824 protein-coding genes, 3 tRNA genes, 3 pseudogenes and 1 riboswitch (2 of these 831 only partly in view) are annotated in these 922,746 nt (G+C 64.7%); of the genes and pseudogenes, 362 read left to right on the top strand and 468 right to left on the bottom strand.

Annotation, left to right across the window (positions count from 1 at the left end):
* The 3 genes from EI171_RS32800 to EI171_RS32810 all read left to right on the top strand — a co-directional run.
* Positions 1-35 carry the end of a pyroglutamyl-peptidase I gene (locus EI171_RS32800; protein WP_028172297.1) on the top strand. 613 nt of this gene lie to the left of the window's left edge, so 35 of the gene's 648 nt are visible here — the last part of the coding sequence; its start codon lies off the left edge, out of view; the stop codon is at positions 33-35.
* A 213-nt stretch (positions 36-248) separates the two neighbouring features.
* Positions 249-1,619 (top strand): TIGR03808 family TAT-translocated repetitive protein, encoded by a 1,371-nt coding sequence (locus tag EI171_RS32805; protein WP_161535784.1) that lies wholly within the window; start codon positions 249-251, stop codon positions 1,617-1,619.
* Positions 1,620-1,820: 201 nt separating this feature from the next.
* A complete protein-coding gene (locus EI171_RS32810; protein WP_161535785.1) occupies positions 1,821-2,129 on the top strand; it encodes a GIY-YIG nuclease family protein in 309 nt (102 codons plus the stop codon).
* Positions 2,130-2,254: 125 nt separating this feature from the next.
* On the opposite strand, the gene EI171_RS32815 is transcribed toward EI171_RS32810, so the two are convergent.
* The 4 genes from EI171_RS32815 to EI171_RS32830 form a co-directional block, all read right to left on the bottom strand.
* The gene (locus EI171_RS32815) at positions 2,255-3,052 is read right to left on the bottom strand and encodes a TIGR03809 family protein (protein ID WP_051000271.1); all 798 of its coding nucleotides are present in this window, start codon (positions 3,050-3,052) and stop codon (positions 2,255-2,257) included.
* Positions 3,053-3,538: 486 nt separating this feature from the next.
* Positions 3,539-5,224 carry a S8 family serine peptidase gene (locus tag EI171_RS32820; RefSeq protein WP_161535786.1) on the bottom strand — a complete coding sequence of 562 codons (1,686 nt, stop codon included), beginning with the start codon at positions 5,222-5,224 and terminating at the stop codon, positions 3,539-3,541.
* A 15-nt stretch (positions 5,225-5,239) separates the two neighbouring features.
* Positions 5,240-5,935, bottom strand: a complete 696-nt coding sequence (locus EI171_RS32825; protein ID WP_011085827.1) for a hypothetical protein — start codon at positions 5,933-5,935, stop codon at positions 5,240-5,242.
* The gene (locus EI171_RS32830; protein WP_038965738.1) at positions 5,932-6,501 is read right to left on the bottom strand and encodes a sigma-70 family RNA polymerase sigma factor; all 570 of its coding nucleotides are present in this window, start codon (positions 6,499-6,501) and stop codon (positions 5,932-5,934) included. Before EI171_RS32830 ends, EI171_RS32825 begins: the two co-directional genes overlap by 4 nt.
* Positions 6,502-6,940: 439 nt before the next feature.
* Between EI171_RS32830 and EI171_RS32835 the strand changes: the two genes are divergently transcribed.
* Positions 6,941-8,098, top strand: a complete 1,158-nt coding sequence (locus EI171_RS32835) for a GGDEF domain-containing protein (protein WP_161535787.1) — start codon at positions 6,941-6,943, stop codon at positions 8,096-8,098.
* A gap of 62 nt (positions 8,099-8,160) precedes the next feature.
* Positions 8,161-9,264 (top strand): DUF2336 domain-containing protein, encoded by a 1,104-nt coding sequence (locus tag EI171_RS32840; protein ID WP_161535788.1) that lies wholly within the window; start codon positions 8,161-8,163, stop codon positions 9,262-9,264.
* Here the strand turns inward: EI171_RS32840 and EI171_RS32845 are convergent.
* Both EI171_RS32845 and EI171_RS32850 read right to left on the bottom strand, forming a co-directional pair.
* A complete protein-coding gene (locus EI171_RS32845) occupies positions 9,261-9,899 on the bottom strand; it encodes an NrsF family protein (RefSeq protein WP_011085823.1) in 639 nt (212 codons plus the stop codon). The genes EI171_RS32840 and EI171_RS32845 overlap by 4 nt on opposite strands.
* Positions 9,900-9,901: 2 nt before the next feature.
* A complete protein-coding gene (locus EI171_RS32850) occupies positions 9,902-10,447 on the bottom strand; it encodes a sigma-70 family RNA polymerase sigma factor (protein ID WP_028172304.1) in 546 nt (181 codons plus the stop codon).
* Positions 10,448-10,736: 289 nt separating this feature from the next.
* Here EI171_RS32850 and EI171_RS32855 point away from each other — a divergent pair, with 289 nt between their 5' ends.
* The 5 genes from EI171_RS32855 (at position 10,737) to EI171_RS32875 (ending at position 15,603) form a co-directional block, all read left to right on the top strand.
* Positions 10,737-11,429: a hypothetical protein gene (locus tag EI171_RS32855; RefSeq protein ID WP_028172305.1), complete on the top strand. Its 693-nt coding sequence runs from the start codon at positions 10,737-10,739 to the stop codon at positions 11,427-11,429.
* 181 nt (positions 11,430-11,610) lie between these two features.
* Positions 11,611-12,390 carry an enoyl-CoA hydratase gene (locus EI171_RS32860; RefSeq protein WP_060911155.1) on the top strand — a complete coding sequence of 260 codons (780 nt, stop codon included), beginning with the start codon at positions 11,611-11,613 and terminating at the stop codon, positions 12,388-12,390.
* A gap of 187 nt (positions 12,391-12,577) precedes the next feature.
* Positions 12,578-14,008 carry a TolC family outer membrane protein gene (locus EI171_RS32865; protein ID WP_202633038.1) on the top strand — a complete coding sequence of 477 codons (1,431 nt, stop codon included), beginning with the start codon at positions 12,578-12,580 and terminating at the stop codon, positions 14,006-14,008.
* A 23-nt stretch (positions 14,009-14,031) separates the two neighbouring features.
* Positions 14,032-14,589 carry a hypothetical protein gene (locus EI171_RS32870; protein WP_161535790.1) on the top strand — a complete coding sequence of 186 codons (558 nt, stop codon included), beginning with the start codon at positions 14,032-14,034 and terminating at the stop codon, positions 14,587-14,589.
* A gap of 51 nt (positions 14,590-14,640) precedes the next feature.
* A complete protein-coding gene (locus EI171_RS32875) occupies positions 14,641-15,603 on the top strand; it encodes an amidohydrolase family protein (protein WP_161535791.1) in 963 nt (320 codons plus the stop codon).
* A gap of 20 nt (positions 15,604-15,623) precedes the next feature.
* Here the strand turns inward: EI171_RS32875 and EI171_RS32880 are convergent, their stop codons facing one another.
* From EI171_RS32880 to EI171_RS32890, 3 genes are all read right to left on the bottom strand, one after another.
* The gene (locus tag EI171_RS32880) at positions 15,624-18,740 is read right to left on the bottom strand and encodes an efflux RND transporter permease subunit (RefSeq protein WP_161535792.1); all 3,117 of its coding nucleotides are present in this window, start codon (positions 18,738-18,740) and stop codon (positions 15,624-15,626) included.
* 38 nt (positions 18,741-18,778) lie between these two features.
* Positions 18,779-20,023, bottom strand: coding sequence for an efflux RND transporter periplasmic adaptor subunit (locus EI171_RS32885; RefSeq protein ID WP_028172310.1), 1,245 nt, complete (start codon positions 20,021-20,023; stop codon positions 18,779-18,781).
* A gap of 165 nt (positions 20,024-20,188) precedes the next feature.
* Positions 20,189-21,589: a CoA transferase gene (locus EI171_RS32890; protein ID WP_161535793.1), complete on the bottom strand. Its 1,401-nt coding sequence runs from the start codon at positions 21,587-21,589 to the stop codon at positions 20,189-20,191.
* A 121-nt stretch (positions 21,590-21,710) separates the two neighbouring features.
* On the opposite strand from EI171_RS32890, the gene EI171_RS32895 reads away from it, so the two are divergent.
* Both EI171_RS32895 and EI171_RS32900 read left to right on the top strand, forming a co-directional pair.
* Entirely contained in the window at positions 21,711-21,998 is a 288-nt protein-coding gene (locus EI171_RS32895; protein ID WP_028172312.1) for a hypothetical protein, read from the top strand.
* A gap of 228 nt (positions 21,999-22,226) precedes the next feature.
* Positions 22,227-22,997 carry an SDR family NAD(P)-dependent oxidoreductase gene (locus tag EI171_RS32900; protein ID WP_161535794.1) on the top strand — a complete coding sequence of 257 codons (771 nt, stop codon included), beginning with the start codon at positions 22,227-22,229 and terminating at the stop codon, positions 22,995-22,997.
* Positions 22,998-23,248: 251 nt separating this feature from the next.
* Here EI171_RS32900 and EI171_RS32905 read toward each other — a convergent pair whose 3' ends face one another.
* From EI171_RS32905 to EI171_RS32915, 3 genes are read right to left on the bottom strand one after another with little or no spacing between them, the layout of a single operon-like run.
* Positions 23,249-26,701 carry an error-prone DNA polymerase gene (locus EI171_RS32905; protein WP_161535795.1) on the bottom strand — a complete coding sequence of 1,151 codons (3,453 nt, stop codon included), beginning with the start codon at positions 26,699-26,701 and terminating at the stop codon, positions 23,249-23,251.
* A complete protein-coding gene (locus EI171_RS32910) occupies positions 26,698-28,347 on the bottom strand; it encodes a DNA polymerase Y family protein (RefSeq protein ID WP_161535796.1) in 1,650 nt (549 codons plus the stop codon). The genes EI171_RS32905 and EI171_RS32910 overlap by 4 nt, the downstream gene beginning before the upstream one ends.
* Positions 28,247-29,032 (bottom strand): ImuA family protein, encoded by a 786-nt coding sequence (locus EI171_RS32915; RefSeq protein ID WP_161535797.1) that lies wholly within the window; start codon positions 29,030-29,032, stop codon positions 28,247-28,249. Before EI171_RS32915 ends, EI171_RS32910 begins: the two co-directional genes overlap by 101 nt.
* A 166-nt stretch (positions 29,033-29,198) precedes the next feature.
* Between EI171_RS32915 and EI171_RS32920 the strand changes: the two genes are divergently transcribed.
* Both EI171_RS32920 and EI171_RS32925 read left to right on the top strand, forming a co-directional pair.
* Positions 29,199-30,608, top strand: coding sequence for a UdgX family uracil-DNA binding protein (locus EI171_RS32920; protein ID WP_161535798.1), 1,410 nt, complete (start codon positions 29,199-29,201; stop codon positions 30,606-30,608).
* Positions 30,609-30,706: 98 nt separating this feature from the next.
* Positions 30,707-32,335: an inorganic phosphate transporter gene (locus EI171_RS32925; protein ID WP_011085806.1), complete on the top strand. Its 1,629-nt coding sequence runs from the start codon at positions 30,707-30,709 to the stop codon at positions 32,333-32,335.
* 172 nt (positions 32,336-32,507) lie between these two features.
* Here the strand turns inward: EI171_RS32925 and EI171_RS32930 are convergent, their stop codons facing one another.
* Entirely contained in the window at positions 32,508-33,680 is a 1,173-nt protein-coding gene (locus tag EI171_RS32930; protein WP_161535799.1) for a M20 aminoacylase family protein, read from the bottom strand.
* Between the two features lie 174 nt (positions 33,681-33,854).
* Here EI171_RS32930 and EI171_RS32935 point away from each other — a divergent pair, with 174 nt between their 5' ends.
* The 3 genes from EI171_RS32935 (at position 33,855) to EI171_RS32945 (ending at position 36,305) form a co-directional block, all read left to right on the top strand.
* A complete protein-coding gene (locus tag EI171_RS32935) occupies positions 33,855-35,474 on the top strand; it encodes a GMC family oxidoreductase (RefSeq protein ID WP_161535800.1) in 1,620 nt (539 codons plus the stop codon).
* A gap of 147 nt (positions 35,475-35,621) precedes the next feature.
* The gene (locus EI171_RS32940) at positions 35,622-35,936 is read left to right on the top strand and encodes a hypothetical protein (RefSeq protein WP_161535801.1); all 315 of its coding nucleotides are present in this window, start codon (positions 35,622-35,624) and stop codon (positions 35,934-35,936) included.
* Between the two features lie 45 nt (positions 35,937-35,981).
* Complete coding sequence (locus EI171_RS32945; protein WP_011085802.1) at positions 35,982-36,305, top strand: putative quinol monooxygenase; 324 nt, start codon at positions 35,982-35,984, stop codon at positions 36,303-36,305.
* A gap of 22 nt (positions 36,306-36,327) precedes the next feature.
* Here EI171_RS32945 and EI171_RS32950 read toward each other — a convergent pair whose 3' ends face one another.
* Positions 36,328-37,194 carry a helix-turn-helix transcriptional regulator gene (locus EI171_RS32950; protein ID WP_161535802.1) on the bottom strand — a complete coding sequence of 289 codons (867 nt, stop codon included), beginning with the start codon at positions 37,192-37,194 and terminating at the stop codon, positions 36,328-36,330.
* Between the two features lie 179 nt (positions 37,195-37,373).
* Here EI171_RS32950 and EI171_RS32955 point away from each other — a divergent pair, with 179 nt between their 5' ends.
* From EI171_RS32955 to EI171_RS32980, 6 genes are all read left to right on the top strand, one after another.
* Positions 37,374-38,318 (top strand): metallophosphoesterase, encoded by a 945-nt coding sequence (locus tag EI171_RS32955; RefSeq protein WP_011085800.1) that lies wholly within the window; start codon positions 37,374-37,376, stop codon positions 38,316-38,318.
* Between the two features lie 25 nt (positions 38,319-38,343).
* The gene (locus tag EI171_RS32960; protein WP_011085799.1) at positions 38,344-38,679 is read left to right on the top strand and encodes a cupredoxin family copper-binding protein; all 336 of its coding nucleotides are present in this window, start codon (positions 38,344-38,346) and stop codon (positions 38,677-38,679) included.
* Positions 38,680-38,806: 127 nt separating this feature from the next.
* The gene (locus tag EI171_RS32965) at positions 38,807-39,355 is read left to right on the top strand and encodes a sigma-70 family RNA polymerase sigma factor (RefSeq protein WP_028172321.1); all 549 of its coding nucleotides are present in this window, start codon (positions 38,807-38,809) and stop codon (positions 39,353-39,355) included.
* Positions 39,352-40,119 carry an anti-sigma factor gene (locus tag EI171_RS32970; RefSeq protein WP_011085797.1) on the top strand — a complete coding sequence of 256 codons (768 nt, stop codon included), beginning with the start codon at positions 39,352-39,354 and terminating at the stop codon, positions 40,117-40,119. The genes EI171_RS32965 and EI171_RS32970 overlap by 4 nt, the downstream gene beginning before the upstream one ends.
* 71 nt (positions 40,120-40,190) lie before the next feature.
* A complete protein-coding gene (locus tag EI171_RS32975; RefSeq protein ID WP_011085796.1) occupies positions 40,191-40,472 on the top strand; it encodes a type II toxin-antitoxin system RelE/ParE family toxin in 282 nt (93 codons plus the stop codon).
* An 11-nt stretch (positions 40,473-40,483) separates the two neighbouring features.
* Positions 40,484-40,792, top strand: a complete 309-nt coding sequence (locus EI171_RS32980; protein ID WP_011085795.1) for a HigA family addiction module antitoxin — start codon at positions 40,484-40,486, stop codon at positions 40,790-40,792.
* A gap of 8 nt (positions 40,793-40,800) precedes the next feature.
* Here EI171_RS32980 and hpnO read toward each other — a convergent pair whose 3' ends face one another.
* Positions 40,801-42,192 carry an aminobacteriohopanetriol synthase HpnO gene (gene hpnO / locus EI171_RS32985; protein WP_011085794.1) on the bottom strand — a complete coding sequence of 464 codons (1,392 nt, stop codon included), beginning with the start codon at positions 42,190-42,192 and terminating at the stop codon, positions 40,801-40,803.
* A gap of 141 nt (positions 42,193-42,333) precedes the next feature.
* On the opposite strand from hpnO, the gene EI171_RS32990 reads away from it, so the two are divergent.
* Positions 42,334-42,996 (top strand): DUF2147 domain-containing protein, encoded by a 663-nt coding sequence (locus tag EI171_RS32990; RefSeq protein ID WP_028172324.1) that lies wholly within the window; start codon positions 42,334-42,336, stop codon positions 42,994-42,996.
* Here the strand turns inward: EI171_RS32990 and EI171_RS32995 are convergent.
* Positions 42,964-45,552 (bottom strand): MMPL family transporter, encoded by a 2,589-nt coding sequence (locus EI171_RS32995; RefSeq protein ID WP_011085792.1) that lies wholly within the window; start codon positions 45,550-45,552, stop codon positions 42,964-42,966. The two genes, EI171_RS32990 and EI171_RS32995, sit on opposite strands and share 33 nt — an antisense overlap.
* 462 nt (positions 45,553-46,014) lie before the next feature.
* On the opposite strand from EI171_RS32995, the gene ispH reads away from it, so the two are divergent.
* Positions 46,015-46,941, top strand: coding sequence for a 4-hydroxy-3-methylbut-2-enyl diphosphate reductase (ispH, locus tag EI171_RS33000; protein ID WP_011085791.1), 927 nt, complete (start codon positions 46,015-46,017; stop codon positions 46,939-46,941).
* A gap of 35 nt (positions 46,942-46,976) precedes the next feature.
* On the top strand, positions 46,977-48,137 hold the full coding sequence (gene hpnH / locus EI171_RS33005; protein WP_028172325.1) for an adenosyl-hopene transferase HpnH: 1,161 nt from the start codon (positions 46,977-46,979) through the stop codon (positions 48,135-48,137).
* A gap of 77 nt (positions 48,138-48,214) precedes the next feature.
* Here the strand turns inward: hpnH and EI171_RS33010 are convergent, their stop codons facing one another.
* The 6 genes from EI171_RS33010 to EI171_RS33035 all read right to left on the bottom strand — a co-directional run bounded on the left by EI171_RS33010 (position 48,215) and on the right by EI171_RS33035 (position 54,404).
* Positions 48,215-48,964 (bottom strand): phosphorylase, encoded by a 750-nt coding sequence (locus EI171_RS33010; protein ID WP_028172326.1) that lies wholly within the window; start codon positions 48,962-48,964, stop codon positions 48,215-48,217.
* On the bottom strand, positions 48,961-50,958 hold the full coding sequence (shc, locus tag EI171_RS33015; RefSeq protein WP_161535803.1) for a squalene--hopene cyclase: 1,998 nt from the start codon (positions 50,956-50,958) through the stop codon (positions 48,961-48,963). Before shc ends, EI171_RS33010 begins: the two co-directional genes overlap by 4 nt.
* 51 nt (positions 50,959-51,009) lie before the next feature.
* On the bottom strand, positions 51,010-52,266 hold the full coding sequence (gene hpnE / locus EI171_RS33020) for a hydroxysqualene dehydroxylase HpnE (RefSeq protein ID WP_161535804.1): 1,257 nt from the start codon (positions 52,264-52,266) through the stop codon (positions 51,010-51,012).
* Positions 52,266-53,105, bottom strand: coding sequence for a presqualene diphosphate synthase HpnD (hpnD, locus tag EI171_RS33025; RefSeq protein ID WP_011085786.1), 840 nt, complete (start codon positions 53,103-53,105; stop codon positions 52,266-52,268). The genes hpnE and hpnD overlap by 1 nt, the downstream gene beginning before the upstream one ends.
* Positions 53,095-53,979 carry a squalene synthase HpnC gene (gene hpnC, locus EI171_RS33030; RefSeq protein WP_060911136.1) on the bottom strand — a complete coding sequence of 295 codons (885 nt, stop codon included), beginning with the start codon at positions 53,977-53,979 and terminating at the stop codon, positions 53,095-53,097. Before hpnC ends, hpnD begins: the two co-directional genes overlap by 11 nt.
* A gap of 191 nt (positions 53,980-54,170) precedes the next feature.
* On the bottom strand, positions 54,171-54,404 hold the full coding sequence (locus tag EI171_RS33035; RefSeq protein ID WP_028172330.1) for a hypothetical protein: 234 nt from the start codon (positions 54,402-54,404) through the stop codon (positions 54,171-54,173).
* 459 nt (positions 54,405-54,863) lie between these two features.
* Here EI171_RS33035 and EI171_RS33040 point away from each other — a divergent pair, with 459 nt between their 5' ends.
* Both EI171_RS33040 and EI171_RS33045 read left to right on the top strand, forming a co-directional pair.
* A complete protein-coding gene (locus tag EI171_RS33040; protein ID WP_027544089.1) occupies positions 54,864-55,361 on the top strand; it encodes a hypothetical protein in 498 nt (165 codons plus the stop codon).
* A gap of 75 nt (positions 55,362-55,436) precedes the next feature.
* The gene (locus EI171_RS33045) at positions 55,437-56,270 is read left to right on the top strand and encodes a hypothetical protein (protein ID WP_161535805.1); all 834 of its coding nucleotides are present in this window, start codon (positions 55,437-55,439) and stop codon (positions 56,268-56,270) included.
* 28 nt (positions 56,271-56,298) lie between these two features.
* Here EI171_RS33045 and EI171_RS33050 read toward each other — a convergent pair whose 3' ends face one another.
* From EI171_RS33050 to EI171_RS33065, 4 genes are all read right to left on the bottom strand, one after another.
* On the bottom strand, positions 56,299-58,665 hold the full coding sequence (locus EI171_RS33050; RefSeq protein ID WP_011085781.1) for an RND family transporter: 2,367 nt from the start codon (positions 58,663-58,665) through the stop codon (positions 56,299-56,301).
* Positions 58,666-58,870: 205 nt separating this feature from the next.
* Positions 58,871-59,656, bottom strand: a complete 786-nt coding sequence (gene eutC, locus EI171_RS33055; protein ID WP_161535806.1) for an ethanolamine ammonia-lyase subunit EutC — start codon at positions 59,654-59,656, stop codon at positions 58,871-58,873.
* Between the two features lie 6 nt (positions 59,657-59,662).
* Positions 59,663-61,249 carry a B12-binding domain-containing radical SAM protein gene (locus EI171_RS33060; protein ID WP_028172333.1) on the bottom strand — a complete coding sequence of 529 codons (1,587 nt, stop codon included), beginning with the start codon at positions 61,247-61,249 and terminating at the stop codon, positions 59,663-59,665.
* Between the two features lie 152 nt (positions 61,250-61,401).
* Positions 61,402-62,784 carry an ethanolamine ammonia-lyase subunit EutB gene (locus EI171_RS33065; protein WP_161535807.1) on the bottom strand — a complete coding sequence of 461 codons (1,383 nt, stop codon included), beginning with the start codon at positions 62,782-62,784 and terminating at the stop codon, positions 61,402-61,404.
* Positions 62,785-62,996: 212 nt separating this feature from the next.
* Between EI171_RS33065 and EI171_RS33070 the strand changes: the two genes are divergently transcribed.
* Positions 62,997-64,727, top strand: a complete 1,731-nt coding sequence (locus tag EI171_RS33070; RefSeq protein ID WP_161535808.1) for a methyl-accepting chemotaxis protein — start codon at positions 62,997-62,999, stop codon at positions 64,725-64,727.
* 314 nt (positions 64,728-65,041) lie between these two features.
* Here the strand turns inward: EI171_RS33070 and EI171_RS33075 are convergent, their stop codons facing one another.
* The gene (locus EI171_RS33075; RefSeq protein ID WP_202633039.1) at positions 65,042-65,533 is read right to left on the bottom strand and encodes a septal ring lytic transglycosylase RlpA family protein; all 492 of its coding nucleotides are present in this window, start codon (positions 65,531-65,533) and stop codon (positions 65,042-65,044) included.
* Between the two features lie 626 nt (positions 65,534-66,159).
* Between EI171_RS33075 and EI171_RS33080 the strand changes: the two genes are divergently transcribed.
* Positions 66,160-67,110, top strand: a complete 951-nt coding sequence (locus tag EI171_RS33080) for an MBL fold metallo-hydrolase (protein ID WP_246740648.1) — start codon at positions 66,160-66,162, stop codon at positions 67,108-67,110.
* Positions 67,111-67,193: 83 nt separating this feature from the next.
* Here EI171_RS33080 and EI171_RS33085 read toward each other — a convergent pair whose 3' ends face one another.
* The 17 genes and pseudogenes from EI171_RS33085 to hpaR all read right to left on the bottom strand — a co-directional run bounded on the left by EI171_RS33085 (position 67,194) and on the right by hpaR (position 90,749).
* On the bottom strand, positions 67,194-68,411 hold the full coding sequence (locus EI171_RS33085) for an acyl-CoA dehydrogenase family protein (protein ID WP_161535810.1): 1,218 nt from the start codon (positions 68,409-68,411) through the stop codon (positions 67,194-67,196).
* A 234-nt stretch (positions 68,412-68,645) separates the two neighbouring features.
* Complete coding sequence (locus EI171_RS33090; protein WP_161535811.1) at positions 68,646-69,857, bottom strand: ABC transporter substrate-binding protein; 1,212 nt, start codon at positions 69,855-69,857, stop codon at positions 68,646-68,648.
* A gap of 119 nt (positions 69,858-69,976) precedes the next feature.
* The gene (locus tag EI171_RS33095; protein ID WP_028172340.1) at positions 69,977-70,558 is read right to left on the bottom strand and encodes an HdeD family acid-resistance protein; all 582 of its coding nucleotides are present in this window, start codon (positions 70,556-70,558) and stop codon (positions 69,977-69,979) included.
* Positions 70,559-70,687: 129 nt separating this feature from the next.
* Positions 70,688-71,803, bottom strand: a complete 1,116-nt coding sequence (locus tag EI171_RS33100) for a response regulator (RefSeq protein WP_060911131.1) — start codon at positions 71,801-71,803, stop codon at positions 70,688-70,690.
* 3 nt (positions 71,804-71,806) lie between these two features.
* Positions 71,807-74,440, bottom strand: coding sequence for an ATP-binding protein (locus EI171_RS33105; RefSeq protein WP_161535812.1), 2,634 nt, complete (start codon positions 74,438-74,440; stop codon positions 71,807-71,809).
* A 185-nt stretch (positions 74,441-74,625) separates the two neighbouring features.
* Entirely contained in the window at positions 74,626-76,143 is a 1,518-nt protein-coding gene (locus EI171_RS33110; RefSeq protein WP_161535813.1) for an FAD-dependent oxidoreductase, read from the bottom strand.
* Between the two features lie 78 nt (positions 76,144-76,221).
* Positions 76,222-77,118: an alpha/beta fold hydrolase gene (locus EI171_RS33115; protein WP_028172343.1), complete on the bottom strand. Its 897-nt coding sequence runs from the start codon at positions 77,116-77,118 to the stop codon at positions 76,222-76,224.
* Between the two features lie 113 nt (positions 77,119-77,231).
* Complete coding sequence (locus EI171_RS33120) at positions 77,232-78,059, bottom strand: metal-dependent phosphohydrolase (protein ID WP_028172344.1); 828 nt, start codon at positions 78,057-78,059, stop codon at positions 77,232-77,234.
* A 315-nt stretch (positions 78,060-78,374) separates the two neighbouring features.
* A complete protein-coding gene (locus EI171_RS33125) occupies positions 78,375-79,253 on the bottom strand; it encodes a transglutaminase family protein (RefSeq protein ID WP_161535814.1) in 879 nt (292 codons plus the stop codon).
* Entirely contained in the window at positions 79,250-81,763 is a 2,514-nt protein-coding gene (locus EI171_RS33130; protein ID WP_161535815.1) for a circularly permuted type 2 ATP-grasp protein, read from the bottom strand. Before EI171_RS33130 ends, EI171_RS33125 begins: the two co-directional genes overlap by 4 nt.
* A 27-nt stretch (positions 81,764-81,790) precedes the next feature.
* The gene (locus EI171_RS33135; RefSeq protein WP_011085761.1) at positions 81,791-85,060 is read right to left on the bottom strand and encodes a DUF2126 domain-containing protein; all 3,270 of its coding nucleotides are present in this window, start codon (positions 85,058-85,060) and stop codon (positions 81,791-81,793) included.
* Between the two features lie 294 nt (positions 85,061-85,354).
* The gene (locus EI171_RS33140) at positions 85,355-86,659 is read right to left on the bottom strand and encodes a methyl-accepting chemotaxis protein (protein WP_161535816.1); all 1,305 of its coding nucleotides are present in this window, start codon (positions 86,657-86,659) and stop codon (positions 85,355-85,357) included.
* Positions 86,637-87,158: a PAS domain-containing protein gene (locus EI171_RS33145; RefSeq protein ID WP_011085759.1), complete on the bottom strand. Its 522-nt coding sequence runs from the start codon at positions 87,156-87,158 to the stop codon at positions 86,637-86,639. The genes EI171_RS33140 and EI171_RS33145 overlap by 23 nt, the downstream gene beginning before the upstream one ends.
* Before the next feature lie 171 nt (positions 87,159-87,329).
* The gene (locus EI171_RS33150; protein WP_028172348.1) at positions 87,330-88,853 is read right to left on the bottom strand and encodes a UxaA family hydrolase; all 1,524 of its coding nucleotides are present in this window, start codon (positions 88,851-88,853) and stop codon (positions 87,330-87,332) included.
* Between the two features lie 168 nt (positions 88,854-89,021).
* Positions 89,022-89,798, bottom strand: a complete 777-nt coding sequence (locus EI171_RS33155) for an HpcH/HpaI aldolase/citrate lyase family protein (protein WP_161535817.1) — start codon at positions 89,796-89,798, stop codon at positions 89,022-89,024.
* 115 nt (positions 89,799-89,913) lie between these two features.
* Positions 89,914-90,223, bottom strand: a pseudogene (locus tag EI171_RS33160) (malate dehydrogenase); the annotation flags it as partial.
* Between the two features lie 7 nt (positions 90,224-90,230).
* Complete coding sequence (hpaR, locus tag EI171_RS33165; protein WP_011085755.1) at positions 90,231-90,749, bottom strand: homoprotocatechuate degradation operon regulator HpaR; 519 nt, start codon at positions 90,747-90,749, stop codon at positions 90,231-90,233.
* A 111-nt stretch (positions 90,750-90,860) separates the two neighbouring features.
* Here hpaR and hpaH point away from each other — a divergent pair, with 111 nt between their 5' ends.
* The 6 genes from hpaH to EI171_RS33195 all read left to right on the top strand — a co-directional run bounded on the left by hpaH (position 90,861) and on the right by EI171_RS33195 (position 97,262).
* Positions 90,861-91,667, top strand: a complete 807-nt coding sequence (gene hpaH / locus EI171_RS33170; protein ID WP_161535818.1) for a 2-oxo-hept-4-ene-1,7-dioate hydratase — start codon at positions 90,861-90,863, stop codon at positions 91,665-91,667.
* Between the two features lie 31 nt (positions 91,668-91,698).
* Positions 91,699-92,097, top strand: coding sequence for a 5-carboxymethyl-2-hydroxymuconate Delta-isomerase (locus EI171_RS33175; protein ID WP_161535819.1), 399 nt, complete (start codon positions 91,699-91,701; stop codon positions 92,095-92,097).
* Positions 92,090-93,628, top strand: a complete 1,539-nt coding sequence (gene hpaE, locus EI171_RS33180; protein WP_161535820.1) for a 5-carboxymethyl-2-hydroxymuconate semialdehyde dehydrogenase — start codon at positions 92,090-92,092, stop codon at positions 93,626-93,628. The genes EI171_RS33175 and hpaE overlap by 8 nt, the downstream gene beginning before the upstream one ends.
* Before the next feature lie 126 nt (positions 93,629-93,754).
* The gene (gene hpaD / locus EI171_RS33185; protein WP_161535821.1) at positions 93,755-94,738 is read left to right on the top strand and encodes a 3,4-dihydroxyphenylacetate 2,3-dioxygenase; all 984 of its coding nucleotides are present in this window, start codon (positions 93,755-93,757) and stop codon (positions 94,736-94,738) included.
* A 3-nt stretch (positions 94,739-94,741) separates the two neighbouring features.
* Complete coding sequence (locus EI171_RS33190) at positions 94,742-95,611, top strand: fumarylacetoacetate hydrolase family protein (RefSeq protein ID WP_161535822.1); 870 nt, start codon at positions 94,742-94,744, stop codon at positions 95,609-95,611.
* Between the two features lie 25 nt (positions 95,612-95,636).
* Positions 95,637-97,262: a thiamine pyrophosphate-dependent enzyme gene (locus EI171_RS33195; RefSeq protein ID WP_161535823.1), complete on the top strand. Its 1,626-nt coding sequence runs from the start codon at positions 95,637-95,639 to the stop codon at positions 97,260-97,262.
* Here EI171_RS33195 and EI171_RS33200 read toward each other — a convergent pair.
* From EI171_RS33200 to EI171_RS33220, 5 genes are all read right to left on the bottom strand, one after another.
* Complete coding sequence (locus EI171_RS33200) at positions 97,240-98,484, bottom strand: MFS transporter (RefSeq protein ID WP_161535824.1); 1,245 nt, start codon at positions 98,482-98,484, stop codon at positions 97,240-97,242. The two genes, EI171_RS33195 and EI171_RS33200, sit on opposite strands and share 23 nt — an antisense overlap.
* Positions 98,485-98,540: 56 nt before the next feature.
* Complete coding sequence (alkB, locus tag EI171_RS33205) at positions 98,541-99,194, bottom strand: DNA oxidative demethylase AlkB (protein WP_161535825.1); 654 nt, start codon at positions 99,192-99,194, stop codon at positions 98,541-98,543.
* 9 nt (positions 99,195-99,203) lie between these two features.
* Positions 99,204-99,950: a 2OG-Fe(II) oxygenase gene (locus EI171_RS33210; RefSeq protein ID WP_161535826.1), complete on the bottom strand. Its 747-nt coding sequence runs from the start codon at positions 99,948-99,950 to the stop codon at positions 99,204-99,206.
* 282 nt (positions 99,951-100,232) lie between these two features.
* Positions 100,233-100,919 (bottom strand): DUF2848 domain-containing protein, encoded by a 687-nt coding sequence (locus EI171_RS33215; RefSeq protein WP_060911117.1) that lies wholly within the window; start codon positions 100,917-100,919, stop codon positions 100,233-100,235.
* On the bottom strand, positions 100,912-102,261 hold the full coding sequence (locus EI171_RS33220; protein WP_161535827.1) for an amidase: 1,350 nt from the start codon (positions 102,259-102,261) through the stop codon (positions 100,912-100,914). Before EI171_RS33220 ends, EI171_RS33215 begins: the two co-directional genes overlap by 8 nt.
* A gap of 179 nt (positions 102,262-102,440) precedes the next feature.
* Here EI171_RS33220 and EI171_RS33225 point away from each other — a divergent pair, with 179 nt between their 5' ends.
* The 4 genes from EI171_RS33225 (at position 102,441) to EI171_RS33240 (ending at position 106,265) form a co-directional block, all read left to right on the top strand.
* Positions 102,441-102,854, top strand: coding sequence for a Zn-ribbon domain-containing OB-fold protein (locus EI171_RS33225; protein ID WP_028172362.1), 414 nt, complete (start codon positions 102,441-102,443; stop codon positions 102,852-102,854).
* 3 nt (positions 102,855-102,857) lie between these two features.
* On the top strand, positions 102,858-103,997 hold the full coding sequence (locus EI171_RS33230; protein WP_161535828.1) for a thiolase: 1,140 nt from the start codon (positions 102,858-102,860) through the stop codon (positions 103,995-103,997).
* Between the two features lie 106 nt (positions 103,998-104,103).
* Complete coding sequence (locus tag EI171_RS33235) at positions 104,104-105,018, top strand: SDR family oxidoreductase (RefSeq protein ID WP_011085741.1); 915 nt, start codon at positions 104,104-104,106, stop codon at positions 105,016-105,018.
* Positions 105,019-105,146: 128 nt separating this feature from the next.
* On the top strand, positions 105,147-106,265 hold the full coding sequence (locus EI171_RS33240) for an SMP-30/gluconolactonase/LRE family protein (RefSeq protein WP_161535829.1): 1,119 nt from the start codon (positions 105,147-105,149) through the stop codon (positions 106,263-106,265).
* 117 nt (positions 106,266-106,382) lie between these two features.
* Here EI171_RS33240 and ppc read toward each other — a convergent pair whose 3' ends face one another.
* The 6 genes from ppc to EI171_RS33270 all read right to left on the bottom strand — a co-directional run bounded on the left by ppc (position 106,383) and on the right by EI171_RS33270 (position 114,325).
* Entirely contained in the window at positions 106,383-109,181 is a 2,799-nt protein-coding gene (gene ppc / locus EI171_RS33245) for a phosphoenolpyruvate carboxylase (RefSeq protein ID WP_161535830.1), read from the bottom strand.
* A gap of 130 nt (positions 109,182-109,311) precedes the next feature.
* A complete protein-coding gene (locus EI171_RS33250; RefSeq protein ID WP_161535831.1) occupies positions 109,312-109,716 on the bottom strand; it encodes a YccF domain-containing protein in 405 nt (134 codons plus the stop codon).
* A 48-nt stretch (positions 109,717-109,764) separates the two neighbouring features.
* Positions 109,765-110,850, bottom strand: a complete 1,086-nt coding sequence (locus EI171_RS33255; protein ID WP_161535832.1) for a rhomboid family intramembrane serine protease — start codon at positions 110,848-110,850, stop codon at positions 109,765-109,767.
* An 87-nt stretch (positions 110,851-110,937) separates the two neighbouring features.
* Positions 110,938-111,732, bottom strand: a complete 795-nt coding sequence (locus EI171_RS33260; RefSeq protein WP_161535833.1) for an enoyl-CoA hydratase/isomerase family protein — start codon at positions 111,730-111,732, stop codon at positions 110,938-110,940.
* A 122-nt stretch (positions 111,733-111,854) separates the two neighbouring features.
* Entirely contained in the window at positions 111,855-113,399 is a 1,545-nt protein-coding gene (locus EI171_RS33265) for an acyl-CoA synthetase (protein WP_161535834.1), read from the bottom strand.
* Between the two features lie 116 nt (positions 113,400-113,515).
* Positions 113,516-114,325 (bottom strand): crotonase/enoyl-CoA hydratase family protein, encoded by an 810-nt coding sequence (locus EI171_RS33270; RefSeq protein ID WP_161535835.1) that lies wholly within the window; start codon positions 114,323-114,325, stop codon positions 113,516-113,518.
* 105 nt (positions 114,326-114,430) lie between these two features.
* Between EI171_RS33270 and EI171_RS33275 the strand changes: the two genes are divergently transcribed.
* Entirely contained in the window at positions 114,431-115,303 is an 873-nt protein-coding gene (locus EI171_RS33275) for an SDR family oxidoreductase (protein WP_161535836.1), read from the top strand.
* A gap of 214 nt (positions 115,304-115,517) precedes the next feature.
* Positions 115,518-117,095, top strand: a complete 1,578-nt coding sequence (locus EI171_RS33280; protein WP_161535837.1) for a fatty acid--CoA ligase — start codon at positions 115,518-115,520, stop codon at positions 117,093-117,095.
* A 198-nt stretch (positions 117,096-117,293) separates the two neighbouring features.
* Here EI171_RS33280 and EI171_RS33285 read toward each other — a convergent pair whose 3' ends face one another.
* Positions 117,294-118,568 carry an acyl-CoA dehydrogenase family protein gene (locus EI171_RS33285; RefSeq protein ID WP_161535838.1) on the bottom strand — a complete coding sequence of 425 codons (1,275 nt, stop codon included), beginning with the start codon at positions 118,566-118,568 and terminating at the stop codon, positions 117,294-117,296.
* A 210-nt stretch (positions 118,569-118,778) separates the two neighbouring features.
* Between EI171_RS33285 and EI171_RS33290 the strand changes: the two genes are divergently transcribed.
* Positions 118,779-119,558: an enoyl-CoA hydratase-related protein gene (locus EI171_RS33290; protein WP_063921431.1), complete on the top strand. Its 780-nt coding sequence runs from the start codon at positions 118,779-118,781 to the stop codon at positions 119,556-119,558.
* A 249-nt stretch (positions 119,559-119,807) separates the two neighbouring features.
* Here the strand turns inward: EI171_RS33290 and EI171_RS33295 are convergent, their stop codons facing one another.
* The 3 genes from EI171_RS33295 to EI171_RS33305 are packed head-to-tail and all read right to left on the bottom strand — an operon-like array spanning position 119,808 to position 121,960.
* On the bottom strand, positions 119,808-120,185 hold the full coding sequence (locus EI171_RS33295; protein WP_161535839.1) for a DUF6285 domain-containing protein: 378 nt from the start codon (positions 120,183-120,185) through the stop codon (positions 119,808-119,810).
* Between the two features lie 3 nt (positions 120,186-120,188).
* A complete protein-coding gene (locus tag EI171_RS33300) occupies positions 120,189-121,175 on the bottom strand; it encodes a phosphotransferase family protein (RefSeq protein ID WP_161535840.1) in 987 nt (328 codons plus the stop codon).
* Positions 121,172-121,960 (bottom strand): enoyl-CoA hydratase/isomerase, encoded by a 789-nt coding sequence (locus tag EI171_RS33305; RefSeq protein WP_011085727.1) that lies wholly within the window; start codon positions 121,958-121,960, stop codon positions 121,172-121,174. The genes EI171_RS33300 and EI171_RS33305 overlap by 4 nt, the downstream gene beginning before the upstream one ends.
* Positions 121,961-122,139: 179 nt before the next feature.
* On the opposite strand from EI171_RS33305, the gene EI171_RS33310 reads away from it, so the two are divergent.
* From EI171_RS33310 to EI171_RS33320, 3 genes are all read left to right on the top strand, one after another.
* On the top strand, positions 122,140-122,919 hold the full coding sequence (locus EI171_RS33310; protein WP_060911103.1) for an SDR family NAD(P)-dependent oxidoreductase: 780 nt from the start codon (positions 122,140-122,142) through the stop codon (positions 122,917-122,919).
* Positions 122,920-123,046: 127 nt separating this feature from the next.
* Entirely contained in the window at positions 123,047-123,427 is a 381-nt protein-coding gene (locus tag EI171_RS33315) for a VOC family protein (protein ID WP_028172377.1), read from the top strand.
* Between the two features lie 287 nt (positions 123,428-123,714).
* Positions 123,715-124,992 carry an acyl-CoA dehydrogenase family protein gene (locus tag EI171_RS33320; RefSeq protein WP_028172378.1) on the top strand — a complete coding sequence of 426 codons (1,278 nt, stop codon included), beginning with the start codon at positions 123,715-123,717 and terminating at the stop codon, positions 124,990-124,992.
* Positions 124,993-125,167: 175 nt separating this feature from the next.
* Here the strand turns inward: EI171_RS33320 and yghU are convergent, their stop codons facing one another.
* Entirely contained in the window at positions 125,168-126,043 is an 876-nt protein-coding gene (yghU, locus tag EI171_RS33325) for a glutathione-dependent disulfide-bond oxidoreductase (protein WP_161535841.1), read from the bottom strand.
* A gap of 113 nt (positions 126,044-126,156) precedes the next feature.
* Positions 126,157-127,815: an NAD(P)/FAD-dependent oxidoreductase gene (locus EI171_RS33330; RefSeq protein ID WP_161535842.1), complete on the bottom strand. Its 1,659-nt coding sequence runs from the start codon at positions 127,813-127,815 to the stop codon at positions 126,157-126,159.
* A 268-nt stretch (positions 127,816-128,083) separates the two neighbouring features.
* On the opposite strand from EI171_RS33330, the gene EI171_RS33335 reads away from it, so the two are divergent.
* Both EI171_RS33335 and EI171_RS33340 read left to right on the top strand, forming a co-directional pair.
* Positions 128,084-129,217 (top strand): nitronate monooxygenase, encoded by a 1,134-nt coding sequence (locus tag EI171_RS33335; protein ID WP_161535843.1) that lies wholly within the window; start codon positions 128,084-128,086, stop codon positions 129,215-129,217.
* 157 nt (positions 129,218-129,374) lie between these two features.
* A complete protein-coding gene (locus EI171_RS33340) occupies positions 129,375-130,883 on the top strand; it encodes an acetyl-CoA acetyltransferase (protein ID WP_161537130.1) in 1,509 nt (502 codons plus the stop codon).
* Positions 130,884-131,032: 149 nt separating this feature from the next.
* On the opposite strand, the gene EI171_RS33345 is transcribed toward EI171_RS33340, so the two are convergent.
* The 8 genes from EI171_RS33345 to ltnD form a co-directional block, all read right to left on the bottom strand.
* Positions 131,033-132,235 (bottom strand): efflux RND transporter periplasmic adaptor subunit, encoded by a 1,203-nt coding sequence (locus EI171_RS33345; RefSeq protein WP_161535844.1) that lies wholly within the window; start codon positions 132,233-132,235, stop codon positions 131,033-131,035.
* Entirely contained in the window at positions 132,222-135,401 is a 3,180-nt protein-coding gene (locus tag EI171_RS33350) for an efflux RND transporter permease subunit (RefSeq protein ID WP_161535845.1), read from the bottom strand. Before EI171_RS33350 ends, EI171_RS33345 begins: the two co-directional genes overlap by 14 nt.
* 169 nt (positions 135,402-135,570) lie before the next feature.
* Entirely contained in the window at positions 135,571-137,265 is a 1,695-nt protein-coding gene (locus EI171_RS33355; RefSeq protein ID WP_161535846.1) for a methyl-accepting chemotaxis protein, read from the bottom strand.
* 237 nt (positions 137,266-137,502) lie between these two features.
* The gene (locus EI171_RS33360; RefSeq protein ID WP_161535847.1) at positions 137,503-139,695 is read right to left on the bottom strand and encodes a methyl-accepting chemotaxis protein; all 2,193 of its coding nucleotides are present in this window, start codon (positions 139,693-139,695) and stop codon (positions 137,503-137,505) included.
* A gap of 179 nt (positions 139,696-139,874) precedes the next feature.
* The gene (locus EI171_RS33365; RefSeq protein ID WP_161535848.1) at positions 139,875-141,566 is read right to left on the bottom strand and encodes a methyl-accepting chemotaxis protein; all 1,692 of its coding nucleotides are present in this window, start codon (positions 141,564-141,566) and stop codon (positions 139,875-139,877) included.
* A gap of 171 nt (positions 141,567-141,737) precedes the next feature.
* Positions 141,738-143,012 carry a 3-oxo-tetronate kinase gene (otnK, locus tag EI171_RS33370; protein ID WP_161535849.1) on the bottom strand — a complete coding sequence of 425 codons (1,275 nt, stop codon included), beginning with the start codon at positions 143,010-143,012 and terminating at the stop codon, positions 141,738-141,740.
* On the bottom strand, positions 143,009-143,791 hold the full coding sequence (otnI, locus tag EI171_RS33375) for a 2-oxo-tetronate isomerase (RefSeq protein WP_028172388.1): 783 nt from the start codon (positions 143,789-143,791) through the stop codon (positions 143,009-143,011). Before otnI ends, otnK begins: the two co-directional genes overlap by 4 nt.
* A gap of 16 nt (positions 143,792-143,807) precedes the next feature.
* Complete coding sequence (ltnD, locus tag EI171_RS33380) at positions 143,808-144,794, bottom strand: L-threonate dehydrogenase (RefSeq protein WP_371740284.1); 987 nt, start codon at positions 144,792-144,794, stop codon at positions 143,808-143,810.
* Between the two features lie 37 nt (positions 144,795-144,831).
* Here ltnD and EI171_RS33385 point away from each other — a divergent pair, with 37 nt between their 5' ends.
* Positions 144,832-145,512: an aldolase gene (locus EI171_RS33385; RefSeq protein WP_161535851.1), complete on the top strand. Its 681-nt coding sequence runs from the start codon at positions 144,832-144,834 to the stop codon at positions 145,510-145,512.
* A 160-nt stretch (positions 145,513-145,672) separates the two neighbouring features.
* Here EI171_RS33385 and EI171_RS33390 read toward each other — a convergent pair whose 3' ends face one another.
* The 6 genes from EI171_RS33390 to EI171_RS33415 all read right to left on the bottom strand — a co-directional run bounded on the left by EI171_RS33390 (position 145,673) and on the right by EI171_RS33415 (position 151,253).
* A complete protein-coding gene (locus EI171_RS33390) occupies positions 145,673-146,377 on the bottom strand; it encodes an ABC transporter ATP-binding protein (RefSeq protein WP_161535852.1) in 705 nt (234 codons plus the stop codon).
* Complete coding sequence (locus tag EI171_RS33395; RefSeq protein ID WP_011085709.1) at positions 146,361-147,092, bottom strand: ABC transporter ATP-binding protein; 732 nt, start codon at positions 147,090-147,092, stop codon at positions 146,361-146,363. Before EI171_RS33395 ends, EI171_RS33390 begins: the two co-directional genes overlap by 17 nt.
* Positions 147,089-148,072 (bottom strand): branched-chain amino acid ABC transporter permease, encoded by a 984-nt coding sequence (locus tag EI171_RS33400; protein WP_038965773.1) that lies wholly within the window; start codon positions 148,070-148,072, stop codon positions 147,089-147,091. Before EI171_RS33400 ends, EI171_RS33395 begins: the two co-directional genes overlap by 4 nt.
* Positions 148,072-148,950, bottom strand: a complete 879-nt coding sequence (locus EI171_RS33405) for a branched-chain amino acid ABC transporter permease (RefSeq protein WP_028172393.1) — start codon at positions 148,948-148,950, stop codon at positions 148,072-148,074. Before EI171_RS33405 ends, EI171_RS33400 begins: the two co-directional genes overlap by 1 nt.
* 153 nt (positions 148,951-149,103) lie before the next feature.
* The gene (locus tag EI171_RS33410; RefSeq protein WP_038965775.1) at positions 149,104-150,348 is read right to left on the bottom strand and encodes an ABC transporter substrate-binding protein; all 1,245 of its coding nucleotides are present in this window, start codon (positions 150,346-150,348) and stop codon (positions 149,104-149,106) included.
* 89 nt (positions 150,349-150,437) lie between these two features.
* Positions 150,438-151,253, bottom strand: coding sequence for a putative hydro-lyase (locus EI171_RS33415; RefSeq protein ID WP_161535853.1), 816 nt, complete (start codon positions 151,251-151,253; stop codon positions 150,438-150,440).
* A 119-nt stretch (positions 151,254-151,372) separates the two neighbouring features.
* On the opposite strand from EI171_RS33415, the gene EI171_RS33420 reads away from it, so the two are divergent.
* The 4 genes from EI171_RS33420 (at position 151,373) to EI171_RS33435 (ending at position 155,670) form a co-directional block, all read left to right on the top strand.
* Positions 151,373-152,290 (top strand): LysR family transcriptional regulator, encoded by a 918-nt coding sequence (locus EI171_RS33420; protein WP_011085704.1) that lies wholly within the window; start codon positions 151,373-151,375, stop codon positions 152,288-152,290.
* 119 nt (positions 152,291-152,409) lie between these two features.
* The gene (locus tag EI171_RS33425; RefSeq protein WP_161535854.1) at positions 152,410-153,660 is read left to right on the top strand and encodes a Zn-dependent hydrolase; all 1,251 of its coding nucleotides are present in this window, start codon (positions 152,410-152,412) and stop codon (positions 153,658-153,660) included.
* Between the two features lie 12 nt (positions 153,661-153,672).
* Positions 153,673-154,584: an NAD(P)-dependent oxidoreductase gene (locus EI171_RS33430; RefSeq protein ID WP_161535855.1), complete on the top strand. Its 912-nt coding sequence runs from the start codon at positions 153,673-153,675 to the stop codon at positions 154,582-154,584.
* 12 nt (positions 154,585-154,596) lie between these two features.
* Positions 154,597-155,670, top strand: coding sequence for a malate/lactate/ureidoglycolate dehydrogenase (locus EI171_RS33435; RefSeq protein ID WP_060911088.1), 1,074 nt, complete (start codon positions 154,597-154,599; stop codon positions 155,668-155,670).
* Positions 155,671-155,843: 173 nt separating this feature from the next.
* Here EI171_RS33435 and EI171_RS33440 read toward each other — a convergent pair whose 3' ends face one another.
* Complete coding sequence (locus tag EI171_RS33440; RefSeq protein WP_011085700.1) at positions 155,844-156,917, bottom strand: tartrate dehydrogenase; 1,074 nt, start codon at positions 156,915-156,917, stop codon at positions 155,844-155,846.
* Positions 156,918-157,072: 155 nt separating this feature from the next.
* Here EI171_RS33440 and EI171_RS33445 point away from each other — a divergent pair, with 155 nt between their 5' ends.
* Positions 157,073-157,849, top strand: coding sequence for an SDR family oxidoreductase (locus tag EI171_RS33445; RefSeq protein ID WP_161535856.1), 777 nt, complete (start codon positions 157,073-157,075; stop codon positions 157,847-157,849).
* 126 nt (positions 157,850-157,975) lie between these two features.
* Complete coding sequence (locus EI171_RS33450; RefSeq protein WP_161535857.1) at positions 157,976-159,394, top strand: amidase; 1,419 nt, start codon at positions 157,976-157,978, stop codon at positions 159,392-159,394.
* A gap of 186 nt (positions 159,395-159,580) precedes the next feature.
* On the opposite strand, the gene EI171_RS33455 is transcribed toward EI171_RS33450, so the two are convergent.
* Together EI171_RS33455 and EI171_RS33460 are read right to left on the bottom strand one after the other, a co-directional pair.
* Positions 159,581-160,687 carry an amino acid ABC transporter permease gene (locus EI171_RS33455; protein ID WP_011085697.1) on the bottom strand — a complete coding sequence of 369 codons (1,107 nt, stop codon included), beginning with the start codon at positions 160,685-160,687 and terminating at the stop codon, positions 159,581-159,583.
* Between the two features lie 2 nt (positions 160,688-160,689).
* The gene (locus EI171_RS33460) at positions 160,690-161,877 is read right to left on the bottom strand and encodes an amino acid ABC transporter permease (RefSeq protein WP_161535858.1); all 1,188 of its coding nucleotides are present in this window, start codon (positions 161,875-161,877) and stop codon (positions 160,690-160,692) included.
* Positions 161,878-161,964: 87 nt separating this feature from the next.
* Between EI171_RS33460 and EI171_RS33465 the strand changes: the two genes are divergently transcribed.
* The 4 genes from EI171_RS33465 to EI171_RS33480 are packed head-to-tail and all read left to right on the top strand — an operon-like array spanning position 161,965 to position 165,905.
* Positions 161,965-162,837, top strand: coding sequence for a MurR/RpiR family transcriptional regulator (locus EI171_RS33465; protein ID WP_060911083.1), 873 nt, complete (start codon positions 161,965-161,967; stop codon positions 162,835-162,837).
* A gap of 3 nt (positions 162,838-162,840) precedes the next feature.
* On the top strand, positions 162,841-164,190 hold the full coding sequence (locus EI171_RS33470) for an aspartate aminotransferase family protein (RefSeq protein WP_028172404.1): 1,350 nt from the start codon (positions 162,841-162,843) through the stop codon (positions 164,188-164,190).
* A 12-nt stretch (positions 164,191-164,202) separates the two neighbouring features.
* Positions 164,203-165,216, top strand: coding sequence for an amino acid ABC transporter substrate-binding protein (locus EI171_RS33475; protein WP_011085693.1), 1,014 nt, complete (start codon positions 164,203-164,205; stop codon positions 165,214-165,216).
* Between the two features lie 50 nt (positions 165,217-165,266).
* Positions 165,267-165,905 (top strand): aspartate/glutamate racemase family protein, encoded by a 639-nt coding sequence (locus tag EI171_RS33480; RefSeq protein ID WP_161535859.1) that lies wholly within the window; start codon positions 165,267-165,269, stop codon positions 165,903-165,905.
* Here EI171_RS33480 and EI171_RS33485 read toward each other — a convergent pair.
* The gene (locus EI171_RS33485) at positions 165,902-166,549 is read right to left on the bottom strand and encodes a TetR/AcrR family transcriptional regulator (RefSeq protein WP_028172406.1); all 648 of its coding nucleotides are present in this window, start codon (positions 166,547-166,549) and stop codon (positions 165,902-165,904) included. The two genes, EI171_RS33480 and EI171_RS33485, sit on opposite strands and share 4 nt — an antisense overlap.
* A 159-nt stretch (positions 166,550-166,708) precedes the next feature.
* On the opposite strand from EI171_RS33485, the gene EI171_RS33490 reads away from it, so the two are divergent.
* The 5 genes from EI171_RS33490 (at position 166,709) to EI171_RS33510 (ending at position 171,478) form a co-directional block, all read left to right on the top strand.
* On the top strand, positions 166,709-166,918 hold the full coding sequence (locus tag EI171_RS33490; RefSeq protein WP_060911080.1) for a ferredoxin: 210 nt from the start codon (positions 166,709-166,711) through the stop codon (positions 166,916-166,918).
* Positions 166,919-166,984: 66 nt separating this feature from the next.
* Positions 166,985-168,205, top strand: coding sequence for a cytochrome P450 (locus EI171_RS33495; RefSeq protein ID WP_161535860.1), 1,221 nt, complete (start codon positions 166,985-166,987; stop codon positions 168,203-168,205).
* Positions 168,206-168,238: 33 nt separating this feature from the next.
* A complete protein-coding gene (locus tag EI171_RS33500) occupies positions 168,239-169,561 on the top strand; it encodes an MFS transporter (protein WP_011085688.1) in 1,323 nt (440 codons plus the stop codon).
* A 4-nt stretch (positions 169,562-169,565) separates the two neighbouring features.
* Entirely contained in the window at positions 169,566-170,228 is a 663-nt protein-coding gene (locus EI171_RS33505; protein ID WP_161535861.1) for a sulfite oxidase-like oxidoreductase, read from the top strand.
* 26 nt (positions 170,229-170,254) lie between these two features.
* Positions 170,255-171,478 carry a bifunctional alpha/beta hydrolase/OsmC family protein gene (locus EI171_RS33510; protein ID WP_161535862.1) on the top strand — a complete coding sequence of 408 codons (1,224 nt, stop codon included), beginning with the start codon at positions 170,255-170,257 and terminating at the stop codon, positions 171,476-171,478.
* Positions 171,479-171,487: 9 nt separating this feature from the next.
* Here the strand turns inward: EI171_RS33510 and EI171_RS33515 are convergent, their stop codons facing one another.
* On the bottom strand, positions 171,488-172,918 hold the full coding sequence (locus EI171_RS33515) for a PLP-dependent aminotransferase family protein (RefSeq protein WP_202633217.1): 1,431 nt from the start codon (positions 172,916-172,918) through the stop codon (positions 171,488-171,490).
* A gap of 101 nt (positions 172,919-173,019) precedes the next feature.
* Between EI171_RS33515 and EI171_RS33520 the strand changes: the two genes are divergently transcribed.
* Entirely contained in the window at positions 173,020-173,934 is a 915-nt protein-coding gene (locus EI171_RS33520; RefSeq protein WP_161535864.1) for a DMT family transporter, read from the top strand.
* On the opposite strand, the gene EI171_RS33525 is transcribed toward EI171_RS33520, so the two are convergent.
* The 16 genes from EI171_RS33525 to EI171_RS33600 all read right to left on the bottom strand — a co-directional run bounded on the left by EI171_RS33525 (position 173,913) and on the right by EI171_RS33600 (position 187,821).
* On the bottom strand, positions 173,913-174,968 hold the full coding sequence (locus tag EI171_RS33525; RefSeq protein WP_161535865.1) for a YeeE/YedE family protein: 1,056 nt from the start codon (positions 174,966-174,968) through the stop codon (positions 173,913-173,915). The two genes, EI171_RS33520 and EI171_RS33525, sit on opposite strands and share 22 nt — an antisense overlap.
* A gap of 2 nt (positions 174,969-174,970) precedes the next feature.
* Complete coding sequence (locus tag EI171_RS33530; protein WP_161535866.1) at positions 174,971-175,975, bottom strand: zinc-binding alcohol dehydrogenase family protein; 1,005 nt, start codon at positions 175,973-175,975, stop codon at positions 174,971-174,973.
* A 51-nt stretch (positions 175,976-176,026) separates the two neighbouring features.
* Positions 176,027-177,358 (bottom strand): phenylacetate--CoA ligase PaaK, encoded by a 1,332-nt coding sequence (paaK, locus tag EI171_RS33535; protein ID WP_161535867.1) that lies wholly within the window; start codon positions 177,356-177,358, stop codon positions 176,027-176,029.
* Positions 177,359-177,390: 32 nt separating this feature from the next.
* Positions 177,391-177,840, bottom strand: coding sequence for a hydroxyphenylacetyl-CoA thioesterase PaaI (paaI, locus tag EI171_RS33540; protein WP_161535868.1), 450 nt, complete (start codon positions 177,838-177,840; stop codon positions 177,391-177,393).
* A gap of 101 nt (positions 177,841-177,941) precedes the next feature.
* The gene (paaE, locus tag EI171_RS33545) at positions 177,942-179,024 is read right to left on the bottom strand and encodes a 1,2-phenylacetyl-CoA epoxidase subunit PaaE (protein ID WP_161535869.1); all 1,083 of its coding nucleotides are present in this window, start codon (positions 179,022-179,024) and stop codon (positions 177,942-177,944) included.
* A 2-nt stretch (positions 179,025-179,026) separates the two neighbouring features.
* Complete coding sequence (paaD, locus tag EI171_RS33550) at positions 179,027-179,530, bottom strand: 1,2-phenylacetyl-CoA epoxidase subunit PaaD (RefSeq protein WP_161535870.1); 504 nt, start codon at positions 179,528-179,530, stop codon at positions 179,027-179,029.
* Complete coding sequence (gene paaC, locus EI171_RS33555) at positions 179,524-180,300, bottom strand: 1,2-phenylacetyl-CoA epoxidase subunit PaaC (RefSeq protein WP_161535871.1); 777 nt, start codon at positions 180,298-180,300, stop codon at positions 179,524-179,526. The genes paaD and paaC overlap by 7 nt, the downstream gene beginning before the upstream one ends.
* Positions 180,300-180,587, bottom strand: coding sequence for a 1,2-phenylacetyl-CoA epoxidase subunit PaaB (gene paaB / locus EI171_RS33560; protein ID WP_161535872.1), 288 nt, complete (start codon positions 180,585-180,587; stop codon positions 180,300-180,302). Before paaB ends, paaC begins: the two co-directional genes overlap by 1 nt.
* A 10-nt stretch (positions 180,588-180,597) precedes the next feature.
* Complete coding sequence (paaA, locus tag EI171_RS33565; RefSeq protein ID WP_028172418.1) at positions 180,598-181,590, bottom strand: 1,2-phenylacetyl-CoA epoxidase subunit PaaA; 993 nt, start codon at positions 181,588-181,590, stop codon at positions 180,598-180,600.
* Between the two features lie 76 nt (positions 181,591-181,666).
* A complete protein-coding gene (gene paaX / locus EI171_RS33570) occupies positions 181,667-182,530 on the bottom strand; it encodes a phenylacetic acid degradation operon negative regulatory protein PaaX (protein ID WP_011085674.1) in 864 nt (287 codons plus the stop codon).
* A 198-nt stretch (positions 182,531-182,728) separates the two neighbouring features.
* Positions 182,729-183,499 (bottom strand): alpha/beta fold hydrolase, encoded by a 771-nt coding sequence (locus EI171_RS33575; protein ID WP_161535873.1) that lies wholly within the window; start codon positions 183,497-183,499, stop codon positions 182,729-182,731.
* Between the two features lie 188 nt (positions 183,500-183,687).
* Positions 183,688-184,974 carry a DUF445 domain-containing protein gene (locus EI171_RS33580; protein ID WP_060911069.1) on the bottom strand — a complete coding sequence of 429 codons (1,287 nt, stop codon included), beginning with the start codon at positions 184,972-184,974 and terminating at the stop codon, positions 183,688-183,690.
* 135 nt (positions 184,975-185,109) lie between these two features.
* A complete protein-coding gene (locus EI171_RS33585; RefSeq protein ID WP_161535874.1) occupies positions 185,110-185,565 on the bottom strand; it encodes a phasin in 456 nt (151 codons plus the stop codon).
* A 203-nt stretch (positions 185,566-185,768) separates the two neighbouring features.
* Positions 185,769-186,362, bottom strand: coding sequence for a GNAT family N-acetyltransferase (locus EI171_RS33590; protein ID WP_161535875.1), 594 nt, complete (start codon positions 186,360-186,362; stop codon positions 185,769-185,771).
* Positions 186,359-187,441: an alpha/beta hydrolase gene (locus tag EI171_RS33595; RefSeq protein WP_092186055.1), complete on the bottom strand. Its 1,083-nt coding sequence runs from the start codon at positions 187,439-187,441 to the stop codon at positions 186,359-186,361. Before EI171_RS33595 ends, EI171_RS33590 begins: the two co-directional genes overlap by 4 nt.
* On the bottom strand, positions 187,438-187,821 hold the full coding sequence (locus EI171_RS33600; RefSeq protein ID WP_038965792.1) for a hypothetical protein: 384 nt from the start codon (positions 187,819-187,821) through the stop codon (positions 187,438-187,440). Before EI171_RS33600 ends, EI171_RS33595 begins: the two co-directional genes overlap by 4 nt.
* Before the next feature lie 168 nt (positions 187,822-187,989).
* On the opposite strand from EI171_RS33600, the gene EI171_RS33605 reads away from it, so the two are divergent.
* Both EI171_RS33605 and EI171_RS33610 read left to right on the top strand, forming a co-directional pair.
* Positions 187,990-188,904, top strand: a complete 915-nt coding sequence (locus EI171_RS33605) for an alpha/beta fold hydrolase (protein WP_161535876.1) — start codon at positions 187,990-187,992, stop codon at positions 188,902-188,904.
* A gap of 131 nt (positions 188,905-189,035) precedes the next feature.
* Entirely contained in the window at positions 189,036-189,500 is a 465-nt protein-coding gene (locus EI171_RS33610) for a nuclear transport factor 2 family protein (RefSeq protein ID WP_161535877.1), read from the top strand.
* A gap of 187 nt (positions 189,501-189,687) precedes the next feature.
* Here EI171_RS33610 and EI171_RS33615 read toward each other — a convergent pair whose 3' ends face one another.
* The 6 genes from EI171_RS33615 to EI171_RS33640 form a co-directional block, all read right to left on the bottom strand.
* Positions 189,688-190,362: a spermidine synthase gene (locus EI171_RS33615; RefSeq protein WP_161535878.1), complete on the bottom strand. Its 675-nt coding sequence runs from the start codon at positions 190,360-190,362 to the stop codon at positions 189,688-189,690.
* Between the two features lie 36 nt (positions 190,363-190,398).
* Positions 190,399-193,635, bottom strand: coding sequence for a bifunctional cytochrome P450/NADPH--P450 reductase (locus tag EI171_RS33620; protein WP_161535879.1), 3,237 nt, complete (start codon positions 193,633-193,635; stop codon positions 190,399-190,401).
* A gap of 129 nt (positions 193,636-193,764) precedes the next feature.
* Complete coding sequence (locus EI171_RS33625) at positions 193,765-194,760, bottom strand: alpha/beta fold hydrolase (protein WP_161535880.1); 996 nt, start codon at positions 194,758-194,760, stop codon at positions 193,765-193,767.
* Positions 194,761-194,770: 10 nt separating this feature from the next.
* Positions 194,771-196,321: a wax ester/triacylglycerol synthase family O-acyltransferase gene (locus EI171_RS33630; RefSeq protein WP_161535881.1), complete on the bottom strand. Its 1,551-nt coding sequence runs from the start codon at positions 196,319-196,321 to the stop codon at positions 194,771-194,773.
* Positions 196,322-196,367: 46 nt separating this feature from the next.
* The gene (locus tag EI171_RS33635; protein WP_011085663.1) at positions 196,368-197,168 is read right to left on the bottom strand and encodes a triacylglycerol lipase; all 801 of its coding nucleotides are present in this window, start codon (positions 197,166-197,168) and stop codon (positions 196,368-196,370) included.
* Entirely contained in the window at positions 197,168-197,425 is a 258-nt protein-coding gene (locus EI171_RS33640; RefSeq protein WP_011085662.1) for a DUF6489 family protein, read from the bottom strand. Before EI171_RS33640 ends, EI171_RS33635 begins: the two co-directional genes overlap by 1 nt.
* 399 nt (positions 197,426-197,824) lie before the next feature.
* Between EI171_RS33640 and EI171_RS33645 the strand changes: the two genes are divergently transcribed.
* From EI171_RS33645 to EI171_RS33700, 12 genes are all read left to right on the top strand, one after another.
* Positions 197,825-199,420 carry an ABC transporter substrate-binding protein gene (locus tag EI171_RS33645; protein ID WP_011085661.1) on the top strand — a complete coding sequence of 532 codons (1,596 nt, stop codon included), beginning with the start codon at positions 197,825-197,827 and terminating at the stop codon, positions 199,418-199,420.
* Between the two features lie 104 nt (positions 199,421-199,524).
* Entirely contained in the window at positions 199,525-200,505 is a 981-nt protein-coding gene (locus tag EI171_RS33650; RefSeq protein ID WP_038965796.1) for an ABC transporter permease, read from the top strand.
* Positions 200,506-200,515: 10 nt separating this feature from the next.
* Positions 200,516-201,487 (top strand): ABC transporter permease, encoded by a 972-nt coding sequence (locus EI171_RS33655; protein ID WP_028172430.1) that lies wholly within the window; start codon positions 200,516-200,518, stop codon positions 201,485-201,487.
* Positions 201,488-201,500: 13 nt separating this feature from the next.
* A complete protein-coding gene (locus EI171_RS33660) occupies positions 201,501-202,487 on the top strand; it encodes an ABC transporter ATP-binding protein (RefSeq protein WP_161535882.1) in 987 nt (328 codons plus the stop codon).
* Positions 202,484-203,473, top strand: a complete 990-nt coding sequence (locus EI171_RS33665; RefSeq protein ID WP_028172431.1) for an ABC transporter ATP-binding protein — start codon at positions 202,484-202,486, stop codon at positions 203,471-203,473. The genes EI171_RS33660 and EI171_RS33665 overlap by 4 nt, the downstream gene beginning before the upstream one ends.
* A gap of 87 nt (positions 203,474-203,560) precedes the next feature.
* Complete coding sequence (locus EI171_RS33670; RefSeq protein WP_011085656.1) at positions 203,561-205,366, top strand: gamma-glutamyltransferase family protein; 1,806 nt, start codon at positions 203,561-203,563, stop codon at positions 205,364-205,366.
* 10 nt (positions 205,367-205,376) lie between these two features.
* The gene (locus tag EI171_RS33675) at positions 205,377-206,087 is read left to right on the top strand and encodes a DUF1028 domain-containing protein (RefSeq protein ID WP_011085655.1); all 711 of its coding nucleotides are present in this window, start codon (positions 205,377-205,379) and stop codon (positions 206,085-206,087) included.
* Positions 206,084-207,073, top strand: a complete 990-nt coding sequence (locus EI171_RS33680; protein WP_161535883.1) for an ABC transporter ATP-binding protein — start codon at positions 206,084-206,086, stop codon at positions 207,071-207,073. The genes EI171_RS33675 and EI171_RS33680 overlap by 4 nt, the downstream gene beginning before the upstream one ends.
* Positions 207,070-208,173 (top strand): ABC transporter ATP-binding protein, encoded by a 1,104-nt coding sequence (locus EI171_RS33685; protein WP_161535884.1) that lies wholly within the window; start codon positions 207,070-207,072, stop codon positions 208,171-208,173. The genes EI171_RS33680 and EI171_RS33685 overlap by 4 nt, the downstream gene beginning before the upstream one ends.
* 23 nt (positions 208,174-208,196) lie before the next feature.
* Positions 208,197-209,708 (top strand): ABC transporter substrate-binding protein, encoded by a 1,512-nt coding sequence (locus EI171_RS33690; RefSeq protein WP_060911058.1) that lies wholly within the window; start codon positions 208,197-208,199, stop codon positions 209,706-209,708.
* A gap of 31 nt (positions 209,709-209,739) precedes the next feature.
* Complete coding sequence (locus EI171_RS33695; RefSeq protein WP_060911057.1) at positions 209,740-210,681, top strand: ABC transporter permease; 942 nt, start codon at positions 209,740-209,742, stop codon at positions 210,679-210,681.
* Between the two features lie 4 nt (positions 210,682-210,685).
* Positions 210,686-211,576, top strand: a complete 891-nt coding sequence (locus EI171_RS33700; RefSeq protein ID WP_161535885.1) for an ABC transporter permease — start codon at positions 210,686-210,688, stop codon at positions 211,574-211,576.
* Between the two features lie 48 nt (positions 211,577-211,624).
* On the opposite strand, the gene EI171_RS33705 is transcribed toward EI171_RS33700, so the two are convergent.
* The 9 genes from EI171_RS33705 to EI171_RS33745 form a co-directional block, all read right to left on the bottom strand.
* Positions 211,625-212,371 carry a hypothetical protein gene (locus EI171_RS33705; RefSeq protein WP_011085649.1) on the bottom strand — a complete coding sequence of 249 codons (747 nt, stop codon included), beginning with the start codon at positions 212,369-212,371 and terminating at the stop codon, positions 211,625-211,627.
* A gap of 9 nt (positions 212,372-212,380) precedes the next feature.
* Positions 212,381-213,628, bottom strand: a complete 1,248-nt coding sequence (locus EI171_RS33710) for an adenylate/guanylate cyclase domain-containing protein (RefSeq protein ID WP_011085648.1) — start codon at positions 213,626-213,628, stop codon at positions 212,381-212,383.
* Positions 213,625-214,014 carry a response regulator gene (locus EI171_RS33715; protein WP_011085647.1) on the bottom strand — a complete coding sequence of 130 codons (390 nt, stop codon included), beginning with the start codon at positions 214,012-214,014 and terminating at the stop codon, positions 213,625-213,627. Before EI171_RS33715 ends, EI171_RS33710 begins: the two co-directional genes overlap by 4 nt.
* Complete coding sequence (locus EI171_RS33720; RefSeq protein ID WP_161535886.1) at positions 214,011-216,593, bottom strand: ATP-binding protein; 2,583 nt, start codon at positions 216,591-216,593, stop codon at positions 214,011-214,013. Before EI171_RS33720 ends, EI171_RS33715 begins: the two co-directional genes overlap by 4 nt.
* A gap of 159 nt (positions 216,594-216,752) precedes the next feature.
* On the bottom strand, positions 216,753-219,848 hold the full coding sequence (locus tag EI171_RS33725) for a MexW/MexI family multidrug efflux RND transporter permease subunit (protein WP_161535887.1): 3,096 nt from the start codon (positions 219,846-219,848) through the stop codon (positions 216,753-216,755).
* 73 nt (positions 219,849-219,921) lie between these two features.
* The gene (locus EI171_RS33730; protein WP_028172437.1) at positions 219,922-221,112 is read right to left on the bottom strand and encodes an efflux RND transporter periplasmic adaptor subunit; all 1,191 of its coding nucleotides are present in this window, start codon (positions 221,110-221,112) and stop codon (positions 219,922-219,924) included.
* Between the two features lies 1 nt (position 221,113).
* Positions 221,114-221,815: a TetR/AcrR family transcriptional regulator gene (locus EI171_RS33735; protein ID WP_161535888.1), complete on the bottom strand. Its 702-nt coding sequence runs from the start codon at positions 221,813-221,815 to the stop codon at positions 221,114-221,116.
* A 137-nt stretch (positions 221,816-221,952) separates the two neighbouring features.
* Complete coding sequence (locus EI171_RS33740) at positions 221,953-222,543, bottom strand: thiamine pyrophosphate-dependent enzyme (RefSeq protein WP_011085642.1); 591 nt, start codon at positions 222,541-222,543, stop codon at positions 221,953-221,955.
* Positions 222,540-223,082 carry a phosphonopyruvate decarboxylase gene (locus EI171_RS33745; RefSeq protein ID WP_161535889.1) on the bottom strand — a complete coding sequence of 181 codons (543 nt, stop codon included), beginning with the start codon at positions 223,080-223,082 and terminating at the stop codon, positions 222,540-222,542. Before EI171_RS33745 ends, EI171_RS33740 begins: the two co-directional genes overlap by 4 nt.
* Positions 223,083-223,187: 105 nt before the next feature.
* Here EI171_RS33745 and EI171_RS33750 point away from each other — a divergent pair, with 105 nt between their 5' ends.
* Together EI171_RS33750 and rocD are read left to right on the top strand one after the other, a co-directional pair.
* Positions 223,188-224,420, top strand: coding sequence for a cytochrome P450 (locus tag EI171_RS33750; protein WP_161535890.1), 1,233 nt, complete (start codon positions 223,188-223,190; stop codon positions 224,418-224,420).
* Positions 224,421-224,614: 194 nt separating this feature from the next.
* On the top strand, positions 224,615-225,829 hold the full coding sequence (rocD, locus tag EI171_RS33755; RefSeq protein ID WP_028172441.1) for an ornithine--oxo-acid transaminase: 1,215 nt from the start codon (positions 224,615-224,617) through the stop codon (positions 225,827-225,829).
* 293 nt (positions 225,830-226,122) lie between these two features.
* Here the strand turns inward: rocD and EI171_RS33760 are convergent, their stop codons facing one another.
* Positions 226,123-227,109: a hypothetical protein gene (locus EI171_RS33760; protein WP_246740316.1), complete on the bottom strand. Its 987-nt coding sequence runs from the start codon at positions 227,107-227,109 to the stop codon at positions 226,123-226,125.
* Positions 227,110-227,248: 139 nt separating this feature from the next.
* Here EI171_RS33760 and EI171_RS33765 point away from each other — a divergent pair, with 139 nt between their 5' ends.
* The gene (locus EI171_RS33765) at positions 227,249-228,955 is read left to right on the top strand and encodes an adenylate/guanylate cyclase domain-containing protein (protein WP_161535891.1); all 1,707 of its coding nucleotides are present in this window, start codon (positions 227,249-227,251) and stop codon (positions 228,953-228,955) included.
* Between the two features lie 535 nt (positions 228,956-229,490).
* Here EI171_RS33765 and EI171_RS33770 read toward each other — a convergent pair.
* On the bottom strand, positions 229,491-229,853 hold the full coding sequence (locus EI171_RS33770; RefSeq protein ID WP_038965801.1) for a hypothetical protein: 363 nt from the start codon (positions 229,851-229,853) through the stop codon (positions 229,491-229,493).
* A gap of 621 nt (positions 229,854-230,474) precedes the next feature.
* Between EI171_RS33770 and EI171_RS33775 the strand changes: the two genes are divergently transcribed.
* From EI171_RS33775 to EI171_RS33785, 3 genes are all read left to right on the top strand, one after another.
* On the top strand, positions 230,475-231,620 hold the full coding sequence (locus EI171_RS33775; RefSeq protein WP_011085635.1) for a fructose-1,6-bisphosphatase: 1,146 nt from the start codon (positions 230,475-230,477) through the stop codon (positions 231,618-231,620).
* 90 nt (positions 231,621-231,710) lie between these two features.
* Positions 231,711-232,898 (top strand): 6-phosphofructokinase, encoded by a 1,188-nt coding sequence (locus tag EI171_RS33780; RefSeq protein ID WP_028174826.1) that lies wholly within the window; start codon positions 231,711-231,713, stop codon positions 232,896-232,898.
* Positions 232,899-233,202: 304 nt separating this feature from the next.
* Positions 233,203-234,876, top strand: a complete 1,674-nt coding sequence (locus EI171_RS33785) for a Spy/CpxP family protein refolding chaperone (protein ID WP_305764997.1) — start codon at positions 233,203-233,205, stop codon at positions 234,874-234,876.
* Between the two features lie 147 nt (positions 234,877-235,023).
* Here the strand turns inward: EI171_RS33785 and EI171_RS33790 are convergent, their stop codons facing one another.
* Together EI171_RS33790 and EI171_RS33795 are read right to left on the bottom strand one after the other, a co-directional pair.
* Positions 235,024-236,745 carry a SulP family inorganic anion transporter gene (locus tag EI171_RS33790; protein WP_161535893.1) on the bottom strand — a complete coding sequence of 574 codons (1,722 nt, stop codon included), beginning with the start codon at positions 236,743-236,745 and terminating at the stop codon, positions 235,024-235,026.
* Positions 236,746-237,263: 518 nt separating this feature from the next.
* On the bottom strand, positions 237,264-237,500 hold the full coding sequence (locus EI171_RS33795) for a hypothetical protein (RefSeq protein WP_011085631.1): 237 nt from the start codon (positions 237,498-237,500) through the stop codon (positions 237,264-237,266).
* Positions 237,501-238,464: 964 nt separating this feature from the next.
* On the opposite strand from EI171_RS33795, the gene EI171_RS33800 reads away from it, so the two are divergent.
* Genes EI171_RS33800 through EI171_RS33810 form a run of 3 tightly spaced genes read left to right on the top strand, consistent with a single transcriptional unit; the run spans position 238,465 to position 241,429 of the window.
* Entirely contained in the window at positions 238,465-239,220 is a 756-nt protein-coding gene (locus EI171_RS33800) for a hypothetical protein (protein WP_161535894.1), read from the top strand.
* Between the two features lie 60 nt (positions 239,221-239,280).
* Positions 239,281-239,922 (top strand): ABC transporter substrate-binding protein, encoded by a 642-nt coding sequence (locus EI171_RS33805; RefSeq protein WP_246740317.1) that lies wholly within the window; start codon positions 239,281-239,283, stop codon positions 239,920-239,922.
* Between the two features lies 1 nt (position 239,923).
* Entirely contained in the window at positions 239,924-241,429 is a 1,506-nt protein-coding gene (locus tag EI171_RS33810; RefSeq protein WP_161537133.1) for an adenylate/guanylate cyclase domain-containing protein, read from the top strand.
* A 28-nt stretch (positions 241,430-241,457) separates the two neighbouring features.
* On the opposite strand, the gene EI171_RS33815 is transcribed toward EI171_RS33810, so the two are convergent.
* The 9 genes from EI171_RS33815 to EI171_RS33855 all read right to left on the bottom strand — a co-directional run bounded on the left by EI171_RS33815 (position 241,458) and on the right by EI171_RS33855 (position 251,169).
* Positions 241,458-242,321 carry a sugar phosphate isomerase/epimerase gene (locus EI171_RS33815; protein WP_161535895.1) on the bottom strand — a complete coding sequence of 288 codons (864 nt, stop codon included), beginning with the start codon at positions 242,319-242,321 and terminating at the stop codon, positions 241,458-241,460.
* Positions 242,321-243,526 carry a dihydrodipicolinate synthase family protein gene (locus EI171_RS33820; protein ID WP_161535896.1) on the bottom strand — a complete coding sequence of 402 codons (1,206 nt, stop codon included), beginning with the start codon at positions 243,524-243,526 and terminating at the stop codon, positions 242,321-242,323. Before EI171_RS33820 ends, EI171_RS33815 begins: the two co-directional genes overlap by 1 nt.
* A gap of 10 nt (positions 243,527-243,536) precedes the next feature.
* Complete coding sequence (locus EI171_RS33825; RefSeq protein WP_161535897.1) at positions 243,537-244,688, bottom strand: Gfo/Idh/MocA family protein; 1,152 nt, start codon at positions 244,686-244,688, stop codon at positions 243,537-243,539.
* Positions 244,685-246,082 carry a hypothetical protein gene (locus EI171_RS33830; protein ID WP_161535898.1) on the bottom strand — a complete coding sequence of 466 codons (1,398 nt, stop codon included), beginning with the start codon at positions 246,080-246,082 and terminating at the stop codon, positions 244,685-244,687. Before EI171_RS33830 ends, EI171_RS33825 begins: the two co-directional genes overlap by 4 nt.
* A 226-nt stretch (positions 246,083-246,308) precedes the next feature.
* The gene (locus EI171_RS33835) at positions 246,309-247,157 is read right to left on the bottom strand and encodes an ABC transporter ATP-binding protein (RefSeq protein WP_161535899.1); all 849 of its coding nucleotides are present in this window, start codon (positions 247,155-247,157) and stop codon (positions 246,309-246,311) included.
* Positions 247,158-247,275: 118 nt separating this feature from the next.
* Positions 247,276-248,268 (bottom strand): ABC transporter substrate-binding protein, encoded by a 993-nt coding sequence (locus EI171_RS33840; protein WP_161535900.1) that lies wholly within the window; start codon positions 248,266-248,268, stop codon positions 247,276-247,278.
* Between the two features lie 51 nt (positions 248,269-248,319).
* A complete protein-coding gene (locus EI171_RS33845; RefSeq protein ID WP_011085620.1) occupies positions 248,320-249,129 on the bottom strand; it encodes an ABC transporter permease in 810 nt (269 codons plus the stop codon).
* Between the two features lie 304 nt (positions 249,130-249,433).
* The gene (locus EI171_RS33850; RefSeq protein WP_202633041.1) at positions 249,434-250,141 is read right to left on the bottom strand and encodes a TetR/AcrR family transcriptional regulator; all 708 of its coding nucleotides are present in this window, start codon (positions 250,139-250,141) and stop codon (positions 249,434-249,436) included.
* A 179-nt stretch (positions 250,142-250,320) separates the two neighbouring features.
* Entirely contained in the window at positions 250,321-251,169 is an 849-nt protein-coding gene (locus EI171_RS33855) for a VOC family protein (protein WP_028174812.1), read from the bottom strand.
* Positions 251,170-251,393: 224 nt separating this feature from the next.
* Between EI171_RS33855 and EI171_RS33860 the strand changes: the two genes are divergently transcribed.
* Positions 251,394-252,287, top strand: a complete 894-nt coding sequence (locus EI171_RS33860) for a sugar kinase (protein ID WP_028174811.1) — start codon at positions 251,394-251,396, stop codon at positions 252,285-252,287.
* 17 nt (positions 252,288-252,304) lie between these two features.
* A complete protein-coding gene (locus EI171_RS33865; RefSeq protein ID WP_161535901.1) occupies positions 252,305-253,213 on the top strand; it encodes a ribokinase in 909 nt (302 codons plus the stop codon).
* Positions 253,214-253,264: 51 nt separating this feature from the next.
* Here the strand turns inward: EI171_RS33865 and EI171_RS33870 are convergent, their stop codons facing one another.
* Positions 253,265-254,485, bottom strand: a complete 1,221-nt coding sequence (locus EI171_RS33870; protein WP_161535902.1) for an NAD(P)/FAD-dependent oxidoreductase — start codon at positions 254,483-254,485, stop codon at positions 253,265-253,267.
* A 228-nt stretch (positions 254,486-254,713) separates the two neighbouring features.
* Here EI171_RS33870 and EI171_RS33875 point away from each other — a divergent pair, with 228 nt between their 5' ends.
* A complete protein-coding gene (locus EI171_RS33875) occupies positions 254,714-255,508 on the top strand; it encodes an enoyl-CoA hydratase/isomerase family protein (protein ID WP_028174808.1) in 795 nt (264 codons plus the stop codon).
* A gap of 2 nt (positions 255,509-255,510) precedes the next feature.
* Here EI171_RS33875 and EI171_RS33880 read toward each other — a convergent pair whose 3' ends face one another.
* The 4 genes from EI171_RS33880 to EI171_RS33895 form a co-directional block, all read right to left on the bottom strand.
* Positions 255,511-256,851, bottom strand: coding sequence for a TRAP transporter large permease (locus EI171_RS33880; RefSeq protein WP_028174807.1), 1,341 nt, complete (start codon positions 256,849-256,851; stop codon positions 255,511-255,513).
* Complete coding sequence (locus EI171_RS33885) at positions 256,848-257,426, bottom strand: TRAP transporter small permease (RefSeq protein WP_028174806.1); 579 nt, start codon at positions 257,424-257,426, stop codon at positions 256,848-256,850. The genes EI171_RS33880 and EI171_RS33885 overlap by 4 nt, the downstream gene beginning before the upstream one ends.
* A 209-nt stretch (positions 257,427-257,635) precedes the next feature.
* Positions 257,636-258,631: a TRAP transporter substrate-binding protein gene (locus tag EI171_RS33890; protein ID WP_011085611.1), complete on the bottom strand. Its 996-nt coding sequence runs from the start codon at positions 258,629-258,631 to the stop codon at positions 257,636-257,638.
* A 61-nt stretch (positions 258,632-258,692) separates the two neighbouring features.
* The gene (locus tag EI171_RS33895; RefSeq protein WP_161535903.1) at positions 258,693-260,411 is read right to left on the bottom strand and encodes an IlvD/Edd family dehydratase; all 1,719 of its coding nucleotides are present in this window, start codon (positions 260,409-260,411) and stop codon (positions 258,693-258,695) included.
* 175 nt (positions 260,412-260,586) lie between these two features.
* Between EI171_RS33895 and EI171_RS33900 the strand changes: the two genes are divergently transcribed.
* Both EI171_RS33900 and EI171_RS33905 read left to right on the top strand, forming a co-directional pair.
* Positions 260,587-261,270: a GntR family transcriptional regulator gene (locus EI171_RS33900; protein ID WP_028174804.1), complete on the top strand. Its 684-nt coding sequence runs from the start codon at positions 260,587-260,589 to the stop codon at positions 261,268-261,270.
* A 225-nt stretch (positions 261,271-261,495) separates the two neighbouring features.
* The gene (locus EI171_RS33905; RefSeq protein ID WP_028174803.1) at positions 261,496-262,425 is read left to right on the top strand and encodes a hypothetical protein; all 930 of its coding nucleotides are present in this window, start codon (positions 261,496-261,498) and stop codon (positions 262,423-262,425) included.
* A 44-nt stretch (positions 262,426-262,469) separates the two neighbouring features.
* On the opposite strand, the gene EI171_RS33910 is transcribed toward EI171_RS33905, so the two are convergent.
* Together EI171_RS33910 and EI171_RS33915 are read right to left on the bottom strand one after the other, a co-directional pair.
* Complete coding sequence (locus tag EI171_RS33910; protein ID WP_161535904.1) at positions 262,470-262,883, bottom strand: hypothetical protein; 414 nt, start codon at positions 262,881-262,883, stop codon at positions 262,470-262,472.
* Between the two features lie 23 nt (positions 262,884-262,906).
* Positions 262,907-263,170 (bottom strand): GlsB/YeaQ/YmgE family stress response membrane protein, encoded by a 264-nt coding sequence (locus EI171_RS33915; protein ID WP_028174801.1) that lies wholly within the window; start codon positions 263,168-263,170, stop codon positions 262,907-262,909.
* 193 nt (positions 263,171-263,363) lie between these two features.
* Here EI171_RS33915 and EI171_RS33920 point away from each other — a divergent pair, with 193 nt between their 5' ends.
* A complete protein-coding gene (locus tag EI171_RS33920) occupies positions 263,364-264,269 on the top strand; it encodes a transglutaminase family protein (RefSeq protein ID WP_011085605.1) in 906 nt (301 codons plus the stop codon).
* A 52-nt stretch (positions 264,270-264,321) separates the two neighbouring features.
* Here EI171_RS33920 and EI171_RS33925 read toward each other — a convergent pair whose 3' ends face one another.
* From EI171_RS33925 to EI171_RS33935, 3 genes are all read right to left on the bottom strand, one after another.
* Entirely contained in the window at positions 264,322-265,101 is a 780-nt protein-coding gene (locus tag EI171_RS33925) for a hypothetical protein (protein ID WP_028174800.1), read from the bottom strand.
* Positions 265,102-265,213: 112 nt separating this feature from the next.
* Entirely contained in the window at positions 265,214-265,510 is a 297-nt protein-coding gene (locus EI171_RS33930; RefSeq protein ID WP_028174799.1) for a hypothetical protein, read from the bottom strand.
* A 328-nt stretch (positions 265,511-265,838) separates the two neighbouring features.
* Positions 265,839-266,663 (bottom strand): NAD(P)-dependent oxidoreductase, encoded by an 825-nt coding sequence (locus EI171_RS33935; RefSeq protein WP_060911026.1) that lies wholly within the window; start codon positions 266,661-266,663, stop codon positions 265,839-265,841.
* Between the two features lie 91 nt (positions 266,664-266,754).
* Between EI171_RS33935 and EI171_RS33940 the strand changes: the two genes are divergently transcribed.
* A complete protein-coding gene (locus tag EI171_RS33940; RefSeq protein WP_161535905.1) occupies positions 266,755-267,723 on the top strand; it encodes an SMP-30/gluconolactonase/LRE family protein in 969 nt (322 codons plus the stop codon).
* Between the two features lie 218 nt (positions 267,724-267,941).
* On the opposite strand, the gene EI171_RS33945 is transcribed toward EI171_RS33940, so the two are convergent.
* Both EI171_RS33945 and EI171_RS33950 read right to left on the bottom strand, forming a co-directional pair.
* Entirely contained in the window at positions 267,942-269,372 is a 1,431-nt protein-coding gene (locus tag EI171_RS33945) for an aldehyde dehydrogenase family protein (protein ID WP_161535906.1), read from the bottom strand.
* A gap of 249 nt (positions 269,373-269,621) precedes the next feature.
* A complete protein-coding gene (locus tag EI171_RS33950; protein WP_060911024.1) occupies positions 269,622-271,985 on the bottom strand; it encodes a transketolase in 2,364 nt (787 codons plus the stop codon).
* 133 nt (positions 271,986-272,118) lie between these two features.
* Between EI171_RS33950 and EI171_RS33955 the strand changes: the two genes are divergently transcribed.
* Positions 272,119-272,580: an Lrp/AsnC family transcriptional regulator gene (locus EI171_RS33955; protein ID WP_027546512.1), complete on the top strand. Its 462-nt coding sequence runs from the start codon at positions 272,119-272,121 to the stop codon at positions 272,578-272,580.
* A 96-nt stretch (positions 272,581-272,676) separates the two neighbouring features.
* A complete protein-coding gene (gene ppk2, locus EI171_RS33960) occupies positions 272,677-273,585 on the top strand; it encodes a polyphosphate kinase 2 (protein WP_161535907.1) in 909 nt (302 codons plus the stop codon).
* Positions 273,586-273,775: 190 nt separating this feature from the next.
* Here ppk2 and EI171_RS33965 read toward each other — a convergent pair whose 3' ends face one another.
* The 10 genes from EI171_RS33965 to EI171_RS34010 all read right to left on the bottom strand — a co-directional run bounded on the left by EI171_RS33965 (position 273,776) and on the right by EI171_RS34010 (position 286,460).
* Positions 273,776-274,855, bottom strand: a complete 1,080-nt coding sequence (locus EI171_RS33965) for a zinc-binding dehydrogenase (protein WP_110116020.1) — start codon at positions 274,853-274,855, stop codon at positions 273,776-273,778.
* A gap of 60 nt (positions 274,856-274,915) precedes the next feature.
* Entirely contained in the window at positions 274,916-275,857 is a 942-nt protein-coding gene (locus EI171_RS33970) for a DMT family transporter (RefSeq protein ID WP_028174794.1), read from the bottom strand.
* 187 nt (positions 275,858-276,044) lie between these two features.
* Complete coding sequence (locus EI171_RS33975; protein WP_060911022.1) at positions 276,045-276,884, bottom strand: aldo/keto reductase; 840 nt, start codon at positions 276,882-276,884, stop codon at positions 276,045-276,047.
* A 275-nt stretch (positions 276,885-277,159) separates the two neighbouring features.
* Positions 277,160-279,865 carry a nitrate reductase gene (locus EI171_RS33980; RefSeq protein WP_161535908.1) on the bottom strand — a complete coding sequence of 902 codons (2,706 nt, stop codon included), beginning with the start codon at positions 279,863-279,865 and terminating at the stop codon, positions 277,160-277,162.
* A 14-nt stretch (positions 279,866-279,879) separates the two neighbouring features.
* Complete coding sequence (locus EI171_RS33985; RefSeq protein ID WP_202633042.1) at positions 279,880-281,097, bottom strand: NAD(P)/FAD-dependent oxidoreductase; 1,218 nt, start codon at positions 281,095-281,097, stop codon at positions 279,880-279,882.
* A gap of 10 nt (positions 281,098-281,107) precedes the next feature.
* Entirely contained in the window at positions 281,108-281,536 is a 429-nt protein-coding gene (locus tag EI171_RS33990; protein WP_011085591.1) for a globin family protein, read from the bottom strand.
* 123 nt (positions 281,537-281,659) lie between these two features.
* Positions 281,660-283,039 carry an MFS transporter gene (locus EI171_RS33995; protein ID WP_011085590.1) on the bottom strand — a complete coding sequence of 460 codons (1,380 nt, stop codon included), beginning with the start codon at positions 283,037-283,039 and terminating at the stop codon, positions 281,660-281,662.
* Between the two features lie 338 nt (positions 283,040-283,377).
* Positions 283,378-284,172 carry an ABC transporter ATP-binding protein gene (locus EI171_RS34000; RefSeq protein ID WP_161535910.1) on the bottom strand — a complete coding sequence of 265 codons (795 nt, stop codon included), beginning with the start codon at positions 284,170-284,172 and terminating at the stop codon, positions 283,378-283,380.
* A gap of 12 nt (positions 284,173-284,184) precedes the next feature.
* Positions 284,185-285,081: a nitrate ABC transporter permease gene (ntrB, locus tag EI171_RS34005; protein WP_028174789.1), complete on the bottom strand. Its 897-nt coding sequence runs from the start codon at positions 285,079-285,081 to the stop codon at positions 284,185-284,187.
* A gap of 59 nt (positions 285,082-285,140) precedes the next feature.
* Positions 285,141-286,460 carry a CmpA/NrtA family ABC transporter substrate-binding protein gene (locus EI171_RS34010; protein ID WP_028174788.1) on the bottom strand — a complete coding sequence of 440 codons (1,320 nt, stop codon included), beginning with the start codon at positions 286,458-286,460 and terminating at the stop codon, positions 285,141-285,143.
* 677 nt (positions 286,461-287,137) lie between these two features.
* Between EI171_RS34010 and EI171_RS34015 the strand changes: the two genes are divergently transcribed.
* Positions 287,138-287,977 (top strand): formate/nitrite transporter family protein, encoded by an 840-nt coding sequence (locus EI171_RS34015; protein ID WP_028174787.1) that lies wholly within the window; start codon positions 287,138-287,140, stop codon positions 287,975-287,977.
* Positions 287,978-288,038: 61 nt separating this feature from the next.
* The gene (locus EI171_RS34020; protein ID WP_161535911.1) at positions 288,039-289,778 is read left to right on the top strand and encodes a bifunctional protein-serine/threonine kinase/phosphatase; all 1,740 of its coding nucleotides are present in this window, start codon (positions 288,039-288,041) and stop codon (positions 289,776-289,778) included.
* A 15-nt stretch (positions 289,779-289,793) separates the two neighbouring features.
* Here the strand turns inward: EI171_RS34020 and EI171_RS34025 are convergent, their stop codons facing one another.
* On the bottom strand, positions 289,794-290,711 hold the full coding sequence (locus EI171_RS34025) for an intradiol ring-cleavage dioxygenase (protein WP_011085583.1): 918 nt from the start codon (positions 290,709-290,711) through the stop codon (positions 289,794-289,796).
* Positions 290,712-290,873: 162 nt separating this feature from the next.
* Here EI171_RS34025 and EI171_RS34030 point away from each other — a divergent pair, with 162 nt between their 5' ends.
* Positions 290,874-292,148, top strand: coding sequence for a serine hydrolase (locus EI171_RS34030; protein ID WP_161535912.1), 1,275 nt, complete (start codon positions 290,874-290,876; stop codon positions 292,146-292,148).
* A 122-nt stretch (positions 292,149-292,270) separates the two neighbouring features.
* On the opposite strand, the gene EI171_RS34035 is transcribed toward EI171_RS34030, so the two are convergent.
* Positions 292,271-292,504 carry a hypothetical protein gene (locus tag EI171_RS34035; protein WP_011085581.1) on the bottom strand — a complete coding sequence of 78 codons (234 nt, stop codon included), beginning with the start codon at positions 292,502-292,504 and terminating at the stop codon, positions 292,271-292,273.
* 138 nt (positions 292,505-292,642) lie between these two features.
* Between EI171_RS34035 and EI171_RS34040 the strand changes: the two genes are divergently transcribed.
* From EI171_RS34040 to EI171_RS34070, 7 genes are all read left to right on the top strand, one after another.
* Positions 292,643-292,987, top strand: coding sequence for a DUF1236 domain-containing protein (locus EI171_RS34040; RefSeq protein ID WP_011085580.1), 345 nt, complete (start codon positions 292,643-292,645; stop codon positions 292,985-292,987).
* A 341-nt stretch (positions 292,988-293,328) separates the two neighbouring features.
* Positions 293,329-294,786: a sensor histidine kinase gene (locus EI171_RS34045; RefSeq protein ID WP_161537135.1), complete on the top strand. Its 1,458-nt coding sequence runs from the start codon at positions 293,329-293,331 to the stop codon at positions 294,784-294,786.
* 294 nt (positions 294,787-295,080) lie between these two features.
* Positions 295,081-296,040 carry a helix-turn-helix domain-containing protein gene (locus EI171_RS34050; protein ID WP_371740285.1) on the top strand — a complete coding sequence of 320 codons (960 nt, stop codon included), beginning with the start codon at positions 295,081-295,083 and terminating at the stop codon, positions 296,038-296,040.
* 97 nt (positions 296,041-296,137) lie between these two features.
* Positions 296,138-296,428 (top strand): hypothetical protein, encoded by a 291-nt coding sequence (locus tag EI171_RS34055; RefSeq protein WP_074077158.1) that lies wholly within the window; start codon positions 296,138-296,140, stop codon positions 296,426-296,428.
* 119 nt (positions 296,429-296,547) lie between these two features.
* Positions 296,548-297,753, top strand: a complete 1,206-nt coding sequence (locus tag EI171_RS34060; RefSeq protein WP_161535913.1) for an NAD(P)/FAD-dependent oxidoreductase — start codon at positions 296,548-296,550, stop codon at positions 297,751-297,753.
* Between the two features lie 104 nt (positions 297,754-297,857).
* A complete protein-coding gene (locus tag EI171_RS34065) occupies positions 297,858-298,775 on the top strand; it encodes an MBL fold metallo-hydrolase (protein ID WP_028174779.1) in 918 nt (305 codons plus the stop codon).
* Between the two features lie 148 nt (positions 298,776-298,923).
* Entirely contained in the window at positions 298,924-299,580 is a 657-nt protein-coding gene (locus tag EI171_RS34070; RefSeq protein WP_161535914.1) for an HAD family hydrolase, read from the top strand.
* Between the two features lie 25 nt (positions 299,581-299,605).
* Here EI171_RS34070 and EI171_RS34075 read toward each other — a convergent pair whose 3' ends face one another.
* Entirely contained in the window at positions 299,606-300,337 is a 732-nt protein-coding gene (locus EI171_RS34075; RefSeq protein ID WP_011085573.1) for a cytochrome c biogenesis CcdA family protein, read from the bottom strand.
* Between the two features lie 203 nt (positions 300,338-300,540).
* Positions 300,541-300,807, bottom strand: coding sequence for a hypothetical protein (locus tag EI171_RS34080; protein WP_011085572.1), 267 nt, complete (start codon positions 300,805-300,807; stop codon positions 300,541-300,543).
* 482 nt (positions 300,808-301,289) lie between these two features.
* Here EI171_RS34080 and EI171_RS34085 point away from each other — a divergent pair, with 482 nt between their 5' ends.
* Together EI171_RS34085 and EI171_RS34090 are read left to right on the top strand one after the other, a co-directional pair.
* Positions 301,290-302,336 carry a LysR family transcriptional regulator gene (locus EI171_RS34085; RefSeq protein ID WP_011085570.1) on the top strand — a complete coding sequence of 349 codons (1,047 nt, stop codon included), beginning with the start codon at positions 301,290-301,292 and terminating at the stop codon, positions 302,334-302,336.
* Positions 302,337-302,365: 29 nt separating this feature from the next.
* Positions 302,366-302,737 carry a helix-turn-helix domain-containing protein gene (locus EI171_RS34090; protein ID WP_014497036.1) on the top strand — a complete coding sequence of 124 codons (372 nt, stop codon included), beginning with the start codon at positions 302,366-302,368 and terminating at the stop codon, positions 302,735-302,737.
* A gap of 34 nt (positions 302,738-302,771) precedes the next feature.
* Here the strand turns inward: EI171_RS34090 and EI171_RS34095 are convergent, their stop codons facing one another.
* On the bottom strand, positions 302,772-302,912 hold the full coding sequence (locus EI171_RS34095; RefSeq protein ID WP_161535915.1) for a hypothetical protein: 141 nt from the start codon (positions 302,910-302,912) through the stop codon (positions 302,772-302,774).
* 235 nt (positions 302,913-303,147) lie between these two features.
* Here EI171_RS34095 and EI171_RS34100 point away from each other — a divergent pair, with 235 nt between their 5' ends.
* The 3 genes from EI171_RS34100 (at position 303,148) to EI171_RS34110 (ending at position 305,830) form a co-directional block, all read left to right on the top strand.
* Positions 303,148-304,497 (top strand): murein L,D-transpeptidase, encoded by a 1,350-nt coding sequence (locus EI171_RS34100; RefSeq protein ID WP_161535916.1) that lies wholly within the window; start codon positions 303,148-303,150, stop codon positions 304,495-304,497.
* A 127-nt stretch (positions 304,498-304,624) separates the two neighbouring features.
* Positions 304,625-305,440, top strand: a complete 816-nt coding sequence (locus EI171_RS34105; RefSeq protein WP_011085567.1) for an enoyl-CoA hydratase — start codon at positions 304,625-304,627, stop codon at positions 305,438-305,440.
* Positions 305,441-305,545: 105 nt separating this feature from the next.
* The gene (locus EI171_RS34110) at positions 305,546-305,830 is read left to right on the top strand and encodes a hypothetical protein (protein WP_011085566.1); all 285 of its coding nucleotides are present in this window, start codon (positions 305,546-305,548) and stop codon (positions 305,828-305,830) included.
* A gap of 41 nt (positions 305,831-305,871) precedes the next feature.
* Here the strand turns inward: EI171_RS34110 and EI171_RS34115 are convergent, their stop codons facing one another.
* The 3 genes from EI171_RS34115 to EI171_RS34125 form a co-directional block, all read right to left on the bottom strand.
* Positions 305,872-306,951 carry an isocitrate/isopropylmalate dehydrogenase family protein gene (locus tag EI171_RS34115; RefSeq protein WP_161535917.1) on the bottom strand — a complete coding sequence of 360 codons (1,080 nt, stop codon included), beginning with the start codon at positions 306,949-306,951 and terminating at the stop codon, positions 305,872-305,874.
* 113 nt (positions 306,952-307,064) lie between these two features.
* Positions 307,065-308,132 (bottom strand): alcohol dehydrogenase, encoded by a 1,068-nt coding sequence (locus tag EI171_RS34120; RefSeq protein WP_011085564.1) that lies wholly within the window; start codon positions 308,130-308,132, stop codon positions 307,065-307,067.
* Positions 308,133-308,280: 148 nt separating this feature from the next.
* Positions 308,281-309,477, bottom strand: a complete 1,197-nt coding sequence (locus EI171_RS34125; protein WP_161535918.1) for a CaiB/BaiF CoA-transferase family protein — start codon at positions 309,475-309,477, stop codon at positions 308,281-308,283.
* Positions 309,478-309,662: 185 nt separating this feature from the next.
* Between EI171_RS34125 and glgA the strand changes: the two genes are divergently transcribed.
* A complete protein-coding gene (gene glgA, locus EI171_RS34130; RefSeq protein ID WP_039184033.1) occupies positions 309,663-311,078 on the top strand; it encodes a glycogen synthase GlgA in 1,416 nt (471 codons plus the stop codon).
* Between the two features lie 232 nt (positions 311,079-311,310).
* On the opposite strand, the gene EI171_RS34135 is transcribed toward glgA, so the two are convergent.
* Positions 311,311-312,261 (bottom strand): oxygenase MpaB family protein, encoded by a 951-nt coding sequence (locus tag EI171_RS34135; protein ID WP_161535919.1) that lies wholly within the window; start codon positions 312,259-312,261, stop codon positions 311,311-311,313.
* Positions 312,262-312,353: 92 nt separating this feature from the next.
* The gene (locus tag EI171_RS34140) at positions 312,354-313,502 is read right to left on the bottom strand and encodes a patatin-like phospholipase family protein (RefSeq protein WP_161535920.1); all 1,149 of its coding nucleotides are present in this window, start codon (positions 313,500-313,502) and stop codon (positions 312,354-312,356) included.
* A 198-nt stretch (positions 313,503-313,700) separates the two neighbouring features.
* Here EI171_RS34140 and EI171_RS34145 point away from each other — a divergent pair, with 198 nt between their 5' ends.
* Together EI171_RS34145 and EI171_RS34150 are read left to right on the top strand one after the other, a co-directional pair.
* A complete protein-coding gene (locus tag EI171_RS34145; protein WP_161535921.1) occupies positions 313,701-314,588 on the top strand; it encodes a LysR family transcriptional regulator in 888 nt (295 codons plus the stop codon).
* A 268-nt stretch (positions 314,589-314,856) separates the two neighbouring features.
* On the top strand, positions 314,857-315,705 hold the full coding sequence (locus tag EI171_RS34150; RefSeq protein ID WP_202633043.1) for an AAA family ATPase: 849 nt from the start codon (positions 314,857-314,859) through the stop codon (positions 315,703-315,705).
* A 125-nt stretch (positions 315,706-315,830) separates the two neighbouring features.
* Here EI171_RS34150 and EI171_RS34155 read toward each other — a convergent pair whose 3' ends face one another.
* Entirely contained in the window at positions 315,831-317,174 is a 1,344-nt protein-coding gene (locus EI171_RS34155; RefSeq protein WP_161532339.1) for an IS1380-like element ISBdi2 family transposase, read from the bottom strand.
* 569 nt (positions 317,175-317,743) lie between these two features.
* Between EI171_RS34155 and EI171_RS34160 the strand changes: the two genes are divergently transcribed.
* The 5 genes from EI171_RS34160 (at position 317,744) to EI171_RS34180 (ending at position 326,441) form a co-directional block, all read left to right on the top strand.
* On the top strand, positions 317,744-318,796 hold the full coding sequence (locus tag EI171_RS34160; protein WP_246740318.1) for an ATP-dependent endonuclease: 1,053 nt from the start codon (positions 317,744-317,746) through the stop codon (positions 318,794-318,796).
* A gap of 634 nt (positions 318,797-319,430) precedes the next feature.
* Entirely contained in the window at positions 319,431-319,931 is a 501-nt protein-coding gene (locus EI171_RS34165; RefSeq protein WP_161535922.1) for a DUF4760 domain-containing protein, read from the top strand.
* 242 nt (positions 319,932-320,173) lie between these two features.
* On the top strand, positions 320,174-322,009 hold the full coding sequence (locus EI171_RS34170; protein WP_161535923.1) for a class I SAM-dependent DNA methyltransferase: 1,836 nt from the start codon (positions 320,174-320,176) through the stop codon (positions 322,007-322,009).
* Complete coding sequence (locus tag EI171_RS34175) at positions 322,006-323,304, top strand: restriction endonuclease subunit S (protein WP_161535924.1); 1,299 nt, start codon at positions 322,006-322,008, stop codon at positions 323,302-323,304. Before EI171_RS34170 ends, EI171_RS34175 begins: the two co-directional genes overlap by 4 nt.
* On the top strand, positions 323,301-326,441 hold the full coding sequence (locus EI171_RS34180; RefSeq protein WP_161535925.1) for a type I restriction endonuclease subunit R: 3,141 nt from the start codon (positions 323,301-323,303) through the stop codon (positions 326,439-326,441). The genes EI171_RS34175 and EI171_RS34180 overlap by 4 nt, the downstream gene beginning before the upstream one ends.
* Positions 326,442-326,533: 92 nt before the next feature.
* Here the strand turns inward: EI171_RS34180 and EI171_RS34185 are convergent, their stop codons facing one another.
* Genes EI171_RS34185 through EI171_RS34195 form a run of 3 tightly spaced genes read right to left on the bottom strand, consistent with a single transcriptional unit; the run spans position 326,534 to position 328,495 of the window.
* Positions 326,534-327,379: a hypothetical protein gene (locus EI171_RS34185; RefSeq protein WP_161535926.1), complete on the bottom strand. Its 846-nt coding sequence runs from the start codon at positions 327,377-327,379 to the stop codon at positions 326,534-326,536.
* Positions 327,372-327,542 carry a hypothetical protein gene (locus EI171_RS34190; RefSeq protein WP_161535927.1) on the bottom strand — a complete coding sequence of 57 codons (171 nt, stop codon included), beginning with the start codon at positions 327,540-327,542 and terminating at the stop codon, positions 327,372-327,374. The genes EI171_RS34185 and EI171_RS34190 overlap by 8 nt, the downstream gene beginning before the upstream one ends.
* A gap of 23 nt (positions 327,543-327,565) precedes the next feature.
* Complete coding sequence (locus EI171_RS34195; RefSeq protein WP_161535928.1) at positions 327,566-328,495, bottom strand: hypothetical protein; 930 nt, start codon at positions 328,493-328,495, stop codon at positions 327,566-327,568.
* A 25-nt stretch (positions 328,496-328,520) separates the two neighbouring features.
* On the opposite strand from EI171_RS34195, the gene EI171_RS34200 reads away from it, so the two are divergent.
* The gene (locus tag EI171_RS34200) at positions 328,521-328,892 is read left to right on the top strand and encodes a hypothetical protein (RefSeq protein WP_161535929.1); all 372 of its coding nucleotides are present in this window, start codon (positions 328,521-328,523) and stop codon (positions 328,890-328,892) included.
* Between the two features lie 385 nt (positions 328,893-329,277).
* On the opposite strand, the gene EI171_RS34205 is transcribed toward EI171_RS34200, so the two are convergent.
* The 8 genes from EI171_RS34205 to EI171_RS34240 form a co-directional block, all read right to left on the bottom strand.
* Positions 329,278-329,637: a hypothetical protein gene (locus EI171_RS34205; RefSeq protein WP_161535930.1), complete on the bottom strand. Its 360-nt coding sequence runs from the start codon at positions 329,635-329,637 to the stop codon at positions 329,278-329,280.
* Entirely contained in the window at positions 329,637-330,350 is a 714-nt protein-coding gene (locus EI171_RS34210; protein ID WP_161535931.1) for a hypothetical protein, read from the bottom strand. Before EI171_RS34210 ends, EI171_RS34205 begins: the two co-directional genes overlap by 1 nt.
* Positions 330,351-330,583: 233 nt before the next feature.
* Positions 330,584-332,023, bottom strand: a complete 1,440-nt coding sequence (locus EI171_RS34215; protein WP_161535932.1) for a DUF5906 domain-containing protein — start codon at positions 332,021-332,023, stop codon at positions 330,584-330,586.
* A complete protein-coding gene (locus tag EI171_RS34220; protein WP_210253959.1) occupies positions 332,020-333,081 on the bottom strand; it encodes a hypothetical protein in 1,062 nt (353 codons plus the stop codon). Before EI171_RS34220 ends, EI171_RS34215 begins: the two co-directional genes overlap by 4 nt.
* 67 nt (positions 333,082-333,148) lie before the next feature.
* Entirely contained in the window at positions 333,149-333,487 is a 339-nt protein-coding gene (locus EI171_RS45935) for a hypothetical protein (RefSeq protein WP_246740319.1), read from the bottom strand.
* An 874-nt stretch (positions 333,488-334,361) separates the two neighbouring features.
* Positions 334,362-335,540 carry a site-specific integrase gene (locus EI171_RS34230; protein WP_161535934.1) on the bottom strand — a complete coding sequence of 393 codons (1,179 nt, stop codon included), beginning with the start codon at positions 335,538-335,540 and terminating at the stop codon, positions 334,362-334,364.
* 292 nt (positions 335,541-335,832) lie between these two features.
* On the bottom strand, positions 335,833-336,549 hold the full coding sequence (locus tag EI171_RS34235; RefSeq protein WP_161535935.1) for a peroxiredoxin-like family protein: 717 nt from the start codon (positions 336,547-336,549) through the stop codon (positions 335,833-335,835).
* 81 nt (positions 336,550-336,630) lie between these two features.
* Entirely contained in the window at positions 336,631-336,915 is a 285-nt protein-coding gene (locus EI171_RS34240) for a hypothetical protein (protein WP_161535936.1), read from the bottom strand.
* Positions 336,916-337,152: 237 nt separating this feature from the next.
* Here EI171_RS34240 and EI171_RS34245 point away from each other — a divergent pair, with 237 nt between their 5' ends.
* Both EI171_RS34245 and EI171_RS34250 read left to right on the top strand, forming a co-directional pair.
* On the top strand, positions 337,153-337,635 hold the full coding sequence (locus EI171_RS34245) for a cupin domain-containing protein (protein ID WP_161535937.1): 483 nt from the start codon (positions 337,153-337,155) through the stop codon (positions 337,633-337,635).
* 165 nt (positions 337,636-337,800) lie between these two features.
* Positions 337,801-339,003, top strand: coding sequence for an MFS transporter (locus EI171_RS34250; protein ID WP_161535938.1), 1,203 nt, complete (start codon positions 337,801-337,803; stop codon positions 339,001-339,003).
* On the opposite strand, the gene ccoS is transcribed toward EI171_RS34250, so the two are convergent.
* The 10 genes from ccoS to EI171_RS34300 form a co-directional block, all read right to left on the bottom strand.
* Positions 339,000-339,167: a cbb3-type cytochrome oxidase assembly protein CcoS gene (ccoS, locus tag EI171_RS34255; RefSeq protein ID WP_008138466.1), complete on the bottom strand. Its 168-nt coding sequence runs from the start codon at positions 339,165-339,167 to the stop codon at positions 339,000-339,002. The genes EI171_RS34250 and ccoS overlap by 4 nt on opposite strands.
* On the bottom strand, positions 339,167-341,359 hold the full coding sequence (locus EI171_RS34260) for a cation-translocating P-type ATPase (protein WP_161535939.1): 2,193 nt from the start codon (positions 341,357-341,359) through the stop codon (positions 339,167-339,169). The genes ccoS and EI171_RS34260 overlap by 1 nt, the downstream gene beginning before the upstream one ends.
* Before the next feature lie 10 nt (positions 341,360-341,369).
* Positions 341,370-341,855 carry a FixH family protein gene (locus tag EI171_RS34265; RefSeq protein WP_161535940.1) on the bottom strand — a complete coding sequence of 162 codons (486 nt, stop codon included), beginning with the start codon at positions 341,853-341,855 and terminating at the stop codon, positions 341,370-341,372.
* Positions 341,856-341,870: 15 nt separating this feature from the next.
* Complete coding sequence (gene ccoG, locus EI171_RS34270; protein ID WP_011085552.1) at positions 341,871-343,337, bottom strand: cytochrome c oxidase accessory protein CcoG; 1,467 nt, start codon at positions 343,335-343,337, stop codon at positions 341,871-341,873.
* Positions 343,338-343,448: 111 nt separating this feature from the next.
* Positions 343,449-344,321, bottom strand: coding sequence for a cytochrome-c oxidase, cbb3-type subunit III (ccoP, locus tag EI171_RS34275; RefSeq protein WP_028174762.1), 873 nt, complete (start codon positions 344,319-344,321; stop codon positions 343,449-343,451).
* A 6-nt stretch (positions 344,322-344,327) separates the two neighbouring features.
* Positions 344,328-344,492: a CcoQ/FixQ family Cbb3-type cytochrome c oxidase assembly chaperone gene (locus tag EI171_RS34280; protein ID WP_015687703.1), complete on the bottom strand. Its 165-nt coding sequence runs from the start codon at positions 344,490-344,492 to the stop codon at positions 344,328-344,330.
* Between the two features lie 13 nt (positions 344,493-344,505).
* Complete coding sequence (gene ccoO, locus EI171_RS34285; RefSeq protein WP_011085549.1) at positions 344,506-345,240, bottom strand: cytochrome-c oxidase, cbb3-type subunit II; 735 nt, start codon at positions 345,238-345,240, stop codon at positions 344,506-344,508.
* Between the two features lie 12 nt (positions 345,241-345,252).
* Positions 345,253-346,902: a cytochrome-c oxidase, cbb3-type subunit I gene (gene ccoN / locus EI171_RS34290; protein ID WP_092185853.1), complete on the bottom strand. Its 1,650-nt coding sequence runs from the start codon at positions 346,900-346,902 to the stop codon at positions 345,253-345,255.
* A gap of 209 nt (positions 346,903-347,111) precedes the next feature.
* Positions 347,112-347,537, bottom strand: coding sequence for an HPP family protein (locus EI171_RS34295; RefSeq protein ID WP_011085547.1), 426 nt, complete (start codon positions 347,535-347,537; stop codon positions 347,112-347,114).
* Positions 347,538-347,575: 38 nt separating this feature from the next.
* On the bottom strand, positions 347,576-348,409 hold the full coding sequence (locus EI171_RS34300) for a universal stress protein (protein WP_161535941.1): 834 nt from the start codon (positions 348,407-348,409) through the stop codon (positions 347,576-347,578).
* A gap of 206 nt (positions 348,410-348,615) precedes the next feature.
* On the opposite strand from EI171_RS34300, the gene fixL reads away from it, so the two are divergent.
* The 4 genes from fixL to EI171_RS34320 all read left to right on the top strand — a co-directional run bounded on the left by fixL (position 348,616) and on the right by EI171_RS34320 (position 352,016).
* The gene (fixL, locus tag EI171_RS34305) at positions 348,616-350,133 is read left to right on the top strand and encodes a sensor protein FixL (protein ID WP_161535942.1); all 1,518 of its coding nucleotides are present in this window, start codon (positions 348,616-348,618) and stop codon (positions 350,131-350,133) included.
* A 3-nt stretch (positions 350,134-350,136) separates the two neighbouring features.
* Positions 350,137-350,754 carry a response regulator FixJ gene (gene fixJ, locus EI171_RS34310; protein WP_011085544.1) on the top strand — a complete coding sequence of 206 codons (618 nt, stop codon included), beginning with the start codon at positions 350,137-350,139 and terminating at the stop codon, positions 350,752-350,754.
* A 43-nt stretch (positions 350,755-350,797) separates the two neighbouring features.
* Positions 350,798-351,214: a response regulator gene (locus EI171_RS34315; protein ID WP_011085543.1), complete on the top strand. Its 417-nt coding sequence runs from the start codon at positions 350,798-350,800 to the stop codon at positions 351,212-351,214.
* 103 nt (positions 351,215-351,317) lie between these two features.
* Positions 351,318-352,016, top strand: a complete 699-nt coding sequence (locus EI171_RS34320; RefSeq protein WP_028174758.1) for a helix-turn-helix domain-containing protein — start codon at positions 351,318-351,320, stop codon at positions 352,014-352,016.
* A 63-nt stretch (positions 352,017-352,079) separates the two neighbouring features.
* Here EI171_RS34320 and EI171_RS34325 read toward each other — a convergent pair whose 3' ends face one another.
* Genes EI171_RS34325 through EI171_RS34340 form a run of 4 tightly spaced genes read right to left on the bottom strand, consistent with a single transcriptional unit; the run spans position 352,080 to position 357,980 of the window.
* Positions 352,080-353,375 carry an MFS transporter gene (locus tag EI171_RS34325; protein ID WP_038965827.1) on the bottom strand — a complete coding sequence of 432 codons (1,296 nt, stop codon included), beginning with the start codon at positions 353,373-353,375 and terminating at the stop codon, positions 352,080-352,082.
* 23 nt (positions 353,376-353,398) lie between these two features.
* Positions 353,399-353,932: a PRC-barrel domain-containing protein gene (locus EI171_RS34330; RefSeq protein ID WP_161535943.1), complete on the bottom strand. Its 534-nt coding sequence runs from the start codon at positions 353,930-353,932 to the stop codon at positions 353,399-353,401.
* 22 nt (positions 353,933-353,954) lie between these two features.
* Positions 353,955-356,159: an amylo-alpha-1,6-glucosidase gene (locus EI171_RS34335; RefSeq protein WP_161535944.1), complete on the bottom strand. Its 2,205-nt coding sequence runs from the start codon at positions 356,157-356,159 to the stop codon at positions 353,955-353,957.
* A gap of 57 nt (positions 356,160-356,216) precedes the next feature.
* Positions 356,217-357,980 (bottom strand): ABC transporter ATP-binding protein, encoded by a 1,764-nt coding sequence (locus EI171_RS34340; protein WP_011085538.1) that lies wholly within the window; start codon positions 357,978-357,980, stop codon positions 356,217-356,219.
* A 277-nt stretch (positions 357,981-358,257) separates the two neighbouring features.
* Here EI171_RS34340 and EI171_RS34345 point away from each other — a divergent pair, with 277 nt between their 5' ends.
* Positions 358,258-359,328, top strand: a complete 1,071-nt coding sequence (locus EI171_RS34345) for a glycosyltransferase family 4 protein (RefSeq protein WP_028174754.1) — start codon at positions 358,258-358,260, stop codon at positions 359,326-359,328.
* Between the two features lie 200 nt (positions 359,329-359,528).
* Here EI171_RS34345 and EI171_RS34350 read toward each other — a convergent pair whose 3' ends face one another.
* The 5 genes and pseudogenes from EI171_RS34350 to EI171_RS34365 form a co-directional block, all read right to left on the bottom strand.
* A complete protein-coding gene (locus tag EI171_RS34350; RefSeq protein ID WP_161535945.1) occupies positions 359,529-361,457 on the bottom strand; it encodes an alkyl/aryl-sulfatase in 1,929 nt (642 codons plus the stop codon).
* A 241-nt stretch (positions 361,458-361,698) separates the two neighbouring features.
* Positions 361,699-362,982 carry a TRAP transporter large permease gene (locus EI171_RS46845; protein ID WP_371740550.1) on the bottom strand — a complete coding sequence of 428 codons (1,284 nt, stop codon included), beginning with the start codon at positions 362,980-362,982 and terminating at the stop codon, positions 361,699-361,701.
* Positions 362,983-363,225: 243 nt separating this feature from the next.
* Positions 363,226-363,651 (bottom strand): annotated as a pseudogene (locus EI171_RS46850) (TRAP transporter small permease); the annotation flags it as partial.
* A 176-nt stretch (positions 363,652-363,827) separates the two neighbouring features.
* Positions 363,828-364,829, bottom strand: a complete 1,002-nt coding sequence (locus EI171_RS34360) for a DctP family TRAP transporter solute-binding subunit (RefSeq protein WP_028174751.1) — start codon at positions 364,827-364,829, stop codon at positions 363,828-363,830.
* 310 nt (positions 364,830-365,139) lie between these two features.
* Complete coding sequence (locus EI171_RS34365; protein ID WP_161535947.1) at positions 365,140-365,910, bottom strand: methyltransferase domain-containing protein; 771 nt, start codon at positions 365,908-365,910, stop codon at positions 365,140-365,142.
* A 138-nt stretch (positions 365,911-366,048) separates the two neighbouring features.
* Between EI171_RS34365 and EI171_RS34370 the strand changes: the two genes are divergently transcribed.
* Complete coding sequence (locus EI171_RS34370; protein WP_011085532.1) at positions 366,049-366,792, top strand: SDR family NAD(P)-dependent oxidoreductase; 744 nt, start codon at positions 366,049-366,051, stop codon at positions 366,790-366,792.
* 167 nt (positions 366,793-366,959) lie between these two features.
* On the opposite strand, the gene EI171_RS34375 is transcribed toward EI171_RS34370, so the two are convergent.
* On the bottom strand, positions 366,960-368,072 hold the full coding sequence (locus EI171_RS34375; RefSeq protein ID WP_161535948.1) for a helix-turn-helix transcriptional regulator: 1,113 nt from the start codon (positions 368,070-368,072) through the stop codon (positions 366,960-366,962).
* Positions 368,073-368,266: 194 nt separating this feature from the next.
* Here EI171_RS34375 and EI171_RS34380 point away from each other — a divergent pair, with 194 nt between their 5' ends.
* The 4 genes from EI171_RS34380 to EI171_RS34400 all read left to right on the top strand — a co-directional run bounded on the left by EI171_RS34380 (position 368,267) and on the right by EI171_RS34400 (position 371,856).
* On the top strand, positions 368,267-369,202 hold the full coding sequence (locus EI171_RS34380) for a class I SAM-dependent methyltransferase (RefSeq protein WP_161535949.1): 936 nt from the start codon (positions 368,267-368,269) through the stop codon (positions 369,200-369,202).
* Between the two features lie 210 nt (positions 369,203-369,412).
* The gene (locus tag EI171_RS34385) at positions 369,413-369,823 is read left to right on the top strand and encodes a hypothetical protein (protein ID WP_011085529.1); all 411 of its coding nucleotides are present in this window, start codon (positions 369,413-369,415) and stop codon (positions 369,821-369,823) included.
* A 362-nt stretch (positions 369,824-370,185) separates the two neighbouring features.
* The gene (locus EI171_RS34395; RefSeq protein ID WP_161535950.1) at positions 370,186-371,280 is read left to right on the top strand and encodes an amidohydrolase family protein; all 1,095 of its coding nucleotides are present in this window, start codon (positions 370,186-370,188) and stop codon (positions 371,278-371,280) included.
* A gap of 147 nt (positions 371,281-371,427) precedes the next feature.
* Entirely contained in the window at positions 371,428-371,856 is a 429-nt protein-coding gene (locus tag EI171_RS34400) for a hypothetical protein (protein ID WP_028174745.1), read from the top strand.
* A 94-nt stretch (positions 371,857-371,950) separates the two neighbouring features.
* Here EI171_RS34400 and cax read toward each other — a convergent pair whose 3' ends face one another.
* Both cax and EI171_RS34410 read right to left on the bottom strand, forming a co-directional pair.
* Positions 371,951-373,051: a calcium/proton exchanger gene (cax, locus tag EI171_RS34405; RefSeq protein ID WP_161535951.1), complete on the bottom strand. Its 1,101-nt coding sequence runs from the start codon at positions 373,049-373,051 to the stop codon at positions 371,951-371,953.
* 345 nt (positions 373,052-373,396) lie between these two features.
* Positions 373,397-374,458, bottom strand: coding sequence for an isocitrate/isopropylmalate dehydrogenase family protein (locus EI171_RS34410; RefSeq protein ID WP_202633044.1), 1,062 nt, complete (start codon positions 374,456-374,458; stop codon positions 373,397-373,399).
* Positions 374,459-374,628: 170 nt separating this feature from the next.
* On the opposite strand from EI171_RS34410, the gene EI171_RS34415 reads away from it, so the two are divergent.
* Complete coding sequence (locus EI171_RS34415) at positions 374,629-376,017, top strand: MFS transporter (protein ID WP_161535953.1); 1,389 nt, start codon at positions 374,629-374,631, stop codon at positions 376,015-376,017.
* Between the two features lie 5 nt (positions 376,018-376,022).
* On the opposite strand, the gene EI171_RS34420 is transcribed toward EI171_RS34415, so the two are convergent.
* Positions 376,023-377,642, bottom strand: coding sequence for a B12-binding domain-containing radical SAM protein (locus tag EI171_RS34420; protein ID WP_161535954.1), 1,620 nt, complete (start codon positions 377,640-377,642; stop codon positions 376,023-376,025).
* A 178-nt stretch (positions 377,643-377,820) separates the two neighbouring features.
* A complete protein-coding gene (locus EI171_RS34425) occupies positions 377,821-378,231 on the bottom strand; it encodes a hypothetical protein (protein ID WP_246740321.1) in 411 nt (136 codons plus the stop codon).
* Between the two features lie 49 nt (positions 378,232-378,280).
* Between EI171_RS34425 and EI171_RS34430 the strand changes: the two genes are divergently transcribed.
* The 10 genes from EI171_RS34430 to EI171_RS34475 all read left to right on the top strand — a co-directional run bounded on the left by EI171_RS34430 (position 378,281) and on the right by EI171_RS34475 (position 387,695).
* Positions 378,281-378,730 (top strand): (2Fe-2S)-binding protein, encoded by a 450-nt coding sequence (locus tag EI171_RS34430; protein WP_028174739.1) that lies wholly within the window; start codon positions 378,281-378,283, stop codon positions 378,728-378,730.
* Between the two features lie 11 nt (positions 378,731-378,741).
* Positions 378,742-380,928, top strand: coding sequence for a molybdopterin cofactor-binding domain-containing protein (locus EI171_RS34435; protein ID WP_028174738.1), 2,187 nt, complete (start codon positions 378,742-378,744; stop codon positions 380,926-380,928).
* Between the two features lie 125 nt (positions 380,929-381,053).
* Positions 381,054-382,325, top strand: coding sequence for an NAD(P)/FAD-dependent oxidoreductase (locus EI171_RS34440; protein ID WP_161535955.1), 1,272 nt, complete (start codon positions 381,054-381,056; stop codon positions 382,323-382,325).
* Between the two features lie 235 nt (positions 382,326-382,560).
* Complete coding sequence (gene soxX, locus EI171_RS34445) at positions 382,561-382,962, top strand: sulfur oxidation c-type cytochrome SoxX (RefSeq protein ID WP_246740322.1); 402 nt, start codon at positions 382,561-382,563, stop codon at positions 382,960-382,962.
* Positions 382,963-382,970: 8 nt separating this feature from the next.
* Positions 382,971-383,438 carry a SoxY-related AACIE arm protein gene (locus tag EI171_RS34450; protein WP_161535956.1) on the top strand — a complete coding sequence of 156 codons (468 nt, stop codon included), beginning with the start codon at positions 382,971-382,973 and terminating at the stop codon, positions 383,436-383,438.
* On the top strand, positions 383,438-383,755 hold the full coding sequence (soxZ, locus tag EI171_RS34455; protein ID WP_161535957.1) for a thiosulfate oxidation carrier complex protein SoxZ: 318 nt from the start codon (positions 383,438-383,440) through the stop codon (positions 383,753-383,755). Before EI171_RS34450 ends, soxZ begins: the two co-directional genes overlap by 1 nt.
* Positions 383,752-384,531 (top strand): sulfur oxidation c-type cytochrome SoxA, encoded by a 780-nt coding sequence (gene soxA / locus EI171_RS34460; protein ID WP_161535958.1) that lies wholly within the window; start codon positions 383,752-383,754, stop codon positions 384,529-384,531. Before soxZ ends, soxA begins: the two co-directional genes overlap by 4 nt.
* 82 nt (positions 384,532-384,613) lie before the next feature.
* Positions 384,614-385,939: an ABC transporter substrate-binding protein gene (locus tag EI171_RS34465; protein WP_060910977.1), complete on the top strand. Its 1,326-nt coding sequence runs from the start codon at positions 384,614-384,616 to the stop codon at positions 385,937-385,939.
* A complete protein-coding gene (locus tag EI171_RS34470) occupies positions 385,936-386,874 on the top strand; it encodes a carbohydrate ABC transporter permease (RefSeq protein WP_161535959.1) in 939 nt (312 codons plus the stop codon). The genes EI171_RS34465 and EI171_RS34470 overlap by 4 nt, the downstream gene beginning before the upstream one ends.
* Positions 386,871-387,695 carry a carbohydrate ABC transporter permease gene (locus EI171_RS34475; RefSeq protein WP_161535960.1) on the top strand — a complete coding sequence of 275 codons (825 nt, stop codon included), beginning with the start codon at positions 386,871-386,873 and terminating at the stop codon, positions 387,693-387,695. The genes EI171_RS34470 and EI171_RS34475 overlap by 4 nt, the downstream gene beginning before the upstream one ends.
* A gap of 42 nt (positions 387,696-387,737) precedes the next feature.
* Here EI171_RS34475 and EI171_RS34480 read toward each other — a convergent pair whose 3' ends face one another.
* Positions 387,738-389,171 (bottom strand): hypothetical protein, encoded by a 1,434-nt coding sequence (locus EI171_RS34480; protein ID WP_246740323.1) that lies wholly within the window; start codon positions 389,169-389,171, stop codon positions 387,738-387,740.
* Between the two features lie 290 nt (positions 389,172-389,461).
* Here EI171_RS34480 and EI171_RS34485 point away from each other — a divergent pair, with 290 nt between their 5' ends.
* On the top strand, positions 389,462-390,472 hold the full coding sequence (locus EI171_RS34485; protein ID WP_161535962.1) for a helix-turn-helix domain-containing protein: 1,011 nt from the start codon (positions 389,462-389,464) through the stop codon (positions 390,470-390,472).
* Between the two features lie 78 nt (positions 390,473-390,550).
* Here EI171_RS34485 and EI171_RS34490 read toward each other — a convergent pair whose 3' ends face one another.
* The 3 genes from EI171_RS34490 to EI171_RS34500 form a co-directional block, all read right to left on the bottom strand.
* Positions 390,551-392,218 carry a regulator gene (locus tag EI171_RS34490; protein WP_161535963.1) on the bottom strand — a complete coding sequence of 556 codons (1,668 nt, stop codon included), beginning with the start codon at positions 392,216-392,218 and terminating at the stop codon, positions 390,551-390,553.
* Positions 392,219-392,228: 10 nt separating this feature from the next.
* The gene (locus tag EI171_RS34495) at positions 392,229-392,930 is read right to left on the bottom strand and encodes a cysteine hydrolase family protein (protein WP_161535964.1); all 702 of its coding nucleotides are present in this window, start codon (positions 392,928-392,930) and stop codon (positions 392,229-392,231) included.
* A gap of 331 nt (positions 392,931-393,261) precedes the next feature.
* Positions 393,262-394,215, bottom strand: a complete 954-nt coding sequence (locus EI171_RS34500) for a hypothetical protein (protein WP_161535965.1) — start codon at positions 394,213-394,215, stop codon at positions 393,262-393,264.
* Between the two features lie 42 nt (positions 394,216-394,257).
* On the opposite strand from EI171_RS34500, the gene EI171_RS34505 reads away from it, so the two are divergent.
* The gene (locus EI171_RS34505; RefSeq protein ID WP_371740286.1) at positions 394,258-397,857 is read left to right on the top strand and encodes an indolepyruvate ferredoxin oxidoreductase family protein; all 3,600 of its coding nucleotides are present in this window, start codon (positions 394,258-394,260) and stop codon (positions 397,855-397,857) included.
* Positions 397,858-397,911: 54 nt separating this feature from the next.
* On the opposite strand, the gene EI171_RS34510 is transcribed toward EI171_RS34505, so the two are convergent.
* From EI171_RS34510 to EI171_RS34525, 4 genes are all read right to left on the bottom strand, one after another.
* Positions 397,912-399,633 carry an FAD-dependent oxidoreductase gene (locus EI171_RS34510; protein ID WP_161535967.1) on the bottom strand — a complete coding sequence of 574 codons (1,722 nt, stop codon included), beginning with the start codon at positions 399,631-399,633 and terminating at the stop codon, positions 397,912-397,914.
* Positions 399,634-399,691: 58 nt separating this feature from the next.
* A complete protein-coding gene (locus tag EI171_RS34515; RefSeq protein ID WP_161535968.1) occupies positions 399,692-400,711 on the bottom strand; it encodes a S1C family serine protease in 1,020 nt (339 codons plus the stop codon).
* Between the two features lie 91 nt (positions 400,712-400,802).
* Complete coding sequence (locus EI171_RS34520; RefSeq protein ID WP_161535969.1) at positions 400,803-401,246, bottom strand: hypothetical protein; 444 nt, start codon at positions 401,244-401,246, stop codon at positions 400,803-400,805.
* An 8-nt stretch (positions 401,247-401,254) separates the two neighbouring features.
* Positions 401,255-402,853, bottom strand: coding sequence for a GMC family oxidoreductase (locus EI171_RS34525; protein WP_063921426.1), 1,599 nt, complete (start codon positions 402,851-402,853; stop codon positions 401,255-401,257).
* Between the two features lie 202 nt (positions 402,854-403,055).
* On the opposite strand from EI171_RS34525, the gene EI171_RS34530 reads away from it, so the two are divergent.
* Positions 403,056-403,844: a thermonuclease family protein gene (locus tag EI171_RS34530; protein WP_161535970.1), complete on the top strand. Its 789-nt coding sequence runs from the start codon at positions 403,056-403,058 to the stop codon at positions 403,842-403,844.
* A gap of 211 nt (positions 403,845-404,055) precedes the next feature.
* Here the strand turns inward: EI171_RS34530 and cyoD are convergent, their stop codons facing one another.
* Genes cyoD through EI171_RS34550 form a run of 4 tightly spaced genes read right to left on the bottom strand, consistent with a single transcriptional unit; the run spans position 404,056 to position 407,906 of the window.
* A complete protein-coding gene (gene cyoD / locus EI171_RS34535; protein WP_011085502.1) occupies positions 404,056-404,445 on the bottom strand; it encodes a cytochrome o ubiquinol oxidase subunit IV in 390 nt (129 codons plus the stop codon).
* Positions 404,442-405,083 carry a cytochrome (ubi)quinol oxidase subunit III gene (locus tag EI171_RS34540; protein ID WP_161535971.1) on the bottom strand — a complete coding sequence of 214 codons (642 nt, stop codon included), beginning with the start codon at positions 405,081-405,083 and terminating at the stop codon, positions 404,442-404,444. The genes cyoD and EI171_RS34540 overlap by 4 nt, the downstream gene beginning before the upstream one ends.
* Complete coding sequence (gene cyoB, locus EI171_RS34545) at positions 405,083-407,083, bottom strand: cytochrome o ubiquinol oxidase subunit I (RefSeq protein WP_011085500.1); 2,001 nt, start codon at positions 407,081-407,083, stop codon at positions 405,083-405,085. The genes EI171_RS34540 and cyoB overlap by 1 nt, the downstream gene beginning before the upstream one ends.
* The gene (locus EI171_RS34550; RefSeq protein ID WP_161535972.1) at positions 407,073-407,906 is read right to left on the bottom strand and encodes a cytochrome ubiquinol oxidase subunit II; all 834 of its coding nucleotides are present in this window, start codon (positions 407,904-407,906) and stop codon (positions 407,073-407,075) included. Before EI171_RS34550 ends, cyoB begins: the two co-directional genes overlap by 11 nt.
* A 233-nt stretch (positions 407,907-408,139) precedes the next feature.
* Here EI171_RS34550 and EI171_RS34555 point away from each other — a divergent pair, with 233 nt between their 5' ends.
* Genes EI171_RS34555 through EI171_RS34565 form a run of 3 tightly spaced genes read left to right on the top strand, consistent with a single transcriptional unit; the run spans position 408,140 to position 409,699 of the window.
* On the top strand, positions 408,140-408,331 hold the full coding sequence (locus EI171_RS34555) for a hypothetical protein (protein WP_246740324.1): 192 nt from the start codon (positions 408,140-408,142) through the stop codon (positions 408,329-408,331).
* Positions 408,332-408,342: 11 nt separating this feature from the next.
* Complete coding sequence (locus EI171_RS34560) at positions 408,343-408,897, top strand: carboxymuconolactone decarboxylase family protein (RefSeq protein ID WP_161535973.1); 555 nt, start codon at positions 408,343-408,345, stop codon at positions 408,895-408,897.
* A 1-nt stretch (position 408,898) separates the two neighbouring features.
* On the top strand, positions 408,899-409,699 hold the full coding sequence (locus tag EI171_RS34565; protein WP_161535974.1) for an SDR family NAD(P)-dependent oxidoreductase: 801 nt from the start codon (positions 408,899-408,901) through the stop codon (positions 409,697-409,699).
* 17 nt (positions 409,700-409,716) lie between these two features.
* Here the strand turns inward: EI171_RS34565 and EI171_RS34570 are convergent, their stop codons facing one another.
* Entirely contained in the window at positions 409,717-410,040 is a 324-nt protein-coding gene (locus EI171_RS34570) for a hypothetical protein (protein ID WP_011085495.1), read from the bottom strand.
* A 120-nt stretch (positions 410,041-410,160) separates the two neighbouring features.
* Positions 410,161-411,495, bottom strand: coding sequence for a sorbosone dehydrogenase family protein (locus EI171_RS34575; protein WP_161535975.1), 1,335 nt, complete (start codon positions 411,493-411,495; stop codon positions 410,161-410,163).
* A gap of 223 nt (positions 411,496-411,718) precedes the next feature.
* Here EI171_RS34575 and EI171_RS34580 point away from each other — a divergent pair, with 223 nt between their 5' ends.
* From EI171_RS34580 to EI171_RS34595, 4 genes are all read left to right on the top strand, one after another.
* Positions 411,719-412,921, top strand: a complete 1,203-nt coding sequence (locus EI171_RS34580; RefSeq protein WP_161535976.1) for a urate hydroxylase PuuD — start codon at positions 411,719-411,721, stop codon at positions 412,919-412,921.
* 152 nt (positions 412,922-413,073) lie between these two features.
* Positions 413,074-413,931 (top strand): VOC family protein, encoded by an 858-nt coding sequence (locus EI171_RS34585; protein ID WP_161535977.1) that lies wholly within the window; start codon positions 413,074-413,076, stop codon positions 413,929-413,931.
* 78 nt (positions 413,932-414,009) lie between these two features.
* Complete coding sequence (locus EI171_RS34590) at positions 414,010-414,285, top strand: hypothetical protein (protein ID WP_161535978.1); 276 nt, start codon at positions 414,010-414,012, stop codon at positions 414,283-414,285.
* A gap of 203 nt (positions 414,286-414,488) precedes the next feature.
* Positions 414,489-415,451 (top strand): lytic transglycosylase domain-containing protein, encoded by a 963-nt coding sequence (locus tag EI171_RS34595; RefSeq protein WP_161535979.1) that lies wholly within the window; start codon positions 414,489-414,491, stop codon positions 415,449-415,451.
* A gap of 251 nt (positions 415,452-415,702) precedes the next feature.
* Here the strand turns inward: EI171_RS34595 and EI171_RS34600 are convergent, their stop codons facing one another.
* A complete protein-coding gene (locus EI171_RS34600) occupies positions 415,703-416,686 on the bottom strand; it encodes a tripartite tricarboxylate transporter substrate binding protein (RefSeq protein ID WP_060910961.1) in 984 nt (327 codons plus the stop codon).
* A 421-nt stretch (positions 416,687-417,107) separates the two neighbouring features.
* Between EI171_RS34600 and EI171_RS34610 the strand changes: the two genes are divergently transcribed.
* Complete coding sequence (locus EI171_RS34610) at positions 417,108-417,713, top strand: hypothetical protein (protein ID WP_161535981.1); 606 nt, start codon at positions 417,108-417,110, stop codon at positions 417,711-417,713.
* Between the two features lie 29 nt (positions 417,714-417,742).
* Positions 417,743-418,000, top strand: coding sequence for an HGGxSTG domain-containing protein (locus EI171_RS46535; RefSeq protein ID WP_305765030.1), 258 nt, complete (start codon positions 417,743-417,745; stop codon positions 417,998-418,000).
* Positions 418,001-418,433: 433 nt separating this feature from the next.
* Here the strand turns inward: EI171_RS46535 and EI171_RS34615 are convergent, their stop codons facing one another.
* Positions 418,434-420,179 (bottom strand): ABC transporter ATP-binding protein, encoded by a 1,746-nt coding sequence (locus EI171_RS34615; protein WP_028175541.1) that lies wholly within the window; start codon positions 420,177-420,179, stop codon positions 418,434-418,436.
* A gap of 820 nt (positions 420,180-420,999) precedes the next feature.
* Entirely contained in the window at positions 421,000-422,424 is a 1,425-nt protein-coding gene (locus tag EI171_RS34620) for a TAXI family TRAP transporter solute-binding subunit (RefSeq protein ID WP_038965862.1), read from the bottom strand.
* A 322-nt stretch (positions 422,425-422,746) separates the two neighbouring features.
* Between EI171_RS34620 and EI171_RS34625 the strand changes: the two genes are divergently transcribed.
* The 5 genes from EI171_RS34625 (at position 422,747) to EI171_RS34645 (ending at position 430,201) form a co-directional block, all read left to right on the top strand.
* A complete protein-coding gene (locus EI171_RS34625) occupies positions 422,747-425,710 on the top strand; it encodes a hypothetical protein (RefSeq protein WP_161535982.1) in 2,964 nt (987 codons plus the stop codon).
* A 306-nt stretch (positions 425,711-426,016) separates the two neighbouring features.
* Positions 426,017-426,166, top strand: a complete 150-nt coding sequence (locus EI171_RS45940) for a DUF1127 domain-containing protein (RefSeq protein WP_231166723.1) — start codon at positions 426,017-426,019, stop codon at positions 426,164-426,166.
* 247 nt (positions 426,167-426,413) lie between these two features.
* Entirely contained in the window at positions 426,414-427,661 is a 1,248-nt protein-coding gene (locus EI171_RS34635; RefSeq protein ID WP_028175545.1) for an MFS transporter, read from the top strand.
* A 116-nt stretch (positions 427,662-427,777) separates the two neighbouring features.
* Complete coding sequence (locus tag EI171_RS34640) at positions 427,778-428,971, top strand: M20/M25/M40 family metallo-hydrolase (protein ID WP_161535983.1); 1,194 nt, start codon at positions 427,778-427,780, stop codon at positions 428,969-428,971.
* A gap of 81 nt (positions 428,972-429,052) precedes the next feature.
* Entirely contained in the window at positions 429,053-430,201 is a 1,149-nt protein-coding gene (locus tag EI171_RS34645) for an amidohydrolase (RefSeq protein ID WP_161535984.1), read from the top strand.
* A gap of 45 nt (positions 430,202-430,246) precedes the next feature.
* On the opposite strand, the gene EI171_RS34650 is transcribed toward EI171_RS34645, so the two are convergent.
* From EI171_RS34650 to EI171_RS34675, 6 genes are all read right to left on the bottom strand, one after another.
* Positions 430,247-430,531: a hypothetical protein gene (locus EI171_RS34650; RefSeq protein ID WP_161535985.1), complete on the bottom strand. Its 285-nt coding sequence runs from the start codon at positions 430,529-430,531 to the stop codon at positions 430,247-430,249.
* Positions 430,532-430,683: 152 nt separating this feature from the next.
* Positions 430,684-433,179, bottom strand: a complete 2,496-nt coding sequence (locus tag EI171_RS34655) for a two-component system VirA-like sensor kinase (RefSeq protein WP_161535986.1) — start codon at positions 433,177-433,179, stop codon at positions 430,684-430,686.
* A complete protein-coding gene (locus EI171_RS34660; protein ID WP_038965864.1) occupies positions 433,176-434,102 on the bottom strand; it encodes a cytochrome-c peroxidase in 927 nt (308 codons plus the stop codon). The genes EI171_RS34655 and EI171_RS34660 overlap by 4 nt, the downstream gene beginning before the upstream one ends.
* 235 nt (positions 434,103-434,337) lie before the next feature.
* Entirely contained in the window at positions 434,338-434,865 is a 528-nt protein-coding gene (locus EI171_RS34665) for a DUF1127 domain-containing protein (protein ID WP_161535987.1), read from the bottom strand.
* A 300-nt stretch (positions 434,866-435,165) separates the two neighbouring features.
* On the bottom strand, positions 435,166-435,891 hold the full coding sequence (locus tag EI171_RS34670; RefSeq protein WP_011085479.1) for a response regulator: 726 nt from the start codon (positions 435,889-435,891) through the stop codon (positions 435,166-435,168).
* Between the two features lie 449 nt (positions 435,892-436,340).
* Positions 436,341-437,291, bottom strand: coding sequence for a c-type cytochrome (locus tag EI171_RS34675; RefSeq protein WP_202633045.1), 951 nt, complete (start codon positions 437,289-437,291; stop codon positions 436,341-436,343).
* Between the two features lie 362 nt (positions 437,292-437,653).
* On the opposite strand from EI171_RS34675, the gene EI171_RS34680 reads away from it, so the two are divergent.
* The gene (locus tag EI171_RS34680) at positions 437,654-439,006 is read left to right on the top strand and encodes a glycosyltransferase (protein WP_011085477.1); all 1,353 of its coding nucleotides are present in this window, start codon (positions 437,654-437,656) and stop codon (positions 439,004-439,006) included.
* 88 nt (positions 439,007-439,094) lie between these two features.
* On the top strand, positions 439,095-440,345 hold the full coding sequence (locus tag EI171_RS34685) for a multidrug effflux MFS transporter (protein ID WP_161535989.1): 1,251 nt from the start codon (positions 439,095-439,097) through the stop codon (positions 440,343-440,345).
* Between the two features lie 72 nt (positions 440,346-440,417).
* Here EI171_RS34685 and mdlC read toward each other — a convergent pair whose 3' ends face one another.
* The 6 genes from mdlC to EI171_RS34715 form a co-directional block, all read right to left on the bottom strand.
* On the bottom strand, positions 440,418-442,025 hold the full coding sequence (mdlC, locus tag EI171_RS34690) for a benzoylformate decarboxylase (protein WP_161535990.1): 1,608 nt from the start codon (positions 442,023-442,025) through the stop codon (positions 440,418-440,420).
* A gap of 40 nt (positions 442,026-442,065) precedes the next feature.
* Positions 442,066-443,514 carry an aldehyde dehydrogenase gene (locus EI171_RS34695; RefSeq protein WP_161535991.1) on the bottom strand — a complete coding sequence of 483 codons (1,449 nt, stop codon included), beginning with the start codon at positions 443,512-443,514 and terminating at the stop codon, positions 442,066-442,068.
* Positions 443,515-443,543: 29 nt separating this feature from the next.
* Positions 443,544-444,869 carry an MFS transporter gene (locus EI171_RS34700; protein WP_161535992.1) on the bottom strand — a complete coding sequence of 442 codons (1,326 nt, stop codon included), beginning with the start codon at positions 444,867-444,869 and terminating at the stop codon, positions 443,544-443,546.
* 89 nt (positions 444,870-444,958) lie between these two features.
* Entirely contained in the window at positions 444,959-446,668 is a 1,710-nt protein-coding gene (locus EI171_RS34705) for an FAD-dependent oxidoreductase (RefSeq protein ID WP_161535993.1), read from the bottom strand.
* Positions 446,669-446,714: 46 nt separating this feature from the next.
* Positions 446,715-447,182, bottom strand: coding sequence for a MarR family winged helix-turn-helix transcriptional regulator (locus EI171_RS34710; RefSeq protein WP_028175557.1), 468 nt, complete (start codon positions 447,180-447,182; stop codon positions 446,715-446,717).
* 45 nt (positions 447,183-447,227) lie between these two features.
* Positions 447,228-448,151, bottom strand: a complete 924-nt coding sequence (locus tag EI171_RS34715; RefSeq protein WP_161535994.1) for a LysR family transcriptional regulator — start codon at positions 448,149-448,151, stop codon at positions 447,228-447,230.
* A 108-nt stretch (positions 448,152-448,259) separates the two neighbouring features.
* Here EI171_RS34715 and EI171_RS34720 point away from each other — a divergent pair, with 108 nt between their 5' ends.
* The 11 genes from EI171_RS34720 to EI171_RS34770 all read left to right on the top strand — a co-directional run bounded on the left by EI171_RS34720 (position 448,260) and on the right by EI171_RS34770 (position 459,134).
* Complete coding sequence (locus EI171_RS34720) at positions 448,260-448,583, top strand: Dabb family protein (protein WP_028175559.1); 324 nt, start codon at positions 448,260-448,262, stop codon at positions 448,581-448,583.
* Positions 448,580-449,659 carry a maleylacetate reductase gene (locus EI171_RS34725; protein ID WP_161535995.1) on the top strand — a complete coding sequence of 360 codons (1,080 nt, stop codon included), beginning with the start codon at positions 448,580-448,582 and terminating at the stop codon, positions 449,657-449,659. The genes EI171_RS34720 and EI171_RS34725 overlap by 4 nt, the downstream gene beginning before the upstream one ends.
* Before the next feature lie 4 nt (positions 449,660-449,663).
* Positions 449,664-451,037 (top strand): amidohydrolase family protein, encoded by a 1,374-nt coding sequence (locus EI171_RS34730; RefSeq protein WP_161535996.1) that lies wholly within the window; start codon positions 449,664-449,666, stop codon positions 451,035-451,037.
* Positions 451,038-451,058: 21 nt separating this feature from the next.
* Complete coding sequence (locus EI171_RS34735) at positions 451,059-451,961, top strand: NAD(P)-dependent oxidoreductase (protein ID WP_161535997.1); 903 nt, start codon at positions 451,059-451,061, stop codon at positions 451,959-451,961.
* 15 nt (positions 451,962-451,976) lie between these two features.
* Positions 451,977-452,861 carry an intradiol ring-cleavage dioxygenase gene (locus EI171_RS34740; protein WP_161535998.1) on the top strand — a complete coding sequence of 295 codons (885 nt, stop codon included), beginning with the start codon at positions 451,977-451,979 and terminating at the stop codon, positions 452,859-452,861.
* A 60-nt stretch (positions 452,862-452,921) separates the two neighbouring features.
* The gene (locus tag EI171_RS34745) at positions 452,922-454,316 is read left to right on the top strand and encodes an FAD-linked oxidase C-terminal domain-containing protein (RefSeq protein ID WP_161535999.1); all 1,395 of its coding nucleotides are present in this window, start codon (positions 452,922-452,924) and stop codon (positions 454,314-454,316) included.
* Positions 454,313-455,836, top strand: coding sequence for a sugar ABC transporter ATP-binding protein (locus tag EI171_RS34750; RefSeq protein ID WP_011085462.1), 1,524 nt, complete (start codon positions 454,313-454,315; stop codon positions 455,834-455,836). Before EI171_RS34745 ends, EI171_RS34750 begins: the two co-directional genes overlap by 4 nt.
* Complete coding sequence (locus tag EI171_RS34755; protein WP_011085461.1) at positions 455,829-456,779, top strand: ABC transporter permease; 951 nt, start codon at positions 455,829-455,831, stop codon at positions 456,777-456,779. Before EI171_RS34750 ends, EI171_RS34755 begins: the two co-directional genes overlap by 8 nt.
* Positions 456,776-457,753: an ABC transporter permease gene (locus EI171_RS34760; protein WP_161536000.1), complete on the top strand. Its 978-nt coding sequence runs from the start codon at positions 456,776-456,778 to the stop codon at positions 457,751-457,753. Before EI171_RS34755 ends, EI171_RS34760 begins: the two co-directional genes overlap by 4 nt.
* A gap of 42 nt (positions 457,754-457,795) precedes the next feature.
* Positions 457,796-458,770, top strand: a complete 975-nt coding sequence (locus EI171_RS34765) for a sugar ABC transporter substrate-binding protein (protein ID WP_063921423.1) — start codon at positions 457,796-457,798, stop codon at positions 458,768-458,770.
* Positions 458,771-458,846: 76 nt separating this feature from the next.
* Positions 458,847-459,134 carry a YciI family protein gene (locus EI171_RS34770; protein WP_011085458.1) on the top strand — a complete coding sequence of 96 codons (288 nt, stop codon included), beginning with the start codon at positions 458,847-458,849 and terminating at the stop codon, positions 459,132-459,134.
* A 498-nt stretch (positions 459,135-459,632) separates the two neighbouring features.
* Here EI171_RS34770 and EI171_RS34775 read toward each other — a convergent pair whose 3' ends face one another.
* The 5 genes and pseudogenes from EI171_RS34775 to EI171_RS34790 form a co-directional block, all read right to left on the bottom strand.
* Positions 459,633-459,983 carry a hypothetical protein gene (locus tag EI171_RS34775; RefSeq protein WP_161536001.1) on the bottom strand — a complete coding sequence of 117 codons (351 nt, stop codon included), beginning with the start codon at positions 459,981-459,983 and terminating at the stop codon, positions 459,633-459,635.
* A 91-nt stretch (positions 459,984-460,074) separates the two neighbouring features.
* A complete protein-coding gene (locus EI171_RS34780) occupies positions 460,075-460,449 on the bottom strand; it encodes a hypothetical protein (RefSeq protein WP_038965870.1) in 375 nt (124 codons plus the stop codon).
* 585 nt (positions 460,450-461,034) lie between these two features.
* On the bottom strand, positions 461,035-461,259 hold the full coding sequence (locus tag EI171_RS45265; protein ID WP_210253960.1) for a hypothetical protein: 225 nt from the start codon (positions 461,257-461,259) through the stop codon (positions 461,035-461,037).
* 213 nt (positions 461,260-461,472) lie between these two features.
* A pseudogene (locus EI171_RS34785) lies at positions 461,473-462,087 on the bottom strand (transporter); the annotation flags it as partial.
* 19 nt (positions 462,088-462,106) lie between these two features.
* Positions 462,107-463,180, bottom strand: a complete 1,074-nt coding sequence (locus EI171_RS34790; protein WP_161536002.1) for a transporter — start codon at positions 463,178-463,180, stop codon at positions 462,107-462,109.
* Between the two features lie 666 nt (positions 463,181-463,846).
* On the opposite strand from EI171_RS34790, the gene EI171_RS34795 reads away from it, so the two are divergent.
* The 8 genes from EI171_RS34795 (at position 463,847) to EI171_RS34830 (ending at position 477,744) form a co-directional block, all read left to right on the top strand.
* Positions 463,847-466,345: an arylsulfatase gene (locus EI171_RS34795; RefSeq protein WP_161536003.1), complete on the top strand. Its 2,499-nt coding sequence runs from the start codon at positions 463,847-463,849 to the stop codon at positions 466,343-466,345.
* A gap of 511 nt (positions 466,346-466,856) precedes the next feature.
* Positions 466,857-467,075 (top strand): hypothetical protein, encoded by a 219-nt coding sequence (locus tag EI171_RS34800; RefSeq protein WP_161536004.1) that lies wholly within the window; start codon positions 466,857-466,859, stop codon positions 467,073-467,075.
* Between the two features lie 280 nt (positions 467,076-467,355).
* Entirely contained in the window at positions 467,356-469,815 is a 2,460-nt protein-coding gene (locus EI171_RS34805; RefSeq protein WP_161536005.1) for an arylsulfatase, read from the top strand.
* Between the two features lie 45 nt (positions 469,816-469,860).
* Positions 469,861-471,366 carry a DUF1254 domain-containing protein gene (locus EI171_RS34810; protein WP_161536006.1) on the top strand — a complete coding sequence of 502 codons (1,506 nt, stop codon included), beginning with the start codon at positions 469,861-469,863 and terminating at the stop codon, positions 471,364-471,366.
* A 24-nt stretch (positions 471,367-471,390) separates the two neighbouring features.
* Positions 471,391-471,801 carry a hypothetical protein gene (locus EI171_RS34815; protein WP_246740326.1) on the top strand — a complete coding sequence of 137 codons (411 nt, stop codon included), beginning with the start codon at positions 471,391-471,393 and terminating at the stop codon, positions 471,799-471,801.
* A 115-nt stretch (positions 471,802-471,916) separates the two neighbouring features.
* A complete protein-coding gene (locus EI171_RS34820) occupies positions 471,917-474,595 on the top strand; it encodes an arylsulfatase (protein ID WP_161536007.1) in 2,679 nt (892 codons plus the stop codon).
* A gap of 250 nt (positions 474,596-474,845) precedes the next feature.
* Positions 474,846-475,298: a DUF2721 domain-containing protein gene (locus EI171_RS34825; RefSeq protein ID WP_246740327.1), complete on the top strand. Its 453-nt coding sequence runs from the start codon at positions 474,846-474,848 to the stop codon at positions 475,296-475,298.
* 343 nt (positions 475,299-475,641) lie between these two features.
* Positions 475,642-477,744: a tetratricopeptide repeat protein gene (locus EI171_RS34830; RefSeq protein ID WP_246740328.1), complete on the top strand. Its 2,103-nt coding sequence runs from the start codon at positions 475,642-475,644 to the stop codon at positions 477,742-477,744.
* Positions 477,745-477,770: 26 nt separating this feature from the next.
* Here the strand turns inward: EI171_RS34830 and EI171_RS34835 are convergent, their stop codons facing one another.
* Together EI171_RS34835 and EI171_RS34840 are read right to left on the bottom strand one after the other, a co-directional pair.
* Positions 477,771-478,664 (bottom strand): hypothetical protein, encoded by an 894-nt coding sequence (locus tag EI171_RS34835; RefSeq protein WP_161536009.1) that lies wholly within the window; start codon positions 478,662-478,664, stop codon positions 477,771-477,773.
* Between the two features lie 259 nt (positions 478,665-478,923).
* Positions 478,924-478,998, bottom strand: a tRNA-Gln gene (locus EI171_RS34840).
* 271 nt (positions 478,999-479,269) lie between these two features.
* Here EI171_RS34840 and EI171_RS34845 point away from each other — a divergent pair.
* On the top strand, positions 479,270-481,048 hold the full coding sequence (locus EI171_RS34845; protein WP_161536010.1) for an acyl-CoA dehydrogenase: 1,779 nt from the start codon (positions 479,270-479,272) through the stop codon (positions 481,046-481,048).
* 182 nt (positions 481,049-481,230) lie between these two features.
* Here the strand turns inward: EI171_RS34845 and EI171_RS34850 are convergent, their stop codons facing one another.
* Positions 481,231-482,469 (bottom strand): MFS transporter, encoded by a 1,239-nt coding sequence (locus tag EI171_RS34850; RefSeq protein ID WP_161536011.1) that lies wholly within the window; start codon positions 482,467-482,469, stop codon positions 481,231-481,233.
* Complete coding sequence (locus EI171_RS34855; protein WP_157839390.1) at positions 482,469-482,645, bottom strand: hypothetical protein; 177 nt, start codon at positions 482,643-482,645, stop codon at positions 482,469-482,471. Before EI171_RS34855 ends, EI171_RS34850 begins: the two co-directional genes overlap by 1 nt.
* Positions 482,646-482,774: 129 nt before the next feature.
* Here EI171_RS34855 and EI171_RS34860 point away from each other — a divergent pair, with 129 nt between their 5' ends.
* The 9 genes from EI171_RS34860 to EI171_RS34900 all read left to right on the top strand — a co-directional run bounded on the left by EI171_RS34860 (position 482,775) and on the right by EI171_RS34900 (position 493,258).
* On the top strand, positions 482,775-483,533 hold the full coding sequence (locus tag EI171_RS34860) for an enoyl-CoA hydratase-related protein (RefSeq protein ID WP_011085440.1): 759 nt from the start codon (positions 482,775-482,777) through the stop codon (positions 483,531-483,533).
* A 156-nt stretch (positions 483,534-483,689) separates the two neighbouring features.
* Positions 483,690-485,348 (top strand): bifunctional UDP-sugar hydrolase/5'-nucleotidase, encoded by a 1,659-nt coding sequence (locus EI171_RS34865; protein WP_161536012.1) that lies wholly within the window; start codon positions 483,690-483,692, stop codon positions 485,346-485,348.
* A gap of 134 nt (positions 485,349-485,482) precedes the next feature.
* Positions 485,483-486,412 (top strand): histone deacetylase family protein, encoded by a 930-nt coding sequence (locus EI171_RS34870; RefSeq protein ID WP_011085438.1) that lies wholly within the window; start codon positions 485,483-485,485, stop codon positions 486,410-486,412.
* 74 nt (positions 486,413-486,486) lie between these two features.
* Complete coding sequence (locus tag EI171_RS34875) at positions 486,487-486,738, top strand: exodeoxyribonuclease VII small subunit (RefSeq protein ID WP_008132970.1); 252 nt, start codon at positions 486,487-486,489, stop codon at positions 486,736-486,738.
* A 585-nt stretch (positions 486,739-487,323) separates the two neighbouring features.
* Complete coding sequence (dxs, locus tag EI171_RS34880) at positions 487,324-489,252, top strand: 1-deoxy-D-xylulose-5-phosphate synthase (protein WP_028175335.1); 1,929 nt, start codon at positions 487,324-487,326, stop codon at positions 489,250-489,252.
* A 186-nt stretch (positions 489,253-489,438) separates the two neighbouring features.
* Complete coding sequence (locus tag EI171_RS34885) at positions 489,439-489,993, top strand: nucleoside 2-deoxyribosyltransferase (RefSeq protein WP_161536013.1); 555 nt, start codon at positions 489,439-489,441, stop codon at positions 489,991-489,993.
* A gap of 63 nt (positions 489,994-490,056) precedes the next feature.
* Positions 490,057-490,791, top strand: a complete 735-nt coding sequence (locus tag EI171_RS34890) for a TlyA family RNA methyltransferase (protein WP_161536014.1) — start codon at positions 490,057-490,059, stop codon at positions 490,789-490,791.
* The gene (locus tag EI171_RS34895) at positions 490,784-492,031 is read left to right on the top strand and encodes a class I SAM-dependent RNA methyltransferase (RefSeq protein WP_161536015.1); all 1,248 of its coding nucleotides are present in this window, start codon (positions 490,784-490,786) and stop codon (positions 492,029-492,031) included. The genes EI171_RS34890 and EI171_RS34895 overlap by 8 nt, the downstream gene beginning before the upstream one ends.
* A gap of 162 nt (positions 492,032-492,193) precedes the next feature.
* The gene (locus EI171_RS34900) at positions 492,194-493,258 is read left to right on the top strand and encodes a Tat pathway signal protein (RefSeq protein WP_246740329.1); all 1,065 of its coding nucleotides are present in this window, start codon (positions 492,194-492,196) and stop codon (positions 493,256-493,258) included.
* Here EI171_RS34900 and EI171_RS34905 read toward each other — a convergent pair whose 3' ends face one another.
* On the bottom strand, positions 493,259-493,861 hold the full coding sequence (locus EI171_RS34905) for a hypothetical protein (protein WP_161536017.1): 603 nt from the start codon (positions 493,859-493,861) through the stop codon (positions 493,259-493,261).
* 254 nt (positions 493,862-494,115) lie between these two features.
* On the opposite strand from EI171_RS34905, the gene EI171_RS34910 reads away from it, so the two are divergent.
* The 3 genes from EI171_RS34910 (at position 494,116) to EI171_RS34920 (ending at position 496,791) form a co-directional block, all read left to right on the top strand.
* The gene (locus EI171_RS34910; RefSeq protein WP_028175341.1) at positions 494,116-495,174 is read left to right on the top strand and encodes a class I SAM-dependent methyltransferase; all 1,059 of its coding nucleotides are present in this window, start codon (positions 494,116-494,118) and stop codon (positions 495,172-495,174) included.
* 147 nt (positions 495,175-495,321) lie between these two features.
* On the top strand, positions 495,322-495,963 hold the full coding sequence (locus EI171_RS34915) for a carboxymuconolactone decarboxylase family protein (RefSeq protein WP_246740330.1): 642 nt from the start codon (positions 495,322-495,324) through the stop codon (positions 495,961-495,963).
* Between the two features lie 54 nt (positions 495,964-496,017).
* Entirely contained in the window at positions 496,018-496,791 is a 774-nt protein-coding gene (locus EI171_RS34920; protein WP_028175343.1) for an enoyl-CoA hydratase/isomerase family protein, read from the top strand.
* A gap of 39 nt (positions 496,792-496,830) precedes the next feature.
* On the opposite strand, the gene EI171_RS34925 is transcribed toward EI171_RS34920, so the two are convergent.
* Positions 496,831-497,466, bottom strand: coding sequence for a hypothetical protein (locus tag EI171_RS34925; RefSeq protein ID WP_161536019.1), 636 nt, complete (start codon positions 497,464-497,466; stop codon positions 496,831-496,833).
* A gap of 169 nt (positions 497,467-497,635) precedes the next feature.
* Positions 497,636-498,493, bottom strand: coding sequence for a DUF1194 domain-containing protein (locus EI171_RS34930; protein WP_011085427.1), 858 nt, complete (start codon positions 498,491-498,493; stop codon positions 497,636-497,638).
* 251 nt (positions 498,494-498,744) lie between these two features.
* Positions 498,745-498,822, top strand: a riboswitch (Fluoride riboswitch).
* A gap of 129 nt (positions 498,823-498,951) precedes the next feature.
* On the opposite strand from EI171_RS34930, the gene EI171_RS34935 reads away from it, so the two are divergent.
* The 5 genes from EI171_RS34935 to clpS are packed head-to-tail and all read left to right on the top strand — an operon-like array spanning position 498,952 to position 501,698.
* Positions 498,952-500,160, top strand: coding sequence for an MFS transporter (locus tag EI171_RS34935; protein ID WP_028175345.1), 1,209 nt, complete (start codon positions 498,952-498,954; stop codon positions 500,158-500,160).
* 19 nt (positions 500,161-500,179) lie between these two features.
* On the top strand, positions 500,180-500,569 hold the full coding sequence (gene crcB / locus EI171_RS34940; protein ID WP_060910918.1) for a fluoride efflux transporter CrcB: 390 nt from the start codon (positions 500,180-500,182) through the stop codon (positions 500,567-500,569).
* A gap of 6 nt (positions 500,570-500,575) precedes the next feature.
* A complete protein-coding gene (gene crcB / locus EI171_RS34945) occupies positions 500,576-501,004 on the top strand; it encodes a fluoride efflux transporter CrcB (protein ID WP_028175347.1) in 429 nt (142 codons plus the stop codon).
* Between the two features lie 2 nt (positions 501,005-501,006).
* Positions 501,007-501,348 (top strand): DUF190 domain-containing protein, encoded by a 342-nt coding sequence (locus tag EI171_RS34950; protein WP_011085423.1) that lies wholly within the window; start codon positions 501,007-501,009, stop codon positions 501,346-501,348.
* Positions 501,349-501,392: 44 nt separating this feature from the next.
* On the top strand, positions 501,393-501,698 hold the full coding sequence (gene clpS / locus EI171_RS34955; RefSeq protein WP_161536020.1) for an ATP-dependent Clp protease adapter ClpS: 306 nt from the start codon (positions 501,393-501,395) through the stop codon (positions 501,696-501,698).
* A gap of 75 nt (positions 501,699-501,773) precedes the next feature.
* Here clpS and EI171_RS34960 read toward each other — a convergent pair whose 3' ends face one another.
* Positions 501,774-502,163, bottom strand: a complete 390-nt coding sequence (locus tag EI171_RS34960) for a hypothetical protein (protein WP_161536021.1) — start codon at positions 502,161-502,163, stop codon at positions 501,774-501,776.
* Positions 502,164-502,179: 16 nt separating this feature from the next.
* On the opposite strand from EI171_RS34960, the gene EI171_RS34965 reads away from it, so the two are divergent.
* Positions 502,180-503,190, top strand: a complete 1,011-nt coding sequence (locus tag EI171_RS34965; RefSeq protein ID WP_161536022.1) for an ABC transporter substrate-binding protein — start codon at positions 502,180-502,182, stop codon at positions 503,188-503,190.
* Positions 503,191-503,225: 35 nt separating this feature from the next.
* Positions 503,226-504,530 carry an FAD-dependent oxidoreductase gene (locus tag EI171_RS34970; RefSeq protein ID WP_028175351.1) on the top strand — a complete coding sequence of 435 codons (1,305 nt, stop codon included), beginning with the start codon at positions 503,226-503,228 and terminating at the stop codon, positions 504,528-504,530.
* Between the two features lie 74 nt (positions 504,531-504,604).
* On the opposite strand, the gene EI171_RS34975 is transcribed toward EI171_RS34970, so the two are convergent.
* From EI171_RS34975 to fabI, 4 genes are all read right to left on the bottom strand, one after another.
* Complete coding sequence (locus tag EI171_RS34975) at positions 504,605-505,795, bottom strand: adenylate/guanylate cyclase domain-containing protein (RefSeq protein ID WP_063921422.1); 1,191 nt, start codon at positions 505,793-505,795, stop codon at positions 504,605-504,607.
* Between the two features lie 80 nt (positions 505,796-505,875).
* Positions 505,876-506,964: a chorismate synthase gene (gene aroC / locus EI171_RS34980; RefSeq protein WP_011085417.1), complete on the bottom strand. Its 1,089-nt coding sequence runs from the start codon at positions 506,962-506,964 to the stop codon at positions 505,876-505,878.
* 172 nt (positions 506,965-507,136) lie between these two features.
* Positions 507,137-507,736, bottom strand: coding sequence for a histidine phosphatase family protein (locus EI171_RS34985; protein ID WP_161536023.1), 600 nt, complete (start codon positions 507,734-507,736; stop codon positions 507,137-507,139).
* 12 nt (positions 507,737-507,748) lie between these two features.
* Positions 507,749-508,564, bottom strand: a complete 816-nt coding sequence (fabI, locus tag EI171_RS34990; RefSeq protein WP_011085415.1) for an enoyl-ACP reductase FabI — start codon at positions 508,562-508,564, stop codon at positions 507,749-507,751.
* Positions 508,565-508,736: 172 nt separating this feature from the next.
* Between fabI and EI171_RS34995 the strand changes: the two genes are divergently transcribed.
* Positions 508,737-509,225, top strand: a complete 489-nt coding sequence (locus EI171_RS34995) for a sigma-70 family RNA polymerase sigma factor (RefSeq protein WP_011085414.1) — start codon at positions 508,737-508,739, stop codon at positions 509,223-509,225.
* Positions 509,226-509,331: 106 nt separating this feature from the next.
* Entirely contained in the window at positions 509,332-510,102 is a 771-nt protein-coding gene (locus EI171_RS35000) for an anti-sigma factor (protein WP_011085413.1), read from the top strand.
* Positions 510,103-510,428: 326 nt separating this feature from the next.
* On the opposite strand, the gene EI171_RS35005 is transcribed toward EI171_RS35000, so the two are convergent.
* Both EI171_RS35005 and EI171_RS35010 read right to left on the bottom strand, forming a co-directional pair.
* A complete protein-coding gene (locus EI171_RS35005) occupies positions 510,429-511,391 on the bottom strand; it encodes a DnaJ C-terminal domain-containing protein (protein ID WP_011085412.1) in 963 nt (320 codons plus the stop codon).
* Between the two features lie 110 nt (positions 511,392-511,501).
* Positions 511,502-511,909, bottom strand: a complete 408-nt coding sequence (locus tag EI171_RS35010) for an RT0821/Lpp0805 family surface protein (RefSeq protein WP_028175353.1) — start codon at positions 511,907-511,909, stop codon at positions 511,502-511,504.
* 113 nt (positions 511,910-512,022) lie between these two features.
* Here EI171_RS35010 and pdxH point away from each other — a divergent pair, with 113 nt between their 5' ends.
* Positions 512,023-512,664, top strand: a complete 642-nt coding sequence (gene pdxH, locus EI171_RS35015) for a pyridoxamine 5'-phosphate oxidase (RefSeq protein WP_011085410.1) — start codon at positions 512,023-512,025, stop codon at positions 512,662-512,664.
* A 21-nt stretch (positions 512,665-512,685) separates the two neighbouring features.
* Positions 512,686-513,438 carry an SDR family NAD(P)-dependent oxidoreductase gene (locus EI171_RS35020; RefSeq protein ID WP_011085409.1) on the top strand — a complete coding sequence of 251 codons (753 nt, stop codon included), beginning with the start codon at positions 512,686-512,688 and terminating at the stop codon, positions 513,436-513,438.
* A 182-nt stretch (positions 513,439-513,620) separates the two neighbouring features.
* On the opposite strand, the gene EI171_RS35025 is transcribed toward EI171_RS35020, so the two are convergent.
* Together EI171_RS35025 and EI171_RS35030 are read right to left on the bottom strand one after the other, a co-directional pair.
* Positions 513,621-513,839 (bottom strand): hypothetical protein, encoded by a 219-nt coding sequence (locus tag EI171_RS35025; RefSeq protein ID WP_074077209.1) that lies wholly within the window; start codon positions 513,837-513,839, stop codon positions 513,621-513,623.
* A 185-nt stretch (positions 513,840-514,024) separates the two neighbouring features.
* Positions 514,025-515,002, bottom strand: a complete 978-nt coding sequence (locus tag EI171_RS35030; RefSeq protein ID WP_011085408.1) for a magnesium transporter CorA family protein — start codon at positions 515,000-515,002, stop codon at positions 514,025-514,027.
* Positions 515,003-515,339: 337 nt separating this feature from the next.
* On the opposite strand from EI171_RS35030, the gene EI171_RS35035 reads away from it, so the two are divergent.
* Positions 515,340-516,026 carry a L,D-transpeptidase gene (locus EI171_RS35035; protein ID WP_011085407.1) on the top strand — a complete coding sequence of 229 codons (687 nt, stop codon included), beginning with the start codon at positions 515,340-515,342 and terminating at the stop codon, positions 516,024-516,026.
* A gap of 38 nt (positions 516,027-516,064) precedes the next feature.
* On the opposite strand, the gene EI171_RS35040 is transcribed toward EI171_RS35035, so the two are convergent.
* A complete protein-coding gene (locus EI171_RS35040) occupies positions 516,065-517,144 on the bottom strand; it encodes an extensin family protein (RefSeq protein ID WP_161536024.1) in 1,080 nt (359 codons plus the stop codon).
* A 65-nt stretch (positions 517,145-517,209) separates the two neighbouring features.
* On the opposite strand from EI171_RS35040, the gene EI171_RS35045 reads away from it, so the two are divergent.
* Both EI171_RS35045 and EI171_RS35050 read left to right on the top strand, forming a co-directional pair.
* On the top strand, positions 517,210-518,838 hold the full coding sequence (locus EI171_RS35045; protein WP_011085405.1) for a fatty-acid--CoA ligase: 1,629 nt from the start codon (positions 517,210-517,212) through the stop codon (positions 518,836-518,838).
* Positions 518,839-519,043: 205 nt separating this feature from the next.
* On the top strand, positions 519,044-519,898 hold the full coding sequence (locus EI171_RS35050) for a DUF1499 domain-containing protein (RefSeq protein ID WP_161536025.1): 855 nt from the start codon (positions 519,044-519,046) through the stop codon (positions 519,896-519,898).
* Positions 519,899-519,905: 7 nt separating this feature from the next.
* On the opposite strand, the gene EI171_RS35055 is transcribed toward EI171_RS35050, so the two are convergent.
* The 4 genes from EI171_RS35055 to EI171_RS35070 form a co-directional block, all read right to left on the bottom strand.
* Positions 519,906-520,829 (bottom strand): MBL fold metallo-hydrolase, encoded by a 924-nt coding sequence (locus EI171_RS35055; protein WP_028175354.1) that lies wholly within the window; start codon positions 520,827-520,829, stop codon positions 519,906-519,908.
* Positions 520,830-520,965: 136 nt separating this feature from the next.
* Entirely contained in the window at positions 520,966-522,180 is a 1,215-nt protein-coding gene (locus EI171_RS35060) for an acyl-CoA dehydrogenase (protein WP_011085402.1), read from the bottom strand.
* A gap of 132 nt (positions 522,181-522,312) precedes the next feature.
* Positions 522,313-523,389: a 3,4-dihydroxy-2-butanone-4-phosphate synthase gene (ribB, locus tag EI171_RS35065; protein WP_011085401.1), complete on the bottom strand. Its 1,077-nt coding sequence runs from the start codon at positions 523,387-523,389 to the stop codon at positions 522,313-522,315.
* A gap of 189 nt (positions 523,390-523,578) precedes the next feature.
* Positions 523,579-525,309 carry a cation:proton antiporter gene (locus tag EI171_RS35070; protein ID WP_060910913.1) on the bottom strand — a complete coding sequence of 577 codons (1,731 nt, stop codon included), beginning with the start codon at positions 525,307-525,309 and terminating at the stop codon, positions 523,579-523,581.
* A 67-nt stretch (positions 525,310-525,376) separates the two neighbouring features.
* Here EI171_RS35070 and EI171_RS35075 point away from each other — a divergent pair, with 67 nt between their 5' ends.
* On the top strand, positions 525,377-525,904 hold the full coding sequence (locus EI171_RS35075) for a DUF3124 domain-containing protein (RefSeq protein WP_161536026.1): 528 nt from the start codon (positions 525,377-525,379) through the stop codon (positions 525,902-525,904).
* Between the two features lie 88 nt (positions 525,905-525,992).
* Positions 525,993-527,225, top strand: a complete 1,233-nt coding sequence (locus EI171_RS35080; RefSeq protein WP_161536027.1) for a PLP-dependent aminotransferase family protein — start codon at positions 525,993-525,995, stop codon at positions 527,223-527,225.
* A 7-nt stretch (positions 527,226-527,232) separates the two neighbouring features.
* Here the strand turns inward: EI171_RS35080 and EI171_RS35085 are convergent, their stop codons facing one another.
* Complete coding sequence (locus EI171_RS35085; protein ID WP_028175357.1) at positions 527,233-527,505, bottom strand: helix-turn-helix domain-containing protein; 273 nt, start codon at positions 527,503-527,505, stop codon at positions 527,233-527,235.
* A gap of 158 nt (positions 527,506-527,663) precedes the next feature.
* Here EI171_RS35085 and EI171_RS35090 point away from each other — a divergent pair, with 158 nt between their 5' ends.
* Together EI171_RS35090 and EI171_RS35095 are read left to right on the top strand one after the other, a co-directional pair.
* Entirely contained in the window at positions 527,664-528,116 is a 453-nt protein-coding gene (locus tag EI171_RS35090; RefSeq protein ID WP_038965896.1) for a hypothetical protein, read from the top strand.
* Between the two features lie 95 nt (positions 528,117-528,211).
* On the top strand, positions 528,212-528,433 hold the full coding sequence (locus EI171_RS35095) for a hypothetical protein (RefSeq protein ID WP_028175359.1): 222 nt from the start codon (positions 528,212-528,214) through the stop codon (positions 528,431-528,433).
* Positions 528,434-528,499: 66 nt separating this feature from the next.
* On the opposite strand, the gene EI171_RS35100 is transcribed toward EI171_RS35095, so the two are convergent.
* From EI171_RS35100 to EI171_RS35120, 5 genes are all read right to left on the bottom strand, one after another.
* Positions 528,500-529,318: an aldo/keto reductase gene (locus EI171_RS35100; protein ID WP_011085395.1), complete on the bottom strand. Its 819-nt coding sequence runs from the start codon at positions 529,316-529,318 to the stop codon at positions 528,500-528,502.
* Positions 529,319-529,580: 262 nt separating this feature from the next.
* Entirely contained in the window at positions 529,581-531,146 is a 1,566-nt protein-coding gene (locus tag EI171_RS35105) for an alkaline phosphatase (protein WP_161536028.1), read from the bottom strand.
* A 313-nt stretch (positions 531,147-531,459) separates the two neighbouring features.
* Positions 531,460-531,879, bottom strand: coding sequence for a hypothetical protein (locus EI171_RS35110; RefSeq protein ID WP_161536029.1), 420 nt, complete (start codon positions 531,877-531,879; stop codon positions 531,460-531,462).
* Positions 531,880-531,989: 110 nt separating this feature from the next.
* Positions 531,990-532,991: a nitronate monooxygenase family protein gene (locus EI171_RS35115; protein ID WP_011085392.1), complete on the bottom strand. Its 1,002-nt coding sequence runs from the start codon at positions 532,989-532,991 to the stop codon at positions 531,990-531,992.
* 62 nt (positions 532,992-533,053) lie between these two features.
* Complete coding sequence (locus EI171_RS35120; RefSeq protein ID WP_161536030.1) at positions 533,054-533,791, bottom strand: SDR family oxidoreductase; 738 nt, start codon at positions 533,789-533,791, stop codon at positions 533,054-533,056.
* A gap of 161 nt (positions 533,792-533,952) precedes the next feature.
* On the opposite strand from EI171_RS35120, the gene EI171_RS35125 reads away from it, so the two are divergent.
* On the top strand, positions 533,953-534,417 hold the full coding sequence (locus EI171_RS35125) for a helix-turn-helix domain-containing protein (protein WP_161536031.1): 465 nt from the start codon (positions 533,953-533,955) through the stop codon (positions 534,415-534,417).
* 123 nt (positions 534,418-534,540) lie between these two features.
* Here EI171_RS35125 and EI171_RS45035 read toward each other — a convergent pair whose 3' ends face one another.
* Both EI171_RS45035 and EI171_RS35130 read right to left on the bottom strand, forming a co-directional pair.
* The gene (locus tag EI171_RS45035; RefSeq protein ID WP_165448145.1) at positions 534,541-534,699 is read right to left on the bottom strand and encodes a hypothetical protein; all 159 of its coding nucleotides are present in this window, start codon (positions 534,697-534,699) and stop codon (positions 534,541-534,543) included.
* A 22-nt stretch (positions 534,700-534,721) separates the two neighbouring features.
* Positions 534,722-535,096: a PRC-barrel domain-containing protein gene (locus EI171_RS35130; RefSeq protein ID WP_161536032.1), complete on the bottom strand. Its 375-nt coding sequence runs from the start codon at positions 535,094-535,096 to the stop codon at positions 534,722-534,724.
* A 135-nt stretch (positions 535,097-535,231) separates the two neighbouring features.
* On the opposite strand from EI171_RS35130, the gene EI171_RS35135 reads away from it, so the two are divergent.
* The gene (locus EI171_RS35135; protein ID WP_161536033.1) at positions 535,232-535,459 is read left to right on the top strand and encodes a hypothetical protein; all 228 of its coding nucleotides are present in this window, start codon (positions 535,232-535,234) and stop codon (positions 535,457-535,459) included.
* A gap of 222 nt (positions 535,460-535,681) precedes the next feature.
* On the opposite strand, the gene EI171_RS35140 is transcribed toward EI171_RS35135, so the two are convergent.
* Both EI171_RS35140 and EI171_RS45040 read right to left on the bottom strand, forming a co-directional pair.
* Positions 535,682-535,873, bottom strand: coding sequence for a hypothetical protein (locus EI171_RS35140; RefSeq protein WP_060910906.1), 192 nt, complete (start codon positions 535,871-535,873; stop codon positions 535,682-535,684).
* Positions 535,857-536,015: a hypothetical protein gene (locus EI171_RS45040; protein ID WP_165448144.1), complete on the bottom strand. Its 159-nt coding sequence runs from the start codon at positions 536,013-536,015 to the stop codon at positions 535,857-535,859. Before EI171_RS45040 ends, EI171_RS35140 begins: the two co-directional genes overlap by 17 nt.
* A gap of 173 nt (positions 536,016-536,188) precedes the next feature.
* On the opposite strand from EI171_RS45040, the gene EI171_RS35145 reads away from it, so the two are divergent.
* Positions 536,189-536,449: a hypothetical protein gene (locus EI171_RS35145; RefSeq protein ID WP_028175367.1), complete on the top strand. Its 261-nt coding sequence runs from the start codon at positions 536,189-536,191 to the stop codon at positions 536,447-536,449.
* 143 nt (positions 536,450-536,592) lie between these two features.
* Here EI171_RS35145 and EI171_RS35150 read toward each other — a convergent pair whose 3' ends face one another.
* The 3 genes from EI171_RS35150 to EI171_RS35155 form a co-directional block, all read right to left on the bottom strand.
* Positions 536,593-536,814, bottom strand: a complete 222-nt coding sequence (locus EI171_RS35150) for a hypothetical protein (protein ID WP_011085387.1) — start codon at positions 536,812-536,814, stop codon at positions 536,593-536,595.
* Between the two features lie 84 nt (positions 536,815-536,898).
* Positions 536,899-537,030 carry a hypothetical protein gene (locus EI171_RS46490; protein WP_256380402.1) on the bottom strand — a complete coding sequence of 44 codons (132 nt, stop codon included), beginning with the start codon at positions 537,028-537,030 and terminating at the stop codon, positions 536,899-536,901.
* 108 nt (positions 537,031-537,138) lie between these two features.
* Positions 537,139-537,333, bottom strand: a complete 195-nt coding sequence (locus tag EI171_RS35155; protein ID WP_028175368.1) for a hypothetical protein — start codon at positions 537,331-537,333, stop codon at positions 537,139-537,141.
* A 95-nt stretch (positions 537,334-537,428) separates the two neighbouring features.
* Here EI171_RS35155 and EI171_RS35160 point away from each other — a divergent pair, with 95 nt between their 5' ends.
* From EI171_RS35160 to EI171_RS35170, 3 genes are all read left to right on the top strand, one after another.
* Entirely contained in the window at positions 537,429-537,938 is a 510-nt protein-coding gene (locus tag EI171_RS35160; protein WP_161536034.1) for a DUF4142 domain-containing protein, read from the top strand.
* 269 nt (positions 537,939-538,207) lie between these two features.
* Complete coding sequence (locus EI171_RS35165) at positions 538,208-544,495, top strand: HAMP domain-containing protein (RefSeq protein ID WP_161536035.1); 6,288 nt, start codon at positions 538,208-538,210, stop codon at positions 544,493-544,495.
* A gap of 13 nt (positions 544,496-544,508) precedes the next feature.
* Complete coding sequence (locus EI171_RS35170) at positions 544,509-545,999, top strand: HWE histidine kinase domain-containing protein (protein WP_011085384.1); 1,491 nt, start codon at positions 544,509-544,511, stop codon at positions 545,997-545,999.
* Here EI171_RS35170 and EI171_RS45950 read toward each other — a convergent pair.
* The gene (locus EI171_RS45950; RefSeq protein ID WP_246740331.1) at positions 545,996-546,415 is read right to left on the bottom strand and encodes a hypothetical protein; all 420 of its coding nucleotides are present in this window, start codon (positions 546,413-546,415) and stop codon (positions 545,996-545,998) included. The genes EI171_RS35170 and EI171_RS45950 overlap by 4 nt on opposite strands.
* Between EI171_RS45950 and EI171_RS35180 the strand changes: the two genes are divergently transcribed.
* Positions 546,357-546,626 carry a hypothetical protein gene (locus EI171_RS35180; protein WP_028175372.1) on the top strand — a complete coding sequence of 90 codons (270 nt, stop codon included), beginning with the start codon at positions 546,357-546,359 and terminating at the stop codon, positions 546,624-546,626. The genes EI171_RS45950 and EI171_RS35180 overlap by 59 nt on opposite strands.
* Before the next feature lie 96 nt (positions 546,627-546,722).
* The gene (locus EI171_RS35185) at positions 546,723-546,959 is read left to right on the top strand and encodes a hypothetical protein (RefSeq protein ID WP_028175373.1); all 237 of its coding nucleotides are present in this window, start codon (positions 546,723-546,725) and stop codon (positions 546,957-546,959) included.
* Between the two features lie 96 nt (positions 546,960-547,055).
* Here EI171_RS35185 and EI171_RS35190 read toward each other — a convergent pair whose 3' ends face one another.
* Both EI171_RS35190 and EI171_RS35195 read right to left on the bottom strand, forming a co-directional pair.
* Positions 547,056-547,232: a hypothetical protein gene (locus EI171_RS35190; protein ID WP_246740332.1), complete on the bottom strand. Its 177-nt coding sequence runs from the start codon at positions 547,230-547,232 to the stop codon at positions 547,056-547,058.
* Positions 547,233-547,279: 47 nt separating this feature from the next.
* Complete coding sequence (locus tag EI171_RS35195; protein WP_028175375.1) at positions 547,280-547,501, bottom strand: hypothetical protein; 222 nt, start codon at positions 547,499-547,501, stop codon at positions 547,280-547,282.
* Positions 547,502-547,616: 115 nt separating this feature from the next.
* Here EI171_RS35195 and EI171_RS35200 point away from each other — a divergent pair, with 115 nt between their 5' ends.
* Both EI171_RS35200 and EI171_RS35205 read left to right on the top strand, forming a co-directional pair.
* Positions 547,617-547,811 carry a DUF3072 domain-containing protein gene (locus EI171_RS35200; RefSeq protein WP_028175376.1) on the top strand — a complete coding sequence of 65 codons (195 nt, stop codon included), beginning with the start codon at positions 547,617-547,619 and terminating at the stop codon, positions 547,809-547,811.
* 91 nt (positions 547,812-547,902) lie between these two features.
* Entirely contained in the window at positions 547,903-548,166 is a 264-nt protein-coding gene (locus tag EI171_RS35205; protein ID WP_161536037.1) for a DUF6496 domain-containing protein, read from the top strand.
* Positions 548,167-548,178: 12 nt separating this feature from the next.
* Here EI171_RS35205 and EI171_RS35210 read toward each other — a convergent pair whose 3' ends face one another.
* Positions 548,179-548,541: a hypothetical protein gene (locus tag EI171_RS35210; protein WP_028175378.1), complete on the bottom strand. Its 363-nt coding sequence runs from the start codon at positions 548,539-548,541 to the stop codon at positions 548,179-548,181.
* Between the two features lie 273 nt (positions 548,542-548,814).
* Complete coding sequence (locus tag EI171_RS35215) at positions 548,815-550,356, bottom strand: Do family serine endopeptidase (protein WP_161536038.1); 1,542 nt, start codon at positions 550,354-550,356, stop codon at positions 548,815-548,817.
* A gap of 213 nt (positions 550,357-550,569) precedes the next feature.
* Here EI171_RS35215 and EI171_RS35220 point away from each other — a divergent pair, with 213 nt between their 5' ends.
* Complete coding sequence (locus EI171_RS35220) at positions 550,570-551,406, top strand: universal stress protein (RefSeq protein WP_028175380.1); 837 nt, start codon at positions 550,570-550,572, stop codon at positions 551,404-551,406.
* Positions 551,407-551,426: 20 nt separating this feature from the next.
* Here EI171_RS35220 and EI171_RS35225 read toward each other — a convergent pair whose 3' ends face one another.
* From EI171_RS35225 to EI171_RS35270, 10 genes are all read right to left on the bottom strand, one after another.
* The gene (locus EI171_RS35225; protein WP_028175381.1) at positions 551,427-551,639 is read right to left on the bottom strand and encodes a hypothetical protein; all 213 of its coding nucleotides are present in this window, start codon (positions 551,637-551,639) and stop codon (positions 551,427-551,429) included.
* A 382-nt stretch (positions 551,640-552,021) separates the two neighbouring features.
* Positions 552,022-553,866 (bottom strand): bifunctional diguanylate cyclase/phosphodiesterase, encoded by a 1,845-nt coding sequence (locus EI171_RS35230; protein WP_161536039.1) that lies wholly within the window; start codon positions 553,864-553,866, stop codon positions 552,022-552,024.
* Positions 553,867-554,121: 255 nt separating this feature from the next.
* Positions 554,122-554,859, bottom strand: a complete 738-nt coding sequence (gene rpe / locus EI171_RS35235; RefSeq protein WP_060910899.1) for a ribulose-phosphate 3-epimerase — start codon at positions 554,857-554,859, stop codon at positions 554,122-554,124.
* Positions 554,856-555,788 carry a CbbX protein gene (gene cbbX / locus EI171_RS35240; protein WP_161536040.1) on the bottom strand — a complete coding sequence of 311 codons (933 nt, stop codon included), beginning with the start codon at positions 555,786-555,788 and terminating at the stop codon, positions 554,856-554,858. Before cbbX ends, rpe begins: the two co-directional genes overlap by 4 nt.
* A gap of 97 nt (positions 555,789-555,885) precedes the next feature.
* The gene (locus tag EI171_RS35245; RefSeq protein ID WP_011085372.1) at positions 555,886-556,290 is read right to left on the bottom strand and encodes a ribulose bisphosphate carboxylase small subunit; all 405 of its coding nucleotides are present in this window, start codon (positions 556,288-556,290) and stop codon (positions 555,886-555,888) included.
* Between the two features lie 11 nt (positions 556,291-556,301).
* Complete coding sequence (locus EI171_RS35250; protein WP_161536041.1) at positions 556,302-557,762, bottom strand: form I ribulose bisphosphate carboxylase large subunit; 1,461 nt, start codon at positions 557,760-557,762, stop codon at positions 556,302-556,304.
* Positions 557,763-557,793: 31 nt separating this feature from the next.
* Positions 557,794-558,879, bottom strand: coding sequence for a class II fructose-bisphosphate aldolase (gene fba, locus EI171_RS35255; protein ID WP_028175387.1), 1,086 nt, complete (start codon positions 558,877-558,879; stop codon positions 557,794-557,796).
* Between the two features lie 12 nt (positions 558,880-558,891).
* Positions 558,892-560,910, bottom strand: a complete 2,019-nt coding sequence (tkt, locus tag EI171_RS35260) for a transketolase (protein ID WP_161536042.1) — start codon at positions 560,908-560,910, stop codon at positions 558,892-558,894.
* A 16-nt stretch (positions 560,911-560,926) separates the two neighbouring features.
* Positions 560,927-561,802 (bottom strand): phosphoribulokinase, encoded by an 876-nt coding sequence (locus tag EI171_RS35265; protein WP_011085368.1) that lies wholly within the window; start codon positions 561,800-561,802, stop codon positions 560,927-560,929.
* Between the two features lie 12 nt (positions 561,803-561,814).
* Positions 561,815-562,852, bottom strand: a complete 1,038-nt coding sequence (locus EI171_RS35270; protein WP_060912962.1) for a class 1 fructose-bisphosphatase — start codon at positions 562,850-562,852, stop codon at positions 561,815-561,817.
* A 119-nt stretch (positions 562,853-562,971) separates the two neighbouring features.
* Between EI171_RS35270 and EI171_RS35275 the strand changes: the two genes are divergently transcribed.
* Positions 562,972-563,949, top strand: a complete 978-nt coding sequence (locus tag EI171_RS35275; RefSeq protein WP_011085366.1) for a LysR family transcriptional regulator — start codon at positions 562,972-562,974, stop codon at positions 563,947-563,949.
* Positions 563,950-564,206: 257 nt separating this feature from the next.
* On the opposite strand, the gene EI171_RS35280 is transcribed toward EI171_RS35275, so the two are convergent.
* The 5 genes from EI171_RS35280 to EI171_RS35300 form a co-directional block, all read right to left on the bottom strand.
* Positions 564,207-564,416 (bottom strand): hypothetical protein, encoded by a 210-nt coding sequence (locus EI171_RS35280; RefSeq protein WP_161536043.1) that lies wholly within the window; start codon positions 564,414-564,416, stop codon positions 564,207-564,209.
* 138 nt (positions 564,417-564,554) lie between these two features.
* Positions 564,555-564,974, bottom strand: coding sequence for a hypothetical protein (locus EI171_RS35285; protein WP_011085365.1), 420 nt, complete (start codon positions 564,972-564,974; stop codon positions 564,555-564,557).
* Between the two features lie 126 nt (positions 564,975-565,100).
* Positions 565,101-566,294 carry an MFS transporter gene (locus EI171_RS35290; RefSeq protein ID WP_011085364.1) on the bottom strand — a complete coding sequence of 398 codons (1,194 nt, stop codon included), beginning with the start codon at positions 566,292-566,294 and terminating at the stop codon, positions 565,101-565,103.
* Between the two features lie 51 nt (positions 566,295-566,345).
* Positions 566,346-566,900, bottom strand: coding sequence for a TetR/AcrR family transcriptional regulator (locus EI171_RS35295; protein ID WP_028175391.1), 555 nt, complete (start codon positions 566,898-566,900; stop codon positions 566,346-566,348).
* 1,263 nt (positions 566,901-568,163) lie between these two features.
* Complete coding sequence (locus tag EI171_RS35300) at positions 568,164-569,123, bottom strand: N-carbamoyl-D-amino-acid hydrolase (RefSeq protein ID WP_011085362.1); 960 nt, start codon at positions 569,121-569,123, stop codon at positions 568,164-568,166.
* Between the two features lie 203 nt (positions 569,124-569,326).
* Between EI171_RS35300 and EI171_RS35305 the strand changes: the two genes are divergently transcribed.
* The 3 genes from EI171_RS35305 to EI171_RS35315 all read left to right on the top strand — a co-directional run bounded on the left by EI171_RS35305 (position 569,327) and on the right by EI171_RS35315 (position 570,553).
* A complete protein-coding gene (locus EI171_RS35305; RefSeq protein WP_011085361.1) occupies positions 569,327-569,587 on the top strand; it encodes a hypothetical protein in 261 nt (86 codons plus the stop codon).
* Positions 569,588-569,797: 210 nt separating this feature from the next.
* Complete coding sequence (locus EI171_RS35310) at positions 569,798-570,022, top strand: hypothetical protein (RefSeq protein WP_011085360.1); 225 nt, start codon at positions 569,798-569,800, stop codon at positions 570,020-570,022.
* Positions 570,023-570,226: 204 nt separating this feature from the next.
* On the top strand, positions 570,227-570,553 hold the full coding sequence (locus tag EI171_RS35315) for a hypothetical protein (RefSeq protein WP_028175643.1): 327 nt from the start codon (positions 570,227-570,229) through the stop codon (positions 570,551-570,553).
* A gap of 6 nt (positions 570,554-570,559) precedes the next feature.
* Here the strand turns inward: EI171_RS35315 and EI171_RS35320 are convergent, their stop codons facing one another.
* The 3 genes from EI171_RS35320 to EI171_RS35330 form a co-directional block, all read right to left on the bottom strand.
* Positions 570,560-571,270 carry an NUDIX hydrolase gene (locus EI171_RS35320; protein WP_161536045.1) on the bottom strand — a complete coding sequence of 237 codons (711 nt, stop codon included), beginning with the start codon at positions 571,268-571,270 and terminating at the stop codon, positions 570,560-570,562.
* 148 nt (positions 571,271-571,418) lie between these two features.
* Entirely contained in the window at positions 571,419-573,137 is a 1,719-nt protein-coding gene (locus EI171_RS35325) for a hypothetical protein (protein WP_210253961.1), read from the bottom strand.
* Positions 573,138-573,270: 133 nt separating this feature from the next.
* Positions 573,271-573,347, bottom strand: a tRNA-Pro gene (locus EI171_RS35330).
* A 68-nt stretch (positions 573,348-573,415) separates the two neighbouring features.
* On the opposite strand from EI171_RS35330, the gene EI171_RS35335 reads away from it, so the two are divergent.
* From EI171_RS35335 to EI171_RS35360, 6 genes are all read left to right on the top strand, one after another.
* Positions 573,416-574,405 (top strand): L-threonylcarbamoyladenylate synthase, encoded by a 990-nt coding sequence (locus EI171_RS35335; RefSeq protein WP_161536047.1) that lies wholly within the window; start codon positions 573,416-573,418, stop codon positions 574,403-574,405.
* Between the two features lie 78 nt (positions 574,406-574,483).
* Positions 574,484-575,911, top strand: a complete 1,428-nt coding sequence (locus tag EI171_RS35340) for an FAD-binding oxidoreductase (protein ID WP_161536048.1) — start codon at positions 574,484-574,486, stop codon at positions 575,909-575,911.
* Entirely contained in the window at positions 575,908-576,348 is a 441-nt protein-coding gene (locus EI171_RS35345; protein ID WP_161536049.1) for a GNAT family acetyltransferase, read from the top strand. The genes EI171_RS35340 and EI171_RS35345 overlap by 4 nt, the downstream gene beginning before the upstream one ends.
* 16 nt (positions 576,349-576,364) lie before the next feature.
* Positions 576,365-576,946 (top strand): NUDIX domain-containing protein, encoded by a 582-nt coding sequence (locus tag EI171_RS35350; protein WP_161536050.1) that lies wholly within the window; start codon positions 576,365-576,367, stop codon positions 576,944-576,946.
* A gap of 287 nt (positions 576,947-577,233) precedes the next feature.
* Positions 577,234-578,163 (top strand): glycine reductase, encoded by a 930-nt coding sequence (locus tag EI171_RS35355; RefSeq protein ID WP_161536051.1) that lies wholly within the window; start codon positions 577,234-577,236, stop codon positions 578,161-578,163.
* 36 nt (positions 578,164-578,199) lie between these two features.
* Positions 578,200-579,393, top strand: a complete 1,194-nt coding sequence (locus EI171_RS35360) for a CaiB/BaiF CoA-transferase family protein (RefSeq protein ID WP_161536052.1) — start codon at positions 578,200-578,202, stop codon at positions 579,391-579,393.
* An 85-nt stretch (positions 579,394-579,478) separates the two neighbouring features.
* On the opposite strand, the gene EI171_RS35365 is transcribed toward EI171_RS35360, so the two are convergent.
* On the bottom strand, positions 579,479-580,243 hold the full coding sequence (locus tag EI171_RS35365) for an SOS response-associated peptidase (RefSeq protein ID WP_161536053.1): 765 nt from the start codon (positions 580,241-580,243) through the stop codon (positions 579,479-579,481).
* Positions 580,244-580,306: 63 nt separating this feature from the next.
* Between EI171_RS35365 and EI171_RS35370 the strand changes: the two genes are divergently transcribed.
* From EI171_RS35370 to EI171_RS35385, 4 genes are all read left to right on the top strand, one after another.
* The gene (locus EI171_RS35370) at positions 580,307-580,807 is read left to right on the top strand and encodes a hypothetical protein (RefSeq protein ID WP_011085349.1); all 501 of its coding nucleotides are present in this window, start codon (positions 580,307-580,309) and stop codon (positions 580,805-580,807) included.
* A 3-nt stretch (positions 580,808-580,810) separates the two neighbouring features.
* A complete protein-coding gene (locus EI171_RS35375; RefSeq protein ID WP_028175632.1) occupies positions 580,811-581,245 on the top strand; it encodes an NUDIX hydrolase in 435 nt (144 codons plus the stop codon).
* 208 nt (positions 581,246-581,453) lie between these two features.
* Positions 581,454-581,831, top strand: a complete 378-nt coding sequence (locus EI171_RS35380) for a TIGR02301 family protein (protein WP_060910882.1) — start codon at positions 581,454-581,456, stop codon at positions 581,829-581,831.
* Positions 581,832-582,016: 185 nt separating this feature from the next.
* Positions 582,017-582,283 carry a hypothetical protein gene (locus EI171_RS35385; protein WP_008135624.1) on the top strand — a complete coding sequence of 89 codons (267 nt, stop codon included), beginning with the start codon at positions 582,017-582,019 and terminating at the stop codon, positions 582,281-582,283.
* Positions 582,284-582,479: 196 nt separating this feature from the next.
* Here the strand turns inward: EI171_RS35385 and EI171_RS35390 are convergent, their stop codons facing one another.
* The 5 genes from EI171_RS35390 to EI171_RS35410 all read right to left on the bottom strand — a co-directional run bounded on the left by EI171_RS35390 (position 582,480) and on the right by EI171_RS35410 (position 586,608).
* Entirely contained in the window at positions 582,480-582,800 is a 321-nt protein-coding gene (locus EI171_RS35390) for a cupredoxin family copper-binding protein (protein WP_060910881.1), read from the bottom strand.
* A 10-nt stretch (positions 582,801-582,810) separates the two neighbouring features.
* Positions 582,811-583,344, bottom strand: a complete 534-nt coding sequence (locus tag EI171_RS35395; protein WP_060910880.1) for a DUF4142 domain-containing protein — start codon at positions 583,342-583,344, stop codon at positions 582,811-582,813.
* Between the two features lie 93 nt (positions 583,345-583,437).
* Entirely contained in the window at positions 583,438-584,142 is a 705-nt protein-coding gene (locus EI171_RS35400; RefSeq protein WP_161536054.1) for an RNA polymerase sigma factor, read from the bottom strand.
* Positions 584,143-584,223: 81 nt separating this feature from the next.
* On the bottom strand, positions 584,224-585,093 hold the full coding sequence (locus tag EI171_RS35405; RefSeq protein ID WP_161536055.1) for a sulfurtransferase: 870 nt from the start codon (positions 585,091-585,093) through the stop codon (positions 584,224-584,226).
* A 180-nt stretch (positions 585,094-585,273) separates the two neighbouring features.
* Positions 585,274-586,608: a dihydroorotase gene (locus EI171_RS35410; RefSeq protein ID WP_161536056.1), complete on the bottom strand. Its 1,335-nt coding sequence runs from the start codon at positions 586,606-586,608 to the stop codon at positions 585,274-585,276.
* A gap of 101 nt (positions 586,609-586,709) precedes the next feature.
* Between EI171_RS35410 and EI171_RS35415 the strand changes: the two genes are divergently transcribed.
* The 6 genes from EI171_RS35415 to EI171_RS35440 all read left to right on the top strand — a co-directional run bounded on the left by EI171_RS35415 (position 586,710) and on the right by EI171_RS35440 (position 593,229).
* Positions 586,710-587,591, top strand: a complete 882-nt coding sequence (locus tag EI171_RS35415; RefSeq protein ID WP_161536057.1) for a folate-binding protein YgfZ — start codon at positions 586,710-586,712, stop codon at positions 587,589-587,591.
* Positions 587,588-588,214 (top strand): DNA-3-methyladenine glycosylase I, encoded by a 627-nt coding sequence (locus tag EI171_RS35420; protein ID WP_011085340.1) that lies wholly within the window; start codon positions 587,588-587,590, stop codon positions 588,212-588,214. The genes EI171_RS35415 and EI171_RS35420 overlap by 4 nt, the downstream gene beginning before the upstream one ends.
* On the top strand, positions 588,211-588,825 hold the full coding sequence (locus EI171_RS35425) for a YfbR-like 5'-deoxynucleotidase (RefSeq protein ID WP_161536058.1): 615 nt from the start codon (positions 588,211-588,213) through the stop codon (positions 588,823-588,825). The genes EI171_RS35420 and EI171_RS35425 overlap by 4 nt, the downstream gene beginning before the upstream one ends.
* A 141-nt stretch (positions 588,826-588,966) precedes the next feature.
* The gene (locus EI171_RS35430) at positions 588,967-589,473 is read left to right on the top strand and encodes a tyrosine phosphatase family protein (RefSeq protein ID WP_011085338.1); all 507 of its coding nucleotides are present in this window, start codon (positions 588,967-588,969) and stop codon (positions 589,471-589,473) included.
* A 19-nt stretch (positions 589,474-589,492) separates the two neighbouring features.
* Positions 589,493-590,461, top strand: a complete 969-nt coding sequence (locus EI171_RS35435; protein WP_028175624.1) for an NAD regulator — start codon at positions 589,493-589,495, stop codon at positions 590,459-590,461.
* Positions 590,462-590,511: 50 nt separating this feature from the next.
* Positions 590,512-593,229, top strand: coding sequence for a DUF2339 domain-containing protein (locus tag EI171_RS35440; RefSeq protein ID WP_161536059.1), 2,718 nt, complete (start codon positions 590,512-590,514; stop codon positions 593,227-593,229).
* A 3-nt stretch (positions 593,230-593,232) separates the two neighbouring features.
* Here the strand turns inward: EI171_RS35440 and EI171_RS35445 are convergent, their stop codons facing one another.
* The gene (locus EI171_RS35445) at positions 593,233-594,921 is read right to left on the bottom strand and encodes a methyl-accepting chemotaxis protein (protein WP_161536060.1); all 1,689 of its coding nucleotides are present in this window, start codon (positions 594,919-594,921) and stop codon (positions 593,233-593,235) included.
* Between EI171_RS35445 and EI171_RS35450 the strand changes: the two genes are divergently transcribed.
* Positions 594,896-595,144, top strand: a complete 249-nt coding sequence (locus EI171_RS35450; protein ID WP_161536061.1) for a hypothetical protein — start codon at positions 594,896-594,898, stop codon at positions 595,142-595,144. The genes EI171_RS35445 and EI171_RS35450 overlap by 26 nt on opposite strands.
* A gap of 51 nt (positions 595,145-595,195) precedes the next feature.
* On the opposite strand, the gene EI171_RS35455 is transcribed toward EI171_RS35450, so the two are convergent.
* From EI171_RS35455 to EI171_RS35485, 7 genes are all read right to left on the bottom strand, one after another.
* Entirely contained in the window at positions 595,196-597,166 is a 1,971-nt protein-coding gene (locus EI171_RS35455) for a methyl-accepting chemotaxis protein (RefSeq protein ID WP_161536062.1), read from the bottom strand.
* Positions 597,167-597,371: 205 nt separating this feature from the next.
* A complete protein-coding gene (locus EI171_RS35460; RefSeq protein WP_028175620.1) occupies positions 597,372-599,114 on the bottom strand; it encodes a methyl-accepting chemotaxis protein in 1,743 nt (580 codons plus the stop codon).
* A gap of 232 nt (positions 599,115-599,346) precedes the next feature.
* On the bottom strand, positions 599,347-599,580 hold the full coding sequence (locus EI171_RS35465) for a hypothetical protein (protein WP_028175619.1): 234 nt from the start codon (positions 599,578-599,580) through the stop codon (positions 599,347-599,349).
* A gap of 163 nt (positions 599,581-599,743) precedes the next feature.
* Complete coding sequence (locus EI171_RS35470) at positions 599,744-600,343, bottom strand: hypothetical protein (protein WP_011085332.1); 600 nt, start codon at positions 600,341-600,343, stop codon at positions 599,744-599,746.
* A gap of 113 nt (positions 600,344-600,456) precedes the next feature.
* Entirely contained in the window at positions 600,457-601,443 is a 987-nt protein-coding gene (locus EI171_RS35475; RefSeq protein WP_011085331.1) for an MDR family oxidoreductase, read from the bottom strand.
* A 41-nt stretch (positions 601,444-601,484) separates the two neighbouring features.
* Positions 601,485-602,738 (bottom strand): MFS transporter, encoded by a 1,254-nt coding sequence (locus EI171_RS35480; RefSeq protein ID WP_161536063.1) that lies wholly within the window; start codon positions 602,736-602,738, stop codon positions 601,485-601,487.
* A 203-nt stretch (positions 602,739-602,941) separates the two neighbouring features.
* Complete coding sequence (locus EI171_RS35485) at positions 602,942-603,223, bottom strand: LexA family transcriptional regulator (protein ID WP_126262178.1); 282 nt, start codon at positions 603,221-603,223, stop codon at positions 602,942-602,944.
* Between the two features lie 38 nt (positions 603,224-603,261).
* On the opposite strand from EI171_RS35485, the gene EI171_RS35490 reads away from it, so the two are divergent.
* The 4 genes from EI171_RS35490 (at position 603,262) to nadC (ending at position 608,340) form a co-directional block, all read left to right on the top strand.
* Complete coding sequence (locus EI171_RS35490) at positions 603,262-604,383, top strand: IS630 family transposase (protein WP_161532241.1); 1,122 nt, start codon at positions 603,262-603,264, stop codon at positions 604,381-604,383.
* A gap of 165 nt (positions 604,384-604,548) precedes the next feature.
* Complete coding sequence (gene nadA / locus EI171_RS35495) at positions 604,549-605,667, top strand: quinolinate synthase NadA (protein ID WP_161536064.1); 1,119 nt, start codon at positions 604,549-604,551, stop codon at positions 605,665-605,667.
* A gap of 172 nt (positions 605,668-605,839) precedes the next feature.
* Positions 605,840-607,450, top strand: a complete 1,611-nt coding sequence (locus EI171_RS35500) for an L-aspartate oxidase (RefSeq protein WP_028175615.1) — start codon at positions 605,840-605,842, stop codon at positions 607,448-607,450.
* Positions 607,451-607,461: 11 nt separating this feature from the next.
* Positions 607,462-608,340, top strand: a complete 879-nt coding sequence (nadC, locus tag EI171_RS35505) for a carboxylating nicotinate-nucleotide diphosphorylase (protein ID WP_161536065.1) — start codon at positions 607,462-607,464, stop codon at positions 608,338-608,340.
* A 189-nt stretch (positions 608,341-608,529) separates the two neighbouring features.
* On the opposite strand, the gene EI171_RS35510 is transcribed toward nadC, so the two are convergent.
* The 3 genes from EI171_RS35510 to EI171_RS35520 form a co-directional block, all read right to left on the bottom strand.
* Positions 608,530-609,984, bottom strand: coding sequence for a cell wall hydrolase (locus tag EI171_RS35510; RefSeq protein WP_161536066.1), 1,455 nt, complete (start codon positions 609,982-609,984; stop codon positions 608,530-608,532).
* Between the two features lie 522 nt (positions 609,985-610,506).
* Positions 610,507-613,443, bottom strand: coding sequence for a pyruvate, phosphate dikinase (ppdK, locus tag EI171_RS35515; protein ID WP_161536067.1), 2,937 nt, complete (start codon positions 613,441-613,443; stop codon positions 610,507-610,509).
* A gap of 96 nt (positions 613,444-613,539) precedes the next feature.
* Positions 613,540-613,695 carry a DUF3096 domain-containing protein gene (locus EI171_RS35520; RefSeq protein WP_074077234.1) on the bottom strand — a complete coding sequence of 52 codons (156 nt, stop codon included), beginning with the start codon at positions 613,693-613,695 and terminating at the stop codon, positions 613,540-613,542.
* A 225-nt stretch (positions 613,696-613,920) separates the two neighbouring features.
* Here EI171_RS35520 and EI171_RS35525 point away from each other — a divergent pair, with 225 nt between their 5' ends.
* A complete protein-coding gene (locus tag EI171_RS35525) occupies positions 613,921-614,274 on the top strand; it encodes a DUF1236 domain-containing protein (RefSeq protein ID WP_161536068.1) in 354 nt (117 codons plus the stop codon).
* A 306-nt stretch (positions 614,275-614,580) separates the two neighbouring features.
* On the opposite strand, the gene glyS is transcribed toward EI171_RS35525, so the two are convergent.
* The 6 genes from glyS to EI171_RS35555 form a co-directional block, all read right to left on the bottom strand.
* Complete coding sequence (gene glyS, locus EI171_RS35530; RefSeq protein WP_161536069.1) at positions 614,581-616,680, bottom strand: glycine--tRNA ligase subunit beta; 2,100 nt, start codon at positions 616,678-616,680, stop codon at positions 614,581-614,583.
* Positions 616,680-617,615, bottom strand: a complete 936-nt coding sequence (locus tag EI171_RS35535; RefSeq protein WP_011085322.1) for a glycine--tRNA ligase subunit alpha — start codon at positions 617,613-617,615, stop codon at positions 616,680-616,682. The genes glyS and EI171_RS35535 overlap by 1 nt, the downstream gene beginning before the upstream one ends.
* Before the next feature lie 188 nt (positions 617,616-617,803).
* A complete protein-coding gene (locus tag EI171_RS35540) occupies positions 617,804-617,995 on the bottom strand; it encodes a hypothetical protein (RefSeq protein ID WP_028175609.1) in 192 nt (63 codons plus the stop codon).
* 116 nt (positions 617,996-618,111) lie between these two features.
* Positions 618,112-619,020, bottom strand: coding sequence for a S49 family peptidase (locus tag EI171_RS35545; RefSeq protein ID WP_028175608.1), 909 nt, complete (start codon positions 619,018-619,020; stop codon positions 618,112-618,114).
* Between the two features lie 216 nt (positions 619,021-619,236).
* Positions 619,237-619,998, bottom strand: a complete 762-nt coding sequence (locus tag EI171_RS35550) for a tRNA1(Val) (adenine(37)-N6)-methyltransferase (RefSeq protein ID WP_028175607.1) — start codon at positions 619,996-619,998, stop codon at positions 619,237-619,239.
* Positions 619,991-620,218, bottom strand: a complete 228-nt coding sequence (locus tag EI171_RS35555; protein WP_011085319.1) for a DUF2007 domain-containing protein — start codon at positions 620,216-620,218, stop codon at positions 619,991-619,993. The genes EI171_RS35550 and EI171_RS35555 overlap by 8 nt, the downstream gene beginning before the upstream one ends.
* Positions 620,219-620,350: 132 nt before the next feature.
* On the opposite strand from EI171_RS35555, the gene EI171_RS35560 reads away from it, so the two are divergent.
* The 5 genes from EI171_RS35560 (at position 620,351) to EI171_RS35580 (ending at position 625,081) form a co-directional block, all read left to right on the top strand.
* The gene (locus tag EI171_RS35560) at positions 620,351-621,358 is read left to right on the top strand and encodes a polyprenyl synthetase family protein (RefSeq protein ID WP_028175606.1); all 1,008 of its coding nucleotides are present in this window, start codon (positions 620,351-620,353) and stop codon (positions 621,356-621,358) included.
* Positions 621,359-621,759: 401 nt separating this feature from the next.
* On the top strand, positions 621,760-622,275 hold the full coding sequence (locus EI171_RS35565; protein ID WP_028175605.1) for a helix-turn-helix domain-containing protein: 516 nt from the start codon (positions 621,760-621,762) through the stop codon (positions 622,273-622,275).
* 1 nt (position 622,276) lies between these two features.
* A complete protein-coding gene (fabF, locus tag EI171_RS35570; RefSeq protein WP_161536070.1) occupies positions 622,277-623,533 on the top strand; it encodes a beta-ketoacyl-ACP synthase II in 1,257 nt (418 codons plus the stop codon).
* 44 nt (positions 623,534-623,577) lie between these two features.
* Positions 623,578-624,210: a LysE family translocator gene (locus EI171_RS35575; protein WP_161536071.1), complete on the top strand. Its 633-nt coding sequence runs from the start codon at positions 623,578-623,580 to the stop codon at positions 624,208-624,210.
* Positions 624,203-625,081, top strand: coding sequence for an alpha/beta fold hydrolase (locus tag EI171_RS35580; protein WP_161536072.1), 879 nt, complete (start codon positions 624,203-624,205; stop codon positions 625,079-625,081). The genes EI171_RS35575 and EI171_RS35580 overlap by 8 nt, the downstream gene beginning before the upstream one ends.
* A gap of 125 nt (positions 625,082-625,206) precedes the next feature.
* Here the strand turns inward: EI171_RS35580 and EI171_RS35585 are convergent, their stop codons facing one another.
* From EI171_RS35585 to EI171_RS35595, 3 genes are all read right to left on the bottom strand, one after another.
* A complete protein-coding gene (locus EI171_RS35585; protein ID WP_028175602.1) occupies positions 625,207-626,091 on the bottom strand; it encodes a 4-(cytidine 5'-diphospho)-2-C-methyl-D-erythritol kinase in 885 nt (294 codons plus the stop codon).
* Positions 626,092-626,119: 28 nt separating this feature from the next.
* On the bottom strand, positions 626,120-627,916 hold the full coding sequence (locus EI171_RS35590) for a tetratricopeptide repeat protein (protein WP_011085312.1): 1,797 nt from the start codon (positions 627,914-627,916) through the stop codon (positions 626,120-626,122).
* Positions 627,917-628,214: 298 nt separating this feature from the next.
* A complete protein-coding gene (locus EI171_RS35595) occupies positions 628,215-629,876 on the bottom strand; it encodes an electron transfer flavoprotein-ubiquinone oxidoreductase (RefSeq protein ID WP_028175601.1) in 1,662 nt (553 codons plus the stop codon).
* 135 nt (positions 629,877-630,011) lie between these two features.
* Between EI171_RS35595 and EI171_RS35600 the strand changes: the two genes are divergently transcribed.
* Positions 630,012-630,827 carry a uracil-DNA glycosylase family protein gene (locus EI171_RS35600; RefSeq protein WP_060910859.1) on the top strand — a complete coding sequence of 272 codons (816 nt, stop codon included), beginning with the start codon at positions 630,012-630,014 and terminating at the stop codon, positions 630,825-630,827.
* Between the two features lie 117 nt (positions 630,828-630,944).
* Here EI171_RS35600 and EI171_RS35605 read toward each other — a convergent pair whose 3' ends face one another.
* The 4 genes from EI171_RS35605 to EI171_RS35620 form a co-directional block, all read right to left on the bottom strand.
* Positions 630,945-632,453: a glycosyltransferase family 39 protein gene (locus EI171_RS35605; protein ID WP_161536073.1), complete on the bottom strand. Its 1,509-nt coding sequence runs from the start codon at positions 632,451-632,453 to the stop codon at positions 630,945-630,947.
* 314 nt (positions 632,454-632,767) lie between these two features.
* Complete coding sequence (locus EI171_RS35610; protein WP_161536074.1) at positions 632,768-633,628, bottom strand: ribonuclease HII; 861 nt, start codon at positions 633,626-633,628, stop codon at positions 632,768-632,770.
* Between the two features lie 76 nt (positions 633,629-633,704).
* Positions 633,705-634,160: a VOC family protein gene (locus tag EI171_RS35615; RefSeq protein WP_161536075.1), complete on the bottom strand. Its 456-nt coding sequence runs from the start codon at positions 634,158-634,160 to the stop codon at positions 633,705-633,707.
* Positions 634,161-634,184: 24 nt separating this feature from the next.
* Positions 634,185-635,348, bottom strand: coding sequence for a PA0069 family radical SAM protein (locus tag EI171_RS35620; RefSeq protein ID WP_161536076.1), 1,164 nt, complete (start codon positions 635,346-635,348; stop codon positions 634,185-634,187).
* A gap of 210 nt (positions 635,349-635,558) precedes the next feature.
* Here EI171_RS35620 and EI171_RS35625 point away from each other — a divergent pair, with 210 nt between their 5' ends.
* From EI171_RS35625 to EI171_RS35640, 4 genes are all read left to right on the top strand, one after another.
* The gene (locus tag EI171_RS35625) at positions 635,559-637,946 is read left to right on the top strand and encodes a phosphoketolase (protein ID WP_161536077.1); all 2,388 of its coding nucleotides are present in this window, start codon (positions 635,559-635,561) and stop codon (positions 637,944-637,946) included.
* 4 nt (positions 637,947-637,950) lie between these two features.
* Complete coding sequence (locus EI171_RS35630; protein WP_161536078.1) at positions 637,951-639,147, top strand: acetate/propionate family kinase; 1,197 nt, start codon at positions 637,951-637,953, stop codon at positions 639,145-639,147.
* A gap of 82 nt (positions 639,148-639,229) precedes the next feature.
* On the top strand, positions 639,230-641,158 hold the full coding sequence (locus tag EI171_RS35635; RefSeq protein WP_161536079.1) for a hypothetical protein: 1,929 nt from the start codon (positions 639,230-639,232) through the stop codon (positions 641,156-641,158).
* Positions 641,159-641,169: 11 nt separating this feature from the next.
* Positions 641,170-642,786: a PEP/pyruvate-binding domain-containing protein gene (locus EI171_RS35640; protein ID WP_161536080.1), complete on the top strand. Its 1,617-nt coding sequence runs from the start codon at positions 641,170-641,172 to the stop codon at positions 642,784-642,786.
* Here the strand turns inward: EI171_RS35640 and EI171_RS35645 are convergent.
* Positions 642,780-643,619 (bottom strand): RMD1 family protein, encoded by an 840-nt coding sequence (locus EI171_RS35645; RefSeq protein ID WP_161536081.1) that lies wholly within the window; start codon positions 643,617-643,619, stop codon positions 642,780-642,782. The two genes, EI171_RS35640 and EI171_RS35645, sit on opposite strands and share 7 nt — an antisense overlap.
* A gap of 332 nt (positions 643,620-643,951) precedes the next feature.
* On the opposite strand from EI171_RS35645, the gene EI171_RS35650 reads away from it, so the two are divergent.
* The 3 genes from EI171_RS35650 (at position 643,952) to EI171_RS35660 (ending at position 645,717) form a co-directional block, all read left to right on the top strand.
* On the top strand, positions 643,952-644,527 hold the full coding sequence (locus tag EI171_RS35650; protein ID WP_011085300.1) for a glycosyl transferase: 576 nt from the start codon (positions 643,952-643,954) through the stop codon (positions 644,525-644,527).
* A gap of 75 nt (positions 644,528-644,602) precedes the next feature.
* Positions 644,603-645,577 carry a helix-turn-helix domain-containing GNAT family N-acetyltransferase gene (locus EI171_RS35655; protein WP_161536082.1) on the top strand — a complete coding sequence of 325 codons (975 nt, stop codon included), beginning with the start codon at positions 644,603-644,605 and terminating at the stop codon, positions 645,575-645,577.
* Positions 645,577-645,717: a hypothetical protein gene (locus tag EI171_RS35660; RefSeq protein WP_157839392.1), complete on the top strand. Its 141-nt coding sequence runs from the start codon at positions 645,577-645,579 to the stop codon at positions 645,715-645,717. Before EI171_RS35655 ends, EI171_RS35660 begins: the two co-directional genes overlap by 1 nt.
* Positions 645,718-645,927: 210 nt before the next feature.
* On the opposite strand, the gene moaB is transcribed toward EI171_RS35660, so the two are convergent.
* Together moaB and EI171_RS35670 are read right to left on the bottom strand one after the other, a co-directional pair.
* On the bottom strand, positions 645,928-646,491 hold the full coding sequence (gene moaB, locus EI171_RS35665; protein WP_161536083.1) for a molybdenum cofactor biosynthesis protein B: 564 nt from the start codon (positions 646,489-646,491) through the stop codon (positions 645,928-645,930).
* Positions 646,492-646,749: 258 nt separating this feature from the next.
* On the bottom strand, positions 646,750-647,691 hold the full coding sequence (locus EI171_RS35670) for a neutral zinc metallopeptidase (RefSeq protein ID WP_011085297.1): 942 nt from the start codon (positions 647,689-647,691) through the stop codon (positions 646,750-646,752).
* A 413-nt stretch (positions 647,692-648,104) separates the two neighbouring features.
* Between EI171_RS35670 and EI171_RS35675 the strand changes: the two genes are divergently transcribed.
* The 3 genes from EI171_RS35675 to EI171_RS35685 all read left to right on the top strand — a co-directional run bounded on the left by EI171_RS35675 (position 648,105) and on the right by EI171_RS35685 (position 650,593).
* Complete coding sequence (locus EI171_RS35675) at positions 648,105-649,235, top strand: site-specific DNA-methyltransferase (protein WP_011085296.1); 1,131 nt, start codon at positions 648,105-648,107, stop codon at positions 649,233-649,235.
* Positions 649,236-649,447: 212 nt separating this feature from the next.
* Positions 649,448-649,774 (top strand): hypothetical protein, encoded by a 327-nt coding sequence (locus EI171_RS35680; RefSeq protein ID WP_028175588.1) that lies wholly within the window; start codon positions 649,448-649,450, stop codon positions 649,772-649,774.
* Positions 649,775-649,906: 132 nt separating this feature from the next.
* On the top strand, positions 649,907-650,593 hold the full coding sequence (locus tag EI171_RS35685; RefSeq protein ID WP_161536084.1) for a glutathione S-transferase family protein: 687 nt from the start codon (positions 649,907-649,909) through the stop codon (positions 650,591-650,593).
* A 70-nt stretch (positions 650,594-650,663) separates the two neighbouring features.
* On the opposite strand, the gene EI171_RS35690 is transcribed toward EI171_RS35685, so the two are convergent.
* The 4 genes from EI171_RS35690 to EI171_RS35705 form a co-directional block, all read right to left on the bottom strand.
* Positions 650,664-652,673: a methyl-accepting chemotaxis protein gene (locus tag EI171_RS35690; RefSeq protein WP_161536085.1), complete on the bottom strand. Its 2,010-nt coding sequence runs from the start codon at positions 652,671-652,673 to the stop codon at positions 650,664-650,666.
* A 426-nt stretch (positions 652,674-653,099) separates the two neighbouring features.
* The gene (locus EI171_RS35695; RefSeq protein WP_161536086.1) at positions 653,100-655,109 is read right to left on the bottom strand and encodes a methyl-accepting chemotaxis protein; all 2,010 of its coding nucleotides are present in this window, start codon (positions 655,107-655,109) and stop codon (positions 653,100-653,102) included.
* A 349-nt stretch (positions 655,110-655,458) separates the two neighbouring features.
* Positions 655,459-655,626 carry a DUF1127 domain-containing protein gene (locus EI171_RS35700; RefSeq protein WP_161537141.1) on the bottom strand — a complete coding sequence of 56 codons (168 nt, stop codon included), beginning with the start codon at positions 655,624-655,626 and terminating at the stop codon, positions 655,459-655,461.
* 53 nt (positions 655,627-655,679) lie between these two features.
* Entirely contained in the window at positions 655,680-656,123 is a 444-nt protein-coding gene (locus EI171_RS35705) for a nuclear transport factor 2 family protein (protein ID WP_038967975.1), read from the bottom strand.
* 91 nt (positions 656,124-656,214) lie between these two features.
* Between EI171_RS35705 and EI171_RS35710 the strand changes: the two genes are divergently transcribed.
* Complete coding sequence (locus EI171_RS35710) at positions 656,215-657,132, top strand: LysR family transcriptional regulator (protein ID WP_161536087.1); 918 nt, start codon at positions 656,215-656,217, stop codon at positions 657,130-657,132.
* Positions 657,133-657,331: 199 nt separating this feature from the next.
* On the opposite strand, the gene EI171_RS35715 is transcribed toward EI171_RS35710, so the two are convergent.
* On the bottom strand, positions 657,332-657,952 hold the full coding sequence (locus EI171_RS35715; RefSeq protein ID WP_011085290.1) for a glutathione S-transferase family protein: 621 nt from the start codon (positions 657,950-657,952) through the stop codon (positions 657,332-657,334).
* A gap of 128 nt (positions 657,953-658,080) precedes the next feature.
* On the opposite strand from EI171_RS35715, the gene EI171_RS35720 reads away from it, so the two are divergent.
* A complete protein-coding gene (locus EI171_RS35720; RefSeq protein WP_161536088.1) occupies positions 658,081-659,367 on the top strand; it encodes a flavin-dependent oxidoreductase in 1,287 nt (428 codons plus the stop codon).
* A gap of 41 nt (positions 659,368-659,408) precedes the next feature.
* Here the strand turns inward: EI171_RS35720 and EI171_RS35725 are convergent, their stop codons facing one another.
* The 3 genes from EI171_RS35725 to mutY form a co-directional block, all read right to left on the bottom strand.
* Positions 659,409-659,846 carry a cupin domain-containing protein gene (locus tag EI171_RS35725; RefSeq protein WP_060910844.1) on the bottom strand — a complete coding sequence of 146 codons (438 nt, stop codon included), beginning with the start codon at positions 659,844-659,846 and terminating at the stop codon, positions 659,409-659,411.
* A gap of 385 nt (positions 659,847-660,231) precedes the next feature.
* On the bottom strand, positions 660,232-660,651 hold the full coding sequence (locus EI171_RS35730) for a PaaI family thioesterase (protein WP_028175020.1): 420 nt from the start codon (positions 660,649-660,651) through the stop codon (positions 660,232-660,234).
* A gap of 52 nt (positions 660,652-660,703) precedes the next feature.
* Positions 660,704-661,822, bottom strand: a complete 1,119-nt coding sequence (mutY, locus tag EI171_RS35735; RefSeq protein ID WP_161536089.1) for an A/G-specific adenine glycosylase — start codon at positions 661,820-661,822, stop codon at positions 660,704-660,706.
* A 161-nt stretch (positions 661,823-661,983) separates the two neighbouring features.
* On the opposite strand from mutY, the gene EI171_RS35740 reads away from it, so the two are divergent.
* From EI171_RS35740 to EI171_RS35775, 8 genes are all read left to right on the top strand, one after another.
* Positions 661,984-662,475, top strand: a complete 492-nt coding sequence (locus tag EI171_RS35740; protein WP_161536090.1) for a DUF721 domain-containing protein — start codon at positions 661,984-661,986, stop codon at positions 662,473-662,475.
* A gap of 127 nt (positions 662,476-662,602) precedes the next feature.
* Positions 662,603-663,274 carry a DsbA family protein gene (locus tag EI171_RS35745; protein ID WP_161536091.1) on the top strand — a complete coding sequence of 224 codons (672 nt, stop codon included), beginning with the start codon at positions 662,603-662,605 and terminating at the stop codon, positions 663,272-663,274.
* 218 nt (positions 663,275-663,492) lie between these two features.
* On the top strand, positions 663,493-666,957 hold the full coding sequence (gene smc, locus EI171_RS35750; RefSeq protein ID WP_011085283.1) for a chromosome segregation protein SMC: 3,465 nt from the start codon (positions 663,493-663,495) through the stop codon (positions 666,955-666,957).
* Positions 666,958-667,070: 113 nt separating this feature from the next.
* Positions 667,071-668,048 (top strand): small ribosomal subunit Rsm22 family protein, encoded by a 978-nt coding sequence (locus EI171_RS35755; RefSeq protein ID WP_161537142.1) that lies wholly within the window; start codon positions 667,071-667,073, stop codon positions 668,046-668,048.
* A gap of 138 nt (positions 668,049-668,186) precedes the next feature.
* Entirely contained in the window at positions 668,187-668,747 is a 561-nt protein-coding gene (locus tag EI171_RS35760; RefSeq protein WP_161536092.1) for a LemA family protein, read from the top strand.
* A gap of 145 nt (positions 668,748-668,892) precedes the next feature.
* Positions 668,893-670,104 carry a M48 family metallopeptidase gene (locus EI171_RS35765; protein ID WP_161536093.1) on the top strand — a complete coding sequence of 404 codons (1,212 nt, stop codon included), beginning with the start codon at positions 668,893-668,895 and terminating at the stop codon, positions 670,102-670,104.
* Positions 670,105-670,289: 185 nt separating this feature from the next.
* On the top strand, positions 670,290-671,042 hold the full coding sequence (locus EI171_RS35770) for a hypothetical protein (protein WP_011085279.1): 753 nt from the start codon (positions 670,290-670,292) through the stop codon (positions 671,040-671,042).
* A 62-nt stretch (positions 671,043-671,104) separates the two neighbouring features.
* Positions 671,105-671,773, top strand: a complete 669-nt coding sequence (locus tag EI171_RS35775) for a hypothetical protein (protein ID WP_161536094.1) — start codon at positions 671,105-671,107, stop codon at positions 671,771-671,773.
* Positions 671,774-671,880: 107 nt separating this feature from the next.
* On the opposite strand, the gene EI171_RS35780 is transcribed toward EI171_RS35775, so the two are convergent.
* The 6 genes from EI171_RS35780 to petA all read right to left on the bottom strand — a co-directional run bounded on the left by EI171_RS35780 (position 671,881) and on the right by petA (position 679,709).
* On the bottom strand, positions 671,881-672,420 hold the full coding sequence (locus tag EI171_RS35780; protein WP_011085277.1) for an adenine phosphoribosyltransferase: 540 nt from the start codon (positions 672,418-672,420) through the stop codon (positions 671,881-671,883).
* 9 nt (positions 672,421-672,429) lie between these two features.
* Positions 672,430-674,595 carry an anthranilate synthase component I gene (locus tag EI171_RS35785; RefSeq protein ID WP_161536095.1) on the bottom strand — a complete coding sequence of 722 codons (2,166 nt, stop codon included), beginning with the start codon at positions 674,593-674,595 and terminating at the stop codon, positions 672,430-672,432.
* 249 nt (positions 674,596-674,844) lie between these two features.
* Positions 674,845-676,047 carry a DUF4375 domain-containing protein gene (locus tag EI171_RS35790; protein ID WP_246740333.1) on the bottom strand — a complete coding sequence of 401 codons (1,203 nt, stop codon included), beginning with the start codon at positions 676,045-676,047 and terminating at the stop codon, positions 674,845-674,847.
* A 120-nt stretch (positions 676,048-676,167) separates the two neighbouring features.
* Entirely contained in the window at positions 676,168-676,842 is a 675-nt protein-coding gene (locus EI171_RS35795) for a dienelactone hydrolase family protein (protein WP_011085274.1), read from the bottom strand.
* A gap of 210 nt (positions 676,843-677,052) precedes the next feature.
* Positions 677,053-679,116, bottom strand: a complete 2,064-nt coding sequence (fbcH, locus tag EI171_RS35800; RefSeq protein ID WP_161536097.1) for a cytochrome b/c1 — start codon at positions 679,114-679,116, stop codon at positions 677,053-677,055.
* Between the two features lie 62 nt (positions 679,117-679,178).
* The gene (gene petA, locus EI171_RS35805; protein ID WP_011085272.1) at positions 679,179-679,709 is read right to left on the bottom strand and encodes a ubiquinol-cytochrome c reductase iron-sulfur subunit; all 531 of its coding nucleotides are present in this window, start codon (positions 679,707-679,709) and stop codon (positions 679,179-679,181) included.
* A gap of 277 nt (positions 679,710-679,986) precedes the next feature.
* Between petA and EI171_RS35810 the strand changes: the two genes are divergently transcribed.
* The 6 genes from EI171_RS35810 (at position 679,987) to EI171_RS35835 (ending at position 683,776) form a co-directional block, all read left to right on the top strand.
* Positions 679,987-680,445 (top strand): tRNA (cytidine(34)-2'-O)-methyltransferase, encoded by a 459-nt coding sequence (locus tag EI171_RS35810; RefSeq protein ID WP_011085271.1) that lies wholly within the window; start codon positions 679,987-679,989, stop codon positions 680,443-680,445.
* A gap of 18 nt (positions 680,446-680,463) precedes the next feature.
* The gene (gene queE / locus EI171_RS35815; RefSeq protein ID WP_011085270.1) at positions 680,464-681,096 is read left to right on the top strand and encodes a 7-carboxy-7-deazaguanine synthase; all 633 of its coding nucleotides are present in this window, start codon (positions 680,464-680,466) and stop codon (positions 681,094-681,096) included.
* 17 nt (positions 681,097-681,113) lie between these two features.
* Complete coding sequence (locus tag EI171_RS35820) at positions 681,114-681,479, top strand: 6-carboxytetrahydropterin synthase (RefSeq protein ID WP_011085269.1); 366 nt, start codon at positions 681,114-681,116, stop codon at positions 681,477-681,479.
* A 119-nt stretch (positions 681,480-681,598) separates the two neighbouring features.
* Positions 681,599-682,486 (top strand): oxygen-dependent coproporphyrinogen oxidase, encoded by an 888-nt coding sequence (gene hemF / locus EI171_RS35825; RefSeq protein ID WP_028175030.1) that lies wholly within the window; start codon positions 681,599-681,601, stop codon positions 682,484-682,486.
* Positions 682,477-683,223 (top strand): HAD family hydrolase, encoded by a 747-nt coding sequence (locus tag EI171_RS35830; RefSeq protein ID WP_202633046.1) that lies wholly within the window; start codon positions 682,477-682,479, stop codon positions 683,221-683,223. The genes hemF and EI171_RS35830 overlap by 10 nt, the downstream gene beginning before the upstream one ends.
* Before the next feature lie 349 nt (positions 683,224-683,572).
* The gene (locus EI171_RS35835; RefSeq protein WP_161536098.1) at positions 683,573-683,776 is read left to right on the top strand and encodes a YodC family protein; all 204 of its coding nucleotides are present in this window, start codon (positions 683,573-683,575) and stop codon (positions 683,774-683,776) included.
* Between the two features lie 303 nt (positions 683,777-684,079).
* Here EI171_RS35835 and EI171_RS35840 read toward each other — a convergent pair whose 3' ends face one another.
* The 3 genes from EI171_RS35840 to EI171_RS35850 form a co-directional block, all read right to left on the bottom strand.
* The gene (locus EI171_RS35840; RefSeq protein ID WP_161536099.1) at positions 684,080-685,222 is read right to left on the bottom strand and encodes an acyltransferase; all 1,143 of its coding nucleotides are present in this window, start codon (positions 685,220-685,222) and stop codon (positions 684,080-684,082) included.
* A 233-nt stretch (positions 685,223-685,455) separates the two neighbouring features.
* Positions 685,456-686,703: a phosphatase PAP2 family protein gene (locus tag EI171_RS35845; RefSeq protein ID WP_161536100.1), complete on the bottom strand. Its 1,248-nt coding sequence runs from the start codon at positions 686,701-686,703 to the stop codon at positions 685,456-685,458.
* A gap of 242 nt (positions 686,704-686,945) precedes the next feature.
* Entirely contained in the window at positions 686,946-687,860 is a 915-nt protein-coding gene (locus EI171_RS35850) for a phosphatase PAP2 family protein (RefSeq protein WP_161536101.1), read from the bottom strand.
* 564 nt (positions 687,861-688,424) lie between these two features.
* Here EI171_RS35850 and EI171_RS35855 point away from each other — a divergent pair.
* Positions 688,425-688,988: a hemerythrin domain-containing protein gene (locus tag EI171_RS35855; protein ID WP_011085258.1), complete on the top strand. Its 564-nt coding sequence runs from the start codon at positions 688,425-688,427 to the stop codon at positions 688,986-688,988.
* Positions 688,989-689,165: 177 nt separating this feature from the next.
* The gene (locus tag EI171_RS35860) at positions 689,166-689,384 is read left to right on the top strand and encodes a hypothetical protein (RefSeq protein WP_039183971.1); all 219 of its coding nucleotides are present in this window, start codon (positions 689,166-689,168) and stop codon (positions 689,382-689,384) included.
* A 284-nt stretch (positions 689,385-689,668) separates the two neighbouring features.
* Here EI171_RS35860 and EI171_RS35865 read toward each other — a convergent pair whose 3' ends face one another.
* From EI171_RS35865 to EI171_RS35885, 5 genes are read right to left on the bottom strand one after another with little or no spacing between them, the layout of a single operon-like run.
* A complete protein-coding gene (locus EI171_RS35865; RefSeq protein ID WP_060910835.1) occupies positions 689,669-690,439 on the bottom strand; it encodes a sulfite exporter TauE/SafE family protein in 771 nt (256 codons plus the stop codon).
* The gene (locus tag EI171_RS35870; protein ID WP_161536102.1) at positions 690,436-691,692 is read right to left on the bottom strand and encodes a CCA tRNA nucleotidyltransferase; all 1,257 of its coding nucleotides are present in this window, start codon (positions 691,690-691,692) and stop codon (positions 690,436-690,438) included. Before EI171_RS35870 ends, EI171_RS35865 begins: the two co-directional genes overlap by 4 nt.
* Before the next feature lie 10 nt (positions 691,693-691,702).
* Positions 691,703-691,966 carry a DUF6111 family protein gene (locus EI171_RS35875; protein ID WP_011085255.1) on the bottom strand — a complete coding sequence of 88 codons (264 nt, stop codon included), beginning with the start codon at positions 691,964-691,966 and terminating at the stop codon, positions 691,703-691,705.
* A complete protein-coding gene (locus EI171_RS35880; RefSeq protein WP_028175033.1) occupies positions 691,963-692,634 on the bottom strand; it encodes a CoA pyrophosphatase in 672 nt (223 codons plus the stop codon). The genes EI171_RS35875 and EI171_RS35880 overlap by 4 nt, the downstream gene beginning before the upstream one ends.
* Positions 692,631-693,242, bottom strand: a complete 612-nt coding sequence (locus tag EI171_RS35885) for a DUF1285 domain-containing protein (RefSeq protein WP_161536103.1) — start codon at positions 693,240-693,242, stop codon at positions 692,631-692,633. Before EI171_RS35885 ends, EI171_RS35880 begins: the two co-directional genes overlap by 4 nt.
* Before the next feature lie 300 nt (positions 693,243-693,542).
* On the opposite strand from EI171_RS35885, the gene EI171_RS35890 reads away from it, so the two are divergent.
* From EI171_RS35890 to EI171_RS35915, 6 genes are all read left to right on the top strand, one after another.
* Positions 693,543-694,541: a MoxR family ATPase gene (locus EI171_RS35890; RefSeq protein WP_011085252.1), complete on the top strand. Its 999-nt coding sequence runs from the start codon at positions 693,543-693,545 to the stop codon at positions 694,539-694,541.
* Entirely contained in the window at positions 694,541-695,485 is a 945-nt protein-coding gene (locus EI171_RS35895; protein ID WP_028175035.1) for a DUF58 domain-containing protein, read from the top strand. Before EI171_RS35890 ends, EI171_RS35895 begins: the two co-directional genes overlap by 1 nt.
* Positions 695,482-698,295 (top strand): DUF4159 domain-containing protein, encoded by a 2,814-nt coding sequence (locus tag EI171_RS35900; protein WP_161536104.1) that lies wholly within the window; start codon positions 695,482-695,484, stop codon positions 698,293-698,295. Before EI171_RS35895 ends, EI171_RS35900 begins: the two co-directional genes overlap by 4 nt.
* A gap of 151 nt (positions 698,296-698,446) precedes the next feature.
* Entirely contained in the window at positions 698,447-700,510 is a 2,064-nt protein-coding gene (locus EI171_RS35905) for a hypothetical protein (protein ID WP_161536105.1), read from the top strand.
* A 353-nt stretch (positions 700,511-700,863) separates the two neighbouring features.
* The gene (locus EI171_RS35910; protein ID WP_028175038.1) at positions 700,864-701,268 is read left to right on the top strand and encodes a DUF2946 family protein; all 405 of its coding nucleotides are present in this window, start codon (positions 700,864-700,866) and stop codon (positions 701,266-701,268) included.
* Between the two features lie 155 nt (positions 701,269-701,423).
* Positions 701,424-703,820, top strand: a complete 2,397-nt coding sequence (locus tag EI171_RS35915) for a TonB-dependent receptor (RefSeq protein WP_161536106.1) — start codon at positions 701,424-701,426, stop codon at positions 703,818-703,820.
* Between the two features lie 74 nt (positions 703,821-703,894).
* Here the strand turns inward: EI171_RS35915 and EI171_RS35920 are convergent, their stop codons facing one another.
* On the bottom strand, positions 703,895-704,410 hold the full coding sequence (locus EI171_RS35920) for a GNAT family N-acetyltransferase (RefSeq protein WP_011085246.1): 516 nt from the start codon (positions 704,408-704,410) through the stop codon (positions 703,895-703,897).
* Positions 704,411-704,671: 261 nt separating this feature from the next.
* Positions 704,672-705,163, bottom strand: a complete 492-nt coding sequence (locus EI171_RS35925) for an NUDIX domain-containing protein (protein WP_161536107.1) — start codon at positions 705,161-705,163, stop codon at positions 704,672-704,674.
* 92 nt (positions 705,164-705,255) lie between these two features.
* Between EI171_RS35925 and EI171_RS35930 the strand changes: the two genes are divergently transcribed.
* Positions 705,256-706,137: a metallophosphoesterase gene (locus EI171_RS35930; RefSeq protein ID WP_161536108.1), complete on the top strand. Its 882-nt coding sequence runs from the start codon at positions 705,256-705,258 to the stop codon at positions 706,135-706,137.
* 125 nt (positions 706,138-706,262) lie between these two features.
* Here the strand turns inward: EI171_RS35930 and EI171_RS35935 are convergent, their stop codons facing one another.
* The 3 genes from EI171_RS35935 to EI171_RS35945 form a co-directional block, all read right to left on the bottom strand.
* Positions 706,263-706,817, bottom strand: coding sequence for a hypothetical protein (locus EI171_RS35935; RefSeq protein WP_161536109.1), 555 nt, complete (start codon positions 706,815-706,817; stop codon positions 706,263-706,265).
* A 188-nt stretch (positions 706,818-707,005) separates the two neighbouring features.
* On the bottom strand, positions 707,006-707,215 hold the full coding sequence (locus EI171_RS35940) for a hypothetical protein (RefSeq protein WP_018323282.1): 210 nt from the start codon (positions 707,213-707,215) through the stop codon (positions 707,006-707,008).
* A 70-nt stretch (positions 707,216-707,285) separates the two neighbouring features.
* Positions 707,286-708,920 (bottom strand): isocitrate lyase, encoded by a 1,635-nt coding sequence (locus EI171_RS35945; RefSeq protein ID WP_038967398.1) that lies wholly within the window; start codon positions 708,918-708,920, stop codon positions 707,286-707,288.
* Positions 708,921-709,149: 229 nt separating this feature from the next.
* On the opposite strand from EI171_RS35945, the gene EI171_RS35950 reads away from it, so the two are divergent.
* Positions 709,150-710,595, top strand: coding sequence for a short-chain fatty acyl-CoA regulator family protein (locus EI171_RS35950; protein WP_011085241.1), 1,446 nt, complete (start codon positions 709,150-709,152; stop codon positions 710,593-710,595).
* A gap of 187 nt (positions 710,596-710,782) precedes the next feature.
* Here the strand turns inward: EI171_RS35950 and EI171_RS35955 are convergent, their stop codons facing one another.
* A complete protein-coding gene (locus tag EI171_RS35955) occupies positions 710,783-711,076 on the bottom strand; it encodes an antibiotic biosynthesis monooxygenase (RefSeq protein WP_027543691.1) in 294 nt (97 codons plus the stop codon).
* 228 nt (positions 711,077-711,304) lie between these two features.
* On the opposite strand from EI171_RS35955, the gene EI171_RS35960 reads away from it, so the two are divergent.
* Positions 711,305-712,111, top strand: a complete 807-nt coding sequence (locus EI171_RS35960) for a hypothetical protein (protein WP_161536110.1) — start codon at positions 711,305-711,307, stop codon at positions 712,109-712,111.
* A gap of 172 nt (positions 712,112-712,283) precedes the next feature.
* A complete protein-coding gene (locus EI171_RS35965; RefSeq protein ID WP_028175045.1) occupies positions 712,284-712,640 on the top strand; it encodes a hypothetical protein in 357 nt (118 codons plus the stop codon).
* A 169-nt stretch (positions 712,641-712,809) separates the two neighbouring features.
* Here EI171_RS35965 and EI171_RS35970 read toward each other — a convergent pair whose 3' ends face one another.
* Both EI171_RS35970 and htpX read right to left on the bottom strand, forming a co-directional pair.
* Positions 712,810-713,451: a tetratricopeptide repeat protein gene (locus EI171_RS35970; protein ID WP_028175046.1), complete on the bottom strand. Its 642-nt coding sequence runs from the start codon at positions 713,449-713,451 to the stop codon at positions 712,810-712,812.
* A gap of 137 nt (positions 713,452-713,588) precedes the next feature.
* Positions 713,589-714,560, bottom strand: a complete 972-nt coding sequence (gene htpX, locus EI171_RS35975) for a zinc metalloprotease HtpX (protein WP_028175047.1) — start codon at positions 714,558-714,560, stop codon at positions 713,589-713,591.
* Between the two features lie 286 nt (positions 714,561-714,846).
* Here htpX and EI171_RS35980 point away from each other — a divergent pair, with 286 nt between their 5' ends.
* From EI171_RS35980 to EI171_RS36000, 5 genes are all read left to right on the top strand, one after another.
* On the top strand, positions 714,847-716,205 hold the full coding sequence (locus tag EI171_RS35980) for an HlyD family secretion protein (RefSeq protein WP_161536111.1): 1,359 nt from the start codon (positions 714,847-714,849) through the stop codon (positions 716,203-716,205).
* The gene (locus EI171_RS35985) at positions 716,202-718,142 is read left to right on the top strand and encodes a glycosyltransferase (protein ID WP_161536112.1); all 1,941 of its coding nucleotides are present in this window, start codon (positions 716,202-716,204) and stop codon (positions 718,140-718,142) included. The genes EI171_RS35980 and EI171_RS35985 overlap by 4 nt, the downstream gene beginning before the upstream one ends.
* A 123-nt stretch (positions 718,143-718,265) precedes the next feature.
* The gene (locus EI171_RS35990; protein ID WP_161536113.1) at positions 718,266-719,567 is read left to right on the top strand and encodes a lytic murein transglycosylase; all 1,302 of its coding nucleotides are present in this window, start codon (positions 718,266-718,268) and stop codon (positions 719,565-719,567) included.
* 313 nt (positions 719,568-719,880) lie between these two features.
* Entirely contained in the window at positions 719,881-720,384 is a 504-nt protein-coding gene (locus tag EI171_RS35995; protein WP_161536114.1) for a DUF1993 family protein, read from the top strand.
* A gap of 179 nt (positions 720,385-720,563) precedes the next feature.
* A complete protein-coding gene (locus tag EI171_RS36000; RefSeq protein WP_161536115.1) occupies positions 720,564-721,667 on the top strand; it encodes an alkene reductase in 1,104 nt (367 codons plus the stop codon).
* 115 nt (positions 721,668-721,782) lie between these two features.
* On the opposite strand, the gene EI171_RS36005 is transcribed toward EI171_RS36000, so the two are convergent.
* A complete protein-coding gene (locus EI171_RS36005) occupies positions 721,783-722,526 on the bottom strand; it encodes a helix-turn-helix transcriptional regulator (RefSeq protein WP_028175053.1) in 744 nt (247 codons plus the stop codon).
* Positions 722,527-722,793: 267 nt separating this feature from the next.
* Between EI171_RS36005 and EI171_RS36010 the strand changes: the two genes are divergently transcribed.
* Positions 722,794-723,831 (top strand): alpha/beta hydrolase, encoded by a 1,038-nt coding sequence (locus tag EI171_RS36010; protein ID WP_161536116.1) that lies wholly within the window; start codon positions 722,794-722,796, stop codon positions 723,829-723,831.
* 123 nt (positions 723,832-723,954) lie between these two features.
* Here the strand turns inward: EI171_RS36010 and EI171_RS36015 are convergent, their stop codons facing one another.
* From EI171_RS36015 to glpD, 7 genes are all read right to left on the bottom strand, one after another.
* Entirely contained in the window at positions 723,955-725,697 is a 1,743-nt protein-coding gene (locus tag EI171_RS36015) for an ABC transporter substrate-binding protein (protein ID WP_038967390.1), read from the bottom strand.
* Positions 725,698-725,827: 130 nt separating this feature from the next.
* On the bottom strand, positions 725,828-726,157 hold the full coding sequence (locus tag EI171_RS36020) for a DUF2160 domain-containing protein (protein WP_028175055.1): 330 nt from the start codon (positions 726,155-726,157) through the stop codon (positions 725,828-725,830).
* Between the two features lie 10 nt (positions 726,158-726,167).
* Positions 726,168-726,974 (bottom strand): carbohydrate ABC transporter permease, encoded by an 807-nt coding sequence (locus EI171_RS36025; protein WP_011085227.1) that lies wholly within the window; start codon positions 726,972-726,974, stop codon positions 726,168-726,170.
* Complete coding sequence (locus tag EI171_RS36030) at positions 726,974-727,948, bottom strand: carbohydrate ABC transporter permease (protein ID WP_161536117.1); 975 nt, start codon at positions 727,946-727,948, stop codon at positions 726,974-726,976. Before EI171_RS36030 ends, EI171_RS36025 begins: the two co-directional genes overlap by 1 nt.
* On the bottom strand, positions 727,948-729,033 hold the full coding sequence (locus EI171_RS36035) for an ABC transporter ATP-binding protein (protein WP_161536118.1): 1,086 nt from the start codon (positions 729,031-729,033) through the stop codon (positions 727,948-727,950). The genes EI171_RS36030 and EI171_RS36035 overlap by 1 nt, the downstream gene beginning before the upstream one ends.
* Positions 729,034-729,045: 12 nt before the next feature.
* Positions 729,046-730,122 carry an ABC transporter ATP-binding protein gene (locus EI171_RS36040; protein WP_028175056.1) on the bottom strand — a complete coding sequence of 359 codons (1,077 nt, stop codon included), beginning with the start codon at positions 730,120-730,122 and terminating at the stop codon, positions 729,046-729,048.
* A complete protein-coding gene (gene glpD / locus EI171_RS36045; RefSeq protein ID WP_161536119.1) occupies positions 730,119-731,669 on the bottom strand; it encodes a glycerol-3-phosphate dehydrogenase in 1,551 nt (516 codons plus the stop codon). The genes EI171_RS36040 and glpD overlap by 4 nt, the downstream gene beginning before the upstream one ends.
* Positions 731,670-731,901: 232 nt before the next feature.
* Between glpD and EI171_RS36050 the strand changes: the two genes are divergently transcribed.
* Together EI171_RS36050 and EI171_RS36055 are read left to right on the top strand one after the other, a co-directional pair.
* Complete coding sequence (locus tag EI171_RS36050; RefSeq protein ID WP_161536120.1) at positions 731,902-732,186, top strand: type II toxin-antitoxin system Phd/YefM family antitoxin; 285 nt, start codon at positions 731,902-731,904, stop codon at positions 732,184-732,186.
* The gene (locus EI171_RS36055) at positions 732,183-732,608 is read left to right on the top strand and encodes a type II toxin-antitoxin system VapC family toxin (protein WP_161536121.1); all 426 of its coding nucleotides are present in this window, start codon (positions 732,183-732,185) and stop codon (positions 732,606-732,608) included. Before EI171_RS36050 ends, EI171_RS36055 begins: the two co-directional genes overlap by 4 nt.
* A gap of 2 nt (positions 732,609-732,610) precedes the next feature.
* On the opposite strand, the gene EI171_RS36060 is transcribed toward EI171_RS36055, so the two are convergent.
* Positions 732,611-733,456, bottom strand: a complete 846-nt coding sequence (locus EI171_RS36060) for a DeoR/GlpR family DNA-binding transcription regulator (RefSeq protein ID WP_060910813.1) — start codon at positions 733,454-733,456, stop codon at positions 732,611-732,613.
* A 91-nt stretch (positions 733,457-733,547) separates the two neighbouring features.
* The gene (locus EI171_RS36065) at positions 733,548-734,234 is read right to left on the bottom strand and encodes an HAD family phosphatase (protein ID WP_161536122.1); all 687 of its coding nucleotides are present in this window, start codon (positions 734,232-734,234) and stop codon (positions 733,548-733,550) included.
* Between the two features lie 155 nt (positions 734,235-734,389).
* Here EI171_RS36065 and EI171_RS36070 point away from each other — a divergent pair, with 155 nt between their 5' ends.
* Positions 734,390-734,857: a nuclear transport factor 2 family protein gene (locus tag EI171_RS36070; RefSeq protein WP_011085218.1), complete on the top strand. Its 468-nt coding sequence runs from the start codon at positions 734,390-734,392 to the stop codon at positions 734,855-734,857.
* A gap of 98 nt (positions 734,858-734,955) precedes the next feature.
* On the opposite strand, the gene EI171_RS36075 is transcribed toward EI171_RS36070, so the two are convergent.
* The 11 genes from EI171_RS36075 to EI171_RS36125 form a co-directional block, all read right to left on the bottom strand.
* Positions 734,956-735,147 carry a hypothetical protein gene (locus EI171_RS36075; RefSeq protein WP_028175062.1) on the bottom strand — a complete coding sequence of 64 codons (192 nt, stop codon included), beginning with the start codon at positions 735,145-735,147 and terminating at the stop codon, positions 734,956-734,958.
* A 190-nt stretch (positions 735,148-735,337) separates the two neighbouring features.
* Complete coding sequence (locus tag EI171_RS36080; protein ID WP_028175063.1) at positions 735,338-735,769, bottom strand: acyl-CoA thioesterase; 432 nt, start codon at positions 735,767-735,769, stop codon at positions 735,338-735,340.
* Positions 735,770-735,848: 79 nt separating this feature from the next.
* Entirely contained in the window at positions 735,849-736,601 is a 753-nt protein-coding gene (locus EI171_RS36085) for a fatty acid desaturase family protein (protein WP_246740334.1), read from the bottom strand.
* A gap of 59 nt (positions 736,602-736,660) precedes the next feature.
* A complete protein-coding gene (locus EI171_RS36090) occupies positions 736,661-738,757 on the bottom strand; it encodes a 3-hydroxyacyl-CoA dehydrogenase NAD-binding domain-containing protein (protein WP_161536124.1) in 2,097 nt (698 codons plus the stop codon).
* 2 nt (positions 738,758-738,759) lie between these two features.
* Positions 738,760-740,043 carry an acetyl-CoA C-acetyltransferase gene (locus EI171_RS36095; RefSeq protein ID WP_011085214.1) on the bottom strand — a complete coding sequence of 428 codons (1,284 nt, stop codon included), beginning with the start codon at positions 740,041-740,043 and terminating at the stop codon, positions 738,760-738,762.
* On the bottom strand, positions 740,043-742,310 hold the full coding sequence (locus EI171_RS36100; protein WP_161536125.1) for an acyl-CoA dehydrogenase: 2,268 nt from the start codon (positions 742,308-742,310) through the stop codon (positions 740,043-740,045). The genes EI171_RS36095 and EI171_RS36100 overlap by 1 nt, the downstream gene beginning before the upstream one ends.
* Before the next feature lie 286 nt (positions 742,311-742,596).
* A complete protein-coding gene (locus tag EI171_RS36105; RefSeq protein WP_161536126.1) occupies positions 742,597-743,220 on the bottom strand; it encodes a flavin reductase family protein in 624 nt (207 codons plus the stop codon).
* Between the two features lie 119 nt (positions 743,221-743,339).
* The gene (locus tag EI171_RS36110) at positions 743,340-743,939 is read right to left on the bottom strand and encodes a TetR/AcrR family transcriptional regulator (protein WP_028175068.1); all 600 of its coding nucleotides are present in this window, start codon (positions 743,937-743,939) and stop codon (positions 743,340-743,342) included.
* Positions 743,940-743,973: 34 nt separating this feature from the next.
* Positions 743,974-747,111, bottom strand: coding sequence for an efflux RND transporter permease subunit (locus EI171_RS36115; protein ID WP_011085210.1), 3,138 nt, complete (start codon positions 747,109-747,111; stop codon positions 743,974-743,976).
* Between the two features lie 284 nt (positions 747,112-747,395).
* Positions 747,396-748,502 carry an efflux RND transporter periplasmic adaptor subunit gene (locus EI171_RS36120; protein WP_161536127.1) on the bottom strand — a complete coding sequence of 369 codons (1,107 nt, stop codon included), beginning with the start codon at positions 748,500-748,502 and terminating at the stop codon, positions 747,396-747,398.
* 349 nt (positions 748,503-748,851) lie between these two features.
* The gene (locus tag EI171_RS36125) at positions 748,852-750,183 is read right to left on the bottom strand and encodes an MFS transporter (protein WP_011085208.1); all 1,332 of its coding nucleotides are present in this window, start codon (positions 750,181-750,183) and stop codon (positions 748,852-748,854) included.
* 80 nt (positions 750,184-750,263) lie between these two features.
* On the opposite strand from EI171_RS36125, the gene EI171_RS36130 reads away from it, so the two are divergent.
* Positions 750,264-750,704 (top strand): DUF2809 domain-containing protein, encoded by a 441-nt coding sequence (locus tag EI171_RS36130; protein ID WP_161536128.1) that lies wholly within the window; start codon positions 750,264-750,266, stop codon positions 750,702-750,704.
* Here EI171_RS36130 and EI171_RS36135 read toward each other — a convergent pair.
* From EI171_RS36135 to EI171_RS36150, 4 genes are all read right to left on the bottom strand, one after another.
* Positions 750,689-751,849 carry a winged helix-turn-helix domain-containing protein gene (locus EI171_RS36135; RefSeq protein WP_161536129.1) on the bottom strand — a complete coding sequence of 387 codons (1,161 nt, stop codon included), beginning with the start codon at positions 751,847-751,849 and terminating at the stop codon, positions 750,689-750,691. The genes EI171_RS36130 and EI171_RS36135 overlap by 16 nt on opposite strands.
* A 115-nt stretch (positions 751,850-751,964) precedes the next feature.
* Positions 751,965-752,219, bottom strand: coding sequence for a hypothetical protein (locus EI171_RS36140; protein ID WP_028175071.1), 255 nt, complete (start codon positions 752,217-752,219; stop codon positions 751,965-751,967).
* A gap of 121 nt (positions 752,220-752,340) precedes the next feature.
* Positions 752,341-752,586 (bottom strand): hypothetical protein, encoded by a 246-nt coding sequence (locus EI171_RS36145; protein ID WP_028175072.1) that lies wholly within the window; start codon positions 752,584-752,586, stop codon positions 752,341-752,343.
* A gap of 257 nt (positions 752,587-752,843) precedes the next feature.
* Positions 752,844-754,232 (bottom strand): caspase family protein, encoded by a 1,389-nt coding sequence (locus EI171_RS36150; RefSeq protein WP_038967381.1) that lies wholly within the window; start codon positions 754,230-754,232, stop codon positions 752,844-752,846.
* Positions 754,233-754,555: 323 nt separating this feature from the next.
* Here EI171_RS36150 and EI171_RS36155 point away from each other — a divergent pair, with 323 nt between their 5' ends.
* Complete coding sequence (locus EI171_RS36155; protein ID WP_011085204.1) at positions 754,556-755,197, top strand: OmpA family protein; 642 nt, start codon at positions 754,556-754,558, stop codon at positions 755,195-755,197.
* 171 nt (positions 755,198-755,368) lie between these two features.
* On the opposite strand, the gene EI171_RS36160 is transcribed toward EI171_RS36155, so the two are convergent.
* Together EI171_RS36160 and EI171_RS36165 are read right to left on the bottom strand one after the other, a co-directional pair.
* Positions 755,369-756,163 (bottom strand): ATP-binding protein, encoded by a 795-nt coding sequence (locus EI171_RS36160; protein WP_246740335.1) that lies wholly within the window; start codon positions 756,161-756,163, stop codon positions 755,369-755,371.
* A 65-nt stretch (positions 756,164-756,228) separates the two neighbouring features.
* Complete coding sequence (locus tag EI171_RS36165) at positions 756,229-757,659, bottom strand: phospholipid carrier-dependent glycosyltransferase (RefSeq protein WP_161536130.1); 1,431 nt, start codon at positions 757,657-757,659, stop codon at positions 756,229-756,231.
* Positions 757,660-757,710: 51 nt separating this feature from the next.
* Between EI171_RS36165 and EI171_RS36170 the strand changes: the two genes are divergently transcribed.
* Together EI171_RS36170 and EI171_RS36175 are read left to right on the top strand one after the other, a co-directional pair.
* Positions 757,711-758,412, top strand: coding sequence for a FecR domain-containing protein (locus EI171_RS36170; protein ID WP_038967380.1), 702 nt, complete (start codon positions 757,711-757,713; stop codon positions 758,410-758,412).
* Between the two features lie 2 nt (positions 758,413-758,414).
* On the top strand, positions 758,415-759,557 hold the full coding sequence (locus tag EI171_RS36175; RefSeq protein WP_161536131.1) for a hypothetical protein: 1,143 nt from the start codon (positions 758,415-758,417) through the stop codon (positions 759,555-759,557).
* 138 nt (positions 759,558-759,695) lie between these two features.
* Here EI171_RS36175 and EI171_RS36180 read toward each other — a convergent pair whose 3' ends face one another.
* From EI171_RS36180 to EI171_RS36190, 3 genes are all read right to left on the bottom strand, one after another.
* Complete coding sequence (locus tag EI171_RS36180; RefSeq protein ID WP_011085196.1) at positions 759,696-760,184, bottom strand: VOC family protein; 489 nt, start codon at positions 760,182-760,184, stop codon at positions 759,696-759,698.
* Positions 760,185-760,228: 44 nt separating this feature from the next.
* Positions 760,229-760,657, bottom strand: coding sequence for a VOC family protein (locus EI171_RS36185; RefSeq protein ID WP_028175078.1), 429 nt, complete (start codon positions 760,655-760,657; stop codon positions 760,229-760,231).
* A gap of 131 nt (positions 760,658-760,788) precedes the next feature.
* Complete coding sequence (locus EI171_RS36190) at positions 760,789-761,301, bottom strand: cupin domain-containing protein (RefSeq protein WP_011085194.1); 513 nt, start codon at positions 761,299-761,301, stop codon at positions 760,789-760,791.
* 126 nt (positions 761,302-761,427) lie between these two features.
* On the opposite strand from EI171_RS36190, the gene EI171_RS36195 reads away from it, so the two are divergent.
* A complete protein-coding gene (locus EI171_RS36195; protein WP_161536132.1) occupies positions 761,428-761,646 on the top strand; it encodes a CsbD family protein in 219 nt (72 codons plus the stop codon).
* A 150-nt stretch (positions 761,647-761,796) separates the two neighbouring features.
* On the opposite strand, the gene EI171_RS36200 is transcribed toward EI171_RS36195, so the two are convergent.
* Together EI171_RS36200 and ggt are read right to left on the bottom strand one after the other, a co-directional pair.
* Positions 761,797-762,261, bottom strand: a complete 465-nt coding sequence (locus EI171_RS36200; RefSeq protein WP_011085192.1) for an FKBP-type peptidyl-prolyl cis-trans isomerase — start codon at positions 762,259-762,261, stop codon at positions 761,797-761,799.
* Positions 762,262-762,345: 84 nt separating this feature from the next.
* A complete protein-coding gene (gene ggt / locus EI171_RS36205) occupies positions 762,346-763,932 on the bottom strand; it encodes a gamma-glutamyltransferase (RefSeq protein ID WP_161536133.1) in 1,587 nt (528 codons plus the stop codon).
* Positions 763,933-764,130: 198 nt separating this feature from the next.
* On the opposite strand from ggt, the gene EI171_RS36210 reads away from it, so the two are divergent.
* Together EI171_RS36210 and EI171_RS36215 are read left to right on the top strand one after the other, a co-directional pair.
* Positions 764,131-764,898 carry a rhodanese-related sulfurtransferase gene (locus EI171_RS36210; RefSeq protein WP_161536134.1) on the top strand — a complete coding sequence of 256 codons (768 nt, stop codon included), beginning with the start codon at positions 764,131-764,133 and terminating at the stop codon, positions 764,896-764,898.
* On the top strand, positions 764,888-765,106 hold the full coding sequence (locus EI171_RS36215; protein WP_011085189.1) for a SlyX family protein: 219 nt from the start codon (positions 764,888-764,890) through the stop codon (positions 765,104-765,106). Before EI171_RS36210 ends, EI171_RS36215 begins: the two co-directional genes overlap by 11 nt.
* Positions 765,107-765,129: 23 nt before the next feature.
* Here EI171_RS36215 and EI171_RS36220 read toward each other — a convergent pair whose 3' ends face one another.
* Entirely contained in the window at positions 765,130-767,034 is a 1,905-nt protein-coding gene (locus tag EI171_RS36220) for a diguanylate cyclase (protein ID WP_161536135.1), read from the bottom strand.
* 172 nt (positions 767,035-767,206) lie between these two features.
* Positions 767,207-767,422: a hypothetical protein gene (locus EI171_RS36225; RefSeq protein WP_060912948.1), complete on the bottom strand. Its 216-nt coding sequence runs from the start codon at positions 767,420-767,422 to the stop codon at positions 767,207-767,209.
* A gap of 106 nt (positions 767,423-767,528) precedes the next feature.
* Here EI171_RS36225 and hemE point away from each other — a divergent pair, with 106 nt between their 5' ends.
* A complete protein-coding gene (gene hemE, locus EI171_RS36230) occupies positions 767,529-768,563 on the top strand; it encodes a uroporphyrinogen decarboxylase (protein WP_161536136.1) in 1,035 nt (344 codons plus the stop codon).
* Positions 768,564-768,751: 188 nt separating this feature from the next.
* Here the strand turns inward: hemE and hemC are convergent, their stop codons facing one another.
* Genes hemC through EI171_RS36245 form a run of 3 tightly spaced genes read right to left on the bottom strand, consistent with a single transcriptional unit; the run spans position 768,752 to position 772,027 of the window.
* Positions 768,752-769,732, bottom strand: coding sequence for a hydroxymethylbilane synthase (hemC, locus tag EI171_RS36235; protein ID WP_161536137.1), 981 nt, complete (start codon positions 769,730-769,732; stop codon positions 768,752-768,754).
* 26 nt (positions 769,733-769,758) lie between these two features.
* The gene (locus tag EI171_RS36240) at positions 769,759-771,384 is read right to left on the bottom strand and encodes a GMC family oxidoreductase (protein ID WP_060910798.1); all 1,626 of its coding nucleotides are present in this window, start codon (positions 771,382-771,384) and stop codon (positions 769,759-769,761) included.
* A gap of 52 nt (positions 771,385-771,436) precedes the next feature.
* Positions 771,437-772,027 carry a TetR/AcrR family transcriptional regulator gene (locus tag EI171_RS36245; RefSeq protein WP_161536138.1) on the bottom strand — a complete coding sequence of 197 codons (591 nt, stop codon included), beginning with the start codon at positions 772,025-772,027 and terminating at the stop codon, positions 771,437-771,439.
* A gap of 354 nt (positions 772,028-772,381) precedes the next feature.
* Here EI171_RS36245 and EI171_RS36250 point away from each other — a divergent pair, with 354 nt between their 5' ends.
* From EI171_RS36250 to EI171_RS45045, 3 genes are all read left to right on the top strand, one after another.
* A complete protein-coding gene (locus tag EI171_RS36250; RefSeq protein WP_161536139.1) occupies positions 772,382-772,747 on the top strand; it encodes a nuclear transport factor 2 family protein in 366 nt (121 codons plus the stop codon).
* Positions 772,748-773,038: 291 nt separating this feature from the next.
* Complete coding sequence (locus EI171_RS36255) at positions 773,039-775,000, top strand: bifunctional diguanylate cyclase/phosphodiesterase (RefSeq protein WP_161536140.1); 1,962 nt, start codon at positions 773,039-773,041, stop codon at positions 774,998-775,000.
* Between the two features lie 186 nt (positions 775,001-775,186).
* Entirely contained in the window at positions 775,187-775,336 is a 150-nt protein-coding gene (locus EI171_RS45045; protein ID WP_166466020.1) for a hypothetical protein, read from the top strand.
* Positions 775,337-775,342: 6 nt separating this feature from the next.
* Here EI171_RS45045 and EI171_RS36260 read toward each other — a convergent pair whose 3' ends face one another.
* From EI171_RS36260 to pgm, 5 genes are all read right to left on the bottom strand, one after another.
* Positions 775,343-775,786 (bottom strand): DoxX family protein, encoded by a 444-nt coding sequence (locus EI171_RS36260; protein ID WP_246740336.1) that lies wholly within the window; start codon positions 775,784-775,786, stop codon positions 775,343-775,345.
* 196 nt (positions 775,787-775,982) lie between these two features.
* On the bottom strand, positions 775,983-776,963 hold the full coding sequence (locus EI171_RS36265) for a PDR/VanB family oxidoreductase (RefSeq protein WP_161536142.1): 981 nt from the start codon (positions 776,961-776,963) through the stop codon (positions 775,983-775,985).
* A gap of 5 nt (positions 776,964-776,968) precedes the next feature.
* Positions 776,969-777,727 (bottom strand): GntR family transcriptional regulator, encoded by a 759-nt coding sequence (locus tag EI171_RS36270; RefSeq protein ID WP_011085178.1) that lies wholly within the window; start codon positions 777,725-777,727, stop codon positions 776,969-776,971.
* Positions 777,728-777,731: 4 nt separating this feature from the next.
* Complete coding sequence (locus EI171_RS36275; protein WP_060910793.1) at positions 777,732-778,781, bottom strand: aromatic ring-hydroxylating dioxygenase subunit alpha; 1,050 nt, start codon at positions 778,779-778,781, stop codon at positions 777,732-777,734.
* A 354-nt stretch (positions 778,782-779,135) separates the two neighbouring features.
* On the bottom strand, positions 779,136-780,782 hold the full coding sequence (pgm, locus tag EI171_RS36280) for a phosphoglucomutase (alpha-D-glucose-1,6-bisphosphate-dependent) (protein ID WP_161536143.1): 1,647 nt from the start codon (positions 780,780-780,782) through the stop codon (positions 779,136-779,138).
* A 317-nt stretch (positions 780,783-781,099) separates the two neighbouring features.
* Here pgm and EI171_RS36285 point away from each other — a divergent pair, with 317 nt between their 5' ends.
* A complete protein-coding gene (locus tag EI171_RS36285; RefSeq protein WP_028175093.1) occupies positions 781,100-781,486 on the top strand; it encodes a cytochrome c family protein in 387 nt (128 codons plus the stop codon).
* A 98-nt stretch (positions 781,487-781,584) separates the two neighbouring features.
* On the top strand, positions 781,585-782,724 hold the full coding sequence (locus EI171_RS36290; RefSeq protein ID WP_161536144.1) for a S9 family peptidase: 1,140 nt from the start codon (positions 781,585-781,587) through the stop codon (positions 782,722-782,724).
* 34 nt (positions 782,725-782,758) lie between these two features.
* Here EI171_RS36290 and EI171_RS36295 read toward each other — a convergent pair whose 3' ends face one another.
* Positions 782,759-783,574: a response regulator transcription factor gene (locus tag EI171_RS36295; RefSeq protein ID WP_011085173.1), complete on the bottom strand. Its 816-nt coding sequence runs from the start codon at positions 783,572-783,574 to the stop codon at positions 782,759-782,761.
* 334 nt (positions 783,575-783,908) lie between these two features.
* Between EI171_RS36295 and EI171_RS36300 the strand changes: the two genes are divergently transcribed.
* Complete coding sequence (locus EI171_RS36300; RefSeq protein ID WP_011085172.1) at positions 783,909-784,757, top strand: MBL fold metallo-hydrolase; 849 nt, start codon at positions 783,909-783,911, stop codon at positions 784,755-784,757.
* 12 nt (positions 784,758-784,769) lie between these two features.
* On the opposite strand, the gene EI171_RS36305 is transcribed toward EI171_RS36300, so the two are convergent.
* The 3 genes from EI171_RS36305 to EI171_RS36315 all read right to left on the bottom strand — a co-directional run bounded on the left by EI171_RS36305 (position 784,770) and on the right by EI171_RS36315 (position 788,382).
* Complete coding sequence (locus EI171_RS36305; protein WP_028175095.1) at positions 784,770-785,660, bottom strand: aldose 1-epimerase family protein; 891 nt, start codon at positions 785,658-785,660, stop codon at positions 784,770-784,772.
* A 144-nt stretch (positions 785,661-785,804) separates the two neighbouring features.
* Positions 785,805-787,121, bottom strand: coding sequence for a UDP-glucose/GDP-mannose dehydrogenase family protein (locus EI171_RS36310; RefSeq protein ID WP_011085170.1), 1,317 nt, complete (start codon positions 787,119-787,121; stop codon positions 785,805-785,807).
* 250 nt (positions 787,122-787,371) lie between these two features.
* Positions 787,372-788,382, bottom strand: a complete 1,011-nt coding sequence (locus EI171_RS36315) for an NAD-dependent epimerase (protein WP_060910789.1) — start codon at positions 788,380-788,382, stop codon at positions 787,372-787,374.
* 310 nt (positions 788,383-788,692) lie between these two features.
* On the opposite strand from EI171_RS36315, the gene EI171_RS36320 reads away from it, so the two are divergent.
* Positions 788,693-789,808 (top strand): glycosyltransferase family 1 protein, encoded by a 1,116-nt coding sequence (locus EI171_RS36320; protein ID WP_161536145.1) that lies wholly within the window; start codon positions 788,693-788,695, stop codon positions 789,806-789,808.
* A gap of 82 nt (positions 789,809-789,890) precedes the next feature.
* Positions 789,891-791,051, top strand: a complete 1,161-nt coding sequence (locus EI171_RS36325) for a glycosyltransferase family 4 protein (RefSeq protein WP_161536146.1) — start codon at positions 789,891-789,893, stop codon at positions 791,049-791,051.
* Positions 791,052-791,062: 11 nt separating this feature from the next.
* On the opposite strand, the gene EI171_RS45050 is transcribed toward EI171_RS36325, so the two are convergent.
* Positions 791,063-791,206, bottom strand: a complete 144-nt coding sequence (locus EI171_RS45050) for a hypothetical protein (RefSeq protein WP_165448142.1) — start codon at positions 791,204-791,206, stop codon at positions 791,063-791,065.
* A 528-nt stretch (positions 791,207-791,734) separates the two neighbouring features.
* Here EI171_RS45050 and EI171_RS36330 point away from each other — a divergent pair.
* The 5 genes from EI171_RS36330 to EI171_RS36350 all read left to right on the top strand — a co-directional run bounded on the left by EI171_RS36330 (position 791,735) and on the right by EI171_RS36350 (position 798,383).
* Positions 791,735-792,964: a polysaccharide biosynthesis/export family protein gene (locus EI171_RS36330; RefSeq protein WP_039183945.1), complete on the top strand. Its 1,230-nt coding sequence runs from the start codon at positions 791,735-791,737 to the stop codon at positions 792,962-792,964.
* A gap of 159 nt (positions 792,965-793,123) precedes the next feature.
* Positions 793,124-794,416, top strand: a complete 1,293-nt coding sequence (locus EI171_RS36335) for a hypothetical protein (protein WP_161537144.1) — start codon at positions 793,124-793,126, stop codon at positions 794,414-794,416.
* Between the two features lie 33 nt (positions 794,417-794,449).
* Entirely contained in the window at positions 794,450-795,646 is a 1,197-nt protein-coding gene (locus tag EI171_RS36340; RefSeq protein ID WP_161536147.1) for a glycosyltransferase family 4 protein, read from the top strand.
* 56 nt (positions 795,647-795,702) lie between these two features.
* Positions 795,703-796,914: a glycosyltransferase family 4 protein gene (locus EI171_RS36345; RefSeq protein WP_161536148.1), complete on the top strand. Its 1,212-nt coding sequence runs from the start codon at positions 795,703-795,705 to the stop codon at positions 796,912-796,914.
* Between the two features lie 71 nt (positions 796,915-796,985).
* Positions 796,986-798,383: a hypothetical protein gene (locus EI171_RS36350; protein WP_161536149.1), complete on the top strand. Its 1,398-nt coding sequence runs from the start codon at positions 796,986-796,988 to the stop codon at positions 798,381-798,383.
* Here EI171_RS36350 and EI171_RS36355 read toward each other — a convergent pair.
* Complete coding sequence (locus EI171_RS36355) at positions 798,380-799,600, bottom strand: glycosyltransferase family 4 protein (RefSeq protein ID WP_231166654.1); 1,221 nt, start codon at positions 799,598-799,600, stop codon at positions 798,380-798,382. The two genes, EI171_RS36350 and EI171_RS36355, sit on opposite strands and share 4 nt — an antisense overlap.
* An 874-nt stretch (positions 799,601-800,474) precedes the next feature.
* On the opposite strand from EI171_RS36355, the gene EI171_RS36360 reads away from it, so the two are divergent.
* The gene (locus EI171_RS36360) at positions 800,475-804,836 is read left to right on the top strand and encodes an RHS repeat protein (protein ID WP_161536150.1); all 4,362 of its coding nucleotides are present in this window, start codon (positions 800,475-800,477) and stop codon (positions 804,834-804,836) included.
* A 69-nt stretch (positions 804,837-804,905) separates the two neighbouring features.
* Here the strand turns inward: EI171_RS36360 and EI171_RS36365 are convergent, their stop codons facing one another.
* From EI171_RS36365 to EI171_RS36390, 6 genes are all read right to left on the bottom strand, one after another.
* Positions 804,906-805,637 (bottom strand): bifunctional 2-polyprenyl-6-hydroxyphenol methylase/3-demethylubiquinol 3-O-methyltransferase UbiG, encoded by a 732-nt coding sequence (locus EI171_RS36365; protein WP_028174315.1) that lies wholly within the window; start codon positions 805,635-805,637, stop codon positions 804,906-804,908.
* A 356-nt stretch (positions 805,638-805,993) separates the two neighbouring features.
* Positions 805,994-806,545, bottom strand: coding sequence for a serine O-acetyltransferase (locus tag EI171_RS36370; RefSeq protein ID WP_161536151.1), 552 nt, complete (start codon positions 806,543-806,545; stop codon positions 805,994-805,996).
* Between the two features lie 31 nt (positions 806,546-806,576).
* Positions 806,577-808,031 (bottom strand): lipopolysaccharide biosynthesis protein, encoded by a 1,455-nt coding sequence (locus tag EI171_RS36375; protein WP_011085157.1) that lies wholly within the window; start codon positions 808,029-808,031, stop codon positions 806,577-806,579.
* Positions 808,032-808,079: 48 nt separating this feature from the next.
* Positions 808,080-809,132, bottom strand: coding sequence for an acyltransferase (locus EI171_RS36380; RefSeq protein WP_038966616.1), 1,053 nt, complete (start codon positions 809,130-809,132; stop codon positions 808,080-808,082).
* 88 nt (positions 809,133-809,220) lie between these two features.
* Positions 809,221-810,573, bottom strand: a complete 1,353-nt coding sequence (locus EI171_RS36385) for a hypothetical protein (protein WP_028174313.1) — start codon at positions 810,571-810,573, stop codon at positions 809,221-809,223.
* Positions 810,574-810,579: 6 nt separating this feature from the next.
* A complete protein-coding gene (locus tag EI171_RS36390) occupies positions 810,580-811,770 on the bottom strand; it encodes an acyltransferase (protein ID WP_161536152.1) in 1,191 nt (396 codons plus the stop codon).
* Positions 811,771-812,049: 279 nt separating this feature from the next.
* Here EI171_RS36390 and EI171_RS36395 point away from each other — a divergent pair, with 279 nt between their 5' ends.
* From EI171_RS36395 to EI171_RS36420, 6 genes are all read left to right on the top strand, one after another.
* Complete coding sequence (locus EI171_RS36395) at positions 812,050-813,519, top strand: O-antigen ligase (protein ID WP_246740337.1); 1,470 nt, start codon at positions 812,050-812,052, stop codon at positions 813,517-813,519.
* Between the two features lie 23 nt (positions 813,520-813,542).
* Positions 813,543-814,193 (top strand): hypothetical protein, encoded by a 651-nt coding sequence (locus EI171_RS36400; protein ID WP_161536153.1) that lies wholly within the window; start codon positions 813,543-813,545, stop codon positions 814,191-814,193.
* A 159-nt stretch (positions 814,194-814,352) separates the two neighbouring features.
* Positions 814,353-814,991 (top strand): transglutaminase-like cysteine peptidase, encoded by a 639-nt coding sequence (locus tag EI171_RS36405; protein WP_060910779.1) that lies wholly within the window; start codon positions 814,353-814,355, stop codon positions 814,989-814,991.
* A gap of 350 nt (positions 814,992-815,341) precedes the next feature.
* Positions 815,342-815,899, top strand: coding sequence for a hypothetical protein (locus EI171_RS36410; RefSeq protein ID WP_231166652.1), 558 nt, complete (start codon positions 815,342-815,344; stop codon positions 815,897-815,899).
* 20 nt (positions 815,900-815,919) lie between these two features.
* Positions 815,920-818,130 (top strand): GNVR domain-containing protein, encoded by a 2,211-nt coding sequence (locus EI171_RS36415; RefSeq protein ID WP_161536154.1) that lies wholly within the window; start codon positions 815,920-815,922, stop codon positions 818,128-818,130.
* A complete protein-coding gene (locus EI171_RS36420) occupies positions 818,114-818,914 on the top strand; it encodes a hypothetical protein (protein WP_161536155.1) in 801 nt (266 codons plus the stop codon). The genes EI171_RS36415 and EI171_RS36420 overlap by 17 nt, the downstream gene beginning before the upstream one ends.
* A gap of 66 nt (positions 818,915-818,980) precedes the next feature.
* Here the strand turns inward: EI171_RS36420 and EI171_RS36425 are convergent, their stop codons facing one another.
* The 3 genes from EI171_RS36425 to EI171_RS36435 form a co-directional block, all read right to left on the bottom strand.
* A complete protein-coding gene (locus tag EI171_RS36425; protein WP_038966607.1) occupies positions 818,981-820,141 on the bottom strand; it encodes an acyltransferase in 1,161 nt (386 codons plus the stop codon).
* 33 nt (positions 820,142-820,174) lie between these two features.
* The gene (locus EI171_RS36430; protein WP_232585924.1) at positions 820,175-821,239 is read right to left on the bottom strand and encodes a glycosyl hydrolase 53 family protein; all 1,065 of its coding nucleotides are present in this window, start codon (positions 821,237-821,239) and stop codon (positions 820,175-820,177) included.
* A 170-nt stretch (positions 821,240-821,409) separates the two neighbouring features.
* Positions 821,410-822,834, bottom strand: coding sequence for an undecaprenyl-phosphate glucose phosphotransferase (locus EI171_RS36435; protein ID WP_011085145.1), 1,425 nt, complete (start codon positions 822,832-822,834; stop codon positions 821,410-821,412).
* Between the two features lie 345 nt (positions 822,835-823,179).
* Here EI171_RS36435 and EI171_RS36440 point away from each other — a divergent pair, with 345 nt between their 5' ends.
* The gene (locus EI171_RS36440; RefSeq protein WP_231166650.1) at positions 823,180-823,458 is read left to right on the top strand and encodes a hypothetical protein; all 279 of its coding nucleotides are present in this window, start codon (positions 823,180-823,182) and stop codon (positions 823,456-823,458) included.
* Positions 823,459-823,608: 150 nt separating this feature from the next.
* Positions 823,609-824,343, top strand: a complete 735-nt coding sequence (locus tag EI171_RS36445) for a metallophosphoesterase family protein (RefSeq protein WP_161536157.1) — start codon at positions 823,609-823,611, stop codon at positions 824,341-824,343.
* 24 nt (positions 824,344-824,367) lie between these two features.
* On the opposite strand, the gene EI171_RS36450 is transcribed toward EI171_RS36445, so the two are convergent.
* The 3 genes from EI171_RS36450 to EI171_RS45055 all read right to left on the bottom strand — a co-directional run bounded on the left by EI171_RS36450 (position 824,368) and on the right by EI171_RS45055 (position 825,794).
* The gene (locus tag EI171_RS36450) at positions 824,368-824,790 is read right to left on the bottom strand and encodes a hypothetical protein (protein WP_028174305.1); all 423 of its coding nucleotides are present in this window, start codon (positions 824,788-824,790) and stop codon (positions 824,368-824,370) included.
* 51 nt (positions 824,791-824,841) lie between these two features.
* A complete protein-coding gene (locus EI171_RS36455) occupies positions 824,842-825,144 on the bottom strand; it encodes a hypothetical protein (RefSeq protein WP_028174304.1) in 303 nt (100 codons plus the stop codon).
* A gap of 206 nt (positions 825,145-825,350) precedes the next feature.
* Positions 825,351-825,794, bottom strand: a complete 444-nt coding sequence (locus EI171_RS45055; RefSeq protein ID WP_202633232.1) for a hypothetical protein — start codon at positions 825,792-825,794, stop codon at positions 825,351-825,353.
* 493 nt (positions 825,795-826,287) lie between these two features.
* Here EI171_RS45055 and EI171_RS45060 point away from each other — a divergent pair, with 493 nt between their 5' ends.
* On the top strand, positions 826,288-826,473 hold the full coding sequence (locus EI171_RS45060) for a hypothetical protein (RefSeq protein WP_129557530.1): 186 nt from the start codon (positions 826,288-826,290) through the stop codon (positions 826,471-826,473).
* A 939-nt stretch (positions 826,474-827,412) separates the two neighbouring features.
* Positions 827,413-827,778 carry a VanZ family protein gene (locus tag EI171_RS36460; RefSeq protein ID WP_011085140.1) on the top strand — a complete coding sequence of 122 codons (366 nt, stop codon included), beginning with the start codon at positions 827,413-827,415 and terminating at the stop codon, positions 827,776-827,778.
* A gap of 22 nt (positions 827,779-827,800) precedes the next feature.
* On the opposite strand, the gene EI171_RS36465 is transcribed toward EI171_RS36460, so the two are convergent.
* The 12 genes from EI171_RS36465 to EI171_RS36520 form a co-directional block, all read right to left on the bottom strand.
* Positions 827,801-828,085 carry a hypothetical protein gene (locus tag EI171_RS36465; protein ID WP_028174300.1) on the bottom strand — a complete coding sequence of 95 codons (285 nt, stop codon included), beginning with the start codon at positions 828,083-828,085 and terminating at the stop codon, positions 827,801-827,803.
* A gap of 109 nt (positions 828,086-828,194) precedes the next feature.
* Complete coding sequence (locus EI171_RS36470; RefSeq protein ID WP_161536158.1) at positions 828,195-828,665, bottom strand: hypothetical protein; 471 nt, start codon at positions 828,663-828,665, stop codon at positions 828,195-828,197.
* A gap of 149 nt (positions 828,666-828,814) precedes the next feature.
* Positions 828,815-830,539 carry a chemotaxis protein gene (locus EI171_RS36475; protein WP_202633047.1) on the bottom strand — a complete coding sequence of 575 codons (1,725 nt, stop codon included), beginning with the start codon at positions 830,537-830,539 and terminating at the stop codon, positions 828,815-828,817.
* Between the two features lie 5 nt (positions 830,540-830,544).
* Positions 830,545-831,636 carry a chemotaxis response regulator protein-glutamate methylesterase gene (locus EI171_RS36480; protein WP_011085136.1) on the bottom strand — a complete coding sequence of 364 codons (1,092 nt, stop codon included), beginning with the start codon at positions 831,634-831,636 and terminating at the stop codon, positions 830,545-830,547.
* Between the two features lie 16 nt (positions 831,637-831,652).
* On the bottom strand, positions 831,653-832,507 hold the full coding sequence (locus EI171_RS36485) for a protein-glutamate O-methyltransferase CheR (protein WP_011085135.1): 855 nt from the start codon (positions 832,505-832,507) through the stop codon (positions 831,653-831,655).
* A 125-nt stretch (positions 832,508-832,632) separates the two neighbouring features.
* On the bottom strand, positions 832,633-834,438 hold the full coding sequence (locus tag EI171_RS36490) for a methyl-accepting chemotaxis protein (protein WP_011085134.1): 1,806 nt from the start codon (positions 834,436-834,438) through the stop codon (positions 832,633-832,635).
* Between the two features lie 59 nt (positions 834,439-834,497).
* Positions 834,498-834,974 carry a chemotaxis protein CheW gene (locus EI171_RS36495; RefSeq protein WP_028174296.1) on the bottom strand — a complete coding sequence of 159 codons (477 nt, stop codon included), beginning with the start codon at positions 834,972-834,974 and terminating at the stop codon, positions 834,498-834,500.
* 65 nt (positions 834,975-835,039) lie between these two features.
* Positions 835,040-836,737 carry a methyl-accepting chemotaxis protein gene (locus EI171_RS36500; protein ID WP_011085132.1) on the bottom strand — a complete coding sequence of 566 codons (1,698 nt, stop codon included), beginning with the start codon at positions 836,735-836,737 and terminating at the stop codon, positions 835,040-835,042.
* Positions 836,738-836,778: 41 nt separating this feature from the next.
* Positions 836,779-837,240 (bottom strand): chemotaxis protein CheW, encoded by a 462-nt coding sequence (locus tag EI171_RS36505; RefSeq protein ID WP_161536159.1) that lies wholly within the window; start codon positions 837,238-837,240, stop codon positions 836,779-836,781.
* Complete coding sequence (locus EI171_RS36510; RefSeq protein WP_161536160.1) at positions 837,240-839,309, bottom strand: chemotaxis protein CheA; 2,070 nt, start codon at positions 839,307-839,309, stop codon at positions 837,240-837,242. Before EI171_RS36510 ends, EI171_RS36505 begins: the two co-directional genes overlap by 1 nt.
* Positions 839,306-839,671, bottom strand: a complete 366-nt coding sequence (locus tag EI171_RS36515) for a response regulator (protein ID WP_008142319.1) — start codon at positions 839,669-839,671, stop codon at positions 839,306-839,308. The genes EI171_RS36510 and EI171_RS36515 overlap by 4 nt, the downstream gene beginning before the upstream one ends.
* Positions 839,671-839,994, bottom strand: a complete 324-nt coding sequence (locus EI171_RS36520; protein WP_038966600.1) for a lipid asymmetry maintenance protein MlaB — start codon at positions 839,992-839,994, stop codon at positions 839,671-839,673. The genes EI171_RS36515 and EI171_RS36520 overlap by 1 nt, the downstream gene beginning before the upstream one ends.
* Positions 839,995-840,260: 266 nt before the next feature.
* Here EI171_RS36520 and EI171_RS36525 point away from each other — a divergent pair, with 266 nt between their 5' ends.
* The 3 genes from EI171_RS36525 to EI171_RS36535 all read left to right on the top strand — a co-directional run bounded on the left by EI171_RS36525 (position 840,261) and on the right by EI171_RS36535 (position 844,424).
* The gene (locus tag EI171_RS36525) at positions 840,261-841,400 is read left to right on the top strand and encodes an HD domain-containing phosphohydrolase (protein ID WP_028174292.1); all 1,140 of its coding nucleotides are present in this window, start codon (positions 840,261-840,263) and stop codon (positions 841,398-841,400) included.
* A gap of 186 nt (positions 841,401-841,586) precedes the next feature.
* Positions 841,587-842,255 carry a hypothetical protein gene (locus EI171_RS36530; protein WP_028174291.1) on the top strand — a complete coding sequence of 223 codons (669 nt, stop codon included), beginning with the start codon at positions 841,587-841,589 and terminating at the stop codon, positions 842,253-842,255.
* 18 nt (positions 842,256-842,273) lie between these two features.
* Positions 842,274-844,424: a CHASE2 domain-containing protein gene (locus EI171_RS36535; RefSeq protein ID WP_161536161.1), complete on the top strand. Its 2,151-nt coding sequence runs from the start codon at positions 842,274-842,276 to the stop codon at positions 844,422-844,424.
* A gap of 209 nt (positions 844,425-844,633) precedes the next feature.
* Here EI171_RS36535 and pobA read toward each other — a convergent pair whose 3' ends face one another.
* The gene (pobA, locus tag EI171_RS36540; RefSeq protein WP_161536162.1) at positions 844,634-845,806 is read right to left on the bottom strand and encodes a 4-hydroxybenzoate 3-monooxygenase; all 1,173 of its coding nucleotides are present in this window, start codon (positions 845,804-845,806) and stop codon (positions 844,634-844,636) included.
* Positions 845,807-845,856: 50 nt separating this feature from the next.
* Between pobA and EI171_RS36545 the strand changes: the two genes are divergently transcribed.
* Both EI171_RS36545 and EI171_RS36550 read left to right on the top strand, forming a co-directional pair.
* On the top strand, positions 845,857-846,762 hold the full coding sequence (locus EI171_RS36545; RefSeq protein WP_011085124.1) for a helix-turn-helix domain-containing protein: 906 nt from the start codon (positions 845,857-845,859) through the stop codon (positions 846,760-846,762).
* A 364-nt stretch (positions 846,763-847,126) separates the two neighbouring features.
* Positions 847,127-847,738 (top strand): NYN domain-containing protein, encoded by a 612-nt coding sequence (locus tag EI171_RS36550; RefSeq protein ID WP_161536163.1) that lies wholly within the window; start codon positions 847,127-847,129, stop codon positions 847,736-847,738.
* Between the two features lie 23 nt (positions 847,739-847,761).
* On the opposite strand, the gene pcaG is transcribed toward EI171_RS36550, so the two are convergent.
* Positions 847,762-848,388 (bottom strand): protocatechuate 3,4-dioxygenase subunit alpha, encoded by a 627-nt coding sequence (gene pcaG / locus EI171_RS36555; protein WP_028174286.1) that lies wholly within the window; start codon positions 848,386-848,388, stop codon positions 847,762-847,764.
* 4 nt (positions 848,389-848,392) lie between these two features.
* Entirely contained in the window at positions 848,393-849,181 is a 789-nt protein-coding gene (pcaH, locus tag EI171_RS36560) for a protocatechuate 3,4-dioxygenase subunit beta (RefSeq protein WP_161536164.1), read from the bottom strand.
* 97 nt (positions 849,182-849,278) lie between these two features.
* Between pcaH and EI171_RS36565 the strand changes: the two genes are divergently transcribed.
* Positions 849,279-850,208: a LysR family transcriptional regulator gene (locus EI171_RS36565; protein WP_161536165.1), complete on the top strand. Its 930-nt coding sequence runs from the start codon at positions 849,279-849,281 to the stop codon at positions 850,206-850,208.
* 26 nt (positions 850,209-850,234) lie between these two features.
* Here EI171_RS36565 and EI171_RS36570 read toward each other — a convergent pair whose 3' ends face one another.
* On the bottom strand, positions 850,235-850,723 hold the full coding sequence (locus tag EI171_RS36570) for a MarR family winged helix-turn-helix transcriptional regulator (protein WP_161536166.1): 489 nt from the start codon (positions 850,721-850,723) through the stop codon (positions 850,235-850,237).
* 120 nt (positions 850,724-850,843) lie between these two features.
* Between EI171_RS36570 and EI171_RS36575 the strand changes: the two genes are divergently transcribed.
* From EI171_RS36575 to EI171_RS36595, 5 genes are all read left to right on the top strand, one after another.
* Positions 850,844-851,386, top strand: a complete 543-nt coding sequence (locus EI171_RS36575; protein WP_011085118.1) for a VOC family protein — start codon at positions 850,844-850,846, stop codon at positions 851,384-851,386.
* Positions 851,387-851,414: 28 nt separating this feature from the next.
* Entirely contained in the window at positions 851,415-853,052 is a 1,638-nt protein-coding gene (locus tag EI171_RS36580; protein ID WP_161536167.1) for an FAD-dependent oxidoreductase, read from the top strand.
* Positions 853,049-853,243 carry a DUF2783 domain-containing protein gene (locus EI171_RS36585; RefSeq protein WP_011085116.1) on the top strand — a complete coding sequence of 65 codons (195 nt, stop codon included), beginning with the start codon at positions 853,049-853,051 and terminating at the stop codon, positions 853,241-853,243. The genes EI171_RS36580 and EI171_RS36585 overlap by 4 nt, the downstream gene beginning before the upstream one ends.
* A 183-nt stretch (positions 853,244-853,426) precedes the next feature.
* Positions 853,427-854,731, top strand: a complete 1,305-nt coding sequence (gene pncB, locus EI171_RS36590) for a nicotinate phosphoribosyltransferase (protein ID WP_011085115.1) — start codon at positions 853,427-853,429, stop codon at positions 854,729-854,731.
* Between the two features lie 237 nt (positions 854,732-854,968).
* Positions 854,969-856,276, top strand: coding sequence for a GGDEF domain-containing protein (locus tag EI171_RS36595; RefSeq protein ID WP_011085114.1), 1,308 nt, complete (start codon positions 854,969-854,971; stop codon positions 856,274-856,276).
* Positions 856,277-856,287: 11 nt separating this feature from the next.
* Here EI171_RS36595 and EI171_RS36600 read toward each other — a convergent pair whose 3' ends face one another.
* On the bottom strand, positions 856,288-856,911 hold the full coding sequence (locus tag EI171_RS36600; RefSeq protein ID WP_161537147.1) for a TetR/AcrR family transcriptional regulator: 624 nt from the start codon (positions 856,909-856,911) through the stop codon (positions 856,288-856,290).
* 673 nt (positions 856,912-857,584) lie between these two features.
* Between EI171_RS36600 and EI171_RS36610 the strand changes: the two genes are divergently transcribed.
* Together EI171_RS36610 and EI171_RS36615 are read left to right on the top strand one after the other, a co-directional pair.
* A complete protein-coding gene (locus EI171_RS36610) occupies positions 857,585-860,989 on the top strand; it encodes an acyl-[ACP]--phospholipid O-acyltransferase (protein WP_161536168.1) in 3,405 nt (1,134 codons plus the stop codon).
* 4 nt (positions 860,990-860,993) lie between these two features.
* Positions 860,994-861,668: an alpha/beta fold hydrolase gene (locus tag EI171_RS36615; RefSeq protein ID WP_161536169.1), complete on the top strand. Its 675-nt coding sequence runs from the start codon at positions 860,994-860,996 to the stop codon at positions 861,666-861,668.
* A 4-nt stretch (positions 861,669-861,672) separates the two neighbouring features.
* On the opposite strand, the gene tcuB is transcribed toward EI171_RS36615, so the two are convergent.
* Genes tcuB through tcuA form a run of 3 tightly spaced genes read right to left on the bottom strand, consistent with a single transcriptional unit; the run spans position 861,673 to position 865,228 of the window.
* Positions 861,673-862,773 (bottom strand): tricarballylate utilization 4Fe-4S protein TcuB, encoded by a 1,101-nt coding sequence (gene tcuB, locus EI171_RS36620; RefSeq protein ID WP_161536170.1) that lies wholly within the window; start codon positions 862,771-862,773, stop codon positions 861,673-861,675.
* A 4-nt stretch (positions 862,774-862,777) separates the two neighbouring features.
* Entirely contained in the window at positions 862,778-863,806 is a 1,029-nt protein-coding gene (locus EI171_RS36625; RefSeq protein WP_161536171.1) for an esterase, read from the bottom strand.
* 30 nt (positions 863,807-863,836) lie between these two features.
* Positions 863,837-865,228 (bottom strand): FAD-dependent tricarballylate dehydrogenase TcuA, encoded by a 1,392-nt coding sequence (tcuA, locus tag EI171_RS36630; protein ID WP_161536172.1) that lies wholly within the window; start codon positions 865,226-865,228, stop codon positions 863,837-863,839.
* A gap of 154 nt (positions 865,229-865,382) precedes the next feature.
* Between tcuA and EI171_RS36635 the strand changes: the two genes are divergently transcribed.
* Positions 865,383-866,063, top strand: coding sequence for a GntR family transcriptional regulator (locus tag EI171_RS36635; protein ID WP_161536173.1), 681 nt, complete (start codon positions 865,383-865,385; stop codon positions 866,061-866,063).
* Positions 866,064-866,073: 10 nt separating this feature from the next.
* On the opposite strand, the gene ybaK is transcribed toward EI171_RS36635, so the two are convergent.
* The 8 genes from ybaK to mobB all read right to left on the bottom strand — a co-directional run bounded on the left by ybaK (position 866,074) and on the right by mobB (position 875,801).
* On the bottom strand, positions 866,074-866,547 hold the full coding sequence (gene ybaK / locus EI171_RS36640) for a Cys-tRNA(Pro) deacylase (RefSeq protein ID WP_060910758.1): 474 nt from the start codon (positions 866,545-866,547) through the stop codon (positions 866,074-866,076).
* Positions 866,548-866,728: 181 nt separating this feature from the next.
* Complete coding sequence (gene fdhF / locus EI171_RS36645; RefSeq protein ID WP_161536174.1) at positions 866,729-869,497, bottom strand: formate dehydrogenase subunit alpha; 2,769 nt, start codon at positions 869,495-869,497, stop codon at positions 866,729-866,731.
* Positions 869,494-871,197, bottom strand: coding sequence for an NADH-ubiquinone oxidoreductase-F iron-sulfur binding region domain-containing protein (locus EI171_RS36650; protein WP_028174269.1), 1,704 nt, complete (start codon positions 871,195-871,197; stop codon positions 869,494-869,496). Before EI171_RS36650 ends, fdhF begins: the two co-directional genes overlap by 4 nt.
* Positions 871,198-871,351: 154 nt before the next feature.
* Entirely contained in the window at positions 871,352-871,633 is a 282-nt protein-coding gene (locus EI171_RS36655; RefSeq protein ID WP_011085103.1) for a hypothetical protein, read from the bottom strand.
* A gap of 92 nt (positions 871,634-871,725) precedes the next feature.
* Positions 871,726-873,381 (bottom strand): OFA family MFS transporter, encoded by a 1,656-nt coding sequence (locus tag EI171_RS36660; protein WP_161536175.1) that lies wholly within the window; start codon positions 873,379-873,381, stop codon positions 871,726-871,728.
* 318 nt (positions 873,382-873,699) lie between these two features.
* Complete coding sequence (locus EI171_RS36665; RefSeq protein WP_028174267.1) at positions 873,700-873,963, bottom strand: sulfurtransferase TusA family protein; 264 nt, start codon at positions 873,961-873,963, stop codon at positions 873,700-873,702.
* 44 nt (positions 873,964-874,007) lie between these two features.
* Positions 874,008-875,264 (bottom strand): gephyrin-like molybdotransferase Glp, encoded by a 1,257-nt coding sequence (gene glp, locus EI171_RS36670; protein WP_161536176.1) that lies wholly within the window; start codon positions 875,262-875,264, stop codon positions 874,008-874,010.
* A 9-nt stretch (positions 875,265-875,273) separates the two neighbouring features.
* Positions 875,274-875,801: a molybdopterin-guanine dinucleotide biosynthesis protein B gene (gene mobB / locus EI171_RS36675; RefSeq protein WP_011085099.1), complete on the bottom strand. Its 528-nt coding sequence runs from the start codon at positions 875,799-875,801 to the stop codon at positions 875,274-875,276.
* Between the two features lie 209 nt (positions 875,802-876,010).
* Between mobB and fdhD the strand changes: the two genes are divergently transcribed.
* Together fdhD and mobA are read left to right on the top strand one after the other, a co-directional pair.
* Positions 876,011-876,901, top strand: coding sequence for a formate dehydrogenase accessory sulfurtransferase FdhD (fdhD, locus tag EI171_RS36680; protein ID WP_028174264.1), 891 nt, complete (start codon positions 876,011-876,013; stop codon positions 876,899-876,901).
* On the top strand, positions 876,846-877,520 hold the full coding sequence (gene mobA, locus EI171_RS36685; RefSeq protein WP_371740309.1) for a molybdenum cofactor guanylyltransferase MobA: 675 nt from the start codon (positions 876,846-876,848) through the stop codon (positions 877,518-877,520). The genes fdhD and mobA overlap by 56 nt, the downstream gene beginning before the upstream one ends.
* Here mobA and EI171_RS36690 read toward each other — a convergent pair.
* From EI171_RS36690 to EI171_RS36705, 4 genes are read right to left on the bottom strand one after another with little or no spacing between them, the layout of a single operon-like run.
* On the bottom strand, positions 877,453-877,722 hold the full coding sequence (locus EI171_RS36690) for an FAD-dependent monooxygenase (protein WP_271555339.1): 270 nt from the start codon (positions 877,720-877,722) through the stop codon (positions 877,453-877,455). The two genes, mobA and EI171_RS36690, sit on opposite strands and share 68 nt — an antisense overlap.
* Positions 877,723-877,773: 51 nt before the next feature.
* Complete coding sequence (locus EI171_RS36695) at positions 877,774-879,723, bottom strand: molybdopterin biosynthesis protein (protein WP_161536178.1); 1,950 nt, start codon at positions 879,721-879,723, stop codon at positions 877,774-877,776.
* A gap of 13 nt (positions 879,724-879,736) precedes the next feature.
* Complete coding sequence (locus EI171_RS36700; protein ID WP_161536179.1) at positions 879,737-880,843, bottom strand: molybdopterin-binding protein; 1,107 nt, start codon at positions 880,841-880,843, stop codon at positions 879,737-879,739.
* 54 nt (positions 880,844-880,897) lie between these two features.
* Entirely contained in the window at positions 880,898-881,731 is an 834-nt protein-coding gene (locus tag EI171_RS36705) for a substrate-binding domain-containing protein (RefSeq protein WP_161536180.1), read from the bottom strand.
* On the opposite strand from EI171_RS36705, the gene EI171_RS36710 reads away from it, so the two are divergent.
* The 3 genes from EI171_RS36710 to EI171_RS36720 all read left to right on the top strand — a co-directional run bounded on the left by EI171_RS36710 (position 881,730) and on the right by EI171_RS36720 (position 884,263).
* Positions 881,730-882,065, top strand: a complete 336-nt coding sequence (locus EI171_RS36710; RefSeq protein ID WP_161536181.1) for a hypothetical protein — start codon at positions 881,730-881,732, stop codon at positions 882,063-882,065. The two genes, EI171_RS36705 and EI171_RS36710, sit on opposite strands and share 2 nt — an antisense overlap.
* Positions 882,043-882,936, top strand: a complete 894-nt coding sequence (locus tag EI171_RS36715) for a helix-turn-helix transcriptional regulator (RefSeq protein WP_161536182.1) — start codon at positions 882,043-882,045, stop codon at positions 882,934-882,936. The genes EI171_RS36710 and EI171_RS36715 overlap by 23 nt, the downstream gene beginning before the upstream one ends.
* Before the next feature lie 97 nt (positions 882,937-883,033).
* The gene (locus EI171_RS36720) at positions 883,034-884,263 is read left to right on the top strand and encodes an ABC transporter substrate-binding protein (RefSeq protein ID WP_161536183.1); all 1,230 of its coding nucleotides are present in this window, start codon (positions 883,034-883,036) and stop codon (positions 884,261-884,263) included.
* Between the two features lie 137 nt (positions 884,264-884,400).
* On the opposite strand, the gene EI171_RS36725 is transcribed toward EI171_RS36720, so the two are convergent.
* Entirely contained in the window at positions 884,401-885,363 is a 963-nt protein-coding gene (locus EI171_RS36725) for a TAXI family TRAP transporter solute-binding subunit (RefSeq protein ID WP_161536184.1), read from the bottom strand.
* Between the two features lie 107 nt (positions 885,364-885,470).
* On the opposite strand from EI171_RS36725, the gene EI171_RS36730 reads away from it, so the two are divergent.
* Together EI171_RS36730 and EI171_RS36735 are read left to right on the top strand one after the other, a co-directional pair.
* Positions 885,471-886,445, top strand: a complete 975-nt coding sequence (locus EI171_RS36730) for a tripartite tricarboxylate transporter substrate binding protein (RefSeq protein ID WP_028174256.1) — start codon at positions 885,471-885,473, stop codon at positions 886,443-886,445.
* Positions 886,446-886,791: 346 nt separating this feature from the next.
* Positions 886,792-886,867, top strand: a tRNA-Ile gene (locus EI171_RS36735).
* 45 nt (positions 886,868-886,912) lie between these two features.
* Here EI171_RS36735 and EI171_RS36740 read toward each other — a convergent pair.
* The 4 genes from EI171_RS36740 to EI171_RS36755 form a co-directional block, all read right to left on the bottom strand.
* Complete coding sequence (locus EI171_RS36740) at positions 886,913-888,496, bottom strand: adenylate/guanylate cyclase domain-containing protein (RefSeq protein WP_011085076.1); 1,584 nt, start codon at positions 888,494-888,496, stop codon at positions 886,913-886,915.
* The gene (locus EI171_RS36745; protein ID WP_161536185.1) at positions 888,493-890,916 is read right to left on the bottom strand and encodes a response regulator; all 2,424 of its coding nucleotides are present in this window, start codon (positions 890,914-890,916) and stop codon (positions 888,493-888,495) included. Before EI171_RS36745 ends, EI171_RS36740 begins: the two co-directional genes overlap by 4 nt.
* Before the next feature lie 95 nt (positions 890,917-891,011).
* On the bottom strand, positions 891,012-892,160 hold the full coding sequence (locus tag EI171_RS36750) for an FIST signal transduction protein (protein ID WP_028174254.1): 1,149 nt from the start codon (positions 892,158-892,160) through the stop codon (positions 891,012-891,014).
* A 262-nt stretch (positions 892,161-892,422) separates the two neighbouring features.
* On the bottom strand, positions 892,423-892,797 hold the full coding sequence (locus EI171_RS36755) for a response regulator (RefSeq protein WP_161536186.1): 375 nt from the start codon (positions 892,795-892,797) through the stop codon (positions 892,423-892,425).
* 798 nt (positions 892,798-893,595) lie between these two features.
* On the opposite strand from EI171_RS36755, the gene EI171_RS36760 reads away from it, so the two are divergent.
* The 3 genes from EI171_RS36760 (at position 893,596) to EI171_RS36765 (ending at position 895,207) form a co-directional block, all read left to right on the top strand.
* The gene (locus tag EI171_RS36760; protein WP_161536187.1) at positions 893,596-894,057 is read left to right on the top strand and encodes a universal stress protein; all 462 of its coding nucleotides are present in this window, start codon (positions 893,596-893,598) and stop codon (positions 894,055-894,057) included.
* 85 nt (positions 894,058-894,142) lie between these two features.
* Complete coding sequence (locus tag EI171_RS46495) at positions 894,143-894,271, top strand: hypothetical protein (RefSeq protein ID WP_007600646.1); 129 nt, start codon at positions 894,143-894,145, stop codon at positions 894,269-894,271.
* Positions 894,272-894,529: 258 nt separating this feature from the next.
* Positions 894,530-895,207 carry an RraA family protein gene (locus EI171_RS36765; RefSeq protein WP_161536188.1) on the top strand — a complete coding sequence of 226 codons (678 nt, stop codon included), beginning with the start codon at positions 894,530-894,532 and terminating at the stop codon, positions 895,205-895,207.
* Positions 895,208-895,226: 19 nt separating this feature from the next.
* Here the strand turns inward: EI171_RS36765 and EI171_RS36770 are convergent, their stop codons facing one another.
* The 8 genes from EI171_RS36770 to EI171_RS36805 form a co-directional block, all read right to left on the bottom strand.
* Positions 895,227-896,201 (bottom strand): amidohydrolase family protein, encoded by a 975-nt coding sequence (locus tag EI171_RS36770; RefSeq protein ID WP_371740312.1) that lies wholly within the window; start codon positions 896,199-896,201, stop codon positions 895,227-895,229.
* On the bottom strand, positions 896,198-897,520 hold the full coding sequence (locus tag EI171_RS36775; protein WP_246740338.1) for an MFS transporter: 1,323 nt from the start codon (positions 897,518-897,520) through the stop codon (positions 896,198-896,200). Before EI171_RS36775 ends, EI171_RS36770 begins: the two co-directional genes overlap by 4 nt.
* Positions 897,521-897,557: 37 nt before the next feature.
* Complete coding sequence (locus EI171_RS36780; protein ID WP_161536190.1) at positions 897,558-898,472, bottom strand: NAD(P)-dependent oxidoreductase; 915 nt, start codon at positions 898,470-898,472, stop codon at positions 897,558-897,560.
* A 2-nt stretch (positions 898,473-898,474) separates the two neighbouring features.
* Positions 898,475-899,839: an MFS transporter gene (locus EI171_RS36785; protein ID WP_038966539.1), complete on the bottom strand. Its 1,365-nt coding sequence runs from the start codon at positions 899,837-899,839 to the stop codon at positions 898,475-898,477.
* A gap of 275 nt (positions 899,840-900,114) precedes the next feature.
* A complete protein-coding gene (locus EI171_RS36790) occupies positions 900,115-901,038 on the bottom strand; it encodes an SMP-30/gluconolactonase/LRE family protein (protein WP_161536191.1) in 924 nt (307 codons plus the stop codon).
* A complete protein-coding gene (locus EI171_RS36795; protein ID WP_371740313.1) occupies positions 901,035-901,946 on the bottom strand; it encodes an amidohydrolase in 912 nt (303 codons plus the stop codon). The genes EI171_RS36790 and EI171_RS36795 overlap by 4 nt, the downstream gene beginning before the upstream one ends.
* A gap of 121 nt (positions 901,947-902,067) precedes the next feature.
* Positions 902,068-902,820, bottom strand: coding sequence for an IclR family transcriptional regulator (locus EI171_RS36800; protein WP_011085063.1), 753 nt, complete (start codon positions 902,818-902,820; stop codon positions 902,068-902,070).
* Positions 902,821-902,982: 162 nt separating this feature from the next.
* Positions 902,983-903,858 (bottom strand): LysR family transcriptional regulator, encoded by an 876-nt coding sequence (locus EI171_RS36805; RefSeq protein WP_161536193.1) that lies wholly within the window; start codon positions 903,856-903,858, stop codon positions 902,983-902,985.
* Between the two features lie 151 nt (positions 903,859-904,009).
* Between EI171_RS36805 and EI171_RS36810 the strand changes: the two genes are divergently transcribed.
* On the top strand, positions 904,010-904,663 hold the full coding sequence (locus EI171_RS36810; RefSeq protein WP_027549465.1) for a hydrolase: 654 nt from the start codon (positions 904,010-904,012) through the stop codon (positions 904,661-904,663).
* 121 nt (positions 904,664-904,784) lie between these two features.
* On the opposite strand, the gene EI171_RS36815 is transcribed toward EI171_RS36810, so the two are convergent.
* The 4 genes from EI171_RS36815 to EI171_RS36830 all read right to left on the bottom strand — a co-directional run bounded on the left by EI171_RS36815 (position 904,785) and on the right by EI171_RS36830 (position 909,874).
* A complete protein-coding gene (locus EI171_RS36815) occupies positions 904,785-906,131 on the bottom strand; it encodes a carbohydrate porin (protein ID WP_011085060.1) in 1,347 nt (448 codons plus the stop codon).
* 137 nt (positions 906,132-906,268) lie between these two features.
* Positions 906,269-907,327, bottom strand: coding sequence for an ABC transporter permease (locus EI171_RS36820; RefSeq protein WP_161536194.1), 1,059 nt, complete (start codon positions 907,325-907,327; stop codon positions 906,269-906,271).
* Positions 907,324-908,850 carry a sugar ABC transporter ATP-binding protein gene (locus EI171_RS36825; protein WP_161536195.1) on the bottom strand — a complete coding sequence of 509 codons (1,527 nt, stop codon included), beginning with the start codon at positions 908,848-908,850 and terminating at the stop codon, positions 907,324-907,326. Before EI171_RS36825 ends, EI171_RS36820 begins: the two co-directional genes overlap by 4 nt.
* A 61-nt stretch (positions 908,851-908,911) precedes the next feature.
* Positions 908,912-909,874 (bottom strand): sugar-binding protein, encoded by a 963-nt coding sequence (locus tag EI171_RS36830; protein ID WP_161536196.1) that lies wholly within the window; start codon positions 909,872-909,874, stop codon positions 908,912-908,914.
* A 257-nt stretch (positions 909,875-910,131) separates the two neighbouring features.
* On the opposite strand from EI171_RS36830, the gene EI171_RS36835 reads away from it, so the two are divergent.
* Positions 910,132-911,394: an ROK family protein gene (locus EI171_RS36835; protein WP_028174242.1), complete on the top strand. Its 1,263-nt coding sequence runs from the start codon at positions 910,132-910,134 to the stop codon at positions 911,392-911,394.
* 72 nt (positions 911,395-911,466) lie between these two features.
* Here the strand turns inward: EI171_RS36835 and EI171_RS36840 are convergent, their stop codons facing one another.
* The 8 genes from EI171_RS36840 to EI171_RS36870 form a co-directional block, all read right to left on the bottom strand.
* Positions 911,467-912,264 (bottom strand): adenylate/guanylate cyclase domain-containing protein, encoded by a 798-nt coding sequence (locus EI171_RS36840; RefSeq protein WP_161536197.1) that lies wholly within the window; start codon positions 912,262-912,264, stop codon positions 911,467-911,469.
* A gap of 179 nt (positions 912,265-912,443) precedes the next feature.
* Entirely contained in the window at positions 912,444-912,656 is a 213-nt protein-coding gene (locus EI171_RS36845; protein WP_038966536.1) for a hypothetical protein, read from the bottom strand.
* Positions 912,653-912,844, bottom strand: a complete 192-nt coding sequence (locus EI171_RS45955) for a hypothetical protein (RefSeq protein ID WP_246740339.1) — start codon at positions 912,842-912,844, stop codon at positions 912,653-912,655. Before EI171_RS45955 ends, EI171_RS36845 begins: the two co-directional genes overlap by 4 nt.
* A 78-nt stretch (positions 912,845-912,922) precedes the next feature.
* Positions 912,923-913,135: a hypothetical protein gene (locus tag EI171_RS36850; protein WP_161536198.1), complete on the bottom strand. Its 213-nt coding sequence runs from the start codon at positions 913,133-913,135 to the stop codon at positions 912,923-912,925.
* 716 nt (positions 913,136-913,851) lie between these two features.
* Positions 913,852-915,045: an adenylate/guanylate cyclase domain-containing protein gene (locus tag EI171_RS36855; protein WP_038966534.1), complete on the bottom strand. Its 1,194-nt coding sequence runs from the start codon at positions 915,043-915,045 to the stop codon at positions 913,852-913,854.
* 109 nt (positions 915,046-915,154) lie between these two features.
* Positions 915,155-915,739 (bottom strand): HutD family protein, encoded by a 585-nt coding sequence (locus EI171_RS36860; protein ID WP_161536199.1) that lies wholly within the window; start codon positions 915,737-915,739, stop codon positions 915,155-915,157.
* A 100-nt stretch (positions 915,740-915,839) separates the two neighbouring features.
* Positions 915,840-917,048, bottom strand: coding sequence for an ABC transporter substrate-binding protein (locus EI171_RS36865; protein ID WP_202633050.1), 1,209 nt, complete (start codon positions 917,046-917,048; stop codon positions 915,840-915,842).
* A 38-nt stretch (positions 917,049-917,086) separates the two neighbouring features.
* Entirely contained in the window at positions 917,087-918,028 is a 942-nt protein-coding gene (locus EI171_RS36870) for an alpha/beta fold hydrolase (RefSeq protein WP_246740340.1), read from the bottom strand.
* 100 nt (positions 918,029-918,128) lie between these two features.
* Between EI171_RS36870 and EI171_RS36875 the strand changes: the two genes are divergently transcribed.
* Positions 918,129-918,653 (top strand): MarR family winged helix-turn-helix transcriptional regulator, encoded by a 525-nt coding sequence (locus tag EI171_RS36875; protein ID WP_231166570.1) that lies wholly within the window; start codon positions 918,129-918,131, stop codon positions 918,651-918,653.
* 31 nt (positions 918,654-918,684) lie between these two features.
* On the opposite strand, the gene EI171_RS36880 is transcribed toward EI171_RS36875, so the two are convergent.
* The 5 genes from EI171_RS36880 to EI171_RS36900 all read right to left on the bottom strand — a co-directional run.
* Positions 918,685-919,839, bottom strand: a complete 1,155-nt coding sequence (locus tag EI171_RS36880) for an ABC transporter substrate-binding protein (protein ID WP_161536202.1) — start codon at positions 919,837-919,839, stop codon at positions 918,685-918,687.
* A gap of 29 nt (positions 919,840-919,868) precedes the next feature.
* A complete protein-coding gene (locus tag EI171_RS36885) occupies positions 919,869-920,717 on the bottom strand; it encodes an amidohydrolase (protein ID WP_028175208.1) in 849 nt (282 codons plus the stop codon).
* A 21-nt stretch (positions 920,718-920,738) separates the two neighbouring features.
* Positions 920,739-921,578 carry a shikimate dehydrogenase gene (locus tag EI171_RS36890; RefSeq protein ID WP_161536203.1) on the bottom strand — a complete coding sequence of 280 codons (840 nt, stop codon included), beginning with the start codon at positions 921,576-921,578 and terminating at the stop codon, positions 920,739-920,741.
* A 305-nt stretch (positions 921,579-921,883) separates the two neighbouring features.
* The gene (locus EI171_RS36895) at positions 921,884-922,729 is read right to left on the bottom strand and encodes an SDR family NAD(P)-dependent oxidoreductase (RefSeq protein WP_028175206.1); all 846 of its coding nucleotides are present in this window, start codon (positions 922,727-922,729) and stop codon (positions 921,884-921,886) included.
* 1 nt (position 922,730) lies between these two features.
* On the bottom strand, positions 922,731-922,746 hold the 3' portion of the coding sequence (locus EI171_RS36900; RefSeq protein WP_028175205.1) for a carboxymuconolactone decarboxylase family protein. It continues 545 nt past the right edge of the window; 16 of the gene's 561 nt are visible here — the last part of the coding sequence; its start codon lies beyond the right edge, outside the window; its stop codon occupies positions 922,731-922,733.

The raw sequence follows: 922,746 nt of genomic DNA on the forward strand, positions 1-922,746 counted from the left end.
TGGTGCGATTGGCCCGGAAGGCCCGCACTTCGTAGGGTGGGCAAAGGCGCACTTGCGCCGTGCCCACCTTCTCTTTCAATCCGGGTGACAATGGTGGGCACGCTGCGCTTTGCCCACCCTACGGCACCTCGCTTTGCGTAAACATTTAACCCTACCGCGAACAATCCTCATCGCCCCGGCCGCCGTGCGCCATTTCTGCGCTACCTAACCGCTGCGGACACTTCCCGCGTCCGCCGGAGGACGCATCCATGGACCTCAACCGGCGTCATCTCATCGGAGCCTCGACCGCCGGCATCGCCGGCGCGCTGGCCATGCCGGCCGACGCTGCGCGCGCGGCGCCGCTGACGTCGCTGCTCGGCCGCGATGCCACGCAATATGGCGTGCGGCCCGGCAGCAGCGAGGACCAGACCCGCGGACTCCAGCGCGCCATCGACGAGGCCGCGCTAGCGCAGATGCCGCTGGCGCTGCCGCCAGGCGTCTACCGCAGCGGATTGCTACGGCTGCCGAACGGCACACAACTGATCGGCGTGCGCGGCGCGACGAAATTCGTCTTCACCGGCGGGCCGTCGGCGATCCAGAGCGACGGCGCCGATGCGATCGGCCTTTCCGGCATCACCTTCGACGGTGGCGGCATCCCGCTGCCGACACGGCGCGGACTGATCCACGTTCTCGGCGGCCGCGACGTCCGCATCACCGATTGCGAGATCACAGGCTCCGGCGGCAGCGGCATCTGGCTCGAGCAGATCTCAGGCGATATCTCCGGCAACATCTTCACCAGCATCGCGGTGACGGCCGTGGTCTCGTTCGACGCCAAGGGCCTCAGCGTCGCCCGCAACACCATCATCGGCACCAACGACAACGGCATCGAGATCCTGCGTAGCGCGATCGGCGATGACGGCACGCTGGTCGCAGACAACCGCATCGAGGACATCAAGGCCGGCCCCGGCGGCTCCGGCCAGTACGGCAACGCCATCAACGCCTTCCGCGCCGGCAATGTGATCGTGCGCGGCAACCGCATCAAAAATTGCGACTATTCCGCGGTGCGCGGCAATTCCGCCTCCAACATCCACATCACAGGCAACAGCGTCAGCGATGTGCGCGAGGTCGCGCTCTATTCCGAGTTCGCGTTCGAGGCCGCCGTGATCGCCAACAACATTGTGGACGGCGCCGCCGTCGGTGTCTCCGTCTGCAATTTCAACGAGGGCGGCCGCATCGCGGTGGTCCAGGGCAACATCATCCGCAATCTGATCCCGAAGCGGCCGATCGGCACCGCGCCTGACGACGATGCCGGCGTCGGCATCTACATCGAGGCGGATACCTCGGTGACCGGCAACGTGATCGAGAACGCGCCGTCCTACGGCATCGTCGCCGGCTGGGGCAAATATCTGCGCGACGTCGCGATCACGGGCAACGTGATCCGCAAGGCGCTGGCCGGAATCGGCGTCTCCGTGGTGCCGGGCGCCGGCACCGCGCTCGTCAACAACAACATGATCTCCGAGACCCCGCGTGGCGCTGTGGTCGGCCTCGATCACGCGCGCGCGGTGACGGCGGATCTGGCGGCGGACGGCGCGCAGCGCTTCGCGCAGGTGGTGGTCGGCGGAAATGCGGTGCGGCGGTAGCTGCGCGGTTGGCAGACGGGGCCGTTCATCCTTCGAGGCTCGCCCCGCGGTACTCTGCACCGCGGAACTCGCGCCTCAGGATGACGAGGGGAGATCCTGAGGTTGTCACACCAAAACTTGACAACCAGAACACTGCCGTCATCCTGAGGTGCGAGCCGTGCGGTGCGTAGCACCGCGCGGGGAGCCTCGAAGGATGATGTTGTGGGCATCTATGTCTATATGCTGCGTTGCGCGGATGGCTCTTTCTACATCGGAAGCGCCACCGGCGAGGACACGTCCAAGCGAGTCGATGAGCACAATGGCGGCGCTTATCCGGGATATACCTATTCGCGGCGCCCGGTCGTCCTGGTGTGGTCGGAGTATTTCGATCGGATCACCGACGGCATTGCAGCCGAGCGGCAGCTCAAGGGCTGGAGCCGGGCGAAGAAGGAAGCACTCATTCGTTCGGATTGGAAATCGGTGAGCCAGCTTGCGCGACGGCGCGCGGGAGCGCCTGGGCCCAGCAAGTAAGCTTCGCCTCGGTCTGGCAGATGGGCCGTTCATCCTTCGAGGCTCTCAAACGGCGCGTTGCGCCGCTTGCTCACACCTCAGGATGACGGGATTGAAAAGGCGCGGCCGCCTTCTCACCCTTCCCTTCAGAACGCGTTGCGCAGCAGCGGGTATTTCGCTTCGATGCCGTCGAGGCTGAGGGTGAATTCGACGACGCGCTCGGGGGCGGCGACGATTTCGTCCGCCGGGGGCGAGAATTGCTGCAGCAGCGTTGCCACCGCGGCAGGCGCCTTCACTGCAGGTGCGGCAACCGATGCTATTGCAGCGGGTTCGGCGAACGGCGACCTCACGGGAGGCGCGGTGCGCGGCGCCAACGCAGCAGGCGCTGCGGACGGCGTCCTCACGACAGGTACCGTCGGCAGCGCCCTCGCTGCGGGAGCCTTGAGCGGGGGGACGGCGGCGGGTGCAGTGAACGATGCCACCGCAGCGGGCGCCGCGAGCGGTGCGCTGGGAGCGAGCGGCACGAGCGGGGCTTCGGTCACCTCGGCGAGCACATTCGGCGTGGGGGCGAGCCTGACCGGCACGGCGGTCTCGGGGGCGATGTGGACCGCCTTCGGCTGCATGGTCTGGGCCTGCTGCTCGCGCGGCGCCATGCGGGGCATTGTCGCCGGCGACCAGCCGAATGCGGGGGTGACGCTCGCGGCCGCCGCGGCAACGTCCCCGCCGGTGGCGATGGCGCGCCAGGTTTGGACGGCGCGCTTGGCTTCCTGGATGTTTTCGAGGAATGCGATCTCGGAGTGATAGCGGCGCCAGCGTCCGGTCTCGAACATTTCGGAGAGATGTTGCAGCCGCTGTTCGGCGAGAACGCACCAGCGTGCCGCGATCTCACGGCTACCAGCCGCGCCGCGAACAAGATCGCGAACAGACTCTTGGCGATGTGTCATGGACCAGCCCGTCAGGAGAAAAATACGGACGCGGGGGACGCAACGCACACGAATCAATTTAGACGCGACATGAATATTTTGTGGAAAAGTTTTGACTTGTCCAGCAACGACACCTCGTTCGTCGTCAAAGACCGTAGTCGTGCGGAGATTTGCTGTGTTTTCGAGTCAAGCTTCGCACAAGCATAGCGGGCGTGCGGGATGCCGGCCGACCGATGGCGATGAACGCAAGCGCGATCGCTCAACCGGAAGCTGATCTCAAACACGGCTTCAAGGAATCGGATGCCCCGAAAAGAAAAGACCCGTCCGGGGGGACAACCGGACGGGTCGAGCCATATGGGCGCTTGGGGTGGATGGGCGCTCGCGCCTGATATGACTGATGGGGAGGGATGACCGCTCCCACATAATTTGGTCGTGGCAGCCGGCTGAACGTTCAATGCGGCGTTCGATTATTTAACCTTCGGCCCGCGCGCAAAGTTGTCGCAGCGCCTATCGCGTCGCCGGCCTATCCACCTGAGAAATCGTGGATTTATCATCCGAGCTCGACAGCGAGGGCTGCTCGATCGCGCGGATGCCGGGCTCGTCGCGACGTGGCTGCCCATCTTCACGTTTTGTTGTACCGGACGCGGCCGCAACCGGCGTCGCGCTGTCGGCGGGAACAGCCATGACCGCGGCAAACGCATCGGCCTCGCCGTCGCCGAACAGATCATCACGCCCGGGTGAGCCGAGATCGCGCGCGGTCTTCGCAAGCGTCATGCGCAGCGCCTCCGGCTTGAGCGCGTAGTTGCGCTCGAGCAGCAGCGCCGCGACGCCGGAGACATAGGCCGCCGAGAACGAGGTTCCCGACGTCATCTGGTATTTGCCTTCCGGCGCCGGCAGGAAGATGTCGACGCCCGGCGCCGCCAGCGCGATGTAGTTGCCGCGGTTCGAGGCGGTGAACAGCTTGTCCTGCTGGTCGGTCGCGCTGACCGCGATCACGTTGGGATTGGCGGCGGGAAAGAGCGGCGGCGATTTCGCACCCGCATTGCCGGCGGCCGCGATCAGCACGAGGCCGCGCGCCGCGGTCGCCGCGATGGCCCGCTCGATCACGGCATCCTTCGGACCTGCAAAGCTCATATTGACGATCTGCGCGCCATGCTCGGCGGCGTAGTTCAACGAGCGCAGGATGATATAGGACGAGCTCTCGGCGCCACCCGTGGTGCCGCCGAAGGCGCGGATCGCGATGATGCGCGCCTCGGGCGCGCTGCCCATCAGCCGGGCATGCGCCACGATCGCCCCGGCGATGCCGGTGCCGTGAATATGCGGGCCCTCGGCGCTGCCGAGCGCGTCGAAATTGTCGGCGATGGAATTGGCGAGCTCGGGATGTTTGGCGTCGATGCCGGAGTCGATCACGGCAACCGTCACGTTGGCGCCGTGCGCCAGCGTGTGCGCCTGCGGGAGGCGGAGCTTTGTCAGCACATATTGCGCCGGATCGCCCTCGGTCGGCACGGAGGATTTCTGGTCCTGGAGCACGTAGCGGAAGTTGGGCTGGACCGAGCGCACGCTGCCGTCGGCGGCGAATTCGCGCCGCACCGTCTCGGCGGGCCGGCCGTCGGTGATGCGGAACAGGCCGAAGGTCGCCCCGATCAGCGGGAAATTCTCGGACGCGACGCGCGCGAGGCCGTGGCGACGCGCGAGCTCATCGGCTTCGGTCACCGATAGCGCGCCGTCGATCTCGGCGACGAATTCGCCTGCGAAGATGCGCTGGTTCAGGGCGACGGGCGTGTTGTTGCCGCGCCCCTTGCCCGCGCTCTTCTTGCCGGACTTGCCGGCGCCGTCACCGCCTGTATTTGGCTGCGCCAGGCATTCGCCGTCGGCGTCGCGGTACGGTGCCGTGCAGGACGGATACAGGTTCGGCGAGTAGCGCGCATAAGGCAGCACCGGCGCCGGCCCGATTCGGGGCGTAGAGATACGTGCGGTCGTCATCGTGCGCGGGCCGCGATCAATGCTCACCGCCCGCGCAGCGACGTTGGGAGAGATGGTCGGCGTGCGCGAGGGGACGCTGATCGTGGGCGTGCGCATGATCGCCTGCGCCTGCGCAACCTCGACGCCGAGACAGGCGGCGAGCAGGAGCGCGGCTCCGACCGACGAAGCGTAGGCCCCGGCTCGCGACTTACTCTCGGACTTGCGCGTCATCGGTTCAGCGGCGCCTTACGGCGCCGCGACGGCGAGGTTGACGAACTTCTCGCGCTGCATCCTGCCGAGCAGCGAGGCGAGTTCGTCCTGGCTCATCGCCTTGTCGAACTGGAGGCGGAACATGCCGCCCTTGGCATCCCCGATGATCGAGGCCTGGTAGCTGTCGAGCAGCGCCGTGATGTCGGCGACCCGCGCCTCGGGCGTGAAGCGCACCAGCGCGCGCGCCGGCGCAACGGCAGCGCCAAGCTCGCGCGTGATCGGCGCGCTGGTCGAAAGCGAGGCGGTCTGGAAGGTCGTGGGCTGGGTCTTCATCAGCACCGCGCCGATGATGCCGGCCTGGAGCACGAGCGCGACTGCACCGAGGCTCGCCGACCAGGCCAGGGTCCGCGGCGACAGGCTCGCGAAGAAGGTCGCGATGCGCGCCGACAGCGGCAGCGATCCGGTCTCACGCGCCGGCTCGGCGTCGATCGCGCCGAACAGCTTCTGCATCGCGCGTGCCGACGGAGCCCCCAGGCTCTCGTTCAGATGGATGGTCTCTTCGTACTCGCCGCGGATCGCGGCATATTGTTTCGCGAGCTCGGGATCACGCGCCAGCGCGTCCTCGACGCGGCGGGCGTCGCGCGCGTTCAGCGTGCCGGCCGCGTGCCACGGCAGCAGCAGTTCAATCTCACTGGGCTCTTGCTCCAGCATCTTTTTGCTCAAAGCCATCATGGCCAGCCTCGCTCAACGCCGGCTGCCTTCAGCAGTTCGGCCAGTTTCTTGCGCGCATAGAACAAGCGCGTCTTTACAGTGTTCTCCGGTATCCCGACGATTTCGGCCACTTCTTCCACGGACTTCTCGTGGTAGTAGACGAGATCGACGATTTCCCGGTGTTCCGGCGAGAGGCCCGTCAGACACTCCCGCAACGCTTCACTGGTATCCTTCTTCTGCACCACCGTTTCCGGATTGTCGGACGTATCCTCAATCGCGTTCGCGGCGTCTTCGTCCAACTCAAAGTCCTTCCTGCGCCGGAGCGCCGAGAGGGCCTTGAATCGGGTAATGGCCAGCAGCCAGGTGGAAACTGCGGATCGACCCTCGAACTTGCCGGCTTGACGCCAGACGTCGAGAAACACCTCGCTGATGAGGTCTTCCGCCGCCTGCTCGTCCCGTACGAGCCTGAGGCCGAACCTGTAGACCCTGACATGGTGCCGCCCGTACAGCACCTGCATGGCAAGCCGGTCACCCTGAGCGATCCTGGCGATGAGGATCTCGTCCGAAGCCGCCTGTGTCACGCTCAAAGGCCGTCTCGCAAGGTTGGTCGGGTCGATGCAGCGGACGGTTCGACGGCAGGTGCAAAATTGTTCAACCTACCGCAGTCATACGGGAGCTTGTGTGATCTACCCCACATACGCGGATTTTTCCTGTCCCGCCCGTGCGGGTCGGCCGTTTGGATCCAGATCGGTAACATAATACTGCAACATTTCCCTGCGGAACGCCTGCCCGGTCACGGGCGGGCCGACCAAGTTCGGTTCCATAGCAGTCCTGCACGACGTATGTCTCACGAAGGCCTGCTTTGGCTCGACCGCATCGCAAACGATGCCTAATCGCCGGCAAATTCCCCCAGCGACCGACATCACCCTGTTCTGCGCTGCACGGTTCGGATTCGCTTTCAAAGGATACCAAACCTAAAGGCTTGCCACGTAGATTTTTGGGCTGACATCCACCATTGGCGGGACCATGAACACGGCCGCGACGTCCTTTCCGGAGAGGAATGCCGCTGAGGTCGCGGAACTCGTTCTCGCGCCCGAGGCGGCGGCCCCCGAAGTCCGGGAGCGCCGGGCCCGGCAGCGCCGCCAGATGTATGTCGGCCAGGTGGCGAGCTACTCGCTCGGCGCCTCGGTCCTGCTGATCTACGCCTATGACGGCGCGATCTCGGTCGACATTGCCTCGCTGTTCTGGTTCGGCGGCCTCCTGATCATCGGCACGTTCACCGTGCTGTCGGAAGCCGGCGTCGGCGACAGATTCACCGACCACTACCTCACCGTCTTCCAGATCTCGGCGCATATGGCGCTGCAATTCGTGTTCCTGCTGTCGGTCCCGACCATCGGCATCGCCTTCATCTGCGTGCTGTTCCTGATCTTCGCCTTCGGCACGCTGCGCATGACCTCGGCCCAGGCGATGATCACCTGGACGCTCGCGGCCATCGGCCTTGCCGCCGTCTTCCTCGCCTCCGACCTGCCGATCGGCATGCCCGTTGCTACCCGGCTGCAGCGGACCGCCTCGATGCTGTGCTTCGTGCTGGTGATCGGCCAGTGCGCCTTCCTCGGCCTGTTCGGCGCCACGCTGCGCAAGATCCTGTACCAGCGCAGCATCGAGCTGAAGGCTGCCTATCAGCGCATCGAGGAACTGGCCGAGCTCGACGAGCTGACCGGCTCCTACAACCGCCGCTGCATCATGCGGCTGCTCGACGCCGAGATGGACAAGTCGCGGCGGGAATCGACATCTTGCGCGATCGCGCTGATCGATCTCGACTGGTTCAAGCGCATCAACGATGCCCACGGCCATCCCATCGGCGACGAGGTGCTGCGCACCTTCGCGATCACCATATTTGCCAACATCCGCCCGACCGACTGCTTCGGCCGCTACGGCGGCGAGGAATTCCTGCTGTTGCTGCCGGACACCGATGGCGAGGCGGCCTCGCGCATGCTCGAGCGCTTGCGCAGCATCGTCGCCGATCTCGACTGGAGCGCATTCTCCCCCGGCATGCGCGTGACGATTTCCGCGGGCGTCGTGACGCTGCGCGACATTGATACTGCCGACACGTTTCTCGCGCGCGCCGACAGCGCGCTCTATTCAGCCAAGGCGCAAGGCCGCAACCGTATTGCAACGAACTGACCAACCCATTTTCTCCGGCACGTGAGAAGCCGCCGCCGGACCAAACGCTCCAGGACAGGGCAATGATATCCAGATCCGCCAGACCATCCGAGAACCTGCTCGAGGAATTGCAGGCTGCGCTCTCGCACGGCACCGTTGTGCGCCGGGTCGAGGCGCTGCGCCGCGTCACCGATCTGTTCGTGGGCAATGCAGTGGATTACTCCGACGAGCACATCCGCGTGTTCGACGACGTATTTCAGTGCCTGATCGAACAGATCGAGACCTCGGCGAGGACGCTGCTCGCCGACCGCCTCGCACCGATCGCGGCGGCACCGCCGAAGATCATCCGCACGCTCGCGCTCGACGAGGTGATCGAGGTCGCAGGACCGGTGCTGTCGAAATCGGAACGGCTGGACGAGGCGACCCTGATCGAGATCGCGCGCACGCGGGGCCAGGCGCATCTGAAGGCGATCTCGCTGCGGCGGGTGCTGTCGGCAGCACTCACCGACGTGCTGGTGACGCGCGGCAACGAGGACGTCGTGCAATCGACCGTCAGCAATCCCGGCGCACAGCTCTCCGAGGACAGCCTCTCCGACCTCGTCACGCGGGCCGAGCGCGACGACGACCTCGCCACATGCATCGGCCTGCGGCCCGACCTGCCGCGCCATCACTACCTGAAGCTGGTCGCGAAGGCGTCCCTGAGCGTGCGCAGGAAGCTCGAGGCCGCGCATCCGGAGCTCGCGGACGAGGTGTCGAGCGTGGTCCAGGAAGCGGCCCAGCGGGTCCGCGCTGCGGCCATGACCCGGCAAACCGAGATAGCGCGCGCGCTGGTAAAGTCGCTCCACGAGGACGGCCGCCTCAACGAATTCCAGGTCACCGCCTTCGCCGAGCAAGGCAAGTTCGACGAGACCAATGCGGGCCTCGCGGCGCTCGCCGGCGTTGCGGTCGAGACCGCCGAGAACATGATGATCGAGAGCCGCACCGAGGGCGTGATGATCCTCGCCAAGGTCGCGGGCATGTCGTGGGCGAGCGTGCGCGCAATCATCGCCCTGCGCGAAAAGCTCTCGGGCGGCTCGCAGACCGACATGCTGACGCTGCGCGACACCTACGAGGCCCTGCGCTCATCGACCGCGCAGCAGGTGCTGCGTTTCCACCGCATGCAGCACGGCACGACGCCCGCGGCCTAATACCGCAACACCCTCGCCCCGAGCAGCGCTCCGATCGCGGCTACCAGCGCCGTCGCGATCGTGTACCAGGTCGCGACGAACAGCGGCGAGTCGTCGGTGCAGTGCGAGGCGTAGAGCGTCGCAGCGAGCCCGGCCGACACCAGGCCGGCGAGCGCACCGGCGAGCGCGGGGTGCGATGGCGCGCCGTGGCGCAGGCCGAACAGCGCCCCCGCCAGCAGCGGCAGCGACATCGCCGGGATCGCCAGCAGGCAAACCCTGGAGTTCTTGCCCATCAAGCGCATCGACATCGGCATGGCCGGCGCCATCATCGTCTCGCCGCCGATCGCGACCGCAAGAAGGCCGACGGGAAGCAGCAATAGCCAGCCCCAGCCGCGCAGCAAGGCCTCGGGCCGCGACAGATGCAGGCTGACGATGATCGCGGGGATCGCGAGCGACAGCGTCACGGCGAACTTCATGTCGAAGAACGGGTTGTGCATGGCACTCATCACGTCGGGCCGCACGCCGAGGAACGTCGCGAAGATCAGGATCGACAGCGGCGCGGCGACCAGGAGCGCCATGGTCAGCACGGCGCCGACGCGCGGGGTGCGATGGGCGTTGTCGGCCGCAAGCGAGCGAATGAGTTGATCGGTATCCATGACTAGTGGTCCCGCAGTTTGGCCGTGAGCGCCGCAAGCCCGCGATGCAGCGCGACCCGTACTGCGCCCTCGCTCATCGAAAACTTTGCCGCCGTGTCCTTGATCGACGCGCTGTCGACCGCGATCGACTGCAACACGTCGCGCTGGCGCTGCGGCAGCGTGTTGAGCTGCGCCGTGACCTCGCCCGCCGAAGCCGTCTCCTGCGGCGTCTCGCCCGGCAGGGTCTCGGCGAAATCATCGATGTTGACGAAGACCCGCCGGCCACGTCGTCTTAGCGCATCGATCAGCTTGTTGCGGGCGATCGCGAACAGCCAGGGTGCGAAGGGGGCTTCGCTGTCCCAGGTGTGCCGCTTCAGATGCACCGCCAACAGAATCTCCTGCACGATATCCTCGGCCTGGTCGGGAGGCTGGCCGGCCCGCGCCAGCCCGCGCCTCGCGGCAGCGCGCAGCACCGGCGTGACCGCCTTCAACAGGCGATGATACGCCGCATCATCGCCCGCCATGGCCGACCGCATCAGGCCGGTCCATTCGTCCTCACGTCCGCGCACCCGCGCCCTCATCATGCAATTCGGCCGCTCTTTCAATTTGTTACGCCGGCACCGGTACGATCACGGTTTCGTGATTGACGCTGTGCCACCGTCCAATGCGGCCGTGGAAATCCGCGACGGCTCATAACACCGATCGGTCCCGTTCGCATCCTGCGGCCGGCCCCGGAGGGGGCGGCTTGCCCCGTTTTTGCCCGGTCTAGCCCGAAGATTCCCATTTTTTGCCCCGCTATCGTCACGCCACGGCGTCTCTGTTCGGTCCGGGCATGGGTGGATTGGGGAGATCGTCAACATGATCAAAGCCAGCGGGCGCGCTGCCCTGATTCTTTTGGCCGGGCTTTTCCTGCTGTTCGGAGGCGCTGCACAGGCGGCGCCGAGTTCGGCTGCGAGCAGCCCATCGGACAGCGCAGGCAAACAGGCTGATGCAGTCCAGCCGAGCAAGCACCGGCGTCACTCTGCGCGCCGCACCAGCAGCAAGACGGCGCAGAAGTCCTCCGACGACAAGGCCGGCAAGACGGACGCTGCGGCAAAGACCGACGCGGCCAGGGCTGACAGCAAGGCCGACAACAAGGCTGGTGGCGATGTGCCGGCCTCGAGCCAGATGCCGCCGGAGGTCGCCAACGCTAAGGCTCAGCTCGCCGCCGCCGATACGCCGCCCGCGGCTGCGGCCTCCGCGATGACGGACCGCGCCAACGACAACGTCCAGGCAGCGGCCGATAATACCGCCGCCCCGAATGCCGAGAGCCAGGTGGTGGCGCCCGACCAGCTCAACGATCTCGACCGCGCCCTGCAACAGGACAGCCCGCCGGCGCAGAAGCAGAACGCGGTGATCGCCGCAACCGACGCGCAGCCGCGACCCGCGCCGGTGATGGCGAGCAGCCACCAGAGCTCGGCCTGGGACCAGAGCTCCCTGATCGGCAAGATCTTCATCGGCGTCGGCACGCTGCTGACGCTGGCCTCCGCCGCGCGGATGTTCATGGCCTGATTTCTTGGCCTGAGTTCTTGGCCTGATCTTATGGCCTGATCTTTTGGCCCGACGGACCTCGCCCGGGACGCGCAGTTGGCTGCGCGTCCCGGGCGGCCTTGTTCCGGCAGCTTTTAAGGCCCCTTGAAGCCCACCGCGGCAGCAGGCACATTGCCCGCCCAATCAAAAGCGTGGGTGGAGCATGAGCACGTTCGAACACATCATCGTCGAAAGCCAAGGCGCGGTCGGCATCATCAAGCTGAACCGGCCGAAGATGCTCAATGCGCTCTCCTTCGGCGTCTTCCGCGAGATTGCGGCCGCCGTCGACGATCTCGAGGGCGATGACACCATCGGCTGCATCGTCGTGACCGGCAGCGAGAAAGCCTTTGCCGCCGGCGCCGACATCAAGGAGATGCAGCCGAAGGGCTTCATCGACATGTTCTCCGAGGATTTCGCCGCGATCGGCGGCGACCGCGTCGCGCGCTGCCGCAAGCCGACCATCGCCGCTGTTGCGGGCTACGCGCTCGGCGGCGGCTGCGAGCTCGCCATGATGTGCGACTTCATCATCGCCGCCGACACCGCCAAGTTCGGCCAGCCCGAAATTACGCTCGGCACCATTCCCGGCATCGGCGGCACCCAGCGCCTGACCCGCGCGATCGGCAAGTCCAAGGCGATGGACCTCTGCCTCACCGGCCGCATGATGGATGCGGCGGAAGCCGAGCGAAGCGGCCTCGTCAGCCGCATCGTGCCCGCCGACAAGCTCATGGACGAGGTGATGGCGGCCGCCGAAAAGATCGCGTCGATGTCACGGCCCGCCGTCGCCATGGCCAAGGAAGCGGTGAACCGCGCCTTCGAGACCACGCTCGCCGAGGGCATGAGCGTCGAGCGCAACCTGTTCCACTCGACCTTCGCGCTGGAAGACCGCTCCGAGGGCATGGCCGCGTTCATCGAGAAGCGCAAGCCGGTGAACAAGAACCGCTGAGGCGGCACCTGGTCAGGCCGGTGTAAGGCTCTGACGCTTTCCCGCACAACCCCTGTGACGCGCCTGCAACAAGCACGGAATACATGGGGGTTTTCCCCGCGGCAGTTTGCCTGCGGGACCCCGGCTGGTTAAACAGTTAAGAGGCCACCGTCGGCGGGGGCGGACAGCCGGGGTTTAGCGGGATTACATGATTGGGCGTGCCGCCAGAGTTGGTCGCGTGATGACGCGGCATCGATCGGGCGCGGGTCCTGTGCTTGCGACATGGACCGCGCTGGCGCTCTGTTGCGCCCTGCCCTCGGCCGCCGGGGCCGAAGCCCTGCCGGAGGCGCTGGCCAAGGCCTACCAGACCAACCCGCAGCTCAATGCCGAGCGCGCGCGGCAGCGTGCGACCGATGAGAACGTGCCGCAGGCGCTCGCCGGCTACCGGCCGCAACTCGTTGCAAGCCTCAGCGCCGGCTTGCAGTCGGTGCGCAACCTGTTGCCCAACAACACGATCCAGACCGCCAATCTGACGCCATGGGTCATCGGCGTCACCGTGACGCAGACCCTGTTCAACGGCTTCCGCACCGCCAATAACGTGCGGGCCGCCGAGCTCCAGGTGCAGTCGGGCCGCGAGGCGTTGCGCAATGTCGGCCAGGGCGTGCTGCTCGACGCGGTCACCGCCTACACCAATGTGCTGGCGAATCAGTCGCTGGTGGAGGCGCAGCGCTCCAACGTCGCCTTCCTGCGCGAGACGCTTTCCGTCACCCAGCGCCGCCTCAACGCCGGCGACGTCACGCCGACCGACACCGCGCAGGCCGAGGCCCGTCTCAACCGCGGGCTCTCCGACCTCAATGCCGCCGAAGTCGCGCTCGCGGTGAGCCAGGCAATATACGCGCAGGTGATCGGCAATGCGCCATCGCAGCTTCGGGCCGCCGAAGTGGTCGACCGCTATCTGCCGAAGAGCCGCGAGGATGCGCTGACAATGGCGATCCGTCAGCATCCAGCCGTGATGGCGGCAGGCTTCGACGTCGATGTCGCCTCCACCAACATCCGCGTCGCGGAAGGCGCCCTGCTGCCGAGCGCCAGCATCCAGGGCAGCGCCAGCAAAAGCCGCAACAACGACCCCACACTCGGCACGTTCGCAGAGGACCAGGCCTCGATCGTCGCCAACGTCACCGCGCCGATCTATGACGGCGGCCAGGCCGCCGCGCAGACCCGGCAGGCCAAGGAGATCACCGCTCAGAGCCGGCTCGTGCTCGACCAGGTGCGCAATCAGGCCCGCACCGCGGCGGTCAGCGCCTGGGTTGCGAACGAAGGCGCCAAGATCGCGGTCTCGGCCTCCGAGTCCGAAGTGAAGGCGGCGACCGTCGCGCTCCAGGGCGTGCAGCGCGAGGCCGCCGGCGGACAGCGCACGACGGTGGACGTGCTGAACTCGCAGGCCGATCTGATCCAGGCCAAGGCCCGTCTGATCGGCGCGCTGCGCGACCGCGTGATCGCCTCCTACACGCTACTCAGCGCCGTCGGCCATCTCGACGTCAAGACCTTGAGCCTGAACACGCCGGACTACCTGCCGGAGGTGCACTACCAGCAGGTCCGCGACGCCTGGCACGGCCTGCGCACGCCGTCGGGGCAGTAGTTTCAATCTTTTGGCCCGGTGCCATGAAGAGCCGCCGCATCCATCTGATGGGAGCTTCGGGGTCCGGCGTGACGACGCTCGGCCGCGCGCTCGCCGGGCGGCTTGCGCTTCCGCATCACGACAGCGATGATTATTTCTGGCTGCCGACCGCGCCGCCCTACCAGACGACGCGCCCCGGCGCAGAGCGCCGGCGCCTGATGCGCGAGATGTTTCTGCCGCGTCTCGATTGGGTGCTGAGCGGATCGGTCACCGGCTGGGGCGAGGAACTCGCTCCGTTGTTCGATCTCGTCGTCTTCGTCACCGCACCGCGCGAAATCCGGCTGAAGCGATTGCGCGCCCGCGAGGCCGCCCATTTTGGCGTTGAGGCGGTCGCGCCGGGCGGCTGGCGCCATGACGAGACCGAAGCCTTCGTCGAATGGGCCTCCCATTACGAGGCCGGTGATCGCGAAGGCCGCAATCTTGCAAAGCATGAGGCCTGGCTCGCGGGCCTGCCCTGCCCGGTCGTGCGCGTTGACGGCTCACACCCGCTTGCGAACCTTGTCGAGCAGCTATGCAGCGAAGCGGAGCGATTGCCGGGCTGATGTGATACTATTTCGGTCCAACCTCCAAATAACGAAGCAGGGAGAGAAACCATGCTCGACCGACGCAGCGTCCTGCTTGCCTCACTTGCCGCCGGAGTAGCCATGACCAGCAAAGCCCACGCCCGCGCGTCGCAGCCCGCGACGCCGGTCAATTTCGACGTTCCGGCGCATGCCTGCGACTGCCACACCCACATCCATGGCGATCCCGAAAAGTTTCCGTTCTTCGCAGGCCGCGTCTATACGCCGGAGCTGGCGAGCCCTGAAGAAATGGCCGCGCTGCACAAGGCGCTGCATATCGAGCGCGTGGTGATCGTCACGCCAAGCGTCTACGGCACCGACAATTCCTCCACTCTGTTCGGCATGAAGGCGCGTGGCGGAACCGCGCGCGGGGTCGCCGTGATCGACGACAAGACGACCGACGCGCAGCTCGATGCGATGCAGCAGGAAGGCTTCCGCGGCATCCGCATCAACCTTGCGACCGGCGGCATCAGCGATCCCAATGTCGGCCGGGCCCGCTTCACTGCGGCCGTCGAGCGCATGAAGGCGCGCGGCTGGCACGTGCAGCTCTACACCACGCTGCCGATGATCTCGGCGATCAAGGACCTGGTGCTGGCCGCGCCCGTGCCCGCGGTGTTCGATCATTTCGGCGGCCTCGAGGCTTCGCTCGGGCTGGAGCAGCCGGGATTTTCCGACCTGGTCGCGCTCGTCAAATCCGGCAAGGCCTATGTGAAGATCTCCGGCGCCTATCGCTCGTCAAAACTCGCGCCGGACTATCAGGACATGGTGCCCTTTGCGCGCGCGCTGATCGAGGCCAATCCGGATCGCATCGTCTGGGGCACCGACTGGCCGCATCCGGATTCGAGCCATGTCGAGGGACGGAAAGCCACCGACATCGCGCCTCTCTATCAGATCGATGACGGCCGCCTGCTCAACCAGCTTCCGGTGTGGGCACCGGATGCGGACGTGCGCAAGAAGATCCTGGTCGACAATCCGGGGCGGCTCTACGGATTCTGAGTCGCGACGGCCGCCCGCGATCAGCGCGCACGGCGGGAGAAGAAGGAGATCAGGACCGGCAAGGTCACCAGGATCACGACCGGCGCCAGCATCATGCCGGTGACGACGACGACCGCGAGCGGCTTCTGCACCTGCGATCCGATGCCCTCCGACAGGGCAGCGGGCAAGAGGCCGACGCCGGCGACGACGCAGGTCATCAGCACGGGCCGGAGCTGAAGCTCGCCGGTGCGGATCACCGCGCTCACGCGGTCCATGCCTTCCTCGATGAGCTGGTTGAACTGCGACAGGATGATGATGCCGTCCATCACGGCGATGCCGAACAGCGCGATGAAGCCGATCGCCGCGGAGACGCTGAACGCCGTGCCGGTGATCAACAGCCCGAGCACGCCGCCGAAGATCGCCATCGGGATCACGCTCATCGCGAGCAGCGTGTCGGTCATCGAGCCGAAATTGAACCAGAGCAGAACACCGATCAGCGCCAGCGAAATCGGCACCACGATCGACAGGCGCCGGATCGCGTCCTGGAGATTGCCGAACTCGCCGACCCAGTCCATGTGCGCGCCGGGCGGCAGTTGCACCTGGTCGGCGATCTTCTGCTGCGCCTCGCGGATCGCGCTGCCGAGATCGCGCTCGCGGACCGAGAACTTGATCGGCAGGTAGCGCTCCTGCTGCTCGCGGTAGATGTAGGCCGCGCCCGAGACGAGGCTGATGGTGGCGACCTCGCTCAACGGGATCTGCGTGACGGTCCCGTTCGGCCCCGGCGCACCGATCCGCAAATTCTGGATCGCCTCCGCGCTCCGGCGGTATTCCGGCGCAAGCCGAACGATGATCGGGAAATGGCGGTCGCTTCCGGGCTCGTAGAGATCGCCCGCGGTGTCGCCACCGATCGCGACCTTGATGGTGGCGTTGATGTCGCCCGGTGCGAGGCCGTAGCGCGCGGCCTTGGCACGGTCGATGTCGATCTGGATGGTCGGCTGCCCGAGCGAGGTGAACACCGCAAGGTCGGTGACACCCTGCACCGTCGACAGCACCTGCTTGATCTTGTTGGCGGTGTCGGTAAGCGCCTGCAGATCGCTGCCGAACAGCTTGATCGAGTTCTCGCCCTTCACGCCGGAGACGGCCTCGGAGACGTTGTCCTGGAGATATTGCGAGAAGTTGAACTCGACGCCGGGGAAGCGGTCGTCGAGCTGCTTGAGCAGTTGCGCGGTCAGCTCTTCCTTGTCGCGCGTGCCGGGCCATTGGCTCACGGGCTTGAGCGGCGCGAAGAACTCGGCGTTGAAGAAGCCGGCCGCGTCGGTGCCATCGTCGGGACGGCCGTGCTGCGACACCACCGATTCCACCTCGGGCCGGGCGCGGATCACCTTGCGCATCTCGTTGACGTAGGTGTTGCCTTCCTGGAGCGAGATGGTCGGCGGCAGCGTGGCGCGGATCCAGAGATTGCCCTCTTCCAGCTTGGGCAGGAATTCGAGGCCGAGCAGCCGGCTGAGCGCCACCGTCATCAGCACTAGGCCGACCGCACCGCCGAGCATGATGCCGCGATTGGCGACGGCCCAATGCAGCACCGGCATGTAGATCCGGTGCAGGATCAACATGACTTTGGTCTCGGTTTCCTCGACATGCGCGGGTAGGATGATCGCGGACAGCGCCGGCGTCACCGTGAAGGTGGCCAGCAGCCCGCCGGCAAGCGCATAGGCATAGGTGCGCGCCATCGGTCCGAAGATGTTGCCTTCGACGCCGGAGAGCGTGAACAGCGGCAGGAAGGCCGCGATAATGATGGCGGCGGCGAAGAAGATCGAGCGCGACACGTCGGCCGCGGCGCTGAGGATGGCGTGGCTCTTCATGCCGAACAGCGTCTCGGACGACATGTGCTCGGATTCGGACACCGGCGTCGTCTGCGTCAGGCGGCGGAAGATCGCCTCCACCATGATGACGGTGGCATCGACGATCAGGCCGAAATCGATCGCGCCGACCGACAGCAGGTTCGCCGATTCGCCGCGCAGCACCAGGATGATCACCGCGAAGAACAGCGCGAACGGAATGGTGGCGCCGACGATCAGCGCGCTGCGCAGGTCGCCGAGGAAGATCCACTGCAACAGCACGATCAGCAGAATGCCGACCACCATGTTGTGCAGCACGGTGTGGGTCGTGAGCTCAATCAGGTCGCCGCGGTCGTAGATGCGCTCGATGCGCACGCCGGGCGGCAGAATGCTGGAGTTGTTGATGGTTTGAACGAGCTGGTGGACGCGCTTGATGGTTGGCGAGCTCTGCTCGCCGCGGCGCATCAGGACGATGCCCTGCACGATGTCGTCGGCATCGTCGATGCCGGCAATACCGAGGCGAGGCCTCTGCCCGACCGTGACTGTGGCGACGTCCTTGACCAGCACCGGGTTGCCGTTGGTCTGCGAGACCATGGTGTTGGCAAGGTCGTCGATCGAACGTATCAGGCCGACGCCGCGCACCACGGCCGATTGCTGGCCGATATTGACGGTGTTGCCGCCGACGTTGACGTTCGCATTGCCGACCGCCTGGAGCAGTTGCGGCAGCGTCAGGCCGTTGGCGACGAGCTTGTTGAAATCGACCTGGAGCTCGTAGGTCTTGCTCTTGCCGCCCCACCCGGTGACGTCGATGACGCCCGGCACGGCGCGGAAGCGGCGCTGCAGGATCCAGTCCTGGATGGTCTTGAGGTCGAGCACGCTGTAGTTCGGCGGGCCGACCAGGCGGTAGCGGAAGATCTCGCCGATCGGGCTGAGCGGCGAGATCTGCGGCTGCACATTGCCCGGCAGCGGCGCGAGCTGCGCCAGGCGGTTCAAGACCTGCTGCAACGCCTCGTCGTAGGTGTAGGCGAAGGAGAACTGGAGCTTGATGTCGGAGAGGCCGTAGAGCGAGATGGTGCGGATGGTCGTGAGGTTCTTCAGACCCGCGACCTGGGTCTCGATCGGGATCGTGATGTAACGCTCGATTTCCTCGGCCGACAGGCCCGGGCTCTGCGTCACGATGTCGACCATCGGCGGGGTCGGGTCGGGATAGGCCTCGATATTGAGCTGGTTGAACGCGATCAGGCCGCCGATCAGCACGGCAACGAACATGCCGACCATCAGGTAGCGCCGGTTGACGGCAAGGGCGACGAGACGATCCATTCAGGTCTTCAGTTTGTTTTCAGTTTTTGGGGCGTCGATCAGCTGCCGGACGCCGCGCGGTCGATGAACAGGCTGCCCTTGGTGACGATTTGCTCGCCGGGTTGCAGGTTGCTCGTGACTTCGACGAGGTTGCCGTTGATCAGGCCGATCTTGATCTGGCGCAGCTCGACCGACTTGTCTTCGCGCGCCACCCAGATGCGAACCTTGTCGGCTTCATAGATCAACGCCTGTTTCGGCACCGCAGGTGCCGCGCGGTCGCCGGCCGAATAGATCGTGACGTTGGCGAACATTTCCGGCTTGAGCACGCCGTCCTTGTTGTCGATGGTGGCGCGAACCAGCAGACGGCGGGTGCTGGGATCGATCGCGGCGGCGACGTAGTTGATCTTGGCGGTCAGCGGCCGGCCCGGCAGCGCTATCACGTTGACGGTGATGTCCTGCCCGATGCACACCGCGGCCGCATCGCTCTCGCGCACGAAGGCGGTGAGCCAGACCGTGGAAAGGTCGCCGATCACGAAGACCGGATCGCTGGCGCCGGAATTGACGTACTGGCCCGGGCCGATCTTGCGCTGCACGACCGTGCCGGAGATCGGCGAGTAGATCGTGATCTCCCGATCGATGACACCCTTGTCCTGGAACGCCTTGATGGTCTCGTCGGTGAAGCCGAGAATCCGCAGCTTGTTGCGTGCGGCTTCCAGCGCCGTCGCCGAGGAGCGCATGTCGTTCTGCGCCTGGACCTGGGTGGCTTCCGCCTGCTGATAGTCCTTCAGCGGAATGGCGTGGCCCTCATAGAGATCCTTGGCCCGCTTGAACTGGATGTCGGCTAGATCGATCGCCGACTTCGCCTTGTTCTGCGAGGTCATCGCCGCGATGAAATCGTTCTGGGCCTGCACGGTGTCGGCGGCCTCGATCGTGAACAGCGGTTGACCTTGCTTCAGCATCTCGCCGGGCTTGGCGAGCAGCTTGGTGACCCGGCCCGCATAGGGCGAGAACACCGGCGTCGAGCGGTCCTCGTCGACCGCGACCTTGCCCTCGGTGACATATTCGGCCCGGAAGGTCTTGGCCTTGACCGGCTCGATCGTCAGGGTCGCCCATTCGGACGGGGTCGGCGTGAAATTCTGCGCATTCCTGCGCGACTGGCTGGAGACCTCGGAATGACTTTTTTCCTTGGTCCCCGCATAGAGAAAGCCGTAGGCACCGGCGCCGGCGAGTGCCAGTAAAACTACGGATGAGATCACCCGCTGTTTTGTAAGCACCTGCAATCGCTTGGTATTTTCAACTACCATGGGGCCCGGTCATGTCTGCGACGATCTCGGCAAATAATTGCCTCATCGGTCGCGCTAATAGTGCCGAATTCAGATTTCAAACAACCTAAAAAACGCCCGGCACCTTTCCGTTTGCGTTAAAATTTTGCGACGCGTCAGCTCCAAGTAAGCCAAGTAAGCTCAGTGTCAGCTTCTCACCGGCCACTGTGCCGGATGACTGCCGAGCGGCATCGCCGGACGGCTCCATTGCGCCGGCGTTCTCGACAGCAGCGCCGAATGGCGCACCGCTTTCAACGTGCCGAAGCCAGATGGCATGCTCTCGATGAACGCTGCATGTACAGCCTCGCCCGTAAGATCCGGGGTGTCCAGTCCGCCGTCGAGCCGGCCGAGATTCCACAACCAGCGGCCGGTCTGCGCCAGCGACACGCGCACGTGCCAGCTGCCGCCTTCGCGGGCCTGGCGCGCCCTGGCCATCATCGCGCCGAACGCCATGAGATAGCCGGTGGCGTGATCGAGTATCTGTGCCGGCAATTCCTTGGGACCGTCGATGCCGGCGGCCTTCCCCTCGGCATGGTTGAAGCCGGTGGTGGTTTGCACCAGAGAGTCGAAGCCGCGCCGCTCGGCCCAGGGTCCGGCATGACCGTAGGCTGACAAAGTCACGTAGACGATGCCGGGATTGATCTTCGCTGCCTCCTCGGGCGAGAAACCCAGAGCTGCGAGCGCGTGCGGGCGATAGCCTTGCGAGAAGATGTCGACATCCTTCAACAGCGCACGCATCTGCGCCCTGCCCGCCTCGCTCTTCAGCTCGATGAAGGTGGTGAGCTTGCCGCGGCCGGTGTCGATGGTGAGCCAGGGAATGGCGGGCAACTCAGGCCCCGAGACCAGGAGCACATCCGCACCGTGCGCGGCGAGCGTGCGGCCGGCGACGGGGCCCGCGATGACGCGGGAGAGATCAAGCACGCGGAGGCCGGCGAGCGGGCGATCGCCTTCAGGCCACGGCTTTGGCGGGGCCTCGCCGATCTTCTCGATCGAGATCAACGGCAGTTCGGCGAGCGCACATGCCTGCGGCAGTGCGGACCACTCGTCGTGAGAGCGCATCAGGGCAACGACGCCGCCGGCAGCGTAGGCCGCGGTTTCGAAATCCTCGCCCTTCCACCGCATCAAAGCGGCCTGCACCTTCTCGCGCTCCGCCTCGCAAGCCAGCACCTTGCAGACCGCGTCGCGATGATGCGGAAAGTCGGTGTGGCAGCGGACGAAGCGGCCATCGCCTGTGCTGTAGACGCCGGCGATGGCGTCCCTGGCCGGTGGCGGCGGCTTGTCGTCGAGCCGCAAATAGCGCTCGGAACGGCATTCGGCCACGGCATGGCGCATGTCGACATGGACGTCCTGCACCTCGCCGCTGCGCAATCGCGTGATTTCGGCGGCAGCAAGGCCCGCGGCAGCGATTGTGGTTTGGCCGGCGACAGCGACACGAAACGAGGACGGGATCTGCGGCTCTTCGCCGGTCAGTCGCACGCGTGCAAGCGCGGCCTTATCGCCGCCGGCGGAGGTCCAGATGCCCTCGAGAATATCGGCAGGGCTTTGCATGGCCGCTTCTCTCCCTTTCGGGTTGTTGTTTTGCGTACGATCCTTCCGGAAAACCGCTGCGCACTTTTCCGGATCATGCTGTACTTTTCGCGACCATGTCATGATCGCAGAAAGGAATGCAATGGCCGCCATCGATCCCCTTACCGCCGGCGCCGTGTTCATCGCAACGGCGGCCACCGACGCGGTCTATGTCATGTTCACCTCCGCCGTGATCGCGCGCAAGCGCGTGCCAGCGGCGAACTGGAGCGCGGTCTGGTACCTGCTCTCGTCCTACGCGGTGATCAGCTACACCGAAAACGCCTTCTATGTCGCTTTCGCGGCGCTCGGCTCCTGGGCCGGCGCCTACGTCTCGCTGACTTACTTGCACCGCCCGCCCGGCGGCCCGCCGGTGGGGGCGGCACCGGAGTGAGGTCGTCGCCGCAGGCGAAGCAACTAACCACACGCTCGGTGTCGTCCTGGCGAAAGCCAGGACCCATTACCCCGGTCGAATGTTGTTACAGCACGTCTTGGCCACAACATCGCACAGCAGCGCAAGTTCGTGGTAATGGGTCCTGGCTTTCGCCAGGACGACATTGGAGGAGGCACTGCGCTTCGTTCGCGACGACGGCGCGCGACCAACAACAAGGAAGACAAAACAATGGATCTCGGTCTCAAGGGAAAGAACGCCATCGTGCTCGGCGGCACGCGCGGCATCGGGCGGGCGATTGCGGCGACGCTGGCCGGCGAAGGCGCCAATGTCGCGGTGTGCGCGCGCAATGCGGATCAGGTTGCCGCCACCGTCACCGAGCTGAAGACGAGCGGCATCCGCGCCACCGGCAGCTCGGTCGACGTCACCGACGGCGCGGCGTTGAAGTCCTGGATCGAGGGCGCTGCAAAGGAGCTCGGCGGCATCGACATGCTGTTCTCCAATGCCGGCGCGATGGCGCAAGGTCAGGATGCAGCGTCCTGGGAGCAGAACTTCCGGCTCGACGTGCTCGGCGCCGTGCATGCGTTCGATGCCGCGCGACCGTTCCTCGAGGCGAGCGGCGAGACAAGCGGCGACGCAGCCTTCGTCATCATCGCCTCGATCTCGGCGGCACAGGCCGATCTCGCGAGCTCCTACGGCCCGATCAAGGCGGCGCTGATCCACATGGCCAAGGGGCTGGCGCGGCAATATGCGAAGAAGAAGATCCGCGTCAACGTGGTCTCGCCCGGCACCGTCTATTTCAAGGGCGGCGTCTGGAACACGATCGAGCAGAACATGCCCGAGCGCTACAAGGATGCGATGAAGCGCAACCCTACCGGCCGCATGGCAACGCCGCAGGAGATCGCAAGCGCGGCGGTGTTTCTGGCCAGCCCGGTGTCGGGGTTCACCACGGGATCGAATCTGGTCGTGGACGGGGCGATCTCGAACCGGGTGAATTTTTGAGGGGCACGCTGTCATCGCCTGCGAAGGCGGGCGGTCCAGTATTCCAGAGACAGTGCGGCTAGAACCGAGAGGCCGCGGCGTACTGGATACCCCGCCTTTGCGGGGTATGACGACTGAGAGTGAGGCGCGATCGCTTCAACAAACTCGTCATTGCGAGCGCAGCGAAGCAATCCAGAATCTTTCCGCGGCAACAGTCTGGATTGCTTCGCTATGCTCGCAATGACGGCGTGGCAGCATCCCGCGCGACAACCTCAATGAAAATCCCGCGACGGCGGCAGGATGCGGACGTTGCGGGGGTGGCGGATTTTCTGTGCCGGGGCATCCGCGTGGTCGCGGCGATCGTCGTTGAGCGGCTCGATCAGGGCGGCGCCTGATGGCACCGGATGCCTGCGGGTCAAGGCATCGTTGGCCAGTCCAATCAGATCGTGCGAGCGGTCGACCATGCGCTGGGCGATGAGATGCGTCACCTTCTCGGGGCTGCTCTGGATATAGCCCTCGACCAGGATGAGGCGCGCGCCCATCACCTCCTTGCGGTACTGCTCCATGATCTTGGGCCACACCACGACATTGGCGATGCCGGTTTCGTCCTCCAGCGTCATGAACACGACGCCGCTGGCGCTGCCCGGCCGCTGCCGGACCAGCACCACGCCGGCGCAGCGGACGCGCCGCCGCTCGTTCTGATGATTGACGTCCTTGCAGGCGACGGCGCGCTCGCGCGAAAACATCTCGCGCAGGAATTCCATCGGGTGGCCCTTCAGCGATAGCCGGATGGTCTGGTAGTCCGCGACCACCTGCTCGGGGCGCGGCATCAAGGGCAATGGCTTTGCATGCTCGTCGGGCTGCTCACGGGCGGTGGCGGCCTCGAACAGCGGCAACGGCACGTCATCTGGCAGCCGCCGCACCTGCCACAGCGCCTCGCGGCGATCGAGCCCGAGCGAACGGAAGGCATCGGCATCGGCGAGCAGGATCAGCGCGCGCTTGGGCAGGCCGGTGTCGCGGGCGAAATCTTCGAGCGAGGTGAAGGGACGGCGGTTGCGGGCGGCGACGATGCGGTCGGCCCAGTCTAACGCTCCGCCGTCATTCCGGGGCGCGCCTCTTGGCGCGAGCCCGGAATCCATACTCCCGATCGTGGTTATGGATTCCGGGCTCGACGCTGACGCGTCGCCCCGGAATGACAGCTGGGAGTGTTTCAGGCGCTCCTCATCCTCGTCCAACCAATGAAAACCGTCGATCTGGCGGAAGCCGAGGCGTACCGCGCGGTATTTGCCGCTCCCCTGCTCCAGCGTGTTCTGCGCAAAGCTGTAGGACACGTCGATGTCGCGCACCTCGACGCCGTTCTTGCGGGCATCGCCCACGATCTGCGCCGGCGCGTAAAAGCCCATCGGCTGCGAGTTCAAGAGGCCGCAGCAGAACGCATCGGGATGATGATATTTCAGCCATGACGAAATGTAGACGAGCTGCGCAAAACTCGCGGCGTGGCTCTCCGGAAAACCGTAGGAACCAAAACCCTTGATCTGGTCGAAGCAGCTTCTGGCGAAGTTGGGATCGTAGCCGCGCGCGACCATGTTGCCGATCAGCTTCTCCTCGTATTGGCCGATCGTGCCGACATTGCGAAAGGTCGCCATCGAGCGGCGCAGGCCGTTGGCCTCCTCGGAGGTGAATTTGGCCGCCTCGATCGCGATGCGCATTGCCTGCTCCTGGAACAGCGGCACGCCCTTCGTCTTGTGCAGCACCTTGTAGAGCTCGTCCGCGGGACCATGCTCGGGCGATGGCGAGGGATAGTTCACCTTCTCCTGGCCGTTCCGTCGTCGCAAATACGGATGCACCATGTCGCCCTGGATCGGCCCCGGCCGGACGATCGCGACCTCGATCACCAGGTCGTAGAAGGTCCGCGGCTTCAGGCGCGGCAGCATGTTCATCTGGGCGCGGCTCTCGACCTGGAACACGCCGAGCGACTCCCCGTCACACAGCATGTCGTAGACTTTCGGATCGTCCTGCGGAACGCTCGCCAGAACCCAGCGCTCGCCCTTATGGTCCGCGATCAGATCAAAACATTTGCGGATGCAGGTCAGCATGCCCAGTGCAAGCACGTCGACCTTCATCATGTTGAGCGCGTCGACGTCGTCCTTGTCCCATTCGATGAAGGTGCGGTCGTCCATCGCGGCGTTGCCGATCGGCACATAGGTGTCGAGCCGGTCCTGGGTGAGCACATAGCCGCCGACATGCTGGGAGAGATGGCGCGGGAATTCGATCAGCTCGGTCGCAAGCTCGACCGCGAGGTTGATCATGGGGTTTTGCGGATCGAGCCCGGCCTGCTTCACCTGCATGTCGTTGAGGCCACTGCCCCAGCTTCCCCAGACGGTGTCGGCGAGCGCGGCGGTGACGTCCTCGGTCAGGCCCAGCGCCTTGCCGACGTCGCGGATGGCGCTGCGCGGACGATAATGGATGATCGTGGCGATGATCGCGGCGCGGTGACGGCCATAGCGGCGATAGACATATTGCATCACCTCCTCGCGCCGCGAATGCTCGAAATCGACGTCGATGTCGGGCGGCTCCAGCCGCTCCTTGGAGATGAAGCGCTCGAACAAGAGATCGACCTTGGTCGGGTCGACCGAGGTGATGCCGAGCACGTAGCAGACCGCCGAATTCGCCGCCGAGCCGCGGCCCTGACACAAAATGTTCTGGCTGCGCGCATAATGGACGATGTCGTGCACGGTGAGGAAGTAGTGCGCGTATTTCAGCTCGGCGATCAGCGCGAGCTCTTTCTTGAGTGTCGCACGCAGCTTGTCATCGATCTTGCCGGCGAAATATTTATCGACGCCCGCCCAGGTCAGGTCCTCCAGATGCCCTTGCGCGGTCTTGCCCGGCGGCACCGGCTCGTCCGGGTATTGATATCTAAGCTGGTCGAGCGAGAAGTCGATCTTGTTGGCAAAGCGCATGGTCTCCGCGATCGCGTCGGGGAAGTCACGGAACAGCCGCGACATTTCGCGCGGAGTTTTGAGAAAGCGCTCGGCATTGGCCTCGAGCTTTCGTCCGACCGCCTCGATCGTGGTCTTTTCCCGGATGCAGGTGAGCACGTCCTGGAGGGGACGGCGCGCAGGATCGTGATAGAGCACCTCGTTGGTCGCGAGCAACTGCACCTTTGCCGTCGTCGCGAGATCGTCGAGCCGCGCCAGGCGGCGTCGGTCATCGCCGCGATAGACCAGGCTCGCCGCCAGCCACACGCCCTCGGCGCGGGTCGCTTTGAGCTTTGCAAGGACATCCAGCGCCTGCGCCGGCTCGAAGCGATGCGGCAGGGTCAAGACCAGGAGCTGGCCTTCCGAAAACGCGAGGAGATCGGAGAGGGTGAGACGGCATTCGCCCTTCTCGATCCGCGTGACGTCGTCGCCGCGCTTGCCCCGGGTCAGGAGCTGGCAGAGCCGGCCATAGGCCGCACGGTCGCGCGGATAGACAAGAATGTCGGGCGTGCCGTCGATGAAGACGATGCGCGCGCCGATCAGCAGTTTTGGCTTGTGCAGCACCTTGTCATTGTCGAGCTCCTTGTAGGCCCGCACCACGCCGGCCAGCGTGTTGTGATCGGCAATGCCGATCACGGGAATGCCGAGGATGCTCGCCTGATGCACATAGGCCCGCGGATCCGAACCGCCCCGCAGGAAGGAGAAATTGGTAGTGATGCCGATCTCGGCATAAGCAGGCGTGTTCATGCGAAGAGACCGTGCACATACCAGTTGGGAGGAGCGGGCTTGCCGTCGGCGTCGAACACCTCCCCCTCGTAAAGACCGTCGCGAAAAATCCAGAAGCGCAGGCCTTCGGCATCCTCGATGCGGAAATAATCCCGCGTCAACTGCTTGCCGTCCTGACGCCACCATTCCATCGCGATGCGCTCGGGCCCTTCCACCCGCACCACCGCGTGTTTCGCGCGCCGCCAGGTGAATTGATGCGGCGGACCATCCGGCACGGTCGCGAACGGCACTGTGACCGGCTCCGGCTTGTCGAACAGCCGCAGGGGGCGCAGCGGCGGCTCGCCCTCGGCGCGCGCCGGCCATTCGGCCTGCATGGCGGCGGCAAGGTGATGCTGCGCCGGCGCGGCCAGCACCGCACATTCAGGGACATGCGTGTCCTGCGGCAAGTGCACGACGACGCGCTTTCCGCCGATCCGCGCCGCGATGCGGTCGATCAGCGCGGCGAGCTCGTCATTGTCGTGGACATGGGCGTCGAGATCGCGCTGCTCCTGCACCACGATCTCGGTGCGGCTCGCCGACAGCCGCACCATGTCGAAGCCGAAGCCGGGATCGAGGGGATCGGCGAGCGCATCGAGCCGCTCGCGGAACAGGCGGTCGATGACGGCGCTTCGCGTCACCGGCCGTCCGGTCTCGACCATGATCGCGCGCACCACGCCGTCGGTGCGGAAGAAGGCGGCTTCCAGCCGCCGCGCGCCCTTGCCCTGCTTCTCCATGGACGCGATCAACGTGTCGGCGAGCCGCGACAGCGTCATCGCGATCATCGTGTCGGTCGCGATCGGCTCGGCAAAGCGCTTCTCTACGATGTAGTCAGGCAGCGGCTTTCGCGGATTGATCGGCGCATCGCCCTGCCCCAGCGCATGCGCGAGCAGCGTGGAGAACCGCGCGCCGAACCGCGCCGTGATCTCGTGGGCGCCGCGCGATGCGACATCGCCGATGGTCTTCAGGCCGGCACGGCGCAGGCCGGTGGTGATGGCCTCGCCCGCGCCGAGCGCGGACACCGGCAGCCGGCTGATCGCCTCCGCCTCCCCGCCATCGACGACGATGGTGCCTGTGACCTGGCGCGTCAGCGTCCGCGCGCAGACCGAGGTGCCGGCAATCGCCGCGCTGACGGCAAAGCCTTGTCGGCCGAGCGCGCGAATGAGCGTCTGCAACAGCGCGGCTTCGCCGCCGAACAGATGCGCGCAGCCGGTGATATCAAGGAACAGCCCGTGCGGCGGATCGAGCGCCACCAGCGGCGTGAAACGGTCGCACCAGTCGGCGATGTCGCTCAGCGTCTTCGCATCGGCGACGACATCGGCATCGAACACCCGCAAGTCCGGGCACATCGCCCGCGCATTGGCCAGGGGCTGGCCGATATGCAGGCCCAGCCGCGACGCCGCATCGTCAAGCGCATGGATCACCAGCGCATTGGTCTCTTTGATGACGACGATGCTGGGCTCGTCTTTTTGTTTTGACGCGTTTTCTTCACGCGAACCGGTACCCACTTCGCTCGAAAACGCTTTGGTCTTACCCAGCCCGCCGTTGAAGAATCGCTGGATCCGGTCGATGGGCAGGCGCGGCAGCCACAAGCTGAGAATACGTCGACGGTTCACTGAACTGGCACTCATCACATTTCCATTCCATGATCCACCGGCCGCACGGGCCATGACGATTGCGCAACAGCTCGGCATCGAAGCGCGGCGCGCCCCAGGCATTCCACATCGTGCCCGGCGGCGAATGCGCCGCGCGCAGCATCCATCTGGTCTCGGCAGTCGAGGGCAGCGGCTGCGCGGCCATCCGCAACAGCAGGCCGGTGACGCCGGAGCCTTGCGCGGCCAGCGTCAGCTTGCGGCTCGCCACGAGATCGAATTGCCGCGTCTCGCCCCAGAGCTCGAGCACGACCGCGCCGAGCGCATCGCAGGCCAGTGCATCGGCCGAAGTGCGCAGCGCACCCTCCACATCGGCCGCGCGCACCATCACCACGCGGCGCGGGTCGAGGCCGAGCTCGGCGAGCCCGCTCATCGACAGCGCGCCGGCTTCCAGTTCCGAAAAATCCTGCCGCACCCACAACAGCGGCCGGCGCGCGGTCACGCGTCCCGCAACGCCCATGACAAACCCGGTCGCGGCGGCGCCCTGGCGCCCCTCGCAAAACACCTCGTGGATCGCCGCGCGCGCGAGCCCGCCCTTCAGCGCGCTGTCGACCTCGCCGTGGCCAAGCGCGACGCGATCATGCTGATGCACGACCTCCGCCGTCTCGATGCGCTCGATCTGGCTGCGCAAGGTCGCAAGCGCGCTTGTGCGTGCGCCGCTCATATACGCCGCTCCTTCAGAGGTGATTGCCGGTGGCTCTCAAAAAGAGAACCAGCGGCTGGCTCATTTGTTCATGATATGTTCTAATATAAAGCTAACGGCGCCCCTGGAGTCAATCGAATTGGCGCGCCCATGGATTCATGAGCGGAATCAAGAGGATTCGAGTGCCATGTACCTCGTCACCCTGGACAGCGAGACCGATTTCGACGGCTGGCGTAAAGCCGCACGCGCATTCGCGCTGCACCACGTCGCCCCGGCGGACGTGGTGTGGCACGTGCAAGGCCAGACGAAAGACCAGATGCCGCCCGGCCTGTCCGAAGCGCCGAGCCTTCCGCCGATCGAGACCGAGAGCACGTTCACCGTGCCGGCCAATTTCATCGAGCTTGCCCGCATCGCGATCCTGCATCGCGAGGGCGAGCGATTTGCGCTGCTCTATCGCCTGCTCTGGCGGTTGAAGGCCGATCACGACCTGCTCGTAACGATGAGCGATCCCGACGTGGCGCAGGCAACCGCGATGGCTGGCAGCGTGCAGCGCGATGCACAGCGGATGCGCGATCTCGTCCGCTTCCGCGAGATCGGGCGCGAGCAGAAGGCGCATTACGCCGCCTGGTTCGAGCCGGAGCATCACATCGTCGCATTCGCCGCGCCGTTCTTTGCGCGTCGTTTTGCCGACATGCCCTGGTCGATCCTCACGCCTGACGTTTGTGCCCATTGGAATGGTCACGCGATCTCCTTCACGCCCGGAATCAGCCGGACGGAGTGGCCGGCACCAGGCCGCCTGGAGGAAACCTGGCGGCGCCATTTCCAGCCCGGCCGGCTGATGACGACCGACGCGCCGGTGAAGCGCCGGAGGAACCTCCAGGACGCATCGGTACTTGGATCGATACTTGGACCCCTGCTCGCCGATGCCGAACGCTGGACCGGCGGACGGATCTCCCCACGTCCGGAAGCCATCATGGGACACAAAGCCGCCGCCAACGATCTCGAAGAGCTCCGCGAGGAGGCCGCGCATTGCCGTGCCTGCCCGCTCTACAAGGACGCGACGCAAATCGTGTTCGGCGAAGGCCCGAAAGACGCCACCATCATGCTGGTCGGCGAGCAGCCCGGCGACAAGGAAGACCTCGCCGGCCATCCCTTCGTCGGACCGGCCGGGCAGATGCTCGACCGCGCGCTGGAGGAAGCCGGCGTCGACCGCAAGAAGGTCTATGTCACCAATGCGGTGAAGCACTTCAAATTCGTGCCGCGCGGAAAGATCCGCCTGCACCAGAAGCCGGCAACACCGGAAATCAAAGCGTGCCGGCCATGGTATGAGCGGGAAGTTGCGGCAATCCAGCCCGAGCTCATCGTCGCGATGGGCGCCACCGCCGCGCAAAGCGTATTCGGCAAGATCACCCCAATCGGCAAGACCCGCGGCCGGCTCATCGACCTTCCCGACGGCCGCAAGGCGCTGGTGACGGTGCACCCGTCCTATCTGCTGCGACTGCCCGACCCGGAAGCCAAAGTGCTGGAATATCAGCGCTTTGTCGAAGACCTGAAGATCGCCGCCAGCCTGCAGAGGAAATCCGCGCGCGCCGCCTAAATACGGGCGGGAAAACGCCTTTCAACCACCGCTTGTCATCCAGCCTTCAAATCCATCGCGGACAATACCCTTACCTGAAAGTTAAGGGGCGTCCAGACATGACCGATGTAGCATTCGACCGCGCGGTAGCCGATCCCGCGCCGATCCAGCCGGCCTCGCGGCCAAATCTCGACAAGGGCTTCAATCCGCTGACGATGATCCTGTTCTTCGGCATCCTCGCCGCGGGTCTGCTGTTCGTCGCCTACAGCATCTATGCCGACGTCAACGCGACCGGCACGCGGGTCACGACCTTCTTGCCCTACATCCTCTTGTTCGTTGCGCTGCTGATCGCGCTCGGCTTCGAGTTCGTCAACGGCTTCCACGACACCGCCAATGCGGTGGCGACCGTGATCTACACCCATTCGCTCCCGGCTGAAGTCGCCGTGATGTGGTCGGGCTTCTTCAACTTCCTCGGCGTGCTGCTGTCCTCCGGCGCGGTCGCCTTCGGCATCGTCTCGCTGCTGCCGGTCGAGCTGATCCTCCAGGTCGGCTCCAGCGCCGGCTTCGCAATGGTGTTCGCGCTGCTGATCGCCGCGATCCTGTGGAATCTCGGCACCTGGTATTTCGGCCTGCCCGCCTCGTCCTCGCACACGCTGATCGGCTCCATCATCGGCGTCGGCATCGCCAACGCCGTGATGCGCGGCCGCGACGGCACCTCGGGCGTGGACTGGAGCAAGGCTACCGAGATCGGCTACGCGCTGCTGCTGTCGCCGCTGGTCGGCTTCGCCTGCGCCGCCGTGCTGCTGCTGGTGCTCAAGTTCATCGTGCGCAACCCGGCTCTGTACGCCGCGCCCGAAGGCAACAAGGCGCCGCCGCTCTGGATCCGCGGCCTTTTGATCCTGACCTGCACCGGCGTCAGCTTCGCGCACGGCTCGAACGACGGCCAGAAGGGCATGGGCCTGATCATGCTGATCCTGATCGGCACCGTGCCGACCGCTTACGCGCTCAACCGCGCTCTGCCGGAATCCCAGGTCGCCCAGTTCCAGAAGACCTCGGAGGCCGCCGCCAGGGTGATCTCGGCCAAGGGCGCCGGGCACAGCATCATCGGCGATCCCCGTCCGGCGGTGACGCAGTACATCGCACTGCACCAGATCAACGAGGGCACCTATCCCTCGCTCGCCGTGCTGGTGAAGGATGTCGGCGACCAGGTCGCCAAATACGGCACGCTGAACAAGGTGCCGGCGGAAGCCGTCGGCAACACCCGCAACGACATGTACCTGACCTCGGAAGCGATCCGCTTCCTGATGAAGGACAAGGAGAACGATCTCAACAAGGACGAGGTCGCGACCCTGAACGCCTACAAGGGCTCGCTCGACGCCGCCACGAAGTTCATCCCGAACTGGGTGAAGATCGCGGTCGCCATCGCGCTCGGCCTCGGCACCATGATCGGCTGGAAGCGCATCGTCGTCACGGTCGGTGAGAAGATCGGCAAGACCCATCTCACCTACGCACAGGGCGCCTCCGCCGAGCTCGTCGCCGCCGCCACGATCGGTGCCGCCGACGTGTTCGGCCTGCCGGTCTCGACCACCCACGTGCTGTCGTCCGGCGTCGCCGGCACCATGGCCGCGAACGGCTCGGGCCTGCAGATGGCGACTATCCGCAACCTGCTGATGGCCTGGGTGCTGACGCTGCCCTGCGCGATCATGCTGTCGGCCACGCTCTACGTGATCTTCTCGCGAATCTTCTGAAGACCTCTCCTCTCCCTCTCCCCGTTCTTGCGGGGAGAGGGTTGGGGTGAGGGGCTGCCTCCGCGATCACGGTGAGAGACGGACTCGCGGAGAGTCCCCCTCACCCGGATTTTACGCTTCGCGAAAAATCCGACCTCGCCCCGCAAGCGGGGCGAGGTGAAGGACGCCGCGCCTACGACGCTGCGAGCGACTCCTCGACCAGCTTGACCCAGTAGGACGTGCCGAACACGATCGCCTCGTCGTTGAAATTGTAGGCGGGGTGATGCAGGCCGGCACTGTCGCCGTTGCCGCAGAAGATGAAGGCGCCGGGGCGCGCTTCCAGCATATAGGCAAAATCCTCACCACCCATCAGCGGCGGCATCTCGTGCACATTGGCTTCGCCCGCGACCTGCCTTGCGATACGCCGCGCCACCTCGGTCTCCGCGGCGTGGTTGTTCACGACGGGATAGTTGCGCTTGTAGTGCAGGTCGATCTTCGCGCCGGTGATCTGCGCCACGCCCGCCACCACTTCGTGCACGCGCTTCTCGACCAGCTTGCGCACGTCCGGCGACAGCGTGCGGATGGTGCCCCTCAGCGTCGCGGTCTGCGGAATGACGTTGCGGGCGTTGCCGGCGTGGAATTCGCAGATCGAGATCACGGCCGATTCCAGCGGATCGACGCTGCGCGCCACGATTGACTGCAACGCGGTGATCACCTGCGCGCCGACCAGCACGGAATCGATGCATTTGTGCGGACGTGCGGCATGGCCGCCGAGGCCCTCGATCATGATATCGACCTCGTCGGTCGCCGCCATGATCGGGCCCGGCCGGATCGCGAACGAGCCGATCGGGATGCCCGGGCCGTTATGCATGCCGTAGACCTGCTCGATGCCGAAGCGCTCCATCAGCCCGTCCTTGACCATGGCCGCGCCGCCGGCACCGCCCTCCTCGGCCGGCTGGAAGATCACGACAGCATCGCCGGCAAAATTGCGGGTCTCGGCGAGGTAGCGGGCCGCCCCAAGCAGCATCGCGGTGTGGCCGTCATGGCCGCAGGCGTGCATCTTGCCCGGATTCTTCGAGGCGTAAGACAGGTTGGTCTGCTCCTCGACCGGCAGCGCGTCCATGTCGGCGCGCAGGCCGATGGTCTTGAGCCCTTCGCCGGCTGGCTTGTTGCCCTTGATCACGCCGACCACGCCGGTCTGGCCGAGGCCGGTCACGACCTCATCGCAGCCGAATTCACGCAAACGGTCCGCGACGAATGCTGCGGTGCGGTGAACGTCATACAGCAATTCGGGATGCTGGTGGATGTCCCGGCGCCAGGCCTGAATATCGGGTTGAAGGTCGGCGACGCGGTTCACGATGGGCATGGATGGTCTCAAGCTTTGTTGGGAATACAGGACTGTCTACCATGCAAGCCGCAGTCCACCTAACCGCCGCGGATCGGGGGGAGCCCTGCCCTCTCGTCATGGCCGGACTTGTCCCGAACCGCTGCGTCTGCCTATTAGGACGGAACATCAAGTGACCATCCGGGTGGAAGCAGAATGCCAAGGCGGCTCGAAGGTGAGTTTGACTACATTGTCGTCGGGGCAGGCACGGCAGGATGCATTCTCGCCAACCGCCTATCGGCCGATCCGAAAAATCGCGTCCTCATTCTCGAAGCCGGCGGCGACGACGACTGGATCTGGTTCCACATTCCGGTCGGCTACCTCTTCGCGATCGGCAATCCGCGCTCGGACTGGATGTTCAAGACCGAGGCCGAGCCGGGCCTGAACGGCCGCGCGCTGGCCTATCCCCGCGGCAAGGTGATCGGCGGCTGCTCGGCGATCAACGCCATGATCTCGATGCGCGGACAGGCCGCCGATTACGACCATTGGCGCCAGCTGGGCATGACCGGCTGGGGCTATGACGACGTGCTGCCGCTGTTCAAGCGGATCGAGGATCACTTCCTGGGCGCGAGCGAGCATCACGGCGTCGGCGGGGGCTGGCGCATCGAGGCGCCGCGGCTGTCGTGGGAGGTTCTCGATGCCGTCGGCGATGCCGCAGAAGAAATGGGCATCAAGCGCATCCCGGATTTCAACACCGGCGACAACGAAGGCACCAGTTATTTCCACGTCAACCAGAAGCGCGGCCGGCGCTGGTCCTCGGCGCGCGGCTTCCTCAAGCCCGCGCTGAACCGGCCCAACCTGCGGCTCGAGAAGCACGTGCTGGTCGACCGTCTCATCATCGAGCAGGGCCGCGCCGTCGGCGTGCGTTTCGTCCAGAACGGCGAGATCATCGAAGCGCGCGCGAAGCGCGAGGTGATCCTGTCGGCCGGCGCGATCGGCTCGGTGCAGGTGCTGCATCGCTCCGGCATCGGGCCTGCCGACTGGCTGTCGCCGCTCGGCATCGACGTGATGATGGACAAGCCCGGTGTCGGCCGCAATCTGCAGGACCATCTCCAGCAGCGCGCGATCTACAAGGTCGAGGGTGTGCGCACGCTGAACGAGACCTATTACAACCTGTTCCGCCGCGGCCTGATGGGGCTCGACTACGCCTTCCGCCGCCGCGGACCGCTGACGATGGCGCCGTCGCAACTCGGCATCTTCACGCGTTCCGATGCGACGCGCGCACGCGCCAACATCCAGTTCCACGTACAGCCGCTGTCGCTCGACAAGTTCGGCGATCCCCTGCACCGCTTCCCCGCCATCACCGTGAGCGCCTGCAACTTGCAGCCAACCTCGCGCGGCACCGTGCGGCTGCGCTCGGCGAGCCCGGACGAGAAGCCGATCATCGCGCCGAACTACCTGTCGACCGACGACGACCGCCAGGTCGGCGCCGACGCCATCCGCACCACCCGCCGCCTGATGCTGCAGAAGGCGCTGGCAAAATATCACCCGAGCGAATATCTGCCCGGCCCTTCCGTCGGCGACGACGATGCCTCGCTCGCCAAAGCCGCGGGCGATATCGGCACCACCATCTTCCATCCCGTCGGCACGGCGAAGATGGGCGCGGCGAACGATCCGATGGCGGTGGTCGACGAACGCCTCCGCTTCTACGGCCTCAGCGGCCTTCGCATCGTCGATGCCTCGATCATGCCGACGATCACGTCGGGCAATACCAACACGCCGACCGCAATGATCGCCGAGAAAGGTGCGACGATGATTTTGGAGGATGCGAAGTAAGTCAAACTTCCAGTCCTTAGGTCGGATGATTTCGTTTTTGACTTCCCACGTCATCGACCGCCCGTCGGCCTGCAGGTATGAGGGCCAGGCGCAGCGCGGACAGGCGTCTGCGCTCTCAGCGGGTGACGCAAGACGAGGAAGCAGAAAATGAATTTGAACGAGCTTGCCGATCGATATGTGGCTGTGTGGAACGAGCGGGACTCTGAAAAGCGGAAGCGACAAGTCGCGGAATTATGGATTCCGCAAGGTGAGCACTATATTGAATCGCACAACGAATTCGTGCGCGATGCGGGAAATCGCTTTCGCGCAGTGCCCGGCGCTCGCCGGGAAGGCAACGTGGTGGCATTCTATTGGGAGATGTTGCCAGCCAACGCGGATACCGTGCTGGGCAAAGGCCTGGAATTCGTTGTCGTCTCGGATGCTGGAAAGATAGTCCAGGACTACCAGTTCTATCCGGCCTGACAGGCCCGCATCGCAATGTCCGACGACACGAAGGCGGAGTGATTCATGCCCGTTTCATATGCCATCGAGTTTCAAGTTGTCCCCGGCAAGCGGGAGGAATTTCTGGAGCGCCTCTGTGAAGTCCTGGACGCGATGAAGGTCGAGACGACATATTGTGAGGCGGTCCTGCACCAGGATCCGACGTCCGAAAACCACTTCATGCTCTACGAGACGTGGGACAACCACGATGATGTCGTCAACGTGCAACTGAACCGTCCCTACCGGCACGCGTGGCATGATGCTCTCCCGAGAATACTGGCGAGTGAGCGCAAAATCGGCGTGTGGGAACCAATCAGGGCGGATCCGAAGCGCTCCCCGAAGACCAGATGACCTCGTGGAGAATCGGGCGGCGCTATCTGCGCATGAGCACGTGCTCTCTGGCGCCTGCCCGTCCCCTCTCGACAGCGACCGGCGATGCCTGATCGACAAGCTCCGACTGCATCAGGTTTGCAAGCTCGATCGTACGGTTGTCTGCCGGAAACAGCATTTCGAGGGCGAGTTCGGCCAAGGTGATGTCAGTGGCGGTGCCGAAGACGGTCACGGTATTCAGAAAGGACATGGTGCCGAGGCGCGTCGTGATACGCAGCGGGGTGGCTAGCCGCTCGGACTGCTCGAAGCCCATGCTGGTGGTCGAGTCTGACGGGGCGGGATACGCTGCGACCTCTGCGAGCAGATTTTGCAGCCAGGGATCGGCCCCGGCCTCGATCTGCTGACGCAACACACTCAAGCAATAGGCGCGCCATGCCGCGAGGTTCAGGATTCGCGGTCCCATGCCTGCCGGATGCAGCATGAGACGCATCGCGTTGATGGGTGGCTCTAGGAGTGCTTCCGAACATCCTTCATAGAGCTGGGGAAGCGCGCCATTTGAAAGCACCACGTTCCAGCGCCGATCCACTGCGAAGGCGGGAAAGGGCTTGTGCGCCTGGAGAATGCGATCCATCGCCGCCCTTGCTGCTTCGAGGCCGTCGATCGACGTCTCCTCGTACGCTGGCGCAAACCCCGCCGCGAGCAGCAATCTGTTGCGATCCCGAAGCGGAACATCGAGAAGGTCTGTCAGACGGTTGATGGTGGCCCGGCTTGGTTGCGCTTTCCCGGTTTCGAGGCATGACAAATGCCGGGTTGAGCTATTGGCCGCGAGAGCCAGATCGGTCTGCGTGAGGCGTCGCCGCTCGCGCCAACGCCTCAAGAGGATCCCGAAAGGAAGCTGGTGTGCTGTCATGGGGCCAGCCTAGCTTTGAGCCCGGCCATAGAAAATGACCTCCGAGGTCAAGATTTCCATGCTTTCCAAGTCGCGGCACCTTCCGACTTCACGAAATCGTCATCCCATCCAGGAATAAACCCCGCCCTCCCCCAATCACCTCCCCGAAGCCCAATTCCGGGCGAAGTGGAGACGTTGCGATGAGCGGACACGATCACGGGGATGACGGCGTCAACCGCCGCAAGGTGCTGGAATGCATGACCTGGGCCGGCACCGGGGTGCTCTGGACCATCACGGGCGGCGTGCCGCGCTCGCTCGGCATCATCGATTCCGCGCAAGCCGCCACCGCGGCCGCGCCCGGCATGACCTTCCTCCAGATCAGCGACAGCCATGTCGGCTTCGACAAGCCGGCCAATCCCAACGCGCTCGGCACGCTGGAGGAAGCCATCAACAAGATCAACGCGATGCCGGCCAAGCCGTCGTTCATGATCCACACCGGCGACATCACCCATCTGTCGAAGGCCGCCGAGTTCGACAATGCCGAACGCATCATCTCGCAGACCAAGCTCGACGTGCACTACGTCCCCGGCGAGCATGACTTCATCGACGAGGAGGTGAAGCTCTATCGCGAGCGCTACGGCCGCGGCACCAAGGGGCACGGCTGGTACTCCTTCGATGCCGGCGGCGTGCACTTCGTCGGCCTCGTCAACGTCGTCGACCTCAAGGCCGGCGGCCTCGGCAATCTCGGCGCCGAGCAGCTTGCCTGGCTGGAGGACGATCTCCGCGGCAAGTCGAAATCGACGCCGGTCGTGCTGTTCGCCCACATCCCGCTCTGGACCGTCTATCCGGAATGGGGCTGGGGCACCGAGGATGGCGGCCGCGCGCTCGAATACGTCAAGGGCTTCGGCTCGGTCACCGTGCTGAACGGCCACATCCACCAGGTGATGCAGAAGGTCGAAGGCAACGTCACCTTCCACACCGCGCGCTCGACCGCCTTCCCGCAGCCGGCGCCTGGGGCAGCTCCTTCGCCCGGACCGATGAAGGTCGAGGACGCAAGGCTGCGCTCGATGCTCGGCGTCGCCAGCATCAACTTCAAGCAGAACGAGCAGCGGCTCGCGATCATCGACACGCCGCTCCAGGGCTGAATCCAAGGTTGAATGGAAGCTGACAATGAAGACACTCAATCGCCGCGACTTCGGCGTCGACCTCGGTCTCGCTCTGGCCGCGGCCGTCCTGCTGCCCGCAACAACCGCCCGGGCCGACGACATGGACGTGCACATCGACAATTTCGTTTTCCAGCCGGCCGAGCTCAAGATCAAGGTCGGCGCCACCGTGACCTGGACCAACCGGGACGACATCCCGCACACGATCGTCTCGGCCGGCAAGTTCAGGTCCAAGACCCTGGACACCGACGACAAGTTCTCGTTCACCTTCACCAATGCGGGCGACTACAAATATTTTTGTTCGTTGCACCCGCACATGACGGGGATGATCAAGGTTGAGTAACGTCTCCAACCAAGGCATCAACGTCTTGCCCGGCCGGTGGTCCCACGCCGGCCGGGCTCGTGTGCGTTCCGTCACACACAGGGACGGAACGAAGCCACAGGCAGAACAAGAGGCAAAGCGAGGAGCGATGCCCGCCACCGACGATCTGCAGAAGGCGCAGCGCTTCCGCGAAGCGGCGCTGCCCTATCTCGACGACGTCTACACGCTCGCGCGCTATCTGCTGCGCGACGCCTCCGATGCCGAGGACGCGGTGCAGGAGTGCTATCTGCGCGCGCTGAAGCACTTCGACAGCTATCGCGGGCCGGCGATGAAGCCCTGGCTGTTCGCGATCCTGCGCAACGTCTGCAACGCAGAATATGCGCGTCGCGCGCACAGGCCCAGCGCGATCGAGGATACGCCCGGCGCCGCCGAGCAGACGCCGATCTGGCAGGAGACCGGGGCAAGCCCGGAAACCGAAGTGCTGCGCAGCCGCGATGCCGGCGCCATCCGCAAGCTGATCGACACGCTCGCCGAGCCGTTCAAGGAAACCTTCGTGCTGCGCGAGATCAACAACCTGTCCTATCGTGAAATCGCCGAGGCCGTCGGCGCCCCCGTCGGCACCGTGATGTCCCGCCTCGCCCGCGCCCGCGCCATGCTGCGCGCGGCCTGGACGGCGGAAGAGGAGCATCCAAGATGACCTGCGACGAGGCAAGAATCCTGCTTCACGCGCTGATCGACAACGAGCTCGATGCCGGCCACGCGCGTGAAGTCGAAGCCCATATCGCCGGCTGCCCGGCCTGCGCCGCGGAGCTTGCGGCACAACGCGAGATGCAGCGCGTGCTCGCCGACACCGATCTGCGCTACACCGCACCGGCGAGCTTGCGCGCCCGCATCGAGGCCTCGATGCCTCAGCCGCAGCGCCTGCAACCGACCCGCCGCTCCGTGTTGCGCGGCTTTGCGATGGGCTCGGCGGTCTCCGCGCTCGCCGCCTCCGGCGTCGTCGCCGTGGTGCTGCGCCAGGACGACCAGCAGCGCATCCTGTCGGAGGTCGTCTCCGCCCATCTGCGCTCGCTTCAGGCCGGCCATCTCACCGACGTGATCTCGACCGACCAGCACACCGTCAAACCCTGGTTCAACGGCAAGCTCGACGTCGCCCCGCCCGTGATCGACCTCACCGCGCAGGGTTTTACGCTGGTCGGCGGCCGGCTCGACTATATCGACGCCCGCGCCATCGGCGCCGTCGTCTACCGGCGCCGGCAGCACGTGATCAACCTGTTCGTGTCGCAGACCTCGAGCACCGAACACCGGCCGCCGAAGACCCAGACCATGCAGGGCTTCAACTGCCGCCGCTGGGGCGATCGCGGCCTGAATTTCTGGGCGGTCAGCGATCTCGGCGCCGACGAACTGGCCGAGTTCGTCGACAAGTTCGGGGCGGCGATGAAGGTGAATGTGGAGGGGTAGCGGCTCGATGATGTATCATTCCGCGATACGCGGGTATTGCCAAATGTATCAGATAATGATACATTGATTGGGTGATCAGAACGTTTCGGGACAAAACGACTGAGGCAGTCTTCGACGGAGAAAGTCCCAAAGGCTTTCCAGCCGATCTCGTGAAGGTTGCACGCCGGAAACTGCGTTATCTGCACGCTGCCGGCGAGCTCGGCGATCTAAGGGCGCCGCCCGGCAACCGTCTGGAGGCCCTGAGCGGCAATCGCAAGGGACAGCACTCGATCAGGATCAATGATCAGTTCCGAGTGTGCTTCATCTGGACACCGCAAGGGCCCGTCGAGGTCGAGATTGTGGACTATCACTAGGGAACGCGACAATGGCCAAAAAACTCAAGCCCATGCACCCCGGTGAGGTTCTACGGGAGGAGTTTCTAGTCCCACTGAACATGTCCGCTGGCGCGCTCGCCAAGACGTGCGGCTTGCCGCGCACGCGCATCGAGCGGATCGCGAATGAGCAGACCGGAATCACCGCCGACACCGCGCTTCGACTGGCCAAGGCGCTCGGCACAACGGCCGAACTCTGGCTCAATCTTCAGAATGATTATGACATCCAGATCGCGAAGCGCGATCTCGGCAAGGCACTTGACCGCATCGAGACCGTGAACAGGCCGCAAGCGGCTGAATGACGGCCCAACTAAGCCGACCTTCTCACCGCGTTGTCCACCAGCGTCTTGCCGAGCGACCAGATCGCACCGGGCACCTTGTGGCTGCCGGCGATGACGTCGTCGAAGGCGCGCTCGATCCAGCCGCAGTCTTCCTCGGTGATGGTGAGCGGCGGCAGCAGCTTGATGGTGTGGCTGCCGTGGCCGGCGACCTGCGTCAGGATCTTGTGATCCTTGAACAGCGGCACGGTGATGAGCTGGCAGAACAGGCCCTTGTTGGCGGCCTCCAGCACGTTCCAGGACGCCCGCAGGCGCAGCGACTTCGGCGGGCCGAACTCAACGCCGATCATCAGGCCCTTGCCGCGCACTTCCTTCATCAGCTCGTAGCCGGGCACCATGCGCGTCAGCGCAAGACGCAGCTCGGCGCCGCGCTTGGCGGCGGACTCGATCAGCTTCTCGGACTCCATGACATCGAGCGTGGCGATGCCCGCGGCCATCGCCAGATCGTTCTTGGAGAAGGTGGAGCCGTGCACCACCGCGCGATCCATCTGGTTGAAGATCTTGTCGAAGATGCCCTTGCGCGTCAGCACCGCGCCGACCGGCACGTGGCCGCCCGACAGCGACTTCGACAGCAGCACCATGTCGGGCTCGACATTCCAGTGCTCGACCGCGAGGAAGCGGCCGGTGCGGCCCATGCCGGTCTGGATCTCGTCGGCGACGAACAGCGTGCCGTATTTCTTGCAGAGCGCGGCCGCACCGGGCAGGAACTCGTCGGTGGGCATGTTGACGCCCTTGCCCTGGATCGGCTCGACGACGAAGGCCGCGACCTCGCGCGAGGCCAGCGCCTTTTCGAGCGCGGCGAGATCGTTGAAGGGGACCGGGGTGCAACCGGGCAGCAGCGGCTCGAAACCGGTGCGGAAGTTCGAGTCACCCGTCAGCGACAGCGCGCCATAGGTCAGGCCGTGATAGCCGTGGGCGCAATAGACGATGCCGGGACGGCCGGTGGCGCCACGTGCGAACTTGATCGCGGCCTCGACGCATTCCGCCCCGGAATTGGCGAAGAACGCCTTGTCGAGATAGGGAACGTATTTCAGGAGGCGCTCGGCGAGCACGCCGGCGAGCGTCGAGACATCGAACTGGACGAGGTTGGGCAGGTCGGCATCGAGCACGCTCTTGAGCGCATCGCGCATGACCGGATGATTGCGCCCGATCGCAAACACGCCAAAGCCGGACAACAGGTCGAGATAGCGCGCCCCGTCGCGGTCGTAGAGGTACTGCCCCTGCCCCTTCTGGAAGCCGACGTCGTAGCCGATGGTCTTGAGAACCCGAACGAACTGCTCGTTCAGATACCGATTATGCAGGGCACTGCGCTGGGCCTGACGGTCCGCGAACAGTTGAGACATGTCTGGATTTGGGCTGTGCATCCGCTACATACTTCGGTTGAGGGCCGTCTCGTCAACTGGAAACGGACCGTTACAGAAAACGGTCTGTGCGGCCTTTTGCCCTTTTTCGGACCATCTTCGCAAGCACAGCTTTAAACCATGTTGCACTGCCAAGGAACACTCATGCGTTTGGCCCTTTACACCGGAATTATACTGGCTGGCGGTTACGCCTGCCTGACTCCTGCTCTCGCCGCCGACCCCACCGGCGACTGGCGGGTCGCCGACGGCGTCGCCAACATCCGTGTCGCCCAATGCAATGGCAGCATGTGGGGCGCGGTTTCCTGGGAAAAGCAGCCTGGCGGCCGTGACGAGAACAACCCGGATGTCTCGAAACAGAACAGGCCGACGCTGGGCATGGCGACCCTGATCGACATGAAGAAGAAGCCCGGCGTCGATCAGTGGGAAGGACAGGTCTACAACGCGAAAGATGGCCAGCTCTACAGCGCGACCATCACTCCGGCCGGTACCGACCAGCTTGAGATCAAGGGCTGCGTGATGGGCTTCCTCTGCGGCGGCGAAACCTGGACCCGGGTCGGACCGCCGATCCCCTTGAGCCCCGCCAACGCCATGGCCAAGGGCGCGCCGAAGCCCACCGGCGCGGCGCCGAAAGCCCAAGGCACTGCACCACCCCAAGGCACGGCGCCCCAAGGCACGACGGGCGCCACAGCGCCTGCGCCCGCGCCGGCCCCGAAAACCGCCACGACGGCCAAGCCCGGTCAGAAGGGCGCCGCCGACCCCGTCGGCGACATCTGCCTACTCCCTGAGATTGCGGGGCTTGCCCATTAGGGCCGGCTGGAACAGCAGCACGGCGGCGAGCGTCGTCACCAGTGAGAGCGCCAGCAGCTTGCCCATGCTGGACGTGCCGGGATGGCTCGACAGCCACAGGCTGCCGAACGCCGTCGCCGTCGTCAGCGCGCTGAAGAAGATCGCGCGTGTCAGGCTGGTCTGAAGCAGGTTTGTTCTGCCCGAGCGCCAGGCCACGACATAGTAGATCTTGAAGGCAACGCCGACGCCGAGCAGCAGCGGGAACGCGACGATGTTGGCGAAGTTGAGCGGCAGGCCGATCAGCACGCAGATCTCGAGCGTGACCGCGCCGGCAACCAGGAGCGGCACCAGCGTCATCAGCACGTCCACGAACCGGCGGAGCGTGATCCACAGCAGAAGGCCGATCACCAGCAGCGCGTAGACGCCGGCGTGGATGAACGCCTTCACCACGGTGTCGCCGGATTTCAGGATCGAGACCGGCCCGCCGATCGCGGTCGGCTCGGCAACGAGCACCGCCGCCGCAAATCTGCGCAGGGTGTCGTTGTCGTTGGGATCGCCCTTGGGCAGCGCCTCGACGCGGATGATGCCGTCCTTGCTCTTCCAGGCGCTGACCAGATCGGGCGGCAATGACTTCAGGGTGACCGGCTCGGCCTGCATCGCGTTCCTGAGCTGGTCGAACACGATCTTCATCGGCGTGACGAACACGTCCTGCGCCTTGTTGCGCATGGCCTCGTCGGCATTGGCGAGCTTCTCGAGCGCGTCCGCAAGGCGGCGCGAGGCGACCGCGCCCGGCCCCTTCGCATCGCCGGCGGTCCGGCGCAGATTGTCGACCGAGGATTTCAGCGCATCGACGTTCTCCTTGTCCGACGGCGCGGCATCGATCTGGTCGGGATTGAGCGCGGGGTTCAGCACCTTGGCGCCCTGTGCGATCAGCTTCAGCTTCGGCTGCTGGTCTTGCGGCACGAAGCTGTCGAGCGACATCACGCGCAGCACCTCCGGCACCTTCTCCAGCTTCGCCTCGACCTGCCGTGCCTGCTCCTCGGACGTCGTCATCACGTTGATGGCATTGGCACCGGTGTTGGGATCCTTGCGCAGGTCGAGGAAGGTCGCGATCGATTCGGCCTTCGGGTTGCGCAGGTTCATCGGGTTGAAGTCGAACTTCATGAAATAGAGCAGCGGCAAGCCGGCGAGCGCGAGCAGCAGCGTGCCCCCCACCACCAGCACACGATGCTTCTCCAGGAAGTGATCGAGCGGCGCCAGGAAGGCGTAGCCCACGGGCTCCTTCTCGCCGGGTGGGTTGAGCAGCTTCAGCATTGCCGGCAGAACGGTGATCGAAGAGAGGAAAGCCACCAGCATGCCGACGCCGGCGATCTGGCCGAGCTCCGCGATGCCTTGATAGTCCGTAGGCATGAAGCAAAGGAAGCCTGCCGCGGTCGCCATCGCCGCAAGCGACAGCGGCACCGCAGAGCGCTTCGCTGCCAGCACCAGCGCACCCGAAAGGTCGTTGTGCTTGTAGCGCTCCGAGCGGTAGCGGACGCTGTACTGGATGCCGAAATCGACGCCGAGGCCGACGAACAGCACCGCGAACGCGATCGACAGCAAATTGAACGATCCGACCATCATCAGGCCGGCGGCGGTCGTGATGGCAAGGCCGACGAAGAGATTGACGAACACCGCGAAGATGATCTTCGCCGAGTGCAGCGCCAGCCACAGGATCAGCAGCACGACGAGGACGGTGCCGACGCCGTTGACGACGGCGCCTTCCTGGACGGTGGCATATTCCTCATTGGCGATCGGCACCGGGCCGGTCAGTCGCACCCGCGCCTGGTATTTGGTCGCGAAATCCAGATCCGCCGCAGCCTTGCGGATCGCGTCGGTAGCGCCCTTGCCGGGCTCCAGCGCGTTGTAGTCGAGGATCGGCTTGAACTCGATGAAGGCGCGCTTGTCGGAATCCGACAGCGGCTCGTCGCTGACGAGTTCGCGCCACGAGAAGCTCGCATTGCCCTTGTTGAGCACGGTCTCGACCGTCTGCGCGATCAGGTTGAAAGGCCGCGCGGTATTGTCGAGCTTGACCTGGCCGCGCTTGACGCCGGCAAGTCCCGTCTCCAGCGCGCCGGTCAGGCCGCGGATCGAGGGGTCGCCCGCCATGATCTCGATCAGGGGCGCCGCCGATTCGAACTCGCCGGTGACCTTGGCGACCTCCTCGGTCGGCAGGAACAAGAGGCCGTTCTTCTCGAAGAACTCGCCGGTGCCGAGCTGCTGCATCGACTGGAAGTTGGTCTTGTCGTCCTTCAGCTTGGCAAACAGCGCGTCCGATGCCGCGGTCGCCATTTCCGGCGTCTTTGCCTCGACCACTGCCGTAATCGTCGCGTCGCGGTCGAAGGCGCGGTCGAATTGCTGGTCGCGCTGGCGCCAGTCCAGATTCTGGGCAATCAGCGAGTTGATGTCGGTGTTGATGGCGAAGTGCTTGGACGTGTAATAGCCGGCCCCCACCGCAAGCAGGAGCCCGAGAACGACGACGAGGGAGGCAAACCGGGTACAGGCCCTGACGATGGCAACGACTACGCTTTGCAGCACATCTTTTCTTTCTGGTGTTAACAGCTTGCCGAAAACGCCCGCTGTTTATCGGAGTTCCCGGGCGAAACCTATTGCTGTTTTAAGTGGCTCTCGCCGCAAGAAGGTTCGAGGTAAACGGCGCGGACCGTGGCAAAATCATGCGGGGCGGTCGGTATAGCCGGGGAGTTGAGGCGGGAAAGTGACGAAGGGGTGAGCACAAATGTCGCCATTTTGCTCATGGCAATTTCCATACTATAATACCGCGCGATTGAGCCGGCGGGGAACCAAAGGTCTGTCGACCTTTCCTTTCTGCCGATTTTTTGACACAAAGTATTGCGCCTCCATGCGCCGGAGCCCCGACGGGGGTGGGTGGCTACCGCGTGCGCGAAACCAATGGTGCGGATATTGCAACTCATTGGTCAGTATCGAGGTGCCGCCGGGAACTTTGAAGCGGATTGGTGCAACTTGCGTGATGGGCGTCCTATGGAAGTTTATCTAGCGCAACCGCGCGGTTTCTGCGCGGGCGTGGTGCGGGCGATCGAGATCGTGGAACGGGCGCTGGAGAAGTTCGGCCCGCCCGTCTACGTGCGCCACGAGATCGTGCACAACAAATACGTGGTCGAGAGCCTGAAGAACAAGGGCGCCATCTTCGTCGAGGAGCTGTCCGAGGTTCCGCCGAAGGCGGTGACCGTTTTCAGCGCCCATGGCGTCGCCCGCAGCGTCGAGGAAGAGGCCGCCGCGCGCGACCTTCCGGTGCTCAATGCCACCTGCCCCCTGGTCACGAAAGTTCACAATCAGGGGAAGCGCTATATCACCAAGGGCCGCACCCTGATCCTGATCGGCCATGCCGGCCACCCCGAGGTCGAGGGCACGATGGGCCAGGTTCCCGCCCCCGTGCTGCTTGTTCAAAGCGTTGAAGAGGTTAACGCCCTCACGCTGCCGGCGGATACGCCAGTGGCCTACATCACCCAGACCACCCTGTCGGTGGACGACACCAGGGACATCATTTCGGCCCTTCAGGCCCGCTTTACAGATATTCAAGGCCCGGATATCCGGGATATCTGCTATGCGACACAGAACCGCCAATCTGCGGTAAGGGACTTGAGCAAGCTGGTCGACGTGATCTTGGTGGTGGGCGCTGCCAATAGCTCGAACTCGAACCGGCTCCGCGAAATCGGCACTGAAGCCGGTGTCGCGAGTTATTTGATTGCCGACGGCAGCGAGCTCAATCCGGAGTGGTTGAAAGATGCCAGGACCGTCGGCGTCACGGCCGGCGCCTCGGCGCCCGAGGTACTCGTGGATGACGTGATCGAAGCGATGCGGCGGATCGGACCAGTCAAGGTCCAGGTGCTGCCGGGCCGCGAGGAAAACATCGAATTCCGGCTTCCGGCCGAACTGGCTGCGAGCTGACCCACCCGAATTTCAAGCCCAGAAAGAAACGTGTAATGGCTATCCCCTTCTTCAAGGAAATGCGTATCGGCGGCTATTTGCTCAAGCAGAAACTGCTTGGCCGCAAACGCTATCCGCTCGTGCTGATGCTGGAGCCGCTGTTCCGCTGCAACCTCGCCTGCGTCGGCTGCGGCAAGATCGATTATCCGGATGCGATCCTGAACCGCCGCATGACGGCGCAGGAGTGCTGGGACGCGGCCGACGAATGCGGCGCGCCGATGGTCGCCATTCCCGGCGGCGAGCCGCTGATCCACAAGGAGATCGGCGAGATCGTGCGCGGCCTCGTCGCGCGCAAGAAGTTCGTGTCGCTCTGCACCAACGCGCTGCTGCTCGAGAAGAAGCTCGACCTGTTCGAGCCCTCCCCGTATTTGTTCTTCTCCGTGCATCTCGACGGCCTGAAGGACCATCACGACAAGGCGGTGTCGCAGAAGGGCGTGTTCGACCGCGCCGTCTCCGCGATCAAGGCGGCCAAGGCGCGCGGCTTCACGGTCAACGTCAACGCCACCATCTTCGACGGCCATCCGGCCGAGGAGATCGCGAAGTTCCTCGACCTCACCGTCGAGCTCGGTGTCGGCGTCTCGATGTCGCCGGGCTACGCCTATGAGCGTGCGCCGGACCAGGAGCACTTCCTCAACCGCACCAAGACCAAGAAGCTGTTCCGCGACGTCTTCGCGATGGGCAAGGGCAAGAAGTGGAACTTCATGCATTCCGGCCTGTTCCTCGACTTCCTCGCCGGCAACCAGGAATACGAGTGCACGCCCTGGGGCATGCCCGCGCGCAACATCTTCGGCTGGCAGAAGCCCTGCTATCTGCTCGGTGAAGGCTATGCCAAGACCTTCAAGGAGCTGATGGACACCACCGACTGGGAGACCTACGGCACCGGCAAGTACGAGAAGTGCGCCGACTGTATGGCCCATTGCGGCTACGAGCCGACCGCGGCGACCGCAGCGCTGAACAACCCGCTGAAGGCGATGTGGGTGTCGCTGCGCGGCGTCAAGACCTCTGGCCCGATGGCGCCGGAGATCGACATGAGCAAGCAGCGCCCGGCGCAGTACATCTTCTCGGAGCAGGTCCAGAAGAAGCTCTCCGAGATCCGCAAGGACGAGGCCGCCGCCGCCGAGCAGAAGGCCGCACGGAAGGCCTCGACGGCCGCGTAAAGCGGCAAACAGCACCACGAACAAAAAGGCCCGGTCGCCATCGCGACCGGGCCTTTTCTTTTGTCAGATCGAGACGCTCAGACCGTCTCGGCGACCAGCGCCTCGCTGTCGACCAGCTCGGTGCCGATCAGGAAGTCGCGGCAGCCGCGCAGGGAGCGCAGTGCGCGGTTGAAGTCGATGCCGGTCGAGACCAGCGCATGCAGCGTCGTCGGATTGCGCACGATGCCGCGCAGGACGGCCGCGAGGTCGATCTGGCCGTTCGGCTTGATGGCGGCGCGGGCGAGCGCCGGCAGCGCGCGATGGGCGGGGTCGCTGATGACGCGGACCGCGGCAAAGGGCAACCCGGCCTCGGCGGCATAGGCGGCCGCGATGTGGCTCTCCATGTCGACGGCGGAGGCGCCGGTCTCCGAATGTAGTGCCGCCTTGCAGGACCGCCCGGTGACCACTTCCTCGGCGCCGGCGAGGCTGCCGCGCACCACGCGGCGGCGCCCTGACGTAAGGCGGTCGATCAGGTCGTCGCCGAGCGATAGGCCAGCGGCCCAACGGGTGTCGCCTGACAGCACCTCGGTCGCCAGCACGACGTCGCCGGAGCGCAGCGTCGGGTCGAGCCCGCCGGCCACGCCGAACGATATCACGCCGCGAATCGTCTCAGGATCCACCACGGTCAGGAGCGCCCGCAACTGGGTCGGGCTGCTGGACGAGCAGATGACGGCCATTCCGGGGCCAGCCGCGATGCGGGCCTCCTGAACCAGACCGGTCACAATGAGTATTGGCCGCGGATCAATGGCATTGCCCGCGGTAAGATAGTCCCCCGTCCCCAAAGTCACATTCCGACCCCTACCACCCTGCTGTTGGTGTTCCGCAAGTTCCGGTACCGCGCCAGCGCCCACAGCGGGAAGAACTTCGAGTAACCATGATACCGTAGATAGAATACACGGGGAAAGCCTGTGGCGGTGTACCGCTGCTCGTCCCACAGTCCTTTTTCGTTCTGTGTTGCAATCAGGTACTCCACCCCGCGGGCGACGGCCGGGTGATCAACCTCGCCTACCGCCATCAGGGCAAGCAAGGCCCATGCCGTTTGCGAGGCGGTCGAGGGGGCGGCTTCCCAGCCCTTGTAGTCCAGCCGGTAGCTGACGGCGTCCTCGCCCCAGCCCCCGTCCTTGTTCTGGATCGAGGCCAGCCAGTCGGCGGCTTTCCGAATCATGGGGTCGTCGTGGCGGACGCCGGCCATGTTCAGGGCGCAAAGCACCGACCAGGTTCCATAGATGAAGTTCATGCCCCAGCGGCCGTACCAGGACCCTTCCGGGTGCTGGGTCTTGCGGAGGTAGGCGACCCCGTCGGCCACGTGCTTGCTGGTCTTGGCGGTCTCGCCGAGCTGGGCCAGCATCGAGACGCAGCGCGCGGTGACGTCCTCGGTCGGCGGATCTAGCAGCGCGCCATGGTCCGAGAACGGGATGTTGTTCAGGTAATATTCGAGGTTGTTGACGTCGAAGGCGGCCCAGCCGCCGTCGTCGCTCTGCATCCCCTCGATCCACTCCCGGCCGCGGTCGATCGCGGAATCATAGCTAGTTGCACCGTGCTCCCGTCGCATCCGGTCCATCGACATCACCACGACCGCGGTGTCGTCGAGATCAGGGTAATAGGCATTGTTGTACTGGAACGCCCAGCCGCCCGGGCGGACGTCGGGCCGCTTCACGGCCCAGTCGCCCTTCACCTCGAGCTCCTGCTTCGGGATCAGCCAGTCGAGGCCTTGCTTCGCCGCAGGCACCGCCTTGTCGCCGCCGGCTTCCAGCAGCGCGTGGGCAGTCAGCGTCGTATCCCACACCGGCGAGACACAGGGCTGGCAATAGGCCTCGTCGTCGCCGATCACGAGCAGCTTGTCGATGCCCCGGCGCGTGACCGCGCGCGGCGGATAGTTCTCGTCCTTGCCGAGCGCGTCGTACATCATGACGAGGTTGGCCATCGGCGGATAGATCGCGCCCATGCCGTCCTCGCCGTTGAGCCGCTCCTCGCTGAAGGCGAGCGCGGTGTCGATGGCGCGCTTGCGCAGGCTCTTCGGAAACAGCGGCTCGATGACGCGCAAGATCGCATCGAGCGAACGGAACAGCAGGAACCAGGCCATGCTCTGGTGCGGCGCCTTCGCGGTCATGCCGATCGAGCGCGGATCCTGGAGAAACAGCTCGTCGATGCCGACGCCCTTCGGATTCTTCGCGCGCGGCTTCAGCGCGGCGATCACCATCAGCGGCACCATGGTGGTGCGCGCCCAGTAGGAGATCTTGTTGATGTGGAACGGCGACCAGAACGGCAGCAGCATGATCTCGATCGGCAGCACCGGCACCGCGCGCCAGGTCACGATGCCGAACATCGCGAGCATGAAGCGCGTGAAGACGTTGCTGTGAATAGCGCCGCCGCGGGCGTGGATCGCCTCGCGCGCACGCACCATGTGCGGGGCGTCGATGGAATCCCCGATCATCTTCAGCGCGAAGTACGCCTTCACGCTGGCGCTCATGTCGAACTCGCCGTCATGCACGAGCGGCCAGCCGCCATGGGCGCCCTGCACGCGACGGAGATAATTGCCGATCTTGGCCTCGAGCACGGTGTCGACCGGCTCGGCGAGATAGTGGCGCAACAGAACGTATTCGGCCGGAATCGTGCAGTCGGCCTCGAGCTCGAACACCCAATGGCCGTCGGATTGCTGGAAGCCGAGGACGCCTTGCGTGGCGGACGCAATGCTCGATTCCAAGATCTTCGATTCCAAGATCTTCGATTCCGAGATCTTGGATTCCTGGGCTTCGCGGGCGGTCGCGTTCAAGGAATCCATCTGGCTCGATTACTCCGATAGTTGATTTGAATTGACCGGGACAAATTCCCGTCAGGGCCGCTGTGCGGCCAGCACTAGATCGGCGGCGCGATCACCGGACCGGACCGATCCCTCGATGGTTGCAGGCAATCCCGTAGCAGTCCAGTCGCCGGCGAGGAACAGGTTTTTCAGCGCGGTGACCGGCCCCGGACGCAGGGCATTCTGCGCCGGCGTGGCGGCAAAGGTGGCGCGCCGCTCGCGCACGATCTGCCAGGGAGGCAGCTCGCCGGAAACGCCGCCTGCCTCGCAGACGTCGTTCCAGATCGCTTGCGCGAGTTCCTCGCGCGGCATGTCGACGAGACGGTCGCCGTTGCTGATGGTCACCGAAAGCCGGTTCGGGAACGCGAACAGCCATTCCACGATGCCGCCGATCACGCCCAGGATCGGCGGCGAACCCGGCGGCGGCTCAAAACGGAAATGTGCATTCACGATGGCGCGGAATTCGGTCGGCGTCTTCAGGCCCGGCAGCAGGCTGGCGGCGGCACGCGGCGGCACCGCCATCACGACGACATCGCCGTCGGCGAGCTGGATCACGTCCTCGCCGCCGAAATTCAGCGCGCCGGCCTTGCCGTCACTGGTCACGAACGCGCGCAGCTCATGGCCGAGCTGAACCGAGTGGCCGCGCTCCTGCAAGAACTTCACGGCGGGCTCGATCAGCACGGCGCTAAGGCCGTCGCGCGCGATCAAGGGACGGCAAGCCTGTCCGCCGGCAAGCAGCGTCTCGCGCACGATCGCGCCGGCGAGCCCGGCCGAGCCCTCGGGCGGATCGACGTTGAGCGCGGCGAGCAGCAGCGGCTGCACCAGGCGCTGATAGAGCACGCCTTCGCAAGGAATGGACTTGCCGACCAGCGTCTCCTCCGAGGCCCAGATCAGCGGCGCCAGCTTGAGATAGTCGGTGAGGCCTGTGTCTGGAACGCGGCGGCTTTCGTCGAGCACCCAGGTCGGCAGCCGGCCGGTGCCGAGATCGATCTGCCAGCGCTGCCCGGTCTTGATATCGACGAAGGGAAACTGCGCGCTTTCAGGGCCGACCAGGCCCGCCTCGGTCCCGATCGAGCGCGCATAGGCGCGCGCATGGCTGTTGCCCGACAGCAGCAGATGATTGCCGTTGTCGATGGTGAGGTTGGTTGCGCCGTCGAAATAAGAACGGCAGCGGCCGCCGGCCTGGTGCGTCGCCTCGTGCACGGCGACCTTGAAGCCGGCATTGGCGAGCCGCACGGCGGCGGAGAGGCCGGAAATTCCAGCGCCGATGATGTGAGCTGTGTTTTGCATCAGATGAAAGCGTAACGGAGCAGGATCAGGATGCGTGTGACCTTCGACACACGCACCGGCTCGCGCGGCGCGTTGAAGCCGCGCGCGATCAGGAGGTCCAGAATGGAATGATAGTATTTCGACATGATCCGCGGCGCACGCACGGTGCGGCGCTTGTTGCGGTTCATGATCTCGTCCGACTTCTCGAAATGCACCTTCGCACGCTGCGCCAGCGGCAGGCAGACCTTCGGCAGCGCGCGTTCGGCGATGACGCGATTCGGGTCGTTGGAGGTGATGCCGGCATGCAGCAGCGCTTCGCGCGGCAGATAGAGCCGGCCGAGGCCGGCGTCCTCGTCGATGTCGCGCAGGATGTTGGTAAGCTGGAGCGCGCGGCCGAGATGATAGGCGAGTTGGATGCCGTCCTCTTCGGGCAGGCCGAACACCCGCACCGACAGCCGCCCCACGGCGCTGGCGACCCGATCGCAATAGAGATCGAGCGTCGCCATGTCGGGCGCGCGGATGTCCTGCGGCACGTCCATCTCCATGCCGTCGACGATGGCCAGGAAATCCTCGCGCTTGAGCCCGAAGGTCTTCACCGAGGCGACGTAGTCCTTCAGCCGCGGCGGCGGATTGCCCTGATAGAGCGCGTCGATATCGGTGCGCCACGCCTGAAGCGCAGCGAGCCGCTCCTCGCGCGGGCCGTCGGAATCGGCGATGTCGTCGACCTGCCGGCAGAAGCTGTAGATCTGGAACATCGCTTCGCGCTGGTCATGCGGCAGGATGCGCATCGCGGCGTAGAACGAGCTGCCGGATGCGGTCGAGCCATAACTGGCGCCGGGCGAGGTCGCCTCAAGCGTCATGTGCAGTCCCCGGTCTGGAAATGGCCTTGCGTCCGATCGCGCGGCGGCCGACTTCGCCGATCATGCCGGCGAGGCTGAAGGTGAGGAGCTCGAACTTGTTGAGATGCACGCGCTCGCGCAGGGGATCGCGCACCTTGAGCAGGCGCACGATGCGGTCGGCATAGGCCTGGATCACCGCGACGTCGATGCCGAGGCGGAAATCCCGGATCTCCGCAGCTAGCGACCTGCCCTCGTCCAGCAGCGCTTCGTTGCGCGCGGCGAGCGACTGCAGGCAGGCCAGCATCGCCGGCGGCGACTGGGCAAGGCCGAGCTGCTCGACCGAGGCGCCGCTCGCGGCCAGCGCATCGCGCGGCAGATAGACGCGGTTGAGCTCGCGAAAATCCTTGCCGCAATCCTGGAGGTGGTTGTTGATCTGGAGCGCCGCGCAAAGCGCGTCCGACGCGGCCCAGGTCGAGGTGCTCTCGCCGTGGACGTCGAGCATGAAACGGCCGACCGGCATCGCCGAGTAACGGCAATAGTGGATCACCTCGTCCCAGTTCTCGTAGCGCAGCTTGGTGACGTCCATGCGGAAGGCGATGAGCACGTCGAGCGCGTGGCGCGGCGCCATGCCGCGCTCGGCGAGCGCGCGCCGCAAGACGACGGCTTCGGCCTGGGTGTCGCCCTTGCCGAGCAGTTCCGCCTCGAGCAGGTCGAGATAGGCGAGCTTCTGGTCGCCTGGCAGCGTCGCGTGGTCGGCGATGTCGTCGGCAGTACGGACGAAATTGTAATACGCCAGGATCAGCGCGCGATGACGCGGATGAATGATCCAGGACGCGACGGGAAAATTCTCGTCGCGGTCACCCTTGCCGGATCGCAATTCGCTCGCAGAGGTCATCGAGGGCTGGTTTACAATCGTTTGGACAGGAAGAGCTTTTTCGCTCGCGCGGGCTCGTGCCGGCGATGCCGCCGCGGCCCCCATATAGGGGAATACGGCCGCAAAACCAATCCTGTCTCTCGAAGGCTGCCCTGCGGATCCGGCCTGAAAAAGGCGGCCCCGGGGCCGCCCTTGTGGGCCAGTGGCCGAGCTTACTGGTTGTGGTTCTTCAGAACTTGGTCGCAGGCCTGCGAGATCTTGGTCCGGTTCTCCTTCAGGCAGGCCAGGATGGTGAAATCGCCCTGATCGATGACCGGACGGCAGAACTTCTGCACATCGCGCGTGCAGGCCTTCTGCTCGGAGTCCGTGCCACGCCCTTGCTGGGCAAATGCCGCCGTGGAAAGGGACGCCGACAGCAGGGTGAGAGCGACGAGAAGCTTACGCATTGTATTCCTTCATTCTGACGGCAGAATCGCAACAATCCCGGACAGCACAGGGCGGACGACCGGAACGGAATGTTCTGATGGCAAGTCGCCGCGGAGCGTGCGGCCTCGGAGAAGGCACAAGCACTGGCAAATGCGGCCAAATTGGCGCCACACCCACCAAATCAGGTCTTCCCTGCGCCTTCATTGGCAGATCTAAGAGGTTGATACTACGTCATAATTCAGGCGGCCCGCATTTTACTGCACGCCTGTTGCAGAGCTGCATCGCTCACCCCCTCCGTTTCGGCCGGAAACATGCCGAAACATGGGAAATCGCAGCCGCCGGGCATGGCGCAGGGCGTCGCGAACCGCCATCTCTGGCGGCCAGGCTTTGAACCTGACACGGGCTCGAAGCACTAAACCTTCGATGTGGCGAGACGTCCCGATCTTGAGCGGACGTCGTTCCAAAACGGGATATTTGTGATGAAATTCTTTGGGCGATCTGGACTGGCAATCAAGGCGGCCGGCATCGGGGCTGCGCTGCTCTTCTCGGTTTCGGCAAGCCACGCACAGTCGTCCGGACCGTTTGCCGGTTTTGACGGCGCGTGGACCGGCACCGGCACGGTGTCGCTGTCCGACGGCTCCACCGAGCGCATCCGCTGCAAGGCCGACTACAAGGTCGCCGGCAGCGGTCTCAACCTGAAGCAGGCGCTGCACTGCGCGTCCGACAGCTACAAGTTCGACCTCACCAGCGACGTGACGAGCCAGGGCGACCGCATCTCCGGCAACTGGAGCGAGGCCAGCCGCAACATCTTCGGCAATCTCCAGGGCACCGCCGGCGGCGGCCAGATCGAGGTGTTCGTCGAGGCCAACGGCTTCGCCGCCAACCTGTCGCTGCGCACCAACGGCACCAAGCAGACGGTGCAGATCAGCTCCAAGGGCGAGATCCGCGGCGTCAACATCACGATGACGAAGGGCTGACGCTCTTCCCGCATCGAGAGAAACACGCCCCCGGTTCTCGCGAGCCGGGGGCTTTTTGCTGACATTGTTGCGGATATGGAGCCAATTCGCAGACATCTGCTCAAGGCCGCCGGCCTTTTCGTCGCCAGTCGCGCCTTCGCAAATGACCAGCAGGGAACGAGCATGCAGCCTTCATCCGTGAAGCCACGTCACGTGCTCTGCTTCCTCGGCAAGGACGACAGCCTGCTGCAGCCACCGAAGGCGGTGGCCAGGACGATCGCGGATTTCAACTTCGAGATCGACCGCACGTATTCGCAAGCCAAGCCCGATCCGCACATGGAGCGGTCGTTCGGCGTGTGCTGGGACCGTGTCTTTCCCAATGCATGGTCTGCCGCCGACGAAGCAGCCGTGGCCAACCACAAATCGGTGCTCTACGTGCTGAGCCCGCCGATGGACCAGCAGAAGACGGTCGCCTATTCGGCAGCGGCCTTGCGCATCGTCGAGGAGATGATCGAGGCCAGTGCCACCGCCGTGAAGGGCGAAAGCGCAGGCGTTGCCCACGGGCTTGCGCGATGGCGCAGTCTCGCCGATCAGGCACGCACGGGCGCAAAGACCAGCGAGGGCCTCGGCATGACGCTCGCCCTCGCGAAGGCCTGTCGTCTTGCCTTCGCCAAGCGCCCGCTCGGCGGCGATCGCTATTACGAGACCGTCGGCTATCACCTCCTCGGTTTGCCGGAGGTCTATGTCGCGAAATCGCGCGGCAACGAATGGTCCGCGGTGATGCTCATGGAGGAGATCCCAAACGCGATGGCCGAGCGCGGCATCGACGCGACGCTGCGCGATCGCAAGCTTACGCTCTCGCGGGAACAGGACTACGCCGAGGACGACTTCAAGTTCAACCCGTACGGCATCATCCGCATCGAAGCCTGAGCACAGGGCAGCGTTCGCCGCCCCGCGCTTAGATCGCGCGCTTGTCCGCGCCCTGAAGCTTGGCGTGCAGGTTGATCAGCCACATCGCCGTCGGCCGCAGGATGAAGAGGTCGGCGACGAGGGCCATGACCATCGAGAAGGCGCTGAGCCAGCCGAACAGCCGCAGCGACGGCAGGTCGGAGAACACGGTGACGACGAGGCCGCAGGCCAGCACCACCGTGGTCAGGATCAAGGCCGGTCCGACCAGCACGGTCGCCCGCTCCACCGCGAGCGCCGAGCCGACGCCCGGCTTGCTCTCCAGCCTCAAGCGATTGAGGAAGTGGATGGTGGCGCTCAATCCCAGGCCGAACGAGACTGTGAGCGCGACGACGCTGGCGAATTGCAGCCCCTCGCCCATCGCCCACAGCACCGTCCCCGACATCACGACAGGGAAGATGCCCGGCAGGATGCAGGCGAACATCACCACCCAGGAGCGGAAGGCGAGGCCGATGAAGATCGCGACCAGTGCGAATTCGACGGTGAGCCCGCGGTTCAGCTTCTCGATCATGCTGGCGGAATTGCGCGCCGCGATGGCGGCAAGGCCCGTCACCGCGACCTCGTAGCCGGGATGCTTCTTGCGGACGGCGTCGAGCTCGGAATCGAGCTTGTCCACGATCGGCAGGAGTTGGCTGGAATCCTTGTCCGGCACGCGGCCTGCGACCACGACCGCATCCTGCTCGGCGTCGATGAACCGCCGCACCAGATGCTCGGGAATGACGCCGATATATTCCTTCAGCGTCGCAACGTCGGCGCTGCCGGCCTTTTCCGCGAGCCAGCGGCGCAGGGTCTCGACCGACCAGACGTTGCCGACACCGGCCGCCTTCTCCACGGTCGCATGCACGTCGGCGATCGTCTGCAGCGTCTCCGGCGAATAGAGCGATTCACCCTTGGGGAACTGGACCAGCACGTTGACCGGGTTGGCGCCGGTGAGCTTGGCGTCGAGCCGGTCGCTGGCGGCGACCGCCTGGCGCTTGTCCGGCACCTGGTCGGCAAGCCGGTAGCGGGGCTCCAGATTGGCGTAGATGACGCCGAGGCCGCCGACGAACAGCACCGCGATCAGGCTGAACAGGCCTGGCCGGCCGACCATGCGCACCGCGATCCAGTAGCAGAAATTGCGTAGCGCCTGGACGCCGGCGTCCGCCCCCTGGAACTTGACCGCGAAGACCTTCTCGTTGCGCACGAACAGCACGCCGAACACCGGCACCAGCGACAGCACCGCGACCAGCGCGATGATGGTGGCGGCGAGCCCCGCCTCGCCGAACTTGCGGATCAGGTCGGAGCTGGAGAACTGGAGCGCGATGAAGGAAATACCGGCGGTGCCGTGCGTCAGCACGCAGGCGGGTCCCACCACGAGCACGGCGTTCTTGAACGCGGTGAACTTGTCCTGGCCCGCGATCAGCCTGTCGCGCGCGGCGAAAGTCAGCTGCATCGAGTCCGAGAAGCTGATGACCATGATGAGCGGCGTCATCACGTTCAGGAACATGTTGAGATTGAAGTTCGCCCAGCCCAGCGCGCCGAGCGCCAGCAGGATCGCGATCATCGGCGGGAACGCCGCCGCGATCATGAACGAGATCTTGCGGAAGAAGATGATGGCGATGACGCAGCCGGCGAGAATGCCGAGGATGTTGTAGGTCAGCCCGTCGCGCTCGACCGCGTTGCGGATCTCGAGCTGCATCACCGGCACGCCGGAGAGCTGCACGTTGAGCCCGGTGTCGCCGAGATCCTCCTTCATCAGCGCGCGGATGTCGGCGACGGTCTTGGTCAGCTTGCTGGAGGCGACCACCTCCGGATCGAGCGACAGCACGATCAGGGCCAGCGTGCCGTCCTCCGACAACAGCTTGCCGCGGATGATCTCGTTGTTCTTGACGGTTTCGATGAACTTGTCATAGGCCGCGCCCTCGGGCAACTCGGGCGGGAACAGCGCCGCCGGCAGCTTGCCCGGCGCCGGCGCCTGACGCGCCGAGAACAGCGAGACGAGGCCACGCGTGCCCTCGACCAGTTGCATGTCGGTGATGAAGTCGCGCAGCTTCTCGAGGTTGTTCCGAGCCAGGAGGTTCTTGCCTTCGACCACGACGAGGACGTCGAACTCCTCGGCCGGAAACTTCTTCGTCACCTCTTCGTACTGGTGGAATTCGCGGGTGTCGGAGCGGAACAACTGCGACAGCGAATCGTCGATCTTGATCCGGTGGATGCCGAATACGGCGCCCACGATCAGGACGAGCAGGACGATGCAGGAGACGATCGGCGCCCGGACGGCGATCAGCCCGATGCGCTCCAACCCGAAGGCGATGGAGGACGCGGGTCCCTGCTCGACCTTGTCGACATGAACCTCACTCTCGCTGTGCTTTTCGAGCATGCCTTATCCAGTTCCTAAATCGGCTCGATCTGTGAGCTTATTGCGCTCCGCGAACGGCTTGAAAACGCCATACCAATGGGAGGCTTGCCCCTTGAAAATGCGCGGAAAATCGCCGCGAGGGGTTTAGCAGGTCCATAGCCTCCCTCGCAAGCAGGCGAAGTGTGGCCAAATCGATCAAGATGTAGCGATTTTGCCGGAATGCCCGTTATTCGGGCAAGGACGTGCCAATTCGACGCGGCGCCCGGTCCGCGCTCTCGTCTTTCAGCGCGACGCCGGTGACCTCCCTTGCCAGCCCCTCCCGGAGGAGCCAGGCGATCTTGAAGGCGGCCTCGTCATTGCTCAACCCAGCGTGGTGGATGTTCGACACGCAATTGCGCTCGGCATCGGTGCGGCCCGGCGTCGGCGCGAAGGTCAGATAGGCGCCGAGGCTGTCGGGCGCGGACAGGCCGGGTCGCTCGCCGATCAGCGTCACGACCATGCGCGCGCCGAGAATGGCGCCGATCTGGTCGCCGAGCGCGACGCGCGCGCCGGAGGCGACGACAACATGGCCGAGCGCGACAGCATCGTCGGCTGCGAGCAGCGGCAGCAGGCGCGTCACCAGCGCCACCGCATGGGCGTGGACCGCCGCCGCCGACAGGCCGTCGCCGATCACGATCGCAAGCTGGCATGGCCTTGAGGCAATTCGCGCCAGAGCCTCGATTGAGCCGGCATCAAGCTGCCGCCCCAGATCCGGCCGCCGCAGATAGTCCCTGCGGTCGGCCGCCTGGCTCCTCGCCTCGGTGACGGCGAGGCCGAGCGCACCGAGATCCGCGAGCAGCCGCGGTACGTCGAAGACTGCATGCACGGCATCGCGGGCCCGGGCGTGGTCCAGCGTGAAGTCGAGCAGCGCGCGTGTCGGCACGCTTGCGCCGCTGCGGCCGAGCGCAACGCGCGCAGGCGTGAACGACCGCAGATCGAGAGTCGGGCGGCGCGGGACGGCCGGATCAGACATGTTGCGTCATTCGGCGGGAACGGAAGCCTCGCGCAGCCGGATCGAATAGTTCGAGGCGTTCTGCTTGCCGCTGGAGGCCGCGCGGGCAAAGGTGATGAGATGGTGCGCGATCAGGGTGCAGCCGATCAGGCCTTCGAGGTCGCCGCGCTTGATGCGACCCAACGCGAACTTCCAGAACACGCGCCTGTAGTCGCCGAGCACGCCGACCTTCCAGAAGATGTTGCGCAGCATGACGAGACCGCGCCTGATGTTGGGCCAGGTCTTCATCTCGTCCGCCACCGGCATCTTGAGACGATGAGGATAAACGTGGTCGCATTGATACTGGAAGCGCGCGAACACCTTCTCGGGCTCGTAGGCGACGCCCATGGCGTGCTTCCAGGATGCGACGACGTCGTCATAGGGCAACAGGAAGTCGACGTTGGAATCGCGGCCGTCGTCCTCGATCAGGCGCCCTTCCCGCTCCAGACGGTCCCACAGCGGCGTCTTCGGCAGCGCCTGGAGCAGGTTGATCGTGAGCAGCGGAATCCGGGACTCCTCGACAAAGGCGAGCAGCGCCTCCGAAGTGTTCGGCTTGTCGGTGTCGAGCCCCATGATGATGCCGGACACCACCTCCATGCCGTAGGAGTTGATGGTGCGCACGCCCTCCAGGATCGGGACCATCATGTTGTGGTCCTTGTGCATCGCCTTCAGCGCATCGGGATCGGGCGTCTCGATTCCGCAGAAGATGGTGATGAAATAGGCCTCGCGCATCTTCTCCAGGATCTCGGGGCGCTTGGCGATGTTGAGCGTCGCCTCGCAGGCGAGCCGCACCACGTAGCCGGTCTTCTTCTGCCATTCGATCAGATGCGGCAGCAGGTCCATCGCCGCCTTGCGATTGCCGATGAAATTGTCGTCGACGAAATAGACCGTGTCGGTCATGCCGCATTCGCGCAGGCGATCGAGCTCGGCGATGATCTGCTCCGGCGACTTGATGCGCGGGTTGCGGCCGTAGAGGCCGGGGATGTCGCAGAACTCGCACTGATAGGGACAGCCGCTTGAATACTGGATGCTGCCGAGGAAGTATTTCTTCACGTCGGCAAGCTCGTAGGCCGGGATCGGAAACTCCGTCATCGGCACCCGGTCCTTGGTGGTCAGCACCACCTGGGTCTCGGGGCGCGAGATGTCGCGCGACAGAATCTCGATCAGCTGGTTGGTGGCGTCGCCGAGCTCGCCGACATGCAGATAGTCGAAGGACGGATAATAATCCGGGCAGGCGCTGACGGAGGGCCCGCCGAGCGCAACCGGGAGGTCGAATTCATGGGCGCGGCGGCAGATGTCGTTCATCTGCTGGCGCTGGATGTGCATGCCGCTGACGAAGACGACTTCCGCCCAGCCGAACTCCTCTTTCGTGGTGCGGCGCAGGTTCTCGTCGACGAACTTGACCTGCCAGTCCTCGGGCAGATAGGCCGCGAGCAGCAAAAGCCCCTGCGGCGGCATGAAGGCGCGGACGCCGTCGGTCAGCGGATAGGAATGCTCGAACGTACCGAACGACGACGTGTAACGCGGAAACACGCAAAGAATCCGCCGCGACGTACCGTTGCTTTCAGCTCGCATCAAAGCTCCCCCGCCACGCTCGACCTGGTTGCGGAAATTGCCAGCCAGACACATAGCGTAATGCTGTCGCCGGAATTTCTCAATATTGTGGCGTGAGCTTAATTCCGAGAGCGGCCAATGGTTTCCGGGGGCGAGCTGGCGCCTCCCTCACCTCAGGCGATCAGCCGGGAGGCAAAATCGGGCAGCAGGCCTGCATCGCCGGCAAGGCGGAAATCGGCGCCCACGATGCCCGACTGCGCCAGCCAGTCGTCGAATTCCGGCGCGCGGCGCAAACCGAAGACGTCGCGGACATAGAGCGCGTCGTGAAAAGACGTCGACTGGTAATTCAGCATGACGTCGTCGGCGCCGGGGACGCCCATGATGAAGGTGACGCCGGCGGCGGCGAGCAGCGTCAGCAGGTTGTCCATGTCGTCCTGGTCCGCCTCGGCGTGGTTGGTGTAGCAGATGTCGACCCCGAGCGGCAGGCCGAGCAGCTTGCCGCAGAAATGGTCCTCCAGCCCCGCCCGGATGATTTCCTTGCCGTCGTAGAGATATTCCGGGCCGATGAAGCCGACCACGCTGTTGACCAGCAGCGGGGCATAGGCGCGTGCGACCGCATAGGCGCGCGCCTCGCAGGTCTGCTGGTCGACGCCCTGATGGGCATTGGCGGACAGCGCCGAGCCCTGGCCGGTCTCGAAATACATCACGTTCTGCCCGACCGTGCCGCGCCGCTGCGACAGCCCGGCCTCCTGCGCCTCCCGGAGCAAGGCGAGATCGACGCCAAAGCTACGGTTGGCGGCCTCGGTGCCGGCGACCGACTGGAAGACGAGGTCGACCGGCACGCCCTGCCCGATCAGCGACAGCGTCGTCGTGACATGGGTGAGCACGCAGCCTTGCGTCGGAATCTTCAGCCGCGCGATGATCTCGTCGAGCAGGCGCAGCAATTGGGCGATGACGGTCGGGTCGTCGCTGGCGGGATTGATGCCGATGCAGGCATCGCCGGCCCCCAGCAGGATGCCGTCGAGGATCGAGGCGGTGATGCCCCTCGCGTCGTCGAACGGATGGTTGGGCTGGAGCCGCGTGCTCATCCGCCCCTTCAGCCCGATGGTATTGCGGAAGGCGGTGGTCACCTCGCATTTCCGCGCCGCCAGGATCAAATCCTGGTTGCGCATCAGTTTCGAGACCGCGGCCGCCATTTCCGGCGTGATACCGGGGGCGAGCTTGCGCAGGATCTCGGGCGTCGCCGCGTCCGACAGCAGCCAGTCGCGGAAGGCGCCGACCGTGAGCGAGGCCACCGGCGCAAAGGCCCTTGCGTCATGGCTGTCGATGACGAGGCGGGTGACCTCGTCGGTCTCGTAGGGGATGAGCGCTTCCTGCAAGAACTGTCCGAGCGGAACATCCGCGAGCGCCATCCGCGCCGCGATCATCTGCTCGGCGCTGGCAGCGGCAATTCCGGCCAGCCGGTCGCCGGAGCGCGGCGGCGTCGCCTTGGCGAGCAGGTCGCGCAGATCCGGGAAGGCATAGGTCGTGGCGTCGATGGTATGGCGGTAGACCAAGGTCCCCTCCGGGGTTCGTCGGCCAAAGGCCGACTCCAGGACTATCCTGAAACTATACCTTCGGATCAAGACGCTGAAATAACTTACCTTTCTTTCGACCAAGGACGAAGGCGCGTTAACGCCGCGTCCATCTTCGTTCTGCATAGTTTTGCATAGATTTTTACACGACCGCGCTCACCGGCCGCCTCAGGCCATTCGGGCCCCTGAAAACCATGACCATCGACCAATCTGGGAATGCCGCCGGCCTGGCCGGCCGCTTCACGCTTGCCACCAAGCTCTATGCGATCTTCGCGCTGTTCGCACTGCTCACGGCGGCGATTGCGATGCTGTCCGACTACAACAGCCGCCGCAGCGCCGACCTGATCAGCGCGATCGAGACGGCGAACGCGGCCGCGCTGAACGTCGAGCGCGTCAACTCGCTGGTCTATGCGGTGGTGATGGAATCGCGCGGCGTCTACATGTCGACGGAGCCTGCCGTCGTGAAGAAATACGGCGAGGGCCTGCTCAAGTTCAACGCGCAGATCCTCGACGTCGTGAAGCGCTGGGAAACCATCGTCAGGGACGACGATGCCGAGCAGTTCGCCACCTTCAGGAAGCGCATCGAGCAGTTCGTCGAGTTTCGCAAGGAGCTGGTCCGCCGCGGCGTCGAAATCAATGCGGCCGCGGGCCGCGAATGGGGCGACAACGACGCCAACCGCGCCGTGCGCTCGGCGCTGAACAAGGATCTCGAGGCACTGTCCAAGGTCTATGCCGAGCGCGGCAAACAGATCGCCCGGCAGACCGAGACCAACCGCACCCTGTCCTTCGTCCTGACCAGCCTTGCCGGCGTGGCGCTGGCGCTCGTCGTGATCGGCATCGTCATCATCGCCCGCTCGATCGCCCGGCCGCTCGCCTCGATCACCGCCACCATCAAGCAGGTCGCCGATGGCGCCGAGAACGTCGTGGTGCCGTACGGCAACCGCGCCGACGAGATCGGCGGGCTGGCCCGCGCGATCCAGATCTTCCAGGACGCGATGGGGCGCAACCGCAACCTCGCCTCGCAGGTCTCGCAGGATTCCGCCGCGCGCGAGCAGCGCGCCCGCCATATCGAACAATCCGTCGAGGAGTTTCGCGACGCGATCGGCGCGATCATGCGCGGCCTCGGCGACAACGCCTCGGTCATGCGCGAGACCGCGCAGACCATCACGCGCGTCACCGCGGATGCAAGCAACCGGGCCGGCATGGCCGCAAACGCCAGCCAGCAGGCCTCGCACAACGTCACGGCGGTCGCAGGCGCGGCCGAGGAGCTGTCGGCCTCCGTCGAAGAGATCGGCCGGCAGGTCCGGCAGAGCGCCGGCGCGGTCGAGCAGACCGGCCAGCGCACCGAGAAATCGATCTCGGAGATCGAGAGCCTCGCCGCCGCCACCCAGCGCATCGACGGCGTGCTCAACCTGATCCAGGCGATCGCAGAGCAGACCAATCTGCTCGCGCTCAACGCCACCATCGAGGCCGCCCGCGCCGGCGATGCCGGCCGCGGCTTTGCCGTTGTCGCGCACGAAGTGAAAGCGCTCGCAGGCCAGACCGCCAAGGCGACCGCCGAGATCGGTGAGAACGTCTCCATGATCCAGGCCTCCACCCGCAACGCGGTCGATGCCGTGCGCGAGATCGGCGGCGCGGTGCGCGAGATCAACGAGGTCACCTCGGCGATTGCCGGCGCCGTCGGCCAGCAGGACCAGGCCACGCGCGAGATCTCCTCCAACGCGCAAAGCGCCGCCCAGGGCAACGAGACGCTGGTCGCCAACATCACCTCGCTGCGCGACGCCATCGGCGAGACCGATACGGCGGCATCCTCCGTGCTGACCGCGGCGAGCAGCCTGACCGCGACCGCGGAGACGCTGTCGCGCGAGGTGGAGAAGTTCTTCCAGAACCTGCGGTCGGATGCCCGCGCCGCCAGGGCGGGATAGCGCGCCTTTGCCGGCGTGAAGCCGGCGGTGGGCACGCTCCAGACAAAAACGCGAAAACAACCCCATGCACAGTAGCCGGGGACAGTTTTTTCAATAACCTGGCCGGCGGCGCGACACCTTGCGGATTTTACGAAGTCGATTTGACTCGTCGGGCAAAACACCGGCATGATGTCACCATGTCGGCGGTGCAGTTCGCCGAACCATACCCTTCCGCCCTGAGGGTCGATCTCTTCGTCTACGATCCCCGCGAGAAGTCCATCGAGACGTCTCCACCGTCCCGAACGGCCGTGCTGTGCCTCTTTCGGGTATGACGTTCAGCCAACCGGTCCGGGGATCCAATCGTCGCCGGAAAGCGGCCTCACTGTTACGTCGGGAATGACCCCGAGCTCCAGGCTCGGATCGAAATGGCGCATCGTCCGCTCATTGAGATCAATGATGCGGCCAGGCCTGAGCGGCCCCACGTCGTTTATCTTGACGATGACCTTCTTGCCTGCGGCCTCGACGAGAGCATATTTCGGCCGAGCGCCAAATTGGACCCCACCAAATTTCTGACGCAAACTCGTCTTGATGGCAGCCGTCCACAGCGAGGGATCGTAACGCTCGCCCGAGGCTGTGCTTGGGCCGCCCTCCTCCTTGCCGGGCTTGAACGGATTGTACATGGATGCTGCGCCAACGATCGCATCCCCAGAGGCGGCATTGACGATAGCGCTTGAGTGAGCTCCACCCGTTTCACTTCGAGCAACGGTAGCAGAAACGCCAAGCGCAACCACGGCGCCGCAAATTGCGGCGCTCGAGCGGAACACCATTATATCTCCTTTGATTTTCTGGATCGTCCGGTTCCGGATGCCGCAAGACATGGACAAGCGAACGCTGAAGCGTTCAGGAACTTGCGCCAATCTTTTGCGGATTCGAGCCAACCCCTGGCTACGGAACCGTTGTGGGAACCAGAGCGGTCCCACGGAGTGTTTTAATTCTCGCCGTCTAAGACAGGGATTGCGTCAGCAGAATGACCGACGAGAGCCACCGCTAAATAGCGCGACCGTGTGATTACGGCGGTAAAAGTGCGCAGTATCGAGCTTGCAATCCCGAGGAGTCCCGTGAAGGGATCGTGCAGCTCCAAAATCAAGAAGATGCGCGCAGGCAAACGACCGCGCGCATACAAACAACGAGATCGCGACGACCTGGAGATATTGACGCGCTCCCAGCTTTGGAGCCGCCGAAAGGGTTAAGTCTTTAGCGTGCAAATATCGTGTTGCTGGTTGGTCGATAGCATCCGAAGATAACGCATTAGGCCGAAACCGTCGTCAGGCGGAGGCCCCGCGCACGCAATGCGCCGCAGCCAAGCTACAGGAGTACTGTTTCGGCCCATCCCAACCGAAGAGGAGGCACGACCATGAAATTCGCAAGATGGATTTTCATCGCCGCCCTTTCGATGTGCGCCACGACGGCGATCTCTCCGGCCACCATCGCAGCTGAGCCGAACGGCAGGATTACGATCTTGTATGACGCGTTCGGCGCCGATCCAGCAATGACAAAGGACTGGGGTTTCTCTGCGCTGGTGGAAGTCGCAGGAAAGCGCATTCTCTTTGACACTGGAGATAACGCCGAGATCTTCGAGAAGAATGTCAAGGCGAAGGGGGTTGATCTTACCACGCTCGATTTCGTCGTTCTCTCCCATCGTCACGCCGATCACATGGCTGGATTGAGCTACGTCCTGAGTGTGAACCCGAAGATCACGATTTACGCACCCAAGGAAGGATTTGGCATCTACGGTTCATCGCTCCCCTCGACGTTCTATCGCAAGGACGATTCCCTGCCCGAGGAGATGCGATACTACGGCGGCAAACCGCCGAAAATCATGGAGTTCGGCACCGCCTGGCCCACTGCCAACTTCCAATTGATCGATCAGACGACGGAGATCATGCCGGGCATCACCCTGATCGCTCTGATCTCCGATCTTCCCGGGACGAAGGAACTCAAGGAACTTTCTCTTGCCGTGAACACGCCGGATGGTGTGGTTCTCGTGGTCGGCTGTTCGCATCCCGGAATCGAACGCATCGTAGAGGCCGCAACAGTCATCAATCCGAAGATTCATCTCGTTGCCGGCGGCTTCCACCTTGTGGTTGCCACCGACGAGGCCATCGAGAAGATCGTGATCGCCCTCAAGGACAAGTTCCGGGTCGAGAACATTGCCCCCGGTCACTGCACGGGTGAACCGACATTTGCGGCGCTGAAGAAGGCATTCGGCGCGCGATACATCTATGCCGGTCTCGGCACATCGCTGGTTATCGGGCCCGACATCAATTCCAATGTCCGGCGTGGCGAGGCGCCGGCGCTCGACGATTTCGCGGTCTATCGCAAGCTTGCCAGTCGCGAAGACTGATTTCCCGCGGAAGAGCGGCGCTGCCATCGGCCGATCAAGTCGAAATCGGGGAGCGACTGGGTTAGTTCACGGCGCCCGGGTCGTCACGCCACGCCCACCCCGCCCCGCCTGATCAGCTCCTTGCCGACCGCGGCCAGATGCACCTGGTCAGGCCCGTCGCCGATGCGGATGAAGCGGGCGTAGACATAGGCGCGGGCGAGGAAGGTGTCCTGCGAGACGCCGGCGGCGCCGTGGATCTGGATGGCGCGGTCGATGACGCGGGCGGCCATGCTGGGCACCACGATCTTGGCCGCGGCGATCAGGTCGCGCGCCGCCTTGTTGCCCTCGCGATCCATCTTGTCGGCGGCCTGCAGCGTCAAGAGCCGCGCCTGCGCGATCTCGCAGAAGGAGTTGGCGATGTCCTCGCGCACCGAGCCCTGCTCGGCGAGCGGCTTGCCGAAGGCTGTGCGCGACACGGAGCGCTGGCACATCAATTCCAGCGCACGCTGGGCGCAGCCGATCAGCCGCATGCAGTGATGGATGCGGCCGGGGCCGAGCCTCCCTTGCGCGATCTCGAAGCCGCGGCCCTCGCCGAGCAGGATGTTCTCCGCGGGCACGCGGACGTTCTCGTAGACGATCTCGGGATGGCCGACCGGGGCGTCGTCATAGCCGTAGGTCAGCATGTCGCGGACGATGCGCACGCCCGGCGTCGCCTTCGGCACCAGGATCATGGATTGCTGACGATGGCGGTCGGGATGATCGGGCGCGGTCTTGCCCATCACGATCAGGATCTCGCAATCCTCGTTCATCGCGCCCGACGTGAACCATTTGCGGCCGTTGATGACGTAGCTGTCGCCGTCGCGCTTGATCTCGCACTGGATGTTGGTGGCGTCGCTGGAGGCGACCTGCGGCTCCGTCATCGAGAAGCCGGAGCGGATGCGCCCCTCCAGCAGCGGCGTCAGCCAGCGCTCCTGCTGCGCCAGCGTGCCGTAGTTCGCCAGCACCTCCATGTTGCCGACATCGGGCGCCGAGCAGTTGAAGACCTCGGGCGCCCAGAGGATGCGGCCCATGATCTCCTTTACGGGCGCGTATTCGAGGTTGGTCAATCCGGGTCCGTGCTCGCCTGACAGAAACAGGTTCCAGAGCCCCTGCTCGCGCGCCAGCCGCTTCAGGTCCTGGAGAATTTGCGGCGTCTTGTAACGCGTGGCTTCCGGCTTCACCTGCTCGTAATAGAGCTCCTCGACCGGCTCGACATGCGTCCGCATGAACCGGCGGACGCGCTCCTGGAGCTCCAGCGAACGGGCGGAGTGTTGAAAGTCCATTGGGGTCTCCTGTTCGTGCCGCCAAAGCAGATGCCTCTTCCCTTCTCCCCTTGTGGGAGAAGGTGGCGCGAAGTATCGTAGGGTGGGCGAAGCGAAGCGTGCCCACCGCTTCTGTTGCAGTGTTGGATCGGTGGTGGGCACGGCGCAAGTGCGCCTTTGCCCACCCTACGATTCCGAACTCGCGGAGAGGGGAGAGGGTGCACCGTCTCTGTCTCCCGCTCGCTTCTCCGCGCCTCACGTCCCGCGCAACAGCTCGCTCGCCACGACCCAGTCGTTGCCGTCGAACTGGAGCATATAGCCGTCCTTGATGGGGCGGAAATCCTGCGGCGTGGTGTTGAGCGTGATGCCGGGCATCAGCAGCGACAGCGGCACGCTCTTTAAGTTGGCCGCCTGCGCCATGATGTTCTCGCGCGTCAGATTGTCCTTGCACTGCCTCAGCAGGACCACTAGGGCCTCGGCGACGGTGTAGCCGTAGAGACCGGCGACATTGTTGATGTCGGCATTGGGCAGGCGCTTCTTCATGAAGTCGATATAGGCCGTCATCGCCGGATCGTCCTTCGGCGCCTCGACGAACGGCTTGAGCGAGCCGAGCGACAGCACGCCCTTGCCGGCATCGAGGCCGGCCGGCACCATCACGGTGGCCTTGTTGGCGCAGCCGCTGGCGATGAAGCGCTGCGGCTGCCAGCCGACCTCGTGCGCCTTCCGGACCGCCTGCGCGCAGGCGCGCGGCGTCACCGAATAGATCAGGAAGACATCGGCCTTGGTGTTGGCGAGCGTCAGCACCTGGGAATCGACGGTGGGATCGGCGACCTCGAAGCTCGAGGCCATCGCGATCGCCTTGTCGGCGTCAGCGCCGAGCGCTTCCTTGACGCCGCGCAGATATTCCTTGCCGGCGTCGTCGTTCTGATAGAGCACGGCGAACCGCGCATTCGGATTCTTGGCGCGGGCATAGGCGACGTCGATCGCGGCCTCGCTGGTGTAGTTCGGCGCCCAGGGCAGCGCCATCGACCACGGCATGTTGACGGGATCGTTCCACTTCGAGGCGGAGCTGATCAAGAAGAGCTGCGGCACCTTGTTGCTGTTGAGATATTTCGCGATCGCCGAGCTCGGCGCCGTGCCCATGGTGGCGAAGATGAAGGCGACGCCGTCGCTCTCGACCAGCCGGCGCGCCGCCTCCATGGTCTTGGGCGGCGAGAACGCGTCGTCGAGCGAGATCAGATTGAGCTTGCGGCCGTTGACGCCGCCCTTCTCGTTGACCTCGTCGAAATAGGCCGCGATGACCTTGCCGGTGATGCTGAGCGGCGAAGCCGGCCCGCTATAGGGCATGGTGTTGCCGATCTTGATCTCGGTGTCGCTGACGCCGGGACCGTAGGATTTCTGTGCGGAAGCGGGCGTGGACAGGCAGGCGACAGCCAATGCTGCGGCCAGGGCCAAAGCGGCTTTCATGGTTTCTCCCCGATGATTATCGCCGCGCGACGCCATCAGGCGAACGCGCGACGCGCTGCTTTTTGTCAGCGCGTCAGATCACCGGAGTTCCGCAACACGGTCTTGCGTCGAGTTGCTGGTTAGCTAGTGTGGCGCCGCCGCAGGCTGAAGCCCAGGCTGACCCAGCCCGCGCCCGCCATGATCAGGTCGATGCCGAGGAACAGGCCGAGGATGTAGACGCTGTTGACCGGCCAGCGCGCCAGGATCAACAATCCGAGCAGCAGCGTAATCACGGCCGAGAGCGCCACCCACACCCACGGGCTTTCGCGCTTCATGCTGAAGGCGAGAAACAACCTGACCGCGCCGGAAGCGAGCAGCGAGGCGCCGAGGAACAGCGTCAGCAGGACGGCGGCGAACAGCGGATTCTCGAAGGTCAGGAAGCCCGCGACGACGTAGAGCACGCCGAGCAGGGCCCAGATCAAGAACTTGCCCCAGCTCTTCATCTGGAACGCCCCGATGATTTCGGTGACCCCGGCCACGATCATCATCGCACCGACCACGATCACGCTCGCCACCGTCGCCATGACCATGCTGCCGAGCGCTACGAAGCCGGCGACGAGATAAACGACACCGAGCGCGACGATCCATCCCCATTTGGCATGCAGCGCGGTGATGCCCGAGCCGAGACTGGGATGGTGAGACGTATCCGAAGCACTTGTCATGGCGGCCACTCCTGCATGCGAAGCCCGCGGGCACACGCCAGACTAGCACGCACCGCACCCGGGCAACAGCCAGCAGAGCAGCCTTCACCGGCAGCAACATTGACGCAAATCAAGATCGAATGCGGCGCTTCAGTCCGGAATGCTGAAATAGAACGCCGCCCCCTTGCCCACCTCGGCGCTGGCCCAGATGCGTCCGCCATGGCGTTGCACGATGCGCGATGCGATCGAAAGGCCGATCCCCGTGCCCTCGTACTCATCGGAATCGTGAAATCGCTGAAACGCCGCGAACAGCTTGTCGGCCTGCTGCATGTCGAAGCCGGCGCCGTTGTCGCGCACGCAATAGACCGTTTCGCGCCCTTCGGTCCAGCCGATCACCGTGACCAGCGGCTTCTCCCGGGTGCGGGTGAACTTGAACGCATTGGAAAGAAGATTGACGAGCACCTGCCGCAGCAGTGCCTGATCGCCGACGCATCCGGGAATTTCGCCGACATGGACGAAGACCCCACGGCCGGCATGCTGCCGGCGCAGTTCGTCGACGACCTCGCCGACGAGTGCTCTGGTATCGACCGGCCCCTTCGACAGCGGCTGGCGGCCGAACCGCGACAGGCGCAACAGTCCGTCGATCAGGCGCTGCATGTGCTCGCCGCTTGCCAGGATGGCGCCGGCCAGCTGCCGCGGCTGGTCCGGCCATTGCGCGGAATGATCCTCGATCAGCGTCTCCGCATAGCCGACGATGACCGAGAGCGGACCGCGCAGATCGTGCGCGACGGAATAGGCGAATGCCTCGAGCTCCCGGTTGGCGGCTTCGAGCTCGAGGGTCCGCTCGCGGACCCGCAGCGCCAGCTCCGCATTCTCCAGGTGCAGGCGCCGCACCGCGAGCGCGCGCTCCAGCACGGGAATGACGACGCTGAGCTTGAACGGCTTGAGAATGTAGTCGAGCGCCCCCGCCTTCATGGCCTCGACCGCCGTCGCGATGGTGCCGTCGCCGGTCATGATGATGCCGACCAGATGCGGATCGATCTCCCGCGCGGCCCGCAGCAGCTCGATGCCGTCCATGCCCGGCATCATCAGGTCGGCGAGCAGGAGGTCGCATTTCGTGCGCTGCAGCTCCGCCAGCGCGGATCTGGCGTCGGTGAAGCCGACCGCATCGTAATCCTCGACTGGCAACGTGTCGCACAGCGCCCGCATCTGCGCAGCCTCGTCGTCAACCACCAGGATGCGGGCCTTTGACTTTGCGGTCGGCATTTCCTATTCGCTCACCTCTATCGCACCCTGTGCGCGGCCGGGCTCGCAGCATTGCGCCAGCGTTTCCCTCAATTCGCGAAGCTTCGGCGGCTTGCTCAGGAGGCAGTCGACATGGGCCGGCATGTCATCCTCGGACATCAGGCGCTTGCCCCATCCGGTCAGCATGATCACGGGCGTGGCGGGCGACGCGGCCTTGATCGCGCTCGCCACCTTGCGGCCGTCGACATCAGGCATGCCGAGATCGGTGATCACGGCGGCGAAGGTCTCGCCGCGCGCGGAGGCGGCGCGGAACGCGGCGATGCCCGCGACGCCGTCATTGGCCGTCGTCACGACGTGCCCCTCCGCCTCCAGCGTATTGCACAATGATTTCAGCAGGAGCGGATCGTCGTCGACCAGCAGCAGCCGCAGCCGGGAGAGCCTCGCGGAATCGAGCCGGTCCTGCGACGGCGTGGCCGGCGCCGCCTGCGGGACCGGAAAATTCAACGACACAATGGTGCCGCGACCGACGGCGCTGTCGATCTCGATCTCGCCGTTGTGCCGCCGCAGGACGCCGTAGACCATCGCGAGGCCCAATCCGGTTCCGCGCTCCCCCTTGGTCGTGAAGAACGGTTCGAGGCAGCGCCGGCGGGTCTCCTCGTCCATGCCCAGCCCGTCGTCACCGACCTCGACCCGCACCTGGCCGTGCCCGTCCGCGCCGCCGGCAAGCTTGGTGCGCAGCATTAGCGTGCCGCCGCCGGGCACCGCATCGACGGCATTGAAGATGAGATTGATCAACGCTTCGCGGATTTCGCTCTCGATGCCAGAGATCGCGGGCAATTGCTCCGCGAGCTCGGTGCGCAGCGCGATCACGGTTCCGCGAAGCTGCGGCATGTCGCTCCACCGCGCCCGCGTGAGGTCGACGACCTGCTGCACCAGCTGGTTGAGATGAACCGGCATCAGCGTCAATTGCGGCTCTCGCTGCCGGTAGAACTCGCGCATGCGCGCCACGGTATGGGCCACGTCCTCGACCGCCCGCTGGATCGTCTCCAGATAATCGCGCGTGCGCGCACTCAGGCCCGGCTCCCGTTCCAGCAGCGATTGGGTGTAGAGCGACACCGGCGAGAGCGCATTGTTGATGTCATGGGCAATGCCGCTCGCCATCTGCCCAAGGGCGCGCAGCCGCTCCTGCTGCATCACGGCCTGCTGGGTCTGCCGCAGATCCTCGTAGGCCTGTTGCAGGGCGCCATGGAGCTGCGCCTGATGGGCGGCGAGCGCGACGTGCTCGCTCAACTGCCGCAGGAACTCGCATTCGCCGCTGCTGAAGCTGTCCCGTTCCTTCCGCGCCGCGACGAGGACGCCGAACACCCGGCTCTCCACCTGGAGCGGGGCCAGCACCATCGCCCGCAGCCCGCCCCGCGCGAGCCGGGCCGGGAACGGAAAGGACGACCGCGTGATGTCAGGCTCATAGACGAGCTGACCCATCACGCAACGCGAAAGGCCGTTCTCGTCGATGTCGATCCGCGACCGTTCGGGCATCGCCAGCTCCATGGCCAGCGCACCGCTCTTGATCCCGACGCATTCCACCGTCAGCACGTGATCGACCGCGTCGTGAAAGCACAGGCAGCCGAAATCCACCGGCAACTGGTCTTCGAGACTGCGAACCACCACCTGGAAAATGCTGTTGAGATCCTGCCGCTCGCCGATCGCGCGAGTGATCTGGTGCAGCAGGCTCAATCGGGCGAGTTGCGCCTGGGCCTTCTGCTCCGCGTGCCTGCGCACGAGAACTTCGGATTCCAGCGCAAGATTGGACGCTGCAAGCTGTGCGGTCCGCTCCTCGACACGCACTTCCAGCTCCTCGTTCAAGCGCGCGAGCTGGGCTTCCGCCCGCATCCGCTCCAGCATGTCCGACGAGGCCATCCGCATCATCGAGAGCAGCAGGACGAGGCGCCCGGCGACCTTGCCGAGGTGAGCGACCATCGCCTCGGTGTCGTGCGGTGCCTGCGAGTAGAGCATCGCGACGTGGCCGAGCAGAACGACCGCGCCCATCAGGGCCAGCGGCCCGAAGATGCGGTCCGTCGCTCGCAGCCGCCAGCACAGAACGCAGGTGATCGCCCACAACAGCGGCGCCACGATCAACACCGGACGCGTGATATCGAGCAGGCCCGGCGGGCGATATGGCGGAAGGCGCTGGAAGATCGCAATCAGCAGCACGGCGACGACGGCCATGAACAGTGCAAAGGCCGGCATCCCGACCCGATCCCGCCGCGCCGACCAGATCGCGGCGAGAATTCCGATCGCGAGGATGTGGGCCGCCGGCGGCCATGTCGCCGGCCGGAGAAATTCCCGCAGCTGCATGACGAACGCCAGCGACCCCGACCATTCCACGATCACCAGGACGTGGAGGAACTCCAGGACGAAGGTCGCGCCGAAGGCGATCGCGAGCCGCTTGGACAGCGGCTGTTCGATGCGCGCGCCCATATCCCAGAGCAGCAATGCCAGCAGCCCCGTGATGAGGGTGATGCTGGTGTCGAGAATGGTGTGGAGTTCCGGATAGTTCTGTCGTCCGGCGCCGAGCAGAAACACGCTGCCAATGCCAAAGGCGATCAGGACGCCCGCGACACTGAGCGATCGATTTGCAGTGCTGGCCCCGCTGTCCATATCGCTATCTTTGAGAAAGGGACGGCTCGAATCGAACGTCAGCGATGTTTCCGCCTTTTTTGCAACGTATGCAATCTATACGTGCAGCAGCCGCGAGGGAAGCGGCAGAGCCGCGACTGCTCGCCTGCGACGATCCGGCAGGTGAATTGGCGCGCCGGGGGCACCGCCGGAGCGACGGCGGCGGCTCACAGGCCCCGCCGCTCCATGTCGAGCTCGGCCTTGAGGCTGTCGAGATCGCGGTAAATCGAGGCGACCGCAAGCACGCGGCCGGCCTTGCGGTACTTCAGCAGACAGTCCCTGCCGGCAATGCTGCCGTCGATCGCGATGTCGTCAAAACTCTCGGCGTGGCCGACATAGTTGATCGGCACATCGTAGTGCTGGCTCCAGAAGAACGGCACGGCATCGAAGCGTTCGCGCCGGCCCAGCATGTTGCGCGCCGCGGTCTGGCCCTGCCGCTCCGCCACCACCCAGTGCTCGACGCGGATGGTTTGCCGCGAATGCGGATCGGGCCAGCGCGCGATGTCGCCAGCCGCAAAGATGCCGGCGATGCTGGTTTCGAGATATTCGCTCACGCTGACACCGCGATCCGCCGCAAGCCCCGCCTTCTCGGCCAGCGCAAGGCGCGGCTTGACGCCGATGCCGACCACGACGAGGTCGGCCTCGATGACGCCGCCGCTCTTCAGCGTCGCGCGCGTACCGTCGAGCCTCTCCACAGTGTCCCCGAGGTGGAAGTTGACGCCATTCTCTTCATGGAGCGCGCGAACGAAATCGCCCATCTCCGGTCCGAGCACGCGCTGCATCGGCCGCTCCTCCGGAGCGACCACATGGACCTCCAGCTTGCGTGCCCGTAACGAGGCCGCGACTTCGAGGCCAATGAAGCTGGCGCCGATCACCAGCACGCGCGTGGCGCTGCCGGCGGCCTTGATGATGGCCCGGCTGTCGGCGACGGAGCGCAAGGTGTGGACATGGGGCTGGTCGGCGCCCGGAATCTGCAATTTGACCGGCTCGGCGCCGGTCGCGAGCAGCAGCCGGTCGAACGGCAGTCTGTCGCCATTGCCCAGCGTGACGCTGCGTGTCTTCGCATCGATCGCGGAGACATTCGTGTTCAGCCGGAGATCGATGCCCGCATCCCGATAATAGTCCTCGCCCCGCAGCGGCAGCCAATCCTCCGGTGCGTTGCCGGCAAGATAGTCCTTGGAGAGGTTCGGCCGGTCGACCGGCATGGCGCCGTCATCGCTGAGCATGGTGATGGCGCCGGCAAAGCCCTCGCGCCGGAGCATCTCGGCCGCCGCGAAGCCGGCCGCGCCGCCGCCGACGATGACGAATTTCTCGGGCGCCGGCGCGCTGCGGGCGGTCGGCTTCGGTGCCTCACGCTTGCGCTGAACGATGATCCTGTCCTGGTCCCGCGTCACCTCCCATACGGCCAGCGCGCTCAAGGCCGGCGGGCGCGTCGCCTCGCCCGATCGCAAGGAGAAACAGGCGTGATGCCAGGGACAGCGGATGGTGTCGTCCACCACCAGGCCTTCGGCGAGCGGGCCGTGATAATGGCTGCAGGCGGGTTCGATCGCGAAGACCTCGCCGCCCGCCTGGACCAGCAGCACATCTTCCGCGCCGACATGGCCGAGCAGCTTGCCGTCCCTGAACGCGGTGAGCGCCACGCCTTCGGTCAGATCCGGTCCGCTGGGCTTGCTTTCCTCGCTCATGGTCATCTCCCTCGCAACTCAACGCGCAGCTCAGGATTGGACGGCGGGACCGGCGAAAAGTTCCCGCGATCGCTAAAATCAGGACCCGGCAACCGCCTTGCGCACGTCGGCCACGGCCTGCGCCCATTCGGCCGGCCGCTCCTGCGGCAGGTTATGACCGGCGCCTGCGAACACGCGCCGCTCGAAAAAGCCCTCGAACTTGCGCGCGTGATGGGCGGTGCCGGTATTGACGCCGTCGCTGTCGCCGTCGATTGCGATCGTCGGGACGCGGATCGGCGGCTGTGCCGCAAGCTTTTCCTCGATCCCGGCATAGGCGGGATCGCCCGCGACCAGCGCGTAACGGTGGCGGTAGGAGTGGATCACGACCTCGACGAAATCGGGATTGTCGAACGAGGTTGCGCTCCGCTCGAACGTCGCATCGTCGAAGGCCCATGTCGGCGACCACATCGACCAGAGCTGGCGGGCGAAGCCGCGCCGGTTGCGCTCCAGCGCGCGGCGGCCGCGCTCGTTGTGGAAGAGATATTGATACCAGAGCGCCGCCTCATGCGCCGGTGCCGCGGGCTCCATGGCGCGGGCGATGTCCTGGATGTTGTAGGAATTGCCGGAGACGAGCCCGACAACGCGCGCGGGGTGCAGCGCCGCAACCACGCAGGCCGCGCGGCCGCCCCAGTCATAGCCGCCGACGACCGCGCGTTCGATGCGAAGCGCGTCCATGAAGGCCAGCAGATCGGCGCCCAGCGCCGCCTGCTCACCGGAGCGCAGCGTTTCCGGGAAACGAAACCGCGTCGGCCCGTAGCCGCGCAGCCAGGGCACCAGCACCCGCGCGCCGGCCTGCGCGATGATCGGCGCAGTCTCGGCATAGGCATTCACGTCGTAGGGGAAGCCGTGGCCCATGATGCAGGGCCAGCCGTCAGGCGTGCCGTATTCGAGATAGGCGATGTCGAGGACATCCGTAGTGATGGTTTTTTGTTGCATGATTTGCTTACGGATTTGGGACTTCGTAGCCCGGATGGAGCGCAGCGCAATCCGGGGACACCTGCATCCGCGAATCCCGGATGTCGCTGCGCTCCATCCAGGCTACAACAGGGCTATTTCTGCGGGCCCGACAGCGAGATGTCGCGTTCGGCGCGGAACACGTTGCTGTAGAGGTTGGCGATCCACTGCCGGCCGATCTCGGTCTTGTTGAGGTAGCCGATCTCGGTCTGGATATGCGGTGCGACGCTGTTCCAATAGAACTGTGGATAGCGGTTCACGATGTCGGCGGGCGAGTCGTAGCCGAGTTGTCGGTTCATGCCGACCTCCTCGAACTCGTAATAGAGCGCGTTGGCCTTGCGCAAATAGTTGGGATCGCCGAGCTGGCCGATGAAGTCGGCGGCGCGCAGGATCGAGGCCTCGTCGTCATAGTCCTGGCCTTCCCGGGCCGGAAACCGCGTGCCCTCGATGGCGCGGGCAATGCGTTCCGGATCGAGTCCGGGAATATGTCGCAGCCGCCGCGTCACGTAAAGCTTCGACCGATCGACGTGATACATCATCAAGCTGGCATCCGATGCCCCGCGCGGCAAACAAATCTTGGTGTCGGCCGCATCGATCACGAAGCCGTCGACGTCATCCTCCTCGAACAGGCCGCGCACATAGCCGATGTCGTGGGCAAGGCAGGCGATCAGGATATGGACGTAATCCGCGGCCGACAGATGCGTATGGAGACTTCGGCCACTGAGGATGGAATGGCCGGCCAGCGTCACCAGCATCGTATGCTCGATATTGTGATAGAGCGCATCGCTATTGCCGATGCATTCCATCGCAGTGCGGGTCGCGCTCTCGACGATACTTGCAGAAGTCTCGTCGTACCGGCGACGCATGAACGTACCGAGCAACTTCTCCAGGGATTCGGCCGCCAGCCTCGGTAACGTGATCATGGATGCAGCCCCGCTTGTCGGTGGTGTTCCACGCCAACTCCCCACGTCTCATTCATGTCCTCGACGCAAAGGCCAGCATAGCCCATCTTTTGCCGGGTGACCAAATCCCGGAACAAAAATACGGAAATATGTTGCGTTGCGCGCTGCGACATCGCGTTTGCGGTCACGGCGCGATACACCCGGGGCGGGCCAGGCAGGACTGCGGCCGCCCAACACAAATCAAATTCGCTTTATCGGATGTTGACAAGAGACCACGGGAACGGGCCGCCGCCTGGCGCATGCGCCTGCATCGTCCTGGACGGCGGAGACCCGCGGTCATTCCACCAGCAGCACGTCGACGGCGACGCCGAGCTTCTGCTTCGGCGAACCGACGATAATGCCATCGACCGGGGAGACGTCGGAGAAGTCGCGCGCGACCGCGAGCACGATATGGTCGCCAGCGACCAGAAGATCGTTGGTCGGATCGAAATCGACCCAGCCCAGCTCCGTCCCGCACCACAGCGACACCCAGGCGTGGGTGGCGTCGGCGCCTTGCAGCCGCGGCTGGCCCGGCGGCGGGATGGTGCGCAAATAGCCGCTGACATAGGCCGCCGGCAGGCCGAGCCCGCGCAGCCCTGCGATCATCACATGGGCAAAGTCCTGGCAGACGCCGTGCCGCTTGTCGAAGACCTCGTTGAGCGGCGTCGAGATCACCGTCGCCTTGGGATCGTAGCGAAACTGGTTGCGGATGCGGTGCATGAGATCGACCGCCCCTTTGAGGATGCCATCGCCGGGTGGAAAGCTCTCCGCCGCATAGGCGCTGACCGGACGCAGCACCGGCACCAGCGGACTCGCAAAGACGTAGCCGACCGGGGAGGACGGCCCGAGGCTGGTTGCCTCGAATGCGATGTCGCGGATGCTCTCCCAGGCCGGGCTGACAGCATCGCGCGCCGGCGGCTGGCGCGAGACGGCGACGCGCGAGCGCGAGTCGATGCGCAAATTGCGATGCGCGGCTTCGATCACCACGCTCTCGGTCAGCGTGCCGAAGAAGTCGCGGCGGATATTGCGCTCGGACGGGCGCGGACGGATCTCGACCTGGTGCGAGATCAGTTCCTGACCGCTGCCGCTCTTCGGCTCCAGCCGCAGCGTGCAGCGGGCGAAGCTGACCGGACTTTCGTATTCGTAGGTCGTGACGTGACGGATGTCGTAGATCACGCCAGCCCCGTCAGCTTTTCCGGCCGGCTGGCGTTCGGGCCGTGCGGGAAATAGTGCAGCCCGATCGCCTCGGCGAGGCTGAGCAGATCCTGCTCCAGCGCGAACAGCGTCTTGACCTCGAGCTTCTCGGCCTCGGCCGTCGCCAGCATCGCCTGCACCGCCACCGCAAGCCGTTGCGGCTGCTCGATCAGGCCGTGCTCCTTCAGGCTCGGCAGCGCCGCGATGTGCTCGTTCAGCGTTGCCACCTGGAACGCGACCGAACGCGGGTTGTAGCCGTCGAGCACCGCGAGGTCGCGCACCGGCGCCAGGATCGGCGCCAGCAGATAGCGCGAGCGGTAGGTGATCTGGGAATCCACCAGCGTCAGCAGGATGTCGAGATCCTCGTCGCCGGCCTCGTCATAGGCGAACTGGCGCGCGAATCGCGCCGTGTTGATGGCGCGCTCGGTGCGGCGGCCGATGTCGAGGAAGCGCCAGCCGGCGGCGCGGTTCATGTTCTCCTGCGCAAGGCCGGCAAAGCTCGCCAGTTCCTGCAAGGTCAGCTCGGCCGCGCTCAGCACGCTGTCGTCGTCCTCGACCTCGTAGGCGAGGCGCTCAGCCATCTCGGTGATGACCTGCCAGGCATCGGGCGACAGCCGCTCGCGCAGGGAGGTCGCGGTGCGCTGCGCCGCGCGCACCAGCGACAAGGCCGAGCCGAAGCGCTCCGCGCTCTGCAACGCCTCGGCGGCGATCCGCCCGGGGGCCGCGCGCGAGGTCTGCGAGATCGCGCCCCAGGCCACCAGCAGGCGCTGGATGCGTTCGGCCGATTGCAGCGAGGCCGCGGTGCCCTTGTTGGGCCCGCTCGGCGAGCCCAGCGCGCGCACCAGCCGCAAGGTCGCCTCGGCGCGTTCGAGATAGCGGCCGAGCCAGAACAGATTGTCGGCGGCGCGGCTCGGCAGCACGCCCGCGATGCGGCGGATCCGCACCTTGTCGGTCGCGGGCAGCAGCGTCGCGGTCGAGACCTGCTTGCCCGAGACCACCCAGACGTCGGCGGCGCGGGCGCCGTCGCCCATCGACACCGCGCGCGCATCGGCCTGCTCGGCGATGCGGCAGAAGCCGCCGGGCATGATGGCCCAGCCGTCGGGTGTGGCGGCTGCGAACACGCGCAGCACGAAGGGGCGCGGCGTGATCTGGCCCTGCTCCCACACCGGCATGGTCGAGAGCCGCACCACCTCCTGGCCGACATAGTCCATGCCGCGCGCGCCGATGGCGTCGATCAGGCGCTGGCGTCCGGCGGCGTCGAGCTCGCTCGCCAGCACCGGACCGTTGCTGTCGAAGCCGGGAACGCCGCGGCGGTAGGCGCCCTCGATCGCGACCTCGTCGAGCCGCGACAACACCTCGTCGCGCGCGATGCGCTGGCCGCACCACCAGGTCGCGATGTGCGGCATCTTCAGCTCTTCGCCGAGCAGGCGGCGGCTGAGCGCCGGCAGGAAGCCGAGCAGCGCCCGCGCCTCCAGCACGCCGGAGCCCGGCATGTTGGCGACGACGACGCCGTCCTTGCGCAGCACGTCGATCAGGCCGGGCACCCCGAGCCGCGAAGACGCATCGAGCTCGAGCGGATCGAGCGAATTGGAATCGACGCGGCGGAGCAGCACGTCGAGCCGCTTCAGGCCGGCGACGGTGCGGATGTGGATGCGGTTGTCGCTGACGGCGAGATCGTCGCCCTCGACCAGGAGGAAGCCGAGATAGCGCGCCAGCGTCGCGTGCTCGAAATAGGTTTCGCTGAAACTGCCGGGCGTGAGCACGCCGATCCGCGGCTCGTCGCGATCGGCGCGTGCGCGCAGGCTGTCGCGGAACGCCTCGAAGAACGGCGCGACGCGCGGCACGTTCATCGACTTGTAGAGATCGGAGAAAGCGCGCGAGAGCACGAGGCGGTTCTCCAGCGCATAGCCCGCGCCTGAGGGCGCCTGCGTGCGATCGCCGAGCACCCACCAGCGACCGTCGGGCCCGCGGCCGACATCGGCGGCGTAGAGCGAGAGATAGCGCCCGCCCGGCGGCGGCACGCCGCAGACGGGACGGAGATATTCGGGACTGCCGGCGATCGCGGCCGCCGGCAGCGCGCCTTCCGCGACCAGCCGGCCCTCGCCATAGATGTCGCGCAGCACGAGCTCGAGCAGCTCGGCGCGCTGGGTGATGCCGTCGCAAAGCTGCTTCCAGTCGGCCTCGTCGATAAGCAGCGGCAGATGGCTGAGCGACCACGGCCGGTCGGCACTGTCGCCGGGGGCGCGGTAGGTGACGCCGGCCTCGCGGAGGTGGCGGTCGGCCATGCCGAACCGCCGCTCGATCTCGTCGGGCGCAAGCGCGCCGAAGGCATCGAAGAAGCGGCTCCAGACCGCGCGCGGGGCGCCGTCGGGCCCCAGGAACTCGTCGGGAATGCCGGGCAGGCGGCTATAGTCGCGGACCCATTGCGCGAGCCGGCGCTGGCTTTGCGCCTTACCCGCCTTGTCGTCCTCTTCGGCTGCGCCCTCGCCCATGCGCCTCTCCCTGCCCCACCCTCATACTCATTGCAGGAGCGGGGTTCGCAAGTCGAGGGTCAGCGGAAACTCATTTGTGCGTTCCTCGGGCGGCGGCTGCATCGGCCCCGGCGTATGGCCATGGTCCTGGAAGCGCGCCAGCCGCCGCGCCTCGGCCTCATAGGTGTTGACCGGCTTGGTGTCGTAGCTGCGCCCGCCCGGATGGGCGACGTGATAGACGCAGCCGCCGAGCGAGCGGCCGTTCCAGGTGTCGATCAGGTCGAAGGTCAGGGGCGCGTGAACCGGAATGGTCGGGTGCAGGCCGGAGGCCGGCTGCCAGGCCTTGAAGCGGACGCCGGCCACGGCCTCCGAGGAGCGACCGGTCGAGGTCATCGGCAGGCGGCGGCCGTTGCAGGTCACGATGTGGCGGCCCTCGACGAAACCCTCCGCCTTGACCTGGAGGCGCTCGACCGACGAGTCGACATAGCGCACGGTGCCGCCGGCCGACCCCTCCTCGCCGAGCACATGCCAAGGCTCCAGCGCCTGGCGCAATTCCAGCGTCACGCCGCCATGATGGACGCGGCCGAAGGCGGGGAAGCGGAATTCGAGCTGGGCCAGATACCATTCCGGCTCGAACGGATAGCCGAACTGCTTCAGCTCGGAGAGCACGTCCAGGAAGTCTTCCCAGATGAAATGCGGCAGCATGAAACGGTCATGCAGCGCCGTGCCCCAGCGCACGAACTTGCCCTGCTGCGGCTCGCGCCAGAACTTTGCGATCAGCGCGCGGATCAGGAGCTGCTGCGCCAGCGACATGCGCGGATCGGGCGGCATTTCGAGCGCGCGGAATTCGACGAGGCCGAGCCGCCCCGTCGGACCATCGGGCGAATAGAGCTTGTCGATGCAGATCTCGGCGCGGTGGGTGTTGCCGGTGATGTCGACGAGCAGATGCCGGAACAGCCGGTCCACCAGCCACAGCGGCGTCTGGTAGCCCGGCGGCGGCACGTGCGAGAGCGCGATCTCGAGCTCGTAGATGCTGTCGTGCCGGGCCTCGTCGATGCGCGGCGCCTGGCTGGTCGGGCCGATGAAGAGGCCGGAGAAGAAGTAGGACAGCGACGGATGCCGCTGCCAGTACAAGACCAGACTCTTGAGCAGATCGGGCCGGCGCAGGAACGGCGAGTCCTGAGGTGAGGAGCCGCCGACCACGACGTGATTGCCGCCGCCGGTGCCGGTGTGGCGGCCGTCCACCAGGAAGCGGTTGGCGCCGAGGCGAACCTTCGCCGCGTCCTCATAGAGGCCGGAGGTGATGTCGACCGCGTCGCGCCAGCTCTTGGCCGGCTGGATGTTGATCTCGATGACGCCGGGATCGGGCGTCACCTTGATGACCTCGATGCGCGGGTCGAACGGCGGCGGATAGCCCTCGACATGGACCTGGAGCTGCATCTCCTCGGCGGTCGCTTCGAGCGCCGCGACGAGTTCGAGATAATCCTCGATCCGCTCGACCGGCGGCATGAAGGCGCAGAGCACGCCGTCGCGGACCTCGACCGACATCGCGGTGCGCACCGGGATCGACGTGTTGAGATGCTCGGGCGCGACCCGCGGCGGCGCTTCCGGGCGCGCCGCGAGGGTGAACACCGGCAGCTTGCCCCGCGCCTCCATCGGGTCGCGCTCGATGATGTAGGGATATTGGTTCGGCGGGACGTAGCCGAGCGAACCGATCGGCAGGCGCAGGCCGAGCGGGGAATCGCCCGGCGTCAGGAACAGATGATTGCGCCGCAACGTCCAGCGCTCGCTGCGCCAGCGCGGCGGCGCGTTCCAGCGCTGCACCGGCAGCACGAAGCCGCGCGGGGTGTTGAGTCCCTGCTCGAACACCCGCGCGATCCGCGCACGTGCCTCCGGATCGGACAATTTGGAGTCGGTCGGATCGACGTTGACGGGAAGCTCGGCCTCCTTCTGAAGCCAGAGTGCGGTGTCTTCATAGGCCGGCATGATGTAGCCGGGATCGAGCCCAAGCCGCAGCGCCGCGCCCTCCATGAAGGCCTCAGCGTCCTTCGCCCGGGCCGGCCGCGGATTCTCGATCTTGGCGATCAGGTCAACATTCTTCCAGATCGGCACACCGTCCTTGCGCCAATAGAGGCCGAAGGCCCAGCGCGGCAGGCTCTCGCCCGGGTACCATTTGCCCTGGCCGTAATGCAGAAGCCCGCCCGGCGCGAAGCGCGTGCGCAGGCGGCGGATCAGATCGTCGCCGAGCGCGCGCTTGGTCGGGCCGACGGCCTCCGTGTTCCACTCCCCCGCCTCGAGATCGTCGACCGAGACGAAGGTCGGCTCGCCGCCCATCGTGAGCCGCACGTCCGCGCTCGCGAGATCGCCGTCGACCTGCTCGCCGAGATCGTTGAGCCGCGCCCAGGATTCGTCGGAGAACGGCTTGGTGATGCGCGGCGCCTCGCGGATGCGCTTCACGCTCATGTCGAAGGCGAACTCGACCTCGGCAAAGCCGGCACCGCCGGAGATCGGCGCGGCCGAGCGATAATGCGGCGTGGCGGCCACCGGGATATGCCCCTCGCCCGCCAGCATGCCGGAGGTGGCGTCGAACCCGATCCAGCCCGCGCCCGGCAGGTAGACCTCGGCCCAGGCGTGCAGGTCGGTAAAGTCGTTCTCGACCTCGGGCGGTCCCTCGATCGGATCGATGTCGGGACGGATCTGGATCAGGTAGCCGGAGACGAAGCGGGCGGCGAGCCCGAGATGACGCAGGGTCTGGATCAGGAGCCAGGCGGAGTCGCGGCACGAGCCGGCGCCAGAGGAGAGCGTCTCCTCCGGCGTCTGCACGCCGGGCTCCATGCGGATGATGTAGCGGACGTGTTTCTGAAGCTCGCGATTGAGATCGACCAGGAAGTTGACGGTGTTCGGGGCTTCATGCGGGATCGTGTCGAGAAATTTTGCGAACAGGCGATCCGGCTTGACGGTCTCGAGATAGGGCGCCAGCTCCGTCTTCAGGTCCTTGGGATATTCGAACGGGAAGCTGTCGGCATAGGGCTCGACGAAGAAGTCGAACGGGTTGACCACGGTCATCTGCGCCGTGAAATCGACCTCGAATTTCAGCTCGGTCGTCTTCTCCGGAAAAACGTAGCGCGCCAGCCAGTTGCCCTGCGGATCCTGCTGCCAGTTCACGAAATGGTTGGCCGGCGTGACCTTGAGCGAATAGCTCAGGATCGGCGTGCGCGTGTGCGGCGCCGGCCGCAGACGGATGGTCTGCGGACCAAGATCGATCGGGCGGTCGTATTTGTAGTGCGTGACGTGGTGTAACGCGACGTAGATCGACACGGGGTACGGTGCTCCAGCAGCTTTTTTGAGCAGAACACCTGACGCCAGTGCGATCAAGCACTAACAACGGGCAGACCGTGCCTAGGAAGTATCCGTCGTTGCCCCGTAGGCCTGGACGGAGCGAAGCGTAATCCGAGCTACACGGGCAGTATCGTAGGGTGGGCGAAGCGAAGCGTGCCCACCGCTTTCGTCGTGTGGATCGATGGTGGGCACGGCGCAAGATCGCCTTTGCCCACCCTACGAACGTGGATGCCCGGGACAAGCCCGGGCATGACGACCTCTTGTAGGGTGACGCTACGCCGCCGAGGTCAGCCGCTGCAGGAACTGCGTGACCTCGCGCTTGAGCGTCTCGACCTCGCCATGGACGCGTTCGGAGGCGCTGTTGACGCGGCTTGCAACCCGCCCCGTGTCGGCGGCGGCCTCGCTGATGCCTGTCACGTTGGAGGAGACCTGGGAGGTGCCGGCCGACGCCTCCTGGACGTTGTGGGCGATCTCGCGGGTGGCAAGACCTTGCTGCTCGATCGCGGTCGCGATCGAAGCGGTGATCCCGTCGATCTCGGCGATGGTCTGCGCGATCGCCTCGACCGCTGCGACCGAATTGGTCGTCGATTGCTGCATCTCGCCGACCTTGGCGCTGATCTCCTCGGTCGCCTTCGCGGTCTGGTTGGCGAGGCTCTTGACCTCGGAGGCCACCACTGCGAAGCCGCGACCGGCCTCGCCCGCACGCGCCGCCTCGATCGTGGCGTTGAGCGCCAGGAGGTTGGTCTGCTCGGCGATCTCGCTGATCAGCTTGACGACGTCGCCGATCCGCATCGCCGCATCCGCAAGCGTGCGGATCTCGCTGCCGGCGCGATTGGCTTCGTTCACGGCGCGTCCGGTGCTCGCGGTCGAGCCGGTCACCTGACCGCCGATCTCGGCAATCGAGGACGCAAGCTGTTCGGCTGCGCTGGCGACGGTGGCGACGTTGCGCGAGGCATGATCGGACGCACTGAGCACGCCGGAGGTCTGCCGGCTGGTCTTCTCGGCCGCCGCCGCCATCTGGCCGGCGTCGGATTCGAGATCGGTCGCGGCACCCATGAGGGTGCCGGCCACCTGGTCGAGATGCGTGCCGAACTGCTGTGCGAGGTCCGCGATCTCGACGACCCTGCGGCCGAGACTGTCGGTGCCGGAATTGATCACGGCGGCCGAACGGCGGAACGAGCCGGGCAATCCGCGCGCCAGGATCTTGCGGAAATACTTGCCGCGGCTGGCATACTCCATCGACGCCGAGGCTTCGCGCAGATAGGCGTCGGTGATGTCGAGCATGTCGTTGACCGACTTCTGGATGGCGCCGATCCGCCCGGCCTGACGGTCGCTCAGGATGCGCGCCTCGAGATCGCCGCGCGCCGCCTTGCGGCACACATCGGCGACCTCATCGACGGCCACCGCCGTGCGACGCTGGCACCAGACGGCATAGCCGAGCAGCGCGACCGTCGCGCCAGGCAGCGCCGCGCCGGAGATTCCGGTCACACCCAGGAGCGAGAGGACGAAGGTAACGACGGCGAGGATACACGCGAGCGCGGTCGCTCCCTGCGCCTTAGAGAGAGAGCACAAATTCATCGTAACCGACACCTTGTTGCTTGAGCAGGCCGACCATCGCATCGAAGCTCGCATGCATGCCGTCCTTGGCATTGGCATGCCGCGCTTCTTCCGCGCACAGCGTCTTGTAGATCGGCTTGATGCGCTCGACCTGCGCCGGATCCGGTTTGCGACGGTTGGAGTGATAGCCGACGATATTGCCGCGTTCGTCGAACGTCGGCGTGACGTGGGCGAACACCCAGTAATGACTGCCGTCCTTCGCCAGATTGACGACGTAGGCGAAGATCTCCTGCTTGGACTGAAGCGTGTCCCAGAGCAGCTTGAAGACGCAGCGCGGCATGTCGGGGTGGCGGATCAGGCTATGGGGGGCGCCCATCAGCTCGGCATAGCTGTATTTCGCCATGCGGATGAAAATGTCGTTGGCGTAGGTGATGCGGCCCTTGAGGTCGGTCTTCGATACGATCAGTTCCTCCTCACCGAGGAGATTTTCCACGCCAGTCGGCCGTATCGCACGCGTCATCGTTGACGAATCCTCACGAAGGGCAGCGCCCTCGAAGGAGTCGCCCGCATCACCTCACGATTACGGTGCGAAATGTTAATCCCGAGTGACCGCAGGAGCTCCTGCGGTCATATGACACCTACGTATGACTACTTAGGTGTCCGCGTCCTGCAGCGAGGTGCATCAGCACCGCTACATCGTCGCGCCCAGCACCCAGGGCGCGAACTCGGCGCCGCCGAAATCGAAGCTCTCGCTCTTGGTCGGCTGTCCCGAGGCCGTCTTGAGGATGAGCTCGAAGATGCGCTGGCCGCATTGCTCGACGCTCTCCTCGCCCTCGAGGATGGTGCCGCAATTGACGTCCATGTCCTCTTCCATGCGCTTGTACATGGGCGTGTTGGTGGCGAGCTTGATCGACGGCGCCGGCTTGCAGCCGAACACGCTGCCGCGGCCGGTGGTGAAGCAGACCAGATTGGCGCCGCCGGCGACCTGCCCGGTCGCCGCGACGGGATCGTAGCCGGGCGTGTCCATGAACACGAAACCCTTCTTGGTGATGGGCTCGGCGTAGCGCAGCACCTCGACGAGGTTGGTGGTGCCGGCCTTGGCCATCGCGCCGAGCGACTTTTCCAGGATGGTGGTGAGGCCGCCGGCCTTGTTGCCGGGGCTCGGATTGGCGTTCATCTCGGCGCCTTCGCGCTCGGTGTAGGCGTCCCACCAGCGCATGAGATCGACAAGCTTCTCGCCGACCTCGCGGCTGACGGCGCGGCGGGTGAGCAGGTGCTCGGCGCCGTAGGTCTCCGGCGTCTCCGACAGGATCACGGTGCCGCCGTGACGCACGATGAGATCGCTGGCGGCGCCCAGTGCCGGATTGGCTGATACTCCGGAATAGCCGTCGGAGCCGCCGCATTGCAGGGCGACGGTGAGCTCGCTTGCCGGCACCGTTTCGCGCTTCACCTTGTTGGCGTCGGCGAGCGCCTCGCGCACGAAGGCGATGCCCGCCTCCACCGTCTTGCGGGTGCCGCCGACCTCCTGGATGTCCATCGCGCGGAGGCGGCCGGCGAGCTTCTGCTCCTCCATCAGGCCGCCGATCTGGTTCACTTCGCAGCCGAGGCCGAGCACGATGACGTGGGAGAAATTGACGTGGCGCGCGTAGCCGCCGAGCGTGCGGCGGAGCAGCGCCAGCGGCTCGTTCTGCGTCATGCCGCAGCCGGTCTTGTGCGTCAGCGCGACCACGCCGTCGACGTTGGGGAAATCGGCCAGCGGGTTGTCGCCGCTGAAGGGGTTCTTCTTGAAGACGTCGGCGACGAGGCTCGCGACATGCGCGCTGCAATTCACCGAAGTGAGGATGCCGATATAGTTGCGCGTGGCGACGCGGCCGTCCGGGCGGCGGATGCCTTCGAAGGTCGCCGGCAGGTCGAAGTTCGGCGTCGGCTTGACGTCGGCGCAATAGGCATAGTCCTTGGCGAAATCGCCCATGCCGCAATTCTGGGTGTGCACGTGCTGGCCGGGCGCGATCGGCACCGTGGCAAAGCCGATGATCTGGCCGTAGCGCCTGATCGGCTCGCCCACCGCGATCGGCTTGATCGCGACCTTGTGGCCGGAGGGAATGCGTTCGACCGTCGTCACGCCGTCGGCCACCGCTGTTCCCGGCGGCAGGCTGGCGCGCGCGATCAGCACGCCATCATCGGGATGCAGGCGGATGGCGGGGCTGATGGTCATCAGAGGTCTCCTTAGGTCTTCAAAGTATCGTGCCCCGGACGCGGCGTAGCGCGAAGCGGTGCGGTGCTGAGCCGGGGCCTAGTTGTCACGTCATGTGCTTCGCCAGCGACTGGGTCCCGGCTCTGCGGCGCATCACTTCGTGCTGCGCCGCGTCCGGGACACGGAAGCTCAGGCCTTACCCGCCGAATCCTTGCGGGTCGCATTCACCTGCATCTTGGCGTAGGTCGTCATCAGGCCGACCTCGTTCGACAGCGTCACGAGCTTGAAGCCCATGTTGATGGCGCGCGCCGCGCCTTCGGCGCCGCTGCAATGGATGCCCGGGTTGAGGCCGCGCTTGCCGCACTCCTTGATGATCTTCTCGTAGATCGCGAGGATCTCCGGTTCGCTGCGGTCGAGCTTCGGCTCGAGACCGTAGGAGAAGCCGAGATCGGACGGGCCGATATAGACGCCGTCGATGCCCTCGACGTCGAGGATCGCTTCCATGTTCTCGACCGCGGTCTTGGTCTCCATCATCGGCAGCAGAATGGTGTCGGCGTTCGCCGTCTTCTGGTAGGAGCCCGCGGTACCGTACATGCCGGCGCGGATCGGGCCGTTGGAGCGCACGCCCTGCGGCGGATATTTCGAATAGGAGACGAGGTTCCTGGCTTCCTGGGGCGTGTTGACCATCGGGCAGATCACGCCATAGGCGCCGCCGTCGAGCACCTTGCCGATGATGCCGGGCTCGTTCCAGGGCACGCGGACCATCGGGGTCACCGGATGCTTGTCCATGGCCTGGAAGCACTGCACCATCGACAGATAGTCCTGCACGCCGTGCTGCATGTCGACCGTGACGCTGTCGAAGCCGCATTGCGCGATCATCTCGGCCGAGAAGCCGGAGGGAATCGCGAGCCATGCGTTGACAACGGCCTTGCCCGACTTCCAGATTTCCTTGACCTTGTTCGCCACGTTGCCTTCCTTCTTTGTTGTTTGGGCCGTCGTCACCATGACGAGCGCCGCGACAGCACGGCCCCGCTGTTAGCGCGAACCGGAGCGCCGCGCTACGCTCGCAATGACGCAAGACCTATGCAGTCACCCTCTGGATGCTGACTTCGCTGACGCCGACCTCGCGGGCGGTATTCACTATCGCCGCCCGGGTGTCATCCGGCAAGGGGATGCCGTTTTGGGTGCGCTGGATGCGGGTTTTCCGCCCGGGATCGCCGGGAATCAGCACCTGATCGAGCCCTGCTACCGGCTTGAAGTCGACATGGCGCAAGACCTCTGCATCGAACACATGGGAGGTATCGACCACCTTGGGGATCGACAGGGAAGGCCAGCATGCCGTCGGCAAAGCGCCGGCCGCAGGAGGTGGCCCCGGTTCCGGTCAGCGCGCCCTGGCCCTCACTCCTCGGCACTTGCCTCGTTGCCGGCGCCGAGCCCCGCAAGACTCTGTTCGAGTTCGCCGAGCATCTCCTGCAATTCGGCGAGCTTGCGGGCGCCGAAGCGGCTGGTGATCTCGGCGTAGATCGCCTCCGACGTCGGCGCGACGGAGGCCATCAGCTTCACGCCCTCCTTCGAGATCGAGACCATGCTGCGGCGCTGGTCCGCCTTCGCGGTCTTGCGCTCGATCAGGTTGCGCGCCTCGAGATCGCGCAGGATGCGTGACAGGCTCGGCCCGAGCAGAAACGCCGTGCGCGCGAGTTCCGTGACCTCTGCGGCGTCGATGGCCGCCAGCGCACGCAGGATGCGCCATTGCTGCTCGGTCAGGCCGTGCTCACGCAGCGAGGGACGAAACTGCCGCATCACCGCCTCTCGCGCGCGCAAGAGCGACATCGGCAGCGAGCGCGAGAAATCGCGCATCGGAACCTGCCGTGCGGCAGGCGCGCTAGCGTTGGCGGGATCAGCCGGTCTCTTCGTCATGACGCCCTTTCAAGCCGCAAAATGTTTGCAGTGCAGCAAGGCCAGATTCTGTTTGACGCATTCACTTAACATGTTAAGTATCTCCCCGCACCACGATTTGTCAGATCACAGATGGCGCTTTCCAACGACGATATCCAAGCTTGCGCGAGACGTCTGCACCAGGCGGAGAAGACCCGCACGCAGATCCGGCAGCTCTCGCAGGATTTCCCTGGCATCACCATCGCTGACGCCTACGCGATTCAGAAGGCCTGGGTCGACGTCAAGATCGCCGAGGGGCGCCTCGTCAAGGGCCACAAGATCGGCCTGACCTCGAAGGCGATGCAGAGTGCGCTCAACATCGACGAGCCGGATTCCGGCGTGCTGCTCGACGACATGTTCTTCGCCGACGGCGGGATCATTCCGACCGAGCGCTTCATCGCGACGCGCGTCGAGGCCGAGCTCGCCTTCGTCATGAGCAAGCGCCTCGCCGGCCCCGACTGCACGATGTTCGACGTGCTCAACGCCACCGACTTCGTGGTGCCGGCACTGGAGATCCTGGACACGCGGATCGAGCGCGTTGATCCCAAGACCAAAGCGACGCGAAAAATCTTCGACACCATCGCCGACAATGCGGCGAATGCCGGCATCGTGCTCGGCGGCCGGCCGATCCGCCCGCTGGAGGCCGATCTGCGCTGGATCGGCGCGCTGTGTTTCAGGAACGGCCAGTTGGAAGAGACCGGCCTTGCCGCGGGCGTGCTCAATCATCCCGCCACCGCCGTGGCCTGGCTTGCCAACAAGATCGCGCCGCTCGGCCTTGCGCTGGAGCCTGGGCAGGTCGTGCTCGCCGGCTCCTTCATCCGCCCGATCGAGACCCGCAAGGGCGACACAATTCAGGCCGATTATGGCGCCTACGGCTCGGTGAGCTGCTACTTCGCCTAGGCGAACAAAAAAGACAGGGAGTGAAACCGCCATGCCGCATTTCACGATCGAGTATTCGGCCAATCTCGACGGCCGCCTCGACATCGGCGCGGTCTGCGAAGTGGTGCGCAAGGCGGCGGTGGAGACCGGCATCTTCCCGCTCGGGGGCATCCGCGTCCGCGCTGTCAGGTGTAAGCATTATGCGATCGCGGATAGCAGGCAGGACTACGGCTTTCTCGACATGGTGCTGCGCATCGGTGAGGGCCGCGACCTCCCCACCCGCAAGACAGCCGGCGAGCACGTCTTCCAGGCCCTCTCGCGGCATCTCGATCCCGTCTTCGCCGCCAGCAAGTTCGCCCTCTCGTTCGACATGCAGATCAACGACAAGGACACCAGCTGGAAGCGCAACAACATCCACGACGCCCTGAAAGTGGAGGCCGCCCATGGATAAGCCCACCCCGAAAGCCGATGTATTCCAGGCCAACCGCGACCGCGTCGCGCCGCTCTTGAAGACGCTGCGCGCCGACGGCATCGGCCACATGATCGACGGCAAGATCGTCCCCTCGATTTCAGGCGAGACCTTCGAGACCAAGTCGCCGGTCGATGGCGCTGTGCTCGCGAGCGTCGCGCGCGGCAATGCCGAGGATATCGATCGCGCGGCAACCGCCGCAACGCTGGCCTTCAAGTCCTGGCGCGAGATGGGGCCCGCGATGCGGAAGAAGCTGCTGCATCGCGTGGCTGATGCCATCGAGGACAATGCCGACGACATCGCCGTGCTGGAATGCATCGACACCGGGCAGGCCTATCGCTTCATGGCCAAGGCCGCGATCCGCGCCGCTGAGAATTTTCGCTTCTTCGCCGACAAATGCGCGGAAGCCCGCGACGGCCAGAACACGCCGAGCGATGAGCACTGGAACGTCTCGACCCGCGTGCCGATCGGCCCGGTCGGCGTGATCACGCCGTGGAACACGCCGTTCATGCTCTCGACCTGGAAGATTGCGCCTGCCCTGGCCGCCGGCTGCACCGTCGTGCACAAGCCGGCCGAGTGGTCGCCGGTGACGGCCGCCATTCTCGCAAGACTTGTCAAGGAAGCCGGCGTCCCCGACGGCGTGCTCAACACCGTCCACGGCTTCGGTGAAGAGGCCGGCAAGGCGCTGACCGAGCATCCCGCCATCAAGGCGATCGGCTTCGTCGGCGAGAGCGCGACGGGCTCGGCAATCATGGTTCAGGGTGCACCGACCTTGAAGCGCGTGCATTTCGAGCTCGGCGGCAAGAACCCGGTGATCGTGTTCGACGATGCCGATCTCGACCGCGCGCTCGATGCCGTCGTGTTCATGATCTACTCGCTCAATGGCGAGCGCTGCACCTCGTCGAGCCGGCTGCTGATCCAGGCCAGCATTGCGGAGAAATTCGTGGAGAAGCTGACCGCGCGCGTGAAGGCGCTGAAGGTCGGCCACCCCCTCGATCCCTCAACCGAGATCGGACCGCTGATCCACGAGCGGCATCTGGCAAAAGTCTGCTCCTATTTCGACGTCGCGCGCCAGGACGGCGCGACCATTGCGGTCGGCGGCAAGGCCTATGACGGCCCCGGCGGCGGACATTATGTCGAGCCGACGCTGGTCACTGGCGCGCATGGCAAGATGCGCGTCGCGCAGGAAGAGGTGTTCGGCCCCTTCCTCACCGTGCTGCCCTTCAAGGACGAAGCCGACGCGATCGAGGTCGCCAACGATATTCGCTACGGCCTGACCGGCTATGTCTGGACCAACGACGTCGGCCGGGCGCTGCGCGTCGCCGACGCGCTGGAGGCCGGCATGATCTGGCTGAACTCGGAAAACGTCCGCCATCTGCCGACGCCGTTCGGCGGCATGAAGGCCTCGGGCATCGGCCGCGACGGCGGCGACTACTCGTTCGACTTCTACATGGAAACCAAGCACGTCTCGCTGGCGCGGGGCACGCATAAGATTCAGAAACTGGGAATTTAGGGAAACGGTCATTCCGGGGCGCGAAGCGAGCCCGGAATCCATTCATCCACCAACTCTGCTGCGCGATGGATTCCGGGTTCGGCTCTGCGAGCCGCCCCGCAATGACAGGACCGAGGGGAAACGCCAATGCCGGTACCGCAACATATCTTCGAGCCGCCCTTCAACATCATCCGTTCGAGCCACGTCGTGCTCGACGTGACCGATCTGAAGCTCAGCCGCGCGTTCTACGAGACCACCGTCGGCCTGCATGTCGAGGATGCCGACGACAAGGTCGTGTATTTGCGCGCGGCCGAGGAGCATCAGCATCACTCGCTGGTGCTGCGCAAGGCGGCTGCTCCCGCCTGCGCCCGGCTCGGCTTCAAGGTCGGCAACGACAAAGACCTCGACAAGGCCGCCGCGTTCCTCTCCGAGAACAGCCTCGCCTACGCCTTCGCCGACCAGCCCTTCCAGGGCCGCACCCTGCAATTCACCGATCCCTTCGGCTTCCAGATCGAGCTCTATGCGGCGATGGACAAGCGGCCGCATCTGCTTCGCCGCTACGACCTCTACCGGGGCTGCCACCCGCAGCGGCTCGACCATTTCAACGTCTTCGCCGCCGAGGTGCAGGACACCGTGGACTTCTATGCGCGGCTTGGCTTCCGCCTCACCGAATATGCCGAGGAGGACGGGCCGAACGGGCGCATCGCCGCCGCCTGGATGCATCGCAAGGGCAATGTCCACGACTTCGCCATCACCAACGGCAAGGGCCCGCGGCTGCATCACTTCGCCTATTGGACGCCGACGGCGATGAACATCATCCATCTCTGCGACGTCATGGCCTCCTCGGGCTTCGTCAAGAACATCGAGCGCGGCCCCGGACGCCACGGCATCTCGAACGCGTTCTTCCTCTACGTCCGCGACCCTGACGGACACCGCCTCGAGCTCTACACCAGCGACTATTTCACCGGGGATCACGACCATGAGCCGCTGCGCTGGTCGCTGCGCGATCCGCGCCGCCAAACGTTGTGGGGCGCACCTGCCCCGCGCTCCTGGTTCGAGCAAGGCTCACCCTTCACGGGCCAGACCGTGCGCGAGCCGAAATTCATCGCCGATGTGCTGGTGGCGGATTAAGCGATGAAGCTCCCTCGCCTCGCCACCTATTCCGTCAAGGGTGAACCCAGGTACGGCGCCGTCCTCGAGGGCGGCATCGTCGATCTCTCCGCGCGCTACGCCAAGGATTATCCGACGCTGCGCGAGGTGATCGCCGCCGGAAAGCTCGTCAGCCTTGCCGAGGAAGCCGCGGGCCGCACGCCGGTTCACGCGCTCGGCGAGATCACCTGGCTGCCGCCGGTGCCTGCGCCGGAAAAGATCATCTGCATCGGCGTCAACTATCCCGACCGCAATGCCGAGTACAAGGACGGCCAGGACGCGCCGAAATATCCGAGCATGTTCATGCGCTCGCCCCGCTCGTTCGTGGGCCATGATACGCCGCTGGTCCGTCCGCGCGCCTCCGCGCAGCTCGACTATGAAGGCGAGATCGTGCTCGTCATCGGCAAGGCCGGCCGGCACATTCCGGAAAGCACGGCGCTCGACCACATCGCCGGACTCACGCTCTGCAATGAAGGCTCGGTGCGCGACTGGCTGCGCCACGCCAAGTTCAACGTCACGCAGGGCAAGAATTTCGATTCCAGCGGCAGCCTCGGCCCGTGGCTGGTGCCTTACATGCGGGAATCGCAGATCGCCGACATCAGGCTCACCACACATGTCAACGGCGAGCTGCGGCAGGACGACAGGACCAGCCGGCTGATGTTTCCGTTCCGCTATCTCATCAGCTATATCTCGACCTTCGCAACGCTCGTTCCCGGCGATGTCATCGTCACGGGCACGCCGACCGGCGCCGGTGCGCGGTTCGATCCGCCGCGCTATCTCAAGCCCGGCGATATGATCGAGATCGAAGCCGAGGGCATTGGGCGCTTGCGAAACGGCGTCGTCGACGAAGCCTGACCAACGATTGAAATGGAATAGCAGAATGACCACCCTCACCGGCGGCGAAGCGATCGTAAGCGGCCTTGTCGCCCATGGCGTCGACACCGTGTTCGGCCTGCCCGGCGCGCAAATCTACGGCCTGTTCGACGCCTTCCATCAGGCGCAGCTCAAGGTGATCGGCGCGCGGCACGAGCAGGCCTGCGGCTACATGGCGTTCGGCTATGCGCGCTCCAGCGGCAGGCCCGGCGTGTTCAGCGTGGTGCCCGGCCCCGGCGTGCTCAACGCCAGCGCGGCGCTGCTCACCGCCTATGGCTGCAACGAGCCGGTGCTGTGCGTCACCGGCCAGGTGCCGACGCAGTTCCTCGGCAAGGGCCGCGGCCATCTGCACGAGATGCCGGACCAGCTCGCGACCCTGCGCACCTATGTGAAATGGGCCGACCGGATCGAAACGCCCGGCAACGCGCCGACCACCGTGGCGCGCGCCTTCCAGGAGATGACCTCCGGGCGGCGCGGTCCCGCCTCGGTCGAGATGCCCTGGGATATTTTTACCCAACGCGCGGACACCGCGGCTGCGCAGGTGCTGGAGCCGCTGCCCGCGCCACTACCCGATCCTGATCTGATCAAGCAGGCGTCCGCGCTGATCAAGACCAGCAAGGCGCCGATGATCTTCGTCGGCAGCGGCGCGATCGAGGCGGGCGAGGAGATCCTCGAGCTCGCCGAGATGATCGATGCGCCCGTGGTCGCCTTCCGCAGCGGCCGCGGCATCGTCTCCAACGCGCACGAGCTCGGCCTGACCATGGCCGCCGCCTACAAACTGTGGCCGAACACCGATCTCATGATCGGCATCGGCACGCGGCTGGAGCTGCCGACCATGTCGCGCTGGCCCTACCGCCCCGACGGGTTGAAGAGCATCCGCATCGACATCGATCCGGTCGAGATGCGGCGCTTCATCTCGGACACCGCCATCGTCGCCGATGCCAAGGCGGCGACCGCCGATCTCGCCGCCGCCGTCAGCAAGGCGGGCTACAGCAAGACCACCGGCCGCCGCGGCGCGATCCGCGAGGCCACCGCGACCGCGCAAGCCGAAATCCAGCGCATCCAGCCGCAGATGGCGTATCTGAACATCCTGCGCGAAATGCTGCCGGCGAACGCGATCGTGACCGATGAATTGTCGCAGGTCGGCTTCGCCTCCTGGTACGGCTTCCCGATCTACGAGCCGCGCACCTTCATCACGTCAGGCTATCAGGGCACGCTCGGCTCGGGCTTTCCGACCGCGCTCGGCGCCAAGGTGGCGAACCCGGACAAGCCGGTGGTGGCGATCACCGGCGACGGCGGCTTCATGTTCGGCGTGCAGGAACTTGCCACCGCCGTGCAGTTCAACATCGGCGTGGTGACACTGGTGTTCAACAACAACGCCTATGGCAATGTCCGTCGCGACCAGCGCGAGCGCTTCGACGGCCGCGTGGTGGCGTCGGATCTGGTCAACCCGGATTTCGTCAAGCTCGCGGAATCCTTTGGCGTGGCGGCGGCGCGCGTCACCGCACCGGACCAGTTCAAGGCGGCGATGGAGAAGGCGCTTAGCCACGGCGGGCCGTATCTGATCTCGGTCGAGGTGACGCGGGACTCCGAAATCAGCCCGTGGGCGTTCATCCACCCGCCGAAGCCTTGAGGCCGGGCACGCCCTGAAGCCGCGCCGCCGCGATCACCAACAGGCCCGCACCTGCGACCGACCAGCAGGCGACCGGGGCCCAGTGCAGCAGCGGCGCGTACTCGGGCATTTTCTGCAAGCCGCCGGCGACCGCCGCCATCCGCGCGAAGGTGCCGAGCGCCAGCGCCGAGAACACGAGGCCGGTGACCTTCCCCTCCGCACCGGTCGAGCCGATCGCCAGCGCGGCCGAGATCGCGCTCATCAGCATGCAGCCCCAGGCCGCGCCGGCGAGAAACTGCGCGGCGATCAGCGTGTTGAGGCTGCCGGCAAGCTCCGCCGCCGCGATCGCGACCGCTCCAAGCAATCCGGCGGCGCCCATCACGATCAGGCCGCCACGGTGCTTGACGACGAGGCTCGCCGGAAACATCGCGATGTTGAAGCCGATCCAGAACACCGGCATCAACCATTGCAGCTCGTCCGGCTTGGCGAACCGCAGATAGAACGGCGCGCTGTTCATGGCGAAGTGCAATTGATAGCCGAGCGCGAGCGCCACCATCGCGACGATGAAGGCGATCGGCACCAGGCCAAGCGGCTTGGCCGCCTCGGCCGGCGTCGGCGGCGAGGTGTCGCGCGCCACATCGTACTCGATCCGCGACAGCCCGAGCGCCGTCAGCAGCAGCACCGCGCCGGAGATCACGAAGGGCAGCCGCGCGTCGTGCTCGCGCAGCATCACGCCGAGATACGGCGAGACGGCGCCGGCGAGGCCATAGCCCAGCATGGCCAGCGCCGCGAGAAACGGCACCTGCGGCCTGGCGCGGTACTTGCCGAGCAAGGTCAGCGGCGGCGCGCGCAGGGCCGACGACGTGACCGACCAGACCACGATCAGCGCGATCAACCCTACCTGCGCACCCGCGCCGACCCCGGCCACGAAAGGCAGCGCGACGAAGGCCGCGCACGAGATCGCCGCGAGCACGCCGACGAACAGGCCGAGCCGCCCGACGACGGGCGCGATCCTGTCGGCCGCGATCCCCATCGCGGTATCGGCAATGGTGAAGATCGCCTGGTCCAGCATCAGGATGAAAATCACGACCGCCGGCGCGAGGCCGACATCCGCCGCGAGCCTTGGCAGGTAGACGACGTAGGTCGTCCAGCCCAGCGTGAATACCAATTGCAGCAGGGCGAGATAAAGTCCCGTGCGAGCCGCGTTTGTGCTCGCGCCAGTCGAGACCTGTGCAGTGGTCATGTCGCCGCCTCCCCCTCGCCGAAGCTTAGACGACAGACTGGCCCTAAGGAAATGCTTCAGAGCACCTTGCGGAAGGTCAGATTGATGCGCTGCCGTCCGAGCAGCGCGTGCTCGCCGTCGGCGAGCGGCGCCACGCCGTGATAGGCGAGCCGGCTAGCCCCGCCCCAGACCACGACGTCGCCATGGACGAGCCGGAAACGGCGCGGCTTGTCGCTGCGCGCCATGCCGCCGAACAGGAAGGTCGCGGGCAACCCGAGCGAAACCGAGACGATCGGCGCGGCGAAATCGAGCTCGTCCTTGTCCTGATGGAGCGACAGCCGCGTGCCCGGCTCGTAACGATTGACGAGACAGGCCTGGGGCGAAAAGCCGTCAAAACCACCCTGCTCCGCCGCGCGGCGGGCGAGATCGCGGAACAGCGGCGGCATCGCCGGCCATGGCGCGCCGGTTCGCGGATCGATCGGGTCGTAGCGATAGCCGGTGTGATCGGTGATCCAGCCGCGCTCGCCGCAATTGGTCATCGCCACCGACATCTGATAGCCGCCGGGCGTGGTCATCCGCCGGAACGGCGATTGCGCCACGATGGCGCGCACGGCGGCAATCAGCTCACTCTCGATCGGCATGACGAAGCCGCGCAGCAGCACGGCGCCATCGGCGATCTCCTCGCGCGAGGGCTGCGCCTCGGCAACGCTATCAAACAAATCCGACGTCAACGCCTGCGCTCATTTGGCATCATGAAAGATCACACCCAGCGTATGGCGTTGGCCGGACCTGATACGGCTGACGCCATGGCGGAGGTTAACCCGGTAGGTGCCGCGTGTCCCTTGCACCGGACGGTGATGCACAGCGAAAGCGACGGCGTCGCCCTGCGCCAGCGGCACCACCTCGGCGCGGGACTGCATGCGCGGGCGCTGCTCGGTCAGCACGAACTCGCCGCCGGTGAAATCGCGTCCGGGCTCGGACAGGAGGATCGCGACCTGGAGCGGGAACACGTGCTCGCCATAGAGGTCCTGGTGCAGGCAGTTGTAGTCGCCCGCCTCGTATTGCAGCAGCAGCGGCGTCGGCCGCGCCTGCCCCGCCTCGTGGCAACGCTTCAGGAACGCCGCGTGCGCGGCGGGGTAGCGAATGTCGATCCCCATCGCTTCGTTCCAGCGATTGGCGACGCCTTGCAGGTGCGCATAGAGCGCCGGGCGCAGCTGCGCGATGAGATCAGGCAGCGGATAGGAGAAGTACTTGTACTCGCCGCGGCCAAAGCCGTGGCGGCCCATGACGATGCGGCTGCGGAAGTGCGCGTCATCGGGATAGAGCGCGGCGATGGCGCGGCATTGGTCCGGCGTCAGCAGGCCCTTGAGGACGGCGCAGCCCTGGGTATCGAGTTCTCCGGTGATCTGGGGCCAGTCGAGGGCATCGACCTGGGAGGCAACGTCAGTTCCGGATTCACTTGCGGCAATACGTTTGGCGACGCCCATGGCTCATCCTATCCACATCCGTCATTCCGGGGCGCGCCCTCTTGGGCGCGAGCCCGGAATCCAGCATGCCGCAGAGACTGCGGATGAATGGATTCCGGGCTCGCGACTTCGTCGCGCCCCGGAATGACGGAGGTTGTGTCGCAAGTCCTGACGACCGTAACCACCCGATTTCCGACTGCCTCCCCGTCATTGCGAGCACAGCAAAGCAATCCGGAATCCCACCGGGGAACCAGTCTGGATTGCTTCGTCGCAAGGGCTCCTCGCAATGACGGTCGAGAGCCTTCAGCCCCTTACCGGCAACGTCACCACGTCGTACCCATGCCTGATCGTCCGCTTCAGCACGGGGTCTTCCAGCTCGAAGTCGAACCGGTCGGCGGGGCGGATGCCACCTTTGGCCGCAAACGTGCCGCCGAACATGGCGCAGCCGTCGGGGAACCTGGTGCCGTCGAAGCCGCGCGCGATCAGGTCGGCGACGGGGAGCATCGCGTCGAGCGTGCCCTCCTGGTAGAGCACGCGCTCGCCCTTGATCGTGGCGTAGGAACGCAAAATCATCCTGTCCCAGTGGCCGATGACCTCCTCGAGCTCCCACAGCACTGACGCAATCGGCTTGTCGCACATCTGCTTGGAGACTGTGACGTTGTAGGCCTCGACCTTGCGGTCGGTGTGATCGGAGCCGCAGCCGACGAAGATGCGGCCCTGCCAGCCGATCAGCACGAACTCGACCTCGCCGGACGAGTCGCCGCCGCAGCACTCGATGCGGTCTTCCATGGTCAGCCTCCGCGCCGAGGCGCGGTAGTAGATCGGGGTCGAGGCCGGCGGGGCGATGCCCATCTCTTGCAGCTCGGCGATGTGCTTGTCGCGCGCGACGGGATCGCGGCCGGTCCAGCCGGCGATGACCATCTGGTCGATCGCCAGCGTCAGCGGCGTGGTGGCGTCCTGGGCATCGACGGTGAAAGTCAGGTCAAACACGAATTACGGCCTCCATGCCGGCAGCAAGTTCAAAGATACGGCGGTCCGATCCGCCCGCACCCGCCAGCATCAGGCCGACGGGAACGTCGCCCTCGCGATGTGCGGGCAGCGAGATGGCGCAGCCGTCGATCATGTTGATCAGGGTGCAGTTGCGCAGCGCGCGCAGGTTCTGGGTGGTGAACGCCTTGTCGTCGGCAAGGTCGGCGATCTTCGGCGGGGTGTTGGCGGTGGTCGGCAGCACCAGGGCGTCATAGGGGGCGATGTGCGCATTGACGCGGGCGATCAGCGAGCGGCGCTCGTTGAGAAGATCGATGTAATCCGCCGCGCTCTGCGCCTCGCCGCGCATGATGCGCACGGATACGCGGGGATCATAGACGTCCCCCTTGGTCGTGATGAGATAGCGGTGCCAGGCGTAGCTCTCGGACGCGGCAAAGCCGCCCTTGGCGTTCATCGGGCCGATATCGTGGAATTCGGCCATCTCGATGCGATCGATGATGGCGCCGTGATCGGCCAGCGTTTTCAGCGCGCGCTCGAACGTCTCGGCCACAGCCTTGTCGAGGTCGTCGAGCGCGATCGTGGTCGGCACCGCCAGCCGCATGCCCTTCACCGGGCGCGGCCTCAGCGCGACGACCGGCTCGTTCGCGAGCACGGCGTCGAGTATGGCACAGCAGCTGACCGATCGCGCCAGCGGCCCGATGCTGTCGAGCGAGAACGACAGCGGCACGGCGCCGTCGAGCGGCACGCGACGCTGCGTCGGCTTGTAGCCGACGATGCCGTTGAAGGCCGCCGGAATCCGGCAGGAGCCGCCGGTGTCGGTGCCGAGCGCGCCATGCGCCATGCCGTCGAGCACGGAGACCGCAGCACCCGAGGACGAGCCGCCTGGCACGTGGCCCTCGGCCCGGTTCCAGGCGCCTTTCGGCGTGCCGTAGTGCGGATTGATGCCGATGCCGGAATAGGCGAACTCGGTCATGTTGGTGCGACCGATCAGGACGAAGCCGGCCTTGCGCAGCCGCTCGACCGTCGCGGCGTCGTGCTCGGCCGCCGGGGAATCGTCGAGCGCGCGGGAGCCGGCGCGCGTCACCTGGCCCTTGATGTCGAAGAGGTCCTTGATCGAGATCGGGATGCCGGCATAGCGCGACGGTGCGGCCTTGACCTTGCGCAAGGCGTCCATCGCATCCGCCGCCGCGAGCGCGGCGTCCTTGTCGACGTGGATGAAGGTGCGCTGGCCCTCGCCGGCGGGGTCGGCGATCCTGGCGAGACAGGCCTCGACCAGCTTGCGGGAGGTGGTGCGGCCGCTTTCGAGGTCGTCGGCGAGCTTCGCCAGTGTCGGAAAATCGGGCATGTCTGTCTCACGGAATATTTGCGCGCGCAATCTATAGCGCTGCTTCAGTTCGACACAAGCATTGTGCGCATGATGGCATGCATGCGCATTGCTGGACCGTTGACGCGCCATGGTCGATTGTCGCATCAAGGTCGAAGCAGGCAGGCACAAAGGCCTGCCGCCCGGGAGGACCCGCCGACATGGCCGAACCGCAGCGCGCGCGACCGAAACCGACGCCGGAGACCCAGCATTTCTGGGACGGCACGAAAGCGGGCGAACTGCGCCTGCAGCGCTGCGACGCCTGCGCGCATGTCTACTTCCCGCCGCGCCCGTTCTGCCCGTCCTGCGCCTCGCGCAAGGTCAGCATCTTCAAGGCGAGCGGCAAGGGTTTCCTCTACAGCTACGTGATCAACCACCGTCCCGCCGCGCCCGGCTTCACGCCGCCTTATGCGATCGCCGTGGTGGAGCTTGCCGAGGGACCGCGGATGATGAGCAACATCATCGACTGCCCGCAGACCCCGGAAGCGCTCGAACTCGACATGAAGCTCGAGGTCGCCTTCCAGGAGCTCGACGACAAGATCACCCTTCCCGTCTTCCGTCCGGCGAAGGGGTAAGCCATGCGCAGCAACCAGGTCGCCGTCGTCGGCGCGGCCGAGACCACCGAGCTCGGCGTCATCCCCAACGCCTCGCAGCTCCAGCTTCACGCGGACGCGGCGCTCAATGCCATCGCCGATGCCGGGCTGAAGCTCTCGGACATCGACGGCTTTGCCACAGCGGTCGAAACGCCGCAGCAGGTCTGCCACTATCTCGGCATTAGGCCTACCTGGGTGGACGGCACCTCGGTCGGCGGCTGCTCCTTCATGCTGCATGTTCGTCATGCCGCCGCGGCGATCGAGGCCGGCCTGTGCAAGACCGTGCTGATCACCCATGCCGAGAGCGGCAAATCGATGATCGGCAAGCTGCCGCGCTCGACGCCGGCGGACAGCCTCAACGGCCAGTTCGAGGCGCCCTATGGCGTCTATGGTCCGCCCAGCATGTTCCCGATCCCTGTGTTGCGCTTCATGAAAACCTACGGCATCACCCACGAGCAGCTTGCCGCGGTCGCGGTGGTGCAGCGCGAATGGGCGGCGAAGAATCCGCGGGCGATGATGAAGGAACCGATCACGGTCGCTGATGTCCTCAATTCGCGCATGATCGCCTATCCGTTCCGCCTGCTGCAGTGCTGCCTCGTCACTGACGGCGGCGGCGCGCTGATTCTGACCTCGGCCGACCGCGCCAGGGATTTTCCGCGCAAGCCCGTCTACATCATGGGCACCGGCGAGAGCGTGGAAACGCCGATGGTCAGCCAGATGGAGACGTTTAATTCCTCGCGCGCGTTCAAGACCGCGGGTCCCCTCGCGTTCAAGGAAGCCGGCATCGCGCACAAGGACGTCGATCATCTCATGATCTACGACGCGTTCGCGCATCTGCCGCTGTTCGGCCTCGGCGATCTCGGCTTCATGCCGCATGAGGAAACGGGGAAGTTCATCGCCGACGGCAACACGCGGCCCGGGGCTAAGCTACCGCTCAACACCAATGGCGGCGGTCTCTCCTACATGCACTCGGGCATGTACGGCATGTACGCGCTCCAGGAGAGCGTGCGCCAGATGCGCGGCATCGCGCCGGCGCAGGTGCCGAACGCGAAGATTTCGGTGTGCCATGGCGTCGGCGGCATGTTCGCGGCATCGGGCACGATCGTGTTTACGAACGAGAGGTAACGCACCGTCATTCCGGGGCGCGCGCAGCGCGAACCCGGAATCTCGAGATTCCGGGTCTGGTGCTTCGCACCATCCCGGAATGACGGGCATAACATGAGGCACCCACATGACAAAATCACTGCAAGACAAGGTCATCATCGTCACCGGCGCAGGCCGCGGCATCGGACGGGAGATCGCGCTGCTCTGCGCGGCGGAAGGCGCCAAGGTCGTCGTCAACGATCCCGGTGTCGCTGCCGACGGTGCCGGCTCGAGCGCTTCTCCCGCCGAGGAAGTCGTCGAGGAGATCAAGAAGCGCGGCGGCGCGGCGGTTGCCAATTTCGAGTCGGTGGCGGAAGCGATTCCCGCCAGCAAGATCGTGAAGACCGCGACCGATCATTTCGGCCGGCTCGACGGCGTCGTCAACAATGCCGGCATTTTGCGCGACATGATCTTCCACAAGATGAGCGTGGAAGCGTTCGAGGCCGTCATCAAGGTGCATTTGATGGGCTCGTTCTACGTCAGCCACGCCGCGGCGCGGATTTTCCGTGAGCAGGAGAGCGGCTCCTTCGTGCACTTCACCTCCACCTCGGGCCTGATCGGCAACTTTGGCCAGGCCAACTACGCCGCCGCCAAGCTCGGCATCGTCGGCCTGTCGAAGTCGATCGCGCTCGACATGGGCCGCTTCAACGTCCGCTCCAACTGCGTCTCGCCGTTCGCCTGGACCCGCATGATCGGCACCATCCCGACCGAGACCGAAGCCGAGAAGGCACGCGTCGAGAAGATCAAGCAGATGGGCCCGGAGAAGATCGCGCCGGTCTGCGCCTATCTGCTGTCCGATGCCGCCAAGGACGTCAGCGGGCAGATTTTCGGCGCGCGCATGAACGAGCTGTTCCTGTTCAGCCAGAACCGCCCGCTGCGCTCGGTGCATCGCAGCGAAGGCTGGACGCCGCAATCGATCGCGGAACACGGCATGCCGGCGCTGAAGGGCTCGTTCTACAAGCTCGACCGCTCCGCCGATATCTTCCCCTGGGATCCCGTGTAAGGATCCGTCCAGCCGCATTTCCGGCATCCCTGCCCTGCGATCTCTGGTTGTCTCGATCAGAGATCGCCCCGGTTTACGCCCGATTGCAGGCGGATGCTGTCCTCCCAACAAAACTTTGGGAGGAAACCATGACAAGAATACTGACCAACTCCGACGATACGACTGCAAGCGAGCGTGGCGGTCTCGGCCGCCGTACTCTTCTCAAGGGCGCGGCCACGGTGGCCGCAACCGCCCTGCTCGCCTCGCGCGCTGACGCCCGCGAGTTCGGCGCCAATGCCGAGCCGCAGCGCTATCCCGACCCCGACATCATTGCCATCGACCCCAAGCGCTTCAGGGCCAAGGTCGGCAACACCGCGATCAAGCGGCTCTATACCGGCTGCCTGTGGGCGGAGGGACCGGCGTGGAATGCGCAGGGCCAATATCTCGTCTGGAGCGATATCCCGGCCAACCGGCAGCTGCGCTATCTCGACGACGACGGGCACATCTCCGAGCAGTTCCACAAGCCGTCGAACGAGGCCAACGGCAACTCGTTCGACACCGAGGGCCGCCAGATCAGCGCCGAGCGCACCCGCCTCGTCCGCTACGAGCATGACGGTTCGGTGACGACGCTGGCCGAGCAGGCTGGCGGCAAGCCGCTCAACGGGCCCAACGACATGGTCGTGCATCCCAACGACAAGGCGATCTGGTTCACCGATCCCGGTTATGGCGCGATCAGCATCTACGAGGGCAAGCTTGCCAATACCGGCTCGTTGCAGCCGTATCAGAAAGAAGCGGTCTATCGTCTCGACACGCAGACCGGACAGGTTGCGAAGGTCGCCGACGAGCCGTTCAAGCCGAACGGCATCGCATTCTCTCACGACTACAAGAAGCTGTATGTCTGCGACACCGGCATCACGCATTATCCGCAAGCCGAGAACGTGGTGTGGTCCTACGACATCGACGGGCCGAAGCTGTCGAACCCGAAGCGGCTGATCGACATGAAGCTCGACGGCAAGTCGGGCTTCCCCGACGGCCTGCGGGTCGACACCGAGGGCAACATCTGGGTCGGCGCCGGCTGGGTCGGTCCGGGCTATGACGGCGTGCAGGTGTTCGCACCGAACGACGGCGCGCGCATCGGACAGATCCTGCTGCCCGAGACCTGTGCCAATGTCTGCTTCGGCGGCAGGAAGAGGAACCGCCTGTTCATGACCGCGAGCCAGTCGCTCTATGCGGTCTATGTGGAGACACAGGGGGCGCATTTCTGTTGATGTGTGCGCCGTCATTCCGGGGCGGCTCGCAGAGCCGAACTATGGTGCGCAATTGCGCACCTGAGAATCTCGAGGTTCCGGGTTCGCCCCTCGGGCGCCCCGGAACGACGGCTGAGGTTAGCCCGTATTCCTCAGCCCCGCAGAGATACCGTTGATGGTGAGCTGAATCCCGCGCAGCACCTGCTCGTCCGGGTTCTGCGCGCGGTGCTCCCTCAGCAGCTCGACCTGCACGTGGTTGAGCGGGTCGAGATAGGGGAAGCGGTGGCGCACGGAGCGTTCGAGCAGCGGGTTGCCTTGCAGCAGCCGGTCCTGGCCCATGATGTCGAGCAGCGTCTCGATGCAGGAATGCCATTCGCGGCGGATGCGGCCGAAGATTTTTTCGCGCAACGCCTCATCTGGTACGAGCTCGGCATAACGCGAGGCGATCGCGATCGAGCTTTTCGCCAGCACCATGTCCATGTTCGACAACAGCATGCGGAAGAACGGCCATTCCTTGTAGAGCTCTTTGAGGAACGGCATGCCCTGTTGCGGATGCTCGGCGATCCATTGCTCGACCGCGGTGCCAAAGCCGTACCAGCCCGGCAGCATCAGGCGGCATTGCGCCCAGGAGAACACCCAGGGAATGGCGCGAAGGTCTTCGATCGCGCGGGTCTTCTTGCGCGAGGCCGGGCGGCTGCCGATGTTGAGCGTCGCGATCTCGTTGATGACGGTCGAGGCCCAGAAGTAATCGACGAAACCGTCGGTCTCGTAGACGAGGCCGCGATAGGCCTTGAAGGCGAGACTTGAGAGTTCGTCCATTGCAGTGAGGTATTCGCGGCGCGGCGCGCTCTGGCGCGGATGCAGCAGGCTCGCCTCCAGCGTCGCGGCGGCGAGGATCTCCAGATTGTTGCGGCCGACTTCGGCGTTGGAATATTTCGACGAGATGATCTCGCCCTGCTCGGTGATGCGGATCTGACCGTTCACGGCGCCGCCGGGCTGCGCGATGATCGCGTCGTAGCTCGGCCCGCCGCCGCGGCCGACCGAGCCGCCGCGGCCGTGGAACAGGCGCAGGCGCACGTGATGCCGCTCGAACACGTCGACGAGATTGATCTCGGCCTTGTAGAGCTCCCAGCCCGAGGTGACGAAGCCGCCATCCTTGTTGCTGTCGGAATAGCCGAGCATGACCTCCTGCACGCTGCCGCGGCTGTCGACCAGGCGGCGGTAATCGTGCAGCGACAGCATGCGGTCCATGATGCCGGAGGACGCCTGCAAATCCTCAATGGTCTCGAACAGCGGCACGATGTTGATCGCGCTGCGCCCGGAGGGATGGACGAGGCCCACCTCCTTGAGCAGCACGGCGACCTCGAGCATGTCGGACATGCCCTTGCACATCGAGATGATGCATTGGGGGATCGCGTCCGAGCCGAACTTCGCATGCGCCTCCGCGGCGGCGTGAAAGACGTTGAGCTCGCCCATGGTCTCGTCGCTGTACTTGACGAACGGCGACACCAGCGCACGCGTGCTGCGGAGTTCGTTGGTGAGCAACGAAATGCGCGCGTCCTCGCCGAGCGCGAGATAGGACATGCCGGGGTTGGCGGCATCCATCAGTTCGGCGATGGTGCGCTCGTGCACGGCCGAGTTCTGGCGGATGTCGAGCCGCGCCAGATGGAAGCCGAAGCAGTCCACCGCGCGGCGCAACAGCCGCAACCGGCCGCGGGCGATGACGCGGGCGTTGTTGGAAATCAGCGAGCGGTGCAGCACGTCGAGATCGGCTTGCAACTCCTTGACGCTCTCGTAAGGCCTGCCCTTGCCGACCGGCCGGCGCGTGATCTCGACCTCGAGCGCTTCAGCCGTCGCCGTCAGGCGCGCATAGATGCCGGAGACCGCGAGGCGATACGGCTCGCCGCTCCGGTGCGGCGACGTATCGGGTGAGCGCTCCGCCAGCGTGCGCAGCTCCTCCGAGACGTCGGCGAGATGGGCCGCGATCGACAGCTCGGAGCCGAGCACGTGCAGCTCGTTCAGGTAGAACTGCATCACCCGGCTCGACTGCAGCCGCAACGTGCCGCGCATCACGTCGGCAGTGACGAAGGGATTGCCGTCGCGGTCGCCGCCGATCCAGCTGCCCATGCGCAGGAACGAGGCGAGCTCGCCGGCCGCCTGCTCGCCTTCCTCCTCCAGCCGGTCTTCCAGCACGTTGACCAGCCGCGGCACCTCGCGCAGGAACGTGTAGTCGTAGAAGGACAGGCCGTTGGCGACCTCGTCGAGCACGGTGAGCTTGGTCCGGCGCAGCAGATTGGTCTGCCACAGCGTCAGCACTTCGCGGCGAAGCTGCTCGTCGCTGGCGGCGGCCTCGTCCTCGGTCAGCGCGACGCGCTCGCGGCGGTCGAGCAGGCTAGCGACCTCCATCTCTCGGTCCATGGTGCTCTTGCGGCGGACCTCGGTCGGGTGCGCGGTCAGCACCGGGCTGACGAGCGCGGTCTTGAAGAAGTTGCGCAAGGCGTCAGGGCCGATGCCCGCGGCCTTGGCATGCGCCAGCGTGTCCGCCAGCACGCCGGAGCCGCCGTTCTTGGCTGCGGTGCGGGCGCGCATCTGGCGGATGTTGTTCTGGTCCTCGGCGATGTTGGCGAGGTGGGAGAAATAGCTGAAGGCGCGGACGATCCGCACCGTCTCGGAGGTCGACATGCTGTCGAGGATCTGCTCGAGCTCGCGTCGGGCGAGCCGGTCCTCGTCGCGGTGGAACCGGATCGAGGTCTGGCGGATGCGCTCGACCAGGTCGAACAAGTCGGCGCCCTCCTGGTCGCGCACCGTGTCGCCCAGGATGCGTCCGAGCAGGCGAATGTCGTCCCGCAGCCGGGCGTCCGCCTCCAGCGCCTGGACGTCCTCCGGGCGGTTGGGGCGGGAATCGGCGGCATCGGATGGTAATGTCTGGAGGGACATGGCTCGCTCCCCTGGTTCGAGCTCGCTTGACTGCCCGGCTCAGCCGAGTGTGCGATATTTTTCCGCCGCAGTGCAAGACGAACTTGGGGGCGGCGCACACTTGGGGTGTTACTTGGGACCGGGACTGCCGCTAGGCCGGCACAATCACCTTGCCGATCGGCCACAGCGCGATGCCCGCGAGCTTCAGGTGTGCCCAGGCGAAGGGAATGCCGATGATGGTGATCGCGAGCACCAACGCGGTCACGAGGTGGCCGAGCGCCAGCCACCAGCCGGCCAGCACGAACCAGATGATATTGCCGATCACGCCGAGCGGGCCGGTGCCGATATCCTCGACACCCGTGACCTCGTAGCGGCTGACCGCTTTCGAGCCAAACGGCAGCAGCGTGTAGACGGCGATGTTGAACGCCGCCCGCGCCCAGGGCAGGCCGATGATGGTGACGGCCATGATGACCGCGGCGACCAGCCAGCCGAACGCCATCCAGGCGCCGCCAATGAGGATCCAGAGCAGGTTGAGCAGGATGGAAACGGGGGCCATGGGACGATCCGTGGTCGTTGACGCATCTCTATAGCACGCCTTCCGCGGTCATAGTCCACGACGCCGGCCGCGTTCGGCACGCAACAACGTGCCGACGAATCCAACATCCTCGATCCCGCGCGAAATCTCCTTCGAACAGAGCCAAAGCGTCACCGCAGCGGCGCCAATCGCGGCCAGCCCCGAAATGAGAACAGGATTGGGGCAGAATATGACGAGAAGATTATCGAGCGGAACGGAGCCAGTTGGCCAGCGTGGGCTGCAGGTAGATGCCAAAGCCCCACCGGAAAGCATCACGGCCGCAGCGTTCGCTCCGGCCAGAACCGTCACGACGATCGCGAGGCCTTTCTTCATGGCGAGGATGAGATCAACCATCTTCACGACGGCACAACATGCGGCCACGACGACGAGGGCCGGGCTCCATCCGGCGCCCCCGGCGGCGATCGCCTGAGCCTGGCCGCTCCAGGCCCACAGTGCGGCAACGCAGGCAAGCAGGGTGAGATTGACCTTTACCGCTTCCGGAAACTTGCACCGAAGCACATGGATATTCGCCTTCTCGATGAGGTCCAGCAATGCGCAGGCGATCAAGCCAGCTGCAAAACCACCAAGATGGACACCCCAGTCAATCCGTGAATTGCCGAACGCAAACGCGATGTTCAATCCGATGTTGATCGCGAAGAAATCGAACCCGACATCGAGCTTGCCGAGAATCCACAGGCAAAGCAGCGCGCCCAGAATGCCCGACGTGGCGCCGGACGCGCCGACCGTCAAATAGGGCGTGGAATGAATGCCATTGCCGATGACGGCGCCGAACACCATCGCGCAGAGGTAGATGATGAGGAAATAGGCCGGTCCCACCCGCCGCTCGAGATGCCCGCCCCACAGCACCAGACACAACATGTTCATCGTGAGGTGGACGAAATTGACGTGCAGGAAGCCGTAGGCGAGCAGTCGCCAATACTCATGCCGCGCGATTGCGGTCGTGTACATGCCACCGTAGCGATACAGCAACTCCGCCGGCGCCGACGGACCGCCCGCCTGGATGAAGCAAAACCCCGACGTGAGGACCGTCACCGTCATCAGCGCGTAGACGGCCGCATGAGGGACTTCGAAGAAGCTGGCGCGGAATGAGGGCATAGGTGATCGCAAGCGGCTGGAGCGGGACCGCCAATCTAGCCGAGCCGATCCATAATTGCCACTCCTGCGTGTGCCAGCCGACCTGGCCTACCGCCCCTCGAACTTCGGCTCGCGCTTCTCCATGAAGGCCTTCATGCCCTCGGCCATGTCCTGGGTTTTGAACAATGGCAGGAGTTGGAGATAGACGTGGTGGACGTGGTCGGAGAAGTTCTCGTTGAGGCCCATCCGCATCATGCGCTTGGAGGCTTGCACCGCGAGCGGCGCGTTGGCGGCGATTTCGCAGGCAATCGCAGTGGCGCGGCTCATCAAGTCGGCGTCCGGCACGACCTCGTTGGCAAGGCCCCAGTCCAGGCACTCGCGTGCGCTCAGCGTGCGGCCGGTGAAAATCAGCTCGGAGGCCTTGGCCCAACCGAGCATGCGTGGCAGCAGCCAGGTGCCGCCGGATTCCGGCACCACGCCGCGCTTGACGAAGGCTGCGGCGAGTTTTGCGGATTCCGCCATGATGCGGATGTCGCAGCCGAGCGCGGTGTCCATGCCGTAGCCGGCGGCGCCGCCGTTGACGGCACAGATGGTCGGCTTGTCCATCGCCTGCAAGACCGTCGGCGGTGTGTTGCGCAGGTTGATCGTGGTCGGAGAGGACGCCGCGCTCAGGCCATTGCCGTCGCGCTCCTTGCGCAGGTCGAGACCCGCGCAGAATGCCCGCCCCTTGCCGGTGAGGATCACGACGCGGACGTTCTTGTCCTCATTGGCCTCGGTCAAGAGCCGCGCCAGATCGTTCAGCATCGGCCCGGAGATCGTGTTCATGCGCTCCGGCGCATTCAGCGTGATGGTCGCGATGTGATCAGCGACCTCGTAGAGGACTTCTTTGGTGGCGTCACTCATGACGAATGTTTCCCCGTCCTGTGTCTCGTAGGGTGGGCAAAGGCGCGTTTGCGCCGTGCCCACCATCAGCAACTTCGATTGTCATGGTGGGCACGCTTCGCTTTGCCCACCCTACGCATTCTTCAGATCTTCCGCCCCGCCTGCTCCCAATAGGGATCGCGCAGGCGGCGCTTGAATATCTTGCCGGAGTCTTCGCGCGGCAGCCCGCTGCGGATCTCGATGTGCTTGGGCACCTTGTAGTCGGCGAGCGAGGTCTTCAGCCGCGCGCGGACATCCGCGGCATCGAGCGTGATGCCGGCTTGCGGCTCGACCACCGCCATCAATGCCTCGCCGAATTCGGCGTCGGGGATACCGAACACCGCGCAATCATGCACGCCGGGCACGGCGTGCAGCACGGACTCGATCTCGGCCGGATAGATGTTGACGCCGCCCGAGATCACCATGTCGCGCTTGCGATCGCAGATGAAGACGTAGCCGTCTTCGTCGATGTAGCCGACGTCGCCGGAGGTGATGAAGCCGTCACGGTCGATCTCGGCGCGCTTCTCCGGCTTGTTGTGATAGGTGAAGTCGGCCATCTCCGCCATGCGGGAATAGATCTCGCCGATCTCACCCACACCCAGCACGCGGCCGTCCTCGCCGAGGAAGCGCAGCTCGGCGCCGGGAGAAATCTTGCCGACGGTGCCGGGCTTCTTGAGCGCGTCCTCGGAGGTCGCAAAGGTGACGGCGCTGGATTCGGTCGAGCCGTAGAATTCGTAGATCACCGGCCCCCACCAGTCGATCATGGCGCGCTTGACGTCGGCCGGGCAAGGCGCTGCCGCGTGGATGATATGGCGCAGCGAGGAGACATCGTACTTCTTGCGCACCTGTTCCGGCAGCTTCATCAGGCGGATGAACATGGTCGGCACCATGAAGACGGTGTCGATCCTGTAGCGTTCGATCAGCTCCAAAAACTCTTCCGCCTCGAAGCGCGGCATCAGCACCAGCGCGCCGCCGAGTTTTCCCGCGCGGATGCCGAACGAGTTCGGCGCGGAATGATAGAGCGGGCCCGGCAGGATCGCGCGGGCGCCCGGCTTCAGACCATAGATCATCGCGCGCATGCGCTCGCCGGCGGCCTGCTGCTCCGGCGTCGGCGCATTGCGCCGCACGCCCTTGGGATGGCCGGTCGTGCCTGACGTATAGATCATGCTCATCGGCTGCGGCACGATTGGGCCGTCATAAGGCTGATGCTGCGCGAGCCAGGATTCGAAATCGATCGCGAAGTCCGGCGTCGCCAGATGATCCGGATCGATCTTGTAACTGGACAGGATCTCCGGCGGCGTCGGCACGCTGAGCACGGCGACGCCTTTCGGGATCGCGTCGCGCAGGGCGTGCAGCATGTCGGCATGCCCGATCAGGACGGATGTGCCGGTGTCGTTGAGGATGTAGTTGATCTCCTCTGGCTTGAAGTGCCAGTTGATCGGCACGCCATAGGCACCCAGCCGCATCGCGGCGTAGGCGGCCTCCAGGAAGGCGATGTCGTTGCGCATCAGCATGCAGACGCAATCGCCCGGGCGGACGCCGAGCTTGCTGAGGCCGTTCGCGATGCGGTCGGCGCGATTGGCGACCTCGGCGTGGGAACGGCGGCGGTCGCCGGAGGCGATGCCGAGAAATTGGGACGTTTCGCTCATTGTTGTTTTTCTTTGTTGTGGTTAGTGGCCGTCATTCCGGGGCGATGCGCAGCATCGAACCCGGAATCTCGAGGTTCCGGGTCTGGTCCTTCGGACCATCCCGGAACGACAGAGAACTAATCCGCAAACTTCGGCGCACGCTTCTCCAAATTGGCGCGCACCGCCTCGGTCTGGTTCGCACTACCGATCAGCTTCTGCTGCTCGACGGACTCGGCCAGCAGCGCCGGGCCCGGATCGACCGAGAGATTGTTGAGCAGGCGCTTGGCGGCGCGGATCGCATCGGGGCTCTTGCCGGCGATCTCGCGCGCGACGTCGAGGGCTGCGGCGCGCGGGTCGTCGCAGATGCGCGTGGCGAGGCCATAAGTCAGCGCCTCCTGCGCGGAGAAGATGCGCCCGGTGTAAGTGAGATCGCGCAGGATGTCGTCGCGCACGAGACTGGCCAGGATCGGCGTGCCCGCCATATCAGGCACGAGGCCCCATTTGATCTCCATCACCGACATCCGCGCATCGGGGGAGAGGAAGCGCATGTCGGCGCCGAGCGAGAGCTGGAAGCCGCCACCGAAGGCAACGCCGTGCACGGCCGCGATTACGGGAACAGGAAGCTGGCGCCATCCCCATACCGCCTGTTGCGGAAAGTTCGCCTGGCCATGCGTGCGCTTGGTGAGATCGCGATTTTCGCCACCCGGAATTCCGTTGCCGCCCTTTTCCTTCATGGCGGCAAAACGCCCCATGTCGAGACCGGCGCAGAAAGCGCGGCCCTCGCCGGAGAGCACGACGACGCGCACGCCTTTTTCCTTCGAAAGCCGTTCGGTGGCGGCAACCAGCGCCTCGAACATGGCCTGATCGAGCGCGTTCATCTTGTCCGCGCGCACCAGGCGCACGTCGGCGACGCCTTCCGAGATCGAGATCGAGACGCGCTCTTCCATGGATGAATTCTCCCCTGTTCTTGTTCAGTGCCGCTTTACAGGAAGCCGGCGGCCGGATTTAGTCAATCGATCAATTAACCGACAATCCCTACGGGGGAAACACCCATGTTCAAGGAAAATCTTCTGGCCGGCCGGCGCATCCTCGTGACCGGCGGCGGCACCGGGCTCGGCAAGTCGATGGCGGCGCGCTTCCTCCAGCTTGGAGCCGAAGTGCACATCTGCGGCCGACGCAAGATCGTGTGCGACGAGACCGCGACCGAATTGATGGATCTTTATGGCGGACGCGTCACCAGCCACGGCGTCGACATCCGCAACGCGCTCGCGGTCGAGGAGATGATCGAAAACATCTTTCGCGAAGCGCCCCTCACCGATCTCATCAACAACGCCGCCGGCAATTTCATCTCGCGCACCGAAGAGCTGTCGCCGCGCGGCTTCGACGCCGTCGCCAACATCGTCATGCACGGCACGTTCTACGTGACGCATGCGGTCGGCAAGCGCTGGATCGCCTTGAAGCAGCCCGGCAACGTCGTCTCGATCACCACGACCTGGGTGCGCAACGGCTCGCCCTATGTGGTGCCGTCGGCGATGAGCAAGTCGGCGATCCACGCCATGACGATGTCGCTTGCGACCGAATGGGGCCGATACGGCATCCGCCTCAACACGATCGCGCCCGGCGAGATCCCGACCGAAGGCATGAGCAAGCGCATCAAGCCGGGCGACGAGGCCGGCGCGCGCACCAAGGCGATGAACCCGATGGGCCGTGTCGGCACCATGGAGGAGTTGCAGAACGTCGCCGTGTTCCTGATCTCCGGCGGTTGCGACTGGATCTCCGGCGAGACCATCGCTATGGACGGCGCCCAGGCGCTCGCGATGGGCGGCAATTTCTACCAGCTCCGCGACTGGAGCGACGACGACTGGAAGACCGCGCGCGAGAGCATCATGGCCCAGAACGAGAAGGATCGGGCGAAGCGGGGGTAGTCGCTCTCTCCGTAGTCGTCCTGGCGAAAGCCAGGACCCACTACCACCGAATATCGTTTGGCGAAGATTGGTCATGACCGGTCTTCGCCAAATTGCGTTTTACGGCTATGGGTCCTGGCTTTCGCCAGGACGACGGCGGGGCTCCCCCATCTTGTCTTCACTCGCGGATGACGCCACACTCGGCGGCATAAGAACAAGATATCACGGGAGGAACATGTCCACACAGCCATTGGCGAATCTCGCCGACATGGTGCGCAAGCGCGCGACGAGTCGCGGCAATGCCACCGCCTACGAGTTCGAGGGCCGCGTCACCAGCTTCGTCGCGTTCGACATCAAGACCAACAAGGTCGCCAACGCGCTTCTGGCGATGGGCGTGAAGAAGGGCGAGCGCATCGCCTATCTCGGCAAGAACAGCGACTTCTATTTCGAGCTGCTGATGGGCGCGATGAAGGCCGGCGTGGTGATGGCGCCGGTGAACTGGCGGCTTGCCGGACCCGAGGTCGCCTTCATCGTTTCGGATTGCAAGGCGCCGGTGCTGTTCGTCGGGCCGGAGTTCATCACACTGGTCCGCCAGATCAAGGACCGGTTGCCTGGCGTCCGCACGATCATCACCACCGAAGGCGGCGCGCCGGAATGGCAGGATTTTACGGCCTGGCGCGATGCGCAGAGCAGCGACGATCCGAAGGTACCGATCGATACGAAAGACATCGCGATCCAGCTCTACACGTCAGGCACCACGGGCAAGCCGAAGGGCGCGATGCTGAGCCACGCGAACTTCCTCAACCTGGTGCAGACAGGCAACGCCGCAGACAAGCCGGAGTGGAACCGGTGGTCGACCGACGACGTGTCGCTGGTCGCGATGCCGATCTTCCACATCGGCGGCTCGGGCTGGGGCGTGATGGGTCTCTATCACGGCGCCCGCGGCGTGATCGCACGCGAGTTCGATCCGACCAAGGTGCTGGATTTCTTCGAGCAGTCGGGCATCACGAAGCTCTTCATGGTGCCGGCAGCGATGCAGTTCGTGGTGCGGCAGCCGCGCGCGAAGACAGTCGATTTCTCCAGGCTGAAATACATGCTGTACGGCGCCTCGCCGATTCCGGCAGCGCTGCTGAAGGAGTGCATCGAGGTCTTCAAATGCGGCTTCGTGCAGATGTACGGCATGACCGAGACGACAGGCACCATCGTCGCGCTGCCGCCGGAGGATCACGTCGAGGGGCTAGAGCGGATGCGCTCGGCCGGCAAGGCGCTCCCCGGTGTCGAGATCGCCATTCTGGATGCGGACGGCAAGCCGCTGCCGCCGCGCCAAGTCGGCGAGATCGCGACGCGCTCGGGCTCCAACATGGCGGGCTACTGGAATTTGCCGGAGGCAACCGCGGCGACGCTGCGCGGCGACGGCTGGCTGCGCACCGGCGATGCCGGCTACATGGACGAGGACGGCTATCTCTACATCCACGACCGCATCAAGGACATGATCATCTCCGGCGGCGAGAACATCTATCCCGCGGAGGTCGAAAGCGCGCTGTGCGATCATCCTGATGTCGCCGAAGCCGCCGTGATCGGCGTGCCCGACGACAAATGGGGCGAAGCGGTGAAGGCGGTGGTGGTGATGAAGCCCGGCAAGCAGGCGACCGCCACCGACATCATCAACTTCACCCGCGAGCGCCTTGCCGGGTTCAAGACGCCGAAGAGCGTGGAGTTTTTGCCGTCGCTGCCGAGGAATCCGTCAGGCAAGATTTTGCGGCGGGAGTTGCGCGAGCCGTATTGGGCGGGGAAGGATCGAAGGGTGAATTAGCCCTGCTCTATCCCCATCGTCGTCCCGGGGCGCGCGTAGCGCGAGCCCGGGACCCATAACCACAGGGAGCGATTTGACGAAGACTCGGAGTTGCCAGCTTGCCTCAAACTTCTCCCTGTGGTTATGGGTCCCCGCCTTCGCGGGGACGACTCGCGGAGGGAGATGTCGCACACCACGACCTCTTCCGCAGTGCGCCTCCTAATGCTTCCCCGGTCCCATATATCCGAACAGGAACCCCGCCACCTTGCGCATCTGAATCTCCTCGCTGCCTTCCGTGATCCGGTAACGGCGATGGTGCCGATAGATGTGCTCGAAGGGCTTGTGGCGTGAATAGCCCATGCCGCCGTGGACCTGCATGGCGCGGTCGGCGGATTCGCAGCAGAGGCGGTTTGCCCAGTAGTTGCACATCGAGACGCGGTCGGAGAGCGTGCGCTCGATCTGCTCCTCGGTGAGCTTATCCATCTCCCAGGCGGTCTTGCGGATCAGAAGGCGCAGCATCTCGGCTTGCGTCGCGAGCTCGACCAGCGGGAACTGGATCGCCTGGTTCTCGGCGAGCGCCTTGCCGAATGGTTTTCGCTCGCGCGCATATTTGACGCTTTCATTGATGCAATAGACGGCGGCGCCCAGCGAGCTCGCCGCCTGACGGATGCGGTTCTGGTGCACGAAGCACTGCGCCAGCGACAGGCCGCGGCCGACCTCGCCGAACAGCGCATCCTCGGGCACGAACACGTCGGTGAAGCTGACGCGGGGATGATCGGTCGGCATGTTGAAGGTCCACATGTACTCCTCGACCTTGACGCCGTGGCTCTTGGCCGGCACCAGGAAGCAGGTGATGCCGCGCGCATCGCCGTCATTGCCCGAGGTGCGTGCGAACAGCGCGCAATGCGTGGCGACGTGCATGCCCGTCGTCCACATCTTCTCGCCGTTGATGATCCAGCCCTTGACGTTGTCGCGGGTCGCCGGCACCGCACGCGTTTCCATGTGGGTGGCGTCCGAGCCGTGATGCGGCTCGGTGAGGCCAAAGGTGATGCGGTACTTGCCCTTGATCGAGCCGTCGATCATCGCCTTCTGGTCGTCGCGGCCGTAGCGGTCGAGCATGGTGACAACAGGGAAATTGCCGACGATGGAATGCTCGTTCTGAAGGTCGTTGTGCAGGCCAAGGCCCTTGGCGGCAAAATGCTCGCGGATCACCGCCATCCAGAGGTTGGAGCCGTCCTTGCCGCCATACTGCTTCGGCACCGGGAAGCGCAGGTGCCCGGCGGCGTCCGCGAGATCCTTGGCCTTGCGCAGCAGCGCCTCCCATTCGTGCCGCGGCAGGCCGCCGTTCTCGAAATCGGTGCGCGCCCATTCGCGACGATGATCGAAGAAGCGGATGTTGTCGTCGGCCGCTTCCAGCGGCTTGATCTCGCGTTCGATGAAACGGTCGAGCTCTCCGAGATAGGCGACGAGATCTGTTGGCAATGAGAAATCCACGGCTCTCTCCCGGATGATTTTTTCGTTTTGCGTTAAGGCGCTAAGCACGCTTTTGCTTCGCACGATTAAGGTGAGAAGAGCGCGCGCAAGTCAAGCAAGCCGAGGCGTGCCGGCTGCGCAAGGCGCATTGCGCAATTCGATGGTGCCCCGGCGCTTGTGCACGCTAGTATGACGGCAATATTCCTTCAGGAGAAAAAGCGGGAGCGAGCGATGGAGCTGAAATTTTCCAAGGTGGAACGCAAGGGACCGATCACGATCGTCACGCTGTCGCGGCCCGAGGTCTACAATGCGCTGCACACCGACGCGCATTTCGAGCTCCAGAAGGTGTTCGACGATTTCTCGGCCGATGCCGAGCAATGGGTCGCGATCGTCACGGGCGCCGGCGACAAGGCGTTCTGCGCCGGCAACGACCTGAAGTGGCAGGCGGCCGGCGGCAAACGCGGCTGGGACAAGGGCGGTTTTGCCGGCCTCACCTCCCGCTTCGACTGCGACAAGCCGATCATTGCCGCCGTCAACGGCGTTGCGATGGGCGGTGGCTTCGAGATCGCGCTGGCCTGCGACCTGATCATCGCCGCGGAGAACGCGACCTTCGCCTTGCCCGAGCCGCGCGTGGGCCTTGCCGCCCTCGCCGGCGGCCTGCACCGGCTGCCGCGCCAGATCGGCCTGAAGCGCGCCATGGGCATGATCCTCACCGCGCGCCATGTCAGCGCCAAGGAGGGTCACGAGCTCGGCTTCGTCAACGAGGTGGTGCCGCAGGGCGAGGCGCTGACGGCGGCGCTACGCTGGGCGGAGATGATCACCAAGAACTCACCGATGTCGATCCGGGCTTCAAAGCAGGCGATCCAGAAGGGGCTTGGCGTCTCGCTGGAGCAGGCGATCGAGGAGCAGCGCGAATATCCGGCGGTGAAGGCGATGGTGGCCTCGCAGGACTACATCGAGGGCCCGAAGGCGTTTTCGGAGAAGCGGCCGCCGAAATGGGTGGGGAAGTAATCCCTCCTGTCATTCCGGGGCGCGCCGTCAGGCGCGAGCCCGGAATCCATCGGGCCACGGCGACCGCGGATAAATGGATTCCGGGCTCGTCGCTTCGCGACGCCCCGGAATGACGAGGAGAGTGTGGCGCACCACTGCATCAACGCCGTCATTGCGAGCGCAGCGAAGCAATCCAGACTGCCTCCGCGGGGACACTCTGGATTGCTTCGTCGCAAGGGCTCCTCGCAATGACGGAGGATGTAGCGCCGCCTACCCGCCACGCCCCAGCTCGCGCTTATACGATGCGTAGTTCGGCTGATCCACCGCGAGCTTATCCATCGTGGTCACCCACAGATGCTCGGCGAGGCCCGGCGTTGCGAGGTCGAGCTCGCCCCTGGCGATACGCTCGGCCAGCACGCGGTTGAGGTCCGTCACCGAGCCGTCAATGCCGAGCAGTGCACGCAGCCGCTCCACCTCTTTCGCATCGCCCCCCTCCTCCTGCGTCAGCTGCCGCGTGACGAGGTCGAGGATGTTGATGGCGACGCGCAGCTTGAACGCCTGGTGGCCGGAGATCAGCGGTGCGATGTCGCTGCGGAGGAAATCGGCGACTGACTTGGTCAGCTCGACCGGTGTCGGTTCGTCCTGCATGTGTCAACTCCCGCGCGGCGCCAAGAGCCGCAACAGATCGATCTCGGTCTCGGAGGCGCGACGCCCGATCATGGCGCGCTCCATGGAATGGTCCGGTCCCTCGCGGAACCGCTGCATCATGCCGCCGCACATGATGCCCCAGCGCAGCGTGCCCATCACTTCCCAGAATTTTACGCGCGCGGGATCGACTTTTCGGCCTGCCGCTTCGTAACCCGCGAACAATTCCTCGCGAGTGCCAAAACCGCCGACGGGCTTGTCGATCTCGCCGAACCGCCAAGAGTTAACGCAGACCCAGCCAAGATCCTCCATGGGATCGCCGAGATGGGCGAGCTCCCAGTCGAGCACGGCGCGGACCCCGTCGGGGCCGATGATGAGATTGCCGTTGCGGAAATCGCCATGCACCAGCGTCTCCTCGGCCGAGGGGCCGGGATCGTGGTCGCGCAGCCAGCGCAGCGCCAGCTCGAACACGGGCTTGGGCCAGTTCAGGCTGCGATAGTCGCGCTCGAATTCGCCGATCTCCTGGGTCGCGCCGCGACTGCGCAGCTCCGGCAGCTTGTCCAAAGGCAGCCTGTGCAGGCCCGCGAGAACGCCGCCGATTTGCCGCGCGAGAAGCGGCCGCGCGGCCGCATACTCTTCATCGCGAAGAATCTTGCGCGCGATGGTCTCGCCCTCGACCCGCTGCATAATGAAGCCGGTGCCGAGATCGTCCTCGGCCGTCAAGACATGCATCACGCGCGGCGACGGCACGCCGGCTTCATAGGCGAGCTGCATCAATTGCGCTTCAGCGCCGAGCCCCGCCGCGCGCGTCGGAGCCGCGCCATAACCCTTCGGCGAGCGGCGCAGGATCGCACCGATCGGCCCGTCGGGATGCACGATGTCGAAGCGCCAGGTTTCCTGGCTGGCACCGCCGGACAGCTTGGCCGCGCCGGTGACGCCGGTCGCCCCCTCGCACCAGCGCGTGACGCTGCGGGAGAGTTGCGCTTCGATCATTTGCCCTTGAACTGCGCGGGGCGCTTCTCCAGGAACGCGCCGACGCCCTCGCGAAAATCCTGGGTGTCGCCGGCGCGGAGCTGGCACTGGAATTCGAGGTTGAGCTGATCCTCGAAAGAATTTTCCGGGCTGTCCCAATAGAGCTTGCGGATCAGCGACAACGCCACCGTCGGGCCGCTGGCAAGCTCGCGCGCCAGCTTCATCGCCTCCTCCATCAGCACGCCGTCATCGTAGACGCGATTGACTAGGCCCCATTCCAGCGCCTTCTCGGCCGGGAGCCGCTCGCCCATCAGCGACAGCTCGATCGAGCGGGCCCGACCAATGAGCCGCGGCAGCAGCCAGGTCGACCCGCAATCCGGCACGAGGCCGATGCGGCGGAACGCCTGCAGGAAGTAGGACGAGCGCGCACACAGGATCATGTCGCCAAGCAGCGCGAAGCTCATGCCGGCACCCGCCGCCGGCCCATTGACCGCGGTGACGATCGGGCAGTGCAGATTGCGGATGCGGCGCAGGAACGGGTGAAAGCCGGTCTCCAGCGTCAGGCCGGCCTTGGTCTTCTTCGACTGGTTGTTGCGGCCCTGAAGATTAGCGCCGGTACAGAACGCCCGCCCCGCGCCGGTCAACACGACGCAGCGCACCTCGTCTTTCTTCTCTTCGATCGCATCGAGCGCCTCGGCAAGGCCACCCAGCATGTCCACGGAGACCGCGTTCATCACCTCCTGATGGTCGAGCTTGAGGATCGCGACCGAACCATCGAAGTCGAGCGTGACGTGTTTGAACTGCATGGTTTCCTCGTCAGTTGCGGCCTGCGTCAGTTTCGCAGACCGGAATTACTTTTGCCGGGGCGCATATTTGATTTTTGGCGCGGTCTTGTCCATGGTGATCGGAGCATAGCAAGCAATCTTGCGCGCAGCGGCTGATGCGCGTCATGCCAGAAAGTCTTGCCAAAAACGGGAAACGCGCCATGAACCTTTTCGACCTCTCCGGCCGTGTCGCCGTGATCACCGGCGGCAATGGCGGCATCGGGCTCGGCATCGCGCAGGCACTGGCCGGCCAGGGCTGCAACGTTTCGATCTGGGGCCGCAATCCTGACAAGAACAGAAGCGCTGCCGCGAGCCTGGCGGGACTTGCCGGCAAGGTGGATACCCGCGTCTGCGACGTCACCGATCCGGCATCGGTCAATGCCGCGATGAAGGCCACGCTCGACACCTTCGGCCGGGTCGACGGCTGCTTCGCCAATGCCGGCATCGGCGGCGGCGGCCGGCGCTCCTTCATCGAGCGCACCGAAGAGGAATGGCGCACGATGTTTTCGACCAATCTCGACGGCGTGTTCCACGCGTTCCAGGCGGCCGCCAGACACATGACCGACCGCGCCAATGCCGGCGATCCCTTCGGCCGGCTGGTCGCGACCTCGAGCCTCGCCTCGATCTTCGGCACCGCGCGCAACGAGCACTATGCCGCGACCAAGGCTGCCATCAACGCGCTGGTGCGCGCGCTCGGCGTCGAGCTGGCACGCCACGGCGTCACTGCGAATGCGATCCTGCCCGGCTGGATCAAGAGCGACATGACCGCCGGCCTCATGGCCAACGACAAGTTCGTCGCCAATGTGATGCCGCGCATTCCGCAGCGTCGCTTCGGCGAGGCCAGCGATTTCGGCGGCATCGCGGTGTATCTGATGAGCAGGGCGTCGTCGTATCATACGGCCGATACGTTCGTGATCGACGGCGGCTATACCGCGTTTTGACATCTCGTAGGTGGGCAAAGGCGCTCTTGCGCCGTGCCCACCAGAAATACTTTCGAAGGCCGTGGGCACGCTGCGCTTTGCCCACCCTACGGCTTCTCGTTTTGTGAGCGCAGAGGGGACAGGGCGAATGTTTTCACACATCATGATCGGCACCAACGACCTCGACAAGGCGAAGGCCTTCTACGACCAGCTGCTCAGCACGCTCGAGGTGCGGCCTGCACGGGTCGACGGCCATCGCATCTTCTACATCACCAAGACCGGCGTGTTCTCGGTGACGAAGCCGATCAACGGCGAGCCCGCGACCTGCGCGAACGGCGGCACCATCGGCTTTGCCGCCAACTCGCCTGAGCAGGTCGACAGGTGGCACGCGGCCGGCGTCGCCGCCGGCGGAACGCCGATCGAGAATCCGCCCGGCATCCGCGAGGGCGCGGGGAACAAGCTTTATCTCGCCTACTTGCGCGATCTCGACGGCAACAAGATCTGCGCGATGCACCGGATGCCGAACTGATTGCTCCAGGACGCTGTCATTCCCCGCGAAGGCGGGGAATCCAGTACGCCGCGGCTTCTCCGTGAGTCGCTGACGTCACGGAGTACTGGATCGCCCGGTCAAGCCGGGCGATGACAACCGTGAGTGCGGCCCGCGCCTGCCACCTCACTCCATTCAAACAACATTTCAAACGCCCTCGCGATATTCCATCGCGTGGCATGGCTCGCGCGAAAAATGCGCGCTCGCACTTTGGCCACGCTGCGACTATTCTCGCGTTCAGCACGAACTCAGCGCCCCCGGGAGGAACAATGACAAAACACACCTACATTCCCCGCACCACCAACTACACGCTCAATCCGGGCGACGAGCTCAACGACCTCCGCATGTCGGACCAGGTTCGCCCGCTCTACGATCACGTCAGGAAGTTCATCCGCGACACCGTCGAGCCGATGTCGATCGAGTTCGCCAAGGCTGGCGAGAGCAAGGAAGACCGCTGGAGTTTTACGCCGAAGCAGCTCGAAGTACTCGAGGTCGCCAAGAACAAGGCCAAGAAGGAAGGCCTCTGGAACTTCTTCCTGCCCGATGACGAGACCGGCCAGGGCCTGAAGAATCTCGACTATGCCTATATCGCCTCCGAGCTCGGCAAGAGCCCGCTGGCCTCCGAGACGATGAACTGCTCGGCGCCCGACACCGGCAACATGGAGGTGCTGGAGCGCGTCGGCACCAAGGAGCAGAAGGAGAAGTGGCTGAAGCCGCTGCTCAACGGCGAGATCCGCTCGGCCTATGTCATGACCGAGCCGAACGTCGCCTCCTCCGACGCCAAGAACATCTCGACGACGGCCAAGCTCGTCGGCGACGAATGGGTCATCAACGGCGAGAAGTATTACATCTCCGGCCTAGGGGATCCCCGCTGCAAGATCCTCATCGTGATGGTGAAGACCAATCCGGATGCGGCGCCGAGCAAGCAGCAGTCGCAGATCCTGGTGCCGCGCGACACGCCCGGCGTCGAGGTGCTCGGACCCATGTACGTGTTCGGCCAGGACCACGCCCCGCGCGGCCACATGCACATGCGCTTCAACAATGTGCGCGTGCCGAAGGAGAACATGCTGCTCGGCGAAGGCCGCGGCTTCGAGATCTCGCAGCTCCGCCTCGGCCCGGGGCGCATCCATCACTGCATGCGCACCATCGGCAAGGCCGAGAAGGCGCTCGATCTGATGGTGCAGCGCGGCCTGACCCGCGAAGCCTTCGGCAAGAAGATCGCCCATCTCGGCGGCAACATGCAGATCATCGCGCAGGCGCGCTGCGAGATCGAGGCGATGCGGCTGATGGTGTTGAAGGCGGCGAAGGCCATGGACGTGCTCGGTAACAAGGAAGCCCGCGTCTGGGTCTCCATGGTGAAGGCCATGGTGCCAGAGCGCGCCTGCAAGATCATCGACCAGGCCATCCAGATGCACGGCGCCACCGGCATCTCGCACTGGACCCCGCTCGCCGAGATGTACCAGGACGTGCGCCACCTGCGCTTTGCCGACGGTCCGGACGAGGTGCACTGGATGGTCGTCGGCCGGCACGAGCTGAGCATGGCCTGAACTCTATCCGTCCCTCTCTCCGTACTTGCGGGGAGAGTCCCGTAGGGTGGGCAAAGGCGCGCTCTTCGCGCGCCGTGCCCACCATCTCGGCTCTTCGCATGACGTGGTGGGCACGCTCCGCTTTGCCCACCCTACGAAGCTCCCCGCACGCGGGGAGAGGCGAAGACAGCGACACCTACGTCGCCGGCGCGAGCTTGTCCTGCGTCTTGGTTTCGAAATCGGATGCGTCGTGGCGCTCGTGGAGCTGGCTGGCGGGGTCGCCGGAGACGCGGTTGACCATGCGGCCGCGCTTCACGGCCGGACGCTTGGCGATCTCGTCGGTCCAGCGCTGCACGTTCTTATAGTACTGCACGGAGAGGAATTCGCCGGCGCCGTACACCAGCCCCTTGGCGAGCGCGCCATACCAGGGCCACACCGCGATGTCGGCGATGGTGTACTCGCTGCCCGCGAGATATTCGTTGTCGGCGAGGCGCCGGTCGAGCACGTCGAGCTGGCGCTTGGTTTCCATCGCAAAACGGTCGATGGCGTATTCGATCTTGGTCGGCGCGTAGGCGTAGAAATGGCCGAAGCCGCCGCCGAGATACGGCGCGCTGCCCATCTGCCAGAACAGCCAGGACATCGCTTCGGTGCGGGTCTTGATGTCCTTCGGCAGGAAGGCGCCGAACTTCTCGGCGAGATAGAACAGGATCGAGCCGGACTCGAACACCCTGACCGGCTCGGGGCCGGAGCGGTCCATCAGCGCCGGGATTTTCGAGTTCGGATTGATGTCGACGAAGCCGCTGCCGAACTGGTCGCCGTTGCCGATCCTGATCAGCCAGGCGTCGTATTCGGCCCCCTTGTGGCCGAGCGCCAGAAGCTCCTCCAGCATCACCGTGACCTTCACCCCGTTCGGGGTCGCCAGCGAATAGAGCTGGAGCGGATGGCGGCCGACCGGCAGCTCCTTGTCGTGGGTGGGGCCGGCGATCGGGCGGTTGATGGTGGCGAACTGCCCGCCATTCTCCTTGTTCCAGGTCCAGACTTTGGGCGGCACGTAGGCGGGGACGTCAGTCATGCGGGGCTCCGGCGGAAAGATGCGCCTGCATTAATTAGCCCGCGAGCGGCCGATGACAAGCCCTGCCGGCTCTGCGTCCGGCGCGGGCCTCACGCCGGTGTCATGCATCCGGCCTAACCCGTCACCACCCTGCGCGGCTGCTCCGCCCGTGTCATCACGAACCCCTCATATCCTTTCCCCGCGACCTCGTCGCAGATCCGCCGGTAGACGCCGACGCCGCCGATATAGGGCATGAAGATGCGCGGCTTGCCGGGGATGTTGGCGCCCATGTACCAGGAATTGGCCTGCGGATAGAGCGTGCCATGGGCAACTTCGTTGACGTGCGCGACCCACTTGTCCTCCGCCCCTCCGTCCGCCTCCATCGTGGCGAGGCCCTGCTTGCGCATGTGGAGGAGGCAGTCGGCGATCCAGTCGACATGCTGCTCGATCGACACGATCATGTTCGACAGCACCGACGGGCTGCCGGGCCCGGTGATGATGAAGAGATTGGGAAAGCCTGCGCTCATCAGGCCGAGATAGGTCTTGGGGCCCTCGGCCCATTTCCGGTTCAGCGTCCGCCCGCCGCGACCGCGAATGTCGATCCGGGCGACCGATCCGGTCATGGCGTCAAAGCCGGTCGCCATCACCAGCGCATCGACCTCGTGATCTGCCCCCGCGACACGGACAGCGTTCGCGGTGATCTCCTCGATCGGATTGGTCTTGATGTCGACCAGCGAGACGTTCGGCCGGTTGAAGGTCGCGAAATAATCGGTGTCGATGCAGATGCGCTTGGTGCCGATCGGATGGCTGTTCGGCTGGAGCAATTCCGCAGTGCTGGCGTCCTTGACGATCTCGGTGATCTTGCCGCGCACGTAGTCGGCGGCGGTGTCATTCGCGGCCAGATCCAGGCCGAGATTGTTGTAGGCGTACATGAAGGTGAGCCCGCCGCGATCCCAACGCGCCCCGTATTTGGCGCACCTCTCATCCTCGCTGTCGTCGAGAGCGCCGCGATCGGGCGGCTCGGCATAGATGCCGTTACGCGCGACCTCGCGGGCGAAGCGGCGGATCTCCGGATAATTCTGCCGGAACGCATTGCGTTCCTCGTCGGTCAACGCGGCATTGCGGGCGGGAATCGAGAAATTCGCGGTGCGCTGGAAGACCGTGAGATGCTTTGCCTGCTCGGCAATGATGGGCGCCGACTGGATGCCGGATGAACCGGTGCCGATAAGGCCAACGCGCAAGCCCGTGAAGTCCACGGGCTCGTGCGGCCAGTTGCCGGTGTGGTAGACGGGACCTTTGAAGTTTTCGAGACCCTTGATGTCGGGCTTGCGCGCGTTCGACAGGCAGCCGGTGGCGAGCACGACGAACTTCGCTTCGACCGTCTTTCCGCCGGAAATCGTCACCGACCAGCCATTGGTCTGTTCATCGAAGACAGCGCGCTCGACGCGCGTGTCGAACTGGATGTCGCGGCGCAGATCAAAACGATCCGCGACATGGTTGGCATATTTCAGGATCTCTGCCTGCGGCGCGTAGCGCTCGCTCCAGTCCCATTCCTGCTGGAGCTCATCCGAGAACGAGTAGGAATATTGCATGCTCTCGACATCGCAGCGCGCGCCCGGATAACGATTCCAGTACCAGGTGCCGCCGACACCACCGCCCTGCTCGTAGACGCGCGCCGAGAAGCCAAGCCCGCGCAGCCGATGCAGCATGTACATGCCGGCAAAGCCGGCGCCGACGACGACCACGTCATAGGCTTCACTGGCCTCGGCCGGACTCGATTGCGCTGGCGACATCGGTTGGCGCTCCCTCGTTGTTGTCTGTTGTTGTTCGCCAGCATTCTCTCACGTCGGCCAAAGCGCAAGAGGCTCATTCACGGCCGCCGCTCCGCTTATTTTGCGCGACGGAATGGCTCCTCGCGTGGCGTGGCGCCTATACGCAAGATGCGCGGCGAAATCCGGCTTGGCATCGCCGGCGACGATGGGTTAGCGTCGCACGGCCTTCGCCAAGGACAACAACAACGCAAAGCAATAACAGCAACGCGACGGCCGCCGGGAGAGAGCCATGAAATCGCCGATCTGCGACATGCTGGGCATCGAGTTCCCGCTGCTCGCCTTCAGCCATTGCCGCGACGTCGTCGCCGCCGTCAGCCGCGCCGGTGGCTTCGGCGTGTTAGGTGCCACCGTGCATACGCCTGATACGCTCGAACACGAGATGAAATGGATCGACGACCATATCGACGGCAAGCCCTACGGCATCGACGTGCTGATCCCCGAGAACATCTCGACGGCGGGCGAGAAGGACGTCACCTGGAAGAGCCTGGAAGCGCGCGTGCCGCAAGAGCATCGCAACTACACGCGCGACCTCCTGAAGAAGTACGACATCGAGCTGACGACCACTGGAATGGCCGACAACCAGCCGCAGCCGTTCGACGGAAAGACGGCGCTTCAGCTGCTCGAGGTCTCCTTCAATCATCCGATCAGGCTGATCGCGAACGCACTCGGCGTGCCGCCGAAAGCGATGATCGAGATGGGCAAGAAGCACGGTGTGCCGGTCGCAGCTCTCGTCGGCGCCAAGGAGCACGCGCTGCGCCAGGTCGCGGCCGGCGTCGATATCCTCGTGGTCCAGGGCACCGAGGCCGGCGGCCATTGCGGCGAGGTGTCGACCATGGTGCTGGTGCCGGAGGTGATCAAGGCAATCAAGAAGATCCGCGACGTGCCGGTGCTGGCGGCCGGCGGCATCATGACAGGACGGCAGATGGCGGCCTGCATGGCGATGGGCGCAGCCGGCGCCTGGACCGGCTCGGTATGGCTCGCGACCGTGGAAGCCGAGACGACGGAAATCTTCCGCGAAAAGATGATCGCCGCGTCCTCGCGTGACGCGGTGCGCTCGAAGGGACGCACCGGAAAGCCCGCGCGGCAGCTCCGCTCGGTCTGGACCGATGCCTGGGACCGCGCGCCGGAAAGCCCGGGTGCACTGCCGATGCCGCTGCAAAGCATCATCAGCCGCGACGCCTTCAATTCGATCGACCGCGCGGCGGCGGCTGGCAACGCCAAAGCGCGCGATCTCGTCAGCTACTTCGTCGGCCAGGGCGTCGGCCTGATCGACAGCGTGAAGTCGGCGGGCGCCGTGGTGCAGGAGTTCAAGGAAGAGTTTGCCGAGGCCGTCGAGCACATGAATGCGCTGGTGGCGGAGTGATTGCCCGCGGCCCCTCCTTCGAGGCTCGCCAGGCGTCGCTCGGCTCGCACCTCAGGATGACGCTTTCTCCGTAGCCGTCACCCTGAGGTGGCCGCTTCTTCAGCGGCCCTCGAAGGGCGACGGCGTGCCCGAGACTTAAACCGTGAAGCAAGAAGAAATGACCAACATCCCCGAAGACCGCATCCCCGTCATCGTCGGCATCGGCGAGATCGTCGACCGCCCCAAGGAGATCACCGAGGGCCTCGAGCCGCTCGATCTGCTCGTACAGGCGCTGCGGCGCGCCGAAGCGGATGCCGGGGCAAAGCTGCTCGGCGAGGTGCAGTCGCTCGACGTCGTCAACTTCCTGAGCTGGCGCTACCGCGACCCGGAAAAGCTGCTGGCGCAGCGACTCGGGATCACGCCTTCGCATTGCTATTACGGCCCGGTCGGCGGCGAGAGCCCGATCCGCTACATCCACGAGGCCGCAAAGCGCATCGCGCGCGGCGAATGCAGCGTTGCCGCGGTCTGCGGTGCGGAGGCGCAGTCGACCGCGACCAAGGCCGAGCGCGCAGGCGCGAAGCTGCCATGGACGCCGTTCGCGCATGATGTCGAGGAGCCCAAGCGCGGCGCAGCGTTCCAGAATCCGCTGGCCGTGAAGCTCGGCGTGTTCCGGCCCGTCACGGTCTATCCGTTCTATGAGGCGGCCTCCTCCGCTCATTGGGGCCAGACGCCGCGCGAGGCGATGGCGGAATCGGGCACACTGTGGTCGCGCTATTCCGAGGCCGCCGCACAAAATCCAAACGCCTGGCTGAAGCGACGCTATGCGCCGGACGAGATCACGACGCCGACCGCGGACAACCGTCTCATCGCCTGGCCTTACAACAAGCTCATGGTCGCCAACCCCAGCGTCAACATGGGTGGCGCGCTGCTGCTCACCAGCCTTGCCAGGGCGCGCGCGGCGGGTATCGCCGAGGACAGACTGGTCTATCCGCTCGGCGGCGCCTCGGCGGAGGAGCCGCGCGACTATCTCCTGCGCGACCAGTTCTACGAGAGCCATCCGCAGAATGCGGTGCTGAAAGCCGCGGTGGACCTCGCCGGCGGCGACGGCACGGCATTCGAAGCGATCGAGCTCTATAGCTGCTTCCCCTGCGTGCCCAAGATGGCGCGGCGGACGCTGGGCCTTTCCGCCGACGTGCAGCCGACCGTGACCGGCGGCCTCACCTTCTTCGGCGCGCCGCTCAACACCTACATGACGCATGCGGCCTGCGCGATGGTGCGGCGCCTGCGCGATGGCGCCAGGCTCGGCCTGCTCTACGGCCAGGGCGGCTTCGTCACCAAGCATCATGCGCTGGTGGTTTCGAGGGCGCCGCCGCGCGCGGCGCTGGCGCAGGAGGCGAGCGTGCAAGGAGAGGCCGACCGCAACAAGCGCGCGGTGCCGGACTTCGTCGCGGAAGCCTCGGGCAAGGGCAAGGTCGAGAGCTTTACGGTGCTCTACGGCCGTGGCGGGGATGTCGAGCACGGTGTGGTGATGCTGCGCACGGAAGATGACCGCCGCGCGCTGGCGCGGATACCGGCGGGTGATACCGCGACGCTGGCGCATCTCCTCAACATGGATCGCACGCCGGTCGGCTCGCTTGGCGAGATCGCGATGGCCGGCGATGGCGTACCGGAGTGGCGGGTATCCTGATCTCCCTCTCCCCGTTCTTACGGGGAGAGGGTCGGAGTGAGGGGCTGCGTCCGCAAACACCGTGAGAGTTAGACTCGCGGAGAGTCCCTCTCACCCGAATTGCTTCGCAATTCGACCTCTCCCCGCAAGCGGGGCGAGGTGAAGAAAAGCTAGCCCTTCGGCGCCTGCTTTTCCGACGCGGTGGCCGGCTTGCCCTTGGCGCCGGCGCCGACGACGCGGACCTGATCGCCATCGGACAGGCCGTCCGGCGGGGCGGTGATGACGCGATCGTCCGGAGAGATGCCTGATGCGAGCTCGATTTCCTTGCCAAGATCGCGCGCGATCGTCACGGCCTTGAACAGCACCTTGTCGTCCGCACCGACGGTCGCGACACGCAGGCCGCTGCCGTTGAAGATCAGCGCGCTGGCGGGAATGCTGAGCGGCGCGGAGTCGCGCTGGAGGCTCAACTTCACGCTGGCATAGCCGCCGGGCATTAGTTCGCCCGAGGAATTGTCCAGGCCAAGCTGCATGCGCGTGGTGCCGGAGGCAACGTCGACGGCCTGCGAAGACGCTTCCACCGTCGCCTGGAAGGTCCGGTTCGGATACTCCGGCAGCGCGATGGTGGCCTTCGCGCCGATCTTGATGGCCGGCACGTAATTCTGGGGCACGTTGACATAGACGCGCAGCTTGGTGATGTCCGAGACCACGAACATCGCCGGGCCCGAGCCGCCACCGGCATTGATCAGCGCACCGACGTCGGTATCGCGCGCCGTGACCACGCCGTCGAACGGAACGGTGATCTTCTTGTAGCCGGCCAGCGCTTCCAGCCGCTCGACATTGGCCTGTCCCGAATGCACCGCGGCGTTCTTGTTGGAGAGATCGGCGGTGCGCTCGTCGATCTCCTGCGCGGAGACGAAGTTGGAGGCGACCAGCGTCTTGCGCCGGTTCAACGTCGCTTCCGACAGCCTTGCGCTCGCCTGCTGGCTGGCGAGGTCGGCGCGGGCTTGCAAGAGCTGCTGGTCGAGGTCGGGCGCCTCGATCTCGGCAATCACCTGCCCGGCCTTGACGCGGGCGCCCATGTCGGCGCTCCAGCTCTTCAGGTAACCCGACACGCGCGCGAAGATCGGGGCACGGTAGTAGGCTTCCAATCGGCCCGGCAGGTCGAGGCTGGCGTTAAGCGCCTTGGCGTTGGGCTGCGTCACCGCGACGCTGGGAACGGCCTGATCATCGGTCCATTCCTTCAACTTGGTGCCCTGCTCCTCGCGCGCGCGGATGCCGGTGCCGACGACAAGGCCTGCCGCAATCAGCGCCACCACGCCGAAGATGCCCAGTTTCCGGTGCGACACCGGGGAGCGGGATTCAGTGGGCGACATGCGGAGTCTCCAAGGGGGCGGCGGCTTCGGCGCCTTGTTTCTTGTGTACCATGCTGAACACCACGGGAACAAACATCAGCGTGGCGAAGGTTGCAAAGATCAGGCCGCCGATCACGGCGCGGCCGAGCGGCGCATTCTGCTCGCCGCCCTCGCCGAGGCCCAGAGCCATCGGCGCCATGCCGATGATCATGGCAAGCGCGGTCATCAGGACCGGGCGGAACCGGACGAAGCCGGCTTCGAGCGCGGCCGCAACGGGATCGCCGAGCTCCGCGTAGCGCTCGCGCGCAAAGGAGATCACGAGCACGCTGTTGGCGGTGGCAACGCCCATGCACATGATGGCGCCGGTGAGCGCCGGGACCGACAGCGTGGTCTCGGTCATGAACAGCATCCACACGATGCCGGCGAGCGCGGCCGGCAGCGCCGTGATGATCACGAACGGGTCGGACCAGGACTGGAAATTCACGACGATCAGGAAGTAGATCAGCACGACGGCGCCAAGCAGGCCGAACAGCAGGCCGGTGAAGGCGCTGTTCATGGTCTGCACCTGGCCGAGCAGCACGACGGAAGATCCCTTCGGCACCTCCTTCGCGGTGTCGGCGATCACCTGGCGGATGTCGGCGGCAACCGCGCCGAGATCGCGGCCCGAGGTCGTAGCGAAGATCTGCACCATCGACTGGATGTCGTATTGCGACACCACCGCGCTCGACGTCGAGCGCTTGATGTCGGCGATGCCGCCGAGGATCGGCGACTGCGCGTTGCCGGTGGCGGTGATCGGCAGCGTCTGTAGCGCGCCGAGCGAGTCGATCTGGTATTGCGGCGTCTGCATCACGATCGAATAGGACACGCCGTTATCCGGATTGAGGTAGTAGGTCGGCGCCACCTGCGAGGAACCGGCAAGATTGACCACGAGACTGTTGGTGACGTCGCGCTCGGTCAGGCCGACATATTGCGCACGGGTACGGTCGACATCGATATTGAAGGTCGGGTTGTTCGGCGATTGCTGGATGCGCGCATCGGCAACGCCGGGAATCTTGCGGACCTTGGCCAGCAGATTGTTGGCGTAAGCGAAGTTGGCGCTGATATTGGCGCCGCGGATCTGAAGGTCGATCGGCGCCGGCGCACCGAAGTTCAGGATCTGGCTGACGATATCGGCCGGCAGGAACGCGAAGCTGACGCCGGGGAACAGCCGCGGCAGCTGCTCGCGCAGCACGCGCACATGCTCTTCGGTCGGCTTGTGGCCTTCCCTCAGCTTGATCTGGATGTCGCCGTCCTGCGGACCGATCACGCCGGTGTTGTTGTAGGTCATGTTGATGCCGGAGATCGGCATGCCGATGTTGTCGGTCATGGTCTCGATCTCACCCGGGATCAGCTTGCGCACGGCCTTCTGCACGTCAGCGAGCTGGTTGGCGGTTTCCTCGACGCGGGTGCCGACCTGGGTGCGGACATGCATCAGGATGTTGCCGGCATCGACCGCGGGGAAGAAGTTGCGCCCGAGGAACGGCACCAGCGCAAAGGACGCGCCGACCACGCAGAGGAAGCCGATCACGAACACCGCGCGATGCGCCAGCGCCAGCCCAAGGAAATCATGGTAGCCGCCGCGAATGCGTTCGAAATGCTTCTCGAACCCGCGCTGGAACCAGACCAGCGGATTGCGCGACTTCGGCGGCTCGCCCTCGTGGTGGACATGCGGATGCAGCAGATAGTTCGCCATGGTCGGCACCAGCGTGCGCGACAGGATGAACGACCAGATCATCGCGAACATCACCGCTTCGGCCATCGGCACGAACAGGAAGCGCGCGACACCGGTGAGGAAGAACATCGGCACGAACACGATGCAGATGCAGAGCAGCGAGACGAAGGCCGGCGTGACGATCTGGTTGGCGCCGTCGAGGATCGACTGCTCGACCGGCTTGCCCTGCTCCAGATGGTAGTTGATGTTCTCGATCGTCACGGTGGCGTCGTCGACGAGGATGCCGACGGCGAGCGCGAGCCCCCCGAGCGTCATGATGTTCAGCGTCTCGCCGATCGCCGAGAGCATGATGATGGCGCCCAGCACCGACAGCGGGATCGAGACCGCGATGATGATGGTCGAGCGCCAGCTGCCGAGGAACAGCAGAATCATGACGCTGGTCAGCAGCGCCGCGATCACGCCCTCGAAGGCGACACCTTCGATCGCGCCGCGAACGAACACCGACTGGTCGCCGATGAAGCCGATCTTCAGCGCGTCCGGGAGCTGGTCCTTGACCTCGATCACCTTCTGCTTGATGCCGGCGATGATATCGAGCGTCGAGGTCGCGCCCGCCTTCAGCACCATCATCAGCACCGAGCGATTGCCGTCGACATGAACGATGTTGGTCTGCGGCGGATTGCCGTCGCGCACGGTCGCGACATCGCGCACATAGACCATCGCGCCGTTGACGGTCTTGATCGGGAGGTTGCCGAGCTCGTCGATTTTCAGCGGCGAGTTGTTGAGCTGGATGTTGTATTCGAAGGTGCCGATCTTCTGGGTGCCGACCGGCGTGATCAGGTTCTGGGCGGCCAGCGCGTTGGCGACGTCCTGGCCGGACAGGCCGCGGGCCTGGAGCGCGGTCGGGTCGAGATCGATCTGGACCTGGCGCTGCTTGCCGCCGAACGGATACGGAATCGCCGCACCAGGCACGGTGACCAGCGGGGTGCGCAGATTGTTAATGCCGATATCGGCGAGGTTCTGCTCGGTCAGGCCGTCGCCCGACAAGGCCACCTGGATGATTGGCACGGTCGAGGCGGAGTAGTTCAGGATCAAGGGCGGCGTCGCGCCCGGCGGCATCTGCTTGAGCAACGTCTGCGAGATCGCTGTGACCTGTGCGTTGGCAGTGCGGATGTCGACGTTCGGCTGAAAGAAGATCTTGATGATGCCAAAGCCGTTATAGGAGTTGGCGACGATATGCTCGATGTCGTTGACCGTCGTCGTCAGCGCACGCTGGAACGGCGTCGTGATGCGGCCGGACATCTGATCGGGCGGCAGGCCGGTGTACTGCCAGACCACGCCGATCACGGGAATGCGGATGTCGGGGAAGATGTCGGTCGGCGTCCGCAGGGCTGCCAGCGGTCCGATGATCAGGAGCAGGAGCGCGAGCACGACAAACGTATAGGGTCGGCTCAGGGCAATACGGACCAGAGCAATCATGCGCCAGGCAATTCCAGGTCAGGCAGGGATACGGAATCCGCCCCCACGGGGATCCTGTTTCCCCTTTACCTGAGCACCGCCGGAAACGCTAATCACCGGCAGCTTTCCTGCATTCACTTCCCTGCTACCGCACTGCGAAATCGGCATCGCAGCTATGCGGCCGCACGCGTCACGCTGCGCGGACGGAGTTCAGGAACTTGCCGACCTCGAGCTTGAGGCGGTTGGAGTCGCGAGACAGCATCTGCGCCGCCGACAGCACCTGCGAAGACGCCGATCCGGTTTCGGAGGCGCCGCGCTGGACGTCGCCGACATTGGCAGACACCTGCTGGGTGCCGTTGGCCGCCTGCTGCACATTGCGGGCGATCTCCTGGGTCGCCGCGCGCTGCTGCTCCACGGCTGCGGCGATCGCCGAGGATATTTCGGAAAGGCGCGCGATGGTGCCGGAGATTTCGCTGATGGCGCCGACCGATTCCTGCGTCGCCGCCTGGATGCCGCCGACCTGCTGGCCGATCTCGCCGGTCGCCTTCGCCGTCTGTTCGGCGAGCGCCTTGACCTCGGAAGCCACAACCGCAAAGCCGCGGCCGGCCTCGCCGGCACGTGCCGCTTCGATCGTGGCGTTCAACGCCAGGAGATTGGTCTGGCCCGCGATGGCATTGATGAGCTCGACGACGTCGCCGATCCGAGAGGCCGCCCGCGACAACTCGCTGACGCGTTCGGTGGTGGCGTGCGCCTGGCTGACGGCCTCGCTCGCAATCCGGGTGGAATCCTGCACCTGGCGACCGATCTCGTGGACCGACGACGACATCTCCTCGGCGGCCGATGCCACCGAATGGACGTTGGTGGAAGCTTCTTCCGAGCCGGCTGCGACCACCGTCGCCAGTTCCTGCGCCCGGCCCGCCGTCGAGGACAGCGTCGAGGCCGACGCCTCGAGCTCGGTCGCAGCTGACGACACGGTCTCGACGATCTCGCCGATCGCGGCCTCGAAGCCGTCGGCAAGTTTGGTCATGCCGGCCTTGCGCTGCTCCTCGGCGCGGCGCTGCACCGCCTGGACCTCGTCGCGGCTGAAGCGGATGATGGTCTGCACGGTCTGGAGGTTGCGCAACGCCTCGCCGATCTCGTCGTCGCGTTCGATGACGATGCGGTTGTCGAGCTTGTCCTGCACGAGGTTGAGCATGGTGTCGTTGAGGTGCCGCATCGGGCCCTGGATCGCGCGCATGGTCGCAAGGCCGGCGAAGCCGTCGATGGCGATGCCGACCAAGGCCAGCAGCGTCAGAACCAGGCTGGTCGAACCGCCGGTGGAGAGCGCGCCGCCGATGCCGAGCGCCAGCATGAACAGCGCCTGGAGCGTCATCGTCGTGACCAGGCGCGCCTTCAGCGTCCCGGTGAAGACGCTGAAGCGATCGAGCAGCGAGCGGCGGCGGATGATGCCGGCATCGACGCGATAGCCATGCGGCTTCTTCTCGCGGATCGCGGCATAGACCTCTTCGGCGAGCTTGCGCTGGTCGGCCGGCAGCCTGGTGCGGATCGAGGTATAGCCGGTGACATGGCCGTTCTCGCGGATCGGCGAGGCTGTCGCGAGCACCCAGTAGAAGTCGCCGTTCTTGCGGCGGTTCTTCACCGCGCCGAGCCACGGCTTGCCGGCCTTCAGCGTGTCCCAGAGATTGTCGAACGCCTCCGGCGGCATGTCGGGATGACGGACGATGTTGTGCGGCTGGCCCATCAGCTCGGCCGACGTGAAGCCGGCGGCGGCGAGGAAATCCTCGTTGAAGTAGGTGAGCTTGCCCTTGAGGTCGGTCCGGGAGACGATCAGTGTCTCGTCACTGACCGGATATTCGACATCAGTGACAGGAAAATTCTTGCGCATCGAAGCCCCCAAAGACCGAATTCAGTCTGAAATCATTCCAATCAGGACTGCCGCAGCGCGAGACCGCCCTCGCCCAATTCTTGAAAATCCGCTTTAACCATCGATGAAACGATCTGCCCGCAAGACTACGGGTACCCCTCGTAACGCCACCTAAAAGCGACATCATGCTACCGGAACAATGAAAGGAGCGACGTTTTTGGCGCCGCTCCTCGCTCGATCGACGGGTTGTGCGAGGGTCTACGCGGCGCGGACGTTGGTCAGGAACTTGCTGACCTCGTTCTTGAGCCGGCCCGAGTCGTTCGACAGCATTTGCGCCGCCGACAGCACCTGCGAAGAGGCCGTGCCGGTCTCGGTCGCGCCATGCTGCACGTCGGTGATGTTGGAGGAGACCTGCTGGGTTCCTTGCGCCGCCTGCTGCACGTTGCGGGCGATCTCCTGCGTGGCCGCGCCCTGCTCTTCCACCGCGGCGGCGATCGCCGACGAGATCTCCGACAGACGCTCGATGGTCGAGGAGATCTCCTTGATCGCGCCGACCGAGTCGTTGGTCGCAAGCTGGATGCCGGAGATCTGCTGGCCGATCTCGCCGGTCGCCTTCGCGGTCTGCTCGGCGAGCGCCTTCACCTCGGAGGCCACCACGGCGAAGCCGCGGCCGGCTTCGCCGGCGCGTGCCGCCTCGATAGTGGCGTTCAGCGCGAGCAGGTTGGTCTGGCCGGCGATGGTGTTGATCAGCTCGACGACGTCGCCGATGCGGGCGGCCGCCCTGGAGAGCTCGCTGACGCGCTCGGTGGTGGCTCGGGCCTGGCCGACGGCGTCGCTCGCCATCCGCGCCGATTCCTGCATTTGACGGCTGATCTCGCCGACCGAAGAGGCCATCTCCTCCGTTGCCGAGGCCACCGACTGCACGTTGCCCGATGCCTGATCTGACGCCGCAGCGACGACCTTGGTAAGCTGTTGCGCCCGTTCGGCGGTCGAGCTGAGCGTTCCGGCCGAGGATTCCAGCGCACCGGACGCGGCCGACACCGTCTCCACGATGCCGCCGACCGACGCTTCGAAGCTGTCGGCCAGCTCGTTCATCGCGCGCCGGCGCTCGCGGTCGGCGGCCGCCTGGTCCTGGGCACGCTGCTCGATGCTGCGCTTGATGTCGCCCTGCATCGACCTGAGCGACGTCGCCAGCCTACCGACCTCGTCGGCCTGCTCGATCCCGAGCTGCTGATTGAAATCGCCCTTGGCGATGCCATCGGCGAAATTGGCACAATCCTGGATCGGCCGCGCGATCTTGCGTGCGGCGAACGAGATCAGGAAGATCGCCGCCAGCACGATGACCAGGCCAACGCCGAGCTGCCAGAACGTGTTCGAGGTCGCACGGGCACTGAGCGAGGCGTCGAGTTGCCTTGCTGACGCCAGCACCACGTCGCGGGGGATCGAGATCACGATCGACCAGGCGTTCTCGGTGAGCCCGAAGCGGATCGGCGCATAGATGTCGATGTTGGCGAACTTCGGATCGTCCTGCACCGTGCCCTTGCCGGCCTTGACGATGGCGAGGCTTTCACTCCAGCGAGCGTCGGCCTCGGAGGCGTTCTTGCCGATCACGTCCTGATTGGCGCTGTTGGCGACGATCAGCCCGGTGTCGTTGAGGATCGCGACCTTGCCCTTGCCCTCGAACAGCGAGCCGTTGATCTTGACGGCCAGCTTCTGCACGAAGTCGAGATTGTAGTCGGCGCCGGCGACACCGCGGAATTTGCCGTCGATCATGACCGGCACCGACATGGTCGCGAGGAAGACGGCCTTGCCCTGAACGATGTAGGGCAACGGACCCAGGATGTTTTCCTTACCCGTGGTGTTCGGGTTGATGTACCAGGCGCCCTTCACGAGGCCGTTGGGATGCCGCTCGCTGCTGTCGTACTCGACGAGCGGCTGAACGGCGATGGCGCCGCTGGCGTTGCGCGTCCAATAGGGCAGAAAGCGGCCGGTATTGTCCGATCCCGCCTCCTTGCGTCCCTTGAACGACGCATCGTCACCATCCAGCGCGCCGGGTTCCCAGGCCGAGTAGGTGCCGTTGAAGGCAGGGTTGAGCTCGAGCACGTGACGCAGAAGCGCGTTGAACTGGGTCCGCCGCGCCGCGATCGGAGTGCCGGTCTTCTCGTCGGCGAGGGTCGCGAAGGCATGTGCGGTGGTGCGCGCCGCATCAAACCCGACCTCCAGCTCAGCCTTGATGGCGTTGGCTTCGGTGGAGGCCCGGTTCATGAGGCTCTCCTTGGTCTGACGGTCGACCAGCTGCATGACCTCGTGGGTCACGTACTGGTTCATGCTCTGCGTGGAGAAGAGGCCGTAGCCGATCAGCACGATGCACGTCACTGCCAGGCAGAGGCCGGCGATCAGGGCGATCTTCAACTGGATGGAGCGAATGGCGGAAAATGAAAACAACTTCACGATTGAGTCTCCAAAACACTGCGACGAGTTAAGGTTCGCAGGGTTGGGAACCCGTAAAGAATTGGAACCGTACGACCCACGTGAAAAATAAGTCAGCAGGCGCCAAGCCATGCGCCAAAATCAAAGAGCGGCGCCGACGGCGCCGCTCTTGCGTAGTCCGATACCTGCTCTGACGGCCCTTACGCAGCGCGAACGCTGGTCAGGAACTTGCTGACCTCGGTCTTGAGCCGGCTCGAGTCGTTCGACAGCATCTGCGCCGCCGACAGCACCTGCGAGGAGGCGGTGCCGGTCTCGGTCGCACCGCGCTGCACGTCGGAGATGTTGGAGGAGACCTGCTGGGTGCCCTGCGCCGCCTGCTGCACATTGCGGGCGATCTCCTGGGTCGCTGCACCCTGCTCTTCGACGGCCGCAGCGATCGCCGACGAGATCTCCGAGAGACGCTCGATCGTCGAGGAGATCTCCTTGATCGCTCCGACCGAATCGTTGGTCGCCGCCTGGATGCCGGAAATCTGCTGGCCGATTTCGCCGGTCGCCTTCGCGGTCTGCTCGGCGAGTGCCTTCACTTCGGAAGCCACCACCGCGAAGCCGCGGCCGGCTTCGCCCGCGCGCGCCGCCTCGATGGTGGCGTTCAGCGCCAGGAGGTTGGTCTGGCCGGCGATGGTGTTGATCAGCTCGACGACGTCGCCGATGCGGGACGCCGCCTTGGAGAGCTCGCTGACGCGCTCGGTGGTGGCTCGGGCCTGACCGACGGCGTCGCCCGCCATCCGCGCCGATTCCTGCACCTGACGGCTGATCTCGCCCACGGACGACGCCATCTCCTCCGTCGCCGAAGCCACCGACTGCACGTTGGTCGAGGCTTCCTCCGAAGCTCCGGCAACCGTGGTCGCGAGCCGCTGGGAGCGGTCGGCGGTCGAGGTCAGCGTCGAGGCGGAAGCTTCGAGCTGGGTCGAGGCCGATGACACGGTCTGGACGATCTCGCCGATCATCGTCTCGAATTCGCGGGTGATGTTGTCGACGCGGCGGCCGCGCTCGATCTTGGCTTCGGCGTCGGCCGCGGCGGCTTCGTCGGCGGCCTTCTTGGCGATCAACGCCTCCTTGAAGACCTGGAGCACGTCGGCCATGGCGCCGATCTCGGTCTTCTCGCCGCGATGCGGGACTTCGGCGGAGAGGTCGCCCTTGCCCAGCGCCTGCATCGGCTCGACGATCGAGTTGATGCCGCTGGAGACGTCGTGGACGAGATAGACGCTGACGCCGATGCCTGTCAGGACGGCCGCGCCCAGGATGATCGCGACCAGCAGGAAGGCGAAGGAATAGCTGTCGGCGGCATCCCGCGCGGCCTGGTCGCCACCCCGGGTGTTGAGGTCGATATCCTTGCGCAGGACCTCGTCGGACTGGATGCCGATCTTGTTGGCGGTCTTGACGTTCAGCTCATGCGCCTCGTGCGGGACCTTGCCGACCTCCTTGCGCGACACTGCAAAGACCTCGTCGGCGCTCTTCTTGTAGTCGTCCCACAGCTTGGACCATTCGGTGTAGAGCGCCCGCTCCTCCGGCGAGGTGATCATGGGCTCGTAGCTCTGGCGGGCCTTGGCCAGTGTCTCGCCGGTGGTGACCGCGATCTTTTCCATCGCGAGCTTTTCTTCCAGGGTCTCGGCCAGCATGTGCTCGCGGACCACACTGCGATAGGTGATGACGCTGGCCCGGAGCTCGCCCAGCACCCTCACGCTGGGCATCCAGCTCGTGGTGATGTCGGTGGTGTTCGCGTTCATCGCGCGCATCTTCACGACGGCGAGCAGGCCCATGCCGGTCATCGCGACCAGCAGGAACGCCACGACACTGATGATCTTGGCGCGGATGGAGATCTTGGCGAACATAGTCAGGTCTCTTTATGCTGGCGCGGGCGCGCGTCCGGGAGGTTTTAAAGAATCAACCAAAAGGAGCGACGCCGACATCAGACAACAGAGCGACTGAGCAGATGTTAACTACGACTCCGTACGAGTACGGAGCCTGAAAGAAATGAACAGGCAGCTAAGAACGCTCTGCGCTCAGCGCATGAGCCTAAGCGCATCGGAGAAGAACTCCGGGCCACCGAAATTTCCGGACTTCAGAGCGAGCAGCATGTCGCCCCCGGCGCCGACCGCGCGCAGCACCGGAACACCCGCAGCGATCTCCACCCCCACGAGAAATCCGGGAATCCTCAACCGGTCGACCACGGCGCCGGACGTCTCGCCGCCGGCAACGACCAATCGCCGCACGCCTGATTTCACAAGGTTTTCGGCGATGTCGGCCATGGCCTGCTCGATCGCATGTCCGGCTGCGTCACGGCCGTGACGTGCCTGAAGCGCGGCGACCTGATCCGGTGTCGAGCTCGATGCGATCAGCACGGGCCCCTCCGCCAGCCGCGGCCTTGCCCAGTCCAGCGCACGCTGCGCTTCGTCCGCCCCCGTAAGAATACGGTCCGGATCGAGATGAAACACCGGCATGACCTGTTCGGCGCTGGCGATCTGCTTGAGCGTGGCCTGCGAGCAGCTGCCGGCAAGACACGCCGCCGGCCCGCCAACGGCAGCTCCGGATTCGCCGCCTGCCGCATTCGACTTGACCTTGCCGGTCGACACCAGCGCGCGCGCCAGTCCAAGGCCGATGCCGGAGGCGCCGACCGACAGCCGATGTTCGGCGGCTACGAGGCCGATGGTTTCGAGATCGCGATCGAAGACGGCGTCGATGATCGCAGCGCCAATGCCCTTGCCCGCGAGTTCGGCCAGCCGTGCCCGCACGGCGTCTGCGCCGCGCGTGACGGTGGCGAGATCGACGAGACCGATTTGTGTCCGGCTCTGGCGCGCCAGCACGCGCACCAGACTGGAATCGTGCATCGGGTTGAGCGGGTGGTCCTTGAGCGGGCTCTCGTTCAGCGGCACGGCGCCGACAAACAGGTTGCCCTGGTAGACGGTGCGGCCGGTCTCGGGGAAGGCCGGCGTCACCAGAACGATGCCCTCGCCGCAATCGTCGCGCAACGCGTCCATGACAGGGCCGATATTGCCGGCGTCGGTGGAATCGAAGGTCGAGCAGATCTTGAACAGCACATGGCTCGCCCCGCGGCCCCGCAGCCACGTCTCCGCCGCGCGCGAGCGCGATACAGCAAGGCTCGCTTCAATCGAGCGGCTCTTCAAGGACACCACGACAGCGTCGACCTCGGGCAGCGCCAGATCATCGGCAGGAATGCCGATGGTCTGCACGGTGCGCAGGCCCGCACGCGTCAGCGTGTTGGCAAGATCGGAGGCGCCGGTGTAGTCGTCGGCGATGCAACCCAGTGCAAGAGTCACGGCTTCACTCCCGCATAGGGCTTGAACCAGGCAAGGCCGTCGGTGGTCTTGCCGCGCGGATTGTATTCGCAGCCGACGAAGCCGGCATAGCCGAGCCGGTCGAGCTCTTCGAACAGGAAGGGATAGTTCAGCTCCTCGCCGTCGGGCTCGTTTCGCGAGGGAATGCTGGCGATCTGGATGTGGCCGATGATCGGCATCATCTCGCGCAAGCGCATGGTGACGTCGCCATGGATGATCTGGCAGTGATAGATGTCGAACTGGAGCTTGAGGTTCGGAAGCCGCAACTCCTGGATCAGGTCGCGCGCGAAACCGAAATCGTTGAGGAAATAGCCGGGCACGTTGCGGGCATTGATCGGCTCGAGCACGATGTCGATGCCGTGCGGCGCGAAGAACTCCGCCGCCCACGCCACCGACTTGTAGAACGCCTCGATGGCGACGCGCTCGCCGCGGTTGGCAAGGCCGGCCATCAGGTGCAGGCGCTTGACGCCGGTGGCCTTGGCGTAAGGCAGCGCGGTCTCGAGGCTCGCCTTGAGATCGGCGAAGCGCGCCGGGAGCGCAGCAAAACCCTTCTCGCCCGCATTCCAGTCGCCGGGCGGCAGGTTGAACAGCGCCTGGGTCAGACCGTTGCGCTTGAGCCGCTCGCCGACCGCCTCGGCCGGATGCTCATAAGGAAAGAGAAACTCAACGGCGGTGAAGCCGGCCTGGGCGGCGGCCTCGAAGCGATCGAGGAACGGCACCTCGGTGAACATCATCGAGAGATTGGCGGCGAAACGGGGCATTGGAATCCTCTTATCCTTACTTGTCGCCGGGCAGCTTCACGCCGGTGACCTGCGCATACATGCGCGCAACCGAGGCGTCGTCATCGCGGCCCATGCCGGCGGCAGCCGTCATCAGGAACATCTGGAGGGCGGCGGCGGAGACCGGCACCGGGAATCTGGCGCTGCGCGCCATGTCCTGGATGATGCCGAGGTCCTTGACGAAGATCTCGACCGCGCTACGCGGCGTATAGTCGCCGTCGAGCACATGCGGCATGCGGTTCTCGAACATCCAGGAATTGCCGGCGGAGGCCGTGATCACCTCATAGACCTTGCGGATGTCGAGGCCCTGCTTGGCCGCGAACGCCATCGCTTCGCTGGCAGCAGCGATGTGCACGCCGGCCAGCAACTGGTTGATCATCTTGAAGGCGGCACCCTGCCCTGCGGCATCACCAAGCTCGTAGAGCTTTGCGGCCATGGCATCGAGCGCCGGCCGTGCCTTTGCAAAGGCGGCCGGGCTGCCTGAGGCGAGGATCGTCAGCTCGCCTTGCGCGGCGCGCTGCGCCCCGCCGGAGATCGGCGCATCCAGATAATGCCGACCGGTCGCCTCGAGCTGCTTGGCAAGGCGCCGCGCCACGTCGGGATCCATGGTGGCCGATGACAGGAAGACGCTGTCCTTGGGCATGGTTTCGGCGACGCCATCCTTGCCGAACAGGATCGTCTCGGTCTGCGCGGCGTTGACGACGACGCTGACGACGACGTCGGCGTCCTTGGCCGCTTCGGCCGGCGTCTTGGCGCCCGCGCCGCCGTCCTTCACGAAGCGCGCCACCGCATCAGCCGAGACGTCGCAGCCGGTGACGGCGTGACCGGCGCGCTTCAGCGAGGTCGCCATGCCAAACCCCATCGAGCCAAGCCCGACGACGGCGATACGCTGATTCTGTGACGTGGAGGCGGACATATGCAACTGACCCTTGCGAACGTTTCCCGAATAGCCGCCCTTTGCGGCAGCTTGGCAACCGAATAACACGGCTTGGCCGCGCTGCCAAAGCGTGAGACAAGCAGGCATGACGGCCATGAGCAACGAGACAAGGCTGCGTGAGGATATCTGCCGCTTCGGACGGTCCCTGTTCGAGCGCGGGCTGACGCCGGGCTCCTCCGGCAATATCAGCGTCAAGCTTGACGATGGCGGCTGGCTGGTGACGCCGACCAATGCCTCGCTCGGCTTCCTCGACCCGGCGCGGCTGTCGCGGCTGGATAGCCAGGGCCGGCCGATCTCGGGCGATGCACCGACCAAGGAAGTTCCACTACACACCGCGCTCTACGACACCCGCGGCAGCGCACGCGCGATCGTGCACCTGCACTCGACGCATTCCGTCGCACTGTCGATGCTGCCCGAGATCGACCCGCGCGCCGCGCTGCCGCCGATGACGGCCTATTATCTGATGAAATGCGGCGCCACCGCGCTCGTGCCCTATTACCGCCCCGGCGATCCCGCGGTGGCGGATGCGATCAAGGGGCTGGCGGGGAAATATTCGTCCGTGCTGCTCGCCAATCACGGCCCGGTGGTCGCCGGCGACACGCTGGAGGCCGCGGTTTTCGCGACCGAGGAGCTGGAGGAGACGGCGAAGCTGTATCTGCTGCTGCGCGGGTTGAACCCGCGATATTTGTCACCGGAGCAGGTGAAGGATCTGGTGAAGGTGTTCGGGGTGACGTTGCCGGAGCATGGGCACGGGCACGGACATTAACCGCAAACTCCGCCGTCATCCTGGGGTGCGAGCCTTGCGATGCAATGCATCGCAAGGCGAAGCCTCGAAGGATGGGCTACAGGCGCTTGCGGCCCATCCTTCGAGGCGCGCGAAGAGCGCGCACCTCAGGATGAAGGCTGCGATTGCGGCGGCAGTCTAGCTACAGCCCCAGATACGCCTTCCTCACATCGGGATTGCCCCTGATCTCGGCTGCCGGGCCCTGCATCAGCACGCGGCCGGTTTGCAAGATGTAGGCGCGGTCGGCGATCTCCAGGCATTCGGCCATGCGCTGCTCGACGATCAGGACGGTCATGCCGGCGTCGCGGATGCGCAATACCGCCTGGAAGATTTCGTCGACCAGCTTCGGCATGATGCCTTGCGACGGCTCGTCCAGCATCAGCAGCCGCGGGCGCGTCATCAGCGCGCGGCCGATGGCGAGCATCTGCTGCTCGCCGCCGGAGAGCGTTTCGGCGCGCTGCTCCAAACGTTCCTGAAGACGCGGAAACAGGTTGAAGACGAGGTCGAGCGGTCCCTCGCGGTTCGCCTCGCCGCGGTAGAGATAGCTGCCGAGGCGAAGGTTGTCGCGCACCGACAGGCGCGGGAACAGGCGGCGGTTCTCCGGCACATAGGCGATGCCGGTGGCCGTGATGTGGTGCTGCGCCATGCCGTCGAGGCGCTTGCCGTCGAACGTCACGGTGCCCGAACGCGGGCGTTCGGCGCCGGCGATGGATTTCAGCAGCGTCGACTTGCCCGCGCCGTTGGCGCCGGCGACGCAGACGATCTCGCCCTTCTCGACCTCGATCGAGACTGCGGAGATCGCGACCAGACCCTGATAGGCGGTCGTGACTTCATGCACTGACAGCATGACGATCTCCCAGATATGCGCTGATCACCTTGGGATCGCGAACGACGTCGGCAGGCTTGCCCTCGACCAGCACCTTGCCGAGGTCAAGCACGATGGCGCGGTCGACCAGCGGCATCACGATCTCCATGACGTGCTCGACCATCAGCACGGTGATGCCGGCATCGCGCACCTTGCGCACCAGCGCGACGCCGGTCTGCGCCTCGGTCGGCGTGAGGCCGGTGAGGACTTCGTCGAGCAACAGCAGCTTTGGTTCGGTCGCGAGCGCACGGGCGACTTCGAGGCGGCGCTTCTCGGCCGGCACGAGATCGCTCGCGAGCACGTCGGCGCGTGCTGCAAGGCCGGTGAATTCGAGCACCTCATGCGCCTTGCGCCGCGCCTCGCGCATCACGGTGTTGCGCACCAGCGCACCGACGATGACGTTGTCGATGACGGTCATGGTCTCGAAGCTCTTGACCACCTGAAAGGTGCGCCCGACGCCGCGCTGGCAGCGTTCGGCCGCCGGCATGTGGGTGACGTCCTCGCCGTCGAACCAGATCGAGCCCTGGGTCGGCGGCAGGACGCCGGCGATGAGATTGAACAATGTCGACTTGCCGGCACCGTTCGGGCCGATCAGGCCGACGATCTCGCCGCGGCCGACCGAGATCGACACGTCGCTGTTGGCGACGAGGCCGCCGAACCGCTGCCAGACGCCGCGGGTTTCAAGGAGCGCGGTCATCGCGTGGCTCCCTTTGCTTTTGAACGGGAGAACAGGCTCACCAGACCGCGCGGCAGGGCCAGCGAGATCGCAACGATCAGTGCGCCATAGACGATAAGGTCAACACCACGGCCGGAGCCGCCGATATAGGAGCGTGTCAGCTCCGTCATCGGGATCAGGATGGCAGCGCCGAGCACCGGCCCCCACAGGGTGCCGATGCCGCCGAGCACGGCCGGCAGCGCCATCAGCAGCGAGAACTGGAAGCCCATCACGCTCTCGGGATCGATATAGGCGAGGAACTGCGCATAGAAGGCACCGCCGATGGCGACGAGGAAGGCGGAGACGGCCGCCGCGCCCATCTTGGAATTGAACACGACGACGCCGAGGCTCTCGGCCGCTTCCGGATTGTCCTTCACGGCGCGCCACCAGAAGCCCCATTTGGAATCTTCGAGCCACCAGGTGACGAACCAGGCGAGGCTGCACAGCACCAGCGCGAAATAGAAGTAAGGCAGCTTGCTGCGCATGAACTGGAATTTCAGCCAGCTGTCGCCGCGCACCGGAATGGTGATGCCCATCGCAGCACCCGCCCATTCCCAGTTCTGGAACAGGAGCAGCCCGATCTCGGCGATGACGATGGTCGCGATCACGAAGTAATGGCCGCGCAGACGGAAGAAGGGATAGCCAAGCCCCATTGCGATGACGGCCGCAATCACGCCGCCGGCGAGCATGCCGAACCAGGGCAATACGCCGAACTTGGTGAACAGCAGCTCGGTGGTATAGGCGCCGATGCCGAAATAGAGCGCGTGCCCCAGCGAGATCTGTCCGCAATAGCCGGACAGGATGTTCCAGCTCTGCGACAGCGCCGCGTACATCAGGGTCAGGATCAGGATGTTCTGGACGTAGACATCCTTGATGAACAGCGGTGCAAGGGCCGCGAGCGCGGCCAGCACCGCGGCGATGATCAGGTCGCGGCGGCGCCGCGTAGCAAAATTCTGGTCCATCACATCGATCCGAACAGGCCGCGCGGCCGGATGAAGACGACGAGCAGATAGACCGCGTAGATGCCGACCGATTTCAGCGAAGGCGGCAGCACCAGGGCGGTGGTCGCCTCGACGAGGCCGACGATGATGCCGCCGGCGAACGCGCCGAACACACTGCCGAAACCACCGAGCGCAACCGTGACATAGGCGATCAGCGCGAAGGAGGCGCCGACGTCCGGATAGATGTAGAAGAACACCGCCATGATCGCGCCGGCGAGACCGACCAGTGCGGCGCCCAGGCCCCAGCCCAGCGCGAACACGCGGTTCTTGTCGATGCCGACGAGTGCGACTGCACCGGGATCTTCGCGGGTGGCTTCGAGCGCGCGGCCGAAGTCAGTGCGGTTGATGAAGAAATAGAGGCCGGCGAAAGCCGCGATCGAGACCAGCGCGCCGATCAACTGCGGCTCCGGCAGGAAGATGCCGCCGATCGAGATCGTCTTGCCGCCGAGCCAGGACTGCGGAATGCTGCGATAGTCCGGCGTGAAGAAGAACTGCGCGAGCCCGCGCATCACGATGGCAAGGCCGAAGGTCGAGAAGATCTGCACCATGCCGGCGTTTGCCTTGGCGCGCATCGCGAAGCGTACAATCAAGAGGTAGACGACCGCCCCGAACACGAACAGGGCCGCGGCGACCAGCGGCGCCGACAGCAGGGGGTCGATGGCGAAGAACGCGAACAGGAAGAAGCTCACATACATCGCGATCATCAGGAACTCGCCATGGGCGAAGTTCACGACGTCCATCAGGCCGAAGATCAGCGCGAGGCCGACGGCGATCAGTCCGTAGAGCAGGCCCATGAGAAGGCCGCTCGCGAGACTCTGGATAATGGCTTGAGCTGTCAAAAGTCGTCCCCCACAATACGCCCTCATCCTGAGGAACGCGCCGCGGCGCGCGTCTCGAAGGATGGGTCCACCCTCGTCCTTCGAGACGCGAGCTACGCCCGCTCCTCAGGATGAGGGCGGGAGCCAAGTCTGAGCTCCCGCTCTCCGAAACGCTTACTTCATCGGCCAGATCGCTTCGGCGATCGCGGCCTGCGGCGGGAAGATGGTGACGAACTTGCCGCCGACATATTGCAGCAGCACCGGGTCGGCGTCGTTGTTCTGGCCCATCTCGTCGAACTTGACGCGCTTCCAGGGCATGATGGTCTGCTCGCCCGGGATGTCGGTGGCGGCCAGCGCATCGCGGACTTTCTCGCCGTCGGTCGACTTGGCGCGGCTGATGGCGTCAGCAAGGATGATCAGGCCCATGAACTGGCGCGAAGTGAGGTCGTTGAAATCCTTGCCCGACCGCGCCTTGAACATCTCGTTGATCTTGCCGACCATCGGGCGCTTCTGCGCGAGGTCGAGCGAGAAGGTGCCGCGCGAGATCACGCCTTCGAGCTTGTCGCCGACGGCGTCGTAGAGCGCCTTCTCGGAAAAGCCTGCGTCCTGCGCCACGATCGCGTTGGGCTTGTAGCCGAGCTCGGCCATGGTCTTGACCAGCAGGATGCCGTCGGTGGTGTAGCTCGAGGGCATCAGCACGTCGGCATTGGCGGTCTTGAGCTGCTGCACTTCGGCCGAGAGCGACGGCGAATTGGCGCGATACTTGATGTCGGTGACGATCTTGTAGGCGCGCTCGCCGGCGATCTTGGCCTGGGCGTTGCCCGAGTCGGTGCCGAAGATGGTATCCTCGTGGAACAGTGACAGCGTCTCGATCTTGGTGCCCTTCTTCTTCATCGCGTCGAAGAAGTCGAACATCGCGGCCGAGTACATCTCGTCATGCGGCGCGGCACGGAAGTAATATTTGAGACCGCGGCGATGCAGGCTCGGCGAGGAGTTGTCGGCGGAGACGAACGGGATCTGGTAACGCTCGCAGATCTGGCTGACGGTGACGGCGACCGCGCTCTGGTAGGTGCCGATGATGGCGGAGACCTTCTCCTGCGTGATCAGGCGCTCGGCCTCGGCGCGGCCCTTCTGCGGATCGGCCTGGTGGTCGGCGAACACGAGACGGACTTTTGCGCCGCCGAGGCCCGGCAGGCCTTCGCCCTTCGCCAGCGGCAGGTCGAAATCGGTGTCCTTGTTGATGACCTCGAGCGCGGTCTCATAGGCCTTCTGCGCATCGACGCCCTGCTGCGCGCTGCCACCGGAGAACGGATAGATGACGCCGATCACGACTTCCGAGGTCTGGGCGCGTGCGGCGAGCGGCACCAGCGCTGCTGTGGCGGTGGCACCCAGCAACACGTCGCGGCGAGAGATCGTCATGGCAAAGTCCTCTGTTACGGAATTTCGGCTGATCGAATGAAGCGATTGATGGATGCGGTAAAGCCCGAAGAAGCAGCAAACGCTGCCCACTATATCACGGCCATGGTCCTGTTCTTGAGATCCGTCACCAGCATCAGGCCGGGCGAATGCGTGATCGCGAACGGCAGCCTGGCGGCGTTGATCACCGATTGCGGCGTGACGCCGCAGGCCCAGAACACCGGAATCTCGTCATCGGCGACCGGCACGGGATCGCCATAGTCGGGCTTGGCGATGTCCTTGATGCCGATCAGATGCGGATGGCCGAGATGCACGGGCGCGCCGTGCACGGCTGGATAGCGCGAGGTGATCTGCACGGCGCGGATCGCATCGGCCGGCTTGAACGGACGCATCGACACCACCATGGGGCCGGCGAACGGACCGGCCTCGCCGCAGGCGATGTTGGTGCGGTACATCGGCACGCGCACGTTCTGCTCGATGTGGCGGATCGGCATGCCCTCGTCGAGCAGCGCCTCCTCGAACGAGAACGAGCAGCCGAGCACGAAGGTCACCAGATCGTCGCGCCAGTAGCTCTTCACGTCGGTCGGCTCGTCGACGACTTCGCCATCGCGCCAGACACGGTAGCGGGGAACGTCGGTGCGGATGTCGAGATCGGCGCCGAGTGCGGGGATATGCGGACTGCCGACGTCGGACATGCCGATGATCGGGCAGGGTTTCGGGTTGAGCTGGCAGAAGCGGTGAAAGGCGCTGGCGTATTCCGCCGGCAGGATCGCCAGATTGCCCTGGACGAAGCCGGGGGCGACCCCGGCGGTGGACCCCACCTCGCCGCCGCGATAGGCGAGCCGCGCCTGGCGGCTCGGGAGGGTGTCGGGTGTTTCAGTTTGCTGCGCTGCCACCAAAACAGTCATCTGATCGACCTGCCTATAAACTCGACAAAGACAGCCAACACCAAGCGTGCTATAAAGTCTAATCGTCCTTTCTAATCAATATCGATAAATCCAGTTTATCGATCGGGGAAATCCTTCCAATGCTGGACTTCAGATCGATCGAGACGTTCCTCTGGGTTGTGAAGCTCGGCAGCTTCCGCGGCGCTGCGGCCCGCCTCAACACGACCCAGCCGGCGATCTCCCAGCGCATCGCCCAGCTCGAGCGCGAGATGGGCGTGAAGCTGCTCAACCGCGACCATCGCGTGGCCTCGCCGACGCCGAGCGGCCGGCAGATGATGGTCTATGCGGAGAAGCTGATCGGTCTCCGCGCTCAGATGATGGCGGAGATCGGCGACCGCTCAGCGATGCGCGGCGTGATGCGGCTCGGCGTCGCCGAGACCATCGTGCACACCTGGCTGCCGCGCCTCGTGAAAAGCGTGAACCAGATCTATCCGAACCTGTCGCTCGAGATCGAGGTCGACATCACCCCGAACCTCACGGCACGCCTCCTCGCGCAGGAGATCGAGCTTGCTTTCGTGGTTGGGCCGCTGTCCGCCTCCGGCGTGCACAATCGCGTGCTCGCCGACTACCCGATCGGCTTTCTCGCAAGCCCCTCGCTCGGGCTCGGCAAGGGTCCGGTGACGCCGGCGGAGCTCGCACGGTTTCCGATCATCACCTTCCCACGCAAGACCAAGCCTTACGAGGTCGTGCGCGAGGTGTTCGACCGGCCGGAATTGCCGCCGATACGGCTGCATGCCTCTGCGTCGCTCGCGACCGTTATCCACATGGCGGTCGAGGGCCTCGGGATCGCCGTGATCCCCGACGCCATCGTCGAGAACGAGCTCGCCGACGGGCGGCTGCAACTGCTCGACACCGATCTCGAAATCACACCGCTGACGTTCACGGCGAGCTGGCTCGCCTCGCCCGACGTCGTGGCGGTGGAGCGTGTCGCCGAGCTTGCATGTCAGATTGCGCAGAGCAGCCTCGCGGTTGACGCGCCCGCGCTGGCGCGTCATTGAAACGGATGCCGGACAACCTTCAACGTCATTCCGGGATGGTGCGCAAGCACCAGACCCGGAATCTCGAGATTCCGGGTTCGCTCGTCGGGCCCCGGAATGACAACTGAGAGACTGACCGCATGAGCCGAGCCGCCACCAATCTGCAAATCGATTCCGCCCGCCTCTGGGGCTCCATCCACGAGACCGCGCAATTCGGCGGGACGGCCAAGGGCGGCGTGCGGCGGCTGACGCTGAGCGCCGAGGACAAGCAGGTGCGCGACTGGTTCCGCAAGGCCTGCGAGGATGCCGGTCTCGAGGTTCATGTCGATGCGCTCGGCTCACAGTTCGGCCTGCGCAAGGGACGTGACATGTCGAAGCCGCCCGTCGGCATCGGCTCGCATCTCGACACCCAGCCGACCGGCGGCAAATATGACGGCATCCTGGGAACGCTCGGCGCGCTGGAAGTGATCCGCACCCTGAACGACGCCGGCATCGAGACCGAGGCGCCCATCTGTGTGGTCAACTGGACCAACGAGGAAGGCTCGCGCTTCGCGCCCGCGATGATGGCGTCCGCGGCTTACGTCGGCGATTTCACCACCGACGACATCCTGTCACGCAAGGACGCCGAGGGCATCACCGTCGGCCAGGCGCTCGACGGCATCGGCTATCGCGGCGACAAGCCGGTCGGCTTCCAGAAGCTCGGCTGCTTCGTCGAGCTGCACATCGAGCAGGGCCCGATTTTGGAGGCCGAGGGCAAGACCATCGGCGTCGTCGATTCCGGCCAGGGCGTGCTCTGGTATGACGGCAAGATTTCCGGCTTCGAGAGCCATGCGGGATCGACCCCGATGCCGCTGCGGCGCGATGCGCTGGCCACGCTCTCCGAAATCGTGTTGGCGATGGAGGCGATTGCAAAGAAGCATGGGCCGAACGCGGTCGGCACCATCGGCGAGGCCGTGATCTCAAACCCCTCGCGCAACGTCATTCCCGGCGAGATCGCCTTCACCATGGATTGCCGCAGTGCCGATGGCGCGATCATGGACGCGCTCGATCACGATCTGCGCGCCGCGATTGCCGAGATTGCCGCCCGCCGCAAGGTCGAGGTCAAGATCGACCTGGTCTGGCGCAAGCCGCCGACGCATTTCGATCCCAAGCTGATCGCGGCGGTCGAGAACGCGGCGAAGACGCTCGGCTATTCCTCTCGCCGCATCACCTCCGGCGCCGGCCACGACGCCTGCAACCTCAACACCGTCATGCCGGCGGCGATGGTGTTCGTGCCCTGCAGGGACGGCATCAGCCACAACGAGCTTGAGGATGCCACGCAGCCCGACTGCGCCGCAGGCACCAACGTGCTGATGCATACCGTGCTGGCGATCGCCGGCGTCGCGGCCTGACCGGAGAGAGCCATGCGCGGAGTTTTCGTCGACGCCAACGAAGCCCTCGCCGTGATCATGGAGCGGCTGGAGAAACCAGGCGATCCCAAGGTGCGGATCAACAGGGATCCGGACATCAAGCCCGAGCAATACCCGGAAATCCTCGACGGCGCCGAGATCGCGATCGTCGACCACACCGCGCTGCCGACGGACGTCGCGAAGAAATGCATGGGGCTGAAGCACGTCGTGTTCCTCGGCACCGGCGCGCGCAGCTACATGAATCCGGAAGAGCTCGCCGAGCTCGGCATCTCCGTGCACCTGATCAAGGGCTATGGCGACACCGCCGTGGCTGAATCTGCGATCGCGCTGATGTGGGCCTCGGCCCGCGTCATCGCGATGATGGACCGCGAGATGCGCGTCGGCAACTGGCTGCGCGAAGACGGCATGCAGCTCACCGGCAAGACGCTCGGCCTTATCGGCTTCGGCGGCATCGCAGCAGAGGTCGCGCGCATTGCGTCCGGCAGCGGCATGAAGGTGATCGCCTGGAATCGCTCGCCGAAGAGCTCCCCGGGCGTCACGTTCACCGATCTCGACACGGTGCTGGCGACCAGCGACGTGGTGTCGCTGCACCTGCTGCTCAACGAAGAAACGCGCGGCATGATCACGCGCGAGAAGATCTTTGCGATGAAGCCCGGCGTCATCCTCATCAACACCGCGCGCGCCGCGGTCGTCGACGAGGCCGCCATGATCGACGCGCTGAAGTCGGGCCACATCCGTCACGCCGGCCTCGACGTCTTCAACATCGAGCCCCTGCCCGGCGATCATCCGCTGACAAAACTGCCGAACGTGACACTGTCGGCGCATTCGGCGTTCCGCACGCCGGAGGCCAGCGAGAACCTGATTGAAGCGGCCTGGATTCACTGCCGCCGGATCGTGAAGGGATAAGAGCAACAACAAATGGCTGACTATCGCACCATCAAGGCCGAAGCGCTCACCAGCGTCGTCCGCGCCATCGTCAAGGCCGGCGGCTCCTCGGACCGCGAGGCCGAGCTCGTATCCACCAACCTCGTCGAGGCCAATCTTAGGGGACATGACTCGCACGGCGTCGGCATGATCCCGCGCTATGTCCAGAGCGTCACCAACGGCGGCCTCGCCGTGAACCAGCACGTCAAGATCGTGCTCGACACTGGCCCGCTCCTCACCCTCGACGGCCTCACCGGCTACGGCCAGGTGATCGGCCACGAAGCGATGGAGCTGGCGGCCGAGCGTGCCAAGAGCAACGGCGTATGTCTCGTCGGTCTTTCCAATGCGCACCACATTGGCCGCATCGGCCACTGGGCCGAGCAGTGCATCGACCACGGGCTTGTATCGATCCACTTCGTCAACGTGATCTCGCGCCCGATCGTGGCGCCCTGGGGCGGCAGCGATGCCCGCCACGGCACCAACCCGTTCTGCGTCGGCATCCCGCGCAGGGGCAAAGAGCCGATCGTGCTCGACTTCGCCACCAGCAGGATCGCGCAGGGAAAGACCCGCGTCGCCCACAACAAGGGCGTCGAACTGGAGCCCGGCACCATCATCGACAATGAAGGCAAGCCCACGGTCAATCCGCGCTACACCGTGATCCCGCCGTACGGCGCTATTCTGCCGTTCGGCGAGCACAAGGGTTCGGGGCTCGCGCTCGTGTGCGAAATCCTCGGCGGCGCGCTCTCCGGCGGACAGGTGGTCAAGGGCCCGTCCGACGGCAAGTACAACGTCCTCAACGGCATGCTCTCGATCATCATCGACCCGGGCAAGCTCGGCACCGGCGAAAACCTCGCACGCGAAGTCGAAAGCTTCGTCGTCTGGCACACCGGCTCACCGCCTGGCCCCGGCGTCGACAAGGTCAAGATCGCCGGCGAGCCCGAGCGCGAGACCAAGAAGAAGCGCCTCGCAGAAGGCATTCCGGTCGATCCGACCACCTGGCAGGAGATTCTCGCGGCCGGGCAGAAGTTCGGGCTGGATCAGGCCGCGATCGAGAAGATCGCGGGGTAGGAAACCGCAACTGCTGTCGTCCCGGATCAGCGCAGCGAAGCGCAGATCCGGGGCCTATAACCACAGAAGGTGGTTTGGCGAAGACTCGTAGTCACCAACGTCGCGCCGCAACTACTCCCTGGGGTAATGGGTCCCGGCTTTCGCCGGGACGACGCCTCGGTTAGCAGCTCTGCTTAATCCACCATATCCGCGACCGCCTTGCCGCAGGCCGTCGTGTCGGCATTGCCGCCGAGATCCCTGGTGCGCAGCGTGCGCTCGGCGAGCGTGCGCTCGATCGCTTCCACGATCGATCGGCCGGCTTCCTTCTCGCCGAGATGCTCGAACATCATCGCACCGGACCAGATTGCGCCGATCGGGTTGGCGATGCCCTGGCCCGCGATGTCGGGCGCCGAGCCGTGCACCGGCTCGAACACCGAGGGGAAATCGCCCTCGGGATTGATGTTGCCTGATGGCGCGATGCCGATGGTACCGGTGCAGGCCGGGCCGAGATCGGACAAGATGTCACCGAACAGATTCGAGCCGACCACGACGTCGAACCAGTCAGGATGCAGCACGAAGTTCGCGGTGAGGATGTCGATGTGGTACTTGTCCCACTTCACGCCCGGGAACTTCTTCGCCATCGCCTCCACGCGCTCGTCCCAATAGGGCATGGTGATGGAGATGCCGTTCGACTTGGTCGCCGAGGTCAGGTGCTTCTTCGGCCGCGATTGCGCGAGCTCGAAGGCGAACTTCAGGATGCGGTCGACGCCGGTGCGTGTCATCACCGTCTGCTGGGTGACGAATTCACGGTCGGTGTCCGGGAACATGCGGCCGCCGACGGAGGAATATTCACCCTCGGTGTTCTCACGAACCACCCAGAAATCGATGTCGCCGGGCTTGCGGTTGGCGAGCGGCGACGGCACGCCGGGCATCAGCCGTACCGGCCGCAGGTTCACGTACTGGTCGAACTCGCGGCGGAATTTGATCAGCGAGCCCCACAGCGAAACATGATCCGGAATCTTGGCCGGCCAGCCGACCGCGCCGAAATAGATCGCGTCGTGCTTGCCGATCTTCTCCTTCCAGTCGTCCGGCATCATCTGGCCGTGCTTCTCGTAATAGTCCCATGACGAGAAGTCGAAATGGTCGAAATGCAGGGACACGCCGTGTTTCTTGGCGGCCGCCTCCAGAACGCGCAGGCCCTCCGGCATTACTTCCTTGCCGATGCCGTCGCCGGGGATGACCGCGATCCGGTATTGTTTTTTGCTCATCGAGAACGTCCTTGGTTGGTCCGGCAGCCGCCGTCTTTTGATCGCCCTGCAATGAACCAAAGTCGCGGGCAGTGCAACGCTGCACTGCAATGTTGACCGTGGCACGGCCGACCGCCTACTGATTTCATCGTATTCCTATCTTGCGAGTAACCCCCATGGATCTGCATCTGCGTGGCAAGCGTGTCCTGATCACGGGCGCGTCCAAGGGCATCGGCGCCGCCGCCGCCGAGGCGTTCGCCGAGGAAGGCGCGCATCTCCTGCTCGCCGCGCGCAGCGGCGATCAGCTCAAGGCGCTGGCGGACCGCTTGCGGTCTGCTCACCAGATCGACGCCGCGACGAGCATCGTCGACCTGCGCAAGACCGAAGACATCGCACGGCTGGCCACAGAAGCCGCCGACATCGACATCCTCGTGAACAATGCCGGCGACATCCCCGGCGGCTCGATCGACAAGATCGACGAGGCGACCTGGCGCCACGCCTGGGAATTGAAAGTGTTCGGCTACGTCAACCTCACGCGGCAGATCTACGCGCAGATGAAGGCGAAGGGCGGCGGGGTCATCGTCAACGACATCGGTGCGGCCGGCGAAAAGTTCGACGCGAACTACATCTGCGGCAGCGCCGGGAATGCCGCGCTGATGGCGTTCACCCGCGCGCTCGGCGGCAAGAGCCTCGCCGACAACATCCGCGTGGTCGGCATCAATCCCGGCCCTGTCGGCACCGACCGCCACGTCACGCTGCTCAAGACGCGGGCCATGCACCAGTTCGGCGACGAGAGCCGCTACAAGGAATTCCAGAAGAGCCTGCCGCTCGGCCGCCCCGCGCATGCGCGCGAGATCGGCGACCTCATGGCGTTCCTGGCGTCGGATCGCGCCGGCTATACGTCCGGGGTCATCTATACGGTGGATGGCGGCATCAGTGCCGGGTGGGGTTAGTTTCTCCAAGGTTATTTAGCCACCGTCGTTCCGGGGCGATGCAAAGCATCGAACCCGGAACCTCGAGATTCCGGGTTCGCCCTTCGGGCGCCCCGGAATGACAATCAAGAGATAGGAGTAAAAGAGTTGTCTCAAGACCTGATCCGCGAAACCGCCCGCACCGTCGTCAACAAGTTGCGTTCCGGCGACGTCTCGCCGCTCGAACTGCTGGATGTGCTGGAGAAGCGCATCGCCGAGGTCGACGGCAAGGTCAACGCGCTGCCGACGCTGCGCTTCGATCGCGCCCGGGCCAATGCGAAGGCCCTGATGCAGAAACCGGCCGGTGCGCGCGGGCTGCTCGCAGGCCTGCCGGTGCCGATCAAGGACCTGACCGACGTTGCCGGCGTGCTGAACACGCAGGGTTCGCCGATCTTCAAGGACAATATCCCTGCGAAGTCCGACCTCATGGTCGAGAACCTCGAAACCAACGGCGCAGTCGTCTACGCCAAGTCCAACACGCCGGAATTCGGCGCCGGCGCCAACACCTTCAACGAGGTGTTCGGCGCAACCCTCAATCCCTGGGATACGTCCAAGTCCGCCGCCGGCTCCTCAGGCGGCGCGGCGGTGGCGCTTGCGACCGGCATGGCCTGGCTCGCCCAGGGCTCCGACATGGGTGGCAGCCTGCGCAGCCCGGCGGCTTTCTGCGGCGTCGTCGGAATGCGGCCGAGCATTGGCCGCGTCGCCCATACCCCCAAATCGGCGATCGATCGCAATCTCGGCGTGGTGGGCCCGATGGCACGCAACGTCGAGGATCTCGCCCTGCTGCTGGATGCCATGAGCGGCGACTATGCGGACGATCCGCTGTCGCTACCTGCGCCTACGACGTCGTTCCTGTCGACGACACAGGCGGGCAAGAAGCCGAAGCGCATTGCCTATTCACCCGATCTCGGCATCACGCCCGTCGATCCTGAGGTGAAAGCCATCACACGCAAGGCTGCCGAACGCTTTGCCGAGGCCGGCGCCATCGTCGAGGAGGCCCATCCCGACTGGCGCGAGGCGCATGAATGCTTCCACGTGCTGCGCGCGTTCGATTTCGCCATCACCAAGGCCAATCTGCTGCGCACCAAGCGGGACCTGCTCAAGCCCGAGGTGATCTGGAACATCGAGGAAGGCCTCAAGCTCACCGTCGAGCAGCTCGCGCGCGCCGAGGCGCAGCGCGTCGGCATGACTGCACGCGCGGTGGAGTTCTTCCAGACCTACGATCTCCTGCTGGTGCCGACGACGATCGTGCCGCCCTTTCCGATCGAAGACCGCTATGTCGCCGAATGCGCGGGCAAGAGGTTCGACAACTACGTCGAGTGGCTCGGCATCGTCTACGCCATCACGCTAGCGTGCTGCCCGTCGCTGTCGCTGCCCTGCGGCTTCACGGCGTCAGGCCTGCCGGTCGGCGTCCAGGTGGTGGGAGCCCCCCGCGCTGATGCACAAGTGCTCGCGGGAGCGAAGGTTCTGGAGGATATTCTGGGCCTGCGCGGCACGACGCCGATTGATCCGAAGGTGAAGAAGTAGCACGATCTACAACGCGTACTCGGTAGTTCCCCTCTCCCCTCATGGGAGAGGGTGGCTCGCCGCAAAGCGGCGAGACGGGAGGGTATCTCTCCGCGAGCGACTCCCTCACCGTCCGAACTCGAGGATAGAACCCCTCATCCGGCGCTTCGCGCCACCTTCTCCCACAAGGGGAGACGGAAGATCACCTCACCGTCCGCTTGCCGCCTCCAGGCCGCGGCTATAGCGCGACATCGCAAAGCAGAACACAAAATAGATCGCGGCGACGAAGATGTAGACTTCGACCGAGAACTGCTGCCAGGCCGGATCGATGATCGCCGTCTTGGCCGTCGTCAGCAGGTCGAAGATGCCGATGATGAGGACGAGGCTGGTGTCCTTGAAGAAGGCAATGAAGGTGTTGACCAGCGGCGGGATGACGTGGCGGATCGCCTGCGGCAGGACGATCAGCCGGTGCTTGCGCCAATAGGACAACCCCAGCGCCTCGGCGGCCTCGTATTGTCCGCGCGGCACGGCCTGAAGGCCGCCGCGAATGACTTCGGCAAGGTAAGCGCCCGCAAACAGGATGATCGCGATCTGCGCACGAAGCAGCTTGTCGATGTTGAAGCCGCTGGGCATGAACAGCGGAAACATCACGCTCGCCATGAACAGCAGGCTGACCAACGGCACGCCGCGGATCAGCTCGACATAGAGCACGCTGAGCGAGCGGATCGCCGGCAGCTTTGAGCGCCGGCCGAGCGCGACGAGGATACCGAGCGGGAAGCCGAAGGCGAGACCGAAGGTCGCCAGGATCAGCGTCACCGGCAGTCCGCCCCAGCGGTCCTGCGACACGAAGGACAGGCCGAACACGCCTCCCCACATCAGCACGCTGATCAGCGCCAGCACACCGATCCAGAGATAGACCAGCTCGCGCCGCCAGAAAGCACGGCGGCTGGAGAGATAGAACAGCGCGATGAACAGCACCACCGACAGCGCCGGCCGCCATTGCTCGTCGAACGGATAGGTGCCGAACAGGATGAACCGATATTTCTCGGGGATGATCGCCCAGCAGGCGCCGAAGCCGCGGACGGCACGGCACGCGCTGGAATCGTTCGCGGGCGTCAGCCACACTGCATTCGCGATGCCCCACTGCACGAAGCTGAAGATGCCCTTGGCGAGGATCGCCAGCAGCACGACCGACAGAATGCCGTTGGGGATCGACGAGAACAAATTGGTGCGCAGCCAGCGCAGCACCGGATTTCCCATCTGCGGGCGGCGCGCGGCGCGCGGTGCATCCGGACTATCGGTGATCGCCGTCATGCTCAGCGCTCCACCAGCGCGATACGCGCGTTGTACCAGTTCATGAAGAAGCTGATGCCGAGGCTGATGGTCAAGAACACCGCCATGATCAGCGCGATCGCCTCGATCGCCTGCCCGGTCTGGTTCAGCGTGGTGTTGGCGACCGAGACCACGTCCTGGTAGCCGATCGCGACCGCGAGCGAGGAGTTCTTGGTCAGGTTGAGGTATTGGCTCGTCATCGGCGGCACGATGACGCGGAGCGCCTGCGGCAGGATGATCTGCCGCAGCATGAAGCTGCGGCGCAGGCCGAGCGCGTTGGCGGCATCCCACTGCCCGCGCGGCACCGACTGGATGCCGCTGCGCACGATCTCGGCGATGAAGGCCGAGGTGTAGGTGACGAGCGCGATCAGGAGCGCAAAATATTCCGGCGCCAGCGTCAACCCGCCGACGAAGTTGAAGCCGCGCAGCTCGGGCCATTCGATCGCCCAGGGCACACCTAGCAGCACCGACACTGCCGCCGGCAGCATGACGATCAGGCCGAGCGCAAACGGCCATGCCGGCCGCGGCTTGCCGTCCCGCATCTGCTGCGCGATCTGCCATCGTCTGAAGACATAGAACACGGCACAGCCCAGCGCGGCGGTGCCGAGCACCCAGAGTTGCGGCGCCCCGATCGGGATCGCCGGCAGGATCAGGCCGCGATTGGAGAGGAACACTCCCTCGAGCGGCCGGAACGCCGCGCGCGCGGCCGGCAGCCCCTGCATCAGCACGTACCAGAACAGGAGCTGAAGCAGCAGCGGGATGTCGCGGAGCGTCTCGACATAGACGGCGGCGAGCCGCGACAGCAGCCAGTTGGCCGACAGCCGCGAGATCCCGATCAGCGTGCCCAGGATGGTCGCAAGCACGATGCCGATCACCGCAACGCGCAGAGTGTTGGCGATCCCGACGACGAAGGCCCAGAGGTAGGTGTCGCGCGGACTATAGGCGAGCAGGCTGTCGGCGATCGGCATGCCCGCTTCGCGGCCGAGAAAGGCAAAGCCCGTGGTGATCCGGCGAGCGGAGAGATTGGTGACGGTGTTGGACCAGAGGAAGGCGATCACGCCGACCGCGATCCCGACCACCAGGACCTGCCAGAACAGGCCTTTCAGCTCCCGTTGTCCGAAGGCGCCGAACAAGCGGCGGCGCGGCGGCGGTCTCGGACCATCTGATGTCACAGCGCAAAAATCCTTCTCAAAAGCAACGATTTCCGGCGGCGCACGTCAACTGTTGCACCAAAAGCCAATTCATGCAACAAATGTTTCATGGCCGAGCCCGCGAAATCCTCGCCGCTGAGCGAACTGCGCATTGCATTGCCATCGCTCCCGATGCGCTTGCAGGAGGTCGGACGCTTCGTCGCCGCCAATGATTACGACGCCACCACCCGCTCGATGCGCGATCTCGCGGCCGTTGCCGGCGCCGATCCCGCCGCGTTCACGCGGCTTGCAAAAGCCATCGGCTATTCCGGCTGGGACGCGTTGCGCGCGGCGCTGACCGAGGCGCGGCGGCCATCGCAGACCTCGCCCTTCTCCGGCCGTGCCAAGAGCCGGCGTCATGGTCCGCACGCCGACGTCGCGCTCGTTACCGACAAGCTCGAGGCCGAGGCCGCCGGCCTTCCGCGCATTCCGGCGCAGCCGATTGCAGAGGCGGCCGGCGCGCTGCACGACGCCAAGCGGATCTGGATCGCGGGCTATCGCAGCTGCCGCAGCGTCGCGGAACTTCTGAACTACGAACTGCGGCTATTTCGCCCCGAACAGGTGCAACTCGTCGGCGCGTCCGGTCCTGACGATCTCGATCTTGGCGCCTTCCGCCCCGGCGAAGCCGTCATCGTCATCGGCTTCCTGCCCTATACGCACGCGAGCGTCCGGGTCGCGCAGGCCGCCTATCGTGCCGGCGCGACGCTGATTGCGATCGCCGATAGCGTATCAGCACCGATGGCCGAGGGCGCCGACCATGTGCTGCTGTTCGAGGCGGCCTCCTCTCCCGGCTTTTTCCCGAGCCTCACCGGCGCGATCGCGATTGCACAGTCGCTTGCCGCGGTGACGTTCTCGCTCGGCGGCATCGCCGCGAAGAAGCGTCTGGAGAATACCGAGGCGCGGCTTGCCGCAGCTACCACCTACGTCTCGGAGAAAGGTTGATCCATGAGCACTCGCACCAGCCGCGTGCTGCACCGCTCGCTACGCGAAACGCCGCCCAAGGCGATCGGCGGCGAAGGCGTCTATCTCTTCGCCGAGGACGGACGGCGCGTCATCGACGCCTCCGGCGGCGCCGCGGTCTCCTGTCTCGGCCACCAGCATCCGCGTGTGATCGCGGCGATGGCGAAGCAGGCGTCGACGCTCGCCTATGCGCACACCGCCTTCTTCTCGTCCGAACCGGCGGAAGCGCTCGCGGAGACGCTGGTCGGGCACGAGCCCGGCGGTCTCGCCTACGCCTATTTCGTCAGCGGCGGATCGGAGGCGATCGAGGCCAGCATCAAGCTCGCGCGGCAATATTTCATCGAGCGCGGCGAGCCGCAGCGACAGCATTTCATCGCGCGGCGGCAGAGCTATCACGGCAATACGCTCGGCGCGCTCGCCGCCGGCGGCAATGCCTGGCGCCGGGCGCCCTATGCGCCGCTGCTGTCAGCCGCCTTCAGCCATGTGACTCCCGCCTTTGCTTATCATGAGAAGCACGACGGCGAGTCGGATGCGCAGTTCGTAGCGCGGCTCGCAGCCGAGCTCGAAGCTGAATTTCAACGGCTCGGTCCCAACACCGTTGCGGCGTTCCTCGCCGAACCCGTCGTCGGCGCCACCGCCGGCGCGGTGACGGCGCCGGACGGTTACTTCAGGGCCGTGCGCGAAATCTGCGACCGGCACGGTGCGCTGCTCATCCTGGATGAAGTCATGTGTGGCATGGGCCGCACCGGCACCACGCACGCCTGGGAGCAGGAAGGTGTCGCGCCCGATATCCAGGCCATCGCGAAAGGACTCGGCGGCGGTTACCAGCCGATCGGCGCGATGCTCGCGAGCGGCAGGATCATCGACACCATCCGGTCAGGCTCGGGCGCCTTCCAGCATGGCCATACCTATCTGGCGCACCCCCTCGCCTGCGCGGCCGCGCTCGCGGTGCAGGATGTGATCCGCGAGGACGGCCTACTCGATCGCGTCAAGGAGCGTGGCAAGCAGCTCGAGCAGCGACTGACCGAGCGCTTCGGCAATCACCGCCATGTCGGCGATATCAGGGGGCGCGGCCTATTCTGGGCGATCGAGCTCGTCGCCGATCGCGCCAGCCGCACCTCGTTCGATCCGGCGCTCAAGCTCAACCAGAAGATCAAGGCGGAGGCCTTCGCCAACGGCCTCGGCTGCTATCCCGGCGGCGGCACCGTGGACGGCGTCCGCGGCGACCACGTGCTGCTGGCACCGCCCTATATCGCATCAGTCGCCGAGATCGACCTGATCGTCGACAAGCTCGGCACCGCCGTCGACAACGTGTTGCGTAGTGTCAATCATTGAGGGGAGAGTAGCATGATGAGGAAAGTGGTTATCGCAGCCGGCGTGCTCGCAGCATCGGCGGTGGCCGCGCAGGCGGCGACGCTCGACACGGTAAAGAGCCGCGGCACGCTGGTGTGCGGCGTCAGCGCAGGTTTTGCCGGCTTCTCGGCGCCGGACTCGCAAGGCAATTACAAGGGCCTCGACGTCGACTATTGCCGCGCGCTTGCGGCCGGCGTGCTGGGCGATGCCAGCAAGGTGCGTTACGTCTCCCTGACAGCGCAGAATCGCTTCACCGCGCTGCAATCGGGCGAGATCGACGTGCTCTACCGCAACTCGACGCAGACCTATTTGCGCGGCGTGACACTGGGCCTGCGCCAGGGCCCGATCAACTTCTACGACGGCCAGGGCTTTGTCGTGAAGAAGGACCTTGGCGTAAAGGACATCAAGGACCTCAAGGGCGCCACGGTCTGCGTCGCGCAGGGTACCACGCACGAGGTTACGCTCGGCGATTACGGCCGCGCCAACGGCATCGACTGGAAGCCGCTGGTGTTCGACCGCGTCGACACCATGTACCAGACCTTCTTCGGCGGCCGCTGCGATGCCATGACCCAGGATGCGTCCGCGCTTGCCGGCGCGGTGACGACCGCAGCGCCCAACCCGGCCGACTACGTCGTGCTGCCGCAGACCATCAGCAAGGAGCCGCTCGGGCCCTTCACCCGCAACGGTGACGAGGTCTGGAGCGACATCATCACCTGGCTGCATTACGGGCTGATCGAGGCCGAAGAGCTCGGCGTCACCCAGGCCAACGTCGATGAGATGGCGAAGTCGCAGACGCCGGCGATCCAGCGGCTGCTGGGGGCCTCCGGCGATCTCGGCTCGCGGCTCGGGCTCGACAACAAATGGCTGGTCACCGCGATCAAGGCCACCGGCAATTACGGCGAGATCTATGAGCGCAATGTCGGCAAGGCGAGCCCGCTCAAGCTCGATCGCGGCCTCAACGGCCTCTGGAGCAAGGGCGGCCTGATGTACGCCGTGCCGTTCAAGTAAGGAATTCTCCCCTCTCCCCCGCTTAGGGGGAGAGGGAGAAGAGAGATCCCATGCGCATCGCCCTCATCCACGCCCTGAAGCATTCCATTGCCCCGATCGAGGCGGCATTCGCGACAGCGTGGCCCGAGGCGCGGCTGATGAACTTGCTCGACGACAGCCTGTCTGCGGATCTCGCGCGCGACGGCCAGCTCACCGACGCCATGACCGAGCGTTTCCTCGCGCTCGGCGACTACGCGGTGGCAACGGGGGCAAACGCGATCCTCTTCACCTGTTCGGCCTTCGGCCCCTGTATCGAGGCGGTGGCGCGCGCCCATGCGCCGATGCCAGTGCTGAAGCCGAACGAAGCGATGATCGAGCGCGCGGTGACGATGGGCAAGCGGATCGGCCTGCTCTCGACCTTCCCGCCGACGCTGGTCTCGATGCCGCCGGAATTCCCCGCTTCGGTCCAGATCGTGCCGAAACTTGCCGAAGGCGCGCTGGCCGCGCTCGATCGGGGCGACCGCGCCACGCACGACCGGCTGATCGCGGACGCCTCGCGCGACTTACGCGATTGCGACGTCATCGCGCTGGCACAGTTCAGCATCGCGGCGACGGCGCCGCTGGTCGCGAAGGCCACCGGTCGCCCGGTCGTGACGACGCCGGACAGCGCGATCGAGACGCTGATGAGGCTGCTGAAAGCCAGCGCTTAGGCGCCCGCCTTCGTCCGGCGCCGTGCATTCTTGATTGCCAGTGCGAGCGCGGCCTTGGTTTCGCTCACAAAATCCTCGACCAGCTCCTCGCGCGTGGCATGCGCCGGCTCGCCGGTGAACAGGCCCTGCTCGGCCAGCATCACCACGCCATGCACCGCCGCCCAGATCTTCAGCGCTTGCCGTTCGCGCAAATAACCGACCGCCGGCGATTCCAGGGCTTCGATCACGAGCCCAAGCGTCTCGCGCGTCGCCTCGTGCAGCTCGCTGCCCTTGGCCGCGCATGAGACGGTGCGCGAAGCGAACATCAGGCGGTAGATGCCGTTGCGGCGCAGGCCGAAATCGAGCGTCGCCTGCGCCAGCCTCGACAATTTCGATTGCCTGGACGGCTTTGCCATCGCCTCGCGCAGGATCGCGCTGAGCTGCCGGAACGCCTCCGCCGTCACTGCCGCCAGCAGCGCCTCGCGGTCGGCGAAGTGCCGATAGGGCGCCGGCTGCGAGACGCCGAGTTGCTTTGCCAGCGCCTTGATGCTGATCGCCTCGGCGCCGCCCTGCTCTGCCTCGCGCAACGCGGCCTTGATCAGGGCGTCACGGAGATCGCCATGGTGGTAGGTATTCTCGGGCTTGCGAGCGAGTTGTGAACGCATGTTACGGCAAAGCCTATAAGTTTGCGCTTGACAGGGGAAGCCCGCCGCGAATGTAATAGCATATAACTTAGACCGAGCGGCAAATGCCGCCGATAAAATTGACATGAGGAACGCGGGCCGCCCTTCAGGCGCCGCGCGCATACGACCAGGGAAGCCGCCATGACAGAGCGACTGAAGGTTCACGTCGATCCCGACAAATGCCAGGGCCACGCGCGCTGCAAGGCGCTGGCGCCGGAGCTGTTCGAGCTCGACGAATACGGCAACGCGCATGAAGCCGGCGATGGCACGGTCCCGCCGGGACTCGAAGACAAGGCGTGGCTTGCCAAATCCAACTGCCCGGAAATCGCAATCGATGTGATCGAGGAGTAGCGCGAGCTTCCTGTCTGCCCGCGTGCGCGTGATTCCAGCGACCACCAGCCGAGGATTCCCCCCGACATGTCCGACGTCAGCGAGCCCGTCGCCCATCCGCCCGTCACCGACTGGGTCAACGATTTCGACCACACCGATCCGCAATGGACGGACGATCCGTTTCCGATCTGGAATGAGCTGCGCGCCGCAAGCCCGGTCGTGCACACCGAGCGATTCCTCGGCTGCTACATGCCGACGACCTACGAGGCGGTGCGCGAGATCGCCAACGACACCGAGCATTTCTCCTCGCGCCGCATCATCGTCCGCGACGTGCGGCCGGAGATTGCCAGGAATGCCGCCCCGCCGATCACCTCCGATCCTCCCGTGCACAAGCCGGCCAAGCAGTTGCTGCTGCCGCCCTTCACCCCGGACGCGATGAAGAAGCTCGAGCCGCGGGTCCGCGCCATCTGCAACGAGCTGATCGACGGCTTCATCTCCGACGGCAAGATCGATGCCGCAGCGCGCTACAGCAAATACATCCCGGTTCGGGCCATCGCCCATATGCTCGGAATTCCCGAGAGCGACAGCGACCTCTTCGTGAACTGGATCCACATGATCCTGGAGCTCGGCATCAAGGACGAGACCATGCTGCTCCAGGCCGTGCAGGAGATGAGCGCCTATTTCAGGACGCATATCGAGGAGCGCAGATCGAGGCCGACCGACGATCTCATCTCCTATCTGATGAACGCCAAGGACAAGGAAGGTCAGCCGCTGGAAGAGTCCCACGTGCTGGGCTCACTCCGCCTGCTCCTGATCGCCGGCATCGACACCACCTGGAGCGCGATCGGCTCCTCGCTCTGGCATCTCGCCAGAACGCCGGCCGACCGCGAGCGGCTGATCGCCGAGCCTGGTCTGATCCCGATCGCCGTGGAGGAGCTGCTGCGGGCCTATTCGCCGGTGACCATGGCGCGCGAGGTGGTCAAGGAGACCACGATCTCGGGCTGCCCGGTCAAGGCGGGCAACATGGTGCTGCTGTCCTTCCCGGCCGCCAATCGCGATCCAAAAATGTTTCCGGACGCTGACAAAGTCGTGATCGATCGTCGGGAGAACCGCCACGCCGCGTTCGGTCTCGGTATCCATCGCTGCGTCGGTTCCAACCTTGCGCGGATGGAGATGCAGGTTGCGCTGGAGGAATGGCTGAAGCGGATCCCGGATTTTCGCCTCGATCCGGCAGGCACCGTGACCTGGTCGCAGGGCACGGTGAGAGGCCCCCGGCAGTTGCCATTTCTGCTCGGAAAGGCGATGTAGGCCTCTCCAAACAGGGATAGAGAGAGGCCGGACGTGACAGACCAAGTAATCAAACCGGCCTCCGAGCATTTTGACGTCGCCGACGCCGAGCGGCGGATCAAGGCGATCTTCATCGGCTCGATCGGCAATCTCGTCGAATGGTACGATTTCTACGCCTATACGGCGTTCGCGCTCTATTTCGCCCCGGCCTTCTTCCCCGGCAACGACCCGGTCGTGCAGCAATTGAACGTCGCCGTCGTATTCGCGGCGACCTTCCTGATGCGTCCCCTCGGCGGCTGGTTCTTCGGCTACCTTGCCGACCATTTCGGCCGCCGTATCTCGCTGACGCTGTCCGTCGTCTTCATGTGCTTCGGCTCGCTGATCATCGCGGTGACGCCGACCTATGCCACGATCGGGTTCGCCGCGCCGGCGATCCTGGCGCTCGCCCGCGTGATCGAGGGCCTCAGCCTCGGCGGCGAATATGGCGCCAGCGCCACCTATCTCAGCGAGGTCGCCGATCCCAAGCACCGCGGCTTCTATTCCAGCTTCCAATACGTCACCCTGATCGGCGGTCAGCTCACCGCAATCATCGTGCTGCTGCTCCTGCAAAAGGTCTTCCTGACGCCCGACGAGCTGAAGGCCTGGGGCTGGCGCATCCCGTTTGCGATCGGCGCGGCGCTCGCGATCTTTGCCGCGGTGATGCGACGCAATCTGCACGAGACTGAGGCCTTCGAGGAAGCCAAGAAGGTGGTGAAGCCGACCGGTTCGATCACCAACTTGCTGCGCTACCCACGCGAGCTGCTCCTGGTGGTGGGTCTCACCGCCGGCGGTACCGCCGCGTTCTACACCTTCACCACCTACATGCAGACCTTCGTCAAGCTCTCGGTCGGGCTCACCGAAGACCAGACCACCTTCGTGATCTTCGGCACGCTGATCTTCGCGACCATCCTGCAGCCGATCTACGGTGCGATCTCCGACAAGATCGGCCGCAAGCCGCTGCTGATCTTCTTCGGTGTCGCCGGTACGCTGGCGACCGTGCCGCTGCTGATGACGCTGAAGGAGACGAAGTCGCCCTTCATGGCCTTCATCCTGATCTGCTGTGCCTGGCTGTTCGTCGCCGGCTACACCTCGATCAACGCCGTGGTGAAGGCCGAGCTGTTCCCGACCAATGTCCGCGCTCTCGGCGTCGGCCTGCCCTATGCGATCACGGTCTCGATTTTCGGCGGCACGGCACCCGCGATCGCGCTCTACTTCAAGAGCATCGGGCACGAGGAATGGTTCTACTTCTACCTCAGCGGCGTCATCTGCCTGTCGCTGATCATCTATTCCACCATGCGCGACACCAAGCACGCCTCCGCAATGCATCGCCACGAGTAAGCTGATGGCCGACGACAACGAGCCGCCCGACAGCAAGCTGACGCGCACCAAGGAGAAATGGGCGCGCGAGGGCCGCTTCCTCACGGGCAGGATCACGCGTCCGGAAGATCAAAGGCTACCGCCGGGCCAGCACCTCACGAAAGACTGGCCGGTGCTCGACCTCGGAGTCGTGCCACCGGTCTCGCGTGATCGCTGGCGGCTCGACGTCTACGGCGCGATCGAACATCCCGTGTTCTGGACCTTCGCCGAGTTCACCGCACAGAAGCAGGCCCAGTTCACCTCCGACATCCACTGCGTGACGACCTGGTCGCGCTACGACAACCTTTGGGAAGGCCTCGCCACGCACGAGCTGCTCGCGGCCTGCCAGCCGCGCGAGGATGCACGCTTCGTCGTCCTGCATTCCTATGACGGCTACACCACCAACCTCGCGCTGGAAGACTTCGCCGCCGAGGACGCCCTGCTCGCCCATAGCTGGTCCGGCCAGCCGCTGACGGAGGAGCACGGCGGCCCGGTGCGGCTGGTCGTGCCGCATCTCTATTTCTGGAAGAGCGCCAAATGGCTCCAGGCGATCGAATTCCAGACCGAGGACGCACCGGGTTTCTGGGAAGTCCGCGGCTATCATAACCGCGGCGATCCCTGGGCCGAGCAGCGCTATTCAGGCGATTAAGTCCAACCAAGAGACGGGGGAAGGCCATGCCGACGGAACGCTTTCAATTCACCGGCGAAGGCGGCCATCAGCTCGCGGCCGCGCTGGAGCTGCCGGACGGCGAGCCCGCGGCTTTCGCGTTGTTCGCACACTGCTTCACCTGCGGCAAGGACACGCTGGCGGCCAAGCGCATCTCGGTCGCGCTCGCCGCCAAGGGCATCGCGGTGCTGCGTTTCGACTTCACCGGGCTCGGCTCCAGCGAGGGTGATTTCGCCAATTCGACGTTCTCCTCGAACGTCGCCGACCTCGTGCGCGCGGCCGATCATCTGCGGTCGACGCGCAAGGCGCCCTCGATCCTGATCGGCCATAGCCTCGGCGGCGCTGCGATTTTGGCCGCGGCCAGCAAGGTTCCAGAGGCGAAAGCGGTGGTGACCATTGCAGCGCCATCTGACCCCACCCACGTCACCGGCCTGTTCAGGGAACATGTTGATGCGATCCGCGCACAGGGCGAGGTCGAAGTGTCGCTTGCCGGGCGTCCATTCCGTATCAAGCGCGAATTCCTCGAAGACATCGCCGAGCATGAGCTGATGAAGGACGTCACCGGCCTGCACAAGGCGCTGCTGGTGATGCACTCGCCGCCCGACGATACCGTGGGCATCGACAATGCGACCAAGCTCTTCGTCGCGGCCAAGCATCCCAAGAGCTTCGTCTCGCTCGACCACGCCGACCATCTCCTCACCAGGCCGGCCGACGCGCTCTATGCGGCCGACGTGATAGCGGCTTGGGCAAGCCGCTATATCGACGCCGCAAAGCCCGCAAAGGCGATGGATCTCGCCGAAGAACCGCGCAAGGTGGTGGTGCAGGAGACCCGCAAGAGCAAGTTCAACCAGATCATCACCGTCGGGCCGCATCATCTGGTGGCGGACGAACCGGTCGCGGCCGGCGGCGAGGATGCCGGGCCCGGCCCTTATGACTTCCTGCTCGCAGGCTTAGGTGCCTGCACCTCCATGACCATGCGCCTTTATGCCGACCGTAAATCGCTGCCCCTCGACCGCGTCACGGTCACGCTGAAACATTCCAAGATCTACGCCAAGGATTGTGCGGAATGCGAGACGCGCGAGGGCATGCTCGACCAGATCGAGCGCGACATCGCGATGGACGGTGCGCTCGACGCCGAGCAGCGCAAGAAGCTGATGGAGATCGCCGACAAGTGCCCGGTGCACCGCACTCTGACCTCCGAGATCCGCATCGTGACCAAGGCCATGGACTAACGCGGCGCGCTAGAAGCACGATGCCATCGTCCGCACGGCGACGCTGATCTCGTTCTCGCGCCAGGCTGCAAAGCCGAGCAGCAAGCCGTGATCGCGCGGCCGGCCGAGCGCAAGGCTGGACAAGGCGCGCGTTTCAACCCCCGCTGCGACAAGCCGCTTGACCGCGGCCTGATCAGCGCGACCGCGCTTGAGGCGCGCGACCAGCTGGATGCCGCCCGAGGGCACCTCGGCCGCGAGTACCTCGCCAAGATGGCGCTCCAGTCCCTCGACGAGATGATCGCGGCGCGCATGGTAGAGCCGGCGCATCCGGCGCAGATGCGCGAGAAAATGCCCGTCCGCAATGAACTCGGCCAGCGCTTCCTGGACATGGCTCGCGGCGATCAGCCCGATATGCCGCTGCGCGATCTCCAGGGTGCCGACCAGCGCCGGCGGCACCACGAGATAGCCGAGCCGGATTTCCGACATCATCGCCTTCGAGAAGGTGCCGACATAGAACACGCGGCCATGGGTATCGAGCCCCTGCAAGGCCGGCACCGGCCGGCTGTCATAGTGAAATTCGCCGTCGTAATCGTCCTCGACGATCCAGGTCTTGCCGGGCTTGCTCATGCCCAGGAATTCGGTGCGGCGGGCCAGCGACATCAACCGCCCGGTCGGATGCTGGTGCGATGGCGTCATGAAGATCAGCGTTGGAGCCGCAAGGCCAGGCATCCGCCGCATGCCCTGCTCGTCCAGCCTGATGCCGGTCACGCGCGCGCCGGAGGCACGAAAAGCAGCCGCGGCGCCGGGATAGCCGGGATCCTCGACCCAGACCTCGTCACCTTGCGTGATGACGGCAGCCGCGATCAAAGTGAGCGCAGCCTGTGCGCTCGGCAGGATCATGATCTGGTCCGCCGTGGCGCGAACGCCCCTGCTGGTCGCCAGATAATGCGCCAGCGCCTCGCGTAAGCGCGGCCGGTTGACGGAGCCGAGATCGCGCCTGGCCGCACGCACGGCGCTGCGGCGCAGACAGCGAGCCCAGACCTCGTTCGGAAACTCCCTGAAATCACCTTGCCCAGGGCGCAACGGTTTTAGCTGCGCCAGATAGGACATCGGCCAGTCCGCCTGCTTGAGCTTCGAGGCCCAGGGAGAGAGGCGCGGCGTGCCCGAGCGGACACCTGATGTCGCGGCGCCAGCTGCTTCGATACGCTCACCGCCGTCGACCGTCACGACCGGGCGCCGCCCGTGCGACGCAGCCAAATACCCTTCGGCGGCAAGCTGCTCGAACGCATAGGTCACGGTATTGCGGGAGACCCCGAGATCGCTCGCAAGCTGTCGGCTCGACGGCAGCCCGCGGCCCTTGCCGATGCGGCCGCTTCCGATCAGCTCCCTGAGCTGGCTCGTCAGTTGAGCCATCAGCCCTTCCTCACCGGTCCGCTTCAACTCGATCAAGCCGGCGATCATCTCTTCTGAAACTGGCACCTTGTTCCTTCTAGATCTGGCACTTTCCCAGGTGCCAGCCCGGATGCTATCCGCGAGGCCCGACCGCTTCAAGGACCTCCGAGATGAACTCCCTGTCACCCCGCGCGGCCGTCGGCCTGTTCCTGATCGTCGTGCTGGCCTGGGGTGTGAACTGGTCGGTGACGAAGCAGCTCGTCCAGTTCCTTTCGCCACTGTGGACTTCGGCGATCCGCAGCTGGATCGCCCTGGCTGCCTTGTTCGTGATCCTTGGACTGAGCAACAATCTCGTGATCCCGGAGCGGCGCGACATTCCGGTGGTTCTCAGCGTGGCACTTCTGCACATGACGGTGTTCTCGGTCCTGGTTGCGGCCGGTGTGCGCTTCCTGCCCGCGGGCAAGGCCGTCGTGCTCGGCTACACCACACCGCTCTGGGTCGCGATCGCCGCGCCCCTGATCGGGAAGGACACGCTGACCGCGCCAAAGGTCGCCGGCGCCCTGCTCGGACTGATTGGCCTTGCCGTGATCCTGAACCCGACATCGATCGACTGGACCAATGGCAACGTCATGCTCGGCGCCGGCATGGTCATCCTCGCAGCGATCTCGTGGGCCGCAAACATCATCTATATACGCGCGCATCGCTGGCTCGCCTCCCCGCTTCAGCTCCTGATCTGGCAGGTGTTGGTGGCAACGGTGGTGCTGTCGATCACCGCGGCAATCGTGGATGGCATACCGCACGTCAATTGGTCGCGGAGGCTCGTGCTGCTGTTCCTCTATTCCGGCCTGATCGGGACGGCGCTTGCCTATTGGGCGATGTCGATGGTCAACAAGAGCATCTCGGCGCTGACGACGTCGCTCGGCACCACGGCGACGCCACTCGTCGGCATCGCCAGTGCGGCGGTCCTGCTGGGCGAGCCGATCGACTTGAGCCTTGCTGTCGCGGCCGGACTGATCGTCGCCGGCATCGGCCTTGCAACGCTCGGGGATCGCCTGCTGCGCAGTCAGGCCATCGCGAGAGGTTGAACGCGAAGCGCGCCGCGCAGGCCCGCTGTCGTGCCGAGCAGGATGCCGGCGAGCGCAACGAACGAGCCCAGCGCCAGCGTCGACACGCCGGTAAGCCCCTGTCCGATCGAGCAGCCGAACGCCATCACGCCGCCGATCCCCATCAGCGCGGCGCCGGCGCCCGAGCGCAGCATGTGGCGTGGCGATGAATAGCCTTCGAGCTTGAAGCGGCCAGTAGCGAGTGCCGTCACCAGACTGCCGGCGAAGACGCCGGCGACCGTCGCGACGCCGAAATTGAGCGTCAGGCCGGTCGATAGCATGGCATATTGCAGAGCATCTGCGATCGGCGCGACGAAGGTGAGCGAGGTCACGGGGACGGGATTGAAGTCGTCGGCGCCGAGATAGCCGGTGACGAACCAGCCACCGGCAACGAGGACGCCGACGATGACGCCCGCCGCGATCTGGCCAGGCGAACGGCGGAATGTCGGGTGGGCGAACGCAAACAGGATCAATGCTACGACGATCACGGCAGCGGCAATCGCGCGCGAGAGAGCTTCAGAGGGACCGAGCGCCGCCAGCAGCGACGGCAGCGAATTCGTGTTGACCGTGGCTTGCGAGGCCTGAACCAGTGCAATGCGCGCCGGCGCAACCAGGCCCTTGAGCGTCATCTGCGCGGCGATGGCGAGCACGATCACGACCACGAAGGAACGGAGATTGCCGCGGCCGAGCAGCACCAGAGCGCGCGAGCCACAGCCGTTCGACAGCACCATGCCGTAGCCGAACAGCAGGCCGCCGAGGAACAGCACCGGCGCCGAGAAGGATTGTTGCAGGTAGATCGACTTGCCGAGATCGACGGTACCGCTGCCGACCAGGAGCTGGCTTGCGGCGATCGCGATAGCGATCGCCAGCGCATAGGACCGCACCAGCCGGCCGTCTCCTTCCGCCAGAAGGCCGCGCATGCTGCTCATCAGGCAGAAGCCGCTCAGCAGACCCACGGCGCCGTAGATCAGGCCGATGACGAGGCCGGCGAGGATGACGAGTTGCGTGGATTCCATCGTCACGGCTTCAGGATCACGCGGTCACGCGAGGAGCCAGCGACCGCGACATAGGCTTCCTTGGCGCGCTCCAGCGGATAGATGGCATTCGCCTTGATCGGGAACGGCTTGAGGTGCCCGCTCGCAAAGCCGGGGCCGAGGTCACGCAGCACCGCACCAGTCGCCGTCGAGGACAAGCCGAGCGTGTCGATTCCGACGTAAGTGTGCTGGCCTCTGTAGAATTCGAGAATGTTGAACTGCACGATGCGGTCGATCGCGGCGATCAGGATCTGGCGGCCGCGCAAGGCAAGCGACTTGTGCGCGGCCTGGAAATAGGGATCGCCGACCGTGTTGAAGACGATGTCGGCGCCCTTCCCGGCGGTCACCTCGCGCACCCGCGTGGCGACATCGGTCGCGGAGGCATCGATCACCTCGATGGACGCGTTGCTATGGCCTTCATAGGTCTCGGCCTTGCGCACCACGCCGATGACGCGCGCGCCCTGCCATGTCGCGATCTGCACCGCGGCCTGGCCGACCTTGCCATTGACGCCGAACACCAGAACGGTCTCACCGGCCTTCGGCACGCCGGCGCGGCGAAAGCCCTCCATCGCGGTGACAAAGGGAACGCCGATGCCGGCAGCCTCCTCCCAGGACACCGTCCTGGGTTTCTCCACGACAGCATCGGCCTCGACGACGAGATGGGTTGCGTGGGTGCCGTCGCGGCGGATGCCGAGATCGCCGGAGGAACCGAACACCTCGCGGCCGACCGTGCCGGCCGGTCCATCGATCACCACGCCGGCGTAGTCGCGGCCCGGCGTGCGCGGAAACACGGCATAGGGCATCAGCCCGGTCGCGGCCTTGACGTCGGACGGATTGACGGCGGCGGCCTTCACCTCGATCAGGAGATCGTTTGGACCGCGCGTGAGCGTCTGACGCTCGACAACCGGCGCAAGCGCGGCCGCGTTCTCGGCCTTGGCATTGAGGCGCACACAGCGCGCTTCGACTGCTTTGGTATCGGCTGGTGACATGGAAAGACCCGCGATTTCTCGCGGGCCTTGTCGCCCTTACGGGTGGTCAAGTCAATCCTTCGGGCGCTTGTCGTAGAGCCGCCTGGCCTTGCCGAGCGAGCGCTCCAGCGTGGCGGGCGCAACCACCCGCACGTTGGAGCTGATGCCGATCGTGTTCTTGATGTGGGTCGAGATCCGGTCGGCATGGTCGACGAGGCCGCGGCCGTCCCAGCTCTCGGGCCGCGCCTCGGCAATGATGGTCAGTTCGTCCATGCGGCCTTCGCGGGTCAATTCGAGGATGAAGTGGCCGCCGCACCAGTCGGTGGCCAGCAGCACCTCCTCGATCTGGGTCGGGAACAGATTGACGCCGCGCAGGATGATCATGTCGTCCGAGCGGCCCGTTACCTTCTCCATCCGCCGCATGCCCGGCCGCGCCGTGCCCGGCAACAGCCGCGTCAGGTCGCGGGTGCGATAGCGGATCACCGGAAAACCTTCCTTGGTGAGCGAGGTGAACACCAGCTCGCCCTTCTCGCCATCCGGCAGCACCGCGCCCGTCTCGGGGTCGATCACTTCGGGATAGAAATGGTCCTCCCAGATGTGCAGGCCGTCCTTGGTCTCGATGCATTCCTGCGCGACGCCGGGACCGATCACCTCGGAGAGGCCATAGATGTCGGTCGCATCCATGTCGAAGGCGTCCTCGATCTCGCCGCGCATCGCATTGGTCCAGGGCTCGGCGCCGAAGATGCCGACCTTGAGCGAACACTGGCGTGGATCCAGCTTCTGGCGCTTGAACTCGTCGAGAATCGCCAGCATGTAGCTCGGCGTCACCGTGATGATGTCGGGGCGGAAATCGTTGATGAGCTGCACCTGCCGCTCGGTCATGCCGCCGGAGATCGGCACCACCGTGCAGCCGAGCTTTTCGGCGCCGTAGTGCACGCCAAGCCCGCCGGTGAAGAGGCCGTAGCCATAGGCGTTGTGGATGATCATGCCGGTGCGGCCGCCGGCGGCGCGGATCGAACGCGCCATGACTTCCGACCAGGTGTCGATATCGCGCTGGGTGTAGCCCACGACGATCGGCTTACCTGTCGTGCCGGAGGAGGCATGCACGCGCACCAGCTTTTCGCGCGGCACAGCGAACATGTTGAAAGGATAATTGTCGCGCAAATCCGTTTTCACCGTGAACGGAAACTTCGCGAGATCGGAGAGCTCGCGAAAGTCGGACGGATGCACGCCGGCCTTGTCGAAGGCCTTGCGATAATGCGCGACGTTGTCGTAGGCGTGCTTCAGCGACCAGCCCAGCCGCTGCTTCTGCAGCGCCATGATCTCGTCACGTGAGGCGCGCTCATACGCATCCATTTCGGCGCGATAGGTGGTGCCACCTTCCTTGAGCCTGGTCAGAGCCATCCTCGTTTCCCCACATTGATCTGTTCTTTTCTTTATTGGTCGTGTGCCGGCAACCACGTGCCGGGAATGACGCGCGAATGCCCGCGGAATTCCGCAATGACGATGTCGCCGGCGGTGACGCGCACGTCGTAGATGCCGGAGCGGCCGCTGCGGGTGACCTCTCTTGCCTTCGCGACGAGACGATCGCCGAGCCTGCCGGGCGTGATGAAGGTGATCTGGCCCTGTGCCGCGACCACGCGCTCATTGTGCGAGTTGCATGCAAACGCAAAGGCGGAATCTGCGAGCGTGAAGATGAAGCCGCCATGGGCGATGCGCTGGCCATTGACCATGTCCGGCCGCACCGCCATGGCCAGCGTCGCGAAGCCCGGGCCGATTTCGACGATCTCCATGCCGAGACCTTTGGAGGCATCGTCCTCCGCCCACATCGCATCGGCGCAGGCGCGGGCAATATCCTCAGGCGACAGGGCGGCTTTGACGTTCACGCGCTTCTCCCGGCCAATTTCCTGCACATGATGTTCTGCTGGTTGGTTCGAGCTGTCAAATAATGCGACGCATTTGCATTGTTGGGTACTGATCCGCCCGATCAGACATGGTCATAGTCGACCACGACCCGCTCGGACGACGGCTTGGCCTGGCAGGTCAGGACGAAGCCGGCCTTCAGCTCCCACGGCTCCAGCGAATAGTTGATGTCCATCGGCGCCTCGCCCTCGACCAGCTTGGCGCGGCAAGTGGAGCACATGCCGCCCTTGCAGGCGAAGGGCAGATCGACGCCGGCGCGCAGCGCGGCATCGAGGATCGTTTCGTCCTCGGCGACCGGCACGTCGCGGCGCTTGCCGTCGATGATCAGCGAGGCGATCGCCTTCGGTGGCGCGTCGGGTGCAACAGCCTTCTTCGGCCGCGGCTTGCCGCCGAATTCCGAGACGAAGCGCTCGACGTGGATGCGCTCCTCGGCGATACCGAGATCGCGGCAGGTCGCCTCGATGTCCTCGCTCATGCCAGACGGACCGCAGATGAAGACGTGATCGACGCTTCCCGCCGGCACCAGCGAGCGCAGCAGCACCCTCACCTTGTCGCCGTCGAGCCGGCCATGCAGGATCGGAATGTCCTGCTCCTCGCCGGAGATGACGTGGAAGATCGAGAGGCGGTCGATGAAGCGGTCCTTGAGCTCCTCGAGCGCCTCGAGGAACATGATGTTGTCGGTCGTGCGGTTGCCGTAGAACAGGAAGAAGCGGCTATCCGGTTCGCGTGCGAGCACGCCCTTGACGATCGACAGGATCGGCGTGATGCCGGAGCCGGCGGCAAAGCCGACATGGATCCGTCCCGTATCGGCCGGCGCGACCACGCCGAAGCGGCCCGTCGGCGTCATCACGTCGAGTTCGTCACCACATTTGAGTTCATCGGCGGCCCAGCTCGAAAACGCACCGCCATCGACCTTCTTCACCGCGATGCGGATCTCGCCGTCGTCGGGGCCGGAGCAGATGGAGTAGGATCGGCGCACCTCTTCACCGTCCAGCATCGTGCGGAGCGTGAGGTACTGCCCGGGCGTGAAAGCGTAATCGCTGGCGAGTTCGCTGGGGATGGCGAAGGTCACCGAAATGGCGTCCGAGGCCTCGCGGCGGAGGTCGTTGACGGCCAAGCGATGGAAGCGCGGTGCGGCTGCTGACATGGTCAATGACACTTGAAGTAATCGAAGGGTTCGCGGCAGGCCTTGCAGCGCCAGAGCGCCTTGCAGGAGGTCGAGCCGAATTCGGACAACAGCTCGGTCCTGTCAGAACCGCATTGCGGACACGCGACAGACTGCTCGCCGAACAGCGCGCGGCGCGAGTTCGAAGCCTGTGGCGGCGCGATGCCGTAGGCGCGCAGCTTCCGCCGCCCCTCCTCGCTCATCCAGTCGGTGGTCCAGGCCGGCGACAACACCGTGCGGACCTTCGGACGATGGAAGCCGGCGCGCTCCAGCGCGACCTCGATTTCGAGCGCGATCATGTTCATGGCCGGGCAGCCCGAATAGGTCGGGGTGATCGCGACCTCGACATGGTCGCCGTCGAGAACGACGTCGCGCAGTACGCCGAGATCGGCGATCGTCAGCACCGGGATTTCCGGGTCGACCACGCTCGCCGCAGCATCCCAGGCGCGCTGACGCAGATCGGCACCGCTCTCTAGCACCGTCACCATGTCTGCCCCGGGAAGGTACGCTGCATCGATTGCAGCTCCGACAGGAGATGGCCGAGGTGCTCGCTATGCCGGCCCACGCGGCCGCCCTGCTGCATCCAGTCGTTCTGCGGCAGCTCGAGCGAGGCCTCGCTGACGACATCGGAAAGCATCTTCAGCCAACGACCGCGCAAGATACCCGGATCGAGGGCGATACCCGCATGGATCAGGGCGCGTTCGCCGTCATCGACGGCAAACATCTCACCGGTAAAGGCCCAGAGGTGATCAATCGCGGCTTGCGCTCGTCGATGGCTCTCGTCCGTGCCGTCGCCGAGCCGGATGATCCATTCCGAGGCGTGACGTAAATGGTAGGCGCTCTCCTTCTCGGACTTGGCGGCAACGGCCGCGAGCGTCGTGTCGCGTGAGGCCATCATCGCGCGCCAGTAGAGGTCGGCGAAGGCGGAATAGAAGAACTGCCGCACCAGTGTCTGGGCAAAGTCGCCGTTGGGCTGCTCGACCAGCAGCAGGTTGCGGTACTGCCTGACGTCACGCAGGTATGCGAGCTTGTCCTCGTCATTGTCCTTGCCTTCGACCTTGGCGGCATAGGTGTAGAGCTCGCGCGCCTGGCCGATGAGGTCGAGCGCGATGTTGGAGAGCGCCATGTCCTCTTCCAGCATCGGCGCATGCCCGCACCATTCCGACAGCCGGTGACCGAGGATCAGCGCATCGTCGGCGCGGCGCAGGGCGTAGAGCACCAGCGGTGCTTCGGAGACCTGGGTGTTGGCGCTCGCCATCACATGTGCCCCACTTCTTCGGGCACCTCATAGAACGTCGGATGCCGGTAGATCTTCGACTCCGCCGGCTCGAACATCATGCCCTTGTCGGCCGGATCGCTCGCGGTGATCGCGGTGGACGGCACGACCCAGATCGACAGGCCCTCGCCGCGGCGGGTGTAGATATCGCGGGCGGCCTGGAGGGCCATGGTGGCATCGTTGGCATGCAGCGATCCCACATGCTTGTGCGCGAGCCCGTTGCGGCTGCGGATGAAGACTTCCCACAGCGGCGTGTTCGGCGTGGCCATCGTGATCTCCTTACTCGGCTGCTTGCGCGGTCTGGCGACGCGCGCGCTTGGCGGCATAGGCGGCGGCGGCTTCGCGCACCCAGGCCCCCTCCTCGTGCGCCTTGCGGCGTGCCGCCATGCGATCCCGATTGCAGGGGCCGTTGCCGGCGAGCACCTGCTTGAATTCGGTCCAGTCGATCTCGCTGTAGCGCCAGTGCCCCTCGGCATCCTGCGTCATGCCGGGATCGGGAATGGTGAGGCCGAGATATTGCGCCTGCGGCACGGTGGCATCGACGAATTTCTGGCGCAGCTCGTCATTGGAGAAGCGCTTGATCTTCCACTTCGTCGAGGTGTCGCTGTGCTGGCTCGTGGCGTCGGGCGGACCGAACATCATCAGCACCGGCCACCACCAGCGGTTCAGCGCATCCTGCGCCATCGCCTTCTGCTCGTCCGAGCCGCGGCACAGCGTCAGCATGATCTCGTAGCCCTGGCGCTGGTGGAACGATTCCTCCTTGCAGACGCGGATCATCGCGCGCGCATAGGGACCGTAGGAGCAGCGGCACAGTGGGATCTGGTTCATGATCGCGGCGCCGTCCACCAGCCAGCCGATGGTGCCGATGTCGGCCCAGGTCAGCGTCGGATAGTTGAAGATGGACGAGTACTTGGCCTTGCCGGCGAGCATGGCATCGACCAGCTCCTCGCGCGAGGCGCCAAGCGTTTCTGCGGCGGCATAGAGATAGAGCCCGTGGCCACACTCGTCCTGCACCTTGGCGAGCAGCGCGGCCTTGCGGCGCAAGGTCGGCGCACGCGTGATCCAGTTGCCTTCGGGCAGCATGCCGACGATTTCGGAATGGGCGTGCTGGGAGATCTGGCGGGTGAGCGTCTTGCGATAGGCCGCCGGCATCCAGTCGTTCGGCTCGATGCGTTCCTCCGCATCGATGCGGGCCTGGAACTGCGCAGCCCTGCCTGCGTCCTCAAGACCGCGATCGTCGGTCTCGGCCGTGTTCAGCGCCTGGGTGTACATGCGCATCCTCCCGTTTTATTGGGAGATAATATATAACAGAAATTACGTCATGCAAGATATTTCTGTAACATAAAGATCAGGCGCCGAACCTCCGTTCCAGGAGCTTTCGCGCCGCCGGCAATGGCCCTTTTTCATTGGTTCCATGGCCATCAAGCCATTGTTCGGACGGAGCAAGCAGCGCGCGATAGATCTCGCCGCAGAGTTCGCGGGCGGCCCTGCCCGGCCAATCCGCAGGCAACAGGCTCTCGGGCAGCAGCGGATCGCGCAGCACGACGCGGCGATAGTGGTGGATCAGCAGGATCCGCGCGGTGAAGGCGTCGGCGTCGGAGAGAGTCGTTCCGCGGCCGATCGCGGTGCGCAGCGGCTCGAACGTCTTCATGAACTTCAGATAGGCATCCGCGGTGCGATCGAGCGGCCAGCTTGCGCTGAGCAGCCGGCGCCCGCTGTCGTCCTCCGCGGAGACCTCGAGACGGATAGCGCCCGCAGCCTCATCCGGCACCGGCACGCCCGACGGCGCAACCCACACGCCGGGCAGCGGACTGCCGAAGCCGGCATTGCGCAGCGCCTCGCGCGAGGCGTCGCGGTCCTCGCCATTGATCAGCAGCAGCTCGAAACGCCCGGTCCAGTCCGACGGCGGCGGATCGTAGATGTGGCGCGTCGCGGCCTCGAAGGTCTGGTGGCCCTTGTCGGCGAGACGATAGAAACTGTTGCGGCCGACCTTTTCACGCGTCAGCCAGCCGTCAGCCGCCAGGCGCGACATCGCGGTGCGCACCACCCCGCTGTCGATGTCCAGGCTCTCGAAGAATTCCAGCAGCGTGCCGAGCCACACCGAGCCCCCGCGCGGCACGATGGCGTCGCCGAACACGGTGATGACGATGGAGCCGGTGCGCGACGGTTCGCGCTTGAGCTGGTCGATGATGCGGGAGAGCGGATGCGCCATGTGCGAGGCATAGCGCGTTTGGTGCAGGCGCGACAATGGACGGGAGCGACGCCGTTACTCTCCCTCTCCCCGTTCTTACGGGGAGAGGGCTGCTTCTGCAAAAACGGTAAGAGACGGACTCGCGGAGACTCCCCCTCACCCGGATTGCATCTTCGATGCAATCCGGCCTCTCCCCGCACGCGGGGAGAGGCAAAGAAGCTACCTATGCGGATCGGGATACGCCAGGCTGCGCCAGCCGCTGCGGTCGAAGGGCTTCCACTGGCCTTCCTTCTGCGCAAGCCGGTCGGCGACAGCGTAAACCGCAGCCGGGTGATGCCCCATGCCGCAATGGCTGCTCTCGATCTCGATGCTCTCGGTCTGCGCGCCGGACTTCTCCATGCAGCCCTGCCAGGCGCAGACGCCGTCGCTGCGGCTGAAGATGGCGGTGGTCGGCACCGGCGGCGGAACGGCGAGTTCGCCGCCGAAGCGCGGATCGACCTGATCGGCCTTCTGCCCGCTCGCCCATTCATAGACACGCCAGGCATTGGTGGAACGCGGATCGCCGGCAAAGGGGCTGCCGAGGGTGATCACCTGGCGCACGCGCTCGGGCATCATCTTGGCGAGCTGGCGCGCATAGAGGCCGCCGAGGCTCCAGCCGACCAGGCTGATCTTGCGGCCATGCGTGTCGCTGAGCTCCTGGACCAGGTCGACCATCGCATGCTGCACGCCCGGACGCAGGCCGTAGTTGCGGCCCTGGCGCCAGCCACTCACCGCGTAGCCCTTGCCTGACAGAAAGGTGCGTAGCGCGCGCGTGGACGCGTCGGAGGCCACAAGGCCCGGCAGCACCAGCACCGGATGCCCATCGCCGCGCGGCGCGAGGCTCAGCAGTGGCAGCGCGCCGAGGAATGCGCCGAACTCGTGGATCGCGCGCCCTTCCAGAAACATCAGGGTACGGGACGGCGGACGCAGCGTCTGGGCAGTAGCGGTCATCAATGTTTCCCTTGGGACGGCGCCGGCCGCGATGCCGGCAAATGGGCATGAATTCCAATACGCCGGCTTCTTGAACGTTCCGCAGCGCAACATGAATCAGCTAGGCGGCCGGTGCCCGACATTCAAGCGGGAGAGACGCGGGGCCACAATAGGCCCGCGCGTTAATGCTAACGTCAGTGACGCAAAAGTCACAGCAATCGAAGCAGGAATTCTACGGAGTAGAGCGCAAGTCCGGCCAGCCCGCCGATCAGCGAGCCGTTGAAGCGGATGTATTGCAGGTCACGGCCGATGTTGATTTCGATCAGCGAAATCAGCTGCGCCATATCCCAGGCCTTGACCTGGTCGGAGATGAAGGTGGAGACGCCGCTCTTCTGGTCGGCGACGAAGCTGCGCAGCACCGTCACCAGACCCTTGTTGATCTCGCCGCGCAGTTCGGCATCGCCGGCGAGCGCCTCGCCCGCGGCGACGAACATGCCGACGAGATGATGCTGAAGCACCTGTGTCTCGCCGGAGGCGCTGCGCTCGATGAAGGAGCGCGTGTTGGCCCAGACGGTGCGGGCGAGATCTGCAAGCTCGGGCCGCGCCAGCAGATCGCGTTTCAGGCCGTCGATGCGATCGATGTAGGCCTGGTCGGTGCCGAGCCGGTCGACGAAGGTCAGCACCATGCGATCGAACTCGCCGCGGAACGGATGCTTGGGATCGCTGCGCACCTCGTTGAAGAAGGCCGTGGCCGACGCCACGATCTTGTTCACCAGAAACTTGTCGGCGCGGTAGAGCCTGAGCAGGGTCGGCAACTCCGCGCGCACCTTCTCGCGGATCATCGCCATCGTCTCTTTCTGGTTCAGCGTGTCATGCATCACGCGCAGGAGATCGTCGAACAGGATCTGGTGCCGCCCTTCCGCAACGAAGCCGCGCAGCGTGCCGGCGGCGAGCGGCGCGAGGTCGATCGCCTGGAGCTGCGAGGACATGCGACGGATGATGAAGGTCATCAGGCCGGAGGTCTCGGTCGCGGAGAAGGCCTCCGGCAACAAACGCAGCGCGAAGCGCGCGAGATCCTCGCTGCGCTTGCGGTCGCGCAGCCAGTCGGCAACGAAGGAGCCGAAATCGATCTCGTTCAGCTTGGCCTCGACGGGTCCGGCCTCGAGAAAATGCACCTGGATGAACTCGCCGAGCTTGTCGGCGATGCGGGCCTGGTTGCTCTGGATGATCGCGGTGTGTGGGATCGGCAGGCCGAGCGGCCGCTTGAACAGCGCGACCACGGCATACCAGTCGGCGAGGCCGCCGATGGTCGCGGCTTCTGCGAAGGCCGCGATGAAGCCGAACGCGGGATGCACGGGCAGAAGCCATTTCGCGACGACGAACAAGGCCAGCGTCGAGGCCAGCACCAGCGTCGCCAATGCTTTCACGCGGCGCAACTCGGCCGCCCGCTCGGCGTCACCGGGAGTGTCGAAGGAGAAGGTGGCGGGAGAAGTCATGATTCACCGAGCTTACGTCATTCCGCGACGATCCGCAGGACCGGACCCGGAATGACGACCGGTGATGACGGCGGCGCAAAAAACAAGGCCCGCCGAAGCGGGCCTCAAAATTCAGTTTATCAACGCGACGCGCAATCAGGCGGTCTTGTTGTAGACCTTGGCAAAGTTGTCCTGAGCGGACTTCGCGCCGTTGGCGGCGAGTTTGCCGAGATAGTCGGTGGTCGCCTTGGCGCGCGAGACGAACGCTTCGCCGCGGGAGCGGAGCAGGCTCGACTGGATCTCGACGGCTTCGCTGAACGACTTGGCGGACGCGAGCTTGTCGATGCCGGAGAGGAACGCTTCAGCGTCCTCGTAGATCGCCTGCTGGATGTTGCGGCTGATCTTGCCGGCCTCGGTGACGGACTCGGTCACCGCGTTCTCGACGGCGGCGGTCACGCGCTCGGAGCCAGCGAACACCTCGGCAGCACGGTCCTTGGCGGTGTTGGCGGTCTTCTTGACGAATTCGCGGGCGGCCTCGGGAACTTCCAGGTTCTGGATGTTCTTGAAAGCGTCCTTGAAGCCCTCGAAAGCGGTGTTGGTTTCAGTGGTCATGGGGTTCTCTCCATCCTCAATGGTCTGAGCTATGGGCTCACCCCGTCCGCATTGGCCCGAGGCACGGCTTATATGGCATAGTTAATTGTGCGATGCAATATTCATATTGCACTGCAATATCACGAAATCGTGAACAGCCTTAACAGGAGGCAATATGATGCCTCCCTCACCAATCCCGGCGAACGCGTGCCTGATCGCGGTCTTTAGTGCTGGACGGCGCCTGGCAGCCCATAGGCCTCCATCTGAGCCTGGACCTGCGCGATGTTGTGGCCGAGCACGACAATGTCGTGGGTCTTGCCGTCGACGTCGCGGACGTGGTCGCGCAGCAGCGCCTCGGCCTTGAAGCCGAGGCTTTCGAACACCGCGATCGCCGCCTGCTGGTCGACCGTCATCTGGACCGAGAGCTTTTCCAGGCCTGCGCCGAGCGCGAGCGCAAAGGTCTCCTGCGACAGCGCCCGCCCCACCCCCTTCCCGCGCACGTCGAGCGAGACCACCATGCGAATCTCGCCGACATGGGGCGACCAGGAATGAGGATCGCGCACCAGCGTGCCGCAGCCGACGACCTTGCCGTCCTTCACGGCGAGCAGGCTCGTGATCGCACCGCGCTCGATCTCCTTGACCCAGGCCGAGAGCACTTTTGGCTCGCTGATGTTGCGGGGCAGGAAGAGCAGATCGTGCGTCGGCAGGCCCTTGCCAAAGGCGAGCACCGCGGCTTCGTCCGCAGGCGACATCAAGCGGATCTCGATCTCGCCGGCGTCGGTCTTGACCTGACGCGGATAGGAACGCTGCTCACTCATGTCGATCTCTTCCCCAGCCAGGAGTCCAGTTTCGGCCACAGCCGTTTCACCGCGTTGGCGCCGGCGACCAGCGAGACGTGACCGCCTTTCAGCATCACCTCTTCCTTGTCCGCCGATCCAATCTTCGCGATCAAATGTTTTGCGGCATCATAGGGCACGATGTGGTCGTGCTCGGCGACCGCATGCAGGATCGGCACCTTGATATCCTCGAGCTTCGCCGCACGGCCGCCGACCGACATGGTGTCGTTGAACAGCTTGTTGTCCCACATCAGGTCCTTGGTGATGGTGCGGAAATACTCGCCCGCCAGCGGCAGCGTATCGGTCGCCCAGCGGTCGAACATCCGGTAGGACTTGACGAACTCGTCGTTCCAGATGTTTTCCCAGAGCTGGATCTGGCTCACCGTGCGCGAGGCCGGGCGCAGCATCTCGAACGAGGACAGGATCATCTCCGGCGGCACGTTGCCGACGCTGTCGACAAGGCGATCGACGTCGAAATAGCGGCGGTCGGAGAAATTGGAGAACAGCTTCATCTCGCGGAAGTCGATCGGCGTAGTGAAGCAGATCAAGTTCTTCATTGGCCCGTCCTTGTGGATCGAGCCGTAGAGCAGCGACAGCACGCCACCGAAGCAGTAGCCGATGACGGAGACGTCCTGCTCGCCGGAATCCTGCTGCACGCGGCGGACGCAATCCGGGATAAAGTCGAGGACGTAGTCCTCCATGCGCAGGCTCTTCTCTTCCGGACGCGGCGCGCTCCAGTCGAGCATGTAGACGTCGTAGCCGCGCCTCAGGAGGAACTCGATGAAGCTCTGGCCGGGCACGAGGTCGAGGATGTAGCCTCGATTGGTGGTCGCCATCACGATCAGCACCGGCACCCGGTAGATCTCGTCCGACATCGGCCGATAGTGGTAGAGGCTCATCGTGCCGCGTGAATGCAGCACGTCTTTCGGCGTCGAGCCTAGCGTCGGGCCGGAGGTCGAGAAATATTCCACGCCCTTGATGCTGCGCTGGATTGCGCGCTGCACCTCGGACTGGATGCGCTCCGGGATGGAGGCGAAATCAAGTCCCGTCGGCGCGTTCATTTGGGCTCTCCGCCTTCGGAGGGCGGGCGTTTCGTCCGCGGCGGCCGCGGCGCACCGTCGAAGCCTTGCGACAGTCCGGAACCTGCCGCCATCTGGCTCAGCATCGACTTCATCTCGCCGATCTGGACCTCGATCGACTGCAGCCGTTCCGCAAGACCCGTGACCTGCTCCCGGCTCGGCAGATTCATGCTGACGAGGTATTTCTCCATGAGCTCGCCGAGCTGCTTCTGAGCACCTGCAGCAACGCCGCCGGCCCGATTCATCGCTTGCGAGAACTCAGGCGACGACATGGCTTGATTGGCGAAAGAGTTGAACCCCTTCTCCATCTCGCCAACCATCTTCTGCCACACGGCAACGGGGTCGTTGGTCTTGTCGGTCATCGGCGTCCTCCTGGTATCGAGAGCTGCGATGCCCTTCTTTTTTCGCCATACCACACCGTTGCGCGGTGCCGGTCAACCGGCAAGCAGCGGGTGCGCTGATGCGCGCGCCGCTTCTTTGCGGCGGGAATCCGTGCGATACAGCGTCGATCAGCAGGAGGGACCGCGCCCGTGAACGCCCATCAGCCGCCCCAGACCGTCCGCGCCAACGGCATCGACATTTGCTACGAGATATTTGGCAACGACAACGCCGAGCCGCTGCTGCTGATCATGGGGCTCGGGGCGCAGATGATCCATTGGGACGATGCGTTCTGCGAGCAGCTCGCCGTGCACGGCTTTCGCGTGATCCGCTTCGACAACCGCGACATCGGCAAGTCGAGCCATCTCGCGGGCGGCAAGCGGCTGACGCCGCTCGAGCTCTTGAAGCTCCGCTTCCTCAGGATTCCCGTAGCCGCAACCTACAAGCTGATCGACATGGCCAGGGACACCGTGGGCCTGATGGACGCGCTCGGCATCAAGTCGGCGCATCTGGTCGGCGCCTCCATGGGCGGCATGATCGCGCAGGAGGTGACGCTGTCGTTTCCCGGGCGCGTGCGCTCGCTGACCTCGATCATGTCGACGACGGGCAATCCGCGCGTGCCGCCGCCGACACGCGAGGCCGCCGCCATGCTGATGGCGCCGCCGCCGCGCAGCAAGGAGGAGTTCGTCGTCCGCTTCGGACAGACCTGGAAGGTGTTGCGCGCCGGGGCCTTTCCGGAAGAGGAAGCACTCGACCCTGATCGTGCCGAGCGCGTGTTCGCGCGCGGGCTCAATCCGGCCGGTGTCGGCCGGCAGCTCCGCGCCGTGCTTGCCTCGGGCAGCCGCAAGGAGCGGCTGCATGCCGTGAAGACGCCGACGCTGGTGATCCACGGCACGGTTGATCCCTTGGTCCATCCCGAAGGTGGCAAGGACACGGCCGCATCAATTCCGGGCGCGAAGCTGTTGATGGTCGAAGGCATGGGCCACGCGCTGCCGATGCGTTTCTGGCCCAAGATTATCGGCGCCATCGACAAGCACGCGCATGGAGCGGCCGCACAGGCGGCGTAGACCCGACGCGAGCAGTCTCCTCACGGTAACCATGTGAGCTGCCGGTTACTCTCTTAACGCACGCCGGCACGGAAGCTATACAAGCCTCCCTCAGTCGCAAGAGAAAGAGGCTGCGGCCTCTCGGAGTTCACATGCATCCCATCGTCCGGCCGGTCGCAAAGATTGCGGCCTCCATTCTCATGCTGTTCCTCGGCAACGGCGCCGCAAGCGCGGCCAGCGCGCAAGAAGAAGCCAACCGTACCGCCGTGCTTGCCTTCTACGAGAAGGGCCTCAATCAGAAGGACGCCGATGCCGCCCTCGCCCATGTCGGCGATCGCTATGTGCAGCACAATCCAAATGCAGCCGATGGTCCGGACGGCTTTCGGAAGTTCATCGGCTTCCTTCGTGAAAAGTTTCCGAACTCGCACAGCGAGATCAAGCGCTCCTTCGCCGACGGCGACTATGTCATTCTCCACGTGCACGCGGTTCGCGAGCCCGGCACAAGGGGCAACGCGATCGTCGACATCTTCAAGCTGGAGAACGGCAAGATCGTCGAGCACTGGGACGTCGTACAGCCGATCCCCGAAAATCCCGCGAACAACAACACGATGTTCTAGCTCGTAGGGTGGGCAAAGGCGCGCCCTTCGCGCGCCGTGCCCACCAACCATCGACACCTCTAACTGGACTGGTGGGCACGCTTCCGCCTACGCTCTTCGAGTTACGGCGGACAAGTCGCTTTGCCCACCTTACGATTCTGACATCGTGGATGCGCAGGCCGGATCAAGCGCAGCGCAAAAGAACCGCCTAGCTCTTCCGCGCGATCCAGATCACGTGACGCGCGCCGCCGCCTCTGCCGGTGGCGCGGACATTGACTTCATTCACGTCGAAGCCGGCGCTCCTAAGGCGCCTGGTGAATGCCGGGTTGGGCCCCGACGACCAGACGGCGAGCACGCCGCCCGACCGCAGCGCCGTCTTGGCCGCCTTCAACCCGCCCGCGTTGTAGAGCGCATCATTGCCCTTCCGGGTCAGCCCCTCCGGCCCGTTGTCGACGTCGAGGAGGATGGCGTCGAAGGCCGATCGCTGCGCGCGGATGATTTCTCCAACGTCGGTCTCCCGGATCTTGACACGGGGATCGTCGAGGCTGTCGCCAAAAACCTCCGCCATCGGACCTCGCGCCCAGGCAACCACCGCCGGCACGAGCTCGGACACCACGATCTTCGCCTTAGCTCCGAGCACGGCCAGCGCCGCGCGCAGCGTAAAGCCCATGCCGAGGCCGCCGATCAGGACGACGGGCTTGACGACCGTCTCGATCTGCTTCGCCGCCAGCGTCGCAAGTGCGGCCTCCGAGCCCGACAGGCGATTGTTCATCAGCTCGTTGGTGCCGAGCTTGATCGAGAACTCCTTGCCCCGCCGCATCAGGCGGAGCTCTTCGTCGGAGCCGGGGATTTTGGCGGTATCGAGTTTTTCCCAGGGAATCATGCGAGAGCTTTAGCACGATTTGCTTCGTAGCCCGGCCTAACCGCCCGCCCAGACGTCGAGCACATAGCGATTCGTCGCGCCCATCTCCTCGATCCAGCGCGCGGCCGTGGCGGCATCGCTACCGCTCTTCTCGCGACGGATCGCAACGAGCGCTGCCTTCACGTCGGGCTCCATTTTGCCGCCGTCGCCGCAGACGTAGATGATGGCGCCCTGCTCGATCAGCGGCCAGACCTTGTCCTTCTGCGCCGCGAGCACATGCTGCACATAGGTCTTCGGTCCGGCCGCGCGCGAGAACGCGGTGAAGAGCTCGGTGACGCCGCTTGCCGCCAGTGCCTTCAGCTCGTCGGCGTAGAGAAAATCCTGATCGGGGTGACGGCAGCCGAAGAACAGCATGGCCGGGCCAAGCGAAGCGCCTTTCGCCTTGCGCGCGGCGCGCTCCTGGAGGAAGCCGCGGAACGGGGCCAGTCCCGTGCCCGGGCCGATCATGATGATCGGCACGGATGAATCGTCCGGGAGCCGGAAGCCGGCCTTGGTCTCGCGCACCGTCGCGTAGATCCCATCGCTCGCGCGCCGGTTGGCGAGATAGTTCGAGCAGATGCCTTTGTAGACGCCGCGCCCGGAAGCGGCCGGCCCCTCGACGACGCCGACCGTGATACTGCACCGCGCCGGATCGACCGAAGGCGAGGAAGAGATCGAGTAATAGCGCGGCGCCAGCAGCGAGAGCATTTCCAGATAGACGTGGAACGGCAATTCGCAGGCCGGATATTCGAGCAGCAGGTCGTACACCGATTTGCGCCTCGCCAGAATCTCGGTGCGATAGCGCTCGGCCGGCTCGGCCTCCTCGCCGACGAAGGTCAGCAGCTTCGGCTTGGTGACCGGGCAGCGCGTGTGCTCGGCCATGATCTGGATCTGCTTCCGCGTCGCCACCTGCTGCAGCTCGACGAACTCGCTGAGCAGGCGGCCGACCGACACGGCCTCGCCGACCGGCAATTGCGCACGGCGGCCTTCGGCCACCTGAAGCCTGATCTGGTCGGCCGGCAGGAAACCGAAGCGGCGGGCGACCGAATCAACCAGCGTCGGATCGTTGCGCGGAACGACGCTCAGATGATCGCCGACGCGGTAGGTGATGTTGGATGGCAGCTGCACCTCGATATGGCGCGTCGAGCGCTCCGACGGATTGGATCCGCTCTTGTTCTGAAGCTCGTCATTGACCAGCACCTTCATCGCCACCGCGCCGCCCTGTGCGACGATGGTATTGACGGCAGTCACCGCGACAGGTTCGATCGCGTAGAGCGGATCGTCCTCCGCGGTCCGGGTGAAGTTCCAGTCGATGCCGAACTCCTTGGTCGCGACCTGCGCGGCTGCCGGGAACCATTTCTGGAACTGGCCGTCGAGATCGCTGCGCGCATCGCCTTCGCCGCGCGGATAGACCGCGCGCGCGCCATGCCCCGACAATTGCTCGTCGATGAAGCGCGGCACCGATTGATAGGTCGCGGCCCAGTCGCTGTTGCCGCAGCCGAACACGGCGTAGCGCACATTGGCAAAGGCATCCTTGGGCAGGTCGCTGCCGAGCCATTTGACGAATTGCGTCGCATTGTCCGGGGGCGCTCCGTTATAGGAGGCGCAGATGATCAGCACGCCGCCCTCCTGCGGCAGCTTGCCGACGTATTCGTCGAGCGCCCCGAGATGCACGGCAAAGCCGTTGATCTCGGCGAGGTCGGCCATGCGTGTCGCGAGTTCTTCGGCGGTGCCGAGATTGGAGCCGTACAGCACCAACATCGGCGTGTTGTGGCCGGGCCGCGCCGTCGGCTGACGCGGTGCTCGCGGCGCCGAGGACACAGCCGCGACAGGCCCGCCATAGGCACCGCGCTCGCGATCGGCGCGCGGACGAACCTTGATCTTGAAGCCCTCCGGCTTCATCGTCAGCGTTTCCTTCAGGTGCATCTGGTAGCGCTGGTGGTCGATCAGCTTGAAACGCTGGAGGATCATGCCGAGCGCGAGCGCCGCCTCGTGCATGGCGAAGCCGCGGCCGATGCAGGCGCGCTGACCGTTGCCGAACGGCTTCCAGGCATTGATCGGCCGCTTGGCCTCCGCCTCGCGGCTGAAATTTTCGGGATCGAAGGCATCGGGATTCGGCCCCCAGACGGAGGGATCGCGATGCAGCGCCGTCACCAGAATGGTGATGAACGTGCCCTTCCTGAGCTTGTACTTGCCGCCGCCGATGGTTTCGTCCGCGAGCGGTGAGATGCCGTAGGCCGGCGCCGGCGGCCACAGCCGCAACGCCTCCTTCAGGATCTGCGTGATGTAGGTGAGCTGCGTCACCTGCTGATAGGTCGGCTTCGCGTTGACATCTGGACCGAAGACGCGATCGACCTCATCATAGGCCTTCTTGAGGATGTCGGGATGCTTCAGGAGCGCATAGAGCGTGTAGGACAACAGGCCGCTTGTCGTCTCGTGGCCGGCGATCAAAAACGTGTTGATCTGGTAGCGGATGTTGACGTCGTCGAGCTGCTCGCCGGTCGAGCGGTCGACGCCGGTCATCATCGCCGCGAGCATGTCCTTCTTGTCGTCGATCCCCTCCGCGCTCTTGCGGCGCTCCGCGATGATCTCGTCAACCATCTTGTTCATGAAGGCGACGTCTTCAGCGAGGGTCTTGCGCCGCTTCTGCATCCATATCTGCTCGAACGGAAGACCCCGCGTCATCATGATGGTTTCGAGCGAGCGCACCAGCGACTCGACGAAGGGATGGTAGTCGCGCCGGTAGAACGAATTGAATCGGTAGTCGAAGCCGCACAGGCCGATCGTGTCCAGCGTCAGGGCGGTCATGTCGTGGACGACGTCGATCTCGTCGTCGGCGTTGAGCCGCTCCCATTTTTGGACGAGCTGCTCGGCGATGTCGACCATGCTCGGGTGGTAGGACTGCATCGCGCGGTTGCCGAACGGCTGGAGCAGGATGTTGTGCGCCTTGCTCCAGTTCGGCTCCCTGGTGTCGGCCGTGAACAGGCCGTCGCCGCCGACCGCACGCACGCGCCGCAGCGCGCCGCGCACCGTCTTGTCGAAGCGCTTCTCGTCGGACAGCTCGTCGACGAGATCGTGGCCCGAGACGACGACGATCGGCGAGCCCATCATGTCGAGCCAGAAGATCGGGCCGAGCTCCTTGGCGAGCCGCGTCAGGTGCTGCACGGGAGCCGCCGAGTCCAGCGACAGCATATTGCCGACCACCGGCTTGGTCGGCGGCTGCGGGATCGGGTCCAGACGGTTCTTGGATGACATTGACGTGCGCTTCCCCCTGATCGCGTCATTCCGGGGCGATGCGCAGCATCGAACCCGGAATCTCGAGATTCCGGGTTCGCCCTTCGGGCGCCCCGGAATGACGTTCCATTTACACTGACGACGGCATCGTCACCCAAACCGCCTTCTACGCCATTCGATCAGCTTGGCGCTGACCTCGTCCGGCTTCTCCTGCTGCGTCCAATGGCCGCTGTCGCGGACCAGATATTTTTCGAGATCGGGAATCAGCTTGTCCATGCCATCGGCGGAAGACGGCGGCAGCACCGCGTCGTTCTCGGCCATGATCATCAGCGACGGCACGCGTACCGTATGATCGAGCCCTTCGGCGCGCACCCAGTTGCGCGACATGTTGCGGTACCAGTTGATGCCGCCGGTAAAGCCGGTCCTGGTGAAATTGTCGACAAACACCTTCTTCTCTTCCGGCGACAGGATCGGCGTACGCGGATCGTGCTTGGCGTCATAGGCCGCAATCATCTGCGGAAACGCCAGATTGACCCGCGGCGAAGCGCCCACCCCGGCAATCACTTCCTCTGCCGGTGCATCGGGCGGGCGCGGCGCCGGCTTGCGCATGAACGCATCGAAGGTTTGCTCGACGCGGCTGCCGAAAATCCTGTCGGCCTCACGCGACGGGTCCTGGAACTGCACGATGTACATCTTGTCGCCAAACCGTGCGCGCAGGAGTTCGATTGGATCGGCCCAGGCCCGGTTGGTATGGGGGGTATTGATGCCGACCACGCCGGCGACGCGGCCGATATGCCGCAGCGGCATCTGCCAGACGATGAAGCCGCCCCAGTCGTGGCCGACGAAGATCGCCTTGTCGATCCCGAGATGATCGAGCAGACCGACGAGGTCGCCGGTCAGGTGCTCGATATCGTAGTCCTCGACCGGCTCGGGCCGGTCGGTCGCGCCATAACCGCGCTGGTCCGGCGCGATCACCCGGATTCCGGCCTCGCTCAGCGCCTTGATCTGATGGCGCCAGGAAAAGGCGAGCTCCGGCCAGCCATGGCACAGCACCATCGGCGGGGTGTCGGAGACCGGACCCGCCTCGTAATAACCCATGCGGATTCCGTTCGTCTGCACGAACTTGAGCGGCGGCATTTCGATCATCGGGACATTCCTACTCAGCAGCGCCCTTGATGTCGGCCGCTAGCGGCGCATAGGCCGCCTCCAGCGCAGCAAACTCCTCGGGCAGCATGTCACACATCACCTGCACATGCGGAATGATGTTGGCACCGACAATGAAACCGAAATCGAGCTGGTCGCGATAGCTCTGCACCGTGATGTTGAGCGCCTGCCCGTGCGTCGAGATCGACACCGGGAAGATATGCAGCAGCTCCGCGCCGGCGGCGTAGAGCGTCTGCCGCGGCCCGGGTACGTTGGACACCGTGATGTTGGCGGCCGGCGGCAGCACGTCCGACAGGTTCGAGCGGCTGTAGAGCAAGGCCAGGATCTGCACCATGATCGGCGCGCCCAGCATCGAGATGTTGGACACTTGCGGCATCAGGGCGCGCAGCGGATGCGACATCTCCTTGGACTTGGTCGATTGCGCGATGATCGCCTCCAGTCGGGCCTTGGGATCGTCGATGTCGGTGGCGATCGCGCAGATCATGCCGAACACCTGGTTGTTGGCCTCGGTGTTGCCTTCCTCGCGCAGCGAGATCGGCACGGCGGCGGTCAAGGATTTCGCCGGCAGCGTGCCATATTGCTGGAGATAGCGGCGGACCACGCCGGAGGCGAGCGCCAGCACGACGTCGTTGAGCTTGCCGCCGGCCTGCTTGGCCAGCGCCTTCGCCCGCGACAGCGGGATCGACACGCCGGCGAAGCTGCGCTCCGAGGAGATGGTCTTGTTGAGCATGGTCGGCGGCGACACCATGCTGGCCAGGCTCTCGCGCGACTTCGGATCGGCGACCTTGCCGAGCACGTCGGACACGCTCTTGAGCACGGTCGGGATGTTGCCGGCGAAGCGCACCGCGCTCTCGATCTGGTACATCGCATTGTCGAACAGGATCGAGCCGATGTCGCTCTTGCCGGTGCGCGGCAGCTGCAGGTTCTTCGCAGCGGCCGAAGCATCGAGCGGCTGGCTGAAGAGCTGCTGATAGGAATCGAGCAGGTTGGCGGCGATGTCACGCGGCTCCTGCCCCGGCTTGGCTCCCGCCGCCGGCGGATCGACCTTCCGCGGGATCGGCGAGATGTCGTAGATCATGTTGGTCAGCGCCGCGCCGGCACCGCCGTCGATGGCGGCATGGTGCATCTTGGAATAGAGCCCGACCTCATTGTCCTTCATGCCCTCGAACACGTAGAATTCCCAGAGCGGGCGGGCGCGGTTCAAGAGCTTGGCGTGCATCCAGCCGACGATGCGTTCGAGCGTGGCGCGGTCGCGCGGCTGCGGCAGGCTGGCGCGGAAGATGTGACGGTCGATGTCGAACTGATCGTCCTCAACCCAGGAGGGATGGTCGATGTCGAGCGGGGCCTTCTCCAGCCGCGCCTTCAGGATCGGCGCGATGTGCAGGCGCGAGACGATCATCGCCTTGAAGTCTTCGAAGAAGTCGCCCTTGTAATCGTCGGGCAGGCGAAAGATCGCCATGCTGCCGACATGCATCGGCATTTCCGGCGTTTCCAGATAGAGAAACGACGCATCCAGCGACGACAGCTTCTTACCGTCAGCCATGGTTCCCTCCCGAGTATTCGACGGGCGCCTTGGACGGCGCTTCTCGTCAGGCCGATATTGCCCGCTCCGGCGGGGCATATGCAATGGCAAACGGCCCTGCCCGGTCAAATGGCCAGAACTCCCCTTCCGGTTGCGCCAGCCGGTCCGCCACGGCCCACAGCGCGGCGGGGTTAACGCCGAGCCCGATATGGCTCGCCAGGTGCACCTCGATGTTCTCGGCATGGTCCGAGGGGCGCAACAGACAGGTCCGCCAGTTCACGACGCCGTCGGCGCGGGAATAGATCGACGTCGCCGGCACCGGCAGATCGCCGGCGATCGCCTCGCGCAGTTCGGCAAAATCCTCGACCCGCTCGCCGGACAGCGCCTCATAGAGCCGCGTGGCGTTGGTCGCCCGCACGTCGTTGGCAAAAGGACTGCCGAGCGTAATGACGTAACGGACCATGTCGGGCGCCTGGAGCGCGAGATCGCGGGCATAGACGCCGCCGAGGCTCCATCCGACCAGGCTGACCTTGCGCCCCCTCGCGGCGTGGATCTCGGCGAGACGGGTGCGCAAGGCCTCCCGCATCCGCCCCAGCCCGCCGAGATTGCGGCCCATCCGCCAGGCATGTGCCTCATAGCCGAGCTCGCTCAGATAGCGCCGCATCGGCGCCATCGAAAGATCGCTGGCGAGAAAGCCCGGCAGCGTCAGCACCGGATGGCCGTCGCCTCTGGGCGCGCGCATCAGCAACGGCGACAACAGCAGGCTGGCGTTCAACTCGAACAGGCCGCGGGCTTCGGCGAGCAGCAAACCAAGGCCCGGCGGACGAAGCCGGTCAGACGCTTGCGGCCCGTCCCGCCCGGCCGACATTATTTCTTCTTATCGCTGCTGCGCGTTCCGCCGAGGCCGGCCATGGTGACGAACATGTCCTGAAACCGCTCGGCAAGCTTCGGATCGAACGTGAACCAGCTCTGGATCAGCGATTCCGGCGAGACCTTGTCGATATTGCTCAGGACCTGCTGCTGCAGCTTGTCCATGACGGCAATCTGCATCGGCGAGACGTCCGGCAATCCGAAGAACTGACGGGCCTCGAGGGGGGTGCAGTCGATTTCGATGTTAACTTTCATGTCCCCTCCGGATGAGATTCGAGCACTCTGTTGGAGTATCGCCGCGACACGGTGTGCAACGCAAGCGACCTTAGACGCGCCGCGGGGCGCCGGCTCCCGCAATCGGCGGGTATGGTCAATCAAATTGCTCGGCCGCGACCGCAGCTCGGACGGCTGAGACGCCAACGGCCGACATGGCCAATTTCCCTTTACCCCGGGACTTCACAGGTCGAAAGTCGAATGTCGTTCGCGCGCCAGCCTCCCCTGGATTGCCGGTCAGCATTGCTGCACAGCGGTGCAACTTGGCGCGTTCCTTGCTGGAATGGCGCTTGCACGGGTCGTGAACTCTGGGCAACATGGATCGATCAGCCCCGCCGAACAATCAAAAATCACGGCGCGGCAGAGTGGAGAGGGTCAAGAATGTCAGTCGGACGAACTCTGTTTGCGGCGACGCTCGCCGGTACGCTTGCGTTGGCGGTCTCGCCGGCGTCGAGCCAGACGCTACGTTATGCCAACCAGGGTGACCTGAAGTCGCTCGATCCCTATACGCTCAACGAGAGCACCACCCACGCTCATCTCGGTCACGTCTATCAAGGCCTCACCGCGCGCGACAAGGACCTCAAGATCATTCCGGCGCTGGCGGAAAGCTGGGAAACTCCGGAGCCGACCCGCTGGCGTTTCCATTTGCGCAAGGGCGTGAAGTTCCACAATGGCGACCCGTTCACCGCCGACGACGTGGTGTTCTCGGCCGATCGCGTCCGCAAGAAAGGGTCGAACATGCAGACCCGCCTTGCGCCCGACGTCAAGGTGGTCAAGGTCGACGACTACACCGTCGATTTCGTCCTGCCCTCGCCCAACCCCATCCTGCATAACGCGTGGGATGTCTGGTACATCATGGACAAGAAATGGGCCGAGGAGAACAACGTCGTCGACCCGACGCCGGTGGCAGCGACCACGCCGAGCTACGCCTCGCTCCACGAGAACGGCACCGGCCCCTTCATCATCGAGAGCCATCAGCCCGGCGTGAAGACGGTGTTCAAGGCCAATCCCAATTACTGGGGCAAGGTCGAAGGCAATTTGAAGGAGATCATCTTCACCCCGATCTCCTCCGACGCCACCCGCGTCGCCGCCCTGCTCTCCGGCGAAGTCGACGTCATCGAGCCGGTGCCGATCCAGGACATCTCCCGCGTCGATTCCAGCCCGAATGCCCAGGTGCTGAAGGGGCCGGAGCTGCGCACCATCTTCATCGGCTTCGACCAGATGCGGGATGAGCTGCTCTACTCCAACATCAAGGGCAAGAACCCGTTCAAGGACATCAAGGTCCGCGAGGCGTTCTACAAGGCGATCGACATCGAGCTGATCAAGACGCGCGTGATGCGCGGGCTGGCGACGCCGTCGGCGCTGATGATCGCGCCGGAGCTGTTCATACTGTCCAAGGAATTCACGCGGCCGAAATTCGATCCCGACGGCGCCAAGAAGCTCCTGACCGAGGCCGGCTATCCCGACGGCTTCGAGGTCACCATGGACTGCCCGAACGATCGTTATGTCAACGACGCCGCGATCTGCCAGGCCGTGGTCGGCATGCTTGCCCGCATCGGCGTCAAGATCAATCTGCTGGCGCAGCCGAAGGCACAGTACTTCGCCAAGGTGCTGAAGCAGGGCGGCTACCAGACCTCGTTCTACATGCTGGGCTGGACGCCGAGCACGATGGATTCCCACAACGTGCTCTTTGACATCATGGGCTGCCGCGACGATGCGAAATCCTCACGGGGCGAGGCCAATCTCGGCGGCTACTGCAACAAGGAGTTCGACGCCATCACCGACAAGGTGCTGGTCGAAACCGACACCGCCAAGCGCAACCAGCTGATCAAGCAGGCCTACGAAATCGGCAACAAGGACTGGTCCTACATCCCGCTGCACCAGCAGGCGCTGGCCTGGGGCGTATCGAAGAAGGTCAACCTGCCGCAGCGCGCCGACAATCTGGTCATGTTCCATTGGGCGACCAAGAAGGAATAGCGTCAGTTGAACACGAGGTCCCGGGAGCGTCAGGCTTCCGGGACCTTTCCTTTTCCGGCCGACAAAGTCGTCGACTGTAAGCGCACCCAAGGACAGTGGAAGAAATGCTCGCTTTCACTCTACGCCGCGCCGTTCAGGCTATCGGCGTCATGTTTGCCGTCGGCATCATCGCGTTCTCGATGTTCCGATTCGCCGGCGATCCCGTCAACCAGATCGTCTCGATCGACACGTCGGCGGCCGAACGCGAAGCCGTGCGCAAGTCGCTCGGCCTCGATGATCCCGTGCCGGTGCAGTTCGTGCGCTATTTCGGCGATGCCGCGCAGTTCAAGTTCGGCGTCTCCTACCAGTTCCGCCAGCCGGTCTCGGCGCTGTTGATGGAGCGCATGCCCGCGACGCTGGAACTTGCGATCTGCGCGACCGTGTTCGCAATGGTGTTCGGCATCCTGATGGGGGTCTATTCGGCGCTCAAGCGCGACACCGCGCTCGCCAAATTATTCCAGGCGGTCTCATTGATCGGCATCTCGCTGCCGACGTTCCTGATCGGCATCCTCCTGATCTATCTGTTCGCGGTGACGCTGGGCTGGCTGCCCTCGTTCGGCCGCGGCGAGGTGGTCAAGCTCGGCTGGTGGACGACGGGCCTGCTCACGCTGTCGGGCCTGAAGGCGCTGATCATGCCCTCGATCACGCTCGGCCTATTCCAGATGACCCTGATCATGCGGCTGGTGCGGGCGGAGATGCTGGAAGTGCTGCGAACCGACTATATCCGCTTCGCCCGCGCCCGGGGGCTCACCACCCGTGCCATCCATTTCGGCCACGCGCTGAAGAACACGCTCATTCCCGTGATCACGGTAGCCGGGCTCCAGTTTGGCTCGGTTATTGCATTTTCGATCATCACCGAAACCGTGTTCCAGTGGCCGGGCATGGGACTTCTGTTCGTTCAGGCCGTGCAAAACGTCGATATCCCGATTATGGCCGCCTACCTGCTGATGGTCTCGCTGATTTTCGTCACCATCAATCTGGTGGTCGATATCCTCTACACCGTGGTCGATCCGCGCCTGCGCTCGACCGTCGGCCGCGCGACATAGGGCAATCTGCATGTCAGACGCAGTCGTCTCCAATTCCGACAAGCAGAGCACGCAGCCGACCCACGCTGCCCGCGGCTGGCTCAGCCGCGCGCTCGATAGCGACGTCTTCTATTCCTTCCGCCGCTCCAAGCTCACCATGGTTGCGGCCGCCATCACGGTCTTGTTCTTCCTGCTCGCGATCTTTGCCTCCTGGCTTGCGGTCCAGAACCCGTTCGATCCGGCGCAACTTCAGCTGATGAACTCGCGGATCTCACCGCTGTGGACCGCCGACGGCCAGAGCCCGTTCCTGCTCGGCACCGACGAGCAGGGTCGCGACGTGTTCTCCGCCATCCTCTACGGCATGCGTATCTCGCTCGCCGTCGGCGTGGCCGGCGTGATCTTCGCCGGTGCGCTCGGCATCGCGCTCGGCCTGATGGCCGGCTATTTCGGCGGCGCGGTCGACGGCGTGATCATGCGGATCGCCGACGTCCAGCTCACCTTCCCCGCCATCCTGATCGCGCTGCTGGTCAATGGCATCGCGAAATCGATCCTCGGCAACCGGCTGGATGCCACCAGCATGCTGGTGGTGCTGGTGATCTCGATCGGTCTGAGTTTCTGGGTCGGGTATGCCCGGACCGTGCGCGGTTCCGTGATGGTCGAGAAGAACAAGGACTACGTGGCCGCCGCGCAGCTGATCGGCCTGCCCGCGCCCGTGATCATGCTGCGGCATGTGCTGCCGAACACGATGGGCCCGATCCTGGTCATCGCCACCATCAACCTCGCGCTCGCCATCATCACCGAGGCGACGCTGTCCTTCCTCGGCGTCGGCCTGCCCGACACCATGCCCTCGCTCGGCACGCTGATCCGCATCGGCAACAACTATCTGTTCGCGGGCGAATGGTGGATCGTCGCCTTCCCCGGGCTCGCGCTCGCCGCACTGATCCTCTCCATCAACCTGCTCGGCGATTGGCTGCGCGACGCGCTCAACCCGAAACTTCGATGAGTGTGCGTCGCCCATGACCGAACCTGTTCTCTCCGTGCACAATCTCCAGGTGGAGTTCGCCTCCCGCCGCGGCACGCTGCGCGCCATCGACGACGTCTCCTTCGACATCGCCAAGGGCGAGGTGCTCGGGGTGGTCGGTGAATCCGGCGCCGGCAAATCCGTCACCGGCCTCGCGGTAATCGGCCTGATCGATCCTCCCGGCCGCATCGCCGGCGGCGAGATTCATCTCGCCGGCCTGCGCATCGACAATCTGCCGCCGGAAGAGATGCGCCGCATCCGCGGCAAACGCATCGGCATGATCTTCCAGGATCCCCTCACCTCGCTCAATCCGCTGTACCGGGTCGGCGACCAGATCGTGGAAACCATCCGGACCCACCTCAATCTGTCCGAACAGGCGGCCCGCCGCCGCGCCATCGACCTGCTCGCCGAAGTCGGCATCCCCGCGCCGGAAAAGCGCATCGACGGCTATCCGCACGAGTTCTCCGGCGGCATGCGCCAGCGCGTCGTGATTGCGCTCGCGATCTGCGCCGAGCCTGAGCTGATCATCGCGGACGAGCCGACCACAGCGCTCGACGTCTCCGTCCAGGCGCAGATCATCTCACTGATCAAGCGGCTCGGGCGCGACCACGGCACCGCGGTGATGCTGGTGACCCACGACATGGGCGTGATCGCGGAGACCTCGGACCGCGTCGCGGTGATGTACGCCGGCCGCGTCGCCGAGATCGGTCCAGTGCAGGACGTCGTGAGGAACCCGCTGCATCCTTACGCAAAAGGATTGATGGGCGCGATCCCGACGCTCGCGGGCGAGGACAAGCGCCTGGTGCAGATCCCCGGCTCCATGCCGCGCCTGTCGGCGATTCCGCGCGGATGCTCGTTCAATCCGCGCTGCGCGTTCGCATTCGACCGCTGTCGTGTCGATCGGCCCGAGCCACTGCCGCAAGGCGCCCAATCGGTCGCCTGCCATCTCTATGACAATGTGCCGGCGGAGAGCGCGGCATGAGCGCCCCTTTCGTCCAGGCCACAAATCTGCGCCGCGTCTTCGATGTCTCGAAGCCCTGGCTCAACCGCGTGCTGGAAGGCGGGCATCTCGAATATCTCAAGGCTGTCGATAACGTCACCTTCGACATCAGGAAGGGCGAGACCTTTGCGCTGGTCGGCGAGTCCGGCTCCGGCAAGACCACGGTGGCGCGGATGGTGGTCGGCCTGTTGCCGCCGAGCTCCGGCGACGTCCAGATCGACGGCGTCTCGATGGGGGATCCGCGGCAGGCGCCGGCGCGACGAAAGCTGCGCCGCCGCATCCAGATGATCTTCCAGGATCCCTATGCGAGCCTGAATCCGCGCTTCCGGGTCGATGCCATCATCTCCGAGCCGATCCGCGCCTTCGACCTGATCCAGGGCGAGCGCGACATCCAGGCGCGCGTCGGCGAGCTGCTCAGCCTCGTCGGCCTGCATCCCGACGACCGGCTGAAGTTTCCGCACGAGTTCTCCGGCGGCCAGCGCCAGCGTATCGCGATCGCGCGGGCGCTCGCGTCCGATGCCGAGTTCATCGTCTGCGACGAGCCGACCTCGGCGCTCGACGTCTCGGTGCAGGCGCAGATCCTGAACCTGATGCGCGACCTCCAGGACAAGTTCGGCCTGACCTACATGTTCATCAGCCACAACCTCGCCGTGGTCCGTCACATGGCGAGCCGCGTCGGCGTGATGTATCTCGGCCGCATCGTCGAGATCGCGGAAGGCCGCGAGCTGTTTGCCCGGCCGCGCATGCCCTACACCAAGATGCTGCTGGGCGCCGTGCCCGATCTTGCCATGAGCGGCCGCCAGCGCATTCCGGTCAAGGGCGAGATTCCGAACCCGATCAATCCGCCGCCCGGCTGCGCCTTCAATCCGCGCTGTCCGCTGGCGTTCGATCTCTGCCGCAAGGAAGCCCCGGAACTGATCGGCGGCGTCGCCTGCCATGCGGTTAACACCGCGCCGGTCCCGGCGTGACGCGCGCGTGCCATGCGGCCTGCGCATTGGCGGCACGGCATCGCCTGTGATCAATTGCGCGCGCCACAACTAAGGTAACGAAATCCCATGGCCAGCAACGTCAATCCGGATCCCTTCACGACGCGCCCCGAGATCGAGGGCACGTTCGGGGTCGTCGCCACCACGCACTGGATCGCGACCGCCGTCGGCATGGCCATTCTGGAAAAGGGCGGCAACGCCTTCGATGCCGGCGTCGCCACCGCTTTCACGCTCCAGGTGGTCGAGCCGCATCTGAACGGCCCCGGCGGCGACGTGCCTGTCATCGTGCACGACGTGAAGCGCGGCCGCACCGAGGTGATCTGTGGCCAGGGCCCGGCGCCGGCGCGCGCCACCATCGCGCATTACAGGAGCGAAGGCCTCGACATGGTGCCGGGCACCGGCCTGCTCGCCGCCTGCGTGCCCGGGACCTTCGAATCCTGGATGATGCTCTTGCGAGACTACGGCACCATGCGCGTACGCGACGTGCTGGAGCCCGCGATCTCCTACGCGCGCGACGGCTATCCGCTGGTCGAGCGCGCCTGCGCCACGATCCAGACCGTCGAGCAGCTATTCCGCAAGCACTGGCCGACCTCGGCCGCGGTGTATCTTCCCAATGGCGAGGTGCCGAAACCCGGCACGCTCTTCACCAACAAGACGCTGGCCGCGACCTACGCCCGCATTCTCAGCGAGGCCGAGAGCGGCGACGGTGGCCGCGACGCCGAGATCGAGCGTGCGCGAAGGGCCTGGTCGCACGGCTTCGTCGCGGAAGCCATCGACAAATTCTGCCGCACGCAAGAGGTGATGGACGTCAGCGGTTCGCCGCATCGCGGCGTTCTCTCGGCCGACGACATGGCGCGCTGGCAGCCGACCATCGAGGCGCCGCTTACCTACGACTATGGCCGCTACACTGTCTGCAAGGCCGGCGTCTGGAGCCAGGGCCCGGTCACGCTGCAACAGCTCGCACTGCTCAAGGGCTTTGCGCTCGACGGACTCGACCCGACCGGGCCGGAATTCATCCATCTCCAGATCGAATGCGCCAAGCTCGCCTTCGCCGACCGCGAAAAGTTCTACGGCGATCCGAAGTTCAGCGAGATCCCGATCGCGACGCTGCTGTCGGATGCCTATAACGACGAACGCCGCAAGCTCGTCACCGACAAGGCCTCGCTCGACTTCCGCCCCGGTTCGGTCGAGGGCTTTGGCGGTGTCGTCAAGCTGCGGCGCGCCGAAGGCCAGCGCGAAGCGGTCGGCGCGCTCGGCGCCGGCGAGCCGACGGTCGGACGCTTCGGCGAGGTACGCGGCGACACCGTGCATTTCGACATCATCGACAAGGCCGGCAATATGGTCTCCTCGACGCCATCGGGCGGCTGGCTGCAATCTTCGCCGATCATTCCGGAGCTCGGCTTCTGCCTCGGCAGCCGCGCGCAGATGTTCTGGCTGGAGGAAGACCATCCCGCCGCGCTTGCGCCGGGCAAGCGGCCGCGCACCACGCTGTCGCCGACCATGGCGCTGCGCGACGGCGAGCCGTATCTCGCCTGGGGCTCGCCGGGCGGCGACCAGCAGGACCAATGGATCACGCAATTCTTCCTGCGCCACGTCCATTGCAATCTCAATCTTCAGGAATCGATCGACGCGCCGGCCTGGCATTCCGAGCATTTCCCGATCTCGTTCTGGCCGCGCACCGCGCGCCCCGGCGTGCTCGTGGTCGAGAACCGCGTACCGAAGGCAGCGATCGAGAATCTGCGCGAGCGCGGACATATCGTCGAGATCGGGCCCGACTGGTCGGAAGGCCGCCTCACCGCGGCCTCGCGCGTCGGGGTGCGCCGCCGCGCCGCCGCCAATCCGCGCGGCATGCAAGGCTACGCAGCAGGACGCTGATGGACAGAATATGACCTGGTCGATCATCGCACGCGATCCTGCCACCGGCCAGTTCGGCATCGCGGTTGCGACCCGCTTCTTCGCCGTCGGCGCGCGCGTGCCCTATATCGCCGCCGGCCTCGGCGCGATCGCAACCCAGGCCTTCGTGAATCCCTATTACGGCATCGACGGCGTCAAGCTCTTGCGTGAAGGCTTGAACGCGCATGACGTACTCGCCAGCCTGCTCGCGACCGACGACGGGCGCGAAAGCCGCCAGATCCACATCATGGACGCGAGCGGCGAGATTGCTGCGCACACCGGGCGCGACTGCGTCGACTGGTGCGGCCACATCGCGGGCAGCGGCTTCTCCATCGCCGGCAACATGCTCGCGGGTGCCGACGTGCTCGACGAGACCGCCAAGACCTACATCGCCAATGACAGCCTGCCCTTCCCGCGCCGCCTGCTCGCGGCGATGCGCGCGGGCGAAGCCGCCGGCGGCGACAAACGCGGCAAGCAGTCTGCTGCGCTCCTGATCCACGGCGAGGAGGAATGGCCGGCGCTGGACATTCGCGCCGACGACCATTCCGATCCGCTCGGCGAGCTCGAGCGGCTCGAACGGGTCAGCCACGAGCTCTGGGTGCATTTCCGCAACTCCATGCCGACGCGGCAGAACCCGGCCGGCAACACCGATCGCAGCGTCATCGACGCGAGCATCGCCGCGGCCCGTGCAAGACAATCATGAGCACAAGCCCTCTCATCGAGATCAAGGATCTGCGCATCCGCTTCCACGGCGACGATGGCCGCGTCACCCATGCGGTGGACAGTGTAGATCTCAGCGTCGCCAATGGCGCGACGCTCGGCCTCGTCGGCGAATCCGGCTGCGGCAAGAGCGTGACGTCGCTCGCGATCATGGGATTGCTGCCGAAGCAAAGCACGGAGATATCGGGCGCGATCCGCTTCGACGGCTTCGATTTGCTGAAGACCCCGGACCAGACCTTGCGCGACCTCCGCGGCAACCGGCTCGCGATGATCTTCCAGGAGCCGATGACCTCGCTCAACCCGAGCTTCACCATCGGCGACCAGATCATCGAGACCATCCTGCGCCATCGCGGCGGCTCGCGGCGCAGCGCTCGGGAGCGCGCGATCGAGCTGTTGCGCCGCGTCCACATCCCCTCGCCCGAACGGCGCGTCGACGAATATCCGCACAAGCTCTCCGGCGGCATGCGCCAGCGCGTGATGATCGCGATGGCCCTGGCCTGCGACCCCCGCCTCCTGATCGCGGACGAGCCGACCACCGCGCTCGACGTCACCCTGCAGGCGCAGATACTTGAACTGATGCGCGAGTTGAAGGCGGCGAGCGGTGCGGCGATCATCCTGATCACGCACGACCTCGGCGTGGTCGCCGAGGTCTGCGACGAGGTCGCGGTGATGTATGCCGGCGAGATCGTCGAGCGTGCGCCGGTGGATGAATTGTTCGCCGCCCCGCAACATCCCTACACCGTCGGCCTGCTCGGCTCGATCCCGCGGCTCGACCACCGTGCCGAGCAGCTTGCGACGATCGAAGGCATGGTCCCGAACATGGCGCAACCGCCCGCTGGATGCCGCTTCGCCGCACGGTGCCCCTTCGTTCTCGACGCCTGCACCAGGGCGCCGCCGCCGCTCGTGGAAATCGCCCCGGGCCATCTCTCGCGCTGCATCCGCGCGCCGCTCGAACTTCTGGTGTCATGATGGCGCTGCTCGAGGTCGAAGGTCTGGTGAAGCATTTCGTCGCCGAGCGCTCGCTGTTCGGCCGGGCGCTCGCGCATGTCAAGGCGGTCGATGGCGTCAGCTTCTCGCTCGAGGCCGGCAAGACGCTGGCCCTGGTCGGCGAATCCGGTTGCGGCAAATCCACCGTCAGCCGTCTGGTGCTGCGGCTGATCGAGCCTGATGCGGGCACTGTGCGCTTCGACGGCCGCGACCTGCTCTCGCTCGACGCCGGAGCGCTCCGCGCCTTCCGCCGCGAAGCGCAGATCATCTTCCAGGATCCCTACGCCTCACTCAATCCGCGCATGACGGTCGGCCAGATCCTGACGGAGCCGCTGGCGCTGCACGATCTCGTCCCACCCGCACGGCGGCGCGAACGGGTCGCGGAAATCCTGCGGCTGGTCGGGCTGGAGCCGCGGCTCGAGCGACGCTATCCGCACGAATTCTCCGGCGGCCAGCGCCAGCGCATCGCCATTGCCCGTGCGCTCGCGGTCGAGCCAAAATTGATCATCTGCGACGAGCCGGTCTCGGCGCTCGACGTCTCGATCCGCTCGCAGATCCTGAACCTCCTGCGCGAGCTCCAGGACCGGCTCGGCCTTGCCTACATTTTCGTCTCGCATGACCTCGCCGTGGTCAAGCACATCGCCGACCACGTCGCGGTGATGAATCTCGGACAGATCGTCGAAACCGCGGAGGCGGACGCGCTGTTTGCCGCGCCCCGGCACCCCTATAGCCGCGCCCTGCTGTCCGCGATTCCCGTGCCCAAACCGCAGGCAAAAAGCAGCCGGATTGTGCTCCAGGGGGAGATCCCCAGCGCGCTCAATCCGCCGCCGGGATGCCGCTTCCACACCCGCTGTCCCTATGTCGTGGACCGCTGCCGCAGCGAAATGCCTCAGCTTGTCTCGGATGGCATCGGACATGCAACAGCTTGCCACCGAACGTCGGAACTGCCGTCCTCCGCGGCCATCGTCCCCATGGATGGCGGCTTCTCGCCGGTTCTCGAAAAATTGGTTGCCGCCTTCAGCGGCGGTCCGGAAGCAGCACGCGGCGGCGGGGTTAGTTCATTGGGGACGGACCCCGCATAGCCGTGAAACAGAGGTCGAGAGCGATGAGCTTTATGCGTTTGACAATCCTGGCGTCGGCCTTGCTGACGTCGCTCGTGGGCACGGCCCAGGCTCAGACCACGCTTCGCATCGGGATCGCCGAAGACCCCGACATCCTCGATCCCAGCATCGGCCGCACCTATGTCGGCCGCATCGTATTCTCCGCGTTCTGCGACAAGCTGTTCGACATCGACGAGAAGCTCAACATCGTGCCGCAGCTCGCGCTGTCTCACGAGACGTCGGCCGACGGCAAGGAGATGACGATCAAGCTCCGGCCAGGCGTCAAATTCCACGATGGCGAGCCGCTGGACGCCGAAGCGGCAAAATTCTCGATCGAACGTCACATGACGCTGCCGGCCTCGTTCCGGAAGTCCGAGCTCGCCAGCGTCGACCATGTCGAGGTCGTCGATCCCCTGACCATCAAGCTGGTGCTCAAGACGCCGTACTCGCCCCTGATCGCCCAGCTCACCGACCGCTCCGGCATGATGGTCTCGCCCAAGGCGGCGAAGGAGGCCGGTGACAAGTTCGGCCTGCATCCGGTCTGCGCAGGTCCCTACAAGTTCGTCGAGCGCGTGCAGCAGGATCGCATGGTGTTCGAGAAGTTCGCCGACTACTGGAACAAGGACAACATCCATATCGATCGCGTCGTATTCCTGCCGATCGTCGATGCCACAGTGCGCCTTGCCAACCTCAAGTCCGGCGGGCTCGATCTGATCGAGCGCGTGCTCGCCACCGACATCAAGGACGTCCGCGCCGATCCCAAGCTGGTGCTGTCGACGGCGCCCGAGCTCGGCTATCAGGGCCTGACCATCAACATCGGCAACGACAAGACCAAGGGGCCACTCAGCCAATCCGCGAAGGTGCGCCAGGCACTCAGCCTGTCGATCGATCGCGAGGCCATCAACCAGGTCGTATTCAACGGCGAGTTCACGCCGGGCAATCAATGGGTCAGCCCGACGCATCCATACTATCAGAAGGCTTTCCCCATTCCGGGTCGCGACATCGCCAAGGCCAAGGCGCTGTTGAAGGAAGCCGGTGTCAGCCTGCCCGTCACCGTCGACTACATGGTACCAAAGGGCACCGAGTACGAGGCCGTCGCCCAGGTCGTGCAGTCCATGGCCGCCGAGGCAGGCTTCGACATCAAGGTCCGCGTCGTCGAATTCGCGACCACCTTCAAGCAGGCGCAGGCCGGCGAGTTCCAGGTGTTCCAGATCAACTGGAGCGGACGCATCGACCCGGACGGCAATTCCTACATCTTCATGCGCAGCAAGGCGCCGCAGAACGACGGCGTGTACTCGAACCCCGAGGCCGACAAGCTGATGGAAGAGGGACGGGCCACATCGAATGTCGAGGAGCGCAAGGCGATCTACGCCAGGCTGACCAAGATCCTGCTCGACGACCTGCCGATCATCTACATCTATCATCGCACGCTCCTGATCGCGCATACGAAGAAGCTCGAGGGCTACCGGCAGATGCCTGATGGCCTCGTGCGCGTGGTCGGGTTGAAGTTCAAGTGATCGCGACATCACCCGGGAAACGCGTGGGGCCATGCTGAACTTCCTCGCCCACCGCATCGCGCAGATCGTGCCGACACTGTTCTTCGTGTCGGTGCTGATCTTTTCGCTCCAGCAATTGCTGCCCGGCGATCCGGCGCTGGTGATGGCCGGCGAGGAACGCGATCCCGCCGCGATCGAGCAGATCCGGCAGCAGTACAAGCTCGATCAGCCGATCCCCGTGCAGTATGTCTACTGGCTCAAGGGAGTCCTCACCGGCAATTTCGGCGAGTCCTTGCGCAACAAGATGCCGGTGCGCGAGCTGATCGCGCAGAAACTGCCGGTGACGCTCCAGCTCGGCTCGATGGCGATCCTGATCGCGTTCTTGATCGGCATTCCCGCCGGCATCGTCTCCGCAGTGAAGAAGGGCACGGCCTGGGACTATGGCGCGAATTTGTTTGCGCTGTGGGGCATCTCGACGCCGAATTTCTGGCTCGGGATCCTGCTGATCTTCCTGTTCTCGATCAAGCTCGGCTGGCTGCCGGCCTCGGGCTACGTGCCGCTGACCGAGGACTGGCGTGCGAGCCTGGCCGCCACCATCATGCCCGCCTTCGTGCTCGGCAACGCGATTTCCGCGATCCTGATGCGGCACACCCGCAGTGCCATGCTCCAGGTGCTGGAAAGCGACTATGTCCGCACGGCGCGTGCGAAGGGATTGTCGGAGCGCTCCGTCATCCTCAAGCATGCGATGCGCAATGCGCTGACGCCGATCATCACGCTCGGCGCGCTCGAGCTTGGCACGCTGTTGTCGGGCGCCGTGCTGACGGAGCAGATCTTCTCCATTCCCGGCTTCGGCAAGCTGATCGTGGACGCCGTCTTCAACCGCGACTACGCGGTCGTGCAGGGCGTGGTGCTGGTGACGGCCACGGTCTACATCACGCTCAACCTCGTTGCCGACGTCGCCTATATTCTCGTCAATCCGCGGCTGCGGGGCTAGCGCCATGACCGATGCCGCATTGCCCGCCGCTCCCTCCACCGCGCACGCGTCCGAACTAGACAGCCCGGCGCGCCGCGCACGGCGGCGGTTGTTCAAGCGCAAGGCCGCCGTATTCGGACTCGTCGTGATCACGGCGTTCATCCTGCTTGCGGCGCTTGCTCCTCTCATCGTCCCCTACGATCCCATCGCGACGAGCTGGAGCCTGGTACGCAAGCCGCCGACCGCGGCGCACTGGTTCGGCACCGACGAGCTCGGCCGCGACATCCTCAGCCGCGTCGTCTACGGCGCGCGCGCCTCCCTGCTCGCGGGCCTGATCTCGGTCGCGATCGCGCTCGGCGTCGGCGTGCCGCTCGGCCTGCTTGCCGGCTATCGCGGCGGATTTGTCGATGCGCTGATCAGCCGGATCACGGACGCGATGCTGGCCTGCCCGTTCCTGATCCTGGCGATCGCGCTGGCCGCGTTTCTCGGTCCGAGCCTTGGCAATGCGATGATCGCGATCGGCATCTCGGCGACCCCGATCTTCATCCGCCTGACCCGCGGCCAGGTGCTGAGCGTCAAGGCCGAGGATTATGTCGAGGCCGCGCGCGCGCTCGGCAACCCCGGCTGGCGGATCGCGTTCTCGCACATCCTGCCCAACATCCTGCCGGCGCTGCTGGTGCAGGCGACGCTGTCGATCGCCGCCGCCATCATCGCCGAGGCGGCGCTCTCGTTCCTTGGCCTTGGTCAGCAGCCGCCGGCACCGTCCTGGGGCAGCATGCTCAACGCGGCGCAGCGCTTCCTGACCCAGGCGCCCTGGATGGCGATCTGGCCGGGGCTTGCGATCTTCCTCGTGGTGCTGTCGCTGAACCTGCTGGGCGACGGCCTGCGCGACGCGCTCGATCCAAGGCAGCGATAAAGCTAGCTCCTCTCCCCGACGGGGAGAGGTAAAGATCAACCGCCAGCGCTAGATCACTGCCTCGCGCATCACGCGGCGGCAATCCATCTCGTATTCGAGATCGACCACCGGCGGGCGGGCATAATGCCAGGTCAGGCCGGAGCGCAGCGCGCCGCGGCGGACCAGTTCGTCGACCAGCGCGTGGTGGAAGTCATGCACGGAATAGGCCTGCACGCCGGTGGTGTCCTTCCAGCCGAAGCCGAAGGCCGCCATCCGGTTTTCCATCTGCGAGGTGGTGGTGAACCGTACCTTCTCGCGCAGCCCCTCCGGGCTGAGGTCGCGGTAGCGCACCGTGCGCTCGACATAAGTTCCGCTGCCCTCGCGTGCTTCGGCACCGCCGGCGATCACGAAGCTCGGCGCCTTCGACCGCGTCGGGCGCGTGAAGGAGAACGCGTAAAACGATGGCTCGGTCGGCGGATCGATCTCGGGACAGACATTGCTGCGCGCCACCGGATTTGTGGTGCCGTCGAAGATGCCCCATTCGGATAGCGTCTTCACATAGTGCAGGTTGAACGCACGAAAGCCCTCCTCGCTGAAGGCGGCCGGTGAGCGCAACTCGCAGGCGCAGAACGCCGTCAGCGGACGTCCGGCTTCCTGGATGAATTTCGCCGCGAGCGCAAAGCCCTCGGCAAGCGGCACCAGGCGATCGAGCCGGACGCGCTCGATCTCATAGCCGTCATCCGCGGCCGCGCCGGCCGAATACTGGAACACGGATGGAATGAAACGATAATTGCCCGCAGAGAACTCACGCGTCATGACGAACTCCTATTCCAGTTGCATGCGAATGCCCTTGGCGCCGTTGAGCAGGCGCCTCAGGTGAAAACCGGCCAGCGCATCGTCGGCGTGCATCCCGACCAGCGCGGCAAAAGCCGGCATGGCGGCTGCGTCGCCGGCCTCCATCTTGGCGAAGGCTTCGGAGTACCGCGTTGTCGCCGCCGACTCGAATTTCGCCGTTGCCAGCGGTTCGAACGCACGCAGGGGTTCGCTGCGTCCGCGCAGCATCAGGTCACCGACTGGACGGCCATGGAAATTTGCGGCCCCCTCGGCGATGCTGGCACTGACGCAGATGCGTGTTCCCAGATGCTTGTTCGCAGCCTCCAGACGCGCCGCGATATTGATGGAGTCGCCATAGGCGGTGTAATCGAAGAAACGATTGCCGCCGAAATTGCCGACCAGCGCCGGGCCCGCATGGGCGCCGATGCGGGTCGCCCCGAAATTGACGCCTCTCGCCTTCCAGCGCGCGGAGAAATCCTCCGCCCAGGCATCGAGATCATGCGCACAGGCGACCGCGCGCGTCGCATAGTCCAGCTGGTCGCCAGGCGCGTTGAACAGCACCTGAATCGCATCGCCGATGATTTTGGCGACCGTCCCCTCATGCGCGAAGACGATCTCGGTCATGCCGCCGACATACTCGTTGAGGAGCTCGCCGAGCGTCTGCGGGGCCGCGCTCTCGACCAGCGACGTGAAGCCGGTGATGTCGGTGAAGAGGGTGGCGACATCGCGCCACTGCACCTCCATGCTGCCTTCGACATCCGCTGCCAGGCGCCTTGCGATCTCCGGCGAGAAGAAGCGCGACAGTGAGGCATGGGCGCGCTCGGCTTCCATCTGGCGCCGCCGCACCTCGCGCAGCATCTCCACGTGACCGATGGTCTTCTGGATCGTGGCCTCCAGATCGGCGAAGTCGATCGGCTTGGTCAGGAAGTCGAACGCGCCGCGGTTCATGGCGATGCGGATGTTGCTCATGTCGCCATAGGCGGAGACGATGATGGTCGACTTCTTGTCCTCGGCCTCCTGGAGCTTCGCCAGCAGCGACAGCCCGTCCATCCGCGGCATGTTGATATCGGAGACCACCATGTCGACATGCGGATTCTGCTCAAGTGCCTGCAGCGCCTCGAGGCCGTCGCGGGCGAACATGAGGGTGAGCAGCCCATCGCGAATCTGCCTGCGAAACTTTTGCAGGATCAGCGCCTCGAGATCCGGCTCGTCGTCGACGAAGAGGATGGTGGCAGTCATGCGGCTTGCTCGAGCCTCGTGTCGATCTCCTGGCGCAGCAGCGCAAAGTCGATCGGCTTGGTCAGGAGCGCGTGGGCGCCTCGCTCGATCGCCTTTCTGCGCGTCTCGGCGTCGCCATAGGCGGTGATCATGATGACGGGAACGTGCGGATAGTCGGCGCGCACCTTCGGCAGCATGTCGAGCCCGCTCATGCCGGGCATGTTGACGTCCGACAGAATCAGGATCAGCGAAGGATCGCGAACTTCGGCGGCACGCCTCAGCGCATCGGCCGCAGAGGGAGCAAATTCCATCTGGAAGCGGCCGGCGCGCAGGTCGCGCCGGAAGTGCTGCCTGAACAGCGGCTCGACGTCGGGCTCGTCATCGACGACCAGGATATAAACGTTCAAGTCTTGCCTCCGGCAGTGTCGCCCGCTGCCATCGTGCGCGGCAGCGTGATGATGAATTCGGTGAATATACCGGGCTCGGTCTTCACGTCGATCGTGCCGCCGTGCTGCTTCACGACGATGTCATGGCTCATGGACAGGCCGAGCCCGGTGCCCTCACCGGCCGGCTTGGTCGTGAAGAACGGATTGAACAATTTTTCCTTCACCTCGGGCGGAATCCCGGTGCCGTTGTCACGGATCCGGATCTCGACCGTGTCGCCGAGGCTCCTGGTTGCGGCACTCAGGATCGGCTCAAAACTGTCCGCCGCGCTCTCCTTGCGCTTGGCCGCAGCATAGAAACCGTTCGAGATCAGGTTGAGGAAGACGCGCGTGATCTCCTGCGGATAGATGTCGACCAGGCCGGCGGCGGGGTCAAATGCGCGCTGGAGCGTGACGTTGAAGGCGGGCCTTTCGGCGCGCGCGCCGTGATAGGCCAGATTGAGGCTCTCCTCCACGACCGCATTGATATCGACGGGGCGATGTTCGCCGGAACCCTGGCGCGAGTGCACCAGCATGTTCCTGACGATGGAATCGGCGCGCTTGCCGTGCTGCACCACCTTCTCGAGATTGCCCCTGAGCATGGCGGTCAGCTCGTCAACTTCCGCCTTGGTCTTGCCGTCGAGCTTTGCCGCTTCGAGCACCTCGTTAAGCTCGTCGATCAACTCCGTCGAAACCGACGAGAAATTGTTGACGAAATTGAGCGGGTTCTTGATCTCGTGGGCGATGCCGGCGGTGAGCTGGCCGAGGGAGGCAAGCTTCTCGGTCTGGATCAGCCGGTCCTGCGCGGCGCGCAGATCATCGAGCGATCGCGACAGCTCTCTGGTGCGTTCCTGGACCTCCTCGAACAATCGGACATTCTCGATCGCGATGAGGGCCTGATCTGCAAATGTGGTGGCGAGTTCGATTTGCTTGTCGCTGAACGGCCGCACCATATGCCGCGTCAAGACAAACACGCCGATTGGCGTCCCCTCTCGCAGCAGAGGCACACCGAGCATCGTACGCACGTTTGAACGCCTTCGAGCGGACGAAGGCGCATATTCCGGGTCGGCCTGCACATCCGGGACATGAACCGTTTTGGCGTCGAGCAGCGTACGCCCGACCACACTTCCCCGCTCGGGTACGGAAGCGAATGTCCGAAGCTTGTTTTCCTGCTCCGCGTCAAGCACGCAGCTTGCCGCCAAATAGAAGACGCCGTCGCTAGGCCGAAAGATCGTGCCTTCGTCCGCGTCACACAAGCGCGCCGCCGAGCCCACAAGGGTGTTCAACACGGTTTGCAGGTCGAACGCCGAACGGCTGATGACTTTCAGCACATCGGCGGTCGCCGTCTGCTGCTGCAACGACTCGCTCAATTCCGCGGTCCGCTGCTCGACCTTGTTTTCAAGGTCGGCATAGGATTCCTGCAAGCGCGCGCCCATCTCGTTGAACTGGTCGGCGAGCCCTTCGAGTTCGTCGCCGGTCCGGATCGCGATGCGCTGGGAGAAGTCGCCACCCCCGATCCGCTCGGCGCCGCTGCGCAGCGCCTGGATCGGTCCCACCATGCGGCGCGCGAGGAATATCCCCGCAAGCACCGCGAAGATCGACGCCGCGAGCAGCACGATCGCAAGCCGCTGCAACGAGGCATAGAGCGCGGCATAGGCCTCCTCGACCGGCAGCTCCACGAACATGGTCCAGTGCAGCGGCTCGATCGGGGCCGATGCGGTCAGCACCTTCCGCCCCTGGATGTTGCGCGCTTCAGGAAGCGGATCGGACATGGTGCCGCCTCCGGCCTGCGCGGCGCGCACCTGCGCGAGCCCGGACATATCGGTGTTGCGCAGGACCAGGCTGATATCGGGATGCGCGATCAGGCGCCCCTCCGGCCCGACCACGTAGGCGTTTCCGTGCTCGCCGACCTTGATCTGGGAGACGACGTCCCAGATCAGCTTCAGATTGACCTCGGCGATGCTGACGCCGGCATCCTTGCGCGCGCCGGCCAGCGCCAGCGTCATGTAGGGCTCGGAGTCCCTGCGGAAATAGACCGGCCCGTAATAGACCTTGTGCGCGACCGCCTCGGTGAACTTTGGATCCCCCGACAGGTCGATCCCACTGTCGATCGCGTCCATCGCCAACCGCGAGACCCGCAACCGCTCCTTGCCGCTCGAATCCACCTGGGCGAGCTCGGTGATCCCTGGCACCTGACGCAGCAGCCGCAGCGCGTCGAACCGGCGCTGCTCGATCGAGCCCGCCGACCACGGCAGCTGCGTGGTCCAGCCGAGCTGGCTCTCGATCTCCTTGACGAACTGGCCGATCTTGGCGGCCGCCGCCTCGGCCTGCTCATGCTGGACCCGGATCAGCGAGGCCTTGTGCTCACGATAATAGAAGAAGACTTCGAACAGCCCGTTGGCGAGCAGCGCAACGGCGACGACGGCCACGAACAGCGCGACGTATTTGGTGAACAGCCGGGTCCTGATCCCCCGCCCCACCGCCTCGCCGGCCACGGCCCCATCCGGGGCCGCGCTCGGCAACGTCCTGGCTTGCGGGGCGTCGGGATGCAGGGAGAGGCTCATCCGGCGGAATCTAGCAAGAAGACGAGACGTTGTCTCTCGCGAGCGCGGCAAAGGGCCCGCCCGACGGCCGCGGTGGCCGCCGCATCAGCGTCGCCGGGCACAACAAAAAAGGCGGCAGCGGATTGGCCGCTACCGCCCTTTGCTTCGTTGCTTCCGGCCTCAGGTCGGCCGCAGCGCCTTGGCACCGAGGTCGAGCTCGTTGACCTGTTTGTTCCGCTCGGAATCGGCCGCCGCGCGATGGTCGGTCGCCAGCACCACGTAGACGGCGGGCAACACGAACAGCGTGAACAGCGTGCCGATCGACATGCCGGCAACGACGACCAGACCGATCGAGAAGCGGCTGGCGGCGCCCGCGCCGGTCGCGGTCAGGAGCGGGATCAGGCCCGTCACCATCGCGGCCGTGGTCATCAGGATCGGCCGCAGGCGGATGCGGGCCGACATCTCGATGGCAGAGCGGCGATCGAGCCGCTCGTTGACCTGGAGCTCGTTGGCAAACTCCACCATCAGGATGCCGTGCTTGGTGATCAGGCCGACCAGGGTGAGCAGACCGACCTGGGTGTAGATGTTCATGGTCGCCACGCCAAAGAACAGCGGGATCAGCGCGCCGACGATCGCCATCGGCACCGAGATCATGATCACCAGCGGGTCACGCAAGCTCTCGAACTGGGCCGCCAGCACCAGGAAGATGATGATCAGCGCGAAGCCGAAGGTGATCGCGAGCTGGTTGCCTTCCTGCACATACTGCCTGGAGTCCGCGAGATAGTCGTGGCTGAAACCCTGCGGCAGCTTCTTGGCCTCGCCTTCAAGAAAGTCGACCGCAGCACCAACAGTCACGCCAGGCATCGGCACGGCCGAGAACGTCGCCGAATTGAGCTGGTTGTAGTGGGTCAGCGAGTTCGGGTCGGTCTTGGTCCTGATCGAGACCACGGTCGACAGCGGAAGCTGCTGGCCGGTATTGGTCGTCACATAGTAGCCGCCGAGCGATTCCGGCGACAGCCGATTGCCCCGGGGCACCTGCGGAATCACCTGGTAGGAGCGCCCCTCGAGATTGAAGCGGTTGACGTAATTGCCGCCAAGCAGCACCGCGAGCGTGCTGCCGAGGTTCTGCATGTTGATGCCAAGGTCCTGGGCCTTGGTACGGTCGATCGTGACCTGCACGTTCGGCTGGTTATAGGCGAGGTCGCTGTCGGAGACGATGAACATGCCGCTCTTGCGCGCGGCGTCCTTCAGCTTCTCCATCTGCTCATAGACCGTCTGGAATCCGGCGGTGGAGTTGATCACCATCTGCACCGGCAGGCCGCCGGGTCCGCCGGGCAGCGGCGGCAGGTTGAAGGCGAAAGCCTGCACGCCCTCGATCTTGGAGAGCTCGGCCTGCACCAAGGACTTCAACTGGATCGACGAACGCTTGCGCTCCTCCCACGGCTTCAGCAGCATGCCGGCGATGCCGCCCTGCGGACCGTTGATGCCGTTCAGCACGAAGCGCAGATCGGTCTCCGGGAACTTCTGGAATTTCTCGTCGAGCTTTTCGCCGTAGAAATCGACATAGTCGATATTGGCGTATTTCGGCGCCTTGGTCACCGCGAACACGATGCCCTGGTCTTCCTCCGGCGCCAGCTCCTTCGACGTGTGCATGTAGAGGAAGCCGACCAGCCCGAGGATCGTCACCGCGAACAGGCCGGTGATGGCCTTGTAGTCGAGCGAGCGATCGAGCCTGCGGCCATACCAGCGCGTCAGGGCGCCGAACACCTTGTTGACGGCCTTGGCGAAGCGGCCCTCTTCGGTGTTCTTGAGCAACACCGAGCACATCATCGGCGACAGCGTCAGCGCGATCACGCCTGACACGATCACCGAGCCTGCGAGCGTGAAGGCGAATTCGCGGAACAGCGAACCGGTGAGACCGCCGAGGAAGCCGATCGGCGCGTACACGGCCGCGAGCGTGATCGTCATCGAGACAACGGGACCGACGATTTCACGCGCGCCTTGCAGCGATGCCTGGACCGGCGTCTTCCCTTCCTCCAGATGGCGATGGATGTTCTCCACCACCACGATGGCGTCGTCGACCACGAGGCCGATCGCAAGCACCATCGCGAGCAGCGTCAAGAGGTTGAAGCTGAAGCCGAAAGCCAGCATCAGCGTGCAGACGCCGATCATCGACAGCGGAATGGTGACGACGGGAATGATGACCGAGCGGAGCGAGGCCAGGAACAGGAAGATCACCACGATCACGATGATCACGGCTTCACCCAGCGTCTTCTCCACCTCGTCGATCGAGGACTGGATGAACTTGGTCGAGTCGTAGGCGACCTTCATCTTCATCGACGGCGGCAGATTGCGTTCCAGTTCGGGGAACAGCGCGCGCACGCCCTTGACCAGCGTCAGCGGATTGCCTTGCGGCGTCGCCTGCACACCGATGAAGATCGCATGCTCGCCGTTGAAGGCGACGCTCGCGTCCGTGCTCTGGGCTGCAAGCTCGACGGCGGCGATGTCCTCCATCCGCACGAAGCCGCCGTCCTTGGCCTTGACGATCATCTTCCTGAACTGATTGACGTCGGTCAGGCCGGTGTTAGTGGAAATGTTCGAGACGATCAGATAGCCCTTGGTCTGACCCGCCGCGGACTGGAAGTTGTTGGCGGCGATCGCGGCGGCAACATCCGCGGGCGACACGTTGCGGCCGGCCATCTTCACGGGATCGAGCCACAGCCGCATCGCAAAGGTCTGGCCGCCGAGAATGTCGGCCGAGGCCACGCCGTCGACGGTCGACAGCACCGGCTGCACCACGCGCGTCAGATAGTCGGAGATCGCCGAGCCCGACAGCTCCTCGGAGGAGAAGCCGAGATACATCACGGCCGTGGTCTGGCCCGTGGTCTTGGTGACGATCGGGTCGTTGGATTCCTTCGGGATCAGGTATTTGACCGAGTTCGTCTTGGCCAGCACCTCGGTGAGCGCCTGGTTCGGATCGAAGTTCAGCTTGATGTAGACCTGGATCGTCGAGGTGCCGAGCACGGAGGACGAGGTGATGTAGTCAACGCCTTCGGCCGAGGCGACCGCCTGCTCGATCGGCGTGGTGATGAAGCCCTGGATCAGGTCCGCGGACGCGCCGGGATAGACGGTCGTGATGTTGATGACCGTGTTCGACAGCTTCGGATATTGCCGGATCGGCAGCACCATCGCCGCGCGCAGGCCGATCAGCAGGATCAGCAGGCTGACGACGACCGACAGAACCGGACGCTTGATGAAAATATCGGTAAAGGCCATCGCGGCGATCTCGATTTCTTTGTCTTTAGAAAAGTGATCCGGCCGAGCCGGATCACTTAAGGGTGGCAAGGGGTCAGTAGCGCGGCGGCTGCGCCGGGATCTGCGGGGCCGGATCGGTCGAAATCGACACCGGCGCGCCCGATTGCAGCTTGAGCTGGCCAACGGCGACGACCTTGTCGCCCGGCTTCACACCCTTGATGATTTCGACGCGGCCTTCGACCCGGCTACCGGTCTGCACGAAAGTGCGCACCGCGGAGAGGCTGGTCTTGCCATCCTCTTCCTTCTTCTCGGTGATCACGAACACCGAATCGCCGTACAGCGTGTAATCGACCGCCGTTTCCGGCACGGTGATCACCGCCGGCTTGTCCGGCAGCACCACCGTGGTGGTCACGAACATGCCGGGCTTCAGGATCTTGTCCGGATTGGCGACGGTCGCCTGCACGCGGATGTTGCGGGTGTCGGTCGCGATCTGCGGCTCGATCGTGGTGATCTTGGCGTCGAAGGTGCGGCCCGGATAGGCGTCGACCTTCAGCCGGACCGGCTGGCCGACCTTGAGGTTGCCCGAGTCCTTTTCCGTCACCGTGAAGTTGGCCCACAGCTCCGACAGATCGGTCAGCGACACGATCGCCGTGCCGGCCGTCAGATACTGGCCGACCTCGACCTTGCGCATGCCGAGATCGCCCGAGAACGGCGCGCGCACCAGCTTCTGCGAGATCAATGCCTCGGTCTTGGCGATGCCGGCCATCGCCTGGTCGTAGGCGGCCTGCGCGGTATCGACGGTCGCCTGCGGGCCGAACTGGCGCGAGGCGAGCTGCTTGGCACGATCGAGCGAGAGCTGCGCGACGGTCGCCTGCGCCTTATAGTTGGCGAGGTCGCCCTGATCAGGCGCGTCGAACAGCTGCACCAGCGGCATGCCGGCTTCGACATGCGAACCCGGCTCGAACTTGATCTCGGTGACGCGACCGTTGACGTCGGCGCTGACGTCGACCTGATGCACGGCGGCAAGCCCGCCGACCGCAGTCAGCAGGTTAGGCACCACCTCGGACTTCGCCTCGGCCGCACTGACCATGGTCGGCGGCGGCTTGTTGTTGGCGAAGAACTGCTTGATCATCTGGCCGCGGAAGTAATTGAACCAGACGAGGCCGCCAACGAGTGCGCCGAGCAGCGTGCCGATAATGACGAACCAGAGCACCGGCCGGACCGGACGCTTGGGAGCCTTGTCGATCGGTTCGCCCGAAATCTTGTGTTCGGTTACGATGTTCATGTCATGCGCTTTCTGCAATCGCCGTCTTGCCCGCATCCGCGGCCTGATCGCGGCCCAAATGCGAAGCAATTGCGGCGTCGTTAAGTCCAATACCTCTCAGGAGAAACTCACAGAGCTGGCGCTCCAGATCGTTCGCCTTGCCGTAAGCGAGACAGGGCGCAGCCGGCAGCCTGGTCAGGGCAACAGTCATCACCGAATGATGTGCGAACCAGAACAGGTTGAGCGGATCGCCGGTGCACGGCCGCGCGTCCCCGGCCGCAACCGCGCGCTCGAGCGAGGCGACGAAAATCGCCCCGATCAGCGTCTCGATCTTGGCATATAGCAAACGCGCGAATTCGCCATCATCCAAATGGCTCGTGGCCATCAGTCGCAGGCGCTGCGCCTCTTCCTGGTCGGGCCCGTCGGCGATCTCGAGGAAATGCTCGGTCATGCCGCGGATCACTTCGACCAGAGTGGCGGTCGATGGTACCCGCCCGAGCAGCTCCATCAATGCCGGATCCGCCTCGCATTCGTCGCTGAGAATTTCGGCGTAGAGCGCCGCCTTGGACGGGAAATGCTTGAACAGCAAGGCTTCGGAAATGGCAGCGGCGGCCGCCACGCTCTTGGTCGTGGTGCCGGTATAGCCGTGTCGGGCAAAGCAGCGCTTTGCGGCGCCGAGGATCAATTGACGCCTCAGGTCGCTCGTCATTCGCAGTGAGCTCATAGAATAGTGAGTAAGCACTCACCCACGCAAAAGTCAAGCATTATGCTGCATCGCAACCTTGAAACGTTGTAATTTCAGTGGAAATTGCCCCGCCTGCACGGCGCACGTGCAGACCAGGTTCGCCGCGGGGAATGGGCCTAGATCGGCTGGAAGCCGAGATCGCCGCGGATCCGGTTGACGATGTAGGTCCCGTCCCGGCTCGGCAAAATCCGCTCAAGGCTGGCGCTGTCGATCTTCACATTGGCAAATCGCGGGCCCGCCGAGACGTCGTGGACGGCTTTGGCAAAGGCCTCGACCTCGGCCATGGTCGAGATCGCGCGCGCGTCCCCGATGCCGCAGGCCCGGGCGACGCCGACGAGGTCGGCGGCCGCCGAGGTGTGGCTGGTCTGGCCGCCGGTCTCGCCGTAAGCCTCGTTGTCGAGCACGACGATCGAGAGGTTGGACGGCTTCTGGAGCCCGATGGTGGCAAGGCTGCCCATGCCCATCAGCATCTCGCCGTCGCCGGTGATGACCAGCACCGGCAGTTTTGGCTGCGCCAAAGCCAGCCCGAGGCCGATCATCGCGGCGCCGCCCATCCCGCCCCAGAGATAGAAGTTGCGGGCGTGGTCGCCGGCCGCGCAGATGTCGTTGGTGGAGGCCCCGAGGCCGCCGATCGCCACCACGTCCTTGCGGTCCGCAAGCAGCGTCGAGACCACCTGGCGGCGGTCGAGGAGATTGGCCTTGCTCATTTGGTGAAGACCTTGGCGCCGATCAGGCGCTGCGACAACAGGACGGCGGTGGGCGTGAGCGCGTTATAGGCCTGCGCTGCGGCTGCCTCCATCACCGCCGGCACCTCGGCCGCACTGGACGCGCGCAGCACCTTGACGCCGGAGAGCTCGAACACGCCCTGCGTGGTCGATCCCATCGGCACCTGCCACGGATTGAACTCGCCCCACTCGCCACGCATGGTCACCAGCGTGAGGAACGGAAAGCGCAGGATCGCGATCAGCGACAGCATGTTGATGCAGTTGCCGACCCCGCTCGACTGCATCAGCAGGACGCCGCGCTGGCCGCCGGTCCAGGCGCCCGCGAGAAGCGCCACGCCCTCCTCCTCGGTCGTCAAGGGAATGCCGCGCATCGTGGAGGACCCCAGCACGCGCTGGATCAGCTTCGAATGGCCGGCATCGGGCACGTAAGGCACCTGCCGGACGTCGAAGCGTTGCAAGGTCGCGAAAATATCGTCCGGCCATGAAGGAGCCGTGTCGGCAGCATCCGTGCGTGCGTGCATTTTCCTGTCCGGTCGGCTAGCAAGGTGCGAAGACTGTAGACGCATGCTCGCGTCGACCAGAACAACAAAAACGGCATATCGGCCCTAACCGGCGAGTATAACGGGATGAACGCAGATGCGAAGGAGCTGGCGGCAAGCTTCGACCTCGAGAAGCTGACGCCGGAGTTCTACGACAACCCCTACCCGACCTATCGTGCACTGCGGGAGAACGAGCCGGTCAAGCGCCTGCCGAACGGCACCGTGTTCCTGACCCGCTATGACGACCTCGTCACCACCTACAAGAACACCAAGTCGTTCAGCTCCGACAAGAAGCGCGAGTTCGCGCCGAAATACGGCAACACCCCGCTCTACGAGCACCACACCACGAGCCTGGTCTTCAACGATCCGCCGGCACACACCCGCGTACGCCGCCTGATCATGGGGGCACTGTCGCCGCGGGCGATTGCAGGGATGGAGGCCGATCTCATCAAGCTGGTCGACGGCCTGCTCGACGCCATCGCTGCCAAAGGCAGCTGCGAGCTGATCGAGGACTTCGCCGCCTCGATCCCGATCGAGGTGATCGGCAATCTGCTCGACGTTCCCCATGACGAGCGCGCGCCGCTGCGCGACTGGTCGCTGGCGATCCTCGGTGCCCTCGAACCCGTGGTGTCGCCTGAAGCGGCCGCGCGCGGCAACAAGGCGGTGAAGGACTTTCTCGCCTATCTCGAAACGCTGGTCGCACGCCGGCGCGGCAAGCCCGGCAATCCCGAACGCGACGTGCTGACGCGCCTGATCCAGGGAGAAGGTAACGGCGAGGAGAACGGCGAGCGGCTGACCGAGAAGGAGCTGCTGCACAATTGCATCTTCCTGCTCAATGCCGGTCACGAGACCACCACCAACCTGATCGGCAACGGCCTCGTCGCGCTCGACCGTCATCCCGATCAGAAGCAGCGGCTGATCGACAACCCCGACATGATCAAGACGGCGGTGGAGGAGATGCTGCGCTACGAGAGCTCCAACCAGCTCGGCAACCGCATGACCACCGAACGGGTCGAGCTCGGCGGCGTCATGCTCGATGCCGGCACGTCGGTGACGCTGTGCATCGGGGCGGCCAACCGCGACCCCGCGCAGTTTCCCGACCCTGAAAGCTTCGACATCGCGCGGACGCCGAACCGGCACCTCGCCTTCGCCACCGGCGCGCATCAATGCGCCGGCATGGCGCTGGCGCGGCTCGAAGGCGCCATCGCGATCTCGCGCTTCCTGGCGCGCTTCCCGAACTACGCCGTGAACGGCCGGCCGGTGCGCGGCGGACGGGTGCGGTTCCGCGGCTTTTTGAGCGTGCCCTGCGCGATCGGCTGAGGCCTCGAAACAAAAATGTTGAAAACAACCCCATGCACAGTAGCGGAGGCTAACGGAAGATTGCCTCGGTGGATCCGCATAACCATTTGACAAAGGGAGGCAAACCAGCGGCTTCGCGCATCGCGCCGGGCTCGGACCGATTTGAGCGCGGTGCAGTCGGTTGACGCCGGCACGCAGCAATGGAGTGACGAAAGATGAGCTCGTCCGTCATTGATTACCTCGCAACGGAAACGCGCCTTGGCGCCCATAATTACGAGCCGATCGGGGTCGTCCTGTCGCGCGGCGAAGGTGTCTGGGTCTGGGATACCGACGGCAACCGTTATCTCGATTGCCTCTCGGCCTATTCCGCGGTCAGCCAGGGCCACTGCCACCCCAAGATTCTGGCGGCGATGGTGGAACAGGCACACCGGCTGACGCTGACCTCGCGCGCCTTCCACAACGACCAACTCGCCCCGTTCTACGAGGAGATCGCGGCGCTGACCGGCTCGCACAAGGTGCTGCCGATGAACAGCGGCGCCGAGGCTGTCGAAAGCGCGATCAAGTCGGTGCGCAAATGGGGCTACGAGGTGAAAGGCGTGCCGGACGACCAGGCCGAGATCATCGTCTGCGCCGACAATTTCCACGGACGCACGCTGGGCATCGTCGGCTTCTCAACGGACCCTGAAACCCGCGGACACTTTGGACCGTTCGCGCCGGGCTTCAGGATCATCCCGTTCGGCGACGCCGCGGCACTCGAACAAGCGATCACGCCCAACACGGTCGCCTTTCTGGTCGAGCCGATCCAGGGCGAAGCCGGTGTCATCATTCCACCGGCCGGCTATTTCACCAAGGTGCGGGAGCTCTGCACGGCCAACAACGTCATGCTGGTGCTCGACGAGATCCAGACCGGACTCGGCCGCACCGGCAAGCTGCTCGCCGAACAGCACGAGGGAATCGAGGCGGACGTGACCCTGCTCGGCAAGGCCTTGTCCGGCGGCTTCTATCCCGTGTCGGCCGTGCTCTCGAACAACGAAGTGCTCGGGACATTGCGACCCGGGCAGCATGGCTCGACCTTCGGCGGCAACCCGCTGGCCTGCGCGGTGGCCCGCGCGGCGATGCGCGTGCTGGTCGAGGAAGGCATGATCGAGAACGCCGCCAGGCAGGGCGCGCGCCTTCTGGAAGGCTTGAAGGACATCCGCGCCAACACGGTCCGCGAGGTACGCGGGCGCGGCCTGATGCTGGCGGTCGAGCTGCATCCCGAGGCCGGCCGCGCGCGCCGCTACTGCGAGGCGCTCCAGGGCAAGGGCATCCTCGCCAAGGACACCCACGGGCACACGATCCGCATCGCCCCGCCGCTGGTGATCACCAGCGACGAGGTCGACTGGGCGCTGGAGCAGTTCGCCACGACCCTGACGCAGGATTTCTCCTGAAGCTGCCTGCGTCGGAAGATCGCAATGCCGGCCGCGGCCAACAACGAGCCATTACGCCACCTGTGCGCTGAAAGTTGTGGGCGATTGCCAGGGCGCGTCCTCAGAAATCAAGCTTGATTGGTGCAGGCTTGCCCAATGTCCGTTGTACCCTGGTAGCGATCAAATTCCGCACCGCGGCCAGACGACGCGATGGGCCACTTCCGGTCTCATGCATCGCAGCAAATTGCGCCTCGTTGCGCAGCCAGGCAGCGACGGCGGCACGGTGAGGCCGTTGGCGGTTTTAAGACTGATGATCACCTCAGCGTTCGCGGCTTGCTGCTGTTTGATGATGGGACACCCGCTTGCCGTTCCTTCGCTTCGTAGTATTCAGCTGAAAACTTAATTGACCATCGCGCGAAGAACGAACGCAATTCCTGAGTGGGCTTTTCGACGCCGAAATGTTCGGCGACATGCGCCTCGCGCAGCCACCTCACCGCCGATGTGAGGCCGGCGGTGCGCTCGAGCCTCTCAACCGCCGCGATTCCGGCGATCTCTGCCTGCCGATAGCGAAAGCCGACCTTTCTGATCACATACACGCACTTGATGGTTTCGTAGCCCTTGAATACGAGCTGAACGAATGGATGTTTCTTGGCCTGCGGCCAGGCTGCCGGGTAGACCGGTAGCACCAAAAGCTTGCTCTTAGCTATGACGGTTGCGAGCGGATGCAAAAGTTGCATCCAAGCTGGCCAGGAGGTGACCTTGGCAAACAATACCGCGTGCATCGCCGTTGCAGCCCCGAAAGAGATCGGCAGCCAAAGTACCGCGCACAGGATCACGAGCAATGCGGTGTTCGGCGTGAGATGCCGGCATTCTCTGAACACCCATGCCATGCCGCCTTCAAACGCATCATGTACAGCTTGTTCGAACGCCCGATAGCTAATCTTCCGCCGGAACCACAACCAGTTCCGGCGAATCGATCTACTCCACTGTCGACGTTTCGCCTCGGATAGGGGAAGGAAGCGCAACGCGCCGTTTATGACGGTAACGATGACATCGCCAAGAACCTTGGCCGCGAAGAGCGGAAGCCAGACAATCTGCATTGCTAAAGGGAAGGCGTAGTCGAGCATCCGCATCAAGATCGAAAGAACGAAACGCAGGATCTTGTTTGTGGCGAGCGTGATAACAACAAGTGGGATGATAACCACATCGTCGGGGGCACCGCGGAAGCGGCTTTCCTCGGTCCATGCCGGGTGACGACCATCGGTCACGGTGCAACGTCCGGGCTGAAAACCGGGGATCATGCCGGCTCAAATTAGCATATTGCAAGCTCAAGGGGGGCCTTGAGTAGTCAGAGGGCGTTGCTTTAGGATTAGATGAGTTGCGGACTGCATGTCCGCCCGGTCTTCGCTTTTTGCTCACCCGTGGCGGCGATGGCTAACCATGACGATTCGTAAGAAAATCTTTCTGCTTGCAGGCATTCTGCTGGCAATTTTCGGCGCAGTCGTCGGCGTTCTCGGCTTCGCGCAAAAGCTCGACAGCGATCAGCTCGGGAACATCACCGAATATGAGCTGCCGTTATCGCGCATGGTTTCTGAATTCGATGTCCTTACCGATAGATACGAGCTCGAAGTCTTGCGTGTCCTGATATCCGATCGAGCCGATGCTGGAACGGAGCGGACGGCGATGGCCGCAGTGCGGGCAACGGCCGACGAGCTGCGCGATACCGTCAAGACAGGTGAAGCCTTGCTCCACAAAGCAACCGGCGACCCCGGCTACGACACTGAGGATCGCGTCGACCTGGCTCGCATGGCCGGCGTCCTCAAGTACATGGGCCGTAGTCTGGAAGACTTCCTCGCCGTGGGGGACGCCACGCTTGCGGCTTTCTCGGAGGGACGTCGCGACGAGGCCCGGACCATTTCGCGCGGCTTTGCCAAATTCGCCCTGGCGTTCGGCCCCGATCTCTCGCAGATTCGACGTGAGCTTGCCGATCTGACCGACCGGTCGACCCGCAGGGTTCTCGCGAGGCAGCGGTTGAACACCTATTTGAGCCTTGCCCTTTTCGTTGCGGCATGCGGCATCGGACTGGGCGTTAGCGCCATCGGATCGACACGCGTGGTCTCCGGTCTGCGTCAGCTTGTCGCAACCACGAAGGCGCTTGAACTGGGCACGAACGCCGAGCCGGTTTTGATAGCCACCCGCGACGAAGTCGGCGAGCTGGCACTCTCGTTCAACCGGATGGTCGACGAGTTGCGCGCGCGAGACCGCGTCAAGGACACCTTCGGAAAATTCGTCGATCCCAGGCTCGTCAGCCGGCTGATCGCCAGTGGCGCGGATCAGGCCGAACGGCGCAGCCTCACCATCTTCTTTTCCGACATCAAGCAGTTTACGGGCATCAGCGAGCAGCTAACCGCCAGCGCCGTCGTTCACCTCTTGAACAACTATTTCGGCGCGGTGGCCAATGTCATTCACGGCCATCGTGGGATCATCGACAAATACATCGGGGACGCCGTCATGGCGTTCTGGGTGCCGCCGTTTTCAAACGGAGACGAACATGCAAGCGATGCTTGCCGAGCGGCGCTGGAGCAGCAGGACGCGATTGCCGCTCTGCGAGAGCAAGTACCGGAGATCACTGGAATGCGGCGCAACGCACCGGAGCTGGTGATCCGGATGGGTATTGCCACCGGCGAAGCCGTGATTGGCACCATCGGCTCGGATTCCGCTCGTTCTTACACCGTTATCGGCGACAGCGTAAACCTTGCCTCGCGCCTCGAGGGCATGAACAAGATCTACGGAACCCTCATCATCATCAGCGAGGAGACTTTCCGGCTCGCACAAGGCGCGATTGAAGCGCGCGAAATCGACACCATCACGGTCGCCGGAAAAACCGAGCCGGTACGAATTTATGAGTTGATGGGTCGCGCCGGCGAGCTCGAATCCACGCGGGACGAATTGCGGGTGTTGTTCGCGAAAGGACTTGCCGCATATCGCAGCCGGAACTGGTCTACTGCGCAGACGGCGTTCGAAAGCTGCCTGTGCAAGATCCCCGACGACGGTCCGACGCGCGTCTTTCTGGAACGAATCGCGCATTTGGGTCACGCGCCTCCGGCCGCGGACTGGGACGGTGTCTGGCGTCACGTTGAGAAATAAGTGAGCGGACCGTAACCAGCCATTTGTCCGCTCCGAGTCCTTCCCTGACGAGTCCGGGATCTGCTCAAAAATCTGGCGCGCGGGCCGGTCACTTCGCATCGTCGGCGGCTAAGCGCAGGCCCGTCAGGTAGAACTCTCGATGCTCAGGACTGCGCCAATGCGTGGCGCGCGGCACGACGGGATGGGTGCGACGCACTTCCTGATGCGAAGACGGCACAAGGTTGCGACCGAGATGGCGCTCAATGTGCTCGCCTACAATATGAAACGCGTAATAGCGATCTTGGGTTGCCGAACGCTGCTGGAAGCGATGCAGGCGTAGGGGAGTTTGTATCGGAGCCAACTCTAGCCGCGAAACCGATCCCGGGCCCCTCAACTTGCCAGTCGACAAAAGGGTTATCACACAGCCTGGGCCAGAAGCGGTCATCAGCTGGCAGACAAGCGCCTGCCTGCCTCCATGCTGGCCCACTCAGAACGAGAGCTACTCTCCGGCATGAAACAGGCGGCCCGTTGGGGCCGCCTGATCAGAGCGGATGACCTATTGGCAGAGATGCCGGAGACCGTCAGCACCCTTGAAATAGGTGCCGGGCTTGCAGACGATGCCGTTGCGGGCAGCATACGTATTCCAGTTGCCGTGCCAGCCCATCTCGCCGGACATGGCGTAGGAATTGCCCCAGCTGCCGACGGTAGCGGCCGCCGCCGCCGGCTGGCGATACGCCGAGCGCCGAGTTGATTGCCGATGGACGCCGGTGGGGGTACCCCCAGTTCCAAGACCCGTGCAACTCGCGAATTCAGCTTGGCATTCGTCAGGATTGGAAAGGGCCGCCTGCGCCAGTGCAGCAGAGCTGGACAGGGCGGATGCCGCAATCACGACTGCGGCAAGAACTTTTAGATTCATCATGGCTTGCTCCTTGCAGTTGGACCGTGGCGCAAGATGCCACGTCTGGCAGTCGCCTATCGACGCTTGCGAGCCTGACTGTGCCACTTCGGCGGAAATTGCACCGCCAGGATTGGGACGGCTTAGGGTCAATCGCGTCACTTTGACCGCGCGCCGCTCACTTCCGATCTTCCCCGACTGGCGGACTTCTGCGGGAGACATCGAAAACCACGCTGGATGCTGCCTATTGGGCAGAATGCCGCAAACGCTGTTTGATCTAGATCAAGGGTCAAGAGCGCGCTTTTGGGGGTGCTAGCTCGCTGCAAGGCGATAGTCGAAAAAGCTGGGCTTCACCCTCAGGTTCTCGGGTCTTCCACTTTTTGATGATGGGTCTGCGCGTGGTTACATTGACGCGCTGGGCGAGGTGGCAAACGCCCGAAACGTTGGCTTCGGGTCCAGAACCGGACTCGTGCAGCGCAGCAAGTAGTGACGCATGGTCCTAAGGCAAAACTCGGCATGATCCCGGCAACCGGATGAACGGGTGCGTGGAACCTATCGGAGCGACGGACGTTTTTGTCCGCGAATGAGCAGCGCCGTGCCCGGCGCAGCCGGAGGCGCTGAGCTGCGCTGATCGGAGAAACGCTCATGAGACTCACTCTTTCAGTCATCAAAGCTGACGTTGGCTCCGTTGGCGGGCATACGAAACCGTCTTCACGCATGATGGCGACTGTCGAGGGCGAAGTTGCCAAGGCGATCTGCAATGGTCTGCTGATCGACGGTTTCATCTGCCACACCGGCGACGACATTGCGATCATCATGACGCACACACGGGGCGAAGGAAGCTCCGAGGTCCATCAACTCGCCTGGAAGACGTTCCTCGCGGCCACCTCGGTCGCGAAAACCTCCGGGCTCTATGGCGCTGGCCAGGATCTTCTCGCCGACGCGCCTTCCGGGAACATTCGCGGCGCCGGCCCAGGCGTCGCCGAGCTCAGCTTCGACCACAGCCTCTCCGGCGCGCGACCCGCGGAGTCCTTCATGGTGTTCGCGGCCGACAAATGCGGCCCCGGCGCCTACAACCTGCCGCTCTATCTCGCCTTTGCCGACCCGATGTACTGCGCGGGGCTGATGCTGCCTCCGATGATCAAGGGATTCCGTTTCCATGTCATCGACATGGACAACACAGCCGGCGACAGCCTCCTCGAGCTCGACGCACCCGACGACAGCTACCACATTGCCGCCCTGCTTCGCGACAACGAGCGCTTCGGCATCGATCGCATCATTTCTCGAACCCATGGCGAGGTCGTCGTGGCCGTTTCGGCACAGCGCCTCCACGCGATCGCAGGCAAGTACACCGGCAAGGATGATCCAGTCGCGATCGTCAGGAACCAGGGGATTTTCCCAGCTCCGGAGGAAATAATCTCGCCGTTCGCCAAAGCGCACTTCGTGGGCGGCGATGCACGCGGCTCGCATGTGATGCCGCTCATGCCGGTGCCACTCAACACGCCCGTTACCGGCATGTACTGCCTGCCGATCGTTTCTTGCGTCGGCTTTTCGATCGACAGGGAAGGCCGCTTTGCCGAGTCCTACACCGATTTCTTCGACAACCCGGCATGGGATGAGGTCCGCCGGCGTGCCCAGCGCAAGGCCATCGAGATGCGCAGCCAAGGCTGGTCCGGCGCCGCCATGCTACCCTACTCCGAACTGGAATATGGCGGCTTCCGCGACACCGTGTCCGGACTGCTGAAGCGTTTTCGACTGCGCGACGACCGCAAGCCGGAAGCGGCCGAGTAGCGGCCGCCTCCAATCACAAGCTGGAGCGATGTTCACCGTTCAATCGACAGATGCAGGCGCTATGACGACATGCCGATCCGGGAGGTGGATATGGCAAGAAAACGCATCGGCATTCTCACGGGCGGTGGTGACGTCGCCGGCCTCAATGCAGTCATCAAAAGCGTGACTTATCGCGGCAGTGAGGACGACATCGAGGTTGTCGGTCTGCGCCGTGGTTGGGAGGCCCTCACGCACCTGAACCTCGACGACCCAAACAGCAGGTCCCACTACGTCATCCCGCTGAACCGTGAAAACACGCGAACCATCGACCGGCGCGGCGGCACCGTGCTGCACTCGAGCCGCGTCAATCCCTCCAAAATACAAAAGCTGCCCGGTCATCTCGTCGGCAATGAGGTTCCGGTCTCGCTGAGCACCAACGGCGGCATCGCGACAAAGACATGGGACCTCACCAGCCGGGTGCTCGCTAACCTTTCGGGACTTGGCATCGAACACCTGATCGCCATCGGTGGCGACGACACGCTCAGTTATGCGGCCAAGCTCAACGAACTCGGCGTCAAGATCATCGCCATCCCGAAGACGATGGATAATGACGTCCGCAACACCGAGTACTGCATCGGCTTCTCGACCGCGATCACCCGCGCCAGCGATGCCATCCAGCGGCAGCGCACCACCGTCGGCTCGCATGAGCGAATTGGCATTTTCCGCGTCTTTGGCCGCGATGCCGGATTTACGGCACTCTACACCGCGTATGCGACCTCGATACGATGCCTCATACCGGAGCATAAGGTCGACCTCGACAAGCTGATCCAGTTGCTCATCGAGGACAAGCGCGCCAATCCAAGCAACTACGCGCTGATCGTGCTCAGCGAGGGAGCTCAGTGGGAAGGCTACAAGCTGCGGGAATACGGCGAGCCTGACGCCTACGGTCACCGCAAGAAGGCCAACGTGGCGGAATCGCTTGCCGACGAGATCAAGCAGCGCACCGGCGAGGAGACAATCACCTCCGATCTCACCTACGATTTGCGATCGGGCGATCCGGACTTCATCGACAAGCTTGTGGCCCTGACTTTCGGTAACATGGCCTACGATGCCATGCTGGAAAGCAAGACCGGCCTCATGTCGGCGCTGGTCGAGGGCCGCTACGACCTCGTGCCCATCCCTGACGCCAAGCTCGGTCCGCGCAAATTGGACGTTGCGAGCAGCTACAACACGGAGCGCTACCGCCCCATCTACGCCAACAAGCAGGGGCTGCCGATCTTTCTCAACCGCGCGTCTTAGCGTGCCGGAAGCTGCCTGCGTCGGAAGATCGCAATGCCGGCCGCGGCCGACAACGAACAATTCCGCTACCCGCGCGTTGAAAGTCGTGGGCGATTACGAGCTGGGAGCGACGATCATGCGTCCGCGTGGCGTTTGCCTGAGGGCCTTTCTGGTTGGTGTCTCGGTGCTGGCGACGAGCGTCGGTGCGTCCGCCCAGGGACTCGGCCAGGGACATGGAAGAGGTGGACCACCGGGTCCGGCCGCAGCGCCGGCGGCCCGGCCGGCACCACCACCTGCCATGGCACGTCCGGCGGCGCCCCCAGCCATGGCGCGTCCCGCCGCGCCGGCATTCCATCCCCCGGCCATGCCGCAGCGCCCGGCCATGGCGCCACATCCCGCGCCGCACATCGCCTCACCATCGCCGCGCCCGACGCCCCACTTCGCTGCACCGCCGCAGCGGGTCGCCCCGCACGTGGCGGCGCCGCGGCCTGAATTCCATCGCGCGCCGGCAGCGCCGCAACGTCCGGCCATGGCACCGCGGCCGACGCCGCATATTGCCGCCCCGTCCGGTCCAGGCGCAGCGCCGGCCGTGAGCGAGCGGCTGTCGCGACGGGAGCAGATCGACCAGCGCGCGCAACAGCATCAGCAACAGATCCAGCAGCGCCAGCAGATGGTGCAGCAGCGGCAGCGCGAGGTGCTGTCGCGCCAGACCGCCGAGCGCCAGACCCGCATCGACCGCCTGCAGCAGCGCGTGCAGCAATTGCAGTCGCAAAAGCCGGAGGGCGCGCGGGCGCAACGCGAGCAGCAACGGATGCTCCAGACGCAGAACCGCCTGCTGCAGCGCGAGCAGCGCACGCAGCAGACGGATCTGGCGCGCCAGCAGCGGCTGGGACTGCAGGCTCCCACTGCAGCCGCTACGGCAACCGCAGCGGCGGCCGCCGCGCGAGCCGCCGAGCGCGGGCGGTTTGCCGAGCGCTTCCGCGAGCAGGCCTCTGCGCAAACCCAGGCGGCCCTCGTCGCCCGCCAGAGCGGCTGGGCGCCCCGGCAGGCCTGGCGACACCGCCATCCCGCGGTGTTCGTGGCGTGGCTTGGGCCCGTGTTCTGGCCTTACGCCTATTCCGACATTTTTGACTACACGTTCTGGTCCTACGCTTACGAGCCGGGCTATTGGGCGTACGCCTATGACGACTTCGTCGACACCGTGTTCTGGGGTGGTGACAGCCCCTACGCCGCCTATGCCAGCATCAACCCGTACGACTATCCGCAAGCCGGCGGCGGCTCCCGCGCGCGCCAGCGCGCCAGCGTGAGCCCGCAAACGCTGCAGCAATTGTGCGGCACACCGGACAAGGGCGTCACCGCCTGGCCGCTTGCCGATATCGCGCGGGCGGTGCGGCCGACGCCGGAGCAACGCGCGCTGCTCGACCAATTGAAGACCGCGGCTGCCAACGCTGCCGGTGTGTTCAAGGACTCCTGCGCGGACACTTACGCACTAACTCCGCCCGGCCGCTTGCGCGCAATGATGAACCGCGTCAGCGCGACGCTGGAAGCGGTCAAGATCGTGCGCCCGGCACTGGAGAATTTTTACAACTCGCTCAGTGACGAGCAGCAGGCCCGCTTCAACGCGCTCGGCCCCAATGTCGGCGACCGCTCGCCGCCGCAGCAGCAAGCCAGTGGAGAGGGATGCGGCGATCCGAAGTCCGGCCTGACCCAGCTGCCGATCCAGAGGATCGAGGCTGTGCTCCACCCCGCGGGCAAGCAGAAGGAGGCGCTCGACCGCCTCAGCGAGGCCACGGCGAAAGGCGTTGAGGGCCTGCAGGCGGCCTGCCCGAACGATGTGCCGCTGACGCCGGTCGGACGGCTGGAGGCGATGCAGCGCCGGCTCGAGGCCATGCTGACGGCCGCCAAGCTGGTCGAACCTGCCCTCGACGAGTTCTACGCCACGCTGAGCAGCGAGCAGAAGGCGCGCTTTAACACGCTGCAACAGGTCGCAGGCCCGTGAGGGCGACGTCGCGGGAGCTACACGTCCGGTGCCGCACGATGCAGGTGCGCACCGATACTGATTGCGCGCTTTGCAAAAAGCATATTCGCATTAGGGCCGGAATCGGGGGTCAATCGGCGTGTGTATTCAAGCCCGGCATGCCACTTCCTAACGTTTGGCTTGGTCCTCCCAGTCCTCCCACTCCACACCGTTGATTTCCAGGTAACTGGAAACGGCTGCGCCAATGGTTGGGAAGAAATATTGCTCGCCAAGCTGCGAGAACAGTCCAAATCTCTTCAGCTTGTCCTTGACTGGATCTTTCAGCTCGGCAAAGCAGAACTCGATACCCTGCGCGTGCAATGCCTCGTCCAATTCGGCGATTGTATCGCCGGCGGAGACGTCCACGCTGGTGACAGGCTCCGCCGCAACGACCAGCCAGCGTACGGGCGTCGGCGATTTCGCCACGGCGTCCAGTACGCGCTCTTTGAAGAATTCGGCGTTGGCGAAGAACAGCGGCGCATCCCACCGAAACAGGACCAGCCCGGGGATTTGGCGTGCATCCGGATATCTTGTGATGTCGTGATAACCTTTGACGCCATGGGCGCGACCCAACACGGCGGAGTGTGGGCGCCAACCGTCCCACAGGAACTCGGCGATGGCGATTGCTATTGCCAGACCAATTCCTGGAATCACTCCGAGCACCGCCACGCCGACAAAGCAGACCATCGATAGCCAAAACTCCCACTGCTGAATCCGATAGATTCGCTTGAGGTCGGTGACCTCAAACAAGCCGATCGCCGCGGCGATTACGACGGCCGCCAATGCAGCGGTGGGCAAATGCTGAAGGAGGTTTGGCGCCACCAGCAGAAGGATGGCGATGGCAAGCGCGCCGACGACTGAGGTTAGCTGGGTACGGGCGCCGGCGGCTTCCGCAACGGGCGTGCGCGAAGCGCTGCTGCTGATCGGGAAGCCCTGAAAAAAGCCGGTTGCCAGATTGGCCGCGCCAAGCCCCACCATCTCCTGGTTGGGATCGACATGAGTGCCCAATCGTGCGGCATAGGCGCGCGAAAGCACGCTGGTGTCAGCGAATGATACCAGCGCGATTGCGCAGCCGCCGACCAATACCGGCACGATATCGCCGTAGGTGATCCAGGGGATCGCGAAACCCGGCAGGCCCTGCGGAAGAGGACCCAAAACCGCCACGCCGTAACGGGTCCCAAGATCAAGCACGCCGACGATGGCGGTCGCCCCGACTACCGCAATCAGAATGCCTGGCAGCCGCTTGCTGTTCCGGAGCAGCAGGATGACCGTCAGCGTGCCGAGCCCGATCCCGAATGCGACCCAGTTTGTCTTTCCTTCAAGGATTGCATCGGCGATCGCCCATAGGCTTCGTAAAGGTCCTTCGCTCTCGATCGAGAAGCCGAGGAGCTTTGGCAGCTGGCTGATCAAAACGGTCAATGCAATTCCGTTCATATAGCCGTATCGTATCGGCTTGGAGAGCAGCTCGGTGACAAAACCCAAGCGCGCGATGCCGGCCAGAATGCATACCGTCCCCGAAACGATCGCCATCATCGCAGCGAGCGTCGCGGCGCGAAGAGGATCGCCGCCAGACAGTGGGACGACAACGCCGAGGATGACGGCTGCCAGCGCCGAGTCAGGTCCCAGCACGAGGATGCGGCTGGGGCCAAACAACGCGTAGACCAACAGCGGCACGATCGTTGCGTACAGACCGGCGATGCCAGGCAAGCCCGATGCTGTCGCGTAGGCAATTCCAACCGGGACCAGCATCGTCGCCAGGACGAGTCCGGCGAAGATATCGCGCGGAAGCCACGCCGCCTCATATCGGCGGAGGGTTTCGATTGCCGGCAGCCAATCGATCCAATGCTTCATTGGGGGTCACTTCCAGATCCGGCCAGGCTCGTTGGCAACGCACACATTGGCCGCGATTGGCCCAGCTGGAAGCCAGTCTAGGCTGTTGCGTCTCTCGGCAAGTGGAAAAATGTCACATCCCCGCTCATTCGCTCCAATGTTGCCAGCGGCATGTCCGTTTTGGGGGCACCCGCGACCGGGTCGATCCAGCGGCAAGTCCGACCAATGTCCGTCTGCCGCTGAAAGCGGAAGTCAATTCAGAGGGGCCATGCTGAGGGCCGCAAAGTGGTCGAGCCCACCCTGGGCGAGTTCTATGCCACGCTGAGCGGCGACCAGAAGGGCACTTCAACACGCTGCAACAGGTCGCAGGCCCGTGAGGGGGACGTCGCATTCGCTCGCCGCAATTGCGCAGCGGCCGAACGAGGTGGGGTAACGTAATCACCTAGCTTCGACGCTCGACGAGAACACGCAAGTCCGGGCCGCGGCTCCCAGTGAGACGCGCGGCGGCACGGGATGCAGCCGACAGCCGCGTTCCGACCTCACGCGGCGGGAATCGTCTTCTGCCCAGCCTCATCCGTTTTTGTGATCGCTTGAGACCGCTCCATCTCGTCCGAGCCAGCGGCGTTGCATTGCTGGAAGTAGGAAGACAACTCGAGATCGGCCAGGTGATCCCAGTATTCTGCTTCTGCGAGCAGCTTCCATTTGTTCATGCTGTTGTATGCGGCCTGTTGACGGCACAGCGAACCCATCGCACGCAAGCGTTGCACCTTCTCCACTGCGAACCTCCTTCGCGCGCTTGTTTGTTTACAGGCGCATTTGTGTTGTCACAGCTTTGCAGATTGAATTGACGAGTGATAGTCCGGTGTTTGACGGTCAATCGATGACAGCGCAATCGTCTGACTTTTCGCGAAATAGTCGAGCCGAACGACACGGGCATTGGCGGCAGCAAGGGGCGCTGGGCAGAATGACAGCGCGTCCGGCGGCCCCCCAGAGGCCTACGTCGCCGGTGCATTCCATTTCAGGACTGAAATCTTAATTGTGAGCGGCCTTCCCTGGATGATGGTTAACTTGCAATTAGACCGGGCCGGACAAAGTTTGATCCCGAAACTATTTTGGCCCGGCACATTGGACTGCAAGACCGCCTTCCGGCGGTCTTTCCTTTCGCCGCAACGAAACGGGTCCCAGGCTGGACCACGCCTGCTCGGCAAAGGTCGCCAGTCTTGCACGCCGATCACAACAATGGCCCCGACAACAATGGCCCCGACGGATGACACGTCGGGGCCATTCAAGATCATCAGGCGTGGGTACATCCGCCGAGCCTGCTGATCGTTGATGCCACCGATTACCACATCCGATCTGGCACATACTGTGGCGAGGCTGCGGCATCGGGGTGATGACATTCTGCCTGAAAGCTGATGGCTGTCCACCTCATCATTGGTGGTACTCCCAGCTCGCTGACCAACACGAGCTGCGGCTCGATCTCCGCTGCCGTCGCGGCACGCACCTTCCGCTCCGTTATCGCTACCCTGGTGCGCTCAAGCCCCTCCGCAAGAAGTGCACCCACGCTGACCTATATTGAGTTCGTCATCCCGCGTCATCGTCGCTGAACCTTGGCGGGATTTCCGGGACCAAACTCTATAGGCTGCAAGAACGACGGCTTTTCTGCTGTGAACCGGCCCGACCATTGTGAAGTGACAGTTTGATTTTTTTGGCGCTGCATTAGCGCAAGAGAGGTCCGTTATGGACCGAACAGCTGGCAAGAACGTCAGTTGCTGTGCCATACAGTGTCATTCGCCAGGATGGCGCCGCTGCGGCATTCTCATTGTTGCGATGCTCTGTACCGCATGCACTCTCCTGTTTGCGAGCGAAGCCAGAGCTCAATGCACGGCGCGAGATGTCCTGCAGAACCAACTAAGGCTCAAGAAAGCTCCGTCAGCTGACAGGCCGCAAATCCCGATTAAATCCGCCGTCGATGTTCCCGTGTGGAAGACGATCACAATCGGGACGTTTGCAAATTTCTTTGCCCTCAGTAACGCAATGGATGCGGTAGGTTGCGGTATCGGAAACTCGGCCGGCGAAATTCTCGCACGACCGACCTTTACTCTTCGCGACACGAAAACAAGCGTAAAGCTTTTTGCGGTCTCGGCAGCCGAACTCGGCTTTAAGACCGATACCGCGTCGCTGGCGGACATTTATGCGCGCGCCAAGCAGCTGGGTTTCGGACTCGCGGCCGCAGAAGTCGGGCCACAGCTGAGGCTGCAATATTTTGACCAGCCGATCGGCGAATTTCTCATCATCGGAATGGAGCCGATCAGGACGTGGAAGGGCGCCCCCGTCATCTTGAATGTAGCCAATGGCGGAGCGGGACTCATTCTCATCGGCCAGGATGGCAGCGCGGACGCACAGATCTCCGTGGTATCCCGCTTTGTATTTGTGCGGACAAACGAGGGCGCACCTGCCGAGGAGCAGGAGGCCGTAGCACTAGTCGGTCGCTGAATTTCCTGGTGCGCGCAGCGGCCTCGACTTGCGGGCACAAAGCTCAGGGGAGTGTCTGCCATGACACAAGCGTCGATCAAAGTCGGCATGATCGCGGAGGAGACTGGAGCACTTTCGTTCATGGGCCGCGCAAACGCCAACGTGGCAAGGATGGTGATTGACGAGATCAACGCCAATGGCGGCCTGCTGGGGCGGAAGATCGAGCTCTACCTCGAGGACGGTGCAACGACCGACGCGGTCGCGGAGGCCAAGGCGGCCAAGCTTGTGTTGCAGGACAAGGTGGATGTGATCTTCGGCGGCATCTACAGCTCCACGCGGCAGGCCATCAAGGGCCCCGCCGTCGTGAAGGGCAGGACGCTCTACATCTACCCCGAGCAATACGAAGGGCAGGAATGCGACCCGCTGATCTTCTGCACCGGCCCGGTGCCGGCGCAGCAGCTTGACCCGCTCATTCCCTGGCTGATGCACAAGACCGGTGCCAGGACATTCTACCTGCCGTCCGCAGACTACATCTGGCCGCACGTGATGAACGAGAGGGTCCGCCGGCTCGTCACCGCCAATGGCGGCAGCATCGTCGGCGAGGCCGTTTCGAGATCGTCGAGAGCCTGGGGCCTATCGCGCCGGACGAGGCGATGGTGCCGTCCGTCGCGGAGTTCGGCCGGAGACCAATCGCGTAGTCAGCCCATCAGGCAGGGAGCGTGAGATGAGTGCCCCGTCTCCAGTCAACGAGAGTCTCCTGAGCCAGCGTCTCGCCGCGCTCGGAGCGGCAAGAAGCTGGGCACCGAATGTTCTGCCGGAGCTCGAGCACTTCATCCGGACCGCCGACGACTATGATCTTCTTCGCGTCAACCCCATCCAATACGGCGGCGCCGTCCGCATGTCCGAGGCCGACGCGATCGAGCTGTTCGTGCACGCTGCCAAGGTGGGTCTGTTCGATATGGACTGGCTGCTGATCTGCGCCTATTGCCCGCAGGTCGCCGGCAGCTTCCGCGAGCTCGACCAGGTCCATCCACGCTTTCAGTGCGCGTTCTGCAACGCGATCAACGATGTGGCGCTGGACGACTACATTCAGGTCGCATTTACGGTCTCGAGCGGCGTCCGCGACATCATATTCCGCCATCCCGAAAGGCTGTCTGTCGAGGATTTTTACCTGCGCTACAACTTTTCCAAAGGCTTCATCGCTCCGCACGGAATGACGCATCAGCAGCTCGTTGCTGCGCTCTCACGGGGATTCGCCGATATCGAGGCGCATGAGCACCGCAGCTTCGACTTCGAGGTCACGGCTGGCCGCTTCGAGGTGCTGGATTTGAGCCACAAACTCCTTCTGGTCTTCTTCGCGGACGGGGAGCCGGCAGAACGGCAAGAGACGCTGGTCCAGCTCGAGTCGGGTCGCTTTCTGCTCCCGGACCGGCCGACGGCACCGAAAGACATGGTCCTCGGCGACGGACGCTTTTCGTTCCGGCAGACGGCCGATCTCAGCCCGGGCAAGCACACCATCCGGATCGAGAACTGCACCGACGATCGCGGTCGCTTCTGGTTCGTCCAGTATCCCCCAGGTTTCGCGCCCCATCTGGTCGAGTATGAACCGTTTCTTTCCGGCAAGCGGTTGCTGCTCACCCCGAGCTTCCGCGAACTCTACAAGGCGCAGCTGGTGGATGAGGGCGAGAGCATCAAGGTCTCAGACATGACCTTCCTGTTCACCGATCTGAAGCAGTCGACTCCGCTGTACGAAAGCGTCGGTGACGTGAACGCGTATTTTCTGGTTCGCCAACACTTCGAGATCTTGAACAGGATCATCCGGGAACGATCCGGCACCATTATCAAGACGATCGGCGACGCGGTCATGGCCGGGTTCGAGCGTCCGCAGGATGCCGTTTGCGCCGCCATCGAGATGATCGAAGAGCTGTCGCGATTCAACCAAACCGCTTCGCGGCCGCTGGGCCTCAAGGTCGGTGTCCACAGGGGGCGGGCGATTGCGGTGAATCTCAACGACCGGATCGACTATTTCGGACAGGACGTGAATATCGCCGCACGCGTGCAAGGTCTCGCCGATGTCGACGAAGTTTGCATCAGTGCGACCGCGATGGAGGCGCCGGGCGTCGGTGACATCGTCAATTCACGCTCGGTGTCGCGCAACTACGAGAACCTGAAGGGCATCGGTCAAAAGATGGAGGTCCATCGCATGACAATCCCGCCGACGCAGACTTGAACGAGCGCAAGGGCGGCGCGCGGGGCGCCTACACCACCGTCCTGTGCCGCGTAATGCAGGTGCGCAGCACCTCGTCCATCGGCTTGGCCCACCAGTCGTTGGAGAAGATCTCGATCTCGGAATAGCCGGCAAAACCCTGCGCCTCGACCGCTTTGCGCACCGATTTGATGTCGATGACGCCGTCGCCCATCATGCCGCGGTCGTTGAGGATGTCTCTGGTCGGCACCAGCCAGTCACACACATGGAAGGCAAGCAGGCGATCCCTGCCCGCGCGCGCGATCTGGCTCATCAGCTCCGGGTCCCACCAGATGTGATAGACATCAAGTGCGACGCCGAGCATGCCGGTGCGGCCGGGGTCGAGCCGGTCGCAGATATCGAGCGCCTGTTTTGTGGTGTTCACGCAGGCGCGGTCGGCGGCGTAGGCGGGGTGCAGCGGCTCGATGGCCAGCGGCAGGCCTGCCTGCCTGGAATAGTCGAGCATGTCGGCAAGCGCCTCCTCGACCTGCCCGCGCGCACCCGCGATATCCTTCGACGCCTTGCTGCCCGGCCGCGAATATTGCGGCAGGCCGCCGACGACGAGGACGATGCACGGCGCGCCCAACGACTTGGCTTCATCGACACAGCGGCGGTTGTCGTCGCGCACTTCGCCCCGGCGCGAGGCATCGGAGGTGAACATGCCGCCACGGCAATAGCCTGACAGCTCGAGCCCGGCATCGCGCACCGCGCGCGCGGTACGGTCGAGACCGACGGATGCGACCTGGTCGCGCCAGGGGTCGATCGCGCGGATACGGTGCTTCGCACAGGCATCGATGATCGCGACGAGGTCACCCTGCTTGCGGACCGTCGCCGTATTCAGCGACAGCCAGCGGTGGTCGGACGAGAAATCGCGCATCAGGATTCGATCCCGTGCGAGGCCAGCACCGTCGTCATCCGCCGCGTCGCCAGCTCAGGATTGGCGAGCAGGCCGGCCCGATCGGCCAGCCGGAACAGCTCGGCCAGATGCAGCATCGAGCGCGCGCTCTCCTGCCCGCCCACCATGGTGAAATGATCCTGATGGCCGTTCAGATACGCCATGAACACCACGCCGGTCTTGTAGAAGCGCGTCGGCGCCTTGAAGATGTGGCGCGACAGCGGCACGGTCGGTCCCAGCACGTCGTGGAAGCCGGCCTCGTCGCCGGCAGCGAGCCGCGACAGCGCGTAGGATGCCGCCGGTGCGATGGCGTCGAAGATGCCGAGCAGCGCGTGCGAAAAACCTTGGCTATCGCCGGCGATCAGCTCCGCATAGTTGAAGTCGTCGCCGGTGTACATCCTGATGCGCTTGTCGAGGCGACGACGCATGTCGATCTCGCGCTGCTTGTCGAGCAGCGAGACCTTGACGCCGTCGACCTTGGCGGCGTTGGCGTTGATGACGGCCACCGCAACATCCATGGCCTTGTCGAGGTCCTTGGTACCCCAATATCCCGTCAGTGCAGGATCGAACATGTCGCCGAGCCAGTGGATGATCACGGGCTCGCGGACCTGCGACAGCACGCGGTCATAGACCTTCGCATAATCGTCGGCATTGCGGCCGAGCTTTGCCAGCGCGCGCGACGCCATCAGGATGATCCGGCCGCCGACCTTCTCGACCGCCGAGATCTGCTCCTCATAGGCCCGGATCACATCGTCGATGGTCCTGGCATCCTCCACCGCGAGATGGTCCGTGCCTGCGCCGGAGAACACCAGCGCGTTGCGACGCTTGGCGGCGCCGACCGAGCGCGTGATCAGCTCCAGCGAGGTCGGCCAGTCCAGCCCCATGCCGCGCTGCGCGGTGTCCATGGCTTCGGCGACGCCGAGACCGAGGTCCCAGACATGCTCGCGGAAGGCGATGGTCTTGTCCCAGTCAACGGACACCGAGAGCCAGGGATCGTTGTCGGCGAAGGGATCGGCGACCGTGTGCACGGCCGAGAACGCGATTCGGTTCAGCGGGCCTTCGAGCCTCGCCGGGAACGTTCGCGAGGCCGCGAGCCGGTAGGTCTCGATCGAGCGGTCCTCTTTCGGCAGCTTGAGCGACAAGGACGACATTGAAGGAGCAGGCTTGGGCAGGACGGGCTTGTTCATGCTTCCCTCCTCAGGCCTTGATCGGGGCGACGTCGATCCAGCGCCGCTCCTTCCAGCTCTTCAGCGCGCATTCGGCGAGCTGCACGCCCTTGGCGCCTTCGAGCAGCGTGAACTTGTAGGGCGCGTCCTCGTAGACGTGACGGATGAACATCTCCCACTGTTCCTTGAAACCGTTGTCGTAGGAGACGTTGTCCGGCAGCTTCTGCCAGTCGCCGTAAAAATCATGCAGCCGCTTCTCGTCCGGATTCCACACCGGCCGAGGCGTTGCCTGCCGCGCCTGGATCATGCAGTCGGTGAGCCCCGCGACCGCCGAGCCGTGCGTGCCGTCGACCTGGAAGGTGACGAGGTCGTCGCGATAGACGCGCGTCACCCAGGACATGTTGATATGGGCGATGACTCCGCCCTCGAGCTGGAAGGTCGCGTAGGCGGAATCGTCCGCGGTCGCCTTGTACTTCTTGCCCTGCTCGTCAAAACGCTCGGGGATGTCGGTGTTGCCGATGCAGACCACGCTCTGGACGTTGCCAAAGAGGTTGTCGAGCACGTAGCGCCAGTGGCAGACCATGTCGAGGATGATGCCGCCGCCGTCCTCGTCGCGGTAGTTCCAGGACGGCCGCTGCGCCTCCTGCCAGCCGCCCTCGAACACCCAATAGCCGAACTCGCCGCGCACCGAGAGGATGCGGCCGAAGAAGCCGGAGTCGCGCAGGAAGGCGATCTTCTTCAGGCCGGGCAGGAACAGCTTGTCCTGCACGGTGCCGTGCTTGACGCCCTTGGAATTAGCGAGCTTGACGACCTCGAGGGCCTCTTCAAATTTCGTCGCGATCGGCTTCTCGCAATAGACGTGCTTGCCGGCATTGATGGCCTGGGTCAGCAGGCCCGGCCGCGCCTGCGTGGTCGCGGCGTCGAAGAACATGGTGTCGTTCTTGTCGGCCAGCGCCGCATCGAGGTCGGTGGTCCAGCGCGCGATGTTGAAGCGCTTTGCAAGCGCCTCGACCTTCTCGGCGCTGCGGCCGACCAGGATCGGATCGGGCATGATGCGGTCGCCGTTCTTCAAGCGGACGCCGCCCTGGTCGCGGATCGCGACGATCGAGCGGATCAGATGCTGGTTGAGCCCCATGCGGCCGGTGACACCGTTCATGATGAGGCCGAGGCGTTGGGTGGTCATGCCAATTGCTCCCAAGGTGATGTTGGCTGTTCGAGCGGGCGGAGCGCCGACCAGTCCGGATGGACCGACGTCGCAAAGCCCGCAGCATGAAGCGATCCCGTCAGGAGATCGCCGTTGTGAATGGAGAGACGGATGCCCTGCCCGGCATCGGCATAGAGATCGGGATGCGCAGCCGCGAAGGCCGCAGCTTCAGCGGCCGGCGTGTCGCCGAAACCGTCGACGTAGTGGTGGCCGTTCCGTTCGGCGTGGGTGACGCCGAGGAAGGCGCCGAGCGCAAGGTCCTGCTGCACGGCAAGGCCGGCCTGGCAAGTGAGGTCCTCGCCGGTGACGAAGAACTTTTCGCCGCCCCCGCTCCATTTTGCCGCGCGCGTGGCGTTGACGATGGACTTGTAGAGCCCCTTGCAGGATTTCGAGGAGATACCGTGATAGCCGAGAGCCCGAGCGGCAGGGAAGGCATCGTAGGAATCATCGGCTTCATCGATGATGAAGCCGCGCGCGGCGAGCGAGCCGAGCGGCGACTGCCGTGTAATGTCACGCGGCATCGGCTGTTCGACATAGAGCAAGCGAGAAGCGATCGGCCGCAAGTCGGAATCATGATCGAGCCGATCCATCAGGGCCTGCAACGCCGCGAGATCGGCGTATTGCTCGTTCGCATCGAGCGTCACCTTGTAGCGGCGCTCAAGTGTATCGAGCTCTTTGCCGATCCGCATCAATCGCGCTGCGTCGGCTGCGGGATCGCCCGACAGCTTCAGCTTGAAGTAACTCGCGCCGGCGTTCTCATGAGCGTCGGCGACGCCGCCCTTGCCCTCCACGGTATCGTCGAGGCCGACGGTATGTCTGATAGCAACGCGCGGCAACGGCTTCCGACTGGACAGAAACGCCGCGATCTCCGCGTCCTTCAGGTCGGGCGATAGTCGCGCATCGATGCCGGCAACGTTGCCGGCCATTCCGTCGAAAAAGCCGGTCTCAACGCCGCGCAGCAGCGCATCGAGGACCGCCTTGTCGATTTCCGCGGGGCCATAAGCCGCCGCAAGCGCCGGAATGTTCTTCTTCGCGCAGGTCGCGATCTGGGCACCAATGCACGCGGCATGGAGATCGAACGCGGTCAGGAACCCGGTCCGCGCCAGATAAAGCCCGCGCGCAATTTCCAGGGATCGTCGCAGACCGTCGACCGTCTGCGCCGGAGAAAACTCCGGCCGCTTGTCGAACCATTTCGGCACCAGCAGCTCGGCACTGGCGCCGACGGCGCTTCCCCTGCCCTCGACCTCGATCTCGACCCGCACGAACAGCTGCGGCGTCGCGTGAAGCGTGATCGCGCCAAAGCGGAACGGCCGCGCGAACTGCACGGGACGTTCGAAGAAGGTGATATCTCGAAGCTTCAGGCGCGGCGCCATGGTGCTAGTTGACTCCCGAGATGTGGCTCAGGCGGCAGTGCACCTCTCCCACCTGCGGGAGAGGTCGGCGCGTTCCGGGCGATGCGAAGCATCGTCCCGTGCCGGGTGAGGGTTTTCTCCTCTGGGGGGATCTCGCGAGTGGAGACACCCTCTCCCCAACCCTCCCCCGCAAGCGGGGGAGGGAGCGCACCGTGCATATGGCCCGTTCAGAGAACACCATGACCACCTAATCCAGTGCCCCTTGCGAGAAGAAATGCTTGCGGATGCGCTGCACGAGTTCGGTGAAGACCGGGTCGGCCATCACGTCGAGCGAGCGCGGGCGCGGCAGCGGCACGTCGTAGATCGCGGCGACCGCGCCGGGACGCTCGGTCATGACCAGCACGCGGTCGGCGAGGAACACCGCCTCGGGAATCGAATGCGTGATCAGCAGCACCGTCTTCTTGGTCTCGCGCTGGATCCGCATCAGCTCGACATTCATGCGCTCGCGCGTCAGCGCATCGAGCGCGCCGAACGGCTCGTCCATCAGCATGATCTTGGGATCGTGCACCAGCGCGCGGCAGATCGAGGCCCGCTGCTGCATGCCGCCGGAGAGCTGCCACGGCAGCTTCTTCTCGAAACCTTCGAGCCCGACCAGCTTCAACAGCGCCCTGGCGCGGTCGAGATATTTTTGCCGCGGCAACCGTTTCATGTCGATCGCCAGCATCACGTTGGACAGGATGTTGCGCCAGGGCAGCAGCAGCGCGTTCTGGAACACGATGCCGACATTGCCGTGCGGCTTCGTCACCTTCTCGCCCTCGACCAGGATTTCGCCGGCCGACGGCGGCAACAGTCCCGAGATCAGCTTGAGCAGCGTGGACTTGCCGCAGCCGCTTGGGCCGACCACGACGAAGAACTCGCCCTCGTTGATGTGGAAATCGAGCGGCCGCAGCGACGGCACGTCGCCGTCGCGCGTCCGGTAGGTCTTCGACACGCCTGATAGTTTGATGCCCGACGCCTCGCCGGCGGCCCGGTCGCTCACCAGTCTCAGATGCGCGGCCGGCTGGCTAGCGTCGTTCGGTCTTGTTGCTGGGTTCATCTAACCAGGTCCACTCGACGATATGCCCGTCATTCCGGGGCGCCCAAAGGGCGAACCCGGAATCTCGAGATTCCGGGTCTGGTCCTTCGGACCATCCCGGAATGACGGTGTGTGTCGCTCACGAGCCGCTCTTCGGCAGATAGTCGTTGGTGTAGAAGGCCTTCGGGTTGTCCTTGGCCTTGGCGTCGAGCCCGCCATATTCGACCAGCAGGTTGACGGTCTCGGTCATGTTCTGCTCGGTGACCTGGAACGGCCGCTTGCTCTTGGTCTCCGCGGTCCGGTAGAGCGGAATGGTCAGCTCGAAGCCCTGCGTCAGCGTGTCGATCTTGCCGCCCTTCGGGTTGGCATCGAGGATCGACTGCGCCGCGGCCTTCGGCTCCTTCTCGGCGGCCTCGACCGCCTTGGTCGTCGCCGACATGAAGCGGTGGACGAGATCGGCGTTGGCCTTCACATAATCGGAGTTGGCGATGATGCCTGACGAAACCATGTTGATGCCGTAGTCGGCGAACTTGATCGGATAGACGTCCTTGCCGGTCGCGTCCTTGATCTTCATCGACTGGTCCATGACGTAGCCGAGCAGCAGATCGGCCTGGCCGTTGATGACCGCGTTGAGCTTGGTCTGGCCGTCACCCGCAACCGTCTGGAAGTCGCTCTCCTTCACGCCGGTCTTCTTCAGGAACAGCGGCCAGATCTGGGTCATGGAGTCGGCCGGCGTGATCGCCACCGTCTTGCCCTTGATGTCCTCGGGCTTCCTGATGTTCTTGTCGACGAAGCCCATGGCGGACATCGGTGAGGTCTGGAGCAGGACGCCGGTCGCGACCACGGGCGCGCCCTTGATGGCGGCGCGCATCATGGTGGGCACGTCGACATAGCCGAAATCGGCGGTCTTGGCGGCGACGGCCTGCGTCGTCGCAGCCGAGCCGCGGCCTTCCTGGATCTCGAGATCGATGCCCTCGGCTGCATAAATGCCCTTGGCCTTGCCGTAATAGAACGGCGCGTGCTCGCCATAGACGTACCAGTTCAGCATCAGCACGACCTTGTCGGCCGCCTGCGCCGGCATCGCCGCGAACGCCATCAGCGCCACCGATGCAGCCCCAATCCACCGCTTCATCGTCACTCTCCCTTGTCGTTATGTTTCGGCCGTTGGTGGCCGTTGCTTAAGTTAAGAGGCGAAAATCACGTCCTCGCGCTGGCTGACATGCCAGGGAATGACCAGCTTCTCGATCCGGTCCACGATCCAGAACAGCACGACTCCGAGCAGCGCGAGGATCACCAGCGCTGCGAACATCGTCGGCAGGTCGAACGTGCCGATCGAGCGCTGCATGACGTAGCCGATGCCGGAATTGGAGCCGACGAACTCGCCGACGACGGCGCCGACCACGGCGAGCGTCACCGAGACCTTGAGGCCTGAGAAGATCGCCGGCAGCGCATGCGGCAGGTTCACCGCACGGAACACCTGGAAGCGGCTGCCCTGCATCGCGCGCGCGAGATCGACCATGTCAGGATCGACCGATTTGAAGCCCTGCACCGCCGAGACCACCACCGGGAAGAAGCCGAGGAGAAAGGCCGAAATCACCTTCGGAATGATGCCGAAGCCGAACCAGACCACGAACAGCGGCGCGATCGCGATCTTCGGCACGGATTGGGAGAACACCAGCAGCGGATAGACGTAGCTCTCCACCGTCTTCGAGCCCGCGATCAGCATGGCGACGGGAATGCCGAACAGCGCCGACAGCAGGAAGCCGCAGACCGTCGCATAGGTGGTCGGCCAGGACTGGCGCAGCAGTTCCGGCCACTCGGTGCGCAGCACCGCGATGACATCGCCCGGCGACGGGATCTGATAGGCGGGAATCCTGAACAGCCGGATCGCCAGATCCCAGGCGATCACGATGAAGACCAGGAACAAGAACGGCCGAACCCAGGCCGCATTCAGCATCTTGGACACCGCACTCTGCGGCTTCAATTCAGCCACGTCTCACTCCCGGCATTCTTCTTCGTTCTCGTTCGCACTTGGGAGAAATTAACTCGTTGGATAAATACTGTCCAGACCTTTCCCTGTGACGTTTTGCGCGGGAGTTCCGGGCAAGTTTGACGGCGTTTGGGGATTGAAGGCCGCGCCAAATCCCCGATGTCGTCCTGGCGGAAGCCAGGACCCATTACCCCAGGGAGAAGTTTGGCGAAGACTGGTCGTTCCGGATTAGCGCCGCATACAATCGACAGATCACGCGGTATGGGTCCTGGCTTTCGCCAGGACGACGATGGGGAAAGAGTTTGCCTTAAACCGTCTGCACCACCGCGGCACGCTTCTTCGGCGCCTTGACGATCTCCAGCAACTCCGTGGACCGCCCCGTCAGCGCGGCGAGCACCAGGCCCGCCATATGTGCGAGCCGCTCGTCCTTGGCCTTCCTGTCCAGCAGATCGCGGCCGAATATCACGCTGAGCGTCGCCGAGTTCGAGAGATAGAAGAAGCTCAGCGCCGCGATCGAGATGTAGAGCTGCACCGGATCGACCGCGACCTGGAAGTCGCCGCTCTCGACGCCGCGCCGCACCACGGTGCCGATCATCTCGACGAAGGGCGAGTGCATCGACTTGACCTTGGTCGAGCGCTTCAGGTGCTTGGCGCGTGCGAGGTTCTCGGTCTGGAGCAGCGAGAGGAACTCGGGGTTGCGCAGGAAATAGCCCCAGGTGAACTCGATCAGGCGGCGGATGGCCTCGGGCGGATCGAGATGTTCGAGATCGAGCCCGCGCTCCTCGCTGCGGATCTTGTCATAGGCGCCTTCGAGCACCGCGAGATAGAGCTCGTCCTTGTTGCCGACGTGATAGTACAGCATGCGCTTGTTGGCGCCGGCCTTGGCCGCGATGCGGTCGACGCGCGCCCCGGCAAGCCCATGGGCGGAAAACTCCTGCTTGGCGGCCTCGAGAATGCGCAGCCGCATCCCCTCGGGATCGCGCTGCCATTTCAGAGTTCTCTTTGCCTTTGCCAAACCGGGTGCTCGCTGGGGGCTCTCAAAGTACGCGTGTAACACGCGGGCGGGCGTTTGAGAATGTTTCGTCATTCCGGGGCGCGCCCGCTTGGGCGCGAGCCCGGAATCCATCGTGCAGCAGGGTCAATGGATGAATGGATTCCGGGCTCGTCGCTGCGCGACGCCCCGGAATGACACCCTCAATCCGCCGGCTTCGGCGAGCGCTCCAGGAGCACCGTCTGGATGCCGCAGGTGCCGTTCCTCACCGTCATGATCCGCGTGCCCGGCTTGCGGCCGTTGCGGACCTCAGTAACGTCGAGGCCGCTCGCGATCAGGCGGGCGCGCGTGGCGTCGATGTCGGCGACCCGCCAGCTCAGGCCCCAGAGACGGTCATGCGCGAGGTCACCGCCCGCCACAGGACGGCGCACCACCTCGACGATGAGGTCGCCGCAGCGGAAGAACATCAGCTGGCCCCAATCCTGGTGCGAACGGTCGAGCGCGAGATCAAGCCCGAGCCGCGCGCCATAGAGCGCGGCGGCGCGCTCGGAATCCTCGGTGGTGATCACGACGTGGTCGAGCGCGTCGATCGGCGCGATGTCGGTCGCGACCGATCTGGGGCGCTCCTCGGCAAGCTCGAGGAAGAACATCCGCACGCCGCGCGTGAGTTCGGTGGCGGCGCGCGTGCGTTTCCAATGCAGGACGGCATCGGATTCAGAATCGCTGCTTTCGACCTCGGCAACCGGATCCGGCTTCAGGGCCACCCGCTCCAGCCGCCGGTGCATCCTGCTCATGTCTGCGACACGAAAGCACAGGCTGGCGAGCACGCCCTCTTGGTCGTCGAGCAGCGCGCGCATCCGGTCGGCGGTCACGCTGAAACCGCTCGGCGCCATCAATTCGATCGTCATGTTCTCGAGAGTGAACAGCACCCGGTCGGCCCCCTCACCCGAGTTCTGCCAGGCCGGCGCGCGGCCGAGCAGCGTCTGATAGGCCGCCTTGGCTGCACCGATATCCCTGACCAAAGCGACGACGTGATCGAGGCCGGTGATCATGTTCCCTCCCTCCCGACGGGGCCGGAACCGAACGTCCTGGGGGCGTCGGCTCTGCCCGGGCAACGCTGGCCCTGCCACGGTCGTATTCCGGCCCCATACCGACCTCAAGCGCCTATCGCCATGACTCTGCAAATATTTTGGCTCTGCGAATATTTTTGGCTCCCGCCGAAGCGGTGCTAAGGTAAGCAGCCGGCCGGGACCACCCAGCGCATCACGGACAACCAATGCAGGCTCTTTTTATCGGACAGACCTATATCGACGTCGTCTTCCTCACGGACCACATGCCGACCGGCGACGAGAAGCACGTGGCCTCGGATTACGCAGTCTCCTTCGGCGGCAACGCGGTCACGGCGGCGTTCTGCTGCGCCAAGCTCGGCATCGTGCCTGACCTGATCGCGACTGCCGCCAATGACTGGCTGGGGCGCATGTTCCAGGACATGTGCGCGAAATACGCGATCTCGCTGCATGCGCGAAAGGTGAACCAGTCCTCGCTGTCCTTCATCATGCCCAAGGACGGCAAGCGCGCGATCGTCCGCTGCCGCGACGATTCCCACATCCATCCCTTCCCGATCCTCAATCTCGGCAATTGCCGCGCGCTGCATGTCGACGGCCATCAGCCGGACGCCGCGATCCACTACGCCAAGGTCTGCCGCGAGGCCGGCATCCTGACCTCGCTCGACGGCGGCGGCCTGCGCACCAACACGCACGAGCTCCTGGAATTCATCGACGTCGCGATCGTCGCCGAGCGCCTTTGCGAGCAGATGGACCTGACGCCGGAGAAGATGCTCGATTACCTGAAGAGCCGCGGCTGCAAGATCGGCGGCGTCACCATGGGTGAGAAGGGCCTGCTCTGGTACAACGAGACAGGCGCGGTCGAGATCATGCCGGCGATGCCGATCCCGCGTGAGCGCGTGATCGACACCAACGGCGCCGGCGACGTCTTCCACGGCGCCTATGTCTATTCCTACCTCGCCCATCCCGGCAAAAGCTGGCGCGAGCACTTTGATTTTGCCCGCGCCGCTTCGACGTTCAAGATCCAGCGGCTCGGCAATGAGGCCGGCTTGCCGACCCTTGTCGACATCGCCAAAGTCAGGCACGAGTTCGAGGTCAAGGCCTAGTCTTCGCAGAGGTTCAAATGGGGCGCGTCTACGTCGCCGGCAGCATCAACATGGATGTGGTGGCGACGGCCGACCGCCATCCAAAAGTCGGCGAGACCGTCGCCGGCAAGCAGGTGCTGTATTTCCCCGGCGGCAAGGGCGCCAACCAGGCCGTCGCGGCCTCGCGGCTCGGCGCCCGGACCACGCTGATCGGCCGCCTGGGCAAGGACTCATTCGGCACCGAGCTGAGGGCGTTCCTCGCCGGTCAGGGCATCGATCTCGGCTACGTTCAGGAGACGGCGGAGGCGCACACCGGCACCGCCATCATCACGGTTGCGGCGGCCGACAACACCATCGTGGTCATTCCCGGCAGCAATGCGCTGGTCGGCGCCGACGACGTCAGTGTCGTCCCGCTCGTCAAAGGCGATGTCGCCATCAGCCAGTTCGAGATTCCGCTCCCCACGATTGCCGCCTTCTTCCTGCGGGCGCGGGCGGCGGAGGCCACCACGCTGCTGAACCCGGCGCCGGCACAAAAATTTGGCCGCGAGCTGCTTGAGCTGGTCGACATCCTCGTGCTGAACGAGACCGAGCTCGGCTTCCTCGCCGGCACCGAGCTGTCCGACAACGATGAGGCCGCGCGGATCATCCAGGTCGCGCGGCAGCTTCAGGCGCGCGAGGACCAGACCATCTGCGTCACGCTCGGCAAGCGCGGCGTGCTCGCCCTCGCCGGCGACCAGGAGTTTGCGGTGCCCGGCCGCGTGGTGAAGGCGGTCGACACCACCGGCGCCGGCGATTGCTTCGTCGGTGCGCTCGCGGCGCAACTCGCCGACGAAGTCCCCCTGCGCACGGCGCTCGCCTTCGCCAACGCCGCCGCCTCGATCAGCGTGCAGCGCATGGGCGCGGGGCCGTCGATGCCGACGGCCGCGGAAGTGGCGGCGGCTCTGTAGAGCGTGGCGCTTCCTCCGCCTCTCCCCGCCTGCGGGGAGAGGGAGTAGAGTTCACGCCAGCGCGCTCTTCAGGTCAAAACTTTCGTCTGCGGCCTGCTCCGGCGTGATCGAGCGGTCCATGCCCTGCAATCTGCGGCCGAACATGTGATCGCCGGCCCGGTTGATGGACTCGATGCCGACCAACTTGTCGCCCCTGTAGCAGAACGCCGAGAACGCCTTTTTGGCGGGATCGCCGCGCAGAACGACGCGATCGTAGCCGGTGGTGAGGCCCGCGATCTGGAGCTTGTCGTCACCCTGGTCACTCCAGAACCAGGGATGGCTGTCGTAAGGCTTGCGGTCGCCGGTCAGCCGGGCCGCGAGGCAGCGGGCGTGATCGGTGGCGTTCTGCACCGATTCCAGCCGCAGCGAGCCGCCAAAGCGCGGGCTGACGAACAGCGCGCAGTCGCCGATCGCCGAGATGTCGGGATCGGCCGTCGAGAGATATTCGTCGACGATGATGCCGGCAGCGACCGGCAGCCCCGCCTCGGCCGCGAGCTCGATGTTCGGCAGCACGCCGACGCCGACCACGACGAGGTCGGCGGGCAGATGCCTTCCGTCGCTCAAGGAGACGCCGGTGACCCTGCCGTCCTCGGCCTCGATACTGGTAGCCTGCACGCCGAGATGAATGCGGATGCCGGCCTCACGATGCCGCGCCTGAAAATACGCCGAGACCTCTGATGTCACCGCGCGCGCCATCACGCGCGGGGCGAGCTCGAGCACGTCGACCTCCAGCCCCTTGATCCGGGCCGTCGCTGCGAATTCGAGGCCGATGAAGCCGGCGCCGATCACCACCACCCGCGTCCTCGACGGCATGATCTTTCGCAGCGCCTCGCTGTCGTCGAGAATGCGCAGATATTTGACGTCGGGCAGGTTGGCATTGGGCAGATCGAGCAGCCGGTTGCGCGCGCCTGTCGCCAGCACGAGGTGGCCGTAATCAAGCATCTCGCCCGATGCGAGATGCAGCTTGCGCCCGGCGCGGTCGATCGAGACCGCGCGGCCCGCGATCAGCTCGATCTTCTGATCCGCATAGAATTTCTCCGGCCGGAACATCAGGCTCTCCGGCCCGGCCGAACCCTTGATGTACGCCTTGGACAGAGGCGGCCGCTGATAGGGCAGATGCGCCTCGTCGTTGATCAGGCAGACGCGGTCGGAAAAACCCGCCTGCCGCAGGGATGCCGCGACCTGATAGCCGCCATGGCCGGCACCGACAATGATCACCGGACCGCCAGTCATTGGAACAGCCCACTTCCGGAGACACGAGCGTGACCCATGTCGTCTCCTCTCATGCTGATATTGGCTTGGCTAGCCTAGGAGGAGCCGGCGCTCGTGTCCGTCCCTCAACGAAGGCGGCCCCATTTGAGCCTATCGTTCCGCCTTGCGCAAGAGCGGCGCGCGGGGATTGTCTCCCCTCGCCTTCTGCGATTTAGTTGCACGAACGACCTCATGCCGGGGATTTCCAAGATGCCAGCTCCCATCTCCCAACCCGACGATCCCGCCTTGCTGCGGATCGACGGCCCGATCGCGACCATCACGCTCAACCGCCCCGCCGCGTTCAACTCGATCAACCTTGCCATTGCGCAAAAGCTCGAGCAGCTCGCCTCCTATATCGAGGGCGACGACGCCATCCGGGTTCTGGTGATCGAGGGCGAAGGCCGCGCCTTCTCGGCCGGCGGCGATCTGCAGACGATTGGAGCTGCGGCCGAAGCGGGCACGGTGACGCCTGTCGTCGGCGAGCTGCTCAAGCACTATCACGCCTTCATCGAGACGATCCGGCGCATGCCGAAGCTGTCGCTGTCCAGCGTCCACGGCTCGGCCGCCGGCGCCGGCATGGGCCTCGCCTTCGTCACCGATCTCTGCATCGCCGCGGAGGACGCCAAATTCACGCCGGCCTATGCCAAGATCGGGGTGTCGCCGGACGGCGGCTCTACAGTGGGCATCGTCGGCACGGTCGGCTCCCGCCGCGCGCTCCAGATCTTCCTGTCGGAGGACAATTTTACCGCGCAGCAGGCCCATGAATGGGGCCTGGTCGCGAAGATCGTTCCCGCGACCGAGCTGAAGGCGGCGACGCGGCAGCTCGCCGAGCGTCTGGCGCAGAACCCGCCTGCCGCGATCGCCGGCACCAAGTCGCTGGTCTACCAGGCGGCCACCACGCCAGTGAAACAGCAGCTCGACGCCGAGGAGCACAAGATCATCATGGCGATGAACACGGAGGAGTTTCGGCTCGCCGTGAAGAAATTCACGAGCAAGGGCAAGTAGCGCTACTGCGGACAGATATAGCCCGTCCCCGCCGGCGACTTGAAGCAGCCGACCGACTCCGGCAGCACGTGGCGCGGCAGCCACAGCACGACGCTCGGGAAATAGATCGCGAACGCGATCGTCGCCAGGAATACCACATAGATCGGCAATGCGGCGCGCAGGGCCTTGGCAAAGCTGATGCCGACGAATTTCGACGCCATCAGTAGCACCAAACCATAAGGCGGCGTGATCAGGCCGAAGGCGAGCGTGGCGATCAGCACCACCCCCATATGCACGGCATTGATGTCGCCCGCCTCGGTCAGCGTGTTGACCAGCGGCATGAAGATGATGATGGTCGGCACCGGCTCGATGAAGTCGCCGACCACGGTGAACAGCAGCACCATCAGCAGCATGATCAGGTGCGGATCGTGACCCGCGATCGAGGTGATCAATTCGGCGATGTAACTGGCGCCGCGCAAGTAAGCGAGCATCCAGCCGAAGGCGTTGGCGGCGCCGATGGTGATCAGCGGCAGCGAGAAGATCAGCCCGGCGAGGCAGAAATCATAGGGGATCTTCCTGAAGTGGCCGCGGTTGAGCGCGGGGATGACCACGAGGACGATCCAGGCCACCGCGACGACGCCGGCTTCGGTGGGCGTGAACCAGCCCGTCAAGATGCCCCCTAGCAGGATCACCGGGATCATCAGCGGCAGGGCCGCATCGCCGGCCGCGAACACCACCTGCCGCAGCGGCGCGCGCGGCTTGCGCAGGCCGGAGGGGCCGAAGAAGTAGCAGTAGATCATCAGGCCGATGCCGATCATCAGGCCCGGCACCACGCCCGCCATGAACAGGCCGGCGATCGAGACGTTGCCGACCGCGCCATAGACCACCGCCGTGATGCTCGGCGGCACCAGCGCGGCGATCGTCGAGGCGGAGGCGATGATCGCGGCGATGAAGGCGGGCTCATAACCCTCGCGCTTCATCGGGCCGCCCAGAGCGCGGCTCATCACCGCAACGTCGGCGGTGGTTGAGCCCGACATTTCCGAGAAGAACATGCTGAAGACGACGACCACCTGGGACAGTCCGCCCCTGATATGCCCGACCAGCGATACCGACAGGTTGGCGATCCGCACCACCACATTGGCCGAGCTCATGAGCTCGCCGACCAGCAGGAAGAACGGGATCGCCAGCAGCGCCTCGGAATCGACGCCGTCGAAGATCTTCTGGATGATGGCGGCGAGCGAGACGTCGGACAGGATCGCGCCGATGAAGACGCCGGCCATCAGCGAGAACGGCACGGGCACGCCGAGATAACCGAAGGACAGGAAGCAGATCGACATCAACGCCAGGACGACAGGTGCGCTCATGGCTGCGCCCTCATCTGCGCCTCTGTAAGGCCGGGCGCGGCATCCTCGCCCGGCGGCTCGGGATGGTCAAAGCCGTTGCGCAGGCCGTTGACGAGCTGCTCGATGGTGAACAGGCCGATCAGCACGCCCGAGAGCGGGATGATCGCGTAGAGCGAAGCGATCGGCGTGCCCGACGGCAGGCGAAAACTGCCGAAGCCGCGGAGATAGTTCTGGTAGCCGTACCAGATCAGGCAGAAGGCGACGCCGAGCACGACCAGGCGGATGATGACTTCGACGATCAGCCGTGGCGTTCCATGCATCGCCTCGGATATGGCAGTGAGATAGAGGTGATCGTTGCGCCGCGTCGCGGCCGCCGTGCCGACGAAGATCGCGTAGATGAACAGAGTCGAGGTGACTTCCTGAAGCCACAGCCAGGGATGGCCGATGGTGCGGGTGACGATGTCGGCGGTCACCGACAGCGAGAAGCCGAAGCAGAGCACGCCGCACAGGATCATCAGCGCAAGCTCGAGCCAGTCGAGCCCGCGCCATTTCAGGTGGCGTTGCCGCTGAACGAGCAGTTTGTCGGCGATGGCCATTTACGTCCCCGTCGTCCCGGGCCTAGTGCAGAATGCTTCAGTTGAATCGGCGACTGCTGGTTGAGTGAACCTCTCCCGCCTGCGGGAGAGGTCGGCGCGGAGCGCCGGGTGAGGGCTGCCTCCTCATTGGGAGTCTCTCCGCGGAGACACCCTCTCCCCTACCCTCTCCCGCGAGCGGGAGAGGGAGCGCACCGTCTTCCGGCATCACGTTAGTTAACCGACCGGATCAAATTCTTGATCTTCTCGGCATGCGGGCCGAGCTCCTTGGCGAGCTTGTCGAGATAGGGATCGGCGATTGCCGTAAAACTCTTCTTGTCGACATTGTCGACGATCTTGACGCCCATCTTCTTCAGCTTGTCGGCCGCCGTGCGCTCGAGATCGAACGCCTTCTGCGGCTCCTTGGTGCTGATCTCGTTGGCCGCCGCCTGCACCCACCCCTTCTGCTCCGCCGACAGACTCTGCCAGAGCTTGTCGGAGATGAACACCAGCGCGTTGTTGGCTTCGTGCTCGGTGATGTTGAGGACCGGCGCGACCTCGTAGTGCTTGTTGACGAGGTAGACGTTGATGCTGTTCTCGGCGACGTCGACCACGCCGGTTTGCAAGCTCGTGTAGACGCTGCCGAACGGCATGTGCACGGTCTGGGCGCCATAGGCCGGGAACATCAGGTCTTCGGTCGCGGTCGCCTGGACGCGGACCTTCAGGCCCTTGACGTCGCCGACATTGTGGATTTCCCGCCTGCTGTACATATGGCGCACGCCCTGCGAGCCGGTCGCGATCACGTGCAGGCCCTGCGTGGTCTCGTCGATCATGGTCTTGAGCGCTTCGAACACGCGGGGATCGGCCAGGCCCTTGACGACGTGGTTCTCGTCGCGGAACAGGAAGTGCAGCGACATCACGCCGGCCTGCGGCGAGATCGTCGCGGTGTTGGCCGAGGAGATGATGGCGAACTCGACGTCGCCGGCTTTGACGAGCTGGAGCACCTGCGGCTCCTGCCCGAGCTGCGCGCCGGGATACTGGTCGATGATCATGGTGCCCTTGCTCAATTCCTTGAGCTTGTCGGCAAAGAGGTCGCCCGCGATCGAATAGCCGGTGTTGCGCGGCTGGTCGTAGGCGAAGCGATAATGCTTCACCTCCTGCGCCCCGGCCGCCGTGACGAACAGCATGGCGGACAGAACCGCCAACCCACGCATGGATCGTGCAATCATCGTTTCCCCCTGTTTTATCGCCCGCCGCTTCAGCGGTCTGGGCGTTCGTTCGGGTGGTTGGTCACCCCTTCTCGGTCTGCTTCCCAGTCCTCTGCATGAAATCGAAGTCGCAGCCCTCGTCGGCCTGCATGATGGTCTCGTTGAACAGCCAGGCGTAGCCGCGCCGCGCCTCCTCGGGCGCCGCCGCCGGCTTGAGCGTGGCGCGCCGGCGCTCCAGCTCGGCGGCGTCGACCAGCAGCTCGATGCTGCGCCTGGCAACGTCGAGCCGGATCATGTCGCCGTTCTTCACCAGCGCCAGCGGCCCGCCGACGGCGGACTCGGGCGTGATGTGCAGCACGATGGTGCCGAACGCCGTGCCGCTCATCCGCGCGTCGGAAATGCGCACCATGTCCTTGGTGCCGCCGCGCGCGAGCTTCTTCGGGATCGGCAGATAGCCCGCCTCCGGCATGCCCGGCGCGCCCTTCGGGCCGGCATTGCGCAGCACCAGCACGTCGTCGGCAGTCACGTCGAGATCGGGATCGTCGACCCGCAAGGTCATGTCCTCGACGGATTCGAACACCACCGCGCGCCCCGTGTGCTGCAAAAGCTTGGGGCTCGCAGCCGATTGCTTGATCACGGCACCGCGCGGGGCGAGATTGCCGTGCAGGACGGCAAGGCCGCCTTCCTTCTTGATCGGATTATTGCGCGGACGGATCGCGTCCTGGCCGGGCACGTCTTCCGCATTCGCCGCGATATCACCCAGCGTCTGGCCGGTGATGGTCTTCGCATCGAGATCGACGAGATCGCCGAGCTGCGCCAGCAGCTTCGGCACGCCGCCGGCGTGATGAAAATGCTCCATGTAGTGCTCGCCCGACGGCTTGAGATCGACCAGCACCGGCACCTCGCGGCCGATCCGGTCGAACACTTCGAGATCGAGCCGGTGCGGCGAGCGATGCGCCATCGCCGTCAGATGGATCAGGCCGTTGGTCGAGCCGCCGATCGCCTGGAGCACGACCTGCGCGTTCTTGAAGGATGCCGGCGTCAAGAGCTCGCTCGGCTTCGGGCCCTTGGTCTTGGCCATCTCGGCCGCAACCCGGCCGCTCGCCTCAGCGAGGCGGAAGCGTTCGGCATGCGGCGCGGGGATCGTCGCGCTCATCGGCAGCGACAGGCCCATCGCTTCGATCATGCAGGCCATGGTCGAGGCCGTGCCCATCACCATGCAGGTGCCGACCGACGGCGCGAGGCGGCCGTTGACCGCCTCGATCTCGGCATCGTCCATTTCACCGGCGCGATACTTGCCCCACAGCCGGCGGCAGTCGGTGCAGGCACCTAGCACCTCGCCCTTGTGATGACCGACCACCATCGGCCCGACGGGGATGACAACGGTCGGCAGATCGGCGCTGATCGCGGCCATGACTTGGGCAGGTAGCGTCTTGTCGCAGCCGCCGATCACGATCACCGAATCCATCGGCTGCGCCCGGATCATCTCCTCGGTATCCATCGCCATCAGGTTGCGCAGATACATCGAGGTCGGATGCGCAAAACTTTCGGCGATCGAGATGGTCGGGAACACGAACGGCATCGCGCCCGACAGCATCACGCCGCGCTTGGCGGCTTCGATGATCTGGGGGACGTTGCCGTGGCAGGGATTGTAGTCGCTATAGGTGTTGGTGATGCCGACGATCGGGCGCTCCAGCGCGTCGTCGGAATAGCCCATGGCCTTGATGAACGCCTTGCGCAGGAACAGCGAGAAGCCGGCATCGCCATAGCTCGTCAGACCCTTGCGCAAGCCACTCGTCATCATGCCACTCCATTCACCTTGCCATTGTCGTACAGGCTACCCCCGGATTGTCAATAACGCCGGCGCCTATGGTGGCAATTTCCGGCTCCCGGCACCGCCCGCGACACAAATTATTGACAATCCTCCCCTTCCCTGCTCCACAGGACGGACCGGCCCGGTGCTGAAGGCTGAGAGGATGTCCGACATTCACACCGCAGACGCCATGACGGTCCGGCGCGACGATCCGGACGACGTGGTCGCGCGGCTGGAGGAGGACATCATCTTCGGCCGCCTTGCGCCCGGCGCGCGCCTGACCGAGGACGCGCTGATGTCGGCTTACGGCACCTCGCGCCACTTCGTGCGTCAGGCGCTGGTGGATGCCGAGCGGCGCGGCATCGTCCGCCGCGAGAAGAATGTCGGCGCCACCGTGCGGTTCTATTCGGCAGAAGAGGTTCGGCAGATCTATGAGGTCCGGGAGATGCTGACCCGGCAGGCCGCGCTGATGATCCCCCTGCCCGCGCCGCAAGGCCTGATCGACGAATTGACCACGCTGCAACGGCAATATTGCGCCAAGGCCGACGTGCAGGACCTGCGCGGCATCCATGAAGCCAACGACGCCTTCCACCTCGCGCTGTTCTCCGCCTGCGGCAATCCCTATCTGGTGCGCTCGCTCCAGGACTACATGAACCTGACGCTGCCGATGCGCGCCAAGAACCTCGCCGACCGCGACGGGCTCGCGCAATCGCGGCGCCAGCACGAGCTGATGATCGAGCTCTTGAAGGGCCGCGACAGCTGGGCATTGGCGCAGCTCTGCGTCGATCACATGCAGTTCAGCAAGTCGGATTATCTGGCGCGGATTTCTGGCGAAACCGAGCGCTAGCGCGTGCGCCTGTCGGCCCGCCGGCGCAGCAACAGCCGATGCGGAGAAGGATGAACCACGCGCCGGGGCAATGGAACCCGGCGGAACTCATCCAACCAGTTGATAATCTTCTGGTAGAAGCTGTTCAATCGCTCAACCAATTAACGGGTTGTTAGAGGACTCTATCCCAAATGGTTTCTGGAACAAATAACAACCACGCCGGGTTCCATTGCCCGGAGCAATCGCATGAATGTACCTGGTCTCCTGATCGCAACGGCCTTTGGCGCAGCATTTTTTGCCGGGGAGTATGTGTGGTACTACCAACCCGCTTTCATCAACCCGGACGTCTTGATCAGCACGTTCTCCTCGGAACATATGAAAGCGCGCGCAGCAGTCCGAAAAGCGCTGATCGATCCGGACTCGGCCAAATTCAGCGCATTGCGTTCAATTGACGCCGGCGCGGCGAGGTATGTTTGCGGCGGTGTCGAGGCAAGGGACAAGTCCGGCCAGTCCATCGGAACCGCTTTCGTCTATACCGTGGCCATTGATTTTGCCCGCATCGATGACGACGGACGGATCACGCATCAGCATTCGGGATACCGACCTTGCCCCACCGAAGAGGACAAGGTCGTGCAGCAGCGGCCGGCTCTGTCACCCGGCGTGTCGTCGGTCGTCAGAACCGTTCAGAAAGTCGCCCCCGACGTGCACATGTCGGTTGCACCCGGCCTGACGACGCCTGCACCGTCGGCGGGCGGATCGTCATCTGGCGGCACAATGGAGCAGCAGGTCCGCGAGCTGGCCGCCCGGACCGTTCCGCCTGATGCTGCAAATGGACAGCCACCAAGCCCGACCGCGAACCGTGGGGTTGCCAAGGAGAGTGAGTGGCAAGCCGATCGACCTCCGGCCGCGTGGCCCACATTTCCTCCGGATCACGCATTGGCGAGATCAACCCGGAAACGAACCCCGTCCGAAGCACTGGCCCTGGCGAAAGACGTCGAGGACCGCTGGAAGCAGGCGGAGTCGTCGGCCGACATTTCGATGCGCCCATCACCGGAGGACATCAACGAGGCATGCCGCGCGCTGCTCTCGATCGATTCAAGACACGCCGAATATCCAAAAGCGTGGGCAGCTTTCGCGCGGTTGCAAAAGATAAGCCGCGACATCGCCAGCGGCTGATTTCGGTGACGCGCTTCGCTCGTCGCCGGGCGCGCAATGACCATTCAGTACCGTCTCAACAGGCCGCGCGCCACGCTGGTCTCGCCATGACCGGCGCAGGCCCGTTTCGGATTCCTGATCAAGTCCGTCCGGACCCGCCTGAACGTCCTTCCGGCGGACTCGGCCACCTCTGGGCGGAATTTTCCGGGATCGTAGCTCTCGCCGTCATGGGCCTTGATGGCCGCAGCATAGGCGTCGATCATCGCCATCGCGGCATCGGGGCCGCCGAGCAGTCGGGCGCCGAGTTGAACGCTGCCGGCACCATCGACCTCATAGCCGGTGCATCGCTGCTCCAGCACCGCGGATGCGGTGACGAGCTGGTCGAGGAACGTTGTTTCGGCCTCGCTGAGCGTCGCGGCCTGCGCCGGCCCTGACACGATTAGTGCGAGCAACGCGACGGCTGGCAGTTTGATTTTCATGCTCGGCCGATCATGTGGATCGATCAGGCGCGCCCCTGACGACTCATGAAAAGGCCGTACAGAAACAGGAGGATGATGGCACCGACCACGCTTCCGATGAAGCCGGCGCCCTCCCCGAACCGGTACCATCCCACGGCCTGGCCGAGCCAGGTCGCAACGAACGCGCCGACAATTCCCAGGACCGTGGTCAAAATGAACCCTCTGGGCTCGGACTTATCGCCGGGCATGATGAACTTCGCGACCAGTCCGACGAGAAATCCGATGATGATCGTCCAAAGGATGCTCATGTCCATCGCTCCATTCGGTCAATTCGAGACATCAAACGTCTGAAGGAATGCGTGATCGCTTGATGGGCCAGACGACGCCGGGAACGACGTTGATCTAGATCAATGGGCCAAAGCAGCCGAGCGGAAAGCTGCAGGCTGCTCTTCCTGGTGAGACGGCGCTCAACGAGCTCCGCAACGCGAAGCGGGATGATGCATGGCGATCATCGGCGAGATCACGCACACGACGACCTATCGCTATGCAAAGCCGGTGACGTTCGGCACGCACCGGGCCATGTTCCTGCCGCGGCGCGGCGCCTCCACCCGGCTGCTTCGCTGGTCCGCTTCGACCAGTCTGCCATCAAAGGTGCATTGGATCACCGACGCCCGCTCGAATGCCGTCACCGTGATGGACTTCAGCGAGCCCGGCAGCGAGCTGACCTTCACCTTCAAGGTTCGCGGCATCTATTTCGGCGTCAAGGGGCTGGAGACGTTTCCGCTGGAGCCGCGGGCCGAGGAAGTCCCCGTGCAGTACACGCCGGATGAGTGGACCGATCTTGCAGGATACCTGCGTCCGCATGCCGACGATCCAGACGGCAGCCATGCGGCGTGGACCAAGAGCTTCGTTGCCGGCGATCAGGACCGGACCGCCGACGTGCTGCGCCGGATGCTGGGCCTGTTTCGCAGCGAGTTCAGCTATCGCGGAAGAGATGCGGAAGGCACCCAGTCCCCCGGCGAGACGCTGCGTACGAAATCCGGGACCTGCCGGGACTTCGCCTGGCTCATGATCGAGACGTTGCGCCGCCTCGGCTTTGCCGCGCGCTTCGTCAGCGGCTATCTCTATGACGCCGCGCTCGACGGCGGCGCCGTGGGGATGACCGGCTCCGGCGCCACCCATGCATGGGTGCAGGTATTCCTGCCCGGCGCCGGCTGGCTCGATTACGATCCAACGAACAGCCTGAGCGCCGGCTTCGACCTCATCCCGGTGGCCATAGCGCGGCATCCGGGGCAGGCCGTGCCGCTGGCCGGCTCGTGGTTCGGCGATTCCGGCGACTACCTCGGCATGTCGATCAATGTCGCCGTTCGCAAGCTCAGCGAAATGCTCGATCCTTCGGAGGGATAGGCCACAGGCGCGGCGGTCAAACGTCCCGAGGCCGGGCGAGGGCCGGATGATGTCAGTGAGAGAAGACGCGCGTGCCTGACGTCCATGCCCGTTGGTTTCCGACCGGACTGGCCCCGATTTCCCAGCCCGCGCCACCCCACAGGGCGTCAACCACGCCAAGATCGCCCGCGCCGTCACGGACAAAGAAGAGGTTGGGAGCGGAGCTGGTCTGCAGCGCCCCGCTTTCGCCGTTGGCCTGCAGCCTCAAGAGACACCAGATGTCGGCAAGTTTGCTCTCGGCGCGAGCGCCCAGCTCGCCGAGGATCTGCCCGGAATTCGAGGGATTGTTCAAAACATGCGTCTGCAGAGACGTATCGTCCGCGGCTTCGACCTTGACGGCGAACCGGCGCGCAAAGGTCGCGCCGAGCCACGAAATCTTGACAGGCGCGGTCGGCGTGATGTCCTCCTTGAAATGCTCGCTCGCAACGAAGGATTCCGCGTGGGGAATGGCCGCCGTTGACGGGGGATCGAGAGGTTCGCCGGGCTTGCGCTTGAGCGAACATTCGATCCTGGCGCGGGGAACAAGCGACGCGGAGCTGCCGCCAGATTTGTTCTCGTCGGCATGCGCGCTGAAACTGGATGCCGCCAGAACAATAACAAGACATAGGTTGGGCGCTAAGCGGCGCATTGTTTGGCGTCCTTGAATTGCCGATTCAAGAACAAGGTAAACTGTGAATTGCTTCTGTAAATCGAAGATCAGGTTTCTGGTTAAGCTTAAAGCAAGGAACTCATTTGAAGAGAAATGCAAGATATCTGGAACCACGCGCCTGCCTGGCAGCAGCGTGCGACGCACCCGGACGCCTCAAGATCGTATCAGACGCTCGGCGCCCTTGCGATTCACACGCAAGGTGGAAAGCGCGAATTTCAGCGCGCGGTCCCATGAAGCTCTTGATCAGCGAGCCGCTCTACTTGCCCGCCAAGCGCGCGATCGTCTGACCGGCCGGAGGAACCCGCAAGTCCGGTCCGGACACTGGCTGCGGCGTGATCCGGCAGCATCTTGCCTGCGCGCGGAGCGGATCGCTCCACATCCAGCGCACGCGCCAGGCCGGATTGTAGGCGTAGGCCGGGATGCGCCAGAACCAGATGGTTTCGTAGACACTGTCCCCGAATCGATCCACATCCGGACGTGGCGTTGGCCAGGATGCTGCCGCGACGAGAACGACAGTCAACACCGCGGCCCCTGACAGAACCATCTTGCGCATCTTGCTTCCACAATCGCTAGAATGAAAAGGGCGGTCACTTCCGCGCAACGCAATGCATAGAAGAAACGTTGACGTGTTCCGACAATAGAACGCCTATTTCCAAAAACGGAAATCCGGAACTCTACGGTGTGCACACAGACGTTAGTCGCAAGGAGCCGTTCGGATATCTGCCGCCATCACGATCGTATGCGCGTCAACTCGGGATGGGGCCCCTCCACCAGTCTGGCCCGCCCCACCGGGAATCCCAACGCTCACCGCACGAGTGAATTTCTCCCGGCTCCGCAAGCGGGGCCGGGAGAGCGCACCTGCATTCCTCCAGGCAACGACGCTAGCGCTTGGTCCAGTCGATGATGCGGCTCGCATCGCCGTCGAACTCGTTGCTGCAGAATGCGCCGCCCTGGTAGTGGTCGCCGACCGGATCCGGCTTCAGCTTGGCCTGCTCGGCCATCGCGTGCTCGCGGAAATCCTCGGCGCGTCCCGTGGGGCGATAGCCGAATTCGTAGGCGCGGTGGTTGTCCCACCAGGCGCGCTCGTTGAGGGAGGCGCCGTAGAAGACCTCGAAATGGATGTCGGGATGTTCGAGCCCGATGCGGCAGAGCTGCACGAGGTCGTCGGGCTTCAGCCAGATCGAGAGCCGGCGCTGGTCGAGCGGCATGTCGCCGAAATTGCCGATGCGCAGGCACGTCACCTTCAGGCCGTGCTTGTCGGCGTAGAGCGCACCGACGGCCTCGCCGAACACCTTGCTGACGCCGTAACGGCCATCGGGGCGCGGGGTGACATCGGTCCCGATCTTGTGGTGGCGGGGATAGAAGCCGACGGCGTGGTTGGACGAGGCGAACACCACGCGCTTGACGCCCTTGCGGTACGCCGCCTCGAACAGATTGTAGCCGCCGATGATGTTGGCCTGGAGGATGTCGTCCCACGGGCCCTCGACCGAATAGCCGCCGAAATGGATGATGCCGTCGACGCCCTCGCAGATCGCCTCGCACTGCGCGAGATCGGCGAGATCCGCCGCCTTGAATTTTTCGTTCGCGCCGAGATCGGCGGGCGGCTTGATGTCGGAGAGCAGGAGATCCGGATAGATCGGCGGCAGCAGCTTTCGCAGGCTCGTGCCGATTCCGCCCGAAGCTCCCGTCATCAAAATACGCGGCATGTCTTCCCTCGCCTGTGGTGACCGATTTGCGGCCGTAGATAACTGATGCTAGCAGACTTGGACAGAGGGAACGCAACAACGAGACCTGCACATGAACGATGCATCGTCCCACACTCAAGGCTGGCGGCCGGCGACCTATTACCCCGATCCGGCGATAAAGGCACTCGATCCCCGCTTCGAAAAATACTGGCTGAAACTGTCGGCGGTGGAACGGCTGACGACCGGCCTGCGCTGGGCCGAGGGTCCGGTGTGGTTCGGCGACGGCCGCTATCTCCTGTGCAGCGACATCCCGAACCAGCGCATCATCAAATGGGAGGAGGAGACCGGCGCCGTCTCGGTGTTCCGCAAGCCCTCCAATTTCGCCAACGGCAACACGCGCGACCGCCAGGGCCGGCTCGTCACCTGCGAGCATGGCGGGCGCCGCGTAACCCGCACCGAGTATGACGGCAGCATCACGGTGCTGATGGATTCCTTCGGCGGCAAGCGGCTGAACTCGCCGAACGACGTCGTGGTGAAATCCGACGGCTCCGTCTGGTTCACCGATCCGACCTTCGGCCTGCTCGGCAATTACGAAGGCTACAAGGCCGAGCCCGAGATCGAGCCGAATGTCTACCGGCTCGATCCCGCAGCCGGCCAGGCGACCATCGTCGCCGAGGGCGTGCTCGGGCCGAACGGGCTGTGCTTCTCGCCGGACGAGAAGATTCTGTATGTCGTGGAATCGCGCGGCGTGCCGAACCGCAAGATCCTCGCCTATGACGTCTCAGCCGACGGCACCACGATCTCCAACAAGCGCGTGCACATCGACGCAGGTCCCGGCACGCCTGATGGCATGCGCTGCGACAACGACGGCAATCTCTGGTGCGGCTGGGGCATGGGCGATCCCGAGCTCGACGGCGTCGTGGTGTTCGCGCCCGACGGCGTCATGATCGGCCGCATCGCCCTGCCCGAACGCTGCGCCAATCTCTGCTTCGGCGGCGTCAAGCGCAACCGCCTGTTCATGGCGGCGAGCCAGTCGATCTACGCGCTGTATGTGAACACGCAAGGCGCGCTGGGGGGATAGGCGCAGCTCTCTCCTCCGTCATTCCGGGGCGCGCCGTCTTCGGCGCGAGCTATGATGCGCAATTGCGCATCTGAGAATCCATCGTGCGGCAGCGCTCGAGGCAAAATGGATTCCGGGCTCGTCGCTTCGCGACGCCCCGGAATGACGGGAGAGAGACCAAACGAAAAACGCCGGAGCGGTTTCCCGCTCCGGCGTCATGTTGGTTCAGGCGCTAAGCCTTACGCCGCGTTGAAGCCGGCGACGGCCTTCACTTCGAGGAAGTCCTCGAGGCCGTACTTGCCCCACTCGCGGCCGTTGCCGGACTGCTTGTAGCCGCCGAACGGTGCGGTGCGGTCGTTGGGCACGCCCTGGAGGTTGACGTTGCCGGCGCGGATCTGGCGGGCGACACGCTTGGCGCTCTCGACCGTGTCGGCCGAGACATAGCCGGCGAGACCATAGGGCGTGTCGTTGGCGATCTGCACGGCGTCGGCTTCGTCCTTGGCGCCGATGATGGTCAGCACCGGTCCGAAGATCTCTTCGCGGGCGATCGTCATGTCGGGAGTGACGTCGGCGAAGATGGTCGGACGGACGTAGAAGCCCTTGTTGACGCCTTCGGGCAGGCCCGGGCCGCCGGCGACGAGCGTTGCGCCCTCGTCGATGCCCTTCTTGATCAGGCCCTGGATCTTGTCCCACTGGCCGCGGTTGACCACGGGGCCGATGGTGGTGCCTTCGGCGCGCGGATCCCCCGCCTTGGTCTTGTCGGCGACGGCCTTCGCGATCGCGGCGACTTCCTTCATCTTCGACAGCGGCACGATCATGCGCGAGGGCGCGTTGCAGGACTGGCCGGAGTTGTTGAACATGTGCATCACGCCGCCGGTCACCGCCTTCGTGAGGTCGGCGCCTTCGAGGATGACGTTCGGCGACTTGCCACCGAGCTCCTGGCTGACGCGCTTCACGGTCGGCGCGGCGCGCTTGGCCACGTCGATGCCGGCGCGGGTCGAGCCGGTGAACGAGATCATGTCGATATCGGGATGCTCGCTCATGGCGGCGCCGACCTCGGGGCCGAGGCCGTTGACGAGGTTGAACACGCCCTTCGGCACGCCGGCTTCATGGAGGATTTCCGCGAAGATCAGCGCCGAGGTCGGCGTAAACTCCGACGGCTTCAGGATCATGGTGCAGCCGGCGGCGAGTGCGGGCGCGACCTTGCAGGCGATCTGGTTGAGCGGCCAGTTCCAGGGCGTGATCATGCCGACCACCCCGATCGGCTCGCGCAACACCATGGCGGTGCCGACCGGCTCCTCGAAATGATAGTTCTTGAGCACGTCGAGCGTGGTCATGAGATGGCCGAGGCCGGCGCCGGCCTGCAGCTTCTCCGCCATCGGCAGCGGTGCGCCCATCTCGTCGGAGACGGCAGCGCCGATCTCCTTGAGGCGGCCCTTGTAGATCTCGATGATTTTCGTGAGCAGCGCGACGCGCTCCTCGCGGCTGGTCTGGGAGAACGTTGCAAAGGCGCGCTTGGCGGCGGCAACGGCCTTGTCGACATCGGCCTTGGAGCCGAGCGCAACCTCGTACATCGCCTCTTCCGTCGCGGGATTGACCACGGCGGTGGACTTCTTGACGGCGGGATCGACCCAGGCGCCGTCGATGTAGAATTGCATGCGATTGACCATCGTTAACCTCTTCTTGGGGGCATGGTGGGGGCGTTTCGGCAGGCATCCTTGCACGAAAGCGCCGGCAATTGAACCCGCCATATGCGGGGCCAGCGTTGCGGCGGACGGAGGATATATGAGCCGATGGCGGGAACGAGGCAAGGCTCCCTCAGGCGTCATTCCGGGACGGCTCGAAGAGCCGAGCCCGGAATCTCGAGATTCCGGGTTCGCGCTAACGCGCGCCCCGGAATGACGACGTAGTTACTTCCACTACACCGCCATCTTCCGATGCAGCACCGGCGCGCCGGTGGTGAGGCTTTCGGCCGCATCGATGATGGCGTTGGCATCGATGCCGTAGTGGCGGTAGAGGTCGGCGATGCTGCCGGTCTGGCCGAACTGCTCGACGCCGAGCGCCTCGACGCGGTGGCCGCGGACGCTGCCGAGCCAGCCGAGCGCGGACGGGTGGCCGTCGATCACGGTCACGATGCCGCAGTCGCGCGGCAGCGGCGCCAGCAGCTTCTCGATGTGGCTGAGGTGCTGCACGCCGCGCCTGTCACGCCGCAATTTCCGTGCTGCGGTCCACCCCGCATGCAGGCGGTCGGCCGATGTGATCGCGAGCAGCCCGATGTCGCGCCGGCTCTCGCCGATGAAGCCGGTCGCCTCGATCGCTTCGGGCGCCATCGCGCCGGTATAGGCGATCACGAGCTCGGCATTGGGGCCCGGCTTACGCAGCCAATAGGCGCCGTCGGTGATGCCCTGCTGAAGCTCCGGCGTCATGATCCGCTGCGCCTGCTCGATGCTGCGCGTCGAGAGCCGCAGATAGACGGAACCGCCCTCGCCCGGATCGCGCTGCATGTGATTGAAGCCCCAGCCCATGATCACGGCGAGCTCGTCGACGAAGGCTGGCTCGAACGAGGCGAGGCCATCCTGCGCCATGCCGATCAGCGGCGTCGCGATCGACTGATGCGCGCCGCCCTCGGGCGCAAGCGTGATCCCTGACGGCGTCGCCGCCACCATGAAGCGCGCATCCTGGTAGCAGGCATAGTTCAGCGCATCGAGGCCGCGCTCGATGAAGGGATCGTAGAGCGTGCCGACCGGCAAGAGCCGCGCGCCGTTGATCTGGTGCGACAGGCCAAGCGCCGAGAGCATGATGAAGAGGTTCATCTCGGCGATGCCGAGCTCGAGATGCTGGCCCTTGGGCGAGGCGTCCCAGTTGTAGGTGGACGGAATTTTCTCGCTGCGGAATAAGTCCGCCTTCTCGGCGTTTGCGAACAGGCCGCGCCGGTTCACCCACGGGCCGAGATTGGTCGAAACGGTCACGTCGGGCGAGGTCGTGACGATGCGCCTGGCGAGCTCGCTGTCGCCGCGCGCGATCTCGTTCAGCACGAGGCCAAAGCCCTGCTGGGTGGACATCTGCGGCGCCGGCTTGAAGGCGAGCTGCGCGGGCACCTCGACCACCGGGGCGGTCAGCCGGCGGCCGTCCTGGTTGAACGGCACGCGCGCGAGGAACGCGTCGAGCTCGGCCGAGCTTTGCGCGAGGCCCTCGTACTTGTCCCACTCGTGCCCGGGGCGGATGTTCTGGCTCTCGCGATATTTCTCCATCTGCGCGACCGTCATCAGGCCGGCGTGGTTGTCCTTGTGGCCCTGGAACGGCAGGCCCACGCCCTTGATGGTGTAGGCAATGAAGCAGACCGGACGGTCGTGGTCGATGGACTCGAACGCTTCCAGCATGCTCGCCATGTCGTGGCCGCCGAGGTTCGACATCAGCGCCAGCAGTTCCTCATCGCTGCGCTTGTCGATCAGTTTGGTGATCGGCCCCTGGTCGCCGATCTCGTCGTGCAGATGCTTGCGGAAGGCCGCGCCGCCCTGGAAGCACAGCGCCGCATAAAGCGCGTTCGGGCAATTGTCGATCCACCTCTTCAGCGCCTCGCCGCCGGGCTCGGCAAAGGCCTCGCGCATCAGGCGGCCGTATTTCACGATGACGACGTCCCAGCCGAAATTGCGGAACATGGTCTCGAACTTTTCCCACAGCCCTTCGCGCACGACGGCGTCGAGCGACTGGCGGTTATAGTCGACCACCCACCAGGTGTTGCGCAGGCCGTGCTTCCAGCCTTCTGCCAAGGCTTCGAAAATATTGCCCTCGTCCATCTCGGCATCGCCGACCAGCGCGATCATCCGCCCTTCGCGGCGGTCCTTCATCCAGCCATGCGCCTTGACGTAGTCCTGCACCAGCGAGGCGAACAGCGTCTGCGCGACGCCGAGGCCGACCGAACCGGTCGAGAAGTCGACGTCGTCGACGTCCTTGGTGCGCGAGGGATAGGACTGCGCGCCCTTGAAGCCGCGAAAATTCTCCAGCTTCTCGCGGCTCTGCCGGCCGAACAGATACTGGATGGCGTGGAACACCGGACTCGCATGCGGCTTCACTGCGACGCGGTCCTCAGGGCGCAGCACATGGAAATACAGCGCCGACATGATGGTGGCGAGCGAGGCCGACGAGGCCTGGTGACCGCCGACCTTCAACCCGTCCGCGTTCGCGCGGATATGGTTGGCGTGGTGGATGGTCCATGACGACAGCCACAGCGCCTTGCGGCTGAGGGCGGTCAGGGTTTCGAGGCGCGCGGAATCGACGGGCATGGCGATGCTCCGGAAAATGACGCCCCGATGATACGCCTGCCGGCCCCGCCAAACTTCTCAATTTTTCGCGCCATACCTGCCGATATTGGGATATTTTACCAATCGAATGCCCCCTGACCCAGGTTTCATCCCAATGCCCGAGCTCGACGCCATCGACCGCAAGATCCTCAGCTACCTCCAGAACGACAGCCGGCTGACCATGCAGGAGCTCGCCGACAAGGTCGGGCTCTCGGTGTCGCCCTGCCATCGCCGTGTCAAGCTCCTGGAGGAGCGCGGCGTCATCTCGCGCTATATCGCGACCGTCGACCAGAAGGCGCTCGGCCTGCATGTCAGCGTCTTCATCTCGATCAAGCTGGCGCGGCAGAAGGAGGAGGACCTCAACCGCTTCGCGCGCGCGATCTCGAAATGGGACGAGGTGCTGGAGTGCTATCTGATGACCGGCAACCGCGACTATCTGTTGCGCGTGGTCGCAGCCGACCTCGCCTCCTACGAAACCTTCCTGAAGACCAAGCTGACCCGGCTCGACGGCATCGCCTCGATCGAGTCGAGCTTTGCGCTCAGTCAGGTGAAATATTCGATCGCGTTGCCGGTCTGATGGCCCCGCCGGGTTATTTCGGAACCGGTGTCACAAGGGCGCAATAAACCCCGCCGATGGTCACGGGCGACAGGCACCCTGCCGAAAGAAGGACCCATGACCGCATCGGACCGCACCCCTGAAATGGCCAAACGCGAGCGCATCATCCGGGAAATGACCGACGATCTCGACGAAGAGCTGGAGATGGAGCTCGATGACAGCAGGCTCGACGAGACCGGCACGCTCCGCCCGACGGTGGATCGCAGGCTCTATTTCCGTGAGCTGCTGCGGCTGCAGGGCGAGCTGGTCAAGCTCCAGGACTGGGTGCAGAGCGAAAAGAAGAAGGTCGTGGTGCTGTTCGAGGGCCGCGACTCCGCCGGCAAGGGCGGCGTCATCAAGCGCATCACCCAGCGGCTCAATCCCCGCATCTGTCGCGTCGCCGCGCTTCCCGCGCCGAGCGAGCGCGAGCGCTCGCAATGGTACTTCCAGCGCTACGTGGCGCATCTTCCCGCCGGCGGCGAGATGGTGCTGTTCGACCGCAGCTGGTACAACCGCGCCGGCGTCGAGCGCGTGATGGGCTTCTGCTCCGAAGATCAGTACCAGGAGTTCTTCAAGACGGTGCCGGAGTTCGAGCGGATGCTGATCCGCTCCGGCATCATCCTGGTCAAGTACTGGTTCTCGATCACCGACGACGAGCAGCAGTTCCGCTTCAGCATGCGCATCAGGGATCCGCTCAAGCAGTGGAAGCTGAGCCCGATGGACGTCGAGGCGCGCAGCCGCTGGGAGCAGTACACCAAGGCCAAGGAGACGATGCTGGAGCACACCCACCTGCCCGACTCGCCATGGTGGATCGTCGATGCCGTGGACAAGAAGCGCGCGCGGCTCAACTGCATCGCGCATTTGCTCAGCCAGATCCCGTACCAGGAGGTCGCACGCGTGCCGGTGGTGCTGCCGCCGCGCGTACGCAACCCGGACTATCACCGCGGGCCAGTTCCGCCGGAGATGTATGTGCCTGCGAAGTATTGAGCGAGGCCCTGCTCCTGAGGCGAGGCGAGCAGCCGCGAGCTCGGTCAACCTCTCCCGCTTGCGGGAGAGGTCGGCGCATAGCGCCGGGTGAGGGCTCTCTCCACACTGGGACTGCCGATGAGGAAGCACCCTCTCCCCAACCCTCCCCCGCAAGCGGGGGAGGGAGCCCACCGCCGTTGCGGCTGCACAGCTACCGCCACGGCTGCACGATGATCTTTGTATGCGCCTCGGGATTGGCGAGGTCGGCGAAGGCTTTTGCGACGCCGTCGAGGCCGACCTCGGCCGTCACCATGGCTGCGGCGTCCACCTGCCCTTCCGCGATCAGGCGCAGCGAGCTTGCGAACTCCTCCGGCGTGTAGCCGAGCACGTACTGGACGTTGAGCTCCTTCATGATGCCGAGCATGGGCTCGTTTCTGTCGCTCTCCATGCAGACGCCGACCACGACGATCCTGGCATCGCGCGGGGCGCCCTCGAACACCTGCTGCAACAGACCGGGCACGCCGACGCATTCGAAGATGATCGCGGGCTTGAGCGCCGGCAGCATCGCCTGGAACGGCGGTCGCGCCGCCTTCTCGGCGTCTGACATCTGCGCGTGCTCGGCCCAGGCCGTGTAGGGCTGCGACACCTTGGGATCGACCACGATGTCGGCGCCGAGCTGAGCTGCGAGCGCACGCCGCGCCGGCGAATAATCGGCGGCGACGATCGGATGCAGCCCCCTGATCTTCAGCGCGGCAATCACCGCGAGCCCGACCGGTCCGCAGCCGACCACCAGCGGCACCTCGCCGCCGCTGATGTTGGCTTTGGCGACGGCGTGGACGCCGACGGCGAGCGGCTCGGTCAGTGCGGCATGTTCGGGAGCCAGACCGTTGGGCACCTCGAGCAGCAGCGCTTCACTGAGCAGCATCGCTTCCGCATAACCGCCGATATTGTCGTTGGAATAGCCGATGCCCTCGATGCCTTGCGGCGTCACCAGCGCCGGCAGCGAGCAGACATGGGTGCCGGGCTTGAGCTTGCGCGCGGTGCTAGGGCCGTAGTCGACGATCTCGCAGCAGAATTCATGACCGAACACGACGTCGCGGGTAAGGTCCATCGGCTTGCGGCCAACCTTCCGCGCCATCTCCACCATGCGGTGGGCGTGCTGGCGCGCATGCAGGTCGGAGCCACAGATGCCGCAGGCGAGCGTCTTGACCAGCACCTGGCCAGGGCCCGGCTTCGGCTCGACCATCTGGCCAACGACAATCTCACCGTTCCTGAAGATCGCAGCGCGCATCCGGCTCCTCCCGTGTTGTTGGAGGCATTGATAGCACGACGCGCGATGCGCGCACTTGCGTCAGGCGTTCGGCGAACGCTCTTCCAGCACCAGGAGCTGGGCCCGGCGGACGCGCTCGCGATGGGCGATGTAGAGACCGCTGGCGACGATGAAGGCCGCGCCGACGACGGTCCAGACATCAGGCACCTCGCCGAAGATGAAGAAGCCGAGAATGCTGACCCAGAGCAGCTGCGTATAGGAGAACGGCGCGAGCACCGAGGCGTCGCCGTAGCGATAGGCGAGCACGACGATCCACTGGCCCGCGGTGGAGGCGACGCCGATAAAGATGCCGAGCGCGATCGCGGTCCAGGACGGCGTGACCCAGACGAACGGCACCATCGCGGTCAGGATCGCAAGACCGGTCAACGAGGAATAGGCCATGGTGGTGATGACCGCTTCGCGGCCGCTCATCATGCGCGTCAGGATCAGCGTGCCGGCCCAGCAGGCCGCCGAGACCACGGGGAAGAACGCCGCCAGATGAAACGCGCTGGTGCCCGGGCGCAGGATGATGAGCACGCCGATGAGACCGAGCGCGGTCGCGAACCAGCGGCGCATGCCGACCTTCTCGCCGAGGAAGACGATCGAGAGCGCGGTGACGAACAGCGGCGCGACGAAGCCGGTAGCGGAAGCTTCCGCGATCGGCAGGAAGCGCAGGCCGGTGATGAAGAACAGCGAGGAGCCGAGCAGCGCCGCACCGCGCATCACGTGCAGGCCGAGGCGCTGGGTGCGCATCGCGTAGAGCGGCGAAGCCGGCAGCATCACCGGCGTGAACATCAGCGCGAAGGTGAGGAAGCGGATCCAGGTGATCTGGATCGACGGCAGGCTGGTCGAAAGATATTTCGCGGTGATGTCGGAGCAGCCGAGAAACACCGTCGACAACAGGATCAGCGCGATGCCCTTGAAGGGATGATCGACGCGCGCAGGTGCGCGGCGGCCGACATGCTTCTTCTCGGGCATGGACACGGAAATACTGTCGAGCCTTGCGGCTGCGGCTGGCGGCGGGGTCACGGCTGGAACTCGGGAAAAATGCGAATCGAGCGCTCGTAAAAAACGACAAATGCGCCGCGTTCACAACTTCCGAAAACAGGATGCCGATATGCGCTGAGGGCTGCGCGCGTCAATACTCCATTAAGAATGCGCGCTTGCTGCACTACAGCATGGGCAGACCTCGCGGCTTCGGACCGCGCGGAAACGCCGCATCCAGTGCCGCAATCTCCTCTTTCGTCAGCACGAGATCGCCGGCAGCGGCATTTTCGCCGGCATGTTCCGCCGACGACGCCTTCGGGATCGCGAACACCGTAATCGCACGGGTGAGGAAGCTCAGCGCGACCTGACGCGGTGTCACGCGCCGCGCCTCCGCGATGCGCGCCAGCACGGCGCCGCCCTTGCTGTTGCTTGCCGGAAAATCGTCATGGCCGAACGGCGAATAGGCGACGACCGCGACGCCGTGCCGCTCGCACCATGGAATCACGGCATGCTCGATCGCGCGTTCCTTGAGATGATAGAGCACCTGATTGCAGGCGATGCGGCCCTCGCCCGCGACGTCGAGCATCTCGTCGAGATCGTCGGCATCGAAATTGGAGACGCCCCAGGATTTGATCTTGCCGGCCTTCACAAGTTCCTCGAACGCAGCGACGGTGTCTTCGAGCGGATAGGAGCCGCGCCAATGCAGAAGATAGCAGTCGAGGCGATCGGTCTTGAGCCGCTTTAGCGAACGCTCGCAGGCCGTGATGGTGCCGCGGCGCGAGGCGTTGCTCGGCAGCACTTTGGACACGAGGAACACTTCGTCGCGACGACCCGCGATCGCGTCCGCAATGACCAGCTCGGCATCGCCATACATCTCGGCGGTATCGATATGGGTCATGCCGAGATCGAGCCCGCGCTGAAGCGCCGCGATCGCGCGCTTGCGATCGCCATGATCGAGATACCAGGTGCCCTGCCCGATGACGGAGACGTTGGCACCGGTCTTGCCGAAGGGGTTTGTGTTCATGTGCGGTCCGATCTTCGATATTCATGTCGTCCTGGCGAAAGCCAGGACCCATTACCACAGGGAGGTGTTGTTGCAGTAGATGGTGGCCACAGCGTGCCTTCGCCACGCTGACCGGGATAATGGGTCCTGGCTTCGCCAGGACGACGATGGGGAGCTAGTTTGCGCAATGCATCAACATCGTCATTGCGAGCGCAGCGAAACAATCCAGGCTGTCTCCACGGAGAGACGCTGGATTGTTTCGCTGCGCTCGCTATGACGATGGAAAGAGCCGACCGCTAACCCGCCGCACCGGCGATCTTCACCTGCTTCACTGGCGCGACCTCCGTCGTCGCGATCAGGCGCTTCAGCTCGGGGATGCAGGAGCCGCAATTGGTGCCAGCCTTGAGCCTGGCGCCGATCTCGGCCGTCGTGCGCGCGCCGCTCGCGATGGTGTCGCAGATGGTGCCGCGGCCGACGCCGAAGCAGGCGCAGACGATCGGGCCGGTCGCGGCGGCGCCTTCGCCGGACTTGCCCGACAGCAGCATGCGGCGCTGGTCGTCGGTGACCTGATCGGCCACGAACAGGCCCTTCACCACCTCCCAGTCGCCGGCATCATGGGCGGGGCCGACGAACAGGCAGGTCTCGATGCGATCGCCCGCGAACGAGGCCGCGCGATAGACGCCGCCGCCGAAATCGCGGTACTCGGCGACATCCTCGCCCGCGACACCCTCGAGCCAGGCGGGCCAGCGCGACAGGTCGGCGTTGTCGGCGAAGAGATAGCCGAAGCCGCCGCTGACCGTGACGCGCGTCCACAACAGATTGGGCGGCAGGTCGAGCTGTTTGCGCGACAGCGCGAAGCCGCGGAAGACGTATTCATAGGGCGCGATCGCGGCCGGCGTCGCCTTGGATTCCGGCTGGCCCGAGAACGGGTCGGTGAAGGACTGCACCAGCGCACCGACGCGGCCGTGCGAGGCATTCATCGCGCTCCAGTGGATCGGCACGAACAGCGTGCCGCGCTGCTGCCGATCGCTGACGACCACCTTCAGGATACACTGCCCGTAATCGGTGGTGATGCGGGCATAGCCGTCATGGGCGATGCCGAATTTGCCGGCGTCGTCGGGATGGACCTCGACGAACGGCTCGGGCAGATGCGCGCCCAGCCGCTGGCTGAGGCCCGTGCGCGTCATGGTGTGCCACTGGTCGCGGATGCGCCCGGTGTTAAGCCGCAAGGGGCGCGACGCGCCGGTCTCGCTACGCAACGCCGGCACCTCCGGCGCGACGAAACGGCCTTTGCCGTCATTGGTGAAGAAACCACCGCTCGCAAAGAAGCGCTCGCCGGGCGCCCCGCCTTCGCGCACCGGCCACTGCACGGGCTTCAAGGCGTCGAAGGCCTCGTTCGAGAGCGAGGTCAACGCGCCGATGTCGAAATCGCGGCTGCCATCGTTCTCGAACGCCGAAAGCGCCGCGTGCTCGCGGAAAATATCGGCGGCGGATTTGTAGTCAAAACTGTCGCCGAAGCCGAGACGTTTGGCGGTCTCGCTGAGAATCCACCAGTCCGGCCGCGCCTCGCCCGGCGCCGGCAGGAACGAGCGCTGGCGCGAGATGCGCCGTTCGGAGTTGGTCACCGTGCCCGACTTCTCGCCCCAGGCGAGCGCGGGCAGCAGCACGTGCGGGCCGGCTTCGACCGTGTCGTTGGAGAGCACGTTCTCGGAGACCACGAACAGCTCGAGCTTCTTCAGCGCCTCGCGCACGAAGTCCGCGTCGGGCAGCGACACCGCGGGGTTGGTGCCCATCACCCACAGCGCCTTGACCTCGCCGCGGTTGATCGCCTCGAACAGCTGCACCGCCTTCAGCCCCTCATGGGTAGCGATGCGCGGTGCCTTCCAGAACCGCCTGACACGGTCGATGTCCGGCGGCGTGAAATTCATGTGCGCGGCGAGCTGGTTGGCGAGGCCGCCGACCTCGCGGCCGCCCATCGCGTTGGGCTGGCCGGTGAGCGAGAACGGCGAGGCGCCCGGCTTGCCAATGCGGCCAGTGGCGAGATGGCAGTTGAGGATCGCGTTGACCTTGTCGGTGCCCTGCGCCGACTGGTTGACGCCTTGCGAATAGAGCGTGACGACGCGCGGCGTGTCACGGAACATCTTGAAGAAGGTCGCGACGTCCTGCTCGGAGAGGCCTGTGGCCAGCGCGGTCGCAGTGACGCTGCCGGCGATGTTGCGCGCGCGCACCAACGCGTCGTCGAAGCCCGACGTGTTGCTCGCGATGTAGGCCTGGTCCAGCGCGCCGCTGTCGGCGAGATGGACGAACAGGCCCGAGAACAAGGCGGTGTCGGTGCCGGGCTTCAGCCCCAGGAACAGATCGACGTCGCTCGCGGTGTCGGTGCGGCGCGGGTCGATCACGATCATGCGGGCGCCGCGCTCCTGCCTGTTCTTCAGCATGCGCTGGAACAGCACGGGGTGACACCACGCCGCGTTCGAGCCGACGAAGACCAGTAGGTCGGCCTGGTCGAGATCCTCGTAGCAGCCGGGCACGGTGTCGGCGCCGAAGGCGCGGCGATGGCCGGCGACCGAGGACGACATGCAGAGCCGCGAATTGGTGTCGACATTGGCGGTGCCGACAAAGCCCTTCATCAGCTTGTTGGCGACATAGTAATCCTCGGTCAGGAGCTGGCCGGAGAGATAGAACGCGACCGCGTCGGCACCGTCGCGCGCCGCGATGTGCTGCATGCGGTGGGCGACGTGGTCGAGCGCATCGCTCCAGGCAACGCGCTCCAGCACGCCCTTGCAGCGGATCATCGGGTAAAGAAGCCGGCCCTCCAGCCCGACGGTCTCACCGAGCGCCGAGCCCTTGGAGCACAGCCGGCCGAAATTGGCGGGATGATCGGGGTCGCCGGCGATCGCCGCGCCGCCCTTGCCGTCCGGCGTTGCGAGCACGCCGCAGCCGACGCCGCAATAGGGGCAGGTGGTCTTGGTGGTCCGGAGCTTCGGGTCGATCGCCGTCATATCGAGCTGCCTTGTCAAGCCGCCTTGGAAGGACGCGCGAGCGCGCGGCCGAACATCATGTCGGTACGGATCGCCGCCACCTTGTCGCGGTTGCGGATCAGCTCGAGGTACCAGAGCGCATCGACGGTATCGCCGATCAGCACCGCGCCGGTGAGCCGGCCGTCGGCGATGACGAGCTTCTTGTAGGTGCCGCGCCTGCGGTCTGACAGCACGAGGCTCTCGCTGCCCTCCCCGCCCATGAAGTCGCCGGCGGAGAACACGCTGACGCCCGAGACCTTCAGATTGGTCGAGACCACGCTGCCCTGATAGGCGGCGGGCCGGCCGGCGAGATGCCGCGCCAGCACGCGCGCCTGCTCATAGGCCGGCTCGACCAGGCCATAGCAGGTGCCGCGATGCTCGGCGCATTCGCCGAGCGCGAAGATGTCGGGTGACGCCGTCTGCATGACGTCGTTGACCACGATGCCGCGGTTGACCGCGATGCCGGCGTCCTTGGCCAGCGCGATGTTGGGCCTGATGCCGGCGGCAAAGATCACGGCATCGGCCTCGATGCGGCTGCCGTCGGCAAGCTCGACCGCCTCGACGTGGCCGTCGCCATGGATGCACTTCGTGCTGGCATTGAGCAGGATGCGGATGCCCTTGCGCTCGACCAGCGTCTTGAGCAGATCGGCGGCCGGCCCATCGAGCTGGCGCTCCATCAGCCGGTCCATCAGATGCAGCAGCGTCACCGGGGCGCCGGCCTTGGCAAGTCCATAGGCCGCCTCGAGCCCGAGCAGACCGCCGCCGACCACGACGACGCGCTTCTTCGCCGCCGCAAGCGTCAGCAGCAGGTCGACGTCGCGCGTGTCGCGGAACGTGTGCACGCCGGCGAGATCGGCGCCCGGCACGTTGAGCCGCAGCGGCGTCGATCCCGTGGCGAGCACGAGCTTGGAATATTCCATGCTCTCCTCGCCCTCGATCTTGAGCTCGCGGCGGCCGGTGTCGATCTCGGTGACGCGGTAGCCGTAGCGCACCGTGACGCCGCGATGGCGCCACCAGTCGGCCGGCCGCAGCTCGATCTCGTGCGAGCCGGTCTCGCCGGCCAGCACGGAGGAGAGCAGCACGCGGTTGTAAGCGAGCCTCGGTTCATCGCCGATAACGGCAACCGCGTAGCGGCCAAGCGAAGTCTTGGCGAGCTCGTCGACCAGACGCGCGGCCGCCATACCGTTACCGACGATGACCAGCGGTTCACTCACAAGGCATCTCCTATTCGGCGGCCTGCGCCTGAGCGCCATAGGCCTCGGAAATCATGTAGCCGGACAGCACCCCGTAGGCGTCGGTCCAGGCCGTGGCGAGTTCGGGCGTCCAGGCCTCGCCGAGACCCTTCTCCAGTGTCCACAGCAAGGTCGCGCCGACCACGGGATAGTGCTCGGCCTTGGCGCCGTAGGCGACGTGACGCTTGGCGAGCGCCGACGCCGCGGGAAGAATCGAGTCCAGGTTCGACAGGCCGCCGACGACGGCGGCGAGCATGCCCATCAGCTTCTTGCGCTGCTCGGTCATGTCCTCGGGAAACATCGCGCGCACGGACGGCGCCACCTCGAACAGGCGATCGTAGAACAGCACCGCGGCGGTCTCCGAAATCGGCGCGACCTTGGCGAAGCTCTGCTGGATGAGGGTAATCTGTTCGGGCGTCATGATGTTCTCCTGTCTGTTTCGGTCTGCCTTTGTCCGCGTCGTTGCGAACAAGGTTCATGGGTCAAACGTCATCAGAGAGTCTTCTCCCCGCGTACGGGGAGAAGCGAGATTCGTACCAAGTCTCTAAACGCGAGCTTCGGCGAGGCTTGGCGCGCCTTCACGCTGCGGGCTGCGACGCAGGTAGAACCACCAGGTCAGGCCGAGGCAGGAGGCGTAGAAGGCGAGATAGATCGCGAGCGCAAGCTGCGGCCCGCCGGTCATGGCGATCGACTTGCCGAAACCGCTCGGGATCAGATAGCCGCCGACCGCGCCGACCGCGCCGATGAAGCCAACCGCCGCACCGCTCTCGATGCTCGCCGTCTTCAGGGCGGCGGCGCGCGCCGCATCGCCCTTGCCGCGCACCTTGAACAGGTTCTGCTCGCGGAAGATCGAGGGGATCATGCGGTAGGTCGAGCCGTTGCCGATGCCCGTCGTCACGAACAGGATCAGGAACATCGACAGGAAGCCGATGAAATCCTTCTGCCCGACGAAATAGAGCACGCCGACGGTGGCGCCCGCCATCACGATGAAGTTCCAGAACGTGATGACCGAGCCGCCGATCCTGTCGGCCAGCCAGCCGCCGAACGGGCGCGACAGCGAACCAACGAGAGGCCCGAGGAACGCGATCGCGATCGTCACCGACGGAAACTGCGTCTTGATCAGCAGCGGAAACGCCGCGGAGTAGCCGATGAAGGATCCGAACGTGCCGATATAGAGGTACGCCATGATCCAGGTATGCTTGCGCTTGACCACCGCCAGCTGATTGCTGATCGACGATTTGGCCGTGGTCAGGTTGTTCATGAAGAACACCGCGCCGAACACCGCGATCGCGATCGGCAGCACCCACATCAGGCCGGCGTTCTGAAGGAACACGCCGTCGACGGGGGTCGCCTGGAACAGGTTGATGACGGCGAGCGTCATCAGGATCGGGGTCAGGAGCTGCACGCTGGAGACGCCGATATTGCCGCCGGCCGCGTTGAGGCCCAGCGCCCATCCCTTCATCCTGTCCGGGAAGAAGAAGGAGATGTTTGTCATGCTGGAGGCGAAATTGCCGCCGCCGAGACCGGCAGTCGAGGCGATCAGCAGCATCAGCCAGAACGGCGTGTCGGGCTGGCTGACGAACCAGGCGAGCGACAACGTCGGAATGAACAGGATGGCCGCGCTGAAAATGGTCCAGTTGCGACCGCCGAACGTCGTCACCGCGAATGTATAGGGAAAGCGCATCAACGCGCCGATCAGGCCCGGCACCGCGACGAGCTGGAACAGCTGGTCGGTGGTGTAATGGAAGCCTGCCTGCGGCAGCTTGGTGGTGACGATGCTCCAGATCAGCCAGACCGAGAAGCCGATATGCTCGGCCACGATCGACCAGATCAGGTTGCGTCGCGCGATAGTCTTGCCAGTCGCATTCCAGAACGCCTCATCCTCGGGGCGCCAGTCTGAAATCCAGGTCGGATTCTTCGTCATTGAGTATCCCTTCTAGGCTCACCGCTGCGTCGTTGCAGGCTCTGCCTCCGGCCACGGAGGCGCGCTCCGAGGCTTCACCCCGGTGGCGAGTTCACGATGCTGATTGATGATGTTGAGGGACGTCGTCGTTGGCGTCGCACAAACACGTTTCAATTTCCGTGCCAATTGCGCGCGTTCGGGAAATACAGGGAATTCAGGGGCTTGTTCGAATTGCCCGAAATTTTTGCAGGGCTATTTCGCACGCAAATTTTGCGATTCGCTCAATCCCTGTGCGCCGCACAAGGATTGAGCTTGATGTCTCAAAATTAGGCGAGACACATCACGCGTTAACGCCGCGTTTACGCGGCCTCGACGAAGCGATGACGCTCGTAGAGGAATTCGAGCACGCGCTGCCGGCACTTCAGATAGGTGGTGCTGGTGGCGAGCTCGAGCCGCTTGCGGAGACGCGCCAGCGGCACCTCCAGCACCTCGCCGATGCGCGCGCTCGGCCCGTTCGTCATCATCACGATACGGTCGGACAGGAGCACGGCCTCGTCGACGTCGTGGGTGATCATCAGAATGGTGTTGCCGAGCTTCTGGTGCAGCGCCATCACCGAGTCCTGCAGATGCGCACGGGTGAGCGCGTCGAGTGCGCCGAACGGCTCATCGAGCAGCAGCACTTTCGGCTCCATCGCCAGCGCCCGCGCGATGCCGACGCGCTGCTTCATGCCGCCGGAGATTTCGGAAGGACGCTTGTCCTTGGCGTGCGCCATCTGCACGAGATTGAGATTGTGCATCACCCAGGCGTCGCGTTCGGCCCGCGTCTTGGTCTTGGCGAAGACCTTGTCGACGCCGAGCCTGACGTTCTCGTAGACCGTGAGCCAGGGCAGCAGGCTGTGGTTCTGGAACACCACGGCGCGGTCGGGTCCCGGCGAGTTGACCTCGCGGTTCTCGAGCAGCACGCCGCCGGTCGAGGCGTTGGTCAACCCTGCGATGATGTTGAGCAGGGTCGACTTGCCGCAGCCGGAATGGCCGATGATCGAGACGTACTGCCCCTTTTCGATGGTCAGGTTGATGTCCTTCAGGACCTCCGTGGTGGCGGCGCCGCGGGTAAAGATCTTGTCGATGTGGTCGAGCTTCAGATAGGCGGTCATGTGTCCCTCCCCTCAGTTCGTCGCGGTGCCGCGGGTGACGATCTTGCCGAGGCCAGCGATCAGGCGATCGAGCACGAAGCCGACGATGCCGACATAGATCAGCGCCAGGATGATCTCGCTAATGTGCGAGGAGTTCCAGGCGTCCCAGATGAAGAAGCCGATGCCGACGCCGCCGATCAGCATTTCGGCGGCGACGATGGCGAGCCACGACAGACCGATGCCGATGCGCAGGCCGGTGAAGATGTAGGGTGCGGCCGCCGGGATCATGACCTTGCCGAAGAACTCCAGCGGATTGAGCTGCACGACGGCCGCGACGTTGCGGTAGTCCTGCGGGATGTTGCGGATGCCGACCGCGGTGTTGATGATGATCGGCCAGATCGAGGTGATGAAGATGACGAAGATCGCCGAGGGCTGGCCGTCACGGAACGCCGCGAGCGAGAGCGGCAGCCAGGCGAGCGGCGGGATGGTGCGCAAGACCTGGAACAGCGGATCGAGCCCGCGCATCGCCCAGACCGACTGGCCGACCAGCACGCCGAGCGCGATGCCGGCGATCGCGGAGAGCGAATAGCCGAAGGCGACGCGCTGAAGGCTGGCGGAGAGATGCCAGAACAGACCCTTGTCGATGCCGCCATGGTCGAAGAACGGATCGAGGATCAGCTCCTTGGTGTCCTTGAATACCCGCGACGGCGGCGGCAGTGCCGAGCCGGCGCGGCGGCAGACCAGCTCCCAGACCAGCGTCAGCAGCGCGATCACGACGAGCGGCGGGATGACGCGCACGGCGGTCTCGCGCGCCATGCGCGCGTAGGCCTCGCTCCGCGGCGGCCGCTTCGGCGTCATCGCGACGACGGGCGCGGCGCTTCCCGCGGGTGTCGCGGTCTCAACCTCAATCTTCGTGGCAGGCATGTTCATCGCTATCTCTCTCCGGCTCCGGGACGATGCGGCCGCCTCGCAGCGGCCGCAGGGCTCCATCAGACTTCGACGCGCTTGATCGCGAGCGACTTCAGATAGGCCGCCGGATTTTCGGGATCGAATACCTTGCCGTCGAAGAAGGTCTCCTTGCCGCGCGAGGTGGAGGCCGGGATGTCGGAGCTTGCGACACCAAGCGTCTTGGCCGCGTCCTTCCAGAGGTCCTCGCGGTTGACCTTGGCGATCAGCGCCTTGCTGTCGAAGCCGGCTTCGTATTTGCCCCAGCGGATGTCCTCGGTCATGAACCAGAGATCATGGCTCTGGAACGGATAGGAGGCATGATCGCGCCAGTACTTCATGATGTGCGGCGAGTTCTCGACCACCTTGCCGGCGTTGCCGTAGTCGAACTTGCCCTTGGCGCGATCGGCGATGTCCTCGACCGGGCAGTTGATCCACTGCCGCTTGCCCATGATGGTGGCGAGCTCTTCCTTGTTCTCCATCTTGTCGGCCCATTGCTGGGCTTCCATTACCGCCATCAGGATCGCCTTGGCCGCCTTCGGATTCTTGTCGACCCAGGCCGCGCGCATGCCGAGTGACTTTTCCGGATGCTTGCTCCAGATCTCGCCGGTGTTGACGGCCGTGTAGCCGATGCCCTGGTGGACCAGCTGCCCGGGCCAGGGCTCGCCGACGCAGAAGGCATCCATGGTGCCGACCTTCATGTTGGCCACCATCTGCGGCGGCGGCACGGTGATGGTCTCGACGTCCTTGTCAGGATCGATACCGCCGGCGGCGAGCCAATAGCGGACCCAGAGATCGTGCGTGCCGCCGGGGAAGGTCATCGCGACCTTGGCGGACTTGCCTTCGGCCTTCTTCTTCTCGAACGCCGCCTTCAACACTGACGCATCGGCGCCGACCTTGAGGTCGGCATATTCCTTGGCGACGGAGATGCACTGCGCATCGAGATTGAGCCGCGCCAGGATGTACATCGGCGTCGGCTGGTTGTTCTGCGTCACCTTGCCGGCCGAGATCAGGTACGGCATCGGGGTGAGGATGTGCGCGCCGTCGATGCCGTTGCCTTCCGAGCCGAGCACGAGGTTGTCGCGCGTGGTGCCCCAGGAGGCCTGCTTCTGCACGTCGACATCGGGCATGCCGTATTTGGCGAACAGGCCCTTGTCCTTGGCGACGAAGAGCGGACCGGCATCGCTCAGCGCGATGAAGCCGAGCTTGGCGCCCTTGACCTCGGGGCCGGCGTCCTGCGCGAACGCACCGGCGGGGAAATTGAGCTTGGCGGCGGCAAGAAGGGCAGCGGTGCTGCCGGTGGCCTTCAACAATTGACGGCGGCTGAGGCCAGTATCCGAAGGCCGGCGAATGCGCTTGGTCATAGGCGGTGTCGTCCTTTTGCGTCGTTGCGAATGATTGCGTCAGTGCGCACGAGCAGCCCGTCCGTCCGTGACGCCAGAAAAAGGCGCATGCGAACGCACGACGGGGAGACCCCCGTTCGGGTGGCGTCAGCAAATCGGATGAGAAGTCTCGCGGGACGGCTTCAATGGCGTCGGCTTGGAACTATTCAAGCTTCATGCCAAGCGCCACACCTCATAAACATCCAAAAATTCAATACGTTAGATGCACCGCGCCAGTCTGTCGCAGCTTTGCTGCGCACGCGAAATTTGCGGACTGCTCATTTCTTGTGCGCCGCACAAATCTTATGCAGCCACCTAAGCAAAAGGCCGCAGAGCCGGCAAAAGCCGGGTCGAGGCGCGTACCATCCAATTGAAATCGCTTACCTTTTCTATCGCACCCAAGCGGCACGCGACTTGCATTTCCATTGTCGTCAACGAAGACTGCGGCTTGCCGCATTGTTGCAGCCTCTGGCGGCTGCAAACCGGAAGCTCAACTGCTTCGCGGCCCTTCTCGGCTCAGTCCTCGTGACGCGATTCCCAAGGCTTCCAGACCTCCATAGCCCTCGTGCGCGGCAGAGCCGTCCGCACGGCCCAAGATGTTCAGCCGCGCTCTCTTTGGGGGCGTGTCGATCTCACTTACGAAGCAAAAGGAACCATTGATGTCGTATCTCGCGCCTTCGGAATTCGTCACCAAGATGGTGGATGCGGGCGAGTCCAAGATCTTCATGTCCACCCGGGATACCATCATCCGGGCCTATATGGCCGGCGCCATCCTCGCGCTGGCGGCCTGGTTTGCCGTCACCATCAACGTGAACACCGGCCAGCCGCTGGTCGGGGCGCTGCTGTTTCCGGTCGGCTTCGTCATGCTGTACCTGCTCGGCTTCGACCTGCTGACCGGCGTCTTCGTGCTCTCGCCGCTCGCCCTCATCGACAAGCGCCCGGGCGTCACCTTTGGCGGCGTGCTGCGCAACTGGGGCCTCGTTTTCGTCGGCAATTTTGCAGGCGCTTTCACGGTGGCCTTCATGATGGCCTTCGTCACGACCTTCGGCTTCACGCAAGACCCCGACAAGATCGGCACGGCCATCGGCAATATCGGCGAGGGCCGAACGCTCGGCTATGCCGCGCATGGCGCGGCCGGCATGGCGACATTGTTCCTGCGCGGCATGCTCTGCAACTGGATGGTCTCGACCGGCGTCGTCGGCGCCATGATCTCGACCTCTGTGCCCGGCAAGGTCATCGCGATGTGGATGCCGATCCTGGTGTTCTTCTACATGGTGTTCGAGCACTCCGTCGTGAACATGTTCCTGTTCCCGTCGGGCCTGATGCTGCACGCGAAGTTCTCGATCATGGACTATCTGATCTGGAACGAGATCCCGACCGTGCTCGGCAATCTCGTGGGCGGCCTCGCCTTCACCGGCATGACCCTCTACGCCACGCATGTCATGACCCAGCCGAAGCGCCAGGCCGGCAAGACCACGCCGTCCCGCGTCGCGGCCTGATCAAACAACGTCTCGACAGGGGAGCCTCGCCCGAGCAGGGTGAGGCTCTCCTTTGCCGGTGATGACCATGACCCGCGGACTCCTGATTTCGATCGGCCAGTACTCCGACAGGGGTCGCAAGCCCGTCAACCAGGATTTTCACGGCATCCTGATTCCGGAGGAGCCGCTGCTCAGCCTGAAGGGCATCGCGGCGGTTCTCGCCGACGGCATCTCCAGCAGCACGGTGAGCCAGATCGCCAGCGAGTCGGCGGTCAAGAGCTTCCTGATGGACTATTACTGCACGTCGGAATCCTGGACGGTGAAGACCTCCGCCCGCCGCGTGCTGGACGCAACCAATTCCTGGCTGCACGCGCAGACGCGCAAGAGCCAATATGCCTATGACCGCGACAAGGGCTATGTCTGCACCCTCAGCGCCATGGTCATCAAGGCGACCACCGCGCACATCTTCCATGTCGGCGACTGCCGCATCTACCGCGTCGCCGGCAAGGCGCTCGAGCAGCTGACCGACGATCACCGCATCATCGTGTCGTCGGAGCAGACCTATCTCGGCCGCGCGCTCGGCATCAACCCGCAGCTCGAGATCGACTACCAGACGGTCGAGATCGAGGCGGGCGACACCTTCATCCTCGCAACTGACGGCGCCTACGAATTCGTCGACCAGCGTTTCATCACGAGCGCGCTCAGCGAGCATGCAGCCGAGCTCGACGGGGCCGCGAAGGCGATCGTCGACGAAGCGTACCGGCGCGGCAGCGACGACAACATCACCGTCCAGATCCTCCGCGTTGACGCAGTGCCGCAGCGCGACTCGGCCGGCATCTTCAATCAGACCTTCGAACTGCCGCTTCCTGCGCTGCCCGAGCCACGGGCGATGTTCGACGGTTACAGGATCGTCCGCGAGATCCACGGCAGCAGCCGCAGTCACATCTACCTTGCCGTCGATGCGGAGACCGAGGAGCCGGTCGCGCTCAAGCTGCCGTCGATCGACCTGCGCGACAATGCGGCCTATCTCAAGCGCTTCCTGATGGAGGAGTGGATCGCACGCCGCATCGACAGTCCGCACGTGCTCAAGCCGCTGTCACAGTCGCGGCGGCGCAGCTACCTCTATGTTGCGACCGAGTTCATCGAGGGGCAGACCCTGAGGCAGTGGATGCTGGACAACCCGCGTCCCGATCTGGAGACGGTCCGAGGGATCGTCGAGCAGATCGCCACGGGGCTTCGCGCCTTCCATCGCATGGAGATGCTGCACCAGGACCTCAGGCCCGACAATGTCCTGATCGACAAGACCGGCACTGCGAAGATCATCGACTTCGGATCGGTCAGGGTCGCCGGCGTCGCCGAGGCGGCGCCGAAATCGGCGGACGAGGAAATTCTCGGCACGGTCCAGTACACGGCCCCGGAATATTTCCTCGGCGAGGGGGGATCGCCGCGGTCCGACATGTTTTCGCTGGCCGCCATTTGCTACCATATGCTCACCGGACATCTCCCCTACGGCACCCAGCTCGCCAAAATCCGGGGACGATCGGACGCGTGGAAGTTGAGATATCGCCCGGCCATCGATGCCGAGCGGGGCATCCCGGGCTGGATCGACGGCGCGCTCAGGAAGGCGCTGCATCCCGATCCCTACAAGCGCCACGAGGACCTCTCCGAATTCGTCTTCGAACTCAGGAATCCCAATCCGGCCTATCTCGCCACGCGGACCACGCCGCTTCTGGAGCGCAACCCGCTGCTGTTCTGGAAGCTGACCACGGCGATCCTGGCCTGCGCGGTCATCACGCTGCTCGCGGTGCTTCGGCTGCGATAGCCGGACAAGGTCGGTTCAGGCCGGCTCCGCCGCCTTCACCCCCAGCGGCTTCGGCGCCATGCCGCCGCCGGGCTTGAGGTGGAATTCGTAGGTCATCAGATGCCACTGCCCGCTCGCCTTGGTGCCGTCGGGCATCTCGAGGTCGTTGCGCGGCTCGACCTTGGCGACGAGATCATCCTTGACGCCGAACACCACGTCGGAATCGAGATATTTGTCGCCGTCCATGAAGACATGCGTGATCAGCGGCTCATAGCCCTTCGCGTTGACGAGGAAGTGCACATGCGCCGGGCGCATCGGATGGCGGTTGGTCTGCACGATCATCTCGCCGACGGGGCCATCGGTCGGGATCGGGTAGCTGCACGGCAAAATGGTGCGGAAGAAGAAGCGGCCGTCGCTGTCCGTGATGAAACGCGCCCGCGCCGAGGCGCCGACCTCGTCATAGTTCGGCTTCTGTGAATCGTAGAACCCGTCGTCGTCGGCATGCCAGACGTCGACGGGAACGCCCGCCAGCGGCTTGCCCTTGAGGTCGGTGACGCGGCTCTGCACGAACATCCGCTCGCCGGTTTGATTGTTCGGCGAGATGTCGGTGCCGTGCGCGGTCACTTTGTGCTCGCCGACATAGAACGGGCCGAGCACCGTGGTCTGGGTGGCGCCCTCGCGATCCCTGTGGTTGACCGCGTCCACCAGCATGGAGACGCCGAGCACGTCGGAGAGCAGGATGAACTCCTGGCGGGTGTCGGTGCATTTATGACCGGTGCGGGTCAGGAAATCGATAGCGTATTCCCATTCCTCGAAGGTAAGACCGGTCTTGCTCACGTAATCGTGCAGCGACTTCACCAGTTCCTGGAGCAGGAATTTCGCCCGCGGGTTCGGCGTCTTGTCGAAGCTTTCGACCACGGCTGCGGTGAGTTCGGTCTCGTTGAACTGGGTCATGGTGCGTTGCCTTGCATTTTTCTCGTTGGCCCGGGCGGGCTCCCTGGAAGCGTTCCAGGCCGGACACTACACCACCCGGCCAGCCCGCGTTAAGCGCAACCGGCTTGGAATGGGGCTGCCATTTGGCTATCACCTTGTCGAGAAACTGCCCCGGAGGAACTGATGCTCGCCCCCACCCCCGCCTCGCCCGAATCCGTCGGCATGTCCAAGGCCGCGCTCGACCGCGTCGATGCGCACCTGAAGAACCGGTACATCGATGCCGGCCGCTTCCCGGGCACCCAGCTTCTGGTTTACCGCCGCGGCAAGATCGCGCACAGCTCGGTCCAGGGCCTGGCCGATGTCGAGCGCAAGGTGCCGGTCAAGGACGACACCATCTACCGCATCTATTCCATGACCAAGCCGCTCACCAGCGTCGCTTTCATGATGCTGGTCGAGGAAGGCCTCGTCGCGATCGACGAGCCCGTCGCCAAGTACATACCGGAATGGAAGGATCTCGGCGTGTTCGTTGCCGGCACCGCGCCGGCCTTCCTGACCCGGCCGCCGTCCCGGCCGATGCTGATCGTCGACCTGCTGCGCCACACCTCCGGGCTGACTTACGGCTTCCAGCAGCGCTCCAATGTCGATGCCGCCTATCGCGCCGAGAAGATCGGCGAGGTCGAGAAGTCGGGCACGCTCCAAACCATGATCGAGGCGCTCGCGAAGATCCCGCTGGAGTTCTCGCCGGGCGAGGCCTGGAACTACTCGGTCGCGACCGACGTGCTCGGCTACCTCGTCGGCAAGATTTCCGGCATGCCGTTCGAGCAGTTCCTGAAAGCACGCATTCTCGATCCTCTCGGCATGACCGACACCGATTTCCACGTGCCGGCCTCGAAGGCCGATCGCTTCGCCGCCTGCTATTCGGCGGACCCGGGCGGCGGCATGACCTTCCATGCCGGCCAGCGCCGCGAGGGTCTGACGCTCCAGGACGATCCGGCGACGAGCTCGTTCCTGTCCCCGCCCTCCTTCATATCCGGCGGCGGCGGCCTGTGCTCGACGGCCGCGGACTATCTCACCTTCTGCCGCGCGCTGCTCAACGGCGGCGAGCTCGGCGGCGTCAGGCTGATCGGGCCGAAGACGCTGGCACTGATGACGACCAACCACATTCCGTGCGGCCGCTTCCTCCCCGAGGTATCGCGCTCGCTGTTCTCGGAAGCCACCTATAACGGCATCGGCTTCGGCCTCGGCTTTGCCGTGACGATGCGCCCGGCCGAGACGCTGATCGCCGGCAGCCCCGGCGAATACAATTGGGGCGGCGCGGCGACGACCTCATTCTGGATCGACCCGGCCGAGGAATTGATCACCATCTTCATGACGCAGGTGCTGCCGTCGAGCGCCTACCCGCTCCGGCGCGAGCTGCGCAGCATGGTGTATGCCGCGATCACCGAGAGCAATCTGTAACCGCTTGAATCGATTCCGCGGCCGTCGGCCGCGGAATCTCAATATCAGACGCTCATTTGAGCATCTCCGGCACGATCAGGCGCGGCAGGAACAGCGACACGCACCGCCGTTTGTCATCCTCCTCAGTTTGACGTGCAGACCTTGACGGTCTTCATGCCGCTCTCGGCTTCGGTGCGCGACTTGTAGATCGTGCCCGACGGACTGACGACGGTCATCGACGTGTCCGTGGGCTTCTTGTCGACAACGGTGCACTTCTTCGTCTTGACGTCCTGGACGACGTAGAACTCGTCGGCCGCGAACGCCGGCAGGGACAATGCAGCAACCATCAATGCTGCAGTTGCGATCTTCAGCTTCATTTTATCCTCCTCCAATCGCCGGACGTTTCCGCCCGGCCGATTCTTGAACGGGAACAAATGGCAATTTGTTCCTAAGCAAGAGGAACGCCGTCCGCAGTGGGATGTTGACGCCGCACTTATTCCAACGAGGAGAACAAGATGAAGAAGCTGTTTCTGCTTTCCGCCGCGGCGGTGATGATCTCGACTGGCGCGTTCGCGCAGTCCACCGTGGTGACGACCACCGGAACCGGGCACGCGGCCGCCGTTCAGATCGAGCCGGAATACCGAACTAGGATCAAATCCTACATCACCGAACATCGCGTTCGCCCCGTGACGACGAAGGAGAAGATCATCGTCGGCGCGACGGTGCCGAGCGATGTCGAGCTCGAGGCGGTTCCTGCCGACTGGGGGCCCGCGCTCACCAAGTACCGCTACGTCTATTCCGGCGAGCGCGTGATGTTAGTGGATCCGGGCTCCCGGACGGTCGTCCAGGAAATCGACTGACAAGACGTGATGGAGGGGGCCGCATCAAGGACGGCCCCCTCCCGGAGTTGACGATGACATCGCATCGAGAGGCCCGGATCGCCGGTGTCAGCCTGGCGGCCATCTACGCCATCTGCCTGTTGCTGGCCGCAATCGGCATGAGCTGACCGGCAGACACCTGCGGCCGCGCTGCAAAGATTCGGTCTGGTCTGCTCGCTGAATGCAAAAATCATGGCGCGGCGCACGTCCTGACCGTATGGTCTGACAAAATCATAATCCGGCGCCGTCGCGCTGGAATCGGGACGCCGCGTTTGTCCAGGTTCACCCTTCCGGTCCGGCTCGCTCTCCTGGTCACGGGGACGATGTTGCCGCTGATCGTCTTCGCGGTTGGCATTGCCGTCTACAATTACAAGCAGGACCGCAGCGACGCGACGCGCCGCGTGTTGGAGAACGTGCGCAGCATGCGCCTGGTGATGGATTCCGAGGTGCAGCGGATGACCGGCGGCTTGCAGGTGCTCGCACTGACGAACTCGCTGCGCAACGACGACTTCCCGAACTTTCGCCGCATCGCGCTTGGCTTCCTCGACCAGTATGGCAAGGGCGGCCTGGTGCTGATCTCCGACCGCAAGGGCCGGCTGCTGTTCTCCTCGGCGACGGAGGACACCGCGAGCCTGCCGCCGCGCGGCAATCTGGAGATCGTCGAGAAGGTGTTTGCGACCAGAGCGCCGCAATATTCCGACCTGTTCACCGGCGCGCTCAACGGGCGGCAGGTTCTCACCGTCGAAGTGCCGGTGTTTCGCAACGGCGAGGTGATCTACGACCTCTGCTTCAGCCCGCCGATCAGCATCTTTCAGGATCTGGTGGAGAAGCAGCGCCCGGACCGGCAATGGACGGTAAGCCTGCTCGATGCCAAGGGCACCGTGTTCGCGCGCGCGCCGAACCCCAGCGAGACATTCGGCAAACGGGCTTCGCCGTCGCTCTACGCCGAGATGTTCCGCAGCGACGAGGCGGCGCTTCCGACCGTGTCGCTCGACGGCGTCGCGCTCGCCGCCGCCTACACCCGTTCGGGGCTGACCGGCTGGACCGTGGCTGCCGGCGTCGCCGAGAGTTCACTGATCGCCCCGCTCTGGCGCAACATCGCCGTCACCAGCCTGATCGGCGGCATCCTGCTGCTCACCGGCCTCACCTTTGCGGTCCGCATGGCGACGACGATCGCACGCGGCGAGATGCTGCACGATCTGCTGATCGAGGAGCTCAACCACCGCGTCAAGAACACGCTGGCCCTGATGCAGGCGATCGCGGTGCAGACCTTCCGCAGCGCGAGCCGCGAGGAGCGGGCCAAGTTCGAGGGCCGCCTCGGCGCGCTCGCCGAGGCGCACAATCTGCTCAGCCAGGAGAAATGGGCCGGCTCGGAACTGAAGGAGGTGATCACGCGCGCGCTCCAGCCGTTCCTGCTCAATGCGCCCGAGCGCATCCGGATGGATGGCCCCGCGGTGCCGCTGTCGCCGCGACTTGCCGTGGTGCTGTCGATGATCGTGCACGAGATCGCCACCAACGCCGCGAAATATGGCGCGCTGTCCAACGAGACCGGCCGGGTGACGCTGGACTGGGAAGTCATCGCCGACACACCGAAGCCGCGGCTGCGGCTGATCTGGAGCGAGATCGGCGGACCGCCGGTGACGGCGCCGGTGCGGCGCGGCTTCGGCTCGCGCCTGATCGAACGCAGCGCCCGCGACCAGCTCGGCGGCGAGGCAACCGTCGATTTCCTGCCGCGCGGCGTCGTCTGCACAGTGACCTGCGCGCTGGACGAGGCGCGGTGAATCAACGGAATGGTCATCCCCAATGCCGGATTTGCAGGTTAGAGCGATAGCCATGTGAAGGCCTCGCACCTTTTGTCATAAAACGTCTTTCACAAAATCTCCGTTCAAGACCCAGGCAACTCAGCGCCGCCCGTCGTGCATTTTCGAAAACGCGCGCCTGCCCGGAGCAGGATCGGACAAAGCATGGCCGCTTCAGGAAAGACGCGGGGAGTTTGCGCCGCCTAGAACGTGCACCGACCCGTACAAATACGGGCACCTGATCCGAAGCTCGATGCGATCAGGAGGAGCCACGCAATGATCGAGAGCAGCACACTCATGCGCAATCCCTCGCACAACGGCGTGCCGTCCGCACCCGGCGCACAGCCGGACGATGGCTCGACCTCCGAACGGCGGGCCGCCGACGCAGAGATGGCGCGGGTGCTCAGGACCGAACCGGCTCGCATGGCATTGGATTCCTCCGGCGCCGGCATCGCCCACTGGAAACATGATCCATTGCACGACGTCGTCGAGCCCATGAGCCACCATGTGATCATGGCGTACAACGGCATGATGCAGCGCATGGAGCGGCGGTCGGGAAAATCGGTTGCGATCGGCACGTTTCGTCCTGGAGTGGTGATCATCATTCCGGAAGGATCGAGCTCCCGATGGGATATTCCGAAGCCTGTCGATGTGGTCCAGCTCTATCTTCCGAATGCAACACTGAAGCGCGTTGCCGACGAAGCCGGGACCGCAAAACCGGCCGACCTGCTGGAGCGGACGGCGCATCCCGATCCCATCACGTCCAGACTGCTCTTGAGTGCAGCGGATGCGCTGGGGGGCAACGGAGCCCTGGATACGTTGTTCCGTCATCAACTGACGGATCTTCTGGCCACCCGCCTGCTGGTTGCCCACACCGGTTCGCCAACAACGTTTCAACAGACCATGGGCGGGCTGTCGCCGAAGGTCCTGCTCCGTGCGATCGAACGGTTGCGCTCGGACAGCGATGCGGACATCTCGCTCGATGCGCTGGCTTCCGATGCCGGCCTCTCGCGCTTTCACTTCTGCCGTGCCTTCAAGGAGAGCACCGGGCTCTCGCCGCATGCCTGGCTGCGCCAGCACAGGCTCGAGCAGGCCATGAACATGCTGCGGGAGAGCGACGAATCGGTCGTCTCGGTCGCCGCAGCGCTCGGCTATTCCTCGCAGACCGCCTTCGCCGCGGCCTTCAAGAAGCTGACGGGTGAAACGCCGAGCGATTGGCGCAGGCGCATGCGTTAGCAGCAATCTCTCGACAGGGACGGCAATCGCTCTGGGGCAGTCGGATATCTGGTTCGCTAAACATCTCAGCATCGCACGACGCGGACGGAGACCAACGATGGACTGGAAACACCTTGCAATCGCACCGCGACGGAAAGCCATCACGTCGGCGCTGCTGTATGGGCTCTCGCTGACCGTACGCTTCACCCAGCCGACAGCCGAAGAAGCGACCTTACAAGCGACGCAAAGCGCCAATCCCGCAACGTCAATCCTGATCAATCAGGGTTGGCCCAGAAAACCGATGGTGCCGGCAGCTCTGCGCGGCTGGACATCGGGCCCGAGAAGCTGCCCGGCGGCATGTGATGGCCCTGGGCTACTGTCCTCACTGCCGAACTGCGCCGCGCCGTAAGGGTCCGGCGGTCTCCGTTTCACCTCGTCGCGTCATCGTCGATCGCACAGGCTCTGCCCACACAAGGCGGCGGCGATGACGCGCGCACGTCCCGAGTACTAACCCCAGGAGTCAACCACATGCGACTGCTCATCATTGGCGCCGGCTTCGCCGGCATGTACGCCGCCCTCTCCTCGGCCCGCCTGCGCGACATCCAGGGCGTTTCGCCTGACGATCTCGAAATCGCCCTGATCGCACCGGAGCCGACGCTGGTGGTCCGCCCGCGGCTCTACGAGCCGAAGCCGGAAACCCTGACGGCACCGCTGCTCGATGTCCTCAGGGCGATCGACGTCGACTACATCCAGGGCAGCGCCGAGACGATCGACACCAAGGCGCGGATGGTGCAGATCGCCGCTCCCAGGGGCACGCGCACGACACTGTCCTACGACCGCCTCGTGATCGCCACCGGCAGCCGGCTGTTCCGCCCCAACATTCCCGGCCTTGCCGAGCACGGCTTCAGCGTCGACTCGCTCGATGACGCGATCGCACTCGACAAGCATCTGCACGGTCTGGCCGACCGGCCGGCCGTGAACGGACGCGACACGGTCGTCGTTGCCGGCGGCGGCTTCACCGGCATCGAGGCGGCAACCGAGCTGCCCGCGCGCCTGCGCAACATCTTCGGCAAGGACTCCAGGACGCGCGTCATCATCGTCGAGCGCAACAGCGCGATCGCGCCCGACATGGGCGAACCCCCCCGCCCGCTCATCGAGGATGCGTTGCGAAAGCTCGGCGTCGAGATGCGGCTCGGGGCCGGCGTCGTCTCGCTCGACAAATCCGGTGTGACGCTATCGACCGGCGAACATATCGAAACCGAGACGGTGGTCTGGGCGGCCGGCATCCGCGCCGCGCCATTGACCGCGCAGATTCCAGCCGAGCGCGACAGTTTCGGCCGCCTGCTGGTGGACCGCGATCTGCGCGTGCCTGTCGTCGCCGGCGTCTTCGCCACCGGCGATGCTGCGCGCGCCGCATGCGACGACGAGGGCAATTACGCGCTGATGTCGTGCCAGCACGCCACGCGCATGGGAGCCTTTGCCGGCAACAACGCCGCCGCCGAGCTGCTGGGCGTTCCGACCAGGCCGTATCACCAGAAGGCCTACGTCACCTGCCTCGATCTCGGCGAAGCCGGCGCGGTGTTCACGCGCGGCTGGGAGCGCAAGGTCGAGCTGGTCGGCGACGTCGCCAAGAAGACCAAGCAGGAGATCAACACCGTCTGGATCTATCCGCCGAAGGCCGAGCGCGCCGCGGCGCTCGCGTCGGCCGATCCGGAGCGCGTGACCAGTCTCTAACCACACGAGGCGATGACGGCCGCGCTCTCCTGGCTACGCGGTCCGCTCAACCAAGACCAGCCAGAACCAGGACCAACCACCTTCCCATGAAACAGGAGACAGACATGAATCTGCACAACACCTCGTACCCCGTGTCATCCGGACCTGAAGAGCTCGTTCCGTCGCGCTACGCGCTGAAGGTCGGCGAGATCGACGTGCTGGTGGTCAGCGACGGCGTGCTGCCGCTGCCAACCACGATGTTGGCGCACAACGCCGCCCCGGCCGAACGCGCGGCCTGGCTGCACGACATGTTCCTGCCGCAGGATGCCTTCGACTGGGCGCTGAATGCGGTCATGGTGCGCAGCGGCGGCAAGACCATCCTGATCGACGCTGGACTGGGGTCCGACCCAAACTTGCACCTGCCGCGGGCCGGACAGTTGATCAAGCGACTGGAGGCTGCCGGCATCGACCTGTCGTCCGTGACCGATCTGGTGCTGACCCATCTGCACATGGACCACATCGGCGGGCTGCTCGTCGACGGGGTGAAAAAGCGATTGCGCAAGGACCTGCGGATCCACGTGGCCGCCGCCGAGGTCAAATTCTGGGAGTCGCCCGATTTCTCGCAGACCGCCATGCCGCAGGGATTCCCGGACGCGCTTCGCGCGACCGCCAAGCGGTTCGTGAGCGAGTACGGCAGTCAGTTGCGGCAGTTCGATGAGACCCACGAGATTGCGCCCGGCGTCATCGCCCGTCGCACCGGCGGTCATACCCCCGGACACAGCGTGGTGCGCGTAGCGTCCGGCGGCGATGCGCTGACATTCGCCGGCGACGCCGTGTTTGCGGTCGGGTTCGAACAACCCGACTGGCACAACGGCTTCGAGCACGATCCCGAGGAGGCCGCGCGCGTTCGTGTCCGTCTCTTGCGAGAGCTTGCCGAGACCGGCGAGATGCTGGTGGCCACTCACCTGCCGTTCCCGTCCATCGGCCGGGTGGCGATCGACGGCGACGCCTTCCGTTTTGTGCCGGCCTTCTGGGACTACTGACCGCCTGTTGAGTTAGGCCGAACGGGGCGCGTGCTCATGACGTTCGTGAGTACGCGCCCTGAATTCAATCGGCCCGGTATGGCCCCCGTCCACCGACCCGGATATAGCGAGAAGTACCGATGAACTATGTGCTTGGAGCATCGCAAGGATGACCTGTGCAAGTCCCGAACTCGTTATCTTCGATTCGGACGGTGTCCTGGTCGATAGTGAGATCATTGCCCTGACCGTGCTGGTCCGGACAGCATCTGAGGAAGGCGTGGCGATCAGCATGGAAGACGCGATACGTTCGTTCCGAGGGGTGAAGATGACGGACTGCGTGCGCGAAATCGAGCGCCGGTTAGGCCGCAGTGTCCGAGACACTTTCGTCGCCGACGTTCGGCTGGCAACCGCGCTGGCTTTTGATGCCGAACTGAGGCCTGTCGAGGGAATCCATGCAGCGTTGGCTGCAATCACCGCTCCGGTTTGCGTGGCGTCTAACGGACCCATGTCGAAACTCACGCATGCACTCGGATTGACGAGCCTGCTGGGGCACTTCGAAGGACGCATATTCAGTGCGTACGAGGTTGGTTCGTGGAAGCCGGACCCCGGCCTGTTTCTGCATGCTGCGCAGACGTTGGGCGCTCACCCCTCACGTTGCGTCGTTGTTGAGGACTCATTGTCCGGGATTTACGCAGCAAAGGCCGCAGGAATGAGGGTCCTCGGCTTTACCGGAGGTGATCCGGAAATTGAGCAAGAGTTAGCAGCTGTCTGCGACGACCTCTTTCATCGCATGAGCGACCTTCCGGCTTTGCTGAGCATGGAATGATTGCAGCACTCCCATTCGACACGCCCTACCCGAACGTCTGCAACGCCGGAAACGTCTCCAGCAGCCAGATGCTCACATTCGAGACCGCGCCGGTGAGAAAGCCGATGCCGGTGATCACCATCAACACGCCCATGGCGCGCTCGACATTGACGAGATGGCCCTTCATGCGCGCGAACAGCGCGGAGAACTGCTCGATCATCAGCGCGGCGATCAGGAAGGGAATGCCGAGGCCCGCGGAATAGACCGCGAGGAGCCCTGCGCCCTTGGTCACCGTGGCTTCGGCCGCGGCGATCGAGAGGATCGCGGCGAGGATCGGGCCGATGCAGGGCGTCCAGCCGAAGGCGAAGGCGAGGCCCATGATGTAGGCGCCCCACAGGCCGACGGGTTTCGGGATCGGCAGCCGGCCCTCGCGCATCAACAGGCCGATGCGCGTCAGGCCGAGGAAGTGCAGACCCATCACGATGATGACGACGCCGGCGAGGATCGACAGCTCCGCCGACCAGGCCCGGATCAGCCCGCCGACCAGCGAGGCGCTGGCGCCGAGCGCCACAAACACGGTGGAGAAGCCGAGCACGAACAGAAGCGCCGACATCATGATCGCGCGCTTGGAGGCCGATGACGGCTCGTCGCTCTCGACATGCTCGATCGTCGCGCCCGTGAGATAGATCAGGTAGGGCGGGACCAGCGGCAGGACGCATGGGGAGAGGAAGCTGACGAGGCCGGCAATCAGCGCCGCCGGGATCGAAACATTTTGCATGATGCAGTCGGAGCCATCTCAGGCGCCGGCGCGGCGCGCGGGGAATGCGCGCGGCCCGGAGCACCGGCTCTGGTGTAGCCGATGCCGGAAAATGCGCAACAGAGGCGCACAAAACCAGGGCTCCTCCCGATGCCGTCCGCAATCACAGATGCGGCATCGGGACGCGCACAAACCTCGCCAAAAAGCGAGATCCGGCGGCGCGGCTACTTCACCACGCGGAGCAGCGGACGCCGGGGCTGGTCCTGCGTCTGCTTGGAGGGGGGTGGCGGTTCGCTTGCAGCGCTCCGCAGCATTTCGTCGCACAATGCCTTGAGATCGGCACTGTCAATTCCTTTGAGTTTCATCCGCACGTCCAGGATGACAATGGACAGCAGCTCGGCCGACTCACGGCTATTGATCTCGTTGAGAACCCTGCGGCACTCCTCGAGCGTTTCCAGCACCGACTGCAACTGTTCGTCTGAATGCGACACCGGCGTTCTTTCCGTTAATTCGGCCTGCGAGACGTGTTGGTGACGACCCCTCTGGCCCCCATGGAGAGCCAACGATAGCACGAGGCCGCTGCGCCTCTGAACATGATTTCAGTGTGTTTCTGCGTTGAAACTGCGGTTCCGGCGAACATCGCCCCGCTGCTTAATTGGCCATCATCGAAACGACGAAGGGTAGAACGCACGATGCGCTGTGATCGATCCGTCCTGGAAGGCGGGAACGCCTCTCTCGCAAGCAGATCCATTGCGGACAGCGCCGACAATCCCGCAGCCATTTCGCGGCTCGCAACGGAACTCACGCGACACCCCTCATTCGGGCGAAAGTTTGCCCGATTCCCAGCCCTTGGCCGCACTCAGATACCACCTTCGAGGTAGTAAGGATGGCGTTCAAAACTCGCCATTCCCCAACCCGTCGTGGTTGTGGTTTGCGCCAGATTCTGCCAGTTTAACAACCCGAAGGGACTTGTATGCACTCCTTGGCGGAAAGGGGCGTTCCACTAGAGGAACGCCAAAAAGCAAATCTCAGCGGCCTCTCGGATTGGGATGCCGCCCGGATTTTCCTGGAAGTCGTCCGATCCGGAAGTTTCCGCTCGGCGGCCGAACGTCTGTCGCTGTCGATCAACGCCGTCCGCCGACGCATCGACGATTTCGAGCGTCAGACCGGCACTACCCTTTTCACCCGCGACGTGCACGGCACCCACCTGACTGACGAGGGCACGATGGTGGTCTCCGCCGTCGAACGAATGGAGGCGGCTGCGTTCGACGTGCTGCGCACCAGCGATTCGACGGCCAATGTCCTGTCCGGCGAGGTCCGCGTCGCGGTGACCGAGGGCCTTGGGACGTTCTGGCTCGCCCCGCGCCTGGTCGAATTCCAGCAGGCCTATCCGAAGATTCTGGTCGACCTGCATTGCGCGATGCGATCCGCAGACGTCTCCCGCCACGAGGCTGACGTCGCCATCCACCTGTCGCGTCCTTCCGCGCTCGACGTCAAGCTGGTGCGGCTCGGCCGCATGCATCTGATGTTCTGGGCCTCCGAGAAATACATCGAGAAACATGGCGCTCCGCGCTCGGCAATGGAATTGATCAAGCACCGCCTAGTGCTGCAATTCGCCGACCAGCTCGCCGCCAAGGAAACTTTCGAGAGCTTCTTCCCGGGCGTTCCTGAACGTGACCTTCTGGTCATGAAGACCAACGTCTCAAGCGCCAACTACTGGGCTGTCGCGAATGGCGCCGGAATCGGCGTATTCCCGAGCTACGCCGTCGCGCTTGGCGGGAAGTTGATTCCACTGGAGGTCGAGCTGAACCGACCGCTGGATATCTGGTTGTCCTACCATCCCGGTAGCGGCCGAATTCCGCGGGTACGACACATGATTGACTGGCTGATCGAGGCTTTCAATCCGGCTCGCTTCCCGTGGTTTAAGGAAGAGTTCGTGCACCCGCATGAATTCAAGGACTCGTATATGGGCGAACCCCTGACCCAGCTCTTCGGGGGATTTTCAACCGAAGAACGGTGAGAACGAACATGAAAACAGCGGCGAAGAGAATGAAGCAACGCAGTGCCGGCAAGCCCGACATCGAGCTTGGCAAACGGATCCGTCTGCGGCGCGTCGAGATGAAGATCTCGCAGGCCGAGCTCGGCGAGAAGCTCGGCGTCAGCTTCCAGCAGGTTCAGAAATACGAGAAGGGCGTCAATCGCGTCGGCGCGGCTCGGCTTCAGCAGATCGCCACCGCCCTCGACGTGCCCGTGACCTTCTTCTACGACGGCGACAACAAGGCGCGCGAAGTCGAGAGCCTGCTGTTCCTCGATTCGGCCTTCAGCCTCCGCCTGCTGCGCGCCTACAGCAAGATCAAGGACCAGACGGTGCAGCGTCAGCTCGTCTCGCTGATGGAATCGATCGCGGCGAACGAAGCCTGATCCATCTCGGCGGTCTGGCCTTCAAGGCCGACGTTCAATCCACCGCGTCGCGGGGCGCGGCCGGATTGAACGAGACCTGCTGGATCAGATTTGGCCTGCGCGCCGTCCGCGCGCGGCATTCGGGGCGGCCTGACCGCCCTTTTTTTTTGGTCTTTTTCTTGATCTTTTTCTTCATCTTTTCCCTGCCCCCGCCCGCGGTTTTCGCGAACCCATCTCCACCCTGCCGCGACCCAATCGAGAGACTCCGCACTGGACGCGCGGAGTTTTCGACTGCCGTGCTTAATGGGACCTCAATATTGATGCCCTAGCTTCCCGCCGATCTTACCAATCGGCGCCCGCGGCGCGGCGACCGGGAAATTGCCAATGCGAGCGCTCGTCCGGGCCTCGTCCTCAGGGGAAGAACAAGACAGATGTCGAAGCGCCATGCCGTGATGATTGCCATGGGCCTCTTCGCCAGCGCTTCCGCGCTCGCGCAGACCGAGACCACGGGCCAGGCCGGCTCCAGCCCGGCGGCGTCGGGCGGCACCGTGCCGGCCGCCGCCAATCCGGCCCACGCGGCCGCGCCGAAAACCGCCGCGTCGACCTCGGCCTCGACGCCGGAAAGCCGCTCGGCCGCGGCGCTCGCGATGACGCACGAGCCGACCTATGACGAGGGCTCAGCCCAGCGCATCAAGGACGCGGCGCTCAGCTATTCCGATCTCGCGGTGCGCGGCGGCTGGCCGACGATCCCGGCAGACGCCAAATTCGCACTCGGCGTCCAGGGCGCCAATGACGACCTGCTGCGCAAGCGGCTGATCGTCTCCGGCGACCTTTCCGCCGACAAGGCAAGCGGCGCCTTCGACCAGGATCTCGCGGACGCGGTGAAGCGTTTCCAGGCTCGCCACGGGCTGGCGCCGACCGGCATGGTGACGCCGCGCACGCTCGCGGCGATGAACGTTTCCGTGCAGAAGCGCATCCGGCAGCTGGAGGCTTCGCTCCAGCGGCTCGAGAACATGAATTTCGGCTTCGGCCAGCGCTATGTCGTGGTCAACATCCCCGCGGCCTTTGCCGAAGCGGTCGAGAACGACGTCGTGGTGCGGCGCTATCGCGTCATCGTCGGCAAGACCGAAAAGCCCTCGCCGACACTGACGGCCCAGATCACCAGCGTCGTTCTCAATCCGACCTGGACGGTGCCGTCATCGATCGCCAAGATCGAAATCTCCGCGCATATGCGCAAGGACCCGACCTACCTGTCGCGTATGCACATGGAGGTGCTCGACGCCCACGACAATCCGATCGATCCGCATTCGGTCGACTGGTCCGGCACGCATACGCCGAACTTCACTGTGCGCCAGCAGAACGGCACCTTCAACGCGCTCGGCGCGGTGAAGATCGACATGCCGAACGCCTACTCGGTTTACATGCACGACACCAACCAGCGCAATCTGTTCAGCGACGACTACCGTTTCGATTCCCACGGCTGCTCGCGCGTCGACAACGTGCGCGATCTCGCCGCCTGGCTGCTCAAGGACCAGCCGAAGTGGAGCCGCGCCGCGATCGACGCTGAAATCGCGAGCGGCCAGCACCTCGACGTCGCCATGGCGAAGAAGGTCCCGGTGGCCTGGACCTATCTCACGGCGTGGATGACCAAGGACCAGACCGTCCAGTTCCGCAACGACGTCTATAACCAGGACGAGCAGTTGCTGGAAGCGACCGCGGAAGAGGCGGCCTTCTTCAGCAATGCCGGCAGCCATCCGCTGACCGCGCACATGACGCGCTAGGATCGGCGCAGTAGCCGCGCCATGCAATCGCGGCACAGGCGGATGCAGAGCCCATCGCCTCGCCGCGGTTGACCCGGACCTCGGCCCGGCAGCACATTGCGCCCGGCCTACGACAAGCGAGCGCGCGATGCCCGACATTTCCAATGAAACTTCCTACGCCGACGGCAAGATCCTCAAGCACGCCACTGATGGCGTCGGCGTGATCACCTTCAACAATCCCGACAAGCGCAATGCGATGTCGCTGGAGATGTGGGAGGGATTTGGCGAGGCACTGACGGCCTTGCGCGACGACGACGCGGTGCGCGTCGTGATCCTGCGCGGCGCCGGCGGCAAGGCGTTCGTATCCGGCGCCGACATCAGCCAGTTCGAGAAGACGCGCCACAACGCGGCGGCGTCCGAGGATTACGCCAGACGCAGCGCCGCCCAGCGCGCGCTGCTCGCCGACTATCCCAAGCCGACGATCGCCTGCATCCAGGGCTTTTGTCTCGGCGGCGGCATGCAGGTCGCGATGCTTGCCGACATCCGCATCGCTGCGCTTGGCAGCCAGTTCGGCATTCCCGCGGCAAGGCTCGGCATCGCCTATGGCTACGACGGATTGCGGCACCTGGTGTCGCTGGTCGGCCCGTCCTGGGCGCGGCTGCTGATGTACACGGGCATGCGGATCGATTCCGCGGAAGCGCTGCGCATTGGCCTCGTCGAGCGCGTGGTCCCGGACGATCAGCTCTGGGGCGAGACCATGGCGATCGCCGCGACGATCTCGCAGAACGCCCCGCTCGCGATCAAGGCCGCCAAGATCACCATCGCACAGGTGCTGAAGGACGAAAGCGGTCGCGACATGGAGGCGATCAAGGCGATCGGCCATGCCTGCATGGACTCCGCCGATTTTCGCGAGGGCCGGCAGGCCTTCATGGAGAAGCGCAAGCCGCAATTTTCGGGGCGGTGAAGCTGAACCGGCATTCAGGAAGATTAAATTCCTCTGTCTCCTGCACCGCGATAGCAACCAACTGATCCGTCGCAAGTTCTTCCGCCACCAACGAGGGAGATTGCGATGAAACTCAAGTTTGCTGTGCTTGGTCTGGCCGCGCTCGGCAGCGCTGCGCTGACGTCAGGGCAAGCGCTCGCGGCGATGCCGAACGGCATTCCGCAGGCCGATCGCGTCGCAAGCGGCCCGGCCGCCAACGTCGATCAGGTCCGAATGGTCTGTAATCAGTGGGGCCGCTGCTGGTGGCGTCCGAACTATTATGGCGCCTATGGCTATTACGGTGGCCCGCGCCGGTACTATGGCGGCCCGCGCCCATGGGGCTGGGGTCACCGCCACTGGCACCGCTGGTGAACGACGAAGGGGCCGCGAGGCCCCTTTCTCTTGGCATCTGACTACAGCGCCCCCAGCACCGCCTTCGTGATGTCGGCCGTGCCGTTGCTGCCGCCGAACTCCATCGGCTTGATGCCGCCGGCATAGACCTGGTCCACCGCACGTTCGATCGTCTCGCCGGCTTCTGCCGCGCTCTCGACGGCGTGCTTGTCCGCGATCCAGTCCAGCATCATCGCGGCCGACAGGATCATGCCGGTCGGATTGGCCTTGCCCTGCCCCATGATATCGGGCGCGGTGCCGTGGCAAGGCTGGAACACGGCGTATTTGTCGCCGATGTCGGCCGACGGCGCCATGCCGAGACCGCCGATCAGGCTCGCGGTGATGTCGGAGACGATGTCGCCGAACATGTTCTCCATCACCATCACGTCGAAATCCCAGGGACGCTTCACCAGCATCGCCGAGCAGGCATCGACATAGAGCCGGTCGGTCTTCACCTCCGGATGCTTCTTGGCAATCTCGTCGAAGATGCCGCGGAAGAAGGCAAAGGCCTTGAACACGTTCGCCTTGTCGACGCAGGTCAGCATCCCCGGCTTGCCGCGCGCCTTGCGGCGTGCGGCGAGGCGAAACGAGAACTCGAACAGGCGCTCGGAGGTCCGGCGCGTGATCACCAAGGTCTCGCGCGCATCCTCATGGGTGACGACGCCCTTGCCCATCGAGGCGAACAGGCCCTCGGTGGATTCGCGGATCACGACGAGGTCGATGCCGCGCGTGTCGGCGCCGACGATCGGGCTCGGCACGCCCGGAATGAGCCGCGCCGGCCGCACGCCGGCATAGAGATCGAAGATGAAGCGCAGCTCGATCTGCGGCGCGATCTCGGTGTTGTCGGGGTAGCGCACCGACGGCAGGCCGCAGGCCCCGAGCAGGATCGCATCCGCCTCCTCGCACAGCTTGATCGTGCTCTCGGGCATCGACTTGCCGGTGGCGAGATAATTGTTGGCACCGGCCGGCGCCTCGGTGAAGCGGAAGCGCAAATCCGATTTCTGTTCGATCTTGCGCAGCACCTCGATCGCCGGGGCCATGACTTCAGGGCCGATGCCGTCACCGGCGAGCACGGCAATGTGGAAGGCGTTGTTTGCGGACATGGGGGTTCCTGCATTTTCGGGCGTCATTCCGGGGCGGTCCGCAGGACCGAACCCGGAATCTCGAGATTCCGGGTTCGATGCTTTGCATCGCCCCGGAATGACGTAACGAGAAACTACGGCGTCAGCACCGTGCGCCCGACCACGGCGCCCTGCTGCAATTGCACCAGCGCGTCGTTGGCCTTGGCGAGCGGCTGACGCGTCACCGGGATCGGCGGCACGTTCTTCGTTCGCACGAGGTCGAGCAGTTCCTGCGTCTCGCGCAGATTGCCGACATAGCTGCCCTGGATGGTCACCGCCTTGATCGGAATCAGCGGCAGCGCCCAGGTCGCGCCACCGCCGAACAGGCCGACGATGACGAGCTTGCCGCCCTTGGTCAGGCAGTCGAAGCCGAGCTGCGTCGTCGCGGCATTGCCGACGAGGTCGATGACGGCGCGGATCGGCCCGCCTGCTTTCTTGGCAAGCTGCTCCAGCGCGTCCGGCGCCTTGGGATCGACGGTCGCAAGCGCGCCGGCCTTCTCCGCCGCCTCGCGCTTCCTGGCGTCGATGTCGACCATGATCGCGCCCTTGCCGCCCATCGCTTTCAACAGCGACAGCGCCATCAGGCCGAGGCCGCCAGCGCCGAACATCACGATCGGCGTGTCGAAATGCTGCTCGACCTTCTTCAGCGCACTGTAGGTGGTGACGCCCGAGCAGGCATAGGGCGCGGTGGTCGCGGGATCGAGCCCTTTGAGGTTCAGCAGATAGCGCGGATGCGGCACCAGCATGTGATCGGAATAGCCGCCGTCGCAATAGACGCCGAGCGAGCGCGGCGTCAGGCACATGTTCTCGTCGCCGCCAAGGCAGGTCGCGCACTTGCCGCAGCCGATCCAGGGATAGACCAGGCCGACATCGCCAAGCCTGAGATCGCCCTGGTCGGTCGGCTTCACGTCAGGACCGAAAGCAACGATTTCACCGACCGTCTCGTGACCCATGGTCAGCGGCAGATTGATGCCGCGGTCCTTCAGCGACAGCGGCTTGCGGCCATGGCCGAGATCGTAACCGCCTTCCCAGATATGGAGGTCGCTGTGGCAGACGCCGGCGGCCTTCACCTTGATCAGCACCTGCGTGCCCGACGGCTGCGGCGTGGGCTCGTCGAACTCCTGCAGCGGCGCCTTGAAATCGGCGACCTTGAAACTCTTCATCGGCGTCCTCCCGCATGCTTCTTGTTGTCGCACCACCATGCCACGGCCGGCGAGGCGAGACAAACGCGCACCTGTCTAGTTTACGCCGGCCGACGGTGGCAAGCCGGCCGCGCGCAAGGCCGCATTGCTCGCCGCACCGAGCCTTCCGTCACCCTTGCGCGGCCGTTTTGCCTGACGGAATTGACGCGTCATCGGCGAGGCCGATCTCGTCGCGCAACGCATCCGTGTGCTCGCCGAGCGCGGCCATCACCGTGGCCGGCGTCGTGTCGGCGCCGGACATCCGGAACGGCAGATTGAGAACCTGGAACGATCCGCCCCCATCCTCCACCGACGAGAGCGCCTGCCGGTGCGCGAGCTGCGGATCGGCCAGCGCCTCGGAGACGGTGCGATAGGCCGAGGCCGGCACGCCGGCCGCACCGAGTGCGACGAGGCATGCCTCGGTCGAGAGCTGCCGCGACCAGGCCTCGACGCCGTCCATCAAGTCGGCCCAGTTCTCGCGGCGCGCAGCGTAGGCGGAGAAGCGCGGATCGGAAATCCAGTCGGGGCGTCCGATCACGCCCATCAAGCACTGAAACGTCTTTTCGCTCGCGACCGTGATCATGACATAGCCATTGGCCGTCTCGGTCGGCCCGAACATCGGGCGCGGTGGCGGCTTCACCGCGAACTGCGAGCTCTGCAACTCGATCAGAGTCAGCGTCAGCATCGACTCCAGCATGGAGACGTCGATGTGCTGGCCAAGCCCGGTCACCGTGCGCTGATAGAGCGCCGACGCAATCGCCCCAAAACCGTAGGTGCCGGTGACGACGTCGGCATGGTAGATGCCGCAATAGTCGGGGCGGTTACGGCCGGGCTGGTAGGCGAGATGCGCCATGTCATAGCCGGAGGCCGCGTGGATCACCGGCGCATAGGCCGGCAGCTCAGCCGAGGGGCCGCTCTGGCCGTAGCCCGAGATCGAGCAATAGATCAGCCTGGGATTGACCGGGCGCATTCTGTCATAGTCGAGCCGCAGCCGGTGCATCACGCCGGGCCGGAAGTTCTCGACCAGGATGTCGGCGGTCGCGGCCAGCCGGAGGATCGCCTCCCTGCCGTCCTCGGACTTGAGGTCGAGCACGACGCTCTTCTTGCCGACATTGAGCTGGCCGAATACGGTGCTGCACCCCTTGCGCAGCGGCGGCCGGGTCCGCATTGTCTCGCCGCCGTCGGTCTCGATCTTGATGACCTCGGCGCCCATATCGGCGAGCATCCGCGTGCAATGGGGACCGGCGATGGTGGTCGAAAAATCCAGCACCCTGAGTCCGGCGAAGGCCTTTGTCGTCGTGCTCTCATGCTTATCTGCTAGCTGCATGCGTGCCGCGTCTCCCGGCGTATCCTAGGAACAATGAATGTTCTCTGCGCCGACCCTAGAGGGCGGCGGCTGAGTAGGAAAGTCTTTACCGAGCGGAGGCGTTTCGCAGGCGTGCTTGGGAATTGCGGGGCAACTGGACCCGTTCTTGCATAGCAGCAAACCGGATCGGCAAGGGGCAACTGTTCTTGAGGGTCTTGTTCGTTACGACAGAAATGGACGACTTCGTCCGCGTCGGCGGACTTGGAGCCGTTTCCGCTGCCCTGCCCAGAGCCCTTCGCCCCTTCGCCGATATCCGGATCATGTTGCCCGGCTATCGCGACATCATCGAGCAACTCACGCATATTCAGATCGTTGGCCGCTGCCCGTCGTTTGCGGATCTGCCGGCCTGCTCGCTCGGCCGGGCCGCGACCAAGGACGGCCTGCCGGTCTATGTGCTGTTGTGCTCGCAACTCTACGACCGGCCCGGCAATCCCTATGGCGACGAGTCCGGACGCGACTGGCCGGACAACGACATCCGCTTCGCGCGCTTTGCCTCGGCAGCCGCTGAGCTGGCCATGGGCAAGCTGGACAAGAATTGGGCAGCAGACCTGATCCATGCCAACGACTGGCAGGCCTCGCTCGTGCCCGCCTATCTCGCCTGGCGCGGCGCCAAGCTGCCGTCGATCCTGACCATTCACAACCTCGCCTATCAGGGCCTCTTCCCGAAGGACTCGCTGCGGCGGATCGGCGCACCGGAAAGCGCCTTCCACATCGACGGCCTCGAATTCTACGACCAGGTCTCCTTCCTCAAGGCCGGCCTCGTCTACGCCTCGCATCTCACCACCGTCAGCGGCACCTATGCGCGCGAGATCACCACGGCCGAGTTCGGCTGCGGCCTGGAGGGTCTGCTCCGGCTGCGCTCGGACGCCGCCGAGCTCACCGGCATCCTCAACGGCATCGACGAGAGCTGGGACCCGCGCTCCTGCGCCCAGCTCGCCCAGCAATTCGGCGCCGGCGACTGGGTCGGCAAGAAGGCCAATGCGGACTACGTGCGCAAGCAGTTCGGGCTGGCGGTGTCGCGCGGCCCGATGTTCGGCATCGTCGCGCGGCTCGTGCACCAGAAGGGCATCGACCTCGTGCTGTCCGCGGCCGACGAGATCATCGATGCCGGCGGCCAGATCGTGGTCACCGGCTCCGGCGAGCCGGCGCTCGAGCAGGCGCTGATCGACGCGCATCGCCGCCGCCCCGATGCGATCGGCGTTGCGATCGGCTTCAACGACGCCCAGGCGCGGCGCATCTTCGCCGGCAGCGACTTCACCCTGATGCCGTCGCGCTTCGAGCCGTGCGGCCTCAGCCAGATGTACGCTCAGCGCTTCGGCTCGCTGCCGATCGGGCACCAGACCGGCGGCTTGGCCGAGACCATCACCGACGGCGAGACCGGCTTCCTGTTCTCGAGACCCTCGCACGAATCCTTCCTCGGCGGCGTCCGCCGGGCCTTCGAAGCCTTCATGGCGCAGGACCAGCTCGACTCCATGCGCCGCAGCGCCATGGGACGGTCGTTCTCCTGGAGCATCTCGGCCGGCAGCTATAGCGCGCTGTACCGGAAGCTGGCAGCGGTGTGAGGCGCGACGGCGCTTCCACATACTCCGTCATTGCGAGCGCCTATCTCCCCCCCGTCCCCCCCCCCGCGCAACGGCGGAGCCGTTGTCGCTGGAGGTGCTCGCCTCTTCGGCGAGCCTCGAAGGGCGACGGCCCGGCTACAGCAGCGGACCGTGCATCCTTCGAGGCTCCCGGCGCGATGCTCTTGCATCGCGCCGCTCGCACCTCAGGATGCCGGGGTGAGGACCGAGGCCTTCACCCCTTGCCGCGCACGTCCATCTGCGGCCGTCCGATCCAGGCGCGGTTGAGGCAGCGGGTTATCCAGTCCGGCTGCAACTCTCCTCGCAGCCGCGCCTGCGCTTCCTGGTAGGGACCGACATAGCGCAGCCTGTCCGGCAATTTCGGATAGGCGCGCCTGATCCATTTCATCGCGTTGTCGGCGGATCTGATATCGCGCTCGTCCAGTTCGAACCCGAAGCCTGCGCGCAATCGCTCCGGGAGCAGGCTTGCCGTCAGCGCGCGATACCAGCGCGGCGGCCGCAACCAAGGACGGGCGCCGGTGAAGATTTGTGTCGCGATCTCGCGCGCGGCCGGGCTGACGGTCAAAGTCTCCGACTGCGCCATCGCTGCGGTGTAAGCGGCAAAGCCGGACCAGTCCGCCGGCAAATCATCCCCGGTCAATCCGAACAAGGCGCCGAACAGCCGGCCCTCGGTCCAGTAGCGCTCGCGCTCCTCCACGGAGAGCTGCGGCAGAACCAGATCATGCGCCATCAGCCCCGTCTCGACCAGCGTCGCATGAACCCAGCGCAATGACGGGATGTCGTTGGCGTAGTAGCGCGAGCCGGCCGCGAAGGGGCCCACCGTCCCGGGCATCTCTCCGACGATCATGCTGTGACGCCGGTGCAGTTGCCGCGACGACAGCAAGGCACGGTCGAGCGAGCCGAACACCATGGCGAAGACGATGTCGAAGGTGCGGTGAAAGCGGCCGATCGGATCGGCCAACGTCCGGGAATGTTCGGCGATGGCGGCGGCGACCCAGGGGTGAGCCAGTTGCAGCAGCAGCGCGCGGCCGGCGCCGAGAAAGATGACGGCCTCCCGGTCGATCCGCCAGGTGACCGAGGACGGACCGAACACGCCGGGGACCGGCCCCGCTGCGTCAGCGCGGACCTGATCGAGCGCCGCCTCCAGATCTTTCTCAACGACCAATTGCGAGCCTCGCGACGAAGACGCCGCGATAATAGCCCAGACAGCGCGCTCGTGAAATCGTCACGGCCCAATACAAATGACGGACAAGGCGCCTACTCCGCCGCAATCGGCATCTCGTCCATATGCTCGTGCAGCACCACGCCGGCGAGCGGATCGAATTCGCCGATCCACGGCCTTCGTGCGAGCACGGACCTCGTATGGGCGTAGCCCGCATGCCAGCGCCGCGTAATGCCTGACGGGCTGAAGTCGATGTCCTTGGTGTGGGTCTCGCGGTCGAGCTGCGGCGCCAGCAGCCGCACGACGTGCATGCGGGTCGAACAGCCGTAGCTCATCAGCTCCCTCACCGCGGGATCGCTGCGCTCGCTCTCGGGCAGACGCGCGGCGAGCTGGTTGATGACGTGGCGCAGGCGATGGGCCTGCTGCTGGCGGGCGATCTGGCTCGCGATCCGGCTGGAATACATCACATCCTTGTGCCGGTTCAGCACCTCCGCCATCGTGGTTGGCTCGGCGCCGACCGGATTCCACAGATGCACGGAGAAGATCAGCGAATCCCTGCGCGGATTGTCGTCGAACACCGCTTCCGTCGGCGTGTTCGAGAGGATGCCCCCGTCCCAATAGAGTTCGCCGTCGATGCGCACCGCCGGGAAGGCCGGCGGCAATGCGCCCGAGGCCATGACATGCTTCACCGTCAGTTCGCCGTCGCGGCTGTCGAAATAGCGCATTTCGCTGGTGCCGACATGGGCCGCTCCGACCGTCAGGCGCGGCGCGCAGCGATTGGCGAGGTCGAAATCGACCAGCTCGCTCAGCGTCTTCTCCAGCGGCGCGGTCGAATAGAAACCGGCGTGATCGGCGCCCAGCGGGTAGGTATCCCCGGCATGCGCCAGCGGGTTGGGCCGGAAGAAGCCGGGAATGCCGTGGGTCACGGTCGACCAATAGGCGAGCTTCTCGTTGAAGTCGGGAAACGCAGTGCGCCAGTTCCAGACCGGATTCTGCTCCATCCGCTTCCAGAATTCCTTCAGGCGCGCCAGCCGATGCTCCGGCGCATTGCCCGCGATGAGGCTCGCATTGATGGCGCCGATCGAGGTGCCGATGATCCAGTCCGGCTCGATGCCGGCCTCGTGCAGCGCCTGGTAGACGCCGGCCTGGTAGGAGCCCAGCGCGCCGCCGCCCTGCAGCACGAGGACGACCTGACCCGGCAGGTCCATGCTCTTTCGTTGCCCGTTGTCCCGCATGCCGTTCATGTCTCGCTCCTGTCGGGCCTATGGTTATCATTCGTCAGGCGTAAGGCTATTGTTACGTCTTGCCATTTTTCGCGATTGCCGGGTCTTTTGGAAATGCCGCTTGGCTTCCGAAACCATACGCACGCGCTATGGCGGCCAGGATATCATTCCCTGTCCCGATCGGTTAGATTTCCGGCCGATCCTGCCGGGAGCCGATCCATGGAAATGCACCAGGTCCGCTATTTCCTCGCGGTGGCGCAGCTCTTGAATTTCACGCGCGCCGCCGAGGAATGCAACGTCACGCAGCCCTCGCTGACGCGCGCGATCAAGCAGCTCGAGGCCGAGCTGGGCGGCGACCTGTTCCGCCGCGAGCGGCCGGCGGCGCAACTGACCGAGCTCGGCCAGCGCATGCATCCGCTGTTGAAGCAGTGCTATGACGCCGCCGCCGGTGCACGCTCGCTCGCCTCCTCGTTCAAAAGTGGTGAGGTCGGCGCGCTCCGCGTTGCGCTGACGCATTCGGTCGACCTGGCGCTGCTCATCCCCCACCTCAACGAGATCAGGCGGCAGTTCAACCGGCTCGAATTCCGCTTCCTGCGCGGGACGAGCCGCGAGGTCGGTGAATTCCTGAAGAAGGGCGAGGCCGAGCTCGGCATCGCCGCGGAGATCGACGAGGCCTGGGAACGGCTCGATGTCTGGCCGCTGTTCACCGAGGCGTTCGATCTCATCGTCAGCAGGGAGCACCGGCTTGCCGAGCACGACACGATCGAGCCGGACGACCTGCGCGCGGAACAATTGCTCGGCCGCAGCTATTGCGAGCATTCCAAGCGCATCGCCGCGAGCCTGCGCGAGCACGGCATCGATGTCGATCACGGCCACGAGATTTCGAGCGAACGCGACCTGGTCGAACTGGTGGAGGCCGATATCGGCATCGCCATGATGCCCCACACCTCGCCCGTGCCGGAGAGCCTGAAACGCGCTGCGGTTGCCGGCCTCGATGCCCGCCGCACCGTCAGCCTCTATGGCGTCGCTGGCCGCCAGCGCACGGCGGTGGCCAACGCCGTGATGCGCATGCTGCGCGGTGCGGACTGGCGGTCGATTGCGGGGTAGCCGCGAGAACGATCGCTGCTCTTCTTCCTTCTCCCCTTGTGGGAGAAGTCGCGCAGGAAAGGTCGCCAATTTAGCTTCGTCTTTTCAGATACTTGCGAAAGGATCGCGGGGACGGTGTCCCTATAGTGTCCCTGTGAGCCCGCCCGACCTCAGGAGCTATTGCACACTACCCCGGCCAACAAAAGGCGGGGATATGTGGGGGAAAGCACTCGCGATAATTGACGCCTCCAAGACGCTCGCGTTTTAGTCTGGCGGCCGGAGGAAATATATGCAGCTCAAATGGTTTCACGTCCGCGACTTCCAAAGCATTCGCGATGGTGGCCGCATTACCGTTTCCGACATCACGTGTTTGGTAGGGAAAAACGAGGCAGGCAAGAGCGCGCTATTGAAGGCGCTCTATAAATTGAGCCCGGTAGTGGCGGCCGAAGGCAACTTTGACGTAACGACCGACTATCCCCGAATGGATGTCGAAGACTATCGCCACGCGGTCGAGACTGGAAAGCGCAAAGTCGCGGTGCCAATTGAGGCTTGTTACGAACTCGACATCATCGAGATCAACGCAATCGCCGAACTCTTTGGTGAGAGCTGTATCACTGATCGAGAGATCGTTTTTTCCAAGAATTACAGCAACAAGTCTACTTACACCTTTCGAGCGGACACGCAAAAAGGATTAGAGCACCTCATTCAGCAGGCCGATCTGTCGGAGCAGACCAGGGAGGCGCTGAAAGGTGCCGCGATGACTGTCGACGGCCTCACCCCTGTTTTGCAAGCACAAGAGCAGACGACAGAAGTCACTCGCCTCCTGGGAGTGGTAGCCGAAATAGAGAAACATAGTCTCAGTGGCTACATCTTCGTCCATATTCTCAAGCCGCGAAAGCCCAAGTATCTGTACTTCGACGAATACTACCAAATGACGGGCCATGAGAACATCGAGGCCCTCATGCAGCGCGAGGCTGCTAACCCGAGCCAGCTCAAGCCTTCCGACCACCCACTGCTCGGCCTCATCAGGTTAGCGCGTCTCAAGCTGCCGGAGCTAATCAATCCCGCGAGCACCATTGAGTTAAAGAGCAAACTAGCCCGTCCTATTCGTGAGAGTGCGGCTTTTGGGCCCGATTGATGCGGCCGCACATCTTGTCTGACGAGGCGCACAGGATTGCCTTCGGCTTTTCGCCGCCTGACGACCGGTACTTTGCAACGCGCTTGAGGGATGGGTTGGGCGAACGGGGGCGGACGCCCCGCCGGTCAAGGACCGAGCGGCAGCAGCGCGCCGGGCAAGCCGCAGATCAGGTCGGCTTCGGGACATGCCGCGGCAAACGCAAGGCGAATGCGGCTCGTGGTCTCGACGACACGGGCGGCGATTTTCAAGAGCCGAAGACGCAGCGTCGCGAACTCGGCAGCGGCCAATTCCCGGGCTTTGGGAATGGCGTCGCGTACGGTCAGCATCAGCCAATAAGCGGCCGTATGGAGCACGAGACGGACCTGGTTGGCGAGCGCCGAACGGCAGCTGGTGCGATCGGAGGCGAGCTGCGTCTTATGCAGCTTGATCAGATTCTCGGCTTGGCCGCGCGCGCAATACAGGCTGTCGTAGATCCACTCGGCCGAGCCGACATCGAGGCTGGTGACGACGAAGCGGATGTCGAGGCCGAGCATCGTCGCCTCAATACGGGCGACAGTGCGCCGTTCGCGATCCCAGGACTTTGCCTTGTGGCGCGTCTCGGTATAGCCACGCAGAACCGGCAGGTTCTCGATGGCGCGTCGGGTGCGGATGTCGTCGGCGACCTCGTCGACTTTTCTGGCGAGAGGCTTGGTGCCGGACAGACCGAAGATGTAGTCGATGCCGTTGGTCTCGCACCACGCCATTGCCTCCGGCCGGGCATAGTGCCCGTCGCCACGGAACGTAATTTGCGTGTTGTGCCATCGCGTCCGGATATGCCGTACCAGGCGGCGCAGATGGGCACGCACCTCGACGCCGCCCGGCGTCTTGCCGGGCCGCAGCACGACGGCCACGGGCCGGCTCTTCTCCGTGTCGTAGACGTGGATCGGCAGGAAGCAGCGTTCGTCATAATGAGCGTTGAACAGCGAGAGCTGCTGATGGCCGTGGACGACGTCGCAGGTATCATCGATGTCGAGCGTGACGGATGCCGGCTCGCGCGGGTAGCTATCCATCCATGCGTCGACCAAAGTGTAGGTCAGCCGGATCACGTCGCGCAGGCGCGGAGCATTCTCCAGCCGCGACAGCGTCGGCTGGGAACACAAATCCCGGCCCGTGTCCGGTAGGCGACCGCAGGCCAGTTTGAATGCCGGATCGGACCTCAGATGATCGAGGTCGTCGGCGTCCTCGTAGCCGCAGCAGATCGCGAACATGCGCGCGCGGAACATATCGACCAGGCTGTGCACGACCCGCGTCGGATCGCGCCGATCCGGGAACACCCGGGCCAGATTGTCGGCCAAACCGAGACGCCGCTCGGCCATCGCCAGAAGCATCACGCCCCCGTTCGAGGTTAGGCGCCCACCATCGAAGGCAGCTGTGACTTTCTTGGCGTGAACGGCTGGAAACGAGAAGGGCGCAATCGTATCGTCGGTCATGGCGGGCGTGGCGTTCGCGGTTGGAGGTGATGGGGTGGCTTCGCAACCGAATCCTACGCCGCATCAGCGCTTTACCCCTCAGGCGCACTCTTACGAATAAGACGGGTTAAGTTGAAGAAAGATTGAGTGACTCCCGATCATTTCTGTGCCGAAACGTGGAGTCGCGGTCGTGCCGCGTCCAAAGAAACCGGCGCGAGCGGCCTATTAGACGCGGTAGGTGATCAGCCTCCGAAACGAGACTATCAAGCATGAAGAGATCGAGCGCGAGGCAGAGGTTTTATTTGTGTTGAATTCTTGCTTCTCGATAGTGGTCTGAAATCGTATCATCGGTCATGGCGGGCGTGGCGTTCGCGGTTGAAGGTGATGGGGTGGCTTCGCAACCGAATCCTACGCCGCATCAGCGCTTTACACCACGCTCGCCAGCCTCTCAGGCGCCCTCTTGCGAATAAGACGGGCTAGAGGGTGCAAGCAACCATCTCACGCGACAGGTGCTGAAATATTGGTCTCAGAACAGACACCTTCGAATGACCTTTGACGTTCGACCCGCTAGGCCGGGCGATCCTCCAGACATGCGACAGGGCACCAACATCTGGGGCGGCGTTTACGACACTCGTCATCAGGTCACCACCGAACTAGGTAGTCGATCGCGTGGTTTTGTTTGGTTCTTTTCATTTCTTGCTTGGTATTCAGACGTAAAGAAGAACGCTGAGCCGATGATTTTGCTCTTGGATGAGCCGGGCCTGACACTCCACGCAAAGGCGCAGTACGATCTGCTCCGATACTTCGAGACGGAATTGAAAGGGGCTCATCAACTCATCTACTCCACCCACTCACCATTCATGATCGATGCAGAGCACTTCGAGCGAGTGCGCATCGTGCAAGACAAGAGCATCGATGCAGAATTGGGTTCGGAGAGTGAAGCCGAGGGCACGCGGGTCCTGGAGGATGTTTTTGCGGCGAGCGCCGATAGCCTTTTCCCTCTTCAAGGCGCTCTCGGATATGAGCTGCATCAAACGCTGTTTGTTGGTCCGTATTCGCTAGTGGTCGAGGGGGCAGCAGATTTGCTTTTCCTGCAAGCCATGTCGGCCATCCTGCAGGAAGACAAGAGGACCGGCCTTGATCCACGGTGGACCATCACCCCGGTCGGTGGGTCCGCTAAGGTGCCAACGTTCGTGGCCCTTCTCGGCTCTCAAAAGCAAATGGTCATCGCTACGCTTATCGATAACCAATCGGCGGATCAGCAAAAGATTGAAGGACTGTACCGCGAAAAACTTTTAAAGAAGGCGAACGTCCTGACCTTCGCAGATTTCACCAAGACATCCGAGGCCGACATCGAGGACATGTTCGGCGCAGAGTTTTACGTGGGCCTAGTCAATGCGGAATTTGCCGCACAGCTTGGCGGCGAGATTGACGTGAAGGCGTTGAAATCAAAGGAGCCACGCATTTTGCAGCGGCTGGAGAAGTATTTCGCCGAGCATCCGATGAAAGAAGGGGTATTCAGCCATTATCGCCCCGCTCGCTACTTCAGTGAGAACTCAAAGAAGCAAGCTTCGAAGCTGCCCAAGGAGGCAAAAGATCGCTTTGAGGCAGCATTCAAAAAACTAAACGCCTTAATCACCTAGATGCGGGAGCACATCCGCAAATCGCATTCCTGGAGATTGAGGGACATCAGTCATCGCCGCGCGCCAGCTTCGCGACAGCTCGGCGGAGCTTGATTTCGATGCACCGAGCGCAGATCAGCTCGCCGTCCCCGTGCGGCGGCGGAAGGATGGTTAGCTCTTCTGGGGCGAACTCTTCTTCACAGTGATCGCAGTGGGGGACTTCGAGCATCCGCGCAACTAGCCACGCACTTGTGGCGGAATTCGGTAGCTCTTCAACTCGACCGACCGCAAGAGAGTCATGTCGGCGGGAGTGTTCAAGCTGAGGTCAAAGATGAATTTTTTCAGCAATATTGCTTTGAACTTGCGGGCTAACGGTCCCGCCGCTGTCATGTGCACCTGGATCGTAGCTTTTACGTTGCTTGCCCTATTAGGACACGGCGAACTGGCCGGAAGGGCTTTGACCGTCCTCACTATCGTAGGCGGAATGATCTTTGCGTCGTTTGGCTTACTCAAAGGTGGGAGTTGAAATCTGTCGATGGCTGCGAGGACCTTTGCTTGTCCGACGGGATGACGCTGGCTACTCTGCGGACGCGGCCTCAATGGGTAGTAGCGACTGCTATACACATTCTTGTGGCTAATGAGTTATGGGGGAACAATGGCTCTGGACTATGGAAGCGCGCCGCAATGGGTCACCGCATTCATTGCGGCAACCGCCGGATATTTGGCGTTTCGTTCAATTCAATCTCAGCGAAGCATTGCGCGACGCCGAGCGGCTTTCGATCTCTTCCTTAAGACGGAAACAGACGAAAAGATGCTTACGGCGTATGACTACTTCCACGATGGCATTGAAGCGATGAGAATGGCTCCCAGCGCGGAGAGCTTCTGCACCAGCCCAGACGACCAGACGCGCAAGCACTATCTCTCAATCCGGAAATATCTGAACGTGCATGAACTGGTCGCCGTTGGCATTCGGGAAGAAGTCTTGGACCCGGAAGTCTGCTATTCGTACTGGGGTGACACACTCACCAACAATTATAGGGACGCCAAACCCGTTCTCGATTTCCTCGCAAAGAGGGATAAGAACAAGTACACGTACTCAGACCTGCATGAGCTGAACTCCAAATGGGCGGAGAGAAAGCGACAGGCCACCGTCTAGCTTCGCCTGCAACCGCGAATTCTTTTCGGAACAAGCCGCAATCCGGGAAAATAGGATCGGCCTGGCCTGTCGGTGCACCCAACCATGGCCCCGGCATTGTATAACCCTCAGATTGTACAAAGGAATACCTTGAACCGCATGTTCGAGTCGCGCATGGTATCGCGATCTGATCTCATAATGATCTACTTTTCGCAGCTGCTTCGGGGGAGCGGTTGACCTGTTAAACACCCTGGGGGCAATTCGTGAACCACCAAAATCTGTCGTCGTTCATCTGGTCGGTCGCCGATCTCCTGCGCGGCGACTACAAACAATCTGACTACGGCAAAGTCATTTTGCCGTTTACGGTCCTTCGTCGTCTGGACTGTGTGCTTGAGCCGACCAAAGCCAAGGTGCTTGCCGAGTTCGCAGCAAAGAAGAAAGCCGGGCTGAACCCAGACCCGTTCTTGCTGCGCGCGTCGGGCCAGAGCTTCTACAACACGTCTGACCTCGACCTGCGCAAACTGATGGGTGATCAGGACCACATCAGCCAGAACCTATACGCCTACGTTCAGGCGTTCTCACCTGCGGTGCGCGACATCTTCGAGCGCTTCAGCTTCTCGACGCAGATCGACAAGCTGGCGAAGAGCGGCCTGCTCTATCTCGTCACCGAGAAGTTCGCAGGCATCGACCTGCACCCGGAGGCCGTTGACAACCACGAGATGGGGCTGGCCTTCGAGGAGCTGATCCGCAAGTTCGCCGAGCTGTCGAACGAGACGGCCGGTGAACATTTCACGCCGCGCGAAGTCATCCGATTGATGGTCAACCTGCTGTTCGTCGAAGACGACGAGGTTCTGACCAAGCCCGGTGTGGTCCGAACGATCTATGATCCCACGGCGGGCACCGGGGGAATGCTGTCGGTGGCTGGCGAACACCTCGCCGCGCTGAACCCGCAGGCTCGGCTGACTATGTTCGGTCAGGAACTGAACGACGAGAGCTACGCGATCTGCAAGGCGGACATGCTGATCAAGGGGCAGGATGTCGCCAACATCGTTGCGGGCAACACGCTGTCTGAAGATGGACACGCCCGCGCGAAGTTCGACTACATGCTCTCCAATCCTCCGTTCGGTGTGGAGTGGAAGAAGGTGGAGAAGGAGGTTCGCAAGGAACACCAGACCCAGGGCTTCAATGGTCGCTTCGGTCCCGGACTGCCGAGTGTTTCGGATGGCTCCCTGCTTTTCCTCCTGCACCTGTTGTCGAAGATGCGACCGGCGTCGGACGGCGGCAGCCGGTTCGGCATCGTTCTTAACGGCTCACCATTATTCACGGGTGGGGCGGGATCAGGTGCCAGTGAAATCCGCCGCCACTTGCTGGAAAACGATTTGGTCGAGGCCATCATCGGTCTGCCGACCGACATGTTCTATAACACTGGCATCTCCACTTATGTCTGGATCGTCTCCAACCGCAAGCCAACCCAGCGCAAGGGCAAGGTACAGCTCATCGATGCCTCCTCGTTCTGGCAGAAGATGCGCAAGAGCCTTGGCTCGAAGCGTAGGGAGATGAGCGAGTCTCACATCGCTGACGTGACGAAGCTGTTCGGCTCTTTCGTCGAGGCACAACTCGCCACGGTGTTCGATGCCGGGGGGACAGAGGTGGGACAAGAGATCGTGCTTGCGGCTTCAGGACCCTCGTCCGTTCCCAAGGACGGCATAGTGAAGCTCGCACCTCTGTCCCGAATCTTTCCGAACGATGCTTTCGGCTACCGCGCCATCACGGTGGAGCGACCACAGCGCGATGAGAAGAGTGAGGTGGTGCTTGGCAGCAAGGGCAAGCAGAAGGGCAAGCCGCAAGCGGACAGCGCCTTGCGCGACACCGAGAACGTGCCGCTGTCGGAAGAGGTCGAGAGCTACTTCCGGCGCGAGGTGCTGCCCCATGCGCCCGATGCGTGGATCGATGAAGAGAAGACCAAGATCGGGTACGAAATCCCCTTCAACCAATACTTTTACGTGTTCGAGCCGCCGCGCCCGCTGGCGGAAATCGATGCCGAACTTGCGCAGGTCGCGGCGCGTATCAAAGCCATGATCGAGGGATTGGCCGCATGAGCTTTCTGCGGTACGAGCGCCACAGGGATAGCGGTATCGATTGGCTTGGTGAGATACCTGAGCATTGGCAGTTGTACGCATTGAAGCGGTTGGCTCTGTTGCAGAGCGGAGACTCGATAACAGCCGAGAGCATCAATGAAACAGGCGCGTTTCCGGTCTACGGCGGGAACGGCCTAAGAGGCTATGCAGCAACATACACACACAACGGCCAGCATGTGTTGATTGGGCGACAGGGCGCCCTGTGCGGGAACATCAACTACGCTGCCGGGAAGTTCTGGGCTTCCGAACATGCCGTTGTCGTTACACCACTTCGCCAAGTGGAGTTGCGCTGGCTTGGAGAATTGCTAAGGGCGATGAACCTTAATCAGTACTCGGTTTCTGCCGCCCAGCCGGGACTATCGGTCGATGCGGTCGGTCGTCTCGGAATTCCTGTACCACCCCTGCCCGAACAAATCGCCATAGCTCAATTCCTCCATCGTGAGACGGCCAAGATCGATGCGCTGGTGAAAGAACAGCAGCGACTGATCGAACTACTCAAGGAGAAGCGCCAGGCCGTCATCTCCGACGCTGTCACCAAGGGCATCGATCCGAATGCGCCTATGAAAGCTTCGGGCGTTGACTGGCTCGGGGAAGTGCCAGAGCATTGGGAAGTAACCCAACTGAGGCATGTCGCTCGTGAGGGCACAAGCATTACTTACGGCATTGTGCAAGCAGGTCCTGACATCGAGGGGGGCATACCGTACATCCGAACCTCTGACATGGCAGGCGATCAACTTCCCTGCGACGGGTATCTGCGAACTTCGCCTGAAATAGACGCCGCATACGCTCGCTCGAAGGTGAGCACGGGCGATGTGGTCATCGCCATCAGAGCGACTATCGGAAAGCCTCTGATCACTCCCTCGTTCTTAGACGGCGCCAACCTAACGCAGGGCACTGCGAAATTTAGCCCTGGCCCTTCTGTGCTCAATGAGTTCATTTTCTATTTCCTACGTAGCTCACCCGCAGTGGGGCAATTTGAACGACTGGGAAAAGGAGCCACGTTCAAGGAAATCACACTTGAGATGCTAAGGAAATTCCAGGTGCTGCGACCGCCCCTAAACGAGCAGCGCCAAATCGCCGATCTACTGGCGTCGAAGACAGCGCAGCTCGATCGTCTCATCTCGGAAACAAAAAGAGCGGTCGCGCTGCTTCAAGAGCGCCGCGCTGGTCTGATCTCGGCCGCAGTCACCGGCAAGATTGATGTGCGGGGGCTCGTCCAAACCGATAGCCCGGTTCCTGACGTGGTCGCCGCATGACCCTACACAAGGAGATCAGCTTCGAGGACGAGATTTGCGGCCACCTTGCCGCGCACGGCTGGTTCTACGTGGAGGGTGATGCGGCTCTCTACGACCGTCCTCGCGCGCTTTTTTCGGCCGATCTAGTCGCCTGGGTGGAAGCCACGCAGCCAACGGCTTGGCAAACGCTCTCGAAGAACCATGGCGCGAGTGCCGAGGGCATCCTGCTGGACCGCGTCCGCAAGCAGCTTGATGATCGCGGCACTCTCGACGTGCTGCGTCATGGCGTCGAGTTGATCGGACTGCGTCAGCCCATCGCGCTCGCCCAGTTCAAACCTGCGTTGGCGATGAACGCCGACATCCTCGCTCGCTACGCCGCGAACCGGCTCCGCGTTGTGCGCCAGGTGCGTTACTCCTCGGCGAACGAGAACTGTATCGACCTCGTGCTGTTCCTCAATGGGCTCCCGGTTGCCACCGCCGAACTCAAAACCGACTTCACCCAGAGTATTGACGATGCCATCGACCAGTATCGGTTCGACCGCCGCCCGCGCTCCAAGGGGCAAGGCGTCGAGCCACTGCTGAACTCCCCCAGCGGGGCGCTTGTGCATTTCGCCGTTAGCAACAGTGAAGTCCACATGACGACGCAGCTTGCCGGTCCAGCGACTGCCTTTCTGCCCTTCAACAAGGGTGACCACGGAGCCAAGGGCAACCCGCCGAACTCGGCCGGTCACCGCACGAGCTACCTCTGGGAGGAGGTCTGGCAGCGCGATAGTTGGCTGGAGATCATTGGCCGCTATCTGGTGACCCGGCGCGACGACAAGAAGAGGATCACCAGCATCATCTTCCCGCGCTATCACCAGCTCGACGCCACCCGGAAGCTGCAAGCCAAGGTGTTGGAGGAGAGTGCAGGCGGCAAGTTCCTCATCCAGCACTCGGCAGGCTCCGGCAAGACCAATTCGATTGCGTGGTCTGCGCACTTCCTCGCCGACCTACACGATGCCAACAACGAAAAACTGTTCTCCACCGTCATCGTCATCTCCGACCGCAACGTGATCGACGCCCAGCTTCAGGACGCGCTGTTCGACTTCCAGCGCACCACTGGCGTGGTTGCCACCATCAAGTCCGAAGGGGCGAGCAAGAGCGGGCAGCTCGCGGAGGCGCTGGCTGCGGGCAAGAAGATCATCGTCTGTACCATCCAGACCTTTCCCTTCGCGCTGGAAGAGGTCCGCAGGCTTGCGGCTACTGAAGGCAAGCGGTTCGCGGTGATCGCCGACGAGGCGCACTCGTCACAGACCGGCGAAGCTGCCGCAAAACTCAAGCAGGTGCTATCGCCGGAGGAGCTGGCCGAACTGGGGGACGGCGGCGAGATCAGCACCGAGGACATGCTGGCTGCTCAGATGGCGGCTCGCGCGAACGACAAGGGCATCACCTATGTCGCCTTCACCGCCACCCCGAAGGCCAAGACGCTGCAATTGTTCGGGCGTCCGCCGAAGCCCGATCAGCCGATTGGTGACGATAATCTGCCCGCCCCGTTCCATGTCTACTCGATGCGGCAAGCCATCGAGGAAGGCTTCATCCTTGACGTGCTGAAGAACTATACGCCGTACCGGCTGGCCTTCCGCCTCGCCAACAACGGCAAGGAATGGGACGACAAGGAGGTCGAGCGCGATGCCGCGCTTAAGGGCATCATGCGGTGGGTGAGGCTGCACCCCTACAATATCAGCCAGAAGGTGCAGATCGTCGTCGAGCATTTCCGCGAGAGTGTCGCGCCGCTGCTGGAGGGCCGTGCCAAGGCAATGGTGGTGCTTGGGAGCCGCCTTGAGGCAGTGCGCTGGCAACTCGCCATCGAGAAGTACATCAAGTCCCGTGGTTACAAGATCGGGACGCTGGTCGCCTTCTCAGGCGAGGTGATTGACCATGAGTCCGGCTCTGATCCCTTTACCGAAGCCAGCAAGGCGCTGAACCCTGGCCTGAAGGGACGCGATATCCGGGACGCCTTCAAGGGCGACGAGTTCCAAATCCTCCTGGTCGCGAACAAGTTCCAGACCGGATTCGATCAGCCGCTGCTTTGCGGAATGTATGTGGACCGGCGTCTTGCGGGCATCCAGGCCGTGCAGACACTGTCGCGGCTCAACCGCGCTTATCCCAGCAAAGACACGACGTATGTGCTGGACTTCGTCAACAGCTCGGAAGAGGTGTTGGCGGCGTTCAAGACCTACTACGACACAGCCGAACTGGAGGGGGTCACCGACCCCAATCTCATCTACGACCTGCGGGCCAAGCTCGATGCTTTGGGGCACTACGACGAGTTCGAAGTGGATCGCGTCGTGGGCGTCGAGATGAACCCCAAGGCCAAGCAGGGTGACCTGATCGCAGCCCTTGAACCGGTGGTGGATCGCCTCCTGAAACGGTTCAAGCAGGCCCAGGAGAAGCTCCAGACAGCGCAGGCGAGGGACGATGCCAAGGCCATCGAAGAGGCCAAAGGCGAGATCAATGCGCTCACCCTGTTCAAGAGTGACATGGGCGCTTTCCAGCGCATGTACAGCTTTCTGTCGCAAATCTTCGACTATGGCAACACGGCCATTGAGAAGCGGTTCATGTTCTACCGGCGTCTGATCCCGCTCCTGGAGTTTGGTCGCGAGCGCGAAGGCATCGACCTATCGAAGGTAAAGCTCACCCATCACAGCCTAAAAGACCAGGGCAAACGGCAATTGCCGCTCGGAGATGGTGAAGCGCCCAAGCTGCCGCCCCTGTCGGAGGCAGGTTCCGGTTCGCTGCACGAGAAAGAGAGAGCGCGCCTGGAAGAGATCATTGCGAAGGTAAACGACCTGTTCGAAGGCGATCTGACCGACGACGATCAACTCGTATATGTGAACAACGTCATCAAGGGAAAGCTGCTGGAGTCCGAAGAGCTGGTTCTCCAGGCCAGCAACAACACCAAGGCGCAGTTCGCTAACTCGCCGACGCTCTCCAAGGAAATCATGAACGCCGTGATGGATGCATTGGCGGCCCACACGACCATGAGCAGGCAGGCAATTGACTCTGAGAAGGTGCGAGAGGGCTTGAAGGATGTGCTGCTAGGCCCCGCACAGCTCTACGAGGCATTGAGAGATAGGGGCATCCAGCACGGACAAGAGCCGGATCAAGGAAACAGGTAAATGAACGGCCCCGCCGATAAGCCACGCGGCGGGGCCGTTCAGATCATCAGGCCGGGTACATCCGCCGCGCCTTCCGATCTAAATGTCTCTGATTATTGCACCTCATCGTGTGAGGATGAAGGCAACCATGCGGCATCAAGCGGATCACATTTCGCCTGAAAACGCGCAGCCGCCAGCTCGGCGTTCCGCCAATCGGCCCGGCGTTTAAGCTCCTTCGCCAACGCTTTACGCGCCTCCATGTCCCAAATGATCTTGTCGATCTCGGCGCCGTCCAGCGTCCGCTTGATCCGCAACACAAGCTGCAACGTCATGATGATCGGGCCATAGGGCAGCAGCAAGTCATGCGCGGCGACATCGCAGTGCGCCAGGAACGTGTCGATTGCTTCCTCGCTGTTGCAGATGAGCAGGGCCAGCTCGCGCGCCTGCCGGAGGTCGTCGGCGGGCACCGCAGGCTCGCCGTCGAGCAGCATACGCTCGGCAGCACGACCGGCCAGGAACTCGATACATTTGGCGTAGACGCTGCCGAAGATATCGGCCACGGCACGACGATCTTCGCCGGCCTGCGGCATGATCGGACCAACTGCGTCACGAACGTCTGAGGCGTCGCCGCGACCTTCCGCGAACGCCTCCGTATGGCCGACACCCCAGCAAAACCCCTGGTAACCGCGAGCCACGTTGGGGTTCACAGTGACGCCGCCAACCTCATGCCCGAGCACGCGCGCGCAGACGGCATGCCCAGCTTCATGGACGGCGATCCGTACATCCTGGTCGTATATGCGACCGAGCGAGGCGAGGAGTTCGCCGTACTCATCGACCTCCGCATCGAGGCCGCCGCCGTTGTCGTTCGTGCCCTGTTCGACGCCGGCAGCGGCCTCCATCCCGGCGAGAGAGGTCGCAGGCTGCGCGGTACCTTCCTGGGCCGGATTTGCTTCAGACATGTCCCAGCACATTCCGATGCCGCGCGAGCATGCGCGCGCGGATGACCTCGACCTCGTCAGGCTGCGGCATTGCCCGAGCAATCACCTTCGCGACCTCGGACGGCATGTTGTCGGGGCCTCCGAACCAGCCATCGATCCGGGTCGTGATCACGTCGGGGGGCATCAAGTCTTTCGAACCGCGCATGATCACAGCCGGGGGACACTGATTTGGATCGTGCGCGCCTCAGCGCTGCGGTCGATCTCGATGAAGCCGGCTTCACGCAAGACCGGATCGGGCTCGACGGGCGGCACGCTCTTGGGCTCCTCCATTGCGTCCAGATCGAGAACATCAGGAGCTTGCGGGCTGAAGTCGCCGCCGCGCGCGCCACGGAGCCGGGCGCGACTGGGATCAGTCACGGCGACAGCCACGCCCAGACGCAGGGCATGCTGCGCCGTCGCCACCGGCATGGTGGCATCTTCCCACTGCCCGGCGAACCGCTTACGGCCGTCCTGGTCGCGGTAGTGCGCGCTGCGCAGCATGAAGACCGTCATGGTCGGCGGCGCCGGCTCGGGCGTCGAGTTGAGCGTGGCGCCGGGGTTGGCTGCGGGGATCGGCGCCGCGCCGTCTTGGATCGCACGGACCATGCCGCGAATATCCTGCGCGGCGAAGGCGACGGCGACTTCGAGTTGCGCCTGCCCATTGCGAACGAAGGTCGCCACCTGTGCGGTCTCGAAGTGATGGTGGATTGCTTCCAAGGTATCGGCAAGGCGGCGACCGGCGTTCAGGTAGTCCGGCAGCGCCCGTTCGACCTGATCGAGCTTGCGCGCAAGCTCGTCACTTGCCGCCTTGCGCTGCGCAGCCGCGCGCTCGGCCACGAGCTTCTGCTCGGTATCGGCGATTTTTGTCTGCACTCCTTTGAGGGCATCGGCGTAACCGTCACGGGTCAGCGCACAGGCGGCGACCGCCGCCTCCAGCTTGGCGCGAGCCCTATCGTCCGCATCGTTGTCGGCTTCGAGATGATGACGCTGCAACTTCGCCTTTGCCTCAACGAACGCAGCATCCGCAGCCGCACGCCGATTGCTGAGCATCTCGGCGCGAGCGCGCAACGCCGGCAGTTCGATTTCGAGTGTTTCCATCGAGTTTTTTCGTCGAAAGAGTGCCATGACAGAAAGCTACGTGATTTGCGGCGCCCTGGGTGCGGTATGCACCACATTCGGCGCGGTGCGCGCCACATTCTTCTGTGGGTCAACGTGTCACCTGTCACGCGGCGGATGGGCTCACTGGCGGGACGGCGTCAGCATCGACATGTCGGGGGCGCGGGAAATCAAGTTGCCAAACTGGCGAGTTGATCCGATGAGCCGTCGTGACGTGACCCTGACCGTCGATCTGGCGATGCGAACCTGGGCGCCGAAGGCCAATGACGGTACTTTCGTCACCGTCACGCAGGGGCGGCGGCGGCTCCTCACGTCGGGGTCGCGGCGATCAGGGGGCGCGGCGGACGTTCGCACGATCCGTGCGAAGGTTGCCCCATGAGCCGCCGCGACTGGACCCTGACCGTCGACCTCGCGGTGCGGACCTGGGCGCCAGCTCATCATTGTTGGTGATGAAGCCGGCGAAGCACTCCTCACGCGCGCCTTGACGTTCGCAGCATCGAGGAAGTCCGACAGGTCTCGCGCGGTGTGGCGAGGTTCGGGGCGAACCATGGCACGCCCCGTCGCGGGCGTGGCGGTGGATGCGCGGCCGAACCGGCCGCGCATCGAGGCAGCATCGAAGAGCTTGCGCTGATCCGACACCGCGTATTCGCGGCCTATGCGCGACAAGCCTCTTGATCGTCGGCGGGCGGTGCGTACCTGGGCGCCGAAGATGAGCGAGGCGGCGCTTGGCCGAAAGGCGCGATCGTCGCGCCTTTCGCTGCCGGTTACGCCGTCGCACACCCCAACAATGCGATCGACTGCTGTTCCCGATACTTCTCCAAGCGAGCCTCGGCGGCGCGACATGCGCGCTCGCCACGGCGCGTCTCAAGCTGGCGCATCAGCTCGGGCATGTCCACCAACCACAACCCGCCGACTAGATAACCAAGCGGCCGGTCGGTGTGCTCGGCAGCGACGCACCAGCGCCGGATGGTTTCCGGGTCAGCGCCTGCTATCTCCGCCGCCCTCGACAACGGCAGCGCCTCGCAATCCCGAAACTGGGCGATCCAGTTGCGCTGGTGCGGGCGCTCGCGCAATTCAGCAGCGATTTGTTCAAGCAACGCGGCGTGTTCGGTGTCGGTGGACATCAGATCACCTCGTCGGCATCGATGTCGCACGGGATGGGTTCGCACATCCTGACCCAAAAATCGCCGGCATCACGGGGCCATTCGGCCGCCGCGCTGACCTCGTCCATCATCTCGTGCCAGATCAGCTCGGCCCGAGCGCTGAGCACGTCATCTTCAACAGTGTGGAGCGACCGGCCGATTTCGAGATAGGTCGTCTGGTATTGGTGGAGCAGCGGAGCGAGCTTGAGCGCCATGTCGCGGCGCTTGTCGAACGACTTCGCCGCGCCGATCAGCGCCACCTGTTTCTCGAACTCCAGCCGCATCGGGTCGAGCGCCGTCGTGCGGTGGAAGTCGTATTGGTCCCGGTACTTGCCGGTTGGGTGCTGTCTGTGGCGGCGCAGTGACCTCGTTCCCCGCCGTTCGAGAGCATCCACGGCGGTCGAGACCTTCCAGAGGGGCCGCCCCCGCTCGATCCGATCGGGCGCAAAGTCGCGCAGCGCGCGCGTCAGGGTCCCGCGATCATGTTCGAGGAGCAGCGCGAGGGCGTTGATCGAAAAGTGCAGCTTCATGAGGAATTCAATCTGCTCGGTTGTTGTTGCAGCAGGTTCCAAAAATTGCATCGCTAGGGATACCGGGCGCTCTCGCGCGACCCGCATTGGCAGGGCGCCAGGAAGGACCCTGCGCGAAGCAGGTGGGCCGCAGTCAGGCGCAGTCAGGCTCACGATGATCCGCATGTGCCGCTCCGTCCCGCTTCCGGCGCGCAGAGCGGAACGGCGCCAAGCTCCCGTCGTACAAAAGGTTTTCGTATTTTCTTCTTCCTTGTTCCTCTTGTCCTCTTTAAAAGAAAGAGAATTAGACGACAGCAGAGCGCTGCGTTCCGTGCCCTGAGCGGCACAAGCGGAACGGGCGCGCAACCCCTTTATCGGACTGCAAAAATCCCGTTCCGAGCACGGCTCCGATGCGGCACTCAAAACGGCACCTCATCAGCGTCACTGGCGATCTCTTCAGCCTCATCGTCCGCCTCTTCCGTCTGCCATTTGGTGAGCTTCGGATTGCGCCAGGGCCAGCCGGGGAAGCGCTTCTCCCATGCGCGCCGGCTTGCACTCAGCTCAGGAAAAGTCCAGCCACGGCGCCGCATGACTTTCTTGTCATTCGTGCAGCCCTGATCGCCCAGGAAGTCCCCGAGCTTGTGATCGCTCACGCCGCGCAGGCGCGGCTCGATATTCCGGGCCTGATCGTACAGACCGAGCCGGGTGACCCAGCGATCGCCCATTCCCAGTGTGACCTTGTACTCGTACTTGTTCGAGACTGCTCGATTGGGCTCGCTCGGGTCGCATCCCACCAACGCGCCAGTCTCCAACAGTTCGACCCACCAGCTATCCAGGGGCGAAAGCGACAGCGCCTGCTGGCTCGTGAGATCATTGCACTTCGGAAGTTGGCGGGGATGGAAGTCACCCAGATCGTGATGCAGGAGGTCGTGGAGCATGGCGCCGTAACCACCATTCTCCAACTGTTCGTTGATCGCCTTGAACCACTCATGGTCCTGGAGCTTGTCGTCGTTGACCTTCAGGACAAAATAGCGCCGCTCGCGCTCACCGGCCGGCACCACCCAGTCCTCATTGCTGGCCATCATCACATGCAGCAGGTTCGGGACCTCGACGCCGTCGCGGCCTTTGGCCTCGATGAAGATGGTTCGCTCGGTGACCAAGCGCTTGACGGTGCCCTCGGCCCCCTTGTTGCCGGGCCAATACGCCTCATCCGCGAACAGCAACACGGTGTCGCGCAAATGGCCGTTGAACCGTCCGACGAGATGCTCCGCGCTGGAAATCTGCAAGGCATGCTGGCCGAGCAATTTGCACATCGCATTGGCGACGGTGCCCTTGCCGGCGCCGCGCTTGCCCTGCATCACGAGAGCCACCTCGGCGCGCTCGTCCGGGTGCTGCACGCACCAGGCAAGCCAGTTCATGACGTAGTCGAAGACCTCCTTCTTACGGGAGGCGACCACGATCCAGATATGGTCGCGGAGCTTTCTCCAGTCGCCGGGCGCCGGCTGGAAGGCCCAGCCGCGCCACAGGTTGAGCTTGCCGTTGATCACCCGGGCGTTGTTGCCCGGGTGAAAGGTCAGGCCCTCGTATTGGCGTCGCTTGGCCTGATTGAGCCACCACGTGCCCAGCGGCACGGTCTTGTCACCAACATCAACCCGCTTGTTCATATGCAGGTTCCTGAAGTCGGCAAAGCGCATCAGGACCAGCTTCCAACGGCTGCGCTCATGCTCAAACGTGCCGACGAACGACTTGCCGCCCTCCTGGACGACAAAGTAGCGAACGTTCATGCCGTCGAGCCGCTTGTCACCGGTCGGCAGCAAGGTCGGGTCGGGAGTGCCGTCGGTGGAAGCCATCGTATTCATGACTTCACCTCCGTCAGCTCGCAATCAGGGGCGTCGATACGGGGATGCTTCCTGAGCCAGTCGCAGCACATGTAGCGCAAGTCACGCTCCTCGCGCCGCCAATTCCAACTGCCGCCCGCCGCGCCGGCCGCCCGCTGGGTATGAGACAGCAAGATCGAAACGACTTCATCGATCGGCTTGCCGGCGTTGAGCATCGCCGCCGAGCAGGCAAGCTGGGTGCGATGGATGCTGCTGTCGCCGCTGCCCTCGTACATCATGTTTTCCAGCCGCTCATCGACATCGATGCGCATCATTCCGTACTGGCGTCCATATTCGAAAAAAGCGTCGTAGAGGTCGTCGATGACACGCGAACGCTCCATCCGCTGCTTGCGCGCCAGGATGGGCCGAGCCTCTGCGAGCCATTCTTCGAGATCATCAAGCTCGTAGCGGCGATTGGCTTCGAGACAAATGACCTCAACTTCAACCCACTTGCCGTCCTTGGTGTTGTGGGAGGTCGGCAGCCGCAACACCCGAGCCACCTCACAAACGGCGAGATCGCCAGCGACGATCTCGGCGATCCGGCGCAGCGCAGTTTCGATGCGCTCGATGTTGCCTTGGGTCGGCAACGCCTCCTTGAACAACCAATAGCAATGCAAGCCGCCGCCAGAGAACACGATGACGGTCGGTGGGTACATCAGGGTCGCGAGCTTGCGCACGACCTCCTCGCGGCCGGTGATGCCCTCGACGTTCTTGAAATCGATGTCGGCATGGAGACCGATGGTTTCGACGATGTTCTCCTTGTTGCGCTTGGCGCCTCCCTCCAACGTGCCGACACAGAAGAACAACCCACGGCCGGGCCTGTCCCAGTTCTTGATGAACGACGTGATGCGCGACGGCAGCCGAGTATGGATATGCCGCTCCCCGGCCTGATCGGGGTCGCGGCGGTCATTCGGGAACGTGCAGATATAGACCTGCGCGGTCGTGTACGCGAACAGCGTCTTGAGGAGACCCACCGCCGAGATCGGCGCCGAGTTGTCGGCTTGCACGCACACGCGCGTGCTGGTATCAGAGACGAGCATTTGAGAATTCCTGATGCGTGATGAATGATAGAGAGAGGCGGCCTGTGGCGGGCCGCCTTTTCTACGACTAGGCCGCGTGCTCAACATTCGCGGCGACACTTTCGCGCGCCCGGCGCCAATCGGTCGCCGCTTCAATGCTGATGGTCACCCTGCGAAAGGCGCGCATCTCGCGCGGGCCGAGACCGGCGTTGCGCAGCTTGAAGTACATCGCCGGTGAAATGCGATGCGCCTCGCAAAACTCCTTGATGGTGAAGGCCGCGCGCGGCACTTCAGCCTCTGTCGCGTCGGACAGATCCTGCTTTTCGGCCTTCCCGTTGCTACCAGATGCGGTGATCGATTTGATTGCCATTGCTGCTGTACCTCTCCTTGTCAGCATGGACAGCAGTAGATCACCGTGGAGGATCAATGACGGGGCATTTTGGATGTTCAGGTTTTCTGACGGTCGCGACGCAATGGGCCTGCCGCTGGCTTCCGCTTTTTAGAAGCGGGGCGCCGACGCCGTTTCTTTGCCTGGGCGATGATGCTCTTGATGCCGCTGGGACCGGGCGCCCATTCGCCGAGTGCGGCCTTCAGCGTCACCCGCAAAAACCGGATCAAGGGGCCGATCGGCTCGTCAACTCTGTTTTTCGAGGACCCGAGCCGGCCGTGGAGGTGATCCTCCCAGATGGCGAGCAGTCGGTTCTGTAGCGTCTCACGATTTCGGTTTCTTCTTCCACCGAAAGGCGTACTCCAAGTCTCATATCGGGAGGCCAGATGCTTGAGCCGCTCCTCTAGCAGCCCGAGCCCAGGATCAGGCAATCCATCCAAGTCATCCCCTGACGGCGATAGCGTCTCCAAGCGTGACAGCCTATCCTGCAAGCCTCGGACGTGTCCCTGCGCACTTCCGAGAACCTCCTTATATTCTCGAGATCGTCTCCTTTGCTCTCTCAGGTTCTCGATTTCCGAGAACTCTAGGCAAGCCTCCTCTATCGCGCGGCGAACTGCGGGCCAGTCGATTTCGGCAGGCCATCTGCGGCGGACTGCCTGGATAGCCTGCCATGTCTCTTGAGTGAGCTGGGTGAAGATTTCTGATTGCGAATTGTACATACCTCTCCTCATCATGGCCGTGCCCCGCCTGTCTGAGGTCGGTCGGCTTTCGGGGCTTCAAAGCCCATGATGAAGCGTCCAGCACTTCGTGATGCGTCGGGGTGACCGGCGCAGTGTCGAAAAGCTGTCAGCGCGAGCTAACGAATGTCGGCGTCAGTCCGTTGCGTTACCTCGCGCTCGCGATCGAGTTAAACCTAAGCCGCTTGTGCCAAGTTAAACGGTTTCTCGAAATCGAGCAACGTCGCCCGCGTCAGCGCCTCGGTCGGATCGCCAATAATGTACCGGCTGTAGTTCTTCTCGATCATCGCGACAGATGTGTCATGGTGCGCAGCGACCACGCGGGTCGGCAGGCCCTTGAGCAATTGCCGGACAATCGACCAATGCCGCAGCGCATAGGGCGTCACCTCTAGCCCCAATTCGAGACGCTCGACCACCGGGCGGAACAGTGCCGCCAAATTCCAGATCTTGTCGAACAGCGGCGCGTGCTCAGCCCGGCCCGTCGCCTGTTGCCGCAGCGCCTTCGCCAATCGCGGCGAGATCGGCAGCGGCCGATATTCGATCTTCCGGTTCTTACCCTTGCGGCTGGTCGGCATCATCAGCCGAGGCGCGGTCAGATGGTCTTGCAGATCGGACGGCGTCAGCCTGAAGACTTGGCTTTCGCGTGCGCCGGTCTCTGCCAACAGTTCGATCAGCAGCCCGAAGGCGGCGTCCTCACCATAGGACCCGCTGACCAAAGCCGCCACCGTGTGATCCGGCAGAATGACATTGCGCGCGACTTCGCTGTCGGGCAGTTTCTTCAATCCGTTCTGCCATGACGCCGTGTTGGTGATGCGCTTGTCGTTGCGCGCGGCAAGAGCGAGCGCGGCCTTCAGCGACCGCCCAATGCGATCTGCGGATGACGGCTTCAGCTCCTTCTTGACCAGCCCCGCGCGCCAGTCCCTCAGCTCACGCTCGGTGAGCAACGCGATGGCCTTGCCCTTCAGAGCGTCGCTAAGATGCAAGCGAAGTTGCGTGGCGTTGTACTTGCGGCCACCGCGCATCTCCAAGTCGGCTTCATAGGCTTCAATGGCCTCGGCGACACTGATCGGCTGCTCGCTGTTGCCTTCGCCAGCTCGCGCCAGTGTCTTTGCCTTCTCTAGTGCCTGCCAGTACGTCATCACGCTTTCGCCGTTGGCGTCTTCGTGGTCGTCGGCGAGAGCAAAGCGCTTCAACCAGCCCTGGGCTTTCACGCTCCATGTGCCCGGGCCTGCGTTGCGGCGATAGGCGAGAAAGATGCCGGGCGCGATCAGAGCCGTGTACGGCTTCTTACGTGTCGCGAGCTTCAAACGTGCAGTACGATTTTCCAGAAATGCAGATCGTGTGCGGCGGGCCATAGTGTCCCTCGAAATGTCCCCAGGATGGGGGTGGAGGAGTATGGAGCCTACTGTAGCGCAGTGGAGATAAAATCAGCAACAACAATGAGTTAGCGGACTTGTATGGAGCTGTATGGAGCGCTATGGAGTTCACTTTCTCCCCTTGTGGGAGAAGGTGGCGCGAAGCGCCGGATGAGGGGTATGTCTCCTTAAACTCAGCTCAGCGTTGGAGGAGAGAGACCCCTCGCCCGTCTCGCCGCTATGCGGCGAGCCACCCTCTCCCACAAGGGGAGCGGGGAAGAAAACGCGAGCCTCAGTTCTCCCGGCTCGCGCTCTCCAACGCCTCGAGCAGATCGTCGATCTCCATGCGCTTGCGGAAATCGGGATCGACGAAGCGCGCTTTGACGATACCGTCGCGGCCGACCACGAACACCGCGGGGATCGGTAGCATCCAGCCGTCATTGCCGTGGAATTTCGCCATGTCCTGATAGGACAACAGGCTCTGGATCTCGGCGCCGAGCCAGATCGCGAGATTGAGCGACAAAGCATAGCCGTTGTCGAGATCGGTCAGGATCGGAAACGGCGCACCGGAATCGGCCTTGATCTGCCGCGTGTATTCCTGCGTCTCCGGCATGATCGCAACGACCTGCGCGCCCATCGCCTTGACACGGTCCTGCGCCTGCACCACGGCGCGCACATTGAGCCGGCAATAGGGGCACCAGTGGCCGCGGAAGAACATCACCGCGACGGGGCCTTGCGCCAGCAGCGCGGGCAGCGTCACGAGACGCCCGCCCTCGTCAGGCAGCATGAATGGCGGCATCGCATCGCCCGGACGCGGCGCGGTCTCCCCGCCGCCGTTCCCGTTCAATCGCGCCACCAGGCGATCGACCGCCTCGCCATAGGCCGGAAACACTTGGCGGCTTGCGTCGGCATACGCGAGGAGCTGCTCGTTCAGCGTTCCCTCCATCTCGCGGCAGCGCTGGAAGGCAAGCTTGAGCTGCTCGGCGTCAGCTGGTGAGAGAGAAGTCATCTTCCGCTCCGGCGTTCGAAGGGCGAATATTAGGTTCCTGGTCCGGCCGCCCGCAAGGGCGGCCGTTACGCGAGGGCCGGTTCAGTTCACGTAGAAATTGCCGGTGGGATCGAGCCGCCCCGACGTGGAGTACAGCGTGCCGTTGTCCATGAAGAAGACGGTGTTGGCGGGCACCTTCTTGGCGTTCTTCATCATCGCCTCGTGGTTCTTCTCGGCCGGGGCCATGGCCATCGCCGACATCTTGCCGGGCCCGCCATAGACATAGGCCATGCCGGCCTTCAAATCCCAGGCCGCTTCCGAGAAGGCCGAGGTGGCGATCACCGCGAAGGCGGCGGTAAAAATCAGGGTCTTGGACACTTTCGTCATGAGATGCTCCTCCGGATTGACGTGAACGCCCGCCAATCGGGCGCCCCGCCATCGGACGCCGGATACCCCGGAAGCGGAAATGCCGATGCCCAATCGGTTCGATAGCCGCCGCGCATCAACATAGCGCAGGGCTATCACATCGAAAGCAAGTCGGTATTTCAACATCGACGCGATCTCGACGAAGCTCCTGCCATAGCCGGCGACCAGCGAGGTTGCGGCCAACAGAGGAGAGTTCCCATGTTCAAGCAGCACATGTTGTCGCGCCTGGTCTGGTCGGGCGCAGCCGTTCTCGGTGCACTGACATTTGCGGCGCAGCCGGCGCTCGCGGGCGAATGTCCTGTCGACAAGATCAAGCCGAACGCGCACCAGATGGTCGACTATAAGCCGGTCGGCGTCACCGACGTCACGCTCGGCGCCATCGACCTCGGCAAGCAGCCGGCGCATATCGAGGGCCGCGAGCTGCGCTTCCGCAAGCTCACCATCGAGCCCGGCGGCATCGTGCCCTGGCACAGCCACGACGACCGTCCTGCCCTGATCTTCGTGCAGCAGGGCGAGATCGTCGAATATGCCTCCAACTGCGTCGATCCGATCGTGCACAAGGCCGGCGACATCCGCCCCGAGGTGTTTGGCACCTCGCATTGGTGGAAGAACCTCGGCAAGGAGACGGTCGTTCTCTATGTCGGCGACGTCCGCAGGGACCCCAACGACCACCACATGTGACGCGCGCTTGAACAGGCCGCCGTTCCGGGGCGATGCGTAGCATCGAACTACGGTGCGCAATTTGCGCACCTGGGAACCTCGAGATTCCGGGTCTGGTGCACCGAGCCGCACTTTGCGGTCCCGTCCGCACCAGCCCGGAATGACAGATCAACGGAGAGCCGTGCCATGACCGATCTTTCCGCGTCGATCAAACCGGCCGCGATGACGATGGACGCGCATTCCCCGGGCCTTGCGCTTCGTTCGCTCGTCATCGGCCTCACCGCCTTCCTGACCGTCGTCGATCTCTTCGCGACGCAGGCGATCCTGCCCTCGCTGGCGCGCCATTACGGCGTCACGCCGGCGGCGATGGGCTTTGCCGTCAACGCCAGCACCTTCGGCATGGCGATTGCTAGCCTCGTCGTCGGCTTCTTCAGCCCGCATATCAACCGGCGGACCGGCATCCTGCTCAGCCTCACGCTGCTGGCGGTGCCTACGAGCCTGCTGGCGATCGCGCCAAATTTTGGCGTCTTCACCGCCTTGCGGATCGCGCAGGGCCTGTGCATGGCATCTGCCTTCGCGCTCACCCTCGCCTATCTCGGCGAGCAATGCAGCGCGATGGATGCCGGCGGCGCGTTTGCCGCCTACATCACCGGCAATGTCGCCAGCAACCTCGTCGGCCGGCTGATCTCGGCGGCGGTCGCCGACGGCCTCGGTCTCGCCTGGAATTTCTATTCCTTCGCGGCGCTCAACCTCGCCGGCGCGGCGCTGGTCTATTTCACCATCAGGCGCGTGCAGCCGATGCATGCCATGACGCCGGCGGGCCCGCCGCTTGTCGCCATGATCGCGCATTGGCGCAATCCGCGGCTGCGCGCCGCCTACGGCATCGGCTTCTGCATCCTGTTCGCCTTCATCGGCACCTTCACATTCGTCAATTTCGTGCTGGTCCGGCCGCCGCTGTCGCTCGGCATGATGGATCTGGGCCTCGTCTATTTCGTCTTCCTGCCATCGGTCGTCACGACGTTGCTCGCCGGCAGGGTGGCCTCGCGGCTCGGGACGCGGCCGACAATATGGGGCTCGCTCGCCGTCGCCGGACTGGGCCTGCCGCTGATGCTGGCGCCGCATCTGGGCGAAGTGCTCATCGGCATGGTTCTGGTTGGTGTCGGAACATTCTTCGCGCAGGCCGCCGCGACCGGCTTCGTCGGACAGGCCGCCACCGACAACCGCGGCGTCGCCAGCGGAACCTATCTTGCCTGCTACTTCTGCGGCGGGCTGATCGGCACGGCCGTGCTCGGGCGACTGTTCGACAGTTTCGGCTGGCACGCCTGCGTCGCCGGTGTCGGCGTGGCCCTCGCGGCCGCGGCCCTGCTCACATTCGCCCTGAAGCGCTAGCGCTTGACCGGCGCTTCCTGCGGCGGCTCGTCATCGGCGATGGCGCGCCAGGCCGCACCGTCGAGGTCGTCGTACTGACCGCTCCGCAAAGACCAAAGAAACGCGACAAGACCGGCGCCTCCGAGCATCAACGCCAGCGGAACCAGGATGACCAGGATTTCCATCACACGATCTCCCGCGAGTCGCTGCGGGCGCGCAGCGAATTCAGCATGACCAGGATCGACGATCCGCTCATGGCGGCAGCGGCAATCAGGGGCGTCACGACGCCGCTGATCGCAACCGGCACCGCGAGGACGTTATAGCCGATGGCAAGCCAGAGGTTCTGCCGCATCAGGTGCAGCGCCTTGCGCGCGGAATCGATCGCGGCGACGACAGGAGCCAGCGGCCGGCCGAGGAAGACGAGATCGGCGGTGGCCTGGCTGAGATGCGCCGCCGAGATCGGCGACATCGAGACGTGGGCGGCCGCCAGCGAGGGCGCGTCGTTCATGCCGTCGCCGACCATCAGCACTCTTGCACCGCGCCGCTTCAACTCCTCGATCCGCGCGATCTTGTCGGCCGGCGTGACGCCGGCACGCCATTCCGGAATGTCGAGCGCATGGGCCGCGGCCTTCACCGCCGGCTCGCGGTCGCCGGAGAGGATCTCGATGCCGATGTTGCGCGCCTTCAGCGCCGCGATCACGGCCTGAGCGTCCGGACGCAGGCCCTGACGCACCCAAAGGATGAATTTTTCGGCTCCCTTGCTGAAGGCCACGATGGAGGCTTCGGGATCGAGCCTCGTCCCGTCGCCGACCAGCGCCTCGGCGCCGCAGAAGGACGGACGGCCAAGGCGGATCTCGGCGCCGTCGACGTCTGCGCGCACGCCCTGCCCGGCCTCCTCGACCGCGCCGACGATCGGCGACCTGGCGCCGGCGGCCTGCGCCACCGCGGCGGCAACCGGATGATGGCTCGACAGCGCGAGGCGGCCGGCGAGTTCGAAGATATCGGCGGGAATGTCAGCCGCGTTCATCACTTCGAGGTCGGGCAGCGTCAGCGTGCCGGTCTTGTCGAAGATGACGTGGTCAGCTTCCGCCAGCCGCTCGATCGCATCGCCCGAGTTGAGCAGCACGCCGGACTTGAACATCGCGCCCGAGGCCACCGTCTGCACCGTCGGAATCGCGAGCCCAAGCGCGCAGGGACAGGTGATGATCAGCACGGCAACGCCGGTCACGATCGCATCATGCCAGGACGCACCCGCGATGACCCAGCCCAAAATGGTGATGAGCGCGGTCGCATGCACCACCGGCGCGTAGAGCCGCGAGGCGCGGTCGGCGAGCCGCATGTAGCGCGAGCGCGCCTGGAGCGCGTTGTCGAGCAGCCGCGCGATCTCGGCGAGCAGCGTCGCTTCGGAGGCCGCCGAAACGCGCACCCGCAGCGTACCGGAGATGTTCATGGAGCCGGCATAGACCGGCGTGCCCTGCTCGGCCGTGACATAGAGCGTCTCGCCGGTGATCAGGCTCTGGTCGATCTCGGAACGCCCCTCGATCACCGTGCCGTCGACCGCACAGCGCTCGCCGGGCCGCAGCAGCACGATGTCGCCAGGACTGATCGCAGCGACGGGCACCTGTGAAATCTCGTCGGGCCCGACGAACTTGGCCGCCGTCTCCGCCTTCAGCGCGGCGAGATTGCCGGCGACCGCGCGCGTCCGCCGCCGCATGTTCTGGTCGAGGAAGCGGCCGACCAGCAGGAACGTGAGCAGCATGATCGCCGCGTCGAAATAGGCGTGCTCGGCATGGTGGATGGTTTCGACCACGGACATGCCGAGCGCGAGGATCACGCCGATCGAGATCGGGACGTCCATGTTGGTCGTCTTCGCCGACAGCGCGCGCCAGGCGGAGCGGAAGAACGGCTGGCCGGCATAGGCCGCCGCCGGCAGCGCGATCAGCGCCGACAGCCAGTGGAAGAAGTCACGCTGCTCGGGCAGCATGTCCGAGACGTTGCCCGACCACACCGGGATCGACAGCATCATGACGTTCATGGTGGCGAACGCCGCAACGCCGAGGCAGCGCAGCAGGAAGCGCGATTCGGCGACCTCGGCCACTTCCGCGCTCTCGGTCTCGAACGGATAGGCCTTGTAGCCGAGCTCTTCGAGCCGGTCGATGAAACGGCCCGGGTCGAGCGTGCCCGCTTTCCATTCCAGCGCGACGCGGCGGTCGGTGAGATTCACGCGCGCCAGCGTGACGTCGGGAATGGCGGACAATCCGCGCTCGATCTTGGCCATGCAGCCGGCGCAGTGAACCCCCTCGACCGCGAGATCGATGTGCTTGATACCCTCGCCCGCGGTCCGGACGTAGTGCGAGAAATCCCGCGTGACGTGCATGACGACGTCCTCAGTTCAGGATCACGCGGTTGCGCGACAGGAATACGCGCGTCCCCCGCGCCTCGCCCTCGATCACCAGGTCCCACTGGCCCGGCGCGACGGAGGCGGCATTGCCGCGATAGATGCCGATGCCTGCCTCCGAGAGCTCGACCGAAAGATCGGCGCGCTTGTCGGTCGGTCGCTCGAGCCGGCCGCCGAACTTCAATCCGGACATTGGCTGGCCGCCGGCATCGCGTGCCTCGACCTGAAGTATGGCGCCGCCATCGGTCCCGCGCTCGATATGGGCGTTGACCTTCCATTTGCGCGCGGCCTGGTCCTGCGCCGCCGAGATCTCGCGATCATAGGTGAGACCCGCGGCATAGGGGCTGTCGACGTCGGTGCCGGGCAGCGTCGCGATCGCGAGCTTCATCATGGTCACGTTGACACCGATCACGACGCCGAAGAAGGCGACCAACATCAGGAAGACTTTTGTTCCGGTCAGCGGCTTGGAGGCCATGGCTGTCTCCTGATCCTAAGGCGCGACGAAATTGTCGGTGGCGGACGCGACCTCGCCGAGCCCGATATCGGTGACGTGGAAGCGAACCGGGATCGACTTCTCGGGATTGGTCTCCGCCGGCGCCGTAACCAGCAGGCGCAGCTCGCTGGTGGAGTCGCGGGGGATCACGATCATCGGCCGGTCCGGCGTCACCGAATCGACGCCGATGACGTGGACCGTCAAATTGGCCGGACCGTTCGCGTCGATCGCGATGACGCGGTCGTAGCCGCTCTTGTTGAGCAGCCGAACCGTGTAGGCGTTGCGGATCGAGCCGTCGCTGAGCTTGACCGCGACCGGATTGCGGTCGTGCAGCACGTTGACGTCGAGCAGGCTGCGCGTCGCCAGCGTGTAGATCATGAAGCCGCCGATGGCCGCGATGATCGCGCTGTAGACCACGGTGCGCGCCCGGACGATCCGATAGATCGGCGCCTTGCCTTCCTGGCGGCGATGGATGTTGATGTCGTTGTCATAGCCGATCAGCCGCTTCGGCCGGCCGATCTTGGTCATCACGTTGTCGCAGGCGTCGATGCAGAGGCCGCACTGGATGCATTCCATCTGCGGTCCGTTGCGGATGTCGATGCCGGTCGGGCACACCGCGACGCACTGGTAGCAATCGACGCAATCGCCGACCTGCTGGCCGAGCGCGCGCAGCTCGGCCGCCTTCTTCACCGAGGTGCGCTTCTCGCCGCGGTCGTAGCGGTAGGTGACGTTGAGCGCCCATTCGTCGGTAAGCGCTGCCTGGATCCGCGGCCACGGGCACATATAGGTGCAGACCTGCTCGCGCATGTAGCCGGCCAGCAGATAGGTCGTTGCGGTGAGGATGCCGATCCAGATATAGGCGATCATCGGCCCCTGGAAGGTCACGAGCTCCTTCACCAGGGTCGGCGCGTCGTTGAAATAGAGCACCCAGGCGCCGCCGGTCCACCAGGCGATCAGCAGCCAGATCGAATGCTTGAGCACGATCTCGGAGATGCGCTCGAGCTTCATCGGGTCGGACGATTTGTCCTTCTTCATCCGCTCGCGGCGGTCGCCTTCGATCAGGCGTTCGACGGCGTAGAACAGGTCGGTCCAGACGGTCTGCGGACAGAGATAGCCGCACCAGATCCGGCCGCCGATGGAGTTCATCAAAAACAGCGCCACCGCGGCGACGATCAGCAGGCCGGTGAAGTAGTAGACCTCCTGCGGCCACAGCTCGATGAAGAAGAAATAGAAGCGGCTGTTGGGAAGATCGATCAGCACCGCCTGGCTGGGCGCGCCAAGGCCGCGATTCCAGCGCACGAACGGCAGGAAGTAGTAAACGCCGAGGCAGAACGCCATCAGGCCCCATTTGATCCGGCGGAACGTGCCGGAGACGCTCTGGGGATAGACCTTCTTGCGGGCTGCGTAGAGCGGCCCGACGTCATCTTCCGATGTGAGGTCTTTCGGGTTCACGGTCTTGTTCATCGCCTGAAACTTTTCGAGGAGGTGCGATTAAACCTAGACCCGACGTCGCCGCGTCAGTTGATCCAGCTCAAACGGGGGCACTTTTGTTCGCCCCCGTTTGCCGCGGATCTGCTATTTTCCACCGCCCAGCGAGTGGACGTAGACCGCCATCGCCTTGATGGTGGAGGGATCCAGCCGCCCTTCCCAGGCCGGCATGACGCCGGCGCGGCCCTGGCTGATGGTCTCGATCAGGGCAGCCTCGTCCGAGCCATAGAGCCAGATCTTGTCGGTCAGGTTCGGTGCGCCCATTTCCTGGTTGCCCTTGCCGCCGTCGCCGTGGCAGGCGACGCAATTCTCGACGAAGATCTTCTCGCCCTTGGCGGCGTCGTAACCCTTGCGGGTCGGCAGCCCCGACAGCGACCGCACGTAATTGGCGACCGTGACGATCTCGTCACCCTTCAGCACGCCGTCCTTGCCGAAGGCGAGCATCTGGCCCTCGTGCGTCTTGGCGTGGCCGGAACGCGCGCCGAACTGGATGGTCTGCATGATCTGGTCGAGCGTGCCGCCCCACAGCCAGTCGTCGTCGTTCAGGTTCGGGAAGCCCTTGGCGCCGGCGCCGCCGGAGCCGTGGCACGGCGCGCAATTGTCGCCGAACACGGTCTTGCCCTTGGCGCGCGCAAGCGCCAGCAGGGCCGGGTCCTTCTCGATGTCCGCGAGCGAGGCTGCGCCGAGCGCCGCCATCTTGTCGCCCCTGATCTTCTCGAGATTGGCGAGCTCGACCGCGACGTCGGCGCGCGAGGAGTAGCCGAACAGGCCCGTGGTATTGCTGGAGATCAGCGGCCAGGCCGGATACACGATCCAGTAGCCGATCGCCCAGACGATGGTGAGGTAGAAGCAGATCACCCACCAGCGCGGCAGCGGCGTGTTGAGCTCCTTGATGCCGTCCCACTCATGTCCGGTCGTCGTCTTGCCGGAGACAGAATCGAATTCGCTATGATCGGTCATGGTCTCTCACTCCTCCCGCAACGGCAGGTGTGCTGCTTCGTCGAACGCAGCCTTGTTACGGGGCCAAAATGCGTAGGCGATGATCGCGAGAAAGATCGCGACGAACACCGGCGTCCAGATCGTGGTCACGAGACCGGACGCGAGATTGTCGAGGGTCAGGATGGCTTTCATCGTTGATGCCTTCTCAGCGAAGATTGGCTTTCTCGTTATAGATCTTGAAGTCGACCAGCGTGCCGAGCATCTGCAGATACGCGATCAGCGCGTCCATCTCGGTCGGCGTGCCGGTCTTGCCGTCGAAGTTGCGCACCACGGCCTTGGCGTAGCGCTTGTTGAAGGCGTCGGCGCCGGCATTGTCCGGATCGGCCTGGGCCTTCAGATCGGCGCTCGCGTTGGCGATCTGGTCGTCCGTGTAGGGCACGCCGACGGTCCTCAGCGTACGCATATGGTCGGCGATGGTGTCCGGATCGACCTCGGTTGCGCTGAGGAACGGATATCCCGGCATCACCGACTGCGGCACGATCGCGCGCGGGTTGGTCAGATGGGTGACGTGCCAGTCGTCGGAGTACTTGGCGCCGACGCGGGCGAGGTCCGGACCGGTGCGCTTGGAGCCCCACTGGAACGGATGGTCGAACATGCTCTCGGCGGCCAGCGAGAAGTGGCCGTAGCGCTCGACTTCGTCGCGCAGCGGCCGGATCATCTGCGAATGGCAGAGATAGCAGCCTTCGCGGACGTAGACGTTGCGGCCGGCGAGCTCCAGCGGCGTATAGGGCCTCACTCCATCGACCTTCTCGATCGTGCTCTTGAGGTAGAACAACGGAGTGATCTCGACGAGGCCGCCGATCGCGATCACCAAGAGGATGCCGACGATCAGGATGATCGAGTTCTTTTCGAAGACTTGGTGGCGTGTCCAGAACGACATTGCTTTAGCTCCTCATTCCGCCGGCTGAAGAGCGACGGGCATCTGGACTTCCGCCTCGCCGACGCGAACGGTCATCCAGAGATTGTAGGCCATGATCAGCGCGCCGATCAGGAACAGCCCGCCGCCGGCAGCACGGATGATGTAGAAGGGATGCATCGCCTCGACGGTCTCGATGAAGGAGTATTCGAGGAAGCCGAGCGAGGTGTAGGCGCGCCACATCAGGCCCTGGAGGATGCCGGACACCCACATCGCCGAGATGTAGAGAACGATGCCGAGGGTCGCGACCCAGAAGTGCCAGTTGACGAGCTTCAGGCTGTAGAGGCCCTTGCGATTCCAGGCCCACGGCACCAGGCAGTACAGCGCGCCGAAGGAGACGAAGCCGACCCAGCCGAGCGCGCCGGAGTGGACGTGGCCGATGGTCCAGTCGGTGTAGTGGCTGAGCGAGTTGACCACCTTGATCGACATCATCGGGCCTTCGAAGGTCGACATGCCGTAGAAGGCGACGGAGACCACGAGCATGCGCAGCACGGGATCGGTCCGCAGCTTGTCCCAGGCGCCCGACAGCGTCATCAGGCCGTTGATCATGCCGCCCCAGGAGGGCATCCACAGCATGATCGAGAAGGTCATGCCGAGCGTCTGCGTCCAGTCGGGCAGCGCCGTGTAGTGCAGATGGTGCGGACCTGCCCAGATGTAGAGGAAGATCAGCGCCCAGAAGTGGATGATCGACAGGCGATAGGAGTAGATCGGCCGCTCGGCGCGCTTGGGGATGAAGTAGTACATGATGGCGAGGAAGCCGGCGGTCAGGAAGAAGCCGACCGCGTTATGGCCGTACCACCACTGGAACATCGCATCCTGGATGCCGCCCCAGGCGACGTAGGACTTCGAGCCGAACACCGAGACGGGAAGCGCGGGGTTGTTGCCGAGATGCAGTACCGCGATCGTCACGATGAAGGCGAGATAGAACCAGTTCGCGACGAAGATGTGCGGTTCCTTGCGCTTGATGATGGTGGCGAGGAAGACGAGCAGATAGACGACCCAGACGATGGTCAGCCACAGGTCGGCGTACCATTCCGGCTCGGCATATTCCTTCGACTGGGTGACGCCGAGCAGATAGCCGGTGCCCGCGACCAGGATGAAGAAGTTGTAGCCGACCACGACGAACCAGGGCGCGAGATCGCCGGCAAGGCGCACGCGGCAGGACTTCTGCACGACGTAGAAGGATGTCGCGATCAGCACGTTGCCGCCGAAGGCGAAGATCACGGCGGAGGTGTGCAGCGGACGCAGGCGGCCGAAACTGATCCAGGGCAGATCGAAATTCAGCGCAGGCCAGGCCAGCTGCGAGGCGATGATGAGGCCGACGAGGAAGCCGGCAATGCCCCAGAACATCGCCATGAAGGAGGAGAACTTGATCGGCCCCATGTTGTAGTTGGGACGGCCGTTGATCTCCGCCGGCGGCAGCGCCGCGGGGCGCTCGAAGTAGCGGTTGACGATGCAGAACACCGCAGCCACGCTCGCCGCCGCGCTGAGCGCGGCGTGAAAGGCGAAGGGCGCGTCGAGCGCCTTGGCCGCGGCGATCACGCAGAGGAAGGCGGTGGCTGCGAACACGACAGCCAGGCCGCTTTCACCGATGGTCATGGATTTGGAGATGGAGGGCTGGCTCATGCGGATTCTCTCTGAAAGAACACAGCGCCAGAAACCACATTCACCCTCGCGGGGAATTGATTGAAATCAAGATAGGTGGATTTCTGTTAATGTGAGGCTTTCGCGGATCAGAGAGCCATATCAATCGCCTGCGGCCGGCGCCGCGCGCGCGGCGACCAATCGCTTCCGTGAAATCACGGAGTTTGAAATCGCGGGAACTGGAGGCCCCGTCAGTCGCGCGCGGTCGCCTTGAGCGCCGCGATGACGTCCTCGCGGGCGATGATGCCGACGAGCTTCTGCGCGCCGTCGAGCACGATGATGCTCCTGATGCGGTGCTCGACCATGATCTGGAGCACGCGCGTCAGCCGCGTGTCGGGGCTGACATAGATGAACTCCGGCGTCATGACGTCGCCGATCTTGCGGCTCATCAGGTCATGATAGCGCGGCAGCATCTGGCTCGGCGTGAAGGCGAAGCATTTCAGGATGTCGAACTTGGTGACGATGCCGACCACCTGTCCGTCGTCCTCGACCGGATAGGAATTGAAATCGTCGCGCTCGAACATCTCGCTGAGCTCGAGCATGTCGATGTCACGTTGCACCGTCTTGACGTTGCGCGTCATGTAGCCGTCGACGGTCTGCTCAAGAAATCTGTACACGGCGCGTCCTCCTCGAATAGCTTTTGGCCGAACGGCCGTCAGTGCGACAGCAGCACGCTACGGGCGGATTGAGTGACCAGATACTGGGTGACGCCTCCCAGGATCAGCTCGCGAAACCGCGAATGTCCATAGGCGCCCGCCACGATCAGGCCGGCTCCGACGTCGCCGGCGACTTGCTCCAGTTGCGCGGCGGCGGGTTCGTCTCCCGCAGCCTCCGAGACGCGCGCGGTCGCGGTGACGCCGTGGCGGGCGAGCCAGGCGGCAACGTCGGTGACGCCGGCCAACACGGCCGAGCGGTCGTCGTCGCGCTCCGGAATTGCAGCGATGGTGACATCCCTCGCCTTGCGCAGCATCGGCAGCGCGTCCGCCACCGCCCGCCGTGCCTCCGGCGTATCCTTCCAGGCCACCAGCACGCTGCGCAGGTCGAGCCAGTTGGCCCCATCGGGGACGACGAGAAGCGGGCGGCCGGCCTGCATCACCAGATCCTTGGGGCTTGCGAGCGCGAAAGCGTCGGAGAAGGCCGGGCTCTGCCCGCCGCTGACGACGATGTCGGCGCAGCGCGCCTGCGCAAGGGCGAATCGCGCCGGAAAATCCATGGCGCTGCGCCACTCGGCATGCCCGCCGCGATTCTTGGTGGCGGCGCGGAATTGCGCCTCCAGGGCCGCCAGCCGTCGCCTGACGGACGCTTCGCCCTCGTCGATCAGTCCCTGGGCGGCGGCGCCGTCGGTGAAATAGAGTGGCGGGGCGAACTGCGCCGCGGCAACCCCGACGATGGCTGCCTCGAATCGCTCGGCGAGCTCGCCCGCGACCTGAAGACGCGCCTCGTTGGACTGGTCGAGCGCCAAGCTGACCATCACGGTCGCGTATGTCATTAGAATTCTCCGGGCAATGAACTGCTATGAAATCTAGCTGTGCCGGCGCGAGGCAGGATGAGATAGATCAAACCGTCGCCCACACGGGACCACCGGAATTACGCCAATGGAATCAAACATCGGAACTTGCCTCCAGCCCGGGCTTGGGCGAAATTGCCGCCGTGGTTGCGGCACCCGGCCCGTGGCACGAGAATGGGAGTGACACCTTGGCGCCGACCCGCGTAACGCATCCGCCGGATGACGGCCGGGGCGAGCATTTCCGAGTCCGGATCGAGGGATTCGGCGTCGGCACCTGGGATCTCGACCTCAAGACCCGGGCGCTGGACTGGTCGGATACCGCGCGGACGCTGCTCGGAATCGGGCAGGACCAGCCGGCGAGCTACGACCTCTTCCTGTCACGCCTCGAGCCCGAGGACCGCGAGCGCGTGGAGAGCGCGATCAAGCGCGTCTCCGAACGCGGTGGCGGCTTCGACGTGTCCTTCAGGGTCGCCGGCACCTCCAACGCAGGACAGTGGATTCGCGCCCGGGCGGGGCTCATTCGGGACGAAGCCGGCACCGCCCGCCATCTCAGCGGCATCTTTCTCGATATCGACGAGGAGAAGCAGGTCGAGGGTGCGCTCCGGACCCGCGAGACCCACCTCCGCTCGATCCTCCGCACAATTCCCGACGCCATGATCGTCATCGACGGCCACGGCATCATCCAGCTGTTCAGCGCGGCCGCCGAGCGCCTGTTCGGCTGGTCCGAGCTCGAGGCGATCGGCCAGAACGTCAACATCCTGATGCCGGAGCCCGACCGCTCCCGGCATGACAGCTACATTTCGCGTTACCGCACCACGAGCGATCCCCACATCATCGGCATCGGGCGCATCGTGACCGGCAAGCGCCGCGACGGCACCACCTTCCCGATGCACCTGTCGATCGGCGAGATGCAGTCCGGCGGCGAGCCCTATTTTACCGGTTTCGTCCGCGATCTCACCGAGCACCAGCAGACCCAGGCGCGTCTCCAGGAACTGCAATCCGAGCTCGTCCACGTCTCCAGGCTGAGCGCCATGGGCGAAATGGCGTCCGCGCTCGCGCACGAGCTCAACCAGCCGCTGGCGGCGATCAGCAACTACATGAAGGGCTCGCGGCGGCTGCTTGCCGGCAGCAGTGATCCGAACACACCGAAGGTCGAAAGCGCCCTGGACCGCGCCGCCGAGCAGGCGCTGCGCGCCGGCCAGATCATCCGGCGCCTGCGCGACTTCGTTGCCCGCGGCGAATCGGAGAAGCGGGTCGAGAGTCTCTCCAAGCTGATCGAGGAGGCCGGCGCGCTCGGGCTTGCCGGCGCGCGCGAGCAGAACGTGCAGCTCCGCTTCAGTCTCGATCCGGGCGCCGATCTCGTTCTCGCCGACCGGGTGCAGATCCAGCAGGTCCTGGTCAACCTGTTCCGCAACGCGCTGGAAGCGATGGCTCAGTCGCAGCGACGCGAGCTCGTCGTCACCAACACCCCCGCCGCCGACGACATGATCGAGGTCGAAGTGTCCGACACCGGCAGCGGTTTCCAGGACGACGTCATTCCGAACCTGTTTCAGACTTTCTTCACCACCAAGGACACCGGCATGGGCGTGGGACTGTCCATCAGCCGCTCGATCATCGAAGCTCACGGCGGGCGCATGTGGGCCGAGAGCAACGCATCGGGCGGGGCGACCTTCCGCTTCACCCTCCCGGCAGCCGACGAGAATTGATGCATGACGACCAAGGGACATATCTACGTCATCGACGACGACGCGGCGATGCGGGATTCGCTGAATTTCCTGCTGGATTCTGCCGGCTTCGGCGTCACGCTGTTTGACGACGCGCAAGCCTTTCTCGACGCCCTGCCGGGTCTCTCCTTCGGCTGCGTCGTCTCCGACGTGCGCATGCCGGGCCTTGACGGCATCGAGCTGTTGAAGCGGATGAAGGCGCAGCAAAGCCCCTTTCCGATCCTCATCATGACCGGTCACGGCGACGTGCCGCTCGCGGTCGAGGCGATGAAGTTAGGGGCGGTCGACTTTCTGGAAAAGCCTTTCGAGGACGACCGCCTCACCGCCATGATCGAATCGGCGATCCGCCAGGCCGAGCCGGCCGCCAAGAGCGAGGCCGTCGCGCAGGATATCGCCGCCCGCGTCGCCTCGTTGAGCCCCAGGGAGCGCCAGGTCATGGAAGGGCTGATCGCCGGCCTTTCCAACAAGCTGATCGCCCGCGAGTACGACATCAGCCCGCGCACCATCGAGGTGTATCGGGCCAACGTCATGACCAAGATGCAGGCCAACAGCCTTTCGGAACTGGTTCGCCTCGCGATGCGCGCCGGCATGCTCAACGATTGAGCCAAGTCAAGGCCCTTGCCGGATGCTGTGCTAGCCATGCAGCATGATCGAGGTCAGTTCACATCACGAGCGGCTGCCGTCCTCCACAAAACCCACCGTCTTTGTGGTCGATGATGACGCCGCAGTCCTGGGATCCCTGCGGTTCCTGCTGGAAACCGACGGCTTTGCCGTGCGGACCTTCAGGAGCGGCACGGCGCTGCTCAATGCCGGCGGCGCGCCCGGGGCCGACTGCTACGTGATCGACTACAAGATGCCCGACATCAATGGAATCGAGCTCGCCAGCCGCCTGCGTAAATCGGACGGCGAAACGCCCGTGATCCTGATCACCGGCTATCCGGACGAAAACATCTCGACCCGGGCCGCCGCGGCCGGCGTAAAAGACGTGGTTTTGAAGCCGCTTCTCGACGAAAACCTGCTCAAGCGTATCCGCCGCGCCATCCAGGACCGGCCTCGGGCGTGACCTACGGGGTTCTACGTAAGGCACCCCCCTTAAGATATCGCTCGAAATTTTCGAACCTCCCGATACCGCGTACCAATGCGTCATCACAACGGAGATGGCGCAGATGCTGACCCAGACACTCAAGACCCAGGTGATCAACACCCAAATCGGTGGCAAGATTGCCCCGCCCCATCAGGTGTCCGACCAGTTCGGTGCGATCACGGGCCATGTTGGCCTCGTCGCCACCGAATTCTCCTACCGCAAGGACGAGGAGATCTATGGCGAGGACGAGCCGGCCGAATATGTCTACCAGGTCGTCACCGGGGCCGTGCGCAGCTACAAGCTTCTCTCCGACGGCCGCCGCCAGATCGGCGCCTTCCATCTTCCCGGCGACGTGTTCGGCCTCGAATCCGGCCCCAGCCACCGTCTTGCCGCCGAAGCCATCATCGACACCAGCGTGCGCCTCGTGAAACGCTCGAGCCTCGAGAAGGCCGCCGGCATCGACGTGCAGGTTGCCCGCAAGCTCTGGGCGATGACCGCCGGCGAACTTCGCCACGCCGAGGATCACATGCTGCTGCTCGGCCGCAAGACCGCGATGGAGCGCGTCGCGACCTTCCTGCTCGAAATGGACCGCCGTCTCGCCGTTGCCGGCATGATGGCGCTGCCGATGTGCCGCCGCGATATCGGCGACTATCTCGGCCTCACCCTCGAAACCGTGTCGCGCGCGCTGTCGCAGCTTCACACCCAGGGCATTCTCGGCTTCTCCGGCGCCCGCCAGATCGTGCTGCGCAACCGCCAGCGCCTGCACAATCTCGACGCCTGATCGTCTTCCTCCCCACCCACTTGGCCGGCCGAACCCGTTTCGGCCGGCCATTTCTTTTGCGGTTCAGAGCGTGGTGCGCCGGGTCTCCGGCATCACGAGGAGGATCAAAAGGAGCCCTGTCGCGGCAACGCCGGACAGGCCGATGAAGGCGGTGGCGTTGCCGAACTTGTCGCTGACATAACCGCCGAGCGCCGTGCTCAGCGACGCACCGATCCCGGTCGCGGTGCCGACGATGCCCTGCGCCAGATTGAAGTGACCGCTGCCGAAGGCGACGTCGGCGACGATCAGCGGAATCATCACCGCGAACACCGCCGCGGTGATGCCGTCGAACACCTGCACCGCGACCAGCAGATATGGATCGCGCACGGTCGCGAACAGCAGGCCGCGGATCACCAGCGCGCCGAATCCGATCAGCAGCAGCGGCCTGCGGCCCCACGCTTGCGCCTTGCGCCCGACGGTCGGCGACAACAGCGCGACGATCGCCTGCGGGACGACGATGCAAAAGGCGACCAGCACCGTCGCCCACTGGCTCGACCGCGCCGTCACCGCGCTCGCCATCAGCGGCATCATCGCGGCGTTTGCGAGCTGCAACAACAGCACACTGAGCGCGAAGACGATCAGCGGCCGCTGCCGGATCAGATGCCAGACATTGGTGTCGCCGCGATCCTGCGCCTCGCGCGGCATCTCGCCGTGGCAGCGCGCGATGTCGACCTCCTCCTCGCGGATGCGCGACAGCGCGATGAGGGTGGGGATCGCGAGCAGGAACGTGACCAGGAAGACCGAGCGGCTCGACAGCAGATAGCCGGCCGTGCCCATCACGGCGGCGGCAACGCCATTGCCGAGGGAGGCAAACCGCGCGTTGCGGCCGAGCCGCTCGCCGATCGCGAGCGGACCGACGAGGCCGAGGCTGATCGCGGCGATCGCCGGGCCCAGCACGCAGCTCGCCGCCGCATGCAGCGTCGCGGCGGTCACGACCACGGGGAAGATCGGCATGGCGGCATAGGCGAGCGCGCAGCCGCCGATGGTCGCGATGGCAAGGGCGGCGACCAGCCGCTCGGATTTTGCCGCGTCGATGATCGCCCCGCCCGGCATCTGCCCGATCAGGGCGACGATGCCGCCAATCGACAGCACGAGGCCGATCTGGCCCTGCGTCCATTTCTCCGTCGTCAGATAGACCGCGATGAAGGGGCCGAAGCCGGTCTGCACGTCGGCGAGGAAGAAGATGAACCAGTCGAGGCCGCGCAGGCTCCGGCGCGACGGTGCCGGAAGACCTGCGGCCGACGGCGCTGCAACGTTGTCCTGTTCAACGCCGCGAGCGCGATCCTCGGCTGCTTGGTTCGGCTTTCTCGACAACAGCACCGGCGGCCATCCCTCCCCGCGCCTCACTGAATCGCTTGCAGCGGTTGCAGGCTCCCGGATGCGCCGAGCACCACCATCGGCGTGTCTTCCTTGTATTCCGGCGCGGCCGCAACCTGCGCCTTGGTCAATTCCAGCGTGATGCTGTCCTTCTTGTTGGCGATCTTGCCGAACCGCATCGCGTTCCAGTCCACCACGATCTTGCGGCTGCCGACGCCGAGGAAGCCGCCGAAATCGATCACGGCGGCACGCACGTGCCCGCTCCGATCGACGATGACGTCGACGATGCGGCCCATGTCCTCGTTCGCGGCGCTGAGCACGTCGCGGCCGAGCACGCCGTGCGCATCGCTCGCGCCGATGATGGTCACCGACGGCGGCGGCGCGGCATCCTTCGGCGTGACTTGCACCGCCGAGGCCGGCGGCTGGGCCGTCGCCGGCGCGTTCGCTTCGCTTCGCGGTGTACTTGGCGCCACGGGCTGTTCCTCCGCGGCGCGCGATACCGTGACCGTCCATCCCGCGACGATCGCGACGCTCAAGGCCAACCATCCGGCGGTACGCATGAACCCTCCTCGCGGCGCGCCGTCAGCGCGCCAGCACGATCGACACCTGGATCTGTCCGCGCGTGCGCAATACCTCCAGCGCCACGTCTTCGCCGTGGCGGCTGACGCGCAGGTCCACGCTGGACTCGCCCAGACGCAGATCGCGCACGATGACCTCGTTCAGAAACGCCGGCAGATGCGGATTGCGCAGGCGGATCTCGCCGCGCGCCACGTCGAACTCGATGCCCAGCGCCGCCTCCAGCAGCGTGAACGGCGTCGCGCTGGCCCAGGCTTGCGGCGCGCAGGCGACCGGATAGAGCGTCGGGCCGCGCCGCTTCTCGCGCCGGAAGCCGCAGAACAATTCGGGCAGCCGGCGCAGATCCATGTAGGTCGCGGCGTCGAACAGCCCCTTGAAGACATGCGCCACCGAATGCTTGAGCCCGTAGCGCGCGAGCCCGAGCGCAATCAGCGCGTTGTCGTGCGGCCAGATCGAGCCGTCATGATAGGACATCGGATTGTAGCGCACCTCGCCCTGCGCGACCGTGCGGATGCCCCAGCCCGAGAAGAAATGCGGCTGCATCAGGTCGGCGGCGACGAGACGGGCGCGGTCCTCGCGGATCATGCCGCTGAACAGGATCTGCCCGGCATTCGAGGTCCGCACCTTGCAGGGCCGTTTGTCGCCGTCGAGGGCAAGCGCGTAGGTGCCGAGCTCCTCGCACCAGAATGCCTGCTCGAAGCGCGCGGCCAGCGCCTTGGCCTCGGCCTCGAGCTTGCGCACGCGGTCCGGCTTGCCGAGCCGCAGCGCGCAACGCGCGGCAAGCTGCTTGGCCGCGTAGACGTAGCCCTGGACTTCGGCGAGGGCGATATTGCCCTCCGCGAGCCGGCCGTCGGCATGGAAGATCGCATCGTAGGAATCCTTCCAGCCCTGGTTGGCCAGCCCCTTCTCGGTCGCGCGCTGGTATTCGACGAACCCGTCCTGATCGGGATCGCCGGGACCGTCGATCCACGCCAGCCCCGCCTCGATCGCGGGCCACAGCTCGATCAACGTCGCCGCGTCGCCGGTGCGCTCGAAATAGCTTCCGGCGAGCAGCACGAACAAGGCGGTCGAATCCACGCTGCCGTAATATTGCGAGAACGGCACCTCGCGCAGCGCCGCCATTTCGCCGCCGCGCATCTCGTGCAGGATCTTTCCGGGCGCGGCATCGGCGAGCGGATCGATCGCCTTCGCCTGGAAATGCGCCAGCCGCCGCAGCACGCCCTTGGCGACCCGCGGGTCCACCCAGAGCATCTGGAGCGCCGTGATCAGGCCGTCGCGGCCGAAGGTCGTCGAGTACCAGGGAATGCCGGCATAGGGATAACGGCCCTGCGGCGTCTCCGTCATCAGCATGTTGAGGTCGGCCATGGCCTGGCACAGCACCTCGTTGAAGATGTTGTTGGAGGTCTCGATGCTGGCCGCGCCCATGGTCGAGTGGCGCATCTCGCGGCGGTGGGCCAGCAGACCCCTGAAGAAGCGCGTCGGCTTCTCCGCCACCGGCCGGTTGCAGGACACAGCCACGAACAGCGATTTCGACTGATGCGGATCGAGCTCGAGCTGCCAGGTGGCGGCGTTGACGGACAGCCGCGTCGGACGCGGGTCGAAATGCAGGCCGGTGGTGCGCTCGGCATCGTCGAGGCCGCGATATTCGAACAGGACGTCGGTCGGCCCGAGCAGGCGGCTGGCGCCGGTCCCGCGGCGCGGGCGCCGCTCGCCGCGGACCTCAAACAGATCGGCAAAATCATTGTCGAACAGCAGCGTCAGCTCGAAGCCGGCCGGCCGGTCGCCGTGGTTCTGCACGCCGATGCGCTGATAGGCGGTGCCGCGCCACAGGAAGATCGTGCGCACGATGTGCAGCAGGTCCTTTTGCAGCGCGAGGCTGCCCTGACGGTAGATGTCGGGGTTGGTCAGATCGACGGTCAGCGCCGAATTGTCGTCGCGCAGGTTGGAGCCGAGCAGCAGGGGCTGGAGATCGTCGAGCACGAGCTCCAGCCGCGCGAGGTAGCGCGTGTCATGGTGAAACAGGCCGTCCGGCCCGCCGGCCGATGCACCGATATCGCCATGGCTGTCGAGCACGATGAAGGTGTCGTCGTGCTTGAGCGAGCGCCGCGGCCGCGCCGACGGCCCCGTCATCGGGATATAGAACGGCTGCTCCGCGACCTGCTCCACGGTCCGCGCCACAGAGACGAACTTGGTGACGACTTCGGCTGCCATGAGCTGCTCCCCTGCGCCTGTTTGGAAACGCAACCAACGCGAACGCGACTATCGGGTTTACGCGGCGGCTTGCGCGAGCCGGCTCATTTCCTGCGTCACCAGCTCCCGATAGGGCCCATGGCCCTGCATCAGACGCTCGGGCGAGCCGTCCTCGATGATCTTACCACCCTTCAATACGATCACGCGGTCGAAATTGCGCAGGGTCGCGAGGCGGTGCGCGATCGCGATCACGGTGCGGCCGCGCATCAGGCGCGTCAGCGCCTCGCGGATCGCCTCCTCGGATTCGCTGTCGAGCGCCGCGGTGGCCTCGTCCAGCAGCAGGATCGGCGCGTCCTTCAGGAAGGCCCGTGCGATCGCGATGCGCTGGCGCTGACCGCCGGACATCTTGACGCCGCGGTCGCCAACCATGGTGTCGAGACCTTCCGGCAGGCTATCGATGAAATCGCAGCGCGCCGCGATCGCCGCGCGCAGCACCTCGTCGTCGGTCGCGTTCGGCCGGCCGTAGCGGATGTTCTCGCGAATGGAGCGGTGGAACAGGGAAATGTCCTGCGGCACGACGGAGATCGCTTCACGCAGGCTGAGCTGGGTCACCATCGCGATGTCCTGGCCGTCGACGGTGACGCTGCCTTCGTCCACGTCGTAGAAGCGCTGCAGCAGCGTGAACAGCGTCGACTTGCCGCCGCCGGACTGGCCGACCAGGCCGACGCGCTGGCCGGGCTGGAGCCGCAGGCTGAACCGCTCGAAAATCTTCTCGCCGCCGGGATAGCCGAAGGTGACGTTGTTGAACGCGATCGCGGCGCCGCTCTTGACCAGCGGCTCGGCCTCGGGGTGATCGCGCAAGTCGTGCGGCACCAGCAGCGTCGCGATCGCCTCGGTCAGGCGCGCGACATGCTGGGTCACGTCGACCAGCGCCACGGCGAGGTCGCGCGTCGCGTTGAGAATGGACAGGCCGAGGGTGCAGACCAGCACGACGTCGCCGGTCGTCGCCTCACCGTCCTGCCAGAGCGTGATCGCCCAGGCCATCAGCGCAATGGTGAGCACGACGGTCACGCCGGCATGCGTGAGCCGCAGCTTCTCCAGATAGCGCAGGCTGCGGCCGCGCGCGGTGAGTTCCCGGTTCACGGTCGCGTCGAACCGCTCGTGCTCGTGGCTGATGCCGCAGAAGGCCCGGACCAGCGGCATGTTGCTGATGACGTCGATCATCTCGCCGTCGACGACGGCGGCCTTGTCGGCAAAGTCGTCATGCAGCGGCTTGCCGGCCGCGGCCAGATGGAACATCGCAATCACCATGCCGCCCGCGACCACGATCAGGCCGAGCGCCATGTAAGGACTGACGGTTCCAATCAGCATGATTGCCGCAATTGTGGCAATGCACGGCGGCAGCACGTTCCAGACGAACATGTTCTCGACCGTGAACACCGCGTTCGATGTTGCCGTGATACGGCTGGTCAGCATGCCAGGCATACGATCGGAGAAGTAGCTCGGCGCGTGTCCGGTCAGATGGCGAAAGATGTCCCGGCGCAGATCGCCGGTGACGCGAACGAACGTAAAGCTCGCCGTCCAGCTCGCGATCCGCCACAGGAAGTTGTCGGCGGCGATCAGCGACATGAGCAGAATGAATGCCAGCCATACGCTGCCGCCATGCGCGGTTCCCGCCGACAGGCTGTCGACCAGGGATTTGACGCCATACTGCGTGCCTACCGAGCAGGCAACGGCTGCGACAACAGCGGTCAGGATCACCAGGTGCGAGGCAAGCCGTCGCCGAAGATAGCGCAAGACAAAGGCAAATGGCCTGCGCGCGTATCCAGAAAGATGATCCATATGGCTATCGCCCCGTCGTGTTGATTAGAGTTTTTTTGTACCAGCCGACTGAACATCGACCGCTTCGCCCGGGTTCCGGGCCAGGCGATCACGACATGCGGATGCGGACGATCTGCGAAGAGGAGATGGCAGCATCGAGACAGGCGCGCGATGTGTCGAATATGTAACGTTTGTTGAGAGGAACTTCGCAAGTGCGGGAACGTTCCCTTCGCTGGCATGGCCGGTGCCGTACAGGTTGGGGGTTTCCAACGTTCATGATCGCAGAGGAGAAGGCGAGATGCGCATCGCGCAGGTAGCTCCGTTGACGGAGGCTGTTCCACCCAAGCTGTATGGCGGCACCGAGCGGGTGGTGCATTGGTTGACGGAAGAGCTGGTGGCCCTGGGACATGACGTGACGCTGTTCGCCAGCGGCGACTCGCAGACGTCGGCGAAGCTGGACGCCCTCTGGCCGCGGGCGCTTCGCCTCGACGGTTCCGTGCGCGACCCCAACGCGCTGCACATGGTGCTGCTTGAGCGCGTGCGGCAGAAATGTGACGACGAGGAGTTCGACTTCCTCCACTTCCATCTCGATTATTATCCGTGGTCGCTGTTCCACCGGCAGCCCACACCGTTCCTGACCACGCTGCACGGCCGGCTCGACCTGCCGGAGCATCAGCCGGTGTTCAACATCTTCTCCAAGATGCCGGTGATCTCGATCTCGAATGCCCAGCGGCGGCCGGTGCCGCAGGCGAACTGGGTGACGACGATCCATCACGGCCTGCCGGAGAACTTGCTGACGCCGAAGCCGGCCAGGCAGGAATATCTCGCCGTGCTCGGCCGCATCGCGCCGGAAAAGGGCGTCGACCGCGCCATCAAGATCGCGACCCATTGCGGCATCCCGCTGAAGATCGCGGCCAAGGTCGATCGCGCCGACCAAGATTATTACGACGAGCTGATCCGGCCGATGATCGCGAACAATCCGCTGGTGGAGTTCATCGGCGAGATCAGCGATCACGAGAAGTCGGAATTCTTGAGCGGTGCGCTCGGACTTCTGCTGCCGATCGACTGGCCCGAGCCGTTCGGCCTCGTGATGATCGAAGCCATGGCCTGCGGAACGCCGGTCGTCGCCTTCAACCGCGGCTCGGTGCCGGAGATCATCGACGAGGGCCTGACCGGCTTCGTCGTCGAGGACATCATCAGCGCCGCCGGCGTCGTCAAGCGCCTTCCGCAACTGGACCGCGCGGCGATCCGCAAGCAGTTCGAAAAGCGCTTCACGGCACGGCGAATGGCGCTGGACTACCTCGCGGCCTATCGCAGCCTGACGGAAGCGCAGGCACCGAAGATCAAGCTGGTGAGCAGCGCGGAGTAGCACTTCTACGCCGCTGCCAGTCGAAGTGCCCTCTCCCCTTGTGGGAGAGGGCTGCGACAGCCAAGCCTCAAACTCGTTTGGGTGAGGGGTTGCCTCCACACCCGAAGGCATTCCCGCGGAAAGAGACCCCTCATCCGGCGCTTCGCGCCACCTTCTCCCACAAGGGGAAAAGGGAAGAACGGAATCAACGGCGCACTCGCCTACCCCACCACCGCCCGCTTCGGCTCCACGATCTCGAACATGCGTGGAAACTCGTCCATCAGGCCCATCAGCTCGGCCAGCCGCATCGGGTTGCCGGCGAGCTGGACCTTGCCGGCGGCGACCGCCTCCGGAAAGCTCGTCAGCTTCGCGATCACCTCGTCGAGCGTCGCGCGCGCCAGCGTGAAGCTCGCGTCGGCGTTTTCCGCCTGCACGCCCTCGCTATAGGTGAGCGCGCAGTTTTCCAGGTTGAGCACGAAGATCTCGCCGGTGTCGGAGAAGCGCCAGTTCAGCACGATGTGCTTGCCTTCCGCCTTCGGGCCGTTGAGGCGGATACCGAGCACGTCCCAGAGCTGCTCGGTGCGCAGCGCCGCCAGCGTCTCGCGCGGCATCGGCGGGCGCGGTGGGGCCTTCGGCATGCCCTGGCGCAACTCCTGGGCGCCGAACAGATAGGCGTTGCGCCAGGTCGCGCTCTCGGCGGCGTAGCCGAGCTGCTCCAGCGTATCGGCCAGCAGGTGACGTGCCGCCGCGTTGTCAGGCTCGGCGAAGACGAGATGGCCGAGCGCCTGCGCGACGAAGCGGAATTCGCCCTTGTCGAAGTCCGTCCGAGCGCGCGCGAGAATCGCGTCGGCGCCGCCCATGTACTCGACATATTTCTTGCCCGAGGCGACCGGCGGCAGCGGATCGAGATTGACCGGATTGGCGTCGTACCAGCCGAGATATTTCTGGTAGATCGCCTTCACATTGTGGCGGATGTGGCCGTAATAGCCGCGGCCGTGCCAGGCGCCTTCCAGGCTCTTCGGCAGCTGGATCGTTTCGGCGATCTCGGCGGCGGTCAGGCCATGGTTCATCAAGCGGATGGTCTGGTCATGCGCGAACTTGTAGAGATCGCGCTGCTGCCGGATCATGGTGCCGATGCGCTCGCGGCCCCACACCGGCCAGTGATGCTGGCCGCACATCGCCTCCGCCTTGCCGTCCCACAGCCGCAGGGCCTCGCCCAGGTATTTCGACCAGGCCAGCGCATCGCGCACGTCGGCGCCGCGGAACGGCAGCAGATTGTGGAAATTGTGGGTGCAGTTCTCCGCGAGGTTCAACAGCTTGTAGCGCGGAATGAAGAAGTGCATCTCCGCCGGAGCCTCGCTGTTCGGCGCCATCTGGAATTCGAATTCGACGCCGTCGATCACGCGCCTGTCGCCGGTCGCCATGATCAGATCGGTCGGGCGCAGCAGCGCGACCGAGCCCGCCGCCATCGACTTGCCGAGCCCGCAATCGACCTGCCCGCGCACGCCCTTGGCGAGGAACGGGCCGAACTGATACTGCGCCCGGCGCAGCATTGCCGGTCCCGCGATGATGTTCTCGGAGACGGCGTGCTCCATGAACAGGTTCGGCGCGATGATCGGCACGCGTCCCGTGGCGAGCGCGTCCTCCTCCAGCACGCCGCGCGCGCCGCCCCAATGGTCGGTGTGGGTATGGGTGAAGATGACGGCGGCCACCGGCTTCATGCCGCGATGCCTGAAATAGAGATCGAGCGCGGCGCGCGCGCCTTCGATCGAGGTCAGCGTGTCCACGACGATGACACCGCTGTCGCCCTCGATCAGCGTCATGTTGGCGATGTCGAGCCCGCGCACCTGGTAGACGCCGGGCACCACCTCGAACAGCCCATGCCGCATGTTGAGGCGCGACTGCCGCCACAGGCTGGGATTGACCGTGGGCGGCGCTTCGTCGGCCGAGAGAAAGCCGTAGGGCTCGAGGCTCCAGACCGTCCGCCCCTGCGGGTTGGTGATCGCCGCATTCTCGATCGTGCCGAGAAAGCCGCGCGCGGCATCGTCGAAATCCCGCGTGTCGGAAAACGGCAGCGCATTCAGCATCGCCGTTTGCTGCGCGATGACGGACGGCGTCGCGTCCTTGGGCGAGCGGCTGAGTTCAGTCATTTTGGTTTCCTCCGGCCTGTTGCGCGCATCTAACCGCATCTCGCGGGTGATTGCCATCATTGGCGGAGGCCGCACAGGCGTCCTTCTCTTCTCCCTTGTGGGAGAAGGTGGCGCGAAGCGCCGGATGAGGGGTTGTCTCCGCAAACTCACTTGTGATGGGACTCGCGGTGAGAACCCCTCACTCGGCTTCGCGAAGACACCCTCTCCCACAGCGGGAGAGGGACCGAATTCGCCGCCCTCGCTAATGCATCCCCAGCACCCGCGGCAGCCACAGCGTCAAATCGGGCCAGTAGGTCACGATGACGAGGAAACCGAGCATGGTGATCAGCCACGGCAGCACCGCGACCGCGAGCTCGGTTATTCGCATTCGTGCGATCATCGAGGCGACATAGAGGTTGAGGCCGACAGGCGGATGGCAAAGGCCGACCTCCATGTTGACGTCCATCACGATGCCGAAATGCACGAGGTCGATGCCGAGCTTCTTGGCCGCCGGCGCCAGGATCGGCGCCATGATCAGGATGATGGAGTTCGGCTCCATGAAGTTGCCGGCGAGCAGCAGCAGCACGTTCACCACCAGCAGGAAGCCGACCCAGCCGAGGTTCTGCGCGGCGATCCAGTCGGCAAGTGTCGCCGGCAGGTTCTCGTTGGAGAGCACGAAGGAGAACAGCACCGCGTTGGTGACGATGTAGAGCAGCATCGCGCTGGTGTTGGCGGCGCGGAGCAGCACTCGCGGCACGTCCTTCAGCCCGATGGCCTTGTACACGAACACCGCGATGACGAAGGAGTAGACCGCAGCCATCGCCGCCGCCTCGGTGGCGGTGAACAGGCCGCTGTAGATGCCGCCGATGATGATGACGACCAGCATCAATCCCCAGATGCTCTCGCGGAAGGTGCGGACGGTCTCGCCCCAGCCCGCCTTCGGCATCCGCGGATAGTCGCGCTTGCGCGCGAGCCACCAGGTGACGATACAGAGCATCGTCGTCAGCATGATGCCGGGCAAGAGGCCCGCGACGAACAGCGCGCCGATCGAGGTATTGGTCGAGACGGCGTAGACGATCTTCGGGATCGACGGCAGCATCAGGATGCCGAGGGAGCCCGCGACCGTGATGATGCCGGCGCCGAAATGCATGGGATAGCCGTGGCGGACCATCTCGGGCAGCACGATCGCGCCGATCGCGGCGACGGTCGCGACGCTCGAGCCGCAGACCAGCGCGAACATCGCGCAGGCGACGATGCCGGCCAGGCCGAGACCGCCGTGCCAGTGGCCGATCAGCGAGGTCGCGAAATTGATCATGCGGCGCGCGACGCCGCCATGGGTGAGGAAATTGCCGGCGAGGATGAAGAACGGGATCGCCATGATCTCGAAGCCCTCGATGCCCGTGAAGAGCTTCATCGAGACCGCCTCGATCGGCACCGTGGTCAGCGTGAACAGGAACGTCATCACGGTGAGGCCGAGCGCGATCGAGACCGGGATGCCGGTCAGCATCAGCGCGATCAGCAGCGCGAAGACGGTCGCGGCCCGCATCCAGTGCGGCAGCAGCACCACGCCGAACTTCTCGGCGAGGCACATGGCGAAGATCAGGATCGGCGCCAGGATCAGGATGACGCCGAGCGGCGACACTTTTCGCGCGGCGGCTTTGGTCTCGGCGCCGGCGGGCTGCGGATGCAGCGCGGGCGAGACGTCGGCCTCCACGCCTTCGACATGAGTCTCGTCGTGGTGCGGCAGCTCGCCGGTCCAGTAGTAGAACCATGAGACCTGGAGGAAGCGGAAGCACATCAGGCCGGAGCCGAGCGGGATCGCCAGATAGACGAACCACATCGGCGCTTCCAGATCGTTGGACTGCTGCCCGGTGTGGAACATCTCCTTCACGAAGGAGGCGCCGAAGGCGGCGATCATGCCGGTGAACAGCGCGCCGCAGAGCAGCGCGAACAGGATCACGTGCTTGCGCGAATGTTCGGGAAGGCGGTTGACGAGCAGGTCGACGCCGACATGGATGCCGGTGCGCACGCCATAGGCCGCGCCGAACTTCGCCATCCAGATGAACATGTAGATGCAGAGTTCCTGCGCCCACGACAGGTCGAGCTCGGACAGGAAGGTGAACACCGTCATCGACAGCGTCGCGAGCCAGGTCATCCCGTGCGCGGTCGCCCAGCGCGACAGGACGATCGACTCGCCCGCGCCATAGCGGTGCATGACCGCGATGAAGATCAGGCCGGTTGCGGCCGCAATGAGCGTCGCGATCAACCATTCTTCGAGATGATTAAGCGCCTGATTGAGCACGCGAAGCAAATCAAGGTCCCCCTACCGATGCGAAACGGCCGGGAGTGCACACACTCCCGACCGTTTGTATTATTTCTCCGGAAATCGCGTCAGTTCATCTTGACGTCGAGTTCCTTGGCGACGAGATCGAGCACTTCCTGCCCGACCCGCCCCTTGGCCCATTTGTAAGTCGGCTGCATCGCTTCCTGCCACGCCTTGCGATCGGCGTCAGTGAGATAATGCAGCGTGGTCTTGCCCGCCTTCTTGATCTCGGCGAGCGCGTCCTCGTTCTCCTGGCGCGCGATCGAATTGGTGTAGTCGGTCGCCTCGTTCATCGCCTTCTCGAGCTGAGCGCGAATGTCGGGCGGCAAGCCGGACCAGAATTTGGAGTTGACGATGACCGCATATTGCAGATGGGCATGATAGGACACGGTGATGTCCTTCTGCACCTCGTAGAACTTCTGCGTCCAGTAGTTGGACGCGGTATTCTCGCAGCCGTCGACCACGCCGGTCTGCAGCGCCTGGTAGACCTCGGAGAACGCCATGATCTGCGGGATCGAACCCATCAGGCGGAAGTACTGGTCCGCGATCTTCGATCCGGAGATGCGGAATTTCAGGCCCTTGAAATCCTCCGGCTTCATCAGCGACCGATTCGACGACACCATGTGGAAGCCGTTGTCCCAATAGGCGAGGCCGGTGATGCCCTTGGCCTCCAGCTTCTGGAACAGCCACTTGCCGACCGTGCCCTTCATCGCATTGGCATAGGTCTCGTCGTCCTTGAACAGCCAGGGCAGGTCGAGTGCCTCGAATTCCTTGATCCCGAGCGGCGCGAATTTCGCGGTCGAGGGCGCGAGCATTTGCACCGAGCCGAGCTGGAGCGCCTCGATCTCCTCCTTGTCCTTGTAGAGCGAGGAGTTCGGATAGACTTCGATCTTGACCTTGCCGTCGGTGTACTTCTCGGCGAGCTCCTTGAACTTCAGCGCACCCTTGCCCTTCGGGGTGTCGTTGGCGACGACATGGCTGAACTTGATGACAATGGGACTCTGGGCCTGGGCAATCGCCGGCGCCAAAGCAAACGTGGCCGCTGCGACCGCAAGAAGCAGTTTGCGCATGAAGGACCTCCCCAATACCCCTAGGAAACCGGGTTCTTTTTGTTTTGCAGGCCAGTAGTGGCAGCAATCCGCCAGCCGAACAACTAGACCTAAGCCCAATTTTCCCGCAGCCAAGCTAGCTTGACTGCCACTGAACGCGCAACCCGGGGCCAGCCCCTCTCCCGGGCTACCGCATATGAGATCCGAGGCTTACCGAAGGTGCTCGGCCTGCATGGTGCGAGACGCCCGCTTTGGCGGGCTCCTCACCATGAAGGTCTGATGTCACGCCGCAAGACACGATGAACGCTTATGTCGCATTGCGGCAATGCCCTCAGCCCTTGCGCTGGGCGACCATGAACAGACGCCGGAACGGGAACAGCGTCTGCCCCGCCGCATTCTTCGGATACGCCTTCGCAACCCGCATCCCATAGGCCGCCTCAAAGGCAGCCTTCTCGTCGCCCGCGAGCACGTCGAGATAGCGCGTCAGCCAGGTCCCCTTGGTCCATTCCTTCACGGGGTTCTCGCCTTCGAGCACCTGAAGATATTCGGTCTCCCAGATGTCGATATTGACGGACATCGGCGCAAGAAGATCATGATAGAAGGCCGGCCCCTCGACCGGCGGCGGGGTGACGAGATGCTCGACCTTTGAGCGCCACGGTCCGTTCAGCGCGGTCTCGCCGATCAGCACGTGTGAAGGCGCCAGAAAGTTGCGCGGCATCTGCACCGCCAGCATGCCGCCGGGCACGACCTTCTCCATCAGCGAGGGAAACAGTGCCGCATGATTGGGCAGCCAGTGCAGTGCGGCATTGGAATAGATCAGGTCATATGGCTTGGCGGGACGCCATCGGCCGAGGTCTTCATGGGACCATTGCACGTCCGGCGCCGCCTTGCGGCCGGCGGCAACCATCTCCGCCGAGCCCTCGACGCCGGTCACGGTCGCATCCGGCCAGCGCTCCCGGATCAGCTTGGTGACGTTGCCCGCGCCTGCGCCGAGATCGGCGATCTCGCGCGGCGCGAAATCCGGAATCCGCATCAGGAGGTCGACAGCGGGCCGGAGCCGGTGGCCGGAGAACTTCAGATATTGCTGCGGATCCCAGACCATCGTTCGACGCCTTTTGTTTTTCGTGTTTCCTTCAACGTGGCTCTTGGTTACCACTGCTCGTCCCGGTCAGGCAATTCGTCCTGGCAGGGATGGGCAGGAAACGGCAACAAGCAAAAGCAAACAAGAGAGCGTGCGACCATGGACCTCGGGCTCAAATCGAAAACCGCTGTCGTCACCGGCGCGAGCATCGGCATCGGCCGCGCCATCGCCAAGGGCCTGGCGGCCGAAGGCGTGCGCGTCGTCGGCGTGGCGCGGCGGACCGATCTCCTTGCCGAGCTGGTGAGCGAAGTCGGCGGCGGACTGATCACGCCGTTCGAGCAGGACGTGATGGCCAAGGACGCCGCGGAGAAGATCGCAGCCTTCGCCGTGAGCGAGCTCGGCCATGTCGACATCCTCGTCAACAATGCCGGCGGCAGCCGGCCCCTGCCCGTCGATGCGCCCGACAGCAAATGGGATGAGGCGATCGCGCTGAACTTCACCAGCTACCGCCGCATCGCGCATGCGCTGTTGCCGCAGATGATCGAACGCAAATGGGGCCGCATCGTCAACATCACCGGCAAGTCCGAGCCGGAAGGCCTGAACGCGGCCTTTGCCGCGAAGGCCGCCGTGCACGCCTGGGCCAAGGGCCTGTCGCGCGAGATCGGCGAGCACGGCATCACCATCAACTGCATCCCGCCCGGCCGCATCATGAGCGAGCAGATCCGTCGCAACTATCCGCCGGACTATCGCGAGCGTTTTGCGGAAGAAGAGATCCCGGTCGGCTATTGGGGCGAACCGGAGGATCTCGCGGCACTCGCGGTGTTCCTGGCCTCGCCGGTGGCGCGGTACATCACGGGGACGGTGATCCCGGTGGATGGGGGGCTGCGGCGGTATCAGTTCTAGGATGGGGCTCTGAAACCGATCGGGCACGAGAGCATGACATGTTCGCTGTGCTCTCGGGAGCGGCTGGCGTCAGCCTGCCTTGACGAGTTGGCCGCAGGCCAACAGCGGGCACGTTGCGGGCAATGACCACGTTGTCAAACGCGTTCAAAAGGTAAGGAGTATCTCGGCTAGAGATTGCGCATGTGACCGATCAAAGCCGCCAACTCGTTCTGTCGATGCGTGGCCGTTTTGCTGAAGACCGCCTTGATCTGGTTGCGGACCGTTTCGCGGGACAGCGCCAGGTCGTCGGCGATCATTTCCGGCGACCATCCAGCAGCTATCAGTCGCGCCACCTTTGCCTCGGCCGCCGTCAGCGCAAAGATTGCCGAGAGCAATTCAATTTCAGATTTACGGACGACCTCCATGTCGGTGAGCGTCAGGATGAACCTCGCCCCCAGAAATGGCGATCGAGCCGCCCCCGGTACGGGCAACAGCTTGATGACGATCGGACGCTTGGTCTCTCGCCGCGCGACAATGATGTCGCCAATGCGGCTGCCGGCGCGAAGACGGAGCTCCCGATCGGAGTTAGTCAACCTCGCGTCAAGAGCACGAGTTGCCTTGCCATCTCGCATGTACAATCTGTTGTTATGGACGCGGAAGTCGGCATCGAAGATTTCGGCCGCCGCCGCATTGATCTCCAGCACGCGCCCCATGCTGGTCATTGACAGCGCCGGCTCGTTGATCGAATCGAAAGCGCTCAAAGACCCGAGCAACACCTGCCTTCCCACTGCATGGGAGAGCGTGGCGGCCTCGGTCAGCGCGTCCGAGAGCAGCGCAAACGCCTTCAGATCGTCATCTTCGAAGGCTCCTTCCCCACGCTTGCGCTGTAGCGCGAGGGCCCACATTGCCGGCCCTGCCCAAAAGGAAATCGCCGACCACCATTGAAATCCAAGCTGTCCGAGATGTCTGTAGAGGGGAGTCTTGAGCATGTCTCGCTCGGAGGAGAAGATATCCTGGTCGCGCAGAACCTTCCTGCCGGAAAGCAGTAGCGGAACTCCCCTGACGGCACGAACGTCCTCCACGTGAAGATTGGCGGCAAAGTAGCCCTGGAAAGCCTCTTTCGTCGAAGGCGTCACCGGGACATCGGAAGTCCGGACATCACTCTGGAGCAGCCCCGCACCGGACGTCGCTGCCGCGGAGCAAATGTCCTCCATGAGCGGTATCCACTGGCCGGGGTCCAGCACCACTTCGCCCAACCGGGCTTTCGACTGCTCCAATCGCTGGAAATCAAAACGCCGCAATCGCATCACCCGGAAAAATCGTCCATATTCGGACAATCCTTGGATACTTGCCCGCCGCTGTCAATCGACACCGGCTCTGGTTAACGTGCTGCGCGCATTGGGTTCTCGAGCAATTCCGCAGGCATGACCCAACTGGGTCATGCGCGAATGGCCGGCCTTCGCCACTCTCATCCCGATCCTGGAGGTTGGGACGAATGGACGAAACGCACAGCGGGATTGATTTGGACGAGCTTGACCGGGAGGTGGGCGACTTCTGCCGCTTCTTTGAGCTGATGCCGAGGGATCCGGCAGCGGCAATGCACGGGACTGCCTCTCAAATGCACGCTCTTTGCTGCGCCTTGGCCAAGCTTCCGGCTCCGGCATGGAACTCACCGAATATTCAAAGGCTCCTCGCACCCGCCCGTCATCTCCACGCCCGCTCCTCATTTGTCCGCAGACTTCAGGAGTGGCCGCGCGGCTATCCCGGTGATTTCGAAACTGTCGAACTGCTCGCAGCCGGCGCGAGCCTGCCGACCACGGCCGATCCGGGCGACTGGATCGAATGGTACACACTCAATACCGCCATCGTGCAACAGCATCGAAACAGGATCTGGTGGCAGTACCTCAAGATGTGCGCCACGACGCCGGGGCGCATCCTCTCGATTGGGTGTGGCGGAGGTGCCGACTTCCAGATCGCACCACATCGATTTACGGGATCCACGGTCGTTCTCGTGGATCTCGACAGGCAAGCCCTGGCTCTCGCCGAAGAGCGACTGAGCCGTTATTGCGATGTTCACATCGTGTGCGGCGACGTGAGACGGGCGATCCGACAGGTCCAGGACGAAGGCCCGTTCGATGTCGTCGTCTGCGGCTGCCTGTCCGACTACCTCGACGACCGAACGATCATCTCCATTCTGGGGGAATTGCGCTGCCGCCTTCTGAGGGTCGGTGGCTCGATCGTCTTCACCAATATCGCCGCAGGGAATCCGTTTCGCGTGTGGATGGAGGCCATCGCAGATTGGAAGCTGGTTCATCGCTCCGAGCCGGAACTTCGGAAAATCGCGACGGCGGCCGGTTTCGATCGCCTCGATTTTTCCGTCCGACGGGACCCGACCGGCTTAACTCACCTTGTCGAACTCAGCGTCCCGTAGCGCCATGGCAGGCGCCAGGATCATGCCGCGCGAAGCCGTGTCCCGACCTCTGCTGTCCACGCTCGAGATTAAGGTAACGGCTTCATTGTCCGGCATCACACAGCTTTTTCATTGCATGCGAGTTGCCGGTCGCGTGATCGGATTCGTGGAAGCATCGATATTTGAAACCATACTGCCGTCAGCTCAGGTAACGCTGTCCTTGGATTATTCATGCGTACGCTGCTCGTCATTTTAGGCATTTGGCTGTTGCTCAACATCCTTTTTGTCGTCGTCGTGATCCCGCCGCGAAAACCGCGGCCGTCCCGCGCCGACGGCGGGTCAGCCGGTCTTTCGCCCGTGCCAGTCCGCCATGATGCCGCTACGCCCGGCGAGGATCCCCCCGTTTCGCTTCGCCATGTGATCATCGCGATTGCGCTCGGCGCTTTCTTTTCGCTGAGCCCGCCCCTTCTCGAAGCGTACGATATGCTCCGCAGCAGGCTGCGGCGTCTGCGGGGGCAGAGCAATGACGAGAGCTCGACTGAGCAGGAGACATTGCAATCCATCCTTGCGAAGCTCAGGGCCGAATACGACGAACGTTCATCGAACGGCCTCTCGGACAAGGATGACGGCGACCGGCGCTAATCGGGAAAACGTCCATCGCTTCGACTCCTCGAAGGCCGCCCGGCGCATCATGAGCGAACAGACGCGCGACAATTTTCCGCCGGACTATTGCGAGCGCCTTTCTGAGGAAGACATCCCCGTCGGCTGTCGGGGGAGCCGGAGTCATGGGACGCAACGCCGGGCCGCGTTCACACAAAGTTGCTGCTGTGATGCGAAGGCGTGACGAGGGATATCGCGCGGCAACGAAAAATCGGCACATTCCGATCCCCAACAATCAACGCCCGTGCTGCATCCGCTCCGCGGACTGCGAATGGGCGAAACCTCCTGCCTATGGACACACCGCAGGCCTTGCCTTTGCCAATTCGTCACGGGAGACGCGCAACATGATCATTTGGGATCGGAAATCGGGAGGTCATCAGCCCTGCTCTGCCTGTTGCGGGCCGTCCTGGTCGCGGCGCGGCTTTCTCGCGGGAGTGGGTGCGCTTGGCCTTGCCTCGGCCATCCCGGCCGTTGCGGTGCGCGGACAGGCCAGGCCGGCGCTGATCGATACCCACCTTCATTTCTATCCGCCCGAATACCAGAAGCTTTGGCTTGGCTACGAAGACGCCCGCAAGCAGCCGCACTTTCCCGGTCAGGTTGCCTGGACCCGCGAGAAGCTCGTCGAGGACATGGACCGCAATGGCATACGCACAGGCATCCTGTCGGTCGCCTCCACGCCAGGGGTGTGGTTCGACCTCGGGCCGGCGGAAGCTGGCCGGCTCGCGCGCACCTGCAACGAGTACGCGGCGGACATGATGCGCGACCATCCGGGCCGTTTCGGCCTGTTCGCGACCTTGTCGATGCTGGATGTCGATGCCACGCTCAAGGAGATCGAATATGCGTTCGACACGCTGAAGGCGGACGGGATCGGGCTGCAAAGCAGCTACGGCGACAAATGGCTCGGTAATGCCGCCTACAGGCCGGTGTTCGAAGAGCTGAACCGTCGCAAGGCGGTCGTCTATGTGCATCCGCTGGTCGCGAGTTGCTGCAGCGCGCTCAGCGTCGGCACGTTTCCGGCGGTGATCGAAGTGCCGCACGACACCACACGTACGGTGACGAGCCTTCTGCTCAGCGGTGCATTTGCCCGCCACCGCGACATCAAATGGCTGTTCTCGCACGCCGGCGGCACGATTCCGATGATGGCCGGCCGCATCAATTCGTTCTATGGGGCGCGGCCCGATCTCAAGGAGTTTGCGCCGGAGGGGATCGAAGGCGAGCTACGCCGGCTTCACTACGACACCGCGAATGCAACGTTCGCGCCGTCCATGGCCGCGCTGCTCAAGCTCGTACCCGCCTCCCAGATCACCTACGGCACCGACTATCCGTATTTCGGCCTTGGCCAGTTCGCGCAGTTGCAGAAGCTTGGCCTTTCGACTGAGGATCTCGATGCGATTGGCCATGAGAACGCGATTCGTCTCGTTCCGCGGTTGCAGGCCTAGAGCATCGGGCAGCGTCTCCTGACGGCGCGGCGGTGCCGCGCTCCCGACGCTTGATCTAGATCAAGCCCGCCACGGCAACGCCACGCCGGAATCAATTGTCGATGGTGGCGCAGAAAGCGCCGCCCGTAGCCAAGGAGATGATCGATCATGACCTCCTCGAAGTCTTTGCGCACCCTCATTCTCGCCGGAGCCGGCGCCCTGCTGCCCGCCATGGGTGTCCAGGCCGGGCCGATCCCGACGCATCTGGCGACGATGAAATCGATGGTCGATCAGAACACCACTGAAGTGCGATGGGTCGGCGGCTGGCGTGGCGGCTATGGCTATCGCGGCGTCGGGTGGGGCTACCGCGGCGGCTGGGGCTATCGCGGCTACGGTTATCGCGGACTCGGCTATGGCGTTGCCGGCGCCGTCGTCGGCGGCGCGATTGCGCGGAGCGCCTATTATGGCAGCTATGGCGGTTATCCCGCCTACGGCTACAGCTACCCGCCCGCGTCCTATTACGGTTATGGCGGCGGCTATGGCTACGGCTATGGCGACGACAATTGCCTGCCCTCCGGCAGCTACTGGGCCTACTAGCGAAGACGCATTCGCCGTTCCGGAGGATGGCTTGCCGCGGGCCGCCATTTCCCGGACGAGCTAGTTCACCCTCGTGCCGACGGGCAACAGCACCTCATCCCTCGCCCGCCGGCGGGACAACATACAGGGTCAGCGCAAACACTGCATAGATGAAGATCATCAGCGCGCCGACGAACCATGCCGAGCGTCCGCTGGCCGTGATGAACGCCGACGTGACCGTGGCGATCATCACCATGGTGACGGCGCCCGGCCAGAACTGCAGGTTCATCGGCGTCGGCCCCACGACGTAGCTGAGCAGCACCAGCGCGGGGGCGACGAACAGCGCGATCTGCGAGGCGCTGCCGAGCGCGATGCTGACGACCATGTCGAGCCGGTCCTTGCGCGCCGCGCCGAACGCCACCGCAAATTCGGCGGCAGCGCCGACCAGCGAAACGATGATGAAGCCGACAAAGGCCGGGCTCATCCCGAAGGTTTCCGCCGCCTTCTGCACCGATTCCACGAAGATTTCGCTGACCAGCGCGACCAGCACCGTGACGACCAGCAGCGTGCCGACGGCGATGCCGATCGGCCAATGCGCCTCCTTGTCGTCGCCATGATCGGCGCTTGCGAACAATTCCTTGTGCGTCCCGAGCGAGAACAACAGGCCGAGCGCGTAAGCGACCATCAGCAGGACTGAAATGCCGACGCTGAGCTTGTTCAAGATGCCTCCGCCCTGCGGCAGGTGCTCGAGATCGGCGACCGCCGAAGGCGCAAGCAGGGCGACGGTTGCCATCAGCAACAGGCCCGACGAGAGCCGCGCGCCGGCGCGGTTGTACTCCTGCACGTGGTAGCGCAGGCCGCCGAGCAGCAGGCAGGCCCCTAGCATGAACACCGCGTTGGTGACGATCGCCCCCGCAATCGAGGCCTTTACCAGCAAGTACTGGCCGGCACGCAGCGCCGTGATGGCGATGATCAGCTCCGTCAGATTGCCGAGCGTTGCATTGAGCAGTCCGCCCACGGCATCGCCGGTCTTCGCGGCGACCGCTTCGGTGGCGTGGCTGAGCAGCGCCGCCAGCGGCACGATCGCAAGCACCGCCAGCACGAAGAGGAGCGTGTGGGAATGCGGGGCAGCCGCCTCGGCCAGCAGCACGATGGGCACGAAGACCAGCATCCAGAGCAAGGGCGTATTCCGGATTTCCCTGAGCAGGGTTTGCATGTCGGCCGCCCTTTCCATGGATGCGCTGATGGAAGGGTCTGGCGGGCCTGCGAGGCGAGTATTGATCTGCCTCAACGTGCGCCGGAGGAGACGCGCCGCCGTGCGGTCTGAGGCCCACATTGCGCGTGACGAGAACGCGCCATGGCCCAGTCCCCGATCGCCGCCAGCATCGCATCCTGCCAGTGTTTTGCCCGACGGGTCAACGCGATCGCAGCTGCGGATGTCGCCGCGACGCATCGCGAAAATCCCTTACCGATCAAGGGGTGTTCTACTGTGCATGGGGTTGTTTTTCGACCTTTTTTGTTTCGCCCAAAAAAAGAGCCGGAAAGCACGCGCCGAAGCACCTCACGCCCCCTGCAAGATCTCCGCAATCGCAGCCCCCGCCGCGATCGTGCCGAGCCTGCCGCCGACATCGCGCGTTGCCCTGCCCTCGCCGATCGCCTTTGCCACCGCCGTCTCGATCGCACGCGCGGCCTCCTCGTAGCGCACCGCGCCGCTCCTCTCGCCATGCCAGGCCAGCAGCAAGGCCGTCGACAGGATCAGCGAGACCGGATTGGCGACGTCCTGCCCGGCGATGTCAGGCGCCGAGCCGTGTGCCGCCTGCGCCATGGCATAGCGGTCGCCGACATTGAGCGAGCCGCCGAGGCCGAGACTGCCGGACAGCTCGGCCGTGAGATCGGACAGGATGTCGCCGAACATGTTGGTGGCGACGATGACGTCGAAGCGATCGGGGTTGCGCACGACATGCGCCATCATGGCGTCGACCAGGATGTCGTCGACTTCGAGGCCGGCATAGCCCTTCGCCGCCGCGCGACAGGTGTCCAGGAACATCCCGTCGCCGATCTTGAGCACATTGGCCTTGTGCACGATGGTGAGGTGTCTGCGCCGCTTCATGGCGAGACGGCAGGCGGCGTGCGCGATGCGCTCGCAGCACGCCCGCGTGATCCGGCGCAGCGAGATCGCGACGTCAGGCGTGACCAGCATCTCGCCATTGCCCTGCTCCATGTTGCGATCGGCGTAAAAGCCCTCGGTGTTCTCGCGCACCACCACGAGGTCGAAATCGCCGAGGCGGCCTGGCCGCCCGGCATAGGTGCGCGCGGGCCTGACATTGGCGTAGAGGTCGAGGTTCTTGCGGAAGTGCCTGGACGGATTGATCTCGCCATGCGCCTCGTCCTTGAAGTCGAAGGTCGCGGTCGGCCCCAGGATCAGGCCGTCGGCGCCGCGGACGATGTCGAGCAGCTCGGGCCGCACCGTCGTGCCGAACTGCTTCAGGCTCGCGTGCCCGACCGCGTGCTCCTCCAGCCGCAGATTGAGCTGGAAGCGCTCCGAGGCCGCGCGCAGCACACCCGATGTCGCGGTCGTGATCTCCGGTCCGATGCCGTCACCGGGCAGAACGATGAGTTGCATGACGTTTCCCCAAAATTGCAGCGCCGGCGCGATCATACGCCAGAGCCCGGCGGCATCGCCTCACCTTCGCGCATACACAGCATGCAAGCATATGCCTGTGGAAGCGGCCTTCAGCGTAGTACATGCCAAAAGTCCGCATAGCCACGCCGCCGGAGCAACGCGCTAACGCAATGACGATCACGTTACCTGCCGCCGCGCGCGAGCCCGACCATCCCATCGCCGACGGCTTGCCGGCCGCGCAGCGGCGCTGGGCGATCGCCGCCATCTTCACCGCTCTGGCGATGGCCTCGCTCGACACCGCGATCGCCAACATCGCGCTGCCCGCCATTGCCGCCGACCTGCATGTCAGTCCGGAGCAGTCGGTCTGGGTCGTCAACGTCTACCAGATCGCGCTGGTGGCAACGCTCTTGCCGCTCGGCGCGCTCGGCGAGATCGTCGGGCACCAGCGCATCTATCTCGGTGGCCTGATCCTGTTCACCATCGCCTCGCTGTTCTGCGCGGTCGCGTGGTCGCTGGACAGCCTGCTGGTCGCGCGCACGCTGCAAGGCCTGGGGGCCAGCGGCATCATGAGCGTCAACACGGCACTGGTGCGCTTCGTCTATCCCGGAAGGATGCTGGGCCGCGGCTTCGGCCACAACGCGCTGGTGGTCGCGACCGCCTTCACCTTCGGGCCGTCGATCGCCTCCGCGATCCTCGCGCTCGGCCCCTGGCCGTGGCTGTTTGCCGTCAACATTCCCTTCGGCCTCGTTGCGATCGGCATCGGCTTTGCGATGCTGCCGAAGACGCCGCGGGCCGATCACGGTTTTGATTTTCTCGGCGCGATCCTGGCGTCGGCCTGCCTTGGCCTGTTCATCACGGGCATCGGCAGCGCCGCGCACAATCTGTCGCCGGTCGTCGTGGGCATCGAGCTCGTCACGGCCCTCGCGCTCGGCTTCATCCTGACGCGCCGCCACGCCGATCACCCCGCGCCGATGCTGCCGATCGATTTGTTCAGCCGGCCGATGTTCGCGCTGTCGGCGGCAACGGCGGTGTGCTCCTTCGCGGTGCAGGGCCTCGCCTTCGTCTCGCTGCCGTTCTATTTCGAGGACGTGCTGGGACGCTCGCAGGTCGAGACCGGCTTCTTCATGACACCGTGGCCGCTGGTGGTCGGCATCATGGCGCCGATCGCGGGGCGCCTGTCCGACCGGCATGCGGTCGGGCTGCTCGGCGGCATCGGCCTCGTGCTGCTCGGCCTCGGCATGGCGCTGCTCGCCATGCTGCCGGCCAACCCCGCCATCGCCGACATCATCTGGCGGATGGTGATCTGCGGCATGGGGTTCGGCTTCTTCCAGGCGCCGAACATGAAGGCGGTGATGTCGAGCGCGCCGCCGCATCGCAGCGGCAGCGCCTCCGGCATCGTCGCCACCGCGCGCCTGACCGGACAGACGACAGGGGCCGCGCTCGCGGCGCTCTGCTTCGCCCTCGCCGGCCACGACGGCGCGACCGTCGCGCTGGCGCTCGGCGCGGGCTTTGCCGCGCTCGGCAGCGTGATGAGCTTCCTGCGGCTGGCGGTAAAGTAAGGCCCTCAGGCCAGGTGCCGCGCCACCGTCACGTCGACCGTTGCCGCCGGGATGACCGTCTCGTCGTCGAGCGCGGCGAGGCGCGTGTCGATGGCGGCGATGACCTTGCGCGAGAACGGCCCGAGATGCGCATAGGCCGCGATCATCTGCACCGCGATCCGCGCCGATGACGTGTCGCGCTTGGCGCAGTTCATGAAGGTCTGCCAGAGCGGCCCGCGCGCTTCGGGGATCGCCGTGACCACGCGGTGCACGGTCTCCATCGCGCCGAGCTTGGCACGGATATCGCCCTCCGCAAGCGCGTGGCGCTGCCGCGAACGGTCGAGCAGCGTCATCAAGCGGTCGATGCGTCCGGCATAGGCAGCCGGGCTGTAGATGCGCTCCAGCACCCGCTTGTAATCCATCAGGATGTCGCGCAGCGGGCGCACCGGATCGAAGTTGATCCCATCCGTGCACTGATCGGCGCCGATGGTCGGCGCCAGATCGTGGCCCGGGTGCAGCCGGCCTTCGCGCTCCAGGCGGCGCGTCAGCTGCGTGTTGGGCAACGCATAGAGCAGGCCGACCATGCTGACGGGGATCGCCGCCTCCTCGATGAATTCGATCATGGCCTCCGCCATCGAGAGCTTCTCATTGTCGAAGCCGACGATGAAGCCCGCGGTGACGAGAATGCCGGCGGCATAGATCTTGTGGATGCTCTCGGCGATGTTGCGCCGCGTGTTCTGCTTCTTCCGCATCGCGACCAGCGTCGCCGGATCCGGACTTTCGATGCCGACGAAGATGCCGAAGAAATTGGCCGCCCCCATTTGCTCCAGCAGTTCCGGATCGTCGGCGAGGTTGATCGAGGCTTCGGTGGAGAATTCGAACGGATAGCCGTGGGCGCGCTGCCATTCGGCGAGCTGCGGGAGGAACAGCCGCAGCGACTTCTTGTTGCCGATGAAATTGTCGTCGACGAAGTCGAGATGGCCGCGGTAGCCCATCCGGTAGAGCGTCTCGAGCTCGACGAACATCTGCTCGGCCGTCTTGGTTCGCGGCACGCGACCGTAGAGCTCGATGATGTCGCAGAACTCGCAGGTGAACGGGCAGCCGCGCGAATACTGCACACCGATATAGAGATAATCTTCGAATTTGAGCAGGTCGAACCGCGGCACCGGCGTCCTGGTGACATCGGCCTGGAATTTCGGCGCAGTGAAGACGCCGGAGCGCGCACCGCCCTCCCAGGCCGCGATGAATTCGTCGATGACACTCTCGGCCTCGCCGAGCACCCGGAAGTCGGCCCTCTCATAGATGTGGGGGCTCGAGGTCGGATCGGGGCCGCCGACGACCACCGGCTTGCCCGCCGCGCGGCATAGCTCGATCAGGCGCAGCGTGTCGGCCTGCTGCGGCAGCATTCCGCCGGTGAAGACGACGTCGGCCCAGGCGAGATCCTCGTCACCCAGGGGCGACGTGTTGCAGTCGATGAGGCGCACCGTCCAGTCGGCAGGCAGCATCGCGGCAACGGTTATCAGGCCGAGGGGAGCTGCGGGTCGCTTCACGCCCATCAGCTTGCAGGATTCGCCAAAACTCCAGAACGACTCCGCGGTGAACAGCGGGTAGAGCATCAACACGTTGCAGGGGCTCGGCACGTCCATGGAACTCCTCTGGCTTCGACTCAGTGTACCAGAGCGACCTCGTCTTGCATCCCGGCAAAAGGGGACAAACTGTCGCCGCAATGCAGCGGTGATCGGGCCTGGAACCGGCGTTCACGGCCGGGCGTCGCCCCAAGCCGCGGATTGGCGCCTGGAACCCGGCCCGCGGCGAAGCGAGCAATCAGCAGCGTTCGCTCGCAAGCAGCTTCCGCCTGCTCGCCAGGACATCGCTGCACCAGGCGAAGAACGCGCCGAGAAACTCGCGGCCGGGCGCGTCAGTGCGGGCATGCTGCCCAACGTCTCGAAGCCCTTCTCCATCCGCGAGGCATTGCGCGCCAGCAGGGCGCGGATGTCGCTGCGGACCGGACTGGGATAGAGCTCGTCTTTTGCTGATGATCCGGATCGCATTCTCGTTTGCGACACCAAACGCCCTCAGCTTGTGACGGGCCATTTCATGAACGATCGCCTCCGCGGTCGCGAGCGGGCAATTGACTGCAACACCGAACACCCAACAATCTTCCCGGCGCGCTTCCATCTCTTTGACGGCCACCCCGCGGACTGTTGATTTGAACAGTTCCAATTTGCCGGACACATTGCGCCCCTGAGTCCAATCGGTGGATTGGACCAATCAGGGGACTGCGATGGCAAACCTTACAATCAACGGAAAATCCCTCACACTCGACGTCGAGCCGGATACGCCGCTGCTTTGGGCGATCCGCGAGAATGCCGGGCTGACCGGCACCAAATATGGCTGCGGCATTGCACAATGCGGCGCCTGCACGGTTCACATCGACGGCATCGCGACTCGCGCCTGCGGCGTTTCGGTCGCCGAGGCCGAAGGCAAGAAGATCACCACGATCGAGGGGCTGGCGTCCGGCAGCACGCTGCATAAGGTGCAGGAAGCCTGGATCGCCAAGGACGTTCCGCAATGCGGCTATTGCCAGAGTGGCATGATCATGGCGGTGGCGGCGCTGCTGAACGAGAAGCCGAAGCCGACCGACGCCGACATCGACGAGGCCATCACCAATATCTGCCGCTGCGGCACCTTCCAGCAGGTGCGCGAAGCGATCCACACGATCGCCAGCGCGTAAGGAACCGCCCCATGAACAAGCACGTCTCTCCCAAGATGAACCGCCGTGCCTTCGTCATCGGCACCGCCGCGGTCGGCGCAGGCCTCGCAATTGGCCTCGATATCCCCTTCGGCGGTCCCGCCGTGGTGCGCGCAGCCGACGGCTCGCCCGAAATCGGCGCCTGGGTCGTGGTCAGGCCCGACGACACCGTCGTGATCCGCATCGCCCGCTCCGAGATGGGCCAGGGCTCGCTCACCGGCCTCGCCCAACTCGTCGCCGAGGAACTCGAATGCGACTGGTCGAAGGTCTCGACCGAATATCCGACACCCGGCCAGAGCGTCGCCCGCAAGCGCGTCTGGGGCGATTTCTCGACCGGTGGCAGCCGCGGCATCCGCTCTTCGCAGGACTATGTCCGCAAGGGCGGCGCCACCGCGCGCGTGATGCTGATCCAGGCCGCCGCCGATTCGTGGAAAGTGCCGGCATCCGAATGCACCGCCGCGAAGAGCGTCATCACCCATACGCCGTCGGGCAGGACCACAACCTACGGCAAGGTCGCCGAGGCTGCGGCCAAGCTGACGCCGCCGGCCGACGTCAAGCTGAAGGATCCGAAGGACTGGAAGCTGATCGGCAAGGGCGTGCTGCGCCTCGACACCGCCGACAAGACCACCGGCACGATGGTCTACGGCATCGACGTCAAGCTGCCGGGCATGCTGAACGCCGCGATCAAGGACTGCCCGGTGTTCGGCGGCAAGCTGAAGAGCTATGACGAGGCCAAAATCGCCGGCATGAAAGGCGTCAAGAAGGTCGTCAAGGTCGGCGATACCGCGGTCGCGGTCGTTGCCGACACCTGGTGGCACGCCAAGACCGCGCTGGAAGCGCTGCCGATCGTCTGGGACGAAGGCGACAACGCCAAGGTCTCCAGCGAGTCGATTGCGAAGTGGCTGGCGGAAGGCCTCGACAACGGGCAGCCGGCCTATGTCGGCAACAAGAACGGCGACGCCAAGGCGGCGATTGCCGGCGCCGTCAAGAAGGTCGAGGCCGTCTACAACTACCCTTACCAGAACCACGCCACGATGGAGCCGATGAACGCCACGGCGCTCTACACCGCGGACAAATGCGAGGTCTGGTGCGGCACGCAGAACGGCGAGGCAGCCTTCGCGGCGGTGCTGGAGGCCTCCGGCCTGCCGGCAGAGAAGTGCGACGTGCACAAGGTAATGCCTGGCGGCGGCTTCGGCCGGCGCGGCCAGACCGACTACGTCCGCCAGGCGGTCATGATCGCCAAGCAGATGCCGGGCACGCCGGTCAAGCTGTTGTGGTCGCGCGAAGAGGACATGGCGCACGGCAGGTATCACCCGATCACCCAGTGCAAGATGACCGGCGCGTTCGACGCCGACAACAACCTGGTCGCGCTGCACTACCGCCTGTCGGGACAGTCGATCCTGTTCTCGCTTCGCCCCGAAGCGCTCCAGAACGGAATGGACCCGGCCGCGTTCCAGGGTGTCGCCCAATCTGGCGAGGCCGCGTTCGGCTATTCGGTGCCGAACCTGCTGATCGAGCATGCGATGCGCAATCCGCACGTTCCGCCCGGCTTCTGGCGCGGCGTCAACGTCAATCACAACGCGATCTACATGGAATGCTTCATGGACGAGCTGGCCCATGCCGCAGGCCAAGACCCGCTCGAGTTCCGCCGCAAGCTGATGGGCAATCACCCCAAGCATCTGGCGGTGCTCAATGCCGTGGCCGAGAAGATCGGCTGGACCACGCCGGCGCCGCAAGGCGTCTATCGCGGCATCGCGCAGGTGATGGGCTATGGCAGCTACGTCGCCGGCGCCGCCGAGATCTCGGTGACCGACGGCAACAAGATCAAGGTGCACCGCATCGTCGCCTCCACCGACCCCGGCTACGTCGTCAATCCGGCGCAGGTGGAACGGCAGATCGCGGGCTCCTTCGTCTATGGCCTGTCCGCGCTGTTCTACGGCGGCTGCACCGTCAAGGACGGCAAGATCGAGCAAACCAACTTCGACACCTACAACTCGATGCGCATCAACGAGATGCCGAAGGTGGAATCGGTGATGGTGCCGAGCGGCGGATTCTGGGGCGGTGTCGGTGAGCCGACCATCGGTGTTGCCGCACCGGCCGTGCTCAACGCGTACTTCGCCGCGACCGGCAAGCGCATCCGTTCCGTTCCGCTGCGCGACCAGAACATCACTTTCGCCTAGAGCATGATCCGGACTCGAAGGGCCGCGTTAGCGCAAAGAGCGAAGCGGTTTTCCGAGAAGATCACGCTCAAGGAACAACTCGCGGCGGCCACGACGGCCGCCGCGGCATTTTCCGGATGAGACCCATGAATGCGCCGGTGACACGGCGGAATGCCGTCCTCGGCATCACCGCCGCGGCCACATCGTACGCAGTACCTTCAATCCTGCGCGCGCAATCGGCGGGCCGCGTCGTCGTGGTCGGCGGCGGCTTTGGCGGCGCGGCCTGTGCCCGCGCGCTCAAACGCGCCGACGCCAAATTGCAGGTGACGCTGATCGAGCCGAACAAGGTCTTCACATCCTGCCCGTTCAGCAACGAGGTGATCGCAGGCCTGCGCGAGATCGAGGCGCAGCAGCTCGGCTATGACAAGCTTGTCGCCGAAGGCATCACCGTCGTTGCCCAGGCGGCAACAACCGTCGATCCCGAAAGGCGCAGCGTCACGACGACCGACGGCGCCACGCTCACTTACGACCGCCTCGTGCTCTCGCCCGGCATCGACTTCCATGTCGAAGCCCTGCCCGGCTACGACGAGGCGGCGTCGGAAAAGATGCCGCACGCCTGGAAGGCCGGCGCGCAGACGCTGCTGCTGCGCCGGCAGTTGGAGGCGATGGAAGACGGTGGCACGGTCGCCATTGCAATCCCCGCCAATCCCTCGCGCTGTCCGCCGGCGCCTTACGAACGCGCGAGCCTGATCGCTCACTACCTGAAGACGAAGAAGCCGCGCGCGAAGGTGCTGATCCTCGATGCCAAGGATAGCTTCTCCCAGCAGCGGCTGTTCGAGCGGGCCTGGAAGGAGCTCTATGGCGACATGATCGAGCGCATCGCGCTGTCGCAAGGCGGCCGCGTGACTTCCGTTGACGCTTCGACGAAGACCATCGTCACCGAGTTCGGCAACTACACCCCTGACGTTGCCAACGTCATCCCGCCGCAGCGCGCCGGCCACGTCGCCCAGATCGCGGGCGCAACGGATGCGACCGGCTGGTGCCCGATCGATCCTGTGACCTTCGAGTCGAAGCTCGTCCGAAATATCCACGTCATCGGCGATGCCTGCCTCGGCGGCGGCATACCCAAATCGGCGTCGGCCGCGAGCGCGCAAGGCAAGGCCTGCGCCGTCGCGATCGTCAACCTGCTCGCAGGCCGCGCCCCGGAGACGCCGCGGCTCACCGGTGTCTGCTACAACACCGTCGCGCCCGGTTACGGCTTTTCGCTCGCCGGCAACTACCAGCCCAGGGGCGATATCTTTGCCGAGGTCGAGGGCGGCGCGACCAGCCCGGTCGATGCCCCCCGCGAACTGCGCGCCCGCGAGGCTGACGAGGCCGCGCGCTGGTTTCAAACCATCACGGCAGACACCTTTGGCTAGAGCAATGATGGGACGAGCCTGCCGCCACGAACACGATGCGCTCCCTCCCCCGCGTGCGGGGGAGGGCTGGGGAGAGGGTGTCTCCGCCCGCGAGAACCCCCAAGAGGAAAGAGCCCTCACCCGCCGCTACGCGGCGACCTCTCCCGCAAGCGGGAGAGGTAAGAGGAGTTCGCGGCGGCCTCAGTCATTCAATCCAATATCTGCGATTGCGGTATTCATCGTAGCGAGCCTCGCCTTGGCATTGCCCACCCAAGCGGACGAGCTCGCGCCTTACACAATCGTCGGCGACGGCATTCCGGCTTCGCTCACCGGCACGCCCGGCGATGCCGCGCGCGGACGCACGCTGGTGCTGGCGCGCGCGACGACCTGCATCCTCTGCCATTCCGGCCCGTTTCCGGAAACGCGGTTCCAGGGCGACCTCGCGCCCGATCTCTCCGGCGCCGGGAACCGGTGGTCGGTGAGCCAGTTGCGGCTTCGTCTGGTCGATGCGTCGCGCTTCAACGCGGAGACCATCATGCCGTCCTATTATCGCAATGACGGCCTCGTGCGGGTCGGGCGCAATTTTGCCGGCAAGCCGATATTGTCCGCCGCGGAGATCGAGGACATCGTGGCCTATCTAGCAACGCTTCGGGACTAGGACTGCTCATGCCAACCACGCGACGACAATTCCTGAGCCTTGCCGGAGGCATCACCGCTGCGGGAACGATCCCGATCGTCACGCTGCGGCCGCTGGAGGCGACGCCCGGGATGCTCAACACGGCGATCCGCAACGTCGTCGGTGAAGCCCCGATTCGCACCGGCAGGGTGAAGCTCGACATTCCGCCGCTGGTCGAGAACGGCAACACCGTGCCAATGACCGTCAGCGTCGCAAGCCCGATGACGCCTGATGACTACGTCAGGAGCATCCACGTCTTCAACGAGAAGAACCCGCAGCCGAACATCGGCAATTTCCATCTCGGCCCGTGGGCCGGCCGAGCCCAGGTCTCGACGAGGATCCGGCTCGCCGATACCCAGAAGGTGGTCGCGATCGCGCGTCTCTCCGACGACAGCTTCTGGCAGGTCGCCGCCGACGTCGTCGTGACGCTGGCCGCCTGCACCGAGGAGATGAACTGATGGCCGCGCTGATCAACGTTCCGGCAAAGGCCAGGCGCGGCGACGTCATCGAGATCCGCACGCTGACCTCGCACATCATGGAAACCGGCTTCCGCCACACCGCCGATGGCGGGCTCGTGCCGCGCGACATCATCACGAGCTTCACCTGCCGCTACAACGGCACCGAGGTCTTTCGCGCCGACCTGTTTCCGGCGATCGCCGCGAACCCATACCTTTCGTTCTTCACGGTCGCGAAGGAGAGCGGCAAGTTCGAGTTCGAATGGACCGGCGACAACGGCTATTCGTCCACCGCGTCGGCATCGATCACGGTCGAATGAAATTTTGGCGCGCGATAGCGGTGGCGATACTGCTCTCCGCGAGCCCCGCCCTGCTTGCCGGCGAGATTGCGCCCGAGGCGCGTCGCTCCGGCTACGATTTCATGGGGCCGGACACGCGTACCATGCAGGATGACGACACCGCCAATCCGGGCATGCTGTTCGTGCTCGATGGCGAGGTGCTCTGGACGAAGAAGACCGGCAGCGCGGAGAAGGCCTGCGCGGATTGCCACGGCGATGCGCGAGGCAGCATGAAAGGCGTCGCAGCGCGCTATCCCGCCTTCGAGAAGGCGGTGGGCCGTCCCATCACGCTCGATCAACGCATCAACCTCTGCCGCGCCAATCATCAGCAGGCAACGCCACTCCCCTACGAGAGCCGCGACCTGCTGGCGCTGTCCGCGTTCGTCGCCCACCAGTCGCGCGGCGTCGCGATCACGGCTGGCGACGACCCGCAACTCAAGCCGTTTGTCGAACAGGGCCGCGACCTCTTCATGCAGCGCGAGGGCCAGCTCAACCTCGCCTGCACCAATTGCCACGACGACAACTTTGACAAGCATCTCGCCGGCGCGCCGATCACGCAAGCGCAGCCGACCGGCTATCCGCTGTATCGGCTGGAATGGCAGACGCTGGGGTCGCTGGAGCGGCGTCTGCGAAGCTGCATGTCCGGCGTCCGCGCCCAGGCCTACGATTACGGCGCACCGGAGCTCGTCGCGCTCGAGCTCTATTTGATGTCGCGGGCGCGCGGCCTGCCGATGGAAACACCGGCCGTGCGGCCTTGATTCCTTCGAATTAGGACTAGGCAGGCGTGGCACGGTCGCTAGTATCCCTCCCAAAGACGATGAGTCACAGGGAGGACTTGAAGTGGTCGACTACAGAATCTCGCGCCGTACGCTCTTGACGGGCACGGCAGCGGCTGGCGCGCTCAGCCTGACCGGATTGCCGGCGCGCGCCGAGGTCAACTGGAAGAAATATGCCGGGACCAAGCTGGAGGTGATCCTCGCCAAGGGGCCGCGCGGCGACAACCTGCAAAAGAACATCAAGGAGTTCACCGATCTCACCGGCATCCAGGTCGAAGCCGAGCAGATCCCTGAGCAGCAGCAGCGCCAGAAGGTCGTGATCGAGTTCACCTCGGGCCGGCCGAGCTTCGACGTCGTCCATCTCAGCTATCACGTGCAGAAGCGGCAGTTCGAAAAGGCCGGCTGGCTCGCCGACATGACGCCTTTCATGAAGGACCCGTCGCTGACCGCACCCGATCTCGTCGAGAGCGATTTTTCCGCCGCGGGCCTGCAATATGCCAAGAACGACAAGGGGCAGATGCTGTCGCTGCCGTGGTCGGTGGACTATTTCATCCTCTACTACAACAAGGAGCTGTTCCAGAAGAAGGGCGTGGCCGTCCCGAAGACCCTCGACGAGATGGTCGCTGCCGCCGAGAAGCTCACCGATCCCAAGGAAGGCACCTACGGCTTCGTCGGGCGGGGCTTGCGCAACGCCAACATGGCATTGTGGACCAACTTCTTCCTCAACTATGGCGGCGAATTCCTCGACGACAAGCGCAACATCCTGACCGACGGCCCGGAAGCGATCGCGGCAACGAAGCTCTACCAGACGCTGCTGACGAAGTCCGCCCCGCCCGGCGTCGCCGGCTTCAACTGGATGGAGTCGATGGCCTCGTTCACGCAAGGACGCTCGGCGATGTGGATCGACGGCGTCGGCTGGGCGCCGCCGCTGGAGGATCCGGCCGCCTCGCGCGTCGTCGGCAAGGTCGGCTACACCGTCGTGCCCGCCGGACCCAAGGGACATTATTCGTCCACTTACGGCGACGGCATCGGCATTGCGGCGGCGAGCAAGAACAAGGAAGCCGCCTACCTGCTCTGCCAGTGGGTGGTCTCGAAGCAGCAGGGCGCGCGCCTGCTCCAGGCCGGCGGCGGCGTCCCGTTCCGCAGCTCGATCCTGAACGATCCCGAGATCCAGAAGGGCGTGAAGATGCCGCCGGAGTGGCTGCAATCGGTGATCGAGTCCGGCAAGATCAGCAAGCTCGGCCTGCCCGTGGTCGTCCCCGTCGCCGAATTCCGCGATATCGTCGGCGCGGCGCTCACCGCGACGCTGTCCGGGGCCGACCCGGCCGCCGAGCTGAAGAAGGCCAACGACCAGTTCCGGCCGATCCTGGAGCGTAGCGAAAAGGCGTGAGTGCGTTGACACAAGCTGATCCGGCCGCGGCACGGTCCGATGCCGCGCCGGAGAAAGAGTTGCGCCCGCCGTCCTACTGGCCGTTCGTGGTGCCGGCGCTGGTCGTCGTGCTCGCCATCATCATCTTCCCGTGGGTCTTCACCATCTGGATGAGCCTGAACGAGTGGAAGGTCGGCTCGCCGACCACCTTCGTCGGGCTCTCCAACTATCTGCGGCTGACCAGCGATCCGCGCTTTCTCGAGGCGGTCGGCCACACCATCGTCTACACCGCGCTGTCGGTGCTGCTGCCGCTGGTGCTCGGCACGTTCGCAGCCGTGGTGTTCCACCAGAAATTCGCCGGCCGCGGCTTCCTGCGCGGCGTCTTCATCATGCCGATGATGGCGACGCCCGTCGCGATGGCGCTGGTCTGGACCATGATGTTCCACCCGCAGCTCGGCGTGCTGAACTACATCTTGTCGCTGGTCGGGATACCGGCGCAGCTCTGGGTGTTTCATCCCGCGACCGTCATTCCCTCGCTGGTGCTGGTCGAGACCTGGCAATGGACGCCGCTCGTGATGCTGATCGTGCTCGGCGGCCTCGCCGCAATCCCGACCGAGCCATATGAGAGCGCGCAGATCGACGGCGCCAATCTCTGGCAGGTGTTCCGCTTCATCACGCTGCCGCTGATCATGCCGTTCCTGTTCATCGCCGGCATGATCCGCATGATCGACGCGGTGAAGAGCTTCGACATCATCTTCGCGATCACGCAAGGAGGACCCGGCTCGGCGTCGGAGACGATCAACATCTACCTCTACAGCGTCGCCTTCACCTATTACGACCTCGGCTACGGCTCGGCGATCGCGGTGGTGTTCTTCCTGTTGATCGTCCTGCTTGCCGCGGTGATGCTGTATGCCCGCCAGCGCATGGTGTGGACCGAAATCGCGAGCGACGCATGACACCTCGTCAGATCATCGGCAAGATCGGCCTGTGGCTTTCGGTGTTCGTCATCGTGTCGCCGGCAATCCTGTTCTTCCTCTGGATGCTGTCGCTGTCGCTCAAATTCGAGGTCGACAACGCCGCCTACCCGCCGGTGTTCTTCCCCGAGCATATCGCCTGGAAGAACTATGCCGACGTGCTGGCCTCCAACCGCTTCCTGACCTATTTCATCAACAGCCTGGTCGTCACCGGCAGTGCGACCGCGCTGGCGCTGATCGTCGGCGTCCCCGCCGGCTACGGCATCGCACGCATGGCCGCGCACAAATCCGCGATCGTGATCCTGATCGCCCGCATCACGCCCGGCCTGTCCTACCTGATCCCACTGTTCCTGCTGTTCCAGTGGCTGGCATTGCTCGGCACGCTGGTGCCGCAGATCATCATCCATCTCGTCGTGACGGTGCCGATCGTGATCTGGATCATGATCGGCTATTTCGAGACCACGCCGCTCGAGCTGGAAGAGGCCGCCCTGATCGACGGCGCCACGCGCTGGCAGGTCTTTCGCCACGTCGCCCTGCCGATCGCCAAGCCTGGGATCGCGGTCGCCTTCATCCTCGCCGTCATCTTCTCCTGGAACAACTTCGTCTTCGGCATCGTGCTGGCCGGACGCGAGACGCGCACCCTGCCCGTCGCAGTCTACAACATGATCTCGTTCGACCAGTTGAGCTGGGGGCCGCTCGCCGCCGCCGCGCTGATCGTCACCCTCCCGGTACTGCTGCTGACGGTGTTTGCGCAGCGGCAGATCGTGGCCGGGCTCACCGCGGGTGCAGTCAAGGGCGGGTGATCACCCGACGCCGCCCATCGTAAGAAGACGATCGCGGTGGGCTCACCAGCCCACGCGCAGGCCCACGCGTCCGCCGGCGACCTTCTCGTCCGGCCCGTAGCCGATGCCGCCGTTGAACTGCATGTTCCGATTGATACGCAGCGCCGCATTGAACGCTAGACCGTTGGCCCGCTCGAAGGTCCCGTAGTTCATTGTCATGGCAAAGGTCTCGTCCGGCAGCAGCGTCGGCACGCCGGCCATGGCAAAGGCCATGGCGACGCCGTTGGTCGTCTTGCTCGTTCGCGTGCTGAGGTCGTCGAGGCGGCCATTGATGCTGGCGAGCTGGGCATTGATGGCGCTGAGATCGCTCGTCGAGGCTAGGCCGAGATTGGCGAGCGTGGTGGTCGCAAGATTGCCGGCGCCGTCGGACGTGACAAGCTGCGTCGCGCCGCTTTGCGCGGCCTTGCTGGCCGACGAGGTGATGCCGGCCATGGTGTAGGTGTTGCCTGCCGTGCCGAACGCCTGCTGATTGGCGCGCGTCGCTGCGGCGCCGTTGCCGATCGCGGCGGAGTTGGCGAAGCCGGCGCTGGTGTTGTTGCCGACGGCGACGGCGTTGGCGCCTGCGACCGATACGGTGTTGCCGATCGCGATGCCGCCTGACCCGGTCACGGTCGCCGTGTTCGCCATCACCAGCGCATTGGGTGCGTTGACGGCGTTGCCGGTGCCGAACACCGAGGAGCCGGCCGCGCTCGCGGTGCCGGCCACGGTGTTATTGGAGCCGACCACGTTGACGACGTTGCCCCAGCCGGCCTGGCTGGCGCCGTTGATCGTGTTGTTGCCGCCCAGTGTGAAGCTGCGGTCCCCTCGGACGATCTGCACGGTGCCGAACGCACCGCTGTTGTCGCCGGAGATCGCGTTGCTCGCGCCGACCGCGGTGCTATTGGCGCCGTTCACGCCGATATTGTAACCGACGGCCGTGCCGTTGGTGCCGGCAGCATAGACGTTCGCGTTTGTACCCACTGCAAGCGCATTTTCGGCGTCCGCGCGACTGGAATTGCCCGCGGCCGTGCTGGCGTTGCCGCCTGCGACTGTCGCGTAGCCAAGAGCCGTGCTGCCGTCGCCACCCGCGCCTGCCCGATAGCCCACGGCCGTGGCGGTGTACCCGCTCGCGGAGCTTTGGTAGCCAAATGCCGAGCTCAGGGCGCCGGTGGCCGCGCTGGCGCTGCCAGCCGCTGTGCTAAAGAAGCCGCTTGCGATGCTTCGATAACCCAGCGCTGTGCTGAGGCCACCAGAGGCCAGACTGCCGGCGCCAAAGGCCGCGGCCTCGGGACCGGCAGAGCTCGATTCGCCGAATGCGGAGCCACCCGTGGTCGCGGATGAATTGGTGCCGCAAGCCACGCTTTCTATCGAGCTCGCGCTCGCACCGGCCGCACTGTTGCTGGCATTGACGCAAACGAACTGCGCCTGCGCCGACGACGCATCCAGCAGGACAGCCAAGGGGGCAAGCACCGCGGCGGTGCAAATTCCGAGCAAGGACTGCCTGCAGGCACGCCGCGGCGTCCCCCTCGCGACAACCCGATCCTCGTCCGGCCCCACCGCAACCGTCATCCCCCGCATGTCCATCACCTTACCTTCACGTCATTGCAAATTGTCCAGGCCGCGAAGCACGCACGTCTGGCCCGCGCGCAATAATATGAATATTCATGTCTGGAGACTGCGGTTCGACGGTGCGCAAACTTGCCTGATCGTCCCAATTTGCAGACCAACTGCCGAGGGAGCGGCCTGGCATGACGAAAATTCCGTATCTGCGCTTCGACACCGCGGAGTTGCCTGTCGCCGAGCGGCTCGACCGCTACCGGGCGATTCTCACGCACTATGACGTGTCGGTCCCCGAGGGCACGGACCGGGACGACTTCGAGGTCCTGGCCGAGGCATGGCTGCTCGGTGGCCTGGTCGCCGCGTCCACCCGGATGGCGCCGGTGCGCTTCACCCGTTCCGCCGCACTGGCCAAGGCCGATGGCCGCAATTCATTCGCGCTGCTGCTGCTCAGGCGCGGCGCCTGGAGCGGCGAAGTCGATGGCGAGCCGATCTCGGCCGGTCCCGGCCAGGTGCTGGTGCTCGATCTGACCCGGCCCTTCGACGGCATCGCCACGGCGACCGACACCATCAGCCTCGACGTCGAGCGCGATCCGATCGTCAGTGCCGCGCCCGATGGCCTCGACCTGCACGGCCTCGTCCTTGACGGTGCCGCCGGCCGCGTTCTCGCCGATCATATGGCGCTGTTGCGGCGCAGGCTTCCGGCGATGGAGGAGAACGATGCGCCCGATGCGGTCCGGACGACGCTCGATCTGCTGCGCGGATGCTTCGGCGTGGCCGCCCGGCCGCGCGAGCAGGGGCTTGCCCGGCGTGACATCGCCATCCTTCACCGCGCCAGCCGCTTCATCGACCAGAATCTGGGCCGCAACGACCTGTCGGTGGCAACCATCTGCCGCGAGATCGGCGTGTCGCGCTCGGTGCTCTATCGCGTCTTCGCGCCGCTCGCGGGCGTCGCCGACTACATTCGCGGGCGGCGGCTCGAAGCGATCCACGTGCTGCTTGATGACGCCGATGAAGATCGCTGGAATGCAGAGATCGCCGCTGCGTTCGGCTTCGTGAGCCAGGCCCATTTCAGCCGCAGCTTCCGGCAGCACTTCGGCTACTCGCCGCGCACGGCGCGCGACACCCGCCTGCAGGACCTTGCAGCGGCGGTGGAAGCCGGCCCGGAGCTATTCCGCGAATGGATTGGCCGGCTCGGCTGAGTCGGCCCGGCGTAGAGGGCCAGAAAGAAAGCGGCCGGGCGACTCATCGTCGTCCGGCCGCGAGATAGCTTCGCTTCCCTACTCCGCCGGCGCGGCGTGCATCTCCGGATGCGCGGCATAGTGCTCGGTGGTGCCGAGCTTGCTGGCCGTGAACAGGCCGGCCGCCATCACCGCATAGGCGAACGCAACCGCGGGCGTGACGCCGAAGCCGCCGCCGATGCCGACGGCTTCACCGTGCATGAAGCCGAAATAGGTCAGCACCGTACCGACCAGCGCGAAGGCGGAAGCCTTCTCGAAATCGCGTTCGATGATGAAGACACCGATCGCGCCCAGGATGAGGCCGCCGAGGATGGAGCCGCCGCCCATCACCTCCAGCCCGTGATAGAACACGCCCTGCTGCGGTAGCGCGGCGATCGCCGCGGCCTTGACCGCATCGGCCTTGTCGGCGGCGAGCCCGCCGACGCTGGTCGCCGCCATCATGGTCGAGCCCAGCATGGTGTCGATCTGGAGCTTGGCCCAGGCGGCCAGATGCGGCGTCAGTGCCAGCACGATCGCGGGCGCATGCTTGACCGGCGTGGTCTGGAACGCCTGCGCACCGATGAGCATGCCGATGTAAAGCAGGATCGGCGAGATCGCGACCACAGGCACGAGCGCCAGCAGCACCGAGATGATGCCGAACCAGGCCAGCACGACCACCATGATGCCGGTCGCAGCCGAGTAGCCGATGCGGCCGCCCATCGCCTTCCAGCCGGGATGACCGATATAGACGGCGTTGATGAAGGGATTGCCCATCAGACAGCCGATCAGGCTGACGACGCCATCGGCGGTGAGAACGCGCGTGGTCGGATATTCGTCGCCGGCGGCTTCCGCGCTCTCGACATTGTCCATGGCCTCGACGAGATCATAGATGCCGAACGGAATGGCGGTGACGAGGATGACGCCGAGGAATTCGAAGCCGGAGAAGACGTAGCCCACCGCCGGGATCGGCACCGAGAAGCCGAAATTGGCGAACGCTACGCCGACACCCGCGATGCTCAATCCGCCGAGGCCAAGGCCGAACAGGTTCGAGCCCCAGGCGATGATCATGCCGGCCGCGATGGCGACGAGACCCGCCGGAATACCGCGCCAGTATTTCACGCCGCCGAACCAGCTCACCAGGATGATGGCAAAGCAGACGAGACCGATCTGCGGCGTCATGTACATCTCGAGCGCCGGGCGCATCGAGATGAAGGTGACGGAGACGCCGGCGAGCGTGCCGAGCAGCGCCGCGCGCGGCGTGATTTTTCGAATGAACGGCGCGATGAAGCCGCCGATCATGAGAATAAAACTCTGGAAGAACACCCAGACGAGGCCGGCCGACCAGCCCTTGAGCGGATCGCCGGTCTTGATCGTGATCGGCAGCATGATCACGAAGGTGACGATGAACATGTGCGGCACGCTGACGCCCGAGGGCAGCGCGCAGACGTCGGTGCGGCCGGTCCTCTGTGCCAAGCGGTAGGCGAGGTAGGCGTAATAGAAGGTCGACAGGCACATCATCAGCCCGAGCGCGGGCAGGATGCGGCCGAACACCAGACTGTCCGGCATCTTCAAAACGAAGCGAAGTAGGCCCGTGAGCACCAGCATGTTGACGAGGATGTTGGTGCCGAAGCCGAAAAACGCGTTCCAGTCGCCCGATGTCCATAGTACCGGCTTGAACCCGGACGTGTTCAGATCAGATTTGCCGGCCGTCCCCGTCATTGTGCTCATGGTGATGCCCCTAAGCTGATGTGGAAATCTTCATCGCCTCCAGTACTGCGGCTGAGTCCGCGACCCAGCCGAAGATGCCGCCCTGGGCCTTGATCATCTTCAGGCCCATCTCGTGAAACTCGGGAAAGTAGGATGCGCAGCCGTCCGAGATCACGACGCAGCGATAGCCGCGGTCATTGGCCTCGCGCACCGTGGTGTTGACGCACACTTCGGTGGTGACGCCGCACACCAGCAGATTTTCGATGCCGTATTTCTCCAGCACGTCGGCGAGCTCGGTGGCGTAGAACGCGCCCTTGCCCGGCTTGTCGATCACGACTTCGCTGTCGAGCGGATAGAGCTCGGGGATGATGTCATGGCCGGCCTCGCCGCGAATGAGAATGCGCCCCATCGGGCCGGGAGCGCCGATGCGAAGGCTCGGCGCGCCGCGCTCGACTTTCGCCGGCGGCGCATCGGAGAGGTCGGGCAGATGGCCCTCGCGCGTGTGGATCACCAGCATGCCGGTGTCGCGCGCCGCCTTCAGCACCGCGCCGATCGGCTTCACCGCACGCGCAAGCTGGCTGACGTCATTGCCGAGCGTTTCGCCGAAGCCGCCCGGCTCCATGAAATCGCGCTGCATGTCGATGATGAGAAGCGCGGTGGCGGGCCAGTCGAGCCTGATCGGCTCGGGCTCGGCGCTGATGACGCCCAGTGTCGGCTTGGTCGAGTTCAACATGACTCAAGGCCCCCGCGAGAACTCTCTTTGCCGGCAGTTCTGCAAACGCCGTGCCATTGTGTACAATTGCGGTGGGACACAGGCCGCGAGAGAATTTGCTGCGCACTCAGAAGGTTACGTCAGCAGCTGACGGCTGCTTATTCCCTGTGCGACGGCTTTGCGACGTGCATTTGCTTAAAGGATGGGCGGGGAAGCGGCGTCATTCCGGGGCGCGACGAAGTCGCGAGCCCGGAATCCATCGGGCCACAATACCCGAGGCGAAATGGATTCCGGGCTCGACGTTCCGCGTCGCCCCGGAATGACAAGGAGCGTGTGTGGTGACGCCCTGCCTCTACCGCCCCGCCCCATACAGTCGCCGATACTCTTCCTCATACGGCGCATACGAGTCCTTCAGCGTCGCCATGTTGAGCAGCATGGTGGCCACCATCGTGCCCGTCTTGTCGAACACGCGCGTCTTGACCCAGGCGCTTTCGGTGCGGCGGCTCCCGGACAGCGCGACCACCTCGCGCTCGACTTCGTACCCTTCGTCGACGAAGAGCGGGCCCTTCACCAGCCTGATCTCCTGGTCGGCGAACAGGCCGACCGCCGGGCCCTTGGCCGGCAACGGATCGTCCTTGGAGCGGTACTGGAACAGCACGCTCAGCATCTCCATCGGGATGATCGCCCTGCCCCACGGATTGTCTGAGCCCGAATAGTAAGGAGAGTTCTCGGTGATGACGGCGAGCTTCTGCCTGAGAGAGAACGGATAGAGGTCGCCCATGGTCTGGTCGAACGCCATCCGCACCGCTTGGCGCTTGCTGGTCTGCGCGATCGTCACCTCGCGCAGGATCACGGGATCGGCGAGCGGCTTGAGCTCGGTGAGGCGGGTCTCCAGCGCGGTCGCCGCGTGCGGTTCGCCGACCGAGGCCGTGCCGCGCAGCACTTCGGTGCCGTCGCGCTTGACCATCTGGATCTGGCACTGGCTCGCGCCCGGCAATGGCTTCGACAGAATCGCCTGTACCTCCTCGCCCTCGTAGCAGACGCTGCGGTAATGCGCGGACAGGCAGCCGCTCTCGAACCACGCCTGTCCCCACAACCGCGCGCCAAGCGGGGCGAACTGGCTGAAATGCGTCGGTCCTTCGATGGTGCCGCCCTTGAAGCCGAGCTTCTGCGCGGTGGCATCGTCATGGATCGAGGCGTGCGCATCGTAGACCTGCGCGTGAAGCATCTGGCGCGGCTGGCGCCACGGCCCGATCAAGGCCTCGGCCGTCTCGGTGATCTCGGTGTCGAATGCGTCTGCGGTCATGATGTTCTCCACAACAAGCCATGACTAGCAGGAGCGCCACGGATGCGGCCAGCGATATTGACTTCGCCGGCCCATGCTCTTGACTGCGATCTCCCGCTTCGCTCAGCCGCAAGCCTCCCGCGGCGCAAAATCCCTCGCCCGACCAGGACAACAAGGACTTCCGAAATGACGCTGATGCAGGTCGAGCTGGACGATAAATACCGGCTCGAATCGAAGCGGATATTCCTGTCCGGCACGCAGGCCCTGGTTCGATTGCCCATGTTGCAGCGCGAACGCGACCGGCTTCAAGGACTCAACACCGGCGGCTTCATCTCCGGCTACCGCGGTTCCCCGCTCGGCATGTACGACCACGCGCTGTGGCGGGCGAAGTCTTTCCTTCAGCAGCACGACATCGCCTTCGTGCCCGGCCTGAACGAGGACCTGGCTGCGACCGCGGTCTGGGGCAGCCAGCAGGTCGGGCTGTTTCCCGGCGCCAAGGTCGATGGCGTGTTCGGCATCTGGTACGGCAAGGGCCCGGGCGTCGACCGCTCGGTTGACGCGCTCAAGCACGCCAATGCGGCCGGCACCTCGCTCAATGGCGGCGTGCTGGCACTGGCCGGCGACGACCATGGCTGCCAGTCCTCGACGCTCGCGCATCAGAGCGAGCAGGTGTTCGCGGCGGCGCTGATCCCCGTGATCAATCCGGCGACGCTGCAGGACTATCTCGATCTCGGTCTCTACGGTTTTGCGCTGTCGCGTTTCTCCGGCTGCTGGGTCGGCTTCAAGGCGATCAGCGAGACCGTCGAAAGCTCGGCGTCGATTGACAGCGACCCTGAACGTATCCAGATCAAGCTGCCCGATGATTTCGAGATGCCGCCCGGCGGCCTCAACATCCGCTGGCCCGATCCGCCGCTGGACGCCGAGAGGCGCCTGTTCGGCCCGAAGATGGCCGCCGTGCAGGCTTTTGCCCGCGCCAACCAGCTCGACCGCATCGTGCTCGATTCAAAGCCGGCCCGGCTCGGCATTGTCGCAACCGGCAAGGCCTATCTCGATCTGCGCCAAGCGCTCGCCGACTTAGGGATTACCGACAAGGACGCGCAGGATCTCGGCCTTCGCATCTACAAGGTCGCGCTGACCTGGCCGCTCGAGGAGAGCGGCGCCAGGCGTTTCGCCGAAGGACTTCAGGACGTCCTGGTGGTCGAGGAGAAGCGTGGCTTCATCGAAGACCAGCTGATGCGCATCCTCTACAACATCGACGCGTCGAGGCGCCCGACCGTCACGGGCAAGCGCGACGAGCGCGGCGCGCCGCTGCTGCCGAGCGAGGGCGAGCTGACGCCAACCATCGTGGCTGGCGCGCTGGTGGCGCGGCTGCGCAAGCTCGGCCATCACAGCCCGGTGCTCGAGCAGCGCCTAGCGCGGCTCGAGGCCTTCGACAATCCCGTCACCACCAGCGCGCCGATCAAGCTCGCGCGCACGCCGTTCTTCTGCTCGGGCTGCCCGCACAATTCCTCGACGCGCGTGCCGGAGGGCAGCCGCGCCATGGCCGGCATCGGCTGCCACGGCATGGCCCTGAGCATGCCGACCCGCCGCACCGATTTGATCTCGCACATGGGCGCCGAGGGCGTGAACTGGATCGGCCAGTCGCCCTTCACCACCGAGCAGCACATCTTCCAGAACCTCGGCGACGGCACCTACACCCATTCCGGGCTTCTCGCCCTTCGCGCCGCCTCCGCCGCCGGCATCAACATCACCTACAAGATCCTCTACAACGACGCCGTCGCGATGACCGGCGGTCAGCCCGCCGAGGGCGCCTTCAACGTCGCGCAGATCGCGCATCAGGTCTGGGCCGAAGGCGTCAAGCGGCTGGCGATCGTCTCGGATGATCCGGGCAAATACCCCGAAGGCAACTACTTCCCGCAAGGCGCGACCATCCATCACCGCCGCGAGCTCGATGCCGTGCAGCGCGAATTGCGCGACATCAAGGGTCTCACGGTCGTCATCTACGACCAGACCTGCGCGGCCGAAAAGCGCCGCCGCCGCAAGCGTGGGCTCTATCCCGATCCCGCCAAGCGCGCCTTCATCAACGAGCTCGTCTGCGAAGGCTGCGGCGACTGCTCGCAGGCCTCCAACTGCGTCTCGGTGCAGCCGCTGGAGACCGAGTTCGGCCGCAAGCGCCAGATCGACCAGTCGAACTGCAACAAGGACTTTTCCTGCGTCGAAGGTTTCTGCCCGAGCTTTGTCACCGTGCATGGCGGCACGCTGAAGCGGATCAAGACGTCGTCAGTGGACTCCGGCCAGCTGTTCGCCGATTTGCCGCTGCCGCCGGCGCGTGAGCTGGACGGACCCTACAACATCCTCGTCACCGGCATCGGCGGCACCGGCGTCATCACCATCGGCGCGCTGCTCGGCATGGCCGCCCATGTCAACGGCCGCGGCTGCTCGGCGCTGGACTTCACCGGCCTGTCGCAGAAGAACGGCGCGGTGATGAGCCATGTCCGCATCGCGCCGAAGCCTGAGGATATCTCCGCCGTCCGCATCACCACCGGCGGCGCCGACGTCATCCTCGGCTGCGACATGATCGTCTCGGCGGGTCCCTCCGCGCTCAGCCGCGCCGAACGCGGGGTGACGAAGGCCTATATCAATGCCGATCTGCAGCCGACCGCGAGCTTCGTGCAAAACCCCGATCTCGATTTTGAGATGGGCACGATGCAGACCGTGTTGCGCGACGCCGTCGGTGACAAGAACCTCGACATCATCGACGCGACAGGCATCGCGGCGGCCTTGATGGGCGATTCCATCGCGACCAATCCCTTCATGCTCGGCTTCGCCTTCCAGAAGGGCGCGATTCCGCTCTCGCTCGAGGCCCTGCTCCGCGCCATCGAGATCAACGGCGCCGCAATCGAGATGAACAAGCTCGCCTTCACCTGGGGGCGCCTGGCCGCCCACGACATGTCGCGGGTGCGCAGCGTGCTCCAGTTCAAGAGCCGGGCATCCGCGCCGACCAAATCGCTCGACGACATTATCGCAACGCGCGCGGAATTTTTGACCGGCTATCAGGACAAGGCGTATGCCGACCGCTACCTCGCAGCCGTCGCCAAGGTGCGCAAGGCGGAGAGCGCGGCCTCGCCCGCGTCCACGGAGCTGACCGAGGCCGTGGCCAAGAATCTGTTCAAGCTGATGTCCTACAAGGACGAGTACGAGGTCGCGCGGCTCTACACCGACGGCAGCTTTGCCAAGAAGGTCTCGGAGAAGTTCGACGGCGACTTTTCGCTGAAGTTCCACCTCGCCCCGCCGATCTTCACGCAGCGCGACAAGACGACCGGGCATCTCCGGAAGAAGGAGTTCGGCGGCTGGATGATCCACGCCTTCCGCGTGCTGGCCAAGCTGAAATTCCTGCGCGGCGGCGCGTTCGATCCGTTCGGCCGCACTGAGGAGCGCCGGACCGAGCGGAAGCTGATCGAGAATTATCTGACGATGATCGATCAGCGGATCGTTGGGCTGAAAGCGGCGCAGATCCCGCTGCTGGCAAGGCTTGCTCGCGTGCCCGAGACGATCCGCGGCTTCGGCCACGTCAAGGAAGGCAATATCAAGCAGGCGATGGCCGAGACGGCGCGGCTGGAAGCAGAGCTCGAGAACAGCCGGTTTGCAGCGGCGGCGGAGTAATGTTTCTCTCCCTCTCCCCGCTTGCGGGGAGAGGCGAAGAGGCCGCCGCCCAGATCACATCTGCACTTTTGCCAACTCGCGCGTCACACCACCCTCCGCCAGATGCCGTCCCGCGATATACCCGAACGTCAGCGCCGGCCCGAGCGTGATCCCCGGGCCAGGGCAGTTGCCGTTCATGATCGAGCCCATGTCATTGCCGCAGGCGTAAAGGCCCGCAATCGGCGTGCCGTCGCCCCGCAGCACGCGGGCCTGCGCATCGACCTTCATGCCGATCGCCGTGCCGAGATCGGCCGGATAGATCCGCAGCGCGAAGTACGGCGCGCGGAGGATCGGCGCGACGCAAGGGTTCGGCTTGTGGCTGATATCGCCGAGATGGCGCTGGTAAATCGTGCTGCCGCGGCCGAATTCGGGATCGCGTCCCTCCTTCGCGTCAATATTGTAGGCCGCGATCGTCGCTGTGAGCACAGACGGCTTGATGCCGATCTTCGCAGCGAGCTGCGTGATGTCGGGAGCTTCGACCAACTCGCCGCTCGCGACATAGCGCCGAAAGTTACGCGTGAACGGCTTGATGCGGCCGAGGCCATAGCTCCATAGAAACTGACGATCGCAGATCAGGTAGAACGGCCGATCGGGCTCGCCATGGCCGTCGCGCAGCATGGCGAGCACGAACTCGTGGTAGGACAGCGCCTCGTTGACGAAGCGCCGGCCCGCAGCGTTGACGGCGATCACGCCGGGCTTGGCGCGATCGGTCACCGTGTGCGGAAAGACGCCACGGCTGCCGTCGGCTCGACGAAACAGCGAGGCCGGCACCCAATAGGCCGGGCTCGTCGCCTCGGTATTGAGCGCAGCACCGGCCGTCGCCGCGAGCCGAAGCCCGTCGCCTGTGCCTGATGGACTGGTCGCCGAGACAAATCCTGCCGCAGGCGGGAAGAACCGCTTACGCAAAGCGGCATCGTGCGAAAAGCCGCCGGTCGCAAGCACCACGCCGCGGCGCGCCGCGATCGCGCGGTCGCGGGAGCCGTGACGGATCACCACCCCGCTGACGCGATCGCCCTGCATCGACAAATCCTCGACATCCGCGCTAAAGAGGATCTCGCCCTGCCGCGCCAGCAGCGAGGCGTAGAGCCGCGCGGCGAGCGCGTTGCCGAGATGCAGCGTGGTGCCGCGCGAGCTGCGCAGCCGCTGCATCATGTATTCCGAGACCAGCCGCGCCGCGCGCAGGGTCGAACGCAGCGATTTTCCGATCCGGCGCAGGTGCGGAATGTCGAGCCGATTGACCATCATTCCGCCAAACAGCGTGAACTCCGGCAGCGGCGGCCGCAATCGCGCGAAAGCCCGGCCCAGCCGCGTGCCGTCGAAAGCCACGGGCTCGAGCGCGCGCCCGCCTGATGTCGCGCCCAGCCGTTCGGGATAATAGTCCGGACAGGTCTTCACCGGCTGGAGCCGCACTTCCGTCTTGGCTTCGAGATAGGTGACGGCCTCAGGCCCGCGCGCGAGGAAGGCCGCGCGCAGGCCGGCATTGGCGGGCTCGGGGACCGTGCTCGACAGATACTGCACGGCATCGGCGACGCTGTCGGAAAGCCCCGCCGCCTTCATCTTGGGATTGGCAGGAATCCAGACCATGCCATCGGACCACGCGGTGGTGCCGCCGACGAACGCGGTCTTCTCGATCACCAGCACACTCAGGCCTTCGGCGGCGGCGACCGCCGCCGCCGTCATGCCGCCGGCACCGGCGCCGACGACTATGACGTCGTAAGTCTCATGCGCCGGCATCATGCGGCAAGTTTCCGGAGGCGAGGCATGACATCGTCATACCTCGCCCGCGGGCTCGCAGCTAGCGGGCGGGCTTGCGCTCGATCGGGTCGATGTCTATCGCCCGCAGGCGGCCGAGCCGCAGCACGTCCATGGCGAGCCGCCGGCCGATCCGGTCGCGGTCGAGCACGCGGATCAGGTCGTCGACGCCGTTGATCTCGACGCCGTCGAGCCTGATCACGACATCGCCGGGCAACAGGCCCGCCTTCGCGGCCGGCCCGTCCGGCTCGATCTGCATCAGAAGCGCGCCCATCTTATTCTCGACGCCGGCCAGCACGGCGTGCCGCCGCGGGACCGGCGCGGTCTGCCCGGCGACGCCGATATAGGCGCGGCGGACATAGCCGTGGCGGATGATCTCCGCCAGCACGAATTGGGCGGTGTTGCTGGCGACCGCAAAGCAGATGCCTTGCGCGCCATTGATGATAGCGGTGTTGATGCCGATCACCTCGGCATTCGACGACACCAGCGGCCCGCCGGAATTGCCGGGATTGAGCGCGGCATCGGTCTGGATGACGTCCTCGATCGTGCGGCCGCTGACCGAACGGATCGAGCGTCCCAGCGCCGAGACCACGCCCGCGGTCACGGTCGATTCGAATCCGAGCGGATTGCCGATCGCGATCACGAGCTGGCCGCGCCGCAGGGTCTTGGAGTTGCCGAGCGCGGCATAGGGCAAGTGGCGCACGCCGTTGGCGCGCAGCAGCGCAAGATCGGTGTCGGGATCGGCGCCGAGCACCTGGGCGTCGCCGACATGGCCTTCCACATCCCGCAGCCGGATCTCCTTGGAGGCGCCGACCACATGGCTGTTGGTGAGCACGAGCCCATCCGGCGAGATCACGATGCCCGAGCCGAGCCCGCCGCGCTCGCGGCCGTTCGGCACCTTGGGCCCGGTCTCGACGCGCACGACGGCAGGACCGACGCGGTCGGTGACGTCGATCACGACATTGGAATAGGCATCCAGCAGCGCCCGGTCATCGACCGGCGCAGCCGCTGTCGTTCGCGATGACGAGGCGTCATCGGCGATGTCTGAGGTAAAATCCAGCATGGCAAGAGTCCTTGAGGCTCACACAGATGGTGGCCTGTTCCTGCCGGCGCAAGGGATCCGCCTCGAGCGCAAGGCTGGACTGCCCAGGCGGCTAGGGCGCCCGCCGCAGCGCGCCCCCTTTTGCCTTGACCGGGTCGAGCAGCGACCAGTCGCCATCCGGGAGCACATAGCCCTTCGGGAACGGCGCGCGCAGCTCCAGCCCGAGCGAGCGCAGCACGCGGTCGTCGCGGTAGTAGCATTGCAGCACCACGCGGACGAGGGTAGCCGCGCCGCCGGAGCTGCGGAACTGCTGCGCGACGCCATCGCGCGCGGCGGGTTCGAGGTCCGCCAGCAGCATGCCGGCGAGCCGCGCCAGATGATCGAGCGCAGCCGCGACCGGCCTCGTGTCGCGGCCGAGGGTCGCAAGAATGTCGGCCTGGATGATCTCGTCATCGGCACCGGGAACCCGGTATTCCTCGCTCGGTGGAATGATCATCGCGGCGATGGCGCGCAAATCCTGGCGCTGCCGCGGCGTGAGGGTGATCTGTTCGGTCATGAAAATCCTCAATCGAACAAATTGGCGAGGCGCTGCTTCATCTGGTCGGCGATGTAGAGCGCGAGGGCCTGGATGGTCGAGGTCGGGTTGACCCCGCCCGAGGTGACGAAGATGCTGCCGTCGACGATGAAGAGGTTCTTCACGTCGTGCGAGCGGCCCCACTCGTTGACGACGGAGCGTTCGGGATCGGTGCCCATCCGCGCCGTGCCGAGCAGATGCCAGCCGCCCCAGGGGATCGGCGAGTTGACGCAGATGTCGGTCGCACCGGCGGTCTCGAGCACCTCGCGGCCGCGCGACAGCGCGTGCTCCATCATCTTCCGGCTGTTCTCGCTGATCGTATAGTCGATCTTCGGCGCGGGAATGCCGTGGCTGTCCTTCAGGACAGGATCGAGCGTGACGCAATTGTGCTCTTCCGGCAGGTCCTCGCAGATCGCGGAGAAACCCAGCCGATGGCCGTTGAGCTTGCGGAACACACGGTGATGATCGGCGCCCCAGGGCAGGATGCCCTTCTGCTCGCTGACGACGGCCTCGAACACCGGCCCTGCCCCGCGCACGAACTGGACGCCGTAGCCGCGCACGAAGCCGCGCGACAGATCGGTGTCATACCACTCCTTGCTCCACAGGCAGGTCGGGGGCGCGCGGTTGCTATCGGTCGGCTCCTTCACATAGCCGTAGATCTGCGCATAGGGATGGAACATCAGGTTCTTGCCGACAAGGCCCGACGAATTGGCAAGCCCATTCGGAAAGCGCCCCGACGCGGAGTTCAAGAGCAGCCGCGGCGTGCCGACGCCGTTGCAGGCGATGATGACGACATGCGCCGGCTGGAACTGCTCGACGCCGTCCTTGTCGTAATAGACCACGCCCGAGGCCATGCCGTTCTCGTCGGTGGTGATCTCGCGCACCCGGCAATGGGTGCGCAGCTCGACGCCGGCGCGGACCGCATGCGGCCAATAGGTGATGTCGGTCGAGGATTTGGCGCCTTGCGCGCAGGCCGGCGTGCAATGGCCGAGATTGATGCAGCGAGCCCGGCCCTCATAATCCATGGTCGCGACCGTGGTGTCCGACGGCCACCAGTGCCAACCGAGCTTGTTCATGGCCTTGCCGATGATCGCACCGGACAATCCCATCGGCTGTTGCGGCATCGGCGGATGCGTCAGCGGCGAGAGCGGATCGCCCGACAGGCCGGATGTGCCCATCATCCGGTCGTTCTCCTCGAAGAACGGGGTCAGCGCGTCGTAGTCGATCGGCCAGTCGTCGGCGACGCCGTCGAGCGTCTTCACCTTGAAATCGGAGGGATGCAGCCGCGGCCAGTGCGCGGTGTACATCACCGTCGAGCCGCCGACCGCATTGTAGTTGACGACCTTGATCGGCGAATTGTCGTCGTTGATCGGATAGTCCTCGGGCCGGCCGCGGACGTTCGGGCTCGACGACCACTCGCCGTAGAACTTGGCTTCCCAGTCCCGGCCCGTGCTGGGATATTCCGCCGGGTTCATCCAGCCGCCCTGCTCCAGGCAGAGAATGTGCATCTTGGTCTCGGCCAGCGACCACGCCACCGCCGCGCCTGAAGCGCCGGCGCCGATGATCAGGACGTCCACGGGGTCTTTCATCGCGATCTTTTTCCTCCCCCTCGCCGCTTCCCGGGCGATTCGGCCTCCGCAGTCCGTGAGGCCGGCACGAACGATAGGGTCAGAGCGACGGCTGAGTAAAGCCGCGGGGCCGGAATGTCGCACTTCGCAGGGCGCAGACCATTGGTATCGCCACATCCGGATGCTAGGAACGAGGCGAAAGAGCAATCGATAGCGAGACCGTATGTCCTTCGAGAATTCATTTGCCGCCGCCCGCGCTTTCGCGCTTGTTTTGTTTCTTGCTCTGCCCGGATTTCTGGCCTCCTCAGCGCCTGCGTTCGCACTGACCGCGACGGCGACCGTCCGGGACGCCAATTCCATCCAGCTTGGCGACGTCACCTACCGGCTCGACGGCGTCGACGCGCCCGAGCTCGACCAGGTCTGCATCGACGATCACGCCGATCCCTGGACCTGTGGCATCGAGGCCCGCGACCAGCTGGCCAAGCTGATCGGCAAACGGGCGGTGCGCTGTGACGATGTCGGGCCGGAAAAGAGCTTTGGCAAACGCCACCGCGCCATCTGTACGGCCGAGGGCGACAAGGCCAGCCTGAACGAGCAACTGGTCAAGCTCGGCTTCGCCATCGCGCGCGAGCCGATCAAGGCCAACGTCAAGCCGGCGGCAGCCGAAGCCAAGACGGCTTCGGCCGGGATCTGGAAAGGCTGTTTTGTTGCACCGCAAGAATTCCGCAGCGGCAAGAAGGATGGCGCGCTGCTGGGCGCCGCCTGCCGCTCCGACCGCGACAAGGAGATCCGCGCCGTGCTGTTTCCGGACGAGCTGACGATGCCGCCGAGTTGCAGCATCAAGGGCAAGCTCGCGGTGCGCGCCCGCGTCACCGGCAATATCGGCATCTATCATCTGCGGGGCTGCCCGAGCTATCCGGCAACCACCAAGCCGGACCGCTGGTTCTGCTCGGAGGACGACGCCCAGGCCGCCGGCTTCCGCAGGGCCTATAATTGCCGCCGGCCCAAGTGAACAAGCCGTTCACGCCGCCGTGAGCGGTAGCCGGAGACAGTATTGATCCGGAATTGAACTCCGTCGGGAGTTGCTTAGCTTATAAGCCTACGCAAGCGCTTGCGCGTGCGTTTCCTTGGCAGCAATCCGGTTCGGATTGCTTTGCTCGGGCGTTTCCTCCCTAGACTTGGGCCGCTTGTCACAAACAGGCGGCTCTTCTTTTTTGTGCCCCCTAATTCCGCATCCGCATGATCTGGTCCATAGGCGGCATGTTCCCGTTCAGGTGCGACATGATCCAGACCGTGCCGCCGACCACCAGGAAGACGACCAGCAGTCCGAAGGCCAGCGCCAGCACGTTGTTGGTGTTGTCAGGGCCCGTGGTGATGTGCAGGAAGAACACCAGGTGCACGCCCATCTGCGCGATCGCCAGCACGATCAGCGCGACCGGGATCGAAGGCTGCCAGACCAGATCGGTGCCGGCGATGAAGAACGACGTCGCCGTGAGCAACAGCGCCAGCACAAGACCGACGACGTAACCCAGGATCCGCTCACCGACACTATGCTGCTCTTCCTCGCCCGGCGCGAGATCGTGCCCGGTCGGAATATGGGTCTGATCGCTCATGCGGCCCCCCCAAGCAGGTAGACGACGGAGAACACCCCGACCCAGATGATATCAAGCGCGTGCCAGAACAGCGCAAAGCACATCATCCGCCGCAACACGTCGGCGCGAAAGCCTTTTGCAAAAGCCTGGGCCATCATGGTCAGCAGCCAGAGCACGCCGGCCGAGACGTGCAGGCCGTGGCAGCCGACCAGCGAGAAGAACGAGGTTAGGAAGGCGCTGCGCGAGGGGCCGTAGCCGCGCGCGACGAGATCGGCAAACTCGCGAAACTCGATGGTCAGGAAGATCAGGCCAAGCACGCAGGTCACGGCCATGCCGAGATAGAACCAGAACCGGTTGCGCACGTCGGCGGCGATGCTGGCCATGCCGCAGGTGAAGCTCGACAGCAGCAGGCAGACCGTCTCGATCGCGACGTTCCGCTGCTCGAAGATTTCCGAGCCCTTGGGACCGTCGGCGGTCTGGCCAGACAGCACCGCATAGGCCGCAAAGAAGCAGGAGAACATCACGATGTCGGAGAGCAGGAATACCCAGAAGCCGTAGGCGGTCACGATCCGCTTCGACGCCGGCCCGGGATGCTCGACCACGAGCCCGATATGATGGGGATCGGCATGCGCACGGCCGACAGTCGCGGTTATCGACATCAGACCACCCCCGCCATGCTGACGAGGCTGCGACGTTCCTCGAGATTGATGCGATCGATGCGGGCGACCTCGTCGGCCGGAATGACGTATTCGTCATGGTCGCGCCAGGCGAACACGACGAAGGTCGCGAACGCGCCGATGCCGCCCAGGATCACCATCCACCAGATGTGCCAGATCAGCGCAAAGCCCATGATGGTGGCGAAGAACGCGCAGATGAAGCCGGTCGGGGAATTCCGCGGCATTTCGATGTCGTGATATTCGGGCGCATCGTGCTCGAACGATTGCTGCCGGGCATGGGTCTTCATGTCCCAATAGGCATCCTCGCCGCGCACATCGGGACTGAAAGCGAAGTTGAAGACCGGCGGCGGCGAGGAGGTCGCCCATTCCAGCGAACGCCCGTCCCAGGGATCGCCGGTGCGGTCGCGCAGGGCCTCGCGATTCCTGATGCTGACGACGAGCTGCATGATCTGGCAGATCACCCCGATCGTCAGCACGGCCATGCCGGCCGCCGCAACCAGCATCCAGGGCCGCCACGCCGCGACGTCGTAATGCTGCAACCGCCTGGTCATGCCGAGCATGCCGGCGATATAGAGCGGCATGAAGGTGACATAGAAGCCGAGGAAGGTGAACCAGAACGCGAGCTTGCCCCAGCGCTCGTCGAGGCGGAAGCCGAACGCCTTCGGAAACCAGTATTCGAAGCCGGCGAACGCGCCGAACAGCACGCCGCCGATGATGACGTTGTGGAAGTGCGCCACCAGGAACATGCTGTTGTGGAGCATGAAGTCGGCCGGCGGCACCGCGACCAGCACGCCGGTCAGGCCGCCGATGATGAAGGTGACCATGAAGCCGACGGCCCACAGCATCGGGGTCGCGAAGCGAATACGGCCGCCATACATCGTGAACAGCCAGTTGTAGATCTTCACCCCCGTCGGCACCGCGATGATCATGCTGGCGATGCCGAAGATGGCGTTGACGTCGGGTCCCGCCCCCATCGTGAAGAAGTGGTGCAGCCAGACCATGAAGGAGATCACGCAGATCGCCATAGTGGCGAGCACCATCGAGCGATAGCCGAACAGCGCCTTGCCGGAGAAGGTCGACACCACCTCGGAGAAGATACCGAAGGCCGGCAGCACCAGGATGTAGACCTCCGGATGCCCCCAGGCCCAGATCAAATTCATGAACATCATGACATTGCCGCCGGCCTCGTTGGTGAAGAAGTGGAAGCCCAGGTAACGGTCGAGCAGCAGCATCGCGAGCGTGGCGGTGAGAATCGGAAACGCCGCGACGATCAGGAGATTGGAGGCCAGCGTGGTCCAGCAGAACATCGGCATGCGCAGATAGTTCATGCCCTTGGTACGCAGCTTCAGCACGGTGGTGACGAGATTGATGCCGGCGACCAGCGTGCCGACGCCGGAGATCTGGAGCGACCAGGCGTAGTAATCCACGCCGACGCCCGGCGAATAGGACAGCCCCGACAGCGGCGGGAAGGCGAGCCAGCCGGTACGGGCGAACTCGCCGATCACGAGCGAGAGATTGACCAGCAGCGCGCCGGTCGCGGTCAGCCAGAACCCGACCGAATTGAGCGTCGGAAATGCGACGTCGCGGACGCCGAGTTGGAGCGGCACGACCAGGTTCATCAGCCCGATCACGAACGGCATCGCCACGAAGAAGATCATGATGGTGCCGTGGGCCGAGAAGATCTGGTTGTAATGCTCCGGCGGCAGATAGCCCTGCGACTGGTAGGCCACGGCCTGCTGGATCCGCATCATGATCGCGTCGCTGCCGCCGCGCAGCAGCATGATCGAAGCCAGCAGGATGTACATGACGCCGATCCGCTTGTGGTCGACGCTGGTGATCCACTCGTGCCAGAGATACGGCAGATGCCCCTTCACCACGACCCAGACCAGCACCGCGAGGATCGCGACCAGCACCACCGCGCCCGCGATCAGCGGAATGGGTTGATCAAATGGAATGGCCGACCAATCGAGCTTACCGAGCATCGTGGCCTCCACTGTGCGGCCGGCCCGCATCGGATAGCAGTTCCGGACCAGGCCCCGGCGGAATGTGCTGGGTCGCGATCAGGTCGAACAGGCGGGGATCTTCCAGGCGATAGGTCGGCCTGCCCCTCTCGATGCCCTGCTGCATCAGCTTCTTGTAGCTCTCCTCGTTCAGCACGGCATCGGACTTCGCCGTGCTCGCGACCCAATCCGGAAAGGCGAGCGGCGAGATCACGTTGACGTCGAACATCATGTCGGGAAAGCCGTCGCCGGAAAAATGCGCCGACAGTCCCTGAAGCTTGCCCTCGTTGTCGGCGCGCAGGTTCAGCTTCGTCACCATGCCGTTCATGGTGTAGATCATGCTGCCGAGCTGCGGGATGAAGAACACGTTCATCACACTCGACGAGGTGAGCTGAAAATTCAGCTCGGCGCCGGCCGGCACCGTCAGCGTGTTGACGGTGGCGACGCGCTGGTCGGGATAGATGAACAGCCATTTCCAGTCGAGCGAGACGGCCTGAATGCGCACCGGACTGCCGGTGCCCGGCACGGGCGCCGCGGGATCGAGTCGATGCGAGCCGATCCAGGCCACGCCGCCGAGCAGGATCACGGTGAGCGCCGGGATCGCCCACACCACCATCTCGACGCGCCCGGAATAGACGAAGTCCGGCTGGAAGCGCGCTTTGGTATTGGACGCGCGAAACCAGAACGCAAACGCCAGGATCACGATGATGGTCGGCACCACGATCGTAAGCATGATGAAGACGGAATCGACCAGGATGGTGCTGTTGGCGGCAGCCACCGGCCCTTGTGGATCGAGCAGATTCATCGGCAAGCCACTGGCGATTGGGAAGCCCCGGGGGCAAGCCTAACGTGAAAAACGCCCCCGCCGCAAACGCAGTTGTGTGAAGATGGTTCCGCGCCGCGCCCGCTCAACCGCGGAGCGTCTCGCGCGGCGGCATGCAATTCCATGCGATGTCAATGACATCTACGCGGGACGGCCGGCCTTCTCACCTCCGCACTCCATTGCTAGTTTGCACGAAAATATCGGGATGAAACGGGATGCAGGGCCCTGAGGACGATGCCGGCCTCGCCGGCAAGGTGGCGCCCATCAGCGGCAGCGGCGCCGCGGGCGACGGCATCGGCAACGGCCGCGCTGCAGCAATTCTGCTGGCCCGCGCCGGCGCAAGAGTGCTGGTGGTCGATGGCGGCGTGACGCTGCAGGCGCCCGAACGCGAGTCCAGAGAACACTGAGGAGACACACGATGGCCCGCCTGCCCTATCTCGAGGCCGACCAGGTCGCGCCTGAATATCGCGACATGCTCAAGCGCAACACCAATCTGCACAAGCTGCTGGTCAACTCGCCGGAGATGGCGCGCGCCTTCAACGGCATCGGCGGCTACATCCGCTTCAAGAGCAAGCTCGACCCGCGCCTGCGGGAGCTTGCGATCCTCCAGGTCGGCTGGATGGAGAAATCGGAATACGAGTTCACCCATCACGTGAAGATCGGCAAGGAGTTCGGCGTCACCGACGAGGATATCGCAGGCCTGATGGCGGAGACCGAGGGCAAGCCCTCGAAGCTCGAGCCGCTGGCAAGGGCGATCCTGAAAGGCGCCCGCGAGATGGTGCGCGAGCTCGCGATGTCGGACGCGACCTTTGCCGAGATCAAGCAGCACCTGTCCGACGAGCACATGGTCGATCTCGTCCTCACAATTGCCTTCTATTGCGGCGTCGTGCGCGTGCTCGCAACGATGAAGATCGACAACGAGCCCACTTACAAAGTGGTACTCCAGCAGTACCCGATCCCCGGAGTGAACTGACATGCGCTTGAAGGACAAGGTTGCAATCGTCGTCGGCGCCGGCCAGAGCCCTGGCGAAGGCATGGGCAACGGCCGCGCCACCGCGCTGACCTTCGCGCGCGAGGGCGCCAAGGTATTGTGCGTCGATCATCATCTGGAATCGGCGCAGGAAACCGTCGCGATGATCGCCGTGACGAACGGCATCGCCGCAGCCTTCAAGGCCGACGTGACCAAAACCGCCGACATCAAGGCGATGGTCAAGGAGGCGCAGTCGCGCTGGGGCCGAATCGACGTGCTGCACAACAATGTCGGCGTCAGCCTGTCCGGCGGCGATGCCGAATTGCTGGAGATCACCGAAGAGGCGTTCGACCGCGTCGTCGCCATCAATCTGAAGAGCTGCATCCTCGCTGCGAAAGAAGTGATCCCGATTATGCGCGCGCAGAACAGCGGCGCGATCATCAACATCTCCTCGATGGCGGCGATCACCACCTACCCTTACGTCGCCTACAAGGCGACGAAGTCGGCGATGATCGCCTTTACCGAACAGCTCGCCTACCAGAACGCCGAATACGGCATCCGCGCCAACGTCATCCTGCCCGGCCTGATGAACACGCCGATGGCCGTCGATACCCGCGCCCGCGAATGGCACAAGACCCGCGCCGAAGTCGAAGCCGAGCGCGACAGCAAGGTGCCGCTGCGCAGGAAGATGGGCACGGGATGGGACGTCGCGAACGCCGCGCTGTTTTTGGCGTCGGACGAGGCGAATTTCATTACGGGTGTGACGCTGCCGGTGGATGGAGGGGCGAGCGTGAGAAGAGGATAGCACTCAACTCCGGACGTTCATGACGATAAGTAGGTGAGGAAGCGCGGCGCCAATAGTTTGCTTCCGATCAGGACGAGAGCATCGACAACTACGACCGTCACCTTAATATCCAACCCCTTAGTCGACGCGGCGACCAAAAATGAAAAAGCCACAAGATAGAAAATGGTAGTCAGCATCAAAATAAGTCCGAGAAATCCTTGATCGATCCCGTACTCGGTATCTCCCTTGAAAACAAAAAGGACAATGATGCCGATGGTGACCAGGAAAGCGACGCCTAGTCCGATACTAAACCACTGCCAAGCCGCCGTAACCAACGGCTCAGTTGTCCCCAGTCCTTCCATTTTGCTCTCCCCCCAAAGAACGCTCTACCTTGGCTAGTATCAACGGTTGTTGCAAGTAGTTTCGGCGGCTTTCACCCGTTGTTAAGGGGTGTCGACAAGATAGCGACGCCATCTCCAAAATTATGGGTGGCTTACCCGCCAGATCGTGCCATTGCCATCTTCCGAGATCAGCAGCGCCCCATCCTTCGCCACCGCCACGCCCACCGGCCGTCCCCACACCTCCGTGTCGCTCAGCACAAACCCCGTGACGAAGTCCTCGTACTCGCCCGTCGGCTTGCCGTCCTTCATCCGGATGCGGATCACCTTGTAGCCGGTGCGCTTGGAGCGGTTCCAGGAGCCGTGCTCGGCGGCGAAGGCATCGCCCTGGTAGTCGGACGGAAACTGCGTGCCTTCATAGAAGGTCATACCGAGCGAGGCCGAATGCGGCTGTATCAGCACGTCGGGGATCGTCACCCTGTCCTTGAGGTCCGGTCGCGCACCGGCATGACGCGGGTCTTCGTTGCCGCCGATATAGAACCACGGCCAGCCGTAGAAGGCGCCCTCCTTCACACTGGTCACGTAGTCGGGCACGAGGTCATCACCGAGGCCATCGCGTTCGTTGGTCGAGCACCACGGCAGGCCGGTCTGCGACTGGATCGCGAGGCCGACGCAATTGCGGATGCCGGTGGCGTAGATCTTCCGCTCCTTGCCGTCGGGAGTGAACGCCAGCACGGTGGCGCGTTCGGTCTCGCTGGCCCAGGCCGCGCCGAGCGGCTGCGTTTTCGACCACGCATCCATCCCGCCCGGCGGCGTGCCCATGCCCTCGGCGACATTGCTGAGCGAGCCGACCGAGACCAGCATGCGCTTGTTGTCGGGCGTGAAGACGATGTCGCGGGTCGAATGGCCGCCGTCATGCGGCAGGCTCGCAACGATCTTCTCCGCCTTGCTGCGCGCCTTGAGGTCACCGGCCTGATAGGGAAAGCGGACGACGCTGTCAGTGTTGGCGACATAGACCCATTGCGGATTGTCGCCGTTCGGAAAGAAGGCAACGCCGAATGGCTGCCGCAGACCGCTGGCAAAGACTTCGTTGGCCGCGACCTTGCCGCCCTCTCCTGCACGAAGCACGCGGATGGTACCCGCCCGCGTCTCCGCGACGAAGACATCGCCGTTCGGCGCGACGCGTACGATGCGCGGCGCGCGCAAGCCTTCGGCGAACAGCTCGATCTTGAAACCTGGAGGCACCTGCGGCGAGGCATCCGACGGCCGCGGCACCATGCGCGCGAAGCTCGCAACCGACCGCGTGGCACCAGGCTTGACCAGATCCTGCGGCCGGATCAACCTGACCGTGCCGGGCCTGTCGGACTGCCAGTCGCCATAGGCGTCCCTGCCCTGCATCACCGGCTCAGCCTGCGCAGATGTCGCGGCCGCGACCAGCAATCCCGCGGCCATCGCTGCGGACCATATCCTGTTTTTCACGTCGTCTTCCTCCCGGCGCGCATGTCTCAAGCGTCAACGCCGATCGATCCGGCGGGAAAAACGCCTGCCGCATCCCACATCAGCTCATGCCCGCACGATGTGCATCAGCCACGACCCATCGTACTGGAAAATGCCGTTGATCGGTGCGACACATTGTATGGGCGCGACCGCCGGTTGCGGTGATCAAAGCTGCGGCATTTGTGTCGCACCTGATGGGGTGATCATGTGGGGATCCATCATATCGGAATGGGCGAGCCTGCTGCTCCGCTGGCTGCACGTGGTGGCGGCGATCGCCTGGATCGGCAGTTCCTTCTATTTCATCGCCCTCGACCTCAGCCTCAAGCCCAAGAGCGATCTGCCCGGCGATCTGCCTGATGGCGTGCAGGGCGAAGCCTGGCAGGTCCATGGCGGCGGCTTCTACCGGATCATGAAATACCTGGTTGCGCCCACCCAGATGCCGGACGATCTGACCTGGTTCAAATGGGAGGCCTACACCACCTGGCTGTCCGGCTTCGCGCTGATGGTGGTGGTGTATTATCTCGAGGCCGACCTGTTCCTGGTCGACAAGTCGATCCTCGATCTCACGCCGTTCCAGGCCGGCCTGTTCAGCTTCTTCAGCCTGACTCTGGCATGGGCGCTCTACGAGGCTGCCTGCCGCACCGGGCTTGCCCAGCGCGAGCTGCCGTTCGCCATCGGCGGCTATCTGTTCCTGGTCGCGCTGACCTACGCCTTCACCCATGTGCTGAGCGGTCGCGGCGCGTTCAACCAGATCGCGGCGATCATCGGCACCATCATGGTCGCCAACGTCTTCACGCTGATCATCCCGAACCAGAAGAAGATCGTCGCAGCGCTGATCGCGGGACAGGCGCCGGATCCGAAGCTCGGCAAGACCAGCAAGGAGCGCTCGGTCCACAACAACTATCTGACCCTGCCGGTGGTCGTGCTGATGATCAGCAACCACTATCCCCTGCTCTACGCCACGCGCTTCAACTGGATCATCGTCGCGATCATCCTGGCGCTCGGGCCGGTGATCCGCCACTTCTTCAACGAGCGCCATGCCGGGCGCCAATCGCCGTGGTGGGTGTGGGGCGTGGCCGCCGTGGGCGTGATCGCGATCCTCTTCCTGTCCGCCGCCGGCCCGCGCGAGGTGAAGACGGGCGCGCTGTCGACGCCGGTCACGGTCGCCAATGTCGAGGAGATCGTAATGTCCCGCTGCAGCATGTGCCATGCGGCCGAGCCGGTCTGGGCCGGCATCGTCACTGCGCCGAAGGGCATCCTGCTCGACGCGCCCGAGCACATCCATCGCAACATCCGCCTGATCGGACGCGTCGCGGCCTGGTCCACCGCGATGCCGCCCGGCAACATCACCGAAATGACCGGCGAGGAGCGTGCCATCCTCGCCGCCTATATCGAGCAGGCGCGCTGACGCCATCGCGCGTCGATATCACGTTTCGCGGAATGAAATTTCCGCATGTCCCACTGAATTGAAAATGACTTGATCGTCTATCCGGCGTAGATAGGGACAGCGGCCGCTCGTGCCGTCCAAATTCAATCTGCATCTGCCGCGGGGAAATCACAGTGGCCCTCAAGAACGTCATCGGTATCGACCACGCCGTGGTCATGGTGAAGGACCTCGACAAGGCCGCCGAGAACTACCGGCAGCTCGGCTTCACGGTGTCGCCGCGCGGCACCCACAGCGCGCATATGGGCACCGGCAACTACACCATCATGTTCGACCCGGACTATATGGAGCTGCTCGGCGTGCTGGCCGCGACCGAGCAAAATGCGCCGGCCCGCGCCTTCCTCGACACACGCGGCGAAGGCATCGAGCGTATCGCCTTCACGGCGGTCGATAGCGCCGCCGGCGCAGAGGAAATCCGCGCGCGTGGCCTGACGCCGATCGGCCCGACCGATTTCGAGCGGCCGGTGACGCTGCCTGACGGCACGGTCTCGGCGGCGAAATTCCGCACCTTCATGTGGCCGACCGCGGAAGCACCGGGCGGCGTGCGCATCTTCGCCTGCCAGCACAAGACCCGCGAGACGGTGTGGATCCCCGAACTGATGAAGCATGCCAATGCGGCCAAGCGCATCAAGCAGACGCTGATCGCAACGCCCGAGCCCGCGAAGGAGGCCGCGCACCTCGCGCGCCTGATCGACCGCGAACCGAAGACCGAGGCCGACGGCGCGGTCACCGTGCCCTCTGGCGGCGATCGTGCCGACTTCGTCTATTTGACGCTGGACCAGCTCGGAAAGCGCTATCCCGGCGTGCCGCTCGCGGGCCTCTCCGAGCGCGGCGGCGCGGCGCTGGTGCTGGTCAGCGGCGATCTCGCGGCGACCGAGAAGGCGCTGAGCACGGCAGCGCTGCGCAGCGGGCCCGCGATCGTGGTGCCGCCGGCCAAGGCCAACGGCACCCTGCTCGCCTTCGTTGCCGGCTGATTTGAACTAATTCTTTAACGTGCGTTTACCCGGCGGCTCTAGGCTTCTGGCCTATCCACGCCGCCCGGAACCAGACGCATGTTTAAAGAGGGATCGCCGATCGTCTATGACGCGCCGGCAGAACTGAAGAAGTGGCCATCGCTGAAGGGCGAGAGGCAGAAGGACCGGGGTCCGCCCTATCTCGTCTACAACGGCACGCTCGCCGACTGCGTCCGCGAGCTGATGGGCAAGCCCATCAAGGGCATCTCGCTCTACGACATCATGACGAGGCCGCAGCAGGCCTTCGACCAGACCGTGCTGTCGCCCGGCGATGCCGCCGAGATCGCGATGCGCAAGGACTTTCCGAAGGACTAGCCTCCGTGCCACCACTCGCACGTCGCATTTGCTCGCGGTCCCCGTAGATCCGCGGGGCCGGCGGCGCATGTTCTGCGGCAGGCCCCCGTACTAACACCTGCCCTCGCGCGGAATCGCAGCTTCGCCGCAATTACGGTTAATGAAGTCCTCCTCACCGGCGCACGCGCTGGTCGTTCCCCCACAGTTCGAGGACTCTTACCGAGATGCGATTTGTCGTCGCGGCTTGCGCTGCGTTCCTGATTCTGATGTGCGACGTCGGCTCGTCGTCCTCCTGGCAGCCGTCAAGCATCGACCACGCTGCTCTCAAGACTGATCGCGGTCCTTCTCTGGTTCCCCTCGCCGAACTCTTCCTCGCAAGCGTGCAGGCCATTGAGCTGGCAAATGCGCGCGCGGCCTACGTCGAGACGATCGAGCCGGTTCCCACAGTCGAACCCGTCGCGCAGGCCCCGCTTTCACCGACCGAACAATTCTGCCACGCGCTTCGCGAAGCCGCCGAGGCCAGCGGCATTCCCGTGCCGTTCTTCGCGCGCCTGCTCTGGCAGGAGAGCCGCTTTCGTTCCAACGAGGTCAGCCCGGCCGGTGCGCAGGGCGTCGCGCAGTTCATGCCGGAGACGGCGGCCGAGGTCGGATTGGATGATCCCTTCGATCCCGTGAAGGCGCTGCCCGCATCGGCAAAATTCCTGCGCAAGCTGCGTGACGATTTCGGCAATCTCGGCCTCGCCGCGGCCGCCTATAACGCAGGTCCCGGCCGCATCCAGAAGTGGCTCGCCAGAGAGAGCGAGCTGCCGCGCGAGACGCGCGACTATGTCCGCATCATCACGGGCACCAGGGCCGAGGACTGGACCGAGCGCGCGGAGGCTCTCGCAATCCGGATCGACCTGCCGCGCGAAGCGCCTTGCGAAGGCGTTGGCAGCCTGTCCAAGATGAAGGACGTCGCCTGGGTTCCGGTGAACCTGACACCGTCGGTCGTCACCATCATGCGCAAGGCCGAGCAGCTGGCGGCGCGGCTCTCGGCGAGCCGCGCACGCAAGCGGTTCGCAACCTTGCTGCGCAGGAATGCCGGGGCCCACGGCAAGGCGCGGAGCATGATCGCAGCCCGCGCGTCCGGAAAGAGTGCAAGAGCTCGTGCGATCCGCTTTGCGGCGCGCGAACGCTCCTCGAGCTAGCTCACACCGGCTTGTCGCTGCTGAACGATTTGGGCTGCCGCAAGCAGATCCTGTGGCCGTGATGGCTACCGCGAAGGAGGTGCGCTCCCTCTCCCGCTTGCGGGAGAGGGTTGGGGAGCGGGTCTCTCCGCGGCGGGACAATCCCCCAGAGGAAAAAGCCCTCACCCAGCGCTGCGCGCCGACCTCTCCCGCAAGCGGGAGAGGTGCAGCGGAGCGAGCCGTACGATGATGCCTAAATCCAAGCGGCCACCTCACTCCGCCTTGATGTTTGCCGCCGCCACGACCTCGGCGAGTTCCTTGGTCTCCTTCGCGATCTTCGCGGCGTACTCGGCCGGGCTCAGCACGCTAACCACGCCCTGCGAGCCGAGCTTCTCCGCAACCGCCGGATCCCTGGCGGCGGCGACGATCTCCCGGTGCAGCGCCTCCAGGATCGGCGCGGGGGTCGCCTTCGGCATGAAGAAGCCGACCCAGAACGACAGGTCGAAGCCGGGATAGCCTGCCTCCGCAACCGTCGGCACATCAGGCAGCGACGGCAGCCGCTCGGCGGAGGACACCGCGAGCGCGCGCAGCTTGCCGGCCTTCACCAGCGGCACGGCCGACAGGGGATCGAACACCGCCAGCACCTCCTGCGCGAGGATGCCGACCTCGGACGCGGCGCCGCCCCGATAGGGCACGTGGATCATCTTGATGCCGGCCTTCTGGCCGAGCAGCTCCATGGCGAGATGGGCGAGGTTGCCGTTGCCGCCCGAACCGTAGGCAAGCTCGCCGGGCCTCGCCTTCGCCGCGGCAACGAGATCGGCCACGGTCTTGATGTCGGCCGTCCTCGGATTCTCCGGATTGACCACCAGCACCAGCGGCGCCGACACCACTGTGGTCAACGGCGCGAAGTCCTTTTCCGGGTCGTAGCGGATGTCCTTGAACAGCGTCTTGTTGAGCGTGATGGTGGACGAGTTGCAGGCGAGCATGGTGTAGCCGTCCGCATCCGCACGAGCCACGCCTTCGGCGGCGATCATGCCATTGGCGCCGGCGCGGTTCTCGACCACGAAGGGCTGCCCGAGCTTGTTGCCCAGCCGGTCGCCGATGATGCGAGCGACGACATCGACCGGCCCGCCCGCGCTGAAGCCGACCATGATCTTGATCGGCCGCGTTGGATATTTCTGCGCGAGGGCCTCTGTCGCCGGCGCACAGGCGCACAATCCGGCGATGACTGCCAGCAGGCGAGCCGTTCGTTGCATTCGTTCTCTCCCCAGACTTCGGCGCCGCTTGTGCATGTTTGTTGGTGCGGCGCGCTCGGGGATCATGATGAGCGGCCGCACGGGATTGCGCAATCGCGTTTCCACACACGACGCGCCTCGCAATTCCGTCGCACGGCACGTAAGCGCCGGCTCAAAACAAAAAGCGCGAAAACAACCCCATGCACAGTAGCCGGTGCTTGGAAGAACAAGGACTTGCGCGCTTCGCATCGCCGTTTGACTCGTCGGGCAAAACACCGGCAGAATGCCATCATCGCAGCCATCGTGAGCGTAACGGCCGGCCCCACCGGGGCAGCCTCGACGTGGTCGCGGGTAAGCCCTTCATCGACATCCCGAAATTCGCATTCGCGCGCAGCAGCGAACGGTCGCTCGCGCGCGCCTGCGCAGGCAAAGGACACAGCACATGACGACAGCACCGAACCGCCGCACCACCTCGCCGCTTGCAACAAGCGATCGCGGCGGCCCCGCCGCGAGCCCGCGGATAAGACTGTACAAGCGGCGCATTGCGATCACCCATCCGGACCCGCAAGCCGGCGAGCGCCTGCTGGCCGAGGCACTCGGTGCCGTTGACCGCGACGCGCTGCACGGCATTCTCAGGCAATTGGTGAAAGCGAGCGCGGTCGGACAGAAGCCCGATGAGGCCAATGTCGCCTTCATGGTCTCGATGATCAGGAGCATCGCGCCGAAGGATTCCATCGAAGCCATGCTGGTGTCGCAGATGGTCTCCGTGCACATGGCGACGATGCGCTGCGCCTGTCGCCTCGCCTGCACCGACAACCTTCCGCAGCAGGAAAGCGTCACGCGCGCATTGACCCGGCTGACCCGCACCTTCGCCGCTCAGGTCGAGGCACTGAGCCGCCACCGCAACAGCGACGAGCGCGCGATCACGGTGAAGAACCTGTCCGTGCAGGACGGAGGACGAGCGATCGTGGGCAACGTCACGCAGCATGCGAACGTGCTTGTTGCGGAGGCGAGCCGGAGCGAGGCAACGCAAGGCGCCACCCCATGACCGGCGGCCACACCCACAACACCGTCCCGATGCGGAGCAGTCCCCGCTGCGGCGCCCGAACCCGCGACGGCAGCCCGTGCCGCGCGCCAGCGGCGCACGGCAAGACACGCTGCCGCATGCACGGCGGCGCGCTAGGGTCCGGCGCGCCGAAGGGAAATCAGAATGCGCGCACGCACGGGCTATTCACGAGGGATGCGATCAGCGAGCGGCAGCAGCTGCAGGCATTGCTGGATGACGCACAAACTCTACTGCGGAAATTGACGCAGCCTAAGCAGGATGCCTTTTGACACCAGCACTGCTCATCTCCTCGGCGTTTGGAGATAGGCCGGCCAATCATCGCCCAAGTGCGGCCTACGCAACGGCGCAAACCGCATCAGATCGGCTGTCCGTCAATTTGCGCGCACCGGCCTTGCGGACCAGCCGAGCTGATCTCCCCATTCACCCGAAAGCCTGGCGGCATTGGATCCTCGCGACACTCGGGCGAGGTCGGATCCCAAGGCAGAGGAAGCACCACCGTTGCTGGAAACAAGACCTGCCTTTCAGCCGTCAATCGGATTACGGCTCCGGACTGCGCGAACAATGCCGACGCGACGCCCACCAAACAAATGGTACTCCACTTCACCAGCCACTCCTGTTCGTGACCAAGGCCGAAAGAATGATGCAGTCATCCGGATGAGCCAAACCGGCTTATTCCGCTTGAAGCGCCTCGGGAGAGCCGGATCATGACGCTGCTCCGCTGAGAACGCGCGAAAGGAAACCGTTGCGCGACCTCAGTTCATCGTGTTTTCCGCTGTCCTCGACCCGCCCGTCTTGCACAACGATCAACGTGTCTCCCAACACCATCGCGCTCGGACGATGCGTGACGATCACAATCGTCTTCCCGTCAAAAGTTGTCAGACACTCTTCGAGCACCCGTTGCTCGGTGACGATATCCAGAGCCGCGGTGCCTTCGTCAATCACGACAACGTCAGGCTTCCGTAGAAACAGCCTGGCGAGGGCCAGTCTCTGCCTCTGCCCTCCCGAAAGGGTTGCACCACGATTACCGAGTATCGTGTCAAGACCGGCCGGCAAGCTGGGAACGAGATCGCCTAGCCCGGCCTTCTCGAGCGAGTGGAGTATTTCTTCATCCGATGCCTCTGCTCGCGCAATCTTCAGATTGAAGCGGAGCGTGTCCTTGAGAATGAACACCTCCTGTGAAACATATCCAACCCGGTCGCTCAAGGTCCGCACGTCTATCGTCGCGATATCCTGTCCAAATAGGCGGATTGATCCTGTGCCCGGCGAATACTGTCGGGTCAACGCCTTGATGATAGAAGTCTTGCCCGCGCCACTCGGACCCGTGATGACCACCTGCTGTCCCGGTGCGATGGAGAAGCTGATACCCCTGAGGGCCGGCACGGTTGCGCCTGGATAGATCAGCGATACATCGTCAAATTCGATCGCCGGCTGGAAAGATGACATCGGCACCACTTCGGCATGGCGCCTGGACGACGGGCGCACGGATTCCAGCTTGTCCATGAACACGCCGAACGTCCTTAGCGACTGAGTGATCTCGGTAAGCATGTTGCCGAGGCCTTCGATCGGGGCCAACAGCGTCAACGTGTACGCACCGACGAGCACCATACTCCCAACGGAGCGCTCTCCGTGAACCACCCCGTACAAAGCCACCCCGAATGACACTCCAAAAAAGCCGACAAACAGCAGCGCGTTGATGATCTGCATCTGAAGACTAACAGCCCAGTATCGACCTTGCGCGTGGCGATCTTCGTCCAGCACCGCGCGATACCGGGAAAGCAGAAAGTCGTACCCGTTGTACTGGCGCGCAACTGCGATATTGGAGATGGAATCGGAAAGTGTTGCATAAGACTTTCGCCCGGCCTCCATGAGGCCGTCCCTGAGCTGCATCAGCCTTCTGCCTTGTATGGCGTTATTGGTGAGAAACAGGACCGCATAAATCAAGATCGCTGCGGCAACTATGAGGTCTCGATTCAGGGCTAGAATAACGATTGCAATGCTGATCTGGACGATTGGGGAAATGATGGAGGATGAAAAGTTGCGAATGATGACGTACAGATCGTTCGACGCCTGTGTAACCTCCTGACTTAGCTCACCGGAATTCCTGCTCGTAAAGAAACTTTCCGGCTGTTCACACAGATAGTTGAAATAGCTCGACAGCAGCGAGCGATTGGCGTGAACACGAAGGCTGCTTTGTCGATGGAGGGCGACGGTCTGAAGTATCCTTGGCATCGCCACCGTCGCCAGATAAGCCCCGGCCAGTAGCACCAGCACATCATGCGACGCGCGGCCCTCCAGCAATCTGTCCGTTAGGACGCCGAGAATGTATGGAGTTATTGCCATGCATCCCGCGGCGATCAACATGCAGCCGACGACCACAACGAAGAGACCACGCTCCTTGGCTTGCAAGTGCCGCGACGCGGTCTCGAAGAGTTTGAACCAGCGTTTCATGATGACAACGTCGACTGCAGCTCGATCGAGCGTAGATGTGCATCGACGCATGCAGTTCCGCATATCGATAAGCCAGGGCTGGCGTCGACAAATCGGCGGCCTGCGCGTGCTCGGCCGACTCCGTGAGTGGCGAACCATGATCGTCGCGCCAGCGCGCCATAATCGGCACTGAATACACTTGAGTAGGCGCAAGGCAGCCGGGCAAATGCATCCGCTGCGTGTGCAAGATTCGGAGCCTGTCAAGATAGGCGAGACAATGCGACAGACCGGATCTGGAAGCACCGAGCAACTTGGCAAGTCGCGAGTGCGTGACAAGATTGTGTTGCTGCGCTTCCGTGATAACTGCAAGCAAGCCGATGGCCTTCAGCGCCCAGAACACAGAGTAAGATTCGTGCGCTCCGTCGAGCAAGACGTCGATCAGATAATGTGTCGACACATCGTGAGATCGGAGTTCGGACGAATTGGTACGCATCGAGGTCGCGGATCGACTTCCGAAGAGCATGGCCTTCGCGATAGATAACGATGCAGGTAGTTGTTGTACAGAGATTCCCGCCGCAATTGTATCGCTTCTAAAACGCACAGACATCGATCTGGCTCACCATGCCAAGCAGCGACACTCCGATATGCAGATCAAGCTGACGACCGAGAACTGGATCATCATTGTCGAGTCGACCTGCACGTTCGGGAAAGGCGCGATGGCGGCCATCGTCGTCAGCCAGTGGCCGCGCGCCGGCGCCGCACCCCTCGACGAAATCGGAGATCCCGCGTACGGCGGCGCCGGCGCGGCGGAATCCGCAACGGCCGGTTCAAATGGCCGCCCTTATCCTCGCAGCGTGGAGCCTGCTGTCGCGCCTCGAACGGTTTCGAAGCTGGTTCGTTGCAACGCGGCTCGCCTCTCGGCAATGGCGTTGCTCAAGAGATCGAGCACCAGCCCGAATGCGGCGAGTTCCTCTTCCTCGACAGCGCCGTCATCGTAGCACTCGAGGGTTTCAGCGATGATGGCGTCCGCCTCACGCTGCAGGGTCAGCAGTTCCTGGTTGGATTCCGCGGTCCGCGCGCTCGCGACCATGGCCAGGATTCTCTTGCGATGGCTGGTGTTGTCCTCCCTTTCCTCGCGGTTCAAATAGCGGCGCAACCAGGCGCCGGCCGAGCCGATCCCGGAGAGAAGCAGGAGCCCGAACCAGAAGTAATCGCCGTACCGGTCGAGAAAGGTGCGTTCGTTGCCGTCGATGACGGCCGCCGCTCCCCGATGGACGGGCAGCTCGGTGTCCTTCTCAAGGTCCGGCTTGCTGATGTGAGCAGCGCCAGGTACCTGCCGCGCAATCGCCTGACGGACGGCAAAGAGCTGCCGGAAAAACGCGGCTACCGTGGTTTCGGACACGCTCTTTCTGGCCACGATGAGGTGGCTGACGCTGACCGTCTCGACCTTGTCACCCGGCCAAGCCGGATCCGCATTGAAGACGCTGGGCGGAATTTCCTCCGATTCATACCGGGGATGCCTCAAGGCGATCGCTTCCGATGTCTCGATGGCGAGAAATTTCGGCTCGCCGCGGGCCCGCGCCGTAGCAGCAACGGCGTCGGATGTGATCTTGCTGTCGAGTGGCCCGACTGCCATGAATGCATCGAGGGCGGGATCGCGCGCCAGCTCCCCGATCTGTTCAGTGCCAAAGTGCGTCACAGCGACCTTCTCAGCGTCCACGCCGGAGGCGCTCAGAATGACCCGCAGCAACGCGGCATTCACGGGGGTCCGCCCAATCACGCCGACACGGTGCCCCGCGAGATCGGCGACCTCCTTGATTTTCGGCGACCGCTTTCTTTTCGCGCCCTTGCCCGCAGGCTCGGAGGGCGCCCACAGCACGACGAAGTTTTTACGCACGACGGCGACGGTCTGCGCCTCGGCGGGCATTTCCAGATCACCGCGGCCGACGGCAAGGTCCGCCTTGCCAGCCCCAAGCAGGGCGAGAGACTCCACCGCGCCGTCAGTTTTGATCGGAGACAGCCTGACGGTTCGACTTTCCCTTCTGAAGGCATCGGCCATTGCCTCGACGACTTTGTAATCGTCGCTGCCCGGCGGTCCAACGGCGATCCGTAGAACCTCCGGCCGCAAAGCGTAGTAAAGCGCACCCGCGGCCGCACCGAAGACAAGAAATCCAACGGCGAGAGCGAACAGTAAGGAATTGCTCCTCCTCCGCTCTCGGCGGGCCGCCTCACTGGTCGTCTTGGTTGCACTCTCGGTGGAAGACATTGCCGCCGCCAGCTGCAGATCCAGGTCCCCATGATACCACATCTTGCCGGGAATAACGTTCTGACGGCCGGCCTGGTTCATCGTCTCAGGCAGCGGCGTCAGACTCGTTTTGATGGACAACGTGCCTTGCGTCACGACCGCTTCCATGCGGCAGCCATGACAATTTCTACGTGTTTGTGAATTGCTTCACACGCTTGCTGTCGCCGGTGCCGCTAGCTTGCTCCGGTCAAGCTTACGCTCGGCCCGCCGACCAGAACTGACCCAGCGGAGACACTGAACAGGCCGCTTGGGCCGATCTCAGTGAAACAGGGGGAGAGGCGTCATGGGGGCATTGAACCTTTCACAGGTCCTTTGGGAGGAGCGGCGGGCGCTCGCGGGCGTTCGCCTGGAATTCGCACCAAAAGATCCCGACATCTCGCCGACACCAGCGCAGCCGGCATCCGGCGCTTCGCAGACACCAACCCAACCGCCGTCCGCGACATCGCCGCAACCTGCGCAGCAGCCCTCCCAAACACTGCCCAGACCATCGCCGACGGACCCGGTCCCGGGAAAACTCCTCGACGTCTACCAGGCGTTGAACGCGGACGACCGATGGGCCCTGTGCCTTTCCGGCGGAGGAATCCGCAGCGCGGCGTTTGCGCTCGGCATCCTGCAACGATTTGCGGCGCTGGAGGTCACGTCGAAGCACCAGGGCGGGAAGACCGGCTCGGCTCTGACGGAGTTCGAGTATCTGTCGACCGTGTCGGGCGGCGGTTATATCGGCAGTTGGCTATCAGCCTGGCTCCATCAGGAGCGCGAGCGGCGCTCCAGTCCGAGCACGGTGGTTTCGGCGCTCAATCGGCGAGACAGCGTCGGTCAACTCGGTGATCACGAAGAAGCCGAGCCGGTTTCCAACCTCCGGCGCAACTCGCACTTTCTCGCCCCCAGCTTTTCGCCGATTTCTCCCGACCTGTGGAGCGACGTTGCCGGCGTCCTGCGCAACCTGTTCCTGAACTGGGTCCTGCTCGTTCCTCCGATGATCCTTGCAGTGCTCATCACCAACGCACTCTACTTTGCGGTCATCGACGCCGACAGCATCAGACGCGAGAATACGTCGGCCTGGTTCCTGGTTGTCATGTTCATACCAACCCTCTGCTTTCTGGCGTCCTTGTCGTTCTCCGTCGCGAACCGTCCCGGCCGCGGATGCATCAATGTCTCGCAACCCCGGTTTCTCGTTTGCGATCTCATGCCCTTCCTTGTCGGTGCTGCATTGCTGGTTTTCGTGTTGCGAAGCCAATACGGTCTGTCGATGCTCACGGACGTGACCACGGCCGTCGGGTTCAAAGTCGACAAGCAGGTCGAAAAAGCTCAATTTTACCCCGTCGTGGTGCTTCGCGGCGCCATCCTTGGCGTTCTATTCTTTCTTGCCTCCTGGGTGCTGGCGCGCCTGTGGACCCTGGTCTTTGGAAAGTCGGCCCGCCCACCGCTCGCGGCTCGTCCCAAGCATCCATGGATCGATCTCTTCGCCTGGTGCGTCGCCGGCGCCGCTTTTGGCGTGCTGGGTGCCGCGGGACTGGTCTTGCTTTGGCATTACGGCCCATCGGGTTCCGTTGCCACGACGGCGGGTTTTGCCTGCGTCCTCGGCCTGCCCTGGATCGTCATGGCGCGGATCGTCGCCGACGTGATCTACATCTCGTTTGCCGAATTCCTGTCCGAGGTGGACGTCGGGCTCGAATTCCAGGCGCGGTCGAGCGGACTCTTCACGCTGGCCTATCTCGGCTGGCTGCTGTGGTTCGGGCTCGTGCTTGGCGCGCCACCGGCCGCAAGATGGATCGAGAGTCAGCTTGGCAGCGCGTTCGTCCCCTCGCTCGCGACCGGGGGAGGTCTTTCAGGCCTGCTTTCCGTCATCCTGGGAGCGAGCTCGAAGACCAGGGCCGCCGCCGAGCAGGCGTCGGGCGTTCGCCAATATCTCGGGCTCAACACGATTGCGGCGATCGCAGCGGGAATTTTCGCGTCGGTCCTGGTCGCTCTGCTGTCCATCGCCTGGAACAGGGCGTTCGCACTCGCGGCTGGCGCCGATCATCTGCCCTGGAAAGTCGTGCTCATAGCCGGCGTCGCGCTTGGAGCACTGATCTATGCAGCCTCGCACGTCCTCAGCATCAACCGCTACTCGCTCCACAGCCTCTACCGGAACCGACTGGTTCGTGCCTTTCTCGGTGCGTCGCGCAAAGAGAAGGACCGCGACAAGACCAAGAACGCCTTTACGGATTTCGACGGCCGCGACAGCCCGTATCTGCATGAGCTCTGGGAGCATGGCGTTGCACCGACGGGGGCCAATTGGAAGCCGTTCCACGTCATCGGCGCGGCACTCAACCTCGTGTCGTCGAGAAATCTGGCATGGCAAGAACGGATGGCGGCGCCCTTCACGTTCTCGCCGCTCCATTGCGGCAGCGGCAGCGCCGTATTTTCGGACGGTGCATACCGGACGACCTACGCGACGACCAAGCAGCCCCGGCCCTACGGCGGAATGCTCACCCTTGGGACCGCCATGGCGATTTCAGGCGCGGCCGTCAGTCCGAGCATGGGCTACAACTCGTCGCCGGGCGTCGCTTTCCTGATGGCGCTGTTCAACGTGCGCCTTGGCTGGTGGCTGGCCAACCCGCGCGGCGACAATGCCTACTACGCGGAGGTCAAGCCGACAGATGCGCTCCGGCCGTTCTTCATGGAGATGTTCGGCCTGACCAGCGAGACCGAGCGCTGGGTCTACCTGACTGACGGCGGGCACTTCGAGAATCTCGGCCTCTACGAGATGGTCCGCCGACGCTGCCGCGTGATCGTTGTCAGCGACGCCGGCTGCGACCCCGATTATTCGTTCGAGGATCTCGGCAACGCGCTGCGCAAGATCTGGATCGATCTCGGCGTACGCATCGACCTGCGTGGCCTCGACCTGCTCAAGAAGCGCTTCACGGAACGTCCAAGCCCTGCAACGAAAGCGCCTTATTGGGCGGTCGGCGATATTCTCTATGGCGAGGCCGACGGCGGCACGTCGCAAAACGGGCTGCTGCTGTACTTCAAGTCGGGCCTGCACGGCACGGAGCCCATGGGCGTCCTGAGCTACGCGATATCCCACCCGACCTTTCCGCACGAGACGACGCTGAATCAATTCTTCACGGAGTCGCAATTCGAGAGCTACCGCATGCTCGGCTACGAGATCGCGGAAAGCGCATTCGAAGCCGGAGGCGGTCTTTCGACCGGCGCGTCCACCAAGGCGCCGCCGACTTTCGTCTCGATCATCAAGAACCTCTAGGACCGGATCGCAAGGTCACAATCCGGAATAAGGGGCCTGCCCTTCCCCAACCGCTGCTGCGGATGACTGAGTTCATATTCACTGACTATCGCTTGAGCACCCACGGAGCGTGTGATACATAGATCGCTCGGGACATTGACAACCGCCCGATGAGCTCCCGCAGCCAAGTGTTGTTTCGCTCCAATATGGAGGTGAAACATGTCTTGCGGCAGCACTACTTCCAATTCCGCTTACATCATCAACCCGCCCTCACTGCCTCTTCCCGACCTGCGATGGTGGAAGCTTCCACTTGTGTGGCTGGCTGGAATGGCGTGCGCGTGGGAACGACGGCGCCAGTACGGGGAACTTCTCGAACTCGATGATCGGCTGCTCGCCGACATGGGCCTATCGAGGAACACTGTTGAAGAGGTGCGCAGGTCTCCGTTGTATCTCGAAGCGTGGCACCACAGCCTATAAGGGGCCAAGGTCCCGAGGTGGCGTCACAAGCGCCTGACAGCGACGACTAAGCTCGTTGGATGGGCCGAGCTCTTCGCGAGACTCATCTTCGTTGCAAACGGGTTGAGGGGTTTCGTGTTGCTCGACCCACCCGACGAGCTGAAAGTTCGGACGCCACAATCGCGAATAGCCGGGCCTGCCCTTCCCCCATTGGCACCGTCCCCTCGATCATGTACCCCAGCCAAAACCTTCACGGGACGGGACACTCATGGGGACCGCAGCCACTGACGAGGCGGGAAGCGCCACCCGCGCGCTGATCTTCGCGCTGGTCGCGCTCGCCTGCGGTCATATGCTTTCGACCTTGCTGCGCACCATTCCAGCCATCAGCCTCGACCTGATGGCGGCGGACTTCAATATCGAGCCGCAGGCGCTGGCGAGCCTGACCTCGGTCTATCATTTTGCCTTTGCCGCCGCGCAGATTCCGGTCGGTGCGGCGATGGATCGCTTCGGCGTGCGGCCGGTGTCGCTCGCCCTGCTGGCGGGAACCGTGTTCGGCGCGGTCGCGTCGGGCTTTGCGACAGGCCCCGAGAGCTTTGCGGTCGGCCAGCTCATGCTCGGCGTCGCCACCTCGGGCATGCTGATGTGCCCGATGACGCTCGCGGCCAAGCAATTGTCGGCGGCGCGATTTGGACTGTGGTCGGGCGCGATCCTCTCGATCGGCAATATCGGCATGCTGCTGTCGTCGAGCCCGCTCGCCTTCGTGGTCGACACCTGGGGCTGGCGTGCCGGGTTCTGGGTCTCCGCAGCTGGCGGCGTCGTGGTGGCGCTCGCAGTGTTCGCGCTGGTGCCGAACCAGCCGGCCGAGCACAAGGACCATTCCTCGCCGATGGCGCAGATGATCGAGGTGCTCCGGCTCGGCCTGTCGCGGCCGCTGCGCGGCCTGATCGCGCTGGCGCTGGTGTCGCTGGCGAGCTCGCTGGTGCTGCGCGGCCTGTGGGGCGGACCATGGCTGATGGAGATCAAGGGACTGACGCGGGTCGAGGCCGGCAACCAGCTCGGTGCGTTCACGCTCGCGATGATCGTGGGGCCGCTTCTCATCGGCATGATCGACCGCAGGATCGGCCGCCGCCGCGAGCTGGTGGCCGGCACTCACGCGTGCGCGGCGCTGCTGCTTGCGCTGATGGCGTTGGGAGCCCCGCACTTTGCCGTTGCATGGCTGTTCGGCGTGACCGTCATGCCGCCGCACTACGATCTGGCACTGTTCGTGCTCATCGGGCTTTTCACCTCCGCCCAGCCGCTGCTGTTCGGCATGTCCAGGCAACTCGTCGACGCGCAGGTCGCGGGAAAGGCACTCGCTGCCGTCAATCTCGCCTTCTTTCTCGGCACCGCGCTGATGCAGTCCGTCACCGGCGCGGTGGCGGCGCTCGCGGGGCTGCCGGCGGTGCTGCTGTTCATGGCGGCGGCGCTGGCGTTCGGCGTGCTGATCTTTTTGACTTATACGTCGCCGCGTTCGTAGGATGGGTAGAGCGCTTCGCGAAACCCATCATCTTCGCACACGGGTCGATGGGTTTCGCTTCGCTCTACCCATCCTACGAGCCTGCGCCGCTACCTGCATCAAGGGAATTCCAGTCCATGCCTGTCGACACCAAAGCCGCCACCGATCGCCTCATGCGCTTCCTCTCCGTCGAGGGCGTCACCGGACAGGAGGCGGCGATCGGGCGGGAGCTCGCCGCCGCGCTGAAGCAGAGCGGCGTGCCGGCGAAGGCGATCCGGCTCGACGACGCCAACACCCGCATTCCGGTGCCGACCGAGACCGGCAACCTCATCGTCGACCTGCCCGGCCGCGGCGCGCTGCACAACCAGCCGCGCATCATGTTCATGACCCACATGGACACCGTGCCGCTGTGCGCCGGCGCCAAGCCGAAGAAATCGGGGCGCAAGATCGTCAACGAGGCGAAGACCGCGCTCGGCGGCGACAATCGCTGCGGCTGCGGCGTGCTGGTGACGCTGGCCGCCGAACTCGAAAAGCAGAAGCTCGATCATCCGCCGATCACGCTTCTGTTCTGCGTGCGCGAGGAGAGCGGGCTCTACGGCGCGCGCCACGTCAAGCTCGACGAGCTCGGCTCGCCGGTGATGGCGTTCAACTACGACGGCGGCTCGGCCTCTAACGTGATCATCGGCGCGGTCGGGGCCGACCGCTGGACCGTCGAGATCTTCGGCCGCGCCTCGCATGCCGGCGTCGCGCCGGAGCGCGGCATCTCCTCGACCATGATCATGGCGCTCGCCCTTGCGGACGTGAAGGCCGGCGGCTGGTTCGGCAAGGTGGTGAAGGGCAAGCAGCAAGGGACGAGCAATATCGGCCCCGTCACCGGCGGCGAAGGGCGCCCCGCGGGCGATGCCACCAACGTCGTCACCGACTACGTGCATGTGCGCGGCGAAAGCCGCAGCCACGACGGAAAATTCTTCAAGGAGATCACGAAAGCCTACAAGGCCGCGTTCGAGAAGGCGGCCAAGAAGGTGACAAATGCGCAAGGCAAGTCCGGCAAGGTCAGGTTCAAGGCCGAGACCGACTATTACCCGTTCCGCATGAAGGACAACCTCCCCGTCGTCAAACGCGCGGTCGAGGCGGTATCCGCGGTCGGCGGCACCCCGAATGTCCGCGCCGCCAATGGCGGCCTCGATGCCAACTGGATGGTCCGCCACGGCATTCCGACCGTGACCTTCGGCGCCGGCCAGAACGAGGCGCACACGGTCGACGAATGGATCAACCTCGACGAATACGACCGCGCCTGCGCGCTGGCCGTGCAGCTTGCGACGATGCGGTGAGCATGTGAGCCTGCAGGATGGGTCGAGCGCAGCGAAATCCATCCTACGAACCTCCGCCAACCGACACGAGAGATCCGTATCTTGACACCCGAACTGCACCAGAAACTGACCGCGTGGCGCCGCCATTTGCATGCCCATCCCGAACTGTCGCTCCAGGAGAAGGCGACCGCGGCCTTCGTGCAGGACAGGCTCGCCGAGCTCGGCATTCCCTTCGAGGCCGGCATCGGCGGCCACGGCGTCGTCGCGACCTTGACGCGCGGTCACGCGCAGGGCCGCGTCGGCCTGCGCGCCGACATGGATGCGCTGCCGATCACCGAGGATACCGGCCTGCCCTACGCCTCGAGGACATCAGGCGTGATGCATGCCTGCGGCCATGACGGGCACACCGCCTCGCTGCTCGGCGCCGCGGCGCTGCTCGCCGCCGACACCAGCTGGAGCGGCACGGTCGATTTCATCTTCCAGCCGGCCGAGGAGGGCTATGGCGGCTCGCGCGCGATGGTCGGCGCCGGGCTGTTCGAGCGCTTCCCGATGGACCGGGTGTTCGGCTTCCACAACTGGCCGGGCCTTGCCGCCGGCACCATCGCGGTCCATGACGGCGTCGTCATGGCTTCCGGGGGACGCGTCACCATCACCATCGAGGGCCATGCCGGGCATGCCGGCATGCCGCATCTGACGCGCGATCCGGTCATGGCGGCCGGCCATCTCATCGTGGCGCTGCAGTCGATCGTGGCGCGCAGCGTCGATCCGCTCGACACCGCCGTGCTCTCGCTGTGCACGATCGAAGGCGGCACCGCGCCGAACCAGATCGCGGGCAAGGTCGCGATCCGCGGCACGCTGCGGTTTCATCGCGAGGCGGTGAAGGACGTCCTCCTCGCGCGGATCGGCGAGATCTGCGCCGGCGTCGCCACGAGCTTCGGCGTCAAGGTCACGCCCGAGATCGTCATGGGCGTCGGCGTCGTGGTCAACACGCCTGATGAGGCGGGCCTTGCGCGCCTCGCCGCGGAGAAGGTGCGGGCCGAGGTCAGGCGCGACCTTGCGCCCAGCATGGCCGGCGAGGATTTCGCCTTCTACCTCAAGCAGCGGCCCGGCGCGTTCGTCTGGATCGGCAACGGCGACTTGCGCGACGGCGCCGAGCTGCACGGCCCGCGCTACGATTTCAACGACGCGATCCTCCCGGTCGCATCGGGCTGGATGGCCGAGGTGGCCAAGACGGCGCTGGCGTCGAACTAGCACGCGGAGGCGGCGGGCCTTTGTGCACGCCGCCATCCGGCATGATCAGCAGCCGCGGCAGATGATCAGCTTGCGGTCGATTTCGGCATCGAGCCGTCGCAGCTCGACGTCGACGGGCGCAGCCTGCACAGGCTCGGACAAATCGCCGGGCCGAGGCTGCCGGTGTCCGATGGGTGCTTGCCGGAAAAGGTCTGCGAATTTTGTCGGAGGAGGATTGCCGGGCGAGGCGATCCGCGTGGGGGCGCCCGCGCTCCCTCCTGCCTTGAGACTCGAAACCGGCCAGAACAACAACGTAGCTGCGACGGTGGTCACGCCAAGTCTGATTGACATCATCTGTCTCCTATCGCGGTGACGCCTGCGCATTCGCAACTTGCGAACACGCGCCTGCGAAGAATAGGAGATCCCGGCTACCCGGCCATTTCGCCGGCGGTGATATCGCGTTACCACTGCAACCGTAGGCCTTGTCGTCGCGGGCCGGCGGGCTAGCAAGCCCCGGCGGCTCGCCGCAATCTTCCGCTCGTGGCCGACGAGACGAGGCTCCGCGCCAGCGCGCTGGCGAGCTCCGCCGACGCCAGCGGGTGATGGACGAGCTCGGTGATGCCGGATGTCTTGAGCGACGGCATCGCCAGGTCGCGCGTCGAGGGCGCAGCGAGGATGATCGGCAGGGCCGGCGCCGCATCATGCAACGCCGCCGCGAGATCGAGCGAGGAGCCGCCAGGCAGATGACAGACCAGCGCCGCGTCGAAACGGGCGTGCGCGGCCCGGCAGGCGGCGATCGCTTCCGCGAGCCCAGTGAAGCCCACGGGTTCATAACCCAGCGCTGCGAGGATTTCCTCATAGCGCAACAGGCGGCGGCGGTCGGTGTCGATGACGAGCACGGTTTCGCCGGCCCCAAGGAACGCCGGATCCGAGCCGTGTTGAGCGGGCTGCGGCTCGACTGGCTCGCCCGATGGCAGCCAGATGTCGAAGCGCGTGCCGGCATCCGGCCTGCTCTGCACGGCGACGGCGCCGCCATGCTGCTCGACAATCTCGCGAACCGTCGCGAGCCCGAGGCCGTTACCGTCCGGGCGGGTGGTGAAGAACGGCTCGAAGATCCGCTCCAGCGTCGCCTCGTCCATGCCCGGCCCGGGATCGGCGACCGAAATGACGGTGAAGCGGCCGGGACCGACCTCGCTCCGCCCGATCGACAACGGCTTGGCGAGATCGTGCACCTTGATGCGGAGCTCGATACGGCCGGGCTCCTTCATCGCCTGCGCCGCGTTGTTGCACAGGTTCAGGATGACCTGCTGCAATTGGGCCGGCTCGCCCGTCACGATGGCAATGTCGGCCGTCTCGTCCACTTCGAATGTGACGTGCGAAGGCAGCGATGCGGCCAGCAGCGATCTGGTTTCGTCGACCAGGGTCCTGAGGCAAACGCGCTCCCGCCTGCCCTCGCCGCGGCGCCCGAAGCCGAGAATCTGTTCGATCAGCTCACGCGCCCGCTCGCCGGCCCGGCGGATTTCGGCGAGACTCGCGGCCGGCCGGCTTCCCGGCGCGACCCGCGCATCGGCCATTTCGGCATGGCCGAGAATGGCGCCGACGATGTTGTTGAAGTTATGGGCGATGCCGCTGGCAAAGGTCCCGATGGTCTCCATGCGACGCGCCTGTTGCAGGCTCGCCTGGAGGCGCTCCTTCTCCCCTTCGAGGCGGGCCCGCCGGATCGCGTTGCCGATGGCGTCAAAGGCCATGCGAAACAGCGAGACTTCGGACCAATATGTGAGCGCACCTCCGCGCACCGCATCGAAGCCGAGAATTCCATCGCGGCTTCCGTAGGCCGCCATGATGCACAGCCAGCCGCTCACACCCGCCTCGGTGAGCATCGCGTCATGGGGATGCGAGGCGTTCATCCTGGGGATATAGACGATGCCGTCTTCGCCGCCGTCCAATCGCGGTGCGAGGCTCAGCACCCGCTCCGGCCAGCCGGGCTCGAATGCGATGCCGTCGCGCGACCACCGATAGGTGTGCATCGTGGTGCCGACCACGCAGGCAAAATAGGCCCTGTCAGCGCCGATGCATCCGGCTAGCTGGCGAAGCGCCATCTCGACATCCGCATCGATTCCGTCGTTGCTCGAATTGATGAACAGCATCGAGATATTGGCGATCACGTGTTCGAATGCGGCGCGGCGGCGCAGCGCCATGGCCCGTTTGCGCAACAGCATTCCGAAATAGATGATGCCGGAGAGCAGCAGCAGCGAAGTTATATATTGGAGCAACCGCGTCTTGCGCGCCGAGGCGCGCGCGGCAAGCTGGCGCTTCAGGATCACAGCCAGCATCGCATCCTGCTCGCGGTTGTTGGATTCGGCGACGAGCGTCTTCAGGATCGTGTCGATGTCAGGCAGAAGGTCGTGCAGCATCTGTCCGTGGAGCAGCAGCGCGTGGACCGAATCCGTCTCCGCCGGCGGCGCTTGCAGTTGCGCCAGCTCTTCCAGTCGGTCCTCGACCTGGCGCGCTGCGGCATCCGACGTATCGAGCGTCAGGCGGAGCATGGCTGCCGCCAGCGCGGAGGCGGCCGTCACCAGCGGCCGGGACTCCGATGCGGCCAATCTGTCGCTGAACAGGCCGAAATAGGCAAAGGAGTTCTGCAGCAACGCGTTCCTGCTCTTGAACCGTTCGATCAGGCTCTCCTGCCGGTCGGCACGCGCCGACAGGACATCGATCACCCTGGTTTGCTCGGCGTCGAGGCCTGCCGTGTCGCGCAGCCGCGTCAGGGCATCGTCATAGGCATTTACCATATGCACCAGCGCGTCATAGTTGCGCGACAGGCCGGCACGCGCGGTGAGGACCTCCCTGGTCATCCCGCGTTCGAACCGGGTGAAATCCCCGAGCGCGCGAAGCTGGCTGTCATAACGCGCCGAGTTGATGTTCAGCCCGTGCAACAGCAACCAGGTGAGAAGCCCGAGCACGAACGCGACGCTGATCACGGCGGGAGCGGATTTCACGGCGAGCCTCCGACGGGCGCGCCGCGATAGGTCCCGGTCAAGCTGTTGAGAAAGGCGACGAGCGCCTTGACCTGCTGGTCTGTCAGCGTCGCGTTCAACTGGGCCAGCGCCATCTTGCGAACCGCGTCATCGAGCGTCGGCGCGCTGCCGTCATGAAAATACGGCGCGGTCGTCGCGACGTTGCGCAGGCTCGGCACGCGCAGGATCCTGGGCTCGGGCGACGCGAGGGGATGGAATATGCCGTGCCGCTCGAACAGATTGCCGCCGACGTTGACGCCCTGATGGCAGGCGGAGCAACCCAGCGATTTGAACAGGCGGTATCCGTCCAGCTCGCCGGCCAAAAGGGCTGCGTCGTCGCCCTTCAGCCAGCGATCGAACCTGCTGCCCGGCGTGACCAGCGTGCGTTGAAAGCTCGCCAGCGCGTCGACGACATCGGCGCCTTCCGGACGCCGGCCATAGGCCGCGACGAAACGATCGCGCATGTCGGGATCGGCATCGAGCTTTGCGGCAACCTCCGCTGCGCTGCTGCCCATGGTGTGCTGGCTTTGCAGCGATGCCTCGATATCGGCCTCGAGGGTACGGAATTTTCCTTCCCAGCCGAAACGAAAGCTGAGCGTCGAATTGAAGACGGTGAGCGTGTTGAGCGCAAGCTCCGCCCCGTTGAGGCCGACATCGTGCCGCTTCTGGCTCGCGCCGTTCGTCGCGATATCGTGACAAGATTGGCAGGCGCGGGAATTGTCATGCGAGACCCGGCGATCGCCAAACAGCTTCTCGCCAAGGGCGACCTTGAGCGGGTCGGCGGCAGGGGCCGCGGGAATTGGCGTGATCGGCTCCCCGCGGTCAAATGCGTGCGCCGACGGCGGCTGCGACGGCGCGGGCGTGACTTCCACGCAGCACAGCAGCACCGCGCAAATGGCGATCAAGCCACCCCGATAGCCGGCGCCTGGTCCGGCTCCGCGAAATCCAGTCAATCGTCGCACCGTCAGTGATATGGGGGCGGAAGCGAAAGCAACCGCGTCTATTCAAGGGCTTTTGATCGAGGCTCGATGATTTCGTGAATGCGGCGATCGCCGGATCCGGAAACGGAGGCCGCACCAGATCATCGAACGAGGCGCGGCGCGAAACAGGCCCAGTCCGGCGAAGGCAAGGTAGAGCGCCTCAGCAATCATGACAGTACCTCACCATCCCCTCGATCTCCGACCGGCCGTGGATGCCGAGATCGCGCAATGTCCGGTCGTCGAGCTCCTTGAGAGCGGCAACAGCTCGTCTGATCTCGCGCTCCCGGCGCGCGTGCGACAGCAAGACCGTCAACGTCTCACCGGCCGAACGCAGCGGACTCCAGCGACGCTCCGGTTGCACCTCGAATCGCCGGGAGCGACCGAGTTCGACGACATTGCCGCTGCTCTCGGCCCCGTCGCTGCCGCGGCCCTGCACCGGTTCCGCCGGCTCGCTGGCGTTGGGCTGCGACTGCCAATCCCTCCGTGCCGCCAGTATTGCGTGAACCGGCATGGCCGCGGTCGGATGCAACGCGGCACCATAAAGGGCAAACCCTTCCATGAAGAAGGTAAGGACCGCCCACCAGAATGTGCTGAGCTCCTGGCCCGGCTGCGCAGCCGGCGGCGCCGAATCCGAACCGATGTCGGCGAGGCCCGGCCGCGCGGTGCCGCCAGAACCGAGACGGGCCATCCCGCGGCCATCGGACCAGCCTTGCCCATCGGGCTCCGCGTCATCCGGCCGGACAATACGGATGACACCGTGAGAATGCGTCTTCATCGTAGATCTCCCACACGCTGTTCGTGGGAGACTATGTGCCGGCCGGCTGTTACGCCGAGATCACCGCCACAGGCAAAGGGGTTACAATTGCAATCCGGCGGCCGCCACATTGTTCGAACATGATCTCCGCGCAGACGCGTTCCGCGTTTGTCGCGAGGGAAGACCGCCGCACACTTCGCGCTAACGTGACCCTTCGGGTCCGGATCTTGCGCCCTAGAACGGATCTACGGGAACCGCGAAGACATAGCCGACGCCGCGCTCGGTCTGAATGACGCGCGGCGCACTCGGATCGACCTCCAGCTTGCGCCGCAGCCGCAACACTTGAACATCGATGCTGCGATCGAAAATGTCTTCGTGGATGCGGGTGGCCTGAAGCAGATGCTCGCGTGTCAGGGGGCGCTGCGGCGCCTCGAGGAAGGCCAGCAGCAAGGCATACTCTCCCTTGCTGAGCGGTACCGGCGCTTCGCTGGGATCGATGAGCTTTCGGCCGCGGCGTTCCAGCTTCCAGCCGTTGAAGCGATAGCCGCCGCGCTCGGGATCGCGGGCGCGCGCGGCACGGCCCATCTCCTGCCGCCGCAACACCGCCCGGACGCGTGCCAGCAGCTCTCTCAAGGAGAACGGCTTGATGATGTAGTCGTCAGCGCCGAGCTCGAGCCCGACGATGCGATCGATCTCGTCGGGGCGGTGGCCGGTCGTGATGATGACAGGCACGTCGGAATGCGACCGGATTTCCCGCAGCAGGTCCAGGCCGTCTTCCTGACCGAGGCGAAGGTCGAGGATGATCAGACTGGGCTGACCGGCCTCGAGATAGTGGTACAGTTCAGACCGGTTGGACGCCGCCCTGGTCGGGACATTGTGCTCCTCCAGATATCTGATCACCATCTGCCGCAAGGTGGGATCGTCATCGACAACAACGATGTGGCCAACATCTGCAAGCATACTTCACTCTCAAAATCCGTCGTCACCAACCGGGTCACGTTCAAGATTCGCAATCACTCGGAATAATATGGGGGACAGCAAAAGCGTCGCCATGCGACGACAACGTTCATGACCACTTGATGATGCCGTAACCCGGTATTTCTGCGGCCAACTCCGCCGGATGTCGCAGACGTGAATAATTGTGATCCTAGCAAATGCTACTTTTGAGCGATTCCAATGCGCCGGCGTGCGAGATCGTTCGTCGGCGACGAGGTGACTGTTCGGCAGTGACGACGACTGCAGTGACGACGACTGCGCGAGCGATGGCGAGAAGACTGCCAACATTTTCCTGCGCGCGCGACGTCGACTTCGCCTGCGCGTGAGCTTTTGCCGTTGCGCGTATCCGGCGTGCGAACGACAGTGTTGCAGCCGGGAAAGATCGGCCGCAACAGATCGTTTGTCAGGATATGTCAGGAGCGCGGGAGACCCGCCAGGTACAGGTAGATCGCAGCGAGGTCGTCGTCGTCCATCCGCCCGATCGGTCGCCACGGCATCTGGTCGTCGAGCCGATGTCCGTTCGGATCGACACCCGTGCGCATGGTCGAGATGAACTGCGCCTGGCTCCAGTCTTTGACGATACCGAGGTCGGGTCCGAGCGGAGGCAATTGGCCGGGCACGCCACCGGAGAGATCCTTGCCATGACACTCACGGCAATCCTGATAGGACAGCAAGTACCTGCCGTAGCGCGCCGTCGGCCCCTTCGGCGGCGCGGTGATCACACCGGTGAAGACCGGCTTTGCATCCGGCAACAGGCCGGCGCCCAGCATCGCAAGGCCCAGCACGCTGAAGCGATCCGGTGGATCCGGGGTCTCCTCACCACTCGCGGGCAAGGCGCGGATGTAGGCGATCACGGCCTTGGTGTCGTCGTCGCTCAGCCGGCCGGCATTGGTAAAGGACATGATCGCGAGCCATCGCCCCCGCGCATCGACGCCATTGCGAATGGCGCGAAAGATCTCGCCGTCGGACCAATGCTTCAGGACCCCGGCGGGAGTCAAATTGGCGGGCACGAACGAGCCGATCGGAAGCGGAAGATCCTCGCCGACGTCGCCGCCACCTGACAGCACACCGCTCTTCGAGTGACACCCGGCGCAGAAGCCGTCGGCGACCGCCCTGCCGCGGGCGATGCGTTCCGGTGTCGCCTCGACCTGGAGATCGGGGACCGGCGCGGAGCGCGCGTGCTGCTTGACGATGCCCGCTGCGGTCAACGCGCTTACGCCGGAGAGCGGGACGATAAGCGCCGCCGCCAGCACCACGCCACCCCACTTCACCAGCGGATTCTGTGCCCGCAGGGCGCAAGCACCCGACCAGACCAGGAGCACGATGAAAGCAACCATCGCAATCAGGGCGGCAATATTCTGCATGACGTTTTCCTCAACGAATTCTGCGTGGTCAAGACCGCGCGCTATCTCGGTCGTCAATAATCGGCTTCGGCCAAAATCGCCGCCGAATGTCGCGGCGCGCCAAACGGCGCTCTGCCGGGTTACGAGCGCGGCATTACCGCTCCGTTTCACGGCCGGCCGCTCGCGTTACAACCGTAGTCCTCGCGCGACGGCACCATCTTCGCCGGCACGTCGGCCTTGGCCGCGCCACGATGCGTTGCCGACGTAACCATTTGGCGGCCATCGGAAGCCTTGGTGTAACCGCGATCCCTTCAATTCCCTCTTGCTCACGAGAGCGGCCGCCCGGTGGCGACCGCGCATCGATCATCAAGAGGTCATCTCCCATGAAGATTCTTATCGCTTCGACGCCTGCGACGGGTCATCTCAATCCGATGCTGGCAATCACGCGGATCCTGGTCGCCGAGGGTCATGAGATTGCTTTCATGACCGGCACCGCCTTTCGCGCCCGCGTCGAGGCCAGCGGCGTCAAGTTCTTTCCCCTTCCCGAGGGCGCGGACTTCGATCCGAACGACGTCTTCTCGCGGGTCCCCGAACTCAAGACCATCCCGCCGGGGCTGGAGTGGTTCCGCGTCGCCTGCGAGCGCATCTTCGTCGACGCCATTCCGGCCCAGCACCAGGGGCTGCTGCAGGCGTTGCAGCAATTCCCGGCCGATATCATCGTCGGCGACGACATGCTGTTCGGCGTGCTCCCGATGCTGCTCGGACCGCGCTCGCAGCGGCCCCCCATCGCGCTCTGCGGAACCTCGTTCCTGCATTGGGCGCGTGAGGACGGTGCGCCGAACTTCCTCGGCTTGCCGCCGGCACGGACCGACGACGAACGCGATCATTATGCGGCCATGGCGCGGGACTTCGATGCGGCGGTCGATCAGCCGGTGTCACTGCGGCTGAACCGGACCCTGAAGGGCCTCGGCGTCGGACCGATAGCAATGCCGCTTTTCCATTCCGTGGTCGCTCTCGGCGACGCCTATCTGCAATTGTCGGTGCCGAGTTTCGAATTTCCGCGCGAGATCCCGTCCTCCGTGCATTTCGTCGGCACGCCTCCGATCATCGCCAACCAGGTCCCGCCGCCGTCATGGGCCGAGGAGCTCGATGGTACACGCAAGATCGTTCTGGTGACGCAGGGAACGGTGGCCAATCACAATTTCAACCTGCTGGTCGCCCCGACGCTGGCGGCGCTGGCCGACGAGCCCGATATCATGGTGATCGCGACCGCAGGCGGCCGCCCGGTGGACGCCATTCCCGGCAAGGTCCCGTCGAACGCACGCATCGCGAGCTACCTGCCATTCGAATGGCTGCTGCCGAACGTCGACGTGCTCGTCACCAATGGCGGCTATGGCAGCGTCAATCAGGCCCTGAGCTTCGGCATCCCGCTGGTCACCGCGGGACTGACCGAGGACAAGGCCGACGTCAACGCGCGGGTCGCATGGTCCGGCGTCGGCATCAACCTTGCGACCAACGAGCCGACTCCGCAGGCCTTGCGCGAGGCGGTGCGGACGGTGCTCGACCAACCGCGCTATCAATTCCGCGCAACGCAGATCGCGGACGAGTTCGCCGAGATCGACACGCGGACGGAAATTCTCCGGGTCATCGGCGAGCTCGTGACCGACGAGACGGAAGTGTCACGCCTGCGCGCAATCGCAGCGAGCCAGGGACGGCGCTCCGGCCGGCGCGCCTGATCGCACGTCTGAACGAAGCGATGGAGGGCGGAGCGACCGCGCTCCGTCGCTCCGTAGAAGTTCGTCACATGTCACCGGATGCTCGCCCATGCGAATCGAACCAGACACCTTTGCATTCACGCTGCTGCTCGGCTTTCTCGCGGCCGTGCCGTATTCCGGCATCGACATCAACCTGCCGGCACTGGCCGCCACCGGCGCCACCCTGGGCGTGAACGCGTCGGATGTCGGGTTGACGATGAGCGCCTTCATGCTCAGCCTCGCCACCGCGCCGCTGATCTACGGACCCGTCTCGGACCGCCTTGGCCGCAAGCCTGTTCTGGGCTTCGGCCTCGCGCTGTTCGCCGCCGCCAGCGTCAGTTGTGCGTTTGCCCCCTCGCTGCCGGTTCTGCTGCTCGGCCGTTTCGTTCAAGGCATCGGCGCCGCCGCGACCGCCACGACCTTTGCCATCATCCGCGATCTCTTCGACGGCGACGCCGCGCGAAGCAAGATCGGCAACATCATGGTCGCGGTCAACGTCGCGACCGTGATCGCGCCGACGGCCGGCGCGGCGCTGCTGGCGGCTGCCGGCTGGCGGTCGATCTATGCAACCCAGGCCGCGATAGGTTTCATGCTGCTGGTGGTGGTGATGTTTCGCTTCGCCGAAACGGCGGCGATCGCGCCGTCCGGGCGCCTGGTGCCGTCCGCCGTGATCGACAGCTATCGCCGGGTACTGACGCATCCGGTCTCGGTTGCCTACATCCTGGTCGGCGCCGCGGGCGGCGCGACGGTGTTTGCCTACGTCACCGGCGCCTCGCTGTTCTTCGTCGGCGCCGTCGGGCTCTCGCCCGAGCAATACGGCCTGATCTTCAGCGCCTGCTCGGCATCCGTGATGGGCGGTGCCTTGCTCGACGGGCAGCTCGGCCGGCGCGGGATATCCTCAAGCCACATGCTCGCAATCGGGCTGGCGCTGTCGGCGGCGGCGAGCGTCGTGCTGCTCGGGATGACACTGACCGGCTGGATGCCCACGGCGCTTGTCGTCGCGCTGCTGATGGCGGTGGCACTCGGCTTCGGGCTCAGCGTGCCGAACGTGATGAGCGCGACGATGCAGCACCTCCCGGAGATCGCCGGCGCCGTCAGCGCGGCTGCCGGGAGCATTCAACTGATCGCCGGCGCCATATCGAGCGGGCTGGTGGCGGTTCGCTTCGACGGACGGACTGCGCTCTCGATGACGGCGGTCATGGCAGCGTCGTCGCTCCTCGCGCTGGTCCTGTATTGTCTGGTCGCGCGTTCCGCCGACCGTCGCCTGCGATCGCAGGTGATCGGTGCCGGCGAAGCGATCCGCAGCTCCACGAGCTCTTAAGGTTCGCAGGACGCCGATGCTGAAGGACCCGGCGCGCGCCGACGCCAAAGGGGGTTTCATCGCCGAACAAATCTAGCGCGGATGGTTGAACAGGTCCGTCGTGGCGTCGTCGACGGCGATGTCGACCAGCGCGGGGCCGCCCGAGGCCAATGCTTCGGCGAGACAGCGGTCGAGATCGGCGACGTCGGTTATGCGGCGGCCCGGGCAACCGTGCCCCCTGGCGAGCGCAACGAAGTCGAGCCCGGGCAGGTCGATTCCAGGCGGACGATGCGCCTGCATCAGCTGGCTGAAGGCCCGCATCGCGCCATAGCCGGAATTGTTCATGATCACGAAAGTGATCGGCAGGCGACGCTGCGCCGCAGTCCAGATCGCCTGGATGCAGTACATCGCCGATCCATCGCCGATCAGTGCGACGATGCGACGGCCCGGCCGCGCCAGCGCCACGCCAATGGAGGCCGGCAGGCTGTAGCCGAGCCCGCCGCTTGCCATGGTGTAGAAGCTGTCCGCGCCCGGCCGCGGCAGGAACTGCTGGATCGCGGGACGATGCGACGGCGCCTCCTCGACCACGATCGCATCGCGCGGCATCAGCGCCGACAGCCGGCTCAGCGCGTAGGCCGGAGGAATCGGATTTTGCGCGGCGGGAGCGGCAGGCCGGGTCTGCGCGGCCGGCGTCTCGCGCGTCGCGACGTCGGGCAGCGCTGAGCGAAGCGCGACGAGCGCCTTCGGGAGCGTGCTGATGATGGTGTCACCGACCGCCGCAGCCGCGGCCTCGGCCGGATCGTCGGTGATCTGCCAGACCGGCGTTCCGTCGTCGAGCAATTCGCATTGTCCTTCGACGTGGAAGGTGAACACCGGCGCTCCGACCACGACGATCAGATCGACGCCGCGCAAGGCGCGCGCGAGCCCTCCGGGCGCTGCCGGAAGGAAGCCTGCGAATTGCGGATGCAATTCCGGAAAGCTCGAACGGCTCGACATCGGGCTTGCCCAAACCGCCGCCCTCGCCTGTACGGCGACCGCGACCATGGCATCGACGCAGCCGTTGCGATCGATCTCGGGTCCGACGACAAAGGCAGGCTTGCTGGCCGCTGCGATGGCTGCGCCGAGCCGGACGATCGCCGCCGGATCGGGCGCAAACTCCGTTGCGATGTGGCGCACCGGCGGCGCGACGGCCGCCCGCGCCCAATCATCCGACGGCACCGACACGAATGTCGGGCCGCGCGGATGCTGCATGGCGGTGAGGAAGGCCTGCGCAATGGCCGCGGGCACATCTTCCGCCCGCGCAGGTTCCGAACTCCACTTCACATAGGGCCTCGGAAACTGCTCGGCATCCTCCGCGAAGAGATAAGGCCGCATCCGCAGCAGGCTGCGCGCCTGCTGGCCCGCCGTGACGACCATCGGCGTCTTGTTGCGGAACGCGGTGAAGAGATTGCCGAGGGCGTGGCCGAGCCCGGCCGCCGAGTGCAGGTTGACGAAGGCCGGACGCCCGGTCGCCTGCGCATAGCCGTCGGCCATGCCGACGACGCAGCCTTCCTGCAGGCCGAGCACGTAATCGATGTCGTCGGGCCAGTCGCCGAGAAAGGCGAGCTCGGTCGAGCCCGGATTGCCGAACACACGATCGACACCGAAGGAACGAAGCACGCCGAGGGTTGCTTCCCGGACCGTCAGGACTTTTGAGTTCATGGGTTGATTTCCCGGCATGCTTCGCCGTGTGGTGACGCGATCAGAAGGGATAGTGCTGAGGCTGGGTCTCGATCGTGATCCAGCGCAGATCGGTGAATTCGGCGATCCCGGCCTGACCGCCGAAACGGCCGTAGCCCGATCCCTTCACACCGCCAAACGGCATCTGCGCCTCGTCGTGCACGGTCGGTCCGTTGACGTGGCAAATGCCGCTTTCGATGCGCTGGGCCACCGTCAGCGCCCGCGCGACGTCGCGGCCGAACACGGCGGCCGAAAGACCGTACTCGGTATCGTTGGCGAGGCGGACCGCATCATCCACGCCGCGCGCGCGGATCACCGACACGACGGGACCAAAACTCTCCTCGCTGTAGATGCGCATGCCCGGGACGACGCGGTCGAGCACGGTCGCGGGCACGACCGTTCCGGCCCGCTCTCCACCCGCAAGCTTGACGGCGCCCCTGCCGATCGCGTCATCGATCAGCGCAACGACATGCCTGGCCGGCGCCTCGTCGATCATCGAACCGATCACCACCGGCCCGGAGCGCGGGTCGCCGGCCGGAAGCGCGCCGGCCTTCTTGGCAAGCTTAGCGACGAACTGATCGGCCACCGCCTTATCCACGATCACGCGCTCCGTCGACATGCAGACCTGGCCCTGGTTGATGAAGGCCCCGAACGCCACGGCGGCGACCGCGGCATCGAGGTCGGCATCGTCGAGCACGACCAGTGGCGCCTTGCCGCCGAGCTCAAGCAGCACCGGCTTGAGGTGGCGGCCGGCGAGCTCGGCGATGACGCGGCCGACGCGGGTCGAGCCGGTGAAGTTGATCCGCCGCACCGCCGGATTGGCGATGAGACGTTCCACCACCGCCGGCGCATCGGCCGGCTCATTGGTCAATACGTTCACGACGCCGGGCGGAAATCCCGCGTCCCTGAACACCTCCCCGATCAGCCGGTGCGTTCCCGGACAGATCTCGGAGGCCTTGAGCACTACCGTGTTGCCGCAGGCGAGCGGCGTCGCCACGGCGCGAACGCCGAGAATGATCGGAGCGTTCCAGGGCGCGATGCCGAGGCACACGCCGGCCGGCTGGCGGACGGCCATCGCCAGACATCCCGGCTTGTCGGACGGGATCACCTCGCCCGCGACCTGCGTGGTCAGCGACGCCGCCTCGCGCAGCATGCCGGTTGCGAGCTTGACGTTGAAGGCCGACCAGACTTCGGTGGTGCCGATCTCGGCCATCATGATCCGGATGAAGGCATCGCGCTTGGCCTCGAGCGCATCGGCGGCCTTCAAGAGCAGGGCGCGCCGCGCGTTCGGGCCGAGTGCCGACCACGCGGCGAGCGCGGCGGACGCCGCCGCCACCGCCGCGTCGGCGTCGGAAACCGTCGCGGCGGCCGCGCGGCTCGCGACCTCCTGCGAGAGCGGATTGCGCCGCTCGAATACCTTGCCGGTCGAAGCGGCCTGATCCCGCCCGCTGATGAGAAGATTGACGTCCATGAGAACCTCCCTGATGTTTGTGGCTGGGCTCAGCCGAGCAGCCGCGATTTGCTGGTTTCGTGCGCGAAGCCGAGCGCGATCATCGCTGCCAGCGCGAGCGCGACGTAGTATCCTGTGATCGCGTAGGTGGAGCCCGTCTGCGCGAACAGGCTGGTGGCGACGAGCGGCGCGATGCCGCCGCCGAGCACCGTGCCGAGCTGCTTTCCGATCGACACGCCGGTGAAGCGGATGCGGGTCGGAAACAGCTCCGGGAAATAGCTCCCTTCGGTGCCGAACATCAGGGGATGGATTACGCCTGCGGCCAATATCACCGCACAGGTCACCAGCAGCGTGTCACGGCTCGCGATCGCACCGTAGAATGCAAACATCGAGATGGTTGCGAGCGCGACGCCGGCAAGGAACAGGCGTTTGCGTCCGATCCGGTCGGACCAGGCCCCGATCAGGGGCATGGCCACGAGCCCGACGAGATTGGCGAACAGCACGGCCCGCGTGATCACGTCCTTCGGAACGCCGAGCTGGCGCGTCGCAAACGAGATGGTGAAGATGGCCGTCAGGTAGAAGTAGGACGTCTGCGCCATCTCGGCGAAGAACACGATGAGGATCGGCCGCCAATGTCCCTTCACCGCCTCGACGACAGGCACGGTTTCAGCCGGCCTCGCCTCGCGGAAGGTCGCGCTCTCCTCGATGCGCAAGCGCATGTAGACGCCGAGCGCGACCAGCACCGCGCTGATCAGGAACGGAACGCGCCAGCCCCAGGACAGCAGATCCGCCTCCGGCAGCCGCGAGATCGCCAGCGCCGCGAACGAGGCCAGCACGACGCCGACGGGTCCCGCGGCCTGGATCACCGCGGCAGAGAAGCCGCGCCGGTTGCCGGGCGCCGTCTCGATTGCCATGAGGATCGCCGCGGTCGATTCCCCGCCGAGCGCAAAGCCCTGGAGGAAGCGCAGCAGGACGAGCGCGATCGTCGCGGCCACGCCCGCGCTGGCGTAGGTCGGCAACAGTCCGATCGACATGGTCGCAAGTCCCATCATCAGCAGCGTGCACAGCAGGACGGATTTGCGGCCCAGGCGATCGCCGAAATGTCCGAACACGATGCCGCCGAGCGGACGCGCCAGAAATCCGACGGCGAACGTCGCGAAGACAGCGATGGTCGCCGTGAGCTGATCGAATTTCGGGAAGAACAACTGATCGAACACCAGCGGCGCGATCAGTCCGTAGATGAAGAAGTCGTACCATTCGATCGCCGTGCCGATGGTGCCGGCGATCAGAATGCGCCAGCGGCCGCTCGCCGTCTGCGCGGTAGCGGCAGCGGTGGCGGCATGTTCGTCGTAGTCCTCGAATGCTCCTGTGGTCACGTTTTCCTTCTCCGTTGTCGTTGCTTGTTGTTATTGCGTTTGTTGTTATTGCCGTGCGGCCACGGGTTGGATGTGGCCGCGGGAACAGATCAGCTTGCCAGCCGCGCGCCATCGCCCGCGCCGTGCCCGAGCGCGCGGGCAAGAACGCGTCCGATCGTCCCGGCCTGCGACGCGCTGCCGCGCCAGGCCACGATCTGGTCCGGACGGATCAGAGCGAGGTCCGCCTCGTAGAGATCGCGCAGGGACTTTGGCAGCGTGACGAGCTTGACGTCGACGCCGAGCGCGCGGGCCGTCTCGCCGAGCGGAGCATGGCTGGACGTGACGTCGCCGAACTGGAGCAGCGTCCACTCGAAGCCGAACAGGTCGTACAAGGACACGCCGTCCTCCAGCCACGCATGCGGTGCGCGGCCGCCGGGACAGGCGCTCGGAACGTAGACATTCGCGGCATCCGGCGGCGGCTGGCTGCCGTCGGAGACGATGATCGGCGAGCCGTCGTAACGTCCGCCGAAAGTGACGCCGGGGATGTTGAACTCGGCGCGGGCGTGCTGATCGAGATAGGTGCCCGCTGTCCGCCGCGCCTCGCCGCCCGCGTCCGTGGCATCCTCGATCTCCGGCGCGGGCGCGAACAGGCCGAGGGAGTCGGCGAAGCGGCGCGCATAATCGGTGTTGCGAAGCGCCACCGGACGCCGCTCGACTTCGTAGCTGTCGAGCAGCGCGGCCGGGCTCACGCCCTTGACGACGCTTGCGAGCTTCCAGCCGAGATTGACCGCATCCTCGATCGCGGTGTTGTAGCCGAGGCCTCCGGTCGGCGTGAACAGATGCGCCGCATCGCCGCCAAGGAACACCCTGCCCCGCTGCATCGCATCCGCGACCAGCGCGTGGCCGGCGGTCCAGGTCAGGAACGACAACACCTCGCATACGATCGGCGCGCCGCAGGCGCGCTGGAACGCCGCCTTGGCCTCGTTGACCGTGATCGAGCTCTCGTCTTCGCCCGGCCGGAGCTGGGTGTGAAACGCGAATTCGTCGCGCCCGTTCACGGAGGCCATGAAGGCGCGGCGATCGCCGTTGAAGCAATTGTACATCCACGCCCTGGCATGGGGGATGCCGGCGTAGAACTCGGGTGAACGGAGATAGACCGCCAGCATGCGGCCGCCCATGAAGTCGCGCTGCGTCCCGGTTTCACCGCCATAGACGATGCCGAGCGATTGCCGGACCTGCGAGCGCGGCCCGTCGGCTCCGACCAGGAAGTCGGCCCGAACCTGAAAGCGGCTGTTATCGTCGAGACATTCGATGTCGGCGACGATGCCGCTATCGCTTTCGACGTAGTTGATCAGCCGGTGGCCATAGTTGAGCTTTATTCCGGGAAGCCGTTCGGCGTGCCGGCGCAGCACCGCCTCAACATATTTTTGCGAGACCCGATGCGGCAGCTCCGCCGCGCTCCAGGAGCCGGACAGGCCCTTGACCAGCTCGCTCGCACGCGACGACGACGGCAATGCAAACCGCGCCAGCTCATAGCCGGTGTAGCGGGTGAAATACGCAACGTCGGTCGGATAATCGGCGGGCAGGCCTTCGCGCCTGATCTCGTCGGCAAAACCCAGCCGCCGATAATGCTCCATCGAGCGCGCCTGCGTCGCATTGGCTTGCGGATTGAACGCCGTACCCGGCTTTTCATCGACCAGGATCGCGGACACGCCGCGGCGGCCGAGTTCGTTAGCCAGCATCAGCCCGCATGGGCCCCCGCCTACGATGAGCACGGCGGCCGTCAGACGTGTTTCCAAGGCGCTTCTCCCTACCAGCATTATCTTGCATGGTAAGGTTGCCTGACGATATCGTCAAGTAGCCTGACTATTCGGCGTCGTCGAGCGTGTCGAACTGCGCGCCATAGACCGCCAGTCCCTTCAAGATCGCCTCCATCGTGGCCTTGCCGAGCTCGGCGCGCATCTCCTGCTCGGCGATGTCGACGGCGTCGCGGAACGCATCGAGCCATTTGCGTCCGGCCGGCGTGAACATGACGATGCGCGCGCGCCGGTCGGTCGGATCGGCGATGCGGTCCACCAATCCGAGCTCGGCGCATTGATCGACCAGCTCGCCCATCGCCTGCTTGCTCATCGACGCGCGGCGGGCGAGCTCCGTGAGCCGCGTCCCCTCCACGTCGAGATTGCGGGTGAGACTGACATGGGCGATGCGCGTCTCGTCATGCCCCCGCTCGCTCATCAATTCGAGCACGCGGCCTTCGAAACGTCGCACCGCGTTGTTGAGCAGGCGGCCGATATTGGCATGCCGCCACGCCGTCCCGGATGTCCTGGATTTCAATGGATATGCCTTCTCGGAAACAGTCGGGATTTCAGTGTCTGTCACTTACTTCGCCGCGTCCATCCATATCCCCGGCTGCGAATGCTCGCGGATGTGGGTGACGAGGAAGTCGGAAAAGGCCCTGATCTTGGCCGGCAGCCCGGCACGGTTCTGGTAGGCGATGTTCATGGTGAGCAAAGGCAGCTCCCAATCCAGCAGGACCGGGACGAGACGGCCCGCCGCGATATCGCTCTGGACGATGTAGAGCGGCTGGATGAGGATGCCGAGCCCTGCCAGCGCCGCGCCGCGGATGACCTGGCCGTCATTGCTGTCGAGCGTCGGCGTGATGCGCACCGTCTGCGCGCCATTGCCTTTGCGCAGGCGCAGCGAATAGGGATCGTTCGCAAGATTGTAGACGAGCATGTTGTGGCGCGCGAGATCGGCGGGCTGCTCCAGCTCGCCTGCGCTTGCGAGATAAGAGGGCGCGGCTGCCAGCACACGACGCATCTGGCCGATGCGGCGCACGATGATGTTCGAATCCGGTTCCTGCTCGCGCGTGCGGATCGCCACGTCGATGCCCGCCTCGATGAAGTCAGGATAGCGGTTGGCGGTGGTGATCTGCATGTTGAGCTTCGGATAGCGCGCGCGGAAGGCCGGCAGCATCGGCGCCAGATAGATCACTGCAAAGGACAGCGAACTCGTGACCCGCAGCATGCCCTGCGGCGACAGCGCGCGATCGCTGGCGATGTCCTCCGCTTCCGCCAGTTCGCTCAGCACCCGGCTGGACCGCTCCAGCAGCTCCTGCCCCGCCTCCGTCAGCCACAGGCGGCGCGTGTTGCGTTCGATCAGGCGAACGGCGAGGCGCTCCTCGAGCGCGCTGAGATGGCGGCTCGCGGCCGCGTTCGACATGCGCAAGGCCTCGGCGGCTTTGGACAGGCTGCCGAGCTCGGCCGTCTTGGCGAACACCTCAAGTTGGAGCAGGCGATCCATTTTTCCACTTTTAGGAAAAGAGACTTACAAATATTGGCCTTTATTTCCGTATCCCGCAAGCCAAAATGTGTCCAACACAAGCAAGATGACAGGCGAGGAAACTGGGAAATGTCGGGCCGGATCAGGCACATCGTAATGTGGCGGCTGCGCGGGGAGACCCCCGAGGAGCGGTCCGCCGCCCGGGCCAAGGTCAAGACCCTGTTCGAGGGCCTGCGCGGCCGGATCGACGGCCTCACCCATATCGAAGTCGGCCTCGACGTCAGCGCTGTCGATTACGCCTGCGACGTCGTGCTGTTCTCCGAATTCACCGACCAGGCCGCGCTTGCGGCCTACGCCACCCACCCGGAGCACCTGCGCGTGCGCGAGGCGCTTGGCGACTTGCGGATCGGCCGCTTTCAGGTCGATTATCCCATCAAAGAGACCGGCGCATGATCGGTTCGTTCACCTTCGAAAACCTGCCCTGCCGCGTCGTGTTCGGCAGCGGAACGTTGGCTACCGCCAAGGCCGAGGTGGAGCGACTCGGCGGCAAGCGCGCACTGGTGCTGACGACGCCGCAGCAGGAGGCGCAGGGCAAGAGCTTAGGGACAGCGCTCGGCCCGCTCTATGCCGGCATCTTTCCGGGCGCCACCATGCATACGCCGGTCGACGTTACCGAGCGGGCGCTCGCGGCGATGAAGGCGTGCGATGCCGATTGCGTGGTCTCGCTCGGCGGCGGATCCACAACGGGCCTCGGCAAGGCGCTCGCCTTGCGCACCGGCGTCAACCAGCTCTGCATCCCCACCACCTATGCCGGCTCGGAGATGACGCCGATCGTCGGCCAGACCGAGAATGGCCTGAAGACCACGGTACGCGATGCGGCCGTGCTGCCGGAGACCGTGATCTACGACGTCGATCTCACCTTGACGCTGCCGGCGAGCCTGGCTGCGACGTCAGGCATCAACGCGATCGCGCATGCGGTCGAAGCGCTTTACGCGCGCGACACCAATCCCGTCACCTCGCTGATGGCGGAAGAAGGCATTCGCGCGCTCGCGCGTGCCCTGCCCGCCATTGCCGCCAGAAGCGACGATCGCGAGGCCCGCACCGAGGCGCTCTATGGCGCCTGGCTGTGCGGCGTCTGCCTCGGCACGGTCGGCATGGCGCTGCATCACAAGCTCTGCCACACGCTCGGCGGCACCTTCGATCTGCCGCACGCCGAGACGCACACCATCGTGCTGCCGCATGCGCTGGCCTACAACGCCCCCGCCGTGCCCGAGGCGATGGCGCGCGTCGCGCGCGCGATCGGCGCGGCCGATGCGTCGCAGGGACTCTACGAGCTAGCGAAACGGCTGAATGCAAAACTGGCGCTACGCGATGTCGGCATGCCCGAGAGCGGCATCGACAAGGCGGCCGATCTCGCCGTCACCAACGCCTACTGGAATCCGCGGCCGCTCGAGCGAGGCGCCATCCGCGACCTGATCGCGCGCGCCTGGGCCGGCGAGCCGCCTGTTACCACCAAAGCTGTGGCTTGAAGCGATGCGGCGCACGCTGATCAGATCCGCCACCATCATCAGCATGGATGATGCGATCGGCGACCTCCGCACCGGCGACGTGCTGGTCGAAGGCCGCCGCATCGTTGACGTGCGGCCGTCGATCGACCTCGGCAGCGGCGCGGCCGAGACCGAAATCGTCGACGGCAAGGGGCGCATCGTCATCCCCGGCCTCGTCAACGCGCATATGCACACCTGGCAGACGGGCTTACGCGGCTATGCCGCGAACTGGACGCTGCTCGAATATTTCCGGCGCATGCATGCCGGGCTCGCGACCGTGTTCCGGCCCGACGACATCTACATCGCCACGCTGGCCGGCGCGCTGAATCAGATCAATTGCGGCACCACCACGCTGGTTGACTGGTGCCACAACAATCCGACGCCCGATCACACCGATGCCGCCGTGCGCGGCCTGATCGAGAGCGGCATTCGCGCCGCGTTCTTCCACGGCTCGCCGAAACCGGAGCCGAAGCCCGGCGAGCCGCATTTCTCGGAAGTGCCGCATCCGCGCCGCGAGGTCGAGCGGCTGCTCGCCGGCCCCCTCGCCGACCGCGACGGTCTGGTCACGCTCGGGCTCGCCATTCTGGGTCCGCATTATTCGACGCTCGACGTCGCCATGCACGACTTCCGCCTGGCGCGGGAGCTGAAGCTGATCGCTTCGATGCACCAGGGCGGCGGTCCGGCCAAGACGCCGGATGGCTGGGAGAAGCTGATCGCGGCCGGCCTCGTCGGCGCCGGCGTCAATATCGTCCACGGCAACGATCTGCCCGACGATCTCCTCGACCGGATGGTCGATCTCGGCGTGTCGTTCTCGGTCACGCCCGAGAACGAGATGATCCAGGGCCACGGCTTCCCGATCACGGGACGGCTGCTGAAGCGCGGCGTGCGACCGACGATCGGCATTGATCTGGAATCCGTGCTGGCCGGCGATCTCTTCTCCGCCGCGCGCGTCGCGCTGTCGATGCAGCGGGCGCTCGACAATGCGGAGTCGCGCCGGGGCGGCGGCACCATTCCTGCGACCACCACCATCCCCGTGCGCGAGGCGCTGCGCTGGATCACGATGGAAGGCGCCCGCATGCTCGGCCGGGAGAGCCAGATCGGCTCGCTGACGCCGGGCAAGCTCGCCGACCTCGTCATCATCAACGCATCCGATTTCAATCTCGTCCCGGTGCACGATCCCGTCGCGACCGTCGTGATGCAGACGAGCCTCGCCAACATCGAGTCCGTCATGATCGGCGGCGCGTGGAAGAAGCGGAGCGGCCGGCTGCTGGTCGAGGGGCTGGAGGCGAAGAAGGAGCTGCTGGCGCAATCGGGCCGGCGGCTGGTGCAGGACATCGAACGACAGGGACGCGCCGCATGAAGGCGCCAATGGACAACAACAATGACTGACGCTTCAAGGAATGTAGCCTTTATCGGAATCGGCAAGATGGGCCTGCCGATGTCGGTGCTTGTCGCCAAGGCCGGCTATGCCGTCACCGCGTTCGATCGGAGCGCGGCACGGACCAACGAGGCGCGAACACAGGGCATTTCGATCGCCGCCTCACCGGCCGAGGCCGTAAGCGGCAAGGAAGCGGTCATCACGTCGCTGCCGGACGACGCAGCCTTGCGCGGCGCGTTGCTCGGTCCCACCGGCGTCATCGCCGCGATGGCCCCCGGAGCCGTTCTGATCGAGACCAGCACCGTGAGTGTCGAGGCCTCCACCGAAGTTGCGGCCAGCGCGCAGGCGCGCGGCGTTCTCTATCTGCGCGCGCCGGTCTCCGGCAACGCCAGCATCGTCCACACCGGCGCGCTGACCTGCTTCGTCTCGGGTCCGAAGGACGCCTTCGACAACGCAAAACCGTTGTTCGCCGCTTTCACCCGCGCCCAGACCTATCTCGGGCCCGCCGAGGAGGCCCGTTACGCCAAGCTCGCGGTCAACCTGATGATCGCGGTGTCGGCCGCGATGATGGCGGAGAGCCTGGCGCTGGCGCGCAAGGGCGGCATCGCCTGGCAGGACATCCTGAAGGTGCTCGACGACAGCGCGGTGGCCTCGCCGATGGTGAAGTACAAGACCGCGCCGCTTCGAACGCGGGATTTCGAATCGACCTTCTCCTGCAAGCAGATGGCCAAGGACCTCGATCTCATTCTCGGCGCCGGCCACGCCGTCGGCGTGCCGCTGCAGCTCGCGGCGCAAGTGCGCGAGACCTATGGCTCGCTGGTCGCGCAGGGCGACGGCGAGGCCGACTTCATCGCGACCGTCAAGCATCTCGAGCGGCTGTCCGGCCTCGGCGAACCGAAGCTCTGATCAACGGAGACATCCATGCGTAACTTCAACGAGACCACGATCACGGAGGCGGTGCTGGAGCGGATCGCAGGCGCAACCGATCCGCGCATCAAGCAGGTCAGCGAGGCGCTGGTGCGCCACCTTCACGCCTTCGTCCGCGAGGTCCGCCCGACCCAGAAGGAATGGGAATACGGCATCGACTTCCTGACCCGCACCGGCCACATGTGCGACGACAAGCGCCAGGAGTTCATCCTGCTGTCGGACACGCTCGGCGTCTCCATGCTGGTCGACGCAATCAACCACCCGGTGCCGGAAGGTGCGACCGAGACCACGGTGCTCGGCCCGTTCTTCGTCCAGGCCGCGCCGGAGAAGGACATCGGCTCCGACATCTCCGGTCCCATGGAAGGCGATCCCATGCTGGTCACCGGATCGGTCTCGACCGTCGACGGACGTCCGCTGGCGGGCGCCGTCGTCGACGTCTGGCATTCCGACGATGACGGCTATTACGACGTGCAGCAGCTCGACCAGATCGGCGATCTCGCGATGCGCGCGCGCTTCCACACCGACGCCAATGGCCGCTTCCATTTCTGGTCGATCAAGCCGGCCGCCTATCCGATCCCGCATGACGGCCCGGTCGGCGAGATGCTGGAGGTGCAGGGCCGCCATCCCTGGCGTCCGGCGCATGTGCATTTCATGATCTCGGCGCCCGGCTTCGAGCAGCTCGTGACCCATGTGTTCGTCGCCGGCGACAAATATCTCGACAGCGACGTGGTGTTCGGCGTCAAGGACAGCCTGATCCGCGAGTTCGTCCGCCACCCGGCGGGGCGTGCGCCGGATGGTCGCATGGTGGACACCGACTATTTCCATCTCAACTACGATTTCGGCCTGAAGCAGGTTGCGAGCAGCGCAAGAGCCGCCTAAGCCGAACCACAACACAGCGGACCGGCAAGAGTCCGTCATCGGGGCAGACAGGGAGCAAGGATGGGACCGCGGGTCAGCACAGGAGCATTGGCCGATCGCCTCACCGGCATGATCGGCCCGCGCGCGAGCGTCGCGCGCGGCGTGCTCGATCAGCACGGCCAGAGCGAGTCGCATTATCGCAATTTGCCGCCCGACATCGTCGTCTTTCCTGAAACCACGCAGGAAGTGGTCGACATCGTGAAGCTGTGCGCAAGCGCGGGCATGCCGATCGTCCCGTTCGGCGCCGGCACCTCGCTCGAGGGCAATGCGGCTTCGGTCGCCGGCGGCGTCTGCTTCGACTTCGCGCGCATGAACAAGGTACTGGCCGCGCACGACAGCGACATGGACGTCGTGGTGCAGCCCGGCATCACGCGAAAGCAGCTCAATGCGGAGCTGCGCGGCACCGGTCTTTTCTTCCCGATCGATCCCGGCGCCGATGCCTCGATCGGCGGCATGACATCGACGAGGGCCTCCGGCACCATGGCGGTGCGCTATGGCACCATGAAGGACAACGTCATGGCGCTGGAAGTGGTGCTGGCCGACGGGCGCGTGATCCGGACCGCCAGGCGCGCCCGCAAGTCGGCCGCCGGTTACGACCTGACGCGCATGTTCGTCGGCGCCGAAGGCACCCTCGGGCTCATCACCGAGATCACGTTGAAGGTGCATCCCGTGCCGCAGGCGATCTCGGCCGCGGTTTGCAGCTTCGACACCCTGCACAATGCCGTGGACACCGCGATCTCCGTGATCCAGTCCGCGATCCCCGTGGCGCGCATCGAGCTCGTCGACGACGTCATGATGCGCGGCATCAATGCCTACGCAAAGCTCGGCTATCGCGAGGCCCCGACCCTGTTCTTCGAATTCCACGGCTCCGAGGCCTCCGTCGCCGAGCAGGCCGAGGCCGCAGAGGCGATCGCCGCCGACCATGGCGGTCATGGATTTGCCTGGGCCAAGGCGCAGGAAGACCGCAGCCGGCTCTGGCACGCCCGCGACAACACGCTCTATGCGGGCCTGGGCCTCCGGCCCGGCGCGCGCGCCGTGATCACCGATGTCTGCGTGCCGATCTCGCGGCTGGCGGAATGCCTGACCGAGACGCGACGCGACGCGGACGAGCACGGCTTCACCGCGCCGATCGTCGGCCATGTCGGCGACGGCAACTTCCACATGCTGATCCTGATCGATCCGGCAAAACCGGACGAAGCTGAGGGCGCCAAGGCGCTCCAGGCCCGCATGGTCGCCCGCGCCATTGCCATGGACGGCACCTGCACCGGCGAACACGGCATCGGGCTCGGCAAGATCGACTATCTCGCTGACGAGCTCGGCGAGGCCGTGGACGTGATGCGAGCGATCAAGACCGCGCTCGATCCTGATGGACTGATGAATCCCGGAAAGATCTTTGCGGGCGGAGCCAAGGCATGAGCGACGCGCTTCCGATCGAGGTCACCTCACCCACGCCGCTGCTCGAGCTGCGCGGCATCAGCAAGGAGTTTCCCGGCGTCAAGGCGCTGGATGACGTGTCCTTTGCCGTCTTCCCCGGCGAAGTCCACATGCTGCTGGGGGAGAACGGCGCCGGCAAGTCGAGCCTGATGAAGGTGCTGTGCGGCGCCTACCGCGCCGATGCCGGCGAGTTCTACTACAAGGGCGAGAAGGTCGCGATCGGCTCGGCTGCCGATGCGCAGAAGCTCGGCATCGCCGTGATCTTCCAGGAGTTCTCGCTGGTCCCCCATCTCGACATCGCCCAGAACATCTTCCTCGGCCGCGAGCCGAAGGGCCGCATCCCCGGCACGATCGACCGGAGCAAGATCCTCGCCGACGCCAAACGCGTGCTCGGCACCATCGGCTTCGACATCGATCCCTCCACGATCGTGGACAAGCTCGGGGTGGCGCAGCAGCAGATGGTCGAGATCGCCAAGGCGATCAGCCAGAACGCACGCATCCTCGTCATGGACGAGCCGACCGCGGCGCTGTCCGACCGCGAGACCGAGCTCCTGTTCGCGCTGATCGCGCGGCTGAAAGCCGACGGCGTGTCGATCGTCTATATCTCGCACCGCATGGCGGAGGTGTTCGCGCTCGGCGATCGCATCACGGTGCTGCGCGACGGCCGCCGCATCGACGGCGTCCGCCCGGCCGACGTCACGCCGGACCAGCTCGTCCGCATGATGGTCGGACGCACCGTCGACATGACCTATCCGCGCAATTTCGCCGACAAGCCCGGCGAGGTGCTGCTGCAGGTCAAGGGCCTGAGCTCATCGACCGGGATCTCCGACATCAACATCGAGGTGCGCCGGGGCGAGATCGTCGGCCTGTGCGGCCTGGTCGGCTCCGGCCGCAGCGAAGTCGCGCGCGCCATCTTCGGCGCCGATCCCGTCAGCTCCGGCGAGATCATCTTCGACGGCAAGACCATCTCCGGCGAGCCTGATCTCGCCGCCCGCCGCGGCATCGCGCTGATCCCGGAGAGCCGCAAGAGCGAGGGCCTCGCTCTGCTGCGGTCGGTGAGCGACAATCTGGTGGTGTCGGCGCTGCGAAAACTGTTCCCGAGCGGACTGTTCGACCAGCGTTCGGCGCAGCGCACCTCCGACGGCCTGATCCGGCAGCTGAGGATCGCGACGCCCAGCGCGCGCCAGACCGTCGGCCTGCTCTCGGGCGGCAACCAGCAGAAGGTCGTGATCGGCAAGTGGCTGGCCGCCGGCTCGAAGCTCTTCATCTTCGACGAGCCGACGCGAGGCATCGACATCGGCGCCAAGTCCGAGATTTTTGCGCTGATCGACCGCCTGGTCGCGGAAGGCGCCGCCGCACTGATGATCTCGTCCGAGCAGGTCGAGATCTGCCATGTCTGCGACCGCGCCTATGTGATGCGCGAGGGCCGCATCGCGGGACACCTGACGCGCAACGAACTGACCGAGGAGAACATCGTGCGACTGGGGATGCATCATGCGTGAAGCTGCGGTCGTTTCCGAGCCCAATCCGCTGCAACGCATTCCCGGCGTTGCCATCGTGCTGGTGCTGCTGATCGCGCTGTTCAGCGCGATCGCACCCGGCTTCCTGTCGGTCGCCAACCTCTCCAACGTGCTGGTGCAGTCGACCATCCTGACCATGCTGGCGCTGCCGATGACCCTGATCATCATGACCGAGGGGCTCGACCTGTCGATGGGTGCGGTGCTGACGCTGACCTCGCTCTGCGTCGCGATCGTGTCGCTCGCGACCAAGTCGATGCTCCTGGGCTTAGGTGCCGGCCTGCTCGTCGGCGCGGCCTTCGGCACCGTCAACGGCTGGCTGGTCGCCATTCTCGGCATTCCGCCCTTCGTCGCGACGCTCGGCACGCTCGGCATGGCCCAGGGCCTGTCGCTGATCGTCAGCGACGGCCAGAGCGTGGTCGGCATTCCTCACAGCGTGCGCGACATCTACTCGGCGACGCTGCTCGGCGTTCCCGTGCCGATCGTGATGGCGCTGGTGACTTACGCCGCGTTTCACGGCCTGCTCTATCACACCCGCTTCGGCACCTACATCTTCGCGCTCGGCGGCAACCGCGAGGCGCTGCGCTATGCCGGCCTCTCGCCGAACAAGCTGCTGATCGCGGTCTATGCGCTCGGCGGCGCCATGGCCGGCATCGCGGGCCTGTTGATGACCGCGCGGATGAATTCAGGTCATCCGACCGCGGGCCTCGGCCTTGAATTCGATGCGATCGCAGCGGTCGCGGTCGGCGGCACCTCGTTCGAGCGCGGCAATGGCTGGCTGCTTGGCACGTTGCTCGGCGTGATCGCGGTCGGCGTGCTTCGCAATGGGCTCAACCTGATCTCGATGCCTTCTTCGGTGCAGGTCGCAAGCGTCGGCGTCCTCGTCATCGTCGCACTATTCCTCGACGGCCTGCGGAGCCGCGCATGACCGACATCACCAAGGAGGCGATCGTGCCGCCCCGCTCCTTCCTGTCGCAGGACGCGATCCAGGTGTTCTATCGCCTGCTCGCGGCGCTGCTGATCTGCGCCGTGCTGGCCGTGCTCAGCGATTCCTTCCTCAGCCTCGGCAACTTCCTCAATGTGCTCCGGCAGGCGAGCCTGACCTTCTTCATCGCCTCCGGCCTGACGCTGGTGGTGCTGACCGCGGGCCTCGATCTCTCCGTCGGCGCCAATGTCGCGCTGTCGGCCTGTATCGCCGGAACCGTGATCCACAAGACCGGCTCGCCGGCACTCGGCATCCTCACCGGCCTTGCCTGCGGCGGTATCGTCGGCCTTCTCAACGGTGTCATGGTCACCGCACTGCGCATCCCCTCCTTTATCGCGACCTATGGCATGCTCTGGGTGTTGAACGGCCTCACCTACTGGTACATGGCGGGCGAGACCCTTCACGGTTTTCCGGCCGGCTTCCGCCAGATCGGCAGCGGCTATCTGTTCGGCCTGCCGATCCCGGTCTACCTGCTGCTGGTCTTCCTCGGCATCGGAACGCTGTTTGCCCAGCGCACGATCTGGGGCCAAGAGATCTACGCGATCGGCGCCAATCCGGTCGCGGCGCGGCTCTCCGGCATTCCGGTCGCGCGGCGCCTGCTGCTGGTCTATGCCGTCTCCGGCACCATGGCGGGGCTCGCCTCGATCATCTTCCTGTCGCGGCTCAATTCGGCCGAGGCCGACATCGGCGAGAGCCTGACGCTACCGGCAATCGCGGCCGTGCTGATCGGCGGCACCTCGCTGTTCGGCGGTGTCGGCACCGTGTTCGGCACCTTCATCGGCGCGTTGATCCTGACGCTGGTGCTGAACGGCATGAACCTGCTCTCGGTCAGCTCCAACTGGCAGCCGCTCGTCACCGGCGTCATCGTCATCCTCGCGGTCTGGCTCGACATGAAGACCCGCCGCCGCGCGCAATGAGTTCCTAGAGTTCCAACAAGCAAAATGAGGGATGGAGGCAACATGAGACTGAAACTGGGCTATCTGGCGCTGCCGCTGCTGATGGCGGCCGCGATCACCACCGAGGTGCGTGCCGACGGCGAGACCATCGCCGTCTTCACCAAAAACCAGACCAACCCGTTCTTCCAGACGGTGCGGGTCGGCGCCGACAACATGGCGAAAGCGCTGAACGCGAAGACGCTGCAGTACATCCCGACCAAGCCGGACTCGATCCCCGAGCAGCTCAGCCAGATCGAGGACGTCGTGGTGAAGAAGCCGAGCGCCATCGTCTTCACGCCGGTGGACTACAAGGCGATGGTGCCGGGGGTCGAGAAGATCAACGAAGCCAAGATCCCCGTCGTCAACATCACCGACCGCTCGGCCGGCGGAAAATTCCTGTCCTTCGTCGGCGCCGACGATTACAGCCTTGGGCTGGAAACCGCACGCTTCCTGCTCAAGACGCTGGGTGGCAAGGGCAACATCGTCATCATCGAGGGCGTCAAGGGCTCCCTGACCAATGTCGACCGCGTCCGCGGCTTCAACGACGCGCTGAAGGAAAACGCGGGCGCCAAGCTGCTGGCCTCGCAGCCCGGCAACTACCAGCGGCTCCAGGCGCTCCAGGTGATGGAAAACCTGATGCAGTCGAATTCGCAGATCGACGGCGTGCTGGCCGCCAACGACGCCATGGCGGTCGGTGCGATCGAGGCGCTCGACGGCGCCAACCGCAAGGCGCAGGTGATCGGCATCAACGGCACCAAGGAGGCGATCGACGCGATCAAGTCCGGCAAGCTGCTCGCGAGCGGCGACTACAACGGATTTGCGCAAGGCTGCCTCGGCACCATGATGGCGATCCGCTCCTTGCGCAGTCAGCCCGTCATCGGCGAGATCGTGCTGAAGCCGACCGTCATCACCAAGGACAATTTCCAGCCGTTCGACGTGCCGCTGGAGCAGCGGACCTGCCCGACCTTCGAGGACGCCGGCAAGCTCGGCGCCAAGTAACCCAACCGATCATCACAAGCACGGACGGCCGCACCCGCGGCCGTCCCAAGAAGACCAAGACATAAACGGAGACACCATGCTGTTCGCCATTCATGCCATCGACCGCACCGGCGCGCTGCCGACCCGGCTCGCCAATTACGACGCCCACAAGACCTTCCTCAGCGACACCTCGCGCTTCGGCGTCAAGATCGTGATGTCGGGGCCGCTCGTCTCCGACGACGGCGCAACCATGATCGGCAGCCTGTTTCTGATCGAGGCGCCGGGCCGAGCGGAGGTCGAAGCCTTCAACCGCGCCGATCCCTTCGCCGCGGCCGGCATCTGGGACAAGGTCACGATCACGGGCTTTCTACGCCGCCAGGGTTGAGCGGCCTCGGCAACACTGCACCAGGCACGCGCAGTCGTCATATTGACATCTCTGATGTGCCTTGCTGCTCGTGCCGTCATTCGGTGAATAGATCAGATTTCGATGGTTTGCGCTGCCTAGCGACAGACCCATACTCCGTTCACCAGCACACGGGCGCATGCCGGCGCCACGACGGTGGCCGCAGCGCCTGCCGCTACCGCGCCGCCCACGACAGCGCGGCGCGTGGTCCGTCGCGCGACTCCGGCAACACTTGCGGGCGTCGCCGGCCGTCCCACCCTCGCCTGCGCGCTGTCGACCGAAAATGACAGACCACGCTCGTACGACCATTGCACGGAACCGATCGCGGCGACGGCAATAATGGCAGCTCCAAAGCACCAGTTTCTGCAGGTATGTTTCATGGTCGACCTCCTTCTTCCGTTGTTGAATCGCTATTCGTTTCGAGTCTTGCGCCCAACAGCGACGGGCGCACCGATGGCGAAATTTGCCACCTGCCGTCTCTTACCGGCGAGAGCGCGGCGGTGGCGGGACGGGCCCCAAATCGCGCTGCCAGATGGTGCCATTGTCGAACTGAATGAGCATGCCATCCGGCGAATAGACCGCACTCTGGTTGAATGCGTCGATCCAGATCCGGGTTGCCGGCCAGTACCAGTCGGGCCACGCGCGGGACGGCTGCCCCGCTTCCGTGAGGAGATTAAGTTCAGTCCCGTTTTGGGTAATGTAAGCCGGCAAATTTCCCTGGCACATTCGGACACATTTGTAGATGCCGGTCAGATTGATCGACTGGGCTGACACAGGAGTCGGCGCAAGCGCAGCTGTCATCACGGCGACAACGATCGGAAAATGTTTCATACAAATCACTCCTTCGTTCAAATGATCAGGAGAGCCCCTGTCGAATGGGCTTCCAATAAAAGCGAGTTGCGCTCCGCGAGCGAGCGCCGGATCACTGCGAATTTCGATTCTTGCTCGCTCCTCTCAAACGCGGTGCCGTCGAGGGCGACTTCACCCACTCCGCCATTTGGATACAGGTGAGAAGATCGACATAGCTCGGACTTCCGCCGGCCGAGGCTTCCCCTTCGCAGCTATCGCGAAGGGGATTTGGCGCAGCGCTCCACACCGTGCTGAGCTGTTGCTGCGCAGCCAACTCATCGCGCATGCAGTCTGCGAAGCTCTGGGAAAGGGCAAGCCCCATTGCCTTGTCATCAGCCGTGGTCGCCTGGCACGTCGCCTCTACCTTCAATTCGGGGACGCGATCGGAGACGGGCATCACGAGCAGTTGGGTCCCGAGGAGCGCTGCGGATAATGCTGCCATCGTCATCTTGACCTCCTTCAAGCTCTATCAAATGACCCCCCTTGAACTGCCACCACGAGGCACCGCGCTAGAATTGCCCCGGTTGAGCCGGGGGACCGGGCCAATCGGATCGCAGGTTGCTCCTGTTGTTGCGATCGAAGAGGTCTTGCCTGCAGATGAAGCCGTTCCCGCAGCTAACCGCCGGAGGAGCAGGCCGGCGAACATCGGCGGCCGCCGCGATCTTTGCGTGCGGCGCCTTGGCGAGGGCGGCCGTGACCAGGACAACCTCAAGCCCGCAAAGGACGGTAAGCAAGCACGTCTTCTTCATGGGATCAGCGCTCCTTTGCTGGCCGGGCGCAGGCGGTAAACCGACCGCGCCGGTCAAACGGCCCGTCGTTCAGTAACAAGTCGGATGGGGATAGTCGCCGGAGCGAGTGCTGTGCCCGCGATTGCGACGGACGACCGACGGTGCGGGCACGTGATGCAGCAAGAGACATGTGAACTCTCCGGCACTCGGCGAACGTCGGGCATAACGGGGCACGACGTTACGGGACCGGCCTTGATCCAGATCAAGCTCACGTCGGCGTTCCCGCATTGCGCAGGGCGCGAGAGCTACGCCAGTCCGTCGCGCGCTACGTGCGGCTCGTTCGAGGGGGAGTGGCGATTTCGTCGACCAGGGGGAGGCTCGTGGCTGACGTCGCTCAGCGCCGGAAACTCTCCGACCAGCCTTGCGAAATAAGCTCTCAACAAGCGATCGAAAGTCGACTTTGCTTCGCCGACGTCGTGGCCCTCAAGGCCGAGGTTTTCGGCAGTCCCACCCAGTACTTGTTGCGCCATGGCCTGCCTCCTCGAAGCAGTACACGCCCGGATGCCCTTTTTTCCTAGTTGTCAATAATCGATGAGCCGCGATCAATCGGTTTGATCCATCTCAAACGACTCGCGCTCTTGAATGGGAAGCAAAGGCCGACCGCCCATGGGCGTCAGCCTTGATGATGCGCGCAACAGGTGTTGCCGCTGGTCTCCAGAGAGATCGTCAGCGCGATGTGGGTACTACTTTGTAGTCATCCGCTTCGGTGGCGCGGTCGGCGGAGGCGCTGCCGGCGAGATGACAAACGTCACCCAGGCATTCCAGCCGTCGGGCCGGTTTTCCGCGGCAAATTCCTTGTAGGCCTTCAGGTTCAGATAGCCCTGCATGTCGCCAACCGGAAAGATGAACCCGACTTGCCGGCCGACGCTCGCGACCTGCGAGCGGAAGCAGCCGAGGCGATCGCCGGAGCCGCTATCGCAACCGAGCTGCTTATAGACGTAGCCCACCAGACCGATCTGGATTGGCTTGGTCAGGATTTGAGAGGCGCCCCAGTCGAAGTACATGCCGACGCCGCATTGATACTGCGTGTCAGTGTTCTTGAAATTGTAGGTGAAGCCGAGCACGCCAGAGAGTTCATGGCCGGTCTGCGGATTGAAATCGGTGTAGCCACCGCCTGCATCGATCGTCCCATGTCCGAGCCCGATATTGGCGAGGCGCGCGGACTGGTACGCGCCGACCGGGATGTCACCCATGACGTAGGTCATATAGTTGTTGACGCCCGCATTCCAGCGCAGTGCGAACTGGGGGATCAGGTCGCCAAAGCCCGTCACTGAATCGCTGAGAGAATCGAAGCGCGATGACGAACGTAGGCCGCGTTTACTTCGTCACGATCCTTCGCGTCGGCGCGACCGTGCTGGTCGGCGCCATTGGCGACAGCGAGAAAGTCAGCCACGTATTCCAGCCGGCTGGCCGATTTTCTGCGGCAAACTCGCCGTACCCTTTCAGGTTCAAATATCCCTGCAGGTCACCGACCGGAAACAGGTATCCGATCTGAGGACCGACTCCCACCACGCGCGACCGAAACCCCCCAAGGATCGGGGGCTGACCAAAATCGTCCGTGACCTGTTGATAGTAGTAGCCGACCAGCCCGACGAAGAGCTGCTTCGAGAGAAACTGCGAAGCACCCCAATCGATGTGGAAATCGACGCCATTCCGATATTGCGTGTCAGGATTCTTGAAATTGTAGGTGAACCCGGCGACTGCGGAAAATTCGTGCCCCGCCTTCTCATTGAAATAGGTGTAGCCGCCGCCGCCGTCGATCGCGCCGTGTCCGATGCCGAGGTTAGCAAGACGGGTTGGAGAGTAGGCGCCAACAGGAATGTCGCCGGTCAAATAGGTCATGAAATTGTGGACGCCGGCGTTCCACTTCAGCGTTGCTTGCGGATACAGATCGCCCACCGAGGTGATTGAATCAGAGAGGGTCCCCGTGCGGGTCGTCACAAAGGGCCCGACCGCTGTTGTCAGCGTTCCGTCGAGGGTTGCGGCGGATCGGCCAAACAAGCCGGTGATGCCGATTGCCAATTGTCCGCCAAGTACCGGCGTCGCGAACGTGTAGGTCGGGTTGAGCAGGACAAGGTCCGCCTGCGCGTTTAAACGCAGATTCAAATCGACATTGACGTTAGCGGGGATCCGGCCGACGCGGATTTCTCTTGCCGCGGCTGCGTTACCGAAGGCCGACACGCTGGTGTGATAATAGACCTCGGCCATCGACCAGCCGGGGACCGCAGGGACTGCCGCGAGGCTGCTGAAGCGCCCCGGAAGCCAGTATGAAACGCCATCCTCGTCGGCATATGCTGGGTCGGACGAGACTCCGGCCAATGCCACAGCCAGACTGATCGTTGCGCGAATAAGCCGACAATGAGACTTTGGTTCGGATAGGTACCGCTTCATCCGCTCGTCCTCCCGCCGACGAATGACAGTGTATCGATCGGCGATTCAATGTCTCGCTCCAAGGTAACGACTTCGTCAGATTCGGCTCAACGTGTTGCGCTAAAGGCACTCAGCATCGCCGCTGGCCCGTAGGATTACCGACAGCATCGTTGACCGGAGGTATCCATATCTAGGCAAGCAGCGCCCGTGTGTAGCAAGAAGACTGCAAGATAGTGCCCCTGCCAGAGGCGGCGGCCACATCGAACGCTCTTGGTTAAGCCGCTGTGACATTCGTCACGCACTCGTGCGGGATGATAAGCGAGCAAACCTCAGCCGTTTGTGTCGCTCATGTCTCCGGCATCGTTCGGGTGTCATCGAGTTGGATCAGCGCTCGACAGCCGGATGCGATCCGAAGTAGAGTGTTCGCGCGTGTTCGGAGTATATTGCAATGGATACTCGCAAGATACTTATTGCGCCGATCGCTGCCTTCACCGTCACGCCTCCAGCATTTGCACCGCAAACATAACGCCATGAGCTGCTCAAAGCACCGCTCGCGCGCGATCCGTCTTGATCAGATTAAGACGGAAACTGCCCCGAGGTTCACGTAGGGGCTACGTACCGCCGACCAGGAGAGAAGATTTCGGCTTCCAGCCAAGTCAGATCAGTTCGGTTTTCGGGAGTTAGCCAATGATGAGCGCCTCGAACCTGCATCGCCGAGTTAGTTCGCGCTTTCTGCTCGCTGCTCTCTTGCTGATGCCGTTGACAGCCCTCAACGCCAACGCCCAGCAAACCACTGGCACTCCCGGTTCGCCCGGGGCGACGACCACGATCGACGGCAGGTACCTGCCGAATCCGCCGCAGCCGTTCAGGGGCGAGATCAATCCCAACGCCGTGCAATCGAAGCCGTACTGGCCGGCGCGCATTGTCCCGCCAAAGGGCGCGCCCAATGTGCTTCTGATCATGACGGACGATGTCGGCTTTAGCGCGCCAAGCACGTTCGGCGGCGTGATCCCGACGCCGGCGCTGGACCGTATCGCCCAGACGGGTCTGCGTTACACGGCGTTCCACACCGTGGCGCTGTGCTCGCCAACGCGCGCTGCGCTCCTCACCGGCCGCAACCATCACTCCGTGGGCACTGGCGTCGTCGTCGATCAGGCGACCGGCTACCCCGGCTACAACAGCATCATCCCGCGCGACGCCGTCGCCATCGGCGAGATCCTCCGGCAGCACGGCTACGACACCTCGTGGTACGGCAAGGACCACAACCTGCCGCAGTGGGAGGCGAGCCAGGCTGGCCCCTTCCACAACTGGCCGACCGGACCCATCAAGGGCTTCGACTACTTTTACGGCTTCCCAGGCGATGACACGAGCCAATGGCAGCCGAACAATCTCTTCCGCAACACCACTCCGATCCAACCCTTCCAGGGAAATCCCGGCTGGAATCTGATCACCGCGATGGCCGATGAGGCGATCGGGCGCATCAAGATGCTGAACGACGTCCAGCCCGACCGTCCCTTCATGATCTACTACGCGCCCGGCGGCACGCACTCGCCGCACCATCCGACGCCCGAGTGGATCAAGAAGATCAGCGATTTGCATCTGTTCGACAAGGGTTGGAACGACCTGCGTGAACAGATCTTCGCTAACCAGAAACGACTGGGTGTGATTCCGCAGAACGCGCAGCTAACGGCCTGGCCGGACAGCATCCCGAAGTGGGATACGCTTTCGCCCGAGGCGAAGAAGCTCTACACCCGGCAAGCCGACGTCTATGCTGCGTATCTAGCTTACACCGACTACGAGATTGGTCGTGTCATCCAGGCCATCGCGGACACCGGCAAGCTCGACAACACGCTCGTCATCTACGTCAGCGGTGACAACGGCGCGAGCCCGGAGGGCACGCTCCATGGTCTTTACAACGAGTTCGCGGTTGCCAACGCCGTGCACCCGACGGTCGAAATGAACATGAAGTTCTATGACGCCTGGGGCTCCGACCAGACCTACCCCCACTACGCGGTGGGCTGGGCGTGGGCCTGGGATACGCCCTTCAAATGGACCAAGCAGATCGCGTCGTATTTCGGCGGCACCCGCAACGGCATGGCCATGGCCTGGCCGGCGCGGATCAAGGACGCTGGCGGCATCCGTCACCAATTCCACCATGTAATCGACGTCGTGCCGACAATCCTCGAGGCGGTTGGCGTCCCCGAGCCGGTGACGGTCAACGGCATCGCCCAGAAGCCGATCGAAGGCGTGAGCATGGCCTACACCTGGGAAGGTGGCAGCGCGCCCAGCCGGAGGACGACGCAGTACTTCGAAATGTTCGGCAAGCGGGCCGTTTATCAGGATGGCTGGATGGCCTCAACGCCTCCGCTGAGCCCGCCTTGGGACCTCAGTTTGGCGGAGCCGCCCTCGGACGTCATGAACGCCTACCGTTGGGAGCTCTACAATATCAACGAAGACTGGACGCAGTCGAACGACCTCGCCGCCAAGATGCCGGACAAGCTGCGCGACATGCAGCAATTGTTCACCATGGAAGCTGCGAAGTACCAGGTGTTCCCGCTCGACGACACGCGTTTGACCAGGTTCATTTCGCACAAGCCGAGCTACGCTCCGGGCCGGACCCAGTTCACCTATTCGGGTGAGCTGAGCAACGTGCCGTTCCCGGAAACAGGCTCCGCGCCGAGCCTGCTGAACCGGTCGTACACGGTCACCGCCGAGGTCGACGTTCCCCAAGGCGGCGGCGACGGCATGCTGATGACCGACGGCGGCCGGTTCGCCGGCTACGGCTTCTACCTGCTGAAGGGCCAGCCGGTGTTTACCTGGAATCTGGTCGCCCTGGAGCGCGTCAAGTGGCAGGCCAAGGAGACGCTCGCTCCGGGCAAGCACACGCTGGAGTTCGACTGGAAATATGACGGACCGGGCCTGGGCAAGGGCGGCACCGGCACCTTGAAGGTGGACGGCAAGGTGGTGGACAGCCATCCGATGCCGCGGAGTCTTCCCATAACCCTGATGTGGGATGAGACCTTCAACGTCGGCCTCGATACCGGCACGTCGGTGGATGACCAGGACTACCAGGTGCCATTCCGCTTCACCGGCAAGCTCAACAAGCTGACGGTGAAGCTCGGGCCGAACGAGATGTCGCCCGCGGAAAAGGAGACGGTCGCGAAGACAATGCGAGACAAGCAGTAGGTTCGTTGGCGAACGGAAGGTTCCGGCCACATGATTCATGCCAAAGCTCGCGAAGGCAGGTCCCCGGTCACAGCAGGAGGGTAACGTTTACAGGACGCTTGGTGTACTGGTGCTGGCAAGCACGATGGGCGGACTGACGACAGGGCCCGCCCAAGCCGCTCAGGAAACGCCGCAGAGCATGCTCGCGGCGCAGATACGCATGCAAGGCTTTGCCTGTGACAAGCCACTCGGTGCAGTCAGGGATCGACAACGATCAAAGCCCGACCACGCCGTGTGGGTGCTGAAGTGTGGCAACGCGACCTACAGGGTCGGCCGTGCGCCCGACATGGCTGCAAAGGTCGAGCCGCTGCGGTGAACACCTCGCGCCTGGTCATGAAAAAAACCAAAGCAATCCCTGCCGCCGTTTTGGGAAGTGCCTTTTCGTCTCTCGTCTTTCCGGAGGCAGTTGCCAACCACATCCATAGGGCCACACGGCTTGCGCACAACCGAGCCCCGGGTCACGAGGATCGATTTGCTCGAGACGATCGCTCTTGATTGCAAGCCGGTGCTTCGCAGGAAGCTTCTGCCAGGACGCCAACGAAATTGCTGCAACCAAGGTGATCGCGAGCACGGCACCGGCGACGGGATGATTGAGCTTGTGGACGCGCATAGCGGGTCGCTGTCGATCCGGGGTGAAGGTCAGGAAAGCTTGCCCCTGGAAGTGTGCGACCCTGAAATTTCGTCCCGTTGATTTCGCTCAAGGTCCGTCGTTCGGCCCGTCCGGTACACGATGGCGAGTGTGAGCGCGTTCTGCTCTCCAATGTGCTGGCGTGTTGCAGATGCTTGACCCGCGTGGCACCGGTAAACCCATACAAAAGATGAGCGTGCCCTGCTGGTTAGGATAGCCGGGCGACCGACGCTGCCCCTCGGCGTCGCCCCCGGTGGGTTGATCTGCATCAACGTCACTCTCTGCATGATCCTGAAGGATGACGACATCCGCGCGTTTTGCGCACCTCTCAGGAGGGCATGCAATGAATTTTCGTGCGATTGTTTCCATACTATTTTTGACATCGGCGATATCCGCCCCTGCATTTGCGCAGCAAGCACAACCGACCACGCCGCCTCCGGGCTCCCCGGCCGCGACCATCACCATTCCCGGCAACCAGCTCCCGCCTCCCGATCCGAAGTTCGGTGGGGTCATCAAGGACAAGGCATCCGAGTCGACGCCATGGTGGCCGCCGCGCGTCGTGCCGCCCAAGGGCGCGCCGAACGTGCTAGTGATCATGACGGATGACCAGGGTTTTGGCGCACCGAGCACCTTCGGCGGCATCATCCCGACGCCCAGCATGGACCGGATCGCAAAGGCCGGCTTGCGCTACACGAACTTCCATTCGACGTCGCTATGCTCGCCGACCCGCGCAGCGTTGATCACCGGACGCAACCATCACTCGGTCGGCTATGGGGTGGTCGGCGAAATCGCAACGGGTTTCCCGGGTTACGACTCGATCATCCCGATCGAGAAAGGCACGATCGGCACCATTCTGAAGGCGAACGGCTACGCGACTTCGTGGTTCGGCAAGGATCACAACACGCCGTCCTATCAGTCGAGCCAGGCCGGGCCGTTCGACCAATGGCCGAACGGAATGGGCTTCGATTATTTCTACGGCTTCGTCGGCGGCGATGCGAGCCAGTGGCAGCCGAATCTCTTCCGCAACACGACGGCGATCTATCCCTTCCAGGGCAATCCCGGCTGGAATCTGGAAACCGCGATGGCAGACGAGGCCATTCAGCACATGAAGCAGCTCAAGGAGGTCGCGCCGGACAAGCCGTTCTTCGTCTATTACGTGCCGGGCGCCACACATGCGCCGCATCACCCCACGCCCGAGTGGGTCAAGAAGATCAGCGACATGCACCTCTTCGACGAGGGCTGGAACAAGGTACGCGAGAAGATCTTCGCCAACCAGAAGCGGCTCGGCATCATGCCCGAGAACGCCAAGCTCACCCCGTGGCCGAAGGACCTGCCGGAGTGGGACTCGCTGAGCTGGGACGAAAAGAAGCTCTTCATCAAGCAGGCGGATGTTTATGGCGCCTATCTCGCCTACGCCGACCATGAGATCGGACGGGTCATCCAGGCGGTCGAAGACTTAGGAGAGCTAAACAACACCCTGATCATCTACATCGGCGGCGACAACGGTGCGAGCGCCGAAGGCATGCTCAACGGCACACCGAACGAGTTCACCACCTTCAATGGCGTTCCCGTGCCGGTGAAGGATCAGTTGCTCTGGTATCCGTTCTGGGGATCGGAGCGGACCTTCCCGCATTTCGCGGCCGGCTGGGCGTGGACGATGGATACACCCTTCAAGTGGGTGAAGCAGGTGCCATCACACTTCGGCGGGACGGCCCAGGGCGTGGTCATGTCCTGGCCGGGCCACATCACGGATGTCGGCGGCATCCGCCGCCAGTTCCACCACGTCATTGACGTCGTACCGACCATTCTCGAAGCGACCGGCATTTCGCAACCCGACACGATCAACGGGATCAAGCAGATTCCCATCGAAGGCGTCGGCATGACGTACACGTGGGACAAAGCGAACGCCAACACAGCGTCGCGCCACACCACGCAATATTTCGAGATGCTCGGCAATCGCGCCATCTATCAGGACGGGTGGGTGGCGGCCACGACGCCTGCGACGCTCCCCTGGGAGCTGAGCACCAAGACGCCGCCGGACGTGATCACCGGCTACAATTGGGAGCTCTACAACGTTCAGGAAGATCCCACGCAGTTCAACGATCTCGCGGCGAAGATGCCGGACAAGCTCAGGCAACTGCAGGATCTCTTCTACGCCGAGGCGAAGAAATACAACGTGCTGCCGCTCGACAACTCGACGCTGGCGCGCTGGAACACGCCGCGCCCGAGTCTCACGGCCGGACGAACGGTCTTCACGTATTCGGGCGAACTGATCGGCACACCCGCCAGTGCGGCGCCCGACATCCTGAACAAGAGCTACAGCATCACCGCTGAAGTGGACATTCCCGAAGGCGGAGCTGAGGGGATGATCGTCACCCATGGCGGCCGCTTCGGAGGCTACGGCCTGTTCCTGAGCAAAGGCGAGTTTGGCGTCGGCCGAGGCAAGGTGGTGTTCCTCTATAACCTGCTCGACCTCAAGCGCACGACGTGGGAGGGGCCCGAGCTGAGCGCCGGCAAGCACACCATCGCCTTCGACTTCAAGCCCGATGAACCGGGCCTGGGCAAAGGTGGCACGGGCGTGCTCTCGGTGGACGGCAAGGAAGTAGCCAGGAATTCCCTGGAGCACACCATACCTGTCACTTTCCCCGAGGATGAGACCTTCGATGTCGGCCAGGACACCCGCACGGGAGTGGCCCTCGTGGAGTATCGCTACGACACTCCGTTCAAGTTCACCGGCAAGATCAACAAACTGACCTTCAAGCTCGAACCTGAGCCGAAGTCACAAACGACAGGCAAGAACTAGCACTGCATTGAACCCGCGATTGAACTCAAGGCAGAGGAGATCGCCATGAACATCGCCAATCAGTGGATGAATTCGTTCAGGATCCACCGCCGTGATCTGGGTCTGGGCGCTCTGGCGCTGGGCGCAGCCGCCACGCTGCCAGGATCGAGCACCGCGCAGACTCGAGCGGAAAAACTAGGCCAATTTCTGAAGGGAGAGCTGGGAGACCTTAAGGACCTGAAAGATGATGTGAAAGAGGAGATCGCGTACCTGCTTGGTATGGAGTGCTACGTCTATGGCTTCCCGCTGGTCATGATGGACGTGACAAATGGCGTGATCACGGCGACATCAAAGTCGGGAGAATACAAGGCACCCATCAACCAATTCGGTCGGATGAAGGGCTACGTCAGCCCGGATTTCAAGGATGTCGTGCGGATCAGCGTCAACTCGGTGTGGTCGTTCGCCGTTCTTGATCTCGACAAGGAGCCGCTTGTTGCCTCGCACCCCGACACGAAGGGGCGTTACATCGTCCTGCAGTTGATGAATATGTGGACCGACGATTTTGGCTCGATCGGCAGCCGCACCACCGGCACGGGCGCAGGCAACTTCCTCGTCGCCGGGCCCAAGTGGAACGGCACCGCGCCGTCGGACATCAAGGACGTCTACCGATGCCCGACGCGCTTTGCATGGTTGCTCGTGCAGATGTCGGCCGCGGGCCCGCAGGACTTTCCGGAAATCCATGCCCTGCAGGATCAGCTTCTAATCACGCCGCTCAGCGCATGGGGCAAGCCGTATATGCCGCCCAGCGACGTTCCGATCGATCCTGCCGTGGACCTCACCACAACTCCGTACGATCAGGTGCGATTGATGACGGGGGAGATGTTTTTCAAGCGTCTGGCGACGCTGTTGAAGGACAACCCGCCCTATCCGGCCGACACCAAGATGCTCGAGAAACTCAAGAAGATCGGCATCGAACCTGGCAAGGAGTTCGACACCAGCAAGCTGGATCGCGCCATCATCAAGGGCCTGAACGGCGCACCGGGCGAGGTATGGCTGAAGTTTCAGGAGGGACCTTACGAAGCGCCGTCTGTGAACGGCTGGATCAACATGCTGAATATCGGGAGATATGGCACCGACTACAACACCCGCGCCCTGATCGCCTGGCTCGGACTTGGTGCGTTGACCTCCGATGATGCCGTGTATCCCAGTGCATTCGTGGACGGCGATGGCAATGTTCTGGATGGTGCCGCCAGGTACGTTCTGCATTTCGGCAAGGATGACTTTCCGCCCTCGGCCAGCGGCGTCTGGTCCGTCTCGCCCTATCGCGAGAATTTTTACGTACGGAACTCAATTGACCGCTACGGGATTCTTTCCGGAATGCCACTCAAGTACAACGCGGACGGCTCGCTGGATATCTACATCCAGGCCACGACGCCTGGCGCCGACAAGGAAGCAAACTGGCTGCCCTGTCCGCCGAGTCTTCCGTTCAACTTGACCATCCGCGCGTACCAGCCGAGCAAGCCGTTGCTCGATGGCACCTACAAGATTCCACCAGTCAGACGCGTGGGATGAGTTCGGGCGTCAGCAGAGATCGGTATGTTGAAAGGCATGGAGATCGCAAGATGGACCGTTCTCGCCGCGGCCATCGAGGCCGCGGCGACCGGTCTCGTCCTGTTCGCTCGACCGTCATGGTTCGCCCGGCTGGTATTCGGCAGTGAATTTTCGGATGCCGACAGCGCGCTCGGCCGGCTGACGGCTATCGCTCTGCTCGGACTGACACTCGCCACCTGGCCTTCTGGCGCGGTGGGCCCACTGCCATCCGTTCGCGCGCTGATGACCTACAACGTCCTGGCAGCAATCTACCTCCTTTACCTCGCGATCGGCCACCAGTTAACTGGAATCCTCTTATGGCCGGCGATCGCGCTCCACGCGATCCTTGTGATCTTCCTCGGTCACGCCTGGTTAGCCAAGAGAGATCGCGAGAGCGCAGAAGACTTCTCGATATAGCGGCTGAAACCGATCTTGAGGATGCCGTGGGTTGATCTGCATCAACGTCACTCTCTGCATGATCCTGAAGAATGACAGCATCCGCGCGTTTGAGCGCCTCTCAGGAGGGCTTGCAATGAATTTTCGTGCGATTGCTTCCGTACTATTTTTGGCATCGGCGATATCCCCGGCGTTTGCACAGCAAGCGCAGCCAACCACGCCGCCTCCGGGCTCCCCGGCTGCGACCATCACCATTCCCGGCGACCAGCTTCCACCGCCGCCGCAGAAGTTTGGGGGCAAGATCGAACAGGGGGCAACGAATTCGAAGCCGTACTGGCCGGCGCGTATTGTGCCACCCAGGAACGCACCGAACGTCCTTTTGATCATTACGGACGATGCAGGATATGGCGTACCGAGCACCTTCGGCGGCGTCATCCCGACCCCGGCGCTCGACCGCATCGCCGCGGACGGTCTGCGCTATACCAATTTCCATTCGACCGCACTGTGCTCGCCAACCCGCGCCGCGCTGATCACCGGGCGCAATCATCATTCGGCCGGCTTCGGGGTGGTCGCAGAGCAAGCCACAGGCTTTCCCGGATATGACAGCATCATCACCAAAGATAAGGCCACGATCGGCCGCATCCTCACCGACAACGGCTACCACACCGCGTGGTTCGGCAAGAACCATAACACACCGGAATATCAGGCGAGCCAGGCCGGACCGTTCGATCAATGGCCGACCGGCATGGGCTTTGAATATTTCTACGGCTTCATGGGCGGCGACACGAGCCAGTGGCAGTCGGGCACACTGGTCCGCAACACAACGCCGATCTATCCCTTTGTCGACAAGCCGGGCTGGAACCTGATGACGGCGATGGCCGACGAAGCCATCGACTACATGAACCGGATGAACGCGCTGTCGCCCGATCAGCCCTTCCTCATCAAATTTGCGCCGGGCGCGACCCATGCGCCGCATCACCCGACCAAGGAATGGGTCGACAAGATCAGCGCCATGCATCTGTTCGACGATGGCTGGAACAAGCTGCGAGAGACCATCTTCGCCAACCAGAAGAAGCTCGGCGTGATCCCGCAGAATGCCAAGCTGACTCCGTGGCCGAAGGATCTGATCAAGGAATGGGATCAGCTCAGCGCCGACGAGAAGAAGCTGTTCGTCCGCCAGGCCGATGTGTTCGCCGCCTATGCAGCCTACGCCGACAACGAGATCGGTCGCGTGATCCAGGCAGTCGAGGACATGGGCAAGCTCGACAACACGCTGATCATATACATCGAGGGCGACAACGGCACCAGCGCCGAGGGTCAGCCCAATGGCACTCCGAACGAAATGGCAATGTTCAACGGTGCCAATCCATCGGTCGAGGACCAGCTAAAGTATTTCTACGACGTCTGGGGCACCGACCGTACCTACAACCACATGTCGATCGGCTGGGCCTGGGCGTTCGATACGCCGTTCTCCTGGACCAAGCAGATCGTGTCGCACTTCGGTGGGACCCGCCAGGGCATGGCGATCTCATGGCCGAAGGTGATCACGGACAAAGGCGGGATTCGTAACCAGTTCCACCACGTCATCGACATTGTTCCGACCATTCTCGAAGCGGCGAAGATCAAGCAGCCCGACATGGTGGATGGCATCAAGCAGAGCCCGATCGAGGGTGTCAGCATGATGTACACCTTCGACAAGACCAACGCGAATGCGCCCACGACGCACAAGACGCAATATTTCGAGATGATGGCAGATCGTGCCATCTACGACGACGGCTGGATCGCCAGCACCACGGTGATCCGGCCGCCCTGGGTGACGGTCGCGAAGACCGTCGACCCGGCGAACTTCCAATGGGAGCTTTACGACCTGCGCAATGACTGGACCCAGTCCGATGATCTCGCCGCAAAGAACCCGGCGAAGCTCAAGGAACTGCAGGACTTGTTCGTCAAGGAGGCAACGAAGTACCAGGTGTTCCCGCTCGACTCGACGCTGGTCGCCAGAGCCCTCGCACCGCGGCCGAGCCTGAGCGCAGGCCGCTCGCAGTTCGTCTGGACAAGGCCGATCATCGGCACTCCGAACGGCGACGCGCCGAGCGTCCTCAATACATCCTACAACTTCAAGGTCGAGATCGAGATACCTCAGGGCGGCAGCGACGGCATGCTGATCACCCAAGGCGGCCGGTTCGCGGGTTACGGCTTCTACGTGTTGAAGAACAAGCCGGTGTTCACCTGGAATTTGGTCGATCTCAAGCGCGTGCGCTGGGAAGGACCGGACCTCACGCCCGGCAAGCACATACTTGAATTCGATTTCAAGTATGATGGACTAGGTCCGGCGACGATGGCGTTCGGCGATTACAGCGGCGTTGGCAAGGGCGGCACAGGGGTGCTGAAAGTTGACGGCGCCGAGGTCGCAACCCAAAAGATGGAGCATACGCTTCCCTTCATCCTGCAATTCGACGAATCGCTCGACATCGGCTCCGATACCGGCACGCCGGTCGACGATAACGACTACAGCACGCCGTTCGCCTTCACCGGCAAGCTGAACAAGATCACGCTGAATATCGACCGGCCAAAGCTGTCGCCCGAAGACATCAAGCGCCTGCAGGCTGCGGCGCGGGCCGCCGGAGACGGTCCGTCCGCCGATGCCGAGACAGCCCCGGCCGGGGGCACCGCGCCACAGGTCTCGGGCGACATCGGGCTCAATTTGGCCCAGAAGGTCGAGCTGCGCATCGACAAACTGGAAGGCTGCCGCAAGCAGGCGAAAGGCCTCGGGCTTGTGGAACGCGTGCAGTTCGTCCGGAAGTGCATGGAGTGATGGCTGCTGTCCAGCTTGTCGCACCAGGGCGTGTTGAAGGTCGACGGCGCTGCCGAACCGGGAGTGATTTCCCTTCGTCGCCGCGATTTGATCGCAACCGCACCTGGTGCCGCGCTGCCTGCCCGCCAAACATGCCTTTCAATCAGCGTTCGGGTCTACGAGACCAAGACTGCGCTGAAGGACGGCACGTTCAAGATCCCGCCCATCCGGGCATTCGCGACACGTGAGGAAGCTGGAGGATCGAGCGAAGATGGAGAACGTGATCCAGTTGATGCCGGTAACGCCCTCGATCGACCAGCTGGCACGGATCATCGGCAACGTGGCGGCTCCGGCTTTCCTGCTGGGGGCCGTCGCGTCCTTCATCTCGGTCCTCGTTTCCCGCATCAACCGGGTGGTCGACCGGGCCCAATTTCTTCACGGCATCACCGATGGTGATGCCTCAAGGGCTTACCTCAAGACGGATATTCCCCGGCTGCGGCTCCGGGCGTCGCTCTTGAACAGGTCGCTGTTCTGCTCCATCCTCTCTGCGATCCTCACGGCGCTCATCATCATCGTTGCCTTCATCAGTGCACTGTTCGATGTCGCCCACGAATACGGCGTTGCAGTGCTGTTCATGGCCGCGCTCCTGACGTTCTGCGCCTCGCTTGTCGATCTCGCCCGCGAAACCCGAATTGCCCTTCACGACAACGACCTTCGCATGTAACTCTTCCTGCGCAGCACGCGATGGGTGACCGGACGTGACGAAGGGTTCTCGGAAGAGCCGCAGGCGTCAGAAGGCCCCCACGAAGGCCCGGCCCGAACAAGACCGTTCGGCTCCCGCTCGACGCCCCGCGCCAGCATTCCGCTTGCGAACTGCCGCTCTGCTGGCAATCGGGTCGGGTGCGCTGTTCGTTCTGCTCGCAAGCGGGCTGTCCTGGTTCAAGACGTCCGACATCCCGTCTCAACCGACCCGCGAGGCCGAGCTGAGCTTTGTCGGCAGCCAGGCGTGCAGCGGCTGCCACCAGGCGGAGACACGGCTGTGGCAAAGCTCGCAACATCGTCACGCCATGGACCACGCGACTGACGCGTCTGTCCGCGGCGACTTCGACGATGCCGCGTTCGAATATGCCGGCACGCGCTCGCGCTTCTTCCGCAAGGACCAACAATTTCTGGTCGAGACAGACGGCCCGGACGGCAAGCTTGCGACGTTTGAGGTGAAATACACCTTCGGGGTCGATCCCCTGCAGCAATATCTGATCGAATTCCCCGATGGACGCATCCAGGCCCTGTCGATTGCATGGGACACGCGGCCCAAAGATCAGGGGGGACAGCGCTGGTTCCATCTCTATCCGGATGCTGCCGTCACCAGCAGCGATCCCCTGCACTGGACCAGGCTCAATCAGAACTGGAATTTCATGTGCGCCGAGTGCCACTCGACGGACGTGCACAAGAACTACGACGCCGCGAAGGACCGGTTCGCGACCAACTTCTCCGAGATTAGCGTCGGCTGCGAGGCCTGTCATGGCGCAGGCTCGCGACATGTTGCATGGGCGCACCAGAAGCCTGCAGCGCGCAGCCCGGACAAGGGCCTGCTTGTCCGATTCGACGAACGCTCGGGCATCACCTGGTCAGCCGATGCCGAAACCATGACTCCGAAGCGCAGCGCGCCTCCGGCAACGCTGCGCAAGGAAGTCGAGGTCTGTGGGCGCTGCCACGCGCGACGCGGACAGTTCTCCGAAGACTGGATGCCGGGCGAGTCCCTGTCGGAAACCCATCGGGTGTCGCTGCTCGACCGGCAACGCTTCCATGCCGACGGCCAGATGCGCGACGACGAGGAGACCTACAACTACGCCTCGTTCAAGCAGAGCAAGATGTTCGCCAAGGGCGTCACCTGCAGCGACTGCCATGATCCGCACAGTGCGGCACTCAAAGCACCCGGCGATGGCGTCTGTGCGCAATGCCATGCGCCGGCCAAGTATGAAGCTGCCGCCCACCGGCAGCATGCCAATGTATCGCCGCCGCCAGGTTGCGCCTCCTGCCACATGCCGGAACGTCGCTACATGGTTGTCGATCGCCGCCACGACCACGGCTTCCGCATCCCCCGCCCCGACTTGTCGGTGCGGCTTGGCACACCGAATGCCTGCAACGACTGCCATCGCGACAAGCCCGCCGCATGGGCGGCGCAACAGGTCGAAACCTGGTTCGGTCCGCAGCGCCTGGGTTTTCAGGCCTATGCGCGGGCATTTCATGCGGCATGGAGCGAAGCGGCCGACGCGCAGGCTCTCCTTTCGGCCGTTGTCGCGAATGACGCTCCGGGGATAGTCCGCGCCAGCGCGCTGGCCGAGTTGCCCGCTCCCGACGCCGATCTAATCCGTCGCGCTCTCTCCGATCCCGATCCGCTCGTAAGATTGGGCGCGCTCGATGCGCTGGAGGGCATTCCGGCCGACCAGCTCTGGACGCTCGCATCTGCGCAATTGACCGATCCGGTGCGCGGCGTGCGCATCCGCGCCGCCGAGCTTCTTGCCTCCGTTCCGCCATCGCGCCAGCCGGCCGCCGATCGCAACAAGTTCACGCAAGCCGCCGCCGAATTCGTGGCGGCGCAGAAATTGAATGCGGATCGTCCGGACGCCCGGGCTGCGCTCGGCAACTTCCTTGCAAGACAGGCCGGTGCCGCCGAAGCCGAGGCCGAATATCGGGCGGCCCTCAGGCTTGATCCATCGTTCCCGCCTGCCGCCATCAATCTTTCCGATCTCTACCGGCAGCTTGGGCGCGACAGCGATGGCGAACGCATTCTTCGCGAGACCCTGACCAAGTCCGGGCAAAATGCCTCACTTCACCACGCGCTCGGCCTCGTGCTCGTGCGGGAAAAGCGCGCCGATGAGGCGCTCGGTGAATTGCGTCAAGCAGCGGAGCTGGACCCCGGTCAACCGCGCTATGCTTACGTCTATGCCGTGGGGCTAAACTCCTCTGGCCGCCGCGATGACGCCCTTGCCGTTCTACGGACCAGCTTGCAAGTGCATCCCAACGATCGTGAATCCGTTTCTGCGGCCCTCGCGCTGAGCCGCGAAAAAGGAGATTCCGCATCTGCCTTGGGCTACGCTGAGCAACTCTCACGCTTGATGCCCGGCAACCGCGAGATTGAAGATCTGATCAAGCAGCTCAAGCAATAGCCGACTAGCGAGACTCTGCCGCTCGGCTAGTTGCGCACCGCGTATAGTGGCGTCCTGAGCGTGAGCTGGTACGCCGGTTTCGGCAGCCACATGATCTCGGCGGTCAAGCCAAACAGTCGGTTGTCATTGTCGTCCATGCGGTCCAGATCGAGTCGCACGATGGGCTGGGTGAACGACTGGATCGGCGCGAGGTTCAGAAGCTGGGCGCCTTCGAACGACTGTACCCCGACGCGCCCCGTAAACTTCCAGTTATTCGGCCATTGATAATAGCCACCGACATAACCGATCGTATTTGGATTAACTCTCACCGCTGCGTTGCCCACATCAACGCGTATGTGCTGGATGCCTACGAGAAAGCCGCGAGTCTCGTCCTTGTCCAGAGCATAATCGAACTCGAGAATGTTGTTGAAAGACGTTGCGGTCAGTGGGCCGTTTGGAACGGATTGGGTGATCGTGGATTGCAGCGTCACGGTCGGGAAATTCCCGCCATTCTGCTGGTAGATGTCGGCCTGGAAACCGATATTCCAACTGGTGATGTCAAACGAAGACCATCCGCTGCCCGCAAACTGCGTGGAACTGCCGGACACGCCGGCGTAGAGCGAGACGCGATCGGTGACATCGATCGTAAACGGAAGATCGACGTTGAGTGATTTTGCTGCCGGCAATCCGGTCGACAATGCAGCGCCGTTCGATCCGGCGAGCGTTGGCACCGCATTGAAGAAGGAGGGATGACCAAAGCCAAACGCCAAGGATCCCTGTGGGATTTGCGCGTAATAGGTTCTGAGATCGAGGTACATCGTCGGCACGGCCGGCTTCTTGTCGCCGTCGCTGTCGTCATCGGCCTCAGCGGCCAACGCGCTTGCCGCCGGACAGATCAGGGCGAGCCCGAGTGCGGCCTTCAGAACGGACCGAAACCTCATCAACCGCTCCGAGTTCGACGCAAACCTTGCTTACCCGCAAGGCCCGCCAGATGCTGCAACATATCGTGCCACGAATTGCGTCGCTCTGTCTGCAACCTTCGGATCGCGATTTTCCCCTTAGACATACACCGCGTCCCGGCGAAAGGTGTGGAAAGCCATCTCGAACGACACCCCGTGCAGCAGCAATGTGTCGCAGAGCCGTGCAGCAGTTCCCCGGCCAGGCCGGCCTCGTGCGCGATTTCAGGCTGGTCGGAAGCGCTGGCTGGGGCGGGAGGGATCGAACCTCCGAATGGCGGAATCAAAATCCGCTGCCTTACCGCTTGGCTACGCCCCAACAGGCGACCCGGGGTCGGCGGAAGAACTGGCTACCGCAGATTCCCTTCGGTCGCAGCCGGTCTATAGGGTGCGGCGCGGCATTTCAACCGCCTGGAGGCGCAAAATACCACAGCTTCCGGGACCGGCCGCGCCACACTCTATTATACGCCCGGGACGAAGGCCCGTGCCGGGCCGGAGCCATCCGGCGGCCGGCGTCCGGCGTCCGGGCAGTTGAGACCTCCGGCGTTTCATGGGAAGACGGCGCCAACATCTGTCCACGGGAGTGAGCCATGACCTACCGCGCGCCAATCTCTGACATGCTGCTGTCGCTCAATCATGGCGCCGGCCTGAAGGCCGCCGTGGAAGCCGGCCATTATGGCGATTTCGACGCCGACATCGTGGCCGCCGTGCTGGAGGAAGCCGGCAAGTTCGCCACCGACGTGCTGGCGCCGCTCAACCGTGTCGGCGACGAGCACGGCATCAAGCTCGACGCCGGGAAAGTCACGACTGCGCCGGGCTGGCCCGATGCCTATAAGCGCTGGACCGAGGGCGGCTGGAACGCGGTGTCCGGGCCTGAAGCGTTCGGCGGCCAGGGCCTGCCCGTTGCGATCAACGCCGCCTGCACCGAGATCTGGAGCGCCTCCAACGTCGCCTTCGGCCTGTGCCCGCTGCTGACGGCCTCGGCGATCGAGGCGCTGGATGCGCATGGCAGCGACGAGCTGAAGGCGATCTACCTCGAGAAGCTCGTCTCGGGCGAATGGACCGGCACCATGCAGCTCACCGAGCCGCAGGCCGGCTCCGACGTCGGCGCGCTGCGCACCCGCGCCGAAAAGCAGGCCGACGGCACCTATCGCATCAAGGGGACGAAGATCTTCATCACCTATGGCGAGCACGACATGACCGACAACATCGTGCATTTCGTGCTGGCGCGTCTGCCGGATGCGCCCGCCGGCACCAAGGGGATTTCTCTCTTTCTTGTTCCCAAGTTCATGGTCAATGCCGACGGCTCGCTCGGCGCACGCAACGACATTTTTGCGAGCGGCGTCGAGCACAAGCTCGGCATGCATGCTTCGCCGACCTGCACCATGACCATGGGCGACTATGGCGGCGCCATTGGTTTCCTGATCGGCGAAGAGAACCAGGGCATGCGCTGCATGTTCACGATGATGAACCAGGCCCGCCTCGGCGTCGGCCTCGAAGGCGTCGGCGTTGCCGATCGCGCCTATCAGCAGGCATTGTCCTATGCGCAGGAGCGCAAGCAGGGCCGCGCCGTCGGCAAGAAGGGCGACGGTTCGGACGCGATCTTCGTCCACCCCGACGTCAAGCGCATGCTGATGCGGATGCGGGCGCAGACCGCGGCGGCGCGCACCATCTGCTACGCGACCGCCGTCGCAATCGACGTTTCGACCCGCGCCAGGGATCCAAAGGTCCGCGCTGACGCGGCCGCGCGCGCGGCGCTGCTGACGCCGATGGCCAAGGGCTATTCCACCGATATCGGCAACGAGGTCGCCTATCTCGGCGTGCAGGTGCATGGCGGCATGGGCTTCATCGAGGAGACCGGCGCCGCGCAGTACTATCGCGACGCCCGCATCACGGCGATCTACGAGGGCACCAACGGCATCCAGGCGATCGACCTCGTCACGCGCAAGCTCGCGGCCAATGGCGGCGCCGCGGTGTGGGCGCTGCTCGACGAGCTCTCGGCCGTCGTCAAGCAGGTCGAAGCCTCCAACGACCCCGCTTTCGGCACCACGGGCGCAAAGCTGCGCGAAGCGCTGGACGCGCTGACGCGCACCAGCAAGTGGCTGCTCGAGCGCGTCACGTCCGCGCCGAACGAGGCGCTCGCCGGCGCAACGCCGTATCTGCAGCAGTTCGGCGCCACGCTCGGCGGCTGCATGCTGGCGTCCGAGGCGCTCGCCGCGAAGGGCGACGGCCTTGCCGATGCACAGCGCTACGTCTCGCTCGCCCGCTTCTTCGCCGAGAACATCACGGTGCAGGCGGCCGGGCTGGAGCGCACCGTGACGGAAAGCGCGGAGTCGGTCGCGGCGGCGGATGCGGTGTTGCTGGGGTAAGGTCTACCCTCCTCCCCGCTGTCATTCCCCGCGAAGGCGGGGAATCCAGTACGCCGCGGCCTCTCGGTAAACTACGGATGTCTCGGAGTACTGGATCGCCCGATCAAGTCGGGCGATGACACCGAATGTTGGGGACGCAGTTGGCCCACAGTCGGTCATCCTGGAGCTTCGCTCCATCCAGGCTATGAAGCTGCGAGCTTCGCCCGCCTCCCCGGTCGCCACAGCACGATGCTCGCGGCGATGAGATCCAGCGCCACACACATCGCAAACGCCGTCGTGTAGTTGCCGGTCAGGCTGCGGACCAGGCCGACGATGCCCGGGCCGAAGGCGCTGACGACGCCGCTGATCGACGTGCCCAGGCCCATCGCGGCGGCAAAGGCGGCAGAGCCGATCTCGCGCTGGATGATCAAAGGTGGGAACGTGATCATGTTGCCGATCGAGAAGCCGTAGACGGCACAGCACACCAGCAGCGCCGTCGGGCTCGTGCTCTGCAGGAGCACGAACAGCGCCGCCGCCTGGCTCGTCATCGACGCCGCGCAGGCGAGCCGCGGATCGAGCCGGTCGACGAACAGGCCGAGCGACAGGCGCCCGACCACCGCCATCGCGGCCATGATGGTCACGGCAAGGCCGGCGCTGGCGCGCCCGATCAGCGGTTCGAGGAATGTCACCTGGTGGACGATGAAGCCCATCTGCGCCAGCAGCGCGATCGCGATCGGCAGCACCATGGTCCAGAACGCCGCGTTGGCGAGCAGCGCCTTGCGGGAATGGGCCGGCGCGGGCGTGCCGCCACCGGCGGGGCGTTCGCCCGATGCCAGCGGCAGCCCGGCCGGCCAGCCGATGAAGCCGACGACCACCGGCAGCACCAGCAGCACCATCACCGTCGTGGCCGCCAGCATCGCCGAGCGGAAGCCGATGCTGGAGGTCAGCGACAGCAACAGCGGAACGAGGACGATGCCGCCGCAGGTCGCGCCGTTGAAGGCGAGGCTGAGCGCGAGGCCGCGGCGCCGATCGAACCAGGAGTTCAGCACCGTCGCGATCACCACGGTGCCCATGCCGGTCCAGCCGACCGCCATCAGCGCATAGGCAAGATAGAGCTGCCAGGGCGTCTGCATCAGCGCCAGCAGAACGGTCGATGCGCCGAGCGCCGAGAGGCCGCACAGGATCAGCGAACGCAGCCCGATACGGGCGAGCAGATCGTCGGTGAAGATGACGAGGACGGAGGTCAGCAGAAACGAGAAGGTGCTGGCCGCGGAGACCAGCGTGCCCGGCCAGCCATGGGCGCGCTGAAGCTCGGCGAGATAGACGCCCTGGCCGTAGAGGCCGAAGCCGAACATAAAGAAGGCCATCAGGAAACAGGCCAGCACAACGCGCCAGCCGCGATAATGCAGCGAGGATTCGTCGACACTCGTCGCGGCAATCATCAATCGAGCAATCGGCCAAATGGAACGGCACGATCGTGCACCACAACCACCGGTTTTTCAAATGAAACATTGTAGCCATTTGTTGCAATGCGCAATGATCCCATGAGCGGTGCGCCGGTGCGATCCAGCCGATCATGGTTCCCTGGACGGAATACCGCCGCGACGGGCGGCGCCATGCGCCGGGATCAAGGGAATCGTCGTCGAAAAGGCCGAGCGGGCGGATTGGCACGTCTGCAAGATGATGTAGGCTGATGCTTGCGAGACTCGCCGGCGGCAAGCCGTCGCGGCGACCGCAGGGGGTCATCATGCCGAATGGCAATATCATCGTCGCCGAAGAGCGTGGAACGCGCGTGATCACCCTGCGCCGCCCGGGCAAGAAGAACGCGATCACGCAGGACATGTATCGGGAGATGAGCCGCGCGATCGACACCGCGCAGAACAACCCCGATATCCGCTGCATGATCATCACCGGCGGCTCCGGCGTGTTCACGGCCGGCGACGACATCGACGATTTTCTGAAGGCCGACACGGCACGCCCGGAGACGCTTTCGGACGGCGCCAAGTTTCTCTATTCGCTCGCCCTCAACGTCAAGCCGATCATCGCGGCCGTGGACGGCGCCTCGATCGGCATGGGCACCGTGATGCTGTTCCATTGCGACTACGTGCTCGCTTCGAACGCGGCGACCTTCTCCGCGCCCTATATCCATCTCGGGCTGGTGCCGGTCGGCGCCGCCAGCCTCTTGATGCCGAACACGATGGGTTACCAGCGCGCCTTCGCGATGCTGGTGATGGGACGGACCTTCACCGCCGCGGAGGCGCACGCCGCCGGCTTCGTCAACACCGTGGTCTCGCCGGGGCACACCGAGGTCGAGGCGCGCAAGGTGGCGCGCGATATCTGCCGGCTGCCCGCCGAGGCGGTCGCGACCTCGCGCAAGCTGCTGCGTGCCCCGCCGGAGCAACTCACCCGCCGCATCGACCAGGAGGCCCATCTGTTCGGCGAGCGCTTGAAGTCGGACGATGCTATCGCTGCGTTCAACGCGTTTGCGAGCAGGAAGAAGCGGTAGATCCCGTCATTCCGGGGCGCCACGAAGTGGCGAGCCCGGAATCCATTGGGCCGCAGAGTTGTTAGATGAATGGATTCCGGGCTCGCGCTACGCGCGCCCCGGAATGACAGCGAGAACCTTCGTGAAATCTTCGCGCGCAACGACTAATCTTATTCCATGCGACATCTTCTCCGCCTGACCATTTTCGCCCTTGCGCTCGCCGCCCTGCCCGCCTCTGCCCAGACCGCCGCGCCGGTCGAGCTGCGCATCCTTGCGATCAACGATTTCCACGGCAATCTGCGGCCGCCGCCCGGCGGCATCCGCATCAACGATCCCGAGGACGGAGCCAAGAAGGTCATGGTGGCGGCCGGCGGCGCCGAGTACATGGCGACGCTGGTGAAGCAATTGCGCGACGGGCACAAGAACACGATCTTCGTGGCCGCCGGCGACCTGATCGGCGCGAGCCCGTTCCTATCGGCGATGTTCCACGACGAGCCTTCGGTCGAAGCGCTCTCGATGATGGGGCTCGCGATCACCTCGGTCGGCAATCACGAGTTCGACGAGGGCAAGGCCGAGCTGCTCAGGATGCAGAACGGCGGCTGCCATCCGGTCGACGGCTGCCAGGGACCGCATCCCTTCACGGGCGCCAAATTTCACTATCTCGCCGCCTCCACCGTGGAGACGGCGACCGGTCAAAGCGTGCTGCCGCCGTATGAGATCCGTGAGTTCGACGGCATTCCCGTCGCCTTCATCGGGCTGACCTTGAAAGGCACCGCCGGCATCGTGTCGCCCTCGGGCATTGCCGGCCTCGAATTCCGCGACGAGGCCGAAACGGTGAATGCGCTGGTGCCGCAACTGAAGGCGCGCGGGGTGGAAGCGATCGTCGTGCTGATCCACGAAGGCGGCGAGCCTGCCGGCGACTACAATGAATGCCCGGGCATTTCGGGGCCGATCGTCGAGATCGTGAAGAAATTCGATCGCGCCGTCGATGTCGTCGTCAGCGGCCACACCCATCGCGCCTATGTCTGCAATATCGACGGGCGGCTGGTGACGAGCGGCGACAAGTACGGCACCCTGGTCACGGCGATCGATCTCAAGCTCGATCCGGCAACGCGCGACATCGTCGCCGCCAAGGCCGAGAACGTCATCGTCGCCAATGCCTCGCTGGCGAAGGACGCGGAGCAGGCCGCGCTGATCGAGGCCTATGACAAGCTCGCCGCGCCGATCGCCAATCGCCCGGCCGGATCGGTGACGCAGACGCTGTCGCGCATTCCGAACGAAGCCGGTGAAAGCCCGCTCGGCGACGTCATCGCGGACGCGCAGCTCGCCGCGACCAAGGAGGCCATGAATGGCAGCGCTGTCATCGCGCTCACCAATCCCGGCGGCATCCGCACCGATATCGTTCCGAAGGAGAACGGCGCGGTGTCCTTCGGCGAGCTGTTCGCGAGCCAGCCGTTTCGCAACCGCCTCGTCACCATGACGCTGACAGGCAACCAGCTCAAGGAGATGCTGGAGCAGCAATGGCTCGATCCGAAGCGGCCGCGAATCCTCCAGGTGTCGAACGGGTTCAGCTACGCCTGGGATGCGTCGAAGCCGTTCGGCGAACGCGTGATGGCCGAGAGGATGACGCTCAACGGCAGGCCGATGGAGCCCGGAAGCGGCTACCGCGTCACCCTCAACGATTACCTCGCCGTCGGCGGCGACGGCTTCACGGTCGCCAGACAGGGCACGGCGCCGCAATATGGCGGCTACGACGCCGACGCGTTGTTCGCGTTTTTCCAGGCGCACGGGCCGATCGGCCCGTTGCCGCTGAGCCGCATCCTGCGCGTGAATTGATCCGGATCAAACGGGCCGGAACGGGACAACCGTTTGCCATTCCCGGTGGAGCGCATAGATTGCGTTTTGCATTGCGTTTTGGCGCCGGATGCGCCAAGCGACGTCAAGAGCCCGTTCCCAGTGAGCCCGACCTGATGAGCACGCTTCTCCTCTCCCACAAGGCCTGCCTCGACCACGTCACGCCGCCGGGACATCCCGAAAGGCCGGACCGCTTGCGCGCAGTGGAGGAAGCGCTGTCGCACGAGCGCTTCCAGTTCCTGGTCCGCGACCAGGCGCCGGAGGGCGATCTCGATCTCGTCACGCTCTGCCACAACGAGCACTACGTCACCGAGCTGCGCCACATCGCGCCGTCCAGCGGGCTCGTCTATATCGACGGCGACACCTCGATGTCGCCGGGCACCTGGGAAGCGGTGATGCGCGGCGTCGGCGGCGCGGTCGCGGCGACCGAAGCGGTGATGGCGGGCGAGCACCGCAACGCCTTCGTCGCGGTGCGCCCGCCCGGCCATCACGCCGAGATCGGCAAGCCGATGGGCTTCTGCTTCTTCGACAATGTTGCGATCGCCGCGCGTCACGCGCAGCGCAAATACGGCATCACGCGCGCGGCCATCGTCGATTTCGACGTGCATCACGGCAACGGCACGCAGGACATCTTCTGGTCGGACCCCACGGTAATGTACTGCTCGACGCACCAGATGCCGCTGTTTCCGGGCACCGGCGCGAAGGGCGAACGCGGCGACCACGACACCATCGTCAACGCGCCGCTGGCGTCCGAGGATGGTGGCCCGGAATTCCGCAGCGCTTTCGAGAACCTGATTCTGCCGCAGCTCGAAAAATTCAGCCCCGAGCTCCTCATCATCTCTGCGGGCTTCGATGCACATTATCGCGATCCGCTGGCCTCGCTGAATCTGCGCGCGGAGGATTATGCCTGGGTGACGCGCAAGCTGATGGACCTTGCCGACAGGACCGCCGGGGGCCGCGTTGTTTCGGTGCTCGAGGGTGGCTATGACCTGCAAGGACTGAAAGAATCTGTTACGGCGCATGTCGGCGCCCTGATGGGCGCCTGACGACGCCCGCCACATTAAGCCCGCAAAACCCGCCTTCACTGCGAGGCAAGCGAATCGGGCAATCGGAAACGGATATGGCCGAAAATACCCAAGTCGACGTCTCCAGGCTCACCTTCGAGCGCGCGATCGAGGAACTCGAGACGATCGTGAAGCGGCTCGAGGACGGCAAGGTGCCGCTCGAGGAATCCGTGACGATCTACGAGCGCGGCGAAGCGCTGAAGCGCCGTTGCGAGGAACTGCTGCGCCAGGCCGAAGCCCGCGTCGACAAGATCACCACCGATGCGAGCGGTCAGGCCACCGGCACCGCGCCGCTCGACGTCCAGTAAGGGACCCCGACCAAGCCTCTTTCGGGCATCGGACGCCTGCAATTTTTTCATGATCGCACGCAGCTGTGTGGGCTCATGGGGCGGGCGGTCGGGCACCGAGATCGAAGAATTCCCCCGCCGGGGCCATTCGGCCCCGCGAATCGAGCGGAAATAGCCCTCCTCTCGCCGAAAATCCTGCCGGGGAACCGGGCAAGGCAGGAACCCCGCCGCGGGCGCCGCAGTTAACCACTCTGGCCCGGGGGTTGCAGGCGTATGCCCGTAATCGCCCCAGCGGGTTGGCTTTGGCCCAAGCTTTGGTGTAAAGCTGCGCGGAGTGTGGCTTTTTGTTAGCCTTGCGTAGGCATCGATTACCGACGACAAGCGCTTCAAACTGCTAATGAAATTGGCTGGGACGGACGAAGCCGATCTAAGTGACAGGGATCACAGAGACTGAACCGGAGCGCACTTAAGCTCACCTAAGCTTGAAGACGGGGCCTTGCCCCATGCAGGTGGCTCCGACGGTTTAAGGACTCGCGCTGCGCCGATATTGTGCAAACCCATCGCGCACCGGAACGACCTTCCGGCGCTGACAAATTGGAAATCGCCGTGAACGCATACAGTAAGACGCCGCTTCTCGACACCATCCGGACGCCGGACGACCTGCGCAAGCTCAAGATCGAGCAGGTTCGCCAGGTCGCCGACGAGCTGCGGCAGGAGACCATCGATGCCGTCTCGGTAACCGGCGGTCACTTCGGCGCGGGTCTCGGCGTGGTCGAGCTCACCACCGCGATCCATTACGTCTTCGACACGCCGCGCGACCGGCTGATCTGGGACGTCGGCCACCAGGCCTATCCGCACAAGATCCTCACCGGTCGGCGCGACCGCATCCGCACCCTGCGCACCGGCGGCGGCCTGTCCGGCTTCACCAAGCGCAGCGAGAGCGACTACGATCCGTTCGGCGCGGCACATTCCTCGACCTCGATCTCCGCCGGCCTCGGCATGGCCGTGGCACGCGACCTCTCCGGCGGCAAGAACAACGTTATCGCCGTCATCGGTGACGGGGCGATGTCGGCTGGCATGGCCTATGAGGCCATGAACAATGCCGGTGCGATGAACTCGCGCCTGATCGTCATCCTCAACGACAACGACATGTCGATCGCGCCGCCGGTCGGCGCCATGAGCGCCTATCTGTCGCGCCTGTATTCCGGCAAGACCTATCGCACGCTGCGCGAGGCGGCCAAGCAGATCAACAAGCGCCTGCCCAAGATCATCGCCAACCGCGCCAACCGCGTCGAGGAATATTCGCGCGGCTTCATGATGGACGGCGGCACGCTGTTCGAGGAGCTCGGCTTCTATTACGTCGGCCCGATCGACGGCCATAACCTCGACCACCTCCTGCCCGTGCTGAAGAACGTCCGCGACATGGAGGAAGGCCCGATCCTGGTCCACGTGGTGACGCAGAAGGGCAAGGGTTACGGCCCGGCGGAAGCTTCCGCCGACAAGTACCATGCCGTCGTCAAGTTCGACGTCGCGACCGGCACGCAAGCCAAGGCCAAGCCGAACGCGCCCGCCTACCAGAACGTGTTCGGCCAGAGCCTCGTCAAGGAAGCGCAGAAGGACGAGAAGATCGTCGCCATCACCGCGGCGATGCCGTCCGGCACCGGCGTCGACATCTTCAACAAGGCGTTCCCGGACCGCACCTTCGACGTCGGCATCGCCGAGCAGCACGCGGTGACCTTTGCCGCCGGTCTTGCGAGCGAAGGCTACAAGCCGTTCTGCGCGATCTACTCGACCTTCCTGCAACGCGGCTACGACCAGATCGTGCATGACGTCGCGATCCAGAACCTGCCCGTCCGCTTCGCCATCGACCGCGCCGGCCTCGTCGGCGCCGACGGCGCGACGCATGCCGGCTCGTTCGACAACGCCTATCTCGGCTGCCTGCCGAACATGGTGATCATGGCGGCGGCCGACGAGGCCGAGCTCGTGCACATGGTGGCAACCCAGGTCGCGATCGACGACCGTCCGAGCTCGCTGCGCTATCCGCGCGGCGAAGGCCGCGGCATCGAGATGCCCGAGGTCGGCATTCCGCTCGAGATCGGCAAGGGCCGCATGATCCGCCAGGGCAGCAAGATCGCCCTGCTCTCGTTCGGCACCCGCCTCGCCGAATGCGAGAAGGCAGCCGACGAGCTCGCCGCGCACGGCCTTTCGACCACCATCGCGGACGCGCGCTTCATGAAGCCGCTGGACACCGAGCTGGTGCTCAAGCTCGCCCGCGACCACGAGATCCTGATCACGATCGAAGAAGGCTCGGTCGGCGGCTTCGGCTCGCACGTCGCGCAGTTCTTGACAGACCAGGGTGCGCTCGATAGCGGCATGGTCAAGTTCCGCACGATGGTGCTGCCCGACGTGTTCCAGGACCACGACACGCCGGCCGCGATGTACGCCCGTGCCGGTCTCGACGCCAAGGGCATCGTCGCCAAGGTGTTCGAAGCGCTCGGCAAGGACGTGAAGACCGAGACGGTCAAGCTGGCTTGATTGATTTCACCTCTCCCGCTTGCGGGAGAGGTCGGATCGCGAAAGCGATCCGGGTGAGGGCTTTTTCCTCCAGGGGGCTCTCGATTGTCGAGACACCCTCTCCCCAACCCTCCCCCGCAGGCGGGGGAGGGAGCGCAGTTTTCGCCGCGGTTTGCAGCTCGCCTGATTTCTTCTGAGCAGTCCCCCATGAAAATCTATCTGGCAGGCCCCGACGTGTTCCTGCCGGATGCGGTCGAGATCGGCCGGCGCAAGGCCGAGATCTGCGAGCGCTTCGGGCTCACCGGCCTTTATCCTCTCGACAACGAGATCGACCTCACCGCCCCCGACGCCTCGCGGCAGATCTTTTGCGGCAACGAGGCGATGATGGATGCGGCCGACGCCATCATCGCCAACCTGACGCCGTTCCGCGGTGCCGGCGCCGATCCCGGGACCGTCTACGAGCTTGGCTACATGGCCGGGCGCCGTAAATTGTGTTTCGCCTATTCCAACGATGGCGCCACCTATGCCGACCGCGTCGGCCGTTTCATGGACGTCACGACCGAGGACGGGCGGCTGGTCGATGCGCAGGGCCTGACGGTCGAGGATTTTGGCCTCGTCGACAACCTCATGATGATCCATGCGCTGGAACTGCACGGCTGCCCGCTGGTGACGCCGGCCACGATGCCGATCGACGTCTGGCACGATCTCGCCGCGTTCGAGGCTTGCGTCCGGATGGCGGCCGCGCGATTGATTGCACCATAAGCGCATCAATCGTCCCAAGAATCGGTCCAAGAATCGTTCCAAGAATCGTCTCATGAGAGCGTGATGTCCCCTTCCCGCAAACGCGCCGATATTCTGCTGGTCGAGCGCGGCCTGTTCGAGAGCCGGGCACGGGCGCGCGCGGCCATCGAGGCCGGCCTCGTCACGGCCGACGACAAGCAGGTGACGAAACCGTCGGAGACCATCGCCGAGGACGCGGTGATCCAGGCCGAGCCCGCGCACCCCTACGTGTCGCGCGGCGGCGTCAAGCTCGCCGGCGCGCTGGAACGCTACCCGATCGAGATCGAGGACCATGTCTGCCTCGACGTCGGTGCCTCCACCGGCGGTTTCACCGAGGTGCTGCTGGCCAATGGCGCAAGCCTGGTGTTCGCCATCGACGTCGGCACCAGGCAGTTGCATCCCTCGCTGCGCGATCATCCCAAAATCGTGTCGATGGAGGAGACCGACATCCGCGCCTATGAAGGCAGACGCCTGCCGGCGCGGCCCGATGTCGTCGTGATCGACGTCAGCTTCATCTCGTTGAAGGCCGTTCTGCCCGTGGCGCTGTCGCTGGCGGCCGCACCGATGAGCCTGCTGGCGCTGATCAAGCCGCAATTCGAGGCCGAGCGGAAGCACAACAAGAAGGGCATCATCCGCGACGCCGCCGTGCATCAGCAGATCTGCGACGATATCGCGGCCTTCGCCGCCTCGCTCGGCTGCACCGACATCGAGGTGTTCCCCTCGCCGATCACCGGCGGCGACGGCAACATCGAATTCTTCCTGGGCGCGCGCCGTGGTTGAGCGCCTGAGGATCGATCACGTCGGCCATCGCGGCGACGGCGTCGCGCTCGGCGCCGGCGAAGCGATCTATGTGCCGTATGCGCTCGGCGGCGAGACCGTCGAGGTCGACCATGTCGCGGGCAACCATCCCGACCGCCGCAAGCTGCTGGCGGTCGACGTCGCAAGCCCCGAGCGCGTCGCGCCGTTCTGCCCGCATTTCGGCATCTGCGGCGGCTGCGCGATCCAGCACTGGGCGGCCGAGCCGTATCATGCCTGGAAGCGCAGCATCGTGGTCGAGACGCTGGCGCAGGCCGGCATCGATTGCGAGGTCGCGCCGCTGGTCGATGCCCATGGCGTGGGGCGCAGGCGCGTCACGCTGCACGGCCGGTTCGGCACGCATGACATCCTCAAGGTCGGCTTCTCGGCAGCGAGCTCGCACGACGTCATCCCGATTCATCGCTGCCCGATCCTCGATCCCGCACTCGACGGCGCGCTCGATGCCGCCTGGGCGCTGGCCGAGCCGCTCACGTCCAAAATGCCGGTGACGAAGCCGCTCGACATCCAGGTCACCGCCACCACCAACGGCCTCGATGTCGATGTGCGCGGCTCCGGCCCGCTGCCGACGCCGCTGGTCACGGCGCTGTCGCGCGTCGCCGAGCAGCATCGCCTCGCGCGGCTGACGCGGCATGGCGAGCTGGTGCTGCAGCGCCTGCCGCCGACGGTGAAGATGGGCCGCACTGAAGTGACGCTGCCGCCGGGCTCGTTCTTGCAGGCAACCGTCGCGGGCGAAGAGACGCTGGCGTCTCTCGTGGCCGAACGCGTCGGCAAGGCCAAGGAGGTTCTCGACCTATTCTGCGGTGTCGGGCCCTTCGCACTGCGGCTCGCCGAGAAGGCGCGCGTCACCGCTTACGATAGCGATGCCGGCGCAGTTGCCGCGCTGGCAAAGGCCGCGCGCACGCCCGGGCTGAAGCCGATCAAGTGCGAGCCGCGTGACCTGTTCCGCCGCCCTCTGGTGCCGCAGGAGCTGCGCGACTTCGACGCCGTCGTGTTCGATCCCCCGCGCCAGGGCGCACAGGCGCAGGCACTGAAGCTCGCCGCAAGCAAGGTGCCCGTCATCGTCGCGGTGTCCTGCAACGTCGCAACCTTCGCCCGCGACGCACGGCTGCTGATCGACGGCGGCTACAGGATCGACGGCGTCGTGCCGGTCGACCAATTCCGCCACACGCCGCATGTCGAGCTGGTGGCGCGGTTTGCGCGGTAGCTGCAAGCCTCGTGGGACGGCCCGCCGCGGGCGCCTCACCAGATTGATCCGCGGCCGATCCGAACCTTGATACCGGTCAACCGCCCGAGCTTCCGGGGACGCTAGAAGCGTCGTGGCGAAAGGGCCGTGGAGCGGATGATGGCGATCGACCGGCGACAACTCATGACCATCGCGCTCGGACTTTCCGCGGCGGCAATCAGCGCCCGCCCCTCGGCTGCGGCGACGACGACCTATGAGGAAACGGTGCGAGCGTCGCGAGCGCCGCTGCAATCGGTGCCGCGGGACCGCGAGCTCGTGCGCTTTGCCACGCTCGCCGCCAACAGCCACAACACCCAGCCCTGGATCTTCTCCGCCCGCGGCAATGAAATCCTGATTGCGCCCGATTTCGCGCGCCGCTGTCCGGTGGTCGATCCGGACGATCACCACCTTTTCGTCAGCCTCGGCTGCGCCGCCGAGAACCTCGTTCTCGCGGCATCAGCGCTCGGCTGGCGCGCGAACCCGATTATCGACGGTGACAAGGTCCGGATCGCGCTGGAGCAGGCGCGCCCCGAAGCGTCGTCGCTCGTCAACGCGATTCCCCTCAGGCAATGCACCCGTGCAGCCTTCGACGGCAAGCCGGTGGCGCCCGACATTCTGCGCCAGCTCGAGAACGCCTGCCGGGAGCCGAACGTCTCGGCAATCCTTATGACCGAACGCGCCGCCATCGCAAAGATCACCGACTACGTGCTCGAAGGCAATGCCGCGCAAATGCGCGACAAGGCCTTCATGCGCGAGCTCGTGAGCTGGATGCGCTTCAACGAGGCGGATGCGGTCGCGACCATGGACGGGTTGTTCTCGCGGGCCTCGGGAAGCCCGTCCCTGCCGGCATGGATCGCGCGACCGCTGCTCAGGTTCTTCTTCACCGAAAGCGGCGAGAGCGGGAAATACCGCGCCGAGCTCGACAGCTCCGCGGGTGTCGTCGTGCTTGCCGCCGATCGTAGCGACACGTCGCACTGGATTGCGGTCGGCCGTGCCTGCCAGCGGTTCGGCCTGCAGGCGACCGCGCTCGGGCTCAAATATTCCTTCGTCAACCAGCCGATCGAGGTGGCGACGCTAAGGCCGCAGTTCGCAGTCTCGCTCGGACTCGGCGAGCGGCGTCCCGATATCGTGATGCGCTTCGGAGCCGGGCCGGATCTGCCGAAATCGCTCCGCCGCGCCCCGGAACTGGTGATGCGGCCGACGCAATAGCTAGCGTCGAAGGCCGCCGAGCGCCGGTGACTCGCCGGGCAGCATGTTCGATCTGATATCGCTGTCCATGCGGCCCGAGCCCTGCTGGGTGAACCCGGCCCCGAACGACAGGCTGAGGTTGGAGGTCGGCTTGAATTCGACCCCCGCGAACGCGCCGTAGCCGGGCGCGGCGCCGGAGGTGAGCGGCGCAAGCGAACTGCCAATGCCGTTGCCGTATTTCAGCGTGTCGAAGCCGGCAAAGAACGTGACGGGCATGCCGCCCGCCGTCTTGGTGTTGTAGCCGAACTGCGTGCTGTCATAGGAGAGCGCGCTGAAATTGCCGGCCTGTCCAGCCTGGCCGAGACCGCTCCAATTGAGGTTGCCACGCTGGCTACCGACGAAGAAGCCGTTCGCAAAGTTGGCGCGCCCGCCTGCGTCGCTGGCACTGAAGCCTGGAAAATTGCCGTAACTTTCGGAGCTCTGGCCATCGCTGCCGCCAAAGCCGAAAGGTCCGCCCGGTATCCAATACCTCAAGGGTGCAACTTGCGCATGAGCGGGCGCTCCGCCGAGGCAAAGCACGGCGAAGAGAGCTGCGAGACCGCAAGAACCTGCAAGGCTGGACATTCCGGCTACCGTCAAAATGCTCACAAATTATACCCTCGGTATATCGCGATGGCCAGCGAAGCAATGGCGGTCCCCGCGGCCCCGGTTCCAGGGTCACGTATTCCTGACAAATTGAACCTCCCATCCGCCGGATTGACCCACATAGAGGACGCGCAAGCTCGAGCCGTCATCGCGATCGCCAGAGCCTCGTGCGATCCGGCAATGCGCAGTTTGCGCTGACCTTTGAAAATGCCCGACACAGCATGGAGGTCGTCATGGAGGTCAATTCCGACAGGTTGAACGCGTTTATGGGCAAGATGATCACCGAGGTCGGGGCCGCGATGAACGCATCGCTGGTCCTGCTGGGCGACAAGCTCGGCCTCTATCGCGCCCTCGCCGCCAAGGGGCCGATGAACTCTGCAGAACTCGCAAGCGCCACCGGAACGAACGAACGCTACGTCCGCGAGTGGCTGTCGAGCCAGGCGGCTTCTGGTTACGTCGAATATGATACCGCTTCAGGAAAATTCTCGATGTTGCCGGAGCAGGCGATGGCGCTTGCCGACGAGGACAGCCCGGTGTTCCTCGGCGCAGTCGGCAATGTCATTGCCGCGGCGTTTCTCGACGAGCCGAAAATCACGGATGCATTCAAGTCCGGCAAGGGAGTCGGCTGGAACCGACGGAGCGAGTGCCTGTTCTGCGGCACCGCCCGCTTCTTCCGCACCGGCTACATGCATCATCTGGTGCAGGAGTGGCTACCCGCGCTCGACGGCGTGGTGGACAAGCTCAAGCGCGGCGCCAAGGTCGCCGATGTCGGTTGCGGGCATGGCGTTTCGACGCGGCTGATGGCGAACGCCTTCCCGAACTCCCGGTTCTACGGCTTCGACTATCACGAGGGCTCGATCGAGGCCGCGCGAAAGGCGGCCAATGAGGCCAAGCTGGGCGACCGGGTCAGCTTCGCTGTTCACTCGGCCAAGACCTATCCGGCCGAAGGCTATGATCTCGTCTGCTTCTTCGATTGCCTGCACGACATGGGCGATCCCGTCGGCGCCATCAGCCACGTACGCGAAGCCATGGACAAGGACGGCACCTGCATGCTGGTCGAGCCGTTCGCGGGCGACCGCCTCGAAGACAATCTCAATCCGGTCGGTCGCGTCTACTATGCGGCGTCGACCATGATCTGCACACCGGCCTCGCTCGACCAGGAGGTCGGCCTGGCGCTGGGCGCACAAGCGGGAGAAGCAAGGCTGCGCAAGGTCGCCCGCGAAGGCGGCCTGACGCGCTTCCGCCGCGCCGCCGAAACGCCCTTCAACTTGATCCTGGAGGCGCGGATCTGATCTCGATCGCGCCGGGCGCACGGAGGCGGCATGCGGCCATGCCCGTACCGCAGCCTCGCCCGGTGCCGACATCCTTGCCTCACTCGCGCCGCAACGTAAGCTGGCGTCGAGCAGGCGGCGCGAGTCCGCCGCAATGGGAGGATGACGATGCGATATCTGGGTCTGGCGCTGGCTGTGCTGTTCACCATCGCGACCTCGGAAGCCGGCCGCGCGGCCGAGCCGACCCGCTTCGTGCCGCTGAAACCCGACAAACTTTCGTCGTCGCAGAAGGAATGGGCGGACGCGATCGCGGTGCCCCCGCGCAACGCGAAATTCACCAACCCGCCCTACCGCGCCTATATCCGCAACCCGGAGCTGGCGCCAAAACTCTCTGCGATGTCGGACTATCTGCGCTGGAATTCGTCACTGCCGGCGCGCCTCAGCGAATTCGCGATTCTGATCACCGCGCGGCAATGGACGGCGCAGTATGAATGGTTCGCGCATTATCCGCTTGCGATGAAGGCCGGGCTCGATCCTGATGTCGCCAAGGACGTCGCCAACGGCGTGCGGCCGAAGGCGATGAAGGACGACGAGGCCGCGCTCTACGACCTCGCGATGGCGCTCTATCGCGACAAGAAGGTGTCCGACGATGTCTACCGCGCGGCCCAGCAAAAATTCGGCGAGCGCGGCATCATGGATGTCATCGGCCTGATCGGCTATTACGACCTGGTCTCGATGACGCTGATCACGATGCAGGCGGAAGCGCCGAACGACAGCGTGCCTCCGCTGCCGCCGCTGGCTGCGAAATAGCTACGCAGCAACCGCGGTTTATACCGCACGATCCCAAGAAGCCTGGAGACCCCGGTGACATCTGACAGCCCCGTCGCCTACGAATGCGCGGGCAACATCGCCCGCATCACGCTCAACCGCCCGCCGGTCAATGCGCTGAGCCTCGAGGTCATCCGGGCGGTGGTCGCGGCACTGCGCCGCGCCGCCGACGATCCGGATGCGCGCGTGGTTGTGCTGGCGAGCGCGATCGCCAGGCGCTTTTCGGCAGGCCTCGACCTCGACATCCTGCTTGGCAAATCCGGCGCCCAGATCCGCGAATTCCTCCAGGCGCTCTATATCGACCTTTACGACGCCCAGTACGGGCTCGGAAAGCCGTCGATCGCCGCGGTCGGCGGCGCGGCCCGCGGCGGCGGCATGACCATGGCGGTGTCCTGCGACGTGGTGCTGGCATCCGAGAGCGCGACGTTCGGCTATCCCGAGATCGACGTCGGCGTCATTCCCGCGATCCACTACGCGCATCTGCCGCGCATCATCGGGCGCCACCGCGCTTTCGAGCTGCTGTTCACCGGCCGCGTCTTCAGCGCCGCCGAGGCACGCGAGCTCGGCGTGGTGAACCGCGTCGTGGGAGATACGGAGCTCGAGGCCGAGGTCGTGAGGCTCGCGGCGCAGTTCGCCGCGAAATCAGCCGCGGTGCTGCGGATGGGCCGGGCCGCCTTCATGCGCCAGATCGACCTCGACTATCGGCGCAGCATTGCCAGCGCCGTGGACGACTTCTGCAACGTCGCGACGTCGGACGAGGCGCAGGAGGGCCTGAGGGCGTTCGTGGAGAAACGGGCACCGAAATGGTGAGGACGGCCGGCCGCCGCGCGCGTCGGGAACGCGAAGCGTTCAGGCGGTCTTGTCGACCGAAGACGATGAATCGGCCGGTGGATATTTCGTCACCGGCACCATGAAGGACTTGGTGCCGACCTGGTAGATGACCTTGCCGTTCTTCCCGTCATCGGTCGCAATCTGCGCCTGCCCGAACATGATGACGTTCTTGTAGACGATGCCGGTGCCCTGGCGGGTGATGCCGTCGGTGGTGACGCTGACCTGCGCTTCGTTGCCGTTGACGGCGAGCACCTTGAAGCTCGCGCTCTTGCCGTTGTCGCCGGAATAGCCGCCCCAGCTTCCCATGAGACGGCTGTCGGAGGCCGGCGGCGCCTGCTTCTCGAGATTGGCGGTCTGCTTGCCGGCGCCGCCCGCAGAGAACAGCAGCACCATGTTCTTGCCGTCCTTGGTGCCGACCGTGACCCCGCCGAAGGTGATAAGCGAGCCCTGGACCTCGCCAAAGCCGCGCTCGGTGTGCCCGTTATGGGTGTATTCGACCTGCGCCCGCGCACCGCGGATGTTCACGACCTTGAAGCCGACCGGCTGGTTGTTGCCCACCCAATTGCCCTTCCAGTCACCGACCAGAGCGCTCTGGTGAAAGATCCGCTCGTTCGCGGGCGAAATCTGGCTGGTGCTCGATGTGACGATGGCCATTGGATTGCTCGGCGGACAGGTCTGGCGAATCCGCTTTCGTTCGCTCCAGCCATGCCAGGACGCTGACCGGAAACGAACGGAAACCATCCGATTAGGGCCACGCGCAGGTTAATGAGCCGTTAAGTTCAACCGCCGGCCGAGACGGCAAAAGGTCTCAGCCGGGGGCCGCTTAGCGTCCCCAGCGGTCCGACCAGATCTTCTCGCCGATCAGGCAGCTGACGCGCGGCTCCTTGTCGGCGACCCGCATCACGGGACGCTCGGGCACGCGGCCTGCGACCTCCATCAGGAGCTTGGTGCGGATCGCTTCCTTGAACTTCTCGCGGTCCTTGATCGTGATGACGAAGGAGCCGGGACCGCCGATGACGCAATCCTCGTAGTAGTAGTCGAGATTGTCGATATCCATGGTCGAATAGGACGGCTCCTTGACCATGATCGGCAGGCCGTTGATGACGATGCCTTTCTCGAGCGCGGCGTCGCGCGCCACCGTGACCGGGCCGCCATTGTTGTTGGGGCCGTCGCCGGAGATGTCGATGACGCGACGCAAGCCCCGATAGGGATCCTCGTCGAACAGCGGCATCGCGAACGTGATCGCGCCGGAGATCGAGGTGCGCGAGGCGCGCCGGATCGGCGTCTTCATGATTTCGGTGGCGACCGCGTCCGCGGTCTCAGGTCCGTCGATCAGCCGCCAGGGAATGATGATCTTCTGGTCGGTGGAGGCGGCCCACTCGAAATAGGTCACCGCAATCCGGCCGTTCGGGCCCATCTTCAGCGCCTGGAGAAACTCTTTCGACTGGATCGCCTGCGCGTAGCCCTCGCGCTGGATCGCCAGCTCGTCCATGTCCATGGAGTAGGAGACATCGACCGCGAGGATCAGCTCGACATCGACCGTCTGCGCATCCTTGTCGGCCGCCAGCCGCTGAGTCCTGGGCGGCTCAAACTTCGGCCCTGGTGCCGCGATGCCCGCAACGTCCCCCCCGGCAAGCACGCCGGCCACCAGCACAGCCCCGATCGAGAACAGCAAGCGCATCGCAGTCTCCCGTCGTATGATGCGATGGTGACATGCAATCGCCTTGCCGCAAAGTGCGAAGATCGCCTGCGCTTCACATTCGAGTTAGGAATTACGCAAAGCTGCCGCCGTGTTGCCGCGCTAGCGTCATCGGAACACGTGCGACCACAGGCTCCGTCATTCCGGGGCGGCTCGAAGAGCCGACCCCGGAATGACAGTACCGGACACGCACCCCGCCCACTTGTCCGGCGCGATTTCCATGCTAGGCTGGCCGCACAGATGGGGATGGAGTCCCCCGACAACCGCCCGGCGGTCGGTGACCGTGATGGGCTGATGACTCCTGCTTGAGGTGGGGCAATTTTTGAGCCTCTGCCTTTGGCGGGAGCATGGACAAACCCGCCAATGGCGGGTTTTTTGTTGCCTGATGGCGGAGGCCGGGACGTGAAGGCCAAGGGGACGTTCGAGGGGAAGTCCAAGGCGTGACGACGACGACACCGAATGCTGCGCGCGCGGGGCTGCCCAGGGGGGTCTGGGTGCTCGGCTTCGTCTCGATGCTGATGGACGTCTCCTCCGAGATGATCCACGCGCTGCTGCCGGTCTATCTCGTCACCGTGCTCGGCGCCTCGACGCTCACGGTCGGCTTCATCGAGGGCATTGCGGAGGCGACGGCCTCGATCACCAAGATCTTCTCCGGCGCGCTGTCGGACTGGCTCGGCCGCCGCAAGCTGCTTGCCGCGCTCGGCTACGGGCTGGCCGCCGTCACCAAGCCGCTATTCCCGCTCGCGCCCAGCGTCGAATGGCTGGTGGCGGCGCGCTTCATCGACCGGGTCGGCAAGGGCATTCGCGGCGCGCCGCGCGATGCGCTGATCGCCGATATCGCACCCGTCGGCCTGCGCGGCGCGAGCTTTGGCCTGCGCCAATCGCTCGACACCATCGGCGCCTTCGTCGGACCGCTCGCGGCGATCGGCCTGATGTGGTGGACGGCTGACAATTTTACCGCCGTGTTCTGGGTTGCCGTGCTGCCGGCCTTTCTGTCCTTCGGCCTGATCGCCTTTGCCGTGAGCGAGCCGGAGCCGGACCCGAGCCGGGAATCTGCGAAAAATCCGCTCAATCTCGCCGCGATGCGGCAGCTCGGAGCGGTCTACTGGCGTGTCGTGGCGGTCGGAATCGTCTTCACGCTGGCGCGCTTCAGCGAAGCCTTCCTGATCCTGCGCGCGCAGAACATCGGCCTCAATGCGATGTGGGTGCCGGCGGTGCTGGTGCTGATGAACATCGTCTACGCGCTGTCGGCCTATCCGGCCGGCGTGCTGTCGGACCGCATCAACCGGACCAGCCTGCTCGCGCTCGGTCTCGTCTTCCTCGCCGGCGCCGATCTCGCGCTCGCGCTGCTGCCGAGCCTCGGCGGCCTCGCGCTCGGGGTCGTGCTGTGGGGGCTGCATATGGGATTGACGCAAGGCCTGCTCTCGGCCCTCGTCGCCGACGCCGCGCCGCCAAGCTTGCGCGGCACTGCATTCGGCTATTTCAACCTGTTCACCGGCCTGGCACTGCTGGCCGCGAGCGTGATCGCCGGTGCGCTGTGGGACGCCTATGGTCCGGCCGGCACGTTCCTGGCAGGGCTCGGCTTCGCGCTGGTGTCGCTCGTAGGGCTGCTCGCCGTCGGCAACGGGCTGGCAGCGGAGGGCAAATGAGGATGGGGGGTCGTTCGTCGTGCTGAGCGGAGTGATCGCAATCGTGGTCGGCAGCGTGCTCGGCGGCTGTGCGCGCTACTTCATCTCCGGCGCTGTCGCGCGGCGGCTGGGCGAGACCTTTCCGTGGGGCACCATGACCATCAACGTCACCGGCGCCTTCCTGATCGGCATTTTTGGCGCGCTGGCAACCCATCCGGGCTCGATGTTCGCCTCGCCCAATCCATGGCTGTTCGCAGTGACCGGTTTCCTCGGCTGCTACACCACGGTGTCCTCGTTCAGCCTGCAAACGCTGACGCTCGCCCGCAACGGCGAGCCGATGCATGCGCTCGGCAACGTCGCCTTCTCGGTTGGACTGTGCCTCGCCGCAGTGAGCTGCGGCTTCCTGCTCGCTGACGGTCTTGGAGGGTAGAGGCCGATGAACGTTCCCTCCTCCGCCGAGCGCTGGCGCAGCGCGATGCTCTATGCCTGGGTTTCCGCCGGCAGCGTCGTCGGCGGCCTGACGCGCTACCTGGTCGGGCTCGCGCTCGATACCGGTCCAGGCTTTCCCTTCGCGACACTGTTCATCAACGCCACCGGCTCGCTGATCATCGGATTCTATGCGACGCTGACCGGCCCGGACGGCCGGATGCTGGCACGGCCCGAGCACCGGCAGTTCGTCATGACCGGGTTCTGTGGCGGCTATACCACCTTCTCGGCCTTCAGCCTGGAAACATTCCGCCTGTTCCACGGCGGCATGAAATACACCGCGCTGGCCTATGTCGCATCCTCCGTCGTCTGCTGGCTGGTGTCGGTCTGGCTCGGCCATATCATGGCGAGCCGCTACAACCGCTTGAAAAGGAGCTGACCATGCAAATTCCCAATCAGGCTGTTTCGCTCCGCATCTTCATCGGCGAGAGCGACCATTTCGACGGCAAGCCGCTCTATGAAGCGATCGTGATGAAGGCGCGCGAGCTGCACCTCGCCGGCGCCACCGTGCTGCGCGGTCCGATGGGGTTCGGCAAGTCGAGCCGGCTGCATACTTCGAAAATCCTGCGGCTCTCGGAAGACCTGCCGCTGCTGATCGAGATCGTCGACAGCGAGGACAACATCAACGCATTCCTGCCCATCCTGGATGGCATGATGTCGAGCGGGCTGATCACCTTGGAGAAGGTGCAGGTTCTGCAATATGGTGAGAAAGCCGCGAGCTGATCGCTCCGGCACGGAACCCGAGCCCGCCGTGTCCAGGAGGCGGAATGAACGACGCCGTCACCAAGCCGAAAACCAGAACCAAGACCAAGGTCGAGCGGCCCAAGCTGCACAAGGTCATCCTGATCAACGACGACTTCACGCCGCGCGAATTCGTCACGATGATCCTCAAGGCCGAGTTCCGCATGACGGAAGATCAGGCCTACAAGGTGATGATCACGGCGCACAAGCTGGGCGCCTGCGTGGTCGCCGTGTTCACCAGGGACGTCGCCGAGACCAAGGCAACCCGCGCCACCGACGCCGGCCGCTCCAAGGGCTATCCGCTGCTGTTCACGACCGAGCCGGAGGAATAGGCCGCTAGCCTCGGCCGCGACGGGAGCGCACTGGCTTGCGCGCAATGCTCGGGCGCGGATGCTCCTGAACGTGTTTCAGAACGCCTCCGCCGCAGGCGTCAGTCGCGATCTCGGACGAAACACGTGGATCTCGATTGGAATCTCCCATTTCGGCCCGCCCGCCTTCACCAGTTCGCCCGATGCAAGCTGATCGGCGATGAGGCTCTCCGGCAGCCATGCCGCGGCCGGCCTGCACCATGGTGACGAGAAGTTTTGCAAGATGCGATGAAGGTCGCTTATTGAGGGGGACGCCTCGCAGTGGCCGGTGATCACAGAAACATCGCGCCACTGCTTTTGACGACTGAGCCGGAGGAATAGACCATCCGCGCTTTCCGACTTTGCATTCCCGCCGGGGATCGCCGACAATGCCGCAAAACCGGCGCAGGCCGAACAATAAGCAAAGCGGGAAACGACGGAAGTGGGCATATCAATAAGAAGCTTCGTGACAAGAGGCCGACTGGTCCTGACGCTGGCGGCGATCGCCTTCTTCACCACCGGCATGGCGCAAGCAGCTGAAAGGGTCCGCATCGGGCTGTTGAAGCTCTCCTCGGCAGCCCCGCTGTTCCTCGCCAAGGAGCGCGGCTATTTCGAGCAGGAAGGGATCGAGGCTGATCTGAAATTCTTCGATGCCGCCGTGCCGATCGCGGTAGCCAGCGTCTCCGGCGATATCGACATCGGTTTCACCGGCTTCACGGCCGCTTTCTACAACCTCGCGGGCAAGGGCGGACTGAAGGTGGTTGCCGGCACGGCGCGCGAGGCACCCGGCTTCCAGAACACGGCCTACGTCGCCTCCAAGCGCGCTTATGATTCGGGCCTGAAGACGCTGAAGGACTTGCCCGGCCATTCCGTCGGCATCACGCAAGTCGGCTCCACTTTCCACTATTCGCTCGGCCTGATCGCCGACAAGCTGAAATTCGACGTGACCTCCGTCCGGGTCGTTCCGCTGCAGTCGCTGCCGAATGTCGCCGCGGCCATCAAGGGCGGCCAGCTCGACGCGGCGCTCACCGCCACGACCACGATCAGCCCGGTGGTCGCCTCCGGCGACGCGATCGTGCTCGGCTTCGTCGGCGACGAGACGCCCTGGATGCTCGGCTGCGTCGTGGCTTCGACCGCGACGATCGAGAAGAACCGCAAGCTGGTCGAGAAGGTGCTGGCCGTCTACCGCCGCGGCGCCGACGACTATGCGCGCGTGCTGTTGAAACGCGATGCGGACGGCAAATTCGTCCGCAGCGAGGAAGGTGACGCGATGCTTGCGATCATCTCCAAATACACCGAGCAGAAGGTCGAGCAGCTCCGCATCGGGCTGTCGGTCGTCGACCCCGCGCTCGACAGCGCCGACATCGCCCGTCAGATCGCCTGGTTCAAGCGCCAGAAGATGATCGAACCCGATATCGATGCCGAGAAGATCATCGACAAATCCTTCGTCCCGGACCGGCCGACGGCGCCGAAATGACTGACGACAACGACAACAAGAACACGGAGCTACCCATGAGCGCGAGCGAAGTCACCGCGGGCACCAAAATCGTCCGGCGTGCCGCGAACCAAAAGCCCTCGCGCGTCGTCGCCGACATCTGCGTGGTCGGCTCGGGTGCTGCCGGCATGTCGGCGGCGATCGAGGGCGCGCGTGCCGGACGCAAGGTGGTGCTGGTCGACAGCCTGCCCGCGCTCGGCGGCCAGGCGGTCAACTCCATCATCGGCACCTTCTGCGGCCTGTTCTCGAACGGCAGCGACGGCTACCAGTTCACCCACGGCATCGCCGACGATCTCCTTGGCGACCTCGGTGCGCAGGAGAACGCGCTGTTCTACCGCCGCGGGCCGCACACCACCGTCGTCTACTACGACGAGGTCGCGCTCGGACGCTGGGTCGAGAAGGCGATGCTTGCGGCCGGCGTCACCGTGATCGTCGGCGCCGTGATGCGCAACGTCCGCGTCGCCGGTCGGCGCGTGACCGGGATCGATCTCTCCACCCGCTACGGTGACGTCGAGGTCGAGGCGAACGGCTTCGTCGACGCCTCCGGCGACGCCGCGCTGGTGTGGCAGGCGGGCTTTGCCTGCCGCGAGCCGGACGACGGCCCGATCTACGGCACGCAAATGCTGATCGTCGAGAATATCGACGAGAGCAAGGTGCCGAGCCGGGAGGAATTGCCGGCGCGCATGCGAGAGAAGGCCGGCGACTACGGCCTGTTGCGGCGCGAGGGCCTGTCCTTCGTCATTCCCGGGCGCGGCGTTGCCGCCATGAACATGACCCATGTCGAGACGCCACTGGAGCCGCTAGAGGCGAGCCGCAAGGGCATCGAGGGCAAGGACCAGGCCGATCGCGCCTTCGCCTTCCTCAGGAACGAATTCCCCGCCTGCTTCGGCAAGGCGCGCATCCGCGCCTATGGCCTTCCCGGGATCCGCCAGACGCGCTGGATCGTCGGCCGCCAGCAATTGTCGGTCGACGACGTCCGCGCCGGCACCAAATTCGAAGACGCGATCGGCCGCACGGCGTGGCCGATCGAACTGCACGACCACGGCTCCGGCCATCACTGGCACATCTTCGACAAGGACCACGTCCACTATGTGCCGTTCGGCAGCCTGACGCCGCAGGAAGCCGACAACATCGTCGCCGCCGGCCGCTGCATCGATGCCGACAAGGCCGCACTCTCCAGCGTTCGGGTGATGGGCCCCTGCATGGCGATGGGCGCCGCCGCTGCGCACGCGCTCGACCTCGCCGGCAGCGGCAGCGTGCATCAGATCGACATCGATGCGCTGAAGTGGCGCGTGCGCGACAACCTGGAGCGGACGGACTGAGGCGCGCAGCAGCCAGGAGCGGTGGCCGCAGCTCTCTGCTCAGCCGACCGGCGCGATCGTCGGTCTGAACGCCCTTAGGCCATCACCACCGGCGTCTCTTCGGTCAGCCCATACACACGCTGCGCCTTCGAAAACCCCGCGATCGGAAATTCGCCGAGCGCGCGCCAGTCGTGGCGGCAGGCGTTCGCGAAAACCTCCGAGACCACGACGGTGCGGCCGAGCCGGCCGGCGATCTTCTCCAGCCGCGCCGCGAGATTGACGGCAGGGCCGATGCAGGTGAAGTCGAGCCGGTTGCCGCCGCCGATATTGCCGTAGAGGATGTGGCCGACATGCAGCGCGACGCCGAAGCGGAAGCGCTCGACGACGTCGCCGACCGGAAAGGCGAGCGCCTCGACGCTGGCGCGGGATTCGCGCGCGGCTTCCAGCACGCGCGCGCAGACATGGGCGGCATCGCCGACATATTCGTCGATCGGAAACACCGCGAGCAAGCCGTCGCCCATGAACTTCAGCACCTCGCCGCCATGGCCCCGGATTGCGGTGACCTGGCAGTCGAAATACTGATTGAGGATCTCGACCACGGTCTCGGCCGGCAGCCGGTCCGACAACGCCGTGAAGCCGCGCAGGTCAGAGAGCCAGATGGCCGCCTGCATGGTGTCGTTGTGGCCACGGCGGATCTGGCCGCCGAGGATGCGCGCGCCGGCGCGGTTGCCGACATAGGTGTCGAGCAGCATCTCGGCGGTACGGCGCAGACTGACGATCTCGCTGACGCGCGCGAGCGGCGCCATCATGGCCCGGATCGCCGCGACGTCGTCGTCGCTGAATCCGCTGGGGTGACGCGTGGTCCAGCTCGTTGCGTGGATCGAGCCGTCGAGATACGGCATCGGCATCGCGAGGTAGTCGGTCACGCCTTCGGCGCGCATGTCGTCGAGGAACGGAAACCGCCTGCTGTCGGGGTCGTCCATCCGTCCCCGGACCTCCAGCCCCTCCTCGAACACGATCCGCAGCGGGCTGCGTGCGAATTCAGGCGTGTCCAGGATCTCGAAATCGACAGTGCCGATCTCGACCTCCTGACCTTCCCGCCAGATGAAGTTGCGGCCGAAGATTTCGGGATGCAGCGTGCGGATGAAGATGCCGAACCGCCACAGCGGCAGGCCAGCTGCGACCAGATGCTCGCAGACGTCGGCGATCATCTCGGCCGGGGTCCCGGACGACCTCGCGCCGTCGATCAGCCAGTTGGTGATGCGCTGGAGCTCGGAGTTTTGCATGTCCGCATTTGCGGACGAAGTTCTGGGGACGTCAAGCTGCGCGGTGGGCTGGTACCGCGACACTAACGCCTCACCCCGCTCTAGCGTCCCACCTGCCCGCGGTCTCGGATGAAGTGATCCGCCAGCACGCAGGCCATCATGGCTTCGCCGACGGGGACGGCACGGATGCCGACGCAGGGGTCGTGGCGGCCCTTGGTCATGATCTCGGTGTCGGCGCCCTGGCGATCGACGGTGAGGCGAGGCTGGAGGATCGACGAGGTCGGCTTCACCGCGAAGCGCACCACCACCGGCTGCCCCGTGGAGATGCCGCCCAGCACGCCGCCGGCGTGGTTGGACAGGAAGCGCGTGCCGTCATTGCCGGTGCGCATCTCGTCGGCGTTCTCTTCGCCGGTCAGCTCAGCCGCGCCAAAGCCGGCGCCGATCTCGACGCCCTTCACGGCATTGATGGTCATCATCGCACCCGCCAGATCGGAATCGAGCTTGGCATAGATCGGCGCACCGAGGCCCGCCGGCACGCCTTCAGCGACGATCTCGAGCACCGCACCGATCGAGGAGCCGCTCTTGCGGATGCCGTCGAGATAGGTTTCGAAGAACGCAGCCTTGTCCTTGTCCGGACAGAAAAACGGATTCCTGGCGACCTCGTCCCAGTCCCACTTCTCGCGGTCGATCTTGTGCGGGCCCATCTGCACCAGCGCGCCGCGCACCTTGACGTCGGGCAGCACCTTTCGCGCGATGGCACCGGCGGCAACGCGCGTCGCGGTCTCGCGCGCCGAGGAGCGGCCGCCGCCGCGATAGTCGCGCAGGCCGTACTTCGCCTCGTAGGTAAAGTCCGCGTGGCCCGGCCGAAACTTGTCCTTGATCTCGGAATAGTCCTTCGACCGCTGGTCGGTGTTCTCGATCAGGAGCCCGATCGGCGTGCCCGTCGTCACCTGCACGCCGGTCTCCGGATGCGCCATTACGCCGGACAGGATCTTCACCTGATCCGGCTCCTGGCGCTGGGTGGTGAAGCGCGACTGGCCGGGCCGGCGGCGGTCGAGATCGCCCTGGATGTCGGCCTCGGTGAGCGGGATCATGGGCGGGCACCCGTCGACCACGCAGCCGATCGCCACCCCGTGGCTCTCGCCAAAGGTCGTGACGCGGAACATGTGGCCGAAGGTGTTGAAGGACATTGGTGCTCGCTCGGTTCCGGCGTGTGGTAACGCGCGGGGGGCCGGGGGTCAAACCCGCACACTCCCTGTCATTCCGGGATGGTCCGAAGGACCAGACCCGGAATCTCGAGATTCTCAGGTGCGCAAGGGCGCACCGGTGCTGCGCACCGCCCCGAAATGACGAAAACTTGGCTTAACTAAACTTCTCCAGCCGCCCGTCCCGGAACACGTAGACGGCGCCCTGCTCGATATAGAGCTCGGCGGCGCTGGCTGGCGTCTGAAGGCCAAGCGAAACCATCAGGGCCCGGCAGGTCCCGCCATGGGCGACCGCGACGGTGTCGGTCCGGAGCTGATCGTACCAGGCCCGCACGCGGACCTGTACATCGGCGTAGGTCTCCCCGCCTACGGGGCCCACCGTCCATTTGTCGGCAAGGCGCCTGGCATAGATTTCGGGATCGGTCGCCTCGCTCTCGGCCAGCGTCAGCCCTTCCCAGACGCCGTAGCCGATCTCGCGCAGGCGATCGTCGAGCGAATAGTCGGCCACGGGCAATTCGAGCATGCCGCGCGCAAGTTCCATGGTCATGCGCGCGCGGCCGAGCGGACTCGACACATAGGGCAGCGCCGCCTTGTCGCGGCCGTCGCGCTTGAACAGATCGGCGAGAATGCCGCCGGCCTGCACGGCTTGGCTGCGGCCGCGCGCGTTCAGCGGAACGTCCCTGGTGCCCTGGAGCCGCCCGAGCGCATTCCACTCGGTCTCGCCGTGGCGAAGATAGTAGATCGTGGGCACGGGCATTCCAGCTAAAGGCTAGTCCTTGCCACCGAGCGAGATATCCGGCGCGTCCGGGCGCTTCATACCGAGCACGTGGTAACCGGAATCGACGTGATGCACCTCGCCGGTGACGCCGCGCGAGAGGTCGGAGAGGAAATACAGCGCGCTGCCGCCGACGTCCTCGGTGGAGACGTTGCGCCGCAACGGCGCGTTGTGCTCGTTCCACTTCAGGATATAGCGGAAGTCGCCGATGCCGGAGGCCGCGAGCGTCTTGATCGGCCCGGCCGAGATCGCGTTGACGCGGATGTTCTTCTCGCCGAGGTCGGCCGCGAGATAGCGCACGCTCGCCTCCAGCGCCGCCTTCGCGACGCCCATCACGTTGTAATGCGGCATCCACTTCTCCGCGCCGTAATAGGAGAGCGTGATGAGCGAACCGCCGTCGGTCATCAGCTTCTCGGCGCGCTGTGCCACGGCGGTGAACGAGTAGCAGGAAATCAGCATCGACTTGGAGAAGTTCTCCTGCGTGGTGTCGACGTAGCGGCCGTCGAGCTGCTCGCCATAGGCGATCGCGTGCACCAGGAAGTCGATCTTGCCCCACTTCTCCTTCAGCACCGCGAAGGCGGCGTCGATTGTCGCAGCGTCGGTGACGTCGCAATGGCCGAGCACGAGTCCGCCGATCTCGGCGGCGAGCGGCTCGACGCGCTTCTTCAGCGCATCGCCCTGATAGGTGAAGGCGAGCTCGGCGCCCGCTGCGTGGCATGCCTTGGCGATACCCCAGGCGATCGAGCGGTTGTTGGCAACGCCGAGGACCACCCCGCGCTTGCCTTGCATCAGACCTGAATTCTGCGCCATTTTTGAACGTCCCGTCGAGCTCTCGTTGAGGTTTGGAGGTACACCAGCCCTCCTTCGCGGTACAGTCCTAATACGCGGCGTTAACGCTGTTTCGAGCGCCGGAATAGCCGTTCCGTTCGGGTGTTATGATGGGTAAGGCGCTTGCGCCGAACACCAGGACGTCAAGGCGGCAATGAGCGCGTTTCGCCAAAGTGTGGAAGCCATGATCCCGGCGTTGCGACGCTACGCCCGCGCGCTCACGCGCGATGCGGATGCGGCCGACGATCTGGTGCAGGATACGTTGGTGCGCGCGCTGCGTTCGGAGCGCCTGTTTCTCGGAGGCGACGTCAGGAGCTGGCTCTATACGATCCTGACCAACCTCAACAAGAACCGGCGACGCTCGCTGGCAAGGCGGCCGCAATTCATGCAGCTGACAGAGAACAACCCGGACGCCAGCGGGACCGAAGCCGAGGGACGCGACATCGAGAAGGCGCTGGCAACGCTGGTCGAGGAGCAGCGCTCGGTGCTGCTTTTGGTGATGCTGGAGGGCATGAGCTACCGCGAGGTCGCTGACATCCAGGGCGTGCCGATCGGCACCGTGATGTCGCGCCTGGCACGCGCCCGCGCCCACGTTAAAGCCTCGCTGGAGGGTGAGCGCCCGGCGCTCAGGCGGGTGAAATGATGGCAGGATTGATGCAACGCGTTGGGTCCGTCCGCAGCCTGCCGACAAAGCGAGCGAAGTTGAGTCACGAAGGATATTTTGGGCCGCAGAGCCAGAGACGATCGATATGAACGACCGCAATATTCCGATCACCGAAGACGAGTTGCACGCCTATGTCGATGGCGAGCTGCCGGCCGAGCGCCGCGCCGACGTCGAGGCCTGGCTTGCCGCCCATCCTGACGATGCCGAGCGGGTGCAGTCCTGGCGCGACATGGCCGAGATGCTGCACGCCCGCTACGATTCCGTCGCCCAGGAGCCGGTGCCGGTACGGCTGGAGCTCGAACGGCTGGAGCGCCGCCCCCGGCAATGGCTCTATGGCGCCGCCGCGGCTGTGCTGGTTGCCTTCGTCGCCGGCGGCACCGCCGGCTGGATCGCGCATGGCGCCGCCAACTCCCCCTCGACCTTCCAGAGTTTTACGGCCGACGCACTCGACGCCCACCGTCTCTATGTCGTCGAGGTCCGCCACCCCGTCGAGGTCGGCGGCAACGAGCGTGACCATCTCCAGGCCTGGCTGACCCGGCGCTGCGGCTGGACCGTGTTCGCGCCGAACCTGGAGGCGAGCGGGTTGAAGCTGGTCGGCGGCCGGCTCCTGCCAGGGCCGAACGGTCCGGCGTCGTTCCTGATGTATGAGGGCGCCTCGGGCGAGCGGTACACGATCTACACCGCCAAGACCGAGAATGGTGCAACGCAGATGCGGTACGCCAAGACGGACAAGGACGGCGCGCTGTTCTGGGCGGAGCGCGGGGTCGGCTACGTCGTCAGCGGCGGTGGCGATCGCGACCGGCTGACCAAGGTGGCGCAGGCCGTGTACGACCAGGCAGAGAAAAACGGCACCTAGACAACCGCGCAAGCGCGGTGCCTCGATTCCGTCATTGAAAATTTGGAATCAAGACATCGGCGCGTCTCATTATCGCACCGGATGATCACGCGAAAATGAGCAGCGTTCGATCCGCCGATCGACGCGGGCGGCCTCGATTGGGGTTTTTGGTACCGCGCTGGTCCCCCTCTCGAGGCCGCACCTTTTTATCGGCTGCCCCGCCGGACAGCCGACACGTCGAGCATATGAGCCGAGAAGCGCTATCGCGCCTCAGGCATATGACGAGCATCATCTGCAAGAGAGGATGCTGTAGACCTTAGGAAAACCCCTTCAGTTCCGACCGCGCCCTAACCAAGCCCGCTACGTGGATTGTAGGGGTGTTGGTCCCGCCACTTCTCCATCAATGCTTCAAGCTCGGCGTCGTTCCCGTCCGGTAGCATAATCCTGACAGTGACGAAGAGATCCCCGGTTCCGCCTGCTTTCGGCAGGCCCTTGCCCTTCAGCCGGAAGGTGCGGCCGCTGGAAGTGTTCTTCGGGACCGAGAGTTCGACTGCATTCCCAAGGGTCGGCACGCGGACCTTGCCGCCGAGCACCGCCTCGTAGAGCGTGACCGGCAGGTCGATCCTGAGATCCGCGCCCTCGACCTTGAAATACGGGTGCGGCGCGATGCCGATGGTGATCAGAAGATCGCCCGGCGGATGGCCCTGGGCGCTCTCGCCCTGCCCGCGCAGCCGGATCTGCTGGCCCTCGGTGACGCCGGCCGGAATCTTGACGTTGAGCTCCTTGCCCGTCGGCAGACGGACGCGCTTCTCGCCGCCCTTGACCGACTCCTCTAGCGAGACGGACATGGCGACGTTCACGTCGAGATCGAGCCCGATCCCGCCGGTGTCGAATTCGAACTGCCCGGCGCCGCCGGCCCCCGGCCGCGCGCCGCGCACCCCGCCGCCGAACATGCTGTTGAGGATGTCCTCGAACGCGCCGCCGCCCTGACCCGGGCCGCCGCCGGAGCGGAACGTATAGCTCTCGAACCCGCCGGGACCCGCGCGGCCGCGCGGCCCGCCGCCGCCCGGAAAGCCCTGGAAGCGCGGCTTGCCGTCGGCGTCGATCTCGCCGCGGTCGAACTGCTTGCGCTTGTCCTCGTCGCCGAGGATCTCGTTGGCCGAATTGAGCTCGGCGAAACGCTCGGCGGCCTTCGGGTCGTCCTTGTTGCTGTCGGGATGGTGCTTCTTGGCAAGCTTGCGATAGGCGCTCTTGATCGCGGCAGCATTGGCGCTCCGCGGCACCCCCAAGACCTCATAGGGGTCGCGCATCCGTCACGTCTCCTTCAAAGAAATCGAATTGTTCAAAGGGCTCCCCGCCCCACCTGCGAACCATGTGGGGAGAGAGTGGCATTTTTGCAACTAGGATTGCCGGCCGAATCCTAGCTCCGCCACGGCTTTAGCGTATGAATCTCCCAACGGCCACGGCTGCTTTGGCAGCCGGCGCCCTGGAGCCAGCTTTCGGTATTGCCGTTGACGTAGCTGGCGAGGAAGTCGCGGCACCTGCGGCCATCCTCGGCGGCATAGGATTGCGCGATCGGCGTCACCGAGCCGCGCGCCCCGGTCACCGGATTCTCCCAGTGCTGGCTGGAATCCTTGTCGCCCTTGCTCAGCACGTCGGAGGCGGCGTTGCGGGCGAAGGCAAGATCGGTCTCGGTCGGTGCTGCGTCCTTCGCCGGCCGCGCGATCGAGCCGGTGAGGTCGCTGTCGTCGGCCTTGGCATAGGCGCTGGTGTCGTTGCGCGAAAAGCTGCAGCCGCCGGCGCCGAAGCCGATCAGGACCATCGTCATGACAAGGCCCGACGGCCGGATCGCCGATAGGCCAACGCGTCCCCATGCCCTATATAGGGCGGTAGCGGACAACAACGCGTTTTGGGCCGCGGAACGCAACTCGGACTCCAGACATGACCGACACGACCTCGATGAAACACCAGACACCCTTAACATCCGGTGATTTCACCGCCGCCGACGAGCCTTTTGCGCTGTTCGAGACCTGGCTGAACGAAGCGATCAAGAGCGAGCCGAACGATCCGAATGCCATGGCGCTCGCAACCGTCGACCCGGACGGCTTGCCTGACGTGCGCATGGTGCTGATGAAGGGCTTCGATACCGAGGGTTTTGTCTTCTACAGCCACATCGCGAGCCAGAAGGGCCGTGAACTCGCCGCAAATCCTAAGGCAGCGTTACTTTTTCACTGGAAGTCGCTGCGCCGTCAGGTCCGCATCCGCGGCAACGTGACGCCGGTGACTGACGCCGAGGCCGACGCCTATTTCGCCACCCGCCCCAAGCAGGCGCAGATCGGCGCCTGGGCGAGCAAACAGTCCGAGGCGCTGGAGAGCCGCTTCGCCTTCGAACAGGCCATCGCAAAAGTCGCGGCCAAATACATCATCGGCGAGGTGCCACGGCCGCCGGGCTGGAGCGGCTGGCGCATCACACCGGTCCGCATCGAGTTCTGGCACGATCGCCCATTCCGTCTGCACGACCGCATCGAATTTCGTCGTGACGCCGCCGGCCAGAAGTGGTCCAAGACGCGGATGTACCCTTAGGCCCCGACCTGAAAGACCTTCATGCCGCATTCGTCAAACGCACCGCGACGCACGCTGCTCCTGACCGGAGCGAGCCGCGGTATCGGCCATGCCACCGTGATCCGCTTCTCCTCGGCGGGCTGGCGCGTCATCACCTGCTCGCGGCATCCCTTCCCGGAGGACTGCCCCTGGGATGCGGGCCCTGAGGACCACATCCAGGTCGACCTCGCCGACCCCAAGGACACGACCCGCGCGATCTCCGAAATCCGCAACCGCCTCGAGGGCGGCATGCTTCATGCGCTGGTCAACAACGCCGCGATCTCGCCGAAGGGCCCGGGCGGCTCCCGGCTCGGTTCGGTCGACACCGACCTCGATACCTGGACGCATGTCTTCCACGTCAACTTCTTCGCGCCGATCATGATGGCGCGCGGACTGATCGAGGAGCTGAAGGCGGCCAGAGGCTCGGTCGTGAACGTCACCTCGATCGCGGGCTCGCGCGTGCATCCCTTCGCAGGCGCAGCCTACGCCACCTCCAAGGCCGCGCTTGCATCCCTGACGCGCGAGATGGCCTCGGACTTCGGCCGCGTCGGCGTCCGCGTCAACGCGATCGCACCGGGCGAGATCGACACCTCGATCCTGTCGCCCGGCACCGAGAAGATCGTGGAGCAGCAGATCCCGATGCACCGGCTCGGCACGCCCGACGAGGTCGCCAAGATCGTCTACGTGCTGTGCACGGACACCTCGTCTTACGTCAATGGCGCCGAGATCCACATCAACGGCGGCCAGCACGTCTAGACCATCCTTTAGCGGTCGTCATTGCGAGCGCAGCGAAGCAATCCAGGCCGCCTCCACGGAGACGGTCTGGATTGGTTCGTCGCTTCGCTTCTCGCAATGACGGAATTGGAAACAGTGCCTAGGGAAGCAGGCGATCCAGACAAAGCCGCCGCAAGACCTGGATCGCCCTTACCTTCCGTTGCTCAATCGAGTCGAATCCGACGTGACCTCTCGCGCGGCCTTGGCGTGGCCGTGCTGAATGCAGTCGAGCAGTCGTCGTCGTTCTCACCATCGAGCAGCGGAGCACCACAGTGCCGGCACATGCGTGCCGACATCGACGACGCCTTGCCGTTCGCCAGGGCCTGACGATAGTTCGCCAGATCGATGACGTTCCGGGGCGACGTTATGTGTTTTTCAACCATGGCTGTTCCTCGCGGCTACGCACTACTTATCGCAGACAAGTTTCGCGCAAACGTTCAGCTCACCGCTCAAATTTTACCGGAGGAATTGGGGCGGCAGCCACGCATCACCGCGACGCCGCAATCCCGCTCTATTCTGCGACACCAACCACCGTGTCTCGACTAACGGCGTAAGGTCTCGGTAGGTATCAGAGCCACTTCTTGAGCTTGAAGATCCAGTACGGGACGATCGCCGCGATCAGCATCAGCACCAGTGCCATCGGATAGCCGTGCGCCCATTCGAGTTCCGGCATCGACTTGAAGTTCATGCCGTAGATCGAGGCGATCAGCGTCGGCGGCATCAGGACAACAGCCATGACCGAAAACAGCTTGATGATGTTGTTCTGCTCGAGATTGACGACGCCGAGCATGGCGTCGAGCACGAAGGTAATCTTGCTGGAGAGATAGGAGGCGTGGTCGGTCAGCGAGGAGACGTCGCGCTGCATGGTCTTGAGCTGCTCGCGCATGTCCTTGGACCATTTCACGCCCTCAACCACCGCCGAGAGGAAGGCGACGACGCGGCCGATCGAGACCAGGCTCTCGCGAACCTTGGAGGTCAGATCGCCCTTGCGGCCGATCGAGATCAGGATCTGGGAATATTGCTTGGCGTGGCCGTGGCGCTCGCTCTCGGGCTCGAAGATGTCGTGCGAGACCTGGTCGATCTCGGCGCCGCAGCGCTCCAGAATGTCGGCGCAGCGGTCGATCACGGCGTCCAGCAGTTCCATCAGCACCATCTCGCCGGTGATCGCCGGCGTGCACGAGCGGCCAAGCTTGGCCTCGACCAGGGCGAACGGCTTCGGCAGGTCGTAGCGCACCGTCACCAGGCGGTGGTCGCCGAGGATGAAGGTCACCGCCGTGGTCCGGGGCATGTCGGTATCGGAGTGGCACATCAGCGTCGCGGTCATGTAGCGCGCGCCGTTCTCGATATAGAGGCGGCTGGAGATCTCGATCTCCTGCATGTCTTCCCGGGTCGGGATGGCGATGCCCGCAAGCCGCTCCACCGCCTTGTCCTCGGCCGCACTCGGACTGAAGAGGTCGATCCAGACCGCATTCTCCGGCAGCGCCGTGAGATCCTCGATGACGGCCTTCTTGAGGGAGGACTCGGAGGGAACAAACACCGAAAACATGAACAACTCCAGAGAACCTGCGACAGAATGACAGCCTTTAGCGCGATTCTGACAAGTTCATCATGACAAGCACATTAACGGAGCGTTTGCATTTGTGGCGACGCCGTGGCCCAACCGTGACACAGAATCGACAATCCGGCACGCTTTGCCCCAAAACCCGCGTAAACCTGAAAAACTTGCGGCAAAAAAGCCACAGCTGAGGTCTCGCAGCGCGGGAAAAGGCCTTGAGTGCTGGAATTGTGGCAGATTTCAACGATAATGGGATTAACGGAGTCGAGGAAGTTGGGCGCTAAGCTCAAGCTTTCCCGCGCGGTATTGTTTTGATTGGAACCAAATCATGTCGTCGCTGAAAGTTAAGTTGGGGATTTTGGCCGCTGGCCTGATGCTGTCGGGCTGCATGCAGGCCACGCATTTCGAAGCGACCGACACCAAGGCCTTCAAGCCGAAGGACAAGGAACTGCTCGCCAAGGTCCGGTACGAAAACACCCCGGTCGCCGAGCCGTTCCGCCGCGCCATCGTCGAATATCACCGCAAAGAATCGCCCGGCTCGATCGTGGTCGATTCCGACAACCACTACCTCTATTACGTGCTGGATGGCGGCAAGGCGATCCGTTACGGCATCACCGTCGGCGAAGAAGCCATGGCCTGGTCGGGCATCGCCAAGGTCGGCAGCATGACCGAGTGGCCGGCCTGGCATCCGACCCCGGGCGAGATTTCGCGCCTGGGCGTGCCGACCTATGTTGCGCCCGGTCCGGACAATCCGATGGGCTCCCGCGCGATGTATCTCTACTCGGGCGGCAAGGACACGCTGTTCCGCATCCACGGCACCAACCAGCCGGAATATATCGGCGCCTCGATCTCGTCGGGCTGCATCCGTCTGACCAACGAGGACGCGATCGACCTCTATGGCCGCGTCAAGGTCGGCACCATCGTGGTGGTGCTCGAGCCAAAGCACGGCGACTCGCCCTACAATTCGCGCCTGGCGCTCGGCGCCGGCGGAACTGGCCAGGCGGGCAGCTACTGATCGCCTCTCCCGATCTCCGACATTCAAAAGCGCCGGTTTTACCGGCGCTTTTTTGTTGCCGGCTTGGACGGCTGGACCTTGTCGGCCGCCGGCTTGTCCGCAGGCGCGGGGGATTTCTCCGCCGCCTCGTCACCAGCCCCATCCTTTGCCTCAGGCTTGGACGCGACCTCGCGCGGCGGCGCCTCCTCGGGCCGTTCCGCCGGCAGCAGCGGCGCGATCTGCGGCAGGGGATCCCAGACGTTCCACTGGCAGATCCGGTAGTCGTTGCGCCGCTGCGCCAGGTCGAGATGGATATGGTCCTCGTGGTACCAGTCCGAGCCAGGGCCGAGCACGGTGGAAAAGCGCGCGCACACCGAATGCAGCACACGCTCGCGCACGTCACGCGACATGGTGCGATCGGTGAGGCCAATCGACTGCCCGTTGGCGAGCTTGACGGCGCGGACGTCGAGGGCGTTGGCCTTGCCGTGCTCGGACAGCCACGCTCCAACGATGCGATTGCGGCCGCGGCACTCGAAGCTATCGAAATTGTCGAGATCGCTGATGGTCGAGCCGAGACTGGTAGCCAGCGGCACCATGTCCTTGCGCACCCAGTCGGCTATCGCAGACGCCATGGTGCAGCGAAGGATCGCCGCCGGCTTGACCGCCACCTTGCGCTTGTCCGGCAGCACGATGGCCTCCAGCCGCACCAGATCCTCGCCACCGCAGCTGCCGGGGCCGCGGATATCGGGGATGGAGGGTGCAATTGCGATCTCCTCGGTCAGCGCGAGCCGGCAGGCCGAGACCTGCTTCTCGGGCGGCGGCGGCGCCTCGGCCGGCTTGTCGGGGGAAGGCTTGTCCGGGGAAGGCTTGCCGTCGGCCTCCGGTGCGGCCTCGTCCGGTGCGTTGGGGGCCTCCGCGGGGCGAGGTTTCGGTAGCGGGATCTTGGCGGAATGAACCTTCGCGCGCGGCCGTGGTGTACCAAAGCCAAAGATATCGAGCGGCGCAGCATATTTTCGCGCCTCCGCCCGATCCGCGAGCCCAAGCGTCAGCCCCAGCGCGACGGTAACCATTGCCGCGCCGGCGGACATATAGCCGCGACAAGACCATTTGCGGCGAAAGTCCGGCAGGCTAAAACTCATGACAATTCTTTGGCCCAACGCTGAGAGCGATAACGCGTCCAGCGACTTCTCGGAGGAACGTCGGAATGCTTGGTTTGATGCAAGACTGGCCCCTGCTCTGCCACCGGATCATCGAACACGCCGCCAGGATTCATGGCAAGCAGGAGGTCGTCACGCGATCGATCGAGGGACCGATCCATCGCACCACCTACGCCGAGATCCACAAGCGGGCGCTCAAGGTCTCGCAGATGCTGGAGCGCGACGGCATCAAGCTCGGCGACCGCGTCGCAACGATCGCCTGGAACACCTGGCGCCATCTCGAAGCGTGGTACGGCATCATGGGGATCGGCGCCATCTGCCATACCGTCAATCCCCGCCTTTTCCCCGAGCAGATCGCCTGGATCATCAACCATGCGCAGGACCGCATCGTGATGACCGACATCACCTTCGTTCCGATCCTGGAGAAGATCGCCGACAAGCTGCCCAGCGTGGAGCGCTACGTCGTGCTGACCGACAAGGCGCATATGCCCGAGACCACGCTGAAGAATGCGGTGGCCTACGAGGACTGGATTGCGCAGGCCGACGGCAAATTCAAATGGAAGGACTTTGACGAGAACACGGCGGCGGCGATGTGCTACACGTCGGGCACAACGGGCGATCCGAAGGGTGTGCTGTATTCGCATCGCTCCAACGTGCTGCACGCGCTGATGGCCAACAACGTCGATGCGCTCGGCACCAGCGCCTCCGAGACGATGCTGCCGGTGGTGCCGCTGTTCCACGCCAACAGCTGGGGTATCGCCTTCTCCGCGCCCTCGCAGGGCACCAAGCTGGTGATGCCCGGCGCCAAGCTTGACGGCGCTTCGGTCTATGAATTGCTCTCGACCGAGAAGGTGACGCACACCGCCGGCGTGCCCACGGTGTGGCTGATGCTGCTCCAGCACATGACCGCCAACAATCTGAAGCTGCCGCACCTGAAGATGGTGATCTGCGGCGGCTCGGCGATGCCGCGCTCGATGATCAAGGCCTTCCTCGACATGGGCTCGAACGTCCGCCACGCCTGGGGCATGACCGAGATGAGCCCGATCGGCAGCGTCGCGGCGCTGAAGCCGCCGTTCCAGAACGCGACCGGCGATGCGCGACTCGACGTGCTCCAGATGCAGGGCTACGCGCCCTTCGCAGTCGAGATGAAGATCACCGACGATGCCGGCAAGGAGCTGCCCTGGGACGGCAAGACTTTCGGCCGCCTCAAGGTCTCCGGCCCCGCCGTCGCCAAGGCCTATTATCGGCTCGATGCCAACATCCTCGACGAGGACGGCTTCTTCGACACCGGCGACGTCTCGACCATCGACGAGGACGGCTACATGCGGATCACCGACCGCTCCAAGGACGTAATCAAGTCCGGCGGCGAGTGGATCTCCTCGATCGACCTCGAAAACCTCGCGGTCGGCCATCCGGCCGTGGCGGAGGCCGCCGTGATCGGCGTCTTCCACCCCAAATGGGACGAGCGGCCGCTACTGATCGTGCAGCTCAAGCAGGGCCAGCAGGCCAGCCGTGAGGACATCCTGAAGTACATGGACGGCAAGATCGCCAAATGGTGGATGCCCGACGACGTCGCCTTCGTCGAGGGCATCCCGCACACCGCCACGGGCAAGATCCTGAAGACCGCGCTGCGCGACCAGTTCAAGGATTACCGCTTCCCGAACGCGGCGGCGTAGGACTTACGCGTCATTCCGGGGCGATGCCAACGGCATCGACCCCGGAATCTCGAGATTCCGGGGTCGCCCTTCGGGCGCCCCGGAATGACGGGCAGTAGCAACCCGGTCTCCCTTGAATTTGCCGCCGGGGCGTGGTCTCAACGCCTCCTGTCGTCGCGCCAGATCGGCGCGGCACCGCCTCCAAAACCCCGGCAGAGCTCACCCGATGGCCCGCAGGTTTTCCGCTCCCTACCAGTCGGAGCCCGTGTCCAGCCTCGCCAGCTGGGCGCGCAATCTGGCCGTGTTCGCGGTGGTGGCGGTGGCGGTGTCGATCCTCGTCGTCCGGTTCGGCTTCCTGGAGCCGAAGCCGGCGCTCGCCACCTTCTTCGGCGGCCTCGCCATCGCCGCGCTCTCGATCCTGTTCGGCCTCGCCGGCTTCGCCGCGATCTGGCAGAACGGCTCGCGCGGCATGGCGCGCATCCTGCTCGCCTTCTTGATCGACGGCATGATCCTCGCCTACCCGGCCTATCTCGGCCTGCAATACCGCAAGCTGCCGGCGATCCACGACGTCACGACCGACCCGATCGACCCGCCCCGCTTCGACGCGCTGGCGCGCCTGCGCACCGGTGAAGGCGCCAATACCGCGGTTTATGCCGGCCTCTATTCGGCCGAGCAGCAGCGCCATTTCTATCCCGATATCGAGCCGATCGAGCTCGAGATCCCGGTCGACCGCGCCTATGCGATCGCACTCCAGATCGTCAACAAGCGCAAATGGCTCGTCATCGACGAGCGCGCGCCGCAGCCGCCGCGCCGCATCGGACGCATCGAGGCGGTGGCGCGCACGCCGATCATGGGTTTGCGCGAGGACATTTCCATCAGGGTCGTGCCCGACGGCGACGATTCCCGCGTCGATATCCGCTCCGCCTCGCGGTATTTCGAGAGCGACTTCGGCAGCAACGCCGCCCGCGTCACAAAATTCATCGACGATCTCAACACCGCCGCCGATGCGGACGCGCTGAAGCCGGTGAAGAAGACCCCGGTGACGCCGCCGAAGGCACCGGCGAAGACGGTGAAGAAGTGACGGTGAGCTAGGCTCCCGCCATCCGGTATGTCCCGCCAATCACGGGATCGCCATCCGTCGCCACCACGCCGCGGGCGACCAGATCTTCCAGATGCGCCAGCACGGAATAGCCCGCGGCCGTCGTCAGCCGTGGATCGATGCCGATATAGATCGCACGCACCATGGTCGGGATGTCGGCCTCGCCCTTGGCGAGACGATGCAGGATAGAGGCTTCGCGCGCCTTGCGGTGGCGGATCAGGAAACGCACGAAACGCGGACCATCCGGTATCTCGGGGCCATGGCCTGAGAAATAGAGATCCTCCTCGCGGGCGGCCAAGCAATCGAGCGATTCCATGTAGTCGATCATCGACCCGTCGGGCGGCGCAACGATCGAGGTCGACCATCCCATCACGTGGTCACCGACGAAGTTGAATTTTCGCTCGGGCCAGGCGAAGGCGAGATGGTTGGCGGTATGACCCGGCGTCGCCACCGCCTCGAGGCGCCAGCCCGCGCCCTCGACGACGTCGCCATGGGCGATCCTGATATCGGGCGCGAAATCGCGATCGACGCCGGATTCCGGATTGTGCTTCTCGCTCTCGAAGCGCGGGCGCGAGGCGCGGTGCGGGCCCTCGGCATAAACAGGCGCGCCGGTCGCCTGCTTGATCCGCGCGGTGTTCGGCGAATGGTCGCGGTGGGTGTGGGTGACGAAGATGTGGCTCACCGTCTCGCCGCGCACGGCATCGAGCAACGCGGCCGCATGCGCCGCATCATCAGGACCGGGATCGATGATCGCGACGTTGCCCGTGCCGACGATGTAGCTGACTGTACCGCTGAAGGTGAACGGGCTCGGATTGTTACAGAGCACGCGCCGCACGCCGGGGCGGACTTCCTCGACGATTCCGGCTTTGAGTGGAAAGTTGCGGTTGAACGGGACGTCGTCGTTGTCGGACATGGCTTCTTCTTTGTTCTTTGACGTCATTCCGGGATGGCCCGTCAGGGCCAGACCCGGAATCTCGATGGAACAGGAATAATGCGGCCCGAGATTCCGGGTTCGCGCTTCGCGCGCCCCGGAATGACGGATGACCTCGTCAGAAAAACGCCTGAATGCCCGTGATGGCGCGGCCCAGGATCAGGGCGTGGACGTCGTGCGTGCCCTCGTAGGTATTGACCGTCTCGAGGTTATGGACGTGGCGCATCACGTGGTACTCGATCGAGATGCCGTTGCCGCCGTGCATGTCGCGCGCGACGCGGGCGATGTCGAGCGCCTTGCCGCAATTGTTGCGCTTCATGATCGAGATCATCTCGGGGGCGAACTTGCCCTCGTCCATCAGGCGGCCGACGCGAAGCGAGCCCTGGAGGCCGAGCGCGATCTCGGTCTCCATGTCGGCGAGCTTCTTCTGGACGAGCTGTGTCGCGGCCAGCGGCTTGCCGAACTGCTTGCGGTCGAGCGTGTACTGGCGGGCGCGGTGCATGCAGTCCTCGGCCGCACCCAGCGCGCCCCAGGAAATGCCGTAGCGGGCGCGGTTGAGGCAGCCGAACGGGCCCTTGAGGCCGGAGACGTTGGGCAGCAGCGCGTCTTCCGGAACCACGACACCGTCCATCACGACTTCGCCGGTGATGGAGGCGCGCAAGCTGAGCTTGCCGCCGATCTTCGGCGCGGAGAGGCCCTTCATGCCCTTCTCCAGCACGAAGCCCCGGATCTGGTTGTCATGCGCGGCCGACTTGGCCCAGACCACGAACACGTCGGCGATCGGCGCGTTCGAGATCCACATCTTGCTGCCGGTCAGGCGGTAGCCGTCCGAGACCTTCTCGGCGCGGGTCTTCATCCCGGCCGGATCGGAGCCGGCATCGGGCTCGGTCAGGCCGAAGCAGCCGACCCACTCGCCGCTGGCGAGCTTCGGCAGGTATTTCTTGCGCTGGTTCTCGTCGCCATAGGCGTAGATCGGGTACATCACCAGCGAGGACTGCACCGAGTTCATCGAACGATAGCCGGAATCGACCCGCTCGATCTCTCGCGCGACCAGGCCGTAGGCGACGTAGCTCGCATTGGCGCAGCCATATTCCTCGGGCAGCGTGATGCCGATCAGGCCGAGTTCGCCCATCTCGTTGAAGATCTCGCGATCCGTCGTCTCTTCGAGATAGGCCTTGGTGATGCGCGGCAGCAGCTTGTCCTGGGCGTAGGCGCGCGCGGTGTCGCGCACCATGCGCTCGTCTTCGGTAAGCTGCTCGTCGAGCAGGAACGGATCGTCCCACTGGAAAGAAGCCGCAGCCGGCTTGTCCTTGGTCTGAGGGCGCACGCTCATGAAACGTCCTTTCGCGTCTGGTTCCGTCAACAATTGCCCGACAAAGTAAAGCGCCGCGGCAACAAGTTCAATTGCATCCTGGTTTCGGTCATTCCGGGCTCGCGCAACGGCGCGCGCCCGGAAACGACGTCGTCAGATTTCGAGCAGCTCGTTGGCGACGATCTCGATGCCGAAGCCCGACAGGCCCTTGTAGTCGTGCACCGAGGAGGTGAGATGCCGGATCGAGGTGACGCCGAGATCGCGCAGGATCTGCGCGCCGACGCCGATCTCGCGCCACTGGCGGTTGCGGTCGGCCTCCGTCGACGTCTCGTCGGGCAGCGGAGCCACCGGCACGCCGGCAGCGCCGTCGCGCAAGTAAACCAGCACGCCACGGCCGGACCTCTCGAAATGCTCGAGCACGGCCGCCATGCGCTTGTGCCCGGTGAAGATGTCCTTGACGATGTTCGGCTTGTGGAAGCGCGTCAGCACGTTCTTGCCGTCGCCGACGCCGTTGTAGACGAAGGCGACGTGGGCGATGGAATCGAACGGCGAACGATAGGCATAGCCCTGCAAGGGGCCGATCGGGCTGTCGGTGACGAAGGTCGAGACCCGCTCGATCAGCTTCTCGCGCACCTGGCGGTAGGCGATCATGTCCGCGATGGTGACGTGCTTGAGCTTGTGCTGGGCGGCGAAGCGGGCGACCTGCTCGCCCTTCATCACGCTGCCGTCGTCGTTCATCAGCTCACTGATGACGCCGACCGGCGGCAGGCCGGAGAGCTTGCAGAGGTCGACGGCGGCCTCGGTATGGCCGGAGCGCAGCAGCACGCCGCCGTCCTTGGCGATCAGCGGGAAGATGTGGCCGGGCCGGGCGAAATCGTTGGCGCCGACATTGGGATTGGACAGCGCGCGGCAGCACGAGGCGCGCTCCTCGGCGGAGATGCCGGTGCCGCCGTCGGGCTTGTAGTCGATCGAGACCGTGAACGCGGTGGTATGCGCGGAATCGTTGTGGGCGACCATGGGATCGAGCCGCAGGCGGCGCGCGTCCTCCGTGGTCACGGGCGCGCAGACGATGCCGGAGGTGTGGCGGATGATGAACGCCATCTTCTCGGCGGTGCAGAGCGAGGCCGCGACGATCAGATCGCCCTCGCCCTCGCGGTCCTCATCGTCGGTGACGACGACGAGCTCGCCCCTGGCAAAGGCCTGCAAGACTTCCTGGACGGTATCGGGCATTTCCCAATCTCTATCGGTTATGGGCCGGAGGCTTAGCCGGACGCCTTAGCCGGACTTGGCCCCAAGCGCTAGTGTCCTGGACGCAACCGCATATGCCAGATGGCCGTCAGGGCGGCGGGTCTCAGGCTTGCACCGAAGATACCAGGGATATAGGCGCACAAACCCCGGAAGGAAGACGGCCGGACGCCGTCAGGGCAGCACCTCTCTCCGCTCGCCGAGCCGCAGGTCGAGCTCGGCGCGCTTATCCGCGAGCAGGCCGGCCTGGGCGGCCTCAATCACGGTAAACAGCTCGTGGGCGTCGCTGAGTCGGGTCACGGTGACGTAACTGGCACCGGCCTCGTAGAGCTCGCCGACATCCGACAAAAGATCGGCCGTAGCCACGATCATGGCGGTCGGGTTGAGGGTGCGGACGTGGCGGACCAGCTTCTCGTTGCTGGCGCCCTTGAGAAGCGCATCCGGCACGCTGAGGATGATCATCTCGGACTTGCCGACGCCGGCATGGAGCAGCGTGTCCGCGCTGCTGATGTCGCCATAGATCACGTGCAGGCCGCGTGAAAGCAGGGTCTGGTACACATTGGGGTTGAAATCGACCACGGTGATCTGCTCGAGCAGCACCGGCGCCTGCCGTTCGATCTCGGCCAGCAGCGCGCTCGCTGCGCGGAAAAAGCCCAGGATGACGATGCGGCGGGCCTCGCCATGGCCGCCCTCGTGGCCCTCCTCGGCATGGCCATTGCCGTGATCGAGATCGCGCAGGCCGATCCGCTTCAACGGGCCGATCGCCCAGCGGGCGATCTCGTCGCTGCGCGTCATCACGAAGGTCGAGAGCACGGCCAGCACCACGAAGGCGAAGGAGGCCGCGTTCGCCGTTTCGGCTGCGATGTGGTTGTCGGTGACGCCGGTCTGGATCACGACCAGCGAGAACTCGGAGATCTGCGCGAGGTTCAGGGCCGGCAACAGGCTGGCACGCAGCCCCTGCTTCATCAGGTAGAGCGGCGTGAAGGTCGTGACGAGCCGGCTCACCACCGTGAACGCCGCGATCATCAAGGCAAGCCCGATCACGGAGAGGCCGGGCACGGGAATGGTCATGCCGAGCGCGACGAAGAACAGCGTGATGAAGAAGTCGCGCAGCGTGGTGACCTTGGCGGTGACGTCGAGCGCATAGGGAAAGGTCGAGAGCGAGACGCCGGCGATCAGGGCGCCCATCTCGCGCGACAGCGACAGCCGCTCCGCGGTCTCGGCCACGAGGAAGCACCAGGCGAGCGCGCCGAGCAGGATCAGTTCGGGGCGGCGGGCGATCTGGTGGAACAGGCGCGGCAGCACATAGCGGCTGACCAGCAGCGCGGCGGCGACCAGCACCGCGACGCGGCCGATCGAGAGCAGGATGACGCTCACTTGCAGATTGGCAAGACTCGGCTGCACCGCCAGGAACAGGATGGCGAAGATGTCCTGGAGCACCAGCACGCCGAGCGTGATGCGGCCGGGCAGCGTGTCGAGCTCGCGCTTCTCGTAGAGCACCTTGACGATGATGACGGTGCTCGACAGCGCGCAGGCGATACAGAGATAGACCGCATCGAAATGCCCGCCGCCGAGCGACAGGCCGATGCCGGCGAAAAACAGGACCCCGAGCAGGCAGCCGCCGAGCAGCTGGCCGCCCGCCGCGAACAGGATCACCTTTCCCGCCCGCACGATCTTCTTCAGGTCGATCTCCAGCCCGATCATGAACAGCATGAAGATCAGGCCGAGCTCGGAGATGACGCTGATCGATTCCTGCGATTTGACCCAGCCGGCGCCGAATGGACCTATGCAGAAGCCGGCGATAAGGTAGGCCAGGATCAGCGGTTGCCGGGAGAAATGGGCGAGCAGGCCCAGCATCCAGGCAAACAGGATACAGAGAGTGATGTCGCGAATAAGCTCATGCATGCCAAATTGGTCCGTTTTGCCGCACCCTAGAGACAGGTTGCGCCGCGGCAAGCGAGCAATTCGTCACATGCGGATCGTGCTCTGGCTGATAGCCGTGCTAGCTCCGTTCGCGTTCGCCTTGCCGGCCGCGGCGCAATCCAAGGTCAATATCGAACAAAGCTTTGCCGATTCGCTCACTGTGCTGCCGAAGGAGGAGCTCGCCGTCGCCGGCGGGTTCTATGTGCCGGCCTATTCCAGCGTCGCGATGAGCCAGGGCAAGCTGCGCGTCGACTTCTCGGTGACCTTGAGCGTTCACAACGCCTCCGAGAGCCAGCCGCTGGTGGTCAACCGCATCGCCTATTTCGACACCGCAGGCAAACAGGTCGAGAGCTATCTGAAAGCGCCGGTGGCCTTGAAGCCCCTCGCCACCGTCTCGATCTTCATTCCGACCGATGACGTGCGCGGCGGGACCGGAGCCAATTTCATCGTCGACTGGGCGGCAACGGGCGAGATCGCCGAGCCGGTGGTCGAGGCCTTGATGGTTGGCGGCGTCGCCAATGCGCATTACGCTTTCATCAGCCAGGGCCGTCCGACCCGGACGGCCACAAAGAAGTAGAGACCGACCGACCCGGACGGTCAGCAAGACGTAAAGCAGGTCGGCGCAAAGCCGGCCGCTCAACAAGAACAAAACGAGGAACGCTCCCATGACGTCCAGCTTCGATTTCGCGCCCCTGTTTCCCGCAGGGCTGCCGGCCCCTTCCGCGCGCTGGACGGGCCTTGCCAAATACAGCTTTGTCGGCGGCAACAATGATTCCGAGCAGGTGCCGCTGGATGAGCTGATCGAGGCGGCCAACCTCGCCCTGCAACGCGAGGGCCGATCGCTCGCCACTTACGGTCTGGCGCACGGGCCGCAAGGCTACCTGCCGCTGCGCGAATTCCTCGTAACAAAACTGAAGCGCGATGCCGGCATCAACTGCACGGTCGACGATCTCCTGATCGTCTCGGGCTCGCTCCAGGCGCTCGACCTCGTCAACAATACGCTGCTCGCCCGCGGCGATACCGTGATCTTCGAGCAGGACAGCTATCAGGGCTCGCTGAACCGTCTGGCACGGCTCGGCGTCAACGTAGCAGGCATTCCGCTCGACGCGGACGGCATGCGCATAGACGTGCCGGCCACGACGCTGGCCGATCTGAAGAGCCGGGGCATCCGGCCAAAATACATCTACACCATCCCGACGGTGCAGAACCCGACCGGCAGCATCATGCCGGAGAGCCGCCGCGCCGAGCTGGTGCGGCTCGCGGCCGAGTATGGCGTGCCGATCTTCGAGGATGACTGCTATGCCGATCTCGTCTGGTCGGGACAGCGGCCGCCGGCGATTTATGCGATGAGCCCGAACGGCGGCGTGATCCACATCGGTTCGTTCTCGAAATCGATCGCGCCGGCGCTGCGCGTCGGCTTCATCGTCGCGCCCTGGGATGTGATGTCGCGGATGCTGTCGCTGAAGACGGATGCCGGCTCCGGTGCGCTGGAGCAGATGGTGCTGGCGGCCTATTGCAAGCCGCATTTCGCAAGCCACGTGCCGGCCCTGACGAAGACGCTGCGCACCAAGCTCGATACGCTGATGGAAGCCCTCAATGAGCAGTTCGGAACGGCGGCGGAGTTCGAGGAGCCCAAGGGCGGCATCTTCCTGTGGGTGAAGCTGCCCGACCAGGTCGATACGCTGAAGCTCTATCAGGCCGCGCTTGCCGCCGGTGTCTCGATCAATCCGGGGCCGGAATGGTCCACCAGCAAGAGCCATTCCAGCTCACGCCTGCGGCTGTGCTTTGCCAGCCCGACGCATCAGCAGATCCGCGAGGGCGTCGCCGTGCTGGCCGAGGTCTGCCGCAAGGAGTTCGGCGTGCCGGCCCGCAGCGCCAATGTGGAGAAGCGGGCTTAACGCCTCGTCAAGCCGCCTGGGGCTGGCTGCCGTGGATCGCGGAGGCCAGCCGCAGCAACAGGACGATCGAGACGTTGCCCTTGCCGGCCTCAATCTGGGCGATATAGCGCTCGGAAATCCCGGAGCGGCGGGCCAGCTCCCGGCGCGAGAGGTCGCAGCGCGTGCGCGAGGACTTCAAGCGGTCGCCCAGCTCGGCCAGAAACGCGGTCTCCGAATAAGGCGGCACGGCACAGCTCCCCGGCAGCACTTCGCCCGCAAAATCCATGACTTGATTCAGCATTGGTCTATCCACGTTCGCCTTCGGGAGCAGCCATCCTACCCCCGATACGGCCGGCCTCATTGACGCGGATCAAATTCGCGAGCGATCGGCGGCTGGCGTGGACGACCGCGGGCGGGATGCTACACTTTGGAATTCTTCGAGGTGGGGCCTTTCAGGACATGACGCGTTGGTTGAGCCGCTGGACCACGGCGGCGGTGGTGTGGGTCGCGTTCACGTCCACGGCCGGTGCCGAGACGCTTGCGGCGACGGTCGAACAATGGGGCCTGCTCGGCTCATGGGCGGTCGATTGCGCGGCCCGGCCCGACCGCGACAGGGGGGCGCTCCTGACTTACGAGATCCAGAAGGACGGCCGGGTGATGTACCGGCGCAATTTCGGCGAGGCCAAGGACGAGAACGAAGTCGTGTCCGCCACGGTCAACGCCGAGGGCCTGCTCAATGTGATGGTGTACTTTCCATCGCTGCATCAGACCCGCGAGTTCGGGCTGCTGCTGGCCAAGGACGGCAGCCTGCGCGCGATCTACAATCGCAGCGAGCGCGGCGCATATACGATCAGGGACGGCAAATACGTCGCCACGGGCGCGCCGACCCCTGCGCAGCAACGCTGCGATTGAGCATCTGAACATCCGTTCAGAATTCTCTGCCAGTTCCTCCGGAACGTTCGCGCGAATGCGCGGTTCTCATGTGCATTGAGTTGGAGGAGGACATCATGAAGAAGCTTGGTTATGTGGTTGCTGCTCTCGGCGCGCTCGCGATCATTGCACCGACGATGGCGAGTGCCGAAACGGTGGTGATCAGGAACGGCCACCATGGCTACGGTTACGGTGCCCGCGCCGAAATGCGCGAGCATCGTGATCATGGCTGGCATCGCGGCTGGCACCATCGCGATCGTGTCGTCGTGGTCAAGCGCAGCCATCACCACTGGGACTAACGCGCAACGCAACATCGAAATGGCCCCTCGCGGGGCCATTTCTTTGTGTTCGCGACATGCGCTCGGTCAGTCCCACGCCGGCGCAAAGCCGGGATTGACGCAACGCCTGTCCTTCGGCAGCGCGGCGATCTTGTTGCGGTCGGCATCGTCGAGCATGATCTTCAGCGCATCGAGATTGGCCTGCTGGCTCTCGCGGCGCGAGGCCTTCGGGATCGCCGCAACGCCGCCCTGGTCGAGCAGCCATTTCAGCGCAACCTGTGCAGCGGTCGCGTTGTGCCTGGCGCCGATCTCCGCCAGCACCGGATCGGAGGCAACGCGTCCCTGCGCCAGCGGGCAATAGGCGACCAGCGGGATCGACCTGGCATTGAGATAGGCCAGCACCTTCGATTGATCGAGCATCGCGTGATACTCGATCTGGTTGCAGGCGATCGGCGCCTTGATGTCCTCGACCGCGATCTTGAGCAGCGCCGTGGTGAAATTGGCAACGCCAATCGCCCGCGTGCGTCCCTCCTCCTTCAGCTTCATCAAGGTCTCGAACACCGCGCCCCAGTTCGCGGACCTGGACGGCCAGTGCACGAGATAGAGATCGACATGGTCGAGCCGGAGCTTCTTCAGGCTGGCGTCGAAGGCCCGCCGGATCGCATCCGGCGCCAAATTCTCGTGCCAGACCTTCGTGGTGACGTGCAACTCACCGCGCGGCAGCCGGGCCGCGGCGAGCGCGGCACCGATGGGTTCCTCGTTGGCGTACATTTCAGCCGTGTCGATGTGGCGGTAGCCGATCGACAGCGCGCTCTCGACCGCGGCGCGGCAGGCATCGCCCTGCATGCGAAAGGTGCCGAGGCCGAGCTTGGGCATGCTGATGCCCTGTGTCTTCAGATTGTCCATAAAACAGGCTCCTGACGTATTTCAGCCCGCGAGATGCCCGCGGTGAGGCCGCGGGGACAGACGCTTCGTTGATGGAAACAAGGTGGCGGGAGCGGTCAGTGTAGCGCGGGAGACGCGGAGCGGCCAATCAAGATCGGGTTAGCGTCGGCGCACTGAGTGCCTCCCCAACGTCATGACCGGGCTTGACCCGGTCATCCACGACTTGCCCCTTGGCACGCAGAACGTGGATGCCCTGGACAAGCCCGGGCATGACGAACCGGCCTCACGAATGCTGCGCGACCACGGCCGGGCGCGCCTGCGACTGCGGCACGATGTCGACCGACCAGAGGTCGCGGTTGTCGACGTCTTTCAGCGTCACGGTCATCACGCCGCTCGCGCCATCGATGTCGACGCGGCCGAAGAACTGCAATCCGAAGCAGGGCGCGAGGTTCTCGCCCTGCGCTTCGCTGCATCCGTTCTGGTACATCGCGACCGGACCAAAAGTGTCGTCGAGTTCGCCCGGGCCCCAGGTGCCGGCATGCAGCGGGCCGGAGACGAACTCCCAGAACGGTTCGAAGTCCTGGAATTGCGCCCTGTTGGGATCGTAGTAGTGCGCGGCGGTGTAGTGCATGTCGGCGGTGAGCCAGACGACGTTGCGCACGCCGGCGCGCCTGATGGAGCCGAGCAGATCGGCGATCTCGTGCTCGCGTCTATCAGGCGGCCCATTGCCGAGCGCGACCGCATCGAGACTGATCAGGCCGATCGGCAGGTCGGCGGCGATCACCTTCCAGGTCGCGCGCGAGGCGGCCAGCTCCCGCTTCAGCCAGGCCAGCTGCTCGGCGCCGAGAATCCAGCCGCGATGGTCGGCGCCCTTGTTCCAGGTCTCATCCCGAAAACTGCGCATGTCGATCATGAAGACGTCGAGCAGCGGACCGTAAGCGATCTTGCGATAGACCCGCCCCTGCCGTGCGCCGATGTCGCGGATCGGCATGAAGTCGAAGAAGGCGCGGCGGGCGCGCGCGACCAGGCGCGGCGTGCCGTCGTCCTCATATCCGGCCTCGTCATAGCTGCCGGACGGTGACCAGTCGTTGGTGACCTCGTGATCGTCCCACTGCGCGAACATCGGCACATTCGCGTGGAAATCGCGAAAATGCGCATCGAGATGATTGTATTTGTAGTTGCCGCGAAACTGCGCCAGCGTGCGCGCGACCTCCGATTTTTCCTCCGTGACGATGTTGCGCCAGGTCTCGCCGCTCGGCAGCTTCTGCTCGGATGGAATCGTGCAGTCGGCGTAGATATGGTCACCGGAGTGAATGAAGAAGTCAGGGCGATTGTCGAGCATGGTGCGATAGCTGCGATAGCCGCCGCGCGAGATGTCGATGCCCCAGCCCTGCCCCGCGGTGTCGCCGGACCACAGGAACGAGATCGATTGCCCTGCGGCCGGCGCAGTGCGGAAATGGCCGACGCGGCTTTCGCCGGCGATGCCGGTCGCGATGTCATCGAAGCGGACGCGATAGAAGATGTCCTGCCCCGGCGGCAGATCGCTCAGCAGCAGCTTCGAGGTGAAGTCGGCGTCCGGCCGCGTGTCGCCGGAGGCCGCGGCAATGATGGTCTTGAAACTCTCGACGGTCGAGCATTCCACCTGCATGCGCGCGGCCCGATCGGCGCGCGCCCAGATCACGGCGGAGCCGTCCGAGACGTCGCCGGACTGGATGCCGCCGGCGATCCGCGGGCGGTCGGCGGCACGGCTGATGGATGGCTTTGCGAGCGCGGCCAAGGCGAGGCCGGAGGTGGAGCGGACCAGGAATTGCCGCCGGGTCCATGCGCGCGGGGCGCGGAGCGTTGCCATTCAGGAGACCTTCGTCGAATCGCGACGGAAGGTGCCTGCGCTCCTTGACTCCTACCCTTACGGTTTCTTGACTCCGCGCCGACGGTTTTGCGACGCGGGGATGACGGGTGAGATGCAGCCCCGAGCGCGGTGCGCTCCCTCGCCCCGTTCTTACGGGGTCGGGACGAGCTTTGCTCGCCCTGAGAGGGTTGGGGTGAGGGGCCTCTCTCCACAGGTGAGATCATCGATAGACCTGTACTCCCTCACCCGGATTGCTTCGCAATCCGACCTCTCCCCGCAAGCGGGGCGAGGTGAAGAAGGCGCGTCGTCGCGGCTAACGCTGCCAGTTGCAGATGCCGCCGGAGCGGCAAGGCCAGGTCTGGATGCGGGTATCCCTCGCCTGCGCATCCAACGGATTGCCGTGGCGATGCGCGAGCTTGGTCCGGGCCGCACCACGCGGCTGCGCGGCCTTGACGTGCGCGGCCTTCGGTTCGGCCACGTGCACGCGTTCGGCCGCGACCTTCTTCGGCACGTCAACCGGCTCGGCACGGGCCTGCGCCTCGTTGCCGCCGCGGGCCTCTAACGCGACCGGTGCGAACCGCGTCTCCGGCCCGAGCCGCTTCGGCGACAACACCGCCTTGGACAGATCGAGACCGAAATATTCATCGGGCTTATAGTCATCAGCGCGCGATGCGCCGCCCCATGCGAGCACGAGGGCAACGGCAACAGCAAAATGAACGCTCTTCAGGACCACGGACGCCTCCTGAAATTGATTTATTAAAGGGGTAATTTGCCCCTATTTAGGAAGCCTCGCGCGCAATTCCAGCGGTCAAGTCCCACCGTGGTTAAGAAGTTCGGCGGTGTTCAGGCGACCTTTCGTGTCGCACCCGTCCCGTCCAGGAACCCCATCAGGCGGCCGCGGATGATGGTTTCCGCCTCACTCATGATGCGATCGACGAGTTCCTTGCAGGAGGGGATGTCGTGGATGAGGCCTGCGACCATGCCGCAGCTCCAGGCGCCCGCATCCATCTGCCCGTCCAGCATGATCCTGGGATAGACGCCCGCGACCTGGTCGTGGATGTCGTCAATGGTGAGCTTGTCGCCCTTCTCGCGCTCGATCTCGAGCAAACGATCGACATTGGCGTTCTTCAGGACGCGTTCGGTGTTGCGCAAGCTCCGCATGATCAGACGGGTGTCGAGCTCGGTGGCGGCGACCAGCGCGTTCTTCACGTTCTGATGCACCGGCGCTTCCTTGGTCGCGATGAAGCGCGTGCCCATGTTCATGCCGGCCGCGCCCAGCGACAGCGCCGCGACGAGGCTGCGCCCGTCAGCCATGCCGCCGGAGGCAACGAACGGGATCTTCAATTCCTCTGCCGCGCGCGGCAGCAGGATCATGTTCGGAATGTCGTCCTCGCCGGGATGGCCGCCGCACTCAAAGCCGTCGACGCTGACGGCATCGCAGCCGATCCGCTCGGCCTTCAGCGAATGGCGAACTGACGTGCATTTATGGATCACCTTGATGCCAGCCGCCTTAAGTGCCGGCATATACTGTTCCGGGCTGCGACCCGCAGTCTCCACCGCCTTGACGCCGCCTTCGACAATGGCCGCGATGTATTCCGGATAAGGCGGTGCCGAGAAGGCCGGCAGAAACGTGAGGTTCACGCCGAACGGCTTGTCGGTCATGTCGCGGCAGCGCGCGATCTCTTTCGCCAGCAGCTCCGGTGTCTTCTGCGTGAGGCCGGTGATGATGCCGAGCCCGCCGGCATTCGAGACGGCGGCAGCCAGCTCGGCAAAGCCGACGAAATGCATGCCGCCCTGGATGATGGGGTGCTCGATGCCGAACAGTTCGGTGATCGCGGTCTTCACGTAGGCTTCCTCCCGGATTTCGGTTTGCTTGGGATCAGTCTAGCCGCAGTCTCGTGCCGCGGTCACCATTTCTCTCCGAAGGGCCGGATCTCCATCTCGAATGTCCAAGCGCTCTTCGGCTGCTGGTAGAGCTGCCAATAGGAATCGGCCACGGCCGACGGCGGCATCAGCAGGTCGGGATTGTCCAGCGCGTTCGGGCCGAGCGCTTCGAGCCGGCGCAGCCGCACCCACTCGGTGTCAACACCGGAATCGATGATGAGATGGGCGACGTGGATGTTCTTCGGCCCAAGCTCGCGCGCCATCGCCTGCGCCACCGCACGCAGACCAAACTTTGCGCTGGCGAACGCGGCAAAGCCGCTGCCGCCACGCAAGGAGGCCGTTGCGCCAGTGAAGAAGATTTTGCCGCCGCCGCGCGGAAGCATCAGCCGCGCAGCTTCCCGGCCTGCCAGGAAGCCGGAATAGCAGGCCATCTCCCAGACTTTACGGAACACGCGCTCGGTGGTGTCGAGGATCGGGAAATTGACGTTGGCGCCGACGTTGAAGATGCAAACTTCCAGCGGCGCGTGCTTGTCGGCGTCATCGAGGAAGGAGATGACCTCTTCCTCCTTGCGCGCATCGAGCGAGCGCGCGTGGATTTCGCCACCGGCGTCCTCGATGTCCTTCACCAGCGGCGCGAGCTTGTCGCCGTTGCGGCGCCCGGCGAAGATCGAAAAACCTTCGGCGGCGAATTTCTTCGCGATTTCGGAGCCGATGAAATCGCCGGCCCCGATCACGGCAGCTGTCGCGTTTCGCTTGGACAAGGTCGCCTCCTCCGGTGCGGATATGTTTGGAGCAAAGGCTATAGTTCTAAAATAGAACTGTCAAATTGCGAGGCAGAATGCTAGTCTCATGTGCAAATTGCACTGATCATTCAAGTCAGTTCCTTTTTCTGACTTACTACGCCTGCGTCGGAGACCGTATCATGAAGTGGGACACGCTGGACGAAGAGTCCTGCTCGCTCTCCCGCACCGTCGCCGTGGTCGGCGACCGCTGGACGCTTCTGATCCTGCGCGAATGCTTTTTGCGCGTGCGACGGTTCGAGGGATTCCAATCCTCGCTCCAGATCACACGGCATCTTCTGTCGGAGCGGCTGAAGAAGCTGGTCCGTTTCGGCATCCTGCGCCGCGTCCCCTATTCCGAGGCGCCCAAGCGCTACGAATACATCCTGACGCAGAAGGGCCTCGACCTCTACCCGATCATCATGGCGATGGTGCATTGGGGCGACACCCACATGGGCGACGAGCGCGGTCGCCCGGTGCTGCATGAGCACAAAACTTGCGGCAAGCTGTTCGACCCGGTGATGGTGTGCTCGGAGTGCGGCGAGGTGCTGCATGCAAAGCAGGTGCATGTGCATGCGGGGCCCGGGCGGAGGGAAACGGTGGACTGAGCGGCGCTGGCGCGCGCAGCACTGCCGCCGTGAGATCATCGGCACGGTTGACGATCACGGGCGAAAGCGCGGTGCGATGCCGCGCGCTTCATTCGTGATACTTTCAGCCTCGGCGCACCTTGGTCAGTGCGTCTTGGTGGTTTGCCATTTTTCCAGATCCGGCTTCGCCTCGCCCGATCGCTGCTCCTTCTCCGGATTTCCCTTCCAGGGCTTGTCCGTCTGGGCGTGCGATCCCCAATCGTTCTGATGACGGGGATCGTCGGTCGGCTTTTCCTTGCTCATCGGATCTCCTCTGGTGCGGGGCCTACGCGAAGGGAACGCCATAGTAGGAGTTGATGCCGCGAACCGCCGCATCGTCACCCCAGTTCCAATCGCTCTGCTCACCATATTTCGGCGCGCCTTGCAGCTCCTTGGCTGTAACCCCCGTCACGTAGCCACCGAGATCGGTGTCGTACTTCAGGGACTGCCAAGGCAAGGGATAGTGGTCATTGCCGACGCCCAAAAATCCACCGAAGCCGAGCACCGCGTGGGACACCTTGCCGCTGATCTTGTCGATCATCACCCGCTCGATCGAACCGATCTTGTTGCGATCCGCGCCATAGACCGACGTTCCCTCGACCCTGTCGCTGCCGATCAACCGGCCCATTTCGCTGCGGTCCAATTCGCGTTGATTCAACATCTCATTTCTCCACTCAGCCAGTGCGTGGACCAACCGGTTCCGATTGTGATCGTTCCAAATTGGGTTCGGTCCGGCGACTCACCAGGAACATCGCCGGAAACGAGCGGTTCTCTGAGTCTTTAAAGGAAATGAGCCATGAGCGACTTTCGCGACATCCAGCACGGCGTCAACGATCCCGTCGATGGGCTCGACGTGAAGCGGCACATCAACTCCACCCAGACACCGCATGAGCGTGCGCTGCACCATGCCGACGTACGGTCAGCGCCGTCGGCCTCGCCGGAAGAACCGTTCCTGCCGGAGCGATTGCGGCGCAAGCCGACCGACCCCATCAATCCGCGTACCGGCCGCAATCCGGCCGACTAGCCGGGCTGCTGCGGCAATGGACGCTGGCGAAACCGATCCACAAGCGCAGGATGCGGGCACGGCAATGACCGAACAGGTCCTGCGCTTCATCGCTGGGTGGGCACCATCGGCGCATTCGTCGCTGCCGTCGCAACCTGGGCCGCGGTCTCCGTGTCGATCTGGTGGCTGAGGCGAAAGCTTCACATCGCTTCCCGACGCTCAACGTCCTGATGCCGGCCGCGGTCAGCGAGGCACCAGAGCTTCCCGCGGCATCAGGAATTCAAACATCTCGGCCGCGGTCTGAAGCTGCTCGATGCGCGCGGCAACGGAATCGCGCTGAACGCCGACCGGCAAGCTCGCAAGCTCATGCTCGAGCCGTAGCCTGTGCGCGTCGAGACGTTGCGCGAATGTGTGGGGCTCAGACCGTCTTCGCATCGTCCGTCCTCGGGGGTTGCAGGCCCGGGCTGTTGGCCCAGCGCTCGACTTGCTCAATGACCTTCTGATGGCTTGGACGCACCGGCCTTTGTGCTTCGCGTTCCTCAGAAAGCTTGCGGGGTAACCTGACCTCGTCCGTCATGACGCATCTCCCTTTCCCTATGAGAATGCGCCTCCGCGCGAATCGTTTCAACTAACCTATTGATTTATTTAGACTATATTGCTCAAATGGCGCTTTTTTGGACTCCTGTGGAACTCGCGGCAAGTTGGCCGGTTTAGCAAATTACTCATCTTGCTCAATTTGCGTGATTGACCATGAACGACCTTCGCGCCGAGCGGCTCCAAGTCATGCTTTCCCCGGAAGAGCTGGCCGCAGTGGATGATTTCCGGTTCAAGCACCGCATGCCAACGCGTGCCGCAGCGGTACGCGAACTGCTCAAATTCGGACTCGCAGCCGCGGGCATCGAGACGAGCATCGACCCGTCAACGGGCGTCAAATCAAGCGAGTTTGGTGTATTTGGCCGGGGGCCAGACGGACACGCCCCGGGAAAATCCGAGAACGACGCCGAGGATTGATTCGATCGACCTCGCAAGACAAAACGACCCCGGCACAGTGGGGTGCCAGGGCCGTCCTTGGAGATTGCTTCCGGCGCACCGGGGGCATGACAACCGGAAGCAATCCGTCGACTCTTCGCGCAGGGATTCGTTCCTTGCGAGAACTAGCCTGTCGGGGCGTCGCCGGAATCGTCCGGCATCACGCCGGATCCAGGCGTCTTGTTGTTGTCGTTGAGCTTGGGATCGCGGGTCGCCTCACGCGACGGCGAGCCCTTCGAGCCCGTCTTGTGCGAGCCCGTCTTGTGCGCGGTCTGCGCGCGCTGCTTGTCGCGCGGTTGATCCTCCGCGCGCTGATCCCTGACGATACCGTGGTCGGAATGCGCCATGATGTCCTCTCGCTTCTCCAGATGTCCTGAAGCGCTTACGCACCGGCGCGTCGAATGTTCCGGTTCAGGCGAGAGGCCGCGGCGCTAGCTATGCGCCGCATGCACCGCAGCCGATGCATTCTCCATATGCACCTGCCGCACCGTCGTCACCGTCGCGAACGCCACCGAGACGCCAAAAGCGAGAATGAGTGAAAGAAGAGCAAGACGCGGAGCCATTGCAAAATCTCCTTCTGGAATCGAAAATCAACGCGATTGACTGTTCCCGAATGATCCTGGATTGGTCACTTGCATTCCGTGCGCGGCGTCACACCCAAACGAGAGCGCCTATGCATCCTGCTTTTGGGAGGCACGGGTCGTTACGGGCGGAATTTCGCCATCAAGCCAGTCCTGTTCTGTCGCGAGCGCGGTCCAGGCGTCTGCCATGCGCAAATAGCGCTTATAGGCAGGTTGCCCTTCCGCCCGCTCGGCGAGTTGCAAGCAGTTGTCGGCGTTGTCCCTGTAAATGTCAGACTGTTTCATGAATCATGACGTGGGGACGGAACTGTCGCGTCGCAACCGCCCTTACCGGATCGTAACGTTCAGGGAACCTTGCACGCCATCGGTCATTGATATCGATGCGAGTTCTTGTCGCGATCATCCTGATGTTCATCAGCACCGCAGCGCTTGCCGATAGCACCGGCGAGCGAAGGCCGGGCGAACGCGTGCCGACGGCGACCGATGTCATCAACGGCCTCTACGCGTTCAGCCGCTTCCAGCAGGGCCTGCTGGAAAGCACCGACCTGAAGGGCAACGCGGAGATGAAGAACCTCGCCGCCCTGCGCGCCGAGGAAGCGGCGAAACGCGACAAAGCGTTGAAGGACATACAAGAGGCGATCGGCGCTGAGCCGCGCGTCGGCAAGACAACGGCGAGCACAGGCGTCGCCGAGCCAGACAATTCGGACGGACCGGCCTACGTCCGAACCTTCTATGCCGCGCAGATCCCTGAATATGAATCCACCATTGGCCTGCTCGAGCACTATCTCAAAGCTCCCGACAACGCCGCACTGGCCGCCTTTGCCCACGGCCAGCTGCCGGTGCTGCGTTCGCAGATGAAGGATGCTGAGCGGACGATGGCAGACAAATAGCCCCTTTCGTCCTTCGTCCGCCGCCGCCCGTGGTGCCGCCCCGCCGATTGGCAGGCAAGTGCCAGCAGAGGCGGCGAACTGGCGCAAAATTCTTTTGGAACCGTTTGGAACCAATCGGCTTTTTCTTCGTTGCTGTGGTCGGGCTGAGCAAAGCAGGTTCCATTTCCTCGCGCCGCAACCTTGGCGCTTGATTTCGAATTAGGCTGACGCTCTAGTTTGACTAATTGCGTCACGCCTAAGATTCGGCCGACGCTTGCGGGGGAATCAGTATGAGCGACCTCGATCCCGGATCTGCATCACGCTCCGGTCGTCGCGTCCCAAAGCCAAAAATCAACGGTACGTCGGAGCCCGATTCCCGGCCGGAATTGCTCCTCGCCTTACAGGCCATGCGTAGCGGCGATTTCTCCGTGCGTATGAGTGGCGACTATCTCGGCATCGACGGCAAGATCGCCGACACTTTTAATGAAATCATCGCCGCCAACCAGCGCATGGCGCAGCAGCTCGAGCTGGTCGGCCAGGTGGTGGGACGCGAGGGCAAGACCCGGCAGCGTGTGAAGTTCGGCCTCGCCTCCGGCTCCTGGGCCGACATGGAAGGCTCCGTCAACACGCTGATCGACGATTTGCTGTGGCCGACACGCGAGGTGACCCGCGCGGTCGCGGCGGTGGCGCAAGGCGACCTGCTCCAGACCGTCAAGCTCGACGTCGATGGCCGTCCGCTCCGCGGAGAATTCCTGCAGTCGGCGAACATCGTCAACACCATGATCAAGCAGCTCGGCGTATTCACCTCCGAGGTGACGCGCGTGGCGCGCGAGGTCGGCACCGAAGGCAAGCTCGGCGGCCAGGCCCAGGTGCCCGAGGTGACTGGCGTCTGGAAGGATCTGACCGAGAGCGTCAACTCGATGGCGAACAACCTGACCAACCAGGTTCGCAACATCGCCGAGGTGACGATCGCGGTCGCCAACGGCGACTTGTCCAAGAAGATCACCGTCGACGTCCGCGGCGAGATCCTTCAGCTCAAGGAAGCCATCAACACGATGGTGGACCAGCTCCGCTCCTTCGCCTCCGAAGTGACGCGCGTGGCGCGCGAGGTCGGCACCGACGGCAAGCTCGGCGGCCAGGCGATCGTGCCCGGCGTCGCCGGCACCTGGAAGGATCTCACCGACTCCGTGAACGCGATGTGCGGCAACCTCACGGCTCAGGTCCGCAACATCGCCAACGTCACCACCGCCGTGGCGCGCGGCGACTTGTCCCGCAAGATCACGGTGGACGTGCGCGGCGAAATCCTGGAGCTGAAGGACACCATCAACACCATGGTGGACCAGCTCAACTCCTTCGCCTCCGAAGTGACGCGCGTCGCACGCGAGGTCGGCACGGAAGGCAAACTCGGCGGCCAGGCCCAGGTGCCCGGTGTGGCCGGCACCTGGAAGGACCTCACCGACAACGTCAATTTCATGGCGTCGAACCTGACCGCGCAGGTCCGCAACATCGCCGACGTCGCCACCGCCATCGCCGGCGGCGACCTCTCCAAGAAGATCACCGTGAACGTGTCCGGCGAGATCCTTCAGCTGAAGGAAACGCTCAACACAATGGTGGACCAGCTCAACGCCTTCGCCGGCGAAGTCACGCGCGTCGCGCGCGAGGTCGGTACCGAGGGTCGGCTCGGCGGTCAGGCGAACGTGCTCGGCGTCGCCGGCACCTGGAAGGACCTCACTGAAAGCGTCAACTCGATGGCGTCGAACCTGACCGCACAGGTCCGCAACATCGCCGAGGTGACGACGGCGGTCGCCGGCGGCGACTTGTCGAAGAAGATCACCGTGGACGTGCGCGGCGAGATCCTCGAGCTGAAAGACACCATCAACACCATGGTGGACCAGCTCAACGCCTTCGCCGGCGAAGTCACGCGCGTCGCCCGCGAGGTCGGCACCGAAGGCAAGCTCGGCGGCCAGGCCCAGGTGCGCGGCGTCGCCGGCACCTGGAAGGATTTGACGGACAGCGTCAACTCGATGGCCTCGAACCTGACGGGTCAGGTCCGCAACATCGCCGAAGTCGCCACCGCCGTGGCCAAGGGCGACCTGTCGAAGAAGATCACCGTGAACGTGTCGGGCGAAATCCTTCAGCTGAAGGAAACGCTCAACACCATGGTGGACCAGCTCAACGCCTTCGCCGGCGAAGTCACGCGCGTCGCCCGCGAGGTCGGCACCGAAGGCAAGCTAGGCGGCCAGGCCGAGGTGCCCGGCGTCGCCGGCACCTGGAAGGACCTCACCGACAGCGTCAACTCGATGGCCGGTAACCTCACCGCCCAGGTCCGCAACATCGCCGAGGTCGCAACCGCGATCGCCGGCGGCGACCTGTCGCGCAAGATCACGGTGGACGTGCGCGGCGAGATCCTTCAGCTCAAGGACACGCTGAATACGATGGTCGACCAGCTCAACCGCTTCGCGGGCGAGGTGACGCGCGTGGCGCGCGAGGTCGGCACCGAGGGCCGGCTCGGCGGCCAGGCCAACGTGCCCGGCGTCGCCGGCACCTGGAAGGACCTCACCGACAGCGTGAACTCGATGGCGGGCAACCTCACCGCCCAGGTCCGCAACATCGCCGAGGTCACCACCGCCGTGGCGCGCGGCGACCTCTCGCGCAAGATCACCGTCGACGTGCGCGGCGAAATCCTCGAGCTGAAGAACACCATCAACACCATGGTGGACCAGCTCAACGGCTTTGCCGGCGAAGTGACACGCGTCGCGCGCGAGGTCGGCACCGAAGGCAAGCTCGGCGGCCAGGCCGAGGTGCCCGGCGTCGCCGGCACCTGGAAGGACCTCACCGACAACGTCAACTTCATGGCCTCGAACCTGACGGCCCAGGTCCGCAACATCGCCGAGGTCGCGACCGCGATCGCCGGCGGCGACCTGTCGAAGAAGATCACGGTGGACGTGCGCGGCGAGATCCTGCTGCTCAAGGACACCCTGAACACCATGGTCGAGCAGCTCCGCTCCTTCGCCGCCGAAGTGACGCGCGTGGCGCGCGAGGTCGGCACCGAGGGCCGGCTCGGCGGTCAGGCCGTCGTGCCCGGCGTCGGCGGCACCTGGAAGGACCTCACCGACAACGTCAACCTCCTGGCTGCGAACCTCACCACGCAGGTCCGCAACATCGCCGAAGTGACCACGGCCGTGGCCCGCGGCGACCTGTCGCGCAAGATCACCGTCGACGTGAAGGGGGAAATCCTCGAGCTGAAGAACACCATCAACACCATGGTGGACCAGCTCAACGCCTTCGCCGGTGAAGTCACCCGCGTCGCGCGCGAGGTCGGCACCGAAGGCAAGCTCGGCGGTCAGGCCGCGGTGCCCGGCGTTGCCGGCACCTGGAAGGACCTCACCGACACCGTCAATCTGATGGCTGCGAACCTGACCGAGCAGGTGCGCGGCATCGTCAAGGTGGTGACCGCGGTCGCCAACGGCGACCTCAAGCAGAACCTGACGATGAAATCGCGGGGCGAGGTGGCGGCGCTCGCCGACACCATCAACAACATGACCGAGACGCTCGCGACCTTCGCCGATCAGGTGACGTCGGTGGCGCGCGAGGTCGGCGTCGAGGGCCGCCTCGGCGGCCAGGCCAACGTGCCCGGTGCGGCCGGCACCTGGAAGGACCTCACCGGCAACGTCAACCTCCTGGCGGCCAACCTCACCTCGCAGGTGCGCGCAATCGCGGAAGTGGCGACCGCCGTGACCAAGGGCGACCTGACGCGGTCGATCCAGGTCGACGCCCGCGGCGAAGTCGCGGAATTGAAAGACAACATCAACACGATGATCACGAACCTCCGTCTCACGACGGACGTGAACACCGAGCAGGACTGGCTGAAGACCAACCTCGCGAAATTCACCAACATGCTTCAGGGCCAGCGCGACCTCGCCACCGTCGGCCGGCTGCTGCTGACCGAACTGTCGCCGCTGGTGAACGCGCATACCGGCGTGATCTACCAGGTCGAGAACGAGGAGAATCCACAGCTCCTGCTGCTCGCCTCCTACGCCGGCGACGGCATCTACCCCTACCAGCGCGTACTGCCGTTCGGCGACGGCCTGATCGGCCAATGCGCGCTCGACAGGCGGCCGCGCGTGGTCGCGGATATTCCCTCCGACGTGGTGCCGATCAACTCGGCGCTGTTCCGCGTCGCCCCGAAGAACCTCGTGGTGCTGCCGGTGCTGTTCGAGGGCCAGGTCAAGGCCGTGATCGAGCTCGCCTCGCTGACCTCGTTCACGACCTCGCAAATGACCTTCCTGGAGCAGCTCACCGACTCCATCGGCATCGTGCTCAACTCGATCGAGGCGACGATGCAGACCGAAGGCCTGCTCAAGCAGTCGCAGCAGCTGGCCGGCGAGCTTCAGACCCAGCAGCGCGAATTGCAGCAGACCAACGACCAGCTCGAGCAGAAGGCGCAGCAGCTCGCCGAGCGCAACGTCGAGGTCGAGCGCAAGAACCAGGAGATCGAGCAGGCCCGCCGCGCGCTCGAGGAGAAGGCGACCGAGCTCGCGCTGACCTCGAAGTACAAGTCCGAATTCCTCGCCAATATGAGCCACGAGCTGCGCACGCCGCTGAACTCGATCCTGATCCTCGGACAGCAGCTCACCGACAACCCGGACGGCAACCTCTCGGCCAAGCAGGTCGAATTCGCCCGCACCATCCACGGCGCCGGCACCGACCTGCTCAACCTCATCAGCGACATTCTCGATCTCTCCAAGATCGAGTCCGGCACGGTGACGGTGGACGCCGAGGAAATCCTGACCGCGAACCTGCTCGAAACCGTCGGGCGGCCGTTCCGGCACGAGGCGGAAAACCGCAACCTGTCATTCAAAATCGACGTCGACCCGAACCTCGCGCGCAGCATCGTCACCGACTCCAAGCGCCTGCAACAGGTCCTGAAGAACCTGCTTTCCAACGCCTTCAAGTTCACCGCCGAAGGCGAAGTGCGCCTGAAGGTCGGCGGTGCGCTCGGGGGGTGGGGCACGGATCACCCGGTGCTGAACTCCGCGCCGGCCGTGATCGCGTTCGAGGTGTCGGATACCGGCATCGGCATTCCCCTGGAGAAGCAGAAGCTGATCTTCGAGGCCTTCCAGCAGGCCGACGCCGGCACCAGCCGCAAATACGGCGGCACCGGCCTTGGCCTCGCCATCAGCCGCGAGCTCGCCAGCCTGCTCGGCGGCGAAATCCATCTGCGCAGCGCACCGGGCAAGGGTTCGTCCTTCACCCTTTATCTGCCGTTGAAATATTCCGGCCCGACACTTGCGCCGCGCGCCACGCCACAGCAATACAGCCAGCCGCCGGCGCTGCAACCGACGGCGCCCGAGCAGCGCGTCATCGAGCAGCTTCCCGACGACCGCCTCAACCTCGAACCCGGCGACAGCATCCTCCTGATCGTCGAGGATGACCCGCATTACGCACGCGTGCTGGTCGATCTCGCACGCGACAAGGGTTTCAAGGTGCTGGTTGCGGCCCGCGGTGCCGAGGCGCTGGAACTTGCCAAGCAATACCAGCCGAGAGCGGTCTCGCTCGACGTGTTCCTGCCGGACATGCTCGGCTGGACCGTGCTGAGCCAGCTCAAGCACAATCCGCTGACGCGCCACATCCCCGTGCAGATCATCACGCTCGACGAGGACCGCCAGCATGCGCTGGCGCGCGGCGCCTTCTCCTTCGTCAACAAGCCGACGACGACCGAAGGGGTTTCGGCCGCGCTAACGCAGATCAAGGAATATGCGCGGCCGCGACGCAAGCGGCTGCTGATCGTCGAGGACAACGAGGCCGAGCGGCTCTCGATCCGCGAGCTCCTGCATCACGACGACATCGAGATCGTGACGACCGACACCGGCGCAGGCGCACTCTCGACGCTGCGCGAAGCGCCCTGCGACTGCGTGGTGCTGGACTTGAGATTGCCGGACATGAGCGGCTTCGAGGTGCTGGACCAGATCCGTCACGACGAAGCACTTTCGAACATTCCGGTCGTGGTGTTCACCGGCCGCGAGCTCTCGGCGGAGGAAGATGCCGAGCTCCACACCATGGCGCGCAGCATCGTGGTCAAGGGCGTAGAATCGCCGGAGCGCCTGCTCGACGAGACCGCGTTGTTCCTGCACCGCGTGATCACGGAACTGCCGGTCGAGAAGCAGCGCATGCTGGAGAAGCTGAACAGTTCCGACGAGGACCTGATCGGCAAGACCGCGCTGCTCGTCGACGACGACGCCCGCAACATCTTCGCGTTGTCGAGCGTGCTGGAACGGCGCGGCATGAAGGTGCTGACGGCGACCACCGGCCGAGAGGCGGTAACGCTGGTCGAGTCCAATCCGGAAATCGCCATCGTCCTGATGGACATCATGATGCCTCAGATGGATGGATATCAGACCATCGGCGTGATCCGCGAGAACCCGGCCTTCTTGCGCCTGCCGATCATCGCGCTGACCGCCAAGGCGATGAAGGGCGACCGCGAGAAATGCCTGGAGGCCGGCGCGTCCGACTACCTCGCCAAGCCCGTCAACACCGATCAATTGCTGCTTGCGATCCGCATGTGGCTGCACCGCTGAGCTGGATGCGCGAATGGACCACGAAAAGGTCAACATCCTCCTCGTCGACGACCAGCCGGCCAAGCTGCTCGCCTATGAGGTGATCTTGAAGGAACTCGGCGAGAACCTCGTGATCGCCTCGTCCGGCCGCGAGGCGCTGGAGGTTCTGCTCAAGACCGAGATCGCGGTGATCCTGGTCGACGTCTGCATGCCCGAGCTCGACGGCTTCGAGCTCGCGGCGATGATCCGGGAGCATCCGCGTTTCCAGAAGACGGCGATGATCTTCATCTCGGCCATTCAGGTGAGCGACATCGACCGGTTGCGCGGCTATGAGATGGGTGCGGTCGACTATGTTCCGGTGCCGGTCGTGCCGGAGGTGCTGCGCGCCAAAGTCAAGGTGTTTGCCGAGCTGTACCGGAAGACCCGCGAGCTCGAACGGCTAAACCACGATCTCGAAGACCGTGTCCGTGCACGCACCGCGGAATTGGAGAACTCCACGGCGAAGCTGCGCGAGAGCGAAGAGCGTCGCAGCATGGCGATCGCCGCCGGCAAGATGGGATCATGGGACTGGGACTGGGTCAGCGGCGACTGGATGTGGGACGAGGGGCAGTATCGCATCTTTGGCGTGAGCCCGGAGAGCTTCGAGGTCAATCCGGCCAACGTTCAGGCACTGTTGCATCCCGATGACGTCGACCAATTGCGCAAGGCGATCGCCGAATTCAGCAAGGGCACACGCGCCTATGAGACGGAATTCCGCATTGTGCGGCCCGACGGCGATGTGCGCTGGTGTGTCGGCACGGCTGCCGCCACCGCCGACAATAGCGGCCGCGTGGTGCGCGTGAGCGGTGTCACCGTGGACATCACCGAGCGCAAACGTGCCGAGGAGCGGCAAAATCTGCTGGCGCGGGAAGTCGATCATCGCGCCAAGAATGCGCTGGCGCTGGCGCAATCGATCGTGCGTCTCACCCGTGCCGACGAGGTCAAGGCCTACGTCAACGCCGTCGAGGGACGCATCAACGCGCTGGCGCGCGTGCATACGATCCTGTCGCTGTCGAGCTGGCAGGGCGCCGAACTCTCGAAGCTGATCGACGAGGAGCTCGCGCCCTACTCGCTCGGTGGCCAGATCAAGCTGGCGGGGCCCGAGGTTCAGTTGCTGCCGGCAACCGCCCAGACGCTGGCGCTCGCGCTGCACGAGCTTTTCACCAACTCGGCCAAGTATGGCGCGCTCTCGACGCGGTCGGGCCGGCTCATGATCGGCTGGCAGGTCGAGGAGGATCACCTCACACTGATCTGGGAGGAATCCGGCGGTCCGCTGGTGAGGACGCCGAAATCTCGCGGCTTCGGCACGCGGAGCCTGCTTGCGAGCGTCGAGTCCCAGCTCGGCGGAAAGGCGCAATTCGATTGGCGCGCCGAAGGCCTGTTGTGCCGCCTTGAAGTGCCGTTGACCCGGAAGACCCCAACCGGCGCCGCGCACGGCAAGTTCGAGGGCACCACCTCCCTCGCGCTCCAGCGCGCGTCGGGTTAACCCGACGCGGCGACCTTCATGCGCCGCACCGGCCGAGGTTCATGGGCGATGCGCCCTTCGAGCCAGGCTTCCGTTTGCGCGAGATCGCGTAACGCCATCGCATAGCGGCGGGCCGCGCTTCGCTCGGCACCGCGCGGCAGTTTACGCGCCTTGCGCAGCATGTCGGCGGCCGCGTTTCGATAGGCCAGCGAGCGATAGAGAAAGACAACCTTACCCATATCGAATGTTCCCGTGTTGGCGGGCTCCATGGTCGCAAGGTGGGCATGAACGTCGGATGAAGCCCGACGTGACAAATCGTTCATGCGGATGGAACCCGCAATCGCCGGCTGCGTTGCATGCAAGATCGAGGGCGGTTCCATGGGCGCGAAAAAGTCGCCGAAAAAGTCGCCAAGGCTGATCTCTCCTTCCGGCATCATCACGCTCTTGACGCACGCGATGATGGGCGCGGCGATCGGCCTCGCCTTCGGTCTCGTGCTCATTCTGTCCAACCCGGCGGTGGCAAATTTGCTGAACCATGGCGGAGATTCGGCCGCGGCCGTTTTCGTCGTCACGCTGGTGACGACGTTCGCGATCGGCGCGATGCTCACGGGCATCGTGTTCATCATCGCCGAGGACAAGGAATTTTGAAGCGCGCGTGAAACCCGCGAGGCTGCTTTGCCGGGAACTCCTGCGGCGAATGGCAGTTGGCTGCCTGCGTCATTTTAACTCAGGGAGTTCCTGCGCATGAAGACGACCAAGCTCGCCCTCGCCGTGATGTTGGCAACCGGCATCGCCGCCGCCCCGTTCGCCGCACAGGCGAAGTCGCACAAGGCGAAACATGAATCCTCGACGTCGTCCTCGCAGACGACGGGCGCCAACACGAAATCCAAGGGCGCCGATCCTTCCGGTCAGGGCGGCTCCGGTCCCGGCTCCGATCAGGGCGGCACCATGACGAACAAGGGTACTGGCAACACCAAGTAGACTCGCCGCCGTTCATCGAAGGCCCCGTGATCGCGGGGCCTTCTTGCTTTGCTGTTCGATACAATCCTTCTCACGCCACATCGTCGGCGCACGCCTTTAGCTGCGCCGGATGTCGGCGATGTTCGGGCCGCCTGCGGAGTTTGTCTTCACGAGATGGTCGAGCCGCGCCCGCTTGCGCGCGATCAGAAGCTGGGCCGCAGCGTCGTCGAGACCCTCACGCTGCAATTGCCGGATCGCGGACCCCAGCTCCAGGATCTCGGCGCGCAGTCTCAAGATCCGGTACGTGCCGGGTCTTCCTCCACGGCACGCTCCCAAATGTCTCAGCGACGCACGATTGCGCGCACGGGATCAGCGGCTTTCTTGAGGGAACGAAGACGTACACGATCGCGAACATCCGGCAGGACATCACCACCACCAGCCGCCTTCCATTCGCCGATCAGCAGATTGATTTTCCGGCGCAGATCCATCTGCGCCAGGGCCTTTTCTGTGCAGTCGCGATCGCGGTCGACGAGCTCGCGCACGGACGCCTCGACATCGGCCATTTCCAGCCTCAAGGCACTGATCTTACGTCGAATTTCATTAATTCTGTTGTCCATGACTTGTTAGAACAAAATAAGAACATATAGTCAAGTCACGATTTTAGAACGGAGAGGCCAGATGCAGGTTCAAGGTAAATACGACGCCAGGGTTTTCCTCGCGGAGCAGATGACGCGGGCACAAGGCCTGAGGTTGAAGCGGCTCAGCGAGGAGGCCTATCAGCCCACGCAATATGATCGGGGTCTGTCCTTCACTGAAGCTGCGCGCCGCATCCAGGTGCTCGAGGCGGAGATCGAACTGGCGAATTCCTTCTAGCCAGGCTGCGTCGCGCATCCGGACGTTGTGGGCGCGCCTTCGGAACCATGCCTGTGTCGAATGGTTTTCTCCCGGCCAAGGGAGAATCTGAATGGCACGCAAGGCAAAGAAGCGCCGTTACTCGCGCAGCGCCGGGAGCGATGTCGAAAGCGAAATGCGGCGCTACAAGAAGGGCACGGCCAAGAGCGGCCGCGGTGGTCGCGGCGGACGCGTGAAGAGCCGCAAGCAGGCGATCGCAATCGGCCTGTCGAAGGCGCGCAAGAAAGGCAAGAAGGTCCCGAAAAAGGCCTCGAAGAAAACCGCCAAGAAGAAGACGGCCAAGAAAAAGTCCAAGCGCAAATCCGCCAAGCGGTAGTGGCAATCGGCGCTAGATCATGCTGCCCGGCATGAAGCAGCGGATCGAGATGCCAAATGCGGTCTTCACCGGCCACACCATGGTGCGACCGGCGCGGTTCGGCTCGGTGATGACGGCTTCATCGGGCACATCGACCCACTGCCCATCGAGGCGGACGCGATAGTGCCCGTCATGCGATTCCCAATCGGGATCGGAGACGGCAAATCCGTCGGCATCCGAGCAGCACGGGCCGAGATGGCTGCGCAGACTGTCGAACCAGGGCTTGAGCGGCGAATCGGCGTAGCGGCCGTCATCACGCCCCAGGGCGCTTCCAGCCGACAGTACGAGCGGCGCCACGAGCAGCGCACATCTCAGCGAGAGCTTCAATCGATCCATGTCGGCACCGATCAAATACGAACCGCCGGCCGGTTCCACAAAACGGCCGGACGTCCGAAGTTCCACTCTAGCAGCTCGCCTTGGCGTCTTCATTGCCGCCAAGGCGACACGCGATTTCGAACTCTGACGAGCGAACGCGGCTTTTTCGGACGAACCCGTCACCAATGCTGCCGTTAACGAGAATGTTATCGGCGGGCTGTTGGTATCCCGGATGCAAACGAGAAAAGGCGGCCCGAAGGCCGCCCTTTTGGATTTGCGCTGGTGGAGCTCGACTTACGCGAGCGGCACCGCGACGAACCGGGTCGCGTCCGCGCTTCTGATCTGCAACAGCACGCTGTTCTTGCCGGACGATTTCGCCTGCGCCAGCTCGGCGCGGACGTCGCCGACATTGGCGACGGGCTTGCCGCCGACATTGAGGATGACGTCGCCGGTCTGGATGCCGCGCTGCGCCGCCGGCCCTTGCGGATCGACCTCGGTGACGACGACGCCCTTCTGGCCGGCGCCCTGCACGTCGCCGGCCGGCGCCAGGCTGAGCCCGAGGCGCGGCGTGCCGTTGCCCGGCTGCGCCTTGCCCTCGTCGGCCTTGCCTTGAGCCTGCCGCTCGTTCGGCAGCTCGCCGAGCGCGAGGGTCACCGTCTTGCTCGCGCCCTTGTGGAAGACGTCGAGCTTCACGGACGTGCCCGGCGCCAGCGTGGCGACGGTGCGGGCGAGATCGCGGGAGTCCTTGATCGCGGTGCCGTTGACGGCGGTGATGACGTCGCCGGCCTCGATGCCGGCCTTTGCCGCCGGGCTATTGTCCTGCGGATTGTCGACGATCGCGCCGCGCGCCTCCTTCAGGCCGAGGCTGTCGGCGATCTCTGATGTCACCGGCTGCACCTGCACGCCGAGCCAGCCGCGGGTGACCGCACCCTTGTCCTTCAACTGCGCGACGACGAGCTTTGCGGTCGTGGCCGGAATGTCGAAGCCGATGCCGACCGAACCGCCCGACGGCGAGAAGATCGCAGTGTTCACGCCTATCACGTTGCCGCTCATGTCGAAGGCCGGGCCGCCGGAATTGCCCTTGTTGATGGGCGCGTCGATCTGGATGAAGTCGTCATAGGGGCCGTTGCCGATGTCGCGGCCACTCGCCGAGACGATGCCGGCGGTCACGGTGCCGCCGAGGCCGAAGGGATTGCCGACCGCGACCACCCAGTCGCCGATCCGCGGCTTCTGGTCGGAGAACTTGACGAAGGGAAAGTCCTTCTTGCCATCGACCTTGATCAGCGCGAGATCGGTCTTCGGATCGGTGCCGACCACCTTCGCGGTGTAGCTCGTCCCGTCGTCCATGGTGACCTGCACGGACTCGGCGTGGTCGACGACGTGGTTGTTGGTCACGGCATAGCCGTCGGCTGAGATGAAGAAGCCGGAGCCTTCGCCCGTGACCATCTGGTGACGCTGGCGCGGCATGCCGTTCATGCCACCCGGAAGGCGGAAGCCGAACTGCCGCGAGAACTGGTCGAACGGCGCGTCCTCGTCGGAATCCATCCGGTTCTGTTGCAGCATCGCGCTCTTGTCGTTGTCCTGGTCGATCCTGACCCGCACCGAGATGACGGCAGGTTTGACCCTGGCGACGAGGTCGCCGAAGCCCGGCGGAGTCGCAGCGCTTTCCGCGGCCTGGGCCGACGCGATGAAGGAGGTCACGCCGAGCAGCGAAGAGCCGGGAGATGCCGCCAGCACAGCCACGCCAAGCGCGGCCACGGTGCCGAGCAGCGCGAGCCGGCGCGGCTTCAAGATCCTGCGGGACGTGGTGATGTCGGAATTGACGCGGTCATTCATGTCGAAATGTCCATGTTGGGTCAGGTGTCGCCTTGCACGCAACATGGCCGCCGCGACCTTACGGTGTCCCGTCCGCGCGATTAAATCTTGGCAAAGTTGGTGCGGTCAGCGGCCGGGCCAAAAATCGGGGCTGCACATTTGATGCAGCTCAACGCCGCCCCTTCGCGCGGTGAAAGACTGCGGGCACCGAATGATGTCCATCGGAGGCGCGCCATGTACAAAGATATTCTCGTCCACGTCCCGACCGAGCGCCCGATGCGTCCCGTGATCGACGGCTCGATCTCGCTCGCGGCGCATTTCAACGCCCATCTCGACGCGGTCGCGGTCGGCTATGTCGCAACCAGCGCGGCTTATGTCATGGAGGGCGGGGCCGCCGTGGCGGCCGTGTTCGAACTGGAACGCGAGCGGGCAGTTGAGCGGGCCGAGGCCGCGCTCGCGGTGTTCGGAAGCGAAGCGGCGAACGCCGGCATTTCCTACACGTGCCGCCCGATCGGCGCGATTCCGGCGGACGCGGCCGGCTCGCTCGGCGAGATGGCGCGACTGCACGATCTCAGCATCGTACTTCAGCCGAATCCGGAGCAAGGCTCGTTCGACAACGACCTGCCGCGCGAGATTCTGTTCCACGCGGGCGGCCCCGTGCTGTTCCTGCCTTACACCTTCCGTGGCGCCTTCAAGGCGAACCGGATCGGCATCTGCTGGGACGGCAGCCGGCTCGCCGCCCGCGCGATGCGCGACGCCGCACCGTTCCTGGCCCGCGCCGAAGAGATCGTGATCATCACGATCAACGAAGCCGACACGGTGCCCGGCGAAGTGTCGGCAGGCAATCTGGCAAGACATCTCGGCCGGCGCGGGCTCTCGACCCGCACGGTCGGCCTGTCAGCGACCCGCTCCGAGATTCAGCCGACCATCCTGTCGCTGGCGGCCGACGAGAGCCTCGATCTCCTGGTGATGGGCGGCTACGGCCATTCGCGATTGCAGGAGCGCGTTCTCGGCGGCGTCACCCGCGCCATGCTGGAAGCCATGACGGTGCCGACGCTGATGTCGCACTGACCGAAGCCGGCCCGACGCTCTCAAGCCGCAGCGGGGGTCTCCCATCCAGCGGTTGCGGTGGCGTCCTCGTCGCGTTGCACATTGCACGCATCGAAATGCGCCTTCAGCGCGAGCTCGGCGAGGTATTCGAAATGTTCGGCCTGGCCGAGGAGTTCCCAGTTCTGGAGCGGCCGATAGGCCGCCTGCTGGCGACAGAGGGACGCAAGCGCCCGGTAGCGACGTACGTTCTCCATGAGAATCTCCCTCTCGGTCACACCCGGCTTATTTCTCCGGTTTGCGTCAGGGGCATTGCACTTGTGCGAAACATTTTCTGCGCAATGCCGGTCAGTCTCGGGAATGTTAACCTGTGCTGCAACGCGGCCGCTTTGCTTTGGCGCAAACTTTACAATTGTTTGGCGATTGTTCTTGGCACGGCTCAATGCGGACCCAGCCACAAAGTTACGGCATGTGTGAGGCAAAGCACAGCCGGACGTCCTTATCGCGCGTATAAATTTTTGCGTATGGCCGCAAACAAGGTAACGGCGGTACACCAAGGCTACGCTATCAACGCAGCCTGCGACTTTGGAGCCGCGCGGGCATGGAACCGGCGGCTCATTTCGTTTCTGGCGGCGATGGCTAGGCGTAGAGGCGGCGTTCCACGGTCACGCCGATCAGGTCGAGATAGCGCTCGATCAGGTCGAGATAGCCCTGCATCTCCTCGCAGGCCTCGCGCGCCAGGAAGGCACGCTGCGCCTCCGTCTCCACCCCTTCAGCGATGACCGGGATATTCAGCGCGTGCGCGAGGCTCAGGACCGCGCGGACGATCTCGGCCGATTGCGGCGTCGCCTCGAGGTTGGAGATGAAGCTGCGATCGATCTTGATCTTGTCGAACGGAAACGACTGGAGATAGGACAGCGAGGAGTAGCCGGTGCCGAAATCGTCCATCGCAATGCGGATTCCCAGCGCCTTCAACCGCCGCAGCAGGTTGAGCGCGCGGGTGAAGTCGCCGATCAGCACGCCCTCGGTGGTCTCGACCTCGAGCCGCGTCGGCGCAAGCCCCGTCTCCAGCAGGATCTGGTGGATCGAGCGTTCGAGGTCGCCGGCCTGGAACTGGACCGGTGAAAAATTGACCGCGACCTGCAGCGGCCGCGGCCAGGATGCCGCCTCGCGGCAAGCCTCGCGCAGAACCCATTCGCCGATCTGGACGATCAGCCCGTTCTCCTCGGCGAGCGGAATGAACCGGTCCGGCGGCACGAAGCCCCGCGTCGGGTGATTCCAGCGCAGCAGCGCCTCGAAGCCGATGACCTCGCCATCCATCCGCGCTTGCGGCTGGAAGTGGACGAGGAACTGGTTCTGCTCCAGCGCCTGACGCAGATCGTGCTGCAACAGCCTGCGATCGCGCAGTTCCTGGTCCGTCTCGGATTCGAAGAAGCGGACCCTGGCCCTGCCCTCGCGCTTGGCGCGATAGAGCGCGGAATCGGCGTTGGCGAGCAGCGTCGCGGCATCCACGCCGTCATCGGGATAGACGGCGATGCCGACGCTGACGCCGACCTGGGAGAGATAGTCGTCGATCTCGAGCTCCTTGCCTATGACCTCGACCAGGCGCTCGGCGAGCGTCAGCATATCCTCGCGGCGGGCGTTGTCCGGCATCAGGATCATGAACTCGTCGCCGCCGATGCGGGCGACGAAAGCGCCGTCGGCTTCCGCGGCAAGGCGATCCGCCGCCGCCCGCATCAGCATGTCGCCGACGGGATGGCCGAACACGTCGTTGACCTCCTTGAAGCGATCGAGATCGAGGCTGAGCACCGCAAAACTGGTCAACGCCTCCTGCGCCAGCTCCAGCCGTTCGTCCAGCTCCGCGTTGAAGGCGCTGCGGTTCGGCAGGTCGGTCAAGGCATCATGATGGGCAAGATGACTGATGCGTGCCTGGCTCGCGAGCTGCTCGGTGACGTCCTCGATCACACCGACCACGTATTGAGGCGTACCGTTCCCATCCCTGATCAGCAACTTGCGTGAATTGACGACGCGATCGTGACCGTTGACACCAACTTCGAGCAGATGCCCCTCCAGGAACATCGGCTCGCCGGTGTCCACGACCCGGCGATCCTGTTCGCTGACGACGCGGGCGACGTCGGCCGGGAAAATCTCTTCGGGCGTCCTCCCCAGCATCTGCTCACGCGGCAGGCCGTAATAGTCCTCGCCGGCACGGTTGAGCAGAATGTAGCGGGAATCCTTCGCGCATTTCGCAAACACGGCAATCGGGATGTTTTCGACGATGGTGTCGAGGAACTCCCGGGTCCGCAGTAGATCTTGCTCGACCTCATCGTGCGTGTGCGCACTTGCGTCGATGACCCGGTGGCGGTCGCGTTCGTTCGCCTCATAGGCCGCACTGACGAGCTCGCCCAGCTTGACGACATCGAGCTGGCCGGTCACCCCCGTCGCACAGCGAAGCTGCTCGGCGAACAAGCGATGCATGCTCATGCCATCGCCCCACGCCGCGTGCGGGCCTCATGCCCGCAAATGTCTTCGATCCGCATCCCCGCGCTCTCTCGCGTTCCTGAACCGCAGATTGAGACACCTAGCATTGCGCGGGCGTTAATCGCGCTTTCGCCTCGGACGCGGTGGTTACCCCGGCCTGAAGGAATCCGATCGCCTTGTGCGGCAGTTCCGTGGAACCCCGGAGGAAAGTGGCACGCGTTGGCACAACCGGCACCCGGAGTGCACGGCTCCCGTAGTCTACCGGACGCGCACGCTTTCGCCGGCGCGCATCGGCTGCACCGAAATATCCTGCAGCTTCGGAACCCGGCCGGCCTCGGCGGCGACGCGAATGGCCGCGATGTTGCCGGCGTAGTCGGCGCTGCTCTTGCCGCGGAACACCGCGGAACCCGCTACGAGCGTATCGGCACCCGCGGCGGCTACAGCAGCTGCGTTCTCGCGCGTGATGCCGCCATCGACCTCGAGCCGGATCGGCCGGTCGCCGATCATGGTTCGAATGCGCTTGATCTTTTCAAGCTGGGACTCGAGGAAAGACTGGCCGCCAAAGCCCGGATTGACCGTCATCACCAACACCAGATCGATACGGTCGAGCACGTATTCGATCGCGCTTTCCGATGTCGCCGGGCACAGGCTGACGCCGGCCTTTTTCCCGAGCGCACGGACCGCCTGCAGTGTGCGGTCGAGATGCGGGCCCGCTTCGGCATGAACGGTGATGACATCGGCCCCGGCCTTCGCGAACGCCTCGAGATAAGGATCGACCGGCGCGATCATGAGATGCACGTCGAAGACCTTCTTCGTCACCGGCCGGATCGCCTTGATGACGTCGGCGCCGAAGCTGATGTTCGGGACGAAATGTCCGTCCATGACATCGCAATGGATCCAGTCGGCGCCGGCCGCGTCGATGGCCGCGATCTCCTCGCCGAGACGGGCGAAGTCTGCAGCCAGGATCGAGGGGGCGATAAGAATCTCGCTGGTCATGGCTTTGCACTCCGCACGTCGGCCCCGCCGCTGAAGACGCGGCTCGCCAGCACGTCCACGGGGTCGATGGTTTCGAGGTCGGAAATGTCGAGCACCCGGTCGAGATCGGACACCAGGCGATCGGCCTGCCGCAACCGCATGCGATCGACGGCATTGCGGATCGAGCGGGCGTTGGAGAAGAACGGCTGGGTCCGCCGCAGCGCGATGTATCTCTCAAAGGCCTCGCGCGCGGCCGCCGAGAAGCGATAGCCGCGCTCCTTCAGCATCAGCTCGGCAATGACGAGCAGCTCGGCTTCCGCATAGTCCGGAAACTCGACGTGGTGGGCGATGCGCGAACGGAAGCCGGGATTGGAGGCGAAGAAGCTGGTCATTCGCTCGCCATAGCCGGCGAGGATCACGACGAGATCCTCGCGCTGGTTCTCCATCACCTGAAGCAGGATCTCGATCGCCTCCTGACCGTAGTCGCGCTCATTGTCCGGCCGGTGCAGATAATAGGCCTCGTCGATGAACAGCACGCCGCCCATCGCCTTCTTCAAGATCTCCTTCGTCTTCGGCGCAGTGTGGCCGATATACTGGCCGACGAGATCGTCACGCGTCACGGAGATCACCTGACCGCGCCGCACGAAACCGAGCCCGTGCAGGATCTTCGCCATGCGCAGCGCCACGGTGGTCTTGCCGGTGCCGGGATTGCCGGTGAACGACATGTGCAGCGTCGGCGGTGCGGAGGCGAGGCCCGCACGCTGCCGGATGCGCTCGATCAGCAGAAGCGAAGCGATCTGGCGCACACGGTTCTTGACCGGCCGGAGGCCGACCAGCTCCTGCTCGAGCTGCTGCAGCGTATCCGTGATCCCGGCCGCTTCGGCTTCCTTGCGGAGATCGAAATTGGTCTCGCCGCCTTCGGCGGTCGTAGCATGGGGCACGTCAAGCATCGGCACCTCGAAGAAAAGAGCTTCGCCGCGGGGAGGCGGCGAAGCAGTGGTCCGCCAAGGAAACGGAGCAGGGAGAGCTCCGCGCGGAAACGGATGATCAGGACACGTGTGCGGGAGCCTTTCGCACGGTGGTGTAGCGGATTGCGCGTCCCCCCACTTCCTGGCGCACCAGCTCGAATTCGGCTTCCTGCGGCGGCCGGTTGACGAGGAAGGAGATTCGCACCGACTCCCAGCCAGGGCTGGAATCGAAGCCACTGATGCGGATGTAGCGGTCGCCATACACCCTGCGGCACTCCGCGAGCTCCATCATCACGCCGGCGGCGTCCTGGAGGTCGAACATCGGCAGGCCCCACATCTCCCAATAGGTGTTGCGGGGATGCGGATCGTCAGTGAACTCGATGTTCACCGCCCAGCCCTTGGCGAGGCAATACTGCACCTGCTTATAGATCTGGTCGTCGGTCAGATCGGGTAGGAACGAGAAGCAGCCCTGAGTCAGTTTCATGTCTCATCTCCTCAAACGGTTTCCAGCGCCGTTGGCACGAAGTCCGGCGTGTCGGTGGACTGGTAGTTGAAGGTCACGTCCTTCCAGACCTCGAGCGCGGACTTGAGCGGCGTGCAGGTCTGGGCTGCCTTGGCCAGGATCTCCGGGCCTTCGTGGACGTAGTCGCGCCCCTCGTTGCGGGCGAGGATCATCGCTTCCAGCGCCACGCGGTTGGCGATCGCGCCGGCCGCAATCCCCATGGGATGGCCGATCGTGCCACCGCCGAATTGCAGCACGACGTCCTCGCCCAACAGATCGAGCAGCTGGTGCATCTGGCCGGCATGGATGCCGCCGGAGGCCACCGGCATCATCTTGTTCAGGCTCGCCCAGGACTGGTCGAAGAACAGGCCGTGCTCGAGCTTGGTCGGATTGAAATCCTCGCGGCAGACATCGTAGTAGCCACGCGTGGTGTTGGGATCGCCTTCGAGCTTGCCGACCACCGTGCCGGCGTGGATGTGATCGACGCCGGCGAGCCGCATCCATTTGGCGATGACACGGAACGACACGCCATGGCTCTTCTGCCGCGTATAGGTCGAGTGGCCGGCGCGATGCAGATGCAGGATCATGTCATTGCGCCGGGCCCACTTGGCCATCGACTGGATCGCGGTGTAGCCGATCACGAGGTCGATCATGACGATGCAGGATCCGAGCTCCTTCGCGAACTCCGCACGCTCGTACATGTCCTCCATCGTTCCCGCGGTGATGTTGAGGTACGTGCCCTTCACCTCGCCCGACGCCGCCTGTGCGCGGTTCACCGCCTCCATGCAATAGAGGAAGCGATCGCGCCAATGCATGAAGGGCTGCGAGTTGATGTTCTCGTCGTCCTTGGTGAAGTCGAGCCCGCCCTTCAGTGCCTCGTAGACCACGCGGCCGTAATTGCGCCCCGAAAGCCCGAGCTTCGGCTTCACGGTTGCGCCAAGCAGCGGCCGGCCGAACTTGTCGAGTCGCTCGCGCTCGACCACGATGCCGGTCGCCGGCCCCTGGAACGTCTTCACATAGGCGACGGGGAAACGCATGTCCTCGAGCCGCAGCGCCTTCAACGGCTTGAAGCCGAACACGTTGCCGATGATCGAGGCCGAGAGGTTGGCGATCGAGCCCGGCTCGAACAGGTCGAGGTCGTAGGCGATGTAGGCGAAATACGAGCCCGGCGTGCCCGGCACCGGATCGACGCGATAGCATTTCGCGCGATATTTCTCCGCGGCCGTCAGGCGATCCGTCCACACCACCGTCCAGGTCGCGGTCGAGGACTCGCCGGCAACCGCAGCGGACGCCTCGATCGGATCGACGCCCTCCTGCGGCGTGACGCGGAACAGCGCGATGACGTCGGTGTCCTTTGGCGTGTAGTCGGGCTCCCAATAGCCCATGCGCTTGTATTCCATGACGCCCGAGCGATAACGCTCCTTGCCGCGAACCGTGCCGGTATGTGCGTTCATGACTCTCTCCTGTTCTTCTCTCTCTGAATGACTAGGCGGCGACTGACTCTCGGGCATCGACGCGCGGATCGAGCTCGCCGGCGCGATAACGCCGCGCCATCTCGCTCAGGGGAACGACCTTGATCCTGCCGGCGTGGCCGGCGGTGCCGAACTGCTCGAAGCGCTCGCGGCAGAGGTCGCGCATCGCGTCCATCGCCGGTTTAAGGAATTTTCGCGGATCGAACTCATTGCGACTTTGCGCCGCGACCTTGCGGAACACGGCAGTCATCGCCAGGCGGCAGTCGGTGTCGATATTGACCTTGCGCACACCGCTCTTGATGCCGCGCACGATCTCCTCGACCGGCACGCCCCAGGTCTGCGGCATCTCGCCGCCGAACTGGTTGAACATGTCCTGGAGCGGCTGCGGCACCGAGGACGAGCCGTGCATGACGAGATGCGTGTTCGGCAGCCGGCGGTGAATCTCCTCGACCACCCGCATCGCCAGGATATCGCCATCGGGCTTGCGGCTGAACTTGTAGGCGCCGTGCGAGGTACCCATCGCGATGGCGAGCGCGTCCACTTTGGTGGCGCGGACGAAATCGACGGCCTGGTCGGGATCGGTCAGCAACTGGTCGTGGCTGACCTTGCCCTCGACGCCGTGACCATCCTCCTGCTCGCCGCCGCCATGTTCGAGCGAGCCGAGCACGCCGAGCTCGCCTTCGACCGAGGCGCCGACCCAATGGGCCAGATCGACGACGCGGCGGGTGATCGCGACATTGTAGTCGTAGTCGGCCGCGGTCTTGGCGTCGGCTTTCAGCGAACCGTCCATCATCACCGAGGTGAAGCCGTGCGCGATGGCGGACGCGCAGGTCGCCTCGTCATTGCCGTGGTCCTGGTGCATGCAGAGCGGGATGTCCGGGTAGGTCCGCTCCAGCGCGTCGATCATGTGCGAAAGCATGAGATCGCCGGCATAGCTGCGCGCGCCGCGCGAGGCCTGGATGATCACGGGCGCATCGACCTCGGCGGCCGCCTGCATGATCGCGATGCCCTGCTCCATGTTGTTGATGTTGAACGCCGGCACCGCGTAGCCGTGGCTGGCGGCGTGATCGAGCAGTTGGCGAAGGGTGATACGGGCCAAGGGTCGTCCTCCTTATTGGCTCTTGCGGGCGATCGCCCGGCGGGCGGCTTCCGCAATGCTTTGCGGGGTGATGCCGAATTCGCGATACAGCACCGGCGCCGGCGCCGAGGCGCCGAAGCCGCGCATGCCGACGAATTCACCGTCGGCGCCGATCCAGCGCGGCCAGTCGCCGAGCACGGCCGCCTCGATCCCGACACGCGGCGCGGTGCCGAGCACGGTGGCGCGATAATCCTCCGGCTGCTCCTCGAACAGCGCGAGGCAGGGCGCCGAGACGACGGCCGCGCGAATGTGCTCGGTCGCGAGCAGGCGGGCGGCTTCCAGCGCGATCGAGACTTCCGAGCCGGTCGCCATCAGCGTCACATCGCGGCCGCCGTCCGGCGAGACCACGAGATAGGCACCGCGCGCAACTCGGTTTCTGCCGCGCGCATCGCTGCGGAACGTCGGCAAGGCTTGCCGCGACAGGCAGAGCACGGAGGGACGATGCTCCGCCGCTAGGGCGCAGTCCCAGGCCTCGAGCGTCTCCACCGCGTCGGCCGGGCGGAACACCAGGAGGTTCGGGATCACGCGCAGCGCGGCGAGATGCTCGACCGGCTGGTGCGTCGGGCCGTCCTCTCCGAGACCGATGGAGTCGTGCGTCATCACGTGGATGACGCGCAGCCGCATCAAGGCGGCAAGGCGGATCGCCGGCCGGCTATAGTCGGAGAACGCCAGGAACGTGCCGCCATAGGGAATGAAGCCACCGTGCAGCGCGAGGCCGTTCATCGCAGCGGCCATGCCGTGCTCGCGGATGCCGTAGTGGATATAGTCGCCGGCGAACGCGCCGCGCGTGACCGGAGTCTGCGGCTTGGCATGGGTCAGGTTCGAATGGGTCAGGTCCGCAGAGCCGCCGACGAGGCCCGGAATTGTCCCGGCGATGCCGTCGAGCACCTGTTGCGAGGCCTGCCGCGTCGCGAGCTTCGGCCGCTCGCTCGCAAAACGTTCGCGCAACTTCGCCGCGGCCAGCGCATAGGCGGCCGGCAGAGCGACGACTTTGCCTTCGACGAACAAATCGCGCTGCTCGGGCGTCGCACTCTCGTAGCGATCGAGCCAGGCGAGACGCTCGACCTGCCCGCGCTGTCCGATCATGCGCCACGCCTTGAGGATCGGGATCGGCACCACGAACGGCTGATAATCCCAGCCGAGCGTTCGGCGCGCCGCCGTGGTCTGCTCGGTGCCGAGCGGCGCGCCATGGGCCTTCTCTGTGCCCTGCCGGTCCGGGGCGCCATAACCGATGACGGTGCGGCAGGCGATCAGCGACGGTTTTGCGGTCTCGCGCTCTTCGGCGATCGCCTGCGCAACGGCTTCGGGATCGTGCCCATCGACGCGGCGCACCGACCAGCCGGAGGCGGCGAAGCGCGCGAGCTGGTCGTCCGATGTCGCAAGCGACGTCGGCCCGTCGATGGAGATGCCGTTGTCGTCGAACAGCACGATCAGGCGGCCGAGCTGGAGATGGCCGGCAAGCGAGATCGCCTCCTGGCTGATGCCTTCCATCAGGCAGCCGTCACCCGCGATGACATAGGTGAAGTGGTCAACGAGCCCATCGCCATACCGCGCATTGGCCATGCGCTCGGCGAGCGCCATGCCGACGGCAGTGGCAATGCCCTGCCCCAGCGGCCCCGTCGTGGTCTCGACGCCCGGCGTGTGGCCATACTCGGGATGGCCCGGCGTCTTCGAACCCCATTGCCGGAACGCTTTGATGTCATCGAGGCTGACAGCGCCGCCGGTGAGATGGAGCAGCGCATAAAGCAGCATCGAGCCGTGGCCCGCCGACAGCACGAAGCGATCGCGGTCCGGCCAGCTCGGGTGCGCCGAGTCGAACTTCAGGAAACGCGAGAACAACACGGTCGCGACATCGGCCATGCCCATTGGCAGGCCGGGATGGCCGGACTGCGATGTCTCGATGGCATCGATCGCGAGGAAGCGGACGGCGTTGGCGAGATCGTTATGCGCGACAGCCGTAACGTCGGCTTCGGCATGGACGGAGATGTTCATCGAATTCTCCCCTTGTTCACTTCAGGTTTCGCTTGCGCTCGATCAGCTGCATGATCAGCGGCGTCAGGATCAGCTGCATCGCGAGATCAAGCTTGGCGCCGGGACACACGATCGAATTCGCGCGCGACATCCAGCTGTGCGGCAGCATCGAGAGCAGATAGGGAAAGTCGATGCCGCGCGGGTTCTTGAAGCGGATCACGACCATCGATTCGTCCGGCGTCGGAATCCAGCGCGCGACGAACGGATTGGAGGTGTCCACGGTCGGCACGCGCTGGAAATTGATGTCGGTCTCAGTGAATTGCGGACAGATGTAGTGAATGTAATCCGGCATCCGCCGCAGAATGGTGTCGGTGACGGCCTCGGTCGAATAGCCCCGCGCGCTGCGATCGCGGTGCAGCTTCTGGATCCATTCGAGATTGATGACCGGCACGACGCCGATCTTGAGGTCGGCATAACGCGCGACGTTGACCTTGTCGGTGACGACGGCGCCGTGCAGGCCTTCGTAGAACAGCAGGTCCGAATTCTCCGGCAGCCGCTCCCATTCCGTGAAGGTGCCGGGAGGCGTGCCGTGCAGCGCAGATTCCTCGGCATCGTGCACATAGTGTCGCGTCACCGCCGTGCCGGTCTCGCCGTAGTCGCGGAAGGCACGCTCCAGCTCCTCGAACAGATTGGTCTCGGGGCTGAAATGGCTGAAATGCCTGTTGCCGCGCTCGGCCTCCTTCGCCATCTGCGTGCGCATCTCGGCGCGGTCGTAGCGATGGAAGGCGTCGCCCTCGATGTAGACGGCATTGACCTTCTCGCGGAAGAATATCTGCTCGAAGGTCTTCTTGACCGAGGTGGTGCCCGCGCCGGAGGAGCCGGTGATGGAGATGATCGGATGCTTCCTGGACATGGGACGCCTCGCTTACAGCCGGAAGAAGCCGCGCCGCGCGAACAGCGGCGCTGAGATGCTGGCAACCAGCAGCGGATCGCAATGCAGCTCCTCGACGCGCCGCACCTCGTTGCTCGAGCCCATGATCAGCGGCACGCGCTGGTGCAGGCTTTGCGCTGACAGGTCGAGGATGCGCTCGCGTCCGGTCGAGGCCGAGCCGCCGGCCTGCTCGATGATGTAGGCCATCGGATGCGCCTCGTAGGTGAGGCGCAGGCGGCCGTCGCCATAGCCGGGCCGCGCGTCCGAGGGATAGAGGAACACGCCGCCGCGGGTGAGGATGCGATAGGCCTCCGCGACCAGCGAACCGACCCAGCGCATGTTGAAATCGTGATTGGCGGGGCCTTCGACGCCGGCGAGGCATTCGTCGATGAAGGCACGCACCGGAGGATCCCAATGCCGGCGATTCGACGCGTTGATCGCGAACTCCTCGCCCGCCTCGGAGATCTGGATGGCGCTGCGCGCGAGGCGAAAGCAGCCGGCCTTGCGGTCGAGCGTGAAGATGTCGACGCCGTCGCCGAGCGTCAGCACCAGCGAGGTCTGCGGACCGTAGGTGACGAAGCCCGCCGCGAACTGTGCCGAGCCGCGCTGATGGAAGGCGAGCGCGAGATCGTCGGGCGCGGGCAGAATCGAGAAGATCGTGCCGACGGTCATGTTGATGTCGATGTTGGAGGAGCCGTCGAGCGGATCGATCGCGACGCAGATCCTGGCCGCGCGGTCGCCGATCTGCGGCTCGCGCATCTCCTCCGACGCCAGCGCTGCGATCGGCAGCTTGCCGAGACAGCGGCGCAGGATCGCGTCCGCCTGCACGTCGAGATCGCGCTGGACGTCGCCGTCGCTGTTGCGGCCCGTGGTCAGGCCCGAGGCGTCCGCGAGATCGCCGGCGCCGATGAGGTCGGCGATCTCGATCGCCGCCGCCGCGATGGCATCGACCGCGGTCGCCACCGCCAGCGCGTGGGGTGCGGTCTCCGAGTACCGTTGAAGGTGGTCGTCCAGCCTGAGTTGCCCGGTCATCTGCGTCCATCCCCTGGCCGGCGCCGCATCCATTTCCCTCCCCGGTGGAGGTCGATGCGGTCGGTCCCGGCATGAGGAGATTGACAGGGGAGACTTAATAAGGAAAATTTCTATTCATAATGAGCGCCAAAGAATTTTCTTATAATGGCCCCAGCCATGCGGCGGCCCAGCTCCGGCATCTGACGATCCGGCAGCTTCGCTCGCTCGCGGCGCTTTCGGCCAAGGGCAGCGTGACGGCGGCCTCCGGCCATCTCGGCCTGACGCAGCCGGCTGTGACCCAGCAGTTGCGCCAGCTTCAGGACCTCGCCGGCCTGCCTTTGGTGCAGCGGACCGGCGACGGCATGCTGCTGACGGAAGCCGGCAAGGAGGTTCTGGCGCTCGCCGAGCGCGTCGAGGCCGCGATCATGGACTGCCAGGGCGCGCTCGACCTGCTCGCGGGGCGAACCGGCGGCACCGTGCATCTCGGCGCGGTCTCGACCGCGAAGTATTTCGTCCCGCATGCGATCGCGGCTTTCACCAAGCGGTACCCGAAGATCGAGATCAGGCTCACCATCGGCAATCGCGAGGAGATCCGCGAGGCCATGCACGGCTACGACCTCGATTTCGCGGTGATGGGTCGGCCACCGGCCGACGTCAGCGTCGACGTCCGTCAGCTCGGACGCAATCCGCACATCATCGTCGCTCGCAAGGGGCACTGGCTGGAGAAGGATTCCGGCCTCAGCCTGACCGACCTCGTGCACGAGACCTTCCTGACCCGCGAGCCGGGTTCGGGCACGCGCACGCTCATGGAGGGCATGTTCCAGAAGTCGGATCTCGAGCCGGTCATCGGCATGGAGATGAGCAGCAACGAGACCATCAAGCAGGCGGTGATCGCCGGGCTCGGCATCGCCTTCATCTCGGCCCACACCGTGGCGCACGAGCTTGCCGAGGGCCGGCTGATCGTGCTCGACGTCGCCGGCCTGCCGATCGTGCGGCAATGGTACGTGATCCGCCGCAGCGACAAGGTGCTGCTGCCGCCGGCACAGGCGATGTTCGACTTTCTGGGCTCGGAAGGGTCGAACTATCTGCCCGACGTGCCCGAGTTCGGCGAGCGCTAGCTCGCCGATGCTCAGCCCATCAGCTTCATTGCGATCGTCGCCGCGAGGATGACGATGATCTGAAGCAGGCGCTCTGTCGTGAAGATACGGTTGAAGGTGGTCATCGCTCGCCCCCGGCCGACGTGAAGGAGATCCGGGCGACTGGCTATCATGTGCGGGCGCCGGGGTAACCCCGTAGTCGCCACGGGTTCCGCTGCCGAATGAAGCCAGCGATCGCCGATGTTCGTCGCCGGTCTGCTTGCGGCGATGGTTAACGATCAGGCCGCGCGCGGAGCGGTGTGATCCATGTGCGTGGCGAAATAGGCTTCCAGCTCCGACAGCGCCCGCGCTTCCCAATCCCTCGCCTGCTCCAGCAGCGACCAGCTCTGGCCCGGGCGGAATGCAGCAGTCTGGCGATAGAGCGATGCGATGCCGCGATAGCGGCGCACGTTCTCCAAGATGGCGTTCCCGTTGATCTGGCCGTTCATGTCCGAAAACTCCCTCGTCATTCCCGGGGGAGAAATTGCGGCCAAATCTTTTTCGAAAAGTTAGCGGCGCGCGGCAAGCTTGCGAATGGTTGCCGGACTGTTGCGCGCGCGCAACGTGGGCGCGAGCGCATCGCCGATTTATTGCGAATTCGTTGCCGCGCTCTCGCCCGAACGCTTCAGCCCGCCGCGGTTGACGATCGTCATCGTCTCCCGGCAGAGATCGGCAAGGCCGATCAGGAGCACGGCGAGGAGGCAGAACAGGTTGATGGAATCGGTGTTTGCGCTGGTCAGCGCATTGAACTCGAAGAAGGGCGGCATGAACGCCCACCACACCAGCGGAATGGTGAGCAACGCGGCGAACGCCGCCGCCGGCGCGCCCGCGACAAGTCCGAGCACGAACAGGCCAGGCAGGAACGCCGCGAAATAGAGTTTTGCGCCGAGCGCGACGCAGATGCCCTGAAACACCGCCGATAGTCCGACGACGACCAATCCCAGCAGAAACGCCTGCCACGACCATGGCCGTACCCACGGTACGCCAAACAGCCCCGCACGCCTCATCAGCCTCCCCCTGCCGCCCGTTAACCGGGCCCGCTTGCGACCAAAGTACTACAGCGGCAAGGAAATCGCGAGGCGGAAAACGCATGCCCGGGCGTTTGGTAAACGCCGCATCGCACCATCCCGCTGCTACTCCGTGGCCGCATAGAGCAGGCCCGCGACGGGCAGAGCGAGGCCGATTCCCGATGCAAGCGCCCAGCCGCCTTGCGCGAAGGCCCAGGCGCCGACCGCGGAGCCGGCCGCGCCGGCCGCGAAGAACGTCGCCATGTAGAGGCCGTTGAGGCGGCTGCGATGCTCGTGCCCGAGCGCGAAGATGGCGCGGAAGCCGAGCACCACGTTGCCCTGGACGCCGATATCGATGGCGATCGCGGCCACGACCAGGCAGGCGAGGTTCAGCATCGAGCCGGCCGCGCCGATATAGGTCACCAGGAAGCCCGCGGCCGCCAGCAACATCGCAATCAGCGTCGCGATGCGGCTATGGCCGCGATCGGCGAGCCTCCCCGCGATTGGCGCGGCGAACACGCCGGCGACACCGGCCAGCGCGAACAGCGCGATGCCGCGCTGGGAGAAGCCGAACTCGGAGGCGAGCTGGAGGGGCGCGACCGTCCAGAACAGGGTGAAGCAACCGAACAGGCTCGCCTGGTAGAGTGCGCGCCGCCGGAGCAGCGGCATGGTGCGCACCAGATGCGGCATCGACAGCAGCAGCGTGCCGTAATGCATGCGCGCCACCGGCTTGCGCGTCGGCAGCACCATCCAGAGCACGGCTGCGAGCACGATCATCAGCGCCGCGGAGGCGAAGAACACCGCATGCCATGACGAGGCCGCCGTGACGAAGCTCGACACCGGGCGCGCCAGCATGATGCCGAGCATCAGGCCGGTCGAGACGTTGCCGACGACGCGGCCGCGGATGGCCTCCGGCGCCAGATGCGCCGCATAAGGAATGATGATCTGCACCGCGACCGAGCCGAGCCCGATGAACAGCGCGGCGATCAGGAACGGCAGGGCGTGCGTCGCGAACGCGGCTGCGAGCAGCGCCACGGCGCCGAGCGTGATGACGGAGCAAATCAACGTACGGTTCTCGACGAGATCGCCGAGCGGCACGATGAAGAGCAGCCCGGTGCCGTAGCCGATCTGCGTCATGGTGACGATCAGCCCGGCGGCGGCGTGCGACAGGCCCAGCGCGGCGCTGATCGGGGCGATCAGCGGCTGGGCATAGTAGATGTTGGCGGCGACCATGCCACAGGCCGCGGCAAGCACGAAGGTCAGGCGCTGCGACACCGCATCCGGTTCGGGCGCGGTCTCGATGGTGGCATTCATCGTCATTTACACGGTCTCCAGAGATTGGGAACGATCATTCCCTAATATGACAAGAATTCAGGCGAGCAGCTTCATCGCGACGCCGACGAGGCGCGTCCCGTCGAGCGGCAGGCGCGCCTTGCCGACGACGCGCATTCCTTGCGTGATGCAGATCATCAGCCGCGCGGTGTCGTCGGCCGCGACATGGCGGGGAATCGAGCCGTCGGCCTGCCCCTCGCGAATGAGGCCGGCGATGAAGTTCTCGTTGGTCGCGAGCTGCGCATTGACGCGGGCGCGGACCGCAGGATCGACCGCGGAGAGCTCGACCGCGCTGCCGACCACGATGCAGCCGCGGCGCCCCTCGCTGCCCTGGGAGTGCTCGACATAGGACAGCAGCACATGGCGCAGCCGCTCGCGGCCGTTCGCACCGCGCGCGGCTGCGGTGCGGGTCTGCTCCCGGCGCACCGTGGCGTAGCGCTCGAAGGCGGCAAGGAACACGGCGTGCTTGTCGCGAAACGCCTTGTAGACGCTGCCGGTGGCAAGCCGCATCGCGGCGGTGAGGTCACCGATCGAGGTGGCATGATAGCCGCGCTCGCAAAACACCCGCACCGCCCCGTCCAGGGCGGTGTCCATGTCAAACTCCCGGGGACGGCCGGGTGGCTGGGCTGTGGCTTGCGATCGGCGGGCGGATTTTTGCATTGCGGGATAATAGGGAATGATTGTTTCCTAATCAAGACACCTGGTTGTGATTGCTGGGGTGAGGCGTGGGCTGGCCGGTTTGCAGGGACTGCACTGCTGGTCCCGTCATCCCCGCGCAACGGCGAAGCCGTTGTCGCCGGAGGTGCGAGCGATGGGACGCGGCGCGTCCCATGGGGAGCCTCGAAGGATGAGCGGCCACAATGCAGCCGGGCCGTCGCCCTTCGAGGCTTGCTCTGCAGCGCTGCGCGCAGCAGCGCGCGCACCTCAGGGTGACGGTCATAAATTTGAGCCCGCATCATCGATTTTGAGATTCTCAAACAGAGGACACAGCTCCGCATCCTCGCGGCGCATTTCGCCCGAGCTTTGCTTGATCGCTCCACCCTCTTGAGCCAAGAGGGCGCAGGGAAGGCCGGGTGCCGGCTGGCACCCGCGGTCCGCTGCGCGAAGATGTAGCGCAAAAGAACCGCACAGCAGCATACAGGTGTAGCCAATCACTCGGCCTTCCCTGCGCAGTGGTTGGACGGCTTATGCCGTGCTCTCCCGGGAGCCGAGTTCGTTCTGGCCTCCCTCACTCTCGCGAAAGTCGCCGACATCGCGCCGGTCGACGCGACTGCCGCATCCGCAAGAGCTTGACCGTAGCAACGACGGCCAGGACCACACGGTTTTGCCGTACGCACGGATCGCCATTTCGCCGCAGTTTTTCCAGCCCTGTCGACGGAGCCGGAAACTTACAAACGAGACGAACCTGACAGCGCCGCTCGTCGGCACGAAGTTTTGGGCTCACGGAGAGCAATCCGCCCTGCCCCCAACCTCTCGCGCCCGACGCTGCCGCGTCCACCGCAGGCCCGGCTCGCGAAACGTGACGACACAAGATCGCCCCTCAAGGATGAGCCGGGATGGGCGAGACGTACGCCATTTCCGAATTTCGGTAAAGTGGAATATTTTAGCGAAGGCGGGTTGACAGCTTCGCAGGTGTTTTGCCCGTCGGGCAACCGTGACGCTCCGCGGATCTGGGAAGCGCTCAACTCAACCGTCGTCCTGGCGAAAGCCAGGACCCATACCGCGAGGTTTATCGATTTAAGGCAGTATTAGTCCCGCCCAACCAGTCTTCGCCAAACTTCTCCCTGTGGTAATGGGTCCTGGCTTTCGCAAGGACGACGCGGGAGAGACGGAAACGCAAGACAACGGGCGGGAGCATCACCCCTTCGTCGGCACTTGTGTCCCATCCGCCATCGTCGTCACGCCCTTGCGTTCGACGATCATCCCGTAGGCGCGGGGCTGGCGGTGGACGTCGAAATTGAAGGTGGTGCGCTTGTAGGAGTTGCAGAGATCGAGGTCGCAGCGCGCCAGCGCGATCTCGTCGCCCTTGGTCGTGCACGCCGCGACGATCTCACCCGAAGGTGCGATGATGCAGCTGCCGCCGATGTGGTCGACGCCCTCCTCGATGCCGGCCTTGGCGACGCCGACCACGAAGGTGCCGTTCTGGTAGGCGCCGGCCTGCATCACCAGGTGATTGTGGAACAGCGAGAGATCGTCGTGCTCGGGCGCAGGCGGATTGTGCACCGGCGTGTTGTAGCCGATCATCACCATCTCGACGCCCTGCAGGCCCATCACCCGGTAGGTCTCGCTCCAGCGGCGGTCGTTGCAGATCGCCATTCCCATCACGCCGCCGAAGGCATTGGTCACGCCAAAGCCGCTGCCGGGCTCGAAGTAGCGCTTTTCCAGATGCTGAAATTCGCGCCATGGCTCATGCTCGGCATGGCCGGGCAAATGAACCTTGCGGTATTTCGCGACGATCGCGCCGCTCTTGTCCACCAGAATGGAGGTGTTGTAGCGCCTGGCGACGCCGGCCTCGACCGTCAGCTCGGCATAGCCGAGGTAAAACCCGATACCGATCTCGCGCGCGAGGTCGAATAGCGCTTGCGTCTGCGCCCCCGGCATCTCGCGCTCGAAGAAGGCGTCGATCTCCGCCTGGTCCTCGAAATACCAGCGCGGAAAGAACGTGGTCAGGGCGAGCTCGGGATAGACGATCAGGTCGCAGCCGTTGGCCCGCGCCTGGCGCATCAACGCCATCAGCCGCGCCACGACCTCCGTCCTCGTCTCAGCTCGGGCAATCGGGCCAAGCTGGCCGGCCGCGATAGTCACAAATCTCGCCACGCGTCGTTCCTTTGTTCTCTTTCGGAATCACGTCGAGGCAGACCCTAACGCGCGACGCGTCACGCGCACAGCCTCGCTGTCCGGCACGATGCCCAACGACAAGGCAGGCCTTCGCCCTCGGCCGGCGCGCTGGCACTCTCCTTGCTGATCTTCCGCCAATCCCTCAGACCCGCAGTGGGCCTGTTTCATAGTGAGGCGATCATATGCAGCCGACGTCCCGTTTCGAAGCGACTATCCCGACACAGCTCCACGCCCTGATCTCCGATCTGCGTTGGCGCGCGCAATTGCTCGACGCCGACATTCTGGAGGAAGAGCGGAAGGCCGGAATCTCCGATCCAAAGAATCTCGCCTACCCGATACTCGCGCAGAACCTGAGAGCCCGGCGCGACAACCTCCAGGTGAGCATCGCGATCCTGGAAAGCCGCATTGAAAAGCGATCAACCGACTGGCCGCACGCCGCCTGACGCGAACAGTGCCGGGCCCGACCCGGCAACGCGACGGCATATGCAGGAGGGCGCGGGCTATGGGCGGTAGCACTGTCCGCGCCGGTCGACGCGCAGGAACGCGCGTTGCCCTTTTGCAACGGTTCCCCACGGTCTGAAGCCGGACAAAAGAAACTCCCATTCCAGCCACGAACCCCGCTCACAACGCCGTGAGACTACAGGGGAACTACGATGCGTGCACAACGCGTTTGGAAAGTGAACGGGGCCGCCAGCATCGGGCAGCTCCAATCCAGACTGGACGATCTGAACAAGCGTCTCAGTCAGCTCGAAAGCCAGCATCCTGAGAGCTGGAAGGTCGAAGAGCTGAGATCAAGCGCACTCAGCCTGTCGCGCGAGATCGACGACATCCGCTGCGCCGAGGCGACCGCGGCATTGAGCGAATTGCTGCGGAAGTAGGCGGGACGGCGGCGATTCGGCGTCGCGTTGGGAACCAACATCCGCCGCCGCCATTGCCATGCGGAGCATGGAGCAAAATCATGACCAGGCACCTGACGCGAGCCCATCTCGCGCGCGGCGTGGCCGGCGCGGTTTCCACGCTGGTCCTGTGCGCGACGGCAGCATTCACCATCGCGCACCACTTCGCGCTGTGAGGGATCTCGCATGACGTCGGAGCCCGAGGAATCGGTGAGGCTGCAAGGTTTTGGCGAGATGACGTTGCGCACGGCGATCGCGACGCTGATGGCGCTCGCGCCGCGCGAGCGATCGGAGGCCGCCATCTTCCGCGTCCGCGACGGCTCGCGTCTGGCCGCGAGCGAGATCGCCGACCTCGCGTCGGATTGGGGCATGACGCCGATCGCCGAAGTCAGGTCTCCAAGGCTGGTCCCGGAGCAGCACTGGCCGGACATCGTCCGCAGCATGGTGCGCGAGGCGCCGCTGCCGTCGCTGATGGTGGCGTTCCTGGTGGGCGTGCTGGTGGCGCGGCGGTAGCGAGCATCATCGAGAAGTGCTGTGCGTCGACAGCCTGCTCCAGATCCCGATTGCCTCGAGCGTGTAGCTGTCCTTGATCTCGCGCGACAGGATTTTCGACCAGATCATATCGGCCGGCATCAACAGAGTTCGGGTAATGACCTCGCGGATCTCGGGAGATCGCTCCCGGCGGCCGACGACCGAGGCGTGCACGATGTGGACCTCGTTGTCCATCAGGCCGGTATCCGTCAAGACGGTTCCGATCAGCCGCGGCTCGGCACCGAGATAGCCGGTCTCCTCCTCCAACTCCTTCAAGGCATTGGCCTCCAACCCGATCCCCGGCTCGGCAAATCCGCGCGGCAGCTCCAGCATGAGCCGTCCGAGCGCATGACGCTCCTGCTCGACCATCACGATGTCGCCGACACTCCCAAGCTTCGGGTCGGCAACCGTGGCCACCACCACGACATTGTGCCCACCCAGCAGTTGACCGCGCGAGACGATCCGAAAATAAGGATGGACGATCGTGGCCGGGCCTTCGCCCACCTCGACCAGATCGACAAGCACGAGCACGTAGTCGTTGGAGAAGGTAAGCCCGAGCGCGACACCATGCTCGCGCGCGTAGCTCTCCAGGCGGGCACGGTCGAGCACGAGCCGCCGATATCGGCGCGGCTCGAAGAGCCGGGGGTATTCGGCGAGCGCCTCGAAATAGGCCTCGATGCCGGCTGCTGGATCGAGCATCATTTCCCCTGGTCAACGATAAAGATTGATACGGGCCTGCCGCTGCCACCAGCTGGCCAGTGAACCACGATCACGGTCGAGCCGCTTCTTGTCGTTTTGGCGGCAATTCCTTGCCCGCCGCCCGCCTTCCCGCGCGTCGCGCCGCAATTCAATCGTCCCGATCCTTGACCTCAAGTCCGCCGCCCTGCTGGTCGGGACGCAATTGATCGCCCGTCGGCGCAATCTCGGTCCCCTCGAACGACAGTCGGCCACGAACCTCCCGAGCGATCTTTGCGGCGGTTTCCGCCCAGATTTTACCCTGAAAGACCGGCTGCTTGATTTCATACTTCAACCCGCCTCCTTCGAGATAGACGACCGCGTGAGCGACGAGAGGCACCATCCCTCGCGACAGCGAGTGTTCGCTGACCGGATCCTCGGGCAGATGTGGCAAGCCAAACGCGTGGCCGGCTTCCGAGGCGACCATTTCGAAAATGCCCAGCGCACTCAGTCGAACCTCCCAACGCTCAGTGGCTTCGCGGAGGCGACTGTCGCGCTGGATCTGGCCTAAACGCTCGACGACGTTGCCCAGCGAACCGGAGACGCGCCGAATGGACTCCAGGGGATCCTGAACAAACTTCTGCTCCGACATCGGCCGCTTGTTGTCCGGCAGATTCTCGACAGCGATCTGATGATGCAACGCCCATATCGGATCGTTCCGGACTGCCACGATGTCGTCCAGGCCCACCGAACCAATGTCGGTCAATTGAACGGCTTTACTGGCGATGTCCAGACCGACCCCGGCGACAGCCATCATGAGATCCTGCAACTCCTTCTCGTCCACCTCCTTGATACCCTCCGTGAGTTCCTTGATCTCCTGCAAACACTCACGGCTGGTCGACCCTTGGGACGTGACAACATAGCGGTTGAGAACATCCGGCAAATTGACGTTGTACTTGAGGTCCGCGAGCGCCTTGATCTGCATGGCCAGCGGCTTCTTGAGATCAAAAACCAGGTGGTCCTTGTGCAGGCCGCCGACGCAGACGAACTCGTGATAGATTTCCTTGCGTTTGACCGGGCGGCCGGTCTCGTCCTGCACCCGATTGGCAAAGTCGCGCATATTCTTGAGCATCTGCCTGATGCTCTCGTCATCGAATGTCGAAAGCGAGAAGTCGTTGCGAAGCAGATCAGGCCTGAGATCGTCGATCGTCTTGAAGAAACCTCCAAAGCGCTTGGAAATGTGATCGGTGATCAGGGTCCCGTTTCGCTTGTCGTCCCAACTCAATCGCAGCTTGTTGGTACCCTTCGCCTCGGCCTCGACCCAGTAGTCCTCGACATCGCGGGACAGGTCCGTGCCCTTGAAGTCCGAGAGCTGCCGCTCGTCGTAGAGGAATGGGATGATTGCGCGTTCCTGCACGAGTCTTTCGAACGACTCCGCCTCCGAATCTCCGCCGAGATAGAGCTCCTTGACCGCCTCATTGTGGAGAAGGTACGCGCGATTGACCACCACCGAACGCAGCGTGAGCAGCGCCTTGAAGAACTCCATCTTCATCGCCGGCTGTATCCGCTTGGCGTAGTCGGAAAGCGGCTTTTCACTTTCTGCAGCTTCCTGGGCGATATCCGGCGGGGCCCACTGATCGTCAAGGCATTGGGCAATGCCGGAAAGCTGGTCCAAATTGTTGGGGGTCAATTCCATGGCGCAATGCCTTAAGAAGAAAAAAAACAATGCGTAATGTGTATTACAAAATGAATGCGAGCTTAAGTTGAACTTTTCGGCAGCCGAAGAAGCCGGAGCGAACCCTGCTCCAACGACACCATTCGCGTTCGTGAACCTTGCGACGCGCTTCACGCCATCAAGGCGCTGGCCGGCGGGACGAGCTTTGCGAGCCATGCCGCGCGCACAGACGGCCCTGCTTGGGCCAAATCGGCCGTGGACCCGCCCCGAAAATCGTTGCAAAAAGGCGCTCCCGAGGCGCCGGCGGCCGGGCCGCCAAGCCTCTGGAAAACGGTAACTTTTGAAAGAATGGTCGGAGTGGCAGGATTCGAACCTGCGACCCCTGCGTCCCGAACGCAGTGCTCTACCGGGCTGAGCCACACTCCGACAAGAGGCCGGCTTATAGCGTCGGGTTTGGCGCACCGCAAGCGGCCGAGTTGAGGAATTTTATCCCTGTGAAAACGGGTCTTGAAACGCTGATTTTACCGGCTGGCGATGCCGCCGCCAGGGCCGCCGCCCGGACGCTTGCCGCCGGGGGGCTGGTCGCGTTTCCGACCGAGACGGTCTACGGGCTCGGCGCGGACGCCGCCAATGCCACCGCGATCGCCCATCTCTATGCCGCCAAGGGGCGGCCGGCCTTCAATCCGCTGATCGCCCATGTCGCCGACATTACCGCCGCGCAGGCCATTGGCCGGTTCGACGCGCGCGCCTTGAAGCTGGCGGAGGCGTTCTGGCCGGGGCCGCTGACGCTGGTGGTGCCGAAGACGGACGGCTGCCCGGTGGCGGATCTCGCCACCGCGGGCCTCGACACCGTCGCAATCCGGATTCCCGCCCACCCGGTGGCGCAGGCGATCCTGCGCGCTTTTGGCGGGGCCGTGGTGGCGCCGTCCGCCAACATATCCGGCCACGTCTCGCCGACGCTGGCCGCCCATGTCGAGAGCGACCTTTCCGGGCGAATCGACCTGATCGTCGACGGCGGGCCGGTCGCGGTCGGCGTCGAATCCACCATTGTCGGCTGCCTCAATGCGCCGATGCTGCTCCGGCCCGGCGGACTGTCGCGCGAGCGGATCGAGGCCGTGCTCGGCGCAGCCCTGGCGCGGCCGCCGGCCGAGGCCGGGAGCGACGACAGTCAGCCGCTGGCGCCGGGCATGCTGGCCTCGCATTACGCGCCGCGCGCCAATGTGCGGCTCAATGCGCGCGAGGTGGCGCCGGGCGAGGCGCTGCTGGCGTTCGGGCCCTCACGCCTGCCCGGCCTCGACGCCGCAGCGGCCGTCATGAATTTGTCGCCCACCGCTGATCTCGATGAAGCCGCCGCCAATCTGTTCGGCTATCTTCGGGCGCTCGATGCGAAGGGGCCACGGGCGATCGCGGTGATGACGATCCCCGAAGACGATCTGGGCGAAGCGATCAATGACCGGCTGCGCCGGGCTGCGGTGGCGAGATAGCGCATGATCCGGAAAAGTGTGAAGCGGTTTTCCGATAAGATCATGTGCAAGAGATAAGAGCGAAGTAGAGACGAGACAATGAACATCAACAAGCCTGCCACTCCTCCGCTTGCGCCCGAGCTGATCGAGCAATTCCGCAAGATCGTCGGCGAGCGCCACGCGATCACGGATGCGGCCGACATCGAGGCCTATGTCACCGAGGAGCGCAATCTGTTCCACGGCCGCTCGCCGCTGGTGCTGCGTCCGGGCTCGACCGCTGAAGTCTCCGAAATCTGCAAGCTCGCCTCCGCGCACAAAATCGCGCTGGTGCCGCAGGGCGGCAACACCGGGCTCGTCGGCGGCCAGACCCCGCACAATGGCGAGGTGGTGGTGTCGCTGCGTCGGCTGGACAAGATCCGCGAGGTCGATACCGCCTCCAACACCATGACTTGCGAGGCCGGCGTGGTGCTGCAGATCGCGCAGCAGAAGGCATCCGACGTGGACCGACTGTTTCCGCTCTCGCTCGGCGCGGAAGGAAGCTGCACCATCGGCGGCAATCTCTCGACCAATGCCGGCGGCACCGCCGCGCTCGCTTATGGCGTCGCGCGCGAGATGGCGCTGGGGCTGGAGGTCGTGCTCGCGGACGGGCGCGTGCTCAACGTGCTGTCGAAGCTGAAGAAGGACAACACCGGCTACAATCTGCACAACCTCTTCATCGGCGCGGAAGGCACGCTCGGCATCATCACGGCGGCGACGCTGAAACTGTTTCCGAAGCCGCGGGCGGTCGAGACCGCCTTCGTCGGGCTGAAGTCGCCGGCCGCGGCGCTCAAGCTGCTGACGATCGCGCAGGGCGAAGCCGCCAATGCGCTGACGAGCTTCGAGCTGCTGTCGGAGATGGCGGTCGACTTCTCGGTCCGCCACGGCATCGACGTGCGCGATCCGCTTGCAGAGAAGCATCCCTGGTACGTGCTGATGGAATTGTCTTCGCCGGGCGACGATGCCCGCACGCCGCTGGAAACGATCCTGACCCGCGCGATGGAGGAGAAGATCGTCGACGACGCCGTGATCGCGGCCAACCTCAGCCAGCGCAACGGCTTCTGGAAGCTGCGGGAGGAGATGTCGTCGGCGCAGAAGCCGGAGGGCGGCTCGATCAAGCACGACATCTCGGTGCCCGTCGCCGCCGTGCCCGCCTTCATCGACGAAGCCAATGCCGCGGTGGTGAAGCTGATCCCCGGCGCGCGGCCGGTGCCGTTCGGCCATCTCGGCGACGGCAACCTGCACTACAATATCAGCCAGCCGATCGGCGCCGACACCGCGGACTACCTGGCGCGCTGGCACGAGATGAACGCGGTGGTGTTCGAGATCGTGCTGCGCATGGGCGGCTCGATCTCGGCCGAGCACGGCATCGGCGTGCTCAAGCGCGACGAGCTGCCCGAGGTGAAGGACAAGACCGCGATCGAGCTGATGCGCGCCATCAAGGCAATGCTCGACCCGCTCGGCATCATGAATCCGGGGAAGGTGCTGTGAGCGTCTCACTTACGATCGATGCGGTCAGCGACGCCGACGTCGAGCCGGTCGTCGCGCTGTGGCAGCGCTGCGGCCTGACGCGGCCCTGGAACGACCCGCATGCCGACATCGCGCTGGCGCGGCGGCGCGACAACTCGACCGTGCTGATCGGCCGTGAGTCCGGCGCGATCGTCGCCACCGTGATGGTCGGCCATGACGGCCACCGCGGCTGGGTCTATTACGTCGCCGTCGACCCCGATGGCCGCAAGCGCGGTTTTGGCCGGGCGGTCATGGCGGCGGCCGAGGACTGGCTGCGCCAGGCCGGCATCGCCAAGCTCCAGCTCCTGGTCCGCCGCGAGAACGCGCAGGCCAACGCGTTCTACCAGTCGCTGGGCTTCGAGGAATCCACCTCGTTGATGTTCCAGAAGTGGCTCGACGGCCGCGCTTCGACTCCCTAGCTCCCGGAAAACAGCCATGACCATTTCCGACCGCGTCCGCATCAAGGACGTTCGCGTGCTCTCGGACAACTGGACTCCCCTGAAGAGCACGACGTTCGAGTACCGGCGCGCCAACGGCGAGTGGCAGACGCAGCACCGGGAAACCTATGAGCGCGACAACGCCGCCGCCGTGCTGCCCTACAATCGCGCGCGGCGCACCGTGATCCTGGTGCGCCAGTTCCGCCTGCCGGTGTTCATCCGCGGCTACGACGATCTCCTGATCGAGGCCGCCGCCGGCGTGCTGGACGATGCCTCTCCCGAGGTGCGCATCCGCGCCGAGGCCGAGGAGGAAACCGGCTATCGCCTGCACCACGTCCACAAGGTGTTCGAGGCTTTCATGAGCCCGGGCGCGGTGACCGAGAAGCTGCACTTCTTCGTCGCCGAATACGAACCGGAGATGCGCGTCAGCGACGGCGGGGGCCTCGAGCACGAGGGCGAGGACATCGAGGTGCTGGAGCTTGGCATCGACGAAGCGCTGGCGATGATCGCCGACGGACGGATCATCGACGCCAAGGCGATCATGCTGCTGCAATATGCGGCGCTGCATGTCTTTAGATAATTCGCGAGCCGTCTTCTTCCCTTCTCCCCTTGTGGGAGAAGGTGGCGCGAAGCGCCGGATGAGGGGTTTGCCTCCGCAAATTCGAATGAGAGTTGGACTCGCGGAGAGAACCCCTCACCCGTCTCGCCGCTATCGCGGCGAGCCACCCTCTCCCACAAGGGGAGAGGGGAGACGGCGCAAGCGGCTCTCCTATGCAAGCAATTCTGGCCGGCGCCGTCCCTCCCCCTGTTGAGCTCACAGCCGACTATCTCTAGTCTAGCTCTCAACAAGAACCAGGAGACGCGCCCATGTCCGCTTCGCGCGACGACGAATTCGGCTTTGCGCCCGACTACGACTCCCCCGTCCCCTACATGCAGCGCACCCGCGACTATTACGCGGCGATCGGCTACACCACGCCGTACCGCTGGGCACATCATGTCGAGGCGCCGTTCCGGCCGCTGAAGAAACCGCTTTCGCAATCGCGCGTCACCATCATCACCACGGCTGCGCCGTACGATCCCGCCAAGGGCGACCAGGGGCCGGGCGCGGCGTATAATGGCAGCGCCAAATTCTACCAGGTCTATGACGGCGACACGTCGCAGCAGCACGATTTGCGCATCTCGCACATCGGCTACGACCGCAAGCACACCTCGGCGACCGACAGCGGCACCTGGTTTCCGCTGCCGCAGCTGTTGAAGGCGTCCGCCGCGGGCCGGATCGGTGAAGTGGCCCCGCGCTTCTTCGGCGCGCCGACCAACCGCAGCCATCGCGTCACGCTCGACACCGACGCGCCGGAGATTCTGGCGCGCTGCCTTGCCGACAAGGTTGATGTCGCGGTGCTGGTGCCGAACTGCCCGGTCTGCCACCAGACCACCGCGCTGGTGGCGCGGCATCTGGAGCGGAACGGCATTCCGACCGTGATCATGGGCTGCGCCAAGGACATCATCGAGCACGCCGCCGTGCCGCGCTTCCTGTTCTCCGACTTCCCGCTCGGCAATTCCGCCGGCAAGCCGCACGATGTCACCTCGCAGGCGCAGACGCTCGAGCTCGCACTCAGGCTGCTCGAGACCGCGAGCGATCCGCAGACCACGATGCAGTCGCCGCTGCGCTGGAGCGAGGACGCCTCCTGGAAGCTCGACTACAACAATGTCGCGCAGCTCTCGCCTGAAGAGCTGGCGCGCCGCCGCGCCGAATTCGACAAGCAGAAGGAGATCGCGCGCGGCAACCGCGCCGCCTGACGTCCTCCGACAACCAAAACAAAAAGGGAGAGCGACGTGACGCGACCGTTCGAGGGCGTAAAGATCCTGGATTTCACGCAAGTGCTGGCCGGCCCCTATGCGAGCTACCAGCTCGCGCTGCTGGGGGCCGACATCATCAAGGTCGAGCGGCGCGAGGGTGAGGACATGCGCCGCACGCCGCTCAGCCGCGAATGGGCCGAGCGCGGGCTGGCGCCGGCGTTCCAGGCCATCAACGGCAACAAGCGCAGCCTGACGCTCGATTTGCAGAAGCCAGATGCGATCGCCATCGTGAAGAAGCTTGCCGCCCAGGTCGACGTCGTCATGGAAAACTTTCGCCCGGGCGTGATGGACAAGCTCGGCATCGGCTATGAGGCGCTGTCCGCGATCAATCCAAAGCTGATCTATTGCGCCGTCTCGGGCTTCGGCCAGACCGGCCCGGACCGCTTGCGGCCCGGCTATGACGGCAAGATGCAGGCGCTATCAGGCATCATGGCGATTACGGGCCATCCGGAGACCGGGCCGACGCGCGCGGGCTTTGCGGTATGCGACGTGCTCTCGGGCGCCACGGCCGCGTTCGGCGTATCGAGCGCGCTGTACCAGCGCGACCGCACCGGCAAGGGGCAGCTCATCGACGTCTCGATGCTGGAGGCGACGCTGGCGTTTCTCTCGGGGCAGATCGCGGACTGGTCGGTCGCCGGCCATCGCCAGCAGCTCTCGGGCAACCAGGCGGTGAGCCGCCGGACCACGGCGAACCTGTTCAAATGCGGCGACGGCCACATCCTGCTCGCCGTCAACAACGAGAAACAGTACCGCGCGCTGATGGGCGCGCTCGGCCGCGAGGACACGCTGTCCGATCCGCGCTTCGCCGACTGGTTCGCGCGCAACGAGAACGAGCCGGCCCTGCGCGCCATCATCGAAGAGGCGCTCGCGAAAAAGCCGGCGCGCGAGTGGGAGACAATTCTCGAAGACGCCGGCGCGCCCTGCGCCAGCATCTGGAAGGTCGAGGAAGTGATCGATCATCCGCAAGTGCAGGCACGCGGTGCGATCCAGGAGCTGGACACGCCCTATGGCCGCCTGCGTTTTGCCGGCAGCGGATTCAAGCTCGCGCATGGCGGCGGCAAGCTGGACCGGATGGCGCCGGAGCTGGGCGCGGATACCGACGCGGTGCTCGGCGAGCTGGGCTTCGATGCGGCGGAGATCGCGACGCTGCGGGCGCGGGAGATTGTGTGACTCTCCAGCAAAAAACTCCGCTGTCGTCCCGGACAAGCGTCAGCGCAAATCCGGGACGACAACGGAGTGAATGGCGCCAGCTTGGCTAAAACAACGACCCCTGCCCGTCATCGGATGACGCGGCCGCCGCCTTCCGCGCGCCCCTCTTCGGCTTCGACGCCTCCAGCTCCGCCTCCATCTCCTCCGCGCTGATCGGCAAGAGCAGTTGCTCGTCGTCATTGGCGACGCGATTGACGCGGGTGGAAACCGGGTGCCAGGCGAATTCGCCGATGCGCGGGGCGGCCATCAGCGGCAGGATCGCATCGACCTCGTCGCCACGGATATCGAGCCAGCGCTCGAAATCGCGCGGGCTGATGGTGACGGGCACGCGGTCATGCAGCGCGGCGAGATCCTTGCTGGCCGCCGCGGTGACGATCGCGACCGTGTCGAGCTCCTCGCCGTTCGGCCCGGCCCAGGTCTCGAACACCGCGGCAAAGCCGAGCGGCGCGCCGTCGGCCCGATGGATGAAGAACGGCTGCTTGCGGCCATCCACCGCCTTCCATTCGTAGTACCCGTCGGCCGGGATCAGGCCGCGCCGCCGGCGAATCGCGCGTTTGAAGGCGGGCTTCTCCAGCACCGTCTCCGAGCGGGCGTTGATCAGGAGCGTAAAGCCTTTGGGATCCTTGACCCAGCCCGGCAGCAGACCCCAGCGCATCAGGCGGAAATGGCGCGCGCCGTTCTCGACCAGCACGACCGGAATCGGTTGCGTCGGGGCGACATTGTACCGGGGCGGGAAATTCGGCTGCTCGACATAGCCGAACAGTTGCCGCAAAGCCGCGGGGGCCGAAGTTATGACGAAGCGTCCACACATCCTTGGGCGTCTATATAGGGTCCGTTCAGGTCCTTTTAACCCCGAACGTTAACACTGCGGCGAATGAGCTCAATGGCCTCCCAACCCGCGCGGACGCATGTACAGACGGGCCCCGAGGCAGCGGCCTGGGCCGAACGGCTGCGCGTGGCCAACATCAACCCGCGGACCGGGCTTGCCACCGACTATCTCAACCATTTCAATGAAGCGGTGATGCTGCTCGAAATGGTCCCTGACATGCCGGAATGCGCCGAAGACTTTCTGACCTGGTCGCCGCTGTCCTATGCCGAGCATTTCACGGCGTCGAACTTCAAGGCACGCGACCTCGCCATCGAAGCCTATGAGAAGGCCGATCCCAACGTGCGCGCCCAGTTCGACCACCTCACCGACACGATGACCTCGATCCTGACCGCGGTCGGCTCGGCCATGCGCGAGGTCGAGAAGGACACCACCCGCGTCCGCCTGGCCGAGCAGGCCACCCTCTGGGTCAAGCCGCTGATCGCTGCCTGCGGCGGCATCATCAATGGCGGGGCGGAAGCCGACGTCGACACCATCATGGCAAACTGAGCCGTGTCTGCGGTCGTCCAGCCCACCCATCCCCAGATTGCGGTCAGCGCCGCGATTTTTCGTGATGGCAAGGTGCTTCTGACCCGCCGCGCCCGCTCGCCCGCCAAGGGGTTCTATTCGCTGCCCGGCGGCCGGGTCGAGTTCGGCGAATCGCTGCACCAGGCCCTGGTGCGCGAGGTGAACGAGGAGACCGGGCTCGCCATCGAGATCATTGGCCTTGCCGGCTGGCGCGAGGTGCTGCCGGCCACGGCCGGCGCCGGCCACTACCTGATCATGTCCTTTGCCGCCCGCTGGGCGGCCCGGGAGCCGGTTTTGAACGACGAGCTCGACGACTACCGCTGGATCGCCCCCGATGCCCTGGCGAGCCTCGGCGACCTCAAGCTGACCGGGGGGCTGGAGGAGGTCATTCAATCCGCCCACCGGTTGATCGGGACATAGTCGGCGCGGCAAACGCCGCTGCACCTCTCCCGCTTGCGGGAGAGGTCGGAGCGAAGCGACGGGTGAGGGATCTCTCCTCTTGGGGATTATCGCCCGCGGAGACACCCCCTCCCCACCCCTCCCCCGCAAGCGGGAGAGGGAGCGCACGTTCGCTGCGCCCCTAACGTTGCCTTGCGCCCGCCGCCCTGAGGGGGCATACACCCCGCCGATGTCGACGCGATTTCTGGCCATTTTTGCCCTGATTCTGACCTGCGCCTGCGCGCCCGCCCGGGGCCAGGACGTGGCGGCGCCGTTTGACGCCGATTTGCAGCGGCTGGCGGAGATCCTCGGCGGCCTGCACTATCTGCGCGGCATTTGCGGGTCCAACGAGGGCAACAAATGGCGCAGCGAGATGCAGGCGCTGATCGATGCCGAAACCCCCTCCGGAGAGCGCCGCACCCGCATGATCGCCGGCTTCAACCGCGGCTATAACGGCTTCCAGCAGACCTACCGGAGCTGCACGCCGGCCGCCACCGTCGCGATCCGCCGCTACATCGAGGAAGGCTCGAAGATCTCGCGCGATCTCACGGCGCGCTACGCGAACTGATCTCGCCGTCATTCCGGGGCGCGCGTAGCGCGAGCCCGGAATGACGGCGACGGGAACCCTGTCATCGTCTTTGTTCACAGCCATTAACCGTTCTTAAAGATGTGGCCTAGCGGGCGTTAATACGCGTGCTACACCACTCGCACAGCGCATCGCCGTGGATCGCGCCCCAGCCCTGATCGAGTTTCATGAGCCAGCCGATTTCCTACGCCCCCGCCCGCGCGCCGCTGCCCGACCACGAGCAGAAACAGGCCGCACTGAGCTATCTCAACGAGGCCTGGGCCGAGGCGCGCCATGACGGCGTCGACGGCGACTGCCTGGCGCAGGCGAGCCTGTTTGCGGCCTTTGCCGAGCTCGTCGGCACCTATGGCGAGGACGCGGTAGCGAAGTTCGTCGAGGGCTTTCCCGGCCGGATCCGCAACGGCGAATTCTCCGTCGACATCTCCCGGCAGTAAACGCCTTTTCGAAAATGACCCCGCCACGCGGGCGGGGCCAGTCTACGGATGAATGACTTGGCGAACGGGATCTGGTGAACAGGTTCGCGAAGTCTGCTGCGTTTATCGCACGGAAGCCGGCTCCCCCGGACAAGCATTAGTCTCGCGATGACCGGGAGATATTCCCGCCACGATTGGGAATGCACTCCCTGCTCCCTCACGGCTCGACCTTGAGCGTCGCTTTCATGTTGGGATGATAGCGGCAGTAATAGTCGACCGCTCCCGCCTTCTTCAGAACGAACGCCGCCGATTTCTCGGGCTGCAACGTCACGTCGAAATCGCCGTTCTTCGCGGTGGCGGTGTGGGCGAAGACGTCCTTGTTGACCCACCTGATGGTGTCCCCGACCTTCGCCGACACCTCAGTCGGTGAGATCACGAGGTTCTCCATCGTGATCTCGATGGTCGCCGCGTGCGCCGGGACGGCCATCGGCAGGAAGATGATCGCAAGCGCGATCGAAGCGAGGCGTCCCGGCTTCATCCCACGCTCCCTATTTCAGCTCGGCCGCGACGTGCTCGGCGTGCTGCTGATGGCCCTGGAATATCTTCAGGCCGGTCTGCAACAGGCTCTTCAGCTCGGCATTGTTCGCCGACGGAATCAGCTGGGTCTCCAGCGCACCATTGACCGCCTTGTGGTAGGCGACCTCGTTGGCGACATAGGCCTTGTCGAAGGCCGCGCCGCTCAGCTTGTCGAACTCAGCCAGCTTGTCACTCGCCTGCTTCGACAGCGCCTTGCTGGTGTCATTGTCCTCGGGCGTGACGTTCAGCTTCTTGACCAGCGCGAGCGCCTGCTTGTTGACGGCCTCGTGGTCGCGCAGCATGTCCTCGGCAAACGCCTTGACGTCCTTGTTCTGCGCCTTTTTCTGCGCCTGCTTGGCGGCGTTGATGTCGATCACGCCAGCGGTATAGGCGATATGGGCGATCTGCGGATCGGTCGGCTTGTCGGCTGCGCCGGCGCCTTGCAGCAGCGCGGGGCTCGACAACAAGATTGCTGCGGCAACAGCCGCGCTCCGTCGAATGAACATGGTTTGACACTCCTGTGCTGCCGGACGGGGTCCGCCGGCGCGTTGCTTCACAGGTGTTGGATGGGAATTTCGCGCAAACGTTCCCGAAAAACTTCAGCCGCCGACGCCGAGCCGCTTCAGCACCGCCACGGTCAGGCGTTCGCAGCGCCAGCCCGCGAAGGGGAACGCATCCATCATCACCGGACCGATCTCCTTCTCGACGTTCTCACGCAGCATGGTGCGGGCGCGGTGCAACCGCGTCTTCACGGTTTCGGGCTTCACGCCGAGCAGATCGGCGGTCTCCTCGATGTTCATGCCCTCCATGACGCGTGCGACGAAGACCATGCGGAAGACATCCGGCAACTCGTCGATTGCGCGTTCGACGACGCGCTGGATTTCACGTTGGGCCATGGTCCTTTCCGGATCGCCTGCGGGTGAGACGGGAAATTTGATGATCTGCGCCTCGAGCGCGGCTTCGGGCACCGAGCCGAGCTCGACATGGGGCCTGGCACTTCGCGCCCGCCCGAGCGCTTCGTTGATGGCGATGCGCGACAGCCAGGTCGACAACCCGGATTCCCCTCGGAAGCCATCGAGATGGGTAAAGGCGCGGACATAGGTTTCCTGCACCACATCCTCGGCTTCGCTGTCGCTGCGCAGAATGCCGCGCGCGAGGCGGTAGAGCCTGCGGTTGTTGGCCTGCATGATCTCGCGGAGCGCGGACTCGTCGCGGCCTCGCGCACGATCGACCAGTTCGGCCTCCGAGGCCCTGAATTCTGAAGTCTTGGCTCCGGCGGACAGGCCGGCTGCGGTCCGTTGCATTGCGGTCACCTGCTTGTCTCCATTGGTTCCCGACATTGGATGCCGGCCCAAGGGAAAGGTTCCCAACTTTCTTACCTTCCCCTAGTCGGTCTCGATCGGCAGCGACGGATCCCTCGCCCATTCGCCCATCGAGGCGTCGTAAAGCGTCAGCTTGTCGAAGCCGAGCTGCGTCAGCAGCAACAGGTCGATCGTCGCCGAGATGCCACCGCCGCAATAACAGATCACGCTCTTGTCACGCGTAACGCCCTGGGCGGCGAATTTCGCTTCGGCATCCGCAAGGCTCGTCAGCGTCTTGTCCGCATTGGTGAGCGTTGCGGCGGGAACGTTGACGCTGCCGGGAACGCGGCCGGGCCGGCCGTAGCGGCTTGGCTCGAGGCCGCGATGAAACTGCGGTCCGAGCGCATTGACGATCACGGTCGCGGGATCGCCGATCCGCGCCTTCACGACATTCTTGTCGACAAAGAAGCCCGCGCGCGGTGTGGCCTTGAAGGTCGTCGCCGGATAGCCCTTCGGCGCCCCCGTCTCGATCGGCCGCCCCTCTTCCTTCCATTTGTCGAAGCCGCCGTCGAGCACGCGCGCGTCGACGCCGAGCGCACGCAGCATCCACCAGAACCGCGTCGCCCACATCATCGTGCCGATGCTGTAGAGCACGATGGTCTTGGACGCATCGAGGCCGTGGCGGCCGAAGGCAGCTTCGAGCTGGGCCACACCGGGCATCATGAAGAACTGCTGCGCGGAGGCGTCGGAGAACTCGCCCTGAAGATCGAGGAAATCGGAGCCGGGGATGTGGCCCGCCGCGAAGGTCTTGTCGCCGGGCACCGCGCGATACGGCAAGTCGCTACCTGGCGGCACCGGTTCGTTATAGGTCGTGCAGTCGTAGAGGCGTAAGGCGGGATCGCCGAGGATGGCGGCGAGTTGTTCGGTGGAGATGAGGGGTGCCGGTTGGGGCATGCGATGACCTCTCCAACGTCGTCCTGGCGAAAGCCAGGACCCATTACCACAGCACTATATGGCTGCGGGCAGATCTGGCCACCAGTCTTCGCAACAATATCCGGTCGGGGTTATGGGTCCTGGCTTTCGCCAGGACGACACCGAGTCTGAGGCACGCACCGTGCCGCGGCGCGCCAAGCCCTACGCCTTCAGCGTCTCCAGAAACCGCACCGGCTCGCCTTGCGATGGCGTCACCAGCTCGCCCTGCCACATCACGCGGCGGCCGCGGATGAAGGTGCCGACGGGCCAGCCCGTGACGCGGACGCCGTCGTAAGGGGTCCAACCGGCCTTGGACGCCACCCATTTGTTTGTGATGGTTTCGCTGCGCTTCAAGTCGACGATGGTGAAGTCGGCGTCGTAGCCAGCGGCGATGCGGCCCTTGCAGGCCATGTTGTAGAGGCGCGCGGGGCCGGCGCTGGTGAGATCGACAAACCGCGCCAGCGACAGGCGGCCGGCGTTGACGTGATCGAGCATGAGCGGCACCAGCGTCTGCACGCCGGTCATGCCCGAGGGCGAAGCGGGATAGGTCTTCTGCTTTTCTTCCAGCGTATGCGGGGCGTGATCGGAGCCGAGCACGTCGATGATGCCCTGCTCGATGCCGCGCCAGATGCCGGCGCGGTGATCGGCCCCGCGCACCGGCGGGTTCATCTGCGCCAGCGTGCCGAGCCGCTCGTAGCATTCGGGCGCGACCAGCGTGAGATGATGCGGCGTCGCCTCGCAGGATGCGACGTCCTTGTGGTCGCGCAAGAACTCGATCTCTTCCTTGGTTGAGATGTGCAGCACGTGGATGCGCTTGCCCGTCTCATGCGCGAGCTTGACCAGGCGCTGCGTCGCCATCAGCGCCGCGGTCTCGTCGCGCCAGACCGGATGCGAGCGCGGATCGCCCTCGATGCGCAGCGGCTTGCGCTCGTTGAGGCGGTATTCGTCCTCGGCGTGGAACGCGGCGCGGCGGCGGATCACCTGGAAGATGCGGCGCAGGCTTTCGTCGTCCTCCACCAGCAGCGCGCCGGTCGAGGAGCCGATGAACACTTTGACGCCCGCGCAGCCGGGCGCGCGCTCCAGCACCGGCAGGTCCTGCACGTTCTCGCGGGTGCCGCCGATGAAGAAGGCGAAGTCGCAGTGCATACGATGATGGGCGCGCTTCACCTTGTCGGTGAAGCTGGCCTCGGTCACGGTCAAGGGCGACGTGTTCGGCATCTCGAACACGGCGGTGACGCCGCCCATCACGGCGCTGCGCGAGCCGGTCTCGAGGTCTTCCTTCTGCTCCAGCCCGGGCTCGCGAAAATGCACCTGCGTGTCCATCACGCCGGGCAGGATGTGCAGGCCCTTGCAGTCGATCACCTCGGCGGCGGAGGCTTGCGACAGCGCGCCGATCTCGGCGATGCGGCCGCCCGCAATGCCGATGTCGCGCAGGCCCTCGCCGTCCTGGTTGACGACAGTGCCGCCCCTGAGGATCACATCGAAACGCTGGGTCATGGCTGAAGGCCCCTCTCATCCCCAAGCGCAGGGCTCGAGGTCTTGTCGTTTATGCGCTGCGGGCTTACGTTCCGGAGCAACATGTCGCAAGAGATTTTCTCATGAAATCAGCGTTTCTTCCCGACCGGGGCGTGGTCAAGGTCGCGGGCGAGGATGCGCGCAACTTCCTCAACGGCCTCGTCACGACCGACCTCGACAGGCTGAAGCCGGGCCTGGGGCGATTCGGCGCGCTGCTGACGCCGCAGGGCAAGATCATCGTCGATTTCCTGATCACGGAGGTGCCGGCCGGCCATGGCGGCGGGTTCCTGATCGACTGCCCCAAAGCGCTGGCCGAGGGCCTCGCGACCAAGCTGAAATTCTACAAGCTGCGCGCCAAGGTCACCGTGGAAAACCTCTCCGACGATCTCGGCGTGCTCGCCGCCTGGGACGGCGCGCTCGCGGCCCAGCCGGACCTTGCCTTCGCCGATCCGCGCCATGACGGGCTCGGCACCCGCATCCTGATCCCCGAGGATCTCAAGCAGAAGCTGTCCGACCTCATCGGCGCCGAGCTGGTCGACGCGGCCGCCTATGAGGCACATCGCATCGCGCTTGGCGTGCCGCGCGGCGGGCTCGACTTCATGTACAGCGATGCGTTCCCGCACGAGACCAATATGGACCGCCTCGCCGGCGTCGATTTCGACAAGGGTTGCTATGTCGGCCAGGAGGTCGTCTCGCGCATGCAGCATCGCGGCACCGCGCGCACCCGCAGCGTCAAGGTGCTGCTCGACGGACCCTCGCCCGAGATTGGTGCTGCCATTCTCGCCGGCGACAAGCCGGTCGGCACCATTGGCTCTTCTGCCGACGGCAAGGGCATCGCGCTGGTGCGCATCGACCGCGTCGCCGACGCGCTCGATGCCGGCCAGCCGCTCACGGCCGGCGGACTTGCCTTGACGCTCGCCGAACCTGAAGTCGTACGCATTCCAGCCAAGCAGCCCACCGCATGAGCCGCGCCCCTCGCCTGCATCCCGACGGCCTGACCCGCTGCCCCTGGCCCGGCGAAGATCCGCTCTATGTCGCCTATCACGACACCGAGTGGGGCGTGCCTGAATATGACGACCGCGCACTGTACGAGAAGCTGATCCTCGATGGCTTCCAGGCCGGCCTGTCCTGGATCACGATTTTGCGCAAGCGCGACAATTTCCGCAAGGCCTTCGACGATTTCCAGCCGGAGAAGATCGCGCGCTACAATGCCAAGAAGGTGCACGCGCTGATGAACGACGCCGGCATCGTGCGCAACCGCGCCAAGATCGACGGCGCGATCCTGAGCGCGAAGTCCTATCTGGATATCATGGAGAAGGGGCCGGGCTTCTCGAAGCTGCTGTGGGACTTCATGGACGGAAGGCCCAAGGTCAACAACTTCAAGACCACGGCGAGCGTGCCGGCCTCGACGCCGCTGTCGGTGCAGATCTCCAAGGAGCTGTCCTCGCGCGGCTTCAAGTTCGTCGGCCCGACCATCGTCTATGCCTTCATGCAGGCGACGGGCATGGTCAACGACCATCTCGTCGACTGCCATTGTCACGCAAGCTGCGGCAAGACGCAGCGCAAGCCGCGCCTCAAGGTCAAATGAGCGCGAAGAAGTCGGCACGCGGCGTGGAGTCCCGCGCCTGGCAGCGCATGCTGTCGGGCCGGCGGCTCGATCTGCTCGATCCCTCTCCGCTCGACATCGAGATCGCCGACATCGCGCATGGGCTGGCGCGCGTGGCGCGCTGGAACGGGCAGACGACAGGCGCACACATCTTCTCGGTCGCGCAGCATACGCTGCTGGTGGAGACCGTGATGCGGCACGAGACGCCGCGCGTGGACCAGCGCGTCCGGCTCGCAGCCCTGCTGCACGACGCGCCCGAATACGTGATCGGCGACATGATCTCGCCGTTCAAGGCCGTGCTCGACGGCCATTACAAGGCGGTCGAGAAGCGCCTGCTCGGCGCCATCCACATCCGCTTCGGCCTGCCGCCGGTGCTGCCCGACGAGATCACGCTGGCCATCAAGGCCGCCGATCGCGGCGCGGCTTATCTGGAAGCGACCGAGCTTGCCGGCTTCAGCGATGCCGAGGCGAGGCGCCTGTTCGGCAAGGATCCCGGCCTGCCCGACAGCGTCCGGCGCGACTATCTCACGCCCTGGACGGCGGCGCGGGCCGAGAAGCAGTTCCTGGAGCGGTTTGGCGCGGTGTTTGCGTAGCGTCATCCCTTCGTAGGGTGGGCAAAGCGAAACGTGCCCACCAAACAAGGCGAGATGAGCGCAGTTGCGAAATGGAGGGCACAGCGCGATGCGCCTTTGCCCACCCTACAGCCGCGGCTATAATCAACGAAAAGGTCCGCCATGATCCACGTCTGTTCCCTCGCCGCGCTTCCCGAAACCGTCCGCCTCACCGGGGCCAGCCACGTGCTGACCGTGATGGCCAATGTCGAGCAGGTGGCGCGGCCGGTGTCGGTGCTGCCGGCCAACCATCTCAAGGTGTCGATGGACGACATCACCGAGGAGATGGACGGTTTTGTCGCGCCGTCGGAGGCCCATATCGACCAGGTGCTGAACTTCGTGCGCCGCTGGGAACGCAGCGCGCCGCTGGTGGTGCATTGCTACGCCGGCATCAGCCGCTCCACCGCGAGCGCCTTCGCCGCGGCCTGCGCCCTCAATCCGCATCGCGACGAGATCGAGATCGCGAAGAAGATCCGCGCGGCCTCGCCGATCGCATCGCCGAACCGGCGCATCGTCGGCCTCGCCGACCGCGCGCTGGGACGCGAGGGCCGCATGCTGCGCGCGCTCGACGAGATGGGCCCGGGCGCGATGATGGTCGAGGGCCGCCCCTTCGTGATCGAGCTCGAATGACAGCAGCGAAGTCAGCCGCATGAGCGAGACGCTGCTGACGCCGATCGAGATCGGCCTGACCGCCGCGATCGTCGCGATCGAAGACCATGAACCGCTGATCCTCACCGCGCGCGGCAGCGACGGCCTGGCGGGCCTGCCGTTCGGCCCGTTCGATGCGCTGAGCCATCGGACCTTCGAGATCGGCCTGCGCGCCTGGGTCGAGGAGCAGGCGGGCTTGCGGCTCGGCTATGTCGAGCAGCTCTATACGTTCGGCGATCGCGGCCGTCATGCGGAGGCCGGCGACACCGGCGCGCATATGGTGTCGATCGGATATCTCGCACTCACCCGCGCCGTCGACGGCGAACTCGCAGCAACCGGGGCGAGCTTCGAGCCGTGGTATCGCTTCCTCCCCTGGGAGGACTGGCGCGAGGAGCCGCCGGCGATCATCGCCCGCGACATCATCCCGGCGCTGACGACATGGGCGGAACAGGAGACGCCGGAGACGACGCGCGCATTGCCGCGCAGGGACCGCGTGCGGTTCTATTTCGGCCTCGATGGCGCGCCCTGGGACGAGGAGCGCGTGCTCGACCGCTACGAGCTGCTCTATGAGGCCGGGCTGATCGAGGAGGCGCGGCGCGACGGCCGACCTGCGGCATTAGCACGCAAGGCGCTTCCCGCACTCGGCACCTCCATGCGGTTCGATCATCGTCGGATCCTCGCCACCGCGATCGCGCGGCTGCGCGCAAAACTGAAGTATCGTCCTGTGGTCTTTGAACTTTTGCCCGCCGAGTTCACACTCACCGAATTGCAGCATACGGTGGAGGCGATCTCCGGCCGGCACCTGCACAAGCAGAATTTCCGCCGCCTGGTCGAAACGGAAGCCCTGGTCGAACCGACCGGCGTGATGTCGACACAGACTGGCGGACGGCCGGCGGCGCTCTACCGCTTCCGCCGCGACGTGCTCCAGGAGCGGCCCGCGCCGGGCTTGCGCATGCGCTCCCGGCGCTAGATACGACATTTGCGCGATCGGCCCCTGCCCGCCGGTTGCCTGGAGGCTTCATGTTCGACGGCCCGTTTGACGTCTTTGCGCTGATCATTGCGATCATCGCCTTCCTGATCGCGATCAAGGCCTCCAACCAGGCGGCCGAGCTGCGCCGCCGGCTGAGCTCGCTCGAAGAGATGGTTTACGCGCAACGGCGGGTGCAGCCGCCGCCGCTGATGCCCGCACCGGTGCAGGCTGAAGCGCCCGCGACAACTCCGGCCGAGCCACCGCCGCTCGCGCCCGAGGCCGAGGCGCCGCCGCCGCTCGTCACCGAAGAGGCTGCGCCGCCACCGCTCGAAGCGGGCACTGGGGCCGATGCACCGCCTCCGCTGCCGGCGCCGGCGCCGGCGCTTGATATTAGAGAGCCTGGCTTCGAGGAGCGTCTCGGCACGCGCTGGGTGGTGTGGATCGGCGGCCTTGCGCTCGCGCTCGGCGGCTTCTTCATGGTGCGCTATTCGATCGAGGCCGGCCTCGTCGGCCCCGGCGTGCGCGTGTTCCTCGGCGGCCTGTTCGCAGCCGCGCTGCTCGGCGCCGGCGAATGGTCGCGGCGCAAGGAGAGCATCTCCAACATCGCGGCGCTGCCGATCGCCAATATTCCCGCGATCCTCACCGCGGCCGGCACGGCCGTGGCGTTCGCGACCATCTATGCCGCCTACGCGCTCTATGGCTTCCTCGTGCCTGCGACCGCCTTCGTGCTGCTGGGCCTCGTCGCACTCGGCACGCTTGCCGCCGCCCTGCTGCACGGGCCCGCGCTCGCCGGCCTCGGCGTGGTCGGCGCGTTCGTGACCCCGCTCCTCGTCTCCAGCGGCAAGCCGGACTATTGGGCGCTCTACGTCTATCTCGCCATCGTCACCGCCGCGAGCTTCGGCCTTGCCCGCATCCGGCTGTGGCGCTGGCTTGCGGTGACCACGATCGCCTTCGCTGTGCTCTGGATCTTCCCGGGTCTGGACACCAGTGACGTGCAGGTCGCGCCGCACGCCTTCCATGCGATCGCGGGATTCGTGCTGGCTGCGCTGCTCGTCGTCTGCGGCTTCATGTTCGGGCCCAGCATCGAGGACGGCGAAATCGAGCCGGTGTCGTCGAGCTCGCTCGGCGCCTATCTGTTCGGCGCGATGCTGATCGTGCTGTCGAGCGCGCATGCGGATCTGGCGCTGATCGCCTTCACGCTTCTCGTCGGTGCGACGCTGTTCGTCGCCTGGCGCGCGCCGGCAGCGACCGGCGCGCTGGGCGCGGCCGCGGCGACCGTCTTCATCGTGTTCGCCGAGTGGGCGGTGCGCGCCAATCCCGACATGCTGGTGCTGCCCGGCGGCCCCTTGCCCGGCATCGGACCGGTCGCGACCGACAGCTCTGTGACGCTGCATCTGGTGATGGCTGCGATCTTCGCCGCCGGCTTCGGCATGGCCGGCTTTTTCGCGCAGGGCCGCTCGAACTCGGCGATCATTCCGGTGGTGTGGTCGGCGGCGGGTGTCGCCACGCCAATTGCGATCCTCGTTGCGCTTTATGCGCGCATTGCCCATCTGGATCGCTCGATCCCGTTCGCGATCCTCGCGGTGCTGCTTGCCGCCGCCTTTGGCGCCGCCACCGAAGCGCTTGCGCGCCGCGAAGATCGGCCGGGGGCGGCGACCTCCGTCGCGCTGTTCGCGACCGGCACGCTCGGCGCGCTGGCGCTGGCGCTGACCTTCGCGCTCGAGAAGGGCTGGCTCACGATTGCACTGGCGCTGATGTCGCTCGGCACCGCCTGGATCTCGCTGCAGCGCCCGATCCCGGTCCTGCGCCGGCTCGCGGCCATTTTCGCCGCGATCGTCACCGCGCGCATCGTCTATGATCCGCGCATCGTCGGCGATGCCGTCGGCACGACGCCGATCTTCAATTGGCTGCTATGGGGCTACGGCCTGCCGGCGGCCTCGTTCTGGGGCGCGAGCATCTTCCTGCGCCGCCACGCTGACGACGCGCCGCTGCGCGTGGTGGAAGCCGCCGCGATCCTGTTCACCGCGCTGCTCGCCTTCATGGAGATCCGGCACTTTGCGACTGGAGGCCAGATGACGTCTGCGCCGTCGCTGCTCGAATGCGCGCTGCAAGTCTGCGTCGCGTTCGCCATGGCGATCGGGCTGGAACGGCTGAGGCTGCGCAGCCGCAGTATCGTGCACAATGTCGGCGCGGTGGTGCTCACGGCCATCGGCGGGCTCATCAGCGTGTTCGGCCTACTGATCCTGGAGAACCCGCTGCTGTGGCATATCGACGTCGGCGGCGCCGTGTTCAACCTGCTGCTGCTCGGCTACGCGCTGCCGGCGGTGCTGATGCTGCTGCTGTCCTATGCGGTGGTCGGCGAGCGTGGCAAGGCCTATGCAAACACCATCGCTGGCGGCGCGCTCGTGTTCGCGCTCGCCTATGTCACGCTGGAGATCCGCCGCTTCTATCACGGCCCGATCCTGTCCAGCGGCGAGACGACGGGGGCCGAGCAATACACCTACTCGATCGGCTGGCTCGCCTTCGGCGTGGTGCTGCTCGGCGTCGGCATCCTCGTCAACTCGGAGCGCGCGCGGCTTGCGTCCGCCGCCGTCATCGCGCTGACGATCCTGAAGGCCTTCGTGATCGACATGTCGACGCTGACAGGCGTTTACCGCGCGCTGTCGTTCATGTGCCTCGGCGTCGTGCTGGTCGCGATCGGATGGCTCTACCAGCGCATCCTGTTCCGGCGGCAGGCTCCGCCGCCGGCTCCACAGACGGGAAGCTGAAGATCAGGCCGCGCGGACCGAATCCAGGAACTGCGCGACCTCGACCTTGAGGCGCGTGCTGTCGGTCGCCAGCGATTTCGCCGCCGACAGCACTTCGGTCGAGGCCTCGCCGGTCTCGATCGCACCGCGCTGCACGTCGGTGATGTTCGCCGAGACCTCCTGCGTGCCGACCGAGGCCTGCTGGACGTTGCGCGAGATCTCCTGCGTGGCGGCGCCCTGCTCCTCGACGGCCGCGGCGATCGCCGCGGACACTTCGGACAGCCGCTCGATGGTGCCGCCGATCTCCTGGATGGCGCTGACGGATTCCTGCGTTGCCGCCTGGATCCCCGAAACCTGGGCCCCGATCTCGCCGGTCGCCTTCGCGGTCTGCTCGGCCAATGCCTTGACCTCGGAGGCGACGACCGCAAAGCCGCGGCCGGCCTCGCCGGCGCGCGCCGCCTCGATGGTCGCGTTCAGCGCCAGCAAATTGGTCTGGCCTGCGATCGTGTTGATGAGCTCGACGACGTCGCCGATGCGGGAGGCGGCCTGCGACAGCGCGTTGACGCGCTCGTTGGTCCGCGCCGCCTGCTCGACGGCTTCCGCCGCCATCCGCGCCGAATCCTGCACGCGGCGGCTGATCTCGGTGATCGAGGACGACAGCTCCTCCGAGGCGGAGGCCACGGCCTGGACGTTGGTGGAGGCTTCCTCGGAGGCTGCCGCCACGACGGTCGCGAGCTCCTGCCCACGCCGCGCGGTGCTGGTCAACGTCGACGCCGACGCCTCGAGCTCGGTCGAGGCCGAGGAGACGGTGCCGACGACTTCGCCGATCATGGCTTCGAACTTGCGGGTAATGGCATCGACACGGCGGCCGCGCTCGATCTTGGCTTCGGCGTCGGCGGCGGCGGCCTCGTCGGCAGCCTTCTTGGCGATCAGCGCTTCCTTGAAGATCTGGAGCGCATCCGCCATCGAGCCGATCTCGGTCTTCTCGCCGCGATGCGGCACCTCGGCCGAAAGGTCGCCCTCGCCGAGCGACTGCATCGGACGGATGATCGAGGCAATACCACGCGAAACGTCGCGCACGAGATAATAGGCGGCGGCGATCGCAATCACGACCGAGAACACGATGATGCCGACCAGCACGCGGAAGATCATGGCGTAGCTGTCGGCCGCCTGCTTGGTCTCCAGCTCGGCGCCCCGGTTGTTGAGCTCGATGCCCTTCTGGAGCAACGGATCGGCCGCCTGGGCCATCTTGGCGACCTTGGTCTGCAACAGCTCGTTGGCCTCGGTCGGGAAACGACCGACGCTCTTGCGCGACAGCGCCATCACGTCCTGCACGCCGTTCAGATACTCGGCCCACGCCTTGGTCCATTGCCCGTAGAGCGAGCGCTCCTCGGCGGTCGTGATCAGCGGCTCGTAGACCTTGCGCGTCTGGTCGATGCGCCCCTGCAGCGAGGCGAGGCGCTTCTCGGCCGCATCCTTGCCTTCCGCGCTGTCCTGCATCAGATGCAGACGGAGCGCGACGCGCAGCTCATTGATGTCGGCGCGAAGCGAACCGAGCGCGCGCACGCTCGGCAGCCAGCTCTCCGCGATCTCGACCGTATGCGCATTGATGTTCTGCATGGTGCCGATCGCGGTCACGCCGACGCCGGCGAGTGACAGCACGAGGACCGACAACACGGCCAGAAGCTTGAAGACGATCGACAACTTCGACATCACGACAAATCCCGATGATACCCGGCAACGCGTGAATCACCTGCGCCGCAATCGTCGCGACGGACGACAGGGCGGAAGTCAATTCATCGATGCTGGCTGGTTCTTATCCCGTGAGATTGCGCCTAATAGTCGCAAACAGGCGTTAACAGGAACCTACGTAAAATTACGGGACCGCCCGCGTCGTCGTTATTTTCCCTGCAACTATCTGTTGCGGCAGCACTGATATCTCGTGTTGCGATGCGGTCGACGCAGCACAACATCGAACGGAACGCCGTCACGCCGCCCGCACCGACTCCAGGAAGCGCGCGACCTCGCTCTTCAGCCGGTTGCTCTCCTGAGACAGCGAATGCGCGGCCGAATGCACCTGCGCCGAGGCGGCTCCAGTCTCGCCGGCACCGCGCTGGACGTCGGCGATATTCGCCGAGACTTCGGAGGTGCCGTGCGCGGCATGCTGGATGTTGCGGGAGATCTCCTGCGTCGCGGCGCCCTGCTCCTCCACCGCGGCCGCGATGGTCGACGAGATCTCCGACATCCGCGCGATGGTGTCGCCGATCTCCTTGATCGCGCCGACGGAGTCGTCCGTCGCGGCCTGGATCGCACCGATGTGCTGGCCGATCTCGCCCGTGGCCTTCGCGGTCTGCTCGGCGAGCGCCTTCACTTCGGTTGCGACCACCGCAAAGCCCTTGCCGGCCTCGCCCGCCCGCGCCGCCTCGATCGTCGCGTTGAGCGCCAGCAGGTTGGTCTGGGCGGCGATGGTGTTGATCAGCTCCACCACGTCGCCGATCCGGGAGGCCGCCTTGGTCAATTCGGCGACGCGCGCATTGGTGCGCTGGGCCTGCCCGACCGCGACGTCGGCGACGCGCGCCGATTCCTGCACCTGGCGGCTGATCTCGGAGATCGAGGAGGTCATCTCCTCGCTCGCGGATGACACCGACTGCACGTTGGCGGACGCCTCTTCCGAGGCCGCCGCCACGGCGGTGGCAAGCCCGTTGCCGCGCTCGGCGGCCTGCGTCAGCGTGTTGGAAGACGCCTCGAGCTCGGTTGCCGCCGACGACACGATCTCGATGATCTCGCCGACCGCGCCTTCGAACCTGTCGGCGAGCCGCTGCATGTCGGCCTTGCGCTGTTCGCGCCCGCGCGCGTCCGCTTCCGCCTGTTCGGCGCGCAGCCGCTCGGCTTCCGCCATGTTGGTCCTGAACACCTCGACCGCACCGGCCATCTCGCCGATCTCGTCCCTGCGGCCGACGCCGGGAACGGAAATCGAGAGCTCGCCGCGCGCAAGCCGGGTCATCGCACCGATCATCGCACCGAGTGCCTTCGAGATCGAGCGTCCCAGCAAAAAGCCGACGGCGGCAAGCACGATGACGGTGACGCCGAAGGCGACGACCATCCAAAGACGCACGGCCTCGCGCGTGGCAGCTTCGGCGGCGTCCGCCCGCCTGGACATCGCATCGACCGCGGTCCGCACCTCCGCCATGACAGGCTCGACCTCGCGGAAGGTCTTCATCATGCTGGCGTCAAGGGCCGCGCTCTGCTGCGCGGTCTCGGCCCAGGCCGTGAACTCGGACTGGTATTTCTGGAGCTTGGCCATGATGTCGTTCATCGCCACCGTCGGAATTGCGACGACCTCTATCGCCTTGGAGAATTCAACCGCGGCCTTCTTCACCTCGGCGATGTACTTGGGGTCGCGCCGTAGCATGAAGTCCTTCTCGTGCCGGCGCATCATCAGCATCCAGGTCGTCGTCCTGGGATCGTCGATCTCCTTCAGCTTGGCCTCGATGTCGTGCACCGCGGCGCGGAGCGAACCGGACAGGCCGACCGTCTCGTTCAGACCGAGCCTGGTCTCGGCGGCCACCAATGCGCCGAAGTCCGACGCGTATCGCTTGAAGCCGTCCTGGGCCTGCTTCATCTTGTCGGACAGCACGCTCATGCCGCCCGCCGCCATCAGCCGCTGCACCTCATCGAAATCGCGGTTGATCGGCCCGATCAGCTCGGCATGCGCCTTGGCGTAGCTCTCGGCCCGGCGCTGCAAGAAGTTCTTCTCGTTGCGGCGTGCCTCCAGCATCTCGATCGAGAGCTGCTTGTCGAGATCGGCGATCGCGCGGGCACGATTGGCAATGTCGCGCGATGCGTCCTGGGAAAGGCTGCCGATCTCGTAGATCGCGCCGAACGCGACGAGACCCAACAGTCCGAACAGTCCGATCGCCATGACCTTGTGGGTGAGGCGAATGGAAAGGCCACTCATGGAATGTGCTCCAAGACGATTGATACGCAATGCAGGGAGGGCGGCTGGGCGCGCGAAATATTGCGGAGATGATGCCTGCATCGCTTTTCCGGAAGGTTAACCGTGCAGCTCTTCTGATCGCGCATCCAGCCGCGAACGCATGCGAACCACCGCACGTCCTCGCGCGACGGTTGCAGCCGTCGGCGATCGGTGAGGACGGCCGCGCTCAGGCGGCGCGCACCGTCTCCAGGAATCTGCCGACCTCGAGCTTGAGGCGATTGCTGTCGCCGGACAGCATCTGCGCGGCGGACAGCACCTGCGAGGAGGCCGATCCGGTCTCGCTCGCGCCACGCTGCACGTCCGTAATATTGGACGAGACCTGATGTGTGCCTTGCGCGGCCTGCTGCACATTGCGGGAGATCTCCTGCGTCGCCGCGCCCTGCTCCTCCACGGCCGCTGCGATGGTCGAGGAAATCTCCGACAGCTTCTCGATGGTGTCGCTGATGTCCCTGATCGCGCCGACCGAATGCTCGGTCGCGGTCTGGATACTGGCGATCTGCTGGCCAATCTCGCCCGTCGCCTTCGCGGTCTGCTCGGCGAGCGCCTTGACCTCGGAGGCAACGACAGCGAAGCCGCGGCCGGCTTCACCGGCGCGCGCCGCCTCGATCGTGGCATTGAGTGCCAGGAGGTTGGTCTGGCCCGCGATGGTGTTGATCAGCTCGACGACGTCACCGATCCGCGTCGCCGCCTTGGACAGCTCGCTGACGCGCTCGGTCGTGGTGCGGGCCTGGCCGACGGCCTCGCTCGCCACGCGCGCGGATTCCTGCACCTGCCGGCTGATCTCGGTGATCGAGGACGACAGTTCCTCCGTCGCGGACGCCACCGACTGCACGTTGGTGGAAGCTTCCTCCGAGGCTGCTGCAACCACGGTGGTGAGCTGCTGCGTGCGTTCGGCGGTCGAGGTCAGCGTCGTCGCGGATGCCTCGAGCTCGGTCGAGGCCGACGACACCGTGCCGACGATCTCGCCGACGGCGCCTTCAAAGCTGTCGGCGAGCCTGCGCATCTCGGCCTTGCGCTGCTCGGCCGCGATCTGATCCTGCCGCATTTTGGCCTCCGCTTCCTCGCGCGCCTTCTGCTCGGACACGATCTTGAATTTCTCGACGGCGCCGGCGACCTCGCCAACCTCGTCCTTGCGGCCGAGACCTGGCAGCACCACGGAAAAGTCGCCGCCGGCGAGCTTCTCCATCGCGGCCGTGAGTGCGCGCATCGGCCGCGCAATGCTGAAGACGGAGAAGATGCAGGCACCGATCAGAACCAGCGCGACCAGCACGCCGGTGACGAGCGACGTCCGCGCAACCGACGCGGCTTCGGCCTCTGCCTCGGTGCGCGTCTCGACGCTCCTCTGCTTGGCGAAGTCGGTGATCTGATTGGCCAGCTCGGAGATCTCTTCGTTGATCGGCGCCAGCGTCCCCTTGCGGATGCGATCGACCTCGGCAACGAGCTTTGCGAGTTGCGCCGCCGCTTCGCCGTCCTTCTTCCCATCGAGCGCAAGCTCCTGCTTGCGGATGGCTTCGATCTGCAGCTCACCCTTGCCGAATTCGCCGATCAGCACGGTCAGGCGATCGATCCGCTTGCGATTTTCCGCCGAGCGCGAGAGCTTGGCCATTTCGCCGGAGTATTTCAGGGCCGCCGTCTGCCGGTCGTTGAAATAGGTGACCGCCTTCTGCATCTCGGCGGGCGAGGACGAGGTCAGGATGTCGCGAATGCCGATTTGCATCCCTCGCACCGAGGCCTTCGCTTCCGCGGCGTTTTGCGCGATCGTCTGCTGTCCCGATACTCCGTTGCCGAGCCTCTGAACCTCGGTGCTGCCGCTCATCTGGAGGAAGATCATCAGCGCGACGAGCCCGATTGTCAGCGCGGAGGTGATGGCGAGCTTGGTGCCGATTCGCAGATTCTGAATGACCATCATCGAACTTTTCCCCGGGATACGCATTGCCGCGACGAAGCGCGTGAACATCCCGGGAAGGCTAACCGGCAGGTTACTCATTAACGTTAAGCGGGGCCCTCGCGTCTTAGGTAGAAGTACGGAAAACGCGGCTTAAATCTGTGGACTTCCACACGTTTCACGCGCGGCGAAATGAAGCTTCTCGGATTTGCATGCTTCGCGTTCGTTAACGCCCGCGCCGTCATTCGCGGCGGTGTCAGTTCACCGTCTCCCCGACGAGGCTGATGCGAAACACCGGCTTCTTGTTCTCGTCGAGCAGCTCCATGCACCACTCGGCATTCGGCTTCAGGGTGCGCGAGATGCCGCCGAGCAGATTGGCGCAGACCTCGGTCATCTCGGTCCACGCGGCCGCGCGATCCTCGAACTCATACGGCTGATCGGCGGCGCCGGAATAGCGACCGGTACTGATGCGGAAGAAGTACAGCGACATCGTTGAACCCTTTTATCGGGCCGCGCCCCCCGGCCGTACGCAAACTGGGACGCGAACAGCTACCAACGCATGAAAGCCGCCGTCCGTATGACTACGGCGCGGCGGCTTCGTGTTCGATGGACGTCTTCAACGAGAAAGTGCGCGGACGGTCCCGCGCAGCCGCTCACTGGGTCGAGCGGCGCAGCTCCAGCGGGCCTTCGTTCTTCGCGGGCTCCGGTTTGCTTTCCGATTTCACCGGCTCGAGCCGGCTGCTCTCGACACGCGGGGTCTCGACGCGCGCGGCGACCTCGGTGTTCGGCGTAGCGACCGACCCCGTGTGCTCCGAAGAGCGCAGCGAGCGCGGCCGCGCGACGGCGCGCGCCATCAGCATCTGGTTGCCGCCCTGGTGGTGGAAGTCGCAATAGGCGAAGCCCATGCCCGACACCGAGCCGCGGAAGCTGCGATCGTCGGTCTTTTCCAGGTTGAAACAGGGCTCGAACGGAATGCCCTTGATCGAGGCGCAGACGTTCTGGCCACGGATCTGGAGCGTGTTGCCGGGCAGGCGGAGATGGCGGACCGGGCCCGCGCCCGAGAACTGCACCGCGCCGGCGGCGCCGAGGTCATCCAGGATTCGGCCCGCGCCGCGGGTGCCGTCGAAACAGGTGAAGGCGAATACCTTGCCGGCGACGAAGCGACGTGCCTCGTCGGCGTTCATGCCTCCAGCAATGGCCGGCGCAATCGTCGCCGCAGCCGTGACAGCCCCCAACACAATACGCGCAAGCATGCTCAACTCCGAACCGACCCCCGCAGCGGGCGATGCCTTATCTCTTTACCCGCTGCTTACCATACTAACCATGGCGACATTGAAGCAGCTTGGTTGGTAAAGTCTGAACGCCGTTAGACAATTTTTACCACGATCCGGCCGCGGACCTGGCCGGACAGGATTTTCGCGCCCCATTCGGAAACCTCGGCGAGCGGAATTTCGTGAGTAATTTCAGATAGTTTAGACCGGTCCAGATCGGACGCCAGACGCTGCCATGCGGCCTTCCTGGGCTCGATCGGGCACATCACGGAATCGATGCCGAGAAGGCACACTCCGCGCAAAATGAAAGGTGCGACAGAAGACGGCAGGTCCATGCCGGCGGCAAGGCCGCACGCCGCGATCGCGCCGCCGTACTTCGTCATCGACAGGAGGTTGGCCAGCGTGGTCGAGCCGACGCTGTCGACACCACCCGCCCAGCGTTCCTTGGCGAGGGGCTTGGCCGGCGCCGACAATTCGTTGCGGTCGATGATCTCGGCGGCGCCGAGGTGCTTCAGGTAATCGGCTTCCGAGGTGCGGCCGGTCGAGGCGATGACGTGATAGCCGAGCTTGGACAGCACGGCGGTCGCGACCGAGCCGACGCCGCCGGCCGCGCCCGTCACCACCACGGGGCCACTCTTCGGCGACAGGCCGTGCTTCTCCAGCGCCAGCACCGAGAGCATTGCGGTGAAGCCGGCAGTGCCGATCGCCATGGCGTCGCGCGCCGACAGGCCCTGCGGCAGGGCGACCAGCCAGTCGCCTTTCACCCGCGCCTTCTCGGCATAGGCGCCGAGATGGGTCTCGCCCATGCCCCAGCCGGTGCAGACGACCTTGTCGCCCGCCTTCCACTGCGGATGCGAGGATTGCTCGACCGTGCCGGCGAAGTCGATGCCGGCGATCATCGGGAAGCGGCGCACCACCGGCGCCTTGCCGGTGAGCGCGAGGCCATCCTTGTAGTTCAGCGTCGACCATTCCACGCGGACGGTGACGTCGCCCTCCATCAGCTCGGCTTCGTCGAACTGCGTAAGCTGCGCGGTGGTGCCCTTGTCCGCCTTGTCGATCCGGATCGCCTTGAACGTGGCCACAGCTGAACTCCCTGACTTGTTTGACGGGGATGTTTAGCCGATCAGGCAGGCTGCGCAACCGCTCTCGCGACGGGTTTCTCCACGATCGGAAGATTGATCAGCGCCGAGAGCACGCCGAACAGGATCGAGAGCCACCAGATCGGCGTGTAGGAACCGAACCGCTCGAACACGATGCCGCCGAGCCAGACGCCGAGGAAGCCCCCGACCTGATGGCTGACGAAGGCGAAGCCATAGAGCGTCGCGAGCCAGCGCGTGCCGAACATCAGCGCGACCAGCGCCGAGGTCGGCGGCACCGTCGACAGCCAGGTCAGGCCGGAGATCGCACCGAACGCGATCGCCGAGAACGGCGTGATCGGGAACGAGATGAAGGCCAGCGTCGCAAGCGCGCGGGTGAAATAGATGGTCGAGAGGATGTAGCGCTTGGGCAGCGAGTTCTGGAGATAACCGACGCTGAGCGATCCCATGATGTTGAACAGGCCGATCGCCGCGATCACCCAGCCGCCGGTTTGCGCCGAGATGCCGCGATCGACCAGGAACGCCGGCAGATGCACCGTGATGAAAGCAAGCTGGAAGCCGCAGGTGAAGAAGCCGAGCACCAGCAGCACATAGGAGCGGTGGCCAAAGGCTTCCGCGAGCGCCTTCATGAAGGTCTGCTCATCCGCGGGCGCCGCGTTCGCCGTGTTTGCGACCGGCGGCGTCGAGAGCGCCAGCGACAGCGGAATGATCAGCAGCATCAGGAAGCCGAACACGGTGAGCGCCTGCTGCCAGCCGAAATTGTCGATCAGCGCGACGCCGATCGGCGCGAACAGAAATTGTCCGAACGAGCCCGCCGCCGTGCCGGCGCCGAGCGCAAGCCCGCGCTTCTCGGCCGGCAACAGCTTGCTGAACGCCGACAGCACCAGGTTGAACGAGCAGCCGGCAAGACCAAAGCCGACCATCACGCCCGCCCCTAAGTTCAGCGACAGCGGCGTCGAGGAGTAGCGCATCAGGAGCAGGCCGCCGGCATAGAGCAGCGCGCCGACGCACATCACCCGGAACAGGCCAAAGCGATCGGCGACCGCGCCGGCGAACGGCTGGCCCAATCCCCACAACAGGTTTTGCACGGCGATCGCGAGGCCGAACACGTCACGACCCCAGGCGAACTCATGGCTCATCGGCTGCACGAAGAAGCCGAGCGCCGAGCGCGGGCCGAAGCCGAGCATGCCGATGGCGCAGCCGCAGAGGATGATGATTGCCGGCGTGCGCCAGGTGGAGGAACGCGAGACCGGACCGAGTTCGCCCACTTGTGTCGACATGGTGTTCCTCATCTTGTCGTTGGCGGATCCGAAATAGGCAGCCACAGGTCAGCTCGTTTAATGCAAATGCATGAACATCCCAAGCCAAAAATGATTGCGTTCTATGAAGGGCTTTCGCGGGAGCATTGCGTTTCAACCAGACCTGGTCCGGCACAGCGGAGCGCGACTTGACGGGAATGTGTGCGAGGAGACCTAGTGGTTCATCACAGTGATTTTGACGTTTTGATACCGAGCCATTCGAGGATCGGCAAGCTTTCCGGTGGCACGAGGATTTCGATGCTTCTGGGGACGCCGGGTTGACGTCGGATGAAGCCGTTTCGTTCGAGGGTGACGATCATCTGATGGACCGAAGGCGGGCTGACGCGGAAGTGGCGCTGGATGTCGGCTTCGGCGGGGGGACGTCCGAACATATGGGCGTAGGTATGGATGAAGGCCAGGTAATAACCCTGCTTCTCGGTGAAGCGCGCGCCTGATTTTTGACTCATCGTTGGATTCGTCCCGGCCTCCGACAAGGAGGCAAAGCATGAATGTACGTTATCGGGTCGAATTGAGCCAAGCCGAGCGCGACGAACTGACGGCGATGCTCGGCGGCGGCAAGCACGCCGCCCGCAAGCTTAAGCGGGCGCAGATTTTGCTGGCGGCCGATGGAGGCTGCCGCGACGAGGAGATTGCCCGGACCGTGAGTGTCAGCCTCTCCACCGTCGGCCGGACCAGGCGCCGCTTCGTGGAAGGCAATATGGAGCGGGCCCTGAGCGAGGAGCCGCGTCCGGGCGCTGAGCGCAAGCTGACCGGCAAGGAGGAAGCCCTGCTGGTGGCGACCGCATGCGCCAAGCCGCCCGCTGGCTGCAAACGCTGGACGCTGACGCTGCTGGCCGACACGATGGTCAAGCTCACCGATCACAACAGCCTGTCGGGCGAGACCGTGCGTCGCCGGCTGGCCGAGAACGACCTCAAGCCGTGGCGCAGGGACATGTGGTGCATTCCCCATGTCGACGGCGAATACGTTGCCCGCATGGAGGACGTGCTCGACCTCTACGCCGAGACGCAGAATCCCGCCCGGCCGCTGGTCTGCTTCGACGAGACCCCCATCCAGCTGATCGGCGAGGTGCGCCAGCCGGTCCCGGCCCAACCGGGACAGCGCGAGCGCTACGATTACGAGTATCGCCGCAACGGCACCGCCAATCTCTTCGTCACCTTCGATCCACATCGGGGCTGGCGCAACGTCAAGGTCACCGACCGCCGCGCCGCCGTGGACTACGCCCACTGCATGCGTGATCTCGTCGACGTCCATTATCCCGACGCCGCCTGCATCCGTGTCGTGCAGGACAATTTGTCGATCCACAAGCCTGGGGCGCTGTATGAGGCCTTCGCGCCCGCCGAGGCCCGGCGCATCCTGCGCCGCCTCGAATTCCACTTCACCCCGAAGCACGCCAGTTGGCTCAATATGGTCGAGTGCGAGATCAGCGTGCTACAGCGTCAGTGTCTCGGCCGCCGCATCGACGATCCCAAAAGGCTCCGAAACGAGATCGCAGCATGGCAAAAGAGGCGGAATAAAACCCGAGCCCGCATCAAATGGATGTTCACAACAGAAAAAGCCCGCACCAAACTCGGCCGCGCCTATCCAGCCACCGCCAAAGAGTCATAATCACTGTGATGAACCACTAGCAACTTCCGGCCGAGCGTGATATCTTTGATTTACTCAGATTGAGCATATTAGGGCGATGACGACGTGCGAGCCGGCCTCTCGGCCGGATTTCTCGGGCCCTGAATATACTCACATTGAGCATAATAACACGAGCGGGAGGCTTTGATGCCGATCATTGGATTTTACGGCCCCGACGACTTTGCCAACCGGCCGCAGGGCCAAGCCACGAACCAGATCACGCCCTTCCCACGCGCCGCGCCGGCGCGAACGGGATCCATACTGCCGATGCCCTCGCTGGAATGGACTGACGAGGTCGAGCGCGCCACCGCGCCGCTCTATGAGCGCGTGAAGCACGTGATCCCGCCGATCGAGTGGCCGCTGATGGCGCCGACCATCAAGGCGATCAACGAGCTGAAGCAGGCGCGCGGCGCAGTGATCCTTGCGCACAACTACCAGGCCCCGGAGATCTTCCACTGCGTCGCCGACATCGGCGGCGACTCGCTCCAGCTCGCCGTCGAAGCCACCAAGGTGAAGGCCGGCATCATCGTCCAGTGCGGCGTGCACTTCATGGCGGAGACCTCGAAACTGCTCAACCCGGACAAGACGGTGCTGATTCCGGATTCGCGCGCCGGCTGCTCGCTTGCCGCCAGCATCACTGGCGCCGACGTTCGCCTGCTCCGGGAAAAATTTCCCGGCGTTCCTGTCGTCGCCTATGTCAACACCTCGGCGGAGGTTAAGGCCGAGGTGGACATCTGCTGCACTTCGTCGAACGCGGTGCAGGTGGTCGAGAGCCTCAATGCGCCAAGCGTGATCTTCCTGCCCGACCGCTATCTCGCGACCTACGTGGCCTCGAAGACCGACGTGAAGATCATCGCCTGGAAAGGCGCCTGCGAGGTGCACGAGCGCTTCACCGGCGGAGAGCTGCGTGAGCTTCGCGAGGCCGATCCCTCGGTGCAGATCATCGCCCATCCCGAATGCCCGCCTGACGTGCTGGCGGAGGCCGACTTCACCGGCTCGACCGCGCACATGATCAACTGGGTCCGCGCAAAGCGGCCGCGGCGGCTCGTGATGATCACCGAGTGCTCGATGGCCGACAATGTGCGTGCCGAACTGCCTGACGTGGAGATGCTCCGCCCCTGCAATCTCTGCCCGCACATGAAGCGCATCACGCTCGCCAACATCCTGGAGAGCCTGCTGACGCTGCGCGAGGAGGTGACGATCGATCCCGCGCTTGCAGAGCGCGCGCGACGCTCGGTCGAGCGGATGATCAATCTGAAGAATTGAGCATCAAACAGCAGCAACACCCACAGTGTCGTCCCGGCGAAGGCCGGGACCCATATCCACAGGAAGGTGTGGTTGCAGAGAACGACGTCAAGCAGCTTCGCCAAACAACTACTGCTGCGGAGTATGGGTCCCGGCCTTCGCCGGGACGACGGTTGAGAGCTTGGAGAAAGCCATGACAACAAACAACATCCACAACCTCACTCGCAGCACCGACGATGTCGTCATCGTCGGCGGCGGCCTTGCCGGACTGTTCTGCGCGCTAAAACTCGCGCCGCGGCCGGTGACGCTGATCTCGGCGGCACCGCTCGGACAGGGCGCCTCATCGGCATGGGCGCAAGGCGGCATCGCCGCGGCGGTGGCCGAGGGCGATACTCCGGAAGCACATGCCGCAGATACGGTTGCCGTCGGCGGCGGCCTCGTCGACGAGGCGGTCGCGCTCGGGATCGCCCGCGAGGCCGCGCCGCGCATCCATGACCTGCTCGCCTATGGCGTGCCGTTCGATCGCGACCTCGAAGGCAGGCTCGCGGTGGGGCGGGAAGCTGCGCATTCGGCGCGCCGCATCGTGCATGTGCGCGGCGACGGCGCGGGCGCAGCGATCATCGCGGCGCTGGGCGAGGCTGTACGCCGAACGCCGTCGATCCGGCTGATCGAGGGTTTCGTCGCCGAAGCGCTGTTGACGGAAGACGGCGCCGTCTCCGGCCTTCAGTTGCGCGAGGCCGGCAATCCTGCCGCCCCGCCGGTCCTGCTCGCCTCACGCGCGGTGGTGCTCGCGACCGGCGGCCTCGGCCATCTCTATGCAGTCACCACCAATCCGATTGAAGCAAGCGGATCGGGCCTTGCGATCGCCGCGCGCGCCGGCGCCCTGATCGCCGATCCTGAATTCGTGCAGTTCCACCCCACCGCCATCATGGTCGGCCGCGATCCGGCACCGCTGGCGACGGAGGCGCTGCGCGGCGAAGGGGCGACGCTGATCAACGCCGATGGCGAGCGTTTCATGCTGGCGCGTCATCCGCTCGCCGAGCTCGCGCCGCGCGACATCGTGGCCCGCGGCGTGTTCGCCGAGATCGCTGCCGGGCGCGGCGCATTCCTCGACGCACGGCAGGCGCTGGGCGCACGCTTCGCCGACAAATTCCCGACCGTGCATGCGAGCTGCATCGCCGCCGGCATCGATCCCGCCACGCAGGCCATCCCGATCGCGCCCGCCGCGCACTACCACATGGGCGGCATCGCGGTGGACGGGCGCGGCCGCAGCTCGATCGACGGGCTATGGGCCGGCGGCGAAGTGTCCTCCACCGGTGCGCATGGCGCGAACCGCCTCGCCTCGAATTCGCTGCTGGAGGCCGTGGTCTACGCCGCACGCATCGCCGACGACATCGCCGGCCGAGCCATCCCCTCGGCTGCCCGCCTTCCCGACGCATTGGTGGCGCCGCGCGGCGGCACACCGGATGCCGCGGCCGTGAAGCGGCTGCGCGCGACGATGAGCGCGCATGTCGGCGTGATCCGTCACGGTGACGGGCTTGCGGAGGCCGTGCGCAGCTTCGCTGCGCTCGAAGGTGACGCAACGAGCATCGCCGTCCGCAACATGGCGACAACAGCCCTGCTCGTCGCCGCTGCGGCCTGGACGCGGTGCGAGAGCCGCGGCGCGCATTTCCGCTCCGATCATCCGGCTGATCTCCCCGCGCAGGCGAAGAGAACGATGACCACCCTCGCAGCAGCGCGCGAGGTCGCAGAAAACCTCACCGAACGCCCAATGCCGCGCATCGCGCAACCCATGATCGCCTGACGGAGTCCTCTATGATCACCCCGACATCCCTGCTCTATCCCGACGCCTTCCTCTCGCCGCTCGCGATCGACGAGGCCGTGCACCGCGCGCTCGACGAAGATCTCGGCCGCGCCGGCGACATCACCTCGCTCGCGACGATCCCGGAGGCGACAAAAGCAAAGGCGATCCTGGTCGCACGCCAGTCCGGCGTGATCGCCGGCCTGCCGCTGGCGCTGGCGACGCTGCAAGAGCTGTCGTCCGACATCGAGGTGCGCGCGCATGTTCGCGACGCCGCGCGCATGGCCCGCGGGCAGCACGTGCTGACGATCTCCGGTCCCGCGCGCGCCATTCTCACCGCGGAGCGGACCGCGCTGAACTTCGTCGGGCGGCTGTCGGGCGTCGCGACGCTGACGGCGGACTATGTCGCGCGCACCGAAGGCAGCAGGATGCGGATCTGCTGCACGCGAAAAACCACGCCGGGCTTGCGCGCACTGGAGAAATACGCGGTGCGCTGCGGCGGCGGCTTCAACCACCGCTTCGGCCTCGACGACGCGATCCTGATCAAGGACAACCACATCGCGGTCGCCGGCGGCATCCGCCCCGTGCTGGAGCGCGCACGCGCCCACGCCGGCCATCTCATCAAGATCGAGATCGAGGTGGATACGCTGGCGCAACTGCGCGAGGTGCTGGACACGGGGATGGCTGACGCCGTACTGCTCGATAACATGGACCTTGCGACGCTGCGTGAGGCGGTGCGGATGAGCGAGGGACGGCTCAAGCTGGAAGCATCCGGCGGCGTCACGTTGGACTCGATCGCCGCAATCGCAGCGACCGGCGTCGACTACGCCTCGTCCGGCGCGCTGACGCATTCGGCGCCGAATTTCGATTGTGCACTGGATATCGAGGCGTGATTTCTTTGCCTCTCCCCGCTTGCGGGGAGAGGCCGGAATTCCCGCTGAAAGCGCGGATTCCGGGTGAGGGGGAGTCTCCGCGAGTCTAACTCTCACCGTCCCCGTAGAGAGTCCCCCTCACCCCAACCCTCTCCCCGCAAGCGGGGCGAGGGAGCACGGCTGCGCTTGCGGCGACAGCCGTAGGCTATCTCAGCGCCGCTCGCTCACACCCATCTCGGCGGAGCTCTTGGCTTCCTGCGTGAGTTCGGCGGAGAGTGCGGCGGTCTGAGCCGGAGAGCCCCAGCTCGGTTCCTCGCTGCCGTCGCCCCAGGCGCGCGGGCGATAGAAGGTGTGCACGCCGGTCTTGTACATCTTCTTCATCTCGGCGACCCAGGACGGGCGCACCCAATAGGCGTGGTAATGCGTGGACTTGCCGACCTCGGGCAGCCAGATCTGGCCGTCGAGCATCGCTTTCGCGATCTTCTTGGCGCGCTCCCACATCTCGGGCTCGCGGATCACGTCGGGATTGTTGTCGCAGGCAAAGGTGAACTGGCAGGCGAAATGGCGGTGCTTGTTCTGATAGACTGCTCCGCACACCGTGTCGGGATATTTGCCGGAGAACACGCGGTTCATCACGACCTGCGCGACCGCCATCTGGCCGCGCACGGCCTCGCCGCGGGACTCGAAGTAGACCGCTTCCGCGAGGCACTTCTCGGATTTCGCGCGCGACTTGTCGTCGAGTGCGAGCCGCTCCGCCGGCGACCTGGCGCGCTGGTTGTCGGCATTGACCTCGCCCTTCGGCGCGACGCTCTCGCCGCTCTCGATGTCCTTGGCAATCTCTTCCGACGGCGGCGTCAGCGAGGCCGTCACCTTCATGTCGGGGTCGGGCATCACGATCAGCGGCTCGGCGCCGGGCTGCCAGCTCTCGATGCTCTCGAGATTGCCGCCGAGCGAGGAGCTGCCGAAGAACAGGTTCGCGGTCTTGACGCTGAAGGGATCGCGCGCAGGCGCGGCGGGCGCTGCGGCCCGCTTCAGCGCCTCCAGCGGCTGAACCGCGAACGAGCGCGCAAGGTCGCTGGCCTTCGGCGGATTGGCATATTGCGGCAACGGCGGCGCGCGAAGCGCTTCCTGGAGCTCGGGGTCGAGCGCGGCTGCGGACTCCGGCGACATCGCCTGCGGCAACGCGGCAGTCTTGGCGCCGAACACCGAACTGTTCGACGTCGCGGGATCTTCCTGCGCGGGGGCTGCGGCCGGTGCGGCAGCGTCGGGAGACGTCGTCGGTGCAACAATAGCGAGGCGATCACCCTTCACGGAGCGATCGACCTTGGGGAAGTCGGCTGCCTGGTAGCGCGGCGGCGCCTGAAGCGCCGGATTGCGGCTGATCGCGCCGGTGACGTCACGGCCATCGAGGCTTGCGAGGCGAACCATCGCACTCTGCGGAACCGAGGTGCCGATGGGGCGGGAAAAACTGTAGGTGGCGAGCTGGATCGAGGACGCCGCGGAATACACCTGCTTCTGCCAACGCTCGGCGACGCCGGGCTGACGCGCCAGCAGCGAGGCAATATCCTGATAGCCGGTCTCTCTCGGCATCAATGCGAAGATGCAGAGACCGATGCCGAAGGACGCGAACCGCGCGCCCTTCGGATGGTTACGCAACACTGACATCGATACGCTCACGCTACGCTAACGCCAGACAAATCGAACCGCAGTACATCCGTGCAATTCGATCTTTTTCTTAAGTATCCAATTTAGGTTGCCGGGGCGTTAATCGGCGTTGCGCGCGCGGCACACTCAAGCGATTGCAGGTGTTTTCACGGGGCAATGACGCGCATTGGTAAATGCCGCCTCACGCGAAGCGGTAAACATCTGGTCAACGCGAATGGTGAAGGAACTCTTGCGCGCACGTATCATTACGGGACGCGCGACGAGTTCCCGGTGTTAGCGTTTGCACACAGCGCTTCCACACCACAGCAGTCATGCCCCGCGGGCGATGACACCGAGAGTGTGGCGGCATGCGCGTTCAACAGTCTCGTCATTGCGAGCGCAGCGAAGCAATCCAGACTGCCGCCGCGGAGGGATTCTGGATTGCTTCGCTGCGCTCGCAATGACGGCGTGGCAAGAGTGCCGCTCAAAATGAAAGAGGCGGGGTTGGGCCCCGCCTCTTCGCATTCAACATTTCAAATCGCCTTACGCCTGGCTCGCGACTGCCTTGCCGAGTGCGGCTTGCGCCGCGGCGAGGCGGGCGATCGGCACGCGGTAGGGCGAGCAGGAGACGTAGTCGAGGCCGATATTGTGGCAGAAGGCGACGGAAGCGGGATCGCCGCCATGCTCGCCGCAGATGCCGACCTTGAGCTTCGGGCGGGTCTTGCGGCCGCGCGCGACGCCGATCTTGACCAGTTCGCCGACGCCCTCCTGATCGAGCGCGACGAAGGGATCGATCGGAAGGATGCCCTTGGACACGTAGGTGCCGAGGAAGCTCGCGGCATCGTCGCGGCTGATGCCGTAGGTGGTCTGCGTCAGATCGTTGGTGCCGAACGAGAAGAACTCGGCGCTCTCCGCGATCTCGGCCGCGAGCAGACAGGCGCGCGGCAGCTCGATCATGGTGCCGACCTGATAGGCGAGCTTGGTGTTGGTGTCGCGCATCACGGCCTGTGCGGTGGCGTCGATGCGCGCCTTGACGAGGTCGAGCTCCATCTTGGTGGCGATCAGCGGCACCATCACCTCGAGGCCCACGGCCTTGCCGGTGCGCTTCTCGGCCTCGACCGCGGCCTCGAAGATCGCGCGCGCCTGCATCTCGGCGATCTCGGGGTAAGCGATCGCGATACGGCAGCCGCGGAAGCCGAGCATCGGGTTGAACTCCGACAGCTCGCGCGCGCGGTCGGCCAGGCGCCGCGGGTCGGTGTTCATGGCACGCGCCACTTCCTCGACCTCGGCATGGGTATGCGGCAGGAACTCATGGAGGGGAGGATCCAAAAGCCGGATCGTGACGGGCAGGCCCTTCATGATCTCGAACAGCTCGACGAAGTCGGCACGCTGCATCGGCAGCAGCTTGGCGAGCGCGGCGCGGCGTGACTGCTCGTCCTCCGAGAGGATCATCTCGCGCACCGTGCGGATGCGGGTCTCCTCGAAGAACATGTGCTCGGTGCGGCACAGGCCGATGCCTTCCGCGCCGAACTTGATCGCGGTGCGGGCGTCGTCCGGCGTATCTCCGTTGACGCGAACGCCGATCTTGCGGACCTGGTCGGCCCACTTCATCAGCGTGCCGAACTCGCCGGACAGCTCCGGCTCGATCATCGGCATGCGGCCGGCGAGCACCTGGCCGAGCGAGCCGTCGATGGTGATGACGTCGCCGGTCTTGAAGGTGCGCGAGCCGATGCTCATGGTGCCGCGGCCGTAGTCGACGCGGATGGTGCCGCAGCCGGAGACGCAGGGCTTGCCCATGCCGCGTGCGACCACCGCCGCATGCGAGGTCATGCCGCCGCGGGTGGTGAGGATGCCTTCGGCGGCGTGCATGCCGTGGATGTCCTCGGGGCTGGTCTCGATGCGGACCAGAATCACTTTGCGCCCGTCGGCCTGAAGCTTGGCCGCTTCGTCCGAGGAGAACACGATCTCGCCGGAAGCCGCACCGGGCGAAGCCGGCAGGCCGGTCGCGATCACGTCGCGCTTGGCGTTGGGATCGATGGTCGGATGCAGCAGCTGGTCGAGCGAAGCCGGATCGATCCGCGTCACCGCTTCCTTCTTGGTGATCAGGCCCTCATTGGCGAGCTCGACCGCGATGCGCAGCGCCGCCTTGGCGGTACGCTTGCCGCCGCGGGTCTGGAGCATCCAGAGCTTGCCCTGCTCGACCGTGAACTCCATGTCCTGCATGTCGCGGTAGTGCTTCTCGAGCAGCGTGTAGATCCGCGTCAGCTCCTTGAAGGCCTCCGGCATCGCCGCTTCCATCGACGCCTTGTCGGAGCCGGATTCCTTCCGCGCCTCTTCGGTGATGTCCTGCGGCGTGCGGATGCCCGCCACCACGTCCTCGCCCTGCGCGTTGATCAGGAACTCGCCGTAGAGCTTGCTCTCGCCGGTCGAGGGGTTGCGCGTGAAGGCGACGCCGGTCGCCGACGTCTCGCCCATGTTGCCGAACACCATGGCCTGCACGTTGACCGCGGTGCCCCAGGATTCCGGAATGTCGTGCAGCTTGCGATAGGTCACCGCGCGTGCGTTCATCCAGGACGAAAACACCGCTCCAATCGCGCCCCAGAGCTGGTCGTGCGGATCCTGCGGGAAATTCTTCCCGGTCTCGCGCGCGACCGCGTCCTTGTACTTGCCGACCAGCTCGACCCAGTCCTCAGCCGACAGGTCGGTGTCGAGCGTGTAGCCTTGGCTGTCCTTGAAGGTGTCGAGGATTTCCTCGAAATGATGATGTTCGAAACCGAGCACCACGTCGGAATACATGGTGATGAAGCGGCGGTAGCTGTCATAGGCGAAGCGGCGGTCGCCGGACAGTTCCGAGAGCGCTTCCACGGTCTCGTCGTTGAGGCCGAGATTGAGCACGGTGTCCATCATGCCCGGCATCGAGGCGCGCGCGCCGGAGCGCACGGAGACGAGCAGCGGGTTCTTGGTGTCGCCGAACACCTTGCCGGTCAACTTGCCGACATGGTCGAGCGCCTTCTCAACCTGCGACTGCAACTCCTTCGGATAGGTCTTGCCGTGTGCGTAGAAGTAGGTGCAGACCGAGGTCGGGATGGTGAAGCCGGGAGGCACCGGCAGGCCGAGATTGGCCATCTCGGCGAGGTTGGCGCCCTTGCCGCCGAGCAGGTCGCGCATCTCCGTCCGGCCCTCGGCCTTGCCGTCGCCGAACGTGAACACCCATTTGCCGGCCTTGGCCGCAGCTGGCGCGACTTTGCTCGGTGCCGGCTTCAGAGCGACCTTGGCGGCGGCCTTCGGCGCAACCGGCTTGGTCGCAGCCTTTGAAACCGCCTTGGCGGCGGGCTTCGCAGCCGGCTTGGCCGCGGGCTTGGCAATCGGCTTCGGGACGCTCTTGGAAAGCGCCTTGCGAGCCGCCGGCGCGGCTTTCGCCTTGACGGAGGACTTTGATTTCGCTGGTATTTTCTTAGGCTTCGAGGCGGCTTTGGCCATAGCTTGCACACAACCTGCGAGAGGAAAGGGAAATCGCGCGCCTTACACCACTTTGGGCAGGCCCGCGCAAGTCGAAGAGTTCCGGAAAATGAAGGCCTAGAGATGGAGCCACTTCAACAATCCGAGCCCGATCGCACCATTTATGATGAGAAAGATCGCGACGATGAGGTTGAGAAGCCGCGGCATGATCAGGATGAGCACGCCCGCAATCAACGACAGGATCGGCGAAATGTGGGCGACAGTGATGTGCATGAATTATCTTTCCGTGGTGGTGGGGGCGAATCGCGGGCGGATCATAGCGGACCCGGTTCCGCGGGTAGAGACGCACTAGGGGTCGCACGAGTTCCCCCCTTCGCGAAAACTGCCCAAAAATGCCGCGAATGCGGCAAGGCATTTTCCGGAACATCGCGCGCGTCGCAGCATTGGCAACCGGTCGCGCCACTGGCGCCGGCTGAAATCATGTCGAAGGAGTTGCCCATGCGGAACAGGATTCTCGCTCTCGCAGCGCTTGGCGTCGCGCTCGGTGCGCCGATTGCGGCACAGGCGCAAACAGGCATTACGATTGGACGCGCGCCCGTCGTGGTCGACGGCGGCCCGACGATCGCGGTCGAGCAGCGGCCAGCCTTCCGCGACTATGTCGTTGAACAACGCGTGCCGGCCTTTCGCATCCCGGATCGCGTAGTGGTCGGCGCCACCTTACCCGAGAGCGGCGTCACCTATTATGACGTGCCGCAACGTTTCGGCGCCACCACCTATCGCTACACCGTCGTGAACGGCGAGACCGTGCTGGTCGAGCCGCGCTCGCGGCGCATCGTCGAGGTGCTGGACTAGATCCTCGACGGACACGTTCCTTTCGAGCGAACCGGTATCCACTTCGCTCGAAAACGCATCGTTCAACTCGATGTCCGGCGCGTCAAATCAGGCTGACGCGTGCAGTGTTAGAATCGGACATCAGGCCCCGCCCGGTTTCCCCCGCCGGGTGGGGCTTTTTTATCCTCAGCAAGAGCCGTCATTCCGGGACACGCCGGAGGCGTGGGCCCGGAATCCATCGGGCCACAGCGCGTGACGATGAATGGATTCCGGGTTCGCGCTTCGCGCGCCCCGGAATGACAGTAGTGTTTGCCGCTCGGCCGCGCCTCAATCCTGGATCTTCGAGAAGTCCGCGACCGCACGCGTGGCGCTGCGGATTTCGTTGAGCAGCTTCAGGCGGTTCTCGCGCACCTTTGGATCATCGTCATTGACGCGGACCTTGTCGAAGAACGCATCGACCGGCGGACGCAGCTTCGCCATCGCGCTCATCGCGGCGGCGAAGTCCTCCTTGGCGACGGCGGCGGATGCTTCCGCCTGCACTTCACTGATCGCCTTCGCCAGCGCCTTCTCCTCGCCGAGACTGTAGAGCGCAGTAGCGGGCTCATCGTCGTATAGGCGCTTGTCCTTCTTCTCCTCGATCGAGAGGATGTTGCTGGCGCGCTTGGTGCCGGCCAGCAGGTTCTTGCCGTCGTCGGATTCGAGGAATTTGCCGAGTGCATCGACGCGGCGAACGATCATCAGCAGGTCGTCCTGGCCACCGAGGGCGAACACGGCGTCAACGAGATCGTGCCGCGCGCCCTGCTCGCGGAGCTGGACCTTCAGGCGGTCGGCGAAGAAGGTAAGCAGGTCACCCGGAAGCTTCTGCACATCGGCTGGCTTCACCGACAAGCCGGCGAGTGCGGACGCAGCCACCTTCATGAGCGACAGCCGCAACGTGTTCTCGGCAATCAACCGGATCACGCCGAGCGCCGCGCGACGCAGCGCATACGGGTCCTTGCTGCCCGTCGGCTTCTCGTCGATCGCCCAGAATCCGACGAGGGTGTCGAGCTTGTCGGCGAGTGCCACCGCGACGCTGACCGGGTCGGTCGGCACGCGATCGGCGGGGCCCTGCGGCTTGTAGTGCTCCTCGCACGCCGCCGCGACGGAGGCATCCTCGCCCTGGGCCAGCGCGTAGTACTTGCCCATCAGGCCCTGCACCTCCGGGAATTCGCCGACGACTTCGGTCAGCAAATCCGCCTTCGCCAGATGCGCGGCACGCGTCGTCTTGGCAACATCGGCGCCGACCAGCGGCGCGACCTCGGCGGCCAGGCGCTCGATGCGCTTGATGCGCGCGGCCTGCGTCCCGAGCTTCTCGTGGAACACGATCTGCTCGAATTTCGGCAGGCGGTCCTCGAGCTTGGTTTTGAGGTCCGTCTCGTAGAAGAACTTCGCATCGGAAAGCCGCGCGCGGATGACGCGCTCGTTGCCGGCGATGATGGTCTTGCCGCCATCCGTCGCCTCGATGTTGGCGACCAGGATGAACTTGTTGGCGAGCTTGCCCGTCTTGGCATCGCTCACGACAAAGCACTTCTGGTTGTTGCGAATCGTGGCGCGGATCACTTCCGCGGGCGTCGCCAGGAATTCCGGTTCGAACGAGCCCATCAGCACGACCGGCCATTCGACGAGGCCGGCGACCTCGTCGAGCAGGTTCTGGTCCTCGACGAGATCGAAACCCTGCGCGAACGCAAGCTGCTTGGCGTCGGTGAGGATCGCGTCCTTGCGGCGCTCCGGATCGAGCACGACCTTCGCGTCCAGCAGCTTCGCCTCGTAATCCTCGAAGCGGCGCACATTGATCGCGGCGGGCGCCAGGAAACGATGACCATAGGTGGTCTGGCCGGCTTCGATGCCGTCCACCGCGAATTTCACGACATCGGGCTCTTCGGTCTCGAGCCCAAACGTCGCGATGATCGCGTGCAGCGGACGCACCCAGTTCAGTGAGCCCAGCTTGCCCGAACGCGCGCCCCAGCGCATCGATTTCGGCCAGGGGAAGGTACGGATGATGACGGGCAGTATCTCCGCAAGCACGTCGATCGCGTCTCGGCCGGGTTTTTCGATCAGCGCGATATAGAAGTCGCCCTTCGGATCGCGCTGGATCTTGGCCTCATCCAGCGACTTCAAACCTGTCGCTTTCAGAAAGCCCTGCACGGCCGCATCGGGCGCGCCCATTTTCGGTCCGCGGCGTTCGGTCTTCAGGTCAGGCTGGCGCGAGGGAATGCCGTGCACGGTGAGCGCAAGGCGGCGCGGCGTCGCGAAGGCTTTCGCACCCTCGTAGACGAGGCCTTCGGCGACCAGCTTGTCGGTGACCATGCGGCGCAGATCGTCGGCCGCCTTCGCCTGCGTGCGCGCGGGGATCTCTTCCGAGAACAGTTCAAGCAAAAGATCGGGCATCAGGCCGCTCCGCCCGCTTCAGTATGGATCCAGGCCTCGCCGCAGGCCTTTGCCAGCTCGCGGACGCGAAGAATGTAGCTCTGCCGCTCCGTCACGGAGATCACGCCGCGCGCGTCGAGCAGGTTGAAGACATGGCTCGCCTTGATGCACTGGTCATAGGCCGGCAGCGCCATCAGGTGCTCTTTCCGGTTGCCCTCGCGCCAGCCCGCGTCGAGATATTTCCGGCAGGCCGCTTCCGCCATCTTGAACTGCTCGAACAGCATCGCGGTGTCGGCAACTTCGAAGTTGTGCTTCGAATATTCCCGCTCGGCCTGGAGGAAGACGTCGCCATAGGTGACCTTGGCGTCGCCGTCGCGGCCGTTGAAATTGAGGTCGTAGACGCGGTCGACGCCCTGCACATACATCGCGAGGCGCTCGAGCCCGTAGGTGAGCTCACCCGCGACCGGCGCGCATTCGAAGCCCGCGACCTGCTGGAAGTAGGTGAACTGGGAGACTTCCATGCCGTCGCACCAGCATTCCCAGCCAAGGCCCCAGGCGCCCAGCGTCGGGCTCTCCCAATCATCCTCGACGAAGCGGATGTCGTGCACGGCGGAATCGATGCCGATCGCGGCGAGCGATTTCAGGTACAGCTCCTGAAGGTTCGGCGGCGACGGCTTCATGATCACCTGGAATTGGTAATAGTGCTGCATCCGGTTCGGGTTCTCGCCGTAGCGGCCGTCCTTGGGCCGGCGCGAGGGCTGCACATAGGCGGCGTTCCAGGGTTTTGGCCCGAGCGCGCGCAGGGTGGTCGCCGGATGGAAGGTACCCGCGCCCATCTCCATGTCGTAGGGCTGCAGGATCACGCAGCCCTGCTCGGCCCAGAACCGCTGGAGCGCGAGGATGAAGCCCTGGAACGAGCGTTCCGGGCGCATATGGGCGGGCAAGGAGGCGTCCATCGTCAGATCAGGCTCTCGCGGGGGGTTTTGAATCGCGCGGGACCGTATCGACGGCAGGGATGGGAATCAAGGCAAAGGGGGTGGAAATGGCCGTCATTCCGGGGCGCCCGAAGGGCGAACCCGGAAGCTCGAGATTCCGGGTTCGGTCCTGCGGACCGCCCCGGAATGACGCCGTGTGGAAGGTGCAGCTAACCCGGGCGATACGCCCCGGTCACGGGGTCACGCTTCAGCGTCTGGATGTCCCCCATATGGGCGGCCTCGGCGACGCGCGCGAGGCGCATCTCCTCCAGCTCCTGGTTGATCCGAACAGCGGTCTTGTAGGCCCAGCGGACCACGGCAAGCCCGCCCAAGACGCCCGCGAAAGCGACGAACGGCGGCATCGGTCGATCCTTGTCTAGTGCTCAGCCCCCACGCACATTCTTGCGCAGACCGGGCCGCGCCGCAATTGGCCCGGCTTCAAGTCTCCTTGGGACCAAATGGCGCGGAAGACCGCGCCCTAGAACCCGAATTTCGCCCAAATCGCCCGCGTTTCGACCGCCGAGATCAGCTCGTCCGGCAGCCCGGCCATTGATTCCAGGGCCGAAAGCTGGCCTGCGCCGGGCGATTTGCGCCCCAGAAGGCCGGACAGCAGCCCGGTCGGCTGCGCGATCACGGGGGTGAGAACCTTCTCGCCATAGCGGGCACGAAGAGTTGAGCGGAGATCGCCGATGCCGTCGGCCAGCCCCAGCGCGATCGAACTCGCGCCGGCCCAGTATTCGCCGGTGAACAAGGTGTCGTCCTCGCCCTTGAGCCGCGCGCCGCGGCTCTCCTTCACCAGCGCAATGAAGATCTGGTGGATCTCGCGCTGGAGCGCCTTGAGCTTGGCGACGTCGTCGGGGTTTTCGGGCAGGAACGGATCGAGCATCGCCTTGTGCGCGCCGGCGGTATAGAGCCTCCGCTCGATGCCGAGCCGCTTGATCGCGTCCTGGAAACCGAAGCTGCCGCCGACCACGCCGATCGAGCCGAGGATCGAGGACGGATCGCAGAAGATCTCGTCGCCCGCACAGGCGATCATGTAGCCGCCCGAGGCCGCGACGTCCTCGACGAACACCAGCACCGGCAGCTTCTTCTCCGCCGCGAGCTGCTTGATGCGCAGATAGATCTGGCGCGACTGCACCGGCGAGCCGCCGGGCGAATTGATCACCAGCGCCACCGCCTTGGCGTTCCGCATCGAGAAGGCCCGCTCCAGCACCCGCGCGACGCCTGCGAGCGTCATGCCCGGGCGCAGCGGCGTCACCGCACCGATCACGCCTGACAGCCGCACCACCGGCACCACCGCCGTGCCCGGGCGGAAGCGCGCCGGCAGATATTGCATGAGCTTGTCGGCCAGGCCGGAACTCTCACGATCGTTCAATTGTTCGGCCATGCCGTTACCTCTGTTTAACCAATTTTTATCACGCGACTGTCATTGAAAGTGCCTGGAACGTGTTTTGCAGAATTCCCGTCGGGAAGCTGCAATGAAGCAGCGGAGGAAACGCCATGAAGATCTATCTGCTGTTGATGCTGATCGGTGCGCTTTTCACGGCGATTCGCTTTACGTCCCCGCAAGAACAGCAGTCGGAATCGCTGCCACAGTAGGCCGTCACAGCTCCGCCAGCGGCAAGACTGCCCTTCCCTCCAGAATATCCGTCACCTCTTTTTTAGGCACGTGTGACTCTTCGTTAAGCATGAGGCCCGGCAGCAGGCGCGTCGGCGCCCTGCCGCCTTTGATCGCGCGCACCAGCACGCGGATCGCGGGCCGTCCCGCTTCGCCATGAACCGGCAGGATCGCAAGGCTGCCGAAGCCGCGTGACAGCGCTGCCAAAATCTCGGCGATTCCATCCGCGCGCCAGATCAACGTCAGCACACCGTTCGACCGGAGGATACGCCGCGCTGCATGCACCCACGCATGCAGCGTCTCCTCCGTCGCCACATGCGCGGTATGGCGCGCCTGGTCCGGCGAACCGCGATGGCGCACCGGATCGTTGAAGGGCGGGTTCATCAGCACACTATCGACGCTGTCGGGCACGAGCCCATGTGCCACGAAAGCCTGCGCATCGGCCGTGACGTCGAGCACGATCGTCTCGGCGGCAATCGCGTTCGCCGCCGCATTGGCGCGCGCGAGCTCCGCCAGTTCCGGATCGATCTCGACCAGGCTGAGCCTGATCCCCGCCACGCGCCGGCCAAGCGCCAGCCCGGCCGTGCCGATGCCGGCGCCGAGATCGACCACGCGGTCGCCCGCTCTCGCCTCCGTCGCCGCCGCGAGCAGGATGGCGTCATGCCCGGCGCGATGCCCGGACCGCTTCTGCTTCAGCCGCAACTGGCCGCCGAGAAAGGCGTCCTCGGTGATGTCGGCCTCAATCATCGCCGCGCAGTTCGTGGCTGAGCCCCGCCTCGGTCAGGAGCTGCCGGGCCTCCTGGGCGTCGTCCTCATGGACCAGGATCCGCCGCGGCAAAATGCCGAGCGAGCCCTCGATGATGCTCATGTTCTGGTCCAGCACCAGATGATGGATATTGGCGCCGTCGAGCAGCGCGCCGATCGCCGATACCAGCACCATATCGTTGGTCCGAACCAGTTCACGCAAAACGCAGGTCTCCTGCCTGAAAGGGGTTATGCGGCAAATGTCAATGGTTCCGCGGCACTTGCCGCGTCCGCCTCCAGTTTCTATTGTATTTCCATCAGAATAGCCCTTCCGGGGCAAATATTGGAGACCGGCGTGGCCGTCATCGTACCTTTCGAAACTCCCGGCGCGTCGATCGAAGAGCTGGTTGCCCTTGTCGCCGGTGACATGGAGCGCGTCAACGCCACGATCCTGTCGCGGACCGGTTCTGACGTAACCATGATCCCGGAGGTCGCCAACCATCTGATCTCCTCCGGGGGCAAACGCCTGCGGCCGATGCTGACGCTCGCCATGGCGAACCTTGCCGGCTACACCGGCGACGGCCATATCAAGCTGGCGGCCTCCGTCGAGTTCATGCACACCGCCACCCTGCTCCATGACGACGTCGTGGACGAGAGCGAGATGCGCCGCGGCAAGCTGTCGGCGCGCATGCTCTGGGGCAACGAGGCGAGCGTGCTGGTCGGCGACTTCCTGCTCGGCCAGGCGTTCCGCATGATGGTCGAGGTCGGCTCGCTCCGCGCGCTCGACATTCTTTCCGCGGCGGCCGCCACCATCGCCGAGGGCGAGGTGATGCAGCTTGCGGCCGCCAAGAACACCGCGACCACCGAGGACGAATATCTCGCCGTGATCCGCGGCAAGACCGCCGAGCTGTTCGCCGCCGCCTGCGAGGTCGGCCCCGTGATCGCCAACCGCCCGAAGGCGGAACAGACCGCCTGCCGCTCGGTCGGCATGAATCTCGGCATCGCCTTCCAGCTCGTCGATGACGTGCTCGACTATGGCGGCAAGAGCGCCAAGCTCGGCAAGAACACCGGCGACGATTTCCGCGAGGGCAAGATCACGCTGCCGGTCGTGCTCGCCTTCCGCCGCGGCAACGACACCGAGCGCGCCTTCTGGATCAAGGCGCTGGAGCGCGGCGAGATCGGCGATTCCGACCTCGACCACGCCATCGGCCTGATGAACAAGCACCGCGCGCTCGAGGACACGCTGAGCCGCGCCCAGCACTACGGCGCCATGGCGGTGGACGCCCTGGCGCTGTTCCCGTCGTCGCCGATGAAGAGCGCGCTGGAGCAGGTCGTGGCGTTCTGCCTGGCGCGGTCGCATTAGCGGCCTGAGGGTCTTTCTGCTTCTGCTATCAACCCCGTCATCCTGAGGCGCGAGTGGCGCGATGCGAAGCATCGCGCCGGGAGCCTCGAAGGATGCACGGCCCGGGCCGTCGCCCTTCGAGGCTCGCCGAAGAGGCGAGCACCTCAGGGTGACGGTGTTCGATCAGTGCGCATTGCCCCCAGATCGTCATTGCGAGCGCAGCGAAGCAATCCAGAGTCCCTCCGCGAAAACAGACTGGATTGCTTCTCTGCGCTCGCAATGACGGAGCAAGGCGCGCGGCCGCTTCTCTTCAACTGGCATTTTACTCAGAGACATAAGTTCGCTTTCTCACAACGTTTTAGCAACGCCCTTGCCATGCCTAGTTACTTGCATTTTGCAAGTTACTATCCTATCCTCCCGCCATGCAGCCCAAATCCCCCTCCATCCTGGAATGCCCGGTGGGCCGCGCCGTGGAGACGGTCGGCGAATGGTGGAGCATTTTGATCCTGCGGGATGCGTTCCAGGGCGCGACGAAGTTCGACGAGTTCTCGCAAAATCTCGGGATCGCGCCGAACATCCTGTCGCGGCGTCTCGCCCATCTCACCGCGTCAGGCATGTTCGTCCGCCGCCGTTACAGCGAGCGGCCACCGCGTTACGAATATGTGCTGACGGACAAGGCGCGGGATTTCTTCCCCGTGGTCGCCGCGCTGCTCGCCTGGGGCAACAGGCATCTCGCACCGAAGGGCGAAGCCATTCTGCTGGCGAGCCGGGCCGATCGTCGACCGTTCGACCCGGTCGTGGTCGATGCCGCCGACATGCAGCCGATCACGCTCGACAATGCGGTCATCATCGCTGGGCCGGGCGCCAGCCGCGGGATGCGCAAACGGCTCGCTTCGCTCAAGGCCATGAACCCGGCCATTGCGCCGGCTGGAGATTGACATGCGTCGTATCGTCGTGACGGGAATGGGCGCGGTGTCGCCGCTCGCCTGCGGTGTCGAGCTGTCCTGGCGCCGGCTGCTCGCCGGCCAAAGCGGGCTGCGTCCCCTGCCCGAATGGGCGCAGGCGCTCCCCGCACGCATCGCGGGCCTCGTGCCCGACAAGGCCGGCGATGCGGACGGCGGCTTCGATCCCGCGCAGGCCGCCGAGCCGAAAGACCAGCGCAAGATGGACCGCTTCATCCTGTTTGCGCTGCTCGCCACCGCCGAGGCGGTCGCGCAGGCCAAATGGACGCCGCAGGATGCGAGCGCGCTGGAACGGACCGCGACGGTCATCGGCTCCGGCGTCGGCGGCTTTCCGGCGATGGCGGAGGCGGTGCGCATCACCGAGCAGCGCGGCGTGCGCCGGCTCTCGCCATTTACGATCCCCTCGTTCCTCGCCAATCTCGCCGCCGGCCACGTCTCGATCAAATACGGCTACAAGGGACCGCTGGGAACGCCGGTCACGGCCTGCGCCGCCAGCGTCCAGGCGATCGGCGATGCCGCACGCATGATCCGCGCCGGCGAGGCCGACGTTGCGATCTGCGGCGGCGCGGAGGCCTGCATCGACATCGTCAGCCTCGGCGGCTTCGCCGCGGCGCGCGCGCTGTCGAGCTCCTTCAACGAGGAGCCGAGGCGCGCCTCGCGCCCGTTCGATCGCGACCGCGACGGCTTCGTCATGGGCGAAGGCGCCGGCATCCTGGTGATCGAGACGCTCGAGCATGCGCTGGCGCGCGGCGCGACACCGATCGCGGAGATCGTCGGATACGGCACGACGGCGGACGCCTACCACATGACGTCAGGGCCGCCCGATGGCGACGGCGCGCGCCGCGCCATGGAGATCGCACTGCGGCAGGCGCGGCTTGAGCCCGGCGAATTGCAGCATTTGAACGCGCATGCGACGTCGACGCCCGCCGGTGACGAAAGCGAGCTTGGCGCGATCGGCGCGCTGTTCGGCCGCAGCATCGCGGTGAGCGCGACCAAATCGGCCACCGGCCATCTGCTCGGCGCCGCCGGCGGGCTGGAAGCGATCTTCACCGTGCTCGCCTTGCGCGACCAGGTCGCGCCGCCGACGCTCAATTTCGAGAACCCCGACGCGAGCGCTGATGGCATCGACATCGTCTCAGGCAGCGCGCGGCCGATGCCGATGCGGCACGCCATCTCCAACGGATTTGGCTTCGGCGGGGTGAATGCCAGCGTGATCTTCCGCCGGATGGACTAAACGACGGGCCTTGCAATCGCCCCAAGCATCGCTACGACAGCAGGATGACCGACACGAATTTCTGGCTGTTCCTTGCCGCGGCGTCTCTCATTGCCGCCATTCCCGGCCCCGGCATTTTCTACGTCGCGGCGCGGACCTTGTCCGAGGGGCGCGGCAGCGGCTTTGCCTCGACCGCAGGCACGGCGCTGGGCGGGCTGGTTCATGTCATCGCCGGCAGTCTCGGCATCTCCGCCATCATTCTCGCCAGCGCCGAGCTGTTTGGCGCCGTCAAATTCGTCGGCGCGCTCTATCTGGTCTGGCTCGGCATCAAGACGTTTCGTAGCGCCGGCCGCGCACTGTCGCTCGAAAGCGAGCCCGTCGGCGACAGGCGCGCATTCCGCGACGGCGTGCTGGTCGAGGCGCTGAACCCGAAGACCGCGGCGTTCTTCCTCGCCTTCATTCCGCAATTCCTCGATCCCATGGGATCGAACCCCACGCTGCAATTCATCGTGCTCGGCGCGATCTCGGTGACGCTGAACACGCTCGCCGATGTCGTCGTGGTGCTGATGGCGTCCGCGACGCGTACGCAGCTGATCGGACGGCCGCATCTGATGCGGCGCCTCACCCAGGGCTCCGGCGTCTTCATCGCGAGCCTCGGACTCTCGCTCGCGCTGGCGCGGCGGCCGGCAAATGGCTAACGCCCCGCAAAGCCGCTTCTATGAATCGCACGGCCTGCGGCTGCATTATGCCGATTGGGGCAACGCGGGCGCGCCGCCCCTCATCCTGGTCCACGGCGGCCGCGATCATTGCCGCAGCTGGGACGTCATCGCCAGATCGCTGCAACCGCATTATCACGTGCTGGCGCCCGACCTGCGCGGCCACGGCGATTCCGACTGGACCAAGGGCGGCAGCTACGCGCTGACGGAATATGTGTACGATCTCGCCCAGCTCGTCCGCGGCGTCGCAGCGCCTCAAGTGACTCTCGTCGGCCATTCGATGGGCGGCATGGTGAGCCTGATCTTTACAGGGTCGTTCCCCGAGCAGGTCGCGAAGCTGGTCGTGCTCGACGGCGTGACCATGTTGCCGGACGCGCCGAAGCCGCCGGCGCACGAGCGCATCGGCAAATGGGTCGGCCAGCTCGACAAGCTGCACGACCGCACGCCGCGCCGCTATTCGACCCTCGCGGATGCCGCAGCGCAGATGGTGCTTCACAACAGACGGCTCTCCCGCGACCTCGCGCTGCATCTTGCAACGCACGGCGCGCGGCAGAACGAGGACGGCACCTATAGCTGGAAGTTCGATCCCTACCAGCGCGCCTCTGCGCCGCACCGGCTCTGGCCGGACGATCACGTCGAACTCTGGTCGCGCATCGCCTGCCCGACGCTGCTGCTGAATGCCGGCGAAAGCTTTCTGGCCGGCGCGAAGGCAGCAGGCCTGGAGCGCTACTTCCCGCAGGCGCGTGTCGAGACCATCGCCGGCGCGGGGCACTGGCTGCAGCATGACAAGCCGCAGGAGGTGTTGGGTGAGATCCGGCGGTTTCTCGGGCTGGCCGAGGACGGCGCAGGTTAGCTCCACTGCCGCAGGGTGGGCAAAGCGAAGCGTGCCCACCACTTCGATCGCGTCACCTGGATGCATGGTGGGCACGGCGCTATCGCGCCTTTGCCCACCCTACGGCAGTGTCGTCGGAGAAATACCTAGCTCAACGTCCCCGCATGCACCCACCAGCCGGGGTGATCGCGCCGGATCTTTTCCGCGGCAGCATGGGCCTCGGCCGGCGCGCCATAGATCGCAAAGCAGGTCGCGCCCGAGCCGGACATGCGGGCGAGCTTGACGCCGGCGGAGTCGCGTAGCGCCTCCAGCACCTCGCCGATGACAGGTTCGATGCGCATCGCGGGGGCCTCGAGGTCGTTGGCGACGGTTTCGAGAACCTCGACCCAGTCGGCAATCGAGGCGCCCTCCTCCGGCCAGGCCGGGGCTCCGAGGACGGAGGTGGCGCCGACCAGCAGCTCGCCGTTGCGCAGGCCCAGCGCCTGGAACACGTCCTTGGTCGCGACCGGCACGCGCGGATTGACCATCACGCAGGGCATGCTCGGCAGCGCCAGCGGCAGCAACTGCTCGCCGACGCCGGTCATGTCGCAGGCGCGCGAATACAGGCACACCGGCACGTCGGCGCCGGTCGCGAGCGCGACCTTCTGGAGGCGGGGATCATCGAGCGACAGGTTGTTGAGACGCGCCAGCAGCCGCAGCGCTGCCGCTGCATCCGCCGAGCCGCCGCCGATGCCGGCCGCGACGGGCAGCACCTTGTCGAGCGCAAAGGCGCCCAGCTTCAGGTTCGGCACGGCCTCGGCCAGAAGTTTTGCGGCCTTGAACACGAGATTGTCGGACGTCTCGCCGCAAGCCGCGGCCAGCGGTCCCGTGGTGGCTAGCTTCAGCTCGCCGCCTGGCTCCAGCGTGAGCCGGTCGGCGCAATCGGCAAACGCCACCACGCTTTCGAGATCATGATAGCCGTCGGCACGACGGCCGACCACGCGAAGGCTCAGATTGACCTTCGCGCGCCCCTCTTCAATCAACGCCGGCATCGGCGACACGCCCCCAACTTCACTCAGCTTAGCCGCCCTTGCCGTCGTCCTTCTTCTTCTCCGCCTGCGCGGCCGAAGAGTTCGAATTGTCCTCGGTGAGGCCGTTGGCGATCTTGGCCTCGATCTTCGGAAGCTCATCCGGCTCGGGCTTGAGATCGCGGGCGTGCGACCACTGGAATTTGGCTTCCAGCGTGCGGCCGACGCGCCAATAGGCATCGCCAAGGTGATCGTTGATGGTGGGATCCTCGGGCTTGAGATCGATCGCGCGCTCGAGGTTCTTCACCGCCTCTTCGTAGTTGCCGATGCGGTAGTAAGCCCAGCCGAGCGAGTCGACGATGTAGCCGTCGTCGGGACGCTGCTCGACGGCGCGCTTGATCATCTTCATGCCTTCGTCGAGGTTCACGCCCTGGTCGATCCAGGAATAGCCGAGATAGTTGAGGACATGCGGCTGGTCGGGCTGCAGCTCGAGCGCCTTCTTCATGTCGGCTTCGGCCTTGGCCCACTGCTTGGAGCGCTCCTCGCAGATGCCGCGATAATAGTACCAGACGCTGTTGGCCTTGTCGTTGCCGGCCGGCAGCACGTCGACGCCCTGCGAATAGGTCGCGCCGCAGTCGCCGAACTTCTTGCGGCCGCGCTCGATGTTGCCGAGCGCCATGATGGCTTCGAGATCCTTGGAATCCTCTGACGTGACGCCCTTGAGGATCTTGATCGCCTCATCGGTGCGGTCGGCGGAATCCAGATCGATGGCGAGCTGGATCTGCGCGTTGCGCTTCAGCGGCGAGGTCGACGGCACGCGCTCATAGACCTTGATCGCCATCTGCGGCCGCTTCACCGATTCATAGAGATCGGCGAGCGAGAGCAGCGCCAGCGGATGGGTCGGCTGGAGGTAGAGCGAGAGCTGGAGATAGACCAGTGCCAGATCCTCGCCGCCGCGGCGGGTCAGCGTGGCGCCGATGCCGTAGAGCGCCTCGGCAGCGCCGGCCTGCGCGGAATCGACCAGCGGCGGCAGCTTCTTGCCGGCCTTGGTGTCGCGCAGCCCTTCCACGATCAGCGGATGGCGGGCGAGCTTCTTGTCGAAGGCCTGGTAGACGGTGGTCGCGGCGGCCGCATCCTTGTTGCGCGACAGCCAGCGCGCATAGGCCTCGGTGACGCGCAGCATGGAATCGTCGAGCTTGTAGGCGCGCTCGAAGCGCGTGCCGGCGTCCTTCTCCTTGCCGGCGAGTTCGAGGATCATGCCGGCGTGGAGATCCTTGAACAGCGGATACCATTCCGGACCGGCGAGCTTGTCGATGGTGGCGACAGCACCCTTGGAATCGCCGGCGCCATAGGCCGCCCAGCCCGACAGCAGCGTGGCGACGAGATCGGTGATGGGGCCGCGGATCGACTGGTTGATGTTGGTCTGCGCAGTCGCGTATTTCTTCATCTTGAGATCGTGCACACCGACGACGAGGCGCGCGACGCGGTTGGTCTTGTCGATGGTGAGGACACGCTCGGCGAGCTTGACCGCTTCGTCGATGTCGCCGTCGGCGACCGAGGAGATGAAGGCACGGTCGAGCAGCTCGTTGTTCTTCGGATCGGTGCGGAGCGCCGAGCGGTAGAATGCGGCGGCCGAGGTTGCGTCGCGCTCGACGCTGGCGTGGCGGGCGGCGAGATAGCTGCCGGAGGTCGTGAGCGACTTCAGATCGTTCCGGGTCGGAAACTGCGCCGCCGTATCGGACGGATGATCCGGCGTCTGCGCCAGGACCCTGCCGGGGACCGTCGCGATCGCTGTGCCCATGAGGGCGATGGCGGCGACAGTCCAGCGGTTGAAACGATTTGAAAGCATCAGGGCTCGCCTTGAGTTGGTAGTGCCTGGGTTTGCAGCAGAAAGCCGTCTCGCATGCGAACGCGGCCGGTGGCATCGGGACCCGGAACCGTCAGGTCGGACAATGCCGCTTTTGGCGGTTTACCGCAAGGATTCGGACCGGGCGATCGCCTCCGAACGCCCCAAATCGGACAAGAGCGCCCCAAGACGCCGCCACTATGGCCTTATCGTGGCCGCGACAGGTGGCCGCGGCCCGGTTCTCACGCGAACGTGCGGCAGATCACCCTTTGTGACCAGGTCCGCGCTGATTGGACCGCCCTTACATCGCCTCGTAGTTCGGACCGCCGCCGCCCTCCGGGGGAACCCAGGTGATGTTGCCGTTGGGGTCCTTCACGTCGCAGGTTTTGCAGTGGACGCAGTTCTGGGCGTTGATCTGGTAGCGCGGGCTCGCACCCTCCTCGACCCACTCGTAGACGCCGGCCGGGCAATAGCGATTCGAGGGACCGGCGAACACGTCATGCTCGGAGGTCTTCTGGAGGTTCATGTCGGCAACCCTGAGATGGACCGGCTGGTCCTCCTCGTGATTGGTGTTGGACAGGAATACCGACGACAGCTTGTCGAACGAGATCTTGCCGTCCGGCTTCGGGTAGTTCCTCGGCGCGTGGCTCTTGGCCGGATCGAGGGTCGCGCGATCGGGCTTGGAATGCGACTGGGTACCGAACAGCGAGGCGCCGAACAGCGTGTTGCACCACATGTCGAGTCCGCCGAGCGCGACGCCGAGCACGGTGCCAAACTTCGACCACAGCGGTTTGACGTTGCGGACCAGAAAGAGGTCCTTGCCCACGGAGGAGGAACGCCACGCGTTCTCGTACTCGACGATCTCGTCATTGGCGCGATCGGCCGCAAGCGCTGCTGCGACATGCTCGGCGGCCAGCATGCCGGTGCCCATCGCATTGTGCACGCCCTTGATGCGCGGGACGTTGACGAAGCCGGCCGCGCAGCCGATCAGCGCGCCGCCGGGGAAGCTCAGTTTCGGCACTGACTGATAGCCGCCCTCGGTGATGGCGCGCGCGCCATAGGCGAGCCGCTTGCCGCCCTCGAAGGTGCCGCGGATCGACGGATGGGTCTTGAAGCGCTGGAACTCGTCGAACGGCGACAAATAGGGATCGTCGTAGTTCAGATGCACGACGAAGCCGACGGCGACGAGATTGTCGTCGTAGTGATAGAGGAACGAACCACCGCCGGTCTTCAGGTCGAGCGGCCAGCCGAATGAATGCTGGATCATACCCTTCTGGTGCTTGGCGGGATCGATCTGCCAGACTTCCTTCAACCCGATACCGAACTTCGCCGGCTCGCTCTTGGCGTCGAGCGCGAACTTCGCAATCAGCTGCTTGGTCAGGCTGCCTCGGGCGCCTTCGGCGAACAGCGTGTATTTGCCGAGCAATTCCATGCCGCGGGTAAAGGAGTCCTTCGGCTTGCCGTCGCGGCCGATGCCCATGTCGCCGGTGGCGATACCCCTGACCTTGCCCTCCTCGTCATAGAGCACCTCGGCCGCGGCGAAGCCTGGATAGATCTCGACGCCGAGCGCCTCGGCCTTGCGCGCCAGCCAGCGGCAGACATTGCCGAGCGAACCGATGTAGCAGTGATGGTTGTCCATCAGGGGCGGCATCATGAAGTTCGGCAGCTTGATCGCGCCGCCGCCCGTCATCCAGTAGAAGCGGTCGTCCTTCACCTGCGTCTTCAGCGGACAGTCGGAATCCTCGCGCCAGTCGGGAACAAGCTTGTCGAGCCCGGCCGGATCGATCACGGCGCCGGAGAGAATATGCGCGCCGACCTCGGAGCCCTTCTCCACCACGACGACGTTGAGATCGGCATTGAGCTGCTTCAGCCGGATCGCGGCCGACAGGCCCGAGGGGCCGGCGCCGACGATGACGACGTCGAATTCCATGGATTCGCGCGGGGGAAGTTCTTCGGTGCTCATCTGATCTCAGCCCTTGAGACGGTCCTCGGTCGTTTGCGCCCTCTTGTTTCCGATTTTTCCGGATAGGACAACCACGGAAATGCGTTCCGGTGGGATGCATGGCGCCCCAAACTGATATAAAAGTCTGACTTTCGCATGATCCCCGAACCCGCCCCCACCGTCCGAGAGCTTCTCGCCTTCTATCTGGAGGCCGGTGTCGACTGCGCGCTCGCGGAGGAGCCGATAGACCGCCTGGCGGAAATGGACGCCCCGCCGCCGGTCCCGCGCGCAGCAGCGCCGGTCGAGGCGCCGCGGCCGGTCGCCGCGCCCGCGGTGATCCGCGGCGAGGCCGCACCCGCGCCCGACGTCGCGATCGCCTCGGCACGCGAGGCTGCGCGCACCGCGCCGACGCTCGAGGCGCTACGCGAGCTGATGCAGGGCTTCGAGGGCTGCGCGCTGAAGCACACCGCAACAAGGCTGGTGTTCGCCGACGGCAATCCGCAGGCGCGCATCATGTTCGTCGGCGAGGCGCCGGGCCGCGACGAGGACATCGAGGGACTGCCTTTCGTCGGGCGCAGCGGCAAGCTGCTCGATCTGATGATAGGCGCCATAGGCCTCAACCGCACCACGGCCTACATCGCCAACGTGATTCCGTGGCGGCCGCCCGGCAACCGCACGCCGACGCCGCAGGAGACGCAAGTGTGCCTGCCCTTCATCCAGCGCCAGATCGAGCTGGTGAACCCCGACGTGCTGGTGACGCTCGGCAATCCCTCGACGCAGACGCTGCTCGGAACGCGCGAAGGCATCATGCGCACCCGCGGCCGCTGGTTCGACTACGAGACCGGTGGGCGCACCATCCGCGCGCTGCCGACCTTCCACCCGGCCTATCTGCTCCGCTCGCCGTCCTACAAGCGGCTGGCCTGGCAGGATCTGCGGGCGATCGCGAAGGTGCTGGGGCAAGGCACGGTGTAACCACACACACCGTCATTCCGGGGCTCGCGAAGCGAGAGCCCGGAATCCATCGAGCGGCAGAGTTGGTGGATGAATGGATTCCGGGTTCGCGGCTTTGCCGCGCCCCGGAATGACGGGTTAGGCCCCCTTCGGCCGCACGATGGCCCAGCCGATGCGCAGCAGCTGCTGGCGGCCGGTCACCAGCCATTCGAAGGCGCGCGGCACTTCCGGCACGATGCCGGGAAAGCGCTTGAGGATGTCCGGCGGCGGCGTGCCCGCGGTGTCGGCGGCGCGCCAGACCACGACGCCGCCGGTCTCGCTGAACTTGGCCTGATTGATCCACGGCGTGCGCGCCGGCTCGGCATCGATGAACAGATGTGGGCGGCCGGAATGCAGCGCGATCAGGCTCGCAAGCTGGGTCTCGCCGGCCACCGCGCGCAGGCGATGGTTGGTGCGGCGGGCAAAGCTGTCATCGAAAAAATCCGAGATCGCACGCGCCGGCATCGAGGTCGCGATCTCATTGGCGCCGGTCCAGGGCAGGAACAGGACGGCGAGCACGACGCCGGCGGCGGGCGCCACGACGGCGGCGGCCCACACCGTCCGCAGCATCCGCGCGCGGCGCATCGCGATGAGATCGCCGGCGCCCACCACCACGGCCAGCCCCGACATCACCAGTACCACGCCGGCACCGCCGACGACGGACTCGAGCCCGAACAGGCCGGAGATCAGCACCGCACCGAGCGCCGGCGCCAGCGCGAAGAAATAGACGAAGTTGCGCGCCAGCGGCTCGACCGGCGGGCGGTAGATGATAGGCGCCTCCTCGCCCTTGGCGAGGAACAGGCCGGTGTTGAGGAAAGTCAGCGCCGGGATCGCCGCCGCGCCAAGCACGAGCCCGCCGAGCAGCCAGGCCGCGTGGATCGCGCGGGCGCTCAGCTCGGCGACCGCAGGCAGGGCCGGCAGGACCAGCGTCTCGGCGCGCATCAGCCAGACCGCATAGGGCAGCGCGAGCACGGCGACAACGATCAGCGCGAACAGCGGATCGAGCGCGAGCAGCGTGCGGCGGCCGCCGGCGGTCGCAAACGCGAAGACGACGAGCAGCAGGAGCAGGAAGACCGCCGCGGGCGTCGTCAGCAGCAAGAGCCCGGCCTCGATCGACCAGGCGAACCAGGCGTTGCCGCGGCGCTGGCCGATGATCTGCCAGGAATGCAGCAGCAGCAGCGCCCACAGCGGCCGCGCCAGCACCAGCGGGCCGAAATCGAGCGCGGGCGAGGAGAAGGCCAGCACCGTCATCGTCAGCAGTACGGCCAGCACCGCCTGCTGCGAGCCGACCACGGCGCGGGAGAGATGGTAGAGCGCGATGAAGGTCGCGATCTCGCAGACCTCGGCCAGCACATAGACGCCGAACATGTGGCCGCCGGCGGCGCGATAGGCGATGTCGGCGAGCCAGACCGGCAGCGGCGGGCCGAGATCGGTGCCGACCTGGTATTCCCTGCCGAAGGCCAGGAGGGTCGCAAGGGTGCCGGGCGGGCTGCGATAGAACGCCAGCGCCACGAACAGCCACATCGCGGCCTGGAGCAGCACGACGATCCACACGATCAGCCGCGGCCGGGCGCGAATGAGCTCGATGACCAGGGAGGTAAACCGCATGCAACGCCCGAAAGATGCAGCCAACCCGTCCAGCCGGCCCTATTCGCTCACGAGTGTTTTGATAAAGGGCGCTACGCGTTGTGGCAACGACCGTCTGCGCCCTCTCCCCGACCGTGTGTCTTCTCCCTCTCCCCGCTTGCAGGCGCGCGACGAGCTTCGCTCGCGCTGGGTGGGTTGGGGTGAGGGGGAGCGTCCGCAAGGACAGTGACAGATTGACTCGCGGAGGCTCCCCCTTACCCGCATCCCATCTTCGATGAGCTGCGGCCTCTCCCCGCGCACGGGGGAGGCGAAGAGCCCGTCGCGAGAGATGAGTATTAGAGGCCCGCCGACGTATCGACCTGCACGCTTGCTTCCACCCGCACCTCGACCTCGGTCGCCGCGAACAAGTCGCGCACCGGCTCGACTGTCCAGGGCATGTGCTTGGCGCGGGCGGCGGCGACGGGGGCGAAGAAGCTGCGGTGGTGGACGGTCGGGCCGAGGCGGTTCAGCGCGTCGAGATGCTCGGGGACGCCGTAGCCCTTGTGCTGCTCGAAGCCGTAGCCCGGGCAGTCCTGCGCCAGCGCGCACATCAGCCGGTCGCGCGTCACCTTGGCGACAATGGACGCCGCCGCGATCGACAGGACGATGCCGTCGCCGCCGATCACGGCCTCGCAGTCGCATGCCGTATCGAGCCGGTCGCGGCCGTCGACGAAGACGTGGCGGGGCGCCTCGGGCAGCGCCACCACGGCGCGCTTCAGCGCCCACAGCGAGGCGCGCAGGATGTTGTCGCGGTCGATCCGCGCGGGCGAGGCGACCGCGACCGAGACCTGCGCGGTGGCGCAGATCTTGTCGAACAGCTTTTCGCGCTGCTCCGCCGTCAGGCGCTTGGAATCGTCGATGCCACGGGGAATGCGGTCAGGGTCGAGAATCACTGCGGCCGCCACCACGGGACCTGCGAGCGGCCCGCGGCCGGCCTCGTCGCAGCCCGCAACCGGCCAGATGCCGCGCTTGATCAGCGCGCGCTCGCGGCGGAAGCTCGGCGGCGCGACGGCGATGACGCCTTTCGAGCCCGCGCTCTTGCCGGTCGAAGGCTTGGCCGCCGAGGCCTTTCCGGCCTTTGCAGGTGCAGCCTTCCTCGCAGCGTCCTTCCTGAGCGCAGCTTTGGCCGACGTCTTGGCGGATTTATCCCGAATCATGGCGGGGATCGTGCGCAAGCGGCCCAGCTTGCGCAACCGGGAACCCCTCGCAATTCCCGTTATTCAGGCGAGCCGCCTACTCGGCCAGATGCACCCGCCGGTCCTCACCGACCTCGATGCCCGGCGCGACCACGACTTCCCAGGGATGGCCGTCGGGGTCGGCGAAGTAGCCGGAATAACCGCCATAGTCGGTCTCGTGCGCCGCTTTCAGCAGCGCGGCGCCCTTGTCGACAGCGAAGGCCAGCACCGCATCGACCTCCTCGCGCGTGGCGCAGTTCCAGGCGAGCGTGATGCCGCGGAAGGTCGTCGGCCTGGGCTTATCCGGCAAGGCCGCGTCGGCCGCGAGCTGGTCCCAGTGAAACAGGGCAAGCACCGGACCGCCGGTATCGTAGAAGGCGACGGCCTCGCCGGTCGCCTTCAGCCGGCTCGAAAAGCCCAGCGCATCATAGAACGCGATGCTGGCGCGAATGTCGCTCACACCCAGCGTGATGACCGTGAGCCGCGGCACCGGGGGCGGCAGTTCCTTACTCATGACACACCTCGTTCGCCTCGGCTCCTAGAACAGGCTGAGCTGATCGCCGTTCCGCTTCGGCCGCGCGAAGTGATCCATCGTCAGTTTTGCGCGACGCTTGTTGAGCCCCAGCCTGTCGCAGGCGATCTCGAAGCGGCGGCCGATGGTCCAGGCCATCGGGCCGGTGCCCTTCATGCGCTCGCCCCATTTCGCGTCGTAGTCGCGGCCGCCGCGCATGTCGCGGATCAGCGTGAAGACGTGACGATAGCGGTCCGGATAGTTCGCCATCAGCCATTCGCGGAAGAGGTCGCGCACCTCCAGCGGCAGCCGCAGCAGCACGTAGGAGGCTTCCTTGACGCCGGCATGGGCGGCCGCATCGAGAATTCGCTCGATCTCGGAATCGTTCAGCGCGGGGATCACGGGCGCGACCATCACCGTGGTGGGAATGCCGGCGTCGGAGAGCTGCTTCAGCGCCTCCAACCGCTTCGGCGGCGTCGAGGCCCGCGGCTCCATGGTGCGCGCCAGCTTTGGATCGAGCGAGGTCACCGAGATCGCGACCTTGGCGAGGTTGCGCCTGGCCATGCGCGAGAGAATGTCGATGTCACGCACCACCAGCGCCGATTTGGTGACGATGCCGACGGGATGACCAGCGCGCTCCAGCACCTCCAGGATGCCGCGCATGATTTTTCGCTCGCGCTCGATCGGCTGATAGGGATCGGTGTTGGTGCCGATCGCGATCATCCGCGGCTCATAGCCTGCTGCTGCGAGCTCCTTCTCGAGCAGCGCCGGGGCCTCCGGCTTGACGAACAGTTTGGACTCGAAGTCGAGCCCGGGCGACAGGCCGAGATAGGCATGGGTCGGCCGCGCGAAACAGTAGACGCAGCCGTGCTCGCAGCCGCGATAGGGGTTGATCGAGCGGTCGAAGCCGATATCGGGTGAATCGTTACGGGTGATCACCTTGCGCGAGGTGTCGACCGCGACCGTGGTCTTGAATGGCGGCAGCTCTTCCAGGCTCTGCCAGCCGTCGTCGAAGGCGACGCGCGCCTCGGCCTCATAGCGGCCGCTGGCGTTGGACTGCGCGCCCCGCCCCCGCCTGCGCTGCTTGTCGATGGCGACAGCGAGCTCGGGGAAATCAGAAGGCGCACCCGCCGGCTCGGAGGGCGCCGTGACCGGCGGGTGCTTGAGAGCATGAGAGGATGCTGGACTCATGAAGCCAAGATAGCACGCCAAAGGAACAAATCAAGAACAAGAACAAAAAACGTGAAAACAACCCCATGCACAGTAGAGGCGCCCAAACTTCGGGCGCCTGCCTTTGACCTCACGCAACATCGCCGTCACCACGATCTCGTTTGATGCCGCGAAGGATCGATCGCGCCGGAACTCGGTTGGTGACGATCCCGGGTGAAGGTCGGCAGGAACATGACAAATCAACAACAATCGGCCGCCGCGAGCAGCGACCTCGATCTCCTTGATCGCTACTGGCGCGCCGCCAACTACCTCTCCGTCGGGCAGATCTACCTGCTCGACAACCCCCTGCTGCGCGAACCGCTGCGGGCCGAGCACATCAAGCCGCGTTTGCTCGGCCATTGGGGCACGACGCCCGGCTTGAACTTCATCTACGCCCATCTCAACCGCGTCATCCGCGCGCTGGACCTCAACGTGCTCTATGTCTGCGGTCCCGGCCATGGCGGGCCGGGCATGGTCGCCAGCACTTATCTCGAAGGCAGCTACAGCGAGATCTATCCTAACATCGCGCGCGATGCGGACGGATTGCGCAAGCTATTCCGGCAGTTCTCCTTCCCCGGCGGCATCCCGAGCCACGCCGCGCCGGAGACGCCCGGCTCGATCCACGAAGGCGGCGAGCTCGGCTACGCCCTGGTGCACGCCTATGGCGCGGCGCTCGACAATCCCGACCTGGTCGTCGCCTGCGTCGTCGGCGACGGCGAGGCCGAAACCGGCCCGCTCGCGGCGTCCTGGCACTCCAACAAGTTCCTGAATCCGGCGCATGACGGCGCGGTGCTGCCGATCCTGCACCTCAACGGTTACAAGATTGCCAACCCGACCGTGCTCGGACGAATGTCTGACAGCGAGATCCGCGATCTGTTCCGCGGGTTCGGCCACGAGCCCCTGTTCGTCGAGGGCGACGATCCCAAATTGATGCACCGGATCATGGCGGATGCGCTCGACGTCGCATTCGCCAGCATCCGCTCGATCCAGCAGCACGCCCGCGACGGGCGCAAAAACGTCGAGCGGCCACGCTGGCCGATGATCGTGCTGCGCAGCCCGAAGGGCTGGACCGGTCCGAAGGAAGTCGACGGCAAGAAGGTCGAAGGTTTTTGGCGCGCGCATCAGGTGCCGGTCGCAAGCTGCCGCGAGAACCCTGCGCATCTGAAGGTGCTCGAAGACTGGATGCGCAGCTACGAGCCGGAGAAACTGTTCGACGCGAGCGGCGCGCTCGTCCCCGAGCTCCAGGCGCTGGCACCCGAGGGCAATCGCCGCATGGGCGCCAATCCGCATGCCAATGGCGGATTGCTGAAGAAGGAGCTGAAGCTGCCGGACTTCCGCAGCTTTGCCGTCGAAGTGCCGCAGCCCGGCGCCGTCACGGGGGAAGCGACGCGCGAGCTCGGCAAATTTTTGCGCGACGTCATCCGCCTCAATGCGCAAGAGCGCAACTTTCGCATCATGGGTCCGGACGAGACGGCGTCAAACCGTCTCGATGCGGTGTTCGAGGCAACCGAACGCGTCTGGATGGAGCCGATCGAGCCTTACGACGTGCATCTTGCGCAGGACGGCCGTGTGATGGAGGTGTTGAGCGAGCATCTCTGCCAGGGCTGGTTGGAGGGCTATCTGCTCACCGGTCGCCACGGCTTCTTCTCCTGCTACGAGGCCTTCATCCACATCGTGGATTCCATGTTCAACCAGCACGCCAAATGGCTGAAGGTGACGCGGCACCTGCCGTGGCGGCGGCCGATCGCCTCGCTCAATTATCTGTTGACCTCGCATGTCTGGCGCCAGGACCATAACGGCTTCAGCCATCAGGACCCCGGCTTCGTCGACCTCGTCGCCAACAAGAAGGCCGACATCGTTCGCATCTACTTCCCGCCCGATGCCAACACGCTGCTGTGGATCGCCGATCATTGCCTGCGGACGTACAACCGCATCAACGTGATCGTCGCCGGCAAGCAGCCGGCGCCGCAATGGCTGTCGATGCAGGACGCCGCCACGCATTGCGATGTCGGCATCGGCATCTGGACCTGGGCGGGCACGGAAGACGCGGGTGGCGAGCCCGATGTGGTGATGGCCTGTGCCGGCGACGTGCCGACATTGGAGACGCTTGCCGCCGTCGACCTGCTGCGCAAGGCGCTGCCGGATCTGAAGATCCGCGTCGTCAACGTCGTCGACCTGATGACGCTGCAGCCGCAGGACCAGCATCCGCACGGCCTGTCCGACCGCGACTTCGACAGCCTGTTCACGCGCGACAAGCCGGTGATCTTCGCCTATCACGGCTATCCCCATCTGATCCACCGGCTGACCTATAACCGCACCAACCATGCCGGCCTGCATGTGCGCGGCTTCGCCGAGGAAGGCACCACGACGACGCCGTTCGACATGGTCGTGCTCAACGAGCTCGACCGCTACCACCTTGCGATCGAGGCGATCGAACGCGTGCCGGGTCTTGCGACCAGGGCCGCGCAGGTGAAGCAGCAGCTCCGCGACAAGCTGATCGAGCACTCACGTTACGTGCGCGAGCACGGCGAGGACATGCCCGAGATCCGCGACTGGGTCTGGCCGGGCAAGCCGGGCTGACGCCATGCCGGCGCCAGAGGCGGTTCTCGTCCTCAACTCGGGCTCGTCGAGCATCAAGTTCGGCCTGTTCGAGATCTCGACAGCAGAGCCCGCGCTGCTCTGCAAGGGCCTGCTCGACGAGCACGAGGCCAGGCCCCGGCTCGTCGTGAAAGGCGCTGCGGGCGAAGACCTGTTCGAGAAGCGGCGGGACGAGGCCGATGCCGACGGCGGCCACCTGTTCGCCGACGCGCTCGCCTTCATCGACGACCGGTTCGGCCAAGACAGCTTGCGCGCAGTCGGCCACCGTATCGTCCACGGCGGGCCGGATCATTCAGGCCCGGTCGAATTGACGGACGATATCACCGCGAAGCTGGAGGCCCTGACGCCGCTGGCGCCGCTGCACCAGCCGCGCTGCCTCGCGCCGGTCCGCACCCTCTCCGCGATCCGTCCCGCGCTGACCCAGATCGCCTGCTTCGACACCGCCTTCCATCACGGACTTGCACCGCCTGCGAGCCGCTTTGCGATTCCGAGGCGCTTCGAGCAGCGCGGCGTCAGGCGCTACGGCTTTCACGGGCTGTCGTTCGAATATGTCGCGGGCCGCCTCGCGGGAATCGCGCCGCAGCTCGTTGCGAAGCGCACCGTCATCGCGCATCTCGGCAATGGCGCAAGCCTCTGCGCGTTGCGCGACGGCCGCAGCGTCGACACCACGATGGGACTGACGCCGCTCGATGGCCTCGTGATGGGCACGCGAAGCGGCACGATCGACCCCGGCGTGCTGCTCTATCTGCAACAGCACGAGGGGATGTCGGTCGAAGACGTCCAGCACCTGCTCTATCACGAGTCGGGCCTGCTCGGCGTCTCCGGCATGTCGGCGGACATGCGCACGCTGCTTGCGAGCCGCGAGGCTGCGGCACGGGACGCGATCGATCTCTTCACCTTCCGTGCAGCGCAGGAGATCGCGATGATGGCGACCACGCTTCAGGGGCTGGACTGTCTGGTCTTCACCGGCGGCATCGGCGAGCATGCCAGCGAGATCCGCGGCGCGATCGGCGAGCGTCTCGCCTGGCTCGGCGTGCGCATCGATGCAGCGGCGAATAGCGAGGGACGCGAGCGGATCGGCACCGGCGACAGTGCGGTCGATATTTTCATCATTCCCACCAACGAAGAGATCACGATCGCGCGCCATTGCGCCGCGCTGCTGCGCGAACGACACGCTGCGTGACGGTTTTATGAATGATCTGTCGCAATGAGGCCGTCGCAACTTCGCGGCATAAGGACGGCATCAACCGTTGCGCGGACAGACCATGAAAACCCAGATCATCGAAGAACTCGGACAGGGCGACATCCTGTTGCCCGCGCTGGTGGCGGAAGGGCTTGCCGCCAATGACCGCATCAAGGTGCGGATGAGTGCGCTCCAGGCGGCGGCTCGGCATGCGCAAGATCCCGATCGTCCCGCCAGCGAGCTTGCGGTCGAGAGTCACGCCGCCGGCATTGCACCAGCCGCGACCGCAACGCTGATCGGCGGCGCCCATCTGGTCGGACCGTCCCGACTCGCGGCGCCGAACCTCGCCAAGCTGATGAAGGAGATCCAGGACGACGCTGCGGCCATGATCCGCGCCGTCAGCGCCGGCGCGCCGTCGGACGGCGACAAGGCGAACGCGCGGCTGACGGCCGTCCGAAGCGCGGGTCTGCTCGATGCCACCAACGAAATCGATCTTTCCCGCATTGCCCGCCTGACCGGAGTTGCCGAGGCGTCCGGCGACAGCCTCCATCGGCTGGTGATGGATCTGCACAAGGCGTTGAACAAGCTTGCAGCGAACTGTTCGGAGGAAACGCTCGACGGTGCCCATGTGTTCGGCCTGCACGGCGAAGATCGCGGCGCGGTGGAGGCCTTCATGAAGGGCCTGAACCAGACGCGGAGGCTGAAGTTCAACCACCCTGGTCTCGACACCATGGCGACCCGCTCGGGCGGCCGGCTGCTGATCCAGAACGACATCGGCACCACGGACGCCCATGTGGTGGTGATCGCGGTCAAGAAGAACGCGGTCACTGTCACCTACACCGACGTACACCTGGCGCGGGCAAAATTCTTCATCTCGCTGTTCGACAAGTTCGAGGCGAGTTGGAGCGGGCTCGACCGTCACACCGCCGCGGGCCTCGGCGAAGACAATTCATTCTATCTCGTCACCGGCCAGCATCAGCCGGCTCACGCCGCGGATCGCAACGAATTCCTCGCGGCCGTGGGCGCCGCGCTGGTGTTCCTGATCGACTGGAACAAGGCGCGCAAGCTGCTGCGGACCTGGGTTGCCAAGGACGACGCCACACGAATCCTGGAATGGGCGGCGCGACAGCGGATCGGCCATCGCGGCTTTCTCGAGCTCGGCGGCAACGAGCTGTTGGGGTCGGCGGTGCGCAACGCCGCTCCCGCGCGCATCGGCTTCGGCGAGCGGCTCGACCAGGCGCTCGGCCGCGCCGCCGCGATCGATTTTCTGAAGGCGGCACTGCGCGCCTCCACCGAGGCGCTGCTCGCAGGTCGCTCCGTCAGGACGGTCCGCGACCAGATCGAAGCCGACCTGGTGCGGCATCTGGAGCGCGTTGACGGCACCCTGCTCGCCGCGGTGCTGCGCCAGATCGGGCTTGCCCATGATCTCGTTGCGGCGATCTCCCGCCATATTGCGACGCTTCGGGCCGGCCAGCCGGCCGATCGCAAGCTGCTGGCGGTACGCTGCGGCGCGATCGAACAGAAGGCCGATCGCATTGCGCTCGAAACGCGGAAGGAAGTCGACCGGCTCAACGCCCGGCCAACGATCGCCCAGTTGATAGATCGCGCCGAAGAGGCCGTCGACGAACTGGAGCAGGCGGCCTTCATCGCCTCGCTGATGCCGGAACGAACTGATCCGTCGCTGCTGACCGCACTCGCCGAACTCTGTGTGGTGGCGATGACCGCGACCGAGGTCGCGGCCAGCGGCGTCGCCGCGGCCACCGACGTGCCGGAAGGGCGGCGCGCCGATTCCGAGGATGCGCTGTCCGCCGTGAGCCGCCTGATCGATGCCGAACATGCCGCGGACGGCCACGAGCGTGCGACGACCGCGCTGGTCTTCGGCGGCGGCTTCGACGTCGCGACCTCGCTCTCGGTGCTCGAGCTTGCCCGCGCCATCGAGCGCGCCACCGACCGTTTCGCCGGCTTCGGGCATCTGTTGCGCCGGCACATCATGATCGATCTCGCAGCCTAGGGGGAAGCACCATGCATATCGTGCGTATCGGCGCCGAGGCGACCGAATTGCGTCCCGCCGAGGAGATCGGCGCCAAGGCCGCCAACCTCGCCCGGATGGCGGCGCTGGGCCTGCCGGTGCCGCCGGCTTTCGTGCTGCCGGTCAAGCTCTGCGCCGACATCATCGCGGGGCACGCGCATGCGGAGCGTCATCTGAGCGACGGGCTCAAGGAAGGAATTGCCTTCCTGGAGAGCGCGACCGGAAGGCGGTTCGGCGACCGGCGGCTGCCGCTGCTGGTCTCGGTGCGCTCGGGCGCCGCCCGATCGATGCCGGGCATGCTCGACACCGTGCTCAATGTCGGCTGCACGTCGGATGCCGTGCACGGCCTGATCCGTGCGACCGGCCGGCCGCGGCTCGCCTGGGACTGCCGGCGGCGCTTCTTGGAGAGTTTTGGCGAGACGGTGCTCGGGCTGGACGCCGCCGCATTCGCGGCCCGCATCTCGGAACTGGTCGAGGCCGAAGGTGCCGAGAACGATCGCGCGCTCGATAGCGAAGCGCTGGAGCGGCTTGCCGGCGACGAACAGGCGCTGGTCGAGGATCACGCCGATGGGTGGCTCGAGGATGCGGTCGCGCAGCTCGAGGCCGCGGCGCAAGCCGTCTACCGGTCCTGGACGAGCGAGCGGGCGAAGACCTATCGGAAACTCCAGCAACTCGAAGGGCTCCAGGGCACCGCCGTCACGGTGCAGGCGATGGTGTTCGGCAATGGCGGGCTGGCATCGGGTGCCGGCGTGGCCTTCTCGCGCGATCCTTCGACCGGCGCACCGCGCCCGATGATCGATCTCGTGCTCGATGCGCAGGGCGAGGACGTCGTGTCCGGGCGCCGCTCCCCCGACGCCGAGGATGCGATCGTGCGCGCACTGCCGCGGACCGAGGCCGAGCTTGGCGATATCCTGAAGCGGCTCGAGCGTGAATTTTGCGACGTGCAGGACGTCGAGTTCACCGTCGAGGATGGCAGGCTGTGGATCCTCCAGACGCGCGCGGCCAAGCGAACGCCGCGTGCGGCGGTCAGGATCGCGATCGACCTCGTGCATGAGGGGCTGATCACGCAGCACGAGGCGCTGGAGCGGATCGCCGGGATCGACCTCGCCTCGCTCGCCGAGACCGCACTGGTCTGCGCGGGCGAGCCGGCGGCGATCGGCATCGGCGCGTCCGGGGGCATCGGCGTCGGCCGCGCGGTCTTCGACGCCGAAAGCGCCCAGCGCCTGTCGGCCACAGGCGATCCGGTCATCCTGCTGCGTCCCGATACCAGCACCGCGGACGTCGCAGGCTTCGCGGTGGCGGCCGGCATCGTCACGGCGGTCGGCGCGCGGACCTCGCATGCGGCGCTGGTGGCGCGGCAGATGGGCAAGCCCTGCGTGGTCGGCTGTCACGCGCTGAAGATCGATCCTGTCGCGCGGCAGGCCCAGCTTGCCGACGCGACATTGTCGGAGGGCGACTGGATCACGATCGAGGGCGATGCGGGACAACTCTATCTCGGACGCTGCCGCACGGTGGAGACGCGCCCCGATGCCGAACTCGCGGAGATCGCGAAATGGCAATCGCAGGCCGGCGACCTCGATCCGCCGGCACGCGCCGCCGCGGCTCAGTGAATGCCGGCGAAGATCTGGATACACCCGATCGCGACCTCGATCAGGATCAGCACCACCACGGCGATCTCGAGACGCAACGAGCGCTCGGTGTCGATGATGTCGGTCAGCGCATTGGCCGTCTCGGACACGGCGGTGAGCTTGCGCTCGAGCGTGTCGAGGCGCTCCTTCAATTCGTACTCGTCTTCGAGGCGGGCATAGAGCCGGTCGAGCTCGGGCTTCTCCCAGAGCACGTCGGGCTTCTCGGCGACGGCGACGCGGCCGGCGACGCGCTGCTGCACCAGCAGCGCGTTGCCGATCAGTTGCAGAATGGCCCTGCGCCGGCGCGGCGTGCGGCCGCGCTCGGCGAGCTCGCGCGCGAACGGCTCGATGACGTCGAACACGGCCGCGACACGCCGTTCGTCGCGCGCCAGCGACGTGCTCTTGGCGAGCGCGTCGGCAACCAGAAGCAACCGGTCGTCGGAGAATTTGGCGAGGCAGATCGGCCCGCCCGGCTGGATCACCTCGGCGTTCTCGTCGTTGCAGAGCTGCGCCTGCGCGGTCTCTTCCTCATAGGGGCTGAGCTCGCCGATCACGCGCGGCTTCAGGCTGTCGATCAGCACCTTCTCCTCCGAAGGCAACAGGCCGATCAGCACCACGACGCCGTAGCGGAAGATCACGGCAAGGCCGGCATGGACGCGGAAGGCGGCCGGCGTCGACGACACCAGCGCGCCGAGCTCGAGGCCCGAAGCATTGATGCGGTCGCCCAGCATCAGCGCCCGGATCCGCAAGATCGGCGCGGCGGCCGGCCTGGGAGATGTCGACGGCGCGCTAACAGCAAGTTGATCGGCAGTCATACGAAGCCCTCTTCAGCACAATGGATTGCCTGCTTTTCCCGTTCCCGGGCGTCGTTCCACTCGCATCCTCCTCTCGTAGGATTGCGATCCGCCTGCGTGGCGCGCAATATCGGAACGAAACTCCGGGTTAATACGGTCAAGACAAAGCTGCGCCGAAATATTCAGCAACATTGCCATCCCGCGCGGGACATCTTTGGATGCGATGGCTCTGGCAGTTTACCATCGAACGGCGGAGCCCCCGCCGAAAAGTTGCACTCGGCATTGCCGCGTGTTTATGACAACATCATAACAAGTTACGCTTCTCCCGAAGTGCGGACATCGAAGCCTCAACCATGCTGAGCGTCATCATTCCGACCGAGGGCGTCGAGCAGACGGCGGTCGCAACTCTGGCCGCGCTGGTCCCCGGCGCCGCCGCGGGCATCGTCCGGGAAGTGCTCCTGGTCGACGGCACCCGCAACGGCGTCATCGAGCGCGTGGCCGACGTCGCCGGCTGCCGTTTCATCGGCTTCGAGGGATCCTCGCAGGGCGCGGCGCTGGCCGCCGGTGCGCTCCAGGCTCGGTCGGCCTGGCTGATGTTCCTGCCCGCAGGCGCGGTGCTGGAAACCGGCTGGATCGAGGAGACCACCCAATTCATCCAGGCCGTCGCGAGCAGCGGCCGGGACCGCGCGGCGGTGTTCCGCTACGCCCGCTCGCCCTACGCCGACACCGGATTCCGCGACATGCTCCGCGCCGTGGCCCGCAAGCTGGTCGGCCCGCTCGGCGATCAGGGACTTTTGATCGCGCGTGACCATTACGACCGGATCGGCGGCTACCCGCCCCAAGCCCGCCGCTCCGAGGCGCGGCTGCTGCGCCGGCTCGGCCGCTCGTCCCGGACCATGCTGCGCAGCCGGATCGTCATGGTCGGCTGAAGCCACCTTGTACTCACTCTTGATACTTGCCAAAGTCAAATAATTGTTTGACAATGGCAAGTGTTGAGGTGACCCATGCCATCAAGCCCTCTGCCATCAAGCTCGTCGTCATCAAGCGCTGCGGCCGGACAGGTCGCCGACGACCAGGTTCAGGCGGTCCGCGCCTTCAACCGCTTCTACACCCACAAGCTCGGCGTTCTCGACCAGCAGCTCCTGAAGAGCCCGTTCTCGCTGAGCGAGGCCCGCGTGCTCTACGAGCTCGCCCATGGAGGCGAGCAATCGGCCAAGGAGATCGGCATCGCGCTCGGGCTCGACGCCGGCTATCTCAGCCGCATCGTGCAGAATTTCGACGAGAGCGGCCTGATCGCGCGCAAGCCGCTTGCCAGCGACCGCCGGCAGGTTCAGCTCAGCCTGACCGCAAAGGGCCGCCAGGCCTTCGCCAAGCTGGAGCGCTCGTCCCAGGAGGACGTCGCCGCGATGCTGCGGCCGCTGCCGGACGAGGAGCGCAGGCGGCTCACCGGAGCGATGGAGACGATCGAGCGGCTGCTCGCTTTGCCGCGCGCGCCGGCGCCGCGCGCGATCCTGCGCGATCCCCGCCCCGGCGACATGGGCTGGGTGGTGCATAGCCACGGCGCGCTCTATGCCGGCGAATACGGCTTCGATTCCGGCTTCGAGGCGCTGGTGGCCGAGATCGTCGCCAAATACATGACCTCCTACGATGCCTCGCGCGAGCGCTGCTGGATCGCCGACATCGAGGGCCGCCCGGTCGGCTCGGTGTTCCTGGTGAAGGCCAGCGACGACGTCGCCAAGCTGCGGCTGCTGCTGCTCGACCCCGCCGCACGCGGACAGGGTCTCGGCCAGCGGCTGGTCGCCGAATGCGTCTCGTTCGCACGGGCCTGCGGCTATCGGCGGATGACACTGTGGACGCAGAGCAATCTCACAGCCGCGCGAAAGATCTATCAGGATGCCGGCTTCAAGCTGGTCGCCACCGAGCCGCACCGCAGCTTCGGCCAGAACCTCGTCGGCGAAACCTGGGAGCGCGATCTCTGATGCACCAGCGGCACCAATCCGCGCACCGCATCACCGGAGAGCTCGTCGATCTCTACAAGCGCCGGGCGCGACGCCTGCACGCGGAGGCGTGCCGGCAGATGTGGCTGATGGTGTGGAGTTCGCTGACCAACAAATTCTAGTCGAGAACGAGTGTCGCAAAGAGCGAGATGCGCATCGCTGTGCCCTCGCCCCTTGTGGGAGAGGGCAGCGACGCCGGTAGACGCGGGCTCAGTTGGGTGAGGGGTATGTCTCCACGAGCACAGGTCTCCGCGGAGGGACCCCCTCATCCGGCGCTTCGCGCCACCTTCTCCCACAAGGGGGAGAAGGGAAGAAAGCGTCAACGCCGACAACTACACCGTCGCGCCTTGCGCCTTCGGCCGGCGCAGATGCTCGTCGAGGCGCGGCATGATCTCGACAAAATTGCAGGGGCGCGTGCGGTAGTCGAGCTGAGCGGCGAGAATGCCGTCCCAGCCGTCGCGGCAGGCGCCGGGAGAGCCGGGCAGGCAGAAGATGTAGGTTGCCCCGGCAACGCCCGCGGTGGCGCGGCTCTGGATCGTCGAGGTGCCGATCTTGGCGTGGCTCAGCATGTGGAATGCGATCGAGAAACCGTCCATGCGTTTCTCGAACAAGGGCTCGATCGCCTCCGGCGTGACGTCGCGCCCGGTGAAGCCGGTGCCGCCGGTGGTGATGACGACGTCGACGCCGCTATCCGCAATCCAGCGGCGGATGACGGCGCGGATCGCCTCGACGTCGTCGGTGACGATCTCGCGCGCGGCAAGATGATGGCCCGCGCCGGTGAGGCGGTCGGCCAGCGTCTGGCCGGACTTGTCGTCGGCGAGCGCGCGCGTGTCGGAGACGGTCAGCACCGCGATGTTGAGCGGGATGAACTGTTTTGCTTCGTCGATCGAGGCCACGACTTCACTCCTGTTTCCCCGGCCACCGCCGTCATCCCCGGACGAACGCATTTGCGTTCGCTCGGGAGGTGCGCGCTCTTGCGGCGCAAGCGCACCGCAAGGGCGCACCTCGAAGGATGGGCCGGGAGCTCGCCATCCTTCGAGGCTCGCCGAAGAGGCGAGCACATCAGGATGACGCCACTACTCCTGCATTCCCGGATGCGCAATTGGGCATCATAGTTCGTGCTGCGCTACGTCCGGGGCACGAAGTCCAGTGTACTACGACCCGCCGCCGAACGTGTTGCAGGCCTGGACCGTGCCCTGCTGGTAGCCGGTCATGAACCATTGCTTGCGCTGCGCGGCCGAGCCATGGGTGAAGGAATCGGGCACGACGCGTCCGGTGGCCTGACGCTGGAGCGTGTCGTCGCCGATCGCACTGGCCGTGGTCAGCGCGGCGTCGATGTCGCCGGCTTCCAGGAAGTTCGGACGCTTCTTCGCCTCGCGGTTGACCCAGACGCCGGACAGACAGTCCGCCTGCAACTCCACCTTGACCTGGAGCGCGTTGGCCTCGGCCTTGCTGCCGGCCTGCTGCTGAAGCCGCGTCACGCGCGGAATGATGCCGAGCAGGTTCTGGATGTGGTGGCCGGCTTCATGCGCGATGATGTAGGCGGTGGTGAAATTGCAGGCCGACTTGCCGGAGCAGCCGCGGAAGCGCGTCTCGACCTCGCGGAAGAAGCCGGTGTCGAGGAAGATGGTGCGATCCGGCGGACAGTAGAACGGGCCCATCGCCGACTGCGCCATGCCGCAGCGGCCGCCATTGGTGGCGTTGCGGAACAGCACGATCTTCGGACCGGTGTAGGACTGGCCGCTGGCCTGGAAGATCTCGCTCCAGCGGTCGTCGATCTCGCCGAGGATGCCGGAGATCATGCTGCCCATCTCGTCGGTCGGCGCGCCGCGCTTGGCCGACGTCGACTGGCGATCGGTCTGGTAGCTCGGCGCCTGGCCGCCGCCGGTGAGGATCTCGGCGCCGCCGATCAGGATGCGCGGATCGATGCCGAAGGCGTAGCCGATCAGGCCGAGCACGATGATGGTGCCGATGCCGAGCCCGCCGCCGCCCATGGGCAGGCCGAACCCGCCGCCTCCGCCGCCGCCAAACCCGCCGCCGCCTTCGTCGCGACGATCCTCGATGTCGTCGCTGCGGCGGAAATCATCGTAGCGCATGGCGGGCTTCCCTTAAGTCCTTGATGGCGTCAATTGGGCGCAAATGCGACAAAGCTCAACGCGCCACATACGTAAAATTTCCGTTGCCTTTATCAATATCCCGCTCGGCAATTATTGCCTAGTGCGGCAGCATGCCGATGCCAGCAATTTTTTCCGAGGGTTGAGCAATTTTTTCCGAGAGAAATTTGGAGTCGTTCCGCAGCTCCAGCTGCTCCCGCAGCGCGAAGAAACGCGAAATTCACTGTAAAACTCGGCGAATGCGAACAGCGAACCACGCACCACGCGCGATGCGAGGCCTGCACACGAAAGCGGCGGATTAAGTCGATTTTTACTTTGCCCCTTCAATGTAACGGTCAGTCGGTTGTTTGGTCCCGCGTCGCCGACAGCGTCGCCTGAGTCAGAGTTCTTGAGTCATGGTAGAGTCGCGTCGCGGGGCGTCTGCAAGGGCGCCCCGCACAAATTTTGAGTCTTCGTCGCATCGCATCATCCTCGGTGATTGCGTCGCCGAGATGTCGAAGCTTCAGGCTGGTTCGGTCGATCTGGTGTTCGCAGATCCGCCGTACAATCTCCAGCTCAAGGGCGATCTGAAGCGCCCCGACGAATCCCATGTCGATGCCGTCAACGACGACTGGGACAAGTTCGATTCATTCTCCGCCTATGACGATTTCACCCGCGCCTGGCTGCTTGCCGCCCGCCGCGCGATGAAGCCGTCGGCGACGATCTGGGTGATCGGCTCCTATCACAATATCTTCCGCGTCGGCGCGATCATGCAGGACCTCGGTTTCTGGCTCCTGAACGACATCGTCTGGCGCAAGACCAACCCGATGCCGAACTTCCGCGGCCGCCGCTTCACCAACGCGCACGAGACCATGATCTGGGCCGCGCGCGACGAGAAGGCCAAGGGCTACACCTTCAACTACGAAGCGCTGAAGGCCGCCAACGAGGACGTGCAGGCACGTTCCGACTGGCTGATCCCGCTCTGCACCGGCGAGGAGCGCCTCAAGGGCGCCGACGGCAAGAAAGTGCATCCGACGCAGAAGCCGGAAGGCCTGCTCGCGCGCGTGCTGCTGTCGTCATCGAAGCCCGGCGATCTCGTGATCGACCCCTTCAACGGCACCGGCACCACCGGCGCCGTCGCCAAACGTCTCGGCCGCTCCTATATCGGCTTCGAACGCGACAAGACCTACGCCAAGGCCGCCGAGGCCCGCATCGCCGCGGTCGAGCCGCTGCCGGAGGCAAGCCTTGCCCCGTTCATGACCGCGCGCGAGGCGCCGCGGGTCGCGTTCTCCGAGCTGATCGAGCGCGGCATGATCATGCCCGGCACGAAGCTGTTCGACGCCAAGAAGAAGCTCGGCGCCCTGGTCCGCGCCGACGGCGCCATCATGTTCGGCGACAAGGTCGGCTCGATCCACCGCATCGGCGCGGTGGCGCAGGGCGCGCAGGCCTGCAACGGCTGGACCTTCTGGCATGTCGAGACCAAGAAGGGTCTCAAGCTGATCGACGAGCTCCGCGCCGAGATCCGCTCCGGCATGGCGGCGGAGTAGTCCTCCGTCTCCTCCGTCATTCCGGGGCTCGCGAAGCGAGAACCCGGAATCCATCGACCCCAAGCACACGCCGCCCAATGGACTCTCAGATGCGCAATTGCGCATCATAGCTCGCGCCAAGAGGCGCGCCCCGGAGTGACAGCGGTGGTTGAAAGCCAGCGGAACCAGGACTAGATTCGACCGATCAGCCCCGTCCTGACCGGTTGGCTCTCATGCGACGACAGTCCGAGACCTTGCTGCTGGTGCCGCTGCTGCCGATCTTCCTGCTCGGCATGTTTCCGATGTTCCTGATCGCGCTGCTGGGATTTTTCGGCCTCGCTCTGTTCGGCGTGCTCGTGGTCTGCGTCGGACTCGCCAGCAGCAACGAGGCGCACGACGATTTCAATCACGACGTCATCGTGCACGGCTACTCGCGCGGATCGGAGCGATCGGCACGGGCCTCCGACATGCATCTTGCCGCGCGGCTCGGGCTGCGGCTGGAAGCCGTCGGCGCCGGGATGATTATTACGGCGGCGATCGGCCTTTGTTACGCCGGCTGATCTGCGCGGCGCGCAGGTACCGCCCGGCAAACTCGCCGGTTGCCCTCCCCGACGAGCTTCAGGCAAGACAGGCCGGCCCCGCGGCGATGACGCTGCGTTCACTCTCGGCAAGAAACACTGGGGAGATGTGTGATGCTCAAATTCTATTTCAACGGTTCGCCGAACCCGACCAAGGTCGCGCTTTATCTCGAAGAGTCCGGCCTTCCTTTCGAGCCGGTGAAGATCGACACCCGCAAGGGCGAGCAGTTCACGCCGGATTTCCTCAAGATCAATCCGAACGGCAAGGTGCCGGCGATCGACGACGGCGGCACGATCGTGTTCGACTCGAACGCCATCCTGCTCTATCTCGCCGAGAAGACCGGAAAATTCCTGCCCGCCGCGTCGTTGCGCGGCGAGACGCTGTCATGGCTGATGTTCATCGCCACCGGCGTCGGCCCGTATTCGGGCCAGGCCGTGCACTTCAAGCATTTCGCGCCGAAGGACCAGAACCACGACTACGCCCATAACCGCTATCAGTACGAGACCGATCGCCACTACAAGATTCTCGACGGCCACCTCAAAGACCACCGCTACATGGTCGGCGACAGCTATTCGATCGTCGACATGGCGCTGTGGGGCTGGGCGCGGATGGTGCCGTTCAAGCTCGGCGACGACGCCTTTGCACGATATCCGAACGTAAAGCGGCTGGTGGACGAGATCTCGGCGCGCCCTGCGGCTGTGCGCGCGATCGCGCTGAAGGACAAGTTCACCTTCAAGGCCGAGATGGACGACGAAGCGCGCGCCAACATGTTCAAGCACATGACGACCAAGGTCGCCTGATCGCGCCACGCCTTCAACCCGGGTCCACGCGCCTGCGCGTGGACCTTTGCTTTTGAAATGCCCGCGCCGATCAGGCGGCGTGGACCGAGTTCAGGAACCTGGCGACCTCCTGCTTCAGCCGGTTGCTGTCGGCCGACAGCGAGCGCGCCGCCGAGAGCACCTGCGAGGAGGCCGAACCAGTCTCGGAAGCGCCGCGCTGCACGTCGCCGATATTGGTCGAGACGCGCTGGGTGCCGTGGGCCGCCTGCTGGACGTTGCGGGAGATCTCCTGCGTCGCCGCGCCCTGCTGCTCCACGGCCGCCGCGACCGTCGAGGAAATCTCCGACAGCCGCTCGATGGTGCCGCTGATCTCCCTGATGGCGCCGACGGATTGCTCGGTAGCGGCCTGGATGTTGGAAATCTGCTGGCCGATCTCACCGGTCGCTTTCGCGGTCTGCTCGGCCAGCGCCTTGACCTCGGAGGCGACCACGGCAAAGCCGCGGCCGGCCTCGCCCGCGCGCGCCGCCTCGATGGTGGCGTTCAGCGCCAGCAGATTGGTCTGGCCGGCGATGGTGCTGATCAGCTCGACCACGTCGCCGATGCGGGCGGCCGCCTTGGAGAGCTCGCCGACCCGGTCGTTGGTCCTGCTCGCCTGCCCGACCGCCTCGCTGGCGATGCGGGCGGATTCCTGCACCTGGCGGGCGATCTCCGAAACCGAGGAGGACAGCTCCTCGGTCGCGGACGCAACCGCCTGTACGTTGGCCGAGGCCTCTTGTGAGGCGCTGGCGACTTCCGTGGACAGGTCCTGGGCCCGCGAGGCGGTCGTGGTCAACGTGCCGGCCGAGGCCTCCAACTCGTTCGACGCCGATGATACGGTGTCGACGATCTCGCCGACCGCACGTTCGAACTGGTTGGCCAGGTTTCTCATGTCGGCCTTGCGGCCCTCGGCCTGCCGCGCCTCGACCTCGACCTGCTCGTGACGCAGGCGCTCGGTCTCGACCATGCTCTCCTTGAACACCTGGATCGCCTTGGCCATGTCGCCGATCTCGTCGCGATTGCCACGGCCCGGAATCTCGACCTTGAGATCGCCACCGGCGAGCAGCCCCATCGCCCGGGTCATCGTGGTCAGCGGTCCGACGATGCTGCGCGCGATCAGGAAGGCGACGAGGCTGCCGAACAGGATCGCAAGGCCGCCGGCGACTTCCTGGATCCAGGTCGTATTGGCAATGACGCCATCGGCCGCCGCGCGCGACTTCTGGTAGTCGGCCTTCAATCCGGTCTCCGCCACCTTGAGCTTGTCGACGCTTTCGCCGATCAGGGGAGCGATACTGTTGCGGTAGATTTCATCGGCCTGGAGGATTGCGGCGGAGGTCGTCTCGAACGCCGCCTTGTAGGCCGAAAGCGAGCTCTTGATCGGTCCGAACGCGGCCTTGACCTCGTTCGGCAGACCGGCCCCCTCCAGTGACTTGAGCGCTTGCTGCGCCCGATCGACATTGGTCCTGAAGGTCGCCGGCCCCTTTGCGTCCCGGACGGCGAGGAAGCGCCAGTTTGCGACACGAACCAGCAGGATCTTGGATTCGAGATCGGCGACGGGGGCGGTCACGCTGGTATCGCCGGTTTCACGCGCGGCGTCGACGAGCTTGCCGGTGTTGGCGGTCAGCTCATCGCCGCCGGCGAGCAGAACAGCCTTGCCTTTCGCCGTCTCGTTGACCGCAGCGCCCATGCGCTCGCGCAGGGACTTCATCTTTTCGACGTCACCGATCAGGCCATTGTAGATCTTGAGCCGCTCCTCGGAGACCGTCGACTTGGCCGCGTCCTTCAGCAGCTCCACCGTAGCCCCCTCCCGCTCCGCAGCCTCCTTGAAGGCCGGCTCGTTGGCGTCATAGATGTAGCGGAGATTGGCGCGCCGCAGCGCCTGGAGGTTGATCGAGATTTCCTGGACGCGGGCCGTGTTGTCCGAGAGTGCGGATAGCCGCGCCATCTGGCCCTGGACCGCCCACAAATTCCAGATCGCGACCGCGGCCATGATCAAGCCAACGACAACGAGAACCGAAAATCCGGCGTAGAGACGCCCCCGGATTCTGAAACGCAAGCTCGGCATCTGCACCGTCCATCCATAGCAAGAGAGATGGAGTAACCGAACGACTCCCCGACGTCGCAGCGGCCCCCCGCCCAGCCGCAATCACCTTTCGGAGATTCGCGCTGCACCGCGACACCATGAAGAATACTTCTTAATTCAATGCTGCATTTGCCACGCGTCGACTACGGAGGATCGCACGAAAGAGTGCCCGCGGGGATGGCGGGCACCGCCAGGTCTGCAATCATCTGAACAGGAAAGTGGCAATCGAAACTGTCCGACGCGGTTTGCGCCAGGGTGCAGTGCGAGTCGCACGCCCAGCAAAATTGTATCGACGAATTTATCCGGGCAACGAGCAGCTGCCCGCGCGATCGAGCTGAAGGATCCACCCGCGCCGCGCAGGTCCACGCGCATGCGCGTGGACCTTTGCTCCTGAGACGCCCGCGCCGATCAGGCGGCGTGGACCGAGTTCAGGAACCTCGCGACCTCCTGCTTCAGCCGGTTGCTGTCGGCCGACAGCGAGCGCGCCGCCGAGAGCACTTGCGAGGAGGCCGAACCGGTCTCGGAAGCGCCGCGCTGCACGTCGCCGATATTGGTCGAGACGCGCTGGGTGCCGTGGGCCGCCTGCTGGACGTTGCGGGAGATCTCCTGCGTCGCCGCGCCCTGCTGCTCCACGGCAGCCGCGACCGTCGAGGAAATCTCCGACAGCCGCTCGATGGTGCCGCTGATCTCCCTGATGGCGCCGACGGATTGCTCGGTAGCGGCCTGGATGTTGGAAATCTGCTGGCCGATCTCACCGGTGGCCTTCGCGGTCTGCTCGGCCAGCGCCTTGACTTCGGAGGCAACCACGGCAAAGCCGCGGCCGGCCTCGCCCGCGCGCGCCGCCTCGATGGTGGCGTTCAGCGCCAGCAGATTGGTCTGGCCGGCGATGGTGCTGATCAGCTCGACCACGTCGCCGATGCGGGCGGCCGCCTTGGAGAGCTCGCCGACCCGATCGTTGGTCCTGCTCGCCTGCCCGACCGCCTCGCCGGCGATGCGGGCGGATTCCTGCACCTGGCGGGCGATCTCGCCGACAGAGGAGGAGAGCTCCTCGGTCGCGGAGGCAACCGCCTGTACGTTGGCCGAGGCCTCTTGAGAGGCGCTGGCGACCTCCGTGGACAGGTCCTGGGCCCGCGAGGCGGTCGTGGTCAACGTGCCGGCCGAGGCCTCCAATTCGTTCGACGCCGACGACACGGTGTCGACGATCTCGCCGACCGCACGTTCGAACTGGTTGGCCAGGTTTCTCATGTCGGCCTTGCGGCCCTCGGCCTGCCGCGCCTCGACCTCCACCTGCTCCGCGCGCATGCGCTCGGTGTCGACCATGTTGTTCTTGAACACCTCGATCGCCTTGGCCATGTCGCCGATCTCGTCGGCCTTGCCGCGGCCGGGAATCTCGACCTCGAGATTGCCACCGGCGAGCAGCCCCATCGCGCGCGTCATCGAGGTCAGGGGACCGACGATGCTGCGGGCGATCAGGAAGGCGACGATCAACCCGAACAGAACGGCGAGGGCGCCCGCGATCGCCTGCACGGACGTCGTGCCCTCGATCACGGCTTCGGCGGTGGTACGTGAATCCTTGTAGTCCTTCTTCAGGGTGGTTTCGGCGACCTTGAGCTTGCCGATGCTCTCGACGATGAGCGGGGCGAGGTTCTTGTGATAGATCTCGTCGGCCTGGAGCATCGCGGCCGACGTCGTCTCGAACGCGGATTTGTAGATTCCGAGCGAGGTCTTCACCGGCGCGAGCGTGGCGCGCAATTCCGTCGCCTGCGGGCTCTTTTCGAGCGCCGTGAGCCGCTGCATGGCCCTGTCGACATTCGTCCTGAAGTTGGCCGGCCCCTTGGTGTCGCGCAGGGCCAGGAAACGCCAGTTCGCGATCTGGACGAGAAGGAGCCTGGATTCGAGGTCCGCGACGAGGGCCGCGGTGTCTTCGTCAACGGCTGCGCGCGCCGTATCGACCAGCTTGCCCATCTTGACGGTCAGCTCGTCGCCGCTGGGCAGCAGCGTCGCCTTGCCGGTTCTCGCCTCGTTGACGGCGTCCCCGAGATTGTCACGCAGGCTCCGCATCCTGGCGATGTCGGTGATGAGATCTTCGTAGAGCTTGCGCCGCTCCTCGGAGGCCGTCCCCTGCGCTCCGACCTTCAACAGCTCGGTCGCCGCGGCTTCCCGTTCAGAAGCTTCCTTCATCGCAGGTTCGCTGGCGTCGTAGATGTAGCGCAGATTGGCCCGCTGGATCGCCTGGAGATGGGTCGAGATCTCCAGAACCCGCGCCGTGCTGTCCGAGAACGCCGAGAGTTTTGCGACCTGATCCTGCACGGCCCGCAAGTTCCAGATGGCGACCACCGCCATCACGAGACCGACCGCCACCAAGGCCATGAAGCCTGCGTACAGGCGTCCCCTGATCCGCAAACGAAATTTCGGCATTCCCACTGTCCACCCAGATGCATGTGAATTCGAGCGGCCGAACGTCCGGCGATCGTCACCGGCCACCCTGGCAGCCGTGGGTCGTTGCTCGGCGACCCACGCTGCACCGCGACACAATGGGGGACACTCGTTAATTGAACCTTCTAATTCTTCGCGCGTGCGCGCGAAGGATCGCAGCAGAACTGCTGATTTTATCGGCAGTTGCGCAAGGTTTTGGCGCAAGGCCCGCAGGCGCATGCAGATCGCTGCATGGAGCGTCCCGATGGACGTTCGTCAGGCCGCCCCTGCGTCATTTTGCCAAGCGCGTTCTCGACCGCTTCCGGCGGGGGCGAGGCAACGCCTTCCGATCTTAACTTCGCCGGCGGGGCTTATGCAGCTCGTACGCAATCTCCGACCGGGTCATCCCGCAGTCCTGCAGCTCTCGTTCGGTCATGGCAGCGAGCTGGCACCGGGCCCGGGACCGCTCCCGCCGGACCCGCATGATCTCCACCAGCGCCCGCCAGGCCCGCACGACCATCGACGGCCGTGACGGACCGGGTCGGTCGCTCGGCGCGACGTCGTTCAATCCGGTCAGCTCGCGGCCCTCGCGGGTGTTTGCGGAAACGGGCCGAGCGCCTTCTCGGTCAGGACCGAGTCGCAATATTCCCGGATCTCCTTGATCCTGCCGCCCTCCAGGCGAAACACCAGGCAGTAATCGTTGTCGTAGCGCACGCCTTCCGGCGTGACGTTGTCGCCCTTGGCTTCGACCACGACGATGTCGCCATCGGCGATAAAGCGGTGGGCAACGGTGCGCGTCCGGTCGCGCAGGCGGGTGCGCACATAGCCGTGCAGATCGTTGAGGATCGCTTCCTTGCCGGTGAAGGTGCGCGACCAGGAATACTGACCGGTCACGACCCATCTGGCATCGTCGGCGAGGCTTGCGGTGAACAGGGCGCGGTCGCGCGCGCCCGGATCGGGGTTGGCGGCGGCGGCGAAAATATCCTGCATCAGTTTCTTGTTGGCGGCAGCGCTCATGGCGGCATCTCCGTGTGGTGGCGTCGTGGAGATCATCGTCCGCCGATCAGCATTCTTCAAATCGATAGCCAATATGATATCTATTCGCCTCATGAATTTGAATTCGCTTGACCTGAACCTCTTGACCGCACTCGACGCGCTGCTGCGCGAAGCCAATGTCAGCCGCGCGGCCATGAGGATCGGCCTGTCACAGCCGGCGACGAGCCACGCGTTGCAACGCCTGCGCGACATCTTCGGCGACCCGCTGCTGGTGCGCACCGGCGCGCGCATGGAGCTGACGCCGCGGGCACAGGCCCTGCGCGCGCCGCTGGCACAGGCGCTCGATCAGGTGCGCGGGCTGTTCGTGCCGGATGAATTCGACGCCGCGCGCAGCGAACGGCAATTCCGCCTGATGATGCCGGACCTCGCGGTCGAGCTGTTGATGCCGCCCTTGATGGAGAAAGTGACGCGGGCCGCTCCCAACGTTCGCGTCGATGTCGTGCCGTGGCGGGGGCCTGCGATCTTCCACGCCGAGTTCGCCCGCACCATCGACCTCGTGATCTCGATCGGCAACGCCTTCAAGGGCTTTCACCGCCAGCTGCTCTACACCGACAGCGACGCGCTGGCGGTGCGGCGCGGCCATCCCATGGGAGCCAAGCTGAAGCGGCGCGAGACGTTCCTCGCCGCGCGCCATGTCGGCGTGATCATCCGGGGCAATAGTGAGGATCTGATCGACACCTGGCTGCGAGCCAAGGGCATCGAGCGGCACATTACACTCGTCGTGTCAGGCTATCTCGAAGCGCTGCACGTCGCCGCCCGCACCGACCTTGTCGCCTTCGTGCCGCGCCGGCTGATCGCGGCGCTGTCGAGGCAGCTCGGCCTCGTCACCGTGACCCCACCGCTCGACCCCGGCATCGACGAGCAGTTCATGTTCTATCCGACCCGCGCGCAGATGGATTCCGGCTCGATCTGGCTGCGGCGGCTGATGCTGGAGACGGGACGGGAGTTGGAGAAGCGGAGGGCCGGATAGGATGCAGCTTCAACAAGCACGGTGTCGTTCCGGACAAGCGCGCCCCAAGCGCGCGCCGATCCGGGACCCATAACCCCAGGGCGCTGTTTGGCGAAGACTCGTGGTTGTCAGCTCACGCCGCAACGTCTCCCTGGGGTTATGGGTCCCGGGTCTGCGCTTACGCTTGCCCGGGACGACAGGGGAATATACGGCTGCGCTCTTACGCCTTCTGCGCGTCCATCACCTTGCGCACGGCAGGCCGTTCCGACATCCGCTTGAAATGATCGGCGATCTTCGGCGTGGCGTTGATGTCGACGCTGTCGCCTTCGAGCCAGGTCGACAGGGTGTAAAGATAGGGATCGCAGATCGTGAACTGATCGCCCATCACCCACGGCCCCCTAAACATCTTCTGCTCGATCAGGGCGAAGCAGGCGCCCATGGTCTTCGGCACCATCGCCTTCATGTCGGCGAACGAGCTCTCCTGTGTCGCCCAGCGCGCGCCGCGCATCTTGTGCGCATGGTTGATGTGCACGGTCGAGCAGAGATAGGAATTGAACGACTGCACCTGGGCGAAGTCGAAGGGATCGTCGAGCGGCGCGAGCTTCGCCTTGGGAAAGGTCTGCGCGATATAGGCCAGCATCGCCGGCGTCTCGGTCAGGACGCCGCGGTCGGTCACCAGCGCGGGCACGCGGCCCTTCGGGTTGATAGCGAGATAGTCCGGGCTGTTCTGCTGATTGTCCTTGAAGCTCAGCCGTTCAGCCGTGTAGTCGGCGCCGGCCTCCTCCAGGGTGATGTAGGTGGCGAGCGCGCAGGTGCCGGTGGCGTAGTAGAGCTTGAGCATGTCGGACCTCATGGGAAAATTGGAAATTAACGACTGTCGGCCCCGAGGTCCATAGCACGACATCCTCTTCGCAGTTGCCCACATCCGCCCGCCTGTGCCAAGACGCCCGCAATCGGAGGGGCTTTGTCATGACGGTACTCATCGCCGGCGGCGGCATCGGCGGGCTGACGCTTGCGCTCAGCCTGCACGGAATCGGCGTTCCCGTAAAAGTGTTCGAGAGCGTCGCGGAGCTGAAACCACTCGGCGTCGGCATCAACGTGCTGCCGCATGCCGTGCGCGAGCTGATCGAGCTCGGGCTGATCGACAAGCTCGATGCCAGCGGCGTGCGCACAAGCGAGCTCGCCTACTTCTCCAAGCACGGCAAGCCGATCTGGAGTGAGCCGCGCGGGCTGGAGGCCGGCTACAAATGGCCGCAATTCTCGATCCATCGCGGCACGCTGCAGCAGCTCCTGCTCGACACCGCAATCGAGCGGCTCGGCCGCGACAGCATCCTCACCAGCCATCATCTGACCGGCTGGACCGAGACAGCGGACGGCGTCCGCGCCGATTTTATCGACAAGGCGACCGGCAAGGCCGCAGGCACCTACGAAGGCGCGATCATGATCGCCGCCGACGGCATCCATTCCGCCGCACGAGAAAAGCTCTATCCCGATGAAGGCCCGCCGATCTGGAACGGCCGCATCCTCTGGCGCGGCGTGACGCCGGCAAAGGCATTCCTCACCGGCCGCACCATGATCATGGCCGGGCACGAGATCCTGAAATTCGTCTGCTATCCGATCAGCAAGGTGCCGGATGCGGCGGGCAACCATCTGATCAACTGGGTCGCTGAGCGCCACATGCCGCCGACCTACCAGTGGCGACGCGAGGACTATAACCGCACCGCGCGGCTGGAGGAGTTCTTGCCGTGGTTCGAGAGCTGGCAGTTCGACTGGCTCGACGTGCCCGGCCTGATCCGGAACTGCCCGCACGCCTACGAATATCCGCTGGTGGACCGCGATCCGGTGTCACAGTGGACGTTCGGCCGCGTCACGCTGATGGGGGATGCCGCGCATCCGATGTACCCGATCGGATCGAACGGCGCCTCGCAGGCGATCCTCGATGCCCGCGTCATCACCCGCGAGATCCTGGCGCATGGCCCGACGCAGGCAGCGCTGCTCGCCTACGAGGCCGAGCGGAGGCCGGCGACCACCGACCTCGTCCTGCTCAACCGCAAGAACGGACCCGAGCAGGTGATGCAACTGGTCGAAGAGCGCGCGCCCGACGGCTTTGAGGTCGTCACCGACGTGCTGTCGCAGCACGAGCTGGAAGACATCGCCGCCAACTACAAGCGCGTCGCGGGGTTCCAGGTCGAGGCGCTGAATGCCAAGCCGCCGATCGTGCCGCGTCGCGCCGATGCGAGAGGCGCGAGCACCTAGGTCGTTGCTTCACACTCCGCAATGCCGTTGACGGGCGCGAGTTAGGTGGAGCGACGACCGCCCAAGGTTGACGACATGCGCTTAAGCTTGTTGATGGCACGGATAGCGTAACCGAGCCCGACGGGATTGGTCTGGCGCAGGAAGGCGACCTTTTTCACATAGTCTTCGATGTGCCATTTGGCGTGCGCGCCCTCGCGGAAGAAGACAACGTCGCCGACACCGTAGCGCTTCGGTGGCATGCCATCGCTCTCGATCACCGTTGATCCTTCAAGGATCATGATCGTCTCGTCGAGATCGTAGTACCAGTTGAACTTGCCCGTGGTGCAGGACCAGATCAGGGTCGTGGCGGTGCCGCACGCGCTGGTTGACAGCAGGTGCGAGCGCGCTTCCGGATTTCCTTCAATGATCCAGGATGGCTCAATCGGGGACGGTTTAAGATCGACGTTGGTGTGACCGGTCTCAATAAGCGCAAGCGCCATGACTCACCTCAAGGCCTCAAATAACGCGCAGCTTGACAATCATCCCGTTCAGGTTTGTGAAATTTTTATCGGGGGCACTAACATTCAAAGTTTCCGCCAAAAATATGAATTGGTCAATTTGCCGCAAGTCACGTCGATGACGCCTCGACCGTCGCGATTCGCCTGCGGATTGCGCGGATCCACCTGTTTTCTCTGCCGGCTGCGACAATATGCGCGAGTCAAATGCTCGCGTTGCTAGAGCCGACAACGAGCCGCACGCTCATTGCGTGCGCAAGGAATTCGCGAGCAAATTCTGCGATTGCACGCGCGGGTAGATCTCTGTCCGCTTCCGCGCTGCGCGAGGCATCCCCTCCTACTCGAGCAGAATGGGCCCGCCGCACCTGGATCAGCGAACCACTCTCGCCGCTTCCAGCAGCCGCTCGCTCGCGGTCGCGGTGGCAAGCACGGTGCCGTCCTCGGTCATCAGCCTGGCCTCGACGAAGGCAATGGTCTTGCCGAGTTGCGTCACCGTCGCCTCGCCGATGATCGGGCCGGGCTTTGCGGGGCTCAGGAAGTTCACGGTCATGCTGATGGTGGTGGTGTAGAGCCGGCCCTCGCTCATCACCAGCACGGCCGGGCCCATGGTGTCGTCGAGCATGGCCGAGAGCATGCCGCCCTGGATGAAGCCCGCCGGATTGCAGAATTCGGGCTTGCCCTCGAAGCCGAGCTTGATCCAGCCCTCCTCCGGACGGGCATCGAGCAGGCGCCATCCCAGCAGCTCGGCACAAGGCGGCCTGGGAAAGTTGTCGAGCGCGGTCTTGACCATTGGGGAGCCTCCGTGTCGCCCCTGTTAACGCGGCCCTGCTGCCAGCGTGGTGTCAGGAGGATGGGGCCGGCGGGAGGCGCAATCCGTGCGCGATCACCTTGCGCATGACGTTGGGCAGCGCTTCGCCGGCCAGCGTCGCGATCGGCACCCAGCGCATGCCCGCGGGTGCCCGCGTGCGAGCTTCTGCCTTGGCGGTATAGACCACCAGTTCCAGCGGAAAATGCGTGAAGACGTGGGTGACGACGCCCACCCTGCGCTGCCAGCGCGACAGGCCCTTCAGCGCGGGCGCCTGCTGCTTCGCCGTCGCGTCCTCCTGACCGGCGAGCCAGTCCGAGCCCGGCACCTCCGTCATGCCCCCGAGCAGGCCCTTTTCGGGCCGGCTGCGGACCAGCAGTTCGTCGCCGCGCGTCACGACGAAGGCAGCGCCGCGCCGCAGCGTCCCGCTCTTCTTCGGCGCCTTGCGCGGAAAACTCTCCTGCGTGCCTTGCGCGCGTGCGATGCAATCATCGTTCAGCGGACACAGCGAGCAGGCCGGCTTCTTCGGCGTGCAAATCGAAGAGCCGAGATCCATCAATGCCTGTGCGCTATCACCGGCGCGGGAGTCGGCAAGGAGCGTCGCCGCCAGTTGCTGGATCAGCGGTTTTGATTGCGGCAGCTCCTCCTCGACCGCGAACAGGCGCGACACCACCCGCTCGATATTGCCGTCGACCGGCATGGTGCGGCGATCGAAGGCGATCGCGGCGACCGCAGCCGCGGTGTAAGGCCCGATGCCCGGCAGCGCGCGCAGCCCCTCCTCCGTGTCGGGAAAGACGCCGGCATGCTCGCGCGTCACCGCGACCGCGCAGGCATGGAGATTGCGCGCACGGGAGTAATAGCCGAGCCCCGCCCACATCCGCAGCACGTCGTCCTGCGAAGCCCGCCCCAGCGCGGTGACATCAGGCCAGCGCGCGACGAATTTTTCGAAGTAAGGGCCGACCGCCTTTACCGTGGTCTGCTGGAGCATGATCTCGGACAACCACACGCGGTAAGGGTCCGATGCCTCACCAGACGCCGCCCGCCACGGCAGGTGGCGGCGGTGGCGGTCATACCAGGCGAGCAGCGCCAAGGGGCGCGATGCGGTCTCCGGCTGACTGGGTTCCGATTTCGCCTTCAGGGCGGATTTGGGGCTCATGCTCCCACTGTAACGACAACGCACCGACCTCTCCACGCCATGCCCGCGCTTGTCGCGGGCATCCACGTCTTTCTTCGCAAGAGAACGTGGATGGCCGGGGCGAGCCCCGGCCATGACGGCGAAGAGCCTGTGGCTCTCACGCCGCAGTGCTATAAGGGTCCATGTCCAAATTCCCACCCAAGCCGGGCCCCATCAGCGCCAAGCCGCTCTCGCTGCTGCTCAACGACGTCTTTGCCGAGGCGTACGCCAAACAGGGCTTTGCCGCGCGCGAGTTGGTGACGCGGTGGGCGCAGATTGCCGGGGCGGAGATCGCGGCGCATGCCGAGCCCCTCAAGATGCAATGGCCGCGACCGGTCGAGGGCCAGCCGCAGGAGCCGGCCACGCTGGTGCTGCGGGTCGAGGGGCCGATGGCGCTGGAGATCCAGCATTCCGCGGATGTGATCCTGGAACGGGTCAACCGCTTCTTCGGCTGGAGCGCGGTCGGCAAGCTCGCCTTCCGCCAAGCCCCCCTGTCGCGCGCCAAGCGGCCGGTCCGGCCGAGCCCGCCGGACCCCAAGAGTGTCGCCAAGGTGGAGGAGACCCTCGGGGACATCGAAGATGAACAGCTCAAGTCGGCGCTGGCGCGGCTCGGGGCGGCCATCAAGCGAAATTGAGCCTCATTTCGCGGTCAATCTGGACCCGTTCCCGCGGCCCGCCATTGCCTCAAACGACGTTTCAAGCTAGCGACAGGCCGCCCAAATGGGAACTTCGGGCAAGACCACGCCAATCCGGGAGCCGACCTTGATCATCACCCGCCGCGCCTTCACCACGATGCTGTCGCTGACCGGGCTTGCCGCGGTCGCCGGGTTCTCCCCATTGCGGTTCATCTCCGAGGCCATGATCCCTGAAGCAATGGCGCAGGCCGCCGGCGACGTGGCCAAGCCCGTGTCGCTGCCCGACATGGCGCTCGGCCCGAAGGACGCCGCCGTCACCATCACCGAATTCGCCTCGATGACCTGCCCGCATTGCGCGGCCTTCAACGAGCAGGTGTTCCCCAAGATCAAGGCGGAATACATCGACACCGGCAAGATCCGTTACGTCTTCCGCGAGTTCCCGCTCGACATCAAAGCCGCCGCCGGCTCGATGCTGTCGCGCTGCATCGCCAATGGCGATGCGCCGAAATACTTCGCTGTCACCGACATGCTGTTCCGGCAGCAGAACGACTGGGTGATGAAGAACACCACCGAGACCCTGACGCGGATCGGCAAGCAGGCCGGCCTCACCCAGCAGCAGGTCGAAGCCTGCCTGAAGGACCAGGCGCTGCTCGACAAGATCGCCGCCGACCAGAAATACGCCAGCGACGTTTTGAAGGTGGATTCGACGCCGACCTTCTTTATCAACGGCGAGAAGATCAAGGGCGAGGCCTCGTTCGAGGAATTCGCCAAGAAGATCAATCCGCTGCTGAAGAGCTGATTCTTCGCCCTCAACGCCTGATTCGCATCTCGAAAGCCGTATCATTCCCGGGATAAATCCCTTGGGAAAAGCGGCTTTCGCCGGTTGCCCTCGCGGCGCACCGCGGCCATTGTCCAGCCGCATGAGGCGCCTCGCGCGACTCGCCCGGATAGCGACATTGCCTTCCATGGTATTGTCCCGGCAGGGGGATTCGCGCCTGCCAACAGAGATGCGTGCTTATGAAAATCACCCGCCTGCGCCTTCACGGCTTCAAGTCCTTCGTTGAGCCCACGGACTTCGTCATCGAGCCCGGCCTGACCGGCGTGGTCGGACCCAACGGTTGCGGCAAGTCGAATCTCGTCGAAGCGCTGCGCTGGGCGATGGGTGAGACCTCGTACAAGAGCTTGCGCGCCGCCGACATGGACGCGGTGATCTTCGCCGGATCCGGCAACCGTCCGGCGCGCAACCACGCCGAAGTGACGATGACGATCGACAACGCCGATCGCACCGCGCCGGCGGCTATGAACGACAGCCAGCTTCTGGAGATCTCCCGCCGCATCGAGCGCGAGGCTGGCTCGGTCTATCGCATCAACGGCCGCGACGTGCGCGCCCGCGACGTGCAGATCCTGTTCGCCGACGCCGCCACCGGCGCGCGCTCGCCCGCCCTCGTCCACCAGGGCAAGATCGGCGAGATCATCCAGGCCAAGCCGGAGCAGCGCCGCCGCGTGCTGGAAGACGCCGCCGGTGTCGCAGGTCTCCATGCCCGCCGCCACGAAGCCGAGCTGCGGCTGAAGGCGGCCGAAACCAACCTCACCCGCGTCGAGGACGTGATCGGCCAGCTCTCCGGCCAGATGGAAGGCCTGAAGAAGCAGGCCCGCCAGGCCGTGCGCTATCGCGAGGTCGCGGCCAAGGTCCGCAAGGCCGAAGCCACCCTGTTCCATCTGCGCTGGATCGGCGCCCATGCCGACGTCAACGAATCCGGCCAGACCCACGATCTCGCCGTGCGCGAGATGGCCGAGCGCACCCAGCACCAGGCCGAAGCCGCCCGCATCCAGGCGATCCGCGCCGCCGAAATGCCGGCGCTGCGCGATGCCGAGGCGCGCGCCGCGGCCGGGCTCCAGCGCCTGACCAATGCCCGCGAACTGCTCGACCGCGAGGAAGAGCGCGCCAAGGAGCGCGTCGCCGAGCTCGAACGCCGCCTCGCCCAGTTCGAAGGCGACATTTCCCGTGCTCAGCAACAAACCATGGACGCCGACGTCGCGCTCCAGCGCCTCGACAGCGAAGACGCCGAGCTGAAGGAAGAGATCAAGTCGCGCGTCGAGAAGCGCTCCGGCGTCGATGAACGCGTCGGCGAAGCCGAGGCGGTGCTGACCGAAACCGAGCAGCAGTTCGCCGAGCTCACCACGGCGCTCGCCGACCTCACCGCCAAGCGCAACCAGCTCGAAGCCAATGTCCGCACCCACCGCGACAAGCTCGCCCGGCTCGACCAGGAAATCGCGAACGTCACCGCCGAGGAGCAGAAGCTTGCCGATGAAACGGGCGGCTTCGGCGACCTCGACGAGCTGACCGCGACGGTCGAGACCGCCGAGCAGACGCTGGCGGCCTCGGAGGCCGCGGCGCAGGCGAGCGAAGCCGCGCACGTCGCCGCGCGGCAGACGCTGGAATCCTCGCGCTCGCCGCTGAACGAAGCCGACAAGCGCGTGCAGCGGCTCGAGACCGAGGCGCGCACGATCTCCAAGATCGTCAACGGCGAGACCAAGAATCTGTGGCCGCCGATCATCGACGGCATCACCGTCGACAAGGGGTTTGAAAAGGCGATCGGCGCCGCGCTCGGCGACGACCTCGATGCGCCGATCGACCCGTCGGCGCCGATGCGCTGGACCAATGTCGGGGAGACCGACGGCGATCCGGAGCTGCCCGAAGGCGTGGTGCCGCTCGCGAACCACGTGCAGGCCCCGGCCGAGCTGGCCCGCCGTCTGGCGCAGATCGGCGTGGTGCCGCGCGAGCGCGGCGCCGAGCTGGTCTCGCAGCTCAAGACCGGCCAGCGGCTGGTCTCGCCCGAGGGCGACGTCTGGCGCTGGGACGGCTTCGTCGCGGCGGCCCACGCCCCGACCGGCGCCGCACGCCGCCTTGCCGAGCGCGCGCGCCTCGTCGACATCGAGAACGAGCTGGAGCAGGCCCGCATCGACGCGCAGATCAAGCGCCAGGCGCTGGAGAATGCCGAGTCCGAACTGCAGATTGCGGCCAGCACCGAAGGCGCGAGCCGCGAAGCCTGGCGCGCCGCGCAGCGCGAGCTGAACGTCGCGCGCGAGCGCCATGCCACGGCCGAGCGCGAGATCAGCCGCCACGCCGCGCGCAAGGCGACGCTGTCGGAAGCGCACAGCCGTCTCGCCGCCGACCGCGCCGAGGCCGAAGCCGCCTACGAATACGCCGAGGCCGGCATCAGCGAGCTGCCGTCGAGCGAAGACACCGAGACCCGTCTCGCCGCCGTCCGCAGCGACATCGAAGCCCATCGCCGCATGGCCGCCCAGGTCCGCGCCGAGGCGCAGGCGCTGGCGCGCGAGGCCGAGCTGGCCGACCGCCGCGTGCAGGCAATCCTCGCCGAGCGCACCGAGTGGCAGAACCGCAAGGAGAGCGCGGCCTCCCACATCGACACCATCCAGGCCCGCATCGCCGAACTCACGATCGAGCGCAGCGAGCTCGAAAACGCCCCCGCCGTGTTCGCAGAGAAGCGCAGCGCACTGATCACCGAGATCGAATACGCGGAAAACGACCGCCGCATGGCCGCCGACGCGCTCGCCACCGCGGAAAGCGCGATGGCGGAGACCGACCGCGTCGCGAAGCTGACGCTCGAGGCGCTCTCCAGCTCCCGCGAGGCCACCGCCCGCGCCGAGGAGCGCATGGAAGGCGCGCGGCGCCGGCTCGAGGACATCGAGCGCGAGATCCGCGACATGCTGGAGGTCGAGCCGCAGGCCGTCGCCGGCCTTGCCGAGATCGAGCCCGGCGCGGAGCTGCCGCCGCTGCACGACATCGAGGAAGACCTCGAAAAGATGCGCCGCGACCGCGAGCGCCTCGGCGCAGTCAACCTGCGCGCCGAGGAAGAGCTGCGCGAGGTCGAGACCCAGCACACCGGCCTCGTCACCGAGCGCGACGACCTCGTCGAAGCCATCAAGCGGCTGCGCCAGGGCATCCAGAGCCTCAACAAGGAAGCGCGCGAGCGCCTCCTGACCTCGTTCGAGGTCGTCAACAACCACTTCAAGCGCCTGTTCGTCGAGCTGTTCGGCGGCGGCGAGGCCGCACTGCACCTGATCGAGAGCGACGACCCGCTGGAGGCCGGCCTCGAAATCATCGCCAAGCCCCCGGGCAAGAAGCCGCAGACACTGTCGCTGCTCTCGGGCGGCGAGCAGGCACTGACCGCGATGGCGCTGATCTTCGCCGTGTTCCTCACCAATCCTTCGCCGATCTGCGTGCTGGACGAAGTCGACGCACCGCTCGACGACCACAACGTCGAACGGTACTGCAACCTGCTGCACGAGATGACCGGCTCGACCGACACGCGCTTCATCATCATCACGCACAACCCGATCACGATGGCGCGGATGAACCGCCTGTTCGGCGTCACCATGGCCGAGCGCGGCGTCTCGCAACTCGTGTCGGTGAGCCTCTCAGAGGCGGTGGACATTCTCGACCAGAACGTGGCGTGACGTTTTTGGCCGTCATTCCGGGGCGCTGCGCAGCATCGAACTCGGAATCTGGCGCCACCATATCTAGATTCCGGGTTCGCGCTACGCGCGCCCCGGAATGACGGCGAATGAAAATGGTCTCGCCCACGCTTCCCGCTGAGCTAAAGGCCGCCCTCGACGGCAAGCTCCAGGGCTTTTCCCGCAGCGACGCCGCGCAGCGCTCCCAGAAAATCTCGAACACCTATCGCGCCGGCGGCGGCTCCGGCACGATCAAGTCGGAGGCCGATGCGCTCGCCTACGCGCTCGCGCGCATGCCGGCCACCTACGCGGCGGTGGCGGCGAGCCTGAATGCGCTGACCGAGATCGCGCCGGACTTCGCCCCGGAGACGCTGCTCGACGTCGGCGCAGGTCCAGGCACCGCAAGCTGGGCCGCCGCAGAGGCGTTTCCCTCGCTGCAGGACTTCACCCTGCTCGACGCCAACGCCACCCTGAGCCGGCTTGCCCTCGAACTCGCGTATGACAGCACGCGTCTGGCGGGCTGCCGCTATTTGCCCGGCGATGCCGGCGGCAACCTTGCCGAGGTCTCGCCAGCCGATCTCGTCGTCGCAAGCTACATCATCGGCGAGCTCGGTGAGGCCGATCAACGCAAACTCGCGGAAACGATGTGGGCGAAAGCGCGCCATGCGCTGGTCGTGATCGAGCCCGGCACGCCGGCCGGCTACGCGCGCATCCTCGCGCTGCGCCAGCAGGTGATCGCAGCCGGCGCTTACGTCGCCGCGCCCTGCCCGCACGAAAGGCCCTGCCCGCTGACTGCGCCCGACTGGTGCCATTTCTCCCAGCGCCTGCCGCGCTCCCAGGCCCACCGCCAGATCAAGGGCGCCGACGTGCCGTTCGAGGACGAGCGTTTCATCTACGTCGCCCTGACCCGCACGCCGCCCGCGAGCCGCGCCGCGCGCGTGCTGGCGCCGCCGGATGTCGGCAAGGCCGAGATAACGGCAAAGCTTTGCACCGAGCAAAGCGTTGAACTCGCCAAGATCCCCCGCCGCGACAAGACCGCCTACGCAAGCGCCCGACGCTGGCGCTGGGGCGACGCCGTCATTGCCGAAAGTTAACCTCGATCGGCGGTTTTGCCTTGAACTCGGATGGTTCCTGATCCGACCAAGTCTTACCTCCCCTCTGCGCCGGGGCTCTCGCCCTGCACCATTTTGGTCTAGGCTGCGCCCGCCTTAAATCCCCTTCAGGAGTTCTCCATGTCGACCGGCTGGATCGTTCTCGGCGTCATCGTCGTTCTCGTGTTCTTGGCCTTCAGCGCCTACAACCGCCTGGTGGCGCTGGGCCAGCGCGTGGGCCAGGCCTTTGCCGATATCGACGTGCAGCTCAAGCAGCGCCACGACCTGGTCCCGAACCTGGTCGAGACGGTGAAGGGCTACGCCTCGCATGAGCGCGGCACGCTCGACGACGTCATCAAGGCGCGCAATTCGGCGATGTCGGCGCAAGGCCCGGCGCAGGTGTCCGCCGCCGAGAACCAGCTCTCCGGCGCGCTCGGCCGGCTGATCGCGCTGTCGGAGGCCTATCCCGACCTCAAGGCCAACGCCAACTTCCAGCAGCTCGCCAGCGAGCTCTCCGACCTCGAGAACAAGATCGCGGCGAGTCGCCGCTTCTTCAACAGCGCGGTCCAGGAATACAACACCGGCATCCAGCAGATGCCGGCCGCGTTGTTCGCCGGCATGTTCGGCTTCACCAAGAAGGACTTCTTCGATCTCGGCACCAGCCGCACCGAGGTCGAGGCCGCGCCGCAGGTGAAGTTCTGATTGTCGCGTGACCGGTTTCTCATCTTTGTCGTTCCGGGGCGCGTCGAAGACGCGAACCCGGAGCCTCGCCTGAGACACTAAGCTCTGGATTCCGGGTTCAGGCCTGCGGCCTGCCCCGGAATGACGGGAGCTAACGGAAGCAGCCATGGCCGCGTATGGTCTCTACACGCACATCGCCTCGAACAAGTTACGTTCGATGCTGCTGCTCGCCGGCCTGTTCGCGCTGGTCTATGTGCTGGTCTATGCCGGCGCGCTGGTCGCCGAAGTCGTCATCAACGGCAACGAGACCGTCGCCTTCTACCTGAGCCACGCCTTCCTAGACCTGAAAGTCGCCGCGCCGGTTGCGACGGTCGTGACGGCGGTCTGGGTCGTGATCGCCTATTTCTTCCACCAGTCGATGATCGATGCCGTGACCGGCGGACACGACGTCACCCGGAAGGAGGAGCCGCGGCTCTACAATCTGCTCGAAAACCTCTGCATCTCGCGCGGCATCACCATGCCGAAGCTGAAGATCATGGAAAGCCCGGCGCTGAACGCGTTCGCGACCGGCCTCAACCCGCGGCAATATTCGATCACCGTCACCACCGGCCTCCTCAACGCCCTGAACGACAAGGAGATCGAGGCGGTACTGGGCCACGAGCTGACCCACATCAAGAACGGCGACGTGCAGCTCATGGTGGTCGCCGTCATCATCGCCGGCGTGGTCGGCTTCTTCGGCGAGTTGTTCTTCCGCTTGTTCACGAATTTGAGCTGGAACTCCGGCGGCTCATGGTCCTCGGGTTCGTCGTCGTCGCGGTCGTCCTCGTCGTCGAGCGACAGCAAGAGCTCCGGCGGCGGCGCCGTGATCGTGATCATCATCGCGGTCGTGCTGATCGTGGTGGCCTGGCTGATGTCGCAGGTGGTCAAGCTGGCGCTGTCGCGCTCGCGCGAATATCTCGCCGACGCCGGCTCCGTCGAGCTGACGAAAGACCCTGATGCCATGATCTCGGCGCTACGCAAGATCGAGAACCGCGGCGAGCTGCCGGGCGCGACCTCGGCGGTGATGGAGCTCTGCGTCGACAATCCGCGCGAGGGTTTTGCCGATCTGTTTGCGACCCACCCGTCGGTGCAGTCCCGGGTCGACGCGCTGGTCAAATTCGCCGGCGGCCATGATCCAGGTCCGCTGCCGGACCCGACCGACGAGACGGAACAGCCCGAGGCGCAGGCCGCCCCGCAGAACACCCCGCCACCGCTGTCGCAGGGGCCATGGAGCGATGCAGGCAGCCCGGCCAATCCGCCCGTGTCCGCGCCCAGCCCCTCCGGAACCGCGGCCGGCAACCCGATCGGGAATCCCATGGGGCCCTGGGGCCGCCACTAAGCGCGCGCCCATGGCCAGTTTCACGGCAATCTGGAAAAACCTCGGGAATTGCCGCAACCGGGGCCTGCGGAATTGAATTCTCCCTTGTTTCTGCCATGTTCGCGCCCAACAGCAGACTCGGGACATCGATTTGGGGCCCGGCCGATTGCGACCTCGCGATCGGGGGCGCGCGTTAGGGGACAGCAATGGCAAAGCCGGCAGTGGTTGTGGTGGGCGCGGACAAGGGCGGGGTCGGCAAGACCACGGTATCGCGCACCCTGCTCGATTATTTTTCCGCCAACAACGTGCCGACCCGCGCCTTCGACACGGAATCCCCGCGCGGAACGCTGAAGCGCTTCCATCCTGGCATCACCGAGATCGTCGACATGACGACGACGGCCGATCAGATGAAGATCTTCGATACGCTCAACGCGACCAGCCCGTCGGTCACAGTGATCGACGTCCGCGCCGGCCTGCTCTCCCCGGCGCTCGCCTCGCTGCGCGACATCGGTTTCCTCGACGCCGCCAAGGCCGGGCAGATCACCTTCGCGGTGTTCCACATCCTCGGCCCCTCGATCGCCTCGCTGGACGAAATCGCCGAGACCGCGAATTTCATGACCGGCGCAAAATATTTCCTGGTCAAGAACTTCATCAACGACACCCAGTTCTTCCAGTGGGACCAGGCGACCTATAATTCCTACTTCCACCGCATCAAGGACGCCACCGAGCTGACCATCCCCAAGCTCAACGAAATGGCCTATGAGCAGGTCGAGGTCTCCTCCGTCCCGTTCCTGAAATTCGTCGCCAACAAGGGCATCAACGACGAGGCCGCCAACTACTCCTTCGTGCTGCGCGGCTATGTCCGGCACTGGCTGGCCAATGTCTGGAGCGAGTTCGACCGCATCCGCCTGACCGACATCGTCGGTTCGAAGCCCGGCGCCCGCAGCAGCGAAAAATAGTTGCGGAGCCCGGGCTGATACGGCTGGATTGGGCGGTGAGTTCGCTCAGATAATAGTTCGTGATGCCCGCGACACCCGTCTACATCATCTGCTCGCCCCGCCCGCAGGTCGGCAAGACGCTGCTGGCGCGGCTGTTGAGCGAGTTCCTGCTGCTCAAGAACGGCAACGTCGCGGCCTTCGACGTCAACCTGAAGGAGCCGTCGCTGCTCGACTATCTGCCGAAGATCACCGAGACGGCCGACGTGATCGACACCTACGGCAAGATGCAGCTGATGGACCGCGTCATCGTCGATGACGGGGTTGCCAAGGTGATCGACCTCGGCTTCCACGCCTTCGACGAGTTCTTCAAGATGGCCGACGAGATCGGCCTGCTGAAGGAGGCGGCCCGCCGCCATGTCGCACCACAGATCCTGTTCGTGGCCGACACCGACCGCGTCTCGGCCCGCGCCCATGAGATGCTGCGCGAACAGATCCCGCGGATGAACCTGATCACGGTGGACAATGAGCACGTCGTGCGCGGCGAGTTGCCGGCCGCAATGGCCACCGGGAGGCTGTTCCGCCTGCCCGCGCTGCCCGGCTTCCTGAAGACCTATATCGACCGGCTAAACTTCTCCTTCACCGGCTACCTGCGCCAGGAGAAGGACGCCTCCACCGAGCTGCACCAGTGGACCCGGCGCAATTACCTCGCGTTCCGGGAGCTCGAGCTCAGCCTGATCCTGCAGCGGTCGTAGAGCACTCGGCCGGCGAACTCGGTGTTCACCTCTCCCCAGCGGGGAAGCCCGTCCTCGGCCTGCACCGACCAGAATTTACCCGGGCGATATCCCGCGCCCGCCGTCGCTCAATGCCCCTCGAACGTCATCAGCGTGCGCACCGGCACGTCCATGGCGCGCAGCTTGGCGGCGCCGCCGAGCTCGGGCAGGTCGATGATGAAGCAGGCGGCGACGACATTGGCGCCGATCTGGCGCAGCAGCTTCACCGCACCTTCCGCGGTGCCGCCGGTGGCGATGAGGTCGTCGACCAGGATGACGCGCTCGCCGGGCTGGATGGCGTCGACATGCATCTCCATCTCGTCGATGCCGTATTCCAGCGAATAGGCGATGCGCACAGTGGTGTGCGGCAGCTTGCCCTTCTTGCGGATCGGCACGAAGCCGGCGGAGAGCTGGTGCGCCACCGCGCCGCCGATGATGAAGCCCCGCGCCTCCATGCCGGCGACCTTGTCGATCTTGTTGCCGGCCCAGGGGTTCACGAGCTCGTCCACGGCGCGGCGGAATGCGCGCGCATCCGCGAGCAGGGTCGTGATGTCGCGGAACATGATCCCCGGCTTGGGATAGTCGGGAATGGTGCGAACGCTCGCCTTCAGGTCGTGGTCAAAGGTCATTGGTGCCTCTCAATCAACACGCGCATCCAGCCGGAACGCGTTCTCGACAATCCTCAAGCCCACCTCGCCGCCGAGCGACATCAGCGACTCCGGGTGGAATTGCACGCCCGCGACCGGCAGGGTCTTGTGCTCCAGCGCCATGGCGACGCCGTCCTCGGTGCTGGCGGTGACGGACAAAACCTCCGGCATGCTGTCGCGCTCGACATAGAGCGAGTGATAGCGGCCGATCACGATCTCGTTCGGCAGATTGCGCATCAGGCGGCCGCCGCGCACCTGCACCCGCGAGGGCCGGCCGTGGGCGGGATGCGTGAGCTGGCCGAGCTCGCCGCCGAAATATTCGCCGATCGCCTGCACGCCGAGGCAGACGCCGAACACCGGCAGCTTGTTCTCCAGCGCCGCATCGATCGTCTTCCTGATCCCGAAATCTTCGGGCCTGCCCGGGCCGGGCGACAGCACCAGCAAATCCCACCTCTTCTGCTTGAGCATGTCGAGCGCATGCACATAGCGGACCACGGTGACGCTGGCGCCGACCTGGCGGAAATAGTCGGCGAGCATGTGGACGAAGCTGTCGTCGTGGTCGATCAGCAGCACCCGCTTGCCGCTTCCGGTCGCATCGGGCGCAAAGGTCGAGAGCGGTTTTGGCGGATCGCCGCGCAGCGCCTGGAACAGCGCCGCCGCCTTGACCTGGCATTCGCGGTCCTCGGCAGCGGGATCGGAATCGAACAGGCAGGTGGCGCCGACGCGCACCTCGGCGAGACCATCCTTCATGCGGATGGTGCGGATGGTGAGGCCGGTATTGATGCTGCCGTCGAAATTCACCGCGCCGATCGCACCCGCATACCAGCGCCGCGGCGACCGCTCGTGATCCTCGACGAACTGCATCGCCCAGAGCTTCGGCGCACCTGTCACGGTGACGGCCCAGGCGTGGGTGAGGAAGGCATCGAGCGCGTCGAAGCCGGGACGCAGCATGCCCTCGACGTGGTCGACGGTGTGGAACAGTTTTGAGTAGGTCTCGATCTGCCGGCGCGCCAGCACCTTGATGGTGCCGGGGACGCAGACGCGCGCCTTGTCGTTGCGATCGACGTCGGTGCACATGTTGAGCTCGAACTCGTCCTTCTCCGAATTCAGGAGCTGGCGTATCTGCTCGGCATCGCCGATCGCATCGGTGCCGCGCGCGATGGTGCCCGAGATCGGGCAGGTCTCGACGCGGCGGCCGTCCGAACGCACGAACATCTCGGGCGAGGCGGAGACGAGAAACTCGCCGTCGCCGAGATTCATCAGCGCGCCGTAGGGCGACGGGTTGATGACACAGAGGCGCTGGAACACTTCCGCCGGAGAACGATCGCAGGGCTCGGCGAACAGCTGGCCCGGCACGGCCTCGAACAGATCGCCGCGGGCAAAGGCCGCGCGCGCGGTCTCGACGGTGGCCTGGTATTCGCCGGGCGCATGATCGGCAAAGCCCTGGCGCGGTGTCTTCATGTACGGGCTGTCGGCAGTCTCGCGCGGCAGGCCATCGGTGGATCTGCCCTTCCACGTGAAGTCGTAGCTGAGCACGACGCCGCGGCCGGTGGCGCGGTCATAGGCCAGCAGGCGATCGGGAACGTAGAGCACGATGTCGCGCTGGTCGCTCTCGCGCGCGCGCTTCTGCACGAGATCCTCGATCTGGAACACGAGGTCGTAGGCGAAGGCTCCGAACAGGCCGAGCAGCCCGTCGTCATTGGCGGAGAAGGCGGCGACGAGGTCGCGCACCAGCGACATCACGCTGGCGCGCCGGGTGCGTTGGTCTTCCTCGACCGGGGCATCGCCGCGGATGATGTGGCCGGCGAGGCGCGAAGCGGTCTTCTCCGAGATCACCACGCAGGGCTCGCGCAGGACGTCGGCAAGGAAGGCGATCAGGACCCGGCCGCGCTCGTTCAGCGCTTCCAGCTTGAAATTGACGCCCGTGGTCTCGAGCTTGAGCGGCGGATCGGAGAAGCCGAGGTCAAAACTCTCGTAGCGGCCCGGCACGGTCGTGCCCGACGACAGCACCACGCCGCGGCGGCGGTCGAGCAGGTTGACGAGATCGTCGAGCCGGCTCGCGCCGCCGGTAAACTGCTCCGCCACGCGCGTGATCGCGAGACCGCTGCGGGTCACGTAATCGCTTCTGGCCGGGAGGGCAAAGACTGTCCTGTTCATGTCGTCCTCTTACGAAACTTGCCGAGGGAACGCCACACAGGACAAACGATCAGGCCGCCGCACTGCGTGGGCGACCTTCGACGATTTTGGGAAAAGAAATCGCACCGGCCACCTCTTAGGAGGTGCGCCACCAAAGACGGGCTGGGCGGACGGCGGTGCTCATGGGCGGATACTCACCATGGCGCGGGGACGGCGTCAAGGGCGGCCGGGCGGCCTCGATCACCAAAATGGCGCGGATCGCGTTGCGGCTTATGCCTGGATCTCCAGGCTGTCGCGCCCCACAGCCGCCTCCGCGGCATGTCGTTCGATTTCGGCCCGCCTGACCGTGAGCGCGGGCCTGCCGTCAGGTCCGATCATGTTGGCGCGGTCGCCCAAGGTTTCAATCAAAACGCAGGTCTTTCCTGTGACCGCATGCCATGCCGCCCGGTCGTCGCTCACGTCCAACGCCGTGATCATCGCGGTCGGATCCAGACCCGACTTCCGCAACAGCAGGTCGATGGCTTCGGCTGCAAGGTTTTGCTCGGCGATCCTCGAGAAATTCCGGATCGCGTCAGCCCCCACAACAGATAGCCGCCCGCCCACCAGTGATGGCGGAAAGCTCTTCAAAATTTCATGCATTTCCGCAGGCTTCGGGCTCTGGCTGCCCGGGCCGTACTCATAAAGTTGTCCACCCGCATCCTCATAAACGCAGAGTCGCGCGCCCTTGTCTGTCTTAACGCCGAAGGCCATGCATTGCTGCCCTTCCACCTCCATACTGCTTCCTGCAAGAACCATGAGCTTGAGCTCTGGCTCGGGCGCCACCGCCCCGCATGCTGCGGCGACCGTGATTTGCAAGCGGTCAGTCATCTGGAAGCGGATCTGGCGAACGCCTCGCCAGATCCGTCGCTGCGACAGATGCGGATTAAGTTGCGCAAGCCGCTGGATTTCGGATGCGTATTGCTGCTTGGCTACGGCGCGCAATTCGGGCCAGTTCGCGATCCACCGGGCTGCCAGCTGCGTCATTGGTTGCTGTCGTTCGGCCTCATAGAAGCGACGGTCAAGCGCATCGAGCGGCGCGGCGCGCTCTCCGAAGCCGTTTTGCAGTGCAGCCTCGCCGGGATTGGCTTTCACCCAGTCCATCATTTCCTGCAGGATCTGGTGTTGCGCGGCCGCTCCCATAGCCTTCAGTCCAGCGAGCGCATCGCCAGATGTCGTCGGCAGCATCGCAACGCCCGTGTTACCGATGAACTGACTGTGACCGCCGTTGTTGACCTGAGCGAGATAGTAGTCGGCGTGATAGGCCTGCATGGCCACAGCCGGCAGTTCACGTCCCTTGTAGACGCCGACGCGTTGAATTTCATTGACGTAGTAGACCACCGCCTCGGTCAGGTAGTCAGCCTTCTCAGGTGCTTGAGCCGCCTCCAGCGCATCGAGAGACACGACAACTGTTGTTAACCGGCTTCCTTCGATCATTACGCCTCCCACGTTCACCATGGCGAAACGCCATGCAACTACGGCTTATAGTTGCAAAAGGCAATTGCAGTCGTGGTCCAGCAAGAGACGTTAGTTGGCTCGCGCCGCAGGCCGCCCCCGTTACCCCAGATGCTTCCGGAAGAACTCCGTCGCCCTGCCCCAGGCGAGCTCGGCGGCTTCGCGGTCGTGCACGGCCTGGCGCTGCTCGTTGACGAAGGCGTGCTCGGCGTCATAGCGGAACAGCTCCAGCGACTTGCCGGCGGCCTTCATGGCCTTTTCGAAGCCGTTGACCAGCTCCGGCGTGCACCAATCGTCCTTGTTGGCGAAATGGGCCTGGAGCGGAATCTTGACGTCGGCGGGCTTGGCCGCTTGCTCCGGCGGAATGCCGTAGAACACGACGCCGGCCGCAAGCTCCGGGATCTTGGTCGCGCCGATGATGGTGACGGCGCCGCCGAGGCAGAAGCCTGTCAGCCCGACCTTGGCGCCGTTGCGCGACAGATATTGCGTGGCGCCGCGCACGGTCTGCGTGGTGGCGTCCATGAAGTCGAGCGAGTTCATTTCCTTGTTGGCGCTCTCCATGTCGTGATACGGCACCACCTTGCCCTTGTAGAGGTCGGGCGCGAGCGCGTCGAAGCCGGCCAGCGCAAAGCGGTCGCACAGGCCCTTGATCTGGTCCGACAGCCCCCACCATTCCTGGATCACGACCACGCCCGGCGCGTTGCCGCGCGCGGCATTGGCGAGATAGCCCGATGCGTCCTTGCCGTCCGGGCGCTTGAAGGTGATGGCGGTTCCCATGGTGTCCTCCGGTGAGTTTCTGAGGGAGCGGTTGGCGGCATTTTGGCCGCTGGGGGCGCGCGGCGCAATCCACAGTCCCGTCATTCCGGGGCGCACGAAGTGCGAACCCGGAATCTCGAGATTCCGGGCTCGGTGCTTACGCATCGCCCCGGAATGACGGCAACAAAAAAGCCCCCTAGCGGGGGCCTTTTCATTCTCGTCTCACGCCGCTCAGTGCGAGTCGGCCCAGACCTTCTTCTTGGTGAAGTACATCAGGCCGGCGAAGATGATCAGGAACACGAACACCTGGAAGCCCAGGCGCTTGCGCGCTTCCATGTGCGGCTCGGCGGTCCACATCAGGAACGTGGTGACGTCCTTGGAATATTGCGCGACCGTGGCCGGCGAGCCGTCGTCATAGGTCACCTGGCCGTCGCTGAGCGGCTTCGGCATCTTGATGGCGTGGCCCGGGAAGTACTTGTTGTAGTAGGAGCCCTCCGGAATGGTCACACCCTCCGGCACCTTCTCCTCAAAACCCTGGAGCACCGCCGAGACGTAGTCCGGGCCCTGCTCCTGGTACTGGGTGAAGAAGTCGAAGATGAACCAGGGGAAGCCGCGGCCGTAGGAGCGCGCCTTGGTGATCAGCGACAGGTCGGGCGGCGCCGCACCGCCGTTCGCCGCACGGGCTGCCTGCTCGTTCGGAAATGGCGAGGGGAAGTAGTCGGCCGGCCGGCCCGGGCGCTCGAACATGTCACCGGCATCGTTCGGACCGTCCTTGATCTTGTAATCCGACGCGAACGCCGCCACCTGCGCCACCGAATAGCTGGGGCCGCCGGCTTCCGCGAGGTTGCGGAAGGCGATGTAGGACAGGCCGTGGCAGCTGGCGCAGACTTCCTTGTAGACCTTCAGGCCGCGCTGGAGCGCGCCGCGGTCGAACTTGCCGAAGGGACCGGCGAACGACCATTTGTTGCCCGGCGGCTTGTCGCTGCCTTCGTTGGCGCGCGCGTCCTGCAAGCTGCCGAGGAACAGCGCGCCGGCGGCGACGAGCGCGATGGCGAACGAGGCCACCGCCTTGCCGCCCTTGGCGAGGATCGCCTCCGAGATCGAGTTCGGCACCGGCCGCGGCGTCTCGATGCGCGAGAGCAGCGGCAGCACGATCAGGAAATAGGCGAAGTAGCAGACCGTCAGGACCCGGCCGGCGATCACGTAGATGCCTTCCGGCGGCTGCGCACCGAGATAGCCGAGCAGGATGCAGACCGCGACGAAGATCCAGAAGAACTGCTTGGCCAGCGGACGGTACTTCGACGACCTGGTCTTCGCGGCATCGAGCCAGGGCAGGAAGCACAGGATGATGATCGCCGAGAACATCCCGATCACGCCCGCGAGCTTGTTCGGGATCGAGCGCAGGATCGCGTAGAACGGCAGGTAATACCATTCCGGCACGATGTGCGGCGGCGTCACGCCCGGGTTAGCCGGAATGTAGTTGTCGGCGTCGCCGAGATAGTTCGGCATGTAGAAGATGAACCAGGCGTAGAGCAGCAGGAAGCAGGCGACACCGAACATGTCCTTGATGGTGGCATGCGGCGTGAACGGCACCGTGTCCTTTTCCGATTTCGGCTCGACGCCCTCAGGATTATTCTGGCCGGCGACATGCAGCGCCCAGACGTGGAGCACGACGACGCCCGCGATCAGGAACGGCAGCAGATAATGCAGCGAGAAGAAGCGGTTCAGCGTCGGATTGCCGACCGAATAGCCGCCCCACAGCAGCGTCACGATGCTCTCGCCGAAATAGGGAATGGCGGAGAACAGGTTGGTGATGACGGTGGCGCCCCAGAAGCTCATCTGGCCCCAGGGGAGCACGTAGCCCATGAAGCCGGTCGCCATCATCAGGAGGTAGATGATGACGCCGAGGATCCACAGCACCTCACGCGGCTCCTTGTAGGAACCGTAATATAGGCCGCGCAGCATGTGGACGTAGACCGCGAAGAAGAACATCGACGCGCCACAGGCATGCATGTTGCGCAGCAGCCAGCCGTAGTTGACGTCGCGGACGATCAGCTCGACCGACTTGAAGGCGAGATCGGCATGCGGCGTGTAGTGCATCGCCAGGATCACGCCGGTCAGGATCTGCATCCCCAGCATGAAGGAGAGGATGGCGCCGAACGTCCACCAGTAGTTCAGATTGCGCGGAGTGGGGTAGGCGACGAAGGAGGAGTGCATGAGGCCGAGGATCGGCAGGCGCCGCTCGATCCATTGCAGGGCCGGATTGCTCGGCTGGTAGTCGGATGGTCCGCTCATGATGCGATCCTGAGGAAATAATACGACGAGACGGCGCGAAGCTTCGGACGAGGGTCCGAAGCTCAGCCGATCTGGATTTTGGTGTCGGAAACGAACTGGTACGGCGGCACCGGCAGGTTCGCGGGCGCGGGCCCCTGACGGATGCGGCCGGACGAATCGTACTGCGAACCATGGCAGGGGCAGAAGAACCCGTCGTAGTTGCCCTCATGAGCGATCGGGATGCAGCCGAGATGGGTGCAGATACCGATCACGACCAGCCACTGCTCATGGCCGGACTTGACCCGGGCCTCGTCGCTCTGCGGATCGGGCAGGCTCGCCACGTTGACGGCGCGCGCCTCGTCGATCTGCTTCTTGGTGCGGTGGCTGATGTAGATCGGCTTGCCGCGCCAGAATACCTTGATGTCCTGGCCCTCGGCGATCGGGCTGAGATCGACCTCGATCGGCGCACCGGCCGCGATGGTCGAGGCATCAGGATTCATTTGGGAGATGAAGGGCCAGAGCGCAGCTGCGCCCCCTACTGCTGCAGCTGCCCCCGTTGCAACGAATAAGAAATCACGGCGTGTCGGATGGTCCGCCGAAGACGCTGTCGTCACGATTCCAACCCTTTCTTCTTATGCTACCGGTGGAACCGCTCCGGGGGCCCCCAAGGTCCCCAGAACTGGCTGCCGGCGCCCGCGACCCCCCGCGGCGGCAGAACTTCGCTTGTCCCCGCCAAAACAAGCGAAAACAGCAGTCCAGAATCGTTCTATTGGCACCCTTGCCGGGCGAGCGCAAGCCCGCTAACGGCGGGGAAGCGTGCAATGCACGAATTCCGCGGCCAGCGATGTTTTATTGAGACATTTCCGGCCCACAACCAACCCGCCGCCGCCCATGCAGATAGCGCTCTTCCAGCCCGACATCCCCCAGAACACCGGCACGATTCTCAGGCTCTGCGCCTGCCTGGGGCTGGCCGCCCACATCATCGAACCGGCAGGGTTCCCGGTCTCCGACCGGCATTTCCGCCGGGCGGGAATGGATTACCTCGACCAAGTCAGCATCACCCGCCATGTCTCCTGGCCGCAATTCGAGGAGTGGCGCGCGGCACAGGGCTGCCGGCTGCTGCTGTTCACCACGAAGGCTGCCACCGACTACCGCGATTTCCGTTACCAGACGTCGGACATCCTGCTATTCGGGCGCGAGAGCGCCGGCGTCACCGACGCGGTGGTCGAGGCCGCGGATGCGCGGCTGGTGATCCCGATCGCCCCGGGACTGCGGTCGCTCAATGTCGCCATGACCGCGGCGATGGCCGCAGGCGAGGCGCTGCGGCAGATCCGGAACCCGCAAGGTTGATATGTTGAGGAGAGACCATTGAGTTACGCGGTCAAGGAAATCTTCCTGACCCTGCAAGGCGAAGGCGCCCATGCCGGGCGCGCGTCCGTGTTCTGCCGCTTTGCCGGCTGCAATTTGTGGAGCGGGCGCGAGGCCGACCGTCAGGACGCGACCTGCAAGTTCTGCGACACCGATTTCGTCGGCACCGACGGCACGCTCGGCGGCCGCTACGCGTCGGCCGTGGAGCTCGCCGACACCATCGCGGCGCAATGGACCGCCTCCAACGACAACCGCTACGTGGTGCTCACCGGCGGCGAGCCGCTGCTCCAGGTCGACGACGCGCTGATCGATGCGCTGCATGCGCGAGGCTTCGAGATCGGCGTCGAGACCAACGGCACGATTGCCGCACCGGATGGCCTCGACTGGATCTGCGTCAGCCCCAAGGGCGGCAGCGAGCTGGTGCTGCGCCGCGGCCACGAGCTGAAGCTGGTCTATCCGCAGGCGCTCGCCGCGCCGGAAACCTTCGAGGGCCTCGCCTTCGAGCGTTTCTCGCTGCAGCCGATGGACGGGCCCGAGGTTGCCGAGAACACCGCGCGCGCGATCGACTACTGCCTGCGCCATCCGCAATGGCGGCTGAGCGTGCAGACGCATAAATCGCTCGGCATCAGATAGGATTGGTTTTCGAACAGATGTGGGAATTGACGAAATCGTTCCGCTTCGAGGCGGCGCATTCGCTGTCGGGAACGACCTTTGGCGCAGCCAGCGAAGAGATCCACGGCCACTCCTTCCGCGCCGAGGTGACTGTGCGCGGCACGCCCGACCCTGAGACCGGCATGGTGGTCGATCTCGGCCTGCTCCAGCGCGCCATCGAGGATGTGCGCCTGACGCTCGACCACAAGTTCCTCAACAAGATCGAGGCGCTGGGCAAGCCGACGCTGGAAAACCTGTCGCGCTTCGTCTGGGAGCGGCTACAGCATATCGGCAAGCTCACCCGCGTCAGCATCCATCGCGACAGTTGCAACGAGAGCTGCACCTATTACGGTCCGCAAGGTTAGATTTCGTAGGGTGGGCAAAGCGTAGCGTGCCCACCAATCAAGACAAATGGTGATAGATGGTGGGCACGGCGCAAGGGCGCCTTTGCCCACCCTACGGCAGGTCCGTTCGGGAATTGAATATGGACGTTTCGACAATCGAAGACCGCAAGACGCGCGCCCGCGCCTGGTTCGAAGCTTTGCGCGACGACATCTGCGCGAGCTTCGAGCGGCTGGAGGACGACGCCCCGCAAGGCCTCTATCCGGGCGAGGCTGGCCGCTTCACGCGGACGCCCTGGCAGCGCACCGATCATAGCGGTGCGGCCGGCGGCGGCGGTGTGATGTCGATGATGTCGGGCCGGCTGTTCGAGAAGGTCGGCGTGCATTGCTCGACCGTGCACGGCGAGTTCGCGCCCGAGTTTCGCGCTCAGATTCCGGGCGCGGCGGACGATCCGCGGTTCTGGGCCTCCGGCATCTCGCTGATCGCGCACTTACGCAATCCGCACGTGCCCGCCGTGCACATGAACACGCGCTTCGTCGTCACCACCAAGGCCTGGTTCGGCGGCGGCGCCGATCTCACGCCGGTGCTGGATCGCCGGCGCACGCAGGACGACGCCGACAGCATCGCCTTCCACGCCGCGATGAAAGAGGCCTGCGTGCAGCCGAACGGCGTTGCCGATTACGACAAGTACAAGAAATGGTGCGACGAGTATTTCTACCTGCCGCACCGCAAAGAGGCGCGCGGCATCGGCGGCATCTTCTATGACTGGCACGACAGCGGCGACTGGGACGCCGACCTCGCCTTCACCCAGGACGTCGGCCGCGCCTTCCTGAAGATCTACCCTGATATCGTAAGGCGCAATTTCGCGAGCGCCTGGACCGCTGCCGACCGCGAGGAGCAACTGATCCGGCGCGGCCGCTATGTCGAGTTCAACCTGCTCTACGACCGCGGCACCATCTTCGGGCTCAAGACCGGCGGCAATGTAGATTCGATCTTGTCGTCGCTGCCGCCGGAGGTGAAATGGCCATGACCATCGTGAGGCCCCTCCCCCGCGCCATGCTGATCGACATGGACGACACCATCCTGTCGGCCTATGGCCGGCCCGAGATCGCCTGGAACACGATCGCGAACGAGTTCGCCGAGGAGCTTGCGCCGCTGCCGCCGCGAGAGGTCGCGACCGCGGTCCTGGCTTTCGCGCGAAACTTCTGGGCCAATGCGGAAGCCGCCTGGCGGATGAAGCTCGCCGAGGCCCGGCACCTCACGGTCAAGGGCGGCTTCGCCGCGCTCGCGGCCGCCGGCCACCGCGCCCTGCCAGATGATCTCGCCGTCCGCCTCGCCGACCGCTTCACCGCCTATCGCGAGGAGGAGATGTTCGTCTTCCCCGGCGCGCATGAGGCGATCGACAAGTTGAAGGCGCTCGGCATCAAGCTCGCACTGGTGACCAACGGCGCCGCCGACACCCAGCGCGCCAAGGTCGAGCGCTTCGAGCTCGCGCACCGCTTCCACCACATCCAGATCGAGGGCGAGCACGGCTTCGGCAAGCCGGAGGAGCGCGCCTATCTGCACGCGATGGAGACCCTCGGCGTCGCCGCTGATGACACCTGGATGATCGGCGACAACCTCGAATGGGAAGTCGTGACGCCGCAGCGCCTCGGCATCTATTCGATCTGGATCGACGTGCATGGCGACGGCCTGCCCGAAGGCTCGACCGTGAGGCCCGATCGCATCATCCGCTCGCTGACCGAGCTGGTGCCGGACCGGTCATAACCAGGGCGCGAAACAAAAACTCGAAAAACAACCCCATGCACAGTAGCCGGCTGCAGCAAAATCAACGGCTTACGGATTTTACGAAACCGTTTGACCCGTCGGGCGAAACAGGCGCATGATGCCATCATCGCGGCGCATGGGACGGACAAGCCCCTGCGCAACCCATCGCGCAGGCGCCCTTGCCTCCGTCATGGTCCCGCTCCCGGCTTGAAGCTCCGTCGTCGGCGTTTCAGCAGCCTTGGCAGCGGATGCGCGCTGCCGCAGCACATCCACTGATCCCGCAGTCCGTGATCGGCGTGTCATGCCGGCTTGCTAGCCTCTCAAGTCAATCAACCCGAAAGGACCATCCATGGAACTGAAAGCCGGCGATATCGTCATGCTCAAATCCGGCGGCCAGCCGCTGACCGTCGCGGAAGTCAAAGGCGACGACGTAATCTGCCTCTGGATGGGCGTGGAAGGCGACCTGTTTCGCGAGACGCTGCCGCTCGCCGTGCTCGAACACCTCGAAGAGGTGGACGAGGATGAAGAAGAGGACGACGAAGACGAGGAATAGGCGCGGCTAAGGCCGCGTCCTCATGAGATCGGAGCGCTCGGCTCCGGCGCGTCTATGTCCGCTTCTGCGCCAGAAGCGGACATAGAACTGGATATTCAACATCTCCCCAAGCCTCCTCCAAGGCGTAGTTCACCTTGTCCGCTGAGGCTGGATTGCGCGTCTTGAGAGGCGCCAGACATCGTCAGACCGTCTTGTTACGCTATTCGGCGGGCGCGGCTTGTCCTCGAGCAGCAGCGGGCTGTAGATCTGCTCGATGCATGGATGCCGCCATGAACAAAACAGTTCGAGTTCTAGGCAGCGCCGTCAGCCTGATGCGCTACTGCCAAGCGTCGCGCCTAATTCGATCGGTCGCGGTGACCTGCGCGAAAACCGAACAATCGAAATCCGCGACAGAACGGCCGCCTCAAATCGTTCGAGCTGACCTCTGAGTCGAAGTGCAAGTTTCTCGACGAGGTGCCAAGAGGCGACAGCAACGCCAAAGGCAATTGGCAGGCTGATCAGGACGTTCAGATACCAATACTGAACCGATGGGCCGAACGCTGCTATGCACTGCTGGATGACGAATCCATAGAGGTACATCCCGTAGGAGTAGTCGCCGGACGACACGATCCAGCTCCGCCGCGGATTCATGAGGCCCAGATAACACGCGACATAGGCAGCGGGCGCGGCAAAAATCGCGTCGCAGCGTCCACTGGCCATGCCGGCAGTGCAAAGCAGAAGCGCGAACAGACACGTCGCCCGATTGAAGGGTACCCTGTCGCGCCAGAGGTAGAAGCCGACACCTAGAAGGAAGCAGAACACAAGAAGGTGCGGACGAAGGTGAATGAACAGTTCGTTCCAATGGTAGATATCGTAGCAGGCGAGCCCGAGCTGGGCGAACACGAGGAACCCAAGGTATAGCACCCTGTTGAAGCAAATCGTGGTCACAGCAAGAAGCGCCAGGATGACGTAGCACCACAGCTCATACGGTACCGTCCAAAGCTGAGCATTCACCAGATCAGGCACCGGATTGTGAAGAAATACGCCCGGGAGTTCAAAGTGGATGTCGCCGACGATGTTGAGAAAATAGACATGGAACTTCGAGTCCGCGAAGTACTGAGCCAATGGCATCGCGGTGAAGATCGGGCCGATGATGATGGCTGAGAGCATCGTCTCGACCACGAGCGCGGGCGCAATGCGAAGCACGCGCAGGCCGATAAATGAAATCAGGCTCTTGCACCTCAATAAGCTAGCCGTCACCAGAAACCCGCTCAAGGCGAAGAAGAGCGCAAGGATCATTGCGTTCAGCATGCGAAGATGGCCGACTATTTCCATCGCCCGATCGAGCCCAAGGGTGACGTTCGCGCTGTGCAGGCAGATAATCGTAGCCGCCAGCACAATCCGCATGTAGTCGAAACCAGCGGGCCGACTGCGCGAAAGAGCCAGCTGATCAGCCAGGCTGAACATGGTTGTGCTTCTCAAGGAAACACCGCAAGACCGCACGCCCAAGCGGCGATCGACCAACAGCACTTCACGGACCGCTGACGGGACGCGTGGCGTATTCCGAGCACACCTGAACCCGCGATCTGCACATCTTCCGACGTTCCAATGCGGAGGAGCGACCCTACTATGGCTCGCGCGTAGGCCGACCCACTGAACATTCCAAATTCCCAATTGCGACGGCAGACTGCAACTTCGCGCTACCTTTTGGCGGTTCTAGCATGCGCATCGTTAGGTTGCATTGTGATATAAATACTATCGTTTCTATTGGTGAAGAATTTGTTCCTAGTGTTGCTGGGGACCTTCCCGATATGCAACCGCACTCGCGAAGCCGGCTTAGGCGCGAGGCTGGTGGCACTCATGATCCGCCCCGACGAGCAAGCTGCGCTGATCGCTGCCGTGATGACGATCGCGAAGGTTGACACTGCGACCCCGGCGAGGATGTCGACCAGATAGTGGCCTCCCCCCAGCGGCGTCGCGACGATCATCAAGACATTCCAGGGAACGATGGCCAGCCTGAGCCAGCGCAGCGGCCAGAACGACCACATGTAGAGGATTGCCGATGCCGCGTGGAAGCTCGGAAACGTAAGGACGCCTACAAGACCCGGCAGATGCAGCTTCTGGAGCAGCCCCGCGCGCACGAGCGGCGCGTCGCGCAAGGTGTCATAGTAGCCCGAAGGTTCGAAGTAGGAGAAATCGGAGGCTTGCAATTCGAGCACATGGTAGACCCCGATGGCCGGGACGAAGACTGAGATGAAGGTTGTTGCGAGGAGGGCAAGGAAGTACGCGCATAGCGCCTCCGCAGCGCGCCGGTAGCATCCCGCCAGGGGAAGAACGAGAACCAGCAGGATCATCTGGAGCGTAATGGAAGTGTAAGATCGTGCCAGGACCGGGATCAATTCCGGGTGACGATTTATGAAATTGAGGAAACTCCTGAAGTCGAACCCCAGCGCGCGATCCCAAGCCAGCAAACGGGCGTCTTGGAGCGGAAAGCCGATGGAAGTGGCCACATAGGTCAACGTGAGCAGAACCGGGATGGCCAGGGTTATCTGCGCCGACGCCGTGAGACAGAGAAAAACCCTGGGATTTGCTCTGGCGTCCGATCGGGCGTTACGCAGACCGGTCCACCAATACAGCGCCGCCAGCGCGAACGCGACGAGATAGCCTGACGGCTCGATATAGAACTGCGTCGCGACGAGCCAAGCCACCACGATGCCTGCGGTACTGGCTAGAACTCGCCAATTGAACTGCAGCAACCTCCAAGCGGCCGTAACTTCGTCATCGGCACGCTTGCACGAGGGCAACTGCTGCTCGAAGCGCGCAGCCGGCATCGCTGCAGCGAGCCCGCCGTGTACCGTATTGCCGATTTCCCCGTGCTTACCAAGTCGGTGACCGCAACCTTCCTCGAGGACGGGTCGTGACGCAAAAAGCACGCTTGCGGGCCGCATTGCCGAATTCCGATTTACATGCGTAGAACTACGGTTCAACAAGTTAAGGTTGCATGAATCCTGACAGGAAAGATTCTTTATCCGCGGATGCCGATTGAAAAAATGTCGGGAGCAAACGGGCTCCAGCGAATGGTCGATGATGAGAAATCATGTCCGTTCAATCGCCCCCTCGTCGATCTACGATAAACGGACGGTTCTGCTAATGAAGATCGCGGCGATCGATCCACACGATGGCTAGAGCGTCAGCTTCGGGCGAGAACTAATCGTTCGCGACGCCCGATCCGACCGGCATGGATGAGCCAGGCCGTTGCGGCGATAGCTCCGCATGCCACGGCAACGCCGCCAATAATGTCCACGGCATAATGTGCGCCGCAGAGGGGCGTGCCGGCGATAAGAAGAAGATTCAACGGCACTAAAAGAAAACGTAAGATGCGGATTGGCCAAAGAGCCCACATGAATAGAATGGCATTCGCCGTGTGAAAGCTCGGGAAAGAGATAAGCCCCTCCAAGGAACGAAAGTCGATGACGCAGAGCGTTCCGTTGCGAAGACCTTCGAGGGTCGGGAAATAGCTATGCCCGCCATCCGGCAGGGTTGAGAGTTCGGTAGGAGCCCTATCCACATAGATCATTGCATTCGCGGCCGGGATGCAGCATCCAATGGCGGCAGTAGCCGTCACGGCAACTGCAAATGCGACGATGTACAACTGCAATCGATCATAGCGCCGGGTCAGAACGGCGGCGACCAACACCAAGATATTTTGTTGCATCATGGAGTTGTAGGCGAACGAAAGAGCGCTGACGAGCCCGTCGTGCCTTCTCAAAAAAGCGAGATAATTGGCGCGATCAAATCCAAGCCATCGATCTATGGCGTGAAGTTCCACGTCGCGGTAAGGCAGTGGCACTGTGGATGCGGCGTAGCTCAGCGCGATTCCCATGAGGACCACAACAACGAGCTGACCAAAGCAGGTGAGAATACGCGCGGCCTCCGCATTTGGCCGAACGAAGCTGAAATAGATTGTGAGAAATGCGTACAGGCTCATTAGCACGAGGGCATCGGCTGACAGGTCAACGCTGAAACTCAAGCCGACAAGGCTCAGCGCGAGCGCCGCCAAAAGCGCAATTGCTAGGGTGGCTTGCCACGTGACGGTTGACAGCAATCTGTCATCCCCGATTGACCGATAGCGCATCTCCCGCAGCCCCACCTTTGGTTGTGCAACTGAAGATTGCCGCTATTTGCAAATGAATTCCTAATGTGTACCGGTCGAAAATGAATTCCTAATGCGTGTTGGTCGAATAGCTGACTGCCTAGGACGGTCAATAAAATGATAACCGCCATGGTCAACGCAGGAGTTCCAAATAGGAGCACGCTCTCCTCCTCGTGGAGTGGTCTCAAATCTGCTGGGCGCTCCGAGGTCGCAGGGGGCCACGAGCCGGAGCCGACAGCAATCGACGACCTGCAGTGTTCCGGCTTGCAACTCGGAGGGCATAAGCAGCAATCAGTCTGACGTAGCGAAGCATGCTGTGGCGACGCAGCGATCTCAATCGCCTCATCGGCGCCAACGTCCGCTTCGGGGTCATAAGCCGCCGATGACGGCTGAGCCGGGCGACTTCCGGTTAGGTCGGAAAGCCGACGTCGGAGCTTGATCTAGCGCAAAGCGCTGAGGCGACTTGGGGCTAAGCTTTCAAAAGCTTCTCAATCGGTCACCTTGTGGATCGCACCAATGATCATTGAGCGCTTAAGCCAAGAGCACCGCAACATTGAGAAACTGCTCGCCATCCTCGAGCGGGAACTTGAGGTTTTCGACCGCGGCGACCGCCCCGACTATGAGGTTATTGGCGCGGTTATCAGCTACTTCGAACTTTACCCGGAGGTTTACCACCACCCTCAGGAAGACCTGGTCTTCGCCAAGTTGCAAATTCGCGATCCGGCCGCGGCTGCGAAGGTCGGTGATCTCGCCCGCGAACACCAGAAAGGGGCCGAACTCTTGCGCCGCGTCGCTCATGCGGTCGACAACGTTCTTGCCGACCGCGAACTGCTTCGGCAGGACGTGGATGCCATCGTTCGCGATTTCATCGAGCACGAGCGGCGCCATATCATGAAGGAAGATCGCGATTTCTTTCCCGCCGCCCTGAAGGCTCTCGAGCCTGAGGATTGGACGGAGATCGCCTCGGCCATGACCAATCCTGAGGATCCGCTGTTCAGCGAGGCCGCCGAAGAGACGTTCGACGCGTTACGGGCGCGCATCCTGCAGTTGGAACAGGAAGCCGAAGCCGAACGGCACTAGTCAAGCTCATCCGCATGCGCTGATTGGACTCAATGTCCCATCGCTGCCAGTCACTTCCGGCGTACCAGACGGGCCGGCCCGTCCACGAGTGTGGGGTTGGGCTTGGGGCCGTCCAATCGCGTACCGCCCTATTTTGTGCTACCTAGTCGAACAAAAGGTAGCAGGAGGAAGCCAACGATGACTGACGATCAAGTCAATCGCGTCGTTCAGCACCTTTGCGAGCAATTGCACCTGGCGCTCCGATTGAAGGACAGCGAGGCACATCCACCAAACGCCAAGGATATTGGATTTGATCCCGCCTCGGTAAGAACTGTCTTGCTGACCGGGTTGCGTTCGGCGGGCGTCACGATCAACCACGAGGCAGCCGCGGCGGGCGAAGAGCCGCCGTGGTCCTGAACGCAAAACGCGAGACAGCAGCTCGCTGCCGATATCTGAGTTGGGTCAAAAGCCGCCGATGGCGGTTATGCCTGGCGATTTCCGGTTTGGGCGCGAAACCTGACGTTCCTGGGCACACGCCCTGGCCCGTCTCGTCATTCCGGGGCGCGCGCCGCGCGAGCCCGGAATCCATCGGGCTGCAGCGTCGATGGATGAATGGATTCCGGGCTCGCGCCAAGAGGCGCGCCCCGGAATGACGATGGGGCCAATATCCGCGGTCCAGGCGCGAATGCCGCGTGGATCACCTACGCGACGAGCTGCCGCGCCGCCGCCGAGATCATCACCAGCCCGCCGGTGATCACCGCGACATCGAGGATCGCGGTGTGGATGTTCACCGGCATCCGCTCGACGAAGGCTTTGGCGAGGAACGCGCCGGGGATCGCGATCGCCCCGATCAGCAGTGCGAAGGCGAGCACCTGCGCATTCACGGCGCCGGCGAGGCCGAACACCGAGATCTTGATCAGGCCGGTGCCGAGCGAGATCATCGCATCGGTCGCGATCACGGCGGCGCCTTCGAGGCCCGCGGCCATCAAGAGCGAGAGCAGGATCACGCCGGAGCCCGAGGTGCCGCCGACCAGCACGCCGTAGCCGACCGAGCCTGCGGCAAGGCCGGTGTCGCCGATCCTGACCTGGCGGCGGCGGAGCACGCGGCGCAGCGGCACGCTCAGGATCAGCATGGAGCCGATCACGAGCGCGGCGCCCGCATTGGTGAGGCGCGTATAGCCGTAGGCGCCGAGCGCGGTCGTCAGCGCCGCGCAGGCCAGCACGATCAGCGCGCGACGGCGGTCGGCATAGCGGACATAGGCGAGCGCACGGCTCGAATTGGTGAAGATCGCGGAGATCGCGATGATCGGCACCACGGGCTCGGCGCCGACGAGGGGCACCAGCACCAGCGGCATCAGCGCGCCGGTGCCGTAGCCGGCGAGACCACCGATGATCGAAGCAAACAACGCCATCAACGCGACCAGCAGAAGCTGAAAGATCGAGATGTCGGCGAAGCCCGAGACGATGGTCACGTTTTCCGTTCGCGGCTGACGCGTGCCGCAGCTTGATCTGCGATGGAAGCGAGCGCGGCTTCCTCTAGTGGAAAATCCGCCGCAAGCCAAGCGTCCTCGGCGAGCGTCAACACATGTCCGAGCGCGGGCCCTTCCGCCATCCCGCGCGCGATGAAGTCGGCGGCGCGGAGCGGAAATTTCGGCGCAGTCCAGCGCTGCGGCAGCTCGGCGAGTTCGCGCCAGCGCGACGAATGCACGTCGCCCGCCGCCCGCGCCCAGCCGAGCAACACGCGATCGTGATAGCGCTCCGCACCGAGCCGGTAGAGCAGCCGCCGTGCATTGGCCTCGTCCTTGGCGGCAAACCGCCACCAGCGGTGCCCCATCGAATCCAGCGCCTTGGCCTCGGCATTGGAGAGCCGCAGGCGCGTGGCGACGCGCTTGGCGTCTTCCGTCACGGCCACCGTCAGCGCGGCCAGGCGCCGGGTGACGCTCGCCGGCAGGCCAAGCTCGCGCTCGATCGCGACCATGCTCGCCAGCGGCCCGGTATAGGCGACGCCGCCGATCAGCGCCTGCAGCAATCCGCCCTCGGCCATGGCCAGCACGGCGGCGGACGCACCGCCGGCCACCAGCAGCTTCAGCATCTCCATGCGCACCCGCTCGGCCGACAGGCTGGCAAGGCCCCCACGTCCCCGGATGCAGGCGAGATAGCCGTCGCGGTCGGGCTCGCCGGCGCCGAAGGCGGCGTGGATGCGGAAGAAGCGCAGGATGCGCAGATAATCCTCGGCGATGCGCTGGTCGGGGTCGCCGATGAAGCGCACGCGGCGCGCTCTGGCGTCCGCGATCCCGCCGACATGGTCGTACACGACACCGGTCGCATCGACCGACAGGCCGTTCATGGTGAAGTCGCGCCGCTCGGCATCCTTCACCCAGTCGCGGCCGAACGCGACCTTGGCCTTGCGGCCGAAGGTTTCGGTATCCTCGCGCAGGGTCGTGACTTCGTAGGGATGCCCGTCGATGACCAGCGTGACGGTGCCGTGGTCGATGCCGGTCGGCACGCTCTTGATGCCGGCGGCTTTGGCGCGCCGCACCACCTCCTCCGGCCGCGCCGTGGTCGCGATGTCGATGTCGCCGGGCACAAGACCGAGCAGCGCGTTGCGCACCGCGCCGCCGACCACCCGCGCCTCCTCGCCATCCGCATCGAGCAATTGCAGGACGCGCGCGGTGCCGCCGGAGATCAGCCATGGCGCATCGGCGAGGATCGGCTCCGCGCTCATCGGCAGGCCCCTATTTTTCCGTGCCCGGCACGAACTTGCCGTTCTCGATATGGGCGGGAACGTAAGTCGACTCCGGGCCGGCGCCGGAGAATTGCGCCAGGCCGATCAGACCCGCGATCACAAGCACGATCGCCATGAGGGCAAGGCGAGCGACGATGGTGACCGGCCAGGACGATTGCACGAACAGGCCGGACCGGCTGGCGGCCAGGAACAACGCATAGACGGCAAAGGGAACGAGGAAAATTCCGATCTCGGTCAGAACCGTCCGGATCATGATGAGTAGATCCGCTCATACAGCACACGCAGCATTCCGGCGGTTGCACCCCAGATGTAACGTTCCGCGAACGGCATCGCATAGTAGAAGCGCTCCATGCCGCGGAATTCCTTGCTGTGCATCTGGTGGTTCGCCGGATTCATCAGGAAGGATAGCGGCACCTCGAACGCATCATCAACCTCGGAATGGTTGATCGTGAGCGCAAAGCCGGGCCGGACCCTCGCGACCGTCGGCAGGATGCGGAAGCCGAAGGCGGTGCCGTAGAGATCGAGATAGCCGATCGGCTCGACGAAGTCTCTGGACAGCCCGACCTCCTCCTCGGCCTCGCGCAGTGCCGCATCGAGCGGCGAGGTGTCGGTCGCGTCGATCTTGCCGCCGGGAAAGGCGATCTGGCCGGCGTGGTCGTTGAGATGCGCCGAGCGCTGCGTCAGCAGGACGGTCGGCTCGGGATGGTCCACCACCGCGATCAGGACCGCCGCCGGCCGCACCGGCTGCTCGCGCGCGACGATTTCCAGCATCTTGTCGGTCCCGGGATCGCCCGAGGCCGGAATGATGTTCGGATCGTAGAGGCCGGGCGGCACGTCGAAGCCGAGCCTCGCCCTGGAACGGGTAAAGAAATCCGCCGCGCCAAGCGCGACGGGATCACTTTTCAGGATAGGCTTGTTCAAAGCGCGGCCCTCACCTCGTCCGCATCGGCCATGGCGAAGAATTCGCCGGCCGATTCGACGCCGAACATCGGCTGGCCATCGACCATCCGCTCCTCGCCCATGTCAACCAGATCGTAATAGAGCGCGCGGGTCACCTTGGCCCAGAGATCGGCGCGGACGTGCAGATAGGGCGTCAGGCCGCCGTCCACTGCCTGCTCGAAGCGCAGCCGGTGCGCGGCATCGCAGGTGACCCAGTCGTCGACATTGGTGCGGAAGCGCAGCACGCGATGGTTGTCCTCGCCGTCCTCTTGCATTTCGACCGCCATGAACGGCGCGTCGTCGACGCGGATGCCGACCTTCTCCACCGGCGTCACGAGGAAATGCTTGTCGCCCTCGCGCTTCAGGATGGTCGAGAACAGGCGGACCAGCGCGTGACGCCCGATTGGCGTCCCCATGTAGAACCAAGTACCATCGGACGCGATTCGGATATCGAGATCGCCGCAAAACGGCGGATTCCATAGATGCACCGGAGGCAGGCCCTTTTTGGCGCCTTCGGCACTGGCAGCAGTTTTGGCGGCGGCCGTCAGCCCCTCAAGACCGCGATCGGCGCTCTGCCCTTGGTTCGCCATGGTTTGCCCTGACTTTGTCCTTTGGCACGATTGGTGCAGGTCTACGCTGTCCATCGGCGAACGGTTCCACCCCGGATTAGTCCGGTGTGGAGGTCGCCACTTCGTGATGCCCTACATACCCTTAAGCCGATAAGGTGGGGATAGGTTAATTCAACGAATACATGGCCTTCCTGCAAGTCTAGCATAGGGGCCATGACTTGGTTTGACGTCTTCGCTTGAAGTGAAGATTTGATGCATCTGACCTGATGCGATGACATGACGACGCGAGCGAGCCGCGCGGCAGGCTGAAGGAGCTAACGGATGGCGGAGAGTGTCGAGAAACTCGAGGATGGAATCGTCCGCTCGGCCGAGCAGGTATCGAGCCAGATTCGGGCGGCAAAGGACGCGATCGCGTCCGTCATCTTCGGCCAGGACCGCGTGATCGAGAACACGCTGGTCACCATCCTCTCCGGCGGCCATGCGCTGCTGATCGGCGTGCCGGGCCTTGCCAAGACCAAGCTGGTCGAGACGCTCGGCGTCACGCTCGGTCTCGACGCCAAGCGCATCCAGTTCACGCCCGATTTGATGCCGTCGGACATCCTCGGCGCCGAGGTGCTTGACGAGAGCACCGCGGGCAAGCGTTCCTTCCGCTTCATCGCAGGTCCGGTGTTCGCGCAGCTCCTGATGGCCGACGAGATCAACCGCGCCAGCCCGCGCACGCAGTCGGCGCTGCTCCAGGCGATGCAGGAGCAGCACATCACCGTTGCCGGCGCGCGGCACGATTTGCCGAAGCCGTTCCACGTGCTCGCGACCCAGAACCCGCTGGAGCAGGAAGGCACCTATCCGCTGCCCGAAGCGCAGCTCGACCGCTTCCTGATGGAGATCGACGTCGACTATCCCGATCGCGACGCCGAGCGCCGCATCCTGTTCGAGACCACCGGCGCCGAGGAGACGCTGGCGAAGGGATCGATGACCGCGGATGCGCTGATCACCGCGCAGCGGCTGATCCGGCGCCTGCCGGTCGGCGATTCCGTGGTCGAGGCGATCCTGTCGCTGGTGCGCTCGGCCCGTCCGGGTCCGGACAGCGGCGAGACCGGCAAGTTCATCGCCTGGGGCCCCGGCCCGCGCGCCAGCCAATCCCTGATGCTGGCGGTGCGCGCCCGTGCGCTGATCGACGGACGGCTCGCGCCCTCGGTCGACGACGTGCTCGACCTCGCCGAACCCATTCTGAAGCACCGCATGGCGCTGACCTTCCAGGCGCGCGCCGAGGGGCGCACGATTCCGGACGTGATCCGGCAGTTGAAAACACGGATCGGTTGATGGCCGCCGAGAACGGGCACACAGCGAAGGAGATCATCGCGATCCGACGTGCCGATGGCGAAAGCCGCACGCTCGCAGCTTCCTTGCCGCGCCTGGTGCTCGAAGCCCGCCGCGTCGCCGCCAACGTCATCCACGGCCTGCACGGAAGGCGCCGCGCCGGCTCCGGCGAAAATTTCTGGCAATACCGCCGCTTCGTCTCCGGCGAGCCGTCGCAGAACGTGGACTGGCGGCGCTCGGCGCGCGACGACCATCTCTATGTCCGCGAGCTCGAATGGGAAGCCTCGCACACGGTCTGGATCTGGCCCGACCGCTCGCCGTCGATGGCGTTTGCCTCGAAGACCGCGCGCGAGTCCAAGCTCGAACGCACGCTGATCGTCGCCTTTGCGCTGGCCGAACTGCTGGTCTCCGGCGGCGAGCGCGTCGGCATTCCCGGGCTGATGGCGCCGACCGCGAGCCGCAGCGTCATCGACAAGATGGCGCAGGCGATGCTGCATGACGATGCCGACCGGCTGAGCCTGCCGCCCTCCTTCGTTCCTTCCGCGCTCGCCGAGATCATCGTGCTGTCGGATTTCTGGTCGCCGATCGCCGAGATCAGGACGACGCTCGCAGGGCTCTCCGGCTCCGGTGCGCATGGCACGATGGTGCAGGTCGTCGATCCCGCCGAGGAGTCGTTCCCCTATTCCGGCCGCGTCGAGTTCGTCGAGCCGGAAGGTTTTGGCGTGATCACCGCCGGCCGCGCCGAAAGCTGGGCGCAGGACTACACCGCGCGGCTCGCGCTGCACCGCGACCAGATCCGCGCCGAGACCTCGAAGCTCGACTGGCTGTTCACGACCCACGCGACCGACCGCTCCGCCGCCGAGCTGCTGCTGTTCCTGCATGCCGGCATGCAGGTGAGCAAGTCGGGCGCCCGCACCACCTCCATCAAAGCGGGGCCGGCCGCATGATGGGATTGCCGCTCGCCTTCACCGAACCGCTGCTCCTGATCGGCCTCGTCAGCCTGCCGGTGCTGTGGTGGCTCTTGCGCGTGATGCCGCCGCGGCCGCGCCGGATCGAGTTTCCGCCGACGCGCCTGCTGTTCGACATCGCGCCAAGGGAAGAGACGCCTTCGCGGACGCCGTGGTGGCTGACTGCGCTGCGGCTTTTGGCTGCGGCCCTCGTAATATTCGCCGCCGCCGGCCCGATCTGGAATCCGCAGACCGGGCTTGCCGGCAGCAAGGCGCCGCTGATGATCATGTTCGACGACGGCTGGAGCGCGGCCTCGAACTGGGACGTCAGGATCAGGGCCGCCGACGAGCTGATCGCCAACGCCGACAACGACCGCCGCGCCATCGCGCTGGTGCCGCTGTCCGAGCCGAACCGCGACATCACCCTGATGCCGGCGGGCGCGGCGCGCGTCGCGCTGCGCCAGCTGGTACCAAAGCCCTATTCGATCGAGCGCGTCGAAACCCTCGCAGCGGTCGATCGCTTCCTCAAGGCCACCGGCGACTGCGAGATCGCCTGGCTGTCGGATGGCGTCGATACCGGCCGCGGCGAGGAATTCGTGCTGGCCCTCGGCAAGACCATCGGCGACCGCAGCCTGACCATCTTCGAAGGCGGCACCTCCTCGCCGCTGGCGCTGGTCGCGGCCGAGAACGCCGCCGCCAGGATGACGGTGAAGGTGCTGCGCACCGACAGCGGCATCGCCGTCGGCACCGTGCGCGCGCTGGACCAAAAGGCATCGCCGATCGGCGAAGCCCGTTATTCGTTCGGCCCGCAGGACAAGGAGACCGAGGCCGCGTTCGACCTGCCGGTCGAGCTGCGCAACGACATCACGCGGCTCGAGATATCGGGCGAGCGCTCCGCCGGCGCGGTGCAGCTGCTCGACAAGCGCTGGCGCCGCCGCGCCATCGGCATCGTCTCGGGCTCGACCAGCGAGACCGCGCAGCCGCTGCTGGCGCCGACCTTCTACCTCACCCGCGCGCTGGCGCCGTTCGCCGACGTGCGGCTCGCCGACAAGGGCTCGCCGCAGCAGGGCATCACCCAGTTCCTCGACCAGAAGCTGCCGATGATCATCCTCGCCGATGTCGGCACCATCGCGCCTGAAATCCGCGAGCGTCTCAATGCCTGGATCGACCAGGGCGGCGTGCTGGTGCGGTTCGCCGGGCCCCGCCTGGCGCAGGCCGAAGACGATCTCGTGCCGGTCAAGCTGCGCAAGGGCGGCCGCACGCTCGGCGGCAGCCTGACCTGGGAGAAGCCGCAGCACCTCGCCGCCTTCGCGGCCGACGGTCCGTTTGCCGGCGTCGTGGTCCCCAAGGACGTCACCGTGAGCCGCCAGGTCCTGGCCGAGCCTGATGCCGTGCTCGCCACCAAGAGCTGGGCGTCGCTGGAAGACGGCACCCCGCTGGTGACCGGCGAGCATCGCGGCAAGGGCGTCGTCAGCCTGTTCCACGTCAGCGCCGACATGCGCTGGTCGGATCTGCCGATGTCGGGCATCTTCGTCGAAATGCTGCGGCGGGTCGTCGACATGTCGGGCTACACCACCAAGCCCGGCGCCGGCGTTGCCAGCGAGGCGACCACCGAGACGGTGGCGCCGCTGCACATGCTCGACGGCTTCGGCGCCTTCGGTCCGCCGCCGGCCACGGCAAAGCCGCTTCCGGCCGATTATCGCGACCGCGCCACACCCGATCATCCGCCGGGCTTCTATGGTCCTGCAGAAGGACCGCTCGCCGTGAACACGCTTGCTAGCGCCGACCGCATCGCAGCCCTGAACACCGCGAGCCTGCGCGCCCGGCACGCCACCTACACCAATGCCGAGCCGCGCGACTTGCGCGGCTGGCTGCTGTCGACGGCGCTCGCTCTGTTCCTGATCGACGCCATCATCGTCGCGGTGCTCGGCGGCGGCCTCGCCGCGCTGCTGCGCCGCCGCGCCGCACCCGCAATGATCCTGCTCGGCATCGCGCTTGCGGGCCTCTCCGCACTGCCGCCGACGCCCGCGCGCGCCGACAGCGCCGCGGACGAGTTCGCGATGAAGGCGGTGTCGCAGACCCGCCTCGCCTATGTCGTGACCGGCAATGCCGACGTCGATTCCATCGTCAAGGCCGGCCTGACCGGGCTGACGCTGTTCCTGGCGCAGCGCACCGCGCTCGAGGCCGGCGATCCCGTCGGCATCGATCCCGCGCGCGACGAACTTGCCTTCTTCCCGCTGATCTACTGGCCGATCGTGCCCGGCGCGCCCAAGCCGCCGCAGGACGCCATCAACAAGATCGACGCCTACATGAAGCAGGGCGGCACCGTGCTGTTCGACACCCGCGACGCGATCGAGGCGCCGCCCGGCGACAACGGCGCCTCGCAGACGCCGGGCATGCGGGCGCTGCGCGAGATCCTGTCCTCACTCGACGTGCCCGAGCTCGAGCCGGTGCCGCGCGAGCACGTGCTGACCAAGACCTTCTATTTGCTGCGCGACTTCCCAGGCCGCTTCAACTCCGGCCAGACCTGGGTCGAGACCCTGCCGCGCGAGGACGACGACGAGAGCGCGCAGCGTCCGGCGCGCGGCGGCGACGGCGTCTCGCCGATCATCATCACCTCGAACGACCTTGCCGGCGCCTGGGCCGTGCGCCCCGACGGCCAGTACATGCTGCCGGTGACCGGCGGCGACACCCGCCAGCGCGAATTCGCCTATCGTGCCGGCGCCAACATCGTGATGTACACGCTGACCGGCAACTACAAGGCCGACCAGGTGCACGCACCGGCCCTGATCGAACGGTTGGGGCAATAGAGATGCGCGTGACGAGCTTGAGCCACACGCCCCGTCATTCCGGGATGGTCCGAAGGACCAGACCGCAGGTGCGCACTGCGCACCGGGGAATCTCGAGATTCCGGATTCGATGCTTCACGTCGCTCCGGAATGACGTTGATAGGTCTGTCTGATGAATTACGGCATCGCGTTCACGCCGCTTGTTCCCGCGATCGTCCTCTGGCTCGCGCTGGCCGCGATCGTCGTCATCGCGCTCGTGCTGGTGCTGGCGCGCGCGCGCGGCGCCGCGGTGCGCGTGGCCGCCTTGGTGCTGTTCCTGCTGGCGCTCGCCAATCCCTCCTTCACCCGCGAGGACCGCGATCCCCTCACCTCGGTCGCCGCCGTCGTCGTCGACAAGAGCCCGAGCCAGAATTTCGGCAACCGCAATCGCGAGGCGGCCCAGGCGCAGGAAGCGCTGGTCGACGGCCTGAAGAAGATCAAGGGCCTCGAGGTCCGCGTCGTCGATGCCGGACAGGCCGACGGCGAGACCGACGGCACGCGGCTGTTCGGCGCCCTCGCCTCGGCGTTGTCTGACGTGCCGGTTGACCGCGTCGCCGGCGCGTTCCTGATCACCGACGGCCGCGTCCACGACATTCCCGCGAATGCCGCCGCGCTCGGCTTCCAGGCGCCGGTGCACGCGCTGATCACCGGGCAGAAGGACGAGCGCGACCGCCGCATCGCGATCACGGCGGCGCCACGCTTCGGCATCGTCGGGCAAAACCAGACCATCACCTACCGGCTCGACGACCAGGGCGTTTCCGGCGAGCGCGCCAAGGTCACGGTTCGCCGCGACGGCGAGGTCATCAACGAGCGCACGCTCTCGAGCGGCCAGACCGCGAGCGTGGACGTCGACATCAAGCATGCCGGCCCGAACATCGTCGAGATCGAGGCCTCGCCGCTCGAGCGGGAGCTGACGCCGGTGAACAATCGCGCCGTCGTCGCCATCGACGGCGTGCGCGACAAGCTGCGCGTGCTGCTGGTCTCCGGCGAGCCGCATTCCGGCGAGCGCACCTGGCGCAATCTGCTCAAGTCCGATGCCAGCGTCGATCTCGTGCACTTCACCATTCTCCGCCCGCCGGAGAAGCAGGACGGCACGCCGATCAACGAATTGTCGCTGATCGCGTTTCCGACCCGCGAGCTGTTCCAGCAGAAGATCAACGAATTCCAGCTGATCATCTTCGACCGCTACGCCCGCCAGGGCGTACTGCCGATCGCCTATTTCGACAACATCGCGCGCTATGTGCGCGCGGGCGGCGCGGTGCTGGTCTCGGCCGGTCCCGACTATGCCTCCAACACCAGCATCTGGCGCACGCCGCTGGATTCGGTGCTGCCGGCCGAGCCGGTCGGCGTGACCGAGAAGCCGTTCTATGCGCACCTGTCCGACATCGGCAAACGCCATCCCGTCACGCGCGGGCTGGAGGGCTCGGCGAGCGAGCCGCCGCGCTGGAGCCGGTTCTTCCGCACCGTCGACACCCACAATTCCGTCAACCCGCCGGTCATGACGGGCGTCGACGGCAAGCCGCTCTTGTTCCTGTCGCGCTTCGGCGAGGGACGCGTCGCGCTGCTGCTCTCCGACCACATCTGGCTGTGGGCGCGCGGCTATGAGGGCGGCGGCCCGCATCTCGACCTGCTCAGGCGGATGTCGCACTGGCTGATGAAGCAGCCGGATCTTGATGAAGAAGCGCTGCGCCTCCAGGTGCAGGGCAAGGATCTCGTGGTGGTGCGCCAGACCATGTCGGACAGCGTCCAGCCGGTGAGCGTGACCTCGCCGTCGGGCGTGTCGCGCGACCTGACGCTCAGCGCCGGCGATCCCGGCGAGTGGCGCGCCAGCCTGCCGGCCAACGAGCTCGGCCTGTGGCAGGCGACCGACGGCACGCTGAAGGCGCTGATCAATGTCGGCCCGACCAATCCGAAGGAGTTTTCGGAAGTCACCTCCACCACCGAGACCCTGAAGCCGCTGACGCAGGCGACCGGCGGCAATGCCGTGCGCGTGGTTGATGGCGCCAGCGTCGAGCTGCCGCGCATCGTGCCGGTGCGCTCGGTGAGCGTCTTCCATGGCGACGGCTGGATGGGCGTGCGGATGCGCGACGCCAGCGTCGTCAAGGGCGTCGGCGTGCTGCCGATCTTCGCCGGCCTGATCGGCCTACTGCTGCTGCTCGGCGCCTTCGCCGCGACCTGGGTCCGCGAAGGGCGGTGAAGCCCGATGAGATCAGGTTTGATTGCCGCAACAACGGAGGTGCGCTCCCTCTCCCGCTTGCGGTGGAGGGCTGGGGTGGGGGTGTCTCCACAATCGAGAACCCCGGTGTGGAGAGAACCCTCACCCGGCGCTTCGCGCCGACCTCTCCCGCAAGCGGGAGAGGTTGAACGAGACTGCGGCCAATCGATTCAGCCTAAAGCCATTTCGCGTTAGTTGCCCGAACGACACATCACGCGGCCACCAACACGAGATGGTCTGACCGCCGTTGACATCCGTTCCTCGTTCCTGCGATGTTACATTATAACATCGCGGTATCAGAGGGTGATCCTCGCGATGTGGGGTGGCGTTTCCAGATGAAGTGGTTCCGGTCGAATATCAGGCACGGCGCCCGGCTCGCGTTGTTCGCGATGCTGGTGCAATTCGCGCTGACATTCGGCCACAGCCACTGGTTCGTCCAGGCCGCCTCCCTCTCCCAAGCCTCGCTCCAGCAGACCGACACCGCCAAGGCGATAGCTTCGACCGACCGCGCTGCGGTCCAGAAGCAATCTCCTTCAGGATCCGACCGGGAGCAGCCGGGCGACGACAATTGCGCGATCTGCGCCGTGGTCGCGATGGCGGGCACCGTGGTGTCCGCGACGCCGCCTCTCCTTGCGCTGCCGCAGGCGATCGAGCTGCTCCACCGCACCCTGGATGCCGAGTTCATCCATCTGAAATCGGCCGGCACGGCGTTCCAGCCCCGCGCCCCACCAGCGTCCTGACTCTCGACATCGCTTGATCACGCCCGGGCTCGCCGCGCCACACGCGCGGACGATCGCCCGGGAGCCGTTGAAGTCGAATTCCGTCGCGCCGCGACGGCAGGCTGCCTCCGATCATCAGACAAGCATGCGGACGGCGCCTGACTGGAATCAGGACCATGTCATTTGAATTGCGACGCGTGCAGCGTCTCGCAGGAGCAAGCCTGCTCCTGCTCGGCGCCGCCGCCACATCCGCGCTCGCCCAAGAACCGGTACAACAGCCGGTACAACAGCCTGCGCAGGACAAGTCGTCGGCCGAGCTCCCCGCCATCACCGTGACGGCGCCGAGCCCGATCGTGCGCAGGGTGGTACCGACCCGCAGCCCGGTCCATGTCGCGCGCACCGGACGGTCGCGCAGCCAGCAACACGCGGCCGAAGCTACGCCGCCAGCCGCGGCGTCTGCCGCCGCGCCTCAGCAAGGCGTGCTGCCCATCGTGACCAACCAGTTCGCCACCGTCACGGTGGTGCCGAACGAGGAGATCCGCCGCGAGGGCGGCGGTCAGCTCGGCGATCTCTTGTTCTCCAAGCCGGGCATCACCGGCTCGAGCTTCGCGCCCGGCGCCTCCAGCCGGCCGATCATCCGCGGGCTCGACGTCAACCGCGTCGGCATCGTCGAGAACGGCACCAATTCCGGCGGCGCCTCCGACCTCGGCGAGGATCACTTCGTCCCGATCGATCCGCTCGCGACCAACCAGGTCGAGGTGGTGCGCGGGCCGGCTGCGCTCCGCTACGGCTCGACCTCGATCGGCGGCGTCGTCAGCGCGACCAACAACCGGATTCCGGATGCGCTGCCGAGTTGCGCTCCGTCGTTCCAGACCTACGGCCTGCCGACCAAGGCGCCGCTGGCAACCGCCGAGACCTCGCCTTGCGTCACGGCCGAGACGCGCTCCGCATTCAGCTCGGTCGATCGCGGCGTCGAAAGCGGCGTGCTGCTCGACACCGGCGGCGGCAATTTTGCCTTCCACGCCGACGTCTATGGCCGCACCACCACGGACTACGGCATCCCGAGCTATCCCTATCTGAACGACCAGACGCGATCCGTCGCCAACGGCCGCCAGCCGAACTCGGCGACGCGCTCGGACGGCGCCTCGATCGGCGGCTCCTACTTCTTCCAGGGCGGCTATATCGGGGCTGCGATCACGCAGAACGACTCGCTCTACCACATCCCCGGCATCGACGGCGCCGACCACAACACGCGCATCGACGGTCACCAGACCAAGATCAACGTCAAGGGCGAGTACCGTCCCGATGCGGCCGCGATCGACACGATCCGGTTCTGGGCCGGCGCGACCGACTACCGGCACAACGAGATCGGGCTTGCCGATCCCGCCGACCCCAACAGCGACGGCGTGCGGCAGACCTTCACCAACAAGGAGCAGGAGATTCGCACCGAGGTGCAGCTGATGCCGTTCAACGCGCGCTTCGCCGAGGTGACGACGGCGCTGGGCTTCCAGGTCGGGCATCAGGAGCTGAGCGCGCCGAGCCCGGACAATCCCGGCACGCTGTTCAACGGCCTGTGGGACCCCAACAACAGCACGCGCGTTGCCGGTTACGCCTTCAACGAGTTCAAGTTCACCGACGCGACGCGGGCGCAGATCGCCGGCCGCATCGAGCATGTCGAGCTGCACGGCACCACGCCGAATTTCCCGGCCGACTTCCTGCCCGACGGCACGCCGCAGGTGGCGATCGCGCGCAATCCGTCCTACACGCCGAAGAGCGGCAGCATCGGCCTGTTGCAGGACCTGCCGGGCGGCATGGTCGGCAGCATCACCGCGCAATATGTCGAGCGCGCGCCGAAGGCGGCGGAACTGTTCTCGCGCGGCGCGCATGATGCGACCGCGACCTTCGACATCGGCAATCCGAACCTGACGATCGAGACCGCAAAGTCCGTCGAGCTCGGCGTGCGCAAGGCGACGGGGCCGTTCCGGTTCGAGGCGACCGTCTACTACACGCATTTCGACAATTTCATCTTCCGCCGCCTCACCGGGGTGATGTGCGGCGACGACTTCGCCTCGTGCGGCACGCCCGGGGCCGAGCTGAACCAGGCGGTCTACTCGCAGCGGAACGCGAACTTCCGTGGCGGCGAATTCCAGTCGCAGCTCGACGTCGGCGCGTTCCAGGGCGGCATCTGGGGCATCGAGAACCAGCTCGACGTGGTTCGCGCCACCTTCACCGACGGCACCAACGTGCCGCGGATTCCGCCGCTCAGAATGGGCGGCGGCGTGTTCTGGCGCGACGACAACTGGCTGATGCGCGTCAACCTGTTGCACGCCTTCGCGCAGAACAACGTCGCCGTGATCGCGGAGACGCCGACGGCAGGCTACAACCTCCTGAAGGCCGAGGTGAGCTACAAGACCAAGCTCGACCGCAACTGGTTCGGTGCGCGCGAGATGATTGCCGGCGTCGTCGGCAACAATCTCCTCAACGAGAGCATCCGCAACTCGGTGTCCTACACCAAGGACGAGGTGCTGATGCCCGGCATCGGCGTGCGGGCGTTCGCGAACTTCAAGTTCTGATCGCCTCCAGCCGGGGCCTGCGGGCCCCGGTACACCAACGTCGAGCGAGCGGGCTGTCGCGGCATCACACGCCGCTACCCCCGCGCCTTGCTCCAGTCGGGCACGACCGCTCCCGACACGCCCTCGAAGGCACCGTCGACGAGCTCGAACACCAGGATGCGGGCGGCGTCGACCGGGCCCGGCATGGTGACGCGCCCCTTGGGGACCGGCTTGAAGCCGACGCGGCTGTAATAGGGCTCGTCGCCGACCAGCAGCACCAGGCGGTGACCTCGCTCCTTGGCGTCCTTCAGCGCGCGCTCCATCAACAGACGGCCGATGCCGCGGTCCCGGAACGGCGGCTCGACGGTGAGCGGCCCGAGCAGCAGCGCCGGCGTCTCGCCGACCAGCACAGGCAATTGCCTGACCGAGCCGACCAGCAGCGTGCCGATGCGAGCGGTGAAGGACAGTTCGAGCAGATGGTCGACGTGCTCGCGGATGCGGTAGGCGCTGAGCACGAAGCGGCCGGGGCCGAAGGTGCGCTCGTGCAGCCGTTCGATCGCCTGGGCGTCGCCGGCAGCTTCGGGAAGGATGGTGAGCGAGAGATCGTTCATGTCGGCATGCGTCTTCGAGCGAAGTGGACCCGGGTTCGCGTCATGAAAACGCGTCAATGAGGGGAGCGGGATAACATCTCGGAGGGCTGCGGTCCATCGGGCTCATACCGGGCCGAACTGCCGGCCGGGCTGCGGCTGAGGATGGTCGCGAAGCTCCAGTCCGGATAACCGATACTGTGCAGCTTGTCCGCGAGATAGCCATCGATTGCACGGGCGAGACTGGTGTCGAGCCCCTGCCAACGGCCAACGCGGCGGTTGATCTCACCGCCATGTCGCAATCAACGGCGTGCCATCCAGCACTTCCACGATTCTTTGCCGCGTGCCCGGCGAGGTGCCCTCGGGCAGCGCATTGATCGCGAAGAACCCGCATTCGACGATCTCGTGGTTGGGCTCGGGCAGGCGATCCTGCCTGAACTGCCTGACGACGTAGACCGCGACGTGGTCGCGGCGGGAGACGTGACTGTTGAGGAAGATGCCGTGCAGCGCGGCGTCTGCGGTGAGGTCGATGTCGCCCTCCTCCTTGAGCTCGCGCCGCATCGCCTGCTCCATGGTCTCGCCGAGATCGACGCCGCCGCCGGGCAGATACCAACCGGAGATGTAGCTGTGCCTGACCAGGAACACCCTGTTGTCGGAATCCAGCACCACGGCGCGAACGCCGAGGGTCATGCCGCGAACGAGCAGGAAATAGGCGTGGAAGATTCGCCGCAGCAGCGGCTCGAACTTCCGTCGGATGCGGTTCAGACGATCTCCCATCAGGTTCTCTTTGGTCCCCTGTTCAGGCTGCGCTTGCGCAGTCCTCGCGACCTTGCCATTACAGCGGAGCAATAGCGAGGCAATCGCGCGCCATGGCTTCCTTCACGCTCGCCCATCTGTCCGACCCGCATCTGCCGCCTTTGCCGAAGCCGCGGCTGATCGAGCTCGCCGGCAAGCGCGTATTCGGCTACGTCAACTGGACGCGCAACCGCCACAAGTACCAGCGCCGCGAGGTGCTCGACGCACTCGTCGCCGACGTCAAGGCGCAGGCGCCCGACCACATCGCGGTGACGGGCGATCTCGTCAATCTGGCGCTGGACGCGGAGTTCGCGCCGGCGCGCGCCTGGCTCGACGGCGTCGGCCCGCCCGACCGCGTCACCACGATTCCCGGCAACCACGACGCCTATGTCCGCGCCACCTATCATCGCTTCGGCGAGACCTTTGCGCCCTATCTTGCAAGCGACAACGGAAGCGCCGGCTTTCCGGCCCTGCGCCGGCGCGGGCCGCTCGCGCTCATCAGCCTGTCCACGGCGGTGCCGACCCTGCCGCTGATGGCGACGGGCACGCTGGGGCACAATCAGCTCGCAGCGCTCGAACAGGTTCTCGAGCGGCTCGCGACCGAAGACGTCTTCCGCGTGCTGCTGGTGCATCATCCGCTAAAGTCCGATGCGCGCCACAAGCGAATGACGGACGCGGCCGATCTGCTGGCGCTCTTGAAGCGCCACGGTGTCGAGCTGGTCCTGCACGGCCACGACCACATTCATTCGACGATGTGGTTCGAGGGCCCCAACGGCAACATTCCCGCGATCGGCGTGCCGTCGGCGTCCGCGCTCGCACACGGGCGCTACCCGGCGGCGGCGTATAATCTGTTCACGATCGAGAAGGACAATGCCGGCTGGCGCTGCGAGCAGACGGTGCGCGGGCTCGGGTCCGGATTTCAGATTGGGCAGATCAAGCATGCGAGGTTGGTTTGAGGCCACTGTCATTCCGGGGCGCGCCGAAAGGCGCGAGCCCGGAATCCATTCAGCCGCATACGCTGTGGCCCGTTGGATTCCGGGTTCGCGCTGATGCGCGCCCCGGAATGACGGCGGAGGGAAATTCACCAGCTCCGCAAGGCTGCCAGCACGGCGACGCCGAACAAGGCGGCGGCGCCGAGGATGAAGCCGAACACGAACGGCCAGACGCGCGAGCGCGCCGGCCGCTCCGCGGCCTCCGGCTTCGGCTCGGGCAGGACCACCATCGCATGCTCGCGCTCGATCATGCGGCGGGCGACATAGTCGGTGACGGCCTCGACGATCACGGATGTGTCGTGCGATTCGGCGAGCACGATGCGGCCGAAGCGGGTGTCCTGGACGAAGCGATACATCCGCTTGTCGCGCCCCATCATGATGTGCGCGACGACGTCGATCCAGAGTCTGGGCGTATCGCCCTGGCTGATGCCGCGGTCGAACAGGTCGATCTGCTCGGGCACCTGTGCAAACAGGGGATCGAGCGCGTCGTTGAGGATCTCGAGCCGCGCCACCTCGGCATCGCGCAAATCGACGACGACGCCGGTCCGGTCGGCGGCCTCGATCCGCGCGCGCAGCAGCGCGTCGCGCAGCCGCACCGGGTGCGGCTGGCTGGGATGGGTCCCGCTGGTCTCGGGCTCTGACATTGTCGGCCTCGTCCTCACTTGCCTCCATTAACCTATCAGCAACCACACCTTCCGCAAAGGGTCCACAATTCCAGATACTTACGGCACCCACAGCTGTCTCACCTGTGCCAAAAACAGACGATCCCACCCGGCTTGCGCCGGATGGGACCCTCCGTCCTTGGACGTCTTCTTGATTGGTCAGGCAGCCGTCAGGCCGAGACGCGCGACGGCTCTTCAACGATGGAGAAGCGGACGCCGGCCTTGTGGCGGTTCTCTTCCGAGACCGTACGCCAGGCATCTTCGGCTTCCTTGCGGGTCTTGAACGGCCCCTGCACCTGGGCCGAGCCTTCCACGAGCTTGTGGAAGTTCATCGAGCCGAACTCGCCGCCGATCACCCAGAAATTGCTGCCCTTGGTCATTGTCAGTCTCCTGTTGAGGTGCGTGACCAGTCCGGGCTCCGAGGGGACCCCGGACTGATCAATTCCGCCGTTAGCCGAACTGGTTCATCGTGTTGTGCGCGCCGCCCGCCTTCAGGGCGGCCTCGCCGGCGAAGTACTCCTTGTGGTCGTCGCCGATGTCGGAGCCGGCCATGTTCTGATGCTTCACGCAGGCGATGCCCTGACGGATCTCGGCGCGCTGGACGTTCTTGACGTAGCCGAGCATGCCCTGCTCGCCGAAGTACTCCCGGGCCAGATTGTCGGTCGAAAGCGCCGCGGTGTGGTAGGTCGGCAGCGTGATCAGGTGGTGGAAGATGCCGGCACGCTTGGCCGAATCCGCCTGGAAGGTGCGGATGCGCTCGTCGGCTTCCTTCGCCAGCGGCGTGTCGTCATATTCCGCCTTCATCAGCTCGGCGCGGTTGTACTTGCTGACGTCCTTGCCGGCTTCCTTCATCGCGTCGTAGACCTGCCAACGGAAGTTGAGGGTCCAGTTGAACGACGGCGAGTTGTTGTAGGCCAGCTTGGCGTTCGGAACCACCTTGCGGATGCGATCGACCATCTTGGCGATCTGCTCGATATGCGGCTTCTCGGTCTCGATCCAGAGCAGGTCGGCGCCGTTCTGCAGCGAGGTGATGCAGTCCAGCACGCAGCGGTCCTCACCGGTGCCCGGGCGGAACTGGTAGAGGTTGGAGGGCAGCCGCTTCGGACGCATCATCTTGCCGTTGCGGTTGATGATGACGTCGCCGTTGCGGGCGTTCTCCGCGGTGATTTCCTCGCAATCGAGGAAGCTGTTGTACTGGTCGCCGATGTCGCCGGGCTTGTGGCTGACGGCGATCTGCTGCGTCAGGCCAGCGCCGAGCGAGTCGGTGCGGGTCACGACGACGCCGTCTTCGACGCCGAGCTCGAGGAAGGCGTGGCGGCAGGCGCGGATCTTCGCCAGGAAGACGTCGTGCGGCACGGTGACCTTGCCGTCCTGGTGGCCGCACTGCTTCTCGTCCGAGACCTGGTTCTCGATCTGGAGCGCGCAGGCGCCCGCTTCGATCATCTTCTTGGCGAGCAGGTAGGTCGCCTCCGCGTTGCCGAAGCCGGCATCGATGTCGGCGATGACGGGCACGACATGGGTCTGGAAGCCGTCGATCTTCTCGATCAGCTCCTTCTCGCGGGTCTTGTCACCTTCCTTGCGGGCCTTGTCGAGGCTGCGGAAGATGTCGTTGAGCTCGCGCGAGTCGGCCTGGCGCAGGAAGGTGTAGAGCTCTTCGATCAGCGCCGGCACCGAGGTCTTCTCGTGCATCGACTGGTCGGGCAGCGGTCCGAACTCGGAGCGCAGCGCCGCGATCATCCAGCCCGAGAGATACAGGTAGGTGCGATCGGTCCTGCCACCGAAGTGCTTCTTGACCGAGATCAGCTTCTGCTGGGCGATGAAGCCGTGCCAGCAGCCGAGCGACTGGGTGTACTTGGTGGGGTCGTTGTCATAGGCCGCCATGTCGGCCCGCATCAGCGCCGCGGTGTAGCGGGCGACGTCGAGGCCGGTCCTGAAGCGGTTCTGCAGGCGCATGCGCGCGACGGCCTCGGCCGACACCCCGTTCCAGGTCGGCTGGGTCTCGAGGAGCGCCTTCGCTGCATCGATCTCGCTCTGATACGAGGCCGGCGCCTGGAAAGTGCTGATGCCACGGGGCTGGTAGTTCATGTGCCTGATCCTTTCGCTGACGATGGCGATGGCTGGCCATCGACATTCTTGACAGTGCATTGCGAAATGCGTGTCACGACGTAAACGCGAAAACGGAAACTTCGTATAGATGGCTTGTTTTTTATTGGTGATGTCATGTAACATCAGAACATGTAATAGATGTTATTTTGTAAAGTTTGTAAATTATAGGTCAGCGAGACTGTCCTTAATGGCCCTGGAGATCTGAAGAATGCCCGCCGAATCCGGGAAGAAACTGTTCGTCGGTCCGCGCTTCCGGCGGATCCGGCAGCAATTGGGCCTGTCGCAGACCCAGATCGCCGAGGGGCTCGGGATCTCGCCGAGCTACGTCAACCTGATCGAGCGCAACCAGCGCCCGGTGACCGCCCAGATCCTGCTGCGGCTGGCCGAAACCTACGACCTCGACCTGCGCGACCTCGCCACCGCCGACGAGGACCGATTCTTTGCCGAGCTCAACGAGATCTTCTCCGATCCCCTGTTCCGCCAGATTGACGTACCCAAGCAGGAGCTGCGCGACCTCGCCGAACTCTGTCCCGGCGTCACCCACGCGCTGCAGCGGCTCTACGCGGCCTATACCGAGGCCCGTCAGGGCGAGACGCTGGCCGCCGCGCAAATGGCCGACCGCGACGTCGGCACGCGCTATGAGGCCAATCCGGTCGAACGCGTGCGCGAGCTGATCGAGGCGAACCGCAACTATTTTCCGGAACTCGAACAGGCCGCGGAGACGCTTCGCGACGAGCTGAACGTGCCGGCCGAAGGGCTCTACGCGGCCCTTGCCGCGCGCTTGCGCGAAAAGCATTCGATCCAGACCCGCATCATGCCTGTCGACGTGATGCGCGAGACGCTGAGGCGCTTCGACCGCCACCGCCGCCAGCTCCTGATCTCGGAACTGGTCGACCCGCCCGGCCGCGCGTTCCAGCTCGCCTTCCAGCTCGGCCTTGGCGAATGCGCGCAGCAGCTGGAGACCATCATCAACCGCGCCGGCCCGCTCGACGACGCGCCGCGGCGCCTGTTCCGCATCACGCTCGGCAATTACTTCGCAGCGGCCGTGATGATGCCCTACCCGGCCTTCCTCGCCGCAGCGGAAGCGCTGAACTACGACATCCATGTGCTGGCGCAGCGCTTCAATTCCGGCTTCGAGCAGGTCTGCCACCGCCTCACCACCTTGCAGCGGCCGAACGCGCGCGGCATTCCGTTCTTCCTCCTGCGCGTCGACAATGCCGGCAACGTCTCCAAGCGTTTCTCGTCCGGCACCTTCCCGTTCTCGAAATTCGGCGGCACCTGCCCGCTGTGGAACGTGCACTCGACCTTCGACACGCCCGATCGCCTGCTGAAGCAAGTGATCGAGCTCTCCGACGGCACGCGCTATTTCTCGATCGCGCAGATGGTACGCCGCCCGGTCGCGCCGCACCCGCTGCCGCAGCCGCGCTTCGCCATCGGCCTCGGCTGCGAGATCCGCCACGCCGCGCGCCTCGTCTACGCCGCCGGCATGGACCTGGAGAAGACGGAAGGCACGCCCATCGGCGTCAACTGCCGCCTCTGCGAACGCGAAAACTGCGCCCAGCGCGCCGAGCCGCCGATCACGCGTACGCTGATCCTGGACGAGACGACGCGGCGGGTGTCGAGTTTCGCGTTCTCGAACGCACGGGAGTTGTGAGGGCGAAGGCTCGCGCTTGGCTTTAGATGCAGCCACAAACTCGCTGTCGTCCTGGCGAAGGCCAGGACCCATAACCACCGAACTATCATGCAAGCGCAGGTGGCGGCCACGCGTCGCAAAACTCCTCCCTGGGGTAATGGGTCCTGGCTTTCGCCAGGACGACATTGGGAGGCAGCGATCCGTCCAACTACGCCAGCGTATGCACGATCACCGGCCCCGCGGCGGCGCGCGCGTCGCCGGCGAGCAGCGGGCCGAGATCCTTCTCGATCCAGGCGATCGCGCGCCGGTTCGCCTCCTCCGCCTGCTCGAACTTGTCGAAGATCGAGATCGCTGTGACCGTGTCGTCGCCGGCATAGACGACGTAATAGGCGCGGAAACCGTCGACGTCGCTGATGATCGGAACGGCGCCGTCCTTGATGCGGCGCGCCAGCTCCTCCGCGCTCCCGCTTTTCGCCTTGGCCTGACGGATGGCGGCATACATGGCTTCCTCCTCCCGGCTATTGATGTGGGCTTTGTGCCCGGACTTGATGTTACGCCGAAGCGCGGGGCCCGGATACCCTCCTTGGTTAACCCGGCACTAATCCGTCTGCGCGATCTGCAACCAATGGTTAAGCACGCCTCAACATCGCTGCCCTAGTCTCGCCCCACTCACTTTTCGCAAACAACGGTGGCTTATTCTGCCGGGCGAAGTGACATCAGGGGGTTCATCATGCGCATTGCGTTGCTGCTGACCGCGACCATTGTCGGCGCGCTTTTCGCCAGTCCATCCAATGCCGGATCGCTCGATGCATCCGCCGAGGCAGCGCAGGCGCTGCCGCCGGGCTTCCAGAGCTACCGCGGCTACATGTTCGACCTGTCGGAGAATTCCGATCGCAAGGATGTCGACAAGCTCACCGACAATCTGAAGCGCCAGATCGACGTCGTCGAAGGCGCCGGCCTCTCTCCGCGCGTGCTGCGCTTCTTCCATACTGTTCCGATCGTCGCGAGCGAGCTGGCCTGCCTCGACGAAGGCGCCGCGACCGCGTGCTACGGCAGGGTCACGCCGGACATGCAGCGCACTGTTCCCCGGACGCTGACGGTCTGGGACCCCAACAAGCAGCGCTGGACCAATCCGAATGCCATCGACCTCGCGGTCGATTCGGGGCTCGGCGTGATCATGCTGCGGCCGGACATGATGCGGTACGAGAAGGAGGCGGTGCTGCTGCACGAACTGCTGCACGCCTATCACGCGCGCCTGTTGCCGGACGGCTACGCCAACAAGGGCGTGATCGGCTACTATGCCCTGGCCAAGTCCAAGGACCTCCTGCCCAAGGAATCCTATGCGCTGAAGAATCCCATGGAGTTCTTTGCCGTGACCGCCAGCATCTTCCTGGCCGGAAAGAGCGAATTCCACGACCCCAAGTCGCGCGAGACGCTCAAGGAGAAGATGCCGGACTATTACAAATACCTGGTCGGCGTGTTCGGCTTCGACCCCGACCCGACTGCGTCAAGCGGCCCGGTGGCCTCGCTGAAGTGAGGCGGACCTAGCCCATCTGCACCAACCAGGCAAAAAGCCGCGCAAAATGCGCGGCTTTTTTTGTTTTGGGTCCCGGAAGCTGCGGATGACGCCCGGCCGGGAATTGCCAAGGCGGGGCCCGATCTGCATAGTCCCGCCCGCATCGATACTGTTTTCAAGGGGATAGAAGAACATGGCGGACGCCGACCTGGATGTCGTGATCCGGCAACTGGCCAGACAGCTGCATACGGGCCTGATGACCCGCGCCAAGGAGCGGCGGGATCGCTTCAACGGCCTTGCGGCCAAGGCCAAGGGCAAGGAGACCGGCGACCGCTTCAAGATGATGGCCAAGGCCACCATGGAGCAGGCCACCGCCGCCGCCAAGCGCCTCCAGATGTCCGCCGACAACGTCGCCGACAGCTACGCACGATCGATGCGAATCGCGGCCAGCACGCCGATCGCGGCGAAGGTGGAGAAGAAGGCGAAGGAAGAGAAGCCGGCGAAGAAGGCGGCCAAGGCGAAGAAGGCGAAAGCCAAGAAGGCGAAGTAGGCGCGACTGCGCCCTTCACCTCTCCCCGCTTGCGGGGAGAGGTCGGATCGCCTCGGCGATGCGAAGCATCGTCCGGTGCGATCCGGGTGAGGGGGTACAGGTCTCTCGACAGCCTCATGCGTGGAGAGAGCCCCTCTCCCCGTAAGAACGGAGAGGGAGACAACTCCCCTCACCGCCGCGGTGCTGAAACCCGGGTCGGCTCGGCGCTGGCGAGTTCGGCGAGCTTGGCGCGCGCCGCCTCGCGCGTGCGGGCATCCTTGCCGGCGGGCAGCGCGAGAGCGGCTTCGAAATCGGCGCGCGCATCGTCGGCCTGGCCGCGGGCGAGGAACGCCAGGCCACGGTCGAGCCGGGCCTGCGCATCGGAGGGGGCGAGACGGACCGCCGTGTTGTAGCTCAGGATGGCGCGATCGAGATCGCCGGTGGCGGCGAGCGCAAGACCGCGCTGGTGATAGGGCGCGGCGAGCTTGGGATCATGCGCGATCGCCTCGTCGTAATCCGCAATGGCGAGCTCGAGGTCGCCGTTCTGCCGGCGCGCCTCCGCGCGGTCGCGATAGAGCGAGGCGCGATTGGGATTGAGGTGAATGGCCTCGTCGAAATCCGCGATCGCCCGCCGCCAGTCGCCGTGGCGCAGCGCGATCCGCCCGCGCCCTTCATAGGCAAAGGCGATCAGCGAACCGCGGAGCGGCGAGAAACCGATCACGGCCGCGCAGATGTCGGGCTCGTCCTCGTCCCCGCAATTGACGACCATATGCGTGGACAGGCCGATCAGCACGCCCAGGACGATCAGCAATGGTACGGCAGCTCTGGTCATCTTCGACGGTGACCGGCGACGGGCCGGCCACGCATCCCCTTTCGAAGGAAGTGTCACGGCGAGGTGTTAACACTGGCCGGGACGATCCTGTGTGCGCCAGGTCACAAAGCCACGCGCAAATCCTTGCCGGTTCCGGATTAGCCCCAAGGCCCACGAGAAGGACCTTGCGAAGGACCACGCCAAGGACCGCGCGAAGATGAGCGGCCCCACGGGCTCGCCGGCGGATAGTTCTCGTTGGCGCCGACCGACGGCGCCGCCTGCGCGCCGAGCTCGGCCGCGAGCTGCTGGAGCGCCGCGATACGGTTCTGCGTCGAGGGATGGGTGGCGAAGAGATTGTCCACGCCGTGGCCCGACAGCGGATTGATAATGAACATGTGCGCGGTCGCGGGATTTCGTTCGGCCTCGAAGTTCGGGACCTGATGTGCGGCGCCCTCGATCTTCACCAGCGCCGAGGCCAGCCACATCGGCTGGCCGACGATGCGCGCACCGAGATTGTCCGCGGCATATTCGCGGGTGCGGCTGATCGCCATCTGCACCAGCATGGCGCCGAGCGGAGCGAGGATCATCATCAGGATCGAGCCGACGATGCCCGGGCCGTTGTTGTTGTCGCGGTGGCCGCCGAAGAACATGCCGAACTGCGCCAGCATCGAGATCGCGCCCGCGATGGTCGCGGTGATCGTCATCAGCAGCGTGTCGTGGTGCTTGATATGCGCAAGCTCATGCGCGATCACGCCGGCGAGCTCCTCGCGGCTGAGCTGGTGCATCAGGCCGGTGGTGACGGCAACGGCGGCGTTCTCGGGATTGCGGCCGGTCGCGAACGCGTTGGGCTGCGCCTCGTCCATCAGGAACACGCGCGGCATCGGCAAGCCCGCGCGGCCCGCAAGCTCGGCGACGAGACCGACCAGTTCCGGCGCGGTCGAACGGTCGACCTGATGGGCGCCGTACATCGAGAGCACCATGCGGTCGGAGTTCCAGTAGGTGAAGAGATTGGTCGCCGCGGCAATGACGAGCGCGATCATGGCGCCGGAGGCACCGCCGATCAGATAGCCCACGCCCATGAACAGGGCGGTGAGGCCTGCGAGCAGCATTGCGGTACGAAGATAGTTCATGGCCGTCTCCTGAACCGGCCGCGGGCGAGCCTCCAGCCGGCGTCTTCGAAGTATGAATGCCGCCGGGCAACGCAAGGGTTCATGCGGCGCGGAGCCGCAGCTACAGGGCCGCGCGGCCAGCCTTTCACCCGTCGCTAAAGCTTGACCGGGATTTGCGCAAAAACACGCGCGGACGCTTAGCAACCTGGAAAGCTCAGCGTCGGCTTAATCCGCGGTAACCGGGCACGCTGCGCGGCCCTCGCGCATTGACCGGTTCCGTTGGCCTCCCGTCAACCAGGTGACCGTCATGGTAGACCGCTTACGCGCCGCTTCCATCGACCCCGCATCCACTGCTTCCCCTCACGAGACCAAGAGCGAGACCAAGACCGACGCGAAGGGATTACAGGAGGCGCTGCACGAGCAGCTGTTCGCCGATGACGAAACCGGCCACGCATGCGAGGCGCAGACGGCGCCGGAACCAGGGCCGCGCTGGCCGCATCTGCGACGCGGCGCCAAGATCGCCATTGGACTTGCCATCATCGCCGTGTTCGGCTGGCTGCCGCTGCGTGCGATCTGGGAGTATTCGAGCGTCGAGGCGGTGCTGAATTCTCGTCTCGTCACCCTGCGCACGCCGATCGGCGGCCGCGTGGTCGCCGCCCAGCCCATTACCGATCAGGCCAGGCTTGGTGCCGGAACCGTGCTCCTGCGCATCGTGAACTCGCGCGGGGATCGCACCCGGCTCGACGATCTCCGGCGGCAGAAATCGCGCCTGGAGAACGAGCGCCCCAGTCTCGCCACCAAGCTTGCCGCGGCCCAGGCAGCCCAAAAGGATCTGGCGCGGCAGGCCGCTCAATTCCGCGAGGGACGCATGCTTCAGCTCGAGGCCCGCATCGCCGAGATCCAGACCTCGATCGAGGCCGCGGCAGCGCGGCGGGACGAAGCCAGCGCCGCCGTCGAGCGCGCATCCTCACTCGCGAAGTCCGGCAATGTCTCGACGGTCGAGCTGGCGCGGCTGACGCGCGAGCTTTCCGTGGCACAGCAAACCGAGCTCGGTGCGCGCAAGCGGCTGGATGCTGCAAAGGTCGAGCTCACGGCGGCACAGAACGGCACGTTCCTCGGCGACAGCTACAACGACCGCCCGAGCTCGGTGCAGCGCGAGGAGGAGATGCGTCAGCGCGCCGGCGATCTCGAGGCCGATCTCGCGCGCACCGACACCGAGATCGCCTGGCTCGCCAACGAGATCATCATCGAGGAGGTCCACTTCGCCGATCTGTCCGAAGCCAACATCACGACACCCGTTGCGGGCCGCGTCTGGGAGATGATGACCTCGCCGGGCGAGGACGTGCAGGCCGGCCAACCCCTGCTCAAGATCCTCGATTGCAGCGGCGCCGTCATTACGGCCAATGTCACCGAGAGCGTCTACAATCGCCTGCAGCTCGGCGACCGCGCCAGCTTCGAGCCGAATGACGGCGGCGAGCCGATCTCCGGCACCGTGGTCAATTTGACCGGCGCCGCCGGCGCGCCCGCCAATCTCGCCATCAATCCGGACGCGCTCAGCAAGGAGCCCTATCGCGTGACCGTGGCGCCCGGCGATGCCGCTGCCCACGCCTGCACCGTGGGGCGCACCGGCCGCGTTGTGTTTGCCCGGCGCGAGACCGCACCGTGATCACGGCGTTGACGCCAGGCCTGATTACGCTCGGCGCCTTCATGGCGCTCGTGCCGCTGCTCAGGCGCGACAGCACGATGGCGCGCTCGTTCCTGGCCGTCGTGTCGCTGGTCTTCCTGCTCCGCTATCTCTATTGGCGTGTCACCGCGACACTCCCGCCACCGCATCTGACGGCGGACGCCGTGATCGGTTATCCCTTCATGCTGCTGGAGGCGGCCTCGCTCGTCGCGGTCGCATTGTCCCTGCTGTTTCTGAGCCGGACCCTCGACCGCACAGGTGCGGCAAGAATAGACGGCCGTGCCATCGATCCACACGCGCCGCTGATCGACGTCTTGATCTGCACTTACAACGAGGAACGATCCATCCTCGAGCGCACGATCATCGGCGCGACCGGTATGGAGTACGGCAATTATCGCGTCTGGGTGCTCGACGACGGAAGGCGCCCCTGGCTGCGGCGCCTCGCGAGCGAACTGGGCTGCCATTATCTCGCGCGGCCCGACAACCACCACGCCAAGGCAGGCAACATCAACCATGCGCTCAAGCACGTCGGCGCCCTGCCGGAACGACCGGATTTCGTGGCCATTCTCGACGCGGACTTCGTGCCGCGGCCCGACTTCCTCGCGCGCACTATCTCCCTCATGGACGACGCTTCGGTCGGCGTGGTGCAGACGCCGCAGCACTTCATCAATCCCGACCCGATCCAGACCAACCTCGCTGCAACCGATGTATGGCCCGACGAGCAGCGCTTCTTCTTCGACATCCTTCTGCCGGCGAAGGACGCCTGGGGCGTCGCCTTCTGTTGCGGCACCTCATCGCTCATTCGCTACGCCGGGCTGGTGCAGATCGGCGGCTTTCCAACCGACTCCGTCACGGAAGACTACCTCGTCACCCTTCGCCTGAAGGAGCGCGGCTTCAACACCATCTATCTCAACGAACGATTGACGATCGGACTCGCGCCCGAGGGGCTGAAGGAATACATCACCCAGCGTGCGCGCTGGTGCCTCGGCCTGATGCAAATCGTGCGCGGCCGCAGCGGACCGTTCTCGCAGGACTCGAAGCTGTCCTTTATCGACCGGCTCTCGCTGGTCGATGCCTTCATGAGCTGGTCTGCGGTCTACACGTCGAAGGTCGCGGGACTGATGGTGCCCTGGCTGTTCCTGCTGTTCGGCATCAAGGCGGTGCAGGCCGATCTCACCGAGCTGTTGCGCTTCTTCCTGCCGTTCTACGTCTGGCACGGACTCAGCATGGCCTGGCTGTCGCACGGCCGTTCGCTCGCCATGATGTCGGACGTCTCGCAACTCATCGCCGCGCCCGCGGTGCTCAAGGCGGTGGCAGCCGGCCTGTTGAAGCCGAAGGGACACAAGTTCAAGGTCACGGCGAAGGGCGGCGACCGCGACAGGAGATTTGTCGAATGGCCGCTGCTGCGGATCTACGGCTGCGCGCTTCTCATCACGCTGGCGGCCATTGCCTATGCCTTCATCCTGCACCTGCGCGGCGAGAACATCGCGTATGGCGGACTGGCCCTGGCCTGGAGCCTCTACAACGCGCTCATCCTCACCGTGGTCTGCTTCGTCTGCATCGAGCAGCCACGCAAGCGCAAGGCGGAGCGCTTCGATCGCAATGAGCCGATCCTGTTGCGTCAGGACGGCAAGTGGCATCTGGCGCGGCTCGCCGACATCTCCATTACCGGCGCCCGGCTGATCGATCCCGATCCGCCGGCACCCGGCAGCACGATCGACTGCCGCATCTATGGCCGCTCGATCGCGGCCGTCGTTGTGCGACGAACCACGGACGGATTCGCGGTGCGGTTCGAGGAAGGCATGGATACGCGCGTGCATGCGATCCGGGCGTTCTATGCCGGCGAGTATGTCCGCGCCTATCGTGGCGTCAGGGCGCTTCCGGTCGGAAAAGCGCTGCTGATGCGTCTGTTCGGCTAGGCTGGCGCGGCATCCGCTCCCTCGCATTGCGCTTATTGGCATGGCATGGAAAGGATGGCCTGAGGCCGTCACTTCACCTAGACTTCAAGCGAGTCCACGCCTTCCCTCCCCGCCGGAACCCCTATGCTCCAGACCCGATTTCTGATCGCGGCCGTCGCGCTCCTCGCATGCTCCGCCACTGCCTCGGCCCAGTTCGCGCCGCCGCCCGCAAGGCCTGCGGCGCCCAAGGCCACCGCACCCTCGCCGCGCGCAGCCTCGTGCCACAATGGGGCGAGCTTCGATCGCTTCCTGGCCGACGTGAAACAGCAGGCGGTGGCCGCCGGCGTGTCGCAGCGGACGATCGCGGAGGCTTCGCCCTACCTCGTCTACGACCAGGGCATCGTCAACCGCGACCGCGGCCAGCGCGTGTTCGGCCAGCTCTTCACCGAGTTCGCCGGCCGCATGGCCGCGCCCTATCGCATGCAGAACGGCCAGCAGCACATCAAGGCCCACGCAGCTGCCTTCGCGCGCGCCGAAAAGGAATATGGCGTGCCGCCGGCGGTCATCGCCGCGTTCTGGGGCCTGGAGAGCGACTTCGGCGCCAACATGGGCAACCTGCCGACGCTGAAATCGCTGGTGTCGCTCGCCTATGACTGCCGCCGCTCGGAGATGTTCGTGAACGAGACCATCGCCGCGCTGAAGATCATCGACCGCGGCGATCTCACACCCGACGAGATGATCGGCTCCTGGGCCGGCGAGCTCGGACAGACGCAGTTCCTGCCCGTGCATTACGTCAACTACGCCGTCGACTATGACGGCGACGGACGGCGCGATCTCCTGCGCAGCGAGCCCGACGTGATCGGCTCGACCGCGAACTACATCGCCAACGGCTTGAAGTGGCGGCGCGGCGAGCCATGGCTGGAGGAGATCAAGGTGCCGCAGAACCTGCCGTGGGAGCAGACCGATCTCACCGTGCAGCAGCCGCGCTCGAAATGGGCGCAGTTAGGCGTGACCTATCCCGACGGCCGGCCGCTGCCGAACGACAATCTCGCGGCGTCCGTGCTGCTGCCGATGGGACGCTTCGGGCCGGCTTTCATGGCGTATGCGAATTTCGCCGCCTACACCGAGTGGAATAACTCGCTGATCTACTCGACCACCGCGGGCTATCTCGCCACCCGCATCGCGGGCGCCGCGCCGATGCGCAAGCCGGCGGCGCCGGTCGCGCAGCTGCCATTCAATGAGCTCAAGCAATTGCAGCAGCTACTGGTCCAGGCCGGCTTCAATGTCGGCAAGGTCGACGGCGTGCTCGGCCAGCAGAGCCGCGCCGCCGTGAAGGCGATGCAGATCAAATACGGCCTGCCGGCCGATTCCTGGCCGACCGCGGAGCTGCTCGCGCGCATGCGCGGCAGCACGGCGCAGGCGCAGCCAGCGGGGGTGGTGCGGTAGCCCCTGCGCGCCCTCATGCCCTTGAGAGCAAAATCATCGCATATGGCAGCGAGAGTTCGCCGGAAGAGCTCGGCCTGCATGGTTCGAGACGCCCGCTTTGGCGGGCTCCTCACCATGAGGGTCTAATCTTTCGCCGCAGAACGTGACCTCATCCTGAGAGCCCGCCATAGGCGGGCGTCTCGAAGGATGGGCCGCGGGCACTAGAATTTTCGCATCGCAAAAGCGGCTCCTGCGATTGTATTTTTCCATGACGTTCCCATGTGAGTGGATCAGGTTTTCTCCTGAGATTCCTCACCATTGAAGCGAGCATCACATGTCCTTCTACGACGCCGTCGTCCCCGCCTATTTGCAGATGCTGAACAGCCTTACCGGCCTGCTCACGAAAGCCGAGGCGCATTGCGCGGCCAAGAAGGTCGACCCGAGCGTCCTGCTCGGCTCCCGCCTGTTTCCGGACATGCTGCCGCTGTCGAAGCAGATCCAGCTCGTCAGCGACTTCGCCGCCAAGGGCTGCGCGCGGCTGACCCATAGCGAGGTGCCCTCGACGCCCGACACGGAAAAGACGTTTGAGGAGCTGAAGCAGCGGCTGGCCAACACGATCGACTACGTCAAGTCGTTCAAGCCCGCGCAGTTCGAGGGCGCCGACACCAAGGACGTCACCTTCCCGGCCGGCCCCGACAAATCCATCACCATGAAGGGCCAGCAATTCCTCAGCGCGTTCTCGCTGCCGAACTTCTATTTCCACGCCACGACCGCGCACGGCATCCTGCGCCACAACGGCGTCGAGATCGGCAAGCGCGATTTCCTCGGCGCGAGCTGATTTGCGAAATCGCACGGCCGCGATAGCCGAAATCCGCTGTCGCGGCCAAGATTGCACATGAATTATGCTACGCGGGCGTTGCCGCGTAGCTCGCCTGCACTTTCCGTATGGCTCCTCCCTTGCGCTGATTGCCGCGATGCACAAGTGTTCCGGACCTCTCACCGCCTGGAAGCACTCCCATGAGCCGTTCGACCAAATTGTTTGAGACCTACAAGCTCGGCCCGATCACGCTGGCCAACCGCCTCGTCATGGCGCCGCTGACGCGCAACCGCGCCGATCCCGGCACGTTCGTCCCCGGCGCGCTCGCCGCCGACTATTACGGCCAGCGTGCGTCCGCGGGTCTCCTGATCACCGAAGCGAGCCAGGTTTCGCAGCAGGGCCAGGGCTACCAGGACACCCCCGGCATCTACTCCAAGGACCAGGTCGCCGGCTGGCGCAAGGTCACCGACAAGGTCCATGAGCGCGGCGGCAAGATCTTCATCCAGCTCTGGCATGTCGGCCGCATCTCGCATGTCGCGCTGCAGGCGAATGGCGCAGCGCCGGTTGCGCCGAGCGCGATCCGCGCCAAGGGCAAGACCTTCGTCAACGGCACCTTTGCCGACGTCTCCGAGCCGCGCGCGCTCGAGCTCTCCGAAATTCCGGGGATCATCGACGACTTCAAGCGCGCCACGAAGAATGCGCTGGAGGCCGGCTTCGACGGCGTCGAGATTCACGGCGCCAACGGCTACCTGCTCGACCAGTTCGCCAAGGACGGCGCCAACAAGCGCACCGACGCTTACGGCGGCTCCATCGAGAACCGCGCGCGGCTGATGCTCGAGGTCTCCAGGGCGGTTGCCGCCGAGGCCGGCACTGAGCGCACCGGCATCCGCATCTCGCCGGTGACGCCCGCCAACGACGTCTCCGACAGCAATCCGCAAGCCTTGTTCGATCACATCGTCGACGGCCTCAGCGCGCTGAAGCTGGTCTATCTCCACGTCGTCGAGGGCGCCACCGGCGGGCCGCGCGACTTCGCACCGTTCGACTATGCGTCCTTGCGCAAGCGCTTCTCCGGCGCCTACGTCGCCAACAACGGCTACGACTTCGATCTGGCGACCAAGGTGCTGGACGCGAACGCGGCCGATCTCATCGCCTTCGGCAAGCCGTTCATCTCCAACCCCGACCTTGTGGAGCGGCTGAAGCAGGGCGCGGCGCTGAACGACTGGGACAAGAACACGTTCTACGGCGGCAGCGCGAAGGGCTACACCGATTACCCGACGCTCGAAGCGGCGGAAGCGGCGCAGTAGAGGCTGCGCGCCTTCCACGCCATCATTGTGAGCGAAGCGACGACACGATCCAGACCGGCTCGGTGGAGATCGAGCTGGATCGGCGTCGCGTCCGCCGCGGGCCGCGGAAACGGCGTCACCGACCCTCGCGGTGGATACGCGCGATGAGAGTCGCCCGATTGGGCGTCTGTAGCTTCTCGAAAACATGGTCGAGGTGTGAGCGGACGGTCCAGTAGCTGATCCCCAGCTTCCGGGCGATGATGCCGTCCGTCAGGCCGTCGGCGACCAGACCGACGATCTGGTTCTCCCGATCCGTTAGTTGCGGCAGGCGGTGGCCTGCTGCCGTGCTGGTGCTGTGCACGTCCTTGGTCGCGCGCAGGAGGATCGGCTGCAGCAAGGTCAGCAGCGCCACTTCGCGAGATCCGACGGGGGCCCGGCCGGGAGCACGCCAGAAGCGAAAGTCGCCGACACTTGTGTCACCGTCGTAGAGGTGGAGATCGATACCATCCGTCGTCTGGTGGACGCGCAGGAATTCATTGAAATATCGCGTGCGCTCGAGCTCGGTTCGGTTGATGACCGAATAGATCGGGGTCGGCCCGCGACGGGAGCGCAGCCGTGGCGAAATCGGATCGCAACGCTGAAACTCCTCGACATAGGCGCGCGCCATCTCCACTCCGCGTCCGGAGCATGCCGGATTCTCGTAGCGGCCGGTTCGCTGATTCCACCGCGTCGTCCCAATGAAATCCATCGCCAGCAGGCGCTTTAAATCCGCAGCGATATCCGGCATGGCCAAAAGCCAATCGGGTCGCAGGGGCTGCAGAAGCCCTTCGCCGACGCGTTTCAGCAGCGTCACTTCGCGCGCAGAAAGTGAAATCGCCATCACCACCCCATGCCATCATCGTGAAGCCGGGCATCCCTGAAAACTGGGATAGGCGACCGATACCTTGGAACATAGGGTTCAACCCGTCAAGCACGGGCAATTTCGCGAACATCCGCGTGCCTGACGGGTGCGCCTTGCACGTGGGGTCGCATGCAGAGCGTACGCCTCTGCTGCGCAGGCCCCCGATGAGACGCGCGCTCTTCAAGAGCGAAGCGCCGGAGATGTGAACGGCGAAGTCTGTTGCAGCCGGGTCGAAGGGAAAATCTCATGACGAGTTCTAGGCAGTTTGCTTTCGGCCGGTCCGGCCATTTGAACGACGATGACGTACGATGGGACGACGATGGCGCCGGATGGGGAGGCGAAAGTCACCGGTTCGATTTCCGTGGCCACGAAGACCACCATGCCATTCACAAGGACCTGGTTCTGTCGGTCGCTCCGACGGCGACGTCCGGCGATTTCAACATGCACGCAGTGCTGGATTCGCCCGGGTCGACCGAGGGCCGGCCCCTGATGATCCTGCTGCCCGGCTTCTCGTATGACCACACCTATTGGGATCCCCCGGTCGGCAACGGAAAATATTCGTTCGTCGATGCGGCCAATGACGCCGGGTACGCGACCTTGAATCTCGATCGGCTGGGGACGGGAACGAGCGACAAACCGCCGGCCGATTTGACAACGATCCAGGATCAGGCCGACGAGCTGCATCAGATCATTCAGTCCATCAAGAGTGGCGCCCTGAGCAGCTACGGGTTCTCCAAGATTGTCCTGGTCGGTCACTCCCTGGGTTCAGGCATCGCGCAAACCGAGGCCGGCACATACCACGATGCCGACGCGCTCGTGCTCACGGGCTTTCGGCACGAGGTCAACCCGGCAGGCGCCGGCGAGTTCGCCAACGCCATTCACCCGGCCGCCGACGGGTACCTGACCTTCGACGATCGAAGCTTCCTGTTTGACAGCAACAACACCTCGCCCAAGATCCTTGCCTGGGATGCCTCGCATATCGGCACGGGCACGGCCGCCGAACTGAACTTCGCATTTGCGCTCGATCCGGCGCGCTCGGTGGGAATCACAGCGCCGGTGCTCGAAGTCGTCGGCGATCACGACCTGCTGTTTCAGACCGATCCCTCAACCTTTGCGGCAGAACGCGCCTTCTATCCCAACTCGTCCGACTTCGAACAACTCGTGGTCAAGAATGCCGGGCACGACGTCACGCTGTCGCAGAATGCGCACCAGACCTTCGCGCAGATCATCGACTTCGTGGAGAAGGTGGCGCCGGTCAATCACCATCACGATTTCCTGGTGTGATCGCCGGTCCGACGGCGCCAATCCTGACACGTAGGCAGGCTCTTCCGTCCAGCGCGTCGGTGCGCGCGCAAAGAAAAAGGCCGGGATTGCTCCCGGCCTTTGGTCGTCGTGATGAGGCGTACCTTACTGCAGCGAGGCGCGCTTGGGCGGGGTGGCCGGCCACGACTTGATCAGCGTGTCGTAGTCGACCGTCTCGCCCTTCGGCTTCTCGTTGGCGAGCTTGCGCTGCGGAGCGATGGTGCCGTCCTTCTGGGCCTTGGCGAACCAGTATTCGGCCGACTCCTTCTTGTGCAGCTTCGGACCGCAGGCGCCCTGCACGCCGGACTTCTCCAGGCGCTCCATGACGGAGTCCTGGGCAGCGGCCAGCGCGTCCATTGCGGCTTGCGGCGTCTTCGCACCGGACGACGCATCGCCGATGTTCTGCCACCACAGCTGCGCCAGCTTCGGATAGTCGGGCACGTTGTTGCCGGTCGGGGTCCACTGCACGCGCGCCGGCGAGCGGTAGAACTCGATCAGGCCGCCGAGCTTCGGCGCACGCTCGGTGAACGACTTGTCCCAGATGTCGGATTCACGGATGAAGGTGAGACCGACATGGCTCTTCTTCAGCGACACCGTCTTGGAGACGATGAACTGGAGATACAGCCAGGCCGCCTTGCGGCGATCCGCCGGGGTCGACTTCAGAAGCGTGAGCGAGCCCGCGTCCTGATAGCCGAGCTTCATGCCTTCCTTCCAGTACGAACCGTGCGGCGACGGAGCCATACGCCACTTCGGCGTACCGTCCGCGTTCATCACGGCGATGCCCGGCTTCACCATGTCGGCGGTGAAGGCGGTGTACCAGAACATCTGCTGGGCGATGTTGCCCTGCGCCGGCACCGGACCCGACTCGGAGAAGGTCATGCCCTGGGCCTGCGGCGGCGCGTACTTCTTCATCCACTCGAGGTACTTCGTGATCGAGTAGACCGCGGCCGGACCGTTGGTGTCGCCACCACGCTCGACCGAGGAGCCGACCGGACGGCAACCTTCCATGCGGATGCCCCACTCGTCGACCGGCAGACCGTTCGGAATGCCCTTGTCGCCGTTGCCGGCCATCGACAGCCAGGCGTCGGTGAAACGCCAGCCGAGCGACGGGTCCTTCTTGCCATAGTCCATATGGCCGTAGACCTTGACGCCGTTGATCTCCTTGATGTCGTTGGTGAAGAACTCGGCGATGTCCTCATAGGCCGACCAGTTCACGGGCACGCCGAGCTCGTAGCCATACTTGGCCTTGAACTTGGCCTTGTAGTCGGGGTTGGTGAACCAGTCGTAGCGGAACCAGTAGAGGTTCGCGAACTGCTGGTCGGGCAGCTGGTAGAGCTTGCCGTCCGGCGCCGTGCCGAACGACTTGCCGATGAAGTCGTTGACGTCGAGCATGGGGTCGGTGACGTCCTTGCCCTCACCGGTCATGTAGTCCGACAGCGCGATGGTCTGGCCGTAGCGGAAGTGCGTGCCGATCAGGTCGGAATCGTTGATCCAGCCGTCATAGACGTTCTTGCCGGACTGCATCTGGGTCTGCAGCTTCTCGACGACGTCACCTTCCTGGATGATGTCGTGCTTGAGCTTGATACCCGTCAGCTCGGAGAACGCCTTGGCGAGCGTCTGCGACTCGTATTCGTGGGTCGCAATGGTTTCGGAGACGACGTTGATCTCCATGCCCTTGAAGGGCTCGGCGGCCTTGGCGAACCACTCCAGCTCCTTCTTCTGGTCGTCCTTCGACAGCGTCGAGGGCTGGAATTCCGCAATCCACTTCTGGATCGCGGCGTCGTCGGCAGCACGAACCGGCGTCGAGACGGTGAACGACACCGCCAGAAGCGCAGCAGTGCTGGACATGGTCAGAAAACTGCTCTTGGTCAATGGACCTTTCCTTCTCCTAAACTGTCGCATGTTGTTCCTCCGTTGCAGCGACAAAATTTTATACAGGCCCGGGTTGCCCCCGGATCTGGCCGTCCCTTCGCGAGCTTCAGACCGTGCGGAAAATGAGCACGGCCGTGGCCAGCGAAATTCCACTTGCGAGCCACAGGCTCGAAATCTCAAAACCATCCTCGCCGATCGGCAGCGTCGCGAGCGCGTCGGTGCCGACGAGGCCGATCCACACGAGATGGATGACGGCGGCCGCAATCAGCGAGATGAACAGGCGGTCGCCGCGCGTGGTCGGAATACTGAGCACGCCGACGCGCTCGGCCTCGGGATAGACCGCGGCGAGGTACGTCATGACCGCGAGGGTGCAGGCGAGCGCCGCGAAGAAGATCGCGGTCGGCAGCGTCCAGGCCATCCATGCAATAGATTCCATCGATGCCTCCCTACACCCGGCCGAGCGCGAAGCCGCGCGCGATGTAATTGCGGACGAACCAGATCACCAGCGCGCCCGGAATGATGGTGAGCACACCGGCCGCGGCCAGCAGGCCCCAGTCCATGCCCGCGGCCGACACCGTGCGCGTCATGATCGCCGCGATCGGCTTGGTCTGCACCGAGGTCAGCGTGCGCGCGAGCAAGAGCTCGACCCAGGAGAACATGAAGCAGAAGAAGGCGGCGACACCGATGCCGCTGGCGATCAGCGGCACCAGGATCTTGATGAAGAAGCGCGGGAAGGAATAGCCGTCGAGGAACGCGGTCTCGTCGATCTCGCGCGGCACGCCGGAGACGAAACCTTCCAGGATCCACACCGCCAGCGGAACGTTGAAGATGCAGTGCGCGAGCGCAACGGCCCAGGGCGTATCGAACAGCCCGATCGCCGAATAGAGGTTGAAGAACGGCAGCGCATAGACCGCGGCCGGCGCCATCCGGTTCGACAGCAGCCAGAAGAACAGGTGCTTGTCGCCGAGGAAACGGTAGCGCGAGAAGGCGTAGGCCGCCGGCAGCGCCACCGAGATCGAGATGATGGTGTTGAGGACGACGTATTCCAGCGAATTGATGTAGCCGGAGTACCAGCTCTCGTCGGTGAAGATGCGCCTGTAGTGCTGGAGCGTCGGGGCGTGCGGCCACAGCGTCATCGTCGAGACGATCTCGCTGTTGGTCTTGAAGCTCATGTTGACGAGCCAGTAGATCGGCAGCAGCAGGAAGACCAGGAACAGCCCCATGATGAGGCGGCGGCCGGGAATCGAATGCATCAGGCCACTCCTTCCTTCGGCTTGAGCGCGGGCGCAGGCTGGAGCACACCTGCGGGTTTCGGCTCCGCCGCCGGCTCCTTCTCCGCCTGTGCCTTACGCTCGACGCCTGCATTGGTCATGACGGTGTAGAAGATCCAGCAGACGATCAGGATGATCAGATTGTAGACCAGCGACAGCGCGGCGGCCTTGCCGAGGTCGAACTGGCCGAGCGCGATCTTGACAAGCTCGATCGAGACGAAGGTGGTCGAGTTGCCGGGTCCGCCGCCGGTGACGACGAACGGCTCGGTGTAGATCATGAAGCTGTCCATGAAGCGGAGCAGCACCGCGATCAAGAGCACGCGGTTCATCTTCGGCAGCTGGATCGCCTTGAACACGGCCCAGCGCGAGGCGCCGTCGATTTGCGCCGCCTGGTAATAGGCGTCCGGGATCGACTTCAGGCCGGCGTAGCAGAGCAGCGCGACCAGGCTGGTCCAGTGCCAGACGTCCATCACGATGACCGTGACCCAGGCGTCGACTGCGTCGGACACGTAGTTGTAGTCGAGGCCCATCGCATTGAGCGTATAGCCGAGCAGGCCGATGTCGGGTCGACCGAAGATCTGCCAGATGGTGCCGACGACGTTCCAGGGAATCAGCAGCGGCAGCGCGAGGATGACGAGGCAGGCCGCGACGGTCCAGCCGTCGCGCGGCATCGACAGCGCAACGACGATGCCGAGCGGCACCTCGATGGCGAGGATCACCAGCGAGAAGAACAGATTGCGGCCGAGCGACGCGAGGAAGCGGCCGCCGAGATCGGTCGAGGGATCGAGCAGCTCCTTGAACCAGCCGACGCCGTTCCAGAAGAACTGGTTGTTGCCGAACGTGTCCTGCATCGAATAGTTCACCACCGTCATCAGCGGCAGCACCGCCGAGAAGGCGACGACCAGGAACACCGGCAGCACCAGGAACCAGGCTTTTTGGTTGATGGTCTTGTCCATCAGGCGGCTCCTTCCACCAGAAGGCTGTCGGCATAGACGTGGACATGCGACGGATCGAACTTCAGCCCGGCGGTGCCGTCCGCGCTGGTGAAGCCCGCCGGCGCGCGCGCCGCGATCTTGGCCTCGCCGATGCGGACGCGCGCGAAGCGGATGCGGCCGAGGTCGTCGATGCGTTCGACCTTTGCGGTGAGCAGGCCAGGTGCCGGCGCGACGGCGTCGACGAACTCCGGACGCACGCCGATCTCGATCTTCGCGCCCGCGGGCAGATTGTCGTAGCTGCGGCCCAGCGCGATGACATTCCCGCCGATGCGCGCCTCGCGGCCCCTCACCTCGGCCGGCAGGATGTTCATGCCGGGCGAGCCGATGAAATAGCCGACGAAAGTGTGCGCCGGCTTGTCGAACAGCTCGGCCGGCGTGCCGCTCTGCACCACGCGGCCGTCATGCATGACGACGACGGTATCGGCGAAGGTGAGCGCCTCGGTCTGGTCGTGGGTGACGTAGATCATCGTCAGGTCGAGCTCGCGATGCAGCGCCTTCAGCTTGGACCGGAGCTGCCATTTCAGCTCGGGGTCGATCACTGTCAGCGGCTCGTCGAACAGCACCGCGGCAACGTCGTTGCGCACGAGGCCGCGGCCGAGCGATATCTTCTGCTTGGCGTCGGCGGTCAGGCGCGTGGCCTTGCGGTTCAAATAGGGCTCGAGGTCGAGCAGGCGGCCGATCTCGGCGACGCGCCTGTCGATCTCGGCTTTCGGCACGCCGCGGTTCTTCAGCGGAAACGCCAGGTTCTCCCCCACCGTCATGGTGTCGTAGATCACCGGAAACTGGAACACCTGGGCGATGTTGCGCTTCTGGGTTGACAGCGGTGTGATGTCCACCCCGTCGAACAGGATTTTCCCCCGCGACGGCGTGATGATGCCGGAGATGACGTTGAGCAGCGTGGTCTTGCCGCAGCCGGACGGCCCAAGCAGCGCATAGGCGCCGCCCTGCCGCCAGGTCATGGTCACCGGCTTCAGCGCAAAGCTTTCCTGCGGCGCAGCGTTGCCGCCGTAGGAGTGGGCGAGATCGACGAGGTCAATGCGGGCCATGGCGCATCCCCCTCACTGGCTTGGAGCTGCGACGAGGCGATCAGCCGCGTCGAATACGAAGACATCATTGGGATCGAGCACGGCATCGATGGTCTGGCCGGGCTCGAACTCGTGCACGCCGTGCAGCACCGCCACCCAGTTCGATCCGTCGCGGGTCAGATGCACGAAACTCTCCGAACCGGTGATCTCGGTCACCGTGACAGTGGCGTGGAAGGCATGGCGGTCGGTCTCACCATTGGCGAGCGCAAGCTGATGCGCGCGAAAACCGACGCGATAGGCGCCGTCGGCGAGAGCGGAATAGAGGCCGGACGCCGGCGCGGCGATACCTCCCGCATATTGCACCGAACCGTTCTTCTTCTCGATGCCGACGAGGTTGAGCGGCGGGTCGGAGAATACCTGGGCAACCCGCAGCGTCTGCGGACGGCGATAGACGTTGGGCGTCTCGCCGATCTGAAGCGCCTGGCCCTCCCACATGCACACCGTGTTGCCGCCGAGTAGCAGCGCCTCGGTCGGCTCGGTGGTGGCATAGACGAAGATCGCGCCCGAGGCCTCGAAGATGCGCGGCAGCTCGGCGCGCAGCTCCTCGCGCAGCTTGTAATCGAGATTGGCGAGCGGCTCGTCGAGCAGCACGAGATCGGCGCCCTTGACCAGCGCACGCGCCATCGCAGTGCGTTGCTGCTGGCCGCCGGAGAGCTGGAGCGGCGTGCGCTTCAGGAACGGCTCGAGCCTGAGCAGCTTTGCGGCTTCCGCCACGCGCGCCTCGATCTCCTCGCGCGGCTTGCCCTGCACGCGCAAGGGCGAAGCGATGTTCTCATAGACCGTGAACGAGGGGTAATTGATGAATTGCTGATAGACCATGGCAACCGAACGCTGGCGCACATCGACGCCGGTGACGTCCTTGCCGTTGACCAGCACCTTGCCCGTGGTCGGCTTGTCGAGGCCGGCGAGCAACCGCATGATCGAGGTCTTGCCCGACAGCGTCGGCCCGAGCAGGACGTTGAGCGTGCCGCTCTCGAGCGTCAGCGAGACGTCGCGGATGTGCGCGACACCATCGACGGTCCGGGTCACGTGATCGAGCGTGACGGTCATGAGCGTCCTCCCGCTTCCAGCAGGGGACTTTGCGGCACGGCGTGGGTCCTGATCCAGTCGTCAAGCGCCTCGATCTCGTCGGCAGATAGTCGCAGGCCGAGCTTGGAACGGCGCCAGACGATGTCCTCGGCGGTAACGGCCCATTCGTTGGCCATGAGGTAGCGGACCTCGCGCTCGGTGAGCGTCGCGCCGAAGGCCTGGCCGAGGTCGGCGGCCGATTTCGCATCGCCAAGCAGCTTGATGGCACGGGTGCCATAGGCGCGCGCGAGGCGGCGCGCATGCGCATGGCCGAGGAAGGGATAGCCGCGCTGGAGCTCGGCGATCAGCCCGTCGATGTCGGACACATCCATGTCGCCGCCGGGCAGCGGCCATTTGCCGGTCCAGCCCTCGCGCGCTTTCGCGCTGCGAAGATAGGGCGAAAGCCGCTCCAGCGCCTCTTCGGCGAGGCGGCGGTAGGTCGTGATCTTGCCGCCATAGATCGAGAGCAGCGGCGAGCCGCCGGGCGTGTCGAGCTCGAACACGTAGTCGCGCGTTGCGGCCTTGGCTTCGCTGGCGCCATCGTCATAGAGCGGCCGCACGCCGGAATAGGTCCAGACCACGTCCTCTGAAGTCACCGGCTTCGCCAGATATTCGCTCGCGGCGGCGCAGAGATACTGGATCTCCTCCGGCGTCGCCTTCACCTTGGCGGGATCGCCGTCATAGTCGCGGTCGGTGGTTCCGATCAGCGTGAAATCGTCCTGGTACGGGATCACGAAGATGATGCGGCCGTCGGCATTCTGGAACATGTAGGCACGGTCGTGGTCGTAGAGCTTCTTGACCACGATATGCGAGCCCTGCACCAGGCGCACCTTGGCTTTCGCGTTGACGCCGGCACCGCGGCCGAGCACGTCCTCGACCCAGGGGCCGCCGGCATTGACCAGCGCCCGGGCCTGGACCTGCGAGCGCGCACCGGTCAGCGTGTTGACCATGCTGACCGTCCAGACGCCGTCGGCCTGGCGGATCTCGGTGGCACGGGTGCGGGTGCGGATCTCGGCGCCCTTGTCGGCGGCATCGCGCGCGTTGAGCACGACGAGGCGGGCGTCATCGACGAAGCAGTCGGAATATTCGAAGGCGCGGCTGTAGCGATTCGGGATCAGCGGGCGGCCGACCTCGTCGCGCCTGAGATCGACCGAGCGGGTCGCCGGCAGCAGATGGCGGCCGCCGATGTGGTCATAGAGGAAGAGGCCGAGCCGCAGCAGCCAGGCCGGGCGCAGCCCTGCGTGATGCGGCAAAACGAAACGCAAGGGGCGGATGATGTGGGGCGCGATGCCCCAGAGGATCTCGCGTTCGATCAGCGCCTCGCGGACCAGGCGAAACTCGTAATATTCGAGATAGCGCAGGCCACCATGCACCAGCTTGGTCGACCAGGACGACGTCCCGCTCGCCAGATCGTTCATTTCGCACAGGAAAACCGTGTTGCCGCGGCCCACCGCGTCGCGCGCGATGCCACAGCCGTTAACACCGCCTCCAATAATGGCGAGGTCGAAAATACGCTCCAACAGACGCATCCCCCGGGCGACTCGCTCGTTCCTTCGAGCGACTACTTTCGTTTTTGATTAGATCACACCGAAAAGCGAAAGCAAGATGAAAGAGAGGCGAAGGGAAGTGAAAGCGGAACTTTTTGGTGGGCAATCGGACGAGGAAATGAGCAACTTAGACGGCAATTCGAGAAGCAATAGCGCACTTGAAGGTCAGCCACGATAGATTATAGTCATAATAGTCATATTGGTTCTTGCTCACATGGCCGACCACAACACTGCACCCGACACGCTTCCGACTGATGACACGTGGACGCTTGCCAACGCCAAGGCACGACTGTCCGAGGTGATCGACCGTGCCCAGACCGGCCCCCAGATCATCACCCGTCACGGCAAGCCGAACGCCGTGGTCGTTTCCGCCGAGGAATGGGCCCGCAAGACCGCACGCAAAGGCACGCTGGCCGAATTCCTGCTGGCCTCTCCGCTGCGCGGCGCCGACCTCGCACTTGATCGCACGCACGATGCGCCGCGCGACGAGATGCCGTGAACCTGCTGCTCGACACCAACATACTGTCGGAAGTTCAGCGGCCAGCCCCCTCGCCGAATGTCTTGGCTTGGCTTGACACGATCGATGAAGATCGTGCGTTCATCAGCGTCGCATCGATCGCCGAGCTTCGCCGCGGCATCGCATTGCTGGAGGATGGCCGCCGGCGCTCGGCACTGGCCGCTTGGCTTGCCGATGATCTGCCGACGCGGTTTGGCGAACGTGTCCTGCCGATCGACCAGGCGGTGGTCGAGCGCTGGGGCGACCTGATGGCTCAGAGCCGCCGCAGCGGCGTTGCTCTGTCCGTCATGGATGGCTTCTTTGCCGCGACCGCGCTTGCAAACGATCTCACGCTCGCCACGCGCAATGTGAAGGATTTTGCTGCATTCGGCGTCCCCCTGCTCAATCCGTGGGACGACCCATAGTCCTATCTTAACCGCACCACCGGCGCCGCTTCGGGTGCAGCTTCCTGAGCATCGGCCTGCACATCATCGATGTCCGCCCCTTTCGGCATCGCCTCCACCACTTCGATGCCCTTGCTGTGGCAGATGGTGGCGAGGCGTTCGGGAAGCTCCTGGTCGGTGACGAAGGTCTGGATCTGGGTCATGTGGGCGATGCGCACCGGCGCGCTGCGGCGGAGTTTTGTGGAATCGGCGACCAGCATGACACTGCGGGCATTGGCGATGATGGCCTGCGCGACCTGCACCTCGCGATAGTCGAAATCCAGCAGCGCGCCCTCCTCGTCGATCGCGGAGGCGCCGATGATGGCGTAGTCGACCTTGAACTGGCCGATCAGCTGCGTCGCGGTCGAGCCGACCACCGCACCGTCGGCGCGCCGCACCGTGCCGCCGGCAACCACCACCTCGATGCGGGGATGGCGGTAGAGCAGCATCGCGACGTTGAGGTTGTTGGTGATGACGAGGAGATCCTCATGCGAGGTCAGCGCGCTCGCGACCTCCTCCGTCGTGGTGCCGATGTTGATGAAGAGCGAGCATCCGTTCGGGATGAGCGATGCGGCCGCAGCCCCGATCGCCTTCTTCTCCTCGGCGGCAACGAAGCGGCGCGCCTCATAGGCGAGGTTTTCCACGCCCGAGGCGATGATGGCGCCGCCATGGATGCGGGTCAGCGAACGCCGTTCGCAGAGGTCGTTGAGATCCTTGCGGATGGTCTGCGCCGAGACCTCGAACCGGCGCGCGAGCTCCTCGACCATGACGCGGCCGGAGGCGCGCGCGATGTTGAGGATTTCGGCTTGGCGATGGGTCAATCCGGTCACGGCAATGGCCTCAAATCAGGAAGGTGCATGGTGCGGCGGTTCGCGCCATCGGTCAATGCGCCCGCCGATCACGGTTAACGGATGAGGCCTCTCACCACGCCATCGCGGCAGCCAGAGGCGCGAGCAGGGCCGGATCGTCGAAGGCGCCGGCGGAGGCGACCGCGCCGGCGGCAACCAGGTCGGCATGGCTGAGGCTGGTCCGGATGCCGATGGTCGGAATGCCGGCCGCGGTGGCCGATTGCACGCCGGTGCGGGAGTCCTCGAATGCGACCGAGGTTTCCGGCCTCGCGCCGACGAAGCGCAAGCCTTCCTGATAGGGCAGCGGATGCGGCTTGCCGTGCGGCAGCTCGTCGCCGATCACGAGCGCCTTGAAACGGTCCGTGATGCCGAGGCCGGAGAGCAGCAGTTCGGCGTTGAGACGCGGCGCGTTGGTCACGGCAACCATGGGAATGCCGGCCGCGTCCGCCCGGTCGAGCAGCGCCATCAGACCCGGCAGCGGCTCGATCTGCCCGGCGACGAGCGCGCGGAAGACTTCCTCCTTTTCATCGAGGATCGAGGCGCGCCGTTCCGGCGCCTCGTCGGGCAGAAAGCGCTCACCGATCGATACATTGGCGAACCCTTGCAGCTCCCTCGAGAACCGCGCGTGATCGAAGACATGGCCGCGAGGGCCGAGCACCTCGTTGAAAGCCTTCAAGTGCAGCGGGTCGGTATTGGCAAGCGTACCGTCGATGTCGAACAGCAATGCCCTGCCCGTCGCATTGTCCCTGGCCTCGATCATTTCCGTACTTTCCCAAATGCACGACGCATCTATGCGCGACACGTATCAATATGGCTGCGATCACGCAATGACGCATGCGCATGACGACGACGTGACCACTCGACAAAGCCGCGCGCGGCTGTAACACTCTCATCAAGAGCAAAAAGGAGGAAACGATGACGATCAACCGACGCGATCTGGCTCTCTCGACCCTTGCCGTTCCAGCTCTTGCCATCTCTGCGCTCGCCCTTACGACACCGGCGCTGGCCGCGGCGGCGGACGAAGAAGCCGTGGCGAAGAAGGTCGAGGCCTTCCGCCTCGCCCAGATCGCGGCCGATCCGAAGGCGCTCGGCGCGCTGTGCTGGGACGATCTGAGCTACAGCCATTCCAGCGGCAAGGTGGAGGACAAGGCGACCTTCATCACCAACGCCACCGACGGCAAATCGAAATTCCTGTCGATCGAATACAAGGACCCGACCATCAAGGTCGTCGGCCCGGCCGCGATCGTGCGCTTCCACTGGGTCGCGGAACAGGAGATGGCGGCCGATGGGAAAAAAGTGCCGACCAACCTTCACATCCTGATGAACTGGCAGAAGCAGGGCGACGACTGGAAGCTGCTGTCACGCGCGGCGACGAAATTGTGATGTCGCTTCTTACCCTCTCCCCTTGCGGGAGGGGGTAAGGCGAAGTGCGCGGCAAAAGATTCCGGGTTCGCGCTACGCGCGCCCCGGAATGACAGGGGCTACGCCGCTTCTTTCACATCGCCGTTAACCAGCTTGCGCGCAGCGCGCTCGGCTTCGCGGGCGTTGCGGAAGAGCTGGCCTTCGAGGCGGTAGAAGCGGTCGGATGAGGCGAAGAAGCAATAGCCTCCTTGAGAGCGAACGACGATACCTGCGGTCTGTGAATTAACTTCGATGATGTAGCTGTCCGGCATGGCCCGTGGATTCCTCAAGTGCGGGCAAATAACGACACTTCTGCCCAAAGGTTCCTGGGCATTTGAGGCCGTTTCCACCCCGAATCGACACGCAATTGAGTACGCTGGGACCTCATCCGTTTTATGACTTGTTCTTGGCGAAGACGCGACGACCGCGGACGCAACGTCGCGCGGTGATGCGCCGCGGCGGCTACGTCGCGATCGGCGTATCGGTGGGGGTTATCGACTGCGGACGGCCGTGATCGTCGATCGAGACATAGGTGAAGTTGCCGTCGGTGACGAGGAACGGGTGCGCCTCCCTGCGGCGAAGCGCCCAGGCTTCGAGATGCACGGTGAGTGAGGTGCGCCCGACCCGCACGAGATTGGCGTAGACAGAGACGAGATCGCCGACATACACCGCTTTGCGAAAATTCATCGCCTCGATCGCAACCGTCACGGTGCGCGACTTCGCGATCTTCGAGGCGAACACGCCGCCGCCGACGTCCATCTGGCTGAGCAACCAGCCGCCGAAAATGTCGCCGTTGGCGTTGGTGTCGGCCGGCATCGCCAGCGTGCGAATGCAGAGATCGCCGCTCGGCTCGGTACCGGAGCTGATAGGGGTTTTGACGTGCGTGTCGGTCATATGGTTGATCTCCGCGGCTCTCGGCTCTGGATACAAAGCCGCGGCGCCTTGCGCAACATCGGCACGCGACAAGCTTGCGCTATCCAGCCGGCCGCGGCGTCCCGACGAAGATTCCGGTATCGTTGAGCTTGCGTTGCCACTCCGCATCGTCGGCCCGCGGCGTGCGCCCTGTCGTTGCCGTCACGAGCCGTTCCAGCCTGCTCCAAAGCCGGAGACGGTCGCACGGATAGTTGGCCCATCCATTGACGACACAATAGCGGACAGTGTGGTCGCGGTGGTGACGCAAATGATGCTCGGGTGAGCAGACCAGATGCAGCCTTTGCGCCATGCGCAGGAGCGGCGGGCGGACCCGCCAATGCGCAAGATTATGAAAGCTCATGCCAAACAGCATGCAAGTCGCGATCACGAACCAGACGATCATCAGCGCGTAAGTGAGCGCGGAAACCGGGAACAACGCCGTGATCGCGGCCGCAATGCCGACCACCACGGCGCTCGGTGCCGCACCGAGGGAAGCCTGGTCGAGGAATTCGTAGAGCAGGACGTGGCTCGGATGGGTGTGATGCTCTCGCGTCATCGCGATGCCGCGGCCGAGCACCCCCTCGTCGAGCCACGTGTCGACCGCCCAATGCACCAGCCCCGAAAAAAAATCAGCGAGGAAATAACCGATCAGGAGTGCCACGATCAGCCACGGCCAGCGCAATCCTGCCGCGTGGTAACATTCGACGAGATAAATTGCGCAGCACAGGATCACGACGGCATCAGCCGCACAGCACAGCCGCGTGATGATGATCTCGCGCAAGGTCGCATGCTTGAAGAACGGGATCGTCGGCATCGGCGATGCTCCTCCACGGGCTCCACTACCCATGATAGCACCTTTTGCCGACATCATCCCTATTTCAAATTGTCCCAGCCCGCGTCAGGCGCGAAACGTCCGCCGAATCGATCGGCAAGCTCGCGCAAAGTCGACACGACATTATCCACGCCGCGCGTGCGCGCATAGTTCAGCGGGCCGCCGCGGAACGGCGCATACCCCGTGCCGAAGATCATGGCGCCGTCAACCGCATCGGGATCCTCGACAATGCCCTCGCGCAGCGCCGCGACGCAGACGTTGGACATCGGCAGCACCAGGCGGTCGATCATCTGGTCGGTCACGCGCGGGCCGGTCTCGGGGAGCGGCACCTTCTCGGCCTTGCCGTCCTTCCAGGTGTAGAAGCCCCTGCCGGTCTTGCGGCCGAGCTCGCCTTTGGCGACCTTCTCGCGCAGCCAGGCCGGCGTCGGCGGCAGCAGATCGCCGAACTTGGTGCGCAGCATGTCGCCGACATCGAGGCAGATGTCGAGCCCGACCTGGTCGGCAAGCTCGATCGGTCCCATCGGCATGCCGAACTGCTCGGCCGCCGCGTCGATCAGGCGCTGGTCGGTCTTCTCGTCCAGCATCACCATCGCCTCCAGCATGTAGAGCGTCAGCGCGCGGTTGACGAGGAAGCCGGGCGAACTCTTCACGGCGAGCGGCAGGCGGTCGATCGCACCGACAAAGGCGAGCGCATCCTTCAGCACCTCCAGCTCGTTGCCGTCATGGCTGACGACCTCGACCAATTGCAGCCGCGACACCGGATTGAAAAAGTGCAGCCCGACCAGCCGCTCGGGCCGTGCCAGCGTGGTGCGCAGGTCCTGAAGCGGAATGCTCGAGGTGTTGGTCGCAAGAATCGCACCCGGCTTCATCTTCGGCTCGAGACCGGCATAGACTTTCTGCTTGAGCTCCAGCTTTTCCGGCACCGCCTCGATGACGAGATCGGCGTTGCGGACGCCCTCGCCGTCCATATCCGGAATCAGGCGATCGAGCGCGTCGCGCACCTCGGTGGGCTTGCGGATGATCTTGCCGTAAAGCTCGGCCGCGCGCTTCACCGCCCCTGCGATCGGTTCCGCCTTCATGTCGGCGAGCGAGACCCGCAGCCCCTGCCCCGCACACCATGCTGCGATGTCGCCGCCCATGGCGCCGGCGCCGATGACATGGACATGCTTCACCGCGTTGCCGGAGCCTGCCGCCTTCTTCATCTGCTCGCGCAGAAAGAACACGCGGATCAGATTCTGCGCGGTCGGCGTCACCATCAGCTTGGCGAACGACGCCTGCTCGGCCGCCAACATCGCGGCCTTGCTGCCGCCATGCGTTTCCCAGAGATCGATCAGCGCGTAAGGCGCCGGATAGTGCTCGCGCGGTGCGGCCTTCGCCGCCTCCGAGCGCATGCGCTTGGCCAGCAGTCCACGCACCGGCCCGAGATTGGCCGCCCGCGTCAGCAGGCCAGGCTTGGCCCGCTTCAGCCGGCCGAACAGCACGTCTTTCACGGCGCCACGGACGTGGCGCTCCTGCGTCACGGTGTCGACGAGGCCGAGCGATTTGGCGCGGCGTGCATCGATGGTGCGGCCGGTCAGCATCAAGGCCATCGACTGGGTCGGATTGACCAGCGCCGTGAAACGGGCAGTGCCGCCGAGACCGGGATGCAGGCCGAGCATCACCTCCGGGAAGCCGAAGCGCGCACCCTCGATGGCAATGCGCGACTGGCAGGCGAGCGCGACCTCGAGCCCGCCGCCGAGGCAGAAGCCGTGGATGACCGCGACCGTCGGCAGCCTCAAGGCCTCCAGATGGTCGACGACGGCATGCGCGGCGCGGATGCGCGTCTCCACCATCTCGGGATCGCTGGCACCGCGGAATTCGTTGACGTCGGCGCCGGCGATGAAGCCGGACGGTTTGGCCGAGCGGATCACGAGACCTGCGGGGCGTTCGGTCTCGATCGCGGCGAGCACCGCGTCGAACTCTTCCATCACGTCGGAGGAGAGCGTATTGGCGCTCGCATCGGCGCGATCGAACAGCAGCCAGGCGACACCGTCGGCATCGCGCGTGAGCTTGAAGTGCTTGTATGGACTGTCTGCCGCGGGCTGAGGCCCGAGCGTCAGCAGGCGGTCGCCGAGCGCGGTCATGATCCTGGAATCCATGGTCACACCGCCTCGATCAGCATGGCGCCGCCGAGCCCGCCGCCGATGCATTCGGTGGCAACGCCGCGCCGGGTGCCGAGCCGCTTCATCGCGTTGACCAGATGCAGCACGATGCGGTTGCCGGAGGTGCCGACGGGATGGCCGAGCGAGATCGCGCCGCCGTCGACATTGAGCTTGTCACGGTCGATCTCGCCGGCCGCGCCGTCGAGCCCCAAAATCTCGCGGCAGAACTTGTCGTCGTTCCAGGCGGCGAGGCAGCCGAGTACCTGAGTTGCGAAAGCTTCGTTCAGCTCCCAGGTCTCGACGTCCTTGATGGTGAGGTTGTTGCGCGCAAGCAGCGGCGTCGCCGACATCACGGGACCAAGCCCCATGATGCTGGGATCGAGCGCGGCCCAGTTGCTGTCGACGATGACGGCCTTCGGCGTCAGCTTGTGCTTTGCGACTGCCGCGTCGGATGCGAGGATCACCCAGGAGGCGCCATCGGTGATTTGCGAGGAATTGCCGGCGGTGACCTGGCCCCAGGGGCGCTCGAACACCGGCCTCAGCTTTGCGAGCGTCTCGGCCGTGGAGTCCGGACGCACGCCGTCGTCATGGTCGAAGAACTTGCCGTCGCGGGAAAAGGCGGTCTCGACCTCGCCCTTCAGAAAACCCGCGCCCTGCGCGTGCGCGAGCCGGCGATGGCTCTCGGCTGCGTAGGCGTCGGACTGTGCGCGCGTAATGCCGAAGAGATGGCCGACGACCTCGGCGGTCTGGCCCATGTTCAAGTCTGTGATGGGGTCGGTCAGGCCGCGCTCGAGGCCGATGATCGGCTTGAGATAGCGCGGCCGCAATTTGAAGGCGGCGGCGAGCTTTGCGGCCACGCCCTTCGCTGTGGCAAGACCGGCAAACCAGCGCACGCCGGAATTCGGCCACACCAGCGGCGCGTGGCTCAGCGCCTCGGTGCCGCCGGCCAGGATCATGTCGGCGTGGCCCTCGCGGATGTAGCGGTAGGCGGTGTCGATCGACTGCATGCCGGAGCCGCAATTGATCTGCACCGTGAAGGCGACCATGTCCTCGCCCATGCCGAGCCGAAGCGCCGCGACGCGAGCCGGGTTCATCTCGTCCGCGATCACGTTGACGCAGCCGAGGATGACCTGGTCGAAGCTTGTGGGCGAAAACGGCTGGCGCGCCAGGAGCGGCCGGCCGCATTGCACGGCGAGATCGACCGGCGTGAACGGCCCCGGCCCCGAGCGCGCCTTCAGGAACGGCGTCCGGCTGCCGTCGACGATGAATACCGGTCGTGCCATCAGCTCGCCGCCCTCTGTTCACCGAGTTCCTGGAAGAACTGATGCACATCTCCGGTTTTCTTGTAAATCGGCGACAGCGCCTCCGGCGCAAAATCGTCGACCTCGATCACCTTCGTGACTGCCTCGCGGGTTGCGGCGAGCTGCTCGCCCTCGGCCTGCGTGATCACGCCCTTGGCGACCGCCTCCTTCCAGTCGCTGATGTGCGCGGCGCGCATGCGCTTGGCGATCGCATCGGTGCCCGCGACCAGCTTGAAGGCGCGCTCCAGCCGGGCAAAGCCGCCGTCATCGTCGACATGAGCGAGGTCGGCCGTCAAGCGGTCACGTGCCGCCGACGGCTCCAGCACGAGGCTCGCGCATTGGTGCACGACCCGGTCGGACGGGCCGAGCACACGGGCGCCGAAAGGCTGGACCACGAGCTTGAGGAATCCCGCGACGAAGCGGTTCGGCAGATTGGCGAGAATTTCGGCGAGCCGATTTTCAATGGTCTTGAAGCCGGTCGCCATGCACCATTCCAGCGCGGCAAAGTCCTCCGTCTGCCGGCCCTCGTCCTGCCAGCGTTTCAGCGCGGCCGAGAGCAGATACAGCTCGGACAGAATGTCGCCGAAGCGCGCCGACAGCATCTCCTTGCGCTTGAGCGCACCACCGAGCGTGAGCAGCGCCATGTCGGCGCAGAGCGCAAACGCCGCCGAATAGCGCGAGAGCTGGCGATAGAATGGCGTGGCGTCGCCCGCTTCCGGCGCCGACGCGAACGCGCCGAAGGTCCAGCTCCGGCCGAAGGCACGAAAGAGTGTCTGAAAGCTGTGGCCGACATGCTTCCAGAACGCGGTATCGAATGCCGTCAAACCGCGTTCTCGATCTGTGTCGGCGAGCGCGTTCATCTGGTCGAGCAGATAGGGATGGGCGCGGATCGCGCCCTGCCCGAACACGATGAGATTGCGGGTGAGGATATTAGCGCCCTCGACCGTGATGCCGACCGGAACGGCGCGGTGGAGATTGCCGAGATAGTTTTGCGGACCATCGATCACGGCCTTGCCGCCGTGGATATCCATGGCGTCGTCGACGGCGGTGCGCATCCGCTCGGTCGCGTGCAGCTTCATGATGCCGGAGATGACGGCGGGATGGACGCCGGCATTGAGCGCCGCGCAGGTCAGCCGCCGTGCCGCGTCGAGCTGATAGGCGGTGGCGACGATACGCGCGAGCGGCTCCTCGACACCTTCGAACTTGGAGATGGAGATGCCGAACTGCTCGCGGATGCGGGCGTAGGCGCCGGTGGTGCGCGCGGCATAGGCAGCGCCCGCGGCCGACAGCGACGGCAGCGAGATGCCGCGGCCGGCGGCAAGCGCCGTCATCAGCATCTTCCAGCCCTGCCCGAGGCGCTCCTTGCCGCCGATGACGTAATCGAGCGGAATGAAGACGTCGCGGCCCCGGTTCGGGCCGTTCTGGAAGACCTGCATCGACGGCAGATGGCGGTGGCCGATCTCGACGCCGGGCAGATTGGTCGGGATCAACGCCACGGTAATGCCGAGCTCTTCCTGCTGGCCCACGAGGTGGTCGGGGTCATAGGCCTTGAAGGCGAGTCCGAGCAGCGTCGCGACGGGGCCGAGCGTGATGTAGCGCTTGTGCCAGTTGAGCCTGAGGCCCACGACCTCGCGGCCTTCGAAGGTGCCCTTGCAGATGACGCCGCTGTCCACCATCGAGGCGGCGTCGGAGCCGGCTTCCGGGCTGGTGAGGCCGAAGCAGGGAATGTCGCGGCCGTTGGCCAGCCGCGGCAGCCAGCGCGCCTGCTGCTCCTTGGTGCCGAAGCGCATCAGGAGCTCGCCGGGGCCGAGCGAGTTCGGCACCATCACCGTGACGGCGGCAGCGATCGAGCGGGTCGAGATCTTGCGCACGACTTCCGAATGGGCATAGGGCGAGAAGCCGAGGCCGCCGAACTCCTTCGGAATGATCATGCCGAAGAACTTTTCGCGCTTGACGAAATGCCAGACATCCGGCGGCAAATCGCGCCATTCCCAAAATATCTTCCACTCGTCGAGCATGGCGCAGAGCTCATCGACCGGGCCGTTGAGGAAGGCCTGCTCCTCGTCGGTCAGGGTCGCCTGCGGGACCTTCAGCAGCTTCGCCCAATCGGGGTTGCCGGTGAACAGATCGGCGTCCCACCAGACGTCGCCGGCCTCCAGCGCCTCGCGCTCGGTTTCGGACATCGCCGGCAGCACGCCGCGCGCCCAGGAGAAGACCGGTTTTGTGATGGTGTCGCGGCGGAAGCTCATGGCGGACCTCATGGATCAGCGCGGGTGACCGACATTTTAGCGGAAAGTGGCTGGCGGAGGTGAACACTTCCCCTGCGAAATTGACGCGGCCGGGCGGCCGCCCCAGGGGCCATAACGGCCAGGCGTGGGGGCAGTTCCGGGAGGGATGGAGAGCCGCTTTTGCCACCGTCATTCCGGGGCACGCGTAGCGTGAACCGGAATCCATAACCACGATCGGGAGTATGGATTCCGGGCTCGACGCTACGCGTCGCCCCGGAATGACGTGTGGAGAGAGCGGTGGCCGGACCTAATCCGGCCGGACCATCTCGAACATGTTTTCCGGCTTGATCTCGAAATAGTCGCCACGGCGGCCGGCGCGGACGATTGGGCGGGCGGCGGCGGTCTGGTAGACGCCGTCCTTGATCATGGCCTTGTCGATATGGACGGCGACGACCTCGCCCAGCGTCAGCCAGGCATCGGCCTCCCTGCCGTCGGCGCCCTTGAGGCGGACGATGTCGGACACCTTGCACTCGAAGGCGACCGGGCTCTCAGCCACGCGCGGCACGTTGACGAGCTTGCCGGGCAAGGCGGTGAGGCCGGCGACCTCGAACTCGTCGACCTCGGGGGCGACATGCGCGGCAGTCGCGTTCATGTGCCTGGCAAGATCCATGGTGGCGAGATTCCAGACGAACTCGCCGGTCTGCTTGATGTTCTCGACCGTGTCCTTCCAGTTGGTGGAGGAGAAGCCGATGATCGGCGGCACGTAAGCGAACGCGTTGAAGAAGCTGTAGGGCGCGAGGTTGACGTGGCCCCTGGTGTCGCGGGAGGAGATCCAGCCGATCGGCCGCGGCGCAATGATGGCGTTGAACGGATCGTGCTTGAGGCCGTGGCCCTTGGAGGGTTCGTAGAAGTAGAGGTCTTTGTCGGTCACGCGCTGCTTCTCCGTTTTCCGTCATTCCGGGGCGGTCCGCAGGACCGAGCCCGGAATCTCGAGATTCCGGGTTCGATGCTTCGCATCGCCCCGGAATGACGGTCAACTCAAAACATTGATCAGTGACGCGGCGACAGACCCGCGATGACGAAATCGATCATCTGGTCGATGGTCGGGCCCGGCTTGGTGGCGCACTGGGCGATCATCTGGGGATGGAAGAAGCGCATCATCGCCGTGGAGGCGCAGAGCGCGGCCAATTGCAGGTCCGGGGCCTCGAACTCGCCGGAGGCCGCGCCTTGCGCGATCATCTGGCCGATCACCCCGGCAATGCACTCCATATGGGCGACGCAGACGTCCCAGTCCTCCTGCATCGCGATCTCGACCATCTCATGCAGCTTGTTGTCGCCGACATAGCGCTCGGTGTTCATGCGATGGATGGTGGTGAGCAGCTCGCGGAAGCGCGGGAGCACCGGACCGGGCCTCGCCACGATCCGCTGCGCTTCGATCTCAACCTCGCCCATCAGCGAACGGGCCACCGCCTGGTGAATCGCCTTCTTCGATTCGAAGAAGCGATAGACATTGGCGGGGCTCATCCTGAGCTCCTTGGCGATGTCACCGACCGTGGTCTTCTGGTAGCCGATCTGGCGGAACAGCCGCTCGGCCACCTCGAGGATACGATCCCGGGTGTCGCCTTCGATATGTTCCGCAATCAGTGTCATCTGTCAGGACTCGTCAATCAGCACTTCTTCTCACTTATTCAGCCGCTTCAGCAAGCGGAATTGCGTGCGGGTCATCGCTCCCATGCTGCGGCGCGGCAGGCTGCTCGGGGGTGCCGGCCTCGTCCAGGCTCTTCCTGAACCACAGGGCGTAGAGGCCCGGCAGGTACAGGAGTGTGAGGAAGGTTGCCACGAACAGGCCACCCATGATGGTGATCGCCATCGGGCCCCAGAACGCCGAGCGCGACAGCGGGATCATGGCGAGGATGGCGGCCAGCGCCGTCAGCACCACCGGACGGGCCCGGCGGACGGTCGCCTCCACGATCGCCTCCCGGCGCGTCAAGCCATGAGAAACGTCGGTCTCGATCTGGTCGACCAGGATGACCGCGTTGCGCATGATCATGCCGGCGAGCGCGATCAGGCCGAGCAGCGCCACGAAGCCGAACGGGGCGTTGGCGACGTTGAGGCCGAGGGACGCGCCGACGATGCCGAGCGGCGCGGTCAGGAACACCAGGATCAGGCGCGAGAAGCTCTGAAGCTGGATCATCAAGAGCGTCAGCATCACCATGACCATCACCGGGAAGAGGATGAAGATCGAGGCGTTGCCCTTGGCGGATTCCTCGAACGCGCCGCCCGGCTCGATGCGGTAGGCCGGCTCGAGATGATCCTTGATCGCCTTCAGCTTCGGCGTGATCTGGTTGGTGACGTCGGGCGCCTGCACGCCGTCGACGACATCGGAGCGCACGGTGATCGCCATGTCGCGGTTGCGCCGCCACATGATCGGCTCCTCGTGGGAGTACTCGATCTTGGCAATCTGCTGCAGCGGCACGGCAACGCCATTGCGCGAGGTGATGGTGAGGTCGCCGACGCCGCCGAGGTCGAGGCGCTCGGACGGGACCGCACGGGCGACCACGCCGACCTTCTCGATGCCGTCGCGCACGGTCGTGACCTGCGAGCCCGAGATCAGCATTGCGAGCGCCTGCGACACGTCCTGCGGGGTCAGGCCCATGGCGCGGGCGCGGTCCTGGTCGACGACGAGCTTGAGGTAGGGCGACTGCTCGTTCCAGTCGAGCTGGACATCCTTGACGCTCTTGTTCTCGCGCATGACGTCGCGGACCTGGTAGGCGATCTCGCGCACCTTGTTGGCATCGGGACCGATCACGCGGAACTGCACGGGGAAGCCGACCGGCGGACCGAAGTTGAAGCGGTCGACGCGGACGCGCGCCTCGGACAGAAAACCTTCGGCAGCCGCATTTTCGATCTTGGCCTTGATACGCTCGCGCGCCTCGACGCCCTTGGCGACGATGACGATCTCGGCGAAGGCCTCGTTCGGCAGCTGCGGGTTGAGGCCGAGCCAGAATCGGGGCGAGCCCTGGCCGACATAGGCGGTATAGGTCTCGATGTCCTGGTCGTCCTTGAGCAGCGTCTCGGCCTTCTTCACCGCCTTCTCGGTGACGTTGAAGGCCGTGCCTTCCGGCAGGCGCAGCTGGAGGAACAGCTCGGGCCGCTCCGACAGCGGGAAGAACTGCTGCTGGACATGGCCGAAGCCGACGATCGAGGCGACGAAGACGCCGACGGTCGCGACCACCACCGTGATGCGGTGATTGACGCACCACTGCACGACGGCGCGCAGGCCGCGATACATGCGGGTCTCATAGACCGCGTGCGGATCGTGGTTGTGGTGCACCTTGATGTTGGGCAGCAGCTTGACGCCGATATAGGGCGTGAAGATCACCGCCACGAACCAGGAGGCGACCAGCGAGATCGCCACGATCCAGAAGATGCTGCCGGCATATTCGCCGACCGCGGAATTGGCAAAGCCGATGGGGAGGAAGCCAGCGGCCGTGACCAGCGTTCCCGTGAGCATCGGAAACGCAGTGGATTCCCAGGCAAAGGATGCCGCCCGCATACGGTCCCAGCCCTGCTCCATCTTCACCACCATCATCTCGACCGCGATGATGGCGTCGTCGACGAGCAGGCCGAGCGCGATGATCAGAGCGCCGAGCGTGATGCGGTGCAGGTCGAGCGACATCGTGTTCATGACGATGAAGACGATGCCGAGCACCAGCGGCACGGAGAGCGCGACCACGATGCCGGTACGCCAGCCGAGCGCCAGGAACGAGACGAACAGCACGATGACGAGCGCCTCCATGAAGGAGTGCACGAACTCGCCGACGGCGTGCTCGACCACCTTGGGCTGGTCTGCGATCAGCTTGACATCGATGCCCTGCGGCACCGCCTTCATGAACTCGGCCGTGGCCTTCTCGACCTCCTTGCCGAGATCGAGGATGTTGGCGCCCTTGGCGGTGACGACGCCGATGCCGATCGCGGCCTTGCCTTCCTGGCGCACGACGAAGCTCGGCGGATCGACATAGCCGTGCGTGACGGTGGCGATATCCCCCAGGCGGAAGACGCGACCGTTGCTCTCGACCGGGGTCTCGGCCACGGCCTTGGCGCCGTCGAGCGCGCCGGTGACGCGCAGCGGCACGCGCTGCGAGGAGGTCTCGACCGTGCCGGCCGGGGTCACGTTGTTCTGCTTGGCAAGCGAGTCGAACAGCGCCTGCGGCGTGATGCCGAGGGTGGCGAGCTTGGCGTGGCTGAACTCGACGAAGATGCGCTCGTCCTGATTGCCGTAGACGTCGACCTTGGTCACGCCCGGCACCTTCAGGAGGCGCTGACGGAAGCCTTCGGACACCTTCTTGAGCTGGGCATAGTCGGCGCCGTCGCCGGTCATCATGTAGAGGATCGAATCGACGTCGGAGAACTCGTCGTTGACGACGGGTCCGAGGATGCCGGCGGGCAGCTGGCCCTGCACGTCAACAAGCTTCTTGCGCAGCAGATAGAAGAGGTACGGCACGTCCTTCGGCGGCGTCGAGTCGCGGAAGGTGACCTGGAGCGCGGTGAAGGCCGGCTTGGAATAGGTCTGCACCTTCTCGAAATAGGGCAGCTCCTGGATCTTCTTCTCGATGGGATCGGCGACCTGGGTCTGCATCTCCTGCGCGGTCGCGCCCGGCCAGATCACGGAGACGTTGACCACCTTCACCGTGAAGAACGGATCCTCGGCGCGGCCGAGCTTCTGATAGGAGAAGAAGCCGGCGACGCCGAGCACGAGCATCAGGAACAGGACCAGCGTCGGATGGCTGACGGCCCAGGCCGAAAGGTTGAAGCGCTTCATCGCTCTCTCCGAAAAGACGATCCAGTTGCAAAAAAGACAGCCACTCAGTTCAACCCGTCGTCGCGAGGCAGCGAAGCAATCCAGGGGGCTGGGCAGGTTCTGGATCGCTTCGCCGCTTCAGCCCCAGCATTTGCGCTTGGGCCGAAACTCACCTCACACGACGAAACTCGACTTCTCTTGTCATTCCGGGATGGTCCGAAGGACCAGACCCGGAATCTCGAGATTCTCAGGTGCGCAATTGCGCACCATAGTTCGCCCTTCGGGCCGCCCCGGAACGACAGGAACTAGAAAGACAGGGACGAAACGACCCGCACCCTCTGGCCCGGATCGAGCTTCTGCACGCCGAGAGCGACGATCCTGGCGCCCTCTTCGACACCGCTGGTGATGATGACGTCGTTGCTCTCGTAGGACTTCACCACCACCGGCTTCAGCGTCACCGCGCCGTTGTCGTCGACGACGTAGAAGGAGGGCTTGCCGCCTTCGTTGAACAGCGCCGACAGCGGCAGCCGCGCGACGCGCTCGGTGGCGGCGTCCGACAGCGTCAGCGTCGCGGTCATGCCGAGCGAAACCTTGTCGTCGGCCTCGGGTAGCGAGAACTTTGCGAGATAGGTGCGCGTGGCGGTGTCCGCGGTGGGCGCGATCTCGCGCAGCTTGGCCGTATATTTCTTGCCCGGCTCCGACCAAAGAGTGACGCTGGCAGCGCCCGACTTGGCACGTCCGACCAGCGTCTCAGGGATCGCGACGACCGCTTCCTTCTCGGCAAAGCGGGCGACACGGATCGAAGCCTGGCCTGCGGCAACCACCTGGCCGGGCTCGATCAGCGTTGCGGTGACGACGCCACGGGCGTCGGCGTTGAGCGTCGCGTAGGAAAGGGAATTCTTGGTCAACTCGACCGAGCGCTCGGCCCGGTTCAACCGTGCGCGGGCCTCATCGGCGGCGGCGCGGCTCGAATCCATCTGCGCGTCCGTGGTCCAGCCCTTGGCCTTCAGATCCTTGGCGCGCTGCTCGGCGGCGGCGGCCTGGGCCAGCACGCCGGTCGCAGCGGTCTGCTCGGCCACGGACTGCTCGGCCTGGAGCTTCAGGTCGACCTCGTCGAGGGTGGCGAGCGGCTGGCCGATCTCGACGGTCTGGCCAACCTCCACGAGGCGCTTGGCGACCTTGCCGGCGACGCGGAAGCCGAGGTCACTCTCGATCCGGGGCCTGATGGTGCCGACGAAGCTGCGCTCCGGGGTCTCTGCATCATAATGCGCGGTCGCGACCAGGACCGGCCGCGGAGGTTCGGCCTTCTCGGCGACGGTGTCATTGCACCCGGCCAGCGCCGCGGCCATCAGGGCCAGCGACACACCCGCCAAGAGCTTGGAATAGCTGGATAAAACCGACCGGACGAACATCGGAGGACACTCCTGCGACTGCAATGAGAGGAATGTCGACTAATCACTGATAAAAGTCAATAATCGTCAGTCATCAGGAAAGCGTGATCGTTAAGGGGTGGTAATCCCTGTCACCCCAGCGAAAGCCACGGCCCATTACCCCTGAACTCGGTTGCTGGAAGAGGCCGTCTCCCCGCGTGCCCCAAGAGGAGCCGCGGAGTATGGGCCCTGGCTTTCGCCAGGGCGACGTTGGAGGAGACAGCTCGCAGCCCGGATGGGGCGCAGCGCAATCCGGGGCCTTTGGAGCATCGTGCGCGTGGTCCCGGATTTCGCTTTGCTCCATCCAGGCTACGCAGTCGTGAGTGGCGCTCTACCGCCCCTGCCCGGCGAACTCGTGCTTGCTGTCGTGGCCGCCGACAAACACCAAAATGCCGGCGAGCAGGGGCAGCACCGCGAGCACCAGCAGTCCGGTCGAGGTCTGGCCGGTGGCTTCCTTGACCCAGCCGATCAAATACGGCCCGCCGAAGCCGGCGAGGTTGCCGATCGAGTTGATCAGGGCGATGCCGCCGGCCGCGGCCGTGCCGGAGAGCCAGGCGGTCGGCAGCGTCCAGAACACGCCGAAGCAGCAGAACACGCCGATCGCGGCCACCGTCAGCACCACCATCGTCAGGGTGGGGTCGGTGAGATAGGAGGAGACGCCGAGCGCGACCGCGGTGAGCAGCAGCGGCGCGCCGACATGCATCACGCGCTCGCGCGTCGCATCGGAATGCCGCGCCCACAGGATCATCGCGACGGTGCCGAACAAATACGGGATCGCGGTGACGAAGCCGGTTTGGGCATTGGTGAGACCGAACGCTTTCACGATCTGCGGCAGCCAGAACTGCATGCCGTAGAGCGCGCCGACGAAGCCGAAATAGATCAGGCTGAGCGCGATCACCTTCGGCGAGGACAGCGCTTCGCCGAGCGACAGATGCTTCACCGCCTGCTTGGCGGCGATTTCGGAATCGAGCTTCGCCTTCAGCCAGGCCTTCTGCTCGGCCGAGAGCCAATCCGCCTTCTCCGGCCTGTCGGTGAGATAGAACCAGGTGACGATGCCGAGCAGCACCGACGGGATGCCTTCGATGATGAAGAGCCACTGCCAGCCCTTCAGCCCCATCACGCCGTCGAGCCCGAGCAAGAGGCCCGAGACCGGCGCACCGATCACGGTCGAGACCGGGACGGCGATGGCGAAGGCCGCGAGGAAGCGGGCACGATACTCGGCCGGATACCAATAGGTGAGATAGAGGATGATGCCGGGGAAGAACCCGGCTTCGGCGACGCCGAGCAGGAAGCGCAGGACGTAGAAGCTCGTCACGCCGCTGACCATCGCCATCAGCGCCGAGATGATGCCCCAAGTCACCATGATGCGGGCGATCCAGCGGCTGGCGCCGAACTTTTCCAGCGCCAGATTGCTCGGCACCTCGAAGATGAAATAGCCGATGAAGAAGATGCCGGCGCCCCAGGAGAAGATCAGCGGCGTGAATTTCAGCTCCGCGTTCATGGTCAGCGCGGCGAAGCCGAGATTGACGCGGTCGAGATAGGAGAAGAAGTAGGCCAGCACCAGGAACGGGATCAGGCGCCAGGAGATGGCGCGGATGGTCGAGGTCTCGATTTCCGTCTTGGCTGTGCCGGCGGAACCGGCATAGGTCGTGGTCTGGCTCATGGCTTCCCCCCGGGGTTGTTGCTTTTATGGGCTGATCCGGGGTTTTGAGCATCGCCGCGAAAGAGTCAATGGAGCAAGCAATGCATGGGGCGCAACCGGTCAAACCGGTTGCGCCGCTTCGGACATCCCTGGTCCGGGCCGGGCTGGCGCTGGTCGTGATCGCCTGCGGACTGTCCCTGCGCTGGCACGGCCTCCCGCTCGGCCTTCCCGCCTTCGTCGTGAAGTATGGCGGCTCGCTGTTGTGGGCCACGATGGTGGTCTTGCTGGTCGGGGTTTTGCTGCCGCGGCTGTCGCGGATGCAGCTTGCGGCCATCGCGGCGGCGATCGCGGTCGTCGTCGAGTTCTCCCGGCTGGTGCACACGCCGTGGCTCGATGCGTTCCGGCTCACCACGGCCGGCGCACTGCTGCTCGGGCGCATCTTCTCGCTGTGGAATCTGGTCGCCTACGCAGCTGGGATTGCGTTCGGCGTCTGGATCGATCGGCTCGCCGAGACGCGCAGCCTCGCTCAATCCGCCAGCTGAAACCGCTCGAAGCGATCGAGCTCTTCCTCGATCACACGCTTGAGCTCCTTGCGCCCCGCGGTCTTCCTCCCCTCCCCGACCCAGGTCCATTTCTGCATCAAGAGCTTCTTCGCCTGCCGGTCGGTCTTGAGATCGAGCGCGGCGACGATCTCGTCGCCGACCAGCACCGGAAGCGCGAAATAGCCGAGCTTGCGCTTGGCCTTCGGCACATAGGCCTCGAACAGATGGTTATAGCCGAAAATGAGACTGGTGCGCTTGCGCTGGATGATCAGGGGATCGAACGGCGAGAGGATGTGGACGAGATCGGGCGATGGCCCCTCACCGCCGGCCTCCAGCACCGCGGGCGCCGCCCAATGCTCCTGCTTGCCGGCGCCGTCGATCGCGACAGGGACGAGCTCGCCGCGACGGACGCGCGCGGCAATCAGGCGCGCGACCGCCTTCTTGCTCGGCGCGTCGAGATGGCAGACCGAATCGAGACTCACCACGCCCTGCGACCGCAGCGCACGATCGAGCAGATAGGCCGTGATGTCCTTTGCCGATGCCGGCTTCGGCAGCTTGTCCCAGCCGAAATGACGCGTCATCAGCTCGTAGGTCTTGAGCATGCCCTGGCGCTCGCTGATGGTCACGGCGCCGGTGTAGAAGGCAAGCTGCAACGCGCGCTTCGAGGGCTTGCGGCTCTGCCACAGATGCTCCTTCTCGGTGAGCACGTCGTCCTCGATGTCGCGGATCGTCAGCGGCGCGGCGCGCACCAGCCGCATCACCTTGCGCGTGTCGGCCGGCTTCACCGAGGCGAACCATTTGTGCCCTTCGCGCCGGTGCTCGCGCATCGCCGGCAGGAAGAAGCGGAAATCGTTCGAGGGGATGTAGGACAGCGCATGGGTCCAGTATTCGAACACGCTCCTGTCGACGCTCTGGGCCTGGCGCAGATCGGCGCGGCGGTAGGACGGAATGCGGCTGAACAGGATGTGGTGGTGGCAGCGCTCGATGACGTTGATGGTGTCGATCTGCACGTAGCCGAGATGAGCGGTCGCGTCCGCAACGGCCTGCGCACCCTCGCCGAAGGGGGTGCGCTCATCAAGCCGCTGGGCGTGCAGCCAGATCTGCCGGGCCTGTGTCGTGGTGAGTGGGATCGGCGCGCGTGACATTGCAGGAAGCAATTTAGCGGGATTCGCACCGGGAGAAAGCAGCGGACCAGGAGCAAAAAAAGAAAATGCCGCGCTGCCATCTGCTGACAGCGCGGCCGTTCGGCATGAACGAGGCCTACTTCGCCATCATGGCCTTCTGCGACTTCATGTAATGCATGCAGCCGCTCTTCATCTTGCCGTTGCTCATGTCGGTGTTGGCCATGGCCATTTCCTTGTTGGCCGCCATCTTGGCCGGCGTGTCGGCGGTGCCCATCATCATGGCCGTCGATTTCGTCATGTTCTCGCCGGTGCACGCCATCATGGCGGCGGAGGCGGGAGACAACGAAAGAGTGAACGCGACAAAAGCTGCGGTCGTGAGCAACATCTTCATGGAAAAGTCTCCTCCGTAAAACGAAACCGGCGTCATGCCGGCCTTCGCAATTACGTATTCTCTCGCGCGGACGTTTCGCGGAGAAGACAATTTTCTTGCTGCACTGCGAAGACGAAGGGCCTCAACGGCCGTCTTTCGGCGCTCTGGGCCGATCGCTGAGGCTACCGGTGGCGATATCGGGCTCGCACGAGGCCTTGCCGCGCCCCTCCGCCTGGCAGCGGTAGACGTTGCCGGTGAGACGGTCGACCAGCCACATGTTCTCGTCGTTCGGCCCGTCGAGGCCGACATAGCGGGAGGTCAGGCCCGTGATCAGGGTCGACAGCAGGATCGCCACCGCGATCATCGCCGCGCCGATATAGATGGGCATGGAGCTCAGGGACACAGTCCGATCCGGCGGGCTACTGCGAAAGGATTGATAATCACTCGGCCTCGGCACTGGATGGAACTCGGCTCCCCTTCGTCTGCGGTTGATGGCGAAGAACTCTGCTAGGCGTGCATCTGGCCGATTTCTTGTTCGCGAGCGGGCCCTGCGGAGACGGCTTTGCGGCCATCGGTGTGCAAGGGTTTCCAAAGCGGAAGCGGCCCGCGGGATCGAGCTGCCTTCACGCATCGCCGTTCGCCGAACTACCGCCGGAACAGGCCGCCCATCATGTGGCCGAACAAGCCGCCCGGCCCGCCCATGCCACCGCCACCGCCGTGAGCACGGCGGCCGCCACCACCGGACGCGCGGCGACGGGCGAGTTCGTCCTCGGACTCGTCGGAGGCGGTAACGCGGGCAGAGACGATCTCGGACTGCATCGCCTTGTGCTGAAGCTTGTTGAGATAGCCGGTCGTGGGATAGCCGCGCGCCGCCTGCCAGCGCTTGATCACGGTGCGGGTCTCCTCGTCGAACTTGCCGGTCGCCCTGACGTCGAAGCCGAGGCCGGTGAGGCGGCGCTGCACGTCGCGGCGCTGGTTCTTGTCGAGACCGATCTGGTCTTCGGAGACCTGGTCGGCCGTATCCGTGAAGGTCGCGGGATCGACGCCGGCAGTGAGGTTGCGCGTCGTCGTCGAGGGGCCGTCCTGGAGCGCGGCAATGCGGGCGAGCGCCAGCGGCTTGAAGGTGCCGTTCGGATAGTTGGTGAGGTAGGCGTTGAGCTCCTCGACCTTGTTGGTGTCCTTGATCGAGCGCCAGAACTCGAGCTCGACCTCGCCGGCCTGCGCGACGACGGATGCCGACGCTGCGGCATCGGGCGCTGCCATGGCCGCCGGATTGAGATAGACCGTGCCGGTGAGATTGGTGTGGCCCCAAGGCAGCTGCGCCTTGTTGGTCTCGTCGTTGACCTGGGCCCGGACCCTGGTCATCGCTTGCTGGATCTCGATGCCGGGCTGGGCGATATTGGCGAGAAGCGCGCGGGTGAACGGGCTGTTGGTGCCGGCTTCGCCGTCGAGCGCGGTCTGGCCGGGGCCGGTTGCGAACGCGATCAGCGTGCCCTCGCCCGACTTCATCTCGGCAAGGCCGCTCGCGACATTGACCGACCGCGTCGCCCTGGCCGAGCGGATCTTTGCGGCGAAGGGATTGTCGCGGCAGGCATCGAGGAACACCAGCTTCACCTTGGCATCCGCCATGGTCTGCTCCAGCGTCAGATCGACGTTGATGGCAGCGCCCAGCTTGACGTCCATCTCGGATTTGAGGTCGGCGTCGACAGGCAGCAGGTAATTGGTGCCGTTCACAGCGATGCCGTGGCCGGCATAAAAGAAAAGCGCCACATCGGCGCCTTCGCTCTTCTTGCCGAACTCGAGCAGCTTCGCCGTCATGGCGTCGCGGCTGAGGTTGCTGCCCTCGACCACGTCGAAGCCGACATTGCGCAGCACCCGTGCCATCGACCTGGCGTCGATCGCGGGGTTTGGAAGCTGTGGGACATTCTTGTAGGCGGCGTTGCCGACCACGAAGGCAACGCGCTTGTCGGCGAACGCCGCGTTACCGCTGAAGACGAAGGCTGCGAAGGACACTGCCGCGATCAAGAAACGCATGGTCTTTCTCCAGAGATCAAGAACCACCGACGCCCCCAGTGTGATCTCTTCCACGGAAGAGAAATGTGATTTAGATCACGTTTGGGTCGTGAAGGATCGAACCGGCCTCAAAGAAGACGCGACGATAATTGCTGGCCTGCCGAGCCTGACCTTCCCTCCGGAAGCAAAGCAGCCCGGTCGCGCACTCCGAAACGGCGCAAAATGCGCTGGGATGAGCCCGCAGGCTCCTGCAGCCACCGTGACCAGGATCACATCGGGGCCTTTGAACCTGCCCTATGCTCGCAGCATCAAATCGTCATCAGGCGTAACAGCGAGGATACACAATGACCCGTTTTGATAAGTTTTTTGCACTGAAGGCGATTACGCTCACGGCCGCGCTGTCAATGACGGCGGGCCTGGCACTGGCCGGCGACAACAACATCTCTTCCGACAAGATCCTGGATGCGTTGAAGCCGAAGCCGGTGACCCGCGGCCTCTCCGCCGGTCCGCAGGCCGATCCGGCGGTGCAGGCCAAGGAAGCGACGTTCCTGAACACCGTGCGCAACCGCTCGACCCGGTCGCTCTCGACCGGCGAACGCGAGCAGATCGCCGAGTTGGCTGCGACCAAGCCGAAGATCGATCTGGAGATCCAGTTCGACTACAACTCGGCCGACATCGCCAAGACGTCGGTGCCGTCGGTGCAGGCGCTCGGCAAGGCGCTCTCCGACCCGGCGCTGAAGGGCTCGACCTTCGTGGTCGCCGGACACACCGACGCGATCGGCGGCGAAGAGTACAACCAAGGGCTCTCCGAACGTCGGGCCGACACCATCAAGAAGTACCTGGTGCAGAACTACGGCCTCAACGGCACCGATCTCGTCACCGTCGGCTACGGCAAGACCAAGCTGAAGGATACCGCCAACGGCGCCGACCCGATCAATCGCCGCGTCCAGGTCGTCAACATGGACACCAAGACCGCGTCGAAATGATCCAGAGCGTGATCCGGACCCGGAGGGCCGCGCTAGCGCAAAGTGCGCAGCGGCTTTCCGAAAAGACCATGCTCAGACAATGAACTACAGCGCGATGACGATTCATTTCAATCTCATCGCGCTGTAGTGCCGACCCACCGCCCGCCGCCCGCGCGGCAGGCGGACCCCGGCTCAGACCGGCACCGCTGCGGCGAGTGCCTCCCGCACCAAGCGCGCAAGCTCCGCCTTGCGGTAAGGCTTTTCAAGGATCGGGGCGCCCTGCTGGACGTGACCGTTCGCCGCCAGTGTTTCGAGGGCGTAACCCGACGTCAGCAGCACGCGCATCTCGGGCCTTGCCTTGCGCGCGAGCCCTGCAAGCTCCCAGCCGTTCACGCCTCCGGGCATCACGACATCGGTGAACAGCAGGTCGATGTGCGGCGCTGCGGCGAGCGTCTGGAGCGCCTCCTTGCCGTCGACCGCGGAGATCACCCTGTAGCCCAGGCTCTCCAGGCTCATCACCGCATAGGAGCGGACGAACGGATCGTCCTCGACCACCAGCACGGTTTCGGAGCCGCTCTGCACCGCCTCCTTCTCGACCGCCAGCGGCGCGCTCTGCGTCTTCGCCAGCACGGCCGGAAGATAGATCCGCACGGTCGTCCCCAGGCCCGGCTCGCTGTAGATCGTGACATGGCCGTTGGATTGCTTGACGAAGCCGTAGACCATGCTGAGCCCGAGCCCACTGCCCTTGCCGACCTCCTTGGTGGTGAAGAAGGGCTCGAACGCCCGCTCCAGCACCCGCCTCGGCATGCCGGAACCGGTGTCGGTCACGGCAATCACGATATACTCGCCCGGCCCGACGTCGGGATGCGTGTTGTGATCGCCCACATCGAGCGATGCGTTCGCCGTCGAGATGGTCAGGCGCCCGCCTGATACCATCGCGTCCTGAGCGTTGAGCGCGAGGTTGAGGATCGCCGATTCGAGCTGCACCGGATCGGCGAAGGCCTGCCGCAGCGCAAGAGAATTCTACCGGGGCCTCTGCACGCGAGCGGGCACTAGATCCAGCTCTGGAACAGCATCAGCCGGTTGAAGCCCTGCATCGACGTTCCGATGAAGACTGCGGAGATCGGCAGCATGATCGCAAATCCGATCGCGGCGAGGCCGACATAGGCCCACAGCAGCCAGCGCGGCAGGCCGTTCCGGCGCAGCACATAGACCAGCGCAAGCGACACCGCGGTTGCGGCCGGCAGATAATAGTAGATGAAACCCAGCGTGCGCGGCAGCAGCGCCCAGGCGAGCCACGGGCCGAAATAGAACGCCGCGATCAGGAACGCGTCCCAGCGGCGCGCAACGATGACGTCGCGCAGCACGATCGCGAGCGCGGCCAGCGCCGGCCACAGCACCAGCGGGTTGCCGAGGAAGACGATCGCCGACACGCTGTCCTCCGCCGTCTTGTCGAACAGGAACCACACCGGGCGGGCGAGCAGCGGCCAGGATGGCCACGAACTCATGTAGGTGTGGCCGGCGATCGCAGTGGTGGTGTTGTCGGCAAAGATCCGGCGCTGCGCCTCGATCAGATCGGGCAGCGACAATCCATAGAGCGGAATGAAAGCGGCGAGATATGTCATCGCCGGCAGCACCGCGAAGCAGAGCGCGACATGCGGCGCCCTGAAGTCGGGCCAGAGGTCGGGCCGATACCAATCGTCCGGCCTTGCGTCGGCGAACAGCGTGCGCCAGCCCTGCATCAGGCGGATCACCGCGACGATGACGATGCAGATGCCGAGCGGAAACAGGCCGCTCCATTTGCAGGCCGCAGCACAGCCGAACAGGCTGCCCGCGAGCGCGAACAGCGCATGCGGCCGTTCCCTGCGAAAGCCATGCATGAAGGCGGCGGTCGCGAGCAGTCCGAAGCCGAGCGCGAAGATGTCGAGCATCGCGATGCGCGCCTGCACGTAGAGCATCTGGTTGAAGGCCGCGATCAGCGCCGCGGCGACCGCGGGCCCTTGCGCGGCAAACAGCGCGAGGCCGCACAGATAGATCGCGACGATCGCAAGCGCGCCGAACAAGGTCGCCGGATAGCGCCAGCCGAGCGCGTTATCGCCGAACGTCGCAATCGACGCGGCGATCAGCTCCTTGGCCAGCGGCGGATGCATCGGATTGAGCATCGGCTGCGACATCACCGGCGCAAGCATCTGCCGCGCCGCCGGGACGTAATGCACCTCGTCGAAGACGAACTTCTCCGGCGCGGTAAGACCGATCAGCAGCGCCAGATGCGCCATCAGGAAAATTGCGACAGCAATCACTGCGCTCCGCGACATCTTCGGAACCGCAGGCAATTCAAGCGGCTTTTGTGGGGATGTTTTGCGTGGCAAATCTGCTTCACCGCGGAGAAAACTATGGATGACGCTTTTCATTGAACGCATTCTGCCGCAACTGTCACTAAGCATAGCGCATGTCCCGCGCCGCTTGTGATAATTTCGCCACATCGCAAGCGCGCGCGATCCGGTACGATCAGGGACACATCGATCGGTTGCGAAATGAATTTGCGTTTCTGGCTTTTCCTCTCTCTGTTGTCGGCCGTAGTGTGCGCGGCGCCTTGCGCGCAGGCGCAGACGCGCGTCGGCGAAGCCGTCGTGATCCAGAACGAGGTGGTGCGCGTCGCCGCGACCACGACGCCGATCAGCGTCGGAGACAGCATGCTGCGCGACGAGACCGTGCGCACCGGCGCCGACAGCGCGGCGCGCTTCGTCATGGCCGACAGCACCAATCTGTCGCTCGGTCCCAGCGCCACGCTGAAGCTCGACCGCACCGTCTTCAACGACGAGCACAGCTATCGCGACGTCGCGATCCGCATGACGACAGGCGCATTCCGCTTCGTCACCGGACATTCCGAGAAGACCGCCTACAAGATCACGACGCCGCTCGCGACCATCGGCGTGCGCGGCACCACGCTCGACATCCTGTCCCAGCGCGGCCGCTCCGTCGTCGTGCTTCAGGACGGCGCGGCCAGCGTCTGCACGACGAGCTTCCAGTGCGTGCAGCTCACCCAGCCCGGCGATACCGCGGTCATCACCTCGACGGGCGGCAAGGTCAGCATCACCAAGACCAACACGCCGCCCTGGACCTTTGCCGCGACCTGCGCCGCGAATGCCGGGCTATGCTCGGTCAACCAATATGCCAACGCCTCGCCGACCATCACGCCCGCCGTCCATGACGACGGCATGCTGTGCGGACGGTGACGATGGCGAAACTCCATCTGAGGCTCTTCATTCTCGCCGGCGTGCTGACCGCAATGGCTGCGTTTGCGCTCGTCGCGTTCGATGCCCGTCCAGCGGCTGCGCAGGCGGCCTGCGAGTCCGAGTGCGGCGAACCGACGCCCACCCCGTCACCGACATATTCGCCCTCGCCGGCGCCGTCCCCGAGCCCGTATCCGTCACCGAGCCCGTATCCGTCGCCGAGTCCGTATCCCGCGCCGAGCCCGACGCCGACCGGCGCTGACTCCAGCGGCAACTCGATCGGCGGTCTCGCCAACCAGCGCTTCAACCAGATGATCACCAACCGGGTGCTCGGCACGGTGCTGCTCGGCGTCAACGAGCAGGTCAATTGCAGCGACTGCATCAGCGCGTTCGGCTCGGCCGGCTCGTTCTCGGCCGGCATCCACGGCCGCAAGGAGCTGACCAACAATCTGTCGCTGCTCGCCGGCATCGCCTACACGCAATACAGCGAGGGTGGCTACAACATCACCAGCGCACCGATCGGCGCCTTCGCGCTGCGCTATGATTTCACCGATTGGGGCTCGTCGCGCCCGTTCTTCGACATCGGCACGATCCTGACGCCGTGGGAGAAGGCGCGCTACACCCGCAGCTACAACACCAGCCTCGGCCCGGTGAGCGTCACGAGCTCCACCAACGCCTCCAACTACGCCGTCTACGGCCGCGCCGGCTGGATGAGCCGCATCTCGCCGCGCGACGAGGTCGCCGCCTCGATCGAGGTCTGGCAGCTCTGGCAGCGCGTGTCCGGTTATTCGGACAGCGCCGTGGCGTTCAATCCGTTCGACGCCACGATCGCGACCGGCACCGACCGCACCAGCCTGGTCAAGATCGGCGGCCAGTGGACGCATCTCTTCGGCAGCAACATCGAGGCCAACATCAACGGCGGCTGGGTGCAGTCGTTCGCCAGCCATAGCGGCATCGTCGCCACCGTGACCGGCGACGGCATGGTGGTGCCGACCATGGGCAACCAGGGCTGGTTCGAATATGGCGGCCGCCTCGGCTTCCGCGTGCAGAAGGGCTGGATCGTGGACTTGTTTGCGAACGGCACGCTGGGTCCGCAGCCGGTGGGGAACACCATCCACGGCGGCGTGGGGCTAAGGATTAATTATTAGCGGCGGCTTGGTACGCGCAGCCCGGTCTCGTAGGGTGGGCAAAGCGCAAGCGTGCCCACCACTCCTCTCTCAACTGGGGACAGATGGTGGGCACGGCGCAATAGCGCCTTTGCCCACCCTACGGCACCTGTGCCGCCGTCACGCCGCCGACTTGCCCTCGAACGCCTGACGCAACACGGCGACGTCGAGCTTCACCATCTTCATCATAGCCTGCATCGCGCGCGCGGCCGCGGCCTTGTCGGGGCTCGTAAGGAATTCGAACATCACCTTCGGCACGACCTGCCAGGCCACGCCCCAGCGATCCCTGAGCCAGCCGCACTGCTCTTCCTTGCCGCCATGGGCGATGAAGGCGTTCCAGACGCTGTCGACCTGGGCCTGGTCGTCGCAATGGATCATCAGCGAGATCGCGTGGGTGTACTCCATCTTCATGCCGCCGTTGAGCGCGACCAGGGGCTGCCCGGCCACCGTGAACTCGACGACGAGCACGGAGCCTGTCTTGCCGGATGGGCCGTCCGAAACGTTGCGCTGGACGTGCGTGATCTCCGAATTCGGAACGAGCGAGACGTAGAACTTCGCGGCTTCCTCGGCATCGCCGTTGAACCACATGCAGGGCACGAGCTTGGACATGGAGAACGCTCCTCTTCAGGTTTTCAATGCTCTCGGATTTTCGATCAGGCGTTCGCCATCTCGGACTGCGCGGCGAATGCCGCGAGGTCCATCCAATTCACACCCCACATATGGCCATCCGGATCCTCGAAGCTGCGGCCGTACATGAAGCTGTACTCATCCTTCGGGCTGGGATCGGCCACCCCGCCCGCGACCTCGGCCTTGCCGACGATGGCGTCGACTTCGTCGCGGCTGTCGGCCGACAGGCAGAGCAGCACCTGGTTCGAGGTCTTCGCATCCGCGATCGGCTTGGGTGTGAACTGGCGGAATTTGTCGTGGGTCAGGAGCATCGCGAAAATGGTCTCGGAGAAGACCATGCAGCTCGCCGTATCGTCGCAGAACTGCGGGTTCCTGACCGCGCCGACCGCCTCATAAAAGGCCGTGGCGCGCTTGAGGTCGGTCACCGGCAGGTTGACGAAGATCATCTTGGGCATCGGAAGCTCCTTGGGCGGGGTTCTGCCCAAGGACGGACGGGCAGACGGCCATCCGACACGGCTTCCGGATATTTTTTTCAGGCCCGCCTGCCGTAGTTCTGTCGCACAGAACCGGCAGGCCCGGGCCGGCCTTACTTCTTCTCGTTCGGGTCCCGGTGCACCGGATCGATCCACAGCACGGTCTCCGGCTTCTCGACCGGCTCGATGTCGAGATTGATCGCCACCGCCTCGCCGTCGCTGCGCACCAGCACGCATTCCAGCACCTCGTCGGGGCTGGCGTTGATCTCCTGGTGCGGCACGTAGGGCGGAACGAAGATGAAATCGCCGGGGCCGGCCTCCGCGGTGAATTGCAGGCTCTCGCCCCAGCGCATCCGCGCCTTGCCCTTCACCACATAGATGACGCTTTCGAGATGGCCGTGGTGATGTGCACCGGTCTTGGCGTCGGGCTTGATGCTGACCGTGCCCGCCCACAATTTCTGCGCACCGACGCGTGCGAAGTTGATGGCGGCCGCGCGGTCCATGCCGGCCGTCGACGGCACGTTGGTATCGAGCTGGTTGCCGGGAATGACGCGCACGCCGTCATGTTTCCAGCGATCGTCATGATCGTGTGCATGGTGGGAATGCGTGTGGTCATGGCCCGTCATGATCTTGCTTTCTGTTGGTTCCGTGCGCGGCAAACTAACCAAAGCCGCGGCATCAAGCCATACCAAAAAAGGAACGCTCGTAGTCGTCCCGTGTTGTCCCCGCGATAGAACTGGAAGGAGAGTTTCATGGGTAGCACGACCGACAAGATCAAAGGCAACGCCAACGAGGCGATCGGCAAGGCCAAGCAGGGCATCGGCGAAGCCACCGGTTCCGACCGTCTGAAGGGCGAAGGCGCAGTCCAGGAGGTGAAGGGCAAGGGTCAGCAGGCCATGGGCGATGCCAAGGACGCCGCGAAGGAAGCGATCGATCGCGCCGCGGCTGCGGCGAGGCGCGCGACAGAGTGACGCGCGTCAGACTGAAAGCGAAAAGACCGGCCGCAGGGCCGGTCTTTTTTGTTTGAGTGGTCATTCCGGGATGGTCCGAAGGACCAGACCCGGAATCTCGAGATTCCGGGTTCGATGCTTACGCATCGCCCCGGAATGACGGCTGCGCCGTCACTTCACCGCGAGCAATTCCACGTCGAACATCAGCGTCGCGTTCGGCGGGATCACGCCGCCGGCGCCGCGCGCGCCATAGCCGAGCTGCGGCGGGATGATCAGCGTGCGCTTGCCGCCGACCTTCATCGAGGCGACGCCCTCGTCCCAGCCGGCGATCACGCGGCCCTTGCCGATCGGAAACTCGAACGGCTCCTTGCGATCGACCGAGGAGTCGAATTTCTTGCCCTTCTGGCCGTTTTCATAAAGCCAGCCGGTATAGTGCATCACGCATATCTGGCCGGGCTGCGGCGAGGCGCCGGTGCCGACGGCGGTGTCGATGATTTGCAAGCCTGAAGCTGTGGTCATGGTCTTTCCTGCGGTCTGGGCCGAGGCCGTGGTGGAAACGAAATCGGACACGCCTGCGATCACGGTGATCGCGAGTGCCGACATGATGGCGAGGAGCACGCGCTGGAAACGCTGCATAAGACACCTTCCGTTTGAGGCGGGAGGTGTCTAGCGCAACGAGGGTGCAGTTTCCAGCCGTAACGTTGCAGCTCTGGCCCTCGATCAATACCCGAGCGCGCAGCCGTCCTTGCGCGGATCGGAACCGCCGGTGAGCGTGCCCTTGTCCCAGTCGATCCAGATCGCCTGGGCGCCGCCAAGCGGGCCGACCACGCTGGTGGTCTTGTGGCCGAGCTTCTTCAGGCCCTCGACGATGTCGGCCGGCACGCTGTCCTCGAGCTGGTACTGGCCCTCGTAGTGCAGGCCGCGCGGCATGTCGATCGCCTCCTGCACGTCGCAGCCATAGTCGAGGATGTTGGTCAAGAGATGGGTCTGGCCGGTCGGCTGGTACTGGCCGCCCATCACCGCAAACGGCATCGTGGAACGGCCGCCCTTGGTGAGCAGGCCCGGCATGATCGTGTGGAGCGGGCGCTTGCCGCCCTCGATGCAGTTCGGATGGCCCGGCTGGATGCGGAAGCCACCGGCGCGGTTCTGGAGCAGCACGCCGGTCTTGTTCGAGACGATCGCCGAGCCGAAGGAATGCGCGACCGAATTGATGAACGAGCAGACGTTGCGTTCCTTGTCCACGACCGTGATGTAGATGGTCGAGGGGTTCATCGGCGGCGCGACGTTCGGCAGGTCGAGCATGCCGTCCATGCGGATCTTGCTGATGTACTCGTCGGCAAAGCCCTTTTCGAGCATCTCTGCGACGTTGATCTTCATGTGGTCGGGCGAGGCGACATGCATCTCGCGGTTCATGTAGGCGATGCGCGCGGCTTCAGCCTCGAGATGGAAGCGCTCGACGCTGACGGGCGCATACTTGGTCAGGTCGAAGCGCGACAGGATGTTGAGCATCAGAAGCGCGGTAACGCCCGGGCCGTTCGGCGGGCACTGCCAGACGTCGTAGCCCTTGTACATGGTGCCGATCGGCGTCGTCACTTCGGTGGTATGCGCGGCGAAATCGTCGAGCGTGTGCAGGCCGCCGATGCCGCGCAGGGTCTCGACCATGTCTTCCGCGATCGCGCCCTTGTAGAAGGCGTCGCGGCCGTCCTTGGCGATCGCGCGCAGCGTCTTGCCGAGCTCGGCCTGGCGGATGATATCGCCGGCCACCGGCGGCTTGCCGCCCGGCAACAGGTAACGCACGGTGTTGGTGCCGCCCTTCAGCTTCTCGAACTGGTTCTTCCAATCGAACGCGATGCGGGGGGCGACGACGTAGCCTTCCTCGGCCGCCTTGATCGCGGGCTGGAGCAGGCGGTCGAAGCCGAACTTGCCGTGATCGCGCAGCACGGTCGCGAAGGCGTCGATCACGCCGGGGATCGAGACCGCGTGCGCCGAGGTCAGCGGCACGGACGTGATCTTGCGCTCGAGATACCAGTCGGCATTCGCCGCCTTCGGTGCCCGGCCGGAGCCGTTATAGGCGATGATCTTGCCTTCACCGCGCGGCTGGATCAGCGCGAAGCAGTCGCCGCCGATGCCGGTCGATTGCGGCTCGATCACGCCGAGCACGGCCGAGCCGGCCACAGCCGCGTCCACTGCCGTGCCGCCCTCGCGTAGCACCTCGATCGCGGCCAGCGAGGCCTGCGGATGCGAGGTCGCCACCATCGCGTTGGTGGCGTGAACCGTGGACCTGCCGGGGAAATGGAAGTTTCTCATGCGAATTCTTGCTCTCTTGGGCCGTGCACGCGCACGGCGCGCCCTCTCGGAAAAACCGGGCTTACATGACACATTCCCGCCCGCCGGGGCAATGCTGGCATGCCAGGGAAATGGCTGCCATCCGCTGGGCGTATAGACCTTTTGCAAGCTCCGGCCATGCGGGTTTTCTGGGCGCCGGCCGCCTGCTAAACGAGCCCCATGTCTGACAAGAATTCGGTCACCAAGGTCGCCGCCTTCTACCAGTTCGCCGACCTGCCCGATTACCGCGAGCTGCGCGAGCCGCTGCGCGCGTTCTGCGCTGGCCTGGCGCTGAAGGGGAGCGTGCTGCTGGCGCAGGAGGGCATCAACGGCACGATCGCCGGCGCACCTGACGCCATCGACACCTTCGCTCATGAACTCGCCCATGGCGTCATGTTCGGCGGCCGGCTGGACAATCTCGAGCTGAAATTCTCGACCGCCGAGGCGATGCCGTTCGGCCGGCTCAAGGTGCGGCTGAAGAAGGAGATCGTCACGCTCGGGGACGCGGCTGCCGATCCGACCCGGCAGGTCGGCACCTATGTCGATGCCGCCGCCTGGAACGCGCTGATCGCGGCGCCGGACACGCTGGTGCTGGACACCCGCAACGCCTTCGAGGTGGCGATGGGCACGTTCGAGGGCGCGGTCGATCCCGGTATCAAGAGCTTTGGCCAGTTCAAGGACTTTGCCGCGGAACGGCTCGATCCGGCAAAACACCGCAGGATCGCGATGTTCTGCACCGGAGGCATCCGCTGCGAGAAGGCGAGCGCGCACCTGCTCGCGCGCGGCTTTGCCGAGGTCTATCACCTCAAGGGCGGCATCCTGAAATATCTGGAAGAAGTGCCGGAAGCGCAGAGCCGCTGGCGCGGCGAATGCTTCGTGTTCGACGAGCGCGTCGCGCTCGGCCACGGACTGCGGGAACGGGACAAGGACGCAACACGTGACCAATGAGATCAAGACGCTGAGCGAGCGCATCGACACGCTGGAGACACGCCTCGCCTATCAGGACGACACGATCGAGACGCTGAACCAGACCATCACCGCGCAGTGGAAGCAGATCGACGCGCTGACGCGGCAGATCGCGCAGCTCAGTGAGCGGCTGCAGGAGGCCGAGACGAATGCGCCGGGCCCCGCCAACGAGCGCCCGCCGCATTATTGAGCGATATTGCTGCCGGACGGCCTTTACTGACCGGACGCTTTGGGCAGCAGGTTCATGACCTCGCCCGACATCATCAGCCGGTCACGGCCCATATCCTTGGCGGCGTAGAGCGCGCGGTCGGCGGCCTCCACCAGCGAAGCGGACCCTGCGGTGCGCTCGAACGACGGCCGGCAGGTCGCGCCGCCAAGCGAGACGGTCACAGATGCCGAAATCGGGCTCGAGGCGTGGACGAGGCCTGCCTGGTGAATGGCCTCGCGGATCCGCTCGCCGATCCGGGCGCAGCCGGCCGCATCGGTATTGGGGAGCAGCATGGCGAATTCCTCGCCGCCGTAGCGCGCAGCCAGATCGCCGGCGCGGTGCATCTCGGCCGCTAGGATCTTTGCGACCACGCGCAGGCAGGCGTCGCCCGCGGGATGGCCATATTCGTCGTTGTAGGCCTTGAAATGATCCACGTCGATCATGAGCAGGGCGAGGCTGGAGCGGTCGCGATAGGCACGCGCCCATTCGTCGTTCAGACGGTCGTCGAAGCAGCGGCGGTTGGCAAGCCCGGTGAGGCTGTCCTCGGTCGCGAGCGTCTCGAGCCTGGTTTCCAGCGTCTTCTGCTCGGTGATGTCGCGCGAGATCGCGACCACGCCGTCGACGTTGCCGTTGTCCTTGCGTGTCACCCGCATGGTCGATTCGAGCCAGACTTCGCCCTTCTGCCGGTGCGAGTTGCGATAGGTGACGCGCACCTCGTCCTTCTCGCCGCGCTTCATGGCATCGACGAGGGCCTGGACCTGCGGCAGGTCGTCCGCTTGAACGCCCGCGAGCGCGGGCGTTCCGATCAGCTGGCTGGCCCGCCAGCCGACGACGCGGACCGACGAGGGAGAGACATAGCGCAGCCGCTCGTCGAGCCCGATACGGGTCACCATGTCGCTGGAGCCTTCTGCGAGCAGGCGGAAATGTGCTTCCTTCTCGACCAGGGCCGCCGCCATGCGCTGGCCCCGCTGCAACTGCCGCACCAGCACCGCGCCGATGATCGCGATCAACATGACCAGCGCGAGCACATACAGCATGCGGGAAATCGCGGCGGCGCGCCAGGGCGCCAGCAGTTGGTCCTTGTCGACGGTCGCGAGCAGGAAGAACGGATAGCGGCCAGAGCGCTTGAAGAAGCTGACGCGTTCGGCGCCGTCCAGCGGCGACTTGAAGTGATAGGCGCCGCTCGGCCGTTGCAGGCTCGGGTTGCGGAACAGCGGCTTGTCGGCGACGCTGCGTCCGACGAATTTCTCGTTGCTCGGGTAGCGCGCGACGATCAGGCCGTCGCCATGCGTCAGCGCCACGGAGCTGTTGCGGCCGATCTCGAACTGCTCGTAGAAATGCGACAGATATCCGGAGCTGATGGTCGCGAGCACCACGCCGCCAAAGCTGCCGTCCGGCTTGTTGAAGCGGCGCGACAGGGTGAGGACCCATTCGCCATCGAGCAGGCTCTTCACGGGACGGCCGAGATGGGCCTCTCGTTTCGGGGAGAGCTGGTGATGGCGGAAGAACGCGTCGTCGCTGAGCGTCGAGCCGATCGTGCCGGGCGAGGTCAGCCAGTTGCCATGGTCGTCGATGATGGCGAAGCTGTGCACGCGCTCCGTCGCCTTCTTGCGCACCTCCATGAGGTTTCTGAGCTTGGCGATCGTGGCAGGGTCGGTGCCGTCCATCTCCAGCCGGCTGACGACGCCGACGACGCCGGAATCGAGCAGATCGAGGCTGTCCTCGGCATGCTGCGTCAGCGAGCGCGCAACGTTCGCCATCTCGGTCTCGGCGCCCTTGAGCACCGCGTCGCGAGCGGCCCATTCACGCCAGGCGCTGACGCCGAGGATGGTCGCGCAGGTCAGCACGACAAACGCCGCCGCGCGTAGCGGCAGGCGGCTCCATCCGGCTCGTTGGGTAGCAGCGCTCATGCGGCAGAATTCTCCGATCGTTCGGAAACTCTGCCGCTTCTGTTATTGAACTCTGAAATGACTGCCGAAATACACCGTGATACCTGCGCTTTCCCGTAGTCCTACGGACGCAAGGATCAGCGCATCGCTAACAGGGTATTAGCGAACCTATCGGAATCCGGCGCCCCTCCTGCTAGCTGAAGATGGCCTTAACCTTGTCCCAGAGCGAGGGATTGTCCGCGTCTGCATCGGCCTTCGAGGGTGTCGGCTGGGCGACACTCACGGGATCGGACGCCGGGAAGCTGTCCTTGAGCCCGGTATCGAGCTTGGCATGGCGATCGGCGACGAGTGCCTCATGCAGATCGTCGGCGTGCTTGTCGTGCGGCGCGGGATTGAATGACTCAACCATGATCTCCTCCATTGGTTGGTCAACGCGGCCCAATTGCGCTTGTTCCCCTGTTCCGCTGAAGGCCGCGGCGGTGTATCAGGAGCCGTAACCTTGCTCAGGATCCTTCGTGCCCCAGTCAGCGACAAAGCCCTTCATCGACGTGCTCTCCGGCCAGCGCCAAGCCATCCCGCCGATGTGGATGATGCGCCAGGCCGGCCGCTATTTGCCCGAATATCGCGAGGTGCGGGCGAAGGCCGGCGGCTTCCTCGATCTCTGCTTCAACCCGGAACTTGCGGCCGAGGTCACGCTGCAACCGATCCGGAGATTCGGCTTCGATGCGGCGATCATCTTCTCGGACATCCTGGTGATCCCCTACGCGCTCGGCCGCTCCGTGCGCTTCGAGGTCGGCGAAGGCCCGCGGCTCGAGCCGCTGGATGATCCTGCGAAGGTCGCCACGCTCGCCCCGCGCGCCGACTTCGGCAAGCTCGCGCCGGTGTTCGATGCGCTGAAGATCGTGCGCGGCGCACTCGATCCCAAGACCGCGCTGATCGGCTTCTGTGGCGCGCCGTGGACGGTGGCGACCTACATGGTCGCGGGCCACGGCACGCCCGACCAAGCCCCGGCGCGGATGATGGCGTACCGGCATCCGGACGCGTTCGCGAAAATCATCGACGTGCTGGTCGACAACTCGATCGAGTATCTGCTGGCGCAGCTCGCAGCCGGTGCCAATGCCTTGCAGATCTTCGACACCTGGGCCGGAGTGCTGCCGCCCGCCGAGTTCGCGCGCTGGTCGGTCGAGCCGACGCGGCGCATCGTCGAGGGCGTGCGCGCAAAAGTGCCGGACGCGAAGATCATCGGCTTTCCCCGCGGCGCCGGCGCGCAATTGCCTGGTTATGTCGAGGCGACCGGCGTCAACGGCGTCAGCATCGACTGGACCGCGGAGCCGGCCTTCATCCGCGAGCGCGTGCAATCACGCGTCGCCGTGCAGGGCAATCTCGATCCGCTGGTGCTGATCACGGGTGGGGCCGCGCTCGACCGCGCGATCGACAACGTGCTCGCGAACTTTGCGCAAGGGCGCTTCATCTTCAATCTCGGTCACGGCATCCAGCCGGAAACGCCGATCGCCCATGTCGAGCAGATGCTGAAGCGCGTGCGGGGGTGACAAGTCCCGCCCCCGAAGGGGCGGAAACAAAAAACGCGAAAACAACCCCATGCACAGTAGATGCACAGTACAAATCATTGGAGAATTTCGGTCGGCATGGTTCTGAGCCCTGCCGCGGTCACGTTTGACTCGTCGGGCAAGACAGGCGCAGAATTACATGATCGCACCGACGATCGTTTAGCAGCAGGCTAGCGCGGCCGGCTGCGCTCGATGATCTCGGCAGCGCCCTTCCCCAGCAGTTCAAGTCCCACCGCACGGCCAAGCTCACGCGGCCGGTTGGCGGGGCCTGTGCGCGAGGCTTCGATGATGGTGTTGCCGGAGAGGTCGAGCACGGATGCGGTGAGCGACATCTGACCGCCTACGATGGTCGAGAAGCCCGCCACCGGCGAATTGCAGTGACCGTTGAGCACCCACAGCACTTCGCGCTCGGCATCGGCAGAGGCGTGTGCAGAGGGATCGTCGATCGATGACAGGATTTTTCGCGTTTGCCAGTCCTGCGCGGCGCATTCGACGGCGACGATGCCCTGCCCCGCCGCCGGCAACATCTCCGCCGGCGTAAACTCGTAGGCAATGCGGCTCGCCAGACCAACGCGATCAAGGCCCGAGCGCGCCATGATTAGCGCATCCGCCGGCCCCACCGCGCCGCCATCCGGCAGGCGCTGCTTCTCGCCATTGTCGAGCTTTCGCACGCGCGTGTCAGCAGCCCCACGGAAGTGGATCACTTCTACATCGGGGAACAACCGCCGCGCATAGGCGCCCCGGCGGACGGCATTGGTGCCAATTTTAAAACCCTTGCCGCGCGACTGGCGCAGCGCCTCCAGCGTCACGCCGTCGCGCAGCACCAGCGCATCGCTTGGCGGATCGCGTGACAGCGTGGCGCCGATGACGAGGCCGGGCGTGTCCTCGTTGCCCGGCATGTCCTTCAGCGAATGCATCGCCGCCTGGAGCTCACCCGACAGGACGGCGGCGCGGATCTGCGCCACGAAGGCGCCGCCCTTGCCGCCATGCGGCAACAGCTTGCTGGTCTGGTCGAGATCGCCCGTGGTGTCGAACTTGACGATCTCGACGTCGAGACCGGGCACGGCGGCGGTCAGGCGGCGCGCGATCTCTTCCGTCTGTGCCAGCGCCATCGCGCTCTTGCGTGTGCCGATCTTCAGTCGCGTAGCCAAACTGTCTGCTCCTTCTCGCGCGGGTTTTACCGCGCATCCTCCAATATCATGTCGGAGGCCTTTTCGGCGATCATGATGATCGGCGCGTTGGTGTTCCCCGATACGAGGTCCGGCATGACCGAGCCGTCGACGACGCGAAGGCCTTCGAGCCCCCTCACCTTCAGCCGCTGGTCCACCACCGCGAGCGCGTCGTTGCCCATACGACAGGTCGAGGTCGGATGGTAGATGGTGCTGCCACGCTCGCGGCAATAATCGAGCAGCTCTCCATCCGTGGATACCTTCGCCCCGGGATCGTATTCGCTGACCACGAACGGCTTCAGCGCCGGCGCATTCAATATCTTGCGCAGGATCTTCAGGGCCTCGACGTTGGTGGTGCGATCGGTCTCGGTAGACATGTAGTTGATGCGGATTTCCGGCGGCACGGTCGGGTCGGCGCTCCGGATCCGCAAGGTCCCACGGCTTTCGGGGCGGAGCTGGCAGACCGAGGCGGTGAAGCCGGAGAAATCGTGCAGCTTCTCGCCCATCTTGTCGGTCGAGAACGGCAGGAAGTGGACCTGGATGTCGGGCGAGGCGAGCCGCGGGCTGGTCTTGAAGAACGCGCCGGCCGTGCCCGCCGCGATCGTCAGCCAGCCCTTCCGGAACAGCGCATAGCGCGCGCCGGCGAGCGTGCGGCGGAGCGGATGATTGACGGTGTCGTTGAGCGTGATCTTCTGCGAGCAGCGCATCACGATGCGGACCTGCATGTGGTCCTGGAGATCGTGGCCGACGCCTTGCGCATCCAGCACCACGTCAATGCCGTACTTGCGCAGCAGATCGCCGGGGCCGACGCCGGAGAGTTGCAGCAGCTGCGGCGAATTGTAGGCGCCGCTCGATAGCACGATCTCCTTGCGCGCGCGGGCACGGCGCACAGTTGCGCCCTGCCGATACTCGACGCCGACGGCGCGGCGGCCCTCGAACAGCACGCGCTGGCCGAGCGCCTCAGTCTCGATCCTGAGGTTGCCGCGCGTCTTCGCCGGGCCGAGATAGGCGACCGACGTCGATGCGCGGCGGCCGTTGCGCGTCGTGGTCTGGAACAGGCCGACGCCTTCCTGCGTGGCGCCGTTGAAATCGGGATTGTAGGGCAGACCGGTCTCGACCGCGGCGTCGATGAAGGCCTTCGACAGCGGATCGGTCACGGTCATGTTGGAGACCGGCAGCGGGCCGCCGCTGCCGTGATACTGGTCGGCGCCGCGCGACTGGCTCTCGGCCTTCTTGAAATAGGGCAGCACGTCGTCATAGCCCCAGCCGGTGTTGCCGCGCTGGCGCCAGCGGTCATAGTCCTCGTGCTGGCCGCGAACATAGAGCAGGCCGTTGATCGAGCTCGAGCCGCCCAGCGTCTTACCGCGCGGCTGGAACACCTGGCGCCCCTTCAGCTCGGGCTCCGGCTCGGTCTGGTACATCCAGTTGACGCTCTTCTCCTTGAACAGTTTGCCGTAGCCGAGCGGCACGTGGATCCAGATATTGGAATCTTTCGGGCCGGCCTCGAGCAGCAGCACGCTGTGCTTGCCGTCCGCAGACAGGCGGTTGGCGAGCACGCAGCCGGCGGAGCCGGCGCCGACGATGATGTAGTCGAATTCGGGATCGGACGGCGAGAGAGAGGAGTTTGCGGTCATGTCTTGCCAGTGTTCTTGTTGGTGGGCGTTTCCGTTTCGTCACTTACCACGATCATGCGCGCAGACGCAGCGCCTCGACCAGCGACTTGAACGCGCGGGCATATTCCGCGCCCGCCCTTGCGATATCCGCGCGTCCGGCGCAGGCGACCGCAGCCTCCGTGACCGCACCGAGCAGCAGCCGCGCCAGTGGCTCGACCGGCTGCCGCGCGATCAGGCCGGCCTCCATCGCGGCCGCGATCGCGCGCGGCAGCTTGCCGCCAAAATGCTGCGCGTCGATCTCTCGCCAACGCTCCCAGCCCAGCACGGCCGGGCCGTCGCGCAGGATGATCTGACCGGTCGGGCCCTTGGCGGTCGCTGCAAAGTAATGCTGGGTGCCGGCGACCATCGCGGCGAGCACGTCCTTCTCGGCCCGCGCGGTGCTGTCGATCTCCGCGACGAGGTCGCGCGAGACCAGGTCGAATACGGCCTCGAACACCGCCTCCTTGGTCTTGAAGTGATGGTAGACCGCGCCCTTGGCGACGGAGGCCGCTTGCGCAATCTCGTCCATCGTGGTGGCGGCAAAGCCCTGCGTCCCGAACAGGCGGCGCGCCGCCGCCAGGATCGCCTCCGATGTCGCCGCCCGCCGCTCCGCCTGTTTCGCCATGTCGTCTCGTCTATAGCGCGGTGAGTTGAGATCGAAGCGAGTTCGGCCACGAGCGACGCTCTTTCCGTTCCCTCTCCCCTTGTGGGGGAGGGGCAGTTAGGGGGGTTCCACACGGGGATTCCATCGATCGCGCATCCGTTCGGTGCATCATCAACAACTGGCACTCTTTGCTGAGCTACCCCTCTCCCTAGCCCTCCCCCACAAGGGGGGAGGGAACGCATCTTCGTTGAGGCACTAGCTGGGCTTCATCTCATCAATCTCGTGTAATCGAATTCGCTTCACGCAGCCAGTTGACTTTTCGACTACCGGTCGGTATTTACCGACCAACAGTCGGTTTTAATCGAAAGGTGCGCCATGCCGAGCCGTGAGATCGTCGAAGCTTTTGCAAAGCGGCTGGAGTACGGGGACTTCGTCGGCGCGATCGAACAATTCTATGCGCCCGACGCCGCCACCTATGAAAACAACGCCGCGCCGACTGTCGGCCGGGAAGCACTGGCAGCGAAAGAGCGCGGTGTGCTGGCAGCGACCAAGGAGGTCAAGGCCGCGCGCATCGGGCCGAGCCTGATCGAGGGCGACACTGTCGCGACACGCTGGCGGTTCAGCTTCACCAGCGCTGAAGGGGTCGTCCGAACGTTGGATGAGATCGCGTGGCAGACCTGGCGGGGTGACGAGTTGATCGAAGAACGGTTCTATTACGACCCGAAACAGCTGGGGCGGTGATCGCGTCTCCCGGACACAGGTGTCATCCCCTGGACCTCAACCTCGGCGAAGCCTTGGCGTAGCCGGGTCGCGGGGCATGACCGCGGAGTTGGTAGGGAACATGCTCCTGCGGTTACAGCTGTAACGCGGGGTGCCGCATTTGTATCGATTTGTTATCGATACTGTCGATTGGAACACGCAGAAGTGGTCGCGGCGACCGTGCCAAGCGGGGATAATTCATAGTTCGTCAAAGGTTTGCAGCGAATTCTCCCGATCGAGCCGGACGAACGGCCCATCCTGCTAGGCTCTGGAATGCGGACTCAACTGACCACCTATTTCGCGCGGCTGTTCGCCGGCGATCTGTCAGCGTTCGGCGGTCCCGCAACCGACGAGGCGCTGGCCGGTCACATCCGCGCAGAACAGATGTCGCTGGTGCTCGGCTATTCGGTCGGCATCATGCTCGCCAATGCCTGCAACGCCGCCGTGCTGGCGATCGCGCTGTGGCAGTCGCCGGACAGGGCGTTCGCCCTGATCTGGGCGGTCACCGTGGCCGGCGCCGCAATCGCGTTCGGTGTGCAATCCCATGCCTCGCGCCGCATCACCAAGCCGCAATTCGTCTCGCGGCGCGCCGTGCACCGGCTGGTGCGCAATGCCTTCGTGCTCGGGGCTGTCTGGGGCATCGTACCGGTCGCCTTCTTCGCCGACGCCGACACCGGCGGAAAACTCGTCATCACCTGCCTGTGCTCCGGGATGCTTGCCGGCGGCGCATTTGCCTTCGCCACGATTCCGATCGCGGCGATCGCATTCACGGCGCCCCTCTTCCTCGGGATCGCCATCTGCCTTGGACGCAGCAACGATGTGGCCTATTTGCTGATCGCCATCCTGGTGGCGGTCTACGGGACCGTGCTGCTCCGCGCCGTGTTCGTCAATTCGTTCTCGTTTGCGCGGCGCGTGATACGGCAGGTCGAGGCCGAGCGCACGGTGCGGCAGGATCCGTTGACGCATCTGCCCAACCGCTTCGCCTTCAACGAGACGCTCGATGCCGCCTTGAAGCGGCTGGCCCTGTCGGGCGAAGAGTTCGCGGTGCTGCTGCTCGACCTCGATCGCTTCAAGGAGGTCAACGACAAGTTCGGCCATCCCGCCGGCGACGAATTCCTGGTCCAGGTCGCAAGCCGCCTACAACGCTGCACCCGCGCAGCCGAGCACGTCGCGCGCATCGGCGGCGACGAGTTCGCGCTGGTGATGGCCAATCTGGCACGGCCCGAAGATGCGCTCGAGATCGCCGAGCGCTTCGTCGCGTCGTTCGCCGAGCCGTTCCCGATCGAAGGCCGCCAGATCGTGGGCGCAACCAGCGTCGGCATCGTGCTGGCGCCACGGGACGGCAACACGGCGCTCGACGTCATGAAGAATGCCGACGCCGCGCTCTACCGCGCCAAGAAGGCGGGACCCGGCACGGTCTGTTTCTTCGAGGACAGCGACGACAGGGTGTCGCGCGACCGCAAAGCGCTGCAATCGGACCTCGAGGGCGCGATCGCCAGGGACGAGCTGTTCCTGGCGTTCCAGCCGTTCCTCGACCTCGCCGAGAACCGGATCACGGGCTTCGAGGCGCTGTTGCGCTGGCAGCATCCCTCGCGCGGACTGGTGCCGCCGAGTGAGTTCATCCCCATCGCCGAGGAGACAGGGCTGATCCACGAGATCGGCGAATGGGTGATCCGGCGTGCCTGCGCCACGCTGGCGGACTGGCCCGAAGAGATCAGGGTCGCGGTGAATTTCTCCGCGGCGCAGTTTCACAACACCGGCATCCTCCAGACCATCGTGCAGGCGCTGGCCGACGCGAAGGTCTCGCCCAGCCGGCTCGAGGTCGAGATCACGGAATCGATGCTGCTGTCGAAATACGGCTCGGCCGCGTCGATCCTGAACGCGCTGCTGCAACTCGGCGTCACCGTGGCGCTGGATGATTTCGGCACCGGGTTCTCGTCACTGACTTACTTGCGCAAGCTGCCGTTCAGCCGCATCAAGATCGACCAGTCCTTCATCAGCGACATGCTGGTGCAGCCCGACTGTGCCGCGATCGTGAAGTCGGTGATTTCGCTCGCACGCGACCTGCGCATCGCCGTGGTCGCCGAGGGCGTCGAGACTGCCGACCAGCTCGAATATCTGCGCCAGATCAGTTGCGACGAAGTCCAAGGCTATCTGATCAGCCGGCCGGTGTCGGCCGATGGCGTGCTCGCGCTGCTCGACACGAAAAAGTTGGTGGCGACCTACGCGGCGTAGAGCATACAGTCGGAAAGTCGCCGGTATCATGGGATTGGTCTGCTTCCATGACCTAAGGCTACCCGCTGTTCTGAGAGTGGTTTCCGAGTGTTTCGGCGCGCTACCTCTAAAGATGACTTGCTGTGTCGGCTCCACTAAGCAACACTTGCCCCCATTTCAGAGTAGTCATTTTTGAGGGGCATCATCATGCCTGAGATATTTGACGTCGTGCTGTGGTGTGCCGCGCTTGCGACATGGCTGATGCTTCTGTTCGCCTTCCTGAGCAAGGCCCTCAAACCGCTCTCAAAGAGCGTCCGCCGTGTGATCGCGGAAGCTTTCAAGCCCAACTTGAAGTGATGTCGGCTACGATGCCCGATCGAAACTGAACCGGCCTGCCCCGGTGACGAAGATCAACATCGCGCCTCCCATGATCGAGATGTTCTTCAGGAAATGGTTGTATTGACCAATCTGCTGCGCGCCAGCGGGATACTCCCAGTAGCGGTGCGCGATAGCCGTTGCCGCCACGACGAACACAAACGTCAGAATTGCACAGTAGCGCGTGCCGACGCCCAATATCAAACCAACGGATATCAATACTTCCAGTGCGACGTTCGTCATGGTGAACAGCTCAGGTGCTGGAAGGTGCAGGGACCTGAAATAACCCACGGAGCCGCTGAAGTCGGATATTGCTCCGTAGGCGCTTCCGACGAATACCCATGCGAGCAGAACGCGGCCGATCAAGATCAGCGAGTCGGCACTCCCTGTGGCGAACTCATCGACTGCCCGCGAGACCGAATTGGATTTCATGGCAGAACCTCCACCCTTGTTGTCCAAGACCGGCTGAACACTTTGACTGCCGAGAGCAATCCTATCATGATTGGTGGACCGTACGAAGCGCTCTTGCCGGCTCGTTGGCGCGGCAAACGAAGCCCGCTTCGTCACGCAGAGCGGATGCGCAAGCCTTCAGGCCGATCGCGTTTTCCGGGTACGCCTTCCAGCCCGGTCAGATCGCGTCCGCGCGCAGCAACGTGTCCACGGTGATGGTGCCGCGGGCACGGGAGACGCAGGCGCAGATCTTCTGGTTGCTCTGTTTCTGATGGTCGCTGAAGAAGACGTCGCGATGGTCGATCTCGCCGTCGACCTCGACCACGTCGATGGCACACAGCCCGCATTCGCCGCGCTTGCAGTCGTACATCACGTCATGCCCGCTGGCATTGAGCACGTCCAGCATCGAGCGCTCGCGGGGAATTTCGAGCTCGATGTTCGTGTCCTTCAAGCGCACGCGAAACGTCTCGGTCGGCAGCGTGCCGCTGGAGCCGAAGGTTTCGTAGCGGAGATCGGGAAGCGGATGGCCGGCGCCGATCCAGGCGTGGCGCGCGGCATCCAGCATCCGCATCGGGCCGCAGAACAGCGCCAGCGCACCTTGCGGCAATGACGCGAACAGCGCGTCGAGATCGAGCCGGCGGCCTTCGTCGCTCGCATGGACCACCAGGCGGTCGCCGAGCATCCCGGCGAGATCGTCGAGATAGGCGGCGTCGCTACGCGAGCGCACGGCATAGTGCAGCGTGACGTTTGCCCCTCGCGGCGCCAGCGCCTGCGCCGCGCCGAGAATCGGGGTGATGCCGATGCCGCCGGCGATCAGGCAATAATTGTCGCGCGCCCAGTCGACCGCGAGCAGCGAGGCGGGCTGGGTGATGTCGAGCCGCGCGCCCGGTGCCAATTGCCACATATAGCGCGAGCCGCCGCGGGAATCCTCGGCGCGGCGCACCGCGATCCGCAAGCCACGCGCGGAGGCCTCGCCGACCAGCGAATAGGACCGCGTCTCGGGCAGGCCGTCGATGGTCACGCTGACATTGATGTGGCTGCCGACCGGATAGGCGGCGCCGTCGAACTGGTCGGGCAGGATCAGGAATTCGCGGATGCCGGGCGCAAGGTCACGCGTCGAGACGAGCGTCGCCGGGGTCCAGGTTTCGATGAAGCGCATGGTGACTAGCCCTGGTCGGTTGCGGTCTTGATCAGCGCGAGCGCCGGCAAGAGGTCGAGATGAGTCCGGTTGCGCAGCGCGAGCCGCAGGTTGCGTACGGCGAGCCGCGCGTGCTCGCGCATGATCGCTTCGGCGCGCGCGCCCTCGCGGTTTTCGATGGCGTCGATGACGACGCGGTGGTGCTCCTGCCCGATGATCAGGATCTGCTGCGCCTCGGGCAGCGCCGATTGCGCCATCACGAAGCCGCTTGGCGAGGCGAACGGCAGCGCGGAGGCACGGTCGATCTGCCGGATCAAAGGCGGGCTGCGCGACAATTCCGTGAGAAGCGCGTGGAAGCGCGCGTTCAGCGTGACATAGGACGAGAAGGCGTCGACCGAGATCGGCACCTGGCGCAGCAATTCGTCGATCGCAGCTGAGCATTCCTTCAACGGCTCGAGCTCGCGCGCGGAGACGCCGCGCTCGGCGGCAAAGCGCGCGGCGAGCCCTTCCAGCGTGCCGCGCAGCTCGATGGAATCGGAGATGTCGCGCTCGGAGAACGCCTTCACCATGAAACCGCCGGAGGGAATCGCCTCCAACAGGCCCTCCTCCTCCAGCCGCACCAGCGCCATGCGCACCGGCGTGCGCGAGGCACCCGTCGTCTCCACCGCCTGAAGCTCGGAGATGCGCTCGCCGGGACGCAAGGACCCCGACAGGATCTGGTCGCGCAGCGCGAGCTGCGCCTTCACGGTCTGCGAGACGGAGCGGTCGACCTCGCGCTCGGCCATATCGCTACTCCGCGGCCTGAAGGTGCTGCGGCGCGTTTTCCTTCGCCACCATCTTGTCGATCAGCTTGCGCGTCCACATCGCGCCGGCGTCGATGTTGAGGTTGTAGAAGACGCGATCCGGGTTCTCGTCCATCGCGCGCTGCTGCGCTTCGAGGATCAGCTCGTCCTCGTGGAAGATGCCGGAGACGCCCTCGCGGATTTCGGTGGTGATGCGCTGCTCGCCGATCTGATAGTTGCGGACGAAGGCCCAGAAATAGTGACAGGTCTTCTCCGTCTCCGGCGTGATGGTGTTGAGCACGAAGCCGTTGACGCCCTGCGAGCGGTCGCCTTCCGGCGCGCCGGTGCCTGTCGGCGCCACGCCGACGTCGATAGCGATGGTGCAGGGCGCCTCGAAGCGGATGATCTGCCAGCGGTCGACAAGGCCGGGCTTGCCGAGCTGCTTGGCCCAGAACGGCGGCGGCTCGATGTTCCGCATCCAGCGCGTCACCGTCACCGTCTTCTCGCCATGGGTGACGTCGAACGGGGCTTCGGCGACCGCGTCGTTTCCGATCGAGGAGCCGTGCACGAAGGTCTCGTGGGTGAGGTCCATGAGATTGTCGAGCACGAGGCGGTAGTCGCAATTGACGCGGATGGTCTTGCCGTCGCCGGCCCAGGCCGGATCGTGATTCCAGTGCATGTCGGGCACGAGCGCGGGATCGGCCAGCGCGGGGTCGCCCATCCAGAGCCAGATGTAGCGATGGCGCTCGACCACGGGATAGGCGCGGACGCAGGCCGAGGGATTGATGGTCTCCTGCGAGGGCATGAAGGTGCAGCGCCCCTGCGCATTGTACTTCAGGCCGTGATAGCCGCAGACGACGGTGTCGCCCTCGAGCCGGCCCTTGGACAGCGGCACCAGGCGATGCCAGCAGGCATCCTCCAGCGCGGCCACCGAGCCGTCGGCCTTCCGGTACATCACGACATGCTTGCCGCAGATCGTTCGCGGCAACAGCGCCGGCTTCACCTCGGCGTCCCAGGCGGCGGCGTACCAGGCGTTCATCGGGAAGGGTTTTGTCATCGGTCTCACTCCCACGGCTTATGAATACGTTATGTATACAATAAGGGAGGAAAAAGAGCCATTCAAGGCCGAAATAGCCCTACTAAATTACCATTATAGGCTATCCAGTATACATACTCACCGCATATGGTCTGAGAGCTCAGTCACTAGCGCCTCAATAGCGTCATGGCCGGGCTTGTCCCGGCCATCCACGCGTTGCCACGCGGTGCGAAGAACGTGGATGCCCGGGACCCGGCTCCGCCAAGGCTTCGCCGGGCATTCGGTGTTGGGCCGGCGAAGCTTCAGCCAAGACGGCAAGCCCGGGCATGACGATTTATCGTGCACGCGTGTGATTTTGCTCTGCTCTTGGGGCAACTACGCCCCGAACACCTTCGCCAGCCCGGCCTGGGCCTCTTCCTGAATCCGCTTCAGGTGCTCGGTGCTGCGAAAGCTCTCCGCGTAGATCTTGTAGACGTCCTCGGTCCCCGACGGCCTCGCTGCGAACCAGCCGAAATCGGTCTCGACCTTGATGCCGCCGAACGGCTGGCCGTTGCCGGGCGCCTTGCTCAGCGTGGCGCGGACGGGATCGCCGGCGAGATCCTTCAGGCCGAGTTGCTCGGGCGTGACGGACTTCAAGATGTTCTTCTGCGGTGTGGTCGCCGCGACGTCGATGCGCGCGTAATGCGGCACGCCGAACTCGGCCGTGAGGTCGCCAAACAGCTGACTCGGATCGCGGCCGGTCTTCGCAATGATCTCGGCGGCAAGCAGGCCGAGGATGATGCCGTCCTTGTCGGTGGTCCACACCGTGCCGTCGCGGCGCAGGAACGAGGCCCCTGCACTCTCCTCGCCGCCGAAGCCGAAGCCGCCCGTGAGGAGGCCGTCGACGAACCATTTGAAGCCGACCGGCGTCTCGACCAGCTTGCGGCCGAGCTTCTTGGCGACGCGGTCGATGATCGAGCTCGACACCACGGTCTTGCCGATCGCGGCATCCTTGCTCCAGTTCGGGCGGTGCGCGAACAGATAGGAGATCGCGGTCGCGAGGTAGTGGTTCGGATTCATCAGGCCGCCGGTGCGCGTCACGATGCCGTGGCGGTCGGCATCGGTGTCGTTGGCGAAGGCAACGTCGAAGCGGTCGCGCATCGCGATCAGGCTCGCCATCGCGTAAGGCGAGGAGCAGTCCATGCGGATCTTGCCGTCCCAGTCGACGGTCATGAAGCGGAAGGTCGGATCGATCGCCTCGTTCACCACCGTGGCCTTGAGGCCGTAGCGCTCGATGATCGGATGCCAGTAATGCACGGCGGCGCCGCCGAGCGGATCGATGCCGATATTGATGCCGGCGGATTTGACGAGATCGAGATCGACGACGTTGCCGAGATCGGCGACGTAGGGCGTGATGAAGTCGTAGGCGTGGACGGTCGCGGACTTTTTCGCCCTGGCATAGTCCATGCGCGCGACGCCCTTGAGCCCGTCGGCAAGATAGGCGTTGGCACGCTTCTCGACGACGGAAGTCGCATCGGTGTCGGCCGGGCCGCCATGCGGCGGATTGTATTTGTAGCCGCCGTCTTCCGGCGGATTGTGCGAGGGCGTGACGACGACGCCGTCGGCGAGGCCCGACGTGCGGCCCTTGTTGTAGGTGAGGATCGCGTGCGAGATGACAGGCGTCGGCGTGTAGCCGCCGTCCTTGTCGACCATGACGTCGACGCCGTTCGCCGCGAACACCTCGACGGCGCTGACCAGCGCCGGCTCGGCCAGCGCGTGGGTGTCGATGCCGATGAAGAGCGGGCCGGTCAGCCCCTTCTCCTTTCTGTAGTCACAAATTGCCTGCGTGGTCGCGAGGATATGGCCCTCGTTGAAGGTGTTCCTGAACGAGGTGCCGCGATGACCGGAGGTGCCGAACGCCACCCGTTGCGCCGGATCAGCCACGTCCGGCTTGCCGGCGAAATAGGCCGTCACCAGCCGCGGAATATTGGCGAGCGCGCTCTGCGCAACCGGCTTACCCGCCGCGGGATCAACTTCTGCCACTGCAACTCCCCTGTACCCTTCGAACGACGCACTAGAACACCATACCATCGGCCAGCCCGTCGCCAAACCGGCCCGATGCCGCGCTCCGGTCAACGATCAACCAACAACGCCAATCCGCACAGGATGATCCATGGCGATTACGCATGGCGCGCCCTCGTACTTTGGTCCCGGATATCGGTTGATGCAGGACAAAGACGCCGCCGCGCCGCGTGGGCACGCTGCTTTCCGATTGATGAACGAAGGCGGGGGATTTGCGGGATTAGCCGCCTGATCCCTTGGCTGATTCCTTGGCTGATTCCGTGGGGGAGTAGACTAAGATGACCGGTCGTCTGATCTTCGTGCTCATGCTGGCCCTGACCACATCGTCTTTGGCCACGTCGTCCGCCTCCGCCGCGGAGGGCGATCCGGCGAGGGGCAAGGCCGTCTTCCAGCGGACCTGTGAGAACTGCCACGCGGCGGTGATCGGGGTGAACAAGGTCGGCCCAAGTCTCTGGAATGTCATCGACCGCAAGCCTGCAATCGTCCCGGACTTCGCCTATTCTGATGCAATGAAGGCCAACAAGCAGGCCTGGACGCCAACAACGCTGGACGCCTATCTCGCAGACCCCCGCGGCGACGTCCACGGCGTCAAGATGTTCTTCAAGGGGCTGCCGAACCCCGCAGACCGGGCCAATGTCATCGCCTATCTTCAGACGTTGAGATGAACGATCGGGGCGGACGCTAGATCGATCCGGGACAACGCCCGTTCGCCGGGTCATGCGGTTCTGTTATGATCCACGCGGCCACGGAGAATCATCCACGCATGGACCTCGCGCGCTGGCATCTGCCCGTGCTTATCTTGCTCGCCATCGCGGGGGCTGCGGCTCGCGCGAACGCCGCCGAGTTCTACACCGAGGACCTCCGCATCCCGATGACGGAGGCCGGGCCGCAGGGGCTGGAAGCTTTCCTGGTGCGCCCGGCGGGGACGAAGCGCTATCCGCTCGCGCTGCTCAGCCACGGCTCGCCGCGCAATTTCGACGACCGCGCGACCATGTCCGCGCACAAATATTACGGCATCGCGCTGGAATACGCCCGGCGCGGCTTTGCTGCGCTGATCGTGATGCGGCGCGGCTACGGCACCTCGCCCGGTGGACGCGTCGACAGCGTCGGCGGCTGCGCCAACGCGGCCTACCTGCCGGCGGCGGCGGTTGCGGTCGCGGATTTGCGCGCGGCGATCGATGCGATGGCACGTCGGGCCGACGTCACGACATCGGGCATGATCGCGGCCGGCCATTCCGCCGGCGGGCTCGCCACCGTCGCGCTGACGGCGCAGGCACCGGCCGGTCTCGTCGCCGCGATCAGCTTTGCCGGCGGCCGCGGCTCGCGCGAGGACGACGACGTCTGCAACGAGGGTGGGCTGGTGCAGGCCTTCGCCACCTTCGGCAAGACGTCCCGCGTGCCGATGCTGTGGGTTTACGCGACCAACGACCTGTTCTTCGGGCCCGATCTCGCCCGCCGGCTCTATGACGGGTTTCGCGGCGGCGGCGGCGACGTGAAATTCGTCGCGGCGGCGCCTTACGGCGACGATGGCCATTATCTCTATTCCGTGGTCGGCCGTCCGCAATGGACGCCGTATATGGACGCCTTCCTGCGCGAGCGCGGGCTCGGCCACGACGTCCTCAGTCCGCCCGATCCGCTGCCGCCGCCGAGCCAGCTCAACGAGGCCGCGCGCTCCGAGTTCGCGCGCTATCTCGCCAGCACCGTGCCGCACAAGGCTTTTGCGGTGTCGCCCAACGGCGGTTACGGCTGGCGGTCGGGGCGCGCGACGGCCGACGATGCCCAGCGCGATTCGCTCAGCGCCTGCATGAAATGGTCGCCCACCTGCGCGCTCTACGCGGTCGATGACCGGCTGGTCGGGGCCGCGCAAAGGACAATAACGGACCAGAGCGCCCGTGCGCGGTAGGCGCGAGGGCGATCAGGTCTTTCGACGGATGAGGCTAGAGCCGTTCGCTGAGCGCGAGCTTGTAGCCGACGCCGGTGACGGTCGCGATCACGGGCGTGCCGCTGCCGACGAGCTTGCGGCGCAGCCGCGCCACCAGCGCATCGACCGTGCGGATGTCGACCTCGGCCTGGCGGTTGCTGACGACCTCGATCAGATAGTCGCGGCTGAGCGGCCTGCCGTCGGCGCCGACAAGCGCCGCCAGCAGGTCGAACTCGGCCCGCGTCAGTGACACCGGCTTGCCGTCGTTGCCGAGCAGCTCGCGCCGCGTCAGATCGATGATCCAGTCGCCGAAGGCGATCGAATTGTGGTTGCGCGCCGCCTTGCGGTCGATCGAGCGCCGCCGCAGCACGCTGCGGGCGCGCGCGAGCAGGTCGCGCAGATTGATCGGCTTGGTGACGTAGTGGTCGCCCGCGATCTCGAGGCCGAGGATGCGATCGACGTCGGTGTCGCGGCGGGTCACGAAGATGATGCCCGCGTTGCTGGTCGCCTGGATTTCCTTGGCGAGCTCGAAGCCGTCGCCGTCGGGCAACTGCACGTCGAGGAAGATGAGGTCGGCGCGCCCACGCAGCGCCTGGCGGCATTCCGCGCAGGAGCCGGCACCGACCACGTCGAAATTGTTCTCGCCGAAGTAACCGACCAGCATCGTCCGCGTCACCGGATCGTCTTCGACGACGATCAGCCGCTCGCGGCCTGCGGGACGCACGTCCTGACGTGCGGGATCAGCCACGATGGTGGATGTCCTGTGTGCTTGCGGGCCGGCCTGAAAATTCAAGTCGTCGCGCAACGCGCTGTCCTGTGAACGAACATTCACAACTGGTTCGAGCCCCCGAAATTGCCTGCTGGAATACTAGGCGTGTTGTGTTGCCTAAACAATATTGGTCACAGTCTCGACGTATAAAGTATGAATTGGCCCACAATTCTCATCCCGCGCATCATCGCGCAGGCACGGCTCGCGCGAGCGCCGGGAGCCGGCCCAAGACGGCCGACCGCGCACATCGGGACCCGGATTCAACCACCGGCTTATGCAAAGAAGCCCGTCACTTCGGAGAAACGGCAGCGCCTCCGACGCCCGATGCGGCTTGCCCCGCCGCGGACTTCAAATCTAATGTGAGTCCCCGGGGGATCTGGACGCTGGAGTAGGCGCCATGGAAGTCATACTGCTCGGCACCGGCGGCCCGCGCCCGGACCCGCGCCGCATGGCGACGACCACGCTGATCAGGCTCGGCGAAGAGAACATCCTGTTCGATGCGGGCCGCGGCGTCATGGTGCAGCTCAGCAAGGCCGGCGTGCCGCTTGGCGCCATCAACACGGTCTTTCTCACCCATCACCATTTCGACCATATCGGCGACCTCTACGATGTGATGCTGAATTCATGGATGCACGGGCGCAAGGACGCGCTGCGCATCTATGGGCCGCCGGATACCGAACGGCTGGTCAACACGCTGGTCACACAGGTCTACGACAAGGACATCACCTGGCGGGATCGGGGCGAGCCGACCTTCGGCGGCTGGAAGCCGGTCATCGCAACCGACATCATTCCGGGCCCGGTTCTCGACACTGGGCGCTGGAAGATCAGCGCCGAGCTCGTCTCGCATGGCGATGGCCTCGACATGCCGCCGGCCTTCCTCGCGCGCTGGATGTGTCTCGGCTACCGCTTCGAGGCGGAGGGCAAGGTCATCGCGATATCCGGCGACACGGTCCCCTGCCCCGGTCTGGAACGACTGGCTGAGGGAGCCGACCTGCTGGTGCAGTGCTGCTTTCTCGCGACGCCGGAGATCAACAACGAGCACCTCCGCCGGCTTGCGAAATTCACGATCGCCTGCGGCGACACGGTCGGCAAGGTCGCGGCCAAGGCCGGCGTGAAGAAGCTCGCGCTGACCCATCACCGGCCGCGCACCGACGATTCCATGCTGAACGCGCTGCTCGCGGATGTCCGGCAGGACTATTCGGGTCCCGTCGTGCTCGGCGAGGACCTCACGCGGATCGAGGTCTGAAGGCCACCGATCTCAGGACGATGCGACCTCGATCCGGAACGACAAGCGCTCTTCGGCGCCGGCTGCGATATGCATCAGGCCGGGCTTGTCACTGAACGCGCCGTCGAAGCCGGCCGGGCTGGCATAGCCGCGCCATGGCTCGATGCAGAGGAACGGCGCGCCCGATGGTTTCGACCAGACGCCAAGCTCGCGAAAGCCGCGCCAGGACATCTTTAGCCAGGGCCCGCTGGATGCACTCGGCCCGGCCGCATAAAGCACCGAATTGCTGTCGATGCGATCGAAGATGATGGCGTCATCGACGAACAGGGATTCGGACAAGGGGAGCACGGTGCCGCTGACGGGACTTGGCTCCGTTGCCGCGCGCAGCAAGCCGCCGTCGAGACGGCGGACGGGCGACGACTCGGCGTTCGCGAAGGTCAGCGCATAGTCTTCCTTGGACACGCCGGGCTCAAGCGGCCAGTTGAATGCGGGATGGCCACCGAGCGAAGCCGGCAATGTTTCCTTGCCGGTGTTGGCGATCGTGAGCGAGAGATCGAGACCGGCGTCGTCGATCGCATAGGTGGCCGTCAGGCGGAACGCGAACGGGTAAAGCGCGCGCGTCGTCTCGCTGTCTTCGAGCACGAGCACACAGCGGCTCTCGCCGCGCTCCGCCCACGTGAAGCGGCTGTCGCGCGCAAAGCCGTGCTGGGTCATCCGGTATGTCTTGCCCCGGTGCCGCAGCTCGTCGTTGGCGAGACGCCCGACGATGGGAAACAACAGCGGCGCGTGGCGCGGCCAGGCCGGTGCGGCCTGCCAGACGAATTCGAGGCCGGCATCGCTCTTCAGCGAGCACATTTCGGCGCCGTGCGCCTTGATGGTCGCGGTCAGCCCGCCGCTGCGGATCGAGTGCGTGTCGTCGGTCATGACAATCTCCATAGCGGCAGCGAGGCCGACGGGCCGGGCGCGACCGCTTCGTGTGACCGATCATATCGCATCGAAGACGATTTCGCCCGCCTCGGGACGAGGCGGGCGAAAGGTCGCGAAGCTCAGTGCCCCGCGGCTCGTGTACTAGGCCTGAGACGACGGACGGCCGACGCTCTCGTAGGTGAAGCCGGCGGCGTGCATGTCTTCGGGGCTGTAGATGTTGCGGAGGTCGACGACGACGGGCTGCGCCATGACGCTCTTCAGCCGGTCGAGATCGAGGCCGCGGAACTGCACCCATTCGGTGACGACAACCAGCGCATCGGCGCCTTGCGCACAGGAATAGGCGTCCTCGCAATAGGTGATGCTGGGCAGCTCACTCTTGGCCTGCTCCATGCCGACGGGATCGAAGGCCTTCACCTTGGCGCCCATGTCGATCAGGCCGGTCACCAGCGGGATCGACGGCGCATCGCGCATATCGTCGGTGTCGGGCTTGAAGGTGAGGCCGAGTACGGCGATGGTCTTGCCGCGCAGCGAGCCGCCAAGCGCCTGGCTGACCTTGCGCGCCATCGCGCGCTTGCGGTTCTCGTTGACGGCCAGCACGGATTCGACGATGCGCAAGGACACGTCGTAGTCCTGCGCGATCTTGATCAGCGCCTTGGTGTCCTTCGGGAAGCACGAGCCGCCGAAGCCGGGACCTGCATGCAGGAACTTGGTGCCGATGCGGTTGTCCAGGCCAATGCCGCGCGCGACCTCCTGCACGTTGGCCCCGACCTTTTCGGAGAGATCGGCGATCTCGTTGATGAAGGTGATCTTGGTCGCGAGGAACGCGTTGGCAGCGTATTTGATCATCTCGGCGGTGCGGCGCGCCGTGAACATCAGCGGCGCCTGGTTCAGCGACAGCGGGCGATAGATGTCGCCCATCACCTTGCGGGCGCGCTCGTCTGAGGTGCCGACCACGACGCGGTCCGGGAACTTGAAGTCGCGGATCGCCGCGCCCTCGCGCAGGAATTCGGGGTTGGAGGCGACGACGACGTCGGCGTTGGGATTGGTTTCGCGGATGATGCGCTCGACCTCGTCGCCGGTGCCGACCGGCACGGTCGACTTGGTCACCACGACGGTGAAGCCCGACAGCGACTGCGCGATCTCTTTCGCGGCGGCGTAGACGTAGGACAGATCGGCGTGCCCGTCACCGCGGCGCGACGGCGTGCCGACCGCGATGAAGACGGCATCGGCGTCCGCGACCGGCTTCGACAGGTCGGTGGTGAAGTCGAGCCGCTTGGCCTTGACGTTGGTCGCGACCAGCTCGTCGAGCCCGGGCTCGTAGATCGGGATCTCGCCGCGATGGAGCGCCGCGATCTTCTTCTCGTCCTTGTCGACGCAGGTGACGTCGTGACCGAAATCCGCAAAGCAGGCCCCGGACACCAGTCCCACATAGCCCGTTCCGATCATCGCGATTCGCATGAAAGACTCTTTCCGTTGAAGACGGATGCTCCACTGAACACCCTAGACCAATTCTCTATCCGACCGCACGCCCAACATTAGGGCAGCCTGCATCACCTGCCGAACAAACCTTCACCGCCTTGCGCGGGGGCAACGGCGGACATTTCCCAAAACGCGCCGCATGCACACAATGCAGTCGACATATGCGACCGGCGCGCTGCATTTAACCATCGGTCCGGATGCGGAACACGGTGTTGGCGCGATCGCGGGGTTACACGCCGTGGTACTTTCGATACCACTCGACGAAGCGGCCGAGACCCTCCGCAAGCGGCGTCGAAGGCGCGAAACCGACGTCGCGCTGGAGCGCGGAAATGTCGGCGCGCGTCTCCAGGACGTCGCCGGCCTGCATCGGCAGCAGCTTGCGGATCGCGGGCTTGCCGATGATCTTCTCCAGCGTCTCGACGAACTCGATCAGATTGACCGACCTGTTGTTGCCGATGTTGTAGACGCGATACGGCGCATAGCTCGTCGAGTTTTCCGGCGCTTCCGCGTTCCACGCGGGATTCGGCGTCGCGGGCCGGTCGAGGGTGCGGATCACGCCCTCGACGATGTCGTCGATATAGGTGAAGTCGCGCCACATGTCGCCATTATTGAAAATCTTGATCGGCTCATTGGCGAAGATCGCGCGCGTGAACAGCCAGGCGGCCATGTCGGGCCGGCCCCACGGACCGTAGACGGTGAAGAAGCGCAGACCGGTCACCGGCAGCTTGTGAACATGGGCGTAGGTGTGCGCCATCAATTCGTTGGCCTTCTTGCTCGCGGCGTAAAGGCTGACCGGATGGTTCACCGAATGCTCGGTCGAATACGGCAAGGTGCGGTTGGCGCCGTAGACGGAGCTCGACGAGGCGTAGACGAGATGCGCCACACCATGGCGCCGGCCGGCTTCGAGCACGGTGACGAAGCCGTCGCAATTGGCGCGGATGCTGGTGATGGGATCGTCGATCGACGCACGCACGCCTGGCTGCGCCGCCAGATGCACGACCCGATCGGGCGAGACCTCGTCGAAAACGCGCGTCACCGCGGCGAAGTCCGCAAGATCGATCTCGTGGAAGCTGAACCCCGGACGGTGCTCGAGCGTTGCAAGGCGTGCACGTTTCAGCGCTGGATCATAATACGGAGTGAGCGCATCGATGCCAACGACCTGCTCGCCACGCGCCAACAGCCGTTCACAAACGTGCATTCCGATAAAGCCGGCAGCACCGGTAACGATCACTGGCCGCAAATTTGTCACCTCGTTGATTCCGCGAATGCAATGCCAGACCAGGACATGAGAGGCAAGGTTCGGACGATCACGACAATCGTCAAATCAGTCGCTCATGTAAGCGCATCGAAATGTGTAGGAAACATGATGGCGCCATGCATCCTCGCATGCTATCCGCCTGCGAGGATGCTCGGACGATAGCTCCACATGTGTTACACCGCATAGATCGTATATTCGGCGCGAATGCTCAGTCTTGAGGCAACGTTCGCGCAGGATACCCACCGTAAGACACCCACGAAAAACAAGACACTCACGAAGAAAAAGATCGGCTTTGAAACTCTCCATCAATGGCAGGTTCCTGTCACAGTCGCTAACCGGCGTGCAGCGCTATGCCGCCGAAATCGTCAAGGCGATGGACCGTTTGCTGGCGAGCGGAGAGGCTCCGCGACAACTCCTGGACGCAGAGTGGCAAGTGCTGTCGCCGCCGAACGCGCAGCCGCTCCCCGGTCTTCGCCGTATCAACGTCAGGCAGGTCGGATCGTTGCAGGGGCACGCGTGGGACCAGATCGATCTGGCACGCGCGGCCGCCGGCACGCGCCTCATCAGCCTCGCCAATTCCGGCCCCGTGCTTCATCGCGACCACCTGGTCGTGATTCACGATGCGCAGGTTTTCAAACGTCCGGACTTCTTCAGCTGGCGCTACCTCGCCCTGCATCGGACGCTCGGCCATTTGCTGGCACGCACAGCAACGATCGCAACAGTTTCCACGTTTTCGCGCAACGAACTTGCCGAGGCGCTGTCGCTTGATCCTGCGTCGATCCCCGTCATCCCCAACAGCGCAGAGCACTTCGCCACCGTCGTGCCCGATTTCTCGATCATCGAAAAGCTGCATCTTGCGCCCTACGGGTTCTTCCTCTTCGTCGGCTCGATGACGAAGAACAAGAATGTCGACACCGCCATTCGCGCCGCCGAGCGGCTTGGCCGCGCGGATTTTCCGCTGGTCGTGGTCGGAGGCGACAACAGCAAGGTCTTTGGCGGCAACGCCATGGAATCGAGAACCGGCGTCGTCGTCGCCGGGCGCCTCAAGGACGAGGAGATCGCGGCGCTGTTCGCTCGAGCTGCCGCGTTCGTTTTTCCCAGCCTCTACGAGGGCTTCGGCATACCTCCCCTGGAGGCGATGTACTTCGCCTGCCCGGTGATCGCGAGTTCGGCCGCAGCCGTGCGCGAAACTTGCGACGACGCGGCCGTTTATTTCGACCCCCTCAACGCGGGCGAGCTTTCGGCACGAATGCACGAAAGAATTGCACTCGGCCGGATCTCGCCGGCGGAACAGGAGAAGCAGCAGAGGCGACTGGCGACATATTCCTGGGCCAAGTCCGCCGCAGCGATGCTCGAATTCCTCGCCAAACCCGCTCCCCACGGCGCATCCAGCCGTCAGACACAATGACGCGGCCCAAATATTGCTGCTTCGAGACGTTAGACGCGCGCCTGCAATATCCGGCGCCTGCAAGCCAAGAAAGGAATGACCGTTGTCCAGCGGCCTGAAAGTCCTGCATGTCGCCGAAACGGTCAGAGGCGGCATCGCGACCTACCTCAACGAGCTGCATCCGCATCAATGCGCGAGCTTCGGGCGCGGCAACGTCAACTATGTCGTCCCGTCCGATCATCGCAGCGATCTGGTGAACATCGAGGATGATGCCATCACCACGTTTCCGCGCGACGGCCGCAACGCGGTCGGCCTGTTTCGCATGCTGTCTGCGACCATGCGTGCGGTCCGGGAGTTTCGGCCCGACGTCATCCATCTTCACTCGTCCTTCGCCGGGCTCGTGGTGCGCCCGGTGCTCTGGCTGACCTATCGGCGTTCACGCATCGTCTATTGCCCGCACGGATGGGCCTTCGGCCGCGAGACCGGCCGCCTCAGCCGCGAAGTCACGAAGTTCACCGAGCTCGTGCTGTCGAAATTCACCCACCGCATCGTGTGCATCTCGGAAAGCGAGCGGACCGATGCGATGCAGGTCGGGATCGCGGCGAACCGCCTCGTTCTTGTGCACAACGGGATTTCCAAGCAGCGGCCCGTGCTCGACACCCGCGCAGCGCCGTGGCGATCGGAGAAGATCAAGGTCCTCTTCATCGGACGCCTCGACCGCCAGAAGGGGTATGATCTCCTCATCGAGGCGGCCCGCGCGCTCGGAAACACGCTGGATGTGCGCCTGATCGGCGCGTCGGTCGTCAGCAAATTCCACCAAAGCGACCTGCCGGCCAACGTTTCCTTCCTGGGCTGGATGAACCGCAACCAGATCGAGGCCGAGCTCGACCAGGCCGACATGGTCGCAATTCCGTCACGCTGGGAGGCGTTTGGCCTGGTGGCGATCGAGGCCATGCGGGCGGCCAAGCCGATCATCGCCTTCCGCATCGGCGCCCTGCCGGAAATCGTCGAAGACAATGCGACGGGCGTGCTGTGCGACGAGGTCTCGGCGGAAAAGCTGGTTGAAGGTTTTCAGCGCGCAAGCCGGCTGGACCTGCCTGCGGTCGGCCGGGCCGGATATGAGCGCTTCAGCCGCCTCTACGACATCGAGCAGACGCACCGCACCTTGAGCCAGGTCTATGCCGACGTCCTGCACGTGCGGACAAGCGAATCCGGGCAGCAGGCGAAGCTGCAATCCGACTTCCCGAACAATCTGCGGTCGTAGCGGCCGTGCGATCAAGCCATCCGGCGGGCATCGCCCTGCGCGAACTCGCCGTCACTCACACGGTTGTCGGAGAACGACCACGCAATTGCGGAGGCGACCATCATCGCGCAGGTGAGAAAGCCGGCTGCGAACAGCAGTGATCCGGTGTGCAACATTGTCTTCGCCTTCCCTTTTGGTTTGGCCGACAAGTAGGCGGATCAGGATTAGGAAGACCTTACGGACGCCAGCGCGCGGCCAGCTTCCGAATCTAAGCGTTAACGGAGGTGGAATCCCGCCGCAGAAATATCGGTGCGATCACCCGGCGAGGGCGTCCGCTCAGGCTCCATGCCCGCCGCAGGACGACGAAAACACAACGCAGGGTCACTCAAAATCGGATCCAAGACTTGAAGTTTAGGCGATCTCATCTCGCGACGATGCAATTCCATCTCCGCGCCGCAGCTCACTAGTTCAGCCGCGGCCTCAATCGTGACATCGATCGGACACGTGTATGTCTAGTTTGCGAACTGCTTATAAAAGAGTACGTCGCGCACAAATTTTGCACAGCGATTCCGACGTGTATCTCGGTTCACAAGTTGCAATAAGGTCACAGCCATAAGTGCTTTACCATAAAGTCGAAGAGGCAGCAGTGACTCACCCGCACGATGGTTGGTACGGTGATTCCGATTTTAAATGAGTACGAGGGAATGGTGGTGGCTAAGACCGAACGTTTTTCTTTTGATTTCGGGATTAGTCGAATCCTGGCGCTGGCTGCTGTCGGCATCTCGCTGGCGGGTTGCGCGGGCTTCATCCCTCTGGACTCTCCGGATGCCGTTGCCACGCAGACCAACGCTGCGCTGGTCACCGAGCCGACCGCACCGCTCGCCTATGCCCTGATGCCGGTCAATCCGGCGATCGTTCAGGCGACCAACGCCTTCACCGATTCCTCCGGGATGGTGTTCTCGCGTCTTCCCGGCGGCAATTATCGCGACGTCACGATCGGCATCGGCGACATCGTCACCGTGACCGTGTACGAAGCGCAGGCGGGCGGCCTGTTCATTCCGCGCGAAGCGGGCGTCCGGCCGGGTAACTTCGTCGACATTCCGCGCCAGCAGGTCGACCAGTCCGGCAACATCAACATTCCGTACGCCGGATCGATCAAGGTCGCCGGGCTGACGCCGCGCGCCGTGTCGAACATCATCCGCGAACGCCTCAAGGACCGCGCCATCGATCCGCAGGCGGTCGTGAGCGTCGCCGAGCAGCGCGGCAACCAGATCAGCGTGCTCGGCGAGGTCAACTCGCCGCTCCGCTTTCCGGTCGACCCCGGCGGCATTCGCCTGATGGGCGCGATCGCGCGCGCCGGCGGCCCGAAATACCCTTCCTACGAGAGCACGATCACGATCAAGCGCGAGGGCCGCACCTACAATGAGTCGATGTCGACCGTGGTGCACCACCCCGGCGAGGACGTCCTGCTCGCGCCGGGCGACGTCGTCTTCCTGACCCGCATTCCGCGCGTCTACATGGTGTTCGGTTCGACGCCATCGCCGGGATCGATCGGCGGCACCAACAATCGCCGCTTCTCGTTCGAGAACGACAACATGTCGCTGGCTGAAGCCATCGCGAAGGCGGGCGGCCTCGATGGCAACCGTGCGGATTCCAAGTCCATCTACGTCTACCGTTTCGAGCCGAAGCCGCTCCTGGAGCGTATCGGGGTCGAAGTATCCCAGTTCCCGACCAAGACGATCCCCGCCGTCTACAAGTTCGACATGAGCAAGCCCGACGGCTGGTTCCAGGCGGATACGTTCAGGATGCGCGATCATGACGTGATTTCGGTGGCGGAATCGCCGTCGACCGAATTCGTCAAGCTGATGAACCCGCTGAACGCGGCGACCACGAATGCGGACAACATCAGCACGGTGATCGTGAACTCCAAATAGCCCAACTCGGCGCGCTCCGTGGGGGCGCGCGGACAAGGTCGCCTCACCCAATTCGGGCCACAGAAGAGGATTAGCCTTGTCGAGTTGACGCGAGCAGGAGTGGATACGAGCGTGACGGAGCCAAAGAGGAAACGAGCCTTGCGTCGTTTCCGGATGCTGATGTTCGGTCTCTGTGCCGCGACCGGCCTCTCATATCCTGCGAACGCGCAGACCGCGCAACCGCTCGACCAGCGTTTCCTGCTGGGCGTCGGTACGCACCAGGGCCTGGGCGGCGTCACCAGTGCTCGCGGTTACGTACCTGCGACGGCCATCAAGCAAATGAAGGAGCTCGGGGTCACCGCGTTCCGGGACGACTTCCCCTGGTCGGATTTCGAGTTGCCCGGCAAGCGGCTCGGCTTCAACGCCCTGAACGGCCGCCTCGAGACCCAGATCAGGTCCGGCGTCGGAATTCCTCTGCTCATCCTCGGAGCCGGCCATCACCTCGTCCCGAACTCCGATCCGCCGACGACCGACGAAGCGCGCCAGAGATTCGTCACCTATGCTGCGGCGGCCGCGCAAGCGGTCGCAGCGCGGCAGCCCATCTTCGAATTGTGGAACGAGTACAATCTCCGAGCGCGCGCAGAGCCGCAATTCACGGTCGAAAATTACGTGACGCTTGCCCGTTTGGTGCAGCCGGCGGTCAAGCAGGCGGCGCCGTCTGCGCCCTTCGTGGTGGGCGCACTCGGCGACGATCCGGGCTGGAAATGGACCGACGCCCTGCTGAAGACCGACCTGCCTCGCATCGCCGACGGCATGTCCATCCACATCTACAACCATTGCCTGCCGCCGGCCGGGCGCACCGCGGCTGAAGCGATCGAGCGGTTGGAAAATTTTCATCAACGCGTCGCACAGGCGACCGGCAATCCGAACTATCCGATCTACCTGACCGAAACGGGCTGGCCGACCCCGACCGCGAAATGCGGCGTGAACGAGCAGCTCTCGGCCGACAACATGGCGCAGATCATCCTCTGGTCATCGACCGCGGGTCCCTGGCTCAAGGGGATATGGCTCTACGAGCTCAAGGACAGCGGGACGAAGCCCGGCGAACTCGAGGACAATTTCGGCATCTATCATTTCGACAATTCGCCGAAGCCCGCGGTGTGTTCCATTCGCGAAAGCTGGGCCTTCATCCGCACGAGCCTGAAGGCGGCGCGAACCACGCCGATGCCGGGCGTCGTGCAGATCCGCAGTGACAGCGGATCCGAGACGAAAGTGGCGCTCTGGTCGGAGAATCCGTCGAAGCGCTTCGAAGTTCGATTAAAAAATGCGGAACCGAATGCCGAGATCAGCTATGTATGTCAGCAAGCACCGGGCCCTGCCGCCGGCGCCTGGACGGCGTTATCGACGACGCCCCTGCTTGTCAGTGTCAAGGGCACGGCCGTGCCGGATTTCGAGATTCGGCCATCGAACTGACGCTGCGGCGGACTGCGCAATCCGGGGCTATCCTTGAAGATACTGATCGTTAACACGCTCTATCCGCCCGAAATCATCGGCGGCGCCGAAGTGTCTGTGTCGCTGCTCGCGGAGGCGCTGGTTCAGCGCGGCCACCAGGTTGCCGTGGTCTGCCTTCAGAACAAGCAGGATCGCACCGTCAACGAGCTCAGGGGCGTGCGCATCTACCGGGTGCCGCTGGACAACGACTACTGGCCGTTCGGCAACGACAGGAAGCCCTCCTCGGTCCAGCGCCTGAAGTGGCATCTCCAGGACACGTGGAATCGCAAGTCCGCAGCGCGCTTCGCCGAAATTCTCGATCTCGAAAAGCCCGAGGTCGTCCACACCAACAACCTCACCGGATTTTCGGTCTCGTTGTGGGCGGAAGCCAGGCGGCGCAACATCCGGATCGTGCACACCTTGCGCGACTATTCCCTGCTCTGCAAACGCTCGACGTTGTTTCGCGGGGACGCGACATGTGCGCAGCGCTGCACCCTCTGCGCGGCCATGACGTCTCCCTATCTGCTGGCCTCGCGCATGGTCGATGCGGTGGTCTCGAACAGCCAGTTCGTGCTCGACCAGCATACCAGGCTGAAATACTTCCCGGGCACCGATGGCAGGGTCATCTTCAACATCGCCGATCCAAGCTCCGTAGTACCCTCACCTCCCTCGAGCTCGGATGACCTGATATTCGGGTTCATCGGCCGGCTCGAGGCGGAAAAAGGTATCGAAGTGGTACTAAGAGCCGCCGAGCAGCTCCCCGACCGGGGATGGCAACTGAAAATTGCCGGAAAGGGGCTTGAGGATTACGTCCGGGGGCTCAAAAGCCGCAGCGGGAGGAACGTCGAATGGCTTGGCTTTGCAAAGGCCGCCGAATTCTATGCCGGCATCGACGTATGCCTGGTGAGTTCGGTCTGGCCGGAGCCGCTGCCCCGGACGTTGATCGAAAGCATCAACGCCGGCCGGGCAACTATTTGCTCCACAGCCGGAGGGATTCCCGAGATCGCGGGGTTTTCCAACATGGTTGGGTCCTACGAGCCCAACGATCATAAGCGACTGGGAGAACTGATGCTGAAGGCCGTCAACGAGAGATCACGCTGGAAGCTCGCCCGGCCTCCGCAGCCCGGGTTTGCCGAGAGGTTCTCTGCCGATTCAGTGACAGGTCAATATTTGGACGTCTATTTGAATAACAGTCGAACGAGCCGGCAATAGGCCGAAACGGAGATTTCACGAAGCCATTTGGCAGGATAGCTGGACAGACCTTTTCGATGAAGATCCTTATCACGTCATCCCTCTATCCGACGCCGTTGGCTCCGAAGGTGGTCGGTGGCGCGGAAACTTTCGTCCGTCGCCTCGCCGAGACGTTGGTCGGCCAGAACGACAGCGTGGAAGTGATACGTGCTGCCTCCACACCGAACCAGCAGATGGAGACCTGCAACGGCATCGACGTGCACTCGGCGGCCGTGCACAACATCTACTTTCCCTTCGCCAAGCAGCACAGCGCGCCCGTGCGCGGCATCTGGCACGCGATCGAGGACTGGCAGCAGATGTCGGAGCTCGTCGCCGCCAGGATCAAGGCATTCAAACCGGACATCCTGCATTCCAACAATCTCTCCGGCCTGACGACGGCGGTGTGGCGAACCGCGGCGGAACTGGGCATTCCGGTCCTGCACACGCTTCACGACTACTATCTCACCTGCCCCCGCTGCTCGCGCTTCTCGGACGGACACGCCTGCAAGGCAAGCTGCATGAGCTGCCAGATCCTGACCTTTCGCCGCCGCGGGGCGACGCGACATCTGGACGCCGTCGTCGGCGTCAGCCAGCGCATTCTCGACATCCATACCGGGCTCGGTCTCTTCACGCAGACACCGCTGAAGATCGTCATTCGAAACGCCTCGACGGCCGACGTCGGCAGCGAAGAGACGGCGATGCTCGACGGCACCGTCACATTCGGATTCATCGGGCGACTGACCGAAGAAAAAGGCATCTACAATCTGGTTCGCGCCATCGCGACGATCCCGCCTGAGCGGATCCGGCTCGTCATCGCGGGTCATGCCTCCGAGAGCCAGCGCAAGCAGATCAAGGGGCTCGCCCCCAATGCGCGGATCGAGTTTCTCGGCTTCGTGCAGCCGAAGGAGTTTTACGAACAGGTGAACGTCGTGGTCGTCCCCTCGGTCTGGGAAGATCCAAGTCCGCTCGTCGTCGCCGATGCCCAGGCCGCCTGCAAGCCCCTGCTCGGCACGCCGTTCGGCGGCATCCAGGAGGCGATCAAGCCGGGCCTGACCGGCTGGCTGACGTCTCCCGATCCGGACTCGATCGCCAAGAGCATTTCGGCGATCGTCGAGGCTCCCCAGCAGATCGTGGAGATGAGCGGACGATTGAAATCCGGCATCAACAAATGGGCCTTTGACGACGTGGTCACCGGCTATCGCAACGTCTACGACCAGCTCATGCGCGGCCGCGGCGTGCCTCGCACGTAATGGGGGCGGACGCAGATGCCACCGACGGCCTTCAATCATCCCGCCATGTTTTCCTTCACGCGTAGCCAGAAATGATCAGCCTGCTCGCATTCGGCAGCTACATCTACCAGAGTGCATCCGCGATCATTCTGATCTTCGCCGTCAGCCATATCCTCTCGCCAGCCCAATACACCTCGTTTTCGCTGGCACTGGCGGCGAGCCAGTTGTTCTGCGTCTTCGTGTTCGAATGGCTGCAACTGGCCGGCGTTCGCTTCCTCGCCGCCGCTTCCGGAGAAGAGGCGGCGCGTCTGCGATTCTCGCTGTTCAGCGCGGGACTGCTCAGCGCGCTGGTTCTGCTGCTCGTCGGCAGCGTGGCGGGGCTGGTGGGCACGCTCGAGACAAGCGTCGTCGCCCTCGCGCTGGCGATGGCCGTGCTACAGGGCGCCACCGACCTGTACTTCATGATCGTGCGCGTGTCCGATCGGCTGGCGACCGCATCCGTCCTCCTGATCCTGCGCGCCAGCGTGCTCCTGGCCGGCGCCGTCACGGCGGCGCTGCTCTACGGCACCGCGGCGGCGACGCTGTGCGGCATCGCCGCGGGCTACTGCGCGGCGCTTCTGGTGAGCCTGATCGTGCATCGCACCTCGCTACAGCGGGCGTCGCGACACGCCCTGCTGACGGATTGGCGCAATTTCTGCCGATACGGCATCATGGCCGCGGCCGCCTCCGTCATCCATCTCTCCGTCCCCGTCACCTTGCGCCTGATCGTGATCGCCACGCTCGGACGGACGTCGACGGGAGCCGCCGGTTTTTCGATGGCGATCGACCTCCTGCAGCGGCCGTTCTCCGTTCTGGTGACCGCCATTCACACCGTCAGCTACCCCAATGTCGTCGTGCAGTTCGAGCGCGACATCGACGGAGAGGCGCGCAGAGCAACCGCCCGCATGCTCGACTTCATCCTCTGCGCGACGATCGTGATGCTGGGGGGGCTGATCGGCCTTCTGCCCGATGCGGCGCATCTGTTCGTCCCGGCCGATCTGCTGGTCGATTTTCTCAACGCTGCGCCGGTCGCGGCGGTCTTCTACTTCCTCCACATTCACCTTCAGGCCACGCTCGCAGTGGTGCCGCATCTGACCAAATCGGCCACCAGGCTGGTGGTCGTCGCGGCGTGCCAGCTGGTGCTGGTATCGGCGGCCGCTTCGATCGGCGCCTTGCTGCACATATCGGTCGCCGGACAAATCGCGAGTGCGGCATTGGCCACCGCACTCATCATCCTCTTCGCCAGCGGCCCGTTGATCCGGTTCCGCGCTGCGCCACGGGCGCTGCTGATCGTGGAGGCAACCGTCGCGGCCGCCGCGATCGCCATGCTCGCGGCAGCTCCGTCGGCCTCTCTGCTCTGGCTCGCGGGAAAGATCGCCTTCGCCGGGCTCGCCGTCGTCCTGGTGACGTGGCGAGGCGATCTGCTGGCCTCGGCACGCAGTTCGAACTAGGCCTGCATCGGATGGGCCAGCGGATTCCCGCTGGCATCGCCCGCCAAACCGTAGATCCTGAGGGTCTGGTCAACCATCGGCCCGACACCGAAATATTGCTGGGCGCGCGCAAGAGCATTGCGCGACAGCGCGGCGCGCAACGCGGGATCGGCCAACTTCTCGAGCGCCCCCACGAGCGCGTCGACGTCTTCGAACGGCACGATGAAGCCGGTCTGGCCGTCGATAATCTGGTCCGAAGCGCCCCCTGCCGGGGTCCGCACCGGGACCAGCCCCGTCGCCATGGCCTCGGCGACGCCGAGCGGGAAACCTTCGAACCGGCTCGGCAGCGCGAACACATCGGCGGCCCAGAGGATTTCGCGGACGTCGCCCATGAATCCGAGGAACTTGAACGTGTCCTTGTCCTTCTCGTCGGCGAAGGCAAACGACTTGATTTCCTTCTCGCGCTCGGCACCGCCGCTGCCGACGAAGTAGCATTTGATGTCGATGGGCGAAGGACTGGCGCTGTCGCGGATCCTGCGCGCCGCCTTGATGAGCAAATCATGGCCCTTCACCCAGGCGAGACGGGCCGCCAGCAGGCACATGAACTCACCCTCGGCAACCCCGAATTTCGCGCGCGCATCGCGGCGCTCGGCATCCGACGGCGGCCGAAAATGCACCGTATCGACGCCGCCATACACCTTGGCGATCCGGTTCTTGCCGAACAAGACGTAGCGCCTGAGATGCCGGAGCGATTCCTCCGACATCAGGATGAGGGTGTGCGGAAAGAAAAGATTGAAGAACAGGATCTGGACCGGGCTGAAAGTCGATTGCGGCGCATTCTGCACCTTCTCGATGTTCCCGAGCACCGAGGGGTGATAGGTCGCGACGCAGCGCGCGCCGGTGAGCAGGGAGAGCAGCCTGCCCCACATCAGCATGCCGAGCCCATGGACGTTGATCACGGTGATGTCGTTCTCCCGGATCAGCTTCCAGAGCTGCATGAAGATCGACAGCGAGGGCAGCTTGCGAAGTCCGGGAACGACGTGCCACTGCTTGACCGCCGCCGCCAGCTTCTGGCGCTTGTATTCGGACTTCTCGTCCGACCGCACGATGCCGGAGACCAGGTGGATCTGCACGCCGCGGGCGTGCAGCCCCGTGGCCAAGGTCTCGCAATAGGATGCAATCCCGTCATTGCAATTCACGACCTCAACCAGAAACATGACATTCGGGGCGCCCGACATGGGATCCTGCATAGGAATGGCCTTCTACTCCGTTCGATCAACGAGACTTTAACCAGTGCTTAGCGGCAAAATTCGTGCCGTGCCAGCGGTTTGCCCGCCATAGCTTTGCGCGCCTAACATATTGACGTTGCGGATCTGCGACACTCCGCCCGGCATGGCCGCATCGCTCGACGTTGCCTTCACGCGCCCCCGCCGCCTCGGTCGGGGTGAGCCTGCCACGCGGATCGCGAAAGCAACGCCAGGTTGCACATCCTCGATATTCGCCCCGCCTCCGCGACGCGCGCCCGTCCGATCGTGTCGTTCGTTCGACCTCCCGCTTCAATGCCAGTGAAGATCACCCCCTGCCCGTTCGGAAGGCAGACGAAAATTTCATCGACATCGACGCGACCACCACAACACCAGGAGAGAAGAAAAAAAATTGCGTGCGAAAGTGCCGTGGCACTGCTTGCCAGCTTCTCGGGAAAATTTGGAAGGCTCCAGTCGACTTCGGCGCAAGACCAAGTGTCACATTCGACGCTTGATCCGTGTTTCTACGACTCCTAACAGCACTTGACGCAAGACATTGGAAACAAATCTGCCCGCACGAGAAGCAAATGCGTTGCGATTAGGCATCGGCACAACATCGCTCGAACATCGTCGTTGCATCGCCATCGCGACGTCATGCTGCAAGCACATTAGCGTGGTCTTCACAGATGAAGCTCAGTCTAAGCAGATTCGTGCGCTGTGAGCGTCGCGCAGGAAAGTCTCGGCGAGAGAATCTCCGGGGTGCTTCCATTTTTACCGATCTCACCAACTCGAAAAACAGAGATTGGCCGATACGACGGACACAGGCGGCAACGAACTCTCGCGTTCCAGAAAAGGCTCTGAAATACCGATGACCACCGCATCACCAGATCAAACGATCCTGTCGGCGAGCACCTTCATCAGTTCCATCGGCGTCAATGTCCATGTCGGTTATTCGTGGGGCGCCTACGACAACCTCGCCCTCGTAGAGGACGACCTCAAATATCTCGGGGTGACCAAACTGCGCGGCGGACTCGCCACGAGCCCCGAGGCGCAACCGATCGTCGAAGGACTCGCGAAGGACGGATACAAATTCGATCTCGTGGTTCCGTCGGGTGTTCCAGAAGGCGGAACCGCAGCGCTCCAAGCCTATCTCGAGTCCGTCAAGGAGTTTGCGGCCAGTCATCCCGGCAGCGTCATCGCGCTGGAAGGCCTCAACGAGGCGAACATCCAGGGCTTCAGCTACAACGGCAGCTCCAGCGTTTCCGCCGCGGCACAGTTCCAGGCGGCCTACTATAACGCAATCAAGGCCGACGCCGCGCTCAAGGACATCCCCGTCTACAATCTGTCACTGGGCTACAACGACACGACCGACTACGCCAAACTTGGAGATATGTCGGGAGCGACCGACTACGCCAACTCCCACGCCTATGTCAGCACCAGCCTGACCCCCGCGGCAGCCCTCCAGGCTCTGCTCGGCAACGCGACGTCGATCACACCCGGCGATCCCGTCGTCATCACGGAAACCGGCTATACGACCAAGAGCGATACACCTTATGTTGGCGCCAGCGAAAACGTGCAGGCCAAGTCGATCCTGAACACGCTGGTCGACGCCTACAAGGACGGCGTCAGCACCACCTATCTCTATCAGCTGCTCGACGCTTCGGCGAGCAACGACCCCACCGATCCGGAATCGCACTGGGGCCTGTTCAACGGCGACGGAACCCCGAAGCTGGCGGCGACCGCGATCCACAATCTGACGACAATCCTGGCTGACGACGGCACCGGCGGCCACACGCCGACGGCTTCGCTGAACTACACGCTCGACGGTCTGCCGGCGTCCGGGAACAGCATGGTTCTCGGCAAGAGCAACGGCGCCTACGAGTTGGTGGTCTGGGCGGAACCCAAGATCTGGAACGACGCCACCGACACCGAGATCTCGAACCCAACCAGTTCGGTCACGGTGAACCTCGGCAGCGTCCACCATCTGATCAACGTTTACGACCCGCTGAAGGGCAGTTCGCCGATCGCCACCTACACCGACGTCAGCCAGATCGTGGTTCCGATCACGGATCATCCCCTGATCATCGAGATCGACGCTCCGACAGGAGGCGGCACGACACCGCCCGCCGTGACCGACGTCAGCGGAACCGCCGAGGACATCGTGTCGCAGATGTCCGAGCTGAACGCCTCGACCTCGCTTCAGACCATCACGCTCACCGACACGCACGTGCTTCCGGTCGCCTCGATCGCGACCATGGAGTACATGATCTCGCACTATACCAACGCGCTGGCGGCGATCCAGGGCGGCTACCAGTTCTCCGTCACCAACTCGACCGATACCTGGAGCGTGACCAGGGTCTACGACTCCTCGGCAAGGCTTGTATCGACCAGCACGTCCAACTTCACGAACGGCGTCATCACCAGCAAGGTCACGCTCAATACCGACGGCTCGTCGGAGAACATCGCCTATACCGACGGGAAGATGGTGCGTGACGTCACGGTCTCGCCGATCGGCGACAAGGACACCAAGACCTACGATGCAAGCGGCAATCTGATCGCGGACCTCGTCCAGAACAAGGACGGATCGTCCTCGAACACGCTCTACACGGCCGGCGTCAAGACCAAGGTCTATGTCACCAATGCCGACCGCACTCACGACAACTACTATTACAACATCACCGGCCAGTCCTACACGACCGAGCACGACCAGCTCGACGCGAGCGGAAGACTGCTGTCCGTCGTCCGCACGCATACCGACGGCTCCATGGCCTACAGCCAAGTCTACAACAGCGACGGCAGCAAGGTCACGACCCAGTACGACTCCACGGGCCACAAGACCTCGGTGATCACCGTCACGGCGTCGGCGACCACGACCGATTTCTACACCACGGCCGGCGTCCTCAAGCAGACGGTCGTGCAGACGACCTCCGGCAACGTCACCACGACGAACTACAACGGCTCGTTGCTGGTGTCGGTCTACGTCGTCAACGCCGACGGGTCAAAAGAGTCGAAATTGTACGACGCCCAAGGCATCATCGCGAGCGACCTGATCCAGAATGCTGATGGCTCGTCCTCGAACACACTGTACACGGCCGGTGTCAAGACCAAGACCTACGTCACCAACGCCGACGGCAGCCTCGACAACTATTATTACAACATCACCGGCCAGTCCTACACCAGCGAGCACGATCATCTCGACGCAAGCGGCAAGCTGCTGTCGGTCAGCCGGACCCATGCCGACGGCACCATGGCCTACAGCCAGGTGTTCAACAGCGACGGCAGCAAGGTTACGACCCAGTACGACTCCACGGGTCACAAGACCTCGGTCGTCACCACGACGTCGACGGCCACCACGACCGATTTCTACACCACCGCCGGCGTCCTCAAGCAGACGGTCGTGCAGACGACCTCCGGCAACGTGACAACGACCAACTATAACGGCTCGCTGCTGGTGTCGGTCTACGTGGTGAACGCCGACGGCTCGAAGGAATCGAAGCTCTACGACTCCAACGGCATCATCTCGGGGGACCTGGTTCAGAACACGGACGGCTCGTCCTCGAACACGGTCTACACGGCCGGTGTCAAGACCAAGGCCTACGTCACCAACGCCGACGGCAGCCGCGACAACTACTATTACAACATCACCGGCCAGTCCTACACGACCGAGCACGACCACATCGACCCGAGCGGAAAGCTGCTGCTGGTCAGCCGCACCCACGCCGACGGCACGATGGCCTATAGCCAGGTGCTGAACAGCGACGGCAGCAAGGTCACGACCCAGTACGACTCCACGGGTCACAAGATCTCCGTCGTCACCGTCACGTCGTCGGCCACGACGACCGACATCTATGACGCGGCGTCCGGAGCACTGAAACAGGAGATCGTCACGACGAGTTCCGGCAACACCACCACGACCAACTACAATGGCTCGCTGCTGGCGTCGGTCTACGTCGTCAACGCCGACGGGTCAAAGGACACCAAGCTGTACGATTCCAGCGGAAAGATCGCCAGCGACCTGGTCCAGAACAAGGATGGCTCGTCCTCGAACACGGTCTATTCGGCCGGCGTCAAGACCAAGCTCTATGTCACCAATGTTGACGGCAGCCATGACAACTCCTTCTACAACATCACGGGCCAGAGCTACACGACCGAGATCCAGCACCTCACCGCGGCCGGCACGCTCACGACCCTGACCCGCCTCCATGCCGATGACACGCTTGCCTACAAGCAGGTGATCAACAGCGACGGCAGCAAGGTCACCGACCTCTATGACAGCACCGGCCACAAGACCAGCGAGATCCTCAACTCAACCGATGGCTCGACCACGACGGACAATTATGATTCGTCGGGAGCCCTGAGCCAGGAGATCCACAAGACAGCGGGCGGCGACGTCACGACCACGAACTACGCGAACGGGTTGAACGCTTCGATCTACGTCGTCAACGCCGACGGCTCCAAGGAGACGAAGCTGTTCGACAGCAGCGGCAGCCTGACCAGCGACTACGTGCTGAACAAAGACGGCTCGAACTCGACGACGGTGTACACGTCGGGCGTCAAGACCGCGGTTTATGCCAACAACACCGACGGCTCGCACGACAACACGATCTACAACATCACCGGCAAGAGCTACGTCACGGAGCAGCAGCACATCGACGCTGCGGGCAAGATGACGTCGCTCATCCGTTCGCACGCAGACGGCACGCTCGACTACACGCAAGTCATCAAGTCGGACGGCAGCAAGGTCACCGATGTCTACGACTCTACCGGGGTCAAGACGACCGAGACCCTCAACAACGCCGACGGAACGACGGATGTCTTCAAGTTCAAGGTCTCCGGCCTGCCGGGCGCCGTCGAACACGACAGCTACAATACCAGCGGCTCGCTGCTCTCGATCGACGTCCTCAACACCGACGGCACCCACACCGTCACGGCCGTGACTGCGGGACTGACGCTGGCCGGCGGCACCGGCAACGACGTCTTCTCCTCCGCACCGGGCACGACTACCGTCATGTTCGACGGCGGCAACGACCAGATCAAGAGCTTCCACGCCGGAACCGCGTCCAACCACGACACGATCGAAATCCTGAAATCACTGGTGGCCGACTACAGCCACCTCCAGATTTCGCAATCGGGCTCCGACACGCTGATCCAGCTCACCTCGGCCGATTCCATCCTGCTGAAGAATGTGAATTCGGCGACGCTCGATCACGGCAACTTCCTGTTCGTCTGACGACGCATCGGGCCGGCAGGTACGCCTGCCGGCCCGATGGCGGAACACGGATGAACGGATGAAACGACGTCAGTGCGGCCGCGTGGCCGCACCGATGAAGATGATGTCCTCTGCGAGCAGCGGAAGCTGCCGCAGCAGCATCGACTTCAGCATTCCGGCGCGCATGAAGGTCGCCATCTTCACCTCGACCGGCGCATACCCGGCATCGATTGCGACCTTGGCGATCGTATAGGGCGTGAAGAAGAACCGGTGATCGCTGTTGATCGTCTCGACGTTCTTCAGGATACCCTTGATGTTGCCGCCCCTGAAGGCGTTCGGAACGGTGATCACGATCTGGTCGACGACGTCGCCGTAGTTCTCCCTGAAGCGCGACAGGAACGAGACCGGGTTGGGAATGTGCTCGACGACTTCGCCGAACACGGCGATGTCGAACTTCCGGCCGGATATTGCTTCGATCTTTTGACCCGACGTCACGTCTCCCGCGACCATGTTGTCGAGGCCGGAAACTCGTGACGCTTCCCGCACCGCGTCCGCATCGATATCGACGCCGACGGTGTATTCGGAACATTCCGTAATCAGGCCGTGCAGCCAATCCCGGTTGTCGATCTTGCGCTTGATGAGCGGCAGATGGTCACAGCACCCGACATGCAAGACCCGCTTGCCCCGACAGATGTCCACCAGGACGTCGCATCTGTATCTGACGTCGCCGTCGCCCCGATACTGCACGACGATGGTGTCTTTGAATTTCGAGCCGTCGAGATAGGGATAGACTTGCGAAAAATCGGTAATGATCGACGACATCGGCTGGCCCTCGGTTACATGATTAGACGTTTCCCGACACAACTATACATAGCCAGCAATCAGAATTGTGACCGCTTTGCCGCCAAGGCCGATTAGAAGGACGTCACGATGATGGCCGGAATCTATGCAATTTGCCGCCTGTCGCATCATGGCCGGACGCGACATCGCTCGAACCAATGGAACCTGCTCAGGCCCATGCGTAGGACGGTTCGCCGGTCCGCGAACAAACGAGCAGCGCGGAACGGATGACGGTTCCGAACAACACTGAACCGCCCGAAAAGCAGGTGTTGAACAAGAGCCTCTTTCGAGCGCAATGCCCCGATAACCAGCAGGGCCCTGGGCCCCGCCTTGCTGCTTTAAGCGCGCATCCGATCGGGTGCTTCCGAGCGCACGACCCGCGCAGGTGCTCCCGCAGCGACGGAACGCGGCGGAACGTCACGCGTCACAACCGCGTTGGCGGCGACGTTTGCTCCTGCGCCAATCGAAATGGGGCCGACGATTACGGCACCGGTATAGATGACGGCATCGTCCCCGATGGTCGGACAACCCGGCTCATCCCAGGCGCGCCGGCCAAGCGTGACGTTGTGATACAGCATCACGGAACGGCCGATCCGCGCCCCCTCGCCGATCACGACTCCGGTCGGATGCGGCAGGATCAGTCCCGGACCGATTTCTGCGAGAACCGAGATGTAGCAGCCTCGCCGCATCAGCGCCCTCACGAGCAGCCAGGTGATCTGATGACCCCAGCGCGTCCGGAAGCGCAGCATCTTGGCGATCCGCCACGTCGTGATCACGGCGAAGCCCGGGCTCGTCAGCAAGGCGACGATAGCGGCTCCAACGCCGGACCTGCCGGTGTTTGCCATCAGGTCCTCGCGCCACGGAATTCCCGGCTGGGACTTGTCGTCCATTCCCTCTCCTGAAGACATCAACCGATCTCTACTAACCTGCCGAGGGAAGATTTGCCTGCATCGGCGGAACCGACCCGCCGAGCAGCGACTGCATGCTGTTCCAGATACGACGCCTGAATATCACGTAGCTGCAAAGCACGACGACCGCATAAACGGCCGTCGCGATCAGCCAATGCGACAGACTTGCGACCTCGCCCTTCGTCGCCACGAGCGCGCACAACGTCCCCAGGGACGTCCCCACGGTGGCGGGCATCAGGGAACCGAACAACGACGCATAGGGAACCCCGCAGTTGCGGGCTCCGATCATCAGCATGAAAGCGCAAACCAGGATCGACACGACGAGGTACACCACGGCGACGGCCGTGAGTCCGAACGGCAGTGCGACGACAAAAGCAAGAATCATGCTGGCGCTATTGGCGCTGCTCACCCAGAACTGGAGCCGCGCCTGGTTGTGGGCCAGCAGGATCGGGCCGGCATAGGCCGCAATCGACTGCGCGGCACCCGCCGGCGCGAGAATGGCGATCAGCGGCAGCACCTCCTGCCAATGCGGCGAAAGGAATGTCGCAACGGGATATTTCAGCCCGAAGGTCAGATAGATCATCGCCGGGAACGTGATCATCGCCGTCATGCCGAGCACCGCGCAAATTGCCGCCTTGCGCCGGTCCTGTTCCCGCTCGCCGCTCATCCGGCTCAAGGTGGCCATGAGAACCCCTCCGCCCGGCCAGGAGAGAATCATCAGCGGAAGCGTCATGAACTGGAAGGCGAGACCGAACAGGCCGACCGCCGCCGCGCCCAACTTGGCGCCGATCAGGAGATTGCCGACGTTTCTGGCAGTGAAGTTGAGGACGTTCGAGGCCAGCACCCAGCCGCCGAACGACAGCATCAGGGCGACGCCGCGCCATTTGAAGTTCAGATGAATGTGGCGTCTGGTGTTCACATAGAACGCGACGGCGCGCACCGCCTGCATCAGGACATAGTACGCGATCAACGCCCAGATCCCCCACCCGAGCAGGGCGCCGACCACGCCCACCGTCGCGGACGCCATCGCGGCCCCGGCTTCGATCAGGGCGATCGTTTGATATTGCAGCGAGCGCTCCAGAACCGCACGCGGTCCCATCGCGGAAATGGACAAGACGACCGAACCGGAGAGCGCGGCCAGCACGGCCGGCAGTCCCTGCATGTCGACGGCGGCTCCGAGCGGCTTCGATGCGGCGGCCAGCACCAATGCACAGCCGATCCCGATCGCGACCATCAGCGTCGTCGCCGCACCGGCCTCCTCCTTCGTAAGCGACGTCCTCTGGATCATCGCGCTCGACAGCCCGAGGTCGGTCAGCATGGAGATGAAGGCGATGAACGGCAGCGAAAACGCCACGAGCCCGAATTCCGTCGGCGTCACGAAATAGGTGATCAGCAGCGTGATGAGGAACTGAACCGCCGACTTCACGACGTTCACGCTCGACATCGAGAGCAGATTCTTGATGATCATGACGTTACCCGCATGTGATCCGGCTGAAACGATGGCGAGCGCATGCGCTCAGGCGACATAACGGGCTTCACGACGCACTCCGAAAAACAGTCCTCGCAGCGCCGGATCCAGCAAACGGCGCAGTCGCACTTCGATCAGCTCGTAACTGACCGTACCCGCTATCAGCGCGGCAATTAAGCCAAGACCTGCAAATCCGGCCCAGAGGAGCCAGAGATTGACTCCGTGCGCGGCCAGCTTCACTCCGATCACCTGCAACGGGAATAGCGCAAAAGGATGGACCAAATAGAGGCTATAGCTGATCTTTCCAAGGAACTGGAGGAATTTGCCGCTCAGAGCAACGGCAACACCGGAGTCTGGAGCAAGGACCATTCCAAACAGCAGCGCCCCCGGGAGCAAGCCGACCAGCGGATGCACATATTCGATCGACACGTACATCGCGGCCCCGCAAAGGATGCCGGCCAGCAACCCGGGCCAGCCGACGACGCGGATCCGCAGGCTGACGAGACTGAACAGCAATCCGACAAGGAAGAACGCGGCGATCGGCCGAAAGGCGATGCCCGCGAGACCGAGCAGGATAAAAGGCGCCGCCAGAAGCCAGTTCTTCCGCCGCACCACCGTCACGAAGACCAGCGCGAATAGGATGTAGAACGCCCATTCGTAGCTCAGGGTCCAGGCGTTCTGCTGGCCGATAGGCAATCCCAGTGCGTCCGGCAGGAACGCCAGATTGACAAGGAACAGCTTGAGATATGTCGGCAGATCGATCCCCTTGAAGAACTTGTAGCCAACCAGGGGCCCTGCCGTGAACAGGATCAGGTGCAGGATCACGAACACGGGAAGGATACGCAGGGCGCGATCGAGAAAGAATTTCCCGACGCTGCGGTGGCGCATGAGGCTCGCCGGAATCAGGAAGCCGCTGATCATGAAGAACAGCTCGACGCCGTGCCCGCCCATGTTGACCGTAGCTTCAAGCCACGGCCAGATGGGGGGCAGGAAGCCCGCCAGAAGCGGCATGTCCTGGAGATGCACGATCAGCACGCTGAGCGCCGCGACACCGCGCAGCCCCTGTATCGCCTCTACGAAATTCCTGCTGTCTCCGCTCACCACCACGATCCGATCTCAAGATGAAAGAAGGCGACGGACCGGAGCCCGCGCTGCGCGCCGCAGTTCATTGCATGAAGCACCATGGCGATCATGCCGGCCGCGAAACCAGATCCTCGACGTCAGGCGCGAGCGGTGCCGCACTCGGGGCGGTCCTGTCACCCTTCTCCCGCGCAAAGACCTCGCTGAAGGCCACGCCCAGCATGATCAGACCGCTTGCCGGGCCATAGGCCAAGACAGTGATGGTGAAGAGGTTCATGGCGACCGCGAAAGACAGCTTGTAGATGTCCCTGGTCCTTGCGACCGCGAGGATGACCAGGATCATGAACACCACGAAGATCGGCCCGAACATCAGGTAGGTGCCGAGGTAGAAATTATCCACCGGGACGTAATAGCTGAGCTTGTTCGAGAACAGCAGCTGCGGATAGTTGAAGCAACCGAGGCCGCAGCCGACGAAGAAGCCGACCGGCATGAGATCGGCCATGTAGACGAACGGCAGCTGCCAGCTGTTGTTGACGCGGTCCTGCAGGCTGAACAGGCCGCGCGACATGCTGACGAGGCCGTTGCCGGAGAACAAGGCGATCAGCACCGCCGGCACCAGGATCGACAGGAACGAAAGAAGCGCCATCCGCCGCAGCATGGGAAACTTCTCGCGCTCGGGAACGAGACGAACGATGATCAGGCAAAGAACGTAGATCACCATCACGCCGAGCGACGTCTTGTTCGTGGTCAATTTGATGGCGTAGAGACCGATGGGCGTCCAGAACAGGCACCACGGCAGGCTTCGGCGCACCGAGATGATCACAAAGGAAATGAACACGAAGAACGCGGCCATCGTGCTGTCGGCAGCCAGTCCCGCCAGGCGTGTCTCGGAAGCCGACCACCACAGCCGCGTCGCCTGCCGCGTCGTGCCGAAAGTCTCGTAGGCATAGCCCACCCACGGCATCTGGAAGCGAGACGACAATATGATCCCGACGATCGTCAGGTAGAAGATCGGGTGAAGCCAGCGCTGTAGTCGATCGTAATCGCCAAAATTACGCCCGCAGAAGCAGAAGCCGACGAACACCGGCGCGATCATCTTGAACGACGACATCATGCCGCTGAAATAACCCAGGAACACGTATCCGAGGTAGAGCGCAAAGCAGATGTAGAACAGCGTGAGGATGGCGACGAGGTTCCGTCCCATCAGGATGTAGCGCTGCACGAAGGCGAAAATGCAGACCAGGGCAAAAATGTCGGGCAGGAACCACAACGGACTGATCTTGAGGACCGCCAGATAATAGCGCAGCGCGCCCGCGAGCGCGTCGCGGTAGAAATAAAGCAGGAGTGCGATCGCCTCGAGATTGAAGAATGCACTGCCTTCCTGCTGATGATGCAGAGGCATCCGCACCGGATCGACGATGCGCCAGTCCGAACTCGGAAGAGCCGAAGAGCTGCTGGACATCGCGCCTCACTCCGCCGCGGCAACAGAGGGAACGGCACGGCGGCTGAACAGCCGAAGCACGAACCGCGAACCGGGCATCTCGACCCGGAGATAGGTGAAGTTGGAAAGCGCAAGCACGGCCACGACGAAGACGGCCAGCAGCAGCGACGCCGCCAGTCCGGGAAGAAGATTGTCCACCATCTGCAGACGCGCCGTCCCCACGCCCCGCGCGAAGTACTGGATGAGAACGAGGACGAGGGCGTGCACCATGTAGATCGAATAGGAGCGCTTGCCCAACCACACCAGGGGGCGAACAGACAGCAGCTTCGGCAGGAGCCGCTCGGGAAACGCCATCAGCGAGCCCAGCAGAGCGGCGAAAACGATCGGCGCGACGAAGCTGAGCCGTTCATCGAAGCCGACGACACAGACCAGCACGACGGCAACGGCGGCCAGTCCAATCTGGCAAACCGACTGAACGAGAGGGCTCACCGCGCGGCCTCTCCCGGTGACGAAGCGAAGCGTGAGCACGCCGATGAAGAAACCCAGAAAGCATCGGGTGAAGCCGTTGGTCTGGAAATCAAGCGTTTCATTCTTGAGCACGAAGATGATGAGCGCCGCGCCCAGGACGGCCAGCACGGCACTGAGGACATAGACGAGCCTGATGTAGCCGAGGCGCTGCGCCATGACGACGACGCCGGCGAAGACAATGTAGGTGTAGAATTCGGCGCTGATGCTCCAGCTCGGGCCGTTCCAGCTCAGATAGTCGAGCACGCCCATGGCATGGAGCAAGAACACGTTCGCGACGAACGAGTACACGTTGTTAACCTGGAGATCCGCCGATTCGTTGGTGGAGAAGTGCAGCAGGCCCATTTCGGTCAGCGATAGCCGCATCAGGCGGAACGCCAGAAACGCGAACAGCATGACGATGTGCAGCGGATAGATGCGTGCGATCCGACGCAGGGTAAACGTTCGGAAGTCGAACTCGCTGAATTCCGACTGAACGTAGCTCATCGAGATCACGATGCCGCTCAGCACGAAGAACAAATCGACGAAGAGCCAGGAATTGTGAAAGAACGCGACGTCGATCCAGGCGCGGTGAGGCAGCGCAGCGGCGAGCGGATCCGATCCGACGAAGTGATGGACGACCACGCAGAGGGCGGCGAGGCCGCGGACGCTGTCCAGTGGAACGTAGTGCGCCTTTGTTTGATGAGCTAGCACTTGAAAGACGCTCTACGATTCGACCAAAGCGAAATGCTGCGGTGCAATATAATGCCTCCACCGGGTGGTTTATTCAACTGAAAAGAGCCGAACCGCCGATCTCCGGCGCCGGACACTGCACACAAGATGCGGCAGCAAGAAGCCGGACACATCTGTGCTCCGGCTTCGGCAACGTGCTCATAAACTTCAATTCAGCTTTCGTGAGGCAACGGGCATTGCGTTTGGAACAGATCAGGGCTGCGCGCGCGAACCTCCGCCGCATTCCGTGCAATCGTGCGAATGACGGTCAACACGCCAGCTCGCATTAACTTGATCTCATGCGAGGTTCTGATAGCTCCGTCGGCGCTGAGCAGAACGACAGAGGGGCCTTTGGGCGCGATATCGCGATTTTTCGCCGCAGCCGTGTTTGTGCTGGCGCCACTTCCGCTCGGATCCCTCGACCTCGCGTGGATTTGCTTCTGGAATTTTCTGCTCGTTTGCAGCCTGCTGACCGCCGATCTCTCAGCGGTGAGCCGTCGCAACGCCATGCTGCTGATTCCGGCGGCAGTGACCGTCGCGACAGTGGGCGTCATCGTCACGTTGCAAATGTGGAGCGGCCCTCCTGCACAATCCGCAACCATCTGGGAACTGCCGCGACGGTCGTTCGGTCTTGCCCTGCCTGACCGCCTTTCTATGACCGCACGCGGACCGTGGCTGGCGTTCGGGTCGGTCCTGCTGCTGTCACTCGCCTTCACGCGCGCGGTGATTCTTGCAAGCGATGCGAGAGCTGCCCGTTCGCTGCTACGAATACTGGCATGGGCCGGGTGCCTGTATGCACTCTACGGAATCCTGGCGGAACTGATCGCGCCTGACGTGGTCCTATTCCGGCAGAAGGAAGCCTATCTCGGCTTCGTCACGGGAACGTTTGTCAACCGAAACACGGCGGCGACGTTCTGGGGCACCTGCGCCCTGCTGTTTCTGGTACCGCTCCTGCGCACCATGCACCGCCAGGAGAGCGGGCCGCCGGAGCAACCGGACTGGCGAGCGCAGCTGGAGCAGATGCTCTCCACGCCGGTGGCGCTTGGCGCGGGCTTCGCGATCTGCACGATTGCGCTTGCCATGACCGGATCGCGCGCGGGCCTTCTGCTGTCGGTCGGCACATTCGTGCTGGCCATCATCCTCTATCTCGTGCCGCTCGAACTCGGCAGATCGCGGAAATGGCTGGTCCTAGGCGGCTCGGCGGCTGCAGGGCTCGTGCTCCTGCAGCTCGTCGGCGGCCTCGTCGCAGGGCGAATCGTCGAACATGGGCTGATCGATCCCCAGAGGGTTGCAGCCTACCAGGCCTCATTAGGGATCATCGCCGATCATCGGCTGCTCGGAATCGGGCTCGGCAATTTCGAGGCTGTTTTTCCCGCCTACAGGCCCGCAGTGCTCGGCAGTCTCGGCATCTGGGATCGCGCCCACAGCACGCCGGTGGAAATTGCCGTCGAATTGGGCATTCCCGCCTTTGCCGTGATCGCGCTCGTCAGCCTCTGGTACTTTTACCATTTGCTTACCGGAAGCTTGCGCAGGAAGCGCGATCGCTACATACCCGTCATCGGCGCGAGCGTCGCCGTATTGGGCGTATCACATAGCTGCATCGATTTTTCACTGCAAATCCCAGGATATGGCGTGTTTTTCGCGGCTATCGTCGGATGTGGCCTCGCGCAATCGCTGCCGTCACAATTGCGAAAAGAACGTGGCAAATCTGCGCAAATCGAGTTAAAGTAAAAAGAATGGAAATGGGCAGGGCAATGAGTTGGAATTCTTGTAAGCGCTTCGCTGTGGTTGTCGGAGCACTAACATTGTTTGGTTGGTCGCCGGCTGCATTTGCTGCGACCGGCGTCAGTGCAGGCTGTGTCGCCAACACCGGAATCGTTTCGGCGGAGCGCGCCACCGACTTTCTGGCCAATCCCGGAGGCCTGCTCGATCAGTTCAAGGACGGCCAGGGCGGTCTCGCATCGGCTGTCCGCGACCTTTTGACCGCACGTCCCGAGACCGTAGAGGGCATCGCCTCATTAGCGAAGGCCAGCAGCGCGGATCAGAGCCGCGCCATCGGCGCCGGACTCGGCACTGCGGCTTCCACCTGCGTGCTGACGCAGCCTCAGGTTGCCCAGTTGATCCAGCAGGCGGTTCTCAAGACAGACAATCCCGATCTGATCCAGTCGTTCACCAGCATCACTGGCGATATCGCCACCGAAGTGACGGCGGGCGCCGATCCGACGGGCGAAACCACTGCCGGAGGCGGACCGGGCTCGACCGCCGCGGAGGCGCGCGGTGGCGCGGCAACCTCGACCGTGCCCGTGGTGCTGAATCAGAGCGGCGGCAGCGCCCAGTCGCAGACGCAAACGCTGTTTGCAGCGACGTCGACCGCGGTTCTGACCTCCGTAAGCCCGTCGCGTTGACGACTGGAACCGCCGCGTTGACAGCGGATTAACCACCCCTGCCCGGCCGGTCTCGAGACCGGCCAATTTCGCTACAATTGTAAATTTCCGCGGAACCAAAGCTCAAATCGTTTGTGAGATACCCGTAGCGTCAAAAAGAAAACGCGAAATGGGGATGTCATGAGCTGGATTATCAAATCGCTGGTTGCGATCGGGGTCGCGACGGCCGGTGCGGCAGCCAAGGCCGACACGCTGAACGACGGTTCACAGAACCAGGCAAAGCGCGCATTCATCAGCGAGTACGACAATGCGCTCGCGCCGCTGCAATTCGTCAAGTTCTGCATGAACTACGACGCCGAATGCGCCGCCGACACCGCCGAACGGACCCTGCCTTCGGGCGAGCGGGCAATGAGCATGCTGCGCGAGGTCAACAGTTCGGTCAACGCGTCCATCACTCCGATGCAGAAATCCACCAATCCGATGGTGGCGCGCTGGACGCTTGCGCCGTCCGCCGGCGATTGCAACGACTACGCGGTCACCAAGCGCCATCAGCTGATCGAGATGGGCTGGCCCAGATCGGCGCTGCGACTTGCAGTTGTCCTGACGGGCGGCAGGGGCCACCTTGTGCTGGTCGCGCGTCTCGCCGACGGAGACTTCGTTCTCGACAATCTTTCCGCTTCGGTGCGCCCCTGGAACGCGGCGGACTATGAATGGATCTCGATGCAGTCCGGCGGCAACCCGCAATTCTGGGTCGCGATCGGCGAGCATGGCGAGCGCCTGCGCGCCACGCGTCTCGCGATGCTGCGAACCGTCCAATAGATCGCGCGACGTTCCACTCTACCCGCCCCAATCGACAGGCGCGAGGAGATGGTCCCTGGACCATTCCCTCGCGCCTTTGTCTTGACCATGGCGTTTGCCTAAGAATCGTGCTTAAGGCATGCGACCTTGATGCAATCATTTGCTGAATCTGCGTCTGATCGCAGCAGCAGCTTCGTTGATGTCGAATCGCGGTGCGGAGGATGGCAATTCGGTCCGCGCTGGGTTATATTTTGCGCCGCACAAGAATTTGACATAGTTTTGGGCCATCAAGGACCTACGGTCTAAATCGATACGCCATCCATAGTTCGCAACGAGATATGAGCGCGATCCTCCTCAAACTCGATAGCTTGTTGCGTGGTCCTCTCCGGGCTTCGCCGATTGCCGTCGCCGTTGCGCTGTTCGCAGCGTTTGCAACGCCGGCGCATGCGCAATGCGTCGATCGCGGCGAACGCGCCCCATCGGCCGCGATCAGTGCCTTCGTCTCGGATCCCTCGGTTCTGTTGCGGCAGTCGAAGAACGACAGGGACAAGCTTTCGGGCCGGCTAACCGGGCTGCTGGTGACCGACATCGCGGCGCTCGAGCCGGTCCGGGACATGTTGCGCGAGGCGAGCCAGGCCGATCGCATCGCAATCGGCGCCGGGCTTCACCGTGCCGAGGAGCGCTGCGTCGCGACCAAACCCGACGTCGCGCGCAGGATCAGCGAATTCGTCGCCAAGCTGCACGACGGCTCCGTGCTCAAGGGATATTTCGCGGATCAGGATACGGCGGTCGCGCCCGCTTCGGGGAGCCCTGCCCCATCTACAGCCAATAACCAGCCGGCAGGCTCGAGCCAGGGCGCCGGCCTGATGTCGGGTGAATGGAAGACCGAACTCGCCGACCCGTTCAAGCCCGTTCCCCTCCCTGAGTGACAACCTCAAGATTCCCAGAGATGTTTCAGCCACGAGACCAGTTTCCGCAACGTCCGAGATATGCCATCGAGGTCGGTGGCACGACGCTTAGCGCCGAGCGCGCTCTGGACATCGTACGTCGCCAATGGCCGCTGATCGTCGCCATCGTGGCCGGTACGCTCGCGCTCGTTCTCGTCTACCTGATCGTTGCGACGCCGATGTACACGGCAAATGCGCGCATTCTGATGGATACGCGTCAGACCCAGGTGCTGGACAAGGACAGCGGAACCGCCAACGCGCTGATCGACCCGGGCTTCGTCGACAGCCAGGTCGAGATTCTCCAGTCCGACGACCTGCTCCTGTCGATCGTCCGGCGCCTGAAGCTCACCGAGGATTCGGAGTTCAACGGTTCAGACCCAGGATTGATTCCGCTGGTCATCGGCAAGGTCGTCGCGATGTTCGGATCGGATGGCCCTCCGAGCAAGGAGCGCGTCGAGCGCGGCGCGGTCGAGCTGCTCCAGAAGAATCTCAAGGTCGAGCGCGTGCTGACGACCTATGTTCTTTCGATGAACTTCCGCTCGATCGATCCGAACAAGGCGGCGCAGATCGCGAACGCCATCGCGGACGCCTACATCGTGGGCGCGCTGGAAGCGAAATATCAGTCGACCAAGCGCGCCGGCGAATGGCTCCAGCAACGCAGCGCCGAGCTGCGTGAGCAAGCGACAGCGAGCGACCGCGCCGTGCAAACGTTCAAGGCGCAGAACAACATCGTCGGCACCAGCCGGGGCCTGATGAGCGAGCAGCAGCTCGCCGACGTCAACTCTCAGCTCATCGCCGCGCATGCGGCAACCGCGGAGGCCAAGGCCCGTCTCGACCGGATCGAGGCATTGCTGGACAAGGACCTGGTCCAGCCGACGGTGACGGACGCCCTCAACAACACCGTGATCACCCGCCTGCGCGCCCAGTATCTCGACCTTGCGGCCCAATATGCCGATTGGTCGACCCGCTACGGCAAGACCCACCAGGCGGCCGTCAACCTGTCCAACCGCATGGACGAGCTGCGCAAGGCCATCGCGGACGAAGTGCGCCGTATCGCGGACGCGTATCGCAGCGAGTACGAGATCGCCAAGAGCCGCGAGACGGCACTCGAGGACAACCTCAAGAATCTCGTGTCCCAGGCCGGCAGCACCAGCCAGGCGCAGGTCAAGCTGCGCGATCTCGAGAGCGCGGCGGACACCTATCGCAACCTCTACAACAACTTCCTCGAGAAGCTTCAGAACGCGACGCAGAACCAGAGCTTCCCGATCAGCGAAGCGCGCATCATCAGCACGGCGGTCAAGCCCGACAAGAAGAGCTCGCCCAAGACGCTGCTGGCGCTGGCCGGCGGCCTGCTCGGCGGCCTCTGTTTCGGCTTCGGCGCCGCCTTCACGAAGGAGCTGATGAGCGACGTACTGCGGTCTCCGAACGACGTCGAGGACCAGCTCGGGGTGAAATGCCTCGGCGTCCTTCCGGACATTCGCCCGGCGAGAGCCTCGGCGGATCATCCGGAAGCAAACATATCGAGCTACGTCGTCGAGCATCCGTTCTCGCGGTTTGCGGAGACGCTGCGGAACATCAAGGTGTCGATCGACGTCGCGCGCCTCTCGCGCGAGGTCAAGGTGATCGGCATCCTGTCGTCCCTGCCGAAGGAAGGAAAAACCACGGTCGCCGCCAATTTCGGTCATCTGACCGCGTTGACCGGCCACCGCACGCTGCTGATCGACGGCGACCTTCACACTCGCTCGCTGACGCGGGCGCTGGCTCCACATTCCAAGACCGGTCTGGTCGAAGCCCTCAAGGATCCGCACTCGTTCGGCTACCACATCCAGCGCAGCAAGGAGAGCGGGCTCGACTTCCTGCCCTCCGTCGTCGCCTCGCGCATGGTGAACTCGGCGGACGTCATTGCCTCGAAGTCGATGGCCGACCTGCTCGCGGTGGTTCGCGAGGAGTATGAGTACATCGTCATCGATCTGGCGCCGGTGATGCCGGTGGCCGACGCCAAGGCCGTCAGCCACCTCGTCGATGCGATGGTTTACGTGATCGAGTGGGGCCGCACGAGCCGCAATGCGCTCCAGGAATCGATGGCCAGCTCCGAGGGCATCCAGAAGAAGCTCCTGGGCGCCGTGCTCAATCGCGCCAATCCGAAGATGCTGAAGCGGATCGAGGCGTACAAGGGCTCGCACTACAACAGCTATTATGTCGAGGGCGCCTAGCACCGAGCCGCCGGCACAGCAGCCGGCGGGATCCGCGTTTCGCTGGCTTCTGCGCGGCTCGACCATCGCTCTCGCCGCTGTCGCGCTGGTCTGGGTCGCATCGGTTGTCCCGGATGTGACCAATCCCGCGGTCCCGCAGATCGCCGGCCGCGTGGCGCGCGGCGAACGCTATGAAACCGATCGCTTGAGGCGGATCGTGGGGGACAATCTGCCGTCCGCCCGCCGACTATGCAGCGCCAAGACGCTGCGCGAACTCCTGCTGCTCCAGCTCGCAATCGCCGACGACTCGACCCGCGCAGGCGATCTGAAGCAGATCGACATCGACGCAGACGCCGTCGCGTCCACGAGCCTCGCGTTGCTGACGTGCGCACCGACGGAAGGACTGGGCTGGTTCGGCCGCTACTGGGCCGAAATCCGCCAGGTCGGCTTCGGGCCGCGAACAGCGGAGTTGCTGGATCTTTCCTATCGCTTCGCGCCGCACGAGGCCTGGCTCCAGCTCATCCGCGCACCGTTGGCTCTTCGCGTCTTCAACGCGGTCTCGCCGGAGCTCAAGGACTACGCCACACAGGACTTCGCCGACATCTTCCAGGCCCGCCTGTTCCCCAGCGCCGCCACGCTCTATCAGGCGGCGGGCATGGAGGCGCGCGTCGCGCTGCTCGAACGCACTTGCGCGGCGCCGGAAGCCGATCAGGACCTGTTCTCGCATTTCGTCGCGGAGAAAGGCCTGCGGGTCCGCCATCGCTGCTATCCAACCGACGGCGACGGCGTTCGTACGAGCCGTTGAGGTTGGCAGGGGCCCTCGGCGTGTGCGCCGATGTCCGCGACATTCGGCGCCACGCAAACACCTCGCCTATTTGAGTTCGGTTCGCGGCACGCCCTGGGAAGGGCTGTCGGGCAGGTATTGCAGGAAGAACTTGGTCAGCCCACGGCGGCTGCGCAGGATCGGCGACTCGAAGTACTTCCAGGACACATGCGCGACCGCGTAGGAGATCACGAAGCCGATGGCTGCGCCCGCGCTGATCTTCACGCTGTTGGGCACCGACATCCCGCCATAGAGCGTGAGCGCCTTGCCGAGCGGGTTCGGGATGAAGTTATGCACGAGATAGAAGCCGTAGCTGATCTTCCCGAGATGCTCGAGCGGCTTCCACTCCAGTGCGTGAACAACGACACTTTCCTGGTTGGCGCGAACCCACCACACCAGGGCGACTAGGCAAAGCCCGATCGCAGTGTCGATCACCGGGAAAAGATACGAAGGCGCGTCGTAAATCACGCCGTTCGAGCACAACGCGAACGCCAAAATGAGGAGAAACGCGAACGTGCCGTTTCCGTTCGGAGCCCATCCTTGCCTGTGCAGATGCAGGATCGTGATCGCGCCACCGAACGCGATCAGGCTGAAATTCCAGGGCGACAAGGTGTGGATGGCGGTGTGATTGAAGCCCGACGAATACATCAGGAAATGGCCGACCAGCCCGAGGGCGACGACGCACATGCAGGTGACGAAATGGCGCTCCAGGGGAAGCAGGATGAACAGGAAGGGCGCGACCACGTAAAACTGCTGCTCGACCGAGAGCGTCCAGAGCACTCCGAAGGGACCTGCGGTCCCGCCGATGACGCTGCCGATCCAGTAGTTGGACAGGTACACGACGTGATAGCGGAAGCCGAGGTCGGGCCCCGCGTGCTGAAAATACGCCCGGGTCAGGAACAGGATGGCGAGAAGCGCATAATATGCGGGAAAGATGCGCGTCGCGCGCTTCACCCAGAAGGTGACGATCTCCGCTGCAGGCCGGGACGCGGCCGTCTCGGCCTTGCTGCGCTGCCTGTTGAGCTCGCCGATGATGAGGAACCCGCTCAGGATGAAGAAGATCCAGACGCCGACGCTGCCTGAGTAGAACTGCAGTCCGCACTTGTGATTGAGATAGACCAGAACGACCGAAAGACCGCGCAGTCCGTTGAAGCCTAAAATACTGCCCGACTTTTCGGCGTTGGGGCGGTCGGATCCAAGTAGGGACATTGCTGGTTCTTCTCTTTGCACGGAGACCGAGAGCTACAGTCCCCTGGTTCTCAACTCTGTCAATTCTTCAGCCGACAGACGGCCGCCCGCAAACTCCGAGAGCAGAAAGAGCGCGACCTTGGGCCTGTCGATCTCGTACATCAGCCCAAACCTGTTCTCCGGAGGCTTCTTCTGCGGCTCGTCGAACAGCTCGTAGACCATGACGCTTTCGATCTCGACGTCTTTCTGGTTCTTCAGATATTGGAAGGTGTCCCGCAACGTCCGCAGGCATTGCTCCGTCAGAGCATCGCCGGGCTGGTTTCCATAGGCCGGCTTGTAGATCTCGCCGCAATTGACCTCGTTGAACGTCACCGGGCGGCGATAGGACGCGAGCTTCTTGAACAGGTCGAAGGGCAAATTTCGTCCATTCCAGTGCCGATGCGGATTCTGCCCCGCCACCTCGTAATAGTGATAGGAGATCACGTCGTATTTCACGCCCCTGGACTCCATGAAGTCCAGGAAGCCCAGCATCGTCGACGTCGTGTTCAACACCTTGCGCAGATGGCTACCGGTCTCGCGATTGATCTGGTCGATGGCATCGGAGGCGCCATGCAACACCTGGGCCCAATCCTCCATCACCGGCATTTCGAAGTCAGCCGCCGTCATCCCGCGCCCGAACAGCTTCTTCCCGTCGGAATCGAGAGCGAGCAGGTTGATCTCGTTCTCCAGCTCCCAGTCGAGGACATCTGCGCTGAACTGCCGGACGAACGCGTAGGTCCGATCGTAACCCTGCCTGTAGAGGGCTTCCCCGTCTCCCTTCGGATAGCGCCCTCTGTCTGTGCGGTCGCCATAGCGGAAGGGGAAGTTGATGAGAGGATGAAGCGTGATCGAATATCTTTTGGCCAGCGCGACGGTTTTCCGGAACATCGGCGCTTCGACCGGCTCGGCATCCTGCGTGAGATTGAGGCCAGTCCTGTATTGCGTCAGCCCTCGCGCCTTCATCAGCTGAAAGATCGGCTCGAGATCCCTGCGCTTCTGCGGCGGTCCGCCGACGCCCCATTCCAATGCGAGCGCATCGGAGCAGGACGCGACAACCGCGACGGCGAGCAGCAACAGCATGGGGGCTGACCTGACAAGGCGATGGCTCAATCTGCAAGGCTCCGCGTTTCGGTGGCTCCAATGGCCGATGGGGGGCGATAGATCGCGTGCTGCAAGATGCAGGCCGTCTCCGCCTCGCACGGACGTGATCGGCATCCAGCGCGACGAATGCGCGCCAGATTCAGTCCGGCTCAGTAGGCTTCCTGATGAATCAGCGCCAGCGCGGTCTTCAGGATGATCCTGATGTCGAGCCAGATGCTCCAGTTGCTGACGTACCAGACGTCATACTCGACCCGCTTTTCCATCAGATCGATGGTCGGCGTCTCGCCACGGAAGCCGTTGACTTGGGCCCATCCGGTCAGGCCCGGCTTCATGTGATGCCGGTACACGTAATTGCTGATGAGCTGGTCGTAGTAATTGTCATGCGCAAGCGCGTGCGGGCGCGGCCCGACCAGCGACATCTCGCCGCGAAGAACGTTCCAGAGCTGCGGCAGCTCGTCGATGCTGGTCCGACGCAGCACGCGGCCGACACGGGTGACACGCGCGTCGCTCTTCGTCGCCTGCGTGACGACATGACCGTTCTCCGCCACCGTCATGGAACGGAACTTCCAGATCTCGAACTGCTTGCCGTTGAAGCCGCGCCGGGACTGCTTGAAGATCACGTTGCCCCTGGAATCGAGCTTGATCATGATCGCGGCCGTCACCAGCAGCGGCGCCAGCAGCAGCAGGGCGAACGAGGCAAGGCCGATATCGAGGCAACGCTTCTGCGCCTGCTCGAACACGCTGAGCGGCGCACGCTGGATCTCGATCGCGACCGTGCCGCTGACCGGCTGGAACGGACGCGACACCAGATCCGCGATCGGAAAATCCGGCAGGAGACGAATCGGCTGGGGAACGACGCGCAGATGCTGGCTCAGCTTCTGGAGAAGCGGCATCTCGTCCCAGTCGATGACCAGGAGATATTCTTCCACGTCCGCCGTCCGGCCCTGACGAATGATGTCGCGAATCTCGCTATCCCAGCCTGCGCCCTCTTCGGACGGCTCGAGCACGAAATGCCGCACGACGTTGAAGCCATGCTTGCGCAGATCCTTGAAGCGGGTCGAGGTGAAATCGAGCGGCTTGAGGCTGAGCAGCACGACCTTGCGATCGACCAGACGGCCCTTGGCATAGCTCGAGGTCAGGGCCAGGCGCCACAACACGCGGAGCCCGCCCAAGGCAACGCCGCCGGTCGCAGCGAACAGCAGCGTAGTTCCGCGCGACAGATCCGCGGACGATTTGAGCAGGAACGCCTCGACCGCGAGGATGGTCAACGAGATCAGCCAGACCGCCAGGGCCTTGCGCAGCTGCCAGACCGTGCTCAACAGGCGGTGATGATCGTAGACGCCCTGGAAATAGGCGATGGTCACGAACACCGCGCCGACGACGAGACCGGCTCCGACGGACGAATCCTGCTCGACGACAAGCACGCGATACAAACCGCTCGCGACGAAATAGCTGAGCAGCACGGCGAGGAAGTCGCCGGCGATCAAAGCCACCTGGAGGGGTCTCTGGAGGGCACCGCGTCGGTTCGATATAGCCGAATAATAGTTTTCCGAACCGTAAGTTGCTACAGCCATCCGAACCTCGCTGCCTCGTCACGCACCCGCAATCACGATTGCGAGCAAATCGATCGAAATTTTTCGACGTGCGCCGAAGTATATCTTAACTAAACAAAGCGACATTGCGGCAGTGCACCGAAAAAATCAAATCGATTTTTCTGCAACGCAGTATCGCATCGAGAGAATGCTCAAACTGCTGTCACACACGTGACAATTATGCGGGCAATGCGCCGCGATTTCTGTCAAATCGCGTCATTTTCGCGCAGCGCGTCGCGCGCATTTGAACGACTGTTCAACCATGCCGCTTAAGTCGTTATTAGCCCGCGGCCATTAACACTCGTGACCAATTCGAGGAGTTGTGTCGTGAGTACCGTCGTCGTCTTCAGCCTGCTGATCGGATCGTTGCTGGGAGGCCGATTCCGAGTCTTCATCCTGCCGCCTGCCATCATTCTCGGTGCAGCGATCCTCGGCGCGGGCGCGGTCTGGCAGGGACATGATTCGGGTCACACAGTTGTTACGATTCTCGTCTTTGCGGCGGTGCTCCAGTTTGGCTATTTCTGCGGCGCGGCTCTGGTCCGCGTGCGAGCGTCAGCCTATCGCGGCAAGGCCGCGCCATCGTTCGACAGCCGGAGCTTCGGCTAGTCGGCCTGGAAGCAGCGACGATCGGCGATTTACAGAGCTCCGGATGAGCCTTCAGCATCAGAAGGCGGGAAAAAAGCGGCTCTTGGCACCCCGATTCCGTCGATAGCATATTGACATCCCGGGCGAAGCTCTCTGAAAGAGTTGGGCCCCATGCCCACGACAGCGCCCCGAAATTCGCCCCGGCCGAAGCTACCGAACGGCGTGCGCATCTATGCGCTCAGCGACATCCACGGCTGCGCGCACCTGCTCGAACAGATGTTTGCCGTCATCGATGCGGACATGGCGAACAGCCGGCCCTATCGCGCGATCGAGGTCTTCCTCGGCGACTACATCGATCGCGGACCGGACTCGCGCCACACCCTCGACCTCCTGATCAGGCGCAGCCGCCGCCGCAACACGGTCTTCCTCAAGGGCAATCACGAGGCCTATTTCACCTCGGTGCTGGAGGACCCCTCGCGCGCCACCGACTGGCTTCAGTTCGGCGGACTCCAGACCCTGATGTCGTATGGCGTGTCGGCCGCGCCGGGCCTCAGCAAGGACGAACAGTCCGATCTCGTGCGCGAACTCACATCCGCGATGCCGCCGGAGCACATCGCGTTCCTGCGCCAGCTGCGGCCGACATTCACATGCGGCGACTTCTTCTTCGTCCATGCCGGAGTGCGCCCGGGCATTCCGCTCTCCGAACAGCGCGAATCCGACCTGTTGTGGATCAGGGACGAATTCCTCCAGAGCAAGAGGCGTTTCGGCAAGTACGTCGTGCACGGCCACACGCCGGTGCGGCAGGCCGAGCTGCTGGAGAACCGCGCCAACATCGATACCGGGGCGTACGCCACCGGAAATCTGACGCTGCTGTCCATCCAGGGCAACAGCATGCTCGCGATCTAGCCGCCCGCGCTCGCGCGCCACACTCTAATTGGTGGAGCTTGCCGGAGGCCGATATTCCGGAAAGCGGCTCAGCATCGCCGCCTTCAGGAACTTGAAATGCGCGATCGAGGCACCGAGCTCCTTGAGCCGGCGCTGGCCGTTCAGGATCTCCTTATCGAACAGATCCTGATGGTGATTGTCGAGCGCCTCGCGCTCGAGATATTCGTCATCGCCGTTGCCGAAGGTCACGGCCGCACGCGCCAGCACGTCTTCCACCCGGCGATTGAGGCCCGATTGCTCCCGCTCCGCCGCATGGAGCGCGTCCTCGATCGCGATCATGATGGCTTCGATCCGCGTGCGATCGGTTTCGGCGTCGCGCTCGGGCGAGCGCGCACGGAACGTCTGCTCTCCCCCGAAACGGTCCTTCAGGAAGTTATGGGTGCGGGCCCGCAAGAAGAGCTGAAACATGCGTGCACTTTCCGGTTCGAGGCGCCAGACCAGAAAATGGGTCCGGGATGGTTAATAAAGATTGAAGCCTTCGCGCCGTTCGGTGCGGCTTTGCGCCATCCAGGCCCTCCAGGCGCCCTCGTGCTTCTCGTAGAGCTCGAGCCGGCGCCGCTCACCGGCATCCGGCCACACGTCACGGCCGCCGGACGCGACCTGCACCCGGCCCGGCGCCTGGCCACTGTCGAGCCGCTCGAACTCGAACGTCTCCTCGGGCGTCAGGCCAATCAGGACACGCCGTCCACCCGCATCGACGAAATAGCGCCGCGGCGCCGTGTTCGTCGAACTGGTGATGGCGTCTACCCGCGTTCCCGTCATGATCCACTCCCCTGCATCCACGCCCCTGCCTGCAACCGTGCCACGCCGGTTGTAAATCATCGGAATACACGTCCGCGCCATCGCCAACACGATGCGCCAGTGTCATCTTCGAGTTGTGTCGAGATCATGATGAGCGCCGCTGATTTTCTTGCCACGCCCGAGATTTTTTGGGCAGCACCGTGCTTGCGAAGTGGTCCGCCGCGCGCTCAGCCGAAGAACCAGAGGAACAACCGCACCAGCAACAGCGTGATGAAGTACACCCAGCCCGCCATCGCAATCAGCGCAACGCTGAAAAATGCGCCTTCGAATGCCCACTCTCTGATCTTCGTGAGGGGAAGTGCCGCTCGCGCTCTCTGAAGCATCTCGGTCTTCTGATTGTTTGTTTGATTTGTTCTTCGCCGTTCGCGCGAACATAGCCGAACGAATTCGACGATCTCGTGACGAGTCGTCTGAGCGAAGCGCAATGCTGCTTGTCGGGATTTGCTTGCACCTTGCGCGTCGTCGCGATTGGATCGCTTCTCGTTCGGAGCGGTTGCGATCGACACCGCGCGGTGATTCAATTCAAATTGATTCCGCGCGACGCAGCCGCCGCGACGACGATTCTGCAATCGCGCGCAGGTGATCGCGGCAAGATCAAGTGATCGCTGCAAGATGATGTCTCCGGGTATGGCGCGGCGCCCGTCAGTCGAGGATGCGGCGACCCGGCTCCGCACAACGGGTACGCGACGAGGCCGGCTTCGTGGCGGATCGGTCCGGCCACGATCTCCGCGACGCCGTGGATTCCGGCAAGGCCGGACGCGAGCCCGGCCGGCGTCCCCGCGAGGCTTCGAAAGCGGGCTTGGCGAAGGCCGTCCGCTGGCTCTGCGACAGCCGGACATGATGACAGAACATCCTCGATCGCGGCTGTCGGAGCGCGCGGATCAACCGCGGTTCACAAAAACACCGTGGTACTACGGAGCGCCGCGCGCCGATTTCATCGCGGTAAGGTTGAGCGGTTAGCTTAATCCGCGTTGTTTGTTGCGAATGCCGAGGGATCGCATATCCATCTTCACACCGGGCTGCCCCAAGCCCGGCCCCACCCAAGCAAAGCCGTCGAGCGAACATGGGTCCGCTTGGCGGCTTTGTCGTTGTGTCGACGAGAGGATGAATTCGGTTATGGCGCGCAGGCCCTGGTCGTTCAAGGAAGACCGCCGGCTGATGGAGTTGGCCAAGTCTTCGACTTCGCTGGAAGAGGCGGCAAAGCTTCTCGGTCGCTCGCCCGATGCGATCAAGCGCATGGCCTTGCGTCTCGGCCTGTCGCTGAAATCCAAGGGCAGCAAGAAGAACTAGCGTCCGTCGCGCCGGCCGTGCGCGACAGTTCACGGACGTGCGCGCCTGCCCGATCGACCGGTGAGCGGAAAGCCGCCAATCGACGCAGCCCGAACGCCTTCAGCGCACTCGATCTCTCCGCGCCTGGATGTTAAGCTGCCCGGCGATGAAGATTGATCATCGACGGGCTTCGATGTCCGCCCGATCGTTTGTTGGAGGAATGGATCATGTTGTCCCGCGCACTGGCTGTAGCTTTGCTCCTGGCTCTGCCCTCGATGGCGTCGGCGCAAGTCCCCGTGCGGTTCGGATTTCCGAATGGCGCGCCATGGTGTGCCTTTGGCTTCGATTGCAGATTTCTGAATTACCGCGAGTGCGCGGACTGGATCTATGATCCTGCGCGAAACTGCCTCAAGAATCCGTACTTCGCAGCCCACTACCCGACCGATGTCGACAAGGGCTGGTCCTACAATCGGCGCTGAACGTCGCCCTCCTGCCGACGACTTCGTCATGCGGTCGGGCGCGCGGCTTCGTGCCTGACCCGGCTGGCCCGGCTCGTCAATGACGAGAATTTGGGCAGGGACGATCGGCTGCCCCTCCGCAAAGCCGGAACTCTCGACCGCGCCCCGCATTGTTCCCGAAAGGAATGCGGGAGGCGGCGCCATGGCAAGCTCTTTCCTGATCGTGATGTCGATCTGGCTTGGCATCAACATCCTGTTCGTGGCCGTGAGATTGTGGGTCACAAGACCGGGGAGCCGGCGAGTTGATGACGCCCCCAGCCAATTCAGCATGAAATCGCGACTGCATCGCCACGCTTGACGTCGTCAGATGCGCAACCGCCGAAATGGGCCGTCTCTGCCGTTCGCTCGTGAACCTCGGTTCATGCCCGCGAAGGTCTATAAACCTTAACGATGTTCCTGGCTTTCGAAAGCGACCAGCGGGCCGACCGGTTATGTTGGCGCCATGCGCCGCAACCATCTCATCGCAGCCGCCGGAATCTGCCTCGCGCTCATCATCTATGCCACGCTGGCCAAGCTCGCGGGCAGGCCGGCGCTCATGGGCCATGCGGAGGCCTACTCGGTCGTCGTCATCGAGCGCTTCAGCGCCTACGGCCTGTTGGGCTTCCTGCTGTCGTTTCTGCTGCCGGGGCGCGTCAAACTGGCTTGCGCGTTCGTAGTGGCCGTTGCAGTCGGTCTCGAGGTTTTGCAGGCGGTGACGCCGGATCGTGATCCGCGGCTCATCGATGTGCTGCAAAAGGCCGCCGGCGGCACCGTCGGCGTCCTTCTGGCCCAAACCATCCTGGCTTTCCTGCCAAGGCCGCCGTCTTAGCGCGGCCGAGGGCGCGGCGGACCTACGCCACTCCGCGCCTGAGGCTTTCCTGCTGGGTCGCGAGAACTCCCGACATCTGCCGATGGGTTTCACGCAACGCCGCGATCGCATCATCGAGACCGAATTCGGCTTCGCGAATGGTCTCGAAGAACCGGGCCATCAAGGCGAGGTTCAGCTTGACGCGGGTGTTACCGTCGCGACTCTTGCGGCGATCGAGCGACAGATGCTGCGCCTGAAGCCGGGCTTCGGCAGCACTACAGCCGTTGAGCGTCGCGAGTTCGTCATATGTCATCCAGATTTGAGGCATATCCCTGTCCGTCTTTTGTTATGGACCTCAACCTAGATTTCACCTCTAAAGGCACGGTTGCCGCAATGCGGTGACGAAGGGTTTTCGCGACAACAGCGTCAATGCAAAGCTAAGACGCGGGATCCTTTGCTGTATCCTTTGCTGTATCCTTGGGCGACGCAAATGGATGGCGCGGCCGGGAGCGGCTGTCGAGATTCTTGGGCAATTTGTCGGCATTGAGCTTCACGACCGCGCATCGAGCGTCGGCGGCAGGCGCATCTTCCTGGCTGTAAATCAGCGTCGCCTCGAATTTGACGTCGGGTGCTTCCTTGGCCGTGCCCGAGCAGGTCGCGACCAGGCCATTGCACACACCCGCAAGATCGACCTCGACCTCGTCCGGCCCGAACACGCTCGGCGGACCATCGGTGTGCCGGTTCACGGTCAAGACGGCCGAGAAGTGCTTCTCATTGACACGATAAGAGCCACCATAGGTGAAGAAGCTGTCGCTACCCGAGATCCGGCCCTCGATCAGATCCACGACGCCGGTGCCCTGGCCGCGCGGCGTCCTGAACCAGGCAGCGCATTTGCCGTCTCTCAACATACGAATTTCTCGGCGTGAAAATTGACGGGTATTTGCAACCAACTCTGGGGCGCGACAATGACCAAACCGCCAGCGCTTTCGGCAGGGTTAACGCCCCGAAAACCCGATTCATCGAATTGCCGCCGGCGCGCGACGCGACGGCACCGACGTCAAAACAATTCTATGCCGTCGTCGGCGGTGTCGACCGCCTCGACGCGCCGCGTGGCGGCGACCGACGCAAGCCCGAGCGTTTGCAGGAACTCCCGGTGGACGTCCCGCTCGCGCTCCATCGTGTAGCGCGCGAAGAGATCGTCGAGCATGGCCTCGTCCTGCGCACCCGGTTGCGGCCGCCGGGCGACCGCACTCGTCTCGAGGCGCGCGGCCACCGCAGGCAAAGTCGCGGAGCTTTCGCCGAGCTTGCTCATCAGGCCTTGCGCCGAATTCATCAGGCTCTCGAATTCCGCTCCCTCGTCGACGAGCCGGCTCATCAGCTTGTCGAGCCGTTCGTTGCCGGCCTCGACCTCGCGCAGCGCCTGGAGGATCTGCGGCTCGAGGTTGGCAAGCTGCGTGGGATCGCCCTGCACGCGAAGCTCCTTCAGTGCCTTGGCCGAGCGCTCGATGCCGTCGAGCACGGGCCGGAGGCGCCCCGCCCCCGCCGAAACCTGGTCCGCAGTCGCCTTGAGCTCGTTGGCGATCACGACGAAGGCGCTGCCGCGGCTGCCGAGATGGCTTGCCTTGAGACCGGCATTCATCCCGATCAGGGTGATGTCGACGGTCGCATCGGCGAGCCCGGCGATCGCCTGGCGAAATTTCGCCAGCGTATCCTCGACAATGGCCAGCGCGTCATCGACCGCACGGCCGGCGCCCTCGCAGGTGGCGATCAGGGTCGAGGCATGCGCCAATATCTGCTTGATGCGCGTCAGGAACGACGACGAGCCGCCATCCTCACCGCCGAACAGGGTGCGGCCGTGGCCGACGACGCTGGCCGCATCATTCAAGATAGCCGCCAGCGCGCGAACGATCTGGCCGATGTCGCCACCGAACTCGCGCTGGGCGTCCCTCAGCTGGGCGGCCTGCAACAGGCAGATGGCGCGCGCGCCGTCATCGCTCGTGACGGGTTCGGGAACGAGGCTTGGTGAAGGTCCTGACGCAAGACCGAGACCGTGACAGACATGCTCGAGACGCTGGCGCGTACTGTCGCCGGCCTGCAAGGAAATGATCGCGCTGCCGACCGCCTCGGCGATCTTCCTGGTGCTGGCGCTGGCGAGATCGGCGACATGGCTGCTCTTGCTGCGCTGGTCGCGCAATCCGCCATAGGCCTTGCCGAGCTCGGCGCTCTCCGAGACCAGCTGGTTCCCGTAACGGCTCTCGAACTCCTTCTGCCGGCCGGAGGCGGTGGCAACGGCTTCCGACAGACGTTGCTGGTCCCGTGCGCAGCCCTCGATCGAGCGCTGCACGGCCTTGCCGAGATCGTAGGCTTCCTGCGTAAAGGCGAGAAAGCCTTCACGGTCGCCATCGAGCGAAGCCGCCTCGATCCGCGCGCTGCGCGCGATGATGGTGATCATTCCGATGTGCTTGAACAGCGGTTTGAGCAGCGAGGACGCCTCCTCCGTACTCTTGCCGATCGTCGCAAGCAGTGCGCTCTCGGCCGGCAGCGTCTGCGCCAGCTCGCTGAGCCGCGCGGCGATCTCCTGCAGCGCGGTCGCGGCGCCCTCGATCTCGGCGCCGGAGAGCTCCTCGGAGAGCGTGGCGAGGCCCTGGTTCAGCTCCTTGAAGATGATGTGGCCGCGACCGAGCTCCCGACCGACGCGCGCAAAGACATCCTCGATGCGCGACGAGACATCCTCGATCGCCGCGGCCGCTTCAGTGAGCGTGGTGGCCGGAATGGCGGACATTGCAATCAACCTGCCACCGCGACGTGCCCGGCCTGATACCAGAGCATGATCTCGCGCGGAATATGGTGCAGCGGCACGACCTTCTCGACCCCGCCATGGGCGATGGCTTCCTTGGGCATGCCGAACACCACGCAGCTGTCTTCATCCTGTGCTCGCGTCGAGGCGCCGAGCTTGCGCATCTCCAGCATTCCGCGCGCGCCATCGTCGCCCATGCCGGTCATGATGACGCCGAGCGCGTTGGCGCCGGCGTGCTGGGCCGCCGAGCGGAACAGCACGTCGACTGAGGGGCGATGCCGCGACACCGGCGGACCGTCCTTGATCGCAATCTGGTAGCGCAGCCCGATACGCTGAAGCAGCATGTGACGGGCGCCCGGGGCAATATAGGCGCTGCCCGGCAGCACCGGCTCGCCGTCCTCGGCCTCCTTGACCCGGATCTGGCAGACGCTGTCGAGACGTCTGGCAAACGCCGCGGTGAACCCCGCCGGCATGTGCTGGACGATGAGAAGCGGAGGGCAGTGCGGCGGCAGCATCTCGAGGACGTCGTTGAGCGCCTCGGTGCCGCCCGTCGATGCGCCGATGCACACGATGCGCTCCGTCGTCGGCCGGACCTTGCCCTGCACCGGCGGCGGGATGATGGCGTCGGCCGTCAGCTTCTTCTCGACCACCCGGCGCTCCGCACGCGGGCGCACGCGGGCGCGCGCCGCCGACTTGACGGCCTCGCGCAGCCGCGTGGAGCATTCGAGCAGCGCCTGCCGCGTGTCGATCTTCGGCTTCGGCACGATGTCGACCGCGCCCGCCTCGAACGCCTCGAACATCACGTTCGAGCCTTCTTCGGTCAGCGAGGAGCAGATGATCACCGGGATCGGACGTTGCGCCATGATCTTGCGCAGGAACGTCATGCCGTCCATGCGCGGCATCTCGATGTCGAGGATCATGACGTCGGGGATCTCGTTCTGGAGGCGGCGCGCGGCTGCGAACGGGTCGGACGCGGTCCCCATCACCTCGATGTCCGGATCGTCATTGAGGATCGTCTGAAGGATTTGGCGCACCGACGCCGAATCGTCCACGATCAGCACGCGAACTTTCTCCCTCGGCATTCTGGTTGTGCTCCGGCTAGACCTTGAAGATGGTTGGCTGAACTTGCTTCAAACCCGGCACTGCACTGTGAATCATCGATTCCGAATGTCCGACCAGCAGATAGCCGCCGGGCCGCAAATGGCTGCACAATTGCTCGATCACCTTGCGCTGCGTCTCGCGCTCGAAATAAATCAGGACGTTGCGGCAAAAGATGATGTCGACGTCGCGGTCGACGGGATAGGACGCATCCATGAGGTTCATCCGCATGAAATGCGTCATGCGCCGCAATTCCGGCACCACCCGCACCTCGCCGCGCGACTTGTCCCGCGACGACAGGAAGTATCGCTTCACGAAGGGCTCCGGCACCGGCGCGAGAACGTCGCGGGTGTAGATCGCGGTCTTGGCAAGGCGCAGCACCGCGGTCGAGATGTCGGTCCCGAGGATGCGGTACTGAAACCGCGAGCCGTTCCGCGTCATGTCGTCCAGCACCATCGCGGTCGTGTAGGCTTCCATGCCGGTGGAGCTCGCCGAGCTCCAGATCTTCAGGTTCGCGTTCTTCCGTCCATGCAATTTGAGCAGGGCCGGGATTGCGACGTCCCGCATGAAAGTGAAGTGCTGGGGCTCGCGGAAGAAGTCGGTCTTGTTGGTCGTCACCACATCGATCAAATGGGTGAGCTCGGTGTCGAAATGCTCCGCCCCGAACAGGTTGTCGACATATTCGTTGAGGTCGGAGAAGTTCAGCGCGCGCACGCGCTTGTGCAGCCGCCCCTCCAGCATCAGCCGCTTGCCTTGCGGCAGCTTGATGCCGACCTGGCCCTCGATCAATTCGGCAATGGTCCGGAAGTGGCGGTCCGACAGATGCACGGCCATGTCCTGCACGGCGGGCATCATGGTCGCCGGCCCCGGTCCGAGATGGCCGCCTGCACTGAATGTCGGGCCACCCGGGCCATCTTGAATCCTACACGTTTACGCAATCACAGATCGGCCCCCGGTGGGGGCCGATCCCTCAGAGAGCCTTAGCGCTGGAAATCGGCGTCCCGATCGTCCTCGCCGTCGTTCATGTCGAAGGCGAAGCCACCGCCGCCCGCAACCTTCATGGCACGCGCGGGCTTGGCCGGCGGCTTCCTGGCCGGGCGCTCGACGGCCGCCATGGTGGCCGCCTTGGCGCGCAACTGATTGACCGCCCGGTCGATCGGTGCGGCCGCGCGGCCCTTTCCACCCTGCTCGATGCGGAAATAAGCGATAGTGGACTGGAGCTGCTCGGCCTGCGAGGCGAGCTCCTCCGAGGTCGAGGACACCTGCTCGGAAGCGCTGGCGTTCTGCTGGCCGACCTTGTCGAGCTGCTGGATCGCCTGGTTGATCTGGGCCGAACCGACGTCCTGCTCGCGGCAGGCCGCGGTGATCTCCTCGACCAGCTCGGCGGTCTTCTTGATATCAGGGACGAGCTTGGCAAGCATATTGCCGGCTTCCTGCGCGACCTTGACTGTTTCAGTCGAGAGCGTGCCGATCTCGGCCGCCGCAGCCTGGCTGCGCTCGGCAAGCTTGCGCACTTCGGAAGCGACGACTGCAAAGCCCTTGCCGTGCTCGCCGGCGCGCGCGGCTTCGACCGCCGCGTTCAGCGCGAGCAGGTCGGTCTGGCGCGCGATCTCCTGCACGATGGTAATCTTCTCGGCGATGGTCTGCATCGCGTTGACGGCGCGTCCGACGGCCGCGCCGCTGGCCTCCGCGTCCTTGGCCGACTGCGCGGCGATCTTCTCGGTCTGGTTGGCGTTGTCGGCGTTCTGCTTCACGTTCGAGGCCATCTCCTCCATCGAGGACGAGGCTTCCTCGGCGGACGAGGCCTGCTCGGTCGCGCCCTGCGAAAGCTGCTCGGCGCTCGCGGAAAGCTCCTGACTGCCGGCAGAGACGTTCTGCGCCGCCGTCAGAGCTTCCGACACGATCTGGCGGAGCTTTTCCACCATGCGCTCGAGGGCAAGGCCCAGCGTGTCCTTGTCCGACTGCGGCTTGGCCTCAACCATGAGATTGCCCTGCGCAATCTCGTTGGCGACGGCCGCAGTGGCGTTCAGGTTCACGGTCATCGCATTCAGCGATTTGATGAGATCGCCGATCTCGTCATTGCTGGACGACTCGATCTTACGGCTGAGATCGCCGATCGCCACCGCGTCGGCGAGGCCGACGGCCTGTGCCAGCGCGCGGCTGATGTTGAGGGCGATCCAGGTGGCGGCAACAGCGGCGATCAGGAGCGAGGCAATGACCAGGCTCATCAGCAGCATTTCGGCGCGGGCGCCGTCCTGCTTGGACTGCTCGGCCTGCTCCGCCATGTTCTTCTTGACGTTCTTGATGTAGCCGTCGGCTGCTTCCAGCGCGTCCGCGACGACCTTGCGGCCGTCATGCATGGACCGGTCCAGGGCCTTCGGCTTGTCGGACTTCGCGAGCCTGACCGTCTCATCCTGATAGGCGCTCAGCTTGGCAAACGCCGTGGAGAAGCTCTCCATCAGTTTCTTGCCGCCTTCGCTGGCGGCGGCGTGGATCTCGTCCTTGGACTTGACGAGCGCTTCGCGATTCTTGGCGAGGTCGGCTACGAACTGATCGTATTCAGCATCGGTCGCCGCGAGGATCGAGTTCTTTTCGGCGCGCACCAGAAACAGGATGCCTTCCTTGAGTTCCGCGGCCTTTTCCATGCGGCCCGCGCGGCTAACCAGAGTCTCGGTGGTGCCGACCATGTCCGACAGCTTCACATAGCCGACCGCGCCGGCGATCATGGAGAGCAGGATGACGACGCCGAAGGCGCTGGCAAGCTTGGCTTTGACGGTAAATCTCATGTCAATCTCGTTGGTTCGAATTGGGGGGCATACGCTTGACCATGCTTACTCTTGCAAACTCAGGCGGCGCGGGGCGCATCGCGCCCTTCCGGGATCTCGTCATGCGCCATCAGCTTGGCGAGATCGAAGATCACGACGAATTTCTCGCCCTTGCGGCCGATGCCGGCGGCGTAGTCGGATTGCCATTTGCCACCGACCTCGGGGATGGGCTCGATCGCCTGCTCGTCGATGTCGGTGACCTCGAACACGCAATCGGCGACGAAGCCGACACCGACCAGACGGTCCTTCATCGGCACGTCGAGGATGATGATGCGGGTCGCCTCGGTCGTCGCCACGCTCGGCAGGCCGAGCTTGGTCCGGAGGTCCACGATCGGATAGCCGCTGCCGCGCACGTCGATCATGCCGAGCAGGAAGTTCGGCGCATGCGGCAGCCGCGAGATCGGACGCATGTCGAGAATTTCGCGGACGTTGCGGATGCTGATGCCGAACGTCTCGCCGGCGAGTCCGAGCGTCAGATATTGCGAGGTTGCGGCCATGCTGCAGTCCAGGGGTCCCGGGGTTTGCGAATGAGCACGATCCGGCACGAGGCCGGACCGCCTGATCAACGTTGGAATTCGGCGTCGCGGTCGTCTTCGCCGTCGTGCATGTCGAACGCGAAGCCGCCACTGCCGGCGACCTTCATCGCACGTGCGGGTTTGCGGACAGGCGCGGGCTTCTTCACGCCGCGATCCGCCGCAGCCATGTGCGCCGCCTTGGCGCGGAGCTGGGTAACGGCACGATCGATCGGCGCCGGCGCCGCGCTCTCGCCGCGGCCGGCATGGTCGATGCGGAAGAACGAGATTGTGGACTGGAGCTGCTCGGCCTGCGAAGCGAGCTCCTCCGAGGTCGAGGAGACCTGCTCGGAGGCGCTGGCGTTCTGCTGGCCGACCTTGTCGAGCTGCTGGATCGCCTGGTTGATCTGGGCCGAACCGACGTCCTGTTCACGGCAAGCGGCGGTGATCTCCTGGACCAGCTCAGCCGTCTTCTTGATGTCGGGCACGAGCTTGGACAGCATGTCGCCGGCCTCCCGGGCGACCTTCACCGTCTCCGTGGACAGCGTGCCGATTTCGGCCGCGGCCGCCTGACTGCGCTCGGCGAGCTTGCGGACCTCGGAAGCGACCACCGCAAAGCCCTTGCCGTGTTCGCCGGCCCGCGCGGCCTCGACCGCGGCGTTGAGCGCCAGCAGATCGGTCTGCCGTGCGATCTCCTGCACGATGGTGATCTTCTCAGCGATCGTCTGCATCGCGTTAACCGCACGACCGACGGCCGCGCCGCTGGATTCCGCATCCTTGGCGGACTGCGCGGCAATCTTCTCGGTCTGGTTGGCGTTGTCGGCGTTCTGCTTCACGTTCGAGGCCATCTCCTCCATCGAGGAAGAAGCTTCCTCGGCGGACGAGGCCTGCTCGGTCGCGCCCTGCGAGAGCTGCTCGGCGCTGGCGGAGAGCTCTTGGCTGCCGGCCGAGACGTTCTGCGCGGCGGTCAACGCCTCCGCGACGATCTGCCGGAGCTTCTCGACCATCACGTTCAGGGACCTGACGAGGTCGCCAATCTCATCGTTGCTGGCGGACGGGATGGTCTGGCTGAGATCGCCCTCCGCAACCGCGCCGGCAAGGCCAACGGCGCGGCCCAGCGAACGGCTGATCGAGATGGAAATCCAGAGCGCAGCCCCGATCGCAATCGCCAGCGAAATGCCGAGCAGCGTCATCAGCACGAACTGCGCCTGGTGGCCTTCCTCCTTGGATTGGACCGCCTGCTCCGCCATCTGCTTTTTCGTGTTGCCGACATAGGCGCTCATGGCTTCCATCGCGTCCGCGACGACCTTGCGACCGTCGCCCATGGAGCGTTCGGTCGCCTTTGCCTTGTCGGTCTTGGCCAGTCTGAACGTCTCTTCCTGATACACATTCATCTTGGCGTATGTCACAGCGAAGCTGTCGAGCAGCTTCCTGCCGGCTTCGCTCGCCAACGCGTAGACCTCGTCCTTGGTCTTCAGCGCCTGGTCACGAATCTTGGCGGCATCGGCGGCAAACTGTTCGGCCTGGGCTTCCGCTCCGAGAATTGAATTCTTCTCCGCCCGCAGCTGAAGCAGGATATCCTTTTCGATTTGCGTCGCCTTCTCCATCCGGGTCGCGCGCAGGACCATGCTGTCAGCAGTGGCCATCATGTCGCCGAGCTTCATGTACGCGACACCGCCGGCGACCATGGACAGGACAATGACCAGGCCGAATGCGCTGGCCAGCTTCGCTTTGACCGTAAATCTCATTTCCAGCCCCTAGACCTCAAGTCCCACCCCTGGGACTCATTTCAATTCAGAATGCGTTCCATGTTGGGAACGATGACGAACTCTTCACGCCATTTGGCGATGAAGCGAATGAACTCCGGCTTCCAGTGCATGCCGACGCGCGGCGTCTGCTGCACGTCGGTCTGCGAGATCTCCGTGACCTCATAGACCTTGTCGGCGGTGACGCCGACCAGGACGGGCTCGCCGTCGAGCTCCAGCTCGATGACGACGATGCGCGTGTCGGCCGAGTTGTCGAGCTGCGGCATGCCGAAGCGGATGCGCAGGTCCGCGAGCGGAATGACGTTGCCGCGTACGTTGATCACGCTGGGAACGAAAGCCCGTGCGCCGGCGACCCTGGTCACCGGCACGGGATCGATGATCTCGCGCACGAGGCCCGCGTCGAGCGCGAACTTCTCCTCGCCGAGGCCGATCATCACGACCTGCATCGCGTCGGCCTGATGCTCGCCGGCCAAAGTCTCGTTCATCACGCCGCCTCGCTGATGTGCTGCTTCTCGACCTTCGACTGCGCCAGCGCGACGAGCTGCGCGACGTCGAGGATCAGCGCCGCCGTGCCGTCACCCAGGATGGTCGCGCCCGAGAAGATCGTGACATCCGAATGCAGCTTGGAGAGCGACTTGATCACGGTCTGGTGGTTGCCGATGATCTGGTCGGCGACGAGACCGACGCGGCTTTCACCGGTCGAGATGATGATCGTCTTCTGGTGCCTGTCGGGCGCCCCCGACGACGACATGATCTCGCGCAGGCGCAGGAACGGAACGAGGTTGCCGCGGACGTTGAGGAAATTGCGGCCGCGCGAGCGCTCGTCCTCGGCCGTCAGCTCGACGCATTCCTCCACCGCCGACAGCGGAATGATGTAGCGGCCTTCGCCGACGCGGATCAGGAGGCCTTCGATGATCGCGAGCGTCAAGGGCAGGCGCAGCGTCACGGTGGTGCCCTGGCCCGGCTTGGTCGACAGGTCGATGGTGCCGCGCATGTTCTCGATGGTGCGCTTGACCACGTCCATGCCGACGCCGCGTCCGGACAGCGCCGAGATGGTCTGTGCGGTCGAGAAGCCCGGGTGGAACAGGAACTGGTGGATCTCGTGATCGGTCAGCACGGCGCCGGCTGCAATCAGGCCCTGCTCTTCCGCCTTGGCACGGATGCGCGCGGTGTTGAGGCCGCCGCCATTGTCCTTCACGGTGACGAGCACCTGCGCGCCGGAATGAACGGCGGCGAGCTCGATCCGGCCCTGCTCGGTCTTGCCGTTGGCGGCGCGCGTTGCGGTGTCTTCGATGCCGTGGTCGATGGCGTTGCGGATCAGGTGCACCAGCGGATCGGCCAGGCACTCGATCATGGTCTTGTCGAGTTCGGTGTCCTCGCCCGTGGTGACGAATTCGACCGGCTTCGACAGATCGCGCGACAGATCGTGGATCAGGCGGCGGAAGCGGCCGAACAGCGAGCCGATCGGCACCATGCGCGCGCCCATCGTGGTGTCGCGCAAGGAAGACGCGAGGCGCTCGATTTCCTCGGCGATCATCTTGATCGAGAGGTCGGAGCCGGACGATGCGAGCTGGGTCAGCCGCGCCTGGGCGATGACGAGCTCGCCGACCCGGTCCATCAGTTCGTCGAGGCGTTCGGCCTGGACGCGGACGGTGGCGATGCCGCGATCGTCGCGCTTGGCCTCGGCCTTCGGCTCCGGCTTCGGTTCAGATTTGGGCTCCGCCTTTGCGGCGGGCTGAGCGGCGATCGGCGCGGCAGCAGCCTCGACCACCGGCGCAGGCATCTCGGCCTCAGGCGCCGGCTCCTCGTCGATGAGCTGGAATAGCGGCATCGGCGCGGGCGCTTCGACATGCTCCAAGGGCGAGAGGGTCAGCTTCATCTCGTCCTGGACGAACATGAAGACGTCGTCGATCGCGTCCTTGTCGCAGGCCGCGTGCAGCTTGACGTCCCACTTCAGATAGCAATCCTCCGGCTCCATTTCGTCGAGGAACGGGATGCCGTCGGTAACAGGCACGACGAAGCAGGGGCCGAGCTTGCAGAGGTCTTCCAGGAGGTCGAGCGGGTTCGAGCCGTTGCGCAGGATGTGGGATTCGAATTCCAGATACAGGTGCCAGCCGGCCTGCTTGCTCTCGACCGGCGCCGCCGCCTCCGCGATCCCGGCGACCGGCACAACAGGCTGGTCGGACGAGACAAAGCGCTTGAGGTCGTCGAGGATGCCTTCGCCGATGACGTCATCGGTCGACTGGGGATCCTCGATCAGGGCGCGGATATAGTCCTTGGCGGCGAGCGCGACCGAGATCAGTTCCTGCGTCGGCTTGATCTCGCCCTTGCGGACGCGATCGAACGCGGTCTCGAATTCGTGGGTGAAGGAGGCGACCTTGTCGAAGCCGAACATGGCGCCCGAGCCCTTGATCGTATGCAGGGCGCGGAAGGCGGAATCGACGAGTTCGCGGTCATCGGGACGCAGGCCGAGATCGAGCAGGGCTCCTTCAAGAACTTCGAAGAGCTCACTGGCTTCCTGACGAAAGACCTCGGTCGGGTCCATTGCACTCATGCGCGCACCAGCTTGCCGACGACGGCGAGCAACTGCTCCGGCTTGAAGGGCTTGGTGATCCAGCCCGTGGCGCCGGCGCTCTTGGCCTCCTGCTTCACCGTGTCGTTGGATTCGGTGGTCAGGAACACGATCGGCATGCCGACCGCGCTCGGCAGCTTGCGCAGCGCCCGGATCAGCTCCAGCCCGTTCATGACCGGCATATTGAGGTCGGTGATCACGAGGTCGAGCTTGCCGGCCTGGGCCTTGGCGAGCCCTTGCGCACCGTCACCGGCCTCGATCACGTTATGACCGGCCGGCTCGAGCACGACCTTGATCATTTGCCGAATGCTGGGGGAATCGTCGACGGTCAGAATCGTGGCCATCAGGTGCCATCTTTCTTTTGCGGGAAGTGCTGTTCGATCATCGCCTCGCTGGCGAAGCCGGCGCGGCGAAGGGTGTTGCGCAGAGATTGGGAGAATGCGGTGAGCACCACCGGGCGGCCCTGGGCCTCGCCCGTCTTGGCGGTCGACAGCAGAAGCTGGATCGAGGTCACGTCGGCCTTGTCGACGCGCGAACAATCGATCTCGAGCCGCTGCTCGCGGCCGAACGCCTCGCGAATGAGGTCATAGACGCTGCGAATGGCCGCGATGCTGCAATCGGCGGGTAACCGCAACGACCACTTCGGCTCCGTCGGATTGAGCGCCATCGCTGCCCCCGCCCTTGCAAAATTCCGATACACGTTTGACGCGAATCAAGTGAGCAAACCCCTAACGGAGAGGTCCGTACAACTACGGGTCACATTCCCGAGGACTTCGCGCAATTGCATGCAACGGTGCATAGCCTGCTGAAATCGCATGCGAGGCGCGCATATCGCAGCGCGTGCGCACGCACGGCGCATTTGCTTCGCGTTAAATTCGCTCGGGTTATGCAGTCGGTTCGTGCCCTTGCCAGCGAAGAGAGCCCCGGCCGCCGATGCTGACCCAAGCGCTTCTGGTTGACGACAGCCGTTCCGTCCTCAACTTCCTGAAACGTCACATCGAGGCCGAAGGTCTGGTCGAAGCCACCACCTTCCTCGATCCCGTGCAGGCACTGGCCTGCGCACGGGAGCGCGTCTTCGACCTCGTGCTGGTCGACTACGAGATGCCGCACATGGACGGCATCAGCTTCATCCGCACGCTCCGCACCCTTCCCGGCTGCGTCGACATCCCTATCGCGATGATCACGTCGCGGCAGACCGATGACGTGAAGATGGAAGCGCTGCAGGCCGGTGCAACCGATTTCCTGCCCAAGCAGCCGCAGAGCGTCGAGATGACGGTGCGTCTACGGAATTTGATTCAGCTTGGTGCAGCCGTACGCAAGCTCAACGATCGCGCCGCGCATCTGGCCAGTGAAGTCGCGGCCGCGATACGCAAGCTCGGCGAGCGCGAGGAAGAGATCATCCTGCGGCTCGCGCTCGCGGTCGAATACCGCGACAACGACACCGGCGAGCACACCCTGCGGGTCGCCCGCTACAGCCGCATCATCGCCGAGCAGCTCGGCCTGCCGGCCCGGCTCTGCCGCGACATCTATCTCGCCGCACCGCTGCACGACGTCGGCAAGGTCGCCATTCCCGACAATATCCTGCTCAAGCCCGGCCGGCTGACCGACGAGGAGATGGCGGTGATCCGCACCCACGCCACGATCGGCGAACGGATCCTGGCGGACTCCAGTTGCGAGCTGATCCAGCTCGGTGCGCAAATTGCCGCAGGCCACCACGAGCGCTGGGACGGCGCAGGCTATCCGAACGGCCTCAAGACGGACGAGATCCCGGTGGCCGCACGCGTGGTCGCGGTCGCCGACGTGTTCGACGCGCTGACGACGCGGCGGCCATATAAAGAGCCGATGCCGCTCGAGGCGGCGCGCAATTACCTGGTCGAGAACCAGGGACGGCAGTTCGACCCGGCCTGCGTCGAGGCTTTTCTGTCGCGCTGGAACGAAGTCATGGAGATCGCTGCCGGGCAGCAGGCGACGCCATTTCAGAAGACGGAGGCGACGCTCGCCCCTGTCATGGAGAGAGCCGTCGAGGGCCGGACGGCCGAAGACCGTTCGCCGCAGGCCGTTCCGGCCGCCTGAGGTCGCATATCCCGACAACAGCTTGCCGCGGCTCTGTTTTCTCCGGTCGCCGGTTTGAACCTGTTCCTGATAGAGTGCACCAATGTCCAAGAGTGATTCCGGTCACACTTGCCTGGGCGCTCCTCTGCTAAGCATCGAACCAGGACGGGACCGGTAGAGCATCGGTAGAATTGAATGAGAATCCCCATGAGAAGCCTGATCGGCGCCGTTGTCGGCGCGCTCTGTGTGGCGACCCCCGCCCTGGCGGAGACCCCGGCCGCGATCGTCGAGGACGTCCAGGGCAAGGTCGACGGCATCGCGTTCATGGACTATGTGGCGCCGGGCAAGATCATCAAGCTCGGCCCGAAGGCGAGCGTCACGCTCAGCTATCTCAAATCCTGCCTGCGCGAGACGATCAGCGAAGGCGTCGTGCTGGTCGGCGCCGAGCAGAGCACCGTACAGCTCGGCGAGGTCAAGCGGGACAAGGTGCCCTGCGACACCAACGCGGCGAAGCTGTCCGAGCGAGAGGCCAACCAGAGCGCCGCGACCACCTTCCGCACCATGCGCTCGGACGCCAAGGGCGCGCCGGCCAAGCTGCCGACGATCTACGGCGTCGCACCGCTGGTGCAGGCCAAGAGCGGCAGCACGCTGGTGATCGAGCGCACCGACGGCAAGGAACCCACGATCACCGTGCCGCTCAAAAGCGAAGCCATGATCGGCGGCAAGTTCTATGATTTTGCCAAGGCCGGGAAGTCGCTGACCCCCGGCGGCAGCTATCTCGCCATTCTCGGCGCCAAGCGCTATGCCTTCCAGGTCGACGCCAGCGCCACCTCATCGCCGACGCCGATCGTCGGCCGCCTGCTGCGGCTCGAATAGGCGGCTTGCGACGGGGCGATGCGGCGGATCGGAAGGCGGGACATCGTTGCAGCGATCCTGATTGCGCTCTTCGCGGGCGCGGTCTTCACGTCTCCGCCGCTTCAGACGCTGCAGGGCCTGTCGCTCGACATCCTCACCGCGATGCGCGGCAAGCTGGTCGGCGACCGCCGCGATCCCGCGACATCGCCGGTCGTCGTCGTGGCCATCGACGGGGAGACCTACGACACTCCGCCCTTCAAGGGATCGCCGACGCTGACCTGGACGCGCGAAATTGGCCGCGTGCTCGGAAGCATCACTGAGGGCGGCGCCAAGGTGATCGGCTTCGACGTCATCTTTCCCAGCTCGATCGAGCAGTCGGAGATTCCCTTCGGCGACGCGCCACTCGGCAGCCGCATGAAGGGTTTTGACCGGGACTACCTCATCGCACTCCGGCAACTCTCCGACAGCGGCAAGCTGGTGCTCGGCGAGATCCTGAGCAACGACCATCCGGACAGGCCCTACCCCGCACAACGACTTGCGGTGAAAAACAATGTCCGCGCCCTCAACGTTCACACCGACATCGACGACGTGATCCGGCGGATGCCGCTGAGCTTTGCCATCGACGGCAAGCCGGTCCCTGCGATGGCGATCGAACTCGCCGCGCGCGCGCTCGGCACGACGCCCGGAACCGAGCCATCCGGCGCGATGCAGCTGTCCGGCTACACGATCCCGAGCGCGATCCCCAACACGTTGACGCTCAACTTCCGCGGCATGGGCCGCGACATCCCGGCCTATTCCTTCGCCAACCTGCGTGCCTGCGTCGAGAAGGGCGACCGCGATTTCTTCCGCCGCGCCTTCGAGGGCAAGGTCGTCCTGCTCGGCACCGTCCTCAATTTCGAGGACCGCAAGCTCACCTCGATGCGGCTTTCCGGCGGATATGACGGCTCGCCCGCGCCGCGCTGCGCCCTGCCCGCCTCGGCGGGTACCGCGCAGAAGGCCCGCAGCGATATCGCCGGCGTGTTCGTGCATGCCACCGTCGTGCGAAACCTGATCGAGCGCGATGCCGTGACCGAGCTCGGCTTTCCGGCGCGGACCATCCTCACGATTGCGTTCGCGGCGATCATCGCCTGCGCGGCCTGCATGCTCGCACCCGGCGGCGCGGTGATCGCCTGGCTCGCCCTCACCGCCGTTTACGCCGGTGTGGCCGTCGGAGCGTTCGTGCATGCCCTGGCGCTGCCCTTGACGGAACCCGCGCTCGCGAGCCTCGCCGCGCTCGCGATGATGATCGGCTACCGCTTCATGCTGGCCGATCGCGACGAGCGTTTTCTGCGCAAGAGCTTCGCCTTTTATCTCGCGCCCGAGGTGATCGAGACGATGGTAGCCTCCGGCAAGATGCCGGCGCTCGGCGGCGAGATGCGCAACGTCACTATGTTCTTCTCCGACCTCAGCGGGTTCTCCTCGATCGCAGAGACGATGACGCCGGGCGAGCTGGTCACGTTGATGAACGAATATCTCTCCGCCATGACCGACATCATCGAAGGCCATGGCGGCTATGTCGACAAATATATCGGCGATTCCATCGTCGCCATGTTCGGCGCGCCGGCCGACGATCCCGCCCACGCGCGCAATGCCGTCCGCGCGGCGCTGAAGTGCCACGAAAAGCTGGCGGACCTCAACGCCAACAACGCCGCCTTCGCGGGCCACGGCCTGTCGCACCGCATCGGGCTCAACAGCGGCGAAGCCGTGGTCGGCAATATCGGCTCCCGCCGCCGCTTCAACTACACCGTGATGAGCGACACCGTGAACGTCGCCTCGCGGCTCGAGGGTGCGAACAAATATTACGGCACCGCGATCATGGCCTCGGAGGCGACAGTGGCGCAGACAGGTGACGCCTTCGCCTGGCGCGAGCTCGACGCAATCAGGGTGCAGGGCCGCGGCGAGGCGATCAAGGTGTTCGAGCCGCTGGCGGAGAGAGACGGGGAGAGTGCCGAGCAGAAGAAGGTGACGGCGTTGTATGCGGAAGGACTGGCCTGCTGGCGCGCACGGGAGTTCGCGAAGGCGGTTGATGCGTTCGACCGGCTAGCCAAGGTCGATCCGCCATCGTCAATGTTTGCAAAGCGCGCCAGAGCGCTTGTCGCAAATCCACCGTCGCTGGAATGGACACCAGTCAACACGCTCGAAGGGAAGTAGCCGCGTCAGCCGAGAGCGCTAGCTTCCCCTCTCCCCTTGCGGGAGAGGGTGGCTCGCCGCAAGGCGGCGAGACGGGTGAGGGGTTTCTCTCGGCGCATCCAACTCTCACTTGAATTCGCGGAGACATACCCCTCATCCGGCGCTTCGCGCCACCTTCTCCCACAAGGGGAGAAGGGAGGGCAGCATCGCGTGTTGCGCGATCATCTCGCTCAAAACGGCAGTCCCACATAATTCTCCGCGAGCAGGCGCTGCGCCGTCTCGGACGAGAACAGATATTCCAGCTCCGTCTGCTGAAGACGATCCTCATAGTCGAGACGATCGGGGAAGCGATGCAGCAGCATCGTCATCCACCAGGAGAAACGCTGCGCCTTCCAGATCCGCGCCAGCGCCTTGGCGGAATAGCCTTCGAGGCCGGAATCATCGCCGCTCTGATAATGTGCGAGCATGGCGTGATAGAGATAGTAGATGTCGGAGGCGGCGCTGTTCAGCCCGCGCGCGCCGGTGGGCGGCACGATGTGGGCGGCATCGCCGGCGAGGAACAGGCGGCCATAGCTCATCGGTTCGGCGACGAAGCTGCGCAATGGCGCGATGCTCTTTTCGATCGCGGGCCCCGTGATCAAGCGGCCGGCGACCTCTTCCGGCAGGCGGCGCTTCAGCTCGGCCCAGAACGCGTCGTCCGACCAGTCCTCGACCTTGTCGGTGAGCGGCACCTGGATGTAGTAGCGGCTCAGCACCTGTGAACGCAGGGAACACAGCGCAAAGCCGCGCTCGTGCTTCACATAGATCAGCTCGGACGAGACCGGCTTGGTGCGCGACAGCACCCCGAGCCAGCCAAACGGATAGACCTTCTCGTATTCGCGCAGCACGTCCTTTGGGATCGACCTGCGGCTGACGCCGTGGAAGCCGTCGGCGCCGACGATGTAGTCGCAATCGACGCGAACGATCTCGTCGTTCGAGCGGTACGTCACGTAGGGGCGGTCCGACGCGAGATCATGCGGCGTCACGTCCTCGGCATTATGCACGACCTTGCCGCCAAGGCGGTCGCGCGCCTCGTAGAGGTCGCGCGTCAGCTCGGTCTGGCCGTAGACCAGCACCGAATTGCCGCCGGAGTGCTTGTGCAGATCGATGTGGGAGAGCCCCCCGTCATGGGCGATCTCGAACCCCCGGTGGATCTCGCCTTCGCGGTCCATCCGCTCGCCGCATTGCGCCTCGCGCATCAGTTTTGCAAAACCGTGCTCGAGCACGCCGGCGCGGATCCGGGCCAGCACGTGGTCGCGGCTGTATTTCTCCAGCACGACCGTGTCGATGCCCTTCAGATGCAGGAGCTGGGACAAGAGCAGCCCGGACGGCCCGCCACCGATGATACAGACCTGAACTTTCATTTTCGCGTCCTCCCGTCGGCACTTTTTTGCAGATTCAGCCGCGCAAACCGATGGAGGGTTTCGTCTTTGTCTTGTACTATTCGAACATGAAAAGCGCCGCCCCTGCCCCCGCGATCCGCGTCTACAATCTGTTCGGCGAGTCCGGCGACCTGCCCGACGTCGTGCATTGTGAGACGATCGCGTCCCGCTCCGTACTTCACGACTGGACCCTGGCCGTGCACCGCCATGCCCGGCTGCACCAGGTCCTGCTGATCGAGCGCGGCGGCGGCGAGGCGACGCTCGACGGACGCGTGGTGCCGTTGAAGCCGATGCAGATCGTCAACGTACCCGTCGGACACGTCCACGGCTTCCGCTTCGTGCCTGAGACCCAAGGCTGGGTGCTGACCATCGCGGCGGAGATTCTGGACGAGGCGCTGCTCGCCGCCGAAGGCCTGCGCGGGGCCCTGTCACAATCAGGCGTGGTGCGCGGCACCCCGCAGATCCGCGCCACCATGAAGCAGATCTTCGCCGAACACGCCGCCCGCGATTTCGGCCGCGCACATGTGCTGCGCGCTTTGTCGGCAGCCATGATCGGGCTGGTGGCCCGCGCGCTCACGAGCGAGACCGGTGGCAATGGCACTGCCGAATCCGGCCTGTTCCGCCGCTTCGAGGCGCTGCTCGAGCAGCATCATCTGGAACGCTGGAGCGTCGCGGACTACGCAGGCGCGCTGTCGATCACGCCGACCCATCTCAACCGGGTGACGCGGGCGGCGACCGGCGACACCGCCTCGCACCTGATCCTCAACCGCCTGATCCGCGAGGCGCGGCGCAACCTCGTCTACACCAACCTGCCGGTCTCGACGATCGCTTACGCGCTCGGCTTCGAGGACCCCGCCTATTTCAGCCGCGTTTATGCCGCCGCCACGGGGCTATCGCCGCGCGCCTTTCGCACCCGGCTGCATGGTGATGAAGGCTGACACATCAGCCGATCGAACAGCCGCGCCCAAGGTCGAAGGCCACGCTGGGAACCGCAATGGCCTTCGTTGCCCGCGCTGCCACTTACCTTCGTATATCGGGCCCTATCCTTTGGATAGAGGCCCTTTACCTCAGTACAATTGAGTAGGGAATGCGCGCGCCTTAGCCTGGCTGCATTCGGCGCCCTGGCGCTGGTGGCATTGGATCCTCCCTAACCTGGGCGCAAGACGGCCGCCCCTGTCCGGTCGTCTGCGCTGCTTTTTTTCGGCAAGCCATCGGTGCCTTCATTGTTTTTCCGGCCGACACACACCGCGCCCTGGCGGTGGGATCGGCCGCCTTTCGCGTGCAACTGGAGATTTACGCATAATGTCTTCGATTGAGAAGATCGCACTCTTTATCGATGGCTCCAATCTCCATGCCACCTCCAAGGCGCTCGGCTTCGACATCGACTACAGGCGTCTGCTCGGCGAATTCCAAAGCCGAGGTGCGCTGTTGCGGGCCTTCTACTACACGACCCTCATCGAGGATCAGGAGTATTCGTCGATCCGCCCCTTGATCGATTGGCTCGACTATAACGGATACACCGTCGTCACCAAGTTCACGAAGGAATTCGTCGACGCCATCACCGGCCGCCGCAAGGTGAAGGGCAGCATGGATGTCGACCTCGCCGTAAATGCGATGGAGCTCGCCGAGCACGTCGATCAGATCGTGTTGTTCTCGGGCGATGGCAATTTTCGTTCGCTGGTGGAAGCGCTGCAGCGCCGCGGTGTCCGCGTGACGGTCGTCTCCACACTCTCCACTCAGCCAGCCATGGTCGCCGACGACCTGCGCCGACAGGCGGACGTATTCATTGATTTGGCAGAACTGAAACCAAAAGTGGGGCGCGATCCGGCCAATCGGCCGGGATCGCGCGAGATGCGCCAGTTACCGCAATTCCTCGCGCGCGTAGCGATCGATCGCGGCGACCAGGTGGAGTGATCCTGCGGGAGGCCGCACGACTCTCAGACGTCGAAGAACACGGTCTCCTCGGGCCCCTGCAAATTGATCGTGAAGGAATACACGACCTTGCCGGCGCGCTCGCTTCGCGTTGCGATCAACGTCTTGCGCCGGGCCGGCTGTTCGATCAGGTTGAGCACGGGGTCTCCGGCGTTGGCAGCCTCTTCATCCGAGAAATAGAGCCGCGTGTTGAGACCGATATTGATGCCGCGCGCGACGATCCAGACATTGACGTGCGGCGCGCATTTGCGCCCTGCCTTGTCGGTGATGGCGCCGGGCTTGATGGTCTCGAAGGTCACGAGCCCGCTGTCGAAGTCGGAGCCGGCGCGGCCCCAGCCGCGAAACTCCTGCTCCAGCGCGCCGGCCGAGCGGTCGGCCGGATGGTTGTAGCGGCCGGCCGCATTGGCCTGCCAGATTTCCAGCAGCACGTCGCGCAGCGGCGTACCGGTGCCGTCAAGCACCTTGCCTTCCAGCGTGATGCGTTCGCCCCGGGTGTTCGGCGTCACCAGCACGTTGGAAAAGTTCTTCTCGAAGATATCGAAGCCGGCCATGGCCGGGATCAGGCCGATGTGGACGTAGGGGCCGGCGGTCTGCGAGGCGGTTTCCTTGAGATAGTTGAGCGGCTGCGGCATTTGCTCAGTTCCCCGCGGTGCGATTTTCGAAATAGGTGGAACGCTGACCGCGCAGGACGATGTCGAAGCGGTACGCGAGCGAGTCGAACGGTGTCGAGGCGTTGAGGTCGAGCGGCGCGACCAGGCGATCGAGCGCATCCTTGTCCGGAATCGTCGTCAGGATCGGGCAGACCGGGATCAGGGGATCGCCCTCGAAATACATCTGCGTGATCAGCCGCTGCGCAAAGCCCGAGCCGAACACCGAGAAGTGGATGTGGGCGGGACGCCAGCTGTTGACGAAGTTGCGCCAGGGATAAGGACCCGGCTTCACGGTGCGGAAATAATAATAGCCGGTGTCGTCAGTCAGCGCGCGGCCGCAGCCGCCGAAATTCGGATCGATCGGCGCCAGATACGTGTCCTTCTTGTGCCGGTAGCGGCCGCCGGCATTGGCCTGCCAGAATTCGACCAGCGTGTTCGGAACGCCGCGGCCGGTCTCGTCCAGCACGCGACCGTGGACGATGATGCGCTCGCCGACGGGATCGCCGTCCTTGGCGTAGTTGCGGATCAGGTCGTTGTCGAGCGGGCCGAGATCGTTGTGGCCGAAGACCGGTCCCGTGATTTCCGAGACCGAATTCTCCAGTGACAGCAGCGCCTGGCGCGGCGAGCGCAGCACCGAGGATTTGTAGCCCGGGGCATACGCGGGCGGATGGATGGAACGGTCGCGCTGGAAGAAGCCGCCGTCGCCGAGCGGCGGCGTGAGCGGCTCGGGGCGGTTGAGGCGGGGATCCTGCAAGGCTGTCGCCTGGGCATTCATCGGCGTTGTCTCTCCCTAGGGCATCCCGGGGTCCGGGTGCGCGGCTTATTGAACGATAATGCCGCCACCTATTCTCAAGATAAATAGATCGATTATAATGAATTCCATGAAAAAAATCGATCATTTGGCCCTCGACGGCCATGCCCTCGAATTGTTCCTCGCCGTGCTGGAAGAAGGCTCGGTGACGGCGGCGGCAACGCGGCTCGGCCTGACGCAATCCGCCGTCAGCCACAGCCTGAATAAGCTGCGGCGGATCGCTGGAGATCCGCTGTTCGCCAAGTCCGGCCGCGGCATCGTCGCCACCGCGCACGCCCAGGCCCTCGCGGCGAAGGCGCGTGCGCTGATCGACGAGATGCGCAGCTTTGCCGGCGGCGTCAGCTTCGAGCCGGCGCAGGCCCAGCTCTCGCTGACGATCGCCGCCAACGATTTCCAGCGCGACCTGTTGCTGCCGCGCTTCTTCGGCCATGTCAGCGAACAGGTGAAGAGCCTGCACCTGCGGGTAATCCCCTCGCAGTCACCCTCACCCGCGATGCTGCGCGAGAACCGGTGCGATCTCATGATCACGCCGCTGCCGCCGTCCGGCGTCGACATCGTGCAGAAGCGCGTGCTGAGCGACCACTACGTCTGTTACTTTGACCCGAAGGCACGTACCGCGCCCGCCGGTCGCAGCGCCTATCTCGCAGCGCGCCACATCACCGTGGTCTACACCGACAATGAGCGGCTCGACTTCGACCGCCGGCTGGCGGCCAACGGCTTCCACCGCGACATCGCCATCTCCGTGCCGAGCTTTTCAGGCGTGCCGTCGTTCCTGCGCGGCACGCAGATGCTCGCGAGCATGCCGAGCCTGCTCGCGTCCGGTGTCATGCAGGGCTTCGCACATGCCCGAATTCCGCTGGCCTCGGGCACTCGGACCCTGGCCGAGCTGCCGATGTTCATGGTCTGGCACCAGCGCTACCAGAAAGACCCGGCCCATCGCTGGATCAGGAACCAGCTCGAGACGGTAGCAGAGACCGCCGCAGGAACATGAACGGCAGAATCGGGAACGTCCGAACTTCAGGTCAATTCCGCCGACAGCTTGCGCATCGCGCGGTCGAGAACCTCGACCTCCTCCGAAGTCAGTACGGCAAGCAGCCTCGTCTCCCGTTCCAGCGCGAACGGCACGATCTTGCGGAAAAGCGCGCGGCCTGCTGACGTCAGCGAAACGATCAGCTCGCGACGGTCATCAGAAGCATGTTTTCGGCTGACGATGCCGCGCGTCTCCAGTCCCTGGACGGCGCGGCTGACCTGCATCTTGTCGAGCGTGGTGAGCGGCCCGATTTCCTTGGTCGCAATCTGGGTCCGCGCGCCAAGAATGGCAAGCACACGCCATTCCTGACGCGTCAGCGCAAAGCGTTCCGAATAGACTTCGGCCACGGCCAGCGACACCTGTTCGGCCAGACGCGCCAGCCGATACGGAAAATACTGCTGCAGATCGAGCTCGGCGCCGGCATCCTGCGCCGGACCCGCTGCCCTATTTCGTGCTTCGCGCAAACGTCCCGCCATGCCGCTCAGTCCCTGGCTTGCATTCCTGCAAAAGTTTTCCGGGCAGATTGATCCAGATCAACCCAGGAGATTGTAACATTTGATACTAATTCCGCAACCATCAAAGGGAGTGACGCCGCCATGAAAATCGAGAAGATCCATCACGTCGCCTATCGCTGCGTCGACGCCAAGGCAACCGTCGAGTTCTACAAGAAGGTCTTGAACATGGATCTTCTCGGCGCGATCGCCGAGGATCGCGTGCCTTCCACCAAGGCACCCGATCCGTACATGCACATTTTCCTCGATGCAGGGAACGGCAACATCCTCGCCTTCTTCGAGCTGCCGAACTCGCCGCCCATGGGCCGCGATCCCAACACGCCGGAATGGACCCAGCACATCGCCTTTCAGGTCAAGGACCTCGCCGAGCTCGAGGAAGCCCGGGCGCGCGCGGAAGCTGCCGGCCTCGACGTCGTCGGCGTCACCGACCACACCATCTTCAAGTCCATCTACTTTCGCGATCCGAGCGGCCACCGCCTCGAGATCGCGGCCTGGACCGCCACGCCGGACCAGATCGACCGCATGAAATCGGTCGCGCACGAGATGGTCGAGGAATGGTCACGCACCAAGCGTCCGCCACGTCATAACGCCTGGATGCACGAGAAAGAGTTTCAGGACGCGCATTGAATTCGGCACGACTCGCGAGGAACCGGACATGACGAACTACATCTATCCGAAGTTCGGCTATTTGCGCTCGAAAGAACAGGCCGAGGGCATCGTCAAACGGCACCCGATCGTCGTCATCGGCGCAGGTCCCGTTGGGCTCACCGCAGCCCTCGATTGCGCGGCGCGCGGCCAGCCGGTTGTTTTGCTCGACGACAACGATACCGTCAGCATCGGCTCACGCGCCGTCTGCTATGCCAAGCGCCCGCTGGAGATCTGGAACCGGCTCGACTGCGCCGATCCTATGGTCGAACGCGGCGTGAGCTGGAACGTCGGCAAGGTATTCTTTCGCGACGAGCTTTCCTACCAGTTCGACCTCCTGCCCGAGAGCGACCACGAGTGGCCCGCCATGATCAACCTCCAGCAATATCATTTGGAGGAGATCCTGGTCGCCAGGTGCCGCGCCAGCCCACTCATCGATCTACGCTGGAAGCACCGGCTGATCAGCCTCAAGCAGGCGGCCGATCATGCCGAGCTCGCGGTGGAGACGCCCGATGGCATCTTCACTATGGAGGCGCAGTGGGTGATCGCCTGCGACGGCGCCAATTCCGATACGCGCAAGATGGTAGGCGCCGAATTCAAGGGGCAGTACTTTGAGGACCGCTTCCTGATCGCCGACGTCGCCATGAAGGCGGATTTCCCGACCGAGCGTTGGTTCTGGTTCGATCCGCCGTTCCATCCCGCGCAGTCCGTGCTCCTGCACCGGCAGGCCGACGACATATGGCGCATCGACTTCCAGCTCGGCTGGGACGCAGATCCCGACGAGGAGAAGCGGCCGGAGCGGGTCATCCCGCGCATCAAGGCGATGCTGGGCGAGGATACGGAGTTCGAGCTCGAATGGGTCTCGATCTATCAGTTCGCCTGTCGGCGGATCGACGAGTTCCGCCACGGCAGGGTGCTGTTTGCCGGCGATGCTGCACACCAGGTCTCACCGTTCGGTGCCCGCGGCGCCAACACCGGCGTGCAGGACATCGACAATCTCGCCTGGAAGCTCGCTATGGTATTGCGTGGAGAGGCGCCGGAGGCGCTCCTCGACAGCTATCACGACGAACGCGCATACGCCGCCGATGACAACATCCTGAACTCGACGCGAGCGACCGACTTCATCACACCAAAAACCAAGGTAAGCCGCCATTTCCGCGACGCCGTGCTCGAACTCGCGCAGCATCACGGCTTTGCGCGCCCACTGGTCAACAGCGGCCGGCTGTCGACACCAACGCCTTACGTTACCTCGCCCCTCAATACCTTCGACGACAGCCTGCTCGACGGCGAGATGCGGCCCGGCACCAACGCTGCGGACGCTCCGGTGACGATTGGCGGCAAGCCCGACTGGTTTCTCAACTGCCTTGGCGCGGGCTTCGTCGTCGTGACATTCGACCAAGCGGTGGACAACGAGCGGATCGAGGTCGGGCCAATCGCGGCACGGGTCATCCGTGTCGGGCGTGACATTGATGATCCCAGGGGTGTTCTGGCGAGTCGCTACGGCACGTCGACTGGCACCACATACCTCTTCCGGCCCGACCAATATGTCGCCGCGCGCTGGGCCGGCTTCGACGAAGGAAAGATCTCCGCGGCGCTGTTGCGCGCTACTGCTCAAGACGCCGTACGGCAGAAGGAGATTGCGGCATGATGCTCAACCGCTCACCGAATATCGCCGATCCAGACGGATTCTATGCCGAACTGATCGGCAGCCAGCGGGATTTGAACGAAGAGCAAGCGCTGCGCATGAACGCTCGGCTGATCCTGCTGCTCGCCAATCACATCGGCGACCGCGACGTGCTCGCGGAGGCAATCAGCTGCGCGCGCAGCGGCCGCGGATAGACGCGTCTTCGCACCGCCCTCGATATCAGGATGTTCGGCGTCGTTGCCGGATCAGGCCGAAGCCATCTTCCGGTACGGGCCGGCGGTGACGGGAGGCAGCCTTCCAACAGGCCTTTCCCAAATTCAGGCCGCCCTTCGCCAAACCCACTGGTTGCGCGCGGACCGCCACGCTAGAATTCGGCCATGACAGTGACCGATATTGCGAGCCGGACCTACAATCACAGCTGGCGGCTGGATCCCATCATCCGCAGCCTGCTCGATACCGACTTTTATAAGCTATTGATGTTACAGATGATTCGGGAAGATTACTCGAATCAGCAGGTGACCTTCTCGGTCATCAACCGCTCGCGCCATGTGCGGCTCGCCGAGATCATCGACGAGGGCGAGCTGCGCGCCCAGCTCGACCACGCCCGCACCATCCGCTTCACCAAGAAGGAGCTGATCTGGCTCGCCGGTAACACCTTCTACGGCAAGACCCACATGTTCTCGGCGGATTTCATCCGCTGGCTGGCCGAATTCCGCCTGCCCGAATACGAGCTGCGCAAGGTCGAGGGGCAGTACGAATTGCACTTCCACGGGCCGTGGACCCACACCACGATGTGGGAGATTCCGGCGCTCGCGATTCTCAACGAGCTGCGCTCGCGCGCGGCGATCAAGGGCCGCGGCCGCTTCGAGCTCGACGTGCTCTACGCCCGCGCCAAGGCCAAGCTGTGGACCAAGGTCGAGCGGCTGCGCAAGCTCGAGAACCTGAGGCTCTCCGACTTCGGCACCCGCCGGCGTCACGGCTTTCTCTGGCAGCGCTGGTGCGTCGAGGCGGTGAAGGAAGGCCTCGGCCCCTCCTTCATCGGCACCTCCAACGTGCTGCTCGCGATGGACAACGACCTCGAGGCCATCGGCACCAACGCGCACGAGCTGCCGATGGTCGCGGCCGGGCTCGCCAAGGACGACGAGGAGTTGCGCTGGGCGCCCTATCGCATTCTCGACCAGTGGCGTCAGACCTACGGCGGCAACCTCCTGATCGCACTGCCCGACGCCTTCGGTACGAAAGCGTTCCTGCGCGATGCGCCGGAATGGGTCGCCGACTGGACCGGCTTCCGCCCCGACAGCGCGCCGCCAATCCAGGCCGGCGAGGAGATCATCGCCTGGTGGGAGAAGAAGGGCCGCAACCCCAGGGACAAGCTGCTCGTCTTTTCCGACGCGATGGACGTCGGCTCGATCGAGGAGACCTATCACCACTTCACCGGCCGCGTGCGGCTCTCTTTCGGCTGGGGCACCAACCTCACCAACGACTTCGTCGGCTGCGCCCCGGACGGCTCGTTCAATCTCGATCCGATCTCGCTGGTCTGCAAGGTGTCGTCGGTCGACGGCCATCCGGCGGTCAAGCTCTCCGACAATCCGGAGAAGGCAACCGGCCTCCCCTCGGAGATCGAGCGTTACCTGCGCGTGTTCGGCGACGTCGGCCGCGTGCGCAAGCCGGTGCTGGTCTAGCAATTCTCTCGATCGGGTAAACCGCACGCCACGAATGCGCGGCATTGGTTCGCCAATACCGCGCCAGTTCCGCTTCCTCAGTATTTGAAGCGATCTGCGCGCATCCACGTCACGACGCCTTCACCCTACGGCGCAGTCCCCCGCGTCTTTCAGGTCGAGTTAAGCAACCATCCCTTCTACTTGACGTTGCAGGCGCAACGCTCCGCTGGGGTTGTTGATCGATTTGGGGAACTAAGGGTGTTTCGCAGGACATCGGCGTCGACGAAGGGACACAGCTTCCTTCATGTCATCAAGCTCGTCTCGCCTTTCGTGATGGTCGTCGTGCTTCAGGCGGCGATTGCGGGATTCAGCCTCGAGGTGATGTCATCGGTCCGCGCCTATGTCGCGGGCGAAGCGCTGTGGTCGCGCTCGCAGAAGAACGCCGTCTATTTCCTCAATAGCTATTTGCATTCGGGCGAACCGAGCCAGTTCGCGCAATACCAGGCCTCGCTCGCCGTTCCGATCGGCGACGAGTTCGCACGCTGGGCGCTCGAGCGAGATCCCGTCGACGTCGAAGCCGCCCGCATCGGCTTCCTGCAAGGCGGCAACCATCCCGATGACGTTCCGGGATTGATCTGGCTGTTTCGCTATTTCAACCGCGTCAGCTTCCTCCAGGAAGCGATCCGCGAGTGGGCGGCCACCGATCCGATGCTGCTGGAGCTGAGCGTGTTCGGCGAGGTCATCCGGTCCGAGCTGGAGAAGGGCCCTGTTCAGGACAGCGGCCGCCTGCGATTCCTGTCGTCGCGGCTCTCTGAGCTCAACACCCAGTTCACGGTGCATGCCAACCGCTTCTCCACCGTCCTCGGCGAAGGCTCCCGCGCGATCAAATTGACGCTGACCAGCATCAACATCCTCACCGCCGTGACGCTGATCCTGCTGCTGATCTGGCACACGCGGCGATTGGTGCTGCAACGACAGGCGTTCGAGGATGCCCTGCATGCCGAGAAGGAGCGCCTGGCCTGGCAGGCGTCGCACGACTGGCTGACGGGCCTTGCCAACCGCCGCGCCTTCGAGGCGCGCCTGCAAGGCGAGCTCGACAATATCGCGGCAGGCTCGCTGGGCCTGATCCTGCTCGACCTCGACCAGTTCAAGAACGTCAACGACAGCTGCGGCCATCTTGCGGGCGACCGCCTGCTCTGCCAGGTCTCGCGCCTCCTGCAACAGGACCGGCGCCCGCATGATCTGGTGGCCCGGCTCGGCGGCGACGAATTCGGCCTGATCCTGCCGCGGTGCTCGCCGTTCGACGCAACGGACATCGCCGAACGGCTGCGACGAGCGCTCGAGCTGTTCAGCTTCGCCTGGGACGATCGCTGCTTTGCAGTGACCGCCAGCATCGGCATCACCTGCATCACCGACCGCGACACCACGCTCGAGGACGCGATGCGGCGCGCGGATGCCGCCTGCTATCGCGCCAAGGAAAAGGGACGCAATCGGGTTCAGGTCGACGGTGTGCGGGCCGACGTCGTCCTCGTTGCAGCACGGCCACGCGAAGCGGCCCGCGCTTGAGGCCGCCCGCCCTATCGGCGCAAAGGCAGAATCCCGAGGCCCGCAAGGTGCGCGTCGAGGAACTGCTCCACCTGCTGGCGCAGCAACTGGGGCGGCACGGCCACCATGCGCTCCTCGAGACCGAGTGAGATGATGCCGTGCACCGCGGAGAACAGGGTGCGCGACAACAGCGCGATCTTCACGTCATCCGCTTCCGGCAGCAGCCGCACCAGCGGCGGGTGCATCAGCGCGAAGGCGTCCATCACCATCTGAAGGATGTCGTCCGGATAGGGGCGATCGTCCTCCATCCGATGCTCGAACAGCGAACGCAGCAAATTGGCGTGCTCCGCAAAGAATTCGAGATAGGCCTCGGCAAGCCCGTAGAGCTGGCCGACCGGATCCCCGGCCGGAACCCCCGAAAGCCGCGATGTGAGCGCCTGAACGGTCTCCCGATTGACGGTCAGGATCACCCCGTCGAAGTCGCCGAACTCGTTATAGACGCTGCCGACCGAGCAGCCGGCGGCTTCGGCGACGTCACGAACCTTCAATGATCTCAAACCCTTAGAAGAAATTATGGTGCGGGCGATCTCCAGGATCAGGAGCCGTCGCCGAACTTTTTTTTGGTCGCGCAGCGATTCTTCTTGAACATTGTTCATTTTCAAGCTACTCATGTGAACATTGTTCAAATTAACCCGGAGACCTGCAAAATGCAAACCCTCGCTGTTGATATTGCCACCACCTTCGTCGACGACGCCGCAGCCCTCGTGACCGGTCTTGGCCGGGCCGCCCTCAAGCTCGTGATGGCGCCGATCGATCGCATCGCCAATGCCTGCGACATTGCCGGCGTGCTCGCTGAGCGTCGCGCGACCTTCCGGATGTGGCGCGCCAACCGTGGCCGCGCCCGTCGCGAAGGCCGCAGGTTCAGCCTGCTTGGTCGCTTCTCCCCCTTTCGCCACCTCGCTCACCTCACCTGAGGCACCCGCCGCGAAGCGGTTCGAATGCAAGAAAAGGCCGCAATGAAGGACTTACCATTTTCCGACATTCGCGGCCGATGTCGCGGGCCTTGCCGGTGCGGTTCAGTTTTTGCTCACGGCCCGTCGCATATCCGGGTCAGCGCGGCCCTTCCGTCCAAAGCCGACGCGGCCGCAACCGGAAATTTGCGAACCTAACGAGACCATTTGGAGACCAACAGGATCGGAGGGATCGAGGGGACAGAGCAGGCCGACGACCATCGTCACTCTGCAATCGTTCGTCCCATTCCCTTCCGGTCGTGACGCTTTCACCGCCCACGAAGCAACCTCAGGCTGCCTTTCCAAAACAGGACTAGTCATGATCAGGGAATTGATGTCGTCACGCCGCTTCGCGCCGCTGTTCTGGGCGCAGTTCTTCTCGGCGCTCAATGACAACGTGCTCAAGAACGCACTCGTCATCATCCTGCTTTACAGTGCCGCGACCGGCCACGGCGACGCGCTGGTGACGGTGGCAGGCGCCGTCTTCATCTTCCCCTATTTCATCCTGTCCGGGCTCGGCGGACAGCTCGCCGACAAATACGTCAAATCCGTCGTCGCAAGGCGACTCAAATTCACCGAGATCTTCGCCGCGGGCTTTGCCGCCGCCGGCTTCTTCCTGCACTCGGTGCCGCTGCTGTTCGCAGCGCTCGCGCTGTTCGGCATCATCGCCGCCCTGTTCGGCCCCGTGAAATATTCCATGCTGCCGGACCAGCTCGAGCTCGGCGAGCTCGCGACCGGCAATGCGCTGGTCGAAGGCGCGACCTTCATGGCCATCCTGCTCGGCACCGTCGCCGGCGGCCAGTTCGTGGCCGGCTCCGCCCATATGGGCTGGGTCGCATCCGCCGTGGTGGTGCTGGCTCTGCTGTCCTGGGCTTTCGCTTCCCGCATTCCGCAGACCACGCCCTCCGCGCCCGATCTGCCCGTCGATGCCAATCCCTGGACCTCGACGCTCGGCTTACTGAAGACGCTGCACGCCGACCACCGTCTGTGGGACGGGACCGTGATCGTCTCCTGGTTCTGGCTGGTCGGCGCCATCGTGCTGTCGCTGCTGCCGGCGCTGGTCAAGGAGGTCGTCGGCGGCACCGAAGGCGTGGTGACGCTGTGTCTTGCGATCTTCGCGATCGGCATCGCCATCGGCTCGCTGTTCGCGGCGCAACTGAGCCACGTTCGCCCGAACCTCGCCCTGGTGCCGATCGGCGCCATCATCATGGGGTTTGCCGGCCTCGATCTCGCCTGGGCCATTGGCGTGACCACCAAGGGTCACGACATCACCGCGCTCGACTTCGCAACCTCGTTCGCGGGCCTGCGCATGCTGATCGACTTCGTCGCCTTCGCATTCGGCGGCGGCCTGTTCGTCGTCCCCTCCTTCGCCGCAGTCCAGGCCTGGTCGGTCCCCTCCGAGCGCGCCCGCATCATCGCGGCCGGCAATGTGCTACAGGCTGCCTTCATGGTGGTCGGCTCGCTGTTCGTCGCGCTGCTGCAGGCCGCAGGCCTCCATGTCGGCTGGATCTTCTTCGGCCTTGGCGTCGCCAGCTTCGGCGCGGTGTGGTTCGTGCTGACGAAATGGGGCAAGGAAGGCGTGCGCGATTTCGGCGGGTTGCTGTTCCGCGCACTGTTCCGCACCGAGATCCGCGGCCTCGAGAACCTGCCGCCATCCGGCACGCGCATGCTGATCGCGCCGAACCATGTCAGCCTGATCGACGGCCCGCTGCTGCACGCCGTGCTGCCGATCGACGCGAGTTTCGCGGTCGATACCGGCATCGCCAAGGCCTGGTGGGCCAAGCCGTTCCTGCGGGTGGTGAAGCATTACACCATGGACCCGACCAAGCCGCTGGCCGCGCGCGACCTGATCAAGCTGGTTGCCGCCGGCGAGCCGGTGGTCATCTTTCCGGAAGGACGCATCACCGTCTCCGGCTCGCTGATGAAGGTTTATGACGGCACCGCGATGATCGCGGACAAGGCCGACGCCGTGGTCGTGCCCGTCCGCATCGAAGGCGCGCAGCGCTCGCATCTCAGCTACCTCAACAGCAGCCAGATCAAGCGCTCGTGGTTTCCGCGGGTGACGGTCACGATCCTGCCGCCGGTCAAGCTTCCGGTCGATCCGGCGCTGAAGGGCAAGGCACGCCGCAACGCCGCGGGTGCAGCGCTCCAGGACGTGATGATCGACGCTCTGGTCAAGAACGCCATGCTCGATCACTCGCTGTTCGAAGCGCTCGGACACGCCTATCGCGACCGCGACACCGGAAAGGTCATCGTCGAGGACGCGCTCGGCACCAAGCTGACCTATCGCAAGCTGATCCTGGGCGCGCAGGTCCTGAGCCGGAAGCTGGAAGACGGCACCGCCGTCGGCGAGAATGTCGGCGTGCTGCTGCCGAACTCCGCGGGCGTCGCCGTCGTCTTCATGGCCCTGCAGAACATCGGCCGCGTGCCGGCGATGCTCAACTTCTCGGCCGGTCCGGTCAACGTCCTCGCCGCCATGAAGGCCGCGCAGGTCAAGACCGTACTGACTTCGAAAGCCTTCATCGAGAAGGGCAAGCTCGACAAGCTGATGGCCGCAATCTCCGCGGAGGCGCGCGTGGTCTATCTCGAGGACGTCCGCGCCTCGATCGGTGTGGCCGACAAGATCAAGGGCCTGCTCGCAGGCACCGCGCCGCGTGTCGCACGCCAGGCGAACGATCCGGCCGTCGTGCTGTTCACCTCGGGTTCGGAAGGCACGCCCAAGGGCGTGGTGCTGTCCCACCGCAACATCCTCGCCAACGCGGCGCAGGCGCTGGCGCGGGTCGATGCCAACGCCAATGACAAGGTGTTCAACGTGCTGCCGGTGTTCCACTCCTTCGGGCTGACAGGCGGAATGATGATGCCGCTGCTCGCGGGCATTCCGATCTACATGTACCCGTCCCCGCTGCACTACCGGATCGTGCCCGAGCTGATCTACCAGACCGGCGCCACGATCCTGTTCGGCACCGACACGTTCCTCACCGGCTATGCGCGCTCGGCGCATGCCTACGACTTCCGCACCCTGCGTCTGGTGATCGCCGGCGCCGAGGCGGTCAAGGACCGCACCCGGCAGGTGTTCATGGAGCGCTACGGCATCCGCATCCTCGAGGGCTATGGTGTCACCGAGACGGCGCCGGTGCTGGCGATGAACACGCCGATGGCCAACCGTCCCGGCACCGTCGGCCGCCTGTCGCCGCTGATGGAAAGCCGCCTCGATCCGGTCCCCGGCATCGAGGTCGGCGGCCGCCTCTCCGTGCGCGGACCGAACGTGATGCTCGGCTACCTCAGGGCCGAAAATCCCGGCGTGCTCGAAGTGCTCGCGGAAGGCTGGCACGACACCGGCGACATCGTCGCCATCGACCCGGCCGGCTTTATCACCATCAAGGGCCGCGCCAAGCGCTTTGCCAAGATCGCAGGCGAGATGGTCTCGCTGTCCGCGGTCGAAAGCATCGCGGCGACGCTGTGGCCGCAGGCCGGCTCGGTCGCCGTGTCGATCCCCGACCAGCGCAAGGGCGAGCGCATCGTGCTGCTGACGACGGAGAAGACCGCCGAGCGCAGCGCGATGCAGAGCCAGGCCAAGGCGATCGGCGCGTCCGAGCTGACAGTGCCCGCCGCGATCATGGTGGTCGACAAGGTGCCGCTGCTCGGCACCGGCAAGACCGACTATGTCACGGCAACGACGATGGCCCGCGAGCAGGCGTCCGCGCCGGAGCGCGAGGTGGCGTAACGAGATGCAGGAGGCGCCTGAACCAGGCGACGCGCGATGCCCCGGAGTTGTTCTGCTTCACGGCATCGCGCGGACCTCGGCGTCCCTGACGAAGCTGGAACGGGCGCTGCGGGCGAGCGGGTTCACGACGCTCAACATCGACTATTCCAGCCGCAGCAAGCCGATCGCGGCCATCGCAGACGACATTCATCCGGCGATCGCCCGTTTCGCCGAACGTGACGCGCCGCTGCATTTCGTTGCGCATTCGATGGGCGGCCTCGTCGCGCGCGCTTATATCGCACGACACCGCCCGGCCCGGCTTGCCCGCGTCGTGATGCTGGGCACGCCGAACAGCGGCAGCGAGGTCGCTGATCTCCTGCAGGGATTGCTGCCCTACCGCGCATTCTACGGGCCAGCCGGCCTCGAGCTCACCACCACGCCCGCGACCACGCCGAATGCCCTTCCCGCCATCGACTATCCGGTCGGCGTGATCGCGGGAAACCGCTTCATCGATCCCGTCGCCGGCCTCTTCGTTCTCCCGAAGCCCAATGACGGACGGGTGTCGGTGCAGAGCGCGATGCTGGCCGGCATGACCGACCATGTCGTCGTGAAGGCGTCCCACACCGGGCTGCCGCGTCACGCCGCCGCGATCGCGCAGACGATCGCTTTTCTGCGCAACGGCCATTTTCGGCCGAGGTAACGGGTCACGGCGCCGTCCGCCGTTCCTGTGCATAACGAACCAGCGCCGCGAAGCGATAGATGCCGTGCACGAACTTGCCGTAGGGCATGGTGATGAACAGCGCAAACACGGCGCCGAGATGCAGCGCCAACAACGGCCCCATGGCCGCGGTCTCGCGCAGGAGCAGAAGCAGCATGCCGGTGAGACCGGTCAGGAACAGCATGGCGATGAAGCCGACATCCATGCCGTAGCTGTTCTCGTCCAGCAGTTCCGGCGCCCTGCGCAATTTCGCGACGTACAGGCCGATCGGCCCGACGATGAGGCCGATGCCGCCGAGCGCGCCGAGCACGACGGGCAGATCCCACCACGGATACGGCGCCTCGCGTCCGAGGAGATAGTGATACAGCGTGGCGACGGACGTCGCGGCAAAGCACAGCAGGAAGCCGTAGAACGTCAGGTGGTGATAGAGCTTGCGCCGGTCGGTCGGCTTGTCGTCCTCGTTGTAGCAGCCAACGCCGCCACCATGGAGATAGCGCAGCTCGCCGGCATCGCGGATCGCCTGGAAAATCGAGCCGCCGTCCGCTCTGCCGCCGATCGGCGTGCCGATATCGCGCCAGAAGGCACGCACGCTCATGACAAGTGCAAGGATGGCATAGAGGAGTGCCGCGCTGAACAACGCAGCCATCGCGTTGTGCGGCATCAGTTTGTAGAACGCCCCAGGCCCGGTATGGACACCGAACAGCACGCTGCGATCGTTCAGCGCAGCAAAGCCGAAGATAAAGGCGGCCATGCTGAGCGCAGCGACGATGCTGATCACGAGACCATTGCGCGCGAAGGCGCCGGACAACGCCCGCGGCCAGGCGTAGGCCGCATAAGACTCCGCGCGCGCGACCGCGAGCGTCTTCGGGACGTTGACGTCGAATTCGTGCGGCGGCGAGAACTGGCAATCGACGTAGCAGGCGCCACAGGAATGGCAGAGGTTGGCGAGATAATTGAGATCGCCGTCGGAGAAGGCGCGGCGCATCTCCATGGCGGGAAATACCGCGCAAAGACCCTCGCAGTAGCGGCAGGAATTGCAGACCGTCATCAGGCGGTCGGCTTCGTCCAGAATTTGGGTTCCGTGCATGGCTCTACTTCGTCAGGCCTTTGCCCTCGAGCCATTTCTGGATCAGGGCCGCGACCTCGAGGTTGTTCTTGTCCATCATCACCATATGCGAATTGCCCTTGATGCCAGCCTGTGGGAGGTCGACGATGTCGACGTTGCCCCCGGCCGCCTTGATGGCGTCCGCAAAGGCGATGCCGTTGGCGCGGATCTTGGGCCAGCGCGAATCGCGCTCGATATAGTCGCCGTAGATGATGAGGGTCGGAATGTTCTTCAGCACATCCGCCCTGGCGGGGTCACCGATGCCGGCCGGCTCGATCGCAATCAGCGCCTTGACCTTGTCAGGCCGGGCTTGCGCCACCTTGAAGCCGAAGCTGCCGGCTTGGCTGTGGAACAGGATCACCGAGGGGCCGACGCGATCGAGCTCGGCGATATAGGCGGCGATGGTCGCATCATCGGTCGTGGTCCAGCGCGGTACGTTCTGCTTGACGAAATTCTGGTAGCCCTCGACCGGAAACTGGTTGCCCGGCAGCACCTTTCGCTTGGCGGGATCGGGATCGTAGGAGTTTGGCCCATCACCGATACGGAAACGCTCGAACGGATTGGCCGTGGTGAGGAAGACAGGCTCGCTCTTGAAGATATCAGGATATTGCGCCCAGCCTGCGCGCCCGCGCTCCACCGCGTCGGAATTGTAGACCGCCCATCCCTTGCGCAGAAAATAATTCAGCCAGCCTTCGCGTCCGTCAGGCGTGGTTTCGTAGGTGACGCCGGTCAGTCCGCCGCCGTGCCACATCAGCAGCGGATAAGCCCCCTTCTCGTTGGCCGGCAGGAAATACTGCACGTACATCTGCTCGACCTGATACGTGCCATTGGGATCGACGTTGGCCGGCACGCCGCCAGGCGCGAACACGACCTCCTTCACCGGCTTGCCGGAGATTTCGACAAGACGCCCGCCGACATGGAACGACCCCATGTCGCGCAGGGTGATCGGCTCGGCGGCGCGGGCGTGGCCGACGATCAGCAGCGCCGTGATCGAGGCAATGACAATACGCGACATGGTTTCTCCCATCACCTTTCTTCTTGGTCCCTAGTTCTTCGCATGGCGTGCCGCTTCCCGCCCTGCGATCCGCCCGAACACGCTGCCGATGGTCATGCCAATGCCCGCCGCATAACCCTTGCCGAGCACGTTGCCGGCCATGATCTCGCCGGCCGCGAACATGTTGCCTGATGGCTTGCCGTCAGCCATCAGCATCCGCGCTTCCTTGGTCACGCGCGTGCCGAGATAGGTGAAGGTGATGCCGGGCCGCACCGGATAGGCGAGATAGGGCGGCGTCTCGATCCGCCGCGCCCAATGCGTCTTCTGCGGCGTGATGCCCTCCGTGCGGCAGTCGTCCAGGATGGTGTGGTCGAACGTGCCGGGCCTCACCGCGGCGTTGAACTCCGTGATGGTCGTTTCCAGCGCGGCCGGATCGAGCTCGAGCTTGCTGGCAAGCTCCGCGACCGTCTGCCCGGCGATCGGCGGGAACAGCGTCGGCATGAACGAGGTAACGACGGTGGAATCGAAGATGATATAGGCAATCTGATCGGGCTGCGCCGCGACCAGCCGGCCCCAGATCGCATAGCGCTTCGGCCAGATGTCCTCGCCCTCGTCATAGAAGCGCTGGGCGTGCTTGTTGACGACGATGCCGAACACGACCGAGTCATGACGCGTGATGATGCCGCCGTCGAATTTCGGCGCGCGGGCGTCGATCGCCACCGCGTGGCACTGGGTGGGATCGCCGACCTCCTGCACGCCCTTGTCGAGCAGCATTTTCAGGATCGAGCCGCGGTTATAGGGCGTGCCGCGGATCAGGAAGTTGTCAGCCGCCTCGCCCCAATACTGCTTCAGCCATTCGATGTTGGCCTCGAACCCGCCGGCCGCGGCGACCAGCGACGTCGCGCGGATCTCGGTCTCGCCCTTGATCGGCCGCTTGAGGCGGGCGGCCAGGAACATGCCGTCCTCGATCACCAGGTCCGTGACCTCGGCATCGTATTCGACATCGACGCCGAGCCGCTCGGCGGTGAGGTAGAGCGCATTCAGCATCGCGCGGCCGCCGCCGAGAAAGAAGGAGTTGGTGCGGCCGAGGCTCAGCGTGCCGCCGAGCGAGGGCTGCCAGCGCACGCCCTGCTCCACGATCCAGTTCAGGATGTCCTTGGACTCCCGGATCATGTGGCGCGCAAGTTCCTCGTCGGTCTGCCCGCCGGTGACCAGCAGCAGATCCTTCCAGAATTCCTCCTCGGTGTAGGGGCCGGTGAGGATTTCGGTGGCGGCGTCATGGGCGCAGCGCATGTTGCGGGTGTGGCGGGTGTTGCCGCCGCGATAGAATTTTGGCGCGCCTTCAAGCACGAGCACCGAGGCGCCGCCACGACGCGCCGCGATCGCCGCACACAGCGCCGCGTTGCCGCCGCCGATCACCAGCACGTCGTATTTGCTGCTCATGTCGTCTGCCCGATGCGACGAAGTTGGAGACATTCTGCCCGCCGGCGGCCTCGGTCAACCGGTTTGCCATTGCGTACTTTTGTATACAAAGATATACAGAAGCCGCAAGCCGCATCTCTGCATGGGCAGGATGCGCCTGGCGCTTCGAGGATACATGACGCGACGCCCGGCAAAGGCAGGATCGATCGCGCGCGGCGCGGGCGTCGCGCTGGGCGAAGCGGTGTTCCGCTCACTCTGCGAGGCGCTCCAGGCCGGCAGCTACCGCGCGGGCGATCGCCTGCGCGAGGAGGAAGTGGCGCAGCGGCTGAAGGTCAGTCGCACGCCGGTTCGCGAAGCGCTGGGCCGCCTCGCGGCGCGCGGCTTCGTCGAGCCCGCCGGCGGCCGCGGCCTGATCGTCCGCAACCTCGATATCTCGGAGGTGCTCGAGCTTTACGCCATGCGCGAGATCATGGAAGGCGCCGCCGCGCGCCTCGCCGCCGAGCACGCCTCGGCGACCGAAATCGACGCACTCAAGGACATCGAGCAGACCTTTGTCGAGGCGTCCGCGACCGACGCGATCGAGATGGCGCGGCTCAACCGCGCCTTCCACGAGGCGATCTGCCGCGCCGCGCGCAACCGCTATCTCGACAACGCCTCCCGCGAACTACAGGACTGGATCGCCCTGCTCGGCCCGACCACCTTCACGGTGACGGGACGCCCCACGACCAGCCACGGCGAGCACCAGGCCATCATCGACGCCATCGCCGCACGCGACGGCGACAGGGCCGAACGGCTTGCGCGCGCACACATCCGCGAGGCGCTGCGCTGCCGGCTCAAATTGTTGCAGAAGCAGTAGAGCGCTGCGCTCACGCCAGCACATCCGCGGCGACCGCCTTCGAGACATCCCGGACGTCGGCGGGCTTGAGCCGCACCTGCAAGCCGCGCTGGCCGCCATTGAGATAGACGTAGTCATGCGCGAGCGCGCTCTGCTCGATCACCGTGCGCACGGGCTTGCGCTGCCCGAACGGGCTGATGCCGCCGACCTTGAAGCCAGTGACGCGCTCGGCTTCCGGCGGCTTCATCATCTGCGCCGACTTGCCGCCCACGGCAGCGGCGAGCTTCTTCATCGAGACCTCCTGGTCGGACGGCACGATCACGCAGACCGGCTTGCCGTCGACGAGCGCCATCAGCGTCTTCAACACGCGCGCCGGATCCTCACCGAGGGCGGACGCCGCCTGGAGCCCGATGCTCTCGGCATCGGGATCATAGTCGTAAGCGTGGACGGTGAAGGCTACACCGGCGGCCGCGAGCGCGCGTGTGGCGGGAGTGACTTTGGACATGGGTCACGTTTACCACCGTCATTGCGAATATCGAAGGGACGAGTACGGCGCAAACTCTCCCCGGGTCGTCCTGGCGAAAGCCAGGACCCATTACCCCAGGGAGCAGTTTGGCGAAGACTCGTCGTTCGGTATTGCCACCGTCCGCGCTCGATAGATTCCGCGGTATGGGTCCTGGCCGCCCTTACTCCGCAGCGTCCCGCATCTCCACGCGTTCGGCTCTGGCCGCGCAGAACTTGAATTCCGGGATCTTGCCGAACGGATCGAGCGCCGGGTTGGTCAGGAGGTTCGCCGCCGCCTCCGCGTAGCAGAACGGCATGAACACCATGTTCTCCGGCACATCGCGGTCGGAGCGGACCTTGACCTCGACGGCGCCGCGGCGGGTCTCCAGGCGAATGAAATCGCCAGGCGCGAGCTGCTTCTTGTGCATGTCCTTCGGGCTCATGAAGGCGACCGCCTCCGGCTCGATCTGGTCGAGCACCTGGGCGCGCCGGGTCATCGAGCCGGTGTGCCAATGCTCCAGCACACGGCCGGTCGAGAGCACCATCGGATATTCGGCGTCGGGCAATTCATCCGGCGGGATGACCTTCGCCGGCACGATCTTGCCGCGGCCGCTCGCGGTCGGGAAGCCCGTGGTGAAGATGATCTCGTTGCCCGGCTTGTTCGGATCGTCTGCCGGATAGGTGACGGCACCTTCGCGCACCAGCCGTTCCCAGCTGATGTTCTTGAGCGACGGCATGAGCTCTGCCATCTCGGTGTAGACATCGCCGGCGCCGGCGTAATTCCACGGCAGGCCCATGCGCTTGCCGATCTCCTGGATGATCCAGAGATCCTGCCGCGCATCGCCCGGCGGCTTGATCACCTGGCGCGCGAGCTGCACGCGGCGATCGGTGTTGGTGAAGGAGCCCTCCTTCTCGGCGAAGGCCGAGGCCGGCAGGATCACGTCGGCGTGGAACGCGGTCTCGGTCACGAAGAGGTCCTGCACCACAAGATGGTCGAGCATGGCGAGCGCGTGGCGCGCGTGCTGGAGATCGGGGTCCGACATCGCGGGGTTTTCGCCCTCGATATACATGCCCTTGATCTCGCCGGCATGGATCGCGTTCATGATCTCGACCACCGTGAGGCCGCGCACGGGATCGAGATCCTGCTGCCACAGCTTCTCGAAGGCCCCGCGCAAGTCGTCGCGGCCGACCGGCTGGTAATCCGGCAGGAACATCGGGATCAGGCCGGCATCGGAGGCGCCCTGCACGTTGTTCTGGCCGCGCAGCGGATGCAGGCCGGTGCCGGGGCGGCCGACCTGGCCGGTGATCAGCGCGAGCGCGATCAGGCAGCGCGCATTGTCGGTGCCGTGGACGTGCTGGCTGATGCCCATGCCCCAGAAGATGATCGACGATTTTGCCCGCGCATAGGTGCGCGCAACCTCGCGCAGCGTTTGCGCCGGGACGCCGCAGATCGCCTCCATCTTCTCCGGCGTGAATTCCTTGATCTTCTCCTTGAGGTCCTCAAAACCCTCGGTGTAGCCGGCGATGTACTGGTCGTCGGTCAGGCCTTCAGTGATGATCGTGTTGATCATCGCGTTCAGCATGGCGACGTCGGAGCCGGGCTTGAACTGCAGATGCTTGGTCGCATGGCGCGACAGCGTCTGCCGGCGCGGGTCCATCACGAACAGCTTGGCGCCGTTCTGCTTGACCGCGTTCTTGATGAAGGTCGCGGCGACCGGATGGTTCACAGTCGGGTTCGCCCCGATCACGATGATGACCTCGGCGTCCATCGCCGCGGAGAACGGCGCCGACACGGCGCCAGAGCTGAGACCTTCGAACAGCGCCGCCACCGACGAGGCGTGGCACAGCCGGGTGCAGTGGTCGACATTGTTGGAGCCGAAACCGGTGCGCACCAGCTTCTGGAACAGATAGGCCTCTTCGTTCGAGCCCTTGGCCGAGCCGAAGCCGGCGAGCGCCTTCGCGCCGTTCGTGTCGCGGATCTTGACGAGCCCCTTGGCGGCGATGTCGAGCGCCTCTTCCCAGCTCGCTTCGCGGAAATGGGTGAAGGGATTGGCCGGATCGACCTGGTCGTTGGCATCCTTCTTCGCATTAGGCAGCCGCACCAGCGGCTTGGTCAGGCGGTGCGGATGGTGGATGTAGTCGAAGCCGAAGCGGCCCTTCACACAGAGACGGTTGTGATTGGCGGGGCCATCACGGCCCTCGGCATAGATCACCTTCTCGTCCTTGACCTCGTACGTGACCTGACAGCCGACGCCGCAGAACGGGCAGAGCGAATCCACCTTCTTGTCCGCATAAGACACGCGGGTCTGGTTCTCGTCGAGCATCACGGCCGGCATCAACGCGCCGGTTGGGCAGGCCTGCACGCATTCGCCGCAGGCAACGCAGGTGGACTCGCCCATGGGATCGTCGAAGTCGAACACGATCTTCGAGCCATGGCTGCGGTAGGCCATGCCGATGACGTCGTTGACCTGGACCTCGCGGCAGGCGCGCACGCACAGGCCGCACTGGATGCAGGCATCGAGATTGACGCGCATCGCCGGATGGCTCGCGTCGGTCGCCCAGCGCTCGGCGGCGGGAAAGCGGCTCTCGGTGACGCCGGTGGTCTCGGCCCAGTGCCAGAACTTCGAGTCCGGATCGTGCGAGGTTTCGCGCGCCGGCTGGTCGGCGACGAGCAGCTCCATCACCATCTTCTGCGCGGAAACCGCACGCGCGGACTCGGTCTTCACCTTCATGCCGACCGACGGCGTGCGCTTGCACGAGGCAGCCAGCACGCGCTCGCCCTCGATCTCGACCATGCAGGCGCGGCAATTGCCGTCGGGACGATAGTCGGGCGCCGGCGAGTAGCAGAGATGCGGGATCTCGCGGCCCTGGCGTTTTGCGACTTGCCAGATGGTCTCGCCGGGACTGGCCTCGACCTGCTTACCGTCGAGCTCGAACGTAATCTTCGTCATTCGGCCGCTTCCTTGAACTCGTCAGGGAAATATTTGATCACGGTGGTAAGCGGATTCGATGCCGCCTGTCCGAGCCCGCAGATCGAGGCATCGCGCATCGCCTGGCTCAATTCTTCCAGCAACGCGCGGTTCCAGACCGGCTTCTGCATCAGCAGCGCCGCCTTCTGGGTTCCAACGCGGCACGGCGTGCACTGGCCGCAGCTCTCGTCCTCGAAGAACTTCATCAGGTTCAGAGCCGCGGCTCGCACGCTGTCCTTCTGCGACAGGATCACGATCGCGGCCGAGCCGATGAAGCAGCCGTATTTCTCCAGCGTGCCGAAATCGAGCGGGATGTCGTCCATCGACGCCGGCAGGATGCCGCCCGAGGCGCCGCCCGGCAGGTAGGCGTAGAAGGTGTGGCCGTCGGCCATGCCGCCGCAATATTCGTCGATCAACTCGCGCACGGTGATGCCTGACGGCGCGAGCTTCATGCCGGGATTCTTCACGCGGCCGGAGACCGAGAAGCTGCGCAGGCCATGACGCTCGTGGCGGCCGTGGCCCTTCCACCAGTCGGCGCCCTTCTCGACGATGTCGCGCACCCACCACAGCGTCTCGACGTTGTTGATCAGCGTCGGCAGTCCGAACAGGCCGACCTGGAACGGATAAGGCGGCTTGTGCCGGGGCAGGCCGCGCTTGCCCTCGATGCTCTCGAGCAGCGAAGATTCCTCGCCGCAGATGTAGGCGCCGGCGCCGCGGCGCATGTGCAACGTCGGGCCGCCCGGCGGCAGCTTTGCGATCTCGCGCTCCAGGATCTCGCGTGCGGCCGGATATTCGTCGCGGATGTAGATGTAGACGTCGGACGCCTCAACGATATGCGCACCGATCAGGGTGCCCTCGAGGAAGCGATGCGGGTCGTTGTTGAGGTAGACGCGGTCCTTGAAGGTGCCCGGCTCGCCCTCGTCGCCGTTGACCGCCATCAGCCGCGGGCCGGGCTCGCCAAGCACCGCGCGCCATTTGCGTCCCGTCGGGAAGCCCGCGCCGCCGAGACCACGCAGGCTGGAATCCTCGAGAAGCCTGAGGATATCGTCCTTGCTGACCGCCCCGGAGCGCAGCCGCTCCAGCAGCTTGTATCCGCCGTCCTTCACATAGGCGTCGTAGTCGACATAAGCAGGAATGTGCGCGTGAACGTCGCCGCGCGCTGCCGTGGCCAGCACCTCGGCGGCCGTAGCCTGATGCACGAAATGATGGCCGACTTCCGCGACCGGGGCCGCGTCGCACAATCCGACACAGGGCGCGCGTACGACGCGGATGCCGGGACCGGCGCTGCGCTGGAGATCCTGCAACAGCTGCCCACCGCCGAGCATCTCACAGGTCAACGAATCGCAGACGCGGATCGTCAGCGGCGCGATATCAGGCTCACCTTCCTTCACGATGTCGAAATGCGCGTAGAAGGTCGCGGTCTCGAACACCTCGGCGAAGGCGAGCTTCATCTCGTCGGCGAGGGCCGCAAGATGCGCCGCCGAGATCTGGTGATATTTGTCCTGGATCAGGTGGAGATATTCGATCAGGAGGTCGCGCCGCCGCGGGCGATCGCCGAGCAGCTGCTCGATCTCGTGTGCGGCGGTGGGATCGACCTGCCGCCCCTTGGGCGTGGCCTTGGCTCGCTTCCGCCCCTCGCCCGGATGTTCGAACGAGCGGACCTCGTGCACGTCATGGCTCATCGATGAGTCTCGTAAACCTTCTTTAAAACACGTCCAAGTCTAGCCGTTGGCATACCAGATGCCAAGAGAATTCATCCATTCCGATAAGCATTTAAGGGGCACGGGGCCAACAAGCCCCACGCCCCTTGCCTCGAACTGTTGGTGGAACCCGACCTCAGGTCTTGTTCATGCACTCCTCGATGTAGAACCAGCGATCGTCGCCGGCGAGGCCCTTGGACTTCACGTCGGCGCGGCAGGCCTTGAGCTTCGGCTTGTTGGCGGACCACTTCGCCTTCATGTCCTTCAGCTTCTGCATGGTAAGCTTGATCTTGCCCGGCTTGGCCTCCGTCGTCGCGGCCGGTGCCGTGGTGGCAGGCGCCGCCGCGGTTTGCGCGGACGCGGCATGAAGGCCAGCGACCAGCAACACGGCCGCAAGGCAAATTCGGGTGCGAAGCATTTAAATCCCCTAAGTACCAGTCTTGATGATGTCTGAAAGGCGAACGCCGCGGGACACCGATGATGAGCATCCCGCGGCTGTCTTGATGGCGATCAGAATATCTTGACCGCGCTCTCCAGCGTCTTCCACACACCCCAGAGCAGGGGAATGCCGACGAAGGCCCAGAACAGCGCCGCCTTGGCGTCAAGCCCGCCAAACCCGATGCCGTAAGAGCCGTGCGGTCCGGCTGCGGCGGCGCTGGCGCTCGCCGCCTGCAACTTGGCGACATCGGCCTCCTTCATGTGCCACTTCGGATCGACCGGCTTGATCAGGTAGTTGCAGATCAGGCCCGCGATCAGCATCGCGCACAGGATGTACATGGTGGTGTTGTAGAGCTGATCGCGCGGCACGCCCGCCGCGAGCTGGAACTCGCGGATGTAGTTGACCACGACGGGGCCGATGATGCCCGCGGTGGACCATGCCGTCAGCAGCCGGCCGTGGATGGCGCCCACGAACTGCGTGCCGAACATGTCGGCGAGATAGGCCGGCACGGTCGCAAAGCCCCCGCCATACATCGACAGGATGATGCCGAAGCCGAGCACGAAGAGCAGCTTCGAGCCCATCGCCGCAAAGGTCGGCGCCAGTGCATAGAGCACGATGCCGAGGATGAAGAAGGTGTAGTAGGTGTTCTTGCGTCCGATCTTGTCCGACAGCGATGCCCAGAAGAAGCGGCCGCCGATGTTGAACAGCGACAGCAATCCGGCGAAGCCCGCGGCGATCGCGGCGATCTGCGCCTTCTGCCCGGCATCGAGCGCGTTGAAGCCGACGTCCGGCAGGCCGATCAGCTTGCCGGCGAAGATCTCCTGCAGCATGGGCGAGGCCATGCCGATCACGCCGATACCCGCCGACACGTTCAGGCAGAGCACCCACCAGATCAGCCAGAACTGCGGCGTCTTGTGTGCGTCATTGAGATGAACGTTGTTCTTCGAGATCATCGCGTTGGCCTTGGACGGCGGGGTCCAGCCTTCGGGCTGCCAGCCGGGCGGCGGCAAGCGATAACGGAACGCGCCGATCATCATGAACACGAAGTAGATGACGCCCATCGCGACGAAGGTCTCCCAGACGCCGACCGAAGTCGGGGTCTTGAAGTAGTTCATCAAGAGGTTCGCCAGCGGCGCGCCGATCATGGCGCCGCCGCCGAAGCCCATGATGGCCATGCCGGTCGCCATGCCGCGGCGGTCGGGGAACCACTTCACCAGCGTCGACACCGGTGAGATATAGCCAAGGCCGAGACCGATGCCGCCGATCACGCCCGAGCCCAGCCACATCAACCAGAGTTGGTGGGTGTAGATGCCGATCGCGCCGAGAAACAGGCCGCCGCACCAGCACAACGCGGCAACGAAGCCGGCCTTGCGCGGACCGACCCGCTCGAGCCAGCCGCCCCAGATCGCGGCCGAAACGCCGAGCAGCACGAAGAACAGCGTGTACATCCAGCCCAGGCTCGCGACTTTCCAGTCGCAGGTGGTGGAGAACAACTCCTGGAACAGCGAGATGTCGGGGCACGCCTTCGGCGCGTTCAACCCGATCGCGCGCGACAGTGGCAGCCAGAACACCGAGAAGCCGTAGGCCATGCCGATGCAGAGATGGATGCACAGCGCCGCAGGCGGCACCAGCCAGCGATTGAAGCCGGCGGTCGCAATCGTCCGCTCACGATCAAGAAAGCCAGAGCCGGCGCCCGATATCGTTCCAGCGCTCTCAATAGTAGACATACAGTCCTCCCCTAAGCCGCCCTTCTGAGCAGCCTGCCGCTAAGATCCTGATCCTCAGCCATTCACGGTGCAGCCAGCTGTCCCCCGCTGCCCCGCATCATCATCCGGCGCGCGCCAGGATCGGTCACGCGCCTCCGAAAAGTTAACCCCTCGAGCGGGGCTCTATGCCCGATACCACGTGCAGGCTTCGTGTTTGGCCCGTTGATCCGCGTACCGCAGACAACACTCAACCTCCGCGCCCGCACGGAGAAAGTCAATTTGGGCAGAAGCCATGATCGATGTCGATAGACAAAAGGTCGGTATCAACGCGGTAACGCGTCAGGAACGCAGCGCACCATTGGTGTTGCCTATCGGACCATTTGCCTTTTCTATCAAGAACACGATGCGCGCGTCGTTGCGCTCGGTAATCTCCACCGTGTCGCCGGTCTCGCGAATCAGATTCGGAATGTCGATCACCGACAGCGGATCGGTGCAGTACACCTCGAGCTGATCGCCCGGCTGCAACGGTTTGAGCGCCTTGCGTGTCTTCAGGGCGGGCAGCGGGCATTTCAGCCCGGTGAGATCGAGCGTGGTTCTGGTCATGGGCGCAACATGGCGGGACCGATCAATGGCGTCAACGCAACCGGTCAGAGCAGATCGGCATAGGACAGGAACCCCACGCTCTGCCCTGGCTCGACACGCGTGATGTCCTCGCCGAGCTCGACGAGGCCGTCGGTCTCGACCAGCGACGACAACAGCCCGGCGCCTTCGCGCGGGAACTTGATTGCCTCCAGCGCGCCATCCTCTCCCCGCCGCAACGAGACACGAACATATTCGCGGCGGCCGATCTTCTTCTTGTAGGTGAACGCCGCGCGCACCGGGATCGGCAACAGCGGCTCCGGCAAACCACCCATCAGCGCCAGCACCGTCGGCCGCACCACATGGACGAAGGTGACGAAGCTCGCGACGGGATTGCCGGGCAGGCCGATCAGCGGCGTGCCGCCGATGATGCCCATTGCCACGGGCCGGCCGGGCTTGATCGCCATCCGCCACAGCACCAGCGAGCCGATGCTCTCGACCGCCGCCTTGACGTGGTCCTCCTCGCCGGTCGAGACGCCGCCGGTGGTGAGGATCAGGTCGTGGCTGCCTGCAACCTGCTTCAAGCCATTCGCGAGGGAAGTCCGCTCGTCACGCAGGATGCCGAGATCGCTGACCTCGCAGCCGAGCCGGCGCAGCATCGCCATCAGCATGAAGCGGTTGGAGTCGAACAGCTGCGAGGCGGCGCGCGGCTCGCCCGGCGACGCCAGCTCGTCGCCGGTCGAGAACACCGCAACGCGGATGCGCCTGACGACGTCGACCCGCGTCAGGCCGAACGCCGCGGCGAGCGCGACATGCTGTGGCCGCAGCCGCTGGCCGGCGCGCAGCGCGACGTGCCCCTGGGGAATGTCCTCGCCAGCAGGGCGGACATTGGCGCCCGGCTTCAGCCCCGGCGGCAGCACGATCCTGCCGACGTCATCGATGCGGACATCCTCCTGCATGAAGACGGTCCCGGCATCCGGCGGCATCGGCGCACCCGTGAAGATGCGCGCGGTGTGGCCGGGCCTGATCGGCGCTTCAACAAGGCCGCCGGCCTGGATACGGCCATCGAGCGGAAACGTCCGTTCCGCGCTGTCCGGAAGATCGGCGTCGCGCACGGCATAGCCGTCGACGGCAGAGTTGGTGAAGGGTGGCAGCGGCAAGGCCGCGGCGATGTCTCGGGCCAGCACGCGCCCGTCCGCATCGACCAGCGCCACGGTTTCGAGATCGGCAATCGCATTGACGCGCGTCGTGATCAGGCCGACGGCCTCGTCGACCGACATCATCGGTCCGCCAAAGGCAAAGCAATCGTCAGACAGTTGCGCCATGGTGCCTCGTCAGCGCATAGCAGCGCTTTTCGCGACCGCTTCCTCGACCGGCATCGCCACACGCAACAGCAGCGACGCCGCGGCCGGGATATCGTCGAGATGGACGGTCGGCAGCCGGGTGTCAATCGGGGCGTCGGTCGCGATCCCGGCAATTCCGGGATCGTCGGGAAACAGCAATGGTTTGCCGTTGCCGGCACGATGGACTTCGATCTTGCGGTGCGGCTCGCGCTTGAAACCCTCGACCACGACGAGATCGACCGCGGAAAGCTTGCTCAGGAGTTCCGGCAGCCGCGGCTCCGCCGCGCCGCGCAACTCGTGCATCAGAGCCCAGCGATTTGACGAGGCAACCAGCACCTCGGCCGCGCCCGCCTCGCGATGGCGCCAGGAATCCTTACCGGGCACGTCGACGTCGAACTGGTGATGCGCATGCTTGATGACGGAGACGCGCAGGCCTTGCGCGCTGAAATACGGGATCAGCCGCGTCAACAGCGTGGTCTTGCCCGCACCGCTCCAGCCCGCAAGGCCGATGACTTTCATAACCGATCCGTCTCCGCCAACGACACACCTGCCGATGGAACCGCCGGCCTCTCCCCGTCATTGCGAGCGTAGCGAAGCAATCCAGACTGCCACCGCGGTATAGTTCTGGATTGCTTCGCCGCGCGCGCAATGACGGCGAGGCGACATTTTGGCTTTCCGCCAGCATGCTTATATCGGCTTGACCCGAATGTCATGCTAACGTCGTGACCATGATGAAGATCGACAAAGCCCCGGTGCCCCTGATCGTCCCCAATCCGGATGACCCGCGCCTGACCCAGAGCGTGACCGGGACCGACCAGACCGGCGCCAGGGTCGAGATCAAGGTGCCGATGGAGCGGCCGCTGACGCTCTACCTGAATTCCCAGGAGATCGTCACCATGATGACGATCGGCGACTATCCGGAATATCTGGCGCTGGGCTATCTGCTCAACCAGAACATGCTGAAATATAATGACGCGGTGACCGAGGTCGAATACGACGACGACCTCCAGGTCGTGGTCGTGCGCACCTCGCATCACACCAATTTCGAGGCCAAGCTGAAGAAGCGCACGCAAACCTCGGGCTGCGCGCAGGGCACCGCCTTCGGCGATCTGCTGGAAGCGGTCGAGAGCGTCGCGCTGCCAAAGGCGGAGCTGCGCACCTCATGGCTCTACCAGATGACGCAGACCATCAACACCATGCCCTCGCTGTATCTGGAGGCCGGTGCGATCCATGGCTGCGTACTGTGCAAGGAGGGCGAGCCGCTCTGCTACACCGAGGACGTCGGCCGCCACAACGCCGTGGACAAGATCGCGGGCTGGATGTACCGCCACGGCGTCGATGCCGGCGACAAGATCCTCTACACCACGGGACGTCTCACCTCGGAGATGGTGATCAAGACGGTACGCATGGGCATTCCGATCCTGGTGTCGCGCTCCGGCTTCACCGCCTGGGGCGTCGATCTCGCAAGACAGGTGGGCCTGACGCTGATCGGCCGCACCCGCGGCAAGCGCTTCATCGCGCTCGCTGGCGAGGAACGCATCGTCTACGACCAGAACCTTGCTTATGTCGAGGAGGAGTCGGCCAAGCACAAGCGCAAGGGTGAAGGTGGTGACGACTAGAATTCCGACGCAAGGCGTGCTGCTCGCCGGCGGTCTCGCGCGACGCATGGGCGGCGGCGACAAGCCGATGCGCACCATCGGCGGACGCACCATCCTGGAGCGCGTGATCGCACGCCTTTCGCCCCAGTGCAGCGGGCTGATCCTCAATGCGAACGGCGATCCCGCCCGCTTCGCCGCGTTCGGTTTGCAGGTGATCGCCGACGACGTGCCCGGCTTTCCCGGCCCGCTCGCCGGCATCCTCGCCGCGCTCGACTGGACCGCGGCGAACCGGCCGGAGATCGAATGGGTGCTCAGTGCCGCCGGCGACTGCCCGTTCCTGCCGCGCGATCTCGTCGCGCGCCTGCATGAAGCCCGTGAGCGGGAGAGCGCGCAGCTCGCGGTCGCCGCATCGGGCGACCAGACGCATCCGGTGATCGGGCTGTGGCGCGTTGCCTTGCGCGACGAATTGCGCCACGCCCTCGTCGTCGAGGACCTGCGCAAGATCGACCGCTGGACCGCACGCTATCCGCTCGCGACGGTGACGTGGCCGGCCGAGCCGCTCGATCCGTTCTTCAACGCCAATACGGTCGAGGACATCGCCGAGGCCGAGCGGCTCGCGGCGCTGGATGACGCGGCTTAGCCTCGCGCATCCGCGCCTCCGGCCCCAGCGCGCGCAACACCTTCATGGCATTGCAGCCGATCTGGATGCCGGCGCCAATGCGGGCGAATTGGGAGGCCTGCTCGTAGACCATCACATTGATGCCGACGCGCCGGAGCGCCGCGGCGGTCGCAAGCCCGCCCATGCCGGCACCGACGATCGCAACCGAAAGCGGCCTTGCCATCGCGTCCCCCAACCTGTCGCACGGCTTGAACGCCCCGTCGTCGTCTATCGTCTACGCCGGCCGGAAGCCCGCTCGCTCCAGTGCCGTACGTGCCTCGCCCGAGCCGAGTGCGTCGAGAAAGGCCTGTACCGCCGGACGCTGCTTGCGCGCCGTCACCAACGCAAAGTCATAATGCTCTTCCGCGAGCGGAATGAAACCGAGGCCGACCGCATGGGCGACCGGCGCAATGGTCATGCCCCAGTCGGCGCGTTGCTGCGCGACGGCGGCGGCAACGGCGTTGTGCGAGCGCGGCTGGTTCCAATAGCCTTCGGGGCGCGCACCGCCGAGCAGCCGGTCGATCAGGATACGCGTGCCGGCGCCCTGGTTGCGGTTGACCATGATGCAGGCGGGATCCGTGAGCGCGGCGGCAACGGCGTCCTTTGCGCTGAGGCCCTCGAAGCGCTTGTCGCCCTTGCGAAACACGATGCCCTGCATCCGCCGCCAGCCCGGCACGAGCTCGAGCCCTTCGACAAGGTAAGGCGTGTTGTAGGTCTCGCTTCTGTCGTCGAACAGATGGATCGGCGCGAGATCGCACTCGCCCCGTTTCGCCGCCGCAAGCCCGCCGAGGCTGCCGACCGCGATCGAGCGCACTGTGAGGCCCGCATGCGCGAGCTGTGCGGTGACGAGGTCGAGGCCGGTGCAATGGCTGCCGACGATGACGAGATCAGGCACGCGCACATGCGGCGTGAACAGCGTCACCTCGGCCTCGGTCCCCGCGGGCATCTGATCGGCGAGCGCATCGATGCGCAGGAAGCCGTCGGCCTGCGCGAAGGAGGTGATCGCACCGGAGCCCTTGCCGGAGGGATAGGCGATCAGGCCGCCCCTGCCCTCGACCAGCGAGACCATGACGAATTCGGTGCGGCCGAGCTCGGAGGCAATGCGCACCGGCACGGTCGCGCTGACCTTGGCATCGGAGCGCGGCGGCAGGCCGGCCATCCTGCGCAGCACCGGCACGATCATGTCGTGGAAGGTGAACATCGCCGAGGTCGGAAAGCCCGGCAGGATCACCACCGGCTTGCCGTCGCAGACCGCGAGGCACAGCGGCTTGCCGGGCTTGAGCGCCACGCCATGCGCGACGATGCCGGGCTGGCCGAGCCGGCTGATGATGCGGTGGGACAGGTCGCCCGCGCCTTTCGACGTGCCGCCGGAGAGCACCAGCATGTCGGCGTCCGCCAGCGCGCGGCGCATCGCCGCTTCGAGCTTCGCTTCGTCGTCGGGAATGGCGCCGAGGAAGATTGCCTCGCCGCCATTCTCGTCGATCGCGGCCGCGACGATCGCGCCGTTGGTGTCGTAGATCTCCGCGGGCGCGAGCACCTCGCCGGGCTGAACCAGTTCGTCGCCGGTCGAGATCACGGCGACCCGCGGCTTGCGCGCGACGGCCACCTCGGCAATGCCGCAGGCCGCCAGCATGCCGATCTCGCGTGAGCCGACGAGCGTGCCGGCGCGCAGCAGGGCTTCGCCGCGCGCGATGTCGGAGCCCGCATAGGAGACGAACTGCCCGGGAGACGCGGCACGGCGGATATCGATCGCATCCGGGCCGGCCGGCTGGGTGTGCTCGACCATGACGACGGCGTCGGCGCCGCGCGGCAGCGGGCCGCCGGTGGCGATCGGCGTCGCGGTGCCTGTGGCAACTTGCATCCTCGGTGCGGTGCCGCAGTGGATGGTCTCTCCGTTCAACGCAAGGCGAACAGGCGCACCTTCGCCGGCCGCGGCGAGGTCCGCGGAGCGGACGGCAAAGCCGTCGACATTGGAACGGTCGAACGGCGGGACGTCGATCGGGGCGGTGACGTCTTCGGCGAGCGCCGTGCCGAGCGTATCGGCAAGCTTGCGCGTTTCGCTCGGAATCGCGCGGGGAAACAGCGCCGCCTCGAAACGTGCCATCGCCTCCTCACGCGAGAGGATCTTGAGGAACTGCTCCTGTTCGAGCGCGCTGCGGTCTTGCGATTGCGGGATCATCGTCATGCCGGAACCCATATCACTCCCACATCAGATAGGCATCGACGGATGCGCCCGCTGCAAATCCCTCGTGGCTGGCTGGAATGATCAGCCATGCATCCGCACGGGCAATGGCCTGGAACGGCCACTCCCCCACCGCAAGCGGCATCCAGGCATGATGGTCCTCGGCCAGCAGTGCGATTTCGGCAATGCCGACACTGGATGCGATCTTGCGCGCGAGCGGCCGTGTCACCTGCCGGCGCTGCTGCCGTGCCGACAAACGATCGACGAGCGGAAGCACCAGCGCGAGCCAGGCTGCGAGCGCATGATCCGGCGAGCCGGGCAAGGCAACGACGGGAACTTTTTCGAGCCGCCCGACCGCGGCGGTGCGGCCGGGCTGAAGCGCAATGCCATGGGCGATCACGTCACCGCGCCGGGCCAGCGCCGTGACAGCGGCATCGCGGCGGCCGACGCCGCTGCCGCCGACTATCAGCAGCAGGTCGCAGGAGGAAGCATCGAGCGCATCCGCAATCGATGCGTCATCGCGCGCGGCGGCCTCGAACGCCTGCACATCCAGTCCCGCGGCGCGCGCGATCCCGGCAATCATATGCGCCGTCGTCGTCGTATCAGGCACATTGACGATGCGCAGCCGCGGCCGCCGCACGCTCAGCCTGTCCACCGCCGCGACGCCGGCGAGCATCAGCGCGGCCGGACCGACCGGATATCCTTCTGTGCCGGCAAGCGTGCGAACGGCGATGTCGCTTCCGGCGCGGCGGACACCCTGCCCCGGCACGCCCTCCGCCAGCACCTGCGCGAGCGGTCCAGACATCTCGACGGCGTCGGCATCGAGCACACAGTCGCATCCCGCCGGCATCGCGTCGCCGGCATCGACCCAGGCCGGCGCCGTCGCCAGCGGCGACGGCGAATAGGCGGACGCACCGACGAGATCATTGGCGCGCAACGCCCACCCGTCCATGCCGGCAATGTCATGCGGCGGATAGGCCGCAAGCAGCGGAGCGTCCGCCGCGATACAGCCGATCGCTTCAGTCAGCGGCAACGCAACAGGTGCGATCGGTTCAACGTCTCGCAGCAATGCGGCAAGCGCGGTGTCGAGCGGCGTCAGCGATGGCGGCAGGCGCTGGGTCATGCGCCATGATGGACCATGCAACGCTGCGTTTGGCAACCGCCGGAGATGCAGATGTCAGCCGGCCGACTTGTCCGCATTCGGAAAGAACAGCTGCTGCCCGTCGACCCTGTAGCCGGCGATCGCCGCCTGCCCGTCCGGCGAGATCAGCCAGTCGATGAAGGTCTGCCCCAGCTCCTTCTTCACGCTCGGAAACTTCTCGGGGTTGACCAGCATCACGCCGTATTGGTTGAGCAGCCGCTTGTCGCCTTCGACGATGATGTCGAGATCGCCGCGCTCCCTGAAGGCGATCCAGCTGCCGCGGTCCGACAGCACATAGGCATTTGCGGCACGCGCAGCTTCTAGCGCGGCGCCCATGCCCTCCTTGGCCTCGCGGTACCAGGCGCCTTTGGCAGCGGCGATGTCGATGCCGGCGACGATCCAGAGCGCGAGCTCCGCGGCGTGGGTGCCGGAGCGATCGCCGCGCGTCACGAACGGCGCGCCCTTGGCCTCGATCGCCTTGAGTGCGGTCGCGATGTCCTTGCCCTTCACGCCGGCAGGATCGCTCTTCGGCCCGATCAGCACGTAGTCGTTGTACATCACGTCGAAGCGCTTCACGGCAAAACCTTCGGCGACGAACTTTTCCTCCTGTGGCCGCGCATGCATCAGCACGACGTCCGCATCGCCCTTGCGCGCCTCGTTGAGCACCTCGTCGGCGCGCTGAGCGATCACCCTCACGTCGATGCCGGTCCTGTCACGGAAAATCGGCAGCAGATGATCGAGCAGGCCCGAATCCTGCGTCGCTGTGGTGGAGGCCAGGACGATGGCGCGGTCCTCCGCGAACGACGCTGCGATGTCCGCGGTCAGGCCGCAGAGAAGCGCGAGTGCAACGGACAGGCGGCGAAAGGCCATGAGCTGGTTCCCATTGGATGCGGCCACGATCATGAGGATCGATTGCGCCGCACTCGTGACGCATTTGCCCCTCGCGCGCTACCGTTCGGGAAATTCCGGCAATTGCAGCCGATTGCAATCGCGCGCGCGACAGCAAGGCCCGCACCATGTGAGCACTTCAGGATCGTTCACCAAAGCGGAAGAGGCGAGCGCGGATGTGTTGCAAAGCAACGAGATGATCGGGCATGGTTCCCGCGGACCGAAAATGAACTGCAGAATTCCACCTGCGACGAAAGTCCAAAAAGAAGCAAGAATTTGCATAGGAATGCAGGATGGAATTCCTGACGACCAGTGAAGCCGCTGACTATCTCCGACTTGGCGAACGCAAGCTCTACGAACTCGTCACCACCGGCGCGATCCCCTGTAGCAAGGTGACCGGGAAGTGGCTCTTCCCGCGGCACGAACTCGATCTCTGGGTGCTGTCCGGACTGGCGCGCCCTGCGGGCATGCTGGCCACGGAGCCGCCACCCGTCGTGGGCGGGAGCCAGGACGAGCTCCTGGACTGGAGCCTGCGCGAATCCGGCTCCGGCCTGGGATCGATGAGCGAGGGGAGCGCGCGCGGGCTCGAGCGCCTGCAGCGCGACGAGGTGACGGCTGTCGCAGTGCACTTCCACCGCCTGGATGCCTCCGGCAATCTTGCCTCCGACGCCAATGTGACGGCGCTGCGAGACGCTCCGGACCTGCATGACGCGCTGCTGGTCGCATTCGCGCGCCGCGAGCAGGGTCTCGTGCTGCCGCCGGGCAATCCGAAGCGATTGCGCGGTCTCGCCGACGTGCTCGCGCTCGGCGCCAGGATGGCGATGCGACAACAGGGCACAGGCGCGCAGATGCTGCTCGACGTGCTCCTGAAGCGCGCCGACGCCACCACCCGCGATTTGCGCCGGGTGGAGACGCCGGCCCTCACCGGGCCGGATCTTGCCGAAATGGTCCGCGCCGGCCAGGCCGATTGCGGGGTGGCGACACGCGCGGCTGCGCGCTCGGCCGGCCTCGATTTCGTGCCGCTGGTCTGGGAAAATCTCGATCTGGCGATGCGGCAGCGCAGCTATTTCCGCCCCACCATGCAGGCCCTGATCCGGTTCCTGAGCGAAAGAAGGCTGCGTCAGCGCGCCGAGGAGCTGACCGGCTACGACCCCTCGCCGGCGGGGCAGATCCGCTTCGCGGCCTGACATTGACGCCCGCCCCCAAATAGTTGCAAAAGAAACCAATTCAGCCGGGCATACCCGGGCAACACCGGCCAACGAGCCGGATCAGGGGAGGACAAGCGTGAATCCAGCAAGATTTGGAGTGCCGGTCGCAGCCGGCTTTGCAGCGACGTTCTTGGCGGCAGCCCTGCTGCCGGGCGCCGCAATGGCGCAGGTTTCCGACAACGTCGTCAAGATCGGCGTGCTCACCGACATGAACGGTCCCGCTTCCGCGCCGACCGGCCAGGGCTCGGTGACGGCGGCGCAGATGGCGATCGACGATTTCGGCGGCACCGTGCTCGGCAAGCCGATCAGCATCGTGATCGGCGACCATCAGCTCAAGGCCGATATCGGCGGCGCCATCGCGCGGCGCTGGTACGACGTCGACCAGGTCGATCTGATCGTCGACGTGCCGGTCTCGGCGGTCGGGCTTGCGGTGCAGAACATCGCCAACGAGAAGAAGCGGCTGTTCATCACGCACTCCACCGGCACCGCCGATTTCCACGGCAAGTTCTGCTCTCCTTACGCGATCCAGTGGGTGTTCGACACCCGCGCGCTCGCGGTCGGCACCGCGGATGCTGTGGTCAAGCGCGGCGGCGACAGCTGGTTCTTCATCACCGACGACTACGCCTTCGGCCATTCGCTGGAGCGCGACGCCTCCAGCGTCGTCACCGCCAATGGCGGCAAGGTGCTGGGCTCGGTGAAGCCGCCGCTGGCAACGCCCGACCTCTCATCGTTCGTGCTGCAGGCGCAGGCCTCCAAGGCCAAGATCATCGGCATTGCCGCCGGTCCCCCCAACAACATGAACGAGATCAAGACCGGCTCGGAGTTCGGCGTGTTCAAGGGCGGCCAGCAGATGGCGGCGCTGCTGGCGCTGATCACCGACATTCACGGCCTCGGGCTGCAGGCAGCCCAGGGCCTGTTGCTGACCACCTCGTTCTACTGGGACATGGACGACAAGACGCGCGAATGGTCGAAGCGCTATTTCGCCAAGATGAACAAGATGCCGTCGATGTGGCAGGCCGGCGTCTATTCGAGCGTGATGCACTATCTCAACGCCGTCAAGGAGACCGGCACCGACGATCCGCTGAAGGTGGCGGCGAAGATGCGGGAAAAACCGATCGAGGATTTCTTCGCCCGCAACGGCAAGCTGCGCGAGGACAATCTGATGGTGCACGACCTCTGGCTGGTGCAGGTGAAGACGCCGGAGGAAAGCAAATATCCGTGGGACTATTACAAGATCCTCACGACCATCTCGGGCGACAAGGCGTTCGGGCCGCCGGACCCGGCGTGTGCGATGGTGAAGAAGTGACGATCGCTTAAAGCGATCGTCATTCCGGGGCGGTGCAAAGCACCGAACTACGGTGCGCAATTGCGCACCTGAGAATCTCGAGATTCCGGGTTCGCGCTTTGCGCGCCCCGGAATGACGGCCGCTTAGGGAGCGACCGTCATTTCACCACGCCGATCTCACGGAAGTACTTCATCACGCCCGGATGAATCAGCTCCGGCTTCGGCGCGGCCGCGACGGTGTTCGCCGCGGTCGTCTCGCAGGCCTGTGCGAGCTTCTTGCAGAACGTCGCCTCCACGCCATGCAGCGTCTTCGCCAGCCGGTAGGCGACATCGTCGGGCAGATCCTCGCGCGTGAGGACAAAACTCCACGAACCGAGCGAGGCGATCGGCTCGGCCTGCTTCGGGTAGCTGCCGGCCGGCACGATCATCGGCTTCAGGAACGAATGCCTGGCGCGGATGCGCGTGACCTCTTCCGCGCTGGGCGCGATGAAGCGCGCGCCTGATGCGCTCGATGCCACCGCGGCAAAGCCGGGCCAGCCGATGCCGGCGCCCCAGAGCGCTGCGACGCGGCCGTCCTCGACCATCGCGGGGCCGTCGCCGGCGCGGTCGAGATAGACGGCCTTGAAGTCCTCGTCCTGCCTCAACCCGAGGCCATCGAGCACGTAGCGCGCCAGGATCGGCAGGCCCGAGCCCTTGGCGCCGAACGCAACGGGCTGGCCGACGAGATCGCGGATGGTCCTGTACGGACTGTCCGCGCGCACCACGAACATGCCGGGGTTGGAATAGATCGCGGTGAGGATCTTCAGCCGAACTGGCGCGCGGCCGATGCCGGCGAAGGCCTCGTAGGCCGGCTCGCCCGCGACCAAGGCGAGATCGAGCTCGCCCTTCTCCAACAGCGGAATGTTCTCGTTGCTGCCCTTGGTGTTGCGGGGTGCGATGGTGATTTGCGGATCGGCCGCGTTCATCACCTCCGCGAAGGCGTTGCCGTAGAGCGGGAAGCCGCCGCCGGGCGTTGCGGTGCCGAGGCTGAGTGTCGTGGTCGGAATGGCCGTGCCTCCGGTTTGAGCAGCAGCGGGGCTTAAGAGCAGCGCCGCGGCGAGAAGGATGATCGCGAATCTCATGGTCGTTCCCGGCGGACCTGCGTCAACACCGACTTGCGACGATGTAGGCAGCGGCCCGATTTTGTGAAAGCATGCAGCCCAACGACAATAATGCAACGGGAGGCGTCATGTTGCGAATTTTGCGTAACTATGTTTTCGGGCTGGTTTTTCTCTTAAGTCTTTTCAGCGCCGCACCTCCCGCCTCCGCCGCATATCCCGACCGCCCCGTGCACTGGATGATCGGCTTCGCCGCCGGCGGCCCGGTCGACATCGTGGCGCGGATCATGGCGCAGTGGCTGTCGGACCATCTCGGCCAGCAATTCATCGTCGAGAACCGCGCCGGCTCCGGCGGCAACATCGCCGCCGCCGCCGCGATCAACGCAGCCCCCGACGGCTACACGCTGCTGTTCGTCGCGCCCAACAACGCGATCTCGACCTCGCTCTACAAGAAGCTGCCTTACGACTTCCTGCGCGACACCGTGCCGGTCGCCAGCATCATGCAGCTCACCAACATGCTGGTGGTCTCCAACGCGATGCCGGTGAAGACGGTTCAGGAGTTCATCGACTACTGCAAGGCCAATCCCGGCAAGATCTCCTTTGCCTCGTCCGGCAACGGCACCTCGGTGCACATGTCGGCCGAGCTGTTCAAGGTGATGACCAAGTGCGACATGGTGCACGTGCCCTATCGCGGCTCGGCGATCGCCTTCCCCGACATCATCTCCAACAAGGTGCAGCTGATCTTCGACAATCTGCCGTCCGCGCTGGAGCAGGCGAAGGGCGGCAATGTCCGCGCGCTCGGCGTGACCTCGCCGCAGCGTTGGCCAATCGTGCCCGACGTGCCCGCGATCGCCGAGACCGTGCCGGGATTCGAATCGGTCGGCTTCTACGGCATCTCCGCGCCGAAGGGCACGCCGCCCGACGTGGTCGAGATCCTCAACAAGGCCGTCGGCGAAGCGCTGAAGGACCCCAAGCTGGTCGCCCGCCTCGCCGAGACCGGCGGCATCCCCAAGCCGATGACACCCGCCGAGTTCGGCAAGCTGGTCGCGGACGAGACCGAGAAGTGGCGCAAGGTGGTGGAGTTCGCCGGGGTTTCGGTGGATTAGACAACGATCTGTGGCGAGCTTGCAGCTCGCCGGCAAGACATTGGAGGGGCCCCAGGAAGGCCCCTCCCATCGAAACATCGAAAACAACCCCATGCACAGTAGAAAGATCAAGCGATCACAAGGGGTTACAAAATCCAGGAAAACGAGCCTAGGCGGGGCTGGTTTGACCCGTCGGGCAAAACAGGATTATAAGGGCATCATCGCCAATTTCGGTATTTTAGAACTCGCAGGCATTGCTGCGCCGGCGTTTCCATCGGCCGGGGCCGGCATTGCACCCTCGCCTCCAGCCTTGTAAAAGAACCGCGCACCGTTGCCGGCCGCGCGTTCCCGCGGCCGTCTCGCGGCGGGGCCTGTAGCTCAATGGTTAGAGCCGGCCGCTCATAACGGTCTGGTTGCAGGTTCGAGTCCTGCCGGGCCCACCACGCTTCGCCCTTCGTCGGACTACGCGTGGCGCAGCCACGCCGAGCCTAAATCCGGCTCAAGAAAAAAGTCTCCAATTTGCCCTTGCCCTTCACGTCAATGCTGCCGCGTGGCTCCAGCGCGAAGCGACCGACGAGGTGGCGGGCGATATCCCGGGACACATGGATTCGATTGGGCAGAGAGTAGGCCTCGAGCCGGCTGGCGACATTTACGGTATCGCCCCACACGTCGTAGATGAAGCGGTGTGCGCCGATGATGCCGGCAACCACGGGGCCCGAATGTATGCCGATCCGGATTTGCAACGGCCAGCCGAAATGGCTGTTGACGCGTCCCAGCCGATCGATCATGCCAAGTGCCATTTTCGCGATCGCTGCGATCGCATCGGGGTTCGGATCGGGCAAACCGGCGACGGCCATGTAGGCGTCGCCGATGGTCTTGATCTTCTCGACACCGAGCTCACGGGCAAGCGCGTCGAATTCCGAGAACAACCGGTTCAAGTACTCGACCATCGCTGCAGGCGTGACCCGTGACGAATGCTCGGTGAAGCCCACCAGATCGGCGAACAGAACGCTCACACCCTCGAAGCGGTCGGCAATCATGGCTTCGCCGTGGTTCAGACGGCCAATCACCTGTCTTGGCAGGATTGTCAGCAGCAGCCGCTCAAACTTGGCGGTCTCCTCCTCGATGCGGCGAAGATACTTCTGCTCGCGGTCGCGCCAGCGCTTCTTGTGCAAGCAAGCATTGATCCGCGCGCGCAGCAGGATCGGATCAAACGGCTTCGGCAGATAGTCCTCGGCCCCGGCCTCGATGCAGCGGACGGCGCTCTCGGTCTCCGCCAAGGCCGTGATCATGATCACCGGAATGCGGCGCAGCCGCTCATCCGCCTTCATGCGCACCAGCACATCAAGCCCGTTGATATCGGGCATCATCAAATCGAGCAGGACGAGGTCGAACTCATCGTTGGCGAGCGCCTGCAGCGCCTGCTGGCCGCCGGCCACCGAAGAGACGCGATGGCCGTCGCGGGTCAGTCGGCGCGACAGGAGGTCGCGATTGGCCTCGATATCGTCCACGACGAGAATAGAACCGGTTTCGGTGGCAGCATACTGCCGGACCGGCCCGAGGCTGCGCATCAGGTCGCTAACCATGACCGCGCCGGTCTGATCGGGAGCCAAGCTCGTCTCCTCGACATCAACCGAGAATCGCACGATGCGATCGAGGCGCAGCAACAGGTCGGTGGCCGCAGCCAGCAGGCGATCGAAATCCGCCCTCAGGGAGTCGCTTGAGAAACTGGCTGCATCCTCGCGCAGCATCTCACCATAGCCCTTGATCGCGTTGAGCGGCGTGCGCAGCTCGTGACGAAGATCCTGTTCTTGCGTGGTGGCCGCTGAGCCGGGCGGGCTCTTGGCGCGATCGCCGTCCATCAGCCGGTCGACCTTGCCGGCGAGATCCCGGGCTGCGCCGAGGATACGGTTCATATCGGGGAGGATGTCCAAGCGCCCGTTCCGGGACGCCTCTTCGTGCAGGATCTCTGCGTAGCCGAGTAAGGCGTTGACCGGGGACTGCAGTTCCTGGCGAAGATGGGCAAGCTGAATGCGCCAAGCGCGCGCGCTGTCGGTGTCAATGATACTCATGGCCGATCCGCGCGCGCGCGCCGGGCGTGCAGGGGTACCAGCTCGTCAAGCGCCGCCAGCACGGCCTTGCCGCTGTATTCGCCCTTGTGCACCAAATGCTGTACCTGGCCGTTAAGGCGCGAGCGATCCTCAACGGTCAGCGTCTTTGCGGTGACGACGATGACCGGGATGCTCCGCCAGCGGGACTCGGCTCGCACCCGTGCGATGAACTCGAACCCGTCCATCTCCGGCATCATCAGATCGAGCAGAATTGCATCGGGTGAAGCCTCATTCAAACGCTCAAGACCAATCCGACCATTCTCTGCTTGCGTCACCATGCAATCGATCTGCCGCAAGGCGCGCCCCATCAGCTCGCTGGCCGACGCGTCATCCTCGACTATCAGCACGTGTCGCGGCGCGCCCCTTGGGCAGCACTTTTCCACCGCGCTGACCAGTCTGTCGCGATCAATCGGCTTGACCAGGTAATCGGCGGCACCGAGCGAGAAGCCAATGCCCTGGTTGTCGACGATCGTGACCATGATCACAGGAATTTCCGCGAGTACCGCATCTTCTTTCATGGCGCTGAGCACGGCCCAACCATCCATCTGCGGCATCAGAGCGTCGAGCGTGACGACATCGGGGTGCAGCGTGCGGGCGAGTTGCATCGCCTCCTCGCCATTTGCAGCCAGGCGAACGGCGTAACCGCCGCGCTGCAGGTGTCGGCGAAGCAGCTCACGCGCATTGGGATCATCGTCGACCACGAGAACGATCGGCGCATGCTCGGGCTCGGCAGCCTGCGGACCCTCGGAACGCTTGTCTGCCGCCGAGACTGTAGTGTCCGATGCAGCGCGTGTTACCGCCGGCAGACGAACTACAAACGCCGTCCCCTTGCCGGCTTCGCTCGTCAGCGTCACGTCGCCACCCATCAGCCGGCAGAAGCTCTTGGTGATGGCGAGGCCCAGCCCCGTACCACCATAGACGCGGGTCGTCGAGTCGTCCGCCTGAGTAAAGGCCTCGAACACCTTGGCCTGCTGATCTGGCGTCATGCCGATGCCGGTATCGCGCACCTGGAACTCGATCCATTCGCCAGCCGCATTCGTGTCACGCAGCGCGGTCAGCGTTATCGTCCCGTTCCGCGTGAACTTGCAGGCATTGCTGAGAAGGTTGAACAGGGTCTGCCGAACCTTGGTCAGATCGCTGTGGATCGTGCCGATCTCGTCAGCACAGTTCGCCACCAGAGCGTTGCCGGTCTTCTTGGCCAGCGGGGTGACGGTCGCCGCGACGCTATCGATCATGGGGCGGAGCTCGAAGGTCTCGAGATAGAGCGTCATCTTGCCAGCCTCGATCTTGGAAAGATCGAGGATGTTGTCGATCAGGCCGAGCAGATGCTTGCCGGCATCCTGAATCTTGCGCAGGTCCGCCATCTCCGATTCGCGGCCGGCGCTCTGGGCGTCCTCGAACAGGATCTCGCTGTAACCGATGATCGCGTTCAAGGGTGTGCGCAGTTCATGACTCATGTTGGCTACGAAGTCCGACTTCGCGCGTGTCGCCTGCTCGCTCGCCCAGATCGCCTTGTGCAGCTCGCCTTCCATGCGCTTGCGGTCGCTGATGTCGGCGAGGCCGTTGATCATCGCCGGGCGCCCTTCGAACTCGACGCGCTGAGAAGCTATGAGCGCCCAGAACTCCTCGCCTCCAACCCGCTTGAGCAGCATCTCCATGCCCTCCACATGGCCGTGCTCGGTGAGCGCGCCGATGAAGCGCTCGCGATGTTGCGGGTCTGCGTAGAGGGTTTTCGCTTGCAGGCCCAGGGCAGACGAACCTTCGAGCTCGAACATCTCGCTGAAGCGCCGATTGGCATACCGGATGATTCCGTCATCAAAGGTTACGATCGCCACCGCCATAGGCGCGGCCTCGGCGATGACGCGCAGCCGCTGTTCGCTCTCTTGGATCGCCTGCTCCGCCTTCTTCACGTCGGTGATGTCGGTGTAGGTCGCCACGGTGCCGCCGTCGTCGGTTTTGCGCTCGTTGATCTGGATCCAGCGCCCGTCGGAGCGGCGTTGCACATGCGTGCCCTTGGGATCGCGATGCTGAGCGAGGCGTTGCTCGATCCAGGCTTCGACGCGCCCCTCCGCGTCGCGGATCTCGCCGCTCGCGGTCGCGTTGCGGAGGATTGTCTCGAACGATACGCCCTGATTCACGACATTGATGCTGGCGGTGCCGTGCATGTCCCGGTACCGCCGGTTGTATATAACCAGCTTGTCGTCGGCATCGTAGAGCGAGAAACCCTCGGAGATGCTCTCGATCGCGTCGACCAACCGGCGCTGCGCCTCTGTTGCCTTGTCGCGTGCCTCCGACAACTCCTTCGAGCTCAGCTCTTGCGAGCGCTCGACCATCGCCCGATCGCTATCGAAATCGGTGTATGCGGAATCGACGGCCGCCACGAAAGACTGCAACGCAGCCGGTACTTCGCCCTCCATACCGAGGTGCTTTCTGAGCTGGCGTCGTAGCAGCCTGTGCATCTGTGCCCTGTGACCGTTCAGTCCTCGGCGAAAGTTGTAATTGTCATGGTTTGATTGTGAAGGCGGCAGTCGCCGCCATGCATGAAGGGGCAAAGCTCGCCGTACGAGTAGAACCCGGAAATCTTCGCATCCGCCCCGAAGACATTTCGAATTGCTTCGATTTCTTCCTCGGTGCGCTGCTTCATCACGAGCTTACGACCGACGCAGCTCACCAGAATTGCAAGGTCCGGTCGCCTGCCGCCGAGCCCGCTGAGACTGGCGTTGGCGGCAGCGGTCGCGCCGTCGACCAGATCGTCGACGTTGGTCTTCATCAACTGCGCCGTTCCGCCCTGTGGGATGTCGCCCGCGAACGTCATTGACTTTTTCTGCTCGTCCACAGACAGGACGGTTCGGACGACACCCTGGCCGCCCTTTGCCTCGGTAACCAGGATGGGAAAAAGCAAGGCAGAGCTTGGCAACTGGTCGGCGTGGGGGCCCAGGTACGATTTATAGAGATCGAGCGCCGAACGCTCATCCAGCTCATAGAGGATGTTGCCTTCGGCCCGTGTGATGGTGCGCAGGGGCCCAAATGCCTGCCAGCCGCCCATCGATCCGTAGCCAATGCGCAAATCGTCGCCATACAGACCGACCGCCGCCACGCGCTGAGGGCCAGCGCCACCGTCGGCAATGACCCAAGTCTCGGCGAAGTTGGTTCCATCTCCGGAAAGGCCGCCAGTGATCGACACGCCTTCCGAGACGCCGCTCGCGAGACCGCGCGCCAGGTCGGAGCCGTTGACGTGCAAGCCGTCCGAAAGCACGAACACGTGGCGCAACGAGGCGTCGTTCAACTGCTGCGCGAGCTCCTTGCCGACGTTGTAGCTTGCCTTTGCGTCACCAATCGTAGCGGAGGCGAACCGCAGTCGCGTATGTTCGAAGTCGACCAGGGTGGCACTCACAGAGTCGTCGACGACCACGTCGCCGAGAATCTCGCCGGAAGTCGAGCAACCAAGCATGGCGGCCCCTTTGAAGTGGTCGCGCAACTCGCCCACGAGGCTGCCTGCCTGCACCAACGACCTAGCACCGAAAACGAACACGACACTCTGACGTCCGAGACGTCCGACTTCGCCAGTTGGCAAATTCGGCCGCCACCCGTCACTTTTGGACCACTCGTACTGCGCTGTTTTCATGAGTCGTCTCCATCACAAAGACAAACTCTCCGCCCCGATCGGGCCTCTGCCCCGGTCAGGACGTCCGCCTGAGCAGGGTAGCTGATCGCCGGTGCCGGCGATGAAATTCGCAGGACTGCACCCACCGCCTGGCCAGAGTCCATCCCATCTGGAGCGCGGCGAGCGGCCATTTTGTGTGTTCTTACGCCGGCCGCAATATGGCGACGACAACCTCCTGAAGCCGTGTAGCTAGCTCGTCATCTGTCCGGAATTTCTAGCTCCTTCATTGTCCCGTAGCTGCGAGCAGCGTCTCGATCTTGCCCAACAGCCTCTGCAGCTCGATCGGTTTTGTGTCGTAGTCGTCACAGCCGGCCTTGAGGGCCTTGTCCCGGTCGGTCGCCATGGCGTGCGCCGTGAGCGCGATGATAGGGATCTTGCGCAGTTCGGGCGTCGCCTTGATCTGGCGCGTCGCCTCCCAACCGTCGATCACCGGTAGGCTCATGTCCATCAAAATGAGATCTGGCCTGTCGCTCGTCGCGATCGCGACGCCGCGCGCTCCGTCCTCGGCAATGATGACCTCGTACCCACCGCGCACGAGGCGTCGCGAGAGCATATCGCGGTTCATCTCGTTGTCTTCGACCAGCAGGATCTTGGGCATCGCACCGCCTCGAGCCGGACTGTGAGTACCGCTTGCCGAGACTTCCAAATAGACGCCTGAAGAACAATTTAGCACCCAAGCCTACCTGTCGCATCACAAAAAATGGCGGGCAGTGGCGCCGACATTGAATTGAGGCGGGACGCGTGATCTGGGGCTGCGCCGACAGGTAGCTAACCACCTCTGCCACAAGGACGGCCGTGAGCCGGCGTTGCAGATGGTTGATGCGGGGTCGCTTTCCCTTGTCCGCAAGGCGAGGTCGACAGCGCTCCGTACCGCGACGCAGCTCTTGCTGCTCGCTTACGGAGATCGACGCAATCGCCGTTCCCACCAACCACCACGCGCACCGCACCAGTTTCGCACCAGAAACGACCGCGCCAAAATGCAACGAACGCGATCCAACCCGAACAATGGCACAGCAAGATCAACGAAGCTGCACCATATCCCGCCGCTCATAACGGTCTGGTTGCAGGTTCGAGTCCTGCCGGGCCCACCAGCCTTCGCTCGCTTCGCGAGCTTCGGCTCGGCGAGCCAGCGCCACACATCCAAGGCGAAGCGAGTGAGGCTGCCGCGCCGAAGCCCAAAGGGCGAAGGCGGGTATCTGAACCCTGCGGGCTACGCGTGGCGCAGCCGCGCGGAGAACGAGAGGCAAACCGTGGGCTCCCGCCGCTTCGCGGGTTCGAAGGCTCATGAATCTAACGCACGACCCGTATTGGTTGTCACCGCGGCAATGGACCCGCGGCGCGTATCGGACCATATTAGCCGGGCATCACTTTGTTCGACGAGCAAGGGAGCCACTGAATGTACGCCAACATTCTCTTGAGCACGGATGGATCGGACGTCGCGAGAAGAGGCGTTGAGCATGGCATTGCCTTGGCGAAGGCCTTGAACGCCAGGTTGACAATCATCACCGTGACGGAAGCGATGCCGGTTGACTATGGGGGCGGACACGACTCGGGATGGATTCCGACGCGGGGCGAGATTGACAGCTTTAACGCGGCCTGCAAGGCCCGTGCGGGCAAAGTGCTTGATGACGCCCGCGCCATGTCGGAGCAGATCGGTGCGCCTGCAGAATTTTTGCACGTTCCGAATGCGCACCCGGCGACTGCGATCATTGAAACGGCGAAGTCCAGGGGCTGCGATCTGATCGTCATGGCCTCTCATGGACGACGCGGCCTCAGAAAGCTGTTTTTGGGCAGCCAGACATCCGAGGTCCTGGTGGACGGAAGCATTCCGGTGCTGGTCGTGCCGAAGCCGGCATAGATGACCGTGCGGGGTTGACCCGGCGACGCTCGGCTGTTCCGCTGAACACCCGCACAAGACCGCTCTCTCGCGGCAGGAGAATTTCATGACCAGTGAAAAAGGCCCGAACATCAAGAAGAAGCAGAAATGCAAAAACTGTGAAGGCAAAGGTTTGCTCAAGAAGGGCGACAAGGTGGTGAAGTGCCAGCGCTGCAAGGGCACTGGCGTGCGGTGATGTTGAGCTGATGACCTCTCCAATACCAAGGTAAAAGCCGCTAGCTGCCCACCAACGGGTCAACGGATTATCGGACTTTCGTTTCGCTGCCGCTGTGTCGGCAACCTGCCGCGGCGCCGCAGAGGCGTCCCGCGCCATGTTCGACCGCGAGCATAGGGGGAACTCTGACGCGAGGTGGATCGCCTTGCGTCAACGCCCGTCTTTCTGATAATGAAACGTTGTTCTAAAATATAGTCGCCTTCGAGTGGAGGAACACCGATGTCTGCCGGATTTCGAGTTTTGCCGCGGAAACGAAAGGTCGGCGAAGACGTCGTCGCAGGCTTTGCCCGCCTGCCCGTCGCGAATGTGAGCGACAGCATGTCCCGTCTGACGGCAGCCGGCGCCCGGCTTCGTCCCATGCATCAGGGTGGCGGGCTCGCAGGCCCCGCATTGACGGTGAAGGCACCTCCCGGTGACAATCTGATGGTGCACAAGGCGATCGCGCTCGCCGAGCCCGGCGACATCATCGTGGTCGATGCCGGCGGCGATCTGACCAACGCAATCATCGGCGAGATGATGCTGATGCAAATGGCCAAGCGAGGGGTCGCCGGCGTGGTCATCAACGGCGCGATCCGCGACGCCGGTCATATTCGCGGCCAGGAGCTCCCGGTTTTCGCGGCCGGGGTCACGCACCGCGGCCCCTACAAGAACGGGCCTGGAGAGATCAATGTGCCGATCGCGATCGACGGGATGGTGATCGAGCCGGGTGACCTCATCATTGGCGACGACGACGGCCTGCTCTGCGTGCCGTTCGATCAAACCGGCGCGGTGTTCAAGGCCGCAACGGCGAAGTTCGAGGCCGAGCAGAAGCAGATCGCCAACATCGAGGCCGGCGCGCACGATGCCTCCTGGGTTGACCGGCAATTGCGCGAGCTGAAGTGCGAAGGCATCGATTGAGATACCTGTCGCCTAGTGGCTAAGAGCCGAACAGCTCGGCGGGATTTTCGACCAGGATGCGCCGGCGCGTAGGTTCGTCCGGCGCCCAGTCCGCGAGGAGATCGAGCAGCTGGGCGTCATCCGGCTTGATCCCGCGCTGGGTGGGATGCGGCCAGTCCGTGCCCCACAGGATGCGCTCCGGCGCTGCGTGCACGTAGGCACGCGCAACCTCGCTGGAGTCGGCATAGGGCGGCCCGAGCTTGCTGTCCTCATAGGGCTCGGTCACTTTCACCCAGGTGCGGCCGCCATCCAGCATGCGGCGTATCGCGGCGAATGCCGGATGCTTGACGCCCTCCGGCTGAGGGATACGGCCGAGGTGGTCGATGACCACCCTGGTGGGAAGCGACCGGATCACGCTCTCATGGGTGGCGATCTGATCGCCCGTCATCAGGATCTGCACGTGCCAGCCGAGCGGACTCACCCGCGTTGCGAGCGTGGTCAGCATCTGCGGTGTCGTCGTGCCCCAGGTCTGCGGAGAAACGAAATTGACGCGGATGGCGCGAACGCCGGCATCGGCAAGCGCCTGCAGCTCCGCATCCTTCACATCCGTGTCAACGACGGCAACCCCTCGCGACGAGGCGCCCAGCTGGCCCAGCGCGTCCACAAGGCACCGATTGTCGATCCCATATGTCGACGGCTGGACCACCACGCTCCTCGTGGTGCCGAGCCGCCGCTGCAGCAGCCGATAATCGGCGACCGTCGCGCCCGGCGGAAAGCCCTGGCGCCAATGCGGCGAGACGGGAAAACGCCCGTCATAGATATGATGATGACAGTCACACGCGCCCGCCGGCGCATCCAGGCGTGGCGCCGCCGACCCGGTGCTGTTGGGCACCGCTTGCTCCGCCCCGGCAGCCAACGCGCCGGCAGCCAAGGCGCCTGTGCTGCAAGCCAGCATGCCCATGACAACGCCGCGTCGCGTGATGGCGCGCTGCGGTCCTCTGATGCGTGCGCTCATGGCTTCACCGCCGCCATTTCCGCCGCGCGCGCGACGTTGCGTCCAAGCACAAGGACGCAGGCTGCGGCCACGGCACACAGCAGCGCGAGCGGCAACATCCCGAGCACGAAGCTGCCTGTCCGCTCCTTGACAACTCCGACGACGTTCACCATCAGGCCGCCGCCGATCAGGTTGGAAATCGCGTTGATCCCGGCGAGCCCCGCCGCGAGCGTACTCGCCGAAAGCCAGCTGGCCGAAAGTGCCCAGAACGGTCCCTTGAAAGCATATGCGCCGACCAGGCAGAACGTCACCATGACGATGGTCGGCGCAACCGCGGTCCCGGTCATGCCCAGTGCCGCAAAACCACCTGCTGCGAACAAGAGCGGGATCGCCGTGTGCCAGCGGCGCTCGCCCGTCCTGTCTGAATGGCGGCCCCACAGCACCATGAGCACGGTCGCGATGCCGTACGGGATCGCATTGACAAAGCCGGTCTGCAGGTTGGAGAGGCCGAACGACTTCAGCAGCTGCGGTTGCCAGACCGACAGCACGCTGCCCGTGGCGGAGGCGCCGGAGCAGACCAGGGCCATGACAAGAAAATGCTTGTTGGTGGCGAGCTGCCAGAGCGTGAGATGCCCGACCGGCTTGCGCGCGGCGGCCTCCGTCTCCATGCGCCGGGTCAGCCATTCGCGCTGTTCCACGGTCAGCCAGGATGCCTGCACGGGCTTGTCGGTCAGGACGAACAGACAGGCAAGACCCAGCAGAACCGTCGGCAGCCCTTCCAGGATGAACAGCCACTGCCAGCCGCGCAGACCGAGCGCCCCGTCGAGCTCAAGCAGGCCGACCGAGAGAGGCGAGCCCAGGAACGTGGCGAGCGGAATCGAAACCGTGAACGTCGCCAGGATGCGCGCCCGATACTGCGACGGCAGCCAATAGGTCAGATAGAGGATGGCGCCGGGAAAGAAGCCGGCCTCGGCCGCGCCGAGAATGAAGCGCATCGCATAGAGCGAGTACGGCCCGACGACGAACGCCATGCACGCGGTCACCAATCCCCAGGTGATCATGATGCGGGCGATCCAGCGCCGGGCGCCGACCTTTTGCAGGGCGAGGTTGCTGGGCACCTCGACCAGGAAATAGGAGACGAAGAACAGGCTGGCCGCAAAGCCGAACATCGCCGGCGTCAGCCCCAGATCCTTGTTCATCTGCAGCGCCGCGAAGCCGACATTGACGCGGTCGAGCAGCGCGAAGAAGTAGCAGAGCATCAGGAACGGCACGAGGCGCAGGATGACCCTGCGCATCGTCACCTTTTCGATCTGGTCGATTTCTGTTCGAGCGGCCGTCACGTTTCTCTCCCTGTTGTCTTCCCGGCGGGGCTTGGCCTTATTCGGCCGCCTTCGCCCCGGCCTGCGTCTTGGCCACGATCGCATCGATGGCGATCTTGTAGTTTTCGGGAACGACGCCCTTGAAATGCTCCTTCAGACCCAGGCTGTCCTTCCAGCGGAGCCGCGCCGCCGTGGCGCGCGCCATCAGCGGCTCGATTCCGGCATCCGCGACCGCCTCGGCGGCCATCTCGACCTCTTCGGTGCGCCGCTTGGCATGGATGACGCCGGAGGGCGTCAGGCTCTCGACGGTGTCCATGAACGGACGCGTGAGCGTCTTCGACGCCGAGGCCAGTACGGTTTCGTCCAGACCGTAGGACCGGGCCGCCAACAGCGTCTCGTCGATCAGCGCCTCGATGCCCTTGATCAGGACGGAGCGAAGGATCTTGATGCCCGAAGCCGTGCCGAGCTTCTCGCCCGCGAATGCGATGCTCATGCCCCAGGGCACGAGCAGATCGACGACGCGCTGCCCGGCGGGACCACTCGACATCATGTGCATCGAATAGCCGTGCTTGGGCGTCCCCATGATGGAGCCGTCACCGAGCGTGGCGCCCGTCCTGGCAAGCCGCTCGGCCACGCCGTACTTCACCTTCGGAGTGGCGGAGGCGAAGTCGAGGAAGGTGTGGCGGCCATCGAGCACGGGTGCAAACGCATCCGCGCTCTCGAGCGACGCCGAGCCCGGCGTGACGCTGAAGATCAGCTCCGCGGTATCGGCCAATTCCTTGTTGGACTTGACCAGCGTGACGCCTGCCGCCTTGGCGCGGCTCTGGATCAAGTCGGCGTATGGACCGTCGAAGGCGTATTTGTCGTAGCAGAAGATCTGCTTCAGTCCCGCCTCGCGCAGCCCTTTTCCCAGCGTGCTGCCGATCTCGCCATAGCCGACCAGACCGAGGCGGAACTGCTGTTTTTCGCTCATCTTCAGATTCCTTTCGAGAGGCTTGCGATCGGGCTGGTGTGGCGGTCAGTCGCCCCGCCCGGTCGCTGGAGACTGGCACCAACCACGCGGATCAGGATGGCGGCCAAGGTGAGAAATGCGGCCACCGAGATCAGGGCCCATGAGAAGCTGTCGGTCGACTGCCGGATCATGCCGATGAGATAGGGACCAACGAAGCCGCCGAGATTGCCGATCGAGACGATCATCGCGAGGCCGCCGGCGGCAGCGCTGCCGGTGAGGAAGCTCGACGGGATCGGCCAGAAAGTGGACTGGTAACACATGATCCCGATCACGGCGCCGCAGAGCGCGACGATCGAGATCAGCGCGGACGATGTTGCATAGCCGCAGACAATCAGTGACGCTGCGCCCACCAGCAGCGCGGATGCCACGAACCAGCTTCGTTCCCCGCCCCTGTCCGACAGGCGAGCCCACAGCATCATCGTGACGGCGCCGCAGATGTAGGGAATTGCCGCGATAAAGCCGACGGCAACGACACTGAAGCCGAGCCCCTTGATGATTTGCGGCATCCACAGGCCAAGCCCGACGGAGCCGATGATGGCGCAGAAGTTGACGGCGGCGCAGACAAGGACCCGCCAATTGACGAAGGCGTCCTTGAGCCGCGATGAGTGCTTGGCGGCGATGGCCTGACGCTCCGCCGCCAGCACCTCCGCGAGCCAGCTCCGCTCCTCGGGGCTCAGCCACTTGGCCTGCTCGGGCTTGTCGGTGAGCGTGAAGAAGCACACGAAGCCAAGGAGCGTGGCCGGCAGGCCTTCCAGGATTAGAAGCCACTGCCAACCATGCAAGCCGGCCAAGCCGTCGAGCGTCAGCAGCGAACTCGAGATCGGGGCGCCCACGATGTTCGCGATCGGAATGCCGAGCAGGAACGCCGCGGTCGCCGTACCCCGGACGCGCGCCGGAAACCAGTATGTGAAATAGAGGAATACGCCCGGCGTGAAGCCGGCTTCGCCGAGGCCGAGCAGGAAGCGCATGACGCCGAAGCTGACGGGACCGACCACGAATGCCGTTGCGGCCGAGATCAGGCCCCAGGTGATCAGGATGCGGGCGATCCACTTGCGAGCACCGATCGCCTGCAAGGCAAGGTTGCTCGGCACTTCTGCGAGGAAATAGCCGAAGAAGAACAGCCCCGCGCTCCAGCCGAATTCATAAGGCGAGATGCCGAGATCGCGGTTCATCGTCAGGCTGGCGATGCCGACGTTCACCCGATCGAGATAAGCGACGATGTAGCAGAGCAGCAGGAACGGCACGATCCGCCACAGCAACTTCGAGAGGATTTTCTCCTGCTCGGGTGTGAAGCCGGCGCCGACCGACGCGGCAGAGACACTTGCCATTGTTCCCTCCGAGACCGGCCGATGTTTCCCGGCCATGACGCGCCATAGCAAAAATAGAACGACGTTGCAATTTATAATGAAACGATGTTTCATTTTATAGAAGTTACAGCGAAGCGCCTGCGTCGCCCGATCGGAGGCGCTCCCCTGGAAAAGTGAAGTGCTGGCCACCGGTTACGGTGTCCGGGAGGCCTGGAGAGAGACAGGCTGCCGCGCGTTTCCGATATGCGGCCACCTGCTCCGATGCATACCGAACTGATCGCGAGCGGGGCGCTGACCTAGTCGGCGTGCGAGAACAGCGGCATGCCCGGCGTTTCGAGTTCGGCGCGGAGCAGTGTTCCCGTGCGGCTCTCGGTAATGAAAAGGCTCTTTCGTTCCGGTCCACCGAACGCAAGATTGGTCGTGCCCACGCCCGCGCAGGAAACGATGCGGTCAAGCGGCTCGGCGAGGGGTGACAGCCGCCACACGGAGCCGAAGCCGGTGTGGCAGACCAGCAGGTTGCCGCCGCTGTCCAGCGCCAAGCCGTCGGGGCCGCCGGGACCGCCGTGCAGGTGCGAGAATATGCCGACCTTCGTCGTCAGGCCGCTGGCCGGCAGTGGCACGCGCCAGACCTGGTTGGCCCGTGTCACGGCCACCAGCAGGAAGCTCTCCTCGTGGTCGACGACGATGCCGTTCGGACTCGGGATCGTGTTGATCAGGCAGGTGAGCCGGCCATCGGGCGCGAGCTTCCAGACCCGGCCCGTGGGATCGTGCATCCCGGTCTGGCCCTGATCGGTGAAGTAAAGATTACCCGACGGCGCGAAGATGAGATCGTTCACGCCCTTGAAGCTCTCGCTTGCCGCCGTCTCCAGAAATGGCGTTACGCTGCCGCTGGCCGGGTCCAACAGCATGATCCCGCGCTTGTAGTCGGTGATGAACATGCGGCCGTCGCGGTGAATCTTCAGCCCGTTCGGCCACCCGTCATACTCGGTCACGAGCTCCCACTCGCCTTCCGCACTGACACGGAAGATGCGTCCATACGGAATATCGGTGACATACAGGCGGCCCTGCCGATCGAAGGATGGCCCTTCAAGGAAGGAGTCGATCTCACGTCCGCCCTGATTGGCGTCCGCCCAGGCGGTGCGGCGTGGCTTGCGGAACTGGTCCGGAAGCCGTGTGAAGATGCTGGTTTCGATCCGGCGCGGTGGGGCGAAGAACGTCATGGCGCGACCTTGGGAAAACCGTAGAGTTCGGCAGGGTTGTCGACGAGGATGCGCTTGAACACGGCCTCGCCTCCCGCCCATACGGCGAAAAGATCGAGCAGATGCGCATCGTCAGGCTTGCGTTCCTTCTCGGAAGGGTGCGGCCAGTCGCTGCCCCAGACCATTCGCTCGTGCGCCGCCTTGACATAGGCCGCCGCGACGGCTCCTGCGTCAGCGTAGTCCGGCGCACCCTGCTTGCTCGACACATAGGGACCTGACAGCTTCACCCAGGTCTTGCCGCGGTCGAGCAAGCCGCGGATGATCTTGTAAGGCGCGCTCTCCAGGCCAGCCGGCTGCGGTATCTGGGCCAAGTGGTCAAGGACGAGGCCCCCGGGCAAAGACGCCAGAAGGTCCGCATTGTCCTCAATCTGCTTGGGACGCATGTTGATCTGGCAGTGCCAACCGAGATTGGCCAGTCTCGGGGCGAGCGACTTGAGAGAGTCCACCGTCAACGCTCCCGGAAAACCGAGATTGAAGCGGACACCGCGGACGCCCTGTTCGTCGAGCCGTTGCAGATCGGTATCCGATACGTCCTCGGACACAACGGCGACCACGCGAAAGTTATCCGGCCCGAGCGCCTGTCGTGACGCAATCTGCAGCCGGTTGTCCGTACCGTAGGTCGAGGGCTGGATGATGACGCCCCGCGTTGTGCCGATCCGGCGCTGCAGCGCGCGATAGTCTTCGGGCAACGCGTCATCGGGCAGCAGCGTCGCGCCCTTCATGACCGGATAGCTCTTGTCATAGGTGTGGAAATGGCAATCGGTCGCGCCCGGCGGCGGAACGAAGCGCGGCTTCTCCGAGCCGCTCGACCAGCGCACCTCCTGCGCTGCCGCAAATTGGGGAAGCGCGGATGCAGTGAGTCCGGCCAAGACCGTCCTCCGCGTGAGCGAAGCTGAAGCCACGACGTTCGTCCTCCCCATACTTTGTTATGGAGAGCCTTATAAGTCGCGTCGACGGACCAGGCAATAAAAAATGAAACGACGTTGCGTTTTACGCAGACACGCTGGCCGCCCGTTTGCGGGTGCTCTTTCCGGCTCCAGATGGCGGGGTTCCCCCGCATGCCAAAGTGAGCCTGTTTGCAGCCTCGACCAGCGCCCCCTTGATTTGCTCTGCGCGCGCCGCCGTCAGCCGACTGACCGGCCCGGAGATAGCCAGCGCCCCGACCAGGGAGTCCCCGATGCCGAATACGGGCATGGCGAGAGCGGCCGCATGAGGATCCGTGATGCCGGAGGTGAACAGCGGCAATTCGTCATCCGCCCCAGGTGGCCCGGACTCGTAGCGGCGGAGCGTTTGGGCAATGGCGGACTTGTCCATGGGACGGGTGTCGCCCGGCTGCACGGTCATCCGGATCCGATTGGTGGTCTCCACCCTGAAAAGACACAGCCTCTCCTCGCCGTTTCGAACATAGAAGGACGTCGTCTCGCCGGTTTTCGCCGCGAGCTGCTCAAGCACAGGCATGACATGATCGGACAGACGAAACGCCTGCTGATAGGCTGTCCCCAGACGCAAGGTCTCCGCATCGAGCCGATAAGAGCCGTCCGGCAGGCGCGCGAGCAGCCGGTAACGTTGCAGCGATAGAGCTAGCCGCAGGATCGTACTCTTCACCAGACCGGTCCGCTCGGCCAACTCAGCCAGGCTCAAGGCGCCGTCGCCCCGGCGAAATGCCGTCAATACCGCTAACGCCCGTTCGGCTGCCGATACGCCTTTGAGTGCAGGCGGCTTCTTCTCGGTCTGCTTTGCCATGTCCAATCCTCGTCGCTGCCATTTCCTACGGCATTCTCGCCGCGGGTAGAAGGGCTACGATGGCCTGCAGGGCTTTGGCGGGATATCGAGAGATCGCGTTCCGAGCTGGGCAGCTCTGCGTAAGGTCCGCGGGTCGTTTTGCCGTGAAGGCGAAGCTGATCGTTATCCCGAGACCGGATTGCAATGCTCGATCAGCAATTCCGTGAGGACCCGGATCTTCCGCGCGGGATGCTGGCCCGGCGGGCGGATGACATAGGCACCCGCCGGAGGTGGTGGATGACGGGTCATGACGGAAACAAGCGCACCCGATGCCAGCAATTCATTGGTAAGGAAATCGGGGAGGTAGGCAATCCCGAGCCCTGCTGTTGCGGCGGCCGCCAGAGCAGTGCCGTTGTCGGCCTTGAAGCGACCCTGTGGACGAACCGTGATGATCTTGTCGCCGTCCATGAGCTGCCAAGTTTCGGTGCCCTGCATGAGCGCTTGATGGGCGACGAGTTCCTCGGGTGTCTCAGGCGACCCGTGCTCTTTGACGTAGCCAGGACTCGCAACGAACTTGCCGTAGATCGGTCCGACGCGCTTGGCGATCAAATTGGAGTCTTGAAGATAGCCAATCCGAATCGCGCAGTCATAACCTCCTGCGATGAGATCGACGAATTGGTCACTGTAGCAGGTGTGGATTTGGAGCTGAGGGTGTCGTCGCGCCATTTCCGCCATCATGGGGGCGAAGTAGTTCGAGCCGAAGGACAGCGGCACAGCAACTCGCAAGCGTCCACGAAGCTCGCCGGCAGGCAGGATCGTCTCTTTGGCTACGTCGATCTCGGTGCAGACTCTGGCAGCATAGTCTCGGAACGTCGCCCCAGCTTCCGTTAGAGCGGCGCCGCGGGTGGTTCGTGCAAGAAGCTGGACACCAAGTTCCGATTCAAGCCGCAAGAGCCGTCGGCTGACGATTGACTTGGAGACGCCGAGCCGGAGCGCAGCAGGCGAAACTCCGCCAGCATCAGCAACTTCTACGAATGTCCGCAGCTCCTCGATGTCCACTTTGGCGTTCCTCATTTCGCGACACAGCTTGCCTCAAAACGGTACTACCGCATCGAACGCGGGAACGGCAATAAGCCCTGCAGGTGGCCCGCCTTTGGCGAGCATCTCCCTAAAACCGATGCCGCATTGAACGGCAACAAAGGATGTCATGATGAAACTTCGTAACGGCCTTGCTTCGCTTCTTCGTCCCGAAGACTCAGTGCTCGTCCTGATCGACCACCAGCCCTACCAGCTTGCGAACGTGAACAGCCACGAACCGCAGATGGTGATCAACAACACGGCAGCTCTCGCGAAGGCGGCAAAGGCCTTCGGTGTCCCCACGATCCTGACGAGCGTGATTGCCGAGCGGGGTGGCCTGCTCTTCCCCCAGATCACCGAAGTGTTCCCCGGACAGGAGGTGATCGACCGGACGTTCATCAACACCTGGCAGGATAAGAAGGTGGTGGACGCGGTCAAGGCCACGGGCCGCAAGCAGCTGATCATCGCCGGTCTGTGGACCGAGATATGCGTCGCGATGCCGACGATCCAGGCCCTCGGCGAAGGCTGGGACGTCACTGTGGTCACAGATGCGTCCGGCGCCGTTTCGGTCGAGGCCCACGAGGTCGCCATCCAGCGCATGATTACGGCTGGCGCCAACATGATGACTTGGCTGGCAGTGGCGGCCGAATGGCAGCGCGACTGGGCCAGGGCCGATCAAGCCGTCAAGCTGACGGAGGTGATCCTGCAGCATGCCGGCGGGAGCGGCATCGCGTTCCTGTGGGAGCAGCAGTTGCTCAACACACCGGTACCGAAAAGCGCGGGCTGAGCTGAACCGGGTGATGAGGATCCTCGATCTGGAACGGTGACTTTCGTGCATGCCCCGATTGGGGCATGCACCTCTCACTGCCGGCTCGCTCAACGTCCTGATCCGGGCAGGCTGCCGTGAATCAGAAGTGGACCTCGGTGCGCATACCAAGAACCACGGCATTGTCGGTCTTCACGCCCACGGCGTTATAGCCGCGCCCGCCGGGATTGATCACATACTGCGCGTCGAACTTGAGGTTCAGCCAGCCGGTCGCCTGCCATCCGTACCAGACTTCGATCGGAACTTCGTTGCCGCCGGCGTTGGGGCTGAGGGCAGCCGAGTTCACGTGGGTCGTGCCCACCGCGAAGCCGACTTCGTCCTGGGGACGCCAGCTAAACGTTCCGGTATGCCGGAAGCCCAGGGCGATCTGGTAGTCCTGATACGACGTCCGGTGATCGGCAACGGTCGTGTTGAGGAAAGTGTACCAGCCCTGCGCGCCCGGACCGTCGACGGTCAAGCGCTGAAGGATGGACTCGTAGACGCCGTAGCGGCCGCGTTGATCCCCGAGATTTTGATCCGGGACGCCTCCAATGCCGGGGATGGTGGAGATGACCCCGGGAAGGCCACCATCAATGGTCGATGCGCTGTCATACCAGCCGCCCAATCTCCAGGTCCCGTTCAGCGGCCCCGACGGCGCCCAGACCAACTCCACCGGCACCATCACGCCGCTGGCGCGGCTTGAGGCGGGGATGCCCGGCAGGAAGTAGATGGCAGGGTCTGACGTCGTCAGATAATTCGGATTGGCATCGTAGACGCCGACCGAAATCGTGAATTCCGGCGCCAGCTTGTAATGGACGACACCGGCCCATTGGCTCACCGGCCAGTTGTAGATGTAGCCACCCTGGATGTTGCCGGGCTGGCCGCCGCAGAAGGTCAGGTTGATGAACTCGCACAGGCCGAAGAAGAAGTCGGAGCCGACCGGAAGACGGCCGCCCTTGAGTTCGAGGCGGTCATCGAAAAGCTTCTGCGAGTAGTAGAGTTGTGTCAGGCGCAGAATATTGCCGCGGCCAAACACCTCGTTGGTCAGCTGCAAGGCGGGAATGTCCGCTTCGGTGTTCAGATTCTTGCCGAAGCGGTCGACCAGCGTCAGACCGACCGTGCCGCCCGGGATGCCCGCAAGCTTCCCCATATCGAGCTTCGCGCCGAACCACAGCTGACCAGCGTTGGCTGCGGTGTTCCTGCTTCCACCCGTGACGTTGCCGACAGATTCGTTACCCAGCGTCAGGCCCAGCTCGATGCCCTGCTCCTTCAGCTTCGTCCTGCCGAGATCGCCGAATAGATACGGTCTCGTCCAGAAATCGTCGGCAGCATAAGGAACAGGAGCAGCTTTCGTCGAAAAATCGGCCGCATGCACCGCGCCGCCTAGCAGCGATGAGAAAGCAATCCCCACACTGCACACTCGTGCGGTGTTTACAAACCTGCGCAACATCTTACTCGTCCTCCCGCCGTCTCAGGCTTTGCTTGTCTTGCCTCACGTTCCGGCCCAAAGCCCTCGAGCCTGGAACGCGCTCCCTCCCCCAGCGGCCGCCGACGAAGCGGCCTTGTGTCAACTGGAGCGTGGATCCGTCATGCTTGATCACTCGTTCTCACCGGCAGGGCATCCGCGGCGCGCGGTGACGCGCCTTGTCCTTGCACCGGTGTCGATCTCGGCGCCGTGCGAGCAAGGCCCGCGAGGGCCTGCCTGCGCCGCCGGCGCGCCTGCAATTGCTGATCCGCCAGCACGCCGATCAGAATCACCGTCCCCATCACCGCAAAGTTCAAGGAATTGGGGATGCCCAGGATATTCACGAGGTTCTGCAGCACCTGCAGCAGCGCAGTCCCCAGCACGATACCGAGAATGGAGCCCTCGCCGCCGCGCAGGCTGCACCCGCCCAGGACGGCAGCTGCGATCGCGTAGAGCTCATAGAAATTGCCGAAGGAGCTCGGAGACACCGAGTTCGTGTAGAACACGAACAGGACTGTTGAAACGCCGGCCAGTCCACCGCTGATGATATAGGCGGTTGCGATCACGAGATTCGTGTTGATGCCCGAGAAGCGCGCCGCTTCCTCGTTCTTGCCGACGGCATAAAGCCAGCGCCCGTAGACCGAGCGATGCAGCAGCACGCCGAGGACGAGCGCAAGGACGATCAAAAGGATGAAGGTGTTCGGGATGCCCGCCAAGTTGCCGGAGGCAATGTTGCTCAGTGTCCCGGCCTCGTCGCCGTAGCCGAAGCCGCGCGTCGAGTCGCTCGTATAGTAGCGCGCGGCGCCGCGATAGATCAGCAACCCGCACAGCGTCACGATGAAGGGCTGCATCTTCAGCCGGGTGACGAGAAGACCCTGAATGGCGCCCAGCACGAGCCCGCCCAGCAACACGGCCAGCAGCGCCAGCGGCCAATGAACCTGATGAGTCGTCAGAAGATCGATGAAGATGACGCCGAGCAGCGCGAACATCGAGCCGAGCGAAAGGTCGATGCCGCCGGTGATGATCACGAGCCCCTCGCCCAACGCAAACACACCGAACAGGCCAATCAGATTGGCCATGTTCAGCAGGTTCACCAGCGACAGGAAGGCCGGATTGATCAGGCCCGTGATGGCGGAAATCACCACGAGCAGCAGGCCCAGGCCGAGTTCCTTCTTGATCATGGCGCCGCCGCTTCCACGGTTTCCGGCGCCTGGCCCATTGCGAGCTGCAACACGTTGTATTCGCTGAACTGCGGGCGCTCCAGCACGCCGCTGACACTCCCCTCATGCATCACCGCGATCCGGTCGGAAACGCCGATGACCTCCTCCATGTCCGAGGAGATCATCACGATCGCGACGCCGTGGTCGGCGAGCTCGCGCATCAGCGCGTAGATCTCGCTCTTGGCACCGACATCGACGCCGCGGGTCGGCTCGTCGAAGAACATCACGCGCGGCTGCATGGAGAGCCACTTGCCAAGCACGACTTTCTGCTGGTTGCCGCCGGAGAGCGTGATGGCCTCGATATCGATGCTCGGCGCCTTGATGGAGAGGCGTCTGACCTGCTCCTTCGCCACCTTGCGCTCGGCCGCGCCGCTGACCAGCCACATCCGGGCATAATTCAGCAGGCTTGCCAGCGTCACGTTCTCCCGGATCGGCAGCTCCAGCACGAGCCCGGATTTCTTGCGGTCCTCCGGCATCAGATAGATGCCTTGCCTGATCGCGTCCCGCGGCGATGCGACATCGACCGGCGCGTTGTCGATCCTGATCTCGCCACCCAGCAGAGGATCGATGCCGAAGGCCGCGCGGGCAAGCGAGGTGCGACCGGCACCCACCAGCCCCGCCAGTCCGAGGATCTCGCCATGCCGCACGGAGAGATCGATCTGCCGGTCGGGAAAGGCCGACGTCACGAGGCCGAGGATGTCGCAGCCACCCGGCTGCGGCGGCCGTTTCGGCGGCGTATGCAGCGCTTTCAGGTCGCGGCCGATCATCAGCCGGATCATTGCGGCATGGCTCAACTCGTCTCGCGCCAGCTCCCCCACCGTGCGCCCGTCGCGCAGCACCACGACGCGGTCGGCGCAGGTCATGATCTCGCCGAGCCGATGCGAGATATAGATGACCGCGATGCCGTGCGCCTTCAGATCGGCAATCACCTCGAGCAACCGCTCGGTCTCCGAAATCGTCAGGCTGGAGGTCGGCTCGTCCATGATGATCACGCGGGCATCGATCGAAAGCGCCTTGGCGATCTCCACCATCTGGCGCTCGGCGATCGACAAATTGTCGACCAGTGTGTCGGGAGCGAAATCGGCACCCAGCCGCTCCAGCAGCGGCGTCACGCGGGCGCGCATCTCGGCATTGTCCACCAGCTTCAAAGGGCCGCCGACAAGCTTCTCGCGTCCGATGAAGACGTTCGCGGCGACGTCGAGATTCTCGAACAGGTTCAATTCCTGATGCACAAAGGCGATGCCGGCCTGCGTCGCCTCGCTCACCGTCATGCGGGCGCGGTCGATGCCGCCGATGCGGATCACGCCCTGGGTTGGCGCGACCACACCACCCAGCACGCGCATCAGCGTCGATTTGCCGGCGCCGTTCTCGCCGATCAGGCCCAGCACCTCGCCGCGGTACACGCGCAGGCTGACATCGTCGAGGGCCATGACCCCGGGATAGGACTTGCTGATCCCGGCGAGTTCGAACAGGATTTCCGCCATTCATCTCCTCCCGCACGACGCCCGGCGGCAGTGCCAGCCGGGCGTCGAAAGGCGGTGCTACTTACTTCTTCAGCAGGGCCTTCAGATCTGCGGTGAACTCCGCGACGTTGGACTTGCTGATCACCTTGGTCGGGACGATCAGCTTTCCGCCCGCCGGGATCCAGGACTTGTCCCCGTTCAGCGTCTTGATGATGTTGGTGGCGGAGAGATAGCCGAACTCGTACGGCTGCTGCACCACCGTCGACTCGATCGTGCCGTCCGAAACGCCCCGCAGCGTGCGCTGGTCCTCGTCGAAGCCGACGATCTTCACCTTGCCGGCCTTGCCCGCCGCCTTGACCGCGTCATAGATCAGCGGTGTCTCGTAGCTCCAAAGGCCGGACAGCAGTGCGATGTCGGGATATTTGACGAGCACGTTCTCCATGTTCGCCTTGGCCTTGGCGAAGTCCACCTGGTCGGTGAACACGTCGACCAGCTCGACCTTGGTGCCGGCGATCGCTTCCTTGATGCCTTGCACCCGCTCGCGGGCGTTGTCCGCGTCCATCGTGCCGACGAACAGCGCGATCTTGCCGCCGTTCGGCAACGCCTTCTTGATCTCCTCGCCGGCCTGCCGCCCGGCCGCGACGTTGTCGGTGCCGATATAGGCGAGGCGATTGCTCTGCGGCGCGTCGCTGTCCGTCGTGATCAAGACGGTCTTGGCCGCAACCTTGTTGAGCTGTTCGGTTGCGTGCGGCGCGTCGTCCACCGAGATGGAGATGCCGGCGACGCCGCGCACCAGGAGGTCGTCCAGCTCGCGCCGCTGGCCCGCCGCCGTGCCTTCGTTGGTGACGATCAATTCGATATTGTAGTCCGGGTGCTCCTTCTGCGCCTTTTCGAGCCCGCGCCCGGCGATGGTCCAGAAATCGGCCGCGACATTGGTAACCAGCGCGACGGTCTTTTTCTGCTGCGCCTGCGCCATCCCCGCGGTCATCGCGAGCGCGGCGGCCGCGAGCAGCGGCACTATCAATTTCGTCCTTGATCCGTTCATGTGCACCTCCCTTTGGTCGCCCCGCATCAGGCGACTTCACGGCGCTTTTTGCGCCTGATTTTATTCACACAGCGAAGAAATGCCGCAGAGCAAAACAGAAAAATCAGGATGCACTTGCTCACTCTTCGAGTTTAGATAGTACATGGGGTATTATAATAGTAAATATGACGCATAACGACTCCCTTCGGCTGTGCTTTTTCAACAACACTACCGAAACACGCACCTATTAAATTCACTAACAGAATTAAATGGACAGCATGGTTGACCAGATTGAGCCACCGCGACGCGTTTCCAGCCTGGCCCGCGGGTCGAACCGCGGCCGCCTCGTCGAACTCTTGCGACGCCAGGGGCCATTGCCCCGCGTGGCGCTCGCCCGGAGCACGGGACTGAGCTTCCCCGCCGTTTCCGGTCTGACGTCGAGACTGATGGCGGAAGAGTTGTTGTGCGAGACCGAGACAGCGGCAACGTCATGGTCCGACGATACCGACGACGAGGATGCGGACGGGCTGAATGGCCGCCGCCGTGGCCGGCCGGTCGTGCTGCTGACCTTGAACCCGGAGTTCGGGCGCATCATCGCGGTCTCCGTACGCATGAACCTGATTGAGACGCTGATCGCCGATTTCGGAGGCTCTGGCCTGGCGCAGTCGCGACTAGCTCTCCCGACGCGCGCTCTCGATGCAGGCGCACTGCGCGATCTGGTCATCGCGCAGATCAATGCGATGCTTGATGCGACGGCGACGCCGCGCCATCAGCTGTTGGGAATCGGGCTTGCGCTGCAGGGTATCGTGAACGCCGATACCGGCCGGACGCTGTGGAGCCCGGCGCTGTCGATCACCGACGTCGATCTGGCGACGCCGATACGTCAGGCGTTCGGGGTCGAGGTCGTGATGGCGAACGACGCCGTCGCAGTTGCGCTCGCCCTCACGGCCGCTGAACCGGCGCTGGCGGAGGGCCTCTCGGCCACGATCATGGTCGGTCACGGCATCGGCATGGGCGTTGTCGCCGATGGTGAAGCGCACTGGGGCGCCGGCAGCGAGATCGGCCATGTCAAGCTGGCGCCGGATGGTCCGCAATGCCGCTGCGGCCAGCGCGGCTGTATCGAGGCCTATCTTGCCGACTATGCGCTCTACCGCGACGCCCGCACCTTTCTCGACTTGCCGCCGGCGGACTCGCAGCAGCCGTCCGAGGCGCAGATGGCTCTGCTGCGCGAGCGGGCGCTGGGCGGCGATCCGCGCCTCGAGAACCTCTTCCAGCAGGCGGGTCGCGCGCTTGCCGAGGCGGTGGCGGCAACGATATCCGTGCTGCGCCCACACCATGTCATTCTGGCAGGGCCCGGCCTGCAGGCATTCGACATGATGCGCCTCGCCTATGAGGAGCGGCTTGAGCAGGCGGTGTTGCCATGGCTGCTCAAGTCCACGGCGATCTATCTGCGTCCAAGCGAGTCGACGGCAATTGTCGACGGCATGGTGCGACGGACGCTGCGGGTGGTTGACCGAAACCACATGGAGGCGACCGAGTGAGCAACGGAAGTCGCGGCCTCGACCTGTCGCTTGATGTCCAAGGCGAGGTCAGGGTTTGCGAGCCGGAGGTACTTACCCCTCCACCCGATAGAGCCGCCACCGCTCCGGCACGCCCTTGAGCTGATGCACACCGTGATCCCTGAAGCTGAACGTTGACTGCGTCTTCATCAGGTCCTTGACCGCGCTCGACACCAGAACCTCGCCGGCGCGCGCTTTGGCGGCGACGCGGGTGCCGATGTGGAAGGCGAGACCGACCATTTCGCCGCCGCTCACCGTGTACTCGCCGGCATGCAGCCCCACCCTGACATCCAGGCCCAGAGTACGCACGGCTTCGCGGATCGCGGTCGCGCAACTGACGCCGGCCGCCGGCGCCTTGAACGTCGCGAGCACCCCGTCGCCCGTCGTCACGACTTCCTTGCCGCGCGAGGTCTTCAGCTCCTTGCGGACGGCCGCGTAATAGTGGCCCATGATCTTGGTCCAGCGCGCATCGCCGAGCTTCGCGGCCTTTGCGGTGGAGCCGACGATATCGACGATCAGGATGGTGGCGAGCGCCTGCTTGGGCTCGGCGCTATCGCCGGCCGACCGGCGCCGGTTCGCAATGGGCCCGGTCAACGGCTCGTAGCGGTGGTTCCGCCGCCGCGCGATCGCGGCTTTGGCATAGTCCTGGGCGCGCTGCACGGTGCCGCAACGAATTGTCTTCTCCTGCGGCAGACGCGTCCAGCAGACCTTTCGCCCGGCACCGGTGCCATGGACCTCCACGGCCCCCCATTTCAGGAAAATCACCGGGCCAACGCGCCTGACGCACCACGCCTTCGACGTGTACCCCGATACGTTCGACCAATGGACTCCGATGCGAAGAAATTTTGGCATGAACGCGCGGCCAATCGTAGGAACGTTTGGGCTACCGAGTTCAAAGCGTAGTGGTACACCCTCGCGTTTGCAATACGATCCGGCGTGAAGCCGTCCGGCGCGCGGCGGCCGGCGCCTGGAGCCGGCTCCGATTCTCCTGATGTGACGGACGCAATCAGCGAGCCTCGACAACTCGCACCCTACGCTCCTCTGCGAGCCTCCTGCCTGCCGATCGTGCAGCGCCACGCCGCGAGACGTTCGGCTGGATGCTGCGCCATCCATTCGGCAAGCTGCGGCGCGCCCATCAGACAGGACTGCATCGTCACGTCCGCGAAGTCCGAGGTCGTGACGATCTGCTCACGGCAGTCTGTCGGAGACGAGAGGCTGCAGAGCACGGCAATGATCTTGATCATGTCACGAGAACTCCTTCGACCTGCTCGGGTCTTGCATCGCCGCCCGGGTGGTCGACCCGCGGCCTGACAGGCTGCATGCCGTCGGGATCGGTCGGTGGAAAGACGGCGTCACAGATGGCGCGCGCTTCCCGGATCAAACGCGCTCGTTCGCGCTCGGCCCTTGTGACCAGTCGAACAACTTCGCCCATATCGGCTCCACAGGTGGCAAAAGAGGAAACTGGCAAGCCGGCCTGGTTAAGCGACCAAACCGGCGGCGCAACCCGCCCTCACGGGTACCCTTCGTATCCAGTGCCGGTCGAACGCGCCGATGATTTCGCCGCATCGACCGTTGATGCCTTCTCGGCGCGCCGCTGATAGTCAGTGGCGAGCATCTCGAGCCGAGCCGCGACCACGGCATCCGTCATGGTCCGGGCCGCGCGCAACAGGCTCTGCGCCGTCTCGAGATATTCCTTCCCTCGTCGCGACATCTGAATGGTCATAGGGGCCTCGCGCGGTTCTCTGAAAGCGTGTCGAAAGCCAACGGAAATCGGCCCACCCAGTCGCAGTCACCCTGCCGGCGCACCGTGAAACGTGCGAGGCACCTCTTCGAGCAAAGGGGCTTTCGCCAAGAGTAGTAGCGGACCAGACCAAACCTGCCGTCGCACACGGCACAGCGCCCGGTTCGACTGCGAATATCTTCGGAACAGCTTGGCATTGGCGTCTCCTCTTGGGATCGCATCCGATGCGTCGATCACCTTTTCTGTTGCATCGCGCCGGCAGCATTGACTGTCGTCGATGCGTTCGTGCGGCACCATTGGCAGGGCCGCCAGTAAAGCCAACCTAGGAGTTCTGCGCGGAGATTTCTTTTGACAATGCGTCCGATATTGCCCATCCGCACGACTTGCGACGCGCGCAGGGAGGGCGCACCGCAGCAACCGTGCGTTCGCGCAATCGCCTGATCCGGTAATGAGGCTGACAGGAACCGGCGCATCGCTCGGACGTTGGCGCAGGCCGGGTCCCACAAGACACCGGCACTTTGGCGGCTCCGGCTCTCAGCCCCCCTTGCGGAGTCGGCGTCGTCTCAAGGAGACAATGATCGATGGACGAAAGCCTGAGGGTCGTCTTTGCAATCGGCGCCACCGCGGCTGTCGTCGCAGGGGCATATCTCGCAATCCGGTTCTTCGCCGGATTCTACTAGGCCTTTCGCCCGGCGCTTTCAGCCGTGAAACGCGAACAGCTCGATCGGATCGCTGAAGCCGCGCACCTCGTACTCGCCTACCCGCTCCAGCTCGGACTTCCGCTCCACCAGCTCGGCGAAGTCGCGCGACAGCAGCACCGGTCGTCCCACCTGCTTGGTGAGCGCTTCGAGACGCGAGGCCATGTTGACGGCCGGGCCGATCACGGTGAAGTCGAGCCGGGTGGTCGAGCCGATATTGCCGTACATGACGTCGCCGACATGGACGCCGATGCCGTAGTTCAGCGGCGCGCGGCCGCTGCCGTTATTCCGCTCGTTCAGCGCGACCATGGCCGCTCGAGCCTCGGTCACGGCATGCAGCAGGTTTGCGCAGGCGTTGGGCTGGCTGAGCGGGAAGATGGCGAGGAGGCCGTCGCCGATGAATTTCAGGATCTCGCCGCCGTGCCGCGCGATCGGCTCGGACATCGCGTCGAAATAGTCGTTGAGGAGGTCGATGACGTCGTCGCGCGGCCAGTTGTCGGAGATTTTCGTGAAATCCCTGAGGTCGCAGATCATGATCGCGGCGCGAACCGTGGTGCCGGTGCCGCGCCGGGTAGCGCCGGCGAGAATCAGCTCGCCGGCGTGCGCGCCGACATAGGTCTCCAGCAGGGTCCGCGCCAGGCGGTTCTTGATGCGGATCTCGCTGACCAGCGCCAGCACCGGCAACAGCTTCTTCAGCGCAGCGATATGCGCCTCCTCGAAGCCGCCGGGCCGGTCGGTCGCGAAGGTGATGAGATGACGCTTGCCGAGGGTGTGGTAGAGCGGCCAGGCCACATAGTCGGTCAGGCCCTTCGTCCGCATCTCGTCATAGAGGGCGTGCTTGCGGCCGAGCGCCGGATCGCGTTCGAGGTTCTCGCGCACCTCGGTCGCCCCGTCGAACATTTCGTTGGCGGGGCTGCCGATGAATTCGGACCGCTCGCGCACGTCATAATCGACCCGCGCGATCTCGGCCTCGCGCATGCCGTCGGACCACATGAAGCGGGCGCCCAGCCATTGCGGGTGATGGATCAGGACATGAAGCGTCGAGCGCTTCAGCGGAATGCCGGCCTGCTGGAGGCGGATGCACATCTGCGCAAAGATATTGTCGATGAAGCGCTCGTCGCGGGTGCCGTTGGTCAGCCAGTCTACGACGCCGTCGGACAGCGTCGCGGGGGGATTCTTGTCTGGTGCGCTCATATCCTGCCCCTTCGCGGCGGCTTGCATCAAGGCAGATATCGTGCGCTGGCGGGGCCGCGTCAACCTAGCCAGTTGCACGGATCGTGCGCATCAGCAACGCAGTTGCGATCTAGCCGACGAGCTGGATTGAACCTAACACCCCCAGCCCCGAGACGAGCGCCAGCCTAGACGGCTCGGTCAGCTCGACCTTCAGCGTGCTGCCGTGGGGAACCGCAAACTCCTCGCTATTGAGACGAATGCTGCAATTGCCGGAAACCGCGTAAACCAGATGCGTGCCGGCGGACAATGGCCGATCGCCGGGCTCCCGGAGCGCCAGAAGCTCGATCTCCGCCGCACCGCGCCGGGCCATCAGGTTCACGACCTCGACCGGACCCGCCTCGAGCTCGGTCACGATCTCGAGCTCGCCGGTGAAGCGCACGGTCGTGAACGGCTCGCGCTCGTCGAATTCCCGCCCCGGTGCTTTCAGCACCAGCCCGCGCCCACCCACGACCATCTGCAAGCGGTCGATGCCGGGCATGTAGGAGAACGGACCGGGTGCCACGATCGGCGTGGACGCAAAGCGCCAGAGCAGGCTGTCCCAATCCTTCGTCGGGCTGCCTGCGCGATGCGCATCCGCAATATCGGTGAAGATGCCGCCGCCGTTCTTCCAGGGCGAGCGGGTGTAGTCTTCGGATTTCAGCAGCGTGGTTTTCATGTTCCTGGGTCGTCCGGGATCGCAAGAGGGCGAGATATCACGCACGCATCATGCGCGTGGCGAACCCGCTTTGCCAACCCGTTCGACGGCCGTTTCCGATTTAGCGGCTGGAGGCCTTTACCAGCGGACATTTGCTCTCCGCGAGCGGCCAGACGGTCTCTTCAGGCGGGATCTTGCGCACGATGTCGAAGTAGTCCCAGGGATATTTCGAATCGGACGGCTTCTTGACGCGAACGAGGTACATGGTGCGCGTGACGCGGCCGTCCTCACGGATGCTTGCGTCCTCCGAGAAGACGTCCTCGACCGGTATCGTCCTCATGGTGGTCGCAACCCGGCCGGCATCGTTGGTGCCGGCGCTGGCGACGGCCTTGAGATAGTGACGCACCGCGCCGTAGACGCCGGCATGCAGCATCGACGGCATCATGCCGGTCTTCGCAAAAAACGCCTTCGACCATGCCCGCGTCGCCTCGTTCATGTCCCAGTAGGAGGCCGTCGTCAGGTAGGTGCCCTGCGCATCCCTAAGGCCGAGCGCGTGCACGTCCTGGAGGAAGAGGATCAGCGCGGCGAGGCTTTGGCCACGCTGCACCAGCCCGAACTCGCCGGCCTGCCGCATCGCGTTGACGGTGTCATTGCCGGCATTGGCGAGGCCGATGACCTTGGCGCCGGAGGATTGCGCGCTCAGCAGGAACGAGGAGAAGTCCGGCGTATTGAGCGGATGGCGCGCGCTGCCCAGCACCTTGCCGCCCAAGGCCGCAATCACGCTGGTCGCGTCCTGCTGGAGCTGATGGCCGAAGGCATAGTCCGACGCCAGGATGAACCAGGTGCCGCCTCCGGCCTTGACGACCGCGGACGCGGTCCCGTGCGAGACCGCATAGGTATCGTAGGTCCAGTGGAAGCCGTAGGGCGAGCACTGCTCGTTGGTCAACGCCGTCGTCCCCGGCCCCGAATAGAGAACGATCCGCTTCTTCTCGCGTGCGAGGCTCTGGACCGCGAGCGCAACGCCGGAATTGGGCACATCGACAATCGCATCGACATCCTCGACATCGAACCAGCGCCGGGCGATCGCCGTGCCGACATCGGCCTTGTGCTGGTGATCGGCCAAGACGATCTGGATCGGCTTGCCGAGAACCGCGCCACCGATCTCGCTCACCGCCATTTCGGCGGCGACGACCGAACCTTTGCCGGTGATGTCGGCGGTCACGCCGGCCATGTCGGTGAGGACGCCGATCTTGACGACGTCACCACTGACTTGCGCCCGTGCCGCGACGGGCTGCGCCAGCAGCAGAAGGACACATGCAATCCGTCTCATCCTTGGTATCCTCCAATGTGCCTGCAAGGCGCGGGATCTCAGCATCCGACCGTATCGAGCCAGGCCAGGATCATGGCGGCGAGATCATCGCTGTTGTCCTCGATCATCATCATGTGGCCGTTCCCCTCGATGCCGCGATCGGGAAGCCAGACGAACTCGGCGCCGAGATAGCTCGCCGTCGCCGCATCCACCTCGCGCGGATGGCGCGGGTCGCGGTCCCCGGTCACGATCATGATCGGCCTTTCCCGCAGACGCTCGGGATCAGCGATCCTGAGCCCCCGTCCGCCGATGTTGAAGCGCTCGTTCAGGATTCGCGCGCTCTCCGGCGCAAACGAGCGGCAGTAGTTTTCGAACGCGTGGTGCGGAAAGCGCGGCCCGTTGGCCCAATAGGCGGCGGCAAAGTCCGCCGTCAGCCATACCGGCGCATCCTCGCTCGAGTAAACGGGATGACCGGCGCTGGCGTCATCGCGCAGCGCGCGGATCGCTGCCGGATCGTCGGGCAGATCGCGCAACAGATTGGCCGGTGGACCGGGGGCGATGCCGACCACGGCGCGGACCAGATCGGGACGCCGTTCGGCCATCCACCAGGCCATCGGACCGCTCGCCGAATGCACCAGCAGCACGGCCGGCCCGATCTCCTCGATCAGCGCCAGCAGCGACGTCGCCACATCCCGCGTTCCAAGCCGCGAAAAGTCCGGACCTGACGGCGAACGGCCGTGACCGGGCCAGTCCGGCACGAACACGTCCCGGCCAGCCGCAGCAAAGCGCGGCGCCCAACCCGGTCTCCGATCCGGCGTGGCGAGATAGCAGGTCCCGGTGTGACCGGCGCCATGGACCATGACAACAGGCATTTTGCGCAAGGCCACGTGGGACGATCGCACCTGGTCGACATAGACTGGATGCTCCGGCGTTCCCGCATGGAAGCACCGGACCTCGCCGTCGCACGACAGGTCCATCACCCTCTGCCCGGCCAGCGGCATGCTCCTGCGATCCTCCACAACTATCGTCGACGGCCGTTCTTGCGGGCCTCGCAGCGATGTTAAGATCAAGCCGGATCGAAAAGCAACCAGAAAGTCTCATATGAGACCATCTCGAAAATCGACGAACGGCACCACCGGGAGCCATTCACCCGAGCGAAAACCGCTCGCGGCGGTGATAGGCGGCACCGAACTCCAGATCGCCTACAGGATGGGCTACGTGCTGAACTTCTATCGCGAGCCGTCATTCCGGCGGATCGAGATGGAATTCGGCCTGACGCGGCCGGAGATCGTCACCCTGATCTTCCTGAATTTCCGAGAGGGCGTGACCGCGAGCGAGATCTGCGAATTCTCCGGCCATCTCAAGGCCAACATCAGCCGCGGAATCATCGCGCTCGAGAAGAAGAAGCTGATACGGCGTGCCGCCGACAAGACGGACAGCCGCCGCCAGCAATTGTTCATGACGGCGGCCGGGCGGGCGCTCTACGCACAATACATCCCGGCCCTGCGCGAGCGGGAGCGTGCCATGCTCGCGTGCCTCACGCGGGCCGAGCGCAATGAATTCGAGCGCCTGCTCGACAAGCTCGCCGCGCACGTCCCGCACTGGGCTGCGCTCGACGAACTCTGAGGGCGGAGCGATCGCGCGGGCGAGGCGTTCCTCACTCGCCCTTGCCCGCCTTCAGCTTCGGCAATCTCTCGATGATCTTCTGCTTGCCGTCGATGATCTCGGCGAGGAAGCTGGCGCGGTCGATGTCGCCGTTCTGGTCCCAGCTCGCTTCCATCAGCATGCCCGGCGCCTTGTCGGGCCTCAGGGTCAGGCCTTTCATCGCGGCGCCAAAAGCCTTGCTGTCGAACTTGCCGATCTTTTCGGTGACGTATTTGACCAGATAGACCGCGGTGTAGCCCTTGATGCCGTTGTGGTCGGGCCGGTACTTGTAGCGCTCGCCGAATTTCTTCGTGAAGTCCTCGATGGCGGGAATCGGAGCGTCGGCGGAAAGGCCGACATGGCCGCGCACGCCGTTGGCGGCGGGGCCGGCGAGCTCGACCACCTTCTGGCTCAGCAGCGTGGTCTCGCCGAACAATGGCGTCGACAAGCCCTGCCGCTTCGCCTCGATCAGGAAGCGGGCGCACTCCTCTTCATTGGTATAGACGAAAATCGCGTCAGCCTTGGCGCTCTTCAGCTTGATGACGTCGGAGCCGAAATCGACCTGGCCCTGCTCGGTGGAGATATCGGCCGCGATCTCGATATTGCGCGCCTTCATCTCCTTCAGAAAGTTGTCGTGGCCGCCCTTGCCGAAATCATTGTTGACCCAGACCAGCGCGACCGTCTTCACCTTGAGCTTGTCGTGCAGATAGTTGGCGATCTTCGGCATCGAGAATTGCTGACCGAAGGCCGTGCGGAATATCCAGGGGTTACCTTGCGTGGTGATGTCGGCGGCCTCGGCGCCGACGATCTGCGGAATCTCGGCTGCCTGCGTCAGCGCCATGTTGACCTTGACCGAGCCTGAATAGATCGGCCCGAGCACGACATAAGGGTCCTTGTCCAAAACCTTCTGCACCTGCGCGCGCGAGATGCCGGGATTGCTCTGGGTGTCGAGATGCTCGGTCTGGATTTTCCGGCCCAGAATGCCGCCGGCATTGTTGATCTCGTCGACCGCGAGCGCGACGCCGTCGCGCCAGTTGGTGCCGGAGACGGCGCCGGGGCCGGACAGCTCGATGACGTCGGGGATGTAGACCGTGCTCTGCGCGCAGGCCGCGCTCGCCCACAGCGATGCCGCAACCGCGATGCTAACCGGCCCTGCAAAGTGCCTCATGACGTCCTCCCTCCCATTTTGCTCTGTTGTTATCTCGCTTGATCCGTCCCGCCGTCGAAGCCGAGCAGCCGTGCCGGCGTTCGCCACAACAGGCGATGCTGATCGCCGGGGTCGGGAAACAGTTGTGTCAGCACCGCGAGCAGCGGACCGTAATCGAGCCGCTCTGGGGCGCGCAGGAACGGATAGTCCGAGCCCCAGACGCAACGGTCGAGCGTGAAGGCCTCGACCAGCGCCGTGATGAACGGCCAGGCGTCTTGATACGGATGCGGCTGCTGCGAGAATTTGTAATAGCCTGACAGCTTGACATGCGCGTCTCGCTCGCGGCCGATCGCGAGCAGCGCCTGGAAGGCCTTGCCCTGCAATCCCTGCCCAACGGAGGGCCGGCCGCAATGATCGAACACCAGACGCACATTTGATTTGTCGATCAGCGGTAACAGGTCGAGCAACTGGTCCTGCTCGACCTGGATCTGGAGAAACAGGCCGAGGCTGGTCAGCTTCTCCAGCAGTGGTGCGGTCTCTTGGTAGTAAGCGGCACCGTGGAACGGCACGTTGAAGGCGACGCCGATCACGCCGGCCGCCTTCAGCCGTTCGAGCTCGCTGATGTCGACGTCGTTCTCGACGACGGCGACACCGCGAAAGCGGCCGCCGCCCTGCTGCAACGTATCGAGCAGGATGCGGCTGTCGCTGCCGTAGCCGGTGTTGGTGGCCACCACGAGCGCGTGCCTGATATCGAACGCGTCGAACACGCGGATGAGCTGCGCCGCGGGCGCGATCTCCTGCCCGCTCGGCCGGTACGGCGTATCGGCGGAATAGGGAAAGCGGGCGGGATCGATAGCGTGGATGTGGCAGTCGATCCTGGGGGACACCGGCAGCGTCATGGCGCAAAGCTCCCCGGCGGTTCAGAACGTCGCTTCGATGGCCTTGATCAGCTCGGGCGTCACGTCGGGCATGACACCGAACCAAGCCTTGAAGGCGAGCCTAGCCTGGTTCAGCAGCAGGCCCAGCCCGTTGACCGTGACGCAGCCGCGCGCGCGGGCTTCGGCGAGGAACGGCGTTTCCAGCGGCGTGTAGATGAGATCGGCGGTGAGCGTTTCCGGCCGCAGGCGCGACAGGTCGATCTCCAGCGCGGCCTTGCCGACCATGCCGCGATCGGTGCAATTGACGAGCAGCGCGACATCGCCGAGCGCGGCGCCGCGGTCGTCCCACGCGACGGTGCTGATGGCGGAACCGAAATCCTTTGCGAGCGCCTGCGCCTTCTCCGCGGTGCGGTTGGCGATGCGGATCTCGCGCGCGCCATTTTCGAGCAGCGCCACCACCACAGCGCGCGAGGCGCCGCCTGCCCCGAGCAGCAGGATCGGCCCGGCATCGCCGCGCCAGTCAGCCTTGGCGTCGCGCAGGCTCTGCACAAAACCGTTGCCGTCATTGTTGAGGCCGGAGAGCGTGCCGTCCGCCTCGACAACGATGGTGTTGACGGCGCCGATGCGTTTTGCCGTTTCGTGGACGCGGTCGAGCATCGGCATCGCCGTCTGCTTGTGCGGCATGGTGACATTGCAGCCGCGGAACCCGAGCGCAATCAGCCCGTCAAGCGCATCCTCCAGCCGCTCCGGCTTCACCGCCAGCGGGACATAGCTGCCGCGGATGCCGTGCGCCTTCAGCCAATAATTATGAATGACGGGCGAGCGCGAATGCGCAACCGGCATGCCCATGATACCCGCCAGTCCAAATCCGTCCTGCGACATGCTGCGCTTCCATCCTCGATCGCGCCATTCGGCGCGCGACCATCTTATTTGGTCAGTTGTACAAAGTAATTAGAGGGAATGGCTAGCGCGTGCAATCTGAATCTGGGGAAGCGCCGCCGTCCTGGCGAAAGCCAGGACCTATTAGCCCAGGGAGAGGTTGTGGTGCGAAGGGGCAACTGCGAGTTCCCGTAACCACATCCGACGGTGGTTATGGGTCCTGGCTTTCGCCGGGGCGACGCTGAAGGGGCATCGTGCTTCCAGGCACTCGTCGCGGTCGTAGCCTCGCCACGCAGTGACCGGTCCGATCACATCCCGCTCAACCCGCTATCCACCGCGAGCGTCTGCGCGGTGACATAGACGCTTTCGTCCGACAGGAAGAACAGCACCGCATAGGCGATCTCCCACGCGGTCGCCTGGCGGCCGAAGGGGACATGGCCCTTGCCGCGCGATGGGCGGCCGGCGCCGGCTTCGCGGCCGTTGGGAGTGTCGACGAGGCCAGGATAGATGAGGTTGGCGCGGATGCCGCGGCGCGCGCCGAGATGGGCGATGTTGCGCATGAGGCCGCCGAGCGCGGCCTTGGAGGAATCGTACACCGCCATCTGCGAGCCGGCTTTCAGCGCGGCGATCGAGGAAATGAAGACGATGGCGCCGCCATCGTCGAATCTCGGCATGGCGGCGCGGCAGCACAGCATCGGACCGCGGACGTTGACGTCGTAGATCCTGTTCCACTCCTCGGGGCTGACGGCATCGAGACCGACCTTGCCGAAGGTGCCGATGTTGAGCACCATGCCGTCGAGCCCACCCATCGCGCGGTGCGCTTCGTCGATCATGCGGACGACGTCGGGCTCGGACGTGACGTCCGCCGCGATGGCGAATGCCTCGCCGCCTTCGGCGGTGATGCGCTTCACCGTCTGTTCGGCCGAGGTGCGGTTGAGATCGGCGACCGCGACCTTCGCACCCTCGCGCGCGCAAAGGATGCTCATGGCGCGGCCGTTTCCGATCGGATCGGTTAAGGCATCGAACACGCGCTGGCCGCCGCCGACGATCAGGATGCGGCGGCCGCTCAGGCGCCCCCTGCCCGGCGCTTCGCCCAGCGATTCCGCGCTCGGCGGACGGACGTAACGCTCCGGCTTGGTCTCGGTTTCCGTCATCTCAGCCGCCCTGCTTC

This window comes from Bradyrhizobium sp. LCT2 (assembly GCF_009931255.1).
Taxonomy (GTDB): Bacteria; Pseudomonadota; Alphaproteobacteria; order Rhizobiales; family Xanthobacteraceae; genus Bradyrhizobium; species Bradyrhizobium diazoefficiens.

Coding starts and splice junctions, on each gene's coding strand:
- EI171_RS34385 (WP_011085529.1), top strand. CDS start 369,413: ATGCGTACGCTGCTCGTCATTTTAGGCATTTGGCTGTTGCTCAACATC.
- fdhD (WP_028174264.1), top strand. CDS start 876,011: ATGATGAAGATCGACAAAGCCCCGGTGCCCCTGATCGTCCCCAATCCG.
- EI171_RS36040 (WP_028175056.1), bottom strand. CDS start 730,122: ATGACCGTCACGCTCGATCACGTGACCCGGACCGTCGATGGTGTCGCG.
- EI171_RS35640 (WP_161536080.1), top strand. CDS start 641,170: ATGCATATCGTGCGTATCGGCGCCGAGGCGACCGAATTGCGTCCCGCC.
- EI171_RS34365 (WP_161535947.1), bottom strand. CDS start 365,910: ATGGTCTGGGATCCGCAGCAATATCTGAAGTTCTCCGGCCACCGGCTC.
- EI171_RS34755 (WP_011085461.1), top strand. CDS start 455,829: ATGCGTGAAGCTGCGGTCGTTTCCGAGCCCAATCCGCTGCAACGCATT.
- EI171_RS36225 (WP_060912948.1), bottom strand. CDS start 767,422: ATGGTTGAGTCATTCAATCCCGCGCCGCACGACAAGCACGCCGACGAT.
- EI171_RS33730 (WP_028172437.1), bottom strand. CDS start 221,112: ATGAACATCGTAACCGAACACAAGATTTCGGGCGAACCGATCGACAAG.
- EI171_RS33950 (WP_060911024.1), bottom strand. CDS start 271,985: ATGCCCGTCGATTCCGCGCGCCTCGAAACCCTGACCGCCCTCAGCCGC.
- EI171_RS35355 (WP_161536051.1), top strand. CDS start 577,234: ATGTCCGCTTCGCGCGACGACGAATTCGGCTTTGCGCCCGACTACGAC.
- EI171_RS35845 (WP_161536100.1), bottom strand. CDS start 686,703: ATGCGGCCCGCAAGCGTGCTTTTTGCGTCACGACCCGTCCTCGAGGAA.
- EI171_RS35660 (WP_157839392.1), top strand. CDS start 645,577: ATGCACCAGCGGCACCAATCCGCGCACCGCATCACCGGAGAGCTCGTC.
- EI171_RS35270 (WP_060912962.1), bottom strand. CDS start 562,852: ATGACCGGGCAACTCAGGCTGGACGACCACCTTCAACGGTACTCGGAG.
- EI171_RS36095 (WP_011085214.1), bottom strand. CDS start 740,043: ATGGCACGACCGGTATTCATCGTCGACGGCAGCCGGACGCCGTTCCTG.
- EI171_RS35605 (WP_161536073.1), bottom strand. CDS start 632,453: ATGCGGTTTACCTCCCTGGTCATCGAGCTCATTCGCGCCCGGCCGCGG.
- fdhF (WP_161536174.1), bottom strand. CDS start 869,497: ATGACGAAGATTACGTTCGAGCTCGACGGTAAGCAGGTCGAGGCCAGT.
- EI171_RS36660 (WP_161536175.1), bottom strand. CDS start 873,381: ATGTCTACTATTGAGAGCGCTGGAACGATATCGGGCGCCGGCTCTGGC.
- EI171_RS36210 (WP_161536134.1), top strand. CDS start 764,131: ATGTCTGACAAGAATTCGGTCACCAAGGTCGCCGCCTTCTACCAGTTC.
- EI171_RS36580 (WP_161536167.1), top strand. CDS start 851,415: ATGACGAACTACATCTATCCGAAGTTCGGCTATTTGCGCTCGAAAGAA.
- ispH (WP_011085791.1), top strand. CDS start 46,015: ATGGAAGTTTATCTAGCGCAACCGCGCGGTTTCTGCGCGGGCGTGGTG.
- EI171_RS35170 (WP_011085384.1), top strand. CDS start 544,509: ATGGACCACGAAAAGGTCAACATCCTCCTCGTCGACGACCAGCCGGCC.
- EI171_RS33300 (WP_161535840.1), bottom strand. CDS start 121,175: ATGATCGAAGCGCAACTCTCCCGCAGCGTCACGCGCTGGTGCGAGGGG.
- EI171_RS36005 (WP_028175053.1), bottom strand. CDS start 722,526: ATGGCGATTTCACTTTCTGCGCGCGAAGTGACGCTGCTGAAACGCGTC.
- crcB (WP_028175347.1), top strand. CDS start 500,576: ATGAACGTTCCCTCCTCCGCCGAGCGCTGGCGCAGCGCGATGCTCTAT.
- EI171_RS36700 (WP_161536179.1), bottom strand. CDS start 880,843: ATGACCCAGCGCCTGCCGCCATCGCTGACGCCGCTCGACACCGCGCTT.
- EI171_RS34190 (WP_161535927.1), bottom strand. CDS start 327,542: ATGCCCCCCGACGTGATCACGACCCGGATCGATGGCTGGTTCGGAGGC.
- EI171_RS34370 (WP_011085532.1), top strand. CDS start 366,049: ATGGACCTCGGGCTCAAATCGAAAACCGCTGTCGTCACCGGCGCGAGC.
- EI171_RS33900 (WP_028174804.1), top strand. CDS start 260,587: ATGTCCGACATTCACACCGCAGACGCCATGACGGTCCGGCGCGACGAT.
- EI171_RS35525 (WP_161536068.1), top strand. CDS start 613,921: ATGCGGAACAGGATTCTCGCTCTCGCAGCGCTTGGCGTCGCGCTCGGT.
- EI171_RS33735 (WP_161535888.1), bottom strand. CDS start 221,815: ATGAGCTCACTGCGAATGACGAGCGACCTGAGGCGTCAATTGATCCTC.
- EI171_RS33870 (WP_161535902.1), bottom strand. CDS start 254,485: ATGACTGGCGGTCCGGTGATCATTGTCGGTGCCGGCCATGGCGGCTAT.
- EI171_RS35305 (WP_011085361.1), top strand. CDS start 569,327: ATGCAGCCGACGTCCCGTTTCGAAGCGACTATCCCGACACAGCTCCAC.
- EI171_RS33980 (WP_161535908.1), bottom strand. CDS start 279,865: ATGACGGCGATCGACCCGAAGCTCCGGACCACCAAGACCACCTGCCCC.
- EI171_RS35740 (WP_161536090.1), top strand. CDS start 661,984: ATGTCCAAATTCCCACCCAAGCCGGGCCCCATCAGCGCCAAGCCGCTC.
- EI171_RS33765 (WP_161535891.1), top strand. CDS start 227,249: ATGACGATTCGTAAGAAAATCTTTCTGCTTGCAGGCATTCTGCTGGCA.
- EI171_RS36490 (WP_011085134.1), bottom strand. CDS start 834,438: ATGAGATTTACCGTCAAAGCCAAGCTTGCCAGCGCCTTCGGCGTCGTC.
- EI171_RS36415 (WP_161536154.1), top strand. CDS start 815,920: ATGTTTCAGCCACGAGACCAGTTTCCGCAACGTCCGAGATATGCCATC.
- EI171_RS35635 (WP_161536079.1), top strand. CDS start 639,230: ATGAAAACCCAGATCATCGAAGAACTCGGACAGGGCGACATCCTGTTG.
- EI171_RS35070 (WP_060910913.1), bottom strand. CDS start 525,309: ATGCATGAGCTTATTCGCGACATCACTCTCTGTATCCTGTTTGCCTGG.
- EI171_RS35960 (WP_161536110.1), top strand. CDS start 711,305: ATGCGCATTGCGTTGCTGCTGACCGCGACCATTGTCGGCGCGCTTTTC.
- EI171_RS32900 (WP_161535794.1), top strand. CDS start 22,227: ATGGATCTCGGTCTCAAGGGAAAGAACGCCATCGTGCTCGGCGGCACG.
- EI171_RS34770 (WP_011085458.1), top strand. CDS start 458,847: ATGCTGTTCGCCATTCATGCCATCGACCGCACCGGCGCGCTGCCGACC.
- EI171_RS33665 (WP_028172431.1), top strand. CDS start 202,484: ATGAGCGCCCCTTTCGTCCAGGCCACAAATCTGCGCCGCGTCTTCGAT.
- EI171_RS33485 (WP_028172406.1), bottom strand. CDS start 166,549: ATGCGTTCACAACTCGCTCGCAAGCCCGAGAATACCTACCACCATGGC.
- paaD (WP_161535870.1), bottom strand. CDS start 179,530: ATGGTGACGGTGCTAGAGAGCGGTGCCGATCTGCGTCAGCGCGCCTGG.
- EI171_RS36510 (WP_161536160.1), bottom strand. CDS start 839,309: ATGAGTGCAATGGACCCGACCGAGGTCTTTCGTCAGGAAGCCAGTGAG.
- EI171_RS33130 (WP_161535815.1), bottom strand. CDS start 81,763: ATGGGCGAGGGCGCAGCCGAAGAGGACGACAAGGCGGGTAAGGCGCAA.
- EI171_RS33200 (WP_161535824.1), bottom strand. CDS start 98,484: ATGACCACTGCACAGGTCTCGACTGGCGCGAGCACAAACGCGGCTCGC.
- EI171_RS33530 (WP_161535866.1), bottom strand. CDS start 175,975: ATGTCACCAGCCGATACCAAAGCAGTCGAAGCGCGCTGTGTGCGCCTC.
- EI171_RS34620 (WP_038965862.1), bottom strand. CDS start 422,424: ATGTCTTCCACCGAGAGTGCAACCAAGACGACCAGTGAGGCGGCCCGC.
- EI171_RS35675 (WP_011085296.1), top strand. CDS start 648,105: ATGGTAGAGTCGCGTCGCGGGGCGTCTGCAAGGGCGCCCCGCACAAAT.
- EI171_RS35060 (WP_011085402.1), bottom strand. CDS start 522,180: ATGAGCGTGCGCCCTCAGACCAAGGACAAGCCGGCTGCGGCTTCTTTC.
- EI171_RS35545 (WP_028175608.1), bottom strand. CDS start 619,020: ATGGCCGAACAATTGAACGATCGTGAGAGTTCCGGCCTGGCCGACAAG.
- ccoG (WP_011085552.1), bottom strand. CDS start 343,337: ATGAACAAGACCGTGAACCCGAAAGACCTCACATCGGAAGATGACGTC.
- EI171_RS34540 (WP_161535971.1), bottom strand. CDS start 405,083: ATGTCGATAACCGCGACTGTCGGCCGTGCGCATGCCGATCCCCATCAT.
- EI171_RS36665 (WP_028174267.1), bottom strand. CDS start 873,963: ATGACCAGAACCACGCTCGATCTCACCGGGCTGAAATGCCCGCTGCCC.
- EI171_RS35965 (WP_028175045.1), top strand. CDS start 712,284: ATGGCGGACGCCGACCTGGATGTCGTGATCCGGCAACTGGCCAGACAG.
- EI171_RS35780 (WP_011085277.1), bottom strand. CDS start 672,420: ATGACCTTTGACCACGACCTGAAGGCGAGCGTTCGCACCATTCCCGAC.
- EI171_RS36120 (WP_161536127.1), bottom strand. CDS start 748,502: ATGTTCGTCCGGTCGGTTTTATCCAGCTATTCCAAGCTCTTGGCGGGT.
- EI171_RS34105 (WP_011085567.1), top strand. CDS start 304,625: ATGCCCGACATTTCCAATGAAACTTCCTACGCCGACGGCAAGATCCTC.
- EI171_RS34215 (WP_161535932.1), bottom strand. CDS start 332,023: ATGAATACGATGGCTTCCACCGACGGCACTCCCGACCCGACCTTGCTG.
- EI171_RS34810 (WP_161536006.1), top strand. CDS start 469,861: ATGAACATCGCCAATCAGTGGATGAATTCGTTCAGGATCCACCGCCGT.
- EI171_RS33780 (WP_028174826.1), top strand. CDS start 231,711: ATGGCAAGAAAACGCATCGGCATTCTCACGGGCGGTGGTGACGTCGCC.
- ccoS (WP_008138466.1), bottom strand. CDS start 339,167: ATGGAAATCCTGGTCATCCTGGTTCCGCTGGCGTTGATGCTCGGAGGC.
- EI171_RS36655 (WP_011085103.1), bottom strand. CDS start 871,633: ATGCTTCGCACCCGAATTTGCCTTGCGGCCGTGTTGCTGGTCGCTGGC.
- EI171_RS33810 (WP_161537133.1), top strand. CDS start 239,924: ATGAGTGCCCCGTCTCCAGTCAACGAGAGTCTCCTGAGCCAGCGTCTC.
- EI171_RS36895 (WP_028175206.1), bottom strand. CDS start 922,729: ATGACGGAAACCGAGACCAAGCCGGAGCGTTACGTCCGTCCGCCGAGC.
- EI171_RS34625 (WP_161535982.1), top strand. CDS start 422,747: ATGGGGGCATTGAACCTTTCACAGGTCCTTTGGGAGGAGCGGCGGGCG.
- EI171_RS33640 (WP_011085662.1), bottom strand. CDS start 197,425: ATGAAAGTTAACATCGAAATCGACTGCACCCCCCTCGAGGCCCGTCAG.
- EI171_RS35290 (WP_011085364.1), bottom strand. CDS start 566,294: ATGACGATGAATGCCACCATCGAGACCGCGCCCGAACCGGATGCGGTG.
- EI171_RS34175 (WP_161535924.1), top strand. CDS start 322,006: ATGAGCTTTCTGCGGTACGAGCGCCACAGGGATAGCGGTATCGATTGG.
- EI171_RS36155 (WP_011085204.1), top strand. CDS start 754,556: ATGACCCGTTTTGATAAGTTTTTTGCACTGAAGGCGATTACGCTCACG.
- EI171_RS35480 (WP_161536063.1), bottom strand. CDS start 602,738: ATGTCGACACAAGTGGGCGAACTCGGTCCGGTCTCGCGTTCCTCCACC.
- EI171_RS36475 (WP_202633047.1), bottom strand. CDS start 830,539: ATGTCCGCCATTCCGGCCACCACGCTCACTGAAGCGGCCGCGGCGATC.
- EI171_RS35775 (WP_161536094.1), top strand. CDS start 671,105: ATGCCCGCGACACCCGTCTACATCATCTGCTCGCCCCGCCCGCAGGTC.
- EI171_RS34615 (WP_028175541.1), bottom strand. CDS start 420,179: ATGAAACGCTGGTTCAAACTCTTCGAGACCGCGTCGCGGCACTTGCAA.
- EI171_RS35045 (WP_011085405.1), top strand. CDS start 517,210: ATGCTTGGTTTGATGCAAGACTGGCCCCTGCTCTGCCACCGGATCATC.
- EI171_RS36285 (WP_028175093.1), top strand. CDS start 781,100: ATGACCGGTCGTCTGATCTTCGTGCTCATGCTGGCCCTGACCACATCG.
- EI171_RS33990 (WP_011085591.1), bottom strand. CDS start 281,536: ATGACGCCCGAACAGATTACCCTCATCCAGCAGAGCTTCGCCAAGGTC.
- mobB (WP_011085099.1), bottom strand. CDS start 875,801: ATGAAAGTCATCGGCCTTGCGGGCTGGAGCGGTGCGGGCAAGACCACG.
- EI171_RS33040 (WP_027544089.1), top strand. CDS start 54,864: ATGAAATTCTTTGGGCGATCTGGACTGGCAATCAAGGCGGCCGGCATC.
- EI171_RS32895 (WP_028172312.1), top strand. CDS start 21,711: ATGGCCGCCATCGATCCCCTTACCGCCGGCGCCGTGTTCATCGCAACG.
- EI171_RS32825 (WP_011085827.1), bottom strand. CDS start 5,935: ATGATGGCTTTGAGCAAAAAGATGCTGGAGCAAGAGCCCAGTGAGATT.
- EI171_RS36570 (WP_161536166.1), bottom strand. CDS start 850,723: ATGGCGGGACGTTTGCGCGAAGCACGAAATAGGGCAGCGGGTCCGGCG.
- EI171_RS36300 (WP_011085172.1), top strand. CDS start 783,909: ATGGAAGTCATACTGCTCGGCACCGGCGGCCCGCGCCCGGACCCGCGC.
- EI171_RS36080 (WP_028175063.1), bottom strand. CDS start 735,769: ATGACCGACACGCACGTCAAAACCCCTATCAGCTCCGGTACCGAGCCG.
- EI171_RS34265 (WP_161535940.1), bottom strand. CDS start 341,855: ATGGCCTCCAAGCCGCTGACCGGAACAAAAGTCTTCCTGATGTTGGTC.
- EI171_RS35565 (WP_028175605.1), top strand. CDS start 621,760: ATGCAGCCCAAATCCCCCTCCATCCTGGAATGCCCGGTGGGCCGCGCC.
- EI171_RS34160 (WP_246740318.1), top strand. CDS start 317,744: ATGCGACAGGGCACCAACATCTGGGGCGGCGTTTACGACACTCGTCAT.
- EI171_RS34040 (WP_011085580.1), top strand. CDS start 292,643: ATGAAGAAGCTGTTTCTGCTTTCCGCCGCGGCGGTGATGATCTCGACT.
- EI171_RS33175 (WP_161535819.1), top strand. CDS start 91,699: ATGCCGCATTTCACGATCGAGTATTCGGCCAATCTCGACGGCCGCCTC.
- EI171_RS33650 (WP_038965796.1), top strand. CDS start 199,525: ATGCTCGCTTTCACTCTACGCCGCGCCGTTCAGGCTATCGGCGTCATG.
- EI171_RS34730 (WP_161535996.1), top strand. CDS start 449,664: ATGCGGCGCACGCTGATCAGATCCGCCACCATCATCAGCATGGATGAT.
- EI171_RS35680 (WP_028175588.1), top strand. CDS start 649,448: ATGCGACGACAGTCCGAGACCTTGCTGCTGGTGCCGCTGCTGCCGATC.
- EI171_RS36435 (WP_011085145.1), bottom strand. CDS start 822,834: ATGGCTGTAGCAACTTACGGTTCGGAAAACTATTATTCGGCTATATCG.
- EI171_RS33800 (WP_161535894.1), top strand. CDS start 238,465: ATGGACCGAACAGCTGGCAAGAACGTCAGTTGCTGTGCCATACAGTGT.
- ccoO (WP_011085549.1), bottom strand. CDS start 345,240: ATGTCGTTCTGGACACGCCACCAAGTCTTCGAAAAGAACTCGATCATC.
- EI171_RS32990 (WP_028172324.1), top strand. CDS start 42,334: ATGCGTTTGGCCCTTTACACCGGAATTATACTGGCTGGCGGTTACGCC.
- EI171_RS33420 (WP_011085704.1), top strand. CDS start 151,373: ATGCTGGACTTCAGATCGATCGAGACGTTCCTCTGGGTTGTGAAGCTC.
- EI171_RS33510 (WP_161535862.1), top strand. CDS start 170,255: ATGCCGACGGAACGCTTTCAATTCACCGGCGAAGGCGGCCATCAGCTC.
- EI171_RS34560 (WP_161535973.1), top strand. CDS start 408,343: ATGGCCCGCCTGCCCTATCTCGAGGCCGACCAGGTCGCGCCTGAATAT.
- EI171_RS35105 (WP_161536028.1), bottom strand. CDS start 531,146: ATGGCAACGCTCCGCGCCCCGCGCGCATGGACCCGGCGGCAATTCCTG.
- EI171_RS33760 (WP_246740316.1), bottom strand. CDS start 227,109: ATGATCCCCGGTTTTCAGCCCGGACGTTGCACCGTGACCGATGGTCGT.
- EI171_RS35765 (WP_161536093.1), top strand. CDS start 668,893: ATGGCCGCGTATGGTCTCTACACGCACATCGCCTCGAACAAGTTACGT.
- EI171_RS36880 (WP_161536202.1), bottom strand. CDS start 919,839: ATGAGGCACTTTGCAGGGCCGGTTAGCATCGCGGTTGCGGCATCGCTG.
- EI171_RS34245 (WP_161535937.1), top strand. CDS start 337,153: ATGTTCAAGCAGCACATGTTGTCGCGCCTGGTCTGGTCGGGCGCAGCC.
- EI171_RS36575 (WP_011085118.1), top strand. CDS start 850,844: ATGAAAATCGAGAAGATCCATCACGTCGCCTATCGCTGCGTCGACGCC.
- EI171_RS36355 (WP_231166654.1), bottom strand. CDS start 799,600: ATGTCGGGCGCCCCGAATGTCATGTTTCTGGTTGAGGTCGTGAATTGC.
- ggt (WP_161536133.1), bottom strand. CDS start 763,932: ATGAGAAACTTCCATTTCCCCGGCAGGTCCACGGTTCACGCCACCAAC.
- EI171_RS35185 (WP_028175373.1), top strand. CDS start 546,723: ATGAAGACGACCAAGCTCGCCCTCGCCGTGATGTTGGCAACCGGCATC.
- EI171_RS35465 (WP_028175619.1), bottom strand. CDS start 599,580: ATGTCGCTGTACTTCTTCCGCATCAGTACCGGTCGCTATTCCGGCGCC.
- EI171_RS34010 (WP_028174788.1), bottom strand. CDS start 286,460: ATGACCAAGCGCATTCGCCGGCCTTCGGATACTGGCCTCAGCCGCCGT.
- EI171_RS34235 (WP_161535935.1), bottom strand. CDS start 336,549: ATGACTTCTCTCTCACCAGCTGACGCCGAGCAGCTCAAGCTTGCCTTC.
- EI171_RS34200 (WP_161535929.1), top strand. CDS start 328,521: ATGACAGAAAGCTACGTGATTTGCGGCGCCCTGGGTGCGGTATGCACC.
- EI171_RS33600 (WP_038965792.1), bottom strand. CDS start 187,821: ATGACCGACAAGACCAACGACCCCGTTGCCGTGTGGCAGAAGATGGTT.
- EI171_RS35035 (WP_011085407.1), top strand. CDS start 515,340: ATGTCGTCGCTGAAAGTTAAGTTGGGGATTTTGGCCGCTGGCCTGATG.
- EI171_RS36770 (WP_371740312.1), bottom strand. CDS start 896,201: ATGAGCGCACGCATCAGAGGACCGCAGCGCGCCATCACGCGACGCGGC.
- EI171_RS33070 (WP_161535808.1), top strand. CDS start 62,997: ATGACCATCGACCAATCTGGGAATGCCGCCGGCCTGGCCGGCCGCTTC.
- EI171_RS34570 (WP_011085495.1), bottom strand. CDS start 410,040: ATGGAAGGACTGGGGACAACTGAGCCGTTGGTTACGGCGGCTTGGCAG.
- EI171_RS36890 (WP_161536203.1), bottom strand. CDS start 921,578: ATGTCGCAGGACGGATTTGGACTGGCGGGTATCATGGGCATGCCGGTT.
- soxZ (WP_161535957.1), top strand. CDS start 383,438: ATGGCCGCGCTGATCAACGTTCCGGCAAAGGCCAGGCGCGGCGACGTC.
- smc (WP_011085283.1), top strand. CDS start 663,493: ATGAAAATCACCCGCCTGCGCCTTCACGGCTTCAAGTCCTTCGTTGAG.
- EI171_RS32875 (WP_161535791.1), top strand. CDS start 14,641: ATGCTCGACCGACGCAGCGTCCTGCTTGCCTCACTTGCCGCCGGAGTA.
- EI171_RS33110 (WP_161535813.1), bottom strand. CDS start 76,143: ATGAGCGAGGAAAGCAAGCCCAGCGGACCGGATCTGACCGAAGGCGTG.
- EI171_RS34860 (WP_011085440.1), top strand. CDS start 482,775: ATGCCGAATGGCAATATCATCGTCGCCGAAGAGCGTGGAACGCGCGTG.
- EI171_RS33585 (WP_161535874.1), bottom strand. CDS start 185,565: ATGACCACTGAAACCAACACCGCTTTCGAGGGCTTCAAGGACGCTTTC.
- EI171_RS35225 (WP_028175381.1), bottom strand. CDS start 551,639: ATGGAGAACGTACGTCGCTACCGGGCGCTTGCGTCCCTCTGTCGCCAG.
- EI171_RS34530 (WP_161535970.1), top strand. CDS start 403,056: ATGTCCTTCGAGAATTCATTTGCCGCCGCCCGCGCTTTCGCGCTTGTT.
- EI171_RS34435 (WP_028174738.1), top strand. CDS start 378,742: ATGAACAAGCACGTCTCTCCCAAGATGAACCGCCGTGCCTTCGTCATC.
- EI171_RS33345 (WP_161535844.1), bottom strand. CDS start 132,235: ATGTCGCCCACTGAATCCCGCTCCCCGGTGTCGCACCGGAAACTGGGC.
- EI171_RS34210 (WP_161535931.1), bottom strand. CDS start 330,350: ATGCGGATCATCGTGAGCCTGACTGCGCCTGACTGCGGCCCACCTGCT.
- EI171_RS34825 (WP_246740327.1), top strand. CDS start 474,846: ATGGAGAACGTGATCCAGTTGATGCCGGTAACGCCCTCGATCGACCAG.
- pcaH (WP_161536164.1), bottom strand. CDS start 849,181: ATGAATGCCCAGGCGACAGCCTTGCAGGATCCCCGCCTCAACCGCCCC.
- EI171_RS36730 (WP_028174256.1), top strand. CDS start 885,471: ATGTTGCGAATTTTGCGTAACTATGTTTTCGGGCTGGTTTTTCTCTTA.
- EI171_RS33880 (WP_028174807.1), bottom strand. CDS start 256,851: ATGAGCGCACCTGTCGTCCTGGCGTTGATGTCGATCTGCTTCCTGTCC.
- EI171_RS35790 (WP_246740333.1), bottom strand. CDS start 676,047: ATGATCGAAGGAAGCCGGTTAACAACAGTTGTCGTGTCTCTCGATGCG.
- hpaR (WP_011085755.1), bottom strand. CDS start 90,749: ATGACGAAGAGACCGGCTGATCCCGCCAACGCTAGCGCGCCTGCCGCA.
- EI171_RS46845 (WP_371740550.1), bottom strand. CDS start 362,982: ATGCGGGCCGCGACCGTCTTCGCGCTGCTGATCGCGCTGATGCTGACC.
- paaB (WP_161535872.1), bottom strand. CDS start 180,587: ATGGCCACGCCGAACACGCCGCTGTGGGAAGTCTTCATCCGCAGCCGC.
- EI171_RS35900 (WP_161536104.1), top strand. CDS start 695,482: ATGATGGGATTGCCGCTCGCCTTCACCGAACCGCTGCTCCTGATCGGC.
- hpnD (WP_011085786.1), bottom strand. CDS start 53,105: ATGACGCTTGAGGCGACCTCGCCCGGCGCCAGTTATGGCTCGACCGCA.
- EI171_RS33045 (WP_161535805.1), top strand. CDS start 55,437: ATGGAGCCAATTCGCAGACATCTGCTCAAGGCCGCCGGCCTTTTCGTC.
- EI171_RS33635 (WP_011085663.1), bottom strand. CDS start 197,168: ATGTCGGCCGGGCGGGACGGGCCGCAAGCGTCTGACCGGCTTCGTCCG.
- EI171_RS36130 (WP_161536128.1), top strand. CDS start 750,264: ATGCATGGGGCGCAACCGGTCAAACCGGTTGCGCCGCTTCGGACATCC.
- EI171_RS36820 (WP_161536194.1), bottom strand. CDS start 907,327: ATGATCAAGAAGGAACTCGGCCTGGGCCTGCTGCTCGTGGTGATTTCC.
- EI171_RS33910 (WP_161535904.1), bottom strand. CDS start 262,883: ATGAAAATCAAACTGCCAGCCGTCGCGTTGCTCGCACTAATCGTGTCA.
- EI171_RS36565 (WP_161536165.1), top strand. CDS start 849,279: ATGAATTCCATGAAAAAAATCGATCATTTGGCCCTCGACGGCCATGCC.
- EI171_RS35100 (WP_011085395.1), bottom strand. CDS start 529,318: ATGGACAATCTGAAGACACAGGGCATCAGCATGCCCAAGCTCGGCCTC.
- EI171_RS33275 (WP_161535836.1), top strand. CDS start 114,431: ATGTTCAAGGAAAATCTTCTGGCCGGCCGGCGCATCCTCGTGACCGGC.
- EI171_RS35210 (WP_028175378.1), bottom strand. CDS start 548,541: ATGGATCGATTGAAGCTCTCGCTGAGATGTGCGCTGCTCGTGGCGCCG.
- EI171_RS33490 (WP_060911080.1), top strand. CDS start 166,709: ATGACAGAGCGACTGAAGGTTCACGTCGATCCCGACAAATGCCAGGGC.
- EI171_RS34145 (WP_161535921.1), top strand. CDS start 313,701: ATGGAAATGCACCAGGTCCGCTATTTCCTCGCGGTGGCGCAGCTCTTG.
- EI171_RS35285 (WP_011085365.1), bottom strand. CDS start 564,974: ATGAGGCGTGCGGGGCTGTTTGGCGTACCGTGGGTACGGCCATGGTCG.
- EI171_RS33140 (WP_161535816.1), bottom strand. CDS start 86,659: ATGAATTTGTGCTCTCTCTCTAAGGCGCAGGGAGCGACCGCGCTCGCG.
- EI171_RS36755 (WP_161536186.1), bottom strand. CDS start 892,797: ATGCCCAAGATCCTGCTGGTCGAAGACAACGAGATGAACCGCGATATG.
- EI171_RS34925 (WP_161536019.1), bottom strand. CDS start 497,466: ATGGCCATCGTCACATCGAGCACCAGCCAGATTTCGCCCGCGAACGAG.
- EI171_RS33090 (WP_161535811.1), bottom strand. CDS start 69,857: ATGAAAGCCGCTTTGGCCCTGGCCGCAGCATTGGCTGTCGCCTGCCTG.
- EI171_RS33740 (WP_011085642.1), bottom strand. CDS start 222,543: ATGAGCAAGGCCAATCTCCTCGACCGCCGCCAGGTGGTCTCGACGCTG.
- yghU (WP_161535841.1), bottom strand. CDS start 126,043: ATGACTGACGTCCCCGCCTACGTGCCGCCCAAAGTCTGGACCTGGAAC.
- paaA (WP_028172418.1), bottom strand. CDS start 181,590: ATGTACACCCAGGCGCTGAACACGGCCGAGACCGACGATCGCGGTCTT.
- EI171_RS33265 (WP_161535834.1), bottom strand. CDS start 113,399: ATGAGCGAAACGTCCCAATTTCTCGGCATCGCCTCCGGCGACCGCCGC.
- EI171_RS34795 (WP_161536003.1), top strand. CDS start 463,847: ATGATGAGCGCCTCGAACCTGCATCGCCGAGTTAGTTCGCGCTTTCTG.
- EI171_RS35720 (WP_161536088.1), top strand. CDS start 658,081: ATGACGGTACTCATCGCCGGCGGCGGCATCGGCGGGCTGACGCTTGCG.
- EI171_RS34680 (WP_011085477.1), top strand. CDS start 437,654: ATGAAGATTCTTATCGCTTCGACGCCTGCGACGGGTCATCTCAATCCG.
- EI171_RS33095 (WP_028172340.1), bottom strand. CDS start 70,558: ATGACAAGTGCTTCGGATACGTCTCACCATCCCAGTCTCGGCTCGGGC.
- EI171_RS33860 (WP_028174811.1), top strand. CDS start 251,394: ATGCAGGCTCTTTTTATCGGACAGACCTATATCGACGTCGTCTTCCTC.
- EI171_RS35870 (WP_161536102.1), bottom strand. CDS start 691,692: ATGAGCGCGGAGCCGATCCTCGCCGATGCGCCATGGCTGATCTCCGGC.
- EI171_RS34960 (WP_161536021.1), bottom strand. CDS start 502,163: ATGCCCACTTCCGTCGTTTCCCGCTTTGCTTATTGTTCGGCCTGCGCC.
- EI171_RS35490 (WP_161532241.1), top strand. CDS start 603,262: ATGAATGTACGTTATCGGGTCGAATTGAGCCAAGCCGAGCGCGACGAA.
- EI171_RS35280 (WP_161536043.1), bottom strand. CDS start 564,416: ATGAACGGCCAGATCAACGGGAACGCCATCTTGGAGAACGTGCGCCGC.
- EI171_RS32940 (WP_161535801.1), top strand. CDS start 35,622: ATGAATTTGAACGAGCTTGCCGATCGATATGTGGCTGTGTGGAACGAG.
- EI171_RS36135 (WP_161536129.1), bottom strand. CDS start 751,849: ATGTCACGCGCGCCGATCCCACTCACCACGACACAGGCCCGGCAGATC.
- EI171_RS32915 (WP_161535797.1), bottom strand. CDS start 29,032: ATGAGCGGCGCACGCACAAGCGCGCTTGCGACCTTGCGCAGCCAGATC.
- EI171_RS33620 (WP_161535879.1), bottom strand. CDS start 193,635: ATGTCATCCAAGAACCGTCTGGACCCGATCCCGCAGCCGCCGACCAAG.
- EI171_RS35405 (WP_161536055.1), bottom strand. CDS start 585,093: ATGCCCCAACCGGCACCCCTCATCTCCACCGAACAACTCGCCGCCATC.
- EI171_RS36840 (WP_161536197.1), bottom strand. CDS start 912,264: ATGCCAAAATTTCTTCGCATCGGAGTCCATTGGTCGAACGTATCGGGG.
- pobA (WP_161536162.1), bottom strand. CDS start 845,806: ATGAAAGTTCAGGTCTGTATCATCGGTGGCGGGCCGTCCGGGCTGCTC.
- eutC (WP_161535806.1), bottom strand. CDS start 59,656: ATGTCTGATCCGGCCGTCCCGCGCCGCCCGACTCTCGATCTGCGGTCG.
- glyS (WP_161536069.1), bottom strand. CDS start 616,680: ATGCCCGATCTTTTGCTTGAACTGTTCTCGGAAGAGATCCCCGCGCGC.
- EI171_RS33770 (WP_038965801.1), bottom strand. CDS start 229,853: ATGATGAATCTAAAAGTTCTTGCCGCAGTCGTGATTGCGGCATCCGCC.
- EI171_RS33105 (WP_161535812.1), bottom strand. CDS start 74,440: ATGGACAGCGGGGCCAGCACTGCAAATCGATCGCTCAGTGTCGCGGGC.
- EI171_RS36455 (WP_028174304.1), bottom strand. CDS start 825,144: ATGACGGGAACGCGGGTAGACGCCATCACCAGTTCGACGAACACGGCG.
- EI171_RS35970 (WP_028175046.1), bottom strand. CDS start 713,451: ATGACCAGAGCTGCCGTACCATTGCTGATCGTCCTGGGCGTGCTGATC.
- EI171_RS34600 (WP_060910961.1), bottom strand. CDS start 416,686: ATGCAACGAACGGCTCGCCTGCTGGCAGTCATCGCCGGATTGTGCGCC.
- EI171_RS36785 (WP_038966539.1), bottom strand. CDS start 899,839: ATGGCAAGTGTCTCTGCCGCGTCGGTCGGCGCCGGCTTCACACCCGAG.
- EI171_RS34640 (WP_161535983.1), top strand. CDS start 427,778: ATGCCTGTCGACACCAAAGCCGCCACCGATCGCCTCATGCGCTTCCTC.
- EI171_RS34870 (WP_011085438.1), top strand. CDS start 485,483: ATGAGCACGCTTCTCCTCTCCCACAAGGCCTGCCTCGACCACGTCACG.
- EI171_RS36010 (WP_161536116.1), top strand. CDS start 722,794: ATGACGAGTTCTAGGCAGTTTGCTTTCGGCCGGTCCGGCCATTTGAAC.
- EI171_RS35990 (WP_161536113.1), top strand. CDS start 718,266: ATGCTCCAGACCCGATTTCTGATCGCGGCCGTCGCGCTCCTCGCATGC.
- EI171_RS33680 (WP_161535883.1), top strand. CDS start 206,084: ATGAGCACAAGCCCTCTCATCGAGATCAAGGATCTGCGCATCCGCTTC.
- EI171_RS33270 (WP_161535835.1), bottom strand. CDS start 114,325: ATGGAAGAGCGCGTCTCGATCTCGATCTCGGAAGGCGTCGCCGACGTG.
- fbcH (WP_161536097.1), bottom strand. CDS start 679,116: ATGAGCGGACCATCCGACTACCAGCCGAGCAATCCGGCCCTGCAATGG.
- EI171_RS33465 (WP_060911083.1), top strand. CDS start 161,965: ATGGCCGAGCCCGCGAAATCCTCGCCGCTGAGCGAACTGCGCATTGCA.
- EI171_RS35935 (WP_161536109.1), bottom strand. CDS start 706,817: ATGTCAGAGCCCGAGACCAGCGGGACCCATCCCAGCCAGCCGCACCCG.
- EI171_RS35365 (WP_161536053.1), bottom strand. CDS start 580,243: ATGTGTGGACGCTTCGTCATAACTTCGGCCCCCGCGGCTTTGCGGCAA.
- EI171_RS35500 (WP_028175615.1), top strand. CDS start 605,840: ATGACAACAAACAACATCCACAACCTCACTCGCAGCACCGACGATGTC.
- rocD (WP_028172441.1), top strand. CDS start 224,615: ATGAGCTCGTCCGTCATTGATTACCTCGCAACGGAAACGCGCCTTGGC.
- EI171_RS34400 (WP_028174745.1), top strand. CDS start 371,428: ATGACCTCCTCGAAGTCTTTGCGCACCCTCATTCTCGCCGGAGCCGGC.
- EI171_RS32890 (WP_161535793.1), bottom strand. CDS start 21,589: ATGCAAAGCCCTGCCGATATTCTCGAGGGCATCTGGACCTCCGCCGGC.
- EI171_RS34065 (WP_028174779.1), top strand. CDS start 297,858: ATGAATCTGCACAACACCTCGTACCCCGTGTCATCCGGACCTGAAGAG.
- EI171_RS35005 (WP_011085412.1), bottom strand. CDS start 511,391: ATGCGCGACCCCTATGAGGTCTTGGGGGTGCCGCGGAGCGCCAATGCT.
- EI171_RS32960 (WP_011085799.1), top strand. CDS start 38,344: ATGAAGACACTCAATCGCCGCGACTTCGGCGTCGACCTCGGTCTCGCT.
- EI171_RS36035 (WP_161536118.1), bottom strand. CDS start 729,033: ATGGCCCGCATTGACCTCGTCGATCTCGCCCACTCCTACGGCGGCAAC.
- htpX (WP_028175047.1), bottom strand. CDS start 714,560: ATGAACTATCTTCGTACCGCAATGCTGCTCGCAGGCCTCACCGCCCTG.
- EI171_RS34610 (WP_161535981.1), top strand. CDS start 417,108: ATGACGACAGCACCGAACCGCCGCACCACCTCGCCGCTTGCAACAAGC.
- tcuA (WP_161536172.1), bottom strand. CDS start 865,228: ATGAGCAGCAAATACGACGTGCTGGTGATCGGCGGCGGCAACGCGGCG.
- EI171_RS35200 (WP_028175376.1), top strand. CDS start 547,617: ATGCAGGTTCAAGGTAAATACGACGCCAGGGTTTTCCTCGCGGAGCAG.
- EI171_RS36885 (WP_028175208.1), bottom strand. CDS start 920,717: ATGACGCTGCCGGTGTCCCCCAGGATCGACTGCCACATCCACGCTATC.
- EI171_RS33615 (WP_161535878.1), bottom strand. CDS start 190,362: ATGATTCCCTGGGAAAAACTCGATACCGCCAAAATCCCCGGCTCCGAC.
- EI171_RS33385 (WP_161535851.1), top strand. CDS start 144,832: ATGACGGCCATGAGCAACGAGACAAGGCTGCGTGAGGATATCTGCCGC.
- fabF (WP_161536070.1), top strand. CDS start 622,277: ATGCGTCGTATCGTCGTGACGGGAATGGGCGCGGTGTCGCCGCTCGCC.
- EI171_RS36420 (WP_161536155.1), top strand. CDS start 818,114: ATGTCGAGGGCGCCTAGCACCGAGCCGCCGGCACAGCAGCCGGCGGGA.
- EI171_RS36485 (WP_011085135.1), bottom strand. CDS start 832,507: ATGATGCCCGCCGTGCAGGACATGGCCGTGCATCTGTCGGACCGCCAC.
- EI171_RS36650 (WP_028174269.1), bottom strand. CDS start 871,197: ATGAGCCATGACGTGCACGAGGTCCGCTCGTTCGAACATCCGGGCGAG.
- EI171_RS33060 (WP_028172333.1), bottom strand. CDS start 61,249: ATGCGAGCTGAAAGCAACGGTACGTCGCGGCGGATTCTTTGCGTGTTT.
- EI171_RS35655 (WP_161536082.1), top strand. CDS start 644,603: ATGCCATCAAGCCCTCTGCCATCAAGCTCGTCGTCATCAAGCGCTGCG.
- EI171_RS45040 (WP_165448144.1), bottom strand. CDS start 536,015: ATGACGGACGAGGTCAGGTTACCCCGCAAGCTTTCTGAGGAACGCGAA.
- clpS (WP_161536020.1), top strand. CDS start 501,393: ATGAACGACGCCGTCACCAAGCCGAAAACCAGAACCAAGACCAAGGTC.
- EI171_RS36365 (WP_028174315.1), bottom strand. CDS start 805,637: ATGTCGTCGATCATTACCGATTTTTCGCAAGTCTATCCCTATCTCGAC.
- EI171_RS34845 (WP_161536010.1), top strand. CDS start 479,270: ATGACCTACCGCGCGCCAATCTCTGACATGCTGCTGTCGCTCAATCAT.
- EI171_RS33365 (WP_161535848.1), bottom strand. CDS start 141,566: ATGTTCGCCAAGATCTCCATCCGCGCCAAGATCATCAGTGTCGTGGCG.
- EI171_RS34915 (WP_246740330.1), top strand. CDS start 495,322: ATGCGATATCTGGGTCTGGCGCTGGCTGTGCTGTTCACCATCGCGACC.
- EI171_RS34885 (WP_161536013.1), top strand. CDS start 489,439: ATGAAAATCTATCTGGCAGGCCCCGACGTGTTCCTGCCGGATGCGGTC.
- EI171_RS33085 (WP_161535810.1), bottom strand. CDS start 68,411: ATGGACTTTCAACACTCCGCCCGTTCGCTGGAGCTCCAGGAGCGCGTC.
- EI171_RS35540 (WP_028175609.1), bottom strand. CDS start 617,995: ATGCCGCCGTTCGTCGCTTTCGCGGGCGTCTTGGGCGGGCTTGCCGTG.
- EI171_RS35390 (WP_060910881.1), bottom strand. CDS start 582,800: ATGAAGCCGGGACGCCTCGCTTCGATCGCGCTTGCGATCATCTTCCTG.
- EI171_RS36020 (WP_028175055.1), bottom strand. CDS start 726,157: ATGGAATCTATTGCATGGATGGCCTGGACGCTGCCGACCGCGATCTTC.
- EI171_RS35950 (WP_011085241.1), top strand. CDS start 709,150: ATGCCCGCCGAATCCGGGAAGAAACTGTTCGTCGGTCCGCGCTTCCGG.
- EI171_RS34765 (WP_063921423.1), top strand. CDS start 457,796: ATGAGACTGAAACTGGGCTATCTGGCGCTGCCGCTGCTGATGGCGGCC.
- EI171_RS33340 (WP_161537130.1), top strand. CDS start 129,375: ATGACCAACATCCCCGAAGACCGCATCCCCGTCATCGTCGGCATCGGC.
- EI171_RS36525 (WP_028174292.1), top strand. CDS start 840,261: ATGCTGACCCAAGCGCTTCTGGTTGACGACAGCCGTTCCGTCCTCAAC.
- EI171_RS35050 (WP_161536025.1), top strand. CDS start 519,044: ATGGCCCGCAGGTTTTCCGCTCCCTACCAGTCGGAGCCCGTGTCCAGC.
- aroC (WP_011085417.1), bottom strand. CDS start 506,964: ATGTCCTTCAACACCTTCGGCCACATGTTCCGCGTCACGACCTTTGGC.
- EI171_RS35220 (WP_028175380.1), top strand. CDS start 550,570: ATGTACAAAGATATTCTCGTCCACGTCCCGACCGAGCGCCCGATGCGT.
- EI171_RS46490 (WP_256380402.1), bottom strand. CDS start 537,030: ATGGCTCCGCGTCTTGCTCTTCTTTCACTCATTCTCGCTTTTGGCGTC.
- EI171_RS35445 (WP_161536060.1), bottom strand. CDS start 594,921: ATGTCGAAGTTGTCGATCGTCTTCAAGCTTCTGGCCGTGTTGTCGGTC.
- EI171_RS33965 (WP_110116020.1), bottom strand. CDS start 274,855: ATGCGCGCTGCGATCTTCAGGAACGGTGAGATTGTCGTTGGCCAGATG.
- EI171_RS34015 (WP_028174787.1), top strand. CDS start 287,138: ATGTCGTATCTCGCGCCTTCGGAATTCGTCACCAAGATGGTGGATGCG.
- EI171_RS36290 (WP_161536144.1), top strand. CDS start 781,585: ATGGACCTCGCGCGCTGGCATCTGCCCGTGCTTATCTTGCTCGCCATC.
- EI171_RS36835 (WP_028174242.1), top strand. CDS start 910,132: ATGGTTGACCAGATTGAGCCACCGCGACGCGTTTCCAGCCTGGCCCGC.
- EI171_RS35875 (WP_011085255.1), bottom strand. CDS start 691,966: ATGATCCGGACGGTTCTGACCGAGATCGGAATTTTCCTCGTTCCCTTT.
- EI171_RS35795 (WP_011085274.1), bottom strand. CDS start 676,842: ATGGGAACCGCCATCACCTTCAAGCGCCCGGACGGCAAGGACGCATCG.
- EI171_RS34485 (WP_161535962.1), top strand. CDS start 389,462: ATGACGAAAATTCCGTATCTGCGCTTCGACACCGCGGAGTTGCCTGTC.
- EI171_RS35980 (WP_161536111.1), top strand. CDS start 714,847: ATGGTAGACCGCTTACGCGCCGCTTCCATCGACCCCGCATCCACTGCT.
- EI171_RS34665 (WP_161535987.1), bottom strand. CDS start 434,865: ATGGCCCGTCTCGGTTCTGGCGGCACCGCGCGGCCGGGCCTCGCCGAC.
- EI171_RS33255 (WP_161535832.1), bottom strand. CDS start 110,850: ATGCCCTCATTCCGCGCCAGCTTCTTCGAAGTCCCTCATGCGGCCGTC.
- EI171_RS34090 (WP_014497036.1), top strand. CDS start 302,366: ATGAAGCAACGCAGTGCCGGCAAGCCCGACATCGAGCTTGGCAAACGG.
- hpaE (WP_161535820.1), top strand. CDS start 92,090: ATGGATAAGCCCACCCCGAAAGCCGATGTATTCCAGGCCAACCGCGAC.
- pncB (WP_011085115.1), top strand. CDS start 853,427: ATGACAGTGACCGATATTGCGAGCCGGACCTACAATCACAGCTGGCGG.
- EI171_RS34550 (WP_161535972.1), bottom strand. CDS start 407,906: ATGAATCTGCTCGATCCACAAGGGCCGGTGGCTGCCGCCAACAGCACC.
- EI171_RS45045 (WP_166466020.1), top strand. CDS start 775,187: ATGCCTGAGATATTTGACGTCGTGCTGTGGTGTGCCGCGCTTGCGACA.
- EI171_RS33320 (WP_028172378.1), top strand. CDS start 123,715: ATGACAAAACACACCTACATTCCCCGCACCACCAACTACACGCTCAAT.
- mdlC (WP_161535990.1), bottom strand. CDS start 442,025: ATGAACTCAAAAGTCCTGACGGTCCGGGAAGCAACCCTCGGCGTGCTT.
- EI171_RS36470 (WP_161536158.1), bottom strand. CDS start 828,665: ATGTTGAGAGACGGCAAATGCGCTGCCTGGTTCAGGACGCCGCGCGGC.
- EI171_RS33395 (WP_011085709.1), bottom strand. CDS start 147,092: ATGACCGCGCTCCTTGAAACCCGCGGCGTCTGGCAGCGGTTCGGCGGC.
- EI171_RS35195 (WP_028175375.1), bottom strand. CDS start 547,501: ATGGCCGATGTCGAGGCGTCCGTGCGCGAGCTCGTCGACCGCGATCGC.
- EI171_RS35000 (WP_011085413.1), top strand. CDS start 509,332: ATGAACGACCGCAATATTCCGATCACCGAAGACGAGTTGCACGCCTAT.
- hpaD (WP_161535821.1), top strand. CDS start 93,755: ATGCCGGTACCGCAACATATCTTCGAGCCGCCCTTCAACATCATCCGT.
- EI171_RS35310 (WP_011085360.1), top strand. CDS start 569,798: ATGCGTGCACAACGCGTTTGGAAAGTGAACGGGGCCGCCAGCATCGGG.
- EI171_RS33785 (WP_305764997.1), top strand. CDS start 233,203: ATGGCGCGTCCCGCCGCGCCGGCATTCCATCCCCCGGCCATGCCGCAG.
- EI171_RS32970 (WP_011085797.1), top strand. CDS start 39,352: ATGACCTGCGACGAGGCAAGAATCCTGCTTCACGCGCTGATCGACAAC.
- EI171_RS34335 (WP_161535944.1), bottom strand. CDS start 356,159: ATGGCAGCCGAAGTCGTCACCAAGTTCGTCTCTGTGGCGCGGACCGTG.
- EI171_RS34240 (WP_161535936.1), bottom strand. CDS start 336,915: ATGACGAAAGTGTCCAAGACCCTGATTTTTACCGCCGCCTTCGCGGTG.
- EI171_RS33885 (WP_028174806.1), bottom strand. CDS start 257,426: ATGGCCATCGCCGACAAACTGCTCGTTCAGCGGCAACGCCACCTGAAA.
- EI171_RS46495 (WP_007600646.1), top strand. CDS start 894,143: ATGACCAGTGAAAAAGGCCCGAACATCAAGAAGAAGCAGAAATGCAAA.
- ppdK (WP_161536067.1), bottom strand. CDS start 613,443: ATGGCCAAAGCCGCCTCGAAGCCTAAGAAAATACCAGCGAAATCAAAG.
- EI171_RS34510 (WP_161535967.1), bottom strand. CDS start 399,633: ATGATGCCGGCGCATGAGACTTACGACGTCATAGTCGTCGGCGCCGGT.
- EI171_RS34900 (WP_246740329.1), top strand. CDS start 492,194: ATGACCATCGCGCTCGGACTTTCCGCGGCGGCAATCAGCGCCCGCCCC.
- EI171_RS36305 (WP_028175095.1), bottom strand. CDS start 785,660: ATGACCGACGACACGCACTCGATCCGCAGCGGCGGGCTGACCGCGACC.
- EI171_RS36450 (WP_028174305.1), bottom strand. CDS start 824,790: ATGTTTCAGCTCTTCTTGCGGGCCCGCACCCATAACTTCCTGAAGGAC.
- EI171_RS35460 (WP_028175620.1), bottom strand. CDS start 599,114: ATGATGGTCATTCAGAATCTGCGAATCGGCACCAAGCTCGCCATCACC.
- EI171_RS33410 (WP_038965775.1), bottom strand. CDS start 150,348: ATGACGATCTCTCGCCGCGACGTGTTGCTGGGTGCCACCGCCACAGCA.
- EI171_RS34720 (WP_028175559.1), top strand. CDS start 448,260: ATGTCGGGCCGGATCAGGCACATCGTAATGTGGCGGCTGCGCGGGGAG.
- EI171_RS33035 (WP_028172330.1), bottom strand. CDS start 54,404: ATGCGTAAGCTTCTCGTCGCTCTCACCCTGCTGTCGGCGTCCCTTTCC.
- EI171_RS35860 (WP_039183971.1), top strand. CDS start 689,166: ATGACTGACGATCAAGTCAATCGCGTCGTTCAGCACCTTTGCGAGCAA.
- EI171_RS36725 (WP_161536184.1), bottom strand. CDS start 885,363: ATGAGATTCGCGATCATCCTTCTCGCCGCGGCGCTGCTCTTAAGCCCC.
- EI171_RS33520 (WP_161535864.1), top strand. CDS start 173,020: ATGAACTCCCTGTCACCCCGCGCGGCCGTCGGCCTGTTCCTGATCGTC.
- EI171_RS33940 (WP_161535905.1), top strand. CDS start 266,755: ATGAACGATGCATCGTCCCACACTCAAGGCTGGCGGCCGGCGACCTAT.
- EI171_RS35820 (WP_011085269.1), top strand. CDS start 681,114: ATGTGGGAATTGACGAAATCGTTCCGCTTCGAGGCGGCGCATTCGCTG.
- EI171_RS45950 (WP_246740331.1), bottom strand. CDS start 546,415: ATGATGCCGGAAGGAGAGATCAGCCTTGGCGACTTTTTCGGCGACTTT.
- EI171_RS35915 (WP_161536106.1), top strand. CDS start 701,424: ATGTCATTTGAATTGCGACGCGTGCAGCGTCTCGCAGGAGCAAGCCTG.
- EI171_RS35090 (WP_038965896.1), top strand. CDS start 527,664: ATGACGCGTTGGTTGAGCCGCTGGACCACGGCGGCGGTGGTGTGGGTC.
- EI171_RS36625 (WP_161536171.1), bottom strand. CDS start 863,806: ATGTCGCGTATTGTCATTGCCTCGATCACGGCGCTGCTGATCGTCGGC.
- EI171_RS33700 (WP_161535885.1), top strand. CDS start 210,686: ATGACCGATGCCGCATTGCCCGCCGCTCCCTCCACCGCGCACGCGTCC.
- EI171_RS33260 (WP_161535833.1), bottom strand. CDS start 111,732: ATGAGTGACGCCACCAAAGAAGTCCTCTACGAGGTCGCTGATCACATC.
- EI171_RS33225 (WP_028172362.1), top strand. CDS start 102,441: ATGGCCGAACCGCAGCGCGCGCGACCGAAACCGACGCCGGAGACCCAG.
- EI171_RS33750 (WP_161535890.1), top strand. CDS start 223,188: ATGAACGCAGATGCGAAGGAGCTGGCGGCAAGCTTCGACCTCGAGAAG.
- EI171_RS33355 (WP_161535846.1), bottom strand. CDS start 137,265: ATGCGCAAGAATTTTCCTGTCACTGATGTCGAATATCCGGTCAGTGAC.
- EI171_RS32935 (WP_161535800.1), top strand. CDS start 33,855: ATGCCAAGGCGGCTCGAAGGTGAGTTTGACTACATTGTCGTCGGGGCA.
- ybaK (WP_060910758.1), bottom strand. CDS start 866,547: ATGTCCAAAGTCACTCCCGCCACACGCGCGCTCGCGGCCGCCGGTGTA.
- EI171_RS34635 (WP_028175545.1), top strand. CDS start 426,414: ATGGGGACCGCAGCCACTGACGAGGCGGGAAGCGCCACCCGCGCGCTG.
- EI171_RS34985 (WP_161536023.1), bottom strand. CDS start 507,736: ATGCCCGTGCCCACGATCTACTATCTTCGCCACGGCGAGACCGAGTGG.
- EI171_RS36615 (WP_161536169.1), top strand. CDS start 860,994: ATGCAGGAGGCGCCTGAACCAGGCGACGCGCGATGCCCCGGAGTTGTT.
- EI171_RS35470 (WP_011085332.1), bottom strand. CDS start 600,343: ATGCTTGCGCGTATTGTGTTGGGGGCTGTCACGGCTGCGGCGACGATT.
- EI171_RS35590 (WP_011085312.1), bottom strand. CDS start 627,916: ATGCTTTCAAATCGTTTCAACCGCTGGACTGTCGCCGCCATCGCCCTC.
- EI171_RS32920 (WP_161535798.1), top strand. CDS start 29,199: ATGTACCTCGTCACCCTGGACAGCGAGACCGATTTCGACGGCTGGCGT.
- EI171_RS33220 (WP_161535827.1), bottom strand. CDS start 102,261: ATGCCCGATTTTCCGACACTGGCGAAGCTCGCCGACGACCTCGAAAGC.
- EI171_RS35440 (WP_161536059.1), top strand. CDS start 590,512: ATGTTCGACGGCCCGTTTGACGTCTTTGCGCTGATCATTGCGATCATC.
- EI171_RS34410 (WP_202633044.1), bottom strand. CDS start 374,458: ATGCAACTCATCGTTCTGCCCGGTGACGGCATCGGACCGGAGATCACG.
- EI171_RS36245 (WP_161536138.1), bottom strand. CDS start 772,027: ATGGCGAAACAGGCGGAGCGGCGGGCGGCGACATCGGAGGCGATCCTG.
- EI171_RS33590 (WP_161535875.1), bottom strand. CDS start 186,362: ATGAGTGAGCAGCGTTCCTATCCGCGTCAGGTCAAGACCGACGCCGGC.
- EI171_RS34185 (WP_161535926.1), bottom strand. CDS start 327,379: ATGTCTGAAGCAAATCCGGCCCAGGAAGGTACCGCGCAGCCTGCGACC.
- EI171_RS35380 (WP_060910882.1), top strand. CDS start 581,454: ATGTCGACGCGATTTCTGGCCATTTTTGCCCTGATTCTGACCTGCGCC.
- mobA (WP_371740309.1), top strand. CDS start 876,846: ATGTCGAGGAGGAGTCGGCCAAGCACAAGCGCAAGGGTGAAGGTGGTG.
- EI171_RS34140 (WP_161535920.1), bottom strand. CDS start 313,502: ATGAACGGCATGCGGGACAACGGGCAACGAAAGAGCATGGACCTGCCG.
- EI171_RS34440 (WP_161535955.1), top strand. CDS start 381,054: ATGAATGCGCCGGTGACACGGCGGAATGCCGTCCTCGGCATCACCGCC.
- EI171_RS35275 (WP_011085366.1), top strand. CDS start 562,972: ATGAGCGCCAAAGAATTTTCTTATAATGGCCCCAGCCATGCGGCGGCC.
- EI171_RS33435 (WP_060911088.1), top strand. CDS start 154,597: ATGGCTGACTATCGCACCATCAAGGCCGAAGCGCTCACCAGCGTCGTC.
- EI171_RS36495 (WP_028174296.1), bottom strand. CDS start 834,974: ATGGCCGCAACCTCGCAATATCTGACGCTCGGACTCGCCGGCGAGACG.
- EI171_RS35485 (WP_126262178.1), bottom strand. CDS start 603,223: ATGAGTCAAAAATCAGGCGCGCGCTTCACCGAGAAGCAGGGTTATTAC.
- EI171_RS35395 (WP_060910880.1), bottom strand. CDS start 583,344: ATGTTCATTCGACGGAGCGCGGCTGTTGCCGCAGCAATCTTGTTGTCG.
- EI171_RS33865 (WP_161535901.1), top strand. CDS start 252,305: ATGGGGCGCGTCTACGTCGCCGGCAGCATCAACATGGATGTGGTGGCG.
- paaC (WP_161535871.1), bottom strand. CDS start 180,300: ATGGCGAGCGCCAACACCCAGGTCTCCGAAGCACCGCTGGTGCTCTAC.
- EI171_RS34020 (WP_161535911.1), top strand. CDS start 288,039: ATGACCATGACCCGCGGACTCCTGATTTCGATCGGCCAGTACTCCGAC.
- EI171_RS35955 (WP_027543691.1), bottom strand. CDS start 711,076: ATGTATGCCGCCATCCGTCAGGCCAAGGCGAAAAGCGGGAGCGCGGAG.
- EI171_RS35785 (WP_161536095.1), bottom strand. CDS start 674,595: ATGAACAGGACAGTCTTTGCCCTCCCGGCCAGAAGCGATTACGTGACC.
- EI171_RS32835 (WP_161535787.1), top strand. CDS start 6,941: ATGAACACGGCCGCGACGTCCTTTCCGGAGAGGAATGCCGCTGAGGTC.
- EI171_RS36750 (WP_028174254.1), bottom strand. CDS start 892,160: ATGAAAACAGCGCAGTACGAGTGGTCCAAAAGTGACGGGTGGCGGCCG.
- EI171_RS34745 (WP_161535999.1), top strand. CDS start 452,922: ATGGGACCGCGGGTCAGCACAGGAGCATTGGCCGATCGCCTCACCGGC.
- EI171_RS36860 (WP_161536199.1), bottom strand. CDS start 915,739: ATGAAAACCACGCTGCTGAAATCCGAAGACTACACCCGCTCGCCCTGG.
- EI171_RS33805 (WP_246740317.1), top strand. CDS start 239,281: ATGACACAAGCGTCGATCAAAGTCGGCATGATCGCGGAGGAGACTGGA.
- EI171_RS34230 (WP_161535934.1), bottom strand. CDS start 335,540: ATGGCCCGCCGCACACGATCTGCATTTCTGGAAAATCGTACTGCACGT.
- EI171_RS45265 (WP_210253960.1), bottom strand. CDS start 461,259: ATGGCGCAACAAGTACTGGGTGGGACTGCCGAAAACCTCGGCCTTGAG.
- EI171_RS36310 (WP_011085170.1), bottom strand. CDS start 787,121: ATGCGAATCGCGATGATCGGAACGGGCTATGTGGGACTGGTGTCCGGG.
- EI171_RS36505 (WP_161536159.1), bottom strand. CDS start 837,240: ATGAACGAGACTTTGGCCGGCGAGCATCAGGCCGACGCGATGCAGGTC.
- EI171_RS34360 (WP_028174751.1), bottom strand. CDS start 364,829: ATGCGCAAACTGCTTCTTGCGGTCGCAGCGGCCACGTTTGCTTTGGCG.
- EI171_RS36375 (WP_011085157.1), bottom strand. CDS start 808,031: ATGATCATCAAGAATCTGCTCTCGATGTCGAGCGTGAACGTCGTGAAG.
- cbbX (WP_161536040.1), bottom strand. CDS start 555,788: ATGCTTGACGTGCCCCATGCTACGACCGCCGAAGGCGGCGAGACCAAT.
- EI171_RS35075 (WP_161536026.1), top strand. CDS start 525,377: ATGCGGATCGTGCTCTGGCTGATAGCCGTGCTAGCTCCGTTCGCGTTC.
- paaX (WP_011085674.1), bottom strand. CDS start 182,530: ATGGCGCATCCGCTCTCCCGCATCATCGACCAGCTCAAGCGCGAACCG.
- EI171_RS34740 (WP_161535998.1), top strand. CDS start 451,977: ATGCGTAACTTCAACGAGACCACGATCACGGAGGCGGTGCTGGAGCGG.
- EI171_RS35885 (WP_161536103.1), bottom strand. CDS start 693,242: ATGGCGAACCAAGGGCAGAGCGCCGATCGCGGTCTTGAGGGGCTGACG.
- EI171_RS36520 (WP_038966600.1), bottom strand. CDS start 839,994: ATGGCGCTCAATCCGACGGAGCCGAAGTGGTCGTTGCGGTTACCCGCC.
- EI171_RS33075 (WP_202633039.1), bottom strand. CDS start 65,533: ATGGTGTTCCGCTCGAGCGCCGCAATTTGCGGCGCCGTGGTTGCGCTT.
- EI171_RS35715 (WP_011085290.1), bottom strand. CDS start 657,952: ATGCTCAAGCTCTACTACGCCACCGGCACCTGCGCGCTCGCCACCTAC.
- EI171_RS35150 (WP_011085387.1), bottom strand. CDS start 536,814: ATGGCGCATTCCGACCACGGTATCGTCAGGGATCAGCGCGCGGAGGAT.
- EI171_RS32820 (WP_161535786.1), bottom strand. CDS start 5,224: ATGACGCGCAAGTCCGAGAGTAAGTCGCGAGCCGGGGCCTACGCTTCG.
- EI171_RS36845 (WP_038966536.1), bottom strand. CDS start 912,656: ATGATCAAGATCATTGCCGTGCTCTGCAGCCTCTCGTCTCCGACAGAC.
- EI171_RS34975 (WP_063921422.1), bottom strand. CDS start 505,795: ATGCAAAACTCCGAGCTCCAGCGCATCACCAACTGGCTGATCGACGGC.
- EI171_RS33145 (WP_011085759.1), bottom strand. CDS start 87,158: ATGACGCGTGCGATACGGCCGACTGGCGTGGAAAATCTCCTCGGTGAG.
- nadA (WP_161536064.1), top strand. CDS start 604,549: ATGCCGATCATTGGATTTTACGGCCCCGACGACTTTGCCAACCGGCCG.
- EI171_RS36460 (WP_011085140.1), top strand. CDS start 827,413: ATGCGCCGCAACCATCTCATCGCAGCCGCCGGAATCTGCCTCGCGCTC.
- EI171_RS34670 (WP_011085479.1), bottom strand. CDS start 435,891: ATGCTTGCAGATGTTGGCCACATCGTTGTTGTCGATGACGATCCCACC.
- EI171_RS35855 (WP_011085258.1), top strand. CDS start 688,425: ATGATCATTGAGCGCTTAAGCCAAGAGCACCGCAACATTGAGAAACTG.
- EI171_RS36200 (WP_011085192.1), bottom strand. CDS start 762,261: ATGCAGCGTTTCCAGCGCGTGCTCCTCGCCATCATGTCGGCACTCGCG.
- hpnH (WP_028172325.1), top strand. CDS start 46,977: ATGGCTATCCCCTTCTTCAAGGAAATGCGTATCGGCGGCTATTTGCTC.
- EI171_RS33305 (WP_011085727.1), bottom strand. CDS start 121,960: ATGCAGTTCAAACACGTCACGCTCGACTTCGATGGTTCGGTCGCGATC.
- EI171_RS34075 (WP_011085573.1), bottom strand. CDS start 300,337: ATGCAAAATGTTTCGATCCCGGCGGCGCTGATTGCCGGCCTCGTCAGC.
- EI171_RS36350 (WP_161536149.1), top strand. CDS start 796,986: ATGATCAGCCTGCTCGCATTCGGCAGCTACATCTACCAGAGTGCATCC.
- EI171_RS36150 (WP_038967381.1), bottom strand. CDS start 754,232: ATGCGTTTCTTGATCGCGGCAGTGTCCTTCGCAGCCTTCGTCTTCAGC.
- EI171_RS32880 (WP_161535792.1), bottom strand. CDS start 18,740: ATGGATCGTCTCGTCGCCCTTGCCGTCAACCGGCGCTACCTGATGGTC.
- EI171_RS35250 (WP_161536041.1), bottom strand. CDS start 557,762: ATGAACGCACATACCGGCACGGTTCGCGGCAAGGAGCGTTATCGCTCG.
- EI171_RS34890 (WP_161536014.1), top strand. CDS start 490,057: ATGTCCCCTTCCCGCAAACGCGCCGATATTCTGCTGGTCGAGCGCGGC.
- EI171_RS33825 (WP_161535897.1), bottom strand. CDS start 244,688: ATGACCACCCAACGCCTCGGCCTCATCATGAACGGTGTCACCGGCCGC.
- EI171_RS34790 (WP_161536002.1), bottom strand. CDS start 463,180: ATGAAGCGGTACCTATCCGAACCAAAGTCTCATTGTCGGCTTATTCGC.
- EI171_RS34115 (WP_161535917.1), bottom strand. CDS start 306,951: ATGTCCGCAAACAACGCCTTCCACATTGCCGTGCTCGCCGGTGACGGC.
- EI171_RS36115 (WP_011085210.1), bottom strand. CDS start 747,111: ATGAAGCGCTTCAACCTTTCGGCCTGGGCCGTCAGCCATCCGACGCTG.
- EI171_RS36815 (WP_011085060.1), bottom strand. CDS start 906,131: ATGTTGCGCAGGTTTGTAAACACCGCACGAGTGTGCAGTGTGGGGATT.
- EI171_RS33195 (WP_161535823.1), top strand. CDS start 95,637: ATGACCACCCTCACCGGCGGCGAAGCGATCGTAAGCGGCCTTGTCGCC.
- EI171_RS36220 (WP_161536135.1), bottom strand. CDS start 767,034: ATGAGCGCTGCTACCCAACGAGCCGGATGGAGCCGCCTGCCGCTACGC.
- EI171_RS35095 (WP_028175359.1), top strand. CDS start 528,212: ATGAAGAAGCTTGGTTATGTGGTTGCTGCTCTCGGCGCGCTCGCGATC.
- EI171_RS33775 (WP_011085635.1), top strand. CDS start 230,475: ATGAGACTCACTCTTTCAGTCATCAAAGCTGACGTTGGCTCCGTTGGC.
- EI171_RS33575 (WP_161535873.1), bottom strand. CDS start 183,499: ATGACCGCTACTGCCCAGACGCTGCGTCCGCCGTCCCGTACCCTGATG.
- mutY (WP_161536089.1), bottom strand. CDS start 661,822: ATGAGCCCCAAATCCGCCCTGAAGGCGAAATCGGAACCCAGTCAGCCG.
- EI171_RS34685 (WP_161535989.1), top strand. CDS start 439,095: ATGCGAATCGAACCAGACACCTTTGCATTCACGCTGCTGCTCGGCTTT.
- EI171_RS33840 (WP_161535900.1), bottom strand. CDS start 248,268: ATGAAGCGGTGGATTGGGGCTGCATCGGTGGCGCTGATGGCGTTCGCG.
- EI171_RS35135 (WP_161536033.1), top strand. CDS start 535,232: ATGAGCGACTTTCGCGACATCCAGCACGGCGTCAACGATCCCGTCGAT.
- EI171_RS33930 (WP_028174799.1), bottom strand. CDS start 265,510: ATGCGCAAGATGGTTCTGTCAGGGGCCGCGGTGTTGACTGTCGTTCTC.
- EI171_RS34000 (WP_161535910.1), bottom strand. CDS start 284,172: ATGACCGCCTATCTGAAGCTCGACCACATCGACAAGATCTTTACCCGC.
- EI171_RS33495 (WP_161535860.1), top strand. CDS start 166,985: ATGTCCGACGTCAGCGAGCCCGTCGCCCATCCGCCCGTCACCGACTGG.
- EI171_RS35510 (WP_161536066.1), bottom strand. CDS start 609,984: ATGTCAGTGTTGCGTAACCATCCGAAGGGCGCGCGGTTCGCGTCCTTC.
- EI171_RS35370 (WP_011085349.1), top strand. CDS start 580,307: ATGAGCTCAATGGCCTCCCAACCCGCGCGGACGCATGTACAGACGGGC.
- EI171_RS35700 (WP_161537141.1), bottom strand. CDS start 655,626: ATGGTCGTGCGGGCCTGGCGGGCGCTGGTGGAGATCATGCGGGTCCGG.
- EI171_RS35920 (WP_011085246.1), bottom strand. CDS start 704,410: ATGAACGATCTCTCGCTCACCATCCTTCCCGAAGCTGCCGGCGACGCC.
- EI171_RS34415 (WP_161535953.1), top strand. CDS start 374,629: ATGACGATCACGTTACCTGCCGCCGCGCGCGAGCCCGACCATCCCATC.
- hpnO (WP_011085794.1), bottom strand. CDS start 42,192: ATGCACAGCCCAAATCCAGACATGTCTCAACTGTTCGCGGACCGTCAG.
- tcuB (WP_161536170.1), bottom strand. CDS start 862,773: ATGCACGGAACCCAAATTCTGGACGAAGCCGACCGCCTGATGACGGTC.
- EI171_RS34180 (WP_161535925.1), top strand. CDS start 323,301: ATGACCCTACACAAGGAGATCAGCTTCGAGGACGAGATTTGCGGCCAC.
- EI171_RS32860 (WP_060911155.1), top strand. CDS start 11,611: ATGAGCACGTTCGAACACATCATCGTCGAAAGCCAAGGCGCGGTCGGC.
- EI171_RS32840 (WP_161535788.1), top strand. CDS start 8,161: ATGATATCCAGATCCGCCAGACCATCCGAGAACCTGCTCGAGGAATTG.
- EI171_RS36545 (WP_011085124.1), top strand. CDS start 845,857: ATGGAGGGTTTCGTCTTTGTCTTGTACTATTCGAACATGAAAAGCGCC.
- EI171_RS33685 (WP_161535884.1), top strand. CDS start 207,070: ATGATGGCGCTGCTCGAGGTCGAAGGTCTGGTGAAGCATTTCGTCGCC.
- EI171_RS33745 (WP_161535889.1), bottom strand. CDS start 223,082: ATGCACGCACGCACGGATGCTGCCGACACGGCTCCTTCATGGCCGGAC.
- EI171_RS36395 (WP_246740337.1), top strand. CDS start 812,050: ATGACGGTCAACACGCCAGCTCGCATTAACTTGATCTCATGCGAGGTT.
- EI171_RS33050 (WP_011085781.1), bottom strand. CDS start 58,665: ATGCTCGAAAAGCACAGCGAGAGTGAGGTTCATGTCGACAAGGTCGAG.
- EI171_RS34675 (WP_202633045.1), bottom strand. CDS start 437,291: ATGCAGAATATTGCCGCCCTGATTGCGATGGTTGCTTTCATCGTGCTC.
- EI171_RS34045 (WP_161537135.1), top strand. CDS start 293,329: ATGTTGCCGCTGATCGTCTTCGCGGTTGGCATTGCCGTCTACAATTAC.
- EI171_RS36765 (WP_161536188.1), top strand. CDS start 894,530: ATGTCTGCCGGATTTCGAGTTTTGCCGCGGAAACGAAAGGTCGGCGAA.
- EI171_RS34855 (WP_157839390.1), bottom strand. CDS start 482,645: ATGGCGCCGCCCGTCGCGGCGGTATTCCGTCCAGGGAACCATGATCGG.
- EI171_RS34875 (WP_008132970.1), top strand. CDS start 486,487: ATGGCCGAAAATACCCAAGTCGACGTCTCCAGGCTCACCTTCGAGCGC.
- paaK (WP_161535867.1), bottom strand. CDS start 177,358: ATGGCTCTGACCAGGCTCAAGGAAGGTGGCACCACCTATCGCGCCGAA.
- fabI (WP_011085415.1), bottom strand. CDS start 508,564: ATGGCGCAGAATTCAGGTCTGATGCAAGGCAAGCGCGGGGTGGTCCTC.
- EI171_RS34525 (WP_063921426.1), bottom strand. CDS start 402,853: ATGAAAGACCCCGTGGACGTCCTGATCATCGGCGCCGGCGCTTCAGGC.
- EI171_RS32925 (WP_011085806.1), top strand. CDS start 30,707: ATGACCGATGTAGCATTCGACCGCGCGGTAGCCGATCCCGCGCCGATC.
- EI171_RS35725 (WP_060910844.1), bottom strand. CDS start 659,846: ATGGCGCTTGCGCTTATTGAGACCGGTCACACCAACGTCGATCTTAAA.
- EI171_RS33415 (WP_161535853.1), bottom strand. CDS start 151,253: ATGACTGTTTTGGTGGCAGCGCAGCAAACTGAAACACCCGACACCCTC.
- EI171_RS35130 (WP_161536032.1), bottom strand. CDS start 535,096: ATGTTGAATCAACGCGAATTGGACCGCAGCGAAATGGGCCGGTTGATC.
- EI171_RS33625 (WP_161535880.1), bottom strand. CDS start 194,760: ATGATCGAAATGCCGCCGCTCAAGTTCGTGCAGACGAACGGAATCCGC.
- EI171_RS34430 (WP_028174739.1), top strand. CDS start 378,281: ATGGCAAACCTTACAATCAACGGAAAATCCCTCACACTCGACGTCGAG.
- EI171_RS36865 (WP_202633050.1), bottom strand. CDS start 917,048: ATGAGACGGATTGCATGTGTCCTTCTGCTGCTGGCGCAGCCCGTCGCG.
- EI171_RS33790 (WP_161535893.1), bottom strand. CDS start 236,745: ATGAAGCATTGGATCGATTGGCTGCCGGCAATCGAAACCCTCCGCCGA.
- EI171_RS36260 (WP_246740336.1), bottom strand. CDS start 775,786: ATGAAATCCAATTCGGTCTCGCGGGCAGTCGATGAGTTCGCCACAGGG.
- EI171_RS33250 (WP_161535831.1), bottom strand. CDS start 109,716: ATGGCCCCCGTTTCCATCCTGCTCAACCTGCTCTGGATCCTCATTGGC.
- EI171_RS34095 (WP_161535915.1), bottom strand. CDS start 302,912: ATGAAGAAAAAGATCAAGAAAAAGACCAAAAAAAAAGGGCGGTCAGGC.
- EI171_RS33350 (WP_161535845.1), bottom strand. CDS start 135,401: ATGATTGCTCTGGTCCGTATTGCCCTGAGCCGACCCTATACGTTTGTC.
- EI171_RS32845 (WP_011085823.1), bottom strand. CDS start 9,899: ATGGATACCGATCAACTCATTCGCTCGCTTGCGGCCGACAACGCCCAT.
- EI171_RS33455 (WP_011085697.1), bottom strand. CDS start 160,687: ATGACGGCGATCACCGATAGTCCGGATGCACCGCGCGCCGCGCGCCGC.
- EI171_RS34910 (WP_028175341.1), top strand. CDS start 494,116: ATGGAGGTCAATTCCGACAGGTTGAACGCGTTTATGGGCAAGATGATC.
- EI171_RS33705 (WP_011085649.1), bottom strand. CDS start 212,371: ATGACGCGTGAGTTCTCTGCGGGCAATTATCGTTTCATTCCATCCGTG.
- EI171_RS36100 (WP_161536125.1), bottom strand. CDS start 742,310: ATGAGCTTCCGCCGCGACACCATCACAAAACCGGTCTTCTCCTGGGCG.
- EI171_RS32805 (WP_161535784.1), top strand. CDS start 249: ATGGACCTCAACCGGCGTCATCTCATCGGAGCCTCGACCGCCGGCATC.
- EI171_RS34580 (WP_161535976.1), top strand. CDS start 411,719: ATGTGGGGATCCATCATATCGGAATGGGCGAGCCTGCTGCTCCGCTGG.
- EI171_RS35770 (WP_011085279.1), top strand. CDS start 670,290: ATGGCAAAGCCGGCAGTGGTTGTGGTGGGCGCGGACAAGGGCGGGGTC.
- EI171_RS33150 (WP_028172348.1), bottom strand. CDS start 88,853: ATGACCATCAGCCCCGCCATCCGCCTGCATCCCGATGATGGCGTGCTG.
- EI171_RS33445 (WP_161535856.1), top strand. CDS start 157,073: ATGGATCTGCATCTGCGTGGCAAGCGTGTCCTGATCACGGGCGCGTCC.
- EI171_RS35205 (WP_161536037.1), top strand. CDS start 547,903: ATGGCACGCAAGGCAAAGAAGCGCCGTTACTCGCGCAGCGCCGGGAGC.
- EI171_RS36430 (WP_232585924.1), bottom strand. CDS start 821,239: ATGCTGTTGCTGCTCGCCGTCGCGGTTGTCGCGTCCTGCTCCGATGCG.
- EI171_RS33115 (WP_028172343.1), bottom strand. CDS start 77,118: ATGCAACAAAAAACCATCACTACGGATGTCCTCGACATCGCCTATCTC.
- EI171_RS34650 (WP_161535985.1), bottom strand. CDS start 430,531: ATGTCAATCAGACTTGGCGTGACCACCGTCGCAGCTACGTTGTTGTTC.
- EI171_RS34815 (WP_246740326.1), top strand. CDS start 471,391: ATGTTGAAAGGCATGGAGATCGCAAGATGGACCGTTCTCGCCGCGGCC.
- EI171_RS36085 (WP_246740334.1), bottom strand. CDS start 736,601: ATGCCGACGATCCCGTTCTTCAAGCATGCGACCTTGCGCGAGATCATC.
- EI171_RS36585 (WP_011085116.1), top strand. CDS start 853,049: ATGATGCTCAACCGCTCACCGAATATCGCCGATCCAGACGGATTCTAT.
- EI171_RS36335 (WP_161537144.1), top strand. CDS start 793,124: ATGTTCGGTCTCTGTGCCGCGACCGGCCTCTCATATCCTGCGAACGCG.
- EI171_RS34515 (WP_161535968.1), bottom strand. CDS start 400,711: ATGCTGGATTTTACCTCAGACATCGCCGATGACGCCTCGTCATCGCGA.
- EI171_RS35030 (WP_011085408.1), bottom strand. CDS start 515,002: ATGTTTTCGGTGTTTGTTCCCTCCGAGTCCTCCCTCAAGAAGGCCGTC.
- EI171_RS34565 (WP_161535974.1), top strand. CDS start 408,899: ATGCGCTTGAAGGACAAGGTTGCAATCGTCGTCGGCGCCGGCCAGAGC.
- EI171_RS46535 (WP_305765030.1), top strand. CDS start 417,743: ATGCGGAGCAGTCCCCGCTGCGGCGCCCGAACCCGCGACGGCAGCCCG.
- EI171_RS34820 (WP_161536007.1), top strand. CDS start 471,917: ATGAATTTTCGTGCGATTGCTTCCGTACTATTTTTGGCATCGGCGATA.
- EI171_RS34500 (WP_161535965.1), bottom strand. CDS start 394,215: ATGACCGCAGACGCATTCGACACCGAGATCACCGAGACGGCCGAGGCC.
- EI171_RS36175 (WP_161536131.1), top strand. CDS start 758,415: ATGGCGAAACTCCATCTGAGGCTCTTCATTCTCGCCGGCGTGCTGACC.
- EI171_RS35670 (WP_011085297.1), bottom strand. CDS start 647,691: ATGCGCTACGATGATTTCCGCCGCAGCGACGACATCGAGGATCGTCGC.
- EI171_RS34125 (WP_161535918.1), bottom strand. CDS start 309,477: ATGCAGCTAGCAGATAAGCATGAGAGCACGACGACAAAGGCCTTCGCC.
- EI171_RS35420 (WP_011085340.1), top strand. CDS start 587,588: ATGAGCCGCGCCCCTCGCCTGCATCCCGACGGCCTGACCCGCTGCCCC.
- EI171_RS34320 (WP_028174758.1), top strand. CDS start 351,318: ATGCTGACCCAGACACTCAAGACCCAGGTGATCAACACCCAAATCGGT.
- EI171_RS34995 (WP_011085414.1), top strand. CDS start 508,737: ATGAGCGCGTTTCGCCAAAGTGTGGAAGCCATGATCCCGGCGTTGCGA.
- EI171_RS35020 (WP_011085409.1), top strand. CDS start 512,686: ATGCCGCATTCGTCAAACGCACCGCGACGCACGCTGCTCCTGACCGGA.
- EI171_RS35930 (WP_161536108.1), top strand. CDS start 705,256: ATGGCTTCCTTCACGCTCGCCCATCTGTCCGACCCGCATCTGCCGCCT.
- EI171_RS32945 (WP_011085802.1), top strand. CDS start 35,982: ATGCCCGTTTCATATGCCATCGAGTTTCAAGTTGTCCCCGGCAAGCGG.
- EI171_RS36825 (WP_161536195.1), bottom strand. CDS start 908,850: ATGGCGGAAATCCTGTTCGAACTCGCCGGGATCAGCAAGTCCTATCCC.
- EI171_RS33595 (WP_092186055.1), bottom strand. CDS start 187,441: ATGAACGCGCCGACGGGACTTGATTTCGCCTCCATCCCGGAGCGCATC.
- EI171_RS35685 (WP_161536084.1), top strand. CDS start 649,907: ATGCTCAAATTCTATTTCAACGGTTCGCCGAACCCGACCAAGGTCGCG.
- EI171_RS36275 (WP_060910793.1), bottom strand. CDS start 778,781: ATGACAAAACCCTTCCCGATGAACGCCTGGTACGCCGCCGCCTGGGAC.
- EI171_RS35315 (WP_028175643.1), top strand. CDS start 570,227: ATGACGTCGGAGCCCGAGGAATCGGTGAGGCTGCAAGGTTTTGGCGAG.
- EI171_RS35325 (WP_210253961.1), bottom strand. CDS start 573,137: ATGGCTCGCAAAGCTCGTCCCGCCGGCCAGCGCCTTGATGGCGTGAAG.
- cyoB (WP_011085500.1), bottom strand. CDS start 407,083: ATGCTCGGTAAGCTCGATTGGTCGGCCATTCCATTTGATCAACCCATT.
- EI171_RS35165 (WP_161536035.1), top strand. CDS start 538,208: ATGAGCGACCTCGATCCCGGATCTGCATCACGCTCCGGTCGTCGCGTC.
- EI171_RS36090 (WP_161536124.1), bottom strand. CDS start 738,757: ATGGATTCCAGGATCATGACCGCGCTCGGCGACCGCCTGCTGACGCTC.
- EI171_RS36810 (WP_027549465.1), top strand. CDS start 904,010: ATGAAACTTCGTAACGGCCTTGCTTCGCTTCTTCGTCCCGAAGACTCA.
- EI171_RS33935 (WP_060911026.1), bottom strand. CDS start 266,663: ATGCCGCGTATTTTGATGACGGGAGCTTCGGGCGGAATCGGCACGAGC.
- EI171_RS34035 (WP_011085581.1), bottom strand. CDS start 292,504: ATGAAGCTGAAGATCGCAACTGCAGCATTGATGGTTGCTGCATTGTCC.
- EI171_RS34030 (WP_161535912.1), top strand. CDS start 290,874: ATGCTCGCCCCCACCCCCGCCTCGCCCGAATCCGTCGGCATGTCCAAG.
- EI171_RS36025 (WP_011085227.1), bottom strand. CDS start 726,974: ATGCATTCGATTCCCGGCCGCCGCCTCATCATGGGGCTGTTCCTGGTC.
- EI171_RS33295 (WP_161535839.1), bottom strand. CDS start 120,185: ATGCAGGACGAACCGACACCGGTCGAGCTGACCAAGTCAGTCGCCGAT.
- EI171_RS35755 (WP_161537142.1), top strand. CDS start 667,071: ATGGTCTCGCCCACGCTTCCCGCTGAGCTAAAGGCCGCCCTCGACGGC.
- EI171_RS35125 (WP_161536031.1), top strand. CDS start 533,953: ATGAAGTGGGACACGCTGGACGAAGAGTCCTGCTCGCTCTCCCGCACC.
- EI171_RS36635 (WP_161536173.1), top strand. CDS start 865,383: ATGACGCGACGCCCGGCAAAGGCAGGATCGATCGCGCGCGGCGCGGGC.
- EI171_RS35840 (WP_161536099.1), bottom strand. CDS start 685,222: ATGTTCAGCCTGGCTGATCAGCTGGCTCTTTCGCGCAGTCGGCCCGCT.
- EI171_RS34205 (WP_161535930.1), bottom strand. CDS start 329,637: ATGTCCACCGACACCGAACACGCCGCGTTGCTTGAACAAATCGCTGCT.
- EI171_RS32950 (WP_161535802.1), bottom strand. CDS start 37,194: ATGACAGCACACCAGCTTCCTTTCGGGATCCTCTTGAGGCGTTGGCGC.
- EI171_RS36400 (WP_161536153.1), top strand. CDS start 813,543: ATGAGTTGGAATTCTTGTAAGCGCTTCGCTGTGGTTGTCGGAGCACTA.
- EI171_RS33440 (WP_011085700.1), bottom strand. CDS start 156,917: ATGAGCAAAAAACAATACCGGATCGCGGTCATCCCCGGCGACGGCATC.
- EI171_RS35580 (WP_161536072.1), top strand. CDS start 624,203: ATGGCTAACGCCCCGCAAAGCCGCTTCTATGAATCGCACGGCCTGCGG.
- EI171_RS45050 (WP_165448142.1), bottom strand. CDS start 791,206: ATGTTGCACACCGGATCACTGCTGTTCGCAGCCGGCTTTCTCACCTGC.
- EI171_RS33720 (WP_161535886.1), bottom strand. CDS start 216,593: ATGAGCCTCTCCCTGCATCCCGACGCCCCGCAAGCCAGGACGTTGCCG.
- EI171_RS33725 (WP_161535887.1), bottom strand. CDS start 219,848: ATGGCCTTTACCGATATTTTCATCAAGCGTCCGGTTCTGTCGGTCGTC.
- EI171_RS34850 (WP_161536011.1), bottom strand. CDS start 482,469: ATGATTGCCGCGACGAGTGTCGACGAATCCTCGCTGCATTATCGCGGC.
- rpe (WP_060910899.1), bottom strand. CDS start 554,859: ATGACCAGCGAGATTCTTATCGCCCCCTCGATCCTGGCTGCAGACTTC.
- glp (WP_161536176.1), bottom strand. CDS start 875,264: ATGGCGCAACTGTCTGACGATTGCTTTGCCTTTGGCGGACCGATGATG.
- EI171_RS34775 (WP_161536001.1), bottom strand. CDS start 459,983: ATGAAACATTTTCCGATCGTTGTCGCCGTGATGACAGCTGCGCTTGCG.
- EI171_RS34025 (WP_011085583.1), bottom strand. CDS start 290,711: ATGACCCAGTTCAACGAGACCGAACTCACCGCAGCCGTGGTCGAAAGC.
- EI171_RS36270 (WP_011085178.1), bottom strand. CDS start 777,727: ATGGCCGAGCGCGAGGTCGACCGCTCCGTCTCGCAGACCGTGAAGGCG.
- EI171_RS35435 (WP_028175624.1), top strand. CDS start 589,493: ATGAGCGAGACGCTGCTGACGCCGATCGAGATCGGCCTGACCGCCGCG.
- EI171_RS34085 (WP_011085570.1), top strand. CDS start 301,290: ATGCACTCCTTGGCGGAAAGGGGCGTTCCACTAGAGGAACGCCAAAAA.
- EI171_RS34725 (WP_161535995.1), top strand. CDS start 448,580: ATGATCGGTTCGTTCACCTTCGAAAACCTGCCCTGCCGCGTCGTGTTC.
- EI171_RS36740 (WP_011085076.1), bottom strand. CDS start 888,496: ATGAGTATCATTGACACCGACAGCGCGCGCGCTTGGCGCATTCAGCTT.
- EI171_RS36850 (WP_161536198.1), bottom strand. CDS start 913,135: ATGACCATTCAGATGTCGCGACGAGGGAAGGAATATCTCGAGACGGCG.
- EI171_RS36690 (WP_271555339.1), bottom strand. CDS start 877,722: ATGGCAAGGCCGCTTTCGGTTGCGATCGTCGGTGCCGGCATGGGCGGG.
- EI171_RS35730 (WP_028175020.1), bottom strand. CDS start 660,651: ATGGTCAAGACCGCGCTCGACAACTTTCCCAGGCCGCCTTGTGCCGAG.
- EI171_RS33430 (WP_161535855.1), top strand. CDS start 153,673: ATGCGCGGAGTTTTCGTCGACGCCAACGAAGCCCTCGCCGTGATCATG.
- EI171_RS35710 (WP_161536087.1), top strand. CDS start 656,215: ATGAATTTGAATTCGCTTGACCTGAACCTCTTGACCGCACTCGACGCG.
- EI171_RS36600 (WP_161537147.1), bottom strand. CDS start 856,911: ATGAACAATGTTCAAGAAGAATCGCTGCGCGACCAAAAAAAAGTTCGG.
- EI171_RS33525 (WP_161535865.1), bottom strand. CDS start 174,968: ATGGAATCCACGCAACTCGTCATCCTCGCCGGCCTCGTCATCGGCCTG.
- EI171_RS36140 (WP_028175071.1), bottom strand. CDS start 752,219: ATGAAGATGTTGCTCACGACCGCAGCTTTTGTCGCGTTCACTCTTTCG.
- EI171_RS33335 (WP_161535843.1), top strand. CDS start 128,084: ATGAAATCGCCGATCTGCGACATGCTGGGCATCGAGTTCCCGCTGCTC.
- EI171_RS36185 (WP_028175078.1), bottom strand. CDS start 760,657: ATGCCCAAGATGATCTTCGTCAACCTGCCGGTGACCGACCTCAAGCGC.
- EI171_RS34705 (WP_161535993.1), bottom strand. CDS start 446,668: ATGCTGGTAGGGAGAAGCGCCTTGGAAACACGTCTGACGGCCGCCGTG.
- EI171_RS36790 (WP_161536191.1), bottom strand. CDS start 901,038: ATGACGTTCTTCGCCCCACCGCGCCGGATCGAAACCAGCATCTTCACA.
- EI171_RS32855 (WP_028172305.1), top strand. CDS start 10,737: ATGATCAAAGCCAGCGGGCGCGCTGCCCTGATTCTTTTGGCCGGGCTT.
- EI171_RS33975 (WP_060911022.1), bottom strand. CDS start 276,884: ATGAACACAAACCCCTTCGGCAAGACCGGTGCCAACGTCTCCGTCATC.
- EI171_RS34735 (WP_161535997.1), top strand. CDS start 451,059: ATGACTGACGCTTCAAGGAATGTAGCCTTTATCGGAATCGGCAAGATG.
- EI171_RS35160 (WP_161536034.1), top strand. CDS start 537,429: ATGCGAGTTCTTGTCGCGATCATCCTGATGTTCATCAGCACCGCAGCG.
- EI171_RS34760 (WP_161536000.1), top strand. CDS start 456,776: ATGACCGACATCACCAAGGAGGCGATCGTGCCGCCCCGCTCCTTCCTG.
- EI171_RS35320 (WP_161536045.1), bottom strand. CDS start 571,270: ATGCTCGATCCAGCAGCCGGCATCGAGGCCTATTTCGAGGCGCTCGCC.
- EI171_RS32980 (WP_011085795.1), top strand. CDS start 40,484: ATGGCCAAAAAACTCAAGCCCATGCACCCCGGTGAGGTTCTACGGGAG.
- EI171_RS33905 (WP_028174803.1), top strand. CDS start 261,496: ATGAATGTACCTGGTCTCCTGATCGCAACGGCCTTTGGCGCAGCATTT.
- EI171_RS34905 (WP_161536017.1), bottom strand. CDS start 493,861: ATGTCCAGCCTTGCAGGTTCTTGCGGTCTCGCAGCTCTCTTCGCCGTG.
- hpaH (WP_161535818.1), top strand. CDS start 90,861: ATGGCGCTTTCCAACGACGATATCCAAGCTTGCGCGAGACGTCTGCAC.
- EI171_RS33820 (WP_161535896.1), bottom strand. CDS start 243,526: ATGAACAAGCCCGTCCTGCCCAAGCCTGCTCCTTCAATGTCGTCCTTG.
- EI171_RS36065 (WP_161536122.1), bottom strand. CDS start 734,234: ATGATCGAGGCCAGGGACAATGCGACGGGCAGGGCATTGCTGTTCGAC.
- EI171_RS35215 (WP_161536038.1), bottom strand. CDS start 550,356: ATGAATGACCGCGTCAATTCCGACATCACCACGTCCCGCAGGATCTTG.
- EI171_RS35645 (WP_161536081.1), bottom strand. CDS start 643,619: ATGACTGCCGATCAACTTGCTGTTAGCGCGCCGTCGACATCTCCCAGG.
- EI171_RS36610 (WP_161536168.1), top strand. CDS start 857,585: ATGATCAGGGAATTGATGTCGTCACGCCGCTTCGCGCCGCTGTTCTGG.
- EI171_RS33690 (WP_060911058.1), top strand. CDS start 208,197: ATGAGCTTTATGCGTTTGACAATCCTGGCGTCGGCCTTGCTGACGTCG.
- EI171_RS35180 (WP_028175372.1), top strand. CDS start 546,357: ATGGGCGCGAAAAAGTCGCCGAAAAAGTCGCCAAGGCTGATCTCTCCT.
- EI171_RS33080 (WP_246740648.1), top strand. CDS start 66,160: ATGTGCGCCACGACGGCGATCTCTCCGGCCACCATCGCAGCTGAGCCG.
- EI171_RS35400 (WP_161536054.1), bottom strand. CDS start 584,142: ATGCAACGGACCGCAGCCGGCCTGTCCGCCGGAGCCAAGACTTCAGAA.
- EI171_RS35760 (WP_161536092.1), top strand. CDS start 668,187: ATGTCGACCGGCTGGATCGTTCTCGGCGTCATCGTCGTTCTCGTGTTC.
- EI171_RS36250 (WP_161536139.1), top strand. CDS start 772,382: ATGCCGAGCCGTGAGATCGTCGAAGCTTTTGCAAAGCGGCTGGAGTAC.
- EI171_RS35890 (WP_011085252.1), top strand. CDS start 693,543: ATGGCGGAGAGTGTCGAGAAACTCGAGGATGGAATCGTCCGCTCGGCC.
- EI171_RS34260 (WP_161535939.1), bottom strand. CDS start 341,359: ATGCACGTCACGCGGGATTTCTCGCACTACGTCCGGACCGCGGGCGAG.
- EI171_RS35995 (WP_161536114.1), top strand. CDS start 719,881: ATGTCCTTCTACGACGCCGTCGTCCCCGCCTATTTGCAGATGCTGAAC.
- EI171_RS35835 (WP_161536098.1), top strand. CDS start 683,573: ATGGAACTGAAAGCCGGCGATATCGTCATGCTCAAATCCGGCGGCCAG.
- EI171_RS33580 (WP_060911069.1), bottom strand. CDS start 184,974: ATGACTTCTCCCGCCACCTTCTCCTTCGACACTCCCGGTGACGCCGAG.
- EI171_RS33890 (WP_011085611.1), bottom strand. CDS start 258,631: ATGATTGCACGATCCATGCGTGGGTTGGCGGTTCTGTCCGCCATGCTG.
- EI171_RS34060 (WP_161535913.1), top strand. CDS start 296,548: ATGCGACTGCTCATCATTGGCGCCGGCTTCGCCGGCATGTACGCCGCC.
- EI171_RS33855 (WP_028174812.1), bottom strand. CDS start 251,169: ATGATCACCGGCCTCGATCACGTCGTCGCTTTGGTCAGGGATATCGGT.
- EI171_RS35025 (WP_074077209.1), bottom strand. CDS start 513,839: ATGGTTGAAAAACACATAACGTCGCCCCGGAACGTCATCGATCTGGCG.
- EI171_RS34055 (WP_074077158.1), top strand. CDS start 296,138: ATGGACTGGAAACACCTTGCAATCGCACCGCGACGGAAAGCCATCACG.
- EI171_RS45940 (WP_231166723.1), top strand. CDS start 426,017: ATGGCGTGCGCGTGGGAACGACGGCGCCAGTACGGGGAACTTCTCGAA.
- cyoD (WP_011085502.1), bottom strand. CDS start 404,445: ATGAGCGATCAGACCCATATTCCGACCGGGCACGATCTCGCGCCGGGC.
- EI171_RS33695 (WP_060911057.1), top strand. CDS start 209,740: ATGCTGAACTTCCTCGCCCACCGCATCGCGCAGATCGTGCCGACACTG.
- EI171_RS33210 (WP_161535826.1), bottom strand. CDS start 99,950: ATGGGCGTCGCCAAACGTATTGCCGCAAGTGAATCCGGAACTGACGTT.
- pcaG (WP_028174286.1), bottom strand. CDS start 848,388: ATGCCGCAGCCGCTCAACTATCTCAAGGAAACCGCCTCGCAGACCGCC.
- EI171_RS34070 (WP_161535914.1), top strand. CDS start 298,924: ATGACCTGTGCAAGTCCCGAACTCGTTATCTTCGATTCGGACGGTGTC.
- EI171_RS34495 (WP_161535964.1), bottom strand. CDS start 392,930: ATGTTGAACTCGACCAAGCCGACACTGGGCGTCATCAGCGCCGAGCCC.
- EI171_RS35055 (WP_028175354.1), bottom strand. CDS start 520,829: ATGTCCGACAACGACGACGTCCCGTTCAACCGCAACTTTCCACTCAAA.
- ppc (WP_161535830.1), bottom strand. CDS start 109,181: ATGTCCCTCCAGACATTACCATCCGATGCCGCCGATTCCCGCCCCAAC.
- EI171_RS36800 (WP_011085063.1), bottom strand. CDS start 902,820: ATGGCAAAGCAGACCGAGAAGAAGCCGCCTGCACTCAAAGGCGTATCG.
- EI171_RS36405 (WP_060910779.1), top strand. CDS start 814,353: ATGAGCTGGATTATCAAATCGCTGGTTGCGATCGGGGTCGCGACGGCC.
- EI171_RS35650 (WP_011085300.1), top strand. CDS start 643,952: ATGCTGAGCGTCATCATTCCGACCGAGGGCGTCGAGCAGACGGCGGTC.
- EI171_RS34490 (WP_161535963.1), bottom strand. CDS start 392,218: ATGAGCACAATGACGGGGACGGCCGGCAAATCTGATCTGAACACGTCC.
- EI171_RS35905 (WP_161536105.1), top strand. CDS start 698,447: ATGAATTACGGCATCGCGTTCACGCCGCTTGTTCCCGCGATCGTCCTC.
- EI171_RS36145 (WP_028175072.1), bottom strand. CDS start 752,586: ATGCCCATCTATATCGGCGCGGCGATGATCGCGGTGGCGATCCTGCTG.
- EI171_RS34195 (WP_161535928.1), bottom strand. CDS start 328,495: ATGGAAACACTCGAAATCGAACTGCCGGCGTTGCGCGCTCGCGCCGAG.
- EI171_RS33400 (WP_038965773.1), bottom strand. CDS start 148,072: ATGGACCAGAATTTTGCTACGCGGCGCCGCCGCGACCTGATCATCGCC.
- EI171_RS35625 (WP_161536077.1), top strand. CDS start 635,559: ATGACAAATCAACAACAATCGGCCGCCGCGAGCAGCGACCTCGATCTC.
- EI171_RS33895 (WP_161535903.1), bottom strand. CDS start 260,411: ATGACGAGTGGCTTGCGCAAGGGTCTGACGAGCTATGGCGATGCCGGC.
- EI171_RS34120 (WP_011085564.1), bottom strand. CDS start 308,132: ATGAAGAGTTTCAAGGTCGCCGATTTCAAGGCGCCGCTGCAGGAGTTC.
- EI171_RS36180 (WP_011085196.1), bottom strand. CDS start 760,184: ATGTCCAAGCTCGTGCCCTGCATGTGGTTCAACGGCGATGCCGAGGAA.
- EI171_RS35630 (WP_161536078.1), top strand. CDS start 637,951: ATGCCGGCGCCAGAGGCGGTTCTCGTCCTCAACTCGGGCTCGTCGAGC.
- EI171_RS34555 (WP_246740324.1), top strand. CDS start 408,140: ATGCAGGGCCCTGAGGACGATGCCGGCCTCGCCGGCAAGGTGGCGCCC.
- EI171_RS33945 (WP_161535906.1), bottom strand. CDS start 269,372: ATGGTCAATCGCATGCAATTCTACATCGACGGCGCCTGGGTCGATCCC.
- EI171_RS45060 (WP_129557530.1), top strand. CDS start 826,288: ATGAATTCGGTTATGGCGCGCAGGCCCTGGTCGTTCAAGGAAGACCGC.
- EI171_RS34380 (WP_161535949.1), top strand. CDS start 368,267: ATGGACGAAACGCACAGCGGGATTGATTTGGACGAGCTTGACCGGGAG.
- EI171_RS33875 (WP_028174808.1), top strand. CDS start 254,714: ATGCCAGCTCCCATCTCCCAACCCGACGATCCCGCCTTGCTGCGGATC.
- EI171_RS34350 (WP_161535945.1), bottom strand. CDS start 361,457: ATGACTGAACTCAGCCGCTCGCCCAAGGACGCGACGCCGTCCGTCATC.
- EI171_RS36445 (WP_161536157.1), top strand. CDS start 823,609: ATGCCCACGACAGCGCCCCGAAATTCGCCCCGGCCGAAGCTACCGAAC.
- EI171_RS35520 (WP_074077234.1), bottom strand. CDS start 613,695: ATGCACATCACTGTCGCCCACATTTCGCCGATCCTGTCGTTGATTGCG.
- EI171_RS34345 (WP_028174754.1), top strand. CDS start 358,258: ATGCGCATCGCGCAGGTAGCTCCGTTGACGGAGGCTGTTCCACCCAAG.
- EI171_RS33310 (WP_060911103.1), top strand. CDS start 122,140: ATGAACCTTTTCGACCTCTCCGGCCGTGTCGCCGTGATCACCGGCGGC.
- EI171_RS36170 (WP_038967380.1), top strand. CDS start 757,711: ATGAATTTGCGTTTCTGGCTTTTCCTCTCTCTGTTGTCGGCCGTAGTG.
- EI171_RS34450 (WP_161535956.1), top strand. CDS start 382,971: ATGCCAACCACGCGACGACAATTCCTGAGCCTTGCCGGAGGCATCACC.
- EI171_RS34315 (WP_011085543.1), top strand. CDS start 350,798: ATGATCGAGGTCAGTTCACATCACGAGCGGCTGCCGTCCTCCACAAAA.
- EI171_RS33610 (WP_161535877.1), top strand. CDS start 189,036: ATGCATCCCATCGTCCGGCCGGTCGCAAAGATTGCGGCCTCCATTCTC.
- EI171_RS36855 (WP_038966534.1), bottom strand. CDS start 915,045: ATGAGCGCACCAGACAAGAATCCCCCCGCGACGCTGTCCGACGGCGTC.
- EI171_RS36875 (WP_231166570.1), top strand. CDS start 918,129: ATGAGACCATCTCGAAAATCGACGAACGGCACCACCGGGAGCCATTCA.
- EI171_RS33920 (WP_011085605.1), top strand. CDS start 263,364: ATGGCGATCATCGGCGAGATCACGCACACGACGACCTATCGCTATGCA.
- EI171_RS35690 (WP_161536085.1), bottom strand. CDS start 652,673: ATGCCGAGCTTGCGTTTCAGAATCCGGGGGCGTCTCTACGCCGGATTT.
- soxA (WP_161535958.1), top strand. CDS start 383,752: ATGAAATTTTGGCGCGCGATAGCGGTGGCGATACTGCTCTCCGCGAGC.
- EI171_RS33475 (WP_011085693.1), top strand. CDS start 164,203: ATGATGAGGAAAGTGGTTATCGCAGCCGGCGTGCTCGCAGCATCGGCG.
- tkt (WP_161536042.1), bottom strand. CDS start 560,910: ATGAACATCTCCGTCCATGCCGAAGCCGACGTTACGGCTGTCGCGCAT.
- EI171_RS35695 (WP_161536086.1), bottom strand. CDS start 655,109: ATGCCGAAATTTCGTTTGCGGATCAGGGGACGCCTGTACGCAGGCTTC.
- EI171_RS35350 (WP_161536050.1), top strand. CDS start 576,365: ATGACCATTTCCGACCGCGTCCGCATCAAGGACGTTCGCGTGCTCTCG.
- glpD (WP_161536119.1), bottom strand. CDS start 731,669: ATGCGTCTGTTGGAGCGTATTTTCGACCTCGCCATTATTGGAGGCGGT.
- EI171_RS36070 (WP_011085218.1), top strand. CDS start 734,390: ATGACGATCAACCGACGCGATCTGGCTCTCTCGACCCTTGCCGTTCCA.
- EI171_RS36360 (WP_161536150.1), top strand. CDS start 800,475: ATGACCACCGCATCACCAGATCAAACGATCCTGTCGGCGAGCACCTTC.
- EI171_RS36165 (WP_161536130.1), bottom strand. CDS start 757,659: ATGTGGCGAAATTATCACAAGCGGCGCGGGACATGCGCTATGCTTAGT.
- EI171_RS33815 (WP_161535895.1), bottom strand. CDS start 242,321: ATGCGCGATTTCTCGTCCGACCACCGCTGGCTGTCGCTGAATACGGCG.
- EI171_RS33515 (WP_202633217.1), bottom strand. CDS start 172,918: ATGATCGCCGGCTTGATCGAGTTGAAGCGGACCGGTGAGGAAGGGCTG.
- ccoP (WP_028174762.1), bottom strand. CDS start 344,321: ATGACCGATCATAGCGAATTCGATTCTGTCTCCGGCAAGACGACGACC.
- shc (WP_161535803.1), bottom strand. CDS start 50,958: ATGGATTCCTTGAACGCGACCGCCCGCGAAGCCCAGGAATCCAAGATC.
- EI171_RS33100 (WP_060911131.1), bottom strand. CDS start 71,803: ATGCCGACCGCAAAGTCAAAGGCCCGCATCCTGGTGGTTGACGACGAG.
- EI171_RS32965 (WP_028172321.1), top strand. CDS start 38,807: ATGCCCGCCACCGACGATCTGCAGAAGGCGCAGCGCTTCCGCGAAGCG.
- EI171_RS35245 (WP_011085372.1), bottom strand. CDS start 556,290: ATGAAACTGACTCAGGGCTGCTTCTCGTTCCTACCCGATCTGACCGAC.
- EI171_RS36760 (WP_161536187.1), top strand. CDS start 893,596: ATGTACGCCAACATTCTCTTGAGCACGGATGGATCGGACGTCGCGAGA.
- EI171_RS36125 (WP_011085208.1), bottom strand. CDS start 750,183: ATGAGCCAGACCACGACCTATGCCGGTTCCGCCGGCACAGCCAAGACG.
- EI171_RS35040 (WP_161536024.1), bottom strand. CDS start 517,144: ATGAGTTTTAGCCTGCCGGACTTTCGCCGCAAATGGTCTTGTCGCGGC.
- EI171_RS33955 (WP_027546512.1), top strand. CDS start 272,119: ATGCCCGAGCTCGACGCCATCGACCGCAAGATCCTCAGCTACCTCCAG.
- EI171_RS35550 (WP_028175607.1), bottom strand. CDS start 619,998: ATGATTGAGGCCGACATCACCGAGGACGCCTTTCTCGGCGGCCAGTTG.
- EI171_RS32955 (WP_011085800.1), top strand. CDS start 37,374: ATGAGCGGACACGATCACGGGGATGACGGCGTCAACCGCCGCAAGGTG.
- EI171_RS36710 (WP_161536181.1), top strand. CDS start 881,730: ATGAGCTGGTTCCCATTGGATGCGGCCACGATCATGAGGATCGATTGC.
- EI171_RS32815 (WP_051000271.1), bottom strand. CDS start 3,052: ATGACACATCGCCAAGAGTCTGTTCGCGATCTTGTTCGCGGCGCGGCT.
- EI171_RS36830 (WP_161536196.1), bottom strand. CDS start 909,874: ATGAACGGATCAAGGACGAAATTGATAGTGCCGCTGCTCGCGGCCGCC.
- EI171_RS33190 (WP_161535822.1), top strand. CDS start 94,742: ATGAAGCTCCCTCGCCTCGCCACCTATTCCGTCAAGGGTGAACCCAGG.
- EI171_RS35595 (WP_028175601.1), bottom strand. CDS start 629,876: ATGAGCACCGAAGAACTTCCCCCGCGCGAATCCATGGAATTCGACGTC.
- EI171_RS32870 (WP_161535790.1), top strand. CDS start 14,032: ATGAAGAGCCGCCGCATCCATCTGATGGGAGCTTCGGGGTCCGGCGTG.
- EI171_RS35455 (WP_161536062.1), bottom strand. CDS start 597,166: ATGAGTGGCCTTTCCATTCGCCTCACCCACAAGGTCATGGCGATCGGA.
- EI171_RS35140 (WP_060910906.1), bottom strand. CDS start 535,873: ATGCGAAGACGGTCTGAGCCCCACACATTCGCGCAACGTCTCGACGCG.
- EI171_RS34750 (WP_011085462.1), top strand. CDS start 454,313: ATGAGCGACGCGCTTCCGATCGAGGTCACCTCACCCACGCCGCTGCTC.
- EI171_RS34835 (WP_161536009.1), bottom strand. CDS start 478,664: ATGAGGTTTCGGTCCGTTCTGAAGGCCGCACTCGGGCTCGCCCTGATC.
- EI171_RS34950 (WP_011085423.1), top strand. CDS start 501,007: ATGCAAATTCCCAATCAGGCTGTTTCGCTCCGCATCTTCATCGGCGAG.
- EI171_RS34330 (WP_161535943.1), bottom strand. CDS start 353,932: ATGCGTACCGCCGGATGGTTGGCCTTGAGCGTCGCGATCGTCGCGGGA.
- EI171_RS36195 (WP_161536132.1), top strand. CDS start 761,428: ATGGGTAGCACGACCGACAAGATCAAAGGCAACGCCAACGAGGCGATC.
- cax (WP_161535951.1), bottom strand. CDS start 373,051: ATGCAAACCCTGCTCAGGGAAATCCGGAATACGCCCTTGCTCTGGATG.
- otnI (WP_028172388.1), bottom strand. CDS start 143,791: ATGCCCCGTTTCGCCGCCAATCTCTCGATGATGTTCACCGAGGTGCCG.
- EI171_RS36255 (WP_161536140.1), top strand. CDS start 773,039: ATGCGGACTCAACTGACCACCTATTTCGCGCGGCTGTTCGCCGGCGAT.
- EI171_RS36110 (WP_028175068.1), bottom strand. CDS start 743,939: ATGACACTGATTGCGGAACATATCGAAGGCGACACCCGGGATCGTATC.
- EI171_RS36535 (WP_161536161.1), top strand. CDS start 842,274: ATGCGGCGGATCGGAAGGCGGGACATCGTTGCAGCGATCCTGATTGCG.
- hpnE (WP_161535804.1), bottom strand. CDS start 52,266: ATGCAAAACACAGCTCACATCATCGGCGCTGGAATTTCCGGCCTCTCC.
- EI171_RS33710 (WP_011085648.1), bottom strand. CDS start 213,628: ATGACTGCCACCATCCTCTTCGTCGACGACGAGCCGGATCTCGAGGCG.
- EI171_RS35610 (WP_161536074.1), bottom strand. CDS start 633,628: ATGATTCGGGATAAATCCGCCAAGACGTCGGCCAAAGCTGCGCTCAGG.
- EI171_RS33645 (WP_011085661.1), top strand. CDS start 197,825: ATGTCAGTCGGACGAACTCTGTTTGCGGCGACGCTCGCCGGTACGCTT.
- EI171_RS34805 (WP_161536005.1), top strand. CDS start 467,356: ATGAATTTTCGTGCGATTGTTTCCATACTATTTTTGACATCGGCGATA.
- EI171_RS36480 (WP_011085136.1), bottom strand. CDS start 831,636: ATGCCGAGGGAGAAAGTTCGCGTGCTGATCGTGGACGATTCGGCGTCG.
- EI171_RS35430 (WP_011085338.1), top strand. CDS start 588,967: ATGATCCACGTCTGTTCCCTCGCCGCGCTTCCCGAAACCGTCCGCCTC.
- paaE (WP_161535869.1), bottom strand. CDS start 179,024: ATGTCAGCAGCCGCACCGCGCTTCCATCGCTTGGCCGTCAACGACCTC.
- EI171_RS34780 (WP_038965870.1), bottom strand. CDS start 460,449: ATGACGATGGCAGCATTATCCGCAGCGCTCCTCGGGACCCAACTGCTC.
- EI171_RS35265 (WP_011085368.1), bottom strand. CDS start 561,802: ATGTCCAGGAAGCATCCGATCATCTCCATCACCGGCTCCTCCGGCGCG.
- EI171_RS36075 (WP_028175062.1), bottom strand. CDS start 735,147: ATGCCGGACAGCTACATCATCGAAGTTAATTCACAGACCGCAGGTATC.
- EI171_RS35925 (WP_161536107.1), bottom strand. CDS start 705,163: ATGGGAGATCGTCTGAACCGCATCCGACGGAAGTTCGAGCCGCTGCTG.
- EI171_RS35535 (WP_011085322.1), bottom strand. CDS start 617,615: ATGGACGCCTCCTTGCCCGCCCATATGCGCCCGGAACGCTCGTTCCAG.
- EI171_RS34475 (WP_161535960.1), top strand. CDS start 386,871: ATGACACCTCGTCAGATCATCGGCAAGATCGGCCTGTGGCTTTCGGTG.
- EI171_RS34300 (WP_161535941.1), bottom strand. CDS start 348,409: ATGACATACGCGACCGTGATGGTCAGCTTGGCGCTCGACCAGTCCAAC.
- EI171_RS34100 (WP_161535916.1), top strand. CDS start 303,148: ATGTCGAAGCGCCATGCCGTGATGATTGCCATGGGCCTCTTCGCCAGC.
- EI171_RS36000 (WP_161536115.1), top strand. CDS start 720,564: ATGAGCCGTTCGACCAAATTGTTTGAGACCTACAAGCTCGGCCCGATC.
- EI171_RS36030 (WP_161536117.1), bottom strand. CDS start 727,948: ATGGACAAGACCATCAACCAAAAAGCCTGGTTCCTGGTGCTGCCGGTG.
- EI171_RS36515 (WP_008142319.1), bottom strand. CDS start 839,671: ATGGCCACGATTCTGACCGTCGACGATTCCCCCAGCATTCGGCAAATG.
- EI171_RS33675 (WP_011085655.1), top strand. CDS start 205,377: ATGACCTGGTCGATCATCGCACGCGATCCTGCCACCGGCCAGTTCGGC.
- EI171_RS36370 (WP_161536151.1), bottom strand. CDS start 806,545: ATGGACGACAAGTCCCAGCCGGGAATTCCGTGGCGCGAGGACCTGATG.
- ccoN (WP_092185853.1), bottom strand. CDS start 346,902: ATGAGCCAGCCCTCCATCTCCAAATCCATGACCATCGGTGAAAGCGGC.
- EI171_RS35810 (WP_011085271.1), top strand. CDS start 679,987: ATGCAGATAGCGCTCTTCCAGCCCGACATCCCCCAGAACACCGGCACG.
- hpnC (WP_060911136.1), bottom strand. CDS start 53,979: ATGACCTCTGCGAGCGAATTGCGATCCGGCAAGGGTGACCGCGACGAG.
- EI171_RS34280 (WP_015687703.1), bottom strand. CDS start 344,492: ATGAAAGCCATCCTGACCCTCGACAATCTCGCGTCCGGTCTCGTGACC.
- EI171_RS32910 (WP_161535796.1), bottom strand. CDS start 28,347: ATGAGTGCCAGTTCAGTGAACCGTCGACGTATTCTCAGCTTGTGGCTG.
- EI171_RS34050 (WP_371740285.1), top strand. CDS start 295,081: ATGATCGAGAGCAGCACACTCATGCGCAATCCCTCGCACAACGGCGTG.
- EI171_RS34420 (WP_161535954.1), bottom strand. CDS start 377,642: ATGGACGTGCCGAGCCCCTGCAACGTGTTGATGCTCTACCCGCTGTTC.
- EI171_RS45955 (WP_246740339.1), bottom strand. CDS start 912,844: ATGGGCGAAGTTGTTCGACTGGTCACAAGGGCCGAGCGCGAACGAGCG.
- EI171_RS34830 (WP_246740328.1), top strand. CDS start 475,642: ATGGACCACGCGACTGACGCGTCTGTCCGCGGCGACTTCGACGATGCC.
- EI171_RS34970 (WP_028175351.1), top strand. CDS start 503,226: ATGAGCGCGAGCGAAGTCACCGCGGGCACCAAAATCGTCCGGCGTGCC.
- EI171_RS34220 (WP_210253959.1), bottom strand. CDS start 333,081: ATGCTCGTCTCTGATACCAGCACGCGCGTGTGCGTGCAAGCCGACAAC.
- EI171_RS33480 (WP_161535859.1), top strand. CDS start 165,267: ATGCGCATCGCCCTCATCCACGCCCTGAAGCATTCCATTGCCCCGATC.
- EI171_RS34395 (WP_161535950.1), top strand. CDS start 370,186: ATGATCATTTGGGATCGGAAATCGGGAGGTCATCAGCCCTGCTCTGCC.
- EI171_RS34520 (WP_161535969.1), bottom strand. CDS start 401,246: ATGACCGAACAGATCACCCTCACGCCGCGGCAGCGCCAGGATTTGCGC.
- EI171_RS34695 (WP_161535991.1), bottom strand. CDS start 443,514: ATGGACGTCAATCTTCTCATCAGCGGGCGGGATCAGGCCGCTTCGACC.
- EI171_RS36265 (WP_161536142.1), bottom strand. CDS start 776,963: ATGCGCTTCATCGAAACCTGGACCCCGGCGACGCTCGTCTCGACGCGT.
- EI171_RS36015 (WP_038967390.1), bottom strand. CDS start 725,697: ATGTCCAGCACTGCTGCGCTTCTGGCGGTGTCGTTCACCGTCTCGACG.
- EI171_RS36385 (WP_028174313.1), bottom strand. CDS start 810,573: ATGTCCAGCAGCTCTTCGGCTCTTCCGAGTTCGGACTGGCGCATCGTC.
- EI171_RS33240 (WP_161535829.1), top strand. CDS start 105,147: ATGACAAGAATACTGACCAACTCCGACGATACGACTGCAAGCGAGCGT.
- EI171_RS33330 (WP_161535842.1), bottom strand. CDS start 127,815: ATGTCGCCAGCGCAATCGAGTCCGGCCGAGGCCAGTGAAGCCTATGAC.
- EI171_RS35340 (WP_161536048.1), top strand. CDS start 574,484: ATGAACATCAACAAGCCTGCCACTCCTCCGCTTGCGCCCGAGCTGATC.
- EI171_RS34865 (WP_161536012.1), top strand. CDS start 483,690: ATGCGACATCTTCTCCGCCTGACCATTTTCGCCCTTGCGCTCGCCGCC.
- EI171_RS35945 (WP_038967398.1), bottom strand. CDS start 708,920: ATGAACTACCAGCCCCGTGGCATCAGCACTTTCCAGGCGCCGGCCTCG.
- EI171_RS35410 (WP_161536056.1), bottom strand. CDS start 586,608: ATGACCCAGCGTTTCGATGTGATCCTCAGGGGCGGCACTGTCGTCAAC.
- fixJ (WP_011085544.1), top strand. CDS start 350,137: ATGACGACCAAGGGACATATCTACGTCATCGACGACGACGCGGCGATG.
- EI171_RS33995 (WP_011085590.1), bottom strand. CDS start 283,039: ATGACGAAGAATCCGACCTGGATTTCAGACTGGCGCCCCGAGGATGAG.
- EI171_RS33280 (WP_161535837.1), top strand. CDS start 115,518: ATGTCCACACAGCCATTGGCGAATCTCGCCGACATGGTGCGCAAGCGC.
- EI171_RS36190 (WP_011085194.1), bottom strand. CDS start 761,301: ATGACGGGCCATGACCACACGCATTCCCACCATGCACACGATCATGAC.
- EI171_RS35705 (WP_038967975.1), bottom strand. CDS start 656,123: ATGAGCGCTGCCGCCAACAAGAAACTGATGCAGGATATTTTCGCCGCC.
- pdxH (WP_011085410.1), top strand. CDS start 512,023: ATGACCGACACGACCTCGATGAAACACCAGACACCCTTAACATCCGGT.
- EI171_RS36695 (WP_161536178.1), bottom strand. CDS start 879,723: ATGACGATGATCCCGCAATCGCAAGACCGCAGCGCGCTCGAACAGGAG.
- EI171_RS35230 (WP_161536039.1), bottom strand. CDS start 553,866: ATGAGCATGCATCGCTTGTTCGCCGAGCAGCTTCGCTGTGCGACGGGG.
- EI171_RS35010 (WP_028175353.1), bottom strand. CDS start 511,909: ATGACGATGGTCCTGATCGGCTTCGGCGCCGGCGGCTGCAGCTTTTCG.
- EI171_RS33630 (WP_161535881.1), bottom strand. CDS start 196,321: ATGGCTGACGGTAAGAAGCTGTCGTCGCTGGATGCGTCGTTTCTCTAT.
- EI171_RS36500 (WP_011085132.1), bottom strand. CDS start 836,737: ATGAGATTTACGGTCAAAGCGAAGCTGGCCAGCGCATTCGGCCTGGTC.
- EI171_RS33660 (WP_161535882.1), top strand. CDS start 201,501: ATGACCGAACCTGTTCTCTCCGTGCACAATCTCCAGGTGGAGTTCGCC.
- EI171_RS35895 (WP_028175035.1), top strand. CDS start 694,541: ATGGCCGCCGAGAACGGGCACACAGCGAAGGAGATCATCGCGATCCGA.
- EI171_RS33670 (WP_011085656.1), top strand. CDS start 203,561: ATGGCCAGCAACGTCAATCCGGATCCCTTCACGACGCGCCCCGAGATC.
- EI171_RS35600 (WP_060910859.1), top strand. CDS start 630,012: ATGATCCCCGAACCCGCCCCCACCGTCCGAGAGCTTCTCGCCTTCTAT.
- EI171_RS34505 (WP_371740286.1), top strand. CDS start 394,258: ATGCGGCCAGCGATATTGACTTCGCCGGCCCATGCTCTTGACTGCGAT.
- EI171_RS35155 (WP_028175368.1), bottom strand. CDS start 537,333: ATGAAACAGTCTGACATTTACAGGGACAACGCCGACAACTGCTTGCAA.
- EI171_RS35080 (WP_161536027.1), top strand. CDS start 525,993: ATGACGTCCAGCTTCGATTTCGCGCCCCTGTTTCCCGCAGGGCTGCCG.
- EI171_RS35295 (WP_028175391.1), bottom strand. CDS start 566,900: ATGGACACCGCCCTGGACGGGGCGGTGCGGGTGTTTTGCGAGCGCGGC.
- EI171_RS36705 (WP_161536180.1), bottom strand. CDS start 881,731: ATGGCCTTTCGCCGCCTGTCCGTTGCACTCGCGCTTCTCTGCGGCCTG.
- EI171_RS33425 (WP_161535854.1), top strand. CDS start 152,410: ATGAGCCGAGCCGCCACCAATCTGCAAATCGATTCCGCCCGCCTCTGG.
- ppk2 (WP_161535907.1), top strand. CDS start 272,677: ATGACCGCATCGGACCGCACCCCTGAAATGGCCAAACGCGAGCGCATC.
- EI171_RS36870 (WP_246740340.1), bottom strand. CDS start 918,028: ATGCCGCTGGCCGGGCAGAGGGTGATGGACCTGTCGTGCGACGGCGAG.
- EI171_RS33290 (WP_063921431.1), top strand. CDS start 118,779: ATGGAGCTGAAATTTTCCAAGGTGGAACGCAAGGGACCGATCACGATC.
- EI171_RS33835 (WP_161535899.1), bottom strand. CDS start 247,157: ATGAACCCAGCAACAAGACCGAACGACGCTAGCCAGCCGGCCGCGCAT.
- nadC (WP_161536065.1), top strand. CDS start 607,462: ATGATCACCCCGACATCCCTGCTCTATCCCGACGCCTTCCTCTCGCCG.
- EI171_RS36345 (WP_161536148.1), top strand. CDS start 795,703: ATGAAGATCCTTATCACGTCATCCCTCTATCCGACGCCGTTGGCTCCG.
- EI171_RS35415 (WP_161536057.1), top strand. CDS start 586,710: ATGAAATCAGCGTTTCTTCCCGACCGGGGCGTGGTCAAGGTCGCGGGC.
- EI171_RS45035 (WP_165448145.1), bottom strand. CDS start 534,699: ATGAGCAAGGAAAAGCCGACCGACGATCCCCGTCATCAGAACGATTGG.
- EI171_RS33655 (WP_028172430.1), top strand. CDS start 200,516: ATGTCAGACGCAGTCGTCTCCAATTCCGACAAGCAGAGCACGCAGCCG.
- EI171_RS33120 (WP_028172344.1), bottom strand. CDS start 78,059: ATGATCACGTTACCGAGGCTGGCGGCCGAATCCCTGGAGAAGTTGCTC.
- EI171_RS35145 (WP_028175367.1), top strand. CDS start 536,189: ATGAACGACCTTCGCGCCGAGCGGCTCCAAGTCATGCTTTCCCCGGAA.
- EI171_RS33915 (WP_028174801.1), bottom strand. CDS start 263,170: ATGAGCATCCTTTGGACGATCATCATCGGATTTCTCGTCGGACTGGTC.
- EI171_RS36050 (WP_161536120.1), top strand. CDS start 731,902: ATGGCCGACCACAACACTGCACCCGACACGCTTCCGACTGATGACACG.
- EI171_RS34340 (WP_011085538.1), bottom strand. CDS start 357,980: ATGGATCATCTTTCTGGATACGCGCGCAGGCCATTTGCCTTTGTCTTG.
- EI171_RS34165 (WP_161535922.1), top strand. CDS start 319,431: ATGGCTCTGGACTATGGAAGCGCGCCGCAATGGGTCACCGCATTCATT.
- EI171_RS34715 (WP_161535994.1), bottom strand. CDS start 448,151: ATGGATCGCCTGCTCCAACTTGAGGTGTTCGCCAAGACGGCCGAGCTC.
- EI171_RS35910 (WP_028175038.1), top strand. CDS start 700,864: ATGAAGTGGTTCCGGTCGAATATCAGGCACGGCGCCCGGCTCGCGTTG.
- EI171_RS34595 (WP_161535979.1), top strand. CDS start 414,489: ATGCGATTTGTCGTCGCGGCTTGCGCTGCGTTCCTGATTCTGATGTGC.
- EI171_RS36550 (WP_161536163.1), top strand. CDS start 847,127: ATGTCTTCGATTGAGAAGATCGCACTCTTTATCGATGGCTCCAATCTC.
- EI171_RS33470 (WP_028172404.1), top strand. CDS start 162,841: ATGAGCACTCGCACCAGCCGCGTGCTGCACCGCTCGCTACGCGAAACG.
- EI171_RS34110 (WP_011085566.1), top strand. CDS start 305,546: ATGAAACTCAAGTTTGCTGTGCTTGGTCTGGCCGCGCTCGGCAGCGCT.
- EI171_RS33315 (WP_028172377.1), top strand. CDS start 123,047: ATGTTTTCACACATCATGATCGGCACCAACGACCTCGACAAGGCGAAG.
- EI171_RS33505 (WP_161535861.1), top strand. CDS start 169,566: ATGGCCGACGACAACGAGCCGCCCGACAGCAAGCTGACGCGCACCAAG.
- EI171_RS33830 (WP_161535898.1), bottom strand. CDS start 246,082: ATGGCGCCGCGCCTGAAGCTTCGAGATATCACCTTCTTCGAACGTCCC.
- EI171_RS36530 (WP_028174291.1), top strand. CDS start 841,587: ATGAGAAGCCTGATCGGCGCCGTTGTCGGCGCGCTCTGTGTGGCGACC.
- EI171_RS34590 (WP_161535978.1), top strand. CDS start 414,010: ATGTTTAAAGAGGGATCGCCGATCGTCTATGACGCGCCGGCAGAACTG.
- EI171_RS36780 (WP_161536190.1), bottom strand. CDS start 898,472: ATGAGCGAAAAACAGCAGTTCCGCCTCGGTCTGGTCGGCTATGGCGAG.
- EI171_RS32930 (WP_161535799.1), bottom strand. CDS start 33,680: ATGCCCATCGTGAACCGCGTCGCCGACCTTCAACCCGATATTCAGGCC.
- EI171_RS35830 (WP_202633046.1), top strand. CDS start 682,477: ATGGCCATGACCATCGTGAGGCCCCTCCCCCGCGCCATGCTGATCGAC.
- ntrB (WP_028174789.1), bottom strand. CDS start 285,081: ATGAACATGCCTGCCACGAAGATTGAGGTTGAGACCGCGACACCCGCG.
- EI171_RS34250 (WP_161535938.1), top strand. CDS start 337,801: ATGACCGATCTTTCCGCGTCGATCAAACCGGCCGCGATGACGATGGAC.
- EI171_RS32905 (WP_161535795.1), bottom strand. CDS start 26,701: ATGAACACGCCTGCTTATGCCGAGATCGGCATCACTACCAATTTCTCC.
- EI171_RS35385 (WP_008135624.1), top strand. CDS start 582,017: ATGAGCCAGCCGATTTCCTACGCCCCCGCCCGCGCGCCGCTGCCCGAC.
- EI171_RS36240 (WP_060910798.1), bottom strand. CDS start 771,384: ATGACCGCAAACTCCTCTCTCTCGCCGTCCGATCCCGAATTCGACTAC.
- EI171_RS34930 (WP_011085427.1), bottom strand. CDS start 498,493: ATGCGCTTGCTGTTCTCGATCGGGGCTGTGCTGGTGGCCGGCGTGCTT.
- EI171_RS35085 (WP_028175357.1), bottom strand. CDS start 527,505: ATGCTGAATCAAGTCATGGATTTTGCGGGCGAAGTGCTGCCGGGGAGC.
- EI171_RS33390 (WP_161535852.1), bottom strand. CDS start 146,377: ATGCTGTCAGTGCATGAAGTCACGACCGCCTATCAGGGTCTGGTCGCG.
- EI171_RS32885 (WP_028172310.1), bottom strand. CDS start 20,023: ATGGTAGTTGAAAATACCAAGCGATTGCAGGTGCTTACAAAACAGCGG.
- EI171_RS35620 (WP_161536076.1), bottom strand. CDS start 635,348: ATGAGTCCAGCATCCTCTCATGCTCTCAAGCACCCGCCGGTCACGGCG.
- EI171_RS34155 (WP_161532339.1), bottom strand. CDS start 317,174: ATGACCGACGATACGATTGCGCCCTTCTCGTTTCCAGCCGTTCACGCC.
- EI171_RS35575 (WP_161536071.1), top strand. CDS start 623,578: ATGACCGACACGAATTTCTGGCTGTTCCTTGCCGCGGCGTCTCTCATT.
- EI171_RS36425 (WP_038966607.1), bottom strand. CDS start 820,141: ATGTCCCTACTTGGATCCGACCGCCCCAACGCCGAAAAGTCGGGCAGT.
- EI171_RS34150 (WP_202633043.1), top strand. CDS start 314,857: ATGCAGCTCAAATGGTTTCACGTCCGCGACTTCCAAAGCATTCGCGAT.
- EI171_RS32865 (WP_202633038.1), top strand. CDS start 12,578: ATGATTGGGCGTGCCGCCAGAGTTGGTCGCGTGATGACGCGGCATCGA.
- EI171_RS33230 (WP_161535828.1), top strand. CDS start 102,858: ATGCGCAGCAACCAGGTCGCCGTCGTCGGCGCGGCCGAGACCACCGAG.
- EI171_RS35425 (WP_161536058.1), top strand. CDS start 588,211: ATGAGCGCGAAGAAGTCGGCACGCGGCGTGGAGTCCCGCGCCTGGCAG.
- EI171_RS35585 (WP_028175602.1), bottom strand. CDS start 626,091: ATGCCGGCGTTGATTGAAGAGGGGCGCGCGAAGGTCAATCTGAGCCTT.
- EI171_RS36715 (WP_161536182.1), top strand. CDS start 882,043: ATGGAATTCCTGACGACCAGTGAAGCCGCTGACTATCTCCGACTTGGC.
- EI171_RS33235 (WP_011085741.1), top strand. CDS start 104,104: ATGACAAAATCACTGCAAGACAAGGTCATCATCGTCACCGGCGCAGGC.
- EI171_RS35940 (WP_018323282.1), bottom strand. CDS start 707,215: ATGACCAAGGGCAGCAATTTCTGGGTGATCGGCGGCGAGTTCGGCTCG.
- EI171_RS36330 (WP_039183945.1), top strand. CDS start 791,735: ATGGTGGTGGCTAAGACCGAACGTTTTTCTTTTGATTTCGGGATTAGT.
- EI171_RS35615 (WP_161536075.1), bottom strand. CDS start 634,160: ATGAGTAAGGAACTGCCGCCCCCGGTGCCGCGGCTCACGGTCATCACG.
- EI171_RS36465 (WP_028174300.1), bottom strand. CDS start 828,085: ATGCCTCAAATCTGGATGACATATGACGAACTCGCGACGCTCAACGGC.
- ribB (WP_011085401.1), bottom strand. CDS start 523,389: ATGCCCGATACCGTCCAGGAAGTCTTGCAGGCCTTTGCCAGGGGCGAG.
- hemF (WP_028175030.1), top strand. CDS start 681,599: ATGGACGTTTCGACAATCGAAGACCGCAAGACGCGCGCCCGCGCCTGG.